General features: G+C 40.3%; 742 protein-coding genes, 8 tRNA genes, 6 rRNA genes and 4 pseudogenes (1 of these 760 cut by a window edge). 312 read left to right on the top strand and 448 right to left on the bottom strand.

All coding sequences use genetic code 11. From position 1 onward, the window contains the following. A protein-coding gene (secA, locus tag ACMZOO_RS11785; protein WP_440903534.1) for a preprotein translocase subunit SecA crosses the window boundary here: on the bottom strand, window positions 1-887 show its beginning. It extends 1,813 nt beyond the left edge of the window; 887 of the gene's 2,700 nt are visible here — the first part of the coding sequence; it begins with the start codon at window positions 885-887; the stop codon falls past the left edge of the window. A gap of 88 nt (window positions 888-975) precedes the next feature. Continuing rightward, window positions 976-1,905 carry a M23 family metallopeptidase gene (locus tag ACMZOO_RS11780; protein WP_440903533.1) on the bottom strand — a complete coding sequence of 310 codons (930 nt, stop codon included), beginning with the start codon at window positions 1,903-1,905 and terminating at the stop codon, window positions 976-978. A gap of 129 nt (window positions 1,906-2,034) precedes the next feature. On the opposite strand from ACMZOO_RS11780, the gene ACMZOO_RS11775 reads away from it, so the two are divergent. After that, window positions 2,035-2,385, top strand: a complete 351-nt coding sequence (locus tag ACMZOO_RS11775) for a hypothetical protein (RefSeq protein WP_440903532.1) — start codon at window positions 2,035-2,037, stop codon at window positions 2,383-2,385. A 604-nt stretch (window positions 2,386-2,989) separates the two neighbouring features. Here the strand turns inward: ACMZOO_RS11775 and arfB are convergent. From arfB to gmhB, 17 genes are all read right to left on the bottom strand, one after another. Further along, window positions 2,990-3,403 carry an alternative ribosome rescue aminoacyl-tRNA hydrolase ArfB gene (gene arfB, locus ACMZOO_RS11770; protein WP_440903531.1) on the bottom strand — a complete coding sequence of 138 codons (414 nt, stop codon included), beginning with the start codon at window positions 3,401-3,403 and terminating at the stop codon, window positions 2,990-2,992. Window positions 3,404-3,466: 63 nt separating this feature from the next. Beyond that, window positions 3,467-4,378, bottom strand: coding sequence for a UDP-3-O-acyl-N-acetylglucosamine deacetylase (gene lpxC, locus ACMZOO_RS11765; RefSeq protein ID WP_440903530.1), 912 nt, complete (start codon window positions 4,376-4,378; stop codon window positions 3,467-3,469). A 212-nt stretch (window positions 4,379-4,590) separates the two neighbouring features. Beyond that, window positions 4,591-5,763 carry a cell division protein FtsZ gene (gene ftsZ / locus ACMZOO_RS11760; protein WP_440903529.1) on the bottom strand — a complete coding sequence of 391 codons (1,173 nt, stop codon included), beginning with the start codon at window positions 5,761-5,763 and terminating at the stop codon, window positions 4,591-4,593. Between the two features lie 32 nt (window positions 5,764-5,795). Then, window positions 5,796-7,031, bottom strand: coding sequence for a cell division protein FtsA (gene ftsA / locus ACMZOO_RS11755; protein ID WP_016957115.1), 1,236 nt, complete (start codon window positions 7,029-7,031; stop codon window positions 5,796-5,798). Between the two features lie 14 nt (window positions 7,032-7,045). Continuing rightward, the gene (locus ACMZOO_RS11750; protein WP_440903528.1) at window positions 7,046-7,795 is read right to left on the bottom strand and encodes a cell division protein FtsQ/DivIB; all 750 of its coding nucleotides are present in this window, start codon (window positions 7,793-7,795) and stop codon (window positions 7,046-7,048) included. 2 nt (window positions 7,796-7,797) lie between these two features. Beyond that, entirely contained in the window at window positions 7,798-8,721 is a 924-nt protein-coding gene (locus tag ACMZOO_RS11745) for a D-alanine--D-alanine ligase (protein ID WP_440903527.1), read from the bottom strand. Further along, window positions 8,718-10,199, bottom strand: a complete 1,482-nt coding sequence (murC, locus tag ACMZOO_RS11740) for a UDP-N-acetylmuramate--L-alanine ligase (RefSeq protein WP_440903526.1) — start codon at window positions 10,197-10,199, stop codon at window positions 8,718-8,720. The genes ACMZOO_RS11745 and murC overlap by 4 nt, the downstream gene beginning before the upstream one ends. Then, entirely contained in the window at window positions 10,196-11,296 is a 1,101-nt protein-coding gene (murG, locus tag ACMZOO_RS11735) for an undecaprenyldiphospho-muramoylpentapeptide beta-N-acetylglucosaminyltransferase (RefSeq protein WP_440903525.1), read from the bottom strand. The genes murC and murG overlap by 4 nt, the downstream gene beginning before the upstream one ends. After that, window positions 11,289-12,590 (bottom strand): cell division protein FtsW, encoded by a 1,302-nt coding sequence (ftsW, locus tag ACMZOO_RS11730; RefSeq protein WP_440903524.1) that lies wholly within the window; start codon window positions 12,588-12,590, stop codon window positions 11,289-11,291. The genes murG and ftsW overlap by 8 nt, the downstream gene beginning before the upstream one ends. 1 nt (window position 12,591) lies before the next feature. Continuing rightward, window positions 12,592-13,677, bottom strand: coding sequence for a phospho-N-acetylmuramoyl-pentapeptide-transferase (mraY, locus tag ACMZOO_RS11725; protein ID WP_440903523.1), 1,086 nt, complete (start codon window positions 13,675-13,677; stop codon window positions 12,592-12,594). Beyond that, the gene (locus ACMZOO_RS11720; protein WP_440903522.1) at window positions 13,671-15,095 is read right to left on the bottom strand and encodes a UDP-N-acetylmuramoyl-tripeptide--D-alanyl-D-alanine ligase; all 1,425 of its coding nucleotides are present in this window, start codon (window positions 15,093-15,095) and stop codon (window positions 13,671-13,673) included. Before ACMZOO_RS11720 ends, mraY begins: the two co-directional genes overlap by 7 nt. After that, window positions 15,092-16,648 (bottom strand): UDP-N-acetylmuramoyl-L-alanyl-D-glutamate--2,6-diaminopimelate ligase, encoded by a 1,557-nt coding sequence (locus tag ACMZOO_RS11715; RefSeq protein ID WP_440903521.1) that lies wholly within the window; start codon window positions 16,646-16,648, stop codon window positions 15,092-15,094. The genes ACMZOO_RS11720 and ACMZOO_RS11715 overlap by 4 nt, the downstream gene beginning before the upstream one ends. Beyond that, window positions 16,641-18,377, bottom strand: coding sequence for a penicillin-binding transpeptidase domain-containing protein (locus ACMZOO_RS11710; RefSeq protein ID WP_440903520.1), 1,737 nt, complete (start codon window positions 18,375-18,377; stop codon window positions 16,641-16,643). The genes ACMZOO_RS11715 and ACMZOO_RS11710 overlap by 8 nt, the downstream gene beginning before the upstream one ends. Beyond that, entirely contained in the window at window positions 18,374-18,697 is a 324-nt protein-coding gene (gene ftsL, locus ACMZOO_RS11705) for a cell division protein FtsL (protein WP_440903519.1), read from the bottom strand. Before ftsL ends, ACMZOO_RS11710 begins: the two co-directional genes overlap by 4 nt. Beyond that, a complete protein-coding gene (rsmH, locus tag ACMZOO_RS11700; protein ID WP_440906301.1) occupies window positions 18,684-19,625 on the bottom strand; it encodes a 16S rRNA (cytosine(1402)-N(4))-methyltransferase RsmH in 942 nt (313 codons plus the stop codon). The genes ftsL and rsmH overlap by 14 nt, the downstream gene beginning before the upstream one ends. A 15-nt stretch (window positions 19,626-19,640) precedes the next feature. Continuing rightward, window positions 19,641-20,099, bottom strand: a complete 459-nt coding sequence (mraZ, locus tag ACMZOO_RS11695; RefSeq protein WP_026016914.1) for a division/cell wall cluster transcriptional repressor MraZ — start codon at window positions 20,097-20,099, stop codon at window positions 19,641-19,643. 479 nt (window positions 20,100-20,578) lie between these two features. Continuing rightward, on the bottom strand, window positions 20,579-21,118 hold the full coding sequence (gmhB, locus tag ACMZOO_RS11690) for a D-glycero-beta-D-manno-heptose 1,7-bisphosphate 7-phosphatase (RefSeq protein ID WP_440903518.1): 540 nt from the start codon (window positions 21,116-21,118) through the stop codon (window positions 20,579-20,581). Window positions 21,119-21,208: 90 nt separating this feature from the next. Here gmhB and ACMZOO_RS11685 point away from each other — a divergent pair, with 90 nt between their 5' ends. Further along, a complete protein-coding gene (locus ACMZOO_RS11685) occupies window positions 21,209-21,952 on the top strand; it encodes a 3-deoxy-D-manno-octulosonic acid kinase (protein WP_440903517.1) in 744 nt (247 codons plus the stop codon). A gap of 794 nt (window positions 21,953-22,746) precedes the next feature. On the opposite strand, the gene waaA (ACMZOO_RS11680) is transcribed toward ACMZOO_RS11685, so the two are convergent. The 4 genes from waaA (ACMZOO_RS11680) to ACMZOO_RS11665 form a co-directional block, all read right to left on the bottom strand. Then, window positions 22,747-24,015, bottom strand: a complete 1,269-nt coding sequence (gene waaA / locus ACMZOO_RS11680; protein ID WP_440903516.1) for a lipid IV(A) 3-deoxy-D-manno-octulosonic acid transferase — start codon at window positions 24,013-24,015, stop codon at window positions 22,747-22,749. 45 nt (window positions 24,016-24,060) lie between these two features. Then, window positions 24,061-24,966 carry a glycosyltransferase family 2 protein gene (locus ACMZOO_RS11675; RefSeq protein WP_440903515.1) on the bottom strand — a complete coding sequence of 302 codons (906 nt, stop codon included), beginning with the start codon at window positions 24,964-24,966 and terminating at the stop codon, window positions 24,061-24,063. 76 nt (window positions 24,967-25,042) lie between these two features. After that, window positions 25,043-25,768 carry a class I SAM-dependent methyltransferase gene (locus ACMZOO_RS11670; RefSeq protein ID WP_440903514.1) on the bottom strand — a complete coding sequence of 242 codons (726 nt, stop codon included), beginning with the start codon at window positions 25,766-25,768 and terminating at the stop codon, window positions 25,043-25,045. Between the two features lie 20 nt (window positions 25,769-25,788). After that, window positions 25,789-26,883, bottom strand: a complete 1,095-nt coding sequence (locus ACMZOO_RS11665) for a glycosyltransferase family 4 protein (protein ID WP_440903513.1) — start codon at window positions 26,881-26,883, stop codon at window positions 25,789-25,791. Window positions 26,884-27,004: 121 nt separating this feature from the next. Between ACMZOO_RS11665 and ACMZOO_RS11660 the strand changes: the two genes are divergently transcribed. Then, the gene (locus tag ACMZOO_RS11660) at window positions 27,005-28,045 is read left to right on the top strand and encodes a glycosyltransferase (RefSeq protein ID WP_440903512.1); all 1,041 of its coding nucleotides are present in this window, start codon (window positions 27,005-27,007) and stop codon (window positions 28,043-28,045) included. On the opposite strand, the gene ACMZOO_RS11655 is transcribed toward ACMZOO_RS11660, so the two are convergent. Next, window positions 28,042-28,887 carry an ATP-grasp fold amidoligase family protein gene (locus ACMZOO_RS11655; RefSeq protein ID WP_440903511.1) on the bottom strand — a complete coding sequence of 282 codons (846 nt, stop codon included), beginning with the start codon at window positions 28,885-28,887 and terminating at the stop codon, window positions 28,042-28,044. The genes ACMZOO_RS11660 and ACMZOO_RS11655 overlap by 4 nt on opposite strands. A gap of 131 nt (window positions 28,888-29,018) precedes the next feature. On the opposite strand from ACMZOO_RS11655, the gene waaA (ACMZOO_RS11650) reads away from it, so the two are divergent. The 4 genes from waaA (ACMZOO_RS11650) to ACMZOO_RS11635 all read left to right on the top strand — a co-directional run bounded on the left by waaA (ACMZOO_RS11650) (window position 29,019) and on the right by ACMZOO_RS11635 (window position 34,166). After that, window positions 29,019-30,347: a lipid IV(A) 3-deoxy-D-manno-octulosonic acid transferase gene (gene waaA, locus ACMZOO_RS11650; protein ID WP_440903510.1), complete on the top strand. Its 1,329-nt coding sequence runs from the start codon at window positions 29,019-29,021 to the stop codon at window positions 30,345-30,347. Between the two features lie 166 nt (window positions 30,348-30,513). Beyond that, window positions 30,514-32,589, top strand: a complete 2,076-nt coding sequence (locus tag ACMZOO_RS11645) for a TonB-dependent receptor plug domain-containing protein (protein WP_440903509.1) — start codon at window positions 30,514-30,516, stop codon at window positions 32,587-32,589. A gap of 1 nt (window position 32,590) precedes the next feature. Next, window positions 32,591-33,367: a hypothetical protein gene (locus tag ACMZOO_RS11640; RefSeq protein WP_440903508.1), complete on the top strand. Its 777-nt coding sequence runs from the start codon at window positions 32,591-32,593 to the stop codon at window positions 33,365-33,367. Next, the gene (locus tag ACMZOO_RS11635; RefSeq protein WP_440903507.1) at window positions 33,342-34,166 is read left to right on the top strand and encodes a hypothetical protein; all 825 of its coding nucleotides are present in this window, start codon (window positions 33,342-33,344) and stop codon (window positions 34,164-34,166) included. Before ACMZOO_RS11640 ends, ACMZOO_RS11635 begins: the two co-directional genes overlap by 26 nt. 95 nt (window positions 34,167-34,261) lie before the next feature. Here ACMZOO_RS11635 and ACMZOO_RS11630 read toward each other — a convergent pair whose 3' ends face one another. The 4 genes from ACMZOO_RS11630 to ACMZOO_RS11615 form a co-directional block, all read right to left on the bottom strand. Further along, entirely contained in the window at window positions 34,262-36,358 is a 2,097-nt protein-coding gene (locus tag ACMZOO_RS11630; protein ID WP_440903506.1) for a TonB-dependent receptor plug domain-containing protein, read from the bottom strand. Window positions 36,359-36,445: 87 nt separating this feature from the next. Beyond that, window positions 36,446-38,236: a thiamine pyrophosphate-binding protein gene (locus ACMZOO_RS11625; protein ID WP_440903505.1), complete on the bottom strand. Its 1,791-nt coding sequence runs from the start codon at window positions 38,234-38,236 to the stop codon at window positions 36,446-36,448. Window positions 38,237-38,355: 119 nt separating this feature from the next. Then, a complete protein-coding gene (locus tag ACMZOO_RS11620) occupies window positions 38,356-39,909 on the bottom strand; it encodes a sensor histidine kinase (RefSeq protein WP_440903504.1) in 1,554 nt (517 codons plus the stop codon). Next, complete coding sequence (locus tag ACMZOO_RS11615; RefSeq protein WP_440903503.1) at window positions 39,906-40,820, bottom strand: ABC transporter substrate binding protein; 915 nt, start codon at window positions 40,818-40,820, stop codon at window positions 39,906-39,908. The genes ACMZOO_RS11620 and ACMZOO_RS11615 overlap by 4 nt, the downstream gene beginning before the upstream one ends. A gap of 146 nt (window positions 40,821-40,966) precedes the next feature. On the opposite strand from ACMZOO_RS11615, the gene rep reads away from it, so the two are divergent. Continuing rightward, entirely contained in the window at window positions 40,967-42,976 is a 2,010-nt protein-coding gene (gene rep / locus ACMZOO_RS11610) for a DNA helicase Rep (protein ID WP_440903502.1), read from the top strand. Here the strand turns inward: rep and ACMZOO_RS11605 are convergent. From ACMZOO_RS11605 to tatA, 9 genes are all read right to left on the bottom strand, one after another. Next, window positions 42,951-45,566 (bottom strand): bifunctional diguanylate cyclase/phosphodiesterase, encoded by a 2,616-nt coding sequence (locus ACMZOO_RS11605; protein WP_440903501.1) that lies wholly within the window; start codon window positions 45,564-45,566, stop codon window positions 42,951-42,953. The two genes, rep and ACMZOO_RS11605, sit on opposite strands and share 26 nt — an antisense overlap. A gap of 363 nt (window positions 45,567-45,929) precedes the next feature. After that, a complete protein-coding gene (locus tag ACMZOO_RS11600) occupies window positions 45,930-46,331 on the bottom strand; it encodes a c-type cytochrome (protein ID WP_440903500.1) in 402 nt (133 codons plus the stop codon). A gap of 179 nt (window positions 46,332-46,510) precedes the next feature. Then, complete coding sequence (locus ACMZOO_RS11595) at window positions 46,511-47,893, bottom strand: hypothetical protein (RefSeq protein ID WP_440903499.1); 1,383 nt, start codon at window positions 47,891-47,893, stop codon at window positions 46,511-46,513. Window positions 47,894-48,103: 210 nt separating this feature from the next. After that, window positions 48,104-49,102: a porphobilinogen synthase gene (gene hemB, locus ACMZOO_RS11590; RefSeq protein WP_440903498.1), complete on the bottom strand. Its 999-nt coding sequence runs from the start codon at window positions 49,100-49,102 to the stop codon at window positions 48,104-48,106. A gap of 24 nt (window positions 49,103-49,126) precedes the next feature. Further along, the gene (locus ACMZOO_RS11585) at window positions 49,127-50,467 is read right to left on the bottom strand and encodes a GGDEF domain-containing protein (protein ID WP_440903497.1); all 1,341 of its coding nucleotides are present in this window, start codon (window positions 50,465-50,467) and stop codon (window positions 49,127-49,129) included. A gap of 8 nt (window positions 50,468-50,475) precedes the next feature. After that, window positions 50,476-51,291: a TatD family hydrolase gene (locus tag ACMZOO_RS11580; RefSeq protein WP_440903496.1), complete on the bottom strand. Its 816-nt coding sequence runs from the start codon at window positions 51,289-51,291 to the stop codon at window positions 50,476-50,478. A 2-nt stretch (window positions 51,292-51,293) separates the two neighbouring features. Continuing rightward, window positions 51,294-52,049 (bottom strand): twin-arginine translocase subunit TatC, encoded by a 756-nt coding sequence (tatC, locus tag ACMZOO_RS11575; RefSeq protein WP_440903495.1) that lies wholly within the window; start codon window positions 52,047-52,049, stop codon window positions 51,294-51,296. Continuing rightward, window positions 52,046-52,417 (bottom strand): Sec-independent protein translocase protein TatB, encoded by a 372-nt coding sequence (tatB, locus tag ACMZOO_RS11570; RefSeq protein ID WP_440903494.1) that lies wholly within the window; start codon window positions 52,415-52,417, stop codon window positions 52,046-52,048. The genes tatC and tatB overlap by 4 nt, the downstream gene beginning before the upstream one ends. Before the next feature lies 1 nt (window position 52,418). After that, on the bottom strand, window positions 52,419-52,682 hold the full coding sequence (tatA, locus tag ACMZOO_RS11565) for a Sec-independent protein translocase subunit TatA (protein WP_440903493.1): 264 nt from the start codon (window positions 52,680-52,682) through the stop codon (window positions 52,419-52,421). 145 nt (window positions 52,683-52,827) lie between these two features. Here tatA and ACMZOO_RS11560 point away from each other — a divergent pair, with 145 nt between their 5' ends. Next, a complete protein-coding gene (locus ACMZOO_RS11560) occupies window positions 52,828-53,727 on the top strand; it encodes a hypothetical protein (protein ID WP_440903492.1) in 900 nt (299 codons plus the stop codon). Window positions 53,728-53,826: 99 nt separating this feature from the next. Beyond that, a complete protein-coding gene (locus ACMZOO_RS11555; protein WP_440903491.1) occupies window positions 53,827-54,474 on the top strand; it encodes a DUF2959 domain-containing protein in 648 nt (215 codons plus the stop codon). A 69-nt stretch (window positions 54,475-54,543) separates the two neighbouring features. Here ACMZOO_RS11555 and ACMZOO_RS11550 read toward each other — a convergent pair whose 3' ends face one another. From ACMZOO_RS11550 to ACMZOO_RS11535, 4 genes are all read right to left on the bottom strand, one after another. Then, entirely contained in the window at window positions 54,544-56,208 is a 1,665-nt protein-coding gene (locus tag ACMZOO_RS11550; protein ID WP_440903490.1) for a hypothetical protein, read from the bottom strand. After that, the gene (locus ACMZOO_RS11545) at window positions 56,186-57,106 is read right to left on the bottom strand and encodes an XrtA-associated tyrosine autokinase (RefSeq protein WP_440903489.1); all 921 of its coding nucleotides are present in this window, start codon (window positions 57,104-57,106) and stop codon (window positions 56,186-56,188) included. Before ACMZOO_RS11545 ends, ACMZOO_RS11550 begins: the two co-directional genes overlap by 23 nt. Beyond that, window positions 57,106-58,728 carry an XrtA system polysaccharide chain length determinant gene (locus ACMZOO_RS11540; protein WP_440903488.1) on the bottom strand — a complete coding sequence of 541 codons (1,623 nt, stop codon included), beginning with the start codon at window positions 58,726-58,728 and terminating at the stop codon, window positions 57,106-57,108. Before ACMZOO_RS11540 ends, ACMZOO_RS11545 begins: the two co-directional genes overlap by 1 nt. A 61-nt stretch (window positions 58,729-58,789) precedes the next feature. After that, window positions 58,790-59,425 carry an XrtA/PEP-CTERM system exopolysaccharide export protein gene (locus ACMZOO_RS11535; protein ID WP_440903487.1) on the bottom strand — a complete coding sequence of 212 codons (636 nt, stop codon included), beginning with the start codon at window positions 59,423-59,425 and terminating at the stop codon, window positions 58,790-58,792. A gap of 283 nt (window positions 59,426-59,708) precedes the next feature. Between ACMZOO_RS11535 and ACMZOO_RS11530 the strand changes: the two genes are divergently transcribed. The 4 genes from ACMZOO_RS11530 to ACMZOO_RS11515 are packed head-to-tail and all read left to right on the top strand — an operon-like array spanning window position 59,709 to window position 64,332. Beyond that, complete coding sequence (locus ACMZOO_RS11530; protein ID WP_440903486.1) at window positions 59,709-61,124, top strand: TIGR03013 family XrtA/PEP-CTERM system glycosyltransferase; 1,416 nt, start codon at window positions 59,709-59,711, stop codon at window positions 61,122-61,124. A gap of 56 nt (window positions 61,125-61,180) precedes the next feature. Further along, the gene (locus ACMZOO_RS11525) at window positions 61,181-61,990 is read left to right on the top strand and encodes an XrtA system polysaccharide deacetylase (RefSeq protein WP_440906300.1); all 810 of its coding nucleotides are present in this window, start codon (window positions 61,181-61,183) and stop codon (window positions 61,988-61,990) included. 13 nt (window positions 61,991-62,003) lie between these two features. Then, window positions 62,004-63,497 carry an exosortase A gene (xrtA, locus tag ACMZOO_RS11520; RefSeq protein ID WP_440903485.1) on the top strand — a complete coding sequence of 498 codons (1,494 nt, stop codon included), beginning with the start codon at window positions 62,004-62,006 and terminating at the stop codon, window positions 63,495-63,497. Continuing rightward, entirely contained in the window at window positions 63,490-64,332 is an 843-nt protein-coding gene (locus ACMZOO_RS11515; RefSeq protein ID WP_440903484.1) for an FkbM family methyltransferase, read from the top strand. The genes xrtA and ACMZOO_RS11515 overlap by 8 nt, the downstream gene beginning before the upstream one ends. Here the strand turns inward: ACMZOO_RS11515 and ACMZOO_RS11510 are convergent. The 6 genes from ACMZOO_RS11510 to ACMZOO_RS11485 all read right to left on the bottom strand — a co-directional run bounded on the left by ACMZOO_RS11510 (window position 64,329) and on the right by ACMZOO_RS11485 (window position 74,102). Beyond that, entirely contained in the window at window positions 64,329-65,156 is an 828-nt protein-coding gene (locus ACMZOO_RS11510) for a right-handed parallel beta-helix repeat-containing protein (protein WP_440903483.1), read from the bottom strand. The genes ACMZOO_RS11515 and ACMZOO_RS11510 overlap by 4 nt on opposite strands. Window positions 65,157-65,428: 272 nt before the next feature. Then, the gene (locus ACMZOO_RS11505) at window positions 65,429-66,013 is read right to left on the bottom strand and encodes an acyltransferase (protein WP_440903482.1); all 585 of its coding nucleotides are present in this window, start codon (window positions 66,011-66,013) and stop codon (window positions 65,429-65,431) included. Beyond that, window positions 66,010-67,224, bottom strand: a complete 1,215-nt coding sequence (locus tag ACMZOO_RS11500) for a TIGR03087 family PEP-CTERM/XrtA system glycosyltransferase (RefSeq protein WP_440903481.1) — start codon at window positions 67,222-67,224, stop codon at window positions 66,010-66,012. The genes ACMZOO_RS11505 and ACMZOO_RS11500 overlap by 4 nt, the downstream gene beginning before the upstream one ends. Before the next feature lie 152 nt (window positions 67,225-67,376). Then, window positions 67,377-70,280 (bottom strand): hypothetical protein, encoded by a 2,904-nt coding sequence (locus ACMZOO_RS11495; RefSeq protein WP_440903480.1) that lies wholly within the window; start codon window positions 70,278-70,280, stop codon window positions 67,377-67,379. Window positions 70,281-70,485: 205 nt separating this feature from the next. Then, window positions 70,486-73,317 (bottom strand): hypothetical protein, encoded by a 2,832-nt coding sequence (locus ACMZOO_RS11490; protein ID WP_440903479.1) that lies wholly within the window; start codon window positions 73,315-73,317, stop codon window positions 70,486-70,488. A 5-nt stretch (window positions 73,318-73,322) separates the two neighbouring features. Next, the gene (locus ACMZOO_RS11485) at window positions 73,323-74,102 is read right to left on the bottom strand and encodes a hypothetical protein (protein WP_440903478.1); all 780 of its coding nucleotides are present in this window, start codon (window positions 74,100-74,102) and stop codon (window positions 73,323-73,325) included. Window positions 74,103-74,265: 163 nt separating this feature from the next. Between ACMZOO_RS11485 and ACMZOO_RS11480 the strand changes: the two genes are divergently transcribed. The 4 genes from ACMZOO_RS11480 (at window position 74,266) to ACMZOO_RS11465 (ending at window position 79,144) form a co-directional block, all read left to right on the top strand. Further along, window positions 74,266-75,363 carry a glycosyltransferase gene (locus ACMZOO_RS11480; RefSeq protein WP_440903477.1) on the top strand — a complete coding sequence of 366 codons (1,098 nt, stop codon included), beginning with the start codon at window positions 74,266-74,268 and terminating at the stop codon, window positions 75,361-75,363. Between the two features lie 100 nt (window positions 75,364-75,463). Beyond that, complete coding sequence (locus ACMZOO_RS11475; protein WP_440903476.1) at window positions 75,464-76,636, top strand: glycosyltransferase family 4 protein; 1,173 nt, start codon at window positions 75,464-75,466, stop codon at window positions 76,634-76,636. A gap of 86 nt (window positions 76,637-76,722) precedes the next feature. Beyond that, window positions 76,723-78,219 (top strand): oligosaccharide flippase family protein, encoded by a 1,497-nt coding sequence (locus ACMZOO_RS11470; RefSeq protein ID WP_440903475.1) that lies wholly within the window; start codon window positions 76,723-76,725, stop codon window positions 78,217-78,219. A gap of 40 nt (window positions 78,220-78,259) precedes the next feature. Beyond that, window positions 78,260-79,144, top strand: coding sequence for a glycosyltransferase family A protein (locus ACMZOO_RS11465; RefSeq protein WP_440903474.1), 885 nt, complete (start codon window positions 78,260-78,262; stop codon window positions 79,142-79,144). 70 nt (window positions 79,145-79,214) lie between these two features. On the opposite strand, the gene ACMZOO_RS11460 is transcribed toward ACMZOO_RS11465, so the two are convergent. The 15 genes from ACMZOO_RS11460 to ACMZOO_RS11390 all read right to left on the bottom strand — a co-directional run bounded on the left by ACMZOO_RS11460 (window position 79,215) and on the right by ACMZOO_RS11390 (window position 98,366). Then, a complete protein-coding gene (locus ACMZOO_RS11460) occupies window positions 79,215-80,147 on the bottom strand; it encodes a hypothetical protein (protein ID WP_440903473.1) in 933 nt (310 codons plus the stop codon). A 21-nt stretch (window positions 80,148-80,168) separates the two neighbouring features. After that, complete coding sequence (locus ACMZOO_RS11455; RefSeq protein ID WP_440903472.1) at window positions 80,169-81,032, bottom strand: sulfotransferase family protein; 864 nt, start codon at window positions 81,030-81,032, stop codon at window positions 80,169-80,171. A gap of 28 nt (window positions 81,033-81,060) precedes the next feature. Next, window positions 81,061-81,915 carry a glycosyltransferase family A protein gene (locus ACMZOO_RS11450; RefSeq protein ID WP_440903471.1) on the bottom strand — a complete coding sequence of 285 codons (855 nt, stop codon included), beginning with the start codon at window positions 81,913-81,915 and terminating at the stop codon, window positions 81,061-81,063. Then, window positions 81,903-83,177 (bottom strand): O-antigen ligase family protein, encoded by a 1,275-nt coding sequence (locus ACMZOO_RS11445; protein WP_440903470.1) that lies wholly within the window; start codon window positions 83,175-83,177, stop codon window positions 81,903-81,905. The genes ACMZOO_RS11450 and ACMZOO_RS11445 overlap by 13 nt, the downstream gene beginning before the upstream one ends. 273 nt (window positions 83,178-83,450) lie before the next feature. Further along, window positions 83,451-84,878 (bottom strand): DUF2264 domain-containing protein, encoded by a 1,428-nt coding sequence (locus ACMZOO_RS11440; protein WP_440903469.1) that lies wholly within the window; start codon window positions 84,876-84,878, stop codon window positions 83,451-83,453. Between the two features lie 6 nt (window positions 84,879-84,884). Then, window positions 84,885-85,994: a glycosyltransferase family 4 protein gene (locus ACMZOO_RS11435; protein WP_440903468.1), complete on the bottom strand. Its 1,110-nt coding sequence runs from the start codon at window positions 85,992-85,994 to the stop codon at window positions 84,885-84,887. A 61-nt stretch (window positions 85,995-86,055) separates the two neighbouring features. Beyond that, the gene (locus ACMZOO_RS11430; RefSeq protein ID WP_440903467.1) at window positions 86,056-87,036 is read right to left on the bottom strand and encodes an acyltransferase family protein; all 981 of its coding nucleotides are present in this window, start codon (window positions 87,034-87,036) and stop codon (window positions 86,056-86,058) included. Further along, window positions 87,020-88,708, bottom strand: a complete 1,689-nt coding sequence (locus ACMZOO_RS11425; protein ID WP_440903466.1) for an AMP-binding protein — start codon at window positions 88,706-88,708, stop codon at window positions 87,020-87,022. Before ACMZOO_RS11425 ends, ACMZOO_RS11430 begins: the two co-directional genes overlap by 17 nt. After that, a complete protein-coding gene (asnB, locus tag ACMZOO_RS11420; protein WP_440903465.1) occupies window positions 88,695-90,587 on the bottom strand; it encodes an asparagine synthase (glutamine-hydrolyzing) in 1,893 nt (630 codons plus the stop codon). The genes ACMZOO_RS11425 and asnB overlap by 14 nt, the downstream gene beginning before the upstream one ends. Window positions 90,588-90,607: 20 nt before the next feature. Then, window positions 90,608-91,696, bottom strand: a complete 1,089-nt coding sequence (locus ACMZOO_RS11415) for a FemAB family XrtA/PEP-CTERM system-associated protein (protein WP_440903464.1) — start codon at window positions 91,694-91,696, stop codon at window positions 90,608-90,610. Continuing rightward, the gene (locus ACMZOO_RS11410) at window positions 91,693-92,688 is read right to left on the bottom strand and encodes a polysaccharide deacetylase family protein (protein ID WP_440903463.1); all 996 of its coding nucleotides are present in this window, start codon (window positions 92,686-92,688) and stop codon (window positions 91,693-91,695) included. Before ACMZOO_RS11410 ends, ACMZOO_RS11415 begins: the two co-directional genes overlap by 4 nt. Further along, window positions 92,688-93,821 carry a glycosyltransferase gene (locus ACMZOO_RS11405; protein ID WP_440903462.1) on the bottom strand — a complete coding sequence of 378 codons (1,134 nt, stop codon included), beginning with the start codon at window positions 93,819-93,821 and terminating at the stop codon, window positions 92,688-92,690. Before ACMZOO_RS11405 ends, ACMZOO_RS11410 begins: the two co-directional genes overlap by 1 nt. Then, window positions 93,818-94,774 carry a glycosyltransferase gene (locus ACMZOO_RS11400; RefSeq protein ID WP_440903461.1) on the bottom strand — a complete coding sequence of 319 codons (957 nt, stop codon included), beginning with the start codon at window positions 94,772-94,774 and terminating at the stop codon, window positions 93,818-93,820. The genes ACMZOO_RS11405 and ACMZOO_RS11400 overlap by 4 nt, the downstream gene beginning before the upstream one ends. After that, entirely contained in the window at window positions 94,775-97,282 is a 2,508-nt protein-coding gene (locus ACMZOO_RS11395) for a hypothetical protein (RefSeq protein ID WP_440903460.1), read from the bottom strand. It lies immediately after the preceding gene. 16 nt (window positions 97,283-97,298) lie between these two features. Further along, a complete protein-coding gene (locus tag ACMZOO_RS11390; protein ID WP_440903459.1) occupies window positions 97,299-98,366 on the bottom strand; it encodes a GNAT family N-acetyltransferase in 1,068 nt (355 codons plus the stop codon). A 109-nt stretch (window positions 98,367-98,475) separates the two neighbouring features. On the opposite strand from ACMZOO_RS11390, the gene prsT (ACMZOO_RS11385) reads away from it, so the two are divergent. From prsT (ACMZOO_RS11385) to ACMZOO_RS11370, 4 genes are all read left to right on the top strand, one after another. Next, complete coding sequence (gene prsT / locus ACMZOO_RS11385; RefSeq protein ID WP_440903458.1) at window positions 98,476-101,253, top strand: XrtA/PEP-CTERM system TPR-repeat protein PrsT; 2,778 nt, start codon at window positions 98,476-98,478, stop codon at window positions 101,251-101,253. A gap of 398 nt (window positions 101,254-101,651) precedes the next feature. Continuing rightward, window positions 101,652-102,482, top strand: a complete 831-nt coding sequence (locus tag ACMZOO_RS11380) for a PEP-CTERM sorting domain-containing protein (RefSeq protein WP_440903457.1) — start codon at window positions 101,652-101,654, stop codon at window positions 102,480-102,482. A gap of 348 nt (window positions 102,483-102,830) precedes the next feature. Next, window positions 102,831-103,661, top strand: coding sequence for a PEP-CTERM sorting domain-containing protein (locus ACMZOO_RS11375; protein WP_440903456.1), 831 nt, complete (start codon window positions 102,831-102,833; stop codon window positions 103,659-103,661). Between the two features lie 348 nt (window positions 103,662-104,009). Next, the gene (locus ACMZOO_RS11370; protein WP_440903456.1) at window positions 104,010-104,840 is read left to right on the top strand and encodes a PEP-CTERM sorting domain-containing protein; all 831 of its coding nucleotides are present in this window, start codon (window positions 104,010-104,012) and stop codon (window positions 104,838-104,840) included. A gap of 100 nt (window positions 104,841-104,940) precedes the next feature. Here the strand turns inward: ACMZOO_RS11370 and ACMZOO_RS11365 are convergent, their stop codons facing one another. From ACMZOO_RS11365 to ACMZOO_RS11340, 6 genes are all read right to left on the bottom strand, one after another. Continuing rightward, the gene (locus tag ACMZOO_RS11365; protein ID WP_440903455.1) at window positions 104,941-106,038 is read right to left on the bottom strand and encodes a hypothetical protein; all 1,098 of its coding nucleotides are present in this window, start codon (window positions 106,036-106,038) and stop codon (window positions 104,941-104,943) included. Window positions 106,039-106,056: 18 nt separating this feature from the next. Beyond that, window positions 106,057-106,914, bottom strand: coding sequence for a ThiF family adenylyltransferase (locus ACMZOO_RS11360; RefSeq protein ID WP_440903454.1), 858 nt, complete (start codon window positions 106,912-106,914; stop codon window positions 106,057-106,059). Window positions 106,915-107,023: 109 nt separating this feature from the next. Beyond that, window positions 107,024-107,932 carry a PEP-CTERM/exosortase system-associated acyltransferase gene (locus ACMZOO_RS11355; protein ID WP_440903453.1) on the bottom strand — a complete coding sequence of 303 codons (909 nt, stop codon included), beginning with the start codon at window positions 107,930-107,932 and terminating at the stop codon, window positions 107,024-107,026. Between the two features lie 75 nt (window positions 107,933-108,007). Further along, entirely contained in the window at window positions 108,008-108,718 is a 711-nt protein-coding gene (locus tag ACMZOO_RS11350) for a PEP-CTERM sorting domain-containing protein (protein ID WP_440903452.1), read from the bottom strand. A gap of 188 nt (window positions 108,719-108,906) precedes the next feature. Then, window positions 108,907-109,749: a patatin-like phospholipase family protein gene (locus ACMZOO_RS11345; protein WP_440903451.1), complete on the bottom strand. Its 843-nt coding sequence runs from the start codon at window positions 109,747-109,749 to the stop codon at window positions 108,907-108,909. A gap of 11 nt (window positions 109,750-109,760) precedes the next feature. Then, a complete protein-coding gene (locus tag ACMZOO_RS11340) occupies window positions 109,761-110,549 on the bottom strand; it encodes an ElyC/SanA/YdcF family protein (protein ID WP_440903450.1) in 789 nt (262 codons plus the stop codon). A gap of 38 nt (window positions 110,550-110,587) precedes the next feature. On the opposite strand from ACMZOO_RS11340, the gene ACMZOO_RS11335 reads away from it, so the two are divergent. The 7 genes from ACMZOO_RS11335 to prsR all read left to right on the top strand — a co-directional run bounded on the left by ACMZOO_RS11335 (window position 110,588) and on the right by prsR (window position 117,944). Further along, the gene (locus ACMZOO_RS11335; protein ID WP_440903449.1) at window positions 110,588-111,346 is read left to right on the top strand and encodes a S1 family peptidase; all 759 of its coding nucleotides are present in this window, start codon (window positions 110,588-110,590) and stop codon (window positions 111,344-111,346) included. A gap of 193 nt (window positions 111,347-111,539) precedes the next feature. Next, window positions 111,540-112,274, top strand: coding sequence for a hypothetical protein (locus ACMZOO_RS11330; RefSeq protein WP_440903448.1), 735 nt, complete (start codon window positions 111,540-111,542; stop codon window positions 112,272-112,274). 41 nt (window positions 112,275-112,315) lie between these two features. Beyond that, on the top strand, window positions 112,316-112,519 hold the full coding sequence (locus tag ACMZOO_RS11325; protein ID WP_440903447.1) for a hypothetical protein: 204 nt from the start codon (window positions 112,316-112,318) through the stop codon (window positions 112,517-112,519). Window positions 112,520-112,528: 9 nt separating this feature from the next. Next, window positions 112,529-113,398 (top strand): HprK-related kinase A, encoded by an 870-nt coding sequence (locus tag ACMZOO_RS11320; RefSeq protein ID WP_440903446.1) that lies wholly within the window; start codon window positions 112,529-112,531, stop codon window positions 113,396-113,398. Continuing rightward, a complete protein-coding gene (locus ACMZOO_RS11315; protein WP_440903445.1) occupies window positions 113,391-114,509 on the top strand; it encodes a nucleotidyltransferase family protein in 1,119 nt (372 codons plus the stop codon). Before ACMZOO_RS11320 ends, ACMZOO_RS11315 begins: the two co-directional genes overlap by 8 nt. A gap of 22 nt (window positions 114,510-114,531) precedes the next feature. Further along, complete coding sequence (gene prsK, locus ACMZOO_RS11310) at window positions 114,532-116,559, top strand: XrtA/PEP-CTERM system histidine kinase PrsK (RefSeq protein WP_440903444.1); 2,028 nt, start codon at window positions 114,532-114,534, stop codon at window positions 116,557-116,559. A gap of 20 nt (window positions 116,560-116,579) precedes the next feature. Then, entirely contained in the window at window positions 116,580-117,944 is a 1,365-nt protein-coding gene (gene prsR / locus ACMZOO_RS11305; protein WP_440903443.1) for a PEP-CTERM-box response regulator transcription factor, read from the top strand. A gap of 58 nt (window positions 117,945-118,002) precedes the next feature. Here prsR and ACMZOO_RS11300 read toward each other — a convergent pair whose 3' ends face one another. The 6 genes from ACMZOO_RS11300 to ACMZOO_RS11275 form a co-directional block, all read right to left on the bottom strand. Continuing rightward, entirely contained in the window at window positions 118,003-119,187 is a 1,185-nt protein-coding gene (locus ACMZOO_RS11300; RefSeq protein WP_440903442.1) for an XrtA/PEP-CTERM system-associated ATPase, read from the bottom strand. A gap of 155 nt (window positions 119,188-119,342) precedes the next feature. After that, a 5S ribosomal RNA gene (gene rrf / locus ACMZOO_RS11295) occupies window positions 119,343-119,456 on the bottom strand. Between the two features lie 154 nt (window positions 119,457-119,610). Beyond that, window positions 119,611-122,489, bottom strand: a 23S ribosomal RNA gene (locus ACMZOO_RS11290). Window positions 122,490-122,755: 266 nt separating this feature from the next. Then, window positions 122,756-122,831, bottom strand: a tRNA-Ala gene (locus ACMZOO_RS11285). 130 nt (window positions 122,832-122,961) lie between these two features. Continuing rightward, a tRNA-Ile gene (locus tag ACMZOO_RS11280) sits at window positions 122,962-123,038 on the bottom strand. Window positions 123,039-123,140: 102 nt separating this feature from the next. Next, window positions 123,141-124,668, bottom strand: a 16S ribosomal RNA gene (locus tag ACMZOO_RS11275). The 16S, 23S and 5S rRNA genes sit together here with 2 tRNA genes alongside, the layout of an rRNA operon. Before the next feature lie 553 nt (window positions 124,669-125,221). Here ACMZOO_RS11275 and ACMZOO_RS11270 point away from each other — a divergent pair. After that, window positions 125,222-125,680 carry an RNA recognition motif domain-containing protein gene (locus ACMZOO_RS11270; RefSeq protein WP_440903441.1) on the top strand — a complete coding sequence of 153 codons (459 nt, stop codon included), beginning with the start codon at window positions 125,222-125,224 and terminating at the stop codon, window positions 125,678-125,680. A gap of 33 nt (window positions 125,681-125,713) precedes the next feature. On the opposite strand, the gene ACMZOO_RS11265 is transcribed toward ACMZOO_RS11270, so the two are convergent. After that, window positions 125,714-126,979 (bottom strand): DUF5610 domain-containing protein, encoded by a 1,266-nt coding sequence (locus ACMZOO_RS11265; protein WP_440903440.1) that lies wholly within the window; start codon window positions 126,977-126,979, stop codon window positions 125,714-125,716. Window positions 126,980-127,140: 161 nt separating this feature from the next. On the opposite strand from ACMZOO_RS11265, the gene trmA reads away from it, so the two are divergent. Next, window positions 127,141-128,238: a tRNA (uridine(54)-C5)-methyltransferase TrmA gene (gene trmA / locus ACMZOO_RS11260; RefSeq protein WP_440903439.1), complete on the top strand. Its 1,098-nt coding sequence runs from the start codon at window positions 127,141-127,143 to the stop codon at window positions 128,236-128,238. 2 nt (window positions 128,239-128,240) lie between these two features. On the opposite strand, the gene fabR is transcribed toward trmA, so the two are convergent. Then, window positions 128,241-128,846 (bottom strand): HTH-type transcriptional repressor FabR, encoded by a 606-nt coding sequence (gene fabR, locus ACMZOO_RS11255; RefSeq protein ID WP_440903438.1) that lies wholly within the window; start codon window positions 128,844-128,846, stop codon window positions 128,241-128,243. A gap of 189 nt (window positions 128,847-129,035) precedes the next feature. On the opposite strand from fabR, the gene ACMZOO_RS11250 reads away from it, so the two are divergent. Both ACMZOO_RS11250 and sthA read left to right on the top strand, forming a co-directional pair. After that, window positions 129,036-130,157 (top strand): fatty acid desaturase, encoded by a 1,122-nt coding sequence (locus ACMZOO_RS11250; RefSeq protein WP_440903437.1) that lies wholly within the window; start codon window positions 129,036-129,038, stop codon window positions 130,155-130,157. A 182-nt stretch (window positions 130,158-130,339) separates the two neighbouring features. Then, complete coding sequence (sthA, locus tag ACMZOO_RS11245) at window positions 130,340-131,767, top strand: Si-specific NAD(P)(+) transhydrogenase (protein ID WP_440903436.1); 1,428 nt, start codon at window positions 130,340-130,342, stop codon at window positions 131,765-131,767. 58 nt (window positions 131,768-131,825) lie between these two features. Here the strand turns inward: sthA and ACMZOO_RS11240 are convergent, their stop codons facing one another. From ACMZOO_RS11240 to ACMZOO_RS11190, 11 genes are all read right to left on the bottom strand, one after another. Then, a complete protein-coding gene (locus tag ACMZOO_RS11240; protein WP_440903435.1) occupies window positions 131,826-133,403 on the bottom strand; it encodes an alpha-N-arabinofuranosidase in 1,578 nt (525 codons plus the stop codon). 255 nt (window positions 133,404-133,658) lie between these two features. Further along, window positions 133,659-134,291, bottom strand: coding sequence for an RpiB/LacA/LacB family sugar-phosphate isomerase (locus tag ACMZOO_RS11235; protein ID WP_440903434.1), 633 nt, complete (start codon window positions 134,289-134,291; stop codon window positions 133,659-133,661). A gap of 30 nt (window positions 134,292-134,321) precedes the next feature. Further along, entirely contained in the window at window positions 134,322-135,170 is an 849-nt protein-coding gene (locus tag ACMZOO_RS11230; RefSeq protein WP_440903433.1) for a sugar phosphate isomerase/epimerase family protein, read from the bottom strand. Between the two features lie 8 nt (window positions 135,171-135,178). After that, window positions 135,179-136,723, bottom strand: coding sequence for a rhamnogalacturonan acetylesterase (locus ACMZOO_RS11225; protein WP_440903432.1), 1,545 nt, complete (start codon window positions 136,721-136,723; stop codon window positions 135,179-135,181). Window positions 136,724-136,898: 175 nt separating this feature from the next. After that, complete coding sequence (locus ACMZOO_RS11220) at window positions 136,899-137,672, bottom strand: hypothetical protein (RefSeq protein WP_440903431.1); 774 nt, start codon at window positions 137,670-137,672, stop codon at window positions 136,899-136,901. Window positions 137,673-137,806: 134 nt separating this feature from the next. After that, entirely contained in the window at window positions 137,807-140,275 is a 2,469-nt protein-coding gene (locus ACMZOO_RS11215; protein ID WP_440903430.1) for a glycosyl hydrolase 115 family protein, read from the bottom strand. A 6-nt stretch (window positions 140,276-140,281) separates the two neighbouring features. After that, the gene (locus ACMZOO_RS11210) at window positions 140,282-141,280 is read right to left on the bottom strand and encodes a glycoside hydrolase family 43 protein (protein WP_440903429.1); all 999 of its coding nucleotides are present in this window, start codon (window positions 141,278-141,280) and stop codon (window positions 140,282-140,284) included. A gap of 635 nt (window positions 141,281-141,915) precedes the next feature. Beyond that, window positions 141,916-142,836: a sugar kinase gene (locus ACMZOO_RS11205; protein WP_440903428.1), complete on the bottom strand. Its 921-nt coding sequence runs from the start codon at window positions 142,834-142,836 to the stop codon at window positions 141,916-141,918. Window positions 142,837-142,921: 85 nt separating this feature from the next. Next, the gene (locus ACMZOO_RS11200) at window positions 142,922-143,689 is read right to left on the bottom strand and encodes an SDR family NAD(P)-dependent oxidoreductase (protein ID WP_440903427.1); all 768 of its coding nucleotides are present in this window, start codon (window positions 143,687-143,689) and stop codon (window positions 142,922-142,924) included. A gap of 95 nt (window positions 143,690-143,784) precedes the next feature. Then, window positions 143,785-144,540, bottom strand: coding sequence for a FadR/GntR family transcriptional regulator (locus tag ACMZOO_RS11195; protein WP_440903426.1), 756 nt, complete (start codon window positions 144,538-144,540; stop codon window positions 143,785-143,787). A gap of 218 nt (window positions 144,541-144,758) precedes the next feature. Further along, complete coding sequence (locus tag ACMZOO_RS11190; RefSeq protein ID WP_440903425.1) at window positions 144,759-145,589, bottom strand: DeoR/GlpR family DNA-binding transcription regulator; 831 nt, start codon at window positions 145,587-145,589, stop codon at window positions 144,759-144,761. Window positions 145,590-146,174: 585 nt separating this feature from the next. Between ACMZOO_RS11190 and fbaA the strand changes: the two genes are divergently transcribed. Together fbaA and ACMZOO_RS11180 are read left to right on the top strand one after the other, a co-directional pair. Further along, the gene (fbaA, locus tag ACMZOO_RS11185) at window positions 146,175-147,260 is read left to right on the top strand and encodes a class II fructose-bisphosphate aldolase (protein ID WP_440903424.1); all 1,086 of its coding nucleotides are present in this window, start codon (window positions 146,175-146,177) and stop codon (window positions 147,258-147,260) included. Continuing rightward, complete coding sequence (locus ACMZOO_RS11180; RefSeq protein ID WP_440903423.1) at window positions 147,260-148,225, top strand: class 1 fructose-bisphosphatase; 966 nt, start codon at window positions 147,260-147,262, stop codon at window positions 148,223-148,225. Before fbaA ends, ACMZOO_RS11180 begins: the two co-directional genes overlap by 1 nt. Window positions 148,226-148,596: 371 nt before the next feature. Here the strand turns inward: ACMZOO_RS11180 and ACMZOO_RS11175 are convergent, their stop codons facing one another. Continuing rightward, window positions 148,597-151,683 carry a TonB-dependent receptor gene (locus ACMZOO_RS11175; protein WP_440903422.1) on the bottom strand — a complete coding sequence of 1,029 codons (3,087 nt, stop codon included), beginning with the start codon at window positions 151,681-151,683 and terminating at the stop codon, window positions 148,597-148,599. 573 nt (window positions 151,684-152,256) lie between these two features. Between ACMZOO_RS11175 and ACMZOO_RS11170 the strand changes: the two genes are divergently transcribed. The 4 genes from ACMZOO_RS11170 to ACMZOO_RS11155 all read left to right on the top strand — a co-directional run bounded on the left by ACMZOO_RS11170 (window position 152,257) and on the right by ACMZOO_RS11155 (window position 162,546). After that, the gene (locus tag ACMZOO_RS11170; protein ID WP_440903421.1) at window positions 152,257-156,120 is read left to right on the top strand and encodes a carbohydrate-binding protein; all 3,864 of its coding nucleotides are present in this window, start codon (window positions 152,257-152,259) and stop codon (window positions 156,118-156,120) included. Between the two features lie 85 nt (window positions 156,121-156,205). Continuing rightward, complete coding sequence (locus ACMZOO_RS11165) at window positions 156,206-157,288, top strand: HupE/UreJ family protein (RefSeq protein ID WP_440903420.1); 1,083 nt, start codon at window positions 156,206-156,208, stop codon at window positions 157,286-157,288. Window positions 157,289-157,567: 279 nt separating this feature from the next. Beyond that, window positions 157,568-160,999 (top strand): GDSL-type esterase/lipase family protein, encoded by a 3,432-nt coding sequence (locus ACMZOO_RS11160; protein ID WP_440903419.1) that lies wholly within the window; start codon window positions 157,568-157,570, stop codon window positions 160,997-160,999. Window positions 161,000-161,088: 89 nt separating this feature from the next. Next, complete coding sequence (locus tag ACMZOO_RS11155; RefSeq protein ID WP_440903418.1) at window positions 161,089-162,546, top strand: energy transducer TonB; 1,458 nt, start codon at window positions 161,089-161,091, stop codon at window positions 162,544-162,546. A gap of 110 nt (window positions 162,547-162,656) precedes the next feature. Here ACMZOO_RS11155 and ACMZOO_RS11150 read toward each other — a convergent pair whose 3' ends face one another. The 3 genes from ACMZOO_RS11150 to ACMZOO_RS11140 all read right to left on the bottom strand — a co-directional run bounded on the left by ACMZOO_RS11150 (window position 162,657) and on the right by ACMZOO_RS11140 (window position 167,330). Continuing rightward, window positions 162,657-163,583, bottom strand: a complete 927-nt coding sequence (locus ACMZOO_RS11150; RefSeq protein ID WP_440903417.1) for a hypothetical protein — start codon at window positions 163,581-163,583, stop codon at window positions 162,657-162,659. Window positions 163,584-163,810: 227 nt separating this feature from the next. Next, entirely contained in the window at window positions 163,811-165,103 is a 1,293-nt protein-coding gene (rhaI, locus tag ACMZOO_RS11145; protein WP_440903416.1) for an L-rhamnose catabolism isomerase, read from the bottom strand. A 34-nt stretch (window positions 165,104-165,137) separates the two neighbouring features. Then, a complete protein-coding gene (locus ACMZOO_RS11140) occupies window positions 165,138-167,330 on the bottom strand; it encodes a bifunctional rhamnulose-1-phosphate aldolase/short-chain dehydrogenase (RefSeq protein ID WP_440903415.1) in 2,193 nt (730 codons plus the stop codon). Window positions 167,331-167,614: 284 nt separating this feature from the next. Here ACMZOO_RS11140 and ACMZOO_RS11135 point away from each other — a divergent pair, with 284 nt between their 5' ends. The 3 genes from ACMZOO_RS11135 to ACMZOO_RS11125 are packed head-to-tail and all read left to right on the top strand — an operon-like array spanning window position 167,615 to window position 171,982. Beyond that, window positions 167,615-169,309: a purine-cytosine permease family protein gene (locus ACMZOO_RS11135; protein ID WP_440903414.1), complete on the top strand. Its 1,695-nt coding sequence runs from the start codon at window positions 167,615-167,617 to the stop codon at window positions 169,307-169,309. Between the two features lie 20 nt (window positions 169,310-169,329). Further along, complete coding sequence (locus ACMZOO_RS11130; RefSeq protein WP_440903413.1) at window positions 169,330-170,724, top strand: FGGY-family carbohydrate kinase; 1,395 nt, start codon at window positions 169,330-169,332, stop codon at window positions 170,722-170,724. A gap of 1 nt (window position 170,725) precedes the next feature. Then, window positions 170,726-171,982, top strand: a complete 1,257-nt coding sequence (locus ACMZOO_RS11125; RefSeq protein WP_440903412.1) for a rhamnogalacturonan acetylesterase — start codon at window positions 170,726-170,728, stop codon at window positions 171,980-171,982. Between the two features lie 190 nt (window positions 171,983-172,172). Here the strand turns inward: ACMZOO_RS11125 and ACMZOO_RS11120 are convergent, their stop codons facing one another. The 7 genes from ACMZOO_RS11120 to ACMZOO_RS11090 all read right to left on the bottom strand — a co-directional run bounded on the left by ACMZOO_RS11120 (window position 172,173) and on the right by ACMZOO_RS11090 (window position 180,442). Continuing rightward, complete coding sequence (locus tag ACMZOO_RS11120; RefSeq protein WP_440903411.1) at window positions 172,173-175,283, bottom strand: efflux RND transporter permease subunit; 3,111 nt, start codon at window positions 175,281-175,283, stop codon at window positions 172,173-172,175. 54 nt (window positions 175,284-175,337) lie between these two features. Beyond that, window positions 175,338-176,348 carry an efflux RND transporter periplasmic adaptor subunit gene (locus tag ACMZOO_RS11115; protein ID WP_440903410.1) on the bottom strand — a complete coding sequence of 337 codons (1,011 nt, stop codon included), beginning with the start codon at window positions 176,346-176,348 and terminating at the stop codon, window positions 175,338-175,340. Between the two features lie 2 nt (window positions 176,349-176,350). Then, window positions 176,351-177,679: a TolC family protein gene (locus tag ACMZOO_RS11110; protein ID WP_440903409.1), complete on the bottom strand. Its 1,329-nt coding sequence runs from the start codon at window positions 177,677-177,679 to the stop codon at window positions 176,351-176,353. A 56-nt stretch (window positions 177,680-177,735) separates the two neighbouring features. After that, window positions 177,736-178,077 carry a hypothetical protein gene (locus ACMZOO_RS11105; RefSeq protein ID WP_440903408.1) on the bottom strand — a complete coding sequence of 114 codons (342 nt, stop codon included), beginning with the start codon at window positions 178,075-178,077 and terminating at the stop codon, window positions 177,736-177,738. A gap of 72 nt (window positions 178,078-178,149) precedes the next feature. Further along, a complete protein-coding gene (locus ACMZOO_RS11100; protein ID WP_440903407.1) occupies window positions 178,150-179,052 on the bottom strand; it encodes a cation diffusion facilitator family transporter in 903 nt (300 codons plus the stop codon). Beyond that, window positions 179,045-179,773, bottom strand: a complete 729-nt coding sequence (locus tag ACMZOO_RS11095) for a transglutaminase-like domain-containing protein (protein ID WP_440903406.1) — start codon at window positions 179,771-179,773, stop codon at window positions 179,045-179,047. Before ACMZOO_RS11095 ends, ACMZOO_RS11100 begins: the two co-directional genes overlap by 8 nt. A gap of 12 nt (window positions 179,774-179,785) precedes the next feature. Then, on the bottom strand, window positions 179,786-180,442 hold the full coding sequence (locus ACMZOO_RS11090) for a cation transporter (protein ID WP_440903405.1): 657 nt from the start codon (window positions 180,440-180,442) through the stop codon (window positions 179,786-179,788). Between the two features lie 79 nt (window positions 180,443-180,521). Between ACMZOO_RS11090 and cadR the strand changes: the two genes are divergently transcribed. Next, entirely contained in the window at window positions 180,522-180,926 is a 405-nt protein-coding gene (cadR, locus tag ACMZOO_RS11085; protein WP_440903404.1) for a Cd(II)/Pb(II)-responsive transcriptional regulator, read from the top strand. 49 nt (window positions 180,927-180,975) lie between these two features. Here the strand turns inward: cadR and ACMZOO_RS11080 are convergent, their stop codons facing one another. Next, entirely contained in the window at window positions 180,976-182,433 is a 1,458-nt protein-coding gene (locus ACMZOO_RS11080; protein ID WP_440903403.1) for an RICIN domain-containing protein, read from the bottom strand. Window positions 182,434-182,711: 278 nt separating this feature from the next. Here ACMZOO_RS11080 and ACMZOO_RS11075 point away from each other — a divergent pair, with 278 nt between their 5' ends. From ACMZOO_RS11075 to ACMZOO_RS11055, 5 genes are all read left to right on the top strand, one after another. Beyond that, window positions 182,712-185,936 (top strand): glycoside hydrolase family 2 TIM barrel-domain containing protein, encoded by a 3,225-nt coding sequence (locus tag ACMZOO_RS11075; RefSeq protein WP_440903402.1) that lies wholly within the window; start codon window positions 182,712-182,714, stop codon window positions 185,934-185,936. Window positions 185,937-186,229: 293 nt separating this feature from the next. After that, complete coding sequence (locus ACMZOO_RS11070) at window positions 186,230-186,925, top strand: MotA/TolQ/ExbB proton channel family protein (protein ID WP_440903401.1); 696 nt, start codon at window positions 186,230-186,232, stop codon at window positions 186,923-186,925. Then, window positions 186,915-187,346 carry an ExbD/TolR family protein gene (locus ACMZOO_RS11065; RefSeq protein ID WP_440903400.1) on the top strand — a complete coding sequence of 144 codons (432 nt, stop codon included), beginning with the start codon at window positions 186,915-186,917 and terminating at the stop codon, window positions 187,344-187,346. The genes ACMZOO_RS11070 and ACMZOO_RS11065 overlap by 11 nt, the downstream gene beginning before the upstream one ends. Next, a complete protein-coding gene (locus tag ACMZOO_RS11060) occupies window positions 187,333-188,622 on the top strand; it encodes a hypothetical protein (RefSeq protein WP_440903399.1) in 1,290 nt (429 codons plus the stop codon). Before ACMZOO_RS11065 ends, ACMZOO_RS11060 begins: the two co-directional genes overlap by 14 nt. A 227-nt stretch (window positions 188,623-188,849) precedes the next feature. Further along, on the top strand, window positions 188,850-191,765 hold the full coding sequence (locus ACMZOO_RS11055) for an insulinase family protein (protein WP_440903398.1): 2,916 nt from the start codon (window positions 188,850-188,852) through the stop codon (window positions 191,763-191,765). An 83-nt stretch (window positions 191,766-191,848) separates the two neighbouring features. On the opposite strand, the gene ACMZOO_RS11050 is transcribed toward ACMZOO_RS11055, so the two are convergent. Genes ACMZOO_RS11050 through ACMZOO_RS11040 form a run of 3 tightly spaced genes read right to left on the bottom strand, consistent with a single transcriptional unit; the run spans window position 191,849 to window position 194,314 of the window. Beyond that, window positions 191,849-192,766 carry a family 43 glycosylhydrolase gene (locus tag ACMZOO_RS11050; protein WP_440903397.1) on the bottom strand — a complete coding sequence of 306 codons (918 nt, stop codon included), beginning with the start codon at window positions 192,764-192,766 and terminating at the stop codon, window positions 191,849-191,851. Further along, window positions 192,766-193,815 carry a FecR family protein gene (locus tag ACMZOO_RS11045; protein WP_440903396.1) on the bottom strand — a complete coding sequence of 350 codons (1,050 nt, stop codon included), beginning with the start codon at window positions 193,813-193,815 and terminating at the stop codon, window positions 192,766-192,768. Before ACMZOO_RS11045 ends, ACMZOO_RS11050 begins: the two co-directional genes overlap by 1 nt. After that, the gene (locus tag ACMZOO_RS11040) at window positions 193,802-194,314 is read right to left on the bottom strand and encodes an RNA polymerase sigma factor (protein WP_440903395.1); all 513 of its coding nucleotides are present in this window, start codon (window positions 194,312-194,314) and stop codon (window positions 193,802-193,804) included. The genes ACMZOO_RS11045 and ACMZOO_RS11040 overlap by 14 nt, the downstream gene beginning before the upstream one ends. 150 nt (window positions 194,315-194,464) lie before the next feature. Between ACMZOO_RS11040 and ACMZOO_RS11035 the strand changes: the two genes are divergently transcribed. Further along, on the top strand, window positions 194,465-197,662 hold the full coding sequence (locus tag ACMZOO_RS11035) for a TonB-dependent receptor (RefSeq protein ID WP_440903394.1): 3,198 nt from the start codon (window positions 194,465-194,467) through the stop codon (window positions 197,660-197,662). 52 nt (window positions 197,663-197,714) lie between these two features. Continuing rightward, window positions 197,715-199,109 carry a glycoside hydrolase family 28 protein gene (locus tag ACMZOO_RS11030; protein WP_440903393.1) on the top strand — a complete coding sequence of 465 codons (1,395 nt, stop codon included), beginning with the start codon at window positions 197,715-197,717 and terminating at the stop codon, window positions 199,107-199,109. Here ACMZOO_RS11030 and dmeF read toward each other — a convergent pair. Beyond that, a complete protein-coding gene (gene dmeF, locus ACMZOO_RS11025) occupies window positions 199,106-200,092 on the bottom strand; it encodes a CDF family Co(II)/Ni(II) efflux transporter DmeF (protein WP_440903392.1) in 987 nt (328 codons plus the stop codon). The genes ACMZOO_RS11030 and dmeF overlap by 4 nt on opposite strands. Before the next feature lie 94 nt (window positions 200,093-200,186). Between dmeF and ACMZOO_RS11020 the strand changes: the two genes are divergently transcribed. Beyond that, window positions 200,187-200,462: a metal/formaldehyde-sensitive transcriptional repressor gene (locus tag ACMZOO_RS11020; protein WP_440903391.1), complete on the top strand. Its 276-nt coding sequence runs from the start codon at window positions 200,187-200,189 to the stop codon at window positions 200,460-200,462. A 63-nt stretch (window positions 200,463-200,525) separates the two neighbouring features. After that, window positions 200,526-201,887, top strand: a complete 1,362-nt coding sequence (locus ACMZOO_RS11015) for a BNR repeat-containing protein (protein WP_440903390.1) — start codon at window positions 200,526-200,528, stop codon at window positions 201,885-201,887. A gap of 809 nt (window positions 201,888-202,696) precedes the next feature. Here ACMZOO_RS11015 and ACMZOO_RS11010 read toward each other — a convergent pair. The 11 genes from ACMZOO_RS11010 to ACMZOO_RS10960 form a co-directional block, all read right to left on the bottom strand. Further along, a complete protein-coding gene (locus ACMZOO_RS11010) occupies window positions 202,697-203,167 on the bottom strand; it encodes a hypothetical protein (protein WP_440903389.1) in 471 nt (156 codons plus the stop codon). Between the two features lie 15 nt (window positions 203,168-203,182). After that, window positions 203,183-204,211 carry an alpha/beta hydrolase gene (locus ACMZOO_RS11005; RefSeq protein WP_440903388.1) on the bottom strand — a complete coding sequence of 343 codons (1,029 nt, stop codon included), beginning with the start codon at window positions 204,209-204,211 and terminating at the stop codon, window positions 203,183-203,185. Beyond that, entirely contained in the window at window positions 204,208-205,128 is a 921-nt protein-coding gene (locus ACMZOO_RS11000; RefSeq protein WP_440903387.1) for an alpha/beta hydrolase, read from the bottom strand. Before ACMZOO_RS11000 ends, ACMZOO_RS11005 begins: the two co-directional genes overlap by 4 nt. 26 nt (window positions 205,129-205,154) lie before the next feature. After that, a complete protein-coding gene (locus ACMZOO_RS10995; RefSeq protein ID WP_440903386.1) occupies window positions 205,155-206,645 on the bottom strand; it encodes a glycoside hydrolase family 28 protein in 1,491 nt (496 codons plus the stop codon). A gap of 75 nt (window positions 206,646-206,720) precedes the next feature. After that, complete coding sequence (locus ACMZOO_RS10990; RefSeq protein WP_440903385.1) at window positions 206,721-207,767, bottom strand: hypothetical protein; 1,047 nt, start codon at window positions 207,765-207,767, stop codon at window positions 206,721-206,723. A gap of 80 nt (window positions 207,768-207,847) precedes the next feature. Continuing rightward, window positions 207,848-209,230 (bottom strand): oligogalacturonate lyase family protein, encoded by a 1,383-nt coding sequence (locus tag ACMZOO_RS10985; RefSeq protein ID WP_440903384.1) that lies wholly within the window; start codon window positions 209,228-209,230, stop codon window positions 207,848-207,850. Next, window positions 209,230-210,822 (bottom strand): MFS transporter, encoded by a 1,593-nt coding sequence (locus tag ACMZOO_RS10980; protein ID WP_440903383.1) that lies wholly within the window; start codon window positions 210,820-210,822, stop codon window positions 209,230-209,232. The genes ACMZOO_RS10985 and ACMZOO_RS10980 overlap by 1 nt, the downstream gene beginning before the upstream one ends. Before the next feature lie 57 nt (window positions 210,823-210,879). Then, entirely contained in the window at window positions 210,880-211,986 is a 1,107-nt protein-coding gene (gene bglB / locus ACMZOO_RS10975; protein ID WP_440903382.1) for a beta-galactosidase BglB, read from the bottom strand. A 295-nt stretch (window positions 211,987-212,281) separates the two neighbouring features. Beyond that, on the bottom strand, window positions 212,282-212,665 hold the full coding sequence (locus ACMZOO_RS10970) for a hypothetical protein (protein WP_440903381.1): 384 nt from the start codon (window positions 212,663-212,665) through the stop codon (window positions 212,282-212,284). A 76-nt stretch (window positions 212,666-212,741) separates the two neighbouring features. Next, window positions 212,742-213,167, bottom strand: a complete 426-nt coding sequence (locus ACMZOO_RS10965) for a hypothetical protein (RefSeq protein WP_440903380.1) — start codon at window positions 213,165-213,167, stop codon at window positions 212,742-212,744. A gap of 224 nt (window positions 213,168-213,391) precedes the next feature. After that, entirely contained in the window at window positions 213,392-216,109 is a 2,718-nt protein-coding gene (locus ACMZOO_RS10960) for an exo-rhamnogalacturonan lyase family protein (protein ID WP_440903379.1), read from the bottom strand. Between the two features lie 120 nt (window positions 216,110-216,229). On the opposite strand from ACMZOO_RS10960, the gene ACMZOO_RS10955 reads away from it, so the two are divergent. The 9 genes from ACMZOO_RS10955 to ACMZOO_RS10915 all read left to right on the top strand — a co-directional run bounded on the left by ACMZOO_RS10955 (window position 216,230) and on the right by ACMZOO_RS10915 (window position 228,111). Next, window positions 216,230-216,967, top strand: a complete 738-nt coding sequence (locus ACMZOO_RS10955; RefSeq protein ID WP_440903378.1) for a DUF1961 family protein — start codon at window positions 216,230-216,232, stop codon at window positions 216,965-216,967. A gap of 108 nt (window positions 216,968-217,075) precedes the next feature. Beyond that, on the top strand, window positions 217,076-219,760 hold the full coding sequence (locus ACMZOO_RS10950) for a TonB-dependent receptor (RefSeq protein WP_440903377.1): 2,685 nt from the start codon (window positions 217,076-217,078) through the stop codon (window positions 219,758-219,760). Window positions 219,761-219,827: 67 nt separating this feature from the next. Further along, complete coding sequence (locus tag ACMZOO_RS10945; protein WP_440903376.1) at window positions 219,828-221,273, top strand: phosphoesterase; 1,446 nt, start codon at window positions 219,828-219,830, stop codon at window positions 221,271-221,273. Between the two features lie 155 nt (window positions 221,274-221,428). Beyond that, on the top strand, window positions 221,429-221,827 hold the full coding sequence (locus tag ACMZOO_RS10940) for a hypothetical protein (RefSeq protein ID WP_440903375.1): 399 nt from the start codon (window positions 221,429-221,431) through the stop codon (window positions 221,825-221,827). Window positions 221,828-222,193: 366 nt separating this feature from the next. Then, window positions 222,194-222,682 (top strand): RNA polymerase sigma factor, encoded by a 489-nt coding sequence (locus ACMZOO_RS10935; RefSeq protein WP_440903374.1) that lies wholly within the window; start codon window positions 222,194-222,196, stop codon window positions 222,680-222,682. A 16-nt stretch (window positions 222,683-222,698) separates the two neighbouring features. Further along, on the top strand, window positions 222,699-223,679 hold the full coding sequence (locus tag ACMZOO_RS10930) for a FecR family protein (RefSeq protein ID WP_440903373.1): 981 nt from the start codon (window positions 222,699-222,701) through the stop codon (window positions 223,677-223,679). After that, window positions 223,651-226,530 (top strand): TonB-dependent receptor, encoded by a 2,880-nt coding sequence (locus ACMZOO_RS10925; RefSeq protein WP_440903372.1) that lies wholly within the window; start codon window positions 223,651-223,653, stop codon window positions 226,528-226,530. The genes ACMZOO_RS10930 and ACMZOO_RS10925 overlap by 29 nt, the downstream gene beginning before the upstream one ends. Before the next feature lie 143 nt (window positions 226,531-226,673). Beyond that, on the top strand, window positions 226,674-227,333 hold the full coding sequence (locus tag ACMZOO_RS10920; RefSeq protein WP_440903371.1) for a helix-turn-helix domain-containing protein: 660 nt from the start codon (window positions 226,674-226,676) through the stop codon (window positions 227,331-227,333). A gap of 13 nt (window positions 227,334-227,346) precedes the next feature. Further along, window positions 227,347-228,111: a hypothetical protein gene (locus ACMZOO_RS10915; protein ID WP_440903370.1), complete on the top strand. Its 765-nt coding sequence runs from the start codon at window positions 227,347-227,349 to the stop codon at window positions 228,109-228,111. A 7-nt stretch (window positions 228,112-228,118) separates the two neighbouring features. Here ACMZOO_RS10915 and ACMZOO_RS10910 read toward each other — a convergent pair whose 3' ends face one another. Further along, a complete protein-coding gene (locus tag ACMZOO_RS10910) occupies window positions 228,119-228,949 on the bottom strand; it encodes a hypothetical protein (RefSeq protein ID WP_440903369.1) in 831 nt (276 codons plus the stop codon). A gap of 218 nt (window positions 228,950-229,167) precedes the next feature. On the opposite strand from ACMZOO_RS10910, the gene ACMZOO_RS10905 reads away from it, so the two are divergent. Next, window positions 229,168-230,121, top strand: coding sequence for an AEC family transporter (locus ACMZOO_RS10905; RefSeq protein ID WP_440903368.1), 954 nt, complete (start codon window positions 229,168-229,170; stop codon window positions 230,119-230,121). A gap of 23 nt (window positions 230,122-230,144) precedes the next feature. Here ACMZOO_RS10905 and ACMZOO_RS10900 read toward each other — a convergent pair whose 3' ends face one another. Continuing rightward, window positions 230,145-231,029 (bottom strand): dienelactone hydrolase family protein, encoded by an 885-nt coding sequence (locus ACMZOO_RS10900; RefSeq protein ID WP_440903367.1) that lies wholly within the window; start codon window positions 231,027-231,029, stop codon window positions 230,145-230,147. Window positions 231,030-231,105: 76 nt separating this feature from the next. On the opposite strand from ACMZOO_RS10900, the gene ACMZOO_RS10895 reads away from it, so the two are divergent. After that, a complete protein-coding gene (locus ACMZOO_RS10895) occupies window positions 231,106-231,591 on the top strand; it encodes a nuclear transport factor 2 family protein (RefSeq protein ID WP_440903366.1) in 486 nt (161 codons plus the stop codon). Here ACMZOO_RS10895 and rhaM read toward each other — a convergent pair. From rhaM to ACMZOO_RS10875, 4 genes are all read right to left on the bottom strand, one after another. Continuing rightward, entirely contained in the window at window positions 231,588-231,902 is a 315-nt protein-coding gene (rhaM, locus tag ACMZOO_RS10890) for an L-rhamnose mutarotase (protein ID WP_440903365.1), read from the bottom strand. The genes ACMZOO_RS10895 and rhaM overlap by 4 nt on opposite strands. 13 nt (window positions 231,903-231,915) lie before the next feature. Beyond that, complete coding sequence (locus ACMZOO_RS10885) at window positions 231,916-234,045, bottom strand: beta-galactosidase (protein WP_440903364.1); 2,130 nt, start codon at window positions 234,043-234,045, stop codon at window positions 231,916-231,918. Window positions 234,046-234,084: 39 nt separating this feature from the next. After that, window positions 234,085-235,218 carry a glycoside hydrolase family 43 protein gene (locus tag ACMZOO_RS10880; protein ID WP_440903363.1) on the bottom strand — a complete coding sequence of 378 codons (1,134 nt, stop codon included), beginning with the start codon at window positions 235,216-235,218 and terminating at the stop codon, window positions 234,085-234,087. Window positions 235,219-235,555: 337 nt separating this feature from the next. Continuing rightward, window positions 235,556-236,191 (bottom strand): RpiB/LacA/LacB family sugar-phosphate isomerase, encoded by a 636-nt coding sequence (locus tag ACMZOO_RS10875; protein ID WP_440903362.1) that lies wholly within the window; start codon window positions 236,189-236,191, stop codon window positions 235,556-235,558. Between the two features lie 324 nt (window positions 236,192-236,515). On the opposite strand from ACMZOO_RS10875, the gene ACMZOO_RS10870 reads away from it, so the two are divergent. Continuing rightward, window positions 236,516-239,842, top strand: a complete 3,327-nt coding sequence (locus tag ACMZOO_RS10870) for a pectate lyase family protein (RefSeq protein WP_440903361.1) — start codon at window positions 236,516-236,518, stop codon at window positions 239,840-239,842. A 47-nt stretch (window positions 239,843-239,889) separates the two neighbouring features. On the opposite strand, the gene ACMZOO_RS10865 is transcribed toward ACMZOO_RS10870, so the two are convergent. The 8 genes from ACMZOO_RS10865 to trxA all read right to left on the bottom strand — a co-directional run bounded on the left by ACMZOO_RS10865 (window position 239,890) and on the right by trxA (window position 251,651). Further along, the gene (locus tag ACMZOO_RS10865; protein ID WP_440903360.1) at window positions 239,890-244,458 is read right to left on the bottom strand and encodes a PKD domain-containing protein; all 4,569 of its coding nucleotides are present in this window, start codon (window positions 244,456-244,458) and stop codon (window positions 239,890-239,892) included. After that, window positions 244,389-245,276, bottom strand: coding sequence for a hypothetical protein (locus ACMZOO_RS10860; protein WP_440903359.1), 888 nt, complete (start codon window positions 245,274-245,276; stop codon window positions 244,389-244,391). The genes ACMZOO_RS10865 and ACMZOO_RS10860 overlap by 70 nt, the downstream gene beginning before the upstream one ends. A gap of 112 nt (window positions 245,277-245,388) precedes the next feature. Further along, the gene (locus tag ACMZOO_RS10855) at window positions 245,389-246,096 is read right to left on the bottom strand and encodes a sulfite exporter TauE/SafE family protein (protein ID WP_440903358.1); all 708 of its coding nucleotides are present in this window, start codon (window positions 246,094-246,096) and stop codon (window positions 245,389-245,391) included. 90 nt (window positions 246,097-246,186) lie between these two features. Beyond that, window positions 246,187-247,521: an alpha/beta hydrolase family protein gene (locus ACMZOO_RS10850; protein ID WP_440903357.1), complete on the bottom strand. Its 1,335-nt coding sequence runs from the start codon at window positions 247,519-247,521 to the stop codon at window positions 246,187-246,189. Between the two features lie 82 nt (window positions 247,522-247,603). Then, a tRNA-Arg gene (locus ACMZOO_RS10845) sits at window positions 247,604-247,680 on the bottom strand. An 88-nt stretch (window positions 247,681-247,768) separates the two neighbouring features. Next, the gene (locus tag ACMZOO_RS10840) at window positions 247,769-249,724 is read right to left on the bottom strand and encodes a CASTOR/POLLUX-related putative ion channel (RefSeq protein WP_440903356.1); all 1,956 of its coding nucleotides are present in this window, start codon (window positions 249,722-249,724) and stop codon (window positions 247,769-247,771) included. 132 nt (window positions 249,725-249,856) lie between these two features. After that, the gene (gene rho, locus ACMZOO_RS10835) at window positions 249,857-251,125 is read right to left on the bottom strand and encodes a transcription termination factor Rho (protein ID WP_016954394.1); all 1,269 of its coding nucleotides are present in this window, start codon (window positions 251,123-251,125) and stop codon (window positions 249,857-249,859) included. Between the two features lie 196 nt (window positions 251,126-251,321). Then, the gene (trxA, locus tag ACMZOO_RS10830) at window positions 251,322-251,651 is read right to left on the bottom strand and encodes a thioredoxin TrxA (protein WP_016954395.1); all 330 of its coding nucleotides are present in this window, start codon (window positions 251,649-251,651) and stop codon (window positions 251,322-251,324) included. Window positions 251,652-251,757: 106 nt separating this feature from the next. On the opposite strand from trxA, the gene rhlB reads away from it, so the two are divergent. From rhlB to ACMZOO_RS10815, 3 genes are read left to right on the top strand one after another with little or no spacing between them, the layout of a single operon-like run. Next, window positions 251,758-253,020, top strand: a complete 1,263-nt coding sequence (gene rhlB / locus ACMZOO_RS10825) for an ATP-dependent RNA helicase RhlB (RefSeq protein ID WP_440903355.1) — start codon at window positions 251,758-251,760, stop codon at window positions 253,018-253,020. An 18-nt stretch (window positions 253,021-253,038) separates the two neighbouring features. Continuing rightward, the gene (gene gppA / locus ACMZOO_RS10820) at window positions 253,039-254,532 is read left to right on the top strand and encodes a guanosine-5'-triphosphate,3'-diphosphate diphosphatase (RefSeq protein WP_440903354.1); all 1,494 of its coding nucleotides are present in this window, start codon (window positions 253,039-253,041) and stop codon (window positions 254,530-254,532) included. Window positions 254,533-254,543: 11 nt separating this feature from the next. Beyond that, window positions 254,544-254,915 (top strand): hypothetical protein, encoded by a 372-nt coding sequence (locus tag ACMZOO_RS10815; protein WP_440903353.1) that lies wholly within the window; start codon window positions 254,544-254,546, stop codon window positions 254,913-254,915. 725 nt (window positions 254,916-255,640) lie between these two features. Here the strand turns inward: ACMZOO_RS10815 and ACMZOO_RS10810 are convergent. Beyond that, window positions 255,641-256,480, bottom strand: coding sequence for a DUF6279 family lipoprotein (locus tag ACMZOO_RS10810; protein WP_440903352.1), 840 nt, complete (start codon window positions 256,478-256,480; stop codon window positions 255,641-255,643). A 23-nt stretch (window positions 256,481-256,503) separates the two neighbouring features. Then, window positions 256,504-256,992, bottom strand: a complete 489-nt coding sequence (locus ACMZOO_RS10805) for a DUF4760 domain-containing protein (protein WP_440903351.1) — start codon at window positions 256,990-256,992, stop codon at window positions 256,504-256,506. 111 nt (window positions 256,993-257,103) lie between these two features. Between ACMZOO_RS10805 and hemC the strand changes: the two genes are divergently transcribed. Genes hemC through ACMZOO_RS10785 form a run of 4 tightly spaced genes read left to right on the top strand, consistent with a single transcriptional unit; the run spans window position 257,104 to window position 261,249 of the window. Continuing rightward, the gene (gene hemC / locus ACMZOO_RS10800) at window positions 257,104-258,036 is read left to right on the top strand and encodes a hydroxymethylbilane synthase (RefSeq protein WP_440903350.1); all 933 of its coding nucleotides are present in this window, start codon (window positions 257,104-257,106) and stop codon (window positions 258,034-258,036) included. Beyond that, the gene (locus tag ACMZOO_RS10795; RefSeq protein ID WP_440903349.1) at window positions 258,020-258,787 is read left to right on the top strand and encodes a uroporphyrinogen-III synthase; all 768 of its coding nucleotides are present in this window, start codon (window positions 258,020-258,022) and stop codon (window positions 258,785-258,787) included. Before hemC ends, ACMZOO_RS10795 begins: the two co-directional genes overlap by 17 nt. Next, a complete protein-coding gene (locus ACMZOO_RS10790; protein WP_440903348.1) occupies window positions 258,777-260,051 on the top strand; it encodes a uroporphyrinogen-III C-methyltransferase in 1,275 nt (424 codons plus the stop codon). Before ACMZOO_RS10795 ends, ACMZOO_RS10790 begins: the two co-directional genes overlap by 11 nt. Further along, a complete protein-coding gene (locus tag ACMZOO_RS10785; RefSeq protein ID WP_440903347.1) occupies window positions 260,044-261,249 on the top strand; it encodes a heme biosynthesis HemY N-terminal domain-containing protein in 1,206 nt (401 codons plus the stop codon). The genes ACMZOO_RS10790 and ACMZOO_RS10785 overlap by 8 nt, the downstream gene beginning before the upstream one ends. Window positions 261,250-261,353: 104 nt before the next feature. Here ACMZOO_RS10785 and ACMZOO_RS10780 read toward each other — a convergent pair whose 3' ends face one another. From ACMZOO_RS10780 to nudC, 5 genes are all read right to left on the bottom strand, one after another. Next, window positions 261,354-263,444 carry an Ig-like domain-containing protein gene (locus ACMZOO_RS10780; RefSeq protein ID WP_440903346.1) on the bottom strand — a complete coding sequence of 697 codons (2,091 nt, stop codon included), beginning with the start codon at window positions 263,442-263,444 and terminating at the stop codon, window positions 261,354-261,356. Window positions 263,445-263,791: 347 nt separating this feature from the next. Further along, the gene (locus tag ACMZOO_RS10775) at window positions 263,792-266,827 is read right to left on the bottom strand and encodes a TonB-dependent receptor (protein WP_440903345.1); all 3,036 of its coding nucleotides are present in this window, start codon (window positions 266,825-266,827) and stop codon (window positions 263,792-263,794) included. A 194-nt stretch (window positions 266,828-267,021) separates the two neighbouring features. After that, window positions 267,022-268,419 carry an SLC13 family permease gene (locus ACMZOO_RS10770; protein ID WP_440903344.1) on the bottom strand — a complete coding sequence of 466 codons (1,398 nt, stop codon included), beginning with the start codon at window positions 268,417-268,419 and terminating at the stop codon, window positions 267,022-267,024. Between the two features lie 135 nt (window positions 268,420-268,554). Further along, window positions 268,555-269,622 carry a uroporphyrinogen decarboxylase gene (gene hemE / locus ACMZOO_RS10765; protein ID WP_016954406.1) on the bottom strand — a complete coding sequence of 356 codons (1,068 nt, stop codon included), beginning with the start codon at window positions 269,620-269,622 and terminating at the stop codon, window positions 268,555-268,557. A gap of 213 nt (window positions 269,623-269,835) precedes the next feature. Then, complete coding sequence (gene nudC / locus ACMZOO_RS10760; protein ID WP_440903343.1) at window positions 269,836-270,663, bottom strand: NAD(+) diphosphatase; 828 nt, start codon at window positions 270,661-270,663, stop codon at window positions 269,836-269,838. A gap of 164 nt (window positions 270,664-270,827) precedes the next feature. Between nudC and ACMZOO_RS10755 the strand changes: the two genes are divergently transcribed. Further along, window positions 270,828-271,304 (top strand): Rsd/AlgQ family anti-sigma factor, encoded by a 477-nt coding sequence (locus ACMZOO_RS10755; protein WP_016954408.1) that lies wholly within the window; start codon window positions 270,828-270,830, stop codon window positions 271,302-271,304. Window positions 271,305-271,547: 243 nt separating this feature from the next. On the opposite strand, the gene ACMZOO_RS10750 is transcribed toward ACMZOO_RS10755, so the two are convergent. Further along, complete coding sequence (locus ACMZOO_RS10750; RefSeq protein WP_016954409.1) at window positions 271,548-272,318, bottom strand: FKBP-type peptidyl-prolyl cis-trans isomerase; 771 nt, start codon at window positions 272,316-272,318, stop codon at window positions 271,548-271,550. Between the two features lie 125 nt (window positions 272,319-272,443). Here ACMZOO_RS10750 and ACMZOO_RS10745 point away from each other — a divergent pair, with 125 nt between their 5' ends. Together ACMZOO_RS10745 and ACMZOO_RS10740 are read left to right on the top strand one after the other, a co-directional pair. Then, window positions 272,444-273,421 carry a WD40 repeat domain-containing protein gene (locus ACMZOO_RS10745; RefSeq protein WP_440903342.1) on the top strand — a complete coding sequence of 326 codons (978 nt, stop codon included), beginning with the start codon at window positions 272,444-272,446 and terminating at the stop codon, window positions 273,419-273,421. Next, window positions 273,418-273,633, top strand: coding sequence for a SlyX family protein (locus tag ACMZOO_RS10740; RefSeq protein WP_016954411.1), 216 nt, complete (start codon window positions 273,418-273,420; stop codon window positions 273,631-273,633). The genes ACMZOO_RS10745 and ACMZOO_RS10740 overlap by 4 nt, the downstream gene beginning before the upstream one ends. A gap of 74 nt (window positions 273,634-273,707) precedes the next feature. On the opposite strand, the gene ACMZOO_RS10735 is transcribed toward ACMZOO_RS10740, so the two are convergent. Continuing rightward, window positions 273,708-273,914 (bottom strand): YheV family putative zinc ribbon protein, encoded by a 207-nt coding sequence (locus ACMZOO_RS10735; protein ID WP_440903341.1) that lies wholly within the window; start codon window positions 273,912-273,914, stop codon window positions 273,708-273,710. A gap of 58 nt (window positions 273,915-273,972) precedes the next feature. On the opposite strand from ACMZOO_RS10735, the gene ACMZOO_RS10730 reads away from it, so the two are divergent. Then, window positions 273,973-275,895 (top strand): ABC transporter ATP-binding protein, encoded by a 1,923-nt coding sequence (locus tag ACMZOO_RS10730; RefSeq protein ID WP_440903340.1) that lies wholly within the window; start codon window positions 273,973-273,975, stop codon window positions 275,893-275,895. An 867-nt stretch (window positions 275,896-276,762) separates the two neighbouring features. Next, on the top strand, window positions 276,763-277,257 hold the full coding sequence (locus ACMZOO_RS10725; RefSeq protein ID WP_440903339.1) for a TIGR02444 family protein: 495 nt from the start codon (window positions 276,763-276,765) through the stop codon (window positions 277,255-277,257). Here the strand turns inward: ACMZOO_RS10725 and ACMZOO_RS10720 are convergent. The 5 genes from ACMZOO_RS10720 to panP form a co-directional block, all read right to left on the bottom strand. Beyond that, window positions 277,225-280,032: an EAL domain-containing protein gene (locus ACMZOO_RS10720; protein WP_440903338.1), complete on the bottom strand. Its 2,808-nt coding sequence runs from the start codon at window positions 280,030-280,032 to the stop codon at window positions 277,225-277,227. The genes ACMZOO_RS10725 and ACMZOO_RS10720 overlap by 33 nt on opposite strands. A gap of 98 nt (window positions 280,033-280,130) precedes the next feature. Next, a complete protein-coding gene (locus ACMZOO_RS10715; RefSeq protein WP_440903337.1) occupies window positions 280,131-280,916 on the bottom strand; it encodes a CLCA_X family protein in 786 nt (261 codons plus the stop codon). Between the two features lie 6 nt (window positions 280,917-280,922). After that, window positions 280,923-281,675: a 23S rRNA (guanosine(2251)-2'-O)-methyltransferase RlmB gene (gene rlmB, locus ACMZOO_RS10710; protein WP_440903336.1), complete on the bottom strand. Its 753-nt coding sequence runs from the start codon at window positions 281,673-281,675 to the stop codon at window positions 280,923-280,925. Window positions 281,676-281,678: 3 nt separating this feature from the next. After that, the gene (rnr, locus tag ACMZOO_RS10705) at window positions 281,679-284,144 is read right to left on the bottom strand and encodes a ribonuclease R (RefSeq protein WP_440903335.1); all 2,466 of its coding nucleotides are present in this window, start codon (window positions 284,142-284,144) and stop codon (window positions 281,679-281,681) included. A 1-nt stretch (window position 284,145) separates the two neighbouring features. Further along, window positions 284,146-285,813: a pyridoxal-dependent aspartate 1-decarboxylase PanP gene (gene panP, locus ACMZOO_RS10700; RefSeq protein WP_440906299.1), complete on the bottom strand. Its 1,668-nt coding sequence runs from the start codon at window positions 285,811-285,813 to the stop codon at window positions 284,146-284,148. 168 nt (window positions 285,814-285,981) lie between these two features. Between panP and ACMZOO_RS10695 the strand changes: the two genes are divergently transcribed. Together ACMZOO_RS10695 and ACMZOO_RS10690 are read left to right on the top strand one after the other, a co-directional pair. Next, entirely contained in the window at window positions 285,982-286,296 is a 315-nt protein-coding gene (locus ACMZOO_RS10695; protein WP_440903334.1) for a YebG family protein, read from the top strand. Window positions 286,297-286,578: 282 nt separating this feature from the next. Beyond that, a complete protein-coding gene (locus ACMZOO_RS10690; RefSeq protein ID WP_440903333.1) occupies window positions 286,579-288,753 on the top strand; it encodes a DUF6351 family protein in 2,175 nt (724 codons plus the stop codon). Between the two features lie 93 nt (window positions 288,754-288,846). Here ACMZOO_RS10690 and ACMZOO_RS10685 read toward each other — a convergent pair whose 3' ends face one another. The 5 genes from ACMZOO_RS10685 to ACMZOO_RS10665 all read right to left on the bottom strand — a co-directional run bounded on the left by ACMZOO_RS10685 (window position 288,847) and on the right by ACMZOO_RS10665 (window position 295,184). Beyond that, on the bottom strand, window positions 288,847-290,076 hold the full coding sequence (locus ACMZOO_RS10685; RefSeq protein ID WP_440903332.1) for a hypothetical protein: 1,230 nt from the start codon (window positions 290,074-290,076) through the stop codon (window positions 288,847-288,849). 30 nt (window positions 290,077-290,106) lie between these two features. Further along, complete coding sequence (locus tag ACMZOO_RS10680; RefSeq protein WP_440903331.1) at window positions 290,107-290,913, bottom strand: outer membrane lipoprotein-sorting protein; 807 nt, start codon at window positions 290,911-290,913, stop codon at window positions 290,107-290,109. Then, entirely contained in the window at window positions 290,879-293,218 is a 2,340-nt protein-coding gene (locus tag ACMZOO_RS10675; RefSeq protein ID WP_440903330.1) for an efflux RND transporter permease subunit, read from the bottom strand. Before ACMZOO_RS10675 ends, ACMZOO_RS10680 begins: the two co-directional genes overlap by 35 nt. 33 nt (window positions 293,219-293,251) lie before the next feature. Beyond that, window positions 293,252-294,031, bottom strand: coding sequence for a TetR/AcrR family transcriptional regulator (locus ACMZOO_RS10670; protein ID WP_440903329.1), 780 nt, complete (start codon window positions 294,029-294,031; stop codon window positions 293,252-293,254). Window positions 294,032-294,215: 184 nt separating this feature from the next. Next, window positions 294,216-295,184, bottom strand: a complete 969-nt coding sequence (locus ACMZOO_RS10665) for a CobW family GTP-binding protein (RefSeq protein ID WP_016954426.1) — start codon at window positions 295,182-295,184, stop codon at window positions 294,216-294,218. Between the two features lie 226 nt (window positions 295,185-295,410). On the opposite strand from ACMZOO_RS10665, the gene ACMZOO_RS10660 reads away from it, so the two are divergent. The 4 genes from ACMZOO_RS10660 to ACMZOO_RS10645 are packed head-to-tail and all read left to right on the top strand — an operon-like array spanning window position 295,411 to window position 299,555. After that, on the top strand, window positions 295,411-296,928 hold the full coding sequence (locus ACMZOO_RS10660) for a YifB family Mg chelatase-like AAA ATPase (RefSeq protein ID WP_440903328.1): 1,518 nt from the start codon (window positions 295,411-295,413) through the stop codon (window positions 296,926-296,928). A gap of 50 nt (window positions 296,929-296,978) precedes the next feature. Then, window positions 296,979-298,157, top strand: a complete 1,179-nt coding sequence (locus ACMZOO_RS10655) for an FAD-dependent monooxygenase (RefSeq protein ID WP_440903327.1) — start codon at window positions 296,979-296,981, stop codon at window positions 298,155-298,157. Continuing rightward, the gene (locus ACMZOO_RS10650; RefSeq protein WP_440903326.1) at window positions 298,157-298,591 is read left to right on the top strand and encodes a hypothetical protein; all 435 of its coding nucleotides are present in this window, start codon (window positions 298,157-298,159) and stop codon (window positions 298,589-298,591) included. Before ACMZOO_RS10655 ends, ACMZOO_RS10650 begins: the two co-directional genes overlap by 1 nt. Then, window positions 298,584-299,555 (top strand): sulfite exporter TauE/SafE family protein, encoded by a 972-nt coding sequence (locus ACMZOO_RS10645; protein ID WP_440903325.1) that lies wholly within the window; start codon window positions 298,584-298,586, stop codon window positions 299,553-299,555. Before ACMZOO_RS10650 ends, ACMZOO_RS10645 begins: the two co-directional genes overlap by 8 nt. A 135-nt stretch (window positions 299,556-299,690) precedes the next feature. Here the strand turns inward: ACMZOO_RS10645 and ACMZOO_RS10640 are convergent. The 8 genes from ACMZOO_RS10640 to ACMZOO_RS10605 form a co-directional block, all read right to left on the bottom strand. Next, window positions 299,691-299,765, bottom strand: a tRNA-Gln gene (locus ACMZOO_RS10640). A 13-nt stretch (window positions 299,766-299,778) separates the two neighbouring features. Next, window positions 299,779-299,853, bottom strand: a tRNA-Gln gene (locus ACMZOO_RS10635). A gap of 4 nt (window positions 299,854-299,857) precedes the next feature. Next, window positions 299,858-299,940: transfer RNA gene (locus ACMZOO_RS10630), tRNA-Leu, on the bottom strand. A 6-nt stretch (window positions 299,941-299,946) separates the two neighbouring features. Continuing rightward, a tRNA-Met gene (locus tag ACMZOO_RS10625) sits at window positions 299,947-300,023 on the bottom strand. A gap of 882 nt (window positions 300,024-300,905) precedes the next feature. Beyond that, window positions 300,906-301,997, bottom strand: a complete 1,092-nt coding sequence (gene ychF, locus ACMZOO_RS10620) for a redox-regulated ATPase YchF (protein WP_016954431.1) — start codon at window positions 301,995-301,997, stop codon at window positions 300,906-300,908. A gap of 10 nt (window positions 301,998-302,007) precedes the next feature. Then, window positions 302,008-302,595 (bottom strand): aminoacyl-tRNA hydrolase, encoded by a 588-nt coding sequence (gene pth / locus ACMZOO_RS10615; RefSeq protein ID WP_440903324.1) that lies wholly within the window; start codon window positions 302,593-302,595, stop codon window positions 302,008-302,010. A gap of 8 nt (window positions 302,596-302,603) precedes the next feature. Continuing rightward, window positions 302,604-303,212: a 50S ribosomal protein L25/general stress protein Ctc gene (locus ACMZOO_RS10610; protein ID WP_440903323.1), complete on the bottom strand. Its 609-nt coding sequence runs from the start codon at window positions 303,210-303,212 to the stop codon at window positions 302,604-302,606. Between the two features lie 165 nt (window positions 303,213-303,377). Then, on the bottom strand, window positions 303,378-304,181 hold the full coding sequence (locus ACMZOO_RS10605) for a response regulator (RefSeq protein ID WP_440903322.1): 804 nt from the start codon (window positions 304,179-304,181) through the stop codon (window positions 303,378-303,380). A 265-nt stretch (window positions 304,182-304,446) separates the two neighbouring features. On the opposite strand from ACMZOO_RS10605, the gene ACMZOO_RS10600 reads away from it, so the two are divergent. Both ACMZOO_RS10600 and ACMZOO_RS10595 read left to right on the top strand, forming a co-directional pair. Then, a complete protein-coding gene (locus tag ACMZOO_RS10600; protein WP_016954435.1) occupies window positions 304,447-304,752 on the top strand; it encodes an STAS domain-containing protein in 306 nt (101 codons plus the stop codon). A gap of 28 nt (window positions 304,753-304,780) precedes the next feature. Next, complete coding sequence (locus ACMZOO_RS10595; RefSeq protein WP_440903321.1) at window positions 304,781-306,433, top strand: SpoIIE family protein phosphatase; 1,653 nt, start codon at window positions 304,781-304,783, stop codon at window positions 306,431-306,433. Here the strand turns inward: ACMZOO_RS10595 and galU are convergent, their stop codons facing one another. Beyond that, entirely contained in the window at window positions 306,434-307,267 is an 834-nt protein-coding gene (gene galU / locus ACMZOO_RS10590) for a UTP--glucose-1-phosphate uridylyltransferase GalU (protein WP_440903320.1), read from the bottom strand. Between the two features lie 339 nt (window positions 307,268-307,606). Here galU and ACMZOO_RS10585 point away from each other — a divergent pair, with 339 nt between their 5' ends. The 7 genes from ACMZOO_RS10585 to panC all read left to right on the top strand — a co-directional run bounded on the left by ACMZOO_RS10585 (window position 307,607) and on the right by panC (window position 313,661). Next, the gene (locus tag ACMZOO_RS10585) at window positions 307,607-308,125 is read left to right on the top strand and encodes a cytochrome b (RefSeq protein ID WP_440903319.1); all 519 of its coding nucleotides are present in this window, start codon (window positions 307,607-307,609) and stop codon (window positions 308,123-308,125) included. Between the two features lie 25 nt (window positions 308,126-308,150). Next, entirely contained in the window at window positions 308,151-308,723 is a 573-nt protein-coding gene (locus tag ACMZOO_RS10580; protein ID WP_440903318.1) for a YceI family protein, read from the top strand. Window positions 308,724-309,434: 711 nt separating this feature from the next. Further along, a complete protein-coding gene (gene dksA / locus ACMZOO_RS10575) occupies window positions 309,435-309,887 on the top strand; it encodes an RNA polymerase-binding protein DksA (RefSeq protein ID WP_440903317.1) in 453 nt (150 codons plus the stop codon). A gap of 60 nt (window positions 309,888-309,947) precedes the next feature. After that, window positions 309,948-310,823: a tRNA glutamyl-Q(34) synthetase GluQRS gene (gene gluQRS / locus ACMZOO_RS10570; RefSeq protein WP_440903316.1), complete on the top strand. Its 876-nt coding sequence runs from the start codon at window positions 309,948-309,950 to the stop codon at window positions 310,821-310,823. A 102-nt stretch (window positions 310,824-310,925) separates the two neighbouring features. After that, on the top strand, window positions 310,926-312,299 hold the full coding sequence (gene pcnB, locus ACMZOO_RS10565; protein ID WP_440903315.1) for a polynucleotide adenylyltransferase PcnB: 1,374 nt from the start codon (window positions 310,926-310,928) through the stop codon (window positions 312,297-312,299). Next, window positions 312,292-312,774, top strand: coding sequence for a 2-amino-4-hydroxy-6-hydroxymethyldihydropteridine diphosphokinase (gene folK / locus ACMZOO_RS10560; RefSeq protein WP_440903314.1), 483 nt, complete (start codon window positions 312,292-312,294; stop codon window positions 312,772-312,774). The genes pcnB and folK overlap by 8 nt, the downstream gene beginning before the upstream one ends. 38 nt (window positions 312,775-312,812) lie before the next feature. Further along, window positions 312,813-313,661, top strand: a complete 849-nt coding sequence (panC, locus tag ACMZOO_RS10555) for a pantoate--beta-alanine ligase (RefSeq protein WP_440903313.1) — start codon at window positions 312,813-312,815, stop codon at window positions 313,659-313,661. 606 nt (window positions 313,662-314,267) lie between these two features. Here panC and ACMZOO_RS10550 read toward each other — a convergent pair. From ACMZOO_RS10550 to ACMZOO_RS10540, 3 genes are read right to left on the bottom strand one after another with little or no spacing between them, the layout of a single operon-like run. After that, entirely contained in the window at window positions 314,268-315,533 is a 1,266-nt protein-coding gene (locus ACMZOO_RS10550) for a glycosyltransferase (protein WP_440903312.1), read from the bottom strand. Beyond that, entirely contained in the window at window positions 315,520-316,494 is a 975-nt protein-coding gene (locus tag ACMZOO_RS10545; RefSeq protein ID WP_440903311.1) for an LPP20 family lipoprotein, read from the bottom strand. Before ACMZOO_RS10545 ends, ACMZOO_RS10550 begins: the two co-directional genes overlap by 14 nt. A gap of 11 nt (window positions 316,495-316,505) precedes the next feature. Next, entirely contained in the window at window positions 316,506-318,383 is a 1,878-nt protein-coding gene (locus tag ACMZOO_RS10540) for a GNA1162 family protein (protein WP_440903310.1), read from the bottom strand. Window positions 318,384-318,511: 128 nt separating this feature from the next. Between ACMZOO_RS10540 and tusA the strand changes: the two genes are divergently transcribed. From tusA to ACMZOO_RS10525, 3 genes are all read left to right on the top strand, one after another. After that, window positions 318,512-318,754: a sulfurtransferase TusA gene (tusA, locus tag ACMZOO_RS10535; RefSeq protein ID WP_440903309.1), complete on the top strand. Its 243-nt coding sequence runs from the start codon at window positions 318,512-318,514 to the stop codon at window positions 318,752-318,754. A gap of 85 nt (window positions 318,755-318,839) precedes the next feature. Further along, window positions 318,840-319,022, top strand: coding sequence for a hypothetical protein (locus ACMZOO_RS10530; RefSeq protein ID WP_016954450.1), 183 nt, complete (start codon window positions 318,840-318,842; stop codon window positions 319,020-319,022). Between the two features lie 60 nt (window positions 319,023-319,082). Continuing rightward, a complete protein-coding gene (locus tag ACMZOO_RS10525) occupies window positions 319,083-320,723 on the top strand; it encodes a putative bifunctional diguanylate cyclase/phosphodiesterase (RefSeq protein WP_440903308.1) in 1,641 nt (546 codons plus the stop codon). 7 nt (window positions 320,724-320,730) lie between these two features. On the opposite strand, the gene ACMZOO_RS10520 is transcribed toward ACMZOO_RS10525, so the two are convergent. The 11 genes from ACMZOO_RS10520 to ACMZOO_RS10470 all read right to left on the bottom strand — a co-directional run bounded on the left by ACMZOO_RS10520 (window position 320,731) and on the right by ACMZOO_RS10470 (window position 334,937). Further along, entirely contained in the window at window positions 320,731-321,102 is a 372-nt protein-coding gene (locus ACMZOO_RS10520; protein ID WP_440903307.1) for a DUF2750 domain-containing protein, read from the bottom strand. Between the two features lie 6 nt (window positions 321,103-321,108). Continuing rightward, window positions 321,109-322,410, bottom strand: coding sequence for a capsule biosynthesis protein (locus tag ACMZOO_RS10515; protein WP_440903306.1), 1,302 nt, complete (start codon window positions 322,408-322,410; stop codon window positions 321,109-321,111). 34 nt (window positions 322,411-322,444) lie between these two features. Next, window positions 322,445-324,493, bottom strand: a complete 2,049-nt coding sequence (locus tag ACMZOO_RS10510) for a capsular polysaccharide biosynthesis protein (RefSeq protein ID WP_440903305.1) — start codon at window positions 324,491-324,493, stop codon at window positions 322,445-322,447. Window positions 324,494-324,575: 82 nt separating this feature from the next. Further along, window positions 324,576-325,706 carry a tetratricopeptide repeat protein gene (locus ACMZOO_RS10505; protein WP_440903304.1) on the bottom strand — a complete coding sequence of 377 codons (1,131 nt, stop codon included), beginning with the start codon at window positions 325,704-325,706 and terminating at the stop codon, window positions 324,576-324,578. A gap of 15 nt (window positions 325,707-325,721) precedes the next feature. Next, window positions 325,722-328,223, bottom strand: coding sequence for a CDP-glycerol glycerophosphotransferase family protein (locus ACMZOO_RS10500; RefSeq protein ID WP_440903303.1), 2,502 nt, complete (start codon window positions 328,221-328,223; stop codon window positions 325,722-325,724). 1 nt (window position 328,224) lies between these two features. Then, window positions 328,225-329,664, bottom strand: a complete 1,440-nt coding sequence (locus ACMZOO_RS10495) for a stealth conserved region 3 domain-containing protein (RefSeq protein WP_440903302.1) — start codon at window positions 329,662-329,664, stop codon at window positions 328,225-328,227. Window positions 329,665-329,667: 3 nt separating this feature from the next. Next, the gene (locus ACMZOO_RS10490; RefSeq protein WP_440903301.1) at window positions 329,668-330,642 is read right to left on the bottom strand and encodes a galactosyltransferase-related protein; all 975 of its coding nucleotides are present in this window, start codon (window positions 330,640-330,642) and stop codon (window positions 329,668-329,670) included. A gap of 4 nt (window positions 330,643-330,646) precedes the next feature. Next, window positions 330,647-332,221 carry a polysaccharide biosynthesis/export family protein gene (locus tag ACMZOO_RS10485; protein WP_440903300.1) on the bottom strand — a complete coding sequence of 525 codons (1,575 nt, stop codon included), beginning with the start codon at window positions 332,219-332,221 and terminating at the stop codon, window positions 330,647-330,649. Beyond that, on the bottom strand, window positions 332,221-333,405 hold the full coding sequence (locus ACMZOO_RS10480) for a hypothetical protein (protein WP_440903299.1): 1,185 nt from the start codon (window positions 333,403-333,405) through the stop codon (window positions 332,221-332,223). Before ACMZOO_RS10480 ends, ACMZOO_RS10485 begins: the two co-directional genes overlap by 1 nt. An 84-nt stretch (window positions 333,406-333,489) precedes the next feature. After that, a complete protein-coding gene (locus tag ACMZOO_RS10475; protein ID WP_440903298.1) occupies window positions 333,490-334,137 on the bottom strand; it encodes an ABC transporter ATP-binding protein in 648 nt (215 codons plus the stop codon). Continuing rightward, complete coding sequence (locus ACMZOO_RS10470; protein WP_440903297.1) at window positions 334,134-334,937, bottom strand: ABC transporter permease; 804 nt, start codon at window positions 334,935-334,937, stop codon at window positions 334,134-334,136. The genes ACMZOO_RS10475 and ACMZOO_RS10470 overlap by 4 nt, the downstream gene beginning before the upstream one ends. Window positions 334,938-335,122: 185 nt before the next feature. Between ACMZOO_RS10470 and ACMZOO_RS10465 the strand changes: the two genes are divergently transcribed. Further along, entirely contained in the window at window positions 335,123-337,843 is a 2,721-nt protein-coding gene (locus tag ACMZOO_RS10465; RefSeq protein WP_440903296.1) for an alpha-amylase family glycosyl hydrolase, read from the top strand. Between the two features lie 916 nt (window positions 337,844-338,759). Here the strand turns inward: ACMZOO_RS10465 and ACMZOO_RS10460 are convergent. The 8 genes from ACMZOO_RS10460 to zapE all read right to left on the bottom strand — a co-directional run bounded on the left by ACMZOO_RS10460 (window position 338,760) and on the right by zapE (window position 345,065). Continuing rightward, the gene (locus ACMZOO_RS10460) at window positions 338,760-339,245 is read right to left on the bottom strand and encodes a ClpXP protease specificity-enhancing factor (RefSeq protein ID WP_016954468.1); all 486 of its coding nucleotides are present in this window, start codon (window positions 339,243-339,245) and stop codon (window positions 338,760-338,762) included. Continuing rightward, a complete protein-coding gene (gene sspA, locus ACMZOO_RS10455; protein ID WP_440903293.1) occupies window positions 339,245-339,877 on the bottom strand; it encodes a stringent starvation protein SspA in 633 nt (210 codons plus the stop codon). Before sspA ends, ACMZOO_RS10460 begins: the two co-directional genes overlap by 1 nt. 140 nt (window positions 339,878-340,017) lie before the next feature. Further along, window positions 340,018-340,758, bottom strand: a complete 741-nt coding sequence (locus tag ACMZOO_RS10450; protein WP_440903291.1) for a cytochrome c1 — start codon at window positions 340,756-340,758, stop codon at window positions 340,018-340,020. After that, a complete protein-coding gene (locus ACMZOO_RS10445; RefSeq protein ID WP_440903289.1) occupies window positions 340,755-342,023 on the bottom strand; it encodes a cytochrome b in 1,269 nt (422 codons plus the stop codon). Before ACMZOO_RS10445 ends, ACMZOO_RS10450 begins: the two co-directional genes overlap by 4 nt. A 2-nt stretch (window positions 342,024-342,025) precedes the next feature. Next, the gene (gene petA, locus ACMZOO_RS10440; RefSeq protein ID WP_016954472.1) at window positions 342,026-342,616 is read right to left on the bottom strand and encodes a ubiquinol-cytochrome c reductase iron-sulfur subunit; all 591 of its coding nucleotides are present in this window, start codon (window positions 342,614-342,616) and stop codon (window positions 342,026-342,028) included. 330 nt (window positions 342,617-342,946) lie between these two features. Next, window positions 342,947-343,339 (bottom strand): 30S ribosomal protein S9, encoded by a 393-nt coding sequence (gene rpsI, locus ACMZOO_RS10435; protein ID WP_440903288.1) that lies wholly within the window; start codon window positions 343,337-343,339, stop codon window positions 342,947-342,949. Between the two features lie 15 nt (window positions 343,340-343,354). Continuing rightward, complete coding sequence (gene rplM / locus ACMZOO_RS10430) at window positions 343,355-343,783, bottom strand: 50S ribosomal protein L13 (protein ID WP_016954474.1); 429 nt, start codon at window positions 343,781-343,783, stop codon at window positions 343,355-343,357. A gap of 181 nt (window positions 343,784-343,964) precedes the next feature. Beyond that, window positions 343,965-345,065 (bottom strand): cell division protein ZapE, encoded by a 1,101-nt coding sequence (zapE, locus tag ACMZOO_RS10425; RefSeq protein WP_440903287.1) that lies wholly within the window; start codon window positions 345,063-345,065, stop codon window positions 343,965-343,967. A gap of 69 nt (window positions 345,066-345,134) precedes the next feature. On the opposite strand from zapE, the gene ACMZOO_RS10420 reads away from it, so the two are divergent. The 3 genes from ACMZOO_RS10420 (at window position 345,135) to ACMZOO_RS10410 (ending at window position 348,329) form a co-directional block, all read left to right on the top strand. Then, window positions 345,135-345,572, top strand: coding sequence for a ZapG family protein (locus tag ACMZOO_RS10420; RefSeq protein WP_440903286.1), 438 nt, complete (start codon window positions 345,135-345,137; stop codon window positions 345,570-345,572). 113 nt (window positions 345,573-345,685) lie between these two features. Beyond that, window positions 345,686-347,062, top strand: coding sequence for a DegQ family serine endoprotease (locus ACMZOO_RS10415; RefSeq protein WP_440903285.1), 1,377 nt, complete (start codon window positions 345,686-345,688; stop codon window positions 347,060-347,062). Window positions 347,063-347,222: 160 nt separating this feature from the next. Next, window positions 347,223-348,329 carry a trypsin-like peptidase domain-containing protein gene (locus ACMZOO_RS10410; RefSeq protein WP_016954478.1) on the top strand — a complete coding sequence of 369 codons (1,107 nt, stop codon included), beginning with the start codon at window positions 347,223-347,225 and terminating at the stop codon, window positions 348,327-348,329. Here ACMZOO_RS10410 and murA read toward each other — a convergent pair. The 7 genes from murA to ACMZOO_RS10375 are packed head-to-tail and all read right to left on the bottom strand — an operon-like array spanning window position 348,297 to window position 352,879. Further along, the gene (gene murA, locus ACMZOO_RS10405) at window positions 348,297-349,559 is read right to left on the bottom strand and encodes a UDP-N-acetylglucosamine 1-carboxyvinyltransferase (RefSeq protein ID WP_440903284.1); all 1,263 of its coding nucleotides are present in this window, start codon (window positions 349,557-349,559) and stop codon (window positions 348,297-348,299) included. The genes ACMZOO_RS10410 and murA overlap by 33 nt on opposite strands. Window positions 349,560-349,583: 24 nt before the next feature. After that, window positions 349,584-349,838 (bottom strand): BolA family protein, encoded by a 255-nt coding sequence (locus ACMZOO_RS10400; protein WP_016954480.1) that lies wholly within the window; start codon window positions 349,836-349,838, stop codon window positions 349,584-349,586. Beyond that, window positions 349,835-350,131, bottom strand: coding sequence for an STAS domain-containing protein (locus ACMZOO_RS10395; protein ID WP_016954481.1), 297 nt, complete (start codon window positions 350,129-350,131; stop codon window positions 349,835-349,837). The genes ACMZOO_RS10400 and ACMZOO_RS10395 overlap by 4 nt, the downstream gene beginning before the upstream one ends. Continuing rightward, window positions 350,128-350,805 (bottom strand): MlaC/ttg2D family ABC transporter substrate-binding protein, encoded by a 678-nt coding sequence (locus tag ACMZOO_RS10390; protein ID WP_440903283.1) that lies wholly within the window; start codon window positions 350,803-350,805, stop codon window positions 350,128-350,130. Before ACMZOO_RS10390 ends, ACMZOO_RS10395 begins: the two co-directional genes overlap by 4 nt. Before the next feature lie 11 nt (window positions 350,806-350,816). Further along, a complete protein-coding gene (mlaD, locus tag ACMZOO_RS10385) occupies window positions 350,817-351,287 on the bottom strand; it encodes an outer membrane lipid asymmetry maintenance protein MlaD (RefSeq protein ID WP_016954483.1) in 471 nt (156 codons plus the stop codon). 3 nt (window positions 351,288-351,290) lie between these two features. Next, window positions 351,291-352,073 (bottom strand): lipid asymmetry maintenance ABC transporter permease subunit MlaE, encoded by a 783-nt coding sequence (mlaE, locus tag ACMZOO_RS10380; protein ID WP_440903282.1) that lies wholly within the window; start codon window positions 352,071-352,073, stop codon window positions 351,291-351,293. After that, on the bottom strand, window positions 352,070-352,879 hold the full coding sequence (locus ACMZOO_RS10375; protein WP_440903281.1) for an ATP-binding cassette domain-containing protein: 810 nt from the start codon (window positions 352,877-352,879) through the stop codon (window positions 352,070-352,072). Before ACMZOO_RS10375 ends, mlaE begins: the two co-directional genes overlap by 4 nt. A 197-nt stretch (window positions 352,880-353,076) precedes the next feature. Here ACMZOO_RS10375 and ACMZOO_RS10370 point away from each other — a divergent pair, with 197 nt between their 5' ends. The 13 genes and pseudogenes from ACMZOO_RS10370 (at window position 353,077) to ACMZOO_RS10310 (ending at window position 363,621) form a co-directional block, all read left to right on the top strand. Beyond that, window positions 353,077-354,063, top strand: coding sequence for a calcium/sodium antiporter (locus ACMZOO_RS10370; RefSeq protein WP_440903280.1), 987 nt, complete (start codon window positions 353,077-353,079; stop codon window positions 354,061-354,063). 7 nt (window positions 354,064-354,070) lie between these two features. Then, entirely contained in the window at window positions 354,071-355,036 is a 966-nt protein-coding gene (locus ACMZOO_RS10365; protein ID WP_440903279.1) for a KpsF/GutQ family sugar-phosphate isomerase, read from the top strand. Next, window positions 355,036-355,592 (top strand): annotated as a pseudogene (gene kdsC / locus ACMZOO_RS10360) (3-deoxy-manno-octulosonate-8-phosphatase KdsC). The gene ACMZOO_RS10365 and the pseudogene kdsC overlap by 1 nt, the downstream one beginning before the upstream one ends. Further along, window positions 355,589-356,143 carry an LPS export ABC transporter periplasmic protein LptC gene (gene lptC, locus ACMZOO_RS10355; RefSeq protein ID WP_440903278.1) on the top strand — a complete coding sequence of 185 codons (555 nt, stop codon included), beginning with the start codon at window positions 355,589-355,591 and terminating at the stop codon, window positions 356,141-356,143. Before kdsC ends, lptC begins: the two are co-directional and overlap by 4 nt. Next, entirely contained in the window at window positions 356,130-356,639 is a 510-nt protein-coding gene (gene lptA / locus ACMZOO_RS10350) for a lipopolysaccharide transport periplasmic protein LptA (RefSeq protein WP_440903277.1), read from the top strand. The genes lptC and lptA overlap by 14 nt, the downstream gene beginning before the upstream one ends. Continuing rightward, window positions 356,639-357,364: an LPS export ABC transporter ATP-binding protein gene (gene lptB / locus ACMZOO_RS10345; protein ID WP_440903276.1), complete on the top strand. Its 726-nt coding sequence runs from the start codon at window positions 356,639-356,641 to the stop codon at window positions 357,362-357,364. Before lptA ends, lptB begins: the two co-directional genes overlap by 1 nt. A gap of 15 nt (window positions 357,365-357,379) precedes the next feature. Continuing rightward, window positions 357,380-358,885, top strand: a complete 1,506-nt coding sequence (locus ACMZOO_RS10340; RefSeq protein ID WP_440903275.1) for an RNA polymerase factor sigma-54 — start codon at window positions 357,380-357,382, stop codon at window positions 358,883-358,885. A gap of 29 nt (window positions 358,886-358,914) precedes the next feature. Further along, entirely contained in the window at window positions 358,915-359,202 is a 288-nt protein-coding gene (gene hpf / locus ACMZOO_RS10335; RefSeq protein ID WP_016954493.1) for a ribosome hibernation promoting factor, read from the top strand. Further along, on the top strand, window positions 359,202-359,648 hold the full coding sequence (ptsN, locus tag ACMZOO_RS10330; RefSeq protein ID WP_440903274.1) for a PTS IIA-like nitrogen regulatory protein PtsN: 447 nt from the start codon (window positions 359,202-359,204) through the stop codon (window positions 359,646-359,648). Before hpf ends, ptsN begins: the two co-directional genes overlap by 1 nt. Window positions 359,649-359,651: 3 nt before the next feature. Next, complete coding sequence (rapZ, locus tag ACMZOO_RS10325) at window positions 359,652-360,515, top strand: RNase adapter RapZ (protein WP_440903273.1); 864 nt, start codon at window positions 359,652-359,654, stop codon at window positions 360,513-360,515. A gap of 73 nt (window positions 360,516-360,588) precedes the next feature. Further along, a complete protein-coding gene (locus ACMZOO_RS10320) occupies window positions 360,589-360,861 on the top strand; it encodes an HPr family phosphocarrier protein (protein WP_016954496.1) in 273 nt (90 codons plus the stop codon). Between the two features lie 128 nt (window positions 360,862-360,989). Further along, on the top strand, window positions 360,990-362,348 hold the full coding sequence (gene mgtE, locus ACMZOO_RS10315) for a magnesium transporter (RefSeq protein WP_440903272.1): 1,359 nt from the start codon (window positions 360,990-360,992) through the stop codon (window positions 362,346-362,348). 583 nt (window positions 362,349-362,931) lie between these two features. Continuing rightward, a complete protein-coding gene (locus tag ACMZOO_RS10310) occupies window positions 362,932-363,621 on the top strand; it encodes a helix-turn-helix domain-containing protein (protein WP_440903271.1) in 690 nt (229 codons plus the stop codon). Window positions 363,622-364,164: 543 nt separating this feature from the next. Here ACMZOO_RS10310 and pulA read toward each other — a convergent pair. The 6 genes from pulA to ACMZOO_RS10280 form a co-directional block, all read right to left on the bottom strand. Continuing rightward, a complete protein-coding gene (pulA, locus tag ACMZOO_RS10305) occupies window positions 364,165-366,978 on the bottom strand; it encodes a pullulanase-type alpha-1,6-glucosidase (protein WP_440903270.1) in 2,814 nt (937 codons plus the stop codon). Window positions 366,979-367,068: 90 nt separating this feature from the next. After that, window positions 367,069-368,460 carry an alpha-amylase family glycosyl hydrolase gene (locus ACMZOO_RS10300; RefSeq protein WP_440903269.1) on the bottom strand — a complete coding sequence of 464 codons (1,392 nt, stop codon included), beginning with the start codon at window positions 368,458-368,460 and terminating at the stop codon, window positions 367,069-367,071. Between the two features lie 99 nt (window positions 368,461-368,559). Further along, a complete protein-coding gene (locus ACMZOO_RS10295) occupies window positions 368,560-368,754 on the bottom strand; it encodes a DUF4250 domain-containing protein (protein ID WP_440903268.1) in 195 nt (64 codons plus the stop codon). Between the two features lie 28 nt (window positions 368,755-368,782). Then, window positions 368,783-368,992 (bottom strand): DUF2061 domain-containing protein, encoded by a 210-nt coding sequence (locus ACMZOO_RS10290; protein ID WP_440903267.1) that lies wholly within the window; start codon window positions 368,990-368,992, stop codon window positions 368,783-368,785. A 204-nt stretch (window positions 368,993-369,196) separates the two neighbouring features. After that, window positions 369,197-370,756, bottom strand: a complete 1,560-nt coding sequence (locus ACMZOO_RS10285) for a sodium/sugar symporter (protein ID WP_016956043.1) — start codon at window positions 370,754-370,756, stop codon at window positions 369,197-369,199. A 144-nt stretch (window positions 370,757-370,900) separates the two neighbouring features. Then, a complete protein-coding gene (locus ACMZOO_RS10280; protein WP_440903266.1) occupies window positions 370,901-373,861 on the bottom strand; it encodes an esterase in 2,961 nt (986 codons plus the stop codon). Between the two features lie 168 nt (window positions 373,862-374,029). Here ACMZOO_RS10280 and ACMZOO_RS10275 point away from each other — a divergent pair, with 168 nt between their 5' ends. Continuing rightward, the gene (locus ACMZOO_RS10275; protein WP_440903265.1) at window positions 374,030-375,976 is read left to right on the top strand and encodes an alpha/beta hydrolase family protein; all 1,947 of its coding nucleotides are present in this window, start codon (window positions 374,030-374,032) and stop codon (window positions 375,974-375,976) included. 15 nt (window positions 375,977-375,991) lie between these two features. Here the strand turns inward: ACMZOO_RS10275 and ACMZOO_RS10270 are convergent, their stop codons facing one another. From ACMZOO_RS10270 to ACMZOO_RS10255, 4 genes are all read right to left on the bottom strand, one after another. Beyond that, on the bottom strand, window positions 375,992-377,026 hold the full coding sequence (locus ACMZOO_RS10270; RefSeq protein WP_440903264.1) for a cupin-like domain-containing protein: 1,035 nt from the start codon (window positions 377,024-377,026) through the stop codon (window positions 375,992-375,994). A gap of 9 nt (window positions 377,027-377,035) precedes the next feature. Beyond that, a complete protein-coding gene (locus ACMZOO_RS10265) occupies window positions 377,036-378,526 on the bottom strand; it encodes a tryptophan halogenase family protein (RefSeq protein WP_440903263.1) in 1,491 nt (496 codons plus the stop codon). Continuing rightward, a complete protein-coding gene (locus ACMZOO_RS10260) occupies window positions 378,526-380,028 on the bottom strand; it encodes a tryptophan halogenase family protein (RefSeq protein WP_440903262.1) in 1,503 nt (500 codons plus the stop codon). The genes ACMZOO_RS10265 and ACMZOO_RS10260 overlap by 1 nt, the downstream gene beginning before the upstream one ends. A gap of 81 nt (window positions 380,029-380,109) precedes the next feature. Beyond that, a complete protein-coding gene (locus ACMZOO_RS10255) occupies window positions 380,110-383,010 on the bottom strand; it encodes a TonB-dependent receptor (RefSeq protein ID WP_440906298.1) in 2,901 nt (966 codons plus the stop codon). A gap of 421 nt (window positions 383,011-383,431) precedes the next feature. Between ACMZOO_RS10255 and ACMZOO_RS10250 the strand changes: the two genes are divergently transcribed. Both ACMZOO_RS10250 and ACMZOO_RS10245 read left to right on the top strand, forming a co-directional pair. Then, window positions 383,432-385,063: an alpha-amylase family glycosyl hydrolase gene (locus ACMZOO_RS10250; protein ID WP_440903261.1), complete on the top strand. Its 1,632-nt coding sequence runs from the start codon at window positions 383,432-383,434 to the stop codon at window positions 385,061-385,063. A 300-nt stretch (window positions 385,064-385,363) separates the two neighbouring features. Continuing rightward, window positions 385,364-385,534, top strand: a complete 171-nt coding sequence (locus tag ACMZOO_RS10245) for a hypothetical protein (protein WP_440903260.1) — start codon at window positions 385,364-385,366, stop codon at window positions 385,532-385,534. Window positions 385,535-385,834: 300 nt separating this feature from the next. Here the strand turns inward: ACMZOO_RS10245 and ACMZOO_RS10240 are convergent, their stop codons facing one another. From ACMZOO_RS10240 to ACMZOO_RS10215, 6 genes are read right to left on the bottom strand one after another with little or no spacing between them, the layout of a single operon-like run. Next, window positions 385,835-386,647 (bottom strand): symmetrical bis(5'-nucleosyl)-tetraphosphatase, encoded by an 813-nt coding sequence (locus ACMZOO_RS10240; RefSeq protein WP_440903259.1) that lies wholly within the window; start codon window positions 386,645-386,647, stop codon window positions 385,835-385,837. A gap of 15 nt (window positions 386,648-386,662) precedes the next feature. Then, window positions 386,663-387,049 carry a Co2+/Mg2+ efflux protein ApaG gene (apaG, locus tag ACMZOO_RS10235; protein WP_016954179.1) on the bottom strand — a complete coding sequence of 129 codons (387 nt, stop codon included), beginning with the start codon at window positions 387,047-387,049 and terminating at the stop codon, window positions 386,663-386,665. Window positions 387,050-387,054: 5 nt separating this feature from the next. Beyond that, entirely contained in the window at window positions 387,055-387,849 is a 795-nt protein-coding gene (gene rsmA / locus ACMZOO_RS10230) for a 16S rRNA (adenine(1518)-N(6)/adenine(1519)-N(6))-dimethyltransferase RsmA (protein WP_440903258.1), read from the bottom strand. Further along, window positions 387,846-388,832 (bottom strand): 4-hydroxythreonine-4-phosphate dehydrogenase PdxA, encoded by a 987-nt coding sequence (pdxA, locus tag ACMZOO_RS10225; RefSeq protein WP_440903257.1) that lies wholly within the window; start codon window positions 388,830-388,832, stop codon window positions 387,846-387,848. The genes rsmA and pdxA overlap by 4 nt, the downstream gene beginning before the upstream one ends. A gap of 2 nt (window positions 388,833-388,834) precedes the next feature. Next, on the bottom strand, window positions 388,835-390,130 hold the full coding sequence (gene surA / locus ACMZOO_RS10220) for a peptidylprolyl isomerase SurA (RefSeq protein WP_016954176.1): 1,296 nt from the start codon (window positions 390,128-390,130) through the stop codon (window positions 388,835-388,837). Between the two features lie 7 nt (window positions 390,131-390,137). Further along, the gene (locus ACMZOO_RS10215; protein ID WP_440903256.1) at window positions 390,138-392,441 is read right to left on the bottom strand and encodes an LPS-assembly protein LptD; all 2,304 of its coding nucleotides are present in this window, start codon (window positions 392,439-392,441) and stop codon (window positions 390,138-390,140) included. Window positions 392,442-392,527: 86 nt separating this feature from the next. On the opposite strand from ACMZOO_RS10215, the gene ACMZOO_RS10210 reads away from it, so the two are divergent. From ACMZOO_RS10210 to djlA, 3 genes are read left to right on the top strand one after another with little or no spacing between them, the layout of a single operon-like run. Next, on the top strand, window positions 392,528-393,511 hold the full coding sequence (locus ACMZOO_RS10210) for an aminoglycoside phosphotransferase family protein (RefSeq protein WP_440903255.1): 984 nt from the start codon (window positions 392,528-392,530) through the stop codon (window positions 393,509-393,511). Then, the gene (gene murU / locus ACMZOO_RS10205) at window positions 393,508-394,179 is read left to right on the top strand and encodes an N-acetylmuramate alpha-1-phosphate uridylyltransferase MurU (RefSeq protein WP_440903254.1); all 672 of its coding nucleotides are present in this window, start codon (window positions 393,508-393,510) and stop codon (window positions 394,177-394,179) included. Before ACMZOO_RS10210 ends, murU begins: the two co-directional genes overlap by 4 nt. A 34-nt stretch (window positions 394,180-394,213) precedes the next feature. Further along, a complete protein-coding gene (gene djlA, locus ACMZOO_RS10200) occupies window positions 394,214-395,038 on the top strand; it encodes a co-chaperone DjlA (protein ID WP_440903253.1) in 825 nt (274 codons plus the stop codon). Window positions 395,039-395,067: 29 nt separating this feature from the next. Here the strand turns inward: djlA and ACMZOO_RS10195 are convergent, their stop codons facing one another. Beyond that, window positions 395,068-396,108: a hypothetical protein gene (locus ACMZOO_RS10195; protein WP_440903252.1), complete on the bottom strand. Its 1,041-nt coding sequence runs from the start codon at window positions 396,106-396,108 to the stop codon at window positions 395,068-395,070. Between the two features lie 498 nt (window positions 396,109-396,606). Here ACMZOO_RS10195 and ACMZOO_RS10190 point away from each other — a divergent pair, with 498 nt between their 5' ends. The 3 genes from ACMZOO_RS10190 to ACMZOO_RS10180 are packed head-to-tail and all read left to right on the top strand — an operon-like array spanning window position 396,607 to window position 400,600. Next, window positions 396,607-397,776, top strand: coding sequence for a hypothetical protein (locus ACMZOO_RS10190; protein WP_440903251.1), 1,170 nt, complete (start codon window positions 396,607-396,609; stop codon window positions 397,774-397,776). Beyond that, entirely contained in the window at window positions 397,776-398,294 is a 519-nt protein-coding gene (locus ACMZOO_RS10185) for a polysaccharide biosynthesis/export family protein (protein ID WP_440903250.1), read from the top strand. The genes ACMZOO_RS10190 and ACMZOO_RS10185 overlap by 1 nt, the downstream gene beginning before the upstream one ends. Then, the gene (locus ACMZOO_RS10180; protein WP_440903249.1) at window positions 398,294-400,600 is read left to right on the top strand and encodes a GumC family protein; all 2,307 of its coding nucleotides are present in this window, start codon (window positions 398,294-398,296) and stop codon (window positions 400,598-400,600) included. Before ACMZOO_RS10185 ends, ACMZOO_RS10180 begins: the two co-directional genes overlap by 1 nt. Here the strand turns inward: ACMZOO_RS10180 and ACMZOO_RS10175 are convergent. Genes ACMZOO_RS10175 through dapF form a run of 4 tightly spaced genes read right to left on the bottom strand, consistent with a single transcriptional unit; the run spans window position 400,579 to window position 403,752 of the window. Further along, a complete protein-coding gene (locus ACMZOO_RS10175; RefSeq protein WP_440903248.1) occupies window positions 400,579-401,289 on the bottom strand; it encodes an HAD-IA family hydrolase in 711 nt (236 codons plus the stop codon). The two genes, ACMZOO_RS10180 and ACMZOO_RS10175, sit on opposite strands and share 22 nt — an antisense overlap. Further along, the gene (locus ACMZOO_RS10170; protein ID WP_440903247.1) at window positions 401,289-402,194 is read right to left on the bottom strand and encodes a tyrosine recombinase XerC; all 906 of its coding nucleotides are present in this window, start codon (window positions 402,192-402,194) and stop codon (window positions 401,289-401,291) included. The genes ACMZOO_RS10175 and ACMZOO_RS10170 overlap by 1 nt, the downstream gene beginning before the upstream one ends. A 17-nt stretch (window positions 402,195-402,211) precedes the next feature. Further along, the gene (locus ACMZOO_RS10165) at window positions 402,212-402,925 is read right to left on the bottom strand and encodes a DUF484 family protein (protein ID WP_440903246.1); all 714 of its coding nucleotides are present in this window, start codon (window positions 402,923-402,925) and stop codon (window positions 402,212-402,214) included. Next, window positions 402,922-403,752: a diaminopimelate epimerase gene (dapF, locus tag ACMZOO_RS10160; protein ID WP_440903245.1), complete on the bottom strand. Its 831-nt coding sequence runs from the start codon at window positions 403,750-403,752 to the stop codon at window positions 402,922-402,924. Before dapF ends, ACMZOO_RS10165 begins: the two co-directional genes overlap by 4 nt. Before the next feature lie 180 nt (window positions 403,753-403,932). Here dapF and cysE point away from each other — a divergent pair, with 180 nt between their 5' ends. Beyond that, window positions 403,933-404,736, top strand: coding sequence for a serine O-acetyltransferase (gene cysE / locus ACMZOO_RS10155; protein ID WP_440903244.1), 804 nt, complete (start codon window positions 403,933-403,935; stop codon window positions 404,734-404,736). 70 nt (window positions 404,737-404,806) lie between these two features. Here cysE and ACMZOO_RS10150 read toward each other — a convergent pair whose 3' ends face one another. From ACMZOO_RS10150 to ACMZOO_RS10140, 3 genes are all read right to left on the bottom strand, one after another. Then, complete coding sequence (locus ACMZOO_RS10150) at window positions 404,807-405,289, bottom strand: YajQ family cyclic di-GMP-binding protein (protein WP_440903243.1); 483 nt, start codon at window positions 405,287-405,289, stop codon at window positions 404,807-404,809. A 104-nt stretch (window positions 405,290-405,393) separates the two neighbouring features. Next, window positions 405,394-406,158, bottom strand: coding sequence for a class I SAM-dependent methyltransferase (locus ACMZOO_RS10145; protein WP_440903242.1), 765 nt, complete (start codon window positions 406,156-406,158; stop codon window positions 405,394-405,396). Further along, window positions 406,145-406,840, bottom strand: a complete 696-nt coding sequence (locus tag ACMZOO_RS10140; RefSeq protein ID WP_440903241.1) for a DNA-3-methyladenine glycosylase I — start codon at window positions 406,838-406,840, stop codon at window positions 406,145-406,147. The genes ACMZOO_RS10145 and ACMZOO_RS10140 overlap by 14 nt, the downstream gene beginning before the upstream one ends. A 202-nt stretch (window positions 406,841-407,042) precedes the next feature. Between ACMZOO_RS10140 and ACMZOO_RS10135 the strand changes: the two genes are divergently transcribed. From ACMZOO_RS10135 to ACMZOO_RS10120, 4 genes are all read left to right on the top strand, one after another. Continuing rightward, window positions 407,043-407,576, top strand: a complete 534-nt coding sequence (locus ACMZOO_RS10135; RefSeq protein WP_440903240.1) for a YfiR family protein — start codon at window positions 407,043-407,045, stop codon at window positions 407,574-407,576. 11 nt (window positions 407,577-407,587) lie between these two features. After that, on the top strand, window positions 407,588-409,267 hold the full coding sequence (locus ACMZOO_RS10130; protein WP_440903239.1) for an ATP-binding protein: 1,680 nt from the start codon (window positions 407,588-407,590) through the stop codon (window positions 409,265-409,267). Between the two features lie 492 nt (window positions 409,268-409,759). Then, window positions 409,760-412,525 (top strand): DNA polymerase I, encoded by a 2,766-nt coding sequence (gene polA, locus ACMZOO_RS10125; RefSeq protein WP_440903238.1) that lies wholly within the window; start codon window positions 409,760-409,762, stop codon window positions 412,523-412,525. A 142-nt stretch (window positions 412,526-412,667) separates the two neighbouring features. Further along, the gene (locus tag ACMZOO_RS10120) at window positions 412,668-413,867 is read left to right on the top strand and encodes an ABC transporter substrate-binding protein (RefSeq protein ID WP_440903237.1); all 1,200 of its coding nucleotides are present in this window, start codon (window positions 412,668-412,670) and stop codon (window positions 413,865-413,867) included. Between the two features lie 24 nt (window positions 413,868-413,891). Here the strand turns inward: ACMZOO_RS10120 and rrf (ACMZOO_RS10115) are convergent. The 3 genes from rrf (ACMZOO_RS10115) to ACMZOO_RS10105 all read right to left on the bottom strand — a co-directional run bounded on the left by rrf (ACMZOO_RS10115) (window position 413,892) and on the right by ACMZOO_RS10105 (window position 418,873). Further along, window positions 413,892-414,005, bottom strand: a 5S ribosomal RNA gene (gene rrf / locus ACMZOO_RS10115). A gap of 158 nt (window positions 414,006-414,163) precedes the next feature. Beyond that, window positions 414,164-417,044: ribosomal RNA gene (locus ACMZOO_RS10110) — 23S ribosomal RNA — on the bottom strand. A gap of 301 nt (window positions 417,045-417,345) precedes the next feature. Next, a 16S ribosomal RNA gene (locus ACMZOO_RS10105) occupies window positions 417,346-418,873 on the bottom strand. Window positions 418,874-419,441: 568 nt separating this feature from the next. Between ACMZOO_RS10105 and ACMZOO_RS10100 the strand changes: the two genes are divergently transcribed. Then, window positions 419,442-419,993, top strand: coding sequence for a gamma carbonic anhydrase family protein (locus tag ACMZOO_RS10100; protein ID WP_440903236.1), 552 nt, complete (start codon window positions 419,442-419,444; stop codon window positions 419,991-419,993). 82 nt (window positions 419,994-420,075) lie between these two features. On the opposite strand, the gene aroE is transcribed toward ACMZOO_RS10100, so the two are convergent. The 3 genes from aroE to ACMZOO_RS10085 are packed head-to-tail and all read right to left on the bottom strand — an operon-like array spanning window position 420,076 to window position 425,226. Further along, window positions 420,076-420,882, bottom strand: coding sequence for a shikimate dehydrogenase (gene aroE, locus ACMZOO_RS10095; RefSeq protein ID WP_440903235.1), 807 nt, complete (start codon window positions 420,880-420,882; stop codon window positions 420,076-420,078). Between the two features lie 53 nt (window positions 420,883-420,935). Further along, complete coding sequence (locus ACMZOO_RS10090) at window positions 420,936-424,202, bottom strand: response regulator (RefSeq protein WP_440903234.1); 3,267 nt, start codon at window positions 424,200-424,202, stop codon at window positions 420,936-420,938. Beyond that, window positions 424,195-425,226 carry an ABC transporter substrate-binding protein gene (locus tag ACMZOO_RS10085; protein ID WP_440903233.1) on the bottom strand — a complete coding sequence of 344 codons (1,032 nt, stop codon included), beginning with the start codon at window positions 425,224-425,226 and terminating at the stop codon, window positions 424,195-424,197. The genes ACMZOO_RS10090 and ACMZOO_RS10085 overlap by 8 nt, the downstream gene beginning before the upstream one ends. A gap of 274 nt (window positions 425,227-425,500) precedes the next feature. Here ACMZOO_RS10085 and ACMZOO_RS10080 point away from each other — a divergent pair, with 274 nt between their 5' ends. Then, a complete protein-coding gene (locus tag ACMZOO_RS10080; RefSeq protein ID WP_440903232.1) occupies window positions 425,501-425,917 on the top strand; it encodes a group II truncated hemoglobin in 417 nt (138 codons plus the stop codon). A 5-nt stretch (window positions 425,918-425,922) separates the two neighbouring features. Here the strand turns inward: ACMZOO_RS10080 and hemF are convergent, their stop codons facing one another. The 6 genes from hemF to ACMZOO_RS10050 are packed head-to-tail and all read right to left on the bottom strand — an operon-like array spanning window position 425,923 to window position 430,745. Next, a complete protein-coding gene (gene hemF, locus ACMZOO_RS10075) occupies window positions 425,923-426,834 on the bottom strand; it encodes an oxygen-dependent coproporphyrinogen oxidase (protein WP_440903231.1) in 912 nt (303 codons plus the stop codon). After that, a complete protein-coding gene (locus ACMZOO_RS10070; RefSeq protein WP_440903230.1) occupies window positions 426,831-427,391 on the bottom strand; it encodes an L-threonylcarbamoyladenylate synthase in 561 nt (186 codons plus the stop codon). The genes hemF and ACMZOO_RS10070 overlap by 4 nt, the downstream gene beginning before the upstream one ends. A gap of 54 nt (window positions 427,392-427,445) precedes the next feature. Beyond that, entirely contained in the window at window positions 427,446-428,003 is a 558-nt protein-coding gene (locus ACMZOO_RS10065) for a topoisomerase DNA-binding C4 zinc finger domain-containing protein (protein ID WP_440903229.1), read from the bottom strand. Between the two features lie 33 nt (window positions 428,004-428,036). Beyond that, entirely contained in the window at window positions 428,037-428,513 is a 477-nt protein-coding gene (locus tag ACMZOO_RS10060) for a DUF494 family protein (RefSeq protein ID WP_440903228.1), read from the bottom strand. 3 nt (window positions 428,514-428,516) lie between these two features. Further along, a complete protein-coding gene (gene dprA / locus ACMZOO_RS10055) occupies window positions 428,517-429,623 on the bottom strand; it encodes a DNA-processing protein DprA (protein WP_440903227.1) in 1,107 nt (368 codons plus the stop codon). A gap of 12 nt (window positions 429,624-429,635) precedes the next feature. Continuing rightward, the gene (locus ACMZOO_RS10050) at window positions 429,636-430,745 is read right to left on the bottom strand and encodes a LysM peptidoglycan-binding domain-containing protein (protein WP_440903226.1); all 1,110 of its coding nucleotides are present in this window, start codon (window positions 430,743-430,745) and stop codon (window positions 429,636-429,638) included. Between the two features lie 126 nt (window positions 430,746-430,871). Between ACMZOO_RS10050 and def the strand changes: the two genes are divergently transcribed. The 4 genes from def to trkA are packed head-to-tail and all read left to right on the top strand — an operon-like array spanning window position 430,872 to window position 435,043. Further along, entirely contained in the window at window positions 430,872-431,390 is a 519-nt protein-coding gene (gene def / locus ACMZOO_RS10045) for a peptide deformylase (protein ID WP_440903225.1), read from the top strand. Window positions 431,391-431,399: 9 nt separating this feature from the next. Next, on the top strand, window positions 431,400-432,341 hold the full coding sequence (gene fmt, locus ACMZOO_RS10040; RefSeq protein ID WP_440903224.1) for a methionyl-tRNA formyltransferase: 942 nt from the start codon (window positions 431,400-431,402) through the stop codon (window positions 432,339-432,341). Further along, window positions 432,335-433,627: a 16S rRNA (cytosine(967)-C(5))-methyltransferase RsmB gene (rsmB, locus tag ACMZOO_RS10035; RefSeq protein ID WP_440903223.1), complete on the top strand. Its 1,293-nt coding sequence runs from the start codon at window positions 432,335-432,337 to the stop codon at window positions 433,625-433,627. Before fmt ends, rsmB begins: the two co-directional genes overlap by 7 nt. 30 nt (window positions 433,628-433,657) lie before the next feature. After that, window positions 433,658-435,043 carry a Trk system potassium transporter TrkA gene (gene trkA, locus ACMZOO_RS10030; RefSeq protein ID WP_016957010.1) on the top strand — a complete coding sequence of 462 codons (1,386 nt, stop codon included), beginning with the start codon at window positions 433,658-433,660 and terminating at the stop codon, window positions 435,041-435,043. A 55-nt stretch (window positions 435,044-435,098) separates the two neighbouring features. Here the strand turns inward: trkA and ACMZOO_RS10025 are convergent, their stop codons facing one another. From ACMZOO_RS10025 to ACMZOO_RS10015, 3 genes are read right to left on the bottom strand one after another with little or no spacing between them, the layout of a single operon-like run. Then, window positions 435,099-435,542, bottom strand: coding sequence for a hypothetical protein (locus ACMZOO_RS10025; protein WP_440903222.1), 444 nt, complete (start codon window positions 435,540-435,542; stop codon window positions 435,099-435,101). Window positions 435,543-435,582: 40 nt separating this feature from the next. Continuing rightward, on the bottom strand, window positions 435,583-437,034 hold the full coding sequence (locus ACMZOO_RS10020; RefSeq protein ID WP_440903221.1) for a TrkH family potassium uptake protein: 1,452 nt from the start codon (window positions 437,032-437,034) through the stop codon (window positions 435,583-435,585). Window positions 437,035-437,047: 13 nt separating this feature from the next. Then, a complete protein-coding gene (locus ACMZOO_RS10015) occupies window positions 437,048-437,653 on the bottom strand; it encodes a YigZ family protein (protein ID WP_440903220.1) in 606 nt (201 codons plus the stop codon). Between the two features lie 382 nt (window positions 437,654-438,035). On the opposite strand from ACMZOO_RS10015, the gene ACMZOO_RS10010 reads away from it, so the two are divergent. Further along, the gene (locus ACMZOO_RS10010; protein WP_440903219.1) at window positions 438,036-438,461 is read left to right on the top strand and encodes a diacylglycerol kinase; all 426 of its coding nucleotides are present in this window, start codon (window positions 438,036-438,038) and stop codon (window positions 438,459-438,461) included. An 11-nt stretch (window positions 438,462-438,472) separates the two neighbouring features. Here ACMZOO_RS10010 and ACMZOO_RS10005 read toward each other — a convergent pair whose 3' ends face one another. After that, window positions 438,473-441,244 (bottom strand): response regulator, encoded by a 2,772-nt coding sequence (locus ACMZOO_RS10005; RefSeq protein WP_440903218.1) that lies wholly within the window; start codon window positions 441,242-441,244, stop codon window positions 438,473-438,475. 234 nt (window positions 441,245-441,478) lie between these two features. Between ACMZOO_RS10005 and ACMZOO_RS10000 the strand changes: the two genes are divergently transcribed. The 4 genes from ACMZOO_RS10000 to ACMZOO_RS09985 all read left to right on the top strand — a co-directional run bounded on the left by ACMZOO_RS10000 (window position 441,479) and on the right by ACMZOO_RS09985 (window position 445,479). Then, window positions 441,479-442,099, top strand: coding sequence for a c-type cytochrome (locus ACMZOO_RS10000; RefSeq protein WP_016957005.1), 621 nt, complete (start codon window positions 441,479-441,481; stop codon window positions 442,097-442,099). A gap of 663 nt (window positions 442,100-442,762) precedes the next feature. Then, entirely contained in the window at window positions 442,763-443,290 is a 528-nt protein-coding gene (gene yihI, locus ACMZOO_RS09995; RefSeq protein WP_440903217.1) for a Der GTPase-activating protein YihI, read from the top strand. A 3-nt stretch (window positions 443,291-443,293) separates the two neighbouring features. Further along, window positions 443,294-443,761 carry a DUF2489 domain-containing protein gene (locus tag ACMZOO_RS09990; protein WP_440903216.1) on the top strand — a complete coding sequence of 156 codons (468 nt, stop codon included), beginning with the start codon at window positions 443,294-443,296 and terminating at the stop codon, window positions 443,759-443,761. Window positions 443,762-443,865: 104 nt separating this feature from the next. Next, entirely contained in the window at window positions 443,866-445,479 is a 1,614-nt protein-coding gene (locus ACMZOO_RS09985; RefSeq protein ID WP_440903215.1) for a hypothetical protein, read from the top strand. Window positions 445,480-445,518: 39 nt separating this feature from the next. On the opposite strand, the gene ACMZOO_RS09980 is transcribed toward ACMZOO_RS09985, so the two are convergent. Beyond that, window positions 445,519-445,827 carry a c-type cytochrome gene (locus ACMZOO_RS09980; RefSeq protein WP_016957001.1) on the bottom strand — a complete coding sequence of 103 codons (309 nt, stop codon included), beginning with the start codon at window positions 445,825-445,827 and terminating at the stop codon, window positions 445,519-445,521. A gap of 142 nt (window positions 445,828-445,969) precedes the next feature. On the opposite strand from ACMZOO_RS09980, the gene ACMZOO_RS09975 reads away from it, so the two are divergent. Next, window positions 445,970-446,557 carry a YjaG family protein gene (locus tag ACMZOO_RS09975; RefSeq protein WP_440903214.1) on the top strand — a complete coding sequence of 196 codons (588 nt, stop codon included), beginning with the start codon at window positions 445,970-445,972 and terminating at the stop codon, window positions 446,555-446,557. Here ACMZOO_RS09975 and ACMZOO_RS09970 read toward each other — a convergent pair. The 4 genes from ACMZOO_RS09970 to ubiE all read right to left on the bottom strand — a co-directional run bounded on the left by ACMZOO_RS09970 (window position 446,540) and on the right by ubiE (window position 450,514). Next, on the bottom strand, window positions 446,540-447,421 hold the full coding sequence (locus ACMZOO_RS09970) for a hypothetical protein (protein ID WP_440903213.1): 882 nt from the start codon (window positions 447,419-447,421) through the stop codon (window positions 446,540-446,542). The genes ACMZOO_RS09975 and ACMZOO_RS09970 overlap by 18 nt on opposite strands. Window positions 447,422-447,489: 68 nt before the next feature. Further along, a complete protein-coding gene (ubiB, locus tag ACMZOO_RS09965; protein WP_440903212.1) occupies window positions 447,490-449,118 on the bottom strand; it encodes a ubiquinone biosynthesis regulatory protein kinase UbiB in 1,629 nt (542 codons plus the stop codon). Then, window positions 449,115-449,750, bottom strand: a complete 636-nt coding sequence (locus tag ACMZOO_RS09960) for a ubiquinone biosynthesis accessory factor UbiJ (protein WP_440903211.1) — start codon at window positions 449,748-449,750, stop codon at window positions 449,115-449,117. The genes ubiB and ACMZOO_RS09960 overlap by 4 nt, the downstream gene beginning before the upstream one ends. Continuing rightward, window positions 449,750-450,514 carry a bifunctional demethylmenaquinone methyltransferase/2-methoxy-6-polyprenyl-1,4-benzoquinol methylase UbiE gene (gene ubiE / locus ACMZOO_RS09955; protein ID WP_440903210.1) on the bottom strand — a complete coding sequence of 255 codons (765 nt, stop codon included), beginning with the start codon at window positions 450,512-450,514 and terminating at the stop codon, window positions 449,750-449,752. Before ubiE ends, ACMZOO_RS09960 begins: the two co-directional genes overlap by 1 nt. 205 nt (window positions 450,515-450,719) lie before the next feature. Here ubiE and ACMZOO_RS09950 point away from each other — a divergent pair, with 205 nt between their 5' ends. The 4 genes from ACMZOO_RS09950 to ACMZOO_RS09935 all read left to right on the top strand — a co-directional run bounded on the left by ACMZOO_RS09950 (window position 450,720) and on the right by ACMZOO_RS09935 (window position 453,865). Beyond that, complete coding sequence (locus ACMZOO_RS09950; RefSeq protein WP_440903209.1) at window positions 450,720-451,490, top strand: peptidylprolyl isomerase; 771 nt, start codon at window positions 450,720-450,722, stop codon at window positions 451,488-451,490. 75 nt (window positions 451,491-451,565) lie between these two features. Next, window positions 451,566-452,075, top strand: coding sequence for a DUF3087 family protein (locus tag ACMZOO_RS09945; protein ID WP_440903208.1), 510 nt, complete (start codon window positions 451,566-451,568; stop codon window positions 452,073-452,075). Window positions 452,076-452,123: 48 nt separating this feature from the next. Beyond that, window positions 452,124-453,353 carry a hypothetical protein gene (locus ACMZOO_RS09940; protein WP_440903207.1) on the top strand — a complete coding sequence of 410 codons (1,230 nt, stop codon included), beginning with the start codon at window positions 452,124-452,126 and terminating at the stop codon, window positions 453,351-453,353. Window positions 453,354-453,367: 14 nt separating this feature from the next. Next, window positions 453,368-453,865: a hypothetical protein gene (locus ACMZOO_RS09935; RefSeq protein ID WP_440903206.1), complete on the top strand. Its 498-nt coding sequence runs from the start codon at window positions 453,368-453,370 to the stop codon at window positions 453,863-453,865. Here the strand turns inward: ACMZOO_RS09935 and dsbD are convergent. Both dsbD and ACMZOO_RS09925 read right to left on the bottom strand, forming a co-directional pair. After that, window positions 453,858-455,609, bottom strand: a complete 1,752-nt coding sequence (gene dsbD, locus ACMZOO_RS09930; RefSeq protein ID WP_440903205.1) for a protein-disulfide reductase DsbD — start codon at window positions 455,607-455,609, stop codon at window positions 453,858-453,860. The two genes, ACMZOO_RS09935 and dsbD, sit on opposite strands and share 8 nt — an antisense overlap. Window positions 455,610-455,695: 86 nt before the next feature. Next, the gene (locus tag ACMZOO_RS09925) at window positions 455,696-456,118 is read right to left on the bottom strand and encodes a hypothetical protein (protein WP_016956992.1); all 423 of its coding nucleotides are present in this window, start codon (window positions 456,116-456,118) and stop codon (window positions 455,696-455,698) included. 115 nt (window positions 456,119-456,233) lie between these two features. On the opposite strand from ACMZOO_RS09925, the gene ACMZOO_RS09920 reads away from it, so the two are divergent. Beyond that, window positions 456,234-457,097, top strand: a complete 864-nt coding sequence (locus ACMZOO_RS09920; RefSeq protein WP_440903204.1) for a substrate-binding periplasmic protein — start codon at window positions 456,234-456,236, stop codon at window positions 457,095-457,097. Window positions 457,098-457,376: 279 nt separating this feature from the next. Further along, window positions 457,377-458,972 (top strand): discoidin domain-containing protein, encoded by a 1,596-nt coding sequence (locus ACMZOO_RS09915; protein ID WP_440903203.1) that lies wholly within the window; start codon window positions 457,377-457,379, stop codon window positions 458,970-458,972. A gap of 85 nt (window positions 458,973-459,057) precedes the next feature. Here the strand turns inward: ACMZOO_RS09915 and ahpF are convergent, their stop codons facing one another. The 4 genes from ahpF to ACMZOO_RS09895 form a co-directional block, all read right to left on the bottom strand. Then, complete coding sequence (gene ahpF / locus ACMZOO_RS09910; protein WP_440903202.1) at window positions 459,058-460,635, bottom strand: alkyl hydroperoxide reductase subunit F; 1,578 nt, start codon at window positions 460,633-460,635, stop codon at window positions 459,058-459,060. A 104-nt stretch (window positions 460,636-460,739) separates the two neighbouring features. After that, window positions 460,740-461,309 (bottom strand): alkyl hydroperoxide reductase subunit C, encoded by a 570-nt coding sequence (ahpC, locus tag ACMZOO_RS09905; RefSeq protein WP_440903201.1) that lies wholly within the window; start codon window positions 461,307-461,309, stop codon window positions 460,740-460,742. A 138-nt stretch (window positions 461,310-461,447) separates the two neighbouring features. Then, window positions 461,448-462,272, bottom strand: coding sequence for an amino acid ABC transporter substrate-binding protein (locus tag ACMZOO_RS09900; protein WP_440903200.1), 825 nt, complete (start codon window positions 462,270-462,272; stop codon window positions 461,448-461,450). Between the two features lie 113 nt (window positions 462,273-462,385). Further along, window positions 462,386-463,282 (bottom strand): FAD:protein FMN transferase, encoded by an 897-nt coding sequence (locus ACMZOO_RS09895; RefSeq protein WP_440903199.1) that lies wholly within the window; start codon window positions 463,280-463,282, stop codon window positions 462,386-462,388. 132 nt (window positions 463,283-463,414) lie between these two features. On the opposite strand from ACMZOO_RS09895, the gene ACMZOO_RS09890 reads away from it, so the two are divergent. Beyond that, window positions 463,415-464,014, top strand: coding sequence for a hypothetical protein (locus tag ACMZOO_RS09890; protein WP_440903198.1), 600 nt, complete (start codon window positions 463,415-463,417; stop codon window positions 464,012-464,014). 29 nt (window positions 464,015-464,043) lie between these two features. Then, entirely contained in the window at window positions 464,044-464,838 is a 795-nt protein-coding gene (locus ACMZOO_RS09885; RefSeq protein WP_440903197.1) for a potassium channel family protein, read from the top strand. An 85-nt stretch (window positions 464,839-464,923) separates the two neighbouring features. Here ACMZOO_RS09885 and ACMZOO_RS09880 read toward each other — a convergent pair whose 3' ends face one another. Genes ACMZOO_RS09880 through ACMZOO_RS09870 form a run of 3 tightly spaced genes read right to left on the bottom strand, consistent with a single transcriptional unit; the run spans window position 464,924 to window position 467,240 of the window. Next, a complete protein-coding gene (locus ACMZOO_RS09880) occupies window positions 464,924-465,358 on the bottom strand; it encodes a DUF2214 family protein (protein ID WP_440903196.1) in 435 nt (144 codons plus the stop codon). 30 nt (window positions 465,359-465,388) lie between these two features. Continuing rightward, a complete protein-coding gene (locus tag ACMZOO_RS09875; protein WP_440903195.1) occupies window positions 465,389-466,339 on the bottom strand; it encodes a tRNA-dihydrouridine synthase in 951 nt (316 codons plus the stop codon). Next, window positions 466,329-467,240, bottom strand: coding sequence for a class I SAM-dependent methyltransferase (locus ACMZOO_RS09870; RefSeq protein ID WP_440903194.1), 912 nt, complete (start codon window positions 467,238-467,240; stop codon window positions 466,329-466,331). Before ACMZOO_RS09870 ends, ACMZOO_RS09875 begins: the two co-directional genes overlap by 11 nt. A 327-nt stretch (window positions 467,241-467,567) precedes the next feature. Here ACMZOO_RS09870 and ACMZOO_RS09865 point away from each other — a divergent pair, with 327 nt between their 5' ends. After that, on the top strand, window positions 467,568-468,620 hold the full coding sequence (locus tag ACMZOO_RS09865) for a DUF4097 family beta strand repeat-containing protein (protein WP_440903193.1): 1,053 nt from the start codon (window positions 467,568-467,570) through the stop codon (window positions 468,618-468,620). 73 nt (window positions 468,621-468,693) lie between these two features. Here the strand turns inward: ACMZOO_RS09865 and ACMZOO_RS09860 are convergent, their stop codons facing one another. From ACMZOO_RS09860 to ACMZOO_RS09765, 20 genes are all read right to left on the bottom strand, one after another. Next, entirely contained in the window at window positions 468,694-469,065 is a 372-nt protein-coding gene (locus ACMZOO_RS09860) for a Fis family transcriptional regulator (protein WP_440903192.1), read from the bottom strand. Window positions 469,066-469,184: 119 nt separating this feature from the next. Continuing rightward, on the bottom strand, window positions 469,185-469,736 hold the full coding sequence (locus ACMZOO_RS09855; RefSeq protein WP_440903191.1) for a heat-shock protein: 552 nt from the start codon (window positions 469,734-469,736) through the stop codon (window positions 469,185-469,187). Window positions 469,737-469,995: 259 nt separating this feature from the next. Beyond that, window positions 469,996-470,160: a hypothetical protein gene (locus ACMZOO_RS09850; protein WP_440903190.1), complete on the bottom strand. Its 165-nt coding sequence runs from the start codon at window positions 470,158-470,160 to the stop codon at window positions 469,996-469,998. Beyond that, complete coding sequence (locus tag ACMZOO_RS09845; RefSeq protein WP_440903189.1) at window positions 470,144-470,341, bottom strand: hypothetical protein; 198 nt, start codon at window positions 470,339-470,341, stop codon at window positions 470,144-470,146. Before ACMZOO_RS09845 ends, ACMZOO_RS09850 begins: the two co-directional genes overlap by 17 nt. A 654-nt stretch (window positions 470,342-470,995) precedes the next feature. Continuing rightward, window positions 470,996-471,619, bottom strand: a complete 624-nt coding sequence (gene ureG, locus ACMZOO_RS09840; protein ID WP_440903188.1) for an urease accessory protein UreG — start codon at window positions 471,617-471,619, stop codon at window positions 470,996-470,998. A 35-nt stretch (window positions 471,620-471,654) separates the two neighbouring features. Continuing rightward, on the bottom strand, window positions 471,655-472,365 hold the full coding sequence (locus tag ACMZOO_RS09835; RefSeq protein ID WP_440903187.1) for an urease accessory protein UreF: 711 nt from the start codon (window positions 472,363-472,365) through the stop codon (window positions 471,655-471,657). Next, entirely contained in the window at window positions 472,355-472,804 is a 450-nt protein-coding gene (gene ureE, locus ACMZOO_RS09830) for an urease accessory protein UreE (RefSeq protein ID WP_440903186.1), read from the bottom strand. Before ureE ends, ACMZOO_RS09835 begins: the two co-directional genes overlap by 11 nt. Window positions 472,805-473,402: 598 nt before the next feature. Then, the gene (gene ureC, locus ACMZOO_RS09825) at window positions 473,403-475,106 is read right to left on the bottom strand and encodes an urease subunit alpha (protein WP_016956969.1); all 1,704 of its coding nucleotides are present in this window, start codon (window positions 475,104-475,106) and stop codon (window positions 473,403-473,405) included. Further along, window positions 475,106-475,414 (bottom strand): urease subunit beta, encoded by a 309-nt coding sequence (locus ACMZOO_RS09820; RefSeq protein WP_440903185.1) that lies wholly within the window; start codon window positions 475,412-475,414, stop codon window positions 475,106-475,108. Before ACMZOO_RS09820 ends, ureC begins: the two co-directional genes overlap by 1 nt. Before the next feature lie 9 nt (window positions 475,415-475,423). Next, window positions 475,424-475,726, bottom strand: a complete 303-nt coding sequence (locus tag ACMZOO_RS09815; RefSeq protein WP_016956967.1) for an urease subunit gamma — start codon at window positions 475,724-475,726, stop codon at window positions 475,424-475,426. Window positions 475,727-475,750: 24 nt separating this feature from the next. Continuing rightward, window positions 475,751-476,644, bottom strand: coding sequence for an urease accessory protein UreD (locus ACMZOO_RS09810; RefSeq protein ID WP_440903184.1), 894 nt, complete (start codon window positions 476,642-476,644; stop codon window positions 475,751-475,753). Window positions 476,645-477,379: 735 nt separating this feature from the next. Next, window positions 477,380-478,075 (bottom strand): urea ABC transporter ATP-binding subunit UrtE, encoded by a 696-nt coding sequence (urtE, locus tag ACMZOO_RS09805; RefSeq protein WP_440903183.1) that lies wholly within the window; start codon window positions 478,073-478,075, stop codon window positions 477,380-477,382. Further along, window positions 478,072-478,881 (bottom strand): urea ABC transporter ATP-binding protein UrtD, encoded by an 810-nt coding sequence (gene urtD / locus ACMZOO_RS09800; protein WP_440903182.1) that lies wholly within the window; start codon window positions 478,879-478,881, stop codon window positions 478,072-478,074. Before urtD ends, urtE begins: the two co-directional genes overlap by 4 nt. After that, complete coding sequence (gene urtC / locus ACMZOO_RS09795) at window positions 478,878-479,990, bottom strand: urea ABC transporter permease subunit UrtC (protein WP_440903181.1); 1,113 nt, start codon at window positions 479,988-479,990, stop codon at window positions 478,878-478,880. The genes urtD and urtC overlap by 4 nt, the downstream gene beginning before the upstream one ends. Next, window positions 479,990-481,609 (bottom strand): urea ABC transporter permease subunit UrtB, encoded by a 1,620-nt coding sequence (gene urtB / locus ACMZOO_RS09790; RefSeq protein WP_440903180.1) that lies wholly within the window; start codon window positions 481,607-481,609, stop codon window positions 479,990-479,992. The genes urtC and urtB overlap by 1 nt, the downstream gene beginning before the upstream one ends. A gap of 299 nt (window positions 481,610-481,908) precedes the next feature. Then, complete coding sequence (gene urtA / locus ACMZOO_RS09785) at window positions 481,909-483,192, bottom strand: urea ABC transporter substrate-binding protein (protein WP_440903179.1); 1,284 nt, start codon at window positions 483,190-483,192, stop codon at window positions 481,909-481,911. A gap of 30 nt (window positions 483,193-483,222) precedes the next feature. Further along, window positions 483,223-484,164, bottom strand: a complete 942-nt coding sequence (locus ACMZOO_RS09780) for a porin (RefSeq protein ID WP_440903178.1) — start codon at window positions 484,162-484,164, stop codon at window positions 483,223-483,225. Window positions 484,165-484,379: 215 nt separating this feature from the next. Continuing rightward, a complete protein-coding gene (locus ACMZOO_RS09775; RefSeq protein WP_440903177.1) occupies window positions 484,380-484,718 on the bottom strand; it encodes a hypothetical protein in 339 nt (112 codons plus the stop codon). A gap of 174 nt (window positions 484,719-484,892) precedes the next feature. Then, entirely contained in the window at window positions 484,893-485,120 is a 228-nt protein-coding gene (locus tag ACMZOO_RS09770; RefSeq protein ID WP_440903176.1) for a DUF350 domain-containing protein, read from the bottom strand. Continuing rightward, window positions 485,101-486,201 carry a hypothetical protein gene (locus tag ACMZOO_RS09765; RefSeq protein ID WP_440903175.1) on the bottom strand — a complete coding sequence of 367 codons (1,101 nt, stop codon included), beginning with the start codon at window positions 486,199-486,201 and terminating at the stop codon, window positions 485,101-485,103. Before ACMZOO_RS09765 ends, ACMZOO_RS09770 begins: the two co-directional genes overlap by 20 nt. Before the next feature lie 117 nt (window positions 486,202-486,318). Here ACMZOO_RS09765 and ACMZOO_RS09760 point away from each other — a divergent pair, with 117 nt between their 5' ends. From ACMZOO_RS09760 to ACMZOO_RS09730, 7 genes are all read left to right on the top strand, one after another. Continuing rightward, window positions 486,319-489,702 carry a hybrid sensor histidine kinase/response regulator gene (locus ACMZOO_RS09760; protein WP_440903174.1) on the top strand — a complete coding sequence of 1,128 codons (3,384 nt, stop codon included), beginning with the start codon at window positions 486,319-486,321 and terminating at the stop codon, window positions 489,700-489,702. Then, window positions 489,695-490,579: a response regulator gene (locus ACMZOO_RS09755; RefSeq protein ID WP_440903173.1), complete on the top strand. Its 885-nt coding sequence runs from the start codon at window positions 489,695-489,697 to the stop codon at window positions 490,577-490,579. Before ACMZOO_RS09760 ends, ACMZOO_RS09755 begins: the two co-directional genes overlap by 8 nt. A 230-nt stretch (window positions 490,580-490,809) precedes the next feature. Then, on the top strand, window positions 490,810-491,712 hold the full coding sequence (locus tag ACMZOO_RS09750; RefSeq protein WP_440903172.1) for a DMT family transporter: 903 nt from the start codon (window positions 490,810-490,812) through the stop codon (window positions 491,710-491,712). 59 nt (window positions 491,713-491,771) lie between these two features. Further along, window positions 491,772-492,035, top strand: a complete 264-nt coding sequence (ubiK, locus tag ACMZOO_RS09745; RefSeq protein ID WP_440903171.1) for a ubiquinone biosynthesis accessory factor UbiK — start codon at window positions 491,772-491,774, stop codon at window positions 492,033-492,035. Between the two features lie 244 nt (window positions 492,036-492,279). After that, a complete protein-coding gene (locus ACMZOO_RS09740) occupies window positions 492,280-493,224 on the top strand; it encodes an SPFH domain-containing protein (RefSeq protein WP_440903170.1) in 945 nt (314 codons plus the stop codon). After that, the gene (locus ACMZOO_RS09735; RefSeq protein WP_440903169.1) at window positions 493,221-493,676 is read left to right on the top strand and encodes an NfeD family protein; all 456 of its coding nucleotides are present in this window, start codon (window positions 493,221-493,223) and stop codon (window positions 493,674-493,676) included. Before ACMZOO_RS09740 ends, ACMZOO_RS09735 begins: the two co-directional genes overlap by 4 nt. A gap of 102 nt (window positions 493,677-493,778) precedes the next feature. After that, window positions 493,779-494,966, top strand: a complete 1,188-nt coding sequence (locus ACMZOO_RS09730; protein ID WP_440903168.1) for a mechanosensitive ion channel family protein — start codon at window positions 493,779-493,781, stop codon at window positions 494,964-494,966. Between the two features lie 158 nt (window positions 494,967-495,124). Here the strand turns inward: ACMZOO_RS09730 and ACMZOO_RS09725 are convergent, their stop codons facing one another. Next, window positions 495,125-496,444, bottom strand: coding sequence for a hypothetical protein (locus ACMZOO_RS09725; protein ID WP_440903167.1), 1,320 nt, complete (start codon window positions 496,442-496,444; stop codon window positions 495,125-495,127). Between the two features lie 119 nt (window positions 496,445-496,563). Here ACMZOO_RS09725 and chrA point away from each other — a divergent pair, with 119 nt between their 5' ends. Continuing rightward, window positions 496,564-497,736 (top strand): chromate efflux transporter, encoded by a 1,173-nt coding sequence (gene chrA / locus ACMZOO_RS09720; RefSeq protein ID WP_440903166.1) that lies wholly within the window; start codon window positions 496,564-496,566, stop codon window positions 497,734-497,736. On the opposite strand, the gene mutM is transcribed toward chrA, so the two are convergent. After that, window positions 497,731-498,549: a bifunctional DNA-formamidopyrimidine glycosylase/DNA-(apurinic or apyrimidinic site) lyase gene (mutM, locus tag ACMZOO_RS09715; protein ID WP_440903165.1), complete on the bottom strand. Its 819-nt coding sequence runs from the start codon at window positions 498,547-498,549 to the stop codon at window positions 497,731-497,733. The two genes, chrA and mutM, sit on opposite strands and share 6 nt — an antisense overlap. Window positions 498,550-498,843: 294 nt before the next feature. Here mutM and glnK point away from each other — a divergent pair, with 294 nt between their 5' ends. Both glnK and ACMZOO_RS09705 read left to right on the top strand, forming a co-directional pair. Further along, window positions 498,844-499,182 carry a P-II family nitrogen regulator gene (gene glnK / locus ACMZOO_RS09710; RefSeq protein ID WP_016956947.1) on the top strand — a complete coding sequence of 113 codons (339 nt, stop codon included), beginning with the start codon at window positions 498,844-498,846 and terminating at the stop codon, window positions 499,180-499,182. A 43-nt stretch (window positions 499,183-499,225) separates the two neighbouring features. Further along, window positions 499,226-500,491: an ammonium transporter gene (locus tag ACMZOO_RS09705; protein WP_440903164.1), complete on the top strand. Its 1,266-nt coding sequence runs from the start codon at window positions 499,226-499,228 to the stop codon at window positions 500,489-500,491. An 88-nt stretch (window positions 500,492-500,579) separates the two neighbouring features. Here ACMZOO_RS09705 and ACMZOO_RS09700 read toward each other — a convergent pair whose 3' ends face one another. Then, window positions 500,580-501,218, bottom strand: coding sequence for a TetR family transcriptional regulator (locus ACMZOO_RS09700; protein ID WP_440903163.1), 639 nt, complete (start codon window positions 501,216-501,218; stop codon window positions 500,580-500,582). Window positions 501,219-501,402: 184 nt separating this feature from the next. On the opposite strand from ACMZOO_RS09700, the gene ACMZOO_RS09695 reads away from it, so the two are divergent. The 5 genes from ACMZOO_RS09695 to ACMZOO_RS09675 all read left to right on the top strand — a co-directional run bounded on the left by ACMZOO_RS09695 (window position 501,403) and on the right by ACMZOO_RS09675 (window position 508,155). Beyond that, window positions 501,403-502,536, top strand: coding sequence for an efflux RND transporter periplasmic adaptor subunit (locus tag ACMZOO_RS09695; RefSeq protein ID WP_440903162.1), 1,134 nt, complete (start codon window positions 501,403-501,405; stop codon window positions 502,534-502,536). Between the two features lie 3 nt (window positions 502,537-502,539). After that, a complete protein-coding gene (locus ACMZOO_RS09690) occupies window positions 502,540-505,665 on the top strand; it encodes an efflux RND transporter permease subunit (RefSeq protein ID WP_440903161.1) in 3,126 nt (1,041 codons plus the stop codon). Beyond that, on the top strand, window positions 505,662-507,068 hold the full coding sequence (locus ACMZOO_RS09685) for an efflux transporter outer membrane subunit (RefSeq protein ID WP_440903160.1): 1,407 nt from the start codon (window positions 505,662-505,664) through the stop codon (window positions 507,066-507,068). Before ACMZOO_RS09690 ends, ACMZOO_RS09685 begins: the two co-directional genes overlap by 4 nt. 159 nt (window positions 507,069-507,227) lie before the next feature. Continuing rightward, window positions 507,228-507,620: a hypothetical protein gene (locus ACMZOO_RS09680; protein ID WP_440903159.1), complete on the top strand. Its 393-nt coding sequence runs from the start codon at window positions 507,228-507,230 to the stop codon at window positions 507,618-507,620. Between the two features lie 40 nt (window positions 507,621-507,660). Beyond that, window positions 507,661-508,155, top strand: coding sequence for a DUF3016 domain-containing protein (locus ACMZOO_RS09675; protein ID WP_016956940.1), 495 nt, complete (start codon window positions 507,661-507,663; stop codon window positions 508,153-508,155). Window positions 508,156-508,187: 32 nt separating this feature from the next. On the opposite strand, the gene ACMZOO_RS09670 is transcribed toward ACMZOO_RS09675, so the two are convergent. The 7 genes from ACMZOO_RS09670 to ACMZOO_RS09640 all read right to left on the bottom strand — a co-directional run bounded on the left by ACMZOO_RS09670 (window position 508,188) and on the right by ACMZOO_RS09640 (window position 514,160). Further along, on the bottom strand, window positions 508,188-508,508 hold the full coding sequence (locus ACMZOO_RS09670) for a hypothetical protein (RefSeq protein ID WP_016956939.1): 321 nt from the start codon (window positions 508,506-508,508) through the stop codon (window positions 508,188-508,190). Further along, window positions 508,501-509,151 (bottom strand): hypothetical protein, encoded by a 651-nt coding sequence (locus ACMZOO_RS09665; RefSeq protein ID WP_440903158.1) that lies wholly within the window; start codon window positions 509,149-509,151, stop codon window positions 508,501-508,503. The genes ACMZOO_RS09670 and ACMZOO_RS09665 overlap by 8 nt, the downstream gene beginning before the upstream one ends. A 137-nt stretch (window positions 509,152-509,288) precedes the next feature. Continuing rightward, window positions 509,289-509,978, bottom strand: a complete 690-nt coding sequence (locus ACMZOO_RS09660) for a PspA/IM30 family protein (RefSeq protein WP_016956937.1) — start codon at window positions 509,976-509,978, stop codon at window positions 509,289-509,291. Window positions 509,979-509,991: 13 nt separating this feature from the next. After that, a complete protein-coding gene (locus ACMZOO_RS09655; RefSeq protein WP_016956936.1) occupies window positions 509,992-510,405 on the bottom strand; it encodes a YjfI family protein in 414 nt (137 codons plus the stop codon). Between the two features lie 93 nt (window positions 510,406-510,498). Continuing rightward, a complete protein-coding gene (locus ACMZOO_RS09650) occupies window positions 510,499-512,244 on the bottom strand; it encodes a polyamine aminopropyltransferase (protein ID WP_440903157.1) in 1,746 nt (581 codons plus the stop codon). Beyond that, on the bottom strand, window positions 512,245-513,147 hold the full coding sequence (locus ACMZOO_RS09645) for a DUF350 domain-containing protein (RefSeq protein WP_016956934.1): 903 nt from the start codon (window positions 513,145-513,147) through the stop codon (window positions 512,245-512,247). It abuts the gene before it with no gap. 23 nt (window positions 513,148-513,170) lie between these two features. After that, entirely contained in the window at window positions 513,171-514,160 is a 990-nt protein-coding gene (locus ACMZOO_RS09640) for a hypothetical protein (protein WP_440903156.1), read from the bottom strand. Window positions 514,161-514,202: 42 nt separating this feature from the next. Here ACMZOO_RS09640 and glnE point away from each other — a divergent pair, with 42 nt between their 5' ends. Together glnE and ACMZOO_RS09630 are read left to right on the top strand one after the other, a co-directional pair. Then, window positions 514,203-517,103 carry a bifunctional [glutamate--ammonia ligase]-adenylyl-L-tyrosine phosphorylase/[glutamate--ammonia-ligase] adenylyltransferase gene (gene glnE, locus ACMZOO_RS09635; RefSeq protein ID WP_440903155.1) on the top strand — a complete coding sequence of 967 codons (2,901 nt, stop codon included), beginning with the start codon at window positions 514,203-514,205 and terminating at the stop codon, window positions 517,101-517,103. A gap of 126 nt (window positions 517,104-517,229) precedes the next feature. Beyond that, window positions 517,230-518,135 (top strand): ABC transporter substrate binding protein, encoded by a 906-nt coding sequence (locus ACMZOO_RS09630; protein WP_440903154.1) that lies wholly within the window; start codon window positions 517,230-517,232, stop codon window positions 518,133-518,135. A gap of 31 nt (window positions 518,136-518,166) precedes the next feature. Here the strand turns inward: ACMZOO_RS09630 and ACMZOO_RS09625 are convergent, their stop codons facing one another. After that, window positions 518,167-519,087, bottom strand: a complete 921-nt coding sequence (locus tag ACMZOO_RS09625) for a bifunctional GNAT family N-acetyltransferase/hotdog fold thioesterase (RefSeq protein ID WP_440903153.1) — start codon at window positions 519,085-519,087, stop codon at window positions 518,167-518,169. A 52-nt stretch (window positions 519,088-519,139) separates the two neighbouring features. On the opposite strand from ACMZOO_RS09625, the gene ACMZOO_RS09620 reads away from it, so the two are divergent. Continuing rightward, on the top strand, window positions 519,140-519,805 hold the full coding sequence (locus ACMZOO_RS09620) for a spermidine synthase (RefSeq protein ID WP_440903152.1): 666 nt from the start codon (window positions 519,140-519,142) through the stop codon (window positions 519,803-519,805). 23 nt (window positions 519,806-519,828) lie between these two features. On the opposite strand, the gene ACMZOO_RS09615 is transcribed toward ACMZOO_RS09620, so the two are convergent. From ACMZOO_RS09615 to ACMZOO_RS09600, 4 genes are all read right to left on the bottom strand, one after another. Continuing rightward, a complete protein-coding gene (locus ACMZOO_RS09615; protein WP_440903151.1) occupies window positions 519,829-520,410 on the bottom strand; it encodes a thioredoxin family protein in 582 nt (193 codons plus the stop codon). A 12-nt stretch (window positions 520,411-520,422) separates the two neighbouring features. Next, window positions 520,423-520,938: a DUF2937 family protein gene (locus ACMZOO_RS09610; RefSeq protein ID WP_440903150.1), complete on the bottom strand. Its 516-nt coding sequence runs from the start codon at window positions 520,936-520,938 to the stop codon at window positions 520,423-520,425. 27 nt (window positions 520,939-520,965) lie between these two features. Beyond that, entirely contained in the window at window positions 520,966-522,162 is a 1,197-nt protein-coding gene (locus tag ACMZOO_RS09605) for an MFS transporter (RefSeq protein ID WP_440903149.1), read from the bottom strand. An 85-nt stretch (window positions 522,163-522,247) separates the two neighbouring features. After that, the gene (locus tag ACMZOO_RS09600) at window positions 522,248-522,829 is read right to left on the bottom strand and encodes a hypothetical protein (protein WP_440903148.1); all 582 of its coding nucleotides are present in this window, start codon (window positions 522,827-522,829) and stop codon (window positions 522,248-522,250) included. Window positions 522,830-522,930: 101 nt separating this feature from the next. Here ACMZOO_RS09600 and ACMZOO_RS09595 point away from each other — a divergent pair, with 101 nt between their 5' ends. Continuing rightward, entirely contained in the window at window positions 522,931-524,202 is a 1,272-nt protein-coding gene (locus ACMZOO_RS09595; protein ID WP_440903147.1) for a CHRD domain-containing protein, read from the top strand. 310 nt (window positions 524,203-524,512) lie between these two features. Here ACMZOO_RS09595 and ssb read toward each other — a convergent pair whose 3' ends face one another. Both ssb and ACMZOO_RS09585 read right to left on the bottom strand, forming a co-directional pair. Further along, a complete protein-coding gene (gene ssb / locus ACMZOO_RS09590) occupies window positions 524,513-525,127 on the bottom strand; it encodes a single-stranded DNA-binding protein (protein WP_440903146.1) in 615 nt (204 codons plus the stop codon). 9 nt (window positions 525,128-525,136) lie between these two features. Continuing rightward, window positions 525,137-526,513 carry an MFS transporter gene (locus ACMZOO_RS09585; RefSeq protein ID WP_440903145.1) on the bottom strand — a complete coding sequence of 459 codons (1,377 nt, stop codon included), beginning with the start codon at window positions 526,511-526,513 and terminating at the stop codon, window positions 525,137-525,139. A gap of 194 nt (window positions 526,514-526,707) precedes the next feature. Here ACMZOO_RS09585 and uvrA point away from each other — a divergent pair, with 194 nt between their 5' ends. Beyond that, the gene (gene uvrA / locus ACMZOO_RS09580; RefSeq protein ID WP_440903144.1) at window positions 526,708-529,527 is read left to right on the top strand and encodes an excinuclease ABC subunit UvrA; all 2,820 of its coding nucleotides are present in this window, start codon (window positions 526,708-526,710) and stop codon (window positions 529,525-529,527) included. A gap of 720 nt (window positions 529,528-530,247) precedes the next feature. Here the strand turns inward: uvrA and rpe are convergent. Further along, a complete protein-coding gene (rpe, locus tag ACMZOO_RS09575) occupies window positions 530,248-530,919 on the bottom strand; it encodes a ribulose-phosphate 3-epimerase (RefSeq protein WP_440903143.1) in 672 nt (223 codons plus the stop codon). 421 nt (window positions 530,920-531,340) lie between these two features. On the opposite strand from rpe, the gene ACMZOO_RS09570 reads away from it, so the two are divergent. After that, window positions 531,341-532,018: a TorF family putative porin gene (locus ACMZOO_RS09570; RefSeq protein WP_440903142.1), complete on the top strand. Its 678-nt coding sequence runs from the start codon at window positions 531,341-531,343 to the stop codon at window positions 532,016-532,018. Window positions 532,019-532,123: 105 nt separating this feature from the next. Here ACMZOO_RS09570 and ACMZOO_RS09565 read toward each other — a convergent pair whose 3' ends face one another. The 9 genes from ACMZOO_RS09565 to ACMZOO_RS09525 all read right to left on the bottom strand — a co-directional run bounded on the left by ACMZOO_RS09565 (window position 532,124) and on the right by ACMZOO_RS09525 (window position 540,844). Beyond that, window positions 532,124-532,987 (bottom strand): Dam family site-specific DNA-(adenine-N6)-methyltransferase, encoded by an 864-nt coding sequence (locus ACMZOO_RS09565; RefSeq protein ID WP_440903141.1) that lies wholly within the window; start codon window positions 532,985-532,987, stop codon window positions 532,124-532,126. After that, complete coding sequence (locus tag ACMZOO_RS09560; protein ID WP_440903140.1) at window positions 532,968-534,164, bottom strand: SPOR domain-containing protein; 1,197 nt, start codon at window positions 534,162-534,164, stop codon at window positions 532,968-532,970. Before ACMZOO_RS09560 ends, ACMZOO_RS09565 begins: the two co-directional genes overlap by 20 nt. An 18-nt stretch (window positions 534,165-534,182) precedes the next feature. Next, window positions 534,183-535,256, bottom strand: a complete 1,074-nt coding sequence (aroB, locus tag ACMZOO_RS09555; RefSeq protein WP_440903139.1) for a 3-dehydroquinate synthase — start codon at window positions 535,254-535,256, stop codon at window positions 534,183-534,185. 6 nt (window positions 535,257-535,262) lie between these two features. Further along, the gene (gene aroK / locus ACMZOO_RS09550; RefSeq protein ID WP_026016891.1) at window positions 535,263-535,778 is read right to left on the bottom strand and encodes a shikimate kinase AroK; all 516 of its coding nucleotides are present in this window, start codon (window positions 535,776-535,778) and stop codon (window positions 535,263-535,265) included. A gap of 205 nt (window positions 535,779-535,983) precedes the next feature. Then, window positions 535,984-538,023 carry a type IV pilus secretin PilQ gene (pilQ, locus tag ACMZOO_RS09545; protein ID WP_440903138.1) on the bottom strand — a complete coding sequence of 680 codons (2,040 nt, stop codon included), beginning with the start codon at window positions 538,021-538,023 and terminating at the stop codon, window positions 535,984-535,986. Further along, the gene (locus ACMZOO_RS09540) at window positions 538,020-538,544 is read right to left on the bottom strand and encodes a pilus assembly protein PilP (RefSeq protein WP_440903137.1); all 525 of its coding nucleotides are present in this window, start codon (window positions 538,542-538,544) and stop codon (window positions 538,020-538,022) included. The genes pilQ and ACMZOO_RS09540 overlap by 4 nt, the downstream gene beginning before the upstream one ends. Window positions 538,545-538,558: 14 nt before the next feature. Next, the gene (locus tag ACMZOO_RS09535; RefSeq protein WP_440903136.1) at window positions 538,559-539,164 is read right to left on the bottom strand and encodes a type 4a pilus biogenesis protein PilO; all 606 of its coding nucleotides are present in this window, start codon (window positions 539,162-539,164) and stop codon (window positions 538,559-538,561) included. A 4-nt stretch (window positions 539,165-539,168) separates the two neighbouring features. Beyond that, on the bottom strand, window positions 539,169-539,750 hold the full coding sequence (locus ACMZOO_RS09530; RefSeq protein WP_440903135.1) for a PilN domain-containing protein: 582 nt from the start codon (window positions 539,748-539,750) through the stop codon (window positions 539,169-539,171). After that, on the bottom strand, window positions 539,738-540,844 hold the full coding sequence (locus ACMZOO_RS09525; protein ID WP_440903134.1) for a pilus assembly protein PilM: 1,107 nt from the start codon (window positions 540,842-540,844) through the stop codon (window positions 539,738-539,740). The genes ACMZOO_RS09530 and ACMZOO_RS09525 overlap by 13 nt, the downstream gene beginning before the upstream one ends. 137 nt (window positions 540,845-540,981) lie before the next feature. Between ACMZOO_RS09525 and ACMZOO_RS09520 the strand changes: the two genes are divergently transcribed. Then, window positions 540,982-543,480 (top strand): penicillin-binding protein 1A, encoded by a 2,499-nt coding sequence (locus ACMZOO_RS09520; RefSeq protein WP_440903133.1) that lies wholly within the window; start codon window positions 540,982-540,984, stop codon window positions 543,478-543,480. 6 nt (window positions 543,481-543,486) lie between these two features. On the opposite strand, the gene yihA is transcribed toward ACMZOO_RS09520, so the two are convergent. Further along, complete coding sequence (yihA, locus tag ACMZOO_RS09515; protein ID WP_440903132.1) at window positions 543,487-544,080, bottom strand: ribosome biogenesis GTP-binding protein YihA/YsxC; 594 nt, start codon at window positions 544,078-544,080, stop codon at window positions 543,487-543,489. Between the two features lie 134 nt (window positions 544,081-544,214). On the opposite strand from yihA, the gene ACMZOO_RS09510 reads away from it, so the two are divergent. Both ACMZOO_RS09510 and ACMZOO_RS09505 read left to right on the top strand, forming a co-directional pair. Beyond that, complete coding sequence (locus tag ACMZOO_RS09510; RefSeq protein WP_440903131.1) at window positions 544,215-545,222, top strand: GGDEF domain-containing protein; 1,008 nt, start codon at window positions 544,215-544,217, stop codon at window positions 545,220-545,222. An 18-nt stretch (window positions 545,223-545,240) separates the two neighbouring features. Further along, window positions 545,241-545,846 carry an adenylate/guanylate cyclase domain-containing protein gene (locus ACMZOO_RS09505; protein WP_440903130.1) on the top strand — a complete coding sequence of 202 codons (606 nt, stop codon included), beginning with the start codon at window positions 545,241-545,243 and terminating at the stop codon, window positions 545,844-545,846. Between the two features lie 9 nt (window positions 545,847-545,855). Here the strand turns inward: ACMZOO_RS09505 and ACMZOO_RS09500 are convergent, their stop codons facing one another. The 4 genes from ACMZOO_RS09500 to ACMZOO_RS09485 all read right to left on the bottom strand — a co-directional run bounded on the left by ACMZOO_RS09500 (window position 545,856) and on the right by ACMZOO_RS09485 (window position 554,866). Next, window positions 545,856-547,943, bottom strand: coding sequence for an ATP-binding protein (locus tag ACMZOO_RS09500; RefSeq protein WP_440903129.1), 2,088 nt, complete (start codon window positions 547,941-547,943; stop codon window positions 545,856-545,858). Next, a complete protein-coding gene (locus ACMZOO_RS09495; RefSeq protein WP_440903128.1) occupies window positions 547,940-550,426 on the bottom strand; it encodes an EAL domain-containing protein in 2,487 nt (828 codons plus the stop codon). Before ACMZOO_RS09495 ends, ACMZOO_RS09500 begins: the two co-directional genes overlap by 4 nt. Window positions 550,427-550,461: 35 nt before the next feature. Continuing rightward, window positions 550,462-552,777: an EAL domain-containing protein gene (locus ACMZOO_RS09490; protein ID WP_440903127.1), complete on the bottom strand. Its 2,316-nt coding sequence runs from the start codon at window positions 552,775-552,777 to the stop codon at window positions 550,462-550,464. Window positions 552,778-552,946: 169 nt separating this feature from the next. After that, a complete protein-coding gene (locus tag ACMZOO_RS09485; protein WP_440903126.1) occupies window positions 552,947-554,866 on the bottom strand; it encodes a hybrid sensor histidine kinase/response regulator in 1,920 nt (639 codons plus the stop codon). 119 nt (window positions 554,867-554,985) lie between these two features. Between ACMZOO_RS09485 and ACMZOO_RS09480 the strand changes: the two genes are divergently transcribed. Beyond that, entirely contained in the window at window positions 554,986-555,729 is a 744-nt protein-coding gene (locus tag ACMZOO_RS09480; RefSeq protein WP_440903125.1) for a PIG-L deacetylase family protein, read from the top strand. Between the two features lie 31 nt (window positions 555,730-555,760). On the opposite strand, the gene ACMZOO_RS09475 is transcribed toward ACMZOO_RS09480, so the two are convergent. From ACMZOO_RS09475 to ubiD, 4 genes are all read right to left on the bottom strand, one after another. Further along, entirely contained in the window at window positions 555,761-556,123 is a 363-nt protein-coding gene (locus ACMZOO_RS09475) for a hypothetical protein (RefSeq protein WP_440903124.1), read from the bottom strand. A 79-nt stretch (window positions 556,124-556,202) separates the two neighbouring features. After that, window positions 556,203-556,904, bottom strand: a complete 702-nt coding sequence (gene fre / locus ACMZOO_RS09470) for an NAD(P)H-flavin reductase (RefSeq protein ID WP_440903123.1) — start codon at window positions 556,902-556,904, stop codon at window positions 556,203-556,205. Further along, a complete protein-coding gene (locus ACMZOO_RS09465) occupies window positions 556,901-557,203 on the bottom strand; it encodes a 2Fe-2S iron-sulfur cluster-binding protein (RefSeq protein ID WP_440903122.1) in 303 nt (100 codons plus the stop codon). The genes fre and ACMZOO_RS09465 overlap by 4 nt, the downstream gene beginning before the upstream one ends. A 44-nt stretch (window positions 557,204-557,247) precedes the next feature. Continuing rightward, window positions 557,248-558,714, bottom strand: coding sequence for a 4-hydroxy-3-polyprenylbenzoate decarboxylase (ubiD, locus tag ACMZOO_RS09460; protein ID WP_440903121.1), 1,467 nt, complete (start codon window positions 558,712-558,714; stop codon window positions 557,248-557,250). A gap of 156 nt (window positions 558,715-558,870) precedes the next feature. Here ubiD and ACMZOO_RS09455 point away from each other — a divergent pair, with 156 nt between their 5' ends. From ACMZOO_RS09455 to recQ, 4 genes are all read left to right on the top strand, one after another. Next, the gene (locus ACMZOO_RS09455; RefSeq protein ID WP_440903120.1) at window positions 558,871-561,567 is read left to right on the top strand and encodes an ATP-binding protein; all 2,697 of its coding nucleotides are present in this window, start codon (window positions 558,871-558,873) and stop codon (window positions 561,565-561,567) included. A gap of 11 nt (window positions 561,568-561,578) precedes the next feature. Further along, window positions 561,579-562,028 carry a helix-turn-helix domain-containing protein gene (locus ACMZOO_RS09450; RefSeq protein ID WP_440903119.1) on the top strand — a complete coding sequence of 150 codons (450 nt, stop codon included), beginning with the start codon at window positions 561,579-561,581 and terminating at the stop codon, window positions 562,026-562,028. A gap of 50 nt (window positions 562,029-562,078) precedes the next feature. Beyond that, complete coding sequence (locus ACMZOO_RS09445; protein ID WP_440906297.1) at window positions 562,079-562,648, top strand: glutathione peroxidase; 570 nt, start codon at window positions 562,079-562,081, stop codon at window positions 562,646-562,648. 130 nt (window positions 562,649-562,778) lie between these two features. Beyond that, entirely contained in the window at window positions 562,779-564,584 is a 1,806-nt protein-coding gene (gene recQ / locus ACMZOO_RS09440) for a DNA helicase RecQ (RefSeq protein ID WP_440903118.1), read from the top strand. On the opposite strand, the gene ACMZOO_RS09435 is transcribed toward recQ, so the two are convergent. The 6 genes from ACMZOO_RS09435 to dnaA form a co-directional block, all read right to left on the bottom strand. Then, entirely contained in the window at window positions 564,585-566,129 is a 1,545-nt protein-coding gene (locus ACMZOO_RS09435; protein WP_440903117.1) for a methyl-accepting chemotaxis protein, read from the bottom strand. An 80-nt stretch (window positions 566,130-566,209) separates the two neighbouring features. After that, the gene (gene hemN / locus ACMZOO_RS09430; protein ID WP_440903116.1) at window positions 566,210-567,619 is read right to left on the bottom strand and encodes an oxygen-independent coproporphyrinogen III oxidase; all 1,410 of its coding nucleotides are present in this window, start codon (window positions 567,617-567,619) and stop codon (window positions 566,210-566,212) included. Between the two features lie 1,347 nt (window positions 567,620-568,966). Continuing rightward, on the bottom strand, window positions 568,967-571,381 hold the full coding sequence (gyrB, locus tag ACMZOO_RS09425; RefSeq protein ID WP_440903115.1) for a DNA topoisomerase (ATP-hydrolyzing) subunit B: 2,415 nt from the start codon (window positions 571,379-571,381) through the stop codon (window positions 568,967-568,969). Window positions 571,382-571,393: 12 nt separating this feature from the next. Further along, window positions 571,394-572,521, bottom strand: a complete 1,128-nt coding sequence (gene recF / locus ACMZOO_RS09420) for a DNA replication/repair protein RecF (protein WP_440903114.1) — start codon at window positions 572,519-572,521, stop codon at window positions 571,394-571,396. Between the two features lie 15 nt (window positions 572,522-572,536). After that, a complete protein-coding gene (gene dnaN, locus ACMZOO_RS09415; RefSeq protein WP_016954727.1) occupies window positions 572,537-573,640 on the bottom strand; it encodes a DNA polymerase III subunit beta in 1,104 nt (367 codons plus the stop codon). Between the two features lie 18 nt (window positions 573,641-573,658). After that, window positions 573,659-575,071 (bottom strand): chromosomal replication initiator protein DnaA, encoded by a 1,413-nt coding sequence (dnaA, locus tag ACMZOO_RS09410; protein ID WP_016954726.1) that lies wholly within the window; start codon window positions 575,069-575,071, stop codon window positions 573,659-573,661. Window positions 575,072-575,418: 347 nt separating this feature from the next. Between dnaA and rpmH the strand changes: the two genes are divergently transcribed. The 7 genes from rpmH (at window position 575,419) to ACMZOO_RS09375 (ending at window position 581,071) form a co-directional block, all read left to right on the top strand. Further along, window positions 575,419-575,553, top strand: a complete 135-nt coding sequence (gene rpmH, locus ACMZOO_RS09405) for a 50S ribosomal protein L34 (protein ID WP_016954725.1) — start codon at window positions 575,419-575,421, stop codon at window positions 575,551-575,553. Between the two features lie 6 nt (window positions 575,554-575,559). Further along, window positions 575,560-575,919 carry a ribonuclease P protein component gene (rnpA, locus tag ACMZOO_RS09400; protein WP_440903113.1) on the top strand — a complete coding sequence of 120 codons (360 nt, stop codon included), beginning with the start codon at window positions 575,560-575,562 and terminating at the stop codon, window positions 575,917-575,919. Next, window positions 575,886-576,149 (top strand): membrane protein insertion efficiency factor YidD, encoded by a 264-nt coding sequence (gene yidD, locus ACMZOO_RS09395; protein WP_082196113.1) that lies wholly within the window; start codon window positions 575,886-575,888, stop codon window positions 576,147-576,149. The genes rnpA and yidD overlap by 34 nt, the downstream gene beginning before the upstream one ends. A 6-nt stretch (window positions 576,150-576,155) precedes the next feature. Beyond that, window positions 576,156-577,787 (top strand): membrane protein insertase YidC, encoded by a 1,632-nt coding sequence (gene yidC, locus ACMZOO_RS09390; RefSeq protein ID WP_440903112.1) that lies wholly within the window; start codon window positions 576,156-576,158, stop codon window positions 577,785-577,787. 315 nt (window positions 577,788-578,102) lie between these two features. Beyond that, entirely contained in the window at window positions 578,103-579,467 is a 1,365-nt protein-coding gene (gene mnmE, locus ACMZOO_RS09385) for a tRNA uridine-5-carboxymethylaminomethyl(34) synthesis GTPase MnmE (protein ID WP_440903111.1), read from the top strand. Window positions 579,468-579,541: 74 nt separating this feature from the next. After that, a complete protein-coding gene (locus tag ACMZOO_RS09380) occupies window positions 579,542-580,123 on the top strand; it encodes a hypothetical protein (RefSeq protein WP_440903110.1) in 582 nt (193 codons plus the stop codon). Window positions 580,124-580,270: 147 nt separating this feature from the next. Continuing rightward, the gene (locus ACMZOO_RS09375) at window positions 580,271-581,071 is read left to right on the top strand and encodes a DODA-type extradiol aromatic ring-opening family dioxygenase (RefSeq protein ID WP_440903109.1); all 801 of its coding nucleotides are present in this window, start codon (window positions 580,271-580,273) and stop codon (window positions 581,069-581,071) included. A 177-nt stretch (window positions 581,072-581,248) separates the two neighbouring features. Here the strand turns inward: ACMZOO_RS09375 and ACMZOO_RS09370 are convergent, their stop codons facing one another. From ACMZOO_RS09370 to hemH, 3 genes are all read right to left on the bottom strand, one after another. Then, a complete protein-coding gene (locus ACMZOO_RS09370) occupies window positions 581,249-582,838 on the bottom strand; it encodes a DEAD/DEAH box helicase (RefSeq protein WP_440903108.1) in 1,590 nt (529 codons plus the stop codon). 903 nt (window positions 582,839-583,741) lie between these two features. Beyond that, window positions 583,742-585,085, bottom strand: a complete 1,344-nt coding sequence (locus ACMZOO_RS09365; protein WP_440903107.1) for an MATE family efflux transporter — start codon at window positions 585,083-585,085, stop codon at window positions 583,742-583,744. Between the two features lie 153 nt (window positions 585,086-585,238). Continuing rightward, window positions 585,239-586,324: a ferrochelatase gene (gene hemH / locus ACMZOO_RS09360; RefSeq protein ID WP_440903106.1), complete on the bottom strand. Its 1,086-nt coding sequence runs from the start codon at window positions 586,322-586,324 to the stop codon at window positions 585,239-585,241. A 637-nt stretch (window positions 586,325-586,961) separates the two neighbouring features. On the opposite strand from hemH, the gene mnmG reads away from it, so the two are divergent. The 14 genes from mnmG to ACMZOO_RS09290 all read left to right on the top strand — a co-directional run bounded on the left by mnmG (window position 586,962) and on the right by ACMZOO_RS09290 (window position 599,579). Beyond that, a complete protein-coding gene (mnmG, locus tag ACMZOO_RS09355) occupies window positions 586,962-588,854 on the top strand; it encodes a tRNA uridine-5-carboxymethylaminomethyl(34) synthesis enzyme MnmG (protein WP_440903105.1) in 1,893 nt (630 codons plus the stop codon). Next, complete coding sequence (rsmG, locus tag ACMZOO_RS09350; RefSeq protein ID WP_440903104.1) at window positions 588,854-589,522, top strand: 16S rRNA (guanine(527)-N(7))-methyltransferase RsmG; 669 nt, start codon at window positions 588,854-588,856, stop codon at window positions 589,520-589,522. Before mnmG ends, rsmG begins: the two co-directional genes overlap by 1 nt. 15 nt (window positions 589,523-589,537) lie before the next feature. After that, complete coding sequence (locus ACMZOO_RS09345; RefSeq protein ID WP_440903103.1) at window positions 589,538-590,326, top strand: ParA family protein; 789 nt, start codon at window positions 589,538-589,540, stop codon at window positions 590,324-590,326. A gap of 18 nt (window positions 590,327-590,344) precedes the next feature. Beyond that, a complete protein-coding gene (locus ACMZOO_RS09340) occupies window positions 590,345-591,253 on the top strand; it encodes a ParB/RepB/Spo0J family partition protein (RefSeq protein ID WP_440903102.1) in 909 nt (302 codons plus the stop codon). A 142-nt stretch (window positions 591,254-591,395) separates the two neighbouring features. After that, window positions 591,396-591,806, top strand: a complete 411-nt coding sequence (locus ACMZOO_RS09335) for an ATP synthase subunit I (protein WP_016954712.1) — start codon at window positions 591,396-591,398, stop codon at window positions 591,804-591,806. An 18-nt stretch (window positions 591,807-591,824) separates the two neighbouring features. Next, window positions 591,825-592,676 carry a F0F1 ATP synthase subunit A gene (gene atpB / locus ACMZOO_RS09330; protein ID WP_016954711.1) on the top strand — a complete coding sequence of 284 codons (852 nt, stop codon included), beginning with the start codon at window positions 591,825-591,827 and terminating at the stop codon, window positions 592,674-592,676. A 49-nt stretch (window positions 592,677-592,725) separates the two neighbouring features. Further along, entirely contained in the window at window positions 592,726-592,947 is a 222-nt protein-coding gene (gene atpE / locus ACMZOO_RS09325) for a F0F1 ATP synthase subunit C (RefSeq protein ID WP_016954710.1), read from the top strand. Window positions 592,948-593,004: 57 nt separating this feature from the next. Beyond that, window positions 593,005-593,475 (top strand): F0F1 ATP synthase subunit B, encoded by a 471-nt coding sequence (gene atpF, locus ACMZOO_RS09320; RefSeq protein ID WP_016954709.1) that lies wholly within the window; start codon window positions 593,005-593,007, stop codon window positions 593,473-593,475. Window positions 593,476-593,487: 12 nt separating this feature from the next. Continuing rightward, entirely contained in the window at window positions 593,488-594,021 is a 534-nt protein-coding gene (gene atpH / locus ACMZOO_RS09315) for a F0F1 ATP synthase subunit delta (protein ID WP_016954708.1), read from the top strand. 12 nt (window positions 594,022-594,033) lie between these two features. Continuing rightward, the gene (gene atpA / locus ACMZOO_RS09310) at window positions 594,034-595,575 is read left to right on the top strand and encodes a F0F1 ATP synthase subunit alpha (RefSeq protein ID WP_440903101.1); all 1,542 of its coding nucleotides are present in this window, start codon (window positions 594,034-594,036) and stop codon (window positions 595,573-595,575) included. A gap of 40 nt (window positions 595,576-595,615) precedes the next feature. After that, window positions 595,616-596,476 (top strand): F0F1 ATP synthase subunit gamma, encoded by an 861-nt coding sequence (atpG, locus tag ACMZOO_RS09305; protein WP_016954706.1) that lies wholly within the window; start codon window positions 595,616-595,618, stop codon window positions 596,474-596,476. Window positions 596,477-596,507: 31 nt separating this feature from the next. Next, on the top strand, window positions 596,508-597,893 hold the full coding sequence (gene atpD, locus ACMZOO_RS09300) for a F0F1 ATP synthase subunit beta (protein WP_440903100.1): 1,386 nt from the start codon (window positions 596,508-596,510) through the stop codon (window positions 597,891-597,893). A gap of 18 nt (window positions 597,894-597,911) precedes the next feature. Next, window positions 597,912-598,334 carry a F0F1 ATP synthase subunit epsilon gene (locus ACMZOO_RS09295; protein WP_440903099.1) on the top strand — a complete coding sequence of 141 codons (423 nt, stop codon included), beginning with the start codon at window positions 597,912-597,914 and terminating at the stop codon, window positions 598,332-598,334. A gap of 159 nt (window positions 598,335-598,493) precedes the next feature. Then, window positions 598,494-599,579 (top strand): bile acid:sodium symporter family protein, encoded by a 1,086-nt coding sequence (locus ACMZOO_RS09290; protein ID WP_440903098.1) that lies wholly within the window; start codon window positions 598,494-598,496, stop codon window positions 599,577-599,579. A gap of 19 nt (window positions 599,580-599,598) precedes the next feature. Here ACMZOO_RS09290 and ACMZOO_RS09285 read toward each other — a convergent pair whose 3' ends face one another. From ACMZOO_RS09285 to ACMZOO_RS09250, 8 genes are all read right to left on the bottom strand, one after another. Beyond that, window positions 599,599-600,453 carry a hypothetical protein gene (locus ACMZOO_RS09285; RefSeq protein WP_440903097.1) on the bottom strand — a complete coding sequence of 285 codons (855 nt, stop codon included), beginning with the start codon at window positions 600,451-600,453 and terminating at the stop codon, window positions 599,599-599,601. Between the two features lie 41 nt (window positions 600,454-600,494). Continuing rightward, window positions 600,495-601,979: a transglycosylase SLT domain-containing protein gene (locus ACMZOO_RS09280; RefSeq protein ID WP_440903096.1), complete on the bottom strand. Its 1,485-nt coding sequence runs from the start codon at window positions 601,977-601,979 to the stop codon at window positions 600,495-600,497. A 29-nt stretch (window positions 601,980-602,008) separates the two neighbouring features. Then, window positions 602,009-602,812, bottom strand: coding sequence for an ETEC_3214 domain-containing protein (locus tag ACMZOO_RS09275; RefSeq protein ID WP_440903095.1), 804 nt, complete (start codon window positions 602,810-602,812; stop codon window positions 602,009-602,011). A 69-nt stretch (window positions 602,813-602,881) separates the two neighbouring features. After that, the gene (locus tag ACMZOO_RS09270; RefSeq protein WP_440903094.1) at window positions 602,882-603,451 is read right to left on the bottom strand and encodes an LPP20 family lipoprotein; all 570 of its coding nucleotides are present in this window, start codon (window positions 603,449-603,451) and stop codon (window positions 602,882-602,884) included. An 11-nt stretch (window positions 603,452-603,462) separates the two neighbouring features. Further along, window positions 603,463-604,536 (bottom strand): hypothetical protein, encoded by a 1,074-nt coding sequence (locus ACMZOO_RS09265; RefSeq protein ID WP_440903093.1) that lies wholly within the window; start codon window positions 604,534-604,536, stop codon window positions 603,463-603,465. 3 nt (window positions 604,537-604,539) lie between these two features. Next, window positions 604,540-605,436, bottom strand: a complete 897-nt coding sequence (locus ACMZOO_RS09260; protein WP_440903092.1) for a hypothetical protein — start codon at window positions 605,434-605,436, stop codon at window positions 604,540-604,542. A gap of 210 nt (window positions 605,437-605,646) precedes the next feature. Beyond that, window positions 605,647-606,885 (bottom strand): hypothetical protein, encoded by a 1,239-nt coding sequence (locus ACMZOO_RS09255; protein WP_440903091.1) that lies wholly within the window; start codon window positions 606,883-606,885, stop codon window positions 605,647-605,649. A gap of 65 nt (window positions 606,886-606,950) precedes the next feature. Beyond that, a complete protein-coding gene (locus ACMZOO_RS09250; protein ID WP_440903090.1) occupies window positions 606,951-607,862 on the bottom strand; it encodes a hypothetical protein in 912 nt (303 codons plus the stop codon). 283 nt (window positions 607,863-608,145) lie between these two features. Here ACMZOO_RS09250 and glmU point away from each other — a divergent pair, with 283 nt between their 5' ends. After that, complete coding sequence (gene glmU, locus ACMZOO_RS09245) at window positions 608,146-609,519, top strand: bifunctional UDP-N-acetylglucosamine diphosphorylase/glucosamine-1-phosphate N-acetyltransferase GlmU (RefSeq protein ID WP_440903089.1); 1,374 nt, start codon at window positions 608,146-608,148, stop codon at window positions 609,517-609,519. A 1-nt stretch (window position 609,520) separates the two neighbouring features. On the opposite strand, the gene ACMZOO_RS09240 is transcribed toward glmU, so the two are convergent. Then, complete coding sequence (locus ACMZOO_RS09240) at window positions 609,521-610,090, bottom strand: CBS domain-containing protein (protein WP_440903088.1); 570 nt, start codon at window positions 610,088-610,090, stop codon at window positions 609,521-609,523. Window positions 610,091-610,255: 165 nt separating this feature from the next. Between ACMZOO_RS09240 and ACMZOO_RS09235 the strand changes: the two genes are divergently transcribed. Then, entirely contained in the window at window positions 610,256-610,825 is a 570-nt protein-coding gene (locus ACMZOO_RS09235; RefSeq protein ID WP_440903087.1) for a peroxiredoxin-like family protein, read from the top strand. A 229-nt stretch (window positions 610,826-611,054) separates the two neighbouring features. On the opposite strand, the gene ACMZOO_RS09230 is transcribed toward ACMZOO_RS09235, so the two are convergent. After that, a complete protein-coding gene (locus tag ACMZOO_RS09230) occupies window positions 611,055-611,807 on the bottom strand; it encodes an SDR family NAD(P)-dependent oxidoreductase (protein WP_440903086.1) in 753 nt (250 codons plus the stop codon). Window positions 611,808-611,964: 157 nt separating this feature from the next. Here ACMZOO_RS09230 and ACMZOO_RS09225 point away from each other — a divergent pair, with 157 nt between their 5' ends. Together ACMZOO_RS09225 and ACMZOO_RS09220 are read left to right on the top strand one after the other, a co-directional pair. After that, window positions 611,965-612,891, top strand: coding sequence for a LysR substrate-binding domain-containing protein (locus ACMZOO_RS09225; protein WP_440903085.1), 927 nt, complete (start codon window positions 611,965-611,967; stop codon window positions 612,889-612,891). A gap of 52 nt (window positions 612,892-612,943) precedes the next feature. After that, window positions 612,944-614,893: an alpha/beta hydrolase family protein gene (locus ACMZOO_RS09220; RefSeq protein WP_440903084.1), complete on the top strand. Its 1,950-nt coding sequence runs from the start codon at window positions 612,944-612,946 to the stop codon at window positions 614,891-614,893. Here ACMZOO_RS09220 and ACMZOO_RS09215 read toward each other — a convergent pair. From ACMZOO_RS09215 to ACMZOO_RS09185, 7 genes are all read right to left on the bottom strand, one after another. After that, on the bottom strand, window positions 614,883-615,527 hold the full coding sequence (locus ACMZOO_RS09215) for a YchE family NAAT transporter (protein WP_440903083.1): 645 nt from the start codon (window positions 615,525-615,527) through the stop codon (window positions 614,883-614,885). The two genes, ACMZOO_RS09220 and ACMZOO_RS09215, sit on opposite strands and share 11 nt — an antisense overlap. A 13-nt stretch (window positions 615,528-615,540) precedes the next feature. After that, on the bottom strand, window positions 615,541-616,248 hold the full coding sequence (locus tag ACMZOO_RS09210) for a methyl-accepting chemotaxis protein (protein WP_440906296.1): 708 nt from the start codon (window positions 616,246-616,248) through the stop codon (window positions 615,541-615,543). A gap of 553 nt (window positions 616,249-616,801) precedes the next feature. Beyond that, window positions 616,802-617,149 (bottom strand): hypothetical protein, encoded by a 348-nt coding sequence (locus ACMZOO_RS09205; protein WP_440903082.1) that lies wholly within the window; start codon window positions 617,147-617,149, stop codon window positions 616,802-616,804. Further along, window positions 617,146-618,402 (bottom strand): ATP-binding protein, encoded by a 1,257-nt coding sequence (locus tag ACMZOO_RS09200; protein WP_440903081.1) that lies wholly within the window; start codon window positions 618,400-618,402, stop codon window positions 617,146-617,148. The genes ACMZOO_RS09205 and ACMZOO_RS09200 overlap by 4 nt, the downstream gene beginning before the upstream one ends. A 21-nt stretch (window positions 618,403-618,423) precedes the next feature. Next, entirely contained in the window at window positions 618,424-619,134 is a 711-nt protein-coding gene (locus ACMZOO_RS09195) for a response regulator (RefSeq protein ID WP_440903080.1), read from the bottom strand. Further along, on the bottom strand, window positions 619,119-619,520 hold the full coding sequence (locus tag ACMZOO_RS09190) for a DUF3019 domain-containing protein (RefSeq protein WP_440903079.1): 402 nt from the start codon (window positions 619,518-619,520) through the stop codon (window positions 619,119-619,121). Before ACMZOO_RS09190 ends, ACMZOO_RS09195 begins: the two co-directional genes overlap by 16 nt. Before the next feature lie 11 nt (window positions 619,521-619,531). Next, complete coding sequence (locus ACMZOO_RS09185; protein ID WP_440903078.1) at window positions 619,532-620,392, bottom strand: MipA/OmpV family protein; 861 nt, start codon at window positions 620,390-620,392, stop codon at window positions 619,532-619,534. A gap of 189 nt (window positions 620,393-620,581) precedes the next feature. Between ACMZOO_RS09185 and ACMZOO_RS09180 the strand changes: the two genes are divergently transcribed. The 4 genes from ACMZOO_RS09180 to ACMZOO_RS09165 all read left to right on the top strand — a co-directional run bounded on the left by ACMZOO_RS09180 (window position 620,582) and on the right by ACMZOO_RS09165 (window position 624,117). After that, window positions 620,582-622,663, top strand: coding sequence for a TonB-dependent receptor plug domain-containing protein (locus tag ACMZOO_RS09180; protein WP_440903077.1), 2,082 nt, complete (start codon window positions 620,582-620,584; stop codon window positions 622,661-622,663). 80 nt (window positions 622,664-622,743) lie between these two features. Continuing rightward, on the top strand, window positions 622,744-623,238 hold the full coding sequence (locus tag ACMZOO_RS09175; RefSeq protein ID WP_440903076.1) for a DM13 domain-containing protein: 495 nt from the start codon (window positions 622,744-622,746) through the stop codon (window positions 623,236-623,238). A 48-nt stretch (window positions 623,239-623,286) separates the two neighbouring features. Continuing rightward, window positions 623,287-623,727, top strand: coding sequence for a hypothetical protein (locus ACMZOO_RS09170; RefSeq protein WP_440903075.1), 441 nt, complete (start codon window positions 623,287-623,289; stop codon window positions 623,725-623,727). Window positions 623,728-623,844: 117 nt separating this feature from the next. Then, window positions 623,845-624,117 carry a hypothetical protein gene (locus tag ACMZOO_RS09165; RefSeq protein WP_440903074.1) on the top strand — a complete coding sequence of 91 codons (273 nt, stop codon included), beginning with the start codon at window positions 623,845-623,847 and terminating at the stop codon, window positions 624,115-624,117. Window positions 624,118-624,141: 24 nt separating this feature from the next. On the opposite strand, the gene ACMZOO_RS09160 is transcribed toward ACMZOO_RS09165, so the two are convergent. Then, window positions 624,142-625,707 carry a sigma-54-dependent transcriptional regulator gene (locus ACMZOO_RS09160; RefSeq protein ID WP_440903073.1) on the bottom strand — a complete coding sequence of 522 codons (1,566 nt, stop codon included), beginning with the start codon at window positions 625,705-625,707 and terminating at the stop codon, window positions 624,142-624,144. Window positions 625,708-625,976: 269 nt separating this feature from the next. Here ACMZOO_RS09160 and ACMZOO_RS09155 point away from each other — a divergent pair, with 269 nt between their 5' ends. The 5 genes from ACMZOO_RS09155 (at window position 625,977) to ACMZOO_RS09135 (ending at window position 639,501) form a co-directional block, all read left to right on the top strand. Beyond that, entirely contained in the window at window positions 625,977-628,010 is a 2,034-nt protein-coding gene (locus ACMZOO_RS09155) for a TonB-dependent receptor plug domain-containing protein (RefSeq protein WP_440903072.1), read from the top strand. Between the two features lie 17 nt (window positions 628,011-628,027). Further along, window positions 628,028-628,621, top strand: a complete 594-nt coding sequence (locus ACMZOO_RS09150) for a hypothetical protein (protein WP_440903071.1) — start codon at window positions 628,028-628,030, stop codon at window positions 628,619-628,621. Beyond that, on the top strand, window positions 628,614-630,161 hold the full coding sequence (locus ACMZOO_RS09145; RefSeq protein WP_440903070.1) for a sensor histidine kinase: 1,548 nt from the start codon (window positions 628,614-628,616) through the stop codon (window positions 630,159-630,161). The genes ACMZOO_RS09150 and ACMZOO_RS09145 overlap by 8 nt, the downstream gene beginning before the upstream one ends. A gap of 225 nt (window positions 630,162-630,386) precedes the next feature. Beyond that, window positions 630,387-637,235 carry a LamG-like jellyroll fold domain-containing protein gene (locus tag ACMZOO_RS09140; protein ID WP_440903069.1) on the top strand — a complete coding sequence of 2,283 codons (6,849 nt, stop codon included), beginning with the start codon at window positions 630,387-630,389 and terminating at the stop codon, window positions 637,233-637,235. A gap of 268 nt (window positions 637,236-637,503) precedes the next feature. Further along, window positions 637,504-639,501, top strand: a complete 1,998-nt coding sequence (locus tag ACMZOO_RS09135) for a glycosyl hydrolase 53 family protein (protein WP_440903068.1) — start codon at window positions 637,504-637,506, stop codon at window positions 639,499-639,501. A 70-nt stretch (window positions 639,502-639,571) separates the two neighbouring features. On the opposite strand, the gene ACMZOO_RS09130 is transcribed toward ACMZOO_RS09135, so the two are convergent. Next, entirely contained in the window at window positions 639,572-641,758 is a 2,187-nt protein-coding gene (locus ACMZOO_RS09130; protein ID WP_440903067.1) for an OsmC domain/YcaO domain-containing protein, read from the bottom strand. A gap of 121 nt (window positions 641,759-641,879) precedes the next feature. Between ACMZOO_RS09130 and ACMZOO_RS09125 the strand changes: the two genes are divergently transcribed. Both ACMZOO_RS09125 and ACMZOO_RS09120 read left to right on the top strand, forming a co-directional pair. Further along, window positions 641,880-642,227, top strand: coding sequence for an FKBP-type peptidyl-prolyl cis-trans isomerase (locus ACMZOO_RS09125; protein WP_440903066.1), 348 nt, complete (start codon window positions 641,880-641,882; stop codon window positions 642,225-642,227). 286 nt (window positions 642,228-642,513) lie between these two features. After that, window positions 642,514-642,957, top strand: coding sequence for an energy transducer TonB (locus ACMZOO_RS09120; protein WP_440903065.1), 444 nt, complete (start codon window positions 642,514-642,516; stop codon window positions 642,955-642,957). A 707-nt stretch (window positions 642,958-643,664) separates the two neighbouring features. Here the strand turns inward: ACMZOO_RS09120 and ACMZOO_RS09115 are convergent. The 4 genes from ACMZOO_RS09115 to ACMZOO_RS09100 form a co-directional block, all read right to left on the bottom strand. Continuing rightward, window positions 643,665-644,144: a hypothetical protein gene (locus ACMZOO_RS09115; RefSeq protein WP_440903064.1), complete on the bottom strand. Its 480-nt coding sequence runs from the start codon at window positions 644,142-644,144 to the stop codon at window positions 643,665-643,667. An 11-nt stretch (window positions 644,145-644,155) separates the two neighbouring features. Further along, entirely contained in the window at window positions 644,156-647,305 is a 3,150-nt protein-coding gene (locus tag ACMZOO_RS09110) for an efflux RND transporter permease subunit (protein ID WP_440903063.1), read from the bottom strand. A gap of 11 nt (window positions 647,306-647,316) precedes the next feature. After that, window positions 647,317-648,516 (bottom strand): efflux RND transporter periplasmic adaptor subunit, encoded by a 1,200-nt coding sequence (locus tag ACMZOO_RS09105; RefSeq protein WP_440903062.1) that lies wholly within the window; start codon window positions 648,514-648,516, stop codon window positions 647,317-647,319. Between the two features lie 114 nt (window positions 648,517-648,630). Next, window positions 648,631-650,139, bottom strand: a complete 1,509-nt coding sequence (locus ACMZOO_RS09100) for a UxaA family hydrolase (protein WP_440903061.1) — start codon at window positions 650,137-650,139, stop codon at window positions 648,631-648,633. 161 nt (window positions 650,140-650,300) lie between these two features. Between ACMZOO_RS09100 and ACMZOO_RS09095 the strand changes: the two genes are divergently transcribed. Further along, window positions 650,301-651,185 (top strand): bile acid:sodium symporter family protein, encoded by an 885-nt coding sequence (locus ACMZOO_RS09095; protein ID WP_440903060.1) that lies wholly within the window; start codon window positions 650,301-650,303, stop codon window positions 651,183-651,185. Here ACMZOO_RS09095 and ACMZOO_RS09090 read toward each other — a convergent pair. Next, window positions 651,154-652,959 (bottom strand): alpha/beta hydrolase family protein, encoded by a 1,806-nt coding sequence (locus ACMZOO_RS09090; protein ID WP_440903059.1) that lies wholly within the window; start codon window positions 652,957-652,959, stop codon window positions 651,154-651,156. The two genes, ACMZOO_RS09095 and ACMZOO_RS09090, sit on opposite strands and share 32 nt — an antisense overlap. 353 nt (window positions 652,960-653,312) lie before the next feature. On the opposite strand from ACMZOO_RS09090, the gene ACMZOO_RS09085 reads away from it, so the two are divergent. Then, a complete protein-coding gene (locus ACMZOO_RS09085; RefSeq protein WP_440903058.1) occupies window positions 653,313-654,074 on the top strand; it encodes a 3-keto-disaccharide hydrolase in 762 nt (253 codons plus the stop codon). After that, window positions 654,071-657,502: a family 16 glycoside hydrolase gene (locus tag ACMZOO_RS09080; RefSeq protein ID WP_440903057.1), complete on the top strand. Its 3,432-nt coding sequence runs from the start codon at window positions 654,071-654,073 to the stop codon at window positions 657,500-657,502. The genes ACMZOO_RS09085 and ACMZOO_RS09080 overlap by 4 nt, the downstream gene beginning before the upstream one ends. Window positions 657,503-657,518: 16 nt before the next feature. On the opposite strand, the gene ACMZOO_RS09075 is transcribed toward ACMZOO_RS09080, so the two are convergent. After that, window positions 657,519-658,451 carry a hypothetical protein gene (locus ACMZOO_RS09075; RefSeq protein WP_440903056.1) on the bottom strand — a complete coding sequence of 311 codons (933 nt, stop codon included), beginning with the start codon at window positions 658,449-658,451 and terminating at the stop codon, window positions 657,519-657,521. Between the two features lie 87 nt (window positions 658,452-658,538). Then, on the bottom strand, window positions 658,539-659,162 hold the full coding sequence (locus ACMZOO_RS09070; protein ID WP_440903055.1) for an MlaC/ttg2D family ABC transporter substrate-binding protein: 624 nt from the start codon (window positions 659,160-659,162) through the stop codon (window positions 658,539-658,541). A 714-nt stretch (window positions 659,163-659,876) separates the two neighbouring features. Between ACMZOO_RS09070 and ACMZOO_RS09065 the strand changes: the two genes are divergently transcribed. The 6 genes from ACMZOO_RS09065 (at window position 659,877) to ACMZOO_RS09040 (ending at window position 666,173) form a co-directional block, all read left to right on the top strand. After that, complete coding sequence (locus tag ACMZOO_RS09065; protein WP_440903054.1) at window positions 659,877-660,662, top strand: DeoR/GlpR family DNA-binding transcription regulator; 786 nt, start codon at window positions 659,877-659,879, stop codon at window positions 660,660-660,662. A 2-nt stretch (window positions 660,663-660,664) separates the two neighbouring features. After that, on the top strand, window positions 660,665-662,494 hold the full coding sequence (gene glmS / locus ACMZOO_RS09060) for a glutamine--fructose-6-phosphate transaminase (isomerizing) (RefSeq protein WP_440903053.1): 1,830 nt from the start codon (window positions 660,665-660,667) through the stop codon (window positions 662,492-662,494). A gap of 150 nt (window positions 662,495-662,644) precedes the next feature. Then, window positions 662,645-663,481, top strand: coding sequence for a DUF350 domain-containing protein (locus tag ACMZOO_RS09055; RefSeq protein ID WP_440903052.1), 837 nt, complete (start codon window positions 662,645-662,647; stop codon window positions 663,479-663,481). Between the two features lie 107 nt (window positions 663,482-663,588). Continuing rightward, the gene (locus ACMZOO_RS09050) at window positions 663,589-664,302 is read left to right on the top strand and encodes a hypothetical protein (protein ID WP_440903051.1); all 714 of its coding nucleotides are present in this window, start codon (window positions 663,589-663,591) and stop codon (window positions 664,300-664,302) included. Then, window positions 664,303-665,817 carry a polyamine aminopropyltransferase gene (locus tag ACMZOO_RS09045; protein ID WP_440903050.1) on the top strand — a complete coding sequence of 505 codons (1,515 nt, stop codon included), beginning with the start codon at window positions 664,303-664,305 and terminating at the stop codon, window positions 665,815-665,817. Between the two features lie 113 nt (window positions 665,818-665,930). Further along, window positions 665,931-666,173, top strand: a complete 243-nt coding sequence (locus ACMZOO_RS09040; protein WP_440903049.1) for a DUF3297 family protein — start codon at window positions 665,931-665,933, stop codon at window positions 666,171-666,173. A gap of 23 nt (window positions 666,174-666,196) precedes the next feature. On the opposite strand, the gene ACMZOO_RS09035 is transcribed toward ACMZOO_RS09040, so the two are convergent. The 5 genes from ACMZOO_RS09035 to ACMZOO_RS09015 all read right to left on the bottom strand — a co-directional run bounded on the left by ACMZOO_RS09035 (window position 666,197) and on the right by ACMZOO_RS09015 (window position 670,808). Then, window positions 666,197-666,991: a nucleotidyltransferase domain-containing protein gene (locus tag ACMZOO_RS09035; protein WP_440903048.1), complete on the bottom strand. Its 795-nt coding sequence runs from the start codon at window positions 666,989-666,991 to the stop codon at window positions 666,197-666,199. Between the two features lie 38 nt (window positions 666,992-667,029). After that, on the bottom strand, window positions 667,030-668,064 hold the full coding sequence (gene rtcA, locus ACMZOO_RS09030; protein WP_440903047.1) for an RNA 3'-terminal phosphate cyclase: 1,035 nt from the start codon (window positions 668,062-668,064) through the stop codon (window positions 667,030-667,032). A gap of 15 nt (window positions 668,065-668,079) precedes the next feature. After that, window positions 668,080-669,309: an RtcB family protein gene (locus ACMZOO_RS09025; RefSeq protein ID WP_440903046.1), complete on the bottom strand. Its 1,230-nt coding sequence runs from the start codon at window positions 669,307-669,309 to the stop codon at window positions 668,080-668,082. Between the two features lie 28 nt (window positions 669,310-669,337). Next, complete coding sequence (locus ACMZOO_RS09020; RefSeq protein WP_440903045.1) at window positions 669,338-670,492, bottom strand: slipin family protein; 1,155 nt, start codon at window positions 670,490-670,492, stop codon at window positions 669,338-669,340. A 243-nt stretch (window positions 670,493-670,735) separates the two neighbouring features. Next, window positions 670,736-670,808, bottom strand: a tRNA-OTHER gene (locus tag ACMZOO_RS09015). Window positions 670,809-671,074: 266 nt separating this feature from the next. Between ACMZOO_RS09015 and rtcR the strand changes: the two genes are divergently transcribed. The 4 genes from rtcR (at window position 671,075) to ACMZOO_RS08995 (ending at window position 675,449) form a co-directional block, all read left to right on the top strand. Further along, on the top strand, window positions 671,075-672,670 hold the full coding sequence (gene rtcR / locus ACMZOO_RS09010) for an RNA repair transcriptional activator RtcR (RefSeq protein WP_440903044.1): 1,596 nt from the start codon (window positions 671,075-671,077) through the stop codon (window positions 672,668-672,670). Window positions 672,671-672,748: 78 nt separating this feature from the next. Then, entirely contained in the window at window positions 672,749-674,170 is a 1,422-nt protein-coding gene (locus ACMZOO_RS09005) for a hypothetical protein (RefSeq protein ID WP_440903043.1), read from the top strand. 133 nt (window positions 674,171-674,303) lie between these two features. Beyond that, window positions 674,304-674,792 carry an RNA polymerase sigma factor gene (locus tag ACMZOO_RS09000; protein ID WP_440903042.1) on the top strand — a complete coding sequence of 163 codons (489 nt, stop codon included), beginning with the start codon at window positions 674,304-674,306 and terminating at the stop codon, window positions 674,790-674,792. Window positions 674,793-674,807: 15 nt separating this feature from the next. Then, window positions 674,808-675,449: a hypothetical protein gene (locus ACMZOO_RS08995; protein WP_440903041.1), complete on the top strand. Its 642-nt coding sequence runs from the start codon at window positions 674,808-674,810 to the stop codon at window positions 675,447-675,449. A 21-nt stretch (window positions 675,450-675,470) separates the two neighbouring features. Here ACMZOO_RS08995 and ACMZOO_RS08990 read toward each other — a convergent pair whose 3' ends face one another. Both ACMZOO_RS08990 and ACMZOO_RS08985 read right to left on the bottom strand, forming a co-directional pair. Beyond that, a complete protein-coding gene (locus ACMZOO_RS08990) occupies window positions 675,471-676,721 on the bottom strand; it encodes a GGDEF domain-containing protein (RefSeq protein WP_440903040.1) in 1,251 nt (416 codons plus the stop codon). A 169-nt stretch (window positions 676,722-676,890) separates the two neighbouring features. Continuing rightward, window positions 676,891-677,355 carry an EVE domain-containing protein gene (locus tag ACMZOO_RS08985; protein WP_440903039.1) on the bottom strand — a complete coding sequence of 155 codons (465 nt, stop codon included), beginning with the start codon at window positions 677,353-677,355 and terminating at the stop codon, window positions 676,891-676,893. A gap of 121 nt (window positions 677,356-677,476) precedes the next feature. On the opposite strand from ACMZOO_RS08985, the gene ACMZOO_RS08980 reads away from it, so the two are divergent. Both ACMZOO_RS08980 and ACMZOO_RS08975 read left to right on the top strand, forming a co-directional pair. Then, complete coding sequence (locus ACMZOO_RS08980; protein WP_440903038.1) at window positions 677,477-678,142, top strand: class I SAM-dependent methyltransferase; 666 nt, start codon at window positions 677,477-677,479, stop codon at window positions 678,140-678,142. Between the two features lie 33 nt (window positions 678,143-678,175). Next, complete coding sequence (locus ACMZOO_RS08975; RefSeq protein ID WP_440903037.1) at window positions 678,176-680,323, top strand: ATP-binding protein; 2,148 nt, start codon at window positions 678,176-678,178, stop codon at window positions 680,321-680,323. 60 nt (window positions 680,324-680,383) lie between these two features. On the opposite strand, the gene ACMZOO_RS08970 is transcribed toward ACMZOO_RS08975, so the two are convergent. The 4 genes from ACMZOO_RS08970 to ACMZOO_RS08955 all read right to left on the bottom strand — a co-directional run bounded on the left by ACMZOO_RS08970 (window position 680,384) and on the right by ACMZOO_RS08955 (window position 683,343). Further along, window positions 680,384-680,629: a type II toxin-antitoxin system RelE/ParE family toxin gene (locus ACMZOO_RS08970; RefSeq protein ID WP_440903036.1), complete on the bottom strand. Its 246-nt coding sequence runs from the start codon at window positions 680,627-680,629 to the stop codon at window positions 680,384-680,386. Beyond that, entirely contained in the window at window positions 680,622-680,870 is a 249-nt protein-coding gene (locus ACMZOO_RS08965; protein WP_440903035.1) for a type II toxin-antitoxin system ParD family antitoxin, read from the bottom strand. Before ACMZOO_RS08965 ends, ACMZOO_RS08970 begins: the two co-directional genes overlap by 8 nt. 510 nt (window positions 680,871-681,380) lie before the next feature. Further along, complete coding sequence (locus ACMZOO_RS08960) at window positions 681,381-682,907, bottom strand: glycoside hydrolase family 13 protein (RefSeq protein WP_440903034.1); 1,527 nt, start codon at window positions 682,905-682,907, stop codon at window positions 681,381-681,383. A gap of 28 nt (window positions 682,908-682,935) precedes the next feature. Next, window positions 682,936-683,343: a helix-turn-helix domain-containing protein gene (locus tag ACMZOO_RS08955; protein WP_440903033.1), complete on the bottom strand. Its 408-nt coding sequence runs from the start codon at window positions 683,341-683,343 to the stop codon at window positions 682,936-682,938. A 179-nt stretch (window positions 683,344-683,522) separates the two neighbouring features. On the opposite strand from ACMZOO_RS08955, the gene ACMZOO_RS08950 reads away from it, so the two are divergent. The 3 genes from ACMZOO_RS08950 (at window position 683,523) to ACMZOO_RS08940 (ending at window position 687,047) form a co-directional block, all read left to right on the top strand. Then, window positions 683,523-684,422 carry an aldo/keto reductase gene (locus ACMZOO_RS08950; protein WP_440903032.1) on the top strand — a complete coding sequence of 300 codons (900 nt, stop codon included), beginning with the start codon at window positions 683,523-683,525 and terminating at the stop codon, window positions 684,420-684,422. A gap of 119 nt (window positions 684,423-684,541) precedes the next feature. Then, window positions 684,542-685,462, top strand: coding sequence for a DUF2279 domain-containing protein (locus tag ACMZOO_RS08945; protein WP_440903031.1), 921 nt, complete (start codon window positions 684,542-684,544; stop codon window positions 685,460-685,462). Window positions 685,463-685,502: 40 nt separating this feature from the next. Beyond that, entirely contained in the window at window positions 685,503-687,047 is a 1,545-nt protein-coding gene (locus ACMZOO_RS08940; RefSeq protein ID WP_440903030.1) for a GNAT family N-acetyltransferase, read from the top strand. A gap of 70 nt (window positions 687,048-687,117) precedes the next feature. On the opposite strand, the gene ACMZOO_RS08935 is transcribed toward ACMZOO_RS08940, so the two are convergent. The 6 genes from ACMZOO_RS08935 to ACMZOO_RS08910 all read right to left on the bottom strand — a co-directional run bounded on the left by ACMZOO_RS08935 (window position 687,118) and on the right by ACMZOO_RS08910 (window position 692,329). Continuing rightward, window positions 687,118-687,537 carry a BLUF domain-containing protein gene (locus ACMZOO_RS08935; RefSeq protein WP_440903029.1) on the bottom strand — a complete coding sequence of 140 codons (420 nt, stop codon included), beginning with the start codon at window positions 687,535-687,537 and terminating at the stop codon, window positions 687,118-687,120. A 90-nt stretch (window positions 687,538-687,627) separates the two neighbouring features. Further along, complete coding sequence (locus tag ACMZOO_RS08930) at window positions 687,628-688,029, bottom strand: MAPEG family protein (RefSeq protein ID WP_440903028.1); 402 nt, start codon at window positions 688,027-688,029, stop codon at window positions 687,628-687,630. Window positions 688,030-688,084: 55 nt separating this feature from the next. Next, window positions 688,085-690,142, bottom strand: a complete 2,058-nt coding sequence (locus ACMZOO_RS08925) for a DNA topoisomerase III (protein ID WP_440903027.1) — start codon at window positions 690,140-690,142, stop codon at window positions 688,085-688,087. 69 nt (window positions 690,143-690,211) lie between these two features. Continuing rightward, window positions 690,212-690,487, bottom strand: coding sequence for an oxidative damage protection protein (locus tag ACMZOO_RS08920; RefSeq protein ID WP_440903026.1), 276 nt, complete (start codon window positions 690,485-690,487; stop codon window positions 690,212-690,214). 358 nt (window positions 690,488-690,845) lie between these two features. Next, on the bottom strand, window positions 690,846-691,400 hold the full coding sequence (locus ACMZOO_RS08915) for a YbhB/YbcL family Raf kinase inhibitor-like protein (RefSeq protein WP_440903025.1): 555 nt from the start codon (window positions 691,398-691,400) through the stop codon (window positions 690,846-690,848). A 95-nt stretch (window positions 691,401-691,495) separates the two neighbouring features. Further along, complete coding sequence (locus ACMZOO_RS08910; protein WP_440903024.1) at window positions 691,496-692,329, bottom strand: helix-turn-helix transcriptional regulator; 834 nt, start codon at window positions 692,327-692,329, stop codon at window positions 691,496-691,498. Window positions 692,330-692,470: 141 nt separating this feature from the next. On the opposite strand from ACMZOO_RS08910, the gene ACMZOO_RS08905 reads away from it, so the two are divergent. After that, window positions 692,471-693,658, top strand: coding sequence for a hypothetical protein (locus ACMZOO_RS08905; RefSeq protein WP_440903023.1), 1,188 nt, complete (start codon window positions 692,471-692,473; stop codon window positions 693,656-693,658). Between the two features lie 24 nt (window positions 693,659-693,682). On the opposite strand, the gene ACMZOO_RS08900 is transcribed toward ACMZOO_RS08905, so the two are convergent. The 4 genes from ACMZOO_RS08900 to mutY all read right to left on the bottom strand — a co-directional run bounded on the left by ACMZOO_RS08900 (window position 693,683) and on the right by mutY (window position 701,971). Then, a complete protein-coding gene (locus tag ACMZOO_RS08900) occupies window positions 693,683-695,161 on the bottom strand; it encodes a tryptophan halogenase family protein (protein WP_440903022.1) in 1,479 nt (492 codons plus the stop codon). Between the two features lie 57 nt (window positions 695,162-695,218). Further along, window positions 695,219-698,308 (bottom strand): TonB-dependent receptor, encoded by a 3,090-nt coding sequence (locus tag ACMZOO_RS08895; protein WP_440903021.1) that lies wholly within the window; start codon window positions 698,306-698,308, stop codon window positions 695,219-695,221. Window positions 698,309-698,643: 335 nt separating this feature from the next. Beyond that, on the bottom strand, window positions 698,644-699,981 hold the full coding sequence (locus ACMZOO_RS08890) for a GntP family permease (protein ID WP_440903020.1): 1,338 nt from the start codon (window positions 699,979-699,981) through the stop codon (window positions 698,644-698,646). 931 nt (window positions 699,982-700,912) lie between these two features. Beyond that, a complete protein-coding gene (gene mutY / locus ACMZOO_RS08885; RefSeq protein WP_440903019.1) occupies window positions 700,913-701,971 on the bottom strand; it encodes an A/G-specific adenine glycosylase in 1,059 nt (352 codons plus the stop codon). Between the two features lie 117 nt (window positions 701,972-702,088). Here mutY and yciH point away from each other — a divergent pair, with 117 nt between their 5' ends. After that, on the top strand, window positions 702,089-702,403 hold the full coding sequence (gene yciH, locus ACMZOO_RS08880; protein ID WP_440903018.1) for a stress response translation initiation inhibitor YciH: 315 nt from the start codon (window positions 702,089-702,091) through the stop codon (window positions 702,401-702,403). On the opposite strand, the gene ACMZOO_RS08875 is transcribed toward yciH, so the two are convergent. The 18 genes from ACMZOO_RS08875 to ACMZOO_RS08790 form a co-directional block, all read right to left on the bottom strand. Continuing rightward, window positions 702,400-703,335 (bottom strand): diguanylate cyclase domain-containing protein, encoded by a 936-nt coding sequence (locus ACMZOO_RS08875; RefSeq protein WP_440903017.1) that lies wholly within the window; start codon window positions 703,333-703,335, stop codon window positions 702,400-702,402. The genes yciH and ACMZOO_RS08875 overlap by 4 nt on opposite strands. Before the next feature lie 21 nt (window positions 703,336-703,356). After that, window positions 703,357-706,782, bottom strand: a complete 3,426-nt coding sequence (locus tag ACMZOO_RS08870; protein WP_440903016.1) for a DUF6701 domain-containing protein — start codon at window positions 706,780-706,782, stop codon at window positions 703,357-703,359. Further along, entirely contained in the window at window positions 706,779-707,210 is a 432-nt protein-coding gene (locus tag ACMZOO_RS08865) for a hypothetical protein (RefSeq protein WP_440903015.1), read from the bottom strand. Before ACMZOO_RS08865 ends, ACMZOO_RS08870 begins: the two co-directional genes overlap by 4 nt. Next, window positions 707,200-708,045 carry a PulJ/GspJ family protein gene (locus ACMZOO_RS08860; RefSeq protein ID WP_440903014.1) on the bottom strand — a complete coding sequence of 282 codons (846 nt, stop codon included), beginning with the start codon at window positions 708,043-708,045 and terminating at the stop codon, window positions 707,200-707,202. Before ACMZOO_RS08860 ends, ACMZOO_RS08865 begins: the two co-directional genes overlap by 11 nt. Further along, entirely contained in the window at window positions 708,045-708,605 is a 561-nt protein-coding gene (locus ACMZOO_RS08855; protein ID WP_440903013.1) for a type IV pilus modification PilV family protein, read from the bottom strand. Before ACMZOO_RS08855 ends, ACMZOO_RS08860 begins: the two co-directional genes overlap by 1 nt. Beyond that, window positions 708,602-709,084, bottom strand: coding sequence for a prepilin-type N-terminal cleavage/methylation domain-containing protein (locus tag ACMZOO_RS08850; protein WP_440903012.1), 483 nt, complete (start codon window positions 709,082-709,084; stop codon window positions 708,602-708,604). The genes ACMZOO_RS08855 and ACMZOO_RS08850 overlap by 4 nt, the downstream gene beginning before the upstream one ends. Window positions 709,085-709,091: 7 nt before the next feature. Next, on the bottom strand, window positions 709,092-709,517 hold the full coding sequence (locus tag ACMZOO_RS08845) for a type II secretion system protein (protein WP_440903011.1): 426 nt from the start codon (window positions 709,515-709,517) through the stop codon (window positions 709,092-709,094). Between the two features lie 137 nt (window positions 709,518-709,654). Then, on the bottom strand, window positions 709,655-710,251 hold the full coding sequence (locus tag ACMZOO_RS08840) for a type II secretion system protein (protein ID WP_440906295.1): 597 nt from the start codon (window positions 710,249-710,251) through the stop codon (window positions 709,655-709,657). Further along, entirely contained in the window at window positions 710,244-710,780 is a 537-nt protein-coding gene (locus ACMZOO_RS08835; RefSeq protein ID WP_440903010.1) for a hypothetical protein, read from the bottom strand. Before ACMZOO_RS08835 ends, ACMZOO_RS08840 begins: the two co-directional genes overlap by 8 nt. A gap of 2 nt (window positions 710,781-710,782) precedes the next feature. Continuing rightward, a complete protein-coding gene (locus ACMZOO_RS08830) occupies window positions 710,783-712,030 on the bottom strand; it encodes a type II secretion system F family protein (RefSeq protein WP_440903009.1) in 1,248 nt (415 codons plus the stop codon). After that, complete coding sequence (locus tag ACMZOO_RS08825; RefSeq protein ID WP_440903008.1) at window positions 712,031-713,776, bottom strand: GspE/PulE family protein; 1,746 nt, start codon at window positions 713,774-713,776, stop codon at window positions 712,031-712,033. It abuts the gene before it with no gap. Then, a complete protein-coding gene (locus ACMZOO_RS08820) occupies window positions 713,773-714,939 on the bottom strand; it encodes a hypothetical protein (RefSeq protein ID WP_440903007.1) in 1,167 nt (388 codons plus the stop codon). The genes ACMZOO_RS08825 and ACMZOO_RS08820 overlap by 4 nt, the downstream gene beginning before the upstream one ends. After that, window positions 714,936-715,877 carry an ExeA family protein gene (locus ACMZOO_RS08815; protein ID WP_440903006.1) on the bottom strand — a complete coding sequence of 314 codons (942 nt, stop codon included), beginning with the start codon at window positions 715,875-715,877 and terminating at the stop codon, window positions 714,936-714,938. Before ACMZOO_RS08815 ends, ACMZOO_RS08820 begins: the two co-directional genes overlap by 4 nt. 3 nt (window positions 715,878-715,880) lie before the next feature. After that, on the bottom strand, window positions 715,881-717,506 hold the full coding sequence (gene mshL / locus ACMZOO_RS08810) for a pilus (MSHA type) biogenesis protein MshL (RefSeq protein WP_440903005.1): 1,626 nt from the start codon (window positions 717,504-717,506) through the stop codon (window positions 715,881-715,883). A 3-nt stretch (window positions 717,507-717,509) separates the two neighbouring features. Beyond that, entirely contained in the window at window positions 717,510-717,869 is a 360-nt protein-coding gene (locus ACMZOO_RS08805; RefSeq protein WP_440903004.1) for a general secretion pathway protein GspB, read from the bottom strand. Continuing rightward, on the bottom strand, window positions 717,866-718,534 hold the full coding sequence (gene gspM, locus ACMZOO_RS08800; protein WP_440903003.1) for a type II secretion system protein GspM: 669 nt from the start codon (window positions 718,532-718,534) through the stop codon (window positions 717,866-717,868). Before gspM ends, ACMZOO_RS08805 begins: the two co-directional genes overlap by 4 nt. Then, a complete protein-coding gene (locus tag ACMZOO_RS08795; protein ID WP_440903002.1) occupies window positions 718,531-719,181 on the bottom strand; it encodes a hypothetical protein in 651 nt (216 codons plus the stop codon). The genes gspM and ACMZOO_RS08795 overlap by 4 nt, the downstream gene beginning before the upstream one ends. Beyond that, window positions 719,178-720,134 (bottom strand): hypothetical protein, encoded by a 957-nt coding sequence (locus ACMZOO_RS08790; RefSeq protein ID WP_440903001.1) that lies wholly within the window; start codon window positions 720,132-720,134, stop codon window positions 719,178-719,180. The genes ACMZOO_RS08795 and ACMZOO_RS08790 overlap by 4 nt, the downstream gene beginning before the upstream one ends. A 111-nt stretch (window positions 720,135-720,245) precedes the next feature. Between ACMZOO_RS08790 and ACMZOO_RS08785 the strand changes: the two genes are divergently transcribed. Then, window positions 720,246-721,193 (top strand): 1-aminocyclopropane-1-carboxylate deaminase/D-cysteine desulfhydrase, encoded by a 948-nt coding sequence (locus ACMZOO_RS08785; protein WP_440903000.1) that lies wholly within the window; start codon window positions 720,246-720,248, stop codon window positions 721,191-721,193. Here the strand turns inward: ACMZOO_RS08785 and ACMZOO_RS08780 are convergent. From ACMZOO_RS08780 to ACMZOO_RS08700, 17 genes and pseudogenes are all read right to left on the bottom strand, one after another. Next, window positions 721,147-723,027: an EAL domain-containing protein gene (locus ACMZOO_RS08780; RefSeq protein ID WP_440902999.1), complete on the bottom strand. Its 1,881-nt coding sequence runs from the start codon at window positions 723,025-723,027 to the stop codon at window positions 721,147-721,149. The genes ACMZOO_RS08785 and ACMZOO_RS08780 overlap by 47 nt on opposite strands. A 90-nt stretch (window positions 723,028-723,117) precedes the next feature. Beyond that, a complete protein-coding gene (locus ACMZOO_RS08775; RefSeq protein ID WP_440902998.1) occupies window positions 723,118-723,741 on the bottom strand; it encodes an outer membrane beta-barrel protein in 624 nt (207 codons plus the stop codon). A gap of 159 nt (window positions 723,742-723,900) precedes the next feature. After that, complete coding sequence (ilvA, locus tag ACMZOO_RS08770) at window positions 723,901-725,454, bottom strand: threonine ammonia-lyase, biosynthetic (protein ID WP_440902997.1); 1,554 nt, start codon at window positions 725,452-725,454, stop codon at window positions 723,901-723,903. Between the two features lie 4 nt (window positions 725,455-725,458). Then, on the bottom strand, window positions 725,459-727,300 hold the full coding sequence (gene ilvD, locus ACMZOO_RS08765; RefSeq protein ID WP_440902996.1) for a dihydroxy-acid dehydratase: 1,842 nt from the start codon (window positions 727,298-727,300) through the stop codon (window positions 725,459-725,461). Window positions 727,301-727,436: 136 nt separating this feature from the next. Beyond that, complete coding sequence (locus ACMZOO_RS08760; protein ID WP_016954591.1) at window positions 727,437-728,366, bottom strand: branched-chain amino acid transaminase; 930 nt, start codon at window positions 728,364-728,366, stop codon at window positions 727,437-727,439. 17 nt (window positions 728,367-728,383) lie between these two features. Then, a complete protein-coding gene (gene ilvM / locus ACMZOO_RS08755) occupies window positions 728,384-728,647 on the bottom strand; it encodes an acetolactate synthase 2 small subunit (RefSeq protein ID WP_016954590.1) in 264 nt (87 codons plus the stop codon). 1 nt (window position 728,648) lies between these two features. Beyond that, window positions 728,649-730,292, bottom strand: coding sequence for an acetolactate synthase 2 catalytic subunit (gene ilvG, locus ACMZOO_RS08750; protein ID WP_440902995.1), 1,644 nt, complete (start codon window positions 730,290-730,292; stop codon window positions 728,649-728,651). Between the two features lie 388 nt (window positions 730,293-730,680). Then, window positions 730,681-730,893, bottom strand: coding sequence for a hypothetical protein (locus tag ACMZOO_RS08745; protein ID WP_440902994.1), 213 nt, complete (start codon window positions 730,891-730,893; stop codon window positions 730,681-730,683). 129 nt (window positions 730,894-731,022) lie between these two features. Next, a pseudogene (locus ACMZOO_RS08740) lies at window positions 731,023-731,133 on the bottom strand (type II toxin-antitoxin system RelE family toxin); the annotation flags it as partial. 145 nt (window positions 731,134-731,278) lie between these two features. Then, the gene (locus ACMZOO_RS08735; RefSeq protein WP_440902993.1) at window positions 731,279-731,479 is read right to left on the bottom strand and encodes a hypothetical protein; all 201 of its coding nucleotides are present in this window, start codon (window positions 731,477-731,479) and stop codon (window positions 731,279-731,281) included. A 287-nt stretch (window positions 731,480-731,766) separates the two neighbouring features. After that, window positions 731,767-732,840 (bottom strand): extracellular solute-binding protein, encoded by a 1,074-nt coding sequence (locus tag ACMZOO_RS08730; RefSeq protein WP_440902992.1) that lies wholly within the window; start codon window positions 732,838-732,840, stop codon window positions 731,767-731,769. Beyond that, window positions 732,837-733,607 (bottom strand): spermidine/putrescine ABC transporter permease PotC, encoded by a 771-nt coding sequence (gene potC, locus ACMZOO_RS08725; RefSeq protein WP_440906294.1) that lies wholly within the window; start codon window positions 733,605-733,607, stop codon window positions 732,837-732,839. Before potC ends, ACMZOO_RS08730 begins: the two co-directional genes overlap by 4 nt. Continuing rightward, window positions 733,594-734,481, bottom strand: a complete 888-nt coding sequence (potB, locus tag ACMZOO_RS08720) for a spermidine/putrescine ABC transporter permease PotB (RefSeq protein WP_440902991.1) — start codon at window positions 734,479-734,481, stop codon at window positions 733,594-733,596. The genes potC and potB overlap by 14 nt, the downstream gene beginning before the upstream one ends. Further along, the gene (potA, locus tag ACMZOO_RS08715) at window positions 734,478-735,593 is read right to left on the bottom strand and encodes a spermidine/putrescine ABC transporter ATP-binding protein PotA (protein ID WP_440902990.1); all 1,116 of its coding nucleotides are present in this window, start codon (window positions 735,591-735,593) and stop codon (window positions 734,478-734,480) included. The genes potB and potA overlap by 4 nt, the downstream gene beginning before the upstream one ends. 231 nt (window positions 735,594-735,824) lie before the next feature. Continuing rightward, the gene (locus ACMZOO_RS08710) at window positions 735,825-736,337 is read right to left on the bottom strand and encodes an outer membrane beta-barrel protein (RefSeq protein WP_440902989.1); all 513 of its coding nucleotides are present in this window, start codon (window positions 736,335-736,337) and stop codon (window positions 735,825-735,827) included. Between the two features lie 133 nt (window positions 736,338-736,470). Further along, window positions 736,471-737,313 (bottom strand): hypothetical protein, encoded by an 843-nt coding sequence (locus tag ACMZOO_RS08705; protein WP_440902988.1) that lies wholly within the window; start codon window positions 737,311-737,313, stop codon window positions 736,471-736,473. Beyond that, a complete protein-coding gene (locus tag ACMZOO_RS08700; protein ID WP_440902987.1) occupies window positions 737,300-738,289 on the bottom strand; it encodes a hypothetical protein in 990 nt (329 codons plus the stop codon). The genes ACMZOO_RS08705 and ACMZOO_RS08700 overlap by 14 nt, the downstream gene beginning before the upstream one ends. 241 nt (window positions 738,290-738,530) lie before the next feature. On the opposite strand from ACMZOO_RS08700, the gene ACMZOO_RS08695 reads away from it, so the two are divergent. From ACMZOO_RS08695 to ACMZOO_RS08665, 7 genes are all read left to right on the top strand, one after another. Further along, the gene (locus ACMZOO_RS08695) at window positions 738,531-740,378 is read left to right on the top strand and encodes an RICIN domain-containing protein (RefSeq protein ID WP_440902986.1); all 1,848 of its coding nucleotides are present in this window, start codon (window positions 738,531-738,533) and stop codon (window positions 740,376-740,378) included. Between the two features lie 115 nt (window positions 740,379-740,493). Next, entirely contained in the window at window positions 740,494-742,533 is a 2,040-nt protein-coding gene (locus ACMZOO_RS08690; RefSeq protein ID WP_440902985.1) for a TonB-dependent receptor, read from the top strand. A 314-nt stretch (window positions 742,534-742,847) separates the two neighbouring features. Then, a complete protein-coding gene (locus ACMZOO_RS08685) occupies window positions 742,848-744,248 on the top strand; it encodes a PQQ-dependent sugar dehydrogenase (protein WP_440902984.1) in 1,401 nt (466 codons plus the stop codon). Window positions 744,249-744,348: 100 nt separating this feature from the next. Then, a complete protein-coding gene (locus ACMZOO_RS08680; protein WP_440902983.1) occupies window positions 744,349-744,840 on the top strand; it encodes a hypothetical protein in 492 nt (163 codons plus the stop codon). 49 nt (window positions 744,841-744,889) lie between these two features. Beyond that, entirely contained in the window at window positions 744,890-745,207 is a 318-nt protein-coding gene (locus tag ACMZOO_RS08675) for a hypothetical protein (RefSeq protein WP_440902982.1), read from the top strand. 352 nt (window positions 745,208-745,559) lie between these two features. After that, on the top strand, window positions 745,560-745,886 hold the full coding sequence (locus ACMZOO_RS08670) for a hypothetical protein (protein WP_440902981.1): 327 nt from the start codon (window positions 745,560-745,562) through the stop codon (window positions 745,884-745,886). 275 nt (window positions 745,887-746,161) lie between these two features. Then, window positions 746,162-746,434, top strand: coding sequence for a hypothetical protein (locus ACMZOO_RS08665; RefSeq protein WP_440902980.1), 273 nt, complete (start codon window positions 746,162-746,164; stop codon window positions 746,432-746,434). A 502-nt stretch (window positions 746,435-746,936) separates the two neighbouring features. On the opposite strand, the gene ACMZOO_RS08660 is transcribed toward ACMZOO_RS08665, so the two are convergent. From ACMZOO_RS08660 to ACMZOO_RS08650, 3 genes are all read right to left on the bottom strand, one after another. Continuing rightward, window positions 746,937-748,352 (bottom strand): family 43 glycosylhydrolase, encoded by a 1,416-nt coding sequence (locus ACMZOO_RS08660; protein ID WP_440902979.1) that lies wholly within the window; start codon window positions 748,350-748,352, stop codon window positions 746,937-746,939. A 270-nt stretch (window positions 748,353-748,622) separates the two neighbouring features. Continuing rightward, the gene (locus tag ACMZOO_RS08655; protein ID WP_440902978.1) at window positions 748,623-749,726 is read right to left on the bottom strand and encodes a phosphoribosylaminoimidazolesuccinocarboxamide synthase; all 1,104 of its coding nucleotides are present in this window, start codon (window positions 749,724-749,726) and stop codon (window positions 748,623-748,625) included. Between the two features lie 52 nt (window positions 749,727-749,778). Then, window positions 749,779-751,116, bottom strand: coding sequence for an ATP-binding cassette domain-containing protein (locus tag ACMZOO_RS08650; RefSeq protein ID WP_440902977.1), 1,338 nt, complete (start codon window positions 751,114-751,116; stop codon window positions 749,779-749,781). 134 nt (window positions 751,117-751,250) lie between these two features. Between ACMZOO_RS08650 and ACMZOO_RS08645 the strand changes: the two genes are divergently transcribed. Both ACMZOO_RS08645 and ACMZOO_RS08640 read left to right on the top strand, forming a co-directional pair. Further along, a complete protein-coding gene (locus ACMZOO_RS08645; protein ID WP_440902976.1) occupies window positions 751,251-751,985 on the top strand; it encodes a hypothetical protein in 735 nt (244 codons plus the stop codon). A 43-nt stretch (window positions 751,986-752,028) separates the two neighbouring features. Continuing rightward, window positions 752,029-754,230 (top strand): CHASE2 domain-containing protein, encoded by a 2,202-nt coding sequence (locus ACMZOO_RS08640; protein ID WP_440902975.1) that lies wholly within the window; start codon window positions 752,029-752,031, stop codon window positions 754,228-754,230. 483 nt (window positions 754,231-754,713) lie between these two features. Here the strand turns inward: ACMZOO_RS08640 and ACMZOO_RS08635 are convergent, their stop codons facing one another. Then, a complete protein-coding gene (locus tag ACMZOO_RS08635) occupies window positions 754,714-755,337 on the bottom strand; it encodes an OmpW family outer membrane protein (protein ID WP_440902974.1) in 624 nt (207 codons plus the stop codon). 326 nt (window positions 755,338-755,663) lie between these two features. On the opposite strand from ACMZOO_RS08635, the gene trhP reads away from it, so the two are divergent. Both trhP and ACMZOO_RS08625 read left to right on the top strand, forming a co-directional pair. Then, a complete protein-coding gene (trhP, locus tag ACMZOO_RS08630) occupies window positions 755,664-757,058 on the top strand; it encodes a prephenate-dependent tRNA uridine(34) hydroxylase TrhP (RefSeq protein WP_440906280.1) in 1,395 nt (464 codons plus the stop codon). A gap of 20 nt (window positions 757,059-757,078) precedes the next feature. Beyond that, the gene (locus ACMZOO_RS08625; protein ID WP_440906279.1) at window positions 757,079-757,330 is read left to right on the top strand and encodes a YfhL family 4Fe-4S dicluster ferredoxin; all 252 of its coding nucleotides are present in this window, start codon (window positions 757,079-757,081) and stop codon (window positions 757,328-757,330) included. Window positions 757,331-757,365: 35 nt separating this feature from the next. Here ACMZOO_RS08625 and ACMZOO_RS08620 read toward each other — a convergent pair whose 3' ends face one another. After that, window positions 757,366-758,883, bottom strand: a complete 1,518-nt coding sequence (locus ACMZOO_RS08620) for an MFS transporter (RefSeq protein ID WP_440906278.1) — start codon at window positions 758,881-758,883, stop codon at window positions 757,366-757,368. A 219-nt stretch (window positions 758,884-759,102) separates the two neighbouring features. Between ACMZOO_RS08620 and ACMZOO_RS08615 the strand changes: the two genes are divergently transcribed. Beyond that, complete coding sequence (locus ACMZOO_RS08615) at window positions 759,103-759,618, top strand: hypothetical protein (RefSeq protein WP_440906277.1); 516 nt, start codon at window positions 759,103-759,105, stop codon at window positions 759,616-759,618. On the opposite strand, the gene ACMZOO_RS08610 is transcribed toward ACMZOO_RS08615, so the two are convergent. Further along, window positions 759,615-760,508, bottom strand: a complete 894-nt coding sequence (locus tag ACMZOO_RS08610) for a hypothetical protein (RefSeq protein ID WP_440906276.1) — start codon at window positions 760,506-760,508, stop codon at window positions 759,615-759,617. The genes ACMZOO_RS08615 and ACMZOO_RS08610 overlap by 4 nt on opposite strands. A 108-nt stretch (window positions 760,509-760,616) precedes the next feature. Here ACMZOO_RS08610 and ACMZOO_RS08605 point away from each other — a divergent pair, with 108 nt between their 5' ends. After that, complete coding sequence (locus ACMZOO_RS08605) at window positions 760,617-761,744, top strand: response regulator (protein ID WP_440906275.1); 1,128 nt, start codon at window positions 760,617-760,619, stop codon at window positions 761,742-761,744. Here the strand turns inward: ACMZOO_RS08605 and ACMZOO_RS08600 are convergent. Then, window positions 761,741-764,122 (bottom strand): DNA polymerase II, encoded by a 2,382-nt coding sequence (locus ACMZOO_RS08600; RefSeq protein WP_440906274.1) that lies wholly within the window; start codon window positions 764,120-764,122, stop codon window positions 761,741-761,743. The two genes, ACMZOO_RS08605 and ACMZOO_RS08600, sit on opposite strands and share 4 nt — an antisense overlap. A gap of 156 nt (window positions 764,123-764,278) precedes the next feature. Between ACMZOO_RS08600 and ACMZOO_RS08595 the strand changes: the two genes are divergently transcribed. The 9 genes from ACMZOO_RS08595 (at window position 764,279) to ACMZOO_RS08555 (ending at window position 784,787) form a co-directional block, all read left to right on the top strand. Next, window positions 764,279-775,321 (top strand): filamentous hemagglutinin N-terminal domain-containing protein, encoded by an 11,043-nt coding sequence (locus ACMZOO_RS08595; protein WP_440906273.1) that lies wholly within the window; start codon window positions 764,279-764,281, stop codon window positions 775,319-775,321. A gap of 75 nt (window positions 775,322-775,396) precedes the next feature. Beyond that, the gene (locus tag ACMZOO_RS08590; protein ID WP_440906272.1) at window positions 775,397-776,101 is read left to right on the top strand and encodes a SapC family protein; all 705 of its coding nucleotides are present in this window, start codon (window positions 775,397-775,399) and stop codon (window positions 776,099-776,101) included. A gap of 14 nt (window positions 776,102-776,115) precedes the next feature. Next, window positions 776,116-777,582: a hypothetical protein gene (locus tag ACMZOO_RS08585; RefSeq protein ID WP_440906271.1), complete on the top strand. Its 1,467-nt coding sequence runs from the start codon at window positions 776,116-776,118 to the stop codon at window positions 777,580-777,582. Between the two features lie 178 nt (window positions 777,583-777,760). Further along, the gene (locus ACMZOO_RS08580; protein ID WP_440906270.1) at window positions 777,761-779,674 is read left to right on the top strand and encodes a POTRA domain-containing protein; all 1,914 of its coding nucleotides are present in this window, start codon (window positions 777,761-777,763) and stop codon (window positions 779,672-779,674) included. Further along, on the top strand, window positions 779,658-780,335 hold the full coding sequence (locus ACMZOO_RS08575; protein WP_440906269.1) for a sulfotransferase family protein: 678 nt from the start codon (window positions 779,658-779,660) through the stop codon (window positions 780,333-780,335). The genes ACMZOO_RS08580 and ACMZOO_RS08575 overlap by 17 nt, the downstream gene beginning before the upstream one ends. 15 nt (window positions 780,336-780,350) lie before the next feature. Next, on the top strand, window positions 780,351-780,602 hold the full coding sequence (locus ACMZOO_RS08570) for a DUF2960 family protein (protein ID WP_440906268.1): 252 nt from the start codon (window positions 780,351-780,353) through the stop codon (window positions 780,600-780,602). A gap of 1 nt (window position 780,603) precedes the next feature. Then, window positions 780,604-781,179 (top strand): tRNA-(ms[2]io[6]A)-hydroxylase, encoded by a 576-nt coding sequence (locus tag ACMZOO_RS08565; protein WP_016954551.1) that lies wholly within the window; start codon window positions 780,604-780,606, stop codon window positions 781,177-781,179. A gap of 633 nt (window positions 781,180-781,812) precedes the next feature. Continuing rightward, window positions 781,813-783,468 carry a hypothetical protein gene (locus ACMZOO_RS08560; RefSeq protein ID WP_440906267.1) on the top strand — a complete coding sequence of 552 codons (1,656 nt, stop codon included), beginning with the start codon at window positions 781,813-781,815 and terminating at the stop codon, window positions 783,466-783,468. A gap of 14 nt (window positions 783,469-783,482) precedes the next feature. Then, window positions 783,483-784,787, top strand: coding sequence for a toll/interleukin-1 receptor domain-containing protein (locus tag ACMZOO_RS08555; protein WP_440906266.1), 1,305 nt, complete (start codon window positions 783,483-783,485; stop codon window positions 784,785-784,787). Between the two features lie 284 nt (window positions 784,788-785,071). On the opposite strand, the gene metJ is transcribed toward ACMZOO_RS08555, so the two are convergent. Continuing rightward, entirely contained in the window at window positions 785,072-785,416 is a 345-nt protein-coding gene (metJ, locus tag ACMZOO_RS08550) for a met regulon transcriptional regulator MetJ (protein ID WP_440906265.1), read from the bottom strand. Between the two features lie 188 nt (window positions 785,417-785,604). Between metJ and metB the strand changes: the two genes are divergently transcribed. Continuing rightward, window positions 785,605-786,756: a cystathionine gamma-synthase gene (metB, locus tag ACMZOO_RS08545; RefSeq protein WP_016954547.1), complete on the top strand. Its 1,152-nt coding sequence runs from the start codon at window positions 785,605-785,607 to the stop codon at window positions 786,754-786,756. Between the two features lie 74 nt (window positions 786,757-786,830). Here metB and ACMZOO_RS08540 read toward each other — a convergent pair whose 3' ends face one another. Then, window positions 786,831-787,274 carry an energy transducer TonB gene (locus ACMZOO_RS08540; RefSeq protein ID WP_440906264.1) on the bottom strand — a complete coding sequence of 148 codons (444 nt, stop codon included), beginning with the start codon at window positions 787,272-787,274 and terminating at the stop codon, window positions 786,831-786,833. A gap of 239 nt (window positions 787,275-787,513) precedes the next feature. Here ACMZOO_RS08540 and ACMZOO_RS08535 point away from each other — a divergent pair, with 239 nt between their 5' ends. From ACMZOO_RS08535 to argH, 7 genes are all read left to right on the top strand, one after another. Continuing rightward, on the top strand, window positions 787,514-787,885 hold the full coding sequence (locus ACMZOO_RS08535) for a BlaI/MecI/CopY family transcriptional regulator (protein ID WP_440906263.1): 372 nt from the start codon (window positions 787,514-787,516) through the stop codon (window positions 787,883-787,885). Window positions 787,886-788,065: 180 nt separating this feature from the next. Then, entirely contained in the window at window positions 788,066-789,103 is a 1,038-nt protein-coding gene (locus tag ACMZOO_RS08530; protein ID WP_440906262.1) for a M56 family metallopeptidase, read from the top strand. Window positions 789,104-789,420: 317 nt separating this feature from the next. Then, complete coding sequence (argC, locus tag ACMZOO_RS08525; protein ID WP_016954545.1) at window positions 789,421-790,434, top strand: N-acetyl-gamma-glutamyl-phosphate reductase; 1,014 nt, start codon at window positions 789,421-789,423, stop codon at window positions 790,432-790,434. Further along, window positions 790,435-791,208, top strand: a complete 774-nt coding sequence (argB, locus tag ACMZOO_RS08520; protein ID WP_440906261.1) for an acetylglutamate kinase — start codon at window positions 790,435-790,437, stop codon at window positions 791,206-791,208. A gap of 35 nt (window positions 791,209-791,243) precedes the next feature. Continuing rightward, window positions 791,244-792,155, top strand: coding sequence for an ornithine carbamoyltransferase (locus tag ACMZOO_RS08515; RefSeq protein ID WP_016954543.1), 912 nt, complete (start codon window positions 791,244-791,246; stop codon window positions 792,153-792,155). Window positions 792,156-792,167: 12 nt separating this feature from the next. Next, window positions 792,168-793,391 carry an argininosuccinate synthase gene (locus ACMZOO_RS08510; protein WP_440906260.1) on the top strand — a complete coding sequence of 408 codons (1,224 nt, stop codon included), beginning with the start codon at window positions 792,168-792,170 and terminating at the stop codon, window positions 793,389-793,391. Further along, complete coding sequence (gene argH, locus ACMZOO_RS08505; protein WP_440906259.1) at window positions 793,391-794,755, top strand: argininosuccinate lyase; 1,365 nt, start codon at window positions 793,391-793,393, stop codon at window positions 794,753-794,755. The genes ACMZOO_RS08510 and argH overlap by 1 nt, the downstream gene beginning before the upstream one ends. A gap of 46 nt (window positions 794,756-794,801) precedes the next feature. On the opposite strand, the gene ACMZOO_RS08500 is transcribed toward argH, so the two are convergent. Continuing rightward, a complete protein-coding gene (locus ACMZOO_RS08500) occupies window positions 794,802-795,119 on the bottom strand; it encodes a hypothetical protein (protein ID WP_440906258.1) in 318 nt (105 codons plus the stop codon). Between the two features lie 180 nt (window positions 795,120-795,299). Here ACMZOO_RS08500 and ACMZOO_RS08495 point away from each other — a divergent pair, with 180 nt between their 5' ends. Both ACMZOO_RS08495 and ACMZOO_RS08490 read left to right on the top strand, forming a co-directional pair. After that, a complete protein-coding gene (locus tag ACMZOO_RS08495; protein ID WP_440906257.1) occupies window positions 795,300-795,635 on the top strand; it encodes a zinc ribbon domain-containing protein YjdM in 336 nt (111 codons plus the stop codon). Between the two features lie 177 nt (window positions 795,636-795,812). Further along, a complete protein-coding gene (locus tag ACMZOO_RS08490) occupies window positions 795,813-796,508 on the top strand; it encodes a GntR family transcriptional regulator (RefSeq protein WP_440906256.1) in 696 nt (231 codons plus the stop codon). A 44-nt stretch (window positions 796,509-796,552) separates the two neighbouring features. Here the strand turns inward: ACMZOO_RS08490 and ACMZOO_RS08485 are convergent, their stop codons facing one another. The 5 genes from ACMZOO_RS08485 to ACMZOO_RS08465 form a co-directional block, all read right to left on the bottom strand. Continuing rightward, complete coding sequence (locus ACMZOO_RS08485; RefSeq protein ID WP_440906255.1) at window positions 796,553-797,779, bottom strand: amidohydrolase family protein; 1,227 nt, start codon at window positions 797,777-797,779, stop codon at window positions 796,553-796,555. Beyond that, window positions 797,776-800,259, bottom strand: coding sequence for a branched-chain amino acid ABC transporter ATP-binding protein/permease (locus ACMZOO_RS08480; protein ID WP_440906254.1), 2,484 nt, complete (start codon window positions 800,257-800,259; stop codon window positions 797,776-797,778). The genes ACMZOO_RS08485 and ACMZOO_RS08480 overlap by 4 nt, the downstream gene beginning before the upstream one ends. Window positions 800,260-800,261: 2 nt before the next feature. Beyond that, entirely contained in the window at window positions 800,262-801,131 is an 870-nt protein-coding gene (locus ACMZOO_RS08475; protein ID WP_440906253.1) for a branched-chain amino acid ABC transporter permease, read from the bottom strand. 63 nt (window positions 801,132-801,194) lie between these two features. Continuing rightward, window positions 801,195-802,370 carry an ABC transporter substrate-binding protein gene (locus ACMZOO_RS08470; protein WP_440906252.1) on the bottom strand — a complete coding sequence of 392 codons (1,176 nt, stop codon included), beginning with the start codon at window positions 802,368-802,370 and terminating at the stop codon, window positions 801,195-801,197. A gap of 104 nt (window positions 802,371-802,474) precedes the next feature. Beyond that, the gene (locus ACMZOO_RS08465; RefSeq protein WP_440906251.1) at window positions 802,475-803,191 is read right to left on the bottom strand and encodes an outer membrane protein OmpK; all 717 of its coding nucleotides are present in this window, start codon (window positions 803,189-803,191) and stop codon (window positions 802,475-802,477) included. Between the two features lie 272 nt (window positions 803,192-803,463). Between ACMZOO_RS08465 and ACMZOO_RS08460 the strand changes: the two genes are divergently transcribed. The 6 genes from ACMZOO_RS08460 to ACMZOO_RS08435 all read left to right on the top strand — a co-directional run bounded on the left by ACMZOO_RS08460 (window position 803,464) and on the right by ACMZOO_RS08435 (window position 809,296). Further along, complete coding sequence (locus ACMZOO_RS08460) at window positions 803,464-803,862, top strand: nuclear transport factor 2 family protein (RefSeq protein ID WP_440906250.1); 399 nt, start codon at window positions 803,464-803,466, stop codon at window positions 803,860-803,862. 155 nt (window positions 803,863-804,017) lie between these two features. Next, window positions 804,018-804,518: a putative 4-hydroxy-4-methyl-2-oxoglutarate aldolase gene (locus tag ACMZOO_RS08455; RefSeq protein ID WP_440906249.1), complete on the top strand. Its 501-nt coding sequence runs from the start codon at window positions 804,018-804,020 to the stop codon at window positions 804,516-804,518. Then, window positions 804,519-805,724: an amidase family protein gene (locus ACMZOO_RS08450; protein ID WP_440906248.1), complete on the top strand. Its 1,206-nt coding sequence runs from the start codon at window positions 804,519-804,521 to the stop codon at window positions 805,722-805,724. Between the two features lies 1 nt (window position 805,725). Next, a complete protein-coding gene (locus ACMZOO_RS08445; RefSeq protein ID WP_440906247.1) occupies window positions 805,726-807,303 on the top strand; it encodes a gamma-glutamyltransferase family protein in 1,578 nt (525 codons plus the stop codon). A 31-nt stretch (window positions 807,304-807,334) separates the two neighbouring features. Beyond that, window positions 807,335-808,147, top strand: coding sequence for a sulfite exporter TauE/SafE family protein (locus ACMZOO_RS08440; protein ID WP_440906246.1), 813 nt, complete (start codon window positions 807,335-807,337; stop codon window positions 808,145-808,147). A gap of 84 nt (window positions 808,148-808,231) precedes the next feature. Continuing rightward, window positions 808,232-809,296 (top strand): peptidase M42, encoded by a 1,065-nt coding sequence (locus ACMZOO_RS08435; RefSeq protein ID WP_440906245.1) that lies wholly within the window; start codon window positions 808,232-808,234, stop codon window positions 809,294-809,296. 88 nt (window positions 809,297-809,384) lie between these two features. Here the strand turns inward: ACMZOO_RS08435 and ACMZOO_RS08430 are convergent, their stop codons facing one another. Beyond that, window positions 809,385-810,065: a phosphoglycolate phosphatase gene (locus tag ACMZOO_RS08430; RefSeq protein WP_440906243.1), complete on the bottom strand. Its 681-nt coding sequence runs from the start codon at window positions 810,063-810,065 to the stop codon at window positions 809,385-809,387. A gap of 138 nt (window positions 810,066-810,203) precedes the next feature. Between ACMZOO_RS08430 and ACMZOO_RS08425 the strand changes: the two genes are divergently transcribed. After that, window positions 810,204-811,517: a hypothetical protein gene (locus ACMZOO_RS08425; protein WP_440906293.1), complete on the top strand. Its 1,314-nt coding sequence runs from the start codon at window positions 810,204-810,206 to the stop codon at window positions 811,515-811,517. 344 nt (window positions 811,518-811,861) lie between these two features. After that, window positions 811,862-813,058 carry an IS4 family transposase gene (locus ACMZOO_RS08420; protein ID WP_440903923.1) on the top strand — a complete coding sequence of 399 codons (1,197 nt, stop codon included), beginning with the start codon at window positions 811,862-811,864 and terminating at the stop codon, window positions 813,056-813,058. Window positions 813,059-813,709: 651 nt separating this feature from the next. On the opposite strand, the gene ACMZOO_RS08415 is transcribed toward ACMZOO_RS08420, so the two are convergent. After that, window positions 813,710-815,038: a DUF1552 domain-containing protein gene (locus tag ACMZOO_RS08415; RefSeq protein ID WP_440906241.1), complete on the bottom strand. Its 1,329-nt coding sequence runs from the start codon at window positions 815,036-815,038 to the stop codon at window positions 813,710-813,712. 15 nt (window positions 815,039-815,053) lie between these two features. Beyond that, the gene (locus ACMZOO_RS08410) at window positions 815,054-821,869 is read right to left on the bottom strand and encodes a starch-binding protein (protein WP_440906239.1); all 6,816 of its coding nucleotides are present in this window, start codon (window positions 821,867-821,869) and stop codon (window positions 815,054-815,056) included. 775 nt (window positions 821,870-822,644) lie between these two features. Between ACMZOO_RS08410 and ACMZOO_RS08405 the strand changes: the two genes are divergently transcribed. The 7 genes from ACMZOO_RS08405 (at window position 822,645) to ACMZOO_RS08375 (ending at window position 830,994) form a co-directional block, all read left to right on the top strand. Beyond that, window positions 822,645-823,817 (top strand): 3-dehydroquinate synthase, encoded by a 1,173-nt coding sequence (locus ACMZOO_RS08405; RefSeq protein ID WP_440906237.1) that lies wholly within the window; start codon window positions 822,645-822,647, stop codon window positions 823,815-823,817. Between the two features lies 1 nt (window position 823,818). Next, complete coding sequence (locus tag ACMZOO_RS08400) at window positions 823,819-824,715, top strand: UbiA family prenyltransferase (RefSeq protein ID WP_440906236.1); 897 nt, start codon at window positions 823,819-823,821, stop codon at window positions 824,713-824,715. Window positions 824,716-824,727: 12 nt separating this feature from the next. Then, window positions 824,728-825,519, top strand: a complete 792-nt coding sequence (locus tag ACMZOO_RS08395) for an EboA domain-containing protein (protein ID WP_440906235.1) — start codon at window positions 824,728-824,730, stop codon at window positions 825,517-825,519. A 3-nt stretch (window positions 825,520-825,522) separates the two neighbouring features. Continuing rightward, window positions 825,523-826,416 carry a TatD family hydrolase gene (locus ACMZOO_RS08390; RefSeq protein ID WP_440906234.1) on the top strand — a complete coding sequence of 298 codons (894 nt, stop codon included), beginning with the start codon at window positions 825,523-825,525 and terminating at the stop codon, window positions 826,414-826,416. Window positions 826,417-826,432: 16 nt separating this feature from the next. After that, window positions 826,433-827,668: a metabolite traffic protein EboE gene (gene eboE / locus ACMZOO_RS08385; RefSeq protein WP_440906233.1), complete on the top strand. Its 1,236-nt coding sequence runs from the start codon at window positions 826,433-826,435 to the stop codon at window positions 827,666-827,668. A 232-nt stretch (window positions 827,669-827,900) separates the two neighbouring features. Next, window positions 827,901-829,289, top strand: coding sequence for an alkaline phosphatase family protein (locus ACMZOO_RS08380; RefSeq protein WP_440906232.1), 1,389 nt, complete (start codon window positions 827,901-827,903; stop codon window positions 829,287-829,289). Between the two features lie 22 nt (window positions 829,290-829,311). Further along, a complete protein-coding gene (locus tag ACMZOO_RS08375; protein ID WP_440906231.1) occupies window positions 829,312-830,994 on the top strand; it encodes a hypothetical protein in 1,683 nt (560 codons plus the stop codon). A 22-nt stretch (window positions 830,995-831,016) separates the two neighbouring features. Here ACMZOO_RS08375 and ACMZOO_RS08370 read toward each other — a convergent pair whose 3' ends face one another. Then, window positions 831,017-831,970, bottom strand: coding sequence for an SRPBCC family protein (locus ACMZOO_RS08370; protein WP_440906230.1), 954 nt, complete (start codon window positions 831,968-831,970; stop codon window positions 831,017-831,019). A gap of 235 nt (window positions 831,971-832,205) precedes the next feature. Between ACMZOO_RS08370 and ACMZOO_RS08365 the strand changes: the two genes are divergently transcribed. The 4 genes from ACMZOO_RS08365 to ACMZOO_RS08350 are packed head-to-tail and all read left to right on the top strand — an operon-like array spanning window position 832,206 to window position 836,035. After that, window positions 832,206-834,305 carry a TonB-dependent receptor gene (locus ACMZOO_RS08365; protein ID WP_440906229.1) on the top strand — a complete coding sequence of 700 codons (2,100 nt, stop codon included), beginning with the start codon at window positions 832,206-832,208 and terminating at the stop codon, window positions 834,303-834,305. Window positions 834,306-834,316: 11 nt separating this feature from the next. Next, window positions 834,317-834,577 carry a hypothetical protein gene (locus ACMZOO_RS08360; protein WP_440906228.1) on the top strand — a complete coding sequence of 87 codons (261 nt, stop codon included), beginning with the start codon at window positions 834,317-834,319 and terminating at the stop codon, window positions 834,575-834,577. Continuing rightward, window positions 834,570-835,250 carry a nicotinamide riboside transporter PnuC gene (gene pnuC / locus ACMZOO_RS08355; protein WP_440906227.1) on the top strand — a complete coding sequence of 227 codons (681 nt, stop codon included), beginning with the start codon at window positions 834,570-834,572 and terminating at the stop codon, window positions 835,248-835,250. Before ACMZOO_RS08360 ends, pnuC begins: the two co-directional genes overlap by 8 nt. Window positions 835,251-835,264: 14 nt before the next feature. Beyond that, complete coding sequence (locus ACMZOO_RS08350) at window positions 835,265-836,035, top strand: phosphotransferase (protein WP_440906226.1); 771 nt, start codon at window positions 835,265-835,267, stop codon at window positions 836,033-836,035. A gap of 21 nt (window positions 836,036-836,056) precedes the next feature. On the opposite strand, the gene ACMZOO_RS08345 is transcribed toward ACMZOO_RS08350, so the two are convergent. Beyond that, window positions 836,057-836,545 (bottom strand): FKBP-type peptidyl-prolyl cis-trans isomerase, encoded by a 489-nt coding sequence (locus ACMZOO_RS08345; RefSeq protein ID WP_440906225.1) that lies wholly within the window; start codon window positions 836,543-836,545, stop codon window positions 836,057-836,059. Window positions 836,546-836,726: 181 nt separating this feature from the next. On the opposite strand from ACMZOO_RS08345, the gene ACMZOO_RS08340 reads away from it, so the two are divergent. The 3 genes from ACMZOO_RS08340 (at window position 836,727) to ACMZOO_RS08330 (ending at window position 838,561) form a co-directional block, all read left to right on the top strand. Further along, entirely contained in the window at window positions 836,727-837,596 is an 870-nt protein-coding gene (locus ACMZOO_RS08340) for a YicC/YloC family endoribonuclease (protein WP_440906224.1), read from the top strand. Between the two features lie 414 nt (window positions 837,597-838,010). Next, entirely contained in the window at window positions 838,011-838,250 is a 240-nt protein-coding gene (locus tag ACMZOO_RS08335) for a hypothetical protein (protein ID WP_440906223.1), read from the top strand. Further along, the gene (locus ACMZOO_RS08330) at window positions 838,250-838,561 is read left to right on the top strand and encodes a type II toxin-antitoxin system RelE/ParE family toxin (protein ID WP_440906222.1); all 312 of its coding nucleotides are present in this window, start codon (window positions 838,250-838,252) and stop codon (window positions 838,559-838,561) included. The genes ACMZOO_RS08335 and ACMZOO_RS08330 overlap by 1 nt, the downstream gene beginning before the upstream one ends. A 250-nt stretch (window positions 838,562-838,811) precedes the next feature. On the opposite strand, the pseudogene ACMZOO_RS08325 reads toward ACMZOO_RS08330, so the two are convergent. Both ACMZOO_RS08325 and ACMZOO_RS08320 read right to left on the bottom strand, forming a co-directional pair. Beyond that, window positions 838,812-839,234, bottom strand: a pseudogene (locus tag ACMZOO_RS08325) (HipA domain-containing protein); the annotation flags it as partial. Between the two features lie 127 nt (window positions 839,235-839,361). Beyond that, on the bottom strand, window positions 839,362-839,667 hold the full coding sequence (locus ACMZOO_RS08320) for a transcriptional regulator (RefSeq protein ID WP_440906221.1): 306 nt from the start codon (window positions 839,665-839,667) through the stop codon (window positions 839,362-839,364). Window positions 839,668-840,328: 661 nt separating this feature from the next. Between ACMZOO_RS08320 and ACMZOO_RS08315 the strand changes: the two genes are divergently transcribed. Next, on the top strand, window positions 840,329-840,637 hold the full coding sequence (locus tag ACMZOO_RS08315) for a helix-turn-helix domain-containing protein (RefSeq protein ID WP_440906220.1): 309 nt from the start codon (window positions 840,329-840,331) through the stop codon (window positions 840,635-840,637). 2 nt (window positions 840,638-840,639) lie between these two features. Then, window positions 840,640-840,798 (top strand): hypothetical protein, encoded by a 159-nt coding sequence (locus ACMZOO_RS08310; protein WP_440906219.1) that lies wholly within the window; start codon window positions 840,640-840,642, stop codon window positions 840,796-840,798. Between the two features lie 96 nt (window positions 840,799-840,894). On the opposite strand, the gene ACMZOO_RS08305 is transcribed toward ACMZOO_RS08310, so the two are convergent. From ACMZOO_RS08305 to ACMZOO_RS08285, 5 genes are all read right to left on the bottom strand, one after another. Next, window positions 840,895-841,383 (bottom strand): GNAT family N-acetyltransferase, encoded by a 489-nt coding sequence (locus tag ACMZOO_RS08305; RefSeq protein ID WP_440906218.1) that lies wholly within the window; start codon window positions 841,381-841,383, stop codon window positions 840,895-840,897. A 46-nt stretch (window positions 841,384-841,429) separates the two neighbouring features. After that, a complete protein-coding gene (locus ACMZOO_RS08300) occupies window positions 841,430-843,424 on the bottom strand; it encodes a cation:proton antiporter (protein ID WP_440906217.1) in 1,995 nt (664 codons plus the stop codon). 73 nt (window positions 843,425-843,497) lie between these two features. Beyond that, on the bottom strand, window positions 843,498-846,098 hold the full coding sequence (locus ACMZOO_RS08295; RefSeq protein ID WP_440906216.1) for an alpha-amylase family glycosyl hydrolase: 2,601 nt from the start codon (window positions 846,096-846,098) through the stop codon (window positions 843,498-843,500). Window positions 846,099-846,108: 10 nt separating this feature from the next. Further along, window positions 846,109-848,310: a DUF5916 domain-containing protein gene (locus ACMZOO_RS08290; RefSeq protein ID WP_440906215.1), complete on the bottom strand. Its 2,202-nt coding sequence runs from the start codon at window positions 848,308-848,310 to the stop codon at window positions 846,109-846,111. 6 nt (window positions 848,311-848,316) lie between these two features. Continuing rightward, a complete protein-coding gene (locus tag ACMZOO_RS08285; RefSeq protein WP_440906214.1) occupies window positions 848,317-848,904 on the bottom strand; it encodes an N-acetyltransferase family protein in 588 nt (195 codons plus the stop codon). Window positions 848,905-849,051: 147 nt separating this feature from the next. Between ACMZOO_RS08285 and ACMZOO_RS08280 the strand changes: the two genes are divergently transcribed. After that, window positions 849,052-849,921, top strand: coding sequence for an AraC family transcriptional regulator (locus ACMZOO_RS08280; protein ID WP_440906213.1), 870 nt, complete (start codon window positions 849,052-849,054; stop codon window positions 849,919-849,921). A 21-nt stretch (window positions 849,922-849,942) separates the two neighbouring features. On the opposite strand, the gene ACMZOO_RS08275 is transcribed toward ACMZOO_RS08280, so the two are convergent. The 6 genes from ACMZOO_RS08275 to ACMZOO_RS08250 form a co-directional block, all read right to left on the bottom strand. Further along, on the bottom strand, window positions 849,943-850,842 hold the full coding sequence (locus tag ACMZOO_RS08275; protein ID WP_440906212.1) for a sialate O-acetylesterase: 900 nt from the start codon (window positions 850,840-850,842) through the stop codon (window positions 849,943-849,945). Between the two features lie 269 nt (window positions 850,843-851,111). Next, the gene (locus ACMZOO_RS08270; protein WP_440906211.1) at window positions 851,112-852,146 is read right to left on the bottom strand and encodes a sugar phosphate isomerase/epimerase family protein; all 1,035 of its coding nucleotides are present in this window, start codon (window positions 852,144-852,146) and stop codon (window positions 851,112-851,114) included. A 26-nt stretch (window positions 852,147-852,172) separates the two neighbouring features. Beyond that, window positions 852,173-853,090: a myo-inosose-2 dehydratase gene (gene iolE / locus ACMZOO_RS08265; protein WP_440906210.1), complete on the bottom strand. Its 918-nt coding sequence runs from the start codon at window positions 853,088-853,090 to the stop codon at window positions 852,173-852,175. A gap of 24 nt (window positions 853,091-853,114) precedes the next feature. Beyond that, window positions 853,115-853,621 (bottom strand): hypothetical protein, encoded by a 507-nt coding sequence (locus ACMZOO_RS08260; RefSeq protein WP_440906209.1) that lies wholly within the window; start codon window positions 853,619-853,621, stop codon window positions 853,115-853,117. Then, window positions 853,621-854,751 (bottom strand): ferritin-like domain-containing protein, encoded by a 1,131-nt coding sequence (locus ACMZOO_RS08255; protein ID WP_440906208.1) that lies wholly within the window; start codon window positions 854,749-854,751, stop codon window positions 853,621-853,623. Before ACMZOO_RS08255 ends, ACMZOO_RS08260 begins: the two co-directional genes overlap by 1 nt. Then, entirely contained in the window at window positions 854,744-856,669 is a 1,926-nt protein-coding gene (locus ACMZOO_RS08250; protein WP_440906207.1) for a GMC family oxidoreductase, read from the bottom strand. Before ACMZOO_RS08250 ends, ACMZOO_RS08255 begins: the two co-directional genes overlap by 8 nt. 387 nt (window positions 856,670-857,056) lie before the next feature. Here ACMZOO_RS08250 and ACMZOO_RS08245 point away from each other — a divergent pair, with 387 nt between their 5' ends. From ACMZOO_RS08245 to ACMZOO_RS08230, 4 genes are all read left to right on the top strand, one after another. Further along, window positions 857,057-858,493 (top strand): glycoside hydrolase family 15 protein, encoded by a 1,437-nt coding sequence (locus ACMZOO_RS08245; RefSeq protein WP_440906206.1) that lies wholly within the window; start codon window positions 857,057-857,059, stop codon window positions 858,491-858,493. A gap of 93 nt (window positions 858,494-858,586) precedes the next feature. Next, the gene (locus tag ACMZOO_RS08240) at window positions 858,587-859,420 is read left to right on the top strand and encodes an MBL fold metallo-hydrolase (RefSeq protein ID WP_440906205.1); all 834 of its coding nucleotides are present in this window, start codon (window positions 858,587-858,589) and stop codon (window positions 859,418-859,420) included. A 17-nt stretch (window positions 859,421-859,437) separates the two neighbouring features. Then, window positions 859,438-861,093 carry an alpha-keto acid decarboxylase family protein gene (locus ACMZOO_RS08235; RefSeq protein ID WP_440906204.1) on the top strand — a complete coding sequence of 552 codons (1,656 nt, stop codon included), beginning with the start codon at window positions 859,438-859,440 and terminating at the stop codon, window positions 861,091-861,093. Window positions 861,094-861,163: 70 nt separating this feature from the next. Continuing rightward, the gene (locus tag ACMZOO_RS08230) at window positions 861,164-861,667 is read left to right on the top strand and encodes a methylated-DNA--[protein]-cysteine S-methyltransferase (RefSeq protein ID WP_440906203.1); all 504 of its coding nucleotides are present in this window, start codon (window positions 861,164-861,166) and stop codon (window positions 861,665-861,667) included. Between the two features lie 59 nt (window positions 861,668-861,726). On the opposite strand, the gene ACMZOO_RS08225 is transcribed toward ACMZOO_RS08230, so the two are convergent. The 4 genes from ACMZOO_RS08225 to ACMZOO_RS08210 all read right to left on the bottom strand — a co-directional run bounded on the left by ACMZOO_RS08225 (window position 861,727) and on the right by ACMZOO_RS08210 (window position 867,939). Beyond that, window positions 861,727-862,113, bottom strand: coding sequence for a putative quinol monooxygenase (locus ACMZOO_RS08225; RefSeq protein WP_440906202.1), 387 nt, complete (start codon window positions 862,111-862,113; stop codon window positions 861,727-861,729). A gap of 184 nt (window positions 862,114-862,297) precedes the next feature. Next, on the bottom strand, window positions 862,298-863,989 hold the full coding sequence (locus ACMZOO_RS08220; RefSeq protein WP_440906201.1) for an alpha-amylase family glycosyl hydrolase: 1,692 nt from the start codon (window positions 863,987-863,989) through the stop codon (window positions 862,298-862,300). Window positions 863,990-864,097: 108 nt separating this feature from the next. After that, window positions 864,098-866,893, bottom strand: a complete 2,796-nt coding sequence (prsT, locus tag ACMZOO_RS08215) for an XrtA/PEP-CTERM system TPR-repeat protein PrsT (protein WP_440906200.1) — start codon at window positions 866,891-866,893, stop codon at window positions 864,098-864,100. A gap of 107 nt (window positions 866,894-867,000) precedes the next feature. Next, window positions 867,001-867,939: a choice-of-anchor A family protein gene (locus ACMZOO_RS08210; RefSeq protein WP_440906199.1), complete on the bottom strand. Its 939-nt coding sequence runs from the start codon at window positions 867,937-867,939 to the stop codon at window positions 867,001-867,003. Between the two features lie 252 nt (window positions 867,940-868,191). Between ACMZOO_RS08210 and ACMZOO_RS08205 the strand changes: the two genes are divergently transcribed. The 3 genes from ACMZOO_RS08205 to ACMZOO_RS08195 all read left to right on the top strand — a co-directional run bounded on the left by ACMZOO_RS08205 (window position 868,192) and on the right by ACMZOO_RS08195 (window position 874,078). Further along, the gene (locus ACMZOO_RS08205) at window positions 868,192-869,151 is read left to right on the top strand and encodes a FecR family protein (protein ID WP_440906198.1); all 960 of its coding nucleotides are present in this window, start codon (window positions 868,192-868,194) and stop codon (window positions 869,149-869,151) included. A 59-nt stretch (window positions 869,152-869,210) separates the two neighbouring features. Beyond that, window positions 869,211-872,066, top strand: coding sequence for a TonB-dependent receptor domain-containing protein (locus ACMZOO_RS08200; protein ID WP_440906197.1), 2,856 nt, complete (start codon window positions 869,211-869,213; stop codon window positions 872,064-872,066). A 227-nt stretch (window positions 872,067-872,293) separates the two neighbouring features. Then, a complete protein-coding gene (locus ACMZOO_RS08195) occupies window positions 872,294-874,078 on the top strand; it encodes a vanadium-dependent haloperoxidase (RefSeq protein ID WP_440906196.1) in 1,785 nt (594 codons plus the stop codon). 52 nt (window positions 874,079-874,130) lie between these two features. On the opposite strand, the gene ACMZOO_RS08190 is transcribed toward ACMZOO_RS08195, so the two are convergent. The 3 genes from ACMZOO_RS08190 to ACMZOO_RS08180 are packed head-to-tail and all read right to left on the bottom strand — an operon-like array spanning window position 874,131 to window position 877,143. Then, window positions 874,131-874,835 carry a LytR/AlgR family response regulator transcription factor gene (locus ACMZOO_RS08190; protein WP_440906195.1) on the bottom strand — a complete coding sequence of 235 codons (705 nt, stop codon included), beginning with the start codon at window positions 874,833-874,835 and terminating at the stop codon, window positions 874,131-874,133. Between the two features lie 14 nt (window positions 874,836-874,849). After that, window positions 874,850-875,998 carry a sensor histidine kinase gene (locus ACMZOO_RS08185; protein WP_440906194.1) on the bottom strand — a complete coding sequence of 383 codons (1,149 nt, stop codon included), beginning with the start codon at window positions 875,996-875,998 and terminating at the stop codon, window positions 874,850-874,852. A gap of 41 nt (window positions 875,999-876,039) precedes the next feature. Further along, window positions 876,040-877,143, bottom strand: coding sequence for a serine hydrolase domain-containing protein (locus tag ACMZOO_RS08180; RefSeq protein WP_440906193.1), 1,104 nt, complete (start codon window positions 877,141-877,143; stop codon window positions 876,040-876,042). Window positions 877,144-877,352: 209 nt separating this feature from the next. Here ACMZOO_RS08180 and ACMZOO_RS08175 point away from each other — a divergent pair, with 209 nt between their 5' ends. Then, window positions 877,353-878,249: a hypothetical protein gene (locus ACMZOO_RS08175; protein ID WP_440906191.1), complete on the top strand. Its 897-nt coding sequence runs from the start codon at window positions 877,353-877,355 to the stop codon at window positions 878,247-878,249. Here ACMZOO_RS08175 and ACMZOO_RS08170 read toward each other — a convergent pair. The 6 genes from ACMZOO_RS08170 to ACMZOO_RS08145 form a co-directional block, all read right to left on the bottom strand. Continuing rightward, complete coding sequence (locus tag ACMZOO_RS08170) at window positions 878,244-878,624, bottom strand: VanZ family protein (protein ID WP_440906190.1); 381 nt, start codon at window positions 878,622-878,624, stop codon at window positions 878,244-878,246. The two genes, ACMZOO_RS08175 and ACMZOO_RS08170, sit on opposite strands and share 6 nt — an antisense overlap. Continuing rightward, window positions 878,614-880,020 carry a cell envelope integrity protein CreD gene (gene creD, locus ACMZOO_RS08165; protein ID WP_440906189.1) on the bottom strand — a complete coding sequence of 469 codons (1,407 nt, stop codon included), beginning with the start codon at window positions 880,018-880,020 and terminating at the stop codon, window positions 878,614-878,616. The genes ACMZOO_RS08170 and creD overlap by 11 nt, the downstream gene beginning before the upstream one ends. 88 nt (window positions 880,021-880,108) lie before the next feature. Further along, a complete protein-coding gene (creC, locus tag ACMZOO_RS08160; RefSeq protein WP_440906188.1) occupies window positions 880,109-881,551 on the bottom strand; it encodes a two-component system sensor histidine kinase CreC in 1,443 nt (480 codons plus the stop codon). Next, window positions 881,541-882,257 carry a two-component system response regulator CreB gene (gene creB, locus ACMZOO_RS08155; protein ID WP_440906187.1) on the bottom strand — a complete coding sequence of 239 codons (717 nt, stop codon included), beginning with the start codon at window positions 882,255-882,257 and terminating at the stop codon, window positions 881,541-881,543. Before creB ends, creC begins: the two co-directional genes overlap by 11 nt. Window positions 882,258-882,356: 99 nt before the next feature. Next, window positions 882,357-883,145, bottom strand: a complete 789-nt coding sequence (locus tag ACMZOO_RS08150; protein WP_440906186.1) for an NPP1 family protein — start codon at window positions 883,143-883,145, stop codon at window positions 882,357-882,359. Window positions 883,146-883,263: 118 nt separating this feature from the next. After that, window positions 883,264-883,749: an RNA polymerase sigma factor gene (locus ACMZOO_RS08145; protein WP_440906185.1), complete on the bottom strand. Its 486-nt coding sequence runs from the start codon at window positions 883,747-883,749 to the stop codon at window positions 883,264-883,266. A gap of 211 nt (window positions 883,750-883,960) precedes the next feature. On the opposite strand from ACMZOO_RS08145, the gene ACMZOO_RS08140 reads away from it, so the two are divergent. Together ACMZOO_RS08140 and ACMZOO_RS08135 are read left to right on the top strand one after the other, a co-directional pair. Continuing rightward, on the top strand, window positions 883,961-885,064 hold the full coding sequence (locus tag ACMZOO_RS08140; RefSeq protein WP_440906184.1) for a Ca2+-dependent phosphoinositide-specific phospholipase C: 1,104 nt from the start codon (window positions 883,961-883,963) through the stop codon (window positions 885,062-885,064). Further along, the gene (locus ACMZOO_RS08135; protein ID WP_440906183.1) at window positions 885,052-887,811 is read left to right on the top strand and encodes a TonB-dependent receptor; all 2,760 of its coding nucleotides are present in this window, start codon (window positions 885,052-885,054) and stop codon (window positions 887,809-887,811) included. Before ACMZOO_RS08140 ends, ACMZOO_RS08135 begins: the two co-directional genes overlap by 13 nt. Before the next feature lie 118 nt (window positions 887,812-887,929). Here the strand turns inward: ACMZOO_RS08135 and ACMZOO_RS08130 are convergent, their stop codons facing one another. Next, window positions 887,930-888,181 (bottom strand): DUF2999 family protein, encoded by a 252-nt coding sequence (locus ACMZOO_RS08130; RefSeq protein ID WP_440906182.1) that lies wholly within the window; start codon window positions 888,179-888,181, stop codon window positions 887,930-887,932. A gap of 386 nt (window positions 888,182-888,567) precedes the next feature. Here ACMZOO_RS08130 and ACMZOO_RS08125 point away from each other — a divergent pair, with 386 nt between their 5' ends. The 4 genes from ACMZOO_RS08125 (at window position 888,568) to ACMZOO_RS08110 (ending at window position 892,306) form a co-directional block, all read left to right on the top strand. Further along, complete coding sequence (locus ACMZOO_RS08125) at window positions 888,568-889,116, top strand: GbsR/MarR family transcriptional regulator (RefSeq protein ID WP_440906181.1); 549 nt, start codon at window positions 888,568-888,570, stop codon at window positions 889,114-889,116. 99 nt (window positions 889,117-889,215) lie between these two features. Further along, window positions 889,216-890,580, top strand: a complete 1,365-nt coding sequence (locus ACMZOO_RS08120; protein ID WP_440906180.1) for a cytochrome ubiquinol oxidase subunit I — start codon at window positions 889,216-889,218, stop codon at window positions 890,578-890,580. After that, on the top strand, window positions 890,573-891,580 hold the full coding sequence (locus tag ACMZOO_RS08115) for a cytochrome d ubiquinol oxidase subunit II (protein WP_440906179.1): 1,008 nt from the start codon (window positions 890,573-890,575) through the stop codon (window positions 891,578-891,580). The genes ACMZOO_RS08120 and ACMZOO_RS08115 overlap by 8 nt, the downstream gene beginning before the upstream one ends. Before the next feature lie 66 nt (window positions 891,581-891,646). Further along, entirely contained in the window at window positions 891,647-892,306 is a 660-nt protein-coding gene (locus ACMZOO_RS08110; RefSeq protein WP_035013107.1) for a dUTP diphosphatase, read from the top strand. Between the two features lie 65 nt (window positions 892,307-892,371). Here the strand turns inward: ACMZOO_RS08110 and ACMZOO_RS08105 are convergent, their stop codons facing one another. Beyond that, complete coding sequence (locus ACMZOO_RS08105; RefSeq protein WP_440906178.1) at window positions 892,372-893,031, bottom strand: YceH family protein; 660 nt, start codon at window positions 893,029-893,031, stop codon at window positions 892,372-892,374. A 226-nt stretch (window positions 893,032-893,257) separates the two neighbouring features. Here ACMZOO_RS08105 and ACMZOO_RS08100 point away from each other — a divergent pair, with 226 nt between their 5' ends. Continuing rightward, window positions 893,258-894,151: a sugar kinase gene (locus tag ACMZOO_RS08100; protein WP_440906177.1), complete on the top strand. Its 894-nt coding sequence runs from the start codon at window positions 893,258-893,260 to the stop codon at window positions 894,149-894,151. Here ACMZOO_RS08100 and ACMZOO_RS08095 read toward each other — a convergent pair. The 3 genes from ACMZOO_RS08095 to ACMZOO_RS08085 all read right to left on the bottom strand — a co-directional run bounded on the left by ACMZOO_RS08095 (window position 894,148) and on the right by ACMZOO_RS08085 (window position 899,714). Continuing rightward, entirely contained in the window at window positions 894,148-895,647 is a 1,500-nt protein-coding gene (locus tag ACMZOO_RS08095) for a tryptophan halogenase family protein (RefSeq protein ID WP_440906176.1), read from the bottom strand. The two genes, ACMZOO_RS08100 and ACMZOO_RS08095, sit on opposite strands and share 4 nt — an antisense overlap. Before the next feature lie 15 nt (window positions 895,648-895,662). Next, complete coding sequence (locus ACMZOO_RS08090) at window positions 895,663-897,147, bottom strand: 2OG-Fe(II) oxygenase family protein (RefSeq protein WP_440906175.1); 1,485 nt, start codon at window positions 897,145-897,147, stop codon at window positions 895,663-895,665. 98 nt (window positions 897,148-897,245) lie between these two features. Continuing rightward, the gene (locus ACMZOO_RS08085; RefSeq protein WP_440906174.1) at window positions 897,246-899,714 is read right to left on the bottom strand and encodes a TonB-dependent receptor; all 2,469 of its coding nucleotides are present in this window, start codon (window positions 899,712-899,714) and stop codon (window positions 897,246-897,248) included. Between the two features lie 554 nt (window positions 899,715-900,268). Between ACMZOO_RS08085 and ACMZOO_RS08080 the strand changes: the two genes are divergently transcribed. The 3 genes from ACMZOO_RS08080 to ACMZOO_RS08070 all read left to right on the top strand — a co-directional run bounded on the left by ACMZOO_RS08080 (window position 900,269) and on the right by ACMZOO_RS08070 (window position 905,776). Beyond that, window positions 900,269-902,287 carry a glycoside hydrolase family 97 protein gene (locus ACMZOO_RS08080; protein ID WP_440906173.1) on the top strand — a complete coding sequence of 673 codons (2,019 nt, stop codon included), beginning with the start codon at window positions 900,269-900,271 and terminating at the stop codon, window positions 902,285-902,287. Between the two features lie 272 nt (window positions 902,288-902,559). Further along, window positions 902,560-903,738, top strand: a complete 1,179-nt coding sequence (locus ACMZOO_RS08075) for a pectate lyase (RefSeq protein ID WP_440906172.1) — start codon at window positions 902,560-902,562, stop codon at window positions 903,736-903,738. 760 nt (window positions 903,739-904,498) lie between these two features. Further along, a complete protein-coding gene (locus ACMZOO_RS08070) occupies window positions 904,499-905,776 on the top strand; it encodes an O-acetylhomoserine aminocarboxypropyltransferase/cysteine synthase family protein (RefSeq protein ID WP_440906171.1) in 1,278 nt (425 codons plus the stop codon). 39 nt (window positions 905,777-905,815) lie between these two features. Here the strand turns inward: ACMZOO_RS08070 and ACMZOO_RS08065 are convergent, their stop codons facing one another. From ACMZOO_RS08065 to ccoG, 3 genes are all read right to left on the bottom strand, one after another. Further along, window positions 905,816-906,922 (bottom strand): choice-of-anchor A family protein, encoded by a 1,107-nt coding sequence (locus ACMZOO_RS08065; RefSeq protein WP_440906170.1) that lies wholly within the window; start codon window positions 906,920-906,922, stop codon window positions 905,816-905,818. 87 nt (window positions 906,923-907,009) lie between these two features. After that, window positions 907,010-909,775 carry an XrtA/PEP-CTERM system TPR-repeat protein PrsT gene (prsT, locus tag ACMZOO_RS08060; protein WP_440906169.1) on the bottom strand — a complete coding sequence of 922 codons (2,766 nt, stop codon included), beginning with the start codon at window positions 909,773-909,775 and terminating at the stop codon, window positions 907,010-907,012. A 2-nt stretch (window positions 909,776-909,777) separates the two neighbouring features. Beyond that, window positions 909,778-911,211 carry a cytochrome c oxidase accessory protein CcoG gene (gene ccoG, locus ACMZOO_RS08055; protein WP_440906168.1) on the bottom strand — a complete coding sequence of 478 codons (1,434 nt, stop codon included), beginning with the start codon at window positions 911,209-911,211 and terminating at the stop codon, window positions 909,778-909,780. 120 nt (window positions 911,212-911,331) lie between these two features. Here ccoG and ACMZOO_RS08050 point away from each other — a divergent pair, with 120 nt between their 5' ends. After that, window positions 911,332-911,709, top strand: a complete 378-nt coding sequence (locus ACMZOO_RS08050; RefSeq protein ID WP_440906167.1) for a hypothetical protein — start codon at window positions 911,332-911,334, stop codon at window positions 911,707-911,709. 79 nt (window positions 911,710-911,788) lie between these two features. Continuing rightward, window positions 911,789-913,018: a hypothetical protein gene (locus ACMZOO_RS08045; protein ID WP_440906166.1), complete on the top strand. Its 1,230-nt coding sequence runs from the start codon at window positions 911,789-911,791 to the stop codon at window positions 913,016-913,018. A 6-nt stretch (window positions 913,019-913,024) separates the two neighbouring features. Here the strand turns inward: ACMZOO_RS08045 and ACMZOO_RS08040 are convergent, their stop codons facing one another. The 7 genes and pseudogenes from ACMZOO_RS08040 to ACMZOO_RS08010 form a co-directional block, all read right to left on the bottom strand. Beyond that, window positions 913,025-913,450 (bottom strand): methyl-accepting chemotaxis protein, encoded by a 426-nt coding sequence (locus ACMZOO_RS08040; RefSeq protein ID WP_440906292.1) that lies wholly within the window; start codon window positions 913,448-913,450, stop codon window positions 913,025-913,027. Window positions 913,451-913,567: 117 nt separating this feature from the next. Further along, a pseudogene (locus ACMZOO_RS08035) lies at window positions 913,568-914,344 on the bottom strand (PAS domain-containing protein); the annotation flags it as partial. A gap of 84 nt (window positions 914,345-914,428) precedes the next feature. Next, on the bottom strand, window positions 914,429-914,842 hold the full coding sequence (locus ACMZOO_RS08030; RefSeq protein WP_440906165.1) for a CBS domain-containing protein: 414 nt from the start codon (window positions 914,840-914,842) through the stop codon (window positions 914,429-914,431). A 25-nt stretch (window positions 914,843-914,867) separates the two neighbouring features. Continuing rightward, complete coding sequence (locus tag ACMZOO_RS08025; RefSeq protein WP_440906164.1) at window positions 914,868-915,482, bottom strand: HD-GYP domain-containing protein; 615 nt, start codon at window positions 915,480-915,482, stop codon at window positions 914,868-914,870. 75 nt (window positions 915,483-915,557) lie between these two features. Then, the gene (locus ACMZOO_RS08020) at window positions 915,558-916,775 is read right to left on the bottom strand and encodes a phosphoenolpyruvate carboxylase (protein ID WP_440906163.1); all 1,218 of its coding nucleotides are present in this window, start codon (window positions 916,773-916,775) and stop codon (window positions 915,558-915,560) included. Then, window positions 916,772-917,407 (bottom strand): condensin complex protein MksE, encoded by a 636-nt coding sequence (locus tag ACMZOO_RS08015; RefSeq protein WP_016956106.1) that lies wholly within the window; start codon window positions 917,405-917,407, stop codon window positions 916,772-916,774. The genes ACMZOO_RS08020 and ACMZOO_RS08015 overlap by 4 nt, the downstream gene beginning before the upstream one ends. Beyond that, window positions 917,404-921,105: an ATP-binding protein gene (locus tag ACMZOO_RS08010; protein WP_440906162.1), complete on the bottom strand. Its 3,702-nt coding sequence runs from the start codon at window positions 921,103-921,105 to the stop codon at window positions 917,404-917,406. Before ACMZOO_RS08010 ends, ACMZOO_RS08015 begins: the two co-directional genes overlap by 4 nt. Before the next feature lie 175 nt (window positions 921,106-921,280). On the opposite strand from ACMZOO_RS08010, the gene ACMZOO_RS08005 reads away from it, so the two are divergent. The 3 genes from ACMZOO_RS08005 (at window position 921,281) to ACMZOO_RS07995 (ending at window position 922,434) form a co-directional block, all read left to right on the top strand. Next, window positions 921,281-921,754, top strand: a complete 474-nt coding sequence (locus ACMZOO_RS08005) for a hypothetical protein (protein WP_016956108.1) — start codon at window positions 921,281-921,283, stop codon at window positions 921,752-921,754. 60 nt (window positions 921,755-921,814) lie between these two features. Further along, window positions 921,815-922,123 carry a hypothetical protein gene (locus tag ACMZOO_RS08000; RefSeq protein ID WP_440906161.1) on the top strand — a complete coding sequence of 103 codons (309 nt, stop codon included), beginning with the start codon at window positions 921,815-921,817 and terminating at the stop codon, window positions 922,121-922,123. 80 nt (window positions 922,124-922,203) lie between these two features. Continuing rightward, window positions 922,204-922,434 carry a hypothetical protein gene (locus ACMZOO_RS07995; protein ID WP_440906160.1) on the top strand — a complete coding sequence of 77 codons (231 nt, stop codon included), beginning with the start codon at window positions 922,204-922,206 and terminating at the stop codon, window positions 922,432-922,434. A gap of 5 nt (window positions 922,435-922,439) precedes the next feature. On the opposite strand, the gene ACMZOO_RS07990 is transcribed toward ACMZOO_RS07995, so the two are convergent. Next, complete coding sequence (locus ACMZOO_RS07990) at window positions 922,440-922,673, bottom strand: hypothetical protein (protein WP_016956111.1); 234 nt, start codon at window positions 922,671-922,673, stop codon at window positions 922,440-922,442. Between the last annotated feature and the right edge of the window lie 73 nt (window positions 922,674-922,746).

Here is a 922,746-nt window from a genome sequence, read left to right as displayed (position 1 = left end):
GAATCACCTTCTTGTAAAACTTTGTTCTCAATCAAAATCTCTTCAACTGCGATTTGGCCTTTTTCAGTCAAATGCACTTGTTTAGATTTTTCATCAATGGTGAAGTGGCCTTCACTCTCTTCCTCTTCAGAATCTTCTTTATCAGCTTGAATTAAATTCGGCACAACTTGGTTAATTTGTTGATATAAAACCGAACTGTCTTCTGCTGGACCTGAAATCACTAATGGCGTACGCGCTTCGTCGATTAAAATTGAGTCAACTTCATCGACTACAGCAAATTTTAATTCACTTTGCACACGCTCTTCGGCACTAAACGCCATGTTGTCACGTAGGTAGTCAAAACCAAACTCGTTGTTTGTACCATAGGTCACATCCGCTTCGTACGCTTGGCGCTTTTCAACCGGGCCCATACCAGGAATGTTACAACCAACTGTCATGCCTAAAAATTCAAATAACGGGCGGCTCCAGTTAGAGTCACGATAAGCTAAGTAATCATTTACTGTAACTACGTGTACATGCCCTGCTAAACCATTTAAATAGGTAGGCAAAGTTGCGGTTAAAGTTTTACCTTCACCTGTACGCATTTCGGCAATTTTACCTTGGTGTAACACCATGCCGCCTAATAACTGCACATCAAAGTGGCGCATGCCTAATACACGTTTTGATGCTTCACGACAAACGGCAAATGCTTCTGGTAATAAGCTATCAACAGTCGCGCCGTCAGCTAGGCGTTTACGAAACTCTTCTGTTTTCGCTTTTAACTCTTCGTCACTCAAGCCTTCTAATTCAGCTTCTAAACCATTTATCTGCGTAACAACTTTATTTAATTTTTTAATAAAACGATCGTTTCTGCTACCAAATATCGATGTCAGTATTTTTGTAATCATTAATCTATCCTGACCAGCTGCTTCCAGCTAAGTGCTCTCTATTTATTAAAAGGTAAGTTCCCATTCGGGATGTGTGCTTTTCTAAGCGCTATTTTGCACGACGATAAACGTATTTTAAAGGGTCTATCTGTTTGCCGTTTCTTAAGATTTCATAATGAACATGTGGACCTGTAGAGCGACCTGTTGAGCCCATAACGGCTATTTGAGCGCCCTTGCTCACTACATCTCCAACTGAAACCAATAATTCTTTATTATGACCATATCGAGTTTTTAAACCTTGTCCATGATCAATCTCAATCAACCTGCCATAACCGTATCTTTCATCCGCCCAAGTTACAACCCCTGCACCTGTAGCAATAACCGAGTTACCTTCTTTTCCGGCAAAATCTATCCCTTTATGCATAGCGGGCAAACCACTAAAAGGGTCTTTACGCATGCCATAATATGAAGATAACCAACCAGCTTGAATTGGTCGACCTGAAACATACACTTGGTCACTTATATGGTGATTCATGATGACAGATTCAAGTAGGCTAAGTTGTTGTTCTTGTTGATTGTAAAAATCGAGTAGTTGCGACATTTCTGTGAGTAGCTCATGCTCAACCACAACATTTTGTAAAATATCAGCTTGTTCATCTGCTGGACCACCAGTTGCTGGCATATCAGCAAAATTAAATTCATCCATATGCAAACTGGCGTTTTCAGCTAAACGAGCGCCGAGTGCATTCATACGCAATGCGTAACTTTGTAATTCAGATAATTTGAGCTTGATCGCTGCAAGTTCAACCTCAGTTCTCGATTTTAGTGAATAAAGTGCTTCTTTTTGTTCTGTAAGTGCAAGACGAGATTGATTAACAGGTGCGATTGGTTGTTCGGTTTGTGCTGATTTTGGGTATATACTACTTAGGATTAAAACGGCTAAACAAATGATAAGCACGCAAAATGCGACGGCATGGGCAAATCCCAAGTGCCATTCTAATTGGCGACCGTTTTTTGTGTACTGTATTGATAGCGACATAGTGATTAGTTAATGCGACCTAGACCGAAAAATTTATCGCAGATCATGGCTCAAAAATGGCCAGATCGGCAGCAAAAAAATGTTAAGCCCGAGTATACCAGCGAGATTTCAAAGGAGCTAGCGCTTAATTTGCCCAATTCGCTGCGAAAATGCATAAAAGTAGTGCAATTTGAGCGTGGTATTTTAACTTTGAGCCTACCAAATGCCAGTTATCAAATGCAATTTAATGCTTGTCGCAGTCAGTTATTGAGCCAACTTAGAGTAACTCACCCTGATTTATTCAGTATTAAGTGCCAAGTTGACCCGAACATGTCGACATCTTCTAACTTAGTTAAAGAAAGCTCTGCCTCATATGCGACTTCAAGTAAGAAAGCAGCAAAAACTTTGTCAGATAAAACTAAGCAAGATTTAACCGCCACTATGCAAGATTTACCGGAGAATATTCAAGCTGCGTTGTCACGGTTGATAAATTTGAAGTAGTCTACTGAGTGGGTGCAATATAGCCATAATATAAATGGGGAATTCCGAACAAGTCACCAAAATGCTTGGAGTATCCCTCGCATAAGGCATATGGGGTATTGCGAGCAAAATCGCTTTTAACTCGTCCCTGAGCCGCTCACACAAGATATCCCTCCCTTGTGAAGTTTTGCTCGCAACACGCCCATACACCTCATGCACACTGGAATCGCTGCTAGTTCATGCAGCAACACAATAGCCTGATATGAGTGTATTCGAATGCTAATTTTATAAAACTTCAAACGACATGGATGCCTTTTTTTTGGGAGCGGCCAGGGACTGGCGAAAAGCGTTTTTATAAAATTATGCTTCGAATGGACTCAAATGCCACAGATCAAATAGCGATCAATTTACAAGTTCACCATTGTTCACAAGAATAAAATTAAGCAGCAATACAACAGCTAGATATGAGTGTATTTGAACGCTAATTTTATAAAACCTCAAAAGGCATGGATGCCTTTTGCGAGCGGCCAGGGACTGGCGAACAGCGTTTTTATAAAATTATGCTTCGAATGGACTCAAATGCCACAGATCAAGCAGCAATCTGCTCCAATACATTGGAAAAACGCTAAAAACTCACCTTACCTCGTAAGTTTTTCACCGAACCTTTTTTCTTCTTCGCATCAACACGCTTTCGCTGCGAACTCTTAGTCGGCTTAGTCGCTTTACGCACCTTACGCACAACAGTGGCAGCTTTAATTAACTGCAACAAACGCTCCAAAGCATCTTGTTTATTTTGCTCTTGGGTACGAAACGACTGCGCTTTAATAATGATTACACCATCTTTATTGATGCGACTATCGGAAAATGACAACAAACGCTGTTTATAAAAATCAGGTAATGACGATTGATTAATATCAAAACGTAAATGAATGGCACTCGAAACCTTGTTAACGTTTTGCCCACCCGCGCCCATAGCACGAATAGCAGAAAACTCGATTTCAGACTCAAAGATAGTAACTGTATTAGAAATTTTTAACATATATCTTCAAGTAGGATAGATAAACTAAACAGCTGCCTAAGTAGCAGCTGTTTAATATCAAAACTATGCAGGAGACGCCGCCATAAACTGTAATGGCGAGGTTTGAGTTTGATTAAATTCAACTAAAGTCCAACTATCAGTTTGCTTTAGTATTTCACGCAACAAAATATTATTTAACGCATGACCCGTTTTAAATGAACGGAAGTGACCTAACAATGGCAAACCTGCCATGTACAAATCACCAATCGCATCCAAAATTTTATGCATAACAAACTCATCGTCATAACGTAAGCCGTTAGCATTTAAAACTTGGAACTCATCTAACACCACAGCATTGTCAAAATTAGCACCTAATGCCAAGTTATTCGCACGTAAATACTCAAAGTCTTTCATAAAACCAAAAGTACGTGCGCGTGACACTTCAGTGATAAAAGTTTGGCTTGAGAAATCCATAGACACATGTTGTTTGGTAGACGAAATGGCCGGGTGTGGAAACTCAATTGCAAAATCGAGTTTAAAACCATTGTGCGGCAAAATTTCTGCCCACTTATCGCCAACTTCAACACGGATAGGTTTATCAATTCGAATAAACTTTTTCGCCGCTTTCAACTCTTCAATGCCTGCCTCTTCTATCAACATAATAAAAGGGCTAGCACTGCCATCAACAATAGGCACTTCATTGGCATCTAATTCAACAATAACATTGTCGATACCAAGGCCAGCTAAAGCTGACATTAAGTGCTCTACCGTAGATACAGTTACACCGTCTGCATTGGTCATACAGGTACACATAGTAGTGTCAGTGACTGCTTCTGGAGATATTGGCATATCCACCACGGGATCTAAGTCAACACGGCGAAATACTATCCCTGTATTAGCAGGTGCAGGGCGCAGTGTTATTCTGACTTTTTCTCCTCGGTGCAAACCAACCCCAAGCGTAGTCACACTCGTTTTTAGTGTACGTTGTTTTACCATATGGCTATTTTGTCTCCAAATGTATGTGTTACACGCAACTTAACTAATTTAAGTTGCAGCACATGTTTGTTTGCAACAGCACAATTAATAAGCTGTTGCGCACATGTAAACTATGCGTCCATTATAACACATTAGACCAGTGCAAACGATAAAGCGTTACTGACAAACTGTATATTTGTTAAACAATACACAGTTTTCCTCTATTGAGGAAATTAGTCTGCTTGCTTACGTAAAAACGCTGGAATATCCAAATAATCTAAGTTTTGCGCTGCATTTGAGTCACTTGCAGGTACATGCGCTGGCGCAGCTGTACGCTCTTCAATTGCAACAGCTGCAGAGCCTGCAGCAACTTCTGAACTACGGAAGTTGCCAACCGGACGCTCATTTAAACTTACTTTGTTGTTTGGTACTAAAGAGATATCTGGACGCGTATCACCAATACCTGTTGCAACAACAGTTACACGTAATTCGTCAGTCATATCCGCGTCAATTACCGCACCAACAACTACAGTCGCGTTTTCAGATGCAAAACCTTTAACTGCATTACCAACAGTTTCAAATTCTTCAATGCTGATATCCATACCCGCAGTAATGTTTACTAAGATACCGCGTGCACCTGCTAAATCCACGTCTTCTAATAACGGGCTAGAAATTGCAGCTTCTGCCGCTTCTTCAGCACGGTCTTCACCAGAAGCCACACCTGTACCCATCATAGCTGTACCCATTTCAGACATAACTGTTTTCACGTCTGCAAAGTCAACGTTAATTAAACCTGGACGGGTAATTAACTCAGCAATACCTTGAACTGCACCTTGTAATACATTGTTAGCTGCTTTAAACGCATCTAACAAGCTAGTGCCTTTACCTAGTACTTTTAATAATTTGTCGTTTGGAATTGTGATTAATGAATCAACATGTTTAGCTAATTCTTCAATACCAATATCCGCGTATTGCATACGCTTTTTGCCTTCAAATGGGAAAGGTTTAGTCACAACAGCAACTGTTAAAATCCCCATTTCACGGGCAATTTCAGCAACAACTGGTGCAGCACCTGTACCTGTACCACCGCCCATACCAGCAGCGATAAACACCATATCCGCACCACGAATGGCTTCTTGGATAACTTGGCGATCTTCTTCTGCCGATTTACGACCAATTTCAGGGTTAGCACCTGCACCTAACCCTTTAGTTACGTCACGACCCAACTGAATGGTAGTTTCCGCAGACGAGTTGCGTAGCGCTTGCGCATCTGTATTTGCGGTAATAAATTCAACACCCTCAATTGTGTGTTTTACCATGTGCTCAACAGCGTTGCCGCCGCCACCACCAACACCAATCACTTTAATGATTGCTTCGTCGTTATGTTCACTCATCAAATCAAACATAGTTATTTTCTCCTACACACCTGCTTTTAAAATTAAAACTCACCCTTAAACCAGCTCTGAATACGCTGCCACCAGTTACTTACACCTTGATTTTCATCATGGTTTGCATACTTCTCTTGTAAGTCTTCTTTGCCATAATGTAATAAACCAATGGCGGTGGCGTAGACAGGATCGTCTACATATTCAGTTAAACCTTTCAATTTGACTGGATAACCCAGTCGGACGGGCATTTGAAAAACTTCTTCGGCTAATTCAACTGCCCCTTCCATCTTGCCTGTGCCACCAGTTAATACGATACCGGCAGCCATTTGTTCTTCCCAACCACTCTTGCGAATGTCTTCCATTACTAAGTCATAAAGCTCTTGATATCTTGGCTCAACAACTTCCGCTAAAGTGTGGCGCGACATAGAGCGTGCGGGTCTACCACCTACACTAGGCACCTCTATGCTCTCTTCCAAACTCACCATATGCCTTTGTGCACATGCATACTTAATTTTTATTTGTTCTGCATGACTCAACGGCGTTCTAAAAATTTGTGCTATGTCCTTGGTCACTTGATTACCAGCGACAGCAATAACTGAGGTATGACGAATTGCGCTGTTGGCATAGACAACTAAGTCCATAGTGCCAGCACCAACATCAACCACACCCACACCTAATTCTTTTTCATCATCGGTTAACACTGCGTAGCTAGACGCTAAAGATGATGCAACTAAGGCTTCTACTTTTAAGCCACAGCGTTCAACACATTTAACAATGTTTTTCGCCATATCGTTGGCACAGGTAATTAAATGCACTTGCGCTTCTAAACGCACACCTGACATACCAACAGGGCTTTTAATGCCTTCTTGCACATCCACACTGAATTCTTGCGGCAACACATGCAGCACCATGCGCTCTGCAGGCAATGGCACTGACTTCGCAGTATGAATAACATTGTCAACATCATCATTGGTGACTTCTTTTTCATGAATTGTCACCATGCCATTTTCGTTTTGGCACTTAATATGACGACCAGAGATCGCCAAATACACAGACGAAATTTGGCAGTCTGACATCATTTCTGCTTCGTGCACCGCGCGTTTTATCGACTTGATCACAAGTTCAATATTGTTAACCCCACCTTTGTCCATACCTTCAGACGCGTGCGAGCCAACACCAACAACACTGACTGTATTGTCGGGCAATATTTCACCTACCACAGCAACCACTTTTGCCGTGCCTATGTCTAAGCCAACGATTAAATTTCTTTCTAATGTTTTTGACATATCTACTCTGCCAATTAACCAGCCGTTTCCGGCAGCTTTATTTGTTCCCCAACCGCAAATCCCGTGTCGTAGCGTAAATCGACATATTCTACTTGATGTTGTTCCACCAAGGCAGGATAAAACTCTAAAAATCTTTTTATCCGTGCAACGCCATTTTCTCGTCCAAGATTTAGTTTTATGCCGTTGTTTAATGCCATATCAACCGCATAGCGTTCTGACATGGTCATTTCAACCGCGCTTATTCCGTGCAATGCAAGCAACTCTGAATAATCAGTAAAAAGCTTTAATGCTTTTAGTTCCTCGCCTTCTGGGCCAAACAAGTTTGGTAAACTTATTTGCAGCCTGTCTTGCCTTGCTTGGTAAACCTCACCTTTGTGATTGAGCAAAAAATCGCTATTCCAAATCACCACTGGTTTTTGTTCTACCAAATTTACTTTCAGTGTATCTGGCCACTCTTTTCGAATTGCCGCCCAATACACCCAATCAATTTTTTCTACTGCTTGTTGTGCTTTGTTTACGTCTAATGCGTAAAAACTCTGCTGCAACATAGGCAATAAAGCGTTATAAACATCCTGCTTAGTCACATATTGGTTGTTGCCTTCAACCACCAAACGTTTTACCGGCAGTTGACTGCCATCTTCCAACCATTGTTGTGTTTTAAAAGCTAACCGCACACAACTGACCAACACAGCAATAAAAAATATTACGCCAATCCAAAACGGCCACTCTGCGCGTTTAAAAAACTCCACTACAGCCGTTTTCATCTTTACTTAGCCAACGACAATATTTTTAAAACCAAAGACTCAAAGTCTAAACCTGTCGCTCGCGCTGCCATTGGCACCAAACTTTTTTCCGTCATGCCTGGCACTGTATTTACTTCTAATAAATAAAACTGACCATCCGCATCACGCATCATATCTACTCGACCCCAACCGTCTGCTTGCACTGCAGCAAAAGCTTGTTGCGCCAATTGTTGCGCATAAGTTTCATCTTCAGCATTCAAACCACATGGGCAATGATATTGCGTAGTGTTGGATAAATACTTAGCTTCGTAGTCGTAAAATCCGCGATCCGTTTGTGTGCGAATAGCAGGTAAAGCTTTGCCATCAACCACAGCTATTGTGTATTCTGGGCCATTGATAAATTGTTCAATTAATACATCTGAATCAAATTCAAACGCATTGCTAACAGCATCTGTCAGCTCAGTTACTGTTTGCGCTCGGCTCATGCCAATACTGCTGCCCTCGCGAGCTGGTTTTACAAATACACAGCCGCCTAGCGACTCTAATATTTGGGCAAAATCCAATTGCATATTTGGATTGACTCTCAGGTATTTAGCCGTTGGCAAACCACAACTTTGCCATACTTGTTTAGTACGCACTTTATCCATAGCCAAGGCAGAGCCTAATACTCGACTGCCGGTATAAGGCAAATCTAAGTATTCAAGTACACCTTGAATCACACCATCCTCACCACCGCGACCATGCAAAGCAATAAATACATGTGAAAAGCCCATTTGTTTAAGCAACAATGGCGAAGTCACTTTGGTATCAATTAGCTCAGCGTTAATACCTTGCTTAACCAAAGCTTGAAAAACCGCTTTGCCTGATTTAAGAGATATTTCACGCTCAGCAGATGTACCACCATGCAGTACAGCGACCTTTTGATATTGTGTGTTCATATCACTCATTTGCCATCCTCCAGTTGCTGCGCACTGTAGGCCTGCATTTTTTCTTTATCAAAAGCGAGCGTTTCTAATAACTTAGCCACGGCACCTATGTTGCCGGCACCTTGGGTAATGACAATATCGCCCGCTTGCAAAATATTCGACAACTCGGCTGGCAACTGCTCTGGCGTTGCTACATATACAGGATCTATCACCCCACGTTGGCGAATAGAACGACATAAACTGCGGCTATCCGCGCCAACTATGCTGGCTTCGCCTGCGCTATATACTTCTAATAACAGCAATAAATCGACTTGTGATAATACTTGAACAAAATCATCGTACAAATCACGTGTACGTGTATATCTATGTGGCTGATAAGCCATGACTAAACGTCGTTCAGGATAAGCAGCACGAATCGCTTTAATGGTTGCTAAAACTTCAGTTGGATGGTGACCATAATCGTCGATAAACTCAATTTCACCATCAGCCACTGGGTATTGACCCAATTGTTCAAAACGTCGGCCTATGCCTGCAAACGCATCTAATGCAGCTAAAATTTGTGCATCTGCTATGCCTTCATCAGTTGCGACAGCGATTGCCGCGGTTGCATTTAACGCATTGTGATAACCAGGTAAATTGAGCTTAACCTGTAAATCCGGCAAGTTTTTATGCAAATTGCGTTTCACCACAAAGTGGGTTTGTTTGCCAATTTGTTTAAAGTCGCTGATTTGGAAATCAGCACTTTCACTAAAACCATAGGTAATATAGTTACGACCTATTTGTTCGGCTAACTTAGCAACATTTTCGTCGTCAATACACAACACAGCCAAACCATAAAATGGTAGGTTGTGGAGAAATTCTTTGTAAGTTGCGAGCATTTTGTCGAAGTCACCGTCATAGGTATCCATATGATCGGCTTCGATATTGGTCACCACAGACACCATAGGCTGTAGATGTAAAAACGACGCATCACTCTCATCAGCTTCAGCAACTAAATAGCGGCTACGACCTAATCTTGCATTAGTTTGTGCACTGTTTAAGCGCCCGCCAATAATAAAAGTGGGATCAAGCTCAGCTTGGCCAAACACACTTGCAATTAAACTGGTTGTTGTGGTTTTACCATGTGTGCCCGCAACCGCAATGCCATGGCGATAACGCATAATTTCCGCAAGCATTTCTGCACGGCGGATCACCGGGATACGTGCATTGGTTGCAGCAACCACTTCTGGGTTATCTTGTTTAACCGCGCTAGAGATCACCACAACATCAGCACCCGCGACATTTTGTTCGCGGTGGCCGATCATAATTTCAGCGCCAAGCTCTGTTAGTCTTTGTGTATTGGCACTTTCGGCGATATCTGAGCCAGATACTCGATAACCATCTGTCAACAATACTTCAGCGATACCACACATACCCGCACCACCAATGCCAACCATATGAATCAGGTTGACGCGGCGCATTTCTGGTATTTTAAATTCGCTATTGTTGGTTACTTTCATTTTTGTCCTACTGCTAATAATTCTATTTCTGCGGCGACATTTTTTTGCGCATCCAGTTTTGCAACCTGAGCGCAGGCTTGTGCCATTTGTTGTAACTTGTTTTGCCCATCGGCAAATAATTCTTCTAACACAGGTTTTAACAAACCTTGCGCTAACTGCGATTGGGCTAAAATTTTAGCCGCGCCAACACTTTCTAATGCCTGTGCATTCTTGGTTTGGTGATCGTCTACTGCGTGTGGCAATGGCACAAAAATACTCGCAACGCCAATGGCGGCGATTTCCGATACAGTTAACGCTCCCGCACGGCATATCACTAAATCAGCTTGGGCATATGCACTGGCCATATCACCAATAAATTCAAGTACCTGAGCTGACATTTGCTTGTTATCCGCAAGTTGTTGATAAGCTTGTTCTGTAACCTGCAAGTTGCCTTTGCCACACTGATGGACAATGTTAATTTGCACCTTTGTATCTAACTGCGCGATAGCCTGCGGCACATAAGTATTTAATGCTTGTGCACCTAAACTGCCACCTACCACTAAAATTTTAACCGCCGCTTGTCCATCAACAGTTACATCTGTGCGTCGCTGCGGTTTGGCTAAAATATCTGCACGAATTGGGTTACCGACGACAGCATAATTGTTTAAACCCGCCACTTGCTCAAACGCACAAAATACTTTGTTTGCCCACTTGGCTAATATTTTATTAGTCATACCAGCAACTGCATTTTGCTCGTGTATCACTAACGGCGTGCCAGTAAGCTTAGCTGCAATTCCACCGGGTAAAGCGACATATCCACCAAAACCTGCAATAACATTTGGTTTAAATGTTTTGATAACTTTACGCGCCGCAAGTACAGCTGCTAACAACTTAAATGGTGTCAGCAACTTAGTGATAAAACCTTTGCCACGCACACCTTTTATTTTGATAAATTCAATATCGTAACCTGCCTGTGGTACTAGGTCTGCTTCCATGCGGTCAGCTGTGCCTAACCACAAAATTTGCCAACCTTTTGCAGCCAATTCATCTGCAACCGCTAACCCAGGAAAAATATGCCCGCCAGTGCCACCAGCCATAATCAAAAGACGTTTATTCATTTAATAACGCCTCCTGAGTTGTGATAGCTGGCGTTGTCTGCTCGTCTGATTTAGCTTTTTTATTCGATTTATTTTTCGCTTTAACCAAAGTATTAACTGACTTACGTGTTGCTTGGGTTTTCATTAATCTTAATTCGTGATCAATACGGACAATTAATGCAACCGCAATACTCATAACAATTAAACTACTACCACCATAACTAACCAAAGGCAGAGTCAAACCTTTAGTTGGTAATAAACCCGCACTTGCGCCAATATTGACCGCTGACTGAAAACTCATCCAAATTGCAATTGCATACGCAACATAACCAGCAAATGGGCGCTCAGCCGTCATTGCTCGATTACCTAAACTTAAGGTTTTGCCGACCAAACAAAATAGCGCGATAACCACAACAGCTACACCAAAATATCCAAACTCTTCAGCTAAAATTGCAAAAACAAAATCTGTATGTGCTTCTGGTAAATAATCTAGTTTTTGAATACTGTTACCTAAACCCATACCAAACCAGTCACCACGGCCATATGCCATTAAACTCTGTGTAAGCTGATAGCCATTACCAAAAGGATCAGCCCATGGGTCCATAAAAGACAAAATTCGGCGCATACGATATGGCTCAACCACAATCAAAACAACTATGGCGAAAATACCGGTTAAAAACAGCGAGAAAAACTGAATTAACTTAGAGCCAGCCAAAAACAATAAACCAACAGTAGTGGCAAACATCACAATCACAGTGCCCAAATCTGGCTGCATTAATAACAAAAGTGCCAATACAAAAAACACAGCTAGCGGTTTTAAAAAGCCTTTTAAATTCTGCTTAATCTCTTGCTCACGTCTAACTAAATAACCAGCCAAATAAGCAAAGAAAAATAACTTTGCAGGTTCTGCTGCTTGAATATTAATTGGGCCAATCGCCAACCAACGAGTTGCACCATTAACAGTGCGGCCGACTATGAGCACTGCAACCAATAACAACAGAGCTGCCATCAATAAATATGGGTTATATTTTTCCCACCAACTGAGTGGTAGTTGTACAACAAATAAGGCGATACCAGCAGCCAACACCAAATAAATGCCATGGCGAATAACAAAATGCAGCGGATTATCAAACTCTCGCATCGCATAAGGCAAAGATGCAGAAGCAACCATAATCAAACCTAACATAGCCAAAGCCAACGCCAACAATACAATACTGCGATCATATAAATCGTGCGCGTCAGAAACACCAAAAGCGCTTTGCCAAAAGCGCTTCAAATGTTCATTAAATGTTGGTTTTGCTTGCTCTGTTTGCATTTTATCTTAACTTGAGTGTTGCTAATCCAATCAAAACTAATACCAAACTAATAATCCAGAAACGGACTATTACCCTAGGCTCAGGCCAGCCTTTTAATTCGTAATGGTGATGTATAGGTGCCATTCTAAATATGCGTTGGCCGCGTAACTTATAACTGCCGACTTGTAAAATTACCGACACTGTTTCCATTACAAACACACCGCCCATAATCACTAAAACAATTTCTTGCCGTACCAATACAGCAATTACGCCTAAAGTTGCGCCTAGTGCTAATGAACCAACATCACCCATAAATACTTGTGCTGGATAAGTGTTGAACCATAAAAAGCCTAAACCGGCACCAAATATTGCGGTACAAACTATCACCAACTCACTGGTTTCTGGAATGTACGGAATATTTAAGTAAGACGAAAAGTTTACGTTGCCGGTTACGTAAGCAATGATGGCAAATGCACAAGCAACCATAATGGTTGGTACTATAGCTAAACCATCTAACCCATCTGTTAAATTAACAGCGTTACTGGTGCCGACAATCACAAAATAAGTTGTGACAATAAAAAACAGCCCAAGCTGTGGCATCACTTCTTTAAAAAATGGGATCAACAACTGAGTTTCAGCCGCTTGCTGTTGTGTCATATACAAAATAACCGCAACAATAGTCGCTGTGACTGACTGCCAAAAATACTTCCAGCGAGCGATTAAGCCTTTGCTGTCTTTGCGGATCACTTTGCGATAGTCATCAACAAAACCAATTGCACCAAATGCCAACACTACAAACAAAGTAACTAATACATATCTATTGGTTAAATCTGCCCACAACAAAACCGAAGTTGCGATTGACCCCAAAATCAACAAACCGCCCATAGTCGGCGTGCCTGATTTTGATAAATGAGATTCTGGCCCATCATCACGCACAGTTTGACCAATCTGCATACGTTGCAAATAACGAATCAGCTTAGGTCCCAAATAAAGAGACAAACCTAAACCAGTTAAAATGCTTAATATCGAACGGAAAGTTAGATAAGAAAAAACATTAAAACCGGGATCAACATTTTCAGTTAACCATTGTGCTAACCAAACTAACATGCGCTACCCTCCACAGCATTAGTGGACTGATAGTGCGCTACTAACATATCAACTAGCTTGTCCATGCCAGAACTACGAGACCCTTTAATCAAAACAACTACCTTCTGATTGTGTTGTGGATCAGCGATAAACTGATCAATTTGTTGTATCAGTGTTTGATTTAACTTATCAAATGAATCGAATTGGTAATTGGCATCAGCTTGTGCGAACTTGACCCAATCACCTTTAACATAAAAGCCGTCTAACTCTGCATTCAGCGCGTATTCACCCACTTGCTGATGAATATCTTGCGCATATTTGCCCATTTCGCCCATATCACCCATTACAAACAGGCGTTTGGCATTAGCATGTTTGAGCAAATCAATTGCAGCTTGCATCGAACCTTGATTGGCGTTGTAACTGTCATCAATAACGGTAAGCTGACCTAATTGAATAGGTTTAACTCGGCCAGCAACAGTTTGTGCTTGACTCAAGCCAGTGCAGATATGCTCAGGTTTAATACCTATAGCTAACGCACAGCTAATTGCCGCAAGTGCATTGTTGGCATTGTGAATACCTGGAATATTCAAAGTTACCGGATATTCACTGCCGCAATAAACCCAGCTAAATTCAGCACACAAACTTTCATTTAGCTGCAAATTAACTAAATAAACATCCGCAAAAGGTTCGGTGGAAAAACGAATTTGTGGACGCCCGCCGATAACCGGCAACCAATCATCCGCACAAGCTAAATCAGCATTAACAATCGCAATACCTTGCTCAGCTAAACCACTGTATATTTCACCTTTTGCTTGCACAACACCTGCAATTGAGCCAAAACCTTCTAAATGTGCTGCACTTACGTTATTCACCAAAGCAACATCAGGTTTGACCAAATTCACTGTGTAGGCAATTTCACCTATGTGATTTGCGCCTAATTCTATGACAGCGTATTCATCTGACGCAGATAATTGCAACAAGGTCAGTGGCGCACCAATATCATTATTAAAGTTGCCTTTAGTCGCTAAAGTTTTACCTGCTTGGCTACAAATCGCCGAGAGCATTTCTTTAACTGTGGTTTTACCCGCACTGCCAGTTACCGCAATAGTTTTAACTTTTGCTTGTTGTTTGTTATACGCAGCAATGACACCAAGTGCGATACGTGTATCCGCTACTACGAGCTGAGGTACATCAATATTCTGCTGCTGGCTGACTATTAAAAATTCAGCACCGGCATCAACCGCTTGTTGGCAAAAATCATGGCCGTCAAAACGCTCACCTTTAAGCGCTAAATAGCAGTCACCTTTAGTTATTTTACGCGTATCGGTTGAAATATGACTCACAGTCAAAGCCAATACTTGTTCAAGCGAATATTGGCTAGATGCAATCAGTTGGCCTTGGGTAACTTGTTGTAACACAGCTAATGTTTGGCTGATCATGCTTGCGCCTCCATTAGCTGTTTAACAAACGCGCGTTCATCATATTCAACAGCACCATCAGCTAAAATTTGTTTAGTTTCATGGCCTTTACCTGCAACTAAAATTAAGTCGTCGCTTGCAGCATTTTCAAGTGTTTGGACAATGGCTTTTTTTCTGTCTTGTTCAACAGAAACTTTATTCTTCGCTGATATGCCAGCTAAGATATCAGCAACAATTTTTTCCGGTGATTCACTTCTAGGATTGTCATTGGTGACCACTAGATAATCAGCTAACTCCGCAGCAATTTCTCCCATCAGTGGACGTTTTTGTGCGTCTCTGTCACCACCACAACCAAACACAACCCAAAGTTTTCCTTGGCAATGTTGTCGACTTGCTTGCAAAGCTTGCGCCAGCGCATCAGGCGTGTGAGCAAAATCAACAACTATCTTGGCTTTATTGCTGGCGCTAAATACTTCCATACGACCCGCACAGGCAGTTAATTTAGCAAATGGCTGTTGATTATTAGAGATACAAGATTCGAGCAAATCAGAATTAACATGCTGCAACATTGCCAAAGCAGTTAAAGCATTATTTATATTAAATTCACCAATCAAAGGCACATGCCAGTCAACTTGCTGTGGATTTGCCTTATCGGCAGACGTAAGCGCTACCTTGATATCAAAACCCTGCTCTACTGCTTGTACTGAGTCAACTTGCCAAGCGTTTGTATGCAATTTAGCTGCATTGCGGCCAATGGCTAAAACATTGTGATCCGCATCTATACCCCGCTGTTTGATAACCGACTGCAGCAAACTTTGTCCGTACTCATTGTCGGTACAAATAACTGCAAAAGTATTGGGATTTTGCAAAAACAAACTTTGTTTACAGACAAAATAACTCTGCATGTCTTGATGATAATCTAAATGGTCGTGGGTTAAATTGGTAAAAGCAACTGCCGCAAACTGACAACCGGAAACTCGATTTTGCGCCAAAGCGTGCGAAGATACTTCAATTGCAACTTGGCTGACTTCCGAATCCAACATATTGGCTAACAACTGCTGCAAAGTAAAAGCATCAGGCGTTGTTAAACCCTGTTTTGCTGTATGTTTATTCTTGTCCGCATCCCACCAATAACAACCTAAAGTGCCGATATAACCTGAGTTTTTTTGAATACCTAGGCTTAACTGTGCAAACATATCAGAAACTGTGGTTTTTCCATTTGTTCCTGTTGTGCCAACTAAAGCTAATTTATGGCTCGGATGATTAAACTGAATAGATGCCAATATCCCAGTTAAGCGAGACAACTGATAAACCGACAAACACGGCGTGTCAGCAACAACTGAAAGCGCACCATGCTCAGCGTCATCTAAAGTTTCCGCTAAAATAAAAGTCGCCCCGTGTTCAACAGCTTGCTCAGCATAAGCTAAACCATGTTGTTGATGGCCTTGTAAAGCAACAAAGCAGTAACCTGTTTTAATTTGACGGCTATCTATCGCTAAACCAGCCACAGTTTGTGCTGGTAGCGTTAATTGAATAATTTGTTCAATACTATGTTTCAAGTCTAAATCAGGCATCGTTTTGTGCCTCCTTGACTTGAGCTAGCTGCAAATCATCATTTTTGTCGGTTGGCACATTGAGAATTTGTAATGCGCCACCCATCACTTTACTAAAGACAGGCGCGGCAACTTCACCACCGTGATATTTATCACCTTTTGGATTATTAATCAGTACAACCAAAGCAAGCTTAGGATTAGAGATAGGTGCTAGGCCGGCAAACAAACCTACATAGTCGTTACCATAACCACCAGCAACCGCCTTGCGACTAGTTCCTGTTTTACCAGCAACTCTATATCCCTCAACCGCTGCTCTATGACCTGAACCATCTTCGTCTAATACAGCTTCCATCATCTTCAATAATTGACGGCTCGAACTATGCGAAAAAACCCGTTCGCCGGGTAATGGTTGTTCTAATTTTAAAATGCTTAAGGGGCGGCGTACTCCGCCATTCCCGAGTGTCGCGTACATTTGCGCGAGCTGAGTTGCTGTTACCGACAACCCATAACCAAAAGATAAAGTTGCCCGTTCAAAATCAGACCAGCGCCGACGGTCATAAAATATGCCGGAGCTTTCACCTAATAAACCTGTGCCAGTATCAGAGCCAAAACCTGCGTTATAAAAAACATCTAAAAATTGTTCGGTTGGCAATTCAAGCGCAAGTTTAGTGGTACCAACATTACTGGACTTTTTCAGCACGCCGTCCAAAGTTAATTTTCCGTGGTTTTGACCACTATCACTCACTCGACGACCACCAATCTGCAACCAACCAGGTGACGTGTTGACTATAGTATTGGCATTAACGCTGCCAAATTCTAACGCGGCTAACACAGTGAGCGGTTTAACTGATGAGCCAGGCTCAAAAGTATCGGTAATTGCACGATTGCGCATAGCTGCGGCAGTAATGGTTTTACGATTATTTGGGTTGTATGAAGGACTATTGACCATAGCGAGCAATTCGCCCGACTCAATATCAACAGCAACCACAGAACCTGAATCAGCTTCGTAATACTGCACGGCTTTTTTCAATTCTTGGTAGGCTAAAGTTTGAATACGTTGATCAATAGACAAAACCACATCTTTTGCTTGCTGTGATTCTTCTTCCGCCAAAACGTCAATAGTGCGACCTTTAGCATCACGTAAAATGCTCTTTTTCCCTTCTTCACCAGTCAATGCATCGTTATAAAGTTTTTCAATACCATCTATACCAATGTCATCTATATTAGTAATACCAACTAGGTGGGCATTAACTTCCGCTGCTGGATAATAACGTTTAGATTCTGGACGCAAATGTACACCAGGCAATTTTAAATGGCGGACATAATCAGCCATTGCTGGCGAAACTTGGCGGGCCAAATAGACAAAACGGCCATTAGGATTGCTGGCGACTCGTTCAGTTAATTCGTTTAAATCAACACGTAAAATATCCGCTAATGCTCGCCACTCACGTGTTTTTTCCAGTGATTTACTTTGAGCAATTTGTTTAGGATCAGCCCAAACCGTATTTACCGGCACACTAATGGCTAACTCTAAACCATTACGGTCTGTGATCATGCCACGCAACACAGTATCAGATAAGGTTCTGTGGGTACGCATATCACCTTGTTCACGCAACATATCTGGCGAAATAACTTGAATATAAGCAGCACGAGCTAACAAAGCACAAAATACCAGCGAGATCACGCCAAAAACGGTATAAAACCGCCAGCGTGCTGTACCTGCTTGTAATTGAACTTTACGTTTATTCATGGTTGTTTAATAACTTTCTCTTGTTGACCTTGCGGTCTGACCATATTGAGTTTTTCTCGTGCTATTTGTTCAATGCGGCTATGCTCAGATAACGCATTGTGCTCAAGCAACATATGTCGCCAATCTATATCTAATTTGTCTTTGTCTTCCAACAACTGCTGAACTTCAGCATTCAGCTGTCGATTGCCCCATGCGTAATAAATCACTGCGTAAGCAGAAATCAGCACAGCAACAATTAAAATAATCATCCAAATATGCGCAAACCAGTCGGTTACTAGCACCTTTGCCAAATTTGGTTGGCGCGCCTTAACGTCCGACACGCTCTGCTATCCTCAATACCGAGCTGCGAGCTCTCGGGTTGAGTTCCAACTCAGCTTTAGTTGGTTTTATCGCTTTGCCAATAGGCTTTAAGCTAATGTCTTTATTCAATTCAGCATCAGTAACAGGTAAACCCCTAGGCACAGGTTTAGCTTTACTCTGATGGCTGATAAAACGTTTTACTATGCGATCTTCTAGCGAATGAAAGCTAATCACCGACAAACGTCCGCCGTTAGCCAAAATATTGGTTGCCGCAGTCAAAGCCACTTTGATCGCGTCTAATTCACCATTCACTTGAATTCTTAATGCTTGAAACGTACGAGTTGCAGGGTGTTTACCCGGTTCCCGCTTCTTTATTATTCGTTCCAATAAACTAGATAAATCACTAGTTCGCTTAAAAGGTTTTTCGTCTCTGTCGTGCACAATCACCCGAGCTATGTGGCGCGCAAACCTTTCTTCACCATATTCTTTTAATACAAATGCAATATCATCTTCGTCGGCATGCTGTAACCACTCAGCAGCACTGACACCGACTGTTGGATTCATGCGCATATCTAACGGCCCATCACGCATAAAACTGAATCCGCGTTCAGCTTCATCAAGTTGTGGAGAGCTAACACCTAAATCGGCTAATACACCATCCACTTTGCCAACTAAACCACGTTGGTTCATTTCATGTTCTAATTGACTGAAATTAGCATGAATAATTTCAAATCTTGGGTCGTCAAAATGTTCCTTCGCCCAAGCAATCGCTGTTGGGTCTTGGTCAAACGAATACAAGCGACCATTTTCACCTAATTTGTCTAAAACCGCTCGGCTATGGCCACCACGACCAAAAGTGCAATCCACATAGACGCCGTCTGGTTTAATGGCTAATCCATCAATTGATTCGGCTAATAGCACACTTATATGTCCAGACGCTTGCATAATATTTCTTATTTTTTGTTATAAATTAAAGTCTTGTAAATTGTCGGTTAACTCGAAGTCACCAGACTCGATAATTGCCATATCTTCAGCTTGGCGCGCTTCCCATGCTGCTAAATCCCATATTTCGAATTTGTTCAGCTGGCCGACTAACATCAATTGTTTTTCTAATCCTGCATGCGCACGCAAATTTGCGCTGATATTAAAACGGCCGTTTTTATCAATTTCGTTATCAACCGCATTGCCCAACATTAAACGTTTGTATCTACGCTCGCTTGGGTTGTTATCGCGTAATCCACGCAGGCGTTTTTCAACTTGCTCCCACTCAGCCATGGGATACAAGAGTAAACAAGGTGAATATATGTCAATTGTGCACACGATTTGGCCGTTGCTATCTTCTAGCAACTCATCACGATAACGGGCCGGAATTGCGATCCGACCTTTGTCATCCATTGTGATGGGATTGGCCCCTCTAAACACTTGAATTCACCTGTTTCGATTAACTGTTGTTGTTTGCTCTATGGGTGAGTTTATTCAAATTAATAAAATTTGATCCACTTTACCCCACTTTACACCACGTTTGCACAGTTTGAGATTGAGATAAAGTTTTGTCAAGGCTAAATTTGGGCAAACGATCCCATTAAACATCCTGTATTTAAAGGTAAAAACGACAAGTGGCTGAAAAGTGGTGAAAAATGGATCGAGGTGGAGTGAATGTGGTGAAAAGCGATATTTAGAACAAAAAATTACACACTAATTACCTTTTGTTCTAAATTTATTTGCTATTGATAATTATTTTCATTTGCATTCGTGGATTTAATCAGTAATATAGTCCACAGAGTTAATGATTAACCCACAGTTATTAACTCTTCTCCGTGGCTTGAAAGCGGTAAACGGTTTGTTAGCTCATTGCACACCGTCTACCGCTTCTTTTTTATCTCCAACTTCCATATATAACTTTACGCTAACTTAATATGTGCAGTCGCACTGGCGATACCTGTCGCTGGGAGAGCCTGTGCCAAAGTGCGATCTTCAGATATCAATATTCGCTGGGGTACACCAGCGCTTTCTGCAGCTTGCATATCGGAAATTCTGTCACCTATCATAATCGAACGCGATAAATCTAACTGCAGTTCACGCGCTGCACGTTTTAACATGCCAGGTTGAGGTTTGCGGCACAAACAGTTGTGTTGATATTGCACCCCACCATAATCTGCATGGTGTGGACAATAATAGAAGTTATCTATCGTAACGCCATGTTCAGCAAATTGACTTTGCATCCAAGCATGTAATGTTTTTACATCTTCTTCTGTATATAAACCACGCGCGACCCCAGCTTGATTAGTCACGACAACAATTGCGTATCCCAATGCTTTAGCTTGTTGGCACAATTCAAATATGCCAGCGCAAAATTCTATTTCGCTAATCTGATGCGCGTAGCCAGTATCAACATTGATTACACCATCTCTATCTAAAAATAACGCAGGTTTTAGCGACAATTTGAAGGTTCCTGTAAAAAGTTGCACATATTTTGTTATCGCTTTTTATCCGTGTATACTGACAAAAAACAATAATAAGAGCAGTGAATTTTGCCATATTTAGCGACTATCTCAAATTTTAGCGACAATTCCGGCTATTTAATAGCGCCACCAGATTCCCAACTGGTGATAACGCCAGAGTGGTTTGATGTTGAACATTGGAATCAGCAAGACGCGATAATTGGTCAATCTACAGGCCGCAACATCACCTATTTTTTTGAAACAGGTCAGCAGAAGTATGTGCTGCGTCATTATTACCGTGGTGGATTGGTTGGCAAATTTGCTAAAGATGGTTACTTCTATTTAGGCGTACAAAAGTCTCGTGTTTTTTTAGAGTTTGAAATGTTGTTGCAAATGCAGCAGCTAGGTTTACCCGTTCCTACCCCTATTGCAGCCAAGTTATCTCGACATTTATTGCATTATCATGCTGACATCATTATGCAGTTAATTGACAACGCCACAGATCTAATAGGCATTTTGCTTAAACGCCCACTTAAAGCAGAAGAGTGGCAAAACGTCGGAAAAACTATCGCCAAGTTCCATCAAAATGGTGTTTACCACGCTGATTTGAATATTCACAATATTATGCTGGATGCTGATGGCAAAGTTTGGTTAATTGATTTTGATCGCGGTGAGTTTAAGCCTAAAGATAAAAAATGGCAGCAAGCTAATTTAAAACGTTTATTGCGTTCGTTTGAAAAAGAAAAAGGCAAATTCCCGCACCTAAATTGGCATATGCATAATTGGCACACAGTAGTACATGCTTATCAATCACAAATGAGTAAAGGGAAGTAACCCGACTTCTAGATTCAGCCCAGCTTTATATCTTGCGCACTTGTGTAGGTCGCTTCAAGTTCCCACGAGTTAAGTCCATTTGAAGCATGGTTTTCAAAAAACGCTGTAAACCCATCCATGGGCGCTCTGCTTTATCATCCCTGATAAAGAAGTTTTTGAAAACCAGCATTCAAACAGACTCATCACCAACTAAGGTGTCGCTGCAATCATTAAATCCTGCACAAACACAACTTACAGCAATATCAATGTATGGGAGTATGGGAATTGCGAACAAGTGAACCAACCTTGAATTATAGGGATATAATTCCGGAGCGACCAAGGATGGTGTAAAGCGTTTGGTGAGCTGTTTGGAATTTCCATGCGACCTTGCAGCAACTAATAGAGATTTGTGAAAGTTGCGTCAAGTTCCCACTGTCTAAGTCCATTTGAAGCATGATTTTCAAAAAACGCTGTAAACCCATCCGTGGGCGCTCTGCTTTATCATCCCTGATAAAGAAGTTTTTGAAAACCAGCATTCAAACAGACTTGTATCTAACATTTTTATCGCTATGTTTACTAGGCACCTTCAACAATGAACTAGCAGCAACTCAGGTGTGCATGAGGTGTATGGGCGTGTTGCGAGCAAAACTTCACAAGATAGGGGCGAATGAAGACCGAAGCAACGCTTCGCAGCTGAATGAGGTGGAGCCATGGACGGCGACAGGGCTGGAGCTTCAAGGACGAAACACCTATTAATGTTGTTTGTAGTCAGATGTGAGAAATACCCCATATGCCTTATGCGAGGAATATCCTTTTTAAATCGAAAACTTACCCTCTATCACATGCATGGTTTTTTGCACCGCGCCTTGATTACACATAACCACATCGGTTGCCGCTAACGCAGCTTGATGCAATTCAGTATCAGATGCTAACCAAGCCAAAAGCTGTTGGGCAATTTCATCAGCGTTGTTCACCACCCGCAAAGCGCCATTTTCGATAAGTTGGGCACAAATATCTGCACAATTAGTTTGATTGGGGCCCATTAAAATAGGTTTTGCCAATGCCGCAGGTTCAAGCGGGTTGTGTCCACCAACATCAACTAAACTCCCACCAACATAAGCAATATGCGCCAAAGCGTAAAAAGCAATTAACTCGCCCATAGAATCCACCAACCAAACATGGGTTGATTCAGTCACAGGCTGTAAACTACTACGGCTAACAAACTCCAAATTAGTTTGTTGTTTAAGATATTGAGCCACCTCGGCAAAACGCTCTGGATGGCGTGGAACCAATATCAATAACGCATTTGGATGCTGCTGCAATATTTGTTGATGTGCGCTTATTACTTGCTGGTATTCATCAGGATGCACACTCGCAGCAATCCATACTTTACGTTTTAAATTATGCTGCTGATAAAATTCGGCGGTTTTTTCCGGTAAATAATCCGGTAACTTAACATCAAATTTTAAATTGCCACTGGTGACAACTTTCGGGGTAAATCTTTGATAACGCTTTTCAATAGTTTTGTTTTGCGCACAAATTTTGTCGAAACAACGAAATACCGGCAAAAACAAACTCCTAAACTGCCAATAACGAGCACATGAACCTTTAGACAATCGGGCATTCACCAAAAACAACTTAGTATGCTGATTTTTCAGTGCCAGTATCCAATTCGGCCATAACTCTACTTCGGTAAAAATAGAAGTTTGTGGTTTAAAATAACGGGCGAAACGCCAGCTTGAAAAAAAGCCGTCGAGCGGTGCGAGTACATGAATAACATCGTCAGCAAATAACCGATTAACTTGCTCAGCCCCTGTCGGCGTTGAAGTAGTAACAACAAAAATGCGGTGAGGATGGGCTTGTTTTAATGCTTTGATCAAAGGTGCGGCTGCGTTTACTTCACCCATTGACGCACAATGAATATGAATACAGCCCTGTACTTTATCTTTTAATCCGGCAGGGTAAAAAGCAAAACGCTGCATTAATCCACTGCGGTAGCGGCTGTCGCCAATAGCGCGCCAGCCAAAATACACCAAGATAATTGGCAGTAACAACCACCAAATTAATGAGTAAATAATCCGCATTGGTTATTGTTTTATATCCTAAAAACTAACCTGAACTCTGGTTAACTATTTAACCACTTTCTTTTGTACTTTACGGGTGGCGATCCGAATATCAGACATAGCGCTGTTTTCAGCGTAGCGACCTTTTTTGATATGGCGAATTTGAAAAACACCGTCGATATCAATCGCAATACCATCAGAGCCGACCAACCAACGAAAAGCGGTATCTTCATAAGTTTTGCGCCAACGATCAGACTCAGTTTGAAAAATTCGAATGTTATCGCAGTAACCAATTTTACGCGCAACATCACCATGGACAATTTGGTAAGGGCCAATAGCTTTACTACGTGCGTGCGATTTAAATGAGCTAGTATCAATTTCAACTACTTTAGGCTCAGCATCCGCTTGCAACATAGGATCGTTTTCTTCAAGCATATCGGTAACTTGAATCGCTTTCGGAAAATATAAAGTATCAGTTTTGCCTTGCAGTTGTTGAGCTAGCGAGTCTAAACAATTTTCATGAAAAATAATGTCACAATCCGTAAACCACACCCAATCCGCTTTGGTTGATAACGCAGCTTGATTACGGCCAATACCACGGCGGAATAATTGATGTTTATCACAGGCAACCCAATTCCAACTGACATTAGGCACACTAATGGTCGAGAATAAATCTAAAGTTTTTTTAGTTGCTGTGTCTTCTTCTGAATAAAACACAGTAACAGTTAAATCGAGTTCTTTTGGCGGATGATTCACAAACGAACTTAGTTGATAAATCAGCATATTCGAATATTGCCAACAATGGCTAACCATTTCTAACGAAAGTTTGCCGGTTTTCGCTTGGCGCTCTGCAATCTTAGGTAATGATTTTCGAAAAAATGATACCGGCACTATATGTTTGATGACTAAACGAAATAGCTGAGTGAAAAATTTATTATATTTAGAATGCGGATAAGTTTTAGTTTCAATCATAAAGAAAAGTTAGCTTGCCGAAATTGAAAATAGTCTAACATAGAATATTGATTGGCAAGCTAATTGATTCTATGTGTTAGTTAGCTTTTTTAAAAGTTAGTACAGTTAATTGCCCTTTGTGCGCTATTTCAAACATAGGGAACTGCTCGGCAATCTTGATATGCGCATAGCGGTTGTCTTCTATAATGTACACAGCATCGTCGGCTAAATGGGGCAATACACTATGCAAAGTTTGCAATATTGCTTCATCTGTGTGGCAACCGTCATCAATACAAATATTAATTTTTTGCCCGTCTAACAAACTGCCCAAATAAGTTTGATTGTCTGCATACTGGTCAAACTCATTTAACTCTGGCTGCTGACTTTTGAAAGCGCCTAAAGCTTTCAAGTTGTCCATATTGTTTAGCGTATGGCTTAAATCAATATCAAATCCCATAATACGTGCAGATTTAAACAAATCGCACCACATGGCCAAACCATTACCTTTTAAGATACCAATTTCTACTAACAGCAAATTGTCGCGACCAAGATAATTTTTCAGATACTTGGCGTACATAGAAGCGTAGCCATGATGCAGCATACGATCACCACCTATCATGCCACCTTTTTGCAGTTGAACTTTGCTTCTTTTATCGTGTGGAGACACTTTGATACGCGGTACACCAGTTTGAATACCACCATACTTTAATTCACTGCCAATTAACCAAGCTTTACCACCTAACTCAGCATTGGGTAGTTGATGCTGATAATACTTAGATTGAGCAAAACGCAGTGGTTGTTTAACAAGCTGTTGAATTTTCATAAAAGTCCTTTTGTTATTTGTTAGAGTAAATTTTGATAAAGCTCACAGAGTTTGAGCGCTTCGGTTTCAACACCATATTGATTAATAATGGTTTGATGTGCTCGGCAACCTAATGCCATACGTTGTTCTGGCCGGGCGGCGAGCATGTGTAATGCATTGGATATCGCAGTTTGGTCGTTTACTTCTACCAATAAACCATTTTCGCCTGAATGAATAATATCCGGCCAAGCGCCCGCTTTAGTTGCAATAACGGCCGCGCCACAACTCATAGCTTCCAATACAGTTAAACCAAACCCTTCGTTTTCACTTAAAGCACAAATAATGTCGCAAGCTTGCATCCACTTAACCACATCAGTAAATACTTGCTCACCTAGAAACTTAATGCGATGCGACAATTTTGCCGACGAGATTTTTTGCTGCAACTGACTAACATATTCTTGGTCATCAATTGCCCCACAAATAATGGCTTGAAAATCAGGCACTTTTTCGCAGGTTTGAATGCAGGATTCAACAAACAAATGCACACCTTTTTGCCGACGCACTCGGCCAAAAATACCCGCCATATGCAACCTTGGGCGACCGAGTTGCTCGCGTAATTCTGCCCTATCAATAACTGGCGTAAATTTTTTACAATCAACCCCATGTGGAATAATTTCAGCAACTTCAAATGGCAAATAACTGGCGGCTGCTGAGTTAGTAGATATAACACAGTCCATTTTAGCCATTAACCAACGGGTAAATTCAGAATGCTGCCGCTGGGCGGTTGAGGTGAAGAGTATTTTTAGTTTGATGCCAAACAAGTATTTGAGAAGCAAAGCTTGGATCATTTCATCATTACGCCTAGCATGAAAAACACGCACAGCAGAGTTTTCGGGGGCTTGCCTAAACCATTTCACAGCTTGCCAAAAACTGATAGTCAATAAAGAACTAGGCACATGACTTTTGCCCAATACACATAAAGCTATTTGGCCGTTTTGCACACTGGCTGTTTCCAACATGGTTGAGGTTACGCCAGAAAAGCGTTTATTTGAGTTACCTAAAATAAGCTGACAGGCCTGCACCTGCTGCTTAACACTTGCAGCCTGCATATATGGTGTATGACTAGTAACCGACATAACAAACTAAACCTAAACACTATTTATTTAACTGTACGCAAGCAAAATGACACTTTTATGATTTAATTTTTTGTTCATTAAAGCGTGCAAAAATGACCTAACGTTTAAATGGGAAAGAGCTATGATGGGTCAGCAACATCTAACCATAATGCATGTGCTATTTTCGCGCGGATTTGCCGGTTCAGAGCGCTCAACCGCCGAGTCGTGCAATCAACAATGCCAACAACATAAGGTTATATTGGTCATACGCAAAGGCCACAGAAAACATGGCGTTAGCATAATAGACAAACTAGATAACCGAATTAAAGTGGTAGAAATAGACCACTTTTGGTTTACCCGCTGGCATTTAAACAAACTGATAAACCACTACCAAGCAGACGTTATTCATTGTCATCTTAGACGCGCCACCCGCATTGTCGGCAAAATATCTCCGAAAGCCGCGACTGTCTCTACCTTACATATACGCGCCAATGGTCCGTATTTTAATAAAATGGATGGGTTAATTTGTAACGCACGTTGGCAAATCGCAGAATTGAAAAACAGTTATGCAGGCAAAATTCACAAAGCGCATAATTCGTTAACTCCGCATAAAACACTTAGCGCCGATGAAATAACTAAGCTGCGCGAGCAACTTGCCCCCCAACCACAAACTTACCTAATTGGTGCCGTTGGTCGTTTCCATGCAAGCAAAGCTTGGGACACATTAATAGCCGCGTTTAAACAACTCACTACCGAGCAAAAACAACAATGTAAATTGGTCTTTTTTGGTAGTGGCAGCTTAGAGCAAGAACTAAAAAAGCTCGCTGAAAATGAAGCTCAAATTGAGTTTTTGGGTTTTAAAAACAACATAAAAGACTATTACCAATGTTTAGACCTACTGGTTTGCCCTAGCCGCTTTGAGCCTTTACCTAGAGTCATATTAGAAGCTATGGATGCAGGCACACCTGTTATTGCATCAGACCAAGGTGGTTGCAAAGAACTGATAGAAGATTATGGTGGTTTGTTATTTCCGGTTGATAATGTACCAGCGTTAACTGCGCAACTCAGTTATTGCATAAGCCACAAACCAACAAGACACAAACCAGATTTAACCGCACATTATATCGAAAATGCCAATCAGGCTATCGTCGATTTTTATTTAAGCTGCATACAAGCGAGTTAAAAACTCGCTGAAAGCTCCCATAAATCGCCCCACTCTCTATCATATTTTTGTGGGGTAAATTTGCGAAAACCTGAACCATGGGCAAAAGTTAACTCACCAAAATAGATATGGCCGTCTAAGTTATATAAATCTACTCGTACATAATCAAACGGCTCAGCCAGCTTTAATGCAAGCTCCACCATTTTTGTATAGTTTTTTATCTGCGGCAACGGCTGTTGGTTGCTCGGTTTATTCAGGCTAATGTCGGTTACTTGGCCAAATTCATCGTAAATACATCTACTATGCTTAGTTTGCCTATCATAATCGACTTGTAAAAAGAACTTTTGTCCACCTAAAGAATTAAACACATGAAATTTATAATCTTCAGGCAGTTTGCCATCTTGCGAGACTAATAACTGCTCAACCAAAATTTTGGGCTGAATTTGGCTGTACCAAGGTTCGTTACGTTTTTCACCACTATTTTCAGCAAGTTTTTTCGCTAAACGTTTTGTGATGTAATTTTGATCAAACTGACCATCACGACACAAAAATACACTGCCAGAATCATGATTAGCTTTAATCACAAAATTGTCGCCGTAGTGAGCAAATTCAAGATCATCTGGTGTATCAACTACTGCAATTAACGGCACTAAAAATTCATCACCAACAAGCTTTGTTACATACTCTCTAACGGCATATTTATCTGAGCAGGTTTGAAATAAAACATGCTTTTGAAAAAATTTTCGATACTGAATTTTTTCATTAAAAGTTTTTGGCTGCCGAATATTCGGCCAATACCCATGTTTTTTATAAAAACGCATTGATGTACAAAACATTCGCCACTCAAGATTACTGATAAACATGCCTACAATCCACTCAGTGAAACACGCGTCAAAAATACGTAATCATTGTTTCACTGGAATGACACCATCCAGAGTTAACTTGCACTAATTACAAATTGTCAGTGCTCGCCAGAGCCTTAAGATTGTTGAATATGTTGCATTTTATCTACAATCAACTAATGCGTGTTTTATTGCCATTAATGCTCATTCGTTTAAAAAGAAAGTCACGCAAACTGCCTGAATATGGCATTAGGTGGGACGAGCGTTTAGGTAAAAAAAATATAGATGTTGCACCGGGCGGCATATTATTTCACGTAGCCTCATTAGGCGAAGCGATTTCAGCAACACCTGTTATTGAAGCTATATTAGCCAAATATCCCAAATTACCAGTTACCATAACCAGCACCACACCAACCGGCTCTGCGCAAATAAAACAGACGTTTGCAGACAGAGTTGTCCACTGCTATTTGCCATTCGACTTACCAATAATTCAACGCAAGTTTATTAACCAAATTCAACCTAATGTGTTGGTATTAATGGAAACCGAACTTTGGCCAAACTTAATATTTCATGCTAAGCGCATAAATTGCCGCGTTATGGTAATGAATGCACGCTTGTCGAATAAATCAGCCAAAGGTTATAAAAAATTAGCCAAACTGACCGAACAAATGATGCAGCGGCTTGATTTAGTAGCCACACAATTTGCAGATGACGCACAAAGGTTTGCCCAACTGGGTTGTAGACCCGAACGAATAAAAATAACCGGCAATATTAAATTTGATACCCGACTATCAGAAAAAATGCAGCTACAAATTAATCAGTTTAGCCAAAACTGGCGACATACACGCCCAGTTTGGTTGGCCGCGAGTACACATGAAAAAGAAGAAGAACAAATACTCGCAGCTCATAAAACTTTGTTGGCTGAGCATGCCGATTTGCTGCTGGTATTATTACCGCGCCACCCTGACCGCTTTGAAAGCGTATATGAACTTGCCTCTGAACAATTTAACTGTGAATTAAAATCTGAATGTATGGGGCGTTTAGCGCAACAAACCCAAGTGCTAGTTGGCGATACGCTAGGCGAAATGGCAATTTATGTTTCGGTAGCAGACATAGTATTTGTAGGTGGCAGCTTAGTGGCAACAGGCGGACACAACCCATTTGAAGCAGCTTGCCAACAAAAACCAATTGTTTATGGCCCACACGTATTTAATTTTGAAAAAAGTTACCAAGTACTAGCGCAACAACAAGCATGCGCTCAGGTGAATAACCCAGCAGAACTAGCCAACAAAATACATGAACTACTAACCAACCCAGCGCAGCGTGAACAATTAGCCAACAATGCCCACAACTGCCAGCAGAAATTTCAAGGTGCAACCGAACAAACGGTCAACTTAATTGAAAACCAATTAGAAATAGCAATAAAAACTACAAAACGAGGTCAGCCGTATACCAGCTATAAAGCCAGTGCGTATAATTGACTGATTGCCACTTCCTCTTTTGAGACCAAATGAGCTTCCAGTATTAATCGTTCAAAATACAGACAACTCAACGAGATAAATTTAATTATGATTAAGTTTACCCTTGTTTTTTCAACAAAAAGCGCTAGTCTGAATTAGACAATAATTCTAAAATTCCGGTTTATATATGAATAAAACTTATAAGTGTTACAGCTTGCTGGTTGGACTTCTCCCTTTCGCGGTATTTGCACAAGATCCATTTGCTGAAATGGGTATGAGTATGGAAGATTTATACGGGGATGAAGAATTCGTTAGCATTGCAACCGGCACAAAAAAAGCAATTCATAAAGCGCCTTCAGTCGCCACTGTTATCACATCTGATGACATAAAAAAAATGGCGGCAAACAATGTTCACGAAATTATAGAAACCGTTACAGGCATTCATGCCTACCCTTCCAAATTAAACCGGATGAATCCTTCCTACTCAATTCGAGGTTTGCATACTGACCAAAATCCACAAGTTTTAGTATTGGTCAATGGTGTGCGCACCACATACGAATTTACTGGGGCTAAATGGAACGTGTTTGATGTGGGGGTAAATTTAATTGAGCGAATTGAAATTATTAAAGGCCCAGGCTCTGCAGTTTATGGCGCAGATGCATACTCGGGTGTAATTAACATCATCACAAAAACCAGTGACAATGGCTTTGAAAATAATTTAGGTGCGAAAGTTGGTTCTTTTAAAACCAAATCAGCTTGGATAAATTATGGCCAGAAAGACGAAGATTATTCCTATACTGTTAACTCTCAATGGCAAACTACAGACGGCGACCACAACAGAATAGTTGACCAAGATTTGCTCAGTATTATGGGGTTAACCGATTTATCACTCGCACCAGGTCCATTAGACACTAAACACGAATATATGGACTTGCATTTTGACGGGCGTTATAAAAACTTTTATACCAACCTTTGGTATTTGGATATTGAAGGTGGCACAGGTGCTGGTGCAGCACAAGCGCTCACAGATAAAGACTACACCAAAAGCACACAATATTTTGTGCAACTGGGCTATAAAAAAGAATTAAGTGATAAATTTAGAATTGATGTTAAAGGTTTCGCACAAAAATATGACTCAGAAACCTATTTTCAAATATTCCCACCCGGATATAAAGATGGCAACGGCACCTTATTTACCAAAGGGTATATTGGTGTAACCATTTTAGAAGATACTAACTATGGTAGTTCACTCACAGGTTATTATACCCCCAATAACGAACACAACCTCAGATTAGAGCTAGGCTTTAAATATAGTGAAGAAAACTCTGACGAACTAAAAAACTTTGGTGCGGGTGTACTGACCGGAGATGAAGTTGAACAAGACGATACGCTCGTTAGTGTTAAAGGCACCCCTGGTATATTTATTGGTGACAATGATAGGAAGTTAAGTTATTTGTCGATCCAAGATGAATGGGCCTTTGCCAATGATTGGGAATTAACCGCAGGTATTCGCTACGACAACTATTCTGATTTTGGCTCAACTATAAATCCTAGGTTAGCTTTGGTTTGGCAAACAAGCTACAACCTCACCACTAAGTTTTTATATGGTAGCGCGTTTAGAGCACCTTCATTTGGAGAGTTATACGCCAGCAACAATCCTGTATTGTTAGGTAATCCAGATTTAAACCCTGAAAAAATCAAAACATATGAAGTAGCACTTGATTATCGACCAAATTTCGACTGGCAGATAAATGTAAATATATTCAAATACTTCGCTACTGATTTATTCAAATATGAACCACAATCAGATGGTACAGTTCAGCTACAGAACACGCAAAAGCAAAATGGTTTAGGCTTAGAAGTTGATGCTGCATGGGAAATAACCCCATCGATTAAAAGTAAGTTAGGCTTGGCCTTACAGTCATCCGAATACGCGCAGGGAGCAAAAGTTGCTGATGCGCCTCAAAAATCAGTTAACTGGCAACTTGGCTGGGCTATTGGCAACGATTGGCACCTTAATTTACATAATCGCTGGATTTTGGATAGAAGTCGCGAAGTTGGTGATAATCGTAAGAAAATAAGCGACTATAGCATTAGCGATTTAACAGCTCTGTATACTCTGAATGATAAAGTTGAATTGAGTTTTTCCTGCAAGAACTTATTTGACAAAAAAGCATTTGAACCTTCGGGTCCGAGAATTCCCGGTGACTATCCACTAGAGACTCGTGGCTTTTGGCTCAGTTTAAACTATGCAATAGATTAAAATGACAGACAAAAACAATGGGTTTAAATATGCAAGAGGAATGCAAACAAGTATCACGCTAGAAGAAGCAGCCACAGACAATCAATATAGTGCCAACAAGCGCTATATTCATGGTTATGATCAGGATGATATCCTTCTAAATTGTAGCTACATAGAAACTCTCTTTTTAATGTTCATTGGAGAACGTCCATCTGAAAAGCAAAAATATTTATTAGAACTATTGCATCTAGCTCTAATAAACCTTGGTCCAAGGCATCAAGCTGTTAGAGCCTCAATGCAAGCAGGTGTCAGCAAATGCAATGTTGAGCATATTCTCCCCATTGGCTCGATCATATCAGGAGGGGAGCAAAACGGCGCTATTTGTGTCTACAATACCTACCAGTTTTTAGAACAACATAATCAAACGCAAATCGCTGCTGTAGTAAATAAGATTGTAAAAAACGATATAGAACCCCAAATTGGTTTTGGTCAGTCTTATCAAGATATAGACCACGTTACCAATCGGCACTTTTTGATAATTTCAGAAAAATGCTCAAGCACTAAAATGACTTGGCTGAAAAATATGGTGCTAGCGCTGAATGAAAAAAAAATAGGCATACTTCCAGCTGGTTTATGTGCGGCAATATGCTGGGAACTCGATTTTTCGCCTCGCCAGGCAGCTGGAATTTTTCAATTGGTTTGTGCACCAGCTATTCTTGCACATGGAATTGAACAAATGAGCCTACCTATTACTAGCAGCCCTATGTTAAACGATGAAAATTATATCTATGGCGAATAAACCTCGTTCAATCGACGACTATCGCGGGGTCATCTACTCAAAATCAGGAAAGTGGATTGGTGGACAAGACGTCATCATTCACGGACACTCTCTGTTTTCCGACCTATTTAATCAAGCTTCTTATATGCAAATCATCGTTTTGAATGCAACTGGTAAGCTGGTATCTAAACGCCTTGCGAATTGGCTCGAAAATAATTTTATGTGTATGAGTTACCCCGATTCAAGAATTTGGTGTAATCAAGTTGGAGCGTACGCAGGCATATCTGGGACGTCACCAAGCGCTGCAACTGTGTCAGGCATACTTGCTGCAGACTCTCGTGCATATGGCGGAAGTCAAACGACCAAACTTGCAATGCAAGCTTTACTGGATTCTTTTAATAGGCATATTAACGGTGAGTCTTTGGAAGACATAATATCTTCTGCCCCACTGAAACATGGTAAACCTGCGCTGATAGGGTTTGTTAGACCTGTAGATAAAAAAGATGAACGTATAACTCCACATATTCAAATGAGTAAACAACTTGGCTTCGGAGTTGGTCAATACATGGAATTTGCAATGGAATTGTCACAGCTACTGGAAGCTAAATTCTCTTCGGGCATTAATATTGGAGGTTATACTGCGGCCTTTCTACTTGATCAAGGGTTTACTCCAGAAGAAGGTTATCGGATAAAAGCAGGTTGCGTGGCGAGCGGCGTAACCGCTTGTTATATAGATAACTACAAAACTGCTGCTGAACATTTCTTACCGATGAAATGCGTAGATATCTCTTATACAGGTAAAAACAAACGTAAACTCTAAGTCCGTGAGATCACAAAAACGACGACCTGTACCATTAATACTTCCCACTAGAATGCCTAAATCTGACAATACCTATCATTTTTGTTTTATTCACATTAAAACTGATATCTAACTTCACCTAAAAACGACCGACCAGCTTGAGGAAGGTCATTGATTATATTGATGCCTGCACCACTAATAAACGAAGGTTCTCTAACATCCGCATCAAACACATTTTTTACTATTAGCCTAGTTTCGAAGTTGGAGTTCTTGGGCATCCATCTAAGGGTTAAATCACTTAACCAATAATCATCAATTTGCTCACGGTCGTCACCAGTTTCCCGTAATCGATTTTGCACTAAATGGTTTTTAAAGTTTAATCTGAGTGCATCTGTCATTTGCCAATCCGCTTGTGCAAACCATTGTTGCTGCGGCACTAGTGCAACATCTGTATTGTTAGTTTTATTTTCCGCTTTTGACCAAGCGTAATTCATAGATAATTTAAAGTTGCGGGTTGGCGTCCAATTAAACTCTAATTCACTCCCATAAGCCGATTGTTTGCCTAAATTCTGTGCAACCAATCCAATCACTCCAGATGTGGGAGAAAACTGAATGATGTCATTCCAGCTGTACTGATAAAAATTCACTACCATACCAACACCATCAAGCGGGTGATAATCAAATACCAGCTCACTGCTTTCAATGGTTTCCGGTTGAATATTTGGGTTACCTAACGACGCAGGGTTGTTGATATTACCTCGATCGGCAAAAGAAGGCGCTCGGAAAGCTTTGCCATACAATAATTTGGTGGTTAAGTTTAAACTTGTCGCCCAAACTAATGCTAGCCTAGGGTTGGTGGTTGAGCCAAAATCTGAGTAGTCATCATGTCTTATACCGGCAGTTAGTTCCCAGTCGTTCGCAAAACTCCATACATCTTGCAGATAAATATAATAGTTGTCTCTATCGGTTTCTTTAAGAAAAACCAGTTCGGTGTCACTTACATCTATTACTTCTGGATAAGCAAGCAAGCTTCCATCTTGTTGTATCTCAAAGTTCTTCGTTTCTCTAACACGATATAAGTCACCATTATAATAACCAGCCCCAACACGCACAGCGTGTGAACTGAAGCCTGTATAATTAGCGGTTATATTTAGCCGTTTATGTTTTTCCCAAACTTCAGGATTGCCAATAAATCCGTTAGGGAAATGCACACCACCGCCGCTCATATCGCCGGTAACTAAATTGTTGGGTAAAGTTATACCAGCTGGATATAGAATATATTGATTTTTAACCCTTTGTGATGTTTGAAAATAGGCTAGCTGAGCATTTAACTCTAAATTATCAGTTACATTTTTAGCATAATTCAAATCGAAATTTATACGCTGACTTTTCTGCCTGCTAGCTAAATCTGGTGCTTCAACTATGCCTGCACCGTTGCCATTATCATCTCTAAGTTGATAGCCGAGCCTGAATATCCAATCTGTATAACTAACTTCACCTCTAAAATCAGTGTTTGTAGTCATTAAACTAAATGGTTGAGCAGGGTACTTTTCATCACGCTCTAAACCGTCGGTTTTATGGTGTTCTAATATGGCGGAATATCTTAACTCGCCGTTACTGCCAGCCAAAGCTAGCCATGCATCTTTGGTGTTGTAACTACCCGCCCTCAAACCAACTTGGTTACTTTGAATATCATCGGTATTTTTAGTAATAATATTGATAACACCAGCAAAAGCATCAGCACCATAAATTGCAGAACCTGGGCCACGCATCACCTCTATACGTGAAATAGCTTCTACTGGCATGCCGCCCCAAACTTGATTTCTATTGCCGGTAAAATTGTTGGTAATGGGCACACCATTAACTAACATAAGTACTTGTGAATTGTAGCGGCTTCGAATACCTCTGAATGAATAAACAGGCAAGTATGAATTACTGTCACGAGAAACATGCAAGCCAGGAATAGCTTCTAATACGTCGTCAATATCAGTTGCACCCATTTGCTTGATTTGTTCCGCATTGAATACACTGGCTACGGCTGGCGCTTTATGAATTTGTGTTTTTATTCCAGTGGCAAGTTCAATCATTTCTTCGCCGCCATAGAAGTCGCCGAGAAAATCTTCCGCTACAATAACTTCCTCAACTAACTCAGCATGTGCCGTAGGCAGCCATACAAACGCTAGCACTAGTGACAAAACTCTAAATTGCATCATGCCCCAACACTGTTAATTCAACTACTGTTGCACATTGTAATGCAAATACACTCCTATCAGCTAACGCCATTTTATCGACAACTAACATCAAGTGTTTTTATTTTGATCTGGCGCTGCGGTTAAAAATACTGTCTCCACCCCTGCATTTAAACTTTTAACTCTATCCATCATAGGTGGTACTTCTTCTGGATCAATTCGCACATCTAAAACCATGGGTTTATTGCCCGAAAAAATTGATTTTAAATCCAATTTCTCCAATTGTTCTGGCGTTTCAATCACTAAGCCTTTTGCACCTTGTGCTCGTGCAAGTACAGCAAAATTGACCATATTTAACTCCCAGCCAATAGATTCGGCTTGGCTCATACGCTGGCCAAATTTAACCATGCCATAAGCAGAGTCGTTTAAAATAATAAATATAATGGGCAATTTGTATTGAACGGCAACACCTATTTCGTGCGAACTCATTTGCATAGCCCCATCACCTATCACACAAACATGGGGCTCTTCAGGACGGGCTATTGCTGAACCTATAATTGCACCAACGGACCACGCCATACTGCCGAATCCCATAGCGATTCTGTAGGTACCAGAGTTACTGCATGTTGTTAAATAATGCGTCGCCCATGCCCATGCGTTACCTGCATCAATACAATAACGTGCATTTTTGGGCATTTTGGTGGACAAAAACGCCATTAACCTTTGTGGCTTAATTGGAGTTGCATTCGATAAACAAACTTCTTCTTCGGTTATTTCACTAAACCCACCTAATGCATTTTTGTTTATTTCAACTTCTAAACCTTGCCAAGTGCGACGCCAACTTTGTTGCGAAATTTTGTTGAGCAAGCGGTTTGCAATACCATTTAAATGGCCACACACATGCAGCCTAGCCATAGGTGAGCGGCTAAAACTTTCAACCGATGAGTCGATATGAATCAGCTTGTTATTCAATATATCTTTGGATAATCCGCCAATGCCGGTTTCTGTAATGGAGGTACCAAAAGCTAAAATAAGTTCTATATTTGGATTTTGAAATAGCTCTTTGGCTGATTTGTGTCCTGCATAACCGTATACACCACGGTATAACGGGTGTTTTTCATTTACCCAGCGTTTTCCCATTGGCCCAGATACAAATGGTGCATTCAGGGCTTCTGCTAGGCTTTCAATTTGGTTGTAGGCTCGGCCACAGCCGTGACCAACAAACAATACTATATTGTCGGAAGTTATAACGGCTTCAATTAGCTGCTCTACCGCATAGGTATCTTCATTCGAAGCCTGATTCATTAAGTAATTAATATGTACATTTGGCAGCTCGCTGCCATATGGCGCGCGTAAAATATCTGAAGGAATACTAATATGAACCGGGCCTTTAGGTGACTGCAGCGCATTCATTAAAGCCGAAATCAATTTGCTCTCTAGCTGTAATTCATGCGAGACCAAAGTATTGTACTTAGTGCAGTTTCTGAATATGCCAACCGTATCTATGGCTGTTTCACTTGAGTCTTGCAAGGCGCGTTTACCAAATTTTGGTAACGCAGTTTGAGCGGTAATCACCAACATAGGGGTTTTATCTACAGAAGCTGACGCAACCCCAGTAATCAAGTTTGTCGCCCCTGGCCCTGTGGTGGAACAAACAACACCTAGCCTGCCAGTTTCCCTAGAATACCCATCCGCCATAAAGGCGGCCGCACATTCGTGCCGCGCAATAATGACCTTTGGTCCACCTCGCCGCTCTGAACGGGCAAGTGCATTAAATAAGGGTTCAATTGCGCCGCCTGGTACGCCAAAAACATATTCCACTTTTAGTTGGCGTAAATATTCCAGAATTAAATCGGCATAGTCGTGAATCGGCATAAGTTGTGCGTCTACTGCTTTAGTCATTTTAACTTCTTCCGCTAACCATTATTAATTATTATTTTTTCAATACTAATGCCGTTTCAGTGTAGTTTCATTTACTCAAATTAATCAACTATTTGACTGGAAATATCTAAAAAATTTAACTACAGAGGTAAAGTCACGGTAAAACAGGTGCCTTCACCGACTTTACTATCAACTGTTATTTCGCCGCCTAACAAGCGTGCAAACTTCTGACTAATCGCCAAACCTAAACCTGTGCCTTCAAATTCACGCGAGCTTGAACCTTGGTCAGGCCTGCTGCTTTGCCCTACTTGTCTAAACTCATCAAATATCTCGGCTAGTTTAGCTTTTGGAATGCCCTTACCTGTGTCTGATACTTTAATTGCAAAGGTTTCTTCACCACACTCAAAGTCTAAACTTATGGTACCTTGTTTAGTAAATTTACAGGCGTTGCTCAGCAGGTTGATAACTATTTGCTCTAGTTTTTCTTTGTCGGTTTCAATCATAAGTTCAGTTGGATTTTGAGGGCCAACAAATAAATTTTGGTGTTTATCTAACAAAGGTGAAATGGTATCTACGGCAAATTCAAGTGAGGGTTTGAGTAAAATAGTTTCTTTTTTAACTTCCATACGACCGGCCTCTACTTTCGACAAGTCTAAAATGCTGTTAATTAATACAAGTAAACGCTCGGCATTACGGTGAACCTTGGTCAAATCCCGCGTATATTCTTCCATGCCATCCATTTCCAGTTCTTCTTTCACGAGATCGATATAACCAATAATCGCTTGAATAGGTGTTCTAAGTTCATGGGTGATATTGGCTAAAAATACCGATTTGTGCCGAGAAGCTGTCAGTGCTGAATCTCTTGCTTGGACTAACTCTGCAGTTCTTACTTTAACTTCTTGTTCTAGTAGATCTCTGTGATTTCTCAGTTGTTCGTCTTGGTCGTCTAATGTAACCATCATGGTGTTATATGCATGGGCAATCTGGTTGATTTCTCGTGCCCCGACGACATTGGTTTGCAAATGCTCACCTGTGCGCTCTGCTTGTTCCATGATATTAGCCAGTTCGTTTATTGGCCTTGTTAGTCTGTTTACAATAATGTCGACTATCATCACCAACATAACAGCTACAATAGCGCTAATTAAAAATGTCGCGATAAATATATCGCGTGAGGTGTTAATCAGCGTTGTTTTGCTCAGTTTTACATATACAACACCTAATACACTTTGCCTATGCTGGTCGAACTCACCTAATCCAATATCCCCTTGATTAATATGCACTACTTGCCAAAACCAAAAATACTGTTCGTTTTCTTCGTAGCCTATGCCTTCACCTGCATACGGCGGTATAACCAGTTTTTCAAAATCAATATGTTGGTTAGCAATCACTTTTCGCTCGGCATCTATTACAGCTGCACCAACAACTGATTTAAAGCCCATAACTTGTTTAATAGCATCTTCGGCGTTGTCGTTACTGCCAGTTAATAGCGCTAACATACCTTGTTCGGCTAAGCCGCTTGTTGCTTGCATGGCATCATCCACTACAAGCTCTCTTATTTTGATACTACTTACCCAAGCCGTTAACGCACTACCCGATATACTGAGTACTACGATCCCACCAATTACATAGCTCATTAGCTGACGACGAAAACTCTGGTCAGGCGATATGTACTTCTCTATTAATTGTTTTATCATCGTTCCGGTAACACTATGTTAAACTGCTCTTTTTCTTGGCTTGTGTAACTTATACCAAGGTGTTTGGCCGTCCTTAGATTAACCGCTAGCAGTATGTGCTTCATCGGCAATACTTGTGGTTTTCCTGTTGGTGTTTGTAACATTTCGGCAAGTTGTTTACCGAGTTGAAAATGATCAGGGTAAAATGAAAATAACGCTCCGCGTTTTGCGTGTGTTGGTATGCTTGAAAGTACGATAAAACGTTTATCCCAACTCGCTTTTAGCACTAAAGGCAATACCACTTTTTCGTGCATAGCAACTGTATCTATTGGTAACCAAATTGCGTCTTGCTGGCTGAGCTTTTGTTCAACCAATTTGGCATAACTTTGTACCGCTTGTTTTAGCGAGTCCACAACTTGAATATTTGCGCCTATTCCCGCTTGTTTTAATGCTTGTTCGGTTAGTTTGGCAATCCAAGCATTTTGCTCACTAACGATAAGGTGTAACTTTTGAACTGAGGGGGCGACTAGCTTTAGTTTAGCCACCACTGTGGATGGGTCTGTCATCATACTCACGCCCGAATGTACTCCAGGCATTGTTGGATATGCACCAATAACAATTGAGTATTTGCGGTCTAGTTTACTAGCTAGTTTATAACCACGAGAACCTAATAGAACTAATTGGGTGATTGCATCTTCAGTTAGCTGTTTGTCGATATCGTCGATGCCGAGATCTTCACCAATGGCATAACCTTGAATGTCAGCATTGGTTTGTTCTTTTACCCCAGCTCTAATTTGTTCAAAAATAGATAAATAGGGTTCGCGCACATCTGGAAACAATACAGCAACAGGCGCCGCATAAGTGCAGTTACAATAAATGAATATCAGGCTAATCAATGACAGCGCATTAGAGATATGCCGCCTTAATTTCATTCCTTGCAACCTTATGAATATGAAGTGGTTTATCGTAAAACAATTGTAACCTATTGTTTGATGGCACGCTAATTTTGTTGTTTGTTTTGCCCAACGCAGTGGAAAAGCATACAATGCTCGCCCAATATTTTTTAGCTGCTGCAACTATGAAGTTAAATCCCGCTCAGGCTGAAGCCGTAAGTTATGTAACTGGACCTTGCCTTGTGCTTGCTGGCGCAGGTAGTGGTAAAACTCGTGTAATTACCAATAAAATTGCGCATATGGTGACAAATTGTGGTTACAAAGCGAATCAAATTGCTGCCGTTACCTTCACCAATAAAGCAGCTAAAGAAATGAAAGAAAGGGTTGCAGCCACTTTGCCCAAAGGCGCGGGTAAAGGGTTAATGGTGTCGACTTTTCACACCTTAGGTTTAACCATAATAAAAAAAGAATACAAAACCTTAGGGATTAAACCCGGTTTTAGTTTGTTTGATGACCAAGACACTATCGCCTTATTAAAAGCGCTGACAGAAAAAGAATTAGAGGGTGATAAAGACGAATTACGCGCAATTCAGTCGGCGATTTCAAATTGGAAAAATGACTTAATTTTACCACAGCGCGCTTTACAGATAGCTAAAGATGAAAAAACACAATATCACGCTCGCTGTTACCAAAATTACCAAACTCAAATGACTGCTTATAATGCCTTTGATTTTGATGATTTAATTTTAGTACCTACCCTGTTACTTAAACAAAATGAAGAAGCGCGTAATCGTTGGCAACGAAAAATCCGCTATTTATTGGTAGATGAATATCAAGATACTAATACCAGCCAATATGAGTTAGTTAAACAAATTGTTGGCTCGCGCGGTTTATTTACTGTGGTTGGTGATGACGATCAGTCAATTTATAGTTGGCGTGGGGCGAAACCACAAAACTTAGTGTTATTGGGCACAGATTTTCCAAAATTGCGTTTAATTAAACTTGAGCAGAATTATCGTTCGGTGCAACGCATCTTAAACGCGGCCAATATTCTAATTGCCAATAACCCGCATGTTTACGATAAATCGTTATTCAGTGAAATGGCCTATGGTGAGCCGATTCGCGTTCTATTTGCTAAAGATGAAGAAAACGAAGCTGAACGTGTAGTTGCAGAGCTTATTGCTCACAGGTATATGCGCAAAAGCAAATACAAAGATTATTCCATTTTGTATCGAGGTAACTTCCAGTCGCGCGTATTTGAAAAAGCCTTAATGACTAACCGTATCCCATACAAAATTAGTGGTGGTACATCGTTTTTTGCACGCAGCGAAATTAAAGACATCATGGCCTATTTACGTTTGTTGGTTAACCCTGACGATGACAATGCATTTTTGCGTATTATCAATGTACCTAAACGTGAAATTGGCCCTGCGACCTTAGAAAAAGTCGGTCAGTTGGCTAACCAATTACACATTAGTTTATTTGCAGCTTCATTCGAAGGCCAATTAGAACAGGTGCTTTCAGGCAAACGCCTAGAAAACTTACAACAGTTCTGCCGCTGGATGGTGGAATTAGATGATAGGGCACAGCGTGGTGATACTTTGTCTGCAGTACGCGACCTGATAAAAGGCATTCGCTACGAAGAATTTTTATATGAAACTTCTCCAAGTGGCAAAGCTGCTGAAATGCGCATGAAAAACGTCAGCCAACTATTTAGTTGGATTAGCGACATGCTTGAAGGCAGTGAAGACGAAGAGCCACTAACACTAAAAGAAGCAGTGAATAAATTAACCCTTCGCGATATGATGGAACGCGGCTCGGAAGAAGAAGAAGCAGATCAAGTTCAACTGATGACTTTACATGCTTCTAAAGGTTTGGAATTTCCTTATGTGTTTCTAGTTGGAGCCGAAGAAGGTTTGTTGCCGCATCAGTCGAGTATTGATGAAGATAACATTGAAGAAGAACGACGTTTAGCTTACGTTGGCGTAACTCGCGCACAAAAAGAGCTGATATTTACCATAGCGAAAGAGCGCCGCCAGTTTGGTGAAGTCATCAAAACCGAACCAAGCCGTTTTTTATATGAAATGCCGCAAGACGATTTGGTTTGGGAGTATCAAAAACCAAAAGCAAGCCAAGAAGAACGCCAACAAAAAGCACAAGCACACATTGCTAACTTGCGCGATTTGTTAAAGTAATATCTTCAGACTCTATATCGGTTAACATACGGCGGTAAAACTCATCTGAGCTAACCGCCTCAGCTAACAGCCGACCTTGCGCAAACAAACAGCCCATATTTTCAGCCGTTTCTTTCATCAACTCAGTTTCAATTCCTTCAGCTATTACGATAAAACCTTGTTCATGACCTATAGCCACGATAGACGCGGCAAAACGTCTTTGCGCTAAATCATCTTCTGCTAAATGAATAAGTTTGGCATCTACTTTGACGAAATCAAGTTCACCACTATATAACAGAGCTAAACTGGCAACACCCGCGCCAAAGTCATCCAGCGCAATACGAACCCCTAAATTACGCAGTGTTTCAAAACATTGCACGCACTGCTCTATATCGGTTAAACCCCGTTCGGTGAATTCGAGTATTAAACCTTGTACCGCATCACCAATACCCGAAAGTGCTTCTAACATTTGGTCAAAGGCGTTTTCGTCACACAAACTGCGACTACTGATATTCACCGAAATCAGCGCTTTATCGTCGATAATATCTCTGTGGGCTAAAAATTCACAGGCATGTGCAACCGCTTGTTCGTCTATTTGTAAAATCAGCCCAGTATCGTAAGCCATTTCGAGAAAATCGGCGGGTTTGAGCATGCCTTGTGTTGGATGTTGCCAACGCACCAAAGCTTCAACCGCAGCGACTTCATTGGTATTTAAATTAACTACAGGCTGGAAAACAAACTCTAATGCGCCTTCTTTTAACGCTTTACGTAATTCACTTTCTTGATTGAGTTGGTTGATTAATTGGGTATGCAAACTTTGGTCAAACAATACATAGCGGCCTCTGCCTTTATGTTTAGCTTGATACATAGCTGTGTCAGCATCACGCAGTACATCAGCTGGTTTGTTGTAACCTTGTTCACTGCCTGTAATACCAATACTACAACCTGCGTAAATTTCGTTACCGTCGATATCGAAACTCGCATTTAAGGTGTTAATGATATTTTGCGCTATTTGTTGCGCGCGTTCTAGTGAGGCTGACTGCTGTATTAAAATAACAAATTCGTCTCCCCCCAAACGCGCAAGTACTTCGCCATCAGTTAAACAGGTTAATATTCGATTGCTAACTTCAACTAAAAAACGATCTCCGGTTAAGTGCCCAAAGGTGTCGTTAATCAGCTTAAATCTATCTAAATCAATAAACAGCACTTTGTACTGATGGTTAGGATCCATAGTTGCACAAGCAACTGCATGCATTAGTTTACGGTTAAACAGTTGGCGATTTGGCAACCCTGTTAGTAAGTCGTGATTAGCATCATAGTAGAGCTTTTCTTGAACTTTTATCCGTTCTTCAATTTGCTGTTGTAGGTCGTTATTTGCCTCGTTTAACGCTTGTGTACGCTGATTTACTGTATTTTCTAGCTGGTCTTGCGCTTGCAACATACTTTGTTGCGACTGCCATCTATGCGCTATCAAGTTAAAGTGCATAGCTAAAAAATTGGCAAGTTCTGTATCTTTCTCTACAAATGCTTGTTCGCTATCTGGTTTAAATATAACCAGCAATACACAGTTGTTTGTTTCCGATTGTAATGGGGTGATCAGCCAAATATGTTTATTTAACGATAGCTTTTGTTGTTCGTTGGCTGCGATTGCGCCAAATGCGATTAAATGGTTAATTTCTTTTTGCGTTAAAACCATAGACTGAGGATCTAATGAAACATATTCATTTAAACATTGGTATGTTTGTAGCTCATTAATATCCTCAATTGCCGACGCCCCAAGATAACTCCACTTTTTATTTTGTTCATCGTATTCTGCAATATAGTTCGGCAGTTCAAATACTTGATTCGCAATTAGACTAAAGTTTTGAAATAGTGCGTCTTTTGCATTGGAAAAATTAAATTTTTCTGACAATTCCAATAAGTGTTTCTGTGCAGTTTGATATCTTTGCTGTTGCCCGATTTCAAGTTTGAGTTGTTGGTTAACTTGGTGCAGAGCACGCGTTCGACTATTTATTTCGCGTTCCATTAATGACTGACGCTGCATATGCTCAATCGAGTGGGATATATGCTCTGCCAACAATTCTAAAATAGCTTTGTCAGCTTGAGTAAACACTAGGGTTTGTTGATAACTGACCACAACTAACGCGCCAGTGTCACCATTTGTTAAATTAAGGGGCACTCCCAACCAACTGTTTGCCGGTTCGCCCAGCTCAATAATTTCGCCTTCTTCAATTAACTTTGCATAATCGTCACTGTTGCATAATAACGATTGGCGGCTGCGCAGCATATACCCAGTTAAACCAACATCAATGACACTATCTGGCAGATCTGGTTTATCTAAACACCCCTCTTGCGTTGCGTAATAATGTATATCGTACTTTTTGGTGATTGAGCCTTTGAATAGAATAAATAAATTTGGTGCTTTGACCACTGAGCCAATAACTTCGTGTAATTGAAAATAATAGTGCTCTTTGTCAAAACAATGACTGGCCAGTTCAGATATTTCCAACAAAGCAGCTTGCACTTTTTTTGCTTGTTTTTTTAGCCCAAGAAGCTTTTTAAGCTGTCTTGCTTTGTATGTTTGGGTTACACGTTTGGGATTATCAGTCACACTCACATCCAAATTATTGCTTACTAGCCACCGCCACATATAGGCGGACTTCAGATTAAATATAGCAGAGGCTTTTAAAAATACTTAACCGGACTAGTTTTTTGTTTGTTATTTTTCTAGCGTATGGCTAGCTGCAATAAATAGTTGACTGATTTAACTAGAATTTAGGATAGGTGGTCATTTAACAAACCAGCTAGCTCAGTTCAAAAATCAATCAAAAAAGGAATTCTAGCAGGAATGAAAACTATTTCCATAATAAAACAGCTTAAAATTAAGACAAGTTAGGTGGAAGTTTGCAGCAATTGAAAGGGGGTCATAAAGGTGAGTGCTGATGCCTCACCTTATAAAAGTTAAGCAGTTTGGTTAAAGATCTTTAATCATATGCTCGATTGCAGCTTTAATTTCGTCATCGCTACAATCCATACAAGTGCCTTTAGGTGGCATTGAATTAAAGCCGTTAATTGCATGAGATACTAATGTATCCATACCTTGTGCTACACGTACTTCCCAATCACCTGCATTGTTTGGTTTCGGCGCACCTAATACACCGGCGCTGTGACAAGCAGTACAGCTTGCATTATATATGTCGGCACCTGAACGAGCACCACCAGCACCAGCTGTTTGTGCAGCTGCTCCAGCAATATGTACTGAACCTATTGGTTTGATACGCTCTTTAATTGCAGCGTCGCTCATATCCGCTGCAAACACACTTGGCACAGCCATCATGGCACCAACAAGTGCCAAACTGCGTAAATTAAATTTCATAGTTGAACCCACTAAATTGTCTCCGCTAATTGCGCATGCTCTGCAAGATGAGCATAACTTCAATTAACTACTAAAAATTTTTTTACGATTATAACGGATAATTACGTTTGTTGAAGCGAGAATTGTCTATCAACGAGTGTTGTGTTTGATCTAGCTACAACACTCGTTAATTATGCCGATTACATAGCCAACAAACGAATTGTGCTTGGGCTACCTTCTACTGGTGTATCTGTATCTTGTGTTGGTTCAGCAATTAACACCCAGTCACCTGTGTTGCCATCTGTACCAAATTTAACACCTAGTTGTTGAGAAACAACTTTTGGCGCACCGTCACCATCATCTACTGCAACGTAAATGTCATAAGTATCAGAAGGGATAGCCATACGAGCAACATCACCCAACTCGCGTTGCGTTAAACGATAAGCTGTTGTTTCAAAATTTGCATTAGGTGCAACAAAATACAAATCAACTTCATCGTCACCTTGGTTATTTAATAAGTTAACAAAAGTAACTTGGTGATTTGACGTGTCTGGGCGGTTTGTATTCGTGAAAGATACATCATCTAAAACACCATCTTCATCACGGTATAAAACAACCGTTTTGTCGACACCACTAGCAAATGAATATAATGCTTTAATGATGTTTGAACCTTCTAAGCTCACACTATAAGAACCAGGTTCAATTTCAAATGACGTTGCAGCCAAAGCATCAGCAGCCACATCTGTGTACTCTAATTTTTGACCGTCTAATGCACCACCTTCCAAAGTTAAGGTATTGCCGTCAAAAGTTTCAGCACTGTTATACACTCTAAAATAAGATTTTAAATCAGGGTTTTTGAATTCTGTTGCGGTTGATAATGAATCTTGCAAATACACTAAAGTTAATTTGTCTTCATTGTTTAATTGAGTATCAACCAAAGCAAAATAATATTGGAAACTGCTAAATGTGTTTGCCGGTGAAGTATACAGAAGGTTTGCCGAGCTATCTTCTACTGTAAAGTAGTATTTATCCGTGTCAATTCTCTCGGTTACACTTTTACCGAACTCAACTGTCAGTTCTTTAACAAGATCACCACTGTCTTTATCAATTACGTCAACAGATAAAGTTCCAGGGAACTCTTGGGCTAAATGCATTAAATTAAATTCAAATTGATCATCATCATCTAAAACTGAAGATTCAACAATATTGTAGGTAAACAATAATGGCGTATCACCACTATCACCATCTAATGTACCAACAGAAACAAGGTAATTACGTTTGTCTTTTACTAAGTTTAAATCTGCTTCATATAAAGTTGTTGTTACATCATCAGATTCATCAACTTTAAGTTCAACTAATTTTGTACCTGATGGCACAGAAAGTCTTGATGATTTACCTTGATATGCAACCGACGAATAAAGAGTCTCGTCATGATACAGTTTGGTTACAGCTGTATTGGCTGATAAGTTGTAGTAAGTTAAGTAACTAGTACTGTTGGAGTTATTTGAATCACTGCTACCACATCCTGCTAGCAACACAGCGCTACCCAATAGCGCAGACCATCCAACGTTTTTAATATTCATGAGCACCCCTTTAGTCACTCTTATAAATTTTTTTAAATCTGTCTGAAAAATCAAACCAACGTACAACAAATACAACAGGCCGTTGCAATTAGCCCGCTATGATAGACGGATTCAACGCAACTTTAAATAACATTCTAAGTTCAGGCGTTAATTATTGAGCATTTGCCGTAATGTTTGTTTGGCTATGAGACTCAAATGCGTTTAATTAGTTCACTTGTTTAACCAAGTGGCGACATCTTTCGCAAAATACGTGAGTATGCCATCAGCTCCGGCTCGCTTAAACGCAAGCAAAGATTCCATGACACACTTTTCTTCATCTAACCAGCCTTGAGCAAACGCAGCTTTATGCATAGCGTACTCACCAGAAACTTGATAGGCAAAAGTTGGTACTTTAAATTCATCTTTAACTCGGCGCACTATATCTAAATATGGCATACCAGGTTTAACCATCACCATGTCAGCACCTTCTTGCAAATCAAGTGCAACTTCATGTAAAGCTTCATCACTGTTTGCCGGGTCCATTTGATAATTCTTTTTATCCGCGCCTTTTAAATTGCCCGCCGAACCAACGGCATCACGAAATGGCCCATAATAAGCAGACGCATATTTTGCTGCATACGACATGATACGTGTATTAACATGCCCTTGTGCTTCCAACGCCTGACGTATTGCTAAAATACGTCCGTCCATCATGTCCGATGGCGCGACGACATCTGCACCAGCTTCCGCATGTGACAGAGCCTGTTTCACCAAGATATCTGTCGTGATGTCATTTAAAACGTAACCTGATTCATCAATAATGCCGTCTTGGCCATGAATGGTAAATGGGTCTAGTGCGACATCCGTGATCACACCTAATTGCGGAAACTCGCTTTTAATCGCGCGGACAGTTTTTTGCGCCAGGCCATCGTCGGCATATGCCTCTTCTGCCATTAGCGACTTTTTTTCAACCGGAGTAACTGGAAATAAAGCAACCGCTGGTAAGCCAAAGTTGACTAATGGCTCTAACTCTTTCAATAACAGGTCAATTGATTTGCGTTCAACCCCAGGCATAGATGGTACGGTTTCTGTTCTGTCCTTGCCTTCAACAACAAAAACTGGATATATGAGATCATTTACCGTTAGCTGGTTTTCAGCCATTAAGCGTCGACTAAAATCATCAGCACGCATACGGCGTTTTCGGTTTAATGGAAAGTTTCCAGTTAACATTAAGGGCTCCATTCGACTCTAAAATTAATTTAACAAGGGTTTAACACTGCTGTTAGTGGCTAGTATTTGATTAAGCTCGTTCGATTGACACACTTGGTTTCGTCCAGCCTGTTTAGCTTGGTATAAAGCTTTATCCGCCAAAGCGATTAAATCAGTTGACTGCGACTCATGTGAAACTTGTTGCGAGTGTACACCCAAACTTGCAGTCACTTGTATTTCGCAGTCTTCTGCAGTGCAGACAGATGATTCGATTTGCTCACGCAAATGATTCGCCACTTGTAACACACCAGCTAAAGGGGTATTTGGCAAGATAATCGCAAACTCTTCCCCACCATAACGACATAAAGCGTCGGTTGAACGAGGGAGTAATTTTTTACACAAAGACGCAATATGTTGAATAACTTGATCACCAACTAAATGTCCGTATTTATCGTTAATTGATTTAAAGTGATCAATATCTAACATTATCAGGCCTAACTCAGTTTGCTCGCGGCGACCACGTCTGATTTCAGCTTCAATCCTTTGGTCAAAATAACGTCTGTTGCGAACTCCCGTTAGCGCATCTAGCGTGTTTAATTGTTCTAACTCTCTATTTTTATCTTGTAGCTCTCTTAGCGTAACTTCCAATTCGAAGTTACGCTCACGCACATCTGATTCTAACATTTCGTATGCGTCTTGCTGCTCCGCCAACTCGGTTTGCAATTTAAATGACTTTTCACGGTAGTCGTCGGCTAAGCTTTGAATTTGCACTAAACATTGTTGCTGCGTTTTTACAAACCTTGAGATCACTAAATATTGGCTGATAAACATACTCGCGGCAACAATTAACAGTGCCATAAATTGACTATAAATACAGATAGCTGTTGCACATAACCAGATAGCAGGGGTCAAACAGAGTAGTAGTTTGATAGCGATATTAACATTTGCTTTAAGACTTAACCACAGGGAAAAAGCGAATGAACAGAAGGCAATTGTTGCCAATGTTAAGGTATTAGCCCAACTTGGTAATAAATTCACTTCATACAATGCAGCTGTTACTAGCGACAAGCCAAATAAACCAAAGAGAAGCGGCGTTGCATTTGGTTTTGGATTCAATAACCACTTAGTTAACCAAATTTGCATGCTGACAAAGCTAAATAATCCAAGCAGCACAGCGAAACAAATCAAGTAATATAAGATTTTAGATTGCAATGGCAGCGAATTGATAACAATAAGCGCAAACAAACTTAGGCAAAAGCCAGCGCCTTGCGCCATAGTAAGTGCGGATACTCGGTTGCGAATTGCTGAGTGCTGAATACTAGCCATTATAGTAATAGCTAATGCCACACCAACTAACCAAAGTATCTGAGAATCTGCAATGACCATTATTCTCTCTATTTATAGTTATTATTTATTTGGAAGAAGCGTAAGCTATTTTCTCGTGTTTGAGAAGCTAGTTGTGCAAAACTTATCCCAAGTTGCTGTGCAATAAACTCGCAAATTTCGACTAAATATACGGGTTGATTACGTCGGCTCTTAGTTTTTTTCTGAATATGCCTAGGGATCAAATAAGGCGCATCTGTTTCTATTAATAAACGATCAGCTGGTATTTTGTCCAACAAAGGCAACAAATGCTGGCCACGCCGTTCGTCGCACACCCAACCTGTGATGCCAATATAACAGCCCATTTCAATATAGGCGGCTAATTCATCTGCTTCACCAGTAAAACAGTGAACAACCGTTTTGCTAAAATCGCTGACATTTTGTTGTAGTAACTGAACAAAATCAGCATGTGCATCACGCTGATGCAGAAACAAGGGAGCAGCAAGTTGCTCTGCAAGTTGTAGTTGCGCAGCGAATACTTGCCGCTGAATATCTCTAGGTGAAAAGTCACGATTGTAATCTAAGCCACATTCACCAATGGCAACCACTCTACTATTTTGCTGGTAAGCTTGCTGTAAAAAGTCGATATCTTCTGGCAAAAAATCTTTTGCATCATGTGGGTGGCAGCCAGCTGTGGTATATAAATTGGGGAAGTCTACGAGTAATTCGATTGCTTTTTGCGTTTCTTTGATGTTGGTCGAAGTGATAACAAAATTTTCGACACCAGCAAGAGTGGCGTTTTCAACCACATCTGCTCTGTCTTTATCAAACTGACTATTGGTTAAATTAACCCCAATATCAAATAACTTAGCCTCAGCTGAATGCAAACCTAGCTACCTTCCTCTTTTGCATCATCGGCTTCATCTTTAGCTTCTGGTTTGTAATATAACCTAGAACATATCAGGCCAAACTCAAACAAAAACCACATTGGAATAGCTAACAAAGTTTGTGAAATTACATCGGGAGGCGTTAATAACATGCCAACAACAAATACGCCAACCACCACAAAACGACGCTTCTCAGCAATTGCAGCAGGCGTAGATATACCCGCCCAAACCATTAAGATAATCGCGATGGGAATTTCAAACGCAATACCAAAAGCAAAAAACAGCTTTAATACGAAATCAAGATAACTATTTATGTCGGTTGATACAGTGACACCATCTGGTGCTGAGCCAACAAAAAACGGAAATGCTAGTGGAAATACGACAAAATACGCAAACGCCATACCACCATAAAACAACAAAGAAGAACTAAATAATAATGGCGCGATCAAACGCTTTTCGTGTTGATACAAGGCCGGCGCGATAAAAGCCCACACATGGTAAAGTGCAAACGGCATTGCAGCAAAAATTGACAAAACCATAGTCAATTTAAATGGCGTCAAAAACGGGGTCGCGACACCTGTTGCTATCATATTGGTATTTTCTGGCAAAGCATTCAGCAATGGCTGCGCTATCCAAGAATATATATCGTTGGCAAAACCAACCATAGCCACAAACACAATTAAAACAGCGACAACAATTTTTAATAGTCGATTTCTAAGTTCAACTAAGTGGGCAATTAAAGGTTGCGATTCACTCATGGCTGGTCGTTTTTCTTCGTATTTTCAACGGCGCTTTCTGCAGTTGGAGACTTGGTGTTTTCAGGTCGATTAACTTCTTTATGAATAGAGTTTACTTCACGCGCAGCGGCTTCAAGTTCAGCAATTGCACTACGCTCACTCTCGTTCAAGTTGTTCATACCTTTTTGTTCAGCTTGCTTGAGCTGCTGATGCAACTCGCTGACTCTAAGCTCATGATTAAGCTCTGCTTTTAAATTATTGGCTGTTTGGCGAACATTACGCATAACAGAAGCAACACTGCGCACTGCACCTGGCAATTTATCAGGGCCAAGTACAACCAAAGCAACAATGCCAATGAGGATCAATTCCCAAAAACCAATGTCCAACATATTAATCTACTTTTTGTTTGTCAGAGGTTGTATTTGTAGAAGGTGTTGCAGTTGGTTGTTTTTCTTCTATTTTTGTTTGCTCTTTTTTTTCTGTAATATCAGTTTCTTCTTTTAGGTTTTGCTCTTCACCTTTATATTCGTCTTTAAAACCTTTGATAGCTGCACCTAAATCACTGCCTAAGTTTTTTAATTTTTTTGTACCGAACAATAAAACGACTATGATTAATACTATGAGTAATTGCCAAATACTGATACCACCTAACATTGTAGACTCCTGGGGTTTGTTATTTGTAAGCGAGGAAAAACACTAGATGTTGTCCGTAGGTCGCTTGACAGTTAAATTTTGTGCTTATCTTAATGTAACTCGGCTGTGTTTACCACTAAGAATCATTTTGATATCCGTGCTTTTTTTGACTCAGCACAATGCTTGGGCGAATCCAGAGGCCAACACACAACCACCAAGTTGGTACGATGAAGTACAAGAAGATGTTTCAGATAGAATAACCACAACCGCCAATTGGTTTGACGGCTTTTTTGGCCAAGACAAATTAGACAAAGACAGAGCAAGTGCATCAGCAAAACTTCGATTAGGTTATGTGCCAATTGAACGCGACTTTGCGCGCTTTGAGCACCAATTTCGCCTACGTGCTCGCCTACCAAATTTAGAAGACAAATGGGATGTTATTGTCTCTGACTACAATGACTCAAACGAATCTCATGAATCGGAGCGAGTGATTAATGAAACCCAAGGTCAGCAGAAAAAAGAAGATTTGACAGTCGCGGTTCGTTATATTCATTCGCAAGATAATCGAAACTTTATTTCGACTAGAGTGGGTTTTGCCAAAGGCGCAGATATATATATTCGCACCCGCTATCGCCGGCAATTTTCTTTAGCAGATAAACTCAGCTTAGAAACAGAACCGGCGATTTATTATTATATTGCCCATGGATATGGTGCACGATTCGACTTCAAGATTGATTACCAATCTTCCGAAACAAGTTTATGGCGGCAAGACAACAGCTGGGAATATATTGAAGACGAAGAATATCCTGAATGGCGACACAATTTGCTGTTTTATCACCAACTCAACAATCAATCCGCTTTGATCAGTGGCATTTTTGCCCACGGCGAAATTATCAATGGTTATAAACTCGAAAATAAAGGCATTTTTGTTCGTTACCGCGCCCAAGCGCTACGCGACTGGTTTTATTTTGAAATAGAACCCTTTATTCATTACCCAGATTTTCGCGATCATGCGCATACGCCAGGCATTGCTTTACGCATTGAAATTAATTTTCAACAGCAATAACTATCAGCTAAACTAAAGCTAAATCTACTTTGAGGTTGCAAATCATGATGTATTTATTAGTAATTTTATTGAGAGCAACAAAGATTAGGAGTGTTATGCATGGTGATAAAACATCAATTCGTTGCTGTGTTGTTGGTGATGGGCTTATCTGCGTGCCAGAGTGCCTATTATTCAGCAATGGAGAAAGTCGGTTATCACAAACGTGACATTTTGGTAGATAGAGTTGAAGATGTGCAGCAGGCACAACAAGACGCCCAACAAGAATTTAAGTCGGCACTAGAGCAGTTTCAAAGTGTTGTGCAATTTGATGGTGGCGAACTTCAAGCCCACTACCAAAAACTTAATGATGAATACCAAGCGAGCAAAGAAGCCGCAGACGCGGTATCAGAACGTATAGATAAAGTTGAACAAGTTGCAGAAGACTTATTTGACGAATGGCAAAATGAATTAGAGCAATATTCAAGTGCTAAATTACGTTCACAAAGTGCAACTAAGTTAGCCAAAACGAAAGCTAGATATAAAACCTTGTTACGCGCGATGCGCCAATCTGAAAAAAAGATGCAGCCATTTTTATCCGCACTGCAAGACAATGTACTGTTTTTAAAACACAACCTGAATGCACAAGCCATAGGTTCACTTAAAGGTGAATTAGCAGAGATTGAAAAAGATGTTGAAAGCATTATTCGTGAAATTGATAGATCAATTAAAGAATCTGAGAAGTTTATCAATAGCTTAAATGCGAGTTAAGTGTTCAGCTTTAAGCCTAGAAATGGGCAAATGAAAAGAAATAGTGCGCACTATTTCTTTTCATTGTTGCTAATTAAAAGTGTAGTTCACACCAAGTTGTAATCGTTTATCTGTGTAAGCTTGGCGTAATCTGTTGCTATCACGCTCGCTAATACTTGCCGTTAGATTTAACGAAGATGAGCGTGCCGAAGTTAGTTTCAACTCCCACATTTTATTATCTTCAACTCTATCTGTTGCTGCACCGTTTGAGTCTAAATAAGTACTGCGGCTTAGCGAATTGTTTAAGGTTAAACTTGTTTTTGGCGAGATGGCGTATGCCGCTGAAACTGTGTAACCCGTGGTTTTTCGATTTAAATTTCCGCCAACACCAGTGGTATCTTCCAGTGACACACGCTCCGAGAAATTAACCCCAAATGCAAACTTGAGTTTGCGCTGATTGTCGTAGGCAATACTTAATTGACCAGTTTCAAAACGGCTAACAATATCAACTAGCTCGATGTCACGACTAAAAAGGCCAATCTCTTGCTCACCCGGTGCTGGTTGATAATTTAAGTCTTCAGAAAGATAACAGTCTTCAATATTCAATGCGTCACTTGGACAGATAAACGAACCAACTTGATTACTGACAAAATTATTACGCGATTGAATGTCGACACCTTCGTTATACGACATTTGGGTGCGAACAAATCGGCTTGCTTGGGTTAAGCTAAAACCGTATTGCTCACCAAACTGATTTCTATCTGCACTAAACAACATTTGCGTACGTGAAGATAATACCCAGTTAAACTCGCCACCAATAAAACTGCGACTTTCTTGCTCTCCAGCTTTCGATCGGTAACCAAGAATACGTAGGTAACTTTTTTTGGTAAATAACCATTGCAAACCTAAACCAAATTGTTGGTATTTCAAACCGTCAGACAGAGACTGATCCGCAGCTATTTCATTTTTATTAATGGTCGCTTGAGAGGTAACGCCCATATTATTAGTCACTGGCACAGTCATGCTCGCCGAAACAGTTGAAGTTCGGTAGTCACTAGCTTGCACACGATCAGACTCACTAGCCTGAAGCGCCACATTCCACTCTACTTGACTGTTCACTGAACTCCTTGCAGAGAGCGCTGCGGAGGCACTTTTAGTGTCAAAACGAGAAGTACCTTGTGAGCCAAAGTCGGCTAAATCAATATCTTCATCTGCTTTGCTACGCTGGAATTGCACAGCGCCTTGAAGCTGCAACATTCTGCTATTACCAGTTGCCAGATTTAAGCCTATGCTAGAGTTGGTAACACCTACCAGCTCTTCACTGCCAAATACAGTGTCATTGAATATACCTGACTGCGAACTCGCAGAGCGGAAACTTTTATTAATAGAACTATTTAGCGTTAGAAAATCATCTACTAAAAAAGCTTTACCTAGCAGCCCGTATGAAACAAACGAGCTGTTGTGTGACTTTTGCTCTGAGTGTGATGTTTTTTCAGCGACAAAATTGCCCGTTAGCTGCAACTTTTTGCTGTCGTACGTTCCAACAAAACTTGGTGCAAGCTTATAGACAGATTCAGACACATCAGATTGATTTGTTTCATCAACAAAGTCGACCGACAAATTGTAATAGTCCGCCACAACGCCCGGTTGAAAAGTCAAATCACCAGCAACTGCATTATTAAGAGTAAATCCACCGATAATGCTGAATAAAATACGACGAGAATCTAGCTTACTACTCATGATTTGCATAAGCATAGGCGTATCCATATCCAGTAATGCCTGAATTCTTCTTAGTTTTGTTAACTACAAAACCAATAGCTTTATCTTTATCAAGTTGTTCTATTGCTTGTTTTAACCCTTGAATTTTAGTCGACTCCTCTTCAACTACAACCAATACTTGTCCGGCTAAATTTGCTAATACAACAGTTTCATTAATACCCAATAGTGGTGGCGCATCCATTACAACCACTCGGTCAGGGTAACGACTGACAAATTCGTGGGCAAGTTGAGCCATACGCTCACTGGCTAACAACTCAGTTGATAAATGACTTGATTTACCCGCAGGGATGAAGCGCAAATTTTCTATATTAGTTCGATAAATAATGTCGCGAACATCATCTACCTCACCTAACAAATAATCCATCAAACCTTGTTCAACTTCATCTTGTACCCCAAGCTTTTTACTGACTGACGGTTTTAAAACGTCGGCATCAACCAGCAAAACAGTTTTATCTTGCTCAAGCGCTATGCTTAAAGCCAAATTAATTGAGGTAAACGATTTGCCTTCTTGAGGAGAAGTACTGGTAACAGCAACTAAATTAGCTGCGTCTAGAGTATTAGATAAAGGGCCAAAAGCGTTCGCAAGTACTTTACGTTTAATAGCTCGTAGCTCTTCATTAATTAATTTACGTTTGCTGCTCAGTGAAACATAACCATCATTGTCTAGCGATTCTAATGGAAAAGTCAGCTCTCGACCAAATTGCTTCCCATCCATATCATCTCTAGTTTGGTTTTCACTAGCTACTGGCTGTTGCGCTTGCACAACAGGTGCAGTGCTTTGCACTTCAGTATCAGCCGCAAGTGTTTCAATTTGGGGATTTTGGGCACTTTGTTTCGCTTTTTGTTTAGCTAAAGCTTTTTCAATTGTACTCACTAAATTAGCCCTCCCAATTTCTCACCTATAAATGAGAATAACTTACTTACAAATTCAATATTTAACTGATGACCGGTAATGGATAACAACATAAATGCAGCGAAACCAATCAATATAAAAGCATTAGAAATCCAAAACACCATCAATTTTTTATTTTCAATGCGTCTTAACTGTTGATAATTTACATGCGAGATTGTACCAAAAACTGGCAAGCCGGTAATTTTGGTTAATTGTTGCGCTCGAATAATCACAGGATTTACTTGGCTAGTTAAAAATGCCAAAGCGATGCCAGAGCCAAAACCAAGCAACAACACCAAAATGTTGTAAACAGTTCTTGGAGGACCGCTTGGTGATAAAGGCACTCGAGGTGGCTCAATAACACGAAATTGCACGTCATCAGACTGCAAATCAGCTTGTTTTGACATCAAAACAGATTCGCGGCGTACCAATAACTCGTCGTATTTTTTCTTAGTAATTCCATAATCACGGTTTAAACCCGCCATTTCAGCTTCAATTTGCGGAATTAAATCCATCTTGTCTTGCAAAGATTGAATTTTATCTTCGGTATTTTTCTTTCTAACATTGAGAGATGCTAGCTCATTTTTTAACGTTTGCATGGTAATGACCATTTCTTGGCCAACTCGCCCTTGTACATTAGCAACATCACCATCCGAACCTAATAGAGCTTTTTGATATTCTTCTATTTCTTTATCTCTTTGCTCTTGCAAACGCTTAAGCATTGAACGAGCTTCAATCACATCAGGATGACGAGCTGTGTAGCGAATCAATAAATCATCCAATCTAGTTTGCAAACTTTCAATACGAGCATCGTATTGTGTTTCCAACACAGTGCTAGATGTGGAAGCAGCCGATGCAGCATTTTTTTGCGAATCAGACAATGCTGTTTGTACTTGGTCTAAACGAGATTGCGCTTCTTGAATTTGCAAATTGGTTGTATCCAATTGCCCTTTCAAACTGGACAACTGACCGTACACACCACCAGTTGATTGCACAACCACATCTGAGTGTCTTCTCTTAAAATCGGACAAACGCGTTTCTGCTGCTGCAAGGCGTTTTTCATATTCTGCGATTTGTGAATCTAAGAATTTAGTTGCTGTATCTGAATCTTGTCGATTTGAACCAAGTGTCGATTCAACAAACAAGGTTAATGTCTCTTCAACAACCCGCTTAGCAACCTGAGGGTTTGAGTGTTCAAAATCTATGGTGTAGATATTTTCACGCCCAGCGGTTCTGAATTTGATACCTCGTTTTAACATGCCAATTAAACTTTCATATTGAGCTTCAGTTTTGGCGTTAATATCCAAATCAGTATTGCGCGCAATTTTTTCTAAGTTTGGGCGGGATAACAAAGTTTTTGTCATTAACTGCAATTCTTGATCTATATCTGTTTGCAGAGCTAAACCACGTAACAAAGGCTGCAGAATAGAGCGGGTGTCCGCAAAAACCTTAGCGTTAGATTGATATACATCCTGTAGGTTTGCTACATATAACCACGCAATCGGGCAAATTAACCATGTAGTTATAATGATAAAACGTTTTTTTATCCAAATTCCTTTCAGATAGCCTAAGATTTCATCAATAGTTTGTTGAAGATTATCCATCAGTCACAATAACTCTTATCTAATTCTCTGTTGTTATTCTCGCACTCGATTTAACCGAGGGTTAGAACCAAGCTTCAGGGATAATCACAATATCACCTGGTAACAAATCAACATTGGCGTTAATGTCACCATCGTTAATTAAACTGTCGATTTTAATGTTGTATGTTTGCTGCTCGCCAGACACGACTCGAATTAATTTTGCACCATCACCGTCAGCAAATTGAGTTAAACCACCCACTTCAACCATTAGATCGAGTAAGGTCATATTTTCACGATAATTTATCGCTTGCGGAGATGAAGCTTGGCCAATTACACGCACTTGTTCGCTGTATGGGCCAACAAAACCACCGACACTCACAGTTACAATCGGATCTTTAATATAGGTAGCTAATATTTGCTCGACACTACGCGCCAATTCAGTTGGTGTTTTACCCGATACGTCAATATCTTCAACCAAAGATGTAGTGATTTTACCGTCAGGTCGAACGACAAAAGAACCTGAAATTTCAGGGTTACGCCAAACAAAAATATTTAACGAGTCACCAGGCCCAATTAGATATTTATAGTCTGTGATATCTGTCGTTTTCGAAGCGTGAATTGTTGCCTGAGGTAGCTGATTGGTAGCACATCCTGCTAAGCTGAATGCTGTCGCCAACACGGCAATTTTTAACATCTGATTAGTTTTGATAAGCTGCATTGTTGTTTATTCCTTTGGCTTTTTTTGCTGCTCAACCTATCGAGGTCAATTGATTACTTCGACATCATAGAGCAAAGACAAATTAAATCAATCAAGCTTAGATTAAATTTCACCCACGCAACTTGGGGATAATCCAACGCTTTCATATTGTTGTTACTTTATCATCATAGTATACTCGCCAACAGTTAATTAAAGCATCTAATAATAATTACGCCTAAATGTGCCAATTGTTTGTTGTCGACCGGCCAGGCTGTAAAATACCTAACGGAATACTATTATCACTATGGCTTATACTTACGCAGGGCATACACACCAAAAAATCAAGCCGCTGATTGTTATCGAAACCACTATTTTGTGTATCGCCGGTTACCTTGGTTTATACGTAGCGTCATTTGCAGACTCGTTTGATGACTTTGCAACTTTGCAAGTTCACCTATCTAATGTATTAATATTTGTCGGTTTTTCCCAACTTTCTTTATTAGCCGTTGGCTTATATGAATTGCGTTTACGCGAGTCAATTAGAGGCGTTGTTCGTCGCATACTAGTCAGTATTGGTATCGCCTATTTTTTACATGACGGTATCTTGTTAAATTTAGTGCCATCCCTTGAAGTTAATAATTATTTCATTCCAGCTGCGGCTCTTATAGGGATTATTAGTTTATCGCTATTTCGTTTTGTCATTATGGAGAACGAATGGTTTGGTTTTTCACGTAAAGATGTATTAATTATCGGCGCAGGCGAAAGAGCCTCTATTATTGAAAAAAGAATGCGTCGTCGCGCTGACAGACGAGGCATTAATTTAGTTGGTTTTGTGCCGCTTGCAGGCGACAAATATAATGGAATTCAAAACGAAACTATTGTTAGCTTAGAAGTACAAGAAGAATTAGAAAAGTTCGTATTGGAAAACGACATCCAAGAAATCGTTATTGCATGCGATGAAAGACGCGATGCATTACCATTACAAGCCTTGTTTAATTTTAAAATTCGTGGTGTAGAAATCACCGATATTTTGGATTTCATCGAACGTGAAACCGGCCAAGTTGCAGTTAACCTGATTTATCCAAGCTGGGTAATATATTCAAATGGCTTCAGAACGACCAATCACTTACGCGAATCGTTAGACTATCTATTTAACGCCTTCATTGCTGTTATTGTATTTTTCTTTGCATGGCCGTTTATGTTAATTACAGCATTGCTTATATACCTAGAAGATGGACGTAAAACTGGTGCTTCAGTATTTTACAAACAAGAGCGTGTGGGTTTAGATGGCCGTGTTTTCAAAATTATTAAATTCCGCAGTATGCGCCCTGATGCAGAAAAGGGCGGCGCTCAATTTGCGCAGAAGAATGATGATAGAACCACTAAAATTGGTGGTTTTTTAAGAAAATACCGAGTTGATGAATTACCGCAGTTGTTTAATGTATTTAAAGGCGAAATGGGCTTTGTTGGTCCTAGACCTGAGCGCCCACAATTCGTGACCGACTTTATTAAACAAATTCCTTATTATAATCAACGTCATAATGTTAAACCGGGTTTAACTGGTTGGGCGCAGCTTAAATATCCGTATGGGTCTTCTAGTGAAGACACAATTGAAAAATTAAAATTTGATTTGTACTACATCAAGCACAGATCTATCTTATTCGACTTACTCATATTATTGCGTACCGTTGAAGTTATCTTATTTGGTAAAGGCCGTTAAACGTGCACTGTGTTGATAAAAAACAGCTTGAAAAGAAGTCGCCTATTATAAATGCGATGACTGTAGATGTAGAAGATTATTACCATGTTTCCGCATTTGAGAAGCAATTTACCCGTAATGATTGGGACAAGCTGCCGCAACGTGTAGAGCACAATACTTACAGACTATTAGATTTATTTGACGCTCATGGCTGTAAAGGTACTTTCTTTATTTTGGGTGCGGTTGGTGAACGTTACCCACAATTACTCAAAGATATTCATAACCGCGGTCATGAAGTAGCAAGTCACGGCTATGCGCACAAGCGCGCAACAACTCAAACACGAGAAGAGTTTAAAGCTGATGTAGAGCGTTCGAAAAAACATTTGGAAGATACTATTGGTCAGCAAGTGATTGGTTATCGAGCGCCGAGTTTTTCAATAGACGAAAGTAACGAATGGGCATTTGAGGTCTTAACTGAGTTGGGCTTTGAATATAGCTCAAGTACTTACCCTGTAAAACACGATTTGTATGGAACACCGCACTGGCCTAGATTCAAATATGCTAGACCAGAGGGAATTATTGAAATCCCAGTACCCACTTTAAAACTTGCGGGTAAACAAATACCTATAGGTGGTGGTGGATATTTTCGCTTATACCCAACTATGGTTGCACATAAGTTAGTTGATAAGTATTTAGCTAAAGAACAACAGCCTTACTCATTTTATTTCCACCCTTGGGAAATAGACACAGAGCAACCGCGTGTAACCGACGCCCCCTTCAAGTCAAGATTTAGACATTATTTAAACATAAGTAAAATGGAAGGTCGATTAGCCACTTTGTTGGATAGATACCACTGGTCGACAATGAAACAAGTATACTTAAAATAGAACTGGATTTCGTATGCAGCTGACGCTAATAAATCGCAGGATAGATATAATTCTTTTATTATCTATCGTTACTTGGCTAATAGCGTTTAATCATGGATTCTTCACTGCTTATAAAGTCTGGGTTGTTTCTGACATTTTTAACCACTGTTTGTTTGTTTTGCCTATTAGTTTTTATTTAATTTGGCAAAAACGCTCCGAGTTGCAGCAACAAAGTGTAACACCGCAGTTTTATTGGTTGGTTCTGCTCATTCCCTGCATATTAGTTTACATCTTTGGTTATGCTGGCGATATCTCATTGCTGATGCACATGGCAACTTTCTCAGCCCTCCCGATAATAATTGTTGCTACATTAGGCTTTAAAACTAGCAAAGTTATCTTATTTCCGCTTGCGTTTATGCTGTTTGCTATACCGATTGGTGAAGAACTCATTCCGACTTTGCAACAAATCGCCGCAACTATAGCAATCTTTTTATTGAAGATAGTCGATATCCCCACCTACATAAATGGTTTATACATAGAAATTCCACGTGGACGCTTTTTGGTTGCTGAAGCCTGCTCTGGCATCAGCTTTTTTATCGTCTCAATTGTGTTTGGCTGTTTGTTTGCGTATACCAGCTTTCATAGCTTTAAACGAAAATTGGCTTTTGTAGTTATATCTTTTATTGTGCCGATATTCGCCAATGGTATTCGTGTATTTGGCATTATCTATGTTGCACATTTATCTGATATGCAATACGCAGCTGGCGCAGACCATTTAATCTACGGTTGGTTCTTTTACTGTTTAGTATTATTGCTGCTCATCTTATTGGGCAATGCTATGCGCGATTCTTTGCCAATAGAAAACAAGCAAATGGAAGCTCCTACAAGGGGTGCTGTACCTGAGCTGTCAGTTAAACCGCAGAAAACAAACTATCACTTTGCTTTTGTTTGTGCGTTACTGCTAACACAATGGTTATGGTTGAGCTTAATTGATTCACCTAAACCAGCGGCATTAAAAGTGCTAGATCTGCCTACTATGAGCGATCCTGAAACATTTGCAGCTAAGCCCAAAATTACTAATGCGGATAAAATCCAATTTACACATACAGATAACCATGGTGTAACCGTTGAAGTATTTGTTGCCTATTACGCAGCCAATAGCCACGGTGAATTAGTATCAGGTGTGCATAGACGCTACGACCCAACAGGTTGGAGTTTAAAGTCGTCTCAGTTAGTCTTACTCAACAAAGAGCAGCCATATACAGCTCGCTTGAGCGATATAACCAGCCCATATGGTAAGAATCGTTTATTACTTGATATCTATGTAACGCATCAGTACATAGGTAACTCTGCAGTTAAAAGTAAACTACTACAAACCTTGGATAAATTTATCGGTGCTGATGAACAAAGTCATCAATTGTTAGTGTCCGCTGAGTATGCTGATTCAGAAGAAAAGCAGCTAGTTCAACAAGCTATTATTGCCAGCGCAGTCAACTTCGTCACTCAACTACAAGACGTTTATGAATAGCCTTATTCAATGGTTACAACTCAATGAAGTCAGAGGTAAATATGCCATTTACCGTTTAGGCTTAAAGCTAGGTTTTGGCAGGAAGCTTATCCAGCACAAAATCAAAAACAAGGATTTCTATGTGCCTTGGGATCAATGGTGCTTTTGGCTAGAATATGGGCCTGCAAATTATTATCCCGAAGATATAAAACCTTTGGCTGATGTCATCCAGAAGTTTAAAGGCTCAAGCTGTTTGTTAGATTTAGGCGCTGATATTGGAACCGTAAGTGCACAACTCGATAGCCAATGCCCACTGGATAAAATAATTGCACTAGAGCCTAACCCTAATTCATTTAAGATTTTACAAAAAAATGCCGAATCTATTGGTTTTCTGCCGCTAAATTTAGCAATTTCCGATTTTAATGGTTTGGTTAACTTAAACTTTAACACCGGCTTAGGTTCAGATCACGAAGGCTATATTGACAAAAATGTCCCTGGCTCAACTCAAGTTGTGACAATAGATCATTTGTATGCAACTTATGCTCTATACGAGTACAAAAACATTGTGATCAAAATTGATGTTGAAGGGCAAGAAGTTGCAGCCTTAGCTGGCGCTAAAAGCCTATTAACACAATGTGAAAATGTGGTCATTATGGTTGAAATACACCCAGATGTACTTAAACGCGAAAACATCACTGCTGAAGATATTTTCATAGAAGCCGAAAAACATCGTGGATTTACTTGGTTTGTTCCAAGTCAATCAGACCAAGTTATTGACCGCAACACGCCATTTTTTAAGCAGTTTGTGACACACCAATATGATGTTATTGGTATTGCAGCCTCTCTTACTACCTAATGCAACCTAGACGCCAAACGGGCTTTCAATGGATGTTGATCAACAAATTTCCGAAGCTGCTGTTGGAAATAATCCTCATCATCTAACTGCTTATTATCAATTAAGTGAGCCGAACCAAAGTTTCGCTGTTTAATTCTTTTATTCGTTACATTATCGCTGATTAAATTTTTATCTAAACTTCTGTATCTATATTCAATTGCATTTGCATAACCAGAGTTGAGGTAAACAAAATTCTCTATAACTTTTGTATTCGTTGAACTCTCGAGAACAATACCAACATCAGCAAAGGGTCTTTGAGTCCTTGAGTAATGACCATGGTAAATAAAATTATTGCGAATTTCTCCAGCATAATGTTTGCTTTTAGCCATGCCAAATCCTATTCCGCGATCTGAATCAACAATTAAATTGCCAATGACTCTTGTGCCGATTGAATTACTCCAAAAGTGGATTGCATGCTCAGCAATATGTTTTCTAGGGCTAGCAATGTTAAAAAAAGCATTGTCTTTGATAAGCCAGTTTTTTGCGGTATGAACATCAATACCACCAATATACCAATTTGGACCTATACCTTGAGTATACTCAAAGATAGTACGCTCAATGATGCCGAAATCACTGGTAATTTTACCACTGCGATCTTTGGATACTTTAAATAACTGCTCATAAGCATCTTGCAGGATACAATCTGCCATATAGAAATAGTCAGCATTTTGTTCACCTGCAACTTGAACCAGATGATTGCCAGCTGCGCGTAAGGTTAGCGAAAGCAATTTGACATGGCTTGCACCAATCCAAATTAAATTATCCACTTGTTTTGTCTGCTTCATCCCTGTGCCTTGTAGCACAACTTTAGTTGGATCATTAGACTGAGAGCGTATGCTAATGTGAGGACGAGATATAACTAGAGTGCGGTTTAGTCTATAAACACCATCGGCCAAACATATATCTGTCTCTTGCTGCTTATTTTGTGTTGATAGAACTTGATAGAGCTGTTGGGTGGAATCGACTAAGTAACAGTCAGCTTGCGCTGCGACTTCTGTACTGGCGACCATTATGCTAACAAGCACAGGAAATAAATACGATAGTCGACGCAATATAATCATTGTCGTTGACGAATTACTTTCGCCGGATTACCAACTGCAACTGAGTAATCTGGAATATCTTTTGTCACCACAGAGCCGGCGCCGATAATACACTTTTTACCTATATTTGCTGTGATGATTGAACCATTACCTATCCAACTATCCTCACCAATAGTTACTTGTGAAAAAGTCCCCCCTTGTTCACGAATGGGCGTGTCTAAATCATCAAAATTGTGCTGACCTTTGCCGCTTAGTACATGCACGCCACTACCTAACAAACAATCTTTTTCGATAATACAAGCACCTATATTACACTGCGGGCCTATGTATACACCTGAACCTATACTGGTTTTTTGCTGAGAAAATAAAGTCGCAAAGGATACTACAACTCTAGGATGGCAATTTTGCATGACAAAACGATAAAAATTCGCCCGCGCATAATTGCCTAGTTGACCGGGCAACATGCTATAAAACTGCGCAAAAGCACTAAATACACCATTATTCTTGCCAAACACCAAGCAGATTACAAAATACAAAATTAATAATGGTGCATTGATTAGTATGAATATTAGGTCGACACAGTTTTTTATCAGTGATTTCATGCCACAGATTCCTTACTCAGCACAATGTTTAACGCTGCTAGTTTACTCTCCCACGCGTACTCAGCTTGCATCAAATTTACCGCGTTAGTGCCTAAGCCTTGCGCGAGTGTCCCCTCATTTATCAACCGAAGAACTGCATTCGCAAAATCATCGGCTTCATCCGCGACTAATAAATGTTGGCCATCTTGACAGTTTATTCCTTCGGCGCCCATAGAGGTTGCGACCGTAGGCAAACCGCAAGCAAAAGCTTGTAAAACTTTATTTTGCACACCTCTAGCAATACGAAAGGGTGCAACAAAAACATGTGCTTGATTGTAATACGGCATAATATCGTCAACAAAACCTGTGACTTCTATGCCTTGGAATTTTGTTAGTTCTTTAACCTTAGCTGTCGGACGCATACCCGCAATAATAAATTTGGCATTAGAACACTCTGCAATAATTTTTGGCCATACCTGCTCAACAAACCAGACAACAGCATCTACATTCGGTGCATAATCCATCACTCCGGTAAATAACAAATTGCAGCCTTGCGGTTTATCTGCCAACAGCACAGGTTTAAACTCAGAGAAATCAATGCCATTGCCAATCGCAATGCTGGTATTTTGACTGTCTAACTGTTTGCCAAACAAGGTCACCTCTTGATTAGAAACAAAAAAACACTGGTCAAAATATTCATGGATACGATTCTCATATTTGGAAAGTAGCTTTGCTTCACGCTGATATACCCAGCTCATAGGAAATTTAGATTTAGCCGCATACTGGCGCCACTTGTCTGAATCTAAATCCATAAAGTCCATCAGCAACATTAGCTTGTCGCGATTTTGCTGCACGACAGGGCTTTTGAACACATATTCAGCGACACTTGATGCTGTACATAATATGCAATCGAATTGCGCTGTTGCTAACAAACTGTCCAGCTGCTTTTGCAAAGCTTTGCCATAAAAATTTGCAACACTTAAGCACTGATTAGCTAACAAACCAGTTAGCAGTTTGAGTTTTCGGTTGCCAATATCCACCAGCTCAACTTTAACATTCAGTTTCTGCTGCAATTTTTGTCCATCTTGCTGATCGCTAGTACTTTCGGTAGGGGCAACCACAGTCACACTATGACCTTGATTAACCAAATGTTCTATTTGATAGTAGCTACGAAGTTTTTCACCTTTGTTAGGTGGGTAAGGCAATCTTTGTGCAATAACTATAATATTCATAATGCCCTAGGTAATCTCGGTTACCTTGTATCTAATCCAATAAGTCGATGATAATCGACTCTGCAGAGCATTTCGAGTCTTGATACTAATTTTAGGGCTAGCTTATGCTAACCCTAAAACAATAATTGCACTTTTCACCATATATCTTACATTTAGTAAGTAAAATACTGGGTAAACTCGTTGATATTCTGTGCATTGTCAGCTGCAATAAGCTTTAGCACATATGCCGTATTATCCTGCATATATTCATGCGGCAGAGCAAACTCGTATAGATTAGCTTGTCCTGCTACATTATTTACAACTAAATGTTCTGGCGAAAGCTCAAGTTCAACCATCTGAGGTTGTGTAACACCATCAGATTCTACTTGATATAGTTTGACCGCTAACGAACTCACGTCTAAACCGGACTTCGCATCTATCGCAGAAAACTTAACAGAACTAGTTGATGGGGTTAACTCTGTAGTGACCAACACCAACACTGGCAGTTGACTATCATCTGTATACCCAAAACCGTCAGTCTGAGGAAAGTCCATAGGCCCACCAAGGTCAATCCAGCGAGCTAAAGTACGTTTGTCTCTGTCGTTTAACTCTAATGTAGGATGATTTTGCGGATAATCCACGTCATCAGTTCTAGTTTCATTTGTACGTCCATCCAACCTTTGATTGTAAGCTACCCACACCAATAAACTTTGGCGCGCTTGTGGTGAACGAATATATTTACTGATTTGCGGGATTTTATACTTTATTCCTTCATCATCGTAGGGATAAGTAACCGCCGCGTAAACTTCATCATCTGTTCCAACCAAATTAGGTTTTTGTTCGGCACTTTGATGGCACGCACTACATTCTTGCTGCAATATAGGATAAACATCTCGTTTGAACTCAACATCTCTAATGCGGGTTGGTTCAAAAGAAACGCCTTGTTCTGTCAATAATGGAATAGAACCTGTGGTTAAATCCCAAGTACCATTGGCGATTCTAGGATCGTAATCGTCAACCCCTGCAACATTGTTCAAAGGTTTATTCATACCTGAAGCTGTATTTTCATAATCTAGTGGTTCAATAGAATGAGCATGACAACCACCACAATCAACACGCTTTTCATTTGGTTTTAGCGCACGCCATGTTTGTTCGCTAATAAGTGTCATACCATTTTTATCTAAAGCTTGAATAAGAAATGGTGTATCTGCTGGAATACGTGCTTGCCAGGATGTATCCAAATTACCTTGAGGATCTACCAAACCATTTTGTTTATGTACCAAGGGAAACTCACCTAGAATTTCCCACTTTTCAGCATGGAAGGAAGAAGAACGGGCTACAATTTTTTCTAGTCTTTTATTTGGTAATCGACCTATAACTTCATTCCATAAAGAATAGTCTCCATATTTTTTGATCGGTTTAGTATAAGGTTTAGGTGGTGTTGCGATAATGCGTACTGCATAGATATCTTCATTGCTAAATACACCTGCATGAGCACCTTGAATAGTCCAATTGCCATCATGACGCTCCCGACTTGTACTGCGAGCTTGAAATGGATCGTGATTGCTTTCATCTTCCGGATCTCGATTGTACATAGAAGAAGTACCAACAATTGCTGTTGCATCATAAGTCTGTGCAATTGTCATAGTATCAGTCACTAACAAAGGTGACGCTACCCCGTACAAATCTTGATAACTCGCAACAGCTCTTGGCCAAATTTCATTATAATTCTCATCATCTTTCAACTTGACGAGCTGAGCTGGGTCAGTTATTACGTTGTCTGCTGCATTTGGGATCATATAAATCCCAGACTTCAAATTTTCACATTGATACGGCTGGTTTTTTCTCGCACATACAGAGTTAAAATGATTTACATAACCTGTTGAATAAGCCACTAATAAATTGCCATTTTTACCCACAGACGGCATTGAATATTTACCAGAGCGGTCTGGTGCTGGAATATCCCGTGGTGTGGTATGCGGGGTCAAAGTTGACGCATCTTTACGATCAAACTCACGGTTGCCCATGTAAGTTGGCGAACCATCTTCTTTAGTATAAAAAGAAGTACGTCCTCGCAAAAAATCAGGGCCTTCAGGATCTAGTGGATATTTCAATAGCACACCAAAACCAAAATCATATGATGGATAGTAAAAACCGGTAATTACATCTTCATTCGGTAATTGGGTTACATAATGCTCCAATGCTTTTGCATGATCGTGTGGTTCGGTAAATTGGCGTAAATTTGTTCCATCAGGATTAATCGTAAATAAGCTTGTCATAGCATATTTAAATTTATGACCCGCATCTTGCCAACTTGAAAACAAAATGCGCCCATCTTTAAGTTGCATTGGGTGCTGCACGCCGTGCAAATTACCAGTTTCCAAAGGACGTATGTTTGCCAACTTAGCGTTAGTTAAATTTCCGTCGTGGTCATCCATCACATATAACTGTTGAACGCTACCGTTAATCACGGCATCTGTACCAGCATTAAATGCGGTCAAACCTGCGCGGTTTGAAGTGAATAATAAGCGGCCATCCGCTAATGGCACAGGCGCCATATCACGAATATCCCGCCAGTTCGCTTGATCATGCTCATAAGACTGGTTGCCTGCATACAAAAGGCTATTAAAACCATCATTAAAGGTTAAGCGAACTGGTGTATAAGGCTGGAGAGTTAAGTTGATTTTATATATATAACTTGCTGATTCTTTCTCTGGTTCAGAAATTAACGCGTAATATACAGTTTTACCATCGTTAGAAATATAAGGATCCACAACGCTACAGACTTCACAATCAACCAAAACGGTTTCACTACCATCTGGATGCAACAACATAAGATCTGCACCAGCAGCAACTTTATAGTGCTGTTCACCTTGTGAAATGGTTACCCAACTTCCATCAGGGTCGGTAGCTGGGTAGCGAACATAGACGATATCATAGTCAACGAGACCTTGCGCTTGAGTTTCTTCAGTCGCATTAGCCTTGAATACAGTTAAAAGATTAAAAGCAAAACATACAACAAACATGCACGCGGACATGAATGAGCGGTTACGTACAACAAAACCTAAACTACTCATTAGTAGATTCTCCCATTTGAGCATTACAACGGACTCACCTCTGGGTTGTTAGGTGAGTACAAGCTACAAATCTAGCGTAAATCCTTTGCTGTTTTTAACAAGGGCACTTACCTAGATTCAGGAAAAAGTATAGAAGCGATATTCAAAATAAAAAGGAAAAAATAAAAAATTCTTTCGCAAGATCATCTTATCTGTTTAATAAAATTTACATTTGTGCGAGATCTGCCAAGGAAAAGCGCTGATATTGTACTTGTTTATTACCACTTTTATCTTCAACTTGTACTTCAAAGATATAATGACGTTTATCGTCAAAATAGCCGCTTGGCAAAGAAAGTGAGTAAACTGATTGGTATTGAAGTGAGTTATTAATTTTTAAACGACTTTTAGGGATAAAAATTTTTTCGAGTTCTGAATCTTGACCAAATTTTTTCACTTGAAAAAACTCGATGTTTAATGAATCTTTGGCAATACCTGAATTGGCATCGTGTATTGCAAAAGTAAACTCAACAACTTCAGAGCTGAACGCTTTGTTAATTGAAACTATATCAATGATTGGCAGCTGGCTATCATCTGTGTAACCAAAACCGTCTGTTTGCGGGAAATTTAAAGGCCCGCCCAAATCAACCCATCGTGCAATTGTGCGTTTATCAATATCTGATAAAAATAGCTTAGGATGAGATTCAGGATAATCTATGTCGTTACTTCGAGTATAATTTGTCCGCCCATCTAACCTTTGATTATACGCAACCCAAACTAACAAACTTTGCCGAGCCTGCGGAGAACGAATATATCGACTAACTTGTGGGACAACAAACTTGGTTTTACTCGATTTAGTTAAGTTTTCATATACAGTATAAGGCGCACCTTGCAACACAGGTAGTTGCCCTCCCCTTTGATGACAACTACTGCACTGCTCAGTCAGAATTGGATAGACGTCACGAACAAATTCAACATCTAACACTCGCTTCTCAATAAACTGGACACCTTGCTCGGCAAGCACAGGGATAGAGCCAGATGTTAAATCCCAAGTACCCTGGCTGATTCTAGGGTCTAACTCATCAAGCCCCATAATATTTGATAACAAACGGCCTTTGCCTGTAGCAGTTGAATCAAAATCTAAACTACTAATTGAATGTGCGTGGCAGCCACCACAATCAACACGTTTTTCGCCTGGTTTTAACGCACGCCAAGTCATTTCGCTAATCAGCGTCATACCATTTTTATCCAAAGCTTGAATTAAAAATGGTGTCTCGGCAGGTATTTTCGCTTGCCAAGAGGTATCAAGGTTATTTTGCAGATCAATTAAGCCATTTTGTTTATGTATTAGCGGAAATTCACCCAATATTTGCCATTTTTCACCATGGAAAGAAGCGTACCTAGCCACCACTTTATCTAATCGATCGTCAGGCAAATACTGAATGATTTGTTGCCATCTTTGTTTATGTCGATATTTATTGATGGGTTGAGTGTAAGGTTTAGCTGGTGTGCCAACTATGCGCACCGCATATATATCGCTGTTAGTGAAGACTCCAGCTTCAGCACCTTGAATAGTCCAATTGCCATCGTGCAACTCGCGGTTACTGCTTCTGGATTGAAATGGATCAACGTCATTACCAGTTAAGGGCTCTCGATTGTACATAGACGAAGTACCAACAATTGCAGTTGCTTCTGGTGAAACCCTTGGTTTCATTGACAGCGTTTGAACTTGTGGCTTATCCAATCCATAGAGGGTTTTATAATCTAAAACGGCTCTTGGCCAAATTTCGTTATATTCAGGCTCGTCGATGACTCGAACTAACTGGCTAGGATGAGTAACCACAGTATTGACTGGGTCTTTAATCAAATAAATGCCTGATTTTAGATGTTCACATTGATTTTTTATTTCGCAAGCTGCGCCAAAGTAGTTAACCGAACCTGTGGAGTAAGCAACCAAAAGCTCGCCATTTTTAGCAATTGACGGCATAGAATATTTGCCCGAACGATCTGGTGATGGAATATCTCTAGGTGTCGAATGCGGGGTTAAATTAACCGCACCTTTGCGTGCAAAATCTCTATGGCCTAATTTATCCTCGCTATAGGTTTCCCTGATATAATCTGGACCAATAGGATCAAACGGATAACGTGCAATAACCCCATATCCATAATCAAATGATGGGTAGTACAATGCAGAAATCACATCTTCGTTTGGTAGTTGAGTGATAAAGTGATGAAGAAATTTATTGCGGTAATGTGGTTCAGTAAACTGTTTTAAATTGGTGCCATCTGGATTCACCGTAAACAAACTTGTCATGGCATAGCGAAATTTATGTCCAACATCCTGCCAACTTGAAAATAAAATTTCGCCATTCATTAGTTGCATTGGGTGCTGAACCGTATGGATATTGCCGGTTTCTAATCTCTGTATATTGGCTAGGCGTTTATTGGTTAGTTCACCAAAATGATCGTCCATAATATAAAGCTGCTGCACGCTACCAGCTACAACAGCATCTGTCCCGGAATTAAGCGCTACCAATCCTGCTCGATTTGAAGTAAACAGCAGCTTGCCATTAGACAAGGGTACAGGTGCCATATCGCGAATGCCCCGATATGACGATAAGTCATGTCCCTGTTTCGAATTTCCTGCATACAATGCGCTATCAAAACCATCGTCAAAAGTTAACCTAATCGGTTTTGAATTAGCTAGCTCAAGGTTAATTTTATACAACCAGCTCGCCGACTCATTTGCAGCTTGTTCAATCAAAGAATAATAAACCCACTTACCGTCATACGAAACGTACGGGTCCATAACACTACATTGCTGGCAATCAACCAAAATACGCTGTGTACCATCGGCTTTCAGCAAAATTAAATCAGCCCCGCCGGCGATTTTATATTCTTGTTCACCTTGCGGAATGGTTACAAAGTCCTGATCTGGGTCTGCCGCTGGATAACGCACATAAACTATATCGTAATCAACAGCTGGTACAGTGCTTTGTGCATGGGCAAGAGAAAAGCAGTAGAATATGCATAGGCAAGACAGCAACCACCGGAGAATCATAATAATTAAATCCTTAAACGCTTCAACGCCAATAAGCTCAACAAGAAGAGTACTATAGGGAAAGGCCATTTTAGCCAATATGCTATTTTCTCAAAGTAATACTTTTTGGTAATAAAATGCTCGACACCGTCCCATGTTTTAAACGGCTGCCGTGCCATATTTTCAGCAAAACGGTAATCCGCTTGTGTGTAACCAGCTGCCAGATATAACAGAGCTGCTGCTTGGCTATTTTGCGCTAATTTATCTAGCGAATAAGGCATCACCACCCCAAAATCTGCGTCTAATAGCCACTGTTCTTGCGCATAATTCGCTGCTACGACCACATGCCCAGGAAAGGTTATTATTTTATTGCTGATGCCATTAAGCGTTAATACTTGTGACAACACCATAGAGGCGTCACCACACAAACCTATACCTCGACGTAAACTACGCTTATAGTCAGCAAAGTGGTATTTGCGATATTCTGGAATACCAGACAGCTTGCCCATCAAATAAAGCCAATAATTTTCCCACACTGGCACCAGTTGATTAAATTTTTCCGGTTCGTAAGCTTCCCAGTGAATATGAGCTAATCCTTGAGCAATAAGTTCGGTCGCTCTGCGGCTAAACAGCTCGGCCGATTCGTTTGGAAGACGCTCTAGTTGAGCCATTACGTCTTGATAAGGTAGCGCAAAGTCACCCTGAAAACGTAAATGCTCCTCAGCGATATTTTGCGGCCGTATGTCCTGAAAAAGCCCATAAGTATTAATCAACAGCAAAGCAGTTGATAATAAGAAAAGCAGCAAGTAGAAAACTTTAAGACAATGTTTAATCAAAGCCGGATCATTATTTTTTGAATTTCGCTAAGTTTAAACCATGAGCGTGACAAAATGTAGTAATATGCGGCAGCAGATTTATCGTATATTCTTCACACAGTTACCTCGGCTGTAGGTAAAACAAGGAACAACAATGATAAAAATAGGTTTTGTGCATAATGTCTCTGAAATTGGTGGTGCAGAACGCATGACCCAAACCATAATAGCCAATATAGATAAACAAAAATTTAGTTCTGCTATTATCTGCCCTGATGCTGGACCTATGATTCGAGAGTCAAGCGAGTTAAACGCCACACCGCATGTCATTGCAATGCCGCAACCAGAATTCACTAAGCCATTTTCCAGCATTAAAGGCTACCTAAAATGGAATGCTTTAATGCGGCAACAACAATTTGATGTTATCCACACAGGTGACTTAATTTGTACCCGTAGCTTGTTAAAAGCAGCCAATAAAAACCAGATCCCAGTTGTATGCCACATTCACTTTCCATTTAAACGAAACTTTGCCGAATGGGTTTTCAACAAACAAGCTCAACCAGCCGCATTTATTTTTTGTAGCCAAGAACTGCAAAATGACGTTGGGCCAATGTTAAAAGAAATTTGTCCATCAGCTGTTCAGCATGTTGTCCACAATGGTGTAAATACTGAAAAGTTTGCGCCAATTTCACACACTAATTCAGTGCCAAGAGTTGGGATCATTGCCAATTTGCAAGAGCGTAAGGGCCATTTTGAATTCTTGCATATGGCCAAAGAATTGCTCGACCAAGGCATACAGGCTCAATTTGACATCATTGGTGGCGATATTCTCGCAGAGCCGCGAGAAGAATTGCTAAAAAACTTGTGCAAAGAATTATCCTTACAAGAGCATGTTACTTTTCATGGGCAAGTGTCTAACGTATTGGCACTATTGCAACAATTGGATATTGTTGTTTGCGCTTCATACCAAGAAGCCTTCCCTGTTTCAATTCTCGAAGCTATGGCATGTGAAAAGCCAGTGGTTTCAACCAATGTTAATGGTATCCCAGAAGCTATTGTTGAAGGGGAAACCGGCTTTATGGTGCCAGCAAAAGATTCGAGCGCATTAGCTCGACAGGTTAAAAAGTTACTTGACGATAACGCATTACAACTGCAAATGGGTAAAGCTGCTCGACAAAGAGTCGAATGCCATTTCAGCGAACAAAGTTACATCAGCAAAATTGAACAGATATATCACCAACTTAAAAATGATTAATTTTCTTGCAAACATGCATAATAATTAACGTCAGATTAAATTTATTTTTATATAAATCTAAGTTACTTTAGTTGGAACAATTTATAAGCGACTGTTTTAAATGCAAATGACGCCTAAAAATAAACGAAAAAAAGTCTTAGTCCTAACCGAAAATTTCCCCCCTTTATCAGGCGGTAGTGGAAGATGGTTTTGGGAACTTTATTCTAGACTACCTAAATCAGACTACCTAATAGTGGCGGATAACATTCCAGAAGCATTGAGTTTTGATCAAACACACGATCTAAACGTTATTCGTTTACCACTGAGCTCTCGCGAGTGGGGTTTTAGAAGCCTACAAGGGTTAAAGTTCTATTTTAGAGTGGTAAAACAGCTACTGAAGATCATCAAAGAGCATGAAGTAACCCATATCCATACAGGAAGAGTAATTCATGAGGGTGTTACAGCTTGGATTATTAGCAAACTGACCAAAGTGGACTACCTCTGCTATGTGCACGGTGAAGATGTTGAAACCGCAGCAACCTCACGCGAACATAACCTAATGGTAAAGCATGTGTGCAGCAGCGCTCAGAAGCTTATTTGTAATAGCCACAACAGTGCAAATATCGTTAAAAGATTGAACTACGCAAGTGATGATAAAATCCACATATTGCACCCAGGAGTGGACTCAAAAACATTCAAACCAATTGAAGAAGATGCGGATTTTAAAGCCGCTATGGGATGGCAAGATAAAAAGGTCATAATTACCGTAGGTAGATTGCAGCAACGCAAAGGCCAAGATGTGCTGATTCAAGCTATGCCACAAATTTTAGCGTCACATCCAGACGCTATCTACGCAATAATAGGTAGAGGCGAATGCAAACAATCACTGGAAAAATTAATTGAGCAATTGAATTTACAAGACAAGGTTCAGTTGCTCGACGAAATCAGTGATGCACAAATGATTAAGTGTTATCAACAATGTGACTTGTTTGTACTACCAAACAGAACGATTGGCAATGATCTAGAAGGATTTGGCATGGTTCTAGTGGAGGCTCAAGCTTGTGGAAAACCAGTAATCGCAGGTGATTCAGGCGGAACTCGCGAAACAATGCTTGTTAATGAAACAGGCTTCATTGTGGATTGTAGAACCCCTGAACCGCTAGCGACAAAAATATCAGAGGTGCTTGCAGACGAACCCAAACTAGCAAAAATGGGTGAGCTAGGAAGACAGCACGTTGAGAATGAATTGGATTGGGAAGCTCACACTAACAAAGCTATAGATATTTTCAAATAAATTCAACCACATAAAAGTGGAAACTCCATTAGGCGTAATAAAAAGTAGCGCCTTGGGATTGCTAAACTATCAATTTAAGGCTTCTTGTGTCTACTTATAAAACTGTTGTCGGTTCTTTTTTTCTGGTGGCATCCAAAATGATCGTTAGGATGCTAGGGCTTGTCAGTACGCTAATACTCGCCAGGCTGCTAGTTCCCGAAGATTTTGGTCTAGTCGCAATCGCGATGATAACGCTCAAATTATTTGATGTGCTGGGACAAACTGGTTCAAAGCAATACATAATTAGAAAAGACCAAGTGGATGATGATGATCTAAATACTGCTTGGACGTTAGATGTATTGTTTAGAGTTACATTAGCGATAATTTTAATGGCACTATCTTCGCTCATCGCCAGCATTTATGGTGATGAGAGACTTGGACCACTGCTAATTGCGATATCTTTCTTATCTATTTTTTCTTCTTTAACCAACCCAGGTTTATTTCTGCTTGAGCGCGAGCAAAACTATAAACCGCTATTTAAACTGTCCGTGAGTTTAAAGATTCTAGCAGTAATAACAACTATCACTCTTGCAGTGATTTATCAGAACTATTGGGCTTTAATTTTAGGGCAAGTCAGCACTGTACTTTTTAAATTAATTGGCTCGTACATAATTCATCCTTATCGTCCGAAAAAGTCATTAGTAAAATTCCATCAACAGTTTTCGTTTTCAAAATGGATGTTAGCCAAGGGCATTGTTGGTTATTCCCGCTCGCAACTGGACACTGTTTTGGTTAATTTCAATTTTAATGCTAGCGCTGTGGGTAATTACCATATAATGAAATACATCTCTTCGATGCCAAGTTCAGAGTTGATAACACCCGCCACGCAGCCCTTGTTAGCAACCTTTTCGCAATCGAAAGACAATCCGTCACATTTAAATTATCAATTCTGTATTAGCCTGTATATTTTATCTCTGATATCAATTCCACTTTCACTCTTTTTCTATGAATTTCATCGAGATATAGTGCTTATTTTGCTAGGTCAGCAATGGGTCGACATGTCCGAAGTTTTTGGTAATTTATCTTTACTCATCATATCGTCTGCCTTTTCTGGATTAGCGATAAATGCTCTTACAGCCAAAAATAAAATTAAACATATGTTTGTATTAGATTTATTGTCACTTGTTGTGATGGCCATTACGCTTTTTAACCTCAAAGGTATTTTACTACCCGAATTCGCACTAGCACGGGTTTTAGTGGATGTTGCAATGACACTTCCGCTACTTATTTTTGTCATTTTCTTTAGCTTGAAAATTCAATTATTCAGAATAATTCGTTTGATAATGTCTCCTTTGTTGGCCACTTTGTTAGGTTTATACTTGTGCCAAACAATAAACTTTTCTAGTGCTCATGCATTGGTAAATATCATTATCAATGGTGCTTTATTTTCAGTGGCATACATTGTCTTAATATTGCTAGGTAATAAGCTGTTATTATCCGGCATGGACGAAAAAAGTTACTTCGACAAACAAATGCTTAACCTAATCAATAGAACTGGCTTGAGCAAACTAATTACACTTAAAAGCGATCAAAGCAAGCCATAACTTTGCGTATAAGGTCCGGATAAGGAGAAACAGCAAAACCATGTTTTATTTTATTACAACAGTCAGACATCCTTCCAACGCAACCAATTTTGATGTTGTGCTTAAACTATTAGAGACGACCGTAGCCTCAGTTTGTGCACAAAAGACCAATAAACCATACAAGTTATTAGTTGTTTGCAACCAAATACCAGACATAAAATACGATCCTAACAAGGTCGAATTTCTAGTTGTGGACTTCCCACCTCCGGGTAGTGGTCAATCAAACAACTTATCTTACTCTTTAAGCAGGCTCGACAAAGGCTCCAAAATTGCAGCGGCATTGCTACATCTTAGAAAAATTCAACCGTCAAAAGTTTTCTTTATAGATGCAGATGATTGGATAAGTAACCAAGTTGTTGAGTACGTGGAAGATAACGCAGAGGTTCCATTTTGGTATGCTAATTCCGGTTACTTAATCAACTACTCATCCCTGACAGTGGTAAAAAAATTTGGTTTATGTCGATACTGTGGTTCTTCCTTCATATATGACTATAAAATATTGATGGATATTCTAGCTTTCCCAGCAGAATTCGAAGTTAAGTGTCAAAAAGATATTGTTGATTTCTTAGATGAATTTACCTTAATTAATATCTTAGGCACACATAGATATCAGTTTAAATATTTCCTTGATAGAGGTTATTCGTTTAAAGCTTTACCGTTTCCTTCAATCTGTTGGGTACTAGATACAGGAGAAAATCGTTCAGGTAAAACTGGAGGCGGCAATGGCACACCGTTAACTGCAGCGCTTCTAAACAACTATGGCGTCGCCGAGCAAGTAGAGGGTCTCTCAGAACAGAGCTCTCAATTTAGTTTGGGTTCAGTTATCGAAAGTGCGAAGTCATGGGGCGGATGGTTTTTCACTGACAAAAAGCAGTTTAAAGTTTAATTCCCGCTATTAAAAACCTAATATTATTCAGCTAGGCTGCAGTCAAAAACGTCAGCCAGCTGAATAATTTTTATCCACCAGCTTTAATAATACTGTTCGGCCACAAGCGCTCAATCATTTGCAGATCTTTATTATATTGCTCTCGTAACGATTTCACTTGAGCTTGCTCCAAAAAGGTATATTTATCTTTATTGTCATTGACTGTCTTTGACTGATATAAACTATCACATTGGGCTAACCAGTCGTTTGGCGGACGCTCAAAGGCAGCGATCAATGCCTCGGCTTGTGTTATAGCCTCTTTAGTTGGCGTCATTGTCTGCACTGGCTTAGGCAATTTAGGTATTGTTTCAACACCCTGCCCAACAAATTCAGAAATAATGAAATCAGCGTGTTGACGGTAATCTTCTTGAGTCCATATTTTGAGTTCAATATTTGGTAATGTAGCTTTTATACGCTTAATAATACCGAGCCAACTTGGGATTTTTTTGGCTGCTAAACTTAAAGTTAATGCATTTTTGGCTTTGGTCGCTTCAATTGGATGAAAACGGAGTGCAGTAACATACAAGCCAGGTAAAACAGCGTCGAAGCCCCTGATAGACAGAAACAGCGTTATTTTATAATCTTCTGACAATAACTTTATAAATTGCAGTTTTTTCTCTAAGTTGGGATAAAGGTGTTCAGACAACCCATCAACAGCACTTCCCAAAATATTCTCTTCTGAAAAGACGATAGTTTTGTTATCAGGTACGTCAAATAACAAACTACGATCGACCAATTTCTTTTTTAAGAACCTTGGTCTAAATTTGTCTTTCAGTGCCTCGATACCCCAAGGGTTAATGCGTGAAATCCGAGGACGAACCTCTTCCCTAGAAATATAGTGAATGTTTCTCTGCTCTAATGAGGGTTTCATCACCTTCAGTGTATCTTGTATATGCGTTGTTGCAGTTTTATGTGCACCAATATGAATACGCAACTCATTATTAGTCGAATTTGATAAGCTCATCTGTTACCTGAAGACTAGATATTATGATTTTTTAGCTAAAAACTCTTTTACTCTAAACCTGCGCCATCTGTATTGAATTTGAATTTCACCAATAACAGCTTGATGCAGCCTATAGTACAAACGTTCTAACGCACCAACTGATATTGGATTGCCCTGGAGTTTATATTCAAGTTTAGATAACAAATCTCCGGCGACAGATTCAACCACATCAATTTGATGCCTTGAGAGTTTTTGCATCCACTTTTCAGCTAGTTTTGGATCTGGCTTTTTAAAGGTATGAATGTTTTCTCGGTTAACCTTGTAATAACCCTTTTTATCGTTATAACTCATCATTGCAGGATTAAAGTCTATTTCCAGGTGCAGACATACCTTGTGCATAGTTGCTTCCAAATCTGCAATCATATCTTCATATCGAATGAACAGGAAATTGTCTGGTGCACTGGCCATAAACTCAAGCTGCTGATTAACTTCATTTTTCCAGCGATGTGCACCAGTATATGCATTAGTGCCTAGTCCCCATTTGTTTTCCATATATGAATTGGTAACACCACGTCCGTCGCGCACAATAATGATGAACTTAGAATGTGGTAAGAACTTTTGTAACGTCGGAATATGTTCAGTTAGTTGAGGATCTTTTAATCCCCATAATTTACCTGGAGCATTCAAATACTCAGAGATATCAACTTTATGCTCTTGTTTGATTTCTTCAAGAATATTCTGTGTAATATTTTTTGGTTCTTGTTCACCTTTAAACACTCTCGGCAATTCAAGCTCATTTTGCATAAAAATATCAGGATGCGCCGATAACACGCGCGTTAATAAAGTTGTGCCTGAGCGCTGAGTGCCCATGATAAATACGGGCCAGTTAGCAATGCCTAAATCCAAAATAGAAACCTCTGTAAAGTAAAATTATTTATAATTGTTTTTGTAATCGTTTAATCACTTTATTTTTGAGATAAAACTTTAATTTAATCTCTTTTTGTTCAATTCTTTGCAGAATTTTTTGATTAATTTCCGCTAAATTACGTGGCCACTCAACAAAACTCAATTTTTCTAAATACTGCTCTTGCAGTTTGCCGGTTTGATATCGCGCAATACGACTAAAATAAAGTTTGATATCACTGAGATTAAAAACACTTAAGCTGGTAAATTTGTAACCGCAATCGGCATCAAAAATAACGCGTTGCTGCATTGGCTCATCTCTATCTTCAATATCCCGTTTAACCACCTTAGTGATTGCAGAATCTATCCAGCCCAAACCAATTGGTAAATAAAAGCTTTTTTGTTGCGCAAGGTGTAGAAAGCTAAGTTTGAGTGCGTAACAATTACCAAACAAACATTTGTGTTTAATAACCATGTCTCGGTAAGTTTGGATATTCCGGCCAGAAAATGGCAAACCAGCAATAGCTGCTGCATCCGGATCATTCACTAGTTTAGGCGCCATTTTGGCAAACGCACCTTGGGTAAATTCGACGTCGGCGTCAACAAAAAAATGTACCAAAGAATCATCATGTAATTGATGTACGTATTGATTCCACGCGTTACATTTATCTCCAAGGGTTAACTCAATAATACGCAATTTAGTTAAATTCAAACTTTGTTTTAACTGCTGTAAAACAGACACTGTGTTATCAGTGCACCCATTGGCAATAACAGTCAACTGCTGTAAATTTTCATCAACATTGTCAAAAACGCTTTTCAATGATTTTTCGATATTTTTCTCTTCGTTATAGGCGAACATAACGATCGAATAAGTTATCTTGTCCATGTGCCACTCTGTCGGTTAAATTGTTGAGCGCCAGCTTTTTGTTGCTCATTTTTTTGTTCTTTGTCAGCTAATACTAGCTTCTCAAACACATACAGCTTGGCCAAATTCAACATTAAAATAAAATAAAAAGCTTCAAAAATAATTAAATCTAAAAACAATGCACATATAAAATAAGCCAACAATGCCGAACCACAAGCTTTATTGGTGTATTCAAGCACAGGGTATTTATGTATGCCATTTTTACTACAGTAACGATAATTTTTAAAGTTGAACCAAAACATCAGTAGATACATTATGCCCACTGGCAACCCTGTATTGGCAGCAAAATTTAAAAAGGTATTGTGTGCAACGTGAACATTTTCACCTGGATATAAAGAATCAGAAGCCATTTGAAAACGTTGTGGACCAGCCCCCAACAAAGGGAACTCTTTTATCAACTTTTGTCCCACAGCCCAAGAAACCAATCTCGGATTTAGCGGCTCATCGCCACCAGCTTGCGCCCTCGCAGCAGTTTCGGTTGAACGCTGTATCATAGCGCCACCTTGTATCACAAGAGCTACCGCTAAACCAACACCGATAAACACCTTGAACATTTTGGCGTTTTTAAAGCGCTGTAAATTTTCTTTTTTCTTTTCGGATAATTCAATTTCAGGGTGCTCGGCTTGTTGCAAAGCTAGTTTTTGCGCTTTTTTATTGTCGAGTGTTTTTAATACAAAGATAGTGGTTGCCACTACCGCCAACATGGCGCCACGTGAGCCAAATAGAAATAACGCATGCCACAACACAGGGAGCACTGCTAAGCAGGCCCATTTATGCCATTTGTTTTTTAAGTAAAAGTATCCCAGTAGAATAAACGGCATGCCCATTACAATCAAACAAGAGAGCGCATTCTGGTCACCAATCGAAGTCCCCCTTGGACTATTTAGGCGGCCATTAGTAAACATATCCCAACGATAGCTAAAATACAGATCATTTGCCCAATAGACATAATAAACAGATATCCCGCCAAACATGATTGCCATGCTAAAAAATATTTTTTTGTAATCTGCAACGTGACTTAAAATACCTAATCCAACAAAGTACATAATGACTATCGTATTCATTGCCGACAGTACAATATCAGCTCTTACCCCCGCAAAGTATTCAGGGAAAGGGCTAAACTTGTGTGATAAATGCATCATTATCCACATAAATAACAAAGCAAAATTTTGTTTACGCCAATAAATACTAAAATTAATCCTTTGTTGAACAGCTGCAATCATGAAACCAATGATAGTGAACAACGCGAGCCACTTTGAAGCGGAAAATAGCGGTAAATCGGGAAAGGTCCACGGCCAAACATACTTAGGCTGCATAATACCGTTAAGATAATAAAAAACAGTCGTCACCCATGGATTGGCAAAAATCGATATAAAGGAATAAACGATAGATAGATATACAAGTAACTTTATCAAAGCAGTACCATTGGCTGTTAACAGCTCAGTTGAAAATAATTGTTCGATACAAATTGAATCACGATGAATAGTCCAGTCTAGTTAATCACAAAAAAACTTATTGCTAACATACTTTTCCCTACCGTATTTAATATTCAAGTGCTCGGAGCGTAGAGGCCTTCTTAAAACAAACTGCAAAACCTTGCGAAATAAGTTCAATCGAGGCAAAGACGCATGGCTATGTTTGTCTGAAAAATAAGTATTGCTACGCACTAGAGTAATACTTAAATCTTGTTGCTTTCCAACCAGTTTAAACCCAGGCTTAGATATAAGCTGTTCGAAGTCGCCCATTTCAACAGGCAACAAGCCAGGTTCGCACGACCAAAAGGTACTCATGTTACTTTGCATAAAGGCTAGAGTTAATGAACGAACACACCAAAGCGCGCTTCCCCTACCACTATAATTTTCAAGAATCTGAGGTTGCGACTCATAATAACCTTGAGTAACTGTGCCCTTTTGCAAAGCACCATTTTTAATAAAGTGAATCCAGATGGCTTCCAATGCTCGTTTGCTAACTGCATGTTCTTTATTATTGACCGCACTATTGATTATCAATGGAGAAGGAATTGCCAACCTATAACAAGCGCTTCTACCAAATATGGGCGCACCATTTGGTGAAATAAAAAACTTAAACCCTTCAGAAAATTCCGAAAATACATTTTGTAAAAAGCTTGCATCGTAATCTGGTTTCATCAGATGAAACCAGTACAAGTAATACTGCATCTGCCATACATTGTAGTAATCTACAAACCCCTTGGCTCCATCCCCAAACCAACCATTGCCAACGTAATAACTTTTAAAAGTTTTGTACGAGTTTTCAACTTCCTCATAGCTTTGGTCGGTTAACTGTTCCAACAGAGCATTGACTATTAGCTTAAATAAACACCAATTTCCACCATAAAGTTTAATGTTGTTTATCTGTTTAAGCCAACCAATAACATTAGCGCTAACTTGCTTATCAAATATAGTCGAGTCTATTTGCTGTAAAATCCAAACTGTTACGGCAATATCACCTGCCTCTACAGCCCTTTGGTCATAATCTGCAAAATCTCCCCAATAAGCTGGTGATTTGGGATCACAACCATGTTCAATACCTTTAGCTAGGTGGGCTAAGATATCAAACTCATCTTCATTAGTTAGTTTAATCTTTTGTTCACGCTGGCCATACAACCACGCCGCCAACATAGGAGCACTGCGGGCAAACCCTTCCAACCCTTCCACTTTAATTCCACGGGTACCAGGTATACCTGGATAAGTTACTCGGCAATTGTATTTACAGCGATAAGCATTAATACCTTCGATAAAATAGGTAAAAATTTGTTGATAATCTTGTTTAGTTAAATGGGCTTTGTCGCCCAATTCTTTTACTTGGCGGTCCAAATTTGAGAAGCTTTTGGGCACTTTAATGCTGGTATGCCATCCATCGACAGGTTTAAACTTTCTTAGAAGATTTACAGCTACATTGAACATAATTAGTTACTTAGACTTTAATGCCATATACAAGTTAAGATAATGCTTGTTCATTACACTGGCATCAAATCGTTTGTTAAACTCGATAAGTGCTGAACTTTGTAAACTCTTCCGTAAGTTACCATCACTCAACAATTTTTCAATTGCCTGCGAAAACTGCCCAAGGTTGTTATTTTCCACAACTAATCCAGATAGATTATGCTGGATAACCTCTGAGTTACCACCCGCGTCAGTAACCACGCAAGGCTTACCCAAAGACATAGCTTCCAGCAAAGTCATTGAAGTGCCCTCAGATAAAGACGACAGTAAAAAAACATCCATCAAAGCAATAAAATTAACTGGTTTTGCTATATAACCGGTAAATATCACATTGCTCTCAATATTCAGCTTAGTGACTAACTTATGTAAACGCTCCCGCTCTTCGCCGTCACCAACAATCAGTAAGTAAGTAGATGGATAATTTGCGACCAATAAACTGAAAGCCTCAATCATCATCTGCTGGTTTTTAATTGGGTCAAGTCTTGCTACTGTACCAAGCACCACAGAATCTGTCGGTATAAGATATTGTGCTTTTAATTGCTCTACTTGCGTTTCATCTTTCTCTAAAGGTTTAATACCATTGTAGATAACGTCTATGCTGTCTCTTGGTATGTTCTCGTGCTCTATCAGAGCTTCCTTTGTGGCTTTAGAAATTGCGGTTATATGTTGAGTAAATTTACATAATACAGGGTTAACCAATTTACGTTTCCACGTGCCAAAGTCGGGATAAAATCGCCCATGTTCAGTGAATATCACCTTAGTTTTGCTAAAGGCTGCCGCTAAACAGCCATATACCCAAGGTGTGTATTGGTGACAATGCACCACATCAATTTTATTTTTCTTAATATAACGACGAATTGCACGAATTAGGCTTACATCAAAACCTGGCTGACGCTGATGAACCTCAATCACCAATCCACTTTGCTGCAGCTCCTTGCCCCATGGCCCCAGAGTTGATTCGATGCAAAATATACTATGTTCAATTTGCTCGGAATGGCTACTTTCTATGATATTGCGGATGACCATTTCTGTACCGCCAATACGCATATCATAAGTAATGTGGGCAACTTTTATCATAACTCTCGTTTATCTCGCATAAATATCGGGGGGCCAAAGTAATACACACATAAGCCAGGCTTCACGACACAAACTGACTTATTTCAGTGCGCGTTTTAACTACAGCTTTGCGACTAGTTTGTACTAACAACCACAGAATACATGGCAAACTGACTGCAAATACATACATGTTTATATCAAACGCAGTATTCTGATATTGCCACCCAGTCAACACATGGTACAAATAGAAACAGCTCATATGCCACAGGAATATATAAAAAGTTGCATTGGCAATTAGGTTTAATTTCACCACTAAAAAACTTGGCATTTTGATCGATATATTGCTGACAAACAGCAAGGTCAATACAGTAAATATAAGGGTTGATGATATTTTTTGACTATCAGGGTAAACCAGAACTCCCCCCAAAATAAAAGCCAAGCTAGCCACAAAAATCAATAAATAATGTTTTTTCATCTGACCTAAGCTATAAACCAACCAGCCAAAAAATAAACACCAAAGGTATGAAAATGGTAAACGGCTGTCACTTGAAGCCCAACCAAGTGAACGTATATAGTCAGACAACAGAAAAAGAACACAAGATAACAACAAAGCGGATACAGCAAAATTTATCGGGGTTCTGTTGATATAGCGCGTTGGTTTGATCAAATAAAAGAGCGCGATTAACATAACCATTAGCTGCAACAGCATTTGTGGATACCAAGTCGGTAACCAAGGAATACTCTGCCGACTCACCCAATTATGTACAAAAAACAGCTCTGTAAAGTTAAGGTTTTGAAACCAAATAAAATAAAAACAACTAATCAAAAAACAAGGAACAACCAACTTTTTGGTAAATTTTATTAAGTAAGCACGCAACTGAACTTCGTTTTTGCCAACCGAAAATTGCGCAAGGTAATATCCACTAACAAAGAGTAAAAACAACATACCACCGGAAATATCGATAGATAAATGTTGATGGAATGCATGATTTGCCACTATTAATAATATCGCGATCGCACGAGCTAGATGTTGGCTGCTAATGTTATCAAAAAACCGCTTCACGACTCATTTCCTCTAAATCGCCAATGGATAATTCAAACCAATTCTCCGGTAATTTACCTTGAATCATTTGAGTTAGTTCGGTTTCTATTTGCACGTAACTGAATGAATCGCCACCTAAACTTTGAAACGACTCTTGTTTAGTGACCACTTGTTCAAAGTTTGCTTGAAACACGGCAATCACACTCTCAGAGGTATTGCTTGCCAAACCTAATACCTGCGAACATGCTTTTTGCCAATTACTCGCAAAGGCTTTGGTAATTTGCCATTTTGACCACATTTGTACCAACATAGCTAAGGTTTTAAAGTCAACCTTACCACTTTCAAACGGAGGAATAGTTTTAAGTTGTTTAACTAGAATATACTGCTCAGGCAAATTCAAATGTTGAGCGACCATTTGAGTCAAGACTTTTGCATTAGTCTTGGAAGTGTAACCAATTAGAACTTGTTCATTTTGATTGCTTGTTACCTCACAGTTAATTTGTTGTGTAACTAACCAAGACTTAATTTCATCCAAATTCACCCGAATAGACATAGGTTTGATAAATCGAGAGCGTCGACCAACGATTTGAAACACACCACTCTCAACTTGTACAGCCAAGTCCCCTGTGTGCAAACATTCTAGCTCATCGTCTGTTAACAAAGATTGTTTGTCCGCTGCATAACCTAGCATAACGTTCGGGCCTTGATAAATTAACTCACCTTCTTGCCCCATATCTTGGATGCGACAGCCAGCATCATCAACCAGATACAATTCCCCACCTGGGATAGCCCTGCCAATAGCTTGAGGGTATTTAACTGCTATATCCATAGCTAAATAAGCCATTCGCGGAGACGCTTCAGTTTGACCATACATAACAACAAATTGGCATTGGTTCAATTGCGCGAGTTTTACATAATGTTCAACCAAACTTGCTTCTAATTTGCCACCCGCTTGGGTCAACAACTTAAGGCTAGGATAATTTTTAAAGTTAAACCCACGTTGTTGCAATACTTGATAGTGATATGGCACACCAGCAAAATTAGTGACCTGATACTGAGCAATTAATGACCAAAACTCATCCGACAAAGCACTCGCATCTGTCAGCACTATAGTCGCACCACAATGTAAATGTGTATTTAATACAGAGAGCCCATAACTATAACTAATTTTTAGGGAACTTATGGCGATTTGCTTTGATTGAATATTTAAGTATTCAATAATGCTTTGTGTATTGGCTCTGACATTAGTGTTGGATAACTTAACCAACTTAGGTGAACCAGTAGAACCAGAGGTGCTCAACAACAAGCATAAATCTGGATGTAATTGGTGTTGGTAATCACACCTTGTGGTTATGTCTAAACTATTACTGGCAGTATTGATATATAAATTAGGTTGATAGCGCTCTAACAGTTGTTGATTTAGTGTTGTTTTTTGCTCACTCAGTAATAAAACGGCTTGTTTATATTGAACACAAGCTAAGTAAACAATCACTGACATAGGATTATTTGCAACTTCAATAAAAACTAACTTTCGCTTGGTTAAGCTAAACTCCAGTGTTTGTGCAACTTTATCTACTTGTTGTTGTAGTTCAGTGTAGCTATAGGTACGCCCCTTATGGATTAAGCTTGGTTGCTCGCCAAACCTTTCTAATGAAGACAACAAACTTGCTTGTTCATTGTTATGCAGTGACATACTCATCCCACCACATTTGGAACATCAGTAAACTCCATAACACAGCACCATGATCATGTTTAGCTGCTTGATGTTCATCCCATAACTTTTTAATCGCGTCGGCTTTAAAATATTTAACTAAACCTGCGTTGTTAGTTAATAATTTATCTTCTGCTATATGTTTAATTTCACCACGGAACCAATCAGCTAACGGCACACTAAAGCCCATTTTTTTCCGATATAAAATTTCATCAGGCAGTAATGGCTTAAAAATATTCTTTAAAATGTGTTTTTTATCGCCTTGATTAAACTTGTACTCTGAAGGTATTTTGGCAGCTTGTTCAACCACAGTATAATCAAGCAAAGGCGCTCGTACCTCTAACGAATTTGCCATGCTCATGCGATCTGCTTTAACTAAAATGCCACCAGGTAAAAAGGTTTTTAAATCTGTGTACAACACTTTAGCTAAATGATCGGGGCCATCTGCTTTACTGTATTTATCTAAAGTAATTTTACTTGGGTGGTAGCCGGCCAACTCTTGTGAGGTTTGTTCATTAACCAGACTTAACCAAGTTTTATCCGTTATAAATGCATTGGAGTAATAAAAGCCCATAGCTGGGTCGACTGCTAAAGTATTTAACAATGAACAAGCTTTTCGCCCTACTGTGCTTGTATTCAGCACTGGGGTAACACTGATAATTTTAGCTAAACTTGGCGCTATTTTTTTGTTAAACCAGCTAGGAAAGGCATCACGAATTTTATTCTCTTGCGCATCAACCGCATATTTTTCATAACCGGCAAAAATTTCGTCACCGCCATCACCAGCGACAGCAACTGTCACTTGTTGGCGTGCTAGCTCAGATACAAAATAAGTTGGTACTAGTGAAGGGTCAGCAAATGGCTCGTCAAAATAACGAACAATTTTAGCTAAGTTGTCTTTTACATTTTGATGAACAATAAATTCATGGTGATCCGCTTGATACTTATCGGCAACAACTTGCGCAAACTCGGTTTCATTAAATGCTTTAACATCAAAACCAATTGAACAGGTGGTTACAGGTTTAGTATCTAGCTTGGACATCAAGGCAACTATGCCGCTAGAGTCGACACCACCACTCAAAAATGCGCCTAATGGTACATCTGCGACCATACGTGTTTTAGTACATTCAGTAACCGTTTTAATTAGTGCCTGTTCATGTTGTTTGATATCAACATTATCTGTATTGGCAAAACTAACATCCCAATATTGGCGTTTATCTAATTTGCCTTGTTGAAAACTAATGCAATGACCCGGCTCTAACTTGTAGATATTTTTATATATGGTTTTAGGATCTGGAATATACTGGTAAGCAAAAAAGTCATAAACCGCGTCGGTTCTTATTTCTGTGGGTATTTGTGAGATTTGTTTCAGCGCTTTAAGCTCTGAGGCAAAAAAGATATCAGTACCATCAAAATAATAATATAAAGGTTTTTTGCCCAGCCTATCACGCGCAATAAATAGCTTTTGTTTAGCCTCGTCCCATATTGCAAAAGCAAACATACCATTTAAATGGGCTAAGCAGTCTTCACCATATTCTTTATAGGCGGCAATAATAACAGCTGTATCAGTTTGGTTTGCAAACTCATGGCCTTTGTTAATAAGCTCAGCTCGCACAGCTTGGTAGTTATAAATTTCCCCATTAAAAACAATGGATACTTGTCCATCAGCCGAATGCATTGGTTGTTTACCAGCTTCAGATAAGTCGATGATAGATAAACGTCTATGACACAAACCAACTGTGTCGGTGAGGTATTCACCATGCGCATCAGGCCCGCGGTGTGCGATTGTATTGCCCATTTGCACTAATAGCTCTGTATCACCAGAGAAATTAAATCGACTAAATCCTGCTATTCCACACATGCTAATTCCTACAAAAAAGGCTACAAACTAATATATTTTCTAACTTTTGGGCCGACAGCTTCGGTGACAGCAAGCGGTAACTTGCGCCAAATATCTTCTACCCGTGCACGCATTTTTCCTTTACCCGTTGCGTTTGTTTCAGTATTAATGCGTTGACCTTGCGCATTTAACTGGCACCAATCTAATAATTCAGCTTGCGCGCCCCATTGAGCTTTAAATCTATAGGTGCCTTCATTAAAAGTGGAGCGGCCAAAATCAAAATTGGCAATATGGTTGTCGGCAACATGCTGTAACAAAGTCCAGTACAACAACATATTTGGCGCTAAGCGGTTATATTCAGCCACAGTTGAAGCCCAAGGAATACAGGCTTTATTGCCACAGGTTAGCACTATACCTGCACCAACCACTATGTCATCTTTATATACAAGGGCGATAACGGCATTTTCACCATAAAAATTCAATATGCTGTCAAACCAAGCTTTGCTATGCACAGGTGAGCCTAAATCACGCATGTTTCGGCTAATCACTTGATAAAAACCATCTACAAACTTTTGTTCTTTATTGCTGGCTGCTGAAATTTCAGCAGTTAAACCATTTTTTTCCGCTTTGCGAATTTGGCTGCGTAATTTACTTTTAAATCCGTCCCATAAAGCTTGTGAGTTTTCAGGTAGTTGCAGCAACATTCTGACTTTTTTGTTATCCAAATCAATTTGTTCTGAAGCTGCACTGTCGTAATTCACTTCTGTTGCACGGTAATCAATGTACTGCTGATTATTTTGCATTAACCATTTGCCAGCTTCAGCCAACAAAGCTTGTTCAATCACTTTGCTATCGGCTAACACGCCACCTAAATCACAAAATGGCAAGCTGCATAATTGTTGTTTTGCGAAAGGCTTTTTAAACTGAACCAGAGGTAACACACCAACAATAGTATTTTGTTGAGTTGCGATTAGATAATAAGTTTTATGCTGGTATGCCTGTTCAACCGCTAATCCCCAAGCAAACATATGGTAAGGCGTGGCATTTTTATGCTGCTTAACATATTCATCCCAAGCAACTTGTTGCTGATTGGTCGCTAGGTTAATTTCTATTTGTCCAAGGCTGTTCATGCCTGCTCCTGTTTAAACCAATCTGCGACCTGTGAAATGGTCATGCACTCCACATCAGCATTTTGTTGCAAATACTCAAACACAGGTTGAATGCGCTCTAATATAGTGTGTGCGCCTTCACCATCTTTCATAAAACCTGTTGCGCTGGTTAACAAGCTAGAACTGTGCAGATACATATGAAAGACAGTTTCACCACGTTTTAACATGTTTTTGGCTAAACAAATCATGTCACTTGCGCTGGCTAATTCTGGACAAAGGTAATGTTTACGTAACAATCCCGTATGCCAAGCGAGTCCAACTGGGCGTAAATGATTTAACCAACTTTCTTCCAATAAACGATGAAACTTGCTGCTTAATGCAAAGTTAGTATTGTTAAAACCAACCGACACCGGAATTTGCAATAATGACCTTTGCTCACCAGCTTTTACTACATTGGCATAGTCCGGCCAGTATGGATGAATTGGCGCACCTTGGCAGGTAAAAAACTTATGGCTGTAGTAAGGATAAACGCTGGAGTCGATGTCATAACCGAATTTGACCAGCAACTTTAATACATCGCCAGATATCCCCCAACGACCAGTACGAAATGCTCGAGGTTCGGTATTAAATACAGTTTTTAGTTTGTCAGTTAACTGTTCAAGCTTGGCTTCAACTTGCTCTATTGGCAGGTTAATAACATGCGATTCAAATTCAGTGGTTTGACCATAATATGGTGGATTGCACCAAGGATGTAGATGCGCGGCAATCTCACCTTTTCCACCAGCAACAGCACTATTCAGAATAGCGACACTCGCAGGATCGTTGGCAACGGCATAGTCGACAAAATAGCTAGGTTTAATGCCTAACTTTTGACAAAATTTTTGGAAAGCTGGAATTTGTTGTACGTTGTCGACCGAAAAATCTTTTTGTGGAAAAGGCCCTGACCAATCCCATTCTTCTTCCGTATCAACAGAGATAACAAATTTAACTTTTTGTTTATTCAACTGCGCCATTAATCAAACTGTCCATTTTCCATTTTTACAAATAGGTCGTAGTACTCTTGCGCCATACGTTTACCTGAGTAATTTTCATATACAAAGGTGCGCGCTGCGTCTGCATATTGGGTTGCTAAAGCTTGGTCGAACAACAAAGTTTCCCAATATTCGGTTAAGGTGTGTTTGTCACCCAATTTGGCTAATAAACCAGATTGTTGGTGCTGAATAAGCTGGTCTATACCTGCGATATTGTAAGCAGCAACCGGTATCCCCATAGCTGTCGCTTCCATTAAACAACGCGGAATACCTTCTAAAGTTGAAGTCATGACAAACAAGTCAAAACTTTGTAATAACTCTAACCTGTCATCACGAAAACCTAAAAATTCGATTCTGTCTTTATATTGAAGCTTGTGTGTATAAGCTTCAAGTTCAGCACGCTGATCGCCGTCACCTAATAGTGATAAAGTGATTTCTGGATATTTGGCCGCTAAATCATTAAAAATATCTAAAATATCAAAGATATTCTTGCGGCTGATCATCTGCCCAATAAAACCGATACGCTTGGCATTACCGCTAGACTTTAACGGATTGTCTTGTTGTCGTTGTGCTTCAACTTCAGACAGGTCAACGCCGTTTTGAATATATTCTAACTTGTTAGGCTTAACCCCCATGCGCAACACATCATCACATAAAGCTTTCGATAATGGCGCAACCACTTGGGCAAACTTCATTGCTTGGCAGCCTAACCAGATAAAGGCTCTGAGTTTAAAATCTTTAGCGTTTTCAAAACCATGAGGGGTAACAACACAACGAATGCCTGCTTTTTTTGCCACCCGCACACCGATAATATCGGACTTGTAGCCATGGGTATGAATAACCGTGTAACCTTCGCGTTTCACCAACTCAACCATACGATCAATTACCGCAAGGTCAAACTTATTTTTCATTGGCACTTCAAAGGTTTTTAAACCGAGCTTTTTATACTGTTTTACTAACTCTAAATCCTGAGTATTAGATTCAAGCGTAACAGCTAAATCGCATTGAACTTTTTCCGGCTCTAAATATCGAGCCAGGGCTAAAATCCAACGTTCAGCGCCATAAAACCCTGTCGGGCAGATAAACTGTAATACTTTGATGGGTTGGGTTGTCATTGTTGTTTTAACTCCACCACTTTAATCACCCCACCAAAAGTGCCAACTATCCTTGCGGGGAAATAAACTAGATAAAATTTTAATATTTGCCAATAGGATACAGTATTTGTTGGTAACTTGTATAACCTAAATGCATAGATAACAATAGGTAACAAGGTCGCAAACAAACTTGCTAACGCCATATCGGTTGATGTAAATAACAAACTAATCAAAGTGACTATGGCAAAAAATGCTATCCACACAGGTACTAAAAAGCTCGGTATTTCACTTAGAGGGATATTGCGACCTTTAATCGATTGAATATTTGACTGGCCACGCCAAATTTCTTTTTTGTACATTTCACCTAGAATTTTGTCTTCTCCTAAGTGAATGTAGGTCGCGGCCGATGAATAATACAGCTTGCCGTGTTTATGGACTTGGTCGGTAAAATAGTAGTCTTCGCAAGTAATCAAGTGCTCCGGAAACTGCCCTGCAGCAAAAAAAGTTTCTCGCGCTAAGAATAAGTTGCGACCTGGCAAAAATCTTAAATAACAATCTATTTCAGCATTGCTTAATGCGGTACGAATTTTTTCCAGCGGCGGCGCATTGTTATGACATTTTTGCATCGCACTGACCAATACACGCTCTTGCTCTTTATTCAGCTCGGACAACATGGCATTTATCCAATTATTGGAAAGCTCAACATCCGCATCTAAAAATGCTAGATATTCACCTTGTGCATGGCTTACACCTAAGTTGCGCGATGCTGATATGGTTTTGTCTGGCGTTTGAAAAACCAGTTTAACCTGCCGTCCATCGGTTGCAGCTAGCGCTTTTTCATCTAATTCATGATTCTGCGTAACTACAATAATTTCGAATTGTTCCGCTGGATAGTCTTGTTGCCAAATAGAAGCGACGGTTTGCGCCAGCATTTCGATGCGGCCTTTATGCGGAATAATAAATGACACTAGCATTTATTTGTTCTCCTGTTTAGCTTCTTTACCCAGAATTTTTGCTGCTTTGGCCGAACGTTTGGCGAGCCAATTCACTTCACGGCTGATTGATATTTTGACTAGCCGAGTTGCAAACAATTTTATAATTCGCGCTATTTTTGCAGGCGTATTATGCCAATTGGGTTGAGTATAAGACTGAATAGCCGCAAATTTATCTTCAGGCTTGTTATGAGTAAAATATTCAATAACACCATGATTTTGCGCTAACAAAACTAAAATTCGGGTGTAATGCGTAGTTGGGTCATTCCCTAAGGTGTCGGCAACATATTGATAAAAATACAATGCTTTGTGCCAAAACTTATTCGCCATATCTGAGTCTGGTGCATAATATGCAGCACAAGCTAATACATTCGCTTTGCGCATATCTTGCGCCGTCCATGTTTGATTTGGATATTCTAGAATTTCTGGCTTATGTAAATACGGATATTCGTTTTGTTCCATCCACTGCGCATAGTGCAACAATGCGTCACGCACATAATAAAACTCAGAATCTAATTCACTCGCTTGTTCTTTTATTGCTAAATAACGGCAAGCAGCTTGCAATAACACAGTATAAAACCATGCATATTCAACATTGCTTAAATCGCGTAAGGTAAGATCTTCAGTTGGATGAATAGTTTTATGCAAAACTGAGCTTGCTTTGTTTAGATAACTTTTATCATTAGTTAATTGATAAGCATCCAACAAGGCAATGACAAAATTTCCGACACCGCGGTCAAGTGGGTACTGACCAGTGACTAAGTTAGTGAAGCCAGCTTGACCGGCATTTTTGACCGCCAATACAGCCTCAAGTAGTCCACCTTCACCATCGTAAATATGACCAATCCACTTTGCTAAATTGAGGACAGTTTGTTTCGAAGTTTCATCACCAGTCAAGAAATAATGGTACATCAAACCTGTGGTGTAACAATGTTGTCCACCTGGGCCACCGCCACCAGCATGATCCATATACGCACCTTGTTCATGGTGCTTTGAATAGGTTCTATGTGTGGCTGTTTTAGCTGGGAGATAATGGTCTGTGTGCCAAAAAAGTCCGTGGTTGTATTCAGCTTTGTCTAAATCCGTATGATAGATATCAATATCTTTAACATGTTTAGCTAAATCTTGCGCGAGCTCTAACCAACGCGAATCTTGGGTTAATGTCCACTGGCGCAAAAAACCATAAATAGGATCGTATTGGTTATTGTAGTGGGAGACAAAAATATCCTCTCCTTGGTAACCATCGGTTTCGTGATCGGCATATAAATCACCAAAATTGCGCCAACCATATTCATCCACCACTTCGCGTTTCGCAAAGAAGTTACTCGCGCCATTTACACCACGCTGGATGATACTTTCTATTGGTGACAATTCTTGTGCTTGGTAAAAATACGGCCATACTTGGCTATTTTGCACATGAGTTAAATCAACTTGAATAGTCAGCGCTTGGCTAACAAAATCAGTTTTATTTTGCTGGTTGTAACAGCTAACTTGCAGTGTTGTTTGTTCACCAGCTTGCAGCTCATGCAAATAATCACATTTAGGTAGCAATTCAACCACTATTTTGTTGTCTGTTAGCGCCAGCCCTTTTGGAAAGTTTTGCCAAAATTGTTGTGGTTGAATAATGAAGGTGTCAGCACATTTTACACTTGGGTTTAATCTGGCGGTAGCAAGGTTTTCCCACTGACCGTCTGCGCCATACACCAGCGCACCATTTTGTTTTAATGGCACTTGCAAATTTTTATCTAGGTGGACTGGGCTTTGCCAATTTTCGCCACCACTGGCAACTTGGACAACTCGGGCTATATCTTGCCCGAGGTTCAATGTTTTTTCGTCTGCTAGCTCAATTACAGATAATTGTTTTTCATTTTTAAGAAAAACCAATTCGCAGTATTCAATTTCAATCGACGCGCTATCGCCTAAATCCCATAGCCCACCAGCATGAGTCGCTGCACGGGCATTTAATAGTGTTGCTGAGTAGAGAGTATCGCCGTTTTGTTGATAACTTTTTTTGCTTAAATTTAATTTAATCCGCTGATCTGTCGGTAGCACCAATGACGTATCAAATGAAGTACTGATTTGTGTTGTTGTGCTGTTATGCCACTCTATCGGCATCTCAACAAGTGGATAATCTTTTAGTTTTAAACGAACACTATGTAAAACAGGAGCTGTATCTTCTAGCTCAGGTTGCAGCGCAGCTTCTTGTTCAGCAAAAGAATCAGCTACCACCACAGCCCATTGTTCACTTTGTGTGGCAGCTATGGTTGCAAAAAACTCCAAACTAAGCCATTTGATGCTATTGTCAGGCCAATGAGCCAACACTTGTTTACTACAAGTAACGAATTCACCAGCTTGGTTTTGTATACCTATATGCTCAATTGAAGTAACTTGCCCTTGTTTAAAAGGCACTGAAAAACGGCAGATTTGGTTATTTCTAGCTATCCCGAGGTGTTCTGTTAAAGAAAATGAAATATTTAAACTCGGGTTCATGCAAACTGTTCCATATTTAGTTTCTAGTTATTATCTGTTTTAATGATTTTAATGCCTTGATGATTTTCAATTTGACCGTCGGCTTGGTAATTACATACATACATTGTTCGGTTACCACATCAGACAAAGACGCTTTATATCTAGCTTCACCAGCTAAAAAATCATATAACTCATATCCTAAGCCCGCAAAATGACTGATGGCGTAACAGTGTGATAGCAAGCCAACTTTGTGTTTATCGTCAAAGTCTTGGTAATTTACTGAGCCAAGATAAAAATATACACGTTTATCTTGCAAAAAGTAATAATAAACCGCTGCGACTTGTTCTCCGATAGATACTTGTAACAATGCAACTTGATTGTTGTCGACTCCTGCACAAATCAAGCTTTTATGAAATTCGACAAAATGACTGTTTAAAAAGCCGCTGTCGTGCCAGCGTTTTTTGTGATGTGTCGATGCCCAATCAAACATCTGCAAAGCTTGTGTTGTATTTTGTGCACACTGCAAACTTACCGGAGTAGCAAGCTTGTTGATTGCACGCTTAAGTTGTGAGCGAGAATTGCGCGACAAACAACTTAATAAATTGTTTATATTTGAATAATCTTGGCGTAAACGGCGAGCATAGTTTGCAGAAGTATAATCTTTGTACCAAGGTAAACTTTGGCTATTTTCTATAAACTCAAGCGAGTCAGACAAGCCAACCAATAACTCTAGCGCATTGCTCTGCTGAAAATAATCATACACAGCCTGCCACACCTGGGTTTTATATTCTGGCAAGGCGATAACATCGTTACACTCTGGCCATATTTGATCAAATTCATCTAAACCAGTTCGATGCAAATACGCTTGCTGCCAAGTTAATCCATAACGACTTTGAGCTTTAAACGCCAAACCGGCAACACCAACAACTTTATTGTCTGCGAAACAGATAATAAATTTACAATTGCAGGGAAACTTAGCCCAACTACTCATCCACAAAGGTGAAGTAAAAGGTGAATTAAATGCACTATTTGATAACTGGCTTAACGCAGCAATAAAAGAATCTGCATCGCTGGTTATCTCAGTTTTTAGTTGTTTTTGTAACATCCAAAGGTTGTTTTTATACTAAGTTATAGAAACTCTACTATACCGCAACTAAACTCTATATACTTAATTTCTATAAGCGAAAAATAATTTTAAAGTTATAAGGATTATTATGAATACGCCATTCAAGCTCTCAACAATTGCTCTATGTATTGCATTAACGGGCTGCTTCGGAAAAACAGCCGACGAACATTACCAGCAAGCAACAGATTACATAAATGACAATAAAACTGATGCTGCTATTGTCGAACTTAAAAATGCAATTGAGCAAAACACTGAACAAGCTGTCTACCGTTTCACCCTTGGTGAACTTTATTTTCAAACAGGTCAAACCAACGCTGCGATAAAAGAACTAACACGAGCACTTGAGTTGGGGTTAACCGCAGAACAACAAACAACAGCCAATAACTTATTAGTCCGAAGTTATTATTTAAACAACAGCTTGTCAGCAATCTTACAGCTTGCAAAAGAACAAGACTCTCCAATCATACAATATTATGCAGCGGCCGTAGACATTGAAGATAGAAAGTATTTAGAAGCGGTAGCAAAGTTTGAGAGCATTATTGAAGAAAACCAACAAGCGGACATTACAGCACTAGCTAAAGCTTATATGGCCATTAGCGAACAAAATGTAGACGAAGCAATTAGCTTAGTTGAACAAGTTTTAGCGACAAACAACAACAGCATAGATGCACTCATTTTAAAAGGCCGAATCGGTTTAATGCAGGGACAAAGCCAGCATGCTGTTAGCGCATATGAAAGCTTAACTAAGCTGATGCCTAAATATCCACAGTTTCAAATGTTTTTAGCTACCGCGTACGTAGGCAATAGTGACTTTGATAAAGCAGAGCCTGTGGTTAACCGCTTATTAAAAGCTGTGCCAAATGGAAGTTATATTCAACAATTAAAAGGCCAAATAGAGTTTAATAACAAAAACTTTGAACAAGCGAAATTATTCTCAGAAAAAGCAATTCAAGGCAATATTGATTCGAGTATGAATCGTTTGATTGCTGGCTACAGTAATTATCAGTTGAAGAAATATGAACAAGCATTTGAGCACCTATCAGCTATTGCCGATCAAATTCCAAACGATCATTTAGCTAAACGCCTGTTAATAGATCTACAATTGAAACTAGGTTACGACGAGTTGGCGTTAAAAAACCTCAAGAATATGACTAATGTGACTGAGTCTGACGCTTCACTCTTAACCAGCGCAAGTCAATATTTATTGCAGTCAGGTGATTCTGCAGCTGCGCAAGAATTGCTCGAAACCTCAATTAATTTAACTAGTGACGATCCAAATGAGATAGCCAAACAAGGCTTAATGCAATTGAAGCTCAACCAGGGTGAGCAAGGGATTGAAAGTTTAGAAAAAGCACTACAACTGAACCCTGAACTAGCCTTGGCTAAACAAGGCTTGGCAATGGGTTACCTTAGCCAAGGGAAATTAGAAGAAGCGCTTAAAATTGCTAAACAATGGCAAGGTGAAAGTGAGGTTACTCAGCAAACCCAAGGGCATTTATTAGAAGCGACCATTTTTGAACAACAGCAGCAGCCAGAGCAAGCACAACAAAAGCTTGAAACTGTACTTAAGCTTGACAGTAACAACCCTGCGGCATTATTTAAATTAGCCTTGTATCAGCATAAAGCAGAGCAATATCAGCAAGCTTTAGATAAATACACTAGGTTAATTGGCAATAACAGTTCTCACGCACCAGCAATGCGCAATTTATTGGCAATAGCCAATCAGGACGCAAAATTTGCCGAGCAAGCAGAGGCATTTTATAAAAAGGCTACAATTGACAAACCTCAAGACAATTTTCTTAAGCTTGGCCAAGCTTATTTGTTTAGTTTACAAAACAAAAATAAACAAGCATTAGAAACCTTAACCTCAATAAAAAATAGCCAAAACCCTATTAACGGCATTGAATTGTTAATTGGTGATATTCACCTTAAGCAAAAAGAGTGGAAGCTAGCAATAGACAACTTCAAATCTGTCAATGTAAAGAATCCTGACAGCCTACATGCTGCGCAAAAACTCTATACAACTTATGAAGTTGCTGGTGATTTGGACGCTGCGTTATTAACGGTTGAAAAGACCTTAGTTCGCCACCCTGCTAATATAGGGTTAAAGCTGCTAAAACTAGATTACCAAAGCAGATTGGGTAAATCTTTAGATCAAACAGCGTTAGAAGAAGTAAAAGCTCATCCAGCTACCAATTCGCATTGGTTACTATCTTCTATATTGGGTAATCAAGCCATGGCGAAAAAAGATTACTCACAAGCAAACATATATTACAAACAAGCTTATGAGCTAAAGCCAAATGCAACCAATGTGCTTGCTTGGTCAAATGCGTTAGCTCGAGTAAGCAGTCCAAGCAAGGCCAAAGCACTTTTGCAAGACTACCTAAACAACCCGGCGAACCAAAATGAAGGAAAAAAATCATTTAAAGTCCAGATAATGTTAGCCAACGCATATTTAAATGAAAAAGACTTTAAAAATGCTGAACAAGAATATTTGGATTTGAATGCTAATCATCCAACAAGCCCATTAGTATTAAACAATCTGGCTTACCTTAACTTACAGTTTAACCAAGCTAAACAGGCGCTTGCATACGCTGAACAAGCAATTAAGCTAGCCCCTCAAAGCCCTGCGATCATAGACACTTATGGCATGACTCTATTAGCTAACAATCAAGCGAATGAGGCAATTGAACAATTTAACCTGGCCCTTGCAAAATCGCCTGGCAATATTGAAATGTCGGTTAACAAAGCAAAAGCACTAGCAAAATTAGGACAAAAAGGTGAAGCCAACAGAGTACTGTCTGAGCTCAAGCCGAATACTGATACAGAAAAGCAGTTGATAGCAGAGACTCAAGCAACTTTGTAATCTCATTTAAGCAATTTGTCTTTTGACTAAAATGCCTTGTCGCGTGATAAACAGACAAGGCATTTTTGTATCAAAACCACCCGTTACTTTTCAACAACTCTTCGACTGACTGAAAAGCACGTTAAGTTGTTATCAATACCCACTCAATACCAATAAAATTCAACCCGCTCGCCCTTTAAATTAGATATATAAAAACATCTGTTTATCTGTTTAATTTATAAGCAAGTATAAAAATATGTCAGATTTATTTACACTCCGTTTTCTGTTCGAAAATCATCCATAATCAAGCCTTTGATAAAAATAGACAAATTAAATCTGGCACAACTGGTGCACGACCTAAAATGGCTTGACTAACAATTTGTCAGTTCATTAACCGGCTTCAATAGAAGGAAAAGATTATGATTAACGTTAAACAAACATTAGCAGCTGTTGCTATAACAGTAGCGGGTTTAACATCTGTCAGTGCAGGTGAGTTGGTGTTAGATTCTTTTGATGGTTACGATGGTACATATGCAGGCGCATTAGGTGCAAATGATGGCTACTTGTATGCGGATGCACAAGGCAGCACTACTTTTGCTCAAGACTATGAAGTTAGCCCACACGGCACTGTAGCGGCAACCGTAGTGCAATCAGGTGGTCAAGATGCTGTTGGCCCTGTTGCAGCAACTGGCGCTACTGGATTTTCTGTTGGTGATGGTAAACTTGTATTTAATAATGATGATGGTGTAACTGGTACTTTAGGTTTGTTTTATACCAACCCTTTCGCTGACATCAACGACCCAAATACACTTTTAGATATTAGCGCCTATACCGCTTTTTATTTTGATATTCTCAGTATAGATACCAGCTTTGAATTAGATTTGTATGTTATTTCTAATACAGATATATTCGCTGATGGTTTAGCAACAGCCGCTTTCTTTGATGACCTATACGATTCGGGCACAAATATCGACACAGGTGCGATTGAAAGTTTAGGTTCTGGTTGGTCTAAAGGAGAAACTTCAGCTTCTGGCTTTACAGCGCCTGGCACTCTAAAATTAGCTTTTGATGATTTTGTGGGTGATGCTGATTTCTCTGCTGTAACAGCCATCTTCGCCGTCTTGACTGGTGATCCTTCTGCTGATTTCAGTGTAGCTGAAGTAGGTGTTGTGCCTGAGCCTGCAAGCCTAGCTGTATTCGGTGCTGGTTTATTAGCTTTAGTTGGCTTACGCCGCAGAAAACAAGCTTAATTCATACTTTAAGTTAAGCTAAAAAAATAAAAACCAGAGTCTTGTACTCTGGTTTTTTTATTTCACCTACTTATCCCCCCTCTGCCATAGCAATATTTGAAACCCCTACCCGCTCACGCAAAAGAACGCAGCTTCAAGAGCCACTAACTCTGATTTAGGTGCATACCTTTCAACATAAACATCAACTAGAGTCAGAAATATTTACACTGCATAATTCGCGCCTAAACACACAAATCGCAAAGTATTGATAAATAAATATTTTTAAACATTGGCACGCCTAATGCTTTACTAGATTCAGATTGATTAACAAATAACTCAATAACCAGTTTTAAACAGAAGGAAACGATTATGTTCAATTTCAAACAAACTATAGCAGCAGCGGCTTTAACAGTTGCAGGTATTGCTTCAGCAAATGCTGGCGAAATGGTTTTAGACTCTTTTGATGGTTACAATGGTTCATATGCTGGTGCTTTAGGTACTAACGATGGCTATTTGTACTCTGACGCTCAAGGCAGCACTTCTTATGCTCAAGACACTGAAGTTAGCCCTCATGGTGTTGTAACAGCAACTGTTGTGCAAACTGGTGGTTCAGATGCAGTAGGTCCTGTGTCTGCTACAGGCTCAACTGGCTTCTCTGTTGGTGACGGCAAATTAGTATTCAACAATGATGATGGTGTAACTGGTACTATGGGCTTGTTCTACACTAACCCATTTGCTGACATCAATGATCCTAGCACTTTGTTAGACCTTAGCAGCTATGCTTCTTTCTACTTCGATATCTTAAGCATCGACACTAGCTTTGAATTAGACCTATATGTAATCTCTAACACTGAGATTTTCGCTGATGCTGCGTCAACTAACGCTTTCTTCGCTGATTTATATGACTTCGGTACTGACATCGATACTTCTGCTATTGAAAACCTAGCTTCTGGCTGGTCTAAAGGCGAAACGTCTGCTGCTGGCTTCACAGCGCCTGGTACTATCAAGTTATCTTTCGATGATTTCGTTGGTGACGCTGATTTCTCTGCTGTAACTGGTATCTTCGCAGTATTATCTGGTAACCCTTCTGCTGACTTCAGTATCGCTGAAGTAGGTGTTGTTCCTGAGCCTGCAAGCCTAGCAGTATTCGGTGCTGGTTTATTAGCTTTAGTTGGCTTACGCCGCAGAAAACAAGCTTAATTCATACTTCAAGTTAAGCTAAAAAATAAAAACCAGAGTCTTGTGCTCTGGTTTTTTTTATTTCACCTACTTATCCCCCCTCTGCCATAGCAATACCTGAAACACCTACCCACTCACGCAGAAGAACGCAGCTTCAAGAGCCACTAACTCTGACTTAGGTGCATACCTTTCAACATAAACATCAACTAGAGTCAGAAATATTTACACTGCATAATTCGCGCCTAAACACACAAATCATAAAACACTGATAAATATACACTTTTAAACATTGGCACGCCTAATGCTTTACTAGATTCAGATTGATTAACAAATAACTCAATAACCAGTTTTAAACAGAAGGAAACGATTATGTTCAATTTCAAACAAACTATAGCAGCAGCGGCTTTAACAGTTGCAGGTATTGCTTCAGCAAATGCTGGCGAAATGGTTTTAGACTCTTTTGATGGTTACAATGGTTCATATGCTGGTGCTTTAGGTACTAACGATGGCTATTTGTACTCTGACGCTCAAGGCAGCACTTCTTATGCTCAAGACACTGAAGTTAGCCCTCATGGTGTTGTAACAGCAACTGTTGTGCAAACTGGTGGTTCAGATGCAGTAGGTCCTGTGTCTGCTACAGGCTCAACTGGCTTCTCTGTTGGTGACGGCAAATTAGTATTCAACAATGATGATGGTGTAACTGGTACTATGGGCTTGTTCTACACTAACCCATTTGCTGACATCAATGATCCTAGCACTTTGTTAGACCTTAGCAGCTATGCTTCTTTCTACTTTGACATTTTAAGCATCGACACTAGCTTTGAATTAGACTTGTATGTTATTTCAAACACTGAGATTTTCGCTGATGCTGCGTCAACTAACGCTTTCTTCGCTGATTTATATGACTTCGGTACTGACATCGATACTTCAGCTATTGAAAACCTAGCTTCTGGCTGGTCTAAAGGCGAAACTTCTGCTGCTGGCTTTACAGCTCCTGGTACTATCAAGTTATCTTTCGATGATTTCGTTGGTGACGCTGATTTCTCTGCTGTAACTGGTATCTTCGCAGTATTATCTGGTAACCCTTCTGCTGACTTCAGTATCGCTGAAGTAGGTGTTGTTCCTGAGCCTGCAAGCCTAGCAGTATTCGGTGCTGGTTTATTAGCTTTAGTTGGCTTACGCCGCAGAAAACAAGCTTAATTCATACTTCAAGTTAAGCTAAAAAATAAAAACCAGAGTCTTGTACTCTGGTTTTTTTGTTTTAGTAGTCGTAATGGATAACTTAGTGCAGCACCACCGACTATAACATCAAATCCTGCAGTTCCTTTCTTACCGAGCGTGCTTGTGGTGGTTTGCTTCTTCCTAATCTAGCAATGTATATAATCTGCTCAACTTTCTTTTCACCATATAGTGATTTGAAGTAAGCATCCATTTTAGTTGCGTTTTTGATCGCACGATTATCTTTTTCGTTTTCGGTGAAATCTATACCATCGCGAAAATATTCCGCAAACATAATTGGCGTATGTTCTGGTTGAAAACCCAAACCAAGCGAATCTGTGGTTAACCAAATACGCATTACAGCGCGGCCTGACAAAATAAAATCTTCTAGGCTTTTGGCAGGTTGCTTTTTACGTAACATAAAATGAGCGTTCGAGCACATCGAGGTACGAAGCTCCATCATTAACCTTGCCCATAAAGTGCCTAAAAAATACTTTTCAATAATATGAAATTTTTTCCAGCTGCCGCTTAACACCCATTTGGTTAATGCAGTTGTCACAGCGTCAACACCTAATGATTTGATCGGAATTTTTGTTGGGCTGAGCTTTTCGAAACCTTTGCGCCAATCAATTACTTTTGAGTGAACTTTAAAACCATCGTGCATTATGTAGCGAGTGTGCGCACAACCAAAGAGTAATTTCCCTAGTTTAAATTTATTGCCAGCCCCTTCAACCCAATCTAATTCAAACTCATCAGGCAAAGCAGATTTGATCTGTTCTTTTTCTGCTGCCGATAAAGGCTTAGTCCCCATAGCCTGCCGTTGTACAGTACGTGATTTGATTTGCTTAAATAAAGGTGATGGTTGAATACTAGTGTCTTCTACTAGAGTCAACAAAAACACTTTAGTTTGTGTATCATCACTAGGCAAGTGTTGATATTCGACCCTACAACCCACTTCAGCAGCTGCAATATCGATAGTTTCAAATAAAAAACCGAGCGCTAACCAAGTTACATGGCCATTTTTGTCGTAGACCATCCAATCTGACGCATCTTTACTATGCACTTCAAATTGATTGATATTTACAACGCGAAATTTCCACGGCTGCAGATTATCCGGGCTAGGCGCCCAGCGAGCTAGATCGAGAATACTTTTAATGCGTTCAGGTATCGCCGTTTGCATTGAGCTGTCCTTTGTTTGTTATTTTTTTAAAACCACTTTTTTTGCAATTGCGAACATAATACGTTGGATAGGATTGCGATTTCCCCAAGGGCGCCAAGTTTTGACCATTTTGTTTTTATAGGCATCAAAATGTAATCCCCAAGGCGCTTTGACTAAATCCCCCCTGCCTAAGAGTATTTTTAGCACATAAGAAGCCGCGGCACCGCCACACAACTTAACACCCATAGGTAAAGATGGCGCTTTTTTCGCAATAAAATCACTGGTTGATGGGTCAACTAAATAACTACGCTGAATCAATGAAGGACTTAAACCAATCAGGAACTTAACCAATTGTTCATTTTCTGTTTTACAGTCTTCAAACCTAAAATACTCCTCGTAATTCATGCTATCTTCAGTGAAACATAATAACGCAGTGCCCATACCAATTGGCGCAGCCACAACAACTGGAATATTTTTTTCTAAGCATTTTTTATAAACCAACTTTCTCGCCTGCAGCGCAAAATAGTCTAAGCTGTCGACATATACATCGACATCTTGTAGAAATTCGTCGACATTGTCTTGGTTAATACCTTGAGGAAAGGATTTGATTTCTAACTCAGGATTGATATCTAAAGCGATTTTTTCCATCACTTCCACTTTAGGTTGCCCTACGGTTGACATAAATGCGCCCGCTTGGCGGTTGAAGTTATGCACCTCGTATTCATCAAAATCAGAGATATTAAATTTTCCGATACCTAAACGAGCAAGCGTTACTATGTGTTCGCTGCCAACTCCGCCGGCACCAGCGGTTGCTACTCTTTTATTTTTTAATTGAGCTTGTTCAGCAGTGGTTAACCAACCGATATTGCGCGAAAAAGCATTCATATAATCAAACATAGATAACCCTTGAATTAAGGATATATAAAGCTTATGGATAATATGGAAGGGAAGTGTCGACTAACCCCAAGGTAATGACTCCAGTTAAACCCTGAGATTAGTTGATGATTTATAACTTAAACAGACTCTCACCAGAGGTAGAGACAAAGCTATTTGCTTGACTCGCTTTATTCAAGGGCGTGTGCCTCAAGCCTCCGCCGTTCCTAGCAGCCAAAAACTGACCTTCTAAATCATCCTCAATTTTATACATCAATTTTTTGAAACCAGGACTTAAGCTGTCCATTAAAATTTTATTACTAATATAATAAGGTGCTCTTTTCCCATGGTATTCTACCGTTGGACCAATTTGTTTAAATGGAATCCCAACAAAACGTAGGCTACGAGCCAATCTAGGCTCCATCATCACAAAACAGTGTTTTATGCCAGAGTGATGTGCAAGTGACGCACAAGACATATACAAACCTACAGCAATAAATGGGAAACAACGTAACTCATCTTCAGAATACGAAGATTCATTAATCGCACCTGTCGCAGCACCGGCAAACTTATCGGCATTACGACGACGGAACTGAGCTGGTATAGCTAAACGTGAAATTTCACAAATTTTATCTCGGCTAAAATCACTAGGGTGAATTTCATCGTCATTAATGGAGTTAAGACAAAACTCTTCAATTGGCAATTTTTCTTTAGGACTCGATGAGCAGACCAATCTAACTGTGCCAGCATAGGCGTTTGTCTGCTTATGTTTAATCGCACAATGAAGTGAATGACTATCGAAATGATCTGTCTCTAGACCAATTTGGTTTTCTTCTAAGAAGTGGAGTTCATCACAATACACGTTATAACGAACTTTATAGGTGTCTTGTTTAAGTTCGTCAGAATAAGCCAACACCGGCTGTAAAAATTGTGAAAAGTGAGATGATATAGAATCCACCTCACGATCGGCAAAATAACGCATCGCTGCTTTTACAACAGGTCCGACTATCGGCTTTTCAGCTAGTTTGCGTAATGCCCTCATAAATTCTCTCTCCCCAAGCTATACAACTTAGTATAGCTTAGGTTTTAAAATTAAATCCTACAAAATCGTTGAAAGTTACTTTCTATTCATTCGAACGCGGTTTAACAATAACAATACAAAAGAAAATAGAGCTATGGTGCTTGGCTCAGGTACTTCTGTCACGTTAAATGATAACAAAGCGTTGCCTTCATAAACTGATGACCCACCATCATTTGACGCAGCTTGAAACAACTCAAAAGTCACTTTTTTACCCGCGAAACCAAAAGGGTCTAAAGCTAAATTCAAATTAGCAACATCACCGGAGTACAAGAAATCGTCACCATCACCAGCTAACAGATTAACTTCAGTGATATCCATAGAGAACAAATTCTCGTCAATCAAAAGCGAGGTATCGCCAGATATAAAATCGAATGCAAACCAACTGCTCTTTAATTCAAGCCAAATACTACCTGAAGCTAATGTAGAAAAATCAACTTCCAAGTACCAATCGCCATGTTGCTGTGGAAATAAACCTTCCCAGCTGGTCCCAAAACCATAGTCACCTGTGTCGCTAACGCTCGAATCACTTTCATCGTAAAATAAATCAACGATCGCGTTTCCTGAGATATCACCATCAAATTCAAATGTTTCAACTCCAGAAATACCCTCTAAATGGGTAGGAGCAGAACCATCACCTTGATATGCAGTACCGTTCCATTCGATATCAATAGGTGTTGCTAGAGCTTGCCCACTCACTAAAGCGCCAAGCATAGCCATAACTTTAACGGCAGAAAAAAGTGTTTTCATATTTCACCTAACTTAAAAACTTTGTTGTTTAAAAACAGCCTACCTTCTATATGAAACTATAGAAGCAAATACTATTCCAAAAAACAAAAAACCTTTAATAACAATAACTTTATACAGCATTACATTCTAGGTTTCGCTACATGCCTTTATAATGTAAAAAAACTTGACTGAACACAAGTCAAACGTCACTAATTTGCGACTGGCTGCACTAATTTTTTGGGGATAATTGACAAAGCGGTTAAATATCCAGCTTTAAACAACTCCTCTTTTTGTTCATTTGAAATGGTAAAATCAACCGGGGAAATACTTCCCGTATCAACAATTATAGTGCTATGCCAATGGTTTGCTTGAACATATTCTCGCGAAACAGCTGTCATAAAGGTACGTACTAACATCAAAACATATCGTTTTAGTGGGAAGATACTTTGTGCTTGCAGCTCTTTTTTTATCGGCTGACTTTTCAGCCTAAAACATATGGTTGGCGTACCATCTCCAGCCCAATCATTAAATAAAGCATCTTCAGATAAAATTGCACCATCTGTCAGTATATAGTTGTCGAACTTTTGAAAACTAAAAACCAATGGTATCGACATAGAAAAGCGCACTGCTTTTGAAACTTTCAAATTTGGTGTGTTAACTCGATTAAACACCACTGGACCGCCACCATTTACATCTGTCGCTAAAATATTGAGATTGTGTGGTAAATCGGCAAAGGTTTTGCCACCTAGCTGCTTATCCATCCATTTTTCAAATTTATCTCCAGAACTAAGGCCGCCATCTTTTAGTAAACGTATTAAACTGTAGCCTCTAAATTTGCGAAAATCTGTATCTAAAGCCAGCTGTTTGATCTCATTAATTGACATGCCTGAGCAATAAAGCGAGGCGATTATGCTGCCGCCAGACACACCGACTAGACAATCGAAAGATATCTTCAATTCTTTTAGAGCTTGTAAGATTCCTATATGCGCTGCCAGTCGGGTTCCCCCACCAGAAAAAACAGGAACTATTTTAATTTGTTTTTGGTTATCCATATTTCTCTCATTTAGCTACTGGCGAACATAAGTTTTAGTGACTCCCAAGTATTACCTAGATATTCATACCAAGCCCGCTGACTCGTATATAAAGCGTTTGCTTGAGGTAATACCAAATGCCAGTGCCATTGAACTTCATCTTTAGTTAAATATTCGGTAGGAACAGCGGTAAAATCAAGTTTTTGCTGAGCAAATATTTTGTTTATTCGTTTAAAATGACTGGCCGAGCTCACAACTAGATTCTTTTTATCATGCATATATTGCGCAAGTGCTACAGCTTCATCTTTGGTGTCGTTATTTCCGACCGACAATAATATTCTTTCTCGTTCCAGCCCCAATTTAATCAGATAATTAGCTAAGTACTCTGGATGGCTATAGATTCTGTTTTCACCACTGTCCCAGCCAGATAGTATAACGGCAGCATTTGGATAAACTTTACTTAACCGAAAAGCTTCCACTATTCGGTATAATGAACACTCATGAATATTTGCTATTTGTGGAAGAGCTTCATCTTCAGTGCTGTAACATCCCAAGACCACAATGTTGTCCACCAATTTTGTCGAGGAATCGTCAAACTTTTTTACACTAAACTCTATAGGTTTTATCAAACTGTGTGACACAATAGGTAATGAAGAAAGTGTTAAAAGAGCTAAACCACAACCAATGAAAATCTTTGACCACTTAATTTTAATTTTCGGATTGAACATTAACCAATATCCAATAACCATAAAGGTTATTGACACAGGAAGCGGCGAGACAAGCCAGCCGATTAACTTTTTGAGTGTAAAAAACAAACCCATTATGTGTAGTAGCTAAATTTAACAAGGACTATCGAATTATGGTTAGACAATGTACCCGTTACGCCTTATTTTTACTAGGTTTTTTCGTAATTAATGCGCACGGTCAACAGCTACCTCAAACAATAAAACAGATTAAAGCATCGATTGTCGGAATTGGAACGTACAACCCAACCGGTTCGCCTCGGGCACAAGTTACAGGTACAGGCTTTGTGTTTGCAGATGGAAGTTATGTGGCAACGAATCAACACGTCATCCCTGAGTTAGTTGACGGAGATAAAACTTCAATAGTGGTGTTTATTGGTTCAGGAAAATCACCAAAGATCGATTACGCAACTTTAGTAAAAACAGACGAAGAGCACGACTTAGCAATTTTAAAGTTATCTTCGCATACGCTCAAACCTCTAAAACTAACTAAACAACAAGACTTTATTGACGACGGTACTGAAATAGCCTTCACTGGCTACCCAATCGGCAGTGTATTAGGTTTATATCCAGTCACGCATAGAGGTATAGTAAGCGCTGTGACACCAGTCGCTATCCCAGCTGCAAATAGCACTCAACTCAATATAGCTAGGTTAAAAAGATTAAGAGATCCTTGGATGACCTACCAATTGGATGCAACAGCCTACCCAGGCAACAGTGGTAGCCCAGTCTACTTGCAAAGCACAGGCGAGGTTATTGCGATAATTAACAAGGTACTTGTTAAAGAAAGCAAAGAGAACGTTTTATCAGACCCAAGCGGTATAACCTACGCGATTCCAGTTAAATATTTGGCTCAATTGATGCAAGGTATTTAGGTGTCAAACATTTTTACACGGCCGAATTCCGCAAACAAGAAACCTATTAAAATCATAACCTTAAATAATGGCCCACATATTGCTTTAAATAAGAAAGTTTGATGAAACAACTTATACTAGCTTTGAAGTTAATCGATACTACCGTATACTCGCATTAATTAGCTTCACAGCGCATTTATTTTAGGTGATTTATATGAATTCTGAACAAAATAACGATATTAACCAAGGGAAATCGGCGAATAGTTCACGACGTAAATTCCTACAAAAAGCATCAGCTGGTGTTGCTTTAACCACTATCCCAGCTAAATCAGTTTGGGCAAGTGGCGGTGGTATTTTAAATTCTATCGCAGCTTCGAATCATGGCTCAGGTTGGACTAACGGTTGTATGTATTTGTTATCCCATGGTTATTGGAAGCAACAAGGCGAAACCGAATCTAAATCAGTTTTGTTTACTACAGCGTTTGGGGTAAACAGCTATCCTGAGATTCAAGCAGAAAAACTAGCTTCAAGTAGCGTTGCAAGCGCAGATACAAAAGGTGACTATCAGTGGAACGGATTTGGCGAACTTGAAAAGTGCATTGAAGAGAATGACCGAGGGACTAAGACTTATCATTGGGAAAGCGTCGATGGTATTACTAAATCTAATATCACTCTGCACGGTGCAATGACAAATGAAAGTATTTTCGCGAATGTATTTGTGCAAATTTGTGCAATGTATTTAAATGCTGAATATGGTAATTCCTCACCAAATGTTTACGGTTTGCATTTCCCTGTATACGGTACAGGTAAGCCATTTGCGTCGTTATCAGAATTTGCAACTTGGTTGTACAATAACGCCACTAGTAACAAAGGCGAAAGCTTTGGCAGCGCTCTTTCAAGCCTCATTGCTGGAAATCATGTTGGGACAAGTACCTGTCAAGATTATTAATTGCCCAGATGGTAGATATCATTGATAGAGTAAATGAAGGCGTGTCATTTCACGCCTTTTCTGATGGTAGCGGCTGTACTTTTTACAACCACATCACAGGCGAGACTGCGTCATTAAATGTAGACAGACAAGCTTTGAGCCAAACTTACTTCCGTTTAGGAAGTGATATCGATATCGACCCAATCTTACTTGACAGCATCTCTCAGTTGATAAAGACTGGGTTCTTATTAGAACTAAAAAAATAGGCATTTCTAATGGAAAGGTTCAGCCTGACCTTATCTCCGTTCCAATTTTTAGTAACCACCGACTCACCTATAGTCAAGAGCAATCTAAAAACAATATACGACGACAAATTCAAACCTTATTCTAAGGAAATGAAGCACGATTACCACGTTCAAATGCTTCGTTCGAATGGGCTAAGAGGAATCATTCGTAAGCAATGCCGTTTTTTGCATGATCAAAATGAACCTTTTAAGCCATTGGAAGACGCCAAAGCATTTGCATTTTTAGAATGGGGAATGAACTACGTAATAGCTGCAAACGAAGCTCGCTATGTCATAGTCCATTCAGCAGTGCTGGCCAAAGACAATAAAGCTATTTTGTTTCCCGCGCCACCTGGTTCAGGTAAAAGCACATTGACAAGTCATTTATGTTTTAATGGTTGGCGGTTACTTTCCGATGAAATGGCGCTTATTATCCCCCAAAGTAAAACGGTACAACCTTTTGTACGTCCTATATGTTTAAAAAATAACTCCATTGACCTTGCTAAATCTTGGTTTTCAGATGGAAAGTTTTCTACAATAGCTAAAGACACCCATAAAGGTGATGTCATCCACTTATCGCCACCCAAGGACTCTTGGGCAAACTCGGACACTCCAGCTGAAGTAATCGCAGTAGTATTTCCTAACTACAGACCGAATGTGGCCTTAGACATCTACCAATTAAACCAAGTGCAAGGCTTTATGCAATTGGCAGACAATGCTTTCAATTATGGTATTCAAGGAAAAGAGGGCTTTGACACATTGACAAACCTTGTTGAACATAGCCAATGCTTTGAAATTTTTTACAATGACTTAAATCAAGTTCAGCAATTTTTAGAAAAAGACATTCTAGCCTATGCGTAAATTACCAGCGGATTTGTTTATCACACTATACAACAACCCAGAAACTGCAATTGAATTGACCGAGGAGCAGTGGCAAGTATTTATATGGGCAGCACGCAGTCAGCAGTTACTCGCTAGATACGAGTATATCTTTAACCAAAATGGGTTATTAGCAAAACTACCGAAATTCGCACAAAACCATCTAAAAAATGCCCAACTGTTGGCCCAAAAGCAATACTTACAAGTTTATTATGAAGCAGAGCAATTAACCCAAGCATATGGCTTTTCATCTAACTATAAAGTGTTTCTTAAGGGTGCAGCTTATACCTTAGCTGGATTAGAAGCAGGAAAAGGACGTATATACAGTGACATTGACTTATTAATTGACAAAAAATCATTAGCGGCAGCGGAGCAATACCTTTGTATATCTGGGTGGATGTCAGAAGAAATTACTCAATATGATGCAGATTACTACCGAAAATGGACGCATGAAATTCCCCCACTACAACACAGCACGCGAGGTACAGTTTTAGACTTACACCACAATCTAATCCCACCAGTGTCAGGAAGGGCACCAAAAATAGAGCATTTTTTCGCAGAAATAGTCCCCACAGCATCGGGTTATAGCGTACTGTCACCTGCTGCAATGACTCTACACAGTATAGTTCATCTATTTTTTAATGATGATATAAAACATGGATACAGAGACTTGCTCGATTTAGATCTACTGATCAAAGAACATCATTGCGATAGTTTTTGGACTAAACTAATCGACTTAGCAGAACTCACCGGTTTCACACACGAATTAAAGCTGTGTGTTAGATACTTAACGAAGATATTACACACCCCTATTCCTGCTGAAATTAAGCAACGGCTGTTAATAAAAGACTCTATAAAACAAAAACTTTTAGATTTTATTTTTTTTCGAGCATTAAAGGTACACCACCCTTTTGTCGAGAATGATCTTTACGCTACTGCTGAGTCGTTAGCAACCATTCGTGGACATTGGTTAAAAATGCCTATTCATATTCTTATTTACCATTTATCGAGTAAGTTTATACGTAACATAGTTGAATTTATGTTTGGTAAGGCATTTTTCATGTCTGAAGACCCAGAACAAAAGAAATACTGAATAAATAACAACAGTAGGATATATGGATACTCTTATTTGGCTAGGCTATACGACAGCTGCACTTGCGTACCTAGCATTATTGCTACTCACCTTAGTAAGCAAGCAAAAGACTTTGGCCCACCAAATATTTATCGCGTTTTCAATTTGTGGTTTTGCTTGGTCTTTTGTCCACTTATTGGAAAGTTTAAATTATCTACACTCTATTAGTACAACTTGGGTAGAAAGCTTTCGTCTTGGTAGCACAGGACTACTACTGCTAAGTTTACTCAATAATAAATGGAGCAAAACAACTCTATTCAAAGCTCGCTACAGTCAAATTATCTTCCTGCTAACTTTGTCTACTCCCGCTCTGGCGCAAATAGGTCTAATTGGTAGTGCTTGGTTTTATATTGGCTACCTTTCTCTTACCGTATTATCTCTAGTATTGTTAGAAATTCTTTATCGCAAAGCCCAAGACGAGCTATGGGGACTTAAGCCACTTATTCTAGCTTTAGGCACAATACTAATATTCGACTTTATTGTTTTCGCTAACGCGAGCTTAGTGTTACAAATCAATGAAGATATGTGGTTAGCCCGTGGTTATTTACATACAGTGTTGGTTCCACTTCTCTTATGGTCGATTAAACGCTCAAAAGATTTAGGTATAAAAGTATACGTATCGCGGGAAATGGTTTTCCAAAGTAGTTTGTTGTTTGCAGCCGGCATCTATCTGACTCTAATGGCACTAGCTGGTTATTACATAAAAAGTATAGAGTCGCAATGGACAGGTATGGTGCAAAGTATTTTTGTTGCTTTGGCTTTCACTTTGTTATTTGCGCTATTCATATCAGAATCGTTAAAAAAGAACTTAAAAGTATTTTTAGAGAAACACTTTTTTGCCAACCAATTTGATTATCGAGTGCAATGGCTGAACCTGACAAATTTACTTAACGCTCCCCTAAATAACGAGGACGACTATTACAACAGAGCTTTAACTGTATTCCTGTTTTCTATCGAATATGATGAAGGCATTTTGTTTAAAAACAAAAATAACAATCTGGAACAGGTCGCTCGAAAATCTATCAGCAACAACAGCCAAAGAGCGGTAAATATGGAAGTGTTAGATCAAGTTTTACCTTATATAAAAAAAACTAACTGGATAGTTGATCTAAAAGATTACCAAAGCAACAGTCAAAATTATCCCGGCTTATCAATCCCATATAACAATATCGACAATGGTTTGTTTCACGTAGTTGTACCTATCTTCCATCAAGAGCATTTATGGGGAGTGGTGTGCTTAAACAATAGCTCCAGTGAATTACTCAATTTTAACTGGGAAATTCGAGACTACATGTCGGTTGTTACAACCCAAGTAGGTCACTATCTGTTTCAACACGAAGCTAATAAACAAATTACTGAAAATGCTCAATTTGCCGCCTTTAGCCGTATGTCGGCGTTTGTGATCCATGATTTAAAAAACGTACTTGCACAAGTGGATATGATTTTGGCCAATGCGGAAAAACACAAACATAACCCGGAATTTATTGAAGACACTTTTGAAACTCTAGGTTATAGCAAAAAGCGCATGGAAAAAATGCTCGCGCAATTAATGAATAAATCCTCAGAAGAAAATAACACTCTGACTAAAGTCAACTTAACCGCTGAAATTAGTCAGCTGATCCAGCAAAGATGTCAAAATATTCTGCCAATACCTAAATTAATTAACCTAAATGACATAGAAACTAAAGTCGATATAGAAAAACTCACGAATGTCTTATACCATTTGATAGACAATGCGCAGCAAGCGACAAATGACGATGGCAAGGTAAATGTAGAGCTCAAAGAGTTAACCAACTCAATCCAGATTATAATTAGCGATACGGGTCACGGAATGTCAGAGGATTTCATAAAAAATAAACTGTTTAAACCCTTTGAAACCACTAAAGGTAATGCTGGTATGGGTATAGGTGCCTACGATGCCAAGTTGTTTGCAGAGCAAGCAGGCGGTAGCTTGAAGGTTAACTCAATTGAGCACCAAGGTACTGAGTTTATTTTAGAACTACCAAAATAAGAATGATTAGGAACAGATAAATGTCTAGATTACTGGTTGTAGACGACGATAAAGGTATACAAAAACAATTAAAATGGGGATTGTCAGACTACGAAATAGTATTTGCTGATGATAGAGCAAGTGCTATCGCGCAACTCAGAAGACACGAGCCGGAAGTTGTGACACTAGACTTAGGTTTGCCACCCGACCCAGCAAATGCTTCAGAGGGGCTTGCCGCGTTAACAGAAATACTGTCTCTTGCACCTAATACCAAAGTAATTGTATTAACTGGCAACACTGACAAAGAGCACGCTTTAAAGTCAATTGAACTTGGTGCTTACGACTTTTATCAAAAACCTGTTGATGTAGAAACGCTTAATACCATAATTCATAGGGCATTTAATCTAGTTGACTTAGAAAATGAAAACCGCCGTTTAAGTAAAGTTAATGCGTCTATGGGTAGCATTATTGGTAATAGCCCTGCTATTTTAGCCGCAACCAAACGCGCGGAAAAAATTGCAAAAACAGAAATAACCACGTTATTGCTTGGTGAGAGCGGCACAGGTAAAGAAGTATTCGCTCGCTCTATCCACAACCATAGCGACAGAGCCAATAAGGCCTTTATCGCTATCAACTGTGCTTCTATTCCAGAAAACTTATTAGAGAGTGAATTATTCGGCTATGAAAAAGGCGCTTTTACTGGTGCAGCAAAAACCACTAAAGGTAAGATAGAAATAGCCCAAGGTGGTACTTTATTTTTAGATGAAATTGGTGATATGCCATTGCCGTTACAAGCCAAAATGTTGCGTTTTTTACAAGAGCGTGTCATTGAACGTGTCGGTGGCCGTGAAGAAATACCTGTCGACATAAGAGTTATTTGTGCAACGCATAGAAATCTACAGCAAATGTCTGCTGAGCAGACTTTTAGGGAAGATTTATTCTACCGTGTCAGTGAATTAATTATAAATATTCCACCGTTACGCGAACGTGAAAATGACGTGTTATTGTTAGCTAAATCTTTTATCGACAGTTACAACGATCAATATAATAAAAACATTAAAGGTTTCAGCGATGAAGCCAAACAAGCTATGTTACAACATAAATGGCCTGGTAATATTCGCGAATTGCAAAACAAACTGAAATCAGCCGTTGTTATGGCAGACACACCTTTTATTACAGCTGATGATTTAGGCCTGTTTGTTAACTCCAGCGATCCATCAACTGAACTAAAATCACTAAATTTACGTGAAGTCCGTGAAATTGCCGAGTCCAATGCTATACGCCAAGCCTACAACTTAGCTGAGCAGAATATCTCAAAGACAGCCGAAATGTTGGGTGTGACTCGGCCTACACTATACTCACTGATTGACAAATATCAGCTGACAGAATTAAAGGCAAATGCTTAAAAGGGCTACCAACAACAAGTTAGCTTGTTGTTGGTCACATGCACTTAGGTCAATCCAGCTATTTATCTTGCACATCATCCTCTGTTAGGTCAGCCTCGGCCTTTTGGTTGTTATCTTCCATTTCAACACTTGCCAACTGCTTAAGTTGTTTCAGCTTTCGATTAATTGCATTATCAATATACCGACTTACTTTAAGTTTATACTCGATTGAAGTTTCTAGCGTCGCCCGGATCTCTTGGATCATATTACGTAGATGCGTAATGTCCTGAGTGACATCAGGCGGGATTTGATAACTTATTTTGCCATTAGGATTTTGCGGTGGGGCTAAGTCTTCGAGCAATGTTTCTTTAGACACATCGAAAGCTCGATCATCTTGCTCTTGATTTACAGTCTGCTTGTTATGCGAATTTTCACTTGGCTGTGACTGTTCTACTGACTCTTCAACTATTTCATCAATAACAGTTTTGGTTTCAACTTCAGTTAAATAGTTTTTCTCTTCCAAAAAGCCATATAGCAGAATTCGATCACAAACAGTATTGATACGTCGAGGAATGCCAGTTGTGAAGTGGTAAATCGCTTCAATCGCTTCATCTGAGAATAGTTTAATTTCTTTACCAGCAGCTGCATTAACCCTAAATTCGATATATTCATGTGTTTCAATGGCATTAAGCGGCTTCAAGTCACAAGAAGCCACAATACGCTGCCTGAACTGCTCCATAGACGGTAGTTGCAATAAATCACGTAATTCTGGTTGTCCCAATAAAAAGCTCTGTAACAACGGCTTGCCATTAACTTGGAAATTCGACAACATTCGTAACTCTTCAACTGACTCTAGAGGCAAGTTCTGCGCTTCATCGACTATGAGGAGTGCCCTTTGATTCGAGTTAACTAGTTGTGTTAGTTCTTTCTCTATTCCTTGCAGCAATTCACCTTTGCTGCGATTTTCAGTAGCCAAGCCTAATTTAGCTGCAGTCACGGTTATTAAATCATCAGGATTCAGTTTTGGCGTAACAATTTGTATAGCTCGAACATTTTGTTCATCTAAATCTGACAATAAACTATTAGCTATGGTCGTTTTACCCGTTCCAATATTTCCAGTGATAACAATAAAACCTTCACCCTGTCCTATACCATATTTTAGGTAAGAAAGTGCTCGTGTATGTAATTTACTGGCGAAGAAAAAAGTAGGATCTGGCGTTAGATGAAAGGGTTTATCGTTTAAACCATAGAAAGATTCGTACATGTCTTTTATTGTCCGTTTTGCACATCAAATAGCTTGGGCAAAAGTTTACATGCTTTTACTTAAACTTGCAGTAAAACGGCCAAATATTAACTTTTTTGAATCGTATAAACGAAAAAACCCCAACTCATTGAGTTGGGGTTCTTCTTAAATTAAAAGCCTGGCAGTGTGCTACTCTCACATGGGAACTCCCACACTACCATCGCCGCTATTGTGTTTCACTTCTGAGTTCGAAATGGATCAGGTGGGGCCACAATGCTATCGCCGCCAGGCATAATCGGTACATGATTGTTTTATCTTAAACAATCATCAATCTGAATTCGTAAAAGCTTAATCTTTAAGTTCTATTTCAATCTGTTGTTTATCTAATCTATTCAATCAAACAACTTCTTTATATTCTTGCTTCCAATAAACATTTGGCGTTGTATGGTTAAGCCGCACGGGCAATTAGTATTGGTTAGCTCAATGCCTCACAGCACTTACACATCCAACCTATCAACCTCGTAGTCTACAAGGGCCCTACAGGACCTCAAGGGTCTGTGACAACTCATCTCGGGGCTCGCTTCCCGCTTAGATGCTTTCAGCGGTTATCGATTCCGAACTTAGCTACCCGGCAATGCTCTTGGCAGAACAACCGGAACACCAGAGGTTCGTCCACTCCGGTCCTCTCGTACTAGGAGAAGCCCCCCTCAATTCTCAAACGCCCACGGCAGATAGGGACCGAACTGTCTCACGACGTTCTAAACCCAGCTCGCGTACCACTTTAAATGGCGAACAGCCATACCCTTGGGACCGACTTCAGCCCCAGGATGTGATGAGCCGACATCGAGGTGCCAAACACCGCCGTCGATATGAACTCTTGGGCGGTATCAGCCTGTTATCCCCGGAGTACCTTTTATCCGTTGAGCGATGGCCCTTCCATTCAGAACCACCGGATCACTATGACCTGCTTTCGCACCTGCTCGACGTGTCTGTCTCGCAGTTAAGCTGGCTTATGCCATTGCACTAACCGTACGATGTCCGACCGTACTTAGCCAACCTTCGTGCTCCTCCGTTACGCTTTGGGAGGAGACCGCCCCAGTCAAACTACCCACCAGGCAATGTCCGCATCCCAGATAATGGGACAACGTTAGAACATCAAACATACAAGGGTGGTATTTCAAGGATGGCTCCACACACACTGGCGTGCATGCTTCAAAGCCTCCCACCTATCCTACACATGTAGGTTCAATGTTCACTGCCAAGCTATAGTAAAGGTTCACGGGGTCTTTCCGTCTAGCCGCGGGTACACTGCATCTTCACAGCAAGTTCAATTTCACTGAGTCCCGGGTGGAGACAGCGTGGCCATGATTACACCATTCGTGCAGGTCGGAACTTACCCGACAAGGAATTTCGCTACCTTAGGACCGTTATAGTTACGGCCGCCGTTTACCGGGGCTTCGATCAAGAGCTTCTCCAAAGGATAACCCCATCAATTAACCTTCCGGCACCGGGCAGGTGTCACACCGTATACGTCATCTTTCGATTTTGCACAGTGCTGTGTTTTTAATAAACAGTTCCAGCCACCTGGTTACTTCGACCACCTCTCGCTCCAGGCGTAAAGCCCTTCACAATAACGTGGCGTACCTTCTCCCGAAGTTACGGTACTATTTTGCCTAGTTCCTTCACCCGGGTTCTCTCAAGCGCCTTAGTATTCTCTACCTGACCACCTGTGTCGGTTTCGGGTACGGTTCTTATTAACCTGATGCTTAGAAGATTTTCCTGGAAGCCGGGCATCAACTACTTCGCTACCTTGGTAGCTCGTCTCGTATCTCAGCCTAATAAAGTTCCGGATTTGCCTAGAACTTTAGCCTACTTACTTTCACTTGGACAACCAACGCCAAGCTAGTTTAGCCTTCTCCGTCTCTCCATCGCAGTTAATAAAAGTACAGGAATATTAACCTGTTTCCCATCGACTACGCATCTCTGCCTCGCCTTAGGGGCCGACTTACCCTGCCCTGATTAGCATGGGACAGGAAACCTTGGTCTTTCGGCGAGCGGGTTTTTCACCCGCTTTATCGTTACTCATGTCAGCATTCGCACTTCTGATACCTCCAGCATGCTTTACAACACACCTTCAACAGCTTACAGAACGCTCCCCTACCACTCATACAAAGTATGAATCCGCAGCTTCGGTTACTAATTTAGCCCCGTTACATCTTCCGCGCAGGCCGACTCGACTAGTGAGCTATTACGCTTTCTTTAAAGGGTGGCTGCTTCTAAGCCAACCTCCTAGCTGTCTAAGCCTTCCCACATCGTTTCCCACTTAATTAGTATTTGGGACCTTAGCTGGCGGTCTGGGTTGTTGCCCTCTTCACGACGGACGTTAGCACCCGCCGTGTGTCTCCCGGATAGTACTCACTGGTATTCGGAGTTTGCAAAGGGTTGGTAAGTCGGGATGACCCCCTAGCCTTAACAGTGCTCTACCCCCAGTGGTATTCGTCCGAGGCGCTACCTAAATAGCTTTCGGGGAGAACCAGCTATCTCCCGGCTTGATTAGCCTTTCACTCCGACCCACAGGTCATCTCCTAATTTTTCAACATTAGTGAGTTCGGTCCTCCAGTTGATGTTACTCAACCTTCAACCTGCCCATGGGTAGATCGCCGGGTTTCGGGTCTATACCCAGCAACTGAACGCGCAGTTAACACTCGCTTTCGCTACGGCTCCCCTAAAAGGTTAACCTTGCTACTGAATATAAGTCGCTGACCCATTATACAAAAGGTACGCAGTCACAGAACAAGTCTGCTCCCACTGCTTGTACGTACACGGTTTCAGGTTCTATTTCACTCCCCTTACAGGGGTTCTTTTCGCCTTTCCCTCACGGTACTGGTTCACTATCGGTCAATTGGGAGTATTTAGCCTTGGAGGATGGTCCCCCCATATTCAGTCAAGATAACACGTGTCCCGACCTACTTAATATGTATCATAGTGTTTTTCGCATACAGGACTATCACCTACTATGGTCAAACTTTCCAGAATGTTCTGCTGAACACTATGATATCGGCTGTTCCGCTTTCGCTCGCCGCTACTGACGGAATCTCGGTTGATTTCTGTTCCTCCGGGTACTTAGATGTTTCAGTTCTCCGGGTTTGCTTCTTACAGCTATGTATTCACTGTAAGATACTCTATAAAGAGTGGGTTGCCCCATTCGGAAATCTTGGTCTCATGCGTCTTTTATCGACTCGACCAAGCTTATCGCAGATTAACACGTCCTTCATCGCCTCCAATTGCCAAGGCATCCACCGTGCACGCTTAGTCACTTAACCATACAACCCGAATGTTTATCAGATTATAAAATTAAACAACGCTTCGTTTATTTGAATATATATTTCTATATATTCTGGATTAGAATACTTGGTTTGCTTGATTAAACTCGTTAGATTCAGATTTAAAATTGAACTTAAAAATTTAATTTTAGCTTTTACTTTTTCAGATTGTTAAAGAGCATAGGTTATTAAAACCAAATTGAAATAAGCTTGTTTAGTGAACTTACTTGGATTTGATTTCGACTTCATGTTAAGTTTCTAGAAAGTGGTGGAGCTAAGCAGGATCGAACTGCTGACCTCCTGCGTGCAAGGCAGGCGCTCTCCCAGCTGAGCTATAGCCCCATTTTCTGCTACTTTTCTTTCATCGTTCGCTGTGAGTTTATTTTTCTTAATTTAGTGCTAGGCAAGGCATTTTGATATGAAGTTCAGTTCGCTAAACGAGTATCAAAATAACGCAGCATAGTGCTAAATTTGGTAGGTCTGGGCAGACTTGAACTGCCGACCTCACCCTTATCAGGGGTGCGCTCTAACCAGCTGAGCTACAGACCTAAATCAAAACAACTTCAGCCTGCAACGACTTTTTGAAGTCTTTAACCTTTAGTAACCAATTTATTTATCTGTGTGAACACTCAGCATGTTTAATAGCTTCGTTAAGGAGGTGATCCAGCCCCAGGTTCCCCTAGGGCTACCTTGTTACGACTTCACCCCAGTCATGAACCACAAAGTGGTAAGCGCCCAATGTTAAGCTACCTACTTCTTTTGCAGCCCACTCCCATGGTGTGACGGGCGGTGTGTACAAGGCCCGGGAACGTATTCACCGCAGCATTCTGATCTGCGATTACTAGCGATTCCGACTTCATGGAGTCGAGTTGCAGACTCCAATCCGGACTACGAACAGCTTTAAGGGATTCGCGTACTCTCGCAAGTTAGCTGCCCTCTGTACTGTCCATTGTAGCACGTGTGTAGCCCATCCCGTAAGGGCCATGATGACTTGACGTCGTCCCCACCTTCCTCCGGTTTATCACCGGCAGTCTCCTTAGAGTCCCCAACTTAATGCTGGCAACTAAGGATAAGGGTTGCGCTCGTTGCGGGACTTAACCCAACATTTCACAACACGAGCTGACGACAGCCATGCAGCACCTGTCTCAGAGTTCCCGAAGGCACTAAAGCATCTCTGCTAAATTCTCTGGATGTCAAGGGATGGTAAGGTTCTTCGCGTTGCATCGAATTAAACCACATGCTCCACCGCTTGTGCGGGCCCCCGTCAATTCATTTGAGTTTTAACCTTGCGGCCGTACTCCCCAGGCGGTCTACTTAGCGCGTTAGCTTCGCTACTCACGCATTAAATGCACAAACAGCAAGTAGACATCGTTTACGGCGTGGACTACCAGGGTATCTAATCCTGTTCGCTACCCACGCTTTCGCACCTCAGTGTCAGTAATGGGCCAGGGGGCCGCCTTCGCCACCGGTATTCCTCCAGATCTCTACGCATTTCACCGCTACACCTGGAATTCTACCCCCCTCTCCCTTACTCTAGACAGACAGTTCTGAATGCACGGCCGAGGTTGAGCCCCGGTTTTTCACACCCAGCTTATCTATCCACCTACGTGCGCTTTACGCCCAGTAATTCCGATTAACGCTTGCACCCTCCGTATTACCGCGGCTGCTGGCACGGAGTTAGCCGGTGCTTCTTCTGTTGTTAACGTCACAGATAGCAGGTATTAACTACTACCCTTTCCTCACAACTGAAAGTGCTTTACAACCCGAAGGCCTTCTTCACACACGCGGCATGGCTGCATCAGGCTTGCGCCCATTGTGCAATATTCCCCACTGCTGCCTCCCGTAGGAGTCTGGGCCGTGTCTCAGTCCCAGTGTGGCTGATCATCCTCTCAAACCAGCTAGAGATCGTCGCCTTGGTGAGCCATTACCTCACCAACTAGCTAATCTCACTTGGGTTCATCTCGTCGCAAGAGCCGAAGCCCTCTTTAACCCGTAGGTATTATGCGGTATTAGCCATCGTTTCCAATGGTTATCCCCCACAACAAGGCAGATCCCCAAGCATTACTCACCCGTCCGCCGCTCGTCATCATCTAGCAAGCTAGATATGTTACCGCTCGACTTGCATGTGTTAGGCCTGCCGCCAGCGTTCAATCTGAGCCATGATCAAACTCTTCATAAAAAAGTTTTAATCTTTGTCTCAATCTTACTGAATTAACAAGTATGTCACTTCTGATAGATTGAATAATTTTTTGTCTATTCAAACTATGCGAGTGCCCACACAGATAAATAAGGTTACTAATTTTTAAAGAACATTTTAGCGAGCAACTTATGTTTAACTCGTTAAGTGAGGCGCGCATTCTACGCTTCTCATTTCGCTTGTCAACCCTTTATTTTTAAGCTTTCGAGAAAGTTTTAAAAATAAGTTTTTGGTTCAAGCTTGCAGGATTTGGAGGAGTTTAACTTCACCGCGTCGCTGCGTTGTGGTGGCGCATTATAGGGAGAAAAGAATTGCCGTCAACACGTTTTTTGAAGTTTTTTTAAATAAAGTTTCGTTCGCTCATAATTCATACTAAGCAGTACAAATTAACGCTAGTTATTGACTTTTTTTTAACCTTTTTCCATTTTTTCAGTACAAAAGTGATGTTAAACAGGTTAATTTATAGCGTGCATATTTTTATGCGCCTTATTTCTAATGATAATAATCTTTAATTTTGAAATTTTTTGAGGTCTTTATGTCAAATGTTGTAATTAAGCAGGCATTGGTTTTAGTTGTGCTTGCACTTGTTAGTTTTTTTGTCGTTCCTGCTCTTTCTATTAATATCGAAGTAAATGTTGCGCTTGCGGTTGGTTTAATTGTTGGTGGTGCAGTTGTCATTTTCTTATCACCATCTGCGGCAGCTGATACTCAAGCAAACAGCGAAGCTTCTAAAACGCTTTATGTGGGAAACTTACCTTACAGAGCAAATGAAGCCGCTGTTCGTGAATTATTTTCTCAACATGGTGATGTGAGGTCAGTTCGTTTAATGCGCGACCGCAATACAGGTAAACGTAAAGGTTTTGGTTTTGTAGAGATTAATGAATCAGCAGCCGAAGCTGCTATCAATGCTTTAAATGATCAAGAGTTTCAACAACGCACATTAAAAGTACGTGAAGCAAAAGACAAAACACAACAAGAAGATAATAACGCTTAAGCTATTATACTTCCCTTGTTGATAAATACAGGTTTATTCGCCTTTATCTTTATCACTGCCATTAAGCAATTGTTGATTAAAGTGATTAAACCTGTTTACCGCTTCTAATAACTCATTGCCTGTTAGTTGAAATTGATTGCTAAACACTTGACTGACTAAATGAGCCACTTCTTGTTCGTCTTGTAATTGATTAGCACCTTGAGCAACCATATCTTTAAGTTTTTCGACATAAGCCATGATTGGCTCTTTAACACTATTCGGTAGTTGAGCTTGCCCATTTTCACTATATGACTGATAAGCAACTGTCGACTGACTCACTCTTTTATTCAGATCTAATGCAAAATTACTAATTTCTGATTGGTCAAATCCTAGTTTTAAAGCTTGTTCGTACGCAGCTTCAACATCACCATTATAAAATTCATCGGCTACACTACTGACATTTTTGACCAAATCCGCGATTGCAGCTAATTCATCTTGATCCAATTCACCTTCTACTGAGAAGTGCAAACTTTCTTGCGAATATTGACTCGACAACATAAACAGACTGGATTCACTGCCTTGCTCCGATTCAGCTTGCTGTGCTTGTAGGATATTAACTTGCTCATTTAACCGAGCAAAATCAATTAAAACTTTGTCGCCGTCTTTGGTGGTTAATTCTAATTTAGTTGATTGTGATTCCGTTGTTTGAGATTGTAATCCGGCTTCAAAAATAGACTGAGGTTGGGTTAGACCATTTATACGTTTGTAGATATCGTCCAAGCCATTGTTGATCAAACCATGCGCTTTTTTGATGCCATTAGCTAAATCGTCATCTTGTTCTTCTGATACACCCAAGATTTTTTTTGCGTCTGCAACACCTTTGGCTACGCCTTTACGAGCTTGGGTTAACATATCATTAAGCTGTTCAGTTTCCGCTCCAGACTCTTGCGCAGAAGTAATCACACCATCAACAAACTTTAAGACGTTTTTAGCGACAGCTTCAAAATCAAACAACTTTTCATTACGCGCTTTGATTTCATCAAACGAAGTTTGGTTAATATCGACTTTTTCAGCCGATAACTTTTGCCAAACTTCAAGCTGCTGACTAAAGTTTTGCTGCAAAATAGATAAACCCAGCTTGCTGGTTGATTGCTGACTTATATGCGCCTGATCTAAAACAGTTTTACTGTTAGCTTGCTGCGCTTGTTTTGTTTGCTCATTTGTCGCTGCATCATATACATCAGCTTTTGCAGCAGTCGATTTATCGCTACTAGCTGGTACAGTTTTATCTGTACGGGTTGTAATGTTTGATATATCCATACCGCCACCACTTCAATTAAAGCTATTCTTATATGCTATATCGGCACATAATGAATATATTTTAGCCAAAATACCTGCTTTTTGAAAAATAGTTAGTTCTGTTACTGAAAATGATGCGTTTTCCAGTAAAATAATCCTTTTTTGTCAGTGTGAATTTCAATATGCGTGTTAATCAAATCGATCCCAGCCAATACAACCAACTACTCACTAACAAAGTAGAGAGCACATTAAAGTACTTCTCGGGATTAGAATTGCCAAATGCGTCTGTTATTGAGTCAATTCCACAAAATTACCGACTACGCGCTGAATTTAGGGTTTGGCATCAAGATGAAGATAGTTACTACATTATGTTCGATCCTGAAACTAAAGAAAAATATCGAGTTGACTACTATTTACCTGGCAGTGAATTAGTCAATCAGCTAATGCAAGCTGTTCGTGATGCCTTTTTAGCCAATCCAATATTGCGTTTTAAATTATTCCAAGTTGACTTTTTAACCACACTGAGTGGTGAAGCGCTTGTGAGCTTGATATACCATAAACCATTGGATGAAGAGTGGATAGAACAAGCAAAAGCGTTAAAACAGCAATTAAATTCCATAGCCAAAATTGAGTTAATTGGTCGTGCACGTAAAACCAAGTTATTAATTGACCAAGATTATGTGGTCGAAAACTTTGAAGTAAACAACAAACACCTCAGTTATAAACAAATTGAAAATAGTTTTACTCAACCTAATGGCTACATTAATCAAAAAATGCTTGATTGGGCGGCCGACATCAGCCAAAACTTGAGCGGTGATTTATTAGAGCTCTATTGTGGAAACGGCAATTTTAGTCTTGGACTAGCACACGCATTTGACCGAGTGTTAGCAACTGAAATTTCGCGCAGTTCAGTAAAAGCCGCGCAATTCAACATAGAGTTAAATGGCATAGATAATGTGGTTATCGGCCAATCATCAGCCGAAGATTTTGCTGCAGCATACTTTGAAGGTAAGTCTGTTAAGTCGTTAAAAGAGATTGATTTAGCCGAATACCAATTTTCGACTATTTTAGTTGACCCACCAAGAGCTGGCTTAGATGAAGACACAGAACAACTGGTTAGCAAATTTGACAACATTTTATATATTTCGTGTAACCCTGAGACATTGGCAAAAAACCTTAACCACATATGCAAAACGCATCAAGTTAAAGACATTAGCTTTTTTGACCAATTTCCATATACACACCATATTGAAACTGCGGTCTGGTTAGTAAAACGCTGATTTTATGCTCTATCCAACTCCACTCTAGCACCGTTAACAATCAACCTCAGCTGAGCAACCAATCGCTCAGCTACAGCTCTACGTTGGCTAAATGACATATCAATAACTTCCGCGCCGGCATGAAAAACCAACTTCACCATGGCATCTGCTTGAGTGAGTGCAAATTCCAATTGGCAACTTTGTGATTTACTAATGTAATCAGCTAATTCAGCGATAAAGTGATCGACTTCACGCGATATTGCCGCTCTAAACTCTTCCGATGTACCACTGTTGGCTTGCAGTAAAATTCGAAAAGCACCTTCATTAGTTTCCAAAAATTCGATAAATGTCAGTACCGAAGTCGCAATAACCGAACCTTCGGAGGCAATGCGTTTACGTGCTTGACGCATTAATTGGCGCAATAACACACCAGCTTCGTCCACTAAAGTTAAACCCAGCTCATCTAAATCTTTAAAATGCCGATAAAATGATGTCGGCGCAATGCCAGCCTGACGCGCCACTTCACGCAGGCTTAACTGAGTATAGTTTTTTTGTGCAGAAAGTTGTTCAAATGCAGCTTGAATAATAGCCCTGCGGGTTTTTTCTTTTTGTACAGCCCTAACACCCATTCTAACCCCACATCTGACTTTTTTGGAAAATTTACTCGGGCAAAAGTATAAATGATTCAACAATTAAACAGCAAAATTAAATATCATAGCGACAAACAACTTGATCCTTGCAGTGCATACACTAAAATTGAGCTAACACGTGTACGCTAATTTTAGCTACCGACCGTAGTAATTGAACAAGGCTCAATAATGAAAAAAGCTCCAATAGTATGGGTAAACCTACTCATTTTCTTAATAACCGGATTGATCGCATTAGTTGGCATTCCGCTTGATATCTATTTTAATGGTTTAGACAGTACACAAATTATCGCAACTGTTTTATGTTTGGGTTATTGCGGTATGTCTATTACAGCTGGTTACCACAGATTATGGTCGCATAAAACTTACCAAGCACACGCTTTTGTTCGCTTTGTTTATGCAATTGGTGGGGCGTTTGCACTGCAAAACAGCATCTTACATTGGTGCTCGGATCACAGAAACCATCATAGATTCGTAGACAATAATGATAAAGATCCTTACTCAGCTAAACGTGGATTTTGGCATTCACACATTGGTTGGATGATCCGTGAGTATCAAGGCCCAGAATACAAAAACTACAACAACACTAAAGATTTGCAAAAAGACAAAATAGTCATGTGGCAACATAAATATTACCTGCCACTCGCGATTGTAACTAACTTCGGCATACCAATTTTGCTCGGTTGGTTAAACGGCAATATTTTAAGCATGCTGTTATGGGCAGGCGTACTGCGATTAGTTTTAAGCCACCACTTTACATTTTTCATTAATTCACTTGCACATATTTGGGGTTCACAACCATATAGCAACCAGCACACGGCCAAAGACAACGGATTTTTAGCACTTTTAACCTATGGTGAGGGTTACCATAATTTTCATCACACTTTTGAATATGACTACAGAAACGGTATTCGTTGGTGGCATTTTGATCCAACCAAGTGGTTTATTAAAACTGCCAGTTATGTTGGTTTAACCAGCAAATTACGCACCACGCCGGAAGAGAGAATTGAAAAAGCTTTGGCGGAAAATCACTTCGAAACCCTCAAAGAACGTTTATTGCATTTGCCACATAACCACCCGCTGGTAAAAAAACTTGAACACGAGTACGAGATATTGCAGCAAAAGATGAACGACTTTTATGCTGCGCGAAAACGTTTATTAGAAATAAAACGTAAAAAGATGGCGAAAGACTACAAAAAGACAGATCTATACGCCCAAGTTCAAGAGTTAAAAGCTAAATTTGAAGAACACAAAAACAAGTTTTTTGATTTATCTATTCCTCAATCAGCATAGTCCTATAGCATTACACGAAAACCAGCTAAACATTTTGCTGGTTTTCACCTTTCCCACCCGAATTTATCTCTGAGTATTACCGAGTAAAATAATCAAAACACTTTGTTTAATCTGTACTTATAAGCGGAAATGTCATAACTTTATTCTAAAATAAAAAGACAGATTTCAAGGATAAAGTACGCATGGCTAAACAACAGACACAAAATACATCTGAAATATCTTATGACTTTGATGCAATAGTGATTGGCACTGGCCCGGGTGGCGAAGGTGCCGCTATGGGTTTATCTAAGGCAGGGCAAACAGTCGCAATAATCGAGCGCCATTCTTCGGTCGGCGGCGGTTGCACACATTGGGGAACTATTCCATCAAAAGCGCTCCGCCAATCGGTTTCACAACTGATGCATTTCAACTCCAACCCACTGTTTAGCCAAACAGGGCGTGATAAACACTTTACTTTCCCACAAATACTCAAACATGCTGAAGGTGTTATCCGTCAACAAATTCGCTTGCGCGCTGGTTTTTACGATCGAAATAGAGTTTCTTTAATCACAGGCGAAGCGTCATTTGTCGACAAAAACACGGTTTGTGTTACTCATCAAGACGGCTCTACCCAAGAAATAAAAGCGAAAACAATTGTTATTGCAACCGGCTCACGCCCATATCGCCCAGCGGATGTTGATTTTAACCATCCGCGCGTATACGACAGCGATACCATTTTATCGCTGAATCACGATCCTAGAAGCATCATAATTTACGGCGCTGGAGTTATAGGTTCAGAATACGCCAGCATATTTAGAGGTTTAGGGGTAAAAGTAGATTTAATTAATACCCGTGATCGCCTTCTAGCCTTTTTAGACAACGAAGTTTCTGATGCTATTAGCTATCATCTGCGTAACAACGGCACTGTTATTCGCAATGGTGAAGAGTACGACTCTATTAGCGCATCAGACGACGGCGTAATCTTAAAAACTCAATCTGGCAAACGCTTTAAAGCTGATTGTTTGTTGTTTGCTAATGGCAGAACTGGTAATACTGACACACTTAACCTCTCAGCTGTTGGCTTAAAATCAGATAGTCGAGGTCAAGTTAAAGTAAATGAGAATTATCAGACAGAAATAGACAATATTTACGCGGTTGGTGATGTTATTGGTTACCCAAGTTTAGCCAGTGCTGCTTATGACCAAGGGCGAATAGCGGCCAACTTTATCACTAAGTCAGGTATTCAATCTAAACTCATTGCGGATATTCCAACTGGCATTTATACCATTCCAGAAATAAGCTCAGTTGGTAAAACAGAACAAGAGCTTACCGCAGCAAAAATTCCTTATGAAGTGGGCAAAGCTCAGTTTAAACATTTAGCTCGTGCGCAAATTGCAAATGCGACAACAGGTGGATTAAAAATACTATTCCACCCAGATACACGTGAAATTTTAGGTATACACTGTTTTGGTGTATCTGCATCTGAGATTATTCATATCGGCCAAGCGATTATGCAACAGCAAGGTGGAGCTAATACAGTAGATTATTTTGTCAATACCACATTTAACTACCCAACTATGGCAGAAGCTTATCGAGTAGCTGCATTAAATGGCTTAAACCGACTTTTTTAAGAAAGGAAAGCAGTGCTATGTACTGCTTTCCACACCCAGAAGAGTTTGAGAAATAAGCTTATTTTAAGGTTACGACTATCACTGAATGCGCAGGCAAGTCAAACGACAACTTGCCGCGCTTGGCTCGCTGACTAAAGTCTTTTGGTTTAACTTCAGCTGGATCAGCAAACGTATTATGCGCATTCATTTTTTTCGCAGTTAATATTTGCCCTTGTGCTTTAGAGAACTTAGTACCCAAAACACTCACATCGACATCCGACTTTTCCGTCGCTGACAAATTAACTAATGCCAATACTGTGTCGCCATCTTGCGTTTTTGCAGCTGTCATAGATACAGCTGGAATGCTGTTGTCGCCCACTTGAATATATTGCATCACTTGTGTGTGCACATCTAACTGTTTTGCATCTTGAAATGGCACGTACATTTTGTATGCATGGTAAGTAGGCGTTAACAACATTTTTTCTTTGTCAGTTAATATCATCGCCTGCAATACATTAACCATTTGTGCAATATTGGTCATATGCACACGCTCGGCATGTTTGTGGAAGATATTAAAGTTAACAGCTGCAACTACGGCATCACGCATGGTATTTTGTTGATATAAAAATCCAGGTTCACGCCCAGGCTCGGCATCATACCAAGTGCCCCATTCATCCACGTAAAAACCGATTTTTTTCTCTGGATCGTTTTTATCTAATACAGCGACATTCTGACTAATAAACTCATCCATTTTTAGCGTATTCAGCATAGTTGAATACCATTCCTTTTCCGGGAAGTTGACCGCTTCACCTTTTTTATCCCATTTATTGGTTGGCAAAGTGTAGTAGTGATAAGAAATTGCATGCATATTGCGTTGGATATTTTTGCTGAGTACATCTGTCCACTCTAAGCCACGCGCATTGCCACTACCGCCGCTTGCTACCATAGTTGGGCGACTGCCATGTGGTGCTTTTAAGAAGGTTGCATAATGATTATACAAATCAGCGTAATACTCTGGGCGCATATGGCCGCCACAACCCCAAGCTTCGTTGCCTATGGTGAAATAGTCCACTTTAAACGGCTGCTCTCGGCCATTTTTGCGTCTTTCATTGGCAAGTGTCGAGTTTTTATCTGAAGTCATATACTCCATCCACTCTGCCATTTCTTGTGGTGTACCTGTACCCAAATTACCATTTACATAAGTTTGTGCACCAAGCATTTCAGCTAATTGGAAAAATTCATGTGTGCCAAATGCATTGGTTTCTTCTACCCCACCCCAATGGGTATTCACTTTTATTGGTCGTTTAGCCGGATCACCAATGCCGTCACGCCAATGGTATTCATCGGCGAAACAGCCACCCGGCCAGCGGATAAGCGGTACTTGTAAATCTTTTAGAGCTTGAATAACATCATTGCGAAAACCATCTGTATTTGCAATTTCAGAATCTTTGCCAACCCAAATCCCTTCATAGATACCATGGCCTAAATGCTCGGCAAACTGACCATATATATTTTTATTTATAGTCACGCCCACTTTGGCTGTATCGACAATAAATTCTGCCTGAGTGTCGGCAAAACTAGCTGGAGAGTGGAGAGTAAACAAAGCCGCACAGACTAAACTTGCGAGCTTGGTTATTTTTGTTGCTTGAGTTTTCATATTATTCCTTTGTTTTTATTGTGAATAACTGTGCTAAACGACAGCTTACTGACTGCTGATAATTTGTCTTACGACTAGCAAAATTTCATAAATGCTAAAGTAAATAACCTAAACTCTGTGCAAATCCCCAGTGAGCTAACTTTGCACAGACCTCGGGTTAATATCATATTATTTTTAAGTGTAGATAAATAAAAAGGGCTACCAGAGCCCTTTTTAAAAATCATCATCTTTTTAAATAACCTGTGTTACGGTTAATTAAACAAACGATTTAACAAATTCAGCAATTTCAGGCTCTTGGCAGTTAGCGAAGAAACACTCTTGGAAGCGTGCACCACCAACAGCTTGTTTGATCAATTCAGGATCAAGTAATTTTAAACCTGCTAAAAAGTCTTTCGACATAGCAGTTTTTACATCATTTAAAATACCGGCATTTTCAACTTGTGACGCTTTGCGCTCTGGTGGATAACCTTGGCCTTTAACGCCAGTAAATGCTTTTTCGAAGATATAACGAATGTTTAACTCAGCGCCCCAACCAAAACCTTTAGCGAATGGTAAAGATAAAGCATTGCCGTTGTTAATTTGTGCAAATAAATATGCATCAGACGGGTCGATACAATAACCACAAGTAACACCAGGGTGTGCATTTAACGACATCAAAGCACCTTGACCCGTACCACAACCAGCCACAATAAAATCAACCGCTTTAGAGTTAATTAATAAACCTGCGATAATACCTAAATGTATGTAAGTTAATCTGTGGTCGTTGTCACCGTCCATACCTACGTTAAAAACTTCGTGGCCTAAATCAGCAGCTACTGAGTTTAGTTGCTCTAATACAATTGGGTTTTTCGCCGCTTGGCTAAACTCGTTCATCAATGCAATTTTCATAATTAGCTCCTCAAATTTGGTGATATGAGTTTATTTCACCATAGTTAAAATCTGTTCAACATTGTTTGGATTTGTCGCTTCAAAAATACTGTGGATATAAGGCTTATGCTCACTTAACCATTTAATAAAATGTTCAAATGCAAATACACCTTCACCCAAAGGTAAATCGCCGGTTTTAATGCCTTGTTCAATGACAAAATCTTTAATATGCACAGCGGCTAGATACGGCGCAAATGCGTCCAAGTCTTTTTCCATTAACTCAATTTGCTTATCAGCTTGCTCTAGAGGAAATAAATTCACCGGGTCGTAAATAATTTTTACGCTAGGTGAATTTACTTGCTCAAGTAACTGCAGCATTTTTTCACGGGTATTGATAATGTGATGATGCGCCACTGGCTCAATGCCTATATCAACGCCATTCAACTCTGCCACTTTACTGAGGCGATAAACCGATTCAACTAGCTCGTCGTATGCATCTTGCTGACTGTTGTTTGGATGAAAACTACAATCAGCATTGCGTGAGCCTGTTTCTGTACCAACTAATGCACAGCCAAAGTCACGTGCATATTCTAAATGGCGTTCAAAACGACGTAACGACAATTCCTTTTCATCTTTGTCTGGATGAATTGGATTGATATAACAACCCAATACTGCAATTTGAATTTGTTGACGGGCAAATGCATCACGTACAGTTTGCGCAAAACCAGCGGTCATTTGGCTACTGGCTTCCGTTAAACAGGGGAATGATTTCATAGGTGCAAGTTGCACGCATGACACGTCAAACTGGCCGATTAATTCAGCAATTTCCGCAGGTGTACCTTGACCATAATCATGTGCACGCACCCCCAAATTAAGTTGTTTAGTAGTTAAATTACTCACGATCACTCCTAAATACCAACAATTGACTTAAGGTGCTCTGCAACTATTTTTGCAGTTAGCTGTGCACCTTTTTTACTGGTGTGCGTATGTTTATCGGCAAACATTTCATCCACTGCTTTTTGCCCTAATGCTTCGTACTCAGTTGAAACTAAACTGTGTAAATCAATAAAATGACTACGGCTTTGGCGAGCCACTTGTTGCGCCCAAGTTGGATAACTATTTTCCGCTCTAGCTATTTTGAGTCCATCCTCTTGCCACTTTTTGCGCGGCACAGGCGAACAAATAATAGGTGTAATACCACGTGCACGCGCTTCACCTATCATTTTGCGTAAATACCAACCATAACTATGCACACGCTCATCTTTGCCAGTTAGCATATTGTTGATATCTTGGTAGGCCTCACTGACACCGCGAATAGTGCCGCGCGCACGCGAATCATCATTTAATGCTGCCGCGTCGTTATGACCAAATTGTAGTAACAAATAGTCACCTGGCTTCATCATATTTAACGCGCGTTGCCAAAAACCACCTGTGATAAATGTACGGCTGCTCAAGCCACCGACAGCGCGGTTAACCAAATTAACTCGGCTAGTATCTACATTTTCGTGAATAAAATCGCCCCAACCCCATTCACCATTAGGCCCATCACCACCACCATTGCGCACGGTCGAATCACCGACCATAAAGATGCTAGTTTGTGATTGGTCAGCAGGGAAAGGCAAACGCAGCCAAGTCCAATCATCCGCGGCAACATTCTGACCTAACTCTGAATATAAGTTGTTGGCTAATCCAGGTCTGACACCTTTTAATCCGGCAACAATAGCCTGCGCATGAATATGCGCACCTTGTGGATTAAAATGCGTATGATCTTTTTCATAAATTTTCTGAACGTCAGTTGCTCCTAAAGCCTCAAGTTTATCTGCCACAGTGTTAGTCACGTCGATAAATGAAGTATTAAGCTGCCAAGCTAACTGATACATCCAATAACCATATTGGCCTGAACCACGTTCAATTCGTTCGTTACGCCATTTGTTGCGCACAGTTAACGACATTAAGATAGGTGTGGCGTTTTTCGCTCTGACATCTGCAACCATTTGGCGAATGTAATGACCAAATGTATACACTCGTTCTTGCTTGTTTGTCAGTATATTGTCGATATCAACAAACTCGTCACCTATGCCTTTTAACGTGCCGCGCGCTCGGCGATCATCATTTACAGGGCTAGCGTCATTATGGCCAAATTGAATAAGCACAAGATCACCCGCTTTTACGTCATCCAGTAGCGCTTGCCACAATCCTTCAGCAATAAATGTACGGGTACTGCGACCACCACGAGCTCGGTTATCGATCTTAACTTTATTAGAGTCGAAATATTGCTGAAATTCGCCACCCCAACCTTGTTGATCTGGTTTGTTGTAACCAGCTGCGGTGGAATCACCGGCAATAAAAATAGTTTGTGGGCTGAGTGTTTCTTTTGCTGCATGTACTGATGCGCAAGCAGCTAAACAGCCAGCTAATACTAACGAACAAAACCTATGCCAAACCAACTTCATCCACAACCTCGCTCAAAATTATTGTTATCTACCTCTGTGTATTCTTGTTCAGATATACAAAGGTTAAAAATCAAAGTGAATAAAATTGATTGTACGTGATTGAATTTGACACATCAATATAAAAGTGAATGGAGTGTTAAAAGAATTTTAACTGGAATTGCAAAAATGCTATTAACTAAGGTTGAGCCTGTTTACTTCGATGAAGGCTTGGTAGCTCAACCGGCTGACTGATGGTAATTTTATCGATAATCGCACAGCTGTTATGCACAAATAAATAGTTGTAAAATTCAACCACGCTCGAACTTGAAGCTTGCAGTTGGTCTTTGTCAATGATACCTAAGTGCATATTATCTAAGGTATCATGTCGTGCTAGCGCATATTCAACACGACCTTTAGCCAGCAATTTTATCGCAGTTTCAAAAGAAAATACCTCAACAATAATTAATCCATTATCCAATAAATACTGTTTAATACTGCTGCCTTTATAATCACGCATCACAGCAATGGTCGAACCTTTTAATTCAGACAAAGCTTGCCATGAAAAATCGCTTACTTGGCGTTTGCGATACAGTATCAACTTTACCTTATCGTCGTTTAGCAGATAAGTTTGAAAGTGCTTTGCATTAATAGGTGGGATAAAACTTAAACACCAATCTGATTGCTCTAAGTGCAATCTAGCTCTGGGCAGCGGCATATAACTAACAGCCAATTTATAATTGGATAAATTATTTTTGGCTAAAAAACTTTGTAGCAGTGACTGCCGCCGAATATTATCTTCTATTGGCTGATATTCAGTTATCGTGCTAGTTTCCACTAAGTCAATTAAACCCAATGTATCGGCCTCAGCCGCTGGTACATTGGCTCCACTTAGATATAAAGCGCAAGTAACAAATACTTTGCTAACAGCAGATGTAAATACAGTCAAAAAATATTCAACTTGTGCAAACAAAATAACATTCCATATATTCAAAGCTGGCGTTTAACTATGGTTAAGGCGCAAAGCACTTAACCATTTAGTGGAGTAGATGTTTTAGTATAGACGTTAATTTCCGTCCAACTAACACCGCCTTCGGCTTGTTAAACTCAAAGCTGATATGGTACTTGTTGATCGTTTGCAAACACAGCTAATTGATCTAATACGATATTCGAATGATTAAAATATATTCGGATTGTTTGTTTACCAGCCTTTTTCACATCAAAAGGTAAAGTCACTGGGTGGTAATTACGTAATACGTCTTGTTTCCACTGTTCGCTTCGCCCTTTGGTATTGATATAAACCTCACCCAAAGGTCGGCCATTTGCTTCAACAGAAATTTGATGGTTAAAGTCATTCGCGTGTATAGGTAAAAAGCGCAAGTGCACTTTGTGCAAACCTGTAGTGGCCAGTTCAACTTGATACTCAATCCAAGCTTGCTGTTGCGCAAAAGTTTCAGCGGTAAACGGCGCTAAGGTCATAGCTTGCTGACTGAAACCCAGCTGGGAAATTTGCTGCCAAGCATAAGGTTTGGGTGCAGATGTTTGGCTAAACTCCCCTGCTTGTTTTAAAACCAAAGGTGTTTGATTTGTCCAGTTGTAAGTTGATTGCACACTTGTATCAATCGCTTGTACAGGTTTAAACACTGGCTGACTGCGTGGTGAGTCGTGCATAAAATGCTGCCATTTGCCATTCGACAAACTGTTGTAATACTGAGTTAACAGCTTAATTTGCGTATGGGCATCTTCCGCTTGCTGCATATACACATCAGCCTGCTGGCTATTCGGAGTTAACGCAGCCAAATGACGATAAATAAACTTAGCATTTAACCAATAAGCGCCTTTTATTGGATATTCTACCAATTGAAAATACGCAGAGCTTTTATCTATAGGTTTATGTTTGTCGACCGCCGCTAGCATATTTTGGTAAGCAGCTAAACGTTCGCGTAATGTATCTAAATTAAATTCAGTTAAATGAGTTTGTGTCGTGGGTTCGGTTTGACTCCAGCCCATAAATTCTGGTCGGCGGATAAATGCCAGTTGGTAAAACTGATTAAAAACTTCAGTTAATTGCTCTGCTACGGCTAAACCGAACTCGCGTGTTAACCAATTATATTTATGTTTTGAGATTGAGTTGGCTGCAATACTATTTATATCCCAAGCTAAATCTAAAAAGAACTCGGTATTGTATTCCGCCGGTTTAATATCACCGACATTTGCGATCCAAATTTTGTTCGCACCGTTTGCATAAGCGCGTGACATTTCATACCAAATCAACCCAGGCTGAGTAGTGCTTAACCATAAATAATCGTGTGGTCGTCCCCAATAACTTAAATGGTAATAAACCCCACTGCCACCAATACGCTGCTGTTCTTGTTTTGAACTCAAGCGGCGAATATAACCATAATTATCATCAGGCCATACTAGCGTGACATCTTCCGGTACTTTCAGTCCAAGGTTGTATAAAGCTAGTACCTCTTTGTACGGAATAAACATCTGTGGAATTGTCTTAGCATCTTGCTTAAAGTGCTGCGTTAACATAGCTCTTTGGTCGTCCAGTACTTGCGCCAGTATATCTAAACTATCTTGTTGTGATTTAGCACCCAACATTTTGCTATCGTGAATGCCACGCATGCCTATGGTAAACAAAGGTAAATCTAGTTGATTATCTAGCTGTTCAACTCGCTGTTGCCAATACTTTTTTACCTGTTGGCGATTATTTACATAGTTATAATCGCCCATAGTATTTTTGTCCCACTCATCAACATTGTTGCGCAGCATAGGCTCTGCATGCGAGCTGCCAACAAATATGTGGTATTGACGCGCCATTTGTTGATTGGCTGGATTGCGGAAAAACGCTTGTGTGCCCGGGTGCATGGCTGGCCAAATTGTATTGGCTTTTAACCGCAGTAACAGTTCGAATATTTTTTGATAAGTTTTTCCGCCAATGTTTTGCTGCTTAGCGTCAAAGTTTTTTGCAGCCCAAGGCAACAAACTCCAATCTTCGTCATTTAAAAAGATCCCGCGATATTGCACACTCGGTTGATGAATTTTGCCGTTTTCAATATTGGTTGAAACAATATCCACCTGCTCAGGTGTTGCGTCTGCCCACCAAATCCACGGCGAAATACCTAAGCGCTCAGCCAATTCAAAAACACCATAAACAGTGCCACGCACATCACTACCGACTATATACAAGCTTTGTGCTTGTGCGCTATACACAAAACTTTCCCACGCTTGTTGCTGCGGTAAGTTAATTGGCAAATCAGTGTTTAACTGCTTGGTTTGGCCGATAAAAATGCTTTGTTGTGCAGAGTTTTGTGGCCGCTTGTAATCACCCACTGACCAAGTTTTTAGTTCAACCTTTACCGCTAGACGACTGTGTAAATCTTTAGCAAGGGTTTCACTTGCCCATTTAACCAGTGGATCAGAGCCTTGTGCTAGCATAAGTACAATAGGCTTATCATTGGTTAAGGTATAAGTTTGATTATTGCTTACAGCGGCAATAGCCAGTTGTAAACTGCTGCTCAACAGCAGTGTATAAACCACAATTGCCTTGGTTAGTTGGATGATGTTCATAACTATCTACTGAGCTGCAAAATGCTGTTTAAGTTTATTTAACTCAGCCTGACTGACAGGTAATACAGTGCCGTGACGGCTGCCTTTGGGCATATTTAATTGCTCAGAAACAAGTTGCCACTTATTAAAATCTTGCGTGCGCATCATGCCGTACTTTTTGTTGGTGTATTCGTCATAAATTACATAGTACCAATCATCTTTTTTAAACATGCTTGGGCCTTCAACCCAAACACCTTCAGGCGTAAATGCTTTGTCTTCGACCTGCCAAGGTCCTAGTATATTTTTACTGGTGGCGACACGTAAATTTTTCGCCGGCGGATAACGCGTTTCGTCTTTTAAGATCATCACATAATGATCTTGGTAAGCGATGATGCTTGAATCGATGATATTAAAATCTGGCTGAACCAATAAAAAAGGCTCTGAGTATTCTTTGAAGTTTTTGGTAGTGACCGCATACATACGGTGATCCCAACCTTTGTCTGCCTGTTTCTCTGTTTCTGGATATGATCCAGGAATGGTCGACGCCCAGAAAATCACATACTGTTCAGTTGCCGGATCCCAAATAATTTCTGGTGCCCAAGCATTTTTAGCAGTTGGATATTTTTGCATGGTTGGAACAAAAACTTGCTCGCTCCAGTTGATTAAATCCGCACTATGGGCAACGCCTATGCCGCCATCTTCCCAGCTTGATGTCCATACCATATGAAACTGACCATCTGGACCTTTGATAATGCACGGATCGCGCATTAATTTACCACCCACTGTAGGCGCTAAAATGCTCTTGTCTTGATTGAGTGCGTGCCAATTTTTACCATCTTCACTATATGCTAGGTGCAAACCATCTTGGCCATTTTTCCGAAAAGAGCTAAACACCCAAGCTTGCGCTTCTTCAACTGTTGCAGTGGTATTTGTAGTTGAATCTTGTTGCACTGAACACGCCGAAGTTAACCAAGTAATACCTAAAGCGACTAAGCTATGTTTAATTATATTGAATTTTTTTACCACGTCCTTCACCTTTTACCGAAGTTACAAACAATCAATTTCAATCACAATTAAAACACAGTCAATCAAAAAATCAATTTTATTTAACAAATTTTACATTGATGCTAACTAGAGAAATCTCTCAGGCACAGCCCATCCTGAGGGCTATGCTTGGATTTCTATAAGCAGACCGTACAAATCGTGGATGATTTGTCTCGAGCGCCCATGGATGGGTTCACAGCGTGTCTGCGTTAGAAAGCCAAGCAGAACTTCGCCCCTCTTTTGTGAAGTTTTGCCCGAAACACACCCATATACCTTATTCACATCAGTGTTGTTGCATGGTTTTAATCAAGAGTAGTTGCACTTAAAAAGCGACATAAATGTGTCCAGTGAGGCGATTCGAAAGCTAATTTTATAAAACTTCAAAAGATAGGATATCTTTTGGGAGCGGCCAGGGATTGGCGGACAGCGTTTTTATAAAATTAAGCTTCGAATTGGCTCGCAATTGCACTTAACATGCAGCGCCTCCTTCCCATATAGCCAGAATAGCGTGCAAGTGTCATATGGTAAGTGAGAAAAGAAAAAGAGGTAAAGCGGGAAAGCGGCCGCTTTACCTACCCAAGGCATGGTCTCATACTGGGGTAAAGGTTAGAAACTTATTAACTGCAATGTTGTTTAAAAACTTCAGCATCAACGATCGCACCGGGTTGTCCAACAACAAAACGGGCGACATCAGCCGCAGCAACAACAGCTTCCTGCATCGAATAATCTTTAAGGCGCTTCGCCACATATACACCAGCGAACGAGTCGCCGGCGGCTGTGCTATCAACTTGTACTTCAGCTGGCGTGAAAGGCAAATGACAAGCTAACTGATTGGTTTGGTAAACATACATACCAGCCAAACCACACTTAATTACCTGCTCTTGAACACCTAAGCTAGTTAAATAAACTTGCACTTGCTGCTGGTTTTCATGGCCAAAAATGTCTTTGTGATCATCCAGCCCAGGCAAAGCAATATCAGTCAGTTGATAGAATTTTTCATAATATTCTTGTGCTTCAGCCAAACTTTCCCACAAAGCAGGTCGGTAGTTAGGATCAAACACAACAATGCCACCCTGTTTGCGATATTCAGCCAAATAGGTTAATAATTTTTCTCTGTCTGCTGTATCTAAAATAGCGACCGAAATACCAGACAAATACACAGCTGAATATTGGCTAAATAACTCAACAAAGTTGATATCTTGTTTAAACAGCGAGCGCGCGGCAGACTGATTGCGCCAGTAAGAAAAACTGCGCTCACCTGCTGCGTCTATGTGGATCATGTACAAACCCATGCGGAGTTTGTCTAATTGAATAACGTGAGACGCGCCAATGTGTTCGGCTAATAACTCTTGGACAAATTGTTGGCTGCTAGTGTCTTGGCCAACCGCAGTGCAATAATCTACTTGTAAGCTAGGTTCAATGCGTTTGGCATACACAGCAGTATTGTAGGTATCGCCGGCAAAACCTTGTTGATACATCTTGTCTTCAACATGGCGAAATTCCAACATACATTCGCCAACTACTAAAACTGAACTCATACACACTCACTTAAAAAAAACATCCATGTAATGAGTCAGACTACGACATGCTATCCTGACTTTCCAACACACACACAAAAAACTGTTATCTAGCTAACCAGCCACCGTCGACTGCTAAAATATGGCCGTTTACATAATCACTTGCTTGGCTAGCTAAGAAAATTGCCGCACCAACTAATTGTTGAGGCTGACCCCATTCACCAGAAGGAATGCGCTTTTTAATTTCACTGTTACGCTCTGGGTTATCACGCAATGCTTGGGTGTTATCTGTGGCGAAATAACCCGGTGCAATTGCGTTCACTTGAATATTATTGATTGCCCATTCGTTAGCAAGTGCTTTAGTTAAACCGGCAATTGCATGTTTACTCGCAGTATAAGCTGGTACTGTGATACCACCTGTATACGACAGCATAGAAGCAATATTAATAATTTTGCCTTCGCCGCGACTTAACATGTTGCGGCCAACAATTTGGCTTAATAAAAAGGCCGAGTTTAAATTAACATCAATTACTTTTTGGAATTCTGCCAACGGAAATTCTGCAGCAGGGTAACGAGCAATAGTGCCACCATTGTTCACTAATACGTCAACTTGGCCATAAACAGCTAATGCATTGTTTGCCATAGCTTCAACTGCTGAGCTGTCAGACAAATCAGCAAACACTTCAACCGCTGAGCCACCTTTGCTTTGGATGATTTCAATTGTTTGTGCACAACCACCTTGGCGAGAAGAAGCACAAATTACTTTAGCGCCCGCTTCAGCAAAACCCACAGCCAAAGCTTGACCAATTCCACGGCTTGCACCTGTAACCAGTACAACTTTGTCCGCTACCGAAAATAATGTTTGTTGCTGCATAACTCACCCACCAGATATCAGGTTATATTACAAGTAAAGTTAAAAATAAAAGCCCGAAGGCTCATATTTTGCTGCATAAGCTAAAAATATTTTAACTAAGCAGCACCAATTAATTGCTGATGACGCAAAATACTGTTTTCTAAATGTGCTTTACTCGCAGCTTTTGCGTAATCTTTATCTTTTAACGAGATGGCTCTTAATATTTGCTCATGCTCTTTTTGAATCACAGCCAAATAATCAGCCGATTGTTGCTGGCTTCGTTGGGTAATAATTTCCCGCGCAGGGATAACACCAGCCCCTATATAATCTATAAATCGAACAAAATAACGATTGCCTGATGCTTCAGCTATCGCTTTGTGAAAATTAAAATCTTCCACTATACCATCTCGCCCTTGGGCGATTGCTTCATCAATTTTGTCATAACAAGTTTGAATATGACTTAACTGCTCTTCAGTTCGCCTTACCGCAGCCATACTGCTCATTTCCACTTCAACTGCCATACGTAACTCTAAAATAAGTATAGCTTCATGAACAGATTCAAACTCTTCCGCTTCAATCGCAAATCCAGCACTGGCAGATTTTTCTGCGACAAATACGCCAACACCTTGTTTGCTTAATAAAATGCCTTCAGCTTTAAGCTGAGCAACAGCTTCACGTACAACACTTCGGCTAACCCCAGCCTGCTCTTCTATATACTTAGACGAAGGTAATTTACTGCCCACAGCATACTTACCTTCTTTAATTTGTTGACGTAACAGATCGGCAAGTTCAGTGGTTAAATTACTGCTTCGACGAATTTTAGCTAAAGCTAGGTTATCCAAGGTGTATCTCTCATATCTTTTATCTGACAACCAGCAATTCTACAATACTTTGCGCCGAGCTCAAATTATTAAGTAAAATTGCATTTGACTAGACCCGTTAAGCCAAATGCAGTTATATGTTGTCATACAAGTTATTTTATAGCAACAACTTTTTAATAATTAATTGCTGGAAATGTTAAGCGACGGATAGCAGGGGGGATAAAACTGCATTGAATACAGCAATCCCCCAAAGGTGTTATTAGCTTCGACTATTGGTCAGCAATCAGAACTTGAATGCCATATTGAGTGTACTTTTCAATAATTGCAGGATCTGCACCGCTGTCAGTAATTAACACATCAACTTCTTCTAACGAACAGAAGATAAAACTACTGCGTTTTTCAAGTTTCGAGCTATCAGCCAAAATGATCAGTTTTTCCGCCTGACGACGCAGTTTTTGCTCAGAACGAATAAGCAAAGCATCTGATTCTGTAACACCAAATTCGCTAATACCAGGTGTACCCATAAACATTTTGCTTGCGCTATAGTGCTGAGTTGTATCGTTTTCATAAGCACTTAAGATAATGCCTTGTTTGCGATAAATTTCACCACCAGGCATAGATATTTGATTAGTGCTGCGCTCTGCTAATTCTTGGGCCAATACAAACGAATTGGTTAAAATATTCAAATTGCGGCTTTGTAAGAACTCACCCATCATGTAAGTTGAACTACCACCATTAATAATGACAGATTCACCTTCTTCACATAACTCAGCGGCTTTACGAGCAATAGCGCGTTTAACATCAGCTTTGGTTTCTTTAGATACCCAAAATGCATCACCCGCAATGTGTTTTAAACTAGAGCCTTTATTACCTTTATCCATAGCTTGTGCACCACCATGCACACGCACTAGTTTGTTTTGCTTGTCGAGTTTAACCAGATCACGACGAATAGTCGCCTCTGAGCTTTTTAGCATTTGAGTTAATTCAGCTACTGTTGCAAATCTTTTTTCATCCAAAATATCTAACAATAACTGTTGTCTTTGAATTTCTAACATATGTTTTCCGGGTCTGTTGTTGTATGTAATTTGTGGTGTAACCATGCAATTCCCTCTGTTCTAGTTAACTTGGCTGTACGCTTAACCACCAGTACATAGGGCTTGAATAGTAAACGCGTTACAATCTGTATAATTTATATACTAACATTGTAGCAACTATTGCTAACTAAAATATTCATTTAACGTCAACTTCGCTTTTATTCTCTCACAAAGTATTTACACTCGCAAATTTTATGCCACTGGTATGACGATTCATAATTAATTCAAATTAGGAAAATATTTACCCTTTTACTGTAAAGCTATCCCACCATAGCGCCGCTCAAAATAGTATTACTATTGGCCTCAGCGGATTTAAGTAAAATTAATTTTACATCTACTTTTTTGTAACAATTGTATTAAGCATAGCTATTTTTTTGTAAATAGAAATTGCGAGCAGAAAAAAAGCGTGATAAATTTAGTCACTTTCAATCACAATCAATCAAATATATTCTTTATAGAAAGATTGAAGATAGCCTAATTTTCGAGCGAACCGCTAGTGTTCGCTTATAAAACAAGCAGTTAAAAATCGAGCATGTCAATGTGTGTTCGAGCATACAAAATAAACATCCTCTCAATTTAGGAGTAGGCAAAATGACAAACAAGACTAAACACATTCAACCAGGTGTTGTAACTGGCGAGCAAGTACAAGAAATATTCGCTGACGCCAAAGCAAATAAATACGCTTTGCCAGCCGTTAATGTAATTGGTAGTCACTCAGTCAATGCAGCTTTAGCAACCGCACACAAGGTCGGTTCACCGATAATCATTCAGCTATCAAATGGTGGCGCCAGTTTCTTTGCTGGTAAACACGCACCCGTTACCGGCCAACAAGCTGCTATTGTTGGTGGTATCGCCGCCGCTCATTATGTGCAACAAATGAGTAAGGTTTACCAAGTACCAGTGATCTTACATACAGATCACGCCGCACGAAAACTACTGCCTTGGATTGATGGTTTATTGGATGCGTCTGAAGCCTACTTTAACGATACCGGCAAACCGCTATTTAGCAGCCATATGATAGATTTGTCTGAAGAATCACTCAGCGACAACATAGATACCTGTGCTGGTTATTTAGAGCGCATGGCAAAAATGGGCATGACGTTAGAAATCGAATTAGGTTGTACTGGCGGTGAAGAAGATGGCGTAGACAACAGCCATTTAGATAAATCAGCTTTGTACACTCGCCCAGAAGATGTTGCTTATGCTTACGAGACACTGAATAAAATAAGCAGCCAATTTACCATTGCGGCGTCTTTTGGCAATGTACACGGCGTGTATAACCCAGGCAATGTGCAACTAACCCCAAGCATACTGCGTGACTCGCAGTCATATGTATCTGATAAATATTCACTTGCGCACAACGCGCTAGATTTCGTTTTCCACGGTGGCTCAGGTTCATCGCTCGAAGAAATTCGTGAAGCTATTGAGTATGGCGTGATCAAAATGAACATAGATACAGATACACAGTGGGCATTTTGGCAAGGTATTTTAAATTATTACCAAGAAAAATCTGGTTATTTACAGAGCCAATTAGGCAATCCAGATGGTGCGGATAAACCAAATAAAAAGTTCTACGATCCAAGAGTTTGGGTGGCCAAAGCGGAAAACAGTATGACAGAGCGCCTAGAAAAATCTTTCCAAGATTTAAACTGTGTTGCTAGATATAGAGGCGAATAATGCAAACAATCGAACATCAACTCAATCAAATGCAGGTTGATCTGCAATTGCAAAGCGTGATTTTATCTGTATTGGCGGCAACTAAAGACATAGCCTTTAAAGTCAGTCAAGGTGCTTTATCTGGCGTACTAGGTGCGACCGACAATGAAAATGTCCAAGGTGAAACACAAAAAAAGCTCGATGTAATAGCCAACCAGCTGTTGTTAGATGAGCTGGTTAAAAACCCGTATGTACGTGCAGTTGCATCGGAAGAAGAAGACTTACCTGTTGCCTGTACCGCCCAAGCGCCCTTTTTAGTCGCATTTGATCCACTAGATGGTAGCTCAAATATAGATATTAACGGCCAAATTGGCACTATATTTACTATATTGCCAGCAGCAGAACACAGCGGTAGCCACCAGCCACAAGCGCTGGAGAAAGAATATTACCAAGCCGGTCGCAACCAATTATGTGCAGGTTATGTGTTATATGGTCCCTCTGCTACTTTGGTTATCGCTCTGCAAGGGCAAATTCACGAATTCACCTTAGATAGAATCAAATGGGAATACTGTTTAACTAAAAGTGATTTGCGCCTGCCTGCTGACACAAAAGAGTTTTCAGCCAATATGTCTAACTTCTTTTATTGGTCAGAGCATTTTCAAAATTATGTGCGCAGTGTTATTCGTCCAAATGAAAAAGACAGTAAATTCAACATGCGTTGGAACGGTGCTATGGTTGGCGATGTGCACAGAATTATCAGCCGCGGTGGTATTTTTATCTTCCCGTCAGACAATAAAAATCCAAAACAACCGGCTAAACTCCGCGTATTGTACGAAGCTTTTCCAATGGCGTTTTTAATCGAACAAGCCGGCGGTAAAGCCTTTAGCGAAACCGGCCCTATTATGGACATAGCTTTAAACGAACTACACCAAAGAACACCGGTTATTTTAGGTGATGGTGGTTTAGTTAAAGATTGTTTGAATTAAGTCCTGAGTTATCTATTTAATTCGGAGCGCTTCTGCGCTCCCTTTTCAACAACTGCTAGTTTGCTCGCAGTCCGTTTCCAGAGCAAAGCATTAAAGAATTGCCCTAACCTCCAACGACATCAAAATCAAACATCATCGACAAACCTCTATGTATTTCAAGAATAGTCCATTCAGTCACATAGATTAATCCGTGAACATAACGCTGAAACAGACACCTAGAACTAGCTTGTACAGGATCAATAGCATATTTATGCAGTAGAGTCTGGCTATAATAAAATCTAACTTAAGGTAACGTGCGGGGAAATTGATGTGCTTTTTTGGACATAAAAAAAGCACCTTGCGGTGCTTTTTTCACAATAGCTAACATACACTTACATTTTGTAAGTAAAACCAACAGAGAATACTCTACCAGACCATTGCAAGTCGTTAATACGGCCAACACCAGCGTGTTCAACCTGTGCCACTTTACCTAAATTTCGTCCATCGACATAGAATTTCAAATTATCATTAAATCTATAGGTAATTTTACCATCTAAGTAGCCAGCCCCTTCAATAAAAACAGGGGTATCATTAAACACTTTTGCATAATATTCATCGCGGTAGTTATAGGTAAGTTTGATACTCCATTGCTCATCTTCATAAAACCCCTCTACGTTATAAGAATTTTCTGATTGACCTCTTAATGGTAATAACTCGCCCGTTAAAGGATTAATATCTTCTACATTAGAAGCCGTAATATAAGTGTAGTTGGCCTTAGCACCAGTATTTTTTAAGAAGCCAGGTAAAAACGTGAAAAAAGTGGAAGCTTGAAGTTCTATACCTTTTGTCGTTATACCTTGCTTGTTAGTCTGTTGCCTAACATCCCATTTTCGACCATCATTAAAGAAGTCAATATCTTCATGCCATTCTTTACCAAAAATATAGCTAGTAATATCTTTAACAAAGTAAGCACCAGATACGATAGAAGTTTCGTCAGGGTACCAAGTTAACGCAAATTCATATTGATTAGCTCGGTACGGGTCTAAATCAGGATTACCAACATCACATGTATTGGCGGTTTGGAAAGTCACAGCTTTCGGGTAATCATGAATAGTACAGGTACCACTTATATTTAAGTCTGTAATTTGTGGTCGAGCCATTACTTTTGCAGCACCTAAGTAGGCTTCAAATCCATCTAATATTTGTAGCGTCAAGTTTACACTTGGCAATACATCGATAAAGTCTTCTTTGATAATACCTCGCCCATTCACCCAGCGAGAATCAGTTCTATCCTCCATACCATCAGCATCTTCACTGCCTTCAGGATGAATTCGGTTTCCATCCGCATCTAACTTAGGAGTACCATCAGCATTTTGCTCAAACTCTTCAACAAGCACGCGAACAAAACTATCACCTTCCGACTCAGTTTGGGTTCTAGCTACACGAACACCAGCATTGCCCTTCAAAGTCATGTCGCCAATATACGTCTCAAAATCAGCCTGAATATAACCTGATTGTGTTTTAACATTAATACTATACAAACTATTGTTAGGCGGTAAATTATCGCGAGCGGATACCGCTGAATCATAACCACTTCGTTCCAACAGCGCATCTAAATAGGCTTCAGTATCAACAGCCATATAACTTTCAATAATATTTACATCAAGGTCATAATCGCGCATGTACTTATCAGTGGCAAAACGGTTATTTAGTAGCACATATTCGTGGTCATCTTGAGTCCAAATTTTTTCAACTCCATTGGCATCATAGTATTTATTACCAACAGATTGAATCAAGTTATAGCTCCAAGCATTGTTACTGAAGCGTTGATCAGTCGCGATAAAACCTGCTCTGTATATAGTAAATAAATCTGAATCTGGGATATAAGAAACATCTAACTTAACGATATTCTCAGATGCATCGCTTTGACTCGGCGCATATTTAAACCTGTCATAATCTGAGTACTGAGTTCCGTCATTATAATGAAATGGCGTATAAACATCATATGGGTCATCTTTATTAACAACAAAAGCGTCTGTGAAATCTATGTCTGGCACGCCATCTACTTGTTCTATAACTATACCACCAACATTATATTGCGCTGTTTGCGTATCTCTTTGATCTATGTCTTCAAATGTTGTCGAACGTGCAATATAACCTTCAACCTTAAAGGCTCCACTATTATAATTGAACCCAGCTCTCATCATGGTACGTTCTTGATCCCAATCAAAGTTTAACGTACGGTTACGTACAGTAGCACCTATAAAATCGCCGTTATCTGGGTTAACACCTGTTGTAACCAATTTATGCACGTTTTTGTTTTCTGTTACGTGTTCAGGCTCCGCATAAAAACCCCATTTGCTGATTTCAACATGAAAATTCCTATCGGTTGCAACCTTGTTTCTACTACTGTCGGTGTACGATAAATCAAATGAAAGCTCATCTGATACTTTATACTGCGCTTCTATATTAGCCGACAAACGTTTTTCTTGACGTCCCCAAATACTGTACCTTGGAGTTGTTGGGCTATATTCATTCCACTGTGCTAGACAAACATTTCGATCAGCAAGGCTAAATTTGTAATCTGTAGAGTCGGCGATTTTCTCATTACACTGCTCTTGAGATGTATAATCAGCCCATTCATGGTGAACAACCGTTTTATCTGGTGAACCATCGATATCTCTGAAGCGCTCCCACCCAGTATTCCTGAGTGCATGGAACATTTGATGCTGGTCTGATCCAGTAATATTAAGTAAAAATCCTAAGCTATCTGAAGCTTTGTATACGCCAGTAAAATTAAATTTTGGCATATAGTCGCCAATAACTGTGTTGTATTGAGTCTCAGCATTAAATTGCATAAAATTATCTGTAAACTCATTTGGTTTGCGAGTGTTGATATGAATGGTACCACCGACCCCACCTTCAGTTAAACGAGCTTCAGATCCCTTATATACGTCGATTGATTTTACTAACTCAGATGCCATATCACGAAAATCAACACTGCGGTCACCACCACTACCCATGGCAGTATTACCATTCAATTCAACTCGAACTAAATGAGATTCCACACCCCGAACGCTTACTTTTGCACCTTCCCCCATATCACGTTCTAACTGGACACCAGAGATACGTTGTAACGCTTCGGCCACGTTTTTGTCAGGAAATTCACCTATATCTTCAGCAACAATCGAGTCCATCATAGTACCAGCATTCTTTTTACGGTCTAACGCGCTTAATTGACTATAACGAATACCTGACACTTGTACCTCTTCCATGTCTTCGTCTTTTTCTGCTAGTTGTTCTTCTACTTGTGCTTGAACCTGTTCTTCTGCTGCAAATGCATTCGCCCCTGAAAATGCACTTAGTGTTGCCCCTGCAAATAAAATAGACGCGATACGAGTCGCCAAAGAGTTGCGCTTAAACTGCGGAATAGACGATTCAGTGCTGCCTGTTTTTCTAGACTGATTGTAGTTATTCATTATCAAATCCTGCGTTAATTTGTTAGTAGGTGAAGATTTTGTTAAATACAAAATTTTTTTAACAATAGCGATAGTATAACCAAAATAAATCAATTTCAACAAATATCAAACAAAAAAAGCATTAACAATCACCCTCAATCACACCGTGCTTATTATTTAGTTCAATAATCAATCAAAAATATGTAGCTACACTACCAAATGTTAACAAATAGACGCAAATTATAATCGCACTTGATTTGACTGACCTATACAACAACAAAAACAAATACAGGTTAATAACCATATAAATACATAAGCATCACTTAAACTACAAAAAATACAACATTGGTGGGCGCCAAGCCTATATTATTATTAAAAAGTTTAAATTTTCATTTAATGTTAAATAAAGATTAAAAAAAACTGGATATGTGATTGTTAGTGATTTATTATGACCGTCGTTGGTGTTATTTTGGTTTAATAAAAAGACAATCAATCAATCTTGTAAGCACTAATTATAAAAGAACAGGGTAATTTGATGTAGCTAACTTGTTAATTCTACATCAACTTCTTAAAATCATTTTCGGAGACCGCATAATGAAAAAAGACGGAAGGTATCTCAAAGACAAGAATCATATCTTTGCAAAAGCTTTGGTGCCATTGGCATTAACCACAGTGCTGATGGGTTGTGATGAAAGCTATACACCAGCAGAACCACATACAGCGGCACCACTAGCAGATGCAGAGCGTGACCTAAGCGGCAACTCAAATGTTGAGTATTTAGACCGCGGTTTAATCGTTATACCAGGCCAAGAGGACGGAAACATAATCAGTTGGCGTATGTCTGGTCTAGATGAACAACGAATTATCTTTAAAGTTTATAAAAATGGGGAATTTTTTAGAACAGTTCGTCCAAAAGAACCAACCTTCTTAGAAGACTCGAATGGCTTACCAACAGACACTTACCAGGTAATTGCATTAGTAGATGATGTAGAAAAAGATGCTTCTAAAGTAGTTAAGGCGCAAGAAAAACCTTATTTAGCCATTCCGCTCAATACTCCAGACAGTGATTTTGTTGATGGTGTTGAATATTTCTACACTGCTAACGACGCATCAGCGGCGGACTTAACCGGTGATGGCCAGTACGAATTAATTGTAAAATGGGAACCAAGTAATTCAAAAGATAATTCGCAAGCAGGTAAAACAGGAAATGTTTTATTAGATGCTTATACAATGGAAGGCGAATTATTGTGGCGCATTAACTTAGGCCAAAATATTCGTGCCGGTGCCCACTATACTCAGTTTATGGCATTTGACTTCAACCAAGATGGTCGGGCGGAAGTTGCAGTAAAAACAGCTGAAGGCACAAAAGATGCTCAAGGCAACTTTGTTTGTTCAAGCACAGTTGTTTGTGACAATGAAGCTGACCATAGAAATGACGGTGGTTACGTTTTATCTGGGCCTGAATTTTTAACTATGTTCGATGGTTTATCAGGTGAAGCGCTAGATACAATTGACTATGTGCCTGAGCGTGGCAATGTTCAAGATTGGGGTGATGGTTACGGCAACCGTGTTGACCGTTTCTTAGCAGGTGTCGCTTATCTTGATGGCAAAAAACCGAGTCTAGTTATGTCGCGCGGTTATTACACCAGAGCAGTTGTTGCCTCGTATGATTTTGTCGATAATAAATTTGTCCAAAAGTGGGTCTATGACTCAGATTTAGATGACTCTGCCGCGACCTTAGCTGGCCAAGGTGCTCATAGTTTAAGCATCGCAGATGTTGATTCTGATGGCGCAGATGAAATTATCTTCGGAGCAGCAACACTCGACAATGACGGTTCGTTGTTATACTCAACAGAACTCGGTCATGGTGATGCACTGCACGTAGCAGACATCATTCCAGATCGCCCAGGCTTAGAAGTTTTCATGGTGCACGAATGCCCGAGCTGTTATACCAAAGATGGTGTTGAATACGGTTCAGAAATTCATGACGCAGCAACAGGCACAATCATTCATTACCAATCAGGAGAAGGAACAGATGTTGGCCGTGGTGTTACCGGTGATATAGATCCTAACTATCCAGGTATGGAAAGCTGGGGGTCTCGGGGTGGTTTAATGGCTGCTGACGGCACTATTATCACAGATGTAAAACCTGCGATGAACTTCATGGTTTGGTGGGATGACGATTTATCTCGTGAAATTTTAGATGGTTCAACCATTACAAAATGGAATGCCGAAGATAAACTCGTTGAAAAAACACCTCTATTTGACGCATTAACTGTTAGAAATGGTTCGGGTGTATCAAACAATGGTACCAAAGCAACACCAGCTCTGTCAGGCGATATAATTGGTGACTGGCGTGAAGAAGTAGTTATGGCTAACGAAGATAGCAGCAGACTACTAATATACACAACAAACTATCCGACAGAAGTTCGTTTACCAACTTTAATGCATGACCGTCAATATAGAACGGCGATTGCTTGGCAAAATACAGCTTACAACCAACCCCCGCATCCAAGTTTCTATTTGGGTACAGATATGAAGTTGTATCAACACGAACTTGCAGAACTTCCTCAGTACAAAACAACTGGTGTAGCCATGCAAGGTGCTGACAAGATTGTCGCACAAGGTAACAACAACAATGTTATTGTAAAAGTGTACTCAAGCTCTGACTCTACTGGAACGCCTGAGATATTCCGCAGTGAAACTAACGATGCATCAACTCGTACTAGTGTTGGTATGTTAGCTGAAGGTTCAAATACCTTTGTTGACACAACAGCAGTGCCAGACAAAACCTATTACTATTGGGTTGAAGGTTATGATATGTCATCTATGGCACGCATGACGTCAACGCTAATTCCTAGAGTTGAAGCTGCAAGTTCGAACAATTATGTTGATTTGACTTGGGTCACTAAACTGCAGTTAAGCGATATTAAAATTTATCGTGCTGAAACAACTGACATGGGAGTGATTCCAGCAAAACCAGATGCACATTATGCGATGGTTAATCCAAGAGCTAGAACTTGGACTGATGAGAATACTACTGACGGTACTAAATACTACTATTGGGTAGAGTTAACAACGACAGATGGTAATGTAGCGGTTGCAGATCCTGTATTTGCTGAAAACCTGATAGCGATGGAAACAAACCTTGATTACACCTATCAAGACAGTGTTATGACCATTTGCTGGGATTTGAAAAACTTCCCAACTGTAAACTGGTCTCAGCTTTACAGAAATGATCAAAACCAAGCAGCAGGCCGAGTTAAAATACATGACTTAACAGCAGATACATTGTATCAAGGCTGTACTGTGGATGCAGTAACTCCGGTTGAAGGGGCAAGCTACTGGTATATGTTTAAATATAATACAGCAGAAGGCACTCCAACCTCAGAAATTGTTGGTCCATTTATTCCAGGTCCAAGCTCAACATCACTTGTAGCTACTGCAGATGCAGTATTACAAACGATTAATCTTGAATGGAACTTACGTAATTTTGGTCAATCAATTAAAAACGTAGATTTATACCGCGGTACTAGCGTAAACATGGAAAACAAAACACTTGTTCGTTCAAACGTACGTGCTATTGACGGTCGTTTAAGAGATATAGGTGGTGATGCTGGCTTTACTGATGGCGCTAGATATTGGTACGCTTTTGAGATCACTTTAGCTGACGATTCAGTAGTAACTACTACTGCCGAGGGTAACGTGTTATTCGAATTACCAAAACCTGAATCCAACTTAATTACTCGTTTAGAGGATGGTGGTATACGTATAGATTGGAACTTAAAGAACTATAATGGTGTATTTAGTTCAATCGAGATTTTACGTAACACGCAAGCTTCAGTAGACGATGCAATTGTAATTGTATCAGAGGGTATTGAAGGCAAAGGCGCATATGCTGATTACCAAGGATTAGTCGAAACACTAGAGTATTGGTATATGATGCGCGTTACCCTAGACGATGGTACAGTCATCGTTGACGACCCAACCACTGGTATTCAATACTTTGCTAATCCAACTGCAACAGCCGTAACCATTGAAGAAAATGAAGATGGATATTGTGAAATCACTGGCGTAATTGAATCTAACTGGGTTGGTTATGAAGGCGAAGGTTTCTCAAATACTGATAACGCTGAAGGCATGTACGTTAGCTACAAAGTAAACGTACAAGAAGACGGTACCTACAGATTCATCCTACGCTATGCTAATGGCTCTGGTGACAACCGTTTTGCCAACGTAGATATCAATAACAGTAGCAGTGCATTCTCTATTGATATGGAGCCTACAGGCACTTGGGATACCTGGGCTGAAAGCTTTGCATCGTTCGACTTATTGCAAGGTGATACTGAAATTAAGCTTAAAGCCGGTATGGGCGGTGGTTTAGCTAACTTAGATAGCCTAACCATAGATAACTTAACTGGTAGTAAAGCGCCAGTAGCTATCGCTTGTGCACCCTAGCATGAGCAATGTAATTAAGTTATAACGCTTGAACTTAAGGCACGGAACTAAGTTCCGTGCCTTTTTACTATTTGGAATTTGTATAATGTTATATAGGTTAGTTTTTGCAATAGTGTTTTTATTTGGCAGTTTTACAACAGCTGCACATGATGTATTTTCAGGTGAAGCTAAAGCTGTGATAACAGAGAATAAGCAACTTACACTTGAACTTAATTTGGCTGCAGTTTCTGTTGAAGCGTTTTTGCAAGACTTTCCACACAGAAATAACCGACTAACCCCAGAAAATTTACCCAAAGTTCGCGGACATCTACTGAAGAAAGCCAGTGATTTCTTTTTAATCACGCTAGATAATAGGCAAATAAATCCAAACAATATCGATTTTAAAGTATTCCCCAATGAAGACGCTGTTAAATTCTACTTTGAATATCCTGGGCCTTTTATTGGCAACCTAAGCGTTTTTAGCAAATTTATCGAACAAACAAACCAAGAATACAAACTCACCTTCACTCTATTTAATGCATACAACACGCAACTCGGACTATTCGTCCATTCATACCAAGATAAGTTCAGTGGCGTGACACTTACAGGCAACGAAAACGAGCCAAATTATCAGGGCGTATTTTCCAGCTTCTTTAAGCTTGGTATCGAGCATATATTGGAAGGTTATGATCATCTGCTGTTTTTATTGGCATTGCTCATTATTTGTCGCAACTGGAAAGATGCAGCGCTTATCATTACCTGCTTTACCTTCGCACATTCAATTACGCTTTCACTAGCCGCACTCGAACTGGTTTCAGTATCTGCCAACTGGGTTGAACTGATTATTGCCTTAACCATCATTTATGTTGGGCTAGAAAATTTATACTTTAAACATAAACCCAAACACAGATGGGTACTAACCAGCACTTTTGGGTTAATTCATGGTTTAGGTTTTGCCAATGTATTGCTTGGTTTAGGTTTGGGTAGCACAGGAGCACCTATATTTTTGCCATTACTCGCCTTTAACTTAGGCGTAGAAATAGGCCAACTCTTGTTATCAGCTTTAGTATTGCCTCTGCTGTGGTACCTATTTAGATTTAATTGGTACAAACAAGCCGCACTACCTATGCTTTCAATCGCAATAGTTGCAACAGGCTCTTTCTGGGCTTTTGAACGACTCATAGTTTAAACACCAACACTTGGGTTCGGCACTTTAGCTGAATCCAAGCCTTATTGTGACAATAAAACCCATTCAAAACATCCCCTTAACATCCCCCACCAATAACGACACCAAAAAAATCAGAATAATTTTACAAATAAACAACAAATATGATTGATATTGATTGCATTTGGAGTATTATTTACATTAAGTTCAAATAACAACCACAAACAACACAAAATAATCAGTTGGTATGTGCAAGGTTAAACGTTTGAACCTAAATCCACTAACAAAGAACAGAGGGATAATATGAATAAATATATGTACCTTGTGTTGTTAACATCTTTACTCGCAGGGTGTAACAACGAGGATTCAACAAAAGATAGTTTAAGCCAAGAAGGTAAAGATTCTGAAATCAATGATTTTATCGGTGAACTTCAACAAATTGTAGAAGAAGCAAAAATAGAAAAAGATAGACTCGGTGAGTCTGAAACTGACGAAGACGAAAAACCAGAACCTGTAGTCGTTACCTTACAAGAAAATGTCGCAGGTTTTTGTGGTATCGATGGGGCTGTCGAAAATAGCCAAACTGGCTTTAGTGGCGACGGTTATGCAAATGTTAATGATGTGACGGATTCAACCATTAGCTATCAAATAAATGCAGAGGCCGACGGTGATTACGATATTGAAGTCACTTACGCAGCTGACTCTGACCGCCCAGCAGTAGTTACCAGCAATGATACAGATGTAGCTTTAACTTTCGCCAGCTCCACTGCATGGGATGTATGGACCACTGAAACAGCAACCATTTCACTAAAAGCGGGCTTAAATGATGTCGTATTGACCTCTACAACAGTTGAAGGCATGCCAAACATCGACTCCCTTGCTATCACTGGCATTGGTTTAACAGCTGGTGCTTGTATGTATACGCCGCCAGTTGTTGTAGATCCTGTGGTTGATACCCAAATATTTGTTGTTGGTGACTCAACAGTAGCTGATTACGGCGCTTCTAAGAAACCAATGACAGGTTGGGGACAAATCCTGCAGTTCTTCTTTGAAGAAGATGAAATCGACGTTGAAAACCGCGCCCGTGGTGGCCGTAGCACTAAGAGCTACAAAGTAGACGGTATTTGGAGCGAAGTGCTAAATGAAGTAGGTGACGGCGACTATGTATTTATCCAATTCGGTCACAATGACCGCGACTGGACTAAAGAAGAACGTTACACCACAGAAGCTCAATTCGAAACTTACTTAAAAGAGTATGTAGCTGAAACTCGCGACAAAAATGCAATTCCAGTACTTGTAAGCCCTATGGTTATGAATGCTTGGCGTGACGGCGCGTTGCGTAACGTGTTTACTGAATCAGGCAATGATTACGCGGGTACTATGGCCAAAGTAGCCACTGAGTTAGATGTTGCTTATGTCGACTTGAACCAAAAATCTTGGGAACTGGTTAATTCATTAGGTGTAGAACAAGCATCTCATTACTTGTTCATGCAATTAGATGCTGGCGAATATGCTAACTATGCAGACGGTCTTAACGACTTTACCCACTTCCAAGAAGCTGGCGCACTGGAAATGGCGCGCATCGTAGTTGAAGAGTTAGAAGGTTTAACCGACCGTGACAACTTAAAACCTTTATTGGATGCAATCAAACCTAGATTTAGCTTAACTGTAAACCAACAAGGTGCAAATGACAGCATAGTGACAGCAAGTTCAGAATATCCTGAAGGCACTCCACTATCCTTCAAAACCCGTGCTGGTGATTCAGATACATTTGATGCTTGGTATGGCGCTGGCAGTATCGTGAGTGATACAAACCTATATACAGCAACTATGCCTGCAGCAAATTACACTCTAACAGCAGCCTTCAACGGTGTTGTACCAGGAGTTGATTTTGCAGCGGCAACAGTTTTCTTAATTGGTGACTCAACCGTTGCTGATTATGCCGATGGATACTATCCTCAAACTGGTTGGGGACAGGTATTCCAAACCTATTTGGACGATGCCAAAATCACCGTAGATAACCGCGCATTAGGTGGCCGTAGCTCTAAGAGCTTCTACACTGATCACTGGGCTGATGTAAAAGCGAGTGTTCAATCGGGTGACTTTGTCTTTATTCAATTTGGTATCAATGACAGAGCCGCAGACGATGCTCGTAAAGCGCCGACAGGTGGAACTGACGAAGGCTTCTTTGAATATTATATGACCAACTTTGTTACCGAAACCCGTGCCTTAGGTGCAACTCCTGTGTTTGTAACTACAGTGCGCCGTAACCAATGGCAAGAAGGTGCGCCTTATGATGCTTATCACGAGCACCCAGTGGTAACACGTACATTAGCAAGTGACTTAAACGTACCGCTTATTGACTTAAACGCTAAAAACAAAGCTTTATTAGAAATTGTAGGTGAAGGTTACGCAAACGAATTCTACTACATGGGCTTTGGTGCAAACCAATACGGCAATGCAACAGCGCCTGCTGATACTGTTCACTTCCAAAAACAAGGTGCTGTAGAAATGGCACGTTTGGTTGCTGAAGGTATTAAAGAGTTAAGTTCTACAGATGATATGGCTCCGGTTGTGGCGGCGTTAAAACCAACTTATACCATGAGTGTATCTTCAACTACGCCTGAAGCCGGCACATATAGCACAGCGTTTTCATACCCTGCAGGTGTACCATTTACCTTAAAAGCTTTAGCGAATGACGGTGACCAATTCACCCAGTGGTTGGATGGCAACAAAGCAGAAGTATCAACAGCTTATTTATATGAGTTTGATACAACTGATATGGACATGACTTACCAAGCAGTATTTAATGACAGTGAAGGTTTAGGTCAACCAATGACTAACTTAACTACAGAGTTAGATGGTACTGACGTTGTGTTAACTTGGTCGCTTGAAAACTTTGGGGACGACGTTACTTACATCGAAGTATATCGCAATGAGTCTGCCGTACTTGATGGTCGTACGCGCATAATAGCTGGCGCAACAGCAACAGGCACTTATGTTGATGACACAGCTGAAGAAGGCAAAACCTACTGGTATATGTTTAAAGTAGTATCTGGTGGGGTAACTATCAACTCAGACCCTGAAGGTGAAATCAGAAAACCATTTGTTGACGAAGTGCCAGTAACTAACTTAGCCACTAAGATTGTAAATGGTACCTCTATAGAAGTATCTTGGGATCTTCAATATTTCGACCCTGCAGTTTCATACTTAGAAGTACACAGAAATGAAGTTGAAGAAATCTTAGGTCGTTCACGTATTGTTGGCGGTGCCCCTTTAGCTGGTACTACTACTGATGAAAACTTAGAGCCAGGTAAAACTTACTGGTATATGTTTAAAATCATCCAAGATGGTGTAACAACTAATACATCACCTGCTATGCCAATTACTATACCTGCAGATGCTGTGTATATTCCGCCAGCAGAAGTAGACGGTCCATTAATTGACCCTAGTGCAGCAGTAGTGACTAACTTAAGCACAAGCATAAATGCAGATAATCAAATTGTAGTGAGCTGGGACTTACAAAACATCAAAGACGGTACTGTAATTGAGTTATACGCCAACACCTCAAATCAACTAGGTGGTCGTGGACGTTTAGTTCAAGGCGCTGACATGAATGGTAGTTTTGTTCATGCTGATGCTGTAGCTGGTACAACTTATTGGTATATGTTTAAGTTAATTAGAGACTTAAAAACACATAATACAGATCCTGAAGTTGAAACCACAGCGCCATAATAGCTATCTAAACTAGCTGTACAGGAAAAAATCAAAGCAGTAAGTCATACGACTTGCTGCTTTTTTCGTATTAATAAAAGGACTCATAGATGAACTTAAACCATAACTGCTTCACTCTATTACTGGCTGGCTCATTGCTTTTGTCTGGATGCTCATCCACCCAATCTGCTACGTCAAAAGATAAAACTAATACATCTGCACAAAAGTCGTCTAAAAAAACTATTTCACATAATGACTTATTAGCCAGAGCCGCAGTTGGTGATGTAATCGCGCAATATTATGTTGGTGAGAACTACTTAACAGGTGTTGATGGGATACCCCAAAATAAAGCTGAAGCCGCGGCATGGATGTATTTAGCATATGAAAATAGTCAAAGAGAAGACATACTCACCTTATTCAATAATCATTTTGCCGGTGAATCAGAAGAGATTGTTAACCAAGCTAACATTCGTTTGGCTGAGTTAAGAAAATTTTATTCTAAGCAAATAATCGAAAATCAGTTTGCACCGGTTTCATTATCTGACGACGAATGTGCAGAACTAAAACTACATAAACCAATCAACCGCATTAACCCGAAATATCCGCTAAACTTGGCGAGAACTGGGCAACAAGGACTCATTGAGCTAACCTACACGGTTTCGCCACAAGGCCATATAAGAGATATTGATCCAACACTCTATACCCATGAATCTCTGGTTCCCGAGTCGCTAAAAGCTATGTACCAATGGCAATATTCAAAAGCCCCATTACACCAAGGTTATTCCGTTCGGTTCAACTACCATATGTCACACCAGGTAACCTATAAAAACTCGATTAGAGGCTTAAAAAACAATTATACCCACACTGACACTCTTACGGCCAAAGATCAGTTTGATCTAAGTCGTAAACTTCACGTACTACGCGAACTGCTAGATTGGCAAACTCAAAGAGACTTCGCGAGGTGGGCAAATCAAAAAAATATAGTTCAACATTCACCATTTCAGTACCGAGAAATAAATCGTTGGTTACTTAAAGCTGCACAAAATGGCCACGCGCAAGCTCAATATGAACTCGGTATTAATCTACAAAATGGCCAAGGTTGTAAAGCAGACTTAAACAAAAGTTTAGCTTGGCTCAAAGCGAGCGCATTGCAAAACTTTACCCCAGCAAAAGAGTTGATAGCACAAAAGAAATTGCGTTCAAATGAACTTGTCGATCACAAAATTGCGCTAGATATTTTACGTGATTCACTCATTGGTGAAAGCAACATACCTAAGTTAGAACTAGCGTGGCATTTAGTCGCTTCAAATTTTACAGAGCTGAGAAACCCTAAAGAAGCTTTAGAGATCTTAGATGATCTACCATTTGAATTGGTGGATAAGGTGCGTTTTTTTGAAACTGAAGCTGCTGCTTATGCCGCACTAGGTGATTTTGAAGAAGCCATAGACTCGCAAGAAGATGCTTTAGAACAAGCTCAAGATTTAGGTTGGAAAGAAATGCCGGATATCGAAGTTAGATTGCAGCAATACAAGAACAATCAAGCAACTAAAGGAAGCTATTACTTATAAAACTAGGACTCGGCATATAAACCCAAGCGGGCTGGTTTGAATACGACCAGCCCTGATTACGTTATACGTGCGTGTTGGACGGCAATGACTAATCGAGTCTCTACTACAAGCTAATTCCCAGCAATATTAGCAGAATTCAATACAGCTAACTCATCACCCGGCTTATACCAATATTCATGCTGTTGCAGTGGCACTTTGGCTGGTAGGTTTTTATTGTGCAGTGAATAAACAGTGCGCTTTGCTAAGTCTGCATCTGTGATCATATCTAAATGGAATTGATAAAAGAGTTTGTCGAACTCGCCACTGTCAATCAGTTTATCTAAACCGACGGCGATGCGCTGTGCCAATTTGGGATGCTTAGGTGATACATAAAAGAAAGTTGGCATTGGAATATACAAAGCAAAATTCTTTTCTATCTGTATATAAGGAAATAACGAACGCTTTTGTATCACTTCACTAGCAGCTTCGTTGACCCCTCGACCAAAAGTGACAAAACGTTCGCCCATTAACATCCAAAATAAGCCCTCAAACTTAGTGCCAGTAACCACATTAAAGCCGTTATCGCGTAAAACCTGGGTGGTTGACCATTGCCTACCCGCCCCCGTTTTAAGCTGTTTGAGCGCGTCTAGCGAGTTTATTTGATTGAGCAATGATTGTTTATGCTTATCAATTAAAAATATCCGGTAGCCTTGTATGCCTTTACGTACTGGAATGTAAATTGGCAAAAGCTGTTCGTCCCACTCTGCTTTGGGCGACTCTAACGCCACATGGATGGCATCACCTTTGAGTAGCTCATTAAACATGCGATTACGCGACATCACAAAATCGGCATGGGCAAGTTGTTGTTGTCCGTATTCATCCGCGGTAGTTGCTAATACAGCATTGAGGATAAGTTCAGGATAAGCGTAGCGGCTATCATCCGCCGAGACAGGTTTAACTGTTAATACCGAGTTAGCATTAACTTGTGGTGTAACTTGCAGCGCTAAACACACAAAAGCACTACAAGCTAATTTAAGCTTGTTTGTACGCGGGTACATACAATTCCCCAAAAATAAAATCGGCTTGTTGTTATTGTTAGTATGTTCAAGCGAATTGAATTAGTTAGCCGTGTGTGTTTTTCCTAGTGGCTAACCATTTTTTATAAAAAGAGGGCTGGAAGCAGGCACTACCAGCCCTTAAAAAAGTAGATCTTCAAAAGAAGGAACTACTACGACTACACAAGGGTTACTAAAACCGACTAGGGTTTTAGTAGAGGACTACACTATTAAACTATGCCAGAACCACTACCGCCCGAGTTCGGACGTTTTTCCGCTACTGCGGCTCTGTATCCACTTGCTCGATAAGTTGCAATTGGATCGATAGCTCCGCCTTTACGCACTCTAGCCATAGCTAGAATTGGTGACACGTCAGTGTTAAAGGCATTTTTCAAGGTATTGCTGGCCATCAATGCATCATTATTCTGCTGGTACTCAGATAAAGCTACACGGTTAACCAATAGCGCATTTACGTATGAACGCTGTACGCTGGCTGCTGAATTCATCAAACTTTCAATTGGGTCAGTCACATTGTGTGATTGGTCCAACATATAGTTAGGTTTAAAACCTTCCTGTTTGCGATATTCAGCATCAACCAATTCATTAAAAATTAAGAATTGTTGATACGGGTGTAAACTGCCGCTGTCTAAATCGTCATCACCGTATTTACTGTCGTTAAAGTGGAAACCACCTAACTTTTTAAATTGGATTAAACGCGACACTATCATTTCGATATTTACATTTGGTGCGTGGTGACCTAAGTCGACTAACGACTTAGCTTGTTCACCTAATTCCATTGCGGCTAAGATGTTGCTGCCCCAATCTTGAATTACGGTTGAGTAAAACGCAGGTTCAAACATTTTGTGCTCTATGTGCAATTCCCAATCGCTTGGTAAGGCGGCATAGATTTTTTTCATGCTTTCTAAATAGCGCTCAAACGCATGTTGAAAATGTGATTGACCCGGGTGGTTAGAGCCATCACCTACCCATACAGTTAATACTTTTGAGCCTAAGATTTGACCCCATTTAATGCAGTCAATATTGTGCTCAATTGCTAGCTCGCGTGACGCTTGTGACGTATTGCTTAAGCTGCCGTATTTGTAGCTGTGCTCTTGACCCGGTTGGTCTTGGAATGTATTTGAGTTAATTGAATCCCATTTCAAATTTAAGTTATCTGAAACGCCTTTTAACTCAGTAAAATCGTCGACTTTATCCCACGGGAAATGTGGTGATACGCGCTCTGTACATTGTGATAAGTCATTAATCACAGCACAGTCTTGTAATTTTTCAAAGATATTGCGTGGCTCACCTTGGCCTGGGAAACGCGCAAAACGTGTTCCACCTGTACCTGCGCCCCATGAAGGCACGGCAATTTGAAATGCTTCTGCTTGAGCTGTAATAGCTTCAATATCAATATCTTGACGCGCTAATTTTGCACCCAGTGCATCATAATCTTGTTGCACGTCAGCTAATAATTTGTCGTTCTGTTCGGCGATTAAACCTTTGTCTATACGCAATGTCATGGCTAAACCCTCGTTGATTTATAGACCTTCTTGCTTAACGCAAGAAGGCTTCGTGTAAACCACCGTCTACACTAATAATTTGTCCAGTTGTTTTACTTAACTGACCCGATACCATTAGATAAGCTGCTTCTGCTTGGTCTTCTGGGGTAATAGGTTGTTTAGTTAATGTACGTTGAGCATAGAACAAGGCTAGCTTTTCACGCAATTCATCATCTGAATCTGATTCATTAAATTCAACATTGTATTTCGACAATGAAGCAATTACGCGGTCACGTGGGAACATGGTGCTGCCTTTCACTACAGTTGCAGGTGCTAAACCATTCACATTCACAAGTGGTGATAATTCAATCGCTAATTCACGGATTAAGTGATTTGCAGCTGCTTTACTGGTGTCGTAAGCAAGTGAGCCTTTTTTCGATACCGCAGCATTTACGCTTGTGGTTAATACCATAGCGCCTGGAATGTTTTGTGCTTTCCAGATTTTGTTTGCTTCGGTTGCAACTATATAACCACCTTTAACGTTTACCGCAAAGCTAACATCAAACATTTGGTCGTCGCTCATACCCGCTTGACCCGGTGCTAAGAATACACCCGCAGTAACGATTACTTTATCAATACCGCCGTATGCAAGCGTGATTTGCTCAAACATTTTTTCAACGCTTTCACGCTTAGTAATATCAACTTGTTGTGCAATTGCAGGACCACAACCAGATATACCTGAGCCCGCAACACCTATGCCTTGGCCATAAATTGCAGTTAGTTCATCCGCTGTTGCTTGTGCAGCTTCAATGCGCAAATCGGCACAAACTACGTGTGCACCTTCTTTTGCAACACGGAAAGCTGTTTCTTTACCAATACCGTCGCCCGCACCAACAACAACCACTACGTCACGCGCTAATGGCGCTTCTTTTGGCATACGTTGTAATTTAGCTTCTTCAAGTGCCCAATATTCAATATCGAACGCTTCTTGTTGTGGCAATGCTGTGTATTCACTGATGGCTTCTGCGCCGCGCATAACTTCAATTGCACAGTTATAGAATTCTGTTGTCACACGTGATTCAGATTTGTTTTTACCCCAACCTATAATACCTACACCCGGAATTAAGATAACCGTTGGGCTTGGGTCACGCATAGCTGGTGAATCATCGCGTTTACAGTTGTTGTAGTATTCAATGTAATCTAAACGATATTGTTCTATACCTGCATTGAGCTTTTCAACTAAGGTATCAAAGTCATCTTGTTGTGGATTAAAATCAACATATAAAGGCTGAATTTTAGTACGTAAGAAATGGTCTGGGCACGATGTACCTAATTTAGCCAAACGTGGTGCATCTACGCTGTTTACAAAACGCAATGCAGTTTCGTCTGATTGCACTGTACCGATAAACTTAACTTTATTGGATAAAATGCCACGCGCAACAGGTAAGAATTTAGCTAATAATTTAGTGCGCGCTTCTTCAGTTAAACTTTGGTATTTTGCCCCACCAAAAGTCATTTCACCTTTGTCGTGTTGCTCAATATATTCAGCAGCTGTTTCGATTACCCAAAGTGAGGTTTCATAACAGCTTTTGCTTTCTGAGTTCCAGTTGGTATGACCGTGTTGGCCCAATAAAATACCAACGATATCCGGTTTGTCTGCGTATGCTTGTTCACATACTTTAGCTGCTTCCCAGCCAGGACGCATCCAAGGTACATAAGCTAATTGGCCACCCCAAATCACTTCGGTTAATTCTTTTTGGTCTTTACATGATGCAACTGCGATAACCGCATTTGGATGTAAATGGTCAACGTGCTTTTCACTAATCATTGAATGCAATGGTGTATCAATTGACGAAGCACGTGGGTTTAAACAAAATACACAGTGTTTAAACATACCTACCATGGCATCTTCGCCAGCTGATTTATAACCTTTATCTTCAAAGTTTTGGTAGGTTTCGTCTAACGCAGTTAATTTGTCTTGATATAAAGATGAGAAGTTTTCAATTTTAGCAGTACGTAAGTCACCACCAGAGCCTTTTACCCATAGAACCTCAACTTCTTTCCCTGTTAATGGATCTTTTTCAATCAACTTGACTGAAGTATTACCACCGCCTGTGTTGGTGATTCGTTGATCGCTACCTAAAATATTTGAGCGATAAACCAAACTTTCCAATGGACTTAGGTCTTTAGCAACCTCATCGTCCCAAGCATATGTAATGTGTTTAAACTTATCATTCATGCCAGACATTCTCTTATCCTATCTATTCAACGGAAACACTTGTTGCAGCTATGCAACTTTAATGTGATGCATTAAAACATTACAATCAATCATTTTCAATCACTTTCTTGCATTTAAATTAACTTTTTTGTACTTTATTAACATAAATATAATTTTAAATTTAATTTAATCAAACATTGTGGTGCAATTTCACTCTAATAATCAAAGCACTCAATCATATTTAAGCGAAAGCATTAAATATTTACTAAAAACAACTAAAGGTTAGAAAACCACAAGGACTAATGAGGATTGTTATGCAAAGTATAAAAAGCTATCCAGCAATTCCGGCCAAACAGCTAAAACCAGCGAGTTATTTTGCTGGCAGTTATGCGGGTGAACATGTAGCAGGCACAGAGTTTGTTATCGGCGCATTATTTGTCAGCTGGGGGGTTGGCACTATTGATCTATTGTTAGGGTTAATAATAGGTAATTTATTGGCCGTGTTAACTTGGGCACTCGTCTGTGCGCCAATCGCTACGGATTCGCGCTTAACTTTGTATGCCTATTTAGAAAAAATAGCCGGCAAAGGCATGATCAAGCTCTACTCCATCTTAAACGGCATGCTGTTTTGTATTTTGGCTGGTGCCATGATCACAGTGTCAGCATCGGCCATCCGTATTTTATTAGGCATACCACCCCAAGTTGACTGGTTGCCAACTAGCATGGCGTTTGTAGCTGTTGCATTAGCCGTTGGTGCGGTTGTGGTATTTATTGCGGTTAAAGGTTTTAGTCAATTAGCTAAATTCGCCCAAGTATGTGCGCCCTGGATGATACTTATGTTTATTTGTGGCGCCCTAGTATTAATTCCAGACCTAATTGCCGCAACACCAGAGATTAACCAGATTCAATCATTTAATGACTTTTTAACCATAACCGACATGCATATTTGGCAAGCAACTGACCACGGATTAAATATGTGGCACGTGGCTATGTTTGCCTGGATTTGCAATTTAGCTATGCACGGCGGCATGTCGGATATGACGATTTTGCGTTTTGCCCGTAGCAAAAATTATGGCTATTTTGCAGCACTTGGCATGTTTATCGGCCATTTTTTAGCTTGGATATGTGCCGGTATGATGGGCGCAGGTGCAGGATTATTGTTAAATATGCCAGTTAACCAATTAGACGCTGGCGAAGTTGCTTACCAAGCGTTAGGCGCAGCTGGCATTTTAGCAGTGGTAATTGCCGGTTGGACAACCTCTAACCCAACCATATATAGAGCTGGGCTTGCTTTTCAATCGGTATTTAGCCGTTGGTCACGTGTACAAGTCACCACAGCGGTTGGTGTTATCACCACAATTATTGCGTGTTTTCCTTTTGTATTTAGCCAATTGATGGGCTTTTTAAGCGTAATGGCCTTAGTGCTTGCGCCAATTGGTGGAATTATTTTTGCTGAACACTGGTTATTAACTAAGTTAAAACTGACGCGTTTTTGGTTTTTCTATCAGCAACAGCAACAGAATAAACAACTTAATTTGGCCGCCTTATTAACTTGGTTAATTGCATTATTAGTTAGTTTTGTCGCTTTTCAACTCAGCGTACACGAATTTGTTTTACCTATCTTAGCTTGGTTTATTGGTGTTGTTATTTATCCATGTATTGCTGGGTTAACCGGTGCAAAACAGCAATATGCAGAATTACAACAACAGCATGAACAAGCAGAATTAACCCGCAAACAACAAGAGCTTGATTACCTCAATAATCTACACACCAACAATCAGCAGCCAACACAAAATTTACCGACTGGCCGTTCACAAGAATTTGGTTTTATTCAACATTCTAGCTTATGGTTAGCTTTAATCAGTTTAGTTGGCTGTTTGTTATTGGCTTGTATGGTTGTGCAACAAAGTTTGACCCTAAATGAATTTCAACAACTGATAATTTGGCCAACTTTGATATATTTTATCAGCGCCAGTTATTGGTCTTTAGCCAAACCCAATACCCATTAGACATGAGAGTTTTCTAATTTATGTACACTTTTATTTTCGACATTGGCAAAACCAATATCAAAAGCCTTGTATTAAACGAGCAAGGCAACACAATTTGGAGCGAATCTACTGCCAATAATTCGATAACTGGACATGGTTATACTTATATTGACGTTGAAGCCGCTGAAAAATGGTTAATTCAACAATTAACCAAAGCGCAGCAGCAATATGCAATTTCAGCGATAAACGTTACCACACATGGTGCTTGTGCTGTATTGCTTAACCAGCAAGACGAATTGGTTTTACCTGTGCTTGATTATGAAGACCCAATTGTTGAAAGCTGCAATGCTAAATACAATAAAATTCGCCCTGCGTTTGACCTAACCCACTCACCTAATCTATCAGCCGGACTTAACTTAGGTCGACAACTGTTTTGGCTAAAAGAGAGTTTTGCTGAAAAATTCAAACAAATAGATACGGTGTTGATGTACGCACAATATTGGGTGTGGCGTTTAACCGGCATTAAAAAGAATGAAGTCACCTCACTTGGTTGTCACACTGATTTATGGCAACCACAACAACAGTGTTACTCAAGTTTAGTTACAGAATTAGCTTTAACAGATGCTATGCCTGAGCTAATTGGCGCCGATGAAGTAGTTGGCACTCTGCACCCGCAAGTGGCGCAACAAACCGGTGTTTCAACTGAGTGTAAAGTGTACGCTGGCATCCATGACTCTAATGCAAGTTTCGCCCGTTACCTTGCTGATTATATGGCTGAAAGCGAAACCTTACCTGCATTTACTGTAGTTAGCACAGGCACTTGGATTATAAGTATGTCTATGGGGGCGGATATTGGCCAGTTGGACGAAAACAAAGATATGTTGGCCAATGTATCTGTACTCAATCAACCGCTAGGTTGTGCACGTTTTATGGGTGGGCGTGAATTTGAACAAATTTGCCAATTGACTGGCAGCCAAGCTTCCGACCTTATGGAATTGTGTGATATTCAAAATATTATCGACCAACAAGTTTTTGCAATTCCACCTTTTAGTAGCGGCAGCGGCCCGTTTCACGACAAACAAGGGCGCATTGTGAATACGCCAGAAAACGGTAAAGCATTAGCAACCTTGTATGTTGCCTTGATGATTGATTATCAACTCAGCCAACTTAAAGCCAAAGGTGACATTGTATTTGGCAGTATCTCGAAGAAAAACCCTTTGTTGTGTCAGCTAATTGCGCAGTTGCGCCCAGAACAAAATGTAGTGTTGTCCGGTGATGATGCCAGCACAAGTAAAGGTGCTTGGGTAATGAGCCAATGGCAAAACTTAACCAAACAAACAGCTGCGGGCAAAACTAAACAAACAGCTACAACAGCTGGGGTCACAGGATTGATTGAATACCAACAACAGTGGTTAAAACTGGCGGAGGCAAACTAATATGCAAGGTAAAAAATTAACTAATTTTACTAACTACATCTTACTTGCGAGTGCACTTGTTTATTATCCAACTCACGCTAAAGCGCAGGATACTGATATGCAGCCGTTAAAATTCACTCAAAAAGCACAGCTTAATCAGCAAAAATATTCCAATAAACTTGGTTTTGGCGCGGATAACTTTGCCAACTCAACTGAACGCGCTTTTTCAGTTAAACTTGCAGAAGGTGATTACGCAGTAAAGGTAAAGGTAACAGCTAAACAAACCACTGAATTTATGTTGTTTAGTGAAGACAGACGTATCATGCAGTTGCCACAAACTTTGCAACAAGGACAAAGCGCTGAGTACACATTTTTCAGTAATGTAAAAACAGTCAAACTGGCCAGTGCAGAGCAAGATCCGCCGCAAGGCTCAGTAGTTGGTTTGCGCGGCGATGAATTTATCTCTCGCAACTGGGATGACAAATTAACCATAGCTTTATCTAACCAAAATGTGGAATTTGAGCAAGTAGAGATCAGTCAATACAAGGGCAATAGAATATTGTTGGCGGGTGATTCAACCGTTGCCGACCAAGCTTCTAGCGACTACGCCAGTTGGGGACAATTTTTACCCGCGTTGGTAGATAATCATTTAGTGATTAACCATGCGCGTAGCGGCGAAACGCTAAAATCTTTTATCTTTTCATTGCGTTGGGACAAACTCCTCAGCCAAACCCAAGCAGGTGACATTGTATTGATTCAATTTGCACATAATGATGAAAAGAAACAATGGCCACGCACCTACTCAGCAGCGGATGGCGCTTACCCAGAGTATTTACGCGCCTTTATTGCTGACGTAAAACAAAAAAATGCTCTGCCTGTATTAGTTACACCTGTTGCGCGACGCTTTTTCAAAAATGGTGAGTTACTCAATACCCATGAAGGTTACGACAAAGCTGTGCGCAATGTAGGGCAAACACTCAATGTTCCAGTGATTGACTTAACCGCACAAACCAGCAGCTTTTACCAAATGCTTGGTCAAGAAAAATCACCGCAAGCTTTTGCCGCCAAAGGTAAAGATAAAACTCATCACAACCACTATGGCGCTTGGGTGATTGCACAAATGGTCGCTAAACAATTAAAAGCACAGTTTGCTGATAAAGTTGACTTGAGCGAATTTGACTTTGATGGCAGTGCGCCACCACAACCAGACGAGCAAATATTCAGCCGAGACTTGTGGCCTGATATGCGACCGGTTGAAGTTGAAATTTCTGGCTCTTAAATCTGACATTCGAGCATGCAGCATATGCGGACACCAGCGGTTTATTTATTCTCAAGTTTGTGGATACTTTGTTAGCAGACATAATGAGCTAGATATAAGTAAAGTAAGCTAACATTTTATCTCAATTTTTGGCAATGCTTGTTTTAGAACAGGTTTCTTAGTTTAACGCTCAGAAGCCTGTTCGGCAGTTTTAAAATTTCATTTTGTTGTAAGCAAGCCGATATAGCACGGGCAAAACGATTAAAGTAAGTAAAGTTGAGGAAATAATTCCCCCAATAACCACAGTTGCCAATGGCCTCTGCACTTCAGCTCCAGTTCCGACGTTTAATGCCATAGGAATGAAACCTAAACTGGCAACCAAAGCTGTCATTAATACAGGGCGAAGCCTGATGGTTGCACCTTCGATGATTGAGTTTATTAACTCTCCTGTTTCAAGTAATCGCTGTTTAATGAATGACAGCATTACCAGTCCATTTAATACCGCTATACCTGAAAGGGCAATGAACCCAACAGCAGCAGAAATTGAAAGAGGCATGTCTCTTAACCAAAGCGCCAATACACCACCCGTTAGTGCTAGGGGCACACCGCTAAATATGATCAGCGCATCTTTTATTGAACTAAACGCTATGACGAGCAGTGTTAAAATAACAAACAATGTGGCAGGAACTACGATGGCTAACCTTTGGGTTGCACTCTCCAGTTGTTCAAATGTACCGCCGTATTCAAGCCAATAACCAGCGGGTAAATCAACATTTTGTTTAATTTTTTGCTGCGCCTCTAGTACGAATGAACCTAGATCTCGGTTTCGAACATTGGCGGTGACAACAATTCGTCGCTTACCATTTTCTCGGCTGATTTGACTTGGAACCGTCGTATAATTTAACTCTGAAACCTCACTTACAGGTACAAACTCACCACTTTCTGTTGCGATTGGTAAATTACCTAACTGCTCAAGGTTAGTACGCAACAGCTCTGGGTATCTAACTACAATTTCAAATCTTCTATCACCTTCGAATATTAGCCCTGTGTTTTCACCTGACACCACTGTTGTTAACCAAGATTGTAAATCGCTTACATCTAACCCGTATAAAGCCAATGCTTCAGGTTTGGGATTCACAGTAAAAATAGGTACATCATCAACTTGTTCAAGTCTTGCATCGGCGACGCCTGAAATTGTAGTAAGTGTAGTCAAAATTTCTTGTGCAGAGCTTACAAGCTGGGATAGGTCATCACCGTATAGCTTAATCCCCAAATCAGCCCTTACTCCGCTAATTAATTCGTTAAATCGCATCTGAATAGGTTGGGTGAACTCATAATTATTACCAGGAACTGAGCTTAAATCTTTTTCTAACCTGTCAACAAAGTCCGCTTTCGTTAAATTAGGATTAGGCCATTGTTCTCTGGGCTTTAATATCAAAAAAGTATCCGTCACATTTGGCGGCATTGCATCCGTCGCCACCTCTGCTGTACCCGTTTTTGAAAATACGGTAACAACTTCGTCGTATTCCATAATTTTTTGTTCAAGTATCTTCTGCATTTCAACAGCTTGGTCTATCCCTGTTCCAGGAATACGCATAGCATGTAAGGCAATGTCACCTTCATTAAGTTGTGGAACAAACTCAGAGCCTAATTTACTACCAAGGAATATGCTAAATATTACGAGTAAAGCAGCGCCACAAAGGACTAACCAGCGTAGCTTTAAAGCCCATTTTAAAACTGGACGATACACTGACTTAGCGCCGACAATTATCGGACTTTCTTTTTCACTGATTTTGCCTTTCAAAAATAACGCAACCGCAGCGGGGACGATTGTGAAAGTAAATAGCATTGCAGACAATAGAGCGATGATCACAGTTGCGGCCATCGGGTGAAACATTTTTCCCTCGACACCAGATAAGGTAAACAAAGGCACATAAACAATTGTTATAATCAATACGCCAAAAACGCTAGGTCGTATTACCTCATTGGTAGCAGCGTAAACAATATCTAGCCGCTCTTTTAGGGAAACGACCGAGCCATTTCGTTTTTGGCTTTCTGCTAAGCGTCTAATGCAGTTCTCAACGATTATTACCGCTCCATCAACAATTAATCCAAAATCCAAGGCTCCCAAACTCATTAAATTCGCCGAGACTTTGCTTTGAACCATGCCCGTGATTGTTGCCAACATTGCCAGTGGAATGACAGCTGCGGTAATTAAAGCGGCTCGAATATTACCGAGTAATAGAAACAATACTAAGATAACCAGCAATGCGCCTTCAACTAGGTTTTTCTGTACGGTGCCAATTGCTTTATCAACCAGAGTTGTCCTGTCATATAAGGGAACTATAGACACTCCTTGAGGTAAGCTATTTTGAATTTCACTAAGCTTGTCGCCGACAGCCAATGCCACTGAACGCGAGTTTTCGCCTACCAGCATCATTGCTGTTCCAATTACACTTTCCTTGCCTTCCTGTGATGCTGCACCAGTTCTTAGCTCTTTTCCTATCGCGACTTCAGCGACATCTTTTACTTTTACAAGTGTGCCGTCATCGTTTTTAATAATGACGTTTTGGATGTCTTGAATAGTTTGTAACTGAGCTTGTGAACGAACAAGAATTTGCTGTCCGCTTCTTTCTATAAAACCCGCTCCTTGATTTGCGTTATTTCGCATTACTGCATGTGAGAGAGCTTCATTGGTAATACCGTAGTGCAACATCTTTAACGGATCTGGGTTGATATGGTATTGCTTTTTGTAACCACCAATTGCATTTATTTCTGTGATCCCTTTAACCAATGCAAGCTGTGGTTTCACGACCCAGTCATGGATCTCCCTCAATGCCATAGCATCATAGGGTAAGCCATTATTCTGCTTTGCACTCTCGTCAGCAGTTATACTGTACATGTATATTTCACCTAGGCCCGTAGCTATTGGCCCCATTTCTGGTTCAATGCCAATCGGTAGTTGCTCCTTAATTGCGCTAAGCCGTTCATTGATTAAGTTTCTGGCAAAGTACAGATCTGTGCCTTCTTCGAACACAACAGTCACTTGCGACAGACCATATCGAGAAAGTGAACGGGTATAATCCAGCTTAGGTAAACCCGCCAAGCCAGTTTCGACAATAAACGTGATCCGTTGCTCTGTTTCCAAAGGTGAATAACCTTGAGCCTGCGTGTTTATTTGTACCTGTACATTGGTTATATCTGGCACAGCATCAATAGGTAGCTTTTGATAATTCCACATTCCAAAGCCGATAATAAACAAGGCCATGAGCAACATAGTGCCACGTCTACGGATAGATAATTCTAGTATCCAGGCGATCATATTTTCACCTCGATAATACTGAAGCCAATATGAAGTGAATAAAAAGCGCGGAGGTTAGTGTTCATGTCCAGCCTCCGATTTTTTTAGATCAGCAACTAGCAGATAGCTGTTCTTTACAACCACACTTTCACCGACCTTTAAACCCTCGATGATCGCTATATTGATAGCGTCTGAAGCGCCAGTTTTAACTGGGTTAGGATGGTATTCATTGCCCTCTTTAATAAAAACAACATCATTGCCTTCAAACTCTTGAATGGCTTCTTTTGGCACAACAACTGGAGTAGAGTGTTGATTGGTTGTAACCGCCCCTTTAATTGAAGCGCCAAGTGGCCAGTTGTTCGTTTTGTTATTTAACTTTACAAATGCCAACGAATAAGGCTTGTTGTTTAGAGATGGCGTTAAATAGCTAATGTGCGCACTTTGATTAAATTCAGTGCTTTGAATTAGAACCTGTTGCTTGTCGCTAATTTTGCTAAGCTGGTTCGGAAATACCGACAGTTGTGCCCAAACCACGTCAAAGTTAGCTATTGTCAGCAAGTTTTCCCCATTTGTCAGTTCGCCAATATTTGCTTGCCTAGCGACTACACGTCCAGACATTGGTGCTTTTATCGAATATTGATTTAGGCTCTCATTGGATTCAATCATGACAAGGATTTCGCCTTTTTTAACTTCATCGCCGATATTGGCTTTGATTTCCTTAATAACACCAGGGAACCTTGCGTTGACATGCGCAAGTGAGGCTGGGTCGGCAACTATTTTCCCATATAAAATTTCTTCGTCACGAATAACTCCGCTGGTAACAATGGTGGTTTCAATACCATTTTTTTTCGCCATTTCAGCAGACATGGTTACGAACTCATCCGCGTGTTCATCTCCATGCTTTGCATCTCCACTTTGGTGACTATGTTCTTCATGCTTGTGGGCATGTTCCTCGTGCTGTTCGTTGTTTTGTCCATGTTCATAGGGTTCAGTAGCCCAAGTAGTAATGGTGGTAAAACCAATCACAACAACAAACATTAATTTGATAAGGCTGACTGGTAATTTTAATATTTTGATTGTTTTCATGATTAATTCTCGCTAAAGCTTGAAAGTTGGCTTGCTGTATTACTGGAAGAAATTAAAGGAATGCCTGATAGTGCCTCAATGGCCACACTTTGCTTGTGTACATCACTTGCTGCGAAAATAAGTGCGTATTGCATATCAATAAGCTCTTTTTGCACTGAAACTAACTCCAAATAACTAAAGCGCCCGTCCGAATAGGCTTTTTGCACTAATGCCAACGCCTCTTCTTGCGGTGGAATTATGTTGGTTTGTAATGCTTCCACCGTAAGACGGGCTTCTTCCTGTGCTACATAGAACATAGCTAATTGACTATATAGCGCTCGTTCTGCCGCTTTCTGTTGCTGTTCCACTTCGCTCAATTTTGCTTTTTGGGATTGATAGTTTCCCCTATTTCTATCACTCGAGAATAGAGGGACGCTAACCCCTGCAACCAAGGCTGTGTCGTTGCTGCCTTCAAGCCTTTTTATACCTGCGCTCCAAGTTATATTGGCCTTGCTTTGTGTGTTGATTAATTGCAATTGAGCCTGTTGAACTCTTGACTGCTCAGCATAAGCCGATATATATGGGCTTTGAGAAAGTTGAGCCATAATATATTCGAGCGATTTTATTTTAGGGAATGCAAATAAATCGCCTGAGACACTAGAGAATTGCGGTGACGGCTCTCCCCACATAATCGCTAATTTACGCAGGCTAGCCTCTAGCTGCTTGGATATGGTTAGCGTTTTTAACCTAGCGTTTGCCAGTGCGGCTTCTGCGCGTTTTTGCTCTGATGTTGGTGCTGCCCCAACACGAACTTTTTTTGAGACCGCTTGATAGATTTCTAGTGCTAGCTTTTCTGCATTTTCATTAACAAGCATAACTTGCTGTAAGGTCAAAACATCGATATATCGGGTTGTTACCTCACCCAAAATATCGAGTGTTTGTATTCTTTCTTCAACAGCAATAGCTTGCTTTTGCGCGTTAACATAAAACTTTCTGCTATTTACCTTATCGCCCAGCTCTACAACGGAAGATATCGACAAGGTTAATTCAGCGTCGCTAAGTCCAGATACGTCACCTGTGCCTGCAAAGTTTTCCAATTCAACACCGAAGTTATATTCAGGTTTTAGCTCTGCGGTGACTAATTCGCCGTCTAAACGCTTTTGTTTATATTCAAACGCTGTTAACTGTGGGTTATTTGCAAGCGTTCGTTGTATCGCATCTGATAATGAAACTGATTCAAGATATAAATCATTAGCAAAAGCGATATTAGTTGTCACAATAAATGACAACACAGACAACCGTATTGTTTTTTTCAAAACATTCACGGTAGTCTTAAAATAAGACCAATTCATATTTTGTCCTGTTTATTTTTATGAAACGAGCGAAGGCTGATTGCCTATCGCGCCAATTAAATAAAAGGACTTATTTTGGGAGGGCGAAGTAGTTGAGAAATTGGGGCTTCAATAACTATCTTCAAGTAGTCAAAGAAATGGTTTATTTTAAAGTGTAAGTTTTTACTAATGTAGATTAGCGCGGCAAATTGTACATGTGAACCATTGCAGTGTCCGCAATGATGGCAATCAGCATGGTTATGCTGGCCATTCTCACCTGTTTGTGTCGATTGTGCAGAGGCAGGGTGGTCATCTAAAGCATGAATATGCTGGGTTTTTATGTGTTCAGAATCAAAAACATGAATATCCGCAAGTTTAGCCACAGCAGAAAATGACTGAAGTAATATCAGTAAAATCATAATGTGTGCAGGAAGTCGGTTAATATTCATTTCGTTTTAATTATCACTTAGTTATGCAAATACTACCACTATCTAATGGCTGGCGTCACGACATTGCTCATCTAGAAACTCAATTTCAATTGTAGTATGAGCAAAATCAAACTCTTTAAGTTCATGCCGTAACTCTAGCTTGTACGCTTTCAGTTCTTCATTTGATATTTCTGTATTTAAAACAATATGAGCGGTTAAAACATTGTTTTCACCATCTAATGACCAAATATGCAGGTGATGCACTTCACCGACAATGGATTTTGATAGCACTCTTGATTTTATGCTTTCAATAAGCTCAATATCTGGCGCAGCTTGCAAAAACAGCATAAGAGTCGATTTCAATGTCCCGAGTACATTAAACAATATAAAAAGTGTGAAACAAATCGACAAAATGGGATCAAGTATAGGCCAGTCAACAAACATCAGGATTATCGAAACAACAAATATAGCGACCCAACCTAATACATCTTCAAGCAAGTGCCAGTTTAACACTCGTTCATTGAGTGTTTTTCCGTGACTTAGCTTATAGGCAGCGTAACCATTTACCAGCATGCCAAAAATTGCCAATAAAAGCATTCCCTCTACTTGCGGCATTTCAGGGTTGGCGAGTCTTGGTATGGCCTCTATTAGTATAAATATGGAACCAACAGTGAGCACTAAACCATTAATCAGGGCGCCAAGTAGTGAAAACCTCTTGTAGCCGTATGAAAATCGGTTAGACGCTGGTTTGTTACTCAGCTTATTTAAAACCCATGACATACCTATGGAAATACTATCCCCTAAATCATGGATTGCATCAGCCATAATCGCCGTACTATTGGTTAACCAACCACCGATAAACTCGACTATGGTAAATGTTAAGTTTAGAAAAAATGCCCAGCCAATCCGTTTTGAAGCGCCTTCATCATTATGAGAGTGATTATGACCGTGAGAATGACTATGCATGTTGAGCCTCGGCATTTACATTTTGTCCTCTAAGCCTTTGAACATTCCAATTAATGATATAACGGATAAAGTTTTGGTACGCCCTTCGTTTAATCCCAGTTAGATTGGTTCCTTGCTCAGCATAGAATTCATCGGGTGAGTCATAAATGCCAAAGTCATCGTGTATGCCTTCCTTTTGGATATAAGTATTTGTTCCTGTCCATTCAGTCTCTGGCTTTGCTAAGCAGGTAGTAGCAATACCATAGCCACAGAAACTCTCTTTTGTTTGACTGAATTTGGATTGAATTGCACTTAAGTAGGTTTCATCCAGAATAAAGCCTTCTAAATCGAGCCATTCACCATTAAATAAGACTTCTACCCAACTATGGATAATATATTTAGGTGCAAGCCAAAATACATAAGCGGGAATAGCACCTTTTTGAAGTTGTTGATCAATCGTAAAACCATGAAATCGGCATTGAATACCAAGTGCCCGTAATAGAGCCATCAACAAGTTTCCCTTGGTATTGCACTGCCCATAGCCATCAGCCAAAACTTCACTTGCGGCTATATCGTCACTACGGTTATAACCGAATTGAATCTCGTCTTTAACAAATGTGTAAGCTTCACCTATCTTGTTGTAATCATCCAAGGCTTGCCAATTACGCTCAGCTATCAATGATTGAATATTGTGATCATCAAAGTCTAATATTTGTGTTTTTTCTAAATAATGGACACTCATTGCCACTCTCCATCAAGAACATGATTTTGATTTGCTCCCGCTACAGCTACTACTTTCGCTTGTTGATTCAACATTGCTAAGTTCTTTCTTCGCATCAGTAATAATTAGATAAGCGCCTCTTAAAATTAACATGGCAATGACACTACCAATTACAATATCAGGCCAACGCGAATCAAGTAGCATCACCAGAACACCAGCAGCAATAACCCCCATATTTGCAATTACATCGTTGGCTGAAAATATCCAGCTTGCACGCATATGCACTTCACCATTGTTATGCTTCCTTATTAAAACTAAACAAATGACGTTCGCTATTAATGCGATAAAACCAAAGCCGATCATAAACCAAGAGTGTGGTTCACCTTCTCCGAGTATTCTTCTTGCTATGTCAAAGATAATCAATAAACCAAGCGTTAGCTGAAAATAGCCACTAATAAGAGCAGCATTGGCTTTATGTTTTAATGTTCTACTTACTGCATATAGAGCAATACCATAGACAATTGCATCAGCAAGCATATCCATAGAATCTGCTATCAAGGCTGTCGAATTGGCATATAGACCTACAGTTATCTCAGCGATGAACATAATGGCATTAATGCCGAGCAACCAATAAAGCACAATTTTTTGTTGTGCATCTTTTAATTCAACTTCACAACCACATCCGCTCATAAATCATTCCTAGTAATTTATTTAATAACCTAACTATAAAGTCTATACTTGGTATAGGGTCAAATAAATTTTTATCATTATGAAGATTGGCGAGATAGCAGATATAACCGGGTGTAGTGTTCAAACCATTCGCTTCTATGAGCGCAAAGGTTTACTTGAGCAGCCAAATCGAACTGAAGGTAATTACCGTATTTACTCGCAAGAGACGTTAGAACAACTCATCTTCATTAAACAATGTCGAGCCCATGACATGTCAATCCAAGAAATTTCGTATTTGTTAGAAAGCAGAGAAACACCGGAACAAAGCTGCGACAGTGTAAACGCCATAATTAATGAACACATAGAACAGATTACGGCGAAAATAGAAGAGTTGAACGCACTGAAAGCGAGCTTAAATAAAATGGCAAACTCATGTTCGGCAAACCGGAAAATAAAAGATTGCGGTATTTTATCTAATTTAAAACAAGCAAACTTTCCGAAATGAAACGTTTGTAATATACCAAAACTGTAAGCTCAAATATCAGCGACTAGACTTACTGACTAATCAATTCAAAAATTTGATTATTATTGCCAGCAATACAATCCCACTGAACAATGTTGGCACCATCTGCGCTTGAGATAGCTTCAACATCTAAACACTTTTCACTGGTGCGATTAATAATGCGCCATTTGCCACTACCAGCACTTTGGAAACGGAATTGTTGATTTTGTCCACCCCAATAATTCCACAACATAGCATTTGCACCATTGCTAGAAGACCCTGAATCAATATCTATCCCCAAGTTAGGTGCACGCACTGGTGAAATTCTGTGCCAAATGCCATCCACAGGTTGAATGATAAATTTTTGGCAATCGTTATTTAACCAAGACCATTGTTGAATATTAGTACCACTGTTGGCACCACAAGCTGCCACATCAACTGCTTTACCACTGTGCACAGGCATAATGCGGTAGGTGCCATTAACTGTACCATTGTTGCTTGAGCCACCACCTGGTGTTGTACCAACAGGATCACAACCCGATACATTAATGCTTGAAGAATCGGTACGAACTAACTGACAGTTAGGGTTACCATTTGAAACGCTACCACCTAATACATGGGTGTTTGATGCATCTTCTAAAAAGATACCTTGCGACCAAGTCGTATCAATATCTACATAGTTAACTGTAGTGCCATGGCTATCACTAACACTAAAGAAACCACGACCTGAGTTACGCGAATAAACACTGTTTACCGTAACATTTGGGCCATTGCCATTAGCAACCCTAAAGGTTGCATAACCGCCACCCCAGTTGTTGTAGTGGCCAACCACGTTGCCCACAGTACCATTACGCGAGTCGTTTAATAACAAACCACAACCACCCGAATTGGTTACTGTAACATCACCAATAGTGAAACCGTCTACCCCATAAGTTTCAATACCGTGGCCAGTAGAGCCATTAATATTAATATTGCCAGTAATGGTTAAGTTAGAAGAAGCTCCGGTTGATGCGTCTACACGAATACCTAAACCAACTGAAGAGTGCTGGCTTAAATCCATAGTGATGTTTTCAAAGGTAATATTCGAACAACCTCTAAACCACACACCATATCTAGGATTACCAACCACATGCATGTTGCGCACAGTAATATTGTTGCGGCGATCACAATACACAGGCACAACTAAATCACCGCCATTGGCATTGACTTGATGACCATGAAAGTCGAGGGTTTGACCTGATTGTGGACGAATAGAATAAACATTGTCGCCATCTGGGCCACTATCACCTGAGTTACGAATATTAATAGTGCCCGCGCCCATATTATTCGCAGCCGCATTTATCGCATCAAAATAACGGCTACCTTGGTAAACTGAAACCCCATCTACCCGAGCTAACCAAGAGCCATCAGAATTACGTGTTACTTCAGCATCTGCAAACGCAGCGCTATGCCAAAGCATAGATAACCCAGCCAGTGCAACTGGCAGGATTTTTGTTAGTGTCTTAATCATTATTAGATCCTTACTTATGTTGTATGTAAGCAAGCCATTAACCATTAATTAACATTAATGACCGCCTAGCAAGTGTAATAAATGATCAAAATAAGATCAAATAAGATTGATAGTGATTATTATTAATAATTTATGACTTTTATGAGTTAATTTAAAAGAATTTTTTGCAAAAAGCGTCAAGTAACTCTGATAAAAATAGTATTACTTATGTGAATTTAGTTGTATTTATGTAACAATTAAACCAACAAGTTAAACGTTTACCTAAATGGATAATTAACATGCTGCTTCAATCAAAAAAAAACCAGCTTAAAACATCTAAAACTTTTGCACGCAACAGCTTAGTTAGCGCAATTGCACTTATTTGCACAGCCTGTGGTACAACAGATCCAACTGCGAGTTCAGCCTCGAACAAATCCGCACAAACCACAGCGGTTGAGTGGGAAAACCCACAAATATTCGCGCAAAATAAATTACCGGCACGCGCAACCTTTTTTGCTTTTGAATCAGCAGAGTTAGCCGATAAAAACCAACGCCAAGCATCCAACAATTTTTTATCATTAAATGGCGATTGGTATTTTAACTTTGTCAAAAAACCAGCTGACCGCCCTGCCGACTTTTGGCAAAACAATTTTGATCACAGCCAATGGGCACAAATACAAGTACCGAGCAATTGGGAACTGCAAGGCTTTGGTACACCACACTACGTAAATATAGATTATGTGTTTCCGGCTAATCAGCCATTTATTCCACACGATTACAATCCAGTTGGCTCCTATATAAAAACCTTTGAATTGCCGCAAAACTGGCAACAACAAAAAGTGGTTTTACACTTTGGTGCGGTTAACTCAGCTATGTATGTTTGGGTAAATGGCAAAAAAGTTGGTTATAGCCAAGGCTCCAAATTACCGGCTGAATTTGATATCAGCCAATATGTAACCAGTGGCGAAAACAAAATTGCAGTTGAGGTTTACCGTTGGTCTGACGGCAGTTATTTAGAAGACCAAGATGCCTGGAGTTTAAGTGGTATCGACCGCGAAGTATTTGTGTATGCAACACCAGAAAATCATATAGCTGACTATACAGTAACGGCAGATTTAGACTCGACCTATAAAAACGGTGTATTTAACCTAGCATTAGATTTTGCAGGCAAAGCCGCGGTTAGCCAAATTGAAGTGTCAGTGTTTGACGGCAATAAAGAAGTTTTCAGCAAAAAATACTCAGGGCCAATTAGCGCACAACAAACATTAGATATTGCCGGAACAATTAACAATATCCAGCCATGGTCTGCTGAAACACCTAAACTATATCAACTCAAAATTGCTGCCAATATCAATGGCCAGCAACAACACATTCAACAAGCGATTGGTTTTCGCAACTTAAAAATGCAGCATGGTCAGTTTTTAGTCAACGGCAAAGCTGTAACTATTCGTGGTGTAAACCGCCATGAGCATGATCCAGTAACGGGCAAAACCTTAAGTTTGGCGGGTATGATTAAAGACATTGAGATAATGAAAAATCTTAATGTAAATGCAGTGCGAACTTCACATTACCCGAACGACCCTCGCTGGTATGAGTTATGCGACAAATACGGTATTTACGTATTAGATGAAGCTAACATTGAATCGCACGAATATATGCAAATTGGTAACGGCAAAGGCATCAACAACAGCGAAGTGCAACAACAACACTTTTTAGGTTATAAACCGGAATGGCTTGCCGCCCACGTAGATCGTGTGCAACGCATGGTAGAGCGCGATAAAAACCATCCATCAATTATTTTGTGGTCATTAGGCAACGAAGCTGGTTTCGGTACAGCATTTGAAAAAGCCGCTGAGTGGATCAAATTAAACGATGCAAGTCGCCCAGTAACCTACGGTGGTTGGGGTACGGTAGATGGTCACTCGCCGCTTGAATACGTCGACATTTATACGCCAATGTACGACTTTTTATATGAAATGGAAGATTGGGCACGCAGCAATCCACAACAACCTATGATCCAAGCAGAATACGCCCATGCTATGGGTAACAGCATGGGTAATTTGCAAGAATATTGGAATTTAATTTATCAATATCCACAACTACAAGGTGGCTTTGTTTGGGATTGGGTTGACCAAACCTTGTTTAAAACCAATGAGCAAGGCCAACAAATTATGGCTTATGGTGGTGATTTTGGTGAAAGCCCACGCCCAGATTCAGACAACTTTTTAGCCAATGGGGTTATTCAGTCAGATCGCACATTAAACCCACACGCGCATGAGCTGAAAAAAGTCTATCAACCTTTGTATTTTGCAGCGGTTGACCTGAAACAAAATTTATTTGTAATCGACAATAAACATAACTTTATTGGCGCAGACAATTTCAGCTACGACTGGCAACTATTCAAAAATGGTGAATTAGTTGAACAAGCTGAGATCAAAGGCATAAAAGCCGCAGCGGGTGATAAACAAGTATTTAAACTACCAGCGGCTAAACATGCATTTGCTGACGATGCTGAATACCACTTAACCATTCGCGCTAAAGCCAAAGCAAACAAAATTGCCTTTATAAACAAAGACCAAGTAGTCGCTTGGGAACAATTTGCTTTAACGCCGAGCCAGTTTAATTTCGGCCAAGCAAAACCTGTGGCAGTGCAACTTAAACAGACTGAACAACAAGTTAATTTAAGCAGCGCACACTTTGCACTCTCTTTTGATAAAACATCAGGGCGCATTAGTAGTTATACAATTGACGGCCAACAAGTTATTCAACAAGGTTTACGTGCAAACACTTGGCGTGTCACCACAGATAACGACCACGGTGCGCGTTTACACAATAAATTAGCCCTATGGAAACAAGCTAGTGAACAGCAAGTGCTAGAAAGCATAGATGTACAACAACTGAATGCGAATTTAGTTCAAGTGAAGACGGTGCATAAAATGGGAGACAACAGCGCGTTATTCTTTACCGAATATTTAGTTGATGGCAGTGGCCGCATAGAAGTAACCGCAGAATTCGCTCCACAAAAATGGGCTATGCCTATGTTGCCAAAAGTAGGTATGCAAATGCAGCTAGCCGGTGACTTTAAACAATTTAGTTGGTTTGGCCGCGGCCCACACGAAAACTATGTAGACCGCAATACAAGTGCAGCAGTTGGGTTATACCAAGCACACGTTGACGAGCAATACCACGACTATTCGCGCCCACAAGAAACCGGCAATAAAACCGATGTACGCTGGTTTACCTTAGTCAATAAACAAGGTTTAGGCATTCGAATTGCCGGTAAACAATATTTAAGCATTAGCGCTTTGCCTATGTTAGACAGCGACTTAGATCACGAACGCCGCGAAATTCACCTGCACGGCCAAGAAGTACCAATTCGCGACTTAGTAAATGTGAATATAGACTTAAAACAAATGGGTGTTGGTGGTGATAACTCATGGGGCGCACTACCACATGTGCAATATCAAATACCGAGTGCGCACTACAAATATGGCTTTGTGATTGAACCTGTGTTTGGAAACTGAGTTAAATTTAGCTAAACCAATTTAGGGATAATTTTCCTGATAATTACCCGGTTATATGGATAATTATCCCTAATTGACTAAGTAACCAAGCTTATTACTGATAAATTAAATCCTCATCTTTGTTCTGCCGTAAACTAACCAATAAAATAACTTTATCGACGTGGCGCTAAGGCGCTAATATTGCACCCAAGAGATTGATTTATCGTATATAACTCCTCTTGGCGAATTTATTTAATTTAGGTACACTCACCAAATAGTATTATTAATAACAAATTTATGACAAGGACTGTTGCATGCGCATTTTTGCTATACGCACCTTCTGTATACTTTCTTTTATACCTTTTTCGGCAGCAGATATGTCTGTGATGGACATAGCTAGTCTATTCGGGATCTCAGGCGCAATTATAGTTGGTTTATCTCTGTTAACCTTAGCTGTGGTGTTAGAAAGATTTAAACACTTTAGCCGTAAAAACATAGTGCCCAAACAACTGCTCAGCCAAATAAATGATTTATGGCATGGCGGCGAACATCAACAAATTCAGCAAGTATGCGCAGACAACGCCAGCACCTTAGCCAATACCTTGTCTTACGTAAATAAACATAGGCATCATGGTTTTGAACTTGTATCGAACGGCGCTGGAGATGTTGCTTCGTTAGAGTTTAGAAAACACCTAGAAAAAATATACCCACTTGCAGTTGTTGCCACCATAGCGCCACTCGCCGGTTTATTGGGTACAGTAGTTGGCATGATAGAGGCTTTTTATATAGTTGCAGCCACAGGCGCAATTGGTGATGCGAGCATACTGGCCGACGGTATTTACAAAGCTTTGTTTACCACAGCAGCAGGTTTATTTGTTGCCTTACCAGCCATGGGTTTTCATCATTATTTTAAAAGCAAAATAACCTTATACAGTTTAGAACTTGAAGAACAAGTGAGTAACTTTATCAGCGACTGGTTCTCCAACAAGGAACACTTAGATGCGCGTTAATTTAGGTGATAAAGAAAATATTGAACCTAATTTAGCACCACTACTCGACTGCATATTTTTGTTGTTAATTTTCTTTTTAGTCGCAACAACTTTTGACAAGAAAGAGCAGCAACAGGATGAGGTTCAACAACTGAATATATCTTTACCCGAATCTAAAGCTGCATTGTCTCCACTAACAGTGCTAAACGACCCATTTGTACTCGGCGTAGATCGCCACGGAAAATATTATTTAGCCGGGAAAAGAGTGGATGTTAAACAGCTACATCAAGCAATAAAACAGCAAGCGCAAGCGAATCCGCAGCGTCAGGTACGAATAGATGGTGATAAAAACACCCCACTACAATACCTAGTTTATTTGTTGGATTTATGCGAATTTGAAGGATTAACCAATATTGGAGTTCGCGCCCGTGCGAATCAATAATGCGGAAAACACAGCCGAGAACAAACCACAAAACTTCTGGGTAAGCTCGGTACAATGGCATCTTGTGTTGGCGATTGTGATTGGTTACAACCTAGAATATTTTTTGCCTGATCAACATATTCAGCAACAACGAATAGAAGCGATTGAATACACCCGCCAAGCCTATCGACAATCCATCGCCGACAAAGTTGCCGAAATGCGTGAGTTAGAATCCTTGTTGACACAAATGGATCAATTGCAAAATCCCGGACTAGCGACAGAACGAGACGAAGAACAAGCGAGCGACACATCTGATTTCGAGCAAATGACAGCCCAAGAGCTGTATCAAGAATCAGAACAAGTATTAGCAGCAATAAAACAACAACAGCAACAAGTTGTAGAGGAGAAATTAGCAAACCTAGCAGGAGAACAAGAGTCGCAATCAAGTGCAACGGCAACTCAAACTGACGACCCAGCAAAAACAGCCGCAACAAATAACCAGCAGCTAGATACACAACAAGGTTTAAGCGACGAGCAATTACTTGCCAAAGTAGAACAGAACCAACAACAAGCGCGAGAGATTTTTCAGCAACTAACTGCTGACGCTCAACGGCAGCAAGCAGGCAACTCTGCCGCATTGGCTGGCAATCAACAAACTGACAATCAATATGCTTTTGCTCTGCAACAGCTGATAGATAAAGTTGGTTATGCATATCGTTTTGACAATCAGCCTAAAGCCAACGATGCATTGCAGCATACAGGCCCCAAAATACATATAGACCAAACCCAACCACTAGGGCGAAAACTGGTAAAAAGCGCGATGAATGCCAGCAATACCTCACCTTGGTTAAGGTTAGATACTTGGTACGTAATTGGCCCATTTGACAATAAAAAGCGTGAGCAGATAGATACACAATTTCCACCTGAGCATAAAGTTGATCTTGGTGCGATTTATTTAGGCAAAGATCAACGTCCACTCAAATGGCAATATCAACAATATGACGATGTATTTATTATTCCAATAGGCTTAGACGAATATGAAATTTATTACGCCTACACCACAATAAAATCAGATGTCGCACGCGAAGTGTGGTTAGCCATAGGTACGGATGATCAATCTAAAATATGGCTAAATGAGCAGAAAATTTGGTCAAGCGAATATCATCATAAACCTTGGCGCATCGACGAAGCTTATCTCAAAGTACAATTAAAAGCTGGCGAAAATACCCTGTTGCTTAGGTTAGAAAACGGCGAATACATCGGCGGATTTTCCATTGCAATGGCTGCGGTTAATTAGCGCTATAGCTGTTCTCACTCCACAATTTTTTGCTAAACAAAACATTGTATTAACAATTTAACTGCATTAACATAAAACCAAATTTAATCACAATTAATCAAAATAAAACTTAACTAATCAAATTTTATTTAATCAACACTCTACATAATATGATTTTTAAACCTTCAGGGATGATGAATGGTCTTGCACGTATTTGCTGTCTCTGACTTAACAAACCAAGGAAGTTTATGAAAACACCTGCTTTTACAAAGCTCGCATCAATCAGTGCTATAACTCTGTGTTTAGCTGCTTGCCAACAAAATGAAACCCTTTCCCAAGTGTCACAAGCTAATTTTCAGCCCAAGGCTAGTTTGCCCGCTGAATATGTGACTGATGGCGTATTAGTTAAAAACATTCAAGATAAACGCCATTACCGCTATGTAACTTTGGAAAATGGTTTACAAGTTATGCTGGTTTCCGACCCAAATGTTAAAACAGCGGCGGCGTCATTGTCGGTTGGGGTTGGCAGCAACCAAAATCCTGAAAATTTCTTAGGATTAGCCCACTATTTAGAGCATATGGTGATCCAAAGCTCAAAAAAATACCCTGAAGAAAATGAGTTTGGCAAATATGTTGCGACTAACGCGGGTGGACACAATGCTTTTACTGCTGACCGAAATACCACTTACCTATTTCAAATAAATGCAGACGCATTAGAAGGTGCATTAGACCGTTTGGCCGCGGCAATTGCCGAACCAATTTTTGAAGAAAACTTTAGTGAGCGTGAGCGCAATGCGGTGCAGGCAGAATGGGATCGTAATTTAAATAATCCAGGCTTTGATGTCTTTATTGCTGGCAAACAATTAATGAATCCACAGCACCCCTTTACTAAGTTTAACGTTGGTAATTTAGCCACATTAAAAGATCAGCCAAATAAAAGTTTAAACCAAGCTTTGTGGGATTTTTATAACCAATATTATTCTGCAAATATCATGACGCTTGCCATTGTTAGTAATCAATCACTCGATTGGTTAGAAGCCAAAGCAAATAGTTATTTTTCGCCAATTAAAAATCGCAATATTGATCGCCCACAAACCTCAGAGCTTGCTTACACCCAAACGGGCAAAGCTGTGAATATTCAAATTCCACAAGATACCGATTTTTTACAGGTGTTTTTCCCAATCAATGATCAAAATTATCCACGTTACACCCACGCGGGTAAATTTATTATGCGTCAACTAAATAGGCATGACGACACAGCTTTGTTAGGTTCATTACGCAAAGCTGGGTTAACCCATGACGCAGGCTGCAGCTATGCTGAGCAAGCTTATGAAACCCAAGGTCGATTACAGTGTCATTTTAATTTAACTGACAAAGGCGCAGCAGATAAAAACCAGGTCGTTTCGGCCCTATTTAGTTATATCGACATAATCAAACAGCAAGCGCTAACCGCTGATTATATTGCTGAATACGAACATATTTTGGCAAAACAACGTCAGCGTTTTAGTGATACAGCCCCACAACATTTTGCGCCCAAACTGTCGCAAACCATGTTAGAGCATGAAGCCAAATATGTATTAATGCCCAACCAGTTTTACCTTGGGTTTGATAAACAACAAGCAGAACAAATTTTGGCACAAGTGACGCCTGAAAATATGCTTATCAATAATATTGGTAAAAATGTTACTGCCGACCAACAAATACCTTATGCCAAACATAAATATTCGATAGAAACTTTGCCCGTGTTTCAACCTGTTGCTGAGTTAGCGGTTAATTTACAGTTACCAGCAGCGCAATTGCCGCAACAAAGTGAACAGTTGGTGCAACAAACTCAGCAAAAAAATTATCAAAAACCAACAGCTGTACACAGTGAAAAAGGTTTAGAAGTGTATTTGGCCACCAGCCAATATTTTGCCGATGAAGATAAAGCAATCACCACAGCTTCTATTGAATCCCCGCTCACCCGCGCATCCGCGAAAAACTTGCTGATGAATGCCATGTTGACTGAGTTATTACAAAAACAAACTCGAACTACAGCAGAAAATGCCAAATTAATGGATACCTTGCATATAGCTGTATCAGGCAATCCAAATGGCTATAGTCAAATATTGTTAGACGGGCCATTGGCAGTACAACAAAAATATTTAACCCAGCTATTCACTGAGTTTAACCAATTGCAGATCAGCCAAACAACATTTGATGATATTAAAGCGCGTTACCTCAAAGGTTACAAAGATATGGAGAAACGCCCTCCGGCTCAACAAACCTTTGCTAAATGGCGTCTGACTTATCAACTATATGCCGACCTATTCACACCAACTGAAACTATAACAGCGCTAGAAAGTTTAACTTTGACTGATATGCAAAAATTCCATAAACAAATGTTGCAAGGCCAGCTGAATGTATTGTCGTTAAGCAATATGCCAAAAAGCCAATTAGTTGAATTAGCCCAAGCAGCACGTCAAGCAATGGGTGAACCGACTGGAGAAAAACCAAATAATAACAACAATTTCAAACCAACACTTGGTAAACAAGTGAGTGTTACTGAATCTGTTACCGCCAACGACGTTGTATTGTTACTCGGTTTTATCGCACCAGACAAAAGTGACCAAACCCTAGCGAATTTAACGGTTTTAAACCAATATATGCACCCAGCATTTTTTAATAGTTTGCGTACTCAACAACAGCTTGGTTATGGTGTAAACAGCCAAGCGCTAAAAATTCACGACTACCCAACTCAAATGTTTTTTGTGCAAAGCAACAACACTGATTTAGCTAGTTTGTACAATAAAATAATTGATTTTACTCAAGCATTTGAGCCTGAATTAGCCAAGCTGCCTGAACAAACCATAAGCCAAACCATAAGCGCGATTATTCAACAAGTTGAACAAAAACCAACAGACATTCGCAAAGAATATCAAGCATTTGCGGGTGACTGGTATCAGCACAATTGGCAATTTGATAGTAGAGATAATCTTGTAGCCGCGTTAAAACAAGTGACTAAACAAAGTTTAATGGCGACTTATCAATCGTTAATTTTACAAGGCCAACATGAACAGTTTGCCGTGCAATACCGAGGTGAAAACTTTAAAGACACTCAATTTGCTGAGTTAAAAAGCTTAACAACTGAGCAAGCAGAAAGTATGCAAACCGCAGCACGCTAGTTTGCACTGTAATTTACACAACAAGGATAAGTCAGTGGCTTATCCTTGTTTCTTTTCCCTTACTTTAATCTTCTCAATTACAGTTATTTAGATACAGGCTTAATTTTGCCATCTTTTCCATAATGCAACGGCGCATAAGTAATTGACCTTTTATGGCTACCCCCACCTGGCAATAAATTGTCGTGATAGAAAAACCACGACTGGCCGTTAAATTCGATTATGGCTTGGTGATTTGTGCTGATATCCAAATAATCCAAAATCACTTCTTGATATTCAAAAGGTCCCATTGGGTGTTTGCCAGTTGCATAAACAATTTGTCCCGGCCAACCTGTCGAAAAAGTGAAATAATATTGGCCGTGTTTTTTATGCACAAAAGGCGCTTCACCGTATTTTTTCTTGTTATCACTTGCTGGGAAGTTAGTAATTTTCACATCTAAAATCGGCCCAGCTAAACTGCGCATATCTGGATTTAAGCGCACGACTTTTGGCACACGCGTACCAAAATACAAATAGGTTTCGCCTGTATTATCAATAAACACCATAGGATCTATAGGTTCGTCACCTGCATTGGCATCTAGCGCTTTATCTATCAGCGGCGCGCCTATAGCATCTTTAAATGGGCCAAGTGGATTGTCCGCTACAGCCACGCCAATTTTGTCGCCGCCAACTGGCGCATAAAAATAATATTTACCATTGCGCTCGGCCATTTCGGGTGCCCAAGCTTTGGCGTCTTTCGCAGCCCATTTAAAAACATCAACCGATAAAAAGCTGCCGTGATCTTGCCAGCTAGTTAAATCGGCAGAGGAATAAGCACGCCATACGGTTGAATCCCAATACGTACCTGAGTTGGATTGATCATCAGTTGCGTATACATACACTTTATCTGCAAATACATGCGGTGAAGGATCAGCATTAAAGCGCTGAACAATTGGCTCTGCAGCGTGCGCCGAATAAGCGGCACAGCTTAACAAAGCCGCAGCAATGTGTTTTTTGTACTGCATTAATTATCCTTTAACGTCAGTTGAATATGTTTGTCGCTGATATAATTTGCTTGCACATCAAAGTTGTTATTCAGCATAGTTAAGATGTCGTCTAACTCTGTTACTTTTAAGCGCGCGACAATTTGTGTTTGTTTTAAACTATCTTCGGCAAAACTGAATTGATAACCTGTGTAACGGCTTAACTCTTTGGTCACTTGTGCTAAAGATTCACCACTAAAAGTTAAAGTGCCACTCTGCCATGACAGCTGATCCGACAATTGTTGCTGTGGCATCACGCTTTTTTCCACAGATACTTTTTCATCTTTGTCCGAAGCAATCAGCGCTTTTTCACCTTTGCGAACTAATACAGGTGGGCTGAATTTTTCAGTTGCGACACCTACTTTGCCGTCTGTGACTATCAATTCAACTTGTTTACCATCGGCTAATACCACGTTAAAGGCTGTGCCAACCGCGGTTAATACTTTGCCTGCAGCTATAACCTCTAACGGCCATTTGGGATTATGCGCAACATCAATGTGCAGTTCGCCTTGCTCTAAATAGATAAAACGCTTAACACTGTTATAAACAACTTGTACTTGCGACAAGGTATTAATTAATAATTTTGAGCCATCGGGCAGTTTAATTTGTTGTTGCTGTCCCACTTGGGTTTGAAAACTCTGATTGTAGTTTTGCTGTTGTACTGCAACTAGTGGAGTGGCATTTGTGCCCAACAGCCAAGGTGACATACTTGGCCACAGCACAACAGATAACACCAACAGCAATACACTTGGCAGCGACCAAACAGGTAACTGACTAAACCAAGCTTTTTGTGCCTGCTGTTTTTGATAAGGGAAAATATCCGCCAAACTCGCTAACATTTCAGCTTCAGCAATCGGCTGCTCAATTTGTTGATACAACTGGCGATGCAGCGCAGATTGCGCTATCCACAAGTCAAATTGCTGTTGTTGCTCTGCAGTCAAACCTTCTTCTTGTCTAATCACCCACAATGCAGCTTCATCTAAAATTTGTGTGCGGCTAGCCAGCGAAACCACATTATTATTTGTGTCCATTTGCTTGCTCCACTAAATACTGAAATTTGACGTATCCACGTTGTAGCTGCACTTCAACTGTGCGTGGGCTTAAATTTAATTCTTCGGCAATTTCTTTAATTTTCATGCCATATACTTTTTTCATTACAAATACTTTGCGACATTGTGGAGGTAATTGCTGCACAGCCTGACAAAAAGAAACAAATTTTCGGTCGGCTTCTAACTGGTTAAAGTTTGCATCGGCATTTGATGCGCCAAATTCAGCTTCATCTTCAACCGCTTGATGGTGTTTAACATTCGGTTTGCGTAAATAATCTATCGCGAGGTTTTTCGCCACGGTAAATACATAACTCTGATTCACTTCATCTTGTTGTTTATTGTGCTGCTGCCATATTTTTACATAGGTATCTTGCACTATGTCTTCTACTTCGTCGGGCGGCACAATAGCACCAACAAAACGCTTGAGTTTACTGCGCACTCTATTTAATAGATTAATTGGCTGATTTGAGTTTGTTTTCATCCACAACACCTAATTGGGGTCATATTGGTATAACGCAGCAGCTCACAAAAACTACTTACAAATAGTTGTAGATAATTTGTTATGCAAACTAAGCTTAAACAATGGTAACATCGACAAAGATTGACTGAAAGTGACTTTTTTCGACCAATTATGAAAGAATTAAATTTAAATACATTTTTATTATTTATCAAAGAATTAGACAAGACATCTTGTGCTAAGACAAATGTATTTGGTCAAAAAAGTTTAAATTTATTTAAAATTTTTGTACGTATTTTTTTAATTTTGATTCGTTGTAGCTGTATGTGCGAGCAAAAATATATTTTTTGCCGCCATGCCAAATGGTTAATTTTAGCTGGCGTACTGGCATCACCTGCAAGTTTTGCCCAACAGCTAAAGTTAATTGATTTTGCAATTGAACGAGGACAAGCCGTTACATCGTTTTTGCAGTTTGCCGAACAAGCAGATGTTACTTTTGCAGTAAAAGCAAATGAGCTACAAGGTATTACAACCAACCCTGTGCAAGGGCAATATACTGCGGAGCAAGCATTAACCTTGTTACTCAGTAATACTGGGTTAACAGCAGAAATTGATGATAGTGGTCGGCTTATTCTCAATAGCAATAAACAGCCAAGAGAAACAACCACAATGAACAAAACTAAAATATATTCAGGTGTAATCGCTGCATTAATGGGCGTAAGTGCAACTCAAGCTAACGCACAAGAACAAACAGAAGCACAAGACTCTACCGAAGTTATTCAAGTAAAAGGTTTTCGTAGCTCGCTAAACAAATCGCTACTCACTAAACGTGCATCGGTAAATGCACTTGAGTCGATTTCGGCAGAAGACATAGGTAAATTCCCAGATCAAAATATCGCCGAGTCACTACAACGTGTACCAGGTGTTGCAATTAGCCGTGAAGGGGGTGAAGGCCGCCGTATTACCTTGCGTGGTTTAGGGCCAGATTTTACCCGTACCACCTTAAACGGTATGGAAATTCCAGCAATAACAGATGAGTTAGACTCATCCGTTAGTGCGCTAAATGGTGGTCGTGCGTTCGAATTTAATATGTTCGCTTCTGAGTTATTTAACCGAGTAGATATTCAAAAATCACCAACGGCAGCAATTGAAGAAGGTGGTATTGCCGGTACTGTTGACCTTTATTCTGCTAAACCTTTTGACAACCGCGGCTTTCATGCGGCTGCATCACTACAAGGCAACTACAGTGAGTTGTCAGATTCAGTTGACCCACGTGTCGCTTTATTAGTTTCCAATACCTTTGCCGATGATACTTTTGGCGCTTTATTATCAGTGGCTTTTTCCACCCGTAACGTCAACCAAGAAGGTTTTGGTACAGTTGGCTGGCAAACACCTGTGGTCAATGGCATGACTTATATCGACTCACCTGATCTAGTTGTTAACGGCACGCCAGCCAATAATGATTGCCAATTAAATGGTCAATCAGTCAATGCAATTAACTGTTTATATACACCTAGACTGCCTCGCCCAGACTTCTTTGGAAATGAACAAGAGCGTATTGGTATTACCACAGCATTACAGTGGGCACCAACCGATGATATTGAAATTACCTTTGATTATTTGCATTCAGAGTTAGAAAACGATCGCGCTTTTTATAACTTTTACGAAATGTATCGCAACTACTTTGACCAATTAACAGCACTTGAAGTGACAGTACACGAAAATGGCAAACAGGTAGAAGCAGGTTTATACGATGGTTTAACCGGCCGAATTGAAAGCCGCCAAACCTATGCAAAATCAGATTTTGATCAATATTCACTGTCGGGTGAATTTCACCTAACCGACCGCTTGCAAGTGAACGCTATGTTAGGTTTAGCCGAAGCTAACTTGCGCCGCGAAGAATTCCGCCACATCATGGATACACTTGATACGCATAAATTTGCTTTCGACTTTTCTAAAAATGCCAATGCGCCAGAAGTTACATACTTCTACGATTTTAATGATCCGTCACAATACAACTTAAGCTCGTTTGATGGCGCAGGTGAAACAGAAAAACGCAATTTAACCGGTAAACTAGACCTAATTTACGCAGCTGACGAAGTAACAATAAAAACCGGTTTGGCCTACAACGACCGCAGTATAGATGTCAGCTTTTATAATATTCCCGCTTTATCACTCGACAGCGCCGAAGGCTTCACAGAAGACTTTCCCGAAGCCGACTTTGGTGAAGGTTTTGATGGCTACACCTTTCCGTTTATAGTGGCTGATTTTGACAAAGTTAATCAAAAAATTAGTGAAACAACCGGCAAAGATGGTTGGAATTTATTACCTGCCAATGGTTATGAAATTGTCGAAGAAACGCTCGCCGCCTATATAGATTTAACCAGCCAGTTTGAAGTAGCAGGTATGTTGTTAGACGCAAACTTTGGTGTGCGTATGGTTGATACCAGCACCACATCAACAGGTTATGTGGAAGTTGATGGCAAAGTTCTACCAATTGAAGTTGAACACGATTACAGCAACTTTTTACCGGCGATGAATCTAGCTTTAGAAGCCATGGACGACTTAATTGTCCGTTTAGGTATTACCCGCTCTATGACACGTCCAAGCTTAACTAAATTAAGCCCGGGCAAACCTACCTTTAGATATATTGAAGGTTTTGCCACAGTTGGTAACCCAAAACTGAATCCTTATGTATCCAACAATTTTGATTTAGCGCTTGAATGGTACTTTGACGAAGAAGCTTTATTCGGGGCAACTTTATTCTATAAAGATATCGAAACTTATATTCGCAGCACCCAAGAAGATAAATTGATTGATCCAGTTTATTACCCAGCGATTGAAGCCGATCCAAACTTTGATCCGCGCATTTCAGTAGACCCTTATACCAAAGCATACACCCATTTTTCTTCGGGTAATGGCAAAGGCACCGACATCAATGGTATCGAGCTTATCTATCAACAACCGCTAAACTTTTTACCCGGTTTATTAAGCAATACAGGTATTGTTGCCAACTACACCAAAGTACATTCGGGTGAGTTAGTTGGTGTGTCAGAAAACTCGTACAACTTTACCTTTTATTATGAAGAAGAAGACTTTGGTGGTCGTATCTCAGTGAATAGTCGTGATGATTATTTCTTAGAAGTACCAGGTTTTACCGGCAATGCGCAAAGTGCGGCAACTGGCCCAACTCATGTAGATTTTTCATCCTTCTATAACATTACTGAAAACATGACGGTTTCGTTCGAAATTATCAACCTAACCGACGAGTATTCAAGACTGTATATGACAGGTGACGGCAGCATGAACCTAATGCGTGAATACAACCATACGGGTCGTCAATTTAGTTTAGGTTTACGTTTTAATATGTAGCCATTTAACTTACCCAAGCTAAACAATTTGGCTTGGGTATTTAGGAGTTATTATGCCAAGTCGCCGCAAATTTATTATTGGAGCCACTTGTTTAACTGCCTTGGGTGGCTGTCAGTCTTTTAATTTATTAACTCGCGAGCACTTACCCATGCAGCAAATTCAACTTGATACACCTTTTAATATGCCAGCAATTCAAATTGCTGATTTCAGTCAAGCTAAGGTGTTTGATATTCGTGATTATGGCGCTCAGCCAAACAATCAACAAGCAAATGAACAAGCAATCGCCGCCGCAATACAAGCCGCCAATGCCAACCAAGGTGGACGTGTATATATTCCAGCCGGAGAATGGTTATGTGCAAAAATTCATTTAAAAAGTTTTGTTGATTTGCACTTAGCCGAAGGCGCTACTTTATTGTTTTCAGCCGAGCCAGCAGATTATTTACCTGCGGTAAAAACCACTTGGGAAGGCATGGAGTGTTACAACTATTCACCGCTGATTTATGCCTATGAATGTCAGCAGGTATCTATTAGTGGCCAAGGCAAACTGCAGGCTAAATTAGATGTCTGGCAGGTTTGGTACAAAAGACCCAAACCACATATGGATGCACTAGCCAACTTGTACCATATGGCCGCTAAAGATGTGCCGGTAGAACAAAGGCAAATGACCTATGCAGGCGCTAATTTACGCCCGCATTTTGTCCAGTTTAACCGTTGCCAACACGTGTTAATTGAAGGTATTCAAATTCAAGATAGTCCGTTTTGGGTATTACATCCGTTTTTATGTAAAGACGTGGTGATCCGCGATGTTAAAGTACAAGCTCACGGCCACAACAATGATGGGGTCGATCCTGAAATGACCCAAAATATGCTGATTGAAAATTGTGTATTCGACCAAGGTGATGATGCTATTGCGATTAAAGCTGGGCGTAATCAAGACGCTTGGCGGTTAAACACTCCAACCAAAAACCTAGTGATGCGCAATTGTTTAATTAAACGCGCCCACCAGCTAGTTGCTGTAGGCAGCGAGTTATCTGGTGGCATTGAAAATGTATTGGTGGAAAACTGCCGCTTTGAAGATGGCACCCAATATTCAGTTGGCACTGGCAATATTGTCTTAATTAAAACCAATGAGCGCCGTGGTGGTTATGTTAAAAATATCATTATCCGCAATATTAAAGCCGGAGCGGTTAAAGGTGGGGCACTCAGCATAGAAACCGATGTGCTGTACCAATGGAAAGATTTAGTGCCAACTTACGAGAGACGTTTAACCCAAATTAGCGATATTTATTTATCTGATATTCACCTCAACCAAGCCGACTTTATTTGTAATATTGAAGGCCAAGCTGAGATGCCAGTTAAAAACGTGCAGTTAACTAATGTTACTGCCGACCAATTAACCCAAGATGCAATATCTAACGTTAATGTCGAAGGTTTTGAATTTGCTTAGTCAAGCAAGTTCACTTCAACAGTTATATGATCTATATGCAGTTGCTGCTGCAGCAACTGCTTGTATTCTTCTGGGCTAGTTGGTTCTGCTGAACTTATCGCAATTATCATAGCTGTATGCTGGCTAGACAATTTCCACACGTGTAAATCTGTTACTTGGCTGCCCTGTTGCTCAATAATTTTTTGCGCTTGAATTGCCAAGTCATCATGCTCTGTTTTATCTAACAACATATGGCTACTACTAATAATTAAATGATACGCCCACTTAGCAATAACCACAGAGCCGATAATGCCCATTAAAGCATCGGCCCATAACCAGTTGTAATATTTACCTAAAATCAACGCGACTATTGCCAGCACTGACGTGAGCATATCGGCCAATACATGAAAATAAGCCGCGGCTAAATTGTGATCATGCGCATGGGCGTGAGCGTGGGAATGGGAATGACCATGCAAATCTTGGTGATCGTCATGGCTGTGATCATGATTGTGATTATGGTGGTGGTGACTATGCCCGTGATCATGTCCGTGACTATCGTGCAGCAACACAGCAGAAATTAAATTGACGATAAAACCTAAAATAGCCACAGCAATCGCCTGATTAAATTGAATGCTTTCAGGTACTAATAAGCGCTCGGTCGATTCAATTACCATCATAAAAGCAACTGTGCCCAAAGCAACTGCGCTCGCAAATCCACCTAAGGCATTAACTTTACCCGTACCAAAAGTAAAAGCTGGGTTGTTGGCATTTTTGCGCGCATACCAATAAACAAACATAGAAATGGCAAAGGCCGCTGAGTGAGTCAACATATGCCAGCCATCTGCCAACAAAGCCATAGAGCCGTACCAACTACCAGCGACAATTTCTATCACCATAGTGACTGTGGTTAAAGCAAATACCATATTTACTTTGCGCTCGGCACCGCGGTTGTCTACGGTAAATTTGTGCGCGTATTGGCATTGTTGGCCATGATCATTTTGCACGAGAAAACCTTATAAATTTTGCAATAAACTTGGAAGCTAACTTTAATTTAATATACTATACCCCAGTATACCTATTAGATCCAGCGAGTAACTTATGGCGCATTTAAACAAAAACAACAAAGCTTTGATGACCCGGGTAAAAAAAATTCAAGGACAAGTCAGCGCTTTAGAAAAAGCACTCGACCAATCAAATGAATGTATTGCAGTTTTACAGCAAATTAGCGCTATTAGAGGGGCGGTAAACGGGCTAATGAATCATGTACTTGAAGCACATATTCGCGACCATTTAGGTGATAATCAGTTATCCGACGAACAACGCCAACACGAAGTTGACGATGTAGTGGGTATATTGAAGTCGTATTTGAAGTAGGTGATTTAATATAGAGCATTTTTGATTTATTATAATCAAAAATAATCACAAAGAAGAAACATAATGAAAACAACATGGAAGCAATCTCGAAGGTTAAAAACTTGGTTAACATCTGTCACTTTGCTCAGCTTGGCGGCACTACAAGCTTGTAGCCAACTGTCTGACCTATCCACAAAACAAGCTGTGCGTATTTTGCCGATTAGCGACCAAGCTTTTGCTGGTAGTTCAGTTAACGTATTAGCTGGGGTTAAACAAACGGTTTATACCCATGGTGAATTTCAATACGCGGCTTTTTATAATCGACAAGCTAAGCTTGTATTAGCTAAACGCAACATTGCGCAAGATAGCTGGCAGCTACACACAACTGAATTTAGTGGCAATGTAAATGATGCACATAACCACATTAGCATAGTGGTAGACGGTGCTGGTTATTTACATATGGCTTGGGATCATCACAACAATCCACTTAATTACGCCAAAAGCACAGCGCCAGGTAGTTTGCAGTTACAGCGTGCAAACATGCTAGGCAATATGGAAAAAAGTGTTACCTACCCACAATTTTACGCATTAAAAAATGGGGATTTATTATTCCAATATCGTGATGGTGGTTCGGGCAAAGGCCAGTTGGTAATGAACCGATACCATGTAGCCATCCAAAGTTGGTCGCGCATTCACAATGTGTTAATTGATGGCGAAAAACAGCGTAGTGCTTATTGGGATATGACGCTCGACCAAAACGATGTATTACACCTTGCATGGATTTGGCGCGAAACGCCAGATGTCGCAACCAATCACGATTTAATGTACGCGCAGTCAAAAGACTATGGCGTAACTTGGCAGCAAATTGATGGCGCGCAATATAAACTTCCACTGAGGATAAACAACGCCCAAGTTGTTAAACAGATCCCACAAAATCACAAATTAATGAATCCGCCAGTAGTTGCAGCCGACAATAGTAGTAACCCATATATCACCAGTTATTGGGCTGATGCACCAGAACAAGCCCCCGCTTTTAATGTAGTGCGTTTTGATAACGGCAAATGGCAAACTTTTACTGGACCAAAAGCATCGGTAAATTTTGCATTATCTGGCATGGGGACTAAAAACCCACCTTGGTCGCGTCCGGTATTATTGGTTGATTCAGACAGCCACACTAGTTGGTTTCATTTAATTCATAGAGACGACACAGCAGCTGAGATAAAAGTTCACACGGTCAAACCAAGTGAAAGCACTGTTTGGCACAGCCAAAGCTTAATAGATAAAACTTATGGTGCATGGGAGCCATCTATCGATCCACAACAATGGCAGCGTTTTAAACAGTTACATATGTTAGTACAGTCGGTTGAACAGCAAGATGGGAATGACGCTAAAGCAGCAGATGTGCAAGCGGAACAAATTAGTTTAGCGACTTGGCAGGTAAATTAATACAAATTAGGGCTTATGCTTACCCAACTTTTGCTGTCAAAGTATTGTTGTCAGAATTCCAAGCATATTGCCCTTAATCTATTTGTGTATCATTATAAATAACTATATTGATACCCTTTATGCTCTTTCAATACCCTTGCATGTTTTCACTCTATCCTGCTTTATTTGAGGAATGCGATTGCACCGCTTAATTTGTGTTATTTGAATTGTACAATCCAAATAGCTTCGAAAAAGGTCTAAGCACAAATAATACCAAACAGACTATTAATACCACTAAACTCATCTTATTTATGAAAAAACAATGGTCTACAAAACTTTGACACAAACTATTTTCTAATACCTTGATCCCTTTGGTAATCAAATAAGTCAGTAACAATAACCAAAGCATTTTCCAAGAAAATAATCGTTTAGCTCCCACAATCTAGCCTCCAAATTCTTATCACAACCATCAATTATCTCTTTTGCGCCGATAACCTTGATACTTTCTAAATGAAACAAACAGCCCTGAAACTAAAGCTAAAATAATGAATGATAAATTTTCAACTTTGTTGAAATCAGACTTTTTGTTGAGCCAAATGTAAGTTATCAAAACCAATAAAACTGGCCAAAAGGTCAGCTCAATACATAACCAAACAGTCTTTAAGAGCGTTAACATATATCCCTCAGTGATAGAATAGCAAGTCAGCTAGTCCGTTAAATCTGTCGACGTACAACACGTTAACTCATATCCTTCTGCTGTTTTGGTGTACAGATAGTCATTCCCCCAAGGGTCGGTTGGAATAACGGTAAAGTCGGTCGCAAGTAAATTTTCATAAGTTAGCCACAAGTGGAGGGCTTATAATCAATAATTCAGGCTGACCAGAATCACTTTTTGGGTTGATTCCTCGGTATATTATGATGTGATGCCTGCTGGCTGCGGTATTAAATTCAAGGGGTGTAACACTTACCACAGCCTCTACAGATGCACTCGGTTTAAGAATGATATAATCATCGTCGCCAGTGTGATGTGCAAGTTTGAATTGAATGCCTCGGTAAGGGATTTCAATCAGCCTTCCACTCTCTTGCTGCTCGTAAACATCCAACACATCAAAAGCCAGTGCTCCATGAGGGAATAGATATCGTTTCCACAATTGAACATTTTGCTCACTTGTATTGGAATATTTAACCAGCAGCTTTAAAGCATCGCCGCTCCTTTGCAATAAACTCAGTTCGGCCTTTATGGACGGCTCAGCGAAACATATATTTACCATCAATAACAAACAAATAAGTAGATATTTCACTTAAGCCCTCCTCGATTAATCCCTTAACGCCCCTGCAACTGCCGCATCAACTGCATCGTGAAAACGCTGGGCGATTTTAGTTTCTCGATGAATATGCTCTGCTGCATGGTACATTCCGGGTAACAAGACCAATTCAGTTGCCACACCTGCGTTGGTTAACCTTTGCGCATATTCGATATTTTCATCAATAAACAAATCAATTGACCCAACAATAATAAAAGCTGGCGGCAAATCATTTAGGTTGGCTACTCGCGCGGGTACAGAGCCATATGGCACTCGTTTTAATCCAGCTGGTTGACCCAATAAAGACGACCAACCGAATTGATTTGAAGTAGGTGTCCATAACAATTTACCTATCCACTCTGGTACTTGTTGGCTGCTGCCGGTTCTGTCGTCCAACATAGGGTAAATTAGGATTTGATGTTTAACTGGTACTTCGCCTTTATCGCGCGCATAAATAGCTAACATAGCGGCATGGCCACCACCGGCACTTGCGCCCATAATCACAATACGGTTTTTATCTACACCTAATTTTTCAGCATTGTTATATAACCAAGTTAATGCTGTGTAGTTGTCGTGCAACGAGCCGGGAAATGCGGTTTCTGGCGCAAGCCGATAATCTACAGTGACAACTGTACAATCGTGTTTTTCCGCCAATTTTTGCATGCCAACTACTGAATCTCTGGCGCTGCCTAAAATGTATCCACCACCGTGCATATATAAAATGGCTGGTTTGTTAGCCCCCGCTTTGGCATTAATTACATATACAGCAACATCAGGATCGCCTTGCGTAACGGATGGTATGTGCTCAAGCTTTACTGTTGATGTTGTTTTTGGTTTATAGGGTTTTGCTGCGTCTTTTGCTCTTAGCTGATATAGATTGTCAGCCGTAATATGCAAAAAGCCGATTTGCTCGGCTAATTGCTGCTGCGATTTGAGCAAAGGTTGAATTTCAGGATGGAGCTTTAGCGGGTTGCCATCAGCAAAAGCCGCTGCACAAATAAAAGCAGCAGCTAGGGTTAAAACTTTTGCGACTTGTCTCATTGTGTTTCTAACCAATTTAATAATTGTTCAAACCAATCAATTGGATGACGCATGCCATAACCGTGGTTGCCATCAGGCAATATGGTTAACAGTGCTGGCACTTGGTTATCGACCAAGGCGCGGTAATACACTAAAGCATTAGCGACTGGCACAACAACATCGTCAGTTGAATGAACAATAAAGGCAGGCGGCGCAGTTCCACTGACATTTAATTCATTGGAAAAACGGTCGATTTGTTCACCCGTTGGGTTTTCACCTAATAAATTAGTTCGTGAACCTTTATGTGTGATCAGCGGCTGCATACTAATTACTGGATAAACTAAAATTTGAAAATTTGGCTTAACTTGATGCGCGCTATAACCATGATTAACCGGATTATCATAATGTGTTGCGGCACTTGCGGCTAAATGGCCACCCGCAGAAAACCCCATAATGCCCACTTTTTGTGGATTTATGCCCCAGTCTGCCGCTTGCGCTTTTACTTGGGCGATAGCTTGTTGCACATCTTGCAATGGGCCAACTGATTTATCTTCCATCCAAGTGTCTGACGGCATGCGGTATTTTAAAACAAACGCACTAATGCCATTTTGCGCAAAACGCTGTGCCACTTGTTGGCCTTCTTTTAACATAGACAAACCAAAATAACCGCCGCCTGGGCAGATGATCACTGCTTTGTCAGAGCGATTAGCCGCATCCGGCAAATAAGCGGTTAAACTTGGCTGGCTAATTTGAATTACAAATTCATCATTGTGATTAGTACTGTGTACTTTTTCGGTATTTTCAGCTGGTTTAGCACCGCTGATCATTTGTGCTTTATACAAGGTAACGGCTGTGCCTTGCTCTGCTGAGTTTTGTTCGGTACTGGCACATGCAGTTAACAATGTGCCAGTAATCAGTGCCGCAACGAATTTGCGCATTTGAGTGACTCCCAATTTTTATCTAATTATTTAAGCTGAACTCGGCGTATTTGTCCTAGCTGACGGTTTTTCCCCGCAACAATTATCTTGTCTTGCGTGAGCTCAGCAACATCTTGAATAATATCTTCTTTTCGAATTTTTTTAACTTCTATCGACTGTAACTTAACTTGTTTCAATGGTAAACGTGGATCGCCTTTTAAAATAAACGCGCGCCTTGCGTCAACCACTTGTACATTTTCAATTTGAATATTTTGCACTTGGGTAATATACGGCTCAATTTTATCTTCGTTGTAGCGCATGTTAATCACAATTGCGTCTTTAACTTTATTGACCTTTAAGTTGCGAATGTAGATATTTTCAATAAAACCGCCGCGCGACGAATTGGTTTTAATTCGCACTGCGCGGTACAGTTTTGGATTGTCCATAAAACAATTTTCGACAAATACATTACGCACACCACCAGAAATCTCGCTGCCAATTGCTATTGCGCCGTCACCATCCAACATTTTGCAGTTGCGGATTACAATATTTTCGCTAGCTATGCCATGTTTGCGTCCGTCTTGGTCGCGGCCTGATTTAATGGCAATTGAATCGTCCGCAGTGTCAAACACACAACCTTCAATTAATACATTACGGCAGGATTCAGGATCGCAACCGTCTGAATTAGGCCCAAAACTTAAACATTGTACGTTGCGCACGATTACGTCTGAACAGACTAGCGGGTGCAGCATCCACATAGGTGAATTGCGTAATGTTACCCCTTCAATTAATACGCGCTGGCACAAATAAGGTTGAACAAAACTTGGGCGCAAAAAATTTTGTTTAAAAACACGTTGCTCTATTGGAGTGCCGTCGGCAGTCATTTTTCTTAATTGATCTCGGGTGATATCTTGGCTTTCACCCTCAATCAGGTTTAACTTGCCGCGTTTCCATTTGTATCGCCACGGCCACCAATGATCAGCACTGGCATTGCCTTGCAAAGTGCCCTGACCTGTTATCGCAATATCGTGTTTTTTGTACGCATAAATCAGCGGCGAATAACTCATTACATCTGAGCCTTCCCAGCGGGTTAATACATAAGGTTGGTATTTTTCCGCGTCGGTAAAAAATGAAATAACCGCATCTTTTTCAATATGCAGCTCAATATTTGACTGTAAATGAATTGGCCCTGTTTGATACACGCCAGCAGGTACAATTAACTTGCCACCACCTTTTTGATGTAAATATTCAATGGCGTTGGCAAACACCTGAGTATTGTCACCCGTGCCATCGGCTTGCGGATTAAATTTTGCTAAAGAAACTGCCACCGGTGGAATTTTTGGTGTTTGAATATTATCTATTATCTGCTGCGCTTGCTGCCAAGCATCTTGCTGATTGGCTACGTTGTTAGTGGATTCAGTTAAGCTTTTGGCGCTGGCATTTACCGCATTTACCGCATTAGCCGCAAAAGGTGCAGCTAAAGCACAGCTACCAATTTGTTTAACCAACTTCCGTTTTGTTAGTGAATAATTTTCCATAATTTGCTTAGAGTTATTAGGTGTAAGTTTTGGTAAAACAAGAACATACACCTTTTTGATATTTAAGGAAATGTTTTAACGTAGGTCTATCCTAGTCGGTTTATTTCTATCCGTAGTTAACCAACCATCAACAAATTCCAACTCTGATACTTGTATTGAGCTGCGGCGGGTTTGGTAGTTGTCTTTACCTTTGTTTTCAGCAGTTCTACCCGGATGGGTGAAGTAAAATAAATACGCGCGGTCGTTGTTTACCACTACATCTGGGTGGCCACCGATTACGCCATCGTCTTTGCCTGTGCCCGGTGTTTGCACTAAATGCTCAGCTTGTTGTTGCCAGTTTTCTAAATCAGTTGAGCGGTATACAGCTAAACCTTTCCATGCGTCTACTACTAACCACCAGTAACCTTGCCAATAAAAGGTAGTTGGCCCTTCGCCGCGGCTTTGTAATTTAGCTTTGCCTTTGTCTTCCCATGTGTATAGGTCTTTACTGTCGGCGTAATAAACTGATTTTCCGTCTGGCTCGTCGTTATAAAACATGCGGTAGCCACCTTGTGGTAGTGCCACTACGTCAGCGTCTATCACTTTGTTGGTATTCAGTTTTAAGGTTGAAACATATTGCCAGTCAAGCAAGTTACTACTGGTGAAATGCGCTATGCTGCGTGGATGACGCCAGTTATCAAATACCCCTGGCACTATGGTTAAATACATGTGGTAGCGTTTTTCTTCGGCTTGATAAAATACATCGGGCGCCCAAAAAGTTGCTAACTCGCCTTCTTTAACATATGGATATTGGATATTTGCGTCGGCTTTGTACTGCCAAGTTGCGCCACCATCGTCAGACTCTGCAATACCAATTGGTGTGCCATGCACCCACTCTACGCCATTAACATCTTTAGCATTGGCACGGCGGTTGGTATACAGCATATTCCATTTTTGCGTGGTGTGATTAAACATCACCAATGGGTCGGCTGCTCCATCGTAAATAGAGTCGCGATATAAAGGTTTTGGCGCTATTTTGCCAAGTTCGGCTGAAACATTTTCTGAACCCGAATCCGTTGTTTGGCAAGCAACTAATGCACTTACAGCACAAGCGCCCACAATTGATAACAATATATTTTTCATTTTATTATTCCGTTTGTTGCAATAAAAAAAGGGGCCACACACAGCCCCAATACACACACAAATAAACTTTATTAAATTATCTACTCTGCTGGTTCGACCGACACAGCGTATACATGCACAGGCCCGTGCATATTTGACCTAAATACAATCCATTTACCATCTGGGGTAAAAGTTACATTTGGCTCTAAGCGATAGTCGTGCTGCTGCATATTTACCAGCTTTTTCGCTTTTAACACGGCCGGTCTAACAAGTTGCTCAGCGTTACGTGCACTAATGCCGGCAACGTCTTTAACTGGCTCTGATTCAAACAAATAAATCCACTTACCATTTTTCGCTTTGGCAACCATTTCTTCGTCGCCACCGTCACCCGCAAAATATTTACCATCGCGCGATACGTTAAAGTGCACAGACCATTCGTCGCGCTGCATGTGTCGCCACACGCGTTTGCCAGTTTCTAGGTTGTAACTGGCTAACCAAAAGTCTTGGCCACGTGGTGTTTGTAAATCGTAGAAAATTTCTTTGCCGTCAAATCCAAAAAACTCATGACCGGCAATTTCCATATTCATCATTCTTTGGTGAATTTTTTCTGGCGTTTTGCCGTGAATATCCGTTACCCAAATGCGGTCAACTTTATGCCAAGGGCCTTCGTGCGAGTACATAATTAACTCAGGATCGGTTGGCGAAAACTGAATATGGTTCAACCAGTCGGTTGATTGCATAATGGTTTTTAGCTCACCGGTTTTAATATCCACAGTGAACATTTGCATTGGAATGCGCATTTCCAAACGCTGATCCATACGCACTTCTTTGGCCTCAGCATAAGTGAGTGGTTTGCCGTCAGGGCCTTTGGCTTCGTATCTAGCTTCAAAACGCGCATGGCGTGGGCCGGTTTCTAGACTATGTGCTTTTTCAGCAAATGCGCCTATCAATAAACTTTCATTGATATTAATTGAATGAATTTTACCGCGTGGCACAGTAGCAATTTCGCGCACTTTACCGGTATCAATATTTACCGAGATAATTTGCGTTGGTTGCTGCAACTCGTTTTGAGCATGCACCGGGTGACCATCTTTCGATTCAATTAAAGTTAAATAAACCTCTCGACTGCTCGGCCCCATAAATAATACGGCAACGTCTGGATGGTCAAATAAACGTTTTACGCTCATATCGGTTAAATCGACTACAGCAACACCACGAGGGTTTGCCACCGAAATAACCATTTTGTCACCAGCTGCTGCATATGAGTTTTGGTGAAAATATAATGAGCGCGAGCCTTCTTCTTCGGATAAACGCACCACTTTATGGCCGGTGTCAGCATCTATCCAACTTTTTGGAATAGACTGCTGATTACTGGCTGTTGCATTATCGCTGGTGTTTGGGGTCGAGCCACAAGCCGATAACGCCAATACAGATGCTAATGCGATAGCAGGTGCAACAACAGACGCTAAATTAAACTTAATCATTAAGCTTCACCTGCGCACTTTTTTGCAGTTGATGCCGCCGCTACATCACTCGCCGCACTTTGGCCAACAACATTGTTGCCCCATAGTTGCTCGTATTTCCAGCCGGTTAAGTCTTCAATAATTGCTTTGTTTTCTGCACTTGAAGGTTCGCGATGACCTTGTTTAAAACGCTCAATTTCGTCCATCAAAATGGTATGTGTGTCTGTATTTAACTTAAATTTAGTTGATACCCAGTAACCGAAAATCAATACGATAATTGGCCCTATTGTCATAATATTTACAATAGATTCCATAACCTCTGTGCTTTGTACACGCTCGCCTTTTACTAGGCCGCCTACTTCTAACGCAGCACCTACAGCAAATACCGCACTGGCTTGCGCAGCTTTTCGCACAAAGGTCATAACCCCAGCAAAACTACCTTCACGGCGTAAACCTGTAACAATTTGGTCTACGTCAGCCATGTAGTTGTAAGTATTCCACGGAATGTAGTTCAAGATACCACGGCCAATACCGGCAAATATTAACGCTAATACCATCCAACTAATTTGACCACCTTGGCTGTCTGGTGTCATGTAATAGAAAGAGGCTAAACCCGCAATACCAATAATGTAAGCAACTACTGCAAAACGATAAGTTAACGCTGGGAAGAATTTAGGCAATAAAGCAACACAGGCAAATACCGCGCCCACAGCTATAGTTTGCACTGTGAAAATAGATGCCATTAAATAAGAGGTTAAGCTAAGTGACTCACTGGCGCTGTAGGCAAAAATACTACCAAGCGCAAATGCTGCAAAGTACGTAAATGCGGCATTAAAAATATCTTGGCTGATATAACCACCTAAGTACATACCTAGGTGTAAACGGAATGCGCGAATTTTTAAGGTAAAACCTAAACCTTTGTACAGCTTAGAAAATACTTCGCCTAACGAAGTGGTTTGTTGTGCTGCTTGGGCTAATTCCTCAGGCGACTTCTCGCGCTCCCAAGTAAATAGATAAACGATAGTTACCACTAGCATAAAGGCAACTGAGAAAATTCCGCCCATAATTAAGAAAGTATCCGGTGAGTCTTTACCACCTAACACAGCCACAATCCACGCTGGTAAGATAGTTGCAGCGATTGCCGATAAGTGACCAACCAAAATACGCGCACCAGCAAACATACCTTTTTTACGGAAATCTTTAGTCATTTCAGCCGCTAAAGTTTCGTAAGGAATTAATACAGATGCATAAACCAATTCAAAGAAAATATAGGTGAATAGGTAGTAGAAGAAGTGTTGACCGCTTACCCACATCAAAGCAAAACTTGGCAATAGTGGAATAGCAATCAATAAGAATATTTTACGACGACCAAAACGACGACCCAACTTAGTTGAGTCGGCATTGTCAGATAAATAACCAATTAGCGGGCTAGCAACTGCATCTAAAATACGTGCAGCCGCAAATATAATACCCGCTTGAATAGGACTTAAATCACAATAAGTGGTGTAAAAAAACAGCACCCAAGCGCTTATCACCGCCATTGAACCAGCGCCGAGTACGTCGCCTAAGCCATAAGCTGTGTAATTTAAAAAGCCAATTTTACGTTCTTTCATTTAAACCCCCATTGGTTTTGCTTGAGTGCCTTATTATTTTTACGATTTTTTATTGTGTTAGATGTAGCTATTCATGTATTCAACAAGTGCCAAAATTGCCATTGATTGACCATAAGGCATTGAAGTTAGTGGAATATCACGGTAACCCTGTAAGTCATCAAATACAGGTGTACCAAACGAAACTTGTTGTAATTCACCAGTTTCGTCGATGTTTTCTACTACAGCTTTAATCGCTTTAATTGCACTTTCTTGGTATTTCTCGTCGATATAACCTTTACGTACAGCTTTTAAAATACCGTAAGCAAAACCAGCCGCGGCTGACGCTTCTAAATAAGAATTAGGATCATCTAACAAGGTGTGCCATAAGCCGCTTTCGTGTTGAGTTTCAACTAAGGCTTTAACTTGCGCTTCTAAAGTTTCAATTAGGAACATGCGCAAACCGTCGTGTGGTGGTAAGTCTAATAATTCGATAAATTCAGGAATTGCGATTGTTACCCAAGAGTTACCACGCGCCCATAATGCATCGGCAAAGTTATGACGACCGTCGAATGTCCAACCGTGGAACCATAAACCTGTTTTGCGATCAGCTAGGTATTTGATATGTAGCATAAATTGGCGTTTTGCTTCTTCTACATATTCTGGGCGATCTAACAACAAACCAATTTTTGCTAATGGCATAACACTCATCATTAAAGTGTCGTCCCACATTTGTTGGTAGTTTTCAGAGTTGAATACTATGTGTTGAATACCGTTTTCTTCAGTGCGTGGAATACCGTCCATAATCCACTCTGCCCATACATCTAAGTATGGTAAGTAGCTGCGGTTACCAGTGCGCTCTTGAATGTATGCCAAAGTTAAAAACGGTGACATTGTGTTTACGTTTTTAGTAGGTGTACCTTCGGCAAAACGGTCAGCAAACCATTTTTCAATAATTTCGCGCGCTTTGTCGTCGCCGGTAATGTCCCAGTATTTTAATAGTCCGTATAAACCGATACCGTGTGTCCATTCCCAGTCGTTCCAACCTTTAGTGTCGATGATTCGACCGTCTTCAAGTTTTAATAAAAATTCACCAGTTTCGTCGGTAATATTAACTAGGTTGTCGATTAACTTGTCAATTTTGCTACGAATGGTTGCATACTCAATATCATGGGCAATAGCAGGCATTTTTTTATCCTTTACTTATATCACTTAACTGTTATTAACATCTGCAAAGACAAGCAACATCTGTTGCAAACGTTAATATTTTATAAATATTGATTTAAATTTAATGATTACTTTATGCCATTACGCATGAGATTGCAACATTTTGATTGTTTATGATTGATATTTTTAAGCGGGGTGAAGATCGGCTTTTTCGGGGGGATTGCTTGAGTTTTGTTTTAATAAATAATTTGCGTTTGGAAACACTAGTTGATAGCAGTAACAGAAACGTTCACATATCACTCTAGGTACTGATATCTTAATCGCCACTTACATTATTAATTGAACATTCCCTCTTAATAATTCTCCGAATACAATAAAAAAACAGGATTCCACCAACAAAAGAACTTAAACATAATAGTGCAATGTAAAATTGAAGGTTATCTATATGTTTTGTGGAGGTATAAAGTACATTAGTTAAGGACTTAATTCGCATTAGCGCTGCAGAGCCATCATCTTTATACCCCAACATTTTAAATAAAGCTTTGTCTTGCTCTATTTCCTCGGGATTGGAAAATGTATACAAACTTTCTGAAAATTCTTTGCTGAGTATATAAACTTTAGATGCGGTTAAAGAACAGAACAAAACTAAAAATAAAGCCAAAAAGCATATAAAATTCGTCTTCTTATCTTTAAACCACATTCTGATTAGTCCTCCTTATAGTGGTGTGCCAAAAAGTAAAAATGCGCAAGCTAGCGGGGCTGTATATTCAATGGGACTACTTGGAATTAGCCCAGCCGACCAAAACATCTTCCAACAAGACTTTAGAATAAATAGTTACGGTATCGTAATTTCGATCCAACTCTGCATCTTTAGGGTATTTAACAGAAAGTTCTAAAGAGTCACTACTTGTAGAATAACTCAGTTCGTTAAGAGTAAGTTTAGCGCCAGTATTACTCTCTTTTAAATAAACTATTACACTCCCCTGAGGGAATCTAGACTCCAATATATCTAGTTCATTAATAATGCCAGTTCCTTTAATGTCATTTAGCATGCCCGTAACATCAATTGATAATCGAGCGTGATAATTCATTGCACTAATAGGCTCTTTTAATGTAAAAGTATATTGTTCCTGAATAGTCACAGGATCTGGCGTTAATAACACAAATTTTGATAGGAACAGGATTTTTAAAAATTCAATCATCTCTTAACACTCGCCTCACTAAAAGCATCTAATACCCAAGTTCGGCAATTATGTGCTCCCATCATCTTCCATTGAGAGGACATGGTTTAGATTTCTAAAAGCAGACCGTACAAATCTTGGATGATTTGTCGCGAGCGTCCACGGATGGATTCACCGCGAGTCTGCGTTAGAAATGTAAATCAGGGCCGACTATATTGCACCAAGCCGACCCAAATAAACCAAGCCTACTTACCCAATTGCTTTTCAACCAAAGCTAAGTTTTGAATGGCTGCTAAGCCCCACTGTGAAGCGTCATTGGTTGAAACCCAAGCGGCTTCTTCAACAGGGTTTAACACCATAGGGCCTGAGATGGTTTCAGTGCCAATTTTCTTCTCACCGCCCCACTCTTTGGCAAACTCTTTCCATGCGCGTTTAGCTAACTCAGCATCATTGGTTTGTTGCGCTGTATAAGCGGTTAAACGTGAATGCGCGACAGTTAAGCTATTGTTTCTAAAATAACGACCTAACTCAGCAGTTTGCTCATCACGGCTGGCGCTATACAAACGACCATACTTTAACCAAGCTTGTTTATAACTAGGTACATCTAATAATTGATTCAATTCAGTATTCACCTCAATTAAACCAAATACCGAACTTAGATGTGACAAACTTGGTCCTTCATCTGGATACGGAATTAACTGTTTAGCTTTTTCATCGTATGCAAATGCACCTGCGAAGAAACCTTGCGGATGCCCACCTATGGTTTGCATAGCTTCAATTAATCTTTGTTTGTATTTATCATCACCCGTGCGTTCCCATGCTGTTAACCAGTTGGCCGCAACTGAACCCCAGTCGGTACCTACACCCATTTTCGCTTTATCTGGAATTGGGTTAACGCGTGCAACTTTACGCGTTGCATTTAGTGAAGCAAGGGCTTCGTCAGCATTTACCACTTCATCCAAAATATCTGCGGTGCGATCATCTGCGGTTAAATAATAATGGAAACGACGATAAGCCGCGGTACTAATGCGTAGCTGCTTAGCACTACAACCCCAATGCTGAACATTGTGCCTTGTGCCCAAACCTTTAAATTGGCCTGCGTGATAAATATCTACGTCGCGATTATGCCGTGTCATATTTTCCGCAATGCGGAAGGTGTCAGCATCACCTGTGCGTAAAAATGAATACCACAACCATAAATCCGGTGATAACTCTGAGTTGTCCCACGCATACCCACCAATGTCGTAACGCCATACATGGCGATCAACATCATAGGTGTGCATCACATCACCATAGTTCCAAAATCCATACCAGTGGCGCTGATCAATTTGTTTTTTATAGAATTGAGTTGTCCAAGCTAGTCTGTCTTCAATCGCTCGTTTTTCTGGGGTAGATCTATCCGGTAAACTCCACAAACCACCAAATACTCCGGCAGCTAAATAATCTTGTGGTGCAGCAACAACTAACTCAGGTTGCGCAATTAAAGCGGCCATATCAACCGTTTGTTGGCGGCTTGGCGTTTTATCTAAAATAGACAAAGTAAAATCAGTAGTGCGTGCAACCCCATAAGCCGAGCCAAAACCAGGCTCGTAATCTTCATAAGTAATATTCAAGGCGTCTAACTGTTTATCGTAAGTATCTTGACCCATACCGTCGTGATAAAAACGCACATCCATAGCTGGTGCTTCTGGCGACCAATACCAAATGGTTGCTTCCGCAAGCTCTTGGCCGGCATCGCGAATATCTACTTGTACAGGGTGCAATTGCCAAAAGTCGCGCATACCAAATAATACGCCGCCCGACACACCACCTAAATAGGCACTGCCGTTAGCGCGTTTGCCTTGGTCGGCATCAATCCATGCGTGGCCAGCTTTAGTGCGTTTTTTAATGCTAAAACCATTGGCGGATATTTGCGATAAAGTGAAATCGTTCCACACTGGGATCCAGTGCATACGGCTGCTTACACGTTCGTCCCATTCAGATAATGGCGGGGTTGCGACACCAGCAATTTGTGCATCTTTAACAGCCTGCCCCGGATCGCGTCTTAATCCTGTTATCCCTTGTGGCGACTCGCCCCATAAACCGTTATTCTCGCCAACAAAACGTACATGACGGTTATATAACTCGTCGTTTTGTACTACGTTAAAACGCAAACCTAAACCACGAATAAAATCTTTTTGATCATCACCATCATAAATAAATGAATGACTAATTTTGATGTTTTCGCCACCAGCGTAAAAATATAAACGCAAACTAAACGGCAACCATTGTTCACCCGCTTGGCGCTTGTGTTTGCCTTCCACTTTAACCACAGCACGAATAGGCCCAGTTTGTTCAACCGTAACCTTGTTTATTTGTGAACTAAAAGCTTCTACCTTAGCTGGTACTTCTGGCTCGTTATCTGCTTGATCTTGCACTAAACCAACTAAATGGGCGTTTTTAGCAATAACTTTGCCGTTGCGCTTCATGTCGGTCACTATATATTTTCCACTTTTTGGTATACGACACTGAATTAAACCAGTTGAAACTTCAACCGCATCGGCTTTGTCAGTTACTTGCGCCGCTTGTGATGGCTTTGCCGGTGTACCTTTTTCAACAACAAATTGTTTGCCTAAAGCCGCACCTGCAGGCACAGCATGGGCAGTCCATTTAACACTGCCGTCAGGCCAGTATGCAGTTGTCCACGATTGCAGTGGAATACTTTCACCTTGTTCATTAACCAATTTTAAATTCTGTTTGGCCGCTAATTCACCTTGCGCCCAAGCTTTGCCCCAAGTTGTGCCTGGTTTATAGTTGGCTTGTTCACCATCTAACCAACTTAATTTACCCGGCTGACGGAAGATTTTTTTAACTTGCTCGCCCATGTTGGTGCCGGTTAACGCAGCGGTTTGGCTACAGGCGGATAACGCCATTGGAATAGATGCAGCTATTGTGGTTTTTTTAATAAATTCTCGACGATCCATAGGTTTCTCTGCTTGGTACTTAACAATTTATTTAAATATCGTTTAATTTATATCACAACTGAATTACAATGACCACATTTGATTGATTTTGACACTTATTGATATTTATCGGAGTAGGTTATGCCGCGTTTATGTTACCAATTGTTTGTCTGCCTAAGCCTAATTTTAAGCGGATTATTAACCGCTTGTAGCAATGTTGCAGCACCAACAGTCAATAACAATATCAAAAAAGGACAGCTGTTATATTCATCTAGCATGGCCACTGCTGAGTCTGTTAACAACTGGCAAATGGAAGGTCCAGGCAAAATTGACTTTAAAGATGGCTGGATGCAAATGCATTCGCCCAACGAACAAATGCACCATGTATTTTGGTGCCCAGCAGATTTCCCAGATAGTTTTATCGCCGAGTGGCAAGTACAAAATTTAAAAACCGATGCAGGGCTGGTTATCGTATTTTTTGCCGCCTCGGGTGTAAATGGAGAAGATATTTTTGCGCCAAACTTAGTTAAACGCGACGGAACTTTTACCCAATACACAGAAGGCGATATTACCAGCTACCATATTTCGTACTACGCCAATGCCGCACATAACCCCAACCGCGGCCATGCTAATTTGCGTAAAAACAACACCTTTACCTTGCTACAACAAGGCGCTGAAGGCATTGAAACTGAATCAACCCAAGTTCACGACATACGTTTGGTTAAACGCGCTGGTTTTGTCCAGTTATATATAGATGACAGATTAGTGATTGATCACCTAGACCAAAACCAGCCGCACCAAGGCGGCAAAATTGGTTTTAGACAAATGAAATGGACCCACTTTCAATATAGAGATTTTAAAGTGTGGGGATTGGAGTAAAGTGCGCACACTCAAAATGTCATAAATTTTTCACAAAAAAAACTGTCCAATAACGCCAACCAAACACTCTTCCTCTGTAGTTGATTTAACTTAATTGGAAGAGCACAAATGAATAATGCATATAAAAAACACACACTCGGATTATCGATAGCTGCGAGTTTAAGCGCGTTGTCGATAACTCCAGCAATCGCCCAACAAGCCTCCGAACAAAACGATATTGAAGTAATAGAAGTTAGCTCGTTTCGCAGCTCACTGGTTAAAGCGAAAGATTTAAAACGCGAAGCTATTACCTCACGCGACAGTATTTTAGCCGAGGATATAGCTGATTTTCCTGACTTAAACTTAGCAGATTCGCTGCAAAGAGTGCCGGGTGTCACCATTACCCGTGAAGCTGGCGAAGGTCGGCAAATTTCATTACGCGGCTTAGGGCCAGATTTCACCCGCGTACAAGTAAACGGTATGGAAGCCATGGGTACGTCTGCATCGCCAATGGACGCTAAAGGCAGTGTTAGTCGTACTCGTGGTTTCGACTTTAACGTATTTGCATCTGAGTTATTTAACCAAATAGACATCAACAAAACCTACTCAGCCGACCAAGAAGAAGGAGGTATCGGTGGCACAGTTGGTTTGCACACAGCTAAACCTTTTGATTATTCGGGGTTTAAAAGTGCCGTGTCGTTGCGCGGTGGTTACAACGATAACAGCGAAGAAATTGATCCACGTTTTGCTGGTTTAATCTCAAATACTTGGGGTGATTTTGGTGGATTAATCTCTATTGCCTATAGCGAGCGCCACACCACAGAGTTTGGTACTAACACCACTCGCTGGCGCAAAGAAGGTGGTAAAACCGCCGCTGATGCCAACAATACCGAGTTACAAGCGCAATTAGATTCTGGCGAACTTTGGTTTCCTCGTGGGCATAGATTTTCACTGTGGAACAATCAACAAAAACGTTTAGGTTTAACCGCAGCGCTGCAATACAAACCAAATAACGATTTAAACATCACGCTTGATTTAATGCAGGCTAAACTCGAGAACAATCAAGACGAACATCACTCAGCAGTTAAAGACAACAAAGTACTTAAAGACATACAAGTTTTAGACAATAACGGTCAACAAGAAGTGATTTATGCGAGTTATGCAAACGCCACATGGCGCAATGAAAACAGCCGTCGTTATAATGAATCAAGCTTCAATCAAGCAAACTTAACGCTTGATTGGCAACTAACCGACAGCTTAAATATGCATGTTTTAGTGGGCGCTAGTTCTGCTGACTTCGACCAACCTTTAGTGCAAAAATCGAATATTCATGCCAAAGGCAAAGTCGATATTATCACTGACTTTAGTCAAGACAGATTTTATGGCATCAGCCATTCACCAAACTTTGATACCAGCACTATCGACGGCTATGAAATAAAAGACATCTACCAACAAGAAAACTACATCACTAATGAGTTTAAGACGGCCAAAGTCGATTTCCGTTATTTAACCGGCGACACTGGCGAATTAACTTTCGGCGCTAATTATAAAAAGTTTGAAAACAGCGCTTATCAGCTATCACAAAGTAACGTGCAAAGCAGTGCGCCAGTCAACGCAGGTGAAACAGCATTAACTGACGATTTAGTTGAAGTATTTAGCCAACACCCTGACACCAATTGGCTACAGGCTGACTTACCTGCCCTGCTAAATTTTTATAATTTAACCGACTACAAATTAGATAACAGCAATATCAGCTTTAATGACAAATCACCTGTCAGCGAAGAAACTATCGCGCTATATGCAGCCTATCAATGGGAAAGCCAATTAGGTGGCAATCCGCTACGTATCCATGCAGGTTTACGTTATTTTGATACTGAAATTACCGCTTGGGGTGTGTCAAACGGAGTTGATATAGACACATCAAGAACCTATTCAGATGTACTACCAACATTAAACTTAATTTATGAATTAAACGACGATATGTTGCTGCGTTTTGCTGCCAGCCGCAATATCACACGCCCGTCACTTGGCTCAGTAAGTTACAACGTCAATGTGTCGCAAACATCTGGTGATGCTATTACCAGCGTAACTATGGGTAATCCAGAATTAGAGCCGTTTGATTCAACCAATATAGACGCGGCATTTGAATGGTATTTTGCCGAAGTTGGTTATATTTCTGCCGCAGCTTTTTATAAAGACATAGATAACTTTATTGTTGGCACCACCACAGAAGTTGTCTATTCAAGTTTAGGTTTACCGGCGTCGTTATTACCGGCTGACAAAACTGTCGATAGCACTTTCTATTTAGACAGACCAGAAAACATAGATGCATCGAAAATTAAAGGTATTGAATTAGCCTTCTCACGCGATTTAGATTTTCTGCCAGCACCATTTGATAACCTAGGCGTTATCGCTAACTACACTTATGCCGACGGCAACGCTTTGTACCGCAATATATATGGTGAAGAAGGCAACGACCAAGAAAAAGCTTTTACTGGCTTATCGAAAAATAGCTACAACTTAACCGCCTATTACGAAGTAGATAACTGGGGTGCACGTATCTCAGCAGCTTACCGCAGCCCATATATTGCTAGTGCGTCATCGTCGGGCGATCAAGACGAAAGTGGCTATCACGCAACGACTTATGTTGATTTCTCAGCTTTCTACCAAGTAAATGAAAGACTTAAGTTTAACTTAGAAGGGATAAACCTAACCGACGAGCGCGAAGAATTATATAGCGATTCGCACGATAGAGCGTACAACACCACAACCAGTGGTCGCACTATTATGGCTGGTGTCACGGTTCAATTTTAAGCCGTAAAGATAAATTCGAAAAATGCGCCTCTCATATAGTTGAGAGGCCAACTTAAGATAATAAAATATGCAAAAAAAGTTATTCATTAGCGCGATAGCCGTTTTACCCGCATTGCTCGCTTGCCAACACAAGCACCACACTCATCAAGAAGAAATTACCAATAAACAATGGCTAGCAGGTGATCATCATATTCATAGCCAATACAGCATGCGTTGGGATCATTCCACTACACCTGCCACACCAATATTAGGCGGAGATGCTCGCTACACAGCAATTGAAAATGCACAAAAGGCCAAACAATATGGGCTAGATTGGATGGTAATAACCGATCATGGTGGGCCAGACCACAGTAAAATAAACAAAGAGCAAGCTTACCCAGATTTACTCGATAGCCGCCAAGCTGTACCCGAAGTAATTCAATTTTATGGCATGGAGTTCGACACGCCAGGTGCACGCCACAGCAGTTTAATTGTGCCGCATTCGCATAACGAAGCTGAACATTTATATCAAATAGAAAAACAATTTAACCGCCGCGAAATTTATCCTGACCAGCCTGAACGCGATACCGAAGAATTAATGTTGCAAGCACTAAAAGCCATGCAACAACAATCGCCACAACCTTTGGTATTTGCAAACCACCCAGGCCGAACCGCCACTGAGCTTGGCGTTTATACTAAAGTTACCCCACAAGAATTACGCGCATGGAATGATACAGCACCGCAAGTGGCGATAGGGATGGAAGGTGCACCCGGCCACCAAGCAAACGCGCTGTTATTTAACGGTGAAATTAAAAAAACCGGAATTAGAGGTGGATACAAACAACACCCAACCATGGGTGGTTTTGACCAAATGACAGCTGAATTAGGTGGATTTTGGGACAGCATGTTAGCCGAAGGACGCAAATGGTGGATAACCGCCAATTCCGACAGCCATGTGCATTACACTGAAGGTGGCACCGACTTTTGGCCGGGAGAATATTCTAAAACTTATGTGTATGCTGAAAAAAACTACCAGAGCATTATTGATAATTTACGTGCAGGTCGAATATTTGTCACCACTGGCGATTTAATCAACCAGCTTGAATTTAGTGTAGCAGCTAAGCAACACAGTGTTTCCATCGGCCAAACCTTGCATATTCACCAAGGCGAAAACATCAGCATCAAAATCCGCGTGCGCGACCCCAGCAGCAACAATGCAAATGCTGAAAACCCACAAGTAACACGAATTGATTTAATTAAGGGTAATATTACTGGGCGCAACCAAGATGCTAACAACCACCACAACCCAAGCACACAAGTAATAAAAAGATTTACCACCAGCGATTGGCAGCAATCAGGTGAATGGCTAACCATGCTATATCAAATAACCAACATTCAACAGTCGTTTTATTTACGGCTAAGAGGCACCAACCAAGCCGACGAACTTGAACCACAAATTGACCCTAAAGGTGAAAACCCATGGGCAGATTTATGGTTTTATGCAAATCCAGTATTTGTAGAGGTGGGGCATTGAGATGTCCCATAGTCCCTAAATATTTGGCTCAGCAACTTACGCTTGCCATTATTCACGAGTTATCGTCTAATGCCTAGTCGGTTAGAGGGTAAACTTCTTATATATAAATATTCAGCATAGGAGTTTCCCTTACATAGGTGATATAGGAAATATTTATGAAAAAATTTTTATTACCGGTTTTAGTTATTGGTTTTGTTTCTGGTTGTAAATCAACCGGTGAACCAACACTAGAACAAGTTTTAAGGGCAACTGTCAACGAAGTTAACAAAACAGCACCTCAAATGGTTGACAGCGCAACGCGATTAGATGGCAGTTATTATGCAGCTAATAAGTTTGTATATAAATACACCATGATAAATTATAGCGTTACTGACCTAGATGCGGAGCAATTTCACAAAGCAATACTTGAACAAGTCAGTGGCTTTGTGTGTACTTCCCCAGACATGAAATTTTTCGTAGAAAACAATGTCGACGTTGGATACAGCTACTTCGACAAAGCAAACAAATACATTACAGAAGCTGTGGTAAAAGTGTCGGAATGCGACAAGATATAGTCGAGCTCTAAATAGTTATATGTGGTGGTACTGATGATCTGTTCTTAGTTTGCCATGTATAACTTTAACGACTACTCACGCTTGTAGCCCCATGTCACAAAACCTTAATTAATTTCCCTGTCCAATAATCCACTTCAAAAGCTCTTCTTAATAAACAATCTAACTTCGGGCTTTATGTGAACACCTCACCACTTGCATTGACAACTTTCCTGGTCACTTCAGCGACCGCACTACCAGCATGCGCACAATCAGGCAATCTAAACACCTTGTTCTGCAATGGCGCTGGGCTATTTTTGCCTAGCGCCAATAGAATTACTGTAACACTAATTAAATAAACTAACTGAACAGCAATAAAGAGTAACTTGCATGTCTAAAGCGACAAAACCACTAACAGATATTCAGCACTGTTTAGTCAATGACAAAAGTTTCAGCCGTTATTTACACAGCCAAACCAACAATGCCGATGACGCTGCCGAAGTTTATCAAGAATCTATTTTACGTGTGATTGAACAGGCGAAACAGAAACAAATAGATAACCCTTTGGCTTACGCTATTCGCATCGCCAAAAACTTGCTCGCCAGTTTACGTGACAATCAGCATATAGAATTTGAAGAAGCTGAATGCCAAAGTGCTAACCCAGAAACCCGCTTACAACATCAACAAAAGCTCAAACAACTTGATCTTGTTATTGGCCAAATGCCTGAACTTCGCCGTAAAGTTTTTGTAATGCGCAGATTTAAAGGGTTAGATCGCCAACAAACGGCCCTTGCCCTACACATCACCGAAGAAGCCGTTTCTAAACATATGGTGCGTGCAATGGCTGATGTGCAAAAGCATTTAGACAAGTTTCAATAAGTAGCAGGTATCCGTTTTGAATTTTGACTCCAACGACCACAACTCTGAACAATCTTTATACGAACAAGCGGCTTATTGGCTAGAACGTTTGTCAGCAGGTGAATTAGATAAAGTAACCGCTCGTCGCTTTGATAAATGGCTTGCGCAATCATCACAGCACCAACAAGTATTTGAAGCTATGTTGGCTACTTGGCAAGACGATGCTTTGACTCAAACACTAAAAAAACATCAGCAAACCGCGCGTAAAAAATGGTTTAGTTTTGTTTTGCTACCACAAAAACAATGGCAGTTTGCCGCGCTGGCTTTGGTGTTATGTATTGGCCTAATGCAGTATTTTAATATTCAGCCACAAGTTATCCCAGCAGAGGTTTATAGTTACTCTGTTGCCAATAACCAACAACAAGATTTGCAATTAACCGACGGTAGTAAATTAGCCGCAGGCCCAGCAACGAATTTAGTTGTGCGTATGTCAGATAGCCGACGTGTCATCCAACTCAAACAAGGTTCAACCTACTTTGCTGTGGCGAAAGATAAATCACGTCCGTTTGAAGTAAAAGTTGGCAATGCCAGCGTAGTTGCTGTTGGCACTGAGTTTAATATTGATAAAGGGTTAAAAGTAACAGACGTGGTTGTGCACGAAGGCGCAATTGAAGTGCGCGCATCCATTACTAGTCAACCCGTGTTATTGCGCGCCGGTGAAGCAATTCGCATTGAAAATGGTCGCTTGTCTGATATTGAACAAGTGAATTTGCCACAAATGATCGACTGGCGCTCAGGCTGGATTGAGCTGAAAAACGACAGTTTACAGTTTTTGGTTGAGCGACTTAATCGCCACCGCGACCAGCCGATCAGCATACTCGATGCAGAGTTAAACAATTTAGCAGTAGCAGGACGCTTTAAGTTAAGTAACGGAGAAGAAACACTGGCTATGTTGCAGTCTTTATATCCACTTAAAGTGCATAAACAAAATGGTCAGTTGGCAATTAGCAAACCTTAAATTTCGTGTATGTATTCTCTTGGTTTTATTTAGCATAACCGCACCACAGAGTTATGCTAAAACGCCATTAATAGAACAGGAATTAACACAAACCTGCAGTGAAAAATTTGCGCTTGAAGCGCAACCGTTAGCGGATGTTTTACCACTGCTTGCAAACAAGTGTAACATCACTCTAGCTTACGATCCTATTTGGGCTGAACAAGTTATCAGCCCACCTTTGCATGGCGATTTTTCACCATTTAGTGCTTTGTCTATTGTATTGGCTGAGCAAGCAGTGCAGCTGCAACAAGTGGCAAATGGTTGGGTGATTAAACCTATCATCAAACCTGTAACAGCAAACTTGATTCCAACCCCAGCAGAAGCAATAGCAACAATTGAAGAGGTATTAGTAGTTGCGCGTTATAGCGATAGTTTAAACAAGGCTATGGCCGATAAGTTTTTTGCCCATCAGCAAAAAGACATAATGCATGCAGATAACCTTGGCAAATTACCCGCGGTTAATTTAGCCGATGCATTAAATAGCAAACCCGGCGTTGCAGTAGAAAGAGACAGAGGCGAAGCGTTATTTTTAAGTATTAATGGTCTGCCAAGCGAATTTAATCAACTAACGATAAATGCTTTGCCGGTTGCAACCAATGAAAACTCACGCACTTCAGAACAATATGGCAGCCGTTTTCATTACGATTTAATGCCGATTGAACTCGCCCAATCGGTCGAAATAAATAAAACCGCTATGGCAAGTGACTACGAAGGGGCAATTGGCGGTAGTGTAAATATAACAACTCATCAACCGCTCAATTCTGCCAGACAGTCTCGACATAACCAACTTAAGCTTGCGCTTACTCACTCTACCTTGGCGAATAAAAATGGCTATGACTTAGCTTGGTTACACACTTGGTTAAATGAACAAAACACCTTTGGCATAACCGCCATAGTGAATTTAGCGCAAAAGCATATTCGCCAAGATCGTTTTTTAACTTTTGATTGGTTAAGTGACAAACTCTACTACGCTGGCAATATGCGCCCGACCTTAGAGAATGAGCTAAGGCAAAATCAGGCGGCCAGTTTATCTATGCAGTGGCAAATAACTGAGCAACTAGAGTGGATGGTTAATTATATTCATCTGCAACAAAAAGTAGATTATACCGAGTCATCCTATAGCGCGGATTATTCGTTGCAAGATCTGAATTTTGCAAACCTAAGCATAGTCGACAACAAACTGCTTGCGGGCGCTACCAACAATGGAGCTGTGCAAATTGGTTACGAAAGCACACAATTAGCTAATTCCAGTTATCTGCTCGACAATAGCTTAAACTGGCTAAACGGCAATTGGCAGTCGGCATTAATAATTAGATTGTCTAACGCTGCCAGTGCAACGGACGAGCCCATCAAACGCACACGTTTTCGTATTAAACAGGGAGTGGAATTTAGTTTTGAGTTGCCGGAAAATTATCACAGCGCCAAACCTAGTTTGCTCTACCACAATATAGATTTAACCGATGCGAGTCTTTTTCCCGGTCGGCGTTTAGAATGGCGTGATATCGAAACCACAGATCAACTTAAACTCATAAAATTGCAAACTAACTACACTAATTTATTCAATTGGTTAGACAGCACTGAAGTCGGAATTCAGTTTATTGACCATGCACGCCGTTATCAGCGCTTTGATAACATTTACCAAGATGAGTTTTATGGCGAAACTTTTGCTCAACAGCATTTTGCCTATTCACAACAAAACTTTCTCAGCCAATTTAATCAACAACTACCAACAAAATGGTTAGTGCCAGATGAAAATTACTTTTGGCAGCAATTTGCTAACGAACAAAATAACCAAAACAATGTGAGCAATTTAGATTTACTCAATCATTATCAAGTTAAAGATTCTGTACTGTCAGCTTATTTTCAACTTAATGCAGAATTTTCCAACTGGTGGGCAAATTTAGGCGTGCGTTTAATTCACACCAAACAAACCAGCCAAGGTTATTTCACCCAAGATGATACACCACTAGCGCCACAACCAATCCAGTTTAACCAAGATTATACCCACACACTGCCAGCTCTAAATATCGCGTATAAACTCGGGGATGATTGGATTTTACGTAGTGCGTTTTCACGCGCAATTAAACGACCGGATGAAAAAGACATTGCACCTAGATTAACGTTAAATTCGGGAGATACACCAACAGCTGAAGGTGGTAATCCGTATTTAAAACCTGTATTGGCATGGCAATTCGATTTTGCAGTAGAGAAGTATCAAGAGCACTCAGGTTATATCGCCGCTAATGCGTTTTACAAACGGCTCGACAGCTTTATTCAACCAGCAATTTCTAAACTAAACATCAACAATACTCACTACCAATTATCGAGTAACGCCAATGGCGGCAAAGCCCGTGTGTTTGGCATGTCATTCGCTTATCAACAACAATTTGCTTTGGATTTTTTGCCGGATAGCCGCTTGGGGTTTAGCACTAATTTTACCGTAGCGCGCTCGCACGCCGAATACAAATTTAACGATTTTGTGCAAAAGAGTGTATTGCCCGACGTTGCACGGCATAGCTTTAGTGCCGAATTTTATTACGAGTCGAGCAAGTTTAACTTAACCACCAGCTACAATTGGAGTGATAGAATTTTGTTAGAAAGCGCCACCAGCGAACAACCAGCGCGTTATCGCGCGCCATTTTCAATGTTAACCACTCGCCTATCGACTCAATTAAATACCAAAACAGAAATTTATCTCGAAGCCTTCAACTTATTAAACCAAGCCGAAATAGATTATGTATTGGACGACAAGCTAGCCAACTATACTTATTATGGGCGTTCGATAAGGTTAGGTTTTGTGCTAAAACTTTAAACATAACTGACCAAAAGTTGCTTAACATTTTATCTCTGATTTGTTGGTGTCGCCTTGCTGTCGTGTCACTTTTTGCTTGTTTAGATTAATAATTGAACCAGCGAAATTATTTGATCTAAACTTGGATAAAAATAGGACACGATATGCAAATTAACCAAACGATTAAACATTTACGCCAGCAAAAAGGTTGGACTCAGGCTCAATTAGCAGAAATAAGTGGTTTAAGTGAGCGGACAATTCAAAGGTTAGAAAACGGCGGTGAACCTTCAACTGAATCTTTAACTGCACTGGCTGCTGTGTTTGAAACCAGTTTGCAAGATTTAAAACCTCAGCCTTTGCGCACGCAGTTTTCTGCGCCTATGAGTAAAAATTTATTAATCAGCAGTTGTGTCGTTTGTCTATTTTTAGTTGGTAGTGAGTTGTTATTTACCCATAAACTTGTCTATTCACTGCCGCTATTAATTGGTTTGTATTTACTCTTTTCGGTCAAGGGGTACAGTATTAAAGACGGATGTTTACTTATTCATCACCTTGGCTGGAGCAGTAAATATGCGCTGAGTGATATCAGCCAAGTGGAGGTTAATCCACAGGCTATGATGGGATCGATTCGCCTATTTGGTATAGACCAACTATATGCGGCCGTTGGTCATTTTAAAAATGATGTATTAGGTAAATATCAAGCCTATGCGACCAATGCACAAAATAGTGTAGTATTAACTATAAGTGGCAAAACTTTTGTGATCACGCCAGATGATCCACAAGCATTTAAACAGTCACTAGACGCAAATACTAAACACACTTAATAACGGACAATACATGCAAATAATCAAAACAATAATAACTTGTGTAACTGCGCTAGTATTAGTAACCGGTTGCACAAGTACCACAAGCAAATCGACGCTTAACCTGTTAGATAAAAATAATCCAATAGATGGTGATATTTGGAATCATACCCATACAGCGTCTAACGAGTGGGTTGGCCTTAAACGCAGCAGTAATAGTTATGATATCTCGCGCAACAACTACAAGTTTACGCTGATAAAAAAATATTCAGATTGGCACCAACAGCATTCGAATGGCTTTTTTGCGCTAAACGAACAAACAATCACTTTTGCTCAGTTAGATACGCTTGTAGTGGAAATTTATTACGATAGCCAGCTATCGAGTATTCCCAGCCAACAGCAAATACAGCAGCATTTTCCGGGGTTAACACAAGCACAATACCAAGAGTGGGATAACGGCGAATTTGTACTAGAAATTCAATTGCATGACAGCTCAGGTAATTATCATGCCGCGTTAAATTTAACTTTAAGTGCAGAACAAGCTGATAAATGGTTAACCATTGAAGTACCAATAGCTGAGTTAGAAATTTGGCGCTCGGAAGGTTACAACAAGTTTACGACCAACTTAGCTGAGCTTACAGATAAACAATTTAGTAAAGTGAGTTTTGTTGCCGAAACGCTGAATCGCAAAGTGTATCGAAATTATGCGCAGAGCAATTTTGATTTAAACAAAACACCCGAGTTATTTAAAGAGATTGCTTTTAGGCTTAAACGAGTTGCCATTACCACCCGCAGCTAATAACTCTTTATTGGCAACTGGTTTTCTCTAACGGAAAGTGCCACAAGCTAGTATCGTTGAACGGGATGTCTTTAGGTAAATGTGGATTACATAAAAATATTTTATTGCGGCGCTCTAAATTGAGCGCTTTTAAGCTGGTGACAATATCTGGGTCGTGATAAAAGATATGGTCGAACTCTCCCGAAGCTCGCAGCATTTTTATGCCAGTCGATAATCTTTTCGCCAACATATGATTGTTCTTGTTAACGTAAAAATACACAGGCAAGGGATAAATCAGAACTATATGCGGGTCTATCGCCAGTTGTTTATTTTTATGTAGCTGTAGCTCGGGTAAAACTTCATTAAAACCACGTGAAAACAATGGAAAACGTCCCGCAGCTAACATTTTAAATAATTGCTCAAAAGTGGAGGCTTGAGTAACGGTTAAACCATTTGCTTGGTAGATATCTACATCTGGCCAGCCATAACCCAAGCCAAATTGAAACGGCTTGAGTTTTTCTAACGAATCGACTCCTTGCAGCAAATTCACATTACTGTCTTTAACCAACATAATGCGAAAGCCTAATAACCCTTTAATCAAGGGTTCGTTGATGGTTAGATAATCTTGCTGACGTTCAATAGTGACTGGTGCCCAAGTTAAGTCAATGACCCTGCCCTGTTTGAGCAGATGATCTATACGTTTGTGAGTTAAATCTTGAGTAGAATAATTGATTTTGCACGGGCCAAATTCAGGCTCAGTAACGGCTAACGTGCGCTCCAACAAAGAGATAAAGAATTGATTGTGTACTAATTTATTTGGTTCTTGTTTAGGTAAAGTGATGCACGCGTATAACCGCACTGGTATTGCTGCAAATATTAAGCAAATAATCAGTAAGCGCACGCAATCACCCCAAAGTTAAAATTATTTTCTAAGTATAGGTGAGTCGTAAAAATCTGCTCATTTGATCTGCTGGTAATCAAACAGACTGATGTAGCGTATACAAACTCCAACATTGATTTTTAGCAGCTAACCAACGACTATAAAGCTAGTTCATATTCAATTAAACAAGCAGTTATATGGCCGATTTTCTTCACAATATAATTTTTACTTTAAACGTCACTTTGCCGGTACTTGTGGTGCTGTGTTTAGGTATTTGGCTAAAACGCCGACGCATAATCGACCAGCATTTTACCGATATAGGCAACAAGCTGGTTTTTAATATCGCTCTACCCTGCTTATTGTTTGTCAAAATTGCCGATGCGCCAATTGTCGAAAATTTTAACCTAGTTTATTTAGGTTATGCTTTGGCAGTAACAGTTGGCACTGTGGTGTTTTTACAAGTTTTTTGTCGGTTCTTTTCCAAAGATGCACAAAAAGTTGCGGTATTCGTGCAGTCGAGTTATCGCGGCAATATGGGAATTGTTGGCCTTGCGCTGATATTTAATATCTATACAGATAATGCGGATGCACTGGCGTTAGCCGCGGTTTATTTAGGCTTTATGACCTTGGTTTACAACATAGTTGCTGTGTTTATTTTGCAAACAGACAGCAAAGCTTTTAGCTGGGCGCGCTTAAAAAGTTTGTTGATGAATCCACTTATTCTGTCGATTAGCATTGCAACCATCTGGTCAATTTTAGGTATTCCGCTGTTTTCCGCCCTTAAACAAACAGGTAATTATTTTGCTAGTTTAAGTTTGCCACTGGCGCTTATTTGTATTGGTGGTAGCCTGCAGCTCGCGAGCTTAAAAGAAAATAAACAGTGGGTTATGTACGCCTGTTTAGTTAAATTGGTTTTAATGCCAGCCGTTGCGGTTGCCGGTGCAATTTTGTTTGGTTTTAGTGCGGAGCAGATCACTTTATTGTTTATTTATATGAGTACACCCACTGCCGCCGCCAGTTATGTAATGGCCAAACAAATGACCAATCGAGCTCAACTTGCAGCTGAGGTAATTGCTATTACCACATTGTTGAGCACTGTGAGTATTTCACTTGGGGTATTTGCGTTAAAAACCGCGGGTTATATTGGTTAACCCGCGCTGATTTTATGCTCAAGCTACTTTGCCAATGTGCGTTTAAAAAAGCTAATGGTGCGCTGCCAAGCAATATCCGCTTGAGTTTGGTTATGCCTTGGCGTCGAAAAGTTATGAAAACCATGTTGGGTATCTGGATAAACATGCATAGCGAATTTTTTCTTATGCTGGGTTAATGCTTGTTCATATTCAGCGCGCATCGCATTAACTCGTGGATCTTGCTCAGCATACTGGATCATTAACTCAGCTTGGATGTTCGCAACATCTTCAGTTTTAGCCGCTCGACCATAATAGGGCACACCTGCCAATAAATCTGCGCCCATATCTGTTGCTAAACGATTAACCACAGCACCACCAAAACAAAAACCTGTCGCACCTAGTTTACCTGTTGACAACGCATGGCTCTTTAAGAAGTATGCACTGTTGAGCATGTCTTTAAATAGCTTGTCTTGATCTAATGCGCGCTGCATTATTTTGCCATCGTCATCATTGCCGGGATATCCACCAGCTGGATACAAGCCATCCGGTGCTAAGGCCAGAAAACCGTCAACCGCTAATGCACGTGCAACATCTTCAATATAGGGGTTGAGTCCACGGTTTTCGTGAATAACCAATACCGCCGGAAATGGCCCTTCGCCAGCAGGCGCAACCAAATAACCACGCATTTTACCCGAGTTACCACCAACCGATGGGTATTCAACATAACTCGGTTTAATCCGACTATCGGTAAATGAAATTGTATGGCCATGGGCGTAGTTGGGTAATAAAGCTTGTGCCATGACAATTGCAGAGCCACCGGCAATCGTCAGTTTCGCTGCTTTGTTTAAAAATTCGCGTCGGCTCATCGCCGAGTGGCAATATTCGTCGTACAACGCATACAATTGTGGATCAATAGGTTGATTTTTCATGGCCATATTTCCGTATTTGGAGAAATTGATTTATTGAATTAGAGTAGATGTACAATAAAACATCAACTATAAAATTATGAAAATTCGATTATTTATGTTCAGCTTCTTGCTTATGCTGTTATCGCCAGCAAGCTTTGCTGCTCAGTGTGACAATCAGCAACAAGTATCGGCATTAGATAACAACTTTGAATTGGCGATTAAAGATGCCAATAGCAACTTTTTACAGCGAGTTTTAGCAGATAACTTTATTTGGGTGCACAACCTTAAAAGCATGACAGAAACAAAAAATAGCTTGCTTGAACGCTTATCCGCAAACAACTATGAAACACCAGTGCAACGCACCTCAGTAATCGAACATTTTATCCAAGGGCAAAATACTTGGTCAGTGATGGGTATTTCGCATGTTTATAAACTGCGACCTACCGAAGCGGATGAAAATAATATCCGGCATTACCAATATTATTTCTCACGCAGTTATCAACAAATTGATGGAAAGTGCAAATTATTGTCGTCCATGACAATGAAAATACATACAGAAGATGGCGCTAGAGTTTTACCCTAGGCCATATGAAACACTTTAGTTAAAGGTTTCACTACTGGGCTATTATCTGGGTTTGCTTGCATAATATCGCCCATGTACGCCCACCATTTTTGCATAACAGCGGTTGCCGGTAAGTCGTCCATAGTATGATCTGGCTTGCGCCATAACACTGCAAATAATTGTAGTGTTTGTGGGTGTAAAAATATTGAATAGTCTTCAATACCGGCAGCTTTAAGTTCGCTGACTAGTTCAGGCCATATTTCATCATGGCGTTTTTCATATTCAGCTTCGCAGCCTTCATTTAGCTGCATCACAAATGCTATTTTTTCCATCTATTGATACCTATTAAGCTTTCGCTGGTTTAATAACACGCCATTGGTATTTATCAATCGACAATTTAGTTGGTAGTTTTTTACCGGATTGAGCATCAACTGAACCTGCAGGTAATGTTACTTCACCACCTTGGCCATCCATATTCAATACCACCCATAATGCATTGCCATCTTTATCAATGCGCGGAGCTAATATAGTGCCAGCTGTTACTGGATATTTTTGCGTAACTCCGGCATCAGCTGCGTAATGTTCAATTACTTTATTGATAAAGTCTTGGCTATTGTCACCATGCGGTTGTGCACCTAATACTACAACTTTACCTTTGCCAATGCTGCGCTCAGTGATAAATGCGTTACCTTCAGCCACACCAGAATCTATGGTACCGATAACTTTAGTGCCAGGTTTAGCTTGCATTGCCGCACACCAACCGCTTAGTTCTGTGGTTAAACCTAATGCACTGCCCTGCGCGCCGGTTTTAGTTAATGGCACAACAAAACGGGTTTTAACTCCGGCTAGTTTATCTAACAAACCTAAACCAGCGTCTGTTGGTACTGTGTGTTCTTTACCTCGTGTACCTGTTACTGGGCCTGCAATCCAAATGCCGCCGTTTTCAACAAACTTAAGCACACGTGCGGCAAAAGTCTCACTCACATATGGCATAGCTGGGGTGATTAATAGTTTTAAACCATCTAGTTCGGCATTTTCGAAACGAACATCACGGTGATAACCTAAGTTCATCACTTGTGCTTGCCACATTTCAATAACACCACGATAGCGACTTGGGAAACCTTCACGTTTGTCTAGGTTTTCAGTTTCTATCATTGCACGCGCATGGTCTGAATAGGTTACCGCAATTTGTGGTACTTCTAATTTACTGTTAACTAAAAACGGCTCTAGTTGCTCGCGAGACTTCGCTACTTTTTCAACTTCTTTATAACCAATTGTTGGTTCAAACCAAGCACTCATCACTGCACTGTGTGGCATTTCTGCACCGACTCTTTGTTGACGCCACAACCAGTAGCAAAATGCTTCACCACCTAAGATATACACAAGTGAAGCTTCCGCTTGTAAAAAGCCTGGTGGATGCGGCGGCTGATGGTTACCTAACCAACCATTGTGCGACACACTGGTTTCCATTAACCAAAATGGACGACCTGGTATAGCTGCGCGATACATATCTGAGCGAAATACTAATGAGCCCCATTGTTTGTCATTTGGATAGGCGTCGTACGATGCAAAATCTTGCGCGCGCATTGAACGTTCGTGATGAATGTTAAACGCTGGGTTGTCGTTGTGGGTAACTGGCGCATCTGAATACTCACGTAAAATGTCACTTTGTGCTTTCATAAAGTCTGCAACACTTTCACGGCAGAACATTTTATACGCGGTAATTAATGATGCGTTATGTAAAAACGGTGTTTTCACTGGCGCTGGCACTTGCTCAAATGAATGATAGTACTGACTCCAGATGTGTGTGCCCCAAGCTTCGTTGAGTTTTTCGATACGGCCAAATTTTTGTTTTAACCATTTACGCCAATTGGCAATAGCAGCATCACTGAAATCTTCCGCGACGTGTGCTTTCATTTCATTATCAATTTGCCAGCCAATTAACGCAGGGTGTTTGCCTAATTCTTTGGTCATTGCACGAATAATATTAAAACAGGCTTTGCGCACTGCTGGATGCTCGTAACTTGCGTGTTGGCGCGCACCATGACTCATAATTTCGCCATCTTCATTTTTGTGACAACGCTCTGGATGACCATGAATTAACCAAATTGGTGGCGTAGCGGTTGGTGTACATAACACTACATTAATGCCAGCAGCATGGAACTTATCCATAGCTTTCTTGAATAAGCTTAAATCAATTTTGCCTTCTTCTGGTTCCATAGTTGACCAAGCAAACTCAGCCATACGCGCAACATTAATGCCGAGCTTCTTCATTTCAGCTATATCACGATCTATATCTTCTTCTGGCCATAACTCAGGGTAATAAGCAACACCATGGTACAAACGCCCCATTTCATAAGGTTTGGCATTACCTGCTGTTGATGCACTGGCGGCGAGTAATCCAGTTTTGGCTGCTAGACCCATGCCTAATCCGGCTCCGGTCATTTGAAAAACTTGTCGTCTAGTAACTTGCATAATGTTTATCCTTGTAGCGCGATTTTTTGTTTTGCGAATTTATTGATGACCTAACACTTGCTGTTTAATGATTAGATCACTGCCATTTTCTTCAATTTCAAATAACTGCAAACGCGTATGCGGTTGCTTAAAATATCTATGTAACGACAGCATCAACTGCCCATCAAAAGTGCTAAAAATATTGCCATGCCCTCTGTCGTCAGCGATTAATGGCTGGCTTCTATGCAACCAAGGGCCGATTAATTTGCCGGACTGTGAATAAGCAATAGAGGTTGTATAAGCTTGATGTTTATCTTGATTCCAACTCGACCACAGCAAGCTCAACTGCCCTTTTGAGTTTTTATATGGCCAAGGGCCATCTGACACAGTTGCTCGAATATTTTTACCGTTAAAATGAGTTGTTTTAGCTGTCCATGGCACTTCGGCCGCACTGAACATCACAATAGGGTCGCCAACTGTTGCTGATAAATCATCGGTCAATTGAATCGCTTTAAATAAACCGTCAGAGGTTTGGATCCACTCTTGGCAATAAATCATCCAAGGTTTGCCATCTTCAATATACAGAGTGCCATCCAACGCCATTTCATCAGCTGGTGTATGTGGCTTATTCGCGAAACGTTTGAATGGGCCAAGTGGTGAGTCGGCAACAAAAATTTGTGTGCCGCGTGCAATGTGATCTGGTCTGAAACTGTGTTTTTTTAAGACGGTTTGATAATTGTGCAGCGTCGCAAATAAATAATATTTTCCTTGATAATAAGCAACTTCGGGCGCCCAAGGTGCGTGTTCGCTTTGCGCCCAACTGTCTTGTTCAACTTCATATACAAGTTTAGGGCCATGCCAAGTGACTAAATCGTCACTCCAATAAGCTTCTACACCGGCGCGGCCTGTGGTTGATTCTAATGTTTCGTATTCGCTGCCATAGTGAAAGCTATCGTAGACATAATATTTTTTCGAAACAGGATCAGCTAATACCGCTGGGTCGTGAATATTCAGCGTATCAATATGATGGCTAGCTTGACGGGCTAACGCAGAAGAAGGTGTATTTTTGGGTAATGGACGCAGTTCAGCTAAGGCTGAGCTACACATTAAACAAATAAAGATAAAATATTTACACATGAAATTTGTTACTAATTCTGGCGAATGTCTTAATAATTTGTTTACAACATCGCTCATAATAGTCACGTAAAATCACGCAGTCAACACATTTACAATCACATTCAATCACCACTAATCACTTTAGTAGAGAATAAAATGGCATTATGTTTGGCCATTGGGTCGTTCGTCTGGGTCTGGATTCGAAGGTTCTGGATTGGTGGTTGTGGGGAATAAAGCAAGGTGAGGAATTGTGCGCAAAAACGCTGCGAGATGAAATGATGAGGAGGGAAGATAATGTGTTGAGGGCAAAACTTCACAAAATAGGACATTTTGTGAGAGCGCTCCATGGATGGACTCGCAGCGCTTTTGCACTCAATACATTATCTTCCCGACGGTGCTCGATTTTGGTCGCTAATTACGCAACAAAACCTTTAACAAATTCTGCAATTTCCGGCTCTTGGCAGTTTGCGAAGAAACACTCCTGGAAACGTGCGCCACCAACAGCTTGTTTAATCAATTCAGGATCAAGCAATTTTAAACCTGCTAAAAAGTCTTTCGACATAGCCGTTTTTACATCATTTAAAATACCTGCATTTTCAACCTGTGAAGCTTTGCGCTCTGGTGGATAACCTTGGCCTTTTACGCCAGTAAATGCTTTTTCGAAGATATAACGAATGTTTAACTCTGCACCCCAGCCAAAACCTTTAGCGAAAGGTAAAGACAAAGCATTGCCATTGTTGATTTGTGCAAATAAATACGCATCAGACGGGTCGATACAATAACCACAAGTAACACCTGGGTGTGCATTTAACGACATCAAAGCGCCTTGACCCGTACCACAACCAGCCACAATAAAATCAACCGCTTTAGAGTTAATTAATAAACCAGCGATAATACCTAAATGTATGTAGGTTAATCTGTGGTCGTTGTCACCATCCATACCTACGTTAAACACTTCGTGGCCTAAACCTGCTGCAACTGAGTTTAGTTGTTCTAATACAATTGGGTTTTTCGCCGCTTGGCTAAATTCGTTCATTAATGCAATTTTCATCTTTGCCTCCAATTAATCTGCCAACTTTGGCACTGTGAGAATGGTTTGAATTCACTAACCGATATTTGTTTTAATAGACAAACACTGCCACCGGTAGCAACATTATCAACAGCTTAACATGCATAAAGTAATATTTGCCACTATTTGAATTAATTCTGATTAATAAACAAACAAATTATTTTGCGTTTTTGCTTACAAAAAAGATACATCTTTTCTACATCATCGTGATATGCTACCGGTAGCATTTGCTATATTGGGCAAAAAAACACCCAAACACACAAAACTAGATAGCTGAAAAACTATCCATTTAGGATGCTTAAATACATGAATAAATTTTATTTAAATGCGCTATTTGCCATCTCAGTTGGCTTGTTAGCAGCATGCTCTGGCTCAGAAGTTGATACAGATACCTCTGTCGAACAACCGGGTGGCGACAACACTGGCGGCGGTGATAACACTGGCGGCGGTGATAACACTGGTGGCGGTGATAACACTGGTGGCGGTGATAACACTGGTGGTGGCGATAACACAGGTGGCGGCGACAACACTGGTGGTGGCGATAACACTGGTGGCGGTGATAACACTGGTGGTGGCGATAACACTGGTGGCGGCGATAACACTGGCACCACAGACTATGGTGTAACTGGTTTTGCAACCTTAAATGGTGGTACTACGGGTGGTGAAGGCGGTCAGGTTGTAAAAGTATCAACAGGTACAGAATTACATACTGCTTTATGTACCCGTGCTTCAAGCGATACACCTATTATTATCGAAGTTGAAGGTACAATTAATCATGCCAATACCAGCCGAGTATCGGGTGACAGCTGTAATACAGCCGAAGACGTAATTGAACTAAAAGAAATTAGCAATATCAGTATTATTGGTGTTGGTAGCGGCGCATTATTCGATCAAATAGGCATTCATATTCGCAAAGCATCGAATATCATTATTCAAAATATCCATATTAAGAACGTAAAAAAATCAGGTTCAGTTACCTCAAACGGCGGTGATGCAATTGGTATGGAATCAGACGTATCTAACATTTGGGTTGACCATGTCACCTTAGAAGCAAGCGGCGGTGAAAACGAAGGTTTTGATGCTTTGTTTGATATGAAAGCCAATTCTAAATATGTAACTTTGTCGTACAGCATTTTAATGAACTCAGGCCGTGGTGGTTTAGTTGGTTCGACCGACGGCGACAACAATAATGGCCCAGTGACTTTCCATCATAACTATTATTTAAACCTAGATTCACGTACGCCATTGCTACGCCATGCAACCGCGCATGCTTATAACAACTATTACGATGGCCTGAATGAATCTGGGATGAATCCGCGTATCGGCGGCAAAATGAAAGCGGAAAATAACGTTTTTGAAAACGCTAAAAACCCACTAGGTACGTTTTATACCAATGATTTAGGGTATTGGGACGTCAGCGGCAATATTTGGGCAGATACTGTTACTTGGTCGGCACAAGGGGATAAAAGTTATCCAGCAGGCCCTAACCCAGTATCAACCACTAGCATAGATATTGCTTACGACTATGCGTTAGACGATGCAACTTGTGTAAAAGATTTAATCTTAGCGACAGCTGGTGCCAACAAAGGCTTAGCAGTTTCTGATGGCAGCTGTGGTGTAACTCATGTAACTGGCATAGGTGATAATACTGCAGGTGGCACAGACTCTGGCTCAGATTCAGGTTCAAACGGCGGAACAGATTCGGGTGGTGACTCAGGTGGCGATTCGGGTTCGAATGGCGGCACTGATGTCAGCGGTGTTAATTTATCTTTATCTGGTGGGGCTGACGGTAGCTCAAAAGCCAGCGGCAGCAGCTATGGCAATGTTAAAGATGGCGATTTGTCTAGCTACTGGTCACCAAGTGGCACCAGTGGTCGCATCTCAGTTAAAGGCCTTTCAGGGCAAATGAATACTGTGGTTATTATTGAAGCAAGCGGCAGTGAAGGCACGATTCAAGACTGGCAACTAACCGACAATGATACAGGCTCAGTATTAGCCTCTGGTACAGGTATTAATGGTGCGATTCTGTTTGATGTTATTTCATCATCGAAACTAAATTTTGAAATAATTTCAGCATCAGCGACGCCACAAATCGCTGAGTTTGAAGTGTATTATCAAGCGGATAGCTCAGCAAATACAGATTCAAGCACTGGCACAGATACAAGTGCAAATCCTGGCAGTGGTGATAGTGATAGCAATAGCAACAATACAGCAGGCTCAGGCAACCAAGTTGCAGTGACTTACCCTGATGCCACTTGTGCTGATTTAGTTAATAACCCAGCGGTTAATTGGCGTGAATCATCATTGCAAACCGACCAAGAAATTGTTGAATGTTTAGCGACCTCACTCGGCAAACCTATAGGTTTTGGTGAAAATGCCTTGGGTGGTTACAACCCAACAGGCGGCAGTAAATTAGTTGTGATCACTAAACAAGATGCAGAGCAGCAGCTGCTTAATGCAATTTCTAGCGACGACTATCATTGGATAGTGTTTGATAAAAATGACTTCGCCACTGAACAACAATTGATGATGTACCGCCCATATTGTAGTCAAACGGCAGTGCAAACTCATTTAGCTGCTGATGAAGCTACCTGTAAAGATCCAATTGCTTGGTGTAGTCAAAACGGTGTAGCAGATGCTAATTGTTTAGAACATTTTTTCAATACAAAACTGAACGACAGCAACTTACCCATTCGCAATTACAAAATATCCAGCAATACAACAATTGATGGCCGTGGTGCGAATGCTAAATTTGTCTTTAACGGTTTCGCAATTGGCGGTGATAGCAGTGGTGTTGCAACAACAACTGCCAATAGCGTGATTATTACCAACAACTATTTTGTTGGCGTTGGCCACACTGAAGATCACGACTTAGATCCGGATATGATACGTTCAACCGGCGAATCACACGATATTTGGATCCACCAAAATACTTTCGATAATACAGGTGATTCTGCCTTTGACGTGAAAGTGGGCGCTTACAATATTTCAGTGTCATTCAACAAGTTAATCAATGTAAAGCGCGCGTCTTTACATGGTTCAAGCGACAGCCGCACAATCAACTCACAAATCACCACCAGCATTCATAACAACTTATTTGTCACTACGGATAGCTATTTCGGTGACAGTAAATTTAATACCTTGCGCCGTGTGCCTTTATTACGCCGTGGTCAAACGCACTTATTTAACAATGTGTTTTATGGCTACCGCAAAGATATTTTAAGTGTGCGTGTCGGCGGCAGTGCCCTGTTTGAAGACAACTTAGTCATCAACAATGTGAATAACTCAAAGGGTGACGATTTAGCCGATTGGCAAACCAATCTATTTGATGCTGCGGTCAAAGAAGGTCACTTAACGGTGAAAAATTCAGTTGTAGTAGAAGCAAACGGACAATGTGAATTAACCGGTAATTCGGCATCACTCGATACTCAAGTCGGCAATGATTTAGATATGTTGGGTCAATACCATGCGGATTCACAACAAAGTTTTGCTGCAAATAAATTTACTGCTGGCTCGGATTTACGTGATTACTTAGTTGCATCTGCAGGTAAAGGCGGTAAAACACCATTTTTATCAAGTTATACCGATGGCATGACGAATATTTTGGCGGCTGGCAAGGTAAGCTGTCAGTAAAGAAGGAAGCGACAGATATATTTTATCTGTCGCTTTATTTTAAGTATTTAATCTAGTGCAGTAACTGACACACTACTAAACACCAAACGTTTACCACTTGTTTGGTTTTCAATAACTTTAATCAAATTCGCATACTGGTCGACAAATGTCGACGAAACTTCCGACCAATCTTCAGTAGAATAAGTTGTCGCGTAGCCATCATCTGTCGCAACAGTCACTCTCTTTTCGCTCAAATTAAACACAGCATCTCTGATACGCACACCTGAACCAGTTAAACCTTGTACATAAGTCATATCTGATGCCAAAAAGATATCACCACCTCTGGTAATAACGTACGTTCCATCTGCGCTGGTCCAAACACCACCACTCATACGATAGTCGCCGTGATAAGGAGAATCACCGGCTGCTATGATACTTGATGTACCAGAACCGCTAATGGTAAATTTTTCAATATCTGATGGAGACAGATCAGTGTCTGCTGCAAAAATCCAGTTTTCAGTTGGGTGCATAGCGATATAAGATCTATGTCGAATAAAACTTTGAGCTATCAAACTACCAGTCTCAGCATTGTAAGCATTAAAGTTTGTCCATTGGCCTGAACCCGAACTAATATAAAGTTTATTTCGACTATCTACCAAGATATCGAAAGGGTCTATATTTACTCGATACAAGTTGTTCATAGATTCAGATGCAGTGTCAAAAACAGCGATATAACCGTATTGCTCATCTTCCTGCCAACAACAGCTATGTGCTTGAACAATCATAGCAACATAAACTTTTGTCCCATCTGGAGACATAGTTATCGCCTCTGGGGGATAAGCTAATTGGAAAGATTTGGTTAATTGCACATCAGAAAAGTTCATCAAATAGACAGTGTTGTCTTCAGGGCTGATGTAATAAACTGTATCTGTAGCTTCAACATATACCGCATCTTGAAGATTACCCGATAAATGATAGGCTGGACTATCATTTATTTCCTGACCAGATAAAGCGCCAAAGGCCACTGTCACAGTTTGTTTGCTGATATGTGTATAACCCTTAGAATCTTTCACCTGAAGAGATACTACATAACTGCCATTTAACAAATATTGGTGTTCATAGGTAGTCGAAGTTAAAAATTCACTATCCCAAACACCGTCACCATCAACATCCCAACGATATTGTAGAACGTCATCGTCATCAGCATCTTGACTATTACTTCCGTCAAATACGTAGGTGTCAGCCGTTGTTCCATCAACTTCTGGAGTATAAGTAAATACCGAATCCGGTATTGTATTATTCGCACAATCCGCACATGGGTGGTCTAACTCAGACAAGCTATAACTGCCAAAGCTATTTTCTATGATATACAGTTTATCGTTATAGAAAGATACCCACTCAGCCTGTACAACATTTTGTCGTGATATTTCCAACCAGCTGCTGGTGTTATAGGTAATCAACTCTGAGCCTTTCAATACAAACAACAAGCCGTTTGTTGTATCTTCAGCAACAGCAACTATAGCGGATGAATAGCTAGCATCTAATTGAGCAACCACTGAAAAATCTGATATCTCAGCTATTTGCCCGAGCGCATTAACCATATGCGAACCACCCGAGATTAACTGAGCAAATCCTTGAGCATAATAATTTGAAATATAGCCACTAGTCTGGCTGATGCTTGAGCTAGACAAGCTGAAAACATCTATCGAGTTATGGTCATACACAACTGCTTTATCTTTTTGTTCATTCAACAATATTGACGACAAATGATAAATTGAACCTGCACTGGTAACTTCTGAACCTGTGCTTGGATTGTACATATGCAAATCACCCCATTGGCCTGAGCCTGGAGATACTAACAATCTATTGTCTTTTGTAATTGCGATATCGTATGGATCGACATTAATTTTAAAACTGTTGATAAGTGTATTTGTAGTGAGATCAATCACAGCAATATAACCATACTGGTCTTCATCCCACCAATATGGACTGTGCTCTTGTACAGCCAAAGATACGTACAGCGTGTTATTGTCGTTAGACAAAGCTAAGCTTTCTGGCTTGTAGGCAAAATCAAAATAGCTTTCAGTTTTACCCGTCGCCAAATCCACAGTGTACAGCCTATTATTGACCGCATCCGTGTTGAAGATTTTGCCTCGACTTGGCTCCAACAAAGTATCTGTTGGCGTGTAGTCAAGCAGATTAGCCGTTGAGTCGGTCACTGCTGTTGCTGCGATTTGACCTTGCTCTATCGAGAAACTTAAAGTTTTTTCTGCTGTTAAACCTGAGCTGTCACGCACTTGTAACTTAACGCTTTTACTACCCGGAACAAAAAACTTATGCTTAAAAGATGCGGTTGTTAAAAACTCGCTATCCCATTCACCATCATTATCAATATCCCAGCGATATTGAAGTTTTGTTGCATCATCTTCAGCATCTGAACTAGCCGACGCATTAAATTCAAATTCATCTGCTGTCGTCCCCATACTTGCTGGTGTATAAGTAAAATCTGCCATTGGTTCAGTGCTGATGCCACATGTAGTACATGGGTGGTCAAAGGTAACAAGCTGACTGCCTGAATTATTGTTATTCGCTAATAGGTAAATTTTTTCACCTATGATAGCCATATTCTGCGGATATAAGTTGCTATTAAAAGTTAATGCATCTAACTCAATTTGACCTTTGGTATTGAAATAACTAATTACCCCACTATCAGTGTGAGCAAATACAAGTGAGTTAGCATCATCAAACGCCACAGCGCGTTGAGCACTATACGAAATGTTCGAGTCAATCTGAAAAATTCGAGAAAAACCTGCTTTCGTGAATATTTCTCCATAATTTGACGCAACATAGTTACCCAAATCAGAAATTATAGCTACATCATCAATTGATTCTGACAAACTAACAGTCGAACTTAGGCTAACTTGATTGCCATTGATAGTGTAGTAGTTAACTTCCCGCCAACCTGTGATAAGTAACTGATTGTTAGCTGCATCAACAAGGACGTGACTCGAATAGACTTGTGGAACATCTAAAGTAGTTGATTTAACTTCGTCTTGCGAAAAATCTAACGCTATTACTTCATTGTTGGAATCGTCTGAAATAACTAACAGATCTTTAGTGACTGCATCAATGTCTTCAATACAGCCATGAGTCGGATGCAGTTTAACCTCGCTAAAATTAGATAAGTCTATTTTGGCTATATATTGAGTTAAACCGTCAGAATAACAGTAAGAATTAGTTTCCGCAGAGATAACAAACAAAGTTTGATTACTTGGATCAATACTTATCGCACGAGGCTGCCCATACACAGGCAAGTACTGCTCAGCCATACCTGTTTGTAAATTAATCTGAATAACTTTTTTGTCTTCAACTGACAACACATAAGCTAGCTGTCTTTGCTGGTCGAATACTGCATAACTTGCACTAAAATCAAATTGATTGGCAGTTGCATCGGTAATAGCTATCGGGCTAGTGATACCTTGAGCAACATCAAAAGTTAATACTTTTTCTGCTACAGCGCCAAACTGATCTTTTACTCCAAGTTTTACAAATTTACTGCCGGCTAATGGAAATCTATGTTCGAAAGTCACTTGGCTAGAATACGCAGTTTCCCAAACACCGTCGTTGTTTATATCCCAACGATATGTCAAAGGGTTGTTGTCAGCATCCACAGTTGAGCTTGCATCAAATACATAAGTTTCACCTGTATCACCTGCACTTGGCGTGTAAGTATAATTTGCCACAGGCGTTGTGTTAGTTGAGCAACTCAAACAAGGGTGATTCTGTTTGACTGTATACAGCTTACCACCCTGTAAGGTGACTGCGTAACTAAAGTACTGATCCATAGTGTAGATTATTGGCTCTCCAGCTACGGTTAATACCTTAAATGCTTCATTTGATTCTGCGTTTAACAATGTAACCGAACCATTTGCACTGGTTATCGCAACTAAATTCTGCGATTCATCCACCGACACATCAACAATATTTTGCACCGAGATAGAACTAACTATCGAGCCGGCTTCCAAACTATACACATCGCCATATCGACTAATGGCATGCTCAAAATTCGGTAATACCCATGCATTACTACTACTCCAATAAGTATAAGAGTCAGAAACTTGCTGCAAACCACTAGCGGTTACATTGAGTAGAATAATTGAGCTGTAATCGAATAAATAAACTTGGCTATCGCTCTTCTTAACAATTTTATCAATTGAATATTGATTAATGCGTTGTCCTATTTGCAATCCTGTCGCTAAATCAAATAAAACTACGCCGTTATAGTCACCTTTTTCAGCGATTAATCTATTGTTGTCAAACATTGCAAAAGCACGCATTTCAAACGGCAACGAATAGGAATTTATTTTCTCCAATGTATCAACTTTAAACGCGTGTAAGTGGCTCGTCCCTGATACGTTGTAATCCGCAAACTCTTCAACAACCACAACATAAATGGTTTGTTTATCGTCTGAAACTTGCATTCGAGAAGGGGTAAAATCAAAGGTCTTTTTGCTAATTTGTTTGCCTGTGGTGATGTCATAGGCAAACAAGGCACTATTGTTTGCATCTAAAGCAAATAGTGTTTGAGTCTTGTGTCTAACCATGTATTCGACAAATTGCTCGAGCTGTTTTCCCATTCAATCAACATACGGGTGACTGAATCAGAATCGTCGTCTATACCATCATTGTCATCATCTGTATCGGTAAAGTCACCAATACCATCTTGGTCAAAGTCTGTACTTTCAGAATACTGTAATGGGAATAGATCTAATGTATCGGCTACCCCATCTCCATCATCGTCATCGTCTTGATTATTTGGAATACCATCCATGTCTAAATCAAAATCATCAAAGCTTGCTAAAGTGCCAACAAAATGTTCAATCGCGGCTTGCTGCTCGATTAAACTCTTGCCACCTTCAAAGGTAGCTAATACCGAGTCAATTTGACTCAACTGCGCAAAATTTGTAATCGGAGTATCAAAGTCCTGGAAGTTGATTTGAGCTTGCTCAATAGCGGCAATCGTCGTTTCTGAAATATCAATCCCATTGTTTGGCTGGTTATCATTATCAAGCGTTTGTAGTAGTCGCAGTAAATTAACAACCTTTACAGCGTTAACATCTCGTGTTTCCATTAGTTCTAGTGGCGTCAATAAAGCCTGAGCTTGAATATCAGGAAACTCTATACTGCCCAGACTAAAAGTAATAGAATCATCGGCATGATAATTAAATTCACCGCTTTGGTTGGTTTTTCCAGATAGGCCCGAAGAGGTTTGATAACTGATATTGTTGATTGGGCTGTCGGTTAAAACACCAACTAATTTAACTTTGTTTGAACCACCGTTAGACCCGCCACCATTTGGCTGATCTGGCGTCGATGAAGAACCACCGCCACCACAGGCTGATAAAACAGAAATAAGGCCTGCGACTAATAGTCCATTCCTATTATTTTTTTTCATTTTCCATATCCAAATTGTTGTGATAAAGCTTAAATTTCAACCATGTATAATAAATTTATCTTGCGCAAAAGCCAAATTATTTAGTCATTAAATAATATGAATTAATTGATAATCAAAGGTATTTATAAAACAGCATCAAACTCGAAATTGTACTCATAGCTAAAATGCCATAACGCACTTGTTTTGCTGGAATTTTATTAATAATAAGGCGTGACGAATAGAAACCTAAAAACACCCCAGGCAAAGTAAAAGCGGATAACTTAATTTCGGCCCAACCAAACTTGCCAATAATCGCCAAAGCGGTTAGCGCAATAATACTGGAGCAGATAAAAAATACTGACATATTGGCGCGTATGGTTTGCGGCAATAAGTTTTGCCACAGCAAAGCAATTGGCGGCCCGCCAATTGCGGTAATAGTGCCTGATACAGCAGAAAAGAACCCGGCTATCACACCTGATGTGCCATTGATTGGCAACTTGAGTTTCATCAGCGACAAACTAATCAATATCAACAGCATGGTTGAAAACATTAAAGCAAAAGTGCGCTCTTCAAGACCGGCCAACACACTTGCCGCAGTGGCAGTACCAACTAACGCACCAACAATCGGCCACTTGAGAATATTGCGGTCGATATAACTTTTATTGTCACGCGCGATTATCCAACACAAAAAGATCGAATTCAAAATCATAGGTGCGGGGATCATCTGCGGCATAACCATAAAGATCAGCGGTACACTTAATATACCCAAACCATAACCAATAATGCCTTGGACAAAAGCGCCTAAAAACAATAGGCAATTTACAATTAGAATTTCTAGCAAATCTATTCCACCTAAAACGAACTACCACATGCAGGGTGACCAAAGTTAGTATTCATACAAAGGTCGGTAAACCACTCAGTAAAATCTACACTATTGAAGCTTGTTGTTAATTATTGATTTAACGAAATCAATCTGCACTTGAAAATAATCAACTGGATAATTTGGAAAACGTAGCTTCTTACTGTTTTCACCAAGAGCACGAATAGCATGGTTATAATTATCATAAATTTTTATCTTCAAATTTTGTTTGGTGAGCATTAATTTGTGCAATATTTTAACCGATTCTCTGCTATCGATACTTTCGTCTTGCATTGCAAAAATAGACAATATCGGCACATCCAAACTATTGATTATTGGAATAGGGTCGTAATCCATGAATTTAAGATAATGATCAATAAACTGAGAATCTACCTTGGTTAACGAATCTAAATCACTAACCTGATACCAATCCGATTTAGAGTGTTTCTGCAGCAAATTATCAAATGATGTAGATTGGCCCGTTCTCAAACTTTGATGCCATGAACGGACGATCTCGCGCGTGTTTTCAATTGCTGACAGAGCAAAACCTGCCGATTGTAACGGGTAAACAAATCCCCATTCAGCTTCAGTGCTGGGTGAAACATATGGCCCTGAACTAGTAATTACGAACTGGGTATTCGGCCATTTTTTAGCAGCTAAAGGAGCAACCCAACCACCTTGGCTATGTCCCCAAAAACCCACGCTACAGATATAATGTTGCTGAAGTAAATAAGTCGCAATGCTAATAGCATCATCAGCTAGATCATCAAATGAAGCTTGATAAAAATTACCGGCAGACTCACCTACCCCTCGTTTGTCAAAAATAACGCCAGCGACACCTCTCATCGCAAACTGCTCAGCAATAAAACGATTGCTGTCTTTAGGTTGAGCACCAGATCCATGCAACAGAATCACTGCAGGCGAGCATTCTGTTTGCTCAGGTTTGACAATTGCAGCCGATAACTTTCCCGCGTTTCCAACAACTGAAAAGTTAATCTCATTTAACGCAGGTTTAGTCGCTGTACGAACTAAATCAATTTTGGCATCTTCTTCAAAGCGATTTTCTTGCCATAAACCATGTAAACGACTTTCATTGAATGTCAGTTTAATCAGCTGCATGCCTGAATCTGCTGGTAATAATATTTTGAGATTATTGCCATCTAACTCAACCTTATGAGCGGGCCATTTAGAAACGCCAATGTCAGGCAAAGAGACTAATGCGGTAAAACCGTTGTCGGAATTTTTAATATCCACAGTAACATGAGTTTTTTCGTGTTGATAAGCAGCGATCCCCGACCAAACACCAACAATATTGTTGTTTGAACTAGCAAAAACTTGAGCTGATATTAAACAAATGAAAGAAACGAATAGAAAAGTTGTTCGTTTGAAGAATCTGATAAACGCCATGTTTCCTCTCATTCAAATTAACGGATACGAGAATATAGTGCTATATATTAAAAACAACAGAATATTAAACAAAGAAGAGAAATGGCGCGCCTGGAGAGATTCGAACTCCCGACCAAGTGGTTCGAAGCCACCTACTCTATCCAGCTGAGCTACAGACGCGCAATGCAGACTTGTGATTCTAGCTATCTAAATAAAAACTGCCAGCAATTTTTTCAGCTAACAGTTTAAATGTTTAATTTTTATTCGTTTATTCGCCTATCACAATTAATAAATCGTTCGACAGCGAGGATATCCTTCGCTCAATTGCCGGGTTGAGTAAAATCGTTTGTTCAGTCGCTTCAGCTTGGAAAACACCTAATAACAACTCGTTATGGCTTTCAACAATTGGCTGTAACTCTTCAACTTTGAGCATTTGTTTGTCGGTGTAATTGCCCAGTGGCTTAAGGTAAATTTGTACTCCTTCTGCTTCCATTAAAGTATCAAACAAAATTTGATGCTCAGGAATTAACGCAATTTGAGATAACAAATGACTCATCAATAAAGGCGTAATAAAAGTATCGGTTTTAGAGTGCTCCAAAAAGTTTTCATTTGACGGATCGCTCAATTCAATCAATACGTGTGGACGGTTTGGATATTGCTCTAGCACTTCATCAAGCGCCATTGAACCAACTAATACGCGCGCATCCGCCTCTTCGGCAGAATCTAATCTATCACTATAGACCAACAAGATAATGTCCTGCTCCTGCGGACTAAATTGTCTAACTTCGTTTTCCATCATGTAGTCAGCTTCTTGTAAAGTTAAATTGATGCGTGAACTGAATTTGCCCAATTTATTAATTTCTTGCTGACGTATTTGCGCAGACATAGTCGAGACTAAAGTCACATCAAAACTTTCATTAGTGTAACTATCAAGCTCATGGATAATGTTAGGTACACGACGGTTCCAACCTAACAACAAGAGTTTTTTTCGCGGTTTAACCTCTTTATTGTTGGATTGAGCTTTAGCTCTCTTTGGCAATACGCTTGGTCGCGCTGGCTGGATAGTCGGCTCTAATTGGCTCACATTCGATGCAACATAAACTAAGCTATCACTTGGGACAATGCGATGTTTTGCTTGTTCGCCCACAGCCAAATTAAAGCTCTGGCTAGTTTTGTCTATAAAACCAACTAGAATGGCATTTTTGTGGTACAAACGCGCTTCTGTTAGGGTTTTCCCTATGTGAGAACTAGCGTCTTTGATAAAAAAGCGCCCTTGATTTTGGCTATTGAGTAAATGGGTATACACCTTTAACAAATTTGGTGCGACTGCACATTGCGCCATTAATCGACTAATGGTTTGGTCGGTTACAACTATATTAGCTTGACCTTCATAAGATTTTTTCGCCAGCTTGGTATGGCGCACATCGTCTAGCTCAACCACTAAACGCGGAAATTGGTTTGCGCCTTTAGCCAATACATTTAGGGTTAATAAACTTTTTATCGTTTCCACATCTGTCGTAACCAGTGAATCTGATCTTTGGTATTTGTTCGATAAAATAACTGCCGAAGCCTGCAAACAAGCGGCTCTGTGAATGGCTTCACTTTGCAGTGCATTACCAGAACGCAAAATCAATTGGCGCGACCATTTAGCCGGCAGTGAAACTTCAGCTAATAATTGTTGATGAATAACTGCATTAGCTTCTTCGGCCAATAACACCAGAGTTGGATTTTTATCTTTGTGCTGCTTTTTATAAAAGGTTCGATTAGCCTCAACACCCAATAATTCCCGAATAATAGGCACAACTCGAGTGCTCATGCCTAAAATGACGATATGCTGTTTAATCGAAACAGGTGTTAAACCTTGCTCTAATCGCTCCATAAAGGCAATTAACCAACGAGTCATAATCGCAACCAACGTACCCATAAACAGTACGTAACCACACAAGGTTAATAAGGTTGAGACTATACGCTTCCACGCCCCTTCATCATCCCCTAAATAACCCGGATCGGTTAAACGCAAAAACGCCCACCAAATATCCTCGGCTAAGTTACTTTCATGCCCACTAATAGGTGCCAACAAAAAGCCACCGACCATAGACACCAAAGCAATCACACCAATTATCACAAACAACTGGTAACCGGCACCTTTAATTAATTGGCGCTCAACAAAAAATTTTAGGCGGTCAATTGGTTGTAGCACATTCACATTGAGCGGAAGCGGCATTGATAGAATTCCTTTATGAGTAGTGATTATTGCGGTTAATCGCAATAACGAAAAATGGCCGATGCAATAACTAAAAATTTAGCATTGCATCAGCCATTTGGAAACTATTTAGTTAACGCGATATTTCGCTGATTAACTGCCTTTTTGACGTTTCATCGCATCGAAGAATTCATCATTAGTTTTTGTCATAGACAATTTATCAATTAAGAATTCCATTGCGTCAGTTTCACTCATTTCATGCACTATCTTGCGTAAGATCCACATTTTTTGTAGCTCTTCTTGTGAAGTTAACAACTCTTCACGACGCGTGCCTGAGCGGTTGAAGTCGATAGCAGGGAATACACGTTTTTCCGCAATCTTACGGTTTAAGTGTATTTCCATATTACCTGTACCTTTAAACTCTTCGTAGATAACTTCATCCATTTTAGAGCCGGTATCAATTAACGCAGTTGCGATAATAGTTAAACTACCACCTTCTTCTACATTACGCGCAGCACCAAAGAAACGTTTAGGTTTGTGTAATGCATTTGCGTCTACACCACCTGTTAATACCTTACCAGATGAAGGAATGACAGTGTTGTACGCACGTGCTAGACGAGTGATTGAATCAAGAAGAATCACTACATCTTTTTTGTGCTCAACTAAACGCTTAGCTTTTTCAATGACCATTTCAGCAACTTGCACGTGACGGCTAGCAGGTTCGTCGAATGTTGAAGCAACCACTTCACCATTAACCAAACGTTGCATTTCAGTAACTTCTTCAGGGCGCTCGTCAATTAACAACACCATTAACACACATTCTGGGTGGTTAGCTGAAATAGATTGTGCAATGTTTTGTAGTAACATGGTTTTACCCGCTTTTGGCGGAGCAACAACCAAGGCACGTTGGCCTTTACCAATTGGTGAAGCTAAATCTAAAACACGTGCAGTAATATCTTCGGTACTACCGTTACCACGCTCCATCACCATACGCTCGTTGGCGTGTAGCGGAGTTAAGTTTTCAAATAAAATCTTATTGCGCGAGTTTTCAGGCTTATCAAAGTTAACTTGGTTAATTTTTAATAATGCAAAATAACGCTCACCTTCTTTTGGTGGACGAATTTTACCCGCGATAGAATCACCTGTGCGCAAATTGAAACGACGAATTTGTGAAGGTGATACGTAAATGTCATCTGGACCGGCTAAGAAAGACGAGTCTGCTGAACGCAAAAAGCCAAATCCATCCTGCAAAATCTCAAGCACACCATCACCAAAGATGTCTTCGCCACTTTTGGCATGCTTTTTCAAGATTGCAAAAATTATGTCTTGTTTACGTAAACGCGCCATGTTTTCGAGTCCCATAGACTCGGCTAGCTGGACCAATTCGTTAATAGGTTTGTTTTTAAGTTCCGTTAAGTTCATATTGGTGGGTTCTTATCTCAGAGACTGGCTGAAACAGTACTTGCTTGATTAGGATTAACAGGGAAAAATAATTAGACGTTGCACTTCGAATAAGTAACAACTAAAAAATAAGGTAGCACTTAAAATTAAATAGATCCAGAAAAAAGAAGCTCTTTTTTCTAGAGCTTCAATTTTCTAGTGATTAGCTAGCCTAAAATTATAGGTTTTCGTCTAACCATTGCTTAAGTTGAGTCTTTGATAAAGCACCAACTTTAGTAGCAGCAACACTACCTGATTTGAACAATAATAAAGTAGGAATACCACGCACACCATATTTAGCTGGTGACGCGTTGTTTTGGTCAATATTTAATTTACCCACTGTTACTTTGTCCGCGTAGTCGTTAGCAACTTCATCCAAAATAGGCGCGATCATTTTACAAGGACCACACCATTCTGCCCAAAAATCTACTAATACTGGCTTTTCAGAGTTTAATACATCAGACTCAAAGCTTGCGTCTGATAAAGTTAAAATGGCATCAGAGCTCATTAATTTCTCCAAATTTTGCGGCTAAAACCGTTGAGAATAAAACAGACTGTTTTTTTAATCTATTCGGATTCTTTTTGCAAGCTGAAACTGATATGCTTGAGCAACTATGACAATACAAACTCACTTATCACAGGTTGAATTTGCATCATTAAATTTGCATGCAAGTGTTCACCAAGCGTTAGCTGAAGCTAACTATAAACACTGTACACCTATTCAGGCTCAGAGCTTGCCAGTTGCATTGGCAGGCGGAGATGTTGCGGGTCAAGCACAGACTGGTACGGGCAAAACTATGGCTTTTTTGGTGGCAATGTTCAACCATTTAATGTCTAACCAAGCCCCACAGGACAGGACTTCAAAACAAATTCGCGCACTTATACTAGCCCCGACGCGTGAACTGGTTGTACAAATTCATAACGACGCAGCTTTATTAGCAAAACATACAGGTTTAAAGCTTGCTTTAATTTATGGAGGCGAAGGTTATCAAGCGCAAACAGAGCAGCTTGAAGCTGGTGCAGACATAGTCATTGGCACAACCGGACGTATTATAGATTATTATAAGCAAGGTCTTATTGATCTAAGCAAAATTGAATCTGTAGTGCTAGATGAAGCCGATCGCATGTTTGATTTAGGTTTTATCAAAGACATTCGTTTTTTATTCCGTCGCATGCCTGCAGCTAAACAAAGACTGAGCATGTTATTTTCCGCTACCTTGTCTATGCGTGTACAAGAATTAGCCTACGAACATATGAATAGTCCAACCCATGTGCACATTGCACCTGAAGAAATGACTAATACGCGCATCAGCGAAGAATTATTTTATCCGGCTAACGAAGACAAAATGTTGCTTCTATTAACCCTTATAGAAGATGAATGGCCAGATAAAGCAATTGTCTTTAGCAATACCAAACACGGTTGTGAAGATGTTTATCAATGGCTAAAAGCTGACAAACACAGAGTTGGTTTATTAACAGGTGATGTCCCGCAGAAAAAACGTTTGAGCATTTTAAAGCAGTTTACTGAGGGTAAATTAGATATCTTGGTTGCAACTGATGTGGCAGCACGTGGGTTACATATTCCACAAGTGACCCATGTATTCAACTATGATTTACCAGATGACTGCGAAGATTATGTGCATCGTATTGGTCGTACTGGCCGAGCGGGTGCAACAGGCCATGCTATTAGTTTAGCCTGCGAAAAGTATGTTTATAACTTGCCAGCTATTGAGGAATATATAGATCATGCTATACCTGTAAGTAAGTATGATCCAACTGCATTGCTGGATGATGTAACTGCACCAAAACCACATTATAAAAGACGTATGCAAGGCGGACGTACCGACAGTAAACAAAGAACAAGAGGTCGTCGCTAGTTAAGGAGTATTGCCTATATGGCCGATCAGCATTATCCGATTTATGCTGCTATTGATTTAGGTTCAAACAGCTTTCATATGTTAATTGTGCGCTCTGTTGAAGGGAGCGTGCAAACTATAGGCAAAATTAAACGCAAAGTTCGATTAGCCGCTGGATTGCAAGATAATGGCGAATTAGACCAAGCCGCGATGGCGCGTGGTTGGGATTGTTTGTCATTATTTGCTGAACGCCTACAAGATATTCCTGCCAAAAATGTTCGTATTGTCGGCACAGCGGCGTTGCGCTTAGCGCAAAACGCCGATGTGTTTTTAGATAAAGCCGAAGAAATTCTTAATCACAGAATAGATGTGATTAGTGGTGAAGAAGAAGCTCGGCTTATTTATGTTGGTGTCGCCCACACCTCTGGCACCTCAGTTACAAAATTGGTGATTGATATTGGTGGTGCCAGTACAGAAATGGTCTGTGGCGAGCGTTTCACTCCTATTGTTGTTAACAGCCTAAACATGGGCTGTGTTACTTACAAAAAACGCTTTTTTGAAAACGACCAAATCACGCTACGCAATTTTGAAATGGCCACGGCTGCAGCACAATCACAAATGTCAGGTAAATTACAACCCTATATGGCATTTGGCTGGCAAGCTTGTTTAGGTGCGTCTGGCACACCTCAGGCTATTCAAGAAGTATTAATTGCCCAAGGTGATAATGAAATGATCACCTTGGACAAGTTATTAAAATTACGCGATGCCTGCATAGACTGCGGCCATATTGATAAACTCAATATAGTTGGTTTAGCCCACGAACGCCGTCCAGTATTTGTTAGTGGTTTAGCTATTTTAATCGCCATTTTCCAAGCGCTAAATATCAGTTATATGGTAGTGGCTGGTGGTGCACTGCGTGAAGGCATTATCTACGGCATGATCCCTTGCTTGCAGCAACAAGATATCCGCCAACGTACTTTAACCAGCTTTATTCAACGTTATCGTTTAGATAAAGAACAAGCTTTTCGCGTTCGTGATATTGCGTTAAGTTTATTCGACCAGTTGCACGTACACTGGGCGTTAGAGCAACATGATAGCCGAGCTATTTTAGAAGCTGCCAGTGTATTACACGAAGTTGGCTTAACTGTAGATTTTAAGTTTGCTGCACGCCACGCCGCCTATATTTTGAGCAATACGGCAATACCAGGTTTTAGTTTGGCACAACGCAAACTGTTAATATCGATTGTTAAGAACTACCGCGAAGACATAGATATGGCTGAAGTAAACAGCCAAACTATGACCAGCCCCATATTGGCAGGCCAATTAACTCGCTTATTGCGTTTGGCAGTGTTGCTAACCATGCGCCGTAAAGATGAAGTGTTACCTAAAGTAAAATTGTGTAGTACAGGTCTAAACGATTTAAATTTAACCTTTGAAGCCAATTGGTTAGCCGCGCATCCACTGATGGATAGTGAGTTGCAGCAGGAACAAGAATATCAACAAAAAGTAGGATGGCATTTTACTTTTAGTTAGAGGACACGGATATGCAAAGTTCAATTCAATATGGATTTATCGCAATTTTATTAAGTTTGTGTTTGTACTTTGCATTTGTTGCTTGGAAGCCAACGGAGACGACGGTTAGTCTAAACTCTGTCCAAACTTGTACCCTGCCCAAAAGCAACCAGTGTAAAACTCATACTGTCAGATTAAACAACCAATCAAACTTGTTTCTTGAGAAACAGAGCGTCACAGAAGAAGAATTGCACAAACATTTAGTTTCTCATACACAAGACTGCCAATTAGCATCTATCGTGTTGGTAGCGCATCCAACAAATAACAATGAGCAAGTGGTTAAACTCAGCTCGCTTATAAAAGCAGCCGTCCCAGATGTTAAAATGATTTGGATTTCCAAATAACGGCAACAAGGCTGCTTGATTAAGTCTGGTTGAAAGCTGATTTATTGCTATTGGATTGGTGGCAGAGACGTCAGCAGGCAAATGGAGTATTCCTCGCAAAAACGCTGCAAGTTCGTCCGTGAATCGCTCGCACAAAACTTCCATGTTTTGTGAAGTTTTGCTCGCAACACATCCATCCACCAGCCTTTACATTTTTATGGCTGTTTAAATGCTGATGAATAGGCTAGAAATGCCGACAAAACTCATTTATTGCAGGTAGAAACACAGCGCCACCACAGCCTGATTGAATGCTGATTTGTTGCTACTGGATTGGTGACAGAGACGTCGGCAGGCAAATGGAGTATTCCTCGCAAAAACGCTGCAAGTTCATCCGTGAATCGCTCGCACAAAACTTCCATGTTTTGTGAAGTTTTGCTCGCAACACATCCATCCACCAGCCTTTACATTTTTATGGCTGTTTAAATGCTGATGAATAGGCTAGAAATGCCGACAAAACTCATTTATTGCAGGTAGAAGTCTGGTTGAAAGTTGGGTAATTGGGCTAGAAACATAGCCGCACCACAATAGGTAAAACGAGCGGGTGCAATAACTTAGAGCAAAATTTCTTTTTCAGGGATGAAAAAGCGAAGCGTACAAGGATGTATTCACAGCGGTTTTGCGAAAGTTATGCTCTCGCTCTTTTGTTTATAATGCACGGTACAAGCAGCGTTTGGGAACGCTATAATTCAATAATCCTGATATAAATTTCTAAAAGTCGACTCATAATCATCTAACTCAGACAATAAATGGTGCTGTTGTTTGTCGGTTAAACCCAGCATTAGTTTGTGGGTGTTTTTTACATACAAACCGCGATTGCGCATTACGTTTTGCTGCAAAACTTCACTGCGTAAATCATAAGGTCGAGCAATTAATTGGCTGACTTTGGCCACATCAGACGCCAACAAAGCTTGCTCAAATGCCGCCAACCAATCATTTTGATACTGAAACCATTGGCCGCGCGTGCCAACATATAAATCACTCTGCTGCGCAATTAACTGCTTCTGCTGTTTGTTTAAGCGACCAAACCAGTCTTGATATTGCTCTACTTGCTTGTCGATAAAATTCTGGTGTTTTTCTTCATCCGTTTGTTCATCCCACTCCTGCTGTTTTTCTTGGTTATTTTTGCGGATGTTACTGATTAATTGCTGCTTTTGTTCTGCAGATAAACTAACCGCGAGTTGGGCTAACTCAGGGGTGACATAAATAAGTACATCGCGCCAATACTTTTCAAACGCATTGACATGCTCAAGTAACGCAGCTTCATTTAATCCACCTTCGCCGATACCTTGGTTAAATTGCTGTTTAACCAAAGCAAATTGAGCTTGATACAAAGGTAATTGCTGGCTTCTATGCCATTGGTGCCACAGTTTAAATTGCTGATCAAACACATCCTGCTGCTCGGAAGTTAAATCAACAAAGTCGTCTAAATACCAGTCAGCCCACCAGTGTGCGCGGTTGTACATAAACGACAAACTGCAGCCAGCTAAGCTGAAGATTAAAACGAGCAGAATAATTTTTTTAAACATGACTTTCCTTGTGTGTTGATAAGCTAGGCAGCTTTCGCCCAAGTTTGCACTATAGTTTGAGTTTTTTGGTATAACTTCGGACTCAAATCTAAGCGTCTTTGTTCAATATATTGCTGAAAAAACTTGAACGCATAAATGATAGTGTTGCCCATACTATCTTGGATCAGTTTTTCTTCGTATACACCATTTAATACGCCGGCAGCCAAAATCTCAATTTGGTTTAGGTACATATGCACATCAGCGCGTAATTCTGAATCTTCCGCAAACGCTTGGTTGAGCTCGGCTAAATCAACTTGGTGCTGTTCACCTAGATATCCAAGTTTATGGCTGATATGACGCAAACTTTGATTTTTGCGAAAGTCCGCAATTGCATTTTGGGTAAGTACCATGCGCTCCCACTCGTGTGAGCGCGCGTGTAAATTAAATTGTTTGCGTGCATAAACAAAACCACTGGCAATAATGCCGATCATTAAAAACTGCACACTGATGTTAAGAACTTCGTAAATAGTCATAAATTTCGCACAAATTTCCCTGAGATATTTTGCAGTATACCTTGGGTCAGGCTGTTAGATAAGCTAAGATAAAGCCAGTTTTTAGCTAAATTCAAACAGATAGCCTCTCTTATGTCGAAACATTTAAAAATAGCCACCCGCGATAGTTTGTTAGCACTCTGGCAAGCTGAATATGTCAAATCTCGTTTAGAAGCCGCCCATAAAGATTTAACTGTATCACTGGTTAAAATTAAAACCAAAGGTGACAAAATTTTAGATACGCCACTGGCTAAAATTGGTGGCAAAGGGCTATTTGTAAAAGAGCTAGAAGTTGCTATGTTAAACGGCGAAGCGGATATTGCAGTCCATTCGATGAAAGATGTGCCTATGGAATTCCCAGAAGGTTTAGGCCTAGCGGTAATTTGTGAGCGTGAAGATCCGCGTGATGCATTTGTTTCCAATAACTATAAATCAATTGATGATTTACCTGAAGGTGCGGTTGTTGGCACTTCAAGTTTGCGTCGTCAATGCCAGCTGTTAAAACACAGACCAGACCTACAAATAAAATCACTGCGCGGCAATGTGCAAACTCGCTTGCGCAAATTAGACGAAGGCGAATTTGATGCCATTATTCTCGCGAGTGCCGGACTGATCCGCCTAGAGCTAGAAGAGCGCATCCAACAATTTATTGATAGCGACCTAATGTTGCCAGCTGTGGGTCAAGGCGCTGTAGGCATAGAATGTCGGATAGACGATCAACAAACTCTAGATTTACTCGCAGTGCTTAACCATGCGGATACAGCCACTATAGTGACAACAGAGCGTGGATTTAACACGCGTTTAAATGGTGGATGCCAAGTACCAATTGCCGGTTATGCCGAGCAAAAAGGTTCTGAAATATTTTTCCGCGGTTTGGTTGCATCGGTAGATGGCAAACAAGTGTTCTACACAGAAAAATCTGGTTTACCAGAAGAAGCAGAACAAATTGGTATAGCAGCAGCGGAAGAATTATTAAAAGCAGGCGCAAAAAACGTGCTTGATGAAGTGTATGGGAACAAACAATAAGGTTTTACACTGTCGGCATGGCAGCAGCGCGCAACAACTCAACCAAAGTTTAATAAGCGCTGGTTTTGAGCCTGTACACTTAGCACTTTTTGACATTGTAGACGGCAGCGATTGTATATCGCTGTCTTCCAACAATTTCTCGGCGCAACTAACCAACATAGATTTAGTCATAATCACCAGTCAGTACGCGGTTGAAAAACTGACACAGCAGTTAAATCCAAGCAACTTAGCCAAACTACAACAAAAAAACACTATTGCGGTAGGTAATAAAACGGCACAACAACTTAAAGCCGCGGGCTTTAATAACATCCACGTGCCCGAAAATAATGATTCCGAAGGCATACTCGCCCACCCACAAGTAAAACACAGTCAGCAAGCAATATTGTTTAAAGGTGAACAAGGGCGTGATGCAATAGAACAAGCATTTAAACTGGCTAATAAAAAATTAACTACCTACAATATTTATAAACGCCGTTGGTTAACTTTAACCTCAGCTCAATTGCAAACAGCATTGAGCTGTGATTATTTTGTCTTTACCAGTGGCGAAATTGCGTTAAAGTTATATCAAGCAGTTGAAAAACAGAATAAAAGTGAATTAAAGCCGTGGCTTGATGTCTGCACTTTTGTTCCTTCACAGCGTGTTGCATCTCAGCTCAGCCAATATGGCGCATCTGATGTTATCAATATGCAAGGCGCAAACAACTTAACCATAATTCAAACTTTACAGGCGCATAAACAATATGACAGATAAAACGGAATCTGCGACTAACAACGATGCAATGAACACCGCAGAAGAGAACATTCAGCCAGTTACCAAGCAAACGGAAACGCCAACTGCTGAGCAAGCAACCATTGAACAAGCGGTGAACAAAAAAGCGGCCGAACCAGCAGAACTAACAGAACCAGTTACGCCAAAACCAACGGCGCAACCAGTCGCAACGCCCGCAACTGTGCAAACAGAAAAACCTACCGCCAAATCTGGCGGAAAAGGTATTGCTTGGTTGAGTTTATTAGTTGCACTAACTGCCGCAGGCGCAGCTGGATACCTTTATTGGCAAGCCCAATACAAACCACAAAATTGGCTTGGCCAACTTAATCAAGTGGATAACAAACTGGGTCAAATCAGCAGCCAACAACAAGAGTTTAATCAGCTTGGTCAACAAATTCGTCAGCAGCAACTCAATCAACAACGCCAATTTGAGCAAGATTTACAAAGTCGTTTACAAACATTTGCTAACGATTTAGCTCAATCGCAACAGCAAACTTATGCCAAACAACAAGCTGAATTATCCGGTTTGTTAAATCAAGTTAAACAAAACAGTGAAAACAACAAAAATAAATTATTGTTAAATGACGTAGCTTATCTGGTTAAACAAGCTCAATACAAGCTTGTATTAGAGAAGAATCCTAATGCCGCTTTATTAGCCATGCAATTGGCGGCTAATACCTTACAACAAAGTGACTTTAGCCAACATATCGAATTATCCGCAGCCATCAGCCAAGATATTGGAGTATTAACCGAGCTGGCAAAACAACAAAACCAAGATATGTACTTAGCCTTGGCACAAATAATAGGCCAAGTTCGTTTATTACCTATGCAACAAACTGAATTAGAAAAGGATAAACAGGCGCAGGCTGATCTAAAACCCACTACAGAAACCAGCTGGCAAAACCTAGCAATTGTTTGGCGAGACTTTTTAGAACTATTTACACCGAAAAAACGTAATGAAAATGTCGAAGCTTTATTAACCCCAGAGCAAAGCCAGAATGTTGAACTGAATTTAATTAGCGTATTGCATCAAGCGCAATGGGCTGCATTAAACAAAAACCCACAAGTGTTGTCAGCAGCATTAAAACAAGCGGCAAACTGGTTGAGTATTTATTACCAAACTGACGATATTCGAGTGATGGACAGTATAGATAAGTTAATTGAATTATCTGCACAAGACATCACAGGCAACCTAGATAAGGTTGAACTTGCTTCGCTTGAGTTGGTGGTGCAAAACCATGATTAAGATGCTTATTTTATTTGCACTGACCTGTGCGTTATTAGCATTAGGTGCAGTGTTAGTTGAAGAAAAAGGTTATGTACTGATTAATCTCGCAGGTTACGTGTGGGAAGCTAGCTTTTTTGGTTTCTTGTTTGTATTGTTGCTTGCCTACCTCAGCTTTAAAGTAGTTGAAACTTTTTTAATTGGTTTATTTAGAGCCCGCCGTAACTACAGTGCATGGCGGACAAAAAGCAAACAAGCATCTAGCCTACAAAGCTTATCTTCTGCGATTGAAGCTTTATTTAACCAACAATGGAGCCGCGCACAAACACTGAGTTTAAAACAAGTACATAACAGCCCAATCCCTGCGAGCCATTATTTAATTGCTGCTGAAGCGAGCAAACAGCTCGGTGAGTTAGACGAAAGTAGCTTATATCAATTAAGGGCACAACAAGGTGGTAGCGAAAATGATAAGCAGTTAGCCACAGCTAAAAGTTTAATCAATGAAGAAAAATTTGCACAAGCCATCACCACAATTGAAAAGGTACTAGAGCGCAATAACAAAGATTCAGCCGCACTGTTATTGCTCGCCCAAGCTTATCAACACAACCAGCAATTCGAACCACTGCAAAACATATTGCCTAAAGTGAAAAAATACACAGATATTAGCCCAATTGAGCTAAAAGCTATGTGTTTTGCTGCTTACCAAGCTCAGTTTAACCAATCAGTTGAAGAGAAAAATTTATCTTTGCTTGAGCAAAGTTTTAAACAAATTAATAAGCTAGTTGAGCCAAATCAGCCGATATTACAAGTGTATTTAGCCGGTTTAATTAAATTAGAAGCCAACCAACAAGCAGAAAAGTTTTTTATTAAGTTGTTTGAACAAACAGATAACCTGAGTCAACTTAACCGACAAAATGAAAACAACCTCAAGCTGCTAAGCGGTTTGCAGTTTACCCAACCACTTAAGCTGATTGCTTGGTTAGAAAAACAACTTAAAAAGCAGCCAGACGCTGAGGTACTTAAAATAGCCTTAGCCATTTGTGCTTTGAAAAACTCTGACGTACAACTGGCACAACAAGCGATGGAAAGCGCGATTAAACAGCTTAAATCACCATATAGTTATCAGCTTATGGGCGATATTTACCAGCAAGCTGGCATCGAAAATAAAGCTAAATTGTGTTTTCAGAAGGGTTTAGAGCTAGCGCTGGGAAGCAAATAATCTTTAGATTAGATAAAGGTTAAGGCAAGCTCTAGCCTCGTTTAATTGGAGCTAGAGTTTGCGTACTCAAAACATTAATTATGTCTCTGCGTGAAAAATTATTGCTAATCTAGCTTGACCTTTGTGATTACTATATCGTAATTGTCAGAACCATCTTGAGCTTCGCGAAGCAATAAAGTAAAAGTGCCATCGCTATTTTTGATTACTCCTGAAGGGTGGACATACTGATTGAAACCTAATAAGTATTCCTCAAATTCCAAACTTAAATTTTCTTCAAAGGCCATAATTTTTAAATGGTCGCTATCCAGATCTTCAAACAGGGCATAAACTTCGCCATTGTCACCAGCAAAAACAGATGCTCCACTATAATAATCTTTTTCATAATCACCACTCCAATTTTTATGCTCTGTACCGTCACTATTCACTATAGTAATATGTGGTTCAGCACTAAAAACGACCTGCCCAACAATTGCATATTTACCATTAGACAATTCAACGGCATCACTAACATTTCCTTGTGCATATTCATCAAAACTATCCCAAGTAACTAGTTGCAATAATTCAGGGCTAAGTATTTGCATGTATGCTCCGCTCTCAACGTGATACTTATCGATATCACTGACGGGAAGCGCGGAACCTGCAATTAATAAAGAATCAGAACTTGTTTTGGCAAATTCGTTTACAGAATCAATAACAACCCCATCAATGCTAGGTATGATAAATTGCTCTGAAACCGTTCCATCAGTTAAAGATAGGCTATGTAAATAATAATTAGATCTCCTAATACAACTATCACAGCTTCCCTGTCCCCATTCAGCGCTAACAACATATAATTTACCTTGTATTTCGACCACTTCTAAAAAATCATAACGTTCAGATACATTTTCAGGACGATAAGTAATTTCCCACTCAACTACCCCATCTTTGTCCAATTTCAATGCAACAGCTTGGCTTGTCGACCAGTCTTGTCCAACTAATACAATCGAGCCATTTTCTAGCTCAGTAATATCTTCAAATCTGTTCCTACCACTAGCATTAGAAATATATTGCCATTCAATATCCCCTTGGCTAGACAGCTTAATAATCCAGTCGTCTCCTTGTGAATCTACACTATCTGAAATTTCATAAGATTTGGTCCAACCTAAAATGATGTATCCACCATCTTGAGATGGAATAATTTGTTTTGAATAATCGCTTCGGCTACCGCCCAGATACTTGGTGAACACACCAACATTAATTAAGTTTGCGTCAGATTGTAACGAATTATGACCAAGCGAATTGGTGCGTGTTAACCGCCACTGATATTTACCTGACTGCACATTGGAGATGGACAACTCGTTTGCTTGAATATCATGGTAAATCGTTACATTAGTAGGATCTTCAACACTTTCCAAATGAACTTGGTAAGTATTATTTTCTCCTAAATTTTCCCACGAAAGTAACAAGTTATAGTTACCAGAATCACTTGTGACTTCAGCTTCTTCAATAACTGGTAAATCAGGAGGCTGAACCGTAAAATTAATAGCGTCACTCCAAGGACCAGTCATACTAGTTAGACTAGAATAATCCATAATTGCTCGGTAACTCACCGTATATTCACCTACCTGCAATTCAGTGAGATTGGCTTGCAGCTCATTAGTTTCAATTACACTTTCGTCACTTTGATTCGCGTATTTTAATTCGTACTTACTCGAGCCAGGAAAAGCTGCAAATTGCACAGCCAAAGAATCAACATTTTTCAGCTCTGTGCCATCAATACCTTGCTCAAATGACAGCAATTTGTTGGCCGTAACGTCTACCTTAACTTGAAACTGTTGATTGTTTCTAACCTCGTTACCGCCCTCAGTAATTGTTTTTAACAGCAGTGTATGCTCGTGGCCATCGGCCCAATAATATGCAGGCCACTGAATTTCCCACGGAGCGCCATCAGTATCTTTGGCGACCTCGATACCATCGACATATAAAGTAACTTCTTTTGCTTGTGCCGCCGCTGGTATATCAGCTCTAACCGTAGTAATACCTTCAAGGATAGTTGCATTGTTGGCTGGGTAAGTAATTATAATTTGGTCAGCAAGCTGCTCCAAATCAACTTGCGCATCATTCAGTTTTTCTTTCTCTTCATCAGTCAATTCACAACCGCTCAGAGCTATTAACACTAGAGATGAAAGTCCTATCGGGATGATTTTTTTAATCATATTTTGTCCTTAATCAAACACATGAAAGTTGCGTGTACGCAACAACTAAAAATAGGGGGCAAAAATAAGGAGAGGGATAGACACACAGAGCAGTGTCATGTTGTTTCATCCTTGAGAATTAACGCCATATAAAAGAACACAGCACCATAAAACTTAGTCTATAATTCCGCTGAGCTCAAAATCGCGACAATATTAATTACATTCAAATACTTACTCAAGCTAAAATATGTAAAAATTTGTAATGAGAGTAAAAGCAGGCGCCAATCGCCAGCTCCATTTAATTTGATCACACCATATAATAAAGGCAGCGAACGCTGCCTTTATACTTTTAACTGCTTAAGTCTAACTTATAGAGAACCGCGGATACCAAATAGGAATTGGCGACCGTTTACATAACTCTCGTACGGTAAATGTAATTGAGTATCTACCCAAGTATTTTTCTTCTCATTGGTTAAGTTGATAATTTCGAAAGATAACGACATATCATCATTTAACGCGTATTTAGAAGAGAATTTCCATGTACCCACTTCATCAGCACCACGACCATAGTTACCTTCGTTATTACGCGCGGTAAATTCTTTGGCATATGCAGTACGGTAGTTGTAAGAAATACGCGCACCCCATACATCATCTTCATAATATAAAGTTGCATTGAAAGTATTTTTAGAAGTACCGATTGGTTCTACTTTATAGGTTTCGCCAGTAAACGGATTGGTTTGATCTATTTTGAAATCTATATAAGTGTAGTTAGCCAAAACACCTAAATTATCAAAAGGCGCTGGTAACATATTCAAAGGTTGTTGATAAATAAATTCAGAACCCCACATACCTTCAGCTGGAGAGTTCTTTAATTCAGTTACTTCCCATTCTTTGTCTGATGCCCAACCATCTAGGTCGCCGCCCACACTTGCAAACCAAGCTGAATCAACTGTTCTAGTTGAAGTTTGCTTAGTTAACAAAGAAATATCTTTATAAAACACAGTAGCTGCCAATAAAGACTCTTGTGCAAAATACCATTCTAAACCAAGATCATATTGAGTTGATTTTTCTGGCTCTAAAGTTGGACCCGCGCCTACAGTAATTTTTCCTTTAGAACTTTCGGTGTCCCCATAACTAATAGATACAGTTGGACGTAAATCAGTTAAAGAAGGACGAGATATGGCTTTTGACGCGCTAAAACGCGCGACCAAATCGTCGGTTAAATCGACCGCTAAGTTGAGTGATGGCAACAATTCTTTGCCGCTACTCTTTTGGTCAGTTAATTCGATACCTTTTGATGGGTCGTTTAACATATAAGTCGAGGTGCTATAAGTACCCGCCTTCACTTTCCAAGTAGTATTAGTATTGTCTAAATAACGAACACCAAAGTTACCACGTAAATCCATACCCGCAATGCTAGAGTTAAAATCTAATTGAGCGTAAAGCGCATCAACTTCCTCTTTAATACGATAAGATTCAGCAAAACGTAAACGAGGTTGATAATATGGTGCATCACCATACGCCGCTAAAATGGCGTCAAAATCCGGTGCAAACCAAGTCGCTTGGGTTAAAGATGAAGTGCTAGGCACTTGTGCTGAGTTACCAAATTCTTCACCCAATTGAGCTAAACTTGAGCCGTAATTTGCACTCACTCGGCTAATACTAGTATCTTTTATTACACCGGTTTCTGCTGTTTGAGTTTTACCTGGTTCACCCTCTGGATCATATTCCCACTTCCAGTTGTTGCGCGCATTATGAAATTCAGTTTCAAAGCTACGGCTATTCACACCCGCTTTAAACGTTAAATTGTCACTAAGAGTCCAAACAAAATCTAACTTAATTGTTGAGTTTTCACTTTCCATCCATTCAACTTCTTGGCGCACTAAACCGACTTGATAGTTGGTACCATCAGTCATAATTTGGCCAAGTGAATCTTTGGTGTAATTTGCATTTTCTGAAAATGCTTGTGAAGGGGCAAAAGCAAACGAAGCCATATCACTGTTTAACACGCCTTGGCCTAAGCCATCTGGCGTTTCATTTAACAACGCAACCGGATCGATACTAGAATCGAAGCTATAAGCAACATAAGAATCTTCAGCATCTAATGCTAAAGTTGCTTTGTAAGGAACATCTAATTCCGAAGTACCTTTACCAACTAACAATTTAACTTGCATCTCATCACTGATAAACCATTCAGCATTAAATGACAATTGGTTAAATTCAGAAGAATATTTGTCTTTGCGAGATTCGGAACGAAGAGTTGCATCAGAGAATGCACCAGCAACAATAACACCTCTGTCATCAACAACTAAATTTTGTGCATACTGGATATATTCATCTTTAAGTACACCTTTGCTATCAGCATTATCGCGAAATAACACTTCGTATTGGTATTCATTTACGTCTGTATCTAACTTTGCGTGCAAATAGTCTAAACTTAATACCAGATTATCCATAGGTGCATATTGTAAAGCTGCAGTTGCGCCCAAACGTTTTTGTTGTTGACTATAAATTGAATAACGAGGAATACGTGGCATCCATAAACCATCTAAATCATCGTCGCTATATCTATCATTAGAATTAATAATTGTGCGCGGGATAGACAACAAATGGTTAGTACCACCTTCTGAAACAAGTGAACCTTTTTCATCATATTTCGGATTTAATTTGGTCCAACGAACCGTTGTCGTCCCTTCTGATTGCACAATACCTTCAGAGTACGCAACCGAAGCTAACACACCAAACTTATCATCCCAATTTTTTGTAGCCATAAATGACATGCGCGGAGTCGTTTCTGCAGCAATATCGTTGTATCTAGCATTAACGTTGTATGAAAATTTCGCATCTTGGTATTGGAAAGGACGTGCTGCCTGTAGGTTAACATTACCACCAATACCACCGTCTTCTAATTCAGCAGAAGGCGTTTTATCAACATCGACTTGAGTGAATAACTCGGATGCGAAAATATTAAAATCAAACGCTCTGTCTTTATTCGAACCACCTGCAGCATCAGAGCCACCACCAGCCGCAGCCGATTCCATGCCATTTATGGTTGTTTTAACAAAACGTGAACCTAAACCACGTAAAGAAATTTGGCGACCTTCACCACCATCTTCTTCAACTGAAATACCAGGGACGCGAGCTAAAGAGTCAGCAATGTTCAAATCAGGGAACTTGCCTATATCTTCAGCTAAAATAACTTCTTTTGAACCGACTGTATCACGCTTGGCCATCAAAGCTGCGTTTAAGCTGCTTCTAAAACCTGTGACTTTTATTACTTCAGCTGCTTCTTCAGCACCTGATTCGCTGTCTTGCGCATGTGCAAATGTACTGGTAGCTAAGCCACCAGCAACAAGCATGCTTAAATATACTTTTGATAATTTAAAGGTATTTTGGTAACTCATTGTGTATCTCGCCTGTATGAAAATTGACTCAAACGATACTGAGCAGTCTCTAACGACTTTCACGGTATGTTAATTTGCCACCGGTAGCATTTCTACAAAGTGAAATACAAAAATTTCGGTTTGGCGAGGCGATTAGATAGCAAGTGTGCCACCGGTGTCAACATTTTTTTAAACTAGTTAACAAATTATTTTTATTAGGTGAGTAAGGTTAACGAGAGCAAGCTAATAATCATGGCTAAAATTAAATTTAAGACCAGACCTTCACGCATCATGGTTTTTATATCGAATTTATCTGCACCATAAACAATCGCATTTGGCGCGGTAGCTACGGGCAACATAAAAGCACAACTAGCACTCATAGCAGCAGGGATCATCAGCAGTTTAGGATCAATACCAGCCGCAACACCTGCGGCAGCCAACACTGGCATCAACAAAGTTGTTGTTGCAGTGTTACTTGTCACCTCAGTGGTAAAAGTAACAGCTAAACAAATCATTAATATCATTAGATAAGTTGGCAATTGCGCCAGACCTGTTAGGCCTTGCCCCATCAATTCACTTAAGCCACTTTGGCTAAAGGCTTTGGCGATACAAATACCACCGGCAAATAACAACAACATGCCCCAGGGAATTTGGTTAGCCGTGTTCCAATCTAATAAATAACTTTTTTCGCCTTGATGATTTGTACCTTGTATGCAAAACATCGCGGCAACACCCAATAATGCTATAGTGCTATCACCAACTGTATTGTTACCAATTAAACCGCTCCAACCTCCAAAAGGTTCGCTGCGGAAGATCCACATAGCAGCGACAATGCAAAATATCCCCAGAACCCGCTTTTCAGCTTGGCTCCATTCACCAACTTTAGGTAAGGTTAACTCGACTTTTTTGTCTAAGCCACGAGACAACCACAGCGCCATTAACGGAATGGCAATCAATACTATGGGTACACCTATTTTCATCCAATCCAAAAAGCTAAATTCAGTAGAAAACTGCTGCTGATAAACTGCAGCAAAAATGACATTTGGCGGCGTGCCGATCAAAGTGCCCATACCACCAACACTGGCGGCATAAGCAACCCCCAACAACAAAACAATGCCAAAACGCGGTGAATTACAACCTTCGGCCAAAGCCAGTACTAAAGGCAATAACATTAAGGTGGTAGCGGTATTACTTACCCACATACTCAAAATTGCCGAGGTCAGCATGATGCCAAAAAGGATTTTCCTAGGATTATCTGCGCCAAAAAGCTGAATAAGGTTAACCGCTAAACGCTTATGCACACCTGATTTTTCCATACCTTCAGACAACATAAAGGCGCCCATCAACAGCAAAATAACATGAGAGCCCAAAGACGATGCTGCGGTTTTATGATCTATCACCCCAAACAGTGGAAACAGAGCTATGGGTATCAGCGAAGTAGCCGGAATTGGCAGTGCTTCGGTTATCCACCACACAGCTGTTAATGTGGTTATGCCTATAGTGGCACATATTGTGAAGCTCAAATTAAAACTAACTGCAATGAGTACAGAAATCACGGCCAAGGCAGGCGCTAACAATAATAATTTGATGTTTGAGGTCGATTCCGTTTTCATTTGTCTAAGCCGCTGTTTCCTATCGGGAATTGTTTATAGCTTAATAGTTGTCACAAATGATTGGAAGGAGAAAAATAAAGGTCGGCGCAGTCTTTACGACTACGCCGAAACAAACTTCAGAATTGAACGCGCAGTTTACTCTGAATGGTAAACAGGGCTTAGCTCGGTAACCGCTTTGATAAAGGCTTCAGCGTTTTCTGGTTTTACTTCAGGGGTAATGCCGTGACCCAAATTAAATACGTGTCCAGTACCCTGACCATAACTATCTAAAATCATTTGTACTTCTTGACGAATAGTTTGTGGAGATGCATATAACACAGATGGATCCATATTACCTTGCAACGCAACTTTATCACCAACACGACGACGCGCTTCACCAATATCGGTTGTCCAGTCTAAACCAATACCATCGCAACCAGTATCGGCGATCCATTCCAACCATTGACCGCCACCTTTAGTAAACAAGGTTACCGGAATACGATTATCACCTGAGCCTAAATTTAAGCCATCAACAATTTTTGCCATGTAATCAAGTGAAAATTCTCGGTAGTTACGCGGAGACAATACCCCACCCCAAGTATCAAAAATCATTAATGATTGTGCACCAGCGTCAATTTGCGCATTCAGGTATTCAGTAACAGATTCAGCCAATTTAGTTAATAACAAGTGTAACGCTTCTGGCGCTTCGTAACCCATGCGTTTAACTTTTGAGAAAGTTTTGCTGCTACCACCTTCAACCATATAAGTCGCAAGCGTCCATGGACTACCAGAAAAACCAATTAACGGTACATCACCATTTAATGCGGTACGAATGGTTGAAACAGCATCCATCACGTATTTTAATGATTTATTTGGATCTGGCACAGGCAATGCCGCGATATCTGTTAAGTCATTTAGCTGTTTGGTAAAACGTGGACCTTCACCTGTTTCAAAATATAAGCCCATGCCCATAGCATCAGGAATAGTTAAAATATCAGAAAACAGAATGGCAGCATCGAGCGGATAACGGCGCAATGGCTGCAAAGTAACTTCACAAGCCAACTCTGGATTTTTACACAGCGACATAAAATCACCCGCTTGTGCTCTGGTCGCACGATATTCTGGTAAATAACGGCCTGCTTGGCGCATCATCCAAATTGGCGTGCGGTCTACCTTGCGTTTTAATAAAGCATCTAAGTATCTTCTGTTTTTAAGTTCAGCCATTGTTTTTCCCAACTCACGTTCAGTTAACACACGCCGTGGCGCAATATTTTAAATAAAAAGTTTCTTTTAGATAATTTTGTTGCATCAAAATTATACATTTGTTATAAATATGTCGCGCTAGTGAAGATAACAAGCAGAAGCTCGAATAATCGGGACCTCAAGCACTAACATTCAGCCTTACATTTGTAAGGCTTTTTTGTTTTTACCAAACAATTATTGACCACCAGACAAATAATTTTCGACTAACTGACCAATCATCTTACCTGCAATTGAATATTCACCGGGCGTTTCTGGTAAAGCATCCAGAGTATACCAAGCTGCTTCAGCAATTTCCTGCTCATCTATACTAATTTCGCCAGATTGATGATCTGCCACAAAACCAACCATAATTTGATGTGGGAATGGCCAAGGTTGACTACCTACATAGCGAATATTGTTAACCTTAACGCCCACTTCTTCTTCAACTTCACGAGCGACAGCTTGCTCTAAAGTTTCACCTGGTTCAACAAATCCGGCTAAGATTGAAAACCGCCCTGAACGACTTTTTTTGCCGCGAGCTAACAATAGCTTGTCACCATCTAACACGGCCATTATCACGCATGGTGATAAACGCGGATAACATCTATGCCGGCAATGTTTACAATGCATCGCCAGTTCCCACGAAACTGCATACATGCGCTTGCCACAGCGACCACAAAATTTATGCGTAGACAAAAAATGTTGAAATTGAATCGCTTTAGCAGCGATTGAGAACAAGTGTTCTTCCAACTGAGTTTGGGTGATCAACTCACGAAATTCAATAAACTCAGCAGGGTATTCAGCAGCCAGTACCACCGAGCCTGCATTAACCATATAAACTGGATGCCCTACATGTTCACCCACTTGTATTGCCGAATTTGCTTTGAAGTCAACAAACAACTCGTCTGCGCTGCCGTAAGGCAACCAAGGTGTTGATGCTTGCAACCAGAGTTCATCTTGTTGAACAACAACCCAATATGCAGCTGATGAAAAGTCATTTTTATTTGGGGTATTTATCAGCATATTCGCAACTCATCTATCATTGTTGTTTTTTGATATTTCATTTCTTTATATTTTGTTAAATTTTTAGCACTTTTTTAACTAATTTGCCTTTGCTGTATTGCATTTTTTTCTCTGATGTCGTTAGATATCAACTCAGGAAGTAAGCCAAAAGGTGATTATCATTTATGTTGACAGAATTGCAAAAAGCACAACAAAAATACGGTGGCGCTAATAAAATAATTGACAGCTGGTTAGAGGAACGCAGAGATTTATTAGTACGTTACTGTAAACTTGCTGGGTTGCCGCCATTTGAAGCGGAAAAAGGTCAATTACCTAGTCATGAAGAAGTTATTCAATTCTGCCAAGTTCTTGTAGACTACTTATCAGCAGGCCACTTTGAAGTATTCGATAATATTGTTTCACAGTGTAAAGTCAATGGTGGTGAAAGTTTAGAATTAGCCAAAACCTTATGGCCTAAGATAAATACGACGACAGATATCGCACTTAAGTTCGATGCAACTTATGCAGAACTAGATGAAAACGCAGACTGGGGTAGTTTTGATACAGACTTGTCTGATTTAGGCCAAGCATTAGAAGACAGATTTGATTTTGAAGATCAGCTAATCAATAACTTGTTTACTAAGCACTCAGAAGTTGCTTAAAGGCTAAATTAATCAAGTAAAAATAAAGCTCAAAACACACAGCAAGCACACAGGGATTTTAAAAAAGCGGACTAGTTAACTAGTCCGCTTTTTTATTTGCTTATTAAAGCTGCATAACAGCAATTGAGCGATAATTTAGAGCAAAACTTCAATCGTCATGGATGACGTTTGGGAGCGATACAAGGATGTATTTAAGCGTTTTTGCGATAATTATGCTCAAGTGCTGTGGTGCCATGTCCTCTTTTAGCCTTCGATTGAGATTAACTCAACATCAAAGATTAAAGTTGAGAATGGAGGAATGCTACCCGTACCATTTTCACCGTAAGCTAGGTTGTAAGGAATGTAGAAACGGTATTTAGAACCAACATTCATCAACTGAACACCTTCAGTCCAACCTGGGATAACACGGTTAAGTGGGAATGAAGCTGGTTGACCACGGTCAACAGAGCTATCAAACTTAGTACCGTCGATTAAAGTACCAGTGTAGTGAACAGTTACAGTATCAGTTGCAGCTGGTTTTTCACCTTCACCTTCAGTTAATACTTCGTACTGTAAACCAGACTCAGTAGTTTGAATGCCGTCTTTTTTAGCGTTTTCAGCTAAGAAAGCTTCGCCTTGCTCTAAGAACTCTTTACCTTCATCAGCACGCTTAGCAGCGTCTAATTCTTGGTGTTCTTTTTGTAATTCTTGTAATGCAGCTTGGATAGCCGCTTGATCTAATTCAGGGTTACCCGCTAAAGCGTCAGCAACACCTTTTTTAACCATTTCGATATCTAGAGTTAAACCAACACCATTGATTTGCTCAACAGTTGATTTTAATTGAGTACCAAAGTTTACACCCAAGCCATAAGCTTGTTTTTCTTTTAAAGTTTGCAAAGTTACTGCCTCTTTTGTTTGAGTTTGTTCAGTAGTTTTAGCTTGCGTATTTGCTGCCTTATCTGCTTCTGCGTCTTTACCACAACCAGCCAAAACCAAAGCCGCTGCCAATGCGCTCACAACTCCCAATTTTTGCATATATAACACTCCAAATTGACTATAGCCTTAATCCAATTTCACTTTAGCTAATAAAATTGCATTAAGATTTCAGCGAGAAAACCACTTATACTAATGATATCTGCGCGATTAACAATAAATAATCCATGAAATTAACAATAATTTATCATTTCATGCTTTTGTGTTTAGTTCAGCTATTGCTGGCTTGTTCTAAGCCACATGCCACAGCTGAAATAAGCTTCAATCATGCTCCACATGGTAGCGTGAACTCATATTTATCCGAAGATGGACAATATAGTGTCAGCATCAACCACGACAATACTGTGTATTTTTGGAACCTGAAAAAACAGACTTTGACCTATGTATGGCAACAAAGTTCACAGCTAAACGATCCAATTTATTTGGCCCATATCGCGAGCAACAACCACTACGTAGTCACCGCCGCATCTAGTGCGTTTGCACTTTGGGATGCTCACAGTGGCAAAAATTTAGGCTACTGGCAAGTAAAAGATGCAAAAATCCGCGATATCAAGGTGAATAACAGCGCGACTTCGATATTCATCGCACAATCTGATGGAAAAGTAATCGTGTTTAATCCGCAGCAACAATCTCGCCTTGAGTTTTATGGTCACAGTCACAGCGTTAATAGCTTAGATATTGATGGCAACGGTGACTGGGTGTTATCAGTAGCAGATGATTATTCGGCTTTGTATTGGCAGGCACAAAGTGGTGAAGTGAGATATAGGTACACTATGCCCAGCCGCATTCATTTTGGCAAAATACTTAACGATGAATTGGCTTTTATAAGTACCACAACTGAACTGCAAATTGTTGATTTAACGTCAGGTACAGTCAAAACACAGCTCACGGGATTAGACAAAACTTACACGAGTGCTGCATATTTTTATCCAGAAAAAGGTTACCTGCTCACCGGCCACTCACAACAACAGCTTAATCTATGGAAACTAGACTCAGGTCAGTTAATAAAAAGTTGGCAAGTCAAAGCAAAATCGTCACGTGCAGTGGATGGTGGTATGATACAAAGCATTGCAATTGATGCTGAATATCCGTATATAGTCAGCCAAAGTTCGATAGGCCTTACTGAATACTGGAAAATACCATGACCGACCAATTAGAAAACCGCATTGATGATTTAGAAACCCAGTTAGCTTTTCAGGAAGATACTATTCAAGCACTTAACCAAGCTTTAGTCAGCCAACAAACCCAGATTAGTGAGCTTGAACATACCTTGCGTTTGTTGGCGAAAAAACTAAAAGGCATGCAGCCGGATGCTGTCGCGTCTATGTCAGAAGAAACACCACCACCGCATTATTAGTGCTGCCAAATCAGCATTCAAACCTACGTCTTGGTATTAACTAGCCTGAACGTAGGATAACAAGTGAGCTTGGGTTATTCAGGTTTAAATACGCCAATCACGTCGTTTTGTTTAACACCCGCTTTTGCGACTTGTGCTTCCGTTTGGCTTTGAGTGTGACCACAATCAACACATTCAATGCGCTCAACACCATTTTCAAAAAACAATAATAAACTGTCTTGAGCTTTGCACTTTGGACAAACGGCACCTGCGATAAAACGCTTTTTAAATTTCTTATCCACTTTCAAAAATTCACTCACCTAGTATGATACGCGCATAGTTTACCAGTAGATTGTATGTATGATCACCCTTAATCAAATTTCATTGCAGCGCGGCCAAGCATTTTTATTAGAACAAGCTAGTGCAACCATTCACGCCGGCCAAAAAGTCGGTTTAGTTGGCAAAAACGGTTGCGGAAAATCCAGCTTGTTTGCTTTGTTTAATCAAGATCTGCAAATTGATCAAGGTGATTTTTCGCTACCAACTAACTGGCAAATAGCCCATGTTAAACAAGAAACCCCTGCACTGAGCAAAAGTGCAATTGATTATGTCATTGATGGTGATAGTGAATATCGCAATTTATGCGCACAAATTGAAAAAGCTCAAAACGCCCAACAAGGCGAAAAAGTTGCGCAACTCTATACAGAAATGGAGCATATAGATGGCTACACCGTTCATTCACGCGCAGGCCAATTGCTCAATGGTTTAGGGTTTAACGACAAACAGCACGACTTACCCGTCAGTGATTTCTCCGGTGGTTGGCGTATGCGCTTAAACTTGGCGCAAGCTTTGATATGTCGTTCCAACCTATTATTACTCGATGAACCAACCAACCACTTAGATTTAGACGCGGTTATTTGGCTTGCGAAATTTTTGACTCTATACCCAGGCACTTTAATTGTTATCTCGCACGATCGCGACTTTTTAGACCAAGTTTGTAGCCATATCATTCATATTGAGAACAAAAAAACCAATAGTTACACAGGTAACTACAGCGCGTTTGAGCGCCAACGCGCTGCTCAGCTAGAGCAACAACAAGCTATGTTCGAGCGCCAACAACGTGAACGCGCGCATATGCAGTCTTTTATCGACCGCTTTAAAGCCAAAGCGAGTAAAGCGAAACAAGCACAATCGCGTATGAAAGCTCTAGCAAAAATGGAAGAAATCGCCCCAGCGCATGCTGATAGCCAATTCCATTTTGAGTTTTATTTGCCCGAGAAAAATCCAAACCCGCTGATTAATCTCGATAAAGTAGTTGCTGGATATAGCGACAACATAATCCTCAATAAAATAGCGCTTAACTTAGTTCCGGGTAGTCGCATTGGTTTATTAGGTCGTAACGGTGCAGGTAAATCGACCTTAATCAAATTATTAGCAAATGATTTAACCCCACTAGCGGGTGATGTACGCCGCAGTGCTGGTTTAAATATTGGTTATTTTGCCCAGCATCAGCTAGAACAGTTGGATGACGAAGCATCCCCTTTATTGCATTTACAGCGTTTAGCGCCTAAACACACAGACCAACAATTACGGGATTATTTGGGTGGGTTTGGTTTTAATGGCGATCAAGCGACTAGCGCTGTCGCACCATTTTCTGGTGGTGAAAAAGCCCGTTTGGTGCTCGCTTTATTGGTGTGGCAAAAACCCAACTTGTTATTACTCGATGAACCAACCAACCATTTAGATTTAGATATGCGTCATGCATTAACTGTAGCTTTGCAAGGCTACGAAGGCGCTATGGTTATTGTGTCGCATGATAGACATATTTTACGCAGTACCTGTGATGACTTTTATCTAGTAGCAGACGGGCAAGTTAGTCAGTTTGATGGTGACTTAGATGATTACGAAACTTGGTTAGTTGAACAAAGTCGCCAAGCGAAATCAGCCGAAAAGTCCGTTGATAAAGTAGAAAACAAAACTAACTCTGCACAAAATCGCCAAGACAAAAAACGCCGCGAAGCTGAATTTAGACAACAAACGCGTCCACTGCGTAAAAAGCTTGAGCAGGTCGAACAACAAGTCGATAAGCTACAAAACACGTTATCTGATATAGAAACGCAACTTGCTGACAATGATTTATATTTGGCTGAAAATAAAGACAAATTAACTAAATTGTTGGCCGAACAGGCTGATATCAAACCTAAATTACAACAAGCCGAAGAAACTTGGCTTGAATTGGAAGAGGAATTGGCTGAGTTACAGGCGCAATTTGACGCAGAGTAAAGAGTTTCGGCCAAAACATTTAGCAATACCTTTGCTTGCCGAAAGGCCATTCGAGAGGTAAGTGCAGGTCGCATGGAAATTTCGCACAACTCACCAAATGTTCGGAGTATTCTTCACATAAGGCATATGGGGTATTCCGAGCAAAATCGCTTTTAACTCATCCCTGAGCCGCTCACACAAGATGTCCCTCTCTTGTGAAGTTTTGCTCGCAACACGCCCATATACCTTATGCACACCTGAGTTGCAGCGAGTTCGTTACTGAAGGTGCCTGGTAAATATAGCCTTAGAAATGTTAGATAAAGCGTTGGAATGCTAATTTTCTAAAACTTCAAAAGGCATGGGCGAATCAAAACCGAAGCGCCGCTTCGCAGTTTGATGAGGTGGAGTCATGGATGACGACAGGAACCAAGCTTCACGGACGAATTACGCCTCAAGATTTGCATGTATTTCACAAAGCGTTTTTAGAAAATTATGCTTCCAATGGGCTTGGTTGTACCAAACCTTGCGGCGATAAATCCAAGCCGCACCACAATAAGTAAAAAGAGCTAGAGCAATAACTTAGAGCAAAATTTCTTTTTCATGGGCGAATCAAAACCGAAGCACCGCTTCGCAGTTTGATGAGGTGGAGCCACGGACGGCGACAGGGCCTACCCTTCATGGATGAATAGTCTACTCAAGATTTGCTTGAGTCCAGAGTAGCGGTTTTGCGAAAGTTATGCTCTCGCTCTTGTGGGCATATCACACAGTACGGGCAGCGCTTTTAAAAACCATGCTTCAGAGCGGCTTGAATATTGCGCAAACAGGCTTGATTTCAGCAATTCATACAGCGACACTGACTAAAACAAAACGAAAAAAATCGGAAAACACATGACCAGCACCACCACAAACCCATACTGGCCAATAATTTGTGAGTTATACGCAAATAAACAAATACAGCAACAATGTTTAGGCTGGCAAGATAACTATGGTGCAAATGTAAACTGGCTATTGTTAGCAGCTATTTTACAACAACAAAACCACAGCTATACACAAACAACACTCGAACAAACCAGTCAGCAACTCGAAGAATTTAGCCAACAACACACGCGACTTATCCGTCAGTGTCGCTACAACTGGCGCAGCTCAGAGCAAAATCCAAACTACCAACAACTAAAACAACAATTGCTAAAAACTGAATTACAGTTCGAACAATTAGAACAACAACTGATATTAGATTCGCTAAACAGCGCAAACGAACAAGCAGAACAAGTCCAACAAGACGAGGCAAGATCTGTCCCTTTTGATTGGTTAGTTGAATATCACAGGTTGCCTAAACAACAAGCTGAGATATTAATGACACAAATCCGCAGCTTGATGCTGTAAATCATGTACATGTAAAACTAACTCTTCGGCGGGAATAGGTTGACTGAACAAATACCCTTGAGCCACATCACACTCAAGCGATTTTAAAAAGCGTACTTGCTCGAGATTTTCTACCCCTTCAGCGACAACTTTATACCCTAGATTTTTCGCCATAGCGATAACAGTACGAACAATAATTTCATCTTCTTGTTCAATGCCAATATCTTGAATAAACGACCTGTCGATTTTAATAGTTTCAACTGGTAATCGTTTTAAATAAGCCAAAGAAGAATAACCAGTACCAAAATCATCAATTGAAAAGTGCACACCCAATTGTTTGAGCTGTTGCATCAGCACAAAAGCTTTTTCACCATCTTCCATCATGGTATTTTCAGTTATTTCTAATTCTAGGCAACTGGTGGACAATTTATGTTGAGCTAACGCAAGCTGTAAAGTTTCAACAAACTTTACATCTTTCAATTGTGTTGGGGATAAATTAACTGCAAGTTTGACCTGCTGTAATCCTTGTTGATACCAATAAGTATAATCTGCTAACGCTTGCTCTATCACCCATTGGCCAACGGGCACAATTAATCCTGTATCTTCCAATAAAGGAATGAACTTGTCAGGTAACAAAATGCCCATTTTAGGGTGACGCCAGCGCAATAAAGCCTCGACACCTAAGATATGGCCGGTTTGTAGACAAACCTTAGGCTGGTAATACAAAACAAACTCACGCTGCTGAATAGCTCTGTGTAATTCTGATTCTAAGGTGAGTCGTTCAAACGCATGAGCATTCATTTCTTGGCGATAGAACATATAAGTGTTGCGTCCAGCGGCTTTGGCGCGATACATAGCGACATCAGCATTTTTTAGTAGCGCTTGGCTGTCTTTGCCATCTTGTGGATACACCGCAATGCCAATACTCGTTGTGACAAACAACTCACGGTCTGCGAGTTTCACTGGTTGGTTTATCAACTGAATAATTTTTTCCGCTGTATGTCTAATTGCATTTTCGTCTTTACAGTCGTTTAAAATAACCGCAAATTCATCACCACCCAAACGTGCAACTGTGTCACTGCCGCGCAAACCTTTTTTGAGTTTTTTCGCGACCTGTTTTAATAAAACGTCGCCGATGTCATGGCCTAAAGTGTCGTTAATACGTTTAAAATGATCGATATCAAAAAACAACAAGGCCATTTGTTGCCTATGACGTTTAGCATTTAACCAACCGGTTTTAAGTCTGTCGTTAAACAAAGCTCGGTTTGGTAAACCAGTTAAAACATCGTGGAAAGCTAGGTGGCGCAAGTTGGCTTGAATTTCCATACGTTCGGTAATGTCTTTACCGGTTGAAACAAAGTGGGTTATTTCACCTTGATCATTTTTCAGAGGCGTGATGGTTTTTTCTTCGTAATAAATTTCACCACTTTTTTTGCGATTGGTCAGTACGTCGCGATAGGCATGCCCTTTTAAAATAGTCGCCCATAAATTTTTTATAAATGACTTATCATGTTGACCTGAATTAAACACATCTGGCTTGCTGCCAATCAACTCAGCTTGGCTATAACCTGTGGTTAAAATAGTTGCTTGGTTAACATATTCGATCGTGCCTTGTTTGTCGGTAATCAACACCATGTCGGCACTCTGCTCCAAAGCACTGGACAATTGGTGCATTTTGCTTTGCGCTTGTTTACGAGCTCGAATATCTAATAACGACGCCCGTAATAAACTACGACCTTGCCATTGAATAGCCACCAAACGTAATTCACAATCAATTAATGCGCCGGATGCATGTTTTATTTTAATTTCTGCCATAGGCGCCAAACATGAGTTGGCGAGTTGCAATAAACTATCAAACGCATGGCCATAACCAACAAGTTTGCCATCTTGCTCTGCCAACAAATCTTGAATCGAATAATCGTAAATGCTTTGGCCGGTTAAACCAAAAATGGCGTGAGATTTAGAGTTAGCTTGGAGAATTTTGCCACTGGTTGGTTCAAATAAAACAATGGCTTCTGGTGCATTTTCAATAAGCGCTTGATTGGTTAATTCGATTTGCTCTAACGCGGTTTGCGCTTGGCGGTACTGAGTTACATTGCGCAGCACGCTCACTCGAACCGAGTCGCCTCGGTAAAGCATGCGTTTACTGGTCCACTCAATATTGAGCGCTTTACCCGTAGTCGTTTGAATTTTTATTTCGAGCTTATTGATGCTTTCACTTTGCATCGCTTGAATAACCAATTGTTTAGACTCAGGTACACACATAGCCGTGAAATCACGCTCCATCAATTCAGAGCGACTACCTGCAAGCATACGACAACTGGCATCATTGAGCTCTATAATTCGCCCACCTTGATGAATAATGATGCCATCGAGTGTTACCTTGTCGAACAACTGCAGTTTTTCTTTTATCTCAGTTAACTCATGCAACATGGTTTGTCGCTGAGCATCATCCACTATACCTGCGATTGCGCCTTTGTAATTACCAGACTCATCAAAAACTGGCCAAGTAACCAACATGGTATAAACAGCATAACCTTCTTTATGTTGGAAAATTGCTTCGTGCTGCTCTTCGTAACCTTGGCGGCGACGGGCTAAGTTAATTTTTGCAGCTTCAACACCTTGTACATCTAAAAAATTAAACAGATGTTGATTGAGCATTTGTTCAACACGATAACCAAGCATATTCGCCATGCTTGGATTTACATATTGGGTAATACAGCATTCATCGATCACCCATATTCCATAACGGGCGCTTTGCACTATTTTTTCGAAAAATGCGTCTGTGTATTCCATGGACGAATATCTAACACTGAGTGGAAGGGAATTAATTTACGATTTTATAACACCACATTTGCATTTAAACAAGTTTTTGCCATAAAACTGCTGTTATTTTACGCACATATAGTAAAACTGCGCCCCAATTGCGCAAAGTAACAGCTAAAAGCATGATTAATACCTTGCCTATGCTGCTCAGTTGGAAATAACCCTAGTTTAGCTTCTTGCGTTTGTTTAGTGCCGCTAACAAGGTATTGGTTTTTTAATTGATGGTCTTGAACAAAAGCTTCAAAACAGCGCGCAGCGAGTTCTTCTGGTAAAGCGTAATACACTTGGCCAAGTTGTTTATCCACCTGCGCGCAATGGGCAAATAATGTGCTGACAGACTTCCCATCAACTGACAAAAAGATTTGTTTATATATATCAACTAACAACAAGTTAAGGGGATGATTATTCAAACAACTGTCTAATAACCAAGCATGTGAGGCAAATTTCTGTTTAGCCGGTTTAAACACTTTGTCCGTTATATAGTGATCAAACGCATGAAACCATTCATGTGCTAAAGCTCCTGCCCCGGCATTTTTAGCCAGCGCTAACATGTGCCGGTTCAACTCATAATGGGCTTGTACACCAGGTTGACCACCAGTACCAAAAGCGAGCGACAAGGTATTGCGCAGAGATAAAACTTGCGGCGGCACTTGCAAAATTGTCGCTAAATCCATCAAGGCATCAAAAATAAGGTTGGCGGCTTTAGCTTGTTCTTGTTGAGTTACCCAGCGGCCGATATGAATGGCTCTAAAACCAAATTGGCGACGGATATCGGCAAAACTAACATCTGTTTGCCGATATTGTTGGCCATTTCTGTAATAGTTTTTGCTGGCTAATGCCCCAGAACTAACCAAGAGAAATTAAGAATTGTGCGCTAAACGTTGACGGACAATTTCAAATAAAGTCACGCCAGTGGCAACACTTACATTTAAGCTAGAAACACTGCCTGCCATAGGAATGGAAATCAGCTCATCACAGGTTTCACGGGTCAACCTGCGCATGCCATCCCCTTCTGCACCCATCACTAAGGCAATTGGCCCAGTCAACTTTGCTTGATAAACATCTTGCGTGGCTTCGCCTGCCGTTCCAACAACCCATACCCCCATTTGTTGAATGGCTTTAAGTGTACGCGCTAAATTCGTCACTTGAATAAAAGGTACCGTTTCTGCTGCGCCACAAGCGACTTTTTTCGCCGTTGCATTTAAGCCAACAGATTTATCTTTTGGTGCTATTACTGCATCAACACCCGCAGCATCGGCAGTACGTAAACAAGCGCCTAAGTTGTGTGGGTCTGTCACACCATCCAACACCAATAAAAAGGCTGGTTTGTTTAAATTTTCTAATAAAGTTTCTAGATCATTTTCATTTAACACAGGTGCAGGTCGAACACGTGCAACTATGCCTTGATGCTGTGGGCTTTGACATTTGTCATCAAGCGCTTTGCGTTGAGCAAACTGGACAGACACGCCTTGTTTGCGTGCTAAATTGATTATGCTGTTTACTCTATCGTCCTGACGACCTTTTAAACAAAAGAGTTCAATAAATCGTTCTGGATGGGTATTCATTAATGACTCTACTGCATGTATGCCAAAAATAATTTCAGATTTGCTCAAAGCTTATCTCCGCTTTTTAGCCGATTTACGGCTGGTTTTCTTTGCATGTTTTTTACTTGTGCCAGAGGCTTTTTTGCCGCTAGCATTTTTTGAATTTTTACCAGCACTTTTGCTTGCGCCGCGACCTTTACCTTTGCCGCTTTTTTCTGGCCAAGTATCACTTTTTTCACTGCGTTTTTGCTGGTATTTATCATCAGCCTGCATTAAAGCTTGTGTTTTACTGCCCGCTGATTTTTTCCGACTTGAACTGCGTTTGTTATCCGCTTGTTCTGAGTCTTTCGAGCTGCGGCTGCGCTTGAGTTTTTCTTCATCACTCTGATATAAAACAAAATCGATTTTACGCTCGTCTAAATTAGCCGACAAAACTTGGATGGTGACTTCATCACCGAGTTTATACACTTTGCGCTTTTGTTCACCGATTAATCTTTGTTTGGCGTTGTCGTAGATGTAAAAGTCGTTTTCAAGATTAGCTACATGGACTAAGCCTTCAACATGCATATCATCTAATCGAACAAAAAAACCAAAGCTGGTCACAGCAGAAATCACGCCGTTAAATACATCACCCACGTGATCTTGCATAAATTCGCATTTCAACCAGCCAGCAACATCGCGTGTCGCCTCATCAGCTCGACGTTCAGCCATCGAATTATTGATACCAAGCGCTTCTGCTTCAGCATCCGAATAACTGTGTTCACCACAACCTGCTTGCATCTGTTTCTGTTTGAGCAAAATGGCTTTAATGCTTCTGTGTACCACTAAATCAGGGTAACGGCGAATTGGTGAAGTGAAATGGGCATAAGCAGGTAAAGCTAAACCAAAATGGCCATTGTTGTCTGGGCTATAGACAGCTTGTTTCATTGAGCGCAATAACATGGTTTGGATCAGCTCTTGGTCTGGTCGGCCCTGAATACGATCAACTAATTGTTTAAAATGTATTGGTTTAATTTCACCAGCGAAGAAATTACTTTCAATGCCAAGCTCAGCTAGAAACTGGACAAATTGAGTGAGTTTTTCTCCATCTGGTGCGTCGTGCACTCGGTATAAAGCATTGCCATCGTGTTTAGCGATAAATCGAGCGGCAGCAACGTTAGCTTGGATCATACATTCTTCAATGAGCTTATGCGCATCATTGCGCACCACCAGCTCAATAGAATCAATTTTGCGCTGCGCGTTAAAAATAAACTTAGGCTCAGCGGTTTCAAATTCGATTGCACCACGCTGATGTCTTGCGTCTTTTAACGCATTGTACATAGCGTGTAATTCTTGTAGATGCGGCACTAAGCTTTGATACCGTTCGATGAGTTTTTCATCACCTTGCAAAATTTGGCTAACTTTGTTGTAGGTCAGCCTAGCGTGTGAATTCATCACAGCTTGGTAAAACTGATAACCTGACAAACGCCCCTGCTCACTGACGGTCATTTCACAAACCATACATAAACGGTCAACTTGTGGGTTTAACGAACATAAACCATTCGACAGTTGCTCTGGCAGCATAGGTACAACTTGATCAGGGAAATAAACTGAAGTGCCACGTAGTTGAGCTTCTGCATCTAACGCAGTTTTCGGGCGCACATAATAACTGACATCGGCAATTGCCACCCATAAACGCCAGCCACCTGACTTTTTCCGCTGACAAAAAACTGCATCGTCAAAGTCACGCGCGTCTTCGCCATCTATCGTCAATAAGGGTAATTCGCGTAAATCAACTCTGTCTAACTTGTCTTTTTCACCAACAAATTCTGGCACTCGCTCTGCCGCTTTTAAAACTGCATTTGGCCATTCGTGTGGAATTTCGTATTTGCGCAAAGCAATTTCAATTTCCATACCTGGCGCCATATGTTCACCTAATACTTCAGTGATCTTGCCAGTGGCGTTCATTTTTTTATTTGGGCGAGTTAATAAAGTAACCACTACCATTTGGCCGCTGCGAGCACCGTTTTTATGCTCGTTGGCAACAATTATTTCTTGGCTAATGCGGCTGTCATCTGGCATCACATAAGCAATGCCATGTTCAATAAAAATACGTCCAACAATAGATTCATTACGTGGCTGTAATACACGTACAACCCGGCCTTCTTTACGTCCGCGGTTATCACTGCCCAAAGCTTTGGCTAAAACTAAATCCCCATGTAATACGGTCGCCATTTGGCCTTGCGCTAAATATAAATCTTTTTGCCCTTTGGGTAGACTAACAAAACCAAAACCATCTTTATGCCCAACCACTCGACCAACAACTAAACCCAACACCTCTGCGGTTGCATAGTTTTGTTGTTTATCAATAATCACCCGTCCTTCAGCTTCTAAAGCTTTTAAACATGCGGTTAGTTCGTGCTGAGCATCTTTGTCGTTGATATTAAATTGATTGCACAATTCAACATAAGAAATAGGCTGAGATTGCTCGCTGACAAATTGGCAAACTTTTTCCGCCAATAGTGGATGATAATTGAGTTGGGTTGAAGATGAATTCATTCTAATTGGTTGTTAACCTCTGGGTTAATTGATTGAGTTTAGGCAAGGCGATTTCGCTTTCTAATGCCAATACTTGTTGTTCAGCTAAAATATCTCGCAATATAAGCTCTGTTGTCAGTGGATTAGCCAACACCACTCGAAAAACCGTCACCACCTGACCATGGTATTTTGCGACATTAATCCGTGTTCGACTAACAAAAGATTTGCCCGCCTCACGCTGACGTTTTTGTACAAAACGAGTTAAGTCGTCCAAATACTCATTGATAGTTTGTGTTAGTGCTTGATCTGCAGAACCCAATAAGGATTTTACGGCAGCTGGCACATATCTATAGGTTAATATGCATAACTCAGGCTGTGTGACTAGCTCGAAATCTTTATGTTGTTGAATGATACCGGCGAAATATTGCGCTTTTTGTAAGCTTTGATCAATCAACAATTGGTAGCCTTGTCGCCCCAATATATTCAGCGCCGAATAAACCAGCATAGCCATTCCTGGGCGTGAGCCTTCAAGCGTGTGCGAACCTAAATCTTTAGAGCCTTTACGTAACACATATTCTGCATGATGCTCAATTTCACTGGCAAGTTTCGGCGACTTAAACAACACCATACCCGCGCCCATAGGCACATACATTTGTTTATGCGCATCTATAGTCACGCTATCTGCTCGTTCAATGCCAGTTAATAGATGTTTGTGTTGTTCTGAGAATAAAGTTGCCCCACCCCAAGCCGCATCAACATGGAAGTGACAGTTTAACTCTGCTGCTAAATCAGCTAATTCATCGAGTGGATCTATGGTGCCGGTTTCGGTTGTGCCAGCAACACCAACAATGGCTAATACTGCAATTTTTTGCTGTTTGAGTTGATAAGCTTTTTCACGCATTTTTGCTACATCAACTCTATGCTTGTCATCCACATCTATCGCGATTAAATCATCTCGGCCTAAACCTAATACATCCGCAGCTTTAGCTAATGAATAATGGCCACGACGCGACACCAAAACCGCCATGCCTTGGTATCCATAATGCAGCATAGCTTTAAAAATGCCTGCTTTAGCCACACCAGGAAACTGACCATCGGCTTTTAATAACTGATTGCGTGCAACCCACAAAGCACTGATGTTGGCAATTGTGCCCCCTGAGCAAAATGCACCTAATGAATCTGATTCAGAATGCATATAATCAGCGTAAAAAGCTGGATTATTGTGATAAATCAATTTATGCATCATGCCCAAAACTTGCCGCTCTAACGGGGTAAAAGCTTTGGAAGTTTCAATTTTGACCAAGTTTTGATTCAGCGCAATCATGATTTTTGACAGCGGCAACATAAAATAAGGTAAAGCCGATGTCATATGGCCAATAAAACTTGGTGCGGCTGTGTGCACCGACTGCGCAACCAATTTTTCTAATAAAAACTTGGTATGCTCAGAAACAAATGTTGGCTGGTCAGGAATGCAAGGATCAAAAAAATCACGTTCAATATCGCCAAGCGAAATTGCTTTAGCCACAACGTGTTCTTTGAGAAATCCAGCAAGGTTTTGCGAGATCTCGCTGTCTATTTTACCTAAGGTTGAGTCAGGTGCTTCTGGCACCGTAAATATACGATGAAGCGACTCTATATCGGCTTTTGCTACCTTATTATTTTGTTCTTTCACCTGTGTTTGCAACTGCATCACTGTCACGAATCTGCCAACTTTAATTAAGTTTAGATAACTTGTCTCGTATCTGAGTAATTATTTTCACTATTAGCATAAAAAATCGCCTGTTAGATGAATAAAAACTGTACACAAGCACCATTATGCATTAAATTAACTGTATAAATAAACAGTTGGAGAAAATAAATGGCTGTCAAAGCACTATGGCAATGTGATCGGGATGGAAAAATGTTTACCAATAAAAAAGATGCAGACGCACATGACCAAATGTTGGAATTAGCCGAGGCGATTGCCAACGCAATTGAAGAAAATGTGCCTGGAATAGAAAGTGACAAACTTGACGATATTGGTCGCTTGGTTGCACGCAACAAAGACTTATTCGCCAAAGCATTTAAAGGTAAAGCATCTGAATTAACCAAATTAGATTTTGCTGAACCAACAACTGATGCAGAAGCTTCTTCAGACGCAAATAAAGTAACTAAATTAAACAAAGTTAGTTAAGCAGTAGCCAAATACTCTAACTTTCCATCGACAGCTAAGTACGCTGATACTTAGCTGTGCTTTTTTATTACCTAACTTCACCTTATCTCCCTAAGGCAATTGACCTCAGCTAAGGCTAATTAAATATTGTAGGTTTTCTGTACAAAATTTATTCGCACTTCTACACTTAACTAAAACACCCGTTAACCATTTATTAACATAACCCCAGAATTAAGCCTGAGCATAGGTCAATTCTAAAGCTGTGAGGTCTCTGTGATGATAAGAGTAAAACGGCTGACAGGGATGCTTATAGCCATTTGCGCAATTATTGGTTTTACCACCGCGTTTATTTCCAATGAACAAACCAATCCACAAATGATTACCGCACTGCCACCTGTGGAAACAGCGCCGCTGTTAATTCCAGACAAACATATACGCCACACACCAAGGCCATTGGATACCTTTAACTACCCTATACAACTAGGTGAAGTTGGCCCACTCAAACCACTTTATTCTGGCGATTTACAATATCCTTTTGTTTGCATGACTGAAAAATCAGGTTTAGGCCAACCATTAGTCGACAATCAACATGGCTGGGGCACACCAATTTATAAAGAACACAGTGACCGTAATAACAGAGATAACATTGTAGGTTTCAGTAAAGATTGCCAAATACCTTCAGGGTTGAAATATTATGTTATAGATGGCGAAAAAATTAGCCAGTACCAACAACAACCAATTGGAGCACATCAGACTTTAGTACGAGTTGAATATGGTGTGATCCATAGATATGTCTATTTAATCGCGATGCCGATCACAGTAGACGAAATCGATGACAGGAAGTCTAAGTCTTTGTGGAACAATAAGTTAGTTTACCAGTTTGCCGGAGGGGCTGGCATAGGGTTTAAACAAGGCGATATGCGTCCAGCCAAACTCATTGAACGTCGCCTCAGTCAACTAAAACAAGGTTATGCCGTAATTAGCTCTGGTGCCAACCGCACTAGCCACAGTTACAATATGTTAATGGCAGAAGATACCGCATGGCGAGTAAAACGTCAGTTCATCAGCCTGTATGGTGAACCTTTATACACAGTCGGTGTTGGTGGCTCAGGCGGCGGCTTAGCGCAATATTTAATGGCGCAGAATTCACCCGGATTAATTGATGGAGCACTCCCTCTCTACTCCTACCCGGATATGGTATCGCAAGCTTTATATGCACTTGATTGTGATTTGTTAAACAACTACTACACCTTCAAAACCGATGAACCTGAAACATGGCAAAATTGGCAAAAACGTCAGCAAATTGAAGGTTTGAATGCGGATAACGGTGAACCACACAAAGGCGCATTTTTCCAACCAATTAATCAAGTTTTAAGTGGCGTAATGCCAAGCTATCCTAAAGGCAATAGTGAATGTATAAACGGTTGGTTTGGTTTATACGCTTATATTCACAACCCGCGCCAAGGCTGGTTAAACAATGCGGTTTCTGAAGACCTAAAAAAACACGTACATTGGAGCCACTGGCAAGATCTAGTTAATGTATACGGAAAAAATGAACAAGGTTTTGCCCGGCACATATGGGGTAACGAAGGTGTGCAATATGGTTTAAAAGCCCTACAGCAAGGCCAGTTAACCATAGAACAATTTATTGATATCAACAAAAAAATTGGTAGCTGGAAAGCACCTGATAAAATGCAAGCGGAACGCATTGCTGATATTCCAGGGATAAACCTAAAAATTTGGTTGTCGCTGTGGGGTAAACACAACGTCCAACAGCCGGTGAATAATCAAATTGCGCCGCGCAGTAAAACTGATCATATAGCTGTTGAGCGAGGCTACAGATACGGACAAATTTTCGCAGGGCTTGCTGACATTCCTATTTTAGATGTACGCCATTATTTAGAAGATAAGTTTGATATGCACCATGTGTCAGCCACTTTTGCAGCCCGCATGCGCATGTTACAAACCCAAGGTCATTATAATAACCAAGTAGTGTGGTTAGCCGATGAAAAACACAATCCAGTTGATGACGCTTTTGCTGTGATGGATCAATGGCTGCTCAATATGCGCAACGGAGATGATGTTTTAAGCGCTAAACCGACTAATTTAGTCGACCAATGTTTTGATGCTCAAGGTGGTATCATCGCCGCTGGTCAAGATGTATTTGATGGCCCTTGGAACAACAAAGATTTGGGCACTTGCAGTCGAATATTCACGGTTTATTCGACCAGCCGTATTCAAGCTGGTGCTTCGTGGCGTGGTGATAGTTTTGACTGTGCAAAAATACCGGTCGCTCAAGCAATTAAACAAGGTTGGTACGGTCAGTATGATATGAAGAATCAACAGCCAATATTAGAGCAAATATTTCCAACTGGTGTTTGTGATTATAGCCAAGCAGATTTAGCTAAACCGGCCGATCTAGCATTATTTTGGCCAGAAACTGATTTAACTCAACAAACAGCTAAAACAGCAAATTGAACGGGTGACTAACCTAAACTCCGGATAATAAATAAAAACGCCCCAGAGCAGATTGCTATGGGGCGTTGTCATATCCAACAGGTATCTAGCAGATTAGTAATACCACTCAACCGCTAACTGGACAAAATCTTCGTTGGTAAAGGTGTAACCAACATCAGTCGGGTCTTCTGAATTGAATAACCACATGTCTAAGGTGATTTTGGTTGAGTCACCAACACGGGTACTGGCTTCAATAAATAATGAACGACTATCAGAAAAATCTAAATCTTGTGTCCAACCGGCTAAAATTTCGGTCGAACTAATATCATTTAACACTATACGGGCGGCAAGTGACATATCATTTTGCGTTGGCGTTGTTGCATCCGTACCACGCTCATCCCAACCGTACTCAGCCACAATACCTAAATCAGTGTAACTGCCAAACACACCAACAAAGGTATATTCAAAACCACCAACCATAGCATTGTAATTATCAATCAAATCGCCTGAACGATTTATCGCTTCTAACTTCCATATCCAATCTAAATAAATATACTGAGCGACTGCACCAAACTGATTTATTTGTGGATAGAAAGGTGTCAATTTACCTGTGAGTAAACCTTGTGCATCCGTTTGTGGAATTATAGTTGGCTCACGCGAGGTACCATTAAACCAATTTAAACTGATATCTAGGTCATCATAGGTATTGCGCCAATTCAAAGCGAAATCTATATGGCCAGTTTTATCCGACGATTCAAACAGAGCATTATCTGTATCTATGATATAAGCGCCACGTAAACGCCCTTCTTTACCTGGGAAAGTACGCTCGCGGAAACCTGGTAGGATAAAAGCGTCTAACGTGCCCCAATCTTTGAGAAAAGTTAACTGAACCATAGGTTGGCCCAGTTTCTCTTCACCATCAAAGGCCTCAACTGTGTCCGTTTGGTTAATAATATCAACAAGGTGAACGGTTTCTGTCACTCCCCAAAATACCTTGCTAATACCCATACGCATTTCCCAATCACGCTCCACATGTAACCACACCGCTTCGCGGATATCCACATGGGTACGTTCACTGTCTTGGCTATCTATGCGCACATAAGGTTTAAAAGTTAAACTGTTATTGCCATCTGGCCATTGCCAATAGAATTCCGGCTCGGCTGTAATTGAATACTGGCTATCTGATTGCATTGGATCATGCGAGTGTTCTGCATAATAACGCGCCTCGCCACCAACATAACCACGTAATTCAAATTCTGTAGTATCTTCAGCAATAACACCTGCTGACAGACTGCTACAAACAGCCGCAATAACAGCGGAAGTAACTTTTTTTAACCTTTGCATAGGTTTGTCCTATTTTGTTTATTTTCTAGCTTAGCGCGCTCGTCTAAGCGCATTTTGTTCAAAATCGCGCGCTTCTAATCCCACTCTAAATTTGGTTTCAGCGGTAATTAAATCTGTGCTTTTACCTGTTTGGTGATTAACCATAGATAACTTATGCGCGCGCCAATATTTGTCCAAATACAAACGATAATCGAACATAGTTAAAGTTTTAAGTAGCGCGTGTTTTCTGTCATAAAACTCAACTTTTTGCGCCCTATGATGCTTTTGGTCAATCCAAACAATTTGTTTAGTATAACCTGAATATCTATCCGTTGGGATGGATTCTAATACCCAACAGTTTTCTCCATTAACCACTTCGTCACGCAAATATTTATAAGTATACTTTGCCACCTCAAAAGACGCTAAGTCTTCATAAGCAAACTCACTACCCATAAATGGACCTGATTTATTGCGTGAAGCAATACGTTTTACTCGTTTAAGTGCAGGCAAATACAACCATTGATCATCCGGCTCATTAATGTGTGAATGATTCAAGAAAGCAGTGCCTGCAACATCTCTTGGTTGATCAAAAATGGTTAAACCTTTATCACCATCACCATCAACTTCAAGCGCACGCGTACGTATCTCTCGGACACTTTCTTCACCTTGGGCATTACGCAAAATCATTTGGGTTTCAGCTTCGCTATCCCCCCAACCTTTGTCGACGGCTTTGCGCTCAGTTGCGATACGTAAACCTTTCTCTTCCGCTGTTTCTGCAAACAGATTGTTTGCAAACAACAGAGCCCCAATTAAGCTGACCGATTTAAGCCAAACTTTCAGATTGTTTTTGTTCAACATTTTCCACTCCACTAGAATAAACTTTTTTATCAAACACTAGTAAAAACGCAGGTAATAATAAGAAATCGACCACCAAAGCCAACACCATAATAATAGCGGTTAATAAGCCCATATCACCATTCAGCGCAAATGAAGATTGCGCCAATACCATAAAGCCTACAAATAAAACTAAAGTTGTGATCCACAAAGCCCGGCCGACACTCGCAAACGCATAACGGACAGCCTGTTCTGCATTTTGACCTTTTTCTCGTGCTTTTTTATATTTACTTAAAAAGTGTACCGTATCGTCAACCACTATACCTAAACACATACTGGTTACGATAGATAAACCCAAGTTAACTTGCCCGACAAATACCGCCCAAATACCAAAGCCCATAGCTGCAGGTGCTAAGTTTGGCAACAAACTGATCAAACCAAATTTGACCGATTTCAACGCAAATACCAACAATATACTAATTAATACCAAAGCAAGTGCACTGCCCATCAGCATGCTTTGCATATTTGTTTCTCCAATATGGGCAAACATCAACGAAGGGCTTGCAGCTGTAACTTTAACTTGCGGAGCATTGTCAGCAAACCAAGCACGCACCGAATTTTCCATATCGATGACCTCTTTTGAACCCAAGTTATCCATAGCAATACTGAGTCGCATGCTCGACTTATCAACGTTTAGTTGGTTATTTAAATCCAATCCGTATGGCAAAGACATTTCGTACATTAACAAAAACTGCGCTGCAATTTCTTGCTGTTCAGGTAACTTATACATAGCTGGATCATCAGCATTCATGTTTTTATTTAACCGTTTAAATGTGTCAGTTAAGGTTAAAACATGATCAACTGTTGATTGCTCTCTTAACCATTGGCTAAATTTTTCAATAACAGCTAAAAACTCAGGGTCGTTAATGCCACTTTCTTCGTTGGTATGAAATGCAAAATCAATTGTCGAAACCCCTTGTAAATTGTCGTCCATAAAGTCAGAAGCCTGGCGAAATTTAATGTCCTCACCAAAATATTCAACAGGTACGTCATTTACGTTATTTAAAGGCACCATAGCAGATATAGCTAAAACCATTACAGCGGTTGCTGGCAGTATCAGTTTGTGTTTACGCACAACCCAATCAGCAAACTGATCCATCATAGTTAATTTGCCATCTCCTGTATTGGCGGGCTTGATTGGAAATACATACAGCAATGCAGGTAAGATAGTTATCGCAAAAATAAACGCCATAACCACACCAAAAGCAACTAAATTTCCTAAATGGCGCAGTGGTGGCACATCAGAAAAGTTGAAGGTTAAAAAGCCCACAGCTGTAGTTAAACTAGTAATAAAGACTGGCGCTAAGTTTAGTTTAAGCGCTTCCACAATAGCTTGCGATTTTTCCATCCCTTGACGCAAATTGTAATTTACCGACGCAATAATATGTACACTATCGGCCACAGCAAGAGTCATAATAATAGTCGGCGCACCTATGGTCGCAGTTGACATATACATGCCCGCCCATCCAAAAAAACCCATAGCAGCTAAAATCGAAAATGCGATGACAATTAGTGTCGCAACAGTTGCCAATATTGAGCGTAACAAAATAGCTAGCATAATCAGTACAGCGAGAAACATGCCGGGAACAAGAGTAGATAAATCTAAAATAGACTCTTCAGCAAAACTATTGTTCATCATAATGATGCCGGTTAAATGAAAATCTACCTGTGGGTAAAGCTTGGAATATTTTTCAACCAAAGCACGCACCGACGCAGTCACTTGCATAACATCAGCAGTTTGGTCGAGCTTATCTGGCAACTGCACTGTTACATTAATCATAGTGACATGCCCCGTAGGCGATACAATACGATTGACTAATAATGGCTCATGCAGAGTTACCTCTCTTGCTTTGTCTATCATCTGCGGAGTGATTTCAACATCAGAAAACTCACCCACCAGATAATCCACAATTAAATCATCCCCTTCAGCCTCAGTATGCTGGTAGTTGGTGATTGAATCTACCCTTGTCGAAAAGGGTGTTTGCCAAGCGTCTTCGGTCATTTGCATTACCAAAGTGAATATGTCTTTGTTGAAGACATCTCCCGATTTTGGCACAACCACAATCGCTACATTGTCGTTTTTGCTAAAGGTACGTTGCATGCTTTCAAACTCTTGCAACTGAACATTTTCAGGCCCAAAAAATACTTTATAGTCACCACGAAAATATAAATTTTGTGCGCCTGCAGCTAGGGTAAAAGCAACAATGCAACCAAGCACTATTACCCAAAATGGTCGCTTGACCATAGTTTCTAACCACTGATGTTTCATATTTATCCCATCCTCTTGGGCCATTAATGTAAATTAGTTAAGCATTGCTACATAATCAGCAAAATGCAGCTCAATTTTTTGCCAACTTTGTTGATAATCATAATCGGTGCTGACTGGTTGCCAGCCCATACCATCAAACATAAGATTAATGTTGAATAAAACGCGGTTTGTTTCAGTTAATCTTGATATTGCGAAGCTTTCGGCTGCATTTTGTAACAATAAGTTAGTCCCAAACGAACACGCCCAATTGGCAAACGATACGTAAGCTATATCTTGTTGAGCAATGCGTAAGCTGCCATCTTCAAGACCTTTCTGAAAAAAAGAATCACATAACTGAGCTATCTGTTTATCCACTTTTTCCAACTGCTCTAGTCTTTGTTTTGACGCTTTTTCCTGCACACTTGGTGTTTTACAATTCAGTACACACATATACAGAGCTGGCTCTAACAAACCATACAAGTGGTAAGCATAATGTACTGCCAAAGCTTGTTCTCGAGAATTGCCGGCAAAACTTTGTGCTTTGAGCATAAGTTCAGAACACAAACCCATTGAATGCACACCCAAAGCGGCTAACAAATCTTCTTTACAGCAGAAATGATTATAGATAGTACCTTTTGAATATGGCGATACCGCGACCAACTTTTCCATGGTCAAATTATTTAAGCCAACTTCATCAACCAATTGATGCGCAAGCTGCAATAACTCTTGTTCTCGCTGGAGAATTTTTTCAGCTTTATTACGCGGCGACGACCTATCGACACTATCACAGTGTCTTTGATATTTTTCTCTTAGTCGATTTAACCAGCATCCCATTATTGACGTTCCGTTTATTTTTGACACTTCGTCAAATTTATACACACCGTCATTTTAGTCGAAAAACACGACAATTAAACAATTTGTTTTAGACGTTTTTAATCTATATAAATTTAAATAGGTTTTATCAAGGAGGGCAGTAGTTGTTATCAACTACTGCAACAAACTAATCGAAAGCTAGAGTTTAGCTTAATAAGTGAGTAAAACTCGGTTGGTTGATCTGCTTATCAGTGACAATTTCAAGCACAGCATTATCTAATAAACGAGCGGGTTCAAATCTGACATCGTCAAGTACCGCATTGATTTTCAGCACCCCCTTACTGGTTTTAACCACAGCTTTTACCCTTTGTGCTTTAAGATCAGATATCCAATCTAATAAATCAGTCAACTCAAACTCCACTTCTTGATCAAGCAACCATCCATAACTCCAATAGCCGTCAGAAAAATGTGAGCGCATAATCCAATGTTCACCTTGTGGTATTTCTAGCGCTGCTGTGACAGCTTTATCAACTGGTTGATGATGTTCACTACTTGTGATGGCTGATGGTTTGCTCGCACTTGGTCTGTCTAACCAAGCTAAATCTGCTTGGCCATAACTGATTTGGCCAATCTGCTGCGCATTTGGATAATTACTGCTCCACTCAACAAAAGCAGCTAATTGCTCAGGAGTCGCTTTTTCAACTTTATTGGCAATAATCACATCGGCAATTTGTGCTTGGGCAATAAAGTTTTCATTTTCTAAATATCTTGGGTCTTGCACTGTTGCTGGATCAACCATAGTAATAGTTGCTCTAACGTCTAAGTACTTAGAAAAAATCTCATCTTGCAAAGTTTGCATGATTTGTTTCGGATGACCCAAACCAGTTGGTTCAATCAAAATACGATCTGGCTTTTGTTTAATCAGCTCATTTAAACCAACACGCATGCCAACACCCTGCACACAACACATACAACCACCAGGAACTTGTTTGAGTAAAGCGCCTGAATCTTGCAATAATGCGCCGTCCACGCCAATCTCACCAAACTCATTTACCAATACAGCCCAAGTTTGTTCCGCCGGTTTATGTTTAAGCAAATGTTGGATAGTGGTCGTTTTGCCGACCCCTAAAAACCCTGTGATTAAATTAGTTGGTATTTTTGTGTTTATCTGCACTCGTTAGCACTCTTTGTCTGTTTATGGCTATATGATGTTTTTATCCATTTTTACTTGGCTATATTAGCCACAAGCGGCTGCACTATTCAACCAGCTTTATTGATTAATTGACCTTTTAACACGCTTTTGTTTCAATGCTATTTACTCGCATTGCTTAAAGTAGTTCGGGTTTTGCTTGTTTAATGGAAAAACTTGGTTACATCACCAAGTTAAAGTTGAGGGAATAATGTCATTAGCTATAGTTTATAGTCGCGCTCGTGTCGCCATTGACGCGCCACTAGTTCAAGTTGAAGTACACATATCTAACGGTTTACCGGCTTTTAGCATAGTTGGCTTACCAGAAACCACTGTCAAAGAAGCAAGAGACAGAGTCCGCAGTGCTATTATCAATAGTGAATTTGAATTCCCTGACAAACGTATAACTGTTAACTTAGCACCAGCCGATTTGCCCAAAGAAGGCGGTCGATTTGATTTACCGATTGCAGTTGGTATTTTAGCTGCAAGTCAGCAAATTCCACTTGAAGCCATTGCTGATTATGAATTTGCCGGTGAACTAGCATTATCAGGGGAATTACGCGCTATTTTAGGTGAAATACCGCTAACAATGGCTTGCCATCAAGCCAAACGCAAAACCATTTTACCCTCGAGCAATGCACAAACCGCAGCGCGCATTCAACAAGCGCAAGTTTTTGGCGCAAATAACCTAATAGCAGTTAAACAACACTTAACCGCCGAACAAGTTTTGCAACAAGCGCAATGTCAACAGGGTCAACACAACACTGAACATTTATTAGATATGCAAGATGTTATCGGCCAGCCACATGCGAAAAAAGCTTTAGAAGTTGCCGCAGCAGGTGGCCACCATATGTTAATGTTAGGCCCGCCGGGCACAGGAAAAACCATGTTGGCTGAACGTTTAGCGACTATTTTGCCACCACTAGATGAACAGCAAGCAATCACCACCGCCGCAATTTATTCAATTACCGGTAAACAAATTGAAAACGATAACTGGTATACCCGCCCTTTTCGCTCACCGCACCACACTTGCTCTGCAGTGGCTTTAGTTGGCGGTTCAAGCCAACCTAAACCCGGCGAAATATCACTGGCTCACAACGGTGTATTGTTTTTAGATGAGTTACCAGAGTTTGATCGCAAAGTATTAGATGTTCTGCGAGAACCTTTAGAATCAGGCAAAGTAACCATCAGCCGCGCCGCTAGGCAAGTTGATTTTCCAGCTGAATTTCAATTAATTGCAGCACTAAATCCATCACCATGTGGTCATTACAACGATGAACAAATGCGCTCGACCCCAGAACAAATGTTGCGTTACTTAAGTAAATTGTCCGGTCCTTTTTTAGACCGAATTGATATTCAAATTGAAGTCGCTCGTTTACCCAAAGGCAGTTTACGTGACAACTTAGAGCGCGGCGAAACTTCTGCGCAAATCCGCCAAAGAGTCTTAGCTGCGCAAGCAGCCCAGTTAAACCGCCAAGGTAAACTTAATTGTGATTTATCCAACAGAGAATTAGAAAAGTATGCAGCGATTAGCCCAACTGACGCTGACTTTCTTGAAACTGCGATCGAAAAGCTCAATTTATCCATTCGCGCCTATCATAGGTTAATAAAAGTCGCACGCACCTTGGCAGATTTAGCCGGCGCAGAACAATTAGATAGAAGTCATTTGGCTCAAGCACTCAGCTATCGAGCTATGGATAGATTATTGATCCAGCTTCGTAATTTATAAGATTGATTATGTTATTATGAACAGCAAATGAATCTGCTTGGTTTTAAACTGTGCAAAATAATAACTGTGATATTGCAATTGTTGGCGCTGGTATGGTGGGTGCAACCCTTGCGTCTGCGTTAAAACAACTAGGTTATTCATGCCTATTGCTCGACAAAACCCAACCAACATTTGCTATCAATAGTCCAACGCCAGATTTACGCGTATCGTCTATTAGTTTGTCATCCGTCAATTGGTTAACTGAATTAGGCATTTGGCAGCAGTTAGATCCGTCACGATTAAATGCGTTTACTCAACTATCGATGCAAGAAAAACAACATGCGAGTTGTCATTTTAATGCCTCTGATATTCAGCAACAGCAGTTAGGCTGTTTTGTTGAAAATCAACATCTGCAATATGCTGCGCTGCAACAATTTGCAGAGCCTGTGCGAGTTGAAACAATCACGGATATCAACCAAACAGCAGATGGCTGGGTACTTGATACTGAGCAACAACAAATTCATTGCCAATTATTAATTGCGGCCGATGGCGCGCAGTCACAAGTACGTAATGTATTAAAACAACCAACAAGCGGTTGGCAATATAATCAAGCTTGTTATTGCGCCAATATTCAACTCACAGACGATTCTGGTCAGCATACTTGGCAAGTATTTGATAACCACCAAGCTCAAGCGCTGGCGTTTTTACCTTTGTACGATAATTTTGCCACACTCATAATTTACGACCAACCGGCAAAACTGCGTCAACTAGCCCAACAGTCAAACGCTGAACAAACTCAATATCTAAGCCAGTTATTTAGCCGTTATTTAAAAGGCTCAGATTTTCAGTTTCTCGCTAGTGCATCTTTCCCACTGCAAAAAATGACTGCCGCTAATTTAGCCAAAGATAATTTAGTTTTATTGGGTGATGCGGCTCATACCATTCACCCATTAGCTGGCCAAGGGGTTAATTTAGGCATTAGAGATGCACAATTGTTGTGCCAAACACTTTCAGCACTAAAGGGTGATTTATCCGCGATACATCAACAAAATTTTTGGCGACAATTTCAATTTAAACGCAAACTTGATATAAACAGCATGAGTTACTTAATGGATTTGCTCTACTATAGTTACTCAAGTCAATCACCTATATTAAAAGGCATACGACGCAGTTTAGTCACTGGACTGAATCAATTACCTTTGGTTAAGTCAAGCATCTTAAAAGCTGCAATTGGGGAGTTTCAAGGTTAATGCTATTGGTTAGATCACATAAAAACGTTATCGCTATTATTTTATTGGCTGGATTGACAAGTTTTACTGCGATTGCAGAAAGCGCCAAAGCCAAAGCGAATAAACTTATCGAAAACTGCAAAACCAATAGTGCCAGCCAAACCGCTTATGCTATTTGTTTAGATGAAACCGAAAAACAAGTTTTACGCGAATTACAAACATGGATTGTCGATGCTGAAGACAAATTAACAGCACAAGTAAACAACAGCGGTAATCAAAGCATGTTAAGTGAATTTAAACGTGCAAACGCCCACTACGACAAATTTATTGAATCACAATGCCGCAGTGTATTTTTTCAAAACCTGACCTCTTCGGAAGCGGCAAGTAAATTTAGAGCATGTAAAATCACCAAAACAATCCAACGCATAGAACAATTGAAAGAAGAAAGTGAGTAGTAAATTAAAGCCTAACCTTGCGTGGTTATACCCTATCGCTTTGCTCAGCCTAGTTGTATTTTGGTTCGTCAGCGACAAACCGCTCGCTGCGGGTGAATTGTTCGCGCAGTATTGGACCTCTGCACTCACTATGGTGTTTGGTTCATTTGTCGCCGGAATTACTCCATTAGGAGGTGGTGCGGTTGCATTCCCAGTATTAACTAAAGTTTTTGCAGTAAATGCCATAGATGCTAAATATTTTAGTTTAACTATACAAACTATAGGCATGGGCTTTGCGACACTGTTTTTTATCAGTCGCAAGGTTAAAATTCATTGGGAACTACTCGGCTATTGTTTTCCAGCAGCCTTGATCGTATTGCCTTTTGCCTTGAGCCAAACAAGCTTAAGCGCACAGTGGTTAAGATTTGCCTTTAGTGAATTTATTTTAGTGACAGCTTGGGTGTTATGGCTGTGCAACCATAGCCTATATGCGCGTAGGCACGAACTAAAATACAAACCACTGATCCTATTTTCCTCAGCCGTGTTAGGTAGTTTTTTATCCGCCAGTTTAGGCTCTGGCTCAGATGTTGTATTGTTTTTTGTATTAGTTTATGTGCTGAAATACCCGATTAAAGAAGCAATTCCGAGCACTGTAGTGTTAATGGCATTTAACGCAATTTGCGCATCAGTTTGGTTGGTTTTTATCGAATCAATCGAACTATCCGACTTTGTGATAAATAGTTGGTGGACAGCTTGTATTGTTGCCGCAATAGGCGCGCCTCTAGGGGCTTTTATGCTAACGGTATTAAAAGAACATACCCTGCGAAAACTTATCTACCTGGTAATCAGCCTAGAGTTACTTAGTACCATATTCAACCAATCTTTAGACATAGAATTGCGCTATTTAGTTGCAGCCTCTAGTTGTGTGCTTTTGTTAGCAATAGCGCACAAACGCTTCCGCAGTAAACCAGCAAAACAAAAATAACAGGAACTCAGGAGAGCTCAACTCGGGATAATAACCAAGGTGAGTGTTGAATAACTTTGTTTTTCTAGATGAAGATCTTGCAGGAAACTGAGCTTTTTGAGTGAAAGTATTTTTGATTTTATCTAGAAGATTAAATGGCTGGGGTACCAAGATTCGAACTTGGGAATGGCGGGATCAAAACCCGCTGCCTTACCGCTTGGCGATACCCCAGCAAGGGGAGAAATGGCTGGGGTACCAAGATTCGAACTTGGGAATGGCGGGATCAAAACCCGCTGCCTTACCGCTTGGCGATACCCCAGCAATGGTGCGGAAGGAGAGACTCGAACTCTCACACCGAAGTACTGGAACCTAAATCCAGCGCGTCTACCAATTTCGCCACTTCCGCTAAAAATGGTGGCTACAGCGGGAATCGAACCTGCGACCCCAGCATTATGAGTGCTGTGCTCTAACCAGCTGAGCTATGTAGCCACTAACCTCGCCTCAGCGAGTGGCGCGTATTATGCTGATATGACTGGGTCGCGTCAACCCCTTTTTTTCAACTTTTCACACTGTTTTTGTAGTTTTTGTTTATTTAATTAAAAAAGAAGCAAAAGACGTATATAAAACGAACAAAACAGTAAAAAATCACCCGCAAGTTAGCGCCTATCGAACTTCAGTTTACCATTTAGACTAAAAATAGTTATCAGTTGATATACACCCTCATTTATTCACACACGATAGCCGAGGCTAATAAACCTGAACTCTGGATAACAACTTGCTTTCTAGGGGCTATTTATCCTTAAAACTGCGTTGAATTCGCTAGCAATAGCCAGCTATTACGTACGCAAATTCGCCTTGTTATAAGAATAACTATCTCCCTAGACTTGCCATCAATAAATTTCAATTTAATTACAGTGCGTTAGCTAACTTGTTATCCAGAGTTCAGGTTAATAAGTATTTTGATATATAGTCTTTACAGTGTTGTGAATACACAAAACTCTTAGCAAAACACCAAGGAGCTCAATATTCAACAAACAACAACGAATGCTGGGAAAGCTGGCTAGAAATTTTTTTCAGAAAACTTCAAACAACATGGATCTTGTTTGGGAGCGTACCGATTAAACTTATTGGAGCAGCGACAAGATTGCTAAAAGGTAAGCGGATATATTGACAACAAAACTTCACAAGGAAGGGAAGCCTTGTTGGAGCGGCTCACGGACGAGTTTAAAGCGTTTTTGTTGGCAATATTCAGCTTAGCTTGATTGATACATTGAGCCACCAGCGACACCAATACATGGCCACAAAAAGCCAATAAAAAAGCCAGCATATTAACTATGCTGGCTTTCAAAAATCTCAAATATAATCGGGCAATTAAACGTTAAAGCGGAAGTGGATTACATCACCATCTTTAACAATATAATCTTTACCTTCTAAACGCCATTTACCCGCGTCTTTCGCCCCAGACTCACCGTTATTAGCAATATAATCATCATAACCAACAACTTCAGCTCGGATAAAACCCTTCTCAAAATCAGTATGAATTTTACCCGCGGCTTGTGGCGCAGTAGAATTAATTTTAATCGTCCAAGCACGCACTTCTTTCACACCAGCAGTAAAATAGGTATGTAAGTTTAATAAGTCGTAACCAGCACGAATAACACGGTTTAAACCAGGCTCTTCTAAGCCTAAATCGGCCATAAACTCATCTCTGTCTTCATCATCTAACTCAGACAACTCAGCTTCGATTTCAGCACAAACAGGCACAACAACCGCATTTTCTTTAGCTGCGATTTCACGCACTAAATCTAATAATGGATTATCTTCAAAGCCGTCTTCACTTACATTAGCAATGTACATAGTTGGTTTAATGGTTAAGAAGTTGAAGTGCTTAATAACAGCCAACTCATCTTTGGTTAACTCAACTGAGCGCAGCATCAAACCATCATCTAGTGCTGGCTTAATTTTTTCTAAAACTTCAATTTCTGCTTTGGCGTCTTTATCACCACCTTTAGCGCGTTTAGCAGCACGCAGCATGGCTTTTTCAGCAGTATCTAAGTCGGCCAAGGCTAACTCAGTGTTAATCACCTCAATATCGTCAGCAGGACTTACTTTACCCGCAACATGCACAACATTTTCGTTATCAAAACAACGAACTACATGGCCAATTGCATCCGTTTCACGAATATTTGCCAAAAATTGGTTACCTAAACCTTCACCTTTTGAAGCACCCGCAACCAAACCAGCTATGTCAACAAACTCCATAGTTGTAGGTAAAATTTTCTGTGGATTTACAATTTTTGCCAACGCGTCTAAACGCATATCTGGAACAGGTACAACACCAGTGTTTGGCTCTATTGTACAAAATGGAAAGTTGGCTGCTTCGATGCCAGCTTTAGTTAACGCATTAAACAAAGTTGATTTACCCACGTTTGGTAAACCAACAATTCCGCATTTGAAACCCATAAGTAAAATCCTATGCTTTAAAACTGTGAAGACGATTCATTGCTTTGTTGAATCCGTCTTTAAACCATAATTCTGTACAACGCGCAGCTTCATCCACCGCGGCATCAATTGACGTTTGCTCGCTAGCAGGCGCTTTACCCAACACATAACCCGTCACTTTATCTTTATGACCAGGGTGACCAATACCAAGGCGTAAACGTAAAAATTCTTTATTATTGGCTAAACGGCTAATAGTATCGCGCAAACCATTGTGCCCACCATGACCACCACCACGCTTAAACTTAGCAATACCGGGCGGTAAATCTAATTCATCGTGAGCGACTAAAATTTGTTCAGTAGGTATTTTATAAAATTGCGCCATAGCGGCAATAGCCTGACCACTTTTATTCATAAAAGTTGTAGGTATTAACAACTTAACGTCTTGGCCATTAATTGTGACTTGTGCGGTAAAACCGTAAAATTTATTTTCGAGCTTGAGGGTCGCATTGTAGCGACGGGCGATTTCTTGGACGAACCATTCGCCAGCGTTGTGACGGGTGTTTTGATATTGTGAGCCTGGATTAGCCAGACCCACAATCAGCTGAACTGAATCAGACATGCTATTGCTTATTCTTCAGCAGCAGCTTCTTCGTCTTCAGCAGCGCCTTTCTTCTTCTCAACAGTTACGATAGCAACGTCGTGATCAGCACCTTTCGCTAATTCAACAGAAGAAACACCAGCAGGTAATTGAACATCAGTTAAGTGTAAAGTTTCGCCAACAGCAACTTTAGCTACGTCAACTTCGATGAACTCTGGTAAATCTTTTGGTAAACAGCTAACTTCGATTTCAGCAGCATGGTGAGCTACTACGCCACCCGCTTTAACTGCAGCTTCTTCATTGATGAAGTGTAAAGGAACGTTAGTATGTAACGCTTGGTCAGCTGCAACACGTTGGAAATCTAAGTGAGTAACTTTTGGCTTGTACGGGTGACGTTGCATATCTTTAACGATAGCTTCAACTTTTTCACCGTCGATGTTCAAGCTCAAAACTTGTGAGTAAAATTGCTCTTGCTCTTGAGCTTTTAAAACTTTGCTGTGCTCTAAAGTTAAAGAAACAGCTTCTTTACCAGCACCGTATAATACAGCTGGAACTTTGTCTGCGTGACGTAGGCGGCGGCTCGCACCTTTCCCTATTTCTGCACGCACACTTGCGTTTAATTCGATAGTAGTAGACATAACATCTCTCCAAAATAAAAAATAGCGTGATTATTCTGCGACCAAATAACCACATAAGCCCTAATTAATGGCATAGCATAATTAGGGCGGCGTAGTTTAGCATTCAGAGATAAGTGAAGGAAGTATTATTTTTAAGCTACTTCAATTAACTTGGGGTTAAGTTAATCAGTGATCATGATTAAGAATATTAAATAAAATTTGTTTAACCATTGATGGCTCAAACGGTTTATCACAAATAGCATTTACGCCAGATTGCGCAATGTTCGCCAAATGCGTATCGTTCGCTTCAGAAGACACCATAAGCACAGGTACATGTGAATGTTGGCCAGATGAGCGAATGAATTCAGTTAACTCACGGCCATCGACTTCCGGCATATTGTAGTCGGTCACAACCAAATCAAACATTTCATGTTCTAGAATATTTTGTGCTTCCGCCCCATTTTCAGCTTCAGTAATACGCTGAACACCCAAGTTAGCCAATACACGTTTGATATGATTACGCGCCAAACGGCTATCATCAACAACCAACACACGCACATCATGCACGTCAAACAAATCTAGCTCTAGTTCGTCTGGTACCAATAAATCTAACGTAGAGTTAATCGCAGTACCTAAATGCTCTGGTGTAAAAGGTTTAGGTAAAATTGCTACAACACCAGCTTGTTTAAACTCTTCAAGTTGACATTTACGCCATTCGCTCGACACCAACATAAACGGAATATCCGCTAAGTTTTCAGTATTTTTAATAAATTTAAGTAACTCTAGACCAGTACCATCAGGAAAATGTAGCGCAGAGATAACCAAATCAGGATGACTTTTCTCTAAAGCTGTTTTAGCTGACTCAACATCTGTCGCTTCTCGAATATGCACTATATCTTCTTTTTCTAGGTGTCGAGCAATCACCTTACGCTGTGTTACCGAAGGCTCAACTAACAATATGGATAAATCTGATGGGTCTAACTGATGCATATACTTCATTCCTACTTCTGCGGCTTGACGCTGACGACCTAAGATAACTAATCAAGCTAGATTAGATAATACTCTAAGGTTAAATTCAAGCGCCTAGCTTACTTCAAATAATTGAAATTTTATCCGTTTTTGAATTTCACATCTGCTAGAGTGCTGCTAAACTCATCTACATACGGACTTTTTTGCGTCAGCTTGCTGACTACAAAAAATTTATCCCCAAATAAAAATTGTTTTAATAAAATTATTTCACAATAGGTTTATCAACATGAGTTTAAGTAAGAGCCTTTCCTCTGATGGCAAAACTTTCACTATTCAAATAGCCGGGAAGTTTGATTTTAATTTAGTGCAAGAGTTTCGTGCCGCATACGCTAATGTTGGGGATACTAGCCCACAAGTTGTGATTGATTTGCGCGACACTGAATATATGGATTCGTCCGCACTCGGTATGTTGTTAAATATGCAGAAAAACCTAGGTGCAAAAGTCAGCGGAATTAAAATTGCGAATTGCCGCCCACAAATCCGCAAGATACTACAAATATCTCGTTTCGATAAAAAATTTGAGATAGATTAAACCAAGCTAAGTTTGCAGGAGAGCATACATGCATATACTAGTAGTAGATGATCAGGATTTAAATCGTGCTATGCTGCAGTATATGCTTGAGCAAGAGGGGCATCAGGTTTCTCTAGCTGTACACGGTAAAGACGCAATTGAACGTTTTGAGGATATTAACCCAGATATAGTTCTATTGGATGTAATCATGCCGGAAATGGACGGTTTTGAAACAGCTCCAATCTTAAAAAAGCTCTCTGGCGACCTCCACCTACCCATACTATTTATTACCTCACTAGACGATCAAGACTCTATGTTGCAATGTTTAGATGTAGGTGGTGATGATTTCCTCGCAAAACCTTTTGATAAACTTATCTTATCAGCAAAAATAAAAGCACATGGCCGTAGCCGAGAATTATCCGCACGTATCCACGAACAGCGTAACCAACTAAAATTTCACCAATTACAAACCGACCGCGAGCACCAAATCGTCGAGCATATTTTTGCCAATGCACTGAGTAAAAATAATGCGAGAACCGAAATTGTTGAACATTATCTAGCCCCAGCTTCAACTTTTAATGGTGATTTACTGCTAACTAGCCGTAGTCCTCTTGGCGGAAATTACGTATTTTTAGGCGATTTTACTGGACATGGTTTAGCCGCTGCTGTTGGTGCTCTACCAACAGCACAAACCTTTTTTGAACTAACTCAAAGAGGTATGTCAGTTGGTGATATCGCGCGGGCTATCAACGTGCGTTTACTCCAGCTACTGCCAAATGACATGTTTTGTGCCGCCTGTATTGTCGAATTATCTTGCAGTGGTAAAGCCGCATCTATTTGGATAGGCGGTATGCCTGACATGTTAATTATTGACACACAAAATGGTGTAAAAAATCGAGTACCTTCGCAACATATGGCATTAGGTGTACTCAATGATGATGAATTTGAGCACACTTTAATTAACTGCGAACTCACACCAGCAGATAGATTAGTTATATATACAGATGGTATCACTGAAACCATGAATTCAGCCGATGATATGTTTGGCCAAGATAGATTTGAAGCGCTATACAACACTAACCCAAAAGCCGACATAATTGATGTAATTCAAACGCTAGATAATTACCGCGGCAAAGAGCACCAGTTAGATGACATTTCTATTGTGCAGGTAAACTGTCTGAGTTCACCTAGCCCACAAACCAATACACAAAAAAATATTCCACCATTACCTTGGAAAGTTGCGGTTGAACTAACACCAGAAGAGATTCGCCATACAGACCCGGTCGCACAAATTTTAGATATGGTTTCAGCTTTTCAAGGCATGGAAAAACACAGATCAACTTTGTTTTTGTTATTAGCAGAAATGTACAATAACTCTGTAGACCATGGTTTATTGAAGTTAGATTCAGATGTTAAAAACGAAGACGAAGGCTTTTTTGAATACTATATGCAAAGGCAAGCAGCGCTAGAAAATTTAACCCAAGGGTATTTACGTTTACAAGTAGAACATCAAGCTGAATACAATTCAATTCAACTTTCAATCACAGACAGCGGTAGTGGTTTTGATGCAGACAAAGTCAAAGAAAGATTAAAAGACTCTGACCATCATGGCCGCGGACTTAAACTTATTTGTGAACTAGCGAAAAAACTAGACTATAAAGATCAAGGCCGCACCATAATAGTTGACTATCAATTAGATTGATTAGTCGCTATATACATTTTCGAATACATAGTTAGTAGCATCAACAAAACCTTTAACGCTACCACAGTCAAAACGCATACCTTTAAATTTATAACCAATAACCTTGCCTTGTTTAGCTTGTGCTAACAATGCATCAGTCAATTGGATTTCACCATTTTTACCTGGTGGTGTATTGCGAATAATATCAAAAATATCAGGTGTTAAGATATAACGACCAATAATAGCTAAGTTTGATGGTGCATCTTCCACCGCAGGCTTTTCAACCATGTCAGTTACACGGAACTGATCATCAGAAATTTGGTCACCCGCAATTACACCATATTTAGAAATAGTTTCTTTTGGCACTTCCATTAAAGCAACGACTGAACAACCAGTTTCTTCATGGATTTTAGCCATTTGCGCCATAACCCCTTCGCCACCCACTTCTTCAGGTAAACAAAGGTCATCCGCTAAAATAACGCCGAACGCCTCGTTACCCATAAGGGTTTCGCCACACAAAATGGCATGACCTAAACCTTTCATTTCAGGTTGACGAGTGAAAGAGAAAATACCGTTATTCATAACATAACGAATAGATTCTAAGTATTTTTCTTTGCTGGTGCCGGATATTTCACGCTCTAATTCGTAAGAAATATCAAAATGGTCGGCGATAGCTCGTTTAGTTCGGCCTGTTACAAAACCAACATATTTCATACCAGCCTCTAGCGCCTCTTCAACACCGTATTGGATAAGAGGTTTATTTACTATAGGCAACATTTCTTTTGCTTGAGCCTTAGTTGCTGGTAAAAAGCGTGTACCGTAACCCGCAGCTGGGAATAAACATTTTTGAACCATACTTGGTTTCCTTTTGTTGTTCATCATTATGTATCTTTTGCGCATATATACGCAGTTCATATGATAATGCTATGACATCACTACAATCTCAAGACGTTTGCTTAGAAATTTTAGCAAAAAATAGTACTGGCTCACGACCGATGTACTAAAATAGTGCAATTCTTAACCAAAACATCCAACAATATTACCCGGAGCAAATACCGTTCCGAAATTTAAAATTTTATACCCAAGCTACTTTTAACGTAAAGAGCACGTAAATTAACTTGCGTATTGAACTCTATATATGCTTAATAAGAATAATTTCTATTTGAAGCATTTATACAGATAGGGACAGATAACATGACCAACAAATATTCATTGATTTCAAGACTGTGTCACTGGCTCAGTGCGCTTTTGGTATTAGCACTCTTTTTTGTCGGCATCTGGATGGTAGAGCTAAGTTATTACGATGATTGGTATCAAGTTGCACCAACACAGCATAAAAACTTCGGCATCATATTGGCTGTGTTGACCATAGTCAGGCTTGTTGCACGCCTTACTTCAGACAAACCTGCTCCAATAGGAGAAAAATGGGAACAGGTAACGGCGAGTATTACACATAAGCTAATGTATTTATTACTATTAACTATATTGATCAGCGGCTATTTAATTTCAACTGCAAGTGGCAAACCTATTTTATGGTTCGATTGGTTGCCAATACCTGCCACTATAGCCTATGCAGATACTCAAGCTGATTTAGCAGGTGATATTCACCAATACGCCGCCTACATGTTAATTGCACTTGTGGTATTACACGTCGCAGGCGCGATAAAACATCAATTAATAGATAAAAAACCTCTATTTAAACGCATGATTTAATATTCAACACAAGGAAAAATGACACATGAAAAAACTACTTTTCACCCTAGCAACATTAGTATTTGCCGCCAATACCTACGCAGCAAACTATGTTATTGATGATGACAATAAAGGTGCGCATGCATTTATCAACTTTAAAATTAAACACTTAGGTTATAGCTGGTTAACTGGCCGCTTTAACCGTTTCTCTGGTTCGTTTGAATACGACGCAAGCAAATTAGCCGATAGCTCAGTGCAAGTAACTATAGACACCAGCAGTATCGACAGCAACCATGCTCGCCGCGACAAACACTTACGCAGCGACGACTTTTTAGATGTAGATAAATTCCCAAAAGCGACTTTTGTTAGCACGAGTATTAAAGTGGTTAACGACAACGAGTTTAAGATCGTTGGTGATTTGACCTTACATGGTGTGACTAAACAAATCACAATTGACGCTGAAAAAATCGGTGAAGGCAAAGATCCATGGGGCGGTTACCGCGCAGGTTTTGCTGGTACAACTGAAATTGCCTTAAAAGATTTTGCGATTGAAAAAAATCTAGGTCCAGCATCTACCCATGTAATTTTAGAATTACATGTAGAAGGTATGCGCAAATAAACTAATTTTCAGTTTTGGATAGCAGCACTTCCTGCTGCTATCCAAATTTACCGCAGTTAATTTCCTTATACAGTTCAATAAATTAAACACTTCTGCTTATAAATTTTAATTCTAATAATTAGACTATTCAGACCAAAACACTCACACGTGTAAGATATATCTGACAGGAAAAGTAAGCCAAACCTGTTTAGTTTTACTGCTAGATATCACACCAGAAACACAAGTGTTTGATTTAAAACAACAATAACAAATTAATCATATTATTTTATCTTTAAAGCATGATTATTTTTCTAAATTTGTTAGATCCACAGCTGCAAAAAACCACTAATATTTAACTCGTACGGAGACATCAGGAAGCAACAAGGTTGTTGCTTGGTTTAAGTGACTAAACCAAAAAGGACAGGACACAACAGGACGTTTTTTATGGACATGAGTCCATATCCATGGATAAGTGCAGGATGCCTTTGGAGTAATGCAGCTAACCGTTAAAAACGCCTCAACTTTTTTAGAGGCGTTTTCTTTTTCTCCCTTCAATAAATAAATCTTGCTATTAACTGTTGATAATAAGCAACCTTGCCCATATAAACTTGGCACAAATCTGATCTCAGGCTATAAATAAGGTTTAATGCTAATTTATCATTGCCTACTCAGACTCTTTTTGTTATAGATAGCGGCCTAGCGATCAGCTGGCGTAGAATTAGGAGAAGTGATATGCCCACTGGAACAAAACCAAAAGCAACCGGCATAATAGCTCAAGCGGGTTTACAACCTTATCAGATTAGCGCTGATGAAGATTATATGAATGAAGCTCAATTAGAGCACTTCAAAAAGATACTAGCAACTTGGAGAAGCCAACTGCGTGCAGAAGTGGATAAAACCATGCACCATATGCAAGACGAAGCAGCCAACTTCCCAGATCCAGTCGACCGAGCTTCACAAGAAGAAGAGTTCAGCTTAGAGCTACGTACTCGTGACCGTGAACGTAAGTTGATTAAAAAAATCGAAAAAACTTTACAGTTAATCGAAAACGAAGATTTCGGTTATTGTGAAGAGTGTGGTGTAGAGATAGGCATTCGCCGATTAGAAGCTCGCCCAACTGCCGATTTATGTATCGACTGTAAAACTCTAGCTGAAATTAAAGAAAAGCAAAACGCTGGTTTATAACAGTGCATTAGCATGCTTGAGCATGCTTGAGCATTCAAGCATGCTAGCTTTAAAGGCTGTATGACATATATAGGCCGTTTTGCGCCCTCCCCGTCTGGACCTCTCCATTTTGGTTCATTGATTACTGCACTCGCAAGTTACTGCGACGCCAAAGCACACAATGGTATATGGCTAGTTAGAATGGAAGATATAGATCCTCCACGCGAAATGCCAGGCGCCAAACAGCTCATTTTGCAGCAACTCGAAGCCTTTGCTTTACACTGGGATCAACAAGTTATTTATCAAAGTGAACGCTTAGCTTTATACCAACAACAAATCGACACTTGGCTAGCAGAAAATTTAGCTTATGCTTGCAGTTGTACTCGTAAGCGCATGAAATCAATTAATCACCAGTACGATGGTTATTGCCGCGATAAACACAATTCCGCAGACAACTGCGCTATCCGCTTTATCAACAACACCACGATAAACCAATTTAACGACCAAATTTATGGGTTGTGTGAATTACCAAGCTTACATGCCCAGCAAGACTTTATCATCAAACGCAAAGATGGTTTAGTTGCTTACCAACTTGCTGTTTGTATGGATGATGTTGCTCAGGGTATCAGCCATGTTGTTAGAGGCTACGATTTACTCGACACAACCATTTGGCAAAAAGCTTTAATTGCCCAACTTGGCGGCAACACACCAGAATATGCACATATTCCGCTCGCGTACGCAAACGACGGCAGAAAACTCAGTAAACAAAATGGTGCTACGGCGATAGAAGTCAAGCAAGCGTCGAGCCTGTTACATGCAGCATTAGTTCATTTAGGCCAACAGCCACCAGCAGAATTAAAAAGAGAAAGCCCACAACAGATAATTTCGTGGGCGGTAAAACACTGGCAGCGCCAAAATGTACAAAAAATCGCAGTAAAACAACTGAATAATGCTTAAAAAATTCTCATTTGCGCTCGCTTGTTATATTATTGCGCCAATTTTTTCAGCTAAAAGGTAAAACCCATTATTACTCGTGTCTTGAATTTGTGTAAAAAAGTATTGAGCGGACAAAATAGCTCGGTTAAAACAACCGCCGAATTACAGATTATTCCGCGTGCAGAGCACAACATATCACGTAAAGATATCAGTAAAAATGCACTGAAGGTGTTATATCGCCTGAAAGATGCAGGGTACGATGCTTATTTAGTCGGTGGTGGTGTACGCGACTTGTTATTGGGTTTAAAACCCAAAGACTTTGATATAGTCACCAATGCAACCCCAGAACAAATCAAAAAATGTTTTAGTAACTGCCGTTTAATCGGTCGTCGTTTTCGTTTGGCGCATATTGTCTTTGGCCGCGAAATTATTGAAGTTGCAACCTTCCGTGGTCACCATGAAGCTGACGCTGATAGTCCACATAAATCAGATGATGGACAGTTGTTACGTGATAATGTCTATGGTGATATAGACGAAGACGCAGAGCGTCGTGATTTCTCTGCAAACTCGCTCTATTACGACATAAAAGACTTTTCAATTCGCGACTACTGGGGTGGTGTTGCTGCCATTGCTAATCGTGAAATAGCTTTAATTGGCGATCCTGAAACACGTTACCGTGAAGATCCTGTACGCATGTTACGCGCTGTGCGTTTTGCACAAAAGTTAGACATGCAGATAACACCTCGCACAGCTAAGCCGATTTATAAACTCGCGCCTTTGTTGCAAAACATTCCAAAAGCACGTTTATTTGAAGAGTGTTTAAAACTATTTTTAGCCGGCAAAGGTTTAGATACTTATAAAAGTTTAATTGAGTTTGGTTTATTCCAGCAAATATTCCCAAATCTGACAGAATCAGTTAAAAGTGAAAATGCCGCGTATCAGTTAATGTGTATTGCTTTGCGTAATACTGATACAAGAATCAACAATGAATTACGTGTTACCCCAGCATTTTTATTTGCAGCATTTTTATGGCATGAGATGGAACAAGCTTGTGAACACTATCAAGCGCAAGGTATGCCAGCACAAGATGCGCTGCACACAGCAGCAAGTGCAGTTTTAGACGGCGGCCAATACAATGTCACTATCCCTAAACGATTTTCTACGACCATTCGTGATATTTGGGCACTACAACCTAGGTTAGAAAAGCGCGCCGGAAAACGTTGTTTAAAATTGTTAGAACATCCGAAATTTAGAGCAGCCTATGACTTTTTATTGTTACGTGCCGAAATAGCGCAGGGTGAACAAGCAGCAGAGCTAAACAGCATTGCCTCTTGGTGGACTGAATTACAACAGTCAGATGCTGGCAAACAAACAAACTTAGTCAACGAGTTGTCGAATAATTCTGAAAAACGTCCGCGCCGTCGTCGCAATAACAACAGACGTCCATATAACAAAAAGCGCCGTAGCAATAGCACACAAGCTGACAGCAATGAATAAAGTTTATATTGGCCTAGGCAGCAACTTAGCCAACCCGCAGCAAAAGATAACGAATGCATTAAATGCTTTGGCTGAATTAGTTGACGTATCAGATTTACAAGTTTCTTCGTTATACGCGAGCAAACCTATGGGTCCACAAGACCAACCTGACTACGTAAATGCTGTAGCCAGTTTTAACTGGCAAGGTGAAGCATTAGATTTATTAGATAAATTACAAGCAATTGAACAACAACACGGCCGTGTACGCAAAGCCGAGCGCTGGGGTCCTAGAACGCTAGATTTAGATATAGTCCTGTACGGTAACCAAATTATCAGCTCAGAGCGTTTAACCGTTCCCCACTACGGCATGCATGAACGAGCATTTGTGCTGTATCCACTTGCACAACTATCACCGGAATTAATATTACCCTGCGGAACTAAACTTGCTGACTTATTAACAAAAGTACCCGCTGGCGATCTAACCATAATTAACTAACTTCTATTTACTAATATCACAGTCTGCTCGAGAAACTTATGCAAACTATTAGCGATTTAACTCAACTTAGACAACAAATAAAAACTTGGAAACAGCAAGGTGACAAAATTGCATTTGTTCCAACTATGGGTAATTTGCACCAAGGGCATATCTCGTTAGTTGAAGAAGCGAAAAAACATGCAGACCGAGTCGTCGCGAGTATTTTTGTTAACCCTATGCAATTTGGCGCAGGCGAAGATTTAGATAAATATCCGCGCACCCTACAAGCGGACAGCGAACAGCTGATTGCCGTAGGTACAGATTTATTATTTACCCCAAGCGCACAAACTATGTATCCAAAAGGTTTGGAAGTACAAACTTACATTGAAGTGCCTAATGTATCTGACAATTATTGCGGCTCATCTCGTCCAGGGCATTTCCGTGGTGTGGCAACCATAGTTAATAAACTCTTTAACTTAGTCCAACCAGATGTTGCTTGTTTTGGAGAGAAAGATTTCCAACAGTTGCAAGTGATCCGTACTATGGTTGCTGATTTAGCCATGCCGATTGAAATTATTGGTGTGCCTACTGCACGTGAGCACAATGGTTTGGCAAAAAGTAGTCGTAATGGTTATTTATCGGCAGAGCAAAAAGCACAAGCTGGTGTTATTTATCAAAGCTTGCAGCAGGCTGCTGAAAAGCTGAAACAACAAGTTTCATTGGATGATGTTAAAACTGATATTGCTGTGCAAATTAGTAAACAAGGTTTAACCATAGATTATGTTGAAATTGCAGAGCGCAATAGCATGCAGGATGCGGTTGCGGGTGATAAACAATTGGTTATTTTAGTTGCGGCGTTTCTTGGGCAAACTCGCTTGATTGATAATTGGCAGGTTGATTTATCTTAGCCGCTCTCAAACGGTATCCCTACCGATTGGAAGTTTTGCGAAAAGCATTCTAACCACCTCTCCTTGCATCTGTGGTGCTATTTAAACTTCCGAACATTAAAACTGCGACTCCACGTATATCGCACCGAAAGTATTGTGCAAATCGGCTGGAATTCCTGAACCTTTCTCTAATCAGATCGTTTATTCGCCATTCCCCCCAAATAATCCCATATATCGCTGGAAAAAAGCAACAGCGACAACATTGCCTGATTGAAGTCTGTTTGAATGCTGATTTTCTAAAACTTCAAAAGGAAGGGAGGCCTTTTGTGAGCGGCCAGGGACTGGCGAAAAGCGTTTTTAGAAAATTATGCTTCAAATGGGCTTGATTGCACATAGCCCCAGCGCTTTTTGGACAATATCTCTTCCACCCACCTTTTGACTTCCTTGCCACAACGTCCTTAGCTCTCAACGCGCCCGACAGAAGCCTGTTGGAATGCTAATTTTCTAAAACTTCAAAAGGGATGGAAGCCTTGTGGGAGCGGCCAGGGACTGGCGAACAGCGTTTTTAGAAAATTATGCTTCAAACAGGCTTAATTGCACATACTCCCAGCGCTTTAAAACAACCAGCTAAGCATTTTTAGCCGCTATCCACTGCGCCATATATTGGGTACTTTTCATTGTATGATGCTGCAACATAGCACCAATAATATTCTGCGCCCTATGTGCAACTAAATCTTGCTGAATAGCTTCAACACGTGCACAAAACTCAGGTAAAAAACAACTTTCTCGAAAACGCTGTAACATATCCCAAGTTTTATCTTGTGCAGCTTGCCACAACACTTGATTGTTATATAACTCAACAGCTTTATTGGCAAAAGACTCAGCATCGTCGGCGACAGCCCCTGGCCAATAGATATTGCAAATATCATCTACAGCCACAGCTGAATCAAAATAACCTTCAATGCCCACACTGGTCGTTACACTCGGTGTACCTAACTGCATAGCTTCAAACAACTTACCTTTAAGCCCTGCACCAAAACGCAAAGGCGCTAAACAAATACGCGCATTGGCAACCACAGTATTAGCATCATCCGCCCAACCTTTAACTAAAAATCTTTGTTTCGGATTGTGCAAATCAGTTACTTTTTTTGCAGGGTAAGCACCATAAATATGTAGCTCAGCATCTTTAATTTGTTTACTAATCAGCGGCCACACCTGCTGTTTTAAATACAACACGGCATCCCAATTAGGCTCGTGTTTAAAGTTACCAATAAAAACAAAATGCGCTCTATTTTCAAATGGTTCGGCTTGCTGCTGTAACTTGGCTAGCTGCTCATCTTCCACCACAAATGGCAAATGAGCCAAAATATGTGCAGGTATTTTAAACTGATTAACCAACAAATCCATTTCGTAATGCGAGATTACTAACGACAAATCACAACGCCAAATTGAGGCTAACTCACGTAACACTAAATCTTGTAAATAATCACTTTGTTGCAAAGGCCGCTGTTGTTTATACGCCTGCATACGAATATGGCGTAAACTCCATAAATCTTCTAAATCGAGAATACGCAGCGCATTCGGGCAATGTTTAGCCACCCGCCAGCCAAATTGTTCTTCAATCATAAAACGATCAAACAAGACTACATCGGGTTGCAACTCAACGATAAAATCATCAAAGCTCGCACAGTTCAGTTTAATTTCAGCTTTAGTTATACCGAGTTGTTCAAATGGGTATCTATGAATGCTTTCGCTGGCAGCGCAGGCAAAGGTAATTTGATAATTTTGCGCAAGAAAGGTTTTAAGCAACTTCAGCATATATTGGCCAGCGGCCGATGAATTCGGCTCTGGCCACACATAACCAATAACCAGCAGTTTTTTAGTCGAGGACAATAATTACCCCTGCATCATTAAAAAACTGACTCGCCATCAATTGCTCTAATTTTGCCGCAGTTTGTTCACTCACCACTATATCTGTTCGACTGTCTTTCGACTGCGACGCTTTGATGATCCAAGGACGCTCACCCACTTTCGGATGACGCTGCGCAAAACTTAAATCACGGGTAAATAAAGAAACTAAACGACCATTGGCTAAAATCGCATCCCTCGCTTGTTTTTTCGGATAAAGCTTTTCACCCGCTTTTGAATAGATTTTTGGTGATAACGAAGGGACAAAGTGTCCACCACGTACATCTATAATCAAACCCGTAGGTAAAGTATTTGACTGTGTACTTGGCGCATTATTTTGGTTTACTCCTTGCTCCAATTGCACTAAGCGAGTTTCAAACTGCTCAAGCTTACGCAAAATTTGCTCATTCGAAGTTGCTGCATAAGCTTTGTTTGGCATCAACCAAGCTAGGCTCTGGCCGACACCATCCAACAAATAATACAACGCAGTTTTTTGGTTATCTTGGTCAAATGCTGGTTTGTATATACTCTGGGAAAAATTACCCGCCATAGGAGCTGATACTTTAACTCGGCAAGTACCGTCTGCTAACGGTGTTTTTTCTGTGATCATAGCATTGCGTACAACCCCTTCAACCGAGGTAGTTACTTGGTCACTCGCCAACATATACTTTTCAACTACAGTTGTTGCTTGTACACGCACACCTTTAGTCGCTTCTAATAAGTTACGTTGTGCGTCGGCTATCGCAGCACGACAAGCTAATAAAGGCATTACATGCACAGGTTTATTTGGTGGAGCTGCGCCCATACCTTCGGCTTCAATTTGGCCTTTCGACCAATTAACCGCACCAGCTGCACCTACAAATTCGGTATATTCAGCTGTTTGATTGGCCGCTACGCCATAGCTAAATAATGCAGCCAATAAAGAAATGGTTTTAAAAGCTTTCATTTGTATATCCATTAGTAATTTACCTCGCCAAGAACAGTCATTTGGCTTGCATCAGGCGACCAAAAATTACCTTTAGCTTCCACCGGATAAATCGACGAACTTTGTATATGGAAAGGTTGATTGTCAGCAAACGAGGTTTGTTTAAAAGTCACTTGAGCATGGCCTGAAACTATTACACCTGCGGTATTACTGCCCTGAATTTTACTTTGTTCAACCCACACATTTGCAGTGCCAGAAATATCTAACGCACTAAACTGATTGCCAGTAAATTCACATTGGCTGATATGCGGTTTACCCGCTTGAATTGTCAGCGCAACATCAGCGCCTGATACATGTAAGTGTTTCAGCTCAACCGTTTGAGTAGACTGCAAATTCGCAAACTGACTAAAACCAGCCGACTGCGCCGCTTTTACCACTACCGGGCGCGACACATCACCATACACAATAAATTGGCCGTTAATTTGTAAATGGGCATTTTTGCTGACGATAATTTCTACACCTGGCTCAATTAACAAAGCTGCAGATTCAGTAACAAGCATAGGTTGACGCAAATAATACGGGCTATTGGCGACGGTCATAGTCATTGGCTGACTAATTTTCGTCGGTAAACTACTAGGTAAAGCCGCAAGCGTATTAAAACGTAAATCGGGTAAAGGCTTAGCAGAAATAACCGCAGCTAAACTTTGATTGCCTGCTGTGTCTAACGCAACCACCTCTAACTCATAATTGATAAAATTAGATAAACCAGCCAACTCAATTTGTTTGGTTGTGGTTTTACGCACTAACTGTTTTTGGTTATTGTTGGGGTCTAATAAATAAACTTGGTATTCAGCAACATCTAAATCTGTACTCGACCAACTTAATTTGAGCAACTGATCATGGCTAGAAGCATGCAATTGCTGTGGAGCCTGTGGCGGTTGGTTATCTATAGTTAATAATCCAAAAGGACTCAACCAACGGCTGATATTGCTGTTTTGATCCATTAAAACACCTTCAACCACTACACCAGTTGCATTGGCTTTTTTCGACACTGGAATTTTACCTATGTATTCACCCAGCTCAACTTCTTGTAAATCAAAACTGCCTACACCTTCTATAACAGCCTGCGCGCGCATACCAGCTTGGCCTTGAATGCCCACCTCTAAAATATCACCATATTTAAGAATTTTATTCATACCATTATGTACAACAGCGGTAATACTTGGCCCTGCTTTGGTGGTTAAACGTTTGGGGTGCGGCATAACACTAGCAAGTTCACGGCCTACATCATCTGCGGCTCGCAATAAATTTTCTTCTTTTAAATGCATAGCAGCTAGTGCGGCGTTAAGTAATAAACCAACAGGTGTGACGGATGCACCACCGGCGCGGCTGGTTGCCGAATCTGACTCTTGCCACAGAATTTCGCCATTACGGTTAATCAGGGTTAATTCCACACCTACTTTAATTTGGGTAATGACACCAGCAAATAAACGTTCAAAATCAGTAATGGAGCCATATAACACAGCATCAACTTCTAAAATATCCGCAAGGCTGGCAGCATCCATCTGATAGGCAGTCGCTAGCTCAACATTGGCTAAACGTAACTTGTCGTCAACCGCCTGCCAATGCAGCATATGATAATTTTTTGAAGAAACATGGTTAAAAATTACACGTCGAACAATTTCAAAAGCACCAACTGATTCTGTGCGGTTTTCAAAAGGCAGAATAGCCAAAGTTCGAGGTAACTTACTTTCCGACAACTGAATTTTTTCTTTATCTTCTTCGAGTAAATTTTCAATTTGATTAAGCGGGGCATTAACCAATATTGCATCTTCGTTACTAACAGCACAACCAAATAGAAAAAACACGGGCAGTAGCACAGGCAGGCATATATGCCGAACACATTTCATTGTTAATTTCCTTTGTGAATGTTCAACTTATTTTATTGTAAACCATAATAGCGAAGAAAAGTTGAGGCTATAGGCAGATTTAATCATAATATAGTGCTCTATTGCCCAAAGTTAAGCATTTGCACAAAATGAACCCTTTTAACAATCCGGATCACAACTTAAATGCCATTGGTTTACGTTGCCCAGAGCCAGTAATGATGGTGCGCCAAGCCATCCGAAAAATGGCAGATAACGAAACCTTATTGGTTGAAGCGGACGATCCATCAACCACTCGTGACATCCCAAGCTTTTGTCGATTTATGGAACATAGGTTAGTAGCTCAGCAGATTGAACAACGCCCCTATTTATTTCTAATTCAAAAAGGGTTATAAAATAGTTAATAAGGCTAGCACTTACGGCATATATAGTCTTTAATTAGATATTAATATCGCAATTAAACTAACAAGAAGGTATTTTATGAGCTTAATGACTGTTGCTGAAGTAGCTGAATTTCTGGGTGTGCAAGATGTTAGAGTATTGCGTTTAGAGAGAGAACACTTGCTGATTGCTGCCGACAAAAACGAAGAGGGCGCGCCTTTGTTTGAAAAAGATAGCGTTGAAAAATATAAAGAACTGGCGCAGAGGCTGGGTGGTATTTAACCACCCAAACACAATTTATCATGAGGTACCGAGTGCCCGCACTCGTGATTTGATATGGACATGACATCAATTTTAACAACTACCCTCCCCCTATTTGCCCTATTATTTGTGGCACAAACATTTTTAGCGATTCGTTTTCGCACTTTTATCAATGGCATATATTCACTGCTTAATTTAACCAGTTTAATAGCAATTGGCTTAATTTGTTTTACTGACTTGCTAGCTGAATATTCACAAAATACACTCGTGCTAACCGCCTTTGGTGTTTGGGCTGGTTTTCAAACTTTTTTGCTCAGCAAAACCTTCATTCAACTGGTTGGCGCATCAAATGGCAGTGAAATAGGTGTTGGCCACAAGCCAACTCAGCAGGCGGTCATGCACCACTTAGCCTTACATGATGCAACAACGGGTTTACCCAACAAACATGCACTGCATAAATGGAGCAAAAACTCGCCAACAAGCCAACAAGTTTTATGCGTAATCAAACTCAGTGAATTTGCTCATATAAATCAAACACTCGGATATCAAACCGCAGATTTAGTCCTAATTCAAATAGCCCAACGTATCAATAAAGCCCTACAACCAATAGCTGCAATTGAATTTATTGAATCAGATAAAAAATTGGTTGCACTCGGCGGTGTTCGTTTTGCTTTTGTGCTTGATACGCAAGATAGTACAGATCAATACCAAGGCGTTTATCAAACGATACGTACAGCCTTGCCCGACCCAATCCCATATGAGTCTATGATGTTAAGCCTCAGTTTTGAAATGGGCATAAGCAGCAAAATAACCAACGCAAAACAAATTGATGACTGCATCCAACAAGCGCAGACAGCTGTGGATTATGATGGCAAAAACAAGGAGAACTTTGCGATATATTCAAATGATATGGATATCTTTAATCAAAACCAGCAAAAACTCTTGGCTGATTTAAGCCAAGCGGTCAAATTGCAGCAGTTGGCGCTTTTTTCTCAACCTATAATAGACTTGTCTAACAAACAATTTATTGCAGCTGAAAGTTTAATACGCTGGCGTCACCCTGATATGGGATTAATTGAACCTGAAAGATTTATACAATTAGCAGAGCGCACAGGGGTCATTTATTCAATAACTCAGTGGGTGGTAAAAACCTCAATTGCAGCCTGCAGCCAATGGCATCAACAAGATCTTAAGGTAAAGATAAGTATCAACCTTGCAAGTAAAGATTTACTCCAACATGAATTTGTCGACTTTATTAATGAGCAATTGCAAAAGCATAACCTAGCCGCCCATTTTGTTATTTTAGAAATAAGAGAACAAGCGCTGATGCAAGAACCGGCAATAGCACACAGTATAATAGAACGCTTGGCAGGAATTGGTATTAAGGTGGTTATTGACGACTTTGGTACAGGGTTTAGCTCATTAGCGCATTTAAGAGCTTTGCCGTTATACGGTATAAAAATAGACCGCCAGTTTATCAAGTTAATGAGCAAAGGTACTAAACATAAAACCTTAGTGAATACTATGGTCGATTTAAGTCGCAATTTACACCGTAAAGTGTTTGCCGAAGGTTTGGAAGATCCTGAGCAAGAGAATGTATTAAAATCTATGGGCTGTAACTTTGCTCAAGGTTTTATATATAGCCGCCCACTAGAAATAGACGGCATAAGCATTTGGGCAAAACAATGGCAAGCGCAATTCGATAACTTGCCAGACGAGTAGCCAAACACTATTTTTTTAGTGGCTGGCTTTTAATCACGTTTTGGATTTCACGTACTAAAATTTCGACTTCAGTTACGCAGGCATTTTCGGTTGCGTCGAGCCAGTCTAAACCAACTAATAAATCGTCTTGGACTAAACCTTCAAACCATTTCTCTTTAAACACTTCGTAATCAACTTTGTATGGTTTGAAGTTTTGATAACCCGTATTAGCTTGAATAAAAGCAAGCGCCTTTTCTTCGCTCGACCAAAAAGGCATCACGCCTTGGCCATCTTCACCTTGTGGTGTTGGTATACCTTGTTCATCCATAATGGTAAACAACTGTAAATCAGCGGCAACTTGCTGGTAAAAAGGATATTCGATTTGGCTTGTATTTATCATATTGGGTTAACCATTCACAGATTCAAATTCATCCTCGTCATCAAAAAAATGTAGCTGAGGTGCATTATTAGCACGAGCTAAATATGCATAGTCAGCAACCTTGACCTGACGATTCATTAAAAACTCAATTACGTTGGCACAAGTTACATCTATGTCACGATAAAAACTACCGTTAATTTGTGTATGGTCTTTTAACGCTTGCTTAAACTTAGTGAAAAACCTTGGGTTAGGTGGACAAGGGGATGCCCAGAAAAAGTTAAGCGGATATTGGCTGGTTAAACCTTCAACATTGTAATTTGCTCTACCCATAACTTTAGTTGGTTTAGAATGATGCAAAGACGACAAACCAACAGTACTATTAATAGTGACAGTACCACAGCAATTTTTCAGCATAGTAGGTAAATGCAATTCATGCCCATAAATAACACGTTGCTGAATACCTAATTTAGCCGCAATGCGTCGAATTAATTTGCCGTAATGACGAAAACCACGATCCATAGGGTGATGTTTAAACACCAACTTTTTATCTTGTGGCGCATGTTTAGCAAAAGAAACCATAACTCGACGGATAAACTCGTTCACATCCTTATAATCTGAATGCGAATAAATTTGGCTGTCGCAGTGCACTTGCAAAGGTACAAAAAAGTATTGATTAGCCCAATGGTCGACAATCCATTTATCTAAAGAACTCTGCAACAGTTTATATTTCCATTTACGATAAATAGAAAATGCCCAGTACCTAAGTTCATCAATATTCGAATAATCTCTATGATGTCCATCGTTTTGTAACCAAACTTTGCTCAGACCTCTTGCACAATAATAACTTACGCCATAATACAAACGGTGGAAAAAAGTTTGACCAAACGTACGTTCTGGCACTCGAGCTAATTCATGAATTCGCCCAAGCGTGCCTTGAGCATGCGCGCTAGCAGATAAATCCAGCGTAGAATTCGCGTTAACCCCGCCTTTTTCCAGCGTAATATGGTTAGGCCTTACATAACCTTCTTCAAATGCCCAAAAGTCGATGTCAAATTTATTGCAAATGTCTTTGGCAATTGAATGGTAGTGGCGACAATCACCATACACGACAATCGCATGAATATTATTACGCCTAACAAACATAGATAAGTATCGCTGCCAGCTTGATAAACGACCGCGATAATTAAAAACATGATCTGCCTGAGAGAATATTGCATCACCACCATTAAAATTAATTTTAAAAGTAGTGTTGCCTAATTTAGACAAATGTTTCGCTAGAGTGCCAAAAAATGGCCCAAGCGGTCCTTGTAAAAACAAGATATTGCTCATACTGTGCAATGATTCCCTTAACTAGGTACAACCATTAACCCAAACGGTTAACTAATAATGCTTCAAAAACGAAACGTATTTTACGCCATTTCCGAAATAAAAATGTAGTAATTTGTGACCGAGCAGCAAATTTTTCGCTCTGTCCTGAAAATTGCTGCACAATAAGCTCAGGCTTAGTATAAAAACCCGATTGCCAATCAATATAATCTGGGTAGTCAATTAAACTCGCGTGCACCAACTCAGCTAACTTTAACTTACGATTGCGCCTATCAAGTTGCAGCGTATCATGCGTTAAACCCCAACCTGCATAAAAAGGTAAACCATAACAATAAACTTGTTTGCCACGTAATAAAGCTTCAAACCCTGATAACGAAGATAAAGTATGCAACTCATCAGCTTGTTCAATAAGCTGAATAATTGACGCCTGCTCAATTTGAATGTCAGCCAATTCAGCGACAGAACTAGCGGGTATTTGTCCAAGGCGGTTGCCGCTTAACACATCAGGGTGAGGTTTATAAATTATATAGTCATCCGGCCTTTGTTTACGCACTTGTTGCAATAAACCAAGGTTAGTTGAAATATCCGGGCAACCCGTTTGAATAGATGCGTCGTCTTCAACCTGACCCACAACCAATACAATTTTTTGCCCCGCTTTTGCGCTAATCGCCCAGTCTGACGAGTCTTCTACATTATATTTAGAGACTTTGCTTTTATTTAGCAACTCAACTAAATGTTGCGCGCGTATAAGCTCTGCAGGTGTAAATTGTTTGTTTTGCAGAATATCTTCGAGTCGACTTGGGTGCTGCGGATTAAAATAGATGCCTTGGTTATCCACAACCAAAGAAGAGGGGCGGCGTAAATCAGCACCTAAACCAACCGACCGGACAAAACCATCTTCAATGCGTAAGATATTGTTTTTAAGCATAGCGGGCGTACGCTCTGGCAGCTCTTTTGCGCCCCATAACAACAAAGCGTCATGTGCTTGAGGGTTAATTTTGTTTAATTGCTTCGAGCTAACAAAAGTTACTTTTTTAGCATATTTACGCAAAAAATAGGGTAAAAAGGCCTTTTTCCACAAGCTAAAATTACAACAATACAAAGTATTAAATTGCATTGCTGTTTTTTGTAGCTGGATAAAATCAACAACATCTTCAGGATCACAGCGCTGTTGCGTAAGCGGGTTAACATAACGAACGTAACAAAAGTAGGCAGCATACACTAGACCGTCAATACTAATACTTTGACTTTCTGCTCTTAATTGTTGGCGACGCTGTGGAATGTGCCCACGATCATCTGTTAATCCCCAACCAGCGTAAAAAGGCGCACCAAAGGTGACAACTTGTTTGTTGTTGAGCAGTGCTTCAAAACCCATTTGCGAACAAACGGTGTACACCTTGTTCACCTGTTGAATAAGAACAATTGGATTACACGCCTGATAAATAAACTGCACTCTATTGCAACTTGCCCATTCAGGCTTAACAAAACCTGTTTTTTTTCCCAACAAAACATCTGGATGCGCTTTGACATAAATGGTCGCAGATGGATTTTCATCTATCGCTGCTTGCAACATTTGTTTAAATGAATCTGCACTGGCATAACTATATTCAACCGATAAATCACCAAAGGTTTGGTCAACCACTAAAACCGCATTTTCATCTAACGAAGGTGCTTGCTCAACTTGCCCACATAGATTGTATTTAGTGATTTGATTATCGATTAAGCTTTGCCGAAAAGCCTGCACGCGCGAAAGTAAATTTTGATGCTCGCGATTACTAACAAACTCGTCATTCGACAAATTTAACCTAGCACTAAACTGCTCTGGAATACCCGCTGCAATATAAGCTTCCATATCGGACGGGTTAGTTGCATCGTAATATATACCAGTGGTATCTACCGAAAGGGACAATAAGTTAGACTTAGCAGTTGGGTGGTTTAGGTAACCGATAAAGCCGTCTTCAACGCGCCAGAAAGGCAAGGAGTGCTGGTCAGCGTATGCTTTGGCGCGAGCAGCTGAGGGTTTAAGGCCCCAGCCCACAACCAAAAAGTTACCTGTAAAAGTCGGAAAGCCTTTAACAGCAATCATGCTATTAAAGCCAAATTCTCTGTTTATGTTGTTAGCAACAGCTTTAGTGGTGATACACAAGGAGTAACGATGCGTCATATATTTAGATAACAGGGCTTTCAACTAGCTCCGTAAGTTGTCTTTGCAGGCGAATTCTCGATTCTTCAGTCTTTGCTAGTTCTAAAGCGGTAATAATAGTCTGTGCAGTCAAAACACTCATGTTCAGATTGAGGCTGGCCTTAATCAACTCTAGACAAACAGAGATTGTTGGAGCTCTCTCAGCCAGAGGCTGTAACAAATTTAATGCTGAAGTAAATTTACAATTCAAATTATAGATTCGAGCAAGTAAGAGCACAGGAAGCGAAGGTCTGTCATCGATCCGAATAGAGTTCTTCAATGCTGTTTCGGCTTCAGACAGCATATTTACACTCAATAAATACTTACCAAGTTCTTTATAAAAGGTAGCATATTGATTCGATGTTATTGAAGTCAATTCGGAAGTTAGAGCTAGCGGTAAAATAGAACCTTCAGAAACTCGTTGATAAAAATCATATATAATCAGTGCCTCCGCAAAAGTTATGCGGTGGTTGTTGAGAAATGACAGTTTTGGAACTCGTTTTTCGTCAATAATTTTAGTAAAAAAATCTCCTATTGGCATTTCTTTATTAATATTAACTGCGATTTCATGATTGCAATTCTGGCCTACATAAACGCTTTGTTTTACATTGTGATGTTGAAACTTAGAGGCATGATATAGATCATTTAAATCATTACTCCCATATAACAAAAAGACTCTTGAATCATACGTTACTTCACTAATGTCACTGTCATCCAAATTCTCTCCTGCAATACTATTTTCACTTCTACTCAACGGTAATTTGAGCTGTAATTCAGGACCTAAAGCGATAATAGTGTCAGCGCACAAATCTCTACCATATCGTAGCGCAGCATACCCTCCCATTGATGTACCAATACAAGTAATAGACTTTTCTGTCAATTGTAATGACTGTATTAACTCTCGAATTTTATCCAACAGTCTCCCATATGAGTTAAATTCAGGCGTGCCATTTAAATACCATTTAGATTCATGGTCATTAATAAAAATTACGTTTTTATTTGAAGTCGATAGGGACTTAAAAAAAGTAAACTTCCCTTTCTCGACTCCTCTTGAAGAAAAAACAATCACAACATCGTTACTTCCAGATGATTTTACTAACTTAATTGTTTCCAACATCTTCCCCTTTCAAACTTAATCAAATTTGTTCAAATAATCTAACGTCGCATGGCAGTGAGAACCTTCAAATTCTGGGAAATACTCTGAATGTTTACGACTAAATATTTCATTAAGTTGAAAATTATTACTCCCACTCTGGACAACAGCTGACACAACTTTGGTAACGGAATCACACTTATCTCCAAACAAAAATTCTTCATTCTTGTAATTGTCGTTAAGCGGTGGAAAACGATGATCATCAAAATGTGCAAATATCACAGGTTTCTTTTGGTAAAAGAAATCCCAAGCCACGCTTGAGTGATCTGTTATCATCAGAGCACTTTCTTTAATCAAAGTTGATACATCTTCTTCGCCCACAAAAACTGGCTTTATAAAGTTAGAACCAAAGACAAAGTTACTCAGACAGTCTGCCAACTTTATATGCATATAAAACTTGAGAACAACGTTTTCTGTTTCCAAAAACTTAATTAAGGCTTGATTACTTAATAAACTTTGATAGAACTTGAAAAACTCTGATTCAGTAACGTCTGCTTCGAATTCCAACCAATCTCTCCAAGTCGGGATCAGCAATATTTGTCTTCTAGGGTCAGTCAACAATTTTAAATTATCGAAACGAGTGAACCCCAAAACTGGCACATTTTTTACATCATAACCTAAAATATCAGTCACAATTGTTTGCTCAAATTTCGAAGTAACGACAAAAGTATCAATATTTTGACTGCTTTTTGCATTTAAGGCTGGCTGCCCCCCTCTAATAGCTTTGAACGCAGTAACTCCATGCTGTAAAAATACAAATGGTTTACTTTCTAAACATCTAAGTACTCTTGTCTTAGGTGCTCTAAAAATATATCCATGTTGTCGGGTTTGTGAAGAAACAAGGCCTTTAGCAGCTTGAATATACAATAGGTGTTTGAAACTCAAGAACGATAATACATTAGATTTATCACCATCAAATTTTTTTAAATCAGGGGAGTTATCTTTAATAACATAATACAGATTTATATTCCCACCCACTTTTCTAAAATAATTAAACAAAAAATAGCTATTGTCCTGGGCAGTTGAGGCGTTTGTCTCCCAAGTTAACCAAATGTTCTTTGGCAGAAAAAACTTAAAAATAGGATACAAATAGTATGCAAGCATTTCCTTCCACTTTAGATTAACTGTTTCAAATTCATCTTTTTTCCGCTTTAAAATAGACACCGCGTTTCCAGGTGTAAAGTAAGGAATAATAGATTTTTCATCACAAAAGTGGGGGAAAAATTCATACCAAAATTTCTTCTTTGTAACCTTACCTGTAGGTCTGCCAAGTCTAGCTACAGCTCGATGTTTACTATGTTCAATGGATAAAAACAAGTCCCAATAACCATCTACAAAATTTTCGTCTCCACACAATGCTTCCAGATCAACTTTTACTCTATAAGCGGACCAATCATAATTGACTCTATCGGCAGCTCTGTTTTTAGTTATTCTTCTATTGATTATATTTTCAACCGGCCATGTCAAAATCCTGTCAAGATTAGATTTCTCTCGGCCTTTAAGGAGCAGCTCAATTTTTGGTGGTTTACTTGCATCAGTTTTAGGAATGTAGGCATTCCCCTCGATTTTCAATTCCCCATCTTTCCATTTAATATTTTTAATATTAATACTTGGTTTATGGTTGGATTTACTAACCATTCTCGAGTGTAGTATTTTGAACTTAACTACTCGATTTATAGCGGGGAGCTTAGTGTGATATGGGCCACTCTCAATTCTCTGTAACGCAAAACTTTTATTGAGTACAAGTAATCGGTCTTCACTTGAGTCGTTGCTGAACAGGGCTAGAGTAAGTTCGTCGTTATGCCCATGTGTTTCGTCAAACAATTGAGAATACATACAGCGCACAATAAGTTGATTACCATCAATCAGTGCTTCTAGTTGCTGCTTTAGCCCTGTTTTACTATTAATTAGACATGCATTCAAACCCATTATTGAATTAACAGCCCCATCTACAGCAATTAAATGAAACTCGACCGATTCGGAGCTATTATGCATTCCAATTAAAAGTAGTTTTTCTTTGACCTGATTAACTTTCTCTAGCGCCAAACTCCCTAAATAATGAACAAATTCTGCATCAATACAATCACTTTGTAATTGTTTTAATTTGGTTTGCTGTTCATCAATTGACTGCGACAAAAATAGAGACAATGGTTCTGAAGCAAGCAATTTACCATATGCAGCAACTTCACTATGAAATGTCAACTTCTCATGTTGAAGTACCATACGATTTAAGTCGCTGATTCGAACTTTCGCATTGAAGTTAAAAGCATTGACAAGATTATTTACGTTATCGATACTTTGAGTTACTAATTCATTTTGAGATATTTCACAAGGTAAAAAGTAAACGGTGTTTTTGCTTGACTCTTTGAACAAGAGCCTCATTTTCACATCACGTTTATGTAGATGTGCCTGTTTAAGGAAGGCTATGCCATTAAATACCAAAAACCGATCTTCAACCCAAATAGTATCTATATAAATCAACCTAAATTTCCTTAAATTTATTCAAAAACTCACTTACAGCTTTGTTCCAATTAGAGTTACTTGCACTTCCACCACCGCCATCATTGAGGCATATTGTTTTGACTTTACTTTTTCGAAAATCTGCATTTAGCCACCTCTTATAATTGATTTTCTGTGATATTAAGCGGTTTTCGATGTTTGTTTCGATTGTTTGACCTAAAGAAAGCGAGTAATAGTGGAATAAAAAAGACGCTATTGATATATCTTGACTAGAACGAAATTTACTTCGCATTGTGGCATCAGCTTGCTCATAAAAATCACTCCAAAGTTGCTGTAAAATATCAACCCTTAAAGCGTAAGGTGAATGCTTATGCAATTTTGTCGGGAGAAAACCAAATTTTTCTTGTATTAATTTTTGGCCATTCCTCGCAGCATTCAAGTAGTCTGGTGAACATTGGTCAGCATCCCCATGTACCATCCCATATTCTTCAAAGTTAGCTTTAGTTAGTCCTGAGTGTGTAAAGAAGTCACTTTTTTTAACATAATCAACGAGGAAGAAGTCATCATTGAAGTATAGAAAGTAGTTAGAAAGCCCTTCAATTTTGTGAAGACAACTTTCAATGGCATGAGAATTAAAAGTAGGCAATGATGTCCGCTCAATAATATCTGAATGGCAAACAATAGTTATATGAGGATCGTTTAACATCCACTGTAAAGGTCGACAGTTAGTTACAATATAAATATGGTTTATCCAAGACGCGTATTTTTTCACCGACTGGATAGAATAATAAATTTCATGTCTGTTATAAAAGCGGTCTAATCCCAACGAGTCTAACTTACTCTTTACATTGGAATGCTTATTAAGTTCTGAATTATAAAGCTCACGCCAACTAGAGTCTTCATGATTGACCCAAGTGTACACAGCATCGATAGTCAGCTTATTTATAGGTTGGATCGGTGCCGTAAAAATTATGCTCCCTAAATCAATAGCTTTTCCTTTTTTAAATAAAAGAGAGCCGTAATGACTACTTTTGTATAGCCTCCTCATATGATTATTAACAAACTTTGTTTGGAAATAGTCTCTACTTTCTTGCCAGAGAACTACATTTATAGTCAAACCATTAAAGCTAAACGAATGAATTCCTGCTTTTTTGAGGGTCTTATAAACTTTGTTTAGCTCGCTGATTTGACTCTCCGGGAGGATAGCATCATACAAAGTTAAAAAGTCAAAGATGTGTTTGTCTAATATCGCTAGATATAGAATATCCTCTCCTTTCTCCATCATACTCATCCGATGAACAGGAAAGAAACCCGACATAAAAATAGTTATGCCTTCGGCAGAAAAATTAGAAGGTGGATATGAGCGTTTTGTTAAATACTTGACGCTGTATAACTTGAATAAAAAGGTGCCTGAACGGTACTTTCGAGAAATTTTATTATAAAGATATCGTACTAATGCCACAGCCTAACCCAAAAACAAAAATTTAAATTTTTGAGACATATTCTTTGGAAATCTGTGCTCATCTAAATTGAAATGAAACAATATAGGAAGTTTTTCAAGATCGACTCTCATGTCTTTAGCCCGCGTTTCTACATAACTAAAAAAGCTATCACTACTAGCTTCATTTGGTTGGGCTTTTAAGGTGCTAATTTTGTTTTCAAATAAAAGTTTATTTCTTGCTCTTTCTAGCGGATAAGATTTTTTGTTCTTTTTATGGTGTAAATGGAACAAAATATCCCGACTCAATAATTCAGTGACACAGAGTTTAGCTAAACTAAGACGAAATCCTTTTATAAAAATGGGAGATTTGTATGGTTCGTCAACTGTGCTAGTTAAAGGTTGCAATTTATCGTGGAAATCAGCAACACGCATAAGAAAATCGAAGTCTTCATATCCATGCCCCTCAAATTCCTCGTCAAATCCCCCAACTTTAATAAAAGTATCTTTCAATAAAATTATCGCGGAAGATGGTAAAGCTAAATGTTGTAAATATTTTCTATCTGCATTTAAACAGTGATTAGTCACTTCAGTCCCGTTTTTTCGCAGAGCCTGTGTGCCGTAAGAGGTTAAGTATATACAGGGCAAAATAACAAAAGGGCGCTTTTTTGATTCTACTAACTGTGCTTTAGCCAAAAGCATATTAAAGTCCCCCCAGAGATCTACATCAATCAATGCGATTGTAGAATGTGAGGCGTTCGAAACTCCAATATTTCGCATAGCAGAATTGGGGACTGCTGAAGTAGAAATTTTAGATGAGATTATTTTTGAGTAAGGTTTTAACAATATAATGAAACACTTGTCCCAGAGTGTAGAACGGTTGTTATGAGAAAAAATCAATTCAATACTTTCATTATTTAGAGCTTTAGCCAATAAGAAAGCTTTAGAAATAATGTCAATGGCTCTAAAAGACAAATCAATTGTCACAACAACAGATAACACGATGTTACATCCCCAATACAACCGCAGCACTCACTGCGATCTGGTAAATAATTTGTGTTATATCTTTGCTAAATTGCAGGTACTTAGTATCCACTTTTGGCAGTATGAATATTTCATCACCGCCAACAATCTTAGCGCGTTTAAGTTTGCTGGTATCTTCAGCTAAATACTTTTCAAATTGACCGTTTTTATGCATAACAATCACGTAAGTTGAATCTTCACTTTGGGTGTAACCACCAGCTGAGTTTATATAATCGATTACGCTTGAGTCAGCTTCGTGGGTAATTGCACTTGGAAACACCACTTCACCATGCACTAATACCAGTGATGATTTACTCGGTATGCGGATAATATCACCCTGCTCCAAATGGATATCTTTGAATACGTCTGCATTGGTCAAAATAACTTGACCACGTGGCTCGATATTTTTGGCGCGTTCAACCCATTGTAGAATCAGCTCAGCTTCTTTTGCTCTGAGTGCTGCGGCTTCCGCCGTATCTGAACGTGCGGTTAATACGCTCGATTCAAGCGACTGCAAAGACGACTGCAGCATTTCTTTTTGTCGCGCTTTTACGCTGTTTCTGAATAGTTGAATGCCAGATAAATCAGACAGGTTATTTAGCTCAATTTGGTTAATCAGTTCAGTTAAAGTTGAACCATGTGGCAATACATACTCACGCTCACTTTCGTGTTCACCTTCAACCCTGACACTTATAGAGCGCGCTTTTTGGTCTGAAACAAATACCACCTTGTCACCACTGTACAAAGGTGCCTCGCTCGCTTGACCAATAGCATAATAGTCAACAAACTGTTCTGTGCCTGAGTTACGATAAATACGCACATGTGTCACTGTTGGGTCTGGTTTCACCATTTGTTTTACATATGCCAAATTAGTTTGAGTTTGCTCAAACTCAATTGCGCTGGCTTTAGCGACTAAACCGTCAACTGCTACGTGTTTTTTACGTGGGCTAACAAATATGGTGTCACCGTCGCGTATTTGGTGCGGGGTCATTAAACCTTGGGTTAAAAAGGTATATAAATTAAAAGTTTCAATTGGTTGGCCACTTCTAATTAAGCGAATATCTAAATAACTGCCGGAAGTTGGGTGTATACCTTTGGCTTTGTCTAAAAAGTACAATACTGAATCTGACGATAAACCTGCATACAAACCAGGCTGCATTACATGGCCGGTAACATATACTTTGACCGGTTGGGCACTTTCTAGCGTTGCATATATATGCACATTGCTTTGGAAAACCTGCTTAACGCGGTTTACCACAACTTGATTTAACTGGCTGTTTTTCACCCCACTTACATGCACAGGGCCTACTTTGGGGATAAAAATATTGCCTTGTTTATCAATTTCAAAAATAGCATCCAGGCTAGTGCCGCCCCAAATTTGCACTCGAATTTTATCGCCTATCGCTAATTGATAGTCAGGGTTAAAACCATTAAACGACTGGTTAGCAAAGTCGCCATTAAATAACCAGTCACCATAAACTGGCGCGGATTGTTGTACATTTGCACTTGCTGTAAAAGGTAAAAACAACAGGGCAATAATTATTAAATATTGTTTCATTAGTCTTCTTTATGCTCTTTTACTGTTGCAAGTATCATTACCAATATGCCGTACATCATCGCCAACAACACAGTTAAGGTAACAAACCAATAAATTCGTCTTGGGTATAGAGCTTCATCTGCAATAGTTGCATGCTCTACTACCAATAAATGTTTGAGCTTTTTATGCACCTCGGCACGTGTGGTTTCCAAACCGAGTAGCGCGGCTTTATATACATCGGCTGCAAAATCTATCTGCATTTTTAATTGGCGATATTTAATGTCGAGCTCATTTAATGCTGTGTCTGAGTCACTAATTAACTTAAGTTGCTGCTCGCCAATTTGTGTTTCAATCGCTTTAATTTGATTTTTTAACGTAACCACTTCGGCAGCGGTTGGGTTCATATAACTGAGCAGTGCTTCAAGTTCAGTTTTTTTGCTGATTAATAATGAATTCAATTCAGCAATGCTACCTAATACAGCTGTGCTTTGTTGTTCAGTACTATAAACTTGCTGTTTATTCTGAAACTCGGTCAACTGACCTGTTAAGTCAGATAAATTTTGATGCGAACGATTTAGTTCTTTTTCAACAAAAGCAACTTCTTCAAGTGCAATTTGATGACCGAGCTGATTGATAAAAGTTTCAGCATGCTGAATAATTTCGCTGATTACTTGATAAGAATAATCCGCCTCAAATGTGCGTACTGAAACTGTGATCAATCCAGAAATATCATCAAATTCAACTTGCACTTTATCTAAATAAAATTGGTAAAAGTCTTCAAATGTAGCACCTGTTGCCAAACGGCTAAACCAATCAGCATTTGAGTTGCTAAAATGCGTTCTTAACTGAATATTTGTATCTAGGTGTTTAAGCATATCTTTCGACAAGATATGTTTTTGAATTAGATAAGCATCTTTCGATTGGCCACCATCAATACCAAGCAATGGCAGAGATGCACCAGCAGCTAAGTTTGGTTCGTCAGAGGTTTTAATCACTAAGGTAGCGGTAGACTCATACTGGTCGCTAGCAATCACAAACAAATAGATAGCTAACGCAACCACAGGCACAACTAGCCAAGCAACATAATGGAAGGACAACACCATTTTTGACGATGTATCTGCTCCTTCTTTTGCCAACCTAAAGCCAATAGAGTCTAATAAAAAAGCTTTGGGTGAACGGAATAACTTTTTTAACTTCCGTGCCATCTAAGTACCACTAAATTCAGTTCGAATCATAAAAACGCTCCATTATATCAAGATATCTGCACACTTGTAGTGAAAGTGTCATAATTAGCATTGATATTGCTTAATTCCAGCTTCAACATTGTCAAAAAAGTGTAATTGACGATCTTGCAAAACAATTGCCATATCACATTGTTTACGCAAAGTAGACATATCGTGCGAAACCATAATTACATTGGCATTTTTGCGTTTTTCCGCCATAGATTCTGCACATTTTTTACGAAATGATGCATCACCCACAGAGGTTATTTCATCAATTAAAAACAGCTCAAAATCAAACGCCATACTTAAAGCAAATGCCAAACGTGATTTCATTCCCGACGAATAGGTTTTAATCGGCAACTCAAAATAATCACCAATTTCCGAAAATGCTTGCACGAAATCACAAGTTTTTGCAATTTGCCTATTACCATAAACACGACAAACAAATTCAACATTTTCTCGCCCTGTCATACTACCTTGAAAACCGGAGGCCAAAGCCAACGGCCACGAGATACGCTTATTTGAGCGAATTGTGCCTTTATTGGGAAAGTCGATGCCGCCTAATAACCGCAATAAAGTAGATTTACCCGCACCATTTGGCCCAAGTATAGCTACATCACGTCCTTCGGGAATGGTGAAAGTAACATCACGCAGTACGTACTTTTTCCCCAGTTTAGTTAGGTAATATTTAGTGACCTTATCCAACTCAATCATGTTGCTATCATCCGTGTCCAATGCATACGATATAAGCGCATGGCGATAAACAAACTAACCAAAGCACAGCAGAATAAATACCACAAACTTGCATGGTCTGAAGTGAAGTTTTCAATAAACCCTGCTCTAAACAGCTCAACCGCATGTAAAACTGGATTCCAAATTAGGTAAACATGGTATTTTTCAGGGATCATATCAAGGGTGAAGAATATGCCTGAAATAAACATCATAGGCTTCATTAAAATGCCTAAAAATTTGTCACTTTCTGGGAAAAACTCAATAGCAAATGAGGCAATCATGCCAAAAGAGGTGGCAAAAATAGTTAACAGCACAACTATCATTAAACAATATAAAATATCGTAGATTGCCACTTGATAACCCGCCCACCAAAACAAAGCAAACAAACTGACTGAGGTAAATAAAAAGATCCCTATTTCGAGTATAACGCGCGCACAATAAGTATTTATTGGTTTTACGTAACGGTAGTGGAATAACCCTCGGTTTGCTGAACAAGCACTCTTACATTTAGTAAATAGATTTTGAAAAAGTAAAAAAGGCATAATGCCGGTATAAATAAAAATTGGTGTTTCTACCCCACCAAAACCTTCACGTGCACGCACACCAAAGATCACCGAAAAAATAATAACGTGCGCAATAGGCTCTGCTAATGCCCAAAACACGCCCAACCTATAAGTGCCAAAACGGGTTTTTAGCTCGCGTAAAAAAAGCGCAAAGATTACGTCACGCATCACCTGAAATGGGTTGCGTTGTATTCTGTATTGGGCGGGCTGAAATGACATTTATAAAACTCTGTTAGGTAATCGCTGCGCATTATAACAAACAAGCTCGATTTTACAGTGGGTTTAAATGTTAAAAGATGTACGTCTGACTACATACGTATGCATAGCGATTTTTGCTTCTAAAATGGCTAGACTGAATCATTGACATTTTTTTAACACTTCACACACATAAAGCGGGGTGACCCATGTTCAAACTATCAAAAAGCTGTATAGCCATAAGTTCTGTTTTATTAATGACGATAAGCTTATCAGCCTGTAAAGACACAAGCGTAGATATTGATGTTCCTAAAGAGCCGACGCCAACACCGACTCCAAGTCCTACCCCAACACCAACGCCTAGCCCAACTCCGACGCCAACAAACACTGCACCTGTTATTCATATGCTTGAAAGTTCGGCCGTTGATCAAGATCTAGCGATTGAATTGCAATGGACAATTGCTGATGGTGAGCAAGACAGTTTAACTTGTGAGATAGACAGTGGCGATAACGGCAACCCTATTTCAATATCTGATTGCGTTTATTTTGGTCAAACAACCTTAAGCTATAGTGCGGCGGGCCAATATCAAATAAAACTCAGCATAGATGATGGTGAATTCACCACTGAACAAACGCTTGATGTAACCATTTCAGAACCACAACCACAATTTACCCTAGCGCAAAGTGCTACAGTACCAGCACCGATATATTTACGCGGATTCGAAAACGATTGGGGGATCACCAACCAACTAACTTTACAAGACGGTATTTATGTTATTGAGTTTGATGGTACTTATGCACAACAAGCGGCTAAAGTTGCTAGTGAAGATTGGTCAACTGTTAACTGCGGCGGTTTTGCCCTTACCGCTAATACAAGTCCAATAGACCTCACATGTGGTGGCAACCCGGATAATGGTTCAATAACATTCGAAGAAGATGCCATCTATCGCATTGGTGTGAGTTATCAAGATGATGGTAGTGCACAGATGCAAATGTTGAAAATTGCTCACGCATTGCCGGATGAGTCTGGATTAGGCCAAGCCGGTACTTTAAACATTCATTATTTACATAGCAGCGAAAGTTATTCAGGTTGGGGATTACACATTTGGGGCGATGCGATTGACGCGTCAATCGCGACAGATTGGGCAACACCACGCCCGTATGCCGAACAAAAAGATGACTACGCAGTGTGGCAAGTACCAATTGAAGATACTGACGCAACTTTTAACTTTATAATGCATTTTGGTGATGTAAAAAGTACCGAAAGCGATTTATCACTGGTTGCCTCTAGCTTCGGTAATGAAATTTGGATAGTACAAGACACAGCCACTATTTATAACAACGAAACCGATGCTCGTGCTGCATACGATTCTTTATTACAAAACTTAGGTAACCAATCAGGCAACTTAGATTTATCTGATGTCACAACCACAGATACAAGTTCAGCTGTTAGTGATGCTTGGGTTGATAGTGCACAATTTGCACAAATTTATGTGCGTGCTTACCAAGATTCAGACGGCGACGGTGTCGGTGATATTCAAGGTTTAATCAGCCGTTTAGATTATTTAAAAGATAATGGTATCAACGCCATTTGGTTAATGCCTATGATGGAAAGCTCTGACAATGACCACGGTTATGCGACAACTGACTATCGTAAAATTGAAAGTGACTATGGCTCACTGGACGATTTCAAGAGCTTATTAACCGAAGCTCATAATCGCGATATCGCAATTGTTCTAGATTACGTAATTAATCACTCAAGCAACCAAAACCCTTTGTTTGTTGATGCTATGTCATCAGCTAACAACGACAAACGCGACTGGTATATTATTCAAGCTGACAAACCACTTGGTTGGAATATTTGGGGTGGTGATCCATGGCGTACCAGCCCAGGTGGCGCTTATTACGCTGCATTCGCTGACAGTATGCCAGATTATGATTTAACGAATCCTGAGGTTATCGCCTTTCATCAAAATAATCTCAAATTCTGGTTAAACATGGGTGTAGATGGTTTCCGTTTTGATGCGGTAGGAGTTTTAGTTGAAAACGGTAAAGATGCTTTAGAAGATCAGCCAGAAAACCATGTGATTATGAAAACTATGAAAGACACTATTGAGTCTTACGACAATAGATATATCGTCTGTGAATCACCTTCTGGCTACGCTGCGTTTGCCAACGACAATTCCTGTGGCCGAGCATTTAACTTTGCGGCAGGTCACGCAATTATTGGTATGGCTAAATCTGGTGTTGTATGGGATGAATTGTTAAATGAATTAGCCGCATCTAATACCGACCAAATGCCAATGATTTTAGCTAATCACGATTTCTTTGCGGGCGATCGTGTATGGAATCAACTTTCTGGTAATACTGCTCAATACAAAGTAGCAGCGGCAACTTATTTGTTAGCTTCATCTAATCCATTCACTTATTACGGTGAAGAGATTGGTTTAGCTGCAGCCGATAGCTTATCGGGTGATTGGAGCATTCGTACACCTATGAGTTGGACTGACGATGCTAGCAATGCAGGATTTACTACCGGCACGCCGTTTAGAGCTTTATCTAGCAATCTCGCAAGTAACAATGTTACGGCACAGCTAGCTGACGCTGATTCTCTATTAAACTATTATCGCGATTTGTATCAAGTTAGAAACGACCATGCAGTTATTGCAACTGGCACGCTGAACGTGCAGAGTAGTGGTGGTGACAAGGTACTTAAATTAGTTAGAACGGGTACTGGTACTGAAGCGGTTATTTTAATTAACTATAGTGATGCAGATGAAAGTGTCACTGTGGATGTAAACCACAATGATGCTGTGTATAGCGATAAGTTAAGTAATTTAATTGATGCGAGTTCTAGTTCAAGTGGTGAGTTAACTGTAACTGTACCAGCACAATCTGCCGCTGTGTTTGTTCACACTGTAGCTAACTAGTTGTTGATGTTTTTGCACTATCTGGGTTTTCTAGGTAGTGCAAATTTTCTATCTCAACTCATTATTCCACATAGACCTCAAAATTTCACTTAAACCTCAAAATTTCACTTAAACCTCAAAATTTCACTTAAACCTTAAGCTTTACCGCTGGCAAACTTTCGCAATATAGTCAGAAGATAAATGGGTATAGCTCACAAAAACGCTTCAAGCACATCCTTGTGTCGCTCGCATAAGAGATCCCTATCTTATGAAGTTTTGTTCGCAACACACCATTGACCTTCTTCCGCCTTTATTACGCTGTTCATGCGGTGCCAGCTAAACCTAGAAGCAATTGTGCAAAAACTAGCTTAACCTTACTCCCCCCGAGCCTTAGGCGCTGGGTAATCTGAGCACTTTACCTACTCGAAGCATAATTTTCTAAAAACATCACAACTTTCCTCAAGTCCTGATACTTGATTCATCCATGAAGGTCCTCTCCTGTCGTCTTCCATGACTCCACCTCGTCAAACTGCGAAGCTTCGCTTCGGTTTTGATTCGCCCAGACGTTTGAAGTTTTAGAAAATCAGCATTCGAGTAGGTAAAACTAAGCATCGACAGTGCTGCTCAGATAAAACATTGCGCGCCAAACGAACATTTACGAATTCAAAATAGTTTTACGAAAGTAATTTCAACATATTGCACTATACAAGCAGCAACTAATTGCTGGGGAGAGGTGGTTGAGATGCTTTTTGCAAAACTTCACAAGAGAGGGATATCTTGTGAGAGCGGGTCAGGGATGACCTTGAAGCGTTTTTGCAAAAAGTATCTTAACCTGCTCGACTTTCTCTGCCGCAGTACATGCAGCCACGAAGACCAATAAAGAAATGGATTGTATTAAAACCGAGAAGAATAAAAGGCGACTCGAGAGTCAAATCGCCTATTTAATAACTTTTAAATGACTAACTTTTGCAGATTTCTTCGGCTTGTCTTTCGACTCAGCAGCAGTTTCAACCGGAGCATCATCTGGTTGACTACCATCAATAGTTGTCAACTCAGGTTCCGCAGGCTGAGGTGCAAACTCAGGTTTAGGCTCAGGAGGGAATGGCATGCCTTCACCATTTTCGCGTGCATAAATATACAACACAGCCGAAATAGGTACGCTCACATGCCTAGGTGTGCCACCAAAGCGCGCATTAAACTCAACGCTCTCATCTCCAATAGACAAAGCACCAGTTGCACCAGACGAAATATTTAAGACAATTTGACCGTCTTTAACGTACTCAAATGGCACTTGCACTCCTGGAAACTCAGCGTCTACCAATAAATAAGGAGTACAACCATTGTCTTCAATCCAGTCATGTATCGCCCTTACTAAATAAGGTTTACATGCCGACATGGACGATTGTGTGCCAGTTGGATTCATTATGCGCCTCGCATTTCTCTTTCGTCATCAGTTAAAGAAGCTTGGAAAGATTCGCGCTCAAATACACGATTCATATATTCTTTCACTTCTTTACTGCCTTGACCAATCAACTCAATGCCAAGTTTAGGTAAACGCCATAATAATGGTGCTAATACACAATCAACCAAGCTGAATTCTTCGCTCATAAAATATGGCGTTTCTTGGAAAATAGGCGCAATTGCTAAGATGCTTTCACGTAATTCAGCACGCGCAGCACTTGCTTCTTCAGCAGAACCATTTTCAATTTGTTCAACAAGCTTGTACCAATCGTTTTCGATACGGTGCATCATCAAACGGCTGCTACCACGAGCAACTGGGTATACAGGCATTAATGGTGGATGTGGGAAACGCTCATCCAAATATTCCATAATGATATTAGATTGATACAAAACAAGTTCACGATCTAATAAAGTTGGAATAGTGCCATAAGGATTTAATTCAAATAATTCCTCAGGTTTGTTATTTGGATCAAGTAATTTAATTTCGACACTAATTCCCTTTTCAGCCAACACAATACGAACTTGGTGACTGTGTAATGAAGTTGCATCAGCATAAAGCATCATTACAGAACGTTTATTGGCAGCTACAGCCATGAATATCCTCCAAAGTAACAAACAATTCGGCTAAAAAGCCTACTTCAATGTGATGTTAAACTCACATTACTAGATACGGCAAATGGGGGCTAGGCCCCCATCAAAAAATACTACAATTTTTTTGGTCAGTGCACTAAATTTTAGTGAACATCACGCCAGTATTCTTTCTTCAATAAGTAAATAAATACAAAGAAGACAGCTAAGAATACTAAAACCCAAGTACCAATTTTGTGTGACTCAAGTTTTGAAGGTTCACCAACATATTCTAAAAAGTTAACCAAGTCATGCATTGCTTGGTCAAACTCTTCAGGTGTCATTGAACCTTGAGTTTTTTGCACTAACTTAATACCCGATAAGGTTTTTTCGCCATCAACTTCTGTGTATACATACTCAGCAGTCTGTGTACCTTGTAATGGTTCAAGTACATGTGGCATACCTACATCTTTAAACACAGCATTGTTTACACCAAAAGTTTTGCTTTCATCAATGTAGAAAGATTTCAAATAAGTGTAAATCCAATCAGGGTTACGTAAACGTGCAATCAAAGTTAAATCTGGTGGTTGTTTACCAAACCATTTTGCTGATTCTTTTGCAGGCATAGCGTTAGTCATTTGCTCGCCGACTTTTTGATCGCCAAAAATTAAGTTTTCTTTAACTAGTTCTTCAGGAATACCCAAATCTTGTGCAGAACGATTATATCTATGGAACTGCATTTGGTGACAACCCAAACAATAGTTAGTGAACAAAGCCGCACCACGTTGTAATGACGCTTTGTCTTCTAAATCAATTTTTGCTTTTTCTAACGGATGTGAATAACCACCACCTGCAGCGATAGCTAAACTCGGAATTAAAGCAACTAAAGCAATTAATAATTTCTTCATTTCGATATTCTCGCTGGTAATGGTTTAGTTTTTTCGTTTTTACTGTACAACCACAAGAAGCCAAAGAAGCCAAAATAAAGCAAGGTGCTAATTTGTGACATCAAAGTAAAAGTAGGTGTAGCTGGTTTTAAACCTAACCAACCTAATAATACGAATACAATTGCAAACACTGTAAGGTTCAACTTGTGTAAACCACTACGGTATTTAATTGAACGCACTTTACATCTGTCTAGCCAAGGTAAAGCAGCTAACATTGCAATTGCACCAAACATAGCTAGTACACCTGCTAGTTTGTCAGGTACCGCACGTAAAATTGCATAGAAAGGTGTGAAATACCAAACCGGTGCAATATGCTCAGGTGTTTTTAATGGGTTTGCAGGTTCAAAGTTAGGTGGCTCAATAAATAAACCGCCCATTTCTGGGTTGAAGAAAATAACATAAGCACAAGCCGCACAGAACACTGTGAATGCTACTAAGTCTTTTAACACTATGTGTGGGAAGAAAGGTACAACGTCATCAATAATGTCGTATTTACCTGTGTAGTACTCATGAATGTTGTATTTAGTTTTTTCTTCTTCTTTCAAAGAACCTTTCGGATGTTTAATGTTGATACCTTGAGGATTGTTAGAACCAACCTCATGCAATGCAACTATGTGTAAGAACACTAAAATAACAATGACTAATGGCAATGCGATAACGTGCAATGCGAAGAAACGATTTAGCGTTGCACCCGAAATAACATAGTCACCACGGATCCATAAAGTTAAGTCATCACCAATTACAGGAATTGCACCAAATAGTGAAATAATTACCTGTGCACCCCAGTATGACATTTGCCCCCAAGGTAATAAGTAACCCATGAAAGCTTCAGCCATAAGCGCTAAGTAGATGAACATACCGAATAACCACAATAATTCACGTGGTTTTTGGTAAGAACCATACATCATGCCGCGGAACATGTGTAAATACACAACTACGAAGAAGGCTGACGCGCCAGTAGAGTGCATATAACGCAATACCCAACCATAGTCGACATCACGCATAATATATTCAACAGATGCGAATGCACCTTCTGCACTTGGTACATAGTTCATGGTTAACCAGATACCTGTAACGATTTGGTTAACTAACACAACTGTTGCGATAAAACCGAAAACATACCAGAAGTTCATGTTTTTCGGTGCTGGGTATTGTAATGCGTGCATGTTTGCGACACGCATCATTGGAATGCGATATTCAATCCAATCGAGTAAATTTTTCCACATGATTATGCAGCTCCCGAGTCGTCACCAACAAGAATTGTATTCTCGTCTAAGTACTTATGAGGTGGAATAACCAAGTTTAACGGCGCTGGTACACTTTGGAATACACGGCCAGCCATATCAAACTTAGAACCATGACAAGGACAGAAGAAGCCCGATGGTACACCTTCAACTTGAGCAGCAAAACTGTCAGCCAAGTATTGAGGTGAACAACCTAAATGAGTACAAATACCAACAGCAACAAAAAACTCAGGCTTGATTGAGCGATGTTGATTTGTTGCGTACGTAGGTTGTTGTTCGTTTTCTGATGCAGCATCACGTAATTGACCTTCATGTTTAGCAAGTTGCGCTAACATTTCATCAGTACGTTTAACCACCCACACAGGTTTACCACGCCACTCTACTCTTAACATTTGACCAGGTTGGAGTTTGCTCACGTTCACTTCTACCGGTGCACCCGCCGCTTTGGCTTTTGCACTCGGATTCCAAGACGCGATGAAAGGCACAGCTGCTCCGACAGCACCCACCCCACCAACAACCGAAGTTGCGACGGTTAAGAAGCGACGGCGACCGTTATCAACAGGCGCATTACTCATTCAATCTTCTCCGAGACTAGATTTAAAAAATTGACTGTCCTAGCATAGTACTTGGCTGAAAAAACAGCAAAAATCACCCACTGCTAGGGGCAGAAATAAAATAATGCGAATGATATAAAAAAAACCGTATAACTGACAAGGAAATCACGGAAAAAGCACCAAAATAACCCAGATATTTTGTGATTTATTTGTTTGTGATCAATTAGGCTTAAATTATCAACACATTCGCAGCTTGTTCGCTGGACAAAAACAACACATTTTGTCGCAAATTTTGCTTATAAAAAAACCCGGACAAGCCGGGTTTTTGCAAAAGTTGGTATACCAAACGAATTAACGTTTTGAGAATTGTGGACGCTTACGCGCTTTCTTAAGACCAACTTTCTTACGTTCAACACGACGCGCATCACGGGTAACAAAACCAGCTTTGCGTAACGCAGGACGTAATGATTCATCAAATTCCATTAATGCACGAGTGATACCGTGACGGATAGCACCAGCTTGACCAGTGTTACCACCGCCAACTACTGTTACGTACAAATCGAATTTTTCAGTCAATTCAACTAATTCTAAAGGTTGACGAACAACCATACGTGAAGTTTCACGACCGAAGTATTCTTCGATAGAACGTTTGTTGATTGTGATGTTACCTGTACCTGGTCTTAAAAATACACGAGCTGTTGAGCTCTTACGACGACCAGTACCATAGTATTGAGAGTCTGCCATAGTAATGTCTCCGAATTAGATGTCCAAAGTTTGCGGTTGTTGCGCTTGATGGTTGTGCTCAGCACCTGCGTATACTTTAAGTTTACGCGCCATTGCACGGCCTAATGGACCTTTCGGAAGCATGCCTTTAACAGCGCTTTCGATGATCATTTCTGGTTTTTTCTCAATTAACTTATCAAAAGTAATTGATTTTAATCCACCTGGGAAACCAGAGTGTGAGTAATACACTTTGTCACTACGCTTAGCACCAGTTACCGCTACTTTTTCAGCATTGATAACAACGATGTAATCACCAGTATCTACGTGAGGAGTATATTCTGGTTTATGTTTACCGCGTAAACGACGCGCGATCTCAGTAGCTATACGACCTAAAGTTTTACCGTCAGCGTCAACTACAAACCAGTCGCGCTTTACAGATTCAGGCTTTGCAGAGAAAGTTTTCATTTCGAATTTGACCTAAATACAAAAAAAATTCCACATTTTTGAGGCAGTATGCCTCCCCTAGTTTATGTCAAAAACCCCTTCGAGAATTTGAACAAAGGCCCTCTTTCATGCCTTACCGGGTTTGGGAGGCGCGCATTATATAGGACGGTTAAAAAAAGATCACCTATTAATTCAAATTTGTTTACGCCAAATGAGGTTTAGCCAAAAATTCGGTTGATTGCATTTCTTGTAAACGGCTTAAACAGCGTTTAAATTCAAAACTCAATAAACCTTCTGTGTATAACTGTTCCATTGGCACTTCTGCTGCAATTATCAGTTTAACGTTGCGCTCATAAAACTCATCAACTAACGCAATAAAACGTCGCGCAATATCATCTGTGCCATTGCCCATTTGTTCAACATCACTTAACAGTACAGTATGAAAACATTGGCTCAGTTCAATATAATCGTTTTGACTGCGTGGCCCATCGCATATAGCTCTAAAATCAAACCAAACTAAATCTTGTGCCATTTTACGTACTGCAATTTTGCGCTTTTCAATTTCAATAAAACTGTCGGTTGTAATGTCGCCAATCGCCATTTTGCTGAAATAACTATCTAAATTCGCCATAGCCGGGCCATCACACGGGGAATGATAAATTTCGGCTTGCGTAAGCGTACGCAATCTATAATCCACACCACTATCAACATTAAGCACTTGGCAGTTTTTTTCAATTAAATCAATTGCTGGTAAAAACCTTTGTCTTTGCAAACCATTACGGTAAAGACCTTTGGGTTCGATATTTGATGTAGCGACCAGCACCACGCCATGTTGAAACAAAGCTTGAATTAAACCAGCTAAAATCATCGCATCGGTAATATCCGAGACAAAAAATTCGTCAAAACAAATTACTTTTGCTTCTTTGGCAAGCTTGTCTGCAACTGTAATTAAAGGATCTGACTGTCCGCCCAATAGTTTGAGTTCATTGTGCACTCTGTGCATAAAACGGTGAAAATGCACACGCATTTTTTGTTCTGTTGGTAAACCATGATAAAACAAGTCCATCATATAGGTTTTACCACGGCCAACGCCGCCCCAAAAATAAAGCCCTTGTGGAACTTGATTTTTCGGCTTGCGAAACAGATATTTAAGGGAAGCCTGCCAAGACTGGTTTGGAGTTAAATATTCCACCACTTGATGATGCAGTGTATCTAAATACTTGATTGCGTTTGCTTGCGCGTCATCCGGCAGCAATTTTCCAGAAGCTAAATCTTGTTGGTATTGTAAAAACGGGCTAGTCATAACAGGCAAAACACAAGTATATTTAACGATAAAGTGCTAATGCTAATATTTTTTTTGAGGTAATTCACCATGAGTTGGTTAATAGACATTATAATTTTCGCTGCTGGTTTAATCACTGGATTATTGGCGGTGCGTTTTTTCCCACAAGTATCCGGCAAACATCATAAGTTGTCTGAAGAGCTAGCACAGCATGTCAAAGCGCAAGAGTCATTTAAGCAAGATGTTGATACATACTTGGCCTCTGTCAACCAAGCTATGCAGCAAATAGCCCAGCAAGCAAACCAAGCGGCTGCTGAGTCGCAACAACAGTTTGCAAAATTAGCCGCAACGCAAAAAGAACATAAAGAATTTGTGCCATTTTTTGGTGATGACACTGCCGCCATGATCGCACAAAGCCAAGCAGAAGAAAGCGCGAAGAAAAACCGCGTCGACAGCAAAACTGACTCTATGCCGCTAGACTATTCAGAAAATAAAATGGGCTGGTTTAGCGAGCAAAACCAAAAGTAAACTGAACTTTTTTTCATAACCCATAGTCTTTAATGCAACTACAAGTCATATTTTGCGGCGAATATCGCGCACTTTATGGCCAGTTAGTTATTTAGATTTTAGGAGAATTGAAGTTGAAAGCTAACTACACTAATTTGTTTAAAGTTTCGGTATTAACAGCTAGTTTGGCATTAGCACCTGTTGTTGCTCATGCGGCATTACCTTGGTTTGGCAATAGCGACAAACAAGAAATGCCGACATTAGCCCCTATGTTAGAAAAAGCGACTCCCGCTGTTGTTAATATTTCCGCCACCGGCATGAAAAAAGACGCCCAGCGTGTGCCTGATGTATTTAGATACTTTTTTGGCCCAAATGCTCCACGCCAACATACTCAAGAGAAACCTTTTCAAACCGCAGGATCGGGCGTAATCATTGATGCGAAAAAAGGTTACGTGGTGACGAATCATCATGTAATTGCCGATACCGACAAAATTTTAGTCACACTCAAAGATGGTCGCCAATTTGAAGCGAAAAAAATCGGCTCGGATTCTGAAAGTGACGTCGCTCTTTTGCAAATTGACGCAGATAATTTAACCGATATACCACTGGCTAACTCGGACAAATTGCGTGTAGGTGACTTTGCTATCGCCATTGGTAACCCTTTTGCTATAGGTCAAACCGTGACTTCAGGTATTGTTTCTGCACTAGGTCGCAGTGGTTTAGGCATTGAAGGTTATGAAAACTTTATTCAAACCGATGCAGCGATTAATAGCGGTAACTCTGGTGGCGCTTTAGTTAACTTTAACGGCGAGTTAATTGGTATTAATACCGCTATTCTTGGACCTAACGGCGGCAACGTGGGTATTGGTTTCGCCATTCCAAGCAATATGATGAAAAATCTAGTGGATCAAATTGTTGAATTTGGTGAAGTGCGCCGAGGTGTGCTAGGTATTTCTGGTGAAAATATAGACGCAGGTATGGCCAAAGCTTTTGCTCTGCCAACCACCCAAGGGGCAATTGTTCGCCAAGTATTTGAAGGCACAGCAGCGGAAGAAGCCGGCATTAAACCAGGTGATGCAATTGTTAGTATAAATGGACGTAAAATTCAAACCTTCTTTGAACTCAGAGCGAAAATAGGCACTATGGGTGCTGGAAACACCGCAGTGTTAGGTATTATTCGCGACGGCAAAGAAATGGACATCAAAGTTAAACTGAAAGAAGCCGAGGGCGGCAATGTCGCAGCAGAGACTATGCACCCAGCATTAGATGGCTCAGATTTAGGCAATGGTAAAACTAAATCAGGCGAAGCTGGTGTGGTAGTTAACTCGGTTGAAGATAGATCAATCGCCGCTCGTTTAGGTTTAGAAGAAGGTGATGTGATTATTGGGGTAAACCGTGAGCGTGTAAGCAATATCGCCCAGTTGCGCGATAAGTTAGACGAGCACAAAAACGGTATTATTGCCTTGAATGTAATGCGCGGAAATACTCAGCTATATCTAGTTATCCGCTAAGCTTATTCTTAACCCAAATATAGCCAAGCTACTGGGTATATTATTTCGAAAAGTGGTAGGTGTTTGTCATCTATCACTTTTTTGTTTTTTAACTGGGCGGCTTTTAATATACTTAAACTTTAGTCAGTCTAATAATTAATACTCAATCAAAACGAACCTTATGAAATTTAAGATTTTTCAGCAGTTACAATTTATTATTAATACCTTGGCGATAGCTGTTGTTCTTACGCTCATATTGTTCGCGGCTTTTCCTGAATTTAGGCAAAACAACTTAATTTGGCAGAGTATTTTTAACGAGCCTACGACTAAACGAAAACCCATTTCGTTTGCCCAAGCTGTAGCGCGTGCAGCACCAGCGGTTGTAAACATTTATACCCAAGGGTTTGAACGTGACGAACGTTTTTACAATAGTAAACGCGCTATTCGTACGCTCGGCTCAGGCGTTATTGTTTCAGAAAAAGGCTTTATTTTAACCGCTGAACATGTAGTTAAAAATGCCGACCAAATCTTGGTTGCGCTACAAGACGGGCGTCAGTTTGAAGCACAATTAATAGGTAGTGATCCTTATACCGATTTAGCTGTACTTTGGGTACAAAGTGAAAACTTACCAGTTGCGCCGATTGATCCTAACCTCACTTCACAACCAGGTGATTTAGTTTTAGCTATAGGTAATCCATATAACCTAGGTCAAACCATTACCCAAGGCATAGTCAGTGCAACGGGCCGTGCGGGTTTAAGCTCTAATTATGCCGACTTTATTCAAATGGATGCAGCCATTAATGATGGTAATTCAGGTGGCGCGTTAGTCGACAGTGATGGTTATTTAGTTGGCATTAACTCTTTCAACTATGCGTCAGCACGCCGCGATAACCAAGCGCAGGGGATATTTTTTGCAGTCCCTGCAAGATTAGCCTTAACTGTTTTAAGAAAAATTGCCACTGATGGTCGTGTGGTACGTGGATATTTAGGTTTATCCGGCAAAGAAACTTATATTCAAACCAGTGATGATTTAGTTACGCCAGTCGGCATTATTGTCACTATGGTTGAACCTGCAGGACCTGCAGCGCTAGCTGGCATTCAGCCGAACGATATTATTATAGAGATCAACCAACAAAAGATTGTCAGCCGTGCACAAGCGTTAGATTTAATCGCAGAAACGCGCCCAGGTACAGAATTGCCAGTAACAGTGATCCGCAAAGGGGTTAAATTGCAAATCACTGTCACTATAATGGAATTACCCAGACACTCGCTGAACTTTAGCTCCTAAATTATTCAGCTTAAGTTCGAGTGATTCGTAACCTCTGTCTAGATGGTAGATGCGGTTTACTGTAGTTTCATCATTAGCAAATAAACCCGCGATAACCAAACAAGCCGATGCACGTAAATCAGTCGCCATCACCTCGGCTCCTGATAAAGTTTCAACACCACGAACAATCGCAGTATTGCTTTCTAACTCTATATCTGCGCCCATACGATGTAATTCAGGTACATGCATAAAACGATTTTCAAAAATGGTCTCATGAATAGTGCCTGTACCTTGAGCGACACAATTGAGTACAGTAAATTGTGCTTGCATATCGGTTGGGAAAGCAGGATGTGGTGCGGTTTTAATGTTTACAGCTTTTAGCTGACGACCTGTCATATCTAAAGTAATGCTGTCTTTAGTTGTGGTAATTTGTGCACCGGCTTCTTTTAGCTTAGTGATAACAGCTTCTAACAACTTAGCACAAGTATGTGTACAGGTAACTTTTCCACCAGTAACAGCGGCAGCCACTAAAAAAGTGCCGGTTTCAATTCTGTCTGGCAAAATGGCGTGTTTACTTGCAATTAAAGTCGACACACCTTCAATAGTAATAGTATCAGTGCCGGCACCATAAACTTTTGCGCCCATAGCATTTAAACAATTGGCTAAATCAACCACTTCAGGCTCACGAGCGGCGTTTTCAAGTACAGTCGTACCTTCAGCTAACACAGCTGCCATCATTAAATTCTCTGTGCCAGTTACGGTTACCGTATCAAAGAAAATGTTCGCACCTTGTAACTTTTTACCATGAGTGTCTGCAACTATATAACCGTGTTCCACTTTTACTTCAGCACCCATTTGCTGCAGGCCGCTAATATGTAAATTAACTGGGCGAGCGCCAATTGCACAACCACCAGGCAAAGAAACTTTTGCATGACCACAACGCGCAACTAACGGGCCTAAAGCCATAATAGACGCACGCATGGTTCTAACCAATTCGTACGGCGCTGTAGTTGAGCTTATGTCACTAGCATCAAATAAATAACCGTCAGCCAATTTCTCGGCTTTAATCCCTAGTTCAGCCAACAAACTTAATGTCGTTTTAATATCTTTCAGCTGCGGCACATTGGTCAAAGTAACCGGGTTAGGGTTAAGAATAGTCGCAAATAAAATTGGCAAGGCCGCATTTTTTGCACCTGATATACGCACTTCACCTTGCAGTGGTGAACCACCTTGAATTACAAATTTATCCATACGGATTAAGGCTCCAACTACAACTTAAAAATTGAGCTTTTTATGTTTTTGCCACTCGTCAGCGGTAAAGGCTTTGATTTTTACTGCATGAACAGTGCCATCTGCAATCATGTCATTTAACGGTTGGTAGACCATTTGCTGACGTTTAACCGGACGTAAACCTTCGAACACAGCAGAAACAATAATTATATTCAGATAATAATTGTCTTCATGTTCAACGATTAATTCTTCATGCTCAATTGCATCACCAACTAATTGTTTAATTTGTTCTAAATTCATTCTGTTATTCCTACTATTTCAGCAACATCATACAGCTCAGCTAACTTGCGTAAATTTTCGCCATAATGAATAAAATTCGTTTGTATCTGCTTGCTGGCAAAGTGTTGTTTTAGCTTAATTAAATAAGCTAAACCAGCAGTGTCAATTCTGCCAACCTCAGCTAAAGAGATATCTATCACACAACCTTTATCACAAGGTGCTTGTGGAATAATTGACAGGTCATTTTCTCGGGTTAAATCACCGTCTAACTGCCAAAATTGATGATTCAGCTGTTTTTCTGCCAATTTAATCATGATTGAGGATCACTTGAATCAGATTTAAATGTCAGCTTTTGCTCAGCTTTATCTTTTAAATCTTTAATAATACCTGTTATGCCAAGTCTAGGCATAGCAGCACCAATTTCTTTACGCTTAGTACTCAGCACCGAAATACCTTCGGCTTCCATATCAAAAGCGCGCCACTGGTTATTGCGATATATAAGTTTAAAAGTAACGTCTATATCAGGACGGCCAGGCTCAACAATTTTACTGCGCACTACGGCTATTTTGTCTTCTTCACCCGTCATAGTTGGCTGCACCACTATGTCCTGAGTTTCACGGTATTGAGTGAACAACTGTGCATAAATTGTCACTATATAGTCAGAGAAGGCATCAACAAACGCTTTTCTATCGTCCGCTTTAACATCACGCACATATTTACCTAATACTTTAAAAGCGGCATATTCGTGGTCGATATAAGGTAATAATTCTTCACGAATAATTTGTTTTAATAGTTCAGGATTTTGTTTAACCTCAGACCAACTTGCTTTAAAGCGCTTAAATGCAGATTGAGTTACTTTTTCAAATAACTCTCTTGGGTCTTGAATATCAGCATATTGCGCCTGCTCAGCCGCATAAACAGCAGTTGAAGTAAATGTAGGCACTAAACAAGCGCAAGCTAACACAATCGCGCTGACTAACTTTTTCATATTCACCACCTCTAGTCATCACCATTTTGACTAAATAAAAACTGACCAATCAATTCTTCAAGTACCAAAGCCGATTTTGTATCTTGAATGTAAGCACCTTCACCTAGAGTCTCAATGCCATCCATCATAAAACCTGGCTCTAAACCTAAATACTGCTCACCTAATAAACCTGCGGTCAAAATACTGATAGAGCTGGTTTCAGGAAAGTCTTTGTAATCTTTAGAAATATCCATTGATACCACAGCCATAAAAGACTGAGTATCTAGATTAATTTCAGCGACACGACCAACAACAACCCCACCTACTTTGATTGGTGAACGAACTTTCAAACCACCAATATTATCGAATTTAGCGTATAAACGATAAGTTTCACCGTTTGATAAACTCCCTGTGTTTGCAACACTGAGTGCTAAAAATAAAAACGCAGCAATACCTGCAGCGATAAAAGCACCAACTAACACTTCAACTTTACGGTTGCTCATTTATTATTCCCCGAACATTAACGCTGTTAATACAAAATCTAATCCAAGTACAGCAAGTGAACTATGCACCACTGTTTGTGTTGTCGCTTTACTGATACCTTCAGATGTAGGTATACAGTCGTAACCTCTGAATATCGCAATCCAAGTTACCACCAAAGCAAAAGCAAAACTTTTTATCACACCATTCATTACATCGTCTTGTAAATCGACCGCGGCTTGCATAACACTCCAGAAATTACCGCTATCAACCCCTAGCCATTCTACACCTACTAAGTGCCCACCAATAATACCGACTGAGCTGAATAACAAAGCTAATAGCGGCATACTTATCATGCCAGCCCAAAATCTTGGTGCGATAACTCGACGAAGTGGATCAACAGCCATAAGTTCTAAACTAGATAACTGTTCAGTCGCTTTCATTAAACCAATTTCGGCAGTAAGTGCAGAGCCAGCTCGACCAGCAAATAATAAAGCTGTCACTACAGGGCCTAACTCGCGTAATAACGACAAAGCCACCATAGGGCCTAAACTATTTTCTGCGCCATAACCGACTAAAATAGTATACCCCTGCAAACCCAAGACCATGCCAATAAACAATCCACTGACCAAAATAATCGCCAGTGACTGAACACCAACTACTTGTAATTGTTTTAGCAATAAAGGGCTATTTTTTTTCAGATCTGGCGCTGCCCATAAGGCATTAAATAACATTAAACCCGCTCGGCCTGTGGTCGCAGTCGCCGAAATAGTATCTCGGCCTAGTTTGGCTAATGCATCAACTATCATGCTTTAAATACCTCAGCTAATTGAGCATCAAATGTTTGCGCAGGATAATGAAACGGCACTGGGCCATCTGACTCACCAGCCATAAATTGATGAATTAATGGAGACTCTGACTTACGCAACTGCTGTGGTGTTCCCTGACCTATCACTTTTTTATTCGCCATAATGTAAGCATAATCCGCTATGCTCATAACTTCGTTGATATCGTGTGATACCACAATAGATGTTAATCCAAGCGCATCATTTAACGAGCGGATCAAACGAATTAATACGCCCATAGAAATGGGATCTTGGCCAGCAAAAGGCTCATCATACATAACTAACTGCGGGTCAAGTGCTATCGCTCTAGCTAGTGCAGCTCGGCGAGCCATACCACCGGATAATTCGGTCGGCATTAAATCAGCGGCACCACGCAAACCCACAGAGTTGAGTTTCATTAACACCATAGTGCGAATGATATCCTCAGGTAATGAACAGTGTTCGCGTATTGGAAAAGCAACATTATCGAATACTGACATTTCGGTAAATAAAGCGCCACTTTGAAACAACATGCTCATTTTTTTACGTGCAGCATACAATTGCTGACGATTAAGTTTATTGATGACTGCACCATCAAAATTTATGCTGCCTTTTTCTGGTTTAATCTGCCCGGCAATTAAACGCAATAAAGTGGTTTTACCTATACCACTGGGTCCCATAATCGCTATGACTTTGCCGCGAGGAATATCTAAGCTGATGTCATCATAAATAACCCGCTCACCTCGACTAAAAGTCACATTTTTAAGTTGTACTATATTATCGTTGGACATTAAATTTCCCTGATTTATCTGCCTAAAGCAGAGCTGCGGCGTATTCTAGCAAATATACTTAAATGAAAAACCAAAAATGTCACATTCCGCATACTGCATCCAAATTTTTGACTAACTACCAAGTAAACTTAAACACATCATGCATATTCAACTAATTTGAGTATAATGGCCGCATAGCATTCAAATTAAAGGTCTTTATGCTCGAAAATGTCATTATATTGCTCGTTAGTTTAGCCGCACTAATGTGGAGTGCCGACAAATTTGTCTACGGTGCAGCTGCTTTAGCACGCAATTTAGGTTTATCACCACTCATCATAGGACTAACAATTGTAGCTATGGGTTCCTCCGCACCTGAAATGATGGTGGCCGCAAGCGCATCTTTAGCAGACAAAGCCGATACCGCGATTGGTAATGTAATTGGTTCAAATATTACCAATATCACTTTAGTATTGGGTGTTACCGCCTTATTAAAACCTATGTTAGTGGGCTCAGTTACCGTACGACGAGAGCTACCTTTTATTTTAGTCACCTCTCTTGTTGCCGTTTATTGTATCTATGACCTGCAATTTACCCGTACCGAAGGCATTGTATTAGCTATATTGTTTTTTATCACAATTGGCTATCTTGCCTATGCATCTATTCATAAAACACCTGAAGAAGCAGCCAACCCAGATTTGTATGAAGATGAAGTCAGTGACGATGTACCAGAAGGTGTGCCAATTCACATGGCGGTTTTCTGGTTAGCGCTAGGTTTAACCATTCTGTTATTAAGTTCAGATTTTCTCGTTGATTCTGCGGTATTTATCGCAAAAGAATTTGGCATCAGCGACTTAGTGATTGGTTTGACCATAATAGCAATTGGTACATCTCTGCCTGAGCTAGCAGCATCCATTGCTGGTGTCATTAAAGGCGAAGATGATCTTGCATTAGGCAATATTGTTGGTTCAAACATCTTCAACGCATTAGCCGTATTGTGTATTCCAGCTATTATTGCACCTGGTGCGGTTGACCCAGCGGCTGTCACACGCGACTCGTTAATCATGATTGGCGTGACTGTATTACTGATACTAATGGCGGTTGGTTTAGGCAAAGGCCCGCGCAGTATAAACCGTGTGGAAGGCGGTGTGTTATTAGCATGTTTTATTGCATATCAGTATTTACTATTTGGCATGGCAAACGGGTAAGAGTTGAATGAATGCATTTGTAAACAGTGCGAAAAGAGTCATTGAAATTGAACAACAAGCTCTAGCACAGCTCAATAGTGACTTAGACGAAAACTTTGCATTAGCCTGTGAAACATTACTTAATTGCAGTGGCAAAATTGTCGTTACCGGTATAGGTAAATCAGGTCATGTTGGGCGAAAGATTGCAGCAACCCTAGCCAGCACAGGTTCGCCAGCATTTTTTGTTCACCCTGCTGAAGCCAGCCATGGCGATTTAGGCATGATCAGCAAACAAGATGTTGTGCTTGCACTATCTAATTCAGGCGAAAGCCAAGAATTAGTCACTATTTTACCCGTGATAAAACGCATAGGCGCTAAATTAATTTCCGTCACGGCCAACGCAAGTTCAAGCCTTGCACACTATTCAGACGTGCATATTTTGGTAAAAGTAAACCAAGAAGCTTGTCCACTTGGCCTAGCACCAACCGCAAGCACAACTGCCGCTTTAGTTATGGGTGATGCCTTGGCTGTCGCCTTGTTGGAAGCGCGCAAATTTACCGCAGAAGACTTTGCCGTTTCTCATCCACTTGGGAGTTTAGGTCGAAAACTCTTATTGCGTGTTGAAGCCTTAATGCATGCAGACGATCAACTGCCGATAGTCGCTGAAGATGTCACTATTGCCGAAGCTTTATTTGAAGTTTCACAAAAAAGTTTAGGTTTTGTCGCTATTATCAATCAAGCAGGTCAATTAAGCGGCATATATACAGATGGTGATTTACGCCGAACTTTAGATAAACGCATCGACATTCACAGCACTCAAATTAGTCAGGTGATGACCAAACATGCGGTTACAGTTACACCAAGTATGTTAGCAGCCGAAGCGCTGAAGTTAATGGAAGACAAAAAAATTAACGGTTTTGTTGTGGTTGATGACAATAACCGTCCAATCGGCGCAATAAACCTACATGACTTACTCAAAGCTAAGGTACTTTAATGTTATTTAACTCTATCTATGGACCAATCAAACAAGATATCGCTGACAAGTTTCAACAAACTAAACTGTTTATTTGCGATATTGACGGTGTATTTTCAGATGGCCATATTTATTTGGGCAATCAAGGTGAAGAGTTAAAAGCATTTCATACCCGCGATGGTTTTGGCATTAAAGCTATAATCAATGCAGGCATTCAAGTTGCCGTGATCACAGGGCGAAAATCTCAGATAGTTGAAAAGCGTATGAGCTCGTTAGGTATCCAGCACATTTATCAAGGACAAGAAGATAAACTTGCAGCCTATGCTATATTGAGTTAAAAAACAAGCTGGGTATCACAGATGAACAAATTGCATATATTGGTGATGACGTGCCTGATTTAACTGTGATGCAGCAAGTTGGTTTAGCAATCGCAGTGAACGATGCGCACCCAATTATTCAACAAATTTGCCATTATCAAACGCATGTCCGTGGTGGTTTTGGCGCTGTGCGTGAATCTTGCGATATTTTCTTACAAACGCGCGGCGTATTAGAGCAAGCGCAAGGTATGAGTGTATGAAGCGACTGCTGCTGTCAGTTTTAATTATAGTTGCGATCAGCCAATACTTTTGGCTGCAATGGAGTTCGCAACCACAAGAAATAGCAGCATTTGATCGTGTCGCATTACCCGATTACCAAATAACCGCATTAAATAGAACAGAATACGACCAAAGTGGTCAAATTCACAGCAAACTCAATGCACGTTCATTAGAACATTATCAAGAACTTGAATTTACCTATTTTCAGAATCCAAGATATATTTTATATTCGAGCGACCAGCAGCAGCACTGGATCATCAGTGCCAACGACAGTGTAATATACGACAATCGCCAACTAGAACTTGAAGGCAATGTTGCAGTTATGGCTAACAAACCAGACGATTGGTTTGATACACTGTATGTAAATAGGCTCAACATGGATTTAACCGCACAAACCATATCAACCAGTGCAAAAGTGACTGGTGTCGCCAACAAAATGACCTTTAGTGGCCAAGGTTTACGTGGAAATTTAAAAACCCAAGAGTTTGAACTCGTGGAGCAAGTACGGGCAGAATACTTTGTTAAACAATAAAATCATCACACTTTTTATCGGTAGTCTTATCTGTGCACCAAGTATTGCGCTAGAAGCAGACTTTAGCCAAAACATAGTCATAGATGCGAAAAAGCAACAGCTCGAAATAAAAACCAATACCTTAAGTTTTTCTGGCGACGTAGAAGTAAAACAGGGTTCGTTGCGTATGAAAGCAGATAGATTAGAAGTCATCAAAGCGGATGAAGACGACCCTGAAAGCCAAGACATTTTGCGAGCTATAGGTTTACCGGCTAGCTATAAACAAGTGTTAGACAGTGGTGAAACTCTGATAGCAACAGCGAAAAATATTCAATACAAAGTAAAAGACCGTATTTTAACCTTGTCTGGCAATGCCAATATCTCACAGCAAAATAGCCAGGTCAGTGGTGATGTTATCGAATATGACTTAGTCGCACAAAAACTTGTCGCTTCCGGCAATAATCAAAAAGGGCAAAAAGTCCGTACTGTGTTAACACCAAAAAGTGGTGACAATTAATGCCGAAGTTAATCGCAACCAACTTAGCTAAAGCCTATAAAAAACGCCAAGTGGTTAAAAATGTTTCTCTGCAGGTTGAATCCGGCAGCATAGTTGGTTTATTGGGGCCAAACGGCGCTGGTAAAACCACTACCTTCTACATGATAGTCGGATTAGTGGAAAATGACGCTGGGCAAATTCTATTAGACGACAAAGACATGACCTACTTTCCAATGCACGAAAGAGCCCGTGCAGGTGTTGGTTATTTACCACAAGAATCGTCTATATTTAGAAAGTTAACGGTCACACAAAATATTTATTCTATTTTAGAAATGCGACCTGAGCTTACCAAAAGCGAAAAACAAGCTAAACTTGAAGAGCTACTTGAAGAATTTCATATCACCCACATAAGAGATAGTCAGGGCATGGCATTATCCGGTGGTGAAAGAAGACGGGTAGAAATCGCCAGAGCGCTAGCGGCCGATCCAAAATTTATCTTATTGGACGAGCCATTTGCCGGGGTAGATCCTATATCCGTTATTGATATAAAAAGAATTATCACCCATCTTAGAGATAGGGGTTTAGGTGTACTAATAACAGACCATAATGTGCGTGAAACGCTCGATGTTTGTGAAAAAGCCTATATCGTTAGCCAAGGACAGTTAATTGCCTCTGGTGCACCCAACGATGTGCTGAATAACAAACAAGTACGTAACGTGTATTTAGGTGAACAATTTAAACTATAACGAATCGTCTAATTAATGAAACAAACTATTCAGTTAAAATTTGGTCAGCATTTAACTATGACCCCGCAGTTGCAACAAGCTATTCGATTGTTGCAATTGTCATCGCTTGATCTTCAGCAAGAGATCCAAGAAGCGCTTGATAGCAACCCTTTGTTGGAATCTGAAGAAAACCGCGAGGACTTCGAATCATTAGACGCGTTAAACGAAGCTAAACAACAAAAAGAAGAAAAAAACGGCAAAGATAATACCGAATCAAACGAAGATGCAGTGCCCGACAGCCGTGACGAACTATCACGCGAAGATATTCGCGAAGATTTAGCGACCGACAGCACTTGGGATGACCACTTTACCCAAGGTACTGGAACTGGCTCAGGTGGTGCAGCCCCTGACGATGATATGGTTTACCAAGGTGAAACCATAACGTCAATTCGTGACCATTTATTATGGCAAATGGATTTAACGCCATTTTCACCAGTCGACAGAGCTATCGCCATAGCCATTATTGATGCAGTCGACGACTCAGGTTATTTAACTGTTAGTGTTGAAGACATAATTGAAAGTTTAGGCATAGAAAGCGAAGAAATAGACGATTTAGTTGAAGTTGAAGAAGTAGAAGCAGTACTTAAACGCATTCAACTCTTTGATCCAGTTGGTGCTGCGGCCAGAGATACCAAAGAGTGTTTGCTCGTACAACTGAATCAATTTTCAGCAGATACGCCCTATTTAGCCGAAACCAAAAAAGTAATTAAAAATTATATCGAACTTTTAGGTAATAGAGACTACCGAACTTTAGCAAGGAAGACTAAACTAAAAGAAGACGAGCTAAAAGAAGTGATGAAACTCATCCACAGCTTAAACCCAAGACCGGGTAACGCTGTGGTTGCAGAAGAAGCTCAATATATAGTGCCAGATGTGGCAGTTAAAAAAATTAAAGACGATTGGATAGTTGAATTAAATCCAGACAGCATGCCAAAACTCAAGATAAATGCAGAATATGCAGCTATGAGTAAAACAGCACGCAATACGTCGGATTCACAATTTATCCGTTCGCATATGCAAGAAGCAAAATGGTTTATAAAAAGCCTTGAAAGTCGTAACGAAACTTTGTTAAAAGTAGCAAGGTGTATCGTAAAACAACAACAAGGTTTTTTTGAGTACGGTGATGAAGCCATGAAACCTATGGTGTTAAATGATGTTGCCGAAGAAGTTGAAATGCATGAGTCGACCATATCTAGGGTAACGACACAAAAATATATGCACACACCACGTGGTATATTTGAATTGAAATACTTCTTCTCAAGTCATGTCAGCACTGAAAATGGTGGGGAATGTTCATCAACCGCAATACGCGCTTTGATTAAAAAACTGATTTCTGCTGAAAATACAGCAAAACCGTTAAGTGATAGCAAGATTGCAGAATTGTTAGCGGATCAAGGTATTATGGTTGCTAGACGCACCATAGCTAAATACCGAGAGTCGTTGTCAATTCCGCCGTCAAACCAACGTAAGAGCCTTCTTTAGAAGGCATAAACCAAAAAAGGAAAGAGCCTATGCAAATCAATTTAACTGGTCGTCATGTTGATATTACTGACTCACTAAGAGATTACGTCGACAACAAGTTTGCAAAGCTTGAGCGTCATTTTGATCACATCAATAACGTGTATGTTATCCTCAACGTTGAAAAGCTAAATCAAGTAGCAGAAGCAACGCTGCATTTAAACGGTGGTGAAGTATTTGCCAACGCCGAGCATACGGATATGTATGCCGCAATAGATTCCTTGATAGACAAGCTGGATCGCCAAGTCATCAAGCATAAAGAGAAAATGAAACGCCATTAATGGACATTCAATCTTTTTTATCCAAAGACTGCACTGAATGTGCAGTCTCTGTTTCTAGCAAAAAACGAATTATTGAGCACATAGGTCAAATAGCTGCACAGCATATTAGCGAAATGACCGAACAAGAAATTACCGCAGCTTTGCTCAATCGAGAAAGATTAGGTAGTACAGGTATAGGTAATGGTATCGCCCTCCCTCATGGCCGCTTAGCCAATACAACTAAAGCGTTAGCCGTATTAATTACCACAGCAGAAGCTATTGATTATGACGCGATAGACAACCAGCCGGTTAATGTTTTTTTTGCTCTGTTGGTACCAGAAAACCAATGCAACGAACACTTAAAATCATTAGCAGCTGTTGCACAAAAACTTTCGGATAAAAGTATTTTAAAACGCTTAAGATCAGCGCAAACTAATCAGGAACTTTTTCAAGCTATTACGGAATAAACTATGTTACAACTTGTCATACTGTCAGGTCGTTCGGGTTCAGGTAAATCGACCGCACTTGATCAACTTGAAGATGCAGGTTTTTATTGTGTCGATAATATTCCAATTCAGTTATTGCCGTTTTTACCAGATGCATTAAAAGGCAAATATAGCCGTATCGCGCTTAACTTAGATATTCGTAACATATCCGACTGGCAACAAGATTTAAGCAACATCATTACCCAACTGAAAGGCGTCGCTGACGTTGTTGTTGTGTATATGGATTCAAGCAATCAAACTTTATTAAAACGTTATTCTGAAACACGCCGTGTTCACCCACTTTCTTTGATGCAAGCAGGATTAAGTTTAGAAGAAGCAATCGTTGAAGAAGGTGAACTGTTACGGCCAATTCGTGAAATGAGCGACTTGTTTATCGATACCAGCGAGCTGAGCATTCACGATTTAAATAAAATTATCACCAATAAAGTGTTAAACAAAAAAGCGGGTCATTTAAGGTTAGTCTTTCAGTCATTCGGTTTTAAATTTGGTATACCAACAGATGCAGACTACGTTTTTGATGCACGTTTTTTACCTAATCCACATTGGGACGAAAGTTTGCGGCCACTGACAGGTTTAGATAAACCAGTACAAGACTTTTTAAAACAACACGAAGAAGTACAAGCTTTTATCGACAAAATTTGCAGTTGTATTGAAGACTGGCTGCCGATGTTAGAACAAAACAATCGTAGTTATGTAACAGTGGCAATTGGCTGTACGGGTGGTAAACATAGGTCAGTTTATGTTACCGAAGCGATCGGCTGGTATTTTGCCTCACGCCACTCAGATGTAGCTATTGTGCACCGTGAGCAAAATAAACACGACAAATAATAATCCATAGGCAATTTAATCAGCTATATTGCCTGCTTCGCGGGCATCTCCCGCCCTGTTTGAGGTTTAACAAGTGCAACTCAGCAAAACACTGCTCATAAAAAACAAATTAGGTCTACACGCCCGCGCCGCAACCCAATTAGTTAAAGTTTCACAAGCTTATCCATGCGAAATTACCATTGAATGTGACGGTAAATCAGCTAACGCAAATAGCGTTATGGCGTTATTGATGCTAGCAGGCGCAACAGGCACAGAAGTCACAGTTAGTTGTAATGGTGAACAAGCCGAACAAGCGCTGCAAGCAGTCGAAGATTTAATTAACGCACGCTTTCACGAAGGTGAGTAAGTCTTTGTATTTTAAAGTGGCTTGCATCTAATACTTTAGTTAAACTATTGGTAATCATCAGCGCCCCAAATTTCGTTACTAATTTATCTTGGATTGGGGAATAAACTGCCAAGGAGCATTGCAGTTATATGCCTGAAGCATACGAGCAATCATTATCCAGCCAAACCTTGCATGAATTAACCGCGTCGTTAAACCGCGGCATGTTCGTGCATGTGCGTAATGCGCTGCATAATATGCCTGCTTGTGACGTGGCATTTATTTTAGAATCATCCCCAGTCAAATCGCGTATGGCGTTTTGGCAACTTATCGACTCTGAATTTCATGGTGAAATTCTCGAAGAGCTGAGTGAAGATGTAAGAAACAGTATCTTACGCCAAATGATGCCAGAAGCCGTTGCCGAAGCAACTGAAGGCATGGACACAGACGATCTTGCAGGTGTTTTACGTAGCTTACCTGAGCAACTATACCAAGACGTTTTAAGCTCACTCGATGCGCAAGACAGACACAGAGCAGAAGCCGCATTAGCTTACGAAGAAGACACTGCCGGCTCAGTAATGAATACCGACACTGTCACCATACGACCAGATGTAACTGTTGAAGTGGTGTTACGTTATTTACGCCGCCGTGCTGATTTACCAGAAAACACTGACAGCCTGTATGTAGTAGACAAAGATGACTGTTTAATTGGTGACATCAGTTTGTCGTCACTGGTTACGTCTCAACCTGAAACCGTAATTGAACAGTTGATGAATACTGATTTAGTGCCGATTCCTGCAACTATGCCAGAAAGTGAAGCGGCACAAATGTTTGAACGACATAACTGGATATCAGCGCCAGTTGTTAACGAACAAAACCACTTGTTAGGCCGTATTACCATTGATGATATGGTTGATATTATTCGTGAAGACGCAGAACACTCAATGATGAGTATGGCGGGTTTAGATGACGAAGAAGACACCTTCGCGCCTGTTGTACAAAGTACCCAAAAACGCTCTATTTGGTTGGGGGTTAATTTATTAACCGCTTTGTTAGCCGCAACCGTTTCTAACTTTTTCGAAGATGTATTAAGCCAACTGGCTGTGTTAGCTATTTTAAACACCATAGTGCCAAGTATGGGCGGTGTTGCTGGTAATCAAACCTTAACTTTAGTTATTCGTGCTATGGCCTTGGGGCACATTTCTGAATCAAATACCCGCAGCTTATTGCTTAAAGAACTCACAATTGGTTTTTTAAACGGTTTAATTTGGGCGCTGCTCATTGCCACTGTGGTCGGTATTTGGAAACAAGATTTTACCCTAGCTTGGATTATCGCCTTTGCTATGTTGATGAATATGATAGCCGCCGGTATTTCAGGTGTAACCATTCCACTTATATTAAAGAAATTTAATATTGATCCAGCATTAGCAGGCAGTGTTATTTTAACCACTGTCACTGACATTGTTGGTATCTTTGCTTTCTTAGGCACTGCCAGCTGGTTATTGATGTAGTTTTGGCTTGCATAGTCTGCATGTTTAAACTCGCTACTAGGCCGTACACTGCAGCCAGAAGTAGAATGAATATCCTCTGGACACTGTATCGCGGCAAAGTCTCAGCAAATAGGCTGGAAATCCCGAATAACTCAGCAAACGCTGCAAGTCTTCCCTGAGCGCTCTCGAATTGCATCCATGCAATTCAAGGTTGCTTCGTTTACTCGCAATTCCCATCCTCAACAAACTCAGATATCGCGGTTAAAAAACTACCCGCAACTCATAAGTAAAAAAGAGTAAGAGGAATAACTTGGAGCAAAATTTCTTTTTCATGGATGAAAAAGCGAAGCGTACAAGGATGTATTCACAGCGGTTTTGCGAAAGTTATGCTCTTGCTCTTTTGAGCATATTGCACCTAGCTAACAGTATATTAAGCTGCTTATTCACAATCTCGCAGCAATTGCACAAAGCGATAATAATGCCCATTCAAAGCCAGTTTGAATGCTTGGCGTATCGCTGTCGTCAATATGACGGGTAAAAATTACTGCAATTTAAATCGTATACAGCATACTTGAATACAAAGAAAAGCAATGAAGGACACACAATGTTTTTATCAACCGATAAGTTGAAACAACTTCGAAATGAAAAAGGCTGGTCGCAAGAAGTGCTAGCAAAAGCAACAGGACTCTCCGTTAGAACCATTCAAAGGATTGAATCAGATGGCAAGGCATCTGCCGAATCGACACTTTCGTTAGCATCAGTTTACGAATTGTCTCCTCAAGAATTACAAACAACATCAAACGATATTAAGGTTAACTGGACTAAAAAGATGATTGCGCACAATGCTATAGCTTTATTGGTGATGTCCTCAGCCATTGGTATGTTTATGTGGTTGGGCGGCGAAATATCCTTCTTCGTAGACTTGCCTGCTTTACTATTTGTGCTTTTATTCACTTGTGCAGCAACTATCATCAGTTTTGGTGTGGATGGACTGCACCAGTCCTTTATGGGTCTTAAATACCTGTTTACGGACGAAATTGCTGGTGGTATCAAAGCGAAAAAATTAGCAGCAATCTACCTAAACCAAAACAAATTTGTTTATGCCGGCGCTTTTGTGGGTTTAATTATCAATACAATTTCTATCCATTCAAATTTTGACATACCTGAGAACCCGGTAATACTGCACAGAGCATATGCGGTTAACCTAGTAGTCCTCTTTTATGCAGCACTATTGGCAGAAGGTGTTCTACGTCCATTAACTGTGAAATTAAGAACTTGCGATATATCTGACTAACAAATTTTTACCCCTTTTAAATCAATTTATTGCGTAAAACTCAAAGCAAACAGTCGGGGAAAACAACCGCAATAAATTTGCGAAAAAGGTGGATGAGTATGTTGTAAGCAAAACTTCACAAGATAGGGGCGAATGAAGACCGAAGCAATGCTTCGCAGCTGAATGAGGTGGAGCTATGGACAGCGACAGGACGAAGCTTCATCGACGAAGTCGTGCTCAATGCATTTTGTAGAGCACTACGATTTTGCGAACAATATCTCATTCACCTTTTGTCTTCTATGCCACAAAACATCTAGCGACTAAAACCTATGCTTCTAACGGGCTTGCTGGCACATATTCTCAGTAATTTCACGAAGCGATATCATTGCCCATTAGGAGCCAGTTTGAATGCTAATTTTCTAAAACTTCACTAGGCATGGATGCCTTGTGGGAGCGGCCAGGGACTGGCGCACAGCGTTTTTAGAAAATTATGCTTCAAACTAGCGTGCTGGCACAATCTCACAGCACAGCATCCATAAGACTTAGCATAAATAAGCTAGAAAACTAATCCTTATGCGAAGTCACAAACACAGCAACAGATAAACCCGGTACAACAAAACGACCATCTAATGCTTTTGCCTGCTGCACACGTTTATCAACACCATTCTGCTGCACAGGATGCAAACGATACAAATTGGCTGACGGATATCGCAAATCAATTTTCTCAGCGCCATGATTAAAAATAACCATTAACGACTGGCGTTTATCCAGCACAGGCTCACCATAAAAATCAGAAACTTTCATCGCAATAACACCATCAACAGCATTTGGCCCAGTATTATGAAAAGTCACTTTATCCATAACCTGTTTTTCTGTAGTTAAACGGAACAACTTATTCTCGCTGCGAATACGTAAAAACTCTTGGAAAACCTTAGCGCTAAACTCAATATCCGCAGCTTTGACTAAATCACGCCCTTGGTTTTCTTTTAGTAGAGTGCGAATAACATCCCAGTTATCTTTGTCTTTGACCTCAGGTGGTAGACCCACATGATAATTGTTCGATTGTTTAGCAAAGTCGACCGCATTAAACCAATCGCCATAATCATAACTATCACGTAAAAATGCCTTGGAGCGCAACAAATCTGAGCCCATATGAATAAACGGAATACCCTGCCCCATCAAGGGGTAAGCTAAGGCTAACAACTGCATACGTACTCGATCTTCAGTTGAAACATGATAGGCAATGCGGTACTGATTATTATCCCACAAAGTTTGATTATCATGTTTCGATACATAATTAACTGTGTCGGCCGGATCTAACGCATAACCCGTTGGCGCGCCACCATAGTCAACCTCAGCGCCAGTGACCCACTGGCCTTGTTCATTTTTAACTTTAAAGTTAGCTAAATTGCCGGCTAAACCAATACGCGCTTGGTTCATAGACAATAAATACTCATCTTTTTGTTTATCTTCAGGCTGCAACTCATTTGGAATGACATACAAACCATTAGACAAACCTTGGCCACGGCGGATCCACTCTCCGCCATCAAAAGGTGCCCCTCCGCGTACAGCGTCACGCATGCGGTCTGTGAAGGTGCCGATTTCAGTGCCAGATAACTCAGTTTGAATTGCTTGGACAAATTGTGCGTTGTTAGCAACTTCGCCAAAATTCCAACCTTCACCATAAAAATAAGTGTCAGGGTCAACCGCACGCACGGCTTCGCGCGCGACCAACATAAGTTCTTTTGGTTGATGGCCCATTAAATCAAAACGAAAGCCATCAATTTTGTAATCACGCGCCCAAACCACCAGCGAATCAAGCATAAGTTTGCCCATCATCACGCGTTCACTTGCAGTATTGTCACAACAAGTTGATTGTTCAATCGCGCCAGTAATTGGATTCAGTCTGTGATAATAATTTGGCACGATTCGGTCTAACACAGATTTAGGGTTTAATCCGGCTTGGAAAGTATGGTTATACACAACATCCATAATCACGCGAAAACCTAACCCATGTAAGGCTTGCACCATCTCTCTAAACTCAACTATACGAGCAGTGCCTTCAGGGTTTGTCGCATAACTACCTTCTGGCACAGTGTAGTGATATGGATCGTAACCCCAGTTATATGGATCAGCAGCGCGAATTTGTTCAACAACAGCTTGAACGTCGGTCGATAAAGGATCCATACTGGCAAATACTTCACGCACAGTTTTTTGCTGAATTTCACTACGGCTACAAATGTGTACTTCTGGGAACATACGGCATAATTCACCGACAGTTTCGTCCAATTCAATCACTTGCTCTGCAGTTTCGTTAATAGAGCCCAGATCATAAGTAGGTAATAAATGCATGACATTTAAACCCGCTTTACGCAAAGCTTTTAAATGATTGATAGATACAGAATCGGTTTCTAAAAAGGCTTTATATTTACCTTTATATGCGGGATCAGATAACGTATTGTCAGAAGCACTAAAGTCACGAATATGTGATTCATAAATAATCAAATCTTCCGGCGCAGCAACCACTGGAACAGTATGAGTTGCCCAACCTTCAGGCATAGTTTGTTGGGCGGTTAAATCAACCACTTGGCTGTATAAACTATCGGTCGATAAACTCAAGGAGTATGGGTCGGTCGCTTCTGTTACCAGCACTTCCTCTGCAGACGGTTGATATTGGGTTATTTGGTATTTGTAATATTTGCCGACTAGCGACTTATCAATTTCAGTCGACCAAATGCCCGAATTGTTATCGAATGCCAAAGTAACCGGCACAGCGCTAAATGGTGTTTTATCGGCATTAAATAGCAACAAGCTAACTTGTTTCGCCAAGGGCGCCCAAAGCTTAAAAGAGACATTTTGTTGATTAACAACAGCGCCTAAATCTGCCACTTCATCCGCGTCATTTGCGCCACGCGTATACAAATCGTCTAAAACAAAACCGCTTTGCACTGTATTAATTGCTAAAAGATTTTCATTTTTATCAAGCTGAACAACCACAACTTTATCACGCAACCAATGTTTAGCTTCTGCTGGGGTTATTTGCACCGAATAATTAGTAAAGTCTTTCAGATGAGGATACAAACCTTGCAAGTTATCTTGTGTAGCAATTAAAGGAATTGCCGATGGCATAGCTTTAACCACGGCTTGCTCGGGTGCTAACGAATAATCATCAATTTTTATCAGATATAAATTTGCGCTGTTTTGCGCTTGTTTAACTTTTATTTGTGTTGTTGTTAGCCAATGCGCCGCGGCATTTAATTCAAGCTGCTGGATATCAGCCGATACACTTTGTGGTTGATGTTGTTCACAGCCAGTTAGCGGCCATATCAAGATGACCGCACTTATCAATGAAACTGTCAATTTGGTATTTTTATTCATGCTAGTAACAATTCATCTAAATTAATTTAACTAAGCATGAGCCATAGTAGGCAAAAGCGCAATTTGCATACGTATGGAATAATAAAAACCTTATTTACTAAAGACTTTAAAACCCCAAGCAGGAATTTCTAACTCAGTTGTATCAGTTAGTACCGCCTGTTTGGCCGTTGTAAAATCGATATACTGGCCGTGGTAGAGTTTTTCACTAAACTTAACTGTCTTTGCAGAGCTTGAAAAGTTAAACACAGCAAACACTTTGTCTTGTTGATTTTGTCGAACAAAACTCAATACCTCAGTCGGATGATTATTGGGTACATGCACCATGGTTGCGCCCCATTGTGCATTCCATAACGCTGTGTTTTGTTTTTTCAGCTTGAATAACTTTTTGTATAAATCACCTATCGGATGCGGCTGCCAGTCTATCGGATCTTTCTCAAAAAATGCTAAGCGTCTTGGATTACCAGCTTCTTGGCCATTGTAAATCATTGGCATACCTTCACCGACCACAGACAATACTATGCTTGCTTCAAGCGCTTCACCAAAAGCTTCAAACTGAGTGGCTTCCCACGCATTTTTATCATGGTTACTCACCATAGTCATACGCATGGCTTCTTTCGGAAAGGCGCTTTCGTTCCACGAATAATAGATGAATAAACTATTCACATTACTTTTTCCGTGGGCGATATTGTGCATATGCTCCCACCAGCTCCATGCATAAGTTGCATCAAATGCATGTGCATGCAAATCGCGAGATTCCCATTCAGCCAACATAAATACTGGTTTTATTTCATCTAACTCTTTGCGTACTTGGTTCCAAAAATCAATTGGCACAAAACCCGCTACGTCACATCGATAACCATCAACGCCAACCTCTTCAACCCAGTATTTCATCGCATCCGTCATATATTTGCGCAAACCAGGCTGGCTGAAATCTAGATCAATAATATCTGACCAGTCCCACCAAGGCGTTGGTCTAAAATCACCTTTGTAATCACGCTCATACCAGTCTGGATGATCAAAACGCAAATGATTGTCCCAAGCGCTATGATTGGCTACCCAATCTAAAATCACGTACATGCCCATTTCATGCGCTTGCTTAATAAAATTTTTTAAATCATCCAATGTGCCAAACTCAGGGTTAACTTTACGATAATCTTTGACTGAATATGGGCTACCTAAACTTCCTTTTCGGTTTTCTTCGCCTATGGGGTGAATTGGCATTAACCATAAAATATCAACACCTAAATCTTTTAACCTTGGCAGTTGTTTGGCCGCGGCGTTAAAAGTGCCTTCTTGGGTAAATTGACGCGTATTAATTTGGTAGATAACCGCATTTTTAGTCCATTCAGGGTGTTTGACCTGAACATAAGGTTTTGCTTGATAAGCCGAGCTGTCGTTGTTGGTAGATGTACATGCAACCGCCAATACGCACACGGCAATAACCGCTAAAATACGCTGACAGATATATCGAGTTTGTAACATAATTAATCCTATCCCAATAAACTAAATCGTTTAAGTTAAAATAAAATTAATATAAAGAAGTGAATTTGTAAAAATATTAACCAGTGAATACGTATGCAGTTAGCAGGCTTTAAACTGGTTACTTGCTGGGTCGTAACTAAGATTCAACTTAGCCAAACGCGAAATTAAAATATCTTTGTTCATGTCATATTCACTGCATAACTCTTCCAAACTAATTTGACTGTTACGCAGCTTCATATTGACGATAGACAATAATAAATTAACGTCCATGTTCTGATAATTATTTAAGTGCATAATATCTCCTCGGGAGCCTCAGCTGAGGTTAGTTGACAACCTGCGCCTGTTGTTCAGATACAAATACTTTGTTTTTAATTCGGTTCCAAATTTTTTCATGGAAGTAGTAAGCAACTGTGTTTACCGCTGGCTCAACCATAGCGACTGCGCCACCTATTACAATATCACCCGTTAATAACCAAGCTACCGCAAAAGCAACAGAAAAGTGCATAACAGCAAAAGTAATTGTTTTAATCATTAACCTGTCTCCTAAAGATTGACCCAAACCGCTTGGGCATGTGTTAATAATAACAATTCGCATTTAATTTAAAATCAAACTGATTGAATCGCTCTAATAGGAAAATACGATTAGATTGTTTTTTGTTCGACTAGATACAAAAAAGCCCATTTAGACATAATCTAAATGGGCTTTAAAATCAGCTAAGTAGCTTAAGCAGTTTCTTTACCACCAAGCGGCGTATAAACCAGCAAGAATCAATACACAGCCAACTGAAGCTAGGTTAAAGGTAGATTTGGTATCAAAAGAAATACCGGCTAAATCAACACCTTTTTCGCCTTTGCCACCTTCTAAGTGTGAAATACCAATTGCTAACGCAATACAAAGTACAAAGACTAAACCAACACGATCCATAAATGGTAAGTCTGGGAAAATAAACTTAAAGGCTAAAGACAAGATTGCCGAGCCAACAGCTGCGACTAATGCAGCATTCGCAGTGGTTTTCTTGTAGAACAAACCTAAAATAAAGATCACACAGATACCTGGGGTGAAGAAACCTGTGAATTCTTGAATGTATTGGAACGCTTGTTCAAAGCCGGCTAACAAAGGCTTAGCAACAATAACTGCAATAGCTAGTGACAATAAACTGACCATACGACCAACATTTACATAGTGAGTTTGACTCGCGTCTTTTTTCACATGTTTGTATAAGTCCATAGTGAAAATAGTTGAGATACTATTAGTCATAGAAGCTACAGAAGAAACAATCGCGGCAATTAAAGCAGCGAAAATTAAACCTTTTAAGCCTTCTGGCATTAGCGTCATCATTTCAGGATAAGCTTTGTCTGGGCGTTCTAAATCAGGTGCGATTAACACTGCACAAATACCTGGTAATACCACGATAATTGGCATCAAGATTTTTAAATAAGCAGCAAAAGCAATACCTTTGTGCGCTTCGTTAATATCTTTAGCAGCTAGTGCACGTTGGATAATATACTGGTTAAAACCCCAATATGATAAGTTCATGATCCACATACCACCTAACAATACAGATAACCCCGGTAGGTCGATGTAGTTAGGGTGATCACTAGCCAAAATCATGTCGAATTTTTCTGGCGCTTGCTCTAATAACATATTAAAACCAAGCATTGCACCTTGGCCATCGGCAATGGTATCTAAACAAATGTAGGTTAGAATGAAACCACCACCAACTAACAATACAACTTGAATAATGTCAGTAAAGGCAACCGCTTTCAAACCACCGTATAAAGAATAAGCGATAGAGAAAATAGCGATAAAGATCATGCCAAACAACGCAGGCATACCTGATACAGTTTCAACCGCTAAACCACCTAACCATAAGATACTGGTTAAGTTAACAAGTACATATACGCCTAACCAAAAAGTCGCCATCACTGTACGTACACGGCTGTCATATCTTTGTTCGAGGAACTGCGGCATAGTGTAAATGCCACGCTCAAGGAAGATAGGTAAGAAGTATTTACCAACAATAAGTAGGGTAATGGCTGCCATCCACTCGTATGAAGCTATAGCTAAACCAATTGCAAAACCAGAGCCTGACATACCGATAATCTGTTCAGCAGAAATATTTGCTGCGATTAATGAGGCGCCAATTGCCCACCAAGGAAGAGATTTACTCGCTAAAAAGTAATCTTCAGTATTTTTTTGATGTGATTTATCTTCTCTAGAAACCCAGAGCGCCAAAATCAACAGCCCGATTGCATAAACTATAAATATAGTTATATCTAGATCTGTTAATTGCATATTTTGTGTTCTTCAATAAAGTAATATAGTTATTAATTTAGAGACGATTTATATTTGATTATCCGCCAAATTAAATCGCCCCTATATACCGATGTATTCCATACTCGGTTTGCCCATGTGTGTGTACGCGAAGTTACACGGGCGTTACTTTAATGGAAGTAACACAAATGTTACAGCATAAATATCAAACTTATTGGAAATTCCGCTGATCCCACCTGCCGCAGTGTAATTAGTATTACTTTTTAGGTAGCTCATGTTGTAAAAGTCGTGTAAATTCAGCTGGTAACTGCCTACTTTTAGTTCAACTTCAACTGGGGTAGATAAGTTATCTCCAAAGCGAGTTTTGTCCACACGGGTGTGTGGAAATTGCACTACAGCATCCGTTATTGTTTGTTGATTGGTTTTATCAAATAACTGTAAAACTTTTACCCCATTACTGATACCTAAGTTAATCGCATTGGCTGGATTGTGATAATTAAACTGAATGGCATATATACCAGCTGTTTCAATTGAAAAATCAATTGTCAGTGTATCGTCGGCTTCGCCCCACTGTACCAAAACACTTTGTTCATTCAGTTGCTGTTTGGTTTTATTGCTAACTAGCTGTTTATCAGCAACTAAAATTTGCTGTTGTGCGCCGGTACATACTACTTCAGATAGGTGCGACTGATTTTGGCTTTTAACAAAACGCGCAGCCACAGCATAACAATGCGCTTGGCCAGCAGCATTTTTATCAACCCAACTAGTTGTATCAGCTTGGGCTGGTATGCTCTGCAATAATTGACCATTGCGATAAACCTGATATTCAATTTCCGCGGCGGTTAATTGGGCGTTGCCTCTATCCGTTATGCTCAGCACAACACCTTCTGCTTGCGCGTCAGCACTGAGCATTGGCTCTAAAGGTGCATAAACCAAGGGGTCAAAAGCTAATGGGGTTGAGTCGACTAAATTGATGCGGTTATCTAACTTATCATCAAGTGCCAATTCAATTTCAATTAAATTGTGTTGTTTTAAACTATTTTCGCTGAGCAGACCTTTGTTCGCCAAACCATTCACTTTTATCCGTTTAACCACATAAGCGCCAAACTTTTTATTCGATGGTGCAAATTTGACTTGAATATCAAACTGTTTGTCACGCCATTGATAATTAATTAAGTTAATAACCTGGCTGTGTTTAAACCACTGCTCTTTAAATTCTTTTGGAATAAATGGCTTAAATTCAATTCCTTGCTGACTGGTATTAATCCCAAATACAGTATTAGCGACTAAATTTAGATATGCCGCAACCGACCACAATTGACGCTTAGAATTAATCACAGGGCCAGATAGTTGTGGATTGTTTTTATCCAACAGAATAGGCTCGGCACTTAACCACTCTAAGTTTTCCATATTAGATAAGTTTAACGCTGCGGCTCGAGTTAATGTATCCAGTCCAGCTTGGGTTACAGCTACATTTTGCCCTTTAACCGCTGCATTCAACCCATAAGCTGTGACAAATGGCCAAATAGCTCGGTTGTGATACACAGGAATATTCGGTTGTTGCGGAAAGATAACCGGTGCGCCCATGGCACCATGCGGATAAGCAGCTAAAATAGCTTGTGTTTGTTTGTCTGACGCTATACCAGTAATTATCGCCAGTGATTGACCCAACCAGTCAAATTTTTCTAACGCAACTTTGTGATAATGACCACTGGTTAAACTTGAATATAACCCTTTATCTTCAAGCCATAAGTGCTGGTTAATTGAAGCTTTTAGTGATGCTGCCCACCCTTGGTATTTATTAGCTGCCGCTACATCTGCCAATTGTTTAGCGAGATCTGCAGCTAATAGTAAAGCTTGGTAATGTCCGGCATTAGTGGATAGAGAGATGGCTGTCGACATTGAACTTAAGTCATTAACTATCCAACTCGCATAACTTTGTTCACGCCAATCTAAAAACGACTGCTCACCCATGTATAAACCTAAGTTAACATCAAAAGCGGCGATTCGGTCGTTTTCAATTGTATTGACTAAAGCTGTATACGCTTGCTTGGCAAACGGCTTGCGTTGCGATTCAGGCAAATTCGATAGTAACGCACTTGCGCCAAAAGCCCAAGTCATACGATCGGTACTGACAGGCCAACTGCCACCGCTGCCGGTATCCTGAATAATTTGGCTATAAGGTGCTGTGCCAGCTAAAAATGGACTAACGGGTGCAGAATCACGCAAAGCAGACACTTTAAACAGTAAAGAGTTTTGCACACGCTTTGGATCAAACTGCGCCAAACTTAAGTGCGCCGCGTAAGATAAATCGCGTGTCCATACGTAATTCCATTTTTCGCCGGTTTCGAAACAACTGCAATCTATCGCTTTGCCATGGTTATAGTTGCCGTCTTTAATTTGCTCAACACTGTTGAGTTTCATTTCATCAACCGCCAGTGCAAATAAAGCATCAAAAGCAGTGTTGCCACTGCGCACTCTCGGTAAATTTGCATCTTCTTGATACAGGCTAAATGACGGTACAGGGTCACGCAGCGCTTGTGTAGTTGAATGCACATATTCACGTAAACCATTATCGTGAACTTGCGCCGAAAACACAGCTTCAACCGCATCACCGTTAAAACGATTAAATTGTAACTTGGTCATTTCACCTTGGTGTGGCGGTTTAACACTATCAGCGTCTGTAGCTAACATTTGAATTGTCAATTTAGGCTTGTCAGCTTGAGTTAAATCTAAGGTGAATTGATACAAACCACGGCTCTCGATAAACAGGCTATCTTCTTGACCACCCGCCGTATCCAAGACATATTCACGCTCTAACTCGACTACTTGGTTTTTATGCGCAGCAACTACCCAAGCAAACGACCAATCAGAAGGCGCCAATTTAAAACCATGGTTACCCATGGTAATTTTACTCTTAGCGATATAAATACCCAGCTGTTCAGTGCGCTCAAACTCGGTAGCTGTGCTCCAGCCGTTAAAGCCACCTCGAACATATATAGTTTGTGCCTGATGGCTAGTTGCGGAATTTTCCATTTTTGGACTTGTTTGAATGCAGCCGGCTAACGCCACTGCAATGACAAAATATTTAATTAAGCCTAGTCCAAAAGAACCATGTTTGTGCATACTAACCTCAAAGCATTGTCGCCACCTTAAAGGATAGATCCTAATATCAACATTGCATTAACATCAATTTACTGCATACGTATTCAAATTTAACACTACTAAAAATTTGTACAATTAGTTAAAATATGCGGCCAAAAGTATGACTTAATAACAAAAAAGGACAGGGATATGCATCGGAAGAGACGCATTCAATCAATTTTTTGCACACTGCTACTATTACCTAGTTTGGCCTTTGCCAATCAGCAAACTAACGACAATATTACGCTGCCAACCAAAGCCTTTGCTTCAAAACCAGATGTGTCGAACATTCACGTATCGCCTGATGGTAAACACATAGTTTCGCTGATCCGGGTAGATACAGCAGACAAACTAGGCACTGCGATAAATTTATATAACTTCGAAACCCAAGAACGTTCATTCCCAGTATTTGTTGAAGACAAAAAGTTTGTTATTAGTGACATTTATTGGGCGAATAACAATATTTTGTTAGTTGAAGCCAAATTCGCCTCTAGCCGCCAAGGTACTCCCATTACCGAATGGCATTTGATGAAGTTTGATTTGCGCGATAAAAAGCTAAAACCAGCAATACCAAACTCATTTATGGAGCGCTTGAGTTATATACCCAATGTGCGCAGTAACGTAATTGATATTTTACCTGATGATCCAAATCACTATTTGTTACAAATTGCAGGTCACGAATATAGTGGAGAACCAAGCGTTGCAAAAATTGCGTTAGAGCGTGGTGGAAACACCCATTATATTCAGCCAGCACAAACAGATGTCTTCAATTGGCAGACCGATCGCCAAGGCAATGTGCGCATCGCTATCCAAGAAAAAGACGCAGTATTTACCGTTTATCATGTGCCTGTTGGTGAAGAAGACAAAGACGACTTCGAAAAACTTTGGACCTTTGCTGCTTTTAGCGAAGAAGCTGTATGGCCAATCGGCTTTGGTCAAAACCCAAACGAGCTTTATGTAAAAGCTGTTCATCAAGGCTATGATGCTGTATTTAAAGTAAACTTAGCCAGCAAAGAGCGTCAATTAGAACTGGTTAAAGCCAAAGATGGTTACGACGTAACTGGCGGCTTACGTTATTCTCGCCATTTAAAAAAAGTAATAGGTATCGGAGACTGGATTTGGGATGAAGATATTAAAGCTTTCCGTGACGCAATTGACAAAGCCTTACCTGATTTAGACAACTATATTGTCAGTATGAGTGAAGATGAAAACAACTATGTTGTTTTAGCCACCTCTGATACTGAGCCTGGCATTTACCTAATGGGCGATAGAAAAAAGAAAGTAATGGAAGTACTGGCGTACCGCTATAACGCGCTAACCCCAGAAGTGCTAGCTGAGAAAAAGCCTATCAGTTATAAAGCTAGAGACGGTCTGACTATTGAAGGTTATTTAACTAAACCTAAAAATGCCAAAGAAGGACAAAAATTACCTATCATAATCCACCCGCATGGTGGACCAATTACCTTCGACGATGATGGTTTTGACTATTGGACTCAATTTTTTGCCAACCGAGGTTATGCCGTTTTACAAATGAACTTTAGAGGCTCATACGGTTATGGTTTCGATTTCCTAAAACAAGGTATTCAAGCTTGGGGACAAGCTATGCAAGACGATGTTGAAGACGCCACCCGCTGGGCGATTAAACAAGGCATAGCCGACCCAGACAAAGTATGTATTGTTGGTGCGAGCTATGGTGGTTATGCGGCACTAATGGGCGCAATTAAAACCCCTGACCTATATAAATGTGCAATCAGTTTCGCCGGTGTTACCGATGTTGAAGCTTTGGTAAAAGGCAGCCGCAACTTTACCAATTTTGACGTAGTGAAAAAACAAGTAGGCGATGATTACGACCAACTCTGGGAAAATTCACCACTTAAACACGCGAAAAAAATCAACATTCCAGTGCTATTAATTCATGGTAGCAAAGATAGAGTTGTGCGCTTTGATCAAAGTGAAGATATGTATGATGAACTAAAAGACGCGAAAAAAGACGTTAAACTTGTAGAGCTAGATAAAGGGGATCACCACTTATCAAATGCAGAGCATAGATTAACTGCGTTTACCGAGATGGAAAAGTTTTTACAGAGATTTTTGTAAAGTTAACCGGAGAGCTCATAGCTCTCCTGTTGATTTCAATGTTTTTATAAGTTGCTGCTTGATGAACTCAAATTTATCAGAACTAGCCGCTCCTAATACCCCTAACGCATTAGTCGGTATGTGGTCTACCGACTTCCCAGTATCAGAGAAAATATAATGGTCAAAAATCTGCTGCCAAATTCTTTTTTCAGTGGCAGGCAATTCCCTAAGGGACAGTAAAGCATGATTCAACGTCAGCATGGGTGAAATCAAATTAGGGTTTCCTTCGCGCCACCAAAAATTAGCCATAATCCCAATGTCAGATAATCCTTCAACTTGATGAAACCACATACTCGGGATAAAGATTACATCGCCTGCTTCTAGATCATAATATTGAGCATGTTTGATTGCTTCAGCGAAATTAGGAAATTTTTCTAAATCTGGTTTATGTAAATTAACTAAACTACATGGCTGTCCAGCGATCGTATTGTCGATTGGTCCAACATACATATTGGCATATTGCTCTGGGGGAAACAGTGTAAAACGCCGCTTACCAACAAGCACACACGCCAAGTTTTGTGGTAAGTCCCAGTGAGCGGGAACTATTGTTTTGTTACCAACCCATAGAGATTCTAATTTATCCTCTACGTCCGATAATAAATTTAAAGAAAACTGTTCTCGAATGCTTGAAAATACTTGCGGTATTCTAATCGCGCCGGCGTATACATGAGGAAAATCGGCTTTACCCAACCCACTTTTAATAAAATCAACCAGATAACGAAAGCTTGAAGGTTTTCTTACAAAATCGTATCCATTAAATTGACTATTATAAAAATAACGTCCTTTCGTTGAAACGTCGGCAATAAATGCCTCAAAAGGGCTTTGATTAGCGCTATTGATTAGCACATCTAAAATATGTTGATCACTGCTATTTTGTTGCAGTAGAGGCATATTAAAAGCGTAACCTTTAAGCACAGCGGGTTTAGCATCTACAAAAATTTTCTGCCAAAAAAATTCATTCTCAACCTCAGAATAAACTGGAATTTTCTGCATGTCTTGCCAAATATCCATACGACAACCCTAACTTAAAACTTCATTGTGGTTTGGAAAATTTATCATACAGCGCTGTAAAAAATCGGATATCTGATGCATAGGAAAACTATCTTTTGTACTATCTTGGATTAATTGTGTTTCTGTTGGAAAAACACCGTAACCAGCTAACAAACTGTGCCAAGACAGAGTATTGTAGTACCGGTTTAAATTACGCTTTTGCAGAACTTGCGCTATATCTCCTTGTTGCAGCCAAACAGTAAGCATTTCTTGTAACGAATCAGACAAATGTTGATTGCTGGTATTATCACGCCAATACTCATTATCAACTCTTGCACTCGCTCGATAATGACAGACTATATAATCTCGAATACCTTCAAATCTTTGCGCTATATCATTGTTAAACTCTCGAATATTCAGCTCGTCCATTCCAGCTAAAATAACTCGAATAGCCCCTTCAATACTCTCTTGAACAACATGTAAAGCTGTCGCCTCTAAAGGCTCAATAAAACCTTGAGATAGCCCTATAGCAATACAATTTTTCTTCCAATTCTGTTCAACTCGGCCAACTTTCATCTTAAGGTGGCGAATGGCATGTTCATGGGTTGAAGGTAAATTCAACGCCTCAATAAACTCAACCTCGGCTTGCTCCTTAGTACAGTATTTCTGGCTATAAACGTAACCATTGCCGGTGCGAGTTGTCAGAGGTATTTTCCAACGCCAGCCATGTGGCATAGCAACAGAAGTTGTTTGTGAATCGAGCGTATTGTCAGCTTCAGTAGCCACTACTACGGCCGCATCATTAAATAAGTTAGATGCATATGAGATAAAGGGAACGGACAATTTTTTTTGTAACAATAAGCCACTAAACCCAGTACAATCTATAAACAAGTCACCTGAAACTATTCTCCCACCTTCCAAACAGACTGAATCGATTGAACCATCAGTAGTTAAAATTACATCGGTAATTTTTTCGGAAATATGCTCAACACCGCGACACTTAGCATATTCAGCTAAATATTGTCCAAGCAAGTGAGAATCGAAATGGTAGCCATATAAAACATCAAATGGAAATTGGTGAATAGGCAAAGGTGCTCGCTGAGCATTAGCTAAATAAGCAGAAATAAAAAATTTATCCGGTTTAGTTTCTAATAAATACCCCAAGCGTTTTTGATAACAATTATAGATAAATGCCGATTGTGTATGTTTATCTAACATAGAACCAAACGGATGAAAATAATCAGTATAACCTTCACGACCAGACCAACCTTTGAAGGAAATACCATTTTTATAGGTAGCGTTACAAGCAGGCATCCACTCGCTCTCTGAGATTTCTAGTTTGTCAAAAAAGGATTTCAGTTGCGGTGTCGAGCCTTCACCCACGCCAATAATACCGATATCTGGAGACTCGATTAAGCAAATATCCCAGCCTAAATGCGCAAGCTGCTTATTCATTAAACTAGCAGTCATCCAGCCGGCTGTGCCACCTCCAGCAATGATTATTTTCTTTCTATTTTGCATCAGCCTAAACGCACCATATTATCTCGATTTAACGCTAAATACTGTTCATGCATTGGTAATCCAGCAACCGTTTTATCTACGATCAACTTAAAGTTTGCTAAAAACTCTTCTAATTGTTGTGCTGAAATATGATCTGCCATTGGATGATAATCTTGTGGCAATAATCCTTGTCCGATAAATGCCTGCAGCCAAGAATCTTCAGAAAATAGTTCATCCCGTTTTCTGAATATTTTGGCGGTCGAAGTAAATAACTCCATCTTGTATCTTAACGTTTTAGGAATTTGCATCGACTTACAATCACGCCAGAATTGAGAATCAGTGCGATTAGTTAGGTGGTAATGCAAGATAATAAAATCTCTTATCCTCAAGGCTTCTTCCTGTGATTGATAATTAAACTCATCAATACTTTGCTGCTGAATTTGCTCTCGAGGGAATAACTTAATTAACTTAATTAATGCAGATTGAACCATATGTAAGCTGGTTGATTCCATTGGCTCCAAAAAACCACTAGACAAACCTATTGCGATACAATTTTTATTCCATTGTTTTACCCTGCGACCCGTTCGAAATTTGATTAATTTTGCATCTGCTAAAGCGTCTCCAGGAAGGTTATTTTCTAAAGTTTTTAAAGCACTTTCGTCTGATTGAAAGCGGCTGCAATAAACTAATCCGTTTCCAACTCTATGCTGTAATGGTATTTGCCACTGCCACCCATACTCATGAGCAATAGCTCTAGTATAGGGTACTGGTTTATTTACACCTGAGCTCGGCATTGCAATTGCTCGGTCGCAAGGTAAATAATGAGTCCAATCGTCAAACTGAGTATTTAATGCTTTACCTATCAACAATGCAGCAAAGCCAGAGCAATCTAGAAATAAGTCACCATCAATGGCCTCGCCCGACTCCAAACTAACTGATTCTATATAGCCGGAATTCGCGTTCAAATTAGTTTTGGTTATTTTTCCTTCAATACGTTGAACTCCTTGCTGCTCACTTAAGTTCCTCAAATATTTTGCGTATAAACCTGCATCAAAGTGGTAAGCATAGGTTAGACCTGGAAGGTCAGTACCTGGTATGGTATTTAACTGGGCAAACTTTCCTTGTTTTGCTGCTTGATAATTCAGTGAAAAGTCCCACAGGTCATAATTTAAGCCTTGTTGTTTTGCTCTAGACCAATAATTAATAAATTGTGTTAATCCTAACTGCTTGCCCACATGACCAAATGCATGCATATAACTGTCGCCAATATTAGCCCAGTTTTCAAACTGAATGCCGAGTTTAATTGTGCCATTGGTTGCGGCTAAAAACTCTTTTTCTGGAATTTTTAGAAGGTTATTAAAAAGCTGGATAGGTGGGATTGTTGCTTCACCAACCCCCACACTGGCAATAGCATCCGATTCAACTAACTTGATATCTATCTCTGCCCCCATTAGTTTTGATAAGAAAGCTGCAGACATCCAGCCAGCAGAGCCACCACCAACTATCACCACCTTTTTAATCATATAAACACCCTTTACCAATAAACAAAACCCCCAAGTGAAAAATCACAAGGGGGCTTTAAAAGTATAGACTAACAAACTGAATTAGAACGAGTAATTAAGACCTAAAAGGAAATTACGTCCATAATTTTGGTAATCTCGTACATCACCTACACCACGATTAAACTCTGTCACGAATGCTTCGTTATTTAAGTTTTGGCCTTGTAGTGATACCACTAAACCATCAATTCCAGCTTCAGAGAAATCATAGCTAATTTGCGCATCAATGATTTCACTTCCTTTCACGTTAACTGGAGTACGTGTAAAGCTGATCGCATTTACTTCACCAAGGAAATCACTGCGTTTACGCATACTAACGCGAACTTCGAAACCATTGTTTTCATAGTACACAGTAGCGTTATACACTCGGTCAGATAATCCTTGTACATCATAAGAAACATCAACCGTTTGCAACTTACCATTTTCATCTGCCGTCCCTGGTACATCGTAACTAAAAGACACTTCCGAATCTAAGTAGGTCGCGCTTAAAATCGTACCAAAGCCTTCCAATGCATCAGAAATCAAGGAGCCGCCAAGAGATACTGTAAACTCAAGTCCTCGAACAGAACCATCACCTACATTCTCCCAACTTGTAATGTAACCTTCATTGGTTTCAGGGACTTGGCCTTCAGGAGCCTCTAAGCCAGAAAAGTCATAGTAGCGAGGCATTTCTTGCTGCCAGCCAGACAAATCTTTGTAGAAAAATGCTGTTGCAAAATAACCTTCATCAGCAAAATAGTTTTCATAAGTTAAATCTAATTGATCTGCCATTAATGGACGTAAAGCTGTATTACCAAATTTACCGCCCCAAGGAGAAGTGGCTAGTGTAGCACCTGGAATATTTTTGACTGAATCAAATGTAGCACCACCACTAATTGCCATGCGATCCATACGCGAGCGAGACATTGTACGCGCAAGACCAAATCTCACATATTGACTATCTGCTACTTCAGCACTCAAGTTCAGACTTGGTAACACCTCTGTGTATGAATACGTGTCACTAATAGCTTGTTTTTCTACCAAGCCACCTTCTACCCATGAGTTATAACCAGATGAAGACTGCTCAGTACGAACCACTTGTACACCAACATTACCAGTAACAACAGTGCTGCCCACTTCTGTGTCTAAATCTAATTTAGCAAATGCAGTGGTTACTTTCTCACTAACAGACCAAGTGTTATTCCAACGACCAGTGGTAGTTAAATTCTCCGGAGTCGCTAAATAGTTACCGTCTTGATAGAAGCGGAAAGAGTCATATGCAACCATATCTCCCATCCCAATAAAGTCTAAAGATACTGGCGCAAGTTTGTATTCATCAGGGATAGAAAGCATGAAATCTTCGTCTAATACTGTCCCGTCAGCAGTGGCAAAACCTTTTAAAGTTAAAAAGTCACCAACATCAACCTTAGATTTTTCACGATCACTATAATAAACACCAACATCTAACTTGCGGAATATGCCTGAATCAAAAGTTTTAGTTGCGGTAAGCTTTAAAGTAGTTAAATCATCTTCAATCTCAGGCCTATTAATAAACCCGTCTTGGTCATCACCACCATCAACCAATGGGTTACCGTCACCCCAACTCAATGCGCCACCCATTTTAAAAATGGCTTCGTCAGAATAATCTAATTCAGGAGTAAATTTGATACCTTCAGCGCCCGGCAAAACTTCAAATTTAATATTATCCGAGACACCTCGACTATTACCACGACCACTACCTGCGTAACTTTCCATACTCCATACTTGGCGATCTGTTTGAGAAATTGCTAAGTCAGCTTCTACCGTCCAAGAATCACTAACGGCAACTTTAATGTTAGCACCTGCGGCAAATAACTCCGCTTTTCTCAATTCATAGTCATTACGTAATACACCGCGAACTCCCTCAACAGTTCCCTCGGTTAAGAAATCACCTTCCCATTTAGTGTAGTCAATGCCTGATGCAAAACCACCATCCCAAACACCCCACTGCCCGGGAATTTCAATACCTCTTAAGATTTTTTCATCTTCAAAGTCAATGTATAGAGCGTCTAATACGATATGAATATTGTCATTTGGTTTAAACTCTAATACCCCCATGAGAGTATCACGAGTCAAGTTACTTGAACGAACGAAAGGTTTAGCACCGCCAAATCCTAAAACTGGATGATTACTAATTTCATCACCAGAATCAGGTACACCGTCAGGATCAATCATTGCCTCAGAGGTAACTTCATTAGTATTTGCGTCAATAAAGCTGCCAGGATAACCCCAAGAATTCCAACGCTCTTCGTTGTTCGGTGAAGACATGTGAGCTACAGCTAAGGCAACACCAATCGTATCATCCGCAAATTGATCAATATAGGATGCACTGCCACGCCAACCAGTATCTTCACCATCAGGATTGAGTGCTCCAATATCATTCACTTCACCACGCAATGAAAACGATAATGAGCGGTCTCCATGAGCTAAAGGTTTGACCGTTTGCATATCAATAGTACCACCGGCACCTTGAGTCATAAGGGTCGAATCTGGCGTTTTGTATACAACTACACCACTCATAATTTCTGAGGGATAAACGTCAAATTCAACACCACGGTTGTCATTTAACGATACTTGCTCACGACCATTCAACGTAGTTGCACTAAAATCTTCACCTAAACCACGTATAGAAATAGAGCTAGCGCGTCCATCTAAACGCTGCGCAGCCAACCCAGGTAAACGGGCTAATGATTCAGCAATTGAAGAGTCAGGTAATTTACCTATATCTTCAGCAGTTATCGCCTCGACGATAGAGCTATTATCTTGTTTCAACGATTGTGCTTTAATTAAACTTGCACGAAAACCACGGACTTGAATAACTTCTTCTACTTCTGTATCCGCGCCTTCTTCAGCTGCATACGAATAACCAGATACGAGTCCGGTTGTCGCTAACGCTAAAGTTAACAAACTTGGTTTAAATTGTTTCATGTGTATATCCCCTTGCCTTCTATTGGCAACTTGTTGTGTTTGATAACCACTTGGGTAAAACCCGTGACTAAACTGCACACCTGTCACAGTGCATTGCATGAATATTAGTCGCAATAATTCAACAACAACAACAAACTGCATACGTATTCATAATTATGCATTTACAACTAATTCACACTATTTGAGCGTTTTTTGCACACATTCAGACACCAACCAAAACAATAAAAATAAAATAAATTTCAATAACTTAAACAAAAAAATCACATAAACAAAAAACTTTAAATTCGTCAATTCTGTTAATTTTTTGCAGATTATGCATACGTATGCAGGAACATTGCTGAGCTGAGTGGATGTCAACTATGCTGCATAAAAGTTAATCTTTCGTTGGATTCGAAAGCAGTTTGTTACAGGTTTATTGACAATGATTCAGTGTGGTTGGTGGCGAGGCGCAGTTATTTATCAAATTTACCCTCGTAGTTTTTATGACAGCAATAACGATGGTATTGGTGACTTACCAGGCGTATACGCTCAGCTGGATTATATTGCCAACCTTGGGGTAGATGCTGTGTGGTTATCGCCCTTTTTTAAATCGCCCATGAAAGACTATGGTTACGACATTAGTAATTATCGCCAAGTCGACCCTGTGTTTGGTGATGTAGAAGATGTGAAAAAAATTGTCACCAAAGCACATAGTTTGGGCCTGAAAGTACTGATGGATATGGTGTTGTGCCACACCTCAGATCAACACACTTGGTTTAAACAGAGCCGTAGCAGTAAATGCAATGACAAAGCAGATTGGTATATTTGGGTTGATCCCAATGACGATGGTACGCCACCAAATAATTGGTTATCTATTTTTGGTGGCAGCGCATGGGAGTGGGATTCCCACCGCGAGCAGTATTATTTACACCACTTTTTAAGCAGTCAACCGAGTTTAAATTTTCACAATTCAGCTGTACGCCAGCAAATGTTGGATGAAACTGAATTTTGGCTACGAATGGGCATTGATGGCTTTAGATTCGATGCAATAAACTTTTGTTTTCACGACAGCTTGTTAACCAACAATCCAGCTAAGTCCAAAAACAAACGCCGCGGCCGAGGCTTTTCTACCGATAACCCGTATGCATATCAATACCATTATTACGACAATACCCGCCCGGAAAATATCGCTTTTATTGAAGATTTACGTGAATTGCTTAATCAGTACCCTGGGGCAATTTCTCTAGGTGAAATTGCCGCTGAAGATTCGATTGAAACTATGGCGGAATACACCCACAGCAATACTCGCTTGCACCTTGCATACAATTTTGAGCTTTTAACCGATGAATGCCATGCAAGTTATTTGCATCAAGTGATTAATCAAGTTAATCAAAAGATTACCGGCGGCTGGCCGTGTTGGGCAATTGGTAACCATGATGTTGTGCGGGTGCGTAATCGTTGGGGGGGTGGCAAAGGCAGCTTGGCACAAGCCAAGCTCTATCATACTCTGTTGTTGAGTTTAAAAGGCTCAGCGTGTTTGTATCAAGGAGACGAGCTTGCGTTGCCACAGGCGGATATTGAATATGTGGATTTGTGTGATCCGTACGGCATTCGTTTTTGGCCTAGATTTAAGGGCCGTGATGGCTGCCGCACACCTATGCCATGGAATGAGCAATTGAACTGTGGTTTTAGCCAAGCTAAACCTTGGTTGCCTGTGGCAAAAGGCCATTCGGCTTTGGCGGTGAGTCATCAGTTGCAAGACGATGATTCTATGCTGAATTTTTGCAAACATTTACTTAGCTGGCGAAAAAATTCTGAAGTTATGCGATTAGGTGAGATGAAAAATTTGCAAGTGGAAGGCGAATTGTTAAGTTTTACCCGCTTTGACGAGCAGGTTTGCATATTATGCATTTTTAATTTGTCGGATAAGCCTGTTGATTACAAACTTGCAAAAAATTATGCTTTGGTTGAACAAAACTGTTTTGCTTTGGGCTTGTATTTGCAAAAAGGTCAACAAATTAAGTTGTCGCCATATTCTGCTTTGTTAGTGGAGATTGCTTCGCCTGCCGAGTAATAGAGTTTAATTGAAAATAACGTCAAATAGCGCTGCAAGTAGGTGCAATTCAGCCCGTTGGAAGCATAATTTTCTCAAAACGCTGCAAAGCCGCTGTTAACTCAATGGAAACGGCACTTTGAAACTGCGGTCAATTCACCAAACGCTTCAAGCCGTCCTTGGTCGCTCGCCGATTACATCCATGTAATCGGAGGTTGGTTCATTGCCCCCAGTTACCAAGTACCTCAACTAGCATAAGTTGTGCTTTAAGAATCAGAACACAGCATATATATCGCGAAACGAATTCAGACAGCAATAAAAATGCCGAAGCAGGTGAATGGATGTGTTGCGAGCAAAACTTCACAAAACATGGATGTTTTGTGCGAGCGAGTCATGGACGGCCTTGAAGCGCTTTCGCGAGTAATACTCCATTTACCTGCTGATTTCTCTGCCGCCAGCCCAGCTGGCGACGCAAACCTAATAGCGCTGTAAGTCTATGTAATTCAGCCCGTTGGAAGCATAATTTTCTCAAAACGCTTTTCGCCAATCCATGCCTTTTGAAGTTTTAGAAAATTAGCATTCCAACAGACTTCTATCTGACTTTTCGATCGCCAATAAGTAACCAGCAGCAATAAAAGTGCTAAAGCAGGTGAATGGGTGTGTTGCGAGCAAAACTTCACAAAACATGGATGTTTTGTGCGAGCGAGTCACGGATGACCTTGAAGCGCTTTTGCGAGTAATACTCCATTTGCCTGCTGACTTCTCGGCGACTTCCCTGCAGCGGCACAAAAACTAAAATAACGCGCCTTGCTGATATTTAGTTGCAGTTTCAGCACAATACATAGTCATATACTGTCCCCACACACAGCCAGTATCTAACGCCATATACTGTTTATTTTGCACACAACCCATTAATGATGCCCAATGTCCAAAAACAATCTGAAAATCAACATCTTCCATTCTAGGCACATTAAACCAAGGGGTTAAATTATCCGGCGCTGCGGCCAAAGTATCTTTGCACTTAAAATCAAGCTGGCCTTTGTTTTTGAGGTATCGCATACGCGTAGTAACGTTAATAATAAAATTAAACTTATCTTGCAATGAAAAGTCAGCTTGCCACTTATTAACCTTATCGCCATACATGGCTTTTAACCAAGGTTTAATTTTGCCACCCGCTAATACCTGCTGTACCCAATCACTCATGTCTAAATGCTGTTGCAAGCTTAAATGCGGATGCAAACCAGCGTGCGACATCACAATATTCAACTGAGGGAAAGTACGAATAAGCGGTTGTTGTGCCAGCCAGTTGGCATATTCTTCGGCAAAAGGTGCTTTGAGCAAAGTGTCTAACTTGTCGTTTTTTTTCGGCTGAAACAGCCCATGGAAAATCGATAAAAAATGCAAATCATGATTACCCAACACAGTTAATACACTGTCTTGAATATCTAACATCAACTTAGCAACTTTATCTGAGGCAGGCCCGCGTGCGACCAAATCACCCACGGGGCAAAGTTTGTCTTGGCTAGGGTCAAAATCAACCCGCTCCAACAAGCGCATTAACTCGTCATAACATCCTTGAATATCACCTACAAAATAATGCGCCATTTGTTACAAACTGTCTTAATTTAAGATATTAGGTTGGGCTAATCTAAACACAGGGATCTGAGTTTCAAAGCTACTTTGGTCAGATAAATTCAACATAGTGTAATAACCTTGCATGGTCGCAACTGGCGTTTCCACTACAGCACCACTGGTGTAAACAAATTTGCCACCCGGTTTAATGTTAGGTTGTTGACCAATAACCCCGTCACCACTTACTTCCGTTTTTTTACCATTGCTATCAGAAATTAACCAATAACGGCTTTTTAGCTGCACCGGATGGTCGCTCATATTTTGTATAGTAATGGTATAGGCAAACACATAACGGTTTGCAGCAGCATCCGACTGCTCTTCTACATAATGTGTTTCTGTATCTATTTGAATAGCCAACTCTGTGGTATTTGTCATAAAAGTTACTTCTTACTGATAAATTGACTAATTTGGAAAAAATTCTCTAGTTGCAAAGCTTCTGCACGTACTGTCGGATCTATGCCTAACTCGGTTAACTCTTCAGCACTGATTAAGTCTTTTAAACTGTTGCGAATGGTTTTGCGTCTTTGATTAAACGCAGCACCTGCAACTTTTTGCAACACTTCAACGTCTACATCAGCACGTTTTGCCTTAGGCACCAAACGAATCACTGCAGAATCAACTTTAGGTGGTGGGCTAAAGCTCTCTGGTGGTACATCTGCTACTAAACAGCTATCACAATAATATTGTGTCATCACACTTAATTTGCCAAAGGCTTTAGAGCCAGGCTCAGCGCACATGCGATCAACCACTTCTTTTTGCAGCATAAAGTGCATATCTTCAATTTGATCAGCAAAAGTGAATAAATGAAATAATAGCGGGGTTGAGATGTTATAGGGTAAGTTACCAAAAACTTTAATTTTTTTATCGGTTTGCAGCAGTTGAGTAAAATCGAACTTTAACGCATCCGACTGATAAACAGTTAAACGACGCGCCAATAGCGCATCTGATTCAAAACGCGCAACTAAGTCTTTGTCTAGCTCAACAACATTTAAGTGTTTAACCCGCTCCAATACAGGAAAGGTTAATGCCCCTAAACCTGGGCCGATTTCAACTAAAATGTCATCATTGGTTGGGTCTATCGCATCAACAATATGACCAATAATATAATCGTCGGTCAAAAAGTTCTGACCAAATCTTTTGCGTGCTTTATGGCCTAAGTGCACTCTATCATTCATTGTTTTTTGTCCGAAGCTAATTTAATTGCTTCAGATAAAGCAACTTTAAAACTGCCCGCATCAGCTTTACCTGTACCGGCTAAATCTAATGCTGTGCCATGATCAACTGAGGTTCTTACAAACGGCAAACCTAAAGTAATATTCACAGCTTTACCAAAACCTTTGTACTTGAGTACAGTTAAACCTTGGTCGTGATACATAGCTAATACTGCATCAGCTTCTTTTAAATATTTAGGTTGGAATAAGGTATCAGCTGGTAAGGGCCCAACTATATCCATGCCGCGCTCGCGTAAATGATCCAACGCTGGGGTAATAGTGGTGATTTCTTCAGTGCCTAAATGGCCATCTTCACCTGCATGTGGATTTAATCCACATACATAAATCGTTGGCTTTTGAATACCAAACTTATGTTTGAGTTCACTATGCAATATTTCAGTGATTTTGATCACTCTATCATAAGTAATAGCTTTAGATACATACGCCAAAGGTATGTGAGTAGTTGCTAACGCTACACGCAAACCTTCAGTAGCTAACATCATTACCACATCAGCTGTGTTCGATTCTTGGGCAAAATATTCAGTATGCCCACTAAATGAAATACCTGATTTGTTAATAATGCCTTTGTTCACTGGGCCCGTAACTATAGCGTCGAACTCACCTGACATATTTTTTTCACAGGCAATGCGCATAGTTTCCACTACATAATGGCCGTTTTTCGCGTCTAGTTCACCACAAACTACGTCAGCTTCAAGTGGCACATCTAAAATCGTTAATGTACCTTTTTTCTGTGGTTGAGCTTTCGCCTCGGCATCATAATCAATCAACTCAAGTTCTACACCTAGTTGTTGTGCGCGTGATTCAAGTAAAGACTTTGCACAAATAGCCACTAATTGTGCAGGCCAATCCTGTTGCACCAACTGCAGGACTAAATCTGGCCCTATGCCTGCTGGTTCACCTGGTGTTATCGCAATTCGCAATGTCATTATTAGTTATTACCTACCACTTCAACAAAAGCTTGGTCACGTATTTCTCTTATCCAAGCTTCAGCTTCTTCGTTAAATTTTCGATTAAATATCATTCTATATGCATGGTCTTTATAAGCGTTTTCAGTTGCGTCTTGAGTACGACGTTCAAGCAACTGCACTACGTGCCAGCCATGTGCTGTTTTAAATGCACTTGAATATTCACCTGGCTGCAATTCTGCCAAAGTATTTTTAAATTCAGGCACATACATATTTGGATCAGCCCAACCTAATTCACCACCTTTAGCCGCTGAACCAGGATCTTCAGAATACTCTTTCGCCAAATCAGCAAAATCTTTTTCACCGGCTTTCACTTGCTCAATAAATTTATTCAGCATGTTTTTCGCTTTGTCATTACTTAAAATAATCGTCGGCTTAACTAGAATATGTCGTGCGTTTACTTCGGCTACTTCAACTGTTTGACGACCTTGAATATCAAAAATCTTTAAGACATGGAAACCAGCACCACTACGAATAGGGCCAATTACATCATCTTTTTTCTGATTAGTTACCGCTTCGGCGAATAAGCTCGGCATTTCATTGATATTCATCCAGCCTAAGTCACCACCTTCTAGTGCTTTTGGTCCCGAACTAGAACCTATGGCCACTTTTTTAAAGTCGCTACCTGAGTTAACTAACTCAATTACTTTATTCGCGCGTTTTTGTGCACTCTCAATATCATCGGCACTCGGCTCTGACGGCAAACCAATTAAAATATGACCTAAATGATACTCTTCGTTTTGTTTACCACGCTCTTTTAATAAAGCAACTAAACTATCAATTTCTTGTGGTGATACATAAATACGACGCGATACCATAGCACGGCGCACTTCGTTAGCAGTAAGCTCTTGGCGAATTTGCTCTAAATACGACTCGTAGTCTTGCCCGCTCGAGATAATAGCTTGGCGCAATTGTTCTAAACTAATGCCTTGCTCTTGGGCTATACCAGCAACAGTTTGCTGCACTTGTGCATCACTAATTTGCAAACCAATTCTTTCAGCGAATTGTTGTTGCAACACATTCACTATCAGTTTTTCGGTAACCTGCACACGCAGAGCTTTGTCTGAGGGTAATTCTTGGCCGTTTTGAATAGCTTGCGCTTTTAGAGTTGCCATCATAGTTTGGATTTCATTTTCTAAAACCACACCTTGATTTACCACAACAGCCACTTTGTCTAATAATTTGGCCGCATAAGCATTGCTCACACTGAATAGCAGTGCACAAGTAATAACTGTTCTAATTGTTTTTAGCGTATTCATGAAAAACTCACTGATTTAAGAAATAAGGTTTGCGGTAACCAAATATGCCGCTATTTAACACCTTATCTGCTGTATTCTTTGATTGCCCAAACCCTTTAATCGTGAAAGTGAGCAACATGCCAGAATCTCTTTCACCGGTTGGGATTGAAGCTTGACTGTCTGAGCCAGCTAAGTTGGTTTTAACTCTAGATTGCCAACCAAACTGTAGTTGCCAACAACAAGACTCGTACAATAGACCGGCTCGCGCTTCAACAGTTCTATTTAATTGCAAATCATACTGGAAATTGGCATAAGTTTGCCAGTTGGAATTTAACCGCCACATAGTTGCCATACCCATTTGTTGGATATCGTTACCGGATATATCGCGGACAAATCTATGACTCACTTGCATTAAATGATTATCGTCTCTGCGATAGTCTACCGTAACTTGGCTTTTTCGGGTATCTCCGTTTTGTGTATCAAACTGCAAACCATAATGTAAAAACCAAGTTTTACGAATATCAAAGTCTAGTTCCGCCGCTAATGCCGACTTACCTTGAATAGTCGTTTGCTGAAAATCAACAAAATCACTCTCAGCTTCACTTAAATAGATAATTTGTCCAACACTTAACCTGAGCTTTTCTCTATGTTCATCATTTAATAAACGAGTGGTCACACCTAGAGTTAACTGGTTTGCTTCAGATATTCTATCTATACCGCTGAAGCGATTTTCTCTAAATAAACCTAAAAAGTCGTCTTGCAACAAAGCCGTATCGTACAAACCTATGTTACTTTGCTCTCTGTGTGGCACATAAAGATATTGCGCTCGCGGCTCTAGCGTTTGTTTCATATCTTTACCAAACCAATCAATTGGCCTTTCTAAAATCAATCGACCATTGAGACGAAAACGCGGTAGTACTCGACTAATTTGTTGATAATCACCTTCTTGTAGCTCACCATCAATATAACTTTCTTGAAAATAATGAGTCGCTGGTAACGAAGCTTGTGCTTGTAATTCCCACGCGGGTTCAAAATGACTCCAACTTAACTTAGGTTCGATATGAGTACGGATCGCTTCAGCTAAGCCGGCTTCATCTGATTGAAACCAAGCAAATTGCGCAGGTAACTCAAAACTCCAACCTGTATATTGGCTTAATCCTGTATATAAAAATTCAACTTCAGGCAAAGTTCGGTACGGACGAGCATGTTGACCAAAAACTTCGAAGTCACGCACTGTAATGTCCATTTGCCAGTTTTCATCAAAATGGCTTAGGGCTACATGGCGCTCTAAATGGGTATCTACTCCAGAAAGGTCTTCAAAACCCAAATCTGATACATAACTATCATCACTGATAAAAATTAAATCCACATCAGTTTGCCAGTCGTCAAACACTTGCGCCTGATGACGCCAACTCATAGCATAACGTTCATCGTTACTACGCACTTCTCCCTGCTCAGAGAACTCATAAAAGTCTTTATCTTGGCTCATAATTTCGATATTAAGTTCGCCAGAGAAATCCTGTTGTAAATAACGAAATTCACTGCCCAATTGCAAACCACGTGAAGTCATTACCCGAGGTTTTAAAGTTAAATCCATATTCGGTGCAATATTCCAATAATACGGGGTTGTCACATCAACACCACGTTGCGACGAAGTGCCAATCGACGGATATAGCCAACCACTTTTGCGCTTATCACTGAGTGGAAACGACAAGTAAGGCAAATAAATAACCGGCACTTCAAATACTTCAATGCGGCTATGCCAAGCTTCACCCCATTCATCTTCAACAGACAAAGATATTTTTTCAGATTTTAACTGCCAATCAGGTGCATTATGCGGTGGGCAATTGGTATATGTGGCGTCTTCTAGCTCAAGCTTTTTGTTTTGTTGATCAATACGAAACACACCCGCTTTGCCATGACCCGCAAAGTTATCTAATTGATAGTTAGATTTGTTCAAAGATAAGGTCGAGTTTTGCATATCAGCAACTAAACTATCGCTGTATACAGTCGCGTGCTGACTGACAAACTCAATTCCACCAGCCGCTGTCATAGAGTTACGATCTTTCGATATACGCGCACTGTCTGCTTTTATCTGGTTTGGTCCTTGGATAATACTCACTTGGCCAGTAAAACGAGCAGGCGAATTGGCCCCTACTTCAGTTTTATCAGACAAGATCACTAAACTATTTGCGCTAGACAAATTTTGCTCTTGTTCGTTTGCTGATAATTGAGTTGCAGAATTAGTTGGGGCTGCAGAGTGGCATTGTAACTCAGCCGCATTGACCCAAGTTGTTGTAAAAACAAGTAATACTGCAAAAAACCTTGTCACCTGACCTATCACCAATTTTAATCCGGGGTTAACTCAACCAATTGAAAGCGCTATGATAATGCAAAATTGCACTATCGGCTAATGTTATGCCTCAATTACTTCAACGCCAACAAGCATTAAATCACTGGCTCAACCAGCATTTTGCTGGACAAATCGACTTACAATTAATTAGCGGCGATGCCAGTTTTCGCCGTTATTTCCGTTTTCAACACCAACAAACTAGTTATATTGCGGTGGATGCACCACCTGAGCATGAAAATAACCCGTTGTTTGTTAAACTTAGTTGTGCCCTACGCCAAAACGATGTCGATAGTGTTGAGGTTTTAAGCCATAACTTCGAGATGGGTTTTATGTTGTTGGCCGACTTAGGTGACATTCACTTAGTGGATAAAATTAACCAGCAAAACTATCAAAATTATTACCAACAGCTAGTACCCATTATTCATCAAATGCAGCAGATGCCTAACACAGACTTGGCGATTGCTGGTTATGATAAAACTTTTTGCCAGTTTGAAATGTCACTGTTCCATGATTGGTTTTTACGCAAACAGCACGCTATTGAGTTATCCCCAGAACAAACAGAACAATTAACTTTGGCGTTAAATACGGTTAGCCAGTTATTTTTGCAAATACCGCAAGTGAATGTGCACAGAGATTTGCATTGTAAAAACATTATGCTGAGTAATGAGCGAATTAAACTTATCGATTTTCAAGGCATGATGACAGGACCTTGCACCTACGATTTAGCGTCATTACTGAAAGACTGTTATCTCGTTTGGCCACAAGAGCAAATAAACCAAATAGCTCAACAATACAGGGCGAAATATTATCCTGATGTCAGTGAAGACACTTGGCAGCTTTGGTTTGATATTGCAGGTTTACAGCGCCACATAAAATGTGCAGGTATTTTTTGCCGCTTAAAATTACGCGACAACAAAGCTGGTTACATGCAGTATTTGCCTAATGTGCTTCAGTACATTCAACAAGTTTGTACGCGTTACCAACAGACATATCCTGAGTTTAAAATATTGTCAGAGTGCATAGCGTTAACTGAGGAGCTAGCTGAATGAAAGCCATGATTTTAGCCGCAGGGCAAGGCAAACGCATGCGCCCATTAACCGAAACAACACCCAAACCTTTACTAAAAGTTGCTGGCAAAAGTTTAATCGAGTACCAAATAGAAGCACTAGTAAAAGCAGGGTTCACAGAACTTGTGATCAATCATGCGTGGCTAGGTGAGCAAATACCCGCTTACCTAGGAAACGGTGAAAAATATAACTGTAATATTCAATATAGTGCAGAACCTATTGACGCTTATGAAACCGCCGGCGGCATTATCCACGCATTTAAATTGTTGCAAGATGATACTTTTATCGTGATAAATTCAGATGTCTGGTGTGATTTTGACTACCAACAACTTAAACAAATAAAACTCGGCGACAAACTTGCGCATTTAATTTTAGTCGCTAACCCTGAGCATAATCCTAACGGTGATTTTGGCTTGAAGCATGACTTGTTAAACCTAAACCAAGACACTAAATATACCTTTGCTGGCATTGGCCTTTACCATAAAGATTTATTTGCTGGTGATCACCAAATGCCGTTACCCTTAGGCCCTTTGTTAAAACAATTTATTGTTGCAGGCAAAGTATCTGGTCAATTACATCAAGGCTGTTGGTTTGATATAGGAACGCCTGAGCGTTTGGCACAAATTGAGCAATTGGTTGCTAATAAATAACACGGCTCTCTAACTTAAAAACATAGGTTTAAATATGCATTATTGGGGTAAAGTTTTAGGTTTTATTTTTGGCTTTATGCTGTTTAAGTTACCCGGTGCGCTATTGGGTGTCATTATTGGTTATTATTTTGACAAAGGATACGCCAAAGCCCTATCAGACAATGGTGGTTTTGCCCGTTTATTGAGTGGTCGTAATAACTTAAAAAACCGTATGATATTTTTCCATACTTTGTTTTCGATTATGGGGCACATAGCTAAATCAAGCGGCCGCGTAACCGAAAACGATATAGCACTCGCCAGTGCTTTAATGGATAAAATGGGCTTGTCGGGTGAATTACGTCAAGAAGCACAAAATGCCTACAGAGCTGGTAAACAAGCAGATTTTCCAGTAGCAGAAACAGTAAAAGAGTTTAAACAATACTGTTTCGGACGGCGTGATTTTCTAGCTGTGTATTTCGAAATCCAGCTGCAAGCTGCACTAGCCAACGGTCAATTACATAAAAACGCTGAAACTATTTTAACCAAAATTGGCAAAACTTTAGGTTTTAATCCAGCAGAAGTTGCAACTTACATCAGCCAAGCTAAAGCCAGTGGTCAGTACCAATATCAACAAAAACATCAGCAACATAGCCAGCAATCACAACAAAATCAATTGCCACAAATGTATCAAATTTTAGGTATAGAGCAGAGTGCTAGTGATCAAGCCGTGAAAAAAGCTTATAAAAAACTGATGGCGCAACATCATCCAGATAAACTTGCATCGCAAGGCTTACCTGAACAAGCGTTAACCTTAGCTAAAGAGCGCGCACAACAAATTCAAGCAGCTTACGAAATGATCAAAAAATCTCGTGGCCTTTAAGGCAAAGAAACAAATATTGAGATGAAGGATTATTCAGCAAAATATTCAAATAAATCGGTTAATATCGCATAGGTTTTTTGTTCAGCTATGACGTATTCAAAACATACTTCTTCGTATCTATCGTCAATTAACTTACGCCGTGCAATTTTCGCTGGAATTTCTAACAGCTGATCGTGCATATGATATTTATGCGCGATAAGCTTAGGTAAATACAATCTCACCATCAAGATTTTGTCTTGGTCAAATCTGCTCATTTCATCTAAACGACAATAAAGATTGACCCCAGCGACACTAAAATCATTCGACAGCCGATCAATAAAACAGTGTGATTGTTCTACTTCTAATCGAACACCTATATCTAGCCGATCGTACTGACGTTTTTCATCTGGATAAGCAGCAAGATAACCATCATCTAAATCAAACTTAAAACTAGCCAGCAACAAACTCACCACTTCGGTTGAATCAACCAAGTCATGCGCAAAGGAGCTCATTAAACCAGTGTCATAAATATTAGTTTCACTTGCAGTGAGTTGATGTTTAGTAATGTCTTGTACCTGTTCGGCGGAATAACTGACATGTTTAAGCTGGCGTTTTAAGGTCGAAATCGTAATAGCAAGCGCGAGTGACATTTCGCTAAAACTATTATCCAGCTGTTTAATAATGCCTACATCCGATTCAGGAAATTTTGGATGATTAACCGAAAGATCACCGCGAACAATCGAATCCATGCGCGCAATCAAATTTTCTAACCTTTGATACAAAGGTTTGTGCAATGACACCCAATACATTATCGGAATCAAAACTAAACTCGCTATGCATAGCCAAACGTACAAATGAAAACGTGCTTGATGAAAAGCCAACTCGTCGTGGATTGATTCATTGCGTAACAAAAATTGGTTTATGTGATTCGCGGAGTCAGCAGAATCAGCGTGAAATTGCGACTGAGTGAGCTGTAAAGCAGCGGTTAAATCAAGTCCATTTTGATACAAGAACTCTACTCTTTTGTTTATCTGAGTTGTGTGCACATACATCATGCTCGCTGCAGACAGCACTAGAATGAATAGTGCCATCAACATCACCAGCGTGCGCAAACTAATATTGCGCTTTAAATAATTAAATGGTCGTATCATCAAGAGTAAAACTAAAAAGACTTGCTTAACTGAAGTTATCGGTAAACATCAGTATATCTAAATAGTAAAAAATTGCGGTATTAATATGTAATTTAGCCCTCTTAAATTAAAATTTCACTGAACCGAATCCATAAACAAGTTCAAAATTTATCCGTCAAAATAAGGCACCCACAGGCACAATTTACAAAAAACAAACAAATAAAATACATGTAAAAAATAAATATGACAGTGTTAAAGCCTTATTTTTAGATGTTTTAGCTATTTTTCTATTAAAGAGTTAAAAAAACCCATTAACAATCCCGTAAAACTTTGCATATTGACCTTTGGTTCAGTAGAATTGAACATAATTACGTCAGATATATCTTACATGCTTAGGATCTACCGTCTCACAGCTACGGATGTCAATTATCTTAAACCTGACGTTGTATAAAGAGAGTTATGCTAAAACACATTGTTAAATACTCTGTGGTCGTTGCAAGTTTATCTAATATGGCATTTGCTCAGCATCCCGCGCTAATTGAAGCGCAGCTGACTACTGGCTACTCAGATAACTATCAACAAACAGAAAACAAACAATCTTCGTCGAGTGTGCAAATGAAACTGCAACTCAATGCGGGAATAAATTGGCGCTCATTTGACGCTGGTGTGCACGCACAACTTTCTGAAATCGATTACAAAGCAGATAAATCCGCACAATTTAGCCGTAACGCTCTAGCTGGCAATCTATCTTGGCGACCAACTAATCAACAAGAATTAGCAATTAATATCGGCCGAGCAAATTCGGAGATAGAACCTTGGTTAGGTATTCGTCGCGATGTGTATAACATCAACAAGGAGCAACCTTTAGCTATTGATGAAAGTGAAGATACATCCACCGGTGTAACTTATAGTTACAAAACACCAAGTGAACGAGGGTTCGTCTTCTCAAGCGCTTTTAACACTCAGCAAAAAGACTATCAAGCACTTGATCAGCTTGCGTTACAGAATAATAAAACAACCAATAGCTGGCAGCACAAACTAGGTTATCAATGGCGGGCAGGTCGGCACCTGTTTGTTGAATACCAAAATAAAGACAGCGAATTCAGCGATTTTTCTATTCGCGATAATAGCAGCCAAATATATGCTGTCGGTTTGTCTTGGCAAGCAACGGCAATCACAGGTTTTACTTTAGGTGTAGGCCAAGAAACTCGCGAAATCAGCCAAAGTGCAGCTGAAAATAAAACCAGCTATTGGTCATTACAAGCAACTTGGGCGCCTAAAAGTTATTCTGTTTTTAGTTTAACCAGTAGTCAACGCCAACAATCAAGCGAATATCAAGATCAATTACTGCAACTGGCGAAAAACCATGCAGCCGCTTGGCAACATACTTGGGGCAGTGGCTTAAAAAGCACTATAAGTTTAAGCCATCAGCAATTACAACAAATAGCGCTCAAACGTGACGAGCAAAAATTAACTGCTGAAATTGCCTTTAGCTATCAATTATCAAACAGTTGGCATGCAAATTTAGCCTACACTTATACCGACAATAGTGATTCGGCAAACAGACGTAACTTTAAACAGAACAATCTCTACTTTGGCGTTAAATATCAAATGGGGGGTAGAGCTTAATGTATAAATGTATTTTATTCGCGCTACTCACACTTTTTGCCTCCAAGCTAATTGCTAACATAGACGGCTATAAATTAGCCGCGGGTGATACCATTAGCATACACGTGTACGGCCAAGACGATTTATCTGTCACCAGTAAAATAGATAAAACTGGCAATCTGAAATATCCCTTTATTGGCAATGTGCCTTTGTCAGGCAAAACCACTGAGCAAGTTAATCAATTTATCACCCAAGCCCTAATGGACGGTTATCTAGTCAAACCTGAAGTGCATGTATATGTGTCAGAGTACCGACCCTTTTACATTCATGGTCAAGTAAAAAAACCCGGTGCTTTTGCTTATCAGCCTGGTTTAATTTTATCCAAAGCAATCGCTTTGGCCGGCGGTTTAACTGAACGCGCGTCAAGCACTTGGATTTTAAAACGTACAACCAACAATCAAAACAGAAGCATAAAGGCAGATGAACAAACTGAAATCTTGCCCGGCGACATTATTACTGTAGAGCAGAGTTTCTTTTAATGGCCGAGCAAATTCAAAAAGAAGACGAAATAGATTTAAACCAACTCTTCTCCCTCTTATGGAGAGGTAAGTGGTTTATCGTATTTACTGTCGCTCTTTTTGCTATTTGTGGTTATTTGTATACGCAAAATGCCACCCGCTACTATAGTGCCACCACGACAATTCAAGTTGGTATAGATCAAGGTAATGTTGTCTCTATCGATGAATTATACGTATTAGAAGCACGCACCAAAGAGCACTACAATACGCAAATTGAAATGCTCAAATCGCGCAACATGCTTGAGCGTGTGGTCAAACAGTTAAAATTAACCGCTGCTAAACTACATGCAGCGCCTAAACCACCTATTTTGCAACACATACCGCAGTTAGAGCCTTGGTTGATGCCGCCGATTAATAATGCAGGTAATTTAGATTTGGCGATTGCTCTGCAGTCTATGATCCAAATTAATCAAGTATCAAACAGCCAACTCATCAGCATAGTTGTCAAAGCTAAAAACGCTGAATTAGCGGCAAACATAGCCAATACATTGGCTGATGTGTATATGGACTTCCATAACGATTCGCGCCAAGCAGTTAACGACAACGCTGCTGATTGGTTGATCACTGAATTAAATATATTGAAGGGTAAACTCAATACCGCCGAAGCCGAATTACAAACCTTTATGGAAAACAACAACCTAGTTGACCTAGCAGGGGTGTTAAGTTTAAAAGCGAAAGACGTTGAGGGGTTTTCAGCACAATTACTTGCAGCACAAAAACAAATTGATGAAATTAAAGTTCAGTACAGCACGATTCAAGATCTAAATGATACTGAGTTATTATTGTCATCGAGCGCAATTAAAACCAATAGCTTAGTTGAGAATACGCAAAGCTCGATTGCACAACTGCAACGAAAACTCGCGGATATATCTTTAGTTTATGGACCTAAGCACCCTAAGCATATAGCCGTAGTAGAAGAAATTAAAACGACAGAGCATATTCTTGATCAACAAGTTAGAGCTTTGGTCAAAGGTGTTGAACAAAAATATAAAGCAGCGATTGAAAATTTAGAGCAAATCAAACTCAACTTAGATACAGCGAAAGCTCAATATCAACAATTACGTAAATCCCAAAGTTTATATCGTCAATTGCAGCGCGAAGTTGAAGCAAACCAAGAGTTGTACGATACCTTCTTAAAGCGCCTGCAAGAAACCAAAGCAACAAAAAGCATGCAAAAGGCTTTTGCGCGCATACTTGACTATGCAATTGCAAAAGATAGTCCTGTTAGCCCTAAGTCGGCTTTAATCTTGGTCTTGTCTGTTTTACTCGGCGGCATGATCTCTGTGATGGGTATATTTGTTGTTGAGTTTAAACGCAAAGGTTTACTCAATGCAGAAGAAGCAAGCAATTATACTGGCTTAGAAGTATTAACTGAACTACCTAAAATTAAGTGTCGTAAAGAAGCGACTAACCATATTGAGCACGACCAGTTATCGCAAAACCCTTATTACATAGAAGCAATGCGTACTTTGCGGACACGCTTGAAGCTGTCGTTTGAAAATCAAAAAATCATAGCTGTCACTTCGGCTATGCCAGGTGAAGGTAAATCGTCAACTTCATTACATTTAGCCAAAGCTTTTTCTGAATTAGAGAAAGTACTTGTGGTGGATGCAGATTTACATAAACCTTCTATGGCAAGCAAATTAGGTTTGTTAAAAACGCGTCCGGGTTTAGTTGAATTGATGTCAGGTCAATTTAAACTCGCATCTTGTTTACACAGACAAAAATCTTTGGGTTATGACGTCATTTGTGCTGGGGCTCACTGTGAAAATCCAACCAAGGTGTTATTGTCGCCAGATTTTTCTAAACTGCTACGCGCCCTTGCGAAACATTACGACCGAGTAATAGTTGAAACTGCGCCAGTTAACTTAGTATCAGATGCGCAAGCGATTGTGAAAGCGGTTGATGGCATTGTTTATGTCGCCAAAGCCGAAAAAACCCCACGCGGACTGATCAAAAACGGTATTGATATCCTCAATCAAGTTAATGCCAACTGCTTAGGCATGGTGCTTAACCAAGTAAACTACAAACTAGCGCGCTACCAATACCGCCAATACATAAATACACCTAAACCAGTTGTGCCTGTATCTGATAAAGTTATTTCACTTAAACCTAGATACAATCAACAAGAGCTAGCTGAATTAAAACAGAAACAAAAAGAACTACTAGCTCAATATGAACAATTAGAATTTGGTAAAAAACGTGCCGGCTTGTTGGCGAAAAAACGTGAAGGCAAAAGCAATAACTATTCGCCTAGATATAAATAGAGTTCTTCAACAGAAGAGATAACCATATCCGGTAACACTTGTCCTTTATAGTGGCGACCATCCGCATCAAACCAAACTGCCTTGCAACCACTTTTCACTGCGCCAGCAACGTCAGTGAATTCACTATCACCAACGTGTAATATCTGCTGTGGCTTAACCTGCATTAGCTGACTCGCTTGTGCAAATAAATCGCTAGCGGGTTTCATCTTTAAACCTGTTTTTGGTCTAAGCACATGCTCAAAAATGCCAGTTAAACCTATCAATTCTGGATCTGCGTTACCATTAGTGATGGCAACTAATTTGTATCTTGTTTTTAGTTGCTCCAACCATGTTACCACCTGCTTATCGACAGTGAAGTTGTTACGATACTGAAAAAACAACTGGTAGGCTTGTTCAGCAACTGCAGTTGCACCAGCAAGCTTATAATTGCTGAACAGGTGGCGCAAAAAAGCTTGGCGCAGCGCTGTTACATCATGCGCTAAACTGCAATGTTCGGTCGCAAAGCTGTGTTTTGCCGACATCCATTCAGCTTCAGTTAGTGGCTGTACTTGCACTTGTGCGAGTTTACGATTAACAAATTGGAGTAATTTATTTTCGGCCTGTTGAATAATTGGCACATTGTTGTAAAGCGTATCATCGAAATCAAAACTGATAACTTGGATGTCGCTAACACGTCGATAAACTTGCATTATTTAGCTTTCTTTCTCGCCCTTGGATGGGCGTTATCATACACCTTTGATAAATGTTCGAAATCTAAATGTGTGTATATTTGGGTGGTAGATAAATTTTTATGCCCAAGCAGCTCTTGAACCGCACGTAAATCTTGGGTCGATTCCAACATATGGGTAGCAAAAGAATGGCGTAATTTATGTGGGTGTAAATGATGGGATAAATTTTGTTTAACCGCGAGTTGACGCATGCGCTCACGCACATGCCGGTCACTAATACGTGTACCACGCTGTGAAACAAACAAGGCTGTTTCTGCTGGTTTCGCCCACTGAGCCCGTATCAACAACCAAGTTTCAATTTTCTCTAATACTAACTTAGTGATCGGTACCTCACGTGTTTTATCACCTTTACCAGTAACACGGACTAAATATTCATGACGGTTGATATCATTTAGATCAATCCCAATCAACTCAGCCAAGCGTAGACCACTACTATAAAAAAGCTCAGCGATGACATTATCTCGATAAGAACAAGGATCGGCTTCAGCATCACAATCCAATAATAAATTCACTTGGTCAACATCAAGGTTTTTTGGTAGGCGTTTAGCAGCTTTTGGCGCTTGTAGGTTGATAGTTGGATCACTGGAGATCCAAGTTTGGCTGAGTAAAAACTGGCAAAACACCCGCAACACTGTCAGCCTATGGGTAATAGTTGAAGTCGCAAGTTTGAGCTTATTCACTTCAACTAAATGGCGACGAATAAATTCAGCGCTCGTCACCTGCACACAGCTGTCTAAATCTAGCTTTGCGTAAACTTGTTTTAGCTGGGTCATGTAACTACGTATGGTATGAGCAGAAGCTTGTTGCTCAGATATTAGCTTATGTTCAAACGCTTGTAGCGCCTCTGCTATACTGACAGTGCTCATTAATAACAAAACCCCGATTAAATAGGGCTAGGTTCTGCCGGGCTATTATCAACCGAAAAGTCTAACAAGAGTCTGTTGATTAATTTAACCATAGGCGCCAAGAATATTGTGTCCATATCGCCTTGGAAATGCTGCTCATCAATACTACCAAAAGCGAGAATTCCCATATCTTTTTGCCCACCTAAACGAATTAACGCAACTGATTTAATTGCTTGTTCGTCTGTAAAAAACAAACTCATTTCTTGTTTTTTTAAGCGGCCAAAATAGTAATCATCACGCGCTAAGCGCTGTAGAAGCACTTCTTGAAACAAATTACGTGGTTGCACTAAGTTGGCGGCGTGTTCATCACCTCCAGCGATAAACAACACCAATTTCATCCCATCAAGTTGAATTTGTTCTAGCAGTATAGCGCGCAATAAATAAATCATTTGTTTGCTATCAGGGCATTCTAACAACGCCATATACAAGTTGATAAATGCTTTGTAGATAGTTTCGTTTTGTTTGGCAGTGCCAATTAAGCGGGTAATATCTTGCTCTTGCTTAGATACTTTATCACGCAACAACTGCTGTTGACGTTCTAATAACGAGACAACACCGTTTGATTCATGTGCGATAACCATTTGGCGCAAAATATCTGGATGGCGCTGAAAAAAATCAGGATGTTCAGATAAATAGCTTGCTACGTCCTCTTCGCTGCAATTGAGCAAAGGCATTTGTTCATTGTCACTCATATATTTATCTGCCCATCAAAAACATGTACTGCTGGTCCTGTCATTTTCACAGCTTGGCCTTCACCTTCCCAACTGATGTTTAGCTTGCCACCTGGTAGCTCTACTTCAACCCTGTTGTCTAGTTTTCCTTGTAAAATACCCACCACCACAGCCGCACAAGCACCTGTGCCACAAGCCAAGGTTTCACCAGCACCACGCTCGTAAACTCGTAAACGAATAGCTTGGCGATTAACAATTTGCATAAATCCAATATTAGCCCGCTCAGGAAACCGCTCGTGGCTTTCGAGAATTGGCCCGAGTGTATCTACATCTGCAGTATCTATGTTATCTACGGTTAACACACAGTGCGGGTTACCCATAGAAACAGCACCCGCTAACACATTTTGTTCATTCGCTTGCAGTATGTATGTTTTCTCTTGGCTATTCGCTTTAAAAGGAATTTGCTGTGGTGCCAGTTTAGGCACGCCCATATCAACAGTTACTTGACCGTCTTTTTCTATGTATAAAACAATATTGCCGCTTTTAGTACTGACCGCAATTCGGTTTTTGTTAATCAAACCTTTTAAGCGCACAAAACGAGCAAAACAACGTGCACCATTGCCACATTGCTCAACTTCGCTACCGTCAGCGTTAAAAATTCGATAGTGGAAATCAATTTCAGGATCATAAGGTGCTTCCACCACTAACAATTGGTCAAAACCCACCCCGAAATTACGATCGGCTAATTTACTGACTTGTTCATTCGATAAAAATACATTTTGGGTAATGTTGTCGAGCACCATAAAGTCATTGCCCAAACCTTGCATTTTAGAAAAATTTATCTGCATTTTACTACTGCATTTCTTTCAACGTTTCATTACGTACAAAATACAAAGTATTGCCCTCAAGGTCGAGGGTTTTATGAGATCTTTATTCGAGATTTTATGATATCAGCCAATATCCACCTTGAATCTGCCAACATTAGCCCTTATTGTGCTAGGCAGATTTGATAAAATGAATGCTTGAGTATGCTCAGTAACCAATTATGGTCTCTTATTCGCAGTGAAGCGCGACAGATTAGCCAACAAGAACCGCTGTTAAGTTCGTTTATTGACCAATGTATATTGTCACATAATTCGCTGTTGGATGCGGTGTCATTTGTATTAGCACAAAAACTTGCTGATGATGTAATGCCACAAGCGGACTTAATCCCACTATTCCATCAATTTTATCTGACCCATCCAGATATGCTTGAAGTGGTGGCTTTTGACATTCGAGCTGTGTTTGAACGTGATCCGGCTATCAATTCTTACTTAACCGTTTTATTGCATTTAAAAGGTTTTCAAGCCATTCAAGTACATCGACTGGCACATCAATTATGGCAGCAAAACCGCCGCGATTTAGCTTTGTTTATTCAAAGTCGTTGTAGCCAAGTATTTGCCGTGGATATTCACCCTGCTTGCCGTATCGGTAAAGGGGTTATGTTTGACCACGCAACTGGAATAGTGGTTGGTGAAACCGCTGTGATTGAAGACAATGTATCCATTCTCCAATCTGTTACTTTGGGCGGAACGGGCAATGAAAGTGGCGACCGTCACCCTAAAGTTCGCCATGGCGTTATGATAGGCGCTGGTGCTAAAGTATTGGGCAATATTGAAATAGGCTGCAATTCAAAAATCGGCGCTGGTAGCGTAGTATTAAAAGACGTTGCGCCACATACCACAGTTGTTGGTGTACCGGCGAAACAAGTTGGTGTACCTCGCTGTCCAGAGCCTTGCCGCTCAATGCAACAAAATGTATTTGATGACAGCGAAGTAGACAGTGTTGAATAACACTAACAGACAAGAGCAGAGTTCAGGTGCCCGCTGAACTCTATGTTATCTAAAGTTCTAACGACTAAAATTAGTCTCTAAAATTAGTAAATTGGAAAGGTTGTTCGAGCTCAGCGCCACGAACTAACTGCATCACCTCTTGCAAGTCGTCGCGTTTTTTACCCGTTACCCGCACTTGTTCACCTTGAATAGAGGCTTGCACTTTAATTTTACTGTCTTTAATTAGTTTCACGAGCTTTTTCGCCATAGCAGCATCTATGCCTTGGACAAAAGTCACTGTCGTTTTGTGATTTTTACCTGAGTGCTCGAAAGAACCTACTTTTACGGCTTTAGGGTCTAAATTACGTTTAGCCATTTTATTGCGTAAAATATCTAACATCTGCTCTAGTTGAAATTCTGCTTCAGCAGTTAATTTAATACTCTCAGACACATACTCAAAACTGGCTTCAACACCACGGAAGTCGAAGCGAGTTGATAATTCACGTTGGGCATTGTCGGCAGCATTACGTGCTTCTTCTATGTTTATTTCAGTTACTATGTCAAACGACGGCATATTATTATTTCCACTATTTTTGTATTGCTAAATTGGCCAATGCTTTTTGGATGCCCAAAGTAGTGTCACCACTTTTGAGAGCTCGCACTATTGGCTGTTTTAAATTAGGTTAAATATACATCAAATCTATGTTTTTTCGATTCTAAACTAAAATCAGGTTTTTGTTGGTTCAAATAGTCAGCATAATCAGGCCGTTTTACCACAACACGCTGCTGAGCGACCTGCTTAGCTACAGACAATAATTTATCTGAATCTTCATCTGCACCAACAAAACCTTGAAATGCTTTCATTTCTTTTTTGACTGCGGCAGATTTCTTTTTATGTGGGTACATAGGATCTAAATACACTACATCCACTTTTGGCAGGGTATTTCGCCAATCAAAACTATCGTCGATTAAACTGCCATGATACAAACCAATAAAATGCCTGGTCCAAGTATCTTGGCAAGTCTGTTTGAGTCGAGACAAGCCGTCCGCTAACAAAGCAACAACCGCATTATTGCGCTCTAACATCACCACATTACAACCAACACTGACTAAAACTAAGCTATCCCGACCTAAACCAGCGGTTGCGTCTAATACAGTGGGGCGCTCATTGTTTTTACAACCAACTGCACGAGCGATAATTTCGTTTTTGATGCTTACTTGTTTGCGTCTATAAGTCGCAGCAGCACCGATAAAATCAACAAACACGCCGGCTTGTTTCGGTTGTGATCGCTGAATTAATTGCAAGCGGTTATCGCACCACAATAAATGCAAATCTTGCTCAGTTTGTTCAACAATTTGCAGCTGATAAGCAGCAGCCAACTCAATTAGCCTTGGTTGTTGTCGCGAATCTGCACTCGCTACAATAAAGTTACTCTGCGGCACCAATGCGATTGTCTCCTACGCTCATGGCTAATATTTGGCTTAATGCTTGAAACGAAAAACCTGTTTGTTGTTGCCAAACATTAAAAGCATACTGAATTTGCTGTAAACTGCGTTTACTAGTTGCACCGCCATCAATTAATTTATTTGCGCGAAAATATCCTTCAACATCTTGCGTTAATAAAAAGGTATCAACACCTAAAGCCCTAAGTGCATACGGACCAGTATTGCCACCTAAACGACAACCATGTTTTTTCAGGTAAGACCACAACCCCACTCTATCTTCGATAGGCCAGTCAGCAATAAATTGGCTAAATGTTGTTTTCTTTGCTAGTTGCACGTCGTGGATCATCAAAGCATTTTCATAAATACTTTGTACTTTTTTGCCATTGCGAATAATACTCGGGTCGGTCGCTTTTTTTTCTAATAATTCTGTAGGCATCATAAGTATTTTCTCAATATCGAAATTGAAAAATAGTCGTTCAAAATTTGGCCATTTGTTTTCGACAACTCGCCAGACAAAACCAGATTGGAAAACTTTTTTGCTAAATTCAGCTAAAAATCTATCGTCGCCTAGCTGTGCAATGGCATCCCGAGTTAGAGGCTTGCCCACATATGACAGCACCAAGGCTTCATTGCCTTTACGTTTGCCCGCTCGTTCAATAATGTTGTTAAAGTTTTCCATCAAAATCTCGCATCTTCAATTAGCTTGGGTATATTAACACGTAAGCAATTTACAATTGAGTATAAAGCCGAGTACTTTGATTAAGAAAGTAGCAATCAATAATGAGATTGACCGCAATGTAGTTATACTCTGCGCATTTTATGTTAGAGTAATTTTTCAGTGCTTTTGCCAGCATTTCCATAATATACGACTTGAGATACTCGTGAAAAACAACCTAGTAAATAGTTTAGTAGTTAGCCTAGTTATTTTTATCAGTCCACTACTGCATGCCGAAGATCAAGCGCAAAATAAAGCTCGTATGTTAGTTTGGGCATTAGCCAATATTGAATGGCAAGCAACTATAGATAAAAACACACTGAACATGTGTAGTTTCGCTGCCGGAGCCTATTCTGCAAATCTATATTTAGGCGACTACCAATTTGTTATGTCACCACCATATTTTATTGATTTTTATAGTTTTGAAAGCCAACAAGAACTTTTTAATTTTGATATAGAGCATGGCTGCCAAATTTATTATTTTGACCAAACCACTAGCGGATTGCATATAGATAAAGTTTTATCGCGCGCTAATGAGCGAGGTTTATTAACCATAGGTAATGGTGAGAAATTTTTAACACAAGGTGGTAGTTTAGCTTTAATCAGCAATGGGCAGACTTTACAACTCAAAATAAACAGTCGCCAAACCAGCCAACAATTTAAAATCAGCCCCCTGCATTCGATGCCGATAAAGTTTTAGCCGGAGCTATAATGTTAAATAAAATAAAAATTCCGATTTGGCTCATTGTTATAACATTAATAAGCAGTGCGTTAGTTAGTACTTTTATAGCTCAACAAGCAATAAAACATTATAGCTTCTCAGCTTGGTTGCATGGAGAAATTGCACCCGCGAGTGAATCATTCAATCAAACAAGTATTCGCCAACTCACGGCTCCCTATGAACTGTTTAAACAATTTTCCACATTAGTAACCATTTCCGATGATATTTCTGCCGATAAATATGATCAGTGGGTAAAATATCAAATTGCGCATAAAGCAGAGCTATTAACAGCTTCTTTGGCAGTGTATTCAACTGACAATGCTCGTTTACAACACCTATATTCAGTTGGCACAGCCACTAAATATCAGCAAGATCAATATCAAAGTGAGCTATTATCTGCCATTCGCAAAAGCCAAAATACCTCGGAAATTATCAGTAAACGACTCTCCTCAGACACACTGCTGTTAGCCAAAACAGTTAAATTAGCCAATGGCCAATGGTTTTTCTTATCTGAAGTGGATTTAAATTTGATTAAGCTGCCTTTGATTGAAGCACATCCTCAAAGCAAACTAAATTTTTCAATGCAACTAACAGATAAACAGCAAACCCAGTTACTAAATTGGGAGTTTGGTAAGTTGCATACAATAAAAAATCAAATTAACCAGCGTGTAGAAAATGAATTTTTTGTGCTAGAAATCACTGCAGAACCAAGAGCTACTTTTGCACCTAAATGGCATGCCGCTGAAATTTCTCAATTTATCGCCAGTGTAATAATAGGTACATTATTAGTCAGTTTATTGCTTACTTTACTTTGGTATCAAAATCGCAAGTCACAACAAATCACGCAAAACCTGACACAACAAACTCAGGTATTAACTGAACAGCTTACTGCAGCAAAAGAAAGCATCAAGCGTAACTCAAGATTTGCAATTATCAATGATATGGCACCAATAGCTGCTGCCGAGATAACGCCAGCTGTGAGTCAAGCAATCAAAGCAGTTTCGTCATTAGAAGAGCGCACCATTAACCTTAAAAATAAGCTCACAGATGGCAAAGTAACTAAGTCTTTAGTTGGTAGTTACCTAGACAATGCGACCCAGCTCACTCGCGCATCTTCGTCACAATTATTAATCGCAGCAGAAGCTACCTATACACTCGAACAGTTCGCGTCAGATTTAAAACAAGATACATTAAGAGAGATTAATTTACAGTTGCATACAGCGGCCATTAGTGGAATTTATAAAAAATCACATCAACACAAAAAAATCAAATTTATCGAAAGTATCCCAGGCGATTTAGACTTAACCGCTTATTCAGGTTCGTTAACCCATGTAGTCTGTATCATTCTTAACAATAGCATTGAACATGGTTTCAATGGAAAACCGGATGGCATAGTTATGATTGAAGCCTTTAAAAACAAAGACAAACAATCAGTGCAAATGCGTATTGAAGATAATGGTGCGGGCATGGATGAAAGTGTGTTAGCCAGTATTTTCGCCACAGAGTCAACAGACAGCCATTCAGGATTGAATTTGGCCAAACAGTTAGTTGACGACAAACTTATGGGTAAAATGGAAGTCAGCAGCAAGCTTGGCCGATTTACTCGAGTAAATTTAACCTTACCCATGGATGTAAATAAAGGCTTAGCCAAAGAGCAAACAAAAGCCTAAACCAGCTTATACATTTTTCTTCTTAACTAATAAAAATTAGTATTTAAAAAATTGTGGCAATTTAGCAATTGAAGGAGTAAATTGTCCGCCACTCTTTTTCTTTTTTGCACAAAATAACATCAACTTTGTGTTAGCAGAAAAAGTTATACATAACTAACAAAGCCAAACTTAAAATAATAATTAACAAACTTATCCACAGGATAATAAAAAAGATAACAAGGTCATCGACAATATAAAACTATAAAAATCATAATTTTAATAAAAAACTTTTGGAAATTTTTCGGTTAGTATCTCCATTTATTAGTTCTTAACTAAAACTTACTCACAAGCATGCAATTGTATTTGTAGGCTGCTCTACAAACAAAACCCACAGATTTATCCACAGATTTATCCTTTGTTAACTAGCACTTGAGAGTAAAACAATCAAATCCCAACTTGGCTGTTTTTCCCGTATAATATCGGCATTGTTACGCTAACTAACGTAGAAAATTTATGGCTCAAATTCCACAAAATCCACTTGTCTTGGTCGACGGTTCTTCTTATTTATTTCGTGCTTTTCATGCGCCACCGCATTTAACCAACTCAAAAGGCGAACCAACGGGTGCCGTTTATGGCGTGGTCAACATGCTTAAAAGTTTGATCAACAAATTTCAACCAAGCCAAATGATTGTGGTATTTGATGCCAAAGGTAAAACATTTCGTAACGACATGTATGCGGATTACAAAGCGAATCGCCCACCTATGCCTGACGAGTTACGTTGCCAAATAGCTCCTTTACATAAAATAATAAAAGCCATGGGTTTGCCACTGGTTTCTATTGAAGGGGTTGAAGCGGACGACGTCATTGGCACACTGGCAAAACAAGCAAGTGAGCAAGGTCGCCATACTTTGATCAGCACAGGTGATAAAGACATGGCACAGTTGGTTAATGAACACGTGACCCTAATTAACACTATGACAGATACTGTTATGGACGTTGCTGGCGTTGAAGAAAAGTTTGGTATAGGCCCTGAGCTTATCATTGATTATTTAGCTTTGATGGGTGACAAGGTGGATAATATTCCGGGTTTACCTGGTGTCGGGCCAAAAACTGCTGTTGCCATGTTACAAGGTATGGGCAATATCAAAGCCTTATATCAAGATACAGCAAAAGTCGCTGAACTTGGATTTAGAGGTTCTAAAACCATGCCGAAGAAGTTGGATGAAAACAAAGAGCAACTTGAGCTCTCATACCAACTTGCAACCATCAAAACCGATGTTGAGTTAGATTTAGCCCCAGCAGACTTTGATATACAAGCGCCAGATCAAGCGGCATTAATTGAGTTATTCCAAGAAATGGAATTTAAACGCTGGTTAAGTGACTTGTTAGGTCAGCAAAGCAATAAAAACTCAGCTACGGTAAAAGGCACTGAGGTGGCTGAAGTGATCGAGCAAGCAGCGAAAAAAGATGCCGAATATGCCTGCATATTAGATGAAACCGAGTTTAACCTTTGGTTAGCCAAGTTAGAAAATTCAGAGCGTTTTGCCTTTGATACTGAAACCACCTCACTGAATTATATGCAAGCTAGAGTTGTTGGGGTTTCTTTTGCTGTAGAGCCAGGCCAAGCTGCGTATGTACCATTTGGCCATGATTATCCAGACGCGCCACAACAGTTATCCGAAGAATTTGTTTTAGGCAAACTCAAGCCACTGCTCGAATCAAACAAAATCGGCAAAATCGGTCAAAACCTTAAGTACGACAAACATGTATTAAACAATCATGGTATTGAGCTAAACGGTATTGAGTTTGATTCTATGATTGAATCCTACGTATTTAATAGTGTAGGTACACGCCATGATATGGATAGCCTTGCACTTAAATACCTAGGACACAAAACCATTTCTTTCGAAGAAATCGCAGGCAAAGGTGCTAAACAACTCACTTTCAACCAAATACCATTGGAACAAGCAGCACCTTACGCAGCGGAAGACGCAGACATCTGTTTGCAATTGCACCAAAAACTTTGGCAAGAGATACAGCAAGACGACAAACTCAAATCAGTATTAACAGAGATTGAACTGCCACTTGTACCTATCTTAAGCAAAATTGAACAAAATGGTGTGTATATAGATATTCACCAGCTTGCGCAGCAAAGCCAAGAAATTGAAGTTCGCCTTGCCGAGTTAGAAACCCAAGCTTTTGACATAGCGGGTGAGAAATTTAATTTAAGTTCAACTAAACAGTTACAAGCTATCTTATTTGAAAAACTCAATCATCCGGTATTAAAGAAAACACCTAAAGGTGCACCATCAACCGCAGAAGAAGTTTTACAAGAGTTAGCCTTAGATTACCCTCTGCCAAAAGTGATCATGGAATATCGTGGTTTAGCTAAACTTAAATCGACTTATACAGATAAACTGCCAACTATGGTTGATAACAAAACTGGCCGTCTGCATACCTCATATCATCAGGCGGTTACAGCTACAGGTCGATTATCTTCAACCGATCCAAACCTACAAAACATCCCAATTCGCAACGAAGCTGGCCGCAAAGTGCGTAAAGCCTTTGTTGCTCAAGAGGGCTATAAGATAGTCGCAGCTGACTACAGCCAAATTGAATTGCGTATCATGGCACATTTATCAGCGGATAAAGGTTTGTTAACTGCATTCGCCGAAGGCAAAGATATTCATAAAGCAACTGCAGCCGAGGTATTTAATTTACCACTAGAGCAAGTTAGCTCAGAACAAAGACGCAGTGCTAAAGCGATTAACTTTGGTTTAATTTATGGCATGTCAGCGTTTGGTTTATCACGCCAATTAAATATCCCTCGTAACGAAGCTCAACAATACATGGATCTATACTTCGAGCGTTATCCTGGGGTATTAACTTATATGGAAGATACGCGTAAATTCGCTGAAGAAAATGGTTACGTCGAAACAATTTTCGGCCGTAGATTACATCTACCAGATATCAAAGCACGTAATGGCGCTGTGCGTAAAGCAGCAGAGCGTGCTGCGATCAACGCCCCTATGCAAGGCACAGCCGCCGATATCATCAAAAAGGCCATGCTTAAAGTTGCGAGTTGGATAGAAGGTGTTGACTCAACTCAGATCAAAATGATCATGCAAGTACACGATGAATTGGTATTTGAAGTACAGGAGAGCTTTGTAGTCCAAGCTTGCAACAAAATTGTTGAGTTAATGCAAACTGCTGCAGAATTAAAAGTTCCATTATTAGTTGAAGCTGGCGTTGGTGACGATTGGGATCAAGCTCACTGATAGTTTTGACAAGGTTATTAGCTGGGTCTAAATTTATAAGTTAGAACTCGTTAATAACCTTAATTTCATGATTTTGATGCGCAGACTGCTCCAAATTACTTCTATTCTTTGCGTCGCGCATCTAACCATACCCACGTGTTCATTGGCAAATGAACAGCAAATCAGCCTAAAAATAGCCATGGTAACTGGCAATGCACAAACGCCAAGAGTATTAGATAAATTAGCTAAACAATTTGAACGGCAAAACCCCAATATTAAAGTTAACTTTCTCCAAGTTAAAAATAGTGACTTCAAACCGCAAATAACCAACTGGTTAAAAAAACCTGTTACTGCTGACATTATAAGTTGGCACGCTAACGAAAGATTATTTAAATTGGTTCGCCAAGATTTAGTGCTAGATATTTCCGACATTTGGCAATCTGTTGATACTAATTTCTCGGATAATTTTTTACGTCACATTAAATACCAACAACGCATATATGCACTGCCCTATTCGCATTATCAATGGGGCTTTTACTACAAAAAGTCTCTATTTAAACGCTTAAAAATATCTCCACCGAACGATTGGCAGCAACTTCTTGATATGCTGGAAATTATGAATAAGCTTGACGTTACGCCGATAGCAATTGGTTCATTTGAACCATGGGCGGTAAGTTGCTGGTTTGAATATTTAAATCTACGTATCAACGGCCATGAATATCATAACAAGTTCGTCAATGCAGAGATCAGTGCGCATGATACTGGTATCAAGCAGGTATTTATTCATTTACAACAACTGATAGAAAAGGGAGCTTTCGCCGCTAAGGCTAATCAACGCAGTATTAGAGAAAGCCTACCTACCTTATACCGAGAAAAAGCAGGTATCACACTAGAAGGTAGTTTTATCGAAGGTTATATCCCGGACCAATTTAAACACAATATAGGTTTTTTTGAATTCCCTAGGATTAACCCTCAAGTAGCAAGCATACAAGTTTCACCAATTGATGTGCTGCTAATCGCAAAAAATACCCAGCACCCTGCAGCGGCAAAACAGTTTTTACAATTTATGGCCTCAGCAGATAGCCAAACGATAGTGAACCAAATGCTTTACCAAGTACCTGCGAATATTCATGCAAAAACTTCGAGCTCTAACTTACTTGCTTCAGTGGTGCAATCTTTAGCCAGAGCAGATGGATTAACTCAATTTTATGATCGTGAAACAAATGAAGTATTGGCAGCAAAGAATATGCAAATTTGGACTGAGTTTCTTGAAAAACCGGATATACAACATGCACAGCAGCGGATGGAAAAAGCCCGTCTCGAATATTTACAGGCTATAAACGAAAAAACCCCAACTCATTGAGTTGGGGTTCTTCTTAAATTAAAAGCCTGGCAGTGTGCTACTCTCACATGGGAACTCCCACACTACCATCGCCGCTATTGTGTTTCACTTCTGAGTTCGAAATGGATCAGGTGGTTCCACAATGCTATCGCCGCCAGGCATAATCGGTACATGATTGTTTTATCTTAAACAATCATCAATCTGAATTCGTAAAAGCTTAATCTTTAAGTTCTATTCAATCTGTTGTTTATCTAATCTATTCAATCAAACAACTTAATTTTTGTATTCTTGGCAACCCAATAAACATTTGGCGTTGTATGGTTAAGCCGCACGGGCAATTAGTATTGGTTAGCTCAATGCCTCACAGCACTTACACATCCAACCTATCAACCTCGTAGTCTACAAGGGCCCTACAGGACCTCAAGGGTCTGTGACAACTCATCTCGGGGCTCGCTTCCCGCTTAGATGCTTTCAGCGGTTATCGATTCCGAACTTAGCTACCCGGCAATGCTCTTGGCAGAACAACCGGAACACCAGAGGTTCGTCCACTCCGGTCCTCTCGTACTAGGAGAAGCCCCCCTCAATTCTCAAACGCCCACGGCAGATAGGGACCGAACTGTCTCACGACGTTCTAAACCCAGCTCGCGTACCACTTTAAATGGCGAACAGCCATACCCTTGGGACCGACTTCAGCCCCAGGATGTGATGAGCCGACATCGAGGTGCCAAACACCGCCGTCGATATGAACTCTTGGGCGGTATCAGCCTGTTATCCCCGGAGTACCTTTTATCCGTTGAGCGATGGCCCTTCCATTCAGAACCACCGGATCACTATGACCTGCTTTCGCACCTGCTCGACGTGTCTGTCTCGCAGTTAAGCTGGCTTATGCCATTGCACTAACCGTACGATGTCCGACCGTACTTAGCCAACCTTCGTGCTCCTCCGTTACGCTTTGGGAGGAGACCGCCCCAGTCAAACTACCCACCAGGCAATGTCCGCATCCCAGATTATGGGACTACGTTAGAACATCAAACATACAAGGGTGGTATTTCAAGGATGGCTCCACACATACTGGCGTACATGCTTCAAAGCCTCCCACCTATCCTACACATGTAGGTTCAATGTTCACTGCCAAGCTATAGTAAAGGTTCACGGGGTCTTTCCGTCTAGCCGCGGGTACACTGCATCTTCACAGCAAGTTCAATTTCACTGAGTCCCGGGTGGAGACAGCGTGGCCATGATTACACCATTCGTGCAGGTCGGAACTTACCCGACAAGGAATTTCGCTACCTTAGGACCGTTATAGTTACGGCCGCCGTTTACCGGGGCTTCGATCAAGAGCTTCTCCATAAGGATAACCCCATCAATTAACCTTCCGGCACCGGGCAGGTGTCACACCGTATACGTCATCTTTCGATTTTGCACAGTGCTGTGTTTTTAATAAACAGTTCCAGCCACCTGGTTACTTCGACCACCTCTCGCTCCAGGCGTAAAGCCCTTCACAATAACGTGGCGTACCTTCTCCCGAAGTTACGGTACTATTTTGCCTAGTTCCTTCACCCGGGTTCTCTCAAGCGCCTTAGTATTCTCTACCTGACCACCTGTGTCGGTTTCGGGTACGGTTCTTATTAACCTGATGCTTAGAAGATTTTCCTGGAAGCCGGGCATCAACTACTTCGCTACCTTAGTAGCTCGTCTCGTATCTCAGCCTAATAAAGTTCCGGATTTGCCTAGAACTTTAGCCTACATACTTTCACTTGGACAACCAACGCCAAGCTAGTTTAGCCTTCTCCGTCTCTCCATCGCAGTTAATAAAAGTACAGGAATATTAACCTGTTTCCCATCGACTACGCATCTCTGCCTCGCCTTAGGGGCCGACTTACCCTGCCCTGATTAGCATGGGACAGGAAACCTTGGTCTTTCGGCGAGCGGGTTTTTCACCCGCTTTATCGTTACTCATGTCAGCATTCGCACTTCTGATACCTCCAGCATGCTTTACAACACACCTTCAACAGCTTACAGAACGCTCCCCTACCACTCATACAAACGTATGAATCCGCAGCTTCGGTTACTAATTTAGCCCCGTTACATCTTCCGCGCAGGCCGACTCGACTAGTGAGCTATTACGCTTTCTTTAAAGGGTGGCTGCTTCTAAGCCAACCTCCTAGCTGTCTAAGCCTTCCCACATCGTTTCCCACTTAATTAGTATTTGGGACCTTAGCTGGCGGTCTGGGTTGTTGCCCTCTTCACGACGGACGTTAGCACCCGCCGTGTGTCTCCCGGATAGTACTCACTGGTATTCGGAGTTTGCAAAGGGGTGGTAAGTCGGGATGACCCCCTAGCCTTAACAGTGCTCTACCCCCAGTGGTATTCGTCCGAGGCGCTACCTAAATAGCTTTCGGGGAGAACCAGCTATCTCCCGGCTTGATTAGCCTTTCACTCCGACCCACAGGTCATCTCCTAATTTTTCAACATTAGTGAGTTCGGTCCTCCAGTTGATGTTACTCAACCTTCAACCTGCCCATGGGTAGATCGCCGGGTTTCGGGTCTATACCCAGCAACTGAACGCGCAGTTAACACTCGCTTTCGCTACGGCTCCCCTAAAAGGTTAACCTTGCTACTGAATATAAGTCGCTGACCCATTATACAAAAGGTACGCAGTCACAGAACAAGTCTGCTCCCACTGCTTGTACGTACACGGTTTCAGGTTCTATTTCACTCCCCTTACAGGGGTTCTTTTCGCCTTTCCCTCACGGTACTGGTTCACTATCGGTCAATTGGGAGTATTTAGCCTTGGAGGATGGTCCCCCCATATTCAGTCAAGATAACACGTGTCCCGACCTACTTAATATGTATCATAAAGCTTTTCGCATACAGGACTATCACCTACTATGGTCAAACTTTCCAGAATGTTCTGCTGAACTCTATGATATCGGCTGTTCCGCTTTCGCTCGCCGCTACTGACGGAATCTCGGTTGATTTCTGTTCCTCCGGGTACTTAGATGTTTCAGTTCTCCGGGTTTGCTTCTTACAGCTATGTATTCACTGCAAGATACTCTATAAAGAGTGGGTTGCCCCATTCGGAAATCTTGGTCTCATGCGTCTTTTATCGACTCGACCAAGCTTATCGCAGATTAACACGTCCTTCATCGCCTCCAATTGCCAAGGCATCCACCGTGCACGCTTAGTCACTTAACCATACAACCCGAATGTTTATCAGATTATAAAATTAAACAACGCTTCGTTTATTTGAATATATATCTCTATATATTCTGGATTAGAATACTTGGTTTGCTTGATTAAACTCGTTAGATTCAGATTTAAAATTGAACTTAAAAATTTAATTTTAGCTTTTACTTTTCAGATTGTTAAAGAGCATTTGACGTTAAGTCATTGCTAATACACTTAAATAAGCATCTTAGCGATAACTTCTCGTCCTTCTTAATTATTAGTACCGTTATTTATCTGTGTGAACACTCAGCATGTTTAATAGCTTCGTTAAGGAGGTGATCCAGCCCCAGGTTCCCCTAGGGCTACCTTGTTACGACTTCACCCCAGTCATGAACCACAAAGTGGTAAGCGCCCAATGTTAAGCTACCTACTTCTTTTGCAGCCCACTCCCATGGTGTGACGGGCGGTGTGTACAAGGCCCGGGAACGTATTCACCGCAGCATTCTGATCTGCGATTACTAGCGATTCCGACTTCATGGAGTCGAGTTGCAGACTCCAATCCGGACTACGAACAGCTTTAAGGGATTCGCGTACTCTCGCAAGTTAGCTGCCCTCTGTACTGTCCATTGTAGCACGTGTGTAGCCCATCCCGTAAGGGCCATGATGACTTGACGTCGTCCCCACCTTCCTCCGGTTTATCACCGGCAGTCTCCTTAGAGTCCCCAACCTAATGCTGGCAACTAAGGATAAGGGTTGCGCTCGTTGCGGGACTTAACCCAACATTTCACAACACGAGCTGACGACAGCCATGCAGCACCTGTCTCAGAGTTCCCGAAGGCACTAAACTATCTCTAGTAAATTCTCTGGATGTCAAGGGATGGTAAGGTTCTTCGCGTTGCATCGAATTAAACCACATGCTCCACCGCTTGTGCGGGCCCCCGTCAATTCATTTGAGTTTTAACCTTGCGGCCGTACTCCCCAGGCGGTCTACTTAGCGCGTTAGCTTCGCTACTCACGCATTAAATGCACAAACAGCAAGTAGACATCGTTTACGGCGTGGACTACCAGGGTATCTAATCCTGTTCGCTACCCACGCTTTCGCACCTCAGTGTCAGTAATGGGCCAGGGGGCCGCCTTCGCCACCGGTATTCCTCCAGATCTCTACGCATTTCACCGCTACACCTGGAATTCTACCCCCCTCTCCCTTACTCTAGACAGACAGTTCTGAATGCACGGCCGAGGTTGAGCCCCGGTTTTTCACACCCAGCTTATCTATCCACCTACGTGCGCTTTACGCCCAGTAATTCCGATTAACGCTCGCACCCTCCGTATTACCGCGGCTGCTGGCACGGAGTTAGCCGGTGCTTCTTCTGTTGTTAACGTCACAGATAGCAGGTATTAACTACTACCCTTTCCTCACAACTGAAAGTGCTTTACAACCCGAAGGCCTTCTTCACACACGCGGCATGGCTGCATCAGGCTTGCGCCCATTGTGCAATATTCCCCACTGCTGCCTCCCGTAGGAGTCTGGGCCGTGTCTCAGTCCCAGTGTGGCTGATCATCCTCTCAAACCAGCTAGAGATCGTCGCCTTGGTGAGCCATTACCTCACCAACTAGCTAATCTCACTTGGGTTCATCTCGTCGCAAGAGCCGAAGCCCTCTTTAACCCGTAGGTATTATGCGGTATTAGCCATCGTTTCCAATGGTTATCCCCCACAACAAGGCAGATCCCCAAGCATTACTCACCCGTCCGCCGCTCGACGCCGAATAGCAAGCTATTCTCGTTTCCGCTCGACTTGCATGTGTTAGGCCTGCCGCCAGCGTTCAATCTGAGCCATGATCAAACTCTTCATAAAAAAGTTTTAATCTTTGTCTCAATCTTACTGAATTAACAAGTATGTCACTTCTGATAGATTGAATAATTTTTTGTCTATTCAAACTATGCGAGTGCCCACACAGATAAATAAGGTTACTAATTTTTAAAGAACATTTTAGCGAGCAACTGATGTTTAACTCGTTAAGTGAGGCGCGCATTCTACGCTTCTCATTTCGCTTGTCAACCCTTTATTTTTAAGCTTTTCGAGAAAGTTTTAAAAACAAGTTTTTGGTTCAAGCTAGCAGGATTTGGAGGAGTTGAACTTCACCGCGTCGCTGCGTTGTGGTGGCGCATTATAGGGAGAAAAGAATGGGCGTCAACGCTTTTTTTAGAATTATTTAAGTTTTTTGACTGTTCGGCTAAATATCGTACGAAACGGCTATTTTTAGTACTTTTCGTTGTGCATAAACCGTCTATTTGATTACTTAACCTATTTATTTATAAATAGTGCATTAACTAACTCGACAATAAAATCTATTTGAATGCCTCGGTTTGAGCTAGTATTAATCTCAGTTGAGTAGAGTTCGAATATATAATAAGGCCAGATTATGAAACAGGTACGTCCATATAATAAGATAAACCCAACAATAGCCGACAACGCGTATGTAGATGATAGTAGCGTCTTGGTTGGCGACATTACCATTGACCAAGATTCTAGTATTTGGCCGTTAGTCGCTGCGCGCGGTGACGTTAACTATATAAAGATAGGCCAAAGAAGTAATGTGCAAGATGGTTCCGTTTTACATGTAACTCGCTATAGCACAAATAATCCGCAAGGTTTCCCACTTATTATAGGTGACGATGTAACTGTCGGACACAAAGCTATGCTGCATGGATGTTATATAGGTAATAGGGTGTTAATAGGTATGGGCGCAATTGTATTAGACGGCGCTATTATTGACGATGATGTCATGCTGGGTGCTGGTAGTTTAGTACCGCCAGGGAAAAAATTAGTTTCAGGCTATTTATATGTTGGTAGCCCGGCGCAACAAAAAAGAAAACTGACAGATGGTGAAATTGCATTTTTAAAACAGTCAGCTATCAACTATGTAGAACTCAAAGATCAATATCTAGCACAGCAATTACCCAAAGAGCTTTAAGCTAGTTTAAGCCACGCCATTATCTTCAATAAACCCAATCCGCTCTTTGATTGGGTTTATCCGAAATTTAATTGTGAGTCATCTAGCCTTTCAATAATTGAATAACGGCCGAAGTATCAGGCTTAACGTTTCGCCAAATATTAAAGCTCACGGCAGCTTGTCCAACTAACATGCCAATACCATCCATTGTTTGTTTAACACCGTTTTCTGTAGCCCATTGATTAAACGCTGTCATCTGATCAGAATAAACCATGTCGTAAACCACAGTGTCAGGTGAAAATATGCTGGCTGGCACTGGCGGTAACTGCTGCGTTAACCCAGCAGAAGTCGAATTAATCACTAAATCAAAATCACCCTCTAATTTACCAATCTCAACCGCCTGAATGTTTCCAAAATCTTTATATCTGTCAGCCAAAGTTTGTGCTTTGCTATAGGTGCGATTACAGATGATTAACGCTTGTGGATTTTCTTCTAATAGGTTTTTGATGACACCACTTGCAGCGCCACCCGAGCCGATTAACAAAATACGTGAACCAGCGAGTTTAACTTGGTTATTTAACAAATCACCGACAAAACCTGCGCCGTCCGTTGTATCCCCTAGTAGCTTTCCATCTGGCAATAACATCAAGGTATTCACAGCTTCTGCTAATTTTGCCCCTTCAGTTAAGACATCAGCTCGATTAAACGCATCTTGCTTAAATGGCGCGGTAATATTACAACCTTTGCCACCAGCGGCTAAAAACTCATCTAATGCCTGATTGAAACCATCAACTGGCGCTAATATAGCTTGATAAGTTAAAGCTTGCTTGGTTTGTTTGGCAAAAGCCTGATGAATAATTGGTGATTTACTTTGGGCAATTGGATTGCCAAATACTGCATATTTGTCCATAACTAGAATAAAGGATTAGCGATAATTTGGTGATAAGTATACCTATATTTAAATCAGTTTAACCATTTTTTGAGCTTGTTATGCAGAATCACTGGGTCTATCGGTTTCGCGATATAATCGTCCATACCTACGGACAAACATTTTTCTCTATCCCCATCCATTGCATTTGCTGTCATGGCAATAATAATCACCTGTTTATGCTGAATACCACCATCACCACGGCGAATACTCTCTGTGGTTTGATATCCGTCCATTTCCGGCATTTGGCAATCCATTAAAACACAGGTATAAGGTTTTTCATTTGCAGCTAGATTTAATAACTCAAGGGCTTCAATGCCATTAGCTGCAACCTCTATTTTTAGTTGTAGTTTACCCAGCATAGCTTCTGCGACAGCTTGATTAATTAGATTATCCTCAACCAATAAAATTTTAGTTTCTTGGGGCCAAACATATGTTTGCTCAGCCGAAGCTTCCAACATAGCACTTTGGCCTGATTTAGCTAACGTCTGTATGTATTCATGTGTGATCAAAGGACGCGCTTTAGCTAAGACATCCCCACCATTTGCCACAATAGAAATTGCTGCAAGTAAGTCTGTTGCTGTAGTTGGTTTAGAGAAATAACCGACAAAACCTGCATCGGCAATATAACGAATATCGCCATGTTGGCCAGCCGATGTCATCATAATTAACGGGATATCTTTGGTTTTTGCATCGGATTTTAATTTGCTCGCAAGCTCCACCCCATCCATAACAGGCATTTGCATATCTAAAAATGCTAAGTCAAACGGCTTGTTAATCTTAGCGACTCGGCATAAATCCAACGCTTGTTGTCCACTATAAGCTTCAGATATTTTTATCCCCCAACAACCTAACTGGCTACGAAAAACATCTAGATTTGTATGGTTATCGTCAACCACTAATACATGTAAATTTGAAACATCTGTATTAGGAATAGCCGCTTCAGCAAGATCGCTTTTTTGGAGTAAAACTTCAAAGGTAAAGGTGCTTCCTTCATTAGCTACACTTTGTACACTAATTTTCCCACCCATAAGTTCAACTAATTTTCGGCAAATTGCCAACCCAAGACCTGTGCCACCATACTTACGAGTTGTCGACGCATCTACTTGATGAAACGGCGTAAACAACAAAGCTTGTTTTTCTGCGGGAATGCCAATACCACTATCGGATACGGCACAAACAAATTTGTACCGCTTGTTACTATTAACAAAGTTATCTTGTAGCTCGGCTCTAATTACAACTTTACCTTGGTCGGTAAACTTGATCGCATTACCCACAAGGTTGGTTAAAATTTGTCGAATTCGTCCGGGATCACCTTTGACATTGTTGACCTTAACACCTCGCAAATCCAAAATAATTTCTAAACCTTTTGAGTTTGCTTGAAACGCCATAGCTTCAGAGAACTCTCCCAACATCAATGGTAAATTAAAGTCGAGTAACTCAAGTTCTAATTTGCCAGCATCAACTTTGGAAAAATCTAAAATATCATTGATTAATGTTAATAATGACTTGGCGCTGGTATAGGCAATTTTAACTCTATGTTTTTGTTCCGGAGTCAGCTCTGAATCAACAACCAATCCCATCATACCTAATACACCGTTCATTGGCGTACGGATCTCATGACTCATACTTGCCAAAAATTCACTCTTGGCTTTGACGGCTTGCTCCGCTTGTACTTTGGCCTCAATTAAATCAGTTTCAACCTCTTTGCGCTGGCTAATATCCAAATGAGTGCCCAATACGCGTAATGGTGTTTTATCCGACTCACTTTCAACTATCAAGCCTGTTGCATGTAGCCATATCCAGTGGCCACTGATATGGCGAAAGCGAAATTCGCAGTGATAGCGATTCGCTTTATTTCGACTATGCCGTAAAAAAGCTTTAAACACCTTATATTTGTCATTCGGATGGACCGACTCCAACCATAAATCCAAGGTATAATTGCGCGCAACTTGCTTGTCTAGGCCTATCATCTCCATCCATTTTTGATTAACCGCAATATTTCCAGATAAAACATCCCAATCCCAGACACCTACTTGGGCACTTTCGACCACTAAAGCTAACTGATTAGATTTTTCGGTAATGCTAGTTTCGTGTTGCTTCTTCTGGCTTAACATGTGATTAAAGGTATCAGCCAACTGCTCTATCTCATCTCCAGTCGAGACCTTAACTTGGACATTGTCTTCTCCCCTTGCAACTTTTCCTGCCGACAAAGTTAATTCAACCAAAGGCAAAGTAATTTTTTTACTTTGATACATAACCAGCAGCAATACTATCGCACAAGTAATAAATACCACTGTCAGGGTAATAATCCCTATATCATTGGCACTAGAAAACACCTGACTGGTTGAAACCTCACTGATTAATTTCCAGCGAATATTTTTCACTTCAACATCATGAACCGAAGCAATAACAGCTAAACCTTGGTTATTGGTGTACTGATACAAATCTGCATCTAAGTCATAACCTTCAATTAAAACGGTGAAATTAATTGCTTGGGTAAATACGCTATGCCACTGGCCTTTTTGCTGTGGCGTTCTTAGATAACCGTCACTATCAACCAAAAATTGATTCATAATTAAACTTTGATCTAACAAACTCTCAATCAAGTTTAAGATACGCTCGAGCGAGATTTTTAACGCCAGTACACCAATTCTTTCACCTTCGGGTGTTAATAGTGCGGCCGTTAAAAACCCAGACACTGGATAATTACCTCGCCGTCTGGTTGGATATATTTCGAAATCAGAAAACAGTGTTTCACCTGTCGATAAAGTTTGCTGTGTTATCTGTGCAAAGGCACTGTCGGTAAATTCATCTGAAAATAAATTACTGCCAAAATCTTTGTCTTGCAAAATACTGAACAAGATATTGCCCGAGTCATCAATTAAATAGAGATCATCTATGTAGTCATAACCATTAAAGTACTGTTTAATCGGTGACTGAAATTGATGAGCAATTTGCGCCCAAGCATAACTACGAACAAAGGATTGTGATGATTGATTACTATGTAAATGTGCATCTCTGAGTTGCTGCAACATTTCACTGTAGTGTGGTAACTGAGCTTGACTCGCAATATCCATTAATCGATAGTCAAACCAATTATTAATAAAGTTAACGGTTAACTTAGATGTTTGTTTAAGTTTGTCTTTAGCTTGCTCAGCTAAACCTAGCTTAGCTTGCTGATAACCAATAAAAGAAACAAACAAAATAGGTACAACTGTTAAAGCGACAATCAACACCATTAACCTATGGCTCAACTTTGCATATTTTTTTCTAGGTTGATTGGCTAACAAGCTATTCATATTCACCCTCTTCTAGGGCAAATTCTTCGATATTAATAGGTTTAGCTAAAATACCTGCTCGAACCGAGTAGGTCATTATCATTTCTAAACCGGCTTTATCTATATTTAAATCTTGGTAATTGATGACGTTTAAATGAGGAGATAAGCTTGCAATAATTGCATCTCTATTATGTGCAGGTATGTGTTTGCGAATAATATCTACAATATCATCAAGCTCAACACCGCCTTTCATTCTTGCTTGCTCTATATCATCACCAGCTTTTCTCAAAAAACGATTCACCTCCAATACAGCTTGGGTTTTATGCAACACGGAGTCATCTTTAACTAAAGTAATACATTCAACATGCCCTTTGGGCCAAGCTAATACATCTTTTGAATACCAAGCAACATAACCAAAACCACCTGTTTCAACCACATCAGCCCATGGTAATGACTGCTCAAATGCAGCAGCAATACCTCTATTACTCTGCGCTTTAATATGCAATGGTGCTAGAGTCGGAGCGACATCTATGATCCTGACATCAACGTTTTTTTGATTATCAAAACCCAACCGCACATTGTGTTGGGACAGAAATTTGTACAAGACAACTGTGTGAGTCGACTTGATATGCGGTACGGCTATTTCTAACGGTCGAATTTGTTTATAAGACAGCTGTTTAATGGCTAAAGCTAATTCAGCTGTTGGTTTTCGATATTGGCGCTCGTTTGCCAATTTAACTTTTTGTTTGATCGCCTCGTTAATTGCTAATGCATTGCCGTCACGATGCATTAAGCCAATCCAACGAAAATTCTCTTTTTCTAAGAACATATCCATAGCAAGTGGACTCATGACAAATGCCATATCCGCGTATTCAGACTGAAAGTAAGCGCGTAATAAATCCCAACTTTGCATCTGTTTAATATGGAAATCTGCATATAACATCTGCTCACGATATTTTTCATAAGCAACCAATGCAGCATAATGATCAGCTAAAGGTATATATAATGCGGTTATATTTTGTTTTGCTTGGGATTGCTTTTCCAACTGGACAGCATGCAGGTTTTGGCTGGCTATACACGTGAAGACACAAGCTAACCAAATGATTAACCCATAGAGGTTTTTCAATTTAAATCTAACAGAGACATCCCATATAGCCACGATCTGTAGCGCCATTTTATCGTTTTGCGGATAAATTTAAGCATAGAACAAAATTGATATTTTTCTGCACATCAAACGTCAAACACTCTCTAGATATTTCTTTTCTCTGCATTATAGATTTGCGGTAACATACAGTTTTGCAGTAGTAGGTACGTAGTTAATGCTAAAAAAGCTATTAAAAATTTCTGAACCAACAAAACCTCAAACGCCTTATCAAGCCATAGGCGGAGAAGCAGGCACACGTTTGTTAGCCAATCGTTTTTACGATTTTATGCAAACTGACCCACATGCTAAAGACTTATTGGCTATTCATCCACAGCCGATGGACAGCATTAGGCAAAGGTTTTTTGAGTTTTTGTCCGGTTGGTTAGGTGGCCCAGGATTGTTTGAACAAAAGTATGGTCACCCAAGATTACGCGCGCGCCATCTACCTTTTGAAATTACCGCACACCAACGCGATTTGTGGATGTTATGTATGAATCAAGCGTTAGAAGAAGTGGTAACAGACAAATTAATGCGCCGCCAGTTGCAAGCAAGCTTTTATCAACTCGCAACGCATATGATTAATACCGACTAAGATAACTAACCCAGCCAGTTTTGAGGTTTAAGATATCTCTGATATAACAGTGCTTCGGCACTGCCCGCTTCAGGTTGGTAGTTATACTGCCAACGAGCAAGTGGCGGCATCGACATTAAAATTGATTCTGTGCGCCCACCTGTTTGCAAACCGAACAAAGTACCGCGATCAAATACTAAATTAAATTCGACATAGCGGCCGCGGCGATACAATTGGAATTGACGCTGTGCTTCTGTGTATTCAACATCTTTGCGTTTTTCAATAATCGGCACGTACGCATCGATAAAACCTTGACCAACAGCTTTGACAAAATCAAAACACTTTTCAAACGGCCAATGGTTTAAATCATCAAAAAACAATCCCCCCACACCACGGGTTTCATCTCTGTGTTTTAAATAAAAATATTCGTCACACCATTTTTTGTATTTAGGATAAACCTCATCACCAAAAGGTTTACATAAATCAAATGCGGTTTGATGCCAATGGACTACGTCTTCTTCAACTGGGTAGAATGGGGTTAAATCAAAGCCACCACCAAACCACCAAACTGGCTCAGCACCGTCTTTTTCCGCGATAAAAAAGCGTACATTTGCATGCGAAGTTGGAATATGTGGATTTTTTGGATGAATAACTAAAGAAACACCACAAGCTTGCCAACGACGACCTTTTAATTCTGGCCTATGTGCAGTTGCGGCAGCGGGCATAGCCTCGCCACTGACATAAGAAAAGTTCACTCCACCTTGTTCTATTACTGCGCCATCCGTTAATACTCGAGTGCGACCACCGCCACCTTCTTCACGCTGCCAGTTGTCTTCAATAAATTTACCTTGACCATCTACTTGTTCTAAAGCTTGGCAAATTTGATCTTGTAATGACTGGAAATACTGAATAACGGTTTGAATATCTATTTGCATCATCCGCGAAATACCTTGCCTGTTATCGGGTTAATAATTGTACTTGGATTAGTTGCACCGCCAATTTCGCCTTGCACGATAAAATCAACTTTATCGGCAAATACATGCGCAACTTCAGCAGCAGACTTTAGTGATTCTTCACCAGCTAAATTAGCACTAGTTGAAACCAACGCGTGCCCTAAACGACGGCACAAATCGCGCGCACCTTCATGCGCAGTAACCCGTACCGCAATTGTATCAAACTGACCGGTTAAACATTTGGGCGTGGTACTTTTAGCTGGCAACAATAAAGTGAATGGCCCAGGCCAATGGGAAAAAGCACTATAGCGTTTGTCTTGTGGAATTTTAGCATCATCAACAAATGGCAATAACTGCGAATAGTCGCTGGCGATTAAAATAAGCCCTTTATTAATATCTCGCTGTTTCAATTCTAATATTTTCAGTACAGCTTGCTCATTGTTAGGATCACAACCTAAACCAAAACAAGATTCTGTCGGGTAGGCAATTACCCCACCTTGATGGACGATTTCAATTTCAGAAAGGATTTGTTTATCAGTCATTGCAATACAAAGCTAAATTGAAGATAGCTCATTATACTGATTAACTGATTAAATTCAGCTTAAGCTAACCTTATGACCGCATTTTTTCTGTGGACAGACAAGCACGTCTTTGCCACGCAAATGTTTTTGCAACATGACAGGCCAGCCGCAAGCTTCGCAGCTTTGTTTAACCGGTGGTAAGTTCACTGCATAATCACATTTAGGGTATGCAGAGCAGGGATAAAAGGTTTTACCAAAACGATTTTGTTTTTTCAGTAAATGACCTTTTTGACATTTAGGGCAATCAATTTGTGTGTCGTTATCCTCTTGGCCATCTTTATTTTCGATAAAGTGACAGTCAGGAAAACCTGAGCAACCAATAAAGATACCAAATCGCCCATGTTTAACCGCAAGCGGTTTTGAGCATTCGGGACACTGAGAGTCAGGGATAAGCCGATCCAGATCAGGATCATGTTCTGGATGCAAAGCTTTGGTGTAATCACATTTTGGATAAGCGCTACAACCTAAAAAAGGTCCTGCTTTACCATTGCGAAATACCAGAGCTTCGCCACATTCCGGACAGGATTCACGCTTGTTCGCGATATGTTCGAATAACTGTGAATCTTTAGTCATTGCTGCCCAGAAGGTGCTCCATAGGGTAATTAATTAGTGTAATGGACCATCGGGTTCTTCGAACACCAATTCTTCCATTTGAGTATAAGCATTTTCATGCCCTGGCACGTTGAACAACACCATCAACACAACCCATTTAAGGTCGTCTAACATAAATTCAGGTGTTTCTAATGCCATTACTCTATCAATCACCATTTCACGCGTTTCAGTGTCTAACACATTAATTTGTTCTAAGAACAAAATAAATCCACGACTCTCCGCATCCAAGCGCATGACTTCTTCGTCAGTATAAATACGCACCGAAGAACATGGTGAATTTTTAGTTAGGTAAGGAATTGTGTCTGAGTTTTGCAAATCGGCTAGCTTTTCAAGCCAGTCGAGTGCTTTATAAATCTCATCGACTTCAAAACCTGCTTTGATTAATTCATCAGTTAACTGATCGTGATCTACAAACACTTCAGTTTCACTATGAATATAGTTCTCAAACAAGTACATGAGGATATCAAACATAATTTATTCCCTCCTCAATCGAATGTAACCACCCGATGTAGCAGCGATAAGACCTTGAAGTTCAAGATCCAAGAGTTGAGATAACACTACTTCAATTGACTGCTGAGTCCTTGCCACCAGTTCATCAATAGAGGTGACCTCATAGTCTAACTTAACCAACAATTCGTTACTTGTGAAGTTTTCTTTGTGACTTTTTTGCATTTTTTCCGAATTTTCTGCAATTTCTGTTGGTTCAGATAACCAATGCCAAACGGATAACTCATTTAATATATCGGCCGTTTGGGTAACTAATTTAGCCCCTTGCTGAATGATTTGATGACAACCTAAGGTGCGTGGGTCATGAATGCTGCCGGGTATTGCGTATACTTCACGCCCTTGTTCTAACGCATATTTAGCTGTTATCAAGGAACCACTTTTTGGAGCAGCTTCGACCACCAATACACCTAAACTCAGACCACTAATTAAACGGTTGCGCCTTGGGAAGTGTTTTGGGCGGGGCTGGGTGCCCGGTTCAAACTCGGATAAGATCAAACCTGTTTGTGCGATTTGTTGGTATAAAGTTTTATGCCTTGCTGGATAAATTACATCAACCCCAGTGCCAAACACAGCTATGGTTTTACCATTAGCCGCTAATGCCCCTTTATGTGCTTGGCCGTCGATACCACTAGCAAACCCGCTGGTTACCACTAAACCTTTGCTGGCTATATCTCTGGCAAAACAAAAGGCATTTTCAGCACCATAATGTGAGGCATTACGGCTGCCAACTAAAGCAACTTGCGGCTGTTTGAGGAGTTCAATATCACCTATCGCATATAAAACAAAAGGTGCAGAAGCAATTTGTTTAAGTTGTTCAGGGTAAGCTGGATGCTGCCAATGGATAATATGATGAGCAGGATTACTTTGCTGCCAAGCTATTTGCTGCTCTATCAGCTCATGCGGGATTGAATTCAACTCAGCTATGTCTTGTGCTTTAAAACCATAACTAAGTAACTTATGTTCAGGATCGGCCAGAACTTTATCTAACGACCTGTATGTCAGTTGTTGCATCCATTTACGCGAACGCAAACCAAGTTGTTTAATGCGCAGCCATGCGCGGGTAGTGTCATCCATGAGTAATCCTATTTATTCAGGTAAAGCAACCATATCACCTAACTGCAATGCTTTTTTTGTATCAGTCACCAGTGCATAACTTAATTCATTGTATGTTTTAAATACAACTAAATTACCAATTGCTTCAAAAGGCATTTCATAATCACTAAATGGATTAAAGCGGTGGAAAAACTGACTAAAACGACCTGCATCTTCTGTATAAACAGGTTGGTCGTCATCCATAATTATATCTGGGCCTTGACGATAAACGCCCAAAACATGTCCAGGTTTTAACCCATGTTTGCTACCTGAGTTAATCACCACAACTTCAAGTTTACTGAATTCAGATAAACCACTTGAAGAAGTTAAAATTTTCGCGTCTATCGCTTGCTCTGGAATGGTCAAAGTAAAAGTTGCTGGTAAAGATTGGTCAGTTAACAAAGATAAAAGTTTATCGCCAGAACGTACTTCACTTTTACTAGTAACTATACGTAAACGCGCTGGGTGATCTTTCTCTTCATCCTCACTACTTAAAACCCGCGCCGTACCTGTGAGTTTTAGTTCCTGAGCATTACTTGAGAAGAAACCTGTATCGTACTCTCTAATTTTGCGGTAAACCCCGTACAACTTGCCTGTGTCTAACTCACCTGTTGCGTAAATTAAATCACCCTTCACTTTATTTTTGGTATTAGTATCACCACCAATCACCATAGACGCAGAGTCAAACTCGTTTTCAAACAAGGTTCGTTCGTAATTCAAATAAGGCGTGATCACATTTAACGGCAGAGTAGCAATAGCTTCGTAGCGTTTGTACTGGATACGTTTAGACGGAGACAACTTAACAACATTATTATTTGCAGCGGTTTTAACCACTAGCTTAGGTTGACCTTGCTCATCATAAATCAAAGCCAATACATCACCAGGATAAATTAAATGTGGATTTTCAATTTGTGGGTTCATGCCCCAGAGTTTAGGCCACTTCCAAGGAGAATTTAAAAATAAAGCTGAAATGTCCCACAGCGTATCGCCCTTTTTCACCACATATTCTTGTGGTGCATCGTCGCGAATTTTTAATACATCAGCAATCGATTGAGTTGCCACGATTAACATGCATAAAAAGCTAAATTTTAAATATTTATACATACTGCGTCCTTGTGTGACGAATTATTATGAATATGCGTCTAATAGTTATAAAATGTCTATCAAGTAAGTATAGCATTACAGCATAACTTAAAATTTACACAAAAGTAGTTAAAATTACATAATATTATGGCGATTTATCAAGTATTAAAGTTCCCAGATGAGCGATTGCGCACAGTTGCTCAACCGGTTGAAAAAGTTACCGACGAAATTAAAACAATTTGTGATGACATGGTTGCAACCATGTATGAGTCGCAAGGTGTTGGTTTGGCTTCTACCCAAGTAGATGTAATCCATAGAATTTTTGTTGCCGACTGCAGCGAAGAGCAAAACGAACCTAAAGTTTTTATCAATCCTGAAATTGTTGAAGCACAAGGCCATCGCATTCACGAAGAAGGCTGTTTGTCTTTCCCGGGTGTTTACGCCAAGGTTGAGCGTGCAGATGTAGTAACAGTCAAGGCGTTAGATAAAAACGGTGAAGAGTTTAGTTTAAAGGCAGATGGTTTAATGGCAATTTGTATTCAGCACGAATTAGACCATTTAAACGGCAAACTGTTTGTTGATTATTTGTCGCCACTTAAACGTCAAATGATCAAAAAGAAATTAGAGAAAGAAGCTAAGCTTGCTGCAAAACAAGCGAAAAAATAAGGTATTGGTTTGGCATTAAAAATTATCTTTGCTGGCACGCCTGACTTTGCCGCACAGCATTTAGCTGCATTATTGTCGTCTGAGCATGAAATCATTGCTGTATATACTCAACCAGATAGACCCGCTGGACGCGGTAAAAAGCTACAAGCATCCGCGGTGAAACAGTTAGCGTTAGAAAATAACCTGCCCGTGTTTCAACCTGAGTCTTTAAAAGATGTTGATGCACAACAGCAACTTGCTGAGTTAAATGCAAATTTAATGGTTGTGGTTGCTTATGGTTTGTTATTGCCACAAGTGGTGTTAGATACACCAAGATTAGGCTGTATTAATGTGCATGGTTCGTTATTACCCAAATGGCGTGGTGCAGCGCCGATTCAGCGTTCAATTTGGGCGGGGGATGAATACGCTGGTGTGACTATAATGCAGATGGATATTGGTTTAGATACAGGTGACATGCTGTTAAAAGCACAGATAAAAATCGCAGAGCAAGATACTTCTGCAACTTTATACAACAAACTGGCAGAATTAGGCCCAAAAGCTTTAATTGATTGCATCCACCAAATTGAAGCTGGCACTGCAGTGGCTGAAGCCCAAGATGACAGCCAAGCGAGTTATGCAAAAAAACTCAGCAAAGAAGAAGCTTTAATTGATTGGCAATTGCCTGCAGCTCAGCTTGAACGCAACATTCGCGCTTTTAACCCTTGGCCTATGGCATTTTTTAACTGCAATAACCAGGCAATTAAAGTGCATAAAGCACAAATATTAAGCTCAGATAAACAACTACCTGCTGGCACAATAGTGCAAGCAGATAAAAGTGGTATTGATGTGCAAACTTCTGAAGGTATTTTACGTTTGCTCGAATTGCAATTACCGGGTAAAAAACCTCTGGCAGTTGCAGATATATTGAATGGCCGAGCAGACTGGTTTCAACAAGGAACACAATTGTGCTAAATACTCGCGCGCTCAGTGCGCAAATTATCTATGCGGTATTAGACGAGCAAAAATCGTTAACCGCTTGTCTCGCGCAATTGCCTAAAGATTTATCCGCTTCGCAAAAAGGGCAAATTCAAGATTTTTGTTATGGCTGTTTACGCCAGTTTCCAAAACTGAACCGTTTGATTAACCAGCTTTGCCATACCAAGTTAAAACCTGAGCTTAATCAATTACGTTATTTGTTAGCAATTGGTATCTATCAATTACTTGATGAAAAAGCAGCAGAGCATGCCGCAATAGACGAAACCGTTGAAGCTAGTAAACAAATGGGTTTGTATGCATTTACTAACATGATAAATGCGATACTGCGAGAGTTTCAGCGCGAACGTGATACTTTGCCTTTGGATAACCCACAAGATGTGCAAGCCACCCATCCGAACTGGTTAGTCAAACAATTAAAACAAGCTTATCCAAAAGGCTTTAAAAAAATAATCGCGGCTAATTTGCAACAAGCGCCTATGTGGCTGCGCATCAATCAGCAACAGTATGCTGATGCACAGAGTTATTATGCCCTGTTGCAACAGGCTGAAATTAACTTTATTGCCGACAAAAAGAATCCACACAGTATTAAATTAGACGCACCATTAGCCGTTGATAAGCTACCAAACTTTTTTGATGGTGCGTGCACAGTACAAGACGCTGCTGCACAAAATGCCGCGCGTTTATTACAACCACAAGATGGTGAACGCATATTAGATGCTTGTGCTGCACCAGGTGGCAAAACCACACATATTTTGGAGTTAGCCCCAAAAGCTCAAGTAGATGCACTAGATATTGAAGTTGAGCGACTTGAGCGTGTTGAACAAAACCTTGAACGGCTTAATCAACAAGCACATGTAATTGCAGGCGATGCCAGTGAACCACAACAATGGTGGGATGGTATTTTATACGATCGTATCTTATTAGATGCACCATGTTCAGCAACAGGTGTGATTCGTCGCCATCCAGATATTTTATATTTGCGCCGCGAAGATGATATTCAGCAACTTGCACAACTGCAGCACAAAATACTTAAACAAATGTGGCAAATACTTAAACCAGGTGGCACTTTAGTCTATGCAACTTGTTCGGTATTACCGCAAGAAAACAAACAACAGATCAGCCAATTTTTGGCACAAACATCGGATGCAGAGTTACAAAGTATTTTTGCCTCAGACACAGCGGCTGATCCAGGTTGGCAAATATTGCCAAACCAACAAAACATGGACGGCTTTTATTACGCTGTATTGAAAAAACAAGCATAAATACAAAAACCAGGGTAAATCAGCACAATTATGAAAATAATTATCTTAGGCGCAGGCCAAGTGGGCGCAACTTTAGCGGAAAACTTAGTTGGCGAGCACAAAAGTAAAAACGACATCACTTTGGTGGATGCTGATGCAATGCGTTTACGTGAGTTGCAAGATAAGCTCGACATTCAAGTGATAGTTGGCCAAGCAAGCCACCCAGACGTTTTGAAAAAAGCTGGCGCTGAAGATGCTGATTTATTGGTGGCGGTAACTAACAGCGACGAAACCAATATGGTTGCCTGCCAAGTTGCTTACACCCTATTTCATACACCAAATAAAATTGCGCGTATTCGTTCAGAACAATATACCAAATACCGCACTCAGTTATTCCACGACCACGATATGCCAGTGGATAATATTATCTCGCCTGAGCAATTAGTAACTAAATACATTAAACGTCTAATTGACTACCCAGGTGCTTTGCAAGTTATGGGTTTTGCTGGTGGTAAAGCGAGTTTAGTTGCGGTAAAAGCTTATTATGGTGGTATGTTGGTAGGCCATGCGCTATCTGCGTTACGTGAACATATGCCGAACGTAGATACCCGCGTAGCCGCAATTTATCGTCAAGGCCGTCCTATTCGTCCGCTCGGCACAACAGTGATTGAAGCAGATGACGAAGTATTTTTTATCGCTGCAACTAAACATATTCGTGCAGTAATGAGTGAGTTACAAAAGCTCGAAGCTTCGTACAAACGCATTATGATAGCCGGTGGTGGTAATATAGGTGCAGGTTTAGCTCGCCAGTTAGAAAGCACGCATAAAGTAAAACTGATTGAACGCAATCCTGAGCGCGCCGCGCATTTATCTGAAAACCTAGAAAACACTATCGTATTTTGTGGTGATGCGGCTGATCCTGAACTACTAAACGAAGAACATATAGAACAAGTTGATGTATTTATTGCAGTAACCAATGACGACGAAGCGAATATTATGGCGGCCATGCTCGCGAAACGCTTAGGTGCACAAAAAACTATGGTGCTAATTCAACACACAGCTTATGTTGATTTAGTTCAAGGTGGCGAAATTGATATCGCCATTTCACCACAACAAGCAACCATTTCTGCGCTATTAACTTATGTGCGTAAAGGCGACATAGTTAATGTATATTCTTTACGCCGCGGTGCCGCTGAAGCAATTGAAGCAATCGCCCATGGTGATAAAGAAACCTCAAAAGTAGTCGGCCGGCAAATTAAAGATATCAAACTACCACCTGGCACAACCATAGGCGCAGTGGTACGTAAAGACGAAGTGATTATTGCGCATAACAGCACAGTGATAGAGTCAAACGACCATGTGATTTTATTTTTGGTCGAGAAAAAATATGTTAGTGAAGTAGAAAAACTCTTCCAGCCAACGGCGCTGTTTTTCTAGACTAGCTGTCCACACCAACTTTTAGGTTGTTAATAGATTGGGCCGTTACCAGCTGCTATTTGAATGTAAAAACAATTGGTGATGTAACAAAACAATCGTTATCAGTAGCACAAAACTCAGCCGTGATTGTCAATTCAACCTCAGAGGGCAACTCATATATCGCCATGATTGAGTCTTGGCTATAGACTTGCCCAAGCGTTGTATACCTTGGAATTTTTTGCCCTGAAAAATATGTACAGTGTGCCTTAAATGGGTATTTCACTCTATAAATCACCCCAGTTGGTCTATCCTCAAACCTTAATCTAGGCCCACCACCTGAATCAATGCAAAGCGAATAAGAAGATGATATTTCAGAGTAGCTTGCATTTCGCACATTAATTGAAAGGTTACCTTTATGATCGATTGATAGATAATACTCCTCTTTATCCTCAGCAATAACCCAGCCTGAAGCTGTGGTATAGATCAGTAAAATAGCAACAAACCTTGTCCAATATTTCATATCCATTCACCTAGTTCGATAAACATAGAGCATTAAACACCTACGACCGCCAAAATGTCGGGGTAAACAGTACCAATAAAGTAAATATCTCAAGTCGGCCAAATAACATAGCAACCACTAAAATCTGTTTGGCGGTATCTGGAATATTGCCAAAGTGCGCGGCAACTTCACCTAAACCTGGGCCTAGGTTGTTTAAACAGGCTGCGGTCGCTGAGAATGCGGTTAGGTCGTTCATACCTGTAGCCATTAGGCTTATCATAGTTATTACAAAAACTAACGCATAAGCAGAGAAGAATCCCCAAATTGCATCAACCACTTTATCAGGTAATGCACGGCGGCCTAACTTAATTGAGAACACGGCTTTTGGGTGAACTAAACGGTTAAGCTCTCGTACACCTTGTAAATATAACAAAACCACTCGCACTACTTTTAACCCACCACCGGTTGAACCAGCGCAGCCGCCAATAAAGCTGGCGAAGAGTAATAAAATAGGTAAAAACAGTGGCCAATCGGCAAATGAGTCGGTAGCAAAACCAGCGGTTGTGCTGATAGATACAGCTTGAAATGCGGCTTGGTTAAAGGCGGTTTCTGCTGTGTCGTACACTTGATGCTGCCACAGCACGGTAAAACACAACAAAGTCAGTGCGAGCTGAATTAATAAAAATATTTTAAATTCAGGATCTTTAAAATAATTAAAAATTGAACGGGTTTTAACAACACCATAATGCAGTGCAAAGTTAACCCCAGAGATCAACAAAAACACCACACAGATCCAGTTGATAATAGGGCTATCGAAATAACCTAAGCTGGCGTCATGGGTAGAAAAACCACCTATAGCTATAGTTGAAAACGAATGACAGATTGCATCAAAAAAAGTCATACCAGCTAGCCAATAAGCACCGGCACAAGCAAGCGTTAAAGTAAGGTAGATGTACCACAAATGTTTAGCTGTATCGGCAATGCGCGGGGTCATTTTTGAATCTTTAACCGGCCCTGGCGTTTCCGCTCGATATAACTGCAAACCACCGACACCTAACATAGGTAAAATGGCCACAGCCAAAACGATTATCCCCATGCCACCTAACCATTGCAGTTGTTGGCGGTAAAACAAAACAGCTTTCGGATAAAAATCTAGGCCAGTTAAAACGGTTGCCCCAGTGGTGGTTAAACCAGAAAAACTTTCAAATATGGCGTCCGTCATACTAATTGACGGTGCACTCATAAACGCAAAAGGTAGTGCCCCCGCTAATCCCAGAACAGTCCAAAACAACACTACAATTAAAAAGCCTTCTCGAGCTTTTAATTCACTGACTTCTTGGCGGTTTGGGTACCACATGGTTAAGCCAATTAAAAAGCTCGCAACAAATGCTAAAACAAAAGCTAAACCACCACCGTCTTTATAAATCAGTGAAACCAACGCAGGCGGCAACATAGTAAAACTAAATATACCGACCAAAATGCCTAATATTCTTATTATCGCGCGATATTTCATGGTTAGGAGAGGTTCACTTTTGTGTTTTTTGCAAGCTAAGCTGCATATCCTTTAATTTATTAGCGAAATTCTCGCTGTTCGTTGCATCAAGTGCAAGCAACAATCGAACATTATCTGCATAGTTTGTCTCAATAATTAGTCCATCGCATTGTTTTAACCAATATTGAATTTGATCAAACTGATGATATTCACAGGTTAATTGATATTCCTGCCTGATCACCTTTTCTATGGTTGGCAAAGTTTCAAGCGCAAGTTTAACTCCACCAGCATAAGCTTTAACAAGTCCACCAGTACCGAGTTTAACCCCACCAAAATAACGGATGGATATAGCTAATACTTCACCTAAACCTGAACCTTGTAAAACCGCCAACATGGGTTTGCCAGCTGTGCCAGAGGGTTCACCATCGTCAGAAAAACCATACTCATTTGAGTTAGACGGTGCGCCCGCAACAAAAGCCGAACAATGATGGCGCGCATCCGGATAAGCTGCTTTTTGTTGTTGAATAATTTGTTTGGCGTGATTGCTATCTTGCACAGGAAAAATCTGCGTAATAAAACGGCTGTTTTTAATCACCTCTTCAACTTGGTGGAACTGCGCTGGCACTGGGTAAACGGACATAAAACTAGAGTTTTGTTTGCTGTTGTAATAACAAATTCATAATTTGCCTATTGTAACCTATCGATAAATATTCGACACTCTTTACACTTTGTCATTTAGAGCTAAACCAATATAAATTGCGATAATCAGCTGGAGATAAAAGCCATTTAGGCAAGGCAAGTTGGCACAGGCATAGTGGTTCTATGTCAAGCCGACTTAACGCAGAATCAATGGCTTTTAGCCCAGCCTTTCAGGAGCCTCACAGACAGTCCACTTCTGTGTTGTATCATTTTGAAAGCTGGCTACATTCCTGCAATGATACGCCTTGAATTGAACTGTCTGTGATGGCTCTGATACTCGCAATTTATATTGATTTAGCTCTACCAAACTACACAAATTCACCATGAATAGCACATCTGAAAATCAAACAACTCGCCCTGAACAAACAAATAACACACATAAACCAAACGGTGCAGGTTTTGCTCGAGTGATCAAAGCAGCTAGTTGTTCGTTTAAAGGTTTAAAAGCCGCGTTTAAACACGAAGCCGCATTTAGGCAGGAGTTAGTTTTGGTCTTTTTACTCATTCCTGTGGCATTTTTTACCAGTGAATCACTTAGTCGTTTTGTCGCTTTAGTATCTGTATTGATTTTAGTACTGATTGTTGAATTACTGAATTCAGCGATAGAAGCAACAGTAGATAGAATTGGCTTAGAACACCATAAACTAGCGGGCCGCGCCAAAGATATGGCTTCTGCCGCAGTCGCGTTAAGTTTATTAACTGCGTTAATTGTCTGGGGTGGGCATTTGTATTTAACTTTGTTTTATTAATTCAACCAAGCTTAACTAGCCAACTTTTTTGCCACAGCAAGTTGTTCGCTAATCACAGTAAACAACTGCTCGCGCTCAAAAGGTTTGCCTATATGTGCATTCATGCCAGCTTGAATACATTGCTCAACTTCAGCAGGCATTACATGCGCTGTCATAGCTATGATAGGCAATTGTTCTGAAGGATACTTTTGTCGTATCACTTTAGTTGCTTCAATCCCATCCATCTCAGGCATTTGAATATCCATCAAGACAATATCGACACTGTCATCAATTAGCTCAAGCGCTTGCTTGCCATTGAGCGCATGAATCACTTGAATACCCACTTGCTCCAATAAAGCTTTGGCTATTTCTGCATTAATTTCGTTATCTTCAGCCAACAATAATTTACACTGCTGCAATTGATTGTCAGCTTGTCTCGCTTTGTTGTGATTATTTGGCAACGGCCGCTTAGCGGCAAATTCGCGAATATTCTGTTGTGTATAGGGTTTAACTAGATACTGTTGCACTTGCAACTTTTGCAAGGCGTCGGTCGACTCCGCATTTAACTGTGCAAGCATCAGGACAATTTTGTCGGTCGACAGCTGAGTACGACGAATAAAAGCTTCAATTTGTGCAATACCAAACGACAAATCAATAAACACCAATTGGTAATCATCACTGACAAACTCATCGTCTAATTCATAAGATTTGTGAGTAGAAAAAACACTACTCGCGTATTGCTGGAAAATAACTTGTTCAACTTCATCGCCAATAATCGAGGCAACGGCAATCGCTTGCAAAGTTTGCGACTTAGGCTGTTCAGCTATTTGCATAATCAGCGAAAAATAAAAAGAGCTACCATGGTCAGGCTCACTGTTTATTTTTATTTCACCACCCATAAGTTTGACTAAATTCTGGCTAATCGCCAAACCTAAGCCCGTGCCACCATATTTGCGAGACGTTGACCCATCAGCTTGGCTAAACGCGGCAAATAAAGCTTGTTGCTGCACTAGTGAAATACCAATACCGGTATCTTTTACCGCAAATTCAACTGTGACCTGTTGAGGTTTATTCGACGGCACTAAGCTGATTTGCAAAATAACGTGACCTTTTTCGGTAAACTTAATTGCATTTGACAATAAATTCACCAAAACCTGATGCAATCGAATCGAATCGCCCAACAATTTAGGTAACGGCTTGCCTCCTAAATCAAACAATAACAATACGTCAGCTTTTAAATTAAAGTGACCAATAGAAGCGGCAACACCTTGAGCTACCTCGTCTAAACATAAGCTTTCATAAACCAGAGATAATTTACCAGCCTCTATTTTTGAATAATCTAAAATATCGTTAATGACATGCAGCAGATTATCTGCTGACAATTTGATTTTGCGTAAATAAGCTGCTTGAGTCGGGTTTAATTCGGTTTGCAGCGTTAAATCAGCCAAACCTAGAATGCCATTCATCGGCGTGCGAATTTCATGTGACATATTGGCTAAAAACTGTGATTTAGCTTTGTTGGCAGCCTCAGCTTGATTTTTTGCTTGTTGTAATGTTTCAGCAAACTGCAATTGCTCAGTGACATCCTTGACAACAGCAACCGCAATATCTGTTTCAGGTATCTCAATACGGCTGAGCTGCACTTCCACTTGGCGAACTTGCTCGTTTGCTAACTTATGTTCAAATACCACAGCTGTCTCGGGCGCATTTAAGCAGACAAGATAGTCAGCCAACTCGGCGCTGCCAAAATTTTGAATAGATTTGTCTCTAAGCGTTTGTGCGCTAAAACCGTAATATTGCAGTGCCGCAGGATTAAATTCGAGAATTTTGCCGGATTCACAATCAAACAACATCATTATGGTGTGGTTGTCTTCAAAAATTGCCCGCAAGCGCTTCTCTGACAACATTAATTCTCTTTGATAACGCTTTTGTTGAAAACGACTTTTATTAAAATAAACAAGAATAAAAGTAACTGAAAATAAAATACACACAGTGATCCACACATGCGCAATCGGCAATAACTCAATTCCCCAACCACCTTTCGGATATGCGGCAATATGCCAATGGCCATGAGGCAAATTAACCCGCGTAATCAAAACATCGTCTTTGGCAAACAATGCTGACTCACCAAAAAATACTTTGCCATTTTTGCCTGCTGCCGAATCACCACGAATTGCGATATCAAGTTTAGAATGATCAACTATACCAGCTCGAGTTAACAGCTTGTCGATATCAATCACCACTGAGACTAAACCCCATAACTTTTCAGATTCAGCTGTAAATACCGGCTCACGCGCGATAATTGCAGTACCTCCCTGAACTAAAGTCAGCGGCCCAGCGATTACAATCTTATTTTCAGCGACAGCTTTAAGCGCGGCATCTCTCTGTGCAGGATTTTTGCGATAATCTAACCCTAGTGCAGCTTCATTACCTTTAATCGGATGAATTAAATTGATGACTAAATCTTTCGCAGCCCCAATATTTCTAACATGGTTATCACTGGCTAATAGCTGCTTAACAAAATGGGAAAACTCGGTTTGATTTAACTCTGGGTTAATTGCTATGTAACTGCGAACGCTGCGGGTAACCAATAAGTCTTTGGCAAGACCACCTTCCAAATTAGCCCGAACAAACGACAGAGTTTCATTAAACTCTAAACGCTTCTCGTCGTAATTATTGTCAAAGTTAAAACGGGCTAACCAAATTGAAACTAAAATGATGGTGACAGAACAAACAATTAAAATGCCAATAAAAGACCAACTACACCAATCATATCGAGTCTGAGCTTGATTAAAGGTTTGCACACAAACGCCTAAAACTTAGTTAAATGAAACAAATACAATTAAATTTAGCCCATTTTAATACTTTTAGCCTAAATTATGCTGGTAACAAAGCAAATAATTGTTGAGCTAGAGCAAATGAATGGCACATCAAGGTTTTTAGTTACAATCTTTCGTGTAAAATAGCGGAAATAATTGCGTTGTGGGTTAGAATACGCAAAAATTTTGTCAAATTAATTATTAAACGAGAATCAAGCCATGAAAAAAAGTGCAATTGCATTCGCCATGTTGGTTGGATTAACCTCAACCTCATATGCAACGACTATTGCCGGTGATGCTGAAGCTGGTAAAGCAAAGTCGGCAACATGTGCTGCTTGTCACAGTGCAGACGGTAACAGCATGATCACGACCTACCCTAAAATTGCAGGTCAAAGCGCTGAATACCTATACAAACAATTACAAGATTTTAAAGCGGGTGCAACTAGTGGCCGTAACAATGCAGTTATGGGTGGCATGGTAGCAGCATTGTCTGATCAAGATATGAAAGACTTAGCCGTATACTTCTCACAACAAACTATTAAAGCAGGCTCAACACCTGAAGATTTAGTTGCTAAAGGGCAAAAATTATATCGTGCTGGTAATCCTGATAAAGGTATTACTGCATGTACAGCTTGTCATGGCCCACAAGGTGCTGGCATGCCGTTAGCTGGTTTTCCTGCATTGTCAGGTCAACACGCTGATTACACTGCATTGCAGCTAAAAGCATTCCGAGATGGCCAAAGAAGCAACGACCTAAACGGTATTATGCAAGCTATCGCAGAAAAATTATCAGATAAAGATATCGAAGCTTTATCACATTATGTAAGTGGCTTACACTAAGTCAACATAATATTTGTGTGGCAGTAACCAAACTGTCACACTTTTTAAATCCTTCTGTAACCAAAACCTCTCATTATACATAGCACATTCTTGTGAGATATTTCCCACAAACCTTGTAGTACATTTGCGCAAATAAAACCAAAGAACCAAGCTAAACAACTGTTTATTAAGGATATTTAATAAAGACAAAAAACATTGGTCATTTTTTACCCGTTAATGGGTTGTAAATAACTAATGAAAGCTTAAAGTATTGCCCAGCTATAGGACATAGCGTCAACAGTCAATTTGCTAATACAGGACAGCGTTTGGTAAGGAAACTATTTAAGGAAATCTTAAAAACAAAGTGGATATTGAGCCATACACGGATGGTAACTTAAAGTTAGGATGGACAAATGGCTAGATTAAAACGGATTAGCCAAAAATGTGAATGATTCACTCAAATAACATCACGGAAGCATTAAATAACAATTGGAATATGTGAGACTGGGAAGGTCTGTAATTCAGATGGATTGAGCGCTCGGGATGTGTAAGGTTATTCAACCTTCAAAATATTTAGGCGGCCTAGGCCGCTTTTATTTTTTCTGCCACTTTTGTGCATATCGCACACATGATAAAATTCCCCACTTATTAACTTAGATTTATAGTCTTCATTAGGGCTGCTCCATGACTCGCATTAAAAAATCTCGTAAAACGGGACCTATTGGCCAAATTAAAAGTGGCAATATCAAAACCTCATCGGCCAAAGAACGTAAAAAGCACGAACGTAAAGGGCAAAAGTCCGGCAGCCGTCATTCGCAAGCCGCAGAAGAAGTGAGAGCCACACAAACAAGTACTAAAGATCCACGTATTGGCAGTACCAAAGCTGTGTCTTTGGTTGCACCTAGCCAGCAGTCAGTTGAAAAAATAACAGCCAAAACTAAACCAGTTATCAAACAAATCAGTAATAAACCTGTAGTTGAACCAACTGAAGCTTGGTTAGCTGAGTTGGAGCAAATTGAAAACGACTTACGTTTGCAAGACTTAATGGCACAGTTGGATGAAGGTGAATCTTTGCCAGCAAACGATCAAGCTTACTTCAACAAAAAAATGGCTCGTCACCAATTTTTAATTGAAAAATTAGGTTTAGATACAGATGAAGACGATGACGCTTTGTTTGATGAGTTTGAAAACAGTAAATATGATTTTGAGTAAAGTATGTCTGTAGTAACAATAATTGTAATCACCCTCGCCTTGTTAATTTTGGCTGGTTTAAGTTTTTACGCTGGCAAGTTGTTAATGCAAGTAAAACAGCAACAGCAGCAAGCAGAACAACAAAAGCAAAAAATTAAAACCGACAGAGATAATCGACTAATTGAAAGCATTCAAACCATTAGTCATGCAATGGAATCTGAGCAATGTGAAATTAGTGAAGGCGCTTTAAGGTTAGCGGTTTTATTTGATCACTTGTCAAATGCTCAACAAATTAATTACCCAAAAAAGTACCCTGCAATTCATGCGCTTAATGACAAAATCAAACATTTTGCCATTTTAGAAGAACGGAAAAAGCTTGAGAAAAAAGAGCGTATGCGTCAAGACTTTCAACGATTACAAGCCGAAGCTGAATATAAAGAATTGGTTTTGGCCGAAGCAATTGAGTTAAAAGGCTTTAAGCTGAATAGCTAATTTCCCTGTCATTTAACCGTGCCAGAATAGCTAAAACGGACTAGACTATACACAATACTTGCAGATTATATCTTGGGTATTCACAGCACAAGGGAAGATAATTGATGACAACTCTAGCGCACCAAGTAATCGAATTAGGAATTAAATTACGCATGGAAGGCAAGTTAGTTGAGCGAGCGTCTTTTGCTCAACTAACCACACCAGACAAACTGTCTGAATGTATTCAAATTTGGCAAGACTTTATCTCCCAGCCAGCGCAAACACAACAAAACCAATTAAACAGTAAACTCGCTGAAAGTCTGCAATTTGCCTTTAGCGACATTATTCAACAAGTTGAACAACACACTTTACTTGCGCAAAGACATGCCGAAACACGCCTTGAATCACTCAACCTTGCGTTAAACGAATACAAAAGTGAATCCTTTGCACAACAAGCCGATCTGACCCAACAACTTAGAGAGCTTAAGCAGCAAGTAAATGAATACAAACAAGCTCTAACGCAAAAAGAACAAAATTACGATTTATTGTTTAACCAAGCAGAACAAAGCCGCCATTTACTTGATCAAAAAGAAGAAGAAAATCGCACCCTGTGGCGAAAATTAGGTGAGCAGATAAATCAAACAGATGAGTTAAAAGTCCAGCTAGCCGAGTCGCATAGCGAACAACAAACAAGTCACCAAGGAATTCAACGCCAATTTAAGCAAACCGAAGAGGAATTGAGCAGTCAGCTTAAACAACAAAGCCAATTGCTCGATGAACAACATCAAAAAAATCAACAAGCAGAACAAGAAAACCGCAGGTTAAGTGAAACCTTAACCAAGGTGCGCCAAGAGTTAAACCAACAAGTTGTTAATCTAACCAATGATAAAAACACCTTTGAACAACTATTACATGAAGAAAAAGACAAAAATATAGTTGTAGACAAAGCGTTAGTCGAGGCAAATAAACAACATCATCGCCAGTTACAAAAATTACAAGATGAAATCAAACAACAAAAATCAGCCTATATTCAGCTAACAGAAAAACACGAAACGCTGCAACAGCAATACAATGATGCAATTCAACAGCAAGATAAACAGCATCAGCAAGCTCAACAAAAACTCACAGAAACTCAAGCTAATTTAGACGAGATATCTCAAGAGCTAAATATCAAAACAGCTTTATTGTTAGAGAGTGAAGAGCAAAACAAACAGTTGCATAGCCAATTTCGTAGTCAATTAGATCAGTTAGAACAAAGTCATAACAGAAAAAACGAAGAGTTAGTTTACCAATTAACTGATTTACAAAAACGTAACCGTCAATTAGAAGACAAAATCGACGAGCTCAAACAAGCACAAGAAAAACAACAACAACAACAGCAGCAACAATTGCTGCAAGCCGAACAGGATTATCAAAATATCAAAGGCATGCTCAGCCAAGCAGACAAAGAACTCAACCAAACCAAGAAAAAATACCAAGAGTTAGCATTTGAGCGAGATAACAAACAGCAAGAGATTGCTGGGTTACAAGCAAAAATGCAGCAGCAACAGCAAAAATATCAAAAAGATGATGTACATGCGCGCGACATTATCAAAGGCCTACGTGATGAGTTACATCAATTGAGCGACAATTACCAACAACTGCAGCATGACAGCCAAGAGCAATTAACTGAATATCGACTTAAGTTTGAATATGCGCAGCAACAATTGCTGAAACTATCAGACACTGAAGCCAGTTAATCCAACTGGCTCAGTTTTGCTTAGCTAAGATGAGCCAGTTTATTTGAGCGATGCGTAATACGCAGCTAAATTAGCAATGTCTTGGTCGTTTAGCGCCGCAGCCATGCCAGCCATAATCGCAGCTTGCCCACCTTTGCGCTCACCACTTTTGTATGCACGCAATGATGACTCTAAATAAGGCGCATTTTGCCCAGCTAAATTAGGATAGGTTGGGATCATAGCTTTGCCTTCAGCACCATGACAAGCAGCACACATAGCCGCTTTAGCTTTGCCAGCTTCAATATCTCCAGCTGATACATTAAAAGCGACAGTTACCAGTGGTAACACGGCTAAGATTAATTTTTTCATTTATATGTCTCCGTAAAAATATGCTCAATACAATTTATACCGCTAATTGTTTGACTGATACTTTGTTTTAGCTCAAACTTTTTGTTTTATACAATAATCTAAAAGCACTTTAGCTCACCTACTTGGAATAATTCTACAATCTATGCAAAAACCTTCTACTTTTGCCCGTATCCGCGCACTTAAACCCAAACAACAAATTGCATTCAACCAAATGTTAATTGAGCGTATGTTACCTAACTTTCAGTTATACACTGAATTAACTGAACAAGGTGATTATTCTGCATTACAGACTGTTAGTGATCTAATATGGCAAAGTTTATACAGCAAAGGATTTAAAGTCGATGTGCAGTTACAACAACAAAAAGTTGAAGAACAAATCCCAGCTGAGGCGGAATCTGAAAGTTTAGGTTTATATGCGGCAATAGATGCAGGCATGGCACTGATTGCTAATTTATCTTTGTTAGATAAAAACAATGAATTTAAAAACAAAGAAGTCACCTTACCTTCTGTATTGTCGCAAGGCACAATTGAGCGCATGCTGATAACCAGTGCCGAAGTCGAAAACAGTAAAGAAGCAATTGCTCATCCACATATGCAGTGGGAAATAGAAACACAAAATGAGTTTTTAGACCAAATTGAACAAAGTGATCAATTGGATAAAAACCGCTGTCAGCAGCTTAAAAGTTTTGCATTGCAAGACGGTATGACAAACCTAGGGATTGAGTTTTAACCAATAGTCAGGATTATCCAAGGGTGTTTTTTCCGGCAAATTTGGATTATCTAGATAGATAAATCTTTTGTTTTGCCATTTTTCTAACGGAAATAATTTTTGTGTAAGCGGGTGCTGTTCTAATAAAGTTCGATAACTGCCATCCGCTAACGCGCGTTCAAAACCGAGCTGCAACGCCTGCGCCAGTTCAACATCGTCTTTACGCACAAATAAATAGGCAGGGAAAGGATAATAAATAATAGGATCGTCAACCAAAGCGAAATCGGCAAACCTTTCTTTCAATAACGCCAGTTCAAATTCACCTTCAAAAATGCCACGAGGAAAAAACACACAGCGCTCAGCATCTAGCATTTTTAAAATAAACTCATAATGGCTTACTCTTAATACTGAAAAGCCATTATGCTCTAACACGTCTGAATCAGCCCAAATACTGCCTTGGCACAAAGGTAGCGCTTTAAGCTGGTTGATATCAGCATTGCGCAACAAACTTAAATTTTTTTCTTTTACAATTGAAACTCTATGTCCCAATAGACCAGCAAACAAAGGAATACGTATGGGTAAAAAAGACTGTTCTAACCTTTCACTGGTACCAAAATAGTTAACATCAAAAAAGCCACGCTCAAGATAACTTTCAAAGTTCATCAATTGCTTATCAGTGATTTCTACTTGCTCAATTTGAAAAAGCTTTTGTTGCTCAGGTAATTTGGCAATGAATAAAGTGACTGCATCAACTAAAAATCGCTCGGCAAATTGAACTTCCGCAGTTGGTTTACGCACTTTGACATAACGTATGTCTTGCGCATAAGCCAAGGTGGTCAGAGATAAACTAAATAGTAATAGATAACAGAGAAAATAAGGTCGCATTACACTGTAAAAGTTAAGAACGAACAATTACAAATGTAGGCCAGGATCAGCTAAGTTGCAAAGGTGATTTATTGGCGCTGGACGCTAATCACCCAACAAATTATCGCTGTTGTTAATAAACCGACAGACAACCATAACTCATCTTTAAAACAATAAACCAACACAGCAGAAATAGCAGCTACATGGCCAATTTGCGGCAATACACTTGGTTTGTGGTTACGCTCTTGCAGCGCTTTTATCAATAGGCTCTGTTGATGTTGCAGTTCTCTGTGGCTATGCAGTGCATCGTAAACTAAATCAGGTAACTCAGGTAATTTCTCACCCCAGTATGGCGCGTTTTCTTTGACTGAATTGATAATGGCACCAAAACCTACTTGTTGTTTTACCCAGTTTTCTAAAAAAGGTTTAGCTGTTTTCCACAAATCCAACTGTGGATACAACTGGCGGCCTAAACCTTCGATATAAAGCAAAGTTTTTTGCAACAAGACCAATTGCGGCTGCACTTCCATTTGGAAACGACGCGCGGTATTAAACAGGTTTAATAACACGTTACCAAAAGAGATTTCCGCCAATGGTTTTTCGAAAATAGGCTCACACACAGTGCGGATGGCAAACTCAAAATCTTCTACATTGGTATCGCGTGGCACCCAACCTGAATCGACGTGCAGCTCTGCTACTTTGCGGTAATCACGATTAAAAAACGCAATAAAGTTATCGGCCAAATAACGTTTATCATCTTTGTTGAGCGTACCAACAATACCGCAGTCTATCCCTATGTACATAGGGTCTTCTGGATGTTCTTTCGAAACAAAAATATTGCCCGGATGCATGTCTGCATGGAAAAAACTATCACGAAACACTTGAGTAAAAAATATCTCAACGCCACGCTCGGCCAATAACTGCATATTGGTGCCTTGCGCTCTTAATGCTTCAACATCCCCGACCGGAATGCCATAAATACGCTCCATCACCATGACATTATTGCGGCATAAATCAGAATACACAGCAGGAACATACAGTTGTTTCGAGTCAGCAAAGTTGCGTTTAAGTTGAATACTGTTGGCGGCTTCACGCATTAGGTCAAGTTCGTCGAACAAGGTTTTTTCGTACTCTTTAACTACTTCAACAGGGCGTAAACGGCGACCGTCAGGTAGAATTTTCGCTAATACACTTGCCATGGTTTTCATTAGCTCTACGTCTGCTCGCATGGTTTCAGCGATACCAGGACGAATCACCTTAATGACTATGTCTGAATGCGCAAACGGGCTATCTTCATGTAACTGTGCCGCATGCACTTGCGCAATAGAGGCTGAAGCCAAAGGCTCGATTTCAAAATGGGCTAGATAATCATCGAGTGAATCAATTTTCCAAGCTTGTTCTATTAGTTTTTTCGCTTGTTCACCATCAAATGGACTAACTTGGTCTTGGAGTAACTTAAGCTCGTTGGCGAACTCGGCAGGCAATAAATCACGCCGAGTAGATAACATTTGGCCAAACTTAACAAATACAGGTCCAAGCGATTGCAAAGCTAAACGCAAACGCACTTCAACAGGTTTATCCGCATGGCGGTTGTACAACCAAAACGCACTAACGCGGGCTAATTTAAAATACCAACGCTGAAAACGCTGTGGGATTAAATCGTCTAAACCATAAGTTAATAAAGTTTTTAGGATGATATAAAAACGCCACAAACTCACAGTTGTTCTACCCTTTGGATTAATTGTTGTAAACGCGCTTCAAAGCGGTCGGTATCTTGTCTAAGTTGTTTAACTTGTTCGGAAAAATCAGTCACTTCAAGTGGATGTGGTGCCAACTTTTTTTCATCCCACACAATATTAACCAAAGCACGTTGCTGGTTAGCAAGCTGCCGTTGCGCGAGTTCAAAAGTTTGTTGACCTGCTTCAGAAATTTTGTGCACAACTGGCCCTGATGTCACACTTGCCAGCACATCTTGCCAATGGACTAAACTGGATTTAAGCCAATCTGCATAGGTTTGTGCGAGCTGCACATCACCGTCTATATCCAACTCACCTTGTTTAATCAACTTAGTAATTTGTGCGGGTTGCTGTAATTGATATAAACCAGATAGGGTGCAAATAATAGTGCAGTCTGCTTGGTCATTTGCTGGCGACCAAACACTAACTAAACCTTGGTAATCGTCAGCACCCGCTTGAACATGCATTTGCAACTCAAGTTTTAAATCAGTAATTTTAATCACAAATTGTTTGCCTAATAACGGCTTAGGCACATTTTGTTGTACGCCAGTTTGGCGTAACCAATAGTTGATACTATGTTCAACTAAACCACTGATTAAACTCGCTGTTGGCATTAAAATTTATATCCTTTGTGCAGTGCAACAATACCGCCGGTTAAGTTTTGGTAAGTGACTTCTTCAAAACCAACCTGCTCCATCATGCCTTTTAAGGTTTCTTGGTCTGGATGCATACGGATAGATTCAGCCAAATAACGGTAACTTTCCGCATCATTGGTGATCATCTGCCCCATGCTTGGCAAAATATTAAAGGAATACCAATCGTAAATTTTACTGAAAGTTTCATTCACAGGTTTAGAAAACTCTAATACCAATAAACGGCCACCCGGCTTTAATACGCGGAAGATAGAAGCAAGCGCGGCGTCTTTATCTGTCACGTTACGCAAACCAAAAGCGATAGTAACCACGTCAAATTGATTGTCAGCAAACGGTAAACATTCGGCATTTGCTTGCACATATTCAACATTGCCGACTATGCCCATATCACGTAATTTATCGCGACCAACATTGAGCATAGACTCATTAATATCCGACAAAATAACTTGGCCAGTTTCACCAACAATACGAGAGAACTTAGCGGTTAAATCGCCTGTACCACCAGCTAAATCTAATACCTTGTTACCCGAGCGAACACCACTGCAAGCTATGGTATGGCGCTTCCATAATCTATGTACACCACCTGACATTAAGTCGTTCATAATGTCGTATTTAGCCGCAACAGAGTGAAAAACTTCGGCTACTTTGTGTACTTTCTCGCCTTTGTCGACTGTCTGAAAACCAAAATGCGTTTGGTTGTCTGATTTATCCATTTTATCTGTCATAAATCTATATTGAATTAGCTCGCAAAATTTGCCGTTAGTGTACCTGATTTTGTCGCTTAAGGTGAATTTAGTTTTGGTAAAAACTGCGCTAAATCAAAGGTGATTTAACCTGATTAATTTGTTGCCAATTGTTACCCCTACAAGACATTTGTTAAATAAAAGTGTAACTTTACCCTTTAAATGATTGGATATTTTGAGAAGTAATATGCGCAAACTAAGTGTAATAGCCCTAATTGCATGGGCAAGTTTATGGCAAAGTGCCCACGCAACTGTAGTGTTAGTAGAAACCAATTTAGGTGATTTTGAAATTAACCTTTACGACGATACAACACCAAAAACGGTCGAAAACTTTTTATCTTATGTAAACAGTGGTGCATACGAACAAACCGCGATACATAGACTAGTTAAAGGTTTTGTTATGCAAACTGGTGGATATTACTTGAATGAAGACAACCAAATTGCACTAGTCGCAACTGATCCGGCAGTAGCAAATGAACCTGTTTATTCAAATGTCCGTGGTACTATAGCTATGGCTAAACTCGGTGGAGATCCGGATTCTGCAACTAGTCAATGGTTCATCAATTTAAGCAACAATAGCGCTAATTTGGATGCTCAAAATGGTGGGTTTACTGTGTTTGGTCAAGTAACAGGCACAGGGATGGAGATCATAGATGCAATTGCCGCTCAACCAATTTATTACTTAAACAATAATTTTGTCGAGACACCAATAAAAGACTATACAGAAGCTGATGCTGGAAATGTAGATATTACGGTCGATAATCTTATCTACATAGAACAAATTACTATCGTTAATACAGAAACTAACACAGCAACCGAATTAACCCGCCCACTAACAACTTATGAGCAAACTGAGCAGCCGACAGACGGTGACTCAGCTTCAGGTTCAAGCGGTGGCGCATTCAGTTATGCTTGGTTATTGTTTGCAGCAGCAATAGGTTTATTTAGACGTAAATAATAGCTCAAATAAATTCAGCCTAGAGGGCTTAAAACTGTATACTAGGCGGCAAGTTAATTTAGTTTGATTTGCCGCATGTTCACCTTTGAAAACATAAATAAAGACACCTACCGCCAACACCTTAACCGCGTAATTATCGGCTGCATTATTGCACTTACAGCGCTCAGTTTAGGCATAGCCCAATTGTTAATTCAGCTTTTTCCAAACGCCGACGGCAGCCATTTTCATTGGAATTTATTCGGTGTGATAGTTGGCTGTGTTGTGGTTGGCATAACACTCAACAAATATAAATCACACCCTTATATGCATGAAGTTTATTATGTATGGCGGTTAAAACAACAACTCAATTTTATTACCCGAAAACGCACTAAACTGAACAAGGCTGTTGAGGCTGGTGACGTTAAAGCCATGCAAATTATGTATTTTTATTATCAAGGCTGTCGCCGCTTATGGTTGTTAGATGACAATACCATTACTATGGAAGAGTTATCTAAATGGCAAACAGAGCTAGAAGCACAAGCGCGCAACAAACGAGTTGAGTTAAAAAAAGATTCATTTGATAAAGCTGAACTGCTGGATTATTGATTGTATTTTAGGTAAAACAAATTAAGCCAAAGAGACAAGGAGAAGGATATGTACCCAAAGTTTAAATTTGGATTAATAACCCTGCTAGTTTGTAGCTTAGCATCCTGTGCTACATATAAAAAAGCTGCAAACAATACTGAAGAGAAATACTTAAAAGCGGAAAACTACATAGACGAAAACAGCCAAAAAATTAAAGACTCTAAAAATAACTTACTCGCTGGATTAAAAGAAAACTCTGTAGTACGTTTTTTTAGCAGCGATGGCGATGTTATTCGAAATAGAGAAAAGAACTTCGTTCAATGGTCTGAAAAAAGTCGATACAAAGGCAAGCAGATATATCAAAGTTACATCAACAAACATAAACTCAAAACAACCGTTGAACATCTGTCTAACCCAGACAAAATGTCAATTTTAACTGAGTTTTTTTACGATGAATTAAAACGACAACATTTAGCCAAATTCCAAAAATCTAACCCCACCCCAAGATTTGATGAGTTTTTAACTGACGCAGAAAATATAGATGCCATTCATCAATACAAAATGAAGTTATTGGCGACCGAACATGAATGGAATGTAAATTTAGCAAAAACCAAAAAAGAAGTTGCCCGCTTAATGCTGTCGACACTTTATGGTAAACCTCAACTCAGCTTCTTGTCTTATGATCCAGATGACCATGAAATGTTTTTTAAAGTCAGTAGTAAAGCTATTGGTTTTGAAGAAAAAATTAGAATATCGGATTTAGACAAAAAAACAGGTAAAACCATCAAAAACCAATTGGCTCGTGTTGCACCGCAAGTGTATTTTGATTTTAGAGATGACTCACTTGAATTGGTTGGCATCCATATAAAAGTAGGCAAAAAGGTTTATTTAACTGATGTCGTTGACCAAACTTTCGTCCGAAACTCTAAAATTAAATTTACAACTCATCCACTGAATTTAAAAGAAGTAGATGTAAACTATACCGAAGTGTTAAAAAATCTAATCCCACCGACTTGGTACTTAAACACTGAATATGGTGAACAAACCGCCTTTGGTCAAGGCACCTCAATTGAAGACGCCAAAATGAATGCTATGATCAATGCATCTTATGACTCAGTAAAAATCCAAGGTTATTCTGTATCAGAGCAGTACAAACAAGGTTCAATCGCGACATCAAGCTTTCAGTCTAAGCATACACAAAATGTCACGCAACGAGAGATTATTCAACCCGTTATTAGACAGCAAGAAAAGAAAGACGGAATTTGGTTTGTTGCAATTACTTATCAGTTAACGCAGTGACTTAAACAGGGTTAATGCACACTCGAATATTAGTTGAAATAACTCAATCGTCGTTAATACATCAAGTAATCGAACGCCGCGCAGAATATACATCTAAAGGAAATAATGTGCTTGCATTATCTATTGTCAGCCCTTGGGGAGACAAGATTGTTGATCGAACCAAACAACTTGAGATCCGCTCTTGGCGTCCAGACGAACTGCCAATGTTAAATGTTGCTCTGGTACAAAATAACATCCGGCTAAACACGCCTAGCCAAGAAGATCCTGCTGGCCAAGTTATTGCTGTAATTGACATCAATAACTGCAGGCCTTGGGTAAAAGAGGATTGTGCACGTTCGGGTTGTGATGAAGCGACTTTTGAGCCTGGATGGTTAGCTTGGGAAATTTCAAATATCAGAAAGTTAACCAAACCAGTTAAAGCAGTTGCTAAACGTAAATTCTACGAGTTGTCAGTAGAAGAAATCGCAGAAGTCGTGCAGCAACTACAATCACAAAACCTAAATGTTATTTAAACCAGCCTTCAAACTGCTGTAAATTAAATTCGGCTTGATAAACAAATTCAGCAGTTTGACTTTCTCCTGCGGCAAAAGCCAATAAAGCAGGTGGACCAAACAGATTATGTTGGCTTAAAAAGCTTTGTTTTGCTTGGGTCATTTCTGTTAGGTCTAGCTGCAAAAATTGATAGTCTGGATAATCTGCTGGGTTTAATTTAGCGAATACTTCGTCTTCTATCACTAAACAACTCACACACCAATCTGCGTATAAATCGACGATAGATTTTTTACCGTTTGAGTTAACCAATAAAGTTTCCAGCTCGGCAACCGACTCTACTCGTTTAAATACAGATGCATGTTGTGCCGGTGCAGCACCCGAGCTAACCGCATAAGTTTGTTGATAATTGTGGTAAAAATAGAAGATACCAACCAACAACAATACCCAAGCGAAAAACTGTGTGTTTTTAGCTTTTGCTGTATTGTCTGTTTGCAATAAACCTAAATGCACAGCCGCCCACACCAGCAATAACGCATATAAAGCAGCACTGACAATAGATGGCAATAAACGTTCAACCACCCAAATGGCCATGCCGAGCATGATCACACCAAACAATTGTTTAACGCGGAGCATCCAGCCACCTGTTTGTGGCAACCAACCACCTAAACCAGCACCGACCAATAACAAAGGTAAACCCATGCCCAAACTCATCACCAATAAAGCACCGCCACCTAAAACCGCATCGCCTGTAGTTGAGATATAAACTAAAGCACTAGCAAGTGGTGCTGACACACAAGGTGATAGCGCCAAAGCCGATACACCACCTGCAATATAAGTCGCAATTAAACCTTTTTTATTTTGCCCTGCTTGCTGCAATCTACTTTGCCAAGATGCTGGCAACTGCAACTCGTATAAACCAAACATAGACAAAGCGAGTAATACAAAAATAACCGCAAAAGAGATGGCTAACCAAGGCGCTTGCAAATAAAGCTGTACATTAAATTGCGCGCCAAAAAAGCCAACTAATACACCACTCAAGGTATAAAAAGTTGCCATACCCAAAACATAAAATAAGGATAAAACTAAGCTACTTTTTACATGGGTAGATTTTTGGCTGCTAATAATCGAACTTAAAATAGGCACCATAGGCAGCACACATGGTGTGAGTGACAAACCTAAACCTAATACAAAAAAGCTTAATAAGGTTAACCACACACTGCTTTGGTCAAAATACCCCAACAGCCCAGATGAAGTGTTTGCAGAATTTGTTGAAGGTGTTTGCGCTATTTTCCCTGCTGTATTTTGCTCAGATAAATCAGCCGTTTGAGTACTAGAGCTAGCAACTGCCAACAAGGGTATTTCTTTTAATACCGGTGGATAACACAAACCCGCATCAGCACAGCCTTGGTAAGTCACTAACAGGGTATCGGTTCGCACGCCAGTTAAATCAAGTTTGGCTTCAAGCTGATCACGAAAAACAGTAACTAAACCAAAATATTCGTCGTGTTTTTCTTTGCCTTGCTGAACAAAACTTATGCTTAGTTCTTGTTTAGCTGCTTTTGCACGGGTTTTATCTTTATATAGGTAGTAGCCTTCGTGGATTTGCCAAGTTAACGAAAGCTGCTCGCCTTGCTGATTAAAATCAAATTGAAATGCTTGCTCAACCGGTAAAAATTCATCATTTTGCTGTAATTCAGAAAAATTAAACGCCCAAGCTGATGTTGAAAACAATAACCACAAACAGACAATTTGAAAACAACGCACAGATAAACTCCCACTGGCTTTAATTAGTTAATGTGTAAACTAAAGGTTTGAAGACTAAGACCCAACAAACAACCAAATAATTTCAATTAACCAAAAATCAAAGATTTGAGTTTGCTCAAAACACCTGGTGCTTTAATACCAGCAGGATCTTGCGCAACAAAAATACGTAAACTGGCAGGTGCTCCAGGTCCCCAAGGCCACCAAGCCAACATAAGCTTTTGGTCAATATCTAAACCGCTAAATAAAAACTGATCTTTTTCCATTTTGGCAAAAACTCCAGCACCCAGCTTTACTAAATCCGGTGCTTTTTTAATATTATCTCTGTCCCATTTATGCTGAAATTCAGCTTCTAACCAAGGCAAAATAATCTCAAATAAAGGTTTAGGTACTTCTGCCATCAAAGCGTTAAATCTATTATCTTGCTGCCAGTTAAGCTCGTCAGGTAATTTATCTATCAACGGTTGTGCCAGTTGGTTTAAATCGATTTGCGTATTATTAGTTTCCGACATTTCAGCGTCCTTTATTTGATTTAGTTATTACTTGAGTTTACTGCATTTATCGCACATGCTTAACTAATTATTAGTTGACCAAATATAAGTATTTGTTTTGTTGCTGCGATCCCTTTTGTTACTACTTGTGCTTGGAGGCCATGCCAACGCGGTAGAAAAAGCCGCCAAAGCACAACCCGCGTTAAATAGCATTCACCTGACCCTAGGGCATTATGGTGAACATCTTGCAGCTGTGCAAAAAATATTTAAAAGCCCATGTGAAGATAACCAAGATTACTACCAAAATAACAATCAAGTTGCGATGGAAAGTTTATTATTTTGCCAAGCATTAGTCGCAGCTGGTTATCGTCCAATAATTAAGGTAAAACCCTACCCTATTCAGCACAGACTAAACTTAGAAATAAACAAAGGAAATATTGTTTCTGCAGGTTTAACTTTTTGGTCGCATCAACATAACAAAACCTACAGTTATCAATCGCAGGCGCTTGTTGCCAAAGGTCAGTTTGAGAAGGGGTTATATGTATTGGCTGGCAATAAACAACTGCAAGCTATCAGTGACTTATCTAACATTCGACAGCTAGTGGGTGTTACCAACAGAACTTGGGTAAATGATTTAAGTGCGCATCAATGTATTGGCAGTCCAACGATTTCCGCTCCCTCGTTTCCACAAATGTTTCGTATGATAGCAGCAGGCCGCGCCGATTATTTACTAACAACTTTTTCTACTCAAGCTGACTTAGTGCAAGATCACCACGGGGTAAAACTTAAACCCATCAAGAATGTAAAAGTTGTGTTTGATGAATCGCTGCATTTTTTAGTCTCCAAAAAACATCCACAAGGAACTGAGTTAGCCGAAGCACTCAATATTGGCTTAACGAAGTTAAATAACGCAGGAACTATTCAACATGCTTATCAAGCTGTTGGATTTTATTTAGATAAAGTCAAAGATTGGCAAATCATCCCTTGCCAGCAACAATAAATTGTCAGACAAAGAACATTCTCCACAAACCTTACGGCTGCCTAACAACTGCAACATGATATTCTCAATATCATTAACCTCAGCTAAAAATAATAATTCGCAACAAAATTTACTATAAAGCCACTAAAAAGTTGATCAATTGTTTTATACCTGTTAATTTTTGACTTACATATTGGTAAATTGAATTGTAATACCAATTTATCAGTATGGTATTTGTTGGTGGAACCTAAAAATAATTAGAGTTCCAAATTAGCAAACAAAAACTTTCGGTACACACACATGAAAATAATCAAAACCCTTAGTTGGGCAGCTCTAGCATTAACCGCAACAACATACTCACATGCAAATACTTTAAACATTGATAGCGCAGAAGATTGGGGTGAAGGCCATGCAAGTTATCCTGCATCAAACGTAATTGATGGCAGCTTAGCTTGGGCATCACGCTGGGCGGCATCAGGTTCACCAGTAAACTTACAACTTAATTTAGACTCAGTGCAGACTGTCACTGAAGTAGGTGTTTCTTGGGGTAATGGTGGTGATCAAACTCACACATTTGAAATTTGGGCACGCGCAGCAACCAGTGGCTCTTGGACTAAAGTGTATGACAGTGTTAGTTCAGGCACCACTTCCAGCATAGAAGTTTACGATATTGATGATATAGACGCTCGCCAAATCCGCATAAAAACCTTTGAAAACAGTGCAGGTTCAACTTGGACCAATATTAAAGAAGTTGAATTGTATGGCACAGGCGGTAACTCTGCCGATGGCGAATTAGCGGTAAATACAGCATTTGATGATGGCACTAGCCACAGCAGTTACCCACCAGCAAAAGCCATTGATAACAGCACAGCATGGTCTTCACGCTGGGCGGCTGAAGCAGGCGGCAACGCAGTTAATTTAACTTTGCAATTAGACGAAGCGAAAGAAGTAAAAGAAGTTGGTATTGCTTGGGGTCAAGGTGACTCACGTACCCATACCTTTGAAATTTACGCTCGCCCAGGCACAAGCGGTACTTGGACAAAAATTCATGATTCGGTTAGCTCTGGCAATACTACAGGTATAGAAATGTACGATGTGACCGACATCAGTGCGCAACAAGTTCGAGTTAAAGCTCAGTCGAACAGCGCAGGTAGTAACTGGATGAATATCACCGAAGTGAAATTATATGGTGCAGACGGTTCAGGCGGCACAACGGATATTCCAGCCATTATTACCGACGGCTCGTTATTTGATTTAGAAGGTAGCAACCCACATCCATTGGTTAACAGCAGCACCTTAGAATTTGTCCCTTTAGAAACTAAATACACGACTTCTGGTGGTGGCGGCTGGCGTCACGAGTACAAAATAAAATCAAGCAAACGTAAATCAATTTACGATACCAATGAGTCGTTTGCAGCAAGCTACAAAATGGAGTTGTCTAACGGTGCTAAAACCATAGTTGCACAAACCCATGGCTCAACCATTTCTACTTTAATGAAAGTATTTGTGGCTGACTCTAGCGAATCAGGCTTTGGTGATAGTGTTGCCAACAATGGTATTTTTGATGTGTATGTGCGTTTACGCGGCACAGACGGAAACGAAGTTAAAAAGTCATTATGTACTATTGAAAGTGGCGATTCTTTTGAGATTAGCTACACCAATAACTACGGCACAATGACAGTAACGGGTTGTGGTAATTCACTAAGTATGCAAGTTGAAGACGACGATGCGAGCTACTTTAAGTTTGGTAACTATATGCAGTCGCAAGACCCATATACCAGAGAAGAATGTGGCACACGTGGTGACTCAGACTCATGGGCAGAATGTTTTGAGCAGTTTGGAATTACCACGTCAAAAGCAACAGTGACCAATGTGAGCTATAGCAGTAATCACTAGTTTCATACAGGCTTCGACAAATAATAACAAGCCCAACTACAATTATTTAGTTGGGCTTTTTTGCACATTTAGCCTAGGCCTATAACTAAGCTGCTTTTTCTGCAGAGTTATCGGCAGGTTCCATTCTGATTAAATAATCAAACGCGCTGAGTGATGCGGTTGCGCCAGAACCCATGGCAATAATAATTTGTTTGTACGGGCTGGTAGTTACATCACCTGCGGCAAATACGCCCGGAATTGACGTTTCGCCACGCTCGTTAACTATTATTTCGCCACGCTGGGTTAAATCAACATCACCGTCTAACCATTCGCTGTTTGGCACTAAACCAATTTGCACAAAGATACCGGCAAGCTCAAGGTGCTGCTGCTCACCTGTTGCTCTGTCTATATAGTTTAGGCCAGTAACTTTTTGTCCATCACCCACCACTTCTGTGGTTTGAGCTTGTTTGATAATTTGAATATTTGGCATAGAGCGCGCTTTGCGTTGCAATACTTCGTCGGCTCTCAGTGTTTTATCAAATTCCAATACAGTTACTTGTTCAACTATACCGGCTAAATCAATCGCAGCTTCAATACCTGAGTTACCACCACCTATTACTGCAACTTTTTTGCCTTTAAATAAAGGGCCGTCGCAGTGTGGGCAATAAGCAACACCTTTGCCACGGTATTCTTTTTCACCCGGTACATTCATTTCGCGCCAGCGCGCACCTGTGGCTAAAATCACAGATTTACTTGCTAAGCTTGCACCACTTTTTAGCCCTATCTCAATCATGTCATTACGCACAATAGAGCTAGCTCGCTGTTGGTCAATAATATCTACATTGTAGTCTTTAACGTGTTCTTCTAACCCTGCAACTAACTTAGGTCCTTCAGTCGCTTTAACTGAGATAAAGTTTTCAATAGCAACTGTATCCATAACTTGTCCACCAAAACGCTCGGCAACTATGCCTGTGCGCAAACCTTTACGCGCTGCGTATATTGCAGCTGCAGCACCTGCAGGGCCACCTCCGACAACTAGTACGTCGTATGGGTCTTTTTGGTTAATTTTTTCCGCTTCGCGTTTTGCCGCACCTGTGTCTACTTTGTTTAGTATTTCTTTAAGGGCGATACGGCCTTGTGCAAATACCTCACCATTTAGGTAAACACTTGGTACTGCCATAATATTGCGTTGTGATACTTCATCGGCAAATACCGCACCGTCAATCATAACGTGTTCAACATTTGGGTTTTCTAGCGCTAGTAGGTTAAGTGCCTGTACAACCTCAGGGCAGTTTTGGCAACTTAACGAAATGTAAGTTTCGAATTTAAGTGGCCCTGGCAATTGGCGAATTTGCTCTAACACTTCTGCAGTTTGTTTGCTCGGATGACCACCGGCTTGCAGAATGGCTAATATCAGCGAGGTAAATTCGTGCCCCATTGGCACACCCGCAAAACCAACTTGAGTGCCTTTAGTTGAGTTACGCACTGTCATTGATGGAGTGCGTACACCTTCTTCACTGCCCTGTTGTACTGAAATTTGACTATTAATGCTGCTTAAGTCATCGGCTAGTTGGTTAAGTTCTTTTGCCTTGACGCTGTCATCAAGCGAAAGAAGCAACTCAACCGGCTGTTTAATTGCCGAGAAATGACTTTGTAATTGTTGTTTAATTTTGCTGTCTAACATAACAACTCCAAGGGAAAGTAACTGGGTTAAATAGACTTGGAAAAAGAGGGGATAAATCCCCTCTGTTCAAGCCACCAAAAGAAAGCTAATACCTTAGATTTAGCTTAGATTTTGCCTACTAAGTCTAAAGAAGGCGCTAAAGTTTCTTCACCTGGTTGCCATGCAGCTGGACATACTTCACCGTCGTGCTCTGCAACGTATTGTGCTGCTTGAATTTTACGAACTAGTTCTTTAGCGCTACGGCCAATACCTAGGTCGTGAACTTCTGCAACTTTGATTTCGCCTTCAGGGTTGATTACGAAAGTACCACGAAGTGCTAAACCATCTTCTTCAATCATTACGCCGAAGTTACGAGTAATACGGCCAGTTGGGTCGCCAATCATTGGGAAATCAATTTTACCAATTGTGTCTGACGTGTCGTGCCATGCTTTGTGTGTAAAGTGTGTGTCGGTTGATACTGAATAAACTTCAACGCCCATTTGTTGTAGCTGTGCGTAGTAATCTGCTAAATCACCTAGCTCAGTTGGACATACAAATGTGAAGTCTGCTGGGTAGAAAAACACTACAGACCATTTGCCAGCTAGGTCTTTGTCAGATACTTGAACAAAGTCACCTTTGTGGAAAGCTGTTGCGCTGAATTCTTTGATTTTAGTGTTGATAATAGATTGAGTCATAGCTGTCTCCTAATATAAATCTTTGGTTAAGAAAGTTGTTGTTTGCTTCGGGAACTATATTAGGAAAACAGGCTTAATCTGTATAACGGACTGATTCGATTATCACATTCGATTTTTCCGATTAGCTAATCAATAAAACTAATCAGGCTGATACCACAGCTGTTTATTGGCTAGTGGCGTTTGTTTAGGTAAAGACGGATTGTTTAAGCGTAAAATGCGCCGCTGCGTAAAATTGGTTTTATCAATCGCATCGGCAAAAGCATGATTGAACATAAGGTCAAACTCACCTGTCGCCAATAATTGTTTTAAACCAGACTCTATGCTCGCAGCCAACTGACTGTTGTTGCGATTGACAAAAAAATACAATGCCGTGGGGTAATATAAAGCTAAACTGCTTTCAACTTTAACATTATGACCTTGTGCTTGAAACTGCTCTGCTTCCGACCAAATTTCAAACACACCTCGCGGAAAATACTGAGCTTGGCCTGAAGTTAACACATCAATCAAATCTACATAGGCAGGTTTAGTCACTAACTTTAGTTGGTTGCGCTGTAAAATTTCTTCATCCGGCCAATCCTGCCCCTGTACAGCGGTATAGAGTTTAAGTTGATTATGGCTTTTGACGTTATCAAATAAATGTTGGTGTTCAGGTTTAATTAAAAACAGCCGCCAACCACTTAAGCCTTTAGTCAGAGGTATACGCACGGGTAAATACAAAGCTTCACGCTGTTTATTGGTCATAGTCCAAACAACGTCGACTTGATTACGATAAAGTAGGTTAAGTGCTTGTTCTTGATCTATGGTTTGTTCATAGAGTTCTAGTTGATATTCTGGATCAGCTCGATTTAATGCTTTAGTTAATAAAGTAATCGGATAATTATGCTGTTTATCCCATTCACCTAGCGGTGGTGGGTAGATAATAGATTTGCTAAATGCCTCTGTTGAAATGAAACACAAGGCCAACAAAAATCCATAACAGCATATACGCAGCATAAATAATTAGACAAAATTGAGAAGGAGTTACACATAGCTTAGTTGTCAAACGCCGAGTCTGCCAACTAATTATCGCCGTTTAACTAACGAATTAGCTTATATTCCAACCCTTGTTGCTGGAGGAAACTTTCAGCATTATCACCTTGCAGCAAAGCCATAGTCGCTAAGCTACCCGCTTGAATGCAAGTTTTGCCATAAACTGAAACAGATACAGGTGCGCCTTCAACTGGCCAACCGGTTTTAGGATTGAGGATGTGGCCATAGCGTTTGCCATCAACTTCGATTGATCTATGAATTTCGCCACTGGTCGCCATAGCACCTTGGCGAATTTCAAATAATTCAATTTGCGGTGATAAAGCATTGGGATTTTCTATGCTTACTTGCCAGGCTTGGCCATCTTTACGTGGCTGACTTACTTGCATATCACCACCAAAACAAACTAACACAGACGCATTGGGCGCTAACATACTGCATGCATGCGCGACTAATCCAACTGCGTATTCTTTGGCTATTGCGCCTAAATCAATTTCCATTCCGGCAGGAATTTGTATAGTTTTGTTGTCAAACTTAACTTTTTCCCAGCCGACTAACTGCAACAAAGCTGCAACTTGTTGTTTCGAAGGTAACTTGTTTTGCTGCTCGTCTAACGGCCATGCGCGACGCAAAATGCCGGAAGTGATATCAAATAAACCATCAGATTTTTGATAACACTGATCAGCAAAACTGAGTAAACGGAAAACTTCTTCATCAATCGCAACAACTTCGCCTCGTGCATTATTAATTGCGTGGCAAATATTATCGTTGCGGTAACGGCTAAATTTGTGATCGACCCGCATAGCTTGGTGGTAAGCTAACGCAGCAACTTGCTCAATTAAAGCTGGCTCTAACTTGTCTACTAACACTTCACAAGTATTGGCCATAGCTTCAAATCGAATACATGCATGTTGCTGGTAAAAATGTATTTTATAATCAGGTCGCATCTTGTTAGTCTTAATTCCACCGAGATAGGCTATCTTTATTTTTAGAATATACCGCAGTGATGTGCAATAAAACAGTAGTGTTAGGCTAATCTATAAGAGAAAATGTCAGTAAATTTAATCAAGGACGCAATTATGTATACACTTAGTCAGTTAAAAAGCATTGTTTTGGCGTTAATCGCAGCTATGAGTTTTATCGTTAGCAACCCAGTATATGCACAAGACTTGAATGCAGCGCAAATTGAACAGTGGACAAAAGCAGCACCCAAGATTGCAGCTTGGTTTAAACAACATGAAGAAAAACTCAATGCAACAGGTGACATAGATTTTGCGAATTCAGCACCTGCTGATGTAGCGTCACAAGCTTCATCCGCACTCAAACAACTTCAGTTGTACAACCAATTTGAAAATAAAGTACAGGCTCAAGGTTTTGCTAGTGTAGAACAATTCTTTGTGGTGCAATCTGAAATTATTCAAGGTTATATGCAAGTAGCTATGCAGGCCTATTCAATTTCGCCTGAGATTCAACAAGAGATAAAAGACTCACTGGCCGAATTAGACGCATCAGAGTTTTTAACCCAAGAGCAAAAAGATCAAATGAAACAACAAATGCTCAGTATGTTCCAACAATTGCAAACGCCAAAACAAGCAGGACAAACAGCGAATCAAAAGTTAATCAGCCAATATGCTGACAAAATTAAACAAACATTAGATAGCTTTCCCGCAGACGAATAAACCAAAAAGAATAAATAAGGTCGCAATTAATGAGTTCAAACACGTTAGCCAATAACGACATTCAAGCCCCTAGCCCATTTGATATTGCTATGATGCTGCTATCAGCCGTCGCCATGGTGATAGTTTTGTGCATATTTATTATGCCGATGCATTCAGAAACACGCAGATTATTAACGCTAATTGACACTATGATTTGCATAGTATTCATGGTGCATTTCGTTTTTAGCCTAGTGCTCAGTGAACATAAAGCTCAATACGTAAAAGAACATTGGCTTGAATTTGTTGCCAGCATACCTTTGGTTGAACCACTGCGTTTATTGCGCTTTTTACAAATATTCCGCGTAATTCGCATGATACGCCTTGCGCACAGTGTATTACTGCCAATGCTTAAGCAGCGTATTCAAACCACAATGGCGGGTTTATTGGTTTTTATGATCATAATTGTCGCAGGCAGCGCCGTGGCGATATTTTTAATTGAAAGCAATGCGCCAAATTCAAATATCAAAACCGCCGAAGATGCTTTGTGGTGGGGGTTAATTACCATATCGACAGTAGGCTATGGTGACTATTATCCAGTAACAACTTGGGGACGTTTAGTTAGCAGCTTATTGATAATTAGTGGTGTTAGTTTATTTGGTGTGATTTCCGGTTATATTGCATCGAGTTTTTCCAAGGCACCAGAAGACACAGAGCACACGCCAATGTGGGCTGAAAAAATACTGCAGGAACAAAACTTACAGCATCAACAGCTAGTAGATAAAATATCAGATTTAGAAGCTGAAATCGTTGAATTGAGAAAACAGCAGCAACAGTCTCAACAGTAAGTTATTAATAAAGCAGGATTATCGCATTAGGATATATATCTCAATGCGATAAAAAACTTAGTAAATGTTAGTTTAAAGCTTAAGCTTAAGCTAAACCCACTCCTCTAGCCATTAATGCAGCTAATAGCGGTATAACCAATAACAAAGTTAACTCAGCGCGAATAATCTTAATTATCTTTTTTGGTACTTGAATGCTGTCGCCGGCAAACTTTCGGTTCTGCAAAAAATACTTAGTTGGGAAAATAGATAAAATCCCCATGATCACAAACAAAGTCATCTTAACGTGGAAGACTGGATTTTTACTATAAAACTCTGCTGGTTTACCAACACTAGCAATTAATAACACACCAGCAATTAATACCAACACAGCACCTAAACCATAAACGCCATCAGCTATGCGTAAACTCTTAAACTGCTGCTGATTTAACTGCCAACCAGCCAAAATATGTGATGCAACTAAACCTGACGCTAAAAATATAATGCCAATAAAATGCATATAACGAACTAAAATTTCATCCATAGTTTTCCCCTGCCGTGCTTGTGGTTAGAGCTAATGTAAGCTGTTTAAATGTTGTAGAACTTGATTTTTATCATGTAACTTGCGAATTGATAATAACAAATCGCCTGCTTGTGGGAAGTGAATTTTAAGATAGCGCAGCCATTGTTTTACTCTATTGCCATAATATAAACCACGATCATGGTCTATTTCTAAATCGGCATAGGCAATTAATACCTCAACAGCTTGTTGCCAATTAAGCGGCTGTGCAGCATGACGCAATATACTAGCAATATTGGGCATAGCCAACGCGCCGCGGCCAACCATTAAATGCTGACAACCACTTTGCTGCAAACAGTTTTCAGCATCTAACATAGACCAAACTTCACCATTGGCGACCACTGGCATATTTACTTTATCTAAAATACTGCTGATTTCAGCCCAATATGCCGGAGGTTTATAACCATGTGCTTTAGTGCGCGCATGGATAGCTAAACTGCTTGCACCTGCTTGATTAACCGCATCAACATTGGCATGGAATAAACTAGCATCGTCAAAACCTAAACGAATTTTTGCACTAACTATATGCGGCTGCGGTACGGCATCACGCACAGCTTTGACTATCTTGTATAACACCTCAGGCTCTTGCAAAAGCACAGCGCCACCTTTGGAGTTATTCACAGTTTTTGCTGGGCAACCAAAATTTAAATCAACCCCGTGCGAACCCAGCTCAATTGCGCGCACGGCATTTTCTGCTAAATATTCTGGATTGTTACCCAATAATTGTACGCGTACAGGCACACCGGATGGAGTTTTACCAGCGTTGCTTACAAGCTCTGGGCATAATCGATAAAAACTGCGATCTGGCAATACGGTTTGGCTAATCCGAACAAATTCAGTTACGCATAAATCAAACCCAGCAAAACGTGTTAGCAAATCGCGTACAGCAAAATCAACTACACCTTCCATGGGTGCCAGCGTTAAGCTGCGAATGTTAGCCAACATTTTTATACCAAAAAACTTTTAAACCTTTTTCTGGGTACTTTTCTTTAAACACAGCTGGCGCCGCTAAACTTTGTTGCAACTGCCAGTTGGGCGCAAACTCTTCAACTTGTTGCTGTAAAAAAGTATCGGATAAATCTGGCGCGTTTAAACACAATAAAATATCTGCCCCGTCGGCTAAAAATTCTGTCATGCGACGAATAATTTTCGCGTAGTCTTTTTCAATATTAACTGAGCCTTTTTGAAAAGCGGGTGGATCGCAAATTAACATATCGTAAGGCGCATGTTTGCGTACCCGCCCGAAAGACTTAAACAAATCAACCGCTTCGTATTTAATTTTGCTTTTATCTTGCTGATTGAGCTGATGATTCACTCGCCCTTGCGCTAAGGCGGCTTTGCTCATATCTAAATTGATCACAGATTCAGCTCCACCAGCAATTGCAGCCACGGAAAAAGCACAGGTATAAGCAAATAGATTTAATACACGTTTGCCATTGGCATGTTGTTTAACCCAATCACGACCGTTTTTCATATCCAAAAACAGTCCGTGATTTTGTTTTTTTCCTAGGGTTAATTGGTACTGTAAACCAAGCTCTGTAACCACCAACTGATTGACCATATCACCAAATAAAACTTCACATTGGCCTTGGTCATATGAACCACTAATCGCATACCTATGTTGCAGAATTAAACTTTGGCACTCTGGCACATTTGTTTTTACCCAAGTTTGAATAACCTCTTTTAAATCTGGCTCAACAGGTTTGTAAGCAGTCACATACACCACAGGTTTTAGCCAATCTATGCAGATATGTTCTAAACCTACAAAACAATGGCCACGACCATGAAATAGACGTTGGCAATCATCACCTGTTGGCAGTTGGATATTTTCAATAAGGGTATTCATATATGGCTTCTGTACTTACTTGGCTGCAACTGGCGGGCATTATACCTGAGATCATCAGCTTGAGTTAGTTTGTCGGCAAGCAATCATCACCTTCAATTAAAGAAAAACATCAAAAGTTACATTTTTAACCAACTTAACCATCAAAAATTAGTCAAATTAACCAACAAAGTTGATACTTTAATAGCAAAACAGGGGGGAAATCAGAAAAAGATATTATAAAACATATGGTTAATTACTTTGGCACAGATAAAGCTATATGCATGGAGAACTCAACCACAGATACATAGTCAACCCCAAGTGGATGGCTTTATTTAAAAGGATTAACTTATGAACAAACTTACTTATTCAATCGGCGCAGCCGCCATAGTAGCGACTATTGTAAGCGGCGCAAACGCCAATGACAGCCAACCTCATGTAGATGAACAAAAATTACAACTGACCGGCGTTGAAAAGTTAGCACTAAAAACCTTTCATTCAGACGTAGTTATAAAACACAGCAGTGAAGCCGACAGCCACCTTTATATGCAACAAACCTTGTTAGCCGGTAGCTCTGAAGCTTGTTTGTACCAGTGGGATATAGATAAAAGCTGGGGCAAAACTAAAATCAGTTTGAAAAAACAAGAAAGTAGCTTTTTCGATTCATGCTCAGTTGAGCGAAAAATTACCATTAGCTTAGGCCAAAATGACTTTAATAAAGTGTATATCAGCCACCATCATGGTGTGATCAATATAGATAAGCTCGATTATGCAGACTTAGAGTTAGATAGCCACCATGGACAATTTAACGTGCGCGACATCAAAGCAAACAAGCTTGAAATTGATAAACACCATGCCTCTATGCTGATTGAACAAATAGTTGCAGACTCTATCAATTTTGACTCTTCACACGGTTCGACTGAAATATTAGACGTAACCGCCAAGCTATTAAAAGCAGAGGTTAGCCATGGTTCTTTGGCGGTTAAACACAGCGAAATTGGTAAAACCGACATTGAAAGCGCTCATGCCAGCATAATGATAGATGAATTTGTTGGCTCATCGTTCAAAGCCGATGGTGCACACAGTAAGGTTAAACTCGCAGCCAAACATTTAGATAGAGTGGAAATAGAAAACAAACATGGCGAAATTCATTTTGTCGGCTCTAGCAAAAAACTAAAAACCGACAATAGTCATGGCAGCACCTACATTAAGCAATTGCAACAAGATGGTTTTGAAATAAGCAGCAAAGCCCGCCACGGCAACATTGATTTGTATTTACCTGAAGGCACTCAATACCAAAGCAAAGTATCAGGTGACAGCAGCTTTAGTAATGGTAGCGCAGCCAGCAAAAACAAAATTGACTTGTCGGTTAAACACGGCCACAGCCAAATCATTCATATCTAGCAAGTTAAAAGATCCCCTGCCAAAGCCCCATTTTGTGTTGTTTGCAAATGGGGCTTTTCTTTTATCGACCTGCCTATTGCGTACATGCAAGCCTATGTTGCCAATTACCATTGTGTTGCGCATCACATGCCTGTTCACTATCAAACTGGATTTGTTTATCTGCATTGTAGAGTTTAATCTCCAATGGCTGCAAATATTCAACAACCCAAGCTTTCATCTTATTGGCGTATTCACCCTCAGCACTGGCCTGCTGCTCAGTTGTTGCAAATACAAATATCACTTTTAAGCTTTTGTCTAAATTAGCGTAATCAACTGTGTGGGTTAGCCAAACAAATCCATCAATTTCATTTTGTGCTATATGACATACTTGAGTTAGTTGCTTAACAATTTGTTTGTCGAGTTGTTTAATTTGTTTTTGCGTTAGTTTTTGATTTGGCTTGGGCATAGGTTTTTTGGGTTTTCTCAGGATAATAAATTTTGGAACTTGGATAAACTAAGCGATCAAGTAACTGAAGCCAAATATTTTTACTGGCACCGAGATTATCAATTATCTAGCAAACCAACTCACTTTGCTGGCAGCGGAAGTTTCTTTCCTTTGAGGAGATTGTGGCAAATAACCCAAAAATTGACTTTTTTCACCTTGCCTAACCCTTCTTGCAAGGGGTAAGCACTTTCAACATGAAACCTCATTTTTCCTCGACATTTCCACACCCGATAAACAACTTGATAATAGGTTACCGTGCCGTCTTCTTGAGAAATTTTACAACTACAGTACCGGCTATAACCTCCGTGATAGCAAAACTGGTCGGGCATAGTTGCAATAATCTCAGGCAAATATTTCGACAGTTCGAAACGAGTGCGATCAAACACCCTTTCATCTGGCGGGTAAGGATAGATTTTGGCCTGCTCTATATTTTCGACAGCACTGATACCTCGAGTAAATACATGATGTGAAAATGTGAAGTATAACGTGTAGCTTTCGTTGCGCTTAGGATGACTGAATGTATGCTTGCAAGCATTCAAATGGTGAAAGTTAAAGACCTTGCCATCAAGATTAAAGCCTTTCCATTGCTGAACTTCATTGTCAGCAAGATTAAATATTCTTTTATTAGCCACTGAATGAAACTTTCCTTGTCTCAGAAATAACAAAGGCTCCATCATGGGAGCCTTCGCCAAGAAATAATCTTGGATTCAGAACGTCATTACCGGGCACAGCCTCGACCTCTTAGAGGTTACGCGATGTCATGTTAAACATGTCTGCTACATCGATTGGTTAAGTATACAAAAGTATAAAAAATCGTCAATGATAAAGCTTCGTCTTTGCTTATTTGCCAAGGAAAATAAACCTTAACCTAACGTAATATCAAGTTTACCTTTAATTTGCTAACCACTTTTTAATAACCAAAGCGATTCGCCGATAGTCGTCTTCGGCGAATGTTTTTAGCAATACACCAACCCGTTTTGATTGGTGCATTTTAGGTTGTTGGCGCATGTATATTTTATGCAATGCGCCGGAAGACTTGTTACTTTTGTCTGTCATCTTTAATTTGTTGCTGACGGCTTTTCCACCAGCTTATACCTTTTACAACCACTGCTGCAAAGGCTATCCAAAAAATTGCGTGATAAAAGGCGTGTGCCGTTTGATCTAAGCTGTGATCTGGATGCGCCAATGCTTGGGTTGTAAATAATGTAGTGATGATTAGTAATATGCTTTTTAACATGCTTTTATCCTCGTAAATTCTTAATTCTGTCTCTGCTACCAAACTAGCAGCGCTTGCAAACCCAAGTCCCAATCCCAGTCAGGAATTGCGATTAATACGCAGACTCGCTGAAAACCCGTCCGTGGGAGCTCGAGACAAATCATCCACGATTTGTACGGTCTGCTTTATTAACCCCAACCCCTTCCTTCAACTATTGTGTCGCGGCTAACACACTCACCGCAACACCAATGCCAAAAAGGTGGATGGGCGTGTTGGTCGAAAAATCTCTTTTTCAGGGATGAAAAAGCGAAGCGTACATGGATGTATTCACCGCGTTTTTTCGAGCAATTCCCCATTCGCCTTAACTTTCCCTGCCACCCTACTAGCAGCGCTTTGAGTACTTGCAAACAAGCAAGTTTGAAGCGTAATTTTTTAAAATCGCTGTGACTACTTTATATACGGATATCCTATCCTCTATAAAGCCCAGCTACGGCATCCTGCCTTCGCGCTACGCTTTTCCAAAGCTTCGCCCCAATAGGCTCTGCTTTATCATCCCTGATAAAGAAGTTTTAAAAAATCAGCATTCAAACCCGCTTTTCTATACACCTCAATCGCTGCCAACACACGCACCGCAACACCTGTGCCCAAAAGGTGTATGGGCGTGTTGTTTGCAAACTAAGCTGTGCGCGCTATCTCCAACATACCTTCAGTTTCAATAAAACTAATAATCTCATCTAAGCCTTTTTTCGCTTTGAGGTTACTGAAAATAAACGGCTTATCACCACGCATTTTCTTCGCATCACGATCCATCACTTCTAGCGACGCACCAACATACTCAGCGATATCAATTTTATTGATAATTAATAAATCCGACTTAGTAATACCAGGGCCACCTTTACGTGGAATTTTGTCACCGGCAGACACATCAATTACATAAATAGTTAAATCAGATAACTCAGGGCTAAAAGTAGCAGATAAATTGTCACCACCACTTTCAACTAAAACAAAATCCAACTCACCATGGCGTTTTTGCAGCTCATCAATAGCAGCTAAGTTCATTGACGCATCTTCACGAATAGCCGTATGTGGGCAACCACCGGTTTCAACACCAATAATACGATCTGGCTCCAACGCACCATGGCGGGTTAAAAACGCCGCGTCTTCGTGGGTATAGATATCGTTAGTGACAACAGCCATATTGTATTTTTCACGTAATGCCAAACATAACTCGCGTAATAACGCAGTTTTACCCGAACCGACAGGTCCACCTACACCAATTCGTAACGTTTGTTTTTTCATATTGTTCTCCTAATTCATTCGCTTAACTTGTGCGGTTAAGACCTAAATAATCTTGAATACTGGGTTTCGTGCCAAGCACTAGCCATAGCAACACTAGGTAAACTATTGCCAATTTGTGAACGCTGACGTGAGTTTGCATCCACAATTACTTCATCCACCAATTCACTTAAACTAAACATTAAATTTTGCGCTTGAGTTTGCCCCAATGGTACCAGCTTAGTTGCTGCCGCAACTTGGTTTTCGATAAACATCCAACAAAAGCCGGTTAACGCAAGTTGTTGGTCGAGTTGCCAGCAATAACAAGCAACAGCAAATGCGCTGGCGAAACTGATATCCTGCCAATCTTGCATCTGTGCCAATAAACTTTGTTGCTCAACGCTAAACTCGGTATTTTGTTGAGTTAACACACGTAACAAAGCGCGCCCCATAGCAACATCAGCCAATCTAAGCTCATGACTTTCGCGGCTAGCAATGGCTAGCTGGTTTAGCTCGACAACTTCGGCATAATCTGTTGTTTGATTTAATGATTGCAACACCAAACGGATAATCACTAAATCTGTTGTGCCGATAGAAGCTTGTAGATTCGTAGTTATCCAATTCTCACACTCAGCAACATTCGTCACCCAACCAATTTCAACTGCATACTCAAGCCCTTGAGAAAATGAGAAACCACCAACGGGTAACCCTGGGCTACAGAGTTGGAGTAAACGAGTGAGCTTAAGTGAGTTGATTGCATTAGTGGGCATGCGAATGTCCTGAATGGCTGCCATACGCGCCGTTTTCTGGTTCAAATATCTCTGGTGCATCTGATGTTGTTAACCCGTACATTTCGCATAATTCTTTTAGTACGTGATCGGGTTTAAAACGCAACCAGCGCTCGCCCACTTGCAACACAGTATGACGGTTACCTAAGTGGTAACAAACTTTGCTGAATGTGTGCCAATCTTCGGTAGTTGCTGTGATTACCGGCTCTTTGGCACCTTTGATTTCAATTAATAATCCACATTCGGTTTTTAATACTTCACCTACGCGCAATGGATTACCGCGGTCGACGAATATACCTATATCTTGCCCTTGGTCGGTTTTGCCTTTGATGCGGGCTTTTTGTCTTGTTTCTCTGTCTAATGTTATTGAGTCGTTTATTGCTTGATGTGTGTGACTCAATCTTTCAAATGCTTGTAACATATATACCTTCTTAAATCGTTTATCCGTTCGTTTACGCTGACTCGCTGGCAGTCCGTGCAACGAAGCAAGTTTGAAGCATAATTTCTAAAAACGCCGTAAATATGTCCCTATAGGCTCTGCTTTATCATCCCTGATAAAGAAGTTTTAAAAAATCAGCATCCAAACCCGCTTTTCTAAACATTTTTATTGCTGCAAAAACTCACCGCAACACGGATGCACAAAAGGTGAATGGGCGTGTTGGTCGAAAAATCTCTTTTTCAGGGATGAAAAAGCGAAGCGTACAAGGATGTATTCACCGCGTTTTTTCGAGCAATTCCCCATTCGCCTTTACTTTCCCTGCCACCAAACTAGCAGCGCTAGTAAACCCAAATCCCCAATCAGTCAGGAATCGCGATTAATACGCAGACTCGCTGTAAACCCTTCCGTGGGAGCTCGAGACAAATCATCCACGATTTGTACGGTCTGCTTTATTAATCCCAATCCCTTCCTTTAACTATTTTGTCGCTGCCAATAAACTAACCGCAACACCTGTGCCCAAAAGGTGAATGGGCGTGTTATTTGCAAAACTTCAATCGGCATGGAAGCCGTTTGTGAACACCTAAAATAAACAATACCGCTGCGCTAACGGTAATTCAGTTGCAGGTTCACAAGTTAACAACACACCATCCGCCGTTACCTCATAAGTTTGCGGATCAACCTCAACTTTTGGCGTTAACGAGTTATGGATCATATCTTTCTTACCGATATTACGAGTGTTTTTACACACACCAATCATGCGGGTTAACCCCAACTGCTCAGGTACTTTTTTCTCGACCGCCGCTTGCGATAAAAACGTCATCGAAGTTTTTGCCGCAGCTTGACCATGTGCACCAAACATAGGGCGATAATACACAGGTTGAGGTGTTGGGATAGACGCATTAGCATCACCCATAGGGGCAGCGGCAATAAAACCACTCTTCAAAATTAATGAAGGTTTAATGCCAAAAAATGCAGGCTTCCATAAAACTAAATCGGCTAATTTACCCACTTCAACCGAACCAATTTCATGGCTAACACCATGGCTAATTGCAGGGTTGATTGTGTATTTAGCGATATAACGCTTAGCGCGGAAGTTATCGTTTTCTTCAGTGTCCGGTGCTAAAGGCCCACGTTGCACTTTCATCTTGTGTGCGGTTTGCCAAGTACGGCAAATCATCTCACCAACACGACCCATAGCTTGAGAGTCAGAGGCGATCATACTAATTGCCCCTATGTCATGCATAATATCTTCAGCGGCGATACTTTCTTTACGAATGCGCGAGTCAGCAAAAGCGATATCTTCAGGGATGTTAGGATCTAAATGATGGCAAACCATCAACATATCCAAATGCTCATCTATGGTATTGATTGTGTACGGTCTGGTTGGATTAGTTGAAGATGGCAATACGTTTTCTTCGCCACATGCACGAATAATATCCGGTGAATGACCACCACCTGCACCTTCTGTGTGATACGTATGAATGGTGCGACCTTTAAACGCGCCAATAGTATCTTCAACAAAACCAGATTCATTTAAGGTGTCGGTATGAATGGCTATTTGCACATCGTACTTTTCCGCCACACCTAAACAGGTATCAATAGCTTGTGGTGTTGTGCCCCAATCTTCATGCAGTTTTAACCCACAAACACCGGCTTCAATTTGTTCTTCTAACGCCAGCGGTAAACTTGCATTACCTTTGCCTAAAAAACCAAAGTTCATCGGCATATCGTTAGTCGCTTGCAACATTTTAAAAATGTTCCACGGGCCAGGTGTACAAGTTGTCGCATTCGAACCAGTTGCAGGACCTGTGCCACCACCTATCATAGTGGTTACACCAGACATTAGTGCTTCTTCAACTTGTTGTGGGCAGATAAAATGAATATGCGCATCTATGCCACCCGCTGTGATTATTTGCCCTTCACCAGCAATAACCTCTGTACCAGGGCCGACTTCGATATCAATATTATCTTGCACATCAGGATTACCCGCTTTACCGATAATAGCAATGCGACCATCTTTAACACCAATATCCGCCTTAACTATGCCCCAGTGATCTAAAATCAGCGCATTGGTGATGACCAAATCTACCGTTTTATGGCACGATGCTTGGCTTTGCCCCATGCCGTCACGAATAACTTTACCGCCTCCAAATTTGACTTCTTCACCATAAGTTGTGAAATCTTTTTCGACTTCTATCCACAATTCAGTGTCGGCCAAACGCACTTTGTCGCCAACTGTCGGGCCAAACATATGTGCGTATGCGTGTTTATCTATACTCGACATTATTTCAGCCCTCCCATCACTTCGCCTCTAAAACCATATACTTTGCGCTTACCTGCATAGGCAACTAACGTGACTTCACGCTCTTGACCAGGTTCAAAACGTACCGCTGTGCCGGCGGTAATGTCTAAACGAAAACCATATGCTTTTTCACGATCGAATTTAAGCGCTGGGTTTGCTTCATAAAAATGGTAGTGCGAACCAACTTGCACAGGGCGATCACCACTGTTAACCACTTCTAAAGTAATTTTTGTGCGACCAACATTCAGTTGATGCTCACCCGCAGGCGTTTTAATTTCACCAGGAATCATGCTGCGCTCCTATACAATTGGGTTGTGCACTGTTACTAGCTTAGTGCCGTCAGGGAAAGTTGCTTCAACTTGCACTTCAGGGATTAACTCTGCTATGCCTTCCATAACCTGATCACGGGTTAACAAAGTGCGACCGTAATCCATTAACTCAGCAACGGTTTTACCATCGCGCGCACCTTCAATAATTTCCATGGAGATATAAGCCATGGCTTCTGGATAATTGAGTTTTAAACCACGATTTAAACGTCGCTCCGCTAACAAAGCTGCGGTAAAAATCAGCAGTTTGTCTTTTTCTCTTGGTAATAAATCCATAATCAGTTCTCTTTGCTAGTTGTTCTAAGTTAACCAGATTCTTGGTTGCGCCACTTGGCTTTGATACAAAGCTTGGCGAGTTATTTGCCAAAGGGCGATAAATATTTTTTTACACTCAGCGCTGCGTTGGCCTAAATAACGAATAACGTAAACGTCTTCAATTAAGCTAATGCTAACCTTTTGACTTAACTCAGCTTGTTCAACTTGTAAGCGTAGTGCATCAAGCAAATCTTGCTGCGCGAGTTTGTCGGTTAATTTGCTCGGTGCTGTGATATAAAAAGTGCCGATAATAGGTTTGTTAGCCAAACCTGCTCGTGCGAGTAATAATTTGTTTTCAGGCGTAATCACCAATCTGTCGTGAATGGCGAGTTTGTTGTCGATATAAATTTGCGTTAGCTGCTCAAACTTGCCTTGTTCAAATTCTTTGCCTATTGCCGGTAAACCGAGCGATATAACGTCCCACCCTAAATAAACACCTTGTTTATCCACATGCACGGTTAGATTATTTTTAGCATTGGCATTTGGATAAATTAAGGTTTCTTGCGGCAAGTGCTCAAGCCTTGAATTAGCCGTGACTGTGTAGGCTGTATCTTGCAACTGCAGTGCGTGACCAATTTGTGCATTTTCACGCGCGCGATAAAAACGATTTGCGCCCGGAGTAGTTAACAATGCTTGGCTATTTTCTTCGGTTTTAGCGGTTATGTATAACTCGTCACCCGAGACTATACCTGCGGGTGGGTGCAATAAGTACACATGTGCGCAATCTGGCCCTTCTGGATAAAAGGCTTTTTGTACCGACAATGGACCATTTCGTTTTATATGGCTCAATCGGCTGCCATGTGCTGTTTGGCTGAATGTTAAATCTAGCTGCGCTAACCATTGTCTTTGTTGTGGTTGTGCGCTTGCTGTTATTGTCATAATACCTTCTTTTGTTGTTCTACTTTGTCTTTCTGGTAACTCCAGTGCAAGTTGCTTTCCTGTTCGTGCTATTAGCAAGTTTGAAGCATAATTTTTAAAAACGCTGTGAATACTTCCATGTACGCTCTGCCCTGTCATCCATGACAGGGAGGTTTTAAAAATCAGCATTCAAACCCGCTTTTCCAAGCACTTTTATTGCTGCAAAAACTCACCGCAACTCTAGTGCCCAAAAGATGTATGGGCGTGTTATTTGCAAAACTTCAATCGGCATGGATGCCGTTTGCGAGCGGGCCATGGGGGCCTTGCAGCATTTTTGCAAATAATACCCTATGCAACTTTACCTTCCTGCCACCAAACCAGCAGCGGCCAATCCTCAATCGCAACACCAGCGCAAGAAAGGCGGATGGGCGTGTTGTTTGCAAAACTTCAATCGGCATGGATGCCGTTTGCGAGCGCGCCATGGATGGCCTTGCAGCGTTTTTGCAAATAATATCCCATGCAACTTTACCTTCCCTGCCACCAAACTAGCAGCGGCCAATCCTCAATCGCAACATCAGTGTTCAAAAAGGTGTATGGGCGTGTTGTTTGCAAAACTTCAATCGGCATGGATGCCGTTTGTGAGCGGGCCATGGATGGCCTTGCAGCGTTTTTGCAAATAATACCCCATGCAACTTTACCTTCCCTGCCACCAAACTAGCCGCGACTCAAACCCACAGCAACACCAATGCCCAATCCCTACACAGCCAAATATTTGCCAACTAACTCATCATCCAAATCGCCCATTGGCCCAGAAGCAACAACCTCACCTTTCTCCATCAAATGAAACTGCTCACCAACAGCACGGGCAAAAGGTAACTTCTGCTCAACTAAAACAATAGTCATGCCCTGCTCTTTATTCAGCTTCAACAACACATCACGAATCAACTGAACAATATTAGGCTGAATGCCCTCATTTGGTTCATCTAAAATCAGAATATCAGGATTCAACACCAATGCACGCGCAATTGCTAACTGCTGCTGTTGACCGCCGGATAAATCACCACCACGGCGATGCAACATCTCTTTAAGTACCGGAAATAACTCAAAAACAGACTCAGGAATGGTTTTACTGCCTTGGCGTTTACAGTTCAAACTTACCTTCAAGTTTTCTTCAACCGTTAGCTGACCAAAAATATGACGGCCTTGTGGCACATAACCCACACCAATTTCTGGGCGCTGCTCAACCGACTTCTTGGTCATATCCAAATCGTTAATGGTTACAGAGCCAGTGCTAACTGGCAACATGCCCATAATGCACTTTAACAAAGTGGTTTTGCCCACACCGTTACGACCCATAATACAAGTGCGTGAACCCTTTTCTATTTTCATATTTAGGTTCCACAAAATCTGCGTGCCGCCGTATTTTTGATTTACATCTTTAAGCTCAATCATTCGCCAGTCTCCTCACCTAAATACACACGCACAACTTCTGGGTTGGATTGAATTTCCGACATGCTGCCTTCAGCCAAAACACTACCTTGATGCAACACTGTCACTTTGCGCGCAATTGAACGAACAAACGCCATGTCATGTTCAACTACTACTACAGAATGATCACCCGCAAGCGAGGTTAATAACTCGGCGGTGCGTTCAGTTTCTTGTGCTGTCATACCGGCAACAGGTTCATCCACCAGCAATAATCTTGGTTTAGCCGCTAACAACATACCAATTTCTAACCACTGTTTTTGTCCATGAGATAACGCACCAGCCTGCATATTACATTCACCGACTAAACCTATGGTGTGAAGAATCTGTGCAATTTCATCGCTCTGCTCGCCAGATAATTTATGGAACAAATTCGCCCAAATACCCTTGTCGCCGTGCAAACTTAACTCTAAGTTTTCAAACACTGATAAGTTTTCAAATACAGTTGGCTTTTGAAATTTTCGACCAATACCAGCGCGGGCAATTTGTGCTTCGTCCATTTCCAACAAGTTAACTTGTTGACCAAAACTAACCTTACCAACATCTGGGCGAGTTTTACCGGTAATTACATCCATTAAAGTGGTTTTACCGGCACCATTGGCGCCAATTAAACAGCGTAATTCACCATCATTAATGTATAGGCTTAAGTCGTTTAACGCTTTAAAACCATCAAAACTTACGCTGACATCTTCCACGTATAAAATAACCCCGTGGCGCGTGTCTGGCTTGATGTTTTCTTCTTCTAATAACGGGCTGCCCGCTTCACGGCTCATGACTTCACCTCGGCTAATTTTTTCTGATTAAAACGCGCAGCAATTGCAGGGAAAAATCCGGCGATGCCTTTTGGTAATAACAAGGTTACCAATACGAATAGACCACCCAATGCATATAACCAAGCTTCAGGCATAATTGCAGTGAAACGTGTTTTTGCGTAACTCACAACAATCGCACCAATAATCGCACCATATAATGAACCACGACCACCAATAGCCACCCAAACAACCATCTCAATTGAGCTTAACGGAGAGAATTCACCTGGGTTGATAATACCCACTTGCGGTACGTATAAAGCGCCAGCGATACCAGCCAACATAGCTGAAACAACGAAGATCCAAACTTTGTAGTTTTCAGGTTTATAACCAATAAAACGTACACGGTTTTCAGAATCGCGAATGGCGGTTACCACACGTCCCATTTTTGAGTTAACGATAAAGTGACAAACCGCAAAACCAATTGCTAAGAAAGTTGCAGTGGTAGCAAATAACGCAATACGTGTTGTGTCTGACTGCAATGAGAAACCTAAAATATCTTTAAAGTCAGTTAAACCATTGTTGCCACCAAAACCCATTTCGTTACGGAAGAAAGCAAGCATCAAGGCGTAAGTCACGGCTTGGGTCATAATAGATAAATACACACCACTTACACGTGAGCGAAATGCCATAGTACCGAATATGTAAGCTAATAAACCTGGTGCTGCGACTACCATTATCATCATCCAGATAAAGCTGTCTGATCCCGCCCAATACCAAGGCAAGGCATCCCAGTTTAAAAACACCATAAAGTCAGGTAATTCAGGGTTACCGTATACACCGCGGTCGCCAATTTGACGCATTAAGTACATGCCCATTGCATAACCACCAAGGGCGAAAAATGCGCCGTGACCTAAGCTTAAAATACCGCAGTAACCCCAAACTAAATCAACCGCTAACGCCAATAATGCGTAACATAAATATTTACCAAATAAGGTGACGGTATAGGTACTTACATGCAACGCTGAACCTTCAGGGAAAGCTAAGTTACATACAGAAACATATAAAGTTGTAATAAACAAACAAGCTACGACTACAGGCAAACTGCCTAGTTTTTTAAATAAATCAGCCATTAGTCTGCAGACCTCCCTTTTTGTGGGAATAAACCTTTAGGTCGTTTTTGAATAAACAACACTAAACCAACTAGCACGATAATATTGGCTAGCACAGAACCTGTAAGTGGCTCTAAGAATTTATTGATTGAACCAAGTGACATAGCCGCAACTAAGGTGCCCCACAAGTTGCCAACACCACCAAACACAACTACTAAGAAAGAGTCGATAATGTACGACTGGCCTAAGTTTGGCCCTACGTTAGTTAATTGGCTTAACACCACACCAGCAATACCAGCAATACCCGAGCCTAAACCAAAGGTAATGGCGTCAACTCTGTCACTGCGCACACTTAATGCACGAGCCATTTCACGGTTTTGCGCAACCGCTCTTACATGTAAACCAAGTGATGAACGTTTCATAAACGCCAGCAATGCGAAGAACACAGTTAAAGCGAAGATAATTATGTACAAACGGTTAAAGGTAATTGAGAAAATTGGATTAATCTGCCACGAACCACTCATCCACTCAGGTGCAGCAACTGTGCGGTTTAATGGCGAAAATACGGTTCGAACAAGCTGCTGTAAAATTAGGCTGATACCAAAAGTTGCTAACAAGGTTTCTAACGGGCGACCTTTTAAGAAGCGGATAACACCACGCTCAATTAATACCCCAACAAAACCCGAGACTAAAAACGCCGCAGGAATAGCAATAAACAATGAATAATCAATCCATTGTGGGAACATTAACTGGATAACATATGTAGTGTAAGCACCTAACATGATCATTTCGCCATGCGCCATGTTAATTACACCCATTACCCCAAAAGTAATGGCTAAACCAATTGCAGCCAGCAATAACACAGAACCTAGGCTTAAACCGAAAAACATATTTTCGATAAATTCGTAAATCGAACGTTTTTGTTTAATTTTGCCAATTGCGCTGGTTAGCTCAGTTTTTAACTGTTTTTCCGTGGCGCTAAGTTCACTTTTTTCAACTTCATCCAATAAAGCAAGTTGGCTCACCATGGCATTGCGCACGGCTGGCTCTAAACTTTCACGCAACTCTTTTGCTGCAGCTAGCTGCTCGTCAGCGTTACCATTTTTTAATGTGTTAACACCTATGGCTGTTTGCATTAAATCAGCCACAGCAGAATCTTTTTCTTGTTCAATTAATTTAGTTAAAAGCTCGATAGTCTCGTCGTCTGGGTCATCCAATATTTGTTTAACTGCAGCTAAACGGATATCAGCGTTTTTATGGGTTAAATCCAGCTGAGCAATTAATCCACGAATTGTGCTGCGAATACGGTTACTGGTTTTAACCTTTTTCATTGATGATTTACTGGCTGTGCCTAGGTCGTCACCAGTTAATACATCAGTTAGTTGATAATCACCGTCTTCAGTTTTGCGAATACTCACCACTTGTTTGTTATTTTTTTTATAGTAAAGATCGCCGTTTAAAATTTCAGTTAAAACAGTTTTAGTACGCTCATCGGGTTGAGCCGCAATTTGTTCCAATAAAGGGGTAATGTTGCGCAGAGATTTGCTGGGAAGTTGGTTGACCAACTCGGAGAATTCATCGGCTTGAGCCGAGAAACTCGCCAGCAGTATGGAGAGTGTGAGACAGAATATTCGCAGCATTGCGGCATCCTTCATGTTTGTTACTTCGTATTTGGGTTGGTGCTGCTGCCACTAGCTAACAGCAACACCTTGGGAGTTTTGGGCAGGCTTATGTTCGCGAACTCTTGCGGGGAGAAGGTAAATTCCTCACAAAGGCGCTGTGAATACATCCTTGTAAGCTTCGCATTCGCATCCATGCGAATGAGACTTTGTGATTAACTTACCTTCCCCCTCTGTTTGTTGCTCAACTCACTTGAAGCTTTGCCCTTGTGTGTTTGGCGGAGTAGCAAACACACGGCACATTTAATATATTGTTATTATTAGAAGTTTTGGCCAGAACACTTACCAGATTTAATGTCGAAGTTGCCGCATTTAACTGGTGCTGTCCAATCAGCAATTAGGTTTTTCGAGCTAGGTAAGAAGTCAGACCAAGCGTCACCAATTACTGTGTCAGGTGTTTGCCATACCACTTCGAATTGACCATTTTCTTGAATCTCACCAATTAACACTGGCTTAGATAAGTGATGGTTTGAGTTCATAACCGCAGTACCGCCGGTTAAGTTAGGTACAGTAATACCTATCATTGCTTGTTCAACTGCATCTACGTCTGTCGTACCTGCTTTCTCAACTGCTTTCGCCCACATTTTGAAACCAATGTAAGTAGCTTCCATTGGGTCGTTAGTTACACGTTTTTTGTCACCAATGTATTTTTTCCATGCTTTGATAAACTTAGTGTTTTCATCACTTTCAACGCTTTGGAAGTAGTTCCAAGCCGCTAAGTGACCAACTAATGGGCTAGTGTCGAAGCCAGATAACTCTTCTTCACCGACTGAGAATGCAACTACTGGGATGTCTTCAGCTGAGATACCTTGGTTACCCAACTCTTTGTAGAAAGGTACATTTGCATCACCATTGATAGTTGAAACAACCGCTGTTTTCTTACCTTTAGAACCGAACTTTTTAACTTCAGCTACAATGCTCTGCCAGTCTGAATGACCGAAAGGCGTGTAGTTGATCATGATGTCTTTATCTTTAACACCTTGAGCTTTTAAGTAAGCTTCTAAGATTTTGTTGGTGGTACGTGGGTAAACGTAGTCAGTACCTAATAATACCCAACGCTCAGCACCGATATCATTCATCAAATAATCAACTGCTGGAATAGCCTGTTGGTTTGGTGACGCGCCTGTGTAGAATACGTTTTTCGATGACTCTTCACCTTCGTATTGTACTGGGTAGAACATTAAGCCGTTTAATTCTTCGATTACTGGTAACACGGATTTACGTGATACCGAAGTCCAACAACCAAAGATTACATCTACTTTTTCTTTAGCTAATAGTTCACGAGTTTTTTCTGCGAACAATGGCCAGTTAGATGCAGGGTCAACAACCACAGGCTCTAACTTTTTACCTAATAAACCACCAGCTTTATTTTGCTCTTCAATCATCATCAACACAGTGTCTTTCAAGGTTGTTTCAGAGATTGCCATAGTGCCGGATAATGAGTGCAATACACCTACTTTAATAGTGTCTGCTGCCATAGCCATTTGTGTTACTAAGCTACTGGCGATAATAGAGCTAGCAGCTATCAGTTTTTTAAGTTTCATAATAATAATTCCTCAAGTTATGTGTAGTGCTTAGAAAGAGATTAAAGCTTCAACTGCGATTGAATCGCTGTCGCCTCTAACATCACTTTCATCCATACGGTATTCGAACACCATAAGTAAGTTATCGCTTACTGCGTAGCTAGGCGAGATAGTTATTGCGCTGCCATCATCAAACAATGCACCTGCTGCAGTTTCAATTTCAAAATCATGATAGCGAACTGTGATACCAGCTGAGCCCATAGCATAGTTTGCCATTAATAAGTAACCAGAACCGTCATTGCCGTTTGCGTAATCACCTAAGTTATATTCAGCGGCTAAAGTTAAATCGCCAACTGCGTAAGAAGCCCAAACGTTAGTTGTGTTGGTGTCTTCATCTGATAAGTAGAAAGCTTTAACTGTAATTGAATCAGTAGGCATGATAGCTACCATAGCTTCGTAACCAGGTTTTTCACTATCTGTGTCTTCAGGGCTGTATGGGCTATTGATTACAGAAAGGGCAACTGCGAAGCTGTCAGTGCTATATAAACCAGAAATACCTTGTTGGTAGTAACCATAGAAATAAGGTGCATAACCTGTACCTGAGTATTGGAACAAGCCTGTAGGCTCTTCAGTTTCCCAACCAGAGTAGCTTAAGAAACGACCTGCTTTTAACGTGAACTCATCTGTCACTGCGTAGGTAAAAAATGCTTGCTCTAAATCAACCGCACCGTATGAATCTTTGTATTCTAAATCTACTTGCGCTTTTAACTTGTCGTCAAAGCTGTAGACCAAATCAATTTCAAATTGGTCTAAACCAGAAGATGACTCTGAGCTTGCGCCATCTGCATCTGAATAAACGTAAGACATATCAATAAAACCAGTTACTGATAAGTTGTCTGTTAAACTGAAGTCACCTGCATTTACCGCTGGTGATGCTGTTACTGTAGCTAGCGCAGCTGCGATACTTAAAGCTGTACGTTTGATTTTGCTCATTGTAATACCCCTGAAGTAGTTTGCTTAACCTTGTTATTTGCAGTGTTTGGGGTCGTAGACAAAACAGCCATCACAATTGGGAAATTGGCTTATGAGTACTGCCTTGTTTACGACTGTGGTTAGTATTGCGCGAAAGCGCTAGAGGGGATATTCGTCAAACTGCGCAGGGGCATACGTCAAATGACGTAGTTTTGAAATTATAAATAACTTTTCGACTAAAAAAATCGGTCAAAGTTAACTACGAAAAATAGAGCCGCACAAATGATGGTAGGCGACATCAACTTTACACTTAACAAATTAATTTGTTTACGTTCCACTTGATTTGCTTCTTTATAAGAATGAATTTTGCCTGCCAACTGTAAACAGCCCAAAATAAAGAAATAGACTCCACCATTAAAGACAAAAAGCGGGAAAGTAATCAGTGAGATAATATTTTTAAGCTCAAAATCATCAAACTTACCTATAGATAACACCAGTTTGAAAACAAGTGCGCCAAGAATCATAGATACAAGCCCAAATAACAGCGCATTACAAGCAGATGTAGTCAACTTCATGGTATCTCCTTAAAACATTCAAGTATTTTCTTAGGCATGAAACAGCGTCAATGAGAATAGCGCCAGCTTCAATTCCGACAAAGCAGTCATGCAGAGCTGTAATAGACTTTGGCTGTAAGACTATCAATAAACTTGATTTAACATCTTACATTTTTTATAAACCTACGCCTTATTCTATGTCATCGCAATAGACACCACTAATCCAACAAATATCAAAATAACCGATTGCAGTATTGCCACTGCAACATTGCCCTTTTTAATCTCTTCATTAAAGTCGATATCACGGAAAATAAACTTATCAATAATGATTAACGCAAGCACGCTGACAAATAAACAAATCAGCGCATACGCTAGGTTAATGGCTAAAAAGGTGATGTTTTGGCTAATGCTGGTGATTTCCATAATAAGCTTCTCTTTGGGTGGTTATTTTAAATGGTGTTGTTGGTGCTTCAGTTAACCAACCAACAGACCATGCGGTTATTGGCTCAATACTGCTGTAGTTCAGTTGGCTAGAGTAATAATTCATTATGTCTGTAGTCGCATAACTTTTGGCATTTTCAATATTGTATAAATCGGCTGCGCCAAATAAATGTAATAACTCGTGCGGTAATACCTGTTGAAAATGCCACAATTTATTTATTTTGTACTGGGTAATAAGTTGTACATGTTCAAAATAACAGTGGCCTTTACCACAAGTTCGCGCAAATGATCTGTCATCATTATTGGTATGAAAAATCAATGCAACTTGGCTGTTTTTATCACCGCCAGTTAAATAATTCAGCCATGTTTTTAAATCTGGATATTTTTGATAACTCAACAATTGCTCTGTGATATAAGCAAAATATTGTTCGTCTCGAACGGTGCGATTATTGATTCGTTTCGGGATGGATAAAAAGAAAAACCTTTGTTCAAAATCTAGATTATTGATTGCATATTGTTTGGCTGATTTTTGCAGCCAATCGCTTGCAACATCCGCATTTGACATGGCATTTAATCTATCTTGATTAGACCAGCGACTCCACAAGTTATCATCTACAAATACGTAAGCTAAGATAACTTTGCCAGTTAATTTTTTATTCATGCCGGTATCACGCATATCTAAATAACTTTGGCGAAGTTTGCGTTCACCTTGATTGCGGTTGATTAAGTTTTTTACCTCAACAATACGCTGTTTATGGTAGTCACTGCCAGTGAGTTTATAAGCCTGCTGCAACATGTCTAACTGCTTATGGAAATGCCACATTTGGTAATAATGTTCGGCCGCGGTATTTAGCAACCAAACTTTAAGCTCTAACGGTAACTCTGCTTGCTTGAGTTGCTGATTAATCAATTTAACCGCTTTATCGGGGCGGTCTGCTAACACTTCCACTTGTTGGGCAATTGGGTGTTTGTCGGCAAACTTTGTTTGAAAAAAGGAAAAATAAACCCAGAATCCAAAGTAAATTAAACCAGCGCCAACTATTTTATAAAAAAATTCCTTCACCCAGTGTTATCTCGTTAGTTACTTTTTGTGCAATTGAAAAACCTACGTACATCTACGCATATACAGCCAACTTGCTCGCCTGTTAAACTGCAGCTAAGTTAGTAGAAAAAGTTGATTATGCACTCAAGGCAAAAAATTCGCCACACAAGGCGTACTTATAACAAGTTGGTTGCCAACGAAATGATGGAAGATTTTGCGCTGCGTTTTACCGCAAAACGCGCACGCAAATGGTCATCCATGTGGATAGCCAATACCGCACTCGGCATAGTCTCGTTTTTAGTATTAGAAGCCATAGGTGGCGCGATTACCTTAAACTATGGTTTTATCAATTCAGCTTGGGCAATTATCGCCGTTGTTGCTGTGGTTTTTTTTAGCGGTTTGCCTATTAGTTATTATGCGGCCAAATACGGCGTAGATATTGATCTGCTCAGTCGTGGCGCAGGTTTTGGTTATATAGGTTCAACCATAGCCTCGCTAATTTACGCCTCCTTTACCTTTATCTTTTTTGCACTTGAAGCTGCTGTTATGTCAATGGCACTCAAACTCCTGTTTGATTTGCCTTTAGCAGTAGGTTATGTGATCAGCGCACTAATCGTTTTGCCCTTGGTTACCCATGGTATTACCAACATCAGCCGCTTTCAGGTATGGACTCAGCCAATTTGGATCATTCTGCAAATCGTCCCACTTATTTATGTATTTAATCATCCTGACAGTAAATTAGACGAATGGTTTGAATTTAGTGGTTATGCAGGTGAAGACGGCGCTGCTTTTAATCCATTGTTATTTGGTGCAGCTTCAGCCATTTTATTATCGCTTGTTGCGCAAATTGGTGAGCAGGTCGATTTTTTACGCTTTTTACCAGAAAAGCCACAAAAACAAGCTTGGCGCTGGTGGACTGCGCTGGTACTAGCAGGTCCAGGCTGGATGATATTTGGTGCAGCTAAACTCTTTTTGGGCTCTTTTTTAGCTTGGCTTGCGCTGAAACAAGGGATTCCGGCAGATGTTGCGGACGATCCTGCGCATATGTATCAAGTCGCCTTTGGTTATGTTATTGATAACTCGACCATAGCAGTTGTTTTAGCCGCATCTTTTGTGGTGATTTCACAACTGAAAATTAATGTTGCCAACGCTTATGCAGGCTCGCTTGCTTGGTCGAATTTCTTTTCACGAGTTACCCATAACCACCCGGGGCGAGTCGTCTGGATGTTTTTTAATGTTGCTATCGCCCTGCTGTTAATGGAGCTTGGTATTTATCAAACCATTGAAAGCATGCTGCAAGTCTATTCTGTCTTAGTTCTTGCTTGGTTAAGCTCAGTAGTTGCAGATTTAATTGTTAATAAACCGCTAGGTCTAAGCCCTAAACATATAGAGTTTAAGCGTTCACATTTATACGACATTAACCCCGTTGGTGTCGGCTCTATGTTGATCGCCTCTTGTGTTGGTTTTACTGGTCATTTTGGTTGGTATGGTATTTGGGTTGAAGCTTATGCTTCTTACCTCGCCTTCTTCTTACCATTGATAACAGCACCACTTATTGCGATTGTAACTCGCAGCAAATATTACTTATTGCCAAATCGCGACTTTAATATCACTCAGCCAACCAAATGCCATATTTGTGAAAATACCTTTGATGCAGAAGATATGACCCACTGCCCCGCCTACGGTAAACATATATGCTCTTTATGTTGTAGTTTAGATGTTCGCTGTGGCGACCAATGCCGCGAAGACGCCACCTTATTTGCCCAAGCGCAGCACTTTTTCCAACGAATTTTAACCCGCCAACAGCTAAAAACCTTAAGCTCACCAACTATGCAGTTTGTTGGTGTCACACTAACCTTAAGTTTAATTGGCGCTGGTATTTTATTTTTGATTTATCTGCAAGTACCTGATTCAGATATTCAACTGAAAACCGTGTTTGGCGCAACCTTAGTTAAAATATTCTTCTTATTGCTAATCATTATTGGTGTTGTCAGTTGGTTATTTATCTTAGCGCGCAGCAGTAATCGCTTAGCTTTGTTAGAACTTCGCAGCCAAACCAAAGCATTAGCGCATGAAATAGAAGCACATGAAAAAACCTATCAAGCTTTGCAACAAGCCAAAGAAGCAGCAGAGTCCGCCAACCAAGCCAAAACCCGTTATCTAACAGGCTTGAGCCACGAACTGCGCACACCACTCAATGTATTATTGGGTTATGCACAGCTGCTTAGCCAAGATAAAGCTATCCCAGATAAACAGCGCGAATCTATCGGTATCTTAAAACGCAGCGGTGAACATTTAGCGGATTTAATTGAAGGTCTATTAGAAATCTCCAAAATTGAAGCAGGGCGTATGCACTTGCAGCGTGATGAAGTGCAAATCAAGCCATTTCTGAATCAGCTCGCTGATATGTTTAAGCTGCAGGCAAATAACAAAGGGTTAGTTTTTACTTTTGAGTGCAGCAACAATTTGCCCGAAGTGGTCGCAACCGATAAACAAAGATTTAGACAAATTTTAATCAACCTATTATCCAATGCGATTAAATTCACCCAACAAGGGACTATTCAATTTAAAGTATCTTACCGCAACCAAGTCGCCCATTTTGAAGTGTCGGATACAGGTATGGGCATTTCCCCAACTGATTTACAGCAAATTTTTAAACCTTTTGAACGGGTTAAAAATAGCCAAACACAAGCTATTAGTGGTACAGGGCTTGGTTTAACTATTTCGCAGTCATTGGCACAATTGATGGGTGGTGAAATTGCGGTAAGCAGTAAGCTGGGGCAAGGCAGTACTTTCAAACTGAGTTTGATGTTAGCCAAAGTGGATAGCAGCAATAAAGAAACAGATTTCCAAAAAGCCAAAGCCATTGCTTATGAAGGGCAAAATAAATCTATCTTAGTGGTAGAAGACGATGCCAATCAGCGCCGCTTGATGGCAGATTTTTTAAGTCCACTCGGCTTTAATTTACAAATGGCAGAAAAGCCATCTCAAGCCCTAGCTATTCTTGAACAAAATCATATCGATTTGATTTTGTTAGACGTGACTATGCCAGAAATGAATGGCTGGCAACTTGCGCGTATTTTGCGTGAGAAAAAATACGTGATGCCAATTATTATGGTGTCAGCCAATGCTCGCGACACAGACACAGAGCAAGATGCTGGTTACCACGACGACTACATGGCCAAACCGATTAACACTGACGTATTGCTACAAAAAATTGGTCAACAGCTTGATTTAGAATGGATGTATCAATTTATCAATGAAGAGACAAGTAACCCGACAACAAAAACAGCTGACAATAATAACCAGCAAGCTGTCACACTTGCTCAGTACCAAAGCCTATTAGCGTTGGCTGAAATTGGCTACCTTTCTGGCTTTAAAGACAAGTTGGATGAAATAAAACAAACACATGCTTTTGCTGACGATACCTTAGTTAAAATAACTGAGCTACTGCAAGGCTGCCATTTTTCCCAAATATGCCAGTACTTAAAAACATTAATTGGTGAACAGTCTGATGAATAATATTGTGTTAGTAGTAGATGATTCGCCAGAATCATTAGGAATGTTAAACGTTGCACTCAACACCGCAGGGTACACAGCTTTAGTCGCGCTGAACGGTTTACAAGCACTAAATATTGCCGAGAAAATGGAACCTGACATTATTTTAATGGACGCAATAATGCCGGAGTTAGATGGTTTTGAAACCTGCAAACGTTTTAAACAAGCTTTCCCACATATACCGGTTATTTTTATGACTGGACTAACAGATTCAGAGGATGTGGTTAAAGGTTTTGAAGCCGGTGGTGTTGATTATGTCACTAAACCTATATCGACCGATGAAGTACTGATACGGATTAAAACCCATTTAAATACAGCTAGGCTAACCTTAAGTGCCCATACTGCACTTGATCATGCAGGTAAAAATGTATTCTGTGTAAACCCACAAGGTGAACTATCTTGGGCAACACCACAAGTATATGAGTTAATGGAGCAAGCTTACAAAGGCATTTCCTCTCCTTGGAGCCAAATACGGCCAGAACTACAACTATGGTTAGCTCAGGGTGATAAACAAACAGCGTTAAACTTAACCGAATCAAATCCACAGTTACAAATAGTGTATGAACGCCAGCAAGATGGCTTGCATCTATTGCGCTTGAGCAAACAAAGAATTAAACGCAGTGCACTAGATTTAAAAGAAAACTTGCCTATAACCAAACGCGAAGCTGAAGTTTTATATTGGCTGTCGCACGCTAAGTCAAATTGGGAAATTTCACAAATCCTCGAAATGAGCCCAAGAACAGTTAATAAACACTTAGAACAAATCTTTAAAAAATTAGATGTTGATAACCGTACCGCTGCAGCAACTATTTCTATTCGCATTTTGGAGAGCGAATCCTAACAGTCTCTACTAAAAAAACAGGCAAAAAAAAGCCGCCTACAGCATAACTACAGGCGGCATACAAGGGAGATACAACAGGAACACACTTTAAATTCATAATAATAGACTGTGCGATTTCGGCTAAGTTCAATAAAAACTAAAATAAATTCAAAATTTTTTTAAATTTATTTTTCTCCTCCTTGTTACAATACCAACTGATTTAATCCACATCGGCATTCACAAGGAAATTTGTGTTAAAAAACAATTCTCTAACTAATTCTGGATTCAGCTTAGCTTTTATTGCCGTAGCAATGTTTTCGAGCAAATCTATTTTTATCAAACTTGCTTATGAATATGGCGTCGACACCACCACATTAATGACCTGGCGTATGCTGCTGGCCATGCCGTTTTATTTATACATGTTGCACTTAGTGTTAAAACAACCAATGCGCCAACCGCTATCACGCGATTCAATCATTAGCATTATTATTTTAGGTTTAATGGGTTATTACGCCGCGAGTTGGTTAGATTTATACGCACTAAATTTTATTACCGCACATTACGAGCGCATAGTCTTGTACACCTACCCTGCGTTTGTGTTGATTATTAATGCCTTATGGCAAAAGCGACCAATCAAATTAGTTGAACTGGCCAGTTTAACCATAGCTTATGCAGGTTTACTGCTGATTTTTTATTATGACTTATCTAATTTAGGTGAAGCTGTGATCACAGGTACTTTGTTGGTGCTTGCCAGTAGTTTAAGTTTTTCGTTTTATGTGGTCGGTAGCCAGAAATATAGTGGTAAATATGGCAGTAAGTTTTTTACCTGTATTGCTATGTTGGCCGCAACTGTCGCCATTGTGATTCACTTCTTTTTGACCCATAACCCAAGTGACCTGCTGCAGCCACTGCCGGTATTACTATATGCAGCGGCCATTGCGATTATCGCAACTGTCATTCCATCATTTTTGATGAATGCTGCAATTGAAAAAATAGGCGCGAACAATGCGTCTATTTCTGGCAGCTTAGGTCCAGTATTAACCACAATATTTTCAATTGTTTTATTGAATGAAGTTTTTACCCTAGTACATGCTTTAGGCATGGCTTTGGTTATTGCCGGTATTTATTATCTGTCAAAAAAACATAAATCTTAATTTAATTTAGCAGTGTAACTAGCTACAATAAAAACAATTCATTCGAGACGATAAAGATTATGATCAACGCGAAAAAATTAGAAGAAATAGCCCATCAAATTAGTGAGTCTATGCCAAGTGGTATCAAACAATTTGCTGGTGAGATGGAAGAAAAAACTAAACAAGTTTTACAAAGTAAATTAGCTCAGCTTGATTTAGTTACCCGCGAAGAGTTTGATGTGCAAACTCGAGTATTAATGCGTACACGCGAAAAGCTTGCTGATTTAGAACAAAAAATGGCTGAATTAGAAGCTAAGTTAGCCGACTCAAATAAAAGTGAATAGCCTTAGTTAATTCACCATGACTTTGCCACCGTCTGCGCATTTAATCTTCCCTTTCTGCTGCAGAATCGCCTATCTAACGGTGGCAAATTAATCGCTTTATTCGAAACCTTCCGTTTAACACCCCAGAAAAATGTGAAATAGATCACACTTTCTAGCTATTTCTGACTAAAATAAATGCACTAAATTGGAATTCACGCAATACTGAAAACCCAAGACATAATATGTCAAAGAAAAAGGAAACATCATGGATATTTTGTTTGAATACGTTTTTACCACTCAATTTGCACTATTCGTTTTTGTAATAGTTACCCTTAAATCATCAATTAAATTTGTCCCGCAGAACCGCGCCTGGATAGTTGAACGTTTTGGTAAATACCAATCAACTAAAGAAGCAGGTATCAACTTTATTATCCCGTTTGTTGATAAAATTTCAGCAGACCGTTCACTTAAAGAACAAGCTTTTGATGTACCTAGCCAAGCGGCTATTACTAAAGACAATATCTCACTAACGGTAGATGGTGTTTTATATTTCCGTGTGCTTGACCCGTACAAAGCAACTTATGGTGTGGAAGATTACGTATTTGCCGTAACCCAGTTAGCCCAAACCACAATGCGTTCGGAAATAGGTAAAATTGATTTAGACAAGACCTTTGAAGAGCGTGACATGCTTAACGCCAAGATAGTCCAGTCAATCAATGAAGCAGCTGATTCTTGGGGTGTGGCCGTTTTGCGCTACGAGATTAAAGATATTACTCCACCTTCTACTATTATGGATTCGATGGAATCGCAGATGAAGGCAGAGCGTGAGCGTCGAGCAAAAATTTTAGAGTCAGAAGGTGAAAAACAAGCTGCAATTAATATCGCTGAAGGTGAAAAACAGGCGCGTGTTTTAGCTGCAGAAGCTGAGAAGCAAGAGCAAGTATTAAAAGCTGAAGGTGAAGCAAAAGCCATTATCGCAGTTGCCGATGCACAAGCTGAAGCACTTGCAGTAGTGGGTAAAGCGGCAGCCACAGAAGAAGGTCAAAAAGCTATTCAGCTTGATCTTGCTACTAGAGCAATTGAGGCTAAACAAGCTATTGCTAAAGAATCTAGCGTAGTTTTATTGCCAGATAGCTCAACAGACGCAGCATCAATTGTCGCGCAAGCAACCACTATTATTAATAGCTTAAACCAAGGGCAAAGAGCATGATTGAATCTTTAACCCCTTATATCCCACAGTTACTGATTGCCACAGGTATTATCCTGCTGGCAATTGAGGTAGCAATTTTAGGTTTTGCGACTTTTATATTGTTTTTTGTTGGTATATCTATGGTGATATCCGGCAGCTTAATTTGGTTAGGCATTTTACCTGATACATTAACCTCAATTTTATTAAGCAACGCGATTATCAGTGCATTATTGGCGATAGCTTTGTGGAAACCACTAAAAAATCTGCAAGGACAAAGCGAAATCAAACAGGTAAAGAGCGATTTTGACGGTGTGCGTTTTTTTAGTGAACAAGCCATTGATAATAAAGGTCTAACCACACACAAATATTCAGGAATTGAATGGAAAGTCAAAAGCGAATCTCCAATAGCTGCAGGTAATGAAGTAGAAGTAGTTAAAGTTGAGGTTGGCACTTTATGGGTTAAAGCAATTTAATTCGTAATCAAGAAAAACCTCAATAAACAAACGGTTGATTGTTCCTAGCTAAGCTAAGGAGTAACATATCAACCGTTTTTCATTTGTATTTAAGGTCATCATATGCAAGATATTTCCTGGTTAGCTTGGTTACCAGAGCAAGGTGTTGCTTATACCGCATCTCGTATTGGCGTAATCTTTTTATTAGTTGCTGCAGTTGGCTTGCTCACTTTTAAAATAATCAGCCCACTCATCAGTACCGCGATCCGCAAAACTCGTTTGGAATGGGATGACTTGTTACTCAAAAACAAATTTTTAAATCGAATTTTGTGGTGTGTGCCTATTATTGTGGTTGAAAAAAGTACCCACTCATTATTTGATTTTACTGACTCGCAACACGATGTATTTAATCAGTTTATTAGCATTACTCTAACTATTCTAATCGCCTCAGTTATTTTAAGTATTATTCATACAATTCGCGATATTTTTGACCGGAGCGAAACCTTACGTACATTACCAATTGATAATGTTCGCCAGCTAGCTGTGTTAACCGTTTATATAGTGACAGTGATTTTTATTGTTTCTATCACCTTTGATAAATCACCTCTGGCACTATTAACCGGTATTTCAGCCGCAATGGCCTTAGTCTTATTGATTTTTAAAGATGTGATCTTAGGTTTTGTTGCTGGTGTGCAGTTATCACTGAATCGCTTAGTTCGTGTTGGTGATTGGATAGTCTATACACCCGGTGGTGCAGACGGCACTGTGATTTCTGTTGGTTTAACCGTAGTTAAGGTACGTAATTTTGATAATACGATAACCTCAGTACCGGTTTACGATTTAGTATCAAACAGTTTTACTAACTGGCGTGGCATGCAGGAAACTGGCGCACGCAGGATGAAACGCGCTTTATATATTGACCAAAACTCAGTTCGACATATTACTCAAGAAGATTTCGATAAACTAACACAACATCCTCTGCTGCAAGAGTATTTACAACAGAAACTCGAAGATGGTGCAACGGTTGCAAGCTCAGACAATTTACCGGATAAACGCACTTTATCTAATTTAGGTACTTTCCGCGCGTATGTTGAACGTTATTTAAATGCTAAAAAAGAAATACGTAGCGATATGTTAATTATGTGTCGGCAACTTGCAGCAACCGAAAATGGTTTACCACTTGAAGTATATTGTTTTACCGAAGTTGAATGGAAAAAATACGAAGCAATTCAAGCCGATGTGATCGATCATCTATTATGTGCCGCCGATTATTTTGGTTTACGTATTTATCAATTTGGTCAGGGAAAATAGATTTCAGCTAGCATTCTCACAAGCATAATCAGGACAAGAAAACTCAATATAAATATACAGGCTAGTTTGAAACATAATTTTTCAAACTAGCATGCCAAGCCATTTTGTTGCTGATGATTAGTATGACAACTAATCCCAGCTAGCACACAAGAATAGAATTATTGATATAAAGCCAGTTGGGCAATACGTTGGTCAATAATAGCTTCTAACTGCTTATACTCAGCTGATTCGGTATTACCAAAACTCTGATTAAATGCTTTTTCAGCTAGGCCCTCGGGTAAATCATCAATAGATGGGAAAAACTCAGTTTCAGCTAAATTACCAGTTAACCTTTGCTGCGCTAATTCAGGTTGTTCTAAAACAAATTGAGCAAATTTAATGCCCGCTTTATCCGCGGCTAAATCTGCAAAACTGAAACCCGAACCACCTTTATCCATGTCCATCAACTCTTTTAGTTCACCCACTTTTAAGCCCATATTGGCTTGTACTAAACGTTCAAGGGCTGCCGAGAATAAAAAGTGTAATTTTAAATCGCCACGCCGCATTAAAGTTAATCTATCTCCGCCAAACTGATTAAGCAGCTCACGTGGTAGTGATAAGAAATGACCAAATTTACGATTACCAAAAGCAATAACCAACGCCCATAAAGCCGCTTGATTTTCTGCCGATGCATCCTCAAACTCGCTGCGCAGCGAGGCTAAATAAAATACATTACCTAGATAAAAAGATAACGACTGCGCTTGATTACCTGGGTTGTTGAGTTTGTACAAAGATTGGATTTCTTTTAGATAAATCTCAACCGTTGCAGGCTCGAAGCCTGATAAACCGGTAAAACCATTAACTACGTGATTTTTCGATTTATTCTGAATAGCAGTCAATACCTGTTGTTTAAGTCCATCTTGGATCAGCAAATCAATGGCGATATTTTCATCATCTAGTTCAACAGCTGTGACCATAGACAAAACAGTCTCCGCGAGCTTTTCATCAAACAATTGTTGAAGTAAAAAGGTATACGCAGGTTTTATCATCCATTTGGGCAATTTAATCTTACCTAAATCACAATAGTCGAGTGACAGCATGTTTTTGCGTGTTTCCGACGGCAATAACATACAATGAAAATTAATATATTGGGTGGTATAAGGAGTGTTTATCTCAGTGGTCGCGACAAAATTAACACCTTGTTTAGATAAAAATGCGCGAGCTTTGGTTGAAGGCACAGTGTAAGAAACTATCGCCATCATGGCGTCAATATCTGATTGATGGAACTGGAAATATGCAGGCCCCACAGTATTATTGAGCTCTTTAGCTATACGCTGCAAAGACTGGCGCGCTTGTGAGACTCGCTCTGCCGATATTTGTTGTGTTTGGCTAACAAGCGGGCGATCTGCTCGAATTAAATACACAGACACGGCTATGCCAACTAAGCTTAGTATCAATAACCAAACAATTAATTTAAATAAATAACCTAGATACTTCATGGGTATGCGCTATATCCTGTATTAGCTTGTCCGCGTGTGGCGCTGTTATTCTTTTACTCTGGCTATATACTAGAAAATTCGAATAAACTTTGCACTTTATATCCGTAAATATTTTATAAATGAAAGATTTAATCAGCATATTTTTAACTTTTTTCCGTTTGGGCTGTATCGCATTTGGTGGTCCGGCAGCACATTTAGCTTTATTCAAACAGACCTTTGTTGATGAAAGGCGCTGGTTATCGGCAGATAGTTATGCCCAAATGATGGCTATCGCACAGTTTATGCCTGGTCCTGCCAGCAGCCAAGTTGGTATCTGTTTAGGCATGCATAGGGCCGGACAGTTAGGCGGTTTTGCCGCTTGGTTAGGTTTTACCCTGCCAACAGCCATTTTGTTAGTGTTAGCCGCGTTTGGATTAACTCAGTGGCAAACGGAAAATTTAACTGGTGTGATAACTGGCTTAAAACTAGCAACCGCCGCAATTGTTTTACATGCGTGTTATAGCATGACTAAACAGTTTTGTACCTCTAAGCTTACCTGGTTGTTATTAATCGCCAGCAGTTGTGTGATGATTTTATTCGATCACTTTTTGCTGCAATTTTTGGTGATTGTAGCAGCTGCACTATGTGCTATGTTTTTTGCCCCAGCACCTGAAAAATCAAATACGCCAGTGCAACTTGATATTTCGCGCACATTAGCAGTTAGTAGTTTATTACTGCTGTTGGCTTTGTTAGTAGTACTGCCCATTGTTAGCCAGAATAGTTCAAATTCATCGCTTATGCTGTTCGACAGCTTTTATCGAATTGGTGCCAGTGTATTTGGTGGTGGTCATGTGGTATTGCCTATGCTTGAAAATGAAGTTGTGGCAAATGGCTGGGTCAGTTTAGATGACTTCTTGGCTGGTTATGGTGTTACTCAAGCTATGCCTGGGCCTATTTTTACTTTTGCTGCTTTTTTAGGTGGCGTAAATCAATTAGATATACCCGTGTTAGTTGGCGCAGGCATATCGCTCATTGCAATATTTTTACCTTCTTTCTTATTAATTAACTGCTGTTTTTATTTTTGGCAAAACATAGCGGCTAATCAAGCTGTGCAAAAAGCTTTGCTCGGCATTAATGCCAGTGTTGTTGGTTTTTTAGTTGCCGCTTTTTACCAGCCTATTTTAACCAATGCGATAGATGAATATTGGCAAATTGCGCTGGTGCTAGCCTTGGCTGTAGTGTTGCAGCTAAAATGGTTACCCGCTTGGTTGTTGGTAGTCGCCAGCGGATTAATCACTGGCCTTTTGTTATAGACGTGGTTGGCAACTAGGGCAATAAGCGCTCGCTCTTTGCCCTATCACCATAGTTTCAATAATGCTGCCACAACTTTTACATTTTTCACCGCTGCGACCATACACCAGCAGTTCTTGAGCAAAATACCCAGGTTTACCATCTGCTTTAGCAAAATCTTTTAAGGTTGTGCCACCTTGTTTAATTGCACGTGCGAGCACAAGTTTAATTTCATCAACTAACTTAGCACATTGTGCTTGAGTTAGTTTATTCGCTGGGGTTTGTGGATGTATTGCCGATTTAAACAAGGATTCCGTGGCGTAAATATTACCTACACCCACAACCACTTTGTTATCCATAATGCAGTTTTTAATCGCTACCTGACGTTTTTGCGTCCATTTATACAGCTGCTGTTGATTAAAATCACCAGATAAAGGTTCAGGGCCTAACTTAGCCAACCAAAGATCAAGCTCGCTTTTTTCGTCAAACATGAGTACTGCACCAAATCGGCGCGGGTCGTTTAAACGCAATGCTTGACCTGTAGTCAAAACGATTTCGAAGTGATCATGTTTCTGTTTTGCTATGCTTTTATCAACAACACAAAGCTTGCCAGACATACCTAAATGTAACAGTACATAACTTTGCTCTATTTGCACAATTAGATATTTGGCTCGGCGGCTAACAGATTTGATAGTTAATCCGGCCAATGACTTAAGTTCATCTTTAATTGGCCAGCGTAACTGCTTGTGATAAATATTAATCTGGTGAATTTTTTGCCCTTGCAACATGGGGCCAACGCCCATACGGGTCACTTCTACTTCTGGTAATTCAGGCATAACTTAATCTTCTCAACCTACAATAACTGCGAGTATATCAAATCATTCACCTTGTTGGCGCCAACAAAAAACCACATAAAAGATAACATTTCAGCAACCTTGATAATTTTGGTGCAACCTTGGCACCAAGGTGGTGCCTGAGCTATTTTTAACCGCACCAAATATGCGCAACAAATTGTTAAACAGTTCACAGTTTATTTCAAGCCATTGTTTTAATTAAACTTTTAAACTTTGGCACAAGGATTGTAAGTAGGACAAAGCCATTTCAATAAACATACTTAGGAGCATATCGCTATGAAACTGGTAAGTGCGATCATCAAACCATTCAAACTGGATGACGTCCGTGAAGCCATTTCTGAAATCGGTATCGAAGGTTTAACTGTTACCGAAGTCAAAGGGTTTGGTCGTCAAAAAGGTCATACTGAATTATATCGTGGTGCGGAATATCAAGTAGATTTCCTACCTAAAGTTAAATTAGAAATTGCCACACAAGATGACAATGTTGAGCGCTTAATTGAAGCAATCAGCGGCGCAGCTAAAACTGGCAAAATCGGTGACGGTAAAATATTCGTTTACGACTTAGAACAATGTATTCGAATCCGTACTGGTGAAACTGGCGATTCAGCCATCTAATTATCCTTTTTTAATAAATTTTAAAACTATTTAGGAGACTACAATGGAAAACAACGTATTTCACTTGCAGTACGCAATGGATACTTTCTATTTCCTAGTCTGCGGTGCATTGGTAATGTGGATGGCCGCGGGTTTTGCAATGTTAGAAGCGGGTCTAGTACGCGCTAAAAACACAACTGAAATCTTGACTAAGAACGTCGCGTTATTTGCGATCTCTTGTATCATGTACTTAGTATCTGGTTACGCAATCATGTACGGCGGCGAATACTTCTTAACAGGTATTCAAGACGTAGACGTAGCAGCTACTTTAGGTGACTTCGCTGCACGTGAAGACGGTTTTGAAGGTGGATCAATTTACTCAGGTGCTTCTGATTTCTTCTTCCAAGTTGTTTTCGTAGCTACAGCAATGTCAATCGTTTCTGGTGCAGTTGCTGAGCGTATGAAGCTTTGGGCTTTCTTAGCTTTCGCAGTTGTTATGACTGGTTTCATCTACCCAATGGAAGGTAGCTGGACTTGGGGCGGTAACGAAGTATTCGGTATGTTCGGTTTAGGCGATTTCTCTGACTTCGCTGGTTCTGGTATCGTTCATATGGCGGGTGCTGCAGCAGCTTTAGCAGGTGTTTTACTTTTAGGTGCACGTAAAGGTAAATACACAGCTGACGGTCGCGTAAACGCAATCCCGGGTTGTAACTTACCAATGGCTACTTTAGGTACTTTCATCTTATGGATGGGCTGGTTCGGTTTCAACGGCGGTTCTGTTCTTAAATTAGGTGATATCGCAAACGCTAACTCAGTTGCAATGGTATTCTTAAATACTAACGCAGCAGCAGCTGGTGGTGTTGTAGCAGCATTAATTACAGCTCGTATCTTATTCAAGAAAGCTGATTTAACTATGGCATTAAACGGTGCATTAGCAGGTTTAGTTGCTATCACTGCAGAGCCTTCTACCCCTAGCGCATTAGAAGCAACTATCTTCGGTGCAATCGGTGGTGTATTAGTTGTATTCTCAATCATTGGTTTAGATAAACTTAAAATCGACGATCCAGTTGGTGCTATCTCTGTCCACGGTGTTGTAGGTTTATTAGGTTTATTATTAGTACCAGTTACAAATGACGGTGCTAACTTCGGTGACCAATTGTTCGGTGCAATCGTTATCTTTGTATGGGTATTTGCAGCATCATTCATTACTTGGATTATCATCAAAACAGTTATCGGTTTACGTGTAACTGAAGAAGAAGAGTATGAAGGTGTTGATATCGCTGAATGTGGTATCGAAGCTTACCCAGAGTTCACTAAGTCTGCTAAATAATTTAGCCCTTAGTTAGAATATCCTTACCCAATGTAAAAAGCCGCTGTAGGATACAGCGGCTTTTTTGTTTTTATGCAGCATAAAAAAGTTATTTTTTTACCCGTAAAAATGGGCTTTGTTTAAGCATAAAAATATAATTATCAACAACACTCTCTGCCATTTCCTCTAAGCTAAAAGCTTCAGGCATAAATAACCAGTTGTTCATCAATCCGGCAAAATAACCATGTTTAATTAACGCAGCTTTTTTAGTGTCTAAGTCTTGAGGTAATTGACCTTTATTGACCGCATTTTTTAAACCACGCTCAATTCTGTCAGTGCATTCACAAAAGGCTTGTTGCTGCCTTAGTTCTAGTTCAGGCACTGAGCCATTCATTTCAAATCTATGGAATAAGATAGTAAAAACCCGGCGCTTTTGTTCATCGTGAAACACATCTTTTAAAAACTTGATGGAAAATTCGCGCATCTTGTTCAAGGGATCAAATTCATTGTCGTCGGCAGGTTCTTCAGCTAATGCATCCAGTGGAGTACGTACACGCTCAACCATAGCCTCAAACAGATCAACCTTGTTTTTAAAATGCCAATAAATAGCCCCACGCGTCATACCACAGTGGTTAGCAACATCCATTAGCGTTGTTTGTGCATAACCTTTTGTATAAAAAACGTCTTCTGCGGCGTCCAATAATTGGTTACGGGTTGCCAGCGTTTCTTCTTTTGTTTTTCTAACCATAGTTGTACCACCCCTACTTTGTTCGCCTAGCCTAACTCAAAATCTGCACTATCTGCTAAGGTTATCTATATTAGCTGCAGCAATTGTTGGTCAACGAATCGAAAATAACGGTTGAAATTCTAACCAATTCCATTCTAGAATACAACAAACATACACGTATGAATGTTTATTTCATGAGGATATTATGCAGCTAAATTTAAAAGCTTTGATGTTAGTGCCAGGATTTATTTTGGCGTTAACGGCTTGCCAATCTGACGAACAGTCACAACAAGCACCTATGGCTATGCCACCGCAACAAGTTGACGCACTTGAGCTTATTAGCCAACAAGTTGAAATTGTTGAAGAATTGCCGGCGCGAGCAGTCGCTTTTAAAGTTGCAGAAGTAAGGCCTCAAGTAACAGGCATAGTGCAACAGCGAAATTTTGCAGAAGGTAGTTACGTAGAAGCCGGGCAAACTTTATATCAAATTGATGATGCGGTTTACCAAGCCAATTATCAAAGTGCTAAAGCTGAGCTTAGCCGTACCCTAGCCAACTTAACCACGGCACGTGCTGAGTTAAAGCGCTACCAAGCTTTAATTGCAGATAAAGCTGTTAGCCAACAAACCTTAGATCAAGCACAAGCCAATTACCAAGCACTTGAAGCGCAAGTCGCAATGAACAAAGCAACATTGCACAAAGCAAGTGTCGATTTGGCTTATACCAAAGTATTAGCGCCAATATCTGGGAAAATCAGTAAATCAAACATCACTGAAGGTGCATTAGTTAGCGCAGGCCAAACAGCAAGTTTAGCGACTATTACTCAGCTTGATCCTATTTATTTTGATATGGTGCAAGCAAGCTCTGAGCTAGGCAAACTTCAACAGCAAATCAACAGCGGAGAGTTGAATGCAAATGCCGCCAAAGCCGTATTGCAGTTAAACGGCCAACAACATATTGGTGAAATTTTATTTAACGAAGTTCAAGTTAACCCAACCACAGATACAGTGACAATTCGCAGTGAATTTGCCAACCCAGATAAGTCTTTATTGCCTGGCATGTTTGCCAATATTAAGTTAATTCAAGCGACAAGGGCAAACTCTATCTTAGTTCCGCAAAAGGCGATAATGATAGGCCGTAAAGGCCAAGCATCTGCTTATGTGGTTACCGCAGACAATAAAGTTGCAGTCAAGGCTGTCAGCATTGGTCGCTCATTTGCAGACAACTGGTTAGTTACCTCGGGATTAACAGCCGGTGACCAAGTAATTTTAACTGGCTTACAAAAAATTGCGCCGAATGCTCAAGTAAACCCAAGTATTACAACCCAGCAGGCAGAATAATTCATGGCTAAAACATTTATCGAACGTCCAATTCTCGCATGGGTAATTGCGATATTGATAATGCTCGCTGGGGTGTTATCTATACTGCAATTGCCGGTTGCTCAGTACCCAAATGTTGCACCACCATCTGTGTCAATAAATGCATCCTACCCTGGTGCATCTAGCCAAGTTGTACAAGACACAGTTGTCCAAGTAATTGAACAAAGCTTAACCGGTATAGATAACGTTGAATATATGAGCGCAAGCTCAGATTCGGCTGGTAATGCCAGTATCACCTTAACGTTTAAAGCAGGAACAGATCCAGATATAGCACAAGTTCAAGTGCAAAATAAATTGCAAAGAGCCACACCTTTATTACCACAAGTTGTGCAACAAAACGGTATAGCTGTGAGTAAGTCAACTTCTGGCTTTTTAATGGTATTAGGTTTTTATTCAACTGATGGCAGTATGGATAGAACAGATATTTCCGACTTTGTTGCAGCGAATATTCAAGACCAAATCAGCCGTGTGAGTGGGGTCGGCCAAGTTAACTTTTTCGGCTCACAATATGCAATGCGTATTTGGATCAACCCAGAAAAAATGACGCAATACGCGTTAACCACGGCGGATGTTGTCTCTGCTATTCGGGCACAAAATGCGCAAATTGCAGCCGGTGAAATAGGTGGCTCGCCAACAGTTGCTGGGCAACAAATTAACGCCAGTATAATAGTTGAAACAGGTTTAACTACAGCTGAAGAATTTGCCAATATTTTTGTCAAAGTTGCTGAAGACGGTTCAACTATCCGCATGAAAGATATCGCACGCGTCGAGCTAGGTGGCGAAAATTATCAATTCCTAACTGAATACAATAACCAAGCAGCAAGTGGTTTAGGCGTGAGTTTAGCTTCTGGTGCCAACGCTTTAGATACAGCCGCAGCTATACGTGCACGCATGGATGACTTACATGACTTATTCCCACAAGGGCTCGAAGTAGTTTACCCATACGACACTACCCCCTTTGTCAAACTATCGATTATGGGTGTTGTGCAAACCTTAATTGAAGCGATTTTGTTGGTGTTTTTTGTAATGTATTTATTCTTACAAAACTTTAGAGCCACGCTTATTCCAACAATTGCTGTGCCTGTGGTGTTATGCGGCACCTTTGCGGTTATTTGGGCATTTGGTTATTCAATCAATACCTTAACTATGTTTGGCATGGTGTTGGCGATAGGTTTGTTAGTCGACGACGCCATAGTGGTTGTTGAAAACGTTGAACGTGTTATGCACGAAGAAGGTTTATCACCAAAAGAAGCTACCAAAAAATCTATGGCGCAAATTACCAGTGCGCTTATTGGTATAGGGTTAGTTTTGTCAGCTGTATTTGTACCTATGGCCTTTTTTGGTGGGTCAACTGGCGTTATTTATCGTCAGTTTTCTATCACAATAGTTTCATCTATGGTGTTATCCGTGATAGTCGCCTTGATTTTAACCCCTGCCCTATGTGCAACTATGTTGAAGCCAGTTGAACATACTAACAAACCACAGCGCGGCTTTTTTGCTTGGTTTAACCGCAAAGTCGACAGTTCAACCACAGGTTACAAAAACGCTTTGCAGAAAATTTTAGCTAAAACCGGCCGTTATATGCTGATTTATTTAGTCTTGCTTGGTGGTTTAGCCTTTTTGTTTTCGCGCATGCCAACATCATTTTTACCTGATGAAGACCAAGGCATAATGTTTACCCAAATGACCTTACCACAAGGTGCAAGTCAGCAACGTTCAGCAGAAGTTATGAACTCAGTTGAGCAATATTACCTAGAAAACGAAGCAGACAATGTTGAATCGGTTTTCTCTGTTATTGGTTTTAGTTTTAGTGGTCGAGGCCAGAATAGTGGTATTGCTTTTGTCCGATTAAAAGACTGGGATGAAAGAACTGAAGATCAACAGCATGTTCAGGCTGTTGCAGGTCGCGCCATGGGTTATTTTTCGCAGTTAAAAGAAGCTTTTGTTTTCGCATTTGTACCACCGGCAATCAGTCAATTAGGCACAGCTTCAGGCTTTAATTTCCAATTGCAAGATTTAGCCGGATTAGGCCACGAAGCTTTATTAAATGCGCGCAATCAATTGTTAGGCATGGCCGCACAAGATCCTCGTTTAATGGCGGTTCGTCCTAACGGACAAGAAGACACAGCGCAATTTAAAATAGATATAGATCAGCAAAAAGCGCTGGCATTAGGTTTGTCGTTATCTGACATCAATGAAACATTTACCACGGCCTGGGCTTCCAACTATGTCAACGACTTTGTCGACAATGGCCGGGTTAAACGTGTTTATGTTCAAGCTGATGCGCCTTATCGTATGATGCCAGAGGATATCAAACATTGGTACGTGCGCAATAACCTAGGGGAAATGGTGCCCTTTAGTGCCTTTAGTAGCGCACGTTGGATGCATGGCCCAACCAAACTAGAACGCTACAATGGCGTATCATCGCTACAAATTTTGGGCCAAGCGGCTCCTGGTATGAGTACAGGTGATGCGATGCAAGCTATGGCAGAACACGCAGCTAAGCTACCAAAAGGCATAGGTTTTGAGTGGTCTGGCATGTCGTTGCAAGAAAAACAATCTGGCGCACAAGCACCTATGCTCTATGCATTATCTATCCTAATTGTGTTTTTATGTTTGGCTGCGTTGTACGAAAGCTGGAGTGTGCCATTTTCTGTCATGTTAGTTGTGCCGCTCGGTGTGTTGGGTGCTGTTTGTTTTGCACTTGCACGTAGCCTCAGCAACGATGTTTATTTCCAAGTTGGTTTATTAACCACCATAGGTTTAGCCTCAAAAAATGCCATTTTAATTGTTGAATTTGCCCGCGCTTTATATGAAGAAAAAGGCATGGGGTTAATTGACGCAACTATAGAAGCTGCCCGTTTACGTTTACGCCCGATATTAATGACATCATTAGCATTTATGTTAGGTGTAACACCGCTGGTATTAAGCACAGGAGCCGGCTCTGGTAGCCAAAATGCCATAGGTACAGGTGTGTTTGGTGGCATGTTCTCAGCCACTGTACTAGCAATATTTTTTGTGCCGGTATTTTTTGTAGTTGTATTTAAATTGTCAGCTAAATTAACCAAGAGTACAGGTGACAAAGTATGAAGTTAGTTCACAAAAGCTTATTTATCTTTAGCACATTGGCGCTAACTGCTTGTTCATTAGCGCCTGATTATCAGCAACCACAATCAAGTGTACTGACATCACAACAAACAAATGAGTACTCGACGGTCAACTGGCAGGATTTTTACCAAGACAAACAACTGCAACAGCTTATTGCGCTAGCATTGCACAATAACAAATCACTGCAAGTCAGTGCTTTGCAGTTGCAGCAATTACAAGCCAACTACCAAATTGAACAAAGTAAAAGTTTGCCGGATATTAACTTGTCGACTGCCGGTACACGCCAACTGAATTCACAATCATCTACAACCGCGGCCTTTATGCCAAAGTATTCAAATAGCTATTCGGCAGGTGTTGGTTTTAGTGCCTACGAGTTAGATTTTTTTAATCGAATCGGCAATCTAAAAGAAAATGCGTTAGCGCAATTTACTGCAGGTCAATTTGCTCAAAAAACGTTAGAACAAAGTTTGGCGGCACAAGTTGCTAGTTTGTATTTTGACTATCAAGCGGGTTTGTTCAAAATTGATTTGCAGCAGCAAGTGTTAGCGAGTGCACAACAAAAATTTGCGATTGCGCACAAACAATATGATCAAGGTCTGATCACAAGTTTGGATTATCGCCAGTCTCAGTCTAACCAACAAAACATAGCTATTAATTTAAAGCAGCTGCAACAAACAAATGTTTCAACATATAACCAACTAAAACAATTAGTTGGTTATAGTAATTTAGATGCACTCCACAAAATTTCCGTGCAATTCTCACTTAGTCAGTTGCAACAATTACCTGCAAATATTCAATCTCAGGTATTGCTCGCACGCCCAGATGTAGCTGAAGCTGAACAAAAGATAAAAGCTGCAAATGCAAATATTGGTGTAGCGCGTGCCGCGTTTTTCCCGAGCATTAGCTTAACCAGTAGCTTAGGTTTCGCTAGCCAAGATTTATCTGACTTATTTAATGCCAACTCACAAACTTGGAGCTTTTCGCCGCAGCTGAATTTGCCTATTTTTAATCATGGTCGATTACAAGCGCAACAACAGATTGCCGAGTTGCAGCAACAGGCTGAAATTATCCAGTACCAGAATGTAGTTGAAACCGCATTTACCGAGCTGAATACTCGCCTTTCTGCACAACAAGCTTTGTCAGAGCAACTAGAGTTGCAGCAACAGGTTGTTGATAATTATCAGCAACAGGTAAAATTGAGTGAATTACGCTTAACTCAAGGATTAGAAGACCCACTGACTTATCAAGAATTTAAACAGCTGTTGTTGTCGCAACAACAAAGTTTAGCCGAACTCGAATTGGCTTATTTGAAAAACCAAATTAGCTTGTTTAAAACAATTGGTGGTCAATACACGCAAATTGACCAACAACTGCTATTGCTCTAGTAGAGTAAGGTTGGACTATAACAATCAATTTGTATGGTTTTATTCTAGGATAGAACCATACAAACATTACCCTGAGACTTGTTTACACTTTTAACTGCATACTTTGTTTAATATTAAGTATAATTAACTAATTCAAACTCATTTCTCAGGTGCCTATCTTTGAAAGCGTACAAACTTTTCCACAAAGCGCCTGTTCGTGTTCTTAAAATTAACCGCACAGCACAAAAGCTTAAACTTAGACGAGCCATGCTGTCGCTTAAAATAGCGTTACGCCAAGAAAGCGCCGAAACCCGGCAAATGCTCGAAATATACAAACGCAGTACACGAGGCAAAGCGAGCAAAGAAGAAATCGCCATCGCCAATGAACAGTTTTTAGATGTATTGCGTGGCATAGGTTTGGGCATTTTTGCAGTATTACCTTTTGCGCCAATCACAATTCCACTGATTGTAAAACTCGGCCGCTGGGTTGGCGTTGAAGTCATGCCAAGTTCTTTTGCCCCAGCCAAAACGAATAAAAAACCAGCAGATACGGAACAAAACTCAAACTCCTAGGTCTATATATGATCAGAACAGCGGAAAAATGGGGAGATATATGATTAAACTGCTCAAATACTGTGTTATCAGTTTGACTTTAAGTTATAGCCAAATGCTAAATGCCGCCCAGCTAGTTGTTGAGTGGTCTGAGCCTAACGAGTATACGGATATTAAAGAAGGTAATACCCAAACTCGCTCGGGTTTTCAAAAACATGTATTTACCAGTTTTGAAAAGTTTTTAACTCACAGAGCGGCCAAACTACCAGAAGGACAAACGCTGAAGTTGACGGTAACTGATTTAGATTTAGCTGGCGAAACCCGCTTTAACTTTGATGAGATCAGAATTATCAAAGATCACTATATACCAAGGATCAAATTCTCGTATCAGCTATTAGATAAATCAGGCAATGAGTTAGCCGCTGGCGAAGAAAATCTAAAAAACATGGGCATGTCGACTAATTATTTAACCCGGCCATCAGAAGAGCAGTTTAAATACGAATTTGCTATGCTGAATAGCTGGTTTAAAAAAACCTTTCCGGACAATAGCTTTTAGTTAAACACAAGTGAGTTTATTTATGTTTAAACTCACTTGCTAGCATGATCAATCAATTCTTGCATCACGCGCTTTTTAATTTCCAACTGATCATCTGCGGCTAAACCATATTTTTCCGCTAACACTTGATAATCTTCAGCAGACAAAGACACAGTTAACCTTGGGCGTTTTGGTCTTTTGCTAACAGGCAAAGCGAGAATTTTTCGAATTTGATCAGATGGTCCTAAACCCGCGTCTAACGCTTCTTTGCGGATAACATATTGCAGCTTTTCGTCCATATCAAAAGCAACTTGTACCGCTTTAATCGCTTTATTACTGCTTGCCCATTTGGCTTTATCGGACTTATTACTCACTATCAGCTCCAGGGTACATATCTACAATATCAGCCAATGGTCTATGGATAGTTAATAATACGTCTGTGTCACCATCTGACCACACTTCTATTTCGACACTACAGCTTTCATCTGCGCTAGTTAAACAAAAATAGTCGAAGGCTTCGCTATCATCATCTTCTTCTAAAGCGGGTTTGCTTGGGCGAAAATCTTTTTGGTAAAAATAACCGCGCTGCGCATAAGTTTGGCGGAAATAGACAGGGGCTAACCAGTTATTCAGCTCTGGTGCTTGCTGTTGCAGTGCCAGTTCTGGCTGAACTTCTTCTTCAAACACTTCAGCAAACTGCTCTAGGTCAAACAATTGCCCTACTTGATTGCGATTAACTTTAATCGATAAATTCAGCCATTCTTCATCGTCAGATTCAACTGACATAAACACTTGTTGATTATGCCCACCTAACAACACAAACTCGTTAATGACTTTGTGTTCAAACTGGTAAGTGTTCACTTGGTTAACTTGGTAACTTTGTTTGCGAATCAGCTCAGGCAAAGCAAAATTGTCACTAAAATTAATTACATCACCTTGTTTCAATTGTTTGGGGTGAGTTATTTTAGTTACTTGCGGCTGCTCTTCACCGCCAAACCATTTTGAAAAAAATCCCATACTATCCTCACGAAACTGTTTCACTGACACACAGATTTAGAATGCAAAAAAGCAACTTCAGCCAAGTGCGTAACTGAAATTGCTCGAACGTGTCAAATTGTTCTGTCCTTTAATTCAGCGGACAAGTGCCATCACTCTTATTGCTTCTGTGATTTCAATCTAGCTAAAATCGCATCAGCTGAGCTGTTTTGTTCGCCAATACCGGCTGCTTTTAACTTAGCCTCAAGTGATGCATCACCTGACTCAGCTTGTAACTGCTCAGACGCGGCCATTCTATCATCAAAGTTTTGTTGTTTAGCTTTGATGCGCTCTAACGACTCTTTTGCGTTGAGTAATTTGCTGTTGCCTGAAACGAAGTTATCGGTAATCGCCGCTGTTGCTTTGTGTACACTGTCAGTGGTTTTAACCACACTTAATTGACGTTTGTAGTCGGCTAACTGACGCTCAGATTTTTTAATTAAATCTTTTAAACGAGCAACACTGGCATCAAAGTTTTGCAAAGCACTTTGTTGTGCTGCCAATTCAGTTTCTAAGCTCGCCATTTTTTCAGCTACTTCTAACGCAAGCGCTTCGTTACCTTGGTTTAAGGCCTGAGTTGCATAACCTTCATGGGTTTGAATTTCTTTTTTCAAACGCTCAACTTCACGGCTGGTTTGCATTTGTTTCGCCATAACGTCGGTTAAATCACGCTTAGCCTTAGTTAAGTGATTTTCAGCATCACGAATTTCTTGTTCAAAAATACGTGTTGAGTTTGCATCTACTATGGCTTCACCCATCTCGGTTGCGCCACCACGAATAGCGGTAAAAATTTTCTTAAAAATGCTCATGTTTTGCTCCCGATTATTTCAAAAATTCACTAAAGTCGTCGATAACATCTATGGCGTTATCACTTAATACAGCCAGTTCATGCTCAATATCAGACAAACTAGAGTGGATAGATAAAGCACCAAACACTGCATATTTATCCCCAATTTTCGCAAATGAAGATAATGGCATTGGCATGTTCATTTCTAACATGGTTTCCATCATTTCAGCTTTGCGCTCGCTGAGCATTTCACTTTCATCCCACAAATAGGTAATACACAGAATTTGATCATCCGTAACTGATACAAATATTGGTAGCTCTTCACGACCAATTAAACTAATTTGTAGCACATCCACTTCACCGGCAATCGGCTGACAATCAAATGAATGACCTGTATCAGACTTGTCTGCTAGATCATTTAGGTATTGTGCAATAGTGTGTATATTCATTGCTATCCTCTGTTAGTTAGCTGCTTTCACATTGCGACATATTATGTCTTGGTGATAACCTTAGCACCCCGACATTATATGTCAATTAAATTATCAATTTTTTTGTGACTGATTTAACGTTATCAGCCCCTGTTGTTTTCGCCACGCTAGATCATGATAGTTAAACAATTGCTGACTCCCCAAATAATTGACCTTAATATTGGCGTAATCGGCATAAAAACCTTTGGGAAATTCAAAACTAGCGAAAACCAGCGGCCAGGTTAACCACTGAGTTGGCACATCTAATATTTGTTGATTGTGGAACTGCTTTTCAAGGCGCTGGCGAACAGGTAAACCTTGTTTAACCGCAATAGTCCAACCCCACTGACCAAAACTTGGAACATTCTGATGATATTGCTCTACCGCAGTAAAACCCGCATCTGCGACCGTTTTACCAATAGATAAAAATGCTTGTTGCGCGTGATAAGGTGAAGTGGATTGCACCACCAGCACACCATCAGCATTAAGTAATTGCTGTAAACGGGTATAAAAATGATTGCTATATAGTTTGTTTAAATCTGGATGATTGGGATCAGGCAAATCAACAATTATTACATCGTAAATTTGCTGTTTGGCAACCAATACATCAACCTGATTAAAGGCATCGGCGTGAATAATATTCAACCTAGCATCATTTAAAGCATTTTGGTTTAACTGGCTAATCTGCTGCGCTAAACGAGTAGGCACAAACTGCGCTGGCTGTTGAAAAAGCTCAATCATCATAGGATCAAGTTCAAGCATATCAACTTGTTTAACTGGCCACTTTAATATTTCGCGTACAGCCAAACCATCACCCCCACCAACCAATAAAACTTTGTTGTGCTGCGCTGCAGCCGCCATAGCTGGGTGAACCAAGATTTCATGGTAGATATGTTCATCCATGCTAGAAAACTGCAAACGGCCATTGAGGTATAACTGTAAAATAGATTTAGTGTGTTGATTATCGCCAACAGCGACATTGCGTTCAGTTAAAACGATTTGTTGATATTGAGTTTGTTGCTGCAATACCACTTGGTCGCGATAGAGCATATCGGTGAACGACTGCATCCAGTTTTGTCCGTAGATAGATAACACTAAGACAAAACCCAGCATGAGTATTTGGCAGCAAGTCAGCAATAAGCGCCAAGCTATTTTCTGCCAAAACAGTATTAAAATTAAAAAGCCAATTAACAAGTTGGTTGAAGCTGTGATCACAGCTGCTTGGTTGATGTCTATTGCCATCATCCAGCCAATCCATAAAGCAGCGCCTATACCAGCACCTATATAATCGGCCCCATAAACAGTACCCGCGTTATGGGTTAAGTGTTTTTGGTACAAAGCTTCACGCACTCGCGCTATCAATGGTATTTCGATACCGATAAAAAAACCTAAACAGGCGGCACTGACATAAGGTAAATATCTGGCGATATGATGAATATCTTCAACCCAACCGCCGCGAGGTAAAACATCTGCGGGTAAGTTAAAAGTGTAGGTAATAATTTGTGGTAGATGAAAGGTAAAACCTATAGCACCCGCTATCAGTAATATGCTGCTGGCACCCACTAAACAGATAAATAATTCGAGCCAAGCAAAACCAGTAAATTCATCACGAATTTTGCGTGCAGCAAAAGCACCAAAACCCATGCTGACTATCATAATGCCAATGGTTGCAAATATGGCGTGTTCTACAGCCCCTAAAACACGTCCCGCATAATGCGACAATAGGTATTCATAAATCAAACCACAACCTGCCAATACTGCCATTATCAGTATCAGCAGGCCATCCAGTAGTTTTAACTTGGTATTTTGACTGAGCTGCATCTATGCCATTAATGACACTGTGATCATGGCAATAGAAACCACAATGGCAAACTCAGCCGCGGCAACCCCAATGTTTTCTTGTTGATCAACTTCAACACTGGTATTGATGCCAACTAAAATAATCGCACGGGCAATTTTATTTAATAAATAAATCACGGCCGCCATCACTAAAGAAATGCCTAACCAACCGATTAAATTACCGATAATTTGTGTTGGTTGATAAATTAAGAAATAACTCGCAGCTTTCACTGCCAGCGCAGTCGCTATCATATGCCCGGCATGGCGAATGGCTAACGCAGTTTGACCATCAATCAAAGCTTGTTGGAATGAGCCATCTTGATTTTTTGCCGCATATTGGCGCTCACGTAAACGGGTAACAAATACCAATACAGTTTGCGACACGGCAAAACCACTGACTATTGCAATAAAGGTATATACATTAATACCTTCAACCCATAACAATACTGAACGAATAATGATAGCGGTGGCGATAACAGCAGCAGCATCGACTATTGCAACACTGATATTTTCTTGGCGAATTTGTTCAGCTTTATCAATTTGATTTAGTGATACTTTGTCGTGAATAAAACGACCCACTTTAATTAAAACTAAACCGACTAAACCATAACTGGCAACCCCAATTGCTTCAGCTAAATAACTGTTGGCAGCTTCACCGGTAATTGCACCAGTTAACACTAAGCCCATAGCAATAATGCCACCTGCCATGCTAATGCCAAACGCAAAGTTATCTTTTTCCGACAGCTCTTGAGTGGTGTTTACTTTCGCCCACAAACCAGAAATAAAACGCATCAATGACAACAAACAAATAGCTATAGCTAAATCTATCGCTAGCAGGGTTAAAAGCTCAGGTCGAATATATTGTAAAAAATTTAAACTGTTCATACTGTTTACCTTAATAATCCTTGTTATTTACCACCAAAACCGCCACGGCTAAAGCCGGACGAGCTGCTGCGAAAACTAGACTGGCCAAAAGTCGATTTTTTATTTTGGCTTTGGCTACTGCTGTTACTAAAGGTGCTTTTGGGTTTGGCGTAAGCACTGGTAAATTTATTTGCTGCATTCTGTGCCGTGCGGCTAGAGGTTGAAATACTGGTTGCGCCGACTTTAGGTTTAGCATAGGCGCTTTTAAACTGGCCACCTTTAAATGATTTTTGTGCACGCGATTCTATCGTGCTTTGGGTACGCATTTGTTTCGGAGATGAATAACGATAACGCCCATAGTCGTTGTAATAACTATAATCACGTCGGCCAGCCCAATCGTTATAATAAACCCGTCTGTCAGTTAAATTGCTGATCAGCGCATACATGCCATACCATTCCCAAAATGACATGCCGTTGCTACCAGTTGACCACTGCCCATAAGCTGGATTGCCAATTAGCTGGCTACCATCACCAAAGTCTTGTGCTTGGTTAGCTTGCAAACTGGCTGCGCGGCTAACCGCGTTAACACGTGGCAATAAACCGTCTGACATATCAGCTAACACGTTAAGTGGATCTGACAAAGCATCATTAAACAAAGTGGTATCAGCCGCTTGATAGAGATTTTGCAACTCAGCTAAACGCTCTTCTTTGCTAGCAAATAAATCAGCATATTTAGCCGCCTCTTGATAGCGACTATTTAAACTTTGATACAAAGGCCCCTGAGTTGTTGCGTCTTTGGCTAACTCATTCGCTATGCTTTGTAATTGTGGTTTAGCTTGACTTACTTGCTGTGCATACTCTTTAATTAGGTTTGCGTTACGAATTTGTTGCTTGTTGATAGCTTGTTCAAGCTTTTTCAGCTGCATATCAACAAATTGGATTTGGTTGTCAATTTTTGCATCTAATGGATCACCACAAGCGGTGAGCCAACAGGCAAAGATAACAACCCAAACAGATTTAAATAATTGTGGCATGGCCGTGCGGTCCTCTGCTATCTCAATTCCAAGGCTTTAAATATGGATTCAACTCGCCCAAATCAATTTTTACCTAGCACATTAGACTTTTCTGCGTTACCTAGCGAGTTACAAGCTCAGGGCGATAAAGCTTGGCAGCAACTGCTTGACTCAAATAGATTATTTGAGCAAATGCCAGAGCAAAATAAAAACCAGCTGAAATGGCAATGTGCGATGAGCGACTTTATCCGCGAAGCAGTATTAAAGCAACCCCAATTCTTTGACAGCCTATTAAATCAAAGTTCGGATGCAGACACATTTTTTGCCGCACAGCAGCAAGAATTTCAACAACAAGCCAGCGAAATTAAAGATGAAATCAGCTTAAGTAAATTGTTACGCCTTTATCGCCGTCAACAAATGGCTTGGATAGCTTGGATGGACTTCAGCGGCCAAATAGATTTAGACCAAGCACTCAAATATATCTCAGATCTAGCCGATGAACTGATAGAAACAGCGACTAACTGTTTGTACCAAATACTCACCCAAGTTATGGGCACACCAACTAATCAAAACGGTGATGAACAACCTTTTTTCATTTTAGGCATGGGTAAACTAGGTGGTGGTGAACTCAATTTTTCATCCGACATAGATTTAATCTTTTGTTATCCAGATGCCGGAGAAACCAAAGGGGCAAGCCGCAGTTTATCTAATCACGAATTTTTCACCCGTTTAGGCCAAAGACTGATCAACGCGCTCAATCAACAAACAGTTGATGGTTTTGTTTACCGAGTCGATATGCGTTTACGTCCATATGGTGATAGTGGCCCCTTGGTGATGAATTACAACATGCTTGAAGACTACTACGAAGAGCAAGGCCGTGATTGGGAGAGATATGCTATGCTCAAAGCGCGAATCATCACGCCAACACAATGGCAAAATCATCCAGAAAAAAAATACTTAGAAGATTTAATTCGCCCGTTTGTTTATCGCCGCTATATAGATTTTTCTGCGATTGAATCTTTACGCAAAATGAAACAATTGATAGTGCAAGAAAATCGCCGCCAAGGTCTGGTTAACAATATCAAGCTAGGCGAAGGCGGTATTCGCGAAGTTGAATTTATTGTACAAGCTTTCCAGCTTATTCGGGGTGGTCGTGAACCCGAACTGCGTACCCGCTCTACTCGCGAAGCTTTAATTAAACTACAACTACTTGACGAAATGTCAGCGGAAGAAATAGCCGTATTAACTAACGCTTATTATTTTTTACGAAAAACCGAACATGTTTTACAGCAAATCGCCGATAAACAGACACAAACCTTGCCTGAGAATGCCCTAGATCAAAAGCGTTTGTTCGTAGCTATGGGTTTTATTAGCTGGCATGATTTTAAACAAGCACTTGAACAACATACTCGCGAAGTGAATCGGGTATTTAAAGAAGTGATTAAAACTGATGCTGAAGACGAACAAGCGGAAATTGAGTTTGATTACTGGTTGTGTAATTTAGACACAGAAGCTGCAATCAGCCAATTAGAGCACGATCACCCAAGAGTAGATGCTGCTGCGTTTTGGCAACAAATAAGCGACTGCCAACAGCAGATTAAGAAACGTGCTGTAGGTAAACGTGGTGCCGACATAATAGATAAATTGATGCCACGCTTAATCGAAGCTTGTTTAGATTACCCACAAGCGCATGTATTAATCAATCGCGTGCGTGAGCTGGTCATATCTATTTGTACCCGTACAGCTTACCTAGAGCTGTTATTTGAAAACCCACAAACTCGCTCTATTTTGCTCGACTGTTTGCAAGCTAGTCCGTGGATAACCCAACAACTTTGCCAACAAGCATTTTTATTGGACGAATTACTCGATCCTCGTCAGTTATACAAAGAATTAGATCCAAACAAATACCAAGCGGATTTACGGGAACGTTTGCTTAGAATAGATCCTGAAGATCTAGAAAGCATAATGGATACATTGCGCCAGTTTAAACATGCTTATCAATTACGTATTGCGGTAGCGGATATCTTAGGCCACCTACCCCTGATGAAAGTTAGCGACCATTTAACTTGGTTAGCCGAAGCCATTTTAGCCCAAGTGGTCAATATTGCGTGGCAACATGTGGTTGACAAACATGGTGTACCAGAAGCTTTAGTTGGCACAAACGACAAAGGTTTTGCGGTAATTGGATATGGCAAACTCGGTGGTTTAGAGTTTGGTTATGGCTCAGATTTAGATTTAGTTTTTGTTCACAATCAAAAGTCAGATCAACAAACCACAGGTGAAAAAGCCGTTGGCATCACCCAATTTTATATTCGTTTAGCCCAGCGAATTATGCATATTTATTCAACACAAACCCATGCTGGCATCTTGTATGAAATTGATATGCGCCTGCGCCCTTCTGGCAATTCAGGTTTATTGGTTGCAACAGTCGCAGGTTTTGAGAGTTATCAACAAGAACAAGCTTGGACTTGGGAGCACCAGTCTTTGGTACGTGCCCGCTGTGTCTATGGCGACCAAAACTTATGTCAACAACTTGAAGATATCCGCAAAACTATCTTAGCGAAACAACGCGACATAACCACTCTGAATAAAGATGTGACCGAAATGCGCGATAAAATGTTTAATCATTTAGCTAAAGGTGGAGAGAGCGAATTCGACCTCAAACAAGGACGAGGCGGCATTACCGATATTGAATTTATCACTCAGTATTTAGTGTTGGCTAACGCTGCTAAATACCCAGAGTTATGTGAATACTCAGACAATATCCGCATATTAACCGTTGCAGCCGAAGTCGGCGTAATTAGCGAACAACAAGCGCAAGATTTGATTGAAGCATACAAATTATATAGAAATGAATCACATAAACTGGCATTAGCACAAGCCAAAGTAATCACCCAACTTGACTCTTTTGTTCAAGCCATATCAAATGTAAAAGGTATATGGCAGCATGTCTTTAACCCTTAAGTTTTTATGGTTAAATATAGTGATTCGCTTGATCAAAGCCTATTTAAGGCGCAAAATACAAGCTCTTAGTCGATTAAGTTTGACTAAACTTTTTCAGGTGCATAACAAAATTTGTAGGGCTCTAGTTTGAACAAGTATTGGATAATAATCGCTATTTTTGCCTGTTTTTTTGCTCGCTCTACCTCAGCGGCAAATATAGTCGTGGCATATCCAGAAGTTAAAGAGCCTTACAAAGCTGTATTTGAACTGATTGTTCAAGGTATTCAAGAAAATGCCAACGAAAAAGTGACCCCGCTGGAGTTTCAGCAAGGTGTTGGTTCAGAAGCCATTCTTAGCGAGTTATTAAAGCGCAATGCGGATGCAGCTATCATGCTCGGCGGCTACGGTTTTAAATACGCACATGATATTGTTAAACATATGCCTGTTATGGTCGGTGGTTACCCGATAAAACCAAATGGTTTTGGTGGTGTGAGCATGACTAATGATCCCGAAATTGTTTTTGCGGAATTAGATAGGCTGGCCCCACATATCCAGCGTGTGTATATGGTCTATAGCCAGTCAACCGAGTGGATTATTCCTCGAACCCAAGCAGCTGCCAATAAACACGGTGTCGAGCTTGTGGCAACACGTGCCGATGATATTAAAGCGGCAATGACCTATTATGATAGATTGTTTAAACGATTAGATCCGAAAAAAGACTCGATTTGGTTAACTCTAGATACTGTCACTGCCAATGACCAAGTTGTATTACCTTATTTATTGGAAGCCTCATGGATGCGTAAATTTGTGCTGTTTTCCAGTAAACCAACCCATGCTAAACGTGGAGCTCTGTTTTCACTATTCCCAGACAATTATCAATTGGGTAAACGCCTAATTACTATGGCAGAAAACACACTGAATAATAATCTTATCTACAAAGTAGAGCCTATGGATAAGTTCCAAGTAGCGGTTAATTTGCGCGCAGCAGCACATTTGGGTGTGCAATATGATGAAAGCATCAAACAAGATATGCACATTATAGTACCGCGCTAATTCTAAATCTTAGGGCAAGCTGATATAACAACTAGGCGTTTGTATCACTTAAAGGCAAAACCACAAATAACCCATTAAACTGGCCACATTCTTCGTGCTCATCAAACAAACGTACCATCACCTCTAACTTAGCTTTGCGCTTTTTCGCTAATACAGCAACATCCCCTGTTACATCGTTAATATGTACAGTCGCACGAGGCAAATTAGTTATAGGTTTGCGATAACTAATATCACCTTTGGCCAAAACAATATCACCTTTTAACACTTGCTCGCGCATTTGCATATGCACCATGCCCCAGCCTGTCAGTGTTGCTAGACAATAAATAGAGCCTGCAAACATGGTATTGTGCAGATTTAAATTGGCATTTAATGCCGCACGCACTTCGAGTTGTGCACCTGTATATTGATGGATTTTAATGCCCATTGCCGCAGAAATTGGGATCTGATTTTTCCAAGTTTCTTGCAACTCTTTACACCATAACGGCTGACGCAAAATTACATCATATTCCGAAAGCTTTTTGCACATTTGCCGGCGATTCAGCCTTTGATCCGACATGTGTTCAATCACTGGGTTGTCTAATACGTGGTAACCACAGCGCTCGAAAAAAGGCACAGTATCGAGTCGCGAAAAAGTAATTACACGTTTGGCATTTTGTTTGCGCGCTGCTTGTTCAAGCGTGGTCATTAAAATTGAGCCTAAACCTTTGCCTCGGCAATAATCAGCAACGGCAATATGGCGAATTTGTGCTTCGTCTTGGCTAACATGATGTAAACGACCAACCGCAAGCACTTTGCCTTCGCTACTACAAATCATTCTATGCTCAGCCAGATTGTCGTATTCATCTCGCTCTGAGCCTAATGGTGCGCCTAACGGCTGCTTCAATTGTTGCCACCTAAAATGATAGTAGCTGGTTAACTGCTGCTGTGTTTTTGGAATGATTATTTGGTACATGCAATTTCTTCTGATATAAATTGAAGCAGAATGAAGATTAACGGTTTATATTGTGCTTGTCGAACTTAAAAATTCTCTATCTGACGGTCAACTTGTCGCCTTTCATAAAGAAGGCAAACTGCAATGGCAGATTTTACAAAACGACAAATATTTATGGTTAAAGCTAGATCAAACAGTGCAATCTGTAATGGACAAAGCAGATCACAATATATTGGCATTTCCACACCAATATCCACTGCGAGGCTTAATCGCTGAACTCCCTGAACAAGCGAAAATACTTGAGTTTGGTTTAGGCGGCGGCAGCAACTTTCGTTATATAAAAAGCCAACGTCCACAAGCACAAATCAATATCATTGAAAAAAGTCAGTTAGTGATAGACTGGTTTAGTGAGTACTTCAACCCGGATAAACTCGAAGTTGATATTCAGCAAGGTGACGCCTTTGAATTTTTAATGGCTAATCAGCAAAAATTCGATTTGATTATTACCGACTTATTTACTGCCCATCAGTCATTGATGTCGACTTTTTGTTTAGACTACTTTGTCCAACTGAAAAACAGCATAACCAAACAAGGTTATGCCTATATCAACTTTTTACCTGAAACAGATTTTGAAGCACAATGGATAAAAGCCAACTTAAATCAAGCTGGCTTAGAAGTAATGTGGGGCGAAAAAATTGTTGGGTTTCGTAACTGGGTATTTTTAGTTAAACAAGGTTAAGCCTGCCAATTATAATACAAGCGCTACTCTTTCCATTTGATATTACAACCCAAAGATGCTTTTTGCTCTGGGCTAGGTGTTTTACCTGCTAAAATTTCATCTAATGCTTTGGCTAAATCAGCACCAGTTGCCGGGTTTTGTTCACTATCGTAATTGCCGCTAGAAATTCTAAATGGACGTGAATCATCAAATTGGCCACGGTAAACTAAACTATCTTGGCCATCAAACACAAAGATATCCGGAGTGCAGGCTGCATCGTATGCTTTTGCCACTTCTTGGCTTTCATCAAACAAGTATGGGAAAGTGTACCCACGTGCTTGTGCTTCCAATTTCATATTGTCGAAGTTATCGGCTGGATATTGCTCAGCGTCATTACTGTTGATCGCAACAAAGGCCACACCTTGCTGTTGATAACTTTTCGCGAGTTCAGTCAATTTAGGTGCAATATGGATAACATACGGACAATGATTACAAATAAACAATACCACCAAGGCTTTACGCGGTTGTAAACTTGCTAAAGTTACCTGTGAGCCATGGGTAGCAGGTAACGAAAAATCAATTGCTTTGGTACCTAACTCCATCATAGTTGATGCTGTCATAACCATAAAAATAAACTCCTAAATTGTTTGCCGATCCGATTTTCTCTGTTTAAAACCGACGATTAAAAATAATAAACCCAATAGAGCATCCAACAGTAAGGTAGACAATAATGCGCTTGTTATACCCCATATGATAACCTGCGGACTAAATTGAATCTGATAATTGTAATGTTTAACTGTTTGTAACCAGATTTCACTTTGATATTGTGTTGCCACGTGTAAGGCAGCAGCTATCTGACCAGCATTGAGTATTTGTTGTTGCTGCTCTAGCTGAGTAATTGCTTGATAGATAGCTTGAATATTCGCGGCACTTTCTGTCACCAATATATCTTGATGCTGCTGATAATACTGAATCAATTTGTGAATATCGCCATTAAAGTGCACATCAGCACTTTGTTGAAAACCAACAAAATCAGTCTTAGCTTGGCTTAACCTTGCGTCTAAAGTTTGTTTGTAACTGTCAACAAAAGCGGGAATCTGTAGGCCATACAATAAGGTAAATGCAAAACAAATCATTTTTAGATACTGACGCATAATGATGACCTACCTTTCCAACCTAAATTAGCAGCTGGCTTGTAGCTTATTCTGGTAATAATGCACAAGCACAGCTGTTGTCACGCCCAACACCATAAAATATTGCCCTAAAGATAACTGCAATATAGCTAATATAACAATAGCGACTATTGCCGAAACCACCATAAAAATAGCATTAAAAATGTTATTTGCTGCAATGACTTGTGCGCGAACATTTGCACTCACTTGCGTTTGCAAAAAAGTATATAAAGGCACAATAAACACACCACCAGCAATGCCCAATACTGTCAATAAAGCTGATATAGTGAGTAGCTGACTCACTTGGTTGTAACCTGACCCCAAAGTTAAAACAAAACCACAACAGGCCACAGCCATTAGATACGCAGCAGGTACAACTAAAGTGAATTTGACCTTACCTTTGTTTAAAAAGTTGCTTAATAACGAACCAATCCCAACAGCTAAACTAAAAACCGCTAACAGTATCGACACATAAGCAGGGTTGTCTGATAAATAAGCTTTAACTAAATTGGGTAACTGAGTTAGTACACTTGCGCCCAAAAACCAAAACCAGCTGATTAACAAAATACAGTACAAAAGTTTTTTATCGGTAAAAATAACCTTGATTGACTGTTTACTCGCTGCATAAAAACCGATTTTTGTAGCTTGCTCAGTATTCGTCACCTCAGCTTCTTCTGTGGCTGGCAACATTGGAATTTGTACAGCCGCAAGCCAACCCAAAACAGCTAAGATAATAATGCCTGCACAAGCAAAGATTATCGCTTGTTCAAACGCCATAACCACACCAGCTAACAAAGTACCAATTAAGATAGCAACAAAAGTCGCCATCTCAACCAAAGCATTTGCCCCTAACAACTCATTTTTAGGCATAACTTGTGGCAATATTGCATACTTGATCGGCCCAAAATACGCGGACTGAGTGCCCATAAAAAACAACAAAATAAATAACAGAGTCAGCTGTTGAAAATACAAACTAATAGCCGCACTGAGCATTAATATAACTTCCAGCAGTTTGAGTTTGCGAATAATATCGACCTTGTTATACCTATCGGCCAACCAACCAGCATGCCCAGAAAAGATAAAAAATGGCAGAATAAATAACCCTGCCGCCAAATTAACTAACAAGGCTGAATCAGCCGAAGAACCGACCGGAATAACAAATGCGATAAATAACAACAAGACATTCTTGTATAAGTTGTCGTTCATAGCTCCTAAACTTTGCACCAAAAAATAAGGCAGAAAGTTTTTTTGAGTCAGTAGCTTAAAACTTGTCATTGGAAATCCCTGTTTATTAACTTTTGTTAGTTTGGCAAAGTTGGATTAAATCGCATTTTAACGCTTGATACTGAACTAAATGATCTGAGCTATCTAGTCTGTTAGTGACTAACAAACGGCAAAAACCAAATAACATACACCAAAGACTATTCACTTTAGTTTTGTCTCGGATGAACCCAGATAAAGCACTACATACAATTTGCTGGCGACTCAAACTATGATCAATTAAATGCGCTGCCTGATCCGGTGCATATTCAAAAATCAGTCGCCAAACGTAAGGCTGCTCGGCCGCCAATTCATATAAACAATCTGCTAAATCCGCCAGTTGAGTACACCTGTTCAATCTAATATCTAACCAATAACTAAAACATTTTTCAGCGATAAACTGCCAACATAGCTGGTAGGAGGAGAATTTATTTAACAAAGTTGATGGTACACAACCAATAGCGCCGCTCAACTGCCGAATTGGTATTTGTTCTGCAGCCGTAGACTGCAATAACGGCAATGCTGCATTGAGTAACTTAAAACCAAAATCATCTAAATTCATTTTGCCTGCATCAAAAATACCAAGCTGAGTATTTGTTACTAAAGTTGTCATTATTTGCAATGTGCTTAACAAAAGTTGGACAAAAAACAAGCAACACCAGCCAGTGAGGCTACACTATAAAGGTTCATGTCAGCTCAATAGGAGATAGCAAAATGAATGCAACAACCAATTGGCAGAGCATCCAGTGGTTTAGAATGCTGATAGCTGCTTTATTTTTATCAAGTTTAATGGCTTGTAATATATCAATAAATACCGATGATGACGATGACGACGACCCCCACCATGATGAATACATTACATTAATGGTCAAATTAGACGGCCATCAAGAAAATCCAATGGTCGATACCGACGCTTGGGGCTGGGGTGAAATAAAAATAGATGAAGATGACATGATGATTAAAGGCATGGTCACCATCTACAACTTAACCCCTGACGCTGCACATTTACATATGGGCGTAGCAGGCACCAATGGCGGCGTAATTGTCGGCCTTAATCAAAGTTCTGACAGCGCCGATATTTGGGAGTTGCAAGATACAACACTGTCAGCAGATGAGTTAGCCGCAGTGTTACATGGTAAAACCTATATTAATTTTCATACCAGCGCACATCCTTCTGGAGAAATTCGTGGTCAAGTATTGCCGCACCATATTGAAATTAGCGACTTTAAGCTAATGGGTATGTATGAGGTGCCAATGGTTGATACCCAAGCTATGGGTTATGGTTGGGCAACAGTCGATCATGAAATGGAAACGTTAGAAGTGCATGTTACAACTATGGATTTAGACAATGCCACCGCAGCACATATCCATCAGGGTTACGCCGGTGTGAATGGTGATGTGGTTGTTGGCTTAACCCAAGACTCTGCTGATATGAATCATTGGTCAGTGATGACAGATTTAGACCAAACAACCAGTGATTTACTCCATATGGGTCAACTTTATGTCAATGTACATAGTTCTGATTTCGCTGGAGGTGAAATAAGAGGTCAAATAACCATAGGTAAAACTCATGTACTTTATACTGAGCTAACTGGCGACCAAGAAGTACCAGCCGTCACCACAGATCACTCAGGTTTAGCATCTTTGACTATTATGGAAAAAGACGATGGTGGTGCTGATTTAGTTTTATATGTGCACACAGACGTCGACGATGCAACTATGGCACATATACATGCAGGTTTACTTGGTGTGAATGGCGGCGTTGTGTTGGGCTTAGTCCAAGACACTAGCAATTTAATGAATTTCTCATTGATGGATAGTTTCACCGCTGAGCAACTTATGGCCTTTTTAGATGATGAGTATTACATCAATGTACATTCGACCACTCAAGCATCTGGTGAACTTAGAGGTCAACTCATGCCAGATGACGACGATATGTACGGTATGAATGATGATGGTAGCGGTAATGGTTCGATGAATTACTAATCGAGTTATTCGTTAACTCGCTCAACAACAAAATCCGCAGCACTTTATATTGCTGCGGATTTTTTATTGGGCAAACCAAGCAGCAGGCAAAATCAAAATAATTAAAAAATTTGCAAATTATTTTGAACTAAGCCGATTTTCGACACTCTATAATTATGTGTTTGAAAATGTGCTCCTGTTGTATCTCCCTTGTAACCCGCTAGTGGCAACACCAGCGGGATTTTTTTATCCAAAATTTCAATTCCCCAAAATAACAAAGCCGCAAAATGCGGCTTTGGAAAATCAATTCAATTTTAAATAAGTTACAATTTTAGAACGGAATATCGTCATCAAAATCTAAGTTAGGCTCAGCTGGAGGTGCGGCTTGTGGTGCTGGCGCAGGCGCTGGACGTTGTTGTGGTGCAGACTGCTGATAGCCGCCACCTTGACCACCTTGTTGCGGCGCTTGGTTATATTGTGGTTGGGCTGCTGGCTGCTGATAACCACCACCTTGCTGTGGCGCTTGGTTGTAACCACCTTGGTTATTGTTGTTTGCATAACCACCACCTTGTGCGCCCTGCCCTTGGCCACCGTCGTTACGGCGATCTAACATCTGCATACTGCCTGTCATATCAACCACAACTTCTGTGGTATATCTGTCTTGGCCTTGTTGATCTTGCCACTTACGCGTTTGCAATTTACCTTCAATATACACTTGCGAACCTTTACGTAAATATTCACCAGCAATTTCAGCTAATTTGCCAAAAATAACCACACGATGCCATTCAGTCTTTTCATTCATTTGACCAGAATTACGATCTTTCCAGCTTTCTGATGTCGCAATAGTTAAGTTTGCAACAGCGTTGCCGTTAGGCATATAGCGGACTTCTGGATCCTGACCTAAATTACCGATTAATATCACTTTGTTGATGCCGCGAGATGCCATTATCTTCTCCTAATTCTGTTTCGCATGTTGGTTTAAGTAGCTGTCTAACGCCTGTTCATCCAACTGCTTAGGTAAAACTTTTAAATATGCTAATTGTTCTTCAACGATAACAACCGCTTCTTCAATTCCTTTAATTTGAGTCAGCGCTTGTGCCATATCTTCTGCTATTTGGTGGCTCGCTACCGCCACACTCACCACTTTGGGCTTAGTTCTAACTGGTAATATTAAGTTATTTGCTAACCATAACCAAGGTAAACAAACTAAAGCACAAAATAATAACAGCCCATTTACTGAGCTTAATTGTAAAACTGCCCCGCCTATCATGCCACCAGCAAATGCACCGGCAAACTGACAGCTTGAAAACATGCCCATAGCTGAACCTTTCTGCCCAGCGGGTGCAATGCGACTAACCCAAGCGGGCAAGTTTGCTTCTAAATAATTAAAGGCGACAAAAAATACGATAAGCGCTGTAAATAAACCAATTAATATCTGCTGACTGAAATATACAACTAACATAGCCACAGCTAATAAAATAATCGCCAGCTTAAATACAGTTAACTCTTTATTGCTTTTAACTGCCCAAATTAACAATGGCGCCATCAATACAAATGAAGCCAACAAAGCAGGAAAATACAACATCCAATGGCTATTAGCGGCAAAACCTGCATTAACCAATAAACCAGGAATGGCAACAAATAAACAGGTTAAAAGCATGTGCAGTACAAATACACCTACATTTAATTTTGCCAGTTGTGGATGTTTAACTAACTGTTTCAACTGCGCTGGTACCGGAATAGCATCACGGTTTGAACCTCGGCTCACTGAATCAGGCACTTGAAAATACACCAGCAGCATGCCCAATACCGCAAATACTGCAGTTAAATAAAATATTCCAGATAAACCAAAACGCTCTGCCAATAATGGGCCAACCACCATAGCCGCCGCAAACGACAAACCTATGCTCATGCCGATAATGGCCATAACTTTAGAGCGCTGCTGCTCACGGGTTAAATCGGATGCTAACGCCAATACAGCACTAGCTATTGCGCCTGTGCCTTGTAAAAAACGCCCGACTGCTACCCAATAAACATCTTCGGCCATGCCAGCTATAACACTACCAAGTGCAAACAAACTTAAGCCTAATAATATAACTGGCCGACGACCAATTTTATCCGATAGCAAACCCATAGGGATTTGTAATAAAGCTTGGGTTAGTCCGTATGCACCAATAATTATGCCTATCCATAAAGGTGACACGCCAGCTAATTGGTCACCATACACTGCCATTACAGGCATGATCATAAATAAGCCCATCATGCGAAGGCTAAATATGCCGGCTAACACTGCAGCAATTTTCTTTTCGTATCGGGTTAATGTCTCTGACATAAAATTGCAATAACTGAACTAACTAACGAGCGCGACAGTATAACATGCCATCAGCTTAGGTACTGTATAAATTTTAACGGCCGTTATACAACACAACAAAGCTTTTGCTCGTTTGGATAAAAACTAGAAGCAACAGAATAAACTGTGTCATAATAACTGTCTATATTTACAGTTAAATTGTTTGCAGGGCAAATATGGATACTATCGAAGTTAGAGGGGCGCGCACCCATAATTTAAAAAACATTGACCTAACTTTACCGCGTGACAAGCTTATTGTGATCACCGGATTGTCAGGCTCAGGTAAATCGTCACTCGCTTTTGATACCTTGTATGCGGAAGGCCAACGCCGCTATGTTGAGTCTTTATCCGCATACGCTAGGCAGTTTTTATCTTTGATGGAAAAACCAGACGTTGACCATATCGAAGGTTTATCCCCTGCTATTTCGATTGAGCAAAAAAGTACTTCGCACAATCCAAGATCAACAGTTGGGACAATCACTGAAGTTTACGATTATCTCAGATTGTTATTTGCCCGTGTCGGTGAGCCTAGATGTCCGACCCACAAACAAGCATTAACCGCGCAAACAGTTAGCCAAATGGTTGACCAAGTTTTAGCTTTGCCTGAAGGCAGTAAACTCATGTTGCTTGCGCCAATTGTTAAAGGACGTAAAGGTGAACACATTAAAACCTTCGAAAGTTTATCAGCGCAAGGTTTTATTCGTGCACGAGTGAATGGTGAGATTTGTGATTTGTCTGATCCTCCAACACTAGAATTACATAAAAAACATACGATTGAAGTGGTAGTAGACCGCTTTAAAGTACGTGATGACCTAAAAACTCGTTTAGCTGAAAGTTTTGAAACCGCGTTAGACATTGCAAATGGTGTAGCAACTATTGCCTGGATGGACGACTCAGCCAAAGATGAAATGATCTTTTCGGCCAACTTCTCCTGCCCACACTGTGGTTATAGCATGCAAGAAGTTGAGCCAAGAATATTCTCGTTTAATAGCCCTTCTGGTGCATGTAGCAGTTGTGATGGTTTAGGGGTTAAACAATATTTTGATCAACATAGAGTGGTGACTAACCCTGAGCTCAGTTTATCTGGCGGTGCGATTAAAGGTTGGGATAAACGCAGCTTCTATTATTTCCAAATGCTTAAAACTGTTGCTGAACATTATGATTTTGATGTAACCGCACCTTGGCAAGAGTTAGATGCTGAACAGCAGCAAGTCGTGTTATACGGCACAGGCAAACTCAGTTTAGACTTTAACTATATGAATGATAGAGGTGACATTATTCGTCGCCAACATCCGTTTGAAGGCATAATTCCGAATATGGAAAGACGCTATCGCGAAACTGAATCTAACTCAGTACGTGAAGAAATGGCGAAATTCCTCAACAACCAAGCCTGTCCTAGCTGTAAAGGAACAAGACTGCGTGAAGAAGCGCGTAACGTTTTTGTCGCTGAGACTAACTTGCCACAAGTCGCTGATTTATCAATAGAACAAGCATCAGCATTTTTTAACAGCCTGCAACTGACAGGTCAAAAAGCGCAAATTGCCGATAAAATTCTTAAAGAAATTAACGACAGGCTTGGCTTTTTAGTTAATGTCGGCCTGAACTATTTAACCTTATCGCGCAGTGCAGAAACCTTGTCTGGCGGTGAAGCGCAACGTATTAGACTTGCCAGCCAAATTGGTGCGGGTTTAGTGGGTGTTATGTATGTATTGGATGAACCTTCTATTGGGTTACATCAAAGAGACAACGAGCGCCTGTTAAAAACCCTCACTCATTTACGTGATTTAGGCAACACAGTCATTGTGGTTGAACATGATGAAGATGCCATTCGCTGCGCTGATTATGTATTAGATATCGGCCCCAAAGCTGGTGTGCATGGTGGTGAAATAGTTGCACAAGGCACAGTTGATGATATAAAAAATAGTGAGCAATCACTTACTGGACAATATCTGTCTGGCAAAAGACAGATAAAAGTGCCGACAGAGCGGAACGAGCCAAATGACAAGTGGATAGAGTTAAAAGGTGCTAGTGGCAATAACCTAAAAGATGTCGACTTAGCCATTCCATTTGGCTTATTAACTTGTATTACTGGCGTATCAGGCTCAGGCAAATCAACCTTAATCAATGATACTTTATTTAGTTTGGCGCAAACTGAACTTAACAAAGCGACCACCAATCAGCCAGCCCCATATAAGAGCATTCATGGGTTAGAACATTTAGATAAAGTGGTGGATATAGACCAAAGTCCAATTGGCCGTACTCCAAGATCTAACCCTGCAACTTATACGGGTATTTTCACCCCGATTCGTGAATTATTCTCAGCAACTCAAGAAGCGCGCTCACGTGGTTATAAACCAGGACGTTTTAGTTTTAACGTTAAAGGTGGACGCTGCGAAGCTTGCCAAGGGGACGGTGTAATTAAAGTTGAGATGCACTTTTTACCTGATGTTTATGTTGCTTGTGATGAATGTAAAGGTAAACGCTACAACCGCGAAACTTTAGAAATTAAGTATAAAGGTAAAAGCATTCACGAAACTTTGGATATGACAGTTGAAGATGCGCGTGAATTTTTTGATGCTGTACCGGCAATTTCACGCAAACTGCAAACCTTAATGGATGTAGGTTTAAGTTATATTCGTTTAGGCCAAGCAGCGACAACTTTATCAGGTGGCGAAGCACAAAGGGTTAAACTGGCGCGTGAGTTGTCAAAACGCGATACAGGTAAAACTTTATATATCTTAGATGAACCGACCACAGGTTTGCATTTTTACGATATAGAGCAGTTGTTGGCGGTTATTCATAGGTTGAGGGATCACGGCAATACTGTGGTAATTATTGAGCATAATTTGGATGTGATTAAAACCGCTGACTGGATTGTCGATTTAGGCCCAGAAGGTGGTAGCGGTGGTGGTGAAATTCTCTTTGCTGGATCGCCGGAAGATTTAGTTAAACTGGAAAATAGTCATACGGGAAGGTTTTTGAAGCCGCTGTTGTAGGCGGCACTCCAGCTATTAATAACTCGCCGCGCTTCTAGCATAGTGCAATAGTGCTTGGAAGTTGCGGTCAATTCACCAAACGCTTCGAGCCATCCGTGGTCGCTCGCCGATTACATCCATGTAATCGGAGGTTGGCTCATTGCCCCCAACTCCCAATCACACATCCAACATTTTTATCGCGATTAAAATAACAATACAAATGCAGGGAGAGATGGTTGGGATTGTTTTTCGAAAAACTTCCAATCGGTAGGGATACCGTTTGAGAGCGGCCCATGGATGGGCTTGCAGCGATTTTTGGAAAATATCGCAACTAGCTCGACCATTGTGTGGCACTCAGCGAGAAGCGCTTCGAGTATCGTGCAATATACGGAAATCACTAGAGTATAACTTTCACAAAACCGCTGTGAATACAATCCATGTACGCTTCGCTTTTTCATCCATGAAAAAGAAATTTTGTTCTAAGTTATCGCTCTAGCACTTTCCTTACAAATAAGTTGCTAAATGTGAAACTAAACTTACAGCCATACAAATGCAAAGAGAGATGGTTGGGATTGTTTTTCGAAAAACTTCCAATCGGTAGGGATACCGTTTGAGAGCGGCCCATGGATGGGCTTGAAGCGATTTTTCGAAAAATATCGCAACTAGCTCGACCATTGTGTGGCAACAAACTAGCCGCGCTGTAGCTATGTGTAACGGTACACGCTTAGAGCTAAGATTGGATTACCCAACCTTAGCTAATTCGCTACGCATCTCATCAATGGCAACTTTATAATCATCTGCACCAAAAATAGCAGTACCAGCAACAAACATATCAGCACCAGCAGCTGCAACTTCAGCAATATTATTGGTTTTAACGCCACCATCAACTTCAATGCGAGTATTCAAACCAAGTTCATCAATACGCGCTCGCAATTGACGAATTTTATCTAAGGTAAATGGGATAAACGACTGACCACCAAAACCAGGGTTAACCGACATAAATAAAACAAAATCTAACTGAGGTAAAACATAATCTAATACAGATAAAGATGTAGCAGGATTAAGCACTAAACCGGCTTTAATACCACGTTGTTTAATTAAACTAATAGAACGATCCACATGCTTACTGGCTTCTGGATGGAAGCTGATATAAGCAGCGCCAGCATCAGCAAACTGGTTTATTAAATCATCAACCGGCTCAACCATAAGATGCACATCAAAATCGGCTTTAATACCGTATTTTTTTAATGCTTCTAATACAGCCGGACCAAAAGTTAAGTTTGGCACATAATGATTATCCATTACATCAAAGTGAATAATATCCGCGCCAGCCGCTACTACTTTTTCAACATCTTCACCAAGTCGAGCTAAATCCGCAGCTAAAATCGACGGTGCTATTAAATAAGGGTTCATAGTCGTAATACCTAAATTTTCTTGTATTTGTTAATAGTTTCTATTCTAACCGCTAATTTTATCCAAACCAAACCTCTCGAAAACAATAAAAACGATTGCTTGCAGCAGAAAAAACACGGGTAATTTTTCAAACTAACTAAAAAGATGCAAAAAGTCGTACTTAATGACTAGAGATCAGTTTAATTGCACCACATTGATACACACCAGTTCACATTTGCACCATAGAATATCAGCGTTTTGTAGTGATTTTGCCAAATAAGTGCTATAAACTGACGCTGCAGTTCACGAAAAGAAAGCATGAATCCCCTATTTATTAGGCTTCAGACGCTTTTTTTAAGGGAAATTAAAAAATCGGCACGGGGGTTGCTAAACCTCTTCAGCACATTTAGCAAATTGAAAAATTCCAATTTGGAGAACTAGCATGAAAAAAACATTACTTGTAGCATCTATTTTAGGCGCAGTATCTACTATGGCTTCTACTTCTGCTATGGCAGTAGAAGGTTTATCAGCAAACGCTGCAGTTACTTCTAACTACTACTGGCGTGGTCAAACTCAAACTGACGACGGTGCAGCTGTTTCTGGCGGTATCGATTACGCAGATGAGTCTGGTTTCTACGCTGGTACTTGGTTATCAAATGTAGTATATGGCGGTGGTGCAGCAGAGTTAGATCTATACTTTGGTTATAGCGGCGAAATGGAAGGTATTGCTTACGATGTAGGTTATATCTATTTCAACTACCCACGTAAATCAGCTATTCCAGCTGGCCAATCAACAGCTTTGGACTTCGGTGAAATCTACGCTAGCGTTTCTTTTGACGCAGTAACTTTAGGTGTGGCTGTATTAGCTAACGCTGAAGATAGCGGCTATGATTTTGGCGATAGCATCTATGTTTCTGCAGACTACTCTTTAGAAGTAGCTGAAGGTTTAGAAGCAGCTTTCCATATCGGTTCATATTCAGGTGATTTCTTAGGTGATGACTACGTTGACTTAGGCGCTAGCATCTCTAAAGATGGTTTCACTTTTGGTGTTGTAGACACAACTTTAGACGGTTCTGATTTAGGTTTCTACGTTTCTTACGCAGTAGACTTCGACCTATAATTTAGATTATTCAATCTAAATGACAAAAACCCGCTTCGGCGGGTTTTTTAGTTTCTAAAATTCAGTAAATCAAAGCTCAGATGCGATTTACTCTATCCTGCTTGCTTAAACCGGTTTTGTTGACTGATGAATGCTTCCAACCTTATACAGTGCTAACACCTCTTTAACTGCCCGGCGGTTTTCAACTTTTTGGCTAATAACTCGAGAGACTTTAGTCGAGCGTATATTGGCATTGTGATATAACTTACGACTTATAGGCGTATCATGGTTACTAATTAAAACTGTATTGGTGCCTTTGAGCGCTAACTCAGCTGCTGTATGTGCCAAACGCTGTTGGTCATGAAACGCAAAGCCTGCTCTAGAATACTGAGTAAAATTAGCTGTTTCACTTAAGCTCACATACGGTGGGTCACAATAAATCACAGCCCCTTTTGGTGCATGTTGCATACAGGTTTGAAAATCAATTTGCGTAAAAGAAGCATTTTGTGCTTTTTCAGCAAAAAAATACATTTCCGCTTCAGGAAAATACGGTTTTACATAACGACCAAATGGCACATTGTATTGTCCAGACAAGTTGTAGCGGCATAAACCGTTATAACCATGTCGATTTAAATAGGTGAATATAACTGCGCGTCTAAAGGTGTCTGTTTCTTGGTTAAACTCTGTACGAATTGAATAATATGCGTCAGCATTATTAAATTTACTTTGGTACAGTTTGGCGCATTCGCTAATTAAGTTCTCTGGTTGTAATTGCAAATGACGATATAAGCCAATTAGATCTGGGTTAATATCATTTAAAACATAGTTCTTATATTGTGTATTTAAAAACACAGAACCTGCCCCGACAAAGGGCTCAACTAGCGTTTCAGCCCGTTTTGGTAATAGCTGAGTAATTTTTTCAATTAGATTGTACTTACCACCGGCCCACTTCAAAAAAGCTCGTTGTTTTTTATGGTTTTTTATCGTCATTTATTCGCTTTTTTATATCTGCAACCGATTTCGCAAATGCCCCTTTATTCTGCAGGCTTGCGGGTAAATTTTTTATCGCTTTATTTGTTTCAGTTAAGCTAGGGTATAAACCCATAGTAACCGCAAAATATTTTTGGTAATGATATACCTTTGCCAACTCAGCTATTGCATGATCAGCTAAATATTCAGCTAATAGTTTGTCTGAACTGATAAGGGTTAATTGTACCACATAGTGCTGAGAATCTTGCTGGCTATACCAAGCATTATCATATAAATATGTTGGCTCTGGCTCTGGCTCTGGCTCTGGTTCTGGCTCTGGTTCTGGCTCTGGCTCTGGCTCTGGCTCTGGCTCTGGCTCTGGCTCTGGCTCTGGCTCTGGCTCTGGCTCTGGTAGTACATCGTCTTGTTGTTTAGGGGCTGCTGCAAGTTGATTTTTAGCTTTCTGCGCAAAAAACTCCGCAGCCGTCATATCTGGTTTGTTTTCTAACTCTTCATCTACTAACTTTTCGTGTTTGACCACAGGCGCAATACTGTTTTGTTCAATCGTATTTTCTACTAGGTTCGCTTGTTCCACGTTACTCTCTTGAGTGTTGCTGTTCTTCAAGCCTAAGTTGTGAAAATAACCAAAGGTCACAGCCGCAATCAACAAAGTAAACACGACTATTGCCCATACTATTGTTGCTGATTTCTGGGTTGATTCAGTTGGTTTTATTTCGCTTGCGAATACTTGTTGCTCGGTTGCAATTGAGCCAATTAATACAACAGGGTATTGTGTTTTTTCAACCAAGTTTATCCACTTTGCAGCCTCCAAAGCAGAGCATTCGAATATAACTTTACAAATACCCGCAAGATTTTTGACACAAAGTAATAGATCTTCCAACAAGGGCGCTGAAGCTGGCTGCTTAACGACAATCAAATAGACAGAGTTATTATCATCAAACTGGTTAAATTGAGCTAATAAACTGTGTGATGGGTCATGGAGCGGATTATCAAATAGCTGACGCACAATTTGGCTACGAGTGGCTGGTAAATCAGCATTATTACTTATATAAGCAATGGAATAATCGTCTTGCAGGGTTTCAATATGATGCAGCAAAGGCTGCTGAGCGCTGTATATAATTAGGGCGTTGGTATAAGTTAAATTATGCTCAAGTCGTTCCCAGACTGAAGGTTGCATAACAACGCCCCGCTACAATTATTTGAGGATATTTTCTAACTCTTGCTCGGTCACATCATCCATAATTTGACACTCACCAATTTTTGTTGGCACGATAAAACGCATCACATTGTTTTGTACTTTTTTGTCGCGCTTCATATGCTTAACAAAATCTATACAAACCATAGACGCAGGTTTTTCAACTGGCAATTGGTAATCGGCAATAGTTTGTTTGATTTCAGTGTAATCATCTTCACTGATATAACCGCGCAACTCAGCCAACTTAGCAGCTAAAACCATGCCTGTACCGACAGCTTCACCATGTAGCCAAACGCCGTAACCCATTTCAGCTTCTATTGCATGCCCAAAGGTATGACCTAAATTTAATAAAGCTCTAGCACCTTTTTCGGTTTCATCGGCTGCGACTATTTCAGCTTTGATCTCACAACAACGTTGGATAATTCGAACAAGTTCAGTCTGCTCTAATTGAGAAATCGCTTGTTTGTTGTCGATAAGGGTTTGCCAAAAGTCGCGATCAAAAATAATGCCGTATTTCAGCACTTCAGCCATGCCAGCCGCAAATTCGCGAGCAGGCAAAGTAGACAAGGTATCAGTGTCGATAACCACAGCTTCTGGCTGCTTAAACGCACCTATCATATTTTTGCCAAGTGGGTGATTAACTGCGGTTTTACCACCAACTGAAGAGTCAACCTGAGATAACAGCGTAGTTGGAACTTGAATAAAATCAACACCACGTTGATAACAAGCGGCAACAAAGCCAACTAGGTCACCAACCACACCACCACCTAATGCAATTAAGGTCACATCACGAGCACAGTTATGTTCAAGCAAAAAGCTATTAACTTTTTCAAAATACTCTAAAGATTTGTACTGTTCACCATCAGGTAACTGATAACTCAACACCTCAAAATCAGCCAAAGCTGAAGTGAGTTTGTCTAAATATAAAGGTGCAACAGTTGTATTGGTGATAACAACAACACGTTTACCTGAAATCAAACGCGAAAACAAAGCCTTATCTGATATAAGGCCTTGTCCAATACTAATAGGATAACTGCGTTCACCTAGTTCAACCTGAACTTCACATGTGCTCATGAGCAATTAAAACCCTAATCTGTCGATGATTTCGCGTGCAACAACCTTTGCACTTTGGTTGTCCGTTTTAACCACTAAATCCGCAACCTCTTCGTATAGCGGGTTACGGTTTTCAGCTAAGTCAGATAAAATTTCTTCTGGATCACCATTTTGCAACAATGGTCGTCTTTTATCTCGTGCTGTACGTGCAACTTGTTTTTCTATGGTTGTTTCTAGATAAACCACAAAGCCACGGGCAGAAAGACGATTACGCGTTTCTTTACTTAAGATTGAACCACCGCCTGTAGCTAACACAATTCCTTGTTTTTCGGTTAAATCAAAAATAACTTTTTCTTCGCGAACACGAAAGCCTGCTTCGCCTTCTACATCGAATACCCAAGCGATGTCCGCACCTGTTCTACGTTCAATTTCTGCATCTGAATCATAGAACTCTAGATGTAATTCTTGTGCCAATTGGCGACCAATTGTGCTTTTACCAGCGCCCATAGGGCCTATAAGGAATATATTTCGTTTCTCAGCCATTTTAGTTCTTACACATCTTATTGATTAAGTTTAAGTTGCTCCGAAAATCCAAGTGTACTTTTGAAGTGCGGCGATTATCCCAAGATTCAGTGTATAAAAGCAAGCTTAGGATAGTAAAATGACAACATTCTTGCCGTAATCTAACTAAGCTACGGAAAAAATGCTGTCATCCCAGTCAATGTGACGTTAAATCCCTAATTTAGGGTTAAAGCTTTTCAGTTACGATTCTTGGTGTAACAAAAATCAACAATTCCTTTTTCTCATTAAATTCAGTAGTTGATTTAAATAAGCGGCCTAAATAAGGAATATCTCCAAGTAGAGGTACTTTTTTCTCACTCGAAACCATTTGTTGCTGATAAATTCCACCCAATACAATAGTTTCACCGTTATCAACTAACACTTGAGTGCCTATCTCTTGAGTATCAATAGCAACTGCAGAGCCGGTTGGGGTCGCGACTGTATCACCACGGGTGTCTTGGGTAATGACTAAGTCCAACACTATCTTATTGTCAGGGGTAATTTGTGGTGTAACTTGCAAACTCAGAACGGCTTTTTTAAAGGTGACAGCTGTCGCACCACTTGATGATGCTTGAACAAAAGGTATTTCTGTACCTTGTTCTATATAGGCGGTTTTTTGATTAGCCGTTGTAATTCGGGGGCTGGCGATGATTTCACCTTTATTTTCAGTCTCTAGCGCAGATAACTCTAAATCCAAAATAGTGCCATCATCTAATCTAGCTATGCTTAAACCTATGCTACCAGCAGGATTTGCTACAGGTAAATTCACATTAAGTCTGTCAGTTAGTGATGGAATAGTGCCATTGGCAATGGTATTAGCACCACTAATAGTTCCAGACACACCATCTGTATTTTGCTGATCGCTAAAACCCCAACGAATACCTAGCTCTTCAGATAAATTATCGTTAACTGTGACGATACGAGATTCAATCGTCACCTGTTTAACAGGTATATCTAAAATAGTTACAAGCTTTTTAATATTGTCGATACCTTTTGCCGTATCTCTAATCAACAAAGTATTGGTTCTTTCATCAACCGTGACTGTGCCTCGTTCCGACAACATGCCGGCGCCTTTACCAGCCAACATGCTCGACAATTCACTGGCTTTAGCATAGTTTACTTGGATAAATTCAGAGAATAAGGGTGACAATTGATCAACTTGTTTTTTGGCTTCTAACTCTCGGGCTTCACGTGCGGAAATTTCATCACTTGGTGCAACCATTAGAATTGAACCTTCCATACGTTTATCCAAGCCTTTAATTTTGAGGATAATATCTAAAGCTTGATCCCAAGGCACCCCGTCTAATCTCAGCGTAACATTACCTGATACTGAGTCACTGGTGACCAAGTTAAATCCGTTATAATCGGCAATAATTTGTAAAACAGTTCTAACTTCAACATCCTGAAAATTAAGAGATATAGGTGAACCTTCATATTTTTCAGTCGCTAATAAACCACCTTGAACGCGATCTTCTTCTATTTCCAAGGTAAAAATATTATCCAGTTGCTGATATTGATATGAAAAAGGTTTGTTAGTTGTTATTTCAACTCGGGTATGGTTTTTGTCTTTAAAAGTTTCAACTGAATCAACAATTGTACCGAAGTCGGTTACATCTAACTGATAGAGTAAATCAGGTAGGATATCTGTGTTATGAAACATCACTATTATTTTTTCTTGCTTTTCACGTACATCAACCGCAGCCATGCTACTTTGCAAAAAGATCAGTACCCGACCAGATTTCTCTTTGCCATGGCGAAAATCCATAGCCTGAATTTTGTTTACATAAGATTGCTGCTTGTTATTTTTCGCTTTATCAAAACCTGCGTTATCAGACACTAATATAAAAAAACTATTGCCTTCGGTGCGGGTTTGATAGACCTTTAACGCATCCAATAGCAAGTTAATTCGCACACTTTCGTCGATATACTCAATCTTAACTTTTTGTACACCGGCAATGTTAATCGGGATTTCACCTAAATAATTTTCAAAATCAGCTTCATCAATATCAATCTGAATGCGCGACGGGTTGTTTAATACTTGGATTTCAGGTTCTCGAACTAATTTTTGGTCAAAAACGAACTCCAACTCAGTTTCGCCAGCCATAATAGGGTTATATTTAACCTCATATAAGACCGACATAGCCCAACTACTAACAGGCAACATGGCTAACAGAGCAACTGCTAGCATGGCTTTTATCTGACTATGCATTTTTAACTTTGTTATCATTTCTGTTTACTTCCCGCGTCTGTTTCTGCGTCCAAAATTGTGATTTCTGCTTTTCTTATGTCCCAACAACCAGTTCCGTCTGGCACCATTTCTTCAATTTGAATATAGTCAGGGGTAATTTTTACCACTCGACCATGAAATAAACCTAAATAGTTGCCTATACCAATTCGGTATAACGAACCGTTTGAAGCTGAAGCCAGTGCATATATTTTATCCTCACCACCCATAGTGCCGCGCATCCGAATGTTATCCAGCGGAAATTTTTCTAACGGCTCTTTATTACGTCTATAGTTTGGCTGTAAACAATCTAATGCTTGACCCAGTTTGTCTTCGATTAGCTCAGGCTCAGGTTCAACAAAAGGACTACGCATGCCACTAACTGAATATTCAAAACTTTCAAATTTTTCAACTTGTGGAATAGGTTCGATACTTGGTTGAGTTGTACTCTTCACTTGTTCAGTAAAGGCTTGTAAATCACTCACATCATCACTGCAAGCTGCTAATGTAGCAATTAAGCTCAATAGGGCTAATCTCCTCATTTGCTGACAACCTCTTTATATCTATAGGTTTTTGCCAACAAACTCAGCTCTAATACATCGCTACCTTTATTCGAAATTGTAAAATTGTGTAATGTTACAATACGCGGCAACGCTGCAACTCGGCCTAAAAACTCGCCAAACTCATGGTAACCACCAACCACTTCCAACCTTAATGGTAGCTCAGTATAAAATTCTCGTTCAATTTCTTCTTCCCAATTGATTTTTTTGAACGATAAGCCACTGGTTGTACCCACGTAGGTAATATCATCCAACAAGCCTGGGGTTTCACTTTCGGTCGGCAAACGTTTAAGCAACTCGGCAAAGTTTTTTTCCATTTCAGCCATTTGCACTTTGTAAGCATCAGCATTAATCGCGACTTGATATTTAGCTTGAAATTGCACTTTCAAGTTTTGTTCTTGAGCGGTGACATTTTGATAAGTCTCAATTTTTTCGCTTATCATTAAATAATAACTCAATACAGCAACCAATATAGCCAATAGTATAGCCACTATTATTTTGGCTATTTTCGGCCACTCGCCCATGTTATTAAAATCAAGTTCGAGTTCGTTTAAGTCGTTTAAATCAATATTTTTCCAATCCATATCCCTACTCCTTTCCTTCGGCTTGAGTTCGATTTAAGCCTTTGGACTGAATTTGCACAGACATAGTAAAATCACTTAGCACTCTAGCGCTTTCGTCGATTTTTGCTGCAACAATTGCATTCAATATAGGGGTTTCAAGCAAATACGAACCTTCAATTTGTCGCATCATAGTTGATACACGATTATTCGACTCGGTTTTCCCTTGAACTATTACTTTTGAATCTGTCTTTTCTAATTTGACTAAATATATGCCAGGCGGGACAACTTTAACCAGCTCGTCCATAATTTGCGCACCAACGTTACGGTTGCCTTGCAGATCAGCAATCAGCTCCATGCGCTGTTCCAAATTTGCTCGCATATTTTTTAATTGCTGAATTTCTTTAATTTTGGAGTCAAGCACAGCAATTTCGTTAAGCAAATATTGATTACGTGCTTGTTGATTAGAAATGAGGTTATTGTAATAAGTATTAACCATTAACATCACAAACAAAGCTGCCGCCGCGCTCATAGCGAGCAACAAAATATATTGTTTTTGTTTTCGCTGTTTTGCCTGCTCTCTCCAAGGCAACAGATTTATATGTGGCACGGCTCAATACTCCTCATAGCTAATCCTGTTGCTATCATATATTGTGCACTAAGCACAGGTTCAAGCGCTTGCGATTCGGCGTTTTGTTCTTCTTCAGCTTGGGCGGCATCGCCAGATATCATTTGTGCAAAAGGGTTTGCAATGACGCAGTGCAGGCCTAATTCATCTTCAATAACTTGTTGGATCCCTTCAACCAAGGCTGTTCCACCAGATAAAATCAAATAATCGATTTTTTCTTCCGCGCTTGAGGTCAAAAACATCTGAATGGCACGTCTAATCTGTTGGATAACGGCCGTTTGAAAAGGAGCCAATACTTCAAAAGTATAGTTAGGTGGTAAATCTTTGCTTAATTTAGCCAGCTCTGCTTCTTCGTAGGTTTTATTGTAATAGTTGACAATATTTTTTGTGTACGCATCTCCACCAAAAGATTGGTCTCGGGTATACAATATTTTATTGTTCTTCAGCACTGACATCAGCATCATGTTAGCGCCGATATCAACTAACCCAATCAGCTTATCGCTGGCATCGTCTGGTAATTGCTGCACACAAACTTGTGCTGCTCTAGCCAGCGCAAATGCTTCTACATCCATAATCCGCGCATTAAAACCAGCTAAATCCAATGCAGAAACTCGCGCTTCAACACTTTCGGTACGAGCGGCACTTAATAAAACATCCACTTTGCTTGGGTCTGCGCTATTAACGGATAGCCGTTCAAAATCCAAGCTCACTTCCTCTATCGGATAAGGAATTAAACTATCGGCTTCAATTTCAATTTGGGTTGCTAACTCTTCATCCGTGAAGTTAACGTCCATATAGACGGTTTTGGTGATAACTGTGGAGCCAGAAATCGCGACGGCAACTTCTTTATGCTGTTTAGGGAATTTTTTGCGTAGGCGAGACAATACTTTGCCGACAGCTTCAATATCTTGCAAATCACGCTCATTCATCGCCCCTTTGGGCATAGACTCAGTTGCATGATGCAATAACTTTATTTTGTCTTCAGCTTGTTCAAGCAATACGGCTTTAACTGAATAAGAACCTATATCTACACCTATAAATAAAGATTCTTGTTTGTTGAATATTTCCTTAAACATAAAACAACCACATACTTGTTATTATTTTCTCCACAGTGCAATAATAGCGCAAAATAATGTCCGCTTTACGTTTTATTGCTCAAGATAGCTGATATTATCTACTATCTCGGCGGAGTGCCAGTAAGTTTTAACACTTGGTGAAGTTTGTGAAAAAATTTCTTTTATATTTTACACTTTTTTCAATTTTTTGCGTAATTCTCGGCGTAACTTCTATTTACGCTGTCTATCTTCACTTTAAAGATGAGTTACCTTCAGTAAATACACTAAAGCAAGTCGAATTCCAAACACCAATGAAAGTTTATTCGGCAGATGGCAAACTTATTTCTCAATTTGGTGAAAAGCGTCGCATTCCGCTACAGTTTGAACAAATCCCCCAACCACTGATTGATACTTTATTAGCCACTGAAGATGCACGCTTTTATTCGCATCAAGGTGTTGATGTTATCGGCATATTTAGAGCCGCATTTGCAGTATTAGTCAGTGGCAACAAAAGCCAAGGTGCAAGTACCTTAACCATGCAGGTTGCTCGCGGTTTTTTCTTAACCCGAGATAAAACTTATATTCGAAAAATTAAAGAAATTTTTATCGCACTACATATAGAGCAAGAGCTGACCAAAGAAGAAATTCTTACCCTATATATCAACAAAGTGGAATTGGGCTATAGAGCTTTTGGTTTTGGCGCTGCTGCTCAAGTTTATTATGGTAAAGATTTATCTGAACTAAACATTGCCCAATTCGCCATGTTAACAGGTTTGCTCAAGGCTCCTACTGCTTATAACCCTTTGCGTAATCCTGAAAGAGCAAAATTTAGGCGTGACACCGTCTTATGGCGATTAAAAGAAACTAAACATTTAACTGACGCTGAATATCGTGCAGCGATTCAACAACCATTAACAGCTAAATATCATGGTGCACAAATTGAATTAGATGCGCCTTACATAGCTGAAATGGTTCGCCAACAAATGGTTGAGCGTTTCGGCGAAGAAATTGCCTACACTAAAGGTTATCAGGTATACACCAGCATTACAGCAAAAGCGCAAATAGCAGCCCAACAAGCATTACGCGAAAACTTACATAATTATGATGAACGTCATGGTTATAGAAAACCAGCTAGCCCACTTTGGCAACAAGACGAAGCAGCATGGACAGAAGAAAAAATTGCCCAACACTTAGAGAAACAAAGTGAATTTGGTTTGTTAACAGCGGCCGTAGTCACAGCTGTGGACGATGAGCTAAAACGCTTTCAGTTTATCGATAAAAACAAACATTACGCTTGGGTTGAGTGGTCAGGCATGTCATGGGCGAGAGCTTTTATTGATGATGACCATCAAGGTGAAGCACCGCAACTGCCAAGTGAAATAGTCACAGTTGGTGAACTCATCTACTTACGTAAACAAAACGAGACTCAATGGCAACTGAGCCAATTTCCAGACGCGTCGTCAGCGCTTGTGGCGCTCAATCCGACAAATGGGGCAATAATCGCTTTATCCGGCGGTTATGATTTTTATCAAAGTGAATTTAATCGCGTCACTCAAGCGAAACGCCAAGTAGGCTCCAACATAAAACCCTTTATTTACTCCGCAGCTTTAGAGCATGGTTTTACTTTGGCTAGCATTATCAATGATGCGCCGATAAATCAATGGGACAGACAACAAGGCACAGTTTGGCGTCCGAGAAATTCACCACCTGTCTACGATGGCCCAACGCGTATGCGTACCGCTTTAGCTAAATCAAAAAATGTTATATCGGTTAGGTTATTGCGTTCGGTTGGATTAGATAATGTAGTTAACCACCTAGCACAATTTGGCTTTTCTCCGCACGACTTACCAAAAAATGAGTCTTTAGCACTTGGTTCGGCTTCTTTCACACCGCTAGAGCTCGCTTCAGCTTATACAGCTTTTGCCAATGGTGGTTTTGTTGTTGAACCATTTTTAATTGACAGAGTCGCGACCCCAGAAGGAAAAGTTATCTATAGTGCAAATCCGAAAATCGCTTGCACAGAATGCGAGTTATCTGCGGATGAACAACAAGATGAAATCCTCCCGGCCAAACGCGCAATTTCAGCGCAAAATGCATTTTTGATTGCTGACGCTATGCAAAGCACCATTTGGGGCGGTGGTAATTGGAATAAGGGTACTGGCTGGAATGGCACTGGCTGGCGTGCACAAGCGTTAAAGCGCACAGATATTGGCGGTAAAACAGGTACAACCAATGAAGCAAAAGATACTTGGTTTAGTGGTTATGGGCCAAATATAGTGGTAACCAGCTGGGTTGGTTTTGACGACCATACCCGAGCGCTAGGTTCAACTAAACCCAACCCTAATCTAGCCAGTGATCAAGTATTTGGTAAAGAGTTTGGTGCACAAACCGCTTTGCCGTCGTGGATAGAGTTTTTAAAGGTCGTATTAGATGGTAGAGAAAAACAGTCGGTTGCTTTACCAGATAACATAGTCTCTGTTCGAATCGATAATGAAACAGGCAAACTGACCACCAGCGCTGATCATACGTCTTTATTTGAATATTTTATTAGAGGGACTGCACCAGATAGTTATGTGGAGCGCGACCCACTACCGGATATTTTAAATGCAGAGGCTGCAGGCGAAGTTACCGAAAAAGGAACCGAAGGCATTTTTTAATGCCTTCTATTCTACTTGATACCACTCATTTAATTTACGTGTTAGCTGTTTGACTCCCAAACCTTTCAACGATGAAAAAAGCTCAACACTAACATCACCACAAAAGGCTAAACTTGCTTCACGTATCTGCTTTAACGTTGCGTTTCGTGCACCTTGTTTAAGCTTATCCGCCTTGGTAAGCAATACGAGTACTGGCAATTCACTATCTACAGCCCAATAAATTAAATCTTGATCTAGGTCTTTCATTGGATGGCGAATATCCATCAACACAACCAAACCCACCAAACACTCACGCTTTTGCAAATATTCACCTAAAGACTTTTGCCACTTCTCTTTTATTGCAAGTGGCACTTTTGCAAAACCATAACCCGGTAAATCGACCAATTTTCGCTGCTCATCTAGCTCAAATAAATTGATTAACTGAGTGCGTCCCGGTGTTTTACTGGTTCGAGCTAAACCTTTCTGTTCAGTTAAACAATTTAGAGCACTTGATTTACCAGCGTTAGAACGCCCAGCGAATGCAACCTCAAAACCTTCATCTGTCGGTAAACTATGTATATCAGGTGCACTGGTCAAAAATTTTGCGTCTTGGTATTTCATTAAAGCTCTCCAAAAAATAATCCGCTAAGTTTACTCTGAATTAATCACAAATTCAGTTTGTTCAGGTTATTTATTGGCAAATTGAATTAAATCGTTCAAAATTAACAGATAGCAATTCAAACTAGCGGCAGGGAATGGACAATATAAAGCCACCAGCAACAGTTTCAGCAGAAGATCTTTCGAAACAAGCGTTAGCATGGTTAGACAAATACCAAATCGCACCAACACCAATTAACTATGCTGTGATATATGCCTGTTGCCATCCGAACAACCAGAGTTTACGTGACGAATTGCAACAAATTACCCAAAACAATCAAGTACCAGACAACTACCTGTTGGCTCAATTGCATGAAAAATACTTAGAAGAAAGTGCACACAATAACGATGAAACTTTGTCGGCAGTGCACAAAATCATTGTCGGTCTACAATTAGAGTGCGAAAAAAGTGAATCAAGTGTTGATCAATATCAGTCAACCTTACATAGTCATGCAAACAAACTTAAAATGTCGGATGCCCATCAGAGCCAAACTATCGTCAATTCAATACTGTCCGCAACAGAAAAAGTGCAGCACGCACAAAATGAATTTAAAGATAACATTCACGCATCGCATGCCAGTATAGAGTCGTTAAAGCAAAAATTAAAAACAGCGCAACAACAGGCACAAACAGATTCTTTGACCAACTTAGCCAATAGACGTGGAATGCAGACATTTCTAGCTAAACATTCACAATCAAACCACCTATCTGCTTTATTATTCGATATAGACAATTTTAAGCAACTCAATGACAGTTATGGTCATAGTATTGGCGACATTATTTTGCAAAAAGTTGCACAGCAGATAAGCAAAAACTTAGGCTCAGAACATATAGCAATCCGTTACGGCGGTGAAGAATTTTTAGTGCTTATGGTCAACCAAGATAGAGCCAAAGTATTTATGTATGCAGAGACAGTACGAGAAGCAGTTGAGAAACTTAAATTAGTGCATGGAAAAACACGTAAACGCTTGCCTAAGGTCACAATATCGGTAGGATTATCGTTAAATGCAAAACACCTTGCTATCAACGAAGTTATTGAACAAGCCGACACTGCACTTTACCAAGCCAAGAATAGCGGTAAAAACCGCGTATGTTTAGCAAGTTAACCATCTGGATATTTTATAATGCAACCTTTCGAAAAGCTGTTAACCGATTATTTTGCAGCAGAAAACAAACAGATACAAAAACAAGCCGAACAAAAACTTTGGGAGCAGTATGGAACCAAAGGCGCTGTGTTGATCATGGATATGTCAGGGTTTTCTTTAGTCACACAAAAGTATGGCATAGTTTATTACCTTTCTATGATCCATCGTATGCAACAAATCACTAAACCGACGATAGAAAAACACAGTGGTATAGTGGTTAAATTTGTCGCTGATAACGTGTTTGCCCGTTTTGAGTCTGCAGCTGATGCAATCAATGCAGTTGTAGAAATAAACCAGTTACTGGATATAGAAAACGCCAAAACGCCAGACGTTTGGGACATCCAAGTTGCCGCAGGTATTGATTATGGCGACTATTTATTAACTGACGAGTTGGATTATTTTGGTGATGTGGTTAATAAAGCCAGTAAGCTCGGTGAAGATGTTGCCCGAGGTGGTGAAATACTCATTACCGAAAATGCCTACAACAGCATAACCGAACCATCTAACTATCCAGTAGAAGCGCTAGAGTTTAATATCTCAGGTATTAAACTCCATACATTTTCAGTCTTGTATAAAAATGAATAAATCGGACACTTAAACTCGTGTAGCTTGGTGCAGCTGATTTAAAAAGTTTTGATACAGCTGCTCTCGCTCATTCAAACCATTGTTTCTTAAACAGGTTTCTAACGCTGCTGCTGCATCAGTTAACTGCGAAAAACCAAAATTTCCTGCACTACCTTTAATTCTGTGGGCAACTTTAGTTAACAGCGACCAATTATCCGCTTGTCGAGCATGTTTAACCATCTCTAACTCACAGTCTAAAGAAGACTTGTAATCTGCGATAAGCTTCTGGAACTCTTCACTGGCTAAATCAAATAAAGGTTCATCATCGTCGACCAAATCGGTTAAATATTTCGCTAACAAAGCATAAAAAGCTTCTGCTTCGACAGGTTTAGCTAAGTGGTCGTTAAAACCAGTGGTCAGATAACCATCCACTTCTTGTTTTAATGCATTTGCAGTTAAAGCTATGATAGGAATATCGTAGCCATTGGCACGGATCATACAGAGCGCTTCTACGCCATCCATATGCGGCATTTGAATATCCAGAAATATTAAATCAAAATCAAATAATAGTGCTTTTTCAACGGCTTGCTCACCATTTTCAGCTTCGGTTACTTGAATACCACTTTTTTCCAACCAGTAACGTATTAGCTTTCTATTATCTTCATGATCGTCGGCCAATAAAACTTTAGCCTGATATTGCGCAACTTGCTGATTCATCCTTTCTTTCGCTGTTGTGTTTTTTGGCACATAGTTTAACCAGTTAACTGGCTCGGGTACAGTAACTTGAATGTCAAAACTAAAACAACTGCCCTCACCCGGCACACTTTTTACCGCTATTTCACCGCCGAGACGATGAACCAATTGATTGGAAATATACAAACCTAGCCCTGTACCACCAAATTTTCGACTATGCGAATTATCCGCTTGATTAAATGCAGTAAATAGTTGATTTATTGCCTTTTTATCCATTCCTATCCCTGTATCTGTAATAGAAATGTGTAGGTGACCGCTAGATTTAATAAAGCACACTCTTAGGCTAACAACACCACCTTCAGGGGTAAACTTAATCGCATTATTTGTGAGGTTGAGTAATATTTGCCTTAATCTGGTTGGATCAGTTATTAACTGCTGTGGCAATGGCCATTGATAGTTAATATCCAGTTGCACGCCCTTTTCAGTTGCAACTCGCCTTTGGCTATGTTCAACCGTTTGTAATAAGTCAAATAAGTCTATTTGCAACATTTCCAACTCAAGTTTGCCGGCTTCTATCTTTGATAAATCCAATACGTCGTTGACGATTTTAAGCAGATGCAAACTATTGTTATTAATTGTTTTAACCGCGCTATCTTTTTGTTCTTGATTAAAACTAGGATCAAAATAAGATTGTGAATAACCCAGTATGGAGGTTAGTGGCGTGCGGATCTCATGGCTCATATGCGCTAAAAACTGCCGCTTAAATTGATTTGAGCGTGCTTCTTTATCCAACAAATTTGCTTTTTCTTTGTTGGTTTGCTCTAAAGCTTGCTCATATCTAAACAATCTACGGTTATTTTTTTCAAGTATTAAGGCCGCTAACCAACTAACAATAGCCCAAATAACCAGTAACACCATCACCCCTATATCAGCAGGTAACCAAACATCAAACATGCTAATCATCAGCACAGGGATAACAATGGATATAACCCCTGCATATAGTTGTACCCGTGCACCAATTTGCGCAATCACAAGCCCAATTAAAAACATTAAAACACTTGGCACAGTAAACAATTGATTGTCGGTCAAAATTGAATTGATATAGGTGATGAAAGTGGTTCCCGCAAGGGTATATATCAAATAGGATTGACGTAAATTTAACACAGCAAAACGACTAAAAGTCGCCAAACAAATCAAACACCAGATGGTTAGGTAAATTAATCTAGGCTCGGCGACTGTGTAAAAGAACTCAGCGGAAACAGTTGATGCGTAGAGTAAAAATAAGATTGGAACTATGCCACCAATCACATAGATATAACCAATAATGCCCCGCGCCCGACCTTCAAGCTGTTGTTGAAAACGCTGCTCCAATGGTTGAGCAAACCTTTCACTCAAAAAAAAGCTAAAGATCTTAGTCAGATTCATCCGCTGCGCGCTCCTAATAGCGGAGAATTTTGCATTTGATGATAAGTTTTTAGCCAATCTAAATATTCACCAATGGGCATAGGTTTAGCTAAAAAGAACCCTTGAGCTAGTTGAATATCTTGTTCCAACAAATATTGCAGAGTTACCTCATCTTCAACACCTTCAGCAACTATTTCAGCGTCTAGCGCTTTTGCCATAGCCTGAATTAAGTGAATGACAGACTGATTTAAATCGTCCAAACCAGCCTGCTGAATATAACAAGCATCGATTTTGACTTCTTTAATTGGTATGCGGCTTAATTCAGCCAATGCACTGCGCGCACTGGCAAAATCATCAATGCTCAAACCTACACCTTGCGCTCGTAGTTTTTCAACATTGAGATGTAACAATCCTATTTGTTCGAATAATTCTGCTTCGGATATTTCTAACAATAAACTTGAGCCAGGCAGACCATAATCAAGCAGGCTTTTTTCAACATGCTTAACGAAGTTTTCATTTACTAAATCAGTGGTACAGACGTTTATACAAATTTGGTGTTGTGGACTAATTTGCTGAATCAAGGTATTAGTTTGTAATGCTTCGCTTACCACCCAAAAAGACAAATCAGAAATAATGCCAGCGTCCTTGGCTAATGGAATAAAATCTAGGGGCTCAATTACACCATATTTAGGATGGATCCAACGCAATAAAACCTCGGCACCCACAACTGTTTTACTCGCTAACTGTAGCTTAGGCTGTAAGCACAAAGACAATTCATTGCCGGATATAAGTGCTTTTTTCAGGTCTTCTAATAGTTCCAATTTAAATTGAACTTCATTCGCCCTATCTTCAGCATAAACTAGTACAGGAAGCTGTTTGCGCTGAGCATCCACCACGGCAAAACTGGTATTTTCTAACAGCTGCATAATATCTTGGCTATGATGAGGGTAGATACTGGCTCCCATATGGCATTGAATGTTAACCAATGCCGAATGATATTCGATGGGCTGTTTAACGATATCTTGAACTTGTGCGGCTAAATCAGATAGAGCGACATGGGTGCCACGAAATGCCATAACCATAACACCATGGTCAAGTTGACCCAATTTTTGTGGTTCTAAATCAAGCATTTCAAATGTAACCGCCCGCCGCTGCAAACGCGCCCAAGCGTTCAATTGCTCAACACTGCGACACAAAACAGCGTTGGCGACTTTTAAACCCAGCTTTAACCTGATTTCATCTAAATTAGTTAACTTGAGTTGCACCAGGGTAAAACCAACTCTACTTTTAAAACTCTCTAATCCAAGTTGAACCAAATTTCTGTTGGGTAAACGCGTTAGTGGATCATGTGTGGCTAAATGGACCTTTTCGCGTTCAGTTTGTCTGAGTTTGTCTGCGAGCGCCAACGACATCAAAAAGGCTTCGAGCAAAATAGTGACTTCAATAAAAGTTTGGGTGAAATGAGTGCTAGGTATCACTTCCCACACTGCCAACTGGACTATGACAGAGCCTAAAATCAGCGGCACCCAAGAAGCAACGTAAAATCGCGCTATACGTACCCGTTTGTATAAACAATACACCCCGGCCGCAACACATATCAGGCCACCTAATGCTAGCCCAAATACCACGAAAGAAATAGTTACATGGATAGGCAAAGTTGTTGATATTAAAGTGGCTATGCCCAACATCCAACAAACAATGTGAATGATTTTATCTAAATAAAATGCGTGTCGTGCTGTTTCCAAAAAGTGAATGCAAAATAGCAGCGCAAATAAAATATCAAGTAAAACAAACGGAACCAACAGATAAGCGGCTTGGGTATATAAGGGAATACCCAAATATGACCACAAACCATACAGAGCACTGCGCCACACCACTAACGCAAGAATATAACCAGCGTACCAAATATAAGCTTGTCGCCGAACCGCAAAAAAGATAATTAAATTGTATAGTGCTAAACAAATTAATACGCCGAAAAATAGCCCCATAGTCAAAAATTCGATATGTGCGTGCTGTTGATATTCGACATAACTCCACAACACAGGTTTAAATGTGGTAGAGCTATTCTCCATGCGAATAAGCAGGGTATATTGAGTGTCTATTGAGGTAGATAGTTGATAAATAGGGCTATGATGTTTGATATCAAAAGGTTGTAGAACAAGCGCATCTGCAGGGGCTGAAGATTCAAAAAAGAACACGGAAACCCGTGATGCTTTGGCGCGTTTAAGCTCAAAAATATAATCACTGGCTTTTGTCGTGGAAAATTCGAAACTTATCCATGTAACACCTGGTTGCAAACCTGTATTGACATAATCACTGCCAATAATGGGCTGACGCTTAATCACATCGACGATTTCAGTATGTTGATAACCGTTAATTTGATCACGCATCATATAAGCCGTTTGACCTATAAAGATTTGGTTATTGTCAGGTGTTATTTCTATAGCTTGTGACGATACTGGAAATATCAGCGTAAAAGTGAACGCTAATATGTAAAGTAACACATACCTGCAGCAGCTAATTTTTTTTTTAGTCATTATTATTCATAGGCTCGTTTAAAGCCGTCTACAACTTCCTTAATTTCTACTTCAATTTCTCGCCCAGCATCACCTAATTCCATCACACGTTCGATACCGTTTTCAATCAGTTTAATTAAATAATTCTCTTGCTCTTCGCTCAAATCTAACACGTGTAGCGAAGATCTAACATCCAATATCAACATATCTATAATTTGATGTGTTTGTTTTTCAAATGAAGAAAACTTATCACTGAGTGAAAATAAAATTATTTCGATGTTTTTGATTAAAACCTCGGTCGATTCTTCATGGAGAATTTCTACCCATTTGCTTTCAAGTCCTTCAATGAGAGCTGCGAGTAAATCATTGTAGCGACCATAAGTTACTTCATCTTCTAACGGCATATTTTTGATCAACACAGAAACGTGTTTATCATTCACCATAGTGCGGCTTTTAAAATGGTATAAACGTCCAGCATCCGACAACATTTCAAATAAATTATCTTCAATTGGACTACATAACTGACCAGCCGCTCGATAACTTGCCTTGGAGCGCGCTGAACGAAACTGGATACATGCGGAGAGTTGCAAGTTATCCATTAAACCAAAAAACATTTCAATCAGCTGGTTTTGTGAGGTGCAAGTGAAGGTATCTTTAAAAAAGCGCAAAATAGCACCATATTGTGAAGCTTCAGTCATGGACTGAAATGCCATATTACGTGCCATTTCTTCCTGAACGGTTAAGTTATTTTTGCTCTCTTGATAGCGGCGCATGGTCCGTAATTTAGCCAGCAATTCACCGTAAGCAATAGGTTTTGCGATAAAGTCATCACCACCGGCTGCAAAAGCTTTTAATCTCTGCTCTTTATTATCCGCACCAGAAATGAACAATACCGAAAAATCTTTTTCTGAGGTTTCTTTGATATTTTGACAAATTTCATAACCATTTTTATATGGCATGTTTACGTCAAGCAGAACAATGTCAGCATCAATCTTTGCAAACTCATCCAAAAACAATTTGGCATTGGTAAAAGGAATGAAGTTAAATTCTTCCGACAAAATATCGGTCAAAATTTCGATAAAATCTAAGTCATCATCAAGCGCGACTATGGTAAAACAGCCCTCGGTAGCTTGGTTGTGTTTATCAGTTAAATAACTCGGATTGGCTTTAATCCATTTCTTAAACTCGTCGGCAGGCATAGGTTTAGCGTAATAAAAACCCTGCCCTTCATCGCAACCAGCCTGTTGCAAATAATCAATTGCGCCTTGGTCTTCAATACCTTCTGCCACAACACGAATACCGAGTTTGTGCGCCATTTCGACCGTTGATTCAATAATGGTTCTTGACTGCACTCTAGACTGAAAGTTAGATACAAAACTTTTGTCTATCTTCAGCTCATTAAATGGCAAGGTTTGTAACTGCTGAACAGATGAATAACCTGTTCCAAAATCATCAATAGATAAACTAAATCCTTTCATACGAATGCGCGTGAGTATTTCCATTAAGATAGAAATATCATCGGCAAGTGCACTCTCAGTTAACTCAACAATGACATGCTGTGGTAGCACACCATGTTGTTCGGCCAAGTCGCTTAGGTAATCAGGAAAATCCAGCTCATGTAATGCTCTGGCAGAGTAATTAAACGAAACATGTAACAACAATCCTTTGCTGTTCCATTCATTAATTTGTGGGAATATTTTTTCAACTAAACATTTAGTCAGTGGCTCAATTAATTCATTGTCTTCCGCGAGTTTGATAAACACCGTTGGTGGAATTTGTTGGCCATCAGCTAGCGTCCATCTAGCAAGCGATTCAACCCCAACTAGCTTTTTAGTTTTTAAGGAAAACCTTGGTTGATAAAAAACTTGAATTTGTTTGTTTTCAATCGCTAATCTAAGCTCTGGTAACAAATTACTGTCTTGTGGTTGATTCGGTCGAGTTTCAACTAAAGCTAAACCAGGTGACACAGAGCCGGTTTCATCACCTCGTAATAAAGTTAACAAGTCATCTAACGAAAATGGTTTAGACAAAGGCCTAGACATATTTAGCCCATAGTTTTCACCTAATTGATGGGCTGAATTAATCACAGAGCGATCACAGCCAGAAGCAATGACCACTAAACCTTGGTAAGTTTGTTCTTTTAAGAATCGCAGCAGTTGAATGCCATCTGGCCCCGGCACGGTTAAGTCAAGAATGACAACATCATAATCACTGACGGTTTGTGATTTAACATCATAACCATTATCTACCACAGTTATTGATGCATGTGCCATTTCGGCAGCGTCACGCACATACTCAGCAAACAACTCGTCATCATCTATAAGCAATACCTGACGCATTCCTAAACCCTTCCTTATTCAGATTATTTTGCGGTCAGCTCTTATTGATTCTATTTATCGCTAAACCATTTAACTTTCACTAGTGCAAACTTAAGCAATACCACATCCTCTAAAAATTTGCTTAAGCGAAATTTGAGTATAGTTCACAAATAAAAATTACTCTTAATGATTAATGCAACATTTGCTGCATTTGATTGAGTAATTCTTTTTTTCTAAAAGGTTTATTAATTATTGGGATATCAGCGAGCTCTTGTTTATCACTCAAACGGTTGTCGGTATAACCACTCATAAATATTATGGTTGATTGTGGTTTTTGTTTGAGGACTTCACCAGCAAATTGAGCACCATCGAGCTGACCAGGCATAACTAAATCACTAAGGATAATGTCAAAGTCTTGATTTTGTGCGAGGGCTAAGCCAGATTCTCCAGAGTCTGCTGTTTCCACTTCCAACCCATAAATTTTCAAAAATTCAGATAATAACTGTAATATAGGTTTTTCGTCGTCAACAACGAGTACCCGCTTTCCACGGAATGTTTGTTCAAAATCCATATTGACCGCCTTGGCTACTTTTGGTTTGTTAGAATTGGTTTGTTTATAATCTATAACAGGAAAATAAATTTTAAAACAACTTCCCTGCCCGAGTCGAGATTCAACATTAATATATCCTCGACAACTCTTAACAAAATTATAAGCTAAGCTTAAACCCAAGCCACTACCTTTTTTACCTTTTGTTGTATAAAAAGGTTGAAAGATGTTCTGCAATGTCTGCTCATCCATACCTACACCTGAATCTTCAATCGACAAACACACGTGTTCACCTGGTACCAATTCAGTTGCAAATACCTGATCAGAATCTAAAAAAAGATTCTGTGCTGATACTTTAATCTTGCCACCTTCCGGCATAGCATCATTGGCGTTGATACATAAATTGATTAAGGTATCTAACAAATGATGAGGGTCGATATTGACCCAACGTAGCTCTTGCGGCAAATCAAACTCAATCTGCACAGGCCCTTTGGCTATGTCCTTTAATAACTCAGCATGTTCGTTAATCAATAAAGACAGGTTAACCGGCTCAGCATCACTCTCATCAATACGTGACATCCGCGATAGCCTGTTGGTTAATTGCCGCCCTCGCTCAACCCCTTTCAACGCCGATTGAGTTCGTTTAACCACAGACTCATCATCTGCTTTTTTGATTTGTAAAATTTCTAAATGACCTGAAATCACATTGAGTATGTTATTTACATCATGGGCTATGCCACCCGCTAAATGAGATAAAGCATCAAGACGCGTGTTTTTGTGCGCAAGTGACTCAGCAATTTTTACTGCGGTCAGATCTTGTATTAATCCAACAAAAGCTATGTCGTTTTCTTCGAGAGTTTGCACATTTGGCATAACAGAAACAGACAGGCGCATCGAAAAGGCTTCACCATTTTTACGCACAGCGGTGAGCTCTCGTTCAGCGTTAATGACATAGGTGTGACCTGTGTTTAAATATCTATGGATAAAGCCGTTATGATGGTGAGCAATTTCATCTGGCATAAATATCGCGACATTTTTGCCAATAATTTGCTCTTTGCTATAACCAAAACACTTTTCGGCAGCTTTATTAATAAATTGCACAGAACCATTCTTGCTAATTGCAATAATTGGCTCTCCGATGTTTTCTATTATGCCTGTGATGAGATTTTGTTGGGAATTTGACGGCTCAGCTGGTTGAATCTTAATTACACCATGTAGTTCATCCCCAGTAGATTTAACAACGTATTCGGCTTGATGTTTTACTTTAATTAGCTTGTCGGCAACCACTAATCGATAATCAAGACTAAAGCCTGATTTGTCGTGAAGCGCACGTTTATATGCTTCAACAAATTTACCTTGGTCTTGTGGATGAATACATTTTAATTCACCGGTAAAACTTAGCGGTGTGTTATCGTTTAGCTGGTAAAGCTGATACATTTGCTCAGACCATTCAACACGTCCTGTCTCAACAAACTTTACATAAAAGGCCACTGGTGCAGTTTGGTTTAAAAGTTTTATGTGATACTCGCTGATCTTTCCATCATCAGAAATAGTTGCTGGCATATACCCTGTTAGTTCCTTGTTTTTAATGACTGATTTGAGTATAGCCGAAAGTACTTGGCTGTCATTTTTTAACCTATACTAAATTTATCAACTCAGGAGAAGGATAGGAACACTCACATATGCCCAACAAATACCATCAAATAGTGCTGCTTATTGTGTTATTGCTCACACTCAATAACAAAGCACAGGCAAATGTACTGGTATTGCTGGCGCACCCAGATGATGAAACTTGGTTAAGTGGCAGCATAGCTAAACTCAGCCAAACACAACAAGTTCACTTAGTGTATGCCACTTCAGGTGGTGCAGGGAAAGATAGAACAGGTTTAAAACGCCAAGGCCAAACACTTGCCAAAGCACGCGAAAATGAAAGTGAATGTGCAGCAAAACAGTTAAATGCTCAAGCTCACTTTCTAAAGTTAGACGATAAAAACTTAGAATTGTATGAAGTAGAGCTTATAGACCAGTATCAAAGGTTATTTGAACAAATTAAACCTAAGCTGCTGATCACTTTTGCTCAAGACGGTATAACTGGCCACAAGGATCATATCTTCATTGGCAATACAGTGAAAAAATTCTGGTTAACTCAAACGAATAGCAACAGCCAATTGTGGCAGGTGGTCGTGTCAGAAACACGTGCAACTATCGCACAACAGATAGCAACACAAGCGAATTATCCACAACCCATTCGAAAACCTGTAGCAACAGACTCAATAAATTTAACCATCAAAGTGCGCGAACAACATCAGCCAAGAGTTACAGCCTTTGCTTGTTATCCAAGTCAATTCCCCCAAGGTTTGCAACAAATATGGCAAATATTTGTTGCCAAAACCCCTTACGAAGAATTTATTCAAGTTAGCCGGTAGAACGCAAGTTGATATCCTGAGTTTAGGTTATTCAATAATGGTTGAATAAAAAAGCGTGTCGATTGGCTTCGCGCAGCACAAAAATGCCCATGCCACAGATAATGGCAAACAAACCAACAAAGGCCATCAAATCCACCCCACTAATATAGGCAAAACAGCCGATAATAATGTATGCAAATGGCAAACTTTCATAGATAAACGCCGGCAGTTTATGCGGTTGTGTAGTTGGTGAATCTGTGCGTCTATAGTTAGAGCGTTTTACTAACATCCAGCTAGACAGCAACATTAATAACGCTGCCCAAAGGTAGAAGTTTTCTAACTGAAAAATAAAACTACATAGTGAAAAGGCAAAGAGTGCAAATGGTAGGGGTTCGTAGATAAAGCGCGGTAACATGCTAAGTGCCTCCATATAAATGGTAACAACTTAAGCATGCACCTAATTGGCTATTTTTTCAACAACCAGATAAATTTGTTTAGTCTAGATCCATAAAAGCAAATGCATCAGCAAAGATATTGTCTTTGTTTAGGCCTTGATTCAAAAAGGCTTTGCGAGCTTTACCAACCATTTCAAAGCGACCGGCACTATAAACTTGATAATTTTGCATAGATGGAAAATCAGCCAATACAGCATCAATCACATTGCCAGTTCGACCTGACCAATCATCATTTGGGTTTTCTATGACAGGTATAAACTTAAATTGTTCTGAGTTGTGCTGCTGCCAAAACTCTAACTCATATGCAGCTGCTTGATTGCGCAAACCCCAATATAAATATACAGGTGCAGCAAACTGATTCGCCAGCAAGGTTAAAGCAATTGAACGAGCATAACTAAAACCTGTACCACCCGCCATCAGAATGATAGGTTGATTTTTATTTGCTCTTAGGCCAGCGTCACCTGATGGCCCAGCGATAGTTACTTGTTTATTTTCTTGCAAATGCTGTATAGCTGCTGAGGTGTAGTCATCATGAACTGAACCACCAATTTGCAACTCAATATATTGGTTGTCAACCGGCGAATTTGCGATAGAAAAGGCTCTTTTATCGCTTTCTGATAATATCAATTCGATATATTGCCCAGCAGTAAAAGCAAATGGTTGCGCTGGTTTAAGTTTTACTGACTGCACAAAGTCAGTTAACGGGCGAATTTCAACAACTTCACATTGATGTAGAATCATGAACAATCCTGATAATTCAAAAGCGCAAGGCTGACGTCTGTCAATGGGTAAGCAATACATGCGTATACTAAGCCCTTAGCTTGCTCTTCTTCAGTAAATATTAACGGTAAATCACCATAGCTTACCTTTCCAGACAACAACTTACAATGACAGCTAGTACATGTGCCTTGCAAACATTGATAAGGAAAGTCTATGTTGTGTCGAATAGCGGCTTCAACAATAGTTTCCAAGGGCTCAACCTCATATTCTATTGTACTTGTACCATCGGCCAACACTAAGCTAACTGAATAACATTGCACGGTTTTTTACCCAAATTCTAAACTCACTGACTTAGTCTGTTAGTTTAGTCTAAATCTAGATCGGACCAAATTTGGTCAACTTTATCTTTTATTTCTTGATCCATCTCGATTTGTGTTCCCCACTCCCGACTGGTTTCGCCAGGCCATTTATTGGTTGCATCTAGTCCCATTTTTGAACCTAAACCAGAAACTGGCGACGCAAAATCAAGATAGTCAATTGGTGTATTGTCTATCATGGTTGTATCGCGAATAGGGTCCATACGCGTAGTTATCGCCCAAATCACATCTTGCCAATCGCGAGCATTAATATCATGGTCACAAACAATAACAAATTTGGTGTACATAAACTGGCGTAAAAACGACCAAATACCTAACATCACCCGCTTCGCATGTCCTGGATATTGCTTTTTAATGGTGACAACAGCCAATCGATACGAACAGCCTTCTGGCGGCAAATAAAAATCGACTATCTCAGGAAACTGTTTTTGTAAAATAGGTACAAATACTTCATTTAGTGCAACACCCAAAACAGCAGGTTCATCAGGTGGACGGCCTGTATATGTGCTGTGATAGATAGGATCTTTACGCATTGTAATATGGGTAACAGTAAATACTGGGAACATATCGGTTTCGTTGTAATAACCAGTATGGTCGCCGTACGGCCCTTCTTCAGCCATTTCACCTGGCTGTAAATATCCTTCTAAAACAATTTCAGCACTCGCCGGTACTTGTAGATCGTTAGAGATACAATTCGCCACTTCACTGCTATTGCCACGCAGCAGTCCTGCAAATGCGTATTCAGACAAGGTATCCGGCACTGGGGTAACCGCACCTAAAATAGTTGCAGGATCCGCCCCTAACGCAACGGATACAGGAAAAGGTTCATCAGGGTGTTGCTGCTGCCATTCGAGATAATCTAATGCGCCACCACGATGGGATAACCAGCGCATAATCACTTTATTTTTACCCAAAAGTTGCTGACGATATATCCCAAGATTTTGGCGCTTTTTATTCGGCCCTTTAGTAACTGTTAGACCCCAAGTAATCAAAGGTGCCACATCACCCGGCCAACAATGTTGAATCGGTAACTTAGTCAAATCAACCTCATCACCACTTATAACAACTTGTTGGCAATCTGGTTTTTTAATCACCTTAGTCGACATATTCAGTACCTGTTTATACACAGGTAACTTGCTTAACGCATCTTTAAAACCTTTTGGTGGTTCGGGCTCTTTGAGCATAGCAAGCAGTTGGCCAACTTCACGCAAAGCTTCAACAGACTCTTGCCCCATGCCCATAGCAACACGTTCAGGTGTGCCAAACAGGTTAGCTAATACAGGTATGTCGTATCCGATTGGATTTTCGAATAACAAAGCTGGTCCACCAGCACGTAAAACCCTGTCACTAATTTCTGTCATTTCTAACTGAGTAGACACAGGATATTTGATGCGTTTGAGTAGATTTTTTTCTTCTAATTGCGCGATAAAATCGCGCAAGTCTTTATATTGCATATTTAAAGCAACCGGTTATTTAGCTCAATCTATTTCGACATTGTAACAAGTTTATCTGCAACAAATTAACTAAATTCAGTGCAAGCTGCAGTATTTTGACATAAGCTTTGAATGTAAATAATCAAAACTAACACAGCATAACCACAGCCTAATTTCATGCAGACATCACAACGGCTAATTTTATTAAATTTAACCACCTGCTTTTTGTACTTTATAGCAGCCAAACTCGGCTTGCTTTTAGCAATACCACCAGGTTTTGCCAGCGCTATGTGGCCAGCAGCAGGCGTGGCGCTTGCACTGGTATTAGTATGGGGCCGAGGTATATTGCCTGGTGTATTTATAGGCTCAACTTTAGCTAACCTAACGGTAGTGCAATCAATCTCATCAGCGAGCATGCTGTTTGCAATCTTGCTCGGCACTGGTGCTATGTTACAAGCGGCTTTTGGTTATAAACTCCTTAACAAACAAATTCGTAGTGGTGAATGGTTAGTATCCATTAGCCGTATCCGACTATTTTTATTAAAAGCCGGGCCATTAAGCTGTTTAGTGTCTGCTAGTGTTGGTGCCCTTAGCTTATTAAGCTTCTCTTATATCAACATTGTTGATGTGCCCTTTACTTGGTTTACATGGTGGGTCGGTGATTTACTCGGCAGCTTGTTTGTTGGCCCTATTACTTTGGTGATCTTTAATCGGCATAAACTGAAATTGCACAAAAAGCTTTACCAAGTAATCACTCCGTCAATTATGGTGTTGGCTTTAGTCATAATTGTATTTGCCTTTAACCGGGCTGAACAAAGCCAAGTACCACAACAAGCTTTATTAAAAGAGTCAAACCAAGTAGCGACCGCACTTGTCAATGAAATAGCTCGTTACCAAGCTTATGCAAGGGCATATTCAGGTTTGTTTGCGAGCCAAAAACACATTAGCCAGCAAGAGTTTGATGATTTTTCTCAACAAGTCATCTTACAACAAGACGCTATTTTTGCTGTAGCTTGGATGCCAAAACTACCACGCAGTAACAAACAAGATTTTTTAGCAAAAATGCGCGAGAGCCAAGAAAACTTTCACATTCAAACCATAGATTATTCAGTGCTACCGCACATCTACCCAATAACTTACATCTATCCAGACAGCCCCTTTATTAGCCGAATGTTAGGGTTAGATCTAGGCTCAGAACAATTACGTTCGCATGCACTCATTCGCGCAGAAAAACTAGCCAAAAGCACAATTACTGCTCCTATATTATTTCAGTATCAACAAGGTGCTGAACCGGCATTTTTTATTTTCACACCTATCATTGAAAATCAGCTAGTAACTGGCCATTGCGTGCTTATAATTCCTTCTAGCCAATTATTAACCAACCTATTGGAAAGATATTTAAATGAACACGCAAGCGTAGAATACAAAGTGGATTTAACCACTAATAATGGTGTAGTTCTCTTCCAGCAAAGCCCAGAGAAAAACGTTGATATCCTCCAAGTTGAACAGATCAATATTTTGGATCAGGTTTGGCAATTGCAAATAGGCACAAGTAGCTCAGAGTTTATTGCCAAAAAAGATTGGAGTAGTTGGTTAATCTTGGTCGTAGGTGTTGTATTAACCATTATGTTGCAAACCTTTATTTTGTGGTTAACCAGCAGCCACACCTTTGTAGAACGCCAAGTAAAATTAAAAACTAGGGAGCTAAACAGAGAAAAAATCAAAGCTGAACAAGCAACGATTCAAAAAACCTACTTTTTAGCCAATATGAGTCATGAACTTAGGACGCCGCTCAATGCAATTTTAGGTTTGAGTAATATGTTGGTAAAAACGCCCTTGTCGAACGAACAATCGAGTTTGTTAAGTAAAATGCAACAAGCGTCTAAGTCCTTATTATCGTTAATTAGCGATATATTAGACGTATCGAAAATAGAAACAGGCAATATAGAGTTAGAAATTAGCCCATTTTCGATTAGAAAATTAACCTCTAAGATTAAGGATTTGTTCGAAAGCCAAGCAAACTTAAAAAACCTCGCATTCAAAGTTGAATACCAAGGCAATGGCAGTGATTGGCTAGTTGGTGACGAACACAGATTGCAGCAAATTTTATTTAATTTATGTAGCAATGCACTTAAGTTCACAGAAACTGGAGGTGTAACTGTCCGCATAACTAATAACAGAGATACGAATCAAACCAATGCAAACACACTGTTATTTGAAGTTATAGATACCGGCATTGGCATAGATGAAAATAGAGTTGCCAGCATTTTTAAATCTTTCACCCAAGCTGACGCGAGCATTACCCGCAAGTACGGGGGTACAGGTTTAGGCCTAGCAATCAGTAAAACACTTGTTGAATTAATGGATGGACAACTGCAATGTCGTAGCCAAACAGGTATAGGTACGCAGTTTTGGTTTGAATTAAGCTTTAAATCAGCCGTGCAACAAGCGGTAAAAACACCACAAGTGCCAGCGGAACAACAACTCAAACAGATACTGAATGGTTCTATGGTGCTAATAGCTGAAGACAACGAGATTAACCAACAGATAATTGCTTTTCATATGGAATCATTAGGCGCAGAATTGACCTTAGTTGAGAACGGCTTGCAAGCCGTTAATGCTGTTAAACAATGCACTTATGATTTAATTTTAATGGACATTCAGATGCCAGAATTAGATGGTATTCAAGCAAGCAAACAAATACTCCAACATGAAAATGGCATGGATGTACCCATTGTCGCGCTTAGTGCAAATGTCTCAGTGGAAGATAAACAAGCTTGTTTTGATGCAGGCATTTTGGCACACATTCCAAAACCATTTGAGTTATCTGTTTTGCACTCTACCCTACTGAATGTTTTGTCGAACAAACTATAGAGATTTGATTTATGGCCGCACAGTTTGAATTTACCAAAACTTTGCTAACGGATTTATTTACCAATCATACCATTACACAACTAGATACTAAGCAGGCTAAACTTTTGCTGGATGTGATCCAAGTTTGTGCGCTTAACATACAAAATGAACAAGGGTTAAATTCGGCGCTGACGCTGCTAGAAAGCTTAAGCGAAATAGATTGCGAACAAAACGCCTTATTAGCATTAGTGTTAGATAAGCTCATTCAGCATATTGAAGTATATCAAGCCCAGGGTGATTTAACCGCGAATAAAAAACTCGCCGCGTTAATGCGCCAGCATAATACCAAACAAAAAGATTTGAGCCATATAGTGCCACAAAGCATTATTTCCGAACTGGTTAATGGTAAAAGGCAGTTAACTTTGCGCCATATGCAAGCATTTGCTGATTTCTATAAAGTGCCTGTGCAATATTTTATCTAATATACAGGTCTATTAAACGGTAGATTTTTCAATTTTTTGGAACAAACATGATGAAAAAAATGATTATACCTGCCCTGCTAACTTTTGTGGGCATGACGGCTTCAAGCTTAGCTTATAGCGCGGATAAAACAGCAAGTGCCAATAGCTGTCCAGACATACTCAAGTATTCAGCACAAAAACTTCGCAGCAAAGAGATGATCAATTTTTGTGACAAGTTTGCTGGCAAAACTTTACTTGTGGTCAATACAGCAAGTAAATGTGGTTTTACTCCACAGTTTAAACAACTCGAAGCTCTGTATAAAAAATACCAAGCACAAGGTTTAGAGATTGTTGGCTTTCCATCAGATAACTTTTTTCAAGAACATGATGATGCAGAAAAAACCGCTGAAGTATGTTATCTAAATTATGGTGTAACTTTTACTATGTTAGAAACATCTGAAGTGCGCGGCAGTGATGCCAACCCCTTTTACAAAAAGCTAATTGAAGCAGCTGATACCTCGCCTAAATGGAATTTTTACAAATACTTAGTTGATAAAAACGGTAAGTTTGTTGAAGTGTATTCTTCACGTACTGAACCACTTGAAAGTGAACTTGAAGAAAAAATAAAACAAATTTTGTAAACGGCTGAGCCTTTCGGCTCAAAGCTCGCCAGCATAACTAAGTTGGATTTAATCTGGATAAACACAACTTAGTTATCCCGAGTAACAGATAAATAAGTTAATATAGCGGCTCGCTAAATTAGGAGCCCTTGTGTCTAGTCCAGCCTTAACCACATTACAAACTGTTTTTGGTTACAGTGAATTTCGTCCCGGCCAACAGCAAGTCGTAGAGGCTGTTATGCAAGGCCAAGATTGCTTAACCATAATGCCAACCGGCAGCGGTAAATCTCTCTGTTATCAAATTCCAGCTATCAGCTTAGCTGGTTATGCCATAGTTATTTCGCCGTTAATAGCGTTAATGCAAGATCAAGTTGCGCAATTAGAATCATTAGGTGTAGCGGCTGCTTATTTAAACTCGACACTAGATTACCAACAACAAGAAGAAATTCTTACTCAGGTTAATCACCACCAGATAAAAGTTTTATACGTAGCACCAGAAAAACTGATGCAGCCCGCTTTTTTAGATAGATTGTCACAGCTTCCACCTAACTTAGTTGCAATAGATGAAGCACATTGTATTTCACAGTGGGGACACGATTTTAGGCCCGACTATGCCCAACTAGGGCAGCTCAAAAACTACTTTCCACGTACACCTTTTATCGCACTGACAGCGACAGCGGATAACGCGACTCAACAAGATATTAGTCGTCTGCTTAACCTAAACAATCCACACCATTATGTCGGCAGTTTTGATCGGCCAAATATTCGCTATATTCAACAAGAAAAATTTCGGCCACTCAATCAGCTTGAAGCCATAGTTAAAGAAAAATCACAGCAAGCCGGGATAGTGTATTGCACTTCACGTAAGCGCGTTGAAGAAGTAGCTGAATATCTACAAAGGCACAATTATGCAGCTGCGGCCTATCATGCGGGTTTAACCTTTGAGCAAAGAGAAACAGCGCAGACAGCTTGGTTAAAAGATGATATTCAAATTATGGTTGCGACCGTTGCTTTTGGTATGGGTATCAATAAACCTGATGTACGTTTTGTTGTCCACTATGACATTCCGCGCTCAATTGAAAGTTTTTATCAAGAAACAGGTCGCGCCGGTCGAGATGGCTTAGACAGCGAAGCCATCTTATTATACGAATATGCCGATGCTGACCGCGTACGTTGGTTAATCGAACAAAATGAAAACCTCGAACGCGCTCAGATAGAAAATCATAAATTCGATTCTATGCTGTCATTAGCACATAGTGAAACCTGTCGTCGTTTAGTCCTGCTCAATTATTTTGGCGAAAACCGCAACAGCGCTTGTGGTAACTGCGACATATGTATCGACCCACCGAAAAAATACGATGGTTTAGTTGATGCACAAAAGGTTTTATCCTGCATTTACCGTATAGGCCAAAATGCCGGTTTTAATTATGTGATAGATGTTTTGCGTGGTGCCAATACACAAAGAGTGCGTGAACTTGAACATAATAAATTATCCGTTTATGGCATAGGTAAAAGTAAAAGCCATGAGTATTGGATAAGTGTTGCGCGTCAGCTGGTGCACTTGGGATTATTACGCATAGATATTACAGATAATGCCCACCTTAAGCTCACCGAACTTGCGCGGCCATATTTACGTGGTGACGTGACTTTGCAACTAGCTGAACCAAGAATTAACCAAAGCAAAGAAATAGCTAAAGAACAAAAAGGCAAAGTTAAACCTAACCATGATAAACGTTTATTTGAACGCTTACGCCAGCTTAGAAAACAAATTGCCGACCAACAAGATGTGCCGCCTTATATTATATTTAATGATGCGACTTTAGTGGATATGTGTATTGTGCAACCTACATCTGAACAACAAATGTTATTGGTTAGTGGGGTTGGTAAACGCAAATTAGAAAAGTATGGTCATGCATTTTTGGCTGAGGTAAATAACTACCTCAACCGCTTTGATTAATTAGACCTTAAAGGTTTGTGCCATGCTATGAATATATTCAGTGGTGTCGGATAACTGAACTGCGTCATCATCAAGTTTGCTTACTAAAGTTAAACTTTCCGAAGACAAACCATCTACCGCTTGAATATTTACATTAATTTGTTCACATGCAGCGCCTTGTTGGGTTGCTGCAGTTGCAATTTGAATCGACAAGGTAGAAATTTCATCAATCATTTTTGTGATATGGTCGACTAGCTCACTGGCTTCAGCCGCCTTGCCATTACAATTGATCGCTTGCTGTTCACTCTTATGCATAGTTGCTAACCAGCTTTCTATCGTCTGATACATAGATTGAATGCTAGATTGTATGGTACTTGCTGAATGTTGTGTGCGACTAGATAAAGCCCTAACCTCATCCGCAACCACAGCAAAACCACGACCATGCTCACCCGCTCGAGCTGATTCAATTGCAGCATTTAAAGCTAACAAGTTGGTTTGTTCCGCAATGCTACTGATTTCATCCATTACTTGCTGAACTTTTTCCGCTTGCTCTTTAAGCGTATCCGCTGATTCCGCCGCAGTGTGTACCATGTCAGACAACTGCTGCATTTCTTTTGCGTTGTCCATTAATATTTGGTCGGCATTGGCACAATCTCGTTGAATATCACCGACTGTGCTTGCAGTTGAAGTTGTGTTATTCGCTATCTCTTGAGCGCTCGCAGAAAGCTCATTCATAGCAGCGGCGACCTGAGACAATTGGAAGTTTTGCTCTTGAGTATTTGAGTTAGCTTGCTCAATTAAATTTTTAAGATCGTTTACTACGTTATCTAATGTAAAAGTTAAATCATTAAATCGTCCAATCACTGTATTGTTGCGTGATTTTTCAAAAGCAATAATATGTTCGAGTAATCCTGCATCTGAGTGACCGTATAAAATTCCACGAGTAACGTCATCTCGACTAGCCTTAAGTTGATGTAACTTGTTCGGTAATACCAATAACTCTTGGTAAAAAATACCGAGCAATAAAATTAATAAACCACCAGTTAATAGTGCAGCAGTTAACGAAGTAAAACTTGCAAGTAATCCTAAAAATAGCACTGTGGTTAACGTAGCAGCGATTAATTTATGATTAAAGTTAACCGCGAATTTACTACCAGCACCACGCTGTAATGATTGATAAAATGCCTGCGCTTTTTGTCTATGTACTGGCTCTGCTCTTTTTCTGACAGATTGATAGCCGGTAACTTTCCCACCTTGCTGAATTGGTGTTACAAAAGCATCTACCCAATAATAGCTACCATCTTTACAGCGATTTTTAACTATACCTCGCCATGATCGCCCGGCTTGAAGTTTCTGCCACATATCGGCGAACGCTTGTTTTGGCATGTCCGGATGGCGGACTAAATTATGGTTTTTACCTATCAGTTCTTCTTTCGTAAATCCACTGACACGAATAAAAGCTTCATTCGCGTAGGTAATAACACCTCTTAAGTCTGTGGTAGATACTAGCTCTTCATTGGCCTGCACGAGTACTTCTTTGTCAATCGTGTGCTGATTTCTTCTCATTGTTAAATCCAGTCATGTGTCTAATGTACAACTCTAAGCATCGACATTCTTTGACTAGATAAAGCTAAATAGCCAAGAGTTTAAATTGCATTAGAGAAGCCTTTAACATGACTTAATTTATTATAACTGTCAAATACCTGTGCAATATTGCGAATGAAAATTTGCCCTATTTGAGAGACCTGAATTTTATCCGCTTCAATTTTCACCAAACCTTGCCGTTCAAATACTTTTAATTGCACCCACTCTTCTACATAATCGCTTAATGGTATTTGTTGAATTGGCAGAGTTAAATGACACAACAAGTGATGAATTAAAGACTCTCTTTGTTTGTCGTCGTTGCTTCGGAACAATGCTTTAACAAAGGCTGTTTGCTTCTGGTCAATCGCTTGATAATAAGATTTAAGATGTTTGTCGTTTTGCAACATAGCAACCGAATAATCAGATATTGCGGATACCCCAAAACCTAACATAACTTGAGTGTCACTATCCGCATAACCTTGAAAGTTTCGAATTAGTGTTTCGTTTTGTTGCGCCAGATAAAGATTGTCATCTGCTTTGACGAAGTGATCTAAACCTACTTGACGATAACCATTCATCTCTAAATAGTTAATTGCATCTATTAATATTGCCACCTTTAATTGTGCATTTGGCAAATCAGCTTGTTTAATTTTTGCTTGCGATGGAAACATGCTCGGCATATGTGCATAGTTAAACATAGCAATACGGTCTGGATTTAAGCTCACTACGTTTTCTAGCGTTTGCATAAAAGTTTGTTGGTTTTGATGTGGTAAACCATAAACCAAATCAAAGTTAATACTAAAGTTAGTTGTCGCTGCTTGTCGCTGGCGAATGGCTAATATTAGCGACTCAATTGATTGGTAAGATTGCTGACGATTTATCGCAATTTGTGTTTTGTCATTAAAGTCTTGAATGCCCAAACTAAAGCGGTTAAATCCTATATCAATAATGTTGTTGATACGCGTTGAATCAACCGTACGCGGGTCTAATTCTATTGCCCACTCACATTTATCACTGATATTAAAATTCGCCTTTAAAGCGTTTGCTAAGCTTTGTAATTGTTCATCTGATAAAAATGTTGGAGTGCCACCACCTAAATGTATGTCAGTTACTTGTACCTCTGCTGGCAAACTCGGAGCACGCTGCTCAATTTCTTTAATTAAGTAATTTAAATAGGTTTGACCTTTTTCTTTATTCTGCGTGATAAATTTGTGGCAACCACAGTAGTAGCATAGTTGTTGGCAGAATGGGATATGTAAGTACAAGCTTACTGTCTTTAAGTTACCGTCTAACTCCGCATACAATTCACTTTCTTCGATTTGTTCTTCGCTACCCTCTAACGGGATAAATTGTTTAGCGGTAGGGTAAGAAGTATATCGTGGGCATGGTTTATTAAAAGTCTCTACTAGCGACATTATTTTTTGTTTTTGCTGTACAGATATTTTTGTTTGCCAATTATCGACGTTTTCCACAAGCCCACCAGTTAGTTACAATTATTCAGCTTTATTATTGGTTATTTGTGGTTGGTAGGTGGTGATCTAGATCAAGTTACGGACAACAAATATTCCATATATCTTAATCCTCTCAGCCTCTAAACTAGCAGCAATTAGATACGATAGCACCTTTCACTTACCTACCAAAAAACTAACAGCGCTGATAAAATAATCCCCGCATTCAGTCAGGAATTGCGATTAATACACAGACTCGCTGTAAACCCATCCATGGGAGCTCGAGACAAATCATCCACGATTTGTACGGTCTGCTTTATTAATCCCAATCCCTTCCTTCAACCCAAATGTCGCTTCAACAATCGTCACCGCAATGCTTTAGTCCTCCTGGCTACCAAACTGGCAACAACCTTTCTAAACGCAACACTAGTGTCAAAAAGGTGGAAGGGGGGTTGGTCGAAAAATCTCTTTTTCAGGAATTAAAAAGCGAAGCTTACATGGATGTATTCATCGCGTTTTTTCGAGTAATACCCCATGCACCTAGCTCTTCCCTGCCATCAAACTAGCAACGACCTTGCTAACAGCAACACTAGTGTCAAAAAGGTGGATGGGGGTGTTGTTTGCAAAACTTCAATCGGTAGGGATACCGTTTGCGAGCGGGCCATGGATGGCCTTGCAGCGTTTTTGCAAACAATTCCCCATTTACCTTGCCCTTCCCTGCCAAAAAACTAACAGCGCTGATGAAACAATCCCCACATTCAGTCAGGAATTGCGATTAATACACAGACTCGCTGTAAACCCATCCATGGGAGCTCGAGACAAATCATCCACGATTTGTACGGTCTGCTTTATTAATCCCAATCCCTTCCTTCAACTTATGTGTTGCTTCAACAATTGTCATCGCAATATTAGAGATAGAAAGGTGGATGGGTGTGTTGATCGAAAAATCTCTTTTTCAGGGATGAAAAAGCGAAGCGTACATGGATGTATTCACAGCGTTTTTTCGAACAATACCCCATTTACCTTGCTCTTCCCTGCCACTAAACAAGCAACAACCTTGCTAACAGCAACACTGGTGTCAAAAAGGTGGATGGGTGTGTTGTTTGCAAAACTTCAATCGGTAGGGATACCGTTTGCGAGCGGGCCATGGATGGCCTTGCAGCGGTTTTGCAAACAATTCCCCATGCACCTTGTCCTTCCCTGCCAGCAAACTAGCAGCGACTTGTCTCACATCTACAACAGAGCCAAATTATGATTTGAGGGTAAAACTTCAACCAGTAGGATATGTTTTATATAGAAGTTAGTAAGCACCTACAAAAAAGCCCAACCATATAGGTTGGGCTTTCAATCAAACAAAAAACTTAGCTGAAACTACACATCTAAGTTCGCTACATTCAACGCATTGCGTTCAATGAAATCACGACGAGGTTCAACTTGATCACCCATCAAAGTAGAGAACAATTGATCAGCACCAATCGCATCTTCAATTGTCACTTTAAGCATACGGCGACTATTTGGGTCCATAGTGGTTTCCCAAAGTTGATCTGCATTCATCTCACCCAAACCTTTATAACGTTGGATGTATAAACCTTTTTTCGATTCTTTAATTAACCAATCTAAACCTTGCTCAAAAGACTGAATCGGGAAAATACGCTCACCACGTTTGATGTAAGCACCCTCTTCAACTAAACCAGCAATAGTATTACCCGTTTTAGCAATGTTTTGATAATCAGCAGAGCTAACAAAATCAGCATCTACCTTATACACATAATCAACACCATGTGTACGTACATTAAAGCGTGGGATGTAAGAGTGAATCTCTTGGTCGAAATCTACATGATGTTCAAAGATAGAACTACCATCTTTTTTCGCTTCAAGTTGAGAAGCTAAACCAGCAGCCCACTGTTCAACAAACTCTTTATCTTTTAATTTGTCAGCAGTTAATGCTTCAACATACTTAAGTTCATTAACTAATGCTGGATTAACTGTACGCGATAAACGCTCAATGATGTGTTCACAACGTTGGAAATCTTTAACGATTTGCTCTAACGCACTACCACTAATTGCAGGTGCATCTTCATTCACATGCAATTCTGCGCCGTCTAATGCAAGGTTAGTTAAATAACCTTCAAACGCAGCTTCATCTTTGATGTATTGCTCTTGTTTACCTTTTTTAACTTTAAACAAAGGTGGTTGAGCGATGAATACATGGCCACGTTCAATAATTTCCGGCATTTGACGGTAAAAGAAGGTTAATAATAAAGTACGAATATGCGATCCATCAACGTCAGCATCCGTCATTAAGATAATTGAATGATATCTTAATTTATCCGGATTATATTCATCGCGGCCGATGCCACAACCTAATGCAGTAATCAAAGTACCAACTTCAGCTGAACTAAGCATTTTGTCAAAACGTGCTTTTTCAACATTTAGAATTTTACCTTTTAATGGCAAAATTGCTTGGTTCTTACGATTACGACCCTGCTTAGCTGATCCGCCCGCAGAGTCACCCTCCACTATGTATAGTTCAGAAAGCGCAGGGTCTCGCTCTTGGCAATCAGCTAATTTACCTGGTAAACCAGCGATATCTAACACACCTTTACGACGGGTAATTTCACGTGCTTTACGTGCAGCTTCACGTGCACGTGCTGCATCCATAATCTTAGTAACGATAGATTTAACTTCTGTTGGGTTTTCCAATAAGAAATCATTCAGCTTTTCAGCCATAGTTTGTTCTACAGCACCCTTAACTTCAGACGATACTAACTTGTCTTTTGTTTGTGATGAGAATTTAGGATCTGGTACTTTAACTGAAACAACAGCGGTTAAACCTTCACGCGCATCGTCACCTGTAGTAGCAACTTTAGCTTTTTTCGACATACCTTCTTTTTCCATAAAGGTATTTAATGTACGAGTTAACGCAGCACGGAAACCAGCTAAGTGGGTACCACCATCACGTTGTGGAATATTATTGGTAAAACAGAATACATTTTCTTGTTGATAAGAATCGTTCCACTGTGCAGCGACTTCAACAGTAATGCCATCTTCACGTTCAGCAACAAAATGGAATACGTGACTGTGAATTGGTGTTTTGTTGCGATTTAAATATTCAACAAAAGCTTGAATACCACCTTCATACATAAAGTGGTCGTTTTTACCGTCACGTTCATCTTTTAGTTTAATTGAAACACCTGAGTTTAAGAAACTTAATTCACGTAAACGTTTAGCTAAAATATCATAGTGAAACAAAGTATCACTGAAGATAGTTGGTGATGGCCAGAAACGAATTTCTGTACCTGTACCTTCAGTTTCACCAATCACTTCAATTGGTTTAACCGGATCACCTAATTTATATTTTTGTTGGTGAACTTTACCTTCACGACGAATGGTAAGTTGTAAATCATCAGAAAGTGCATTAACTACCGATACACCAACACCATGTAAACCACCAGAAACTTTATATGAGTTATCGTCGAATTTACCGCCGGCGTGCAATACAGTCATGATTACCTGAGCAGCAGAAACGCCCTCTTCAGGGTGCATAGCAACCGGAATACCACGACCATCGTCGCGAACAGATACAGAACCATCAGAATGTATGGTTACAATAATGTCTTTACAGTGACCAGCTAACGCTTCGTCTATACTGTTATCGACAACCTCAAATACCATGTGGTGCAGGCCGGTACCGTCGTCGGTATCACCAATATACATGCCGGGTCTTTTTCTTACCGCGTCTAGTCCTTTTAAGACTTTTATCGACGATGAATCATATTCTGACATTTTCTGACCTTATTAATTTATCAATTTGCCATGTTTCACGTGAAACACTGCATGTTCATACTCTATAACTTGTTGAATAAGTGCTAAGTCTTTTTCAATACAAGTAAAAAACATTTGGTTTTGATTATTCTTGTTAGTGCTAAACGCAGCTTTGATAGAAGTTAAATCTAATTCAGCCGCAATATCATCAACTATCCAAATACAGTTTTTGTCGGTTTGTTTTTTTATAACTTCTTCCGCAGCAAACATCAACGCCAATACATAACGCTTACATTCACCACGCGACAAAATATTTCTAATGGGTTGTTCTTTATATTTAAGAATCAACTCATCTCTATGCACACCTACCCCAGTGGTTTTACGCTTAAGATCGGTTTGCAAATTTTTCGTGAGTAACTCGGCTAAATCAAATTGTTGATTCCAGCCGGGTTTATATTCTAATTGAATACACTGCTGACTATCGCCATCAGCAAAGTTCTCTTTGGTTAATAAAGATTGATACTGGCAGATTTCTTTATTTAACCAATCCACTGCTTGCTGACGTAATTGTTGGATCTGTTTATTCAGTTGAATAAAACTATTATCCCACGAACGAATTTGTTCAACCAAACTACGACGTAAAGCCGAGTTTCTTTGTTCTAATACTCGAGCATAGTCACGATAAATCGATGAAACATTTTGCTGATGTTTCACGTGAAACACCAACCAATCTAAAAATTTTCTGCGTATACTTGGGCTGCCATCAACCAAATCAAAACTATCACAAGTAAAAGCGACAATTGGAAATTGACTAGATAGCTCACTTAACCTAGCGGCTTTTTTCCCTTGAATGCGAACTTCACTGTCACCACTTTGATTTTTACTTAAACCAAACTTTATATTTTGTTCGTAGTCATCCGCTTGTTGCTTCTCAGTAAAACAGTCGGCGAATACGGTTAAGTTTGTTTGATTAAACTGGATAAGTTCTGGCGTTTTAGATTTTCGAAAAGAGCGGCCGAAGCCTAACAAGTGAATGGCTTCCAAAATTGACGATTTACCACTGCCGTTTTCACCGACAATGATATTACAGTGGGCGTGCGGTAACATTTCTATCTGCGAAATATTACGCACGTTATGAATCGCCAACTTTGAAATATGCATAAAAAGGAAGTTGAATTACAACCTCATTGGCATAACAACATAAATAGCAGCATCATCTTGATTATCTTCAATCAAGGCACTGCTATTTGCATCACCTAAAGTGATCTTAACTTCGTCTGACTCTAAAGAATTTAATACATCAATAATGTAAGCAACGTTAAAACCAATTTCTAACTCACTACCTTGGTAATTTACTTCAACCACCTCTTCAGCAACTTCTTGTTCTGGGTTGGTTGCGGTAATGGTTAATTCACCACTGGCTAAGTTCAAGCGCACACCACGGAATTTTTCGTTAGATAAAATAGCCGCACGCGCAAAAGCTTGTTTGATATAACCTTTATCAGCAATAATTTCCTTATCACCACCTTTAGGTAAGACACGGCGATAATCAGGGAAACGGCCATCAACTAATTTACTGGTAAAAGTAAAAGATCCACTACTTAAACGGATATGGTTGCTACCAATTGAGATATATACATTATCGTCTGAATCTTCAATTAAACGACTGATCTCAGTAACACCTTTACGTGGAATAATGACTTGGCTTTCGTCTAACGATTCGTTTTCTAAATCTAAACGCATTAATGCCAAACGGTGACCATCAGTGGTTACACAACGAATTTGATTGCCCGAGGTTTCTAACGACATACCATTGAGGTAATAACGCACATCTTGGTTAGCCATAGAAAATGCGGTGCGATCTATCATAGTTTTTAGATCTTTTTGTTTAACCGCAAAGTTAATTTCGCTCGCCCACTCTTCTAAGTTAGGGAAATCTTTCGCTGGCAGCGTTGATAGTGAATACTTACTTCTACCCGACTTAATTTGCAACTTAGTATCAGTTAATGAAAATTCAATTAGCGCCGAATCACTCAACCCTTTACAGATATCAAATAACTTTTTCGCTGGTACGGTAATTTGTCCATCATCCGATGCTTGCACTAACTCAACCGATGCAACCAATTCAACTTCTAAATCTGTACCTGTAATCGACAATACCCCATCGTTTATATCTAACAATACATTCGACAAAATAGGTAAGGTATGGCGGCGTTCCACTGTACCAGTTGCAAGTTGCAATGGCTTAAGTATATCTTCTCGACTAACTGAAAATTTCATATTTTTATTATCCAATCTTTACGAAGAAAGTGTGCGAACTAAGTTTGAAAAATCTTCTTTAATATCGTGATTTTTTTCTCTTAATTCAACGACTTTTCTGCAAGCATGCAATACGGTTGTATGATCACGCCCACCAAAAGCCGCTCCAATTTCAGGCAAACTATGGTTTGTTAATTCCTTTGATAGTGCCATGGCTATTTGTCGTGGACGCGCAACACTGCGACTACGACTTTTAGACGACATATCTGCCAACTTGATTTTATAATATTCAGCGACAGTTTTTTGTATGTTATCTATTGTAACGAGTTTTTCTTGTAATGCGAGCATATCGCGCAGCGCATCTTTAGCAAAGTCTATTGTAACCGCTTTGCCAGTAAAATTGGCATTGGCAATTACGCGGTTTAATGCTCCTTCTAAATCACGTACATTTGAACGCAAACGTTTCGCAATAAAAAACGCCACTTCGTGTGGAAGATCAAAATTAGACTCTTGTGCTTTTTTCATCAAAATAGCCACACGTGTTTCTAACTCTGGTGGCTCAATAATTATGGTTAAACCCCAACCAAAACGAGATTTTAACCTTTCTTCTACCCCGTCTATTTCTTTAGGGTATCTATCACTGGTTAAAATAACTTGGTGATTGCCTTCTAACAATGCATTAAAAGTGTGGAAAAACTCTTCTTGCGAACGTTCTTTACCAGCAAAAAATTGAATATCATCAATTAATAGTGCATCAACTGAACGATAATGGCGTTTCCAATCTTCAATTGAATTGGTTTGAATGGCTTTAACCATGTCTTGCACGAAACGCTCTGAATGCATATACACAATTTTTGCATCCGGATTGCGCTGGCGAATTTCATTGCCAACCGCGTGCATTAAGTGAGTTTTACCTAAACCTGTACTGCCATATAAAAACAGTGGGTTAAATGCTGTACCTGGATTATCTGCAACTTGTGTTGCCGCAGCTCGCGCCAATTGGTTAGATTTACCTTCAACAAAATTATCAAAAGTATAATTTTCACGCAGGTTAGAACGCAAACCGCTTGGTGGTGTTTGACCTATTTGTGCTGGGTTAGCCATTTGTGGATTAAAACCATTTGTCACAGGTGCATGAGTATGCCCACCCTGTGTAGGTGCTGGTTTATTGCCTAATTCGAGTTTTGGATTAGCAATAGGCGCAGCAGGTTTTGAACCCACTTCCATTTTAAGGTTAGGACTTTTATCCCCTGCTAGTTCCTTCAGCAATTCGGTAATACGGTCAACATACTTATCACGCACCCAATCTAAAACGAATTTGTTTGGTGCGTAAAGAATCAAATCTTGGTTTAAAGCTTGGACCTGTAATGGACGAACCCACATATTATATTGTTGTGAGGGCAATTCGCGCTGTAAATTATCTAAACACGCCTGCCATAGCGATTCGCTCAAGGAACTTCTCCACTTATTTATTGGACGGTGGATCTCATCAAATTTTATCCACAAGTTCAATATTGACAAATTATAAAAGGCTATTTAACCGAAAAATAACGTATATCCACATGATTTATTTAGTTTTATTTTTTAATTCTTTTTTGTTCTATACCAACTAAATTTCAATAACAAATTGTTTATAAAAACAACAAATGTGGATAAAATCAGCAAATTAAAAAAGTTATCCAAAAAGCGCATTGATGATAGAGATCATACTTGTCTCAAACGAATAATTTTGCTATAGTTCGCGCCCCTTATAAGGCCGTGCCGGCAGGCACAATTTTAGATTAATCGGAATTATTGCAATGAAACGTACATTTCAACCTAGCAATTTAAAGCGTAAGCGTAGTCACGGTTTCCGTGCTCGTATGGCTACAAAAAGCGGTCGTCAAGTTTTAGCTCGTCGCCGTGCTAAAGGACGTAAAGTTTTAAGCGCGTAATATTACGTGAAAACTTTTCCGTTCAAGCGGGAGTCGAGACTCCTCACTCCCGCCGACTTTCAAAGCGTTTTCGACGCCCGTCCTAAAAAATTTTCTTGTCGTTATTACACTATTCTTGCTGCAAAAAACTCATTCGCAAATGCACGCATCGGTTTTACCATCTCAAAAAAGAAAGCAAAATTTGCAACTGAGCGCAATCAAGTCAAACGTGTTGTACGCGAATATTTTAGGTTAAATCAACACAACCTAAATAATGTCGATTTGGTTTTTATTGGTAAACAAGGTATTGCCAATGCAACCAATGCAGAATTACGCCACGAGCTAAACTACACATGGAAAAAAATCCAACGTCAGTTCAAAAATTAGCTCGTAAATTATGTTATGGCCTAGTTAGGTTATACCAATTGACCTTGAGTCCGTTACTTGGACCTAGGTGTCGTTTCCATCCAACTTGCTCAAATTATGCAATTTTAGCAATTAATCGCCACGGAGTGCGTATTGGAGGTTGGTTAACGGTCAAACGCGTTATAAAATGTCATCCGTTTTCGTCTGGCGGGTATGATCCTGTCCCTAAATCAAAAAACAAAGAGAAATAGAGTTCTATGGAATCGCAAAGAAGTTTTCTATTGATAGGTTTAGCTTTGGTTACCTTTTTATTATGGAACCAATGGCAAATAGACCACGCACCTCAACCTGTGGCACCTATCACAGCAGAGAGCACAACCACAGCAGTTGCACAAAAGCCTGCACAAATTTCTGCTGATGTACCAGTTGCAGAACAAAGTGTGCTTGAGTCAGTCGCTACAGGTAGCAGCTTTATTACAGTAACAACTGATACTGTTAAAGTGAAAATTGACTTGTTAGGTGGTGATATTGTTCAGCTAGACTTACTTAAGTTTGCTAAAGAAAAAGATGGTTCTGAAGCTTTCTCTTTGTTAGTTGAACAAGGCGCTGATTTATACCATGCACAATCTGGCTTAACTGGTGCACATGGCCCTGATGCTAGCCCTAAAGGTCGCCCTTTATATGTTGCAGCACAAACTGACTATCAAATGTCGGGTGATACTTTAGAAGTGCCAATCAGTTTTAAAAGCAGCCAAGGTTTAACAGTTAAAAAAGTATTTGTATTCCGCAAAGGTGAACACGATATTCAAATTCGTTTTGACGTAACTAATACATCTGATGCTGTGAAAAACGTGCAATTGTTTGCGCAGTTAAAACAAAATGCTGCACAAGCACAAAGCTCAATGATGATGCCAACTTACCATGGCGCGGCATATTCAACTCAGAACGAAACTTACGAAAAAATCGACTTTGACGACATTGTTGATTCTAAATTGCAAGTTGCTTCAACTGGTGGTTGGATTTCAATGATTGAACATTATTTCGTAACAGCATTTATTCCAAGCGCTGACGAAAATATTGAGATTTCAACCAAAGCATTAAGCGGTGGCAAAGTATTAATTCGTTACAAAGGTGAAGCGGTACAAGTAGCGCCAGGTCAACAAGCAAGCTTAGTGACAACTTTATACGCAGGTCCTAAAGATCAAGATAAATTAGCCGAGCTAGCGGATAACTTAGACCTAACAGTTGACTATGGTATGTTGTGGTTTTTATCACAACCATTATTCCACTTATTACAATTTTTACACGGCTTAGTTGCTAACTGGGGTGTTGCTATTATTCTTATCACTATTATTGTGAAAGGTTTAATGTACGGCTTAACCAAAAAACAATACACCTCAATGGCAAAATTACGCCAGTTACAACCTAAGTTAACTGAGCTTAAAAACCGTTATGGCGAAGACAGACAAAAGTTCTCACAAGCTATGATGGAGTTATACCGCAAAGAAAAAGTTAACCCTATGGGTGGCTGTTTGCCAATTCTTTTACAGATGCCTATTTTCTTAGCTTTATACTGGGTATTTGTTGAAAGTGTTGAATTGCGCCATGCTGAATTTGCATTATGGATCCACGACTTATCACAACAAGATCCATTCTACGTATTACCTATCTTGATGGGTGCGAGTATGTTTGTAATGCAAAAATTACAACCTACACCTATGCAAGATCCAGTACAGCAAAAAATCTTCCAGTATATGCCTGTTGCCTTTACCTTCTTCTTTTTATGGTTCCCGGCGGGTCTAGTTTTATACTGGTTAGTCAGCAACATTATTTCAATTGTACAAATGTTGATGATTAATAAAGCGATGGAGAAAAAGGGTTTAAAATAACCACTTCGCTTTAAATAAATAGCTTTAAAAACGGGCGTTAATGCCCGTTTTTGTTATCTGTAAATCAGTAATTTCTAGGACAACAAACACTCAATGGCAAAAAAGCAGTAGAGTAATCCTAAATGCTGATTAAGTTATATTGCACAAAACGTCAAAACAACTAAAGCAGATAGCGTTATAATTAGGAGCAAAACTTCAAACGTCTGGGATGACGTTTGCGAGCGTACATGGAAGTATACACAGCGATTTTGCGATAATTAAAATGCTAGCTGCTTGCTATGCTCACAGACGCACTCTGAACAACGAAGGTTTAATATGCTAAATCAAGATACAATTGCTGCAATTGCTACCGCGCCTGGTCGTGGTGGTGTAGGTATAATTAGAATATCCGGCAGTTTAGCCACAACAGTTGCCGAGCAATTAGTCAAAAAACAACTTAAACCTCGCCAAGCTGAGTATTTAAAATTTTACGATCTCAACGGCCAAGTAATAGACCAAGGCATAGCTCTATTTTTTAAAGGGCCAAATTCATTTACCGGTGAAGACGTACTCGAACTACAAGGCCACGGCGGCCCAGTAATCCTCGATTTACTACTCCAACAAGTAGTCGCGATAAAAGGTGTGCGTTTAGCCAACCCAGGTGAATTCTCAGAGCGCGCATTTTTAAACGACAAACTAGATTTAGCTCAAGCCGAAGCGATAGCGGATTTAATTGAATCATCTTCAGAGCAAGCTGCGCGCTGTGCATTACAAACCTTACAAGGTGAGTTTTCCAAACACATCCATGCCTTGTCAGAAGAAATAATCCACTTGCGCATTTATGTAGAAGCCGCAATAGATTTTCCAGAAGAAGAAGTAGACTTTTTATCCGATGGCAAAATAGAAAGTGATTTACTCAAGATTATCGACTCAACCAGCAATGTACTTGCGCAAGCACGCCAAGGCGCGCTGCTTAAAGATGGTATGCGCGTGGTGATAGCAGGTAAACCTAATGCAGGTAAATCAAGCTTATTAAACGCGTTAGCCGGTAAAGAAACCGCGATTGTTACCAACATAGCTGGTACAACCCGTGACGTGTTACGTGAACATATCCACATTGACGGCATGCCGCTGCATATTATCGACACAGCAGGTTTGCGTGAAAGCCCAGATGAAGTAGAACAAATAGGTATAGAGCGCGCGTGGCAAGAAATAGAACAAGCAGATCGCATTTTATTAATGGTCGACAGCACTGAAAGCAAACACGCTGTTGAACAAGACTGGCCAGAGTTTTTTACGCGCTTGGGCGACAAAGCCGTAGGGGTAACTGTTATCCGCAACAAAGCCGACCAAAGTGGTGAAACACTTGGTTTTGCAGATGCGACCCCCTACCCGATTATTCGCTTATCGGCAAAAACCGGCGAAGGTATGCAGCACTTAACCGAACATTTGAAAAAAATAATGGGTTATCAAGCTTCAACCGAAGGGCAATTTTTAGCCCGCCGCCGCCATATAGATGCAATAAACCGAGCAATGGAACATTTAGAAAACGGTAAATACCAACTGCAAGAAATGCACGCAGGTGAATTACTTGCTGAAGAACTGCGTTTAGCTCAACAGTTTTTAAATGAAATAACCGGCGAATTTAGCAGCGATGATTTATTAGGGCGGATCTTTAGTAGTTTTTGTATTGGGAAGTAGAATTCCACTCGCAACTTTTGGCTGTTCTGAAGCTCTATGTTATTCAAGCTCACAAATAACATTATGGACAGCCAATGAAATACCTATCAATTTTACTACTGCTAGCAACCACAGCCTGTACCAGTATTCCACTTAAAACCTTATACAAACTTAGAAATGCAAGCCCTTTGCAAGCGCCTGCTGAGCATATTCGAGTAGCTATTCGTAGCGATAAAAACCTACAAATAAAACAAGGTAATGTGCAGCTAGAGCTGGGTTACCAAACAGCGGATAACCAGTTAGATATTCACGATATCTATTTTGTTGAGGTGCAAGAATATTCACAAAAGCACAATCAACTACCGACAGCTTTGCTGAATAACCTAGAAGATAATCAACAAGTGATTATTTTAAAACTAACAGCGGCAGACGCAGCACAATTTAAACAACGCCAGCAACTCATTAGCCAATACGAACAAACAGGTCAAAGAGGTCGAGGTTGGTTGATAGCCAGTGTTAATGGTGGTTGTTATAAAAACGCGAAACAACCCACAAGTCTACCGACAGACATTTTTATTCAGTTTGAGCCACAAGACGGTTATTTATTATTTGTTGAAGACTTAGATATTTTATCGCATGAGCAAATGGCCAATACCCATATAGGTAAGTGCAACTGATATGCACAGGTTAGATAACCCGCTGTCTGATAACAAGTTTAATGTTAACGCTAAGGCAACAGTGTTATACATACAAGCTATATTGTTTAGCTGCCTATACTTATTAAACTGGTGGTATCAACAGCTTTTTAGCAGCGAACAATCAATATGCATAAAACCGCCAGTTTATTTTTATCTCATGGTGCGCCAAATCGAATACTAAAGGCGCATCCCGCCAATGATTTTTTGCAAAATTTAGCCACAACAGATTTGTTTACCCAAGCAAAAGCGATTGTGATTATGTCGCCACATTGGATAACTAAACAACTCAGCATTAGCGCAACGGGCACTTTATCCAGCATAAATGACTTTGGCGGTTTTGAACCTGAGTTATACCAACAACAGTACCAAACAGAACAACCGCAGTGGCTAACTGATGCTGTGAGTGATGTTTTATCCAAGAATAAAATTGATTTTTCGGTTGTTAAACAAGGATTAGATCATGGTGCTTGGACTGTATTAAAACTAATAAATCCGAACGGTCGGCTGCCTGTATTAGCTATGAGTTTACCTGTATTAACTGGCTTTAATTCAGGTAAAGATATGTCTGCGTATATACAGTTGGGTGAAAAACTTTCAGCTTTAACTGAGCAAGGTATTATTTTTATTGGCTCAGGTAGTGCAACCCACAATTTATCTAGGCTGAGTTTAAATGGCAAAACAGCAAGTTGGGCAGTCGAATTTAGCCAATGGCTGCAACAGCAAGTTGCTGAAACTAACTTAACAGCATTAGCAAATGCCTATAGGTTAAACTCACATATGCTGATGGCGCATCCGCGGCCTGATCATTATTTACCTTTATTGGTAGCGGCTGGCATTCAAACTTCAAATAAAAATATGCAATCCAAGTTACTGCATGACAGTTATGAATATGCCAACTTAAACAACAGCAGTTTTATGTTTAGTTAATAATGTAAGACTAATCTAAATTCTGAATAATCAATAAAATTAGAGTGTTACTCTAATAGGCAACGGAAATATGTAGGAATAAAGCAAAAAAATCTCAAAACGATATATATCGTTTTGAGATTTTTATAATTTTAATCAGGATGAATTGTTAAACTCGATGCCTTTGGCAGCGTAGCACTAGTCACCTTGCTTAATAGAAAACCTTCGACCAGCAGGGCTACGTTTGCCATTGTTATTATTGTCAGCTCGCGAAGGTGTTTGTGGTTTATCCGTCAACGAATTAGCATAAGGGTCTACATTATTTGATTTATCATCAGTCTGTTTTACCCGTCTGCGACCAACAAAACTGTCTGCATTGTTGTTTGCGCGAGTTGAGTTATTCGCTCGTTTCTGACCTGACGGCTTAGCGGATGATTTATCCGAAGTTTTATTTTTTTGTTCAGCTTTGCCACGTCGAGCATTATCAGTTTTAGGTTTTGCTTTGCGACGATTTTCACCCGAGTTCGTTCTGCTCTGCCCTTGCTCAGCTTCATTTTGCGCTTTGGCTTTTTTCGGCTTCTTAGGTTTTTTTGCTTTTAATGGTTTTGGATCTTCCGGTGTTTCTGGCAATGAATTTTGCGCCGGTAATTTTGGATGTTCAAAACGCTTAATCTTTTTGCCAATTAGTCTTTCAATTGCAATAAGTTGATCAATTTCATCCGCACAGACTAATGACACAGCATGGCCAGTAGCACCAGCTCGACCTGTGCGGCCAATTCTATGCACATAATCTTCAGCAACATGCGGCAAATCGAAATTCACAACTTGTGGTAATTGATGAATATCTAAACCACGTGCAGCAATATCGGTCGCAACTAAAATACGTATTTCACCTGCTTTAAAACCAGCCAATGCTTTAGTTCGTTGCCCTTGGCTTTTATCCCCATGAATAGCCGCTGCATTAATCATTTCTTGGGTTAATTTACGCGCAACCCGATTTGCCCCATGTTTAGTGCGAGTAAACACAATTGCCTGAGTCCACTTTTGTTGTTCAATTAATTTAATTAACAAGGCATTTTTATTGTTTTTATCCACCGAATAGAGTGACTGCTCAACCAAATGCGTGGTGCTATTTTCTGTGTTTACCGAAACTTCAGTCGCAGGACCAATCACTTGTTTAGCAAGCTGGCGAATATCGGCCGAAAAAGTCGCTGAGAATAATAAGTTTTGTCTTTGTGATGGCAAAAGTTTTACGATTTTTTCGATATCTCGCACAAAGCCCATATCTAACATGCGGTCTGCTTCGTCTAATACCAATACTTCTAATTCATCAAACCTAACTGCATTTTGTTGATACAAATCGAGCAAACGACCTGGCGTTGCAATCAAAATATCTGCACCACCACGTAAGTTTTGCATTTGAGGATTAATTTTCACCCCACCAAATACCACAACAGATTTTATTTTGGTGAACTGAGCATAAGTAGCTACGTTATCTGCGACTTGCGCTGCAAGCTCGCGGGTTGGTGTTAATATTAAACACCTAACTTGATTACCTGTTTGTTTGTTACTTTTATTACTGGTCAATAGTTTGTGCAAAATAGGTAAGGTAAAACCTGCGGTTTTGCCAGTACCAGTTTGCGCCGCCGCCATAACATTTTTACCCGCCATAATCACAGGTATAGCTTTTTGCTGGATGGGCGATGCGGTTGTATAACCTTTAGCGTCTATTGCGCGTAATATTGGATCGGCTAATTTAAGCTCGGCAAAACTGATTTGATCTGTCATTTAAACTCTTCAGTGGTATAAAAAAGATAGGTGCCAACTACAAGTATCGGCAGGCAGTAGAGGTTAATTATCGCAAAACCGCAATTATCAATCTCCGAAATAAAATTCAGAGCTGACTATTCTTCCATGAATGGCAGGCCCTGTCATCATCCATGATTCCACCTCATCAGACTGCGAAGCGGAGCTTCGGTTCTGATTCGCCCATAAAAAAGAAATTTTGCTCTAAATTAACCTCTACCACCTTTAATGTCTGCAAACTATTACTTTCAACTATCGTGAAAAACGCAGATAATCGAAGTTGAATTAGCGACAAGTGTAAGGCATTTATCAACAACTACTAACTAAAGTTTGTGAATTTACCTACTTATAAAATTTACACCTGACGTAATTTTTACAATACGTCAACGACCTATTCGTAGGCTGAAGCAATCACAAGCTAGTCTCCCACCGTGCACATATCTATTATCTGACAAGCAATAAAAATGCTAGATAAGTGTCTATTTGAAGGCTGATTTTCTAAAACTTCATAAGGCATGGATGCCTTATGCGAGCGACCATGGACGGTGAAAAGCGTTTTTAGAAAATTATGCTTCAAATGGGGATAAATGCACTATATCCCAGCGTGTTATTAGCCCAGCTGCAACACTGAAAAATAAGGTGATTGGGTGTATTTCGAGCAAAACTTCCTAAAATTTAGGCCAATAGATACCGCAGCAACATCAAAACTAGGAAAGGTGGTTGGGATTGTTTTTCGCAAAACTTCCACTCGGCAGGGATGCCGTGTGAGAGCGGGCCAGGATGGCCTTGAAGCGATTTTGCGAAAAATATCGCAATCAACTTGACCTTAATTAGCACATTAATCTAGCGATATAGATGCCATCAAAGATAGTGAACAATCGAAAACTAAGCCGACACAAACGACTTGGTTTGCCAGCGCCCACTGCGCCAACGCCAAAACATCAACAAACCACGAGTCCATTCATCAATAGCCAAAGCAATCCAAACACCAACCAAACCATAATCCAGCACAATCCCCAACCAATATGAAAGGGGTACAGCTATACCCCACATAGACAAAACACCCACATACAATGGAAATCTTGCATCACCGGTTGCGCGTAACGCGTTAATCACAATTAAATTAAAGGTTCGCCCAGGCTCCATAAACAAAGTAATTATAAATAACTGGCTAACTAAACTCAGCACAGCTTGGTCTTGGGTTAATACATCAATAAAACTTGGGCCGGTAACAGATACAACCCCAGCGGTAATGGCTGTGACAATAAAACCTAACTTTAACGCTTTAAATAACTGCGCCCTCGCCTGCTCAATTTGTTTAGCCCCTATCATATGGCCAATAATAATTTCGTTGGCCAAACCAATAGATAAACTAAACAACAAAATAAAAGTACAAATTTGGAAATAATAAGTTTGCGCCGCTAACGCTTTTTCACCCATTAAAGCAACAAAGGAGGTAATTAACATAAACTGCAGCATCCAAGATAAATTCTCACCCGCTGCCGGTAAACCAATGTGAAACACCTTAGCTAAAATGTGTTTTTTCGGTTTTAAGATGGGTTTGATATAAATATGAATACCAGTGTATTTAACCACTAGTCCAGCCAAAATAACCATACCAACCACACGGCCAACAGCTGTGCTAATGGCAACACCAGCTACGCCATATTCAGGAATACCAAACCAGCCATACAACAAAAATAAATTACCAACAAAGGTAATTAAATTCATGATTAAGGTTACCCACATAGCCTGTTGAGTAAAACCATGTGCGCGTATGGTTGCGGCTAAACATAAACCTATAGCTTCAGGTAACAAACACAAGCCGATAATTTGCAGATAAATTTTGCCATCAGCGTGTAAATGCTCAGGTAAATTCATTAAATGAACTATGCTATCGGCACCAAAAATAATGGTTAATGCGGCAACTAAACCAACAAATAAATTAAAACCAATTGATGAATAAACCACATGGCGCGCTGCAGTTTTATTATCCGCCCCCAAGTATTGGGTTAACACCACGCTGGCACCTATGGTAACAAAACTAAAAACAGTGATCGCAAGTTGAAAAACTTGATTACCAATTGCCAGTGCAGCAACACCTTGCGATGAGATATGGCCAATCATAAAAGTATTCATAGCCGCAGTAAAAAAATGCAAAGCCATGTCGATGAACAATGGCCAGGTGAGTGCGAACAACGAATATTTTTTAACCGAACTTATCTGCATGTATAACCAATTATTAAAGCGCTTTCATAGGGGCGCGCATTAAACATGAATATAGGTTAAAAATCCAGCAAATCTAGCTAAAGTTCGAACTTTATTTTGCCCCTTAAAGTCATTTAAACTAATTTTAAATAACTGCTAACCGAAATTTAATAACTAACAGTCAAATAGATCTTTTTTGTTATTATATTCGGCAGCTCTTTGTGCTAAGTCCTGAGGCGTTAGTTGCCAGCCCGTTATATTATCGGCGACTAAACTAGCCAACATTTGAATATGCTGCTCATCACTATTCAGTGCTTCAATATAATTGTAAGTTTCACCGCCCGCTTCAATAAAATATTCGCGATTTTCTTCGCCAATTTCTTCTATTGTTTCAAGGCAATCGGCACTAAAACCAGGGCAAACCATATCAACTGATTTTATGCCATCTTTAGCCAATTGTTTTAGCGTATGGTCAGTATAGGGTTTTAACCATTCTTCGCGACCAAAACGGCTTTGAAAACAAGTTAAATATTGCTCTTTGTTTAAACCCAATTCTTCTGCAAGTAAACGACTGGTTTTATGACATTCACAATAATATGGATCGCCTTTGGTTAAGTAGCGTTTGGGAATACCGTGATAAGTCATAAGCAATTTTTCCGCTTGGCCATTTTGTTGCCAGTGCAAACGAACTTTATCGGCAAGTGCTTTTATATATAGGGCATTGTCGTGATAATGGCTGACAAATCTGAAATCTGGTAACCAACGGCGTGTAGCAAAATCACGCGCCACCGCATCAAAAGTAGAGGCTGTTGTCGTCGCCGAATATTGAGGGTACATAGGTAAAACAACTAATTTTCGTACACCTGAACTCAACATTTTTTCAAGTTTATTGCTAATACTTGGGCTGCCGTAGCGCATAGCAAAATCCACCACTATATTGTCGCCATATTGCTGGGTTAAATTAAGCTGTAATTTTTCAGCCTGATTTTGAGTGTGAATTAATAAAGGTGAACCCTGATCTGTCCATACTGTTTGATAAGCTTTTGCAGAACGAGCTGGGCGAAAATTTAAAATAACCCCATTTAAAACAAACCACCAAAGTGCACGTGGTGCTTCTACGACTCTTGGATCAGACAAAAATTCTTTAAGGTATCTTTTGAGCGCACTTTTTTCAGGTTTGTCAGGTGTGCCTAAATTGACTAACAACACGCCCACTTTATCTTGTTGTTCGTGACTAAAACCTGAATTGGTTCGATACATTAAAGACCCCTTCTTATATAACTAAATACATAAATAAATACTTCACCAGTATATACCGCAAAAATTAAATTAGATCACTGATCTGGCGTAAACAATCAATTGAGTTAATCGAAATTACTGATTATTAGTTAACCACTGTTAATAGGTTATTTTTTATACAAAAATGCGTTAAACTAGCATTTGCTGCAAATTTGTACGAAATGCACCAAGTCAGTATTCATCGGCCTGATCAATATTTGATCAAAGGTTGATCAGAGTTTGATCACTGCAAGATCACAAGTTATCCACATTTACTGTTGAAAAAAGATCTGGATGTGGATAAACACTGAATATCAAGCGGATAAACTTTGATCAACCAAGGGATAAAAATTGGTGTAACATATGGGTGTGGATAAAAGGGCAAGTTATTTGCAGCTTGATCAAAGATTGATCAAATGATGATCACTTATTATTCAATTTGTAATTTCATGATCATTAAGGTTTTTTTGCCGTTACCCACAGAAAACGGCTTCAGTAATAACAGTAACAATAAAGATCTATATATAAATATATATATTTTTATAAATTGATTTCCAAAAATTTGCTTTGGCTATAAAATAGCCGCCCTTTTTTTGGGATCGACGTAAGACAGGTGTATATGCATTCTTTTGAACAAAATTTTGATGTCATTGTAGTTGGTGGTGGTCATGCTGGAACTGAAGCCGCAATGGCAGCTGCGCGTATGGGCGCAAATACCTTATTGTTGACCCACAATATTGAAACTTTAGGCCAGATGTCTTGTAATCCAGCAATTGGTGGAATCGGCAAAGGTCATCTAGTTAAAGAAATTGATGCACTTGGTGGCTTAATGGCAAAAGCAACCGACAAAGGTGGTATTCAATTTAGAACATTAAATTCGAGTAAAGGTCCTGCTGTTCGTGCAACTCGTGCGCAAGCAGATAGACAGTTATATCGAGCAGCTGTTAGACATGCATTAGAAAATCAGCCTAATTTAAAAATATTCCAACAAGCTTGTGATGACTTAATTGTTGAACAAGAGCAAGTTGTTGGTGTTGTCACCCAAATGGGTTTGAAGTTTTTTGCTAAATCTGTGGTTTTAACAACAGGTACTTTCTTAGGTGGACAAATTCATATTGGTTTACAAAATTACAGCGGTGGACGTGCAGGTGATCCGCCGTCAATCGCATTAGCCAATAGATTACGTGAATTACCTTTTCGAGTTGGCCGGTTAAAAACCGGGACACCACCTCGTATTGATGCAAGATCTGTCGATTTTTCTGTGATGCAAGAACAACCAGGTGATAATCCAGCACCTGTTTTTTCGTTTATGGGTAAACAAGCTGATCACCCACAACAGATCCCGTGTTATATCACACATACCAATGAACAAACTCATGAGATTATTCGCGGTGGATTAGACAGATCGCCTATGTATTCTGGGGTGATTGAAGGTATAGGTCCGAGATATTGCCCATCAATTGAAGATAAAATTGTTCGGTTTGCCGATAAAAATTCGCATCAAATTTTTATTGAGCCAGAAGGGTTAACCACTCATGAACTTTATCCAAATGGTATATCAACCAGTTTGCCATTTGATGTGCAGTTAAATTTAGTTCACTCAATTCGTGGTATGGAAAATGCGCATATTACCCGTCCAGGTTATGCAATTGAGTATGACTTTTTTGATCCGCGTGATCTAAAACAAACACTTGAAACCAAATTCATTCAAAAACTGTTTTTCGCCGGACAAATTAACGGCACCACAGGTTACGAAGAAGCGGGCGCTCAAGGCTTATTGGCCGGTACCAATGCCGCTTTAGCTGCGCTTGAAAAAGATCCATTTGTGATCAGACGTGATCAAGCATACATGGGTGTGCTAGTTGATGATCTAACAACACTTGGTACCAAAGAGCCGTATCGCATGTTTACTAGTCGTGCTGAATATCGTTTGTTATTACGTGAAGACAACGCAGATATTCGTTTAACTGAAGCTGGCCGACAAGTGGGTTTAATTGGCGACGAGCAATGGGCTTTCTACAACAACAAACTAGAAAGCATAGAGCAAGAAAAACAAAGGTTAAAAACCACTTGGGTTCACAGTAAACACGCTGGGATTGAAGCGGTTAATGGCATGACAAAAAATCCTTTACAGCGTGAACATTCGCTTGAAGAATTATTACGTCGTCCTGAAATAACTTATGAAAAATTGATGTCGGTTGAGTCGCTAGGCCCTGGTTTAGCTGACAAGGCAGCTGGTGACCAAGTTGAAATTCAAGTTAAGTATGCAGGTTATATCGAACGTCAAAAAGATGAAATCGACCGAACTATGCGTAACGAAAATACCCGTTTACCAGCTGATTTTGATTATTCACAAGTATCTGGTTTATCCAACGAAGTCATCGCCAAACTCAAAGAATATAAACCTGAAACTATAGGTCAAGCGTCGCGAATTTCAGGTATTACGCCTGCGGCGATTTCTTTGTTGTTAGTCTGCTTGAAGAAACAAGGTTTGTTGAGGAAATCAGCTTAATGTCGAATTTGCCAAGTCAACTTCAACAGATACTGGCTGATCTGAATTTAGCGGCAAGTGATCATCAGCGATCACAATTGCTCGATTTAGTTGCTCAGTTAGACAAGTGGAACAAAGCGTATAATTTAACCTCAGTGCGCGATCCAAAAGACATGATGATCCGCCATATTGCCGATTCACTTGCTTTGGTAGAGCACTTACCTAAAGGGCTAAAATACATAGACGTAGGTACAGGTCCCGGTTTGCCAGGCCTACCTTTGGCGATTATGATGCCAGATAGTCAGTTTGTTTTGCTCGATAGTTTGGGTAAACGAATTCGGTTCATTCAACAAACTGTTTTTGCATTAGGTATAACCAATGTCACAGCAGTGCAAAGTAGAGTTGAGGAATATCAAGAGGTTAACTCATTTGATGGCGTGATCAGCCGTGCTTTTGCTTCACTTGAAGATATGCTCAGTTGGTGTCAACATCTACCCAAACAAGCCGACGCTGATAATCCATCTGCAAAAAAAGGTCACTTTTTTGCGATGAAAGGCGTTTATCCGCGAGAAGAAATTGATAAACTGGCGGCGAATTTCAAAATTGAACGTGTCGTTAAACTTAACGTACCGGGATTAGCTGAAGAGCGTCATTTAGTCGACTTAGTTGTAGACACAGAATCTGAATAACACAGTGAGGCGGTCATGGGAAAAATCATAGCAATCGCAAATCAAAAGGGTGGTGTAGGCAAAACCACAACCGCGGTTAACTTAGCCGCGTCAATGGCTGCGACCAAACGCAAAGTATTGTTAATTGATTTAGATCCGCAAGGCAACGCAACCATGGGAAGTGGTGTCGACAAATACGAAGTTGCGGCAACAGCCTACGAGTTGTTGATTGAAGAAATGCCACTTGACCAAGTGGTTGAAAAAGATACAACCGGAAAATACGACCTTGTTGCGGCAAATTCAGATGTAACGGCTGCTGAAATCAAATTGATGGAATGTTTTGCGCGTGAATTGAAATTGCGCAATGCTTTGGCAAAGTTTAAAAATCACTACGATTTTATCATCATAGATTGTCCGCCATCGCTGAACATGTTGACTGTCAATGCCATGGCTGCAGCCGATTCTGTGCTTGTGCCTATGCAATGTGAATATTACGCATTGGAAGGTTTAACCGCCTTGATGGATACCATCAACAAACTTGCATCTGTGGTTAATCCAGATTTGGCCATCGAAGGTATCTTACGCACCATGTACGATCCGCGTAATCGACTAGCCAATGATGTTTCAGAGCAATTAAAAACTCATTTTGGCGATAAAGTTTATCGCACTGTCATTCCTCGAAATGTTCGACTGGCTGAAGCACCGAGTTTTGGTAGTCCAGTTATGTATTACGACAAAGCTTCTGCTGGTGCTCGCGCCTACTTAGCTTTGGCTGGTGAGATGATACGTCGAGCAGAAAAACAAAAAACCAAACAAGTAGCATAAAAATCAGGTAAAAAATTCATGTCGGTTAAAAAACGTGGTTTAGGGCGCGGACTAGACGCCTTGCTTGCAACAAGCAGTGCCAAAAGTCAGGTAGAAGCAAACAATGCAGCTGCTGAAAATTCATCAGAAACTCAAACAGCGCAAAAAGGCGAGTTGCGCAAACTGCCAGTCGAGTTTTTAAAACCAGGTAAATACCAACCACGTAAAGACATGTCACCAGAAGCGCTTGAAGAACTCGCCAGTTCTATCCGCGCTCAAGGCATCATCCAACCCATAGTTGTTCGCCAAACCGGTGAAGATCAATTCGAAATTATTGCCGGTGAACGCCGTTGGCGTGCTGCGCAATTAGCTGGCTTAGATGTAATCCCATGTTTGGTTAAAGACATTCCTGACGAAGCTGCTGTTGCCATTGCACTGATTGAAAACATCCAACGCGAAGATCTTAACGCGATGGAAGAGGCGATCGCACTTGATCGTTTGATGCAAGAATTTGAATTAACCCATCAACAAGTTGCCGATGCCGTGGGCAAATCGCGCACCGCTGTAACTAACTTATTGCGCTTAAATGGCCTTGAAGACGAAGTTAAAACTTTGCTTGAGCATGGTGACATTGAAATGGGTCATGCTCGTACCTTGCTTGCGCTTGAAGGTGAACAGCAAGTTGAAGCTGCGCGTATTGTTGCTGCCAAAGGTTTAACGGTTCGTGAGACTGAAAAGCTCGTTAATAAAATTTTGGCTGGACCTGTTGAGAAAGCCGACAAAAAAGTTGATCCGGATATCGAAGCTTTGCAAAACGAATTATCTGAGCGCATTGGTTCAAATGTGAGCATTAGTCATAACCGTGCTGGCAAAGGTAAAATGGTTATTAATTTTGCCAACTTAGATACATTAGAAGGCATTATCGAAAGGTTAAGACAACAAGCTTAACAAAGTATTAACTGAATGATCATTTTCGATCATTCTTGCGTATACAAAGCTTGGTTTGCTTAGCTGTTTTCATTGAAAACCATGGAATATTCTGTATACTCTGCGAAAAATTTTGCATCACTTTTGTGCGTTGATTTAACGCGTGGTGCTTGCTAGCAACGTAAAGAGTTATATTATTTTGAACAAACTGGCCTTAGCGGGACTTGTAACCGCAAGTAAAATAATAGGTTTTCAGTTTTTCCTAGTTGCTTGCGTGAGCTTATTAATTTTAATAATTCAAAACCAAAACGCTGCATTGTCTTCGTTTGTGGGTGGTAGTTGTGGCATTTTGCCCAATATTGTTTTAGCGATGTTTTTATTTTCCAGCGCTGGGGCTTCACAACTTAAAACCACTATGAGTCGATTTTATCGAGGTTGTTCGATTAAATTGATTCTAACCAGCATAGTGCTGGCCGTTATTTTAAAATCGCAGTTGTTTTTAGTCGGTTTTGTTTTTTTTGGCTTTGCATTGGCGCTGGTCGCGCATGTATTAGCACCGATTTTTTTTCATTAACTTTATTGGGTAATAACAATGGCAGCAAATGGTGAGTCTCTGACTTCTCAGGGCTATATCCAGCACCACTTAACCAACGCCAAAGCATGTTTTACAGACCAAGGTCTGTCATTCAACTATGCTTGTAGCGACGCTGGTTTTTGGACTTGGCATATAGACACTCTAGGCTGGTCTATCTTCTTAGGCCTCATATTTATTCTAACCTTCCGCAGTGCAGCAAAAAAAGCAACAACAGGTGTACCTGGCAAATTTCAATGTGCAGTTGAGATGATTGTTGAGTTTGTTGGCAAAAGTGTTAAAGACACCTACCACGGTGATAGCAAATTAATTGCACCTTTAGCGTTAACCATCTTCGTTTGGGTATTTTTGCTTAACTTTATGGACTGGATCCCAGTTGATTGGGTTGGTACTTTGACTGCAGTGATTGCAGGTGAATCTTGGCAGATTATTGAGTCTGGCCAGTCTCACGTTTATCACAAAATTGTACCTACGACTGACTTGAACATGACCTTTGGTCTATCTATTTCTGTACTTGCGTTAATGATCTATTACGCAGTTAAAATCAAAGGTGTTGGTGGTTTCTTAAAAGAGCTTTATGCACACCCTTTTAATACACCTTGGTTATATTGGTTCAACCTAATCTTAGAAACTATCGCATTAATCGCTAAACCAGTTTCTTTGGCATTACGTTTATTCGGTAACATGTATGCGGCAGAGCTTATCTTCATCCTAATCGCGACTATTGGTTTATACCAATTACCAGTGCATTTTGTATGGGCGGCTTTCCACTTATTAGTTATCCCGTTACAAGCTTTTATCTTCATGATGCTGACAATTGTTTATCTAAGCATGATGAGTGAAAAACACTAAATTTTTAATTTAACTTTAACTTTAACTTTCAAATCTTTGGAGAAATAAAATGACATTAATCGCTGTTGCTATTTTGATTGGTCTAGGTGCATTAGGTACAGCACTTGGTTTCGGTTTATTAGGTGGTAAGTTCTTAGAAGCTTCTGCTCGTCAACCTGAATTAGCGCCTCAATTGCAAGTAAAAATGTTCATCGTAGCGGGTCTTATCGATGCGATCGCAATGATCGGTGTTGGTATCGCGTTATACATGCTATTTGTTATTGGTGTTTAAGATTACTTTAAGTAGCTATTTCTTGTTAAACATTGATAACTTACTAAGGGGGTCGTTGTGAATTTCAACGCAACTCTAATTGGCGAATCGATAGCATTTTTTGTATTTGTTGTTTTTACAATGAAATACGTTTGGCCACAGCTAAACGGTGCAATTGAAGCTCGTCAAAAGCAAATTGAAGAAGGCTTAGCAGCATCAGAACAAGCTGAAAAAGACTTAGAGTTAGCTAAAAAAGAAGCGACTAATAAGTTGAAAGAAGCTAAATCTCAAGCTGCAGCTATTATTGAGCAGGCTAAGAAACGCGAAGCTCTTATCATTGAAGAAGCGGCTGATAAAGCACGTGCTGAAAGTGACAAGATTTTAGCTCAAGGCCAAGCTGAGTTAGAAGCTGAACGCAATAGAGCTCGTGCTGAATTACGTGCACAAGTAGCTGTATTAGCGGTTACAGGTGCAGAGAAAATTATTGCACGTTCTATCGATGCTAAAGCTCAAGCGGATATCCTTGACCAATTGGTTGAGGAACTATAAGGGGTAATTATTATGTCTGAATTGACAACTGTTGCCCGACCATACGCCAAAGCAGCTTTTGATTATGCTGTTGAGCACAATGCCATTGATAACTGGCTTGCTATGTTAGTGTTTGCTGCGGAAGTTTCTAAAAATGAAACCATCAAGCAGTTAATTAAAAGTACAGCTAACAAAGAAGAAGTGACTAAAGTTTTCATCGGCGTTTGCGAAGAGCAGCTTGACCAAAATGGTCAAAACTTAATTAAACTGATGGCTGAAAATAATCGCTTGAGTTTATTGCCTGACGTGGCGACGTTATTTTCTGAACTGAAAAACGAGTATGAACAAACAGTTGAAGTGGCTGTTACATCTGCCGTTGAATTATCTGCAAAACAGCAAGATAGCTTAGTTCAATCATTAGAAAAACGTTTAGCCAAAAAAGTTAAGCTTAATTGTCGTGTAGACGAGTCCATTGTTGGGGGCTTGTTAATCAAAGCTGGTGATACAGTGATTGATAGCACGATTCGCGGAAAATTGGATCGACTAGCAACTAGCTTGCAGTCGTAGGGGAATAAGAGCATGCAACTGAATTCCACTGAAATTGCAGAACTAATCAAAAAACGTATTGAGAAGTTCGAAATCGTCAGTGAAGCTCGTAACGAAGGTACGATCGTATCTGTTACTGACGGTATCATCCGCATTCACGGCTTAGCCGACGTAATGCAAGGTGAGATGATTGAGCTTCCAGGTAGCCGTTTTGCTATCGCATTAAACTTAGAAAGAGACTCTGTTGGTGCGGTTGTAATGGGCCCATATGCAGACTTACAAGAAGGCGCTAAAGTTAAAGGTACAGGTCGTATCTTAGAAGTGCCAGTAGGTCCAGGTTTATTAGGCCGTGTGGTTAACACATTAGGTCAACCAATCGACGGTAAAGGCCCTATCGAAAATGATGGCTTTGAACCTGTAGAAAAAATTGCACCGGGTGTAATCGATCGTCAATCTGTTGATGAGCCATTACAAACTGGTTATAAAGCAATCGACTCTATGGTTCCAATCGGTCGTGGTCAGCGTGAGCTTATCATTGGTGACCGTCAGATTGGTAAATCAGCTGTTGCAATTGACGCTATTATCAACCAAAAAGATACAGGCGTTAAATGTATCTATGTTGCAATTGGTCAAAAAGCTTCAACGCTTTCAAACGTTGTACGTAAATTAGAAGAACATGGCGCATTAGCAAACACTATTATTGTTGCAGCCAATGCTTCTGAATCAGCGGCACTTCAGTACCTAGCACCTTACTCAGGTTGTACTATGGGTGAATACTTCCGTGACCGTGGCCAAGATGCATTGATTGTTTATGATGATTTATCTAAACAAGCTGTAGCTTACCGTCAAGTTTCATTATTATTACGTCGTCCACCAGGTCGTGAAGCATACCCGGGTGACGTTTTCTATCTTCACTCACGTCTACTTGAGCGTGCATCTCGTGTTAACGCAGATTACGTTGAAAAGTTCACTAAAGGTGAAGTTAAAGGTAAAACAGGTTCATTAACTGCATTACCTATTATCGAAACTCAAGCTGGTGACGTTTCTGCTTTCGTACCTACTAACGTAATTTCAATTACTGACGGTCAGATCTTCTTAGAAACTGGCATGTTCAACTCAGGTATCCGTCCGGCAATCAATGCTGGTATCTCGGTATCTCGTGTTGGTGGTGCAGCGCAAACTAAAATCATCAAAAAATTAGGCGGTGGTATTCGTCTAGCTTTAGCTCAGTATCGTGAACTTGCAGCCTTTGCTCAATTCGCTTCTGATTTAGATGACGCAACTCGTGCACAATTAGAGCACGGTCAACGCGTAACTGAATTAATGAAGCAAAAGCAATTTGCTCCATTGAGTGTTAGCTTAATGGCTGTTTCATTGTTCGCAGCGGACAAAGGTTTCTTGAATGATGTTGAATTAGACAAGATCCTTGCTTTTGAAGCCGCTCTTCATTCATATGTAAAATCTGAGCATGCAGAATTAATGGCTAAAATCGATGAGAAAGGCGACTATAACGCTGACATCGAAGCTGCATTAAAAGCTGCTTTAGAAGCATTCAAATCGACTCAAACTTGGTAATAAGTTGAGTCTACGATTAATTTAATCGGAGTGAAGAGAAATGGCCGGCGCTAAAGAGATAAAAGGTAAAATTGGCAGTGTTCAAAACACTCAAAAAATTACCAGCGCAATGGAGATGGTTGCAGCGAGTAAAATGCGTAAAGCACAAGATCGCATGGCAGCTTCTCGTCCATACGCAGAAAGTATGCGTAAGGTGATCGGTCATATCGCGCTTGCAAGTTCTGACTATAAGCATCCTTATATGGAAGAACGTGAAATCAAGCGCGTAGGTTACATTGTTGTTTCAACTGACCGTGGTCTTTGTGGCGGCTTAAACACCAATTTGTTTAAGCAAGTTATCAAAGAGTACGCTCAGTGGCGTAAAAAAGATGTGGCAGTAGACTTTGGCGTAATTGGCGCGAAAGCAACCTCATTCTTTGACAACTTTGGTGGCAATATTGTCGCTCAAGCTTCTGGCTTAGGTGACAAACCATCAGTAACCGACTTAGTAGGTTCTGTGCAGGTTATGTTAAAAGCATACGAAGAAGGTCAAATCGACCGCTTGTATGTGGTTTACAATAATTTCGTAAACACCATGACACAAACCCCTACGATCGATCAGCTTTTACCTTTGCCTAAAGGCGAGGTGAGCGAACAAAAACATAATTGGGATTACATATACGAGCCAAGTGCAGAAGCAATTCTGGAACAATTATTAACTCGTTATATTGAGTCTCAGGTATATCAGGCTGTTGTTGAAAATGTCGCGTCAGAAATGGCAGCGCGAATGGTAGCAATGAAAGCTGCAACCGATAACGCAGGCAACCTGATTAAAGAATTGCAATTAGTCTACAACAAAGCGCGTCAAGCAGCGATTACTCAAGAATTGAGTGAAATCGTCGCTGGTGCAGCGGCAGTTTAGGCAAAGGCAGCAACGATTTAGAGGAAAGATAATGAGTTCAGGTCTAGTCGTTCAAGTCATCGGCGCGGTTGTGGACATTGAGTTTCCACAAGGTTCTGTACCGCAAGTATACGATGCGTTGAAAGTAGAAGAAGGCGATATCGCTGGTCTGACGATAGAAGTTCAGCAGCAATTAGGTGGTGGTGTTGTTCGTGGCATCGCTATGGGTTCTTCAGATGGTTTACGTCGTGGTCTTAAAGTTGTGAATACTGGTGAGCCAGTATCAGTACCTGTAGGTACACAAACTTTAGGTCGTATCATGGACGTTTTAGGTAACCCAATTGATGAAGCGGGTCCTATTGGTGAAGAAGAGCGTTGGTCTATCCACCGTGAAGCACCAAGCTATGAAGAGCAAGCTAACTCAAACGATTTATTAGAAACTGGTATCAAAGTAATCGACTTAGTATGTCCATTCGCTAAAGGTGGTAAAGTTGGTTTATTCGGTGGTGCTGGTGTTGGTAAAACCGTAAACATGATGGAGCTTATCCGTAACATCGCTATCGAGCACAGTGGTTACTCTGTATTCGCTGGTGTTGGTGAGCGTACTCGTGAAGGTAATGACTTCTATCATGAAATGAACGATTCAAACGTACTTGATAAAGTTGCGTTAGTTTACGGTCAGATGAATGAGCCACCGGGCAACCGTTTACGCGTAGCGTTAACTGGTTTGACTATGGCAGAAAAATTCCGTGACGAAGGTCGTGACGTATTATTCTTCGTAGATAACATCTACCGTTATACACTTGCTGGTACTGAAGTATCTGCATTGTTAGGTCGTATGCCATCTGCGGTAGGTTACCAGCCTACTCTTGCTGAAGAAATGGGTGTTTTACAAGAGCGTATTACCTCTACTAAAACTGGTTCAATCACTTCAATTCAAGCGGTATACGTACCAGCGGATGACTTGACTGACCCGTCTCCAGCAACTACGTTCTCGCATCTTGATGCAACGGTTGTATTGTCACGTAACATCGCTTCTTTGGGTATTTACCCAGCGATCGACCCACTTGACTCAACTTCACGTCAGTTAGACCCATTAGTTGTTGGTCAAGAGCACTATGAAGTTGCTCGTGGTGTGCAAATTGTTTTACAACGTTACAAAGAATTAAAAGATATCATCGCTATCTTAGGTATGGATGAATTATCTGAAGAAGATAAGCAAATCGTTGCTCGTGCTCGTAAGATCCAACGTTTCTTATCTCAGCCTTTCTTCGTAGCTGAAGTATTTAACAGTACACCTGGTCGTTACGTACCATTAAAAGATACTATTTCTGGATTTAAGGCTATTTTGGATGGTGAATACGATCACCTACCTGAGCAAGCTTTCTACATGGTTGGCGCCATCGAAGAAGCTGTTGAAAAAGCTAAAAATCTATAAACCAGCCGGAGGTGAAGAATGGCAGCTATGACAACTCAATTAGACGTAGTCAGCGCCGAAGAGAAAATCTTCTCCGGTCTAGTTGAATCTATCCGTGTTTCGGGTATTGAGGGTGAGCTTGGCGTACAATACGGCCATGCTCCACTTATTACTCCTATTAAGCCGGGTATGATTAAACTGGTTAAGCAGTTTGGTAAAGAAGAGCTTATTTACTTATCTGGCGGTGTACTAGAAGTTCAGCCTAACGGCATTGTCGTTTTAGCTGACGTTGCGGTACGCGGTGAAGACTTAGATGAGCAAGCAGCTGTTGAAGCTCAACGCAGAGCGAAAGAGCATATCAACAATGCATCTTCTGATCTTAACTACGCTGAAGCTGCTATGGAGCTTGCAAAAGCCGTAGCCCAGATTAGAGTTATTGAAGAGCTTAAACGCCGCAAATAATTCTGCTGGAAAGTACTTTAAAAAAACCGCGTTTATCGCGGTTTTTTATTACCTAAAATTCAGTAAATTGATATCTCTTATAGTTTTAGCAACTTTGAGCTAACAGCTATTATTTGCGACTATCTGGAATTGTTGAATAAATGTTCAAGGAATTATTAGATGGTCGTAAACAATAAAAAAATTTGGCCGGTTTGCACTTTGGGTGCGTTAGTGTCTGGGCTTGTTCTGCTGTTCGCTGTTAGCACGGATATTGGCGGTGTGTTTATGACACTGGCTTTTGTATTTGCTGCACTGGCACTAAAACAAACTCAAAATTTTAGCAATTTAGCTTTCACTCTACTTATATTTGCTGCAGTTAGCGCCTCGCTTTTTTATCCACAAGCTTTTAGCCATATTGGCGAATTCAATTTAAAACAACTGATTGTCCCTTTACTTATGCTGATTATGTTTGGCATGGGGTGCTCGTTGTCGGCGAAAGATTTTGCAGCTGTACTTAAAACACCTAAAGCGGTTGGGGTGGGGCTGTTATGTCAGTTTAGTTTAATGCCAATCATAGGTTTTGTATTGGCGAGCATGACTGATTTACCACCTGAAATCGCCGCGGGTATAATACTAGTTGGCTGTTCACCAAGCGGCTTAGCATCAAATGTTATGGCGTTTATTTCAGGGGCTAACTTGGCCTTGTCGTTAACCTTAACCGCTGTCGCAACTTTACTCGCGCCGTTAGTTACGCCTGTTTTGATGAGTTTGCTGGCTGATCAGTATGTAGAAATCAATGTGGTTGGCATGTTTTTAAGCATCTTAAAAATCGTTATATTGCCAATTGTTTTGGGGGTTGTTGTGAACACTTTGTTTAAGAAGAATTTAACCCTTATCAATAAAATTATGCCTTTGGTTTCTATGGCTGGTATAGCGTTAATTATTGCCATTATTACCGCTGCTGGGCGTGATGCCTTGTTGAGCATAGGTTTAGTGCTCGTCGCTGCTGTGATTATCCACAATGTGCTGGGTTATATCTTAGGTTACCGGCTGGCTAAATTATTCGGCTTAGATGAAGCTTCCGCTCGTACGATCTCATTTGAAGTCGGTATGCAAAATTCAGGGCTTGCATCTGGCATAGCTGTGGAAATGGGTAAGGTTGCCACTATGGGGCTGGCTCCGGCCGTTTTTGGCCCCTTAATGAATATATCTGGCTCTGCCTTGGCAGCTTGGTGGCGCAAGCGTAATGAAGCAATCCGGAAGTGATTGCTTCATACGAAGATAACTAACTTCCTCTATATTCTTTAGTTAACGCTTTTAAAAACCGGCCCACGGCTGCTTCGATACGGGTTTTATCCACAGAGCTTTGGGCGCTATCACCTTGGTTTTTAAAAGTCGCTTGGATTTCTAAAAAGTAAGTACCGCCTTCTGTTGTTGGTTGGTATTCAGCTTTTAAAACTTCAACCTTATCAAACTCGGCTTCACTGGCTGTGGTTACTTTATCCTCTTCTACCATAAAGTTATTAATAACTGTACCCGAAGTTAGTTTTACGTTGCGCTGCTCGCTTATAAATTTCAATACGGCGGCAGTTGCTTCTTTACGGCAGCTAACTTGATTATCCGTCGGACAGGGATATTCAATACTTTCGATGACAGAATCCGATTTCAGTTGATTTTTATTAACCAAATAATCAATCAATTTTTGCTTGTTTGTTTTTGCGGCTTCGCTATGTTTTTTAGCTGATTCAGTTACTTTAGAGTTTAAACTGGCGTACTTTAATTCTATTTCTTTGCATTGCGCATTACGACGCTCTATCGTTTCACGCTGATCACGCAAAGAAAGTAGTTCCATTTCAGCAAATTGTTTGTCAGCGGTTGGAGCAGCGCTATAAGCAATTTTTTGTTGTTGCTCAATTTGTCTTTGCAATGTTTCGCTTCGGTCTTTTGTGCTGGCCAGTTGCGCTAAGCAAGATTGATAGTTATTTTCTAAATTTTCTTTTTGCTCTTGGGTAACTAAATGCGCTAAATGGCTCTGTTTTAAATTATCCACTAATGCCTGATAAGTCGTATCTTCGTTTGCTTGCGCAGCAAAGGTACAAATAAAAGCAACTGAGACTAGTGATAGTTTTAATAGCTTCATAATATATCCTATATGCGTTCTACTCGGTTTAGAGCTACATATTAAATTTTGTCTAATTCAGTATACAAATCTTGTCTACTGGTTACTTTTTTCACATAGTTTCGCGTTTCATCATAAGGTAAAGAACTTAATAGTTTTTGGTACACTTGATCTGGTGTCAGGCTATTAATCACAACAGCAGCTTTGCGAATGTTTCTAGATTTATCCGAATTAAAGGTTTTTGCGACATTACCGGCACCTGTATTGTATGCGGCAATCACGCAATAAAGGCGGCTTTGTGGATCTTCAATCGCTTTTAAATATCTTGAATTTAATATATGCACATAAGCTGCGCCTGTTTCTATATTCTTATCTGGTGTGAATAATTCATCTTTACTCATAGAGTCGTCTTTTTTAAACAAAAACCTATTCACATCAACACTAGCCGTACTTGGCACTATTTGCATCAAACCATAAGCGGGAATATGTGATTGAGCTTGAGGATTAAAATGACTTTCGGTGTGCATAATGGCTAGCATTAAACTTGGGTCTATATCCCAGCGTTTTGCTTGGCTTAACACAGGTTGAATAAAAGGTTGCGCTAGCTTAGATTCTCGTTGTTTGCCCAACGGAATAGTGAAGGTGGTTATCTTTTTGTTGGTTAACTCTGCTCTATTGTTGCTATTGCTGGCTATTTGTTTGGTTTTTTCTTTTAACTTAGCCAAGCGCTCGAGTTTTTCTTGCTCAATTTTTTTCTTTTCTTGTTGAATTCTACTTTCAACTTTTTCTTCCTCTGCTGCTGATAGCTCCTGATTTTTTGCCATATTCTGCACATCAACCATACGCTCAACCTGTATTTCTTGCGCTTTGGATTGTTCCTCGATCAATGCTGCTTCTTGCTTATATAGTTTGTCTGGGTTGCTAACAACAGTAAGTGGCTTTTCGTCTTTTTTTGCTGATTGTGTTAGTTGTTCTATTGATTTGCCTTTGACCAATTCGCGCAGTGATGACGACGTATTGTTCACGTTTGGTTCTTTTTCTTCTGCCTGAACAGACTGACTTGTCCATTGATTAAACTTAACTTGAGGGCGTTTAATTTTATCTTGCGAATTTGTTTGACTATCATCCTTGTTGTTCAAAGCTGCAGATACAAATTTCTCTAAATCTTTGCTCGATACTTTTTCTGAAGCGTCATGTAATACACTGATACGTATTTCATTTTTTTCGTAATCAAGTACAGTTTTTGATTGATTGTCGTCGCTGTATTCTACTTGTTTAGATTCAGTCGATATTTCAGACTCTCCCCAATTAGATATTAAGTTGTCTCTAATATCATCTAAACGTTGGAAATGTTCTTCGCGGAATTGTTGATATTCGGCCAAATAATCGTCTTTCCAGCGCTGAAACTCTTCCATCTCTTTTGCGCTGCCTTGTTCCCTGAATTGCTTAAACTCAGACTCGAGTTCGGCAAAAGGATCATCCATTGCATGAGAATAGCTGGGCAGCGTAGAGCATAGTATAGCGGTAAAGATAACTGAGCGTTTCATATCAACAAATCCTTATCTCAATGTAAGTTTTAGCTTTTTGTATAAAGCTGGTATTCGTAACGAGTTAGCAGCGATTCTGCAACTACGTCTGGTTCGGTTTCTGAAATAGAGTAGAAATTAGGAAAAATCATTTTTCTCGCTTTTTGCAATTCTTCAGCTATTTCTTGATCTGATTCAGAGAAAGTCATTTTATGTTCAAGCTGTTTTATTTGTTGAGCTACTTGGGTATTTAATGCTTGAGCATCTGCGAACTGTTCTGGCGTCGCACCATATTCAACGTAACCTAACAGTAAATTTAAGAACATTTGTTGTTTACCCAGTTCTTTGTGTTCTAAATAATAAATTAGGTTATTTGTATCAAAAAAGTAGTGATTAAAATGACTGTTAGCGCTATACAAGTTTTCAGTCTTAAATTGGCCAACAAATGGGATGTTAGGTAAAAAATCGTCTTGTTTGGTTAATAATCCATAACCGACAATACGCCCATCATTTATCAGCAAAGTCAGATCAAACTTGTTTTTGACATAATAAAAAAATTGTACATCCGGTTTGATTTTCGAGCGCTTTATAACTTGTGGTTCACCTATGCTAGCGCTGACGTAATCAAAACTGTTGCCCACATTTATATTGTCAATTAATTCATACTCAAGTTCATGGGTAAAGTTAGCCATGGTTGCTGTGTATAAATTTGACACGACTTCTGTTGTATCATTCCACTGACCTGCAGAAATCATTAAGGCAGCGATAGTTACAACTAACGCCTGCACTTTTCGCCAAAATGAAAGGGGTGGTTCTTGATGCTCTTCTTCTTGAATGTCTGGGGTAGGCGTCATTATCCGAATTCCAATAGTAATAAGAGGAAAGCTGTACTTTCCTCTTATATCATTAACTCTATTTTCTGATTAACTTTGTTTTTTAAGCTCGTTATCCAAAGCTTGCTCTGCTTTAAAAGCTTTAAATTCTTGGTATAAGAATTTTTCATCTTGTGGATTAACTTTGCGACCAGATTGTTCAATGATTGCATCAAATAATTCTTTGGTCACTTGCGGGCTTAACGCTACTAATACACAAAGGCTTTTTGCACCATCTATCGTTGCCATTGCTGTTTTAATGACACGAGAGCCGTTTAGCTTTTGCTCCGTTAACTGTTTAGATACAGAGCTAAAAGTACTACCCACAGCAGATTCACCTTCTGCATCTGTTCTGCTTGAATAAGTTTTATCCAAACCTTGAACATTTGTACTAATTTGTTGAGCCAATGCTAAGCGGCCGTTTGCTGTAGCTTGTTGTTTATCTATTTGAATATTGCCTGAATAGTTTACACAAACAGGTGCTGCAATACCGTCTTCAAACACTGGATTTAAATACCAATCTGGCAAATCATCTAGCGGTGTTGATGCTTTTTGAGTTGATCCACAAGCGGTTAATACACTAGCAACGCCAGCTGCAATAAGTAGAGATTTAAGTTTCATGTCCTATTCCTTCATAAGTTTTGTTCAATTAGCCAAGTGTAAATAATCAATTTGTCCTTTTCTTCAACTACACGTATATCCTTCAGTTGTGCTGTTACTACAGTTGAGGTTGATTGCCTTGTTTTAGACAATGAATATATACCTTTTTCAATATGCAGGTCGAATTCACTATCTATGGATATTTGCTTTATTTTTGCAAGTTCAAGCAAACCATTTTTTATTGACGATTGTATAGCGCGGCTCAATCGACCATCGGCTGACCACCCAGAGAAAATACCCACAGTGCCAGATATTTCACCTAAATTTGGTTGCATTAGCCATTCTTCAAAATCTTTATTTATATTATCTGACTCACCACTGTGTGTATAGCGAGCAAATAGGTAATTGCTGCTGCGACACACGTGCGTATTTAATAACTTTGAACCTTGTCCCAATTTATCTACAGAGTTGTTCGTATTAGTCAACCTAAACGACGACAACTTGCCATGTGATTGGACAACTCGTTCATCTGACTCGACATTTGATGCCTGTAAATATTGGATAATCTCGAAAGCATTTTTTTGTGCGTGTTCTAATTGTTTTGAACTATCTATCGTCAATTGGCTCGCGCCCCACACTGTATTTTGTTTATCTTTGCATAACCAACTAGGTTGGCATGTAGACAGATCACAGTATGAGATAAGGCATTGACTGGCCATATAATCTTGATTCTGTTGCTTGTTTGTTGTGTTAACTTGCACGACATAACTGTAGTAGCCATTATTGTCACGATAACCTTCGGAAAACATGATAGTGCGGCCATTGCTTAACATTTTTGTTTCGGCTAATAAATCCTTTAGGTCTTCTTTTTGTAGTTGCCATTCGTAATGATCTGCTAGTTGCTGTAAAGCTTTTTTCCTACTAGATAGCTTGGGGGCATTTTTTGAAATACCAAAAGGTCGAGCCACGCCAATAAAGCCCTCTACTTGCTGGGTTACAGGTTGATTAAACCAGCAAGGCACTAAATTTTCGGGCTTTTTGGCAGCACTTGCGCTCACAAATGTTATGGGAGCAAATACTACAAATAGCAATGCTTGCCAGCGCATAAATCAACCTTGGCCACTTACAAATGGCAAAGCACCTTGCTCGCGAATCATTTTGTCATATGCCTTTATCTGCTGTACAGCATCGTCAAACCCTTGTGATGAACTGGCTTTAGTTTTAACTACATGACTAGAAATGACATTACCATTGGCGCTTTTTACTTTAAAAATGGTTGCACGCTCTACGAAGGTTAAATTCTTAAGTGATGCATCTGAGGTTTTAATGCTGCGCTCTTTTGCATCTGTTGATACCTCAATTATGACGTTGGCGTTTTGTTGACCTAATTTAAAGTTATCTTGGCTGAGATATTTTTTGAGCAATTCAACCAAAGATTTGGAGTTTGCATCATATTTGAAGCCGATAACCGCATTTTCACTCGCTTGAGCAAAATCATTTTGATAGTTAGTGTATTGGTTATAGTAAGCAGTATCGTCCACATCAGGGTTTATCGCTTTCACTATGACCAGTTTTTCTTTTGCTTTGTCTATAAGTGCAGATATCTGGTTTGCCACTTTTAGTTTGTAAAAAATTTCAGCTGTTAAAGCGCGTTCAGCTTCCCTACTTATTTTGCTGTTTAATTCATTAAATTGACGAAACTGATTGTCGTATAGAGCTTGGCGGTCAACCTTTATCAATACTTGAATATCACCATTAGCTGTTGTTGATTTTTTCACTACTTGAACTTGTGTAAAATCAATTTGTTTTGAGGTTGCACTCACTTTGCTTTCAATACTACCTGTGACGATAGATTGGTCGTTTTGGAATGATTTAGTTTGTTGATCCGTCAATTGTGCACGAATAGATACAGAAATTCTGTTGGCTACTTCACCTAAAGCTCGGTTTTTAGCAACTTCTTCAGAATAGCCCTGTGCGACTGCATAATAATATTGATAGCTGTCCATTGGAGCTACCAACAAATCGTTAGCGTTTTTGCTGACAGAGTTGTTTGTGCCGCCTTGGTTGCTGGTTGAAGAGCAAGCACACAGGAAACATGTCAAGAATATTAGTCCAGTGAGTGTGCGAAAATTGTAGTTCATTGTAGTTTCCTGAGATTTTGTTTATTGCGTAATGTTTAGGCCCCCCTTAGTTAGGTTGGCCTAAACACAATTTTGTTAAGAGTTGTTAGCTAAGTTTTGTTCTGCTACTTCTTGCTCTTTTCTAGCTTTATCAGCTTCCAAGATAACCTCAGCTATATCTTGGTATTTACCTGCCATATTCGCTTGTACTATCGCGTAATAAGCGCCAAATCCGATAGCTGGTATGGTATATAATGCATTGCTGCTTAAGCGTTTCACTCTTTCATCAAATAAGGTTTGTTTTTCAACCGGTGCTCGCAGTTTACCCGCTGCTAAAGTTTCAAGCTCCGCAGGCAAATTAGCTAAACAACCTTTGTTGATAATGTTTAACAATGCTACAGAGAATGCTGCACCGGCATCTCTTGAGTTACGGCGAATGGTAGAAGATACCGAGTGAATGTTTTTCGCTAGTTCAATTTGCTCTTCATTTAAGCGAATGTCTGACTTAAGTACTTCTAGTGCTGCGTCAAGTTGCTCCAGATAAATTCTTTCTTTCTCGTCTGCAATTGTTTTAAGATCGCTGGCTCTCACTTCCATAGCTTCTTTTTCACTGGTTGCTTGAGCAATTGCGCCTTCAGATAAATCTTGGCCAGAAGCGTCTTTTTTACTTTCAATTGTACTTTCAATTGTACCTATTAAGCCTTTGATGCTGGCTACTTCAGCCACAGCTTTGTCAAGCTCCGCTTTGTGGGTTTGTAAATCTTTTTGAAAATTAATTGGCATTAGTGAGATTACAGCGTAAGAAATGTTTGGGTAAGATTTTCCTTTAACCGCTTTAACTCGTTTTAGTTTGCCATCAGTAAATTTAGATAGGTTAGATAAATCGTCACCTATAGTCCCAACGTCTGGCCAATTTATATGATTGTCTCCATATAAAGACATCACGCTCTTATAGGCTAAAAATGTGACTTCGGTGACTGGAGGCGTTGCCATAGCTAAGCCGCCAAATCTGTCTTCCTGAATCACTACTGTATATGGTTGCGTCGAAACATAAGGATCATCGTTTAAAAATGTATTGATGAGTTTTTTATCTTTTTCCGTAATCTCTGTTTCTATTTGCTTTGGCCACTCAGAATCTGAAGCAATTGGCATATTCTCAATGCTCGAATTAACTTTTACCAATGCCATACCCGAGGTAACACGATTAACGTTACGTTCGAGAGTTGGTACTTCCGCTTGACTCAGCCCAGCGTCTAACAAAGACGCACAACCAGAGGTCAAACTGACAATGGTTGCCAAAGAAATTATTTTGATTTTTTTTACATAACCGTTCATTTTATATCTCCATTACCTTCTACTGTTTAGATTCTTTCCATTGACTTATGTCTTAACTCATTGAGTTAACCACCAAACATATCTGCCAATTCAGTGCTAAGTTTTTCGTTTTGCTGTTTTTGCTCTTCAGTTAATTTAAATAGTTTAAAAAACTGATCAAACTTAGCTTTAGTTTTTACAATAAGCTCATCGGCTGAGCCACCTAAGCGCATTGCCCTAATATAATTTTCTTGTGCTTTTATAAAATCATTTATGCTTTTGGTTTTACTGCCTTTTGCTTCATACAGTACAGCTAAACAATAATAAAAGTCGGCGTTGGCTTTACCTTGATAGGCTTCCATATCTGTTATTGCAGATTCAAAATTACCTTGTTTAGCATAAGTTAAAACATACTCTACTTCTTTTGGCAGCCCTTTGAATTCACGTAATTGATATGACTTGAGTGGCGTTATATCAGAGGTGAATTTTTCAGTAACCTCTTTAACTAAATCAAATAATATTGCACTTTTGCTTGGCAGTTGGCTGGAGTTTGGTGAATAGCGGGCAGTCTCGGCTTTATATGTTTTAGCTAGATATGTTGTCATGCCACGTTTTAACGCATATGAAACTTGTAAGTTGGCATTTATATCGTTAGTAGTTTGATTAAAATCAAAAGATACCACTTGCATCGATAGCTTAACGTAAGCATCGTTATAGATAGGATATATATTGATGAAATTGGTTTCAGTTAAGCTTTGTTGAATTGAATTTATCAGTAGCGGGGAAAGGCTAGTTTCTATTTCGGAACCATAAACTTCAGGGTCAATAGCAAGCGATAAATATGTGCCTTCTTTACTTTCTCCACCACTGGTTATTTCGGAAATTTTTTGGTATTCCTTTGGTGCTGAATATGAAGGAATGACAATTTTTTTTGTCGCTGCGCAGCCTGCTAGAATTATCACTAATCCAAAACTTATTGTGAGATTAACAACCTTCACGTCCTTACTCCTTGTTTATGTTATTTTTTAATAGTCATAAAATATATTTATCTATTTTAATCAATACTAAAACAAAACATACATAAGTCAAAGTATAAAAATATGAACATTTTTTAGACTATGTTGAGTTTATGCTTGATGGGTAATTTATCAGTATGTTTATTGACATATTTATCGGTCTTTCACACCAATTTTGCTGTAACTTCGTCTTCACATCGTCATTTAGCTTGGTTATCCTAAGCGGCAATAAAAATATTAGATTAATTATTAAAAGGACGTGAGCATGTCTCAACCAATTACCAGTGTTATTTTAGCCGCGGGCAAAGGCACTCGCATGAAATCATCCTTGCCAAAAGTGCTGCATAAAGTAGGTGCTAAAGCTATGGTTGAACATGTAATAGATGCGAGCCGTTCCATTAATAGCGGAAAAGTTATTTTGATCTATGGTCACGGTGGTGAAAAACTGCAACAGCAAATTGCTGAACCATCACTTATTTGGGTTGAGCAAGCAGAACAATTGGGTACAGGCCATGCCGTGCAACAAGTAGTGCCGCATGTAGCGGATGACGAGCAAGTTTTAATTTTGTACGGTGATGTGCCGCTTATTACCACTGAAACTTTAAATGCTTTGATGGCAGCAGCTCCGGCCAAAGGTATTGGTTTATTAACGGTTAATTTACCTAACCCAACAGGTTATGGCCGCATTATTCGTGATGGCGAAAACAATGTGGTTGCTATTGTTGAACAAAAAGATGCATCTGATGAGCAAAAACAAATCAACGAAGTTAATACAGGTATTTTAACGGCACCTGCTGGTTTATTAAAAACTTGGCTATCGCAGCTCAGCAATGACAACGCCCAAGGTGAATATTATTTAACTGACGTAATTGCTATGTGTGCAGAGCAAGGTTATCCAATTGCAACTGCGCAACCTGCAGAGAGTTATGAAGTTGAAGGTGTGAATAACCGTTTGCAGCAAGCTGCATTAGAGCGTATTTATCAACAGAAACAAGTTGAAGCTTTAATGGTTGAAGGTGTTACTTTCCGCGATCCGGCCCGTGTTGATGTGCGTGGCAGTGTAACTGTTGGCCAAGACGTGGCTGTGGACATAAATGTTATTTTTGAAGGCGAAGTGACTTTGGGTCACGGTGTGCAAATTGAAGCGAATTGTATTTTGCGCAATTGTTCAATTGGTGATGGCACCTTAATTAAAGCCAATACAATTGTTGAAGATGCTAGGGTTGCTAACGACTGTTTTATCGGTCCATTTGCGCGTATTCGTCCTGGCTCAGAGTTTTCTGAAGGCGTGCATATTGGTAATTTTGTTGAAACTAAAAACACTAAAATTGCCAAAGGTTCGAAAGCTAATCATTTAACTTATTTAGGTGATTCTGATATTGGCTCTGGGGTAAACGTAGGCGCGGGCACTATCACTTGTAATTACGATGGTGCGAATAAATTCCGCACCACTATTGAAGACGGAGTGTTTGTTGGTTCAAATTCATCTTTGGTTGCGCCAATCACTATTGCTAAAGGCACAACCATAGGTGCAGGTTCAACTGTGACCAAAAGTTCACAAGCTGATGAGTTAGTAATAGCACGTGCCAAGCAACGCCATATCAGTGGTTGGGAACGACCAGTTAAAAATAAAAAATAAGCTAGTCAGTTAACCCTCTAACTGCGGTAAATATGTCTGCAAACGACGGCGCTTTTTGAATTGAAATATTCAACCTGAGTTTGCGGGCAATATCACTTGCCGAGATTAATCCTCGAATATGATTGTTTTGTTGGTCAACAACTAAACAATGTTGCACACCATTTTTTTGTAAAGTATTAACTACATCACCAATGCTTGATTTTATTATGTCTGAATAGTCGAGTGCTCGTAAGCTGTCGCGCGGCCGCATTAAATCGGCAACTAATACTTCATGTTGCTGAAATCCATTGACGACCATACTGACGACGCTTTGTTTACAAATATCGTCATAACTAATTAAGCCTATCAACTCTTTGTTTTGGTCAACCACAAGTTTCATTTTTACATGGGTGCGGATCATCTCTTGCTCAGCTTCTAAAGCTGAAGTTTGGCTATCTATCATCAAAGGTTTGTGCTTTTTAAAGTCGGTAAATATTGCGATAGCGGCTGACCGCAGGTTAGTTTCTTCAAACTCTTCTGGTTGAACTAAGTGATCTTGCTTTTCGACCGAGTGTAGCGATAAATTTTTCATAGTTATCCCCAACTATTTTTTACCTTGTCCATCAATAAATGTAGTCGTCTTTTCAGCTTTTATGACCCATAGTCGCAAAATTATTTTAGTTAATTGAAATTTATTGGCTAAATATGCGGTTATAGTTTTATATATTGCATAATTTATTGTTTAGGGGATTTTAAGGTGAATTTAAAAAAATTCGTTCCAGTTATCTTGTTGGCGTTTTTGGCGGGCTGCTCGGTTGCGGCTATCGAAGATAGGTATTTAACTAAAGATACATATACAACAGTTGAAACTTTTACACTGAATACGGGTGATAATATTCCGTCTGTTGCATTAAAAGATGGGCAGGGGGAGTTGTTTAATTTACGCAACTTAGCCAATCAGCAAAACTTATTGCTTGTTATATATCGTGGTGAGTGGTGTCCGTTTTGTGTTGACCAGTTAGAATCGTTTGAAGCTGTCTTACCTGAACTCAAAAATCATAATACACGCTTAGTCGCAATCAGCCCTGATGATGAAGCGACAACCAAAAATACCCAGAAGCAGTTTGGCCAAGGTTATTTGTTTTTAACAGATCCTGAGCTTAAATTTGTTGATAGTTTAGGATTGAAAAAAGATGCAACCACGCCACATCCGGCAACTATTTTGGTTAAAAAAGGTGGTGAAGTGGTATGGTTTTATGTGGATAAAGACTTTAAAACTCGTCCAACAGGTGAACAAATTCGCACTGTGTTGCAGAAATTTTTGTAACACTTTTGCCGTTTACCTTGCATTTCGCAATAGATAACTCAAAAGCACCAGAGCAATAACTTAGAGCATAATTTCTTTTTCATGAATGAAAAAGTAAAGCGTACAGGGATTGTATTCACCGTGGTTTTGCGAAAGTTATGTTCTGGTACTTTTGTTTGTATAGCACCATATGTGTAGCGATATTTACAACAAGATATCAACAGTCTTGGCTGTTTATGCCGACGAATTATTACCCTAAACAAAAGCCCCCATCAACACGTATTGCCGCATTCCGCATACCGCTAGATGCATTTGATGCTAAATAATCAATGGCGGCAATCATATCTTCTGGCTGTAAAATTCTGCCCATGGGGGTGCCTGCCATGTTGTTGGATAACTCGCCAATTTGTTCGTCTGACATACCAGCTTTGGCTTGAATTTCGGTTAAAGTGACGCCTGGGCGTAAATGATTTATCCGTATGCCTTGTGCGGCTAATTCTAAGTTAATCGAGCCTGTTAAACCTTCAAACGCTGCTTTACTTGCGGAATACACTGAAGCAGTCGGCCAAGCTTTTTCCACTGCTACGCTAGATACATAAACTACGCTGCACGGGTTAGCCAATACAGGGATAAAACTTTGCAACATAATCGCTGGACCAAAAAAGTTAATTGCCATGGTTTGTTGCATCATCTGTTGGCTATTGTCAGCAAACATGGCTGGGTAAAATACCCCTGCGTTTAAAATTAAACTATCAATTTTAATTTGTTGGTTGGCTAAATGTGCGGCTAAAGAGCTAATTTGATCATAATCTGCATTGTCGCAGATAAACCCTGTTACTTGGCTTTTACCTGCTAATTCAATTAATTGTTGCTCTGTCTGTTTTACTTTTGCTTCATCCCTACCTGTGAATAAAACATTTTTGCCTTGGTCAACAAAATGTTTTGCGCTTGCTAAACCAATACCTGAAGTTGCGCCTGTAATAAAAACGGTTTGTGTATTCATAGCTATTTCCTTTTTGTGAATAAATTTAATCTGTTGGTTATTTACACAACAGAGTTTATTGGTTTTAATTGTTTCTGATTAGATGGTTATGGATGAATACTTTGTTTCTCATTCGGAACGAATGTAGGCAAGTAGCGGAACGAATAACGAGGCGGCAATGCAAGAATTACACAAACACTTACCCAATTTGTACTTATTTAGATTGGTTGCACAACAAGGCAGTTTTCAAGCAGCAGCGAATGTTTTGGCGTTACCGCGCTCGTCTGTCAGTAAAAAAATTCAGCAATTGGAAGATGACTTACAGCTGAGATTATTACAGCGCTCTACCCGAAAACTGTCGTTAACCGAAAACGGTTTGGCTTTATTGCAAGCAACTGAAAGTTTAAAAGAGGTATTAAATAATACCCAACAAGTGTTGTCGAAACACCAGCAACAAGCGGTTGGTCGGGTGAAAATAAGTTGCTCAACTGTTATCGGGGAAAAGTTTTTATTGCCATTAATAGCTGAGCTTACGCAAACTTATCCACAAATATCGCTCGATTTAAATTTAACCGACAATGTGGTTGATTTAATTGCAGACAAGGTCGACATAGCGGTGCGGGTGGGGCAACTGCCTGACTCATCACTCATAGCACGAAAAATTGGTCAAAAGTCATGGGCTTGGTATGCCAGCCCAAGTTACTTAGATAAGTTTGGTACACCGGCGACACCACAAGAATTAGATAAACACGCCTGTTTAATTTTTAAAAATGCACATATTTGTCTCAACCATTGGCAGTTTGTTGATAAACAGGGAGATATTATCAATTATCAAGTGAAACAAAACGTTACAGTAGACGATGGCCGAACATTGGTACAGTTAGCTTGTTTAGGCCAAGGCATTTTAATGGTTGACCCTTTGTTAATTCAGCCAGAAATAGCCGCGGGTAAACTTGTGGCTATTTTTACCGATTACCACCACCCAAATACCATGCCGATTCATTTAGTTTGTTTAGGTAAACAAGCGCGTAGTAAAGCGGTAGATGAAGTGTGGCGCGTATTAAACGACAGAATGTCTGAGTTATTGCAGGTGGATGTGGTTTAACACCAAATCCAACCTGTTTTGAGCAGCGACTTTTCACAATACAAGGATGGTTATGTCCAGTGCATTTTTTAAACTCATTTTCGTCTGTTGTTGTGTGATTATCAGTGGTTGCGCTTCGTTTAAGGCAAATCAACCTAAGATGCTGCCGTTGCATCAAATATTTATTAAAAAAGATGCCCCTTATAATTATTACCTAAGCCCGAGTGGTAAAAAACTCAGTTGGTATCAAGTTGAAGGGATAAGCTCAGTTTTTGTGGTTAAAGACTTAACTTCAGGCATCGTTAAAACCTACGACCTACCTAAATATTACCAAGGACAAAATTTTGAATGGTTGCATGACCAATATTTGTTAACCCCCGTTAGCATCAAACAAAACGGCGTAACCACCAATAGACGTTTGTTTATGTACGATTTAGTTAATGAGCAAGAGCTAGATATTGTGCCAGAGCTCGGCGGTAATATTTATTTTCATTCAACCGATTTATCCAAGGCGCAGCAAGGTTTTTATTTTGTTCATGTGGCTGATGCAAAATCAACAAAAGTGGATTTGTATAGCTATCAGTTGCCCGAGCAATCGATCACGTACATAGATAGGTTTTCACCTGCTAGTTTACGCTCTATGGTCATGTTTAATAGCCAGGTGATTATCACTAAAACTGACAGTGAGTTTGTCCAGAGTAAATTTAATTCAAGCGAGAGTTGGCAAGATTTTAGCTGTAAAACAACAGGTCATTATCTAAGAGTGTTGGCGGCAACAGATGATTATTTATATTCATTGAATAATTGTGCAGACGATTTTCGCCAGTTAATCCAACATGATAAAAATGGCCAGTTTATCGCTTTTGATAAACTGGCAGGCACACGCGATGTTGAATGGGTATTGTTTGAAAAAACCACGGGCGAAGCAGCGTTGGCGTATCAAGATATCACTGGGGTTGTCGCACTAATGCCTGAGTATCAATGGCTTGCACAATCATTAGCTAAACTAGATGGCCGTATACAGCCAGCAACGGCGAACCATTTTATCCACAGCAACGGCAGCTATTTGTTTAAGTTTTCGAATGTTTATGGTGAAAGTTTTTATTTATACCAAGCAGATCAGCAAACAGCCAAATCATCAATTAAGCCATCAATTAAGTTGATTGAAGCTGGGCAGCTTGATAACTCAGCTGAATATTATCAACCGCAAGTTGAAGAAATAAGCTTAACTATGCCGCAGGGTCATCAGGTGTATGCTTACCTGAACAAAAACAAGGTTAAACCAATTAAAGGCGCTGTGCTGCTAATTCATGGTGGGCCAAGGCAGCGAGTACATAACCAATATGATCCTATGCTGAGTATGTTGCTTGATAGAGGTTATGCTGTGCTAAATCTCAATTATAGCGGCTCTACCGGTTATGGCAGAGAATACACAGAGCGCGCTAAAAACAACATTAGCTTAACGGTTAATGAAATCACCATTGCTTTCAACTGGCTGGAGGATAATTTAAATTTACCAGCGGATAGAATTGCGTTAATGGGCGGCAGCTTTGGTGGTTATTTGTCGCTAATAGCGGATAAAAATTTAGCAAACCAATGCACTGTATCTTATTCTGGGGTTTACGATTTAGTGGCCGCAAACCAGCAAATGCCAGGTAGGAGGCCAACAATATTTGAACAATTTATTGCGGACAAAGATGAGTTGGAACAAGGCTTATGGGATCAATACTCGCCGCTACAATTTGACCAACAAAGCTCCAGCAAAAAACTGATTGTGCATGGAAGGCAAGATTATATTACACGTGTTGAACATGCGCGAAAATATGTAAATTTACTGAAACAGCAGGGCAGACAAGTGCGTTACTTAGAGCTTGAGGATGATCATAATATTTCAAACTGGTATCACCAGCTGTTATTCGCCCGTGAAGTGGAGCTGTTTTTGGCTGATTGTTTAGGTGGGGAAGAAAACGGCACAGATCATGTGCAGTTATTTGCACGACTGCTAAGTTGGTTTAACCATTAGTTGCAGTTAACAACGGAAACAATCCACGTAAACCATTGGCGATAAATTCAATTGCGATAGCGGATAATATCAAGCCCATAATGCGTGAAAATACGTTGATGCCTGTGGTACTAATTTTGGTCGCTAACCAAGGGGCTGTGCGTAATACCGCAAATAAACAAGCGGTTAATATTAATAAAGTAACAGCCAGCATTAGATAATGGCCAATCGTATCGCCTTTATGTGCGGCTAAAATAACCGTACTAATAGCGCCCGGGCCTGCTAACAAAGGCATGGCCAAGGGGACAATGGCTACCGCACTTTTATCTATTGACTCATGCGCTTCCGCTTCGGTTTGTTTGATGGGACTGGTGCTGGCGTGCAACATGGATATTGCCATAATCAAAATTAAAATACCACCGCCTACTCTAAATGAGTCTATGGTTATAGCGAATACAGCGAGAATATGGTCACCTAAAAACAGCGCAGACAATAAAATGATCGCAACAGTTAAACTAGCGCGATTGCAGGTGGTTTTAGTTTCTACTTGGCTAAAATTGTGGGTCATACTGATAAATAAAGGCACTGCACCAATTGGATTGATAATGGCGAGCAAACCAATAAATATTTTTAAGTATTCGCTTAAATCTAACATCCTGCTTTGGCCTTTAGAATAACTCTATATCGTTGCGTTTTTCTGCTGCACTGACTTGGCTGGTAATTTGTTTTTGTTCGTGAGTGGTGAATTTATTTTGCACTTGTTGTTTTAAACTTGCGATATCAATTGCAGGTAAATTATCACCAGCTAGATCACGCCACGTCTGTTCTGATTGTTTTAAGCTTGCAGCTATTTTTTCTAAACCGTACAGGGTTGAATCTTGAATTTGGCTAACTCTATCTTGGAATTGGAGGTCTATAATTATTTGTGATATTTCTTCCAACACTTCATGGTTTAGCTGTAAAAGTTTTGCTGCCGAAGTTTGGTTGCTTTTTCCAAGGGTTAACCAGTCGTTAAGTATGGCTTCGATAGTTTGTTCGAAATTACTTAAGGTTGCTTCATTGCCTTCAATTATTGTTTGCACATGAGTTGTTGAATCAGACATTTTTTCTTCGAGCAGTTTAACCATTTCGCTAATGCGTTTACCGGCTTCACCAGAGGTATTAGCTAGAGCTCTGACTTCATCGGCAACCACAGCAAAACCACGCCCTTGCTCACCAGCGCGGGCTGCTTCAATAGAGGCATTTAACGCGAGTAAATTTGTTTGAGAGGCAATCTCAGATACTTGCTGAGATAAACTATGTAGTGCTTTAACTTGTGCAAGCACACCTGAAAAAGTGTCTAAAATTTGATGTTGTTGCGCTGCAAATGTATGCATGCGTTTTTCTATCTCTTTTAATTTTTCGCGGCTGTGCTGCATTGTCGTATTGAGCAAACTGCCTTCACCTATGTTGTCTTTGGTTTCGTTTAAGCTTGCAGAAATATCAGTATGCAGTTGATAAAATTTTTCGATTAAATGACTGATAGACTCAGCTGTCATGTTTTGGCTTGTCACCACTTGCTCGGTGACTATCGGGAATATTTCATCTGACAGCTCGGTTAAACCCAGCGACAGATCAAGCTTAATTTGTTCAGTTGACTGCTGTTGAAGTAATAATTGGATTTGAGTTTGCTGTTGTTGGTTATAAAAATAGACACCAATAGAAAATATCGGGACCCAACAGAGTGCGGCTATCACTGAAAAATAGCCCAAAATACATGTGAGTATGCACCCAGCTATAGCTGCATACATAAGCGTTTGTTGGCGCTTTTGAACTTGTTGTTGTACTTCGCTAGTGTCCATATGCCCAATAATTTAACTATTAGTCAGATTATTGAGCATAGTCTTTGCTGACGGATATTTCCATATAAATCTTGAGGTTATAGTGCTGTTACTTGTTGTTATCAGCATCTATTACTGACATACATTCACCTTGTTTTTCTAACCAATAAAATGTATTGCCGACAATCACAATAGAGCCAGACACAACCGCGCTAATTGGCACCATAATAACTGCGCTAAACACAGCACCGGCAAATTGTTTTACGCATTCATCATTTGAGCAGTTACCGACGGGGCGGTAAGTTTGCGCTTCTTGTGTGGTTAAAGTGTATTTTTTACTGACAACTTGGCAGTCTTTGTCGTAGTACTGAATTTTTTGCGGTACAACTATGCAAGCTGCCAGAATGATAGGTGCTGATGCCACCAGTAAGTTTTGCCATCTTGTATTCAGTTTCATTTATGTTTTCCTTGCAAAGTTACTTTTAAACCGCCCAACTTTGACTCATCTAACTGCAGGTCTAAGCTGTGCCATTTGGCGATTCGCGCGACTATTGCCAGCCCCATACCATAACCTTGTGAATTTTTTTCACGGTAAAAAGGCAATAGAACTTTGTCTCGAATATCTGCAGCTATACCTTTGCCATCGTCATTTATGTTGAGTTGCCAGCTTTGTTTGTTTTGTTTAAAACACACTGTTATTTGCTGTTTACTGTAACGACATGCATTAGTGATTAGGTTGTTCAGCAACATATTAAAATAGTTATGATCAACCTGAATACTGGCATTGTCGTTAATATCTAGCTGAATATTTTTGTCTGGATAATGTTCGCTGCTGGCCTTCAATAAATTATGTAGCTGTTGTTTTACTCGGTAGCTTTGTAGTTTTAGCGCAATTGTTTGTTGCTCTAAACGGGCAAATTGCAACAGGGTTTCAACTAGGTTAGACATTTCGTCTAAGTCACGACTCAGGCGGTTTATATGTTGCTGTGCATCCGCATCGTCTTCAAATTTTTCTTCGAGCCAATCTATACCAAAACGCAAACGCGCTATGGGTGTGCGTAAATCATGAGAGACAGCGCGGCTGAGCAATTTATTGTCTTCTAGTAAGGTTTGAATGCGCTGGGCCATTTGGTTATAACCAATTTCTATTTGTTTAATGTAACTAAAATGGCTATTGGGTATACGCTGGCTGAGTTCGCCGCTGCCAAATTTATTTATGGCAGCTTGGATAACAAATAACCGGCGGATCAAGGGGGCAGACCACAACATAACCAACAAGGCGATACCTGCATAAAAAACCAGTGTGAACCATAATCTATAGTCAGCTGTTTGTTCTGCTATTAACTGCTCGGCGGGTAGTTGATAACTCAAACTCATTATCTGTTGTGGATTGTTGGTATCTAACCAATGTAACGACATTTGTTGGCTAGACTGCAAAAATAATGGCTCACCAGTTTGTATATGCGTGGTTAACTCAGCGGGTAAAGCGAAGTCAGATACATTGGTTAAGCTCAAAGTTAACGGGGGGGGAACTTGGCTGCCGGGCGTCAGTTGTTTTGCTAATGCAAATAAAAAGCTTTGTTGCTGATTGAGCTGGATATCTTGTTGCTGCTGCCGTTGTATTTTTAAGTAGCTATAATCTAACAAATAGCCTAAACCTATGGCCGCACATAAAGTCACTGTTATTAATGATAGAGTGAAAGTTCGCATTGTTGTTGAGCCTAGAGCCAGCTAACTATCGTGCCAAGCTTGTTGGTTAAACAAATAACCTTTGGCGCGTATGGTTTTTATTTTTTCTGAAGGCTGTGCCGTATCACCGAGTTTTTTGCGCAAACGCGAAATACTGATATCTATCGAACGATCAAAACCGTCGTATTCCAAACCACGTAATGCTTTTAACAATGTTTCCCGTGAAACAATTTGACCGGCTTGGCTTGCAAGTAACCATAAAAGATCAAATTCATTGGCCGTAAGATCAATTTTTTCCTTGTTTAGTTTTACCCCTCGGCTGACTTTGTCTATCAACAATTGACCGAATTGCAGCTGCTCTGTGGTTGTTGGTTTTTCACGGCGCAACAAGGCTTGAATGTGTGCTAATAAAACCCGAGGGCGCACGGGCTTGTGCATAAAGTCACTTACGCCTAATTCTAAACCTTTTATTTCGTCATTGTCTTCGCTGCTAGCGGTTAACATTAGAATTGGTGTAGGTTGTTGGCTGCGGATATGCTGGCAGACCTCAAAACCACTGAGTTTAGGCAAATTTAAATCGAGTATAACTAAATCTACGGAGTGCTGATTAAATAGTTTAATCGCCTGCTCTCCATCAGCCGCATGGATAAGATTAAACTTATGGCTAACTAGGTAGTCATTGATCCATTGGGCAAGCGACTGATCATCCTCTACCAATAAAATATTTAGTTTGTCTGTTAAAACAGTCGCCATGACGAACGCCTTTGTTGCGATTGGTTGTATACCCAAGCAATTTCAAAGCGCAATTGGGCTAAGGTTTGCTGCGAGTAGCTATTTTTGATACTAAAGACGACATCTTCATTACTTTGCACATCGTATTGGAAAAAACCAGCTTGTTGGCCGCTTTGTTGCCAGCAGGTTAAAGCTTGAGCCGATGAGCTAATAAATAAACAATAAGAGCCTTTTGTATTTATCTGCCAGTTAATATCAACCAGTTGATAACAAGTTTGCCCTTGGTGTAATGCAACGCAGCGAGCCGGAGTAGCTTGCATGCTTGCATCAAGTTGCTCGGCGATAGCACTAGGCTGCCAACTTAGGCTAACAATTAGCAATAAACTGGTTAAGCTTGTTTTAAACAAATCCTTGTTCCTCAGAATACGTAGCTTACTGACGATGCAAAGATATGTGCTTCGTCATGGACTAGTAATGGACTGTCGTCAACACCAGAGAGTATTTTTGTATATCGATAAAAACCACGCCATACCCAGTCTTCTTTAATTGGATAAGTCAAACCAAACTCAGCATTTGCCACTAGACCTGCTTTTGCATCTGAGTAAGCTGGAATTGTTTCACTTGCTTCTTCTGGGCTGACATTAAAATAATATTCTCCGGCGTGTTTACTGTGATAAACCAGCCCAGCCAACAGGTGCAGATTTAGATTACGCTGCTGCCAGTTTTTACCCAGCAAAGTGGAGATGGTATGGCCGTCATGCGCGCCCGAAATATCTTGCAACAGCCTTACTTCTACCATGTAATTTGGGTGGGCGTAGTTGGTTCTAATACCTAAATTAAAATCGCCTTCACGTGGTTTTAACTTAGAGTTTTTCCACGCTTTGTTGTCATCATCATCCCCCATGCCGTAATGCACTGGCGCACCTATGATATCAACAGACCAAGTAGAATCACTCACTAGGTTATAGCCCATGTTAAAGCCGTTAATACCTTCTGCATAAGCTTCGATAAAAAAACCTTTATATTGGTAACGGCCATTAATATTTAAATAAAATTCAGGTGCCCAACCAAAATTTTGCTCGATATTATCTTCGGGATAACCCCATAGCGGGCTTTTATAATAGCTAATACCTAACCCAAGATCTAAAAAACCACCGTTTTGATCAGCTGGAATACTCGCGCCACCACGGACTGAGTGGCTTATATCGTCCGCTTGTACTGGGCTGAATAATGTTGCTGCAGCTAATACACAGCTGAGGTAAAACTTAAACAATTGCATAAAACTGAAACCTTAATAATCCGTTATCGAATTGTGCGCGATTATCTCTGTTATATGTGTAACCGAGTGTAACAGAGCTTGAATTAAATCAAAGCGTTACAAACTGATACATAACAGCAAAGCTCGGATACAAAAACAATTGAACTTGTTGTGTAAGCTGGTTGCATATTATTTGAAAGGAGTCCTGTTATGCAATTTTCACTTAAACCCAGTTATCTCGCTTGGCTAATGTTAGTCGGCCAAAATGTATTTGCCCAAGATGGCGAATTGTCGCCAGAATTACTGGAAAACATTCAAGGTGAATCAGTAGAAAAATCGTCAACAACTGAAGAAATTATCGTAGTTGGCAGTCGCCGTGCTTATTACACACAAATTACCGAAAATGCTGAAAAAATTACTAGTATGCCGGGATCTATGGGCGATCCTATTGCTGCTGTGAGTGCCTTGCCTGGGGTGATTATGCCAACTTCTGGCGGCGAACCCGCAGTGCGTGGTTCTTCTCCGGCGGATAATAAATATTATATTGATGGCATGCCAGCGGGTTATATCTTCCATCAATTTAATACCTCAATATTTGATGCGCAAACCATTCAAGATTTTCAACTCTATTCTGCTGGATTTGGTGCTGAGTATACTGGTGCAACTGGCGCTGTTTTTGATGTGCGTTTACGCGATCCCAAAAAACAAGAGTTAGCTGTTACTTTAGATGCGTCGTTATTACGCGCAGGTGTATTTGTTGAAGGGCAAGTAACAGGCAGCTCAGCATTTTATTTATCTGCACGTAAAGGTTTGATTCAATATTTTATCCCAGAAGAAGATGAAGCGGATGAAGATGGCTTTCGAATTATTAGCCCACCAGAAGACAGTGATTATTTAGCCAAATATGTTTGGGATATTAACTCAAATCATCAAATTACCTTAATGGCTGTTGGTGCCAGTGATTATGCCGAAGCTGAATTTACTCAAGCATCCGATATGGCCGCGTTAAATCCTGATTTTGCAGGGGAAGCAAAAATTGACGAGGGGTTTGATAGCCAAGCAATTAGCTGGTTGTACAATCCAAATCACAGTACAGAAATGAAGTGGATACTTGCCCGTTACCAAGACAAAATGACCACAGAATGGGGTGAAGACTACTACGAAAAAATTGATTTTGTTGAGCAATACATCAAAGGGCAAATTAAGTTTGCACTAGGCCAAACGCACAATATTACTGTTGGCGCTGAGCACAAAAAAACACAATTTAAGTATGATCTCAACTCAGTGCATTTTGTTTGTACTGAATTTGACAGCGAGTGCCAAACGACACGGCGCGACAATATCCAAATTCAACATCAACTTAACAGTGAAGACAGCTCATTTTATATCAGTGATTATTGGCAACTTAACCCTAATGTTAGTTTAGAAACAGGTGTGCAAGCTACTTACAACAGTTATTTAGATGAAGAATTTGTTCATCCGCGCATGGCATTTACTTGGCATATTTTGCCCAACTTAACCTTGTTGTCGTCAGCCGGACGTTATAACCGCTTTGCTGATATTGGCACTGTTTTACCTGAAATTGGTAACCCAAATATGCAACAGCCAGTGTCAAATCACTACACTTTTGGTTTTAAAGGTGATTTAGCCGAAAACTGGAACTGGCAAATCGACAGTTATTACAAAACCTTTGACCGACTGCCAACAGCGTTAGCTGAAGAAGACGACCCAGAGCAAGAATTTTATGTTGCACAAACTTCAGGGGATGCTAAAGGTGTTGATTTATTACTCAATCGCGATCGTGCAAATAATTGGTATGGTTGGGCCTCACTTAGTTATTCGCGTAGTCAAAGAAGCAACAATTTAACTGGCCAAACTGCCGATTACCGACTTGATACCCCGCTGGTGTTTAATTTAGTCGCCAATTATCAATTCAGTCCAACTTGGGATATTGGTTTTCGTTTTGTTGCTAAATCTGGTGAAGCCTATAACAAACCTGTCGGCATTGAGGAAAATCCATTGTTTCCAGACAGATATATAGGAGTTTATGACGAGCCTTATGGCGATAGATTACCTGTGTATGCGCGCTTAGATATACGTTTGCAACACGACTTTACCTTAATGAATAACCAAGCTAAATTTTTTGTTGATGTGATTAACGCACTGAATCGACGTAATACCATAGGACGAGATTTAGACTACAAACGGGTAAACCAAACCGGCGAGTTGTTTATTGAAGAAGAACAAGATCTTGGTATTTTTCCATCCGTTGGTATGAGTATTACTTTTTAACCAATGAAAGTTTTTTAATCGTTTCTCGGTCTAGTTTTTCATGCAGGGTTTCAAGTGAAAAACAACAGAGGATTCGCGAGATGAAGATTAAATTGAGTCAGTATATTGTGTTATTGGCGGCCGTGTTAACGTTAGCTAGCTGTGGCAGTGATACTAAAGTTGATATAGATGCGGGTGGTTCAAATTCAGAACAAATGAATGATGACATGGACATGATGGCTGACTATCAATGCGGCCAGAACGACCATCCGAGTGTTGGTAAAACTATGGTATTTAGTACTTTAGCCCATGATGTGAGTGGTTCAGCTCAAATTATTGATAACTGTACCATTCGGGTTTCTGCTTTTAACTATGACGGTGGTGGCCCAGCTGTTTATTTTTATGGCGGCATTGATGGTAACTACCGAGATGACGGCGCTGGTTTTGCGATTGGCCCTATGCTCAATGGCACTGTGTATAGCGGCGACAGTATAGACGTGACGTTAACTTCAGCAGATCAGCTTGATAAACTAAATGGTCTCAGTGTCTGGTGTGCTGATTTTAATGTTAGTTTTGGTGATGGATTGTTTATGTAGTAAAAATGGTTCAAGCTACAGAGTTATTAAATTTTACAAGGACGTATTATGTACAAGAAAAACATCTCAACCGCTATGTTGTGCGCATTTGCAGCTATTGCGGGATTCACCGCTTTTGCGCACATGTCGTGTATTTATTTAGGACCTAGCTGTTACCAAGCACAAATGGCACCGACAGAACTAATTGAATCTGCAAAAAACGGGACTTTATTAGCGCCGATAGCGACTGTTTTTGTATCTGCTCTTTTTGTTATTTGTGGGTTATTTGCTTTGTCTGCTGCAGGGCTCATTAAAAGGCTACCCTTGCTAACTACTGCAAGTTATAGCATTTCTGCTGTGTGTTTAGTTCGAGGTTTAGCGACTATTCCACTATCGTTTATTTTTCCACAAATGGTTAGTGGCTTTTCAGTTGTTGCAGGTATTACTTGGTTTATTGCCGGTTTACTGTTTTTAATTGGCTTTTGCTGGCAAACACATCAGGTTAAATAGCGAGATTGTATGGATTTATATTTGTTGTTAGCGGCTGTTTTAACAAGCCTAGTTGGCATAATACATTCTTGCTTGGGGGAGAAATTGATTTTTTCTCAGTTAAGAACAAACTCTATCGTGCCCACTATTGCTGTTCCACCGTTAAAACAACGGCATATCAGAATACTATGGGCGAGTTGGCATATTGTCAGCCTGTTTGGATTTGCCATAGCTGCATTGTTGGTTTTGTTGGCATCGCCGAGCAGTGAAATTTATCAAAATACTCAGATCAAACTTATAATTGCCATTGTTATGGCGCTATCTGGACTACTAGTGATATTTGCCACTAACGGCAAACATCCTGGTTGGATAGGTTTAATTTTAGTCAGTATTTTAATCTGTTTAACTTAAAGCAAAAAAGTTAACTCTTTATAACTAGGCGAGCTCGTAATAACTCCAGCGACGTTCGCCTTTTTTAGTTAATTTACCCTCTTTATGCAGTTTTTTTAGCAGATATGACGCTCTGCTATGGTCTACCTGTAACAGTTGTTGGGCTGATGTGTTGTCTATTTTACCCTGATGTTTTGCATGCTCTAGTAACATAGCTTCCTGGTTTTGATTGTTAAACAAGTCGCTCGAAACTGTCGGGGATGGAATAGCTTGTGTTGGTGTGTTATTGATAACTTCTGATGCAACGTCATCAATTGGCTGCATAAAATGTAAATGCGGCACATCAATATTTTGTCCCCGACTTGCTATCAGGGCGTATTCCATCATGTTTTTTAACTCGCGCACATTGCCCGGAAAGTGATAACGGTTCAATGCATTCAGTGCGGCTACTGAAATTTCGCATGACTCACGACCCATTTGTTCGGCTAGTATGCTCACAAATTTTTGCGCTAATAGTGATACATCACCTGTTCGTTCGCGCAGTGCGGGCAGTGAAATTTGATAGCCAGCTAATCGGTAAAATAAGTCTTGCCTAAATTCTTTAGCTTGTACTTTTTCTTGCAAATTTATATTGGTTGCGGCAACTATACGCACATCAACTTTTTGACTTTTGCGCCCACCTACAGGTGTAACAATGCCATCTTCTAAAACTCTTAATAATTTCGCTTGTAAAGCTAAAGGCATGTCGCCAATTTCATCTAGAAATAACGTGCCGCCGTCTGCTTGCACAAAATAACCATGTCGGTCAGCTGTTGCGCCTGTATACGCGCCTTTAATGTGACCGAACAATTCAGCATCGGCTAAATCTGCGGGTATTGCCGAACAATTAACCGCAATAAAAGGTTTTGTGGCACGTTTACTACCATAATGAATTGCTCGAGAAATTAACTCTTTACCTGTACCACTTTCACCCAAGACTAAAACATTGGTATTAGGTGCAAATTGAAGGCTTCTAACTTCCTCTATTAGATGGATTACGCTTTGGCTTTGTCCAACAAAGTTTTCTATTTGCCAGTGTTGCGCTTCTCTTTTCGTTAACGAAGTGAATTTTTCATCAACCAAATCACGCGCTGATTCGGCTTGTTGGCGTTTGTCTATTTCAGATGTTAGTTGAGCATTGAGTATTTCTAACTGCTGATTTTTGGCCTGTAATAACTTTTGTTGTTCAACGATAGTCAGATGTGCTTGAATACGCGCAAGCACTTCTTCACGCTGCAGGGGTTTAGTTACAAAATCAATTGCGCCTACTTTAAATCCTTCAAGTCGTCTAGCTGTGTCTGAATACGCGCTCATAAATATTACAGGTGTTGTTGCTGTGTTTGGGTTTACTTTTAGTTGTGTGCATACTTGAAAACCATCTAGCTCAGGCATCATGACATCTAACAAAACTAAGTCGGGAGTTCGTTCACACGCCAACTCCAACGCTTCACTACCACTAGTTGCAACTAATAGTTCCAAACCACTATCGGCGAGATAATTAACTAAAACGTCTAGGTTGTCGGGTTGGTCATCAACTATGAGAACAACTGAGTTGTGTTGGTTAGTGTGCATAGCGTTAAATTTAGTTGGCTTATATACAGTGATTATAAGCAAAAAACGCTTATATGTGCCTATAGGAAAATTTATTTTAGCCAGATTCTAATTTTAGTTTGTTTAGTTTTTTGATTTGTATAGTTTTTTATATTTTAAAAGATCTTGGTCTGATTATTGTACTACTTAAATAAATCACTATGAGTTGTTAGGTTAATACTTTGCAATTGTTTCTGCTGGTAAATGCCAGTAACCTGCCCAGCTTAGATAAAGTGTGTAGAGGTTTAGTTATGCAGTTTCCCCGTTCTGTAAATAAAACAGTTATGTTTTTTGTTTTATTTAATTGGTTTATGTGCGAACCATTGTTTGCGAATGAAGAAGATGAACTTGCACAGTTACTTGAACTTTTAGATGAACAAACTGAAATTGCAACTCAAAACAAAATGAATGCTGATTATGTGCCTGGCATGGTTTCTATTTTGCACGGACAGCAGCTTGAAAGCTATGGCGCTACCACTGTGGCAGAAGGGCTAGAACGTGCCGCAGGATTTTACATGAGTGTCGACAACGCAGGTTCGGTAGTCGCTATTGTACGCGGAATTGGTGCGACGTTAGACTCAACCAATTTGAAAATGATGTTAAATGGTGTGGCAATGAATCGGCCATATGATGGTTCAACTGAGTGGCTGTTGCGTCTGCCTTTGGAGCAAGTTGAACGAATTGAGGTGATTAGAGGGCCAGGGTCATCATTGTATGGCGAATTTGCTTTTTCGGCCGTGGTGAATGTGATTACTCATCAAACGAATCAAATTAAAGTTAAAGCAGGTGAGAAAGACGCTTTGCAGGGCGATTTGTTGCTTATGCACGAGTTCCAATCGGGCCTGAAGTTATCGAGTAACTTTTCTTGGTGGCAACAAGGTAATAGTGGCTTGCAAACCAATCCAGATGACTTTTATAGTCGAGGGTTAGGTTATTCTCCCGGTGATATTTATGATCACAAGCAAGGTAAGTTTGTTAATTCACAACTTGAGTATCTAGGTTACAAGTTGCAATTAAATTACTCAGATACCGAGCGTGGAGGATGGTATGGACGAAACGCAGCTATGCCACAAGATATGCAACCTAGAGCAGAGCAGGTATTTACCGCAAGCTTGGCCAAGTCTTGGCAAATTAATGATGAGTTGAAAATCGGCATCAATTTAGACACAGCTGAATCGAATTTGAAACTAGCTACTTTTTTACCCATACCTAAAGGGGTTGACCCACCGGGACCTGAGCCTGAAATAACCACAGAACTGTATCGTAGAGTGAGTAGTAAAGATTCATTTTATCGAGGTCAAATTATTCTGCACTGGCAACCAACTGCAGATCATAAGATTTATTTAGCCGCTGGCCATGGTGTTAGCAAAGTTGATGAGTATGCAATTGCAAGATTTGAGCTTAATCAATTAGCAAATATTGATATGGGCGCTGAATTATCAAACCGAAAACTGAGCAGCTTTACAATTCAAAATCAGTGGTCGGTTGCAGATGATTTAGAAATTACACTGGGCGCACGTCATGATAAATATGCAGATTGGGGTAGCCATACTTCGCCAAGAGTTGCCGCTGTATGGCGTCAAGGTGAGCACCATATTTTTAAATTTCAATTTGCTGATGCATTTAGGCCACCAACTATGCGCGAGCTTAATCCTGATTCGGTAACCGAAGCGCAGCTTCTGACAGAAGAAAAACTGCAATCAACTGAATTGTCCTATATTTATCGTGATTCAAGTTTAACTTTTAGAAGTACAGTGTTTGATACTCAGGTTGATGATCTAATTGAATTTTTTATCAGCCCTGGTGAATCACCAACTTTTCGCAATTTAGGTAGTATTCAATTGCAAGGTATTGAGCTGGAATTTCAGCAGCAAGTTAATCGCCAATGGCAATGGTTTGCTAATTTATCCTATACCCATGCACAGGATGATTTGGACGAGGATCAAAAATTGGCTGGCTCTGTTGATTGGTTGGCTAACCTAGGTGTTACTTGGCAGCCTTCGGATTCCATTAAACATGCTTTAAGTTATAGGTATGTCGGAACGCAAGAGGGTTGGGAGCTTGCACCTATTCGTGGACATAATACTGAGTTTTCTGCACAGCATTTAGTCAATTACACTGTTAGCGCACAAAACCCGTTTGATATTAACAATATGAGCTTGGGTTTAGTTATCAATAATTTGTTTGATGAAAATTACGATGTCATGCCAAATCCTGCTAACTATCCAACAGGCTTGGCTAACGGTTATCGTATGGTTTGGTTAAAAGCACAATATGAGTTTTAAGCAGGTTAATTAACACAATGAAGCTTTCTTGGTCAGCATTCACATCAGTAGCTAAAACAACAAGGTTAAGTATCGCCTTGTTGTTGCTGTTTGTTGTGATTTGTGGCCAAGTTAGCGCAAATGGTTTTGAAGAAAGGCGCGCTTTGGTTGGCTTGAAAATCTTTAAAACACTAGTGACAGCTGATCTCAATTTATTGGATAAACAAAATAAGCAACAGCAGTTGGTTGTGCTGGTTGTACACAATGGCAGCGCATCTAAAGCAGAGAGCTATAGTGATAAATTAGCTGAAATATTCCAGCCGCTAAATGGCACTCAGTTTAAAATTCAGCCGCTTGATATTAATCAATTGCAAACTTTGCAGGCTGAGCAATATGCCGGCATTTTTATCGCTGAACCATTAGCTGATAAACAAATTGAGCTATTAGTTAAATACAGCGTACGGCATAGCTTAGTCGTTTTTTCTCCATTTGCTGGGGATGTTGAAAAGGGCATATTGGGCGGTTTATCTGTGCAAGCAAGTGTTCGGCCTTTATTGAATAAAACCACCTTGGATAAGTCTAAACTATCATTAAAAGCTTTTTATCTTAAGGTCGCTAAACTGTATGAATAAAGCGGGTGATTTACAACGCCAGTTATTAATCAGTTTAGTGTTCATTATGCTAATTAGCGTATTTGTATGGTCGTTAGAGAATTATTGGCAAAACACGTTACAACCGAGATTATATTTGGTCGCAGAAACCCAAGCAAACACCTTAGCCGAAGCGCAAGCCGCTACTTTAATAGAACACTTGGCTTACACCCAATCTGACAGATTAGCCGCAGCATTAGATGACGCACTACAAGTAATGTTAATAGTAGAAGACCCTGCTATTGGTCAACGTTATATTCATAGTGTTGAATTACAACTGGATTATTCTGTGGTAGAGGTGGTTGCTGGAACGCTAGATTTTACTATGGGCAACAACGAATGCTCCGAATGTTATTTTATATCCGTACCATTAATTAGTCGTCAGGGTGAGCTGTTCGGCTTGGCTAATTTTGTCGTCAGTAATGGGTACTTCGTTCAATTAAGCGATGAAATGAAATCGAAATTGATCACAGAAGCGAGTTTAACCTTGCTGTTGCTGATTATTGTATGGTTGTTTGTTAGTTATCTGGTTTATCGGCTACAGAAAGCAAAAAAAATAATAGAAGCGTCAGACCAAGCAAAAACTCGTTTTATGGCCAATGTAACCCACGAGTTGCGTACACCGCTTAATGCTATTCTTGGTAATACCCAAATGTATAAGCAAGACGAAGAGCTCATGTTGGGTTATGGGCAAGGAATAAATGCAATTGACCGTAATGCTGAACACTTATTATCAATGATTAATGACATTTTAGAATTTTCAGCAACCAGTGAAAGCAAAATTGTATTGCAACCTCAACAGGTTAACTTGTTTGAGTTTTGCCATAACCTAGTCGACATGACAAAAATTAATGCACAACTCAAGCAATTAGCCTTTAATTTTTATCTTGATAGTGATTTACCAAAAGTCGTACTGGTGGACGAAAAAAGACTGCGCCAAGTATTGCTAAATTTATTGGCCAACGCAGTTAAATTTACCAGTGCTGGGTGTGTAACTTTTAGCGTTAATTTGCTATCGAACAACTTCAAGCAAATTGTTGTTAGATTTAGTGTTGAAGACACTGGACTAGGCATTAATAAATCTAAACTTAAAGAAATCTTTATCCCATTTCATCAACTAGACAATAGTATTACACGAGCCGAAGGCACGGGCTTAGGTTTAGCTATTAGTCAGCGTTTGGTTAAGCTGATGGGGACTAAACTTGAAGTACATAGTGAAGAAAACGTTGGCAGCCGCTTTTGGTTTGATGTTACTTTAGCACCTTGTGAGGTGAATGTTTCACCGCCAAATTTATCTACCGACAAGGTACAAACCGCAGAGTTAGTATTGCCAACACAGGCTCAGATATTGGCGCTTACTCAATTGGCTAAAACACATAATGTATTGGCTATTCGTGCACAAATTACCCAGTTGGCAGCTGAACCACAGCTGAATGATTTTGTGCAACATATTTCCCCCTTTGTGAAAAATTACCGCTTTAAGCAGTTAGTTGAATATTTGCAATCATTGACGATGGCTTGAATATAATTTTCTATAAGCACCTATAAGTAATCTTGAAATCTATTAGCGAACTATAAGAAATCCACACTCACTCCTATAAGATCTCCTTGTATCTATCTGAAATTTATTGATTTTTATTTTGGCATGTAAGCTGCACTACACACTCCTGACATACAACAGGCTAGATGTTCACTGTGAATGTATCTGGCTTACCTATTTATCATTTACAACAGATTAGGAGTCTCTATGAGCAGTCACAGTTGTTATGCAAAACGGCTAATATTTATGCCGACGCTATTACTGTGTTCAATGAACACTCTTGCCAATACCAGTGGTGATGAAAGTGCTACTGGCAGTGTTTCAATGGACAACTCAACTTCAGACACAGTACTCATTGGCAGTGACAATGGCACAACATTAACCACAGCACCCACTCATATTTATTTGAGTGTTGATGAAAACACAGCGAAAAATACCGTTATTGGCCAGCTAACCTCTGATCATGCAAGCCCAACAACAACGCTAAAATTAGATGTTGGCACTGCGGTTCTTTCCAACTGGGCTGCGCGTGATGAAGCGTATCAGGCGGTAAACTATACAACTAGCTTTGACGAGCCACCAATACTATTTAATCAAATTCAAAGTGACGGCAGTTATTATGTTACCTACACAGTTGATACTTATAGTTATGATGGTTCAATCAACAAGTTGGGTTACGAAATTCTTATGCGTACCCGCCAACAAAATATTACGGCGAGCGGGTTTGAAAGCATTATCGAAACTGATTTAGATCTGACAGGTTCAAGTGTTGTGACTTCTATCGACAATGTGCGAGGCAACGAAACAGTCGCTTGGTTAGCTGTTAGTCAAGCCGCACAAGGTTTATGGAATGGTTTGCCGTTTGAAACTACACAAACGGCTGAAGAAGTTACTCATAGTAGCAGTAAAGTTACTTTTACCGGTCCGTTTGATCAATCACCTCAATTATTGACCAATTTAATTACCAGTAACGGCACTCAGCAAGCTGGTGTTGGCGTTAGTGCGCTGTCTAGCAGTGAAACAAAAATTTATATCGACGAATTGGATGATGGTGAACATAACGCAGAAGCTGTTAGTTTACTTATGCTGCAAGGCAATAGCAGTTTATACGACAAAAACGGCACCTTAATGGGTGAAATGGGCGGTTTTACTTTCACCGATACAGACAGAGAAAATGCACCTACTATCGAGTTGCTAAATACTTACAACGACCCAGTTGTGTTTATTCAGTTAGTACAAACGACTGACGCAACTTTTCGTTTTACTGACATAAGCAATAACAGTTTTACTGGTTATATCCATGACGACTCAGAAAATGTAATGCCTGATGATCACGGTGATGTGAAATTTAAATACTTTGTATTTGAAAAAGGTAGTTGGGAAATTGAATTAACTAATTATAGCTATCAAATAATCTCAGGTAATGACAGCGGCGCATTTGAAATTGATGCGGATACAGGGCAAATACGCGTAAGTGATTCTAGCCAGTTAGATTTTGAAAGTGGGGTGACTCAGTACGACTTAGTGATTAGCTCGACCGACGGCAACGGTGATTTTGCTATCACTCAAGTAACGATTACCGTTAATGATATAACCGACTCACTCAACACAAATGCGCAAACCATTAAAGGTTTAGTGAAAAAAGATTGGACAGGCTACGGTGTTGCACCAGCAGGTGATGTTAATGGTGACGGTTTTGACGACATTATTATAGGTGCGCCAGGTGATGATACCTATGGCGACAATGTTGGCCGCGCTTATGTTTTATTTGGTAGTAGCACAGGACAACTCGCGTCGCTAGAAGAAGCGGCATTAGGTATTAATGGTTTTGTTATTAATGGTGAAGCTGCTGGAGACAAAGCGGGTTTTGCAGTCAGTGGTGGTGTTGACATTAATGGTGATGGTTTATCTGACATAGTAGTAGGTGCGCCATACGCAAGCACAATTATTGATGGCACTACTTATACAGAAGCCGGTAAAGCCTACGCAGTATTTGGTAAACAAGATACTGCGGCAGTTGAGTTGTCAGCTTTAGCATTAGATACAGACTCAACCGGTTTTGTTATGTTGGGTTCAAGCAATTATGACCACGCGGGTGGCACAATAGTATTAGGTGACGTTAACGGTGATGGTTTAGCTGACATTACTTTGGGTGAAATATTCATGGAAAGCACCAGTGCTTCAGTGGCGCTCAATGACTCAGTCACAAATGTGAACATGGCGCACACTGTTTTTGGTAAGTCAGATGGCTCTGCTGTGTATTTAAATGAAATAGCAGATGAAACAACTACGGAGGGTTTTGCCGTTATTTATAAAGGTCGAAAAGTTAGCGCTTATTGGGAATTCGGCGCGCAGGTATTGCCTGTTGGTGATTTTAATAGTGATGGATTGCAAGACTTTATTGTTAATGAAGGGATTATGCGAGACGCGTCTGGTATTAACCGTTTAGTCTTTGGTCGTATTGGTGGCGATTCTGTTAACTTTAATCAAGTAACGGAAGACGGCGATGGCCTGCATATTATTCCTGAAGATGGTACATATGGATTTTTTTGTTGCACAGATTCGTACGCGAATACGAAACCTAGCTTTACGACCTCTTCTATAGGTGATGTGAACGCTGATGGTTTAGATGATATTGCGTTGTTGTTGACTGATACTGACTGCTGTGAGGATATTGAATATCCCAGAGCTTACGTTATTTTTGGCAATACATCGGAGCAATATATAGATTTAGCCGAAATAGCCTTGGGCAATGGTGGTTTTATTATTCACAATGATGCTTCGCTTATTAGTTTTGCTGTGGGTGCTATTGCAACCGGCGCTATCGGTGGTGCGGGCGATTTAAACGGTGATGGTTACGACGACATCATTATTGGCGACCGTTACGCTGAAAGTGGCAAGGGTCGAGTGTATGTTGTTTATGGAAAAAATGACAATAACCCTGTTTATTTAAGCGATGTTACCAATAACCAAGGTGGTTTTTATAGTACAGGTAATGCGGATGATGGTTTAGGTCATTGGATTTCAAGTGCAGGTGATATTAATGGTGATGGCATCAAAGATATTTTGTTTGGTACACCAGATGCCGATGCCAACGACTTAAACAAATCTGGCGCTGTGTATGTGTTAAAAGGCAGTGGCAAAGAGCTAACACTTACTGGCACAGATGCAGACGACAGCATTTTAGGCAGCAGTGCAGCAGACAGAATTGCAACAGGTACTGGCGATGATTATATAAATGGTCAAGGTGGTGCCGATGTGGTTTATGCTGGCCCAGGTAGTGACACTATCGTTTTATCTGACAATAACTTTATCCGTATTGACGGAGGTGGTGGTACCGACACGCTAAAATTAGACGGTGCAGGTATTACCCTTAATTTAGCCGCAGCTGCCGCAAGAGTCCGTAGTATTGAAGTTTTTGATATTGATGGATCTGGTGCCAACACCCTGAGCTTAAATAAAAGTGTTAGTAGCAACTCGCGCATTAAAATAAAAGGTGGTAGTGACGACAGTGTTTATTCAACAAATCAACAGTGGCAAGCAACCGGTGTTACCGACACAACCGACGGTGTAACTTATGTACTCTATAGTGTTGGCCAAGCGCAATTGTGGTTACAACAGGGTTTAAGTATTACGGTAAACGCAGAGCCAACAATTGCTGCGCAAACTTTCTCTGTCAGTGAATACACTAATGCTGGTGCAACTATAGGTACAGTTTTAGCGGATGCGAATGATTTAGGTGACGCTGTTTCGTATGCGATTGTTTCGGGTAACGATGAAAAAACCTTTACCCTTGATAGCACAAGTGGCGCATTAAGCTTAAGTACAATTACAGGTCGTTTAGACTACGAAACAACAGCGAGCTATAGCATTGTTGTTCAAGTAACAGACTTGTTTGGTGCAACCGCAGAAGCTGATATTACAATTGACGTGATAGATTTAGAGAATCTAACTCATACTGTCGCGTTAGATTTAAGCGCAGATGCGAGTATTTGGGGTGAAAATGGCGTAACCGATATTCTTGCTTTGTCTAAGTTTGAAACGGTTGATATTACTAATTCATTTACCACTGATATCGGCTACACAGATGTTGAATTGGGTGGTTTGATGGATGTGCAAATAATTGGTGGTACTGCATCACTTATCCCTTCTTTAGAGCTAACTGGTGGTTGGGTTGATGCCAATTTACCAGCAACCTTATCTATTAGTTATCCAGATGAAGTTGAAGCAGGCCTGCCTATTCAAGTTGTAACTGAGCTCAAGTTGGATGATGACGCCGACTTCACAGTGAATTCGCCAGCGTTTAATTTATCAGCCGGCCTTAGACTGCAAGACGTGTATTTTTCTATCGGTTCATCTTTAGTCGACAAATACAATGGCGATACTTATATACAAGACAGTACCTACGAAAAATCTGTGTCAGCCGACAGTGTTGGTGCGGTTGGTTTGCCTTGTGAGTCAATGAATGACAAAAGCCAATGTTATACAGATAGCTCACAAAGCGAAGTGGACTCATTACGTCTAGTTGCCAACATAAGTGAAGAAAACTGGATGGAAGAAGAAGTCTACTGGGGCAATAGTTGGGAAGCTTGGTTAAATGGCGCTGGTTTCCAAGCTTTATCTAGCAGTAAAGAGGTATGTGAAGAAGACTATTTTGAACCACTATCCAACGGTGATTTGTATTACAACTTAGAATTTACCGCTCTGGATACTTTCTTAAGTGTAACCACTGATTTAAAACAGGAATTCGCTATCGAGTTATCACCAACGGCAATTTTAACATTGGAAGATGGTAGCCAATTTATTTTCGACCCTAATGATAATTTAGTTTTTACCCCAGAGCACAGCCATGACGTAAATGGCGATGGCATTATTGATGCGACTATGTCGATAAATACTAGTGCAGTTTTTTATAACGAAAGTAAGTTCAGTGTTGCTTTGAATATGCCATTTAAAGCCGCGGGTGTTTCGTACAACATTCAGCAAGCCGAATGTACGGCCACACATGTGTATTTTTATGGAGCAGAAGGCAAAATATACTACAAAGGTTCGGTTGGACCTGCGATAAATACTGAGTTTTCAATTGAAATGAAAGACTTAGAGCTAGGCGGTGAAATTAGTTACACCTTATCTGAAGCAAGTTACACAACCAGCTTATCTTTTGACTTGTGCAATGGTACGGGTGAAGCATGTGGCTCAAACATCGCTGTTAACAATGCCCCTAGTGTTGCTAATGTAAATATTATCGGCGATGCAATCGCGGATGAATTATTAGTTGGCTCTTACAGTTATACCGACCAAGATGGTGATTTAGAACAAAATTCAAGCTTTAGCTGGAATATTGCTAGTGACTCTAAAGGTAGCGACAGTGCCGCTATTTCGGGCGAAACGACTCAGGCCTACACAGTATCTGAATACCATGAAGATCAGTATTTACAATTTTGTGTAATACCAAACGATGGTGCGGACGCCGGTGCACAAGTTTGTTCGGATTGGTTATATGTTGAAAAATCAATTCAACTAGACAGCACACTTGCCACTGGTTTTGATAAAGCATTATTGTTGGATGGCAGCAGTCAATATGCCTCTACTCCAATGTATGGGGCGTTTAATCCAAAATCGGGTGATTTCACAATTGAAACTTGGGTTAAGCTCAATCAATTGTCCAGCTCTAATCAACATATTTTGCATCAAGATGATGGTTCAGGTAATGGGCGTATTCTACTAGGAATTACACCTAGCGGTACAGTATTTAGTAAGTTGGGTAAAACTTTGCTTGAATCGGGCCACACGCTTGAAGTCGGCAAATGGCAGCATGTTGCAGTAACTTATAAAAAATCTAAGTACAAGCTTCGTTTGTATATTAACGGCGAGCAAGTCGCAAATGCATATCGTGTTATGGAAAATAATGATGGTGATCTGTTGCTTGGTATTAGTAAAAAGTTAGATGAAAAATATCTAAATGGCGCGATAGACGAAACGCGAATTTGGACAAAGCAAAAGTCTAGAGCGCAAATACAGCAACAAATGCATGTTGCGGTAGCCAGCAATGCTGAAGATTTGCTTGCGTACTTTACCTACAACAATGATGACGAATATGGCATTAACGATGAAACTGGCTCATTTTATGGTGAGTTACATAATTCACCAGAGTTTGTTTACAGTACAGAGCGTACATTGTCGTTCAATGGCAGCAGCGATTATTTGCAAGTAGCCCATGCTACGGAGCTAAACTTTGCAGGCAACAGCTTTAGCCTTGAAGCTTGGTTTAATGCCGATGGCAGCAGTGATGGTTCAAATCAAACGATTGTGAGTAAATTAAATGCCAACAAAGGTTGGGCTTTGAGTTTAACGAATGACAATGGTGCACTGCAGCCAAATTTATATTTAGCCGATGGCACATCATCTTTTGTCATAACAGATGAAAATCTGGTGCTAAAAAACACTTGGAACCACATTGCCGCTGTAGTTGATACAGCTAATGCGACCGCTTATTTATACTTAAATGGCGAAATGGTCAAAAGTTTAGGTATATCAGGCTTAGCCAGTATAGATACAGATGCACAAATGCTAATTGGTGCATCAACTAATAATTCAGCCTATTGGTCGGGTGAGTTAGATGATGTACGTATTTGGCAAACTGCAAAAAGCCAAAATGAAATTACAGCAAAGATGAACTTGCGTTTGTATGGCACTGAAGCAGATTTAGTTGCGTATTATCCTTTTGAGGCAGGAATTGGCTTAGATATAACCGCAAATAACTTATCAGCGGATAATCAAGTTTATCCAATTGCGAGTTCAAGAGGCATTGCAGTGTCATTTACTGCAAGCGCCAGTGGTACAACTAAGACTGGGTATTTACCTTTTGCAAAAAATGGTAGTTTAAATGTGAATGTTCAGCCAACTAAAGGCAGTATTGTAGTTGACAGCACAACAGGCGCTTTTAGCTACACAGCCAATTCAGCTGAAACAGGCACTGATACTTTTAACTATATAGTGACCGATAGTGAAGGGAATTATGGTTATAGCGAGTCGGTGACGGTTAATTTAAACTAACCTTGTTACGGCTAGTTTATGCATAAAAGGGTGAATATATTTCACCCTTTTTATTTTGTAAAACGCCTAATCAAATTATCAATTAAACTTTTTTCACTGCCTGAGAAAAATAACCAAGTATCAATAAAGGTTAGCAATAACACAAACCCATTAGGTTAAGAATTATTGTTAATTTTTTGTACAGTTAATTGACAGTTATTAACCTTGGTGCAATACTTTGCCTTTGTTGGGTAAATGTTTACCCTTTTGCTTGGGGAGCGAAATTAAAATGCAATTAGTATCTGAAAAACAAGGAACAACGCAGTTATTACAAGGATGGTTGGCAAAATCTGTGCGCAGTGTATTGGCGGTTACTGCGGTTTCATTGGTGGTGGGATGTGGCTTAGATATCCAAACTGAGGAAAACGATAAACCTGATGCACCAGATAATGGTGGCAATACACCTGTATTAACTTCGTCTATTTATGTTAATCCTGTGGATATTGACGATAGTTTTATCAAAGGTGTTGATATTTCTACTGTGCAGCAGGTAGAGCAAGCCGGCGGCAAGTTTTATAACCAGGATGGCATTGAGCAAGACGTTTTCAGCATCTTGGCGGAGCACCAAGTAAACTGGGTGCGTTTGCGTGTTTGGAATGATATCAATGATGTTTATTGGTCAGCTGATGTCAACGGCGGCCAAGCTGTTTCTGGGCCAATTGGTGGTGGCAATAATGATCTGGCAACCGCTATTGCTTTGGCTAAACGCGCTAAAGCTGAAGGATTAAAAGTTTTACTCGACTTTCACTACAGCGATTTCTGGGCTCATCCGGGTCAACAATATATGCCAAAAGCTTGGTTGAATTTATCAACCGCAGAAGTTGAAACTGCTTTATATGATTTCACCTACGACAGCCTAATGGCGATGCATGCTGATGGTGTGTTTCCGGATATGGTGCAAATTGGTAATGAAATTAATACCGGTTTAGTTGCGCCACAAGGCAATGGTGTGACATCTGCGGCAGCAATTGCATTGTTAAAACAAGGCATTCAAGCTGTGCGTGATGCAGAGGTACAAGCTAATGCTTCTGCTGAAATTATGTTGCATTTAACTGAACCACAAAAAACTGATTTCGTGGCATCTGTGTATGCAGCTTTTGATAATCAACAGCTGGATTACGACATTATTGGTTTATCTTATTATCCATATTGGCATGGTACGTTAGATCAACTACAAACAGCTATGGATAGGCTTGCTAACGAGCGTAATAAGCCAGTTGTTATCGTTGAAACCGCGTATGCATTTACTACAGACGCAGGGCCTGATGGCGGCAGTAATATCTTTGGCAATGCCGATGTTGAAAAAGTTGGTTATAACGCTAGTGTACAAGGCCAAGCTTCGTTTGTACGCGATCTAATTGAGCGTATTGCAGATGTGCCAAATGATCTAGGTGCAGGTGTATTTTATTGGGAACCAACTTGGTTAGGTGTGAGTGGCGCTGGCTGGATTTCTGGTCAAACCAATGGCTGGGAAAACCAAGCAATGTTTGATTATTCAGGCAAAGTGCTAGATTCACTCGATGTTTTTTGGTTAGTGTCTGAAACGGCTGATATGCAACCTATGGCGGTTGACTCAGTTGCACCTATAGATTTAACCCTAGATGCAGGGCAAACCACTTTTACTTTGCCTACTGTTATTCGTCTTATCTACAACACAGGTCAATTTGACAATGTTGATGTAACTTGGGGTGATACTAGTTCAATAGATACAAGTGCCAGTGCTGACTATCAAATAGAAGCGTTTTTAGCCGATGGTTCAAGTGTTACTGTAGCTGTTAGTGTATTGGTGAAAAAACAAAACGTGTTGTTAGACAGCAGTTTTGAGTCAGGTAGTTATAGCCAATGGGTTTTGGCAGGTGATAGCATTTTTACTATCAGTGATGATGCAAACGCCGCGTTAACCGGTCAATACACTTTAAACTATTGGTTAGACCAAGACTTTAAAACCACATTAACGCAAAACTTAACTGGCCTAGATAATGGTAAATACTTGTTAAGTGCTGCGATTATGGGTGAGAGCAAAGGCGCAACTGCGAGCAAAATAATGGTTACCTCTGGCACTAATACTGCGGAAGTTGCGTTAACAACCAGTGGTTGGTTAAATTGGGCTACTTTTACCACTGAAGTTGAAGTGGTCAATGGCCAAGCTGACATTGTATTGTCGTTAGATGAAATTGCCCAATCTTGGGGTTACATTGACGATATTACTTTCACGCCAATGTTTTAATTTGGCGGCTATTTTAGGGGGATTTTTGGGCGCTATATTTTTTAGACAATATAGCGCCTAGATTTGAATGTTATAACCCCGCCGCTTTTTTGCGTGCGTTGTGTAATTTTTTGTAACTGTCGATTAAACGTTGATGTCTGTCTAGTCCTTCAAGTTTCATACTGGTTGGAGTTAAACCATAAAACTTAACTTCGCCATTAATTGAGCCAACTACATTTTCCATGACTTCGTCACCAAACATACGCTTGAAGTTAAAGATAAAATCATCTAACTCTAGTTCTTCATCTAAGGTTACTTCTAAAGCAGCGCTGACCGCTTGGTAAAATAAAGTACGTTCAACTGTGTTGTCGTTGTATTGTAAAAACTCACCAACTAACTCGATAGCTTGTTCAAGCTCACCAACCGCAAGGCAAATTAGAATTTTTAGCTCAAGTATGGTCAACTGACCCCACACTGTGTTTTCGTCAAACTCAATACCAATCAGGGTGATAATATCGATATAGTTATCTAGCTGGCTGTCTTCTAAGCGCTCATATAAATCAACTAACTGATCGTCCGACAGCTTGTGGATATTTAAAATATCTTCGCGGTATTGCAGCGCTTTGTTGGTATTGTCCCAAATTAAATCTTCAACTGGGTACACTTCTGAATAATCCGGCACTAGGATGCGGCAAGCACTTGCGCCAAGGTGTTCGAACTTAGCCACATAAGCTTCTTTACCTAAATCGGCTAAAATACCGAATAAGGTTTCGCACTCTTGTTCATTGTCGCCAGAGAAATCCCACTCAACAAAATCATATTCAGATTTGCTGCTAAAGAAGCGCCACGAAATAACCCCGGTTGAGTCGATAAAATGTTCAACAAAGTTTTCCGGCTCAGAAACCGCCATGCTGTTAAAGGTAGGTTTTGGAATATCATTTAAGCCTTCAAAACTGCGGCCTTGTAATAACTCAGTTAAGCTGCGCTCTAGTGCCACTTCAAAACTTGGGTGCGCACCAAATGAGGCAAATACGCCACCGGTTTTAGGGTTCATTATGGTGACGCACATTACAGGGAATTGACCACCTAAAGATGCATCTTTCACTAATACTGGGAAACCTTGTTGCTCTAAGCCTTCAATACCGGCAACTATGCTTGGATATTTGGCGAGTACTTCTTTTGGTACGTCTGGTAAAACAATCTCTTGTTCGATAATTTGGCGTTTTACCGCGCGCTCAAATATTTCAGATAAACACTGAACCTGCGCTTCAAAAATATTGTTACCCGCGCTCATGCCATTGCTTAAAAACAGGTTTTCAATAATGTTTGATGGAATATAAACAGTTTCACCATCGCTGTGGCGTGTGTATGGAATACAACAAATACCACGTTCAATATTACCTGAGTTGGTGTCGATTAAATGCGAACCTTGCAGTTCACCATCAGGATTAAAAATATCTAAACAGTAGTCGTCTAACATGCCTGCTGGCAGTGAGTCGTCTTCGGTTAACTCAAACCATTTTTCATTAGGGTAATGCACAAACTCAGCATTGGCTATGTCTTCACCCAAAAACTGATCATTGTAGAAAAAATTACAATTTAAGCGTTCAATAAACTCGCCTAATGCGCTACACAATGCACTTTCTTTGCTTGAGCCTTTACCATTGGTAAAACACATAGGTGACGCTGCATCACGAATATGCAGTGACCAAACATTTGGCACTATATTACGCCATGAAGAAACCTCAATTTTCATGCCTAAATCAGCCAGTTGCTGAGTCATATTGGCTATGGTTTTTTCTAGTGGTAAATCTTTACCAACAATAAAGGTTTGATTATTTTCATCTGTATCAACCATTATCATGGCTGAAGCGTCTTGCGCTAAACTTTCCACCGCTTCAACAATAAATTCTGGGCCTGTTTGCACTACTTTTTTTACTGTGCAGCGGTCGATTGAGCGCAAAATACCTATGCGATCTTTTTCTGAAATGCTTTCTGGAAGTTCTATTTGAATTTTAAACTGCTGCTTGTAGCGGTTTTCTGGGTCAACAATATTGTTGTGCGCTAAACGAATATTGTCGGTTGGAATATCACGCGCTAAACAATACACCTTAACAAAGTAAGCAGCACACATTGCTGATGATGCTAAAAAATAATCGAATGGACCCGGCGCAGAGCCATCGCCTTTATAACGAATTGGTTGGTCGGAAATGACGGTAAAATCGTCAAATTTGGCTTCAAGGCGTAAGTTGTCTAAATAATTTACTTTAATTTCCATCAAAAATTCCAATTCACTAGGTGAGTGTTTAACATGTATCTTCAAAAAAGCTTGGGTATATTATCCAATTTTTTACAGCAGACGTCTTGGATAAATCTAATTTTTTCGCGTGGAACAGAATATGACAGATACAAAAGAACTAGAAATCACAGATATTGTGGTCGGTAACGGCAAAGAAGCGGTTAAAGGTGCATTAATTACCACTCACTATGTTGGTTATTTAAATGACGGTAGTAAATTTGATTCATCAATCGACAAAGGTCGCCCATTTCAATGTGTAATTGGCACAGGCCGAGTCATTAAAGGCTGGGATCAAGGCATATTGGGTATGAAAGTAGGTGGTAAACGTAAACTATTTGTACCATCACATTTAGCTTATGGTGAACGCAGCATGGGCGACAAATTGCCAGCTCATTCAGATTTAACCTTTGAAATTGAGTTGTTAGAAGTATTAACGCGCGACGATTAATTGCTAACTTTTAATACCCTAACTACACAGCGTTTGTCTGTTTAATCTGCGGTGTTGGTTAGATTGTAGTGTGGGTATTTACCGCTCTTCTGATTTTTCTTCGATTGTATTTTGCTTGCATTCTTGCATACGAATTCATAACCCATTTTGTAAAAATAATGTTTAACTTATGACGCATCAATGAATGTTGCCAGTTGGGTTCTTTAGTGGTTGTGCTGTGAGTTCTACAGGTTTCACTCAAACACTATTAGGCATTATACATGCAAAGTAATTAGGGAAAGGAAATATGTTTATTAATTTTAAAATGAGTTTGATCCTGTTTTTGGCTGCTTTATCTGTAACTGGATGCAATTCTACACCTGAAGAAATTTATGCTAAGGGAACCATTAAAAACAGTTCTGAGTGTTCAAGTGTTAATATAAACAGAAATATTGAAATGCCTGCTCCGCGCACACGCTCTGAGTTACCAACACCTAAGATAGCGGAGAAATTAAAAATATCAGGTTATGTGACGTTTAGTTATGATATTACTCAAGCGGGTAAAGTTGCCAATTTACAAGTGATTGAATCATATCCTGGGGATTTATTTAACGATGTATTGTTGAACACTGTAAGACAAACTTTTACTTATTATCCTGCAATGAAATCAGGTAAACCAGTTGTAAGTGAATGTCATTTTATGACTGTGGTATTCACAGACGGTGTTTTTGACAGGCTGACTGATTTTTGATTTGCGCGAATTCATACAAATTTAAAAAGGTAACTAAATGCTTGCGCTTATAATAGTCTTAGTAACATTATTTTTTCTGAGCTTGCTATTACACTTGCTCATTAGAAAAGTCGCTAAACAGATTCCTCAAGATCAGAAAATTCATTATTACCAGTCTGATAGGGTTAGAGTAAAAAACGCTGTTTATGGGAAGAGTGAGTTTTCTTCGTTAATAAGCCAATCTGATAAATCCATAATAAAATTGCTGGTTTCAGTAAGAATTATTGTTGTAATTGGCTTCATTTGGTACCTTTTTGCTGTTTGAATATGCTTTCTTGGTTTGATTCCCTTCCACTAGCCGTTATCTTGCTAGTTGGCGTGATCTTAATTGTGGTTGAATTCTTTTTAGCAAAACTACATTTCTTATCGTTAAAAGCTAAAAAATGGGTTTTATTTAATATTTGGCAAGTTTTCGGCGTTGTATTGCCGGCTTTCTGGTTACTCAGAGTTGTAGATAGTTATATTGAGCTTTGCCTGTGGTTATTATGATGGGATATTTTGCTATTGTTAAACCAACTAGACTTGGTAAGTAGTACTTATTCACAATAGCTGTAGTGTACTTTTTCCACCATTTTTAGTCGGATAAGTGATGCCCAGTAATGATCATCGCCTATCGACAAAAAATCACGGGATAGTTTGATGGAAGTGAAGCCAATTACCACAGATATTCACTTACCAAAAACAAACTTGAGTAACAATGCAAATACCCAGCAAATAACAAAAGTAACTACATAAACATATTTGTTGGGCGGTGTATTTCCACTAGCTGCTTGGCCGACCAAAGCCACTAGTCTAGTCTTTTCGCTATACAAAATTGCCAATATCATTAGCAGCAGAGCACCATTTACATAAGGTGTGCCTTGCCAGCCTAGTGATATTGGAATGATGGTTATGCACAAGTGCATGGGTAACAACATTAGCGCTGCTATTAATCTAAATCGATTAAAAAACAGCAGAAACCCAACCAGTATTTGCGCCCCAGCAATAAAATACCCAAACAAAGCTAACTGGTACTTACCCAGCTCTTCTATCAACCATACTGGACCGATTATGTGTGGGAAACTATGGAATAACTTGCTCATACCTGCAGAGAAATAGATCACTGCCAGCAATACTTGGAAGCTTGTTAGCGCTAATTTAAATACCATTTGGGCAATTTTTATTCTTGATCTAACTGTTGTTTTTGTGCAGCAAGTTGCTGCGACAATAGCGAAAATAGCCCTTTAACCCAGTTGCTAAACTTATGACTTTGCCAATATAAAGTTGGCACAAATATCAAAGTCACCACTGAGGCAAACAATACCCCAAATGATAAAGCGACTACCATAGGGATTAAAAACTGTGCTTGGTTGCTCTTTTCGAACAGAATAGGTAATAAACCGACAAAGGTGGTGAGTGAGGTTAAGACAATAGCGCGGAATCTATCGACGCCTGCTTGCACTACTGCGTGTTTAACATCCACTCCTTGCTCAACTAGATCTTTGAGCCTTGAGAGTAAAACTAAGTTGTCGTTTACCACAACACCAGCGCAGGCTAAAAAGCCAAAAAATGACATCATGCTGATATCTAAATCTAGTAATAAATGCCCCCAAACTGCGCCCATAAAACCAAAAGGTACTGCGGTTAATACTAATAACGGTTCCCAATATGAGCGGAATACTATCGCCATCAACGCATAAGCAATTGCTAGCGCCACCAACAAGTTAACTTGCAAACCTTGGGTAAAAGCTTGTTGTGCGCGTAAGTTACCGTCGGTACTTAAATTTAACCCTATATGTTTGAGTTGCCATTGCGCTAAATTATCGCTGAGCATTTGTTCTACAGTAGCATTGGCATCATAGCCTTCTTGGATATCTGCGGTTATTTCGATATTACGGCGTCTATCTACCCGTTCTATTTGACTAAATCCAGGAATGAGTTTCACATCCGCTACGGTTTCAATTGGTACTTCATAACCTTGTGGATTGCGAATACGCATTGAATAAATTTCATCTAAACTGCGGCGATGTGATTCTGGGAACTTGAGCATCACTCGCACGTCTTCTTTACCACGAGGAATACGCTGAACTGTTTCACCATAAATCGCTTGACGTACTTGGCGCGCTATCATGGCTAAATCTATCCCCAAAGTTTCAGCATGCGGTTTTAGCGACAGTTCAACTTCGATTTTTTCAGACTCTAAACTCGAACGAACGTTGATAACCCCAGGGTAACTGGCAAGTGTATCTGAAACGTCCGCAACAGCTGCTTGTTGGCTAGTTAAGTCATTGGCGGCAATATTCATATTTAAGAAAATATCTGATTGTTCACCACCAAAACTAAAGGCTAAAGAATAACTTTTTGCCTCTGGCAATGGGCCTATCATATCTTGGAGTTTTTTCGAAATATCCTGTACTGGCAAAATGCGAATTTCCGGCATGGATAAACCAACAAATACATTGGCATTGCCGGTACGAGCATTGGTTTTTATTTCAGTTACAAAAGGCACATTGTCGTTAGCAGCGAGCATTTCTTGGTCTTCACTCAGTAGTTGAACTTTGCCTTCAATATAATTGGCGATGCGCAATGCTTCGCTGTAAGGCGCAGCTTCAGGCAAGCTAACATTAACGGAAATAAAGGTTTGCGGAATATTTGGGAAGAAGCTGGTGTTTAGCCAACCACCAATAAAAGTGGCGACACTAAGTGCACAGGCTAAAACAAAGGCAACCAAAGTCGCACCACTTTGTTCAACCATGCCCGCAAGCTTTTTGCCATAAGTATTTTGCGCAAACTGCTCCATTTTATCTGCAAGCATTTGGCGCTTATTTTGTAATGTCGCCAACAATACAAATTTAGATTGTTTTTCTGGTTTTAAATGGGCTAAATGCGCCGGCAGAATCAATAAACATTCAACCAAGGAGAAAATTAAACTCAAGGCCACTACAAAGAAAATTGAGTGAGTAAAGGGCTCAACATCCATTGGCACAAATAACATGGGGGCGAATAAAATAATCGTGGTTAATACCGCCAATACCACAGGTTTTAATACTAATTGGCTACCAATAATAGCGCTGTCTAAACGGTTTTGTAGTTGTTTCTTTTGTTGGCTATAAACAGCTTCGCCGACTACAATAGCATCATCAACTACAATACCAAGCACTACTAAAAAGGCGAACATAGAAAACATGTTCACTGTGACATCAAAGTAGGTTAATAACCAAATTGCACCCGCAAAAGCTGTGGCAATACCAATACATACCCATAAAGCCAAGGCTGGACGTAGAAACAAAACTAAAATGATAAAAACCAGTACTAGGCCGCCGAGCGCATTATCGGTTAATAAATTTAAGCGGCTGTCGAATAGCTCTTTCATTTCATAATTGATGTCTATTTGCATACCCGAAGGTAGGTTTTTATTTAATTCTAATAAATAGTTACGAGCGTTTTCTGTACCGGCAAAGAGGTCTGGATCGTCACTGATCATCACACGAAAATCGACTGCTTTTATGCCATTAAATTTAACCGACGAGTCATCTTCGGTGAAACCATCGTCAATTTGCGCAATATCACCTAAGAGAATTTCTCTACCTTGTGCGTCCGACATAATAACAATTTGCGCAAAATCGGCAGCGTTATACGCTTGGTTACGCGTTTGAATTTGAATATTGCCAACAGAAGATTTAATTGTGCCTGCTGGTAAATTAAGGGATGCGTTGCGAATGGCTGTGGCGATTTGGTCAAAAGTTAAATTGTATTTTCTAAGTTGATATTCAGACAGCTCGATACTGACTTCATCGGCTTTAGTGCCTGAATAATTAACAGTTGAAACCCCTTCTAATAATGCCATTTCATCGGCTATTTGCTGCGCTTTGGCTTTCATTAATTTATCGTCAGCATCACCCGATAAGGTAAAAAACATCAGCGGCACGCGGTAAATACGCTGGCTGATGATCGGCCGTTCGGTATTACCGGGAAAGGTATTGATTGCATCAACTCTAAGTTTTATATCCGCTAAAGCTTCTTTGATTGGATAACCTTCAACTATCTCAACTGAAACATTAGCGCTACCGTTTCTCGCAGCCGAGCGTATCTGAAAGATACCGGGTAAATCGGCAATGGCTTCTTCGATACGGGTAACTATTTGTTGTTCAACTTCTCTGGGGCCTGCACCCAAATACGCCATATTTATGTTGACTACATTGGTTTCGGTCGATGGAAATACTTCTTTCTCGACTTCTTCTATCCCATAAATACCACCGAGGAATATGGTTAACATGAGTAAGTTGGCGGCAACTGAGTTACGTGCAAACCAAGCGATTAATCCATTCATTTGTTTTGCCTCTAGTTAGCGTCAGTTAGTTGCGCTGTAGCTGGTGTTTCAGCTTGGGTAGTGACGTCTGTCCCGGGTGAGAGAAAACCGAGTTTATTGATAATAACTTGGCTGCCATTAGCTATTTGTTGTGCTGTTATCCACACTGTGTCGGTTGATTTAGCAATTACTTCAACTTGCTGTTGCAGTACTTTACTGTTGTCATCTACTAGATAAATTTGGTTGCGTTTAAACAAGGCTTGTTTTGGAAGTTGAATTAGCTGCTCTATTGGTTTACTGGTTATTTTGCCGTTAACAAACATGCCAACCAAAATAGGTAAACCTTGTTGCGATATTTGTTGGCTTTGTTCTAAAGTGACAATTAAATCTAACATGCGCGTATTGTTATCTAAACGAGCACCAATACGTTCTATTTGGCCAAACCAGAGGTGTTGCTGGCCTGCATAAAAGCTGGTTATTTCGACTGTTGAATTCTGCTTAGGTTGCTGTGAAAGCTGTAAGATTGATAGATCAATTAGGCCGGTTTGTTTTTCGGTTAGCGGCAACTTTATTTGCACTTTGCTGGTGTCATACACAGTTGCTAAAGTGGTTCCAGTTCCAACAAATTGACCTATACCCACTTGGATATTTTCAATTCGGCCGGTAAATGGCAAAGATATTTTAGTGCGGGTTAAATCTAGTTTAGCTTTAGTAACATTCGCTTGCGCGGCGGCGAATTTGGCTTGGGCAGCAGCGAGTTGCGGTTCACGTTTAAATAACGCATTAGCAGCTGCATTACCCAGTTCTTGCCATTGCCTTTGCGCTTCTTGTGATTGCGCTTGTTCGGTTGCAAGTTGCATTTGTGCTTCAGCTAAAGCAGATTGTGCTTGTGCTAAAGCTACTTGATAGTTACTGTCGTCTAACTCAATCAGTATTTGGTTGGCGCTAAATACGCCACCATCAGCAAAGTTGTTAGCCAATTTTACTATTTTGCCACTCACTTGCGGCATAAGCTGTGAGCTGCGTTGAGGTTCAACTGTGCCTTGGCTTTCAAGTAAAACAGTTTGTGTGGTTTTTTCTACACTAACAGTTTCAACCTGGGTTTTGACCACAGGTGTTTCTACTGGAGGTGCTGGCTGTGGTTTAGGTTTGGCGGTTGCGACAACAAAAACAATTGCCACTCCGGGGATGAGAATTTTGAGCGCGAGTGGAATTTTTGAAAAAAAGGTCATTGATTAGTTCCGGCATCATAATTGAGTTCCAGAAGTTAATTTAACATTTAATCATACTAATCTATACATTTATTACAATTACATACGTATGCAAATGTAATAAATGTATTTATCTTAAAGAGTTACACCATTTTTCCAAATACCAATTTCTCGGTTGTCATTTTTTTCGTTATTGGTTTGTTCGCCAGATGCCACGCGTAATATGTATTCAAATAGCGCGTTGGCACTGTCATCAACACTGATGCCTTTATCTAAAATTTCTCCAGCATTAAAATCTATCCAATGTGGTTTGCGCTCTGCAATACCTGAATTACTGGATATTTTTACCGTTGGAATTGGAAAGCCAAGTGGCGTGCCACGGCCTGTAGTGAATAACACCATATTTGCCCCGGCAGCTGCTAACGCAGTGGAAGATACAGCATCATTACCCGGCGCTTGCAATAAGGTTAAACCTTGCTCTAAGGTGGCGATTTGGCCGTAATCTATTACTTGGTTAATGCTTGCGCGACCACCTTTTTGAATGGCACCTAGTGACTTTTCTTCTAATGTGGTTAAACCGCCAGCTTTATTTCCCGGTGATGGATTTTCGTAAACAGGCTGATTGTTGGCGATAAAGTATTGTTTAAACTCATCTACCAGTTTGACTATTTTTTCAAATATGTCTGTGCTGACAGCGCGGTTCATTAATACCTGTTCAGCACCAAACATTTCTGGTGTTTCGGTTAAAATAACTCGGCCACCATATTGAGTTAATATGTCGGTTACACGGCCAACTATCGCATTGGCAGTAATACCGCTAAAACCGTCTGAGCCACCACACTTCATGCCTAATGCCAGTTTACTCACAGGCTGAATTGTACGTTTATCTGCCGCCATTAATTCGAGTAATTCGGCAACATAATCCACGCCAGTTTGAATTTCGTCTATAACTTCTTGTGAGTTGTAATAGCGAAATCTTGAGGTGTCTATATCCGGTAAATCAGAAATTAATTTTTTTAACTGATTGTTTTCGCAGCCCAAACCTATCATCACCACGCCGCCGGCGTTGGGGTTTTGCATCAAGCTAGATAATAAGGTTTTGGTGTTGGATAAATCGTCACCTAATTGTGAGCATCCAAATGGGTGAGTGAGTGCAATAAAATCATCTGCTTGGCCAGAATATTTTTGTTTGCAGATATCGGTGATTTTTTTCGCTGCTTGGTTTACACAACCAACCGTATTGATTATCCAAATTTCATTGCGAATACCTACTTTGCCATTGCCGCGTAAATAACCGTTAAAAGTTGGGATATTTTGCTGTGGTGGTGTAGCAACTAACTGAGCTTGATATTGATAAGTTTCAGAACCGTCGAGTTTAGTGCGCAAATTATGGCTATGTACATGCTGGCCGGCAGCTATGTCAGCAGTGGTTTGGCCAATGCTATAACCATATTTAAAAATGTCGTCACCTTGTTTGATGGACGTTAAGCTGAGTTTATGCCCTTGGCTGATATCTTCCGCTAAGGTTATTTGTGTACCTGCAATCTCTATGGTTTGGCCTTTGCTTAAAGGTGCAACCGCAACTGCAACATTGTCATTTGGATGTACTTGTACCGCTAAACTAGCAGAAGGTGAATTGTGCATAATTAAACTCTCGATTATCAGATCCTATTTAAGACCAACTTTTGTATTTTAGCACAGTATTGCTACCGGTGGCACTTGTGTTTTATCCAAGCCAAACAGGCTATTTAATAAAACCCTGACTATGCTTGTTAATAAGCTTTTATCTGTTTTTAGGTGTGTATATGCAAGCAACTGTTTTGTCGCAAGTAATTTTACCTGCTTCGTTATTTATTATTATGCTCGGCATGGGCTTGTCGCTAAAGTTAGCCGATTTTAGCCGGGTGATAACCTACCCCAAAGCCGCATTTATTGGCATTACCAGCCAAATGCTGCTGTTACCCTTGGTAGGTTACATTATGGTGATTCTGTTTGGTTTTACTGCTGAATTAGCGGTTGGCTTAATGCTACTGACTTTTTGCCCCGGTGGTGTTACCTCCAACATGTATAGTTATTTGTCGGGGGGGGATACGGCTTTGTCGATTAGCCTAACTGCTGTGGTCAGTCTAATCACACCATTTAGCATACCTTTGTTAACCGTGTGGATGATGGATATCTTTATGGCTGAATCCCAAGCCTTCTCTTTACCGCTAGGCAAAACCATAGCTCAATTGGTTGTGATCACTATAGTGCCAGTGGCGATAGGTATGTGGATACATGCTAAATGGCCAAGCTTTTCCGCTAAAGCAGACAAACCGGTAAAAGTACTGTCTTTGGTGTTTTTGTTTGTGATTATCGCCGGCATAGTCGCCAGTGAGTGGGCTAATATGGCGGACTACTTCTTATCCACAGGCTTAGCGACTGTTATTTTAAATGTTAGCACCTTGGCGCTCGGTTTTTTTATTGCCAAATGGACGGGTTTAAACAAAGCTCAGTCGATCAGTATTGGCATTGAGGTTGGTATTCAAAACGGTACGTTAGCTTTGCTGGTGGCGAATAGTATTCTGCAAAATCCGTTAATGACCACCCCAGCCATCACATATAGTTTATTGATGTTTGTCACTGGGGCTGGTTTTGGGTATTTGGTTTCGGGAGCTTCTACAAATACTGACGTAAAAAATCTTCCATAGCCTGGAAGGCTTTTAGCCTATCTAGGGCATTTGATAGATAGTGATTCGCGTCTGGCAGTGGTAAATAATTCACTTGTTTATCGGCGCTCTGCAGTGCTTGAAACATATCTTCACTTTGCTCGATTTTAACTGAGCGATCTTTGTCACCATGAATTAACAAAATAGGCGTGGTGATCTTGTCGACATATTTTAACGGTGAGTTATCCCATAATTGGTTGCGGTCTTCACCTATTTGTTTTTTTGCTATCTCGTATCCAATAAACTTTTTGTGTGATTTAACTAATTTTTCAATGTCGCTAATGCCTGCATAACTAATAGCACATTGGTATAAATCAGGTGTTTTTACTGTACCCATTAAAGCAGCATAACCACCATAACTACTGCCAACAATACAAATTTTTTGTGGGTCAGCTATGCCTTGTTTGATTAACCAGCGCGTACCGTCTTCAACATCATCTTGCATGCTTTGCCCCCAAGCTTGAATACCTTGGTGCATAAAATCGTAACCATAGCCGTACGAACCACGAAAGTTCATTTGAAATACAGCGTACCCTCTGTTGGCAAAAAACTGTGTCCAATAATCAAAGTCGTCATTATCAAAACTGATTGGGCCGCCATGCGGAAATATGACGGTTGGCAAATTTTTTTGTTTGTCGCCAAGAGGTAGTGTCAAATACGCCTCTATGTTTAACCCGTCTCGTGCTTGATAACTGAGTTGTTGTTTTTCTGCCATTAAGCTTGGTTCTAATTCATTATATTTGTTAGCGATTTTACTGAGTGAACCTGTGGTTTTATCTCCTAAAAAATAGATACCAGCATTGGTGTCTGAGGTGGAATATAAGACATAACGGTTTTCATCCAAGCTGCTGCTAATAATGCGGTTGCGTAAATTAGGCAGCGCTGAATCTAATTCTTGTTTAAAAGCTTTAGCTTGTGGATGCCAGTATGTATTGCCTTTCCCCACATAATCACCAATTTTGTTTGAATAGCGCATTTTGCCCGTTAAGTCGCGTTTGTTTGCATCTTGCACTAATTGCAATTGTTTATCATTGCTGCTTAAGTCAACTTTAAAGACGGCTAAATAACCTTGATGGTAAGCTTGTACATACAGTATGTTCGGGTTTTTGGCAAAACCCAGTGGAGTAATAACGTCTTCTGAGAATGCTTGGTACGACCATAGTTTGGTAAAATCTTTAATGGATTTGTTGTTGGCTGGGACTTGGTAAATTGTATATTCGTCTTTGTTCCTTGCTGTGGCAATGCGTACATTACCTTGTTGGTCTGTTAGCCAACCTCTAATATCTTCATATGGCATTTGCACATATTGTTCGCGCTCACCATCTTTTAGCGATATTTTTACCACTGAAGGCTCTGCGTTGTACATTCGTCCGCCAATTTCAATTAAAAAGTGGTCTGGCTCATTTGGTAATAGATCTAAAATGACTGATTGAACGTTAGGCACATAATGTAAGTCGTTCAAAAATGATGCGGATAAGGTACCTGTCATTTTTTTATTGATGACGTTTAGTTTTAATAAACGGTATTCGTTTACCAATAAACCTTTGCGCAATTGTGGATAAACAACATCTACTAATAAGTATTGATTATTGGCCCAGACTAAATCGGAGAATCTATATTCTTTGTCATCGGTAAAAGCTAGATAACTGCGTTTGTTGTTGGATAAATCGTGTAACGCTATGGCTGTACCGGATTGATTGGGTCGTTTAATCGCGACCATATAAGCGATTTTATTACCATCGGGTGAAAGTCTCACGTTCACTGCATCGGGTTTACTAGCAAAAGCTGCTGTTGGTAAAGCGTTAGTTGCTTGTACGTTGATTGAGTAGCAGCTCAGAAATAAGTTAATTGTAAGTAATAGAAAAAGTCGGCTGACTTGCATGTGTTATCCCTAATCATTGTTTTATTTGGGATTGTAGCTAGCCAATTCCGTAATTCAGAGCAATTTTCTATAACAATTGTTAATGTTGGGTAGTTGTAATACTTATGCTTGCCAAGTAGATTAAGTAAAATAATTTAAAAATAAAATAAAAGAAATTTAACAATAAACATACCAGAATAGCGGACTAACCAGCCTGACAGTTGGTCATTTTAGGAGTAAAGCCACACATGCAAACTTATAATAAATATTTATCAGCTGTTATTTTAACGGCATGCACATGCGCGACCAGTTTAGTTAACGCCAATGGCGTTGAACAACCTGCGCCAGAATGGACAGAGTATTGGGAGCCTGAACCAAGAGTTGTTACCCCTGGCCCTGTACCGTCAGATGCAATTGTTCTATTAGGCAAAGATACAGGTTTATCACAATGGCAACATAAAGAAGGTGAAGCTGCCAAATGGACTTTTGATAATGGTGTAATGACAGTCAAAGCTGGTACCAGCGGCGTCAATAGCAAACAAAAATTCTGCGACATGCAATTACATATTGAATGGCGCACCCCACCTAAAGGCAAAGAAGATTGGCAAGTAGGACAAAACTCTGGCAACAGCGGTATTTATATTCAAGGCCGCTACGAAGTTCAGGTATTAGACTCGTATCAAAATCGCACTTATTCAAATGGCCAAGCGGGGGCTGTATATAAACAAACCCCACCTTTAGTAAACGCCAGCAAACCACCTATGCAGTGGCAAACTTACGATATTATCTATCGCGCACCAAGGTTTGATTCAGAAGGCCGTATTGATCAAAAAGCGTATGTAACTGTATTGCACAACGGCGTATTGGTGCAAAACCATACACAAATCCAAGGTCCGACCGTTTACCGCGGATACCCTAGATATAGCGAAGCACATGGTTGTGAATCTATTCATTTACAAGATCATGGCAACCCCGTGAGTTATCGGAATATTTGGGTAAGGCCACTATGAATGCGTATTTAAATAAATACTTATTTGTACTTGCTGCACTACAGGGATTGTTCGCTTGCTCAGAAACAGAATCACAGAATGCAACTGAGCAGCAGGCTGCAGTAGCTGGACAAACGAGCCAGCTCAAGTTTGAAGGTATTGATTTTAGTTTGGCGGATGAATGGCATCAGGTAAAAGAAGTTGAGCTGAATGCCACCCAACAAGCTTTTGTTCCACAACAGGGAACAGGCGTGTTGGTGAATATCTCTAGCCAAGGCAATGATCACCCTGCAAGTAAATTGATCACAGCACAAGAGTTTAGCGACTTTCAGTTAGAATTTGACTTTAAACTAGCGAAAAATACTTGGTCAGGTGTTTATTTACTTGGGCGTTATCGAATTAATTTAAATGACGCTTATGGCAAAACTGAACTGTGGAATGGTGCTATGGGTGGATTACACCCAAGGTTTGACGACGACAGAGAGTGGAAACACTACGATGGTGTAGTTGCTAAAGCCAACCCGAGTCAACCAATTGAGCAATGGCAACATTTAAGCATAGAATTTCGTGCACCTAGGTTTGATCAACATGGTTTAAAAACCGCTTATGCTGAGTTGATGCAAGTTAAGTTTAACGGTGTAACTATCCACCAAAACCAAATAGCAACAGGCCCGGGCCAAGGCGCGTTAGCGCAAAACGAAGTTAGCAAAGGGCCAGTGGTCTTTTTAGGTGATGCCGGACCATTGGCGCTGCGCAATATTAAAATTACTCCACGTGATTTTAGCGATTATTCGCCAAAAGTTGCTGTGGCTAAAGAACACCAAGCGCCACTAGACGATACGCTTGGCAAACCTATGCTCAACTTAGTTGAACTCGGCAAAAAAGCTTTTGCGGCTAAAGGTTGTAAAGAATGTCACGAAATCCAAAAAGATGCGCAATCGGTTAAAACTGGGCCAAATTTGTATGGTGTATTTAGTCCAAATATCAAACAGCATACAGTTATAAGCGCTAAAGGTGATAAAGAGCAAATAGCCGCTGATGCACAATATTTATTGGATTCTATTCGCGCTTCAACCTTGCACATTGCAACTCGCACTAAGGCTGATGGCTCTGAACAGAAATTCTTTCCAATTATGCCGTCTTATAACGCGCAGGCGATTAATCCGTTAGAAATAGATTCTTTACTTGCTTATTTACATACGCTCAACGATAAAGGCGAACAAGGTGCTGATTATGTTTGGCAAGCTCAGCCTGAAAAGCCTTATGTACTGGTTGAAGATTTAACTGCCGAACTAGTTAGCGACCAACCAAGACTTGCACGTGTGAATATTGGTGAATATGTATCTGGCCGTGCTTACCATGTTGGTTTACCCAATCAAACTAACTATAGTTTTGACCCCAGAACTTTCGCTTTTGAAATGATTTGGTCAGGACGATTTTTAGATTTAAAACACGAAAAACAAGGCCGTGCTGATGCGCCAAGTAATATTGGCCGTGGCGCAAAATTGTGGCCGCGCGAGCATACTGCTAATTTGTTTCGACCAAAACTCGCATCGGGTGATTGGTTAGATTTTAGTTTTAAACAATCTGCTGAATTAACCAAAGATTTAGCTAAACAGTTATTGGCGGACAAAGAAGACTTCGCGGCAAAGTTGGCCAAAGTTGATGCTGAATTTGTTGGTGTGGCAACGCCAACCAAACAAATTCCAACTTTTAGCTATCGAGTTAACCAAAATTATGTCACGGTTAAATTAGACGCCGATCAAACGGGTAAAATTGCCGCTGAATTTACTTTCAATAATCACAGCGAATTGACCTTAGCGTTACCAGCTACAGGATTAAGCCAAATTCAAGTAAGTCACGGAAAAATTAGCGGTGATGTTTGGCAGATCCCTGCGGGTAAACACAAGCAAGTGACCTTCACTGCATTGGTTGCGGATGTGCCACAAGTTAAATTGGTCGACAAGAATATTCCGCCGCAAAAAAATTCACCACAACCGCTGATTTGGAGTGAGTTTAATGGTGAGGCTGTATTGCCTAGTGGATACAAAATTGAAAGTGCGCTCGATCCAAATGACTTGTTTGGCCGCCGTGTTTTGTTTGAACCATTAGGTATTGCATTTACCGACAAAGGTAGTGCTTATGTCAGTACCCGTACTGCTGGCGTTTGGAAAATTACTGACGGCAAATGGCAGCAATTTGCAGAAGGTATTTTTGATTCAATGGGCTTAGTTGTTGAAGACGAAAACCAAATTATTGTCGGTGAAAAAGCCGGTTTAACCCGTTTAATCGACAAAGATAACGACGGTTGGGCCGAACAACGTGAAGTGGTATCAGATGAATTCCGTTTCCACGCTAATTATCACGCTTATTTGCATGGGCCAGTTAAGTTATTAGATGGTAGTTTGTTATATAACCTTAACTTAGGTCATGGTATGCCGAGTGGTTATACTGCTGGTGGCATTATGGGCACAACTGGTGGATATCGTGGTTGGGCTATGCAGGTCGATAAAAACGGTATAACCAAACCTTATGCTTATGGTTTGCGCAGCCCTGCAGGTATTGCGATTAGAGACGATGGCAAAGTGTTTTATACCGACAACCAAGGTGATTATCACGGTACCTCGAAACTTTATCTGTTAGAGCAAGATAAATATTATGGGCACCCTGCGTCACTGGTCGATTTACCGGGGAAAGTACTAGGTGATGCTGCAATTGATTGGCAGCAGTTTAAAGATAAGCGTGCTTTGCCTGTGGGTTTATTACCACATGGCCGCGCAATGAACTCACCGGGCAACCCTGTATGGCAAACAGCTAAAGTTAAATTTGGCCCCTATGCTGGGCAAATGTTTGTTGGTGACCAAACTCAATCGAACATATTCCGTGTGCATATTGAAGAAGTAAATGGGGTGATGCAATCAGCGCTATTGCCGTTTATGACGGGCACAGCTTCTGGCGTAATGCGCTTAGCCTTTTCTCCCGAAGACAATAGTTTATGGATAGGACAAACTGGCCGTGGCTGGTGGGCAAAAGGTGGTAATTTAACTGCGCTGCAGCGCATAGTCTGGGATGGAAAAACCATTCCACAATCTATCCATTCAATTAATGTTACTAACAGCGGTTACAGCATTAACTTTACTCAGCCGATTAATAAAGCGCAGCAAGCAAGTTTTGCCAAATTAAAAGTGAGTTCTTGGTTTTACCAAGAAGACTTTAACTATGGCTCAGCGGAAAAAGGTTTACGCGACGAAGTGATTGGTAATTTGCAGTGGTCGAATAATGGCAAAAGTTTAACTTTTACCTTGGCTGATTTTGCTGTGGATAAAACTAAAGCTGCAATAGCGACAAATCGAGTGTATGAGTTTGATTTATCTGCAACCGATTTTAGCAAAGGCTTAGATGTGTTCCATAACAAAGCTTATTACACGTTAAATTCTGTGCCTAAATAACAAGTCTATTTGTTGTTTAAAAGCCAGCAGCCTGTTCAATAGACTGCTGGCTTTTTGTTAAATCTAGTAAATATGCTTGGTCATGGCTGTACATATCGTTTGCCAAATTGATGTTCTCTATGTGGAATATTCGACGATTGCCTAATTTCGCTTGGTGCAAATAAGGTCCAAAATAGTTAAACAATAAAGTATCCAACTGACCTGATTTATGTAGTTTTAACAAACCAAACTCAAGGCGTTTGGCTAAATTCTGTTGTTTTGGTGAGACGTAAAAATAGTAAGGTAAGTAGGTATAGAGTGCTATATGGCGATCATAGCTGAGTTGCGGAATTTCCTTCTTGAAGGTTTCAAGCTCTATGTAGGCTTCTGCAATATCACGATTTAAACTATCGAATCGACCTAAAGCTAACATTTTAAATAACCCCTTATAGTTGGCGGTCGAAACTACGTTAAAGCCATGATGACGAAGAATTCTTTCGGTAGACCAATACTGTTTTTGTCCTGTTTTAAACTGTTTTACCGCATCGAGCGTGTTGGCATTTTTATATAAATCTACATTGTTATGCATGACTAGAAATATTCGATAACTCGATAAGCCGCGGCGAATGGGAAACGGTACTCTTAGGCTGTTGCTAAGTTGGCCTTTGAGTGGAGGGGAAGCAATTACGTTAATGATATTGCCTTTGGTAAGCTCTATGGCTTGACGACTTCTTGGCATGGTCACTTCTGTACGGGTTAACTCAAAAGGACCAAGCTCTTGCTCAGTTTCTACTAAAACAGCTTTGAGTAGTGCGAGGTGATATTCTTCGCGTTTATCAAAATTTTGTTCAGGCGAATAGGCCATTACTTGGTCTAGCGCTAACAGTTTAAATGGCGATAATAGCAGGAAAAAGCATGCGTAAATTAAGCAAGATTTTTTCGATGTGATTCTGAGAGTTCGTTCTTGCATTAGGTGCTAACTTATTTGCTGGCTATTAAAATAGCTTAGTTCAAATAAGTAGCACCAACAACTTTGATACTTGAGGAATCGGGGTTATTAACTGTTTAATTCAGCAATCACTTTTTCGATATTTGCATCAGAAATTCGTTTGGTAATTTCGCTTTGTTTAGCACTTAACAGTGATATCCCTTCGGCAACCATGTCGTAAACCTTCCATTCACCTTTGCCGTTTTTACGCATTTTAAAATGTAAATCAATCGCCGGTGCACTTGGGTCGACAATACGTGTTTTCACTGTGGCGTACTTGTCTTCCACTTGACCGTTTTGTTCAAAAATAACTTCTTGCCCTTTGTAAGCCATTAGTGCGTTAGCATAGGTAACAGTTAAGTAATGCTCTACTGCTTGGGAAAACTGTTGGAACTGCTGTTTATTTACTTTTCGTACGTGTTTGCCAAGTAATTTGTACGAGACAAAATCAACATCTATATGTGGCATCAGCTGTTTGTTAATGATATCGCGTAGAGCTAAACGTTTTTGGCTGTCGTCTAGTTGCAGTTGTTTTATTTCGCTAAATAGGTTTTGTCCTACTTGGCTGAGTAACTGGTTAGGATCTGCATTGTTGGCTTTGGCGCTAAATGCCAACACTGTTAGCATGGTTGCGAATAGTAAACTTCCAATTGTTTGAACTATATTTTGAGTTTGTTTGCTGTGGCTAAACATAACTATTTTCCTTTTAAATAACATGGGTGCATTTTAGTCCGTTTTTATGCGGATATTTAGATCTTATTTTGCATTATATTGTTGCTTGATGCGCACTAATGTAACGAATTGTAACCCGAGTGAAATGCTACCGGTGTCTTTTGCGGGTTTTATTGCTAGTGCTGCAAAACCATAGTCTAGAAGTCAGCAGTTAAATGGAGTATTGCTCGCAAAAGCGCTTCGAGTTCATCCGTGAATCGCTCGCACAAAACATCCATGTTTTGTGAAGTTTTGCTCGCAACACACCCATTCACCTGCTTTTGCATATTAATTGCTGGATAAATTTTATATCGCGACACATATGCCAGATAGAAGTCTGTTGGAAGCTAATACTCACAGCGTTGCCTATACCCATTGAGGTACTTCGGAACTGGGGGCAATGAACCAACCTCCGATTACATGGATGTAATCGGCGAGCGACCAAGGATGGCTTGAAGCGTTTGGTGAATTGACCGCAGTTTCAAAGTACCGTTTCTATTGAGCTAACAGCGCCTTTGTAGCGCTTTTAGAAAATTATGCTTCTAATGGACTTTGTTGCACCAACCTTTCAGCGCACTGTAAGTGACAAGCCGCACAAAATTTCACCTTTATATTGCACTAAACAAAAAGCTTCGTTTAAAATGCATAAACTTTCGAAACGAAACTTATAAAAATAAATCTTAAGAAACCGAAACTTTGTCAAAACGAAATACTCAACAGCGACGACACAAAATCGTCCAACAAGTCAATCAACTAGGTGAAGTGACAGTCGAAGCACTGGCTAGTCAATTCGATACCTCAGTTGTTACGATTCGAAAAGACTTAGCCGAACTCGAAAAAAGTGGCCAATTATTACGCCGCTACGGTGGTGCAGTACCATTGCCGCAAGAAGTGATCTCAGATGGTGAAAAAGCCTTATCCGCAGCTAAACAAGCAATAGGCAATAAAGCAGCTGAACTTATACGTGATCACAATCGCATTATCATAGACAGCGGCCGCACAACTTCTAGTTTAATTTCTCACCTAAGCCAAAAGGCGGGATTAGTAGTGATGACAAATGCATTGGAAGTTGCTAATCAATTGCGTGAATTAGAGCGCGAACCCACTATCTTAATGACAGGCGGCACTTGGGATCCACATTCAGAATCATTCCAAGGCCAAGTTGCCGAACAAGTTTTACGTAGTTACGACTTCGACCAACTGTTTATCGGTGCCGATGGCATTGATTTAAACCGAGGAACGACTACCTTTAATGAACTAATAGGTTTAAGCCGAGTGATGGCCGAACAAGCACGCGAAGTGATTGTTATGGTAGAGTCAGACAAAATAGGCAGACGTATTCCAAACCTAGAACTTACATGGCAACAAATTACTTATTTGGTGACCGACGACGGCATCAGTAAACAAGCAATCGAACAAATTTCAAATATGGGTGTGACTATAGTGGTCGCCAAAACAAATCAACAACAAGCGGGAAAATAACAATGTGTGGAATAGTCGGTGCAGTAGCACAACGTGATGTAGCAGAAATTTTATTAGAAGGATTACGCCGATTAGAATATCGTGGATACGATTCAGCCGGTTTAGCGGTAATAGACAACGGCCAATTACAAAGGTTACGCCGCGTTGGTAAAGTTAAAAACTTATCTGACAGTTTAGCTGAACAATTTTTAGCCGGTGGTACAGGTGTAGCACATACACGTTGGGCAACCCATGGTGAACCAAGCGAACGCAACGCCCATCCACACATGTCGAACGAACGTATTGCAGTTGTTCACAATGGTATTATCGAAAATTATCGTGAATTAAAAGCAGAATTAGAAGGTGAAGGGTATAAGTTTGTTTCTGAAACCGACACTGAAGTTTTAACCCACCTTATCCACAAATTTTTAGCTGAAAGTAACAACTTATTTGCTGCAGTACAGAAAGCAGCTAAAACTGTTACAGGTGCATACGGCACAGCAATTATCGACCAACAAAACCCAGATGAAATGGTTGTAGCGCGTTCAGGTAGCCCACTTGTTATCGGTTTAGGCATTGGCGAAAACTTTGTTGCATCTGATCAATTAGCTTTATTGCCTGTGACCAGCCGTTTTATCTATTTAGAAGAAGGTGATGTTGCACGCATTACCCGTAAGTCGGTAGAAATTTTTGATAAAAATGGTGAGCAAGTCGAGCGCAAAGTAAACCTAGTTGATGCCAAAGCAGACTCGGCTGACAAAGGTGAATACCGCCACTATATGATGAAAGAAATATACGAGCAGCCAACTTGTGTGCGTCAAACCTTAGAAGGTCGTTTATCAGCCGCTGGTGTTGAAGCTGGTATTTTTGGGAATGGTTTTGAAGAGGTTATTCCTAAAATTAAACACGTAACCATAGTTGCTTGTGGCACCAGTTATCACGCAGGTATGGTGGCTAAATATTGGTTTGAACAATACGCCAATGTAAGCTGTAGTGTTGAGATTGCCTCTGAATTCCGTTACCGCAAGTTTTATGTACACGAAGGCAGCTTGTTTGTTTCTATTTCACAATCTGGTGAAACGGCTGACACATTAGCAGCGTTGCGTTTAGCGCAAGAGCAAGGTTATTTGTCGTCATTAACTATTTGTAACGTGCAAGGCTCGTCATTAGTCCGTGAATCAGACTTCAACTTTATGACTCGCGCAGGTACAGAAATCGGTGTTGCTTCAACTAAAGCATTTACCACTCAGTTAGTGTCACTACTTATTTTGGTATTAGCTTTAGGCAAACAAAAAGGTTTAACTGCTGAAAACGAGAAAGAAATTTGTGCTTCGTTAATGCAACTACCGGGCAAAATTGAACAAGCTTTATTAGCCAATAAAGAAATTGAAGATTTAGCTGAAGAATTTGCCGACAAAAACCATGCATTATTCTTAGGCCGTGGCGACCAGTATCCGATTGCGATGGAAGGTGCGTTAAAACTGAAAGAAATTTCATACATTCACGCCGAAGCTTACGCAGCGGGTGAATTAAAACACGGCCCAATCGCGTTAATTGATGCTGAAATGCCAGTAATAGTTGTTGCACCAAACAACGAATTATTAGAAAAGCTGCATTCAAACGTTGAAGAGGTACGTGCACGCGGCAGTATTTTATACGTGTTTGCCGACAACGACGCTAAATTCCAAAGTGACGAAACACAGCGGGTAATTAACGTCGTACCAACTGACGACATTATCGCACCAATTGTCTACACAATTCCGCTACAGTTATTAAGCTACCACGTAGCTGTTATTAAAGGTACGGATGTTGACCAACCAAGAAACTTGGCGAAGTCAGTGACGGTTGAGTAACCGTTTTTCACTACAGATTGAATTATATGAATTATAAAAGCTCAGCTGTTATCCAAAATAGTCTGGGCTTTTTTTATGTTTACGACTTGCCATTCAATTGTGTTAGCATCCCAGCCACATAATACTAATTAATATAAAAAATATACAAATATGGATATTAATATCATTTACTACCTAGAAAACGCATCGTTTTTAGCGCTCTTCTTATTGGTTATTTGCACGGCAAAGTGGTTGTACAACTTCACCACGCCGTACGATACTTTTGAGCAAATAATTCAACATAAAAATACTGCTTTGGCTGCCTCTATTACTGGGTACATTTTGGCAATTACCCTTATTTATATCGCTGTATTAAAAGGGCCGAGCAAAGGGTTAATCAATGATCTAATCAGTGTGTCAATATACTCAGCTATGGGGTTGGTTATGCTGCTGATCGCCAGAGTAATAAACGATAAGTTTCTGTTATCTAAGTTTTGTAATAAACAACAGATTATAGAGCACCAAAGCTTGGCTGTGGGTCTTGCGCAAGGTGCAAGTTATATAGCTGCAGGTTTAGTCATTGCAGGAGCATTAACTGGTGAAGGTAGCATGCTTTCGGCCCTGGTGTTTTATCTGTTAGGCCAAGTGTTGCTCATTGTATTTAGTAAGTTGTACGACTTACTCACTCGGTTTGACCTGCAGCAAGAGCTTGAAAAAGGCAATGTTGCAGCGGCCATTAGTTTTTCTGCTACCAAAATTGCTTTAGGGATTATCTTATTACACGCGCTGGTCGGTGAATTCGTGTCTTGGCAACAAAGCATCAGCTTGTTTTTTATCGATGCAGTTATTGCCTTGGTCGCTTTGCCTGTAGTGCGTTTGATTGTCGATTTCCTTTTACTGAGCAAAATCAAATTAGACGATGCTATAGTGCAACAAAACTCTGCTGTTGCATTGATAGAAAGTTTTGTCGCCATAGCCGTTGCTAGCGTTATTTTCCATACACTATAGGACGATAAACTATGAGTGTAATGAAGCTGTTTATTATTTGTTTAGCTGCGTGGTTTCTGAGCTTTTGCAGTTCTGAATATATGGAAGGCGAATTGCAGGACGTACCAATGCAGCTAAGTAAAAAGTTTGTCGAGGAAGACGAAGCTTACCACTTTACAGTATCGGAAGATGGGCAAATGATGCGTTTGGAAGTTCGCGGAACTATGCCAATGAACTCGTGGAAAGCGATGGAAATGGAAGTGTACGCAGCCGATGGTGAATACCTGTTCACCTATCGTGATGAACTTTGGTCGGAAACCGGCACTGATTCTGATGGACAATGGACTGAGCGCAAAGAGCATGCTTATTTTGATATGCGCTTTCCAAAACAAGGCGACTATTTTTTATTCCTATCTGACTCTTCACAAAGGCACACCAATGCGCATCGCACCAGCTACTATTTTCGAGTTGTGCCCATTCGCGGCGACAAAAGTATATTCACCCCTATGCTGTATATTTTTGGTGGCATAGCGCTACTTTGTTTCGTTATTTTGTCGTATCGATGGGAAGAAGAGCGCAAAAACGATAGCAGAATATACCCTTCAACAATAGGTGATATGCCTGAAGACTCTAAACCCTCAAGTTTTGTGATTTATCTGGTGATATTTGTCTTGTTTTTATGGATGTTGCTATTTTGGCTTGCTTCATCTAATGATGACGACGATATCAACTATGTAAATTATGCCCATGGTCACTACAACTTATATGTAGATAGAAGTGTCAGGCAACAAAGTTTGTCGGGTGCAGATTTTCGTTCAGGTTCGTCAAGAGGCGGCAAATAAGTGTTACGTGAAAGCCATATCCTGCTGTTCAGTATTTTTATTGCAGGTTTATGTTCAATTATTTACGAGTTACTTATTGCGACCACAGGCTCATACTTTTTAGGCGATAGCATTACTCAGTTTTCAGTCACCATAGGTGTATATATGGCGACTATGGGCGTGGGCTCGTATTTGTCTAAATGGGTGAGCGACCAAAGCTTGTTAACTCAGTTTATTGGTTATGAACTAGTGTTGGCGGTTGTTGGCGGCAGTTGTGTACCTGTGCTGTATTTTACTTATGCACAAGGTTTACCTTTTCAGGTTATTTCCATTTTACTCACAGCCATTATTGGTGTGCTAGTTGGCTTAGAAATTCCCTTGTTAACCCGCTTAATGGAAAAGCATTACACACTTAAAGCTAATTTGGCTAACGTATTATCTATTGATTATTTTGGTGCACTGATAGCAACACTCGTTTTTCCGCTGGCTCTGCTGCCTTGGCTTGGTGTGTTTAAAACAAGCTTATTATTTGGCTTACTCAATTTGTCAATTGCCTTGACCTTACTGTGGTACTTTTTTGCCCAGCTGAGTAAAACTCAGCAGCACTATTTACGCACTTCGCTGATTTTATCTTTTGTTATTTTGTCGGGACTCATGTTGTTTAGCAATCAGCTAAGCGAAAAGTGGAATGAAACTGTGTTTGATGATCGCATAGTGCATAGTCAGCAAACGCCGTACCAGCAAATTATTATGACCAAGCGCAAAGACGATATTCGCCTGTACCTGAATGGTGGTTTACAGTTTTCAGCAATTGATGAGTATAGATATCACGAGTCGCTTATTCACCCTGCAATGCAAAGAATAGCTCAACCCAAATCTGTCTTGATATTAGGAGGCGGTGACGGTTTGGCTGCAAGAGAACTGCTCAAGTATCCTATGGTAGAAACAATTACCTTAGTTGATTTAGACCCAGCTGTTGCGCAATTAGCGCGCGATAATGTTTATCTAGTCGAGCTCAATAACAGAGCTTTGTTTAATGAAAAAATGCAGGTTATCCACCAAGATGCCTTTGTTTATTTAACTGATACTCAGCGACGTTTTGATTTAATAGTGGTTGATTTGCCTGACCCAAAAACAGTCAGTTTAGCTAGGTTATACAGCAAACAGTTTTATCAAATTGCCCGCAGCCGATTGCAAGATACGGGTATATTGGTGACACAAGCGACCAGCCCATTTTTTGCAACTAAAGCGTTTTGGTCTATTCACAATACAATTGCTGCAAGTGGTTATAATCAAGTGCTACCGTATCACGTCGACATTCCATCTTTTGGCGATTGGGGGTTTGTTATGGCGTGTAGGTTTCAATGTGATTTTGTTCAAGGCTACCTACCGCCCATGCGCTTTTATGCTAAAAACATAGAGGCAGCGCTGATGACTTTTTCTACGGATATCAACAACAGAGAAAGCAAAGTCAGCAATTTAGATAAACCACAGGTGCTGTATTATTACTTAGAAGGTTGGAAACACTGGAGCTAACCCTAGGTTTGAATGGCTGATTGTACTTTAAATCAGATTGCGATTGTCTATAGCAACACCTTTGCCTACAATGCTGTACTTTCTATTTTAAGTTGTATTTTTAGGTTTCTAAAATGAGTGATAACAAACCAGCATTACCAGACCGTTTAGCCAGCGATTCTCGCAGCAAGTTTTTTGTTAAAGAATGTTTTGAACACGAAATTGGCATTCGTTTAAACGGCAAAGAACGCAACAATGTTGAAGAATACTGCATCAGCGAAGGTTGGGTTAAAGTACCATCACCAAAAGCGTTAGACCGCCGTGGACAACCTTTGCTGATTAAATTAAAAGGTACGGTAGAAGCGTTTTACGTTTAGGGTTCATATAGATCACAAGTCGCTTACTCGTGATCTATCACATGTTTAAACAGCGTGTTTAGTTGGTCGAAACTAACTTCTCTATCGGTTGCTTTGTCAGTTAAGTTGGCCGTTTTTAGGCGCTCCAGCTCAGTTTGAATAAATTGATTTATTACAGGCACAGCTGGTGCGTATTCCTTCTCTAAGCTGACTTTTGTACGCTCTAGCAGCTCAGTTATCGCACTGTCTAATGCTTTGTTGTCGGCAACAAGTTTACGTAAAACATCAAACTCTATTGGTGCTGGGGTGTTGTATTTCTCTAACCAGGCAATTGCCAATAAAGGACGTAACACGTAAAAATACTTTTTAAGCGGTACAGTGTCTTTTTTCAAATATTCTCGAAAGTTGTTTTTGGCCATGTGCAAATAATGGTGAATACCTTTATTTGATGACACTGTTTGTGGCATTAAACTGCGAGCCTGTTGTGCAAAATCACCTTGCTCAAGGTACACTATGGGTGATTGCAACCATTCGATAAAAGCCGGGTTAGATTTCCAATAAAGCTTGAGTGCTTTACGTATGTCCCAACCATTTATATCTATTTCATCGACTATTGGGTATTCGATTACATTACGTTTATCTTCAAGATTGACGGCTAAATACCAATCTTTTGGATGTACGTAGATAAACCTGACATCATAATCACTGTTTGGGCTAGCAAACCCCCAAGCTCGGCTACCGGACTCGACCGCGTATAAAACCTTGACCTGATGTTCTGCTTCAGCGGCTTTTATTCTGCTCAGTATTTCCTCTCTAACTTCTGCTGGTATCTGATGCATTGTTATTATTCCTTACTTATCGCTTCATTTTTTGTTCATCACCTAAGGGTAATTTCCCACAATAACTCGTCTATTTGATTCACTTGTATATCAATATTGACGAACTGTTGAATGACTTTAATATTTGTTTGTGTATGCAAGCTCGGTTTTGTAGTTGTAAAGCAACCACCGCCAGCTAGAGCCATAGGCAATAAAAGTTGGTCAGCCAAATGCTCTTCTACTGCAGCATTTGCCTGAATAAACTTTTTGACCCGCCCTGCGCAGCGTTTAGCCACTTGCTCTGCTGAAACCCTTAACTCACCAATCACTTCAAAAACACTATTGTGGTTTTTACTCAGTAGTGAAATTTGAAAACTATTGCCAGGGCCGTTGGCTCTTACTTGCTTTATTTGTGCTTGCGCGTCAGGCCAATTTAAATACTTTTTTGCAGTGGTAATTTCTCGTTCCGCTATGTTATTTGGCAAACTGCTCAATAAAACCTTAATTTGGCCACTCTCTAAGTGTTGTTGCGGCAAGTTTGCCTGTTCATTCAGATGCAGTTGTTGCCATTTCTTGGCTGGCGTGATTTCAAGTTTCCAGCTGCCGCCGCCAGCAGGGTAAAAGCCATATTTGCCCTCTGTTACGGCACTTTGTACACCCATTTTGCGCAATAGTGGCAAATAACTCTGCTGTAAAAAACACAATGAAGGCGACATTCCATTGTGTGTGCCTCCTTCAAATTTGATAACTGAGCCTGTTTCTGCCAGTGCTAAAATTGGCAGTATGGTTTGGCAAACCAACACAGTACTACCAGCTGTTCCTATCGAAAATTCAAATTCGCCTGCGGTAATTGTATTAGGGGTAAACACAATTTTTTGTGAACCTAGTTCGGCGCCTTCAACCTCTGCATTGCATACCTGTTGAGCTGCTAATACTGAAGTTAGGTGCTGACGCAACAACCCAGGTTTTTGTCTATTTGCGCGTATGTTGCATAACTCAAATGGCTGCTTGGTGATTGCGGACAGAGTTAAAGCTGTTCGTAGAACTTGTCCGCCACCTTCTCCTTGTGCGCCATCAATTTGTATAAATGACATTAAAATTCCTTATGTTTAACCTTTTACACAAACAACTTGTTTTAAGGTGTAAACCACTTCAACAAGGTCTTTTTGTGCTTGCATTACTTTGTCTATGTCTTTGTATGCATGTGGGATCTCATCAATTACCGCTGCATCTTTACGGCACTCAACCCCTTGAGTTGCATCAATTTGGTCTTGAATGTTGTAGACTTTTTTAGCTTGAGTTCGCGACATCACCCGGCCTGCTCCATGGCTACAGCTATTAAAACTTTCTGGGTTGCCAAGCCCTCTCACTATGTAAGAGCGTGCACCCATGCTGCCCGGGATTATGCCCATTTCACCTTTTTGTGCTCGAACTGCGCCTTTTCGGGTAACAAAGCAGTCTTTGCCGAAATGGTGCTCACGCGATATATAGTTGTGGTGGCAATTTACAGCTAAGTCTGCTGTTGAAAATGCAACAGGTATTTGTTTTCGCAAAGCCGCAATAGCATTAATCATCATAATTTCGCGATTCTTCGCAGCAAAATCTTGTGCCCATTCAACCGCTTCAACATAGTCAGCAAAATATTCACTACCTTCTTCAAGGTAAGCTAAATCAACATCTGGTAAATTAATTTGATGTCGTTGCATTTCTTTTTTCGCCAACTCAATAAAATAGGTGCCAATTCTGTTGCCGACGCCACGGCTGCCTGAATGCAACATTATCCAAACTGCGTTATTTTCGTCTAAACACAATTCTAAAAAGTGATTGCCTGTACCCATAGTGCCTAAGTGGTTTACATGGTTGCTATTTTTTATAGCTGGGTGTTTTTCACAAATATGTTCAAAACGTTTTTCGAGTTTTTGCCATTCAGTTGCAACAATATCAGGTATGTTATGCCACGCGCCTTTGTCTCGGGAGCCTCGGCGGCGTCCTCCTGTTCTACCATGCGGAATGGCTGCTTCAAAAGCCTGCCGTATACCAGACAAGTTATCTGGTAACTGGCTGGCGGTTAAGGTGGTTTTAGTTGCGACCATGCCACAACCAATATCTACCCCTACTGCGGCAGGAATAACTGCATTGACCGATGGAATAACACTGCCAATTGTTGCGCCTTTGCCCATGTGCACATCAGGCATAACAGCGATATGTGAATGAATTAACGGCATAGTTGCGATATTTTGTAATTGTTGTTGTGCTTGTTCTTCAAAAGGTACACCTTTAGTCCAAGCTTTTATTGTCGCGCTGCCTTTATTTTGTATAAGGTTGTAATTTGTACTCATAATTTGTTCCTAATTCGTTTTTTGGCGATTAAGCTATTTTTACTACGCCGTTCATTAATCCTTCTAAACCACCGTACACTGTTAAGTTATCAATACGGTCGGCGATTTTTTCTAATGCTTCTAATTCTTTTAAACGCAAAAGCGTTGGATTGTTTTCCATCACCTTGGCTGTATTGTGCAAGCTTCTGGTTGCAGACGTTTCTTCACGTCTTTTGATAACGTTAGCTTCGGCGGCTTTTTGTGCTTCAACAACTTGGTTGAGTATGGCTTTCATTTCACCGGGCAAAATGATGTCTTTTACTCCAACATTTAATAGCGTGATACCTACTTCTGCTAATTGCTCAGTGACTAACTCCTTAACCGTGCTGTTGATATAGAGTTTGTCTAATAAAATATCGTCCAATGACTTAGTGCCAACCGCTTCTCTCAGCGCCAACTGCAAAGTTTTATAAACATAGTCGTTTGCTTTATCTATACTATTGGCGACTAATTCTGCATCTTGAATTTTGATATTTGCGCTTAAATTAATTCTTAAACTTACTCTGTCTTTACTTAAAATTTCCTGACCGGATATTTCTAACATTTGTGTTCTGCAATCAAAGGATTTTAGCTCTAATGTTTGATTAAATTGCCAAAAAGCATGTTGGCCTGGCGCTAATTTTTGTTTGAATTTGCCATTGATATACAGCAAACCTATGTGTTGTTTATCCACGGATAAATCTGCAATAGGCTGAATTGCCACTGTACTCTTGCTGCGAATAAGTCGGTTTGCTGAGTTAGCGCCAGCACGATTTATCAAGCACATCAACTTTTCATCCACAGCAAGCTCGTCATCAATTGAGCATCTTTCTAGGCGAATGTCACCAGCATCTTTCCATATAAATAGATGTTCACTTGGCGCGACTATGCCTTGGAGTAGGTCATCTACGTATAATAATCCGACCTGATCGCTGGTTAATTTCCAGTAAGCAATGTGTTGCTGTAAACATGGGTTGTCTCGATACAAACGCTCAGCATTTTTCTCAGAAAAATATAAGTCGTTTATATCGAAGGTTACACAGTTTAAATGTTGTCTAAAGTGCCAAATAGTGTGTTTACCCGCTGGTAAAACTTGCGCTAATTTTTCATCTTTAAATACTAAAACACGTTGGTTTTCTGCTACATGTATTGTTTTTCTAATCATGGTTTTATCCTTTTCTCACTTGCTTTCGCAAAGTGCTAGCAAGGGTTAATTACTTTGTTGCTAAAGGCGCATGGTTTTTTATAGCTGGGGGCATCCCGCCTGCGGCTATTTATTTGCCAATTGCGTTTAACAACCATTGGTAAAAACGCTTGCTAACTTTATTTATTTACATTTTTTGGGTGGGATTTGAACCCACAACACTCGAAGTTACATTCGATGCTCTACCAGTTTGAGCTACCAATTTGGTATTTAAGGAAGGATTTGAACCTTCGACCAGCGGTGAAAACCGCTGCTCTATCCGCTGAGCTACTTAAATATGTATTTGGATGTTTGGTTAGGTATACGCATTCACACAGTTCAGCGCACCAGAGTGATTTTTTGAATCACAACCGTTTAACCAGACAAGTATTAGTTATCAAGTCATGTGCCAAACTAAAATTAAATTTAATGAATTATCACAAGTGATTGATTTTTATTATTTTAAAGTTGTTTTGGGGACCTGGAGTTAACTCATGGGGTAATTGACCTTTTTTATTTTTGTAGTTATATAGATATGTTTTTATCTATTTGGATATGTGTGTTTTGAAAAAAACGATTGCGGTTAGTTTAATTGGTACTCAGCTAGATTATGTTGGTAAACGAGTTGATAGATGGGATAAATGGCGTCCGAATGTGAGCTTGTGTAGCCAAGAAGATTTGGTGATAGATCAATTGTATATGTTGCATGACAACCATAGTTCACGTTTGGCGAATAATGTGGCTGCCGACATTGAGAGCATTTCTCCTGAAACTCAAGTTGAGTTGCATAATGTGAATTTTAATGACCCATGGGACTTTGAGGAGGTGTATGCCAAATTATATGACTGGTGCCATAAACAGCAGTTTGATGCAGAAAACAACGACTACTTGTTTCACATAACCACAGGTACACACGTAGTTCAAATTTGTAGTTTTCTACTGACCGAAAGTGGCCATTTCCCAGGTCGATTAATTCAAACGTCCCCTGATAAAAACAATAAAAATAAAGCGCAGGGGAAAGTGCAAATTATTGATCTCGACCTATCTAAATATGACCAATTAGCCACGCGTTTTGATAAAGAGCATTTAGAAGGTAATGCGTTTTTAAAAGGTGGAATTCAAACCAATAACCAAGCCTTTAATCAACTGATTAGTCAAATTGAAAAAGTAGCGGTTCGCTCACGCGATCCTATGTTGCTAACTGGGCCTACAGGTTCAGGTAAAAGCCAGCTAGCATCTCGTATATTTCAGTTGAAGAAAAAACGTGCAATGTTGCCGGGCGAGTTCGTTTCGGTGAACTGTGCAACGCTAAAAGGTGAAAATGCTATGGCAGCATTGTTTGGCCATACCAAAGGTGCTTTTACCGGAGCGCAAAAAGAACGCAACGGCTATTTGCTAACCGCGAACAAAGGCATGTTGTTTTTAGATGAAATTGCTGAGCTCGGCCTCGAAGAACAAGCTATGTTGTTACACGCTATCGAGAATAAAAGTTTTCATCCAGTTGGTAGCGATAAAATGGTCACCAGTGATTTTCAACTGATTGCGGGCACCAATAAAAATTTACAAGCGGAAGTGCGAAAAGGCAGTTTTCGTGAAGATTTATTGGCTAGAATCAATTTATGGACATATAAGCTACCAGCTTTAAAAGATCGAAAAGAAGACATATCTGCAAATATTGATTACGAACTTGGATTGTATGAAAGCAAAACAGGTCAGCGCATCCAATTTAATAAGGAGGCTAGACTCATGTTTGAATCTTTTGCCGTGTCAGAGCAAGCAGTATGGTCTGGCAATTTTAGAGATTTAAGTTCGGCCATTACCCGGTTGTGTACACTGGCAGATAGTTCGAGAATATCGGTTGACGATATCAAGAGTGAAATAACTAGGTTAGAGTCTTGCTGGCAACCTAGCGACAATCAAAATGCGCTTCAGACGTTGGATAGATATCTTTCTCCACAGCAGCTAGCTGAACTGGATCAGTTTGAGTTGCATCAGCTAAACTTCGTTTTGGGCATTTGTTTGCAGCATAAGAATATGGCAGCTGCTGGCAGAGCACTATTTGATGTGAGTCGTACTAAAAAATCAGCGGTAAACGATTCAACACGGCTACAGAAATATTTGGCTAAATATGGTTTGAATTGGCAAAGTTTAAATAACTAAATTTAATAGTAGTACTAAATAGTTAAAGTTTCGGGCATAATTTAACCCAACTTTAAAAGTTCCTACGGAAATGGACTTATGTTTTTACGCAATTCTTTAATCTTAGGCGCATTTGTTGCCTTAATTGGCTGTAATTCGGCAAAATCGCCAGATGATGCACAAACATCTGCAGATGTTTCAAAAGCAACTGCGCATGATAGCAAAAACACTTCAGAAACGATTATGGATAATGTTGAAGCTGAAACTGAAACACAACTATCTGCCAAAACCATTTCTGCTGATGAACTCGAGCAATTTAACCAAGCCGTCAATACGGCTTTTGTGCAAAACTTTGTCGCCAATCAGCCGCTGGCAGAGAATAATTATTATTCAAATTGGGGTCGGTTAAAGCAATTGCAATTTTTGTCTGTTAGCGCGCAAGAGCAAGACCTGTACTGGCAATCGCCTTTGCTGGCTAATACTGAATTAGCTGGTTATATGCCTTATCTTACTGAGTATTTCACCCAGTTTGAACAGAGTTCATATTTAAACATTACCACTCAAAACTGGCTGGCGTTACAAACAGATTATCCGTTTTTAACCAGTTTTAAAAACAATGCGGTAGAAGCTATTACTGATATTGAGCTAGTTGATTTCTCAAATGACAATGATGCTGCTGCGCAACAACTAGCAAGCGTTAATTCTACAACCTTGTTGGGTTTTGATACTTGGCTGTCAACCACAGCAATTACACGTTTGTATTGGTTGAATAGTTTGAAAATCGAATTGGATTTAGCTGCTTTATCGCCGCAAGTTTTATCTGAACGTATTTTCCAAAATAGTGATGGTAATTATTGGAAAATGGATAGCATTGAGCTTTCGGGTGATTTGCAGTTATATCAAACTGACAACGTGAAAATGGTGAATTTATTGCCATCGACTACTGATTGGCAATTATTGGTGTTACAAGCTAAGCCAACCGCATTTGCTTCGGTTCAAGATAATTTACTACAGTGGTTAAGCGCGTTTGATGCTAATAATATTTTACAGGCCACCAGTATTGAATTGCCACCATACAACCGCAAAGCAACTGAAAATCCAGATATGTATTTTGCAATCACTCAGGGTTTATACCAAGATGGTTTTGGATTCGGTGATAGCAATAGAGTGACTGGGGATAACCTGACTTTTGTTGATGATTATCACCAACAATCTGTTGTAGTGGACAAAGATAAGCTGGTGTTTGATTTTATGTTTGAGGCGCGTTTAACTGAAATTGATAAAGCCAAAAATACCAATGGTGGCGGAATTATCACTACTATCCTAAACCCAGGATTTGAGTGTACAGATCCTATTGTTTATCAGCCAAATTTAACTTCAACTCTAATTGTTTTGAAAAAAGCAGATGCGGTTGTCAGTGTAACTCAATTCGATTTACCTGAAGGGGATAAATTACCTGTGTGCAGCGCGAATATGAACAGTGCAGCTTACGAATTGCCCACACCTTCAGTTAATTTATAACTTCCACACAATTGCAAAACCATCAAAAAATCGATTTATTTCAGGCTAGATCAAAAAATTTAAACTAGCCTGTAATAAACTCAACCGTCCAACCACTAACCAGTCATAACATAATTTAGGATATTACTTTTTTATGGGTAGTGACTTTTATCTGCAATACATTCTGCCGCACGCGGGCATTATCATCAAAATCTGTCGAGCTTATACCAATAGCCAAGCAGATTTTGAAGATTATTACCAAGAAGTTTGCCTGCAAATTTGGCGCAGCAAAGACAATTTTAATCAGCAATGTCAGTGGTCTACCTGGATTTACCGTATATCACTTAATGTCTGTTTAACTTATCTCAAACAAAGTAAAAACGGCGATAAACATATTGTTTCTGACTCTTTGCCTGATGAGGTTATCGACGACAGCAAAGCCTTTGCCAATGACGAAATTAACTTGTTGTACAACGCGATTAAACATCTTTCCGAAACCGATAGAGCGGTAATTTTGCTGTATTTGGAAGAGAAAACCTATGAAGAAATTGCTGACATTATTGGCAGCAATAGCAACAACATAGGTGTGCGCATTACGCGAATTAAAAGCAGATTAACCAAGTTTATTAATCAAGCAGATTAACTAGAGGGTGGGATAATGAGTAAATCAATTGAACAAATGTGGAAAGACGGTTTTGTAAAAGAAACTCAACTAATAGCTCCAAAAATTAATGACTTGTATAACCGCAAATCACAGAACATAGTTGATAAACTGCAGCAGATGTTTGCGCTGAATATCAAAGCCATAATCGGCGGTAGTTTAGTAGCACTTGTGATGTTTAGTTTGATTGGTGCGCCTTTTTTGGGTTTGTATATTTGCCTTCTGCTTGTGCCACTGGTGATTATTGCTAAAAAAGAGCTGCGAAAGTCACATCAATTATCTAAAGGGCAGAGCAGTTATGACTACATCATGAGTTTTAATGCTTGGCTGCAACACTCCATTGCTGTGTATGCGCGCTATTACAAATTTTTCTATCCATTACTCTTTATTGGTATGGCGGCACAAGCTTTGGTAAGCGATGCCGGTGGTGAAATAATTGGCTTGATAATGATTGCATGGCCAACTGAATTGCTGCTTTTCGGCGTCCCGTACTATTTGCTGTTGGTCATTGCCGTTATTCTGTTTGTTGTTGCCCGTTTTTCGGATGCTTTATACAGATTAGATCTCAATATTATTTATGGTCGTCAGTTTAAAAAATTAGCTGAGTTAATTGCGGATATGCAAGAGCTTAGAAACTAGCTTGGGTTTACTAACATGCGGTTAAGCTGTTTTCGCTTGCCGCTCGTTTACTGTGTTGGTTGTTTCTACTCTATTACGCCCATTATGTTTAGCTTGGTATAAGGCAAAATCAGCTTGTTTAAACCAAATATCTATGTCGTCACATTCAAGCATAGCTACGCCAAAGCTGGCTGTGATGACCTGATTGTTAATAATGCGAGTTTTTTCAATTTGTTCACGTATTCGCTCAGCTAAAGTACAGGCTGCTTGCAAGTTAAACACGGGAGTAATTACTATCATTTCTTCACCGCCCCAGCGGGCAATAGTATCTTCAGATCTAAGCTGTTGTTGAATGGCGCGCGCAACATTTTTTAATGCTTCATCACCCACATCATGACCATAAGTATCGTTAATTTTTTTGAAGTGGTCTATATCAATCAAAATCATCGCGTAAGCTTGCGACCCATCTAAATAAGCTCTAATTGCTCGCTCATATGTACTAGATAAACCTTTGCGATTAAGCAATCCGGTTAGCTCATCGTACAAAGCTAAATTTTCAAAGTGGCTTGCTTGTGCTAACAATTGGCGATTGAGCTTGTTTAAGCTGGCATTTTTCTTATTCTGCAAACTCAATTTTTCAAGTGAGTTAAAGGTAATGCTGATCAAGTGCAAAAATACAATTACGCCCCAAATGATAATAATTGAAAGATAGAGTTTATTTGTCGCTATCCACTTACCGGTAAATTTAATTGAATGCAATTTGATATGTACCGTCCGGTCGTCGCTCGCATCACCAGTTAATACTTGAATAAAGTTAATTTTCTCTAGTGCATTAGATACGTCTACCCCAGCTTTGTGGTGATAAAAAGCACTCCAAGCTGGCATATCAAATTTACTTAATGGTATACGGACGCTTTGTCTGCCTGGTTGCGGATAGAAATAATGAACAAATTGCAAATTGCGAGACTCTTTTTCGCCTTGTTCATTGATTGCATCATGTTGGTTGATTAAGAATATCGCTATATTGTCCATGGATGTACTGTTATGGTCTATATCCAGTTCCAAATATTGATATTCATCTGTATGAACATACACGCTGTTGGTCCAATCATAAACTGGGATAAATACCCCACAGTAGGCGTGAGGAATTAAACCTGTTTTAATTTCGCACTCAAAATCAAAGTATTGCGATTGTGGAAAATATTCTGCTTTAGATTGCCCACCTTGAGCATTATCTGTAATTAACTCAGGTTTGGTTTCAGTGGTTGCTTTCACCTGCCAAACGTTGTCCATAGCTAAGCCGTGCCACAATAATATGGCCACAGTTAGGCTGAAAAGGATGATGTAGGCTAATTCTATTCTTTTGAAAATCAAGAAAACCACGCTTGACCAGTCGGTTTTAGTTTATTGAATATAGTTCAATTTTATTAAAATAGACAAATGCTTGAGCTATTGATTTTGATTAATTTTGTGCACTTGTTAGCAGCAACTGCCACTCAGCTAACACCACGGGCATAATAGAAAGTCTGTGGCCTTTTTTGACCAAACCTAGCTCAATAATTTGTGGCATTTTTTTAATCTCTTGCAGCGATAAAACCTTGTTGAATTTTTGCTTGAATTTGATATCCACCGCAATCCATCTTGGGTTTTCTGCTGTTGATTTAGGATCATAGTATTTTGATTCTGGGTCGAATTGCGTTGGATCAGGGTAAGCTTCACGTACTACTTCTGCTAAACCGGCAATGCCGATATTTTTGCAACTAGAATGGTAAATAAACAGTAAATCCCCCTTTTTTACTTGGTCGCGTAAAAAGTTGCGTGCTTGATAGTTGCGTACGCCATCCCACATTTCAGTTTTATTTAGCCGCGATTGTAAGTGGTCAATACCAAATACGTCCGGTTCTGTTTTAAATAACCAATAGTTCATAGTTGTTTTATGTTGAATATCTTGATGGGACTAAGCATAGATATTTAGAGGATATCTCGCAAGCTATCAATTGTTAGGGTTTTATAGTAAAAACTAGCTAATTTGTAATTCTGGTTTTGTTATGTCGACAGAAATTGAAAATAGCCTTTGCCCCTTGTGTTGTTCACTAGATACACACTTTTACCATCAAGATAAACGCCGTAGTTATTTGCAGTGCCGTCACTGCCAATTGGTATTTGTGCCGCAACAATTTCACTTATCCGCGCAAGCCGAAAAAGCTGAATACGATAAACACGATAACTCGATTGCCGACCTTGGGTATCAAAAATTTTTATCAAGAACTTGGGCACCGTTAAAAGCACGTTTAAATCAGCAAGTTCCGGCTGACATTCAAGGGTTAGACTTTGGTTGTGGTGAAGGTGCTGTGTTAAGCCAAATGGCTAAGGCCGACGGTTTTAGCGTGCTCAATTACGATTTGTATTATTTTCCGCAAACTGAGGTTTTACAGCGAAAGTATCAATTTATTACCGCAACTGAAGTGATAGAACATATTGCTGATGCCCATAGTGTTTGGTCATTGTTAGATAGATTACTCGACAACCAAGGAGTACTGGCTGTGATGACAAAAAGAGTATTGGATACACAGGCGTTTGCAACTTGGCACTATAAAAACGATTTAACTCATATTTGTTTCTATTCAGAATTTACCTTTGCTTATTTAGCGTCTAAATTTAATTGGACGTTTGAAATAATAGACAAAGATGTGGTGTTTTTAACCAAGGCATAAAGGTTAAACACCCATAGGTAGATAACTTGCGCTATGAAGCCAACTGAAAAAACAATATTCAGAGATTTAATCATCCACAAAGCTATGAGTATTATGGTGATATTTTCTATCCCTGCTGCTTTGTTGGCTGTTATTCGTTTGCGTTTTATAGAAATCGATTTAGCTAATATTATTCAATTAGTATTTGTTGGACTGTTTTGGAGCGTTTATTGGTTTAGAGCACGCCTAACATATAGCATTAAAGCGCATAGCTTAATTTGGTTAATGTTCTTAATTGCTTTTATTGGTTTAATCCGCTTTGGTGTTATGGGCTCAGCGGGTGTAACTTCTTTATTTTGTTTGTACTTAGTCTCGGTTTTTTGGGGATACAAACGCGCCTATATTTTTTTAGCCTTGTTTGTTTTTGGATATTTTTTGTCAGCCGTGTTTTTACAGTTAGGGTGGATACGGTTAGATTTAGATTATTCACAAGTACCTGTCATGTATATTGCTTGGGTGCTCGAAGCATTTATGCTCTGTTGTTTTGGCAGCGCTATTATTTTGCTTAATGGCTTACAAATTAGCCATTTTGGCTCAGCATTGCGTTCAGCCGACGAAACAATAGAGACACAGAATCAACAACTGTTAAAAACCAACGAAGAGCTCAACTATGCTGCTGGTTTTTTACAACTGGTGCTTGACCATATTCCGGTGCGAGTATTTTGGAAAGATAAACAACTTAATTACCTTGGTTGCAATCAAGCTTTTGCATCTGACGCTAATTTAGATTCCCCCGCTACAATAATTGGTCAAAATGATTATCAACAAGTGTGGCGAGAGCAAGCGGACGCCTATCGTGCGGATGATGCTGATGTTATCCAAAATGGCACATCTAAAATAAATTTTGTTGAACGACAAAGCCGCCAAGACGGTTCGATAGCATGGGTGCGAACCAGTAAAATAGCTTTGCATGATAGCAAAGGTGAAGTGGTTGGTGTGCTTGGAACATACGAAGATATCACAGTGCAAAAGCTGGCTGACCAAGAGCTGCAACAAGCCAAAACCAAAGCTGAAGCTGCCAATTTTGCCAAATCACAGTTTTTAGCCAATATGTCACATGAAATTCGCACCCCACTAAACGGCGTAATTGGCATGACGCAGCTGTGTTTGCAAACCGATTTAAACCAACAGCAACAAGATTATTTAAGCAAAGTGTCTATGTCGGCACGCTCTTTATTAGCCATTATCAATGATGTGTTAGATTTTTCTAAAATTGAAGCGGGCAAACTAGAAATTGAGCACATCGAGTTTACTTTGACGGATATTTATAAGCAGATAGAAGCGACTCATAGTTATCTTGCTAAAGAAAAGGGACTGACTTTTGATGTTAAAAAATGTCAGTTGAAAGACAGAACCTTAATGGGTGATCCTTTACGCATTATCCAAATTATTAATAACTTGTGTGCCAATGCAATTAAATTTACCCAGCAGGGTATGGTAATTGTTTTTTCTGATTTAATAGAGCAAAAAGATAAATCTTATCAATTGCATATGCAGGTTTATGATACTGGTGTTGGCATAGATAAAGCGGTACAAGACAAGTTATTTACCGCTTTTGAACAAGCGGATAAGTCAACTAGCAGGAAATTTGGTGGCACAGGTTTGGGATTAACTATTTCTAAGCGTTTGGCACAAATGATGGGTGGTGACTTAACTTTTACCAGCAGTATTGGGCGCGGTTCTACTTTTGAATTTTTTATTCCGATAACGTTGAAAGTAGAACAAACTAAAAAAGCGCCCAAAGCAAAAACGGGTACACGACCAAACTTTTCGGGTTACCGAGTATTGGTAGCGGAAGACAATGAAATCAATCAAGAAGTGGTCAAAGCTATGTTGCAAGATACGCACGCTGAAATCATTTTTGTTGAAGATGGTTTAGATGCTGTACGTGAGTGTCAGAATAATCTACCTGATTTGGTGTTAATGGATATTCAAATGCCCAATTTAGATGGCGTTAGTGCAACTAAAGCTATTCGTGAATTTGCCCCTAGACTACCTATTATTGCACTCACCGCCAATGTCATGACTCACGAAGTTGGTGATTACCTTGCAGCAGGCATGACAGAATGCATAGCTAAACCGATAAATTTAGAAGAGTTTTATCGAGTGTTGGGCAAGTATGCCAAGTCAACACCAAACTAGTAGCGCTGCTTTACAGGTGCCGTTCTAAGTCCATTATTTGGCCTAAAACTCGCACTATTCTTATGCCGTAACTGAATTTCGGTAGATAATTAAATGCTGGTTTATTGGGGAAGCGTAACAACCTTGTTTTATATGGCTGATGTCTTTTGAAGTTGGGAAATGTGGATTTTCAGCTAGTTGATGGAAACGCCTATTAATTTCTTCTAAATACTGTCGGCGTTGCGCTCGCCCCCAAGTATCTTCTGTATATAGAGCTATTTCGTATAAATCGTTATTTGCTTGCTCTGAAACTTTAAAGTTAGCCATGTCGGTTATCTAGTCTTTTTTGCAAACTATCCATTGACCAATTTTCAACGTCAGGGCTATTGTCGCCGTCGTCTATGAGTTGTCTGATTTTTGATAGCGATGATTGTGCGGTTTGCTCTTCTAGCAGCCTTACTGCAGCGCGTATTACTTCGCTCTGATTGTTGTAGTCGCCAGATTTTACTAATTCTTCGATAAAAGCACCCATTCTGTCACCAGGTTGAAATGTAATTGTTCGTGCCATGTGATTACCTTTCATGTAAGAGATTTACTTACAAATAGTACGCCTTGATGTTAAAAAGTGCAAATAGGCTCTGTTGCTCAAGCTAGTAGCGCTGCTAGTTCTTTATCTCGGAGGTTGGAAGTTATAAACAACTCAGCAAACGCTGTGATATTGTGCTCAATGTACATAAGGTGTATGAGATATTTCTCACAAAATCGCTTTAAACTCATCCTGAGACGCTCGCACAAGATATCCCTATCTTGTGAGGTTTTGTTCGAAACACCCTCACTCACCTTATTCCAACTGAGTGGCTGAGAGTTTGTTGAAGCGATTATAATGTTGGCTATGAGTCTATTTGCATGCTTATTTTCTAAAACTTCACAAGGCAGGAAGCCTTGTGCGAGCGACCAAGGACGGTGGAAAGCGTTTTTAGAAAATTATGCTGCAAATGGGCTTTAATACACCAATCTAGCAGCACTGCTAGCTAGCCAGCTCGGAGGCTGAAAGTTGTAAGCATTTTTTGTTGCTTATTTATTTCACGCGCTTGTAAGTGGTATACCCATGTGTTGCACTGGTATCTGCCTTTAACAGCGCAGCACTATTGGCGGGTAGTGAAACTTTAATTACGCCTGCTTTTATATAAATGGCTTCACTAATATTGCCGAGTAAATCAAACATACCGCCCATATTCATCAGCTTTGAATTGGTTAACATTAAATACTCAGTTATTGGCTGATCATTCGGGTTAACCACTACAAAAACACTGTCGGCAACTTTGTCGGTAAAACGCTCGAACGCGACTAAATTTTTACTGATAATTGGCCGAAATTCACCCACTTTTAACGCAATATTCTCTTTGCGCAGTTGAATCAGTTGTTTGTGCCATTGATAGGTTGAATTGTCGTCTGTGAGTAAATCCCAGCGCATTGGCGCACGCATTTCCGGATCGTCTCCACCTGTCATGCCCAACTCAGAGCCATAATAAACTGTAGGCGAGCCGGGAAAGGTAAAGTGTAAAACTTGTGCTAATTGCTGTTTTTTGACGTCAGGCAAAAGGTTAGGCAAACGGGCTGTGTCGTGGTTATCTAATACTAACCAAGATTTTAATAAATTATCGACACCAGCATCTTCGACCATTTTTGCCAACATATTATTGGCTGTATCTGGCGCTATTGTGCCTTCACATACATGCCAAAATATTTCTCGCGCGGTAAAGTTCATCACGCCATCCACACTCGGAAACCACTGCTGTGGATAACACCAAATTTCGCCGACAATTAGCGCATCTTGTTTAACCGTTTGAGCCGAGGTTTTTAACTCAGCTAAATAGTCAAAACCAATATCGTGGGCAACATCTAAACGCCAACCGTCTATGCCTTCGGCTAGGTAAGATTGCACCACTGAATCTTTGCTCAACCAAATATGCTCACGCACAGCACGGTTTTCTAAATTCAGCTCGGGCAAATTAACCGCATTGCTCCAAGCCCTATGCCCTGCTGGATAGTCGGGATTAAAATCAAACCAAGTTCGATACGGGCTAGTTTCGTCCGCAGCTGCTTGTTGAAAAATCGGCGCATTTTGTCCCATATGATTAAACACCCCATCTAACACAATTTTCATACCTTTGGCATGAGTTGCTTGGGTGAGGTTTTTAACATCTTGGCGGTCGCCAAACTCAGGCGATACTTGCTGGAAATCTAAACTGTCGTATTTGTGATTGGTGTAAGCCAAATGAATTGGGTTTAAATACAAAATATCTGCACCTAGCTCGGCAATATAATCTAGTTTGCTTTGTAAACTGGCTAAATCGCCACCCCAAAATTCAATTTCATGGCTCCACAAACCTTGATCTTCAAGGTAGTGGCCGTGTTTGGGTGTGTCTTGCCAACTTTTAAGCTGTTTTGGCGCTGGGTACAAATCTTGTTTGTTAGCTAAATTAGCGGCAGGGGCAAATCTATCAACCAATACCTGATAAACAATCGCACCACAGCGCCAATCGTTTTGGCGTTGTTTTATGGCTTCGGTTAGCTGTTGTTCACAAGTATTGATGTTTGGCATAGTTTTATCCGTTAATTAATGTCTGTGACTAATTCTGTTCTTTGCTCGCGGCTAACTGTAAAAAGCGCTCCGCGGCGGCTTGGTCCAAATATCCATCGTGTTTTTTGTGTGTGCGTAAATATTGGTAAGCAGAAACCATTTTGGTTAGTTGTTGCAACTGTGGCTCATCTAAATTTTTTTGATAAACAATTTTAAACGCCAGTTTGGCTGCTTCTGAATCTACCACTTCAGCGTGGCGATATAAATATCCACAACCCGTAGCTAAATATTCTAGTGAACAATTGGCGCGCTCGGCTATTTGGTTAGCTTTGGCTAAACTTGGTTCACTGCCGTTTAAATATTTGCGGATCAGTGCTTCATTTAAACCAACGCGGCGGGCAAAACCGCTGACGCTTTCTTCGCCAATTAGGTCTTTTAACCTAGCTGCAAAGCTCATATCTATTACCTCTGTGTTTGTTGTGTGCAGGTAGATTTTATCATGCTCTAGCTGCTCAACGACTGGCTATTTTTTAACTTGCGAACTATAGTTCGAAAACACTTCGAACTATAGTTGTTGATTGCTCATTCCGCCATTAGCATATTTGCCGGTTCGATTTTCACTTTTAGAGGTTTTATATGCGCCGTATTCAGCTTGCCGACAATTTTACTTTTTCGCAGTTTATTCAAGGCTACTGGCGATTGCTCGATTGGGACTTAACCCCAGTACAATTGGTCAACTTTGCTAAACAGCATATAGAGCTGGGTGTGACTACGATAGATCACGCTGATATTTATGGTGATTACGAATGCGAAGCTGTTTTTGGTCAAGCTTTGAAACTGGCACCAGAGTTGCGTCAGCAAATTGAGTTGGTAACAAAATGTGATATTAAATTGGTATCTGATAAAAACCCGCAGCGTCAAATTGGCCATTACGATACCTCAGCGGCACATATCTTAGCTTCGGTTGATGCCTCGCTCACTAACTTAAACACAGACTATATTGATGTGCTGTTGTTGCATCGCCCAGATCCACTTATGAATGCGGACGAAGTTGCCGAGGCGTTTAATCAGTTGCAACAAGCCGGCAAAGTGCGTCATTTTGGTGTGTCTAACTTTACCCCTATGCAGTTTGATTTGTTGCAATCGCGCTTAACTGGCAAGCTGGTAACCAATCAAGTTGAGTTTAACCCAATGAATATGCAATGCAGTGCTGATGGTACTTTTGAGCACTTACAAATGCACAAGGTTGCACCTATGATTTGGTCTTGTTTAGCTGGAGGACGCATCTTTGGTGAAGACAGTGCACAAGCGAATAGAGTACGAGCCACGCTTACCCAAATTGCTGAAGAAGTTGGTGCGGGTATAGATCAAGTTATCTATGCTTGGGTGCTGAAAATGCCATGTAATCCACTGCCTATTATTGGCTCAGGTAACATCAAACGCATTCAAACTGCAGTCGAGTCATCGGCAATAAAATTAACCAATGAACAATGGTTTAGAGTCTGGGTTGCATCAAACGGACACAATGTGCCTTAAATTGTGTTGTTAATTGTTATTAAAAGTACAATTAATTGATTTTACCTTCCCACTCGTAGAAAATTGCGCGCTTGTTTAAGCAGCCCACACAGGGGCAATTTATTAGGGTGGGATACCTATTGTTCAGTTACACTCGTTATTTATCAATTTTACTATTAGTTGTTTCAAGCTTTTCAGCAAACGCCGCACAGCAAGCCGCACTCAATTCTTCTGAAAAATTACCAGCAAGCATAGCGCCTGATTATCAAAATTTTTGGCATGCCGCCGAAGAAAATTGGCTCGAACTTGGTTTGGTATTTAGTGGCATAACTTACCTAGGGTTAAAAGAATGGGAATGGGGCAGCTCCAGCTTTAAATTTAACGACGAAGGTTGGTTTGGCATGGACACAGGTAGCGGTGGCGCTGACAAACTTGGCCATTTATATTCTAGTTACGTAATGACAGAATATTTAGCACATAACATGATGGACAAAGGTTATAGTGCAGAGTCTTCCGCTTTGTATAGTGCCTCCGCCGCATGGGCTTTAATGCTGTATGTTGAAGTATTTGATGGCTACTCAGCCGACCATGGTTTTAGTTATGAAGATTTAATTGCCAATAGTTTAGGCGCGGGCGTATCTTATTTAAAAACCGTTTACCCAGACACTTGGGGTGATACGCTCGATTTACGCATTGAATACACACCCTCTAAAGGCATGAAAGGTTTTCATCCGGTTACTGATTATTCTGGGATGAAATATATGGCGGTTGCTAAACTAAATGGTATAGATGCGCTGAAAAATACCCCACTGAAATATTTCGAGTTGCAGTTAGGTTATTTCAGCCGAGGTTTTAGCAAAGAAGATAGCCCATATACAGATTTTCGTAGCACTGAAACCTTTGTTGGTATTAGTATTAACTTAGACGAGTTACTGTTTAACCCATATCAAAAACAACTGGGGAAAGTAGGCAAGTACTTACAAACAGCAACGCATTATCTGCAAGTGCCTGGTATTAGTTTACGCAGCGACATTCATAAACGTCGTAAGCAGGTCAACTAATCTGATCTCGGGTGAATCAATTTAACTAGGAGTGTGGTTTATGAGCACTAAAGATCTACATTTAAGTTTAGCCAATTTACAAGTTGCCGATTATCCACAAGTTAAGAATCTGATGGACTTAGTGTATGCGGATATTGGTGGCGCTTGGCCAAAAGAAACCATTAAACAACTGATTGAAGATTTCCCCGAAGGGCAAATTGGCTTAATGGATGATGATAAGTTAATTGGCATAGCGCTGTCGGTGCAAGTTGCTTACGACCGTTTTTCTAACCCACACAAATACGATGATTTAATTGGCCCACAAAGCCAGATTTTAAATAACCCTGATGGTGATGCTATTTATGGTTTAGATATGCTGATCCACCCTGATTATCGCGGTTATCGTTTAGGCCGTCGTTTGTATGATGCGCGCAAAGAGTTGTGTCGCCAATATAATTTTAAAGCGATTTTGGCTGGTGGTCGTATTACCGCTTATCACAAATACAGTGATGAGCTGACGCCTACTCAATATATAAAACGCGTTAGCCGCAAAGAAATTTACGACCCGATTTTAACCTTTCAATTGTCGAACGACTTTCAAGTAAAACGTTTATTAAAACAGTATTTACCAGAGGACGAAAAATCTGCTGGTTATGCAACTTTATTAGAGTGGAGCAACATTTTATACGAGCCTGAAGCTTTGGTGGTGGATACCACCAAAACACAAGCACGTATTGGCGTAGTTCAATGGCAAATGCGTGAAGTAGTCAGTGTTGAAGAGTTGCTGCAGCAAGTTGAATATTTTGTTGATGCTTTATCTGAATACGAAAGTGACTTTGCGCTCTTCCCTGAGTTTTTTAATGCGCCATTGATGGGATTATCGCCGAGAAAAAGCCGTACCGATGCCATTCGTTTTTTAGCCGGTTTTACTGAAGAATTTAAAACTCAGATGTCGCGCATGGCGGTATCGTACAACATTAATATCATCACTGGCTCTATGCCGCTGGTTGAAAACAACCGTTTGTTTAACGTCAGTTATATGTGTCACCGCGATGGCACAGTGGAAGAGCAGCGCAAATTACACATAACTCCACATGAAAAATGGGACTGGGTAATTGAAGGTGGTAACGAACTAAAAGTATTTGATACTGACGCTGGCCGCGTCGGTATTTTAATTTGTTACGATGTTGAGTTTCCCGAGTTACCTAGGTTGTTGGCTGAACAAGGTATGGATATTTTGTTTGTGCCTTTTTGGGTTGATACCAAAAACGCCTATTTACGTGTACGCCATTGTGCACAAGCGCGTGCAATTGAAAACGAATGTTATGTTGCTATTGCTGGTAGTGTTGGTAATTTACCGTCAGTGGATAGTTTAGATGTGCAATATGCACAATCTGCGGTATTTACGCCGAGTGACTTCTCATTCCCACACGATGCGGTATTGTCTGAAACTACACCAAATACTGAAATGTTGATGTTTGCTGATTTAGATTTAGCTGCTTTAAAAGTGTTACATGCCGAAGGTGCAGTGACCAACTTAAAAGATCGCCGCACTGATTTGTATAAAGTTGAGTGGCAAGCGGTTAAAGAAAGTTTGAAAAAATAGCTAGGGCCTGTGAATTATTGCATGCATAAAGAGTATGCATGCAATATCCGAACTCGCTTGGGCATATTAGCTACACCGAAGGTATTGTACATTTAAGTAATAACATCATTTCATGGGCACTTTCGCCAGACATTTCATATGGGTTAAAGGTAGAGGCACCGGAGTACTTTAAGCTTAATGCCGATGTTAAACTTGATTCTGGAATATAGCTCATTGACCACTCAGAAAATTCTCGATGAGATATTTGTTGGTAATCAAGCAGTACAATATTGGTGTGCCTTGGGTCATTGAGTATTTTTTGATAAATCTGGTTCACTTGGGTACGTGAACCTTCTAAGCACTGCAAAAAATATTTACGGCTAAAACACAGCATGCCAGTTACATTACGCTTGCCGTTATTTTTCCGTGCCGCTTCTAAGATTAATTCGATATCAGATGGTGAGAAGCTGTCTGTGATCGTACTTGTATAAACTAGTCTAGTTAAGAACATAGCCACCTCCGTGCATAAATTCTAACTATAGTAATGAATGTTGCTTTTGCAAGAAGCAAACATTTGTTTACTAGCCGCAGTTTGTTTTAGTTAGCCAGCGTTGAGCAATAGGAGCACCCACATCACTAGCATAGTGACCACACAGCCCCAAAACATCAACATACGATGCAATACATTGTTATAGGTTAAATGCACTAACGCTTGTAGACACCGAAAAGCAACAAATAGCCAAGCACAAACAATAGCTGTTTGGCTGTGGATATTCAGACTGAGGAAAAGACTCGCTGCAACATAAAACAGCACGGGTATTTCAAACATATTGCTAAAACATCTTGATGTGCGATTAACAATATCTGGCACTTCTTGCCCTTGCATGGCTCTGTAGTATTTTATTTTTACCTGGCCACTACGCACACTATTTACACGTACAGCAAGGGTAATTACGCCAATGATAAAAGTGAGTATTACCATACAAAACATAGGGTAAAGCATGTGTGATTGTCCTTAAGATATATTCACAGGTTCCAGTATAGCTGTGTTTGGATTATCACCCATACAACTTTTGCTGACTCTTGGCTTTTTTCGGCAGCTTAACTTTATTATTGCTGCCTGATTTTGCAGTTGAACGAGCGCTGCGGCTACTTGTGGCTCTAGTACTTTTAGCTTTGCTACCTTTATTGTAAAAACGCTTTTTCTGCTCACTTTGAGTTAATTTAAACTCAGTTAAGTTTTGGCATTGCTCAACTAACGCAACTAACTGTTGTTGTAATGGTCTGATAAAGTTTTGATAGCTGTTTTCACCTTGGTAAATTTGTTCAAGGGTTGCTTCCCACTGAGCTGTCATATCTGGCAGAGTCAGCTGTTCTGGTAATTGTTTAATTAAATCTCGTCCTGTTTGGCTAGCGCGAATTTGTTTGCCTTGGCGCTGAATAAATCCACGTTTTTGCAGTACTTCTATCATGCTCGCACGGGTTGCTTCTGTGCCTAAGCCATCGGTTTCTTTAAGGATCTTTTTAATTTCCGCATCTTTAACAAAACGGCTAATGCCGGTCATAGCAGCTAATAAAGTTGCATCGGTAAAATGTTCTGGTGGTGAGGTCATTTTTTCTACCAATTCACCTTGTTGGCAAAAACAGACTTCGCCTTGTTTAAGCTCGGGCAAAGTTTGTTCTTCTGCTTCTGAATTACCTTTATTCAAGCTTGATTTATTTGACTGCTTTTTTTGTGGCTGACTTTTTTGTGGCTGCTTTTTTTGTGGTAGCAGGGCTTTCCAACCTAGTTGAGTTGGCGTATTCGCTTTGGCAACAAATACACCTCCTGCAATATCCAGCTCTATTTTTTGTTGTTTGTATTCGTAGGTTGGATAAAACTGCATTAAATACTGGCGGCTAATTAATTGATATACAGCTTTTTCTTGTGATGTTAACTGTGCTGAAGTTTTTTTGCTGGTGGGAATAATCGCGTGATGCGCGGTAACTTTTTTATCATTCCAACAAGCACTTTTTTGTTTGAGGTTGGCATTGTTCACTGCGTTTTGCATTTCCGGCAAATTGTTAGCAATTGCCTGAGTAACTGAAGCCGCTTGGCTAAAGTGTTCTTTGGGTAAATAACGACAGTCTGATCTTGGGTAGGTGATCAGCTTGTGTTTTTCATACAAACTTTGGCAAATATCCAATGTTTGTTGTGCGGTTAATGACAGCGCTTTGGCTGCGTCTATTTGTAGTGTAGACAAGTTATACGTTAATGGCGCATTTTGTTTTTTGTTTTGTGCTGTGGTTTTAGTTACTGTCGCGTGTTGTTGCTGAATGCGGCCAACTACATGCTCAGCGAGCTTTTTATTGATTACTCGACCTTCACTGTCTTGATGTGGGGCACAAGCTTCACTCGGTTGCCACCAGGCAATAAAAGGCTGCTCGGTTGGGCTTAATAAATGTGCTTTTACTTGGTAAAACGGATGTGGCACAAAAGCATCTATTTCTTCATCACGCCGCGCGATTAACCCTAATAGTGGTGTTTGCACACGGCCAATTGAAACTACGCCTGAATATGATGCTTGTTTTGCTTTTATCGTAAATGCTCGGCTTAAATTAATTCCATACAACCAATCAGCGCGGCTACGTGCTAATGCTGACGTTGATAAGTTTTTAAAGTTTTGATTGTTCTGTAGTTTATTTAAAGCTTGTTTCACCGCACTCGGGTTTAAGTCACTAATTAATAAACGAGATACACCTTTATTTGTATTGTATTGGCAGTGGTGGATAACTTCGTCAACCAGTAATTGGCCTTCACGATCTGGGTCGCCCGCATGAATAATATGTGCTGCTTGTTTGATTAGTTTTTTTACCGCTGTCAGTTGTTTACTGGTTTGTTTTTTACTTTTTAACTGCCATTTGTCTGGGCAAATAGGTAAGTCTTGCATGCGCCAAGATTTATAACGTGCATCATAATCTTCGGGCTGTGCGTTTTCGAGTAAATGGCCGATACACCAAGTTATACAATCACCATTGGCGAGTTCAATATAACCTTGTTGATTCTTTTGTGGTTTAGGTAAAACGCTGGCAATAGCACGTGCCAGCGATGGTTTTTCGGCAATATACAGCTGCATTATTCATAACTAAAGGGGTTAGATGTGAATAAGTATAACTGTGTATATAAACAGGTCAAATTTAACTAATTATTTCTTCTCTGGCGGGGTATAACCTTCAATTTCTACTTCTTGGCCTTCAAATAAAAAACCAACCATAGCGCCTTCAAGCATTTTGCGGTCTTCTGGGTTCATCATATTAAGCTTTTTTTCGTTTATGAGCATGATTTGTTTCTTTTGCCATAAAGCCCAAGCTTCTTTGGAAATGTTGTCAAAGATGCGTTTGCCAACATCACCTGGGTATAGTTGAAAGTCTAAGCCATCTGCTTCTTTGTTTAAGTGCTGACAAAATACGGTGCGAGCCATAATAAACCTATTATTTAAAACTAGAATTGGCGCTATTGTATACCCAAGCTACTGGTAGATGCCAGATTTCAGCCGCAGTAACTGAGAGCTAAATCAATATAAATAGCGATAATCAGCTGGAGATAAAAGCCATTTAGGCAAAATAAATTGGCGCTGGCATAGCGTTTTTATGACAAGGCAACTTAACACGGAACAAATGGCTTTTAACCCAGCCTTTTAGGAGCCTCACAGACACTCCACTTCTGTGTTGTATCATTTTGAAAGGTACCTACATTCCTGCAATGATACGCCTTGAATTGAACTGTCTGTGATGGCTCTGATACTCGCTATGTATAACGATTTAGCTCTAGGTATAAAGCTAATCTCTTTTATATAAAGCTTCGATCGTAGCTGTGTCGATTGAGTTAGCGTTGATCATATAACCTGCTAATGCACCCGATGCATTTTGTGGTAACTCTAGTTTTTCTACTGACAAGGCATGCACAGTAAATTTATATTTATGTGCACCATGCCCAGGTGGTGGACAAGCACCGCCGAATGCAGCTACGCCATAATCGTTTTCAATTTGTTGGCTACCTGCTGGTTTAAATTTACCTGATTTATCACCGGCTCCGGCTTTCAGCTCAGTGACAGAGGCTGGAATATTAACAATTTGCCAATGCCACCAGCCACTGCCTGTAGGGGCGTCAGCATCATGTACTGTCACCGCAAAACTTTTAGTGCCCTTGGGGGCGCCAGTCCATTTTAGTTGTGGCGATTTATCGCCGCCCGTACAACCAAAACCATTAAACTCTTGTGTTTTAGGCATAAAGTTGCCGTGGCTGATGTCTGTACTGGTGAGTTTAAAATCACCAGCCACAGCACTGCTGGATAAGCCAATTAAAGCGGCTGCTAGGATTGTTTTGTTTAACATTATTACTGCTCCTTAGTATTGATGAGTCATAAATATACTAGCTTGATTACATTCAGTCGCTAGCCCTTTTTCGTGCAACTAATCGCCAAATACGCTCAATCGATTTTCACTGCTTTGTTGGTTTCTTTAGTTTTACGCAGTTGTGTTGGTGTTAACCCAAACCTTTGTTTAAATCGGCTGGCAAATTTAGACGGCGATTGATAACCAGATTGTTCTGCAACATAGGTTATTGAATGTTGCGTGGTTTGCAGTAAATGCAGCGCAGTGCCAAGTCGTATTTGATCTTTTAGTTGTTGAAATGAGCTTTGTTCAGCAGAGAGTTTACGGCGCAAACTCGATTCACTCATATTCAGTTGTTCAGCAACAAAAGCACTGCTGGTTATGCTGTATGGATGTTGGCGTAACACAGCATTGCAGCGGCTGATGGTTGATTGAGCCGACAGGCATCCGATTACTTGTGGATAACCAAGATAAATCAGTATTTGCAATAACTCTTTGCGCCGCTGAGGCCAAAGGTTTTCTGGTACTATGGCTGTCCATTCGACAAACTGTTGTAAGCAAGTCTTAAGTTGTTGATTTATCAGCCCATGAATATATTTGTTGTTTGGCGTTTTTGTGGTCGGTGAAAGATCTAAACCGACAAAATCGTCAGCTTCAAATTCAATAAACAGCGCAAAGTAATCCACTTCGGTAGGCAAATTACGCATATGCACATTGTTGTTATCCGCCAGCACGACAAATTCACCTGCATTACAGTTAAAGGTGTCTTGTATTGTGAGTGCTTTTTCACCTGACAAGACGGCAATAAAACACGGATTTACAATCGGCACATTACGCAAATTTTGCGTTTGTACTGAGGTGTAAGCTGCATAGGGTAAAGATGCATATTGTTGCGTATGTGCATTTATTGACTGAATAAGCGACTGCATAACTTTAGACAAGCGAATTAATTTAGGTGAAGTTATACGTATTATATCTGTATAAATAAAGTTCAATTTTCAATGAGGTTGACTGATATCTGATAACTTCGTATGCTTCGACTCGGAATTTGTTAAATGGAAATAAAGATAATGAAAAAATTTAGTTACTTGGCGTCTGCTATTACCTGCGCTGTTGTGTTGGCCAGTTGTGGCGATACAAAAATCGACATCAAAGATGATGGGGGTAATGATGTTCCTGCTGAAAATCAGCAACCTAGTGTAAATATATTTGCTGCGCAAATGAGTGAATTAGGTTACCAAGATATTCATCAATTATCTGCAGTAAATGTTAATGACATAGTTACGGCACTTACAAATAAAGGTCACAGTGCTAGTGATATTGAATCTGCTATGTATGAAAATGCTGCTGATAACTTTGTTGAACATGGTCTTGCTATGGGAACTTGGTTAGACTCAGGCATTGGCCAAGCTATTGTATTAGGCCGTCATTATTTGAGCGCATATGATCTTTCTATATCTAATTGTGCTACCGGTGGCAGTTATCGTGTATTGTCAAATTCAGCACAAAGAATGTTGCTGCAAGCTCTTGGCAACAAGCAAATAGAAGAATGGCAGTTTTCTGGTGATGGACAAACTCAATTGGTTGTTAGTGGTTCTGGCGTAGACGGTAGTTACGATTTGCAGGATAGACCAACTGCTGTGCTTGCACCTAACTGTATTACTGACACTGGTAATGGCGCGACAGTTAGTATTAAATTGAGAGATTTACCTGAACAAATTAGACCAGCTAATGTAAATTATTCGGTGAGATTAACTTTAGATCTAAATCACTCTGGTGAAGAAGACACTGGCGATGTGCGTGTTATATTTCGAGATGTTGCGAGCATGACAGATGACATAGTCGATATATCTAGTTTGATGTCAAATTTGTTTGTTCGATGGACTGATGGTATCTCTAAGCGCGGCAATAGTAATCCTCAATTAGATACTCAATTTACCATTACTGGCGATACGGTCGAGTTTGACTTGCCACAGTCACTTCACACCTTAATGGAACAATTTGATCAAACGACTCCATTGTTTGTTGAGGTCGCTGCTGATTATCTAGTCGATAATGAGCCTGTATTCGGTAGTAATCTTGCTAGCGATGATGGCCCATGGAATTGGACTAATGTGATGATGAAACATGAAGATAGATTCCCAGAGCAAGGTTATGTCGCCGCTGGTGATGGTGTTGAACATCAAGACGCTGCTAACGATCAAGTTGGTGAAGCTGGCTGGGTAGATATTTTGTCAGTGAAAGTTGAGTTTAAATAAACTCATGGTCTGAGCGAAAACCAGTTAGCTGGTTATTCGCTCTAAATACGCCTGATGGGTTAATAGTTGTTTAACTGAGTGCTCAAGCGAAAATGCCATTTTATCTAAAAATTTATTTACTTGGGTAAAGTCGCTGGCATCTATTTGGGTCTGGTAACTCTGGGGCAATTTGCCCATGCCGGTTAATACACAGTGCCAGCTTTGTGCTTGAAATATATCGTCAGCTTGAAAGGGTACATGCCCTTGATAGCTGTATAGTTCGAGCTTATGTCGCAGGCTATCGGGTATGTTGCGGGTTTGCCACGAGCGCCAAAACTTGCTGTCGTTACGTTTGCTGGTGCAATAATGTGCGACAATAAAGTCGCGGATTTCTTGATATTCGTGCGCCATTAAACGGTTATATTCATCTGCATTTGCTTGATTAGCATTTTTATTCGGCAGTAACTTAGCGAAATTGAGTATGCCTTTCATAATTAAATAAATACTGGTTGATTCTAAAGGTTCTAAAAAGCCAGAGGCTAAACCTAAAGCAATACAGTTTTTCGCCCACATTTTACTGCGTTTACCTGTGGTGAATTCAATTAATCTTGCTTGTGTCAGAGCTTTACCTGTTACTTGGCTGTTCAGCTCGTCGATCGCTTGTTGGCTGCAGCAGTACTGATTACTAAATACATAACCATTGCCTTGGCGATTGCGCAGTGGAATATTCCAGCGCCAACCGTGTTGCATCGCAATAGCTTGGGTATAAGGTCTTAAACTTGTGTCGCTGCTGGTTTGCAGCGCAATCGCACAGTTTACTGGTAGATAGTTTTGCCAACTGACATAACCAACCCCAAGTGTTTCAGCTAAAAGTAACGCTTGTTGGCCACTACAGTCGATAAAAAAGTCACCTGATATTGTTTGCCCGTTTTGCAAAACTAACTGTTGAATACTGCCATCTGTGTGTTGCTGCACATGCTCAACATGAGCTGATGTTAGCTGCACACCATGTTGTTGGGCAAATTCGGCTAAGTAATTGGCTGCTAGGCTTGCATCAAAATGTAATGCGTAACCCATGGTTGACAGGTTATTTGGTTGTTGTTTATTCGGTAGATAGAATTTTTGTGCTTGCGCCATTTTGGCTGATGGCGAAAAGTCGCTATAACTTGTTTGATTGCCATATAAACGGCTTTTTAACCAATGTTGGAAAAAGTCTTGCCCATCAATTTTGCAGCCAATGCCACCAAAAGGATGCCAGTAAGATTTATCATCACCATTCCAATTGATAAACTCGATACCGAGTTTATAGGTCGCATTGGTTTTAACAACAAAATCATTGAGGTCTATGCCTAACAGTTGCAAAAAATCGACATAGGATGGCACTGTCGCTTCACCAACACCTATGCTGCCAACTAAAGGTGATTCTACTAAGGTGATTTGTGTTTGGGTATTTTTCAGCAATTTTGCCAGCAAAGCAGCACTCATCCAGCCGGCCATGCCTCCACCAACAATAACAAATTTCATATATCCCTCAACATCAAAAAATAAAGGGGCATATTGCCCCTTTAATCAGTTGTATATTTAGAAGCTTGCTCTTACACCAAGTTGATAACGGCTGCCTGACATTTCAACTAGGCTAACGCGATCGCGCTGACCATAGTATTGTAGGCGCGTTTCATTGGTTAGATTGACCGCTTCCATTGCAATGGTAATGTTGTCGGTAATATCGTATGAAACACTTACATCAACTTGACCATAATCGTCGTTGTATTCTGGCGAAATACCATCACCCGAACGGCTGCTTAAAAAGGCGTCACGATAGTTATAAGCTACACGAGCTTGGAAACCATCTTGATCATAAAATGCGATAACGTTATACGAATTTTTCGCAAAACCTTCTAAACCACTGCCGGGTTCAACTACACCTGGTGTGTTTAGTGGTAATGCGTCTTTGTCTTCGCTATCTGCATAGGTGTAGTTAGCTTGCACACCTAAACCACTTAATAAACCCGGTAAATAATCAAAGTGGTGTAATAAACCAATTTCTAAACCTTGCACCGAACCGCCTGGACGGTTTTCTTTGCGGTTAGAGGTATAACCAATACGATTAACGTTTAAATCAGCGTATGCATCCATTAATTCGCTTGATACTGGGCCATCCCAAGTGCCAAGTTTAGTAACGGTTGAAATAAAGTTTGAGATGTCTTTGTAGAAGTAGCCAACAGAGTATGCATCGCCGTTGTCTGCGTAATATTCTAACGACAAATCAAATTGATTCACTTTGTACGATTTTAGATATGGGTTACCACCAGATATAGCAACTATAGGTGCGTCTAACCCTGGTGCTTCTGTGTAATACACGCTTGCATCAGACAATGACGGGCGAGTAATGGTTTTAGCCGCTGCTGTGCGCAAATAAATACCATTGTCGAAGTTAATGCTAAAGTTTGCGCTTGGTAAAAAGTGTTCTTCACTGGTTTTCACCACTTCTGCTTGCGCTGAAGTACTCGCGGTATTGTCGACAGAAACATATTTGCCATTTTCAACCGTGCCTGAGGCTAGTTGTAACTCTTCTATTTTCGAAGCTTTACCACTGGCAGTGTTGTCGACCGACAGGTAACGGGCGCCTAAATTACCATTCCAGACAAAACCGGCTAACTCACCTTCTAAATTCGTTTGTAAATAAGCAGATACAGTAGATTCGTCGTTTACGTAACCTGTTGCACTTGGATGTAAAGTGTCCCAGCCTGCATCCACTTTGCCAGAGCGCCAGCCTTGTCCGTCAGGATCTGCTTCAATCATGTCTTCTAACATTTTTTGAGTGGCCGCTCGATATGTATCGTGATCTGTTACTTGTACCCACTGGCGCGGGAATACACCTGAAATGCCATCCATATAGTCGCTAGCACTGAGCTCAAGCACACCCGCTGGCAAAATACCGGTTGCGGCGCTTGGGCCCCAGGTTGCACCGTCACCAATCCACATGCCTGCGCCATCCCAATCTTCTGCGCCTGTTACTGCATTAAATTCAGTACCTAAGTTAACAGAAGAAATGCTGCGGTCTTCGTATGCAACACCTGCTTTAACTGATGTGACTATGCCTGTATCTATTTCATATAAGGCATCAAATTGTACTTGTTTAACTTCATCTTCACTTTCGTAACCAGCGTATCTTTGCCATGCCGCACGTACTTGTGAAATGTCAGTTAAATCCATACCGGTAACTAACATTGAAGGTACATCAGTTGAATAATCCATAGCGATTAAACTGTATACAGGATCACCGTTATCATCTGTAACTAAACTTGTATTGGTTTCACCGTTCCAGCCATGTTCATTGGTAGCTGAGGTGTAGCGAGTGTAGTGCAGCGCAGTTGTGTCATCACCTTCATAATCTGTTTTAGCTTTTGAATAAGATGCATCAAATTCTAAGGTTAATGCGTCTTGGCGATAAACTGCGTTAAAACCTATGGCTGATGTGGTTGATTCTTGATTGCCGTAATCGACATTCATCTCTACGTCTGTGTCGCGAATTGTGCCGGCTAACAAAGTGCCAGTGTCACTGATCATTACACTGGTATAAGCATTGGCGGTTTGGTTTGGCACTTGTAAACCTGAACCTAAATGTTTGCGTTCTAATTTAGTGTGGAGTAAATCCACTGTTGCTTCAAATTCGTCTGACGGTGCAAATTGCAAAACTGCATTAAAACCAATACGTTTGCGTTCTTCGTCTGTCATGCTGAAAATGCTACGCCCTGGACCACGAGCTGCAACTAGATTACCGCTACTGTCTAAATAGTTTCCTTGGTTGTCGGTAACTGGGTCGCCATTGCCATCGCGCGCGACGATTAAATTGCCCTTTGAGTCATAAACATGGTCTAAATCTGATGAGTCAAAATACCCTGGAATACCATAACCTGGCGCTGAGTCGTAACCACCCTCGTCGTTGGCAATCACACTTGGATTATATGCACCCCAACCATTGGCAAATTGATTCCAATGTGAGCTGCGGTATTTATCAATGCGTGAGCTGGTTTCTTTGTAAGAAACACCAACGAGTACGCCAAATGTGTCATCCGCAAAACTGTTGCTGACTAAACCAAACATTTCTTGATTGGTATCACCCGCCAAACTTTGTTGGTTGGCTTTTACCGCACCTGTTACATGCAAACCTGTGCTGTCGAGTGGGCGAGCTGTACGAACATTGATGTAGGCACCTATGCTGCCTGCTGCCATATCTGCTGAAGCTGACTTTTTAACATCCGCACCTGCGATCAGTTCTGATGGCAATAATTGGAAATCGAAACTACGGCCACCACTTGTGGTTGCTAAGGTACGATTGTTGAGTTTGACCATATTAAATTCCGGGCCAAAACTGCGCACTGATACTTGTGAACCTTCGCCATTTACCCGTGAAATCGACACACCGGTAATACGTTGTAGTGACTCAGCAACGTTTTGGTCTGGGAATTTACCAATATCTTCTGCAACTATGCTTTCTTGTACAACAGTTGCGTTTTGTTTTCTGAATGCTGCTTCTTTTAATGAACTTTTTATCCCTTTTACTTGGATAACTTCCGTTGGTTCTTCATTAGCATATGACGGTGTAAAAGCACCCGTAGCTAATGCTGCAAGGATTGCTGTGCAAATCTTACTATTATTATGTTTCATCGTGGTGTTGACCTTTGTTGTATTTGATAGGGTTGCCGTTAAGACGGCTATATTTGTAACAAGGGCATTGACGTATTTTTATACATCAACATTTTGGATGGTAAAATATTTTCCCTTAAAGGTAAATAATTACATTAAATAAATGTAAAATAATTTAACCTATTCTTAAATTAATCGGTTTTAATTTTAACTTTTACTGATTTTAAATGGGGTTTAGTCAGTTTCATTTAAGTTAGTGCGCTAAGTAGCAGAGATGGTAAGAGGGAATTGAGCTTGTTATTTGAGGTATTGCAATAAAAAGGTAAATATTTACCTTTTATTGCAATATTGTTGCTTTATAGAAAGATGCTGATGAGCAGACAGCTAGTTAAACCGACCATTGCGATTAAACAGGTTAATACTGTCCACGACTTTAAGGTGTCGGTTTCGTTGATGCCTAAATAACGGCTGACTAGCCAGAAACCTGAATCGTTTACGTGTGACATTATGGTTGCGCCAGATGAAATGGCGATCACCAATAAACCTAAATAAGCAGGTGTTAATGTTTGTAGTTGTAAAATAGGTGCCATTAAACCTGCTGCTGTGATCATAGCAACTGTGGATGAACCTTGGGCAACCCGCGTAATAGCTGCAATTACAAACGCCAGCAATACCAGCGGCATTGCGCTATCTGCCATGCTATTGCCTAACATTTGCCCTACACCTGAGTCGATTAATATCTGTTTAAATGCGCCACCTGCGCCAGTGATTAAAATAATGATGCCCGCAGGTTCAAGTGCCTTGTTGGCTAGGTTAAGCAATTGGCTTTTGTTGAATTCGCAATATTTGGCGGATGCCCACATCGCCAGAACTGTAGTTAAACTAAGTGCTACAAATGGATGACCGATAAACTGCGCTGTATTGTATAGACTGGTGTCTTTGGCAAATAAGAAAGGCGCGAGTGTACCTAACATGATTAACACTAGCGGCAGTAACACTAGGCTAATAACTAGATTAAAACTCAGTGTTTGTATTGGTTGCTCACTATCTGTTTGGTGCGCTGGAGGAACTGTTACGTGAATTCGTTTTGCTATATAGCGCGCAAATAATGGCCCTGCAATTATCATAGATGGTATGCCTGCGGCTGCTCCAAAGATAATCACCCAACCTAAATTGGCACCAATAATTTCAGCTACTGCAATTGGCCCAGGTGTTGGCGGAATAAACGCATGTGTTACTGCTAAGCCGGCTAGTAGTGGTACTGCGTAATATAAAAGTGAGCGCCCACTTTTATTGGCAAGACCGTAGAGCAGTGGTGCGAGTATGATAAATGCAACATCAAAAAAGACAGGGATTGCGACCAAAAAGCCGGTGAAACCTAAACTCCATTGTATATTTTTTTCGCCAAATTTGTTCATTAGTACTTTGGCTATTTGTTCTATACCGCCGCTGGCTTCGAGAATTTGCCCAAGTATTGCACCTAACCCTACGACTACAGCGACAAAACCAAGTGTGCCACCCATGCCGTTTTTAATTGAGTTGATGATGTCTTGTGTTTGCATACCTGTGGTTAGGCCGAGCAATAAACAGCTGAGTAGCAGGGCGATAAATGCAGGTACGCGCAGTTTTATCACCATGATCAGCAAGGCGATTATTGCTGTTATGGCTGCTGTTGTGAGTTGTAAGTCAAACATTTGTATTCCTCGTTATTATTGTTTTTAAATCCAATGTGTTAGAAACCTTAGCCTAGGCCGACTATTTAGCACTTGGTTAAAGGTACTGCTTATTCGGTGCTGCATAAGTCGAAGCTAAATGGAGTATTACTCACAAAAACGCTTCAAGCACATCCTGTGTCGCTCACACAAGGCTTCCCTTCCTTGTGAAGTTTTGTTCGCAACACATCCATTCATCTTCTCGGCATTTTTATTGCGGTAGAATGATGAAAATCGCAATAAAAATGCTAGTTGGAGTCTACTCGAGTGTTAATTTTTAAAAGCCTCCCTGTCATGGATGACAGGGCGGAGCGCCCAAGGATGGGTTTACCGCGTCTTTTAAAAATTAAACATCGAGTGGGCTCTGTGGCACAAATCCATCAGCACTTTAAACCAAAGAGCATTAACCCGATTACATTGCACTTGAATAAAGGTACTGCTTGTTCGGTGCTGCATAAGTCGAAGCTAAATGGAGTATTACTCACAAAAACGCTTCGAGCACATCCTTGTGTCGCTCACACAAGGCTTCCCTTCCTTGTGAAGTTTTGTTCGCAACACATCCATTCACCTTCTCGGCATTTTTATCGCTTTAGAATGATGACAATCGCAATAAAAATGCTAGTTGGAGTCTACTCGAGTGTTAATTTTTAAAAGCCTCCCTGTCATGGATGACAGGGCGGAGCGCCTAAGGGTGGGTTTACCGCGCCTTTTAAAAATTAAACATCGAGTGGACTCAATTGCACAAATCTACAGCGCATTCAAAACCAACTCGATTATATTGCACTTAACTCGCATCGTATTTGCACCTCGAAATATAAGACGACTTATTTCGCACAATTGTTGATAACGTTTACATTTGTTGGCGTAATATTAGCCTGTTTATTAACCAACATCAATTATCCAATTTGCACAGCTAGAATTTGCCTGCTATCACTTCAGCTAACAAATTTTTAGTAGGAGTCGCCATACCAAACTCAGCTTCACTATTTAAATCAAACCAAACATCATCCGACTCTTTAATACCTGAGTTAACCTGCTCAACCTCAACTAAAATTGGCTGAATATCTAAATGATAATGGGTGAAAGTGTGTCGGAATGGTTCAAGTTGAGTTTGTTTTCGTCCAACTAGTGCAAATAAATGCTCAACTTCACCTAAGGTTAATTGGCGTTCAGATTCAGGCAGAGTGTACAAGCCACCCCAAATACCAGTTGGTGGACGTTTATTTAACAATACCTGATCACCATGTTTGAGCAAATACATAAAAGTGTGTTTAACAGGTTTGTCTTTTTTCGGTCTAGGGACAGGCAGCTGGCTAACGCAGTTATCTTGATAAGCTTGGCAACTTTGTTGCAGCGGACAATCATCGCATTTAGGTTTACTGCGGCTACAAATCGCTGAGCCTAAATCCATCATAGCTTGGTTAAAGTGATTGACGCCAATAGCTGGAGTTACTTGCTCGGCTAACTGCCAAAGGTGGTCTTGTACTTTCTTTTCACCCGACCATTGTTCAATTTTAAAATAACGACAGAGCACTCGTTTAACATTGCCATCTAAAATTGGATAAGGCTGTTCTAGCGTTAACGATAAGATAGCGCCTGCGGTTGAACGGCCTATGCCGGGCAAAGCTAATACTTGCTCAAAGTCGGTTGGAAACTCACCATGCAGCTCGACAATTTGTTGTGCCGCTTTATGTAGGTTACGCGCACGGGCGTAATAACCTAGGCCGGTCCAGTGTTGCAAAACTTGATCTTGCTCGGCGGCTGCTAAGGCTTCTACTGTTGGAAAGCTAGTGATAAAACGCTCGAAGTAGGGGATAACTGTGGTTACTTGCGTTTGTTGCAGCATGACTTCTGACAACCAAGTTTTGTATAAACTTTTGTTTTGTTGCCAAGGCAAGTGTTTACGACCATGTTGGTGAAACCAACTAATTACTAAGTCGCCGAATTCGGTTTGTTGCTGCAATGAAGCCATATAGTTTTGTATCTTATTCTGCAAGTGGTTAAAATTAGCTTTGGTGCTGGGCTATTGTAACCGCGCATTCTATCGCACCAATCAATTAATACAAATTACATCAGTTGGGAGTAACGCATGGCATTAGTTTACAGCACAGATAAAGGTCGAATTACCGAAGACAAACCTCAAGAACAAGCGCAAACTTTTGCTGATGGTGCTGTGCGTATTCGCCGTGAAACCTCTGGGCGCAAAGGCAAAGGTGTGATTACTGTTGCGGGTTTACCTTTAGTTGGCGATGAATTGAAAAAATTAGCGCAAAACCTCAAGAAAAAGTGTGGCACAGGTGGTTCTGTTAAAGACGGTATTATCGAAATTCAAGGCGATAAACGTGACGTGATTAAAGCTGAACTTGAAAAACTTGGTTATAAAGTAAAATTAGCTGGTGGTTAAGCTAAGTTTGCTTTGGCTTTTTTGACTATCTCATTAACGGCTGTGTCATCTGCAAATAGCGCGCAGCCTGTGGTCAGTTTCAATTGTTGAATGTGCTCGTTGCTGTGAGTTTTCATTATATCGGCGAGTCGAGTTACCGCTGAATTAACGCCAGCTTCTTCATTACAAACCAGTAGGGCGATAAATTCAAACTCGCCGTAGCGGAATATCAAATCTGAGTTTCTAAAGGTATTGAGCATCACTTGGCCGAAAATGGTTTGCAGCTCGTCTGATTCAGCAGGATTTAAATTTTCCAATTTGAAAAAGGTTAACCATTCTTTTTTGTCTGCTCTATTGGCATCGTGGGCACTCACTAGAGCCAGTTTTGCATAACGAATTAACGACACTTCTAAACATTGTTTATTAAACAAGCCTGTTAATGGATCTCGCTCCATTTTTTCAAAAATTTTCAGCAAATTGGTAAAGACTGTCAGTACGTTGCCGGCTAAAAAATTCTGTACCGCGCGTACATCAATGGCTTGTAATTCAAGGGCCAACGCGACATTGCCTGATTCGGGTAAAATTGGAAAAACCAGATATTTAGAGCGTTTGCCTTCAATTGCTTGTGTCATAGGTTTTTGCGCTAAAAAACTGTCGATCACAATTTGTGGTGGTTCTAATGTATCTTTCGCTTGCCAAGGTTTTTCGAGCACTTGTTTAAAATACAATTGTTTGGCATCACCCGCTTGGGTTATCTCTTTGCCTTGTTTGTGGTGAACTTCGTACATGCAGGCATAACTGACCAACTTAGCTTTGAATAGGCGTAAAAACAGGCTATCAACCAAGGAGAGTGAATCAGTTTGTTTGGTCAGCGCTAATATTAATGAAATTGTCCGTTGTAAAAACTCTACATCTCTATTGGCAGTCGTTATGTTATTCGCAATGTTTGGCATGTTCACTCCTTGTGGGGGGATTTAATAAATTTCACGCCAATTAATAATGCGGTCGTTACCGCGATAAATACCCCAAACTAACTCAGTGGATATAGTCGTATCTAAACTTGCATCTTGGTTCCAATCGTACTGCAAAAACGGATAACTGCTTAAAACAGCTTCGACTGTTAATGTGCCTTGGTTGCCTTCACCTGGAGCAGCAAATAAAAAGTTAAGTAATCCACTCTGCGCATTAATTATATTAGTCGTAGTTGCCGGGGATAACAAATTACTGGTACTGCCATTGGTCAAGTTATATTGGTTAAACCAATTTTCGCCACTGGCATGCGTTTGTGAGCCAATAGTAAAAATTGATGAAGGCAAACTTGTACTATTGTCAGCTGACGAATTATTCCAGTTGCCACCATCATATATTTTTATGCTGATTGGCAGGGTAAGATCATCTGTTTCTGGGCCATAATTGTTGCTCAACACTAATCGAGCGCTGACGATATTTGCCGACGTTGGCACAAAGCTGTCGGCGACGCTGGCAATTAAACCATTGTCGCTATCAAAAAATGCCCCATCTGCAAATGCTAAACTGATATTGGTGTTAAATGGAGCTGTTGTTTGATTTGCAGCGGTTTTTTGATGTTGGAAGTTGTCGTTGGCTGAAAATAGATAAGTAAAACTACCATCGCTGTTGTCCGCTAAACTGCCGGCATTCAGGCTGCTGGTTAAGTTAATACTGTTATCTGTTGCACTTACTGTGATTTTATCTGGATCTGCACTTAAATTGGCTGTGCCTAAAGCGGCTGTATAGTTTTTGAGTGCGTTGCCTAAAGCATCAACACCAATAATCGCCACTGCTGGCTGAGTTGAGTATGAGAATGTTTGGCCAAGATAGGTATTGGTTAAATTGACGTTTTGATACTGACCTTGTGCTCGGTTGTCAGTAAAGCCTGCTGGATAAGTTTCATCAGCGGCATAAATATTCAGTTGTGCTGGGATAAAAGTACCGAGTGATAAAGCATTGGAAGTGATATTGCCAAGTGATAAATAATTCACATCTTGCACTTGCAACTGATAAACCCCGTATTCGTCAATTTTGCTTTGGCTGTAGGCATACGAGCCACTGCTAAAGCTAGTGCCGACTGAGTTGCTGAAGCCTGCTTGTGAGGTGACTTGGCCTGATGCACTATAAGTTAAATTTGCTTCTTCGCCGCCAAGGTTAGGGGCAGGGGTCACTCGGGTTAAATCTAGCTGTAATTGGCTAGGTTGGTAACTTGGCGTGACTGTATTATCACTACATTGAGCCGATATGTTTAGATTAAAGTCGCTGTTTACTGCCATGTTATTGGTGGTTGAGCTTGAACTCACTACCAACTTGTTCGGATAAAAATTGATATCGGCTGTATCACTATTTAGCACTGAGTTGGGATCGGACACTTGCACTGTTACAGCGCCAGCATCTGCATAGCTTAAGTTTAGTGTCGCTTGTGCAGAAGCATTAAAACTAGCGGATATATTATGGGTAGAACCAACAGTATAGCTAGTATCGCCTACTTGCATATTTACACTGCCTTGTTTATTGCTATGGCTAAATAACATTTGCACAGTGCGGGAGCCAGTCCAAGCTGGGGCACAGTTTTGGCTTTGATCTGTCTTCAACGCTTGAATTGTAATACTGCCAGAGCTGCATGATTCAATATTGGCATCACTGACTACAAAACCCGAGTCGCTAAATACCAGTTGGCAATTACCGCTGCCGTTGCAAGTTACAGGCGCTGAAGGGGATAAATTGCTTAAACCTAAGGTTAAGGTTGCGGCGCTGCTTTGGCTGATGCTGATGCTTTTACTGCCAGTAAAACTATTGGCGTCGACTGTTGTGGTTGTTGCGCCTATGGTTTTAGTTAAAGTTGCACTGGTGACTTGTGTGTATAAATCACAATTGGCGTTGGCGCAGGCTTTAACCACTACTGAGGCTGTGCTGCAAGTTAAAGCACTGGTATCGTGGGTTATTTCGTAGTGATTGACCGACGTGCCAGCGTTTGATTGCCCTGGGGTTTGGCTATTACAGCCTGTATCCCACTGGTCACTGGTTTTGTCGCCATCCGTTGTGGCACAGGCTGTGGAATTATTGCCAGGTGCTTCAATTATGGTACTTGCGCTTGGGTAGGTTGTTTCACAATCTGTCCATTCATTGCCATTGTGTCCACCTGATGGGTAACGCAGATAATGGACAAATTCGCCATTGCCATCCAACAGCATAATTTCTTGAAAGTTGTTATGCCAATCGACTTCAGATTTACTGATTAAATAATTGCTGGATAAATGCGAAAAGTCTGAATTGCTGGTATCTTCAGCGAAAATAATATACTCACCAGGCTGATAGCTGGCATTGGTTGTAAATAGACTAAAGGTAAATTGATTAGGTGTGCCTGCCCCATTAGCCTGAATTTGCCAGTCTTTTAAGTTAATCGTGCTTGCGGCATTTGCATCTATATATAACTCAATCCAGTTATTACCATTTTCAATATGAAATTCGTTAATGGTTACTTCACTGCTATTGCCGCTTAATGCTGGGCAGGTAAAACTGGCGCTTTGTGTGCAAGTGTCGCCAAGCGTTGCTTGGTTGGCATCTCCTGAATATTCAACTTGAGCATTAGCGCTCATAGATAAATTAGCTGTCGACAATCTACCTTTTATATAAGTTGAGTCGTATAAAGTAGTTGAGCCATAAACAGAGTTACCTTGTTTGGAACCACTAACATATACAAAAGCATAAACTTTGGTTGTACTACTCATAGAAAAGCCTGTGCTTTTATTCTCAGAGTGAATAAAAACAACAAAGTCGTTCGAGTCACCATCTAAATTTATGCTGGTTGAATCGTATAAATTAAGCGTTTCTTTGATATGGAATCTTACACTGCCGCTACCTTGGCTAGCATCTAAAGTAATTTTGCTGGTTGATGACAACGATAAGTTGTCGAAGTAATAATCGCCCGGAGGGAAAGATACTATGCTGCTATCGTATAAATTAAAGTTCTTAAAATAATAGCTTGAATTCGCGCTGGCAAAACTGCCGGTAGAGTTATTGCTGAAGGTAACATTTCCGTAGTTTTGCGATGAAAATTCATAGTTATTGCTACCGTAAGTACCCACCCCCGTTGAACTACTTGAACTTTGATAGCTCGGTAAATTCAACGAGTCGGCGCTTGAGCCACTAACATCACAGCTCACCCCTGAGCCACAGGAATTTGAATTCAGTGTGCCTTTAGATTTAAACGGTAATTCGGTTGGATTTGGCTCATTGACTATGCGGGTTGAATCCCACATGGTTAACTGGCCTTGGTTATAATTTGAGTTTACTGTGCCAGCAAATACATCATCACAAGTGGCGGCCAATAGCTGGTTATGCGTTAAAGCCAGTAGGCTAAAGAGTCGAATTGCTAATAGAGATCTCATAAATTAACCGCCTCGACACTAACCGAACGAGTGGTTTCTAGATCACTAACAGTGCAAGTTGCTGTGCTGGTTATGGTCAATAAATCATTGCCATCAACAACTCCTGTGCGCGTACTGCAACTTAAACTTACACTGCAGCCACGAAAACCATTGATATTGGGCAGAGTAACAGAATTGCCGATGTCATCGCAGTCGCCTACATCTGTTGAACTGGTTGGATATAAACGGCTTAATGCAATTTGAATCCCACTTTGAGCACTGCTGAGTGCGCGTAAACCAACAATTTCGTAAGCAACATTAATATTAGAAACACTTAACGAACGCATAACACCAGCCAATAAAATCGACAAAAATACTAAAACAAACAGCGCGATAACTAAGCTGCTGCCTTGCTGTTTGTTTTGAGTTCGATATTGGTTAAGGCGCATTCGGTATCTGCACTAAGTGATGAAAGAACATACTTTCATTATTGTCGGTTAGGCGAGAAAACTCTAGGTAAATTGCCACTTGGCCGTGGCGTAACAAACTGGCATGTGAATCAACATGGAAAGGTGCTTCAGTTAAAACTGAATTGGAGACATTTTCTGCCATTAAACTATAGCTTACGTCGTCTGCTGCTTTTAGTTCAGTTGGATTAAATTGGTCAACTGCTGCTGGATAACCTTGATAGCGATAAATTTTACTGTTTTCTAAACAATAACTGACAGGCGTCGTCCATTGATAATAACGGCTTGCTGGTGAGCCTTGGCCTATACTAATACTCGCTGCAAAATGAATGACTTGTGATTCGTCATCTTCATCGACCGCATCTACTGAATCAATAGTGAATGTTTGCTGACTAGCTGAGTTATACACATCGGCCACAGCTGTTGGGTAGATGCTTATTTGGCTGGCAGCAGTGATAGCGCCTGAAGTCGGACTAACTAAGGTGAGTGAACTACTGCTGGTTGGAGAAATTGGCGCATCTAGGTATTTTGCACTTGTGACTATAGGTATGTATTCAATACATGCTGTGTTGTTGTCTGTATCGTTAAGCGTGCGCAAGCTATAGGGCACAGCACTACGTAATTCACGTGTGAGCCTTTCAATCACAAAGCGGCTATCATCTAACACCAATTGGCGTTCACTAACATCAACATAATAAGTCGCGCCCCAACCAACAAACTTGCTGGTGGTAATGCCAACTATGCCTAATACAACAATCGCCATAACCAATTCAATTAAGGTGAACCCTGCATCTTTGTTAAGCTGTTGTTGACGCATTAGAAGTTACTCCTATATGCGCTAAACATTGTTTGATTGCCAATTGGGTCGGTTACACTAATTTGAATCAGTTTATGTGCACCTATACTGGCGTCGGCCGTACCGTCAAAGTCGGCATCATAAATAACAGTGACGGATAATTGATAACTGGCGTAGTTTTCTGCCAATGCTGTGTTGGTTGGCATACTTAACTCAATAATGTCACCACCTGTCGTACTTAGGTTGTGATAGTCGTCTACATCATCATAATCATCACGGCTATCTTCGTTCGTATCCGCTCCAAAGTTGGCGGCAGTTGTGCAAGTTGGCGCACCAGTGTCAGCACTTGAGCAGCGAGTTGTACCACTGACTCTATCTGAATTTTCATCAAAGGATTTAGCTAAGATTTCATTTAATAAAGCCGAGCCAAGTTCAGAGGCGCGCACTTGATACCAAGGATCTGCAACAAATTTATTGCTGTTGGTCATTACATGGGTGAAATAACTAAAGGTGATAGACAAGACCACTATGCCAATGACAATTTCAATTAGGGTAAAACCTTGTTGGACAATCCGCTTCATCTGTGGATATATCCTTGTGATTCAATTGTGATTGTTAACGTATCGTCGCCAACTATTTGTAGAGTACAGCCATCTGCGCAATCTTCTTGAGGTTGTCCAAGGCCATTAAAGCGAATATCAAAAACACCGGAAATTGTAGAATTGTTTACTTGAAAGCTAACTTGGTTGTTTGGGTTTTCTGCAGCAGTTAAGCCTAAAAAATCCGTTTTGAAGCTGCTTGGCACTGAGTTGTCTGTACAGTTATTGTTTTGGCCGAACACGCCAGCTTGAATAACCACTCTGTGGCAGGTTGAAACTGTATGCTGCATGGCCTGTAGTTGGGTATGGCGTAATAAAGAAAGTAGTCTATCTCTAAATTCGTAAGTATTGGCGTCTTTGGTACTAAACGACATTTTAGGCGCGGCAACCGCAGCTAAAATGCCGATTAATACAATAACAATAATAAGCTCTACTAAAGTAAAGCCCTTATGTTTGTGCATTTAAACATTAACAACCAGTTGTTACAACAGTCACTACTGGTGAAGCGTCAGCTGCAGCTTCTGCGTATGTCACAGTACAGTTTGTTACTCTAGTAAAGACATTTTGAGCGTCATCATCTGTTTCGCCTGACCAACCACTCGGAAGGTCGATTAACGATACGATATCAGTTTCGTCTGGGTAACCGTTAACCATAGTGATGGCTGAACCATTTATAGTAACGTCGCCATCATCGACTCCCGCAATGAGAGCTTTGGCATGAGCCATGGTTGCAGCACTGCTTAGAGATGCGGAAATACCATCAGCAACTGACGCGTGGGCATCGTCCTGAATATCGATAAATCTAGGTGCAGCTGTTACTGCTAAAATACCCAAAATAACTATTACAACAATGAGTTCAATTAGGGTGAAACCTTTAACTTGCTTACGGTTCATATTTTACCTCGTCTTAAACATATAACTTTAATTTAGTTGAATTCTTTACTCTTTACCATGGCAAAAACGTTAAAGTCGTGAATATATATTTACGAATTGCGATTTTGCGCATAAAACGTTCAATTACTTTTTACTGACTATTGGTTATTACTAAAAACGCTTATTTGCCCGGTTAGTGGCAAATATTCAAAACCATTACCTGACCCTGTGCCATTTGGTGCGCCGGTACTATTTTTAATCGTTTGCACCAAATAATATAAACAAGTGCTTTGGCCATTACTGCTACTGGTTGTGGTGTAATAATCGTTTTCAGCGAAACTCTGATTATTGTTGCCGGCAAAGCTGGTGGTAATTTTTGGTGAACTTTGCAGAATACGCACAAATATTTGTTGGCAGTCTTCAGCTGTAAGTGAGTTGGCACTGGAGTTATTGTCGTCTTCGCCACCGGTTGGATAACCTTTAGTTGGGTCAACGGCAACATTAACGCCATCTAAACTAACTATGGCGACGTTGCTACCACCATTGCTGGTTGGGCGTCCATCTAATTCCCATTGCGAACGCACTAAACCAACCGCGGTTGCAAAACCGCCTGCAACCCCTTCAACCGTTGCGTCTTCGGCATCATCTGTAACACTTAATAACCTAGGTAAAGCTGTGGCGGCCAATAAACCTAAAATAATAATTACAATAACCAACTCGACCAAAGAAAAGCCTTGTTGTTTAGCTCTAATCATTCGCATAATTGCTGTTTTCCTCTGTTAGCTTGCTGCTGACTTCTCCGCTATTTTCAAAGTAGGTCAAAGTTTTGTTGCCGTATTTGTACACGCAAGTGGCTTGCCCTTTGATTCGCTGAAAACTTTGCTGCTGCTCTTCTGTTATTAGTTTAGTCGATTTATTTAATAAATCTGTCCATAGTTGTTTGCATCCTTGGCTGTTATATTGAGTTATTTTCGGCCAACCATTTTTTGTCATATCGATGCTATTTTGCTGCGTTTGAGGAAACTGTCGTTGTTGTAATGATTCAGTTTCAATAACACTTAACAAAGATACTTTGTCCGGCCTTGCTTGGCGTAACCATTCAACATGGGCTAAATGAACGGCTTCGTTAAATTGATTTGCAGCCATATTAAAGCCCACTATGTTTGATTCATCGTTTGTCCGTTGTAAATACATAATCCAAATTGTCCACATTAACATTATCAAACACAGTACAATAACCAATTGCGCCAATGAATAACCTTTAATTGTGCGCCAACTTCGCATGTTTAACCCTTGATAGTATTCATCATTTCCCACATTGGCATAAATATACCTAGGGCTAAAATCATAATAATACCGGCGACTATGGATATTAGTATCGGCTCAATTTTGGCGGTTAAACTTTTTAAATCGTAATCAACTTCACGCTCATAATAGTCTGCCACTTCATCTAACATGCTATCTATTTGGCCGGTTTCTTCGCCAACGGCGATCATTTGCATAACTAATGGGGTAAACATTTTTGTCGCGTTGGCGGTGCGCAGCATGCTGTCGCCCTTTTCTATACCGCGGCGCATTTGCACTACTTTATCGCCGACATAGGCATTGTCGACCGCTTCAGAAGTCATTTGTAACGCATGAGTTAAGGGTACACCGGCACGTAACATCATAGAAAATGACCGGGCAAAACGGGATAAAGTTGATCTTTCAATAATAGAACCGACCGCAGGCATTTTTAGTTTGTATTGATCCCAAATAAGTTTGCCGCGCTCTGTTTTGAAGTACTTGCGGATCGTCAGCGCTAAAGCAATGATTGCGACAATAATTAAATGCCAGTAGTTTACAAATAAGTTTGAACTGGCAATTAATAGCTGAGTTGTCCATGGTAATTCTGCATTAAACTTGGCAAACATTTCAGCAAAAGTGGGAATAACGAATAGGTTCATCAAAAATATCGCTAGTGCTATCGCCACTAAAACAAAAACGGGATAACGCGTGGCTGCTTGGATGCGTTTACGGGTTTCTTGTTCATCTTCCAAATATTGTGCTAGCTGCAAAAAAGCTGCATCTAACTTACCAGTATTTTCACCAACGTTGACCATACTAATGAACATACGTGAAAATACTTTGGGAAACGCAGCCATAGCATTGGCAATTGGTCGACCTTTTTCTAACTCTGAACCTACTTGAGTGAGAGCGTCGCGTAAACGAATTGATGTGGTTGTTTCGGCTAATCCTTGGATTGCGCGAATAATTGGAATACCTGCTTTTAGCAGCGAATACATTTGCCGTGAAAACATTACTAAATCGGACAAGCTAACTTGCGGCACAAACAATTGCATCTGCAATATGCTTTGTTTGTTGTTGGCATCATTACTCGCAGGTTTATTGTTTTCTACTTTGATTCGCTGAATCGACAAAGGCACTATGTTGCGGCGTTTCAGTGCTTGCGCTGCTTCACTTTCGTTAGCCGCTTCAATTGTGCCATCTACTTTTTTGCCTGCGGCGCTGCCTTGGTAGTGATATTTTGCCAATTATTCTACCTCCAACTCTTGTGCCAAGCGTTCAAGTTCAGCCATGTTTTCGACTAACCTTAAAACTTCTGGGACAGAGGTGATACCTTGGCTGGCAAAAGTTAATGCTGCTTGTGCCAAGGTTTGGAAAGAGGGGCTTTTACGCGCTTGAATGGCAAAATCTTCTATGTCACTGCGTTTTAACGCATTAACCATAGCTTCATCTAATTCTAAAAATTCAAATACACCAATACGGCCGCGATAGCCCAAATAGTTACAGGATTGGCAGCCTTGGCCGATTTTAAATTGCAATTCTTTGCTTGATTTACCGGCAAGTGCCGACAACCAAATATGTTCATTGCTGCTGGGTTGGTAGTCTGTTGTACAGTTATCGCAGTTTTTGCGAATTAGGCGTTGGGCAATTATTGCGCGTAATGAACTTGCAACTAAAAAGCCTGCTGCGCCCATATCTAATAAACGTACCGCACTGCTAATTGAGTCATTGGTATGTAGAGTTGATAACACCATATGACCTGTTAGTGCACCACGTAAACCTATTTCGACCGTTTCTTGGTCACGCATCTCACCGACCATGATAATGTCGGGATCTTGCCGTAGCGCGGTTCTTAATACGCTGGCAAAAGATAAGTTGATTTTGGTGTTTACCTGAACTTGGTTGATGCGCGGTAATCTGTATTCAACTGGATCTTCAACTGTGATTATTTTCGACGCAGCTTGGTTTAGTTCACTTAAGGATGCATACAAAGTAGTGGTTTTACCCGAACCAGTTGGCCCAGTCACCAGTATCATACCGTTTGGTCTATGTAGGACATTGCGGTAGCGTTTTAGAATATCTTCGGGCATGCCGGTTTGTTCTAAACTAAGCACACCACCACTTTGGTCTAATAAACGCATAACCACAGATTCACCATGCTGAATTGGCATGGTCGACATACGCACATCTATGCTTTTGCCATGGGTTTTAATGTTAAACCTACCATCTTGTGGCAAACGCTTTTCTGATATATCTAACCCTGCCATTAGCTTTAAACGCAAAACCAGTGCGGGCGCTATATGTGCTTCGTTTAAAATAGATTCTTGCAATACCCCATCAACCCGTTGGCGAATGCGCAGTGCTCTTTCATCTGGTTCAATATGGATATCCGAAGCTTTAACCTGTACCGCATCTTCAAAAATTGTATTGAGTAGTTTTGCGACTGTTGCTTCTTCTTCGTCGCCATCTGTGGCGAACATGCTGGTATTAAAATCTTCGGTTTCAGCATATTCATTTTGTAATTGTGATGCGAACGATTTGATGTCTGCTGTACGGCGATATAAACCGTCGAAACTTTCCAAGATTTGGCTTTCTTTAACCGCAACTATTTTCAGTTCTTTGTCGGTTAAGCGTGACGCAACCGCATCAATTGCGTTGATGTCGGCAGGATCGCTCATGCCGAGTACATAGTGTTCCGCTTCTTCTTCCAGTAATAAAATACGGTTACGACGGGCAAAAACTTCAGGCAGTTTCTGGACTAAATTGGGATCTATGCGCTTTTGTGAAATATCCCAGTAAGGCACATTTAACTGCTGCGCTAAGAAAGTTAACAGCTGGCGTTCGGATATAGCGCCAGAGGCGATTAAAGTTGCACCGAGTTTGCGGCCGCTTTCTTTTTGTTGTTTGAGAGCGTCCATTAACTGGCCTTCGCTGATGATACCTTCGTCAACCAGCAAATCACCAAGACGTTTTTTTAACTTAGGTTTAATCATGGCTGTAACTCCATGATTTTATTCTCAACAAACTTATTGGAAGCCGCGCTTACGCCACCTTGATTAGCAACTGTTTGGTAGTGTTGCAGCGCTATGGTCTTTTCTCCAGCTTTTTCAGCACAAATGGCTGCCCCTAGATGCCATTTGGCGTGGCTAGGGTTAAGTGTTAATAAGGTTTGCCATACTTGATACGCTGGTTGCCAAAGCTCTAATTGCTGGGCTAAGTTTGCTTTGAACTGAAACATATTGGTGTGGTAACTCGCAACTTCGCCAATATTCGGCACTGAGCTCAATACTTGCCATGCAGCTGATGCTTGGTTCTGCTCATTTAAAATTCGCGCAGCGATAAAATAATAGTCCCAATGTTTAGGATATTGTTGAATGCCTTGTTTTAACGTAGCTAATGCTTTGCTTGTGTTTTGGCCACTGTATAACATGCTCACTAATAGGATACGAGCTTGGTGAAAGTCGTTTTTAAGTTGCAATGCTGAAATGATTTGTTGTTCGGCTGAAATAAATTGACCTTTATTGAGTAAGTCTTGTGCTCGTTCAAATTTGTTATAAGCAATTTCTTCAGGCGATTTTTGCGTGTTTTGAATTTGTAAACTGCTTGGTTTTTTGTCTGCTGGTTGTGCTGGTGGTTCGACAGCAGGTGTTGTTGGTACTGTTGGCTTAACGTTTTGTACTTTCTGTTCTGTTGCTTGTGGCTGTTTGTTAACTGGCTGCGCTGGTGGTAAAGCTAACTTGGATGGCTGAGTAGCTGGCGTATTTTGTTGTTTGGCGTTAGCTGAATTAGATGCAGTCGGCGCGGCAGGTGTCGCTATAGTTGCACTAATAATTTTTTGTGGTTTGGCAACAGCAACTGGCGCTGTCGCTTTAGTGTCGTTTTGTGCTGTTGCAACAGGCGCTGTTACAACAGGCGCTGTTACTTCAGTTTGTTTTGTTTGGCTTAATTGCGGGAATTGTTGCTGGATTTGTGGCCAAAACATCCAAACGGCATACACAAGGACAATGACTGCCAGCACAGACCAAATCAGCTTGCGCTTTGATTGAGGTTGTTGCGCTGTTTGTGCTGGAATTTGTGGGTAATCTTGATTGTCGGCACTTTTTCCCTGATGCTGGCGGCTATCTAGGTCTTTGAGCATTTGATTAATTACGCTCATAGTTTGCCCCCAAGCCAAAAACTGGTGGTTATGGCAAGCATCACAGCTAGACTTACCCCTATTTTTTGGACTTTTTTATCAGCAAACCATTGAGTTAAAACTTGGGTTGTCGCTAAGCTGCTATTGATCTTTTGTGTCGATTCTGTGTCGTTTATTGCTTGTTTAGCATGCTCTGTAGTGATGTCGTTGGTGCCTTGACCAAAAGCTAACATCAAACATTTATGCGCGAGAATATTGATGATTCTTGGTGTGCCTTGGGAAGCTTGATACAAGAGTTTACAAACCGGCAGGGTAAATATCGGCATGCCTTTATACCCAGCAATTGTCATTCTATGATGTAAATACGCCTGTATTTGTTCAGAGTGCAATTGGTCTAAGCGAATAGAAAAGGTAATGCGTTGCTTTAACTGACGAAATTTGTGTTGCTCTAATCGCGAGTCTAATTCTGGTTGGGCAAATAACACCAGTTGCATCAGTTTACTGTTTTCGGTTTCTAGGTTAGTAAATAATCTGAGTGCTTCCAAACTCTCGTCTGGTAATACTTGAGCTTCATCTAAAATCAATACGAGTTGTTTGCCTTGAGCGCTAATTTCAATCAGTTTTTGCTGAATTTTTTGCGTTAACGCAGCGCTAGGGCAGTTGTCGCTGTCAATTGATAGCTCTTGTGCAACCGCATGGCGCAACTCATCCGGCGTTAGGTACGGGTTTGGAATGTAAGCTGTGACAAATTGCTCATCTAAATCATTCATGAGTTTGCGGCACAATAAGGTTTTACCTGTGCCAACTTCACCTGTTACTTTGACAAATCCTTCGCCCATTTTTAACGCTGTGATCAGCGTTTGCAAAGCTTCGTGATGGCTCGGCAAACCTAGAAAAAACTGGGTATTTGGAGTGAGCGCAAAAGGTAGTTCTTTTAAGCCAAAATGATATAAATACACAGATTACTCCGCTTGATACCATTGTTTCAGCAGGTTAGATGACCGCTGCAATTGTTGCTGCCAAGTGCCTTTACCAACCACTGTTGGTTTAATCATAATGATCAGTTCTTTTTTCTGCCGTGATTTAGACTTGGATTTAAATAATTCTCCTAACACTGGAATATCACCCAAAATAGGTGTTTTAGAATCATTGTCTCTTTCTATGGTTTGCATTAAACCGCCAATAACAACAATTTCACCCGAGTTGGCTTTGATTATTGTGTCTGATTCGCGCACATTGCTTTGTGCTAGCGGCAAGGTAAAACTTTGCTGATCAAGCGTCACTACTTTAACTTGTTCTGTGGTGTCAATAACCGATGGGTGTACGTGCAAAATAACTTGGCCGTCTGAATTGATTTGTGGGGTTACATCTAATGCAATACCGGAGAAAAATGGCTCTAGTTCAATATTTGGTGTTGAGGTCGTGGCTGTGCCTGTCACAGTTGTAGTGGAGACTTCAGTGACAAAATATTCGTCGGTACCAACTTTGATCACAGCTTTTTGATTATTCGCTGCGGTTAATCTTGGGCTAGATAATACTTGCACATTGCCTTGGGTTTCCAATAAACGAATCAGTCCAGCAAAGTCGCCGTTATTAAAAGATAAACTGGTAATGCCGCCTAATACGTTAGTAATAGTGTCACCTAAGTTTGCGCCTGTACGCACTGACCCTATAGTGGTTGTATCTATGCTGCCTAATACGGTTTCCCATTCTATGCCTTGTTGATAACCGTCATTTAAACTGACTTCAATCACTTTAGCTTCAAGGATCACTTGGCGTTGCATTTGTTGTTCGGTTGCGGATAAAAATTGGCGAATATTACGAATTTCGTCAGGAAAGGCGCGTACAGTTACTAAACCCGCTTGTGGATTAACTATTATGCTGCGGCCTTCTTGTGCAGCTAACAAGGTATTTAGCGCCGTTCTGAGCTCTTGCCAAAAGTCATTTTGGGTATTGGAAACTATGCTGGTGCCATTGGCACTGCTATTGGCCAAATTGTTGCCGTTGGTTTGATTTGCTTGTTGGCCAGATAAACCTAAATTAGAGTTATTGCCGTTGTTATTGGTGGCATTGCGAGAATTGCTCACGCCGCCTGAGGTAATTGAGGTAAAAGATGCGCCGAATCTTTGCATTGCTAAATAATCAACCGAAATGGTTTCAGTGCGCATACCCGCTGGGAATATTTGTAATAAGCGACCTTTTAACCGTATATCGTAACCATAAATGTCTTTAACTATCTCAACAACTTCCGCTAGGGTGACGCCTTTTAACGACAACGTGAGGTCACCTGACACACTCGGGTGGACAACTAAATTAAGGGCTGTGTCGGCAACTAGGTTACGGAAAAAGGGTTCAATGGCAACAGCTTGCGCTTCAATATCATAACGTTTGTCGTCTGCAAGTGGATCTTGGCTGAGCTGACTCAGTTCAGGGGTTAAATCAGCCCAGACTTCATCTGGAATTTGTGTTTCGGCAGCTTGTGGCTCATTCGCTAACGCCTGTTCTATCTCAGGTGAGAGTTGGCGTGACTGACAGCTTGCCAATAAAAAGATTGAGATAACAAAGCTTAATCTGAGTTTTATGCTCATGGTCTAATGGTCATCCAATTTACTTGCTGTTTTAATCTGCACTGAATTCAGATTGAGAGTTTGTTGTTCGCCGTTTTTATTGAGTATAACGGTTTTCGGCGTAATTTTTACTATTTGAGTTTCCGAATTAAGCCACTGTTTTTCTTGATATGTCTTGTTATTAATAATGGCAAATTTTTGCTGATTATTGAACATAATTGCTTGTAGATTCGCTGAATTATTTTTTGCTACTGTGGTTGAGCTAGTTGGGGCTGTACCCAATAAACTGAAATTTGGCCGTGTTGGGTCGGTTGGCAAAGCAAAACACACTGAGCTTATTGTTAAAGTAACTAAGCTCAGCAAACAAGAATTTGTTATTTTCATAGCTTAAGCACATCCTCTGTTAAACTCAGTGTCGCTATTTCAACACTTAATTGACCGGTCGGATATTGTTTAACTTGGTAATGGAAATTTTGCCAATTGAGCTGCCAAGGTAAAGATTCAATGCTTTGCAAAAATTGGTAGATGTCTTGATATTGGCTTTCAATAACCAAATGTAAATTTTGTTGGTATAAACTAACAGGCATAGCTGTTTGTTTTTCAGTTGCTTGAGCTGGATTCGCCATTAAGTCGACTGCGGGTTTAGCGGTTAAACTGATTAACTTAACTTTATCACTTTGTTTGAGCATATCTTGCAGTAACCGGGTCATTTGCTCTGTGTTGACCAACTCTGCTGATATGTGCTCTAGTGCCATATCCATATCATTTAATCTTTGGTTTAACTGCTGTATTTGTTGGGTTAATGGTAAATTTATATCTATACGGAGCGCTTTTTTTAAATCTTCCGAGCTTGATTCCAAAGCAATAATTTGTTTTTTGAGGTTTTTTAGCTCTTGTTGTTGTTTGCTGTGTTTTGCCCAGGCAGGCTCAATTAACAACATAACAAAAACATAAATTAATAAGCCAGATACACCAAAACATATCATGAGTTTTTCGCGTTTACTGATTTGGCTGTATTTTTCTGTTAGTTGTTGCCACTGTTGTTTCATAATTGCCCCACTACTGGCAACTTGCCAATACTTGGCTGTAGTTTTATGCCCTGACTACTTGCGCTAGGTTTTTGGCTTGCAACACTAAACTGGGTGTACAGACCGTTTTGTGAAGCGTTGAAGCTTAAATCTTTAAAGGTTTTGCCTGCAAAATAGTATGACTGGCTTAACCCAGCGAGCCACTGCGGAATAACTGACACTTTGGCTGCACCACCTTGCAAAACGATTTGTTCTTGCTGGTAGATGATATTTTCTAACCAAATAGCTGACTCATGGTATTGAGCTAAGTCGGCCATAAGTGGTGAGAATTTAAAATTGTGTTGTTTGCGGCTAGTCACAAGTTGGCGCACGGCATTTTTTTGCGCTATTTCACGGCTTAAATTGACTATAGTGTCTTTTAATTGTGGATCTTGGCTGCGCTCAGATAAAGCTGATTCAAACTCAGTGACTAACATTTGTTGCTGATTGATTGCTTGGCTAATTTTTTTATGTTCAGCAGCTGTCACTGCGGCTTTGTTGTTTATCCAGCTTGATAACCCAACTAAGCAAATCAATAAAACTGACCAGATACCCATAACACGGGGCAAACTGAGTGGATCTGGCTTAGGTTGAAACTCTTCTAAGTATAAATTGATATCGCGCTTCATACTGCATCCCCTTGGGCTGATTTGCTGTGCTCGTACAAGAGTTCTTGCACTGCGCCAACAGCTGGGAAGTAGGCGTGATTATCTGATTCTGGTAACTCGTCAACTAAACGATTTTTTAATGGCAAAACAGGTACATCAAAGTTTTCGCCTATTTGATCAATTAACATATTCTGATGTTTGTTTTGCACTGAAATATAGATGCGTTTTACCGGTGCTTGGCGTAATTGGCTTTCAAAATAATCGAGAGAGCGTTGAATTTCTAAACTTAATCCGTCAGCGGCACCATGTTTTATTTCTAATTCAGCGAAGGTATCTAACTTGTCATAACCACGAATACGGCGGAAGAAATAAATTTCCCCTTCTTTAACAATTTGCACTAACAACTGTTCGTTTGGATGGTGGACAACTAATAACGATGCTTCGTGGTCTTGCAAAAATAGGTCTTCATATGCCAGTTCGTCTATAGTGATGCGCTTAAGCTGATGACATTTTTGACGGCATACTTTAGCCACCATCAAAACAAAATTTTTATTGGCAATCACTAAGTTGATTTTATTTTGGCCGTGCTGCTGCACAGGAATATCAAAATATTCAGTAATCACTTCATCTAACGGACTGTTAATATAGTCTGCTGCTGTGTATTTTATGGCTGCCGCCATTTCACTTTCAGCAACATCTGGTTTGTCAGCAACAAAAAGTTGATACTGAGAGCCGGGTAAAACAACATTGAGTGATGCTTGTTTTAGCAGAGGTGTGCTATCTAAAATCTGGGTTATGCAATTGAGCCAGTCTTCAGAGCCATCGAGGCTTTGCTCTGCGGTGTGAATAGGGTTTTTTTGCCCTTTTTTATACATTAACAGATAGGCAGCTGTACTGGTCATCATTAAAGATGCGTAATAAAGGCTGTTTTTGTTTTTACTGAATTTCTGTAATATTGTTTTTAGACTAAGCATGGGTCACTTTTATCTGGGGTATACTATCCGTTCAACACAAGGTTACAGCCTGACGGTTTAGTAAAATCAGTTACTTAATTATCAACTAAGATTCGTTATTTTCCAACTTTAATGTTTACCTTACCTTCTCCAATCAGCAAAATTACTAGCCAATTGTTCGCAGGTACAGGGCTTGAGGTCTTTGTTAAACGCGACGAACTTATACATCCAATTGTTAGTGGCAATAAATGGCGCAAACTAAAATATTTTTTTACTGGCGATTTACCGCAACATATTGTTAGTTTTGGTGGTGCTTATAGCAACCATATTCATGCGCTGAGTTTTGTTGCCGCGAACCATCAAATACCACTAAGCCTTTACATTCGTGGCGAACAAACTTGGTTAGATAGGCCAGAGCGTTTAAGCTCAACAATTGCAGACTGCTTGCATAACAAAGCGCAATTGCACTTTGTTGACCGTGCAAGCTATAGACGCAAAGATGATGCTGATTTCAAAAAAGAGTTGTTACAAGCGTATCCAGAGCAGACTTTATTAATTCCAGAAGGTGGATGTGATCAAGTTGCACTAACGGGTGTTGCTGAAATTTTGTCTGAACAGCAGAATGATTTTGATTATATTCTGTGCCCTGTGGGGTCGGCGACAACTTTAGCTGGATTAATAAAAGCATCGGATAACAAACAAACTATTGTTGGTATTGCCGCATTAAAACAAGCGGACTATTTACGTCAACGTGTGATGGAATTAGTTGGGCCGTCAATCAAGGATAAAAACTGGCAATTATTGACTGAATTTCACGCCGGTGGCTTTGGCAAAGTGCCTGAGCAAATATTGCAGCTGGTTGTGGACGTTTATCAGCAACACGGCATTATTTTAGACCCAATTTATACCAGTAAAATGTGGTTAGGGTTTAATCAGCTAATCACACAAAACTATTTTAGAGCTGGTAGCAAAGTGCTATTGCTGCACACAGGTGGACTGCAAGGTTGGCGCGGTTTGTTACAACAAAACAAAGTTACAAGTGACTATTTGTCAAAGATAGGCCTGCCTCAGGCAAATTAAAATACTGCCCTTGGGCACCGGCCAAATTCAGTTGTTTTAATGCTTGCCACTCGGCTTCAGTTTCTAATCCAAAGGCGAAAATTTTAACCGAAGTGTCTGCGCAAGTGCCTTGTAGGCTACGGATAAATAATTGGTTTTCACTTTTACTTTGGATGTTACGCACTATGCTGCTGTGTAATTTCAAATAAGAAATTGGGTGGTGTTTTATGTACTCAGAGCTAAGAACATACTGACCGACTTGGTCGACTAATATTGCGACATGCAATTTATCCAGCTGCTGCAAAAACAGCGTCAGCTCTTCCGAATATTCGACCATAGCGTACTCAGATATTTCTACAATCAAACGCTGAGCTTGTTTGGGTTTTTGCGTTAGTTCATTGATAAACCATTGTTTAAATTCGGCGTTGAGTAGCGCTTCTTGCGAAAGATTGATGCTGTATCGCGCTTGGCTGTTCGTATCTTGTTCAAACAAGCGAAAGAGTTTTAGCACCACTTGTTTATCAATTTGAATGATTAATCCACATTTTTGTGCCATAGGCATAAATAGACTAGCTTTGAGGATTTTGCCGTCGTTATCTTTGAGCCTGACTAGCACTTCTTGATGGTGTACCTGCCGAGGGGACTGTTGCATTACTGACTGAAAATATAGGATAAATCCGTTTTGCATTAAAGTGCGCTCTAACAAGGTACGCCATTGTAGCGAACCCATAGCGACAGTTTTTACTTTATCTTGTTCTTGGTACATAAACCAATTTATACCACCTTGTAATTGTGCAGCACGAATCGCCATATCGGCTTCAAGCAATACTTGGGTGAGTTGATCACCTGAGCGAAAACTTGCGACGCCCATATGATATAAACTTTCTGGATCAAGTGGTGGTGGTACACGCACATGTGACAGTGCTTTGAGTAAGTGTTTGCACAAAAGCTCTATATCTTTGACCGATACATTGGTGAGTAAAATTGCAAAATCACGCTCAGAATAGCGAGCAAGTAACGCTGATGGATGGCGTTTTAAACTTTGTTCCAATATTTGCGTGAATTGACCAAGCATATCGTTGGCGACTTTTTTATTGCGCTCTAGCAGCTGTTCTAACTCTTCAATTCTTAACCCGATAACAAAACCCTGTTCAACTTGCTCTTCAACATTTAACAGAGCTTCGAGACGGTTTTCGAAAAATACTCTATTGCCAATGCCCATATCTGGGTCTAAAAAGGTTTGCGCACGTATAAATTTATCTACTCTGTTTTGTTCGGTACGGGCTATGGCTAATTCTTCGAGCAATATATTTAACACTTCAAATAAGTCTGGGTGTTTGTTGTTATTTTGGTTGCGATTACTCTGAAACAAACGTCGTGCTTTGCGCTCGGTTTGATAAAGTTTCTGTTCGATATTTTTGCCAACTGCCCAAGCTAGTATTAATGCTGCTAACCAAAACAAACAGGTTATAGTCACTAATAAGATGATGTGTTTACCACTTAAAATTAGGTATTTAACTTTAAATTCTTTGCTGTTTTTTAGTTGGTAACTTCTAGTTGTGCCTGTCCAATTTAACCAAACGTTTGGACGAATATTGATTTGTTTGTCACCATCAATGATAGCAACTATAGAGTTATTAGCTGTTAAATATTTTGGTAGTTGAGTTAATTTTATATCCGGTTGTGATAGTAATATGCTGGTGATTAGCTCGTCGCTATGTAATTTGGCACTTTGTGAAATGGTGAAACCCCAAACCATGGCGAAAAAGATCACAAAAATGGATATTGTAATCGCAAGGCGCTGTTGCCAGCTATGCAATGTTCTCGCTATGGTTTTGAGTGGTAGTGCGGTCATCTTATCCTTGATCCCTATAACCCTTTCTTTGTTAGAATAGAAGATAATCTGGAATAAAACAAAAGATTAGCGCACAAAATAACGTTATTGTTAGTAATAGCTGTAACCAAAAGTTACCATCAGACCACTAGACAAGTCGCCACTTAAATAGTTTTGATAACTAAGTTGCATTAAGAAACTTTCGTTAAACTGAATATCTAAGCGTGGAGCAACATATAAACCTGCGCTGACGTCTATATCTTCAGAATAACAATTTGAACAATTGCTGATGCCTCTTTCTGAGGTAATAGTAAAATCGTAGCCGCCCATAAAGGTAGCTGAAATAGTCTCATTAAAAGCGTGTCGGTAGCCGATTTCACCGTAAACTCCGAATGCATCAGCATCAGAGCTTTCACTAGATTGTTTTCCGCTCCAACTATTTTCGACTTGTTGCGAAAATTTCTCTTCATCATCATACAACAAACCAGATACGCCAACTCCCCAAACAAAATTACCTGTTTGGTCTTCGTAACCGAAGCGAATTGACGTAGCAGAGTCACCTATGCCTTCAAAAAATGCGACTGTTTTATCAATACCGATAGAGCCGACTGAAAAATACATAACACTTTGTTGATGTTGGTAGCTGTCTTGTGAGCCAGCATCTTCCGCTTGTGCCACAGAAGATAAGGCTAATAAGCTAGTAGCGAATAGACATTGTTGCGTTAACTTTTGCATTTATTTTAATTCCCTGTAGTCCAAATTTAGTAAGCCATCTTTTGTGGACTTGAACTGTAAATTTGGTTTAGTTTGATTATTTCACGCCGCTGATTAAATCAGCGGCGTTGATATTAAATGGACGGGAGTCAAATGTCTAAATATTTGTGGGTGTAGTTGTTAGCTCTTCAAAAAGAACTTATACGCTGGATTGTTGGTTTGGTCGTTATAGCGATAACCAATTTTATCCAAGTGGCTGGTAAACTCTGCAAGCTCGGCTTCATTTACATCAAAACCGGCTAACACCATACCACTGGCAGCGCTGTGGTTGCGGTAGTGGAATAAGGTAATGTTCCAACGCTGACCTAATGTTTGTAAAAAGTTTAGTAACGCGCCTGGATATTCTGGGAAATCAAAACTAAACAATCTTTCATTGGTTAACTCAGGAGCACGACCACCAACCATGTGGCGGACATGTTGTTTCGCTACTTCGTTATCAGATAAATCAAACCAATCTATATTGTTTTGTTTAAGCTCGGCTAATACTTCTTGTAGCTCGTCTTCACCACGGCGCAGTTTTAAACCCACATAAATATGCGCAGCTGTGCTTGGTGCATATCTATAGTTAAATTCAGTAATAGCGCGGCCACCTAAAATCTCACAGAATTTACGGAATGCACCTTTTTCTTCTGGAATAGTCGCAGCAATAATGGCTTCTTTTTTCTCACCTAACTCAGCGCGTTCAGACACATATCTAAGTGTATGGAAGTTGATATTTGCGCCACATAAAATACCGGCAAGCTGCAGTTTTTCAGTTGGTTTATTGGCCGCTAACCACTTTTTGATACCAGCAACTGATAATGCACCAGCAGGTTCAGCAATTGCACGGGTATCATCAAAAATGTCTTTAATTGCCGCGCAAATTTCATCACTGTTAACTGTGATGATTTCGTCAACGTATTGCTGGCAAAGCCTGAAGGTCTCTTCACCAATAATTTTAACTGCAACACCGTCAGCAAATATGCCAACTTGGTCGAGCATAACTCTTTGGTTTTGTTCCATCGCAGCTTTTAAACAAGCTGATTCGTCTGACTCGACCGCAACAATTTTAATATTAGGTTTAAGCTGTTTTAAATAAACTGCGATACCGGCAGCTAAACCACCACCACCGACAGCAACAAATACCACGTCTAAGTCGCGTTTAGCGTCAAATAATTCTTTAGCGATTGTGCCTTGGCCAGCTATTACATCTTCATCATCAAAAGGGGGTACATATGTATAACCTTCTGATTTTGCCAGCTCTTGAGCATGGTTGCTGGCGACATCAAAGCTGCGACCAATTAAAATGATATCAACCCATTCACCACCAAAGTTACGCACAGCTTCCACTTTAATATCTGGGGTGGTTTCTGGCATGACTATGGTTGCTTTTACTTTCATGCGATTGGCTGAAAGTGCGACACCTTGCGCATGATTACCCGCAGATGCTGTAATAACACCACGTGCTTTGGCATTGTCACTTAGGTTGGCAATTTTGTTGTAAGCACCACGAAGTTTGAACGATTTAACCGGTTGTTGGTCTTCGCGTTTTAACCAAATATCGTGGTGTACACGTTGCGACAACCCACCCATGTAATTGAGGTCGGTATTTTTGGCCACGTCATATACAGGGGCGACTAAGATTTTGCGCAGGTATTCCTGCGCAGATAAATGTTTAGTTTGGTTGTCACTCATTTTATTAGTCTTCTAATTTGCTGCGATCACGCACTGCACCTTTGTCGGCGCTGGTTGCAAACATAGCAAAAGTTTTTAATGCGAAAGAAACTTCGCGCTCACGGCTAACAGGTTTCCAGCCAGCTGCATCTTGTTGCTTACGACGCTCAGCAAGCTCAGCTTCGTCAACTTTTAAAGAGATACCACGGTTAGGAATGTCAATTTCAATGATGTCGCCATCTTTTACTAAACCAATAGTACCGCCGCTGGCTGCTTCAGGTGAAACGTGACCAATTGATAAACCAGATGTACCACCAGAGAAACGACCATCAGTGATTAGTGCACATGCTTTGCCTAAACCTTTAGATTTTAGGAAAGTTGTTGGGTACAACATTTCTTGCATGCCCGGACCACCTTTAGGGCCTTCGTAACGAATAACAACAACATCACCGGCTTTTACTTTGTCACCTAAAATGCCGTCTACTGCATCTTCTTGGCTTTCAAATACAATGGCTGGGCCTGAGAATTTTAAGATGCTTTCGTCAACACCGGCAGTTTTTACAATACAACCGTCAACTGCAATGTTACCTTCTAACACAGCTAAGCCACCGTCTTGGCTATAAGCGTGTTCTTTGCTGCGAATACAACCGTTTTCACGGTCATTATCGAGTGAAGGCCAGCGGCAATCTTGTGAGAAAGCTTGCGTGGTACGAATGCCAGCAGGGCCCGCTTGGTAGAAGGTTTTAACCGCTTCGTCTTCGGTGACCATTATGTCCCACTTAGCTAGAACGTCGGCTAACTTGCCACCTAAAACGTGGTTAGTATCAGCATGCAGTAAACCCGCACGGTTTAATTCACCTAATAAACCAATAACACCACCAGCACGGTGTACGTCTTCCATATGGTATTTTTGCGTTGCTGGTGCAACTTTACTTAAGTTAGGTACTTTGCGTGACATACGGTCTATGTCAGTCATAGTAAAGTTAACATCACCTTCTTGCGCTGCCGCCAATAAGTGTAAAACTGTATTGGTTGAACCACCCATAGCGATATCTAATGCAATCGCATTTTCAAATGCTTCAAAAGTTGCAATGTTGCGTGGCAAAATTGAATCATCATCGTTTTTGTAATATTGCTCACATAACTCAACGATGCGTGAACCCGCTTGTTTGAATAAGCGTTCACGATCTGCGTGAGTTGCCAACATTGAACCATTACCAGGTAATGATAAACCTAAAGCTTCAGTTAAACAGTTCATTGAATTTGCAGTGAACATACCAGAGCATGAACCACAAGTAGGGCAAGCAGAACGTTCAACTTCATCACTTTGTTCATCAGAAACTGTCGGATCGGCACCTTGGATCATGGCATCAACTAAATCTAGTTTGATGATTTGGTCTGAAAGCTTAGTTTTACCTGCTTCCATTGGGCCGCCTGATACAAAGATCACAGGAATGTTTAAGCGCATAGCCGCCATTAACATGCCCGGGGTGATTTTGTCACAGTTTGAAATACACACGATAGCGTCGGCACAGTGGGCGTTAACCATGTATTCAACTGAGTCAGCAATTAAGTCGCGTGATGGCAAGCTGTATAACATACCACCGTGACCCATAGCGATACCATCGTCTACTGCGATAGTATTAAATTCTTTAGCAACACCACCAGCAGCTTCAATGCTACGTGCAACTAATTGACCCATATCTTTTAAATGTACGTGACCTGGGACAAATTGAGTAAATGAGTTAGCTACTGCGATAATTGGTTTGTTGAAATCTTCATCTTTCATGCCTGTTGCGCGCCATAACGCACGTGCACCCGCCATATTACGGCCTTGGGTTGTAGTGGCTGATCTTAATTTTGGCATTGTTCTGTCTCCCATTTTTGGTTGGGTGGGTTGAGTTGGTTAATTGCCAACACAACAAATTCTATTCAATTTATATATGCAAAAGCAGGCGAGTAGCCTGCTTGATAAGTGGGTTAAGTTGACTGCAAATAAACGCTTATTCGTTTACGTAATCTAACCAACCCCACTTGTCATCGCCTACACCTTTGACTAGGTCGAAGTAAGCTTTTTGAATCTTTTCAGTAATTGGACCACGTTTACCGTTGCCCACAGTAATTTGGTCTACGCTGCGCACAGGTACAACTTCAGCCGCTGTACCACACATAAATACTTCATCTGCTAAGTATAGCGCTTCACGCGGAATCGCTTGTTCACGTACTGTGTAACCGAATTCAGCTGCTAATGTGATTAAGGTATTACGCGTAATACCTGGCAAAATACCACTGGTTAATGGTGGTGTGCAGATAACGCCATCACGCACAACAAAGATGTTCTCGCCTGCGCCTTCAGAAATACAGCCGTTTTGGTCTAAACCTATACCTTCAACATAACCGTGACGTTTTGCTTCAGTAGTGATTAAGATTGAAGATAAGTAGTTACCACCAGCTTTTGCACCAGTCGGCATAGTGTTAGGTGCTAAACGATTCCATGAAGTAATAGCTGCATCAACACCGCTTTCTAAACTTTCGTCACCTAAATATGAACCCCAGTTTAGCGCCATAATAGATGTTTCTAATGGCATTTTTGGTGGATTTAAACCCAAACCGTGTGCACCCATAAATGCAAACGGACGTAAGTAAGCACTTTTTAAGCCGTTTTCTTTGATAATGTCTTTACAGCCTTGGTTAATTTCTTCTTGGGTGAAAGGAATTTCAAAGCGGTAGATTTTAGCTGAATCGAACAAACGACGTGTATGTTCTTTTAAGCGGAAAATAGCTGGACCTTTTGGCGTGTCGTAACAACGTACACCTTCAAATACTGATGAACCGTAATGAATTGCATGACAAACAATATGCACTGTTGCTTCTTGCCATGGAATAACCTTGCCATTGTACCAAATTAGTTCTGGATAATTAGATTTACTCATTGTTAATGTCCTGAAAATTATGCATTCATTGCTACGGCTGATTGTGAAAGTGCAGAGTTTAATTCTAACTCAGTCACATCGTATAATTTTTTCAATTGATGTTCTAAATTGCTGATAGGTCGCTCGCCCGATACAGTTAATTGAATGTTGACTGTATTGTTTTTATCGCAATTTTTCATTTCAACAGCGTTTAGTGCGAAACCACGGTGGCGGACGACTCGCAATACACGTTCCATTGTTTCTGGTCGAGATTGTGCGATCAAATTAATGGTATGTGTCATCTTAGTTGCCCTCTATCATGTCGTGGTTTGCTTTACCTGGCGGAACTAACGGCCAAACGTTGTCTTTATCGTCAATTTGTACATGTAGTAAAATTGGCCCTTTGCTTTGAACAAATTGTTCAACTGCTTGGTCAATCTCATCTGCTTTGCTTATGCTAATGGCTGGTATGTCAAAAGCTTTTGCCAGCGTAATAAAGTCGGGATTATCGCTTAAATTTGTTTCTGAGTAACGCTCTTCAAAAAATAATTCTTGCCACTGTTTCACCATGCCTAAACGCTGGTTGTCTAATAAAACTATTTTAACTGGCAAGCTAAAGCGTTTAATTGTACCTAATTCTTGTACGTTCATCATAAATGAACCGTCACCTGATACCACAACTGAAGTTGCATCAGGGCGTGCTACTTGTGCACCAATTGCTGATGGCAAACCAAAGCCCATAGTACCTGCGCCACCACTAGATAAATGATTGCGTGGTGAGCTAAATAACATATGTTGTGCAACCCACATTTGGTGTTGACCAACGTCACAGCTGACTACGTGATCTTCTGGTAATGCTTTGCTTAATTGGTTTAACAATTTTGGCGCATAAATATTCTCGCCTGGGTAGTCGTAACGCCAAGCAAATTCAGTGATTAAACCGCCAACGCGCTCTAACCATTCAGGTGTATGTGGCGCAACTTTTAATTGCGGCAAAATTTGTTTGAAATCACCTAAAATCGCTACATCAGCGGTACGCAATTTGCTGATTTCTGCTGGGTCTATATCTAAGTGAATAACTTTAGCATTTGGTGCAAAAGTATCTAACTTACCTGTTACCCTGTCATCAAAACGCGCACCAGTACAAATTAACAAATCACATTCTTGTACGGCTAAATTGGCAGCTTGGTTACCATGCATACCAACAAAACCTAAGTTGTAAGCATAATCACCCGGTACTGTACCCAAAGCTTTTAAGGTTGAAATTGCCGGAATTTGGCTATATTCCAAAACGTCTTGTAACTCGTCAATTGCATCAGCTAAACCAACACCACCACCTATATAGAATAGTGGTTTTTTCGCCGCGCCAATTAAATCGCGTGCAGTAGTGACTGCATCTTGGTCGATTGCTGGAAACTGTTTGTCATTAATTGGGTAAGGTTCAAAATCAACACTGCCAATTTGAATGTCTTTAGGGATATCAACTAACACAGGACCCGGACGGCCAGACTGAGCTAATTCAAACGCCTGATGTAATACATCCGCTAGCTCATCTAAGCTTTGAACTAAAAAGCTGTGTTTAGTAATAGACAAGGACATGCCTAAAACATCCATTTCTTGGAACGCATCAGTGCCGATCAGGCTGCTGAATACCTGACCTGTAATAGCGACAACAGGGACTGAGTCCATCATAGCATCAGCTAAACCTGTTACTAGGTTAGTTGCGCCTGGGCCTGAAGTTGCCATACAGACACCAACTTTACCGGTAGAGCGTGCATAACCAATAGCTGAGAATGCCGCACCTTGTTCGTGACGACATAAGAAGTGTTGTACGTCTGAGTCGTACAAAGCGTCATAAATTGGCATGATGGCACCACCTGGGTAACCAAAAATGTGCTTAACGCCATGTTGTTGTAAAACTTTTAAAACCAGTTCAGCGCCGGTCATAACTTACCCTTTATCTTTTAATAACGACTAAAACAAAAAACCCCCGAGTCTTGCGACGCGAGGGTTTATGTTAGTCTGGTTAATTATAATTAAACCGAGTCATACCCCCGCGGTGAAGTGAGAAGCACCACCACGCTGACGACGACTAATTTAATCATAATTCGGAAATTCATCTTAATTCGATACCTGCAAAAGAGACGATTTGCATTTAGGGGCGTATAAATAGCATACAATCGGCCCTCAGACAAGAAATAGTTGCTTTTTGCAGCAAATTTGTCGGCTGATGTTGGAGGTTTCAATTGTAATTTCGAATTGGCTGGAGAATGTTAAGTAAACAGTCAAATTACATTGATGCAATTTGACTGTAGAAATCTGGTTTAGTTATTTGTTAGCTTTTCGCTTTAATCTTGCCTTTGACACATTCTTTAACCAAAGTTTTGACTGCTTCTTTATCGGTTAAATCTGTACCTGACGCTTTTAGTTCTGCACGGCATTCTTTTGATAAAACCTGACGTTCTTCTTTGCTAATTTTTTCACCAGCAAAAGCTGTTTGGCCAAATAAAGCGGTTAACACGATTAAACTAGAAATTACTTTTTTCATTAGATTTACCTATTTGTGTGGTACTAAAAATCTAACCAGAATTGATGTGATCGCGCTTGGTTATTGGGGCGATTTATATCATTGAAATTGTGCATTGCATATTAGCGTGGGTAGAGGTTTACAGATAATTTACAATTGTTTTTTATATACTTCTTTGCGGTGACGAACTCGGATGATTTCTATTAGTAATATGTCGTCTTCTATTGAATAGACTACGCGGTAGTCATTAATGCGAATTCTATATGTGTGCTCACTGCCAACAAGCTTTTAGGAGTTTGTTGGTCTAGGGTTTTCTGCGAGGGCTGTTACAGCATTAACTATGTTAGGTATGAATTTTCGCTCTAATTTTTTTAACTCTTTTTTTGCCGAGTTTTTCCACTGAATTTTATAGCAAGCCATCGTTTTTTAATTCAGCAATGAGAGCGTCGTGGCTAGTTGAACTTTCATCTCGTCGCTCTGCCGCAGCGGCAAGATCTTGAATATCTTCCATTAATTCCTGAAATTGTTCAATTGGTATGACCACTGAAGTTTTATGGCCTTCAGCATCAGTTATGTAGTGTGGGTGCAATTGTTCGACATTCATCACAGATACTCCGAATGGTGAAATAGACTTGGTATAAAGCTACGCTGGTCGAGCATAAAAATCAATCAAAACAAAAATACCGCGACACAACGGCTGAGAAGGTGAATGGGGGTGTTGCGAACAAAACTTCACAAGAGAGGGATATCTTGTGCGAGCGAGCTAGGGAGAGCCTTGAAGCGTTTTTGTGAGTAATACCCCATTTAGCTTCGACCCACAGAGCACTCAGTAGAAGCGCTAAAATAAAAGGTGGCTAAGGTTAAACCCTCAACCACCTTGTAGAAAACCGAGTATTAAACACCCGCTTTTAATTTTTCCCAGTATTTTTCAAATACTAAAATTGATTCACCTAAATCTTTGTGAATACGACCTTTTTGAATATCTTCCGCATCTGGGAAGATGATCTTATTGTCACGTAACTCAGGTGCTAACAACTCCATAGCAGCTTTGTTTGGCGCAGCATAACCTAACTCTTCAATTGCTGCTTTAGCGCTTTGTGCACGTAACATAAAGTCTATAAATTTATGCGCGTTTTCAACATTCGCTGCACCTTTAGGAATAACAAAGCTGTCTACCCAAACAATTGCACCTTCAGACGGGTAAATAAACTCAATGCTCGGCATTTCTTGCTGCGCCATATAAGCTTCACCATTCCACATCACACCAATATTTACATTGCCTTGAATTAATGGTGTTTTTGGCGAATCAGAGTTGATCATTTTCACGCCTGACCACAACGACTGTAATGCCATATAAGCAGCTTCAATTTCAGCTTCGTTGGTGGTGTTGTCATCAAAACCTTTAACCGCTAAACCAACACCCATGATGTCACGTACATCGTCCATTAACATTAATTCGCCAGCAACTTCAGGGCGCCATAAATCTTGCCAACTAGTAATTAACGCTGGATCAATAACATCACTGTTTACAGCGATAGCAGTGCTGCCCCATAAATAAGGAATGCTGAATTGATTATTTGGGTCATAATCTTTGTTCAACATGTTTTCATCTAAGTTAGCGTAGTTGCTTAACTTAGCTGCTTGAATTGGTTGTAATAAACCTTCTTTACGCATTTTTTCCACGTAAAAAGTAGAAGGCACAGCGATGTCGTAACCTTCACCCTTTAACAACTTGATTTTGGCATACATAGCTTCGTTGCTTTCGTATGTTGCATACTCAACTTCAATACCAGTTTCCTCGGTAAATTGAGCCAATACGTCTGCAGGAATGTATTCAGTCCAGTTGTAAATAACCACTTTTTCTTGTGGTTTAGCTTTAGCAGCTGCAGTTTGTTCAGAAGCCGGTTTTTCAGAGCAACCAGTTGCACCGATAACTGCTGCCATCATCACTGAAAGTAATTTTTTCATTGGGTTTTATCCTTACGAATAAGTAGTTGAGAAATAATGACAATAGTCAGTGACACCACCAACAGTAGCGTTGAAATGGCGTTAACTTCGGGTGAAACACCCACTTTTACCATGGAATACACCTTTAACGGCAATATTTCATAGCCCGGCCCTGTGACAAATGCGCTGACTATCACATCGTCTAGCGACAGGGTAAAACTTAGCAACCAACCAGAAATCACCGCAGGTAAAATTAATGGCAGGATAATTTCAATAAATATACGTAGCTCACTTGCACCTAAATCTTTGGCGGCATTGAGCATACGCATATCAAATTCTTTGAGGCGCGCGTACACAGCCACAATGACAAAAGGTAGGCAGAAGGTAATATGCGCGATAACCAGAGAGACAAATCCTAAAGTGATACCTAAGCTGATAAAGACGATTAGCAGCGCAATCGCCATCACAATTTCAGGCGTCAACATGGCAACAAACACCATAGACGACAATAAAGCTTTGCCTTTAAATTGATATCTATGCAAAGCAACCGCCGCTAATGTGCCAATAACAGTTGCAGCTGTCGCTGCAATAACTGACACAGTTAACGAGTTGAGCGCTGCTTGAATAAGCCCATCGTTATTAAATAGTTTTGTATACCAGTTGGTAGTAAAGCCACCCCACTTAACCCCGTATTTAGATTGGTTAAATGAGTTAATCACCAACACAAACATAGGCAGATAAATTAGGCTTAAAATGAGCGCGATATACAATTTACTAAAAATTCGCATCACCTAAACCTCCTTGTTTGTTGGCAAACTTCGCCGCTCTAAAATACAGCCACAACATAAAGGCCAATAACAACATAAGTAATACGCTAAATGCAGAACCGAATGGCCAATCACGCGTATTTAAAAACTGGGTTTTAATCACATTGCCGAGCAATAAATTTTTCGCACCACCCAATAAATCAGCTATGTAATACATGCCCATAGAAGGTAATAACACCATTAAACAACCTGCGACTATGCCTGGCATAGTCTGAGGAATAGTAATGTGCCAAAACCTTTGCCAAGCATTTGCTCCTAAGTCTTGAGCAGCCAACTCTAACTTGCTGTCGAGTTTTTCAAGAGATGAAAACAGCGGCAACACCATAAAGGGCAGCAAGATATAACATAGGCCAATTATCACAGCGCCTTGGGTGTACATAAGTTGTAAAGGTTTATCAATCACATCAAGCGCTAATAAAGCTTTGTTGATTAATCCCTGTTTACCCAAAATAAATTGAATCGCATAGGTGCGCACTAGGGAATTGGTCCAAAATGGCACTATCATCAAAAATAACGCAATTGCTTGCCAGCGTTTATCTAACTTACTGATTGCTAAAGCAAACGGATATGCTATTAACAAACAGCAGATAGTCGCCAGTACCGACATAGTCAGTGAGTCGAGAAACACTTGTAGATACAGAGGATCAAATGCTTTTTGATAGTTGGCGATATTAACTGGCAATGCAACTGTGTTTTGTGGATCACGGGTTAAAAAACTGGTGACCATCACCAATACACTTGGAAAAAACACAAACAGGGTTAACCATAAACTGGCTAAACCAATAGCAAGGCATTTAAAGATGCCGCAGTTGAATGTGAAGTTATTCAGCTTCATGCTGCAGCTTCACTTTTTTCAGCTGGCATAACCACTTCCCAGCCGGGTACCCATTTTAATGCGACTTTTTGATTTGGCCTGTAGTCAAATGATGGATCATCTTCGTTAAAAAACTCACTGGCAAGTACTTCTATACCTGAGCCTAAGCGAATTAATGAATCTAAGGTTTTGCCTTTGTAATTACGTTCAACCACAGTGCCGACTAGGTATTGGCTAGCATGAAAATCATCAATATACTCAACGCGTAAATCTTCAGGGCGCAACAAAACATGCACCTTATCACCGGCTGTGAAGTTGTGCTGTGCTTTTAATGTCCATTGCAAACCTTCGACTTTGACATCGTAAGTATGATCACCATCGACACTAACAATTTCACCGTCGAGTTGATTTATCTCACCAATAAAGCGCGCGACAAACAGGTTGGCTGGGTTTTCGTAAATTTGTCTCGGTGTGCCAAGTTGCTGCACTTTGCCTTGATGCATAACCAAAATGCGATCAGACATAGATAAAGCTTCTTCTTGGTCGTGTGTTACATAAATAAAAGTAATGCCGAGTTTGCGCTGTAAACGCTTAAGCTCTAACTGCATTTGTTGACGCAATTTATAATCAAGTGCAGATAAAGACTCATCTAATAACAATACTTTAGGTTGATTAACCACAGCACGGGCAATAGCTACACGTTGCTGCTGACCGCCAGATAGTTGTGCAGGTTTTCTATCTGCCAAATGGGCGAGTTGCACCATTTCTAGTGCTTCAACAACACGCGGTTTAATTTGTTTTTTATCCACACCTTGCATACGCAAACCGAATGCAACATTGTCGAATACCGTCATATGTGGGAATAGTGCGTAACTTTGGAAGACAGTATTGATTGGACGTTTTTCGGCTGGTAGTTGGCTGATATCATTACCCAGCAATACTATATTGCCCGCATCAGGCATTTCCATACCGGCGATCATGTTTAAAATTGTGGTTTTGCCACAACCAGACGGGCCTAATAAAGTAAAAAATTCACCATCAAAAATAGTTAAATCGAAGCCAGACAGGATCGAGTGCCCAGCGTAAGACTTTTCCAGCCCACGCAGCTGTAATAAAGCAACTGAATCGTTCAACCGCTAAATCTCCAAAATGTAAGTAAAAACAAAGTGTTAATTGGAAGCTAAAGTGGTGGGCCAGAGAAATGCAGAAGGGCTGATTTTGCACACGTTAGCGAAGCGAAATTTATCGCAATTTTTGCAAAATACAAATAAAAAGTTGCGTCAAAATGGAAAATTTTTTGGAGGCTTAATACGCGATAAAAGTGCGACCCTTGGTCGCACTTAATTGTTTGTTAAAATGGACTTTTAAAAATCAAACTTTAAACCGATACTGATTAAATCTGTTTCGTCAACAGATTCGAAACTTGCCTCGATCGAAGTTGAGTCTGTGATGTATTTACCAACACCGACACCAGCACCGAATTCACTGCTACTGTCGCTACCACTGATGTCGCCCATACTTGCTGATATTTTATATGTCCCGTAACTTGGAACTGCATATAGGTAAAAACCATTGTCAAATTGGTATTGAGCACGGACAGAGAAAATAAAGTAGTTGTCTATTTCTAACTCGATAGTATCCCAAAAAGTATCAACTTCATCAGAAGCTAAGCCAAAACCCAATCTCACAGTTGGAATAATAGAAAATTGACTTGAGCTTGCATATTTGTAGCCTAATTCCCCGTTGATTGAGCTGATGCTAATGTCTTCACCTAAATCTTCTTGAAATGCAGTGTAGTTAAAACCACCTACCCACTGAGCTTGAGCTAGAGATGAAATACTGAATAGGGCTGCAGCTGTAATTGCTTTTTTAAACATAATGTTCCTTTTCCTTGTAAATACTGCTCTTATTCATAATTGAGAGCCGCTTTTTCTACGTGAAAGTAGAGCAGGTATTATACTTTAAACAAACAGTAAAAATAGTATTTTATATGCCTAGGTCGTTATGCGGCTATCTCATGAAAAATCGATAACTCAATACCAAGCTATTTTGTTCTAGTTGCCGTTGAGGTTGGTAGAAAAAACCTTTGTGTTTGCCTTGCTCAGTTAAGTTAAATTGTTCACTTTGACTGATGTTTGTTTGTTGGTATTGCACAGTTAATAATAACTGCTGCGATTGAGTGAGTGTATACCCTAGTTGTGCACTAAGCTGATAGCGAGTGACTTTGTTTAGATCACCTCTACTTGTATCGTACTTATTTAAAAAATCTACCGTTAAGCTAGATTTTACTGAGTAGCCCAAGTTGGCTGCAACTTCTAGCTGTATGTTTTCACTGATATTTTTCTGCCAACCCGCTCCCAAAGTGACAAAGTTAAACTGATAACTTTCGTTTAAACCTGATATTTGTTCAATACCTTGAATATAACGTTTATCTCGATTGTGGTTTAAACCTATTGAAGTGAAAAAAGCTTGGTGTAAATAACGTGTCGCAAACGCGTACTCTTGCTGCTGGTATTTTGTTTGGGTATTTATCGCTACGCCATTTTGGCTAAAACCTTGATAACTTAGGTTAGTGCTTTGTTTGATCACATCTCCTGTGATCATCCAATTGCTATCAAGCTCTGTTGCTGCTGATAAAGCAAAACCATCCATTTGGCCATTCTCAGTGTTTAACGTTTTTGAATTGTCTTTCTCTGAAAAATGGTTGTCCGTTAGGTACACACTCAAGCCAACAAAATGTTTGTTAGCAGCAAAAGTGGCAGGGCTAACTATGCCAATCACGAACAAAAAAGAGCTAACAAAAGTTAGCTCTTTGATTCTTTTATTGGAGGTTTTGGCTTTAATAAAACTCATACCAACTTAAACTTTTGCTTGTATCCATAGTGCCATCGGCATTATCGTCTAGCTCTAGCTGAACTTCAGTGTCAGACAATGCAGTTAACTGCAATACAGAATTTACCCCTGTCATTGTTAACTCGCCTGAAACTGGGTAGTCATCCCATGAGCTGTTGAAAACAAACGGCTCAGTAGTTTCAAATGACACTTTGCCATCTAAAATCGAATCCGCAACCTCACCTTTGCTGTAAATAATCATAATATCAGCATTGGCATTATAGGTCGTGGAATTAACAAAGTTGGCGATTATCTGTTCATAGCTATTAGAGGTTGTCATACTGAATTGATCAGAATAAACCGACGAAACATAACCATCGTAAGAATTGTCTATGTGTAAGGTAAAGGTACCATTGCTTACAGCATTATAAGAGCCTTCAGACACAGTTAGATTTTTAAACTCTAAGCGCATTTCTGTTTCAAAATTTCCGAAGCCTAATAATACTTCCTCTGGTGTGTCGCGCAAAAAGGTCATCGTCATGCTGCCAGAGCCTTTTCCATAACCCTGATCACAGTTGTTCATAGTGGTTTTAATGTAATCACCCGATTTTATTTCATCCTGAGATGAAAGAGAGACAACTAAGGTCATGCTGCCAGATACATCACAATTGACCTTTTCGGTCTGTTTGACACCAGTGACACTGTCATTCTGCTCAAGCTCTGTGGTTTTCTTCAGTATGCTTAAAATATTATCTAGATTAACAAAATCGTGGTAACTAACTCGTTCAACTGTATCAACACCAACAACCATATCAGCTAATCCAGTACCTAAGCCGTCAAAAACCGCCAATGTAGTGGTGGTTGCAATTTCGTCTGAATTAGAAGCGGTAATGGTAACTGTAGGGTAGTCGTTTATTGAAGTTGAAGAGTCATCGCCTGAGCTTCCACAAGCGGCAAGAGTAGTTGCAATAGCTGCAACCGTTAGAGCCTTTTTCATAAAAATCCTTGTTTTGTTTCAAATTTTTCGGCGGTATTTTTCCACAGTCGATGTGGCTAGACAATCTTTTATTCTTGCCTGGAATTAATATTGCTCTAAGACTTTATTTTAACTTTATTTGTTTTATTGTTAAAAAAAGGTTTCATTTGATGGTTAAATTAATATAGTATTACTGTAATAATAAAGTGAGATTTTAATTCACTGCTACTACGACTATTCACACACAACAAAAGGTAGGTCTATGAAATACTCTAATTTAACCGCGGGTATCTTGTTAGCTATTGGTGCTGGCAGCGCTTTTAACGCAGCGGCTTTAACTAACGGTACTTACGTATTAAAAAATGCGCATAGTGGCAAGGTTATGGACGTTTCGGGTCGTTCAACAGCAGATGGCGCTAACATTATTCAATACACTCAAACCAACGCCAACAACCAGTTATGGGATGTTACCAATGTAAATGGTAACTATTCGATTGTTTCAGTTCATAGCAAAAAAGCATTAGAAGTATATAACTTTGATTCAGCTGATGGTGCCAACATTGTCCAGTGGGCTTACTGGGGGGGACCTACACAGTTGTGGACATTAGATGCCTTGTCTAATGGTAATTACGGTTTAATCAATCAACACTCAGGTAAAGCGGCTGAAGTTTATAATTTTTCAACAGCTAACAGCGCTAATATTGCCCAGTGGACTTATTGGGCGGGTGCGCCACAACAGTGGACATTAGACCATGCAACTTATGCAAACCCAACCCTTGCTAGCTCGCAATTTACTGATGTTACAGTGCACGATCCGTCAATTTTTGAAACCACAGTCAATGGTCAAAAAACTTACTACATTTTTGGCTCGTTCGCAGCATCGGCTAAATCGACCGATTTAATGAATTGGACTTTAGTATCTGAAGGCGTGAATAACAACAACCCTTTATTTGGCTATAACCTCACCAATGAACTTGCTGAAGGTTTTGCTTGGACTGGCGACAATACAGCCTTGTGGGCAGCGGATGTTGTACAACTTAGCACAGGTGAATACGCTTATTATTACAATCAAAGTTTAATGACAGAGCCACGCGGTTACACAGGTGTTGCGACTAGCTGGAATGTTGAAGGTGCGTATTCAAACACAGGCTTGATCTTAAAATCAGGTATGTGGGGTCAAGAAAGTGAAAATGCCGGTGAAATTTACGACCCGACTATTCATCCAAATGCAGTAGATCCACACGCGTTTTATGACAACGACGGCAAAATGTGGTTAGTTTATGGTTCGTATTCTGGTGGTATCTTTATTTTAGAAGCTAACCCAGCAACAGGTAAACCATATGCAGGTCAAGGTTATGGTAAACACTTATTAGGTGGTGATCACAGCCATATAGAAGCGGCATTTATTCAATACAGCCCAGAAACAGGTTACTACTATTTGTTTAGCTCGTTTGGTGGTTTAGCATCAGACGGTGGTTATAACGTACGTGTTGCTCGTGCAACTTCGCCTGACGGCCCATATTATGATGCGCAAGGCAACAACATGGCGAATGTACGTGGTGATCGCAACTCAATTGCACCATATGGTATGAAATTAATGGGTGGTTTTGAGTTTGCTGGTGAATATGGTTATTTAGCACCAGGCCATCAATCAACTGTGTATAACTCAGATACAGGTCAATACTTCTTAGTATTCCATACTCGTTTTCCAAATTCTGGCGAATTCCACCAAGTTCGTGTGCATGAAATGTTTATGAATGCGGACGGTTGGCCGGTAGTTGCGCCACAAAGATACGCGCAGTTAAATGGCGCAAACAAGGTGGATTTCTACGACATGGTTGGCAGCTTTAAATTTGTTAATCACGAGAAAGATATCAACACCACAGCTAAGCAGTCAGTTAACATCCAGTTAAATGCGGATGGCACAGTGTCTGGCTCTCAATCTGGTACTTGGTGGATCCAAAGTGGTAATAAATTCCAAATTACTTTAAATGGTTTAGGTACTTTCAATGGTGTTGCGAGCTGGCAATACAATGCGGCAACTAGCCAATTAGTACCAACCTTCAGTGCCTTGTCTAGCGCAGGTGTTTCTGTGTGGGGTACTAAGTAACTTTTGTTTTGCCTAAGGCGGAATGCTATTCTGCCTTAATCCCTTACTGCTCACACCTTCATTTATCGACATTTAACTGGCAAAATGTCGCAAATTCTTCTAAACCGCTTTGTTCATGCTCAATATATTTAGAACTTGTTTAATCTGTTTACTCTTATGCCAGCAAGTCACAGCTAAAACTACAGAAAAACCAATTGAACGCATTCAAGTTATTTCATCAAAAAGCAATGCATCGATTATGCAATTGGCGGATTATCAGCAAATTGACTCACAGTCTTTAGAGCTTTTACAAGCCCAACATTTAAACCAAGTATTATCGCGCACAGCCGGCACTTGGTTAAGCCGTGGCAATGGTCAAGAATCCTTATTGGCAATGCGCTCACCTGTATTTACCGGCGCAGGCGCATGTGGTGAGTTTTTAACTTTAGAAGATGGCATACCGCTGCGTGCCAGTGGTTTTTGTAATGTTAACCAGTTATTTGATTCCGCTTTTGAACTAGCAAGCACAATAGAAGTGGTTAACGGCGCAAATTCCGCAAGATACGGTAGTAATGCAATTCACGGCATGATTAATGTAGTTACACCAAAACCATTTGAGCAAGCTAATCAAGTAAAACTCGGTTTGGGGGCAAATCAATTAACCAAACTGCAGCTTAGACACAATCAAGAATCGAATATTGGTGATTTTTTATTTGCTGGTGACTGGGTTGATACTAATGGCTACCAACAGAATTCGGGTTATCAACAATATAAATTACTGGCTAAACACAGTGGTCAACTAGCTGATTGGCGGTTAGATACCAGCTTATCAGTGCAAGATTTAGATCAAATCACAGCTGGATATATTCAAGCGGGTGACAAAGCTTATTTAGATAGAGAGCTGACCAAACAAAATAGTTTGGACAATGCCTATCGCAAAGCGCAAAGTCAGCGCTTAACTGTACATGCGCAAACTCAGTTGGCGGATGGCAGCTTGGTTAAACTATCCCCTTATCTGCGCAACAATAAAATGGACTTTTTAATGCATTATTTGCCGGGTACACCAATTGAAAATAATCAACATACAAGTTTAGGTGTGATAGGCCATTGGCAGATGGAGTTGGGTAATCACCATATAGATTTCTCTAGTCAGTTAGAAAATACTCAAGGTGAAGTGAAACAATATCAACCTTGGCCAACAGACAGCGGATCTGCTTTTTTAAACTCGATTTTGCCGCAAGGGCAACAGTATGATTTTGCCGTAGATATGCAAACACTGTCGGTAGCGGCCGATTGGAGTTGGCTTTGGTCGGATAATTTTTATTGGCAAAATGCCATTCGTTTTGAGCAAATAAATTATCAATACACTAACTATTTAGATGATGGCAATAATCAACAAAACGGTGAGCCATGCAGTATGGCACCATGCCGTTATTATCGTCCTGCCAGTCGAGATGATAGTTTTGCCGATGTGAGTTTTAGTTTAATGCCTGTGTGGCAGCTTAATGCACAAATCAGCGCACATATTAAGTTTGATAAAGCTTACCGTGCACCGCATATTATGGAGTTGTACCGTTTACAAAATGCCGAGCAACAAACAATAGACGCTGAAACTGCCTACAATACTCAACTGGGCATTGAGTATTTAACCGATAAGCTTAAGTTAACGGCAGTTGTGTTTAATATGCACAAACACAATGTGATAGCACAGAATTCACAGCGTTTGTATGTAAATGATGAGCGCACGCAACATGCAGGTTTAGAAGGAAATTTGGCCTATCAACTTAACTCTAATTGGCAGTATTCACTACAAGCTATTTGGGCTAGACATAAATACAAAAAACAATTTATCGGCAATGATATAGATACAGCGCCAAGGCTAATCGCTAGCCAACAATTAGCCTATACATGGGCGGATAGAATTAAGTTAGAATTTGAGTCTGTTTATATGTCAGACTATTACACGGATGCTGAAAATCAGCATAGTTATGCTGGCCATTTGTTACATAATATCCGTGCGAGTTTTGCCATGGCTGATAATTGGCGTTTGGCTGTGCAATGGTTAAATATTACTGATAAAGCCTATGCCGAGCGTGCGGATTTTGCCTATGGTAATGATAGGTATTTTGTTGGACAGCCGAGTAGGGTATTTGCGCAAGTGAGTTATCAATATTAGGCGCAGCTGGTCACGGAGTATACATGCACTAGAGCATAATTATCGCAAAAACGCTGCAAGTACATCCTTGTAAGCTCGCAAACGCCATCCATGGCGATTGAAGTTTTGCTCCTAATTATTGCTCTAGTACATGCGTTCGGACATTTTTTTTGCGATATAGGAATAGTGTCTGAAACTAGCGAAAGGATGTAAGCTCACTGAAGCAATGACTTAGAGCTGCTAATTATGCGAAAGTCATGCTTAAGAGGGCTGACAGCCTTGAGTGTTAAGCGACTCCGAACCAAACATAAAGTAAAAAAACATTGGAGAACCCCATGAAATTAAAGTTAATAGCCCTTGCAGTTGCTGCATTTTCAGCTGCGTGTGCAGCCAAACCAACTTCTGTGGAAGATGTATATGCAGAAAACTGTGCCAGTTGTCATGGCAAAAAACTACAAGGTGGCATGGGGCCAAGTTTAATTGATGACGAATGGAAAGGCGGCAGTTCAGCAACTGAGATCGCTAAAAGTATTAGCGACGGTAATCCACAAATGGGTATGCCAGCGTGGAAACACGCTTTATCCGATGAATTGATTCAAGGTTTAGCTGTATATATTCAAGAGCAAAAAGGTAACCAACAACCACAACAAGTGACCCAAAAAGGCGAGGTGTTCCAAAGCCAAGATTATGCTTATTCGCTGAAAACAGTCGCTGAGTTTGACGAAGAAATATGGGGTATGAGTTTCTTGCCGAATGGCGACAGTTTAATTACCGAAAAAGCCGGTGATGTCTGGTTGTTAAAAAGTACGGGCGAGAAATACAAAATAGCTGACACACCAACAATTTGGTTGAATGGCCAAGGTGGTTTGTTGGATGTATTGGTTCATCCAGAATATCCGAAAAAACTGTGGATTTACCTAACCTTTGCTGAAAACACCGGCGCAAAACAAGACGGTAAAGATGCAGGCATGACTACGCTGATGCGCGGACAAATCATCAATAATAAATGGGTAAACCAAGAAGTTGTTTACCGTGCACCGCATGATTTACACATAGCATCGGGTGCTCACTTTGGCTCGCGCATAGTTATTCGCGACGGTTATGTATATTTCTCAATAGGTGATCGCGGCCGTATGCACATGGCGCAAGATTTATCTAAAGCTAACGGGAAAATTCACCGCTTAACTGAAGACGGTAAAATTCCAGCCGACAACCCTTTTGTTAATACTAAAGATGCACTGCCAACTATTTGGAGTTATGGCCACAGAAATCCGCAAGGCTTAGCTTTACACCCAGTGACCAATGAAATTTGGGAAAGTGAGCACGGCCCGCGTGGTGGTGATGAAATTAATCTAATAGAGCCTAGCTTAAACTATGGCTGGCCAGTAATTACCTACGGCATAAACTACAACGGCCAACCTATTTCAGACAAAACCCATCAAGAGGGTATGCAACAACCTAAACATTATTACGTACCATCCATAGCCACCGCAGGTATGGAATTCTACCAAGGTAAAACCTTCGCCAAATGGCAAAACAACTTGTTATTAGCTTCCCTTGCGAAACAAGAGTTACGCCGTTTAGTGGTTAAAGACCAACAAGTAATTAGTGATGAACTATTGGTTAAAGACCAAGGCCGCATTCGTGATGTTGCCGTATCGCCTGCTGGAGAGATATTTATCGCGGTAAGAGATGGTGGTGACAATAAGGTGCTGCAGTTGGTAAAGCAGAATTAACCCTGCTGGTACGATAATTTGGACGATTGTTTTGATGTATTTATGCCGAGATGATTATGAGTAAGGTGATAAAAAACGAAGAAAATTAATGGAATAGTTAATGATGGAACAAGCAAAAAAACTCAGTTTTACTCTAATATTTGTTTTAACTTCAGTTTTACTAGCAGCTTGTCGCAGTGGTGACATAAAGCAGCAAGTATCAACTAGCTATCAGGGATATTTGGTTCAAGCTGCCATTGATAGCTTTAAAGTTAAAAATAACAGTGTGTACATTTATGGCGGCGTGACAGCCTTTAAACCCGATGGCAACCTCCAAGGTTTCAACTTAAGTTGTTTAATGTTGCGAGAACAAAACACCAAACAATTTTCTCGAAGTTATTTTGATTCGATAGCCTCACACATATCTATATTGGAGGCAGACGAGTCAGGCCGAGTTAACGCACCAGTATATTGGACATTTCCTTATGACGACGCATTTGACGTTAAGCAAGCGATACTCTCAATAGCAATTGTTAAAGTTGGTGAGTTTGATTGTTTTCGAAGTTTAGCGGACGTGAATAAGCCAACACTTGACTTGTTGAAACTAGAATAAGGACTACCACAATTAAACATATTTTTAATATGCTGATGTGAAGCTAACTATGACGAAATTAACATATATAAAAAACAACATTTTAAACCTCAAGGTTTTAATAAATGCACAAAAGAAAATAATTTCAGATCTATATATCTATACTGCTCTTTTTACTGCTGGCAGTGTGTTTTTGTCCGGCGATGAAAGTACTTTGTTTAGTAAACTTGTTCTTTTTGCAATTGTGTTTACTGTGGGCATGATAGTGATTTTGATTGTGTCAGCCCTTGTTTTCCCATTTGTGGTAAAAAATAAACAGGCTTTTGAACAGCTCAGTGAATCGGAAAGAGGAATTAAAATTGGTAGTTTGCTTGGCAATCTGCTTTAGATTTATCTGAGAGCTAAAGCAAAAAATAGATAGTTACCAAGTATTTATAAAGTACGCAGATTCAAGTGGATCGTTTAAATAATATGAAAATAAACAAAGATAAAATGTGGTTTAATGCAAAAATTTGCTTTAAGTATGTTATTACTTCCTTCGTGATTGCAGTCACATGTATGACTTTTGTTAAGTATCTACGTGGTGAAACTGATATCACTATTGCAAGCTTAGCTTTAGGTACTTTACTTATATTTGTGGGAAGTATATTAATTACAGGATTGATTCTTTTATTTTCGCTCAAAGATTTTTACGACAAGTAGCAAATGCAGGAATAAATGGTTAGTGGATAAGGATTAAAATGGCAAAAAGGTTTATATGGATTTTCCTGCTAGGGGGCGTTTCCGGTTTTATTATTCATAGCGCTTTGAACTTGCGACTTCCTAAATTGATTATTTATTCCAAGTTCGATTTTGAAAGCTCTGATTGGATTGTTAGTTATTGTGATTCGAAGGAAAAAATTACGCGGCGTTTGATTTATGTTGAAGATGCTTGTGAAGGGGCATTGATACTATCAAATAGTCAATTAACCTCTGAAGCTGTTTACTTAACGCCAGGGGTTAATGTGTTTGTTGAATATGAGCTTTTGAATGAAAAGTTAGAATCAAGCGTGTTTCATTTCGATTGAATTCAAGTACAAGGTTAAGTTGGGTCATGAAGTATGTGATTTTGACACTAAGCTGCTAGTTGATACTAACTTATTGATACATAAATAAATATCTAAAAGATTATTGGTACGACACCAAACTCAGCTTTAGATATGTATTCAGCTTCTTTGCGTTAGCTGCTTTAACTATGGTTTTTGTTCGGTATAGGAATAACGTGTGATCGGTAAGATATGTTACATATCGTTAATAATTTTATCGTACCAAGTCGTAGTTGATGAAGAAAAGGATAAGTAAGTTGAAAACATTACTGTTGGTAGCAGCATCTTTTGCCGCTTTCTTAGGTGGGGGAGTATTAATTGCTGAAAGACCGTTATCTGAAGATTGGCTTTGGGCAACCATGTTATTCTTAGCGGGTTACCAGTGGGTTTACCCATTTTTATTGAGTAGAACTATGTACACTCTATACATAGCTGAGCCACTGTATGCTAATAGTGATAAACACAAGTTGTTTCGATTGTTCCATTTTATAATAGGTTTGGTGCTTTGCGTTGGCTCTTCAGTTGTGTAAATTATTTTGAAAATGAGTTGTTGTTTGTCGGATAGGCGATGATCATTACTGATCATCGCCCTCCCAAGAACCGTACGTGCGAGTTTCCCCGCATACGCAAGCTTTCTAAAGGCAATAAACCCAGCAATTCGAATTGTTATTTCGCAAATTTTTCTACCAAAGCATTATGCTTCCTGTATTTAATCCATTTGTCGCGCTGTATAAAATAGTGATCAGCACCAGGTAAATACGGATGCTTATACAAAATTATTGATTAATGCACACGCATCTCAGCTAATTTTACAAGGCCAAATATCACAGTTAGATCAAGACAATAAATCAGCAGCTTACATTTATTTAATGGTGATAAGGAGCATTTGGATAAATTAGCACAGCTACTGGCCAAGTTATGATGAGATTATTACGCTTAATCTAATCAAAATTTTGCCATTTATGATTAGAATAAGCCGCCAATACAAAAAAGGGCGCATAAAGCGCCCATAAAATTGCGTCTAACAAGAAACTAGTAACGCGGCCAGCCGTTTGAATCCCAGTTCAAAGTGCTGATTAATAACTTAGGCGTGCCGTTGTCATTTGCATCGTAAGCGTGACGAACAATAACGTCAGTGTTTAAGATATCTTGTCCGCCTGGACCAACCCAAACATTGTTACCTGCGTCTAAAATAGAGCCACCGCTATTCATCATATCCACTCCATTTTTATCTAAGTATGGGCCACGGATGTCAGTTGCACGGCCGTAAGCAATTTGATAAGTGCTGTCTACACCTGCACAACATTTACCAATTGACACAAATAAGTAGTAGTAACCTTGGCGATAAATTACCGTAGGTGCTTCAATACCACCTGAGCGGCTAGCTAACGAATATAACGAGCCATAAGGTTTCATAGTAATTGGATTGATGCGCTTTAATTTAATACCTGAGTTCCACGAACCAAATACTAACCAAGGTGCGCCGTTTTTATCTAATACTAAATCAGGGTCAATTGCGTTGTAATCGTTGCTGTTAGTAGTATTAACCACTACACCTTCGTCTTGCCAATCGCCTGCTGCAACACTAGAAGCTGAAGCTAAACCAATAGCTGAAACGCGTGAACCAAAGGTAGAAACTGAATAGTATAAATAAGCACGACCATTGTAGTGTTTTAGCTCAGGTGCCCAAATATCCATACCATCATGCTCTGGTACGTATTGTTGCCACCAACTTAAACCGTTCGGGAAAATAGCTGCAGCGCCATTCCAGTTCACACCGTCTGATGACCATTTACCATAAATACCTGGGCCTGTTTGGAAAATCCACCAAGTACCGTTTTCGTAACCTATTGTTGGATCATGGGTAACTAAATTGCCGCTAAGTGCCCAATGGTTGGCTGCGCCATTAGTAGTAGATGGGTCCCAAGGTGCATTTTCGATGTTAGCAACTTTAGTGAAAGCCCAACGCTGTGCATTGTTGCCTGAATAAGACCACTGGCCGATATTACCGCCATTGGCTGTGTTAAAACCTAATAAATCGAGTGCTTTACCACTGTGTTTGTTAATTAAATAATATTCGCCGTTGCCAAGGTCGTTAACTTCCCACTTTTGCGTATCGCCGCCCCAGTATTCCCATTGCGTGATGTTACCGCCGTTTTCGGTATCAAAGTTATACACTTCCATCGCTTTACCACTGCTTAAGTTGATCAGTGAGTAATAGCCGTCGTCAGTTGGGGTAATTAACCATTTTTGCGTGTCGTGACCATTGCTTGGCCATTGATTGATATTTGCGCCGTCGCTTGCATTTGCGCCGCCTACTTCTACTAACTGCCCTGTATGTTTTGAAGCTATTGTATAAACACCGCTGTCTATTGCATATGATTGCCAGCTTGCTAATGATAATAATCCACAAGCTAAACCTAACATTTTACTGCGTGCTGAGTGCATGAAGCCTCCAAATTTTGTGTGTGAGTGAAAGCAATTTAGTTGTAACAAAATGTGTTTTAAATGTTAAAAACCTTTTTATCATACTATAGTAGTATTATTGATCAAGGGTAAATGTGTAAAAATATTTAAACTTTTGTTGCGGAAACTAAATGAGGTTGAGATAGAGAAATTGCAGAGAATTGATTTTAAATGAGTTTTGGTCAGATATTTAAGCTGAACTTGGCTAGAAAAATTCCAAGTTCAGCGTGTTGAGCTAGATGTAAGTTTTGCTTAGTCCACCAAACCATATTGCTCGCGTAATATCTGAATAATCTCAGCTTTTGGATTATCTGATAAATGTACTTTTTCGCCTGTTATCTTCTCAGCAATATCAATGTAAGTTTTTGATACTTGCATTAATACTTCTACCGGTAGTGCGTTGTCAGTAGCTAAGGCACTGCGCTCATCCATTCTGTCTTTGTTTAATAAGATGTCAGGATCTGGGAAGTGGTTTAACAATAATTGGCGGAAACCTTCTTTTGAGTTTTCAACAATTTTGCCAGCTTGATAAGCTGTGCCATCCCAAATTCGTGATGAATCTGGTGTGCCTACTTCATCCATATAAATCAGTTTTTCATTGCCGCTGGCATCTTCTACGTAACCAAATTCAAATTTGGTATCAACAAATATTTGGTCAATGGCCGCAAGTGCATCACTAATGACCCCAAAACCTTCTTTGAGTAATTTTTCGTACAAAGCAACATCGTCAATTGATGAGAAGTTAAACGCAGCAAAGTTGTTGGTAATGTCTTCGCGGGTAATGTTTACGTCGTCTTGTTCCGGCACATTTGGAATGCCTGTTAAAATGCCTTTGGTAGAAGGTGTCATTAACAAGTCAGGTAATTTTTGGTCTTTTTGCAAACCTTCTGGTAATTGAATGCCACAAAAATCGCGTTCACCTTTGCTGTATGCGCGCCACATAGAGCCTGTTATGTATTGGCGACAAATTGCCTCAATTTTTACTGGTTTGGCTTTTTGCACAATCCAGACAAATGGGTGTGGAATATCTAAAATATGGCTATCGGCTAAGCCATTTTCTTTAAATAATTTAAACCAATGGTTTGAAACTGCGTTTAACGCCGCGCCTTTGCCCGGTACACCTTGCAAACCTTCTTCGCCATGCCAAATGCAGTCAAATGCTGAAATACGATCACTAATTACCATAATGGCTAGTGGTGCATCTGCACGCACATCGTAACCTTTTTCGGCAATTAGTCGTTTTGAGTCGGCTTCAGTTAACCAATAAACCGAACGCACTTTACCACTGTGTACGGGTTTGTCGGTACGTATTGGTAAATCGTCGTTTACCGCTAAAACAGAGTCCGCTAAGCTCATTTATTTATTCCTGCATTGGTTGGAAGAAAATCAAGCGCGGATAATAACAAATTCAGCTATCAGCCGCCAAATGGATTCTTTGTTTAAATAAAGCTAAATGTTCATCTTGCCTATGGCTGACCATAAGTATGGTTGAGTATTGTTGCTGCTCTATGCTTTGTAAAAATTGTAATATTCGCAAACGGTTACTTTCGTCTAAACCTAATGTGGGTTCGTCTAAAACCAACATAAGTGGTGTTTTAACTAAAGCGCGAGCAATTAATACTAACCTTTGTTCACCAAAACTCAGTTGGTTGAATAATATTTGGCTTTTATCGGCTAAGCCTACTTTGTTCAACCATTGTTTTGCCATTTGAATTTGGCTGGCTTCAACTTGTTTATACACACCAATAGAATCAAATAAACCTGATAGTACCACTGTGAGTACATTGCAGTTTACTCGGTAGTTTCTGTGTAAGTCAGCGCTTACTAATCCAGTGTGCTTTTTAATGTCCCAAATAGTTTCGCCTTTGCCGCGCCTAAATCCAAACACAGTTACATTGTTGCTAAAACACTGCGGGCAATCACCCGTTATCAGTTGTAATAAGGTTGATTTTCCACTGCCATTTGCACCTGTTATCAAGGTATGTTGTAGTGGTTTAATGGTTAAACTTTGTGCTGGGAATATAGCTTGGCCGTCGTATATGACTTGGCAGTCAATTAACTCGGCAATATTAGTATGTGGATAATCAGCAAGGCGCTTATGGTTTTGTGGCCACTGCCCATCTTGTTTAACCAAATCTGCAAAGTGGTTTTTAATGGTTTGTTGATTATTTGAGTTGTTTGCCCCTAATACATCAAATTGCTGTTGGTTTAACCAAGCTAATTGTTCAACCCAATCGGGTAAATCAACCAGGTTGCTTAGCATTAATATAACTTGCACGCCAGCGTGGCTAACTTGTTCTAGGGCGCTGGATAAGGCATCGCATGAGTTTGTATCTAAACTATCAAACGGGTTGTCACAAATCAGCACTTGGCTGCCTGCAAATATTTCTTTTAGCAGTAACAATTTGCGCCCTTCACCCGAGCTTAAACTGCGATAACCTGTGTTGAGTCTATGCTCTAAATGAAGTGCTTTGATAAGCGGGTGGTCAAGTTTATCTGCCGGTAAAAAATCTTTCGCGAGTGTGCCAGGGTCAACTTCGTTGGTGATATCGGATAAATCTATTTTTAATTCATGTTCATAAGTTTGCTGCTGACTTTCAAACGAAACTAACCCAACCTGTTTGTTTGGCTGCTGTAGTTGTTCAACGAGGGTTTTAGCAAACATTTGTTTGCCGCCACCATTTGGGCTTAAAATCGCTATACTTGCAGTTGGTAACTGGTCAGTTAAGTTATTGGTAATTTGCATTTGGTTTCCAGTAAGTTTTAATTGACTTTAGGTTGTTTTTTGACCAAAGTCTGCAGCCGCAGTGAGTTTGAAATACATTTTGCGTATATCTGGTCTAATCTAAAAATAACATCTGAGATTTACAAGGGGTAGGGATGGATTCATTCAATAAAACGTCGATGGTTAGACGTCAATTACTAAAAAAGTTAATTGCGGTCGCTGGTGTTGGCTCTTTATCCAACATGGCATTTTCTCAAATTGTTTATGCTTTGGGTAAAGTACCTAAACCTATGGGTGAAGGTGAGTCTATCTTTCGCTTAAAAGGAAAGGTGCGGGTAAATGGTGAACTCGCAAGCGAAAAAACCATAGTGCCCGCCAATGCTGTGATTGAAACCAGTGAAAATAGCGAATTGATATTTGTTGTCGGTAAAGATGCACATTTACTGCGCGAAAACAGTGAAGTGATATTATCGGCCGACGCTCAACAATTAGAAACTGGTGCTCAGTTGTTAAAAGGCAAATTGATGTCTGTGTTTGGTAAACGCGAAGGTGCCGAAAAACACACAACCACAACAACTACAGCAACAATTGGCATACGCGGCACTGCGGTTTATGCCGAATCAGAACTTGATAAAAGTTATGTCTGCACTTGTTACGGCAAAGTCGATTTAACCGCTAGTGAAGACGCAACTAGTTTTGAAGCGATCCGCACAACTCATCACGACTCACCACGGTTTGTCCTGGCCAATGGGGAAAAAGGTCAGCTGATTCAACCTGCGCCTATGCTCAATCATGGTGACGACGAGATTATGCTAATTAATGCAATATTGGGTTTACCAACCCCTTTTTCAGCGTTAAACGATTATTCGGATATTGATTTAAACTACTAATGTTAGACTTTAAATTTTAGCCCTCAACCTAAAGACCCTAGTTATGCGTAAATGGCTATTTTGGATTTGTATTTTAGCGAGTTTGTTTGGCCATTTAACCCATATTAGTGAATTTGCGTCATTACGTTTATTGTCAAAACTCGAACACGCTTTGTACGATTGGCAAATCACTCATCAAGCAGCTGATTTAGGCAAGCCGCAAGTGGTGATCGCTAATATTGATGAAAAAAGCATAGCCGAATTAGGCCAATGGCCGTGGCGGCGTGATGTATTGGCGCAGTTGCTCGATAGCTTGTTTAATCATTATCAAATTAACCTAATTGGTTTTGATAGCGTATTTGCTGAAAGTTCAGATACAACAGCAATTGAAGTATTGGATATTCTTAATCAAACCGAGTTACAGCAACAAGCGTTATTTCAACAAGCTTATCAAAGTTTTAAACCGCAACTGCAATTTGACCAAATGTTTTCTGAACAAATGGCTGAGCATAAAGTGGTCGCAGGTTTAGTATTTACCCAAAATAAACAAGCGAATAAAAACAATCTTCCTCTGCCTTTGGCGCAAACACAAAATTCTAGTTTGGTGGCTGCGCAGTCTTTTATCGCTAATTTGCCAATATTTCACCAAGCCGCTTCTGGCGCGGGTTTTTTTGATAATCCATTGTTAGATGAAGATGGTGTATTTAGGCGCGTGCCCTTACTGCAGCAATTTCAGGGGTATGTTTATCCATCGCTAGCTTTAGAAATGGCAAGAGTGGCCAAACAACAAAAGATAACCACCAACTTTGCACCCGTTATACAAGAGGATGGATTAGAAGTTAATCAGCTGACAAATATTCAGTTAAATGGATATGACATTCCGGTAGATAAACAAGCAGCTGTGTTAGTGCCATACACTGGTGGGGCATATCAATTTGCTTACTATTCGATTGTGGATATCCTGCGCCAGCAAATTCCAGTTGAGGAGCTAAAAGATAAGTTAGTGCTGATGGGCACAGATTCCGCTGGTTTATTAGATTTGCGAACCACGCCATTTGCTAAAACTGTTCCTGGTGTTGAGGTGCATGCATCGATTATTCATGGTTTATTAACTGAGCAAATTGTCGCGCCAATTCAACAGCTGTTGGTGATGCAGCTTAGTTTATTCTTGTTATTGTCTTTGTTGTTAATTTTGTTGTATCGCATTAATAACCCAAGCTGGCAGATTGTTTACGCCTTGTCTGTTTTAGTTGGTTTGTTTGTGGTCAGTTTTGTTTTGTGGTCGCAAAAAATCTATATGCCACTGGCTAGTCAAATCAGTTATTGGTTCTTAACTTCAGTTTTGTTAATAGCCTATAAGTTGATTATGGAACATAGACAAAAAGACTTTATTGTTCGTCGTTTTGGTCAATATGTGCCACCAAGTTTAGTCGCGGATATGGCGAAATCGCCTGATAAATATCAGCTACAGGGTCAACAAAAGCAGTTGACTGTATTGTTTACTGATATTCGTGATTTTACCCGTATTTCAGAGCAGTTATCGGCCAATGATTTATCTGATCTGATGAATCAATACTTAACTGTGATGACCCGTATTATTCATAAACACAATGGCACCATAGATAAATATATGGGGGATGCGATTATGGCATTTTGGGGTGCTCCGGTGGATAACCCTAATCATGCATTTGAAGCCGTTTCTGCTGCGGTGGAAATGCAGCAAGCCTTGGATAAAGTTAATAAAGATTTTGCCAGCAAAAATTGGCCACAACTACAAACTGGTATTGGTATTAATACGGGTTTGATGCATGTGGGCAATATGGGCTCTGAGTTTAGAATGGCCTATACAGTGATTGGTGATGAAGTTAATTTGGCATCACGTTTAGAGGGGCTTACTAAGCAGTATGGCTGCGAGATTTTACTTGGTGAACATACTTTTGAGCTGGTGGCGAGCAGCCCTTGGATGATCAGGGAAATTGATGCTGTGCGGGTTAAAGGCAAACAACAAGCTGTGGCTATTTATCAATTGTGTTTACCATCGAATAAAGGGGATTATGCAAAAGGGATTGTTTCTGAGTTTGGCGAGTTTTTATCTGCTTATCGGCAGCAAAATTGGTCTGAGGCAGTCGGGCATTTACGCAGTTTATTGGATAAACAATTGGTTTCAGATGCGCTGTATCAGTTATTTATGCAGCGCATAAGTGGTTACCAACAGTCACCGCCGCCGGATAATTGGGATGGGGTTTATACCTATCAAATTAAGTAAATATACCCAAAAGAGCGAGAGCATAACTTTCGCAAAACCGCTGTGAATTCGCGCACATAAGCCCATTTGAAGCATAATTTTCTAAAAACGCTTTTTTGAAATACATGCAAATCTTGAGTAGGCTATTCATCCATGAAGGTCAGGCCCTGTCGCCTTCCCTGGCTCCACCTCATCAAACTGCGAAGCTGCGCTTCGGTTTTGATTCGCCCTATCTTTTGAAGTTTTAGAAAATTAGCATTCAAACGGGCTCTTTCAGACATTTTGCTCTAAGTTATTGCTCTAGCTCTTTTTGACTCATGAGTTGCTGCTGGTTGTATAGCAGCGATACAGGTGTTTGATACAAGTATGCTCAAATGCTGATTGTCTAAAACTTCAAACGTCTGGGATGACGTTTGGGAGCGTCCAAGGATGGATTTACCGCGATTTTAGAAAATCATGCTTTGAGTATGCTTGGCTGCACATAATCAAACGCGCACAGAACCTTTAAAACTGATATTTCAAACCAAGCATAGCCACAGTCGGATTGATTTTAGTATCAACTGTTCCAACCGCAGTATGTACATCCGTTTCAATATTAATGTACCAAACAGCCGCATTGGCAGACCATTGATCATTCAATTTATAATCAAAACCCGCTTGCAACGCATAACCGAAAGAGTTGTCTACTTTAACTTCTGTGCCATCTAACGCACCAACACCTTCTTCTTCAAAAAACACTGTGTAGTTCAAGCCAGCGCCAACGTAAGGGCGGAATTCAGCAGATGCATCACCAAAATAATATTGTGCCAATAAAGTTGGTGGTAGGTGTGTTACTTCTGCTACTTGGCCTAAACCTGCAACAGATACATCATGAGTAAATGGTGTTGCTGCTAACAACTCAACAGCCCAATTGTCGGTAAGCATGTAGGTTAGGGTTAAACCTAATTGGGTATCACCTGCAATTGATAATTCAGCCGTGTCGGCTACAACATCGCTGCTTTCATTTGGTGCTACATTGGCAACACCTACACGTGCAAAAAAATCACCTGCTTGTCCTGCTAATGCAGGTGCAGTTAACCCTGCTGTTAATGTTGTAGATAACGCTGCTGCTAACAATAATTTGTTCATCTTGTTACTCCAAACTTTTTTAAAAATAAACTTATCTGCCAGCTAAATTAACAAGATGCGGAAGCGGAATATTGTTTTAAATCAATAAACTAATTCAGAAGAAATTGACTGCTTTAGCCTTGAACAATCGAACTGTTTTGTTGATAGGGATCAACAAGGCTAGTTAAGCTGTTTGATATAATCTGGCAAATCTAACGAAAGTTTTCCGCTTTATAAAAATCACCGAATGAAAAGTATCCGAGCAATGATTTAGAGCAAAACTTCAAACGTCTGGGATGACGTTTGCGAGCGTCCAAGGATGGATTTACAGCGATTTTGCGAAAATCATGCTTGGGTACTTTGGTGTGCGAGGATTTGCAGTGTCTACAGAATTACTTTTGCCATCAGGCAGCTTAAAACATCTTAACTATGCATTTGCTTATGGTGCAGATGCAGTTTACGCAGGCCAACCTAGGTACAGCTTACGTGTGCGTAACAACGAGTTTAATTTAGAAAAACTCCAGCAGGGCATTAATATCGCCCATCAAAACAACAAGCAGTTTTATGTGGTGAATAACATAGCGCCGCACAACGGCAAACTTAAAACCTTTTTAAAAGATGTTGAGCCTGTGGTGGCAATGAAGCCAGATGCGCTGATTATGTCAGATCCTGGTTTGATCATGCTGGTGCGCGAGCACTTCCCCGAGCAAGTTATTCATTTGTCAGTACAAGCAAATGCGGTCAATTGGGCAACAGTGAAGTTTTGGCAACAGCAAGGCATTAAGCGAGTGATTTTATCGCGTGAATTGTCGATTGATGAAATAGCTGAAATTCGTCAGCAATGCCCAGATATAGAAATTGAAGTCTTTGTCCATGGCGCTTTGTGTATGGCCTATTCTGGCCGTTGTTTATTGTCTGGTTACATGAATAAACGTGATCCTAACCAAGGTGCTTGTACCAATGCTTGCCGTTGGTCGTATCAAGCGCATGAAGCTAGCGAAGATGGTGTTGGTAATTTTGTTCCTAGTGAAGAAACGGAACAAACCACCACAGATAAAATCTTTTTATTAGAAGAAAAAGAAAAGCCCGGTCAACTGATGCCTGCGTTTGAAGATGAGCACGGCACTTACATCATGAACTCGAAAGATTTACGCGCGGTTGAGCATGTACAAAAGCTGGTGGAGATTGGGGTTGATTCGCTAAAAATAGAAGGCCGCACTAAGTCTTTTTATTATGTTGCTCGTACCGCTCAAGTGTACCGTCGAGCAATTGATATGGCGAAGTCAGGTGAAAAGTTCGATGCTAATTTATTCTTTGAATTAGATAAATTAAGCAATCGTGGCTACACCGAAGGTTTTTTGCGTCGACACACTCATGATAGTTATCAAAACTATCAAACCGGTAACTCAGTGAGTAGTTTGCAGCAGTTAGTGGGTGAAGTTATTGAACTAGATGCCAGCCAGCGCAAGCTCAAAATTGAAGTGAAAAACAAATTCAGCCAAGGTGATTCACTCGAATTAATGACACCACAAGGCAATGTGAATTTTGAACTCAAAGAGCTGAATGACAAAAACGGTTTGCCGATTATTAGTGCTTTAGGTTCGGGCCATCAAGTGTGGATCACTTTGCCTGATGATATTGATTTAATCTCAGCAGATTTTTCTGTATTGCTACGCAATTTGCCTGAAGGCGCGGATACTCGTGACCCGTATCAAACAGTAGAAACTAAACAAGTTCTTTAATTTTTTGAAAGGAGCAATGTATGGCACTTTTAATTGAAGACGACTGCATCAATTGTGATATGTGCGAGCCTGAATGTCCTAATCAAGCAATTTATATGGGTGCTGATATATACGAAATAGACACAGAAAAATGCACTGAATGTGTTGGTCATTACGACGAGCCGCAGTGCACTAACGTATGCCCGATAGACTGCATAAGCAAAGATCCAAATAAAGTTGAAAGTGAAGATGAGTTGTTGGCAAAGTTTGTGTTGCTGACTAGCCTCTGCTGATATTAGCCAAATTAGAGTTGGATTGAGCGTTAAGCTCAATCCTCATTTGGCAATTTAACCAACAACACGGTAAAGCCAGCAATAAACCAACTAATGCCACCTATTGCAAAACCATATATTGGTTTTGCGTCCAACAACTCGGTAATAATAAAACCAAGCACGGCTGCAGCGAGTATTTGCGGTAATACAATAAAGAAATTGAATATACCCATATACACACCTAATTTATGCGATGGCAAAACGTTAGATAACATACTATAGGGTAGTGACAAGATAGATGCCCAGGCAAAACCAACACCTACGGTTGATAATAATAGCCAAGCTGGATCTTCAACTACGAGGAAAGATAAAAAGCCCAGTGCACCAATCCATAAGTTGATCATATGGCCAAGTTTTACGCCAACTTTAGCTACTATAATTGGAATTATGATCGCGGCAATCGCAGCATAACCATTGTAAGCTGCGGATAATACCCCCCACCAATCAGCGCCTTCAGCAAAAGCGGCTGAGGTTGGGTCGCCACTACCAAAATGATGTTCGGCAACCGCTGCCGTGCCATAAATCCACATTGCAAACAGCGCAAACCAAGAAAAGAACTGTACTACTGCGAGTTGGCGCATGGCTTCGGGCATGGCGAATAAATCTTCGACTACTTCAACAAAACCATTTTCGGTGCAATTTTTCGATTTTAATAAAGCGACAGCCCATTGCACACAGGCAAAAACGATACAACCACCAGATAAAATATATAGCTGTTTATCAAGGGCGAAGCCGACAAAAAATGCCGTGAGGATTAAACCAGCAAGAAACCATAATACGCCATGCGCAACAAATTTATTAATAGATCTATCAGTTACAACATGGTGATCTTCAGCTAAGCCGCGCTGCATTTTTTCAAATTTTTCGAACTCAGCCATTTCTTCTGGGCTGTATTCTTTAGTGGTAAAGACGGTCCAAGCGACCGCTAAGAAAAAGCTAATACCACCAACGTAAAATGCGTATTTAACACTATCAGGTATTTCGCCTGGTGGCGCTGTATTCGCCACATCAAACCAATTGGTCATAATCCATGGCAGCATTGAAGCTGAAACGGCACCTACACCAATAAAAAAGGTTTGCATCGCGTAGCCTTTCGGCCGTTGTTTTTGTGGCATCATGTCGCCAACAAATGCTCTAAAAGGTTCCATAGAAACATTAATGGAAGCATCCATAATCCACAGCATACTGGCGGCGAACCATAATGTTGGTGAATTAGGCATAATTATCAGTGCGGCGGAAGCAAGCAAAGCGCCCCATAAAAAATAAGGTCTACGACGCCCGAGTTTGCCCCAGGTTTTATCACTCATATGGCCAATTATTGGTTGAATGACTAAACCAGTTATTGGTGCTGCAAGCCAGAGGATTGGAAGGTTATTGTAATCTGCACCTAGGGTTTGAAATATTCGACTGGTATTAGCGTTTTGCAAGGCAAACCCAATTTGGATGCCTAAAAAGCCAAAACACATATTCCAGATTTGCCAAAAGTTTAAATACGGCTTTTCTCGCAAAGTCATAGGTAAGCTGCCACTAGTTGTTATTGTTTGGAATAGTATTGAGTATGGATCAGCTTGTTCATTCTGCAAAAAATAGCGCTATGAATTCGAATGCAATAACTCGAACTATATTTCTTGTTTATTTATGTAATACACAAATGTAATTGATAAAAGATTTTATTGTCTAACATTCATTGCTAGTTTGATTGGGTTGGAATATTTAATCAAACAGAGGCAATAATGTTTAAAAGTTTAGTTTTATCTATGTCCTTGCTCAGTGCATTTAGTGTTATGTCAGCAGGCAAACAGGTTGGTTCTAGCTTAAATCTTAAAGAGGATATAGCAGTAACTGATATACCTGCTGAGGTGATGCAGGTTATTTTGCAAGCTCGACCAGGATTTTCTTTGCTGCAAGCTGAAAAGGAATTTAAGCATGGCCATGTATATATAGACGTAGAGGGATTAGATACAAACGGCAATGAAATTGAATTTGACATGCTGAAGCAAAACGGCAAATGGCAAATAGTGGAGATCCAAAGAGATTTAGTGCTGGCTCAATGCCCTGCTGAAGTGGTGCAAGCTTTAACTAATGTTCATCCACAAATTAACCCTAAGAGAATAATCGAAAGTGAACAAACCTCAGGTGAAGTCATTTACGAATTTTATACTGTCGACCAAGCGGGCAAAGAAGCTAAGTTCGAAGTTAAATATGCCAATGGCCAAGCTGAATTACTTGAATCAGAGTGGCAACATTAAAATTTATAAGTATAACTTAACGACACTTCGTTTTTTTGGTACGAAGTGTTTGAGTTATCTGCGTGAACCCAAGAGCGTTTAAATTTGCCTGACAGTTTGTGGGCGTTTTGTTGGTATTGAGCTGTTAGTTGCCCTGCATAATATCGGCCGTCGTAATTGTAGCTGTACCAATGGCCACATAAATTTTGATTTATGTCGTAGTCGTACCATTGGTAATTATAATCTCCTTGGTAATCTGCTGCTGAAACTTCTTCTCCGTCTTTACAATAAGAAGTTGATTTACTGCCAATTAACTCGCCAACTGCATAATTAAAACGCCCATGTAGTTGCCAATTATTGGTTAATTGGTACTCCAATTGTGCAAATGTTTGGCTGATATTTTGCTCAAATACCTGATTTTTTGCGTCTTGGTAAGTATGCGATAAACCGGCTCTAATTTGAGTTAAATCGGTTACTCGTTTGTTCCAGACAAAGGTTAAATCAACTTTATTAGCATCGCGTGCGTAACTCTCACTGTTTATTTTGCTCAGATTAATACTGGCTATGTAATATGGCGCTAGGTAAGAGAAGTTATTTTGCCAGCCATACCATAAACCCAAATCAACTTGGGTATTGTCCAACATCGAATATGTTTGCTGCTGATTACGGCTGACAGCCGCGGATAAATTGAGTTTTTTTCCTTGAGCTAACTGCCATGCATAGCTGGTATTGGCAGTCAGACTATGCTGTTGATCGTCAAACTGCTCCGATTGTTTATAGGCATTCATTACATTGTTTTTGTGCTTGTACTGGTAGCTTATTTTACTTTTAAAGCTTCCGGCAAATACAGGCTGAGCGGCAAGCGCAATAAATACAAAACTAGCAAGGTAAGTGAATGTTTTAACGGGCATTTATGCATCCAGCATTCAAAGAAATTTCACTTAGTATAGCTTTATAAGGATAAAATAAAAATCTGTTCTAAACTTTAGTTAGGGTCAGTAGTAGAGGTTGGTTGTGTTTTGTCAAAACAATATAAGATCATTTGTGTAGATGACGATGATATCAATTTAACAATATTAGAAAGCTTGTTAGCTGAATTTTACCCAGTTCGGTTATTTAATAGTGCGCAAAGCCTGTTAGATACAGTCGACCTAACCCAAGATAATTTCGCTGACTTGATTATTTTAGATGTACAAATGCCGGGCATGGATGGCTATCAATTATGCAGCGAAATTCGCAAAGTTTGTCCGGATATTCCAATATTGTTTTTGTCAGGTTATACCGAATTAGCTGATAGGTTAAAAGGCTTTGAAGCAGGTGGTGATGATTATTTACATAAACCTTTTGATCCTGAAGAAATCTTGTACAAAATCACCACAAATTTAGAACGAATTGATAAGCTCAACTCAATGCAGTCTGAGCTTAAAAGTACCCAAGACATAGCTTTTACCTCAATGGTAAATGCCGGTGAATTGGGGCAAGTTATTCAATTTATTCAGTCGACATATCAAGCTAAATCGTATCGTGAGCTTGCGGGCATGTTGGCTCGATGTTTAGAGTCTTACGACTTGTCTGCTGTGTTTTGCTTTCGTTATCAACAACAACAGGAGTTTTTTGCCACTCACGAAAAAATTCCGACTAACTTAGAAAAAGACTTAACCAGTAAACAAGGTATAAAAAGTAAACTGGTAACTATAGGTTTGCGTTGTATCGCTTCAACAGAACATCTAACAATTTTGATCAAAAACTTGCCTGCAGATGAAGACAAACAAGGCAGACTGCGCGATCACCTAGCTATGATTCTCGACAGTTGTGACCATTGCATTAAGTATTTAACCGCACAGCAAATTCAGCAACAAAGTTATCAGCAAGTGCTGGCGAGTATTGGCGAAAAAGCGCAGCAAATTCTCACTAAAATTGATCATGTTTCAGCACAAACCCGTGAAGCTGGACGCAGTAATGTTGATGAGTTAAAAAATGAGTTAACCTCTTTAGAGATTAAATTGGATTTGGATGAAGCGTCTATCAGTGAAATTCATAGTTTGGCTGATAGCTTAGAAGAGGGTTTAGCGATTTTTGACAACGGCATGCAAGAAATCGACTATTTAGTTAATTCTTTATTTGTTGATATGAATAAAGTGGATTAAAACAAACTCAATTGTTGTGAACTTATTTTGTCAAAACTCAAACCTACAAAGGGCAAAATGCCATCGGCGATAGGTTTAATCTGTTTTTCGATATAGTGTTGGTAGTCAATGGGGTTAAATTGATATTCAACCGGTTGTGGCCCTGCTGTGGTTAATACATATCGGATCCAGCCTTTATTTTGATACTGCAGGCTTTTACCGCGTTTTTGGTTTTCTTCATCAGCTAAACGCGCGGCACGCACTTGTGGTGGGATGTTCTTTTGATAGTCAGCTAAATTTCTGCGTAAACGTTTGCGATAGACCAACTGGCTATCACGCTCGCCAGCTAGAGTTTGTTGAACAAAAGTTTGCACATATTCGCTTGGCTCTTTTTCGGTAAACACCAGTAGATACAGCTGTTGTTGGAATTCACGGGCTAAATCTGTCCAATCGCTGCGCACGGTTTCTAATCCTTTAAAAACCAGCTTAGGTTCTGTGGTATCTGCTTGTGCAATCACACCTGCGTAACGTTTTTTACTGCCAGCTTCAGAGCCGCGAATGGTTGGCATTAAAAAACGACTAAATAGGGTTTCAAATTCTATTTCCAGATGGCTGTCTAGTTGATAGGTTTGGCTTATCCATTGCTGCCATTTTTGATTAATTAGTTCTTGCAGCTGCAGGCCAACTTCACGCGCTTGTTCGCTATCCTTTATATGCTCTAACCAGACAAATGTTGAGTCGGTATCACCATAAATAACCGAATAACCTTGCTCCTCAATCCATTTGGCGGTTTGTTGCATTATTTGATGGCCGCGCATGGTAATTGAGCTAGCCAAGCGGGTGTCGTAAAAACGACAGCCACCAGAACCTAGCACACCATAAAATGAGTTCATCAGTATTTTAATTGCTTGTGAGCGTGCTTGATCTTTTTGTTGTTTGGCTTGGTCTCTCTGTGCCCACAGCTGGGTAATTATGTCAGGTAAAAAATGTTTATCGCGCGAAAACATTGCCCCTTTAAATCCTTCAATGGCTGTGTCGGGGTGCGCCAAGCCTTCAATTAACCCAAGTGGATCTATTTTAAAAGTGCGGATAATGGATGGATATAGGCTTTTAAAATCGAGTACTAACACGTTGGAATACAAGCCAGGTTTGGAGTCCATTACGTATCCACCTGGGCTGGCTAAGCCACCGCCCATTGGCAAATTAGGTGCGACATAACCTGCTTTGTGTAGTTTGGGCAAATAGACATTAGTGAATGCAGCGACTGAACCGCCCACTCGGTCCAAATCAAGTCCGGTCAGTTGGCTGCGCAACATTAAAAAGTCGATGAGTTTGGTATGGGCAAATATTTCACTAACCAGTTTGGTGTCTTGCAAATTGTATTTTGCTAGCGCGATTTTATTATGCTCAAAATCATAGTTGATTTGCGCCATGCGGTTGTCAACATCATGGGTTAGTTTGCCTTTACCTAAAAGTTTTTGTGCAACATATTCAAGGCTAAAACTTTCATATTGATAGGTGGCGGTTTTTAAAGCATCTATACCATCAATCACCATACGGCCAGCAATAGTTACATAACCCTGGTTTTTTTCAGTTGGATGATTGCGCCAGCGCATCTCTGAATGATTGCGGCCAAAGGTGAGTTTGATGCGGTATTTTTCCGCACGTTTGAGCAGCAACCTAAAATCAAAGTTTATTACGTTCCAACCAATTATGATGTCAGGGTCGAGCAAATTAATTTGTTTTATCAGTTGTTGTAATAATTCAGCTTCGTTTGCTACCCAAATGATGTCGATCTCAGTTGTGTCGTTTGTTTGTGGGCCAACCATAATCACTAGCTCAACAGGTGGCATGTGCAAAGCTACAGAGTAAAGCTCACCGTATTCACTACATTCAATATCTAGTGAACAGCAACTGAGTTTGATGTCTATTTGTTCGCTGGCACTGAGCGGGATATCTTTGTACAGCTGCTTATGCTGCAAACCGCTTGCTGCAATATTTACCGCACCTTTTAGGTTACGTGGCATTAAATATCTATCGTGCAACCTAATATCATCTTCAAAACAAACAATGTTGTTTTTAGTTAATATACGACTGGCTTTTTGCCCTGCAGCTAGGTTGTTAAATTGCAACAAGCAAACAGGCTGGCGTTGAAAGTTTTTATGTTCAAGCTGTTTATATTCAACGGCTATTTTTTGCGTATTGAGTAGCTGTTTAACTTGTTCAAGTGACTCTTGCTCAATAAAAAATAAATTTTTTTGCTCTGTGTAGTGAATGCAAACAACATTTGTTTTGGTTTTGAGCCAAAGTTCAATAATGCCCTGTCCCTGCCTATCAAAGCTGGTTTTGCTCAATATATAAGCTTGGGTAAAATTATTGGTTGTTTGTTTTTTGAACATCTTTGTTTGGCAAGTCTTTGTTAATTAATGAACATTTTTTGATTTATTTGTAGTCTATTTGTTGATTTATTGTACTTGTGTACTAAGCTCATTTATTGATCAGTCATCCGTCCGCTGAGATTAAAAACATATTTGGCCAGACCAAGGATCCAAAAGATGAAAAATACTAATAAACGTACTCAAGCTAAAAATTCGCTCGCTCAACCTATCGCAAAATCTTCCATCGCTATTGCTGTTTCAACTGCCTTATGGGCATCCCAAGCAGGTGCTGCGACTACATCGTCACTAAATGATAGTGCGGTCAATAATGATGGTGGCGCAACTATTACTGGTGTTGGCGATGGTTCCACAACAGCTAATATTACTGCAAATACGCAAAATACTATCATAGATTGGGAAACTTTAGGTTTAGCCAGCGACGAAACGCTTAATTTTACCGGTACGACAGATTCAGTATTTTTAAATCGGGTAACAGGTAATGATGCTAGTTTGATGGATGGTTCTGTTAATACCAGCAATGTTGAAACGCTTATTTTTGTCAATCCAAATGGTGTGACTGTTGGTTCGAATTTTAATAACACAGGTGCATTAAATAGTAACCTGATGATCTCAACCAAAGATGTGTCTAGTTTGTCTGGTTATGACCAAGACGCTGCTGATTTTGGTTTGACTTTAACTGACAGTGGCAACAATGCTGACATTACTGTCAATTCAATTCGAGCAACGGTTAATGATGACAAGAAACTCAATATCGTTTCTGAAAACGACGTTATCATCAGTAACTCAGGCACAGGTACAGATACACTTGGTGCAAACTATTTAACCATTAGTGCCGATGGCAATGTCGATGGTTCAGCCGGTGCAATTGCGGCAGATGGTGAAATATCAATTAATGCGGGCGGCAATGTTGATATTGAGTCGGTTAAAGCGGGCGTTATTTATATTGATGCAACTGGTACGGTTAATGTAAATCAGTCTGCGGGTACACTTGAAATTGGTCAAATTGAAGGTTCGAGTATTAGCTTAACCAGTGTGCAGTCGTTATCTGGTGGGGCGGTTATTATCAATAACCCGATAACAGCAACTACGGGTTCACAGACAGGGCAAAATATCAGTTTTTCCGACGATGCAAACTTGATCACGGATGGCACAATTACGATCACAGCGTCTGATTCAGCTTCTAATAATTTAGAAATCGGTACCAGTGGTAACGCCATTGAAATTAATTCTGCCAGTGGTACTTTAACAACTTCGGGTACTAAAGTTGGTAACTTATATTTCACCTTAGACGGTGATTTAAACTTGGGTGATGTAACTTCATCTGGTGATATTCAAATCAGTGAAGCCAGTGGCGCAACTTCAACCTTAACCCAAACCGGCACTGTAACTTTAAATAAGTCGGCTGGACAAGAAATCACCCTTGATTTTGAAGGTGTTGATGTTGATGACCTTGATCCAACCGTCAGCAACGCAGCAGATTTAACCATAAAATCAAATGATCTAACCATTGCCGACACCATTGATGTATCGGGCCAAACTTTAACCATAAATGCAACTGGTACTATTACTGGTGAAGGTACTTCGGCAAGTGATTTTACTGCGGATACCTTAGTCATTACTGGCACAACTAATTCAGGTAGTTTTGATACGGATGTGAATAACCTGAACATGACTCAAGCTGGTAGTTTAACTATTAGCAACGACGGTGATTTGGTTGTAGGCGTGTCGAATATTAATGGCACAACCTCAATATCAACCAAAAACGCGGGTGATGATATTACTTTAGGTAATGCAGTCGCGGTCGCTAGCAGCGCAAGTTTAAGTTTAACCACGGCTGATACCACTGGCGTGGTGACAGTTAACGGTGCTGTGTCTGGTACATCTGGTACGTTGAATATTACAGCGGATAATGTTGATTTAAATGCGGCAATTTCCACTGGTACAGTGACTCTAGATACTGTCACTGACAATGCGGATATAGATTTAGGTAGTACCTCTGGCACGCTAAATTTAGATTCGACTAGTGTGACTAACTTAACTGCGGGCAGTTCGAGTAGAACTGTTAAAATTGGTGACGACAGTAACACTGGTGCTGTTACTGTGAGCTCAGCAATAAACAACTCAAATGTTGATTTAGATATTAACTCAGGCAATTTAACTATAGATGCAGCGGTAACAGCCAATAGCATAGACGCAGATGCTGCTGGTACGGCGGATATAAATGCGGCTGTTTCAACATCGGCAAATACTGATATTAATGCCACCGGCAACTTTGCTGTTTCTGGTACTGGCTCTATCACCTCTACAGCAGCTGACATCATAATCAACTCAGATGGCACAGTTACAACAGACGGCACCTTAGATGCAAACAACGATCTAACTATAACAGCTGACGGCGCTGTTGATACTAACCAAGCACTAACCGCAGGTAATGATACTAGTATCAGCACAACCACAGGTGCAGTCACTATTGATGCCGCTCTAACGAGCACAGGTGATGTGAGTATTAACACAGATGACAGCTCAGTTACCACTACAGCCAAAGTATCAGGTGCAGATTTAACTGTTACTTCATCAACTGGCGCAACCTTAATTACAGCAGTTGATTCTGCCGCGATTAACGCAGGCTCGGGTGACATCAGTGTTACCGAAGATGATGCAATTGCACTCAATAATATAGTCACCACTAGTGCTAACACTACAGCTGTTGCAATTACTGCAACTGCTGGTGGTATAACTTCGAACGACAGTACTTCCATTCAAGCTAGTGCTGGCGAAATTGCCTTAACTGCCGCTGCTGATATTGATGTAAATACCTCTGGTGGTTCAACCTTTAATAGTTTATCTGATGGTGTTGCCATTACCATTGATGCAAATACGAATACAGTAACTTTCACTGACGCTGTTGGTGGCGGTGATGATGTATTAACTGTGACAGGTTTAGATATACAAAATGCAACAGACTTAAACACAGGCGCTGATGCAATCACAGTAACTTCAGGTGATTTAACCTTATCTGCTTCTGGCACACTCACGGTTGCAGGTGCATTAACAGCAACAGATCATGTTAGTTTACAAGGTGGCACTGTTAGCTTAGCGGCTGTTACTTCCGACAGTGATACTGATTCAACAGGTGATATCACAATTGAAGCTGGTTCTGGCGGATTAGCGTTAAATGCGAATGTCACATCCAACAATAATGATATGGATATTCGTGGTTTATCCGACAGCAACACCATAGGTTTAGGCAGTGGTGCTGGTGATGTCAGCATTAGCCAAGCTGAACTAGATTTATTACAAGCTGGCACAGGTGTGATCACTTTTGGTAAATCGACAGGTGGTGCTGTAGATATTGATGGCGCAGATTTAGCGACCACAACTACACATCAAGGTGTTGATATTTTATCGGCAGGTGCAGTATCAATTGATAATGCATTGAATGTCGCAGATGACTTAGATATTGAAGCTGCTAGCATTAGCAATGGTGGTTCGGCTGTGGTTACTGCTGCGGCGTTAAACCTAACTACTACGGGCAACGCAGACTTATCTGGCAATAACGTCATTTCTGGCACTGTTACCTCAGATGTAACAGGCGATCTAACCCTAACCAATACAACTAATACTACCTTAGGTACAACCTCAGCAGCTAACTTAACTTTATCGGCTAATGGTACGGTAACAGACGCAGGTGTGATTAGTGTAACTGGCACCACAGATATTGATAGCTCAGCAGCCAATGGCAATGTTGATTTAAATAACAATACGCATAATTTAGCAACTTTGATTGTTGATGCAGGTACTGGCACATTAGATGTTGCTGAAACCGATGCATTAACTTTACAAGTGGATAATGCCGGTGCTGTCACCTTAGATTCAGTCGGTGATCTAACGTTAAATGCAGGTGCTATGAGCAGCTTAACCGTTACAACAGCGAGCTCAGTAACGGATGCAGGTGTCTTAACTATAACTGGTACGACTGACATAGATACCTCTGCTGCCAATGGCAATATAGATTTAAACAACAATACCCACAGCCTAGCAACTTTAGTGGTAGATGCAGGCACTGGCGCGGTTGATATAGACGAAACAGACGCATTAACGCTGCAAGTAGATGGCGCGGGTGATGTGACAGTTGATTCAGTTGGCGCATTAACCCTAAATGCAGGTTCAATGGCGAATCTGACAGTGACTGATGCTACATCAATTACAGATGCTGGCGCGTTAACAGTTACAGGTACAACCGATTTAGACACCTCAACCGCTAATGGCGCAATTGTATTAAACAACAATACACATAGTTTAAATACCTTCACAGCAGATGCAGGGGCTGGTGCAATTAATATAGACGAAACAGACGCACTTGATTTAGGTGATGTAACCACATCGGCATTAACCATAACAGCAGGCGGCGCAGTATCAGACTCAGGTACATTAACTGTATCTGGCACAACAGATATAGACACCTCATCAGGCAATGGCGCGGTGACCTTAAACACCAATACGCATAGTTTAAATACCTTAGTGGTTGATGCAGGTACAGGTAATCTTGATATCAACGAAACAGACGCATTAACCCTACAAGTAGATGGTGCGGGTGATGTAACAATTGATTCAGTTGGTGATTTGACCTTAAACGCAGGTTCAATGTCGAGCTTAACGGTAACAGCTGCTGATTCAGTCACAGATGCTGGTGTGTTAAGTATCACAAGTACAGCAGACATAAACACCTCAACTGCCAATGGTAATGTTGATTTAAATAACAATACACATTCAATCGGCACCTTAATAGTTGATGCAGGCACAGGTACACTTGATGTAGCAGAAACCGACGCATTAACTTTACAAGTGGATAATGCAGGTGCAGTGACAGTTGATACAGTCGGTGCATTAACCTTAAATGCAGGTTCAATGTCGAGCTTAACGGTAACAGCTGCAACCTCAGTAACAGACGCTGGTGCACTAACAGTAACAGGTGCAACTGATTTAGATACATCAACTGCCAATGGTGATGTAAATCTAGACAATGCAACGCATAGCCTAAACAGCCTAGCGGTTAATGCTGGCACTGGTTCAGTTGATGTCGATGAAACAGATGCAATTGCCTTGGGCAATATCACAGCGACAAACTTCACTGTATCAGCAGGTGGTGCGGTATCAGACACAGGTACATTAACTGTATCTGGCACAACGGATATAGATACATCTGCGAATAACTCAGCTATCACATTAAATACCAACACCCATAGCTTAAACAGCTTAATTGTTGAGTCAGGCACAGGTAATGTTGATATAGACGAAACAGATGCATTAACTTTACAAGTGGATAGTGCAGGTGATGTGACAGTTGATTCAGTAGGTGCATTAACCCTAAATGCAGGATCAATGAGTAACTTAACTGTCAGTGCAGCAACATCAGTAACAGATGCAGGTTCACTAACAGTCACAGGCACAACAGATATTGATACTTCAACCGCCAACGGCAATGTTGATTTAAGCAATAATACGCAAAGCTTAAATGTGTTCACTGTCGCTGCAGGCACGGGCACTGTAATGATTGATGAAACAGACGCATTAGATTTAGGCAATATCATGGCGTCAGCATTAACAGTAACAGCCGGAGGCGCAGTATCAGACTCAGGTACACTAACCGTTACAGGCACAACAGATATTGATACCTCAGCAGGTAATGCAGATATCACCTTAAATACCAATACCCACAGCCTAGCAACTTTAGTGGTAGATGCAGGTACTGGCGCGGTTGATATAGACGAAACAGACGCATTAACTCTACAAGTAGATGGCGCGGGTGATGTGACAGTTGATTCAGTTGGCGCATTAACCCTAAATGCAGGTTCAATGGCGAACCTGACAGTGACTGATGCTACATCTATTACAGATGCTGGCGCGTTAACCGTCACAGGAACAACCGATTTAGACACCTCAACCGCCAATGGTGCAATTGTATTAAACAACAATACACATAGTTTAAATACCTTTACAGCAGATGCAGGGACAGGTGCAATTGATATAGATGAAACAGACGCACTTGATTTAGGTGATGTCACCACATCAGCATTAACCATAACAGCAGGCGGCGCAGTATCAGACTCAGGAACATTAACTGTATCTGGCACAACGGATATAGACACCTCATCAGGCAATGGCGCGGTGACCTTAAACACCAATACGCATAGTTTAAATACCTTAGTGGTTGATGCAGGTACAGGTAATCTTGATATCAACGAAACAGACGCATTAACGCTACAAGTAGATGGTGCGGGTGATGTAACAGTTGATTCAGTAGGTGCATTAACCTTAAACGCAGGCTCAATGAGCAACTTAACTGTGACAGATGCTAATTCAGTCACAGATGCTGGTGTATTAAGTATCACAAGTACAGCAGACATAAACACCTCAACAGCCAATGGTAATGTTGATTTAAATAACAATACACATTCAATCGGCACCTTAATCGTTGATGCTGGCACAGGTACATTAGATGTAGCAGAAACAGACGCATTAACTTTACAAGTAGATAATGCAGGTGCTGTGACAGTTGATACAGTCGGTGCATTAACCTTAAATGCAGGTTCAATGTCGAGCTTAACCGTAACAGCTGCAACCTCAGTAACAGACGCTGGCGCACTAACAGTAACAGGTGCAACTGACTTAGATACCTCTGCAGCCAACGGTAATATAGATTTAAACAACAATACCCATAGTTTAGCTAGCTTAACCGTCGCTGCAGGCTCGGGGAATCTTGATATAGCTGAAACAGATGCATTAACTTTACAAGTGGATAGTGCGGGTGATGTGACACTTGATTCGGTTGGCGACTTAACCTTAAATACAGGTTCAATGAGCAGCTTAACTGTATCAGCAGCTAACTCAATCACAGATGCTGGCGTATTAACAGTAACTGGTGCAACCGACTTAGATACTTCAAGTGCTGACGGTAATGTTGACCTCAATAACAATACCCATAACTTAGCTAGCCTAACAGTTGCTGCTGGCTCGGGGAATCTGGATATAGACGAAACCGATGGGTTAACTCTACAAGTTGATAGCGCAGGAGATGTGACAGTTGATTCAGTTGGCGCATTAACCTTAAATGCAGGTTCAATGAGTAACTTAACTGTCAGTGCCGCAACATCAGTAACAGATGCAGGTTCACTAACAGTAACAGGCACAACAGATATTGATACTTCAGCTGCTGGGGGTAATGTTGATTTAAGCAATAATGTTCAAAGCTTAAATATCTTCACAGTTGCCGCAGGTGCAGGCACAGTATTAGTTGATGAAACAGATGCTTTAGACCTAGGCAACATCACAGCGTCAGCGTTAACAGTAACAGCCGGTGGTGCGGTATCAGATTCAGGTACTTTATCCATCACAGGCATAACAGACATTGATACCTCTGCAAATAATGCAGATATCACGTTAAATACCAATACCCACAGCCTAGCAACTTTAGTTGTAGACGCAGGCAATGGTGCGGTTGATATAGATGAAACGGATGCATTAACTCTACAAGTAGATGGTGCAGGTGATGTGACGGTTGATTCAGTTGGTGATTTGACCTTAAATGCAGGTTCAATGACTAACTTAACTGTGACGGATGCGGATTCTGTAACAGATGCAGGTGTGTTAAGTATCACCAGCACAGCAGATATTGATACCTCAACAGCTAATGGAAATATTGAACTAAGTAACAATACCCATAACATAGCTAGCCTAATTGTTAATGCTGGCAACGGTACACTTGATGTTGCAGAAACTGATGCATTAACAATGCAAGTGGACAGTGCAGGTGCAGTGACTGTTGATACAGTTGGCGATTTAACCTTAAATGCTGGTTCAATGAGCAGCTTAACAGTGACAGTCGCTAACTCAATTACTGATGCTGGCGCATTAACTGTAACTGGTGCGAGCAACTTAAACACCTCTGCGGCTAACGGCAATATAGATTTAAGCAACAATACTCACAGCTTAGATAGTTTAACTGTTGCAGCAGGCACAGGTAATCTAGATATCAATGAAGCAGACGCATTAACCTTACAAGTTGATAGCGCAGCTGATGTAACAATTGATTCAGTTGGTGATTTGACCCTAAATGCAGGTTCAATGAGCAACCTGACTGTGACCGATGCTGATTCTGTAACGGACGCAGGTGCCTTAACAGTTACAACAGCTGTGGATATAGACACCTCAGCAAATAACGGTGCTATAGATTTAGGCAATAATACCCATAGTTTAGCAAGCTTTGCCGCAAACGCGGGCACAGGCGCAGTTACTCTTACTGAAACTGATGCCATCAGTTTAGCGGCAATTACTGCCAGTACACTTGATGTTACAGCTGGCGGCGCAATTACCAGCACAGACGCGTTAACTCTGTCGGGCAACTTAACTGTTGATACATCAGCAGGCAATGCAGATGTAACATTAGATGATAGTGCAAATAGCTTAGCGGGTTCAGTAGCTGTTAACGCTGGCACAGGTACTGTCACAATTGAAGATACAACCGCACTTGATTTAGGCGCGATCACAGCTGGTAGCTTAGATGTGACCAGTGGTGGTGACCTAACAGATTCTGGCAATGTGGTTGTCGGCACTTTAGCCTTTGATGCTGCCGGTTCAGTTACTTTAGACTCTGTTGACTTAGATGTGTTGGCTGACTCAGCTGCACAAGGTAATGTTGCAATTACCACAAATGCGAACAGCAACGACACTTTAACTATAAATGACATTATCATCACAGACAGCTCTGCAACTGACGATGAAACTAGTTACACAGTCAGCATTAGCGAAACCCAAGGTAGCGCAGAATCAGAGCTGCTATTAACTGGTGATATCAAAGGAACAGATGGAAGCTCGGATTTATATCTAGGTAAAATTACCATAAATGCTGGTACCAGCAACGAACGCCAGTTAGATTCAGATGGTAACGCTCTGCTTAAAGCTAAAGCTTTTGCTTTAAGTGCTCATGGTAACATGGGACGAGATAATGCAATCGCGGTAGATTGGAAAGCGTCGACTGCTTCATCAGTTAATCGCCTGTCTATCAGTTTAGGTGATTTAGATGCGGTAGATATTGATAATAATGGCGACCATTCAAACAACAATAGTGACTTTGATGATGTTGAATTAGCAATTGATATCACAGGTTTTGATCTTGAAGACGAAAACAATCTATTAGGTGGTAGCCGCGAAATTGATATTAGTTTCACCACAGAAAATGCCACAGATACAACATCTAACCCAGATTTAGTTGATGCGGCAAATGATCAATTAGCTGGTAACTTCCAAGAATTAAACTACTTTAACCGCAATACCTTTAACTCTGTCAATAATCGTATTGACCAGTTAGAAGCATTACTCGGTGAAGGTTTTGATTCTAGCAGTAATCAAACAGTTGCCGCTTATATCTCATACCTAGTAAATGGTAGTGATGGCATCAACGGATTTGTTGATATTAATGGTGACTTAATTTCTGGTGGTATCAGTGCTTCAGCCTTCTTTAATGGCACAGATGGCTCGTACACTACTATCACCAAGTTAGGCAATCAAATTGCTTCCATCGCGACTTTCTATGAAGACGTATCTGATGATTCGGATACCAGCAATGATGTAGTTGCTAGCTCAGCTGACGGCTCTGACATAGATTATGCAGTGCTTAAATCATCAGTCCGAGCAGGTGATTTAAACAACGACTCAACTTCAGACACGCTAGCAAATGAAATCGCTGCGATTCAGTCAGACGTTGACCAAAACGAGTCTGACGCTGATTCGGCAATTGCCGCAGTACAAGCAGATGTTGATCAAAACGAGTCTGATGCAGACAGCGCAATTGCCGCAGTGCAAGCAGATGTAGACCAAAACGAGTCTGATGCAGATACAGCGATTGCAGCAGTACAAGCAGACGTTGACCAAAACGAGTCAGATGCAGATACAGCAATTGCTGCAGTACAAGCAGATGTAGACCAAAACGAAGCAGATGCCGACACTGCAATTGCCGCAGTGCAAGCAGACGTTGACCAAAACGAGTCTGATGCAGATACAGCAATTGCTGCATTGCAAGCAGACGTAGACCAAAACGAGTCTGATGCTGATACAGCAATTGCCGCAGTTCAAGCAGACGTTGACCAAAACGAAGCTGATGCAGATACAGCAATTGCTGCAGTTCAAGCAGACGTTGACCAAAACGAAGCTGATGCAGATACAGCAATTGCAGCGTTACAAGCAGATGTTGATCAAAACGAAGCTGACGCAGATACTGCGATTGCCGCAGTGCAAGCCGATGTAGATCAAAACGAGTCTGATGCAGACAGCGCAATTGCTGCAGTACAAGCAGATGTTGACCAAAATGAAGCTGATGCAGATACAGCAATTGCCGCAGTACAAGCCGATGTTGACCAAAACGAAGCTGATGCCGATACAGCGATTGCCGCAGTACAAGCAGATGTTGACCAAAACGAAGCTGATGCCGATACAGCGATTGCTGCAGTACAAGCAGATGTTGACCAAAACGAAGCTGATGCAGATACAGCGATTGCTGCAGTACAAGCAGATGTTGATCAAAACGAGTCTGATGCAGATACAGCAATTGCCGCAGTGCAAGCAGATGTTGACCAAAACGAAGCTGACGCAGATACAGCAATTGCTGCCAATGCAGCTGCGATTGCTGCGGCAGATGCAACTGGTGCAGATAACAGCATGAAACTAGCTGCATTAGCTAGCTTCACTGTCGAAGATGATGTTATCACTGCGACTAGCATTAACAATGATGTGAGCTTAGCGTCAGGCGGTAGTGCAGGTAGTTTATCTGCAAGTGTTACTGACATTGCAAGCAGTGCGGCGAGCAATGCAACAAATATTGCAGCCAACAGCACGGCAATCGCTAACAACGCTACTGCAGCAGCTAATGCTCAATCTACAGCGAATCTTGCAAATGCCAAAGCTGATGCAATAGCTGATTTCCGAGTTGGCCAAGGCGATACTACCACCGCAGCGACTACAGTTGCAGAAGTTCAATCTAGTAGTGTAGTGTTAAAAGCTGTTGATGCTGGTAGCGCGACAGTTGGTGACGAAACATTGGATGAATTAGGCCAAGATGTGAAAGATATACAAGACGATACTTCTACAGGTAACGGCTTCTTAGATTTCTTCCGCAAATTATTTGGTAACTCAGACTCTGAATAAAGGGTCACTCGTCGCATCTTTGAGGGGCATGCAGCTTGCCCCTCAACACTCATAATAAAAACAGAGGAAGGCATAATGGAACTTGGCATTTATCAAAAAATCGAAATTTTAAATAAAGATCAGCACTTCAACTTAAAAGTAAATCCGCTTGAGGGATATCAGTTCAGTCAAAATCTACGCGAATGTGTCGTGACAGCAGAAGAGTTTTTCGAATGCGCAAAATCTTTGCCTATTTTGTTTACAAAGAACGAGCAACAAAGGTTTGTCGCTTTTGCTCTGCTCGGGATAAAACCACAACAAAATGTCTTGTTAGATGAAAACGGTCAGTGGCGTGCAGGAGAATATGTACCTGCGTTTATTCGCCGTTATCCATTTGTCTTTGTCCAAGAGCAGCAGCAACTTATGCTCGCATTAGATGCAAGCTCACCGAGTTTAAGTCAACAACAAGGGCAAGCTTTATTTACCGATGACGGTAAAGCAACCGATTTTACCCTTAATGTTATGAATTTTATGAAGCAATATGAATCAGCTTGTCGTAAAACTGAAAAAATTATTGCTCAACTGGATGAATTAGATTTGTTGGAAGATGCACAAGCGCAAATGAATTCAGGTGGGAAAAAATATCAGATTCAGGGCTTTAAACGTATCAACGAAGATAAACTCAATCAATTAACCGACGAGCAAAAGTTACAGTTAGTTAACTCGGGCGCATATAAATTGATTATTGCTCACTTAATGAGTTTAGGTAATTTTAAAAAGCTATCTGTATTAGCAAATTGAGATGGAGTAAAACTATGCAACAAAGCTCAAAGCTTTTTCAGCCAATAAAATATGGCGCGTTTGCACTAGCTAGCCTGATACTTGCTGCTTGCTCTAGCTCTGAATCAGCCAAAGATCAGGTGAAAAATCAATACACATATCTTGCCGAAGATGCCGTTATTATTGGTTTATCTGTGGTTGATGGTATAGGCAATACAGCTACTGAAATTTCGCCGGGAGAATATCAGTTTGCTGAAGGTGTAACGCCAGTTGCCCCAGTAGAATTTACTAGTCGCAATACTGACACTGACGCTTTTTTAACTTTTCAAGATATTGATGAAAGTGGCGATTTATCTGAAGCGGACATTTCCTACAACGCTGGTTTTGAATTGCAATTTGTCCCAGAAGCAGACCCTGCAACAGGCCAAGTTTCTTTGTTTGCTAATCCGATAGTTGCGCTGATTCCTGCAACTGGCATTCCGGCTGATGGAATCGGCGGTTTGCCACAAGCAGTGGTACAAGAAGCTTTAACTCGAGGGGTAAAAGCTGCCTCTACAACTAGCATTGAGTTAAACGGCGAAACCACCACAATTAAAGATGTTATTGCCAAAACTTCAGCTAAGTTGACCGCGGTGCAAGAAGTTATTGTTGCCAAAGAAGGTTTAAAAGTGTCGGCAGGCAACAAAAACTCACTAAATTTATTAAAACAAGCTATTGGCTCAAATACTGGTAGTTTAGTGACAGATACTGGCCTCAGTGACTTTTTAGCTGCAGCAGTAGATTCGTTAACACTGGATAACGACAGCAAAGATTTGGTCAAAGAAGCGGCTAAACAAATCGCTGCGACTATTGCCGCGTCTAAACTTGGCAGCAGTACGCAAAAAGTCGTGTACGAATCTGTGATTAAAGTGGTTCAAAGCAGTGTCAGAACTACAACCACCACACAACAAGTGACCACATTAATTACTGCTACAACAGTAAAATCGAGTGCTGAAGGTATTAATACATCAATAAAGTTAGCTGAACAAGTGCAGCAATCAGGTGGTAAAACTGCATTTATCAATTCACTCTTATTAGTGCCAGTACCAGGCAATGAAGGTGAATTGATAACCAACTCAGTTGCCGGTTTTGAAATGACTTTTAATGCGACAACTAACCAAATTACCTTGGCGGCTACAGGTGCATCTTTTGATGGATTAGTGTTAGCTTACAACGCAGATTCTGCTGTTTATGCTGGTGTATCCGGTAATCAGGCGGTATTTGTCAGTTTAAGTGCTAATGCAGAATTTTTATCTGGGTTTGACCTTGGCAATGTGCGTTTATTAGCAAGTTGTACTTTTGATTTTGACTTAGGCTTATGCGGCACAGACAACCAAGATATGGGCATTTATCCGCTCGCTACCAAAGCTGAGTTTTGTGCGGCTATGGACAGTGCTTCACCGAGCGAATCGTTTTTGCAAAACTTAAATGCGAATTATGGAGAAAACTGTCCCGCGCCATAAAACAGCATCTATCCAAGACTAAATAGCTAATGGCACAAGGTGGTAATGACTTTGTGCCTTCTTTTCAAAATATTACCTTAAATAATCTACAAAATTGTTCAGCTCACGATTGAGCAATTGTTGAATAAATGTTTTACTTTCGTTTGCGCTAACCATAAAACAATAATCAGGGAGTCATATGTATTTACGCCAATCTGCGTTTAAATTGACTGCAGTTGTATCAGCAATTTTTTTTAGCTTTGTATCTTTATCTGCTTATGCCAATACCATTCAAAAATTACAACAAGACCAGCAAGAAAACTCTCAACAAAATCAAGACAACTTAGATAAACCAACGGATATTCAAGAACTTCAAATAGACCAAAATATCCAGCGTGAAGGCCAATCGCAATTAGCACAAACGGTTAAATTTCAGCTCAACAGCATAAGCGTAAAGGGCAATACTTTACTAAAAAACGAACAAATTATTCCTATCGCTAAACCTTATGTCGGAAAAATGGTTACCTCGGCTGATTTGCAAAATATTGCCCAGCAAATCACCCAGATTTTTCACCAAATGGGTTACACAACTTCACGCTGTGTTGTGCCTGCACAGCAAATAAATAATGGTGTGGTGGTTTTACAAATTGAAGAAAACCGCCTAAATCAAATTCAAATTATTGGTGAAAATAGTTTTGAATATGACAAAAAACTCTTCTTACGCCATTTAAACGATTTAACCGGTAAGGTGATCCATGCACCAACGCTTAAACAGCGTTTATCACGCTTAACTTTTTTACCCTCTGCGCGTATTACCCCGGAACTAAAAAGTGTTGGTTTTGGTAAAACGGATTTAGTGCTTAAAATTGATGATATTCAAGCAACCAAAGCTATTTCACTTTATAACAATGCTTCACGTTTAACTGGTGATAAACGTTTAGGTTTAAGTGGCTTGTTTGTTAATCCAACTGGCAATGGCGATTATTTACAGTTGGGGGCAACAATAGATCCGAGTGAAACTGCAAATTTCTCATCGTTAACCGCTAAATATGTCATGCCGTATGGTGACGAGGGTGGGCGACTCAGTGCACAATTGGCCGATATCCGTTATCGAGTGTCGGATGATATAGTTGATTCATCTGTTTTTGAAATTGGTGGTCAAAGTCGATTGTTCAAGCTATCGATTGAGAACCCATTAGAGTTATGGCAAAACAGCCAATATGTATTGGGTATTGAACATAAAACTACGTCTAATGAGCAAATTCAGCATGTGAACTTTAGTGAATTTGTTCCTGTGGTTAATCTAGATGAATGTCCAACTGGACAAATTGTCACGCAAGATTCAGTTAATTTCTGTCAGTTTGACGATGCTGATTTGCTTGCCGGTTTTAAATGGTTAGACACAGAAGAAACTATAGTTATGTTATCTGCCAGTTTATCCAGCTCGTTTAGATACAAACTCTTTGACACTGTAGCTTTTACTAACGTTAACATCAAAGTAAATAAAGCGCTAGAAGGTGCATTTGGTGGACTAACTCAAGCACAAATCGAAGATAAATTTAAAAACAAAAATGCACAAACGAATGGTGGCGAAATTCGCACCTTAACTGGCCCGGTTGGTAACGATAGTTTAATGCAGGCTGATTTTTGGAAAGCTTATTTAGACCTAACTCATTACAGCCGAATTAACGACAAGCAAAATTTATTGATTGGCGGCCATTTTGAATTCACCCCAGAGAAGGCTATTCCAGGTTCATACAAATATGGTGGTGCAGATTCAGGTGTCTGGGGCGGGGATATGGATATCGCTTGGCAATATGTGTGGACAGATAAACTGCAAACAAAGCTAGGTTGGCACAGTGAATTTGCCATGAACTTTGTTTCGGACAAGGATTATCCTGATACAGATGGTGATGGCAAAGTTAAACACTTAACTTGTGGAATTAAAGAAGTAGAGGTTAACGCTTATTTTAGCTGCTGGGTTCACTACCCATATGTGCAGTTAAGTTACGACTATAATCAGCATAGTTTTTCTGCAACCGCACGCACTAAACCAAAAGATTTTGAATCGCGCGATAAATCTCTGTCGTTGGGTTATGTCTACCGTTTCTAATTCACAGGACAAAATTTTTGTTATTGGTTTACCACGCACAGCAACAACTAGCCTGTGCGTGGCAATGTTAGAGCTAGGTTTTAAAACCGCACATACAGCTTTTACTGATGATGCATTTGCTCAGGCTCAAGTAATAGCTGATGCGCCGGTATTTACCGATTTTGCCAAATTAGCCAGTATTTATCCTGACGCGAAATTTATCTACTTACAGCGAGAGCTCGACAATTGGTTGCCGTCTATTCAGCAACTATTATTGCGCATGTACAAAAATATCGTGCGCCCAGATGGAGGATTTAATCCGCATTTAAAGCGTGTATATCAAGATATATTTCAACCATTTACGCTCGAAAATATTAATGATTTAGACTTTTTGCGTGAGTGTTATGTGAACCATCAACAACAAGTACAATCCTGTTTTGCGCACGAGCCGCAGCGGTTATTGAGCTTAAATATTGCCAATTCAGGTAGTTACCAACAGCTCATTGCTTTTTTGCATCAGCAGCATTTGTTAAAATCAGATCCCCCTATCGCGCAAGCGAGTTTTCAGCCAATCAATATGGCAGGCAAGGTGACAGCCTGGCAACAAATTCGCCATGCCAACAAAGTTGAGTCGACAAGGTTGGGTAAGGTCGATAAACTTGCCTTCTTAACTGATAACTAAGGCTTAGAGATAGTTATGGCTGTTCGAAAAATTTGTTATATCTTCAACAAAAAACCGAAACAAATTAGTTTCGCCTACGACAAATTTAAAGATATGCATGAAGCAGTTGCTGCGGCAGAAAATATTGATTTAACTGCTTTTTTACGCATGGAACAGCAAGTTGCTGCCACCAGTAAAACCTCTGCAGCAGTTAAAAATTACCGCGAAGAATATTTTAAAAAATTAGGTTTTGAGCAAATACAAATGCTCAAAATAGAAGACGAATAATATGTTTGAATTGAAATACGATACGCCTTTTGAGTGGACTGAAGCTGTTTTAGCTGACTTTGATACCTTTTTACAAGATCACGCTGCGGCTGAGAAAAAAGCCTCTGGTATGGCTGTTTCTATGTTATCGCATTACCCTGACCGCGAAAAATTGGTGCGCGCTATGGCTGATCTAGCCATTGAGGAAATGATCCACTTTAAAGAAGTGATTAAAATTTTATACGGTCGTGGTGCTACTTTAGGTAATGATCAAAAAGACCCTTATATCCACGAAATTCGTGCTTTGTTTCGCAAAGGCACTGATGAGTTTTTTATTGATCGTTTGTTGGTAGGCGCTGTGATTGAAGCCCGTGGTTACGAACGTTTTTCGTTAGTTGCCCAAGCTTTACCGGATGGTTCACCAGAGCAAGATTTTTATCAACAAATTGCTGATTCTGAAAAAACGCACAAAAACTTGTTTGTTGAATTGGCTTATGAATATTTTGATAAAGAAACCGTTGATACTCGCTTAGAAGAAATTTTAATTGCTGAAGCTGAGATTTGCGCTCGTCAGCCTTTTAGGGCGGCATTGCATTAGCTTTTAACTTTTGCGAGCGGCCATGGACTGGCGAAAAGCGTTTTTAGAAAATTATGCTTCCAATGGGCTGTGTAGCAGAGACTTCCCGTTTAATTACTTCTGTTGCGCTGCTTGGTGGGGGCAAGGAAATCACCAGGTAAATGGAGTATTGTTCGCAAAATCGCTTCAAGGTCGTCCGTGACTCGCTCGCACAAAACTTCCATGTTTTGTGAAGTTTTGCTCACAACACATCCATTCACTAGCCTCTACATTTTTATGGCTGTTTGAATGTTGAGGAACTAGGCTAAACACTTAGCCGCGCCACAATAGGTAAAAAGAGCTAGAGCAATAACTTAGAGCAAAATTTCTTTTTCATGGATGAAAAAGCGAAGCGTACAAGGATGTATTCACAGCGGTTTTGCGAAAGTTATGCTCTCGCTCTTTTGGATATATTGCATCTTACTAGCAGCGTTTTTAGAAAATTATGCTTCCAATGGGCTGATTGCACGGACTTACAGCACTAGCTATAACAAATGAGATATTTCGCACCCCGATTGCCTCGGTGTTGGATTGTATTTGCACTTATAAAAAATAGTTTTATTAATACCATCAATATCTTATACTTTTGTAGGTTAGCTACAAGAGTATTGGAATATGGAATTAGAACTAGTAATAGGGGTAACTGGACATCGCAATTTGCCGAAAAATTCGCAAGTTGAGTTACAACAGAAAGTTACAAAATATCTAACGGCAATAACCGAGCAGTACCCTTTTTTGCAACTACGCATAGTAACAGGTATGGCCGTTGGCGCTGATTGGTTAGTTAGCCAAGTGGCGCTAGAAATGCAGCAGCAAGGTTATAATATTCGAACCACTGCTGTATTGCCTATGCCGCTGGCTATGTATAAACAAGACTTTTCACCACGCGAGCAAGCGCTGTTAGATACTTTATTAACACAAATAAAAGACCAACAAGGGCGTGTTATTCATCTAAACCCGCAAGTTGAGCGTGATCTGTGTTACCAAAACCTCTCAAGCTATTTAACCAATAAAAGCGATATACTGCTGTCGCTGTGGGATTTACAAAATAGTGATGCGCCAGGTGGCACAGCCTTTACAACAAAAATGGCTTTTTCGCCGCAGTATCGAATGCATCACCTAACGCATAAAACAGTGCAATGGACGCAAGATACTAGTGTGCCAACTTATGTGATCCCGGTTGAAGGGCAAGCTGAAGGCTACTTAACCAGTATTAAACCTATTAGTTTACAACCAGCTATCCCAAAAACGCTGGTAGATTTAATCGCGCAATTGAGCAAATTAGCAAAGGCGTTAGCGACCAGTGAACAAAACAGTTTATTGCCTTTGAATAAACTGTCTGCCAAAGAAAGTGCAAGCGCGGATCAAGATAGAATATCTGAGCACTTTGCTCATTTTGACCGTTTGGCAAATTTTACTCAGCAACAAGTTAAACATGCTCACTACACAGTAGCTGGGTTAACCGTGCTCATTTCCTTGTTATTTCTGGTTTTTGCCAAAATATTGCCATCGCTTATTGTGTTATCTGCTTATGTCATCACTTTTGTACTTGGGTTTATTTGGTATAAGTGGCGCAATCCAAACAAAATTAAAGCCAATTACACTTTGTATCGGGCAATTGCTGAAGCCTTACGTATTGAATTTTTTTGGCAACAAAGAGCGCTTATCGGTGACAATGCTAGTCAGTCGGTTGCTAATTCCATCCCAGCAAATTTTTCAGCCAAACAACAAGTTGTGAAAAAAGTGCTCAAGCAAGCGAGTTTAGCCGGTAGTAGTGCAGGCTGTGAATCTATTAATTTAACTGATTTAAAGTCTATCTGGTTGCATGAACAATTGGCCTATTACCAAGCTGCGCACGCTAAACTGACAAAGCAGCACAAATGCAGCGAATGGTTGGTCAAATTGTCGATATTTATTCCTGTTGGACTGTTATGTTTGTTATTTATTCCTGTGTGTTATCAATTTTTAACCACTCAAGAATGGGCTGGGGTTGAGGTAAAAAATTGGCTGGTATTTACCAGTGCCTTGTTGCCGCTATCCGCCGCAGCGGTGGAAATGATGGCAAATAATAACTCAGTTAAAGAGTTATTAACCCAGTACCAGTCGAGCGCGAAACTCACCCAGCAAGCGGTAGATATACTCGCAGGTTGTGAGAACGACTGTCATGCAAATAAAGTTTTGTTAGAAATTGGCCATGCGCTGTCGCTGGAACACTTTATTTGGGCGCAGACAACTCAGCAAAAAGAGCTATCTGCAGCCCATGGTGGTTAACAAAGGACTGACGCATGTTTGATGCATTTATTAGCCACGCTAGTCGAGACTATGACCTAGTCGCCGAGCTTGTTGAGTTTTTAGAAGAGCAGCAACTAGTGTGTTGGTTAGCACCGCGCAATATTCCAGCTTCGGCGCATTATGGCGCTGAAATTGTTAAAGGTATTGAACAAAGCCAGGTACTGGTACTGGTATTAACTGAGCATTCGAATCACTCTAGTGCTGTGGCAAAAGAGGTTGAACGAGCCTTTAGTAAAGGTAAAAAGATTATTCCGCTGCGTTTGCAAGATATAGCACCGAGTGCAGATTTAGAATTTTATATTTCAAGCTGCCAGTGGATTGATAGTCTTGAATATGCCACCCAGCAAAAAAGCTGGTATCAGTTGGCTGAACAAATTAAAAGCCTACCAAATGCAGCTACTAGCAAACCAGCTAACTCAGCCTTACCTAACCGCAAAAGTAAAAAATCACCTTCGCACTGGTCGACAGCAATAATTGCAGCGGCAGTATCTGTGTTTGTATTGGTCATGCTGTTGCTATTTGCTGGTTGGAAAGTTGAACCGGTAGATGAACATTTGGTTGAAGTAAAAACAGCACAAAATACCAGTGTTGAACCACAAGCTGCGGTAGATGATCCACATTTGTGGTTAAGCCAAGGGCAGAAAAAACTGCGCCAATTAATTATGGATGCAGACTTAGAAGGCTTAAATACGTTTTTGGCAAATAAAGATAACCTAGCGCTGTTAACCGACAGAGAAGCTGAATTGGGTTTGCCTTTGTTGTTGGATATGATCAAATTGAAAACGACAAATTTGGATAAAGTGTTACAAGCTTTAATCGACAAGGGACATTTTGATCCAAACCAGCTCTTTACTAGCTACTCAAATATGCCGATGGAAGAGGTTTATTATTTTTGGCCAGTACAGCAAACTTATTTGCTTAACCTGGCTTCTGTTTACGAACGGCTTGGTACTTTTTCTGTTTGGCAACAGCATGTTGAGCAACAATTTGGCTATAAGCTGCCAGAGCAGTGGCAAGCTCAATATCAAAAATCGCAATATCCAAGTGATATTGAGAACTTATACAACTCAAGCTCAGGCAAAGTGACTTTTACCGCTCAATTGTTCAGCCATTTGGTTGGTAATCAGTCTGTATTGGCTGTGTTGAATAAACAGCCGAATATAACCGCGAGCACTATGTTGTTGTCAAATGGGGTAGAAATTCCACTGAGCTCAGACAATTGGCAATGGATCACTCAAGTTCAAATGCCAGATAAAAACTGGTATTTAATCGAGCAGCAGGAAAAGGCTGTTCAATAAATTGATTCGAAGAATTAGTATTGTATTTAGTTGATATTTCTACGAGGAATATGTAGTCATGTGCACAGTTTTGCAAAATGTTGTTAGCCTTCACCTGGTTGTTTAACGACTCTTAAAATTTGTATGTGCTTGGGCAATAATCTAGAGCAAAATTTCTTTTTCATGGGCGAAGCTAGACCGAAGCACCGCTTCGCAGCTTGCTGAGGTGGAGCTACGGAAGGCGACAGGGCCTGCCCTTCATGGATGAATAGTCTACTCAAAATTAGATTGTGCCCACAAGCCCACTAATCCTCCAGCTCATCTTCCTCTTCAAACTCAATGCCCATTTCTGTCATTATCTGCCTAGCTTCGGCTGGAATACGATGCACTGCATCTTTGGCTAAGTCTTCATCGGTTGGCAGGGGTTGGCCGGTAAATGCGTGTAAAAACGCTTCACACAATAACTCACTATTGGTTGCATGTTTAAGGTTATTTATTTGTCTGCGGGTACGCTCGTCGGTTAAAACTTTCAAAACATTGGTAGGAATAGATACAGTGATCTTTTTAACTTTTTCACTCTTTTTGCCGTGCTCGACATAAGGGTGAATATAGTTTCCATCCCAAATTGTTGGGCCGTTACGTTTTGTCATTGTTATTCGTACCTAAATTTTAAATTATGCCCAAACAAAATGGTCATTGGGTAAGTTGGTTATAAAGTATATAATGTAAAAATTTCCGCAATACAGGTCAAATAAGATAAATCACTTGACCCATATAATGCATAACGATACATTTTAGCCGTATAGACGTCTAAAATAAACCCAAAGTAGCAGAATTTATGAGCAAAAAAAATTTAGCAACCATCGCAGTACGTGGTGGTATTGAATCGGATGGCCAATATAACGCCGTTGTTCCACCAATTTATTTATCAAGCACCTATGCGTTTGAAGGTTTTAACCAAAAAGGCCCTTACGATTATAGCCGTTGTGGCAACCCATCGCGCGACATTTTAGCTAATACACTAGCCGAATTAGAGCACGGTGCACATGGTGTAGTTACTGCAACTGGTACAGCAGCTATTCACTTAGTTTGCCAATTATTGCGTCCAGACGATTTATTAGTTGTACCACACGACTGTTACGGTGGCAGCTATCGATTATTTGTTAACTTGGCGCAACGTGGTGCGTTTAAACTGCAAGTTATCAATCAAACTAATCAACAAGAGTTAGATGCGGCTTTCGCGGCTAAACCAAAAGTTATTTGGGTAGAAACACCAAGTAACCCATTATTGCGCATCAGCGACTTAAGCGATATTTGTGCACGCGCTAAACAAACTGAAACTCTAGTAGCAGTAGACAATACTTTCTTATCACCTGTATTCCAACAACCACTTACTTTAGGTGCGGATATTGTTGTACATTCAACCACTAAATACATCAACGGTCATAGCGACGTTGTTGGTGGTGTTGTGGTTACTAAAACCAAAGAGTTAGGTGAAGAGCTAGCTTGGTGGGCAAACTGTATCGGTATTACTGGTTCAGCATTTGACAGTTATATGACTTTACGTGGTGTACGCACTTTAGTTCCGCGTATGAAGCAACACCAAGAAAACTCATTGGCTTTAGTTGATGTATTAAAAGATCACCCAGCGGTAGATAAGGTATATCACCCAAGTTTACCAAGCCACCCTGGTCATGAAATTGCCAAAAAACAACAACATGGTTTTGGTGCTATGTTGTCGTTTGAATTAAAAGGCACAACTGACGAAGTCACGCGTTTTATCGACAAGTTAGAACATTTCAGCCTAGCTGAGTCGTTAGGTGGTACTGAAAGTTTAGTTTGTCACCCGTCTACCATGACACACGCCGCTATGGATGAAGCCGCGCAATTAAAAGCTGGTATTACTCAAACATTAGTGCGTTTTTCTGTTGGTATTGAAGACAGCAGCGAACTAGTTGCCGATGTAAAACAAGCGTTAGATGCGCTGTAGCTTGTTCGTTGAATTAGAGACCTCAAGGTTTTGTTTATCAGAGGTCTCTAATCACACCTAAATGAAAAGTCAGATTAATTTCCTCTAACTTGAATTTTTTCAACGTTGCTAAAATATGATGTAGCAGGTTTATCTGTCAGCGCAAATTCAATAGCAACGTAATTGTTACGGATTTTTTTTACTGGTCGGGTATAGACCCACTTTTGAACGCCTAATATTGCACTGGCATCAAAAAGTCCATCGTGGTCAGACGCTGCCACTTGAATATCAGATACATTGCCATCTATTTCAATGCTGAAGCTTACTAATACAGTCCCTTCGATACCATTTTTTACAGCGTACTGTGGATAAGTTGGCAAAGCTCTTTTAATCACAGATACCGCCACATGTTCAGGGGAAACCGAATTGGCCCCTGCACTTTGAAAAGCGATTGAGCTAAATATTAGTAAAATTGCACTAGGCGCAAGCCGCCAAATACGATTGAAACTATCTTTATAATTATTTAAGCGTATCTTCATGTTTTCTAATCCTTAATAATGATGAATAAGAAATGGTCTTTGTTAGTGTCAATAAGGGTTACTATTTAATCTTTTGTTTCAACTTTTTAGTTCCGACAGTACAAAGAATTACATTTGTAATCTCATTATAGATTACAAATGTAATCTATAATGTCAAATATTTAATTAAAGCTTGTCATTGTTGGGGATATATGTGATTTTGATGTCAATGATTACGTATGTAATTTTATGGGGAGCCGATGGAAGTAAGTAGAGCTGAGTATGAAATATTAAACGCTATATGGTTAAACTACCCTTGTAGCGCAAAAGATGTTGTTGATAGGCTCAACGAGCAAGATTCTTGGCATGAAAAAACAGTCAAAACTCTACTCGGGCGATTGGTTAAAAAAAGAGCGATTAAGTTTGAAAAATCCAGCCGTTATTATTTGTATTCCCCTTTGATTGCCAAAGAAGAATACATAATCAAAGAGAGTGATAACTTTTTAAAAAGACTATTCGATGGCAAGCTATCGCCATTGGTTGCCAGCTTTGCTAAGTCTGAAAAACTCACCCAAAGTGATATTAACGAGTTAAAGAAAATAATTTCTGATTGGGAGCAAAAGAATGATTAGCTGGCTCATAGAGCAAAGTGTAGTAATGATCCCTTTGTTACTGTTTTTTGTTTTATTTCAGCGACTCGGTTTTAAAAAACTCGGAGCTAGTAAGGTTTATTCTTGCTGGTTAGTGTTCCCATTAACTCTGCTTATAAGTTGTATTGACATTAGTTGGCTTGGTACTTCTACACCCAGCCAATGTTACTTGACTACCAGCAAGCGCTGGCTGTTTACAATCAAGCTGTTCAACAAAACGATTCACTTATACTCCTAGTTTGGTTGATAGGCTTAGGTTGTGTGTTGGGAAGTTATTTAGTTCGACATTGTTTGTTTTTTATGCAGTTAAAGCTGGATCTTTGCCCTTATCTAAAGAAATATCTGCCGGAGAATGTTGGTGCCTATAGTGCAAATCTGATATCTACTCCATTTAGTTCCGGGTATTTCTCTCCTTTTATTGCGGTGCCTAAATCTTTCAAAACACATTACACTTATGAGCAGCAGCAGATGATTATTGCGCATGAACTGGAGCACATTAAACGCGGTGATTTGTATTGGAATTTGCTAGTCATGCTATTCCAATCGGTATTTTGGTTTAACCCTTTTGTTTGGTATGCACTCAAACATTTTTATTTGTGTCAGGAGGTATCCTGTGATGAGCGAGTTTTATCTGATAAAACTAAGCATCAGAAGCTGGAGTATTCAAAAGCGCTGTTAGTTTCACCAACAAACGACGGTTATAATTCTCCAATGAGTGCAGCATTTTCTGAACAGGGGTTTTATAGCTGTCGCCTTATGCAAATACTAACTCCGTCTGTGCTCAACAAAAATTACCTACTGCCTTCTTTAACTTTGCTAATTCTCATTAGTGTTTTTACGCAGTTTTCAGTGAATACGCTCGCAAATTTTACCATTGATCTGGTCAAGCCAATTATGCGAATACTTCCAGCTTATCCCGCACAAGCCGCTGCAAATGATATTGAAGGTTTTGCGATAGCTTCATTCACGATCAATAAAAATGGCCAGACAGAAAATATTCAAATTAATTTATCTCAACCTGTTGGCACCTTCGATGATGAAGTTATGAGTGCTATTAAAACTTGGCAGTATACAAAACCCGATAGGGATACAGATAAAATTGAGGTGCAGCTCAGTTTTAGAAATAGAGATAATCAGCCTCTTGAGTTAGTAAAAAAAGGTATTGAGGGCATTGTAGTTATGCCGAGCTATAGCAAATAGTCACATATAAGAGAGTAGGTAATCTAAAATGTGAATCAATATGCTCGCTTATTTTTTGCCACATGCAAAACCAGCAAAACTAAGTTATCCTTTAACTAGTTTTCTCAACAATACCGACAATTTTATGTTTGTGGGTATTTATGAATAATAAGTGAATATATATTCAAGTCTTGCTTGTTATTCGGTTTTTGTTTGGTTAATATATAGACACTTTATGACGCGCACAGAGTTAACGAGAAATCGTTCGCTCTGTGCGCTTTATTTTTTGTTGTTGATTGCTACAATACGCCTTTGGTTTTGCGCTGGGAGTGGGGAATATGATTCGAGTATCTATCGTTGGAGCAAGTGGTTATGCTGGTGCTGAGTTAGCAGGCTTAATCCATAAACATCCTGAATTTGAAATTGCAGGTTTATACGTATCTGAAAATAGTGCAGATGCTTACAAAGCATTTTCGGCACTACATGGTAAATATGCATATCAAATCGACCGTACATTAATTCCAATTAGCGAAAGTCAAATCGCTAAATTAGTACCAGAATGTGACGCAATTTTCTTATGTACACCACACGAAGCCAGTGTTGAAATGGCGGCGCGTATTGTTGAAGCCGGTGGTGTGGTTTTTGATTTATCTGGTGCTTACCGTTTATCTGATTTATCTGTTATCAAAGACTACTATGGTTTTGCGCATACTTATCCAGAATTATTATCGCAAGCTGTATACGGTTTAGCAGAATGGAATACTGCGGATATCCGTAACGCTAACCTAGTTGCAGTACCTGGTTGTTACCCAACTGCGTCGTTAACTGCATTAAAACCTTTGCAAGAAGCTAAGTTAATTGATAGCGCGGTTATTCCAAATATTAACGCTGTTAGTGGTGTGTCTGGTGCAGGCCGTGCAGCTAAGTTATCTAACAGTTTCTGTGAAGTAAGCTACAACCCATATGGTGTGTTTGGTCATCGCCATCAGCCAGAAATTGCTGAACATTTATCTAACCCAGTTATTTTTACGCCTCATTTGGGTAACTTTAAGCGCGGTATTTTGGCAACCATTACCTTAAAACTAAAAGACGGCACCAATATTCAACAAATCAACCAAGCGTATAACGATGCTTACGAAGGTAAAAAGTTAGTGCGTTTACGTCAGTCGTGGCCTGCAATTCAAAATGTCGAAGGCACACCTTTTGTTGATTTACATTGGGCGTTAGACGAAAAAACTGGTTATTTAATTGTGGTCAGTGCTATTGATAACGTATTAAAAGGCGCATCTTCACAAGCTGTGCAATGTGCCAATATTCGATTTGGTTTCGACTCAAGCCGAGGTTTAATCTAAATGGCTAAAACCTTAGTAATTAAAGTTGGTGGTGCGTTATTAGAAGACGCTGAGTGCCTAAAAGCATTTTTTGTTGAGCTAAAGCGCATTCGTGAAACTCAACCTGTGGTTGTGGTTCATGGCGGTGGCGCTTTAGTGCAAAAACTGTTAACTGATTTAGGGTTAAAAAGCGAAAAGAAAAACGGTTTGCGTATTACCCCAGCTGAGCATATCCCTTATGTAGTAGGTGGTTTGGCTGGTAGTGCAAATAAACAAATGGTGGCAACTGCCAAATCGGTTGGTGATTTAGCTGTGGGCATTTCATTAGCCGACGGTGGTGAAATCAACTGTTTTGTTCCTGATGCTGATTTAGGCTGTGTGGGCCAAGTTGGTGGTGGTCATGCAGGTTTAATCGAGTCTTTAGTTAAAGCAGGTTATTTACCTTTGGTCAGCTCAATTGGCTGTGACGAAAACGGCCAATTATTGAATGTAAATGCCGACCAAGCAGCAGAAGCAATCGCAAAAATGTTACGTGGCCAATTATTATTGTTGTCGGATGTCGATGGCATTTTAGATGGCGACAAACAAGTAATTCCTCAAATGACCAAGGTACTTGCCCAGCAATTGATTGCTGATGGTGTGATTACCGATGGCATGATAGTGAAAGTGAATACCGCAATAGACACAGCAACCGAGTTGGCTGCCCCTATAGGTATTTTAAACTGGCGCAACCCAGCGTTAATTGGCCAGTGGCTACAAGATCAGTCTTGTGGTACCACAGTGCAGCCTGAATAACGTCAGTCAGACAAATTTAGAAGCGGAGCAGGATCTTGCAAAACTTTCTTAGCGTACAAGACTATAGCAAAGAGCAATTGCTTGAAATTATTAAGCTAGCAGTCGATTTTAAACAAAACCCAGCTAAGTATAGCCAAGTATTAGCGGGTAAAAGCATTGCAACTATTTACGAAAAACCGTCACTGCGTACACGTGTCAGTTTTGACGTAGGTATAGCTAAAATGGGCGGTCACGCGGTTTATTTAGACCAACAAAACGGTCAATTAGGTAAACGTGAGTCAGTTAAAGATTTTGCACTGAACTTATCCTGTTGGGTGGATGCTATTGTTGCACGTGTATTTGAACACGGCACTTTAGTTGAAATGGCAAAACACGCCAATGTTCCAGTGATCAACTCATTATGTAATTTATATCACCCTTGCCAAGCAATGGCGGATTACCAAACTTTATATGAAGTAAGAGGCGGTTCATTAGAAGGTGCGTCTATTGCTTATATTGGTGACGGTAATAATGTAGCGCATTCGCTTATGTTAGCTGGTGCTATTTTAGGTGTTGATGTACGAGTGATCACCCCACTAGGTTACTCAGCAGACGCTAATATCATTCAGTTGGCGCAGAAGTTGGCAGAAGAAAACGGTGGCAAAATTAGCATTAGCCACGACGTTGATTTAGCCAATGGCGTAGAAGCCATCTACAATGATACATGGATTTCTATGGGCGACTCGAAGTCGCTTGAAGATATACAAAAAATCTTTGCACCTTACCAAACAAATGCCGCTTTAATGGCAAAAACAGGTGCAAAATACTTTATGCACTGCCAACCAGTTTATCGAGGTATCGAAGCAACTGATGAAGTGGTTGACGGTGAAGGTTCGTTGTTAATTCAGCAGGCAGAAAACCGTATGCATGCGCAAAATGCGGTTTTAATGACGCTATTGTCCAAGTAGGAGCATATTTAAATGTCAGATATTAAAAAGGTTGTATTAGCCTACAGCGGTGGCTTAGATACTTCGGCTATCATTCCATGGTTAAAAGAAACTTACCCAGGTTGTGAAGTTGTTGCTTTCTGTGCTGATGTTGGACAAGGCGAAGAAGAGTTAGTTGGTATTCAAGAAAAAGCAATTGCTTCTGGTGCAACTGAGTGTCACGTAGTTGATTTGAAAGAAGAATTTGTAAAAGAATACATATATCCAATCGTTAAAACTGGTGCAGTATACGAAGGTGAATACTTATTAGGTACGTCTATGGCGCGCCCAGTAATTGCTAAAGCGCACGTTGAAGTTGCGTTAAAAGTAGGTGCTGACGCTGTATGTCATGGTTGTACTGGTAAAGGTAATGACCAAGTACGTTTTGAGTCTTGTTTTGCTGCATTAGCACCACACTTAAAAGTAATCGCGCCATGGCGTGAGTGGTCTATGCGTTCACGTGAAGACCTATTAAACTACTTAGCAGAGCGCAACATTCCGTGTTCAGCTTCATTAACTAAAATCTACAGCCGCGACGCAAACGCATGGCACATTTCACACGAAGGTGGTGAAATTGAAGATCCATGGAACGAGCCGTCAAAAGGCATTTGGACTATGACAGTTGATCCTATGGATGCACCTGACGAGTCTGAAACTGTCCAACTTTCTTTCGATAAAGGTGAATTAGTAGCTGTAGATGGCCAAGAATTATCACCTTATAACGCTTTAATGTACTTAAACAAAAAAGCAGCAGCACACGGTGTTGGTCGTATTGATATAGTTGAAAACCGTTTAGTTGGTATGAAGTCTCGTGGTTGTTACGAAACACCTGGCGGTACTGTATTAATGAAAGCGTACAAAGCGCTTGAGTGCATGATTTTAGATAAAAACGCGCTTAAATTCCGTGAGCAAGTTGGTTTAGAGTTCTCTCACGTAATTTATGATGGCCGTTGGTTCACTCAATTGGCTAAATCATTATTAGCTGCGGGTGCTTCTTTTGCCGAAGAAATTACTGGTGATATCGTTGTGCGTTTATACAAAGGTCACGCAACAGTTATTCAACGTCGTACACCAAACAGCTTGTACAATGAAGAATTCTCAACTTTTGGTGAAGACGAAGTTTACAACCAAAAAGATGCAGAAGGTTTCATCCGATTATTCAGCTTATCTAGCCGTATTAAAGCGTTAAACGAACTAGAGAAAAAGGCAGGTAAATAATGGGACTTTGGGGCGGCCGTTTTACCGGTCAAACAAGTGATTTATTTAAAGAGTTTAACGACTCTTTGCCAGTAGATTACCGTATGGCTGAACAAGACATTATTGGTTCGGTCGCTTGGTCACGTGCGTTAGCTTCGGTTAACGTACTGACTGCTGATGAACAGCAAAAGTTAGAAGCTGCACTTAATGCATTATTAGCAGAAGTACAAGCTGATCCAAAAGTTATTTTGCAGTCTGACGCTGAAGATATTCACAGCTGGGTTGAAGGCAAATTAATTGATGCTGTTGGCGATTTAGGTAAAAAATTGCACACAGGTCGTAGCCGTAATGACCAAGTAGCAACCGACTTAAAACTTTGGTGTCGTAAACAAGGTGAAGAGTTAGCTGAATTATTAGCTGCGTTAATTGACGCGTTAGTGACTTTAGCAGAGCGTGAGCAAGACACTGTATTACCGGGTTATACCCATTTACAACGTGCACAGCCAGTGACTTTTGCACACTGGTGTTTAGCTTATGTAGAAATGTTCGAGCGCGACAAACAGCGTTTGACCAATGCTTTAGAGCTAATGAATGCATCACCATTAGGTTGTGGCGCATTAGCAGGTACTGCATACGCAATTGACCGTGAAGCTTTAGCGCAAGATTTAGGTTTTGCCCGTGCAACACGTAACAGCTTAGATTCAGTATCTGATCGTGACCATGTATTAGAGTTATTATCAGTTGCGTCTATTTCATCTGTGCATTTATCTCGTATGGCGGAAGACATTATCTTCTACAATACAGGTGAAGCTGGTTTCTTAGAAATGGGCGACGAAGTAACTTCTGGCTCATCGTTAATGCCACAAAAGAAAAACCCAGATGCTATGGAGCTTATCCGTGGTAAAGCGGGTCGTGTGGTTGGTTCATTAACTGGCATGATGGTTACTATGAAAGCCTTACCTTTGGCATACAACAAAGATATGCAAGAGGACAAAGAAGGTTTATTCGATACAGTAGACACTTGGAGCATTTGTTTAAAAATGGCCATTTTGTGTATCGAAAGCATTAAAGTAAACAAAGAGCGCACTTATCAAGCTGCGCAACAAGGTTACTCAAATGCAACCGAATTGGCTGACTACTTAGTTGCCAAAGGCATACCATTCCGCGAAGCGCACCATATAGTTGGCCGTGCTGTGGTTGGTGCAATTGCTGCTAATAAACCATTAGAAGATTTAGCAATTGCTGAATTAAAAACTTTCAGTGATGTAATTGAAGATGATGTATACCAACATCTAACAATTGAAGCTTGTTTAGAAAAACGTGTTGCTAAAGGTGGTACGTCGAAAGAACAAGTTAAAGCTGCATTGGCTGCATATAAGAAGTAAGTTCTGCATATTAAAAGCTGCTGCTAGTGCGGCAGCTTTTAACTTTCTAGTTCGCCTCAAAAAACTTGTCAATACAAATACTTAGTTTATTGCCAATATCCTCAGATATTTCAGAAAGTGATGTATCTAACAAAGATAAATATTTTTCAGCTTGTTCGTTAGATAACTTACGTCCCTCTAGTTGTAACTCTACTTCATCCAATGATTTGTCGTACCTAGGTACTAGCTGCCAATCTAGCGCTTGTTGTCGAATGCGGCTGAAAACAGGGTTGGCAAAAGCGCAGAAGTCTTCAACATAATCTTTGCCTGTTGGGCCTAAACAACCGGGTTCAACTCGAACCAATATAGTTAATTTTTTTGTCACTTGTTATTGCCTAAAATATATACATATCACCTAAGTGTATCTCTGTATTTAATTTTTACCAAATTTGCGACTTTTTTGCTCAGTTATCCTGTTGCGTTTAAGAATAAGCGCATGTGACATACTTAGAAGGAATTATTGTACAATGTGTTTATCACTGTTAAATCTAGCTAAATTGTAATTATGAGTTGTCCTCCTTGCCCACATTGCCAATCTGAATTTGTTTATCAAGACCAATCTTTATTTATCTGCCCCGAATGTGCACATGAGTGGAATGCTGAAGACGCAGCAGCGGCAAATGAGTTGAACATTTGTGATGCCAATGGTGCCGTGTTGGCTGAAGGTGATAAAGTCACTTTTGTTAAAGACCTTAAAATAAAAGGTAGTTCACAAGTACTGAAAATTGGCACTAAAGCAGTTATTCGCCGTATTCATGATAAAGCTGATCATCAGCTAGATTGTAAAATTAGCGGCGCGGCCGACATGTTTGTCACTGCTAAGTTTGTAAAAAAGGTTTAACTCAACTTGAAGACAAGTTTATTTTGTTAAAATCAAGCAGACACTATTCGGCGATCTAATATTATCTTTGCAATTGAAAAGTTTTAAGGAGCAGGGTAGTTTTCATAACTAGGTTCGCTTTGCTAGAATAGCCATTTAGTCGGTGTTACTGTAATAATATTGGGCAAGGAAACATAGATGGTTCAGCTTTCGGCGAGCACAAAGCAACAAGAAATTCAGCGCATTATGGATACTATATCCAAAGCGATTGCTCAGCATAGGTTAAAACCAGGTCAGCGCCTTGTTGAAGCGCAGATTGTTGATTCTTTAAAAGCGAATCGCAATCACGTACAGGCAGCTATTCAGCGATTAGCCCTGCGAAAAATAGTCGATATTGAACCAAACAAAGGCGCTATGGTTGCCAAACCTAGCGCGCAAGAAGCCAAAGAAATATTTGCCACTCGCCGCGTGATAGAGCGCGGTATCATTGAAAATATTACCCCTGAGATAATCGCAAAAAATAAAAAGCGAATTGATGCGCACATGCGCGCTGAGCGCAAAGCAACTTCGGGCAATGATAGGCGTTTAATTGTCCATGAACTCAGTGAGTATCATAGAATGTTATCGGAAATATGCCAAAACTCAGTTTTGCATGATATTTTCGAAAACTTAATGGTTCGAAGCTCACTTATTGTCGCGCTTTATCAAAGAAACGATGTGCCTTCTTGCGCATCAGATGAACACCAGCAAGTATTGGAAGCACTAAAAAAAGGGGATCAGGCCACAGCTGTTAGTGTAATGCTAGCGCATTTGGATGAATTAGAAGCTCAGTTGGTATTAGATGAACCTGATGATGAAGAGTTAGACCTTAGACAAATTTTCCAAGGATTATAAAACAGAGCTGGTCGTGGCTTGCCGACAAGCTCTGTATTTGCCAACTACCCTGCTTTAAGTAAGCGAGTTTCATTCCTCTCAAAGGTTTTTATACCGCGTTTATAGCCAAATAGTGGCTCGTGTATTTCTGCAATTATTTGCTGAGCAGAATCCACATTTAAGACCAGAAAATCTGCATAACAGCCGGGCGTAAGGCCATAGTTTTTCAACCTAAGCAGTTTGGCCGATTGTGTAGTGATCCAAGTTAAACAATCCAGCAGTTCCGAATTTGCTGCGAGTTGCTGAACGTTGGCGTACAAATTGGCTTGGCGGACAAGAGATGCATCACCATACGGGGTAAAGGGATTACATATGTTGTTGGTTGAAATGGAGCAAGTCACACCTTGCTGATGCAGTGGCAGTAAAGGTGCAACACCTCTAGGTTTATTGTGTTGAATATGCCGTGCAGTTAAAAACAAATCTGTACTCGGCAAGCTAGTTACTTGTACACCGGCTTCAGCCAAGCGCTGGCCTATTTTCACTAATTCGTCCGGCGGTATCGCAGATAATTTAGTGACATGGCCAACAGTGACGCGATGTTGCCATGAGAACAATTCAGTATAGCGAATCACTTGATGGAGCATCATCTCTTGTGGCTCTAAATCAAAGTCGAGATGAAAGTCTAGGTCGACATCAAATCTGAGTGCGAGTTCAAACAGTCGCTGAATTTGCCGCTTTGGATCTGAATCAGTGTAAGGACAACCACCTAATACATCGGCATTTTGCTCCAACGCGTTAATCAGCAGTTGTTCCGTACCTGGGTTATTACACAATCCTTCTTGTGGAAATACGCATATCTCAATGGTTATGGCCCAAGCATAATCTTGTTTGAGTTGTTTAATTGCATTAAAGCTAGTTAAACCAATTTGAGGGTCGAGCTCAACATGGGTGCGCATATAAGATGTACCGCGTTTGATTGCTTGCTCAATTACCTTGGCTCCACGTTGATAGATATCATCATAACTAAACTGGCTTTTAGCCTGAGAGGTTAACTCTATCGCTTCGTGCAAAGTGCCTTGGGTTAAGTTGCAGCGTTGCATAATGCAGGCTTTATCCAAGTGAATGTGAGTTTCTATTAAACCTGGAATAACCATTTTACCCTCAAGGTCGATGACTTCTGCGAGTTCTTCGTTATTCAGGAATTGTTCAACAAAAAAGCCATTCTCGACAAATAAATCGACTGCCTGCTGACTGTTTTGTAGTTTGGCGTTTTTTAGGATCAGTCTACTCATGCAGTTTCTCCTAAATAAGCCGCTTCCAAATCGGGATCTGCCAGTAACTCAGCTGCTTTACCTTGTTTGGTGATCTGGCCGGTTTCTAATATATAAGCTCTATCTGCTACCTGTAGGGCTAAATTTGCCATTTGGTCAACCAATAAAATGGTCACGCCTTCATCGCGCAGTTCAGCCAACGCATCATAGAGTTCGGCTATCATAGCTGGGGCTAAACCCAATGAAGGTTCATCCAACAACAATACTTTAGGTTTTGCCATTAATCCTCTGCCGACTGCAACCATTTGTTGTTCGCCGCCCGATAGCAAACCTGCTTGGCTATCTATTCGGTCGCGCAAACGCGGGAATCTGGCTAATATGCTTTCTAGTTCCTGTTCTTCATCAACAGTATCTAAGCGCGAGTAGGCGCCCAATAGTATGTTGTCACGCACCGAAAGCTCTGCAAATAATTGTCGGCCTTCAGGCACCAGTGCTAACCCAAGTTTAGCGATATCACTGGCATTTAATTGCTCTATGCTCTGATTGTTAAAAACAATTTCGCCTTTACTGCAAGGGTGCAAACCAGCGAGCGAGGTTAATATGCTGCTTTTACCTGCGCCATTAGCCCCTAAAATAGCGACAAGTTCACCAGGATTAACGACAAAGTTGACGTCTTCAAGTACCGGCGCTGCACCATAGTCGACAGTTAAATTTTTTACGAAAAGAGTCGCATCACGGCTGCCATCCCAGGGGATGCTTCTTGGGGGCGCTTGGTAGTCAGTACAGCCTAAATATGCGTTAATAACTTCGGGTTTTACACGGATTTTTTCCGGCGTGTCTAAGGCAATAGGTTTACCAGCATCTAACACTAATATCTTATCGGAAACATGCATGACTAATGGCATGTCATGTTCTACCAGAATAACGGCAATGCCAAACTTGGCAATTTGTTGAATGAGCTCGGCCATTTTGTCTGTGTCGTGGCGGCTTAAACCTGCAGCAGGCTCGTCTAATAATAAAACCCAAGGGCGAGTTGCTAATGCGCGGGCTATTTCCACTAAACGTTTATCCACATGCGCTAGCTGTTCAGCTTTAATATTGACATTGCCTTTAAAGCCAACAAAAGACAGTAGATTCATTGCCAATTCGCTATTACTGCCATCTTGTGACAACAGTGGGTGGCCGATATGACCGTTTTGCATAGCAGCCAACAAATTCTCAAGTACAGTCATATCACCAAACAATTGAGTCGTTTGATAAGTACGCGCAATACCTGCTCTAGATATTTGCCATGCATTTTTACCTTCAAGCGCTTCAGCCAACTGAATTGTGCCGCTATCTGGCGTGTAAAAACCACTGATCATATTCAACACTGTGGTTTTGCCTGCACCATTCGGGCCTATTATGCTGGTCACTTCGCCTAAGTTTGCGTTAAAGCTGATGTCTTTTGCCGCTTGAACTCCACCAAAACGAATTCCAATATCATTAACCGAGAGTTGTGAAAACTCATTTTGTACGCGGTCAAAAAATTTAGCCAATAAATGGCGATTAGTTGATTTAGGTGGTAACGACACTTTGGTTTTTTGAAATTTACTTTGAATTGAACCTAAGATGCCTTTGGGTGCTATCCACAGGATACAAAGCAACAAGACTGCAAATATCAGCAGGCGATATTCAGCTAATGGTGACAAAAACTCTGGGGTTAATACCACAACAACAGCACCAAATAGCGGGCCGAATAAAGTTGCTGTTCCACCAATAATTACGGTTAATACAAATAAAATCGACTGGAAAAACGGAAAGGTACTTGGGCTGATAAACATAACAAGTGGTGGAATAATTGCACCGGCTAAGCCAGTTAACAGCGCAGACAAAGCAAAAGCGAGTGTTTTGGTTTGCACTGGATTAAAGCCAATAGACTTAGCCGCAATTTCAGATGCTTTTACCGCTCTAATTGCTTTACCCCAACCACTTGAATGTAATAAGTGATAAAAAATTAAACAGGCGGTCAAGATAATAGTAGACAATAACGCGAGTAATACTTCGCTACTGATAGTATCACTTTCTGGCATAGGTATGCCCATTAAGCCGTTTGCCCCGCCGGTTAGGTCTTTCCATTCCATCAATCCATGATGAACGACAAAAGCAAAAGCGATGGTGATCATAGCCAAATATGGGCCATTCACTCGGATAGCTGGAATGGCCAACAAAGCGCCGATAGCAGCACAAGCCAAGCCAGCAACAATAATGCTTAAGCTCAGAGGCACACCTGCTATTAATAACAAGGCTGAAACGTAAGCGCCTATGGCGTAAAACGCGATATGCCCAAATGAAATTTGTCCACTCAGACCCATTAAAATATTTAGGCCAACACCTACTATGGCGCTACTTAAACACAAGGTGAAAACCAACACAGAGTAGCTGTCTAGCGCAAATGACAAAGTACAACCAATAAGCGCGAGTATGCTGATAATAGAATATACAAGGGGATTGTTGCGCATATTTAAACCTTCACAAGAGTGGCTTTTTCAAATAGGCCGTTTGGTCTAATTGCTAAAGCGATAATGACAAGAGAAAAGGTGACGATTTGGGTAAATGCCGAACCTAAATAAACCGTAACTAATGCTTCGGTTACACCAAAGATTAAACCTGCGGTAAATACGCCACTGGCACTGGTGATACCACCAAGTATGGCTACAGCAAAGGCTTTTAAACCAAAGAGCGTACCCATATCAGAATGCACACTAAACAGCGGGGCGATCAACATACCTGCGATACAGGCTAAAACGGCAGATATTGCGTAGGCAATTGCAACTACATGCAAAACAGGTATGCCCATTAAGCGTGCTGAATTTGGGTTTTGTACAGTTGCCGAGAGGATTTTGCCTAATTTAGTGTATTTTTTGATTGCAACTAACACCAAAGCTATCGCCAAACCAACCAGCGGAATTATCAACTGTTGGGTGTAAACGCCACTGCCGAAAAACTCTAAGTTTTGCGTCGCAAATTCTGAGCTAAACTGTCTGGGCTCTTTGCCAAAGGTAAATAGCACTAAATTATCGACTAAAATGCCACCTGCGACAGTTGCCATCAGCCAAGCTTCAGAGCCTCTTTGGTGAAAAGGACGTACGAGAAATCTTTCTATTGCCAAACCGTATAAAGCACAGATAGTGATGCTCAGTAGTACAGCTAAAAACCAATGTAAACCATAGGTAATTGAAAATGTGTAACACAGGACTGCGCCTAACATCATTGCACTGCCTTGTGCAAAATTAACGGTTTTAGACACTGTGTAAGTAATTTGAAAACCTAGAGCTAGCAAAGCATACATGCTGCCTAAGCCTAAGCCAGAGATGATCGCTGCTGTAATCATAAAATTAACTCCTAAGCTAATCCAAAAATGGATTAGCTAAGATTTAGTTATTAAAACCAAGTACTACTTGATAGGAACGATTTTGTTATCAACGAACTGAGTAAACACATAGTCGTTCGGTCCAAGCGCATCATGTTCATCTTTTGTGAAAGGGAATTGGTAGGTTTTAATTAACCCTTCATAGTTGTCGATTTGGTAAAACGCATTGCGCACTTTTTTACCTTTAGTGCTACCGGCTTTGCTTATCGCTAATGCAGTTAAGTGCATAGCATCATAGGCGTTAGAGATACCAACTGCTGGGGTTACATCGGCAATGGTTTTAATTTCAGGGTATTTGTTTTTCAGTGCGTTCCAGACTTGTTCCCCTTTAGGTGAGTTTTCATCGGTAAAGGTGTAAGTTTGAATGAAGTGAACTTTATGTGCATTGGCACCGGCAAGTTCACCAAAACGCCCACCAGCTGGACCCCAATGCGAAACAATTGGCACATCCCATCCCATGCGATCAAGCGACTTAACCACTTGGGCTGACGGCGCAACATTGGCCACCATTAACAATACGTCCGTGCCCTGATTTTTTAAGCGAGTTAATTGAGGTACAACGTCTAGATCACTCGATTCGATGCGCTCAATACCGGTATAAGCAATACCGCGTTTTTTCAGTGCTTTTTTAAAGCCAATTTCGTTAGACTCACCCCAAGGATTATTAATTAAAATCATCCCAGGTTTGCGCATTTGATAATTGTTTATCGCGTAGTTAACTAAGGCTTCATCTACCAACTCATCTACCGCAGAAACCCTAAACACATAATTGTCTTTGGCACCGTTGCGAGTAATTGGCGTACCAGCTGCCCAAGCTCCAATAAAAGGAACTTTTAATGAGTTGACCAATGGCACTATCGCCAGTGACACAGGTGTGTCTAACCCACCAAATAATGCGGCGACTTTTTCTTTTTGAATTAATTCTCTAGCTGCTAGCAATCCTTTTGATGGATTGCTCTCGTCGTCACGGCGAATTAATTCTAACGGTCGACCTAACACCCCTCCGTTGGCATTTATTTCGTCTATTGCAACGGAAATACCACGAGTAATAGCTTCACCAGATTTTGCTGATTGGCCAGATAAGGCAGCAACTAAGCCTATTTTGATCGTTTCTTGTGCACAGGCGCTAAAGCTAAGTGCGCCAAAAGTTACGGCTGTTGCAATTGTTTTGAATGATTTTTTCACAAAAAATTTAAGCATTTGGTTCTCCATCTGCTAGCAATGAATTTATATTCTGTTAGCTCATCAAGCAACTATAGTGCCATGCATGCTGAGCGGTAAATACGTGATTTAACTTAACTGGATTAAAAGTGCCATTTCACCAATAAGCCGGGATTGCGTTCATTAACGTCTTTTTTGCCGAATTTATTTGTCCAATACGCATATTCAATACCGACATATAACTGGCTAGATATGCCCAACAAAGGGCTAATGTTCCACTTTAATTGCGAGGTAAAGTTCATTTCTGCTTCGCGGCCTTCTGACGAAGTTGAGTAGTCTAAAAAGCCATCCCATAAAAATTCTTGGCCAGCAATTGTGCTCGGTAGTGCCCAAGTCAAAGTAACTTGCTCGTCGTCTTGCCATTTATCATTGTTTGCTTTGTAAAGACTGACGTTAAAGTATTTAAAGCCTGGTACTTTTAAGCCCATGCTGACACCGTATAAGAAGTTGTCGAAGGTATCGCCGCCCTCCCAAGTTGACGTCAAGTAAACATCCTTAACTGGCCCAAAACTCAGGTCTGCACCGGATAGATAAGATAGGCTCAAGCGCGGAGATAGTTCAAAGTAGTTACTGACAGTGCCATCTGAAAACATTAAGTGATCGCTAAAGAAAAAATTATCTCCCCAATTGTGTCCACTCGCGTGTTCAACGGTTAACACTTCACGGGAATTGTCGCCTACCTGGTATTTGTCGGCTTGAATGTAGCTTAAGCGGTAGCTACTCCATTTCATTTCTGCGAATGCACTTGTACTAAATAACAGAGCACTACCAATAGCTGTTGCTAGGAGTTTGTTTTTCATAATTATCTTCCAAAAATAATGTGTCTATAAAATTAACTCGTGAAGTAATTGCACAGCCTTCGTTGACTTGCAGTAGTTGTAACCGCCGTTGGTAGTTTCACTTGTTATCTCAGATCACTGCAAAATTTACATTTTAATATTGCTAGCAATCTGATTTAATGTGCTAGCATTATTTGTGCCTGTTTTATTTTTGGCATGTTTTAAGCTTTTATTTTGCTAGCAAAATGAGCAACTCAATTATGAGTACACTTAATAAATTGGAGTATTTTTTGATGAATAAACTCGAAACAGCAGAAAAAATTGTCAGTGATTTCTTAGACGCCTCAATGAAACCTGATCCTGTGTTAGCGGCGACTTTTATGAGCGACGATGTAAAAATTACCTTTACCGGCAAACGCAAAATGGCCAATGCACAAGCCATCACTAGTTTTAATTCATCTCGGTATAAATGGGTGAAAAAGTCAATTGAATCATATCACTGTGTTGATATTGGTGACGCAGTTGTCGTTTACTCTAATGGTACTTTATACGGTGAATGGCCAGACGGGAGAAGTTTTTCAGGCAATAGATATCTAGATAGATTTGAAGTGAAAGACGGCATAATTGTGCGCATGGATGTATGGAATGATAGTGCCGAGTGGATACTCGAACCAAGTATTAATCAAGCTTGAACAGAACAAGCGTGTTAATTGCTAAAACAACAGAGCAGTTTTCTAATTTTGTTAGCAAGTATTGCCTTGTTTTGGGGAAACTGCACTTAGATAAATCACCAAATTGGTGCTAGCAATATTGCTAGCAATTTATCCGTTAACTATTGAGGGTATTTATGAAAGACTTCTCGACACCAGATCTATTTGATGAAAATCAGCAAATAGTCAAAGTAATGAGTTATGGATTACAGCACTATGGCAACAAACGCATGTTCGCTGGGCAAGTGACTACTGTAAATTGCCCTGACGACAATTCCTATGTGTTAAAGATACTTGAGCAAGAGGGTTTAGGCAAAGTTTTACTGATAAACGCTTTTGCTTCGAAAAAATTTGCATTTTTGGGAGACCAACTGGCCGAGTTGGCAATTAAAAATAACTGGCAAGGCATAGTTGTTAACGGCTGTGTACGTGATGTTGAACTGCTGCGAAATATGCCACTGGGTATTTTAGCTTTGGGGCAAGTACCAGCTTCAACCAACAAGCGCGGTTTGGGTGAACTAGATCGCCCAGTTGAAATGTTAGATGTTGTGGTTAAGCCGGGTGACTGGCTCTATGCCGATGAGAATGGTGTGCTGGTGAGTGCAAACTCACTTATGTACAGTAATGGGAGCCTATAAATGTTACAGCAAGAGTACATTGGAATTTTTTGTCAGCAGGGGCCCAAACATTGGCAATACACCAATAATGGTGTTTTAGCTGGTAACACTTTAGCGGTTAAAGATTTATTCAAGCTAGAGGGGTATAAAAACTCCGCCGGCAATCCGGTTTGGTACACAAGCCACCAAGAGGCAAATACAACAGCCACTGCGCTTGAACAATTAATGCAAGCAGGCTGCGTATTTTCTGGTTTTACTCATACGGATGAAATTGCCTATAGCTTAGAGGGCAACAATATTCATTATGGCTGTGCGGATAATCCCAAATTACCAGGGCATGTTTGTGGTGGTTCAAGCATGGGCAGTGCAGCAGCTGTTGCTCGGCAACTGGCTGATATTGGGTTAGGCACAGACACAGGTGGCTCAATTCGCATTCCTGCCAGTTACTGCGGGCTTTATGGCATCAGGACTTCGCATAATTTAGTCTCACGCCAAGGTTTGATTGGTTTAGCACCAGAATTTGATACTGTCGGTTGGCTGTGTAATCAGGCTAGCTTGTTGAAAAAGGTCGGTGAAGTCTTGTTGCCCAAGCGACCTATTCAGCAGGTGGATACACTGTTAGTTTGTTATGAACTAATCAATTTGGTCGATGAGCAATTTAAATCGCATTTAATTGATAATTTGCAGCAGGTAACTGCGCACTTCGCTAAGGTTGTGCCGCTGGAGTTGCCAAAAAATATAATTGAGCAAGCTGCCAATGCCTTCAGAGTTTTACAAGGCAGAGCAATAGTTAAAGAGCACCAAGCTTGGATTGACTCAAGCAAACCTAGTTTTGCCGCTAACATTCAGCACAGACTTGAATTAGCAAGCAGCTACACGGCAGAAGATGAAAGCTTAGCGCGGCATGTTCAACAAGGACTGCGCAAATATTTAGCCCCGCAGCTTAAAAGCGGTCGCCAAGCTTTGTATTTACCCACGTCCCCGACCTATGCGCCTAAAATTGGCACAAATGATGAAAAAGTTCGGGCGCAAACACTAAAGCTGACTTGTCTTGCAGGTCTTAGCGGCAGTTGCCAAGTTCACCTACCGTTAAATGTTCGCCAGCCAAGTCATCAAGGCAAATTTATTCCTTATGGCTTTTCGCTACTGATGGGTCATGGCCATGACTTAACTTTGCTAAATTTGGTTGAAAGTATTAGCGCAAGTATGCAGTGGGAGCAGTATTAGTATGAAATCCAAGGTTAAAAATATTGCCTTCACTGCGCCGCACTGGGCTGCGACCGAAGCGGGTATGGAAATACTCGAATTAGGCGGAACTGCAGTTGAAGCTATGGTGGCGGCGGCAGCTGTTATCTCTGTTGTCTATCCGCATATGAATTCACTTGGTGGTGATGGTTTTTGGTTGATTGATGATCCTCTTGCCGGCCAACCCATAGGCATTGATGCTTGCGGTAAAAGCGCAGGCAATTTAGCAGCGATCAGCTCGGATACCAGCATAGCGCAGCGAGGTGGCAAAAGTGTTTTAACTCAAGCTGCTACTGTTAGAGGTTGGGCGTTAGCACTTAAGCAAGATAAATCGGCAAAACTTCCGCTTAGCCGAATTTTAGCGCGGGCGATAGATTGGGCCAACAAAGGTTTTAGCGTAACTGAAAGTTTGCAGGCCGCGGCATTAAAGCTCTCGCAAGTGCCAGAGCGAAATCAATCTTTTAAAAATTTATACGAAGCGGATGGCCGTCTATTACAGCTTGGTCAAAGCTTTAAAAATCCGCAGTTGGCTGATGCCTTCACTTTGATGGCAAAACACGGATTAGATTGTTTTTATCAAGGTGAGTTGGCGGAATGTATAGTTAAAAGCTTACAGGCTGCTGGTAGCCCATTAACGCTAAAAGACATGCAGCACACCCAAGCTACTTTGGTTAACCCTTTGTCTGTTGAGTTAAAAATTGCTCGATTATTTAATTTACCCGCACCGACCCAAGGCGTGCATTCGTTACAAATTTTGGCTGTAGTTGAACAGTTACAAGAGCAATTGCACAGTGAGTTAGATTGGCTGCATGCGATTGTTGAAGCAAGTAAACAGAGTTTTAATTTTAGAGACAAGATTTGGGCAGACCCGAGTGAATTGGCTCAAATATATCAGCAGGCTTTATCTAATCAGCTGATTAACCAGATGGCACAGAATATTGCTTTACACCAAGCTCAATCTTGGCCATTTGTATGTGAGCCTGGTGATACTGTGTGGATGGGCGCAACAGATGCACAAGGGCAAATGGTCAGTTTTATCCAAAGTATTTATTGGGAATTTGGCAGTGGTGTGGCCATTTCAGATGCCGGCTTTGTTTGGAACAATCGTGGTTGTAGTTTTAATTTAGATCCTCAGCACATCAATTGTTTGCAGCCAAATAAAAAACCAGCGCACACATTAAATCCAGCTTTAGCAAAGTTTGCCGATGGACGCCGCATGGTATACGGCAGCATGGGCGGAGAAGGCCAACCACAAACTCAAGCCGCGATATTCAGCCGCTATGCTTGGCGTGGCTGTAACTTAGCGGATGCAATCAGCCAACCTAGATGGTTATTAGGCAGAACTTGGGGCGAACAATCTAGCAATCTTAAAATAGAACAACCCTTGGCCGCTCAATTGGCTGATGGTTTATCTGAGCGCAAACACGATTGGCAAGCTGTGAGTGAAAATAACGAAATGATGGGTCATGCCGGCGCAATAGTAGCATTTGCTGATCAAGCCGCTGTGTTGGCTGCGACAGATCCACGAAGTGACGGTTTGGCTCTAAGTAAACAAGTTTAATTATTTATTGGAATATCTACAGGAAATTTAAATGAGCGAGTTAATGCAATCACTCGATATTTTATTGGCTTTAATCGCCACTGGTGTTTTTGCCGGCTTGTTGGCCGGATTGTTTGGTGTTGGTGGCGGTATCATCATAGTGCCGATTTTGTATTTTTTATTGCAAGGCTTTGATGTTGGCACCGACTCAGCTATGGCCATTGCTATGGCGACGTCGCTGGCGACTATAGTACCAACGTCTATTTCATCAATTCGAGCACATTACAAAAAGGGCAATATAGATGTGCAGATCTTAAAATTGTGGTCTGGTTTTATTGTGGTTTTTGCCATTGTTGGCAGTGTGTTGGCAAGTTACACTCAAGGGCAAATTTTAACTGTGATGTTTGCTTGTATCGCTTTAGCTGTTGCACTCAACATGCTACTGCGCGCTAATGCCCCAGCACCTTTTCCAACTTTGCCTAATCGTTTTATTCAGTCAATATTAGCCAGTGTGGTCGGTGGTTTTTCGGTAATGATAGGTATCGGCGGCGGAACCATAGGTGTGCCTTTGTTAACTTTGTTTAACGTACAAGCGCACAAAGCGGTTGGCACGGCTGCTGTTTTTGGTTTGCTCATTGCCCTTCCTGGGGTTGTTACTCTGGCTAGTTTAGGGGTAACACCTGCAGATGCGCCTATTGGCAACATAGGCTTAATTAGTCTACCTGCGTTTTTGCTCTTGATCCCACTGACGATTATATTTGCCCCTATAGGAGCGAAATTGGGTGGTAAGCTTAGCTCTGCACAATTGAAGCGCGCTTTTGCAGTTTTATTGATTTTTATTAGCCTACGCATGCTGTTGCAATAAACTTAGGCTAAGCTGAAAAAACAATTGTAATTACAGCTAAAAAGCGTATAAGGCAGTTAACTTTTGACTGCCGAGGTTGCCCATATGAACCTACATTTTGCCGATTTTATTGACCTGTTAAAGATACTTGTTCGCGAACCTTGTGTGGTCGGTTCTGAACATGCGTTTTACCGCGTTTTACAACGCGAATTAGAAAGCCGTGGTGCCAAAGTAACTTGGTACGAAGGCTTGTTAGTTGCACAAGGCAATAAGCCGCAATCCGGTTACTTTTCTGCGCATATCGACCGTCATGGTTTGGTGTGTACAGGTCCAAATGAGTTCCAATTTGCCGCCTTTGTCGCTGGCAGTCGTTCAGACTTGTTAGGCAACTCAGTATCTGAAGCTTTAGTTAAAAAAGTTGCTGGGCGTTTTACCCAAACACCTGTGTATGCATATGAACCTTGGTCAGGCGCGTACCGCGGCGCTGGGGTGATCAAAGGCAGTTATACTTGCGAACACAGAAATAACTTAATTTTTGAAGTTGAAGGATTAGAGCACTTAGTTGCCGGTACACCTGTGGCGTTTTCAGACAAATTAGCAATTAATGAAAACTACCTATCTGCTCAGCTAGATAACGTTATTTCCGCAGCTGTATTGGTGCATTTATTCAGCTTAGGTTTTCAAGGTACGGTATTTTTTACTGCGCAAGAAGAAGCAGGTAAAAGTTGGCGCTATTTGCTTGAGTGGTTCCGTCGTTTCGGCGCGCAGAATAATCAGTTATATGTGGTTGATACTTCGCCATTTCCAGATAGAACCACAGCAGATGAACAACAACTGGTTTTACGGAATAAAGATGCCAACGCTGAATTTGCCAAAGGCGCAACTGAAAGAGTTGCAACTATTTGTAGTGAGCTGGGCATTAGCGTTATTTTTAAAGACGAATACGTGCGTTTGAAAAACGAAGAAGCGGCGCAAGTGGGTGGTGAGCAGCAATCCTATGGTAGTACTGAGCTTGGACGTATTATCAGTGCGTCAAACGGCAAGGTAACCGGCACGACTATCCAAATCCCAACAACTGGTTATCACACCATGGAAGAAACCGCGTCTATATCTTCAGTGAAAGATTTTATCCGCGTATTGATGGCCTTGTGTCGCAGTGACAATGTTTAGCTAAACCAAGATCAAATTAGCTCGCACTTTTGCGAGCTAATCTCATTCGTTATCTTGGGTTCTGGTTAGTGATATAAGTGATATCAACTTATTTGTTGTTTATCAGCAGCTTCGCAATATCGGCAAAATCATCAAACACCCAATCTGGTTGGTGTTTATTAATATCTTCACCATAGTTATACCCATAGGTCAGACCAATACTCTGCATATTAGCTGCTTTCGCAGCCAGAATATCATTGTGTGAATCGCCAATCATTAAAGTGTTTGCCACTGCAACATTGAGCTGCTGGCACATATACAATAGTGGTTGCGGTGAGGGTTTTTTCTCCGGCAAACTATCACCACCTAGGCTTGCACAAAAGAACTCGGCAATTTGTAATTTGTCTAAAATTGGCTGAATAAACTTTTCTGGTTTATTGGTGACAATAGCTAGAGTAAAACCAGCTTCTTTAAGTAGCTGAAGCGTTTCAGCAACGCCAGCATACAACTTTGAATACACACAAACGTCTTGTTGATAATGTTTTAAGAACAAGCCCAATGCATCGTTTGCAAGCGCACTGTCTAATTCTGGATCTATTTGTTGGCTGCCGGATAAGGCGCGTTCAATTAATACTTTTGCGCCATTGCCAACCCAAGTGCGAATTTGTTGTTCGTCAAAAGTGTCGCGTTGTAATACTGCGAGCGTTTTGTTTACTGCCGCGGCTAGGTCGGGGGCACTATCGACTAAAGTACCATCCAAGTCGAATAATAAGGTATTAATTTTTTGCATTCGCCAATTCTTGTTTGCTGGAAATAACAGCATTTTACCACGAGTATCAAATTAATAATTTACCTATTGATCTTTTGTTTAGATATTAAATGATGTAAATTGATTGAATGTGATTATAAATGGTTTTGTGTGAAGCGTATGCAATTTGTTCGTATATTTTTTGTAACTATTAGTTTGTTGGCTAGTTTTGTTGTTCAGGCCGAAATCGGCCAAGTATTTCCGTCTGAAAAGAAGGTGATTACAGATCCAGTAACAGGCGTCAAACTGGCTTTTTTAACCACCCAAGCAAAGGGTGATTCGAAAATTTATCCAACTCATCCACAGTGGACTGCTGATGGCAATTGGTTGGTATTTCGCTCTGGCCGTGTTGCTGGCGAAGCTATGGCGGTGAATGAGCAAGATGGCCGCATAGTACAAATTACCCAAGGTGGTTATTTTGGTATGTTAGTCAATGCCCGTCAGGCTATGAAGTTATATGTGATGCGTGATGCTACATCTGCTGCGAATAAACAGCCGAGATATGGCAATAATGATGCTGATAAACAAATTGTTGAAGTAGATTTAGCTAAGTTGTTTGCCGATGTGAATAAACAGCAAGTAAAAAACGAAAGTGTTTATCAGCGCATTGTCGGCACTGTACCTGCGAGTATGGGCGCGGGTGGTGACATGGCGTTAGATGCAAAAGAGGATTTAATTTATTTTCGCATTGGCCGCGAAGAAGCTGCCAAACATTTACCTGCAGGCACTAAAGTGAGTGATACTTTTGGTCTGCGCAATATGGGCGCTGGGCCAACAGGTATTGCCAGTATGAATGTTAAAACCGGTGAAATTGATATTGTCACAGTAGTGCCATTTCAAGCTGGGCATATTCAAACTAACCCTTGGGTTTCACGCGAGTTAGTTTTTAGTTGGGAAACCGGCGGTAAATCACCACAACGTATGTGGACAGTTAAAGTGGGTGAAGAGGCGCGCCCTTTATTCCCAGAAGCAGATTATGACTGGGTAACTCACGAAGCCATTATTACCAAAGATGAAGTTGCATTTGCGTTGATGGGGCATAGAGACGTTGGTACTAATGACGGTTGGGGGCCTTCTGGCACTCGCGAAAAACCAACGGGTTTAGGCATTGTTAATTTGCGCACTAATGAAATGCATATTGTTGGCCAACCGAAACAGGGCAGTGGTGTTTGGCATGTGCATGGTTCACCGAATGGTCGTTGGGCTGTAGGTGATGATTTTGCACGTGATTTGTATTTGTATGACCGCAAAACTGGCGAGCAGATGTTGTTAACTTCTGGGCATAAAACCACAGCGCGTGACCATGTGCATCCTACTTTTAGTGCCGACAGCAAAAAAATTCAAATTCAGTCGGCTATGTTGTCGGAAGATAATCGCAGCTTAAATATTTGTATTGTCTATTTACCTGAGTGGCTAACGGATAGAGTTAAATAGCTGTCAGCGCAGTGCAACTAAGCCCATTTGAAGCATAATTTTCTAAAAACGCTGTTCGCCAGTCCCTGGCCGCTCACAAAAGATATCCATATCTTTTGAAGTTTTAGAAAATCAGCATTCAAACAGGCTCCAATCTGGCAATGTCGTCGTTGTCATTTTTGTAGCCTGCTTGCTTTGAAGTTAAAGTGAGCTGGTGCTTGGAGTTTGTGCAATCAAGCCTATTTGAAGCCTGAGCTATCCCCAGAAATTATTTATATAAAACAAAGGAATGAGAGTTATTTGGGGAACTTTCATAGTGCTTGGTGATCTGATCAATTGCGAAAAATCACAAATCATTGAGCACCATGAAAGCAAAATCTATTTTGAATAAAACATTGACTCTTGTCACGCCAAATATGCACGGACATAGAAGAAATGCCTTAGTTGTAGCGGTGCAAAGTTTAATTTCAGGCTCTGCGGCAACGGTAACTTCACTTGGTCGAGGTTTAGCATCTAACTCTAAAGAAAAACACAAGATAAAGCGTGCAGACCGATTACTATCAAACAAAACCTTACACACTGAGACGTTTTCTGTGTATCAAGCTTTAGCCAATTTTACCGTCGGTAATTGCAAGAGACCAATTATCTTAGTTGATTGGTCTGATTTAGACGAATATCGCCGACATTTTTTAATACGTGCCACACTTGCTTCGCATGGCAGAGGGTTATGTGTTTATGAAGAAGTTCATGACGCGAAAACTAAAGAAAAGCGTAACACCCACACCAAGTTTTTATTTAAATTGGCTGAACTACTGCCCCTAGATTGCAAACCAATAATCGTTACTGATGCTGGGTTTAAAGCGCCATGGTTTCGTAGTGTGCTCACAATGGGATGGGATTTCGTTGGGCGAGCTCGTATTCCTAATTTGTATGCAACAGGTGTTGATAACTGGCAATGTGTCAGCACATTGCATGCAAAAGCAACATCTTGTCCTAAATCATTTTCAGTGCAAATGCCTAGGTATGACCCACTACACTGCCAGCTTGTCGTTTATAAACAAGATAATAAAGGCCGACACTCGTACAATCGTCGAGGTCAACTGCTAAGAACCACAACCGCAATGAATAATCGCCGCTCAGCGAGAGAGCCTTGGGTACTAGCAACTTCGTTACCTCAAGGTAATCAATTAGCCAAGCGGGTGGTAAAAATATACAGAATGCGGATGCAAATTGAAGAGGGATTTAGGGATATGAAAAGTCGACGTTTTGGATTGGGTTTTGAATACAATAAAACGACTCACCTAAAAAGGTTATCCATTCTAATCTTTCTAACCACGCTGGCGCACTGGGTATTGATGATTTTTGGAATGATGGCAAAACTCGAAAATAAGCACCGGCAATACCAAGCTAATTCTATAAAAAGTGACACTGTCTTATCTCTGGCTTTTATTGGCCGAAGAGTAGCAGCCGATCAGCGATTTGTTTTTAAAATTAGAAGTTGCCTGCTTGCTATCCGGCAACTTCAAATTTGTAGTGACGGTGTTGGTTATGAGCTGCTTTAAATTTCTGGGGATCGCTCAGATTTGAAGCGTAATTTTCTAAAAACGCTTTTTCGAAATACATGCAAATCTTGAGTAGGCTATTCATCCATGAAGGTCAGGCCCTGTCGCCTTCCGTGGCTCCACCTCATCAAACTGCGAAGCGGTGCTTCGGTTTTGATTCGCCCATATCTTTTGAAGTTTTAGAAAATCAGCATTCAAACAGGCTTCAATCAGGCAATGTAGTCGCTGCTGTTTTTATAGCGATAAATGAGTTTGATTGGGGATTACCAGCCTGTTTGCCCCGAAGTTAAAGTGAGTTGGTGCTTGGCGAGTGTGCATTCAAGTAGGCTTTAATCTAGCATTTGTATCGCTAATCTTCCTACCGCGATAAAAATGTTAATAAGGTGAAGGGGCGTGATTCGAGCAAAACTTCAGAAGATAGGGATATCTTCTGCGAGCGGCTCAAGGATGAGTTTAAAGCGTTTTTGTGAGAATTACCCCATTCACCTTATGTTTAAGTGACCGTTTGGAGTGAAGCGATTGAAGTCTCAAATTCATCATCGACTAGGTACTAGCTATCAAAACAAAAAAAGCCGCTTATTTTTCAATAGGCGGCTTTAAAAAACAAACTATGCTGAGTTTTCACTCAGCTTAGCTCTGCGCAAGAATGAACTAAACTTGGAAGCCGTTTATACCCCCAAAGCTATTGCCATAATTCCCCCAACCTAAACCAAAGGCGTTAGATATATCCCAATACAAATTCGACATACCCGCGCCGCCAGCATCAATTGCATTGCCAGTGCGAATAGCACCGCCTGCGCCGCCAGCAACATAAATACCTGGGTTTTCCATTTGGTGATTGCCACCACCCACTTCAGACATGACTAAAATTAACGTATTGTCGAGTAAGGTGCCGCCATAAGCGTTGTCAGGGCGTGCTGCAAGTTCGTCCATCAGTTGGCTTACCATCAAGTTGAACCACAAGGTTTGAGTATTAAATAAATCAGACTCATTATGTGAACTTACATGACTTCGAGTGTGATCCCACGTAAGTTTTGGCTCGATGCCGTATTCGCCCATTAAATGCCTAATCGATTCAAAATTAATTTTTACCGATTCATCCTGAGCCCCCATAAACTGGAAGGTCGCAGTACGGGTTACATTTGCTTCAAACGCCATAGCTATATTACGCATTTGTGCTTGAGCAATTAATTCAGCATCCGCATCGTTACCTGTCATACCTATGTTTGGACGAGAGTACGTACCATTGCCTACATTCAAACTATTATTGAGCAAGTTTTGGTAATAATTTAATGCTTCTTCGTGCTGCATTAATTTACCTTGCTGTTTCACATTCAAGTTGTTTGCTTGAAGCAAGTCTAAGTTTTCATGCAATGACTCTAATACACGACGACGGCGCAAAGTTTCTGGTGGCACATCGTCAGGATCGCCTGTTACAACATCTGCTAATAAGTTGTCGTAAATTAACTGTGGATTATCGCCAACGTTGATCTTGGTGCCATTTTTATCAGTAAACGGCATGTAATCGACCCCAAGAACTTTCGAAGAAAAACAGCCAACGTGCATATTATTGGTTAGTTGACCACCTAAACTTTCTCCAATGCTGACGTCAAAGGTGGTTGCACCTTGCATACCACCTGAAAATACACCTTTACAAGCTTCTGGGTGGCCAGTGCTACCACCATGGCCAGCTAAGGTTAAGTTTTTAATGGGTAACATTTTGTCCCAATGTTTGCCAAGAGGCGCCAGCGGGCTGGTATCAAAGCTATTAGCATTCAGCGGCCCAGTAGTATAACTATGCCACTTATCTCGCACACAGCCATTTGGATAAAACACCATGATAAAACGCTTAGCGTCACCCGCAGCCGCGAAGGCTTTGGATGAAAAAGCAAATTGGCTTGCAAAAGCGGTCGTAAGACCAGCTTTTGCCATAGTGCGTAAAAAATCACGGCGTTGCATTTTGTTTTTTAAGATATTCATATTCATCTACCTCAATTATTTACGCAGAGTGAAGTTTTTGGTTTGAGTAAATTCAACCATTAAATCTAACAAGTTTGCACTGCTAGACGACTTAAAGTTGTCGCCGTAGGCTTGTAAAGTACAGTTATCGTTAGAGTCTTCGTGTAAACCACGTGAATATCTAAACCATTGACGTGCATAACACGATTTGCCGTGGTCGCTATCTACCACTAACTGAGCTAACTCGTCCATACCTTGATAGTTAACCACTGGCTCACTTGCGGACAAGAAGGTTTCAGCTGAGGTCAAGCTACCAATATAACCCGCTGCGTTAATGGGTTTAATTTCACCAGCATCGGTTGTTTCTGTTGTCACGTATTGACCGTAGGCATTAAAGTTTTCTAAACCAAAACCTATGCCGTCGATAAATTGGTGACACGACTCACAACCGTCTTGTAAATGAGCATGTTCAAAACGTTCACGTACTGTTAGTGTTGGATCTTCTTGAGGTTTTAACTCGGCACCAATTGGTGGCGGTGGGAAGTCCTGACACATTAAGTTTTTACGCACGAATAAACCACGTTTAACTGGATGGGTTTTTTCTGACGCAGATTGAATCGCTAAGATACCTGCATGACCCATAACACCAGCGCGTTCGCCGTTGCTTTCAGCTGGGTCGTAATCGACGCGTTGCCAACCGGTACCACCCGGCCATGTGAAGCCGTAGTGCGTAGCAAGTTGTTCTGTCATATAGCTGTATTTAGCAGTTAAAAGCTCAGAGTATTCACCACCACCAAAGACGATGCGTTTAACAAACTCAATGGTTTCTTGGCGCATATCGGCTTTTAAGCTAGCAGATAAATCTGAGGTTTTTATTTCTCTATCCAAGTTCAACCAACCTGCAATAAAGCGTTCAAAGGCTATTTCAGCTTTAGCGTCTTGCAGCATGATTGCTAGGGTTGACGCAATTTGAGTTGAAGTGCTCAGTTCGCCGTTATCTGCTTTACTCATCAACCAACTATCAGGCGTGGTTGCCCAGTAGGTATATGCTAGTAAAGTCGCGACTTCGTAATCAGTTAGTTCGAAATAACCGTCGGTATTTACTTCACCTACTTCCGAGCGATACAACATAGCAGGTGATGATAAAATAGTGCTTAACAGCGCTAATTGACCTTGGTCGTTGTACACACCCGTCAATGAAGTTTTTTCCGTTGCAGTTAATGGACGTCTAAATGCTCGTTTAGCAAAATCATCTAAGAAACAGCTAATATTGTTACAGCCAGAAGTTAGGCTGTACATATCTGCCACCATAGACGCTGCTGCTTCAGCTGCTAAGACATAACCTTTAGCGTAATCATTAGTAAAGACAGTGTTGGCATTGGTTTTAAAGCCATTTGCTGGAATATCTGCCGGAACATTACCTGAGGTTACATCAATATCTGTTGTTAAACCTAGTAAGTCACGTACCGAGTTGTTGTATTCCAAGGTAGACAATAAACGATAACTTCTGTCTTGTGGCACTACGTCGTCCAAATCATCCAAATTACAAGTATTCGATGGCGCAGTGAAAGCTTCGTCTAAAATCATAGCGGCTGTAGAACTTGCACATTCACCAGTACATAAGCTTGCATTACCAATTGGCATATTAGTTTCAATGTAACTGGTCAATTCTGCTAACGTATATTGACTGCTTAAACCTAACAGCTGTGGTGAACCTGTACCATCTGCACCATGACAACCAGTACAGCCTTGGTTGTTGTAATAATTACGGCCAACTAAATGTTCATCCGTTGCAGGGCCAAATACCGCAAGTAGGGTAAAGGACAGTGCATCAGCGATAACAATTTGAGTATTTTCAGCTTTAGCATCGACTAAGTATGCTGCACCTGAGCCTTCCCACTGTTTAAACTCTAAGCCTGTACCAGCAGGGTTTGCTGTTACATCTAGAACAGTTCCAACAGGGAATAATTTGCCAGTTAAATCGGCACTGCCTGATAAGGTAATAACACCATTACCAATTTGGATTTGCGTACCAGCTTCGCTACCGTCACCTGTTGGCGCTTGTGCTAACCAGCCTTGGTCGTAATAGCTTGGGTTGGCAATATTTACTGTTAAGTCTGCAGTTTTGTTTGCACCTGCATTGTTAAAGATAATATTGATATCCCCATTGCTATTTGCCCAGTTAACTGGCACTAAAACCTTACGCCATTTTCCACCTAAATTGTCCGCAGTTTGCGTAATTGCAGAGCCAGGCCAAGCAGCTGGGCGTGTGGTTATTTCATTGTTCCAAATATACGCTGTTGGGTTAGCCCAATTGGCAGGTGTATTGAAGTAGATGTATTGAGCAACACCTAAGTTTTCAACTTGAATATTTGTGCTGATACCTTGGTTGGTTACTGTGATAGTAGTAACGCCCGCCGTAGAACCCGCACTTAATAAACCTGAGTTAGAAACAGATACAATATTGCTATTTGCGCTTGTCCAGCTTGAGCTTAATGTTGCCGAAACTGTTTCGTCACCCGCTGTTGCTACTGCAACTAATTGGCGTGATTCGCCGCTAATTAACTGCACAGTTGCTGGTGCAACTATAGTTAAACCATCAATTGGTGCAGGATCTTGCGTTTGTGCGCTGGCACTAGCAGCGGCAGAGTCAACCGATGCACCTTTAGCCACAACTTGGTAATAATATAAAGTTGAAGGTGCTAAACCTGAGTCTGTCATGCCTGTTGTATTCGCAGCGAGCGTTGACACTAGCGTGAAAGGACCTGTTGCTGAGGTTGCACGGCTAACTTGGTAATTCACTTCATCAGTTGCGACATCTGTCCAGCTTAAGCTGATGCTAGTGTCTGATGCTGCTACTGCGGTTAAATCAGTTGGTGCATCAGGACCTGTTGCTACAGTAATAACAATATTGCCACTGTAACCACCACTGCTGGCCGTAATAGTCGCAGAGCCACTGTTCACACCTTGTACAGTCGCTTGGCCGCTTGTTCCAGAAACAGTCACAACCGAAGTATCACTGCTTGACCAAGTTACACCTGCAGTTGGTGCCACTTCAAAACCATTGTCGTATAAAGCCATGGCTGAAACACTTGTACTTGCGCCAATGCCTACAGAGCTATTTGTCGCTGTTACTTGCATTGCCGTTTGGCTTGCGCCAACACCGTCAATCCAATCTGCAATTAATTTGCTTGCTAAAGGATTAGTAATTAAACTGCCTTTCGGCATACGGTTAGCATCGTCGGTTTGGTAGTTGTAGATAATACTGGCTGAATGATCGAACGGTAACATGCGGTAAACCGCACCACGCTTGATGTTCATAATCTCCATATCTTTTAGGTCAGTTTCATAGTTCATATCCATAAAACCACCACCATGACAGTGAGAACAGTTAGTATCTAAGTATGCACGAGCACGCTCATCAACCGATTTATTGGTGTCTGTTGGATCTGGTAATTCAGCTAAGTTAGCTGCAAAACCAATGTTTTGATCAAAGATACCGACTTGATTAAAGCTGTCTAGCTGATTAGCTACTACACCTTGGTAATCAAAATCTTTGTTCAATTGTTTTGTATCAATTGAAATAGGATCTTTACTACCTGTACCTGTGTGACAAGACGAACATTCAGCGCCAGAGCGCACTCTGTGTTGGACTAAGCTTGGCGCTTGGTCGTAGAATTGTTCAACCGTTTCTTCAAATGCTTGGTTGACCAAATCAGCATCTGTCGCTTGAGCATTCCAGTAATAGTTTGCCGCAGCCCAGTTGCCAGAGTTTTGGCGGAACAATACTGAGGTTTGATAAGGCACAGAATCAGTCGCATTAATAGGGCGTGCTAAGTGTTTAACTAATACTGAACCTGCAGGTAAATCCCACACGTTATTGGCATCAAAGTTAATGGTTTCGCCATTTGGTACAGCAATAAAGTGGCGTGTGATTAAACCGTCAAACCAACCGTCAGAATTAACATCGTACTCAATCACACCATGTACAGGTGTTAAGTTTGTTAAGTCAGCAAATAAACCTGTTGCAGATAAGGTTGCAGGAATAACTGCCGCTTGCACATCACTATCAACCATGCGGTAGATAGAAGATAAACCGCCGTATTCTTCACCATGTGAGCTGATAAATACTTCTTCACCGCTAACATCTGTGCCGAATGACGAAATATTACTTGGGAAAGCATTACTGACTAATACGTCTGTGTCGCCTTCGGTCGCAGACCAGATTTTTTTACTGACATAATCGCCGTAAATAAAGCGACCGGTTAAACCCGGCAATTGGCTACCGCGGTAAACAAAACCACCGATAATAGCAACTGAACCTGTATTGTGATCATAACCACCTGTTGGGCCGGTTAAATCATTAGTACAGTCGCGGCTGAAGTTAGCATCACCACCGTCGTTGCCTCTGTGGGTATTACCTTCACAGATAGGCCAACCATAGTTGTTGCCCGCTTGAATAATGTTTACTTCTTCAAAACCTTGTTGGCCGATCTCAGTTTCCCATAAGGTGTAAGGCAATACAGTATCAAAGGCCCAACGCCAAGGGTTACGATGGCCGTAAGACCAAATTTCATCTCGTACATTCGGGTCATTGACAAATGGGTTGTCAGCTGGAATGTCGTAGTACAAGCCTTGTGCATTTGGTGTATCACGCATTATGATGCGGATAAATGAACCGCGCAGGTTATCCGTTTCTTGTGAGCTATTGTTGGTACGCGGATCTGGCTGAGTTGGCGTGATCGCCGTATCGCCATAAGCACCGTCACCAATACTTAAGAAAAATTCACCAGTCGACGGATGAAACTGCATCATACCGCCTTTATGATCTGGCCCTGGTTGAGGGATACGTAAAATTTCTACTCTATCGCTGGCTGCTGTTGGCAAGGTTGTATCGTTTAAGGTGATACGCTCAAGCACTGCATCGCCAAATACGCCATTATCACTTTCGTTATCGTTGTCGCCTTCAATGTAGAAAATATAGGCGTAACCGTTTGTCGCGAAATTTGGATGGAAAGCGACTGATAACAAACCCTGTTCGTGGTAGTTGCGCACTTCGCCTGTGATATCCAATAGGGTGGTAACTTGTGCTTGCGTTACGTTAGGGTCATTGGCAAAAACGGATAATGTACCTTTTTTGTCTACTACGTAGATAAGATCATTTACCCCGTCATTGGTTACATGCACAGGTGATGCAAAATAGCCATCTAATGCAGGGAATGCTGATTCATAGGTATAGTTACCAGATGAAACACTGCCCGACAGTGGGAAGTTAAGCGGTTTAAGTAATTGTGGACGCTCAGGCAATGCTTGAGTTGCTGCAACTACTTCTAATGCAAAGGTATCTGTTTCACCGCTAGCTAGAGTCATAGTCACAGTGTATGTACCTTGAACTGTTAGTTCAGGTGTGACCACAGACTCGCCCATTAATGAACCAGACCAAGCATCACTTTGCCAAGTTGTTGCGGCTAAATCGCCATTGCCAGCAACCACAGTTAAAGCTATTTGGCTGTTTTGATTGGCTTTTCTATCAGGTCCTGCATCAGCTGATGCTTGAGTTGGAATACCACAAGCTGTCGCTGTCATCCAAACACCATTGTTGTAACACAGGTTATCGCCAGTAAAATCTAAATCGGCTGTTTGGTTTGCGCCATTGTCAGTAAAGATAACTTTGCCTGAAACAACATCTTCAGGAATATCTAAAAACCATGCGTTAAATCCACCGAATTCTGCTAATGCATGACCTGGCCAGTTTGAATTTGGCCAACTTGCAGCAGGCACAAAATCCCAAGTATGCGCGGTTGGTGCGGCAAAGTTATTATTATTGATGTAATAAATTGCTTTGCCTTGTGGATAATTATAGACAGGATCTGGCCCTGGCCCTGTACCGACATTTAATCCACAAGATTGCAATGTAGTCCATTGATTGTTTTGATAACAAACATTTGGCCAAGTTGCGGCTAAATCAGCCGTTTGGTTTGCACCATTGTCGTTAAAAATAACACTGATTGAAGTTAAATCAGCTTCTGTGTCGTAACAATAAACATTACCTGTGGCTGTTAATGCTTCGCCTGGCCAGTCTAAATTGGCAAATGCACCTTGTGGTTGTCCATTCCATAAATATACGGTTGGATTGGTAAAGTTTGCGGCATTGTCATAACAGATGGTACTTGCCGTGACTGTAGGTGCGTTGCTGGTATCAATTACAGTCACAACCACAGAGTCGGTGGCTGTTGCACCTTGATCATCCGTTACTGTTAGGGTGATAGTAAAAGTACCTTCGCTGTTAAACGTGGTTGTTGGAGACACACCGGTTGAACCATTGTCCCATTGGTAACTAACAATATTCCCGTCAGCGTCACTCGAGTTACTGCCATCTAAAATGACTGAATCACCTAAATTTACCGTAACATCTGCGCCTGCATTGGCTACCGGTGGCTGATTAACTGAAATCAATCCACAATCGGCCAGTGTTTGCCATTGGTTGTTTTGATAACAAGTTGTGGCGCCAGGCATGTTTAAATCGGCAGTTTGTGGGTTGCCGTTGTCATTAAAAATTACGTTTAGTGAATTAACCGCCACGCCTGGATCGTAACAATAAAAACTGCCCTCTTGGGTCATATCTTGACCTGGCCAGTTAGTATTTACGATTGCTCCAGCTGGGGCTGAATTCCACATATAAATTTTAGGGTTGTTGTAACCATTGTTATTATCATAACAAATGGATGTTTCTGTTACCGCGGCTTGGGTTTCAAAACTGAGTGTACAACTCATAACTGAAACACTTAACACTGGCAACAGATAGTAATGCAAGGCGTGTTTAACTCGCCCAGTATCCTTTGTTGTGTGCATATATCCACCTCATTTTATGTGTAAGTTCCCTTGTATTAGGGCCGTGACTTCGGATCTTCCGTGGGTGTCCGTAGCTGAACAAAGCGTCTTTTTGTTCAAATAGGCGCACTGTTCATCACAAAAATTAACACAGCAAAATAGTTGGATCTATGTAACCAGAGTGTAACAAAAAGCTTCGAACTGGGGTTCTGGTTAACCTGTTGTTTACATGTTGACAAAGTGAATTTATTTACTCTTATGTGTGTTCTGTCTTTTTGAACTGTATACAGCTGTTGTGTTGGAATTGAGTTATTTTTATATAAATCATTAAGTTAAATCGTATTTTGTTCGTGTTCTTGCTCGTTTTGCTAAATCAAATTTATAACTAAATGTATCTTTTTTGTTTAAGTGAATTGTCCAACTGGAATATACACTTGGCTGAAAAAGGCGTTTTTTGGCACTCTATGGCTTGGCTGAATAGCGTGTATGAAATTTGCTTTTTGAGGTGGTCAATTTGCTATTACGATTGACATATGTCGATATTTTTGTTTTTATTTCTTTTAAAATCAAAAGGATATGATTTGTTGTTGTCTGTGTGTAAATTGTTGTTTTATGCGCTAATTTTCTTTGCATACGTATTCATTAGTCTAATTTTATGAATACGTATTCATAAGTTGCAGAGCATTGACAAGTTTTTAATCCAAGCTAAAAAGCCGTATAGTTAACCTTGCGTTAACATTTGTTTGGCGCGCTTGCACACACAAAATTGTTCCACAAACTAGATAGCGGGGTCTGTATGGCAGATTTGTACCCAACACAGCATAAAATAATTCAGCAGAGTTTTACTGTGCAGTATCAATATCCAGTGATGTTTTTACGCAATAGTTTTGCATTGGATAATTCAGCATTAGCTGAGCTGATTGATAATCAAGACGAGCAGCCGAAAATACTCCCTGTTATCGATGGCCAAGTGGTGGCGAAACAACCACAACTTATCTCACAAATATACAGCTACATGCAGCAGCACGGGTTAAATTGTTTACCTGCCATTCAAATTGCTGGTGGTGAAGCTTGTAAAAACGATACGCAAGTTTTAGATACAATTTATTCTGCGGTCGAAAAATTTGCCATCGATCGACATTCATACATTTTAGTTATTGGTGGTGGTGCAGTAATCGACGCGGTTGGTTATGCAGCTGCAACAGCGCATCGCGGTATTCGTTTAATTAGAATGCCAACCACAGTGCTTGCACAAAACGATGCAGCAGTTGGCGTTAAAAACGCCATTAACTACCACAAACGCAAAAATTATTTAGGCACATTTGTCCCGCCATTTGCTGTGATTAACGATCATGATTTGCTTGATACCTTAGAAGCACGCGACAAACGTGCTGGCATAGCTGAAGCGATTAAAGTTGCTTTGATTAAAGATCGCGCCTTTTTCTACGAGTTATATAGCGACAAAGATGCTCTGGCTAAATTTGAGCAAACTGCGATGGAAAGCATGATTTATAAAGGTGCTCAGTGGCATTTGCACCATATCGCGACCAGTGGTGATGCATTTGAATTTGGCTCGGCGCGTCCACTTGATTTTGGCCATTGGTCAGCGCATAAATTAGAAGAAATTTCCAACAACAGTTTACGCCATGGTGAAGCCGTCGCTATAGGTATCGCGCTGGATAGTATTTATTCACACTTGATGGGTTATATTCAACAAAACGAACTTGCACAAATTTTAATTCTGTTAGAAACGCTCGGGTTTGAATTAACTCACCCAGCTATTTATCAACTCGATGTAAAACAAGCATTAAATGAGTTTAAAGAGCATTTAGGTGGCCGCTTGTGTATTACTTTGTTATCACAAATTGGTTGTGGTTTTGAAGCTAGAGAAATTGATATTGCTGTGATGCAAGATGCGATTCAGGCGTTGCAGTTGCAAGAATACCTAAATTGGACGGAAGTCGCATAATTTGAAAGCATATTTACAGTTAATTCGTGCGCCAAATGGCATCACTGCGATAACAAATATTGTTGCGGCGGCTGCTATTGTTAGTGGTGGGCAGTTGACTTGGCAATTGTTGTATTTGGTTATTGCTAGCATGTGTTTTTATTATGCGGGCATGGCGCTAAACGATTGTTTAGATTTTTCAGAAGACGCGCAAGAGCGACCGTTTCGCCCGCTGCCAAGTGGGCAAATTAGCTTAGCCTCAGCGCAAATGCTGGTGGCCGTATTGTTTTGTATAGCGCTAGGCGCTTGTTATTTATTTAACCCAAACAATTTAACCAGTTTAGTGTTAGGCGTGTGTTTAACTTTAAGCATAGTTTTATATAACGGCGTATTTAAACAAGGGTTGTTAGGGGCCTTTACTATGGCCAGTTGCCGTTTGTTTAACTGGTTGTTGGGAGCAAGTTTTGTCACTGTTACCACTGCGCAACTTGATATTTTCTTTGCGCTGTTAATTGCTAGCCCCATCTTCTTTTATATCAGCGCTGTGACTTTTTTAAGTAAACAAGAAACCCATGCAAGCAATAAAAACACCTTGCTGGTGGTTGAGCTATTATTGGCTTTAGCCTATTTGCCACTGGTTTATTTACACTGGTCGGTATTTCAATTATCCGGTTGGTCAAGCTTAGTTTCATGGTTGTTATTAACAGTTGCAGCGTTATTTTTATTGCAGCGTTTTGTCTTGTTAACCACTAACTTTACGCCCAAACAAATTCAATTGACGATTAAATGGATGATAATCGCAGTCATCCCATTTGATGCTATGCTTGTAGCTATGGCAGGGCATTATGCAATTGCACTTATGTTGCTGGTTTTACTGTTGCCATGCCGCTTTTTAGCGCAAAAACTTTATATGACCTAATGGGTGGTTAACATGCAATCACAACAAATTGTCCAACTGCAACAATGGGTTGACCAACATTTATCGACAGCACAAATTGATTGGTTATTATCTGCTAAACAAAAATTAGTTGAGGCTGATCCACAAAAACAAATTGATGAATTATTAACTATATCGGCTGGGGTTAAGCGCTCAGTGCCAGATCAGTCTTTTAATGGAACAGACGAGTTAGTCGCTCGATTTGCTCATTTCGATTTTGCTGAAACCATACGTTTGTTGTTATTAGTACAAGTTGCGCAAACTTGCCCTGACATTGCTTATTTAGTTAAGAGCTATTACCAGTTTGGTGACCAAAGCGAAAAAACAGCTTTGCTCAAAGGCTTAAATTTTATTGACCCAAATGGCCAAGCCTTGGCAACTGCAATCAAAGCAGGCCGTTGTAATGCGACTGTCGAATTTAGCGCGCTTGCACTGCAAAACCCGTATCCAGCCGAATTTTTTCCGGAACTAAACTTTAATCAAATGGTTCTAAAAGCCTTATTTATGGGCTTGGATATCAGTTCAGCAACTAATCTAAACACAAGGCAAAATGCCGAATTATCTAATATGTGTTTTGCTTATGTGATTGAGCAGGCGTTGGCAGATAGGACGCCACCAGCGTCCATTTGGTTAGCCATCCAATTGCATAATTTGAATGACCAGCATCAAGTTGAATTAGAACGTTATACCCAGCATTTTTACCAAAAAGACGCAGGGCATAAACAACAAATAACACAATTACTCGCTAAACATAAACCCGAGTTACTCGCGCAAATTAAAGGATAACAAATGCAGTATTTTGACCCACACATTCATATGCTTTCACGTACAACTGACGATTATCAAAATATGGCTGCTGCAGGTATTGTTGGCGTAATTGAGCCTGCGTTTTGGTTAGGTCAACCGCGCACTCAGTTAGGCTCGTTTGTGGATTATTTTGATACGCTAATTGGCTGGGAGCATTTTCGAGCGTCGCAATTTGGCATCATGCATTTTTGTACTATGGGGTTAAATCCGAAAGAAGCGAATGACGTTGAACTCGCCGAAGGGGTAATGAAGTTATTACCGCGTTACTGCCAAAAAGATAATGTTGTGGGTGTAGGCGAAATTGGTTACGACGATATGACGCCAGAAGAAGATAGATTTTTATCTGAACAGCTAGAGTTAGCTAAGTCGCTTAATTTACCTGTGTTAATTCATACCCCGCACCGCGACAAAGTAAACGGTACCAAACGCACGTTAGATGTGATTAAAGAAAGTGGCATTAACGAAGAAATGGTATTGGTTGACCACTTAAACGAACAAACTTTACCTTTAGTATTAGAAACCGGTTGCTGGCGCGGACACAGTATTTACCCAAATACTAAAATGTCAGAGCCGCGTATGGTTGCTTTGTTGCAACAATATGGCCTAGATAAAATGATAGTAAACAGCGCAGCAGACTGGGGCATTAGTGATCCACTTAAAGTACCAAAAACAGCGCAAGCTATGTTGGAGTCTGGTTTTTCTGAGACTGAAGTTGAGTTAGTTACTTTTAAAAATCCAATTAACTTTTTTGCACAAAGTGGGCGTATTTCATTAGATATGGTGCGCAAAACTGCGATAGATCAAACCAAAACTTTTAATGACAACAGGGTAACTCGCGGGCAAGAGCCTGTGGTTGAGCAAGATCTCAACAAATAACTCGAGCAGTTAAATAATGTCATTCACCCAAGCCAGCTGGCGAGCCAGCGATCTCGCCTATTGCAGTAATGTGCATCCGGGCGAGACTGCCGCGCAGGTGCAAACTAATATTGAAAACTATATTAGCCAAGTGCGCGAGCAACTTGGTTGGCCGGTTATCAGTAGTGGTTTATGGTTATCCGCTAAAGCCGCTGATGAGCTGATTATAAATCCGCAAAAGCTAGCTGAATTTAAACGCACATTAGCTGAGCAGCAATTACAGTTAACCAGTTTAAATGGTTTTCCGTTTGGCGATTTTCATCAAGCTGTTGTGAAACAATCTGTTTATCAACCCACTTGGGCGAGTGAACAAAGACTTGATTATACCTATAAACTAGCCTGTATTTTGGCTGAGTGTTTACCTGAAACAGAACAAGTTGGTGCTATTTCAACCCTGCCTTTGGCATATAAAGCAGAGTGGAATGATGGGCTGAATTATTTAGCCATGCAGAACTTATTGCGTTTGGTTTGTATGCTGCAAAAGCTTGAACAACAAACTGGTAAGTGCATTCAAATTGGTTTGGAAATGGAACCAGACTGTGTATTTGAAAAAACATCTGATCTCGTTGAGTTTTTCACCGAACAATTATTACCGCTAGCTAAGCTGCAAAATATTGCTGCTGAAACTGTATTACGTTATTTGGGCTGTTGTTACGACACTTGCCATCAAGCTGTATTGTTTGAGGATATTCAAAGCTCGCTGACACAAATTACCCAAGCGGGTATTCAACTGGTTAAAGTGCAAGTATCTAATGCGATTAGTGCGGATTTATCAGTGGAAGGCATGGCTGAAAAACTCATAAGCGTTTTTGCCGATAAGAAGTTTTTGCATCAATGCAAAGTTAAACAAGCTGACGGCGAGTTATCGGTGATAGATGATTTGTCTTTGGCTGCACTTAAACAAGCGCAAGCGGATCATTTAAATACAGCAGCTAAACTAGAATGTCGCATTCACTACCATGTGCCGATTCATCTGCAAACAATAGCGCTGTCGGAAACCATTGAAATAGCTACAACCCAGCAGGCGATTATAGCAACATTAAATTTTTTACAAACACACCCGCAGCTTAAACCTAAATTAGAGGTTGAAACCTACACTTGGCTGAATTTTGTTGAAGACAACACATTGTCGAGCGGTGATTTAATTGTAGGTTTAACTCAAGAGCTGGAGTTTTTACAACAACAAATGCAGCGGCTTGGTTTATTAAAATAAGCTGGATTATTGATCTAGCATTTTTGCTCACGGCTCACGGCTCACGGCTCACGACGCAAGATCTTAGACTTAGGGTTCTAACTACTAAGCAGACCCTCGATAGCATGGATGCTATCGCGGAGCCTATAGGGATATATTTACGGCGAGTCTGGGTGTAGTTAGTGCCCTGAGTCTTTTGTAAAGCACGAACCAATGGGTTGATAAATAGATAAATAAATTGGAAAAAACATACATGACAGCCCCACTAATTGTATTAAACGTAGTCGCCCTAAGCCCATATATGTTGGGCGAACATACACCGAACCTAAACAAGCTACTAAAACAAGGCTACGCAGCACAGCCACTGCATGTGCAATTTCCAGCCGTGACTACAACCTCACAAGCTTGTATGTTAACCGGCAAACAACCAAGCGAGCATGGCATAGTTGGCAATGGCTGGTATTTTAAAGACTTAGCCGAAGTAATGTTTTGGAAACAAGCCAATCAATTAGTCCAAGGCGACAAAGTGTACGACCAACTTAAAGTTCAGCAGCCCAACTTTAAAATTTCTAAACTATTTTGGTGGTACAACATGTACGCCAATGTGGATGCTAGTATTACCCCGCGCCCACATTATTTAGCTGATGGTGGCAAAATATTCGACTGTTATTCAACGCCTACAGGGTTACATCAACAAATCGAAAGCAACATAGGCACATTCCCATTTTTTAACTTTTGGGGGCCAAAAGCCGGCATAGGTGCCAGTCGTTGGATAGCACAAGCGGCAGTGGAAGAATTTAAACTGAATAAACCTAACTTACAGCTCGTCTATTTACCGCACTTAGATTATTGCTTACAGAAATTGGGGCCTAATCATCCTGACATTAAAAAAGAAATAGCGGCTATTGACCAAGTGATTGGCGAATTAATGGCGGGTTTAGCTGAGTTTAATCCCAACTATTTAATTGTTTCAGAATACGGCATAACTCAGGTAGACAAAGTTGTCCACATTAACCGTTTATTGCGCAAACAAGGTTGGATAAAAGTACGCGAAACCGCGGGGCAAGAAAACCTCGACTGCGGCGCGAGCCAAGTATTTGCAGTAAGTGATCACCAATGTGCGCATGTTTATCTAAACGACAAAAACCTACTCGCTGAAGTTAAAAGTTTGCTTGAACAAACTGACGGTATAGAACAAGTGTTAGATAAACAGCAACAGGCCGAAATGGGCTTAGCGCATGAGCGCAGCGGTGATTTGGTTGTTATTAGCCAAGCTAATGCTTGGTTTAGTTATTACTTCTGGTTAGATGATAACAAAGCGCCAGATTATGCGCGTACTGTCGATATTCACCGTAAACCTGGCTACGACCCAGTAGAAATGTATATAGATCCAAAAATCAAATTTCCACTATTGGCCGTTGCTAAACGCATCCTTAAGAAAAAGCTCGGTTTTAGAATGTTGATGGATGTTATTCCACTTGATGCAAGTTTAGTTAATGGCAGCCACGGCCGTATAACCGATGATGCCAACCAAGGGGCAATTTTGATTATGCCCGAGTGGTTGCAACAAAAAATCGGCCAACAGCAATACCAAATAACCGATGTGAATCAGCTAATAAAACAAGCTTTAATTACCAAATAAACTAATACAAGGGTTAAAAATAATGAAGGGAATCAGACTGCTAAAGTTGCTGTTTGGCTTATATTTATTGACTATGATGCAAGCGGTTTTTGCTTCGACAATACAACAGCAATTGCACATTCACATCACTTATTTACAAGAAGCTGATAGTTGGCAAGTTGAGTATCAATTGCCATCTGCAGTTGAATCTATTGAGTTTAGGCGACGCAGTAACTTTGATCGCAGTCAAATTTACCAAATCGATCAAGCTAAGTTTGTTTGGCAAAAAGAAGGGGCTGTATTAGGTATTCGTCGTGTCGACGGTAGCAAGTTTGATTCACTCAAGTTAACTTTTAAATCGCACTACAAATTTATTCTAAAAGACTACACGCAAAACATTAAATACACAGATGGCAGTGTAATGTTGTACACAGACCATCTAAGCTTGGCGTCAGATCAGCAAAGTGTATTCCATTTTGATGCGGCGAACCAAAACATCACTTTTTTAGGCAAAACGTACTTTGAGCAAGCTGTCTGGCATTCTAATCTGCAAGATGGCACTTATATTTATGTTGGCAGCCTTAAACCCATTGAAAACCAATATATGTTAGCTATTGTCGACCCTGGTATGCCTGACTGGGTGTGGCAACAAACACAACAAAATTTCCCCAAATTATTTAATTTTTACACGGATAAAACCGGCCAAAAACTCAACTTTAAACCTATTGTTTATTTTAACTATGATCAAACTCAAGGTGACTATGCTAACTACAGTGGTGGTACGCTCGAAGGTTTAGTGCAGTTATCATTGACTGGTAAAAATTGGCAAGATGAAAATAACGATTTGTACAACGCTTTATTTGAGTTTTTAGCCCATGAAGCTGCGCATTTTTGGAATGGGCAAATGTTTAAGTTTGCAGATCACCAACATGCTTGGATGCATGAAGGTGGGGCTGATGCTTTTGCGTATTTGGCGATGGAACATTTTGCTTTGTTAACTTCAGAGCAAGTTAGACAGCTGTTTGAAGATGATGCCAATGAGTGTTTATTAAAAAAAGGTGCTGAAGCCTTAGTGCAATCTAGTGAATTGGGTTTGTATCGAAATTATTATTCTTGTGGTGCTGTTATGGCTTTTGCGAGTCATTTGGCGCTTCAAGCACACGACAACCAACTATCTCTGTTTGACTTATGGCGCGGCATATTCAATAAAAACCTCGCAGATAAAACATACAACCACGAAGACTATTTTGAGGTGTTAACTCAGCTAACTGGCTCGGACAATTTGGCAGCGAAATTGCGCGTATTTAGCCAACAGCCAAACTTGGGCAATCAACAAGCTGTTATTGAGTTGTTTAGGCAAACTAAGGTTAACGCGCTGGTATCAAGCGATTACCCTGACGCAACACGCAAATATTGGGGCGCGAAATCAATCGCGAATTTGATGCGAATGCATTGTAACGGCAGTGTCAGTTATAGCACCTACAATGACTATATTGAATCTTTGCCAATTCGAGGTTGCCAGCAGTTTCAGCAAACAATGGAAATTCGCTTTATTGCGGGCATAGATATATATGCAGACGGCATACAAGCATATCAGTATGCACAGCAGCAATGTGCCAATAAACAAGCTGTTTTGCTGCAAGACAGAAACAAAAACAGCTTGGTTAATATGCCATGTTCTAGCGAAATGAGCGATGTAGTACCGTATTTAAAGTTAGCTCTTTAGCTATAATTTGCGCTAACTGTGGTTACTTCACCGGCGCATAAATCACGGTTTTAAGCTCACTTTCAGCAACCTCTGCGGGTGAGTTTAAATACACTTCGTATTCAGGAATTTTTTTGTTCGCTTTGAGCTTGTTGCTACGGTTTTGCAAATAGCCCATTAAAGTTGCCCAACCATTGGCGAGGTGCAAATAACTGCCTGTATGGGTAACTGCCAATGCATTATGCTCTGGGATATAGGTTTCAACTACATCAGCTGGAAAATTAAAGTCGGGTTTGTTGTGGTAGGCCATAGCGACAATTAGCTGGCTGTGTTTCTTAACAAAATCAAACTTTTCAACTTGGGTGATCACTAAATCAGCTTGTGGAAAACCCGCACTACAGAGTTTTTGAAAAACAGGGCCTACATCGGCAGATACGGTTTCAGTTGAGCCTTTCACCCGATAACCATAACTATAAAAAGCTTGTTGTTGCTGTATACCGTCGATTGATACTTTAGAGCTAACAGCGCCTGTTTCTAGCTGTTCTTTGAGCATTTTTAAACCACGCTCGTAGTCACTGCCAACTAATGCCGACATTAGTTTTTTCCAGAAAAACATAAATATCGGCAAACTGCCTTGCATCAGCCAAGTTAGTTTGCAGCCAGCTTCGCCTGAGGCTAAGGTAATCGGTTCAAAAACAAATTGTGTGGTTGACTGGCTTTTCCACGGGGCATAAAAAGTTAAGTCGTAATTTAAATATGCATCTTGTTGCAGTGCAGATATTTTAATTTCCCCTTTACCAATTTGTTTACCATCCCAAGCTTGTGCATGACCAAGGCTTGCCGCTTCTCCTTGGCGTGTTATTGGGCAATCTGGCTCTTGAATTAACCATGGGGACCAACAGCTCCAATTGGCAAAATCAGCGACAAAATTAAAAACTTGCTTGACCGGTTTGTTGATCTCAATTGATTTTTCAACGGTAAAAGGTATAGAAAACATAAGCATCCCTACAATTTTGCAAAATTTAGCTTTGAGTATAGTCAAGTTTGTATGATTGTTTAATGAATGTTTGTTAAACTGCGCCGCAACCAAGGGGTGTTGAGGTTTTTAAACTTCAACTGAGAAAAACCCTTAGAACCTGTGCAGGTAATGCTGAATAGGGATGGTGAAAGGACTGCTATTCTCTTATTGGCTTACGTGCGTATCTTCACTTGCATCAATATTTGAGAATTAAATGAAATTTACATTTTCTCCACTAGCCAAAGCATTTATTACTACTGGTTTAGTTGCTAGCCAAATACCATCTTTACACGCTCAACAAACAGAGCAAGAACAAGAAATAGAAGTTATACAGATCCAAGGCGGTTTTCGTACTGCGAGCCTGCACACATCTCCTGTATCTGTCTCGGTAATGGGCGGCGAAACCATTGAGCAACGAGCGGCAAACCACTTGGAAGAAATATTAAATGTTGCTCCTAATATTAATTTTAATGGTGGTAGCAACCGTGCACGCTTTGTACAAATTCGTGGTTTAGGTGCAAGCTCGGAATATGACGCTCCAACTAACTTCCCTGTTGGTTTATATCTTGATGATGTCGACTATAGTCCTATGGGCGGCGCTGCCACTTTGTTTGATACTAAACAAGTTGAAATTTACCGAGGTCCACAAGGTACACGCTTTGGTGCAAACGCACTAGCTGGTTTGATATACATAAAATCTAATGAACCAACGACTTATCAATCAGGTCAACTTAAACTTGGAATGGCCAATTATAATAGCCAAGATATCGGCATAGCCTATTCGAATGGATTAACTAACAATTGGTTATATAGAGTTGCGGCTTACCGTCATTTCTCCGATGGTTTTATGGAAAATGTCTATTTAGATAGACGTGATACCAATGATCGTAACGAACTGAGTTTACGCGGTAAATTACGCTATGATAATCAGGATGACGTGTTATGGGATTTAACTCTGTCACACATTGATATCGACAATGGTTACGATGCGTTTAGCTTAGACAATAATCGTAATACTTTATCTGACCAGCCTGGCCGAGATACACAAAAATCTTCTAGCATTAGTAGTAACTTGGGTTATCAATTAACCACAGGTATTAAACTTAGTGCCATAGCAAGTTTGGTCGAAAGTGATACGGCTTATGGTTACGATGAAGACTGGTCTTATGTTGGAATTGCACCAGGTTGGGAATATTCATCAACAGATAATTATTTACATGACAAATCTAATCAATCAATTGAATTGAGATTAAACTCAAATGATCAAGGCCGTATTTTTAGTAACTCGACTGAATGGGTTGCCGGTATATATGCGCAAAACGCATCGGACGATTTGATCCGTGAATCAACATGGTTAGCTGAAAATTTCACTTCAGAGTTTGACAACAATAAGCGAGCAATATTCGCTCAGTTAGACAGCCGTATTGGTGAAAACTGGCAACTTAGCCTTGGTGCTAGATACGAAGCGCATGATTTTAGTTATGCAAATAATGTCGGTGTCGACGTAAGTAAAACCTATAATATGTTTGGTGGTAAATTCGTAGTTGGATACAAACCTAGTGATTCAGCCTATTATTATGCGTCTGTAAATCGTGGCTATATGGCTGGTGGTGGTAATATAGATGGTGATTTCCCTGAAGAGCAGCGCTTTTTTAAACCAGAATATTTAACTAACTATGAGCTTGGCTATAAATATCAATTAGATGGTTTGTCGTATGCGGTAACGGCTTTTTATATGGATAGAAAAGATGTACAGCTTACGCGCTATATAGTGGACGAACGCAATGATGCTGGTGATGGTTTTACCCCGTTAATTTCTAACGCGGACACTGGTTATTCACAAGGTATCGAATTTGAATTAGATTATTTAATAACAGACGATACGAGCATTTATGCAAGTTTTGGTTGGTTAAAAGCAACCTTTGAGCGCCAGCGTTTGAATGACGATGAATCTGAAATTGTTATTGATACGCGTGAATTATCGCAAGCACCAAGCTATACCTATTTAGCAGGCTTTGTGCATACAGTATCAAGTGATTTGTGGTTCAGTGCCGAAGTTGAAGGCAAAGACGACTTTTATTTTTCAGACGATACCGAAACTCGCTCGGATAAAACCCATGTGGTGAATGCTGCCATAAACTACCAAGCAGGCGATTGGTTATTTAAATTATGGGCACGAAACTTATTAGACAAAACTTATCCAATTCAAGGTTTCTATTTTGGTAATGATCCGCGTGACGAATATACAGCTAAAAATTGGTATCAATATGCTGAGCCGCGTCGTTTTGGTGTAACTGCTGAATTATCGTTTTAAGGAAAAGCCTAATGGAATTATCAGTTGAAATTAGTTTGTACCCACTTGCCCAGCAAGAGTACGAAGAGCAAATTTGGGATTTTATTAAACGTATTCGTCAATACCCAGATATTCGGATAAAAACCAATGGTATGAGTTCGCAAGTATTTGGTGAATATCACCAAGTGATGAACTGTTTAACCCTTGAAATGGAACGTGTTTATCAAGAAATTGGTAAAGCGGTATTTGTGTGTAAATACATAATGGGCGACAGGTCGCATATTGATGAGTGAGATAATCAGCTCAATAACCAATGAAATATTAGCAATGAACTGGCTAGAACTGATTGCAGTGATAGCCAGTTTAGCCTATGTGATATTAGCCGGAAAAAGCAACATTTGGTGTTGGCCTGCGGCTTTTATTGCCAGTGGTTTATATTGTTATATCTTTTTAAATGTAAACCTATTTATGGACAGCGCCTTGCAAGTTTATTACATAGCAATGGCTGTGTATGGTTGGTTGCAATGGCGGCAAATCGCTATTTCATTGGATGACGATGAAGGTACACCGGTTATACAAGATGAACATCCTAATGATGTTGCGCCTATAGTGTCGTGGCCGTTATTTCGTCATTTGAAGATGATAAGCGCTCTGTCGCTTGTGTCTTTGGTTTTGGGTTACGTAATGGAAAATTACACCCAAGCTGATTTTGCCTATTTAGACACATTCACCACTGTATTTAGTGTATACGCAACCTACCTAATTGCTATTCGACTGCTTGAAACTTGGCTGTACTGGGTGGTGATTGATATTGCTGGTTTGTACATATACAGCGAAAAATCACTTAATTTAACCATGTTATTGTTTGCTGGCTACACAGTATTAGCTGCTTGGGCGTATTGGCAATGGCGCACGCTTTACCAACAACAGCAGCAAGCAGGTTACCTAGAACAGCAAGTTAGTTAGATTTATTGTAGGTTATGTTATCACGCACTCAGCAACTGCTTATCCAACAAAACTTTGGTTCAATACTAAATATTGAGTCAATAAACAAAGGTTATAGCAATCAATGTTTTAAGCTGCTGGTGTTAAACAGCAGTAATCAGCAACAAAGCTTGTTTGTTAAATCACTAAACAATAAAGATGTTGCGCATATTCAGCATGAACAACATGCAAGATGCATTGCCGAAAAAGCGATGTTAACGCCTAAGTGTTTATTGCAAAATGCTCAGCAAAAATTGTTGGTGATTGAATATGTGCAAGCGGATAAGCAAGCATGTATTCAAGATATCGCCTTGCTTTTAGCACATACCCACCTAGCACTTACCCACAGCATTGATAGCCAACTGGTGCAAAGCCTCCAACAAAATATTATCCCGCAGCGGCTTGCTGCGGATATTCAAGCGCTAGCCCCAGCCGACAAACTGGATAAAACTCTACTAGAACTTGCGCAGCTGCTAGATAATGAATGCACAAACCAAGTGTTTTGCCATGGTGATATATCGCGCGACAATATATTAAAAACGCGTGATAAAACTTATTTGGTTGATTGGGAATATGCCCGTATGGCAAGCGCTGAATATGATTTAGCTGCGAGCATTTGTATAAATCAATTAAATGTTACTGAGCAAAAACAGCTAGTAGATGAATACCAAAAGCATAGTCAAAGTAGTATTAACCAAGCCTTGTTGTTGCGATATATTCAGGTATTTGAATATTTAAATAAACTTTGGTTTGCAAAGCTGGCTTAAGCCAACTTTGCAAATTAGCAATTAGTGGTGATGTCCACCAACACCGTGTGCATGACCGTGTGCTAACTCTTCTGCAGTAGCTGCACGAACATCTGTTATTTTTAAATCAAAAGTTAAAGTTTTACCAGCTAGTGGATGATTTGTATCAACCGTCACCATAAAACGACCAGCTTTAACCACAGTGACTTGGCGTTGACCCTGCTCAGTATTCACAACAGCAATCATGCCTGGTTTCCAAACTTTAGCGCCCATTAAATGTTTAGCCGGCACACGTTGAATCGCTTGTTCTGACTCATTGCGTTCACCATAAGTTTCGCTAGCTGGTAAAGTTACTGAAAATTCTTCACCAACCGCTTTGCCTTCTAAAGCTGCTTCAACACCTTTCATCATGTTGTTATGGCCATGCAAATAAGCAATAGGATCGGCATTCATGTTTGATTCTAATTGTTTGCCACTTTCATCAGTTAAGCTGTAGTGAAATTGCACCACTGTATCTTTGGTAACTTGCATTTGTTATCTCGAATTTGAATTGAAAATTACCGCGAATCATAGCAGGTATGTAAAGAATGACAATTTTACGCTGTAGGTTGATTTGCGATCAAAAACAACTACATGTAGAAGACATTGAATATGCTATAGTAAACGCCTTAGCTATTATTCAATTTTTATCTTTTTTGGAGATCTAACCTCAATGGCAATTCACAGTATGACGGCTTTTGCTCGTCGCGAGCAAAAAACAGAGTGGGGCACATTTGCATGGGAAATCCGCTCAGTAAACCAAAGATACTTAGAAACCTATTTTCGATTGCCAGAACAATTTAGAGGATTAGAGTCGGTACTGCGTGAAAAAATTCGCAAAGCCATGCAGCGCGGTAAAGTTGAAATAAACTTACGCATAACCGACACAGACAAAAGCACGGGCAACCTAACCATTAATCAAAACTTAGTTGAGCAGCTTTGTCACCATGCACTAAAAATACAAGCTCAGCTCAACAATGCTGTGATTAACCCAGTAGACCTAATGCGTTGGCCGGGAGTGATGCAAGCTGAAGAGCAAGACTTAGATGAGCAACAAGCCCAATTGCTAGCTGAGTTCGATTTAACCATTAAAGACTTTTTAGCCGCGCGAGCCAGCGAAGGCGAAAACTTAAAAGCATTAATCGAGCAGCGTTTAGAAGGTATTGCAAGCCAAGTTGCAATAGTGCGCGAGCAAATGCCACAAGTATTAATTTGGCAACGCGAGCGTTTAACCACACGTTTAGCGGAATTAAAAGAGCAAGTTGACGAAAGCCGCGTAGAGCAAGAATTGATTATGCTTGCGCAGCGTGTAGATGTAGCCGAAGAACTTGACCGTTTAGACTCGCACATTAAAGAAAGCCGCGACAAAATACTGAAAAAAGGTGGCGCCTGCGGCCGCCGCTTAGATTTTATGATGCAAGAATTTAACCGCGAAGCGAATACGTTAGCATCGAAGTCAATTAATACCGAAGTAACCAATGCCGCGGTTGAGGTTAAGGTGTTGATTGAGCAGATGAGGGAACAAATACAAAATATTGAGTGATGTTTCAGGAAGTTTTAATTTTTAAATAAATCATAGGGGTATAAAAATCACTGTTTCACGATCATCCATCAAACACCATAGTATTCGAACAAATTGATGGCAGATTTAGGCTATATTTTAGTCAACTGCCATTTTTGAAAAATCTGCCATCATTCTTAATGTAAGGTTTCGATATAAAAGTAAAAATTAGTGACTCCTCTTTGACGAAAATTATTCGTGAAGGAAAAGTGGGTTATCTGGTAATCATCTTGTGATTCAAGGAAGGGTGTTAAATAAAGCTCAAATTAAATAAGTTTACTTTAATTCTGTCGCGTATTTAGCTCAAAAAACATACATTTAATTTGTTCAAGTTTTAATCTATTGACTTTTAGGATAAACTAATAGAATAGAAGTGTTAATTTTTAAGGTTTTATTATGAGTGCATTAACACAGTCATTAAATACATTTATTGATGATCAAATTAAAACTGGATCTGTCTCTTCTGAAGTAGAAGCAGAGCAATTAATTCAAACGGCTGTTTTTGAAAGGGTACTTGATCGCAAATTAGCACGCGCTGAAGAACAAGTTAAACAAGGGCAATATTTTGAAGCTGATGATAATCTTATCAGTGACGTTTTAGCTGAAGCTAGAACACGTATTAAAACATCTAATTAATGCCTCAGTACAAAGTTATTTTTGCGCTTGAAGCAAAACAAGATTTAATTGATATACAAAATTATATTTATGAAGATAGCCAGAGTTTAGTAATCGCTGATAATTTTGTATTGGATTTATTTCATACCTTAACAGGCTCATTGCCAAATTTCCCTTTCAAACACCCTGTTTACAAAAGATATATCAGAAAATTTGTTTTTCCAGAACATACACACTATTGCGCGTATTTTAAAGTTGATGAAGTACAAAACCAGATTATTGTGCTTGCAATCACTAACACAAGCCAATACACACGCTACAGTGATTTATAGCCTTTAGTATTAGCTAGAACTATAAACGCCAAAGTTTGTTATGTTGTTATTTGTGCAACCTCAAATGATGTCATTTAGGTGAAAATTTAAAGTTCTAATCGAACTATCCGGAATTTCCGGATAGTTGCATTTTGTGCAAATTCACCCTCATTATAGATGTTGATTAAATGCTCATTAATAGTACGCACATCTTTATCGTAAAGTTCAGCCATCACAGCTTGAGATAGCCATAGTGTTTCCGATTCAAAACCACTATCGGGTTTAAATCATAAGCGGGTGATAACTTCCAACCATTCTTCGTTAATAAAAAGCCATGGTTACGCAGGTGATCATCCGTGTTCGACACTGCAATATTAAATACGATACGACGCCATAGCTGTGCTAAATCTACTTCGGTTTGTGCACCACAATTGGAAATAAATTCAGCAATCTCTAGGTAGCTGGCACCTTGAGATTCTTCACCATCATACTTTTCGTTTCCAAAATAGCGCAGCTGTGTCATGGCCGATGAAAAATACAGCCGCTTTTCGCCTTCGCGGTCAAATCGTTTTGTTAAAAAGGTATGATGCCCAGAGGAAAACCGCCTAATTTCACTTGGAAACATATTAACGCCTGCCGACAGAGCCAATTCATAACAGACCACCACCCACGCCCCCACATCATGGTTATCGTTAAAAATGCTTTATCGAAGGCAAAACTAAACACACCACCTCGGCTTGAATCGCTGTAAGAAAGCAGCCCTATTAGCAAAGGCGCTTTGATTGACTGCCTGTCGGCATAGACTTCGACGATTTCACGGCTCATCTTGAACCTGCCAGCAATTTTATATTTTGCAGCTTGATACCAACTTCATCATGAGCGGCCATTTCTGCAAAGTTGCTTTCCATGCCAAGTACGGGCATAACTTTTAAGTAAGTGCCTATAGCAACGCCTGGATCACCTGCGAAGACTTTGTTCACAGTTTTATGATCAAAGCCAGTACGTTCACACAGCAGCTTTTTTGTAAAACCACGTCGCTTCATCGCCAACAGCAAGTCTTCACCAAAAAGAGTCAGGATTTTGCGCTGTTTTGGAAATAGTACATTGTGTAAATCACGCTTAGCCATATCACCAACCAAAGGGACTATATTCCCATTATTAAGTCATTAATGGGAATATAGTCCAACTTTGAAGTTCGACCAACTCTAACACGTAAAATGTGGTGCTATGTTCCTATTTTAACGGGTATTTTGGGATTAATATCCCATATTTTGATTTGGTTGAAGGTTTTCGTCGCGATTTTTGCAAATATTCAGGTAAGCTTGATGCCACTATAATTGAGTCAGTATTTAATAATATTCCGCACAATTGTCGCTGGTTGTAGAACAGTCGGTTAAGCTGTTTTTGTTTGATGTGGATTTGCCGTTGAGATGGTAGGCGGCAAGAATAAAATATAAATAACAACCTGTAAGTTGTTATTTACAAATACAGCCTGCAGATTGTTTTGGTGGTTAGCGTGAACTACACAATTAAGGAAACTGTGATCACTATGATGTTATTACGCAGCGTTGCGCTTAACCGATGTGTAAGAGTGGATTAGGAAAGTACAGCCTTTTTAGGTTGAATATCCATTATTCACCTTTGTCGGTGAATAAATGTCGAATACACAACTCACCTAATTAATTCACCGTTATCGGTTAATTTAATTGAATAATGCTTCGTTGCATCTATAATCACTATATCTGGTGATTAATTATTCATCTCTCTTGTTTTTATAGGTAAGCAAATATGGCAAAGAAGGTTACTGTTTCTGACCTACCTAATACGGAGTTTATTAATAATGCGGAAGTATTGGGTCAATTGATCAAAGCTAAACGTACAAAACTAGGCATAAAAATGGCTGACTGTGCTGCTTTGTGTGGTATTGGCATTAACACATTATCTCGTCTTGAAAATGGTAACGCCAATTGCACATTGGCGGCCATGTTCTCTGTATTAAATGGTTTGGGCATTAAATTAACCACTAACATGTTAATTAACTCTGACTCGCGAACAGAAACGGCTCATTCAATAACTACTGAAAGTGAATGGGTGTAGCCGTGGTTTCTAAAGATCAACCTTCAGCCTATCAACTCAATGTCATGTATGGCGATGAAACCATTGGTATTCAACACTTTGATAGATTGGCTAAACACATATTAGAAAAATCTCAGTACTTAAAGGCGCAAGCTGCTGAAATACCAAGGATTACGGTTTAACACGATTCACTTATATTGCACTTAATAAATTACCTGTTGCTGAAGGGGTAACCCAAATCAAATGGTTCTTTTTGCTATTCCGTCTTTCACCAATATTCAAGAAAATGAGGGGGGTAACTCTCTGCGCATTAATTGACCGCGCATCGGGTCTACTTCTCCAACCTTGTTCCAAGCATGTTTTAGATAGAATTTCTCTGCGCGAATATTGCCGGGAATATAACGCAATAGTGCATATTCACATTGATTGGTGGCGGCTTGCTGCATGACGTATTCGTGAATCACATTCGCTGCGTTTTTGCCTCTGTATGCATCAATTAGGTAGAAAAGGTTTATATAAACAAAAGGCTTTTGTTTATCATCTAGCAATTGGCAGTTAAATTCCAATTGGCCAATTAACGCATCGTCCAGCCAAATATGAATAAACCCAAAGGGGTTACTTGCAGCTAGTTTTTCAAACCAGTTGATTGTGTCTTTTTCAGAGTACCCATCTAAGTTGCCATAGCTGACTAGCCAAGTATCTTGTCTAAATTTTATGCTGTGCTGTAGGTTTTTTTCTAAATTAACGGGGCGGAATTCCAGTTTCATTTGTATCCTTATTTTTTATAAATTTCTGCAGTTGCTTGAGCACTAATCACCCCAACACCAGCTTATGAATTTGCTCGTCTATATCCGCCAATAACTTTTCTGATTCAGCGGGTTCTAGTACACCTTGTTCGGCTAAGTCTTCAATTTTATGCCGGCGTTTATTTAATAACACGCGGGTGGCGAGCAGGGTTTGAATTTGTTGTACTCGTTCTGGTTCAAACTGATTAATCGCGTGCAAATAATGCTGCATTTGTTGTATGTTTTGCTCAAGCTCTTGCGCTATTACATGGTAGATATGTTTGGGTGTTTCTAAGTCGCTTAAATGTCGCCAGTTGGTTTTTTGTGCTTGAATAAAACTATGCGCAATATAAAAAGTCAGTTCGAAATTACTGCCGTCTATTGGTTCTATATAAATTTCTTTTCTAGGATAAATTTTCGGTTCACCATCCAGCGCTTGCTCAACTGCGTCATTGAGCATTTGCACAGCTTTTATACTTAACATGCCTTGGTCGAACTGTTGCCAGTAAAAGCGTTTTTCTGACTCTAAAATACGTCGTTTATATGCAACAATCAGTTCGTGTTCGTCATTGGTTAAATGGTCTATTTCTTCTTCGGTTATCAGTTTATTAATGTGCTCATGCTGCAAAATAACTGACCAATCTGCTGCTTCAAAATTTTCATCTTTACGCAGTTTTTCTATTTCTTTTTGTAGGCTAAGTTGAATATGTAGCTCGGCTTTATCTACGGTTTTTTGTTTGGCTTCGGGTAATTTATTTAGGCCAAGTTTTTCTAATAATAAACGAATGGTGCCACCATTAATGACTATGGTTAATACCACTATGCCTGCGGTTAAAAACAGAATTTGTTCACCAACTGCTTTGGGAATATGTTCACTTTGCACCACAGATAATGCTAGCGCTAACGCAACTGCGCCGCGCAGTCCACCCCAAATCAGCACAATTGATTTGTCGTTGCTTAAACCTAGGCCCATATGTTTTAACAAGGGCGATAAAGCAACAATTGAGAAACCACGTATAACCAATATCGCCAAATATAAAACGGCCAACATTAACCATGCTTGCAGATCGTCTAAACGAATTTTTACCGCGACTATAATGCCAACCAATACAAAAATAAGAGTATTGGCTAGGTAGGCCATTAACTCCCAAAATTGATGTAAGAAGTGTTTAACTTCAGCGGAAATGCGCGTGCGACCTTGTGCTGCGAGCAATATGCCTAACGTAACAACCGCAACCACACCGGATACATGAAATACCCCTTCGGCCAGATAAAAAACTAAATAGGCGGTGGCGATAGATGAGGTTATTTCGATTAGTGGATCGTTAAATATTCGACCTAGCCATAAAATCATTAACCAACCGCCAGCTAAACCTATTACAAAACCAAAGCTGACTACCCAAGTGAAATCGCCAATTACATGCAAGGGGCTTACTGCGGCGCTATGGCTTGCAGTTAACATGCTATAAAACAGGGTAAATAATACTATGGCTGTACCGTCGTTTAACAGTGATTCACCTTCAATTAGGGTTTCTAAACGTTTACGTGAACTGAGTTCTTTGAGTAAGGCAACTACTGCAACTGGGTCGGTGGCGCTTATCAGCGCACCAAACATTAAACAGGTTGGCCAGCTCCAGTCCCACGGGAATAGATATTTAACAAAAGCTGCGGTTAATACGGTGCAGATAATTAAACCCGGCACTGCCAGCAGTGCTATTTGGCTAAAAGCACGTTTAAATAAATGCGTTTGAATTGAGTGGGCGGATTCAAATATCAGTGTGGGTAAAAATAAAAACAGAATTAAATGTGGGTCTATATCCGCAACTAATTGCACAGTATGGTTATACACGTCGGGCATGTCTGCTTGGTCGAAGCGGTAGATTAAGCCAAATAAAATACCTACTAACAAAAGTGCGACTGTGTAAGGCAGTGCTACTTGTTTAAGCAAATGGCGCAAACTGACACCAACCAATAAAGTAACACTAACAAATAGCAGTATTTGCACACCAACATGCTCAAGCATAATAAGTCCTTCAATTTGCGTTCTGAGCAAAGTGTAGCACTTGTTATGCTTGTAGAGCTAAATCACGATAAAATTACAACTTAAGCAATATATCGTCGGCTATTTTGCTTTTAACTTCTGAAGCTGTTTTTAGGCTAAAACTCCACTCAGAAGCTTGATTTGATACTTGGCGATATTCGCCTTTTTCATCTTTATCCCAAGTAGTTACATAAATGCGACTACCTTGCCATTGCTCAACATCTAAAAACTCGCCGCGATAGGTTAAGGTAATGGTTTTTGCTTGTTTATCTACTTGAATGTCTGGCGCGTAACTAAACTTTTCACCATCTTGCTCTGCCGACGAACCTGTATTGGTAAAAATATAATTGCCCCAACCGAATAGACTATTAGCTAAATTCCAATTTAATCCGGCTGGCATAGTTGCATTTAATTTGGGTAGTGCGGTAGCGCCTGTTTTATTAGCTAAATCAATAAACACAGTTAAGGCTAGGTGATCCATACCATTTGGTGGCGCCCAATCAGTCGAGATATCACACATAGTGAGTGTTAGTTGTAAGTTCTTACCTGCGTATTTAGCGCTGGCCGATTGAATATCCAGATAACAGGCATTTTGTTGATAACCGGCTAATTGGTATTGATTGGCTGACCCTTTGTCATCCCCAGTTGGATCTTGTTGGGTGATTTGTTTGCCTTGTTGATAACTAACCTTATATAACTGCTTTTCGCTGCTGATATTCAATTCTGGTGAATATATTTCAACAGAATGTGGGTAACTGCCTAAATCATTCACTGGTAGGTCAACTTGCCAAGCTCCATTTTTATCTGCGGTAAATGCTTTGGCATTACTTAAACGGCCGTCTATTACGCGCAACAATTTTGCATTCGCTTGGCTCACTTGACCACTGATGCTAGCTTGGTTTTGATTAACAAACTCTTTGGCAATTTTGTTGCTTGTTATCCAATTATTCTGCTTGTTTTGTTTAGTCTGTTTATTGGCTGTTACGCCTTTTTCTGCGTAAAAAACAGCGACCGAGCGCGCTGGTAATACTCCGGTAAAACCTTGACTATTAGTTAAAGATTCGGCTTTGGTTAAATTTAAACTAAACAGCAGTTTTGCCTGTGTTTGAGGGTTTAACGAGGTATTGATTTGGCTGAGTAATACTGGCTCATTGGCAGTATTCATCAACACATAAGCCGATTGACCTTGATAACTTTGTTGGTAAGCAAATACACCCGCACCAAATTCGCTATCAGCTAATATGTTCAACTTGCCATGGGTAAATACTTTCGACTGATTACGTAATTTTGCCAAAGTTTGAATGTGTTTATACATTTCAGAGTTGGGATTAAATTGGCTGACTTCTGAGCCATAGCCACCAGCAAACATGGTTTGGCGCGCAAGCACGTGTGCTTGTTCATCACCTTGGTAAATAACTGGAATACCCGGCGTGGTAAACAATAAAACATAAGCTTGTTTAAATCCGTCGATATTACCAGCTTGTAAAAAACGCACTACGTCATGATTGTCGATAAAATTCACTAACTTGCCAGTGTCTGCATAAACTTTTTGCGCAAGCGCTAAACGGTAACTGAGTTGCGCGGTTGGTTTACCTCCGGCAAAAATGTTTTCAATTTCTTTGTAGAGTGGAAAGTTAATTGGTGCGTCGATACGTTTTGTTGTGTCGTCGCTTAAGTATTTTTTGATTGTTTGTTCACCATCATCTTGGTAGGGCAGTGACGTATTAAATATTTCGCCAAAGGTAAAAAAATCATCGCGCCCTGTGGTTTTGGCAATGGCTTTTACTCCGTCATCAGCGTGAATAAAGTCGTTATAAAATTCGGCGTCTACATATTTGGCTGTGTCTATTCTAAAAGCATCAACGCCTGCATTTTTTACCCAGTCACCATAACTTTGTTTTAGTGCGTGACGCACATGTGGGTTTTGGGTATTTAAGTCGTCTAAATCGGCAGACTGATAATGTTTAACTTGGTAGGGGTCGTTCACCGAGCTAATAGCCGGTGTCCAATGGTAAATGTTTTGCTTAAATTCACTATCGAGTAATGCGTTATTCAAATTAAACGGGAACTGTTCAGGTTTAGCCGTAGGAATAGATTGTTGATTAAGCACAAAGTTTTGTTGTGGGTTATTTGGGTTGTATTCACCTTGATAAGTAAAGAAATTACCTGTGTGATTAACCACAATATCTTGAATTAAGTACATGCCACGTTTGTGCAAACTACGTGATAAATTTTGGTAATCGGTCAAAGTACCATAGTGTTCGTCGACTTTATCAAAGTCGCGCGCCCAATAACCGTGATAACCCCAGTACTGCGCAATTGGGTCGTACCATTGGTTGGCAACATGTGGGGTTGTCCACACGGCGGTTATGCCTAAGTTTTGTAAATAATCGAGTTGCTGAGTAATACCTTGAATATCACCACCGTTGTATTTACTTGCAGCCCCCGGTTGATAAACACCAACGCCTTGATCATTGTTTGTTGGGTTACCGTCGTTAAATCTGTCAATCATCAAAAAATAGATCACTTGTTCACGCCAGTCAGGTGAGGGCACATGCAATGGCCCAAGTTGTTCGTTGGCAAAACTGCTGCAAGTTAGAGTTAACAAACTTGTTATGCTTAAGGTTGTTAGTCTGTTTTTATTGATTAAGGGCATGGGTTAAATCCTAAAAAGTGTAACTCACTTTAAAAAATGCAGCTTTTTGCTGGGTGGTAAAACCTTGTAATACAGAGTCATCCAGCATATTGATTGAAAAACCAAAGTGCGCTGCGGTAAATGCATCAAATCTCCAGCTATGAATAAATTTAGCTGACACTGATTGATTGTGCTGTAGATAATTGAACTCTTGTTGCTGAATATTTTGTTTGAGGTTGTTGTAAACCACCGACAGTTTGCTTTTATGGCTGTGGTTATATTGGTAGCTAACGCGTAAATCCGACAAGTTCACTAGGTATAAGTCGTTACTGCCAGAGTCCATATTTTCGTATGTATGAGTGAGTTGAATGTTGAGGTGTTTGTTTACATTCCACTTCACAATTGGCTGTACTTGCCATTTGTCGCCTTGGCGATTATTAAAATAGTCGACTGCATTGGCTCGCAGCAAAAGTACGCTGCTAAATACACTTGGGGTTAGGTTCATTTCGCCATAAAAGAAGGCAAAATTGGTATTAAACATACCTTGGTCTAAATATCGCCCGACTTTGTGTTGAATGCCCGCACCTGTGCTAATGCGCGATTGTTTAGGGCCTTTAAAGTTAAATTGAATTTCAACATTGTCTTCAATTGGCTGGTTATCGAGCGTGCTTTTCTTTTCGCCGCCCGCCCAAAATTCAAACTGGCTCCAAGCTGAGTTGGCAAAATACTCAACGTAACCCGCTCGTACTTTTTGATATTTACGATTAACACTGTTTACTTGGCCTAAATCGGCACGAAAATCTTCTGCGACTTGTTGGTACTCTGCATTAAACCAAAAGTTGCGCTGATTATGATTAAGCTTGATTTGCCAAGCTTCGCCACTGCCCGGTGAGGTTTGCTCAAAAACATCTGGATACTGAGTGTCAGACCAAACAAATTGCCCTTCAATTGTGGTGCTGTCGGTTAAGCTATATTTGCTGTCTAGCGCTACTACGTGGTTATGGTAATCATCGCTTTGTCGTGAGGTTGCAAATGCACCTATGCTAAAATCTTCGCTGCTATCAAAGCGATAACGAGCCGCGGCGTTAGTGCTTTTTTGTTGGTATTCAACAATGCTTGAACCCAAGGTGCCGGGTAGCTGAACCAAAGTTGATTCGTCGTTAGTTAACAGTGTGGCAAAACTATGTTGTTGACTGCGGCTGACAAACTTAACCCCAGCTTCTGGTTTGGCAATGTTACGTGTATGCAATAAATTAAATAAGCTGCCGAATTGGTCGCTGTTTTCAACAAAAAAACGGCGTTTTTCATCAAAATACAAGGCGTATGTACTGTTGATATCTAGCTGCGCGCTGTCTGCTTCCACTTGTGAAAAATCTGGATTAATCGTCGCGGTTAATCTGCTGTTCGAGCTAATTTGCCAGTTTAAATCTGCGCCAATTTCTACTTGATCGTCTGACTGCCATTGCTCTGGGTCGAAGCGTTGGCGCTGCTTTTGGCTGATCGCCGAAAGAGTTGGGGTAAATAAAAATTGGCTGGCAGTGGTTGCTTGTTCAAAACCGCTGATACTTTGCATTTGGCACAATACACATTCTTGGTTTTTGTCTTTTTTAACATTGGATATTTGATAGTGAACGTTGCGCGGGTATTTACGAATAAACTCTATTTGCCAGTTTTTCAGTTGCTTGCTGTCGGCAAAACTCAGCTGATCAAATGGGATTTTAAATTCTGCGCTATATCCTAACTCTGTTAGCTGGGTTTTTGCTTGCCAAATAGCATTCCAGTCATCTGCTGTTGATTTATCAAATTCGTTTTCTAATGAATCAATTTGCACTGAATCTGGGTTAACAAAAAACTGATAAGCAAATTTAGCATTGTTGTAGGTATCGAGTTTAAATCCAACTAAATCGTCATCCCAAACAAGATCTCTGTCTTTTAAATGCGAACGAATTTGTGCTGGGTTGGGATCATTGGCTTTAAAACCCACATATAAATAATGTGCATCATGAAATACATATGCTGTGGTTGTTACTGGCGCTTGCGTATTGTCGTACGGAAAAGTTACATAATTTAGTTGAAACACGGCGGCTTGTTGCCAAACACTTTCGTTTAATTGACCGTCCAATACTATTTGCTCAGACAAGTTTGGGATGCTGATTGTATTGGCAATAGCTGATGTACTAAACACGCCAGCAGCTAAGATTAAAGTGATTGTTTTTATTAGTTTTTGATACATGAAAAATTAGTCTCTTACCGCTAAGGTTAATGCCATATCAAGGTTGTCCAGTGGCTGCTGATTTTTGTCTAAAGTGGTGAATTGACCGAGCTCAAGAAAACCCGCTTTTTGGTAAAAACGTACGGCTTGAACGTTAGTTTTTTGTGTTCCGCCCATTAAAATTATCTGATCTGTACCTAACAATTGAGCTTGCTGAATAAGTGCTGGCATAACCGCACTGGCGATGTTTTTGCTTTGATAATCGTCCGTAATGCAAGGGGCAAATACCTTGCTGTTGGCGCTTAAGGTGAGTTGGTAATTTTGGTAGCGAGCTGCGTCTTCTGGATAAGACTCGGCTGAATAATTATCCAAAATCAGATAACCAATAATTTTGTTATGTTTGGCTGTACAGATTACATATCGAGTGGATATCAACTTTTCGTCAGAGCATAAAGTATGTGCATACGCCGCAGTCATTGGATGTGGTGCATAACGACTGCGCGTTGCATCAGACAAGCCGGCAAAAAAATGCGCTAGCTCAACAGTGTCCTGTTGATGTAGTTGGCGAAATACAAAACGTTCGCCTTGTTGATTGCTAAATATGGTTGCGTGCATAAGGTGTTTTCCAGTTTGGACATACAATTCTACTTTTATATGTTGCAACTATGTTATTGAATACGAATGCAGCAGCCCATCTTGTTAGTTATCTAATGCCTTTGAATTGGTATCATTCTTTCTACACAACAAAGTGGGAATGGTTAGATGCAAAATGGCGATATTATTCAGCTTGGTCAGCGCTGCGTAGAACATTATTTAGCGGACGATGAATTTGCTGCGTTAAAAAGCTGGCAAATTTATATGGGCGGTTTGTCAGTATTGGAAGGCGACTACCATGTAGCGCGCACTTTGCCACAACAGCATTTGGTTGTATTTACTGTGAAAGGCCGTGGGGTATGGCATGCAGACTATCCCGAATTTGACTATATAAACACAGGTGACGCTTTGTTTATCCCTGCTGGTAGCCCGTTCAATTTTAAAGCTTGTTTGCATCAAGGCTGGCAAACTGTCTGGTTTATTTTACCCGCAGGTGGTTTTTGGCAATCATTCCCTCAGCAAATTAAGTTAATTCGCTCATCAACTGCAATTTACGACGATGTAGGTCAGCAATGCGTGAAAATTTTGCAAGGCATGTTGCAGGAGCGTTTTGCCGATGATGTGCTGTCGCAACAAATGCATCAAACTTATGCGCAGCAAATTTATATTTTATTAAAGCGTCAGTTGCAGCAATTAGACGAAGTGGTCGATTTAAACGTAAAACGTGTACAAGCTTTGTTTAGGCAAGTGGCGTTGCAACCTGAACAAAAGTGGACTGTAGAGCGCATGTGCCAGCAGTGTAATTATTCGCGCGCGCATTTATTTAGATTATGCCAGCAAACTTTTGCTTGTTCACCACTACAAAAAATAACCCAAATACGCATGCAAAAAGCTGGGTTGTTATTAAAAACCACCCAGTTATCAATTCAACAAATTGCTGATTTAGTTGGTTACGACAACCCGTTTAATTTTTCCACTCGTTTTAAACAATGGATGAAAGTATCACCGAGCCAGTATAGGGGGCTGGTGGAAAATTAAAGCCTATTCGTGTATTGCCCACTAGTTACATTTTTTACTAAGCGAGATATACGAATTGGCAAAGTCTTTGCCCATAGCGATATAACCTGGAGTTAGGTAATGCCAAGGGTCTTTTGCGCTATATGCATAGTTTTGGGTGTTGGTCATATATGCAGCACAAATGTCTTGTTCAACAAAAGCTTGTTGGGCTTGATGAACAATCTTGATATAAGGCATTATGTCCTCTTCACCTAATTGAGAATCGGTAATTTTTCCTATGACGATGGGAATATCGTCTTTTCGCAATGCCGCTCTTAATAGTGACATTAATCTTGTTAAATTATGTAGATACGCTTTAGCTGACTCTGAGCTTGTGTGTGCATCTGCTTCGCCTTGCATCCAAATGATACCAGCGGGAATTAATCTATCTGGTTTACCATCATTATCAATATCGCGGTCACTATAAGCATTGTTAATAGTGTTTAACGCAAAATCGTATTGGTTAAGCCCTTGGCCTTGTCTAAAGTCAGGCGACCAGTTGCCAAAACCTGTGTTGATGTGTATCCCTGTGCCTCCAACTGAATACTTGATAATAGCTATATTTTTGTTTGGAAATGCGGCTGTTAACTGGGCGGCGAAAGTGAGCTCAGCGCCAAATCTATCTGTATAAAAATTCTTGTTTCCATCATTTTTAAAACCAGTACCGTGACCTGGTTTCATTTTTGTCCATAACCCGATACCACCATTTTTTTGATTGTCCAAAACGCCATTACCATGAAAAATCATCACATTTTGTTCTTTCACTAGCTCGTTTGGCAGCTCTGAATTGTAGCCGTAGCCATCCATATTTGATTGGCCCCCCAAAAAGAAGAGCATGTATTCTTTGCTGACGACACTGTGGCTGGTTAAAGCTAGCAGTAAAATTAAAAGGTACTTGTGCATAAATCACCTAAGTGCTGTAACTGGTTATTAATTGACTATCTAGTCAGTATAGTCGGATTTGTTTTATCTAAAGGTCTTTCCGTAAACAATGGCTGTGTTACTGCCGCAGATTAGAATGATTTAAGTATTAAACTTTTGCAGTTTATTAGACATAAGATAAATTCGCAGATAGCTTTTAAAAAGTCTCATTTGTTGTGGGTTATACGAATTATTGGTGTATCAACTCACTTCCAAGTGTGTAAAAGGGGCAAAGCCCCTTCAATCGGTAATCAGTTTTTAACCTTATCCCCAACAGCCAACCTAATGTTATTTAACTTACATTGGGTTATTTCATAAGCTTGTTGGGCGACTTGGTAGGCGTCTGGGTATTCGTTTGGCTCATCCACACCTGGTATCCAATATTTGCGCCGAGTTAGACGCAGGCCATTATCAAAAGCGCCAACTGCGTTAAATATCTCTACTGCAAATGGGCCGTTGAATCTTTCTAATATTGGGGTGAATATGCCTTCCCAAGGTAACCAGCTATTGACTAGTTCACCTCTATCCGGTGGTGAGGCTTGGGCATAATGCAAACGGCCTTGGTCGGCTATATGTTTAATTTGTTGTTTATATAGTTCAGGGCCGTCACCGTCTAAGGTTTCTTGCGCACTGTCTAATACAACACCAACAGTTGGGTCTTCAATACCATTTAAAAATGATATGAGTTGTGCAAGTTTGTTTGGCCCTGGTGTTTCCCAATGGCTTATGGGTTCAATTGCCAGTTTCACCCCTTTGGTTTGCGCGTATTTTCCAAGTTCAACAAAACAAGCTTGGGCATTGGCGTATCTCAGCTCTAGTTCGTCTTGTAGTTTGTCGCTCCAAACTGGCTGACCATTGGGTGCGCTAAATACATACCCGCCGTACGGAATAACCATAGGCCCCATCATTATTTCACCACCTAAAGCGGCAGTGATATCTATGCGGGATTTTAGGTATTCAATGCCTGCTGCACGTATTGCTGGGTTGGATGAGCTTGGATCACAATCAGGTGTTGCACCTACATTGGTTGCAACCTTGATGTTGGCAAAACCTGCATCATCCATGCGTTGTCGAAAGGCGATATAAGCGTTGAGTTCATCTGCATATGTTGGAAAAGCATATGCTGTGGTGTCTTCTCGACCGGGATGAAACTCAAAACCTGTATAACCCATATCAACTAGCTTTTGAATATGCTCCATGGATTGGTCTAAAAAGTTTTGGTCTTCAATCGAAAAATTGGAGCCAAACATAAAAAAACTAAAATAGAGTTCAGTATGCTGTTGCATCTGTTGTTACTCCTATCCGTTGGAATTTATAAGCCAGTTATCTCTTTAAGGTATTTGCGTGCCATTTGCGCATACAATAAAGGCGTGGCTTTTGCTGGGTCTTGTTCGGCTTCAACCACTAACCAACCTGCATAATTTTTGTTGGCTAATGCTTCTAGAATTTCTTTAAAGTCTAAACAACCGTCTGGATCGCCCGGTACAGTGAACACCCCTTGTAAAATAGACTCTTTAAACGATAGGTTGTTGGCTAAGCTGTAGTCCATTACATCTTGGCGAATATTTTTTAAATGCACATGTTTGATTCGGTCGCTGTACGATTCGATAAAGTCTAAACAGTTGCCGCCAGCAAAATGTAGGTGGCCTGTGTCTAAACACATACATACGCAGTCTGGATCAGTCATTTCTGCCAAACGCGCAATTTCGTCTGTGGTCATAACACCTGTGCCCATATGGTGGTGGTAACACATTTTTATGCCTTGGCAGTTGGCTTTATGGCCGAGTTCATTTAGTCCATTGGCTAAACGCTTCCATTGGTCGTCATTAAACTTTGGTGCGTTTGGTACAAGTGCAATAGGTTGTTGGTGCGACGAACCACCCAATTCGGCAAGTACTAAATCACCGCTTTGCATTTCTTGTAAAAACTTAATTTCTTTTTCAAAGTTTGCTAGGGTTTCTTCGTACATATCGTTAATGGTGAAGTAGGTACTCACCCAAGGCTCAGACATTTTTAAATCGCGCATGTCGAGTTCGCGTTTTAGTTCAGCTGTGTCGGTTGGGTATTTATGCCCGCGGCTACAGCCAGCAAATCCTGCAAGTGCCATTTCACTGACAATTTGCCCAAATGGAATACCAATATCGATATCGGGAAAGTCATCATTTACCCAGCCTGTCGGCGTGATACCAAATTGAATTGTGCCGGTTGGAAACATAGTTTGTTTGTTCATGAGAAACTTCCTGTTTGTTGGGGGTTATTGATAATTGGCTTTAAATTGCCAAGCGTTATCGAAGTTGATGTTTGGTGGTTGGCTCCAAGAGCCATAACCTGGGCCTTTGGCACCGGAAGGGTTGGCATCAATTGCGTGCCAGAGTAAACCTTCCATGTAGGAAGCTGAGCTGACAAAAAAGGTGATGTCGTTTTCACTTTTGCCATAAGCTTGGCGCCATGTGTTGGGTAATTGATACCAAGTGCCTGTGTACCAGAGTTTGATAATGTTGCGTGCCACTGGCCCTAGTTTTAAATCGCCGAGTATTTGTTTTCTTAAACCATCTAAAAACATTTGTTCATTAATTGATATTTCATAGATAGAACAATAAGTTGACAGCAAGTTGTCAACTAATTCTTGGCCAACAATATCAACTAAAGTTTGATAATAGGCTGCAACTTGGCCTGTGCCGTTTAGGGCAAATTCGTTAAAGTCGGTTAACGCACCAGATAACTCAATAAAGTGTTTAATTTGATCTGCTTGCTGTTCCATCAGACGGCCTCCGCTTCAGTTGTTTTGTTTTGTGTTTTTGCTTGGGTTGCATAAAACATTTCAAAAGTCGGCCCACCATTATGGTTGGGGTCATTCGGAATAGGGTTGCGAATAAGCTGGGTTGCATGTTCTTTTAATCTGAACATGTCACAAACAGCGCCAAGCAAAAGATCTTGCTGACCTCGAAAAGCTTGGTTAACTAAACCTAAAAATCCAAAGTAGCTGTAGTTAAATTTTTGTGCTGCTTGATATAACAATGATTCTTGGGGGAAATCTTTCATTTTAGGATTTTGTTTAACCGGATAAACCGCTTTGTAATCTACTGCAAACTTTTCGCCAGTTGGTTTACCGGGTTCATCTCCTAGTTGATAAAACTGGCCAAGTTTCAATTGTTCAAAACGGTAGTAATGGGCAATTTCTCCTTGTGGATCGAAGATTTGCTGGCAATGACCCTCACCTTGGTCTTTGATTAAATCTAACGCTTGTATTGCCGAATCTTTATCTGTTACCACAACTACATTGCCGCCACCCGAATAATAATATTTGTTGGAAACTTGGAACTTAACATCTCCAATAAATATGGTTTTACCTTGTTGCTGCGCTTGTTCTTCTAAATACTCTATGCCTTCGATAATTGCATCGTAAAAATCACCAATGCTATAAAAACTATAAGTGGCGGATTTAAGGGGTTTAACTGCTTTTAATTGAAATTTATGGTGATTGCTGCGAACAATACAGCCTTTTAATTCGGTGCAGCCACAATCGGGTGGTTGTTTCGAAGGACGTTCGATATTTAAAAATGTATCTAAGGTATCAGGCGAAAATTTATCAATTGAAACTTGAAAGTCTTTTTCGCCGTCGGGCAAATAAGTTGGGAAGTCAGGCACAAAACCTTCGGCGGTTAAGTCTGGGTGTTTGCCTAAAGCGTTCAGTACATTGGCTGATAAGGTCATGTGTAACATCTCTTCAACCAGCACAGCGCGAATAACCTGAGTTGCTTCTATGTTGGTTTCTGGATGAATGCTATACAAGGCGGTTAAGTATGGTGGAATGGTTGCATGTTCTAATTGAATGGCCGCATCCAGCATTTGATATAAGTCGTCTATGTTATTGATTATACGATTATTCATGGCAGGCTTCCTTGGCTGTGTTGGTATTACTTTCATTACCTAAATCAATTCGATAATGGCTCAACTTATTTATAATATCTTCAGTGGTTTTAAACACTAGCGCCGCCAGCGTGAGAGTGGTGTTGGAAGTGCCTATGGTTGGCATGCTGCCAGAACCTATTAGATATAAATTGGCATGATCCCAAGATTGCTGATTTTCATTAACTACAGAGTTTTCTGCGCTAGTGCCCATGATGTGAGTACCAGAAAAGTGGTTGCCACCTCTGAAGTAATAATCTTCACCTTGGTAATTAAAATAGCCATAATCGAGCGGCGAATAATTTGAATGGTCTTCAGCGCCTAAGCGCTGATAAAAAACTTTTGAGGCTTGGCTACTAAAGGCAATTCCAGCTTTAGAATAATCTGAGACATTGTAATTAACTATTGGCCGCATGTTGCCGAGCGCATCTTTGTACTGAGGGTCGACAGTTACTCGGTTGCTTTCGTCGGCCACTTGTTCAACCATAAAGGCAAACAGCAATTGATTCGACACTCGGTTGATTACGCCTTGACGTAAATCTCGGCCAAATTTGTTTTGTTCATCTACCAAATATTCAATATCTGAAAATGGTGAACCAGTCGCCCAGCCCCAACCGTCGTTATGAATATCCACACCAAAAGCTGCTTGTTTGCTGCGACTTTTACCGTGTCGAAAATCGGCAATACCTGAAGTACATTTAGTGCCGCGCATAGTTCCGGCTGCTTCTGGTAATAAACCCCAAGTAAGCAGGTAAGTATGATCCATTAAATTTTTGCCAACTAAACCGCTGGAACTTGGTAAGCCTGACGCAAGCATTAAACGCGCGTTTTCAATGGCGTTAGTCGCTAAAATAAACAATTTACCACTGACTTTTCCTTCAGTGTATTCGGGGCTTTGAGTGGTTTTGTAATGTTTAAATTCGATGTGGCGAATGCGGTTGTCGTCTTTACTCACGACAACTTTGCTGGCAACTGCTTGTGGTAAAAAGTCCATCAAACCTGTTCTGGCAGCGTCCATTAAAGTTTTACGCGCATCGTATTTGGCTTGTACTGGGCAAATAGGTACACAGTTGTTATTGCCTTGGCAACGGCCGCCTTGTTCAACTTGGTGAGCGCTCACAGCACCAACAGGTTTAAAACCTGAACCGTGATTGTAATTGGGATTTGGAATGCCATTACGCCCTTGTGGAAAGGGGCGAACTTTAACTGTATGGGTTTCACCAGACAGCTCAAATTCAGCACCATCAATACCTTTGGCAACAACTTGGTCTAGGTAAGATGGCGGCAAACCATACATGGGATAAACATAATCTTGTTCGTATTTAATCCCATAAAAACCTTGTTCTTCGACGTTAGCAGAAACCCCTATTTCGCGCTCGGCCATTCGATAATACGGCATTAAGTCGTCGTAACTAATCGGCCAATCTAAACCCACGCCATAGGTACTTTTTATCGAAAAATCTTCCGGTAACATGCGTAAAATTTTTGCTTCCCAATGCATGGTAGTACCACCAGTTACACGGGTGTAAGTACTGTCTAATGCCAGAGGTCCATTCTGTACCATGTAACCTTTAGCATCAGTTTGGCCAGGTATTAATTTACTAATTGTGGTTGATCTTGGCATTGGGGCATTGGGATTTTCAGGGTAAGGAGCGTTGTTGTCTTTGGAGGCGTTGCTGTAATAATTACTGAGGTATTGTTTAAAGCCGCTATAAGTTAAATCTTTCGCTGGTGCTGCCTCTAAAACCAATACATTTAGCCCTTTGGCTGTGAGTTGTTTAGCTGCAATTGCGCCACTGATCCCCGAACCTATAATCACAGCGTGGTATTCACCACTGGCGGATTTTTCTATAGCTTGGTCTGGTGTGATTTGTTTGATCGTTCTGGTTGAATGCGTCATGAGAAAGCCTTTTAGTTATATGCCCAAGCAACTCAGGCATAGATTCCATTAACAAGCTTGTGAACGTTTTTTGTTCACCCTCAGTGTAGCAGCAAATTTTAAAAGCAAAGGTGAAATTGATGAATTTTACGAACAAAATTTTATTTTAATTTTTAAAGCTATCTAAATCAGGGGCTTAACATGAAATATTTTATTCAGTGGCAATGTGCGCCAGCAAAAGTCAAATCTGTGTATATACTTTCAATTGCGTTTCGGCGCACTTACAACGGATTGTTACTGCGAGGCGCACGGCAGATTAACCGATAATTCTTGTCTGCCTGCTTACACCATGACATTCCGAGAACTTAATCTTAACTTGATGATTTATTCATCTCTCTTGGAAATATTATGTCTATACAAACCAACACTATGCTTAAGATGGAAACCGAGTATGCAAGCCCAATTGTGGCTCAATCTTTAGATCAATGGACTGTATCAGCTAGACAATTTGTTTTAGAAAAAATGATCGCCAATATTTCACCAGCCGACGGTGAGCGTGGTGCTGTTTTGGCTTCACCTTCGAGAAATAATCCAAATTATTATTACCATTGGGTACGAGATGCCGCTCGGACTATGAGTGAAATCGCTAAGCTAAATGGCTTAGATAAAACTAATTTCAAAGACCAATATTACCAACTCATGGTCGATTACGTTGAGTTTTCAAAGATTAATCAGACTACACCAACGGTCAGTAATAGTTTAGGTGAACCTAAATTTTATGTAACAGGTCAAGCTTTTAGTGGCCCTTGGGGTCGACCACAAAATGATAGCCCCGCACAAAGAGCGTTAACACTAACCCGTTGGGCAAACATACTTTTAGCCAATGGTGAGCAGCAATATGTGACTGGCATTCTATACGATGGTCAGGAACCTTCATTTAGTTTGATTAAAGCCGATTTAGATTTTGTCGCTAACCATTGGCAAGACAGCTGTTTTGATTTGTGGGAAGAGGTAGACGGCAGCCATTTTTATACGCGAATGTTGCAGCGCACTGCTTTACGCGAAGGTGCTGATTTAGCGAGTTTGCTTAACGACCAAGGTGCTGCTGACTTTTATAACCAGCAAGCTGAATTAATTGAAAATGCTATGAGTGATTTTTGGAGTGAAGACAAAGGTTACTTTATGGCAACGCTGAACCGCGTTGGTGGTTTAGATTATAAATATTCTGATTTAGACGTAGCGGTAATGCTTGGTACTTTCCAAGCAATGTCAAAAACACATCCGTTTTTAAGTCCGAATGACGACAAAATTTTAGCTACTGCGTATGCGCTGCATCAAGCGTTTGACCCTTTATATCCAATCAATGCAATTGAACAAACCGCAAGCGGCGAGCCAGTTGCTCCTGGCATTGGTCGTTACCCAGAAGACAAATACACAGGCAGCGGGCCGTTAAGCCAAGGCAATCCATGGTTTTTATGCACGGCTTGTTTAAGTGGTACAAGTTATAAAGCGGCTGCTTTATTTGCTGCACAGAAATCGATTCAAATTACTCAATACAATGTTAATCAGCTTAACTTAGCGGTTGCGCTGATTGACACAAAATTAGTGTTGAATGTTGGGGATAGTTTTAGCAACAAAACCAAAGCGTTTAAAACAATTATCCAAGGGGTAAAAGCTTTAGGTGATGCCTATTTACGCCGAGTGCAAATTCATGCTGGTGAAGATGTATCGCTTTCAGAGCAATTTAGCCGGTACGACGGTTATATGACTAGCGCGGTTGATTTAACTTGGAGTTATGTATCGGTTGCTATCAGCATTGATTTACGTAACGAACTCAATTTTTAGCTAATTGAATAAGGCATCTGCGGATGCCTTTTTCTTATCTACAGCTATAGCTTTTCTAATCAAGCCACTCATTTATGGACGGAGAGTACCAATATGACGATTCCAATTACTAACCCATTTAAAATAGTTGTTAAACGCCAAGGTGACGTATGTATTCATACCTTTATTTCATCGTATGAAGGCAACAATATTGCCAATGCAACACATATTATTGAAAGTGCCAATACTTTAGTGGTAATCGACGGGCAGTTTTTACGTCCTTACGCTAAGAAGTTTCGTGAATATGCCGACAGTTTGAAAAAGCCAATTGATAGAGTTTATTTATCACATCGCCATCCTGATCATTGGTTTGGTTTGGGTGATGCTTTTAGTGATGTTGATATTTATGCGCCAATCGAAACTATAGAGTTTCTTAAACAACATGGCGAAGCATCGCGCGAAGATCATATTGCCAAAATAGGTGCTGATTTAGCCCCAACCCAAGTGGTTATTCCTGAGCATGTTGCTAAAGCGGGCATTGATGTAATCGACGGGGTTAAATATGTAGTTGAACGAGTAGTTGATACCGAAATTGACTATGCAATTACCCTGAAGCTGCCGGATTATGGTGTGTATATAGTGCAAGATTTAATTTATAGCGGCACGCACTTGTATGTAACTAAATATATTGATCACTGGGTTGCGATACTCGAAAACATGCTGACCTCAGATTATGAGATTTTCTTGCCTGGGCATGGTTTTCCAGCCGACAAAAAAGAAGTTACCGCCAATGTTAAGTATCTTACCGCAGCTAAGTTAGCAATAGATGATGGTTTAAAAGACGACGCCTATAAACAATTTATGTTACAGCGTTTTCCTGAACGTGAATGCCCAGCGATTTTTGATATCTACATTCCGCGTTTGTTTGACGGCGCACCAGAATATTAATAGTGAGGGATTAAATTATGAATGCTCAATACACAGTAGGCCAATATTTAGCAGATAGATTAGAGCAGTTGGGTTTAGGTCATTTATTTTCTATCGCCGGTGACTACACAATTAACTGGATTAACAATTATATTGAGCCTAGCTCAATTGAGTTAATTGAAGAAGTTAACGAATTAAACGCTGGTTATGCCGCTGATGCATACGCAAGATATAAAGGCATAGCTGCTATGTGTTTTACCTATTCTGCCGGTACTTTAAGTGCGGTAAATGCGGTTGCTGGAGCTTATGTTGAACGCGCGCCTGTGGTGCTGATAAACGGTTCACCTAACATCAAACAACGACTAACCTTTCAAAAAACAGGTTTTGTTTCGCACCATATGATTAATGGCGAAACTGATTTGAACATTTATAAAAATATCACAGCCGCCGCAGTTAAAATTGATAATCCTGATTTAGCACCTAATTTAATCGATTATGCGCTTACTCAATGTATTACTGAAAAGCGTCCAATTTATATTGAATTGCTGGATGACATGGTTGATCAAACTTGCAATGCGCCAGTCGGAAAATTGCAGCCAGCTAGAGTTATGTCTGATCCTGCTGGTTTGTTAGCATCAGTGCAAACCATCAAACAAAAACTTGAAAGTGCACAAAAGCCAATTATTTGGGTAGGTGCTGAAGTAGACCGTATGGGTTTGCATGTGCAAGCTGAACAACTGATTAAAAAGTTAAAATTGCCTTATGTCACCGAATTAATTAGCAAAGCGCTATTGTCTGAAAACGATGCGTTATTTGCTGGTGTATACGATGGTCAAGCATCATCAGCCGCAACGCAAAAATTAGTCGCAGAATCTGATTTTATTTTAGCTTTGGGCGTGTGGTTATCTGATATTAATTCATTAGGTGGCACTATAGACTACGACAAAATGGCGCTAGTGGCTGGTGATACTGTTAAATACGGTACTTATTTTGTACCTCAAGTTTCGTTGGGGCAGTTTATTGATGAAGTGAACAATCAAGCAATAAGCTGTGCTACGCCAGACTGTTTGCCAACGGATGAAGCTCCAGCTGCCTTAAACCCAACTGATGCGATAAGTTATCAAGGTTTGTATGAATTTATTCAAAGCAAACAATATATTACTGATTCAACTTTAGTTGGCAGTGATGCAAGCTTAAATTATTTTGGCAGCATTTTGCTTAAAGTGGGTGCACCAAGAGGCTTTTTGGCACAACCAACTTATTCGGCAATTGGTTATATAGGCCCAGCCGCAACCGGCATGAGCTTAGCTAAACAAGACCATCAAAGAGTGATGGTATTTTCCGGTGACGGTGGTTTTCAAATGAGTCCACAATGTTTATCAACCCAAACTCGTTTTGGTTTAAATCCGATTATTTTTGTAGTGGATAACGGTGTTTATGGTGTTGAACAGTGGCTGTACGATGCTGAAGTATTTTCGAGCGAGCGAGAGTTTTTCGATTCTTGTGTATTACATAGATGGGATTACGCCAAATTAGCAGAAGTGTTTGGTTGTAAAGCTTGGGTAGCCAATACCTACGCCGAGTTAGAAACCGCTGTGTTAGGTGCGTTAGAAAATGCCAACAGCCCTTCACTTATTCAAGTGAAAGTTCCGCAAAAATCATTGCCGGAGAATGCTAGGTGGAAAGAAAAATAACTTTCCACTTGTGTTTGAGTTAAGAGTTAGCACAATGGTTAACTCTTAACTTTTCTGCATGAGCAGTCTTATGAGCATTATTAAATTTGCTTTCGGTGAGTGTTTTTTGGGCCAAGTATTAGTGGCGAGTACAGATAAAGGCATTTGTGCAATTGCTATTGGTGATGAATCAGCCCAACTATTAGCTGACTTGTCTGCTAACTTCCCAAAGGCTCAATTGCAGGCTGATGAGTCTGTATCTGTTGTTGCAGCAAAAGTTGTAGCCTTTATCAATAATCCGCAAATAGATTTCACCTTAGCACTAGATATTCGCGGCACTCAATTTCAAACTCAGGTTTGGCAATTTTTACAGCAAATACCAGTTGGTCAAACAATGAGTTATGCTGAAATTGCTAAGCAGATTTCCTCGCCAACTGCAGCAAGGGCTGTCGCTCGCGCTTGTGCAACCAATAAACTCGCCGTAGTTATTCCATGTCATAGAGTTATTCGCGGAGATGGGAGTTTGTCTGGATACCGCTGGGGTTTAACACGAAAAAGTCAGCTGTTGGCGAAAGAAAAGTTATTGGCAAAGTAAGCTTTTATCACTTTATCACTACACACCAACAAGCACGACTTTTGTTAATCAATAAAAATCTATCGAGTGAAGTCAGATTCAAGCTCTAAATAAGTATTGTCGGTTTGTGGCCAACCGGCTTTATCAGGGCTTTGATAGAAGTGGTGAATATATTTTTGCCTAAATTCGTTAAATATTTCACCTGTTACATGCGCTGAAAATGCTTCGGCGCTGGCATATCTTTCGTAAAAAATGACTTCGTTTTGCAAGTCGTTGGGTATATTTTTCGCTGGTGGATTTAATGGCTGGTTGTCACTATCCAATGGCGGTTTTGCCCTTATATGAACATTGTAAGAAAGCGTGTTGGGTTCGTTCAATTCAACTTGAATGGTTAATTCTTTTAACGCTTGAATAAGCTCGTCGCTACAGCCGTTTTTTAGTTTCCATCGAGAGATGAGTGCAATCATATCTAGCTCCATTAGGTTGGTTATGCATTGGGATTTTTCCGTGCTGTTTCAGTATATAAGCTAAATTCGGGATAACAAGCTAGAGTCCTTTCTAGGGAGTAGTTTATTCTTAGAGTAAGGCGAATTCAGCCAGTTATAAGAATAAACAGCCCCTAGAAAGCAAAAAGCTAGACCATCTACAGCCTTACAACTGCAATCTCTTTGCTTGTTCGATTAACTCTGGATTGCTCAATTGGCTATCCAATAAAAGCACTTGCACACTATGCGGCGTTAATTCAAATTGCCAGTTTGCTTGTTTGGATAAATCAATCTTGATGCCAGTAAAAGCGTTTTGCCAAGTGGCTAAGTTGTGCAATTCATCTAATTTAATTTGTTTGCTGGCATCACTTTTATTTAGCAATACTAACGCAGTTTGGTTTTTACCTTGGTGTTGATAAATTCGATAAAACGCAGCTGTGTCTTGGTTAAATTGTAAATTCAGCTGCAAGCCCCGTTGCAACGCAATTGAATTTTTACGCACATGTGCAATTGTTTTTAATTGTTGTACGATAGGGTGAGTTTTTGCTTTTTCTATATTTTGTTGGCCGAGATAATTACGGTTGCCTTGGTGTTCGGCTTTACCTGTCATAAAGTTAATTTCTGAGCCGTAATAAATAACCGGAATACCGCGGCTGGTGAATAACCAGTTGTTTGCGTCAATAAAACCATTGTCGTCAGCATTCATTCGCGCCATGTCATGGTTGTCGTAAAAGGTCATCAACTCGTATGGGTTTTGGTAAATGCCGTCAGTTAAATGTAAGTAACTTAGAATATCTGCGTAACTTGCGTCTTTATTTTCAAAAACTTGAGTGATAGCCGCACGGCCAGGGAAATCTAATACGCTAACCCCGCCATTTTCAGGACGAGTATGTTGGGCGATAAAGTTAGCATCATAATTATAACTTTCGCCAAACATAAACATATCCGGGTAACGTTGGCGAATTTTATTACTGACGCGATACCAAAAATGATGTGGCATTTCTCGAATGGTATCTATGCGAATTGCATCTACACCTTGCTCAATCCAATACAAATATGCATCGGTTAAATATTCAAAAGCCGCTTGGTTATTTTCATCAATATCAGATAGCTGAGCGAGCCCTGTGTGAGTATTATAAAACTGATGTAATGGATTGGTTTTATCTAATTTGCTTGGGTGGATGTTTTGATGATCGGCAACCAGTTTGCCATTTTTATCGTAAATTTTGCCAAACTGCGGCATTTCTTCAACCATTGAGTAGGCGGGCGAACCATGGTTACCCACTATATCTAATACAAACTTTAAATTGTGCTGTTTAAGCCCAGCAGAAAACTGTTTGAAAGATAAATCTTGCGAAACTAAATGTTCATCTGCTTGGTAAAAATTATGCGCCCAATAACCGTGATAACCGGTTTTGCCACCATCTTTATAACCACCATCAAAAGTGATGGTTTCGCCACCGTTAAAAGCATAATCAGGGTTATCCCAAATCGGCGTTAGCCACACTGAGGTAAAACCTAAATCGGCTATGTATTGCGCGTTATTTAATACACCTTTTAAGTCGCCACCTAAATAACCCACATTGGCTGTTTGGCCATTTGGTCCGGGCAATTCGCGGTTAAATGTGCCCCAACTGCCGTCACCCCAATCTTTACCTTGTTGAGGAAAGTTATTCGTTTTATCACCATCAACAAAACGGTCGGTTAACGCAAAATATACTGCTTCTTGAGCAAAAGGTTCTAAGGTGCCGTATAAGCTGGTGGTTGAATTTTCTGTGGTGTTTGTTTGGTTACTTGAGCAAGCATTAACTAATGTAAGTGCGCATGCACCTGCAAGTAAAGTGAGTTTTAATTTCATCTGTGTGCCTAATGATTATTGGTTTTATTCAATACAGCGCAAAGTATTGAACTAATGCTTACCAATAACCATTAACTAAACTCGCAGACGGCTTTTAAAAAGTCTCATTTATAAATTGCTATTAATACTATCTAACAATAGCTGTGCTTTGTTTGAGTGTTCAGATTGTTGCTGCGATAAAATAAAACCTAATTCATCTTTCGCTTCGCTGACTAAACCTAAGTCGGCTAAACATTTTGCTATGTGGTAGCGTAAATCTAGGTCATTCGGCATTTTCACAAAAGCTTTACGTAAGTAGCCAAGTGCTTCAGTACTTTGCCCTGTCTGTGCTAACAACACACCATAGGTTTTTTGGATATGCTGATCTTGCTTATCCAACTCTATAGCTTGTTGTATATAGAGCTGACTTTTATCTATATCAAGCTGCATATAAATATTCGCTAGGCGATTTAACAAAGCTGCTCTATTTGGGTTAGTTGGATGTTGCAATAATTTTTCATACTGCTGTGCCGCTAACGACCAATGTTGATTGTAGTAATAATATTGCGCTAACAAGTTAATAGGGAAATAACGCTGTGGGTGTTGCTCAATTAGTTGCTGGACTTGTTGGGTAAATATTTTTTCGTCTAAACCGAAACGAGTTAAGTTGTATAACTTAGCTAAAGCGAGCTCTAATGTATCGTCTAATGATAAGGCTCTTTTGTAGCTGAAAGCCGCATTGACAATTTCGCCTTTTTGTTCATACATTCTGCCAGCTAAAATATATAAACTGGCCGAGTTTGCATTTAGCTTTAATTGTTTGTTGATCTCAGTTTCTGCTTTGGCGGTTTGATTGTCATTGAGCAAGAGTTCAATAAGTTGATTAGTCACTTTTGCATGATTCGGTTGCAGTTCGAGAATTCTGCGTAAGCTGTTCTCAGCTGCGACTATATCTTGTTGTGATAAATACAACTGGCTTAGTGCTAACAATAAAATTGGGTCGTCATTCGCGCTAGTAGCGAGCATTTTGCTATCCAAAGCGCTACTTTTTTGATTGCCGACGGCTAAATATAGGTAAGCTCGCTGTAATAAATATTTAGGCTCTGCGGCGGTAATAGAAACCAGTTTATCGAGTGTTTTTATTGCGTCATTCAGTTGCTTCTGTGCCAGATAAATTCCGAACATACCATCAAGTGCGCTAATGTTTTCTGGCTCTAGCGTTAACACGGCCAAATAACGTTCAATAGCTTGTTGGTAATTACCTGCTTTTACATCAATTTCTGCGAGTAGAGTTAAAGTTGGTTGATGCAAAGGTTGCTGTTGGTGAATACGCTGGAGTTCTTTTAATGCCTGCTCAAATTTATTTTGCTGATAATAAATGCTCGCCAGATTAAAGCGTGCACTAATTGATTCAGCGTTCAAAGTTAAAGTGTGTTGGGTTATTTGAGTTGCTTCAACTAGCGCTCTTTGTTGTATCAGTATCGCTGCTTTAGTTGTTAAATAATCTTCATTATTGCTCGCGTGTACCAATAATTGGTTGATGCTTTTAAGTGCTACGTCCAAACGTTTTGCTTGTAAATTCAATACACTGTGAATAAACAACAAATGACTATTGGTGTGTTTCTCGACTAATGTATCTAACATGGATAACGCCAACTCGGTTTGTTGGCGAGCGAGTAATATTTTAATTTCCAGCAGTTGCACATCTATCTGCTCTGGGTGATGTTGTTGTAAATCTTCCAGCAGAACTAATGCTTTAAAGGTTTTGCCTGAATTTAGATATTGTTCACCAAGCAATACAATAAAACTTGGATACTGTAACAAGGCTTTTTGATGCAATTCCATTAAGTCGACAGCATCTTTGTGTTGTTTCAATGCAAGTTGTGTGCGGGCTAGCAGCATAACAGCTTGCATATCTTGTGGTTTTTGCTCTGTCAGTACTCTGAAATCGCGTAAGGCTTGCTGATACTTATTTTGGGTAAAAGACAATAAACCGCGTAACAATAATAAGGTTGGCTCTTCATCTATTATTTCATCCGGCAATACATATACATGCTCTGCCAGTTGTTGTAATTGCTCCAAAGCTTGCTGTGATTTTTCAGCAGACGCATGCGTTAGTTGGCTATTAACTAAAATAGCGAAAGGATCTTGCGGTGATAGTTGTAAAATTTGCTCAATAACTAAACTAGCATTGTTGGTATCATTTTTTGCTAAATAAACATCAGCTAAAGTTTTTAACAAGCTTAGTTGCTTTGGGGCGATAGATTTTGCCACTAGTAGTTGCTCAAGCGCTTTTTCGTGTAAACCTGCTTGTTTGTTGAGTAAAGCCATCAAATGCAGTGTCGCTACATTGTTCGGCGCTTTTTCGAGTGCTTGCGTTAGATATTCACCTGCTTTGGCATAGTCTTGTTGCAAATAGGCGATATTGGCTAAGCCGTTAAGCTGCTCTACTGGGTTATTTGTTAGCTTAGTTAACTGTAAATAACTCTGTTTGGCACAATCATAGTCTGGCAGTTTTAAACACGCATTTACGCGCACATATTGCCAATCCACTTGTTGTTTATGGCTTAGCGAAGATGGTGGTTTAAATTCGACAATTTGTTGGTATTGCTTGAGCCTAGTTAATACTTGTGCCCAGCTATCAATATACAAACTGAAGTCGACGCCACTGTTAATTATTTGCTCAAAGTAGCTATTGGCCGCTTGGTATTCGCCTATTTGGGTTAAGACTTGCGCCATTAATGTTTGTGCGGGCAAATTTGTTGAGTCTTGCTGTAGAACATTTTTAATATGAATGATTGATTCATCGTAATTTTTTTGTTGGTAGGCTGAACGCGCTTTTTCGTAGCTGAGTTGAATGCTGGTTTGGGCAAAAGTGCAATAAGGCAAAATAAGGGCAACAAGTGCAAGGGATTTCAGCCACATATATGAAGTTCCTGAATTTCTTTTTTGTGAGCGCATAAAATAAAAAGGCGGTAAAAACCGCCTTAATATATTATAAATTTTTGCTTAAATTCAAATAATTGAATGGTTTAAGCCTTTTGTAGGCGTTTGCGTGCCATCAACAAACCAAGAGCAATAAGTAACAGGGTTATCATTGGAGGTTCTGGTACTTCTTGAGCCGGTTCTGGTGGTGTATAGGCGAAAAGTTTGTTGTGTATTTCTACTGAACCAGAATAAGACAATGCAGCTACACCGCCGTCAATAGAACCAGTTGAACCAGAGATATCTGCGTAAGGCGCAAGAATAGAACCATTCCAACCGTCGCCACTAAAAGTTAATTCTGTCGCTTCGTAAAAGTTCCATAAAACCATAGATGCGAGTTCTTTGGTGAAATTACCTTGAGCTTTAGAGGAAATATTGAGCGAGCCTGTACCCGCAACGTTGATCACAACCGGGATTGTAGGGGTTGAGCTAAAATCAAATCCACCAGATAAAATATCGCTGCTGCTGATGTTATACACTGACAACTCGTCTGTCGCGCTAGCGCCTGAGACAAATTTCTTTTGGTTAAAATCTGAGGTATCAAACGTACTATTCGCAGCTAACGATTGGTAATACTGACTTTGTGCAATTACTTTATCGTACAAGGCATCAAATTCAGATTGTAAAGCGGCTTGGTTTTGCTGTGTTGATGTGCCACCAGAACCGTTATTGATTAAATTGGTGCTGCCAATATTGCCGCCATAAACTATGTTGTGACCGTTTTCTGCTTTGACGTCATTCGCGCTAATGTCACCAACAACAGTTACAGCATCTACTTTTGGATCGGTTGCAAGTTTGCTACCAACGTCTAAAGAGCGGCCGGGCATATTAATGTCACCACCAATAAAGATTTTCCCTTCAATATCACTTGAAGTGGATAGATCATTTTTCAGAATCAGGTTGTAAGTATCGACAGTTGAAGCCGAAACTGAATATGTATGCAGCGCAGTTAATAAAACAACAGATATTGCGGTTGTCCATTTCATAACGGTTTTATCCAATTGGAATTATTAAAGTTTTTATTGTTAAGGCTAAAAGCAAGAAGTAAGCCATTGTTTAAGTTGTTGTTCTGGTTAGGGTTTTAATGAGCGCTGGTTATTTGCTGTAAAATAGTCTGACAATGTTTTCATCAGTACAGAAACATGCTTTTAACACTTTGCTTACAGTAGGTGTTTGGCGACTTTAAACTGTCATATTAACGTGCTATTAATGCCGCTTCTTCAGCATGTGCAGTGACTATGAAAAACCAGCAAGCCATATTTGAACAAGCTGCCGAGTGGGCGGAAATCGCAGATGAGTTAACTGAGCAACAGCAACAACAGCTGCAGTTGTGGTTAGCGGCTGATCCTGCACATCAGCATGCTTACGATAAATGTATGGCTATTTGGCAGTCCGATGAATTGGCCGATGCGCTGCAAAGTTTGCCGAATCAAAACACAAAAAAACAAGCTGATAAAGCAAGCTTAACTTTTACAAAAAAGCACTTACTGGGTAGCTGTTGTTTCGCCCTATTTGCTTTGTGTGCCAGTATTTTTACTTTAAAAAATAGTCCTGAAATGGCGCCTATCGTCGCTGCCACACCAACAGATGAGCACAATCAAACTCAACAAATTAATTTGCCAGATGGCTCAGTGATGACATTGGCCGGTGAAACGCAACTGACTTTTAATCAGCAAAAGAAGGTGCGCAGCGTTACCTTGAATAAAGGCGAATCTTTATTTGCGGTTGAGCATATTGCCGATGACCAACCTTTTTATGTACATGCTGGTGATGTGCAGGTACAGGTAACAGGTACAACTTTTTCGGTGGATAAAAACGACTACTCAACGCAAATTATTGTGGTTGAAGGTAGTGTGGTGGTCAGTGCAAACAAGCAGCAACTTGTGTTAACCGCAGGGCAAAGTGTTGAAGTGATTAAAGGCAAGATGGCCGATAAAATTATTTATCCAGCAGCTTTTAATCATCATTTACAAGCCAATTGGTTAGATGCACAACAGATGAGTTTGGGGGCTGTTATCGCCAAGTTAGATAGAAAGTTAACCGAACAAATTAGTTTAGAAGATCCAAATTTAATGGCTATGCCAATCAATGGCCGTTTTAATTTAAATCAACCCAAACAGACGTTAAAAATGTTGGCTTTGGCTAGCAATTTGCGTCTTGCTGAATATCCGGGTCATATTCTTATCCGTCGTAATTAATTATTATGCGCTTTGTGGTAAAGCTTAATCCATTTTACTTGCGGCTTTGCTGTATTCTGTTGTTTTGTGCTGGCATTAATTTTAGTTGGGCGGCGAGCAAGGTTACCGCAGACAACTTATTTGCTAGCTTAAGGCTAGTATCTCAGCACAGCCAAATTCCGATTTTTTTTAGCCCTGATGTCACCAATGTTGCGGGTGAATTTAGCTTTGTAGCTGATGACAACTTAGCACTAAGTTTAACCACAGTTGTGGCGCAACTTGCAAAAACTTACCAAGTTAAAGTTGAGCTTATTGAAGGTTCTATTTTAGTTGCAAATATAGCGGAAACTCCACTTTCGTCCGACTCTCCAACAATCGAAAAACCTGCCGTTAAGCCAACCAATAATAAGCAAATAGCCGAAGAAGTGATAGTGAGTGCCCCAGCGTTACAAACGCGAATCAACAGGGGTTATCAAAGTTATGACAATGCGGCATCTAACCAAGGTGTACGGGTCGAAAGTTTAAATGTTATGAATGCGGCGAGTTATCCGGTTAATAATTTAGCTGAGTCGTTATTAACTGTGCCTGGTATTGCTGCGAGTTTTGATGGGGGGGAAGGACGGCAAATTGCATTACGTGGTTTGGGTGGCGATTTTGTCCATATTTCACTTAATGGTATGCAAACTTTAGCTGTGCATGGCTCAAGCTTAGATTCGCGTGAACAAAATGAACGAGCACTCGCGTTCGACTTTAATTTATTGCCAACTGAGTTGTTTGAACAAATAAACATTAGCCGGGATTATGCAGTGATTCAAGACAGTGGAGGCATTGCTGCTAACATCAATTTGTTGTCGAGCATTAGCGATGAAGTCTTGGCCGATGGTTGGCAATTTAATGCTTTTATTGAAAACAACTACCATCAATTGGCTGACAAAACAGGCACAAGTTTAGCATTTGATTGGCAAGCTAAATTTAGCAATTGGTTTTATGCGCTGTCGGCAAGTTATAAACAAAAACACACTCAAGAGCAGGGTTTTAATACTTATAGGTGGCGCAATATCAATATAGCTGATACAGATATCAGCCAGCTGCCAATCGCGCCTCAGCAGTTATTACAACAGCAACAAGTGTATTTTCCGCGAGGTAACAGATATTCAGTTTGGCATAACCAAATTGAACAAGCAGGGCTCACTGCAGCGCTGCATTATTTATCGCCGCAACTGCAGCATAAATTTGATTTGGTGATAAGCCAATTGTCGAATCAAAAATCAGAAGAGCATATAGCCACTCGAGGTATTGGCAGCACAGCTTTAGCTAGAGTGGATGAGACAAATCAACAAGCTTCTACATTGTTGGACTTGCAGTTAGATGAATTTAACTTTGTTGAATACGCTAGGGTTGCACATGCGCAGCTTGCTAGTGAGAGTCGTCAGCTGAAAAAAGACAGCCGTTTTAATCAGCTGACTTGGGCCGGTGAGTGGCAGCCCAAGCGACAATTAACCTTTCACTGGTTGGCGGGGACTGCACAAAATACCCTTAAAATACCGCACGATGAGAAAGTTTATTTAAAAACTTATGCCGATTTAGTCAGCGACTATCGCTATAACACAGATTATCCGCGCAATACTTATTTTGCTGATTTAACTCAACCGCAGTTGTGGCAGTTAGATGAAATTGATCTTCAATCAAGTTGGTATAAATTGACCCAACAGCAAGTTAAGCTCGCGCTAGATTATCAACAACAAGAGCATAAATGGACGTTTGCCACCCAGCTTAAAAATTTTGTCGACGACAGGCATATTTATCAGCAAGACGACTTATTTAAAAGCGAATTTGCACAGGGGCTGATAGATAATCAATTAACTGAGGCATATTACCGAATTGCCAATCAGCACAAACAGCTTGCATGGGCAGGGGTAAACAGTGCTGAGATTAAAGCTAATTTATTAGCTGAGCATGTTTTGACAGATAAGGATTTAAACCAAACACAAAGCTACAAGTTAAAGCGCGAACAAGTTGCAAGCTGGTTAGCATATCAGCATCAGCAAGATGAGTTAACGGTAAATATAGCCGCGCGTTACGAACAGTTAACCACTCAAATTACTGATGCCGACAACAAGGCGAATACACCTGAAAAACACAACTTAGTATTACTGTCGGCAAATGCCTTATATCAACTGCAAGAAAATTGGCAACTGCGTTTAATTGCTAGTCAAAACTATACACCAGTGCAGACCAAATATTATGCACCGACAGCTTCGTTTATAGCAGGGATTGATGGTTATTTAGTTGGTAATAGCCAACTAACCCCGTATAAATCTAACCAAGTTGCGCTGCAATCTAATGTTACCGTGGATAATGCTTATTTATCAGCTGCTATATATAACAAACGCTTAGATAACCTAATCAATTATCGACAAATTGGGGTTTATGCGGACAAAGCATTATATCAAAGTGTTAATGCTGAACATGCTTGGTTAACCGGTGTGGATATCAGTTGGCGGCAGCTGTGGTCAGCTCAATTAAGCAGTCAAATTTCTTATAGTTTTGCCGATGCGCAGCGCACACATAAATTTGCCGATATTACCGAGTATGCCGCGCCATTAGAGGGGTTATCCAAGCATATCCTTAGCCTCACGTTAGACTACCAACAGAAAAATTGGGGTGTGCGCTTAGCGGCCAATTATCGTAGTGGTTATGTTGATCAAATAAAGTTTGAACGCACAGCGCAAGACCAAATTGAATCCGGCTATTTAGCGTATGCACGAATTAATGCTGCTGCTTTTTATAAGGTTAACCGCGAGTTAGAGATAAATTTTGGTGTGCAAAACTTGAGTAATCAATACTACCGCGAATACGCAGGTAAACATCAACACTTATACAATACAACCGAAACTGGCAGGCAGTTTTATCTACGTTGGGTGTTAATGTTGTAAATGAAAGTGCACTTGCAAATGGTTATTATTTGTGTGTTAATTGGATGGTAAACGAGCAAAAACATGCAAATGTAGTTGGGAGTTGTACATATTCTGTTACCTTTTGGTGGCTGCTGTAATGCTATGAACAAAATATCCTATTGTATTAGTCAAACCCAATCGGAATTTGACGCTCAGTGAATTGTATTAATTGAATAGCTAGAGTACTAACACATTAGGAGTTTGAAATGACTACTTCCGATACACGAGCAAAAAAATCTTACAATTATCGAGTTGACCTTGCTGAGTCTAACTTACAAGCACAACTTGATAGCCCTGTTGAGCACAAAGCAAACGGCGACGAAACAGAATATTCGCAACGTTATCCAATGAGTTTCACTAAAGGTTTAGCTCATGATCAACATACTGGATTAATCGAAAATCCAGCCCATTTTGAAGCGTTTAGAACCGCGATCGATAATGGTTATATTGAGCCTTTTCACAGCCTAGATGTTCCTAGCGATCCAACGCAAGTACGCAGAAAATGGGAAGCCCCTACCGCGGGTCATGTATTTGATCCACAAGGGCCAGATGCACAGGCTGCAACCATGCAAGCGGCGCCTAAATTGGGTTCTGACGAACTGACTTTTGAGATGGCTGAAGTATATGAGCTGGCAATATTAAGAGACTGCAAGTTTTCAGAGTTTGAACAACAAAGCGCATCAGATGAAACAGAGGCCAGTTGTAGTCGTTTAAATGACATGCCGTACGCCCAAGGCAAATTTGCTAACAGAGATCGAGCTACAGATGCGAATAACAAACTAACTCCGCAAACGGTATTTAGAGGTTTTTCTGACGGTGACAAAGTTGGGCCTTACCTGTCTTGTTTTATGCTAATGGGCGGCGGAATCGAACGAAATAGTGTTGAAGAAGGGAAGATTAATTACGGCGTGCAAACGATAGATCAAAAAGTTCCTATAGCAAATCGTGGGCAAGACTTTATGACTTCGTTTGATGAATGGGTTGCAATACAAAATGGTTATAAGCCAGCTAAGGATCATGCGCCAAGTTTAAAAAATGGTTTGTATGAAACGACTGGTGATGACTGCGATAAATTGAAAACGCGTTTTATTAATACCCCTCGTGATCTGGCGACCTATGTTCACTTCGACGCTTTATATCAGGCTTACCTAAACGCATGTTTAATTCTACTGAGCCAAAAAAATGTAGAGAAAAGTCCTGCCGACTTTGCACCATTTGATCCTATGTTCAAACGCCTTTCTGGGGAATTTGAAGGCGCTTATGCTGGAGGATTTGCTTTGTTTGGTGGGCCACACATTTTGTCTCTAGTGACAGAAGTTGCGACAAGAGCATTAAAAGCCGTTAGATATCAAAAATTTGGTCTTCACAGACGCCTACGCCCTGAAGTACTTGCGGCACGAGTCGCTAAGTCAACAGATGAAGCGTTTAAGCAAGCTGTTGGTGTGAAAGCTGCTGAGCATTTCACTAAAATGTATGAAGAATTAAGGGAAAGTATTCTATTAGTGTCTGAAAATTATGAGTGTAAAGGCTTGTTGCCAATGGCATTTACTGAAGGCTCTCCAATGCACCCTGCGTATGGTGCTGGTCATGCAACAGTTGCTGGTGCTTGTGTCACTATTTTAAAAGCATTTTTTGATACAGATACGGTATTGCAAGAGGTTGACGGAAAAGTGGGTTTTGCTAAAGCTGGGGCAGGCACTAATGTTAAGATTGTGACTGAAGCAGGCGATTATCCTAGTAAGCTAAAGATAGTCGAGAGTGAGCAGGCTTTAACTTTAGCAGGGGAGTTGAATAAGTTAGCAGCCAATATTTCTATCGGTCGCAACATGGCTGGCGTGCATTATTACAGTGATTATTATGACAGCGTCAAACTAGGTGAAGAAATTGCCATTGGTATTTTACAAGACCAAGCAGCGGGTTACCCTAAAGATCCGTTCGTATTAAATTTGACTAAATTTGACGGTGAGAAAATTTTAATTTCAAGCAGCTAAATTTGTGTCGGGGCTATGATGCTAGGTTTGGCCTAGTATCAGTGCCTCCTTGTTACAATCTTAATAATTGTTTAAGTTGAGCGATATTTCGCCTTGAAATACTAATAACACGACCATTTTTTAATTGTGCACTGCATCCTACCTGTGGGTGATTGTCTAAACTGTCAATAGAGCGAGTATTCACGATAAACTGGCGGTTACAGCGGAAAAAAGTTTGTTGAGGCAATTTTTGCTCTACTTGATTTAGACTCGATTTGATAAAGGATTTATTAAGTGTTGGTGAGCCAGTTTTCCGCCAAAAAATCATTGCATAGTTTTTACAGCTTTCAATTAGCTCAATTGCACTGAGCGTGACTAATACCTGCTCATCTTGATGTGTAACCAGTATTTGGTCTTTGAGTTCGAAGCGAGGTGGCTCGCTAAGTTTGTTAATGGCTTTCGTTAACCTTTGTTGTTTAATCGGTTTAAGCAGGTAATCAACCGTATTGTAGTCAAACGACTTTACTGCATACTCTGAATAGGCGGTCGTAAAGATAATTTGTGGCTGGTACTGCAGTTGTTCCAGTAAATCAAAGCCGTTTTGTTGTGGTAAATGAATATCTAAAAACAGCACTTGTGGCTGATGTTGTCTAATCAAAGTTAAAGCCGTTGCCACATTCGCCGCTTCGCCAATCACCTCAATATTTGGATATTCGGCTAACATACGAATGAGTCCTTCACGTGCCGGCCTAGAATCTTCAATAACAATAGCTTTCATGTTTTGTTTTTGTCCTAGATATGCTCAACAGGTAAAATGACAGTCGCTTTAAACAAGCCATTGTCGATAGTTGTTTCAAACTTTGCTGCTTGAGCATACATCAGCTCAAGTCGCTGCTTGATATTCTCCAGCCCAGTTCCGGTTGAGCTTGTGTGTGTAGTTGTTGATTCCGGTACAATTGGGTTAGTAACTTCAATATGCAATTGCTCGGACTTTTCTTTAATTTCAACTGATAAAGTTGAAGTATCACTTAGTTGTTCGACCGCATGTTTAATCGCATTTTCGACCAATAGTTGCAGCATCATAGGTGGAATTAGCACTTGTGTAGAGGCGGTTACAGCTAATTGAAAATTTAGTCTTTCTTCTAAATGTAGTTTATTGACTGCGATATAAGCTTCAATCACTTCAATTTCTTGTTGAAGTGCTACCTTATCTTGCTTCCCATAAACAAGTGCATACCGCAATACCTCTGATAATGAGGTTATTGCATCATCGGCTTTTTCTGGATCAAGCTGATAAGTAAAACGTATATTGTTTAAACTGTTAAACAAAAAATGCGGGTTCAGTTGGGTCGCCAGTGTTGCAAGTTGGGCTTGTTTTACTTGGTTCTGTAATTTTAGCGCATTTATTTGCTGTTGATGGTTTGAACTATTAATTGCTTGAGTTATGTAAGGACAAACCCATAACAAAAACATCATTGCGTCTCTGCTTGAAGTGGAAATAGACAACAAACCTAGAGAAAAATACTCTGTATATGCATTGCGAGCGTACCCATCAGTAACCAAGGTGAAGTACACACCTTCGCTGTTATGTTCGCGCTGTATGGAGATGTCGTAAATACTCACGGCTTGGCTGTTAAACAAATCAAACCAATATATTGGGTACATAATCACTGACAGAATCACGGCCAATAAAAAAGCCGCAAGTACTGCAAACAACAAGCTGATTAAAAGCTGTTTACCAATGGTAAACTTAACCCAAGCACCTTTTAGATAAAACCACCTAAAACTGAGCACTAGCAAGGTAATTAACCCAGCTTTAACACATTTTTCAAGTAGGTCGTAGTTGGCCAAGTGCCAATTCGTTAACAAAAACTGCGCCAGTTGCGGTGATATATAAATAAGTAAAAACGCACTGTGAATAAACCAGAATAGTTTATTCACAGGTATAAATGGCAAAAGTTTGGAATGGGCAAAATGCATAGTTAATTAAGGCTGACGGTTAACAGTTCATGACTCATATTTATTAATTTTTCTTCTGGGCGTTGGTCAAACAAGTACCATTTTACCATTGATAGCCACCCCATATCGTACTGATTTGATAAGACAATAGCTGTGATATTTTCTGTTGGTAGTACAATAATATAACTCGAAAAACCCGGTAAAGCACCAGTGTGAGTATAAGCAACCGATTGGTTAAATTGGCCTATTCCCCAGCCATAACCGAATTGAGTTGTGACACCAGATTTAAGTTTGAGTGGCGTGAAAATAGCCTGCCAACTTTGTTGAGACAATAAGCTATTTTGACTAATTGCATGTGACCATTTAGCAAAATCATCTAGCGTTGATACCATAGCGCCAGCGGAAAAAGCGACAGCACCATTTAAATTTTCTGGGCTGCCAATTGACCCTTGTGTACCAACCACATCACCTAAGCTATTGTCCGTGCATTGGCAAATAAAACTATGCTTCATTTCAAGCGGTTGGAAGATATGCTGCTGCATAAAATTTGTGTAACTGATGTTAGATACCTGTTCAATAATAGCGCCAAGCAAGATAAAACCAGAATTACTGTAAGAAGTTTGACTACCGGGTTCGAACTGCAAAGGCTGTTGCGAAAAATAGCCAATTAAATCGTCAAGACTCGCATTTTCATTATTCCATTGTGATTTGTGTACTAGCCTAAGATACTCAGTGATACCTGAGCTATGAGTTAACAAATGTTCAATACTGATACCTTGCCACAGTGGATTCTGATATTTGCCTAAGTATTGATTAATAGGGTCTTTGACTGATAACTTGCCTTGCTCCTGCAACAACATAATTGCGGCAGCTGTAAATTGTTTGGTTAGCGAGCCAATACGAAATTGCCCGTCAGTTGTTAGTGGTATTTGTTTATCAACATTGGCCATGCCATAAGCTTGTTTAATCACAGGTTGGCCATTTTGATAAACCGCGGCCACCACGCCCGGTCCGTCTTTAGAAAAATATTTTGCTAAAACTTCTTCATAATTGTTAGGGGTTTGCGCTTTGCTTGCACAACTTATTAATAAACTGCAGCTAAACAACATTAACAAGGCTTTAATCATTTCTATTTCCTCAATCTATCTGGTGTAACTGAACTGTGCCGCAAATCTTAACAATACTGTTGTAGGTTATGTCTAATTAGGTGCTGAACGGCTGTTTTTCGGTGATGGAGAGCAAGAGGTGAATGAGAGTAAATCGTCAATGAACAATTTTTCACAATAACTAAATCTAACCTATACTTGGTTTTATGGTCGAGCCGATAAAGTTTGCAATGTCCTTATTAGCGTGGAAGTTTAGCTCTTTTTTCAAGTTATCTTTGTTTGCAACTATGCTATTGGCAGACAGTGTTGCCGCGGAAATTGACTCTGTGTTGATGTTAAAAAACGTTAGTGGCAACACACTTTCACACAGCTACAATTTCGAGCTATTAAAACGAGCATTAGCTGTTACAGTTGACGAATTTGGTGATTATAAATTTGATAGAACATTATTGCCTATGACTCGAAATAGGCAATTCGCTGAGCTAACCAAAGGTAGGTTGATCAATGTACTCGCCTCACCGTATAAAGAGGAATACAACAGCTTAGGGATTCGAGTGCCATTTCCAATAAAAATGGGTCTTGCCAGCTCCAGAATTTTTTTAGTCAGGGAAGAAAACAAAGATGTACTCAAAGATATCACCAGCTTAGAGCAACTAAAGAAAGTCAGAGCTGGCAGCCATAACCAATGGACCACCACCAAAGTATTAGCTGAGCAAGGTTTTAATGTGGTTTATGAAACTCAATATGAATCACTGTTTAAAATGTTATCGCGAGGACATTTTGACACCTTCAATCGCGGTATTCACGAAGTACATTCAGAACTGACTGAGTTTAAACCCAAATATCCCAACCTAACCTATGACCAGCATCTCGTATTATTCTTTTACCTGCCAGACTATTATTATGTCTCTGAAACAACACCAAGACTGGCAAAACGAATTGAAACTGGCTTGTTGAAATTGCATAGCAGTGGTGAGCTACTGATGTTATTAAAACGCTTTTTTTCCAAAGAATTACAGGCGTTTGAGTTGCACAAACGCCGTGTATTTAAAATAGAAAACAGCAATTTAGCTCCGGGCATGTACGAGCAGGATAAAGCTTATTTGCTAAATTCTGAGTTGTTATAGATGTCGTGTTTCCATAGTTCGTTTGTGAGTTAACCAACTCGCGATAATCACACCTACTAAGCTGGCGATTAAATCAAGCCAATCAAATGTTCGGTTGTCGATAAAGAGTTGGCTGAACTCTTCTAAAATCACAAATGATGCTACCAAGATACTTGGTGCTGATATTTGCATTCTGCCGAAGTTCCAGCGTCTACTCTTGAGTAGCAACTCGGCACATATTGTGATGAGCAGAAATATCACAAAGTGACCCAGTTTATCGCCATAGGGTAAACCTGCTACTAACTGAAACAAGATTAAGTTTGCTCCACTGTTTGCGGCGGCAATCACCCAAACAATGAAGCAAATAAATGCGATGCAGATGCTTTTAGTCCACATTGTTGAACTCAGTATTTTCTGCTGGCTTGTTACTTGTACTCGATAAGTTATCGCTGACTTGATACCAATCAATATTACGTGTCGCAACCATTATGATGGCCAGCACAATAAATACTAATGACGCCCCCATCACCAAAGCAAAGTCTTCTGCGCTAATAATCACATACAACACCGCATATAAACTGGCGATGGCTGTGGCAAAGGCACTCGCTCGAACAAAACTTTTAAGGACAAAAGACAAATAAAAAATTAGTAAACAGACGCAAGCAATACTTGCGATTGCATAGGCGCTGATAAAGGCGATATGTTCGGATAAAGATAAAAGCAGCAGGTAAAAGATTGAAATGCTCAGGCCAACTAAGGTGTATTGAATTGGGTGTATTCTTAGTTGTTTCATTACCTCAAACACAAAAAATGCGATAAAAGTTAAGCCAATAAACAGAATACCATATTTGGTTGAACGCTCAGACTGCAAATATACATCTACCGCCTCAATATGTTTGATCCCTAATGCACTGTCTAACAGCTCATCACATTTACCATTTTCACAGGCATCCAGCTTGTTTTGAATATTGCTGGCAAACGAGGTAACTTGCCATTGAGCTTGATATCCCGCACCCGAAATATTTAGCTTTGTTGGTAAAAACTGCCCGGTAAATTGTGGATGTGGCCAGTTTGATTGTGCTGTGATAGCAACATTATTCCCTATTGGCACAAATGACAGTTGCTGCATACCGCGTAGCGAAATTTCTAAGTTAAATGTTAAGTTGTTTAAATCTATTTTACTTAACTCACCAATTGGCGCGTGTAAACCATTGTTATGCTGATTAATTCGGCTGCCTGGAACAAAATCGAAACTTTTATTGGCTAAATTGAATTTGGGCACTGTATTAATACCACGTGGATCTGAAATCATCATAGATATGTATGCTGGAAAAAAGGTGATCTCATGTTTTTCTGAAAGGTTTTTGGCTGCTAATTTTTCTTCAATTAGTTGCTGTGGAAGCTTACCCTTAATTTGAATCTTTGATGTGTAAACTGGAATTGCATAAATGCCTTTATGTCTAACATCGTCGAGCGTTTCTACGCTAATTTGTGTATCCGTCGGTTTAATAAAATATTTATCTGTGTAGCGGTAAGGCTTTTCAACGGTTTTTTCTGCGGAAGTGTCGTAGACCAGTTTAGTGCCAACAACTTCGTAAGGCATAACTAAAATTGGCCCTGTCACTTTTTGTTGACTAGTCCAGCTGTGCGCTACAGCTTGGCTTGCTTCAGCTAAATATCTTTGTCTGTCTTTAATTTGTTCATCTATCATAGTTAGCGGAATAAGCAGCACTAAACTAATAAAGACGATAAAAGCTATTTTGCTCGTAAGAGTTTTAGGTATTGGTTTCATAATTCGCTCCATCAATTGTTATTGTCGATAGACTAGTGAGCTTAAATGGGCGAATTATGTGTTTTGTGTGTGCTTTATGTGTTTGTCGTTAATTTTGTTGTGTTGGCAGTATTAGCTTTGCGCTAACACCTTGGTTTTGTGTGTTGTTAATAACAAATTTCCCTTGGTGAAGCTCAGCTATTTGCTGGACAAAACACAAACCTAAACCTGAACTTTTTTGCCCTGTGGCAGGGCGAGGCAAGGAATAAAATCGGTTAAATATCTTATCCAATGCGTAGTGCGGAATGCCGGAACCTTGGTCTTCTACTTGAATTGATATTTGTTTGTCGTTTATGTGTGAAAGTCGCAGCTTAATCCTTGATTGTTCAGGGCTAAAATCTATCGCGTTTTGCAGTAAATTATCGACAGCTTGGCTGATTAACAGTTTATCTGCTTGAATTTCAGTTGGCTGTGAATAGGTGGTTTGGATTGAGATAGATTTGCTTTCAAGTGCATATTGTTTGCTCTCAACTACTTTATCTAACAACTGATTTAAGTTGATTTTTGACAGCTGGGTCAAGCTCTGTTGTTTTTCCAGCGAAGCTAATTCCAACAACTTATTGACTAGATGATTGATGCGGTTAGTTTCGCTTTGAATATTTTGGATAAAGCGGGTTAAATCGGCACTTTGCATATCCGCCGAGATAATTTCGCTAGCACCTTTAATTGCGGATATTGGGCTTTTTAACTCGTGGGTTAGGGTATGTATGTACTGCTCTACATACTCTTTACCTTCGAGTTGTTGGCGCATATTTTCCATTGCGTCCGCCAATTTCGACAGTTCTTTCTCCGCAAGTTTAGGTGGTGATAAACGTTTGCCTTGCGCTACATTGTTTGCATAGTTGACTAGTTTTCGAATTGAATGGGTTAAGCCATAAGCGAGGGCTAAAGCTAAGACAAATGATATCACGATTAACCAAATACCTTGGTTTTTCAGTTTGGCTCTTACTTTATCGATAAAAGGTTGCACTGCTATATTTGGTTTCGCAACTGTGACGACACCAATGATTTGTTGTTGATGATAAATGGGCGCTGCTACGTGCATAACCGAGCTTAAATCATCGTTCGGATCGGCTTTGGTGCTACGTGCGCCGTATTGGCCACGCAAGGTTAGATAAACATCATTCCACTGTGAATAGTCTGCGCCAATATCTTTGCCGGATGAATCGTATCTGACAATACCTTGTTTGTCGGTTATATAAATTCGCAACTTACTATAACTCTTTTGCGTATTAAATATATCGGCTTGGTAGGCGCGTTGGCCTAATCGACGAATTGAATCTTGGATATTCGGGCTAATACTGTGCTGATTATTACCGATAAAATCTTCGGTTATTAACTCGGCAACTAAGTTTGCCATATCGACTAAAGCTTCTTCAGTTGATTGGCGGTAGCCGGGTTTTATTTCCGACATAAAAGCGTTAAACAGCAAATAAATGGCGAGTGCCAGCACCACAAAATACGCTGAGAATATGCGAAAGTTAAGACTCAATTGTTTGTCCTTTTACATTGAGGCTATAGCCAATTCCACGATGAGTGACCAGTGAATTGTCGTTTGGATTAATTGCTCTAATTTTAGCGCGAATGGTTTTTATATGAGTATCAACAGCTCTATCGTAACTGTCTTCTGGGGTATTCCAAACTGCCTGCATTAGCTGTTCGCGACTAAATACACGTTCTGGGTGTTCAATTAATAAGGCTAAAATGCCGTATTCGTAAAAGGTTAAATCGAGTAAGTTGTTTTGATACTTAATTTGCCGTTTATCACTGTTTAGCTGAAATAGGCAGTTGGGTTGCACTGGCTCTGGAGCGTTGTCATTGGGTGTTTGTTCAAGACGATTTCTGCGCACAATCACTTTAATCCGTGCAGTGACTTCGCGAGGGCTAAAAGGTTTAACCACATAATCATCGCCGCCTATTTCTAAACCGACAACTCTGTCTATTTCATCCCCTCTGGCGGTTAAAAATAAAATAGGCACATCAGAGAATTTGCGAATTTGTTTGCATACTTCAAAACCACTGATATCCGGTAATCCAACATCTAATACGATAAGATCTAACTGTTGTTGCGCTGCTAAATCTATTGCCTGCTGGCCTAAACTTAGCCATTCAACCGCAAAACTTTCGCTTTTTAAAACGTAAATTAAGTTATCTGCAATGCTAGGTTCGTCTTCGACTATCAGAATTTTTGCTGACATAAGTTTGCAATAATAAAGTGATTTTTTAGCAATATAACAAGCTTGTGGATTAAAAACAGCAATCAAAGCGACCAAAACTCGATTTGGTCGCCGCTAAAATTAAAAGCTCGCATAGCCAGACGGTAAACCCGCGTTGAGTTTGTTTACAAAGTTACCATCGTTAAATGGTGTGTTGGCTTTGTCATAGCTGGTGGTGTTAAACAGATATTGAAGATCTGAATTGGTTACACCTGAGTTTCCGACCATAGCACTCCACGAAACTAAAGTTGGTTTGTGCCAATAGCCAGTGTCATTTTCCGCGACTTCACCTGGGTCTGCTGCACGAAATACATGGGTAGACGCGCCATCTTTATGGTAAACAATGCGCACGTGTTTTTGCGCTGTATCGTCATATACATAAGTATTTGCGGCGCGGGTTACTACATCTCTATGTTCAGAATAACTTACGTGGGTCATTTGGTTATTGGTTAACCACACAATCACAAATTCCCAGTCGTGTCTGTGGCTAAATGCATCGTCAAACCAAGCTCCGTCAATAGCTTGGTCTTTTTCAAAATAGAGGGCGTACATGTGTGCGCAATAGTTATTGCCGTTTACAGTTTGGCAAATACCTCTGTGATTGGTATTGGAGTTGTGTAAATCCGACACATCATGGCAACCACCTGAAATGTCGCCTGTTGGTTTTAAACCACCGTTTACATTACCGTCACGACCAATGCCAACAGATGGATAACAACCATCACTGTCGTAATCAAAACGAGGTGACCATTCATGGGCTGCGTTGGTTGCATACTCCAAAATTTTTGGTGGTGGCGCAGCATTGGCGAATTGACTAATAAATAATGCGCTGAGCGCTATTAGTTTGCTAACAAGATAGATAGTTTTCATTTAATTTTCCTTTGTTGGGTTTTAACAGAACTCATTAGCAATGAGTGATTGGTGCAACAAAAGGTGACAGGAAAAATTATGAAGGTTTGATTGCAGTGTAACCGAATTTGTTTGGGGGCTAATCCACATGCATAGCAATTTGCGCTAATGCGCGGCTGATATGCTTTTTCACTGCTTCTTCGCTTAACTCCAATTCTTGCGCGATTTGTTCGCGTGATTGGTTGTGCAAACGGCGGCGAATAAATACTTGTTGGCGCATTGGTGGCATGGCGTTGAGTACTTGCTGAATTTTTTCAATTTGTTCATTTTGTAACAAACTGTCTTCGGCACTGTGGCTTTCGCGTAAATCGCTGCTTTCGTCATACACTTCAAAGCTACGATTGCCAAGTTTCCAAGCAAAATGGCGTGCAACTGTTATCGCATAAGCAATTGGGTTTTTTATTGGTGATTGTTGGTGTTGTTCAATCACTGTGGTGAGGGTTTCTTGATAAACATCGGCTTGATCATGCTGCTCGGCAACCCATTTTCGGATCACACCTTTCAGTTTTGATTCTTCTTTTAATAATTCTGATGTTATTGAATAGTCGCTATTGTTGTTATTCACAGCCAGCTGCCGATATTTGTTTACCAAAACGCTGAACATGCTGGCAGAACATTGTGACAACTAAATTACTGTTTAGTTAAGTATTACTTTTGAGTTAGTCGCCAAAACCCTTCACAAAAACGTCATAAAATTTTTTGTCCCCGTTTTGACCTGACAAGTCTCATTTATCTACGAACGCGCTATTCACCGCGATTTTTAGGAAATGAGACAAATGATTTTACGTATTGCCATCTATCTAATTTTATTAACTGTAGCTTCAGTGCAGGCTTTACCGCTGAATCAGTTGCAGGTTATTGGTAGCCACAACAGTTATAAAAAAGCTTTAGAGCCAGATGTCGCAAAACAGCTAAATAAGATACACGCGGGTTTTGCTGACAAAATTTCCTATGCGCATCCTAGTTTAACTCGTCAGCTTGATATGGGGCTGCGTCAATTAGAAATTGATGTGTTAGCCGACAGCCAAGGTGGTTTATATCAACAGCCGCTGGCGCAGCAATGGACAAACAAAGCTTTATTTTCAGCAACTGAAAAACAGCAACTTGCCGAGCCGGGTTTTAAAGTTTTACACCTTCCAGATGTGGATATTGCGAGCCATTGTATTCAATTTGCTGATTGCTTAGCTGAGCTAAAAGCTTGGTCGCTCAACAACCCAAATCACTTGCCTGTGTATGTGATGTTTAACGTAAAAGAAAGCCATTGGAGCAAAATTAACGGGGTCAAACCTGAGCAATTCACGGCACAACAATACCATCAACTAAACCAATTGATTGTTGAACAATTGGGGTTAGACAAGCTATTAACCCCAAGCTTAGTGCAGCAACAAAACTTGTCGTTGGCACAGTCGGTTAAACAATTTGGTTGGCCGGACATTGAGCAAGTACGCGGTAAATTTATTTTTATTTTTGACGGTAATCCGCAGCAACTGAATTTGTTTGAACAAGCGGGTGACACAGTTATTTTTGGCGCATTTGCTATTGAGCATCACCAAGCAGCAATTTTGCTCTACAACAATCCACAGCAGCAAGCCGTGCAAATTAAACACGCCGTTGCACAAGGTTTTATCGTACGTACCCGCGCCGATGAATTTAATGCCAAACAATCACCCAATCAGCGCGCTCTTGCGGCAATTAACAGCGGTGCACAAATTATTTCGAGCGATTTTTATCTAGGTGCAATGCAACAGCCGATCAAAGCACCAGCAGTCAGTTTTCATTTGTTAATGCCAGAACTTCAACCACAGCAAACACTGAAGCAAACAGTTTTGCCATTTGTTCGTTGTTTGCCGGAACTCGGTGTTAATCAATGCAACTTTTAAAAAATATAAATGTTATTCAACTTGGAGATAGTATGAAAATGCAAGGTTCAAAACAGCTTATTCGTGTTGCGGTACTCGCAGCGCTAGCCGGTTATTCACACAATAGTTTTGCGGAACAAACCGCAGAGCAACAAGCGCACATGGAAGAAATTACCGTTAAAGGTTTTCGCCAAAGTTTATTAAAAAATCGCGATGTAAAACGCGATGCATTAATCGCACAAGACAGCATAGTGGCTGAAGATATTGCCGATTTTCCTGATTTAAACTTGGCTGAATCCCTGCAACGTGTACCGGGTGTAACTATTACCCGCGAAGGTGGTGAAGGCCGCCAAATTTCTTTACGTGGTTTAGGCCCTGATTTTACTAGGGTTGAATTAAATGGTTTAGATGTATTAGCAACCAGTGGTTCTAGTATGGACAGCCGTGGTCAAAGTAATCGCTCACGCGGGTTTGACTTTAACGTATTTGCCTCTGAATTATTTAGCCAAATTGATGTTAAAAAAGCCTTTTCTGCCAGCATGGAAGAAGGTGGTATAGGGGGCACGGTTGCGTTGCGTCCTGCTAAACCTTTTGACTATGAAGGTTTTCAAGCTGCGGTATCTGCGCAAGCTGGTTCTAATTCTATGAGCGATAGTACTAGCCCAAGATTTGCTGCGCTTGTTTCTAACCGTTGGGATAACTTCGGTGCTTTATTTTCAGTCGCTTACAGTCAACGAGATACTGTTGAGCAAGGTACTAATACTTATAGATGGCGTCCGTTAGATGCTTCTGGCTCAGACATCAGCAAGTTAGACCAAGCTACTCAAGATAAAATTAATAACAAAGAACTTAGATTCGCCCGCGGTAACCGTTATTCAGTATGGGAAAACAATCAAGAGCGTTTAGGTTTAACAGCAGCGTTTCAATACAACGCCACGGATAACTTGTCGTTTGATTTAGATATTTTGTATGCAGAGCTTAATAATGAAAAAGACGAACACCATATTGCGACACGTGGTGCTGGTTCAACTGCGTTAGGTGGAACACAAGAGGCAGGCGGTCAAACACTGGGTGGTGCAATTATTAATGAATTGCAATACAACCAAAACGGTGAAGCTGTTTACACCAATATTGGCAATGCAACTTTGGCAACTGAAAGCCGTAAACAACAAATGGATACGTCATTTAGCCAAATTTCATTGTTAACTGAGTGGCAAATAACAGATTCTACCGTGGCTAAATTATTGCTTGGTCACTCTGAAAACGAGTTTGTGATCCCAGTGAGCGATAAAATTTATTACGAAGCTTTTGGTGGCATCACGTCTGATTACACTAAAGATAGATTCTACGCAGAGCACAGTTATGACTTTGATATTGCGTCTATCAACAGTTGGAAAATGCATGAATTCGATTTGGATGAGAGTGTGCAAAACACTAAATTCGATTCAATTAAATTGTCGTTTAATACTTTTGTCAGCGATTCAGCTGAGTTGAATTATGGTGTTTTACACAAGAAATTCGTGTCAGACGGTTACAACTATCAAGTTAAAGATGCACTAAAAGGTGAGTTTCAAGAAGGTGGTATTGATAACAGTTTAGATGAAAGTTATTTCGAAGTATTTACTGCGCACGACAAAGCTGATTGGGCAGCTGGTGATGTAGCTAAAACATTAGCATTTTATAATGTTGATGCTGACTTAACTGCAGATGATTTAGATATTAATAGTGTGTACGATTTATCTGAAACCACTAATGCAGCTTGGATGGAATACCAATGGCGCAACGACGTACTGTCGGGTAATTTTGGTGTTCGTTACGTAGAAACTCAAGTTGAATCTGCTGGTTATATTCGAAAAGAAGGTGATGATGACCCGTCATTAATCCAAGTTCCACAAGTGTATTCTGACGTTTTACCTGCATTAAACTTGGTATGGCATGTTAGTGACGATATGCAGTTGCGCGCGAGTGTTAGCAAAAACTTAACCCGCCCAGCGTTAGCTGATTTGGGTATTGCGGGCAGTGTTAGTACCGACCGTCAAGAGTTAAGCTCAGGCAACCCTAGTTTATCGCCATTTAAATCAACCAACTATGAAACTGCGTTAGAGTGGTATTTAGCAGAAAGTGGATTTATCTCGGCTGGTCTTTTTTATAAAGAAATTAAAAACTTTGTTATCAGCAAAGCAATTGAAATGCCGTATGGTCAAACTGGTTTCTCAACCGATTTATTAGCCGCCGGACAAAACGCCGATACTATGTTTACCTATTACACCAAAGTGAATGGTGAAGACACTAGCATTCAAGGTTTGGAGTTAGGCGGTCAGTTTGATTTCACCTTTTTGCCAGCACCATTTGATAACTTAGGTGTGATTGCTAACTACACATTTGCTGATGGTGACATGGGTTATTACGACGCAGGCGAGTTGTTTGCCACTAAAGCTTTTCCTGGTTTATCTGAGCATTCAGCCAATGCAACGCTTTATTACGAAACTGACACTTGGGGTGCACGTATTTCAACGGCTTATCGCAGTGAATACATTACCCATATAGAAACCCCGGGCAACCATGAGCAAGATGAAACTGGCTTCCACGGTACAACTTATGTTGATTTCTCGGCTTTCTATCAGTTGAATGACACAACCAAATTTACCTTTGAAGCGATTAATTTAACCAACCAAAGAGAAGAGCAGTACAGTGACTCGGATGATCGTTTATATAACACCACTGAGTTCGGTTCTACTTTCTACTTAGGGGTTAATTTTAAATTCTAATGTTTAAAAACTAAACTCGGCAAGCCGCAGCAAGCTTGTCGAGTTTTATAACAAAGCAGTGCTCATTAAAATGTGCCTTTCGGTGCTAGGTTTCTGTACTAGCACCGCTTTTTGCTGATTAGTTATTTAACTTTGCTTTTGCTTCTTCTACTTTTGAAAAATCTAGTCCTAGTTCTTCAACTGCTTCTTTAATTAAGTTTGGTTGGCTCATTACTAACATAATTAATGGCTGTAGTTTTTCTTGCGGAATACCAAGTGTTTGTATGGTTGCCATTGCTGCCAATGGGTTTTGCGTGAGTTCTTGGAATAACTCGCCGATTTTTTGGTCTGAGATGTTTTGTTCTTTGAGTAACTGGATAATTGGGTTCATGGTTTTTTCCTGTCGATCTTTTGCGGCAAATTTAGCTTATGTGGGTGGTTTTATCAAATTAACTTCGTGGCTAAAGTTAACTGAAGTGAGAGTGCACTATAGTCGGCTAAAGTTTACATTTCCCAAGCGAAAACGCTGTAAACACATCCTTGTGCGCTCCTACTTTTCATCCCTGAAAAGTAGGTTTCGCTTCAGAAAATATAAACCCTATCCTCGGTACTGAGTTGCATCCATGCAATTCAAGGTTGGTTCATTTGTTCGCAATTCCAATCTACTTCATGGCACCAAAGCGAGCAGCACCAAAAAAAATCTGCATAAATTTTGATTGAAATCAAAAAATGTTTGTTTTAAAGTTTCAGTAATTTCTGAAACTTTGGTAGTTAACCATGAATTCAAAACTAGAAGCCTTCGTAATGCACTGTGGTGAAATGGGTAGCCGTTGGGGTTTTAACCGTACTATTGGGCAAATGTGCGGCTTAATTTTAATCTCAAAAAATCCACTCACCGCTAACGAAATCTCCGATGCTCTTAACATCTCCCGCGGTAATGTCAGTATGGGCATTAAAGAATTGCAGGCGTGGCGTTTAATTCAAGTGCAGCATATTCCGGGTGATCGCAAAGAATATTACGCACCTGCAGGTGATATCTGGACATTAGCTTTGCGAGTATTTGAAGAAAGACGCAAACGCGAAGTAGACCCAACTTTATCTCTATTGCGCGACAACCTATTAACCGAACCTGGCAATGATGCTGAAGAATATGCATTACAGCAAATGCAGCAAATTCATGACTTGCTGGAAACCATCACCCATTGGGCAGCTGAGTTGCCAAAAATGGGGCCGGAGAAGCTTAATACCTTGATGCGTTTAGGCGCAGGTGTTGGCAAGGTACTGGATATGAAAGACAAATTTTTAAATTCAGGAACAGATAAATAAACAATCTTCTGGATAAATAGCCAATTTACCTAAGCTCTGGACAACAGCTTAGTTATCACAGAGTTCAGGTAAATTTACAATTCTCTCAGGAGGCAGGTTATGGAGCTATTTTTAGGGCTCGATACGCTTGTGTTGTCTCGCATACAATTTGCACTCAACATCAGTTTTCATATTTTATTTCCAACCATCACAATCGCTTTGGCTTGGTATCTTTTTTACTTCAAAATAAAACTGCACTTCACTCAAGACGAAGTGTGGATGCGCGCTTATCGCTTTTGGGTAAAAATATTCGCACTCACCTTTGCGTTAGGTGTGGTTAGTGGCATTACTATGTCGTTTCAATTTGGCACCAACTGGCCGGGGTTTATGCAAACCGTCGGTAATATTGCTGGGCCTTTATTGGGTTACGAAGTGCTCACCGCATTCTTTTTAGAAGCAACTTTCCTCGGCATTATGCTGTTTGGCATGAATAGGGTAAAACCTTGGGTACATACGCTTGCGAGTTTTATCGTAGCTTTTGGTACTAGCATGTCAGCTTTTTGGATATTGTCGCTCAACTCTTGGATGCAAACGCCAACTGGCTTTGAAATGATTGATGGTGTTGCGCATGTAACCGACTGGTTTGAAGTTATTTTTAACCCATCTTTCCCATACCGTCTTAGCCATATGCTGCTGGCGTCTGGTTTAACTGCATCGTTTTTTATTATCGGTTTAAGTGCTTATCGAATATACCGCGGGGATGAAAAACGCGCGCCAAGACAAACATTAAAAACCGCGTTAACCATAGCTGCGCTGTTAGCTCCAACTCAAATATTTTTAGGCGATATGCATGGGTTGAATACGCTAGAACATCAACCACAAAAGGTGGCGGCAATAGAAGGGGTTTGGCATACAGAGCAAGGTGCACCTTTGATATTGTTTGCTGTGCCTGATGAAAAAACACAGCAGAATTTATGGGCGATTGAAATACCTAATCTAGCCAGTTTTATTTTAACCCACGACTGGCAAGGCGAAATCAAAGGTTTAAACGAATTCGATAAACATCCACCGGTTGCGCCTGTGTTTTATGCGTTCAGAATTATGGTTGCGCTGGGCATGTTAATGTTGCTGGTGGCTTGGATAGCACGTTGGCAAATATTTAGTAAACAACAAACCTCGCCTTTGCTTAGCAAGGTTTTAATCGCAATGACTTTCTCTGGTTGGGTGGCAACACTTGCTGGTTGGTATGTGACTGAAATTGGCCGTCAGCCCTATTTAGTTTCAGGCATTTTAACTGTTGAACAAGCTGTTACGCCAATAGCCCCTGAGAATGTTGGTTTTAGTTTGCTCTTGTATATTTTGGTGTATAGCGGTTTGTTAGTAGCTTATATCCATACTGTGTTTTTAATGGCGCGCCGCGCAGTGGATATTGAAGAAATTAACACAACAGCAGTAGATAACGCTGTGGAGGTGCAACATGCATAACTATTTATCTGCCGACAGTTTAGCCATAATTTTTGCTGGATTAACTGGCTTAGCGGTTTTGTTGTACGCCATTTTAGATGGTTACGATTTAGGTGTCGGCATACTCATGCCAACCAATGATAACCAAACTGCCTCTACCATGATTGCTTCAATCGGCCCATTTTGGGATGCTAACGAAACTTGGTTGGTATTGGCGGTTGGTTTGATACTCATTGCGTTTCCGGCGGCGCATAATGTCATTCTTGAAGCTTTGTATATTCCTGTGGTGATTTTACTTATCGCTTTGATATTACGTGGAGTGGCTTTCGACTTTAGAGTAAAAGCCGCGATGAGCCACAGACCCAAATGGGATTTATTATTCAAATTTGGCTCGATATTAGCTGCACTCAGCCAAGGTTATATGCTTGGCATGTATGTGATGGGTTTTGAGTCTAGCTTGACCGCTTATTTATTTGCTGGTTTAAGTGCGTTAGGTGTGTTGGCTGCGTACGCTTATATAGGTGCTTGTTGGTTGGTAATGAAAACGCAAAACCAGTTACAAAAACAAGCAACCATATGGGCACGTAAAGCAGGGCGTTTTACCTTTTTAGGCGTAGTGACTGTATCAATTGTAAATCCGCTGATTAATCCTGCGGTGTTTGAACGCTGGTTTAGTTTACCCAATGCGATATTGTTACTGCCGCTGCCATTATTCTGTTTTGTATTGTTTTTAGTGGTGGATAGATTATTAAAACGCATGCCGTTTAAAGATGATGTCAGTTGTTGGATCCCTTTTGTTGCAGCTGTGATGATCTTTTTCATCTGTTTTAATGCGTTTGCGTTTAGCTTTTTCCCTGAGATAGTGCCGGGTAAACTCGATATTTTCAGCGCTGCTTCTGCACCTGAAAGCCTTGGTTTTATGTTATGGGGCGCGCTGGTTGTGGTGCCAACCATACTCTGTTACACCTTTTATTCGTACCGAGTATTTTGGGGTAAAGTGCAAGAGCTCAGTTATTACTAGCTAGAATATCCAACCCAAGCAAGCTAAACTGCTGGCAAAATATTTGAACAGATACGAGGAACAAACATGCTTTCGACGAACCAAGCTGCAACTATGTTGGCACTACAAGACAAAATGAATGCGAAAGTAAACCCAGATTGGATCGCAGTTAAATCACCATTTTTACGCGCAGTAGTAATTGAAGCTGCTGAAGCAATTGAGCACCACGGGTGGAAGTGGTGGAAAAAACAAGAGTGTGATTTAGAACAGTTGCAAATGGAGTTGGTGGATATTTGGCACTTTGTTTTGTCAGCGATTTTAATTAAACATGAAGGTGCACAGCAACCAGCGTTGGATGATGTGTTTGCTGAGTTAGGTAGCACAAGCGTAACTTTTGATGGCCAACAAATTAGTTATGCATCATTAAACTTGTTGGAAAAGTTAGAACTGACAATAGGTTTAGCAGCGGCAAAACGTTATAGCTTAGGTTTGTTCTCGGCACTTTTAGCTGACTGCCAAATGAGTTGGGACGATTTATACGCCCAGTATGTTAGCAAAAACGTATTAAATTTCTTCCGCCAAGACAATGGTTATAAAGAAGGCTCTTACGTAAAAATTTGGAGCGGCAGAGAAGACAACGAACACTTAGTTGAAATTATGGCAAAACTAGATGTTAAATCTGACAGCTACCAAACTGATTTATATAACGAGCTGCAAGCACGTTACAACTTGTTAGATATGGCTTAATCTTAGTATCTTATTTCAATTGAAAACAAGCGGCTAAATGCCGCTTGTGTTGAGTTTATTGGCAGTTAATCTACGCCTAATTGGTTTTTTAACTCGGCAAGCTCGGCCGTCAATTGCGCTACCTGAGCTTTTAGCTCGGCAAATTCTTCGGCTGAAACGCCCGTATTATCGATCGCTGAAGTACTAGCAAGATGGTTAGTCGCTGGGCTTTCGGTAATCTCGCCACTAAATAAATGGCCAAATCTGTGTTCGCGTTTGCCTGGCTCTCTTGCGAGTTTTACTACAAATGGGCCATCTTCGGCGTTGGCTAAATCATTTAAGCAGTTTTCAACTTGGGTTACATCGTTAAACGGGTACAATCTTTGGCTACGGGTTCTCAGTTCGCCTGGTGTTTGTGGCCCGCGCACAAATAACAAACACAAAATAGCCGCTTGTGCTGAGTTAAAATTAAACGCGGAAAATTCACTGCCGTAGAATCTATGCCGATATTTATTTACCCGTCCGCTTGGGCCAGCATCGGCTAACAATCTTTGTTGGATAAGCTCATCAACAATGTTTTGCACTTCAACTTCTGAATATTCGACCACAGGTTCTCTATTACTTTTTTGATTACAAGCTGTGGTTATGCCGTTTATTGACATTGGATATTGATCAGGTGTGGTTACTTGTTTTTCTAACATGACACCTAACACTCGAATTTGTTCTGCGGTTAATTCTAACTTCATGCAATTTCCTTGTTGTTCTATTTTTGCTAAGCATGGATCAGTATATACCCAAGTGTTGGCAAAGTGCAGTTTAGCTGCGTGCCAATTTGGGTATTTTCTATATGTATGTTGGTTGTTTATCTAATAAATATCACTTATATGGTTATTTATAAAATCGCACAGTAATATGTTTGAATATTCAGCAGTTCTATTGACCCGTACTCAACATAAACAGGCAGAGCACTCTATGACTAAATTGCTTTCAATTGGCGAATGTATGATGGAATTAAACGCCATCAACCCTATCAATTTTAAACGAGCATTTGCTGGCGATACCTATAATACCGCGGTATATGCACAGCGTTGGGCACCAGAGTTATCTGTTTATTATATGTCGGCGCTAGGCACTGACAGCTTAAGCGAAGAAATGTTGGCGCAGTGGAAAGGTGAAGGTTTAAATACCGACTATGTCTACCGCAGTGATGATGCGCAAATTGGTTTGTATTCAATTACTCGTGATGCGCACGGCAAACGCTGTGTAAACTACTGGCGTAAAGAGTCTGCTGCCACTCAATTAATGAAGTTATACGCAGAAAAAGGTGGTGTTGAGCAATTACGCCATTTTGATGTGGTTTATTTTACTGGTATCAGCTTAGGTATTTTAGCTGACGAAGATAAAAGCAAATTACTTGAGTTGATCGCACAATTGCGTGAACGCGGCAGTTTAATTGCGTTTGATCCTAATTATCGCGCTAAGTTGTGGCAATCACCTGAACAAGCAAAAGAGTGGTTTGAAAAAGCTTATCAATTAACTGATATCGCATTACCTGGTTTAACCGATCACCAAAACGTCTATGGCCACAGAACGCATCAAGAAGTTAAGAATTATGTGTTCGAATTAGGCTGTAAAGAAGTTGTGGTGAAAAGCTCTACTGGTATTTATGCTTTTGCACCACAAACTGATTATTTCACTCCGGTTGTTGAAGATGCACCATGCATAGACACCACGGCTGCAGGTGACTCATTCGCTGGCACATATTTAGCTGCGCGCATGCAAAAAACCAGTATTGATGATGCAATTACTGATGCAGCAAGCGTTGCTCAAAGTGTTATTCGCCATGTAGGTGCGATTACTCACTAATAGTTTGCGCGGCAATTTCTGTCGATAAAACTTTGTTGGCTCGGCAGTTTAGCTGCCGCGCTGTCCATTGCTAATTTTAGCTTTTGTAACCACTCCACATGATTTACTTGCCGATATTGCATCAGTGGATCTGTTTGTTGTGGCAAGTTTCCTTGACCTATATGCACGGCTAGCCAACTAGCGTGGGCAAATAAATCCATTTCTCCTTTAATAATGCGTCCGTAGTTTTTAAAGTGGTCAATTTTATATTGCAAACTTTGCGGTATTTGCATGTTTTTACAGTAGCGCCACAATTCGCTGTCGTCGCGCTCGGTTAACTTGTAGTGCAGTATTAAAAAATCGCGAATGTTTTCTATTTCTGCAATCGCAATCCGGTTGTATTCATCAATAACTGGCTGAGCAAAATCTTTGTCTGGAAAGAGCGCAAGTAGCTTAGCAATGCCGGCTTGAATTAAATGTATACTGGTCGATTCGAGCGGTTCTAAAAAGCCACTGGATAAACCTATCGCAATAACATTTTTGTTCCAAAATAAGTTTCTTCTGCCTGTAGTAAATTTTAATAACCTAGGCTCAGCTAGTGCTTGGCCTGGCAGGTTTTCCATTAGAATATCTTGTGCTTGTTGATCTGACATATATTGGCTGCAAAATACATGACCATTGCCAGTTCTATGTTGCAAGGGGATACGCCATTGCCAGCCTGCTGCATGGGCGATCGATTTAGTATAAGGGGTCAACTCTGCTGACTCTGATGGCACAGCCCAAGCACTGTCACATGGTAACCAGTGTTGCCAATTTAGGTAGCCAGTTTTTAATGTTTGTTCAATTAAAATTCCACGAAAGCCTGAACAGTCGATAAATAGCTCGGCGTTGTAACTTTGGCCATTGGTTAAAGTAACGGCTTGAATATGTTCATTAGCTGGGTTTTGTTTAACAGACTCTACTTTGCCCTCTATACGCTTTACACCGCGCTGCTGTGCGTATTGGCGCAAAAACTGCGCGTACAAGCCAGCGTCAAAATGATAGGCATATTCGTAGGTAGATAAAACATTGCGCGCATCGTTGATAGGTGGGGCAAACTTATTGTTTTTCGCTGCGGCCCAAGCCATGCAATAGTCGTCTAACCGGCTTGCTTTACCTTGTTTAAAAGCATCTAACCAATAGTGGTGTAAATTGACTGTGTCGAACGCGCGCCCGTAACTGCCAAATGGATGAAAATAGCTGTGTTGCTGTTTGCCCCAGTTAATAAATTCAATACCTAACTTAAAGGTACCTTGAGTTGCTTTGACAAATTCAGCTTCATTAATGCCAAGCGATTGGTTAAAAGTTCTGATGGGTGGAATTGTTGCTTCACCGACACCAACAGTGCCAATTTGTTCTGATTCTATTAAGGTAATTTGGCAGTTTTTCTGCAATGCATTCGCTAGCGCAGCGGCTGTCATCCAGCCTGCGGTGCCGCCGCCTAATATTAAAATTTGTTTAATGGCCTTTTCTTGCATAGGTTTGCCTTGTTGTTAGTAGGGGGCTTTTACATCAAAAGCTAAAGTTAATCGTTCCCCGTCGTCAAAAGGTACAGTGCCGTGCCACATGGTAGACGGAAATAACACTAGGCGGGCTACTTTGGGTTCTATAGTTTGTTCTGCGGCAAGGGGTAAGTTCAACTCGCTTGGTGGTTCGCCAAACTGCAGCCAACCATTGGGTGCTGGGCCGAGCGCTTGGGTATCTGGTAAACTTAAATACAAAGCGGAACTTATCCAACCTTCTGGGTGAGTATGGTTGACGTTGTATCCTTGAGCAGACAAACGAGTCGACCAACTGCCACTATAAATAACTTTTTCTTGCGCGTATTCTTGCTTTTTTACTTTTAACAGTGGATGTTTTGGATCAGCTTCGGGTAACTGCGCAACATATTTTTGCACTGCCTGATCTATTTTTAGTTTGAGTTGTTGAATTGCTGGTTCGTGCCTTAACAAAAGGTGCTGGTCTGTTTGTGTACCGCCTCTAACCGATTGCTCCGCATACGGTGCTTTGGCTTGATGCAACGAACGAATCAATGGCACTAATTGCGATAATTCTCGCTCGTTTAAATCTAAATGCTGACATTGTAAATAAAGTGGCTGGCCGTCTAACCAGTGACACTTGGGGTTGTCAGTTAAGCGCCAAATCAGTGATAAATACGGCCAAAATAATTTTTCTGCCGCTGTACCTAACCAAGTATTGGCGATCTTTTCCGCTGCGGCATAATCACCTTGTTTTAAGCTAAAGCGCAGCCAAGCCATATCTTTATTTACATCTGTTATTGTTTGGGTTTGCTGATAGAGGCTGTGTGCAGATTGCGCTTGATTGTTTTCACACGCAATTACCAGCTCGGCTATTTTCAACTCAGCTTGATTGGGGAAATACTCTGTGGCTTGCTGAATTATATCTAGTGCTTTGGGCCAATTTTTCTGTTGGATGTGAATTTTGTACCAATCCAACCATAAAGCTAAGTTGTTGGGTTGTTTAGCTAGCGCTTGCTGATAGTTTTGATCGTAATCTTTGTCATGGCCTTGAATAATACGCAAACTGGTGAGTTGTTTGTGGCCGGCTAACCAAGCTGGGTGCTTGTTAACAAAGTTGCTTAACAAAGATTCTGCTTGGGCTATTTGTCCCTGTGCTTCTATAGCTTTGATGTAACCTCTTAATACATGCAAATTGTTTGGTGCGAGTTGTAATGCATGTTGAAACGCATCAATTGCGTTCATTCCGGCTAATAAGTAACTATTGGCGCGAGCTATCACTGTGTCTTGATCATTGCCATCCAGTGCTAACGCCTGAGTGAAAGCTTCAATTGCATTGGGTAAGTCCTGCTGCATTTGCTGGCTGTAACCCAATAGTTGCCAAGCAGTTTGATCGTGTTTGTTGCTGGTTAAGTATTGTTGCAAAGTAACAACGGCAGCAGCTGCTTTACCATTGTTTAATTGTTGCTGGGCAAGCTGAAGCGGGCTAAGTGGACTCATATATTTGCCTTAAATACTAATCTATTTAAGTGTAGCAGAGCTTATTAAATCGGCCGCTTGTAAACAAGCGGCCTGGCACATCAGGGGGAGTGTGTGCCTTAAAATTTAACACTCACAGATGCTTTCATAGTACGGCCAATCGCTGGCGCACCCGAAATTACTGTTTGTGAGCTAGAGCTTTGAACTAAGCCACCATTACCACGTAAATCAAACTCATCGGTTAAGTTGTAACCTTGGATGGTAAACTCTAAGTTTTCGGTTGGGCTATAAGCAATGTGACCACCGAAAGTCATAGATGCTGGGTATTCATTACCTGCGCCATCAATTGAATCTGATTGACCAGTCACGTTTAAACCCACTCTAACTTGTTCAGTTACGTCATAGCTTGAAGAAACTGTATAAATTAAATCTGGGATACCATCTGCTCTAACCCAGTCGGTTGAACCTGCTGCTTGTTTTTGTGCATCAGTAAAGGTTGCGTTACCAACTAAACTGAAGTCACCCACTCGCAATGAACCTAATACTTCAGCACCAGTTGATTCGTATTTAGCATCAATGACACAACCGCCTGCACCACCTGGACAACGAGTGGCTGATAATTCAAAGGTACTTTGTTTGAAATCACCTTGTAGTAAGGTCAGCTCAAAGGTGTAATAACCACCTAATACATCACCTCTGTGTTTAATACCAATTTCAGACTGATTCACAAAGTCGACTGCGGCCGTTTGGCCTACTTGGTTTAACGATCCATCTGCTTCAATTTTGCCACTAACGGTTTGTCTATCACCATTAAAACGGCCACCTCGTGATGTACGTGCAAACAAGCTATTATTTTCATTTAGCTTGTATAAACCACCAACGGTCCAAGAGTCGTAACTAACTGAGTAGTTTAATTTTTCACTGCTGCCGTTGCCAATCATAGTCGGGATGCTAATACCGTCAATATCCGTCATAAAACTAGCGCCGCCTGCGTAAGTCCAACCTGACGCATCAACGGTTTCGCGACGTATACTTGCATCTAACGTCATTAATTCTGTGTCGTAATCTAATGATACGTATGGCGCTGTATTGGTATAAGAAAGGTCATAATCACGTGCACAACACGAACCCCAGTTATCGTTAAAACCTGCGATACCATTGGCGGTTAACTGGTTACCAGCATCGTCAAACAAATCTAACATTGCTGGATCGTCACCACTTAACTCTGAGAATGTGCGGTTAGTGTGCCAGTCCATTGCTATGTCTTGATTCATAAAGAAATAACCTGCGCGGACAGTGAAAATGTCACCGGCAAAGTCGAATTCTTTTGACAAAGTTAAGTCATTTACAAAGCTACCAATATCACGAATGTTAGTTCTTACATTGGTGTTGTTATTTAAAAATTCTTTGTTATAAACGTCGCCTGCTTGTGGACCATTGGCGTAACGAATTTCCGCAACTGTTGCGCCATTCACTTCAGAGCCAATCACGCCTGAAGTTGGTGTTGCATTTAAAAATGGAGCTGTGAAACCGCCACTCATATCCGTCCAACGGAGTTTATTGTCTAAAACTATGCCGTCGGCAAATTCAAAGTGTAATTCATTACCAAGCGATAAAGCTTGAGTGGTAATGCCTGACATTTTGACTCTTTCTAAATCACCTTGGCGACTAACAATTAAAAACTCTTGGTTGTGAATTGAGTAGTTTGATTGAGAGCGGCCATCAAAACCTGGGAATGGTTTAACATTGTCTATTTTGTTACCACTATAGCTAGCTAGCGCTGGCGCACCTGTATAGTTTGGCTCTTGAGTATCTGCTACTTTAAATAAGAAACGAATATAGCTGACATCGTCGGCTAAAAATTTAGTTAAGTTACCTTTTAGCTGGAAACTTTCGCTAACATTGTAACCAGCATCTAGTGGGCCTTTACCACTTTTCATGTATCCACCTAGGTGGAAATTGACTGTGTTGCCAGCTGGGCCGCCGTAGCGAAAGTCAACGCGGTTTTCGTCGTAACCAAGACCTGTAGTTAATTTAACAAAACCGCCTTCAATTTCACCATAGTTGCTGATGTAGTTGATAATAGCGCCCGGTGCTTGTGAGGTAAAAGTGCCGGCTGTACCACCACGTACACCTTCAACTCTGTCGACCGAAGCATCAAAACGAGTCCAATAGTCGTTGTTACCGAATTGAATATCACCAAATAATACGGTTGGTAAACCATCTTCTTGTATTTGGACAAAAGGTGAACCACCGGTTGCAACCGGTAAACCACGCACTGCAATATTTGAGTTGCCACCTGGGCCTGATGTACCAGCTACTTGGATACCTGGGATCATACGGAACACTTCAGCTTCAGAGCTTGGCTGGAAATCTTTAATCATTTCAGCGTCAACACTGGTTACCGCAACCGCTGACTCAATTTGAGTACGACCACCGGGTGAACCTGTCACTACGATAGTTTCAAAAGAGTCGTTCTTTTTATTATTTTCTTCAGCTTGGTCTTGAGCGATAGCTGGCATGCTCAAGCCCAAGGTTGCAGCAATTGCTAGGCTTATTTTACTTTTGTTTAAGTTTGAATGGGACATCAGTATTGTGCTCCTCAATTAGCATTTCAATATTCGTTTCAACTTAAATCGCAACCTCTAGAGTCTAGTAGATTGGTTTAATTTTGCTTCCTGACTATTGTTGTTTGTATCAGGGTAAACGTTACAAAAATACCTCTGTTTAAAATCTTCTGTAACGATTAAGAATAAATAATAGGCAGATTTATTTTATTGTCAATGAAAAATGTTTAATTAATGTTAACCATGTTGTGTTTTAACACTGGTATTTTTAAATTAACTGCATGATTAACAAGAAAATTAGTCGGCAAAGTGCGGGGTGAAAATATTTAATTTAAAATAAAGTCTTTATATATCATGTGGTTATTTTTGTTGTGGTGAGGCGGTGTGAAAGGTCAGCGCTGCTTCTTGGCATAGGTTAAAAAAGTGACAGTTTAAGTAATTGATTTTTATATATAAAAATTAAATGTTGTAAAATATTTATAAAAGGTTTCTTGTTTGTTTAAAAAAGATCCATTATCTTAGGTTAAACGTTTAAGCTACTGTTTGAACATTTATCGACAAACGAGGATGTATTCATGAAATTCATGCAACTTAAAAAAGCCTGCTTACATGGGCTGGTCATATCAGCAACGGCAGTCAGTGCGCTAGCGCCTGCATGGGCAAATACGCTCACGCTAAATTCGCCGGACAATAAAATTGAGGTTAAGTTAGAGCACGCGCAAACATTAAAATATTCTGTCAATGTCGCGGGTAAATCAGTCATTTTACCTTCAATGATTGATTTAAAATTGGCGGGTTATAAAAACTTATCTGAGCAAGTTCGCATAACTGACAGCCAGAGCGATACAGTTAACCAGTGGCTTACCCCTGAAGTAAAAGTAAAATCAGCTAAGATCCATGATCACTACAATCAGCTGACGGTCACTTTTAGCAATGGCTACAAGGTACAGTTTAGAGCGTTTGACAATGGTGTGGCTTACCGCTTTATCACTGATTTAGACAACAAGGTTACTGTGTTAGATGAAATTGCACAGTTCAACTTTGCTAAACAAGCCGACGTGTATTTACCGGAAGAAGAAGGTTTTTATTCGCACAACGAAAGAAGTTACATCTATCAAAAAGTAGCAGATGTTGCAGCGACGACTTTAGCCAGCACACCAGCGTTTGTTGAATCGAACCAAATTAAAGTATTGGTGACAGAAACTGACTTACACGACTATGCGGGTATGTGGCTAAAAGGCACAGGTTCGAATGGTTTAGTTGCAACTTTTCCGGCTTATCCACTTGAGAAACAAGCGTTAAAACCTTGGGTTGACCGCAATGAGCCTATTACCAAACGCGCTGATTATTTAGCCCGTACTCAGGGTAAACGTAACTACCCGTGGCGTGTATTAGCGATAGCGCAAAACGACGGTGAACTGATCACCAATCAATTGACTTATCAGTTGGCGGCTGAAAACAAAGTACAAGACATTTCATGGATTAAACCAGGTAAAGTCGCTTGGGATTGGTTTAACGCCAACAACTTATACGGCGTTGATTTTAAAGCGGGCGTTAACACTCAAACCTATAAATATTACATAGATTTTGCTGCGGAATACGGTATTGAATACGTAATTTTAGATGAAGGTTGGTATCCACTAGGTGACTTGATGGGGACTGTACCGGAAATGGATGTACCTGCAATTATTGCCCATGCAAATGAAAAAGGTGTTGGCATTATTTTATGGACCTCTTGGTTAACTTTGCGCGACCAATTTGATCAAGCTATGGACAGATTTGCCGAGTTGGGCGCAGTGGGTATCAAGCCTGATTTCTTCCAGCGTGATGATCAACAAATGGTTAATTTTTATTGGAAAATAGCCGATGAAGCAGCAAAAAGAAAACTGTTAGTTGATTACCATGGTTCATACAAACCAGCTGGTTTGCGCCGCACTTACCCAAATGTAATTTCACGAGAAGGTGTGAAAGGTTTGGAGTGGAACAAGTGGAGTGAAGATAGCACACCAGAACACAATACAATTTTACCATTTATCCGTATGGTTGCCGGTCCTATGGACTATACACCTGGTGCTATGTCAAATGCCCAAGGCCCAGCGGCTTACAAAGGTGTTGATGCTGACCATAAAGATTTTACCGTTCGTTTTGAGCGACCAATGAGCCAAACAACACGTGTGCATCAAATGGCGATGTTAACTGTATTTGAAAGCCCGCTGCAAATGATGGCAGACACGCCAACAAATTATCGCAGAGAGCATGAATGTGCGGCATTTATGGCGAAAGTACCAACTGTTTGGGACCAAACAAAAGTATTACATGGCAAAATTGGTGACTATATATCTTTGGCTCGACAACATGGTGATACTTGGTTTGTCGGCACGTTAAATGATGAGTATGCACGTGAATTAGCGTTAGATTTGTCTTTCTTAGACAAAGGGCAAAAATACCAGATTGAGATATTCCAAGATGGCATTAACGCCGCACGCTGGGCAGAAGATTACAAGAAAATTGTTAAAACTGTCACAGCTAACGACAAGCTTGTGATGAAGTTAGCGCCTTCTGGCGGTTACACTGCACGCATTAGCAAGCTTTAGTTTTTATTCCAAATCCCCCTGTCTTTGGAGTTGTCGGTTCGCTGGCAACTCCTTTTTTGTTTTCAAATATCATTAAATTTAAATTTTTTTAACAAAATACTTTCAAATAATTTAATAATACTTTAGTATTTTTAGTGTTCATTTGCATTGGGACACAAACCAATCGATGAATCTTGCCACTGCACAACCGTTTTTAGTTTTTAGCCGTTACTAAAATGCCACCGGTGGCTAAGTGGCTTTTATACACTTTACACACAAAATTAGGAAAAAATATGAGTCGATTAATTATCGCATTGGCCTTAATGGTCTTTTCTGCGACCAGTATCGCTGCACTATCGTCTGGTCGATATGTTATTGTTTCAAAACTAAATGGTAACGCGTTAGATGTTGATAGTTTTAGTACCGCTGGTGGTGCTAACGTTATGACTTGGTTCACCCTGGGTTATAGTAATCAGCAATTTGATGTGACTGATTTAGGTGATGGCAGTTATTCAATTCGCCCTGTCCACAGTGGCAAATCGCTAGACGTTTGGGGTTGGAACGCTGGCGACGGTGCCGAAGTTCGTCAATGGGATTACACAGGTGCCGAAAATCAAAGATGGTACATTGATGATCGCGGCAGCAGTTACTATTCAATTATTTCAAAATTCAGCAACAAAGCCATTGATGTTTGGGGTGTAAGCATGTTTGCTGGGGCAGACGCGCGTTTATATTCTTATTGGGGTGGCGCTGGCCAGTTGTGGACTTTCCAAAAAGTTGGCTCTTCAAGCGAATGTTATGCAGGTGCAACTCTAACCAATAGATTTGTTGACTGTGGTGGTAAAACCATAGGCTTAAGCTGTGTTGGTGATGATGAAAGCCAAGGCGCTGTATTAACCTTAAAAAATTCTTCAATTCGCAACGTTAAATTATCCTCATCTGGTGGTGCTGATGGTATTCACTGTTCTAGCGGTAACTGTACTTTAGCTGACGTTACTTGGAACGATATTTGTGAAGATGCGGCAACTAATAAATCAGAAGGCGGCACTATGACGATTGTTGGTGGCTCTGCTTATAACTCAACTTCTGGCTACGGCGGCACTCCAGATAAAATTTTCCAACACAACTCGAAAAACAGTACAACTATAGTTGCTGGTGGCTTTACCGCTTATGGTACCCACGGCAAATTATGGCGTTCATGTGGTAACTGTACCGACAATGGTGGCCCGCGTAATTTGATTGTTTACGATGTAAATATTGATGCAACTATTGGTTCAATTGCCGGTGTAAACCGCAACTATGGTGATAAAGCAACTATCCGCAACTTGCGTATTAAAAACTATGGCTCTGGTAATCCACCAGTTTGTGAAGAGTATCAAGGTGTACAAAAAGGCAGCTCTTCAACTAAATATGGTGAAGCGTGGAATACCGCAGCTTGTGATGTATCGACTTCAGACGTATCAGGTCTGTAGGCGTAACCATGCTAGAACTAGAGCATAATTTTCACAAAAACGCTGCAAGTACATCCTTGTAAGCTTCGCTTTTTCATCCATGAAAAAGAGATTTTGCTCTAAATTATTGCTCTAGCTCTTAGCTGAGTTACTTATCCCCTTGTGTATGTGCAAAGCGGCTGGCTAATGGATTAGTCAGCCGTTTTTTTGTGTCGAATGTCGCATTAAATTTATTATATTTATCCTGTTCGAGATTTAGTTCTCATCTGCAGTTTCAGCCAATCACTTTACCTACAAAAAACGCCGATAATATCTACATCTGAGTTTTAAATTGAAGCACTTTAAGCTGGTTTAGTTCAGGTTAGTTAGCTTTAAGGTCTAAAAACTTTCTATGTTGTCGCAGTGTTTGTCTGTGTGAAAGTCTTCATCAATATGGGAGATTAACAATGCATATTTCACAAAAAGTAAAAGACGCTGTCTACGATGTTATGGTTTGGGTATTATTTTTGCTGGTTTTGCCTGTAGTGGCATTTTAAAAATCGATAGTGTTGCCAAGTGTGCAATTGGTAACACTAACCTCGATTCAGCGCCGTGAGGGCGCGTACACAGGGTATGCAACAAATACACATCACTTTGATGTACTTTTCCATCCGAACCACTTCCTTTCCTATCAGGTCTGTTCGTTTATATCTAGCTTAGTTGTAGTCGGCATGAGGATTTGATTTTAATAATTCAATCAAATATCGTGTCACCCGAAAGTACCATTCAGGAATTATATAAAGTGAAATTAGAAACTTTAGCGCTGCACCATGGTTATGAATCTGAGGCGACAACTAAAGCGGCAGCTGTACCTATCTATCAAACCACATCTTATACCTTTGATGATACTCAGCATGGAGCCGACTTAAACAACATGAAAGTGAAAGGCAATATTTATACTCGGATCATGAATCCAACCACTGAAGTGTTGGAGAAACGTGTTGCGCAAATGGAAGGTGGTGTTGCTGGGCTTGCTTTGGCATCTGGCATGGCGGCGATAACCTACGCGATTCAATCATTAACAGAGTTGGGCGACAACATTGTTAGTACTAGCCAGTTATATGGTGGCAGTTATACCTTGTTTACCCAAGTTTTACCGCGTATGGGTGTGGATGTGAAAATGGTATCTGCCGACGATTTTGCTGGTTTTGAAGCTGCGATTGACGATAAAACCAAAGCGATTTTTTGTGAGTCTATTGGCAACCCTGCAGGTAATGTTGTTGATATTGCTCAGCTTGCAGATATTGCACATAGGCATGGTGTGCCGCTAATTGTAGACAACACTGTGGCAACGCCATATTTATGCAAACCTTTTGAATTTGGCGCAGATATTGTTGTTCATTCGCTAACCAAATACATTGGCGGTCATGGCACTGCAGTAGGTGGCATGATAGTCGATTCTGGTCGATTTGATTGGGCAGCCAATAAACAACGTTTCAGAGTGTTAAACGATCCAGAGCCTGCTTATCATAATTTAAATTTTGCCGAAGCTTTGGGCGAATTAGCCTACATTACTCGCTGTCGAGTGGTTTCACTTAGGGTGACTGGAGCTGCTATTGCGCCAATGAATGCGTTTCAAATATTACAAGGGTTAGAAACACTTGGGATAAGAATTGAACGGCATTGTCAAAATGCTGAAAAACTTGCCGCATTTTTATTATCACATGACAAAGTGAACAAGGTGAATTACTCCGCTTTACCCGATAGCCCTTATTATCAAACATGCCAAAAAATAGTTGGCGGCAAGGCATCGGGAATTTTAAGTTTTGATATTAAAGGCGGAGCCGAAGCTGGCGCGCAATTTATTGATGCACTAAAAATGATTTTAAGATTAGTCAATATTGGTGACGCTAAATCGCTAGCCTGTCATCCAGCTTCAACCACACACAGGCAGTTAACCCCTGCACAATTGCAAAGTGCTGGAGTCAGCCAATCACTCGTACGTATTTCTGTAGGCATTGAGCACATTGACGATATTATCGCTGATGTTAGCCAAGCATTAGATGCAGTGAGCGTTTAGTTTAATTAGCCAATAACCTTTGGGGTATTGGCTACTAGATTAAGCTGCGGCTAAAGTTGCTTTTGGGGTTACAACTCGTTTTTTACGATTAAATACTAAATAACCGGCCAGCAATAAGAAAAAGGCGATGGTTTTTGGCTCTGATACTACAGGTGTGCCACCAATTGTTGGTTCATCATATAAACCTTGCCATAAGTTCATTTGAGCGTTGCTGGTCATGCTTTTAGCAATTAGCTGACCACTTAAGTCACCACCTAGATAGCTGAAATCAGCTTTTGGTGCAAGGATATGGCCCATAAATCCACCGCTGAATTCAATGGTTTCTGCTTCATAGAAGTTATACAAAATACTGCTAGGTGATTTTTTGTCAGCGCGAGTAGTGTCATATGGACCCGCATACGATTGAGCTAAGCTGTCATAGTAGTTGATTGAATCAAAGCTAATGTTTTTACCACTGACGTTAATAATAATTGGCGTATTTGGATCTAAATCGACTGACTTAAAATCAGCTGCGTTTTTCAGTGTTTCGCCATCTATGGTCGCGATAAACGCACCTGCTTCATCAACCAAGTCCTGATCTGGGGTGAAAATAAAACTAGAAGTGCTGGTCCACCATTGATTGCCTTCTGCAACCAAGCTGCCTGTATTAGACATATTAGCTAAGTCTTCAGATAACTTATTTAATTCTGCGAACGCAGCATCAAAGTTAATTGGATTATGATCGTAGCTAAATACTTCGCCGTTTACTGGATTTTCCCATGATGGCAGGGCATCTATGTCGTTGACAAGGTTATCTTGTTTATATAGGTCGCCGCCTAAAACCAAGTTACCTTTAATTTGGTTGGAGTTTCGATTGGTGCTGAGGTCGCCTTGCACGACAAGTACGTCAGCATAACCAGTTTCACCTTGCCAAAATTGCACACCATCTCGGCCTTCTGTCGAGCTAAAATTTACCGCGACATCGTAATTGTCGAGTGAAGCATTACCACCAACGGCTATTTTGCCTTGCGAGTCGGCGTAGCCTGTATGGGTAAAATCATTTTGCACAAAAATGTTGTAGTCAGCAGCAACACCAAGGTTGACTTCATAACTTAAAGCAGGGGCTGAGAATAATAAAGAAACTAGCGCAAGAGATTTAAACTTCATTAACTATCACCAAAACAACAACAACTAAACACTGGTCGGGCAAGTTTAGGTGATTTTTTGTCCAATTTCAATGATCAGCTTAAAAAATTATAAGCTTTTATATAAATTCTCAACTTTAAGCTTTATATCATCTGGAAGTGGTTGTTTTAGCAAGTTTTGTAAAATTTCTAGTGCTTCATTGTTGCGTTTTAGTGCAATTAAGGTCGCTGATAAATGGTACTGGACATAAGGGTTTTTAGCATAGGATGATTCTGAAATTCTCAAGTATTCCAATGCTTTATCGTATTGTTGGTCTTGAAATAATAACCAGCCGTATGTGTCGGTAAATGCGGGGTTTTTTGGTGCTAACTCAACTGCTCGTTTTGCATACTGCATTGCTTGTGAAAATGATGTATCCGTCAATAAATGCGCTAGTTTATGTAAAATGACAGCGTTTTCCATTTGTTTATTGGCTAATGTCAATAAATCCAACAACTTATCTGTTTTATTGAGTTGTTGTAATACCTGTGATTGTAAATTTATTGCAGTCACATCTTTAGGGTGAATGCTCAGCCAATCATCCAATAGCTGTTCAGCTTGGTTAAATTGCTGTTGTTGTAAAACCACGCCAACATAAGCTTTAAAGTGCTGAGCGCTGCGGGTGTTTGCAAATAGCTCACGGATAATTTGTTGAGCTAACGGCCAATTTTTTTGTTGGTAAGCTAAGTTGTACTCTAGTTCAGCAATAGCAACTTTGTAGACGTTTTGTTTGTCAGCAAATTTGAGTTGTTGCAGTAATTGATTTGCTGTTTTTATGTCCGTCTGATTGATTGCTTGTTGTGCCTGTACATAAAGCAAACGAGTGTGGTCATGCTCTAGTTGGCCAATTCGACGGATGAGCTTTTGCTGAATTTGTTGGTTGTTGGCGCGCGCGGCCAAGCTATATAACTCGAAAAGTTGCTCAGCGTCGTCATAATACAAACCAAATAGGGTATTGAAAGTTTTGTTGTTGGTTGGTTGATTTGTCAGTAATTGCAGTTTTATCTGCAAATGCAGTAGCTCGGCATCTAAGTTGGTTTGTTCTAGAGCTTGGTTGAGTAATTGACTCGCATCATTGTATTGCTGTAAGCGCAGCTGTAGTTCAATTATGGCTTTGGTGGTTGATAGCTCAGTTGCTAATTTTTGTGAAGCCTGCAGGTGATTAAGTGCTGTTACATAGTCATTTTGCTGCATGGCTAGTGAAGCACTCAGTTGATACCAGGTGGTATTTTTATGTTCAATTTGTTGTAAATAATTGTGTGCTTGGGGGAGTTCATTTTGCTTTACCGCTAAGCTAGCAAGTAATAACAATGCCGGCGCATAATCGGTACGGATTTGTAAGGCTTGCTGAAGGAATTGCTCTGCTCGCTCTATTTGACCCACTTTTACATAGAGTTCTGCTGCTGTTTGATGGCTGATTGGATTCAGTGGTTGCTGTGTTAATAATGCGGAAATTATTTCACCGCCAAGTTTGTATTCTTCGATTTCAAGTAACAACTGACTGAGCTGTAAATCCAACTGAAAAATATTGCTTTGAGTCGCTGTTTTTAACAAGGCATGAGCTTTTTCTTTATGCCCCTGTGCAATAAAAACTGCCGCTTGGTGATTGCGAAAAGAAATGTTTTCAGGGAACTGTATGCGCGCTTGGGCAAGTCGCTTGGCATACTTTTCAAGCGACCATAGGTTTTTGGCCAGCGACAGCATTCTCGCCAGCGCTAGTTCGTTGTCAGGCTGGCGTAGCAAATATTCTTGATAATAAAACAAAGCTTGCGATGGGGTGTTTAATTTGATTTCAGTTTCTGCAAGCAATTTGTAAATTGCTGAATCGTCGGGATTATTCAGTTTGTAATTTAGAAAATCTCGTTTGGCTGACTGGTAGTTTTTACTTAAATAATTAACATAACCTGACATTAGTTTTATCTGACTGCTCGGTACTTTCTCTTGGTCAATGACAGATAACTGAGCGTTGATATCATTTAAAATCTCTTTTACTTCACGTTCGTCTGTTTGATTTGAACCTGCGATAACGGCGTGAAGTAACTTGGCAAAAGGATTGTTCGGCAATTTGTCGCGCAGGCGCAAACTCAAAGCTAACGATTCTTCCGTGCGCTCTAGTTTTTGTAATAACGAGGTTTTACCAAACAAGGCAAGTGTGTGCTCAGGTTGCAAAGATAATATACGATCATATGCTGCGAGCGCTTGGGAGTAATCTTGTTGCTGTTGTTTGCTTTGAGCTAATAATAATAGCGCTTTTATATTATTGGGGGATGCGTTAAGCGTTTGTTCTATTTGTTTTATCGCTAAATCAAGCGCGTTTTGTTTGAGCAATAGCTCTGCTTGCAGAAGCTGAGCTTGGGTATGTGTTGGTATATTTTGTAAAACTTGCGCTACAGCTTCTTCCGCTGTTGAATAAGACTCTTTGAGCATCGCCAATCGAGCGCGGTAAATAACTATGTCTGCATCTCGTTCAAATGGGAAGGATTCAATCAATTCAATTGCTTGATCAATTTCTGATAGCTGAATTTTGCTTTGCACTAATAAAGGTAAAATTTTGCGCCAGTCACCATTGTCACTCAGCGCAATTGTCAGCTCTTTGTTAGCTGAAATATAGTCTTCTTGTTCAACATATATTTGCCCCAACAAAATACGCGCTGGGGTATAACTTGGTGATTGTTGTAAACTATTTTTAAGGTTAATCACAGCTTCAGCCAACATACCTTGGCGATAGTCAGTTAACGCAGCCTCATAATATTGATTGCGCTGCGACTCTGCTAATAGCTGAAGTGGTGCTGATAAACTAACAACGCATAAGCAAACATAAATTAAAGCTTTCATAATTATCTAAAGCGATTAAAAAATCGGCTTTCCTCATACAAGGTAACTGGTTCGCCGTCCTCTGGTCGCATAGTGATTACAAAATAAAAATCAGTTTTCTTTTCGTGCAAATATTCAGGTGCAACCACTAAACTGACAGGCACACTGGCAACGTCGCCCGCGTGTACTAATACTTTTTGTTCGCCTAGCCATTGGTAATCTTCGGCCAAATCATCTGCGGATAAATGGTAAATCACGTCTCGTTGTGACTTGTTCAGAATTTTTAGCGTAAAAGTATTTTCAATATGACCATCAAAATTTTCACGGTACAGTTGATTACGATCGCGAATGATATCCAATTCAAATGGCTTGCGGGTAATCAATGCATTGGCAAATAGTGACATCATCACAATTAATACTATTCCATAACCTACGAGTTTGCTGCGTAAGATATGTGATTTGCCGCCTTCTAAAATACGCTCAGTGGTGTAACTAATTAGGCCTTTTTGGTAGCCCATTTTGTCCATAACCCCATCGCAGGCATCAATACAGGCACCGCAGTTGATACATTCGTATTGCAAACCGTTCCGAATATCTATTCCTGTAGGGCATACTTGTACACATAAGTTGCAGTCAATACAGTCGCCTAAGCCGAGAGAAGCAGGATCAGCTTTGCGTGATCTTGGCCCGCGGCTTTCACCTCGGTTGGTATCGTAAGAAACAGTAAAGGTATCTTTATCAAACATAGCTGCTTGAAAGCGCGCATATGGGCAAATATGTGTACACATAATTTCACGCATCCAACCTGCGTTACCATATGTACAAGCTGTGAAAAATAACACCCAAAAACTCAACCAGAATCCGGCTGAAAAGGTGAAAAAATCTAAATACAAGCTGGCAATATCAGTGAAATATCCAACAAAAGTTAAGCTAGTATGCAAACTGAATAATACCCAACAGCTGTGTTTCAGAGCTTTTTTAAAGAACTTTGGTTGAGACATAGGCTGTTCGTCTAACTTCATTCTTTGGTGGCGGCTACCTTCGATTTTTTCTTCAAACCAAATAAAAATAAAAGTCCACACTGTTTGTGGGCACATATAACCACACCAAACTCGGCCGATAAAAGTGGTAACAAAAAACAGTGCAAAAGCGGCAATAATAAATATCCATGCCAGTAGCATAAGATCTTGTGGCCACAAGGTTAGCGAGAAAATATTGAACTCTTGATTTTGTAAATCAAACAAAATAGCTTGTTTACCATTGTATTGTAGCCAAGGTAGCAGCATAAAGGCCGCCATAAACAAAAATCCCATTCGGCGTCGGACAGTTTGAAATAGACCTTGCACTGCACGTACATAAATACGATTGCGAGCTGATTTGTTAGATTTAGTAGAGCGTTTGGCTGGTTGAATTTTAACCGGAGTGGTGTCTGATTTTATATCAATTTTGTCCGTCATAGCTTAGGATAGGCTCTATTGATGTCACGTTGGCTTGTTAACGACTAAGTATAGCGGTTAACTAAAGTAAAACTAAGCCATTATTCGACGTTTTTTGCCTTTTTATGTTATGGATCAAGTATGTTTAAGAAGTTGTTGATTTGGATTGTGCTAATTGCTGCGGCGATGCACATATGGCAAACACCTGAATTTCAGAAGTATAAAAAACGCATTGTCGGTGATGTTTGGCAATCGGCAGGTTCAGTAACTAAATCGGACAGTATGATTAAACCGTCTGATTTGCATGAGCACTTTACCCATAGGTTTGATCAGTTCGCCCCATCTGAGCAACAACACTTAAAACAAATTAGTCGAAGTGAACAATCTATTAGTCGTTTTATCGAAAATTATTGTTATCAGCCAGATGAACCTTATCACCCTATTTTTAGTGATAGAAACTTAGCTGATGTGTGTCGCCAAGCGATAAAAACGCAAGCAGCACTGAGTAAAAATAACTAATTTGTTGATTTTTTGTTCGTAAAATGTGATAAATCTATATTGGTGTATTTAGCTGCGATACAAAGGCAAAAGGAGTCGTATGTCTTTTTTAGATGATATTCCGTTTGATGGTGATGTTTCTACTCCTATCGAAGATCTTAAGCTTAAAAAAAAGGCGCACGTGCGCTTAAGTTACAAAGAACGAAATGCTGTATCACCACGTTTATTGTCTGCAGAACAAACTTTTTATCATTATTTAGCCCAAGGCAACTTACAAGCTCGTTTAGAAGAAGAGCAAAAAGCCTATCAATCTGAATTAAATCGCCAATTACTCGAAGTTGAGATAGAAGCACTTAAAAAACGCCAGTCAGATAAAAATAGTCAACAAGAAAAAATCAACGCTGTTCATCGCAGTATAGATCTGATGTTAGAGAAACAATTAGAAGGTGTGTTAAATAATTATCCGCTGAAATATTTTGCCGACACTCGAGATTTAGGCCACTTCAAACGGATTTTTTCTGTATTAGGTGACGAAAGGTTGTCGGTAAATGGGCTTGATTCAGTATTAACGCCGTGTAACTGGTTAGCCGAACATATTACTTTTTTTACCAACACCACTGAATGCAAATCTTATTTTAAAAACCAAGACTCTACCGATGTAAAAAAAGCGATTAACTTTTTGAACGTAAAGGGGACAACCGCATTAATACCGGTTTTGTATGTTGAGCGAGTTGTCGCTCAGCAAAAAGATTTTCTAAAAGAACCTTGGGCGAGATTTCGCTGTTTTGCTTATTGGACGGCTTTATCTGCGCTATTTATTGCGCGCCAACAACAGCGCAAAGATTTACACATAGTGTTTTTACTTGGGTATATGAGTGTTTTTGCTGAATTGACTTTATTCAACTTGCTATCAGCATTAGCTAAAGAGGTACAGCAGGATAGTATAAAATCTGCGTCACAGCGCTTGAGTGATTTTAGAGTGAAAGCGATTGAAAGTTACCAACCTAGCGGTGAAATTACTGCCAACTTAATGCAACTTGCTGAGCCTGTGTTACATAAAATTATTGATGCGTTAAATTGCAATTATATTCCAGCTATTCCAGTTTTCGACAAGGACAATGGTGACCAGCTTGAACTGCAGCAATTGATAGCTAAAGCTAAAGCGTTCACCCAATATAAAATGCTCGCAAGTGCCAATATGGATGAAAAAGACGATATTCTTGAGCTATTACGCGCAGTAAATATGGATAACCAAACCATACAGTTGTTGCGTGAGCAAGACTATCATTCAATGTCTGTTTTTGCTGCACTAGGGTGGATGCGTAAGTAACCTAAATTAGCTGTCTTGGTACTTTTTGATAACTTCAGATATTTGCTGAACTACTTGGTCTGCGCCGTGCTTAATGTTGTCCATAATGTCTGCAACTTCTTTGATATTGTTTTGCGATTCAGTTGATAGTGCTTCAATTTGTGCTATCAGTGCGTTCATGTCATTTGCGACACTTTGAGTTTTATTGATTAAGCCGGAAATCTCTTGAGTTGAATCTGAGGTGCGTTTTGATAGGCTGCGCACTTCGTCTGCTACTACTGCAAAACCTCTACCGTGTTCACCCGCTCGCGCAGCTTCTATCGCAGCATTTAGGGCAAGTAAGTTGGTTTGGTCAGCTATGCTATTGATTGTGGTTATTATCTCTCCAATCTCGTTAGACTGCTTTGACAGTTCTTGTGAAAGTTCGCGAGTTTGATTAACTTGCGCTGACATACGTTGTGATGAGTCTATGCTGCTGGATATTTTTGTCTGTCCGGACACAACCGTTTTTGACGTTTCTGTTGATGTTTGACCAGCGCTGACCGCTGAATATTTAATTGCTTCGGCAATTTCTATTCTGGCGGTAATATCAGAGGCAAACTTAATGATATGGTTTACTTTGCCATTGTTATCGAAAATAGGGTTATAAGTAGCTTCTAGGTATATAGTCGAACCATCCCCACGCTTGCGTTTAAATTGACCATCAAAAAATTTGCCTTTGGCAAGGTCTGGCCAAAAATTGGGGTTTTGTTGGTAAAAGTCATCAAAACAAAACATTCTATGGTGTTTACCTTGGATATCTTTTAACGAATAACCTACTGTGGATAAAAAGTTCTGGTTGGCGGTAATGATCTCACCTGTTGGGGTAAAACTGATAATCGCCATGCTTTTATTAACTGCTTTGTAAATTGCAGACATTTCGTCTAGGTTGGTTTTTTCTTTGGTTACTTCGGCAGATATTTTTATCGCTTTGACTACTTGGCCTTGGTCATTTTTTACCGGGAAATAGCTAGCTCGCAACCAAACGCCTTGCCCTTGGCCATTTATTCGATAAAAGACACCTGCTTTTGATTGCCCAGCAGCTATATCTTGCCAAAAATTTTTGTATTCAGTTGAGTTCACATAGCTGGGATCACAAAAGTTGCTATGATGTTTGCCTTGTATTTGGCTAAGTTCTACTTTCATACTTTGGCAAAATAACTTGTTGGCGTTTAGCACCACACCTTTGGGGGTAAACTCTATATAGGCGACATTGGCTTTTATCGCATTTAAATCACAATTGGTTTCGTTTAACGAGGTTTGTAATTGCGCAAGTTGTTGGCGCGTTTGATTAGTTTGAAACCACATAAAGTTATAAGCCGTAACCGAATTAGATGTTATTAAGCCTAGTTAACTTTAGCGAATTTCACCAGTGAGCTTGAGGTGAATTGGTTATTTATTGTATGCGTCACCGAGTTTGCGCATGATGTCGCGCCAACTAACGATTCCTTTTAATTGATTGTTGTCATCAACAATTGGAATGCAAGAAATTTTGTGCTTGTTAAATGTATCAACTGCATTTTTGATGCTAGCTGACTCTGGCAAGGTTATCGGTTCGCGCGACATGATTTGATGGGCTTTTTTGTTTAAGCAGGCTAAATCTTTTGCTGTAGCACCCGCACTGTTAATGTTTGGACTGAGCGCTTTGAATAGATCTCTATCTGATATTACGCCAACAAGTTTATTGTTGGCGATAACCACAAGGTGATGAAAATGAGCATTATCAAAAATGCGTTTTACCTCGGCTAATGAGTCATCCATTTCTACCGACACAACCTTGGCGCTCATTATATTGGTAATACTCAAAATAACCTCGCTTCAGTTTGTTTAATTAACATTGCTCGTTGAGTGTTTCCATTTTAGATATAAAGACACCATCGTCCATTTTTGCGCATAATTTAATACAGGCTTCAACAATTTCCGCGTCATACAAGATGCCTTTATTATGGGCTATTTCTTCCAGCGCAGCATTCATACCTAAGGCTTTGCGGTAAGGGCGAGATGCTTGCATAGACTCCACCACATCCGCAACTGCGATTATTTTAGCCTCAATTAAAATAGCATCAGAGGTTAAGCCATCTGGATAACCAGAGCCATTTAATCTTTCATGGTGTTGGCGCACAGCCAAGGCTACAGGGTAGTCAAAATCGACCCCTTTGAGAATGTCGTAACCAATAACAGGGTGTAGTTTAATTAAGGCAAATTCTTCTTCACGTAATTTGCCGACTTTAGTTAATAGTGAAAGTGGTACGCCGAGCTTTCCGATATCGTGCAAAATGGACGCAATACGAACACACTCTATCACATCATTGGATAAGGCGAGTTCTTGGGCTATACATCTGGCTAGATTAGAGACATGGCTTTGATGCATTGAGGTATAAGCATCGCGATATTCTGCCGCCGCAGATATAGCTGATACCAACTGAAAAAGGGTTCTTTTGTCCAATTTTATTCCTTCCTAAACACAAAAGATTAATTCTTTTGAGTATAGGCAAGGAAAGCACTAAGCGAAAAAATTTAGCTAATTAAACCACAAAGCGACGTCTTCAATAATTTTATTGCCAGTAAATTGCGGATGATCACGCAGTGATTTTTCTAAACCAAAATACGCTTTATCACCTGTTGGTAAAGCTTCGTATCCACCTATTACTTGATAAATCCAAGCTTCGTGATCAAATTCAAGTTTATGTTCGACATGATAATCCAGCGCAGATAAACGCGCGCCGGTATCAATAATATGACAGAAATAATCTTCGACTGATTTGCGGATTTTGTTTTCTGCTAACGCAACAGCTTCACTTTGTTCCACTTTGACCGTTTGTGCGGCAGCTTGTGGAGTTTGGCTGCGCAAATGGAATATAGCTTTAATGCGGCCAACTATTTGCGCTAATTCAGCTTCATGGTTGGCATTGCGTACGTCCACAGCTGCAGGTTCAATGATTGCTTGTGCTTGATTAAAAACATTTGGCACTTGGCTATGTTTTGCATAATTTTGTGGGCTGTAGTCAGGTTGTTGCTCTAAATGCAGCACAAAACCTTTTAACAAACGGGTACGGCCTTGGAATTCGCGGAAACGACCGAGCAATTCATTTAACCTAGCTTGCACTAAGCTCAACTCTTGCGTTACTGCTGCAAAGTTAGATTGTAATGTAACCACTAACAAACGGCGTAAATCACGATTGCTGCCCGCTTCTTGCGCTAGTTTATCAAAGTGGAACATTTCTAACTGGCTTAGAATATCTGTTACTTGTTGTTGCGCTAGTTGGTTTTCACGAATTTTTGCATCAATCGAGGCAACATAACCAAACTCTTTATGAATACGGCTCCATAAGCCACGCACACCTTGTTTTAGTGAATCTATCATGGCGTAAGTTAACTCGGTTAAATCCGCCATATGTGATTCAGCTTCGGCGAATCTATGTTTGTTACAGGCTTCTTTATAATGAGCAACCAAGGTTGTCACTTTAGCCAAAGCTGAGCCTATATTGGCATCTACTTGGCGGTTGCGTTCATCACTTAAACCTTCTTCTAACAAAGCGCGGACAATGCGGCGTAAACGTAAGTCAGATTCGATATCTGGTCGCCACAAAATACCTAAACTTTGTAAGTTATCTAACACTTGTGGGCTATGCTGGCCTTCGTCCACAGCGCCTTTAACATAAGCCTGCATAATAATATCGCTGTGCCGCGCCATAGCGCGCAGTAGTTTTTGCCCAGCTTGAGTTATATTATCCTTCACAGTAATACACCTTGCTGCATGGCGGCTTCTGCTTGTTCGGTCAGAGATAAAGCTTCTGTTTCATCAATAAAGCGGATCACTTCATATAGATATTCAAGCTTGCCGGTGGCGATATAAATTTGTTTTTCGCTGTTGGGTTTTACTAAATAACCAAGTTCGCCTAAACGTTTAAATATTTGTTTAAGCTGACCATCTGCGGTTTTACTGGTTGAACCAAATAAGGTGAAAGCCGAGATTTTACCCAGTTGTTCAAGTAATGCAGGTGTATCTTCAATTGTGCTTTGTAACTCGTTTAAACGAATGGCGCTGCCTTGCGCTAATGGCATATCTTGCCCTGTACTTTCTTGTACTAACAATAACCATTCAACTAACGGCAATAAGTTGGCAGTGATTTCTTTAAACTGACGTTCAAGCACAGCACGCTCTTTATCAGCTAGCGACAAATAACTAGCAAAAAATACTTCGCCATCAGCCGCTTTAGTTAAAGTGCGGTTTAAAATATTTAACTGAGTTTCAATTTGCTGCGCTGTTTGTGGCTGCTGCAAAAAGTTAAACATATCTTCGTTGCTAATGCGGCAAACAAATCCACCAGACAATAAGGTTTCTAACACTTGGCCTTGTTGAGTCATCATGCGCTGGTTTCCTCTGTGGTTTTAACTGCTTGCTTAGCTTGTTGAATGCGTTGTGATATCGGGCTAATACGCGGTTGCACTATTTGCAATTTGCGTGTTTGTTTATCAATTAAGTAGCGGTTGTCGAATAATGATAAAATTTCTGATTCTGGATTCGGGAATGCGCCGACAATAGAGATATTGTTTTGCTCACACGCTTTAAATATTTTTTGAATATTATTTAAGTGTAAGGTGCCAAGTTCGTCGATTGGCCAGTGGATAACAGCAGATGATTGACCACGTAATAAACGGGTAAAGGCCAACAAGAACTTACATAAAATCAAATATGCCATACCATGACTAGATGATTCGTTTAGCTGTCTGTCGGTACGAATGACCAGTACGCTATTACCTTCTTTGATGCGCAGTTCTATATCTAATAATTTGCTGATACCACCGGTTAACGCAGCTCGGCCTAAAATATCCAGTACACGGCGCATGCTGCCAGCATAATCGCTCGACGGCAATTGATGTGTGCCTTGCTCTAACCATTCTAAATACAATTGGTGGAATTGTTGTAGCTCAGGCCAAAATTCAAGTTCGCTAATTTTTGAGCGAATAGTTACTGCTGAATCTGAAATGCCATCTAAATACAATTCGGCATCAACTTCTTTACTCAAACGTTTGCTTTGGCTGGCGATGCGTTTGTCGATATCAGCTAATACTTGGTAATAACTGGTTAAGCCTGTGCCAAATATTTTGCCTTGTTCACATAAACCTTGGTGTTTTTGTGGGACAAATACATTGATTAGCTCAGAGAGTTTTTCAACTAACTTAATATGATCAACTTGACGCAAACCTTTGCTGTCGGTGAAGGTACATTCTTCGCGTGATCTATCCCACAATTCGGCTAAACCTGTGCCTGCTTGTGCCGCAATTAAACTGTCGAATTGACCTAATTTGTGTTTAACGTTTTGGTTAAGCTCTTCACGTTCCGCTAACTGTTCACGGCTTTCATTTATGCGTTGTGCCAGATTAGCTTTTTCTTGCACTGGATCACTTGGTGCAAGTTTTAATTTAGTTAACTCACGTAATACCTGTTGTAGCTCTTGCTCTAGCTGTTTGGCATCACGCAAGGCTTGTTCTGAATCAGTTTTAACCTCATTGAGTTTTTGTCTTTGTTGCTGATAGTTCTGTGCCGCTTGATTTAAGCTGCGTTCAGTGTCTAGTTGCAATTGTTTTGCTTCAGCTAGCGCTTGTTGCCATTTAATTTTGTGGCCATTAAAGACGGTTTGGTACCAATGTTGATAGTCGTTGACTAGGTTGCGGTTTTGCTCAACAAAACGAATATCTTTTTGCAGTTGTTGAATGTCTTTTTTAACTTGGCCGATTTCATCTACATCAACCCCACGTTGTGACAACTCATCTTTTAACCACAAATCACATTTTTGTTTATCTTGTTTGAAGTTGTTCTGCGCTTGCATGATGCGCTGTTCAACTTGGCTGATGCGGCTGGTTAAGTCTGCTAACAGTTGTTGCCAATGCGCTTTATGCTCAAGTTCGGCTTCGGCGCGCTGCTCTTCAATTTCGTCGATACAAGCTTGTTTTTCATTGTGCAGTTTTAGCTGTGCTTGTTTGTTGTGTTCAAGCTGAGCTGTGTAGCGCGATTTGCGCTCGTTTAAACTGTGTTGATATTGTTGATGTAAATTGTCTTTATCCAGCTGGAAACGGCGGCGTTGCTGGCTTTTATGCTCAACATCACTTTTTAATTGGCTTAATTGACTATCTAGCTGTTGTAGCTCGTTGCTGCACTCAGCTAAAGCTTGCTCTGCTTGGTCAACTTGAGCTTTGGCTTGTTTTACCGCATCAGTTGCTTGTGCTTGTTTGGCTTTTAATGCTTGTTCACTTTCAGCATATTCGGGCGTGTCTAAACAGAGTAAATCAAGCAACACACCAAATGCGTGTTCAGCGTTGTCACTATCATTTAAACTAGCTAACTGAGGTTTTAAGTCGGTGCGGTTAAGTAATTCTGGGTGAATGATTTTACCTAAGTTTTCTTCCCAGCCTGTTTGTTCGCGGCGTAAAAACTCCAGTAGAGTGTTTTGCCCAGGGTAAAGTAGTTTTTCAATTGCTTCGGCCGCTTGTTGTTTGTGTTGTAAAGTTTTGTGCGCGGCATTCAGTGCATCTACTGCTTTTTGGCGTTTTTGCTCCACTGAACTGCGTTTTTGCTCAACTTGTACCAGTTGGCTGCGACTGTGATCTTCTTCGTTTACCGCTTCTTTAATTTGTGCGTCTAATAAATCTAACTCACTTTGTTCATGTGCGGTAAATGCAACATGCTGCATTATGCTGTTAATTTCAGTGCGTTGATTGATGAGCTCGTGCAAGTTGTCTTTAAACTCGCTTTCAATACGCGTCAGTTGATTTTGGTAATTTTGCTTAAGCTGTTGTAGCTGTTGCTGTTCTTGGCTTTTTTGCTCAGCAAGCTTCTCTTTTACTTGATCTTTTTCGCCGCGGTAAGCTTCAATTTCTTCGCCGTGCAGCTCAGTTATTTCAGCTAACCTTTTGTTGTAAGCTGATTCAATATCTGAGTGTTTGTCGGTTAATAATTGATAACGCGAATTAAGCGTATCTAGCTGGCTTTGCCACTGCGGTAATAAGGTTACTTTTTGTTGTAGGCTGTCGATATCTTTGTCTTGCCAGTCTAAATAATCACTTTCAACTTGTTCTAAATCAGCTTCATATTGCGCGACGTCAGCACGTGCACTCGATAAGGTTTGGTTGAGTTTATCTTGCTGATACGACCATTCACTATTGAGTTTTTTTAGCTCGATTTGGCTTTGGTTGAATTGATCTTCTAGCTCTATCAACTCTTTGCTTAGTTTGGATTGATCTAAACTAAAATGGCTTTTTAACTGGGCTAAACGTTTTTCAGTCAGTTGCAGTTGTTTGTGTTGTTGCTCTAGCTGCTCAAACTCAGGTTTTATTTGATTAAAACCTTGGATTAATTGGCATTCTCTTATCCAATCATCCACTTTAGTTATGTTGAGGCTGCTTTTTGGTGGGGTAACACCATCTTCTTCTAAAATTGCTGAAACCATAGCTTTAATGGTTTCCATTTTGCCTTCTTTTGAATGTACTGCTTTGGCGAGTTTTTCAATATGGCGTAAATTGGCATCGTTCTCACATAAACAGAACTGGCGTGCATAAGCTAATAATTCACGGCCGTTAGCACTTTGGTTTAACTGACTGCGGTCGTTTTGAATAATAGCTCTATATTGGCTGGTGTTTAATAGGCTAGTGGCATTTATGCCTTCACGTTTTAAGTTACGGCCTAATTCAACCATAGTCACAGGTTTGTAGTCACCAGTAAGTTGCGCTTGTAAGTAATCTTCCAAAACAAAAGCTTTGTCGATTAATCTATAGTTCACACCATTGCCTGATGAGGCTAAGACTGTTTGGCAAAACTGCCCATCACCACGGCTGTATTCGTAAATAATAAAACTCGATTCACGTGGCAAATACCATTTTTCAAAACTGTCACGCGTGGCTGGAACTACGCGGCTTGGAAACTCACCATAAAATACTGGAATAAGTCGTTGTAATGTTGTTTTACCCGATGCGTTGGTACCACATATATTGGTGTGGCCGTCTAGTTTTAGTTCTACCACGCCTGGTAAGTGGGTATCTATTAATACAATGCGCTGTAAACTTGGCATACAAACCCTTTGCAATTCTAAGTCTTTAATTTTTATCAGCCCAACATTATGCGCATTGTTGGCTTAAAGGCAATTGCCAAAAGTAGAATTATTCGGGTAGCATAGGCTCAATTGATCTAGCGTCATGTAATAGTTAATAAAATAAATTCGGTTAGTTGTTGAAAAGGTGGTTGTTGTGATATTTATTGGTGCTGCATTTGCAGTTTTGTTGTTGGCGATTTTTTATTTTGCTACAAAAACAGAAGGTGTTCGCAAAGACTTAGTTGCATGCCAAACAAAACTCAACAATATCTCGAATGATAATAAAAGCCAAAGTGAAGTGATTGTTTTATTGGCTGAAGAATTTCAAAAAAATCAAGTTGATAAACTAGCACTGGTTAAACAAACCCGTGGCGAATTGCTTGAAGTTAAAGTGGCTGAGGCGATTTTAGGCCATGGTACTTATATAGTGCAGGATATGGTTTACAAAAACTTGCCGGTTAAACAGGCGGTTGAGCGTAATTTAGGCCGCAGCAGTGACTTATCTGCAGAACAAGTGCACAACTTTTTTGTCGACCAATCACATACAATAAAACAAGCTTGGGCTGGCACGCATGTTCGCCAATATATGCATTTATGCGCTCTGTTGCTTGAATTAGTTGATGGCTAACGAATAATTTTATAGCTGCTATACTTTTTTTATCTTAGACAATTCTCCGGCGTATCAAACATGGGTGTTACCGAAACTGATTTACTCTTATACATAATTGGCATTTGTTTTTTCTTGTTGCCAATTGCGCTTGTAGCTGGTGACAAGCGAGCAATTGGTCAATCAAAAAATATGTGGTTGTTGGCTACTTTGTTTTTGTCGTGGTTAGGTTGGTTGGTTTATATTTCGACAGTGCAAGCCGAAGAAGAAAAGAAGAAAGAACAACAGCGCCGTGCTGAAAAAAAAGCTGCCGAAGAAAGCAAACGTCGCGCCGCAAAAATTCAACAACAAGCCGCTGCAGCCGCTCCGTCCAAAACGAACAAAAAATAATCATCAAGTTACTAATGCTCTAGCCGATAGACTATATATCCACGTAGTTCGGGTATGCTAAGTTGAGGCTGGAGTAGTTTATGAGCGATGTACAACTGTTAAGCGCAATGCTTTATTTGGTTGGATATTTATATCCGATATTTTTTGTTTTAACTAACAACAACACTAAAGGCCAAGAGAAAAATTTGTGGTTGTTTGTGATGTCTATTCTGAGCTGGTTTGGTTTATTTGTATATGTGATGACTGTGCCCGGTGTTCTGAGTAAATATACTCAGCGTTATTTTCCTGCTTATTTGTATCGTAAACCTTAGATAGTTTAGTTACGCAAGACAATATCCGGATCACTGTCTATATCACCTTCTTCATTTAACGTTATGATGTCGTCATCACGCATCAACACTGCGAGTTTTCCTTTGTCTGTTTGGCGAATAAACTGCAATTGATATCCGTATTGGAACAAAGAGTTAGCTGAAAATTTTTGTGCCATAGATAAATGCTCCCACCACTGATTAGGATCAAGTACCAGTTTCCTTTCGTATTTTTGTGTCATACCACTTACCAAAAACAACAAATTATTAACTCTAGTAATAGTAATCTAATTTTCAGCATATTAAACAGCTTTG

The sequence above is a fragment of the Catenovulum sp. SX2 genome, from assembly GCF_052056295.1.
GTDB lineage: Bacteria > Pseudomonadota > Gammaproteobacteria > Enterobacterales > Alteromonadaceae > Catenovulum.
This window is presented reverse-complemented; position numbering and strand designations above follow the sequence as displayed.

What these genes read in the sequence shown, in the direction of transcription:
- ACMZOO_RS11460 (WP_440903473.1), bottom strand. Translation starts at nt 80,147, where the DNA reads ATGAGCTTATCAAATTCGACTAATAATGAGTTGCGTATTCATATTGGT.
- ACMZOO_RS08410 (WP_440906239.1), bottom strand. Translation starts at nt 821,869, where the DNA reads ATGCACACAACAAAGGATACTGGGCGAGTTAAACACGCCTTGCATTAC.
- ACMZOO_RS08905 (WP_440903023.1), top strand. Translation starts at nt 692,471, where the DNA reads ATGAAAAAATTTAGTTACTTGGCGTCTGCTATTACCTGCGCTGTTGTG.
- ACMZOO_RS09700 (WP_440903163.1), bottom strand. Translation starts at nt 501,218, where the DNA reads ATGGTTAGAAAAACAAAAGAAGAAACGCTGGCAACCCGTAACCAATTA.
- ACMZOO_RS08645 (WP_440902976.1), top strand. Translation starts at nt 751,251, where the DNA reads ATGGATTCATTCAATAAAACGTCGATGGTTAGACGTCAATTACTAAAA.
- gluQRS (WP_440903316.1), top strand. Translation starts at nt 309,948, where the DNA reads ATGACATATATAGGCCGTTTTGCGCCCTCCCCGTCTGGACCTCTCCAT.
- mnmE (WP_440903111.1), top strand. Translation starts at nt 578,103, where the DNA reads ATGCTAAATCAAGATACAATTGCTGCAATTGCTACCGCGCCTGGTCGT.
- xrtA (WP_440903485.1), top strand. Translation starts at nt 62,004, where the DNA reads ATGCAGCTGACGCTAATAAATCGCAGGATAGATATAATTCTTTTATTA.
- ACMZOO_RS11745 (WP_440903527.1), bottom strand. Translation starts at nt 8,721, where the DNA reads ATGAGTGATATGAACACACAATATCAAAAGGTCGCTGTACTGCATGGT.
- ACMZOO_RS11620 (WP_440903504.1), bottom strand. Translation starts at nt 39,909, where the DNA reads ATGATAAAACAATTAATAGAGAAGTACATATCGCCTGACCAGAGTTTT.
- ACMZOO_RS08330 (WP_440906222.1), top strand. Translation starts at nt 838,250, where the DNA reads ATGCCTCAGTACAAAGTTATTTTTGCGCTTGAAGCAAAACAAGATTTA.
- ccoG (WP_440906168.1), bottom strand. Translation starts at nt 911,211, where the DNA reads ATGACGGACAAAATTGATATAAAATCAGACACCACTCCGGTTAAAATT.
- ACMZOO_RS11365 (WP_440903455.1), bottom strand. Translation starts at nt 106,038, where the DNA reads ATGCAAACGGCGATACCTGAACGCATTAAAAGTATTCTCGATCTAGCT.
- ACMZOO_RS08255 (WP_440906208.1), bottom strand. Translation starts at nt 854,751, where the DNA reads ATGAATAATCGTATAATCAATAACATAGACGACTTATATCAAATGCTG.
- ACMZOO_RS09075 (WP_440903056.1), bottom strand. Translation starts at nt 658,451, where the DNA reads ATGCAAGAACGAACTCTCAGAATCACATCGAAAAAATCTTGCTTAATT.
- ACMZOO_RS09725 (WP_440903167.1), bottom strand. Translation starts at nt 496,444, where the DNA reads ATGAAGTATCTAGGTTATTTATTTAAATTAATTGTTTGGTTATTGATA.
- ACMZOO_RS11215 (WP_440903430.1), bottom strand. Translation starts at nt 140,275, where the DNA reads ATGAACATCATCCAACTAACCAAGGCAATTGTGGTTTATACACTGCTG.
- ACMZOO_RS11395 (WP_440903460.1), bottom strand. Translation starts at nt 97,282, where the DNA reads ATGAACCCGAGTTTAAATATTTCATTTTCTTTAACAGAACACCTCGGG.
- ACMZOO_RS08230 (WP_440906203.1), top strand. Translation starts at nt 861,164, where the DNA reads ATGAGCATTATTAAATTTGCTTTCGGTGAGTGTTTTTTGGGCCAAGTA.
- ACMZOO_RS08220 (WP_440906201.1), bottom strand. Translation starts at nt 863,989, where the DNA reads ATGAAATTAAAACTCACTTTACTTGCAGGTGCATGCGCACTTACATTA.
- ACMZOO_RS08970 (WP_440903036.1), bottom strand. Translation starts at nt 680,629, where the DNA reads ATGGCTAACTTTAAAGTTTCAGAGCAAGCAAATAACGATTTATACGAA.
- ACMZOO_RS10170 (WP_440903247.1), bottom strand. Translation starts at nt 402,194, where the DNA reads ATGAGCACTGTCAGTATAGCAGAGGCGCTACAAGCGTTTGAACATAAG.
- prsK (WP_440903444.1), top strand. Translation starts at nt 114,532, where the DNA reads ATGGATACTCTTATTTGGCTAGGCTATACGACAGCTGCACTTGCGTAC.
- ACMZOO_RS09035 (WP_440903048.1), bottom strand. Translation starts at nt 666,991, where the DNA reads ATGCATCAGATACCAGCAGAAGTTAGAGAGGAAATACTGAGCAGAATA.
- ACMZOO_RS09650 (WP_440903157.1), bottom strand. Translation starts at nt 512,244, where the DNA reads ATGCAGCTCAGTCAAAATACCAAGTTAAAACTACTGGATGGCCTGCTG.
- ACMZOO_RS08375 (WP_440906231.1), top strand. Translation starts at nt 829,312, where the DNA reads ATGAAGGGAATCAGACTGCTAAAGTTGCTGTTTGGCTTATATTTATTG.
- ACMZOO_RS10140 (WP_440903241.1), bottom strand. Translation starts at nt 406,840, where the DNA reads ATGGAAAACTTTAACAACATTATTGAACGAGCGGGCAAACGTAAAGGC.
- ACMZOO_RS08705 (WP_440902988.1), bottom strand. Translation starts at nt 737,313, where the DNA reads ATGAGTTTTATTAAAGCCAAAACCTCCAATAAAAGAATCAAAGAGCTA.
- ACMZOO_RS08370 (WP_440906230.1), bottom strand. Translation starts at nt 831,970, where the DNA reads ATGTTTTCTATACCTTTTACCGTTGAAAAATCAATTGAGATCAACAAA.
- ACMZOO_RS11440 (WP_440903469.1), bottom strand. Translation starts at nt 84,878, where the DNA reads ATGTTCAATGTAGCTGTAAATCTTCTAAGAAAGTTTAAACCTGTCGAT.
- atpH (WP_016954708.1), top strand. Translation starts at nt 593,488, where the DNA reads ATGTCTGAATTGACAACTGTTGCCCGACCATACGCCAAAGCAGCTTTT.
- ACMZOO_RS08380 (WP_440906232.1), top strand. Translation starts at nt 827,901, where the DNA reads ATGACAGCCCCACTAATTGTATTAAACGTAGTCGCCCTAAGCCCATAT.
- ACMZOO_RS09220 (WP_440903084.1), top strand. Translation starts at nt 612,944, where the DNA reads ATGTCCAGTGCATTTTTTAAACTCATTTTCGTCTGTTGTTGTGTGATT.
- ACMZOO_RS09150 (WP_440903071.1), top strand. Translation starts at nt 628,028, where the DNA reads ATGAAGCTTTCTTGGTCAGCATTCACATCAGTAGCTAAAACAACAAGG.
- ACMZOO_RS10460 (WP_016954468.1), bottom strand. Translation starts at nt 339,245, where the DNA reads ATGAATCCAACTGGCACACAATCGTCCATGTCGGCATGTAAACCTTAT.
- rpmH (WP_016954725.1), top strand. Translation starts at nt 575,419, where the DNA reads ATGAAACGTACATTTCAACCTAGCAATTTAAAGCGTAAGCGTAGTCAC.
- ACMZOO_RS10515 (WP_440903306.1), bottom strand. Translation starts at nt 322,410, where the DNA reads ATGAGCAATATCTTGTTTTTACAAGGACCGCTTGGGCCATTTTTTGGC.
- hemH (WP_440903106.1), bottom strand. Translation starts at nt 586,324, where the DNA reads ATGTATCGAACCAATTCAGGTTTTAGTCACGAACAACAAGATAAAGTG.
- urtD (WP_440903182.1), bottom strand. Translation starts at nt 478,881, where the DNA reads ATGAGCCGTGAAGCGGGCAGCCCGTTATTAGAAGAAGAAAACATCAAG.
- mlaE (WP_440903282.1), bottom strand. Translation starts at nt 352,073, where the DNA reads ATGATAGTTGATGCATTAGCCAAACTAGGCCGAGATACTATTTCGGCG.
- ACMZOO_RS08960 (WP_440903034.1), bottom strand. Translation starts at nt 682,907, where the DNA reads ATGCCAAACATCAATACTTGTGAACAACAGCTAACCGAAGCCATAAAA.
- ACMZOO_RS08620 (WP_440906278.1), bottom strand. Translation starts at nt 758,883, where the DNA reads ATGACTTTGCGAGAAAAGCCGTATTTAAACTTTTGGCAAATCTGGAAT.
- ACMZOO_RS10530 (WP_016954450.1), top strand. Translation starts at nt 318,840, where the DNA reads ATGAGCTTAATGACTGTTGCTGAAGTAGCTGAATTTCTGGGTGTGCAA.
- pdxA (WP_440903257.1), bottom strand. Translation starts at nt 388,832, where the DNA reads ATGACATTGCGAATTGCGATAACACCAGGTGAACCAGCAGGCATAGGG.
- ACMZOO_RS09225 (WP_440903085.1), top strand. Translation starts at nt 611,965, where the DNA reads ATGCAAGAATTACACAAACACTTACCCAATTTGTACTTATTTAGATTG.
- ACMZOO_RS10365 (WP_440903279.1), top strand. Translation starts at nt 354,071, where the DNA reads ATGAATGCATTTGTAAACAGTGCGAAAAGAGTCATTGAAATTGAACAA.
- ACMZOO_RS10900 (WP_440903367.1), bottom strand. Translation starts at nt 231,029, where the DNA reads ATGAAAAATCAACCTATTGATCCACAATTGTATGCGTTGTACGACGAA.
- ACMZOO_RS09025 (WP_440903046.1), bottom strand. Translation starts at nt 669,309, where the DNA reads ATGAGTACAAATTACAACCTTATACAAAATAAAGGCAGCGCGACAATA.
- ACMZOO_RS09880 (WP_440903196.1), bottom strand. Translation starts at nt 465,358, where the DNA reads ATGGATGAAATTTTAGTTCGTTATATGCATTTTATTGGCATTATATTT.
- ACMZOO_RS11095 (WP_440903406.1), bottom strand. Translation starts at nt 179,773, where the DNA reads ATGAGTGTCCATTATTTAGAAAAAACACAAATATTAGACTTTGATGAT.
- ACMZOO_RS08895 (WP_440903021.1), bottom strand. Translation starts at nt 698,308, where the DNA reads ATGAAACATAATAATAGTAAGATTTGCACAGCAATCCTTGCAGCATTA.
- ACMZOO_RS10875 (WP_440903362.1), bottom strand. Translation starts at nt 236,191, where the DNA reads ATGAAAATTGCATTAATGAACGAATTTAGCCAAGCGGCGAAAAACCCA.
- ACMZOO_RS09685 (WP_440903160.1), top strand. Translation starts at nt 505,662, where the DNA reads ATGAAGTTAGTTCACAAAAGCTTATTTATCTTTAGCACATTGGCGCTA.
- nudC (WP_440903343.1), bottom strand. Translation starts at nt 270,663, where the DNA reads ATGCTGATAAATACCCCAAATAAAAATGACTTTTCATCAGCTGCATAT.
- ACMZOO_RS10475 (WP_440903298.1), bottom strand. Translation starts at nt 334,137, where the DNA reads ATGATTGAGTTGGATAAGGTCACTAAATATTACCTAACTAAACTGGGG.
- ACMZOO_RS11410 (WP_440903463.1), bottom strand. Translation starts at nt 92,688, where the DNA reads ATGGCGCAGTTGAATAAACAAAAAGTTAAATTTGTTATCTCTGTTGAT.
- ACMZOO_RS10745 (WP_440903342.1), top strand. Translation starts at nt 272,444, where the DNA reads ATGAAATTAACAATAATTTATCATTTCATGCTTTTGTGTTTAGTTCAG.
- ACMZOO_RS09155 (WP_440903072.1), top strand. Translation starts at nt 625,977, where the DNA reads ATGCAGTTTCCCCGTTCTGTAAATAAAACAGTTATGTTTTTTGTTTTA.
- hemB (WP_440903498.1), bottom strand. Translation starts at nt 49,102, where the DNA reads ATGTTAACTGGAAACTTTCCATTAAACCGAAAACGCCGTATGCGTGCT.
- tatA (WP_440903493.1), bottom strand. Translation starts at nt 52,682, where the DNA reads ATGTTAGGTGGTATCAGTATTTGGCAATTACTCATAGTATTAATCATA.
- ACMZOO_RS10920 (WP_440903371.1), top strand. Translation starts at nt 226,674, where the DNA reads ATGCAAATTAACCAAACGATTAAACATTTACGCCAGCAAAAAGGTTGG.
- prsT (WP_440903458.1), top strand. Translation starts at nt 98,476, where the DNA reads ATGAATACGCCATTCAAGCTCTCAACAATTGCTCTATGTATTGCATTA.
- ACMZOO_RS09660 (WP_016956937.1), bottom strand. Translation starts at nt 509,978, where the DNA reads ATGAGCATTTTTAAGAAAATTTTTACCGCTATTCGTGGTGGCGCAACC.
- ACMZOO_RS10810 (WP_440903352.1), bottom strand. Translation starts at nt 256,480, where the DNA reads ATGTTTAAAAAAATTATTCTGCTCGTTTTAATCTTCAGCTTAGCTGGC.
- ACMZOO_RS11235 (WP_440903434.1), bottom strand. Translation starts at nt 134,291, where the DNA reads ATGAAAATTGCATTGATGAACGAGTTTAGCCAAGCGGCGAAAAACCCA.
- ACMZOO_RS08560 (WP_440906267.1), top strand. Translation starts at nt 781,813, where the DNA reads ATGGAATTAGAACTAGTAATAGGGGTAACTGGACATCGCAATTTGCCG.
- ACMZOO_RS10670 (WP_440903329.1), bottom strand. Translation starts at nt 294,031, where the DNA reads ATGGGATGCTGGTTAAATCGACTAAGAGAAAAATATCAAAGACACTGT.
- ACMZOO_RS08565 (WP_016954551.1), top strand. Translation starts at nt 780,604, where the DNA reads ATGTTTGAATTGAAATACGATACGCCTTTTGAGTGGACTGAAGCTGTT.
- ACMZOO_RS08485 (WP_440906255.1), bottom strand. Translation starts at nt 797,779, where the DNA reads ATGAGTAGACTGATCCTAAAAAACGCCAAACTACAAAACAGTCAGCAG.
- ACMZOO_RS09215 (WP_440903083.1), bottom strand. Translation starts at nt 615,527, where the DNA reads ATGTTAGATTTAAGCGAATACTTAAAAATATTTATTGGTTTGCTCGCC.
- ACMZOO_RS10165 (WP_440903246.1), bottom strand. Translation starts at nt 402,925, where the DNA reads ATGAGTGACAATGAACAAATGCCTTTGCTCAATTGCAGCGAAGAGGAC.
- yidC (WP_440903112.1), top strand. Translation starts at nt 576,156, where the DNA reads ATGGAATCGCAAAGAAGTTTTCTATTGATAGGTTTAGCTTTGGTTACC.
- ACMZOO_RS10905 (WP_440903368.1), top strand. Translation starts at nt 229,168, where the DNA reads ATGGCCGATTTTCTTCACAATATAATTTTTACTTTAAACGTCACTTTG.
- ACMZOO_RS08950 (WP_440903032.1), top strand. Translation starts at nt 683,523, where the DNA reads ATGCGCCGTATTCAGCTTGCCGACAATTTTACTTTTTCGCAGTTTATT.
- ACMZOO_RS10175 (WP_440903248.1), bottom strand. Translation starts at nt 401,289, where the DNA reads ATGCAAGTTTATCGACGTGTTAGCGACATCCAAGTTATCAGTTTTGAT.
- ACMZOO_RS09735 (WP_440903169.1), top strand. Translation starts at nt 493,221, where the DNA reads ATGATTGAATCTTTAACCCCTTATATCCCACAGTTACTGATTGCCACA.
- ACMZOO_RS07990 (WP_016956111.1), bottom strand. Translation starts at nt 922,673, where the DNA reads ATGACACAAAAATACGAAAGGAAACTGGTACTTGATCCTAATCAGTGG.
- ACMZOO_RS10255 (WP_440906298.1), bottom strand. Translation starts at nt 383,010, where the DNA reads ATGAAACAATTTAAACCAAGTTTGTTAACTTTAGCGTTAGCGACAACC.
- ACMZOO_RS08580 (WP_440906270.1), top strand. Translation starts at nt 777,761, where the DNA reads ATGTATTTACGCCAATCTGCGTTTAAATTGACTGCAGTTGTATCAGCA.
- ACMZOO_RS11625 (WP_440903505.1), bottom strand. Translation starts at nt 38,236, where the DNA reads ATGACTAAAGCAGTAGACGCACAACTTATGCCGATTCACGACTATGCC.
- ACMZOO_RS08590 (WP_440906272.1), top strand. Translation starts at nt 775,397, where the DNA reads ATGGAACTTGGCATTTATCAAAAAATCGAAATTTTAAATAAAGATCAG.
- yihI (WP_440903217.1), top strand. Translation starts at nt 442,763, where the DNA reads ATGACTCGCATTAAAAAATCTCGTAAAACGGGACCTATTGGCCAAATT.
- ACMZOO_RS08935 (WP_440903029.1), bottom strand. Translation starts at nt 687,537, where the DNA reads ATGTTCTTAACTAGACTAGTTTATACAAGTACGATCACAGACAGCTTC.
- ACMZOO_RS09265 (WP_440903093.1), bottom strand. Translation starts at nt 604,536, where the DNA reads ATGCGCTGGCAAGCATTGCTATTTGTAGTATTTGCTCCCATAACATTT.
- ACMZOO_RS10680 (WP_440903331.1), bottom strand. Translation starts at nt 290,913, where the DNA reads ATGTTGAACAAAAACAATCTGAAAGTTTGGCTTAAATCGGTCAGCTTA.
- ACMZOO_RS08790 (WP_440903001.1), bottom strand. Translation starts at nt 720,134, where the DNA reads ATGCTTAGTCTAAAAACAATATTACAGAAATTCAGTAAAAACAAAAAC.
- ACMZOO_RS08300 (WP_440906217.1), bottom strand. Translation starts at nt 843,424, where the DNA reads ATGCTTGAGCATGTTGGTGTGCAAATACTGCTATTTGTTAGTGTTACT.
- ACMZOO_RS10720 (WP_440903338.1), bottom strand. Translation starts at nt 280,032, where the DNA reads ATGGAATACACAGACGCATTTTTCGAAAAAATAGTGCAAAGCGCCCGT.
- ACMZOO_RS11525 (WP_440906300.1), top strand. Translation starts at nt 61,181, where the DNA reads ATGACTGTAGATGTAGAAGATTATTACCATGTTTCCGCATTTGAGAAG.
- ACMZOO_RS11175 (WP_440903422.1), bottom strand. Translation starts at nt 151,683, where the DNA reads ATGAATAACTACAATCAGTCTAGAAAAACAGGCAGCACTGAATCGTCT.
- glmS (WP_440903053.1), top strand. Translation starts at nt 660,665, where the DNA reads ATGTGTGGAATAGTCGGTGCAGTAGCACAACGTGATGTAGCAGAAATT.
- ACMZOO_RS10185 (WP_440903250.1), top strand. Translation starts at nt 397,776, where the DNA reads ATGTATAAATGTATTTTATTCGCGCTACTCACACTTTTTGCCTCCAAG.
- ACMZOO_RS10400 (WP_016954480.1), bottom strand. Translation starts at nt 349,838, where the DNA reads ATGAATTTAGAACAAATTAAACAATTAGTTGGTGATGCAATTGAGCAT.
- ACMZOO_RS08640 (WP_440902975.1), top strand. Translation starts at nt 752,029, where the DNA reads ATGCGTAAATGGCTATTTTGGATTTGTATTTTAGCGAGTTTGTTTGGC.
- ACMZOO_RS09475 (WP_440903124.1), bottom strand. Translation starts at nt 556,123, where the DNA reads ATGTTACCGCGCTTTATCTACGAACCCCTACCATTTGCACTCTTTGCC.
- ACMZOO_RS11555 (WP_440903491.1), top strand. Translation starts at nt 53,827, where the DNA reads ATGGTGATAAAACATCAATTCGTTGCTGTGTTGTTGGTGATGGGCTTA.
- ACMZOO_RS08760 (WP_016954591.1), bottom strand. Translation starts at nt 728,366, where the DNA reads ATGAGTAAATCTAATTATCCAGAACTAATTTGGTACAATGGCAAGGTT.
- polA (WP_440903238.1), top strand. Translation starts at nt 409,760, where the DNA reads ATGGCTCAAATTCCACAAAATCCACTTGTCTTGGTCGACGGTTCTTCT.
- ACMZOO_RS09450 (WP_440903119.1), top strand. Translation starts at nt 561,579, where the DNA reads ATGGCCGCACAGTTTGAATTTACCAAAACTTTGCTAACGGATTTATTT.
- ACMZOO_RS08680 (WP_440902983.1), top strand. Translation starts at nt 744,349, where the DNA reads ATGATGGAACAAGCAAAAAAACTCAGTTTTACTCTAATATTTGTTTTA.
- pilQ (WP_440903138.1), bottom strand. Translation starts at nt 538,023, where the DNA reads ATGATAACAAAGTTAAAAATGCATAGTCAGATAAAAGCCATGCTAGCA.
- ACMZOO_RS11660 (WP_440903512.1), top strand. Translation starts at nt 27,005, where the DNA reads ATGATGGGTCAGCAACATCTAACCATAATGCATGTGCTATTTTCGCGC.
- ACMZOO_RS10985 (WP_440903384.1), bottom strand. Translation starts at nt 209,230, where the DNA reads ATGATTAAGTTTAATTTAGCGTCTGTTGTTGCACCTGCTATCGCATTA.
- ACMZOO_RS08595 (WP_440906273.1), top strand. Translation starts at nt 764,279, where the DNA reads ATGAAAAATACTAATAAACGTACTCAAGCTAAAAATTCGCTCGCTCAA.
- ACMZOO_RS08660 (WP_440902979.1), bottom strand. Translation starts at nt 748,352, where the DNA reads ATGCACTCAGCACGCAGTAAAATGTTAGGTTTAGCTTGTGGATTATTA.
- ACMZOO_RS11600 (WP_440903500.1), bottom strand. Translation starts at nt 46,331, where the DNA reads ATGAAATTTAATTTACGCAGTTTGGCACTTGTTGGTGCCATGATGGCT.
- ACMZOO_RS11475 (WP_440903476.1), top strand. Translation starts at nt 75,464, where the DNA reads ATGCAAATGACGCCTAAAAATAAACGAAAAAAAGTCTTAGTCCTAACC.
- ACMZOO_RS10390 (WP_440903283.1), bottom strand. Translation starts at nt 350,805, where the DNA reads ATGAAAAAGTTAGTCAGCGCGATTGTGTTAGCTTGCGCTTGTTTAGTG.
- ACMZOO_RS10070 (WP_440903230.1), bottom strand. Translation starts at nt 427,391, where the DNA reads ATGACTGATAAACAAATCCTTTCTGAAATTGAAATCGTCCATCAAGGT.
- recF (WP_440903114.1), bottom strand. Translation starts at nt 572,521, where the DNA reads ATGCATATTTCAAAGTTGGCGATTCATAACGTGCGTAATATTTCGCAG.
- djlA (WP_440903253.1), top strand. Translation starts at nt 394,214, where the DNA reads ATGCATTATTGGGGTAAAGTTTTAGGTTTTATTTTTGGCTTTATGCTG.
- ACMZOO_RS08850 (WP_440903012.1), bottom strand. Translation starts at nt 709,084, where the DNA reads ATGCACAAACATAAGGGCTTTACTTTAGTAGAGCTTATTATTGTTATT.
- mnmG (WP_440903105.1), top strand. Translation starts at nt 586,962, where the DNA reads ATGCATTCTTTTGAACAAAATTTTGATGTCATTGTAGTTGGTGGTGGT.
- ACMZOO_RS08650 (WP_440902977.1), bottom strand. Translation starts at nt 751,116, where the DNA reads ATGCAAATTACCAATAACTTAACTGACCAGTTACCAACTGCAAGTATA.
- ACMZOO_RS08785 (WP_440903000.1), top strand. Translation starts at nt 720,246, where the DNA reads ATGTTTACCTTACCTTCTCCAATCAGCAAAATTACTAGCCAATTGTTC.
- ACMZOO_RS11535 (WP_440903487.1), bottom strand. Translation starts at nt 59,425, where the DNA reads ATGCAGCTTATCAAAACTAATCAGATGTTAAAAATTGCCGTGTTGGCG.
- yidD (WP_082196113.1), top strand. Translation starts at nt 575,886, where the DNA reads ATGGAAAAAAATCCAACGTCAGTTCAAAAATTAGCTCGTAAATTATGT.
- ACMZOO_RS10995 (WP_440903386.1), bottom strand. Translation starts at nt 206,645, where the DNA reads ATGGAAAATTATTCACTAACAAAACGGAAGTTGGTTAAACAAATTGGT.
- pulA (WP_440903270.1), bottom strand. Translation starts at nt 366,978, where the DNA reads ATGAATAAAAATACCAAATTGACAGTTTCATTGATAAGTGCGGTCATC.
- ACMZOO_RS08270 (WP_440906211.1), bottom strand. Translation starts at nt 852,146, where the DNA reads ATGCAACAGCATACTGAACTCTATTTTAGTTTTTTTATGTTTGGCTCC.
- ACMZOO_RS11005 (WP_440903388.1), bottom strand. Translation starts at nt 204,211, where the DNA reads ATGAGACAAGTCGCAAAAGTTTTAACCCTAGCTGCTGCTTTTATTTGT.
- ureE (WP_440903186.1), bottom strand. Translation starts at nt 472,804, where the DNA reads ATGTTACAAGCATTTGAAAGATTGAGTCACACACATCAAGCAATAAAC.
- ACMZOO_RS08860 (WP_440903014.1), bottom strand. Translation starts at nt 708,045, where the DNA reads ATGCGTCAACAACAGCTTAACAAAGATGCAGGGTTCACCTTAATTGAA.
- ACMZOO_RS10300 (WP_440903269.1), bottom strand. Translation starts at nt 368,460, where the DNA reads ATGTTACAAACTCGATATATCTGTCAGCGTATTTTAGCGGTTATTGCC.
- dnaN (WP_016954727.1), bottom strand. Translation starts at nt 573,640, where the DNA reads ATGAAATTTTCAGTTAGTCGAGAAGATATACTTAAGCCATTGCAACTT.
- argH (WP_440906259.1), top strand. Translation starts at nt 793,391, where the DNA reads ATGGGACTTTGGGGCGGCCGTTTTACCGGTCAAACAAGTGATTTATTT.
- ACMZOO_RS10960 (WP_440903379.1), bottom strand. Translation starts at nt 216,109, where the DNA reads ATGGATCGTCGAGAATTTATTAAAAAAACCACAATAGCTGCATCTATT.
- ACMZOO_RS08285 (WP_440906214.1), bottom strand. Translation starts at nt 848,904, where the DNA reads ATGCACGCAACCATATTTAGCAATCAACAAGGCGAACGTTTTGTATTT.
- ACMZOO_RS10755 (WP_016954408.1), top strand. Translation starts at nt 270,828, where the DNA reads ATGTTGACAGAATTGCAAAAAGCACAACAAAAATACGGTGGCGCTAAT.
- ACMZOO_RS11540 (WP_440903488.1), bottom strand. Translation starts at nt 58,728, where the DNA reads ATGGATAATCTTCAACAAACTATTGATGAAATCTTAGGCTATCTGAAA.
- ACMZOO_RS09535 (WP_440903136.1), bottom strand. Translation starts at nt 539,164, where the DNA reads ATGGATTGGAAAAATATTGATTTAAACGACTTAAACGAACTCGAACTT.
- ACMZOO_RS10025 (WP_440903222.1), bottom strand. Translation starts at nt 435,542, where the DNA reads ATGAAATATTGGACAAGGTTTGTTGCTATTTTACTGATCTATACCACA.
- ACMZOO_RS10210 (WP_440903255.1), top strand. Translation starts at nt 392,528, where the DNA reads ATGCCTCAATTACTTCAACGCCAACAAGCATTAAATCACTGGCTCAAC.
- ACMZOO_RS10060 (WP_440903228.1), bottom strand. Translation starts at nt 428,513, where the DNA reads ATGTTTGATATCCTCATGTACTTGTTTGAGAACTATATTCATAGTGAA.
- ACMZOO_RS08225 (WP_440906202.1), bottom strand. Translation starts at nt 862,113, where the DNA reads ATGATTGCACTCATCTCTCGATGGAAACTAAAAAACGGCTGTAGCGAC.
- ACMZOO_RS11170 (WP_440903421.1), top strand. Translation starts at nt 152,257, where the DNA reads ATGAAAAAAGACGGAAGGTATCTCAAAGACAAGAATCATATCTTTGCA.
- ACMZOO_RS10790 (WP_440903348.1), top strand. Translation starts at nt 258,777, where the DNA reads ATGACAGATAAAACGGAATCTGCGACTAACAACGATGCAATGAACACC.
- ACMZOO_RS09290 (WP_440903098.1), top strand. Translation starts at nt 598,494, where the DNA reads ATGGTCGTAAACAATAAAAAAATTTGGCCGGTTTGCACTTTGGGTGCG.
- ACMZOO_RS11645 (WP_440903509.1), top strand. Translation starts at nt 30,514, where the DNA reads ATGAATAAAACTTATAAGTGTTACAGCTTGCTGGTTGGACTTCTCCCT.
- mutY (WP_440903019.1), bottom strand. Translation starts at nt 701,971, where the DNA reads ATGGCTTCATTGCAGCAACAAACCGAATTCGGCGACTTAGTAATTAGT.
- ACMZOO_RS08100 (WP_440906177.1), top strand. Translation starts at nt 893,258, where the DNA reads ATGACTAAATTGCTTTCAATTGGCGAATGTATGATGGAATTAAACGCC.
- murC (WP_440903526.1), bottom strand. Translation starts at nt 10,199, where the DNA reads ATGAAAGTAACCAACAATAGCGAATTTAAAATACCAGAAATGCGCCGC.
- ACMZOO_RS09695 (WP_440903162.1), top strand. Translation starts at nt 501,403, where the DNA reads ATGCAGCTAAATTTAAAAGCTTTGATGTTAGTGCCAGGATTTATTTTG.
- ACMZOO_RS09055 (WP_440903052.1), top strand. Translation starts at nt 662,645, where the DNA reads ATGGATATTAATATCATTTACTACCTAGAAAACGCATCGTTTTTAGCG.
- ACMZOO_RS08915 (WP_440903025.1), bottom strand. Translation starts at nt 691,400, where the DNA reads ATGTTAAACAAAACAATCCTAGCAGCCGCTTTAATTGGCTTATCCAGC.
- ACMZOO_RS08425 (WP_440906293.1), top strand. Translation starts at nt 810,204, where the DNA reads ATGCAATTTGTTCGTATATTTTTTGTAACTATTAGTTTGTTGGCTAGT.
- ACMZOO_RS10265 (WP_440903263.1), bottom strand. Translation starts at nt 378,526, where the DNA reads ATGCAAAATAGAAAGAAAATAATCATTGCTGGAGGTGGCACAGCCGGC.
- ACMZOO_RS09000 (WP_440903042.1), top strand. Translation starts at nt 674,304, where the DNA reads ATGGGTAGTGACTTTTATCTGCAATACATTCTGCCGCACGCGGGCATT.
- ACMZOO_RS11435 (WP_440903468.1), bottom strand. Translation starts at nt 85,994, where the DNA reads ATGATAAAAGTTGCCCACATTACTTATGATATGCGTATTGGCGGTACA.
- ACMZOO_RS08075 (WP_440906172.1), top strand. Translation starts at nt 902,560, where the DNA reads ATGAGTCGATTAATTATCGCATTGGCCTTAATGGTCTTTTCTGCGACC.
- ACMZOO_RS08495 (WP_440906257.1), top strand. Translation starts at nt 795,300, where the DNA reads ATGAGTTGTCCTCCTTGCCCACATTGCCAATCTGAATTTGTTTATCAA.
- ilvM (WP_016954590.1), bottom strand. Translation starts at nt 728,647, where the DNA reads ATGACACATACCATTAATTTGATCGCACAATCTCGACCAGAAACAATG.
- ACMZOO_RS08840 (WP_440906295.1), bottom strand. Translation starts at nt 710,251, where the DNA reads ATGATTAGAGCTAAACAACAAGGCTTTTCTTTGGTCGAGTTGGTTATT.
- ACMZOO_RS08110 (WP_035013107.1), top strand. Translation starts at nt 891,647, where the DNA reads ATGCTTTCGACGAACCAAGCTGCAACTATGTTGGCACTACAAGACAAA.
- ACMZOO_RS10730 (WP_440903340.1), top strand. Translation starts at nt 273,973, where the DNA reads ATGATCACCCTTAATCAAATTTCATTGCAGCGCGGCCAAGCATTTTTA.
- ACMZOO_RS10870 (WP_440903361.1), top strand. Translation starts at nt 236,516, where the DNA reads ATGAATAAATTTTATTTAAATGCGCTATTTGCCATCTCAGTTGGCTTG.
- ACMZOO_RS10240 (WP_440903259.1), bottom strand. Translation starts at nt 386,647, where the DNA reads ATGGCGCATTATTTTGTAGGTGATATTCAAGGATGTTATGACGAGTTA.
- ACMZOO_RS08455 (WP_440906249.1), top strand. Translation starts at nt 804,018, where the DNA reads ATGAAAGACTTCTCGACACCAGATCTATTTGATGAAAATCAGCAAATA.
- ACMZOO_RS08360 (WP_440906228.1), top strand. Translation starts at nt 834,317, where the DNA reads ATGGAATTATCAGTTGAAATTAGTTTGTACCCACTTGCCCAGCAAGAG.
- ACMZOO_RS10650 (WP_440903326.1), top strand. Translation starts at nt 298,157, where the DNA reads ATGCTATTGGTTAGATCACATAAAAACGTTATCGCTATTATTTTATTG.
- ACMZOO_RS10805 (WP_440903351.1), bottom strand. Translation starts at nt 256,992, where the DNA reads ATGACTATTTACGAAGTTCTTAACATCAGTGTGCAGTTTTTAATGATC.
- ACMZOO_RS09625 (WP_440903153.1), bottom strand. Translation starts at nt 519,087, where the DNA reads ATGTACCAAATAATCATTCCAAAAACACAGCAGCAGTTAACCAGCTAC.
- ACMZOO_RS08655 (WP_440902978.1), bottom strand. Translation starts at nt 749,726, where the DNA reads ATGAGCTTAGCGGACTCTGTTTTAGCGGTAAACGACGATTTACCAATA.
- ACMZOO_RS08910 (WP_440903024.1), bottom strand. Translation starts at nt 692,329, where the DNA reads ATGCAGTCGCTTATTCAGTCAATAAATGCACATACGCAACAATATGCA.
- ACMZOO_RS10895 (WP_440903366.1), top strand. Translation starts at nt 231,106, where the DNA reads ATGAAAATTCGATTATTTATGTTCAGCTTCTTGCTTATGCTGTTATCG.
- ACMZOO_RS09130 (WP_440903067.1), bottom strand. Translation starts at nt 641,758, where the DNA reads ATGGAAATTAAAGTAAATTATTTAGACAACTTACGCCTTGAAGCCAAA.
- ACMZOO_RS11415 (WP_440903464.1), bottom strand. Translation starts at nt 91,696, where the DNA reads ATGAACAGCCTTGGACAAATAGAAATTAACCTAGCGACCAATCAGCAA.
- ilvG (WP_440902995.1), bottom strand. Translation starts at nt 730,292, where the DNA reads ATGACCGGCGCTGAACTGGTTTTAAAAGTTTTACAACAACATGGCGTT.
- ACMZOO_RS11345 (WP_440903451.1), bottom strand. Translation starts at nt 109,749, where the DNA reads ATGGATAACCAAAAACAAATTAAAATAGTTCCTGTTTTTTCTGGTGGG.
- ACMZOO_RS11355 (WP_440903453.1), bottom strand. Translation starts at nt 107,932, where the DNA reads ATGAGGGCATTACGCAAACTAGCTGAAAAGCCGATAGTCGGACCTGTT.
- ACMZOO_RS11370 (WP_440903456.1), top strand. Translation starts at nt 104,010, where the DNA reads ATGTTCAATTTCAAACAAACTATAGCAGCAGCGGCTTTAACAGTTGCA.
- ACMZOO_RS11405 (WP_440903462.1), bottom strand. Translation starts at nt 93,821, where the DNA reads ATGACAACCCAACCCATCAAAGTATTACAGTTTATCTGCCCGACAGGG.
- panC (WP_440903313.1), top strand. Translation starts at nt 312,813, where the DNA reads ATGCAAACTATTAGCGATTTAACTCAACTTAGACAACAAATAAAAACT.
- ACMZOO_RS08090 (WP_440906175.1), bottom strand. Translation starts at nt 897,147, where the DNA reads ATGAGTCCACTTAGCCCGCTTCAGCTTGCCCAGCAACAATTAAACAAT.
- urtA (WP_440903179.1), bottom strand. Translation starts at nt 483,192, where the DNA reads ATGAAACTTAAAAAACTGATAGCTGCTAGCTCTATTATCGCCAGTAGC.
- ACMZOO_RS09890 (WP_440903198.1), top strand. Translation starts at nt 463,415, where the DNA reads ATGTATACACTTAGTCAGTTAAAAAGCATTGTTTTGGCGTTAATCGCA.
- atpE (WP_016954710.1), top strand. Translation starts at nt 592,726, where the DNA reads ATGACATTAATCGCTGTTGCTATTTTGATTGGTCTAGGTGCATTAGGT.
- ACMZOO_RS10925 (WP_440903372.1), top strand. Translation starts at nt 223,651, where the DNA reads ATGGTCAGTTGGCAATTAGCAAACCTTAAATTTCGTGTATGTATTCTC.
- ACMZOO_RS11375 (WP_440903456.1), top strand. Translation starts at nt 102,831, where the DNA reads ATGTTCAATTTCAAACAAACTATAGCAGCAGCGGCTTTAACAGTTGCA.
- tatC (WP_440903495.1), bottom strand. Translation starts at nt 52,049, where the DNA reads ATGAGTGAATCGCAACCTTTAATTGCCCACTTAGTTGAACTTAGAAAT.
- ACMZOO_RS09175 (WP_440903076.1), top strand. Translation starts at nt 622,744, where the DNA reads ATGAAGATTAAATTGAGTCAGTATATTGTGTTATTGGCGGCCGTGTTA.
- ACMZOO_RS08865 (WP_440903015.1), bottom strand. Translation starts at nt 707,210, where the DNA reads ATGCGCCTTAACCAATATCGAACTCAAAACAAACAGCAAGGCAGCAGC.
- lptB (WP_440903276.1), top strand. Translation starts at nt 356,639, where the DNA reads ATGCCGAAGTTAATCGCAACCAACTTAGCTAAAGCCTATAAAAAACGC.
- ACMZOO_RS10465 (WP_440903296.1), top strand. Translation starts at nt 335,123, where the DNA reads ATGTTCAAACTATCAAAAAGCTGTATAGCCATAAGTTCTGTTTTATTA.
- ACMZOO_RS08320 (WP_440906221.1), bottom strand. Translation starts at nt 839,667, where the DNA reads ATGGCTAAGCGTGATTTACACAATGTACTATTTCCAAAACAGCGCAAA.
- ACMZOO_RS11445 (WP_440903470.1), bottom strand. Translation starts at nt 83,177, where the DNA reads ATGATTGCAGCTGTTCAACAAAGGATTAATTTTAGTATTTATTGGCGT.
- ACMZOO_RS08435 (WP_440906245.1), top strand. Translation starts at nt 808,232, where the DNA reads ATGAACCTACATTTTGCCGATTTTATTGACCTGTTAAAGATACTTGTT.
- ACMZOO_RS08980 (WP_440903038.1), top strand. Translation starts at nt 677,477, where the DNA reads ATGTCGACAGAAATTGAAAATAGCCTTTGCCCCTTGTGTTGTTCACTA.
- rnr (WP_440903335.1), bottom strand. Translation starts at nt 284,144, where the DNA reads ATGAATTCATCTTCAACCCAACTCAATTATCATCCACTATTGGCGGAA.
- ACMZOO_RS08450 (WP_440906248.1), top strand. Translation starts at nt 804,519, where the DNA reads ATGTTACAGCAAGAGTACATTGGAATTTTTTGTCAGCAGGGGCCCAAA.
- ACMZOO_RS09760 (WP_440903174.1), top strand. Translation starts at nt 486,319, where the DNA reads ATGCACTCAAGGCAAAAAATTCGCCACACAAGGCGTACTTATAACAAG.
- ACMZOO_RS09605 (WP_440903149.1), bottom strand. Translation starts at nt 522,162, where the DNA reads ATGAACGACAACTTATACAAGAATGTCTTGTTGTTATTTATCGCATTT.
- ACMZOO_RS09270 (WP_440903094.1), bottom strand. Translation starts at nt 603,451, where the DNA reads ATGAAACTTAAATCTCTACTTATTGCAGCTGGCGTTGCTAGTGTATTA.
- ACMZOO_RS08795 (WP_440903002.1), bottom strand. Translation starts at nt 719,181, where the DNA reads ATGAAGCGCGATATCAATTTATACTTAGAAGAGTTTCAACCTAAGCCA.
- ACMZOO_RS09345 (WP_440903103.1), top strand. Translation starts at nt 589,538, where the DNA reads ATGGGAAAAATCATAGCAATCGCAAATCAAAAGGGTGGTGTAGGCAAA.
- galU (WP_440903320.1), bottom strand. Translation starts at nt 307,267, where the DNA reads ATGGTTCAAAAATGTTTATTCCCAGCTGCGGGTTACGGTACACGCTTT.
- ACMZOO_RS09595 (WP_440903147.1), top strand. Translation starts at nt 522,931, where the DNA reads ATGAATGCAACAACCAATTGGCAGAGCATCCAGTGGTTTAGAATGCTG.
- ACMZOO_RS10190 (WP_440903251.1), top strand. Translation starts at nt 396,607, where the DNA reads ATGCTAAAACACATTGTTAAATACTCTGTGGTCGTTGCAAGTTTATCT.
- ACMZOO_RS08890 (WP_440903020.1), bottom strand. Translation starts at nt 699,981, where the DNA reads ATGTTTGACTTACAACTCACAACAGCAGCCATAACAGCAATAATCGCC.
- ACMZOO_RS10090 (WP_440903234.1), bottom strand. Translation starts at nt 424,202, where the DNA reads ATGAATAGCTTGTTAGCCAATCAACCTAGAAAAAAATATGCAAAGTTG.
- ahpC (WP_440903201.1), bottom strand. Translation starts at nt 461,309, where the DNA reads ATGACTCAATCTATTATCAACACTAAAATCAAAGAATTCAGCGCAACA.
- ACMZOO_RS08730 (WP_440902992.1), bottom strand. Translation starts at nt 732,840, where the DNA reads ATGAAAAAATTACTTTCAGTGATGATGGCAGCAGTTATCGGTGCAACT.
- bglB (WP_440903382.1), bottom strand. Translation starts at nt 211,986, where the DNA reads ATGCCTGCTATTGCCCATGATATTGAGTATGCAACCATTCGTAGCAAA.
- ACMZOO_RS08290 (WP_440906215.1), bottom strand. Translation starts at nt 848,310, where the DNA reads ATGTATCAAAAACTAATAAAAACAATCACTTTAATCTTAGCTGCTGGC.
- ACMZOO_RS11335 (WP_440903449.1), top strand. Translation starts at nt 110,588, where the DNA reads ATGGTTAGACAATGTACCCGTTACGCCTTATTTTTACTAGGTTTTTTC.
- creB (WP_440906187.1), bottom strand. Translation starts at nt 882,257, where the DNA reads ATGTCAGCAAAAATTCTGATAGTCGAAGACGAACCTAGCATTGCAGAT.
- glmU (WP_440903089.1), top strand. Translation starts at nt 608,146, where the DNA reads ATGTCTCAACCAATTACCAGTGTTATTTTAGCCGCGGGCAAAGGCACT.
- ACMZOO_RS09205 (WP_440903082.1), bottom strand. Translation starts at nt 617,149, where the DNA reads ATGAAACTGAATACAAGATGGCAAAACTTACTGGTGGCATCAGCACCT.
- ACMZOO_RS10990 (WP_440903385.1), bottom strand. Translation starts at nt 207,767, where the DNA reads ATGAAAAATATATTGTTATCAATTGTGGGCGCTTGTGCTGTAAGTGCA.
- ACMZOO_RS09340 (WP_440903102.1), top strand. Translation starts at nt 590,345, where the DNA reads ATGTCGGTTAAAAAACGTGGTTTAGGGCGCGGACTAGACGCCTTGCTT.
- ACMZOO_RS11400 (WP_440903461.1), bottom strand. Translation starts at nt 94,774, where the DNA reads ATGCTAGTGTCATTTATTATTCCGCATAAAGGCCGCATCGAAATGCTG.
- rep (WP_440903502.1), top strand. Translation starts at nt 40,967, where the DNA reads ATGAAGTTAAATCCCGCTCAGGCTGAAGCCGTAAGTTATGTAACTGGA.
- ssb (WP_440903146.1), bottom strand. Translation starts at nt 525,127, where the DNA reads ATGGCATCTCGCGGCATCAACAAAGTGATATTAATCGGTAATTTAGGT.
- ACMZOO_RS08575 (WP_440906269.1), top strand. Translation starts at nt 779,658, where the DNA reads ATGTCTACCGTTTCTAATTCACAGGACAAAATTTTTGTTATTGGTTTA.
- yciH (WP_440903018.1), top strand. Translation starts at nt 702,089, where the DNA reads ATGGCATTAGTTTACAGCACAGATAAAGGTCGAATTACCGAAGACAAA.
- ACMZOO_RS11615 (WP_440903503.1), bottom strand. Translation starts at nt 40,820, where the DNA reads ATGAAATTAAGGCGGCATATCTCTAATGCGCTGTCATTGATTAGCCTG.
- petA (WP_016954472.1), bottom strand. Translation starts at nt 342,616, where the DNA reads ATGAGTAATGCGCCTGTTGATAACGGTCGCCGTCGCTTCTTAACCGTC.
- ACMZOO_RS10180 (WP_440903249.1), top strand. Translation starts at nt 398,294, where the DNA reads ATGGCCGAGCAAATTCAAAAAGAAGACGAAATAGATTTAAACCAACTC.
- ACMZOO_RS08150 (WP_440906186.1), bottom strand. Translation starts at nt 883,145, where the DNA reads ATGAAAACTATCTATCTTGTTAGCAAACTAATAGCGCTCAGCGCATTA.
- ACMZOO_RS11165 (WP_440903420.1), top strand. Translation starts at nt 156,206, where the DNA reads ATGTTATATAGGTTAGTTTTTGCAATAGTGTTTTTATTTGGCAGTTTT.
- ACMZOO_RS11200 (WP_440903427.1), bottom strand. Translation starts at nt 143,689, where the DNA reads ATGCAGCAACAAACATTATTTTCGGTAGCGGACAAAGTTGTACTGGTT.
- ACMZOO_RS08900 (WP_440903022.1), bottom strand. Translation starts at nt 695,161, where the DNA reads ATGAAATTTGTTATTGTTGGTGGAGGCATGGCCGGCTGGATGAGTGCT.
- lptC (WP_440903278.1), top strand. Translation starts at nt 355,589, where the DNA reads ATGAAGCGACTGCTGCTGTCAGTTTTAATTATAGTTGCGATCAGCCAA.
- ACMZOO_RS10850 (WP_440903357.1), bottom strand. Translation starts at nt 247,521, where the DNA reads ATGGCGTTTATCAGATTCTTCAAACGAACAACTTTTCTATTCGTTTCT.
- ACMZOO_RS09435 (WP_440903117.1), bottom strand. Translation starts at nt 566,129, where the DNA reads ATGAGAAGAAATCAGCACACGATTGACAAAGAAGTACTCGTGCAGGCC.
- ACMZOO_RS09260 (WP_440903092.1), bottom strand. Translation starts at nt 605,436, where the DNA reads ATGGACAGCTATCAATATTATTATGCAGTCGCACAGGGCTATTCTGAA.
- ACMZOO_RS08875 (WP_440903017.1), bottom strand. Translation starts at nt 703,335, where the DNA reads ATGCCAAACATTGCGAATAACATAACGACTGCCAATAGAGATGTAGAG.
- ACMZOO_RS11635 (WP_440903507.1), top strand. Translation starts at nt 33,342, where the DNA reads ATGAAAATTATATCTATGGCGAATAAACCTCGTTCAATCGACGACTAT.
- ACMZOO_RS08845 (WP_440903011.1), bottom strand. Translation starts at nt 709,517, where the DNA reads ATGAACCGTAAGCAAGTTAAAGGTTTCACCCTAATTGAACTCATTGTT.
- ACMZOO_RS09160 (WP_440903073.1), bottom strand. Translation starts at nt 625,707, where the DNA reads ATGCACACTAACCAACACAACTCAGTTGTTCTCATAGTTGATGACCAA.
- ACMZOO_RS08445 (WP_440906247.1), top strand. Translation starts at nt 805,726, where the DNA reads ATGAAATCCAAGGTTAAAAATATTGCCTTCACTGCGCCGCACTGGGCT.
- ACMZOO_RS08195 (WP_440906196.1), top strand. Translation starts at nt 872,294, where the DNA reads ATGACTACTTCCGATACACGAGCAAAAAAATCTTACAATTATCGAGTT.
- panP (WP_440906299.1), bottom strand. Translation starts at nt 285,813, where the DNA reads ATGCAGTTGCAAACACAGGTGAAAGAACAAAATAATAAGGTAGCAAAA.
- ACMZOO_RS09740 (WP_440903170.1), top strand. Translation starts at nt 492,280, where the DNA reads ATGGATATTTTGTTTGAATACGTTTTTACCACTCAATTTGCACTATTC.
- aroE (WP_440903235.1), bottom strand. Translation starts at nt 420,882, where the DNA reads ATGGACAAATATGCAGTATTTGGCAATCCAATTGCCCAAAGTAAATCA.
- ACMZOO_RS10880 (WP_440903363.1), bottom strand. Translation starts at nt 235,218, where the DNA reads ATGAGCGATGTTGTAAACAAATTATTAAGACATTCGCCAGAATTAGTA.
- surA (WP_016954176.1), bottom strand. Translation starts at nt 390,130, where the DNA reads ATGAATACGCTAAAAACAATTAGAACAGTTATTACTTGTGCACTGCTA.
- ACMZOO_RS08710 (WP_440902989.1), bottom strand. Translation starts at nt 736,337, where the DNA reads ATGTTTAAAAAAGCAATTACAGCTGCAGCCCTATTCAGTATTTCATCT.
- ACMZOO_RS11140 (WP_440903415.1), bottom strand. Translation starts at nt 167,330, where the DNA reads ATGTCTGGCATGAATGATAAGTTTAAACACATTACATATGCTTGGGAC.
- mgtE (WP_440903272.1), top strand. Translation starts at nt 360,990, where the DNA reads ATGCCTGAAGCATACGAGCAATCATTATCCAGCCAAACCTTGCATGAA.
- ACMZOO_RS08040 (WP_440906292.1), bottom strand. Translation starts at nt 913,450, where the DNA reads ATGTCAGCGCAAGTTAATCAAACTCGCGAACTTTCACAAGAACTGTCA.
- ACMZOO_RS10485 (WP_440903300.1), bottom strand. Translation starts at nt 332,221, where the DNA reads ATGAAACAATATTTAATAATTATTGCCCTGTTGTTTTTACCTTTTACA.
- ACMZOO_RS09755 (WP_440903173.1), top strand. Translation starts at nt 489,695, where the DNA reads ATGAATAATATTGTGTTAGTAGTAGATGATTCGCCAGAATCATTAGGA.
- ACMZOO_RS09970 (WP_440903213.1), bottom strand. Translation starts at nt 447,421, where the DNA reads ATGCGACCTTATTTTCTCTGTTATCTATTACTATTTAGTTTATCTCTG.
- murU (WP_440903254.1), top strand. Translation starts at nt 393,508, where the DNA reads ATGAAAGCCATGATTTTAGCCGCAGGGCAAGGCAAACGCATGCGCCCA.
- ACMZOO_RS09705 (WP_440903164.1), top strand. Translation starts at nt 499,226, where the DNA reads ATGGAAAACAACGTATTTCACTTGCAGTACGCAATGGATACTTTCTAT.
- ACMZOO_RS11505 (WP_440903482.1), bottom strand. Translation starts at nt 66,013, where the DNA reads ATGAAATCACTGATAAAAAACTGTGTCGACCTAATATTCATACTAATC.
- ACMZOO_RS11135 (WP_440903414.1), top strand. Translation starts at nt 167,615, where the DNA reads ATGCAAAGTATAAAAAGCTATCCAGCAATTCCGGCCAAACAGCTAAAA.
- ACMZOO_RS09040 (WP_440903049.1), top strand. Translation starts at nt 665,931, where the DNA reads ATGAGTGATAACAAACCAGCATTACCAGACCGTTTAGCCAGCGATTCT.
- ACMZOO_RS07995 (WP_440906160.1), top strand. Translation starts at nt 922,204, where the DNA reads ATGAGCGATGTACAACTGTTAAGCGCAATGCTTTATTTGGTTGGATAT.
- gspM (WP_440903003.1), bottom strand. Translation starts at nt 718,534, where the DNA reads ATGAAACAACAGTGGCAACAACTAACAGAAAAATACAGCCAAATCAGT.
- ACMZOO_RS11080 (WP_440903403.1), bottom strand. Translation starts at nt 182,433, where the DNA reads ATGATTAAGACACTAACAAAAATCCTGCCAGTTGCACTGGCTGGGTTA.
- ACMZOO_RS08335 (WP_440906223.1), top strand. Translation starts at nt 838,011, where the DNA reads ATGAGTGCATTAACACAGTCATTAAATACATTTATTGATGATCAAATT.
- ACMZOO_RS09255 (WP_440903091.1), bottom strand. Translation starts at nt 606,885, where the DNA reads ATGAACGGTTATGTAAAAAAAATCAAAATAATTTCTTTGGCAACCATT.
- ACMZOO_RS11480 (WP_440903477.1), top strand. Translation starts at nt 74,266, where the DNA reads ATGATAAAAATAGGTTTTGTGCATAATGTCTCTGAAATTGGTGGTGCA.
- ACMZOO_RS10885 (WP_440903364.1), bottom strand. Translation starts at nt 234,045, where the DNA reads ATGCAAGTTACTAGACGACAAGTTTTTCAAATGACCGGAGCCGGATTA.
- ACMZOO_RS08475 (WP_440906253.1), bottom strand. Translation starts at nt 801,131, where the DNA reads ATGATTACAGCAGCGATCATCTCTGGCTTAGGCTTAGGCAGCATGTAT.
- ACMZOO_RS09870 (WP_440903194.1), bottom strand. Translation starts at nt 467,240, where the DNA reads ATGAATACCCTTATTGAAAATATCCAACTGCCAACAGGTGATGATTGC.
- ACMZOO_RS11100 (WP_440903407.1), bottom strand. Translation starts at nt 179,052, where the DNA reads ATGCATAGTCATTCTCACGGTCATAATCACTCTCATAATGATGAAGGC.
- mshL (WP_440903005.1), bottom strand. Translation starts at nt 717,506, where the DNA reads ATGAGCATAAAACTCAGATTAAGCTTTGTTATCTCAATCTTTTTATTG.
- sthA (WP_440903436.1), top strand. Translation starts at nt 130,340, where the DNA reads ATGGCTAAACAACAGACACAAAATACATCTGAAATATCTTATGACTTT.
- atpA (WP_440903101.1), top strand. Translation starts at nt 594,034, where the DNA reads ATGCAACTGAATTCCACTGAAATTGCAGAACTAATCAAAAAACGTATT.
- ACMZOO_RS08855 (WP_440903013.1), bottom strand. Translation starts at nt 708,605, where the DNA reads ATGAAGCGGATTGTCCAACAAGGTTTTACCCTAATTGAAATTGTCATT.
- aroB (WP_440903139.1), bottom strand. Translation starts at nt 535,256, where the DNA reads ATGAGCACATGTGAAGTTCAGGTTGAACTAGGTGAACGCAGTTATCCT.
- ACMZOO_RS10295 (WP_440903268.1), bottom strand. Translation starts at nt 368,754, where the DNA reads ATGCACTTAAATAATTATCAGAACATGGACGTTAATTTATTATTGTCT.
- rapZ (WP_440903273.1), top strand. Translation starts at nt 359,652, where the DNA reads ATGTTACAACTTGTCATACTGTCAGGTCGTTCGGGTTCAGGTAAATCG.
- ACMZOO_RS11130 (WP_440903413.1), top strand. Translation starts at nt 169,330, where the DNA reads ATGTACACTTTTATTTTCGACATTGGCAAAACCAATATCAAAAGCCTT.
- ACMZOO_RS10540 (WP_440903310.1), bottom strand. Translation starts at nt 318,383, where the DNA reads ATGAAATGTGTTCGGCATATATGCCTGCCTGTGCTACTGCCCGTGTTT.
- ACMZOO_RS09295 (WP_440903099.1), top strand. Translation starts at nt 597,912, where the DNA reads ATGGCAGCTATGACAACTCAATTAGACGTAGTCAGCGCCGAAGAGAAA.
- ilvD (WP_440902996.1), bottom strand. Translation starts at nt 727,300, where the DNA reads ATGCCAAAATTAAGATCAGCCACTACAACCCAAGGCCGTAATATGGCG.
- hpf (WP_016954493.1), top strand. Translation starts at nt 358,915, where the DNA reads ATGCAAATCAATTTAACTGGTCGTCATGTTGATATTACTGACTCACTA.
- ACMZOO_RS09645 (WP_016956934.1), bottom strand. Translation starts at nt 513,147, where the DNA reads ATGAACAGTTTAAATTTTTTACAATATATTCGACCTGAGCTTTTAACC.
- ACMZOO_RS08600 (WP_440906274.1), bottom strand. Translation starts at nt 764,122, where the DNA reads ATGTTCAAAAAACAAACAACCAATAATTTTACCCAAGCTTATATATTG.
- ACMZOO_RS10480 (WP_440903299.1), bottom strand. Translation starts at nt 333,405, where the DNA reads ATGGCACGGAAGTTAAAAAAGTTATTCCGTTCACCCAAAGCTTTTTTA.
- hemF (WP_440903231.1), bottom strand. Translation starts at nt 426,834, where the DNA reads ATGATGCAAATAGATATTCAAACCGTTATTCAGTATTTCCAGTCATTA.
- ACMZOO_RS10245 (WP_440903260.1), top strand. Translation starts at nt 385,364, where the DNA reads ATGCCGAAGCAGGTGAATGGATGTGTTGCGAGCAAAACTTCACAAAAC.
- ACMZOO_RS08315 (WP_440906220.1), top strand. Translation starts at nt 840,329, where the DNA reads ATGGCAAAGAAGGTTACTGTTTCTGACCTACCTAATACGGAGTTTATT.
- ACMZOO_RS11340 (WP_440903450.1), bottom strand. Translation starts at nt 110,549, where the DNA reads ATGGGTTTGTTTTTTACACTCAAAAAGTTAATCGGCTGGCTTGTCTCG.
- ACMZOO_RS08685 (WP_440902984.1), top strand. Translation starts at nt 742,848, where the DNA reads ATGAAATTAAAGTTAATAGCCCTTGCAGTTGCTGCATTTTCAGCTGCG.
- rsmA (WP_440903258.1), bottom strand. Translation starts at nt 387,849, where the DNA reads ATGAATGATAGAGTGCACTTAGGCCATAAAGCACGCAAAAGATTTGGT.
- ACMZOO_RS11330 (WP_440903448.1), top strand. Translation starts at nt 111,540, where the DNA reads ATGAATTCTGAACAAAATAACGATATTAACCAAGGGAAATCGGCGAAT.
- ACMZOO_RS09640 (WP_440903156.1), bottom strand. Translation starts at nt 514,160, where the DNA reads ATGCCACAATTATTTAAATCTGTTTGGGTTGTTATCTTTGCCTGTTGG.
- ACMZOO_RS08585 (WP_440906271.1), top strand. Translation starts at nt 776,116, where the DNA reads ATGCAACAAAGCTCAAAGCTTTTTCAGCCAATAAAATATGGCGCGTTT.
- ACMZOO_RS08140 (WP_440906184.1), top strand. Translation starts at nt 883,961, where the DNA reads ATGATTTTACGTATTGCCATCTATCTAATTTTATTAACTGTAGCTTCA.
- ACMZOO_RS11510 (WP_440903483.1), bottom strand. Translation starts at nt 65,156, where the DNA reads ATGAAGCAGACAAAACAAGTGGATAATTTAATTTGGATTGGTGCAAGC.
- ACMZOO_RS08955 (WP_440903033.1), bottom strand. Translation starts at nt 683,343, where the DNA reads ATGAGCTTTGCAGCTAGGTTAAAAGACCTAATTGGCGAAGAAAGCGTC.
- ACMZOO_RS10775 (WP_440903345.1), bottom strand. Translation starts at nt 266,827, where the DNA reads ATGAGTTACCAAAATACCTTTAAATTATCAAAAGTATATTTAAGCATG.
- rtcA (WP_440903047.1), bottom strand. Translation starts at nt 668,064, where the DNA reads ATGTCATTTATACAAATTGATGGCGCACAAGGAGAAGGTGGCGGACAA.
- ACMZOO_RS08280 (WP_440906213.1), top strand. Translation starts at nt 849,052, where the DNA reads ATGCAAAATGGCGATATTATTCAGCTTGGTCAGCGCTGCGTAGAACAT.
- ACMZOO_RS10740 (WP_016954411.1), top strand. Translation starts at nt 273,418, where the DNA reads ATGACCGACCAATTAGAAAACCGCATTGATGATTTAGAAACCCAGTTA.
- ACMZOO_RS09135 (WP_440903068.1), top strand. Translation starts at nt 637,504, where the DNA reads ATGCAATTAGTATCTGAAAAACAAGGAACAACGCAGTTATTACAAGGA.
- ACMZOO_RS08975 (WP_440903037.1), top strand. Translation starts at nt 678,176, where the DNA reads ATGAAGCCAACTGAAAAAACAATATTCAGAGATTTAATCATCCACAAA.
- ACMZOO_RS08095 (WP_440906176.1), bottom strand. Translation starts at nt 895,647, where the DNA reads ATGCAAGAAAAGGCCATTAAACAAATTTTAATATTAGGCGGCGGCACC.
- aroK (WP_026016891.1), bottom strand. Translation starts at nt 535,778, where the DNA reads ATGGCTGAGAAACGAAATATATTCCTTATAGGCCCTATGGGCGCTGGT.
- mlaD (WP_016954483.1), bottom strand. Translation starts at nt 351,287, where the DNA reads ATGAGCAACCGTAAAGTTGAAGTGTTAGTTGGTGCTTTTATCGCTGCA.
- ACMZOO_RS09105 (WP_440903062.1), bottom strand. Translation starts at nt 648,516, where the DNA reads ATGACCTTTTTTTCAAAAATTCCACTCGCGCTCAAAATTCTCATCCCC.
- ACMZOO_RS08295 (WP_440906216.1), bottom strand. Translation starts at nt 846,098, where the DNA reads ATGCCCTTAATCAATAAAAACAGACTAACAACCTTAAGCATAACAAGT.
- ACMZOO_RS08610 (WP_440906276.1), bottom strand. Translation starts at nt 760,508, where the DNA reads ATGCCCGTTAAAACATTCACTTACCTTGCTAGTTTTGTATTTATTGCG.
- ureC (WP_016956969.1), bottom strand. Translation starts at nt 475,106, where the DNA reads ATGTCGAGTATAGATAAACACGCATACGCACATATGTTTGGCCCGACA.
- ACMZOO_RS09990 (WP_440903216.1), top strand. Translation starts at nt 443,294, where the DNA reads ATGTCTGTAGTAACAATAATTGTAATCACCCTCGCCTTGTTAATTTTG.
- atpG (WP_016954706.1), top strand. Translation starts at nt 595,616, where the DNA reads ATGGCCGGCGCTAAAGAGATAAAAGGTAAAATTGGCAGTGTTCAAAAC.
- ACMZOO_RS09100 (WP_440903061.1), bottom strand. Translation starts at nt 650,139, where the DNA reads ATGCACAATTCACCTTCTGCTAGTTTAGCGGTACAAGTACATCCAAAT.
- ftsA (WP_016957115.1), bottom strand. Translation starts at nt 7,031, where the DNA reads ATGTCAAAAACATTAGAAAGAAATTTAATCGTTGGCTTAGACATAGGC.
- ACMZOO_RS10100 (WP_440903236.1), top strand. Translation starts at nt 419,442, where the DNA reads ATGAAACAGGTACGTCCATATAATAAGATAAACCCAACAATAGCCGAC.
- rsmG (WP_440903104.1), top strand. Translation starts at nt 588,854, where the DNA reads ATGTCGAATTTGCCAAGTCAACTTCAACAGATACTGGCTGATCTGAAT.
- ACMZOO_RS11530 (WP_440903486.1), top strand. Translation starts at nt 59,709, where the DNA reads ATGGCTTATACTTACGCAGGGCATACACACCAAAAAATCAAGCCGCTG.
- pnuC (WP_440906227.1), top strand. Translation starts at nt 834,570, where the DNA reads ATGAGTGAGATAATCAGCTCAATAACCAATGAAATATTAGCAATGAAC.
- ACMZOO_RS11155 (WP_440903418.1), top strand. Translation starts at nt 161,089, where the DNA reads ATGAACTTAAACCATAACTGCTTCACTCTATTACTGGCTGGCTCATTG.
- ACMZOO_RS10815 (WP_440903353.1), top strand. Translation starts at nt 254,544, where the DNA reads ATGCAAAGTTCAATTCAATATGGATTTATCGCAATTTTATTAAGTTTG.
- ACMZOO_RS09985 (WP_440903215.1), top strand. Translation starts at nt 443,866, where the DNA reads ATGACAACTCTAGCGCACCAAGTAATCGAATTAGGAATTAAATTACGC.
- ACMZOO_RS09835 (WP_440903187.1), bottom strand. Translation starts at nt 472,365, where the DNA reads ATGCCCACTAATGCAATCAACTCACTTAAGCTCACTCGTTTACTCCAA.
- yihA (WP_440903132.1), bottom strand. Translation starts at nt 544,080, where the DNA reads ATGAAATACCAAGACGCAAAATTTTTGACCAGTGCACCTGATATACAT.
- ACMZOO_RS10370 (WP_440903280.1), top strand. Translation starts at nt 353,077, where the DNA reads ATGCTCGAAAATGTCATTATATTGCTCGTTAGTTTAGCCGCACTAATG.
- fabR (WP_440903438.1), bottom strand. Translation starts at nt 128,846, where the DNA reads ATGGGTGTTAGGGCTGTACAAAAAGAAAAAACCCGCAGGGCTATTATT.
- ACMZOO_RS10065 (WP_440903229.1), bottom strand. Translation starts at nt 428,003, where the DNA reads ATGACTAAAGATTCACAGTTATTCGAACATATCGCGAACAAGCGTGAA.
- ACMZOO_RS11390 (WP_440903459.1), bottom strand. Translation starts at nt 98,366, where the DNA reads ATGTTACAAAAACAACTAAAAACTGAGATAACCAGCGATGCAGATTCT.
- ubiE (WP_440903210.1), bottom strand. Translation starts at nt 450,514, where the DNA reads ATGACAGATAAAATGGATAAATCAGACAACCAAACGCATTTTGGTTTT.
- ACMZOO_RS09240 (WP_440903088.1), bottom strand. Translation starts at nt 610,090, where the DNA reads ATGAAAAATTTATCGCTACACTCGGTCGAAAAGCAAGATCACTTAGTT.
- ACMZOO_RS09675 (WP_016956940.1), top strand. Translation starts at nt 507,661, where the DNA reads ATGATTAAACTGCTCAAATACTGTGTTATCAGTTTGACTTTAAGTTAT.
- ACMZOO_RS09210 (WP_440906296.1), bottom strand. Translation starts at nt 616,248, where the DNA reads ATGCATACATTTGCAGCGCAACAACATCAAATTTTAGACACTTTTTCA.
- ACMZOO_RS09080 (WP_440903057.1), top strand. Translation starts at nt 654,071, where the DNA reads ATGAATGCGTATTTAAATAAATACTTATTTGTACTTGCTGCACTACAG.
- ACMZOO_RS10470 (WP_440903297.1), bottom strand. Translation starts at nt 334,937, where the DNA reads ATGTCATTTCAGCCCGCCCAATACAGAATACAACGCAACCCATTTCAG.
- ACMZOO_RS11265 (WP_440903440.1), bottom strand. Translation starts at nt 126,979, where the DNA reads ATGGATATATCAAACATTACAACCCGTACAGATAAAACTGTACCAGCT.
- ACMZOO_RS11350 (WP_440903452.1), bottom strand. Translation starts at nt 108,718, where the DNA reads ATGAAAACACTTTTTTCTGCCGTTAAAGTTATGGCTATGCTTGGCGCT.
- ACMZOO_RS08615 (WP_440906277.1), top strand. Translation starts at nt 759,103, where the DNA reads ATGTTTAAAAGTTTAGTTTTATCTATGTCCTTGCTCAGTGCATTTAGT.
- ACMZOO_RS09570 (WP_440903142.1), top strand. Translation starts at nt 531,341, where the DNA reads ATGAAAAAAACATTACTTGTAGCATCTATTTTAGGCGCAGTATCTACT.
- ACMZOO_RS11020 (WP_440903391.1), top strand. Translation starts at nt 200,187, where the DNA reads ATGGCGCATTTAAACAAAAACAACAAAGCTTTGATGACCCGGGTAAAA.
- ACMZOO_RS10940 (WP_440903375.1), top strand. Translation starts at nt 221,429, where the DNA reads ATGAAAAAATTTTTATTACCGGTTTTAGTTATTGGTTTTGTTTCTGGT.
- zapE (WP_440903287.1), bottom strand. Translation starts at nt 345,065, where the DNA reads ATGACTAGCCCGTTTTTACAATACCAACAAGATTTAGCTTCTGGAAAA.
- ACMZOO_RS10010 (WP_440903219.1), top strand. Translation starts at nt 438,036, where the DNA reads ATGAATAGCACATCTGAAAATCAAACAACTCGCCCTGAACAAACAAAT.
- ACMZOO_RS10080 (WP_440903232.1), top strand. Translation starts at nt 425,501, where the DNA reads ATGCTAAAAAAGCTATTAAAAATTTCTGAACCAACAAAACCTCAAACG.
- ACMZOO_RS09935 (WP_440903206.1), top strand. Translation starts at nt 453,368, where the DNA reads ATGCACACTCGAATATTAGTTGAAATAACTCAATCGTCGTTAATACAT.
- ACMZOO_RS08105 (WP_440906178.1), bottom strand. Translation starts at nt 893,031, where the DNA reads ATGAAGTTAGAATTAACCGCAGAACAAATTCGAGTGTTAGGTGTCATG.
- trxA (WP_016954395.1), bottom strand. Translation starts at nt 251,651, where the DNA reads ATGAGCTCTGATGCCATTTTAACTTTATCAGACGCAAGCTTTGAGTCT.
- rhaM (WP_440903365.1), bottom strand. Translation starts at nt 231,902, where the DNA reads ATGGAAAAAATAGCATTTGTGATGCAGCTAAATGAAGGCTGCGAAGCT.
- ACMZOO_RS10690 (WP_440903333.1), top strand. Translation starts at nt 286,579, where the DNA reads ATGCTTATAGCCATTTGCGCAATTATTGGTTTTACCACCGCGTTTATT.
- ACMZOO_RS09950 (WP_440903209.1), top strand. Translation starts at nt 450,720, where the DNA reads ATGCGCAAACTAAGTGTAATAGCCCTAATTGCATGGGCAAGTTTATGG.
- ACMZOO_RS08930 (WP_440903028.1), bottom strand. Translation starts at nt 688,029, where the DNA reads ATGCTTTACCCTATGTTTTGTATGGTAATACTCACTTTTATCATTGGC.
- ACMZOO_RS10860 (WP_440903359.1), bottom strand. Translation starts at nt 245,276, where the DNA reads ATGAAAAAAAATAATAGGAATGGACTATTAGTCGCAGGCCTTATTTCT.
- ACMZOO_RS08240 (WP_440906205.1), top strand. Translation starts at nt 858,587, where the DNA reads ATGACGATTCCAATTACTAACCCATTTAAAATAGTTGTTAAACGCCAA.
- ACMZOO_RS08965 (WP_440903035.1), bottom strand. Translation starts at nt 680,870, where the DNA reads ATGGCACGAACAATTACATTTCAACCTGGTGACAGAATGGGTGCTTTT.
- ubiD (WP_440903121.1), bottom strand. Translation starts at nt 558,714, where the DNA reads ATGCAATATAAAGACTTGCGCGATTTTATCGCGCAATTAGAAGAAAAA.
- ACMZOO_RS09500 (WP_440903129.1), bottom strand. Translation starts at nt 547,943, where the DNA reads ATGAATCTGACTAAGATCTTTAGCTTTTTTTTGAGTGAAAGGTTTGCT.
- ACMZOO_RS10955 (WP_440903378.1), top strand. Translation starts at nt 216,230, where the DNA reads ATGCCGCGTTTATGTTACCAATTGTTTGTCTGCCTAAGCCTAATTTTA.
- sspA (WP_440903293.1), bottom strand. Translation starts at nt 339,877, where the DNA reads ATGGCTGTAGCTGCCAATAAACGTTCTGTAATGATGCTTTATGCTGAT.
- ACMZOO_RS08065 (WP_440906170.1), bottom strand. Translation starts at nt 906,922, where the DNA reads ATGAAGTTTAAATCTCTTGCGCTAGTTTCTTTATTATTCTCAGCCCCT.
- ACMZOO_RS08985 (WP_440903039.1), bottom strand. Translation starts at nt 677,355, where the DNA reads ATGAACTATTGGTTATTTAAAACAGAACCGGACGTATTTGGTATTGAC.
- ACMZOO_RS08180 (WP_440906193.1), bottom strand. Translation starts at nt 877,143, where the DNA reads ATGATTAAAGCCTTGTTAATGTTGTTTAGCTGCAGTTTATTAATAAGT.
- ACMZOO_RS08440 (WP_440906246.1), top strand. Translation starts at nt 807,335, where the DNA reads ATGAGCGAGTTAATGCAATCACTCGATATTTTATTGGCTTTAATCGCC.
- ACMZOO_RS11315 (WP_440903445.1), top strand. Translation starts at nt 113,391, where the DNA reads ATGCGTAAATTACCAGCGGATTTGTTTATCACACTATACAACAACCCA.
- hemC (WP_440903350.1), top strand. Translation starts at nt 257,104, where the DNA reads ATGTCGAAACATTTAAAAATAGCCACCCGCGATAGTTTGTTAGCACTC.
- ACMZOO_RS11225 (WP_440903432.1), bottom strand. Translation starts at nt 136,723, where the DNA reads ATGAAGTTGGTTTGGCATAGGTTTTGTTCGTTAGTATTAGCTGGCTGT.
- ACMZOO_RS11180 (WP_440903423.1), top strand. Translation starts at nt 147,260, where the DNA reads ATGCAAACAATCGAACATCAACTCAATCAAATGCAGGTTGATCTGCAA.
- ACMZOO_RS08635 (WP_440902974.1), bottom strand. Translation starts at nt 755,337, where the DNA reads ATGAACAAATTATTGTTAGCAGCAGCGTTATCTACAACATTAACAGCA.
- ACMZOO_RS08835 (WP_440903010.1), bottom strand. Translation starts at nt 710,780, where the DNA reads ATGCGAAGTTGGCGCACAATTAAAGGTTATTCATTGGCGCAATTGGTT.
- ychF (WP_016954431.1), bottom strand. Translation starts at nt 301,997, where the DNA reads ATGGGTTTCAAATGCGGAATTGTTGGTTTACCAAACGTGGGTAAATCA.
- ACMZOO_RS08670 (WP_440902981.1), top strand. Translation starts at nt 745,560, where the DNA reads ATGGCAAAAAGGTTTATATGGATTTTCCTGCTAGGGGGCGTTTCCGGT.
- ACMZOO_RS10660 (WP_440903328.1), top strand. Translation starts at nt 295,411, where the DNA reads ATGTCATTAGCTATAGTTTATAGTCGCGCTCGTGTCGCCATTGACGCG.
- ACMZOO_RS08210 (WP_440906199.1), bottom strand. Translation starts at nt 867,939, where the DNA reads ATGAAATGGACAACCGCAATATCTGTTGTTTTATTAACTGCGCTGCAT.
- ACMZOO_RS09975 (WP_440903214.1), top strand. Translation starts at nt 445,970, where the DNA reads ATGCAAAAACCTTCTACTTTTGCCCGTATCCGCGCACTTAAACCCAAA.
- ACMZOO_RS10780 (WP_440903346.1), bottom strand. Translation starts at nt 263,444, where the DNA reads ATGATTAAAAAAATCATCCCGATAGGACTTTCATCTCTAGTGTTAATA.
- gyrB (WP_440903115.1), bottom strand. Translation starts at nt 571,381, where the DNA reads ATGTCAGAATATGATTCATCGTCGATAAAAGTCTTAAAAGGACTAGAC.
- ACMZOO_RS08465 (WP_440906251.1), bottom strand. Translation starts at nt 803,191, where the DNA reads ATGAAAAACAAACTCCTAGCAACAGCTATTGGTAGTGCTCTGTTATTT.
- rpsI (WP_440903288.1), bottom strand. Translation starts at nt 343,339, where the DNA reads ATGGCAGACTCTCAATACTATGGTACTGGTCGTCGTAAGAGCTCAACA.
- ACMZOO_RS08625 (WP_440906279.1), top strand. Translation starts at nt 757,079, where the DNA reads ATGGCACTTTTAATTGAAGACGACTGCATCAATTGTGATATGTGCGAG.
- ACMZOO_RS09510 (WP_440903131.1), top strand. Translation starts at nt 544,215, where the DNA reads ATGGACAATATAAAGCCACCAGCAACAGTTTCAGCAGAAGATCTTTCG.
- ACMZOO_RS10410 (WP_016954478.1), top strand. Translation starts at nt 347,223, where the DNA reads ATGAAATTTAAGATTTTTCAGCAGTTACAATTTATTATTAATACCTTG.
- ACMZOO_RS08275 (WP_440906212.1), bottom strand. Translation starts at nt 850,842, where the DNA reads ATGCACAAGTACCTTTTAATTTTACTGCTAGCTTTAACCAGCCACAGT.
- ACMZOO_RS11015 (WP_440903390.1), top strand. Translation starts at nt 200,526, where the DNA reads ATGAAAACAACATGGAAGCAATCTCGAAGGTTAAAAACTTGGTTAACA.
- ACMZOO_RS10395 (WP_016954481.1), bottom strand. Translation starts at nt 350,131, where the DNA reads ATGATTAAATTGGCAGAAAAACAGCTGAATCATCAATTTTGGCAGTTA.
- ACMZOO_RS08540 (WP_440906264.1), bottom strand. Translation starts at nt 787,274, where the DNA reads ATGAAGATACGCTTAAATAATTATAAAGATAGTTTCAATCGTATTTGG.
- ACMZOO_RS09525 (WP_440903134.1), bottom strand. Translation starts at nt 540,844, where the DNA reads ATGTTTAAGGAAATATTCAACAAACAAGAATCTTTATTTATAGGTGTA.
- ACMZOO_RS09200 (WP_440903081.1), bottom strand. Translation starts at nt 618,402, where the DNA reads ATGCGAACTTTCACTCTATCATTAATAACAGTGACTTTATGTGCGGCC.
- ACMZOO_RS09820 (WP_440903185.1), bottom strand. Translation starts at nt 475,414, where the DNA reads ATGATTCCTGGTGAAATTAAAACGCCTGCGGGTGAGCATCAACTGAAT.
- ACMZOO_RS10725 (WP_440903339.1), top strand. Translation starts at nt 276,763, where the DNA reads ATGACCAGCACCACCACAAACCCATACTGGCCAATAATTTGTGAGTTA.
- ACMZOO_RS09230 (WP_440903086.1), bottom strand. Translation starts at nt 611,807, where the DNA reads ATGAATACACAAACCGTTTTTATTACAGGCGCAACTTCAGGTATTGGT.
- ACMZOO_RS11630 (WP_440903506.1), bottom strand. Translation starts at nt 36,358, where the DNA reads ATGATGCAATTTAGAGTTTTGTCACTAGTGCTAGCGTTTGTATGGCTG.
- ACMZOO_RS11030 (WP_440903393.1), top strand. Translation starts at nt 197,715, where the DNA reads ATGCCAAGTCGCCGCAAATTTATTATTGGAGCCACTTGTTTAACTGCC.
- glnE (WP_440903155.1), top strand. Translation starts at nt 514,203, where the DNA reads ATGGATTCAACTCGCCCAAATCAATTTTTACCTAGCACATTAGACTTT.
- creD (WP_440906189.1), bottom strand. Translation starts at nt 880,020, where the DNA reads ATGAAACCAATACCTAAAACTCTTACGAGCAAAATAGCTTTTATCGTC.
- ACMZOO_RS09070 (WP_440903055.1), bottom strand. Translation starts at nt 659,162, where the DNA reads ATGTTTAGCCACAGCAAACAAACTCAAAATATAGTTCAAACAATTGGA.
- ACMZOO_RS10970 (WP_440903381.1), bottom strand. Translation starts at nt 212,665, where the DNA reads ATGTGGTTTAAAGATAAGAAGACGAATTTTATATGCTTTTTGGCTTTA.
- ACMZOO_RS09370 (WP_440903108.1), bottom strand. Translation starts at nt 582,838, where the DNA reads ATGACAGATCAAATCAGTTTTGCCGAGCTTAAATTAGCCGATCCAATA.
- atpD (WP_440903100.1), top strand. Translation starts at nt 596,508, where the DNA reads ATGAGTTCAGGTCTAGTCGTTCAAGTCATCGGCGCGGTTGTGGACATT.
- ACMZOO_RS09480 (WP_440903125.1), top strand. Translation starts at nt 554,986, where the DNA reads ATGCCCAACAAATACCATCAAATAGTGCTGCTTATTGTGTTATTGCTC.
- ACMZOO_RS09380 (WP_440903110.1), top strand. Translation starts at nt 579,542, where the DNA reads ATGAAATACCTATCAATTTTACTACTGCTAGCAACCACAGCCTGTACC.
- ACMZOO_RS08395 (WP_440906235.1), top strand. Translation starts at nt 824,728, where the DNA reads ATGCAATCACAACAAATTGTCCAACTGCAACAATGGGTTGACCAACAT.
- ACMZOO_RS08995 (WP_440903041.1), top strand. Translation starts at nt 674,808, where the DNA reads ATGAGTAAATCAATTGAACAAATGTGGAAAGACGGTTTTGTAAAAGAA.
- ahpF (WP_440903202.1), bottom strand. Translation starts at nt 460,635, where the DNA reads ATGTTAGACAGCAAAATTAAACAACAATTACAAAGTCATTTCTCGGCA.
- prsT (WP_440906169.1), bottom strand. Translation starts at nt 909,775, where the DNA reads ATGAAAGCTTTAATTTATGTTTGCTTATGCGTTGTTAGTTTATCAGCA.
- ACMZOO_RS08805 (WP_440903004.1), bottom strand. Translation starts at nt 717,869, where the DNA reads ATGAAAATAACAAATTCTTGTTTGCTGAGCTTAGTTACTTTAACAATA.
- ACMZOO_RS09185 (WP_440903078.1), bottom strand. Translation starts at nt 620,392, where the DNA reads ATGCAATTGTTTAAGTTTTACCTCAGCTGTGTATTAGCTGCAGCAACA.
- dksA (WP_440903317.1), top strand. Translation starts at nt 309,435, where the DNA reads ATGCCCACTGGAACAAAACCAAAAGCAACCGGCATAATAGCTCAAGCG.
- ACMZOO_RS10915 (WP_440903370.1), top strand. Translation starts at nt 227,347, where the DNA reads ATGCAAATAATCAAAACAATAATAACTTGTGTAACTGCGCTAGTATTA.
- waaA (WP_440903510.1), top strand. Translation starts at nt 29,019, where the DNA reads ATGTTGCATTTTATCTACAATCAACTAATGCGTGTTTTATTGCCATTA.
- trhP (WP_440906280.1), top strand. Translation starts at nt 755,664, where the DNA reads ATGCTTGGGTACTTTGGTGTGCGAGGATTTGCAGTGTCTACAGAATTA.
- ACMZOO_RS10420 (WP_440903286.1), top strand. Translation starts at nt 345,135, where the DNA reads ATGAGTTGGTTAATAGACATTATAATTTTCGCTGCTGGTTTAATCACT.
- ACMZOO_RS11750 (WP_440903528.1), bottom strand. Translation starts at nt 7,795, where the DNA reads ATGAAAACGGCTGTAGTGGAGTTTTTTAAACGCGCAGAGTGGCCGTTT.
- ACMZOO_RS10600 (WP_016954435.1), top strand. Translation starts at nt 304,447, where the DNA reads ATGAGTTTAAGTAAGAGCCTTTCCTCTGATGGCAAAACTTTCACTATT.
- ACMZOO_RS08920 (WP_440903026.1), bottom strand. Translation starts at nt 690,487, where the DNA reads ATGGCTCGCACCGTATTTTGTCAGCACTTAAACAAAGAAGCAGATGGC.
- ACMZOO_RS09865 (WP_440903193.1), top strand. Translation starts at nt 467,568, where the DNA reads ATGAACAAACTTACTTATTCAATCGGCGCAGCCGCCATAGTAGCGACT.
- ACMZOO_RS09690 (WP_440903161.1), top strand. Translation starts at nt 502,540, where the DNA reads ATGGCTAAAACATTTATCGAACGTCCAATTCTCGCATGGGTAATTGCG.
- ACMZOO_RS09615 (WP_440903151.1), bottom strand. Translation starts at nt 520,410, where the DNA reads ATGGTTATGACAGCATCAACTATGATGGAGTTAGGTACCAAAGCAATT.
- ACMZOO_RS11425 (WP_440903466.1), bottom strand. Translation starts at nt 88,708, where the DNA reads ATGTCACTGCATAACAATGAACAAGCAAGTTTGTTGTCTTCATTAGAA.
- ACMZOO_RS10195 (WP_440903252.1), bottom strand. Translation starts at nt 396,108, where the DNA reads ATGGCACTATTCATTCTAGTGCTGTCTGCAGCGAGCATGATGTATGTG.
- ACMZOO_RS10505 (WP_440903304.1), bottom strand. Translation starts at nt 325,706, where the DNA reads ATGTTGGAAACAATTAAGTTAGTAAAATCATCTGGAAGTAACGATGTT.
- ACMZOO_RS10520 (WP_440903307.1), bottom strand. Translation starts at nt 321,102, where the DNA reads ATGATAAATACAAGCCAAATCGAATATCCTTTTTACCAGCAAGTTGCC.
- ftsW (WP_440903524.1), bottom strand. Translation starts at nt 12,590, where the DNA reads ATGCAAACAGAGCAAGCAAAACCAACATTTAATGAACATTTGAAGCGC.
- ACMZOO_RS11150 (WP_440903417.1), bottom strand. Translation starts at nt 163,583, where the DNA reads ATGTACCCGCGTACAAACAAGCTTAAATTAGCTTGTAGTGCTTTTGTG.
- ACMZOO_RS08340 (WP_440906224.1), top strand. Translation starts at nt 836,727, where the DNA reads ATGGCAATTCACAGTATGACGGCTTTTGCTCGTCGCGAGCAAAAAACA.
- ACMZOO_RS08820 (WP_440903007.1), bottom strand. Translation starts at nt 714,939, where the DNA reads ATGAGCGTAATTAATCAAATGCTCAAAGACCTAGATAGCCGCCAGCAT.
- tusA (WP_440903309.1), top strand. Translation starts at nt 318,512, where the DNA reads ATGAACCCTTTTAACAATCCGGATCACAACTTAAATGCCATTGGTTTA.
- ACMZOO_RS11595 (WP_440903499.1), bottom strand. Translation starts at nt 47,893, where the DNA reads ATGAATATTAAAAACGTTGGATGGTCTGCGCTATTGGGTAGCGCTGTG.
- lpxC (WP_440903530.1), bottom strand. Translation starts at nt 4,378, where the DNA reads ATGGTAAAACAACGTACACTAAAAACGAGTGTGACTACGCTTGGGGTT.
- ACMZOO_RS11675 (WP_440903515.1), bottom strand. Translation starts at nt 24,966, where the DNA reads ATGATTGAAACTAAAACTTATCCGCATTCTAAATATAATAAATTTTTC.
- ACMZOO_RS11550 (WP_440903490.1), bottom strand. Translation starts at nt 56,208, where the DNA reads ATGCTTATGCAAATCATGAGTAGTAAGCTAGATTCTCGTCGTATTTTA.
- ACMZOO_RS08115 (WP_440906179.1), top strand. Translation starts at nt 890,573, where the DNA reads ATGCATAACTATTTATCTGCCGACAGTTTAGCCATAATTTTTGCTGGA.
- ACMZOO_RS09770 (WP_440903176.1), bottom strand. Translation starts at nt 485,120, where the DNA reads ATGGAAATCACCAGCATTAGCCAAAACATCACCTTTTTAGCCATTAAC.
- ACMZOO_RS08745 (WP_440902994.1), bottom strand. Translation starts at nt 730,893, where the DNA reads ATGAAAAAAGTAATTTCTAGTTTAATCGTGTTAACCGCTTTATTTGGC.
- ubiK (WP_440903171.1), top strand. Translation starts at nt 491,772, where the DNA reads ATGATCAACGCGAAAAAATTAGAAGAAATAGCCCATCAAATTAGTGAG.
- metB (WP_016954547.1), top strand. Translation starts at nt 785,605, where the DNA reads ATGAGCAAAAAAAATTTAGCAACCATCGCAGTACGTGGTGGTATTGAA.
- ACMZOO_RS09005 (WP_440903043.1), top strand. Translation starts at nt 672,749, where the DNA reads ATGTTTTTACGCAATTCTTTAATCTTAGGCGCATTTGTTGCCTTAATT.
- ACMZOO_RS08345 (WP_440906225.1), bottom strand. Translation starts at nt 836,545, where the DNA reads ATGCAAGTTACCAAAGATACAGTGGTGCAATTTCACTACAGCTTAACT.
- tatB (WP_440903494.1), bottom strand. Translation starts at nt 52,417, where the DNA reads ATGTTGGACATTGGTTTTTGGGAATTGATCCTCATTGGCATTGTTGCT.
- ACMZOO_RS10840 (WP_440903356.1), bottom strand. Translation starts at nt 249,724, where the DNA reads ATGCCGCTTCCGCTCAATGTGAATGTGCTACAACCAATTGACCGCCTA.
- ACMZOO_RS08365 (WP_440906229.1), top strand. Translation starts at nt 832,206, where the DNA reads ATGAAATTTACATTTTCTCCACTAGCCAAAGCATTTATTACTACTGGT.
- ACMZOO_RS08120 (WP_440906180.1), top strand. Translation starts at nt 889,216, where the DNA reads ATGGAGCTATTTTTAGGGCTCGATACGCTTGTGTTGTCTCGCATACAA.
- ACMZOO_RS11090 (WP_440903405.1), bottom strand. Translation starts at nt 180,442, where the DNA reads ATGAGCGGATGTGGTTGTGAAGTTGAATTAAAAGATGCACAACAAAAA.
- ACMZOO_RS10965 (WP_440903380.1), bottom strand. Translation starts at nt 213,167, where the DNA reads ATGATTGAATTTTTAAAAATCCTGTTCCTATCAAAATTTGTGTTATTA.
- ACMZOO_RS09110 (WP_440903063.1), bottom strand. Translation starts at nt 647,305, where the DNA reads ATGAATGGATTAATCGCTTGGTTTGCACGTAACTCAGTTGCCGCCAAC.
- ACMZOO_RS09850 (WP_440903190.1), bottom strand. Translation starts at nt 470,160, where the DNA reads ATGACAGACAAAAGTAACAAGTCTTCCGGCGCATTGCATAAAATATAC.
- ACMZOO_RS11710 (WP_440903520.1), bottom strand. Translation starts at nt 18,377, where the DNA reads ATGAATAAACGTAAAGTTCAATTACAAGCAGGTACAGCACGCTGGCGG.
- ACMZOO_RS09505 (WP_440903130.1), top strand. Translation starts at nt 545,241, where the DNA reads ATGCAACCTTTCGAAAAGCTGTTAACCGATTATTTTGCAGCAGAAAAC.
- ACMZOO_RS08990 (WP_440903040.1), bottom strand. Translation starts at nt 676,721, where the DNA reads ATGGACAACGTTTGGCAGGTGAAAGCAACCACTGAAACCAAACCTGAG.
- urtC (WP_440903181.1), bottom strand. Translation starts at nt 479,990, where the DNA reads ATGGCTGATTTATTTAAAAAACTAGGCAGTTTGCCTGTAGTCGTAGCT.
- ACMZOO_RS11050 (WP_440903397.1), bottom strand. Translation starts at nt 192,766, where the DNA reads ATGCAGTACAAAAAACACATTGCTGCGGCTTTGTTAAGCTGTGCCGCT.
- ACMZOO_RS08700 (WP_440902987.1), bottom strand. Translation starts at nt 738,289, where the DNA reads ATGAAAAAGGCTCTAACGGTTGCAGCTATTGCAACTACTCTTGCCGCT.
- ACMZOO_RS09875 (WP_440903195.1), bottom strand. Translation starts at nt 466,339, where the DNA reads ATGTTGGCTAACATTCGCAGCTTAACGCTGGCACCCATGGAAGGTGTA.
- ACMZOO_RS10795 (WP_440903349.1), top strand. Translation starts at nt 258,020, where the DNA reads ATGGGAACAAACAATAAGGTTTTACACTGTCGGCATGGCAGCAGCGCG.
- ACMZOO_RS08045 (WP_440906166.1), top strand. Translation starts at nt 911,789, where the DNA reads ATGTCTTTTTTAGATGATATTCCGTTTGATGGTGATGTTTCTACTCCT.
- argB (WP_440906261.1), top strand. Translation starts at nt 790,435, where the DNA reads ATGGCTAAAACCTTAGTAATTAAAGTTGGTGGTGCGTTATTAGAAGAC.
- ACMZOO_RS09980 (WP_016957001.1), bottom strand. Translation starts at nt 445,827, where the DNA reads ATGAAAAAATTAATCTTAGCCGTGTTACCACTGGTAACTGTCGCTTTT.
- ACMZOO_RS10020 (WP_440903221.1), bottom strand. Translation starts at nt 437,034, where the DNA reads ATGAAATATCGCGCGATAATAAGAATATTAGGCATTTTGGTCGGTATA.
- ACMZOO_RS11360 (WP_440903454.1), bottom strand. Translation starts at nt 106,914, where the DNA reads ATGTTTGATTATATGAATGCTTTTTCGCGCAATATCGGTTGGTTAACC.
- ACMZOO_RS10270 (WP_440903264.1), bottom strand. Translation starts at nt 377,026, where the DNA reads ATGGATATTTGGCAAGACATGCAGAAAATTCCAGTTTATTCTGAGGTT.
- ACMZOO_RS10585 (WP_440903319.1), top strand. Translation starts at nt 307,607, where the DNA reads ATGACCAACAAATATTCATTGATTTCAAGACTGTGTCACTGGCTCAGT.
- ACMZOO_RS09485 (WP_440903126.1), bottom strand. Translation starts at nt 554,866, where the DNA reads ATGCCAGCAACTATTTCTGATGATGGAAAGATCAGCGAGTATCACATA.
- ACMZOO_RS10945 (WP_440903376.1), top strand. Translation starts at nt 219,828, where the DNA reads ATGCAAAAAAAGTTATTCATTAGCGCGATAGCCGTTTTACCCGCATTG.
- ACMZOO_RS11000 (WP_440903387.1), bottom strand. Translation starts at nt 205,128, where the DNA reads ATGCGCAAATTCGTTGCGGCACTGATTACTGGCACATTGTTAACTGCA.
- ACMZOO_RS11465 (WP_440903474.1), top strand. Translation starts at nt 78,260, where the DNA reads ATGTTTTATTTTATTACAACAGTCAGACATCCTTCCAACGCAACCAAT.
- potC (WP_440906294.1), bottom strand. Translation starts at nt 733,607, where the DNA reads ATGCGAATTTTTAGTAAATTGTATATCGCGCTCATTTTAAGCCTAATT.
- fbaA (WP_440903424.1), top strand. Translation starts at nt 146,175, where the DNA reads ATGACAAACAAGACTAAACACATTCAACCAGGTGTTGTAACTGGCGAG.
- ACMZOO_RS08245 (WP_440906206.1), top strand. Translation starts at nt 857,057, where the DNA reads ATGTCTATACAAACCAACACTATGCTTAAGATGGAAACCGAGTATGCA.
- ACMZOO_RS08870 (WP_440903016.1), bottom strand. Translation starts at nt 706,782, where the DNA reads ATGAGATCTCTATTAGCAATTCGACTCTTTAGCCTACTGGCTTTAACG.
- ACMZOO_RS08190 (WP_440906195.1), bottom strand. Translation starts at nt 874,835, where the DNA reads ATGAAAGCTATTGTTATTGAAGATTCTAGGCCGGCACGTGAAGGACTC.
- ACMZOO_RS10675 (WP_440903330.1), bottom strand. Translation starts at nt 293,218, where the DNA reads ATGAAACATCAGTGGTTAGAAACTATGGTCAAGCGACCATTTTGGGTA.
- ACMZOO_RS10150 (WP_440903243.1), bottom strand. Translation starts at nt 405,289, where the DNA reads ATGCCGTCGTTTGACATAGTAACTGAAATAAACATAGAAGAAGCACGT.
- ACMZOO_RS11780 (WP_440903533.1), bottom strand. Translation starts at nt 1,905, where the DNA reads ATGTCGCTATCAATACAGTACACAAAAAACGGTCGCCAATTAGAATGG.
- ACMZOO_RS09860 (WP_440903192.1), bottom strand. Translation starts at nt 469,065, where the DNA reads ATGCCCAAGCCAAATCAAAAACTAACGCAAAAACAAATTAAACAACTC.
- gppA (WP_440903354.1), top strand. Translation starts at nt 253,039, where the DNA reads ATGGCCGATCAGCATTATCCGATTTATGCTGCTATTGATTTAGGTTCA.
- pth (WP_440903324.1), bottom strand. Translation starts at nt 302,595, where the DNA reads ATGTCTGATTCAGTTCAGCTGATTGTGGGTCTGGCTAATCCAGGCTCA.
- ACMZOO_RS08940 (WP_440903030.1), top strand. Translation starts at nt 685,503, where the DNA reads ATGAGCACTAAAGATCTACATTTAAGTTTAGCCAATTTACAAGTTGCC.
- ACMZOO_RS08555 (WP_440906266.1), top strand. Translation starts at nt 783,483, where the DNA reads ATGTTTGATGCATTTATTAGCCACGCTAGTCGAGACTATGACCTAGTC.
- ACMZOO_RS10525 (WP_440903308.1), top strand. Translation starts at nt 319,083, where the DNA reads ATGACATCAATTTTAACAACTACCCTCCCCCTATTTGCCCTATTATTT.
- ACMZOO_RS08390 (WP_440906234.1), top strand. Translation starts at nt 825,523, where the DNA reads ATGCAGTATTTTGACCCACACATTCATATGCTTTCACGTACAACTGAC.
- ACMZOO_RS08430 (WP_440906243.1), bottom strand. Translation starts at nt 810,065, where the DNA reads ATGCAAAAAATTAATACCTTATTATTCGACTTGGATGGTACTTTAGTC.
- asnB (WP_440903465.1), bottom strand. Translation starts at nt 90,587, where the DNA reads ATGTGTGGAATAGCAGGATTTAGTCGATTTAATTTCTCTGGTGATACA.
- ACMZOO_RS11495 (WP_440903480.1), bottom strand. Translation starts at nt 70,280, where the DNA reads ATGAGTAGTTTAGGTTTTGTTGTACGTAACCGCTCATTCATGTCCGCG.
- ACMZOO_RS11055 (WP_440903398.1), top strand. Translation starts at nt 188,850, where the DNA reads ATGAAAACACCTGCTTTTACAAAGCTCGCATCAATCAGTGCTATAACT.
- ACMZOO_RS09195 (WP_440903080.1), bottom strand. Translation starts at nt 619,134, where the DNA reads ATGGCGACTGTTTTAACAGACAAACTAAATATTTTATTGGTAGAGGAT.
- ACMZOO_RS10580 (WP_440903318.1), top strand. Translation starts at nt 308,151, where the DNA reads ATGAAAAAACTACTTTTCACCCTAGCAACATTAGTATTTGCCGCCAAT.
- ACMZOO_RS08780 (WP_440902999.1), bottom strand. Translation starts at nt 723,027, where the DNA reads ATGACCGCACTACCACTCAAAACCATAGCGAGAACATTGCATAGCTGG.
- ACMZOO_RS09810 (WP_440903184.1), bottom strand. Translation starts at nt 476,644, where the DNA reads ATGACAATAACAGCAAGCGCACAACCACAACAAAGACAATGGTTAGCG.
- ACMZOO_RS09600 (WP_440903148.1), bottom strand. Translation starts at nt 522,829, where the DNA reads ATGACAACTTTAGTAACAAATACTCAGCTTGGTATTTTTGATGCAGGC.
- ACMZOO_RS11110 (WP_440903409.1), bottom strand. Translation starts at nt 177,679, where the DNA reads ATGAATTGGTCTTATTTTAAGACTACCGTGAATGTTTTGAAAAAAACA.
- ACMZOO_RS08695 (WP_440902986.1), top strand. Translation starts at nt 738,531, where the DNA reads ATGAAATACTCTAATTTAACCGCGGGTATCTTGTTAGCTATTGGTGCT.
- ACMZOO_RS11450 (WP_440903471.1), bottom strand. Translation starts at nt 81,915, where the DNA reads ATGGACAAGATAACTTATTCGATCGTTATGTTCGCCTATAACGAAGAG.
- ACMZOO_RS08050 (WP_440906167.1), top strand. Translation starts at nt 911,332, where the DNA reads ATGTTTAAGAAGTTGTTGATTTGGATTGTGCTAATTGCTGCGGCGATG.
- ACMZOO_RS11655 (WP_440903511.1), bottom strand. Translation starts at nt 28,887, where the DNA reads ATGTTTATCAGTAATCTTGAGTGGCGAATGTTTTGTACATCAATGCGT.
- rhlB (WP_440903355.1), top strand. Translation starts at nt 251,758, where the DNA reads ATGACAATACAAACTCACTTATCACAGGTTGAATTTGCATCATTAAAT.
- ACMZOO_RS11120 (WP_440903411.1), bottom strand. Translation starts at nt 175,283, where the DNA reads ATGATCGCCTGGATACTAGAATTATCTATCCGTAGACGTGGCACTATG.
- ACMZOO_RS09925 (WP_016956992.1), bottom strand. Translation starts at nt 456,118, where the DNA reads ATGTCGGAAACTAATAATACGCAAATCGATTTAAACCAACTGGCACAA.
- ACMZOO_RS11040 (WP_440903395.1), bottom strand. Translation starts at nt 194,314, where the DNA reads ATGAAAACAAACTCAAATCAGCCAATTAATCTATTAAATAGAGTGCGC.
- ACMZOO_RS08825 (WP_440903008.1), bottom strand. Translation starts at nt 713,776, where the DNA reads ATGATTAAACCTAAGTTAAAAAAACGTCTTGGTGATTTGCTGGTTGAC.
- ACMZOO_RS09775 (WP_440903177.1), bottom strand. Translation starts at nt 484,718, where the DNA reads ATGAAGTTGACTACATCTGCTTGTAATGCGCTGTTATTTGGGCTTGTA.
- ACMZOO_RS10770 (WP_440903344.1), bottom strand. Translation starts at nt 268,419, where the DNA reads ATGAAAACGGAATCGACCTCAAACATCAAATTATTATTGTTAGCGCCT.
- ACMZOO_RS09445 (WP_440906297.1), top strand. Translation starts at nt 562,079, where the DNA reads ATGAAAAAAATGATTATACCTGCCCTGCTAACTTTTGTGGGCATGACG.
- ACMZOO_RS09730 (WP_440903168.1), top strand. Translation starts at nt 493,779, where the DNA reads ATGCAAGATATTTCCTGGTTAGCTTGGTTACCAGAGCAAGGTGTTGCT.
- ftsZ (WP_440903529.1), bottom strand. Translation starts at nt 5,763, where the DNA reads ATGTTTGATTTGATGAGTGAACATAACGACGAAGCAATCATTAAAGTG.
- dapF (WP_440903245.1), bottom strand. Translation starts at nt 403,752, where the DNA reads ATGCAGATAAATTTTTCTAAAATGCAAGGTTTGGGCAATGACTTTATG.
- ACMZOO_RS08925 (WP_440903027.1), bottom strand. Translation starts at nt 690,142, where the DNA reads ATGCAGCTGTATATTGCCGAAAAACCATCGCTGGCACGTGCTATTGCC.
- ACMZOO_RS11720 (WP_440903522.1), bottom strand. Translation starts at nt 15,095, where the DNA reads ATGATCAGCCAAACATTAGCTGTGTTACAACAAGTTACCCAAGGCCAA.
- ACMZOO_RS11240 (WP_440903435.1), bottom strand. Translation starts at nt 133,403, where the DNA reads ATGAAAACTCAAGCAACAAAAATAACCAAGCTCGCAAGTTTAGTCTGT.
- ACMZOO_RS09375 (WP_440903109.1), top strand. Translation starts at nt 580,271, where the DNA reads ATGCATAAAACCGCCAGTTTATTTTTATCTCATGGTGCGCCAAATCGA.
- ACMZOO_RS10375 (WP_440903281.1), bottom strand. Translation starts at nt 352,879, where the DNA reads ATGTCCAACGATAATATAGTACAACTTAAAAATGTGACTTTTAGTCGA.
- ACMZOO_RS10450 (WP_440903291.1), bottom strand. Translation starts at nt 340,758, where the DNA reads ATGAAGAAATTATTAATTGCTTTAGTTGCTTTAATTCCGAGTTTAGCT.
- ACMZOO_RS08010 (WP_440906162.1), bottom strand. Translation starts at nt 921,105, where the DNA reads ATGCCAAGTTTACAGCGCATTGTATTAATAGATACCCACTTACCAGGC.
- ACMZOO_RS08570 (WP_440906268.1), top strand. Translation starts at nt 780,351, where the DNA reads ATGGCTGTTCGAAAAATTTGTTATATCTTCAACAAAAAACCGAAACAA.
- ACMZOO_RS10595 (WP_440903321.1), top strand. Translation starts at nt 304,781, where the DNA reads ATGCATATACTAGTAGTAGATGATCAGGATTTAAATCGTGCTATGCTG.
- ACMZOO_RS11585 (WP_440903497.1), bottom strand. Translation starts at nt 50,467, where the DNA reads ATGGTCATTGCAGATTCTCAGATACTTTGGTTAGTTGGTGTGGCATTA.
- ACMZOO_RS09885 (WP_440903197.1), top strand. Translation starts at nt 464,044, where the DNA reads ATGAGTTCAAACACGTTAGCCAATAACGACATTCAAGCCCCTAGCCCA.
- ACMZOO_RS09560 (WP_440903140.1), bottom strand. Translation starts at nt 534,164, where the DNA reads ATGCAACCTTCAGTCTGGGAACGACTTGAGCATAATTTAACTTATACC.
- ACMZOO_RS08530 (WP_440906262.1), top strand. Translation starts at nt 788,066, where the DNA reads ATGTTACTTGACTACCAGCAAGCGCTGGCTGTTTACAATCAAGCTGTT.
- urtE (WP_440903183.1), bottom strand. Translation starts at nt 478,075, where the DNA reads ATGATTGAGCTTAAAGATGTAAATCAAAAATACGGCGGCACGCAGATT.
- trkA (WP_016957010.1), top strand. Translation starts at nt 433,658, where the DNA reads ATGAAAATAATTATCTTAGGCGCAGGCCAAGTGGGCGCAACTTTAGCG.
- ACMZOO_RS08000 (WP_440906161.1), top strand. Translation starts at nt 921,815, where the DNA reads ATGGGTGTTACCGAAACTGATTTACTCTTATACATAATTGGCATTTGT.
- waaA (WP_440903516.1), bottom strand. Translation starts at nt 24,015, where the DNA reads ATGCGGATTATTTACTCATTAATTTGGTGGTTGTTACTGCCAATTATC.
- ACMZOO_RS08480 (WP_440906254.1), bottom strand. Translation starts at nt 800,259, where the DNA reads ATGCGCAACAATCCCCTTGTATATTCTATTATCAGCATACTCGCGCTT.
- chrA (WP_440903166.1), top strand. Translation starts at nt 496,564, where the DNA reads ATGAAAGATTTAATCAGCATATTTTTAACTTTTTTCCGTTTGGGCTGT.
- ACMZOO_RS10865 (WP_440903360.1), bottom strand. Translation starts at nt 244,458, where the DNA reads ATGGGAAAACAGCTCGAGCAATTTGTCGAATACATGGTTAGACACAAG.
- ACMZOO_RS09085 (WP_440903058.1), top strand. Translation starts at nt 653,313, where the DNA reads ATGCAAACTTATAATAAATATTTATCAGCTGTTATTTTAACGGCATGC.
- murG (WP_440903525.1), bottom strand. Translation starts at nt 11,296, where the DNA reads ATGAATAAACGTCTTTTGATTATGGCTGGTGGCACTGGCGGGCATATT.
- ACMZOO_RS09170 (WP_440903075.1), top strand. Translation starts at nt 623,287, where the DNA reads ATGTACAAGAAAAACATCTCAACCGCTATGTTGTGCGCATTTGCAGCT.
- ACMZOO_RS08405 (WP_440906237.1), top strand. Translation starts at nt 822,645, where the DNA reads ATGGCAGATTTGTACCCAACACAGCATAAAATAATTCAGCAGAGTTTT.
- eboE (WP_440906233.1), top strand. Translation starts at nt 826,433, where the DNA reads ATGTCATTCACCCAAGCCAGCTGGCGAGCCAGCGATCTCGCCTATTGC.
- ACMZOO_RS08305 (WP_440906218.1), bottom strand. Translation starts at nt 841,383, where the DNA reads ATGAAACTGGAATTCCGCCCCGTTAATTTAGAAAAAAACCTACAGCAC.
- folK (WP_440903314.1), top strand. Translation starts at nt 312,292, where the DNA reads ATGAATAAAGTTTATATTGGCCTAGGCAGCAACTTAGCCAACCCGCAG.
- ACMZOO_RS08510 (WP_440906260.1), top strand. Translation starts at nt 792,168, where the DNA reads ATGTCAGATATTAAAAAGGTTGTATTAGCCTACAGCGGTGGCTTAGAT.
- ACMZOO_RS10280 (WP_440903266.1), bottom strand. Translation starts at nt 373,861, where the DNA reads ATGCACAAACATGGTTCTTTTGGACTAGGCTTAATTAAATATTTTGTC.
- ureG (WP_440903188.1), bottom strand. Translation starts at nt 471,619, where the DNA reads ATGAAAAAACAAACGTTACGAATTGGTGTAGGTGGACCTGTCGGTTCG.
- ACMZOO_RS09610 (WP_440903150.1), bottom strand. Translation starts at nt 520,938, where the DNA reads ATGCGTCAGTATCTAAAAATGATTTGTTTTGCATTTACCTTATTGTAT.
- ACMZOO_RS08460 (WP_440906250.1), top strand. Translation starts at nt 803,464, where the DNA reads ATGAATAAACTCGAAACAGCAGAAAAAATTGTCAGTGATTTCTTAGAC.
- ACMZOO_RS08350 (WP_440906226.1), top strand. Translation starts at nt 835,265, where the DNA reads ATGTTATCACGCACTCAGCAACTGCTTATCCAACAAAACTTTGGTTCA.
- ACMZOO_RS10260 (WP_440903262.1), bottom strand. Translation starts at nt 380,028, where the DNA reads ATGATTAAAAAGGTGGTGATAGTTGGTGGTGGCTCTGCTGGCTGGATG.
- ACMZOO_RS09050 (WP_440903051.1), top strand. Translation starts at nt 663,589, where the DNA reads ATGCAGCTAAGTAAAAAGTTTGTCGAGGAAGACGAAGCTTACCACTTT.
- ACMZOO_RS09020 (WP_440903045.1), bottom strand. Translation starts at nt 670,492, where the DNA reads ATGATTAGAAAAACAATACATGTAGCAGAAAACCAACGTGTTTTAGTA.
- ACMZOO_RS08175 (WP_440906191.1), top strand. Translation starts at nt 877,353, where the DNA reads ATGTCCTTATTAGCGTGGAAGTTTAGCTCTTTTTTCAAGTTATCTTTG.
- urtB (WP_440903180.1), bottom strand. Translation starts at nt 481,609, where the DNA reads ATGCTGCGAATATTCTGTCTCACACTCTCCATACTGCTGGCGAGTTTC.
- ACMZOO_RS09845 (WP_440903189.1), bottom strand. Translation starts at nt 470,341, where the DNA reads ATGTTAAAAAGCATATTACTAATCATCACTACATTATTTACAACCCAA.
- ACMZOO_RS09940 (WP_440903207.1), top strand. Translation starts at nt 452,124, where the DNA reads ATGTACCCAAAGTTTAAATTTGGATTAATAACCCTGCTAGTTTGTAGC.
- ACMZOO_RS11045 (WP_440903396.1), bottom strand. Translation starts at nt 193,815, where the DNA reads ATGGACACAAATAATAATGTGGTTTCGCTGGCTAGCCGCACACAAATT.
- rho (WP_016954394.1), bottom strand. Translation starts at nt 251,125, where the DNA reads ATGAACTTAACGGAACTTAAAAACAAACCTATTAACGAATTGGTCCAG.
- ACMZOO_RS08130 (WP_440906182.1), bottom strand. Translation starts at nt 888,181, where the DNA reads ATGAACCCAATTATCCAGTTACTCAAAGAACAAAACATCTCAGACCAA.
- ACMZOO_RS10950 (WP_440903377.1), top strand. Translation starts at nt 217,076, where the DNA reads ATGAATAATGCATATAAAAAACACACACTCGGATTATCGATAGCTGCG.
- ACMZOO_RS08470 (WP_440906252.1), bottom strand. Translation starts at nt 802,370, where the DNA reads ATGCTTAAATTTTTTGTGAAAAAATCATTCAAAACAATTGCAACAGCC.
- ACMZOO_RS10290 (WP_440903267.1), bottom strand. Translation starts at nt 368,992, where the DNA reads ATGATTAAAACAATTACTTTTGCTGTTATGCACTTTTCTGTTGCTTTT.
- ACMZOO_RS09095 (WP_440903060.1), top strand. Translation starts at nt 650,301, where the DNA reads ATGCAAGCAACTGTTTTGTCGCAAGTAATTTTACCTGCTTCGTTATTT.
- def (WP_440903225.1), top strand. Translation starts at nt 430,872, where the DNA reads ATGGCGATTTATCAAGTATTAAAGTTCCCAGATGAGCGATTGCGCACA.
- cysE (WP_440903244.1), top strand. Translation starts at nt 403,933, where the DNA reads ATGCTCAGTAACCAATTATGGTCTCTTATTCGCAGTGAAGCGCGACAG.
- ACMZOO_RS08775 (WP_440902998.1), bottom strand. Translation starts at nt 723,741, where the DNA reads ATGCAAAAGTTAACGCAACAATGTCTATTCGCTACTAGCTTATTAGCC.
- prsT (WP_440906200.1), bottom strand. Translation starts at nt 866,893, where the DNA reads ATGTGGCTGAAATCCCTTGCACTTGTTGCCCTTATTTTGCCTTATTGC.
- dprA (WP_440903227.1), bottom strand. Translation starts at nt 429,623, where the DNA reads ATGGATGACACTACCCGCGCATGGCTGCGCATTAAACAACTTGGTTTG.
- ACMZOO_RS10935 (WP_440903374.1), top strand. Translation starts at nt 222,194, where the DNA reads ATGTCTAAAGCGACAAAACCACTAACAGATATTCAGCACTGTTTAGTC.
- ACMZOO_RS09915 (WP_440903203.1), top strand. Translation starts at nt 457,377, where the DNA reads ATGAAAATAATCAAAACCCTTAGTTGGGCAGCTCTAGCATTAACCGCA.
- ACMZOO_RS11160 (WP_440903419.1), top strand. Translation starts at nt 157,568, where the DNA reads ATGAATAAATATATGTACCTTGTGTTGTTAACATCTTTACTCGCAGGG.
- ACMZOO_RS11270 (WP_440903441.1), top strand. Translation starts at nt 125,222, where the DNA reads ATGTCAAATGTTGTAATTAAGCAGGCATTGGTTTTAGTTGTGCTTGCA.
- murA (WP_440903284.1), bottom strand. Translation starts at nt 349,559, where the DNA reads ATGGATAAATTTGTAATTCAAGGTGGTTCACCACTGCAAGGTGAAGTG.
- ACMZOO_RS08085 (WP_440906174.1), bottom strand. Translation starts at nt 899,714, where the DNA reads ATGTCCCATTCAAACTTAAACAAAAGTAAAATAAGCCTAGCAATTGCT.
- ACMZOO_RS10310 (WP_440903271.1), top strand. Translation starts at nt 362,932, where the DNA reads ATGTTTTTATCAACCGATAAGTTGAAACAACTTCGAAATGAAAAAGGC.
- ACMZOO_RS09125 (WP_440903066.1), top strand. Translation starts at nt 641,880, where the DNA reads ATGACAGATACAAAAGAACTAGAAATCACAGATATTGTGGTCGGTAAC.
- ACMZOO_RS10130 (WP_440903239.1), top strand. Translation starts at nt 407,588, where the DNA reads ATGTTAAATAAAATAAAAATTCCGATTTGGCTCATTGTTATAACATTA.
- ACMZOO_RS08080 (WP_440906173.1), top strand. Translation starts at nt 900,269, where the DNA reads ATGAAATTCATGCAACTTAAAAAAGCCTGCTTACATGGGCTGGTCATA.
- arfB (WP_440903531.1), bottom strand. Translation starts at nt 3,403, where the DNA reads ATGTTAAAAATTTCTAATACAGTTACTATCTTTGAGTCTGAAATCGAG.
- ACMZOO_RS10050 (WP_440903226.1), bottom strand. Translation starts at nt 430,745, where the DNA reads ATGTATAAATATTTAAAATTTAGCTTTTTATGCATGTTAATCGTGGCA.
- ACMZOO_RS08690 (WP_440902985.1), top strand. Translation starts at nt 740,494, where the DNA reads ATGCTCAATATATTTAGAACTTGTTTAATCTGTTTACTCTTATGCCAG.
- ACMZOO_RS11190 (WP_440903425.1), bottom strand. Translation starts at nt 145,589, where the DNA reads ATGGTTACACCACAAATTACATACAACAACAGACCCGGAAAACATATG.
- ACMZOO_RS11250 (WP_440903437.1), top strand. Translation starts at nt 129,036, where the DNA reads ATGAAAAAAGCTCCAATAGTATGGGTAAACCTACTCATTTTCTTAATA.
- ACMZOO_RS08235 (WP_440906204.1), top strand. Translation starts at nt 859,438, where the DNA reads ATGAATGCTCAATACACAGTAGGCCAATATTTAGCAGATAGATTAGAG.
- ACMZOO_RS09565 (WP_440903141.1), bottom strand. Translation starts at nt 532,987, where the DNA reads ATGACGATAAAAAACCATAAAAAACAACGAGCTTTTTTGAAGTGGGCC.
- ACMZOO_RS11075 (WP_440903402.1), top strand. Translation starts at nt 182,712, where the DNA reads ATGCTGCTTCAATCAAAAAAAAACCAGCTTAAAACATCTAAAACTTTT.
- ACMZOO_RS08535 (WP_440906263.1), top strand. Translation starts at nt 787,514, where the DNA reads ATGGAAGTAAGTAGAGCTGAGTATGAAATATTAAACGCTATATGGTTA.
- ACMZOO_RS11035 (WP_440903394.1), top strand. Translation starts at nt 194,465, where the DNA reads ATGAAAGAATTAAATTTAAATACATTTTTATTATTTATCAAAGAATTA.
- ACMZOO_RS09585 (WP_440903145.1), bottom strand. Translation starts at nt 526,513, where the DNA reads ATGTCAGAGACATTAACCCGATACGAAAAGAAAATTGCTGCAGTGTTA.
- ACMZOO_RS11490 (WP_440903479.1), bottom strand. Translation starts at nt 73,317, where the DNA reads ATGATTCTCCGGTGGTTGCTGTCTTGCCTATGCATATTCTACTGCTTT.
- ACMZOO_RS11115 (WP_440903410.1), bottom strand. Translation starts at nt 176,348, where the DNA reads ATGAAAACAATCAAAATATTAAAATTACCAGTCAGCCTTATCAAATTA.
- fre (WP_440903123.1), bottom strand. Translation starts at nt 556,904, where the DNA reads ATGATTCTACATCAATGTGAAGTTGTTGAAATTCGCCCGTTAACTGAC.
- ACMZOO_RS10445 (WP_440903289.1), bottom strand. Translation starts at nt 342,023, where the DNA reads ATGTGGAAAAATTTACTCGATTGGATTGAATATCGCATTCCAATGATG.
- ACMZOO_RS11300 (WP_440903442.1), bottom strand. Translation starts at nt 119,187, where the DNA reads ATGTACGAATCTTTCTATGGTTTAAACGATAAACCCTTTCATCTAACG.
- ACMZOO_RS08125 (WP_440906181.1), top strand. Translation starts at nt 888,568, where the DNA reads ATGAATTCAAAACTAGAAGCCTTCGTAATGCACTGTGGTGAAATGGGT.
- ACMZOO_RS09960 (WP_440903211.1), bottom strand. Translation starts at nt 449,750, where the DNA reads ATGCCAACAGCGAGTTTAATCAGTGGTTTAGTTGAACATAGTATCAAC.
- ACMZOO_RS10785 (WP_440903347.1), top strand. Translation starts at nt 260,044, where the DNA reads ATGATTAAGATGCTTATTTTATTTGCACTGACCTGTGCGTTATTAGCA.
- ACMZOO_RS09275 (WP_440903095.1), bottom strand. Translation starts at nt 602,812, where the DNA reads ATGACGCCTACCCCAGACATTCAAGAAGAAGAGCATCAAGAACCACCC.
- ACMZOO_RS10980 (WP_440903383.1), bottom strand. Translation starts at nt 210,822, where the DNA reads ATGAAAGAACGTAAAATTGGCTTTTTAAATTACACAGCTTATGGCTTA.
- ACMZOO_RS10750 (WP_016954409.1), bottom strand. Translation starts at nt 272,318, where the DNA reads ATGCAAAAATTGGGAGTTGTGAGCGCATTGGCAGCGGCTTTGGTTTTG.
- glnK (WP_016956947.1), top strand. Translation starts at nt 498,844, where the DNA reads ATGAAACTGGTAAGTGCGATCATCAAACCATTCAAACTGGATGACGTC.
- ACMZOO_RS09780 (WP_440903178.1), bottom strand. Translation starts at nt 484,164, where the DNA reads ATGAGCAAAATCAAACGTACAGCTTTAAGTATCGCAGCTGCGCTAGCT.
- trmA (WP_440903439.1), top strand. Translation starts at nt 127,141, where the DNA reads ATGCGTGTTAATCAAATCGATCCCAGCCAATACAACCAACTACTCACT.
- ACMZOO_RS08250 (WP_440906207.1), bottom strand. Translation starts at nt 856,669, where the DNA reads ATGACGCATTCAACCAGAACGATCAAACAAATCACACCAGACCAAGCT.
- ACMZOO_RS10685 (WP_440903332.1), bottom strand. Translation starts at nt 290,076, where the DNA reads ATGCAAAGGTTAAAAAAAGTTACTTCCGCTGTTATTGCGGCTGTTTGT.
- ACMZOO_RS09120 (WP_440903065.1), top strand. Translation starts at nt 642,514, where the DNA reads ATGTTTATTAATTTTAAAATGAGTTTGATCCTGTTTTTGGCTGCTTTA.
- ACMZOO_RS11065 (WP_440903400.1), top strand. Translation starts at nt 186,915, where the DNA reads ATGCGCGTTAATTTAGGTGATAAAGAAAATATTGAACCTAATTTAGCA.
- ACMZOO_RS09145 (WP_440903070.1), top strand. Translation starts at nt 628,614, where the DNA reads ATGAATAAAGCGGGTGATTTACAACGCCAGTTATTAATCAGTTTAGTG.
- atpB (WP_016954711.1), top strand. Translation starts at nt 591,825, where the DNA reads ATGGCAGCAAATGGTGAGTCTCTGACTTCTCAGGGCTATATCCAGCAC.
- rplM (WP_016954474.1), bottom strand. Translation starts at nt 343,783, where the DNA reads ATGAAAACTTTCTCTGCAAAGCCTGAATCTGTAAAGCGCGACTGGTTT.
- ACMZOO_RS10510 (WP_440903305.1), bottom strand. Translation starts at nt 324,493, where the DNA reads ATGATTGCTGTTAAAGGCTTTCCGACTTTTACAGGTAACTTTTTGGTT.
- ACMZOO_RS10000 (WP_016957005.1), top strand. Translation starts at nt 441,479, where the DNA reads ATGAAAAAAAGTGCAATTGCATTCGCCATGTTGGTTGGATTAACCTCA.
- ACMZOO_RS10275 (WP_440903265.1), top strand. Translation starts at nt 374,030, where the DNA reads ATGCATCGGAAGAGACGCATTCAATCAATTTTTTGCACACTGCTACTA.
- prsR (WP_440903443.1), top strand. Translation starts at nt 116,580, where the DNA reads ATGTCTAGATTACTGGTTGTAGACGACGATAAAGGTATACAAAAACAA.
- ACMZOO_RS09280 (WP_440903096.1), bottom strand. Translation starts at nt 601,979, where the DNA reads ATGAAACGCTCAGTTATCTTTACCGCTATACTATGCTCTACGCTGCCC.
- ACMZOO_RS11125 (WP_440903412.1), top strand. Translation starts at nt 170,726, where the DNA reads ATGCAAGGTAAAAAATTAACTAATTTTACTAACTACATCTTACTTGCG.
- ACMZOO_RS11205 (WP_440903428.1), bottom strand. Translation starts at nt 142,836, where the DNA reads ATGAGTTCAGTTTTAGTAGTTGGCGAATGTATGTTGGAATTTCGCCAT.
- ACMZOO_RS10250 (WP_440903261.1), top strand. Translation starts at nt 383,432, where the DNA reads ATGATTCAGTGTGGTTGGTGGCGAGGCGCAGTTATTTATCAAATTTAC.
- rpe (WP_440903143.1), bottom strand. Translation starts at nt 530,919, where the DNA reads ATGAACCCTTATTTAATAGCACCGTCGATTTTAGCTGCGGATTTAGCT.
- ACMZOO_RS09945 (WP_440903208.1), top strand. Translation starts at nt 451,566, where the DNA reads ATGTTCACCTTTGAAAACATAAATAAAGACACCTACCGCCAACACCTT.
- ACMZOO_RS08415 (WP_440906241.1), bottom strand. Translation starts at nt 815,038, where the DNA reads ATGAATATCTTAAAAAACAAAATGCAACGCCGTGATTTTTTACGCACT.
- apaG (WP_016954179.1), bottom strand. Translation starts at nt 387,049, where the DNA reads ATGACAAATACCACAGAGTTGGCTATTCAAATAGATACAGAAACACAT.
- ACMZOO_RS08675 (WP_440902982.1), top strand. Translation starts at nt 744,890, where the DNA reads ATGACGAAATTAACATATATAAAAAACAACATTTTAAACCTCAAGGTT.
- ACMZOO_RS11640 (WP_440903508.1), top strand. Translation starts at nt 32,591, where the DNA reads ATGACAGACAAAAACAATGGGTTTAAATATGCAAGAGGAATGCAAACA.
- ACMZOO_RS09115 (WP_440903064.1), bottom strand. Translation starts at nt 644,144, where the DNA reads ATGGTATTTAAATTAGCGCTAACAAGCTTCCAAGTATTGCTGGCAGTG.
- ACMZOO_RS09140 (WP_440903069.1), top strand. Translation starts at nt 630,387, where the DNA reads ATGAGCAGTCACAGTTGTTATGCAAAACGGCTAATATTTATGCCGACG.
- ACMZOO_RS10610 (WP_440903323.1), bottom strand. Translation starts at nt 303,212, where the DNA reads ATGTCTACTACTATCGAATTAAACGCAAGTGTGCGTGCAGAAATAGGG.
- cadR (WP_440903404.1), top strand. Translation starts at nt 180,522, where the DNA reads ATGAAGATTGGCGAGATAGCAGATATAACCGGGTGTAGTGTTCAAACC.
- ACMZOO_RS08490 (WP_440906256.1), top strand. Translation starts at nt 795,813, where the DNA reads ATGGTTCAGCTTTCGGCGAGCACAAAGCAACAAGAAATTCAGCGCATT.
- ACMZOO_RS08135 (WP_440906183.1), top strand. Translation starts at nt 885,052, where the DNA reads ATGCAACTTTTAAAAAATATAAATGTTATTCAACTTGGAGATAGTATG.
- hemE (WP_016954406.1), bottom strand. Translation starts at nt 269,622, where the DNA reads ATGGCTGAACTTAAAAACAGAAGATACTTAGATGCTTTATTAAAACGC.
- rhaI (WP_440903416.1), bottom strand. Translation starts at nt 165,103, where the DNA reads ATGACATTGCGTATAGACAAAGGTTTAATCGCCGAACAGAACGACAAA.
- potB (WP_440902991.1), bottom strand. Translation starts at nt 734,481, where the DNA reads ATGAAGCTGAATAACTTCACATTCAACTGCGGCATCTTTAAATGCCTT.
- ACMZOO_RS10285 (WP_016956043.1), bottom strand. Translation starts at nt 370,756, where the DNA reads ATGCAATTAACAGATCTAGATATAACTATATTTATAGTTTATGCAATC.
- ilvA (WP_440902997.1), bottom strand. Translation starts at nt 725,454, where the DNA reads ATGAGTGACAACCAAACTAAACATTTATCTGCGCAGGAATACCTGCGC.
- ACMZOO_RS09180 (WP_440903077.1), top strand. Translation starts at nt 620,582, where the DNA reads ATGCAATTTTCACTTAAACCCAGTTATCTCGCTTGGCTAATGTTAGTC.
- ACMZOO_RS11500 (WP_440903481.1), bottom strand. Translation starts at nt 67,224, where the DNA reads ATGAATATTATAGTTATTGCACAAAGATTGCCTTACCCACCTAACAAA.
- ACMZOO_RS09490 (WP_440903127.1), bottom strand. Translation starts at nt 552,777, where the DNA reads ATGCGTCAGGTATTGCTTATAGATGATGACGAGTTGTTTGCTGAGTAT.
- ACMZOO_RS11515 (WP_440903484.1), top strand. Translation starts at nt 63,490, where the DNA reads ATGAATAGCCTTATTCAATGGTTACAACTCAATGAAGTCAGAGGTAAA.
- ACMZOO_RS10695 (WP_440903334.1), top strand. Translation starts at nt 285,982, where the DNA reads ATGGCTGTCAAAGCACTATGGCAATGTGATCGGGATGGAAAAATGTTT.
- ACMZOO_RS09895 (WP_440903199.1), bottom strand. Translation starts at nt 463,282, where the DNA reads ATGCGACCTGATTATAAAATACATTTTTACCAGCAACATGCATGTATT.
- ACMZOO_RS11105 (WP_440903408.1), bottom strand. Translation starts at nt 178,077, where the DNA reads ATGATTTTACTGATATTACTTCAGTCATTTTCTGCTGTGGCTAAACTT.
- ACMZOO_RS11665 (WP_440903513.1), bottom strand. Translation starts at nt 26,883, where the DNA reads ATGTCGGTTACTAGTCATACACCATATATGCAGGCTGCAAGTGTTAAG.
- ACMZOO_RS08420 (WP_440903923.1), top strand. Translation starts at nt 811,862, where the DNA reads ATGAAAGCAAAATCTATTTTGAATAAAACATTGACTCTTGTCACGCCA.
- uvrA (WP_440903144.1), top strand. Translation starts at nt 526,708, where the DNA reads ATGGATACTATCGAAGTTAGAGGGGCGCGCACCCATAATTTAAAAAAC.
- ACMZOO_RS11715 (WP_440903521.1), bottom strand. Translation starts at nt 16,648, where the DNA reads ATGCCTGATTTAGACTTGAAACATAGTATTGAACAAATTATTCAATTA.
- ACMZOO_RS10545 (WP_440903311.1), bottom strand. Translation starts at nt 316,494, where the DNA reads ATGAAAGCTTTTAAAACCATTTCTTTATTGGCTGCATTATTTAGCTAT.
- ACMZOO_RS09815 (WP_016956967.1), bottom strand. Translation starts at nt 475,726, where the DNA reads ATGGATTTATTACCAAGAGAAAAAGACAAACTGCTGATTTTTACCGCA.
- mraY (WP_440903523.1), bottom strand. Translation starts at nt 13,677, where the DNA reads ATGTTAGTTTGGTTAGCACAATGGTTAACTGAAAATGTTGATCCCGGT.
- ACMZOO_RS10605 (WP_440903322.1), bottom strand. Translation starts at nt 304,181, where the DNA reads ATGCATCAGTTAGACCCATCAGATTTATCCATATTGTTAGTTGAGCCT.
- ACMZOO_RS11380 (WP_440903457.1), top strand. Translation starts at nt 101,652, where the DNA reads ATGATTAACGTTAAACAAACATTAGCAGCTGTTGCTATAACAGTAGCG.
- ACMZOO_RS09365 (WP_440903107.1), bottom strand. Translation starts at nt 585,085, where the DNA reads ATGCAGATAAGTTCGGTTAAAAAATATTCGTTGTTCGCACTCACCTGG.
- metJ (WP_440906265.1), bottom strand. Translation starts at nt 785,416, where the DNA reads ATGACAAAACGTAACGGCCCAACAATTTGGGATGGAAACTATATTCAC.
- ACMZOO_RS08205 (WP_440906198.1), top strand. Translation starts at nt 868,192, where the DNA reads ATGAAAAACCAGCAAGCCATATTTGAACAAGCTGCCGAGTGGGCGGAA.
- iolE (WP_440906210.1), bottom strand. Translation starts at nt 853,090, where the DNA reads ATGAACAAACAAACTATGTTTCCAACCGGCACAATTCAATTTGGTATC.
- ACMZOO_RS08015 (WP_016956106.1), bottom strand. Translation starts at nt 917,407, where the DNA reads ATGATGACTCAACAAGGCCAAGTGTTAGAAACCTTATTGTCTGGTGGA.
- ACMZOO_RS11670 (WP_440903514.1), bottom strand. Translation starts at nt 25,768, where the DNA reads ATGAAAATTCAACAGCTTGTTAAACAACCACTGCGTTTTGCTCAATCT.
- ACMZOO_RS10340 (WP_440903275.1), top strand. Translation starts at nt 357,380, where the DNA reads ATGAAACAAACTATTCAGTTAAAATTTGGTCAGCATTTAACTATGACC.
- ACMZOO_RS09665 (WP_440903158.1), bottom strand. Translation starts at nt 509,151, where the DNA reads ATGGGATTTTTTTCAAAATGGTTTGGCGGTGAAGAGCAGCCGCAAGTA.
- ACMZOO_RS09455 (WP_440903120.1), top strand. Translation starts at nt 558,871, where the DNA reads ATGCAGACATCACAACGGCTAATTTTATTAAATTTAACCACCTGCTTT.
- ACMZOO_RS08260 (WP_440906209.1), bottom strand. Translation starts at nt 853,621, where the DNA reads ATGGAACAGCAAGCAGATCAAATTAAACACTTTATTGAGTTATCTGGT.
- ACMZOO_RS09655 (WP_016956936.1), bottom strand. Translation starts at nt 510,405, where the DNA reads ATGAATATACACACTATTGCACAATACCTAAATGATCTAGCAGACAAG.
- ACMZOO_RS11320 (WP_440903446.1), top strand. Translation starts at nt 112,529, where the DNA reads ATGGAAAGGTTCAGCCTGACCTTATCTCCGTTCCAATTTTTAGTAACC.
- ACMZOO_RS10015 (WP_440903220.1), bottom strand. Translation starts at nt 437,653, where the DNA reads ATGTCCGTTTACCCAGTGCCAGCGCAGTTCCACCAAGTTGAAGAGGTG.
- ACMZOO_RS08170 (WP_440906190.1), bottom strand. Translation starts at nt 878,624, where the DNA reads ATGTGGACTAAAAGCATCTGCATCGCATTTATTTGCTTCATTGTTTGG.
- ptsN (WP_440903274.1), top strand. Translation starts at nt 359,202, where the DNA reads ATGGACATTCAATCTTTTTTATCCAAAGACTGCACTGAATGTGCAGTC.
- mutM (WP_440903165.1), bottom strand. Translation starts at nt 498,549, where the DNA reads ATGCCTGAATTACCAGAAGTAGAAGTGACCCGTATGGGCGTTGGCCCC.
- ACMZOO_RS11070 (WP_440903401.1), top strand. Translation starts at nt 186,230, where the DNA reads ATGCGCATTTTTGCTATACGCACCTTCTGTATACTTTCTTTTATACCT.
- argC (WP_016954545.1), top strand. Translation starts at nt 789,421, where the DNA reads ATGATTCGAGTATCTATCGTTGGAGCAAGTGGTTATGCTGGTGCTGAG.
- ACMZOO_RS09285 (WP_440903097.1), bottom strand. Translation starts at nt 600,453, where the DNA reads ATGAAGCTATTAAAACTATCACTAGTCTCAGTTGCTTTTATTTGTACC.